Source organism: Bradyrhizobium sp. AZCC 1577, from assembly GCF_036924575.1.
GTDB lineage: Bacteria > Pseudomonadota > Alphaproteobacteria > Rhizobiales > Xanthobacteraceae > Bradyrhizobium.
Genome location: NZ_JAZHRQ010000001.1, coordinates 5,001,103 through 5,910,758, shown reverse-complemented (window position 1 = coordinate 5,910,758; position 909,656 = coordinate 5,001,103). Strand labels below are relative to the sequence as shown.

The window sequence follows — 909,656 nt, the reverse complement described above, 5'->3', positions numbered from 1 at the left end:
TTGCCGTCGTCTACCAGCATCATGGCTGCAACACTGGTGATCGGCTTGGTCATCGACGCGATCCAGAAAATCGAGCCGGTCGTCATGGGAATGGTCTTGGCGCGATCTTGGAAGCCAATGGGTTGAAGATAGGCAAGCTTGCCCTCTTTAGCTATGGCGATGACTGCACCCGACAGGTCCTTGCCCGAAGGGTCGACCGCATCAATCCGTTTCTTGTACCAAGAGGTAATCTGCGAAAATCCCCCTATCGAAGGGTTCTTGATAGCAGGATAGATAGCTGTCGAGAGCGCGACAGTCATAAGAACACATCCGATTGCACTGAAGAATGCCAGGGCCTTTGTCAGTGAGTGTTGCATATGCGTCATGGCGTGCTTCCGCGAAGATAAAGTGGCTCGCTCTGCGTGCGCTTGTGGCACATTCAGCATATCGATTTGAATGAGGTTTGCTACTGCCGTTACGGTGCGCAATGTCGCTTATTGGCCCATCGCGTCATTTCGCTGCGATGAGGAATTTGGTCGCTATCCGGGGCATAGCGGACATCGATCAGCCGCGCCAATCAATCTCGATTTCTGAGTACGCATCCTAGTCACGTGAATCTAAAGTTCGCCACATAAAGTTCGCTGGGCTTTGTGACAGAAGCGTTTGACTGAAGCCAAAATCTGGTCAGCAGACTTGGTCCATTTGAAGGGCTTCGGGTTTTTGTTGTGCAGGTCGATGAAGGTACGGATGTCGGCTTCGAGCTGCCTGACGGAGGTGTGAACACCTCGCTGGATTTGCTTTCTGGTGAGTTCAGCAAACCAGCGTTCGACCTGATTTATCCATGACGCGGATGTCGGCGTGAAGTGGACATGATAGTGCGGCCGTCGGGCGAGCCACGCCTTGATCTTGGGTGTCTTGTGGGTGGCGTAGTTGTCCATGACGATATGGACATCGAGGCCTTCAGGAACTTGAGCATCGATCTCTTTTAGAAACTTCAAGAACTCGACTGCTCGGTGGCGCTTGTAGCATTTGCCGATGACGAACCCCGAGGCGACATCGAGCGCGGCAAACAGCGAGGTCGTACCATGCCGCACATAGCTGTGCGTACGACGTTCCGGCACGCCAGGCGTCATCGGCAAGACCGGCTGCGCTCGCGATCGAGTGCCTGAATCTGGCTTTTCTCATCGATGCTGAGGACAAGGGCCCGGTTCGGTGGGGACAGGTAAAGGCCGACGATATCGCGTACCTTATCGACGAACAGCGGATCGCTCGACAGCTTGAAGGTCTGGCTCCGGTGCGGCTGCAAGCCGAACGCCGCCCACATTCGGCGGATCGTGGTGTGGGAAAAGCCGGTTTCCGCAGCCATCGAGCGGATCGACCAGTGCGTCGCGTCGGCCGGTGTCGTACGCAACGTTCGCTCGATCACCGCGGCAACCTGATCGTCGTTGATGGTGCGAGGGCGGCCGGGGCGCGCCTCGTCGAGCAGACCATCACAGCGATCCTTCAAAAACCGGCGGCGCCACTTGCCAACGGTGTGCTCGTGGATGCCGAGTTCGGCAGCCACAGATTTGCTTGGCAAGCCGTCCGCACATCGCAGGATGGCGCGGCACCGCTCGGATAGCGACCGGGCAACACGGTGACGACGCACTTGCCGCTCCAAATACGTCCGCTCCTGCGCACTCAGCACCAACGCCGCGATCGGCCGGCCTCTCACACCTGCATTCGCCACAAGCGCTCTCCTCTATCGAGAGAGATTCGAGCTATCATTCTAATGTGACGAACTTGCGTTCCAGATGACTAGTCAGCTACTCCGGGACTTCGATTTGGTGCGGCCTGCTCCGGGCCGTTGCCGCTGCAGTTTCGCGATAAAGTTCTGCAGCACCTCCGACGGCGGCCGCCCGGCGCTGTAGGCGAGCCCGACCTCGCGCTTCACGTCGACATCGATTGCGCGCACGACGACATCGGAGTTGGCGCGCGCCACGCCTTCGGGAACGATGGCAATGCCGACGCCGGCCGCCACCAGCGCCATCGCCCAGTCTTCCGATTCGGCAATCGCCGCGGGCACACGCGACGGTGATGCAGCGCGACTGAAGAATTCGCTCTGCTCGCAATGGCAGCGATCAACTATGGCGGCGCTGGCGAGATCGGAGGTGCGCAGCCGCTCCTTCAGCGTCAGCGGATGCGATGGCGGTAACACGGCGACGTAGCGCTCGACCCAGAGCGGAACGAAATGCTCGTCGGCGCGCAGTAGGTTTTTGGAGACGATCCGTGCATCCGCGGCGTCATCGACGCCAACGAGGCGGAGCGCGATGTCGGCGCTCTCGGTCAGCGGCTTCAGAAGCGCAATGGTTCGTGGCCGGTCGAGCGTGCGCATCAGGCCGAGCGTTAGCGCGTTCCGCGTCGCAGGTTTTCGGAACAGGTTTTTCGCGGCGTCCGCCTCATCGATGATGCGGCGGGCGACGGCATGGAATTGTTCGGCCGCTTCCGTCGGTGCCACGCCCTTCTTGTGCCGGATGAACAGCGCCGTGCCGAGCTCGGCCTCCAGATTGGTGATCGCCGCCGAGATCGAGGGCTGCGAGATGAAGCAGCGCTTGGCGGCCGCCGTCAGGTTGCGCTCCTTGAACACGGCCGCGAAATAGCGGAGTTCGCGGATATCCATAGGCTAATCCTATTGGTACTATCAGATATCGATATTTTACCTATAGTTTTCTGGATGGCAAGCAAGGCGACTGACCTCGAAGGAGACATTGTCATGCGCGTCCACCATCTCAACACCGGCACCATGTGCCCGATCGGCCGGCGCCTGGTGAACGGCACCGGCAGCATTTTCCAGCGCGCGCGCATGGTGTGCCATTGTCTGATGATCGAGACCAATGACGGGCTGGCGCTGGTCGATACCGGTATCGGATTGGACGACATTGCCAACCCGCCACGGCTGGGACCCAAATGGGTCCGGCAGACCACGCCGCGGCTCGATCCGGCCGAGACCGCCGTGCGGCAGGTCGAGGCGCTCGGCTATTCCAAAAGCGACGTGTTGCATCTCTTGCTGACGCATCTCGATCGCGATCATGCCGGCGGCATTCCGGATTTTCCGAACGCGAAGGTGCACGTCCATCGCCGCGAGTACGACATGGCGGTGACCGGCCGGACGCCGGCGCCGAAGGGGCGCTACATTACCGATCAGTGGAAGCATGGGCCACAATGGGCGTTCTACGACGAGGGTGGGGAGGACTGGTTCGGTTTCAAGGGCGTGCGCGCGCTTGGCGATCGCGAGCCCGACATCCTGATGATCCCGCTTCCGGGTCATACGCTCGGCCATTGCGGCATCGCTGTGCGAAGCGGAGACAAATGGCTGCTGCACGCCGGCGACGCTTATTTCTTCCACGGCCAGATGCAGGCTTCGCCGCGAATGCCGCTGGTGCTCGGCATGTTTCAGCGCCGCGGCGATATGGATCGCGCCATGCGGATCGAAAACCAGGAGAGGTTACGAACGCTCAAGGCCAATCACGGCGATGCCGTGACCATCTTCAACAGCCACGATCCGGTCGACTACGAGAATTGCCGCTGCGGCCAACACCAGGAAGTGCCGGCTCACGCTAGAGCAGGATGAGATTAGGTTGGGCCGTGATGACGGACCATCTCGTGCTCCGGACGCAAGCGGCGTGAGTGCTGCGAGCCGGGGCCCATTCTACTTTGCATGGGGTTGTTTTCGCGATTTTTGTGTCTAGGCCCTGCGCTGTACCACCGAAGAGTATCTGCACTGCGTCCGGGACACGAGATCGTTGGCTTCGCGCTAATGAGGAATCGATTCGACTCCTACCCATCCCGCTCGAGGCCGTGATCAGCGCTTGGACCGCGGCGCCGGGGGTGGCGGGGGGGGGGGCGGGTGGTTCGGGTTGCTTGGCCGGTGGAGGCTCGATCTCCGTGGTGCAACGCGACGCCGCGAGCGCGGCTTGTGCCTGTGTCACATTGTCGTCGCTCCCCTCGTCCTTGCCAAACAGCACTTGCACCACCATCCGCGTGCGGACCTCTATGCTGCCAGAAACGGTATCTCGACCGCCAGTGTGTAGCCGTTGACCATCAGCAGGCCACCTGCGGCACCGACGATGCCGCCGACGATCGCAAGCCAAGGCAGCGTCGCGACGATCGAGACCGAGATCAGCACGATGGCGATCTGCAGAAGAGCTTCGGCATAGTCGAAGTAGGGATCCTGCTTCAGCGCATGGTCGCGCCTGCTCTCGTAGTCCTTGGCCCGCGCCATCAATTCCTTCTTGCCCTCCTGCGTCCCGGGCTCGGACTCGTAGCGTGCCGCCGTCTTGCGATAGGCCTCCGCTTTTGCCTTCAGGGCCGTCCTGGCCTCGGCGTTGAGGCTTCCGTCCTGCAGGAACGCCAATTCGATCGCGTCGGCCGCGAGGTTGTAGTCGGTCTGGCGGATGTTCTTGGCCTGGTAGAAGGCATAGTGGTTCGCGGCATAGATGTTGTTGTTGGTCGCCTCCTTGCCGGCGTTGGCGCCGCCAAGCCCGGTGATGGCCAGCAGCATCGCCAGAATGGCGATGCTGACCGCCGCGCGCTGCTTGAAGCGGTCGTTCTCCTTCTCCTGATCCATCATGTCCGCGGCGTCTTCGGCTTTCATCGATCGGCTCCTCCTCGCTCCTAAAGGGCAGGCACGATAAACAACGGCGTTATGTCACCATCGCGACGCATGAGCACGTTGATTTGTTCCACAGAATGCGGCAGGCGCGATCGGTCATACGAAGGGATCGGCAATTCCCACGCAGCGATCAAGGTTTACGCTAGGTAAGTGTCGGCCCCGACCAAGTCGTCATTCAGCGCTTGGATCTTGGCGCGGGCGCAGGGGCTGGCACGGGCGGTGCGGGCTCGGGCTGCTTGGCCGGCGTCGGCTCGGTCTCCACGGTGCAACGCGATGCCGCGAGCGCGGCTTGCGCCTGCGGCATCAGGCCGGGCTCCGGCGCCAGGGCCTTGAGCACGATCAGGCCTGTCGTGGTGGGAGAGTCGATGATCAGCCGGTCGGCGGCGGTGACTTCCTCATCCTCCGGCAATTCGCCGTGTTGCTCCTCCGTCATCAGATCGAGCTCGATCACCTTGCGGCCGGCCGAGCGGTCGTTGATGGCGTAGTAGGCGACCTCGTTGCGGGTATAGAACGACACCGACGTATAGGCCTGACTGACCGGCACCGTCAGCTTGAGCGGTCCCCCGGAGAGGTCGTAGCGGCAGATCGCGACCGCAAAGGCCGGGTCCATGAACGGCATCGGCGCGTTGTTCGGTTCGGCGTGCGGCAGCGCAGTGACGGCGTTCTCTTTGGTCATCGGCGTCAGCCGCGAATAGGCGTCTTGCGTCGCGATGCGCGGCAGTGCGAGCACGCTGACGAGATGCACCACGCCGCCCAGCAGCACGCCCGCGATGATGGTGAATGCCAGCCGGATCATGGGCAGTTCACCGTGGTGATGGCGGGCATCGGCGCGTCGCGCTGCGTGCGCGTCGCAACGCCGACCGGCGTATCGTAAAGCCGCAGCATCAGCGCGTAGCGCTCGATGCCGCCGGTCGGCAGCCAGTTGCCGGCCCGCGAGCGCGCCGCCACCCGGATCTCGAACCCGCCGTCGGAGCCGCGGACAATTTCCTGGCTGGTGAAGCCGTAACGTTGCAGCGAATTGGCGACCAGATGCCCCTTGCGGTCGAACAGCGTCAGCGTCCAGAACCGGGCTGCCGGCGTCACCCCGCTGACGATGACGTCGCAGCGCCCGTCGAGCGGCTTGTTCTTGTCGTCGGTGGTGGCCGTGAAGGCGATGCCGTCGCCGGTGCCAACAGGCAATTCGCCGCTACGGGCGATCGAGGCGCGCGAATAGGGATCGATTTCGGAACTGCCGGCCTTGGGCCGTGCAGTCCAGGCGCCGATCGTGAGCGTGCCGAGATCGGTGCCGCGCGTCGCCGTCAGGTAGGTCGAGCCGAGACCTACGGCTGTGGCAAGCGCCAATGCCAGCAAGGTGATGAAGATCAGCCGCACAGGCCAGTGCTCCGAACTCTCACGGCATCAGATTCCGCTTGAACCGGCTTCATCCGAAACCTGAAGCGCTGCTCTTGTTTCGAACATGTCGGGGCGGACGCTTCGCATCTGCTCCGAGGAACGCCGGTTAAGGTTCTGCCGGATCATGCCTTTTAATTCTTCCGCTCCGCCGGCGCAGCCTGTCCGCCAGCGGCTGCGACATAGTTCTCGGGAAACGCCAGCGCGCCTGACGTGACCGGCTTGGAGGGCTGCTTCTGGTCGTTGGACGAGGTCTTGCCCGCGGCCCTCCCGGCCTCGTCGAGCAGTTTCTCGACGCGCACCAGAATATCCGCGCCGCGCTTGGTCAATACCGGCGGCGGCCCCGGCTTGGTCTCCGGCGCCCGTGCCGCGCCGTTGGCCGCGGCGCTGGCGGATTGGGCGGGCTGGGGCTGCTTCGTGCCCATGCCGAAGCCTGGGATTTCCTTCACCTCGACGCCCTGATGCGCGACGACCATGATGTCGTGCCAGGTTTGCGCGGGAAGCGAGCCGCCGGTCATGCGGTTGGTGGGTGAGTAGTCGTCGTTGCCGTACCAGACCGCGCAGGTGAAATTGCCGGTGAAACCGACGAACCAGGCGTCGCGATAGGCGTTGGTGGTGCCGGTCTTGCCCGCGGTCGGGATGCCGTCGATCGCGGCGCGGCGGGCGGTGCCTTCGCTGACGACATGGCTCATCATCTCCGACATGTCGGCGGCGACGGAGGCGGGAATGGCTTGCACCGGCTTCTTGCCGTCGCGGTCGAAGCGCCAGACCAGGTCGCCGGCGCCAGTGCGCACTTCCAGCACCGCGTGAGGTTTCACCGACTTGCCCTTGTTGGGGAAGGTGGCATAGGCGACTGCGTGTTCGAGCACGGTGACTTCATCGGAGCCGATCGGCATCGACGGCGTATCGGGCAGGGGCGCCGTGAGGCCGAACCGGCGTGCCACCTCGGTAATCTTGGCGCGCCCGGCCTTGGCCGGGTTCGCCACCTTGCCGCCGAGCGCAATCGACAGCTTCACCGGCACGACGTTGATCGAGCGGGTGATCGCCTGCGTCAGCGTCACCGAGCCGGAATAGGAATGGCCATAGTTCTGCGGGCACCAGTTGCCGATGCAGACCGGGCCGTCGACCACGATCGAGGTCGGCTTGTAGCCGTTCATGAGCGCCGTGGCATAGACATAGGGCTTGAATGATGAGCCCGGCTGTCGGTAGGCGTCGGTGGCGCGGTTGAACTGGCTCGCGCCATAGTCGCGTCCGCCCACCATGGCGCGGACGCCGCCGTCGAGGTCGGCAACCACGACGGATGCTTGCGTCGCGTGGTAGTCGCGGCCGAATTGGCGGAGCTGGTTCTCGACCGTTTCCTCGGCGGCGCGCTGCACGTTCATGTCGATCGAGGTACGGACCACGAAGACGCGCTCGGTGTAGGATTTCGGGAAGGTATCGACCAGCCTGCGCATTTCCTCAAAGGCGTAGTCCAGATAGTAGTTCGGCGAATTCTCGTCGCGGCGGTCGACGGCGAAGGCCGGGTTGCGCCGGGCGCCGAACACCTGGCCTTCGGTCATGAAGCCGGCATCGACGAGGTTGTCGAGCACGATGTTGGCGCGGGCGCGGGCGGCGGGCAGGTTGATGTGCGGGGCGTATTTGGTCGGCGCCTTGAACAGCCCGGCCAGCATCGCCGATTCCGCCAGAGTGACGTCGCGCGCCGACTTGTTGAAGTAGAAATGCGCGGCGCCGTCGACGCCGAACGTCCCGCCGCCCATATAGGCGCGGTCCAGATATAGCTTCAGGATTTCGTTCTTGGTCAGCCGCGTCTCGAGCCAAATCGCAAGGAAAGCTTCCTTCACCTTGCGCTCGATGGTGCGCTCGTTGCTCAGGAACAGGTTCTTCGCCAATTGCTGCGTGATCGAAGAGCCGCCCTGGCGCACGCCGCCGGCTTGCGCGTTGGTCACGAGCGCGCGCGCGGTACCGGGGAAGTCGATGCCGAAATGGTCGTAGAAGCGGCGGTCTTCGGTCGCCAGCGTCGCCTTGATCAGATTGTCCGGAAAATCTTCCAGAGGGATCGAGTCGTTATGTTTGATGCCGCGGTTGCCGATCGGGTTGCCGTAGCGGTCGAGGAACTGTACCGCGAGATCGGATTTCTTCAGCCAGTCGTCATCGGCGGTTTCGCGAAACGCGGGGATTGCCAGCGCCAGCATCACGATCAGCCCGCCAAGGCCGATGGTGGCGGCTTCCGAAAACGGCTCGATGAACACCCAGCGCTTCCAGCGGCCGACATAGAAGCGGTCCATGAAGGTGGAGTAGCGCTCGTACAGCTCGCGCAGGCCCTTGCCCGACGAGAACAGCGTCGAGTCGATACGCGCATCCAGATCCAGAAGGAAGTTCCGGATCTTCTGCTTCAATTCTGGAGGTACGATCTGGCGCACCGGGGCCCTTGATCTGTTCTAGTCGCGCCCGGCGGGGCCGGTCGAGACGTCTTGCTTGGATGTTGCGACAAACCCAAGGCGCTTTTACGACCTCGGGGACTCGCCATTGTTCTATCCGAGCGGGGGCTATAAACCAATGCTCTCGCTCACCATTTTGACGGTCAGCCCTAACGCTGCCGTTGGCTTTTGGCTCCGTAGTGAGACCCGCTTGCGCCCCCGTCGCCGGACCTCCTAGAAGGGCCGCAGCCGACCGACCCGAGAAAACGATTGATTGCATGACCGCGCCGCGCAAATCGCCTTCCGGCCAGGAGGGTTTCTTCTGGAAAACCAAGACGTTGGAGGAGATGTCCAGCGCCGAATGGGAAAGCCTGTGCGATGGTTGCGCGCGCTGCTGCCTGGAAAAGCTCGAAGACGAGGATACCGGCAAAATCTACTTTACCCATGTTTCCTGCAAACTGCTCGATTCCGGCCTGTGCACCTGCAAGGATTACCAGAACCGTTCCGACAAGGTTCCGGATTGTGTCCGCCTGACGCCCGAGAACGTCCGCACCCTGAGCTGGCTTCCGCCGAGCTGCGGCTACAAGCTGGTTGCCGAGGGACGCGATCTCTATTGGTGGCATCCGCTGATCTCGGGCGATCCCAATACCGTGCATGAAGCCGGCGTTTCGGTGCGCGGACGGGTCCAGGGCACCGAGGACGAGATCCCCGACGAAGACCTCGAGGACCACATCGTGCAATGGCCGGCCTTGTTGCCGAAGCGGGCGCGGCTGAAGAAGCGGCCCAAAGCCTGAACCTACCGCCCTGATCGATCACGGAAACGCGACGATATTCTCGCGGGATGCACCCATGCGCGCGAGGCGCTGCCCCGAGAGGAATTTGCCCTCTAAGGTGCTGGCCATATGGCGAATCCATCTCGGCGGCTTTGGTCGCGCAGAACAATATTACGTCCGACATGAACCAGCACCAGCGGCAGGGCCGTGAACCTGCCGACCAGACGACATTGCCCGACGATATCGGCGACGAGCTCTCGCGCATCACGACAGAGGTCATTGAGGTCAGCGATGCGCCGCCGATTGCGCCGCCCGCGCCGCTGACCCCGGACGAGGTCCGCACCATCCTGATGAGCCTGCTGCTGACGATGTTCCTGGCGGCGCTCGACCAGACCATCGTGGCGACGGCGCTGCCGACCATCGGCCGCCAGTTCAACGACGTCAGCAATCTGTCCTGGGTCATCACCGCCTATCTCCTGGCCTCGACCGCGGTTGCACCCGTATTCGGCACGCTGAGCGACATCTACGGCCGCCGCGTCATGATCACGGTTTCGCTTGCCCTGTTTACGGTCGGCTCGATTCTTTGCGCGGTGGCGCCCAACATGCCCGTATTGATCGTTGCGCGCGGCCTGCAGGGGCTTGGCGGCGGCGGCATCATGCCGGTCGTGCAGACCGTGATCTCCGACGTCGTGAGCCCACGCGAGCGCGGCAAGTATCAGGCCTATTTCAGCGGCGTCTGGATGGCGGCTGGGCTGATGGGCCCTGTGCTCGGCGGCGTGTTCGCCGAGCATCTGCACTGGTCGATGATCTTCTGGATCAACGTGCCGCTTGCGGTCGGCGCGATGTTTCTGCTGCTGCCGAAGATGGGCAAGATTCCGGTGTTCCACCGACGCCGCAAGGTCGACTGGCTCGGCGGCGTGCTGCTGATGGCGTCTGCCGTCGTGGTCATGCTGGTGCTCACCTGGGGCGGCAACCGCTATGCCTGGCTGTCGCCTTCGATCATGGCGATGATCGGCGCCTCGGTGGCGCTGGCGCTCGCCTTTGTCTGGCACGCGCGCAATGCCGAGGAGCCGTTTCTGCCGCTGCCGCTCCTCGGCGGGACAGTGGTGCCCTACGCCATGGTGGCGGGCGCTTGCGCGCTGGGCGCCATCACCGGGCTGACCGTGCATCTGCCACTGTATTACGAGGTCGTCTATCATCTGACCGCGAGCGAAGCGGGGCTTGCGCTGATTCCACTCGCCGCGATCTCCACCTGTGGTGCGGCGATCGCCGGACGGACCATGGCGCGCGCCAAGCACTACAAGCGCGTGGCTCTCGTGGGTACGTCGGCGGCGGCGATCTTCGGTATGGTGCTGACCGTGGCGACGCTGCCGCTGTGGGCCTTGCTGATCGTGCTGTCGCTGTTCGCGCTTGGGCTCGGCACGACATTCCCGGTCAGCGTGGTCTCGCTGCAGAACGCGGTGGCGCGCCCGCAGATCGGCACCGTCACGGGCGCGATGAACTTCTTCCGCGCGCTGATGTCGTCGTTCACGGTCGCCGCCTTCAGCGCGATCCTGTTGATGGCGCTGGGCGCCGGTATCTCGCTCGGCGAACACCGGGGACCGGCGAATGCGATACCAATAGCCGACATGATCACGGCGTTCCGCTACGTGTTCGGAGCCGCCGCCGCGCTCTTGGCCTGCGCCGCGGTGTGTATCATCGCGATGGAAGAACGGCCGCTGGCCGGTCCGTCGACGCCTTCGGAGATGGCGGAGTAGGGCGCCTATTCGATTGGCATGCGAGCGCCCTTCGCGCCGTTTAGCAATCGCTTGAGGTGAAAGTTGGCCAGGGGATCCTCGGCGTGCGAACCGACAAGTGCGGCAAAGGCCGGCATTGCACTGCCATCGCCGGCCTCGAGCTTGGCGAAAGCTTCGCCATACAGTGAAGTCGCTGGCGCCCCAAAACTTGCTGCCGATAACGGCTCGTAGGCGCGCAATGGTTCGCTGCGCCCACGCAGCACGAGATCCCCGATCGGCCGGCCCCTGAAGTTCTCCACCGCGTTTGCAATTGTCGCGCTGACGCAGATTCGCGTGCCGAGAAACTTGTTGGCGGCTTCGAGTCGCGCCGCCGTGTTGATGGTGTCGCCGTAAGCGGTGTAGTCAAAGAAGCGGCTGCCCCCGAAATTGCCCACCAGCGCAGGACCCGCATGAACGCCGATGCGGGTGGCACCGAAATTCACGCCCTTCGCCTTCCACCGTTCGCGAAACGCCTCCGCCCATACGTCAAGCTCTTGCGCGCAGGCGACTGCGCGCGTCGCATAGTCGGGCTGGTCGCTGGGTGCGTTGAACAGAACCTCGATCGCATCGCCGATCACCTTTGCCACGGTCCCCTCATGGGCAAAGGTGACATCGGTCATTCCGGTCACATATTCGTTGAGCAGCTGCCCGAGGAGTTCGGGCGCGGCAGCCTCAATGAGTGAGGTGAAGCCGGTTATGTCGGTGAAGATGACCGCAACGTCGCGCCAGGTCACCTCCGTGCTGTCGCCCACACTGGCCGCAAGCCGCTTGGCGAGCTCGGGCGAGAAATAGCGGGAGAGCGAAGCATGGGCTCGCTCGGCTTCCGTCTGACGGCGACGTGCCTCGCGCAGCATTTCGATGTGCCGCAGGGTCTTATCGATCGTCGCTTCGAGATCGGCAAAATCGATCGGCTTGGTCAGGAAGTCGAACGCACCGCGATTCATCGCGGTGCGGATGTTGCTCATGTCGCCGTAAGCCGACACGATAATGGTCGATTTCTTGTCCTCGGATTCTTGCAGCTTGGCGAGCAGCGACAGGCCGTCCATTCGTGGCATGTTGATGTCGGCGACCACCAAGTCGACGTGCGGATGCTCTTCTAGCGACTGCAACGCCTCGAGCCCGTCACGCGCAAACATGAAGCTGACCAAACCCTCGCGAACCTGCCGTCGGAATTTCTGAAGGACCAGCGCCTCCAGATCCGGCTCATCATCAACCACGAGGATTGTTGCGGTCATGCGGCTTGCTCGAGTCTGGCATCGATCTTCTGACGCAGCGTCACGAAATCGATCGGTTTGTTCAGAAGGTCAGTTGCGCCGTTCTCGAGCGCCTTGCGCCTGGTGTCGGCATCGCCATAGGCCGTGATCATGATGACCGGCACCTCGGGCCGCATCTCCTTGACCTTCGGCAGCATTTCCAGCCCCGTCATGCCGGGCATGTTGATGTCGGACAGGATGAGGATCAGCGAATGCTCGATGGTTGAGCCGACGCGCGCCAAAGCGTCCGGCGCGGACCGGGCGAAGTCCATGACGAATCGCTGTGCACGCAGGTCGCGGCGGAATTGCTGGCGGAACAACGCTTCCACGTCGGGCTCGTCATCCACAACTAGAACCAGAACACTCACGGCTATCCTCTGGACTTTTCTGCAAAATTGCTTGTTCGCGGCAACACGATACGGAATTCAGTGAAATGGCCTTGTTCAGTATCCACCTCAATGGTGCCGCCATGTTGCTTCACGATGATATCGTGGCTCATCGATAGTCCCAAACCGGTCCCTTCGCCGGCCGGCTTGGTGGTGAAGAAGGGGTTGAACATCTTCTCCTTTACCTCGGGCGGAATGCCGGTGCCGTTGTCGCGGATGCGGATTTCGACGGCATCGCCGAGGTCCTTGGTGCCGGCCCGCAGCGTCGGCTCGAAGCCGGGTTCACCGCTTTCCTTTCGGCGCTTGGTCACGGCATAGAACCCGTTCGAGACGAGATTGAGGAGCACGCGGGTGATCTCCTGCGGGAACAGGTCGATCTGACCGGCGGCCGGATCGAAATCGCGCTCGAGTGTGACGTTGAAACCCGGCTGCTCGGCGCGGGCGCCGTGATAGGCGAGGTTGAGGCTCTCGTCGACCAGCGCGTTGATGTCGGACGGCCGATGCTCGCCGCCGCCTTCGCGCGAATGCAAGAGCATGTTCTTGACGATGGAATCGGCGCGCTTGCCGTGCTGCACGACCTTTTCCAGGTTGTCTTTCAACAGCCCCGTCAACTCATGGACTTCCGCACGGACCTCTTCGGCAAGCTCAGTGGGCTTGAGGACGTCGTTCAGCTCTTCGGTCAACTCCGCTGATAGGGCTGCGAAATTGTTGACGAAGTTCAGCGGGTTCTTGATCTCGTGGGCGATGCCCGCGGTGAGCTGCCCGAGCGAGGCGAGCTTTTCAGTCTGCACGAGGCGGTCCTGCGCGGTGCGGAGGTCCTCGAGGGATTTTGACAGCTCGCGCGTCCGCGCCTGCACCTCCTCGAACAGCTGCACATTGCCGATGGCGATCACCGCCTCATCGGCAAAGGTCCGGAGCAGGGCGATTTGCTTGTCGCTGAATGGCTCCACCTCTTGGCGGCGAAGCGTGAGGGCTCCCAGGCTCTCGCCCTCGCGCAGCAGGGGGACGCTCAGGACGGTACGGACGCCGTCGCCGCCGGTGTGATGCGACAGCTCCCGGCTGCCGGCGAAGTCGTTCGCTTGTTCCGAGAAAACGTCGGTCACGTGGACTGTGGTCTGGTCCAGGAAAGCCCGGCCGGCTGCCCAGTCGCGGCCGATCGGCCATTTCTCGACATTGATCTCGATGGGGCCATGATGCGCCCTGAAGCGCAGATCGTCGCCGTCCCGGAGCTGCACGACCGCATCGCTAGCCGCACACAGATCACAGGCGCTTTCGACGATAGACTGCAGTACCGGATCGAGGTCGGTCGGCGAGGAGGCGATCACCTGCAGAATGTTGGCGCTGCCGGTCTGGTAGGTGAGGGCTTCGGAGAGATCACGCGTCTTGGCCTGCACCTCATCGAACAGGCGGACATTCTCGATGGCGATGACGGCCTGGTCGGCGAAGGTCTGCACCAGCTCGATTTGCCTGTCGGTGAAGGGTTGCACGGCGGTCCGGCAGAGGAAGATCACGCCGATTGGCTGCCCCTCGCGGAGGAGGGGAACGCCCAGCAGTGTGCGATAGCCGGCAACTCTCTGCTGCTCGGAATAGGTGTACTCTGGATCGGCTAGTACGTCCGGAATCTGAACCGCCTTGGCCGCAACGAGAACACGTCCGACGACGCTGCCGCGGCCAGGATACAACCGCACGGAAACATTCAACCGTTCCCATTCCGGAGAGAAGTTATATCGCGTTGCATGATAATAGCCGCCATCGGGGTGCTGCCGTGTCATCGCCGCCATGTCGGCGTCGCAAAGCCGCGCGGCGGATTCGGTCAACGTATTGAGCACGGTCTCCAGATCGAACGCCGAGCGGCTGATCACCTTGAGCACGTCGGCGGTCGCCGTCTGCTGCTGCAGCGCCTCGCTCAAATCCTCGGTGCGCGCCTTCGCCTCGTTGAACAGTCCGACATTCTTGATCGCGATCACAGCCTGATCAGCGAACATCTGCAGCAAGCGGGTATGTTGTTCGCCGAACGGGCCGGGCGCGACGCGGGTGACGGTGATGATGCCGATCGCCGCGCCGTCATTCATCAGCGGCGCGAACAGCATGCTGCGATAGCCGCGCGCCCGCGCAATGTCGCGCGCCGCCGGCTCGCGTTCGGTATCAGGCAATTCCGCGGGCGCGCCTTCACGCGTCAGGTGGTAGGGCGGAAACTTGTCGAGGGGAGCCGGGAATGAGGCTTGCAGGACGGCATCGCCGACCGCGTCGGTCGGCGTATAGGCAGCCAGATGGATCTTGCCATCGATGTAGCGGAACACCGCGGCCGAAAAACCGCCGATCAGGCGGTTGGCGCTGTCTGCAATGGCATCGAATACCGGCTGAACGTCAGAAGGCGAGGACGCAATGACCTTGAGGATTTCGGCCGTGGCGGTCTGCCGCTCCAGCGCTTCCTTTGTCTCGTTGAACAGCCGCGCATTCTCGATTGCGATCACCGCCTGGTCGGCGAAGGTCTGAAGCAGCTGAACATGGTGCGGCGCGAAGGCGCCGGGCTCTTTGCGCGTCACGCTGATCATGCCGACCGCCGTGCCGCGGTTCATGAGCGGCGTGAACAGCACACTGCGGAAGCCGCGCAGCCGGGCCAAGTCCCGGTTCGCTTCCGGCACCTCTTCGGCTTCGGTGTCGGCGAACTGGATAGTTTCCCCGTTGCGGACCAGCGCAAAGATCGGGAGTTCCGCGAGCTTGCGCGGGAAGGAGGCCTTCAGCGCTTCATTCGCCTCGGGACTGGTCGGTGTGTAGGCGACCAGATGAAGCTCATCGCCGATGAAATGCAGTACCGTGGTCGAGAACCCGCCCAGCAAATGCTTGGCGCTTTCTGCGATGGCTTCGAACACCGGCTGCACGTCCGACGGCGAGGAGGCGATCACCCTGAGGATGTCTGCGGTGGCCGTCTGCCGTTCCAGCGCCTCGCGCGTCTCGTTGAACAGCCGCGCATTCTGGATCGCGATCACGGCTTGATCGGCGAAGGTCTGGACAATCGCGAGCTGCCCTTCCGAAAAACGGAATCCGGCCTGCGGATGGGTAAAGATGATCGTACCGATGCCTTGCTCCTGATCGATCAACGGCACGAAAGTAATGGATCGAAAACGGCCGGCGATTGCGGCCTTGCGCGTAAACTCCGGTGTGTCGGGAGCGGTAACGTCGGGGATCTCAATGATACGACGTTCGAGAATCGCGCGAGCCGAAGGAGAGCGGTCCGGATCGAACGGAATAGGATATACCGAGCGGGCGCGATCGACATCAAAGCCGGTGATTGAAGCTGCTGTCGCACTCCAGTGCAGCTCGCCGTCTTCGAACGTTGTGATTGTCGCGCTGCAGGGTTCGAACAGCTTTGCCGCGCTGTTGACGATCGCCTCGAACACTGGCTGAACATCGGCAGCCGATCCAGCGATGACCTTCAGGATGCCGGCCGTGGCGCCTTGGCGGTCCCGCGCGAGGTTCAGTTCCCGACGCAGATTTGCGTTCTCGATCTCAAGCTCGATCTGGCGTGCCTTCGCCTCGTCGCGCTCGGCGCGGGCGGATTCGAGGCGCGACTCCATCTCGGTGATGGCTGATTCCAGCTCATCGATCGCGACCGACTTGTTCTCGGGAAGCGTCGCCATTCCAACTATCCATGCCCGGAGCGCGGGGCATGACCGATTGGCCCCTCGCGCCGCGGTTCCAACCGGATTATTTCATCCCGGAAGCCTTAGAGCCAGCGCTCATAGAGGTCTTAAGACGGCCTTTCGGTGCTCACGTCACCTTGATCGGGCGAGGAAACGTGTGATTGCGCCCCCAAGTCTTGCGCCTTCCAAGGGCTCAGCGAGCGAGGCTTTTGCGGCTGCGACAAGGCCGTCGGGCGCATGGCCCTTGCTCCCGGCTATCTCGCAGCAGGCCAGCGCGTAGCCGACAGAGAATTCCGGATGCGGCTGCACCGAGAGCGTGGTGCCGCCGGGATAGAGCAGTCCGGCATATTCGGTGAATGCCGATGACAGGATGGTTTTGGCGCCCGGGGGCGGCGTGACGACCTGATCCTGATGCGAGGCGGCCAGCGCTATGCGCGGGCCTTCGACGACGCCGTTGCCGGGCGCCACGTCGTAAACGTGCCGCCCGATGCCCCAGCCTTTCTCGGACTTGCGCACGGTGCCGCCCAACGCCTGTGCGATCAATTGATGGCCGAAGCAGACGCCGACCATCGGCACCTTGTTCTCGTGGGCTGCGCGCACGAAGTTCTCGAGCGGGGCGATCCACTCGAACCCGTCATAAACGCCGGCCGCGGAGCCGGTGATGAGGATCGCCTCCAGACTTTCGATGTCCGGCAGCGGATCGCCAGCGGGAATGCGGACGGTATTGAAGGTGAAGTCGGCGTCGGCGGCGCCGATCATCTGCTCGAACATCTGCGGATACGATCCGTAGAGTTCGCGGTTTTTGGGACTGACCAGCCCGGTTTCGATGATGGTGACGCGCGACATCGGCGATTGATGGTCTCTCTGCGTACCCTCAGATTCCCGGCCTTGACACCTCGGTCTCCTTGCTGGTGATGAATTCCAACAGCACCGGGACGCCTTCCTGTGTCTTCTGGATACCGCGCCTGATGGCGGGGATGATGTCTTCCGGTTTCGTCACCCGCTCGCCATAGCCGCCGAACGCGCGCGCCATCGCGGCGTAGTCGCCGGAAATGTCGGTGGAGCGGTATTTCTCGGTCGAGATCGGCATCACCTTCAACTCGATCGCCATGGAAAAATTGTTCAAGAGGATCGACATGATCGGGATGCGTTCGCGCACCGCCGTTTCGAAATCCATGCCGGTGAAGCCGATCGCGGCATCGCCCCAGACGTTGATGCAGAGCTTGTCGGGTTTTGCCAGCTTGGCGCCCATCGCAAGGCCAAGGCCGTAGCCGAGCTGCGTGGTCTTGCCCCAGCCGATATAGGACAGAGGCTCGACCGATTTCCAGAACGGCGAGAGCTGGTCGCGCGGGCTGCCGGCGTCGTGAGTGATGATGGTGTTGTTGATGTCGACGGTGTGCTGCAGGTCCCACAACACCCGATAAGGGTTCAGCGGCGCTTCGTTATGCGTCAGCTTCGGCATCCATTTCGCCAGCCATTCCTTGTGAGAGGCGGCGATCTCGGCGGCGACCGCGGTTGCGTCCCGATCGGACGTAACGGTCTTGCCGATCTCTTCCAGCAAGGCATCGAGCACCAGGGTAGCATCGCCGACCAGGCCGATTTTGGCCTCGACATCCTTGTTAAGATGGTTCGGATCGAGCGTGGAATGAATGATGGTCTTGCCCTTCGGCATGGCGATGCCGAACGAGGTTTCGGTGAACGAGCAGCCGATTCCTAAGATCACGTCGGCGTCGCCCAAGAATTTCGGCACCGCGCGTGGCACGGCGAGGCCGCCCGAGCCCAGCGATAGCGGATGCGTCTCCGGAAACGACGACTTGCCGCCAAGGCTGGTCGTGACGGGAATGGCGAGGCGCTCCGCCAGCCGTCTGAGCTGCGGCCAGGCCTTTGCGTAATGCACGCCCTGACCGGCATAGATCACCGGACGCTTCGCTGCGATGAGCAGGGCGGCCGCTTCCTTCACATGCAGGGGATCCGCGCCGTAACGCGTGCGCAGCACCGGTGTATAGTTGAGAGGCTCCGGCACTTCCTCGTTCCACATGTCGGCCGGGATTTCGACAATGACCGGTCCCCCGCGGCCATTCTTCAATTTGGTGAACGCTCTCCGGAAGATGTTGCAGACTTCCGCCGCGATGTTGATCGGCTCGGACGACTTCGAGAACGCCTTCATCGCCTGGCTGGAATTGAAGTTCGGATCGATATTGGCGAGTCTTCGCGCGTAGCCCATCGGCAGCACCAGCACGGGGACGGATTCGCCGTAGCATTGCGCCACGCCGCCCATCGCGTTCTCGGCGCCGGGCCCGTGCTGCATGCAGAACGCGCCGATCGAACGGCCCGAGGTGACGCGCGAGATCGCATCCGCCATGTGAACGCCGATGCGCTCCTGCCGCACCATCACCGGGCGGATGTCGGCATTGGCGGCATATTCGATGAGATGATTGACCGGATAGCCGCAGAGGATTTCGATTCCCTCGCGCTTCATGATTTCTGCGATGGCGGCGCCGAGTTTCATGACGGTCTCTCCCCCTGGATGCAGGCCGGTTTGGGTCCGGCCAATTTGCGACAGTAGGAACAGGATTTCCACGCGAGGTAAAGCGAAGCTGCACGTGCGCGCGGAAGTGCTGATATGCGTTTCGTAGCCTTTGGCCGCGATCGACCGTCAACAGGGGCGCGGTTCCTCGTCAGCCTTAATCAATCGTTCATTCTGTTCTTCAAGGCCTCTTCAACGGTTCCGCCCTAGAGTTTAATCAGTATGGCGCGGGAGAAATTCCGGGGGGAGCGTCGACAGGAGCTTGTCTATGCGTCGATTACTGGCACGATTTGTCGACGATGAATGCGGCGCTACCGCCATCGAATATTGCCTCATTGCGGTCGGCCTCAGCATCGTGATCGTCGCCGCCGTCGACGGCATCGCCATCGTGCTCCGCGAGATATTCACCGACGTCAGCACCGGGCTCAAGTAGCGGCAAGGCCGCACAGACATCATGCTGGAACTGCTGTTTGGGCCGCTGTTGGTGTCCTGGGGGCCATCAATCCTGGCCTACGTCCAGCAACATCCGTGGCGCGTGTTCTCCGCGATATTGGTCGCAGCCTGGTTGCTCGATTGGATGGTCAACGACCGGTCGTCTGGTGGTTGCGATGGCGGGTTGGACTTTGGCAGTGGGGACGGGGACGGCGGCGGGGATTGAACCGGCGCTATTTGTCTTTTGGGTCTGCATTGAGAGCCCGCAGCATCGCGATCCGCGCGAACATCATCCAGCCGCCGCCGGTCTCGGCCGCGTTGATCAGATTTTCCACCGCGACCTGCCAGTGCGCCTCGTGCTGCACTTTCTCCGGCAAGGTCATGACATAGTCGGCGGCCTGCTGGAGTGTCGCGAGCTTACGGCCGCTGCGAAGCGGTATCGGATCATCGAACGGCGTCGACCACGGCATCGCGCGCTAGATGGTGCTATCTATCGCGCTCCTTGCCCGATCATCCGGCCTTCTTGGTGCGGGCGGCGGTACGCACCGGCTTTTCCGCCTTCTTCGGTGCTTCCTTCGCCGTCTCCTTGGCGGCGCGCTTTCCGCTACCGCTGATCGGCAACAGCATCTCGCGCTGGCCGGCGGCGGCCTTCTTCGGCTTCTTGCCCTTGGCCTTGGCGGCGGCAGGGGCGGCCTCTTTCTCGCTGGCGATGCTGCGCTTCAGCGCGTCCATCAGGTTGATGACGTTGCCGCTGGTCTTCGGCGCCGCCTTGGCCTTCGTGCTCAGGCCGTTGCGCTTCTGGTTGATCAGATCGATCAGCGCCTGCTCGTAGCGGTCCTCGAACTGCTCGGGCTCGAATGAGGCGGATTTCTGCTCGACGATATGCTTTGCCAGATCAAGCATATCCTTGGTGATCTTCACGTCCTGGATATCGTCGAAATATTCCGTCTCGTTGCGCACTTCATAGGGATAGCGCAGCAGCGTTCCCATCAGCCCCTTCTCGAGCGGCTCCAGCGCTATGATGTGCTCGCGGTTGGTCAGTACCACGCGGCCGATCGCGACCTTGTCCATGCTGCGGATGGTTTCACGGATCACCGCAAATGCATCGTGGCCAACCTTGCCGTCCGGCACGAGATAATAGGGGCGGATCAGATAGCGGCCGTCGATATCGGATTTCGGAACGAATTCGTCGATCTCGATGGTGCGGGTCGATTCCAGCGCGATGTCGTCAAGCTCGTCCTTCGACACTTCAATGTACGTGTCGGTATCGATCTTGTAGCCCTTCATGATGTCTTCGCTGGCGACTTCCTCGCCGGTCTCGGCGTCGACCTTGGCGTATTTGATGCGGTGGCCGGTCTTGCGGTTGATCTGGTTGAACGAGACCTTCTCGGTGTCCGACGTCGCCGGATAGAGGGCGACAGGACAGGTCACGAGCGACAGGCGCAGAAAACCCTTCCAATTGGCGCGGGGGGCCATGGGCTACTCCGAAAATACGCAACAGACGAACGGGAAGGATACCACCGGATCACCCCGTCTCAAACATGCCGGGCTGCGGAATCTCGGAACGGCGTTAACCCTCGAGGGGCCCGTTCTGAGCCGGATCTGCGACCTTTTTAACACGGCGACCGCGCGACACGGCCCAAATACCCGGAACATCACTTTTGATCATGCGTTGCTTTCACAGCCGGTGTCGGAGCATTCGCTGACATTACAGGCACTTACTCGAAGAGGTCCCCATGGCAACGAAACGACATGGCCAGATCGTCGAAACCCCGACCGAGGCGCGCCAAGCTGAACCCGGCCCGTCCGTGCTTGCACTCCTGACGGTATCGACCGGGCTCGCGATTCTGATCCTTGGCATCGTCTGGTTCATATTCTTCCGCACATAAGGGACTGACCGAGGCTGCGCGACCTGGGTGTTTATCCGCGCGGCTGGGCCGTGGGTCCCGCTTTTCGGGAGCCATTGCCGCAAGCAACCTGCCGGCCCCCTTGGGGCCTCCGATCGGGCATGTTAGGCGTTGGGCCTGCGGTTTGGGGGCGTACCCGGGCCCGCGGAAAGCGTCATGACGAAAAAGTCGCACTGCCCGGTGTACGTCGTTCATGGCCCGTTCACCCCGCTGAGCCTCATCATGAGAACTGATATTGTAGGGCTCACTATTGGAGGCCAGCTTGCGCCTGCTTGTTGTTGAGGACGATCCGGATCTCAACCGTCAGCTTACGACGGCTTTGACGGATGCCGGTTATGTGGTTGATCGCGCGTTCGACGGCGAGGAGGGGCACTATCTGGGCGACAGCGAGCCCTATGACGCCGTCGTGCTCGACATCGGGTTGCCGAAGATGGATGGCATCTCGGTCCTGGAGGCGTGGCGCCGCAACGGCCGCGCCATGCCAGTCCTGATCCTCACCGCGCGCGATCGCTGGAGCGACAAGGTGCAGGGTTTTGATGCTGGCGCCGACGACTATGTCGCAAAGCCGTTTCACCTTGAAGAAGTGCTGGCGCGCATTCGCGCGCTGCTGCGCCGCTCCACCGGCCATGCCCAGTCGGAACTGACCTGCGGCCCGGTCTCGCTGGATACCCGCACCGGGCGGGTCAGCGTCTCGGGCAATCCGGTCAAGATGACCTCGCACGAATACCGGCTGCTGGCCTATCTGATGCATCACACCGGGCGCGTGGTGTCGCGCACCGAACTGGTCGAGCATCTCTACGACCAAGACTTCGACCGCGACTCCAATACCATCGAGGTATTCGTCGGCCGCATCCGCAAGAAGCTCGACGTCGACATCATCCAGACCGTGCGGGGGCTCGGCTATCTCTTGACGCCGCCGTCGCCTGGCGCCTGATGAGCCTTGCTCTTTTATTCGAGCATGATCTTATCCGAAGGCCGGTCTCCATCCGCAGGATTGGAGGCTGGGGATACGCTTTTCGGGATCTTGTTCTGATGCGCGGAAGTTCGCTCGCCACGCGGTTGTTCCTGTCGGCGACTGCGTGGGTGGTCGTGATCCTGGTCATCACCGGCGTGATCCTGTCGTCGGTCTACCGGAACGCGACCGAGCGCGCCTTCGATCGCCGCCTCAACCTCTACCTCCGCACCCTGATCGCCGAAGTCGCAACGCCGGAAGAGCCGCCTGAGCAACAGTTCCAGTCGCTCGGCGAACCGCTGTTCGAACTGCCCTTGTCCGGCTGGTACTGGCAGATCGTCCGGACCGACGAGAAGGCCGAAACAAAGGCCTCGCGTTCGCTGTGGGACAAGAAGCTGCCGAAGCTCGAGGATATCGGCGCGGAGTTGACCCCGGCCGGGATCCGTCTCGGCTACGTCGACGGTCCGGAGGGCCAGGATCTGAGGGTGGTCGAACGGCCGGTCGACCTCGGCGCCGACGGCAAGTTTCTGGTCAGCGTGGCTGGCGACGCATCCGAGATTTTCGACGAAATCCGCGCCTTCGATTATTACCTCGGCGGCACTTTTGCAGCGCTCGGCATCGTGCTGCTCCTGACCACGATCTTCCAGGTCCGCTTCGGGTTGGCCCCGCTCAAGCGCATTTCGGAATCGATCGCCGACATCCGCTCCGGACGCGCCGAACGGCTCGAGGGCCAATTTCCGGTCGAGATCGCGCCGCTGGCGCGCGAGACCAACGCCCTGATCGACGCCAACCGCGAGATCGTCGAGCGCGCCCGCACCCATGTCGGCAACCTTGCCCATGCCATCAAGACGCCGCTGTCCGTGATCGTCAACGAGGCCTCCGCCCACACGGTGGATCCCTTTGCGAACAAGGTTTTGGAGCAGGCTTTTGTGATGCGGGATCAGGTCGCGCATCACCTCGAGCGCGCACGCATCGCCGCGCGCGTCACCATCGTCGGCACTGTCACCGAGGTCGCGCCCGCCATCGAGGCGCTGCGGCGGACCATGGAAAAGATCCACCGGGATCGTGGTGTCACGATCGCGGTCAAGGCGGACCCGCAGGCAAAGTTCCGCGGCGAGCGCCAGGATCTTGAGGAGATGGCCGGCAATCTGGTCGACAATGCCTGCAAATGGGCGGCCTCGCAGGTATTCATCGAGGTGCGCGCGGAATTACCGGTCGTATCAGGCACCGGGCCACGGCTGCGGATCATCGTCGATGACGATGGCCGCGGATTGTCCGCTGCCGAGCGCGCACAGGTGTCCCGGCGCGGCCAGCGCCTGGACGAATCCAAGCCGGGCTCCGGGCTCGGGCTTTCGATCGTGATCGATCTCGCCAGCCTCTATGGCGGTAGCCTCGTCCTGGGCGACGCCCCGATCGGCGGGCTGCGGGCAGAACTGGTGTTGCCGGGGATATGAACGTCCTATCGGGCTGAATTGCCTGGGATTGAAGGGGCGCTACCCGGCACGGCCCAGGGCGATTTCGTTATTCCTAAACGGCTTCTTAACGCGCACACTTCTAAAATCGGCGGTGGACGCGCTTTGCCGTCCGCGTGACACAAATATATCCACACCAGGCGAATGAGCCAGACATCGACAGAGCGGCTGAGGGACTATCTCGCCCAGCTCCCGCCTCAATCGCAGGCGCTGCTGATGCGGGAGTTCGAGCGCGCCATCGAGCGCGGGGAAGACCTCGCCGTCGCCAATTTCGTGCTCGAGCAATTGCGCAAGGTCGTGCGCGGGACCGAGGAAGACGACGAGGCGCGTCCGCGCACCGACGATCCGGCGCGGCTGTTGTACGGTCCACTCGAGCCATTTCTCGTCGAGGGCAATTTTCCGGTGCGCGCCGGGCAGATCCGGCGGCGCGTCGCTGCTGGCGGTTTGGCAATGGCTGGGCCGCGACGGCGCGCCCGAGGCCGTGCGCGCATTCGAAACGACACTCGGCGAGATCAGGCTGAGCGGCTCCACCGCAGGTCTCGAAGCCGCGACCCGTAAATTCCAGCTCGCTGCAGCCGAGGCGATCGTCAAGATCGCCACTCCGGTGCAGGGAGACGACAGGCATCGCGCGCTCTCGCGCATCGGCCCGCCGAACGTTGTCGAGGATTTATTGTCGATCGGCGCGGTGCTGCGGGCTCGTGAGGCGATGGAGACGCTCGGCAGTCGGCTTCCCGGCCAGATTCGGGCGCTGACGCCCTCCCAGCTCGAGACGGCGACGTCCGCGCTCAACGTGCCCTCGTTGCAGACGCCGCAATTGCTGCCGTTCGCGCTGTCGCTGATCATGCAGCGGCTGGTGGCGCCGTGGCAGATCATCCGTCTCGCGGTCAGGATGGCGGCCTCCGACGACGAGATTCGCGTGGCGGCCACGCCCTACGGCATCGCCGTTACGATCGCGCTGCACGATCTCTCGTTTCTCACGGCCTGCCTGCGCACGGACATCAGGCGCGGCCATTTCGACAATGTCGGCGATCAACTGAAAATCCTGCACGATGGCGTGCGGGGCTTGCGCACCGAGCTCGATCTGCGCAACGATTCCGCGTGGGGCCGCCAGCTCACGTCGATCCGCGCCGATATTTCCAATTCGCTGCAGTCGGAGATCGAGAGCGTGCCCGGCCGGGTCCGCCGCATCCTGCGTCAGCGCGCCGACAAGGATATCGCTTCGGCGCCGAAGATCGACGCCGCGGAGGTCGAAGAGATCGCCGCCCTGATCGACTTCGTGGCGGTGTGCCGCACCTATGCCAGCGAACTCGCCATCAACGAGGTCACTCTGCGGACCTATTCCGACCTGCAGCATTACGTCGAGCATTCAACCGAGAGCCTGGTGCAGGCGCTGCGCGGCGCCGACACCAGAGCGCGCGCCTACCGGCAGATGCAGGCCAAGGCGGCGATCCGCTTCTGCGAAATCCTGTTCGGCCATGACTATGCGTCGCTGATGAGCCGGGCGGCCGAAAATGCCATGACCGGCGAGCGTAAGACGACCAAGGCCGGCTAGCGCCGCCTCTGATCTATCGCGTCATGCCTTGCGTCGATCCTTGGCGCCGCGAAGAAATTCGGCGAAGGCCTTCAGCGTCACATCGGAAACATGATGTTCGATGCCCTCGGCATCAGCCTCCGCGGCTTCCTGCGGAACGCCGAGCGCCAGCAAGACGTCGACCACCAGACGGTGACGGGCGCGGACGCGCTTGGCGAGGGTCTCACCCTTTTCGGTCAGGAACACCCCGCGATAGGGGCGGGCCGTAACCAAGTCTTCGCGCTTCAACCGCGCAATGGTGTCGATCGCCGTCGGGTGCGATACGCCCAGCCTGCGCGCGATGTCGGTCGGGCGCGCCTCGCCGGTCGTGCCGAGCAGATCGGAGATCAATTCGACATAGTCTTCCAGAACCGCGGTCGATCGCGCCGATCGTGCCTTTCCGAACCGGCGCGCCTGCGTTTGTTCCGCGGGCAGCGGCGTCATCGGTTTGGCCCGATTTGTCGAGGGCTTACGCACCACTGCACCTTCCAGGCGAATCCATCCAGACGAGGCGCGACCATGGCGTGCTGCCGACCACATTGCAAGTTGGCGGCTTGTCGCCGATCTGCAACAGGCCGGCGCCTGGCATTTGCGACTCGTTCGCAGCATCTTGACAGTTAACGGTTCAGCATTAACATGTAGCCTTACCTACGTTTTGGTGTTGCGGCTTATCAAGCAGGCTGTTGCTGAAGCGCGATCGGTTGGGGATGAATATGCGCGCGACGCGAATGGCCCTTGTGGGCACATCGGCACTGGCCGTGGTTTGGCTGAGCCACGCCGCGGCGCTGGCGCAAACCGCAGCGCCCGCGCCACCGACACCCCAGGCCGCGCCGTCTGCCGAGCCAGCCGTCCCGGCACCGCCAGCAGCGGGGCAAGCCCCGGCGGAGCCGGCTCCGTCGCAGACCGCGCCGGCCCCGGCGGCCGGACCGCAAGCCACGCCGAGCGCGCCAGCGGAAATCGACATGCCGCAAGTGACCGTCGAGGGGCGTCAGCCTAAACCCGCGCGGCGGGCCGCGCGCAGCGAGTCCGGTCGGCGTTCGACGACCGTGGAGGCACCGCTGCCGGGCCCAACGCCCGCGCCCGTGCCCACGTCGCCCTTCAATCCGCCATTCGCGCCGCTGTCGACGATCGGGAGCAACCAGATCCAGACCGGCAGCAGCAACGGTGGGTTCGGCAGCCTGTTCACCAATATGCCCGGCGCAACATCGGCGGGGCTTGCCACGGAATCGTCGCGCCCGATCTTGCGTGGCCTGTCGGACGCAAAGGTCCGCATTCAGGAGAACGGCGTCGGTGCGGTCGACGTGTCGGACATCGCGCAGGACCACGCGGTGCCGATCGACCCTCTCGCCATCCAGAAGGTCGACGTCATTCGCGGACCGGGTGCGCTCCGCTTCGGCTCGCAAGCCGTCGGCGGCGTCGTCGATGTCAACAACAACCGGATTCCGACCGCTGCGCCGCTTGGGGGAGTGGCTGCGGAACTGAGGTCGGGTGTGACGAGCGTCAACAAGGGATGGGAAAGCGGCCTGTTGCTGGATGCCGGCGGCCGCAACGCCGCCGTTCATGCCGACATCTACGGGCGCTCCTCTGGCGACTATAGCGTCCCGAGTTACCCGTATCTGGTCCCGCCAATCCCTGCGCCTGCCTTCAACGGCAAGCAGCCGAATTCCGCTTCGCAAAGCGCGGGCGCGGCGGTCGGTGGCTCCTGGCTTTTCGACGGCGGTTATGCCGGCATCGCCGTCTCCCGTTTCACCAGCGACTACTACGTGCCCGGTATTGCGACCGCGGAAGCCCGCCAGCACAACGACCTCGAGCAAACCAAGATCAGCTCCAAGGGCGAGTATCGCCCGGACGCAAGCGCGCTTGCCGCGATCAGGTACTGGACCGGGTATTCGGAGTACCGGCACGACGAGACCGTGCTCGCCACCACCGGCTTCCAGGAGATTACCGCCACCTTCAAGAACCGGCAGACCGAAGGCAAGCTCGAGTTCGAACTTGCGCCGTTCGCCACGCCAATCGGTGCGCTGACCAGCATTTTCGGCGCGCAAGGCGCCTACCAGCAACTCGATACGGCAGGGCAGGCGATCTTGCTTCCGGCCCAGACCAGAACAGCGGCGGCGTACTTTCTCAATGAAGTCAGGCACACGGACACGCTGCGCACGCAATTGGCGGGTCGCATCGAGGGGGTCAATGTCGCGGGAACGGCATTCACTTTCCCGCCGAATTTTCTCCCACCACCGGATGAGCCGGGCAGGGCCGCCGCCAAGCTCGACTTCATGCCGAAGAGCGTCAGCTTCGGCATCATCAAGGATCTTCCATCCTCGCTGGAAGCCAGCCTGACGCTGCAACGGATCGAACGTGCGCCGCGCGCTCTCGAACTGTTCGCCCAAGGTCCCGACGGTTCGGAGAAGACGTTCAAGATCGGCAACCCGAACCTCGGAATCGAAACCGCGCAGACCGCGGAAATCGGCTTGAAACGTACGGATGGCGATTTCAGGTTCGCCGCGAATGCCTACTACACGTCGTACGACAAGTTCATTTTCTCGCGCGCCACCGGCATCTTTTGTCAGGAAACGTTTGCTTCATGCGGCGCCGGCACCGATTACATCCAGGTCAACTACGATCAGCGTGACGCGACTTTCCGCGGCGGCGAACTGGCGTGGCAGTGGGACGCCGCGCAACTTGGCAATGGCACCCTTGGCCTCGATGGCCAATATGATGTGGTGCGGGCGACCTTCACTGACGGCAGCAACGTGCCGCGCATTCCTCCGATGCGACTTGGCGGCGGCGTCTACTGGCGCAACGACAATTGGTTCGCGCGCGTCGGCGTGTTGCACGCGTTTGCGCAGAACGACATTCCGCAATTCGACACGCCGACCGCCGGATATGATTTGGTGAAAGTACAACTCGAGCACCGGAAATTCTGGAAGGATTCGCCGTGCGGCGCGGTTGAGGTCGCGACCGGGGTAGTTGGCGACAATCTGCTCAACGCCAACATTCGCAACTCCGTTCAATTCCACAAGGACGAGATCCTGCAGCCGGGTCGTGGCTTCAAGCTGTTTCTCAACGTCAAATACGGGGTCGACCGGCCAAGCGGCCCGCCCGGCACCTGGATCGGCACGGCGAGACGGCCGGCCGGCAACGGCTACTACAAGAGCCCCGCGCTCGAAGCGGCGGCCTGGAACTGGGCGGGCATCTACGCCGGCGGCAATGTTGGATATTTGAGGGGTGAGGGCGGTACCAACGCTGCGTTCAACGACGTTGCAACCGGTGCCTCGCTTGCCGGAGCCCGCCTGTCGTCCACGCACGACACCGCCAGTATTGGCGGACAGGCTGGCTACAACTGGACGTCGGGCCGGATGCTGGCAGGCATTGAAGGCGATTTCGAATACCGCAATCAGCGCGGAAGCAGCGCCACCGCTTGCCCCGGCAACATCTGCAACCCGGCGCTCGCTCCGCTCGACGCCACCGTGACGGCGAGTCTGGACTATCGCTTGGGGTGGGTGGCCTCGGTTCGCGGCCGCGTCGGAACGCTTGTGACGCCGGACCTGCTTGCCTACGCCACCGCGGGCGTTCCGTTCGGCAAGATAACGACGTCAACGGCTATTGCAGGTTTCGACGACGCGGGCGTCGCAACCACCGCGTCTCTGGATCGGCACTTGTATCGGTTCGGCTGGACTGTCGGCGCCGGTTTCGAGACGCGGCTGGCAGGCAACTGGACCGCAAAGCTCGAATATCTCCACATGGATTTCGGCTCGGTGCGTTCGACGCCGCCTGTGGCGGTCAATACGGCGGTTGCGTTTGACGCCAACACGCGGGTGACCAGTGATGGTGTCAGGATCGGGATGAACTACAGATTTGGCAGCGGCGCGACCGTCGTGGATTAACGCATCGAACTGATGTTGTGATCAGACGGTCGGATGCCGCTTGCTATCTGCCCTATTTGACCGTGAAGCGGATCGGCTGCCTCACGACAACGAATTCGCCGGGAAACATTGCGGGCGGCGAAGGGAAGGGCTGCGCGCGCTTGAGGAGCGCGAGCGCTTCCTCGTCAAGGGCGCCGGATCCCGAACTTTGAGTTACACGCGCGCTGACAACCATTCCCTTGCGATCAAGCGTAAACGACACCTGCGCCGTCCCTTGCTCGCGCCGCGACCGCGCGGCTTCCGGATATCGCTTGTTCTTTTCAACCAAAGCAAGGACCTGGGTTTGCCATGTCACGACGGCCTCCGAATTCTTGTCATTCGGCACACCCTGGGTCGGCGCAACGGCGACCGGTGCGATCCGTTCGTTGATCGCGGGTGGTGCTGATGTCGTGGCGGCCGCCGCCTGCTGCTGCGGCGTCACGTCAGGCTGCGACTTGCTCTGCAAAGCCACAGCCGCGTCCGGATTGGGAGCGGGCGGCAACTCGGGCGTTTCATCGGGCGGCGTCTCCTCGGGCTTCGCCACCGGCTGCGCCTCCGACATCGCCTGCTCCGGGCCGGGCGCAATGTCGGTCGGCGTCGTCGCTGGTGCTGCGGCCAACGGTGCCAGGTCGACCACGATCGCGCCCGAAGGTTCGGCAGCCACCGTGTCATCCACATCGCGCCAGATGGCGAGCGTGGCAGTCAATCCGGCATAGACGCACAGCACCGCGAGGCTGCTGAACATCCATCGTCGAAGGTCAGAACGATCTTCGGCCGCAAGCTGCATCATGGCGATGAGGCTTGCTCCATTCCGACCAGGGCTACCTTGAGGTAGCCGGCGGCCCGCAACATGTTCATGACCTGCATCACCTCGCCATAGGGGACGAGCTTGTCGGCGCGCAGGAAAATGCGGGTGTCCTTCTGGCCGCTGGTGCTTGCATCGAGCGCGCCGGGCAGTGCGCTCCGCTCCACGGTATCGTTCCCGACGGAAAGCGACAGGTCCGGCTTCACCGTCAGATAGACCGGCTTGTCCGGCCGCGGCTGCGGCTGCGCGTTCGACGCCGGAAGATCGACGGCGATATCGACGGTCGCAAGCGGGGCAGCAACCATGAAGATGATAAGCAGAACGAGGATGACGTCGATGAACGGCGTCACGTTGATCTCATGGACTTCGGCGAGATCGCCGTTGCCTTGGTTCAGGCTGGCGGCCACGGCTGCTACTCCGCCGCTGCGAGGTGCCGCCGCACCAGCATGGTGCCGCTATCGAGGTCGCGGCCGACCAGTCGCGTAATCTCTGCGGATCCGTCCCCGAGCAGCGCCCGGTAGGAAGCGATCTGGCGTGCAAAGAGATTGTAGATCATGACGGCGGGAATCGCCGCCACCAGCCCGAGCGCCGTCGCCAGCAGTGCCTCGGCAATTCCAGGCGCGACCACGGCGAGGTTGGTGGTTTGCGACTTCGATATTCCGATGAAGCTGTTCATGATTCCCCAGACCGTGCCGAACAGTCCGACGAAGGGGCCGGTCGATCCGATGGTCGCAAGCACGCCGGTGCCTAGTCCGATGCGCCGGCTTGCCGCCGCCTCGATCTGCTGCAGCCGGGAGGCGATCCTTGCCTTGATCCCCTCCTTGTCCATTCGATCGGTGCTCAATCTCAATTCTGCCAGGGCACCCTCGAGCAACTGGGCAACTGCGCCCTCGGGGACCTGCCGCACGGCGTCTTCCACGTTCCGGACGTCGGCGAGCTCGCGCAGGGCGTGCCGGGCGTTCCGTCGCGCCTTGATCAGCTCGATCATCTTTGCGAGCCACACCGTCCAGGTGACCGCGGTCGCAAAGACCAGACCGATCATCACCGCTTTGACGACGACGTCGGCCTGCATGAACATGCCCCAGGGGCTGAGATCGCGAGGCAGCGCTGCAGCCGCGATCACTGTCCTTTCCGTTGCATCCTGGGCGGCGGTCGGAAATGACAGCAACAGCAGCGGAAGTGACAGAAGCGGAACGCTGCGGCGAAGTTTCAGGCCAACTGGAATTTTGACAGGGGTGGAGGGAACAGCGCCACGTCGAAATGCTTTCCAGGATCGCATCAATCTGCCTCTGCACGCAATTAATGTCTCAGCCCCATTGTGTAGCATCGCCTACGTCTTGGTGCAAACGCTATAGGCCGAGGTATGAGGTCTCGACGGTGCATGCAGGATCCGCTGCAATTTCCCATTGATGGATTTGCGAGCCGCGGTCCGGCGGAGAAGCCAGGGCGAACTGTGCCGAGGAACTCCGGATCGCTGGCTGTGGCAAGCCGGTCTCCCGGCTTTTCTGCCGCAATTGTCAATTGCCGGGCTTGCCGCCGGTGGTGTAAAGCGGCGCATCGGCGCTGGCTTGGGAAGGCGCCGTTCCGCCCCCGGGAACTACCTGATGACGCTGTGGTTTGTGTTCGCGCTGATGACGGTCGCGGCGATTTTTGCCGCGCTCTGGCCATTGAGCCGCGGCTCGTCTGTGCAGGCCGGCGGCAGCGAGGCGGTCGTCTACAAGGATCAGCTCGCCGAGATCGACCGCGATGTCGCAGCCGGGTTGATCGGCTTGTCCGAAGCCGAGGCGGCGCGTGTCGAAATCGGCCGCCGCCTGCTCGCCGCCGCGGACGCGGAGCGCAACCTGCCGGCGCGCGCCAATCTTGGCCTGCGCCGTGCCTCGGCTGTCGTGGCGCTGGTGGGTTTGCCGATCGCGGCAGTGACGTTCTACCTCGCGCTTGGATCGCCGCGTCTCGGTGATTTCCCGCTCGCCTCGCGCAGCCGTATGGCGGACGCCAGCCAGCCGCTCGAAAACATGGTGGCGCAGGTCGAAGCGCATCTGGAGAAGAATCCGACCGATGGTCGCGGCTGGACCGTGCTGGCGCCCGTGCTGGCGCGGCTCGGTCGGTTCGATGACTCGATCCGGGCCTACCGCAACGCGATTCAACACGCCGGCGACAGCGCCGAACGCCGCTCCGATCTCGGTGAGGCGCTGGTTGGCAGCGCGGGCGGCGTCGTCACGGCGGAGGCCAAGGGCGAATTCGAGCGCGCGGTCGCGCAAGACGCCGACGATCCCAAGGCCAGCTATTTCCTCGGGCTCGCTGCCGAACAGGACGGCCGGAAGGCCGATGCTGCGGCGATCTGGCGGGCGATGCTGTCAAAGGCGCCGGCCGACGCGCCGTGGCGGGCGTTGATCGAGGCGGCGCTGACCCGGGTCGGCGCCCCCGCCGCGCCGGCGCTCTCCGATGATGCGATGGCCGCGGCCAGGGACATGAACGAGGCGGACCGCGGGACGATGGTCCGCGGCATGGTCGATCGGCTGGCGGCGCGGCTGAAGCAGGACGGCAGCGATGTCGAGGGTTGGTTGCGGCTGGTGCGGGCCTATATGGTGATGGGCGAACGCGACAAGGCGACGAGCGCGCGCACCGAAGCGCGTCAGGCGGTCGCGGGCGATGCCGAACGCTTGCGCCAGCTCAATGAAGGCCTGAAAAATCTCGGGCTTGATGGATAGAGCCGGATGGCGGAACCCAAAGACGAAGGCAGGGGATATTGATGACGCGCAAGCAGCGGCGTTTGACCATGATCGGCGGTTCGCTCGCGGTGCTTGCGGTTGCGGCGGCGCTGGTGCTGAACGCGATGCGCGATTCCATCGTGTTCTTTTCCACGCCGACCATGGCGGCGGAAAAGCATATCCCGCCCGGCAAGCGGTTCCGCCTCGGCGGCCTGGTGCAGCCGGGCTCGCTGGTGCGCGGCGACAACCTTGCCGTGAACTTCAGCATCGCCGACGGCAGCGCCACGCTGCCCGTCGCCTATAAGGGAATGTTGCCGGACCTGTTCCGCGAAGGGCAGGGCGTCGTCGCCGAGGGCGCGCTCGATGCGTCAGGCGTGTTCAAGGCCGATACCGTGCTGGCCAAGCATGACGAGACCTATATGCCCAGGGACGTCGCCGACGCCCTGAAGAAGCAGGGGCACTGGAAGGACGACTACGGCGCGAAGCCCGGCGCCACGGCCGCATCTGCGCCGGTGCAGGGGACCGCGAAGTGATCGCGGAAGCGGGGCATTACGCGCTGGTGCTGGCGCTCGCACTTGCGCTGATCCAGTCCACGGTTCCGATGCTGGGCGCGCGCTGGGGCGATCCTGCGCTGATGAACGTCGGTCGCTCCACGGCGCTGGCGCAATTGCTGTTCGTGGCGGCCTCGTTCACGGCCCTGGTGATGCTGCACGTCAACTCGGATTTTTCCGTCGTCAACGTGTTCGAGAATTCGCACTCGATGAAGCCGTTGCTCTACAAGATCACCGGCGTGTGGGGCAATCACGAAGGATCGATGCTGCTGTGGGTGTCGATCCTGGCGCTGTTCGGCGGCCTGGTTGCCGCCTTCGGCAGCAATTTGCCGCTGTCGCTGCGCGCCCATGTGCTGGCCGTGCAGGGCTGGATCGCGGCTGCGTTCTATCTGTTCATCCTGGTCACGTCGAACCCGTTCCTGCGCATCGCGAGCCCGCCGATCGAGGGCCGTGACCTCAATCCGGTGCTGCAGGACATTGGGCTGGCCGTGCATCCGCCGATGCTCTATCTCGGCTATGTCGGATTTTCGATCTCGTTCTCGTTCGCGATCGCCGCCTTGATCGAAGGCCGGATCGACGCGGCCTGGGCGCGCTGGGTGCGACCGTGGACGCTCGTGGCGTGGATATTCCTCACGCTCGGCATCGCCATGGGTTCGTACTGGGCCTATTACGAGCTGGGCTGGGGCGGCTGGTGGTTCTGGGACCCGGTCGAGAATGCTTCCCTGATGCCCTGGCTCGCCGGCACCGCGCTGCTGCATTCCGCCGTCGTGATGGAAAAGCGCAACGCGCTGAAGGTCTGGACGATCCTGCTGTCGATCCTGACGTTTTCGCTGTCGCTGCTTGGCACCTTCCTGGTGCGCTCGGGCGTGCTGACCTCGGTGCACGCGTTCGCGACCGATCCCTCGCGCGGCGTGTTCATCCTGCTGATCCTGTGCCTGTTCATCGGCGGCAGTCTTACGCTGTATGCCTGGCGCGCCTCGGCACTGAAGCAGGGCGGGCTGTTCGCGCCGGTCTCGCGCGAGGGCGCGCTGGTGCTCAACAATCTCTTTCTCACCTCCGCCTGCGCCACCGTGTTCATCGGAACGCTGTATCCGCTGGCGCTGGAAGTGCTGACCGGCGACAAGATTTCGGTCGGCGCACCGTTTTTCAACCTGACCTTTGGGCCGCTGTTTGTGCCGCTCCTGGTCGCCATGCCGTTTGCGCCGCTGCTGGCCTGGAAGCGCGGCGATCTCCTCGGCGCAGCGCAGCGGCTGACCGCGGCCGGCATCGCGGCGCTGGTCGCGATTGCGGTGCTGTTTGCATGGACCCATGGCGGAGCCACGCTCGCCCCGCTGGCGATTGGGCTCGCGATATTCGTGATTGGCGGCGCCTTGAGTGATCTTGCCGAACGCATGGCGCTGTTCCGCGTCCCCTTGGCCACCGCGATGGCCCGTGCGCGTGGGCTACCGCGCGCGACCTGGGGCACGGCGTTCGCGCATGCCGGCATTGGCGTCGCGCTGATCGGCATCGTCTGCGAGACCACCTGGAATAGCGAATATATCGGCACGATGAAGCCGCGCGATGTCGCAAGCGTCGCCGGCTATCAGTTGAAGCTCGACGAGATCACGCAACGGCAGGGACCGAACTTCCGTGAGATGATCGCGCAGTTCACGGTTGCACTCGACGGCGAAACGCTCCAGGTGATGATGCCGTCGAAGCGCAACTTCACCACGCGGAGCTCGTCGACGACCGAGGCCGCGCTGCTGACCCGCGGCGCCAGCCAGCTCTACGTATCGCTCGGCGACACCAATGCGGAGGGCGCCATCGCGGTGCGCATCTATCACAAGCCGCTGGTGCTCCTGATCTGGTGGGGCCCTGTCCTGATGGCGTTCGGCGGTCTGCTGTCGCTCTCGGACCGCCGCCTGCGCGTCGGCGCGCCCAAGCCGGCCAAGGCCGCCCGCGCGCTGCAGCCGGCGGAGTAGGGCCTTGAAGCGCCTCATTGCAGCATGTGTGCTGGTTGTCGCCGCGACGCTCTGCGGGCCGGCTCACGCCGTGCAGCCCGACGAGATCATGGCCGATCCGGCAAAGGAGGCGCGAGCTCGCGACCTGTCGCGCGAGCTGCGCTGCATGGTGTGCCAGAACCAGTCGATCGACGATTCCGACGCCCCGCTGGCGCGCGACCTGCGCCTGTTGGTGCGCGAGCGGATCGCCTCCGGCGACAGCGACAGCCAGGTGATCGATTTTCTGGTCGCGCGCTATGGCGAGTTCGTGCTGCTGAAGCCGCGCTTCACGCCGCATACGCTGCTGCTCTGGCTGCTGCCGCCGCTCGCGTTGGCCGGAGGCGGGCTGGCGCTCTGGTTCTACAGCCGCCGCCGTTCGAATACCGGCAGCGCGACCGATCCTTCGCTGTTGCATCTGACGGAAGAGGAAGAGGCGAGGCTGGAGCGCTTGCTCGCAGCCGATGCGCCGGACAAGAAGCCTTAAGCCCACCGTTGCAAGCGGGCAGGCTTCAGCTATGACTTCCCTGTCAGAATAAACATAACCAGGGGAAACCGGACATGGCCTTTTCACTCTACGACGCCAGCGTGGCGAACTATCTGCAGACCCTTGGCGCGGTCAGCGGTTTCCTCGACCGCGGCCTCGTTCATTTCCGCGAAAAGAACATCGATCCGGATAGCATGGTCGAGGCGCGTCTGGCGCCCGACATGCTGCCGCTGCGTTTCCAGATCATCTCCGTCGCGCAGCATTCGCGTGGCGCTATCGAGGGCGTGCAAAGCGGAGAGTTTCGTCCGCCCGCGTCCAGCACGCCGTACGATTATGCGGGATTGCAGGGATTGGTCGCGCAAACCCGCGAGGCTCTGGAGGGCTGGACTCCGGAGGCAGTCAACGCGCTCGGCGGCCGCGACGTCGTCTTTCACATCGGTGATCACAAGCTGCCCTTCACCGCAGAGGGCTTCCTGATGTCGTTCTCGCTGCCGAATTTCTATTTCCACGCCACCACCGCCTACGACATCCTGCGCACCAACGGCGTGCCGCTGGGCAAGCGTGATTTCATGGGTCGGCTGAAGATGAAGAAGAGCTGAGGCGGGTCTTCGGGCGAGGGTGCGATTGTTGCGCGTCCCCGCAACGATGCGCTCGATACCAAACTCCAGAATTACGTCGACGTGGTCGGCTTCTTTGATCCGGCCAACACGGATACCCTCGAATTCGTGTTCGACATCAACGGCAATGGTCCAGATTAGCTAACTAACGCGCAGAACAAGGAACGGCGCGGGAGATGTCTCCTGCGCCGTTCCCCTTTCGGCTGGTTGCCGCTATTAGCCCATCAGGGCGTCGCGCTGCGCGATGAGGGTCGCACGAGCGTCGCTGTTGTCCCGGATGTCGCTCGAGATAAAATCCATCATGGCACGTAAGGAAGCCAACGCCTCTTGCTGATCCTCGACTGACGTTGCGATACCTTCCTTGCGGGTGGTTACGGTGCCGTCGCCCCGGAAATTGTATTGGATACCGTCCTTCACGAAGCCATAGGTAACGTTTGGACCGAGAGGAGGCAGTGTCCGACCGGCGTCCTTCAACATCTTCAATGCCTTTGCGGTCTCCGCAGGATTCAGCGTTACTTCGGGTGATATCGGAGAGTTCAGCATCTTGTCGTAGGATTTCTGAAGTCTCTCGATGCCGGTCTTGTTGGTGTCTTGCCTCGCGTCCTGCAAGTCGAGCAAAGCGAGTTGACTGTTGATTTTGGCCAATTCGCCCCGGCGATGCACGGCCTTAATGGTTGCCTGGAAACGATCCTCGCTTGCTTGCGACGCGGCATCCACGGCTTGCTGTGCGGCGTCCGGGCCCTGCTTGAATGCGGCCATCAGGCGATCCAGTGCGTCCTGCGACAACGACACCTGCGTAGCTGGGCCACGGTCGCTGTCGTTCGTCGTCGCGTTCGAGGCGGGTTGTTTGGAATTGTCCCCTTCGAGAGCCGTGTAGGCGAGGGGATTCAATGGGGCGGCTTGGATGGAAACGGCGCTGACCATGGTTTTCTTCCTGATCTTTGTCGTTGACGGCGAGGATCGAAGCTCGCGTTCGGCGGCCCGCAACCACGCTCTTTTTGTTCGTGCAGAGGTTGTGACACGAATTGATTTAACGTAAGATTTACGAGAGCGTCGAAAGCTGCTCCTTCTCGAATACGGCACGGAGCCGTTCCCTTGAGGACCGTTTCTCGGCCCGCGCTAACCCATTGATTGCCTGCGCTATTCCGTCGCATCCATAAGCAGCCGCATTACCAAAGTTTAATCCCCTAGCCAGCGCGCGGTAAGGCGGCAGGCCCCATCTTCCGATGTGACAGGTGCCCAACCCCCGCACCGTAGAAGAATGAAGAATTCACGCTCTGGAGATCTTAGAAACATGACCGAACGTCCCGTTGATCTTTCCTCGCTACCGTCAAACGGCGCAGCCCGCCGGTCGCTGTTCTCCGCCCGCAAGTTCGCGCTGATGGCCTCCGTCGTCGCCGGCCTTGGCGCTGCCGTGTATGGCTTCTCGCCGCAGCAGGGCTCGGCTGATATCTTTGCCAGCGCGGCGCAAGCGCAGGTCAATACAGAGGTTCGCAAGGTCGAGCGGCCGATCGGTTTCGCCGACATTGTCGAGCGCGTGAAGCCGTCGGTGATTTCGGTCAAGATCAACATCGCCGACAAGAGTTCCAAGGACGACAGCGCCAACAAGGACGAGGACTCGCCGTTCCCGCCGGGCTCGCCGATGGAGCGCTTCTTCCGCCGCTTCGGCGGTCCGGATGGCTTGCCGCCCGGCCTGCGTGGCGGACCGCGTGGCCCCCGTGGCCCGGTAACGGGTCAGGGCTCCGGCTTCTTCATCTCGCCTGACGGCTATGCCGTGACCAACAACCACGTGGTTGACGGCGCCGATAAGGTCGAAATCACGATGGAAGACGGCAAGACCTACACCGCGAAGGTGATCGGCACCGATCAGCGCACTGATCTGGCGCTGATCAAGGTCGAGGGCCGCACGGATTTCCCGTTCGCCAAGCTGTCCGATAGCAAACCGCGGATCGGCGACTGGGTGCTCGCGGTCGGCAACCCGTTCGGCCTCGGCGGCACTGTGACCGCCGGCATCGTCTCGGCCTCCGGCCGCGACATCGGCAACGGACCGTATGACGACTTCATCCAGATCGATGCGCCCGTGAACAAGGGCAATTCCGGCGGTCCGGCGTTCGACACCAATGGCGAGGTGATGGGCGTCAACACCGCGATCTACTCGCCGTCCGGCGGCAGCGTCGGCATCGCGTTCTCGATCCCTGCCTCGACGGTGAAGTCGGTAGTCGCCCAGCTCAAGGACAAGGGCTCGGTCAGCCGCGGGTGGATCGGCGTCCAGATCCAGCCGGTGACCTCCGAAATCGCCGACAGTCTCGGCATGAAGAAGGCCCAAGGCGCGCTGGTGGCGGAACCGCAGCAGAATGGTCCGGCGGCCAAGGCCGGCATCCAGTCCGGTGACGTTATCACCGCGGTCAATGGCGAGCCGGTCAAGGATGCCAGGGAACTCGCCCGCACCATCGGCGGTCTCGCACCCGGCACCGCGGTCAAGCTCAACGTGCTGCAAAAGGGCCAGGACAAGGTCGTCAACCTCACGCTCGGCCAGTTGCCGAACACGGTCGAGACCAAGGCCGACATCGGCAAGGAAGACAAGGGCGGCGCGACCAAGGGAACTGACGTGCCGAAGCTCGGCCTGACGGTTGCGCCCGCTAACAGCGTGGCCGGCGCCGGCAGGGAAGGCGTCGTGGTTACCGAGGTGGACCCGAAGAGTGCGGCGGCCGAGCGCGGCTTCAAGGAAGGCGACGTCATTCTCGAGGTCGCCGGCAAGACCGTCGGCAGCCCGAGCGAAGTCCGTGAGGCAATCGACGCCGCGCGTACCGAGAACAAGAACAGCGTTCTCATGCGCGTGAAGAGCGGCGGTTCGTCGCGCTTCGTCGCGGTGCCGCTGGCGAAGGGCTAAACGAGGACTAGATACCAGATGGAGGGTCACGCCGGCATTCGTCGCCCCCGCCGACGTCTCCTTCCGGGGAGCGGGTCCAAAACTCGCTCCCTCTGGCAACCTTCCTTCGGAATACGCCCCCCTCCGTCGGAAGGGCCTAAGGGCGGTGAGGTCCCCCAGCCTCATCGCCCGCTCTTTTCACTTGATTGCGATACTGCGCGGTCGCCTTGCATGTGCAGGGCGGCCGCGCCATGGTGAGAGGAACCAAATCCTGTGAGCGCTCCCGCAGCAATCCCCACACCCGTCACTCAGATGCGCCTGTTGATCATCGAAGACGACCGCGAGTCCGCCGACTATCTGGTCAAGGCGTTCCGTGAAGTCGGCTATGTCGCCGATCTCGCCAGCGATGGCGAGGAGGGACTATCGATGGCCGAGAGCGGCGATTACGACGTGCTGGTGGTCGACCGCATGTTGCCCAAGCGCGACGGACTGTCGGTGATCGGGAGCTTGCGCGATAAGGGCATTCGCACGCCGGTTCTGATCCTCTCCGCGCTCGGCCAGGTCGACGACCGCATCAAGGGTCTGCGCGCCGGCGGCGACGACTATCTGCCAAAGCCCTATTCATTCGCCGAATTGCAGGCCCGCGTCGAAGTGCTGTCGCGCCGCAATGTCGGCCCGGCCGAAGAGACCACCTATCGCGTCGGCGATCTCGAGCTCGACCGTCTTTCTCATCGCGTTGCCCGCGGCAAGGACGAGCTAACGCTGCAGCCGCGCGAGTTTCGCCTGCTCGAATATCTGATGAAGCATGCCGGCCAGGTGGTGACCCGCACCATGCTTCTGGAAAACGTCTGGGATTATCATTTCGATCCGCAGACCAATGTCATCGACGTGCACATTTCGCGGCTGCGCTCCAAGATCGACAAGGGCTTTGATCGGCCCTTGCTGCACACGATCCGCGGCGCCGGATACATGATCCGTGACGGCCTTCGGTAAACTGGTCCGCACGACGGCGTTTCGGCTGACGCTGGTCTATCTGTTTTTGTTCGCGCTGTTTGCGGCGTCGCTGCTCGGCTATTTCGCCTGGAATACGCGACGGCTGATCAACGAGCAGATCACCGCTACGGTGAATGCCGAAACCGCGGAGATTACCGACATCTACACGCGTCGCGGCCTGCGCGGCCTCGTCTTCACGCTCGGCAATCGGGCGCTGCGGCCGGGCGCCAACCTCTATCTCGTCACCACGCCGGAGGGAAAAGCGATCGGCGGCAATGTCGGCGCGCTGGCGCCGGGTGTGATGGCCTCAACCGGCTGGTCGGAGACCGGCTATCGCCGGCTCGACGAGCAGGACACCGCGGATCACCGCGCGCTGGTGCGCGTCACCGAACTCACCAACGGTTTTCGTCTCTTGGTCGGCCGCGACCTGGAGGAGCGCCGCCGGCTGTTCGGCATCGTCGCCAACGCCGCGCAATGGTCACTGCTGGTCGTCATCGTGCTCGGCATCGGCGGTGGCATCTTCGTGGCGCGGCGGGTGCTGCAGCGGATCGATGCCATGACCGGCACCACAAGGCGCATCATGGCGGGCGATCTCTCGGGGCGGCTGCCAGTCGGGCGCTCCGGAGACGAGCTCGACCGTCTCGCGGAAAACCTCAACGCCATGTTGGAGCGCATCGAGACCCTGATGATGGGGCTGAAGGAAGTCTCCGACAACATTGCCCATGACCTCAAGACGCCGCTAACGCGCTTGCGCAACCGCGCCGAGGAGGCGCTGGCGAGTTCGGGCAGCGAGGCCGAATACCGCGCAGCGCTGGAGCGGACCATCGAGGAATCCGACGGGTTAATCCGCACCTTCAACGCGCTGTTGATGATCGCGCGCGCCGAGTCCGGGCAGGCGCGCGGCAACATGGATGATTTCGACGCGGCCGACGTCGCCAGGGGCATCCACGAATTGTATGAGCCGCTGGCCGAAGACGACGGCATGACGCTCCGCGTCAGAACCACGACCGCGCGGCTGCATGGCAACCGCGAACTGATCAGCCAGGCGCTTGCCAATCTGGTCGAGAACGCCATCAAGTACGGCAAGCCCTCGCCGGTGGTGCAGCCGCTGGACCCTGCCGCCGCGGCGCGCACCCGGGAGATACTGATCGAGGCGCGGCGCGAAGGCGACCACGTGCTGCTCAGCGTCACCGATCATGGACCGGGCATTCCCGAAGGCGATCGCAAGCACGCGGTCGAGCGATTCGTGCGGCTTGAGGCGAGCCGCACGCTGCCGGGTTCCGGCCTCGGGCTCAGCCTGGCGTCCGCAGTGGCGACCTTGCATGGTGGCGAACTCAGGCTCGGCGATTCCCGGCCCGGCCTGACCGCGACGCTGGTAGTCCCGGCGCTATCTGCCGCGGCCAACAGGCTTGCGGCTCAAACGCAGGATGTGCCACAGAAGGTGGCATGAATTCCTCCGCCTTGGCCGCGCGGTTCGTCAGCGGGCCGCATGTCGCAGCCAGCAGTAACGCCGAACAACGCCTGGGAGACTGGCTCGCCGAACTGGAGCCGGAGCAATCGGCTGAGATCATGGCGTGGCTGGATCGCCCGCTCGCCAGGACCATCCTGCTTGGCATCGCCGAGTTCTCGCCATACCTGTTCGACTTGATCCGGGCTGACGCCGCTCGGCTGCTGCGTTTGCTGGCATGCGACCCGGAACCACATCTCAACTCGCTGATCGAGAAAGGCACGCGCGACGTACTCGCTGCCGCGGGCGAGGCCGACGTGATGCATCTGCTTCGCCGCATGAAGTCGGAGGCCGCGTTGTTGATCGCGCTGTGCGATATCGGCGGGGTCTGGCCGGTGATGCGGGTGACGGCGGCGCTGACCGATCTTGCAACCGTGTCCGTGCAGACGGCGCTGCGCTTCCTGCTACGTCAGGAGGTCACGCGCGGCCGCATGACGGCGCTCAATCATGACCGGCCGGAGGAGGACAGCGGATTGATCGTGCTCGCGATGGGCAAGATGGGCGCGGGCGAATTGAACTACTCCAGCGACATCGACCTAATCGTGTTTTTCGATCCCACCCGCACCTCGCTGGTCGCAGACATCGAGCCGGCGCCGTTCTTCGTGCGGGTGACGCAGGCGCTCGCCCGCCTGCTGCAGCAACGCTCCGGCGAGGGTTACGTGTTCCGCGTCGATCTGCGCCTGCGGCCCGATCCAGCCTCGACGCAGGTGGCGATTTCGACCGAGGCGGCGCTGCACTATTACGAGCGGGAAGGTCGGACCTGGGAACGCGCCGCGATGATCAAGGCGCGTGTTTGCGCCGGCGACGCCAAAGCGGGCGAGGCGCTGATCGCGGAACTGTCGCCGTTCGTCTGGCGCAAGCATCTGGATTTTGCCGCGCTCGCCGACGTCCACGACATGAAGCGGCAGATGCAGACCTATCGCGGCCAGAGCGAGATCGCGGTCGAAGGTCATAACGTCAAGGTCGGCCGCGGCGGCATCCGTGAGATCGAGTTCTTCGCACAAACGCAGCAGCTCATTGCCGGCGGTCGCCATCCGGAACTGCGGGTGCGCCCCACGCTCCATGCGTTGCAGGTGCTGGCGACCAGCAACTGGATCAGCTTTCAGGCCCACGACGAGTTGACCGCGGCCTATGAGTTCCTGCGCCGCGTCGAGCACCGACTGCAGATGATCGCGGACGAGCAGACCCATGCACTGCCCGAAGATGCCGAGGCTGTGGAGCGTTTTGCGAACTTCTTCGGCTATGAGAGCCGGGCGGCCTTTGCGAAGGACTTGCTCGGCCATCTCAACGTCGTGCAGGGGCATTACGGCAAGCTGTTCGAGGGCGATCCGACCGGCACGGTGAAGCTGCCGCAGCTCAATTATGCCGGCGGGCCTGAGGATGCGCGTCTGCTCGATCACCTGACGATGCTCGGCTTCAAGAAGCCCGTCGCGGTGGCTGGCACCCTGCAGCACTGGATGCAGGGCAACTATCGCGCGCTCCGCAACGAGGCGACCAAGGCTGCCTTCATCGAATTCGTGCCCGGCCTGATCCTCGGTCTCGCGCATGCCGAAGATCCCGACGACGCCGTGACCACGTTCGATCGTTTTCTCGGCGCATTGCAGCGCGGCGGCCGGCTGATTTCACTGTTGAGCCAGAACCGCGACCTGGTCGCGCTGGTGGCCTTGATCCTCGGCGCGGCGCCGAGGCTCGGCGACATGCTGGCGCGCCAGCCGCAGATCATGGACGGCTTGATCGATCCTCGTTTCTTCGGCGCGATGCCGGACCGGAAGGAATTGTCGGCGCGGCTGGCGGCGACGCTGAAGGACGCGGACTCTTACGAAGACTTCCTCGATCGCCTGCGGCTGTTCGGGCAGGAGAGCCTGTTTTTGATCGGCACGCGGATCCTGTCCGGCACGGTTTCCGCCCAGCACGCTGGCGTCGCCTTTGCCGACGTCGCCGAAGGCATTGTGCACACCGTGCATGGCCTGGTGAGAGACCAGTTCGCGACCCAGTACGGCCGCATCAAGGGACAGGAGACCGCGATCCTCGCGATGGGCCGGCTCGGCAGCCGCGAGATGACGGCATCTTCCGATCTCGACCTGATCCTGTTGTATGATTTCGACACGGACAATCCCGATTCCGACGGCGAGCGATCGCTGCACGGCGCGCAATATTTTACGCGGCTGACCCAGCGGCTGATCTCAGCGTTCACGACGCGGACCAATTACGGCGTACTCTATGAAGTCGATATGCGGCTGCGGCCGTCGGGCCGCGCCGGGCCGCTGGCGTCGCGGATCGATTCCTTTTCCGATTATCAGGAACGCGAAGCCTGGACCTGGGAGCACATGGCGCTGACGCGGGCGCGAGTGATCTCGGCTTCGCCGGCGTTTCGGAAGGAGATCGAGGACGCGATCCGCAGTGTGCTGACGCGGCCGCGCGATGCGGCCTCGACCGCCGGCGACGTCGCGGACATGCGCCGGGCGATTGCGCTGGAGAAGGGCGAGGACGACATCTGGAACCTCAAGCAGGCCGCCGGCGGCCTGGTCGACATCGATTTCATCGCGCAGTATTTGCAGCTCGTTCACGCCTCGGAAAAGCCCGAGATCCTCAGCGTTTCCACGCTGCAGGTGCTTGACAACGCCGCACGCCTTGGCGTGCTGCCGCCATCCGACGCCGAGATTTTGCGTTCGGCGGCGCGGCTCTATCACGACCTGACGCAGATCCTCAGGCTTTGCGTCACCGGCAAATTCAAGCCGGAGACGTCGGGAGAGAACCTTTTGCGCGTCATGGCGCGCGCCGGCGACACGCCGGATTTCTCGACGCTGGAAGCGCGCCTGCGCGAGACGCAAGGCGAGGTACGGCGGGTGTTTCAGGCGCTTGTCGGCGGCGGTTGACGTTTCCGTTCGATTTGCGTTGCGATGACATTTGTGTCCGAAGCTTGAAGCCGTTCCCGGTCGCTCCCAAGTGTAGAGGTACGATCGTCGCCGCCGGTGAGATCGCCCGGAACCACCGTCATTCGGAGGCTGGATGCATACCGCGATCAACATTTTCGACAGGCCCATCGAGCGCATCAGGAAAACCTGCGAGTTGACGGGCTTTGGTGCCGATTTCGACCGCAAGCTGCCGGAACTCGAAACCTACCTTGAAAGGCTGGTGGCCGAAGGCGAAACCAGCGAGGAACGGCTGACCGAGAGCGGTCTGACCTTTGTCAAGCAGGCATAGCAGGGACTTCGCGTGAAGGCCCTGGCAAGGCGGCGTCAGGAAATTTCGTCCGGAAGCCTCCAGGCCGGATCCGGCGCGCAATACTCTTCCCTGATTTCTTTCACGTGATAGCGGGTCAACAGAATCGCCCCGCCGGCTTCGTCGGCAACGGAAAGATCGGAAATCAGGGAAGCGTCGAGGGCTTGCTTCCAGACCTCTGCCTCAGTCGGCAGGCCAGGACCGATTTGCCTGTCGTCGGCAAACAGCGCGTAGGGCACGAGCCTCTCCCCAATCAAAACCCCGCCAGCTATCTAAGATAACTGACGGGGCTTTTGAGCTGATAATTCCGGTGGATTTCTCCTTTTCCTGAACTACCTGCTCCCTCCTGCAACGCCGGACGATGGATATCGTTCCCAACCTTTTCGGTTGCGGGTGAAAAATGGCGCCCTGCCGATCGACCGTCCTTCCTGATTTTTCTGATGGGAACGGTGCACCAATGGCGGCTTTCGGACGTTCGCCTCAATCGCGTGGAACTATTGCCGCTTTTTCCTGCTTGAGAGCGGCGTCTTCAACCCCTGGAGCGGGACGGCCCATGCGCAAACTACTATTTGGAATCGCACTCACACTACCAATCGCTTTCATGTCCCCGGCAACGGCGATGCCCCGCGGCTACCCGCTGATCCACGACTCTCTGGTCAAGGGAGATCTGATCGAAGTAAAGGGCGGGCACGGCCGCGGGCATGGTTGGGGCCGCGGCCACGGTTACCGTCCGTTTGGTTGGAGCCGCGGCCGAAAAGTCGGTTGGCGCGGCCGTGGCTGCCCGCCGGGTCACTGGAAGAAGGGCTGGTGCTGAAACCGGACGGCCGGCCACTTTCCCTCTAGGGCGGCTACAAGGCCCGTGCCGCGTTGCCCTTGAACAGGATTGGGCCGGTCGGTCGTCCGATGGGTGAGCCGCCTTCGGGCTCCAGCGTGATCTCGAACAGTTGATCTTGCGCGGTTTCCGGCAGCGACTCCAGGTCGAGCTGCAGCGTGCGCGACTGACCGGTGAGGCCGATCGACTTCGGGCCGATCGCGCGATCCCACAAGGTCCAAACCTGCAGCGTTCGGCCGGGAGGAACCTCGATCGGCCGCAACGGTATCAACTCGACCCGGCCGTTCGAAAAGGCGTTGACGATGGCGCCGGCCTCTTTCGTCGTGTCGTTCACCAGCACGGCGACGTAAATCGGCTTGCGCTGGGCGAGCGCGATCATGTCATGACGAAGCTGGCGCGACGTCGCCAACGCACCGATCATGATTGTCGCAAAAAGCAGTGCGGCGAAGGCTCCGCCGATACCGAGGCCGCGCCAGAACCGGATGTTGTCCCACAGTGTGGCGCCGCGCAGCGCGGCGCGTGCGGAGGGCAGGGCGTCGATCGGCGCGATTCTGGTTGCATCCACGATGCGCTGCCAAAGCGCCGGGCTCGGTGGAGTTTCCTCGGCAGTGAGATCGAGGTCCGCAAGCCGTTCCCGCCACGCGCTGACAGCCTGAGCAAACGATTGGTCGGTTGCGATGCGCCGTTCGGCGGCGGCGTGCTCTGCACCGTCAAGGAGGCCCATCACGTAATCGGCGGCCATGGCGTTGTCGGCTTCGTGCGGGTTCATCCCATGCACTCCTGCAACGCAAAGAGGCTACGCCGTACCCAGCTCTTGACCGTGCCGAGCGGAACCTTGAGCCGTCCCGCCAATTCGCCGTGGCTCATACCGTGAACATAGGCGAGCACCACGACGTCGCGACGGGGGCGGTCGATCTGCTCGAGACACCGGCGCAGCGCGCTGGTCTCCGGCATCCGTGACAGAGTGGTCTCGCAGTCGACATCCGCGACGCTTTCATCGGATGCTTCGTAGCGGTGCTCATCGCGATGAATACTGAGGGCACGGTTGCGCACCACCGCATAGAGCCACCCCCGCGCGCTGCCGCGGCGCGGATCGAAGCCGGCCGCGCCGCGCCAGATCCGGATAAAGGCGTCGTGCACCGCTTCTTCCGCTAGGTCCTGCCGAAACAGGATGCGGCGCGCGATGCCGACCATGCGCGGCGCCTCGCTGTCGTAGATCACGCGCAATGCGGTGCGGTCGCCGGCCGCGCAGCGCGCCAGGGCCGCGGTAAGCTGCGCCTCGCGCTCCCCATCGAACAGGGCAGGAGCCTGCAGGTTGGCGGTGATGGTGCCATTTCCAGTCATGTCTATGCCCTTGCATAGTTGTTCTACCTTGAGATGCGGCATTTGGATGCATGTGTCGAAAATAATTTTCAGTGTGCTGCATCCGTTTCGCCGCGCCGCCGGTACCCGCTGTGTTGGTCCCGAGAGGATCATAGCAACACAGGGAGCTCACCAATGAATTATCGTTCGATTTTCGCCGCTTCGGCCGCACTATTGCTGTCATCCGCAGCCGCCAACGCCGCGCAGGTCGCAGCCCTGATCGGCGGCGACACCATTGCGATGGTCGATACCGCGCAGAAGAAGGCGACCGGGTCGGTCAAGGTCACCGGCATTTCCGGTGCGCTGGTCGGCATCGACGTACGTCCGGCTGACGGCATGCTCTATGGACTGGTCGACGATGGCACCATTGTGACCATTGCGATGGACGGCAAGGCCACGACGAAATCCAAACTTGACACCATGCTCGCCAAGGGCGTAGCCGCGACGGTCGATTTCAACCCGGTGGCGGATCGCCTGCGCGTGATGGGCGCGGACGGGATGAACCTGCGGGCGAATGTCGATGACGGCAAGGTGACCAAGGACGGCGATCACAAGTTTGCCGATAGCGACATGCACAAGGGCGAAAAGCCGAACATCGTCGCCGGCGCCTATATCAATTCGGTGAAGGGCGCAAAGGAAACGGCATTGTTCAACATCGACGGCACCATCGGCGGATTGATCAAGCAGGCGCCGCCGAATGACGGCGTGCTTGGCGCGATCGGCAAGCTCGGGATCAAGGCGGATACCGTCGCGTTTGACATCTGGTCCGACGGTAACGGCAAGAACGAAGCCTGGCTGATGGCGGGCGGCACGCTCTACAGCATCGACCTCGCGACTGGAAAGGCGACCGAGGCTGCAAAGATCGCCGGCGTCAGCGGCACGGTCAAGGACATCGCCATCATGGGAATGTAGCCGACCGCTGCCATCTCCGGACGCCGGGATTCTGCCGGTTGCTTGCGCGACCGGCAGAACTTTCCGGTGAATTCGGACTCAGCCAGGTGCTTACGCCTTCTTCAACGTCTCGAGCGCGTTGCGGACATTGGGATCGAGCCCGCCATTGTCCAGATGGGCGAAGATCGCCTTGCGCATCCGCGGGTCCCAGAACTTTCTGATGTGCTCGGCTATGCCGGGCACGGCCTTATCGTGTCCCTGGCTCTGAAAGAATTTGCCGATTTGATTGGCCATGTAGATCAAACGGTCAGGCGACATGGGCGGCTCCGGCAGCGCCAGTATGTTGTGCAACCGCAATCCGCTGTGGATGCGTGAAGATCTCAAATCCATCCGCATGTGCGATGGCCGCGAGCGTGATACCGGCGGCACCCGCGATGCGAACGGCAAGCGCGGTCGGTGCTGACACCGCGACCATCAGCGGGGCGCCGATCGCGGCGGTCTTCTGCACCATCTCGACTGAGACGCGGCTGGTCAGCAGCACTATGCCGGCGGCGGCCGGAATGGCAGCCTGCGCCAGCGCGCCGGCGATCTTGTCGAGCGCGTTGTGGCGGCCGACGTCCTCCCGCAACGCCACGAGGCCGTGCGCAGGCGTCCAGAATGCCGCCGCATGCACCGCGCGGGTCTGGATGTTGATCTGCTGCAATGGGATAAAAAATTGGACAATATGAATGTCGAATTTCCGTCCCTCGGACGCCGTTTTGAAGTATTGGCGCCTTCGCGCCCGTGCTATTTGTGGCACTTGGGCGACCGCCCATACGGCCAAATTTCGTGGGATTTCTCGGTGATCGACAAGCTTGAACTTCTGCTGGCGCTGGCAAAGGAGCGGCATTTTGGGCGGGCGGCGGAAGCCTGCGGCGTCACCCAGCCGACCATGTCGACCAGCCTCAAGCAGCTTGAGGAAATTCTCGGCGTCATGCTGGTGCAGCGCGGCTCCCGCTTTCAGGGCTTTACGCCGGAGGGCGAGCGCACGCTCGACTGGGCGCGGCGCATCGTCGGCGACGCCCGCGCGATGCGGCAGGAGATCAACAGCCTCAAGGACAAGCTCTCCGGCGAAATCAGGATCGCCGCGATCCCGACCGTGCTCGGCATGGTGGCGCAGCTCACGACGCCGTACCGCGCGCGATACCCGGACGTGCGCTTTCGCATCCAGTCCTGCACGTCGGCCGATGTGCTGGGCCTTCTCGAAAATCTCGAGGTGGATGCCGGGCTGACCTATATCGAGAACGAGCCGATCGGCAAGGTTCGCACCATTCCGCTCTATAACGAAAGCTATCGCCTGCTGACGGCGCCCGACGCCATGTTCGGCGACCGCAAGCAGGTCACCTGGAAGGAGGTCGGGCAGGTGCCGTTGTGCCTGTTGACGCCGGACATGCAGAACCGCCGCATCATCGATCGCGCGCTGGCGTCCGTCGGAGCCGAGGCCACGCCGACGCTGACCTCGAACTCGCTGCTGGTGCTCTACACGCACGTGAAGACCGGGCGCTGGGCGAGCGTGATGCCGGCCAAGCTTGCGGAGACACTGGGGTTGGCTGACTCCGTCCGCAGCATTCCGATCGTCGATCCCGTCGTCGACTACAGCATCGGCATGGTGATCCCGCAGCGCGATCCGATGACGCCGCTGATCGCGGCGCTGGTGCAGGTCGCCCGCGAGGTGGCGCCGACCCTGGCGTAGATCAGGCCGCCTCGGCCTCGGCCCTTGCTTTCGGCTTCGGCTGTTGCGGTTCGCGCGGCAGCACGATGCGGACGACGGTGCCGGTGCCGAGCTTGGAGCGCAGCCGCATCGTGCCGCCATGCAGGCTGGTCAGCGACCGCGCGATAGCTAGTCCGAGGCCCGATCCCTGGTAGGTCTTGGTGAGCTGGCTTTCGACCTGCTCGAACGGCTTGCCCAGCCGCCGCAGCGAAGCGGGCGCGATGCCGATGCCGGTATCGGCGATCATCAGCACGATCGAGTTGGGTAGCACATGGCTGCGCACCGTGACCTTGCCGTCGTCGGGGGTGAATTTTACGGCATTGGACAGGAGGTTGACGAAGATCTGCTTGACCGCACGGCGGTCGGCCATCACGGAAATGGTGCTTTCGATATCGGCGTCCAGCGTCAGGTGCTTGTCCTCGGCACGCCCGGATACCACGCGCAGCGACTCTGCCAGGATCTTCGACAGATCGAGCTGCTCCATGTCGAGCTTCATGCGGCCGGCCTCGATCTTCGACATGTCGAGGATGTCGTTGATGACTTCGAGCAGGTATTTGCCGCTGGTGAGGATGTCGTGGCAGTACTCTTGATATTTGTCGGAGCCGAGCACGCCGAACATGCCGCTGCCCATGATCTCGGAGAAGCCGATGATGGCGTTCAGCGGGGTGCGCAGCTCATGGCTCATATTGGCGAGGAATTTCGACTTCGCCTGGTTGGCTTCCTCGGCGCGGTTCTTCTCCTGCGAATATTTTTCCGCCAGATCGGCCAGCTCGGCCTGCGAGCGCTTCAGATCGAGCACGTTGGCGCGCAGGCGGGCGTCGTTTTCGATCAGCTTCTGCTCGTGCTCCTTGATCCGGGTGATGTCGGTGCCGACCGAGACGTAGCCGCCGTCCTTGGTGCGGCGCTCGCTGATATGCAGCCAGCTTCCGTCGTCGAGCTGCGCCTCGAATGTGCGGGCTCCCGGCGCTTGCGCGCCGGTCTCCTGCAGTCTGGTGCGAACCTCCGGCATGCTGCCGACCTCGATTACGGTCTCGTACGACGTGCCGGGGGTCACCGCCGTATCGGGCAATTTGTGCAGGCGCTGGAAATGCGAGTTGCAGAGCACGAGGCGATCTTCCGCGTCCCACAGCACGAAGGCTTCCGGAATGGTTTCGATCGCGTCGCGCAGCCTGAGGTCGGCTTCCACGGTCTTCTCGGCGAGGCTCTTCTGCTCGGTGATGTCGACCGCGATGCCGATCAGATGCAGCCCGCCATCGGCCGAGGTGTGACTGAGCTCGCAGCGCACGCGCAGCCAGATCCAGTGGCCGCCGGTGTGCTGCATGCGGAAGCTCTGGTCGATGTGGGTGATCTTGCCGGCGATCATCTGGTCGGCGATCGCGAACAGGTCGATGTCGTCGGATTTCACCAGCGCGTTGACTTCGCCGAAGGTGAGGAGATCGTTGCGGGAGTCGAGGCCGAGCATCGTGAACATCGATGCCGACCAGAAGATGCGGCCGCGCGAGAGGTCCCAGTCCCACAATCCGCAGCGGCCGCGGTTGAGCGCGGTATCGATCCGGCCGCGGACTGCGTCGTTGATCAGGTCGCCCTCGCGGGCGCGGGTCGATTGCCAGTGGAAGGCGAAGCCGAGGATCAGCACGACAAAGCCGGTGGTGGCCGACAGCGTCACCGACAGAGCGGCATCCGAACCCCACAGCGGCTCGTTCCGTTCCTGGATGACGATGACCATGCCCGGCAGCGATTTGACCAACCGCGAGATCGCCATGGCGCCGTTGCCGTTCGGCAGCGTCATGTCGCTGACGACGCCCTGCTGGCCGGGCGTGGCGAGCAGTTGCGCCGTGCTGATGACGTCGAGGATGCGATCGCCGCCAAGGCTGCCTTCGACGGGAACGCGGGCCAGAATCCGGTGGTCCGAGCCGGTGATGATGACGTGGCGGCCGCTCGCAGCGCCCCAGGCCGGGATCAGGTCCGGCAGCAGGCTCTGCAGCCGTTCGATATTGGCGGCGCGATCCTGCCGGACCGACGCGAAGCGGTCGAGCCGTTCGGCTAGGAGCTCGGTGAGCGCGGAGAGATCGCGCTTCATGGAGGCGCGCTTCTGCCGGCTCTGGTCGATCACCTGCACGAAGGCGCCGAGGCAGATCGTGATCAGGAAGGCGATGATGAGCGTGGGCACGGCGCGGCGAAGCGCCGGCTCTGCGGTGAGCAGCCGGTGGTAGGCAGGTTTTGCGATCGATTGCGCCAATCCTTTGATCGAATCGGATTGGACACACGCGTTCGCCGCATGCGCGCGCGCCATGCTTTAGACCCCCGCCGAAGGCTCTTTTGCACATTGTCCGGAAGCACCCCGTAGCTTCCGAATCATGCCGATTTGAATCCACTTTTTTCGGGGCTGTCGAGAGTCAACGATTCGTTAATTCGAAATAAATCTTGTCCAACACGAATTAAGGCACGCTCGATGCGAGTCCGAAACGGGAACGGGCGCAAACCTACGCGCGCGGCGGTTCGGCATGGCTGATGACGCGCTTGATCGACGGGAACGCGTGGCGCAGCGCGCGCTCGATCTCGTCGACGTTCTCATGCACCTTGATCACGCTCATCGACGGTGCGGCGCGGCAATGGAAGTTGACGATTTCGCCCGCATCGGTGTCGCGGACCCGCACATTGTGAATGTCATGGATCGCGCCGTTGCCGCCGGCAAAGCGCGACAGCGCGGCCTTGATCGTTTCGACGCGCTCGGGCGCAGCGTCGGTGCCATGGGGCAATTCCGGCCCGAGCGGCTCGATGTGGGTGTCGACCTCGACGTCCTCGCCAAATTCCTCGCGGATGCTGCGCTCCAGGTCGTGGGCGATGGCGTGCGCGGCGGTGAGTTCCATGTCGCCGTCGACTTCGAGGTCTATGCCGACAATCAGCCGGGCACCGAGATCGTGCACCGTGACGTGGTGGACGGCGAGGCCGGAATTGCGGGCGATCACCATGATGCGCTCGCGCACGCTCTCATTGTCGCGCGCGACCGGCACCGCGGTGAAGGTGAGGTCGGCGTCGCCGAGCGCTTGCGTGACCGCGGCCTGCGCAGTCTTCTTGATCGCCTCGACGCGGTCGATCGGGTAGGTGCGCGGCACCTTTGCGATGGCGTCGATGAAATGCGTCGGCCCGACCATGCGCACGCGCACGCGTTCGACACCGACCACGCCGGGCACCGCGCGGATCGCCGCGGTCGCTTTTTCCGACGCGCCCGCCGGCGCGCGGTCGAGCAGGGTTTCGACGGTGGAGCGCCCGAGCCTCAGGCCGAGGATCGATATCATGACGGCGACGGCGATGGCGGCAACCGAGTCGCCCCAGGCATAGCCGAGCCCGGTCAGCGCCAGGCCGGCGATGACGGCGACGGATCCCAGCACGTCGGAAGCGAAATGCAGCGCGTCCGCCGCCAGCGCCTGGCTCCGCGTCTGCCGCGCCGTGCGATGCAGCGCCCGCGCGCGCCAGAAATTGACCGCGATATCGATCACCAGCACGACGAAGGGGACAGCCGATATCGTCGGCGGCGGCGCACCTTCGCGCAGCCGGCTCCAGGATTCGACCAGGATGCCGCCGGCCAGCACGTAGAGCAGTGCGATGACGAACAGCGCCGACAGGCTCTCGAACTTGCCGTGGCCGTAATGATGTTCCTCGTCGGCTGGCTGGTCGGATACCCGCACCACGAGCCACGTGATGACGGTCGCGATCACGTCGACGGAGGAATGCAGCGCCTCCGAGATCAGCGCGAGCGAGCCGATCGCGATACCCATCGCGAACTTCGCCGCAGCCATGCCGGCGCTGGCGAAGATCGAGATCGCCGCGACGTTGGTTTTTATGGTGGGGATAGTGGTCATGGCCAGCGGTTTAGCAGGGCGCTGTGTGGGATTAAAGCTGACAGTTGGATGCGCAATCGCCACTCACTTGCAGGAGCGATTTGTTGCGAATTGTTCCGAGTTGATTTTCGCGTCGTCCCTGCGAAAGCAGGGACCCATAGCCACCGATGCCTGTTGTAGGCGAAGCTGTAGCTCCAGCGTCGCGCAACATGGACATCTGTGGTTGACGATAGGCTTGCGCGCATTGGACACGCCTCCGCATTCTCGCGGCGCGATCCGCCCGAGCTTTGCAAATTCATCCGCCCTACTGGAAGAGGGCGCAGGGAATGCCGGGTGCTTGCTGCACCCGCGGTCTCGTGTGCAAGTAGCGCAAAGAGATGCGCACACGAGCATACAGGTACAGCCGAGGCACTCCGGCATTCCCTGCGCAGTGGTTTACGGCTTATACCGCGCTCTCCCTGGAGACGAATTCCTCTTGCCTCCATCGCTGCCGGATTAAAGGCTTGTCGAAACCCGGTTGGGTTCAACGCACCTCCGTCAGCTTGACACCGCCAGGACCACACGGTTTTGCCGTACGCTTCAGCGCCGTACGTCCTGCGCGCCGTGTCCGTTCACGGCCGAAGAGCCGCCCTGCGAACAACTTCTCGCGCCGACGCTGCCGCGTCCACCGCATCCCGCCCCACGTTCGTGACGATGGCCAACGCCCCTCTTGTCGGGACGGGACGGCGGGATTTGTAAGCGTGATTTGGGTCCGCGGCGAAGCGGAATATTTCTGACGCGACGACTGGACGGGGCAAATCACGTTGAAGTTGTTAGCGAAAATTGGTTATTCGAGAAAAATCGATTTTTCGTGCACGCCGGTTATTTGCCCAACCAGCAGGACAGAGCCGCACTGCCATTGCTAGCTTCTGAACCGATAGAACCAAGGCGGCGCACTGAAAAACATCGGCCAAGCAGGGGACTAATGCCGACTAAAACCTGTGCTGCATGAGTCGGTAGCTGGGCTATAGCAGACACCACATTGGTCTTGCCTGTGTCGGCTTTTGAGCCGACGGCTTGTCGAGCTCGCATGCCCTATTTCACGAGGTAGGCAAGCAGGAGTTCGGCGAGCTCGCGTGGATGGGAGAGCGCAACCAAGTGGCCGCCTGGGATTTCGTCGACGGTCTTGCCGAGCCGCTCGTGCGCCACGCGTGCCTGAAAGTCGCGCGGAAAGAACCGATCGTCTTGACCGGCCACGACGTGAATCGGAACGTCAGGCCACGCTTGGAAGTTCGCGGGCTCGCTAAAGGCGATCTCGGACTCCCGGCGCTCGTGCGCGGCTCCTTCTTCGGCGATATCCTTTGGCACATCATGAAGGAAATACGTAGCGAGATCGAACTCGACGCTGTAGCCACCACGCTTGGCTGCAGCCTGCCGCGCTTCGAGCCACCCAGTATGGCCCCACCACTCACCGGCCGTTTCGCCGGGAAGAGGGATCATCGCGTTCACGAAGGTGAGCATGCGAATCGGCGTCCGAGCGCGAGCGCACACGAGCGCTGCCGTGAATGCGCCCATCGATTGAGCAACGATCACCACGTCTTTTCGCTTTCCGATCAAGGCGACGACGAGGTCGGCGTAGGCGTGTAGCCCTGCGTGAGCGTCGTCACCGGGTAGATCGACGGCGAGCGCCTCGTGACCGGCTTGCCGGAGCAATGGTAGGACGCGATGCCAATACCATGCGGCACCGCCAGCTCCAGGGATTAGAACGAAGGTGGTCATCAATGCCAAGCGAGTTTGCTGCGAAATAAGTAGGGCTTCGGCACGTCCCGCCGGACACTATGGTACTGCACGGTCGCGGGGCGCGGAAGGGGTGCATGTCGCCTTCGGTACATCCGTATCCATCCGGTGAAGGCCCCCGGGCCTCCAACCGCACTATCATTCCCATCTCGAACACCAGAGCTGCTGACATGACGTTGTCAGCAGCCGGCGACTACAGTGCCGACCGCGGGGGATCGATGAATGGCTTATCGGCTGCAGTGCGTCGGCGAGTCGGGCAATTCGTTCAAGGTCGCATTATTCCTCAATTGTGCCTACGGGCTTCGCGACAGGTGTCGTCCGCTTGTTTGGCCCCAGCGGACATGCCAACCCTCCGATTGGTGTGTCTGCTTCCGGGGGAGGCCGGACATGGCGAAGTAAACCGCCACGTCCGCCAACTGACCACAGCCTGAAATTTTCGATCCCAGCCGGCTCCGCTGACGTTCGAAAAATTACTAGCGCGCAACAAATCCCGCACCTCGTGCGCATAAAACATTGACGGGCTGAATTTTCTCTGCGTTTAGATCATGACATTCGTCGCGGGTGAAATTGCCTGCACTCTTAGAGGACCGTAATGCGCAACGCACGCACACACATCGCAGAGACTGCCGCCCGCGTCCGGCCGCTTATTCGGCTGGCCGATTGGTCGTGCATGTCCGTGATGGCGTGGGGCCCGAACTTTCAGCTCGAAGCGGGGCTGATCCGCAAAGCAAGAGTGTAACTCTCGGCGCAGGGCCGCTCCCTCCGCCGAACCGGCAGGAGGGCAAGATGAACGCCCGCAACGACGTCAAGAGACCATCCGATCAGAGCTTGGGCGCGAGGCCTTTGCTGGCAGCGGCTCGACGGCGATTTGCCGCGCGGGTTGATTTTCTCGTGGCTCGCTGGCTCGAGCGCTGCGCCACGAACGCCGAGGCCGCACAATGGTTGTTCAAGACCGATCGGAAGCCCACACGTGAGTTCGGGATGGACGTGAGCCTTGTCGTTTCATCTCCACGTTGGGATGAGTCGCCATGACGGGGGCAGGGGGGTGGGGATAGCTTCAAGGTATGGAGAGAGGCTGCCCAGATGGCAGCCTCCCTTAATCTGTTGCAGATCACCAGTGGTGACCTGATGCGTCCTCAAAGCAAGGCTCTCCCTGTTCAATGTCGACTCTTCACGAACCGGATCTGACGATGTCTGCTTACGCGGGCAAGGCAGATCTCCCGGTTGCATCTCCGGACTTCCGAGTTTGACCGAGGCTGCTCAGCTACTTGGGCCGGCGCCCCCTTATCGCATGCGCGCGTGCATCACATGTTATGTGGTCATCGGCGCCTGCTGGTAGGCGAGCACGCACCCGTAACCTGAGCGTATCAACGTCCCCAGATTGCATGGCGGCAACCGTAGGCCCAAGCGAAGGGGACTTGAGATTTGTCATCCAGAAATCGTCAAAATTTGCAAAGGTCCGGCTTACGGTGATCTCCCGCGTTTGCACGTCCTCGAGGCCTGCACCGATCCACAAGTCGCGTAACGCTTCCATTCGAGACGCGTCCATCCGTGGTGGGCGCGGAGGCGCAATGCCCATTGCCTGTATCTCAAGGAGTATTGGATCTAGCGGAAACCCGCCACCCAGCATGTCCCACATGTAGGTCGCGACTGCACCGCCCGGGCGAACTACTCGAACCATCTCGCTAACGCCCTTCGCGGGGTCCGGAACGAACACAAGTACCAAGGCCATCACGCCTGCATCGAAACTGCCATCGCCGAAGGGAAGCGCCATAGCATCGCCCTTACAATACTGTGCCAGGCGCGACGCAGTTCGTGTGCGTGCAAAAGCGAGCTGCGCATCAGATGGATCAATACCTTGGACCTCCACGGGGCTACATCGCTCGACCAATAGCTCAGTGAAGGCCCCGTTGCCGCAGCCGACGTCGATCCACCGCAAACCCGGGGATGGCGCCAACCAATCAAGGAAGATTTGACCAGCGAGTCGGCTCCAGACTCCCATCATCTGCTCATAGGCGGCACCGTGATCGAATCGAATTTCTTGTTCGACCATTGCTGAAGCTCCTGCCGCGGCCCCCAATTGCACCGCTCAACGGTACCATTACCCTAGTCGTGTTGCCACAGCCGCGCGGACGCGCGCTTGGCCTGAAATTGGCTTATTGCAGACGAGGCTGGCGGCGCGGCCCATGTCAGCGCGCAGCGCGCAGGGCGGATTAGCCGCAGGCGTAATCCGCCGCTGCATCTGCAGCAAGATGGCGGGTTACGCTGCGCTAATCCGCCTACGACTGTTGTTACGCGTCAATCAAGAATCAGGGCGACCAACACGTCGCTCCTGCTCCCGCTTCCTGCGTGTAACGCAGTCCACACTCCTCGTCCGGATTGCTGGTATGCCGGTAAGCCACGAGCCAGTCGGCAAAGACAGCTTGCGGGGCTTGGTGGTCGACGGTCGGGTCGTTGAGGAGGCCGAGCGGTTCGCATGTGATTGCCAATCAACAAACGAAGGGGTTTGTTCAAGTAGATGGGCAACCAAAGGGGCGAGGTAAGAGTTCTGAGAGGGCAATCATGGAGGTATTGGCTCCGACAAAATCGTAACCTGCAACCCATCTGGGAGGAAACCATGAGGTATCATCTCAATTCATCGTGGATGTGCGGTTGTGTTGTGCTTGCCTTGGCAGCCCCGGCGGCCTCTGTGTCGGCCGTGGCGGAAGAATCAGGCCAATGGTTCGGTCGAGCCGTTCTGGTCACCCTATCGAGCAAGAGCGTGAAGCTGGAACACCGGGCTGACCATACGGTGTCAGTCACTGAATACGACGGTGCCGTGTTCAATGCCGACGGCAAGCCCTTTCTCGACAAAGCCCGCTATCAGGTGGTTGATCAAACGGATGCTGGCATGTCCAGCGGCGGCTACAAGACCTTCACGGAGGCCGATGGATCCAAGGTCTTTGCCAAGTACGTCCTGAAAGACGCGAAGCCGCGGGAGTTCCGCGGGACATTCCAGTTCACCGGCGGCACGGGTAAGTATGCGGGGATCACAGGCAGCGGCGATTACCATGTCGTCCTGATCAGTGACACGGCCTTGTGGGATGAACTCCGTGGCGAGTACAAGATTCCGGGTGACAAGCCGACCACGGGGAGCGCAGCGCCTCCGCGGTGAACTGCTGAAATTCGGCATTTGATTTCCGCTGCTGGCACATTTGAGACGTGCCACGGAGCCCACGACAATCATTGCCGGTCGACATTCCGCGGATGACGCCTTGTCGAGTACGCCATCCGCACCTGCAATCGGTCTTCTACGAAGAAACGAGCCTTAAGCCTTCAGGTCCGTGATCCGCATGATCGCGACCGAGCTGCTAATTCTTGGCTCGCAGGATGCTGATGCGAGATTCGTCGACAAAATTCTTGCTGTCCTGATCGGACCGGCGGAAGAGGTTGCGTTCGACAACGAGTGAACGGCCACTGATCGTCTTGGTGCAGCGCTCCTTGAGATAGATGCCTCCCACTGGCTGGTCTCCTGCACCCGGCTGGCCCTCGGTACATGCCCAGCCGTCCGAGCCGTAGCGCGACTTGGCCTGCAGCCCCAGGAGAAACGCCTTCTTTCGGATATAGAGACGCGCCTTCGGATCGGTCTCGATCTGCAAGCCGGCAACGTGCGCAGTATCGTCGATCAGCAGGGTGAGGATCGCCGGATGACCCGCCACCATCGTGCCGTCGCGGCTGGTCGACGGATCGTAACCAAATCGGATCGCCCGTGTTCCATTCGCGTCGGCAGGGCAGTCACGCCAGTTTTGCCAGCCAGCCAATGTGCGCTTCGGGTCCGCCGCGCAGTAGAAGTCGACGTAACCGGTCTCCGCCAACTCGGCCGCAGCCATTCCGAGGCGAATGTCACGCAGATCGTTGCCGCTGAATTCTTCCGCACCAGCCGGAGAGCTCGCGAGCGTGACGGCCTGCCAGGCAAGCAGGCCCGCAGCAAGAACGCCCGGCAGCTTCAGTCTGAGCATCACTGGCCCTTCCCGGTGCTGGCGGTCGCATCATCTGGCTTCTGCGCTTGGTTCTTGTAGACGTCGCATACCCGCGAGGTGCTTGAGAAGAAGGCGACGCATTCCGCGTAAGTGGGTTCGCCGGCTCCCTTGATGTGGGCGATCATGTAGTCGGCGACGGCTTCAATATCCTTCGGCCGCAGAAACGTTCCGCCCTCGGGCGGCATCTGTGCCCCCGCGTCCTGGCGGTTCATGCCGTGGCATTTCACCTCATCGTAGGCGCCGCGCATAAAGAATGGCATCCCGGTGCCCGGCCGCCCGCAGCCGACGATTTCAATGATCTGATCGCGTGTCAGCTCGGACTTGCGCAGCGACAGCGCATCGCCGCCGTAGCCGCCGCCGCCATTGCCGTGCCATTTGTGGCAGCCCACGCAATTGGCTTTACTGAAAACGGCCTTGCCGGCATTGGTCGGATCCGAAGCTGGCGCTTGCGCCGACTGACCGAAAGCTGTGGTACCAATCGAGAAATTCAGGGCGACGACGCTCACGATCAGCATGCCTGCCGCCGGGAATCTGCTGAAGATCATCATTGCGTCTCTTGTCGAAGGAGGGCCCGCGGTTGGCGGACCCTCCGTTTTTTGGATGTCAGAGTGCGAATACGTAGAGCATCGATCCCGGCTGTATCTTCTTCAGTTCGGGCGTCGAATCGATGAACCACTTGTCCCAGGCGCCGCCAAGGCCGACCAGGATGGCAACGTACTGTTTGCCATCGACCGTAAAGGTCATCGGCGGTGCGTTGACGCCGCCGCCCGTGTTGAACTCCCAGAGCTTCTGCAATGACTTGGCGTCAAGCGCCATCACTTCGCCGGACGGCTGACCGGTGAAGACGAGGTCGGGAGTTGCAAGCATGCCGCCCAAATTGGGGAACGGCGTTTCCATTTTTTGGGCGATCTTGCCGGTCGTCACATCGATCGCAGTCACGCTGCCGGTGATCCTGAATGGCTGGCTCGGGCCGCCGCCGGTCCAGAACTCCCGCGGTTTCAGTTTTTCCGGCGTCATCACCTCGACTTTGATGCGATTGCAGCTCTCGATCACCGGGATGTACCAGAGCTTCAAGTCCGGATTGTAGGCCGTCGGCGGCCAGTTCTTGCCGCCCATGTTGCCGGGGCAGATGTCGGTTTCCAAGTTGGTGCGGCTTGGCGTCACCGACGCGATGTAGGTCTGCACGGCCTTGTTCGGGTCATACTCGATCGGCTTGCCGGTCTCCGCATCGAGCCCCTTGGTCCATGTGACTTTCTTGACGAACGGCAGGCCCCAGACGAACTTGCCGGTGGTGCGATCGATCGCATAGGCGAAGCCGTTGCGGTCGGCTTCGAGCGCGAGCTTCCGCGGACCACTGGGCCCGGGGACGTCGACCAGCACGTTTTCCGCCACGCTGTCGTAGTCGTAGGGGTCGTTTGGCGTGTGCTGATAATGCCACTTGATCTTGCCAGTCGTGGCATCAAGGGCCAGCGAACTATCGGTGTAAAGGTTGTCGCCTGGCCGATATTCATTATCCCAGTCCGGCCCGGGGTTGCCGATGCCCCAGATGATGGTGTCCGTTGCTGGATCGTAGGTGCCTGTTACCCAGGTCGAACCGCCGCCGGCGGCGGCGGCGTTGTTGCTGTCTTTCCAGGTCTCGCTGCCGGGCTCGCCCTTGCCCGGGATTGTGTGGGTGCGCCAGACCTCCTTCTGGGTCGTCAGGTCGGTGGCGGCGATCCAGCCACGGATGCCGTACTCCGCGCCCGCCACGCCGGTGATCGCCATGTTCTTGACGATCAACGGCGCGCCGGTGATCACCTCGCCCTTGTCCGGATCGGCCACCGTGCGCTGCCAGGCAACCTGGCCGGTTTCCTTGTTGGTCGCGATCAGCCGGCCATCAAGCGTATGGGAAATGACGAGATCACCCCACAGCGCGACGCCGCGGTTGTCGACGCCGCAGCACGCCACGGCGCCAGCCCAGTCCCGGTCGGTCTTGGGGTCCATCTTCCAGAGCAACACGCCGCGGCCACCATGCGCATCGATCTTGTAGACTGAACCCCATCCATCGGTGACGTAGAGAAAGCCGTTTTCGGCAATCGGAGTGCCTTCCAGCCCGCCATGGCTCCAGATGCCGCCGCCTTCGATGCCGCCGAGATGCATGGTCCAGGCGACCTTCAGGTTCTTCACGTTATCGCGGTTGATCTCCTTCAGAGTGGAGAACCGGTGAGCCGCGTAATTCTGATGATGATGAAGCCAGTTGCCCGGCTCCTTCTCGACGTTGAGCAGCCGTTCCTGATTGACCTCGTCGGCGGCGGATGCCGGCAGTGCGGCCGTCATGCCCACGGCAGCGACTGCAACGGCGAGCAGGCGCGCTCGCGTGGAGATTCTTGTGTGACCTGAAAATCGCTCCATGAGAAATGCCCTCCTTTTGGCAGTCCACGTTAAATCGAGCGTCCGGCACATCCGGGCGTTTAGCTGAGAAGCCTCGTTCAGCGGCTCACCGGGCCGCTGTCGCGATCAGGGCGTTCGTGAAACCCGCACCTCCGTTTCTTTGGTTCCGCCTTTCTGGAAAACGATGGCGCATGTAAACGTCTCGCCGTCGACAAGTTGCTGCCGCGTCTGCAGCAGCATCACGTGATGTCCGTCGTGCTTGAGTTCGGTCGTCTTGCCCTCCGGGATTGGAATGGATTTGATCTCGCGCATGGCTGGGGCGCCTTCGCCGCGATCGACCGTGTGCCTTACGGCGAAGTTCGCGAACGGACAGCGGACGCGCAACAGGGCGTCGGCTTCGGCCGCATCGTTCCTGATCGTCATCACAAGCGGGAGATCGATACCGATCTGATCGGACGCATGCACCATGGCGTTCGTCACTTGCAACGCTTCACCTGCCGCGGCGAACCCGCGCGTCAGCCAAAGAACAGCAACCAGTCCGAACACAAGAAATGCAATCCGGCCGCGATCAAGCCGTGCGCCATCAGCACCTGATGCCGCTGTCGCGGTCATCGGCTATGTCTCGGCCGAAGGGTAATCCTGCAAATGCGCGGTCAGTCGAGGTACACAAGCGAGGGATGCCCAAACGAAACTCTTCGTTCTGCACATTGGCGTGCCTCCCAAGATCGATTTTTTCTTGTTTCTTGGCGTCTCAAGTTACGCTTCAAAATAAGGCGACGAAAGGGCGCTGCGCATTTTTCCCAATCGATGACCGACAAAAAATGCGCTCGCCTTCACAGCCTCTACGCTGCTCGCTGATCAGGTGATCGAACAGACCGCCTCAGTTCCGCTGTTGGGCCTCGCTTTTGCGCTCTGGACACGAGCCTGCGGCATTGTCCAAAATCTCTCGGTACAGAGGAACCGCCCCGATGCCCATCATCGATTCCCAGGTCCATGCCTACGAGGCGAACAGTCCGAAGCGGCCTTGGCACAGTGTGCCGAACTGGCCCGATCACGTTACGGGTGACGAGATGGTGGCAGCGATGGACAAGGTTGGCGTCGACGGCGCGATCTTCATCTCGGCGTTTTCGTTGTACCGCTACGACGCCAGCTATGCCGTGGAAGTGCAGCGAGCGCATCCCGGCCGGTTCGCGATCGTCAAGCCGGTCGACCCGGATGACCCTGATGTGGCCGACGTCGTCGCGGAGTGGAGGAAGACGCCGGGCGCGGTCGGAATCCGCATCATGCTGACCAAGGAGGCCAAGCGTGCGCCTGACCATCCCGGCCTCGACCGGATTGCGCGTGCGGCGGTTCGCCATGATTTTCCGGTCAACCTCCACTGCTGGGACAATCTGGATGCGGGCAGGGCGCTGATCGATCGCCATCCCGACACGCGGTTCATCATCGACCATCTAGGTATCCTGCAGCCACGCGTGCCGCCGGCGCCGCCCGAACCATGGGCGGAACTGCCGAAGGTGCTGGAACTCGCTGCGCGGCCGAACGCCGTGATCAAGGTCAGCGGCGCCTGCACGCTGTCGCGCGAGCCGTATCCTTTCCCCGATATCTGGGACCCGCTCGCCCGCGTGTTCGATGCCTGGGGTTTCGAGCGCTGCCTGTGGGGCACGGACTGGACGCGGGCGTTCGCCGTCGTCAACTACGAGCAGGCGGTCGAGCCGTTCCTCAGGACCAGCCGCCTGAACGAGAGCGAGCGCGCCATGCTGATGGGCGGCGCTTGCATCAAGGCCTATGGCTGGTCGCCGGAAAAAGGCTAGCGCGCAGGTCATCCACCTCAGGAGGAAACGCGATGGAATTTCGAACCTTTGGCCGCACCGGGATGCGGCTCTCGATCCTCGGCTTCGGCTGCGGCGCCGTCGGCGGGTTGATGGTGCGTGGCGATGCTGCCGACCAGGAGCGAGCCATCGCGCGCGCAATTGCCGCTGGCGTCAACTACTTCGACACCGCGGTGCAGTATGGCGACGGGGAATCGGAAAGGAACCTTGGCCGGGTTTTGCAGAAGCTGAAGCCGGTCGACGTGGTTGTCGCCACCAAGGTCCGGTTGCCGCCTGGCGATCGTGATCGCATTGATGAGGCGGTGCGGCTATCGCTCGAAGGCAGCCTGGCGCGGCTGCGGCTCGAGCGGGTCGATATTTTTCATCTGCACAATCCCATCACCGAGCAAGGCGGCGGGCCGGCGCTGAGCGTGCGGCAGGTGCTGGACGAGGTGGTGCCGGCGTTCGAGCGGCTGCGGCGAGAGGGGAAGATCCGGTTTCTCGGGATCACGGCGCTGGGCGATACGGCGGCGCTGCATCAGGTGATCAATGCGCGCGTGTTCGACAGCGCGCAGGTCGTCTACAACATGCTCAATCCATCTGCCGCCGACGCATTGCCGGCGAAATATCCGGCGCAGGATTATGGACGGCTGTTCGATCACACGGAAACCGCCGGTGTTGGCGTCGTGGGCATCCGCGTGCTGGCCGGCGGGGCGCTGTCGGGTTCGGCGGAGCGTCATCCGATTGCGGGCGCTGCGCCGGAGCCGATCGGCTCTGCCATGAGCTACGATGCCGATGTCGATCGCGCGCGCCGGCTGATGCCGCTGGTGGAGGAGGGATTTGCCGCCAGCCTGACCGAGGCCGCCACGCGGTTTGCGATCTCGCATCCGGCGATGGGCACGATCCTGGTCGGCATGGCGACGCCGCAACAGTTCGAGGATGCACTCGCGGCGGTGGAGAAGGGCCCGCTGCCGCAGGCCGCGCTCGATCGGCTGTCGGAACTGCGGCAGGCGTTTGCCGGCGAGGCGCGATGATCGAAAAACGACGGTCTCGGCTTCCCCTTACCGAATTATTAACCAATCTGCATCAGCCTTAACGAATTATTAACCAATCTGGTTCGGGATTGGCGTCGCGACCAACCGGCACCAAGGGAGCACCCGATGGATACCCGAACGTCTGCCGCACCCGACGAAAAAACGCCTCCGTCGGAATTGGCTTCGGCGACACAACTCAGCAAATCGGAAACGCAAGAGAAGTCGCAGCCCTCCAGCGAACTGGAGATCAGCGCCGAACGAATCAACTCTTCCGTCGCCCGGCTGACCTCAAACTCGATAGGCGAACTTCAGGGGTTGGCTTTCGAACTCCAAAAAATGCAGGACTTCCTGCAGGCCGAAGTCAACAACGTGCAGCGCCAAATCGACAGCGCGTTGGCCGGAATCAATATCATCGTCGAAACGATTAGTCCGTGGAAAAGTATCGCGGGCTCACAAACACTGCCATCCGGTACTCGCAATGTCCGCGCGGGAGGACCGGCGGCCAATATTGAGCAACGCAGTCGCGTCGGGTAGCAGCGTCGCGCGCGTCGCCCGGCCGATATGCAGACTCCCCGACCGAACTGGCGTCGGTGCGGATGCTCGGCTTCATCCCTGCGAGCGCTTCGGTCGAAGTGTACGCTGCGCGGAAGAGAGTGAACGCCGGATCGCCACCACCGCGTCACCAAATCGCCTAACGACTCAACGACACTATTGCAGCGGGGCGCGGGCGATGCGCATGGGTGCATGCAATGGTGCGCTATGGGTCCAATCTATGTCTAACGCCGGCCCTGAGTGGGCTGATTATGGTCGCGCTGCTTGTGCTTGGCGCGATCGTCGTCCGAAGTCTCGGACCGGCTGAGAAAGGTGACCGAGTCATTGCCGTGTCCGAACACAGTAAGGTGAGCACGCGCACTACTCCCGAGAACGGTGGCCGAGCAACCCTCGATCTTGGTGTCGCAGACCTGAGAGGGTCGCTGCCGTAAGATAACTTGCGGTTTACGCTGTCTGGAAAGAGCGGCGGTCTGCGTTCCCCGGATGCTGTGCAGCACGCCGCTTGCGGCGTGATGCACTGCTGATCCGGGATCCACCGCGTGGGTCCCGGCTCTGCGGAGCAGCGCTCACGCGCTGCACCGCGTCCGGGACACAGAGCTAAAACGCCACCACGATTTTGCCGAGGTGCTTGTTGGCTTCCATGTGCTCGAACGCTTTGCCGATCTCGGCGAAGGGATAGACCTTGTCGATCGGCAGTTGCAGTTTTCGTGATTCCACGGCCGGCCAGATGTCTTTGCGGACCTCGTCAAAGATCTCGCGGATTTCCTCGATGCTGCGGGTGCGGAAGGTGACGCCGATATAGTTGATGCGGCGGGCGGCATGGAGGTCGAAATTGAAATCGGCGTGGGTGCCGCCGAGCCGGCCGACATTGACGATGCGGCCCTTGACCTTGGTGGCGGCGAGATTCTGGTTGGCGACCTTGCCGGAAACCTGGTCGACGATCAGGTCGACGCCTTCGCCGTTGGTGGCGTTGAGCACCTGATCGACCCAGCCGGGGTCGCTGGAATCGATCGCGAGATCGGCGCCGAATTCCTTCAGGCGGCCGCGGCGCATCGCGTCCGTCGAGGAGCCGATCACGAGCTTGGCGCCCTTCAGCTTGGCGATCTGCATCGCCATCAGGCCGACGCCGGAGCTGGCGCCCTGGATCAGGACGCTCTGGCCCGGCTGAAGCGCGCCGTTGGTCACGACGGCGTTGTGCATAGTGGCGAGCGCGACGGGGAGGGTGGCGGCTTCCTCGAAGTTCATGTTCGAGGGTGCGCGGAACAGCCGGCCGTGGTCGGCCAGCGTATATTCGGCAAACGCGGCTGCGCCCGAGCCCATGATCTTGTCGCCGACCTCAACACCTTCTGCGTCAGGCCCGAGCTCGGCGACTTCGCCCGCCCATTCCATGCCGAGTACGGTGCCGACGCCACCGGCCGCGCCATGCACGTGGCCCTTGGTCATGCCGAGGTCGGCGCGATTGAGGCCGCAGGCATGCACCTTGACCAGCACCTGCGTGCCCTTCGGCGAGGGCTTTGCGACCTCTGATATTTCGGCGCCGTTGGCGCCGTAGACATAGGCTTTCATGGGCTCTTCTCGTTGTTGGCGGAGACTGTTTTTATTCTGCTGCCTGACGCTGCGCGCCCGACAGCATGCCTTCGAACCGGCTGCGGATGATCGCTTCCGCATCGCGCACGATGCGCGAGATCAGTTCGGCGCAGGTCGGGATGTCGTGGATTAGGCCCTGGACCTGGCCGGCCGACCAGATGCCCTCATCGGCGTCGCCGGTGGCGTAGACCATTTTGCCGCGGGCGCCGGCGACGAGTTCGCGCACGTCCTCGAATTTCGCGCCTTCCCTTTCCATCGCCACCACCTTGGTCGAGATCGTGTTCTTGGCGACGCGCGAGGTGTTGCGCATGGTGCGGAAGATCAGTTCGGTCTCGCGCTCGTCATTGGCGACGATGCGCTCCTTGACGAGCTGGTGAATCGGGCTTTCCTTGGTGCACATGAAGCGCGTGCCCATGTTGATACCCTCGGCTCCGAGCGCGAGGGCTGCGACCAGGCCGCGGCCGTCGCCGAAACCGCCGGAGGCGATCATCGGTATCTTCACCTTGTCGGCGGCGGCCGGGATCAGGATCAGGCCGGGCGTGTCGTCCTCGCCGGGATGGCCGGCGCATTCAAAGCCGTCGATCGAGATCGCATCGACGCCCATCCGCTCCGCCGACAGCGCGTGGCGGACGCTGGTGCATTTGTGGATGATCTTGATGCCGTGCTTCTTGAACTCGGTGACGTGTTCCTGCGGCTTGTTGCCGGCGGTCTCGACGATCTTGATGCCGGCCTCGATGATGGCCTGGCGGTATTCGGCGTAAGGCGGCGGCTTGATCGCAGGCAGAATGGTGAGGTTGACGCCGAATGGCTTGTCGGTCATGTCGCGGCAGCGCGCGATTTCCCTGGTGAGATCCTCCGGCGTCGGCTGCGTCAGCGCGGTGATCAGCCCGAGCGCGCCGGCATTGGCTACGGCCGCAACCAGCTCGGCGCGGCCGACCCATTGCATGCCACCCTGGACGATCGGGTGCTTGACGCCGACGAGCTCGGTGAATCGCGTCTTGATCATGTCTGCCCTCTGTCGTGAGATTTCGATGGGCAGGATGCCGCCACCTCCTGCAAAAGTCTACGGGGCGCGGGGTGGTGGTCAGGACAACGCCATCATGCAAAAGCAGGGGCTGGTTTCCGCAGGGCGGAACAAGTCAGCGTGGGGTCCGGTATTTCCGAGATCACCCGCTAACCGAACATGCTGCCTACCTCCAGATTCACGCAAGGTACCACCCACACCCGAACGGGTGTAACTGATATCGTGTCTATCGCCCGAACGTTTGCGATCCGAATTGACGACTCGGCTTTTGGCTTGCCGGGGTGACATCCTCTCTTGAGTGCGGGAGGCGTCCGTCCGGTCGGCGCGAGACAATTTCGGTAGGGCAACAGTCATGGATCATCGGAGTGTACCGGACCCTGTTCACGGCGTTCCCCTCGACCGCAAGGCTCAGCTCGGAAACGATCTGCCAGGCTCGTGGTGGATGTCCGCGGATTCATGGCCACGCTTCCTGACCCACACGGGAGATAACAGCGCCGGCAATGGCGGCAAAGGTCATTTTGCCGGGAGCCTGATCCATAGCAGCTACGCTGGTTTCGAGCCACTCAACGTGGCATGGCCGGGCGTCCATGCGCCAGCCCTCGCCAATCAGTCGAACATCGCCTATTTTGATCAGTCCGCAAGCCAGATCGCGGGAGTTGGCGGTGACGGCGGCAATTGGAACGCCGCATCGGGTGGAAGCGTCGGCGCGCTCGGGCCTGCCGGCCCTGGCGTGATCGCCACCGGTGACAACAGTGCCGGCAATGGTGGCGATGGCTACTTCTCCGGAGTAATGGTGCATGCTCCTGTCGCGGTCTATAACCCGATCAATATTGCGGTGGCGGGTGCCCATGCGACGGCCGACGCTCATCAGACGAACAACGTGGAGTTCGATCAATCCGCGACCCAGATCGCGGGAGTTGGCGGCGACGGCGGCAACGGAAATGCAGCATCGGGCGGAAATGTCAGCGCGATCGGGTCTACCGGCTCTGGCGCGACAGGCACCGGCGACAACAGCGCCGGCAATGGTGGCGACGGATACGCCTACGGGGGCATCGTTCACGCGACCTTTGCGTTCTACTATCCGATCAACATTGCCGTGGCGGGATATAATTCCACCGCCAACGCCGATCAGACAAACAATGTGGTGTTCGATCAATCCGCTTTTCAGATGGCCGGCGTGGGGGGTGATGGCGGGAACGGTAATCACGCGGTTGGCGGAACTGCAGATATCTTCTCTTCCATCTTCGAGTTAATTGGCTCTGATGTAATAGCGACCGGCAACAACAGCGCCGGCAACGGCGGCAACGGCCACTTCTCGGGAAGCATGATCGACATCGACGTGGCGATCTACGCCCCGATCAACATTGCGGTCGCCGGCTACAATTCAACAGCCGAGGCTCATCAGAGCAACAATGTCGTGTTCGACCAGAGCGTGATCCAGATTGCCGGAATCGGTGGCGACGGCGGCCACGGCAATGCTGCGCTTGGCGGCGATCTCGCCATGCATCTGTTGTCGGACCTTCACCTGCTGGATCATGACTAGAGCCTTTTGTGTTTCGATAGAATCGAAACGCGATTCCAGGTTTTGATTTGACGCGTCTTCCTGGCGCGAACCTCTTCGCTTCACTCGAAAACGCTCGAGCAGCACTGGAGCTGCCCAGATCTTGGCGGCGCGACGGTAGCATTTCGGGCGTACACCGTTGTCACTGGGTGGCATCAGCTTTGGCGGCTAGACCGCGCCAGTCTCCAAATCCAAGATCGTTGCTGTCCACATTGGGACGCACAGTGCGCAAACCAAGTCAGGGAGTCTCACATGGCAAAGGCATCATTTCCTTCCGACACGATCGTGTTCAAGGCGTCGACCGGCGGCAACAGCGCAGGGAACGGTGGAGACGGTTACAACGAGGGTAACATCATCAGCAACCCGAGTATCCACTTCAACCCGACCAACAAGGCCGAAGGCGCCGACGTCCACGTCAAGAACGGCGATGACGTTTATCAGAAGGCATACTGGGACGCCGGGGGCGCGAATGCGAAGGCGGAGAAGCATTCCAAGGCAGAGGGCGGCAAGGCCGTCTCGAATGGCGACCAGGAATCGGAGAGCGGCCATAACAAGTCCGACGTGGATGCCAACACGAAGGCCTATCAGGAAAACTGGCTCGCTGCGGACCAGAGCCAGACCGTGATGGCCGGTGTCGGCGGCGACGGCGGAGACGAAAACAAGGCGGAAGGTGGAGATATCTACTTCAAGGCCAGCATCGAATCCGCGAACCTGAACGACGTGCTCAACGATTCCAAGTACTTCGATATCGACGATTCAGGCATGTTTAGCTGATCCATGCCTGTGTGGGGTGAGGCCGGCGGCGCAATGCCGCCGGTTCTCAATTCGTCGCGGAGTCGACGAGGAGTGAGCGGAAGGTTCGGACTTCAGATCTGGCGGGACCGCAATGCTGATGCCACCGCTCCAACTGCAGACGATGTCACCACCGCGGACGCCGTTGAAGTCGGCGTTGCGGGCCTGCGCGGGGTCGTTCGGACTCGTTTTCGCGTATAGCTGCAGCTACAATCTCCTTCTTCTCGCGCCTTCCATCTATCTGCTTCAGATCTATGATCGCGTGCTGTCGAGCCGCAGCGGCGATACGCTCCTGATGCTGACGCTCATCGTCGCGTTTACCGTCGTGGTCGGCGGAGTGCTGGATGCGCTGCGCCGCGCCGCATTGGGCCGGATGGGTGAGTGGCTTGAAGAAGAACTTCATCCGGCAGCGCTCTCCGCCTGCCTCAAATGCGCCCATGTCGATCGGGCGCGGGCATCGGAAGCCTATCGCGACCTTGCGGTCCTGCGTCAGTTCGCCCAGTCCGGAGCCTGCTCTACGTTGTTTGACGCGCTCTGGACGCCGCTCTTCCTCGGGGTTCTCTTCCTCGTGCATCCCTTGCTCGGGGTGATAGGTGTGCTCAGCGTGCTCTTCCTGCTTGGGCTCGGGCTTGCCGAAGACTGGTTCACGGAAGCAGCGCGGGCGCGGTCGGCTGCCGCGGCGACGAGGAGCCAGGGATGGTTCGGCATGGCCGTCGGAAACCTCCACGTGATCAGGGCTATGGGAATGCTCGACGGCGCCGCGCGCCTGATCCGCCAGACTGCGCAGGATGCGAGGAGCGAGCAAGAGGTGGTCCAGCGCCGCCATGAAACCATCATGCTGATTTCCAAACCCGCGCGGGCGCTAGCGCAGGTCCTGATCATGGGTACTGCCGCCTGGCTCGTCCTGGAACAAAGCCGAAGTCCCGGCATCATCTTTGCCACGACCTTGTTGTTCGGACGCGCGCTCGCGCCCGTTGAAGGGGCGGTTGCAGGCTGGAAGGCATTCGCGATGGCCTTGGCCGCCTACCGCCGGCTCAACGACGTCATGTCCGGCGTCACCACGGTTGCGAACGTCAGAGACCTGCCGGAGAGGCCGAAGGGCAATCTCATTGTCAACAATGTTGGCGTCGGCGTCTCAGGATCGGACTGTTGGATGCTGAAGGACGTCTCATTCAGTCTCGCACCCGGTGAATGCCTGGGCATCATTGGTCCATCTGGCTCCGGCAAATCCACGCTCGGCAGGATCATCACCGGAATCTCCGCGCCGACGGCAGGTTCGGTCCTGCTCGACGGCATCGATATTCTAGCCCTGCACGATTCGCGCGGCGGCGGGCGCCTCGGATATCTGCCGCAGGATATCGATCTGGTCGGAGAAACAGTAAAGGACATCATTGCACGGCTGGACGACGCCGATCTGCAGAAGATCATTGAAGCAGCGAAGCTGGCCGGCCTTCACGAGACGATCATTCGTCTCCCGCAGGCATACGATACGGTCGTCAATGGCGCAGCGGCCAATCTCCCACGTGGATTTCGCCAGCGCCTCGGCCTTGCACGGGCGTTTTTTGGCGACCCGCAGCTCGTGGTCCTCGACGAGCCGAACTCCAGCCTGGACAGTCTCGGCGAGCGCATGCTCTTCGACGCCATCGAACGGATGAAGGCGGCCAATACAACGGTGATCATCATCACCCACCGGATAGGGATCCTCGGCGCAACGAACAAGCTTGCCATCATGCAGGGCGGCGCGATCAGCGCATTCGGTGAGAGCAGGGAAATTTTCGAAAGGTGTTTGGCAAGACCTCAAGTTACTTCGCGTGACCCTGTCTCATGAAGAGTTCATTCACTCACGTCGATGTTCGGGAGATTCCACGCTGGCTGAGATCGGCGGCGCTGGCGCTGCGCGACCGGCTGCGCGGTGTCACCTGGATCAGCATCAAACCTCTTCACCGGCTCTGGGCTCGCCCAAAAATTGCATTCGCTCACGTAGAGATCTGGGACGTTCCACGGTGGCTGAGGTCGGCGCCCCCGACGCTTCGCGACCGACTTCGCGGCGTCACCTGGACCGGAAATCTGCTGGTTTGCGGCTTCGTCATCGGTCTCGGTACCTGGTCGACCTATGCACCCCTCGAGAGCGCCGCGATTGCTGTCGGCACCGTCGAATCCGAATCGAGCCGTAAGACGATTCAGCACCTTGAGGGCGGCATCATCAGGGAAATTCTGGTCGCGGACGGTGACGTTGTCCGCGCTGGACAAACGCTGATCTCGTTGGAGGACACCAAGGCCCGTGCCGAAGTCCAGAGCCTGCAAGGCCAGTTGTGGGAGGCGACGGCGCGAGAGGCACGGCTGCAGGCGGAACAGCGCGGAGACGAGCGGGTATCATTTCCGGGCAGGTTAGAGATGGCGCAGATGGCGAGTCCTTCAGTCGCGGATGTCCTTGCGGGTCAGCAAGCCATCTTCGAAACGCGCCGGCAGGTCTTTCTATCGCAAGCGGCCGTAAATCGGGAGAAGCGGTCGCAGGTGGAAAAGGAGATCGAGGGCCTCAGGGCGCAGGAAAGCGCCGCCGCAAGGCGCATCGACATCGTCCGCGAGGAAGCGGCAACGGTGGCCACGCTCGTCAGCAAGGGGCTTGAGCGGCGACCGCGGCTTCTGAACCTCGAGCGAGAGATAGCTGACATCGAAGGACGGCGGGGAGAGATTGTCGCGCAGATATCGCGCGCGGGGCAGGCCATCAACGAATCCGAGGCTGTTCTCCTCAAACTGGAGCATGACCGTCAAAACGAGATCGCGCAGTCGCTGCGCGAGGTACAGAACCAGATCTTTCAGATATGGGAACGACTGCGGGCGGCCGACGACCAACTCTCGCGAACGATGGTCAAGGCGCCCGAGGACGGCGTGGTAACCGACCTGAAGATCCATACGCCAGGCGGCGTTATCGGCGCCGGGGCACCCCTCATGGATCTGGTTCCCCGGCAGGACCGGCTCATCGTGATTGCGCGCGTCAGGCCCGAAGACATCGATGTGGTCCGTCTCGGACTGAGCGCCGAAGTGAATCTCCTGCCCTATAATCAGCGCCGCGTACCACGGCTCCATGGGACTGTGACGCACGTTTCTGCCGATCGTCTAGTCGATAAGCGCACTGATCAGCCGTACTACGCAGCGAAGATTCGGGTTCAGAATCTGGTCGGCGCCGGGATCGATAGTGTCCAGATTATTCCGGGAATGCCGGCGCAGGTATTCATCAAGACGGGTCACGGCACCGTGGCGCTCTACGCTCTCAGGCCTCTGCTCGACAGCTTCCACGGCGCGTTCCGGGAGGATTAAGCTGCGACCCGAACGGCGAGCTCGGGCAGCTCTCAAGATGATCGCACGCGTGAGGGTAGAGCGCGATGACCTTTCTTCGGATCGTCATCTCGCTCTATCTCTTTGATTTGAGCATGATCTCCGCGCAAACGCGTTCGCGTTTGTCGCGATGGAAAACCGGTTTCCACTTTTCCGGATCATGCTCTAGGCATGACCGTTGGCTCGCCGGCTCCAGCGAACGACCGCCTCGGTACGGTTATGTGCGGAGCATTTTCGCATGATACGTTGAATATGCATTTTTACGGTGTTTTCCGATAGGTTGAGCCTGACGGCAATCAACTTGTTCGGAAGGCCAAGCTGCAGCGCCTCGAGCACATGTTGTTCGCGCGGCGTAAGATCGACCATCGCCTTCTCCGGCACAATCCTGGTGTTGCCGTTATCCTCGTTAGTTCCGAACAGCTCGGACGTATCTGGGCATCCCGATATCGTCTTGTGGCTTGTCCCTCCATTTTGCCCAACGATCGGTAACGGTCGGTAGACCCCACCGGCAAGGACCAGGCGTAATCCGGCAATCGCGAGTTCAACCGGGATCGATGTCGGAAAGAAACCGCGCACTCCGCGTTGCATCGCGGCCGAAGCCGTCGCATCGTCGTCGCGGCTTGACAACACAGCAACGGACGCTTTCGGGCAGGTTTCTGCAAGGAAGGCGAGGCTCTCTTCGATCGAAGGATCAGTGATCTGCTTGTGCCCGATATTCAGCGCGATCAAGCGGATGTCTCTGCCGGATAGCCAGTTCAGGCCACTGGTCGTTGCCATCTCGACGATCTCGAATCCAGTGAGTTCTCTCTTGAGGATATTGAGGATGCACGTACGCGCCAGGACATGTTGCTCGATGATCACGAGCACCGGCGAATTTTGCGATACCAAGGCCAGTTCCGCGGGATTAGAAAAATCGTCCATGATGTCCCCGAATTCAGAAATTAGCTGTCTCCACAAGTTTTGATTTCCATTTTCCATGGAGCAAATCTGCCCCACACACTCTGCAGCGAATTGCTGCTGATCGCGACGTTGCTTCCGAGCTTCGAGTTCGTTCGCAACGTCGTCACGGACCTTCTGGTCCGTCGCAATAGATCCTGGCAGCGGTCTTATTTTTCCATGTTAGCTGCAAATATTGCGGTACGCGCTCGCCGCAGCCGACTTGGCGGGGCCATCGACGACGTATGCTTCATCTTCCGTCACGAGATATAGAAACGGCCTATCTCCGGTACCTTCGCCCGACGCCGTTTTTCCTTTGACACGGCCGCAAATGGTGTCGACGGACTGCCCGAGCGTATTTTTGCGGATGGCCCGTTTCATCTCACCGAACTCGGCGGACGCCGGCTCCTCCAACTTCGCAGCAATCGTGGTCTTCGCCTTGATAATGACCGGATCGGACGTCTCGGCGGGCCGACCAGATGCCGGAGCTTCGACTTTCGCTTCGATCGTGGCGGACTTCGCCTTTTTCTCAGTGGGTTGGTGCCCGTCGCGTACGTCGGCAACCGACGGCTTTTCCGTCTTCGTCGCGATCGTGGACTTGACCTTTGTTGTCGCGGAATGGGTCTTGGATGACGCTGGCGCCGGTTCAATCGGCCGACTGGCCGCCATCCCGTTGAGACAGCCGGACCCACTCGCGTCCGTGCATGCTTCCATGCTTGCTTGCGGCGGTAAAAGGCAGCTACAGCCAACCAGGGTCGCAGCCAGAACACCAATGAGAAGCGTTCTCATGCTAATCCCTCAAAAAAGGGCCTGAGGTCCGCTCGCAATTCTTGCGGCGATCTAAAATGTTGCGCTGGTTGTCTATCATTTGCGCAAAAGTCTTAACTGTTGCTAAACGCCCATCCCGCGCCGCGGCGGTGGGCCCGGGCGCAATGCGGGGGGATGGGCTCGAATTGGCCTGTCGGCGGCCAATGATCGAGCGGGTTTTTTAGCGAAGCAGGGACCGTTCGCGTAAAGAAACGCGTTGAAACAAGAGACTAGAGCCGCTTTTAGCTCAGTCAGAACCGATCGGGCTCTACGTCACTGAGACTGGAACGCCTCGCGGCGCGTCAGATGCTTCCGCCACGATGCTCTCATTCAGTTTCTGATTGACGATCTGGACCGTACGGTCGATTTCGGCATTGGGTACGCCAAGCTGATGCGAAATCAGCTTCACCAGCAGGTCGACGCGCTCGATGGAAGGTGCGCCGCCAGCGACCGCCCGGGCCGCCGACGAGGGCTTGAGAAGGCTTTCCGCGGCTTTGGCGTACTTCTCGAAAGGCACCTGATCGGCGGGATCGGCGCCCAGACGCTGGGCGATGGCATCGACATGGTCGTAGATCGACTGCGAGAGATTTATATCGCCGTGCACCGCGTCGCGGATCGATTGCGGCTCCTGCGGCGTGATGCAGCGGTAATTCCCCGTCAACAGCATCGACCATTTGGCCAGTGGGACGAACATCGAATCGAACACTTTGAGTTTCACCGGAACGTCCTGGCCATCCAGCTTCACCGCATCGACGTCGGCTTCCAGCTCCCGAAGCAGCAAGTTATGTTTCTCATCCGCAAATGACGCTGCCTTGAAGTTTGTCGGCAGGCCGACATGAAGAACATTCACCGCCTCTTCCGGTGGACGGAAGGCCTGCGGATCAGGGGAGCAGAGCGACACCAGATCCGGCTCGAACCGTTCCCATACCGCGGCGTTGGTATAGGCCTCCTCCAGCTCCATTTTCGCAAGCGCCGGGATCCGTTTGAGATAGGGCAAGGGCGGCATGTTCATGATCGAAAGGCAAGGCAGCTTCGCCTCGGCGATTTTGATCATCAGAGCCCGGATCGCATGGTTGGTGTATTGCGGCTCCTGCATGGCAAGACCGACCAGATCATAACGGGAAGGATCGACGTCGGCGGGCTCGACCGCGTCCAGGATCCCGGGCAGGTCGCGCGAGAAGATCGGCCGGTGCGCCGCCTCGTCGCGCAGCTTGATGCGAACTTCGGTGCCGTCGCGGTTGATGAGCTCGGCCGTCTTCTTCCGGCACACCAGGGTCACGTTGTGACCCGCCATCAAAAGCTTTGTCGCCAGCAATGAGCCATACGAGGCTCCAAGGATCAGAATGTTGCGCGCCATGCGCCCTCCCACAGATAATGCTTTCCGGCGCGCCACTACTCCGGCGCAAATTTGCGAGCGCCTGCTTTGCGACAGGAGTTAAGCCGAATTGTTCGGTGCGATACCGCCGGCTTCCCTGGGAGTGCGCCCAGGAAATGCCGGCGGAGTTCGAGGCGACCGGTCAGGCCGACGCGACCAGCTTGTAGGGCGTTGCTTCGTCGTCGAACGCGGTCGTGATGTCACGAATGCTGATGACGCCGATCAGGCTGTAATTGTCGATCACCGGCACGTGGCGGATGTGATGCTTGCTCATGAGGTGACGGACATGCTCGAGCGTATCCGCCGAGGTGCAGGAGACGAGCTGCTGCACCGAAATGAATTGCGAGACGCGCATGTTCACGCCGGCGGCGCCATGTTCGGCAATCGCGCGAACCACGTCGCGCTCGGTGAACATGCCGACCGCCGTGTTGCCTTCGGTGCGGACGACATCCTTGACGACAAGCGCGCTGATATTGCCGGAGCGCATCAATTGCGCGGCAATGGCGACGGTCTCGTTCATACGGACCGTTGCGACACGGGCGGCTTTCTTGCGCAGGATATCTCCGACTTGCATGGCAACCTCCTTGGGATGAACTATTGGTTTCAAGTCTGGTATCAAGTCTGGTATACATAATGCCAATTGTCAACACGCGGAGCGTGGAATTCTCGCAGCCAAGATCGAGATAAATAGGCAGTATTATTGACGTTTTTGGAGCGTGCCGTGACATTCCAGGGGAGGGGCCTCGGGTTTTATCGGCCCCATGTGGCGTCAGGTATGCCAGAGGTCGCTGGTCGTCAAAAGAAAACGCGCCCACCCGGAGGTGAGCGCGTCTTGTTCTTGCCGTGGATCGGTGAGGTCAGGCCGCAATCTGCGACTTGGCGACCACCACCTTGCGCCAGGGCTTGAGCACAGCGATCGCCAGCAGCGAGGCCAGGATGTTCGCGCCGGCCGCTACGATGAACACGGTGTCCCAGGTGCCCGACGACTGCTGCATGTAGTTCGCCACCGGCACCAACAGCGCTGCGGTGCCCTTTGCCGTGTAGAGCAGGCCGGCATTGGTAGCCGCGAACTTCGCGCCGAAGGTGTCCGTGCAGGTCGACGGGAAGAGGGAGTAGATCTCGCCCCAGGCAAAGAACACGAAGCCCGACAGCAGCACGAACCAGACGGGATCGTGGCCCAGCATGTAGAGGCCCCAGATGCCGATGCCTTCCATGCCGAAGGCGATGAACATGGTGTTCTCGCGGCCGATCATGTCGGAGATCCAGCCGAAGAACGGACGGGTCAGGCCGTTGAGGACGCGATCGATGGTGGCTGCGAACGTCACGGCCGTCATCGTCACCGCCATCAGCGTCACCGGCACGCTGTCGACCTTCCAGTCGACGGCGATCGGCTTGAGGTTGGCGGTCACCATCAATCCGCCGGCGCCGACGATCACGAACATGAAATACATCAGCCAGAAGATCGGCTGACGGATCACTTCGGTGGGTTGATAGTTGCGCCGGGTCTGGATCACGTTGCTGTTCTGCACCGTCGGCACCTGTCCCGCTTTCGGCGAGAACATCAGGAAGGCGAGAATGACGATGATGATGCCTTGGCCGAGGCCGAAATAGAGGAAGGTGGTCTGGAAGCCGGAGTCCTTGATCATCGCCTGGATCGGCGCAACCGTCAGCGCCGAGCCTGCGCCGAATCCTGCGGCGGTGATGCCGGCCGCAAGGCCGCGCTTGTCGGGAAACCACTTCAGCGCGTTGCCGACGCAGGTGCCGTACACGCCACCGGCGCCGATGCCTGCGATGATCATGCCGAGATAGAAGCCGTTGAGCGTAGTGGCCTGGGCGTTGATCGCCCATCCGATGGCGCAGAGGATGCCGCCGATCAGGACGACGAGGCGCGGGCCGTATTTATCGACGAACCATCCCTCGACCGGCACCAGCCAGGTCTCGAACAGCACGAACAGCGTAAATGCCCACTGGATCGAGGCGCGATCCCATCCGAATTTCTGCTGGATGTCGGGTACGAAGAACGTCCAACCATATTGGTAGTTCGCGATCATCACCATCGCGGCGACGCCGATGGCCAATTGAGTCCAGCGATAGGCATCGCTCACTCGCGCCTCCGCGACGGGGGCTGCTCCGTGCACTGTATCCGTCATTTTTCCTCCAAAGGGCTGCTGTTCTATCGTTGCCCGACAGCTCAGCGCAAGTGTGGTATATGTTATGCCAGTAGACAAGGGAAAAATTGCATGTGTTCTAAGAATTCCCCCGCGTCGGTGAAAAGCTGCACAAACGAAAAGGCCGCGCGGTTGCGCGGCCCAATCGTCGGAAGCGTCTTAAGCTATTGCTTTGCTTAGAGCTTGATCATGCGGTCGCCGCAGATCGCAGGCGGCTATATCCTTCCTGAATGACCGACCAGAACAGTGCGATCAATCCCAGGATCATGATCGTGCTGACCAGCGGATTGGAAAGGAACACCCCAAACGAGCCTTGGGATCCCAGGAGCGATTGGCGGAAGGCCTCTTCGGCCTTGTCGCCGAGCACGATCGCCAGCACCAGCGGGGCGAGGGGATAATTGCACTTCTTGAGCAGATAACCGATCACGCCGAACACCAGCATCAGCATGACGTCAAACGTGCTGCTGTGGACCGAATAGGCACCGATTGCGCATAGCACCAGAATAAGGGGTGCGATGATGCTGAAGGGCACGCGCAGGATAGCCGCGAAAATCGGTACGCAGGTGAGCACGACGAGCAGGCCGACAATATTGCCGAGATACATCGAGGCGATCAGGCCCCAGACGAATTCCTTCTGTTCGACAAACAGCATCGGTCCGGGCTGCAGGCCCCAGATCAACAGGCCGCCGAGCAACACTGCTGCCGTCGGAGAGCCCGGCACGCCGAGCGAGAGCATCGGCAACAGGGCCGCTGTACCCGCGGCGTGCGCCGCGGTCTCCGGCGCAACGACGCCTTCGATCTCGCCCTTGCCGAAATTGCTGCCTTTCTTCGCGACGCGCTTGGCAATGCCGTAGCTCATGAACGAGGCTGGCGTTGCACCCGCCGGCGTGATGCCCATCCAGCAGCCGATGAAGCAGGAACGCAGCGAGGTCATCCAATACGCGGGCAGCTCCTTCCAGGTCTGGAGCACCACGCGCAAATTGATCTTGGCGGTGCCGCCGCGGAAGGCCAGCCCTTCTTCCATCGTCAGCAGGATTTCGCCGATGCCGAACAGTCCGATCACGGCGATCAGGAAGTCGAAGCCGTTGAGCAGGTGGGTGACGCCGAAGGTCAACCGCAACTGCCCGGTGATGGAATCAAGTCCGACCGCGGCGAGTGCAAAGCCGATCATCATGGCCGCAATGGTCTTGAACGGCGGTTCCTTGCTCAGGCCCACGAAGCTGCAGAATGCGAGGAAATACACCGCGAACTTTTCCGCAGGCCCGAATTGCAGCGCAAAGCTGGCGACCAGGGGAGCGACCAGCGTGATCATGACCACGGCGAACAGCGCACCGACAAAGGAGGAGGTGAAGGCGGCGGTCAGTGCTTCGCCGGCCTTGCCCTGCTGCGCCATCGGATAGCCGTCGAACGTCGTGGCCACCGACCATGGTTCGCCCGGTATGTTGAAGAGAATCGAGGTGATCGCTCCACCGAACAGCGCGCCCCAGTAAATACAGGACAACATGATGATGGCCGACGTGGGCGACATGCTGAATGTCAGCGGCAGCAGGATGGCGACGCCATTGGCGCCGCCCAGTCCCGGCAGCACCCCGATGATGACACCGAGCACGATGCCGATAACCATCAGCATGATGTTGTACGGCTGCAGCGCGACCGCAAAGCCGTGAAAAAGATTGACGAGTTCTTCCATCCCGATAATCCGATCCTGACTGTGCGTCGTTGTTTACAGGTCGAGCCACTCTTCCAACGGTCCCTTTGGAAGCGGGACCATGAACCAGCGCTCGAAAATCAAATAGGTGACGAGGGGCATGCCGAGTGCCACCGCTAGGACGGTGATCCAGTTGTATTTGCCCAGCCATCGCATGAACCATGCGATGAAAATGGTCGAAGAGACGTACAGCCCGATGAACGGCATGGAGCCGACATAAATGCCGGTGGGAATGACGACGCTGAGAACCTGACGAAGCTGTCCCCACTCCGCGAACAGTCCGTCATTGTCTTCGCGCAGTCCGTGCCACAGATTGATCCCGCTGGAAGCGACGATGAAAAGCCCGATATAGAATGGGAAGAACCCGGCGCGGGGGCCCTCAGCGCCCCAATTGATCCCCGCCTTGAGGCTGCCGGCGATCACGATCACTCCGAACAGAGCGATCAGTAGGGTGACGCCCGCTTCCACGAGCTTGTGGGTCGGGCCGGTGTTGCTCGAACTGCCTGTTGTCATCGAAACTCCATGCGCAATCGAGCCCGCGGAAACCGAGCCCGCCGTCTGCGTTGCTACCCCAATCGATCAGTGCTTCTCGGTCAGTTGCTCGGAGCGAGGAAACCGGCCTCTTTCATCAGAGCCTGATGACGCTTGTCCTCGGCCTCGACCCATTTGGCGTATTCTGCGCCGGTCAGGAAGGTCGTGTTGAATGCGCCGCTCTTCATGAAGTCCTGCCACTCGGGAGTGGCGCGAACTTTCTTGAACAGTTCGACATAATACTCGACCTGGTCCTTGGTGGCCCTGGGCGCCATGAAGATGCCGCGCAGCATCAGATATTCCATGTCGAGACCTGCCGACTTGCAGGTCGGAACGTCCTTCCAGCCCTTGCCGTCCGCGATCGGCTCATCGTAGGCCATCGGCTTTGCGTCAAAAACGCAGAGCGGACGCAGCTTGCCGCCGCGCCATTGCGCAACCGCCTCGATCGGATTGTTGACGGTCGAATCGACGTGGTTGCCGACGAGTTGAACGGCGACTTCGCCGCCGCCCTTGTAGGGAATGTAGGTGAACTTGGTGCCGACGGCTTTTTCCACGGCGACAGTGATGATCTGATCTTCCTGCTTCGAGCCGGTGCCGCCCATCTTGATCGAGCCGGCGGGAGCGGCCTTCACGGCATCGATGTACTCCTTCGCCGTCTTGTACGGCTTGTCGGCGTTCACCCACAGCACGAATTCATCCAATGCCAGCATCGCGACCGGCGTGAGATCTTTCCAGCTAAACGGAATTCCGGTGGCAAGCGGAGTGGTGAAGAGATTGGAGAGCGTGATGATGATCTTGTGCGGATTGCCGCCCGATCCCTTGACGTCGAGGAAACCTTCGCCGCCGGCGCCGCCCGACTTGTTGATGACGACCAGCGGCTGCTTCATCAGATTGTGCTTGGTGACGATGCCCTGGATCGTGCGCGCCATCTGGTCGGCGCCGCCGCCTGTGCCGGCGGGGACGATGAATTCAACGGGCCGCACCGGTTCCCATGCCGCAATTGCAGGAGCCGTGACGCTGCCTGCGCACAGCGCTGCAATCGTCCCTAACGCAAGTTGTGTAGAACGCCTCATTTGCTTCACTCCCGTTGAACTGTGGTTACGCCGGTCTTTGCCGGCTTGGTAAGTTCATTCCCGATCAAACGTTTCGGGTCTTCATGCACCCATGATCGTCGCGCCGCAATGGTTGCCTCGACGCTACTCCCGCGGGTTCGAATTGTACGAGGGGCCTGATCGGGCGGCATCCGCTCCTTTCGGCCAATTGTGAGTCTGAGAGGCGCAAGAAGAGGGGTGGGCACGCTCACGCTGCCCGTTCCTTGCGATATCGCCTTCGCTGTCCCTTGCGGACTGCACGGCCTAGCTCCCCCCTGGTATGCGCCCTTGTTCTGGTATGGGCGTTTTTTAGAATTGTTGTATATGATATGCCACGATGCAACTGGTTTTTGGTTTCGACAGGAGGCTAGGCCAATTTGTCGCAGGTGATGCCCAAACAGGCAATCGGTGAGCGGCGAACGAAAACGGCCCCGGAAACCGGGGCCGTTGATCGAAATGCAATCGATGGTTGCTGTCAGATTTCGCGCGGTGTCGCGCAAAAAAGTTCTTATTGTAGAAGCATCAGAGGCCGAAAGGGGGGAGGTCGCCGTTGCGAACCGCAATGCGGCTGCTCGCGATCAGCAGACGGTCGATGGAAGCCATCAGGCGGCCGAACAGGGTGGCGGAGGGCAGGAGGCCGATGGATGCAGTCTTGGACATGGATGTCCCCTTTCTGAAGTAGCGGAGAAGCTCCGCTTTCGTGATACGGGGAGACTTTATGTATACCAGATACCACCAACAATAACTTTGTTTGCATAGCAGCAATCAGACGTTTGCATTGCAGCAATGGGTCGAGATGCTGGCACTCCAGAATGGCAAAAGGCCGCCGGAAACCGGCGGCCTTTGCATTCCAGAATCCCAGGCTGCTTACTCCGCCGCTTGCTTGCGCGGCGGATCGAGCGCGCCGGAGTCGTGGATTTCGGCGACCTGGTGATCGCTGAAGCCGAGGACCTCGCTCTTTGCCTGCTGCGATGTCAGCTTTGTGGACCCAAAGCGGTCGAGCCGCCTAAGTCGATCCCCGTGGTGACCGATTTTTGAGATGAGATTTTAGAACGCCGGGCGCGATGATTAACAACAACACGACGCTGCTGATCATCCCGGCAATGCCAAGAAGGGTGGCAACGACTGTCCAACCTTGTTGAAGCAGTTTATCAACGAACATCATAGCGGCGCTAACGACGAACAAAGCAGCAAGCCATCCAATCGCACGCATCGATACCTCGCTCCGGCCGCGTCATTGTTTCATGTCAGCTCTAGCATGCAATGTCGGCTCTTGGCCCAGAGCCGACCTTGCTTCTGCTATCCCCAACGTCCGCTTGCCTTCATAAAGCTGTCAGCCCTTCAAAGTGCCGCATCTTCGATGCGATCTCGTTGCGAGCGGGAGAGGTGTGGCAGGTGGCCGCCGCTTCTCGCCCTAACAAAAAGGCCGCCGAAACCGGCGGCCTTTCGTGCTGTTCGGATGGCGTCGTTACTCCGCCGCCTGCTTGCGCGGCGGCTCGAGCGCGCCGGAATCGTGGATTTCCGCCACCTGGTGATCGCTGAAGCCGAGCACCTGGCGCAGGATCTCGTCGGTGTGCTCGCCGAGCAGCGGCGAGCGCGTCACCTCGCTCGGTGAGTCCGACAGCTTGATCGGATTGCCGACCGAGATGTACTTGCCGCGGGTCGGGTGATCGACCTCGACCACGGTGCCGGTGGCGCGCAGCGACTGGTCTTCGGCGATCTCCTTCATCGACAGGATCGGGCCGCAGGGGATGTCGTCCTTGTTGAGGATTTCCATCGCCTCGAATTTTGTCTTCGTCATCGTCCACTGCTCGATGCGGGCGAAGATTTCGTTCAGCCGGGGCAGGCGGGCCGCCGGCTTGGCGTAATCCGGATGGGTCTTCCAGCCGGGCTCGCCGATGACGTCGCAGATCTTCTCCCAGACCGGCGCCTGGGTGATGAAGTAGATGTAGGCGTTGGGATCGGTCTCCCAGCCCTTGCACTTGAGGATGCGGCCCGGCTGACCGCCGCCGGAATCGTTGCCGGCGCGCGGCACGGCGTCGCCGAACGGAATGCCTTCGCCGTACTGGCTGTATTCCTTCAGCGGGCCATGGGCGAGGCGCTGCTGGTCGCGCAGCTTTACGCGCGCAAGGTTCAATACGCCGTCCTGCATCGCTGCAGTGACGCGCTGGCCTTTGCCCGAGTGGGTGCGCTGATAGAGCGCGGTGACGATGCCGAGCGCCAGATGCAAGCCGGTGCCGCTGTCGCCGATCTGCGCGCCGGTGACGAGCGGCAGACCGTCGCGGAAGCCGGTGGTCGAGGCGGCGCCGCCGGTGCACTGCGCGACGTTCTCGTACACCTTGCAGTCTTCGTAGGGGCCGGGGCCAAAGCCCTTGATCGAGGCCACGATCATCTTCGGGTTGATGCTGTGGATCTTCTCCCAGGGGAAGCCCATGCGGTCGAGCACGCCGGGGCCGAAGTTTTCCACCAGCACGTCGCAGTTCTTGATCAGCGCGGTGAGGACTTCCTTGCCCTTCGGGTTCTTGGTGTCGAGCGTGATCGAACGCTTGTTGTGGTTCAGCATGGTGAAATACAGGCTGTCCACGTTCGGGATGTCCTGCAACTGGCCGCGGGTGATGTCGCCGACGCCGGGGCGCTCGACCTTGATCACGTCGGCGCCGAACCACGCCAGCAATTGCGTGCAGGTAGGGCCCGACTGGACGTGGGTGAAATCGAGAATACGAACGCCCGTGAGCGCCTTTGTCATCGTCATTGCTCCGTACTGTGTCTGTACTGCGTGATGCAGATTGAATGGATGGAAGTCGGTTACTTCTTTTTCAGGACGCTCTGCGGATTGAGGTTGCCGATGCGGCCGCTCTCCGAGCCTGCCGCCGGATCGATCACGGCGTTGATCAGCGTCGGCTTGCCGGAATCCATCGCCGCGTTGACGGCGCGCTTCAATTCGTCGGGCGAGGTGGCGTTGATGCCGACGCCGCCGAAGGCTTCCATCATCTTGTCGTAGCGCGAGCCCTTGACGAACACCGTCGTCGCCGGATCGGAACCGCCCGTATTGACGTCGGTGCCGCGGTAGATGCCGTCATTGTTGAAGATGACGATGCAGACCGGAAGCTGATAGCGGCAGATGGTCTCGATCTCCATGCCGGAGAAGCCGAACGCCGAGTCGCCTTCGACCGCGAGCACCGGCTTGCCGGTTTCGACCGCGGCCGCAATCGAATAGCCCATGCCGATACCCATTACGCCCCAGGTGCCGACGTCGAGCCGCTTGCGCGGCTTGTACATGTCGATGACGCCGCGGGCGAGGTCGAGCGTGTTGGCGCCTTCGTTGACGAGGATGGCGTCCGGCCGTTCCTTGATGATGGTGCGCAGCGCGCCGAGCGCGCCGTGATAATCCATCGGGGAAGCGTTGCTCATCAGCTTCGGCGCCATCTTGGCGACGTTGTCGTCACGCTTCTTGTTGACGGTCGAGACCCAGTCGGCTGGCGCGGCCGGCCAGTTGCCACCCATGCCCTCGAGCAGAGCGGATACGCAGGAGCCGATATCGCCGACCACAGGGGCCGCGATCTCGACGTTGGAATCCATCTCCTTCGGCTCGATGTCGACCTGGATGAATTTCTTCGGCGCATCGCCCCAGGTCTTGCCCTTGCCGTGCGACAACAGCCAGTTGAGGCGGGCGCCGATCAGCATCACGACGTCGGCGTCCTTCAGCACGGTCGAGCGCGCGGCACCGGCCGACTGCGCGTGCGTGTCGGGCAGCAGGCCCTTGGCCATGCTCATCTGCAGGAAAGGTGCGCCGGTCTTTTCGACGAAGGCGCGAATCTCGTTGTCGGCCTGTGCGTAAGCCGCGCCCTTGCCGAGAATGATGAGGGGGCGCTTGGCGCCCTTGAACACGTCGAGCGCGCGCTTGACGGCCGACGGGGCAGGGATCTGGGCGGGGGCTGCGTCGATCACCTTCACCAGCGACTTCGCGCCGGCGCCGGCGTCCATCACCTGGCCGAAAAGTTTGGCCGGCAGGTCGAGATAGACGCCGCCCGGGCGTCCCGACACCGCGGCGCGGATCGCGCGGGCAAGACCGATGCCGATGTCGGCGGCATGCAGCACGCGGAACGCTGCCTTGCAGAGCGGCTTGGCAATCGCAAGCTGGTCCATCTCTTCATAGTCGCCCTGCTGCAGGTCGACGATCTCGCGCTCGGAGGAACCCGAGATCAGGATCATCGGGAAGCAGTTGGTGGTGGCGTGGGCCAGCGCAGTGAGGCCGTTGAGAAAGCCGGGCGCCGACACCGTGAGGCAGACGCCCGGTTTTTTGGTGAGAAAGCCAGCGATCGAGGCCGCGTAGCCGGCGTTCTGCTCGTGGCGGAACGACAATACGCGCATGCCCGCGGCCTGCATCATGCGTCCGAGGTCGGTGATCGGGATGCCCGGCACACCATAGATGGTATTGATGCCGTTGAGCTTGAGCGCATCGATGACGAGATGAAAACCATCCGTCAGCTCTTGCTCGGTGCCCGGTGCTTCGGACTTGGTCGCGGTATTCAGCATGGGCTTCATCTCCCTGATCGTTTTGGTTCGGACGATTTTTCGTCGTCTTCTGGTGCGAAGGTTCGTCTAGCTAAAAAGTTCCTGCCCGTGCGCTTCGACGTAGGCGGCAAGGCCCAGCGTGTGGTCGCGCGCGCGCTTCTCGGCGAGTTCGGTATCGCGTGCTTCCAGCGCTTCGATGATGCCAAGATGTTCGGGCAGCGAGGTCGCGGTGCGATCCTTGCGTCCGATAGTCAGTTGCCGGTAGCCGCGCACATGCAGCAGCAGATCGTTGGTCAAATCGACCAGCACCGGCGATTCCGAAAGCGAGATCAGCGCCTGATGGAACGCGATGTTGGCCTTGGAGTATTCCTCGACATGATCCTGCGGCAGCCGGTCCTTGCCAAAATCCTTGAAGAAATCACGCAGCGCGGTGATGTCCTTCTTGCGCGCGGTGGTCGTGATCAGGCGCGCCGCCATGCTCTCGAGAGCGGCCCAAGCGCGGATCATGTCGACAATCTCGGTCTTGGTGCGGCGGACCACGACGATGCCGCGACGCGGCACGGTTTTGACGAAGCCATCCTGTTCCAGCATCGCGATGGCTTCGCGAATAGGGGTGCGGCTGACGCCGAGGCGTTCGGACAGCGCGCGCTCGTCGAGCATCACTTGCTCGGGCGTCGCATAGATATCCATCTTGAGAATAGCTTCCTTCAAGGCCTCATAGGCCTTGTTCTTGAAGCTCGTCTCAGGCGCAATCCGAACGATTGCGATATCTGCCTCAGCCATGACAGGCGGCGCCTTGGTTTGTTTACGTGCGGGCACGACTCGTCTCCTCCCTGTTTTGGAGACGTCTTCTTAGCAGAAGAAACACCCGAAGATTTTTGGCATACCAAATACCAGGATGTCAAGATGCCCGTGTTTTCGCTGTTTCTGCGCGATAGTTTGTCTTGACAATCTAATCTCTGGCATACCAAATGCCATAAAACTAGCCCCAGGAGGAAGCCAATGTCAAATTCTGCAGATGCGGCCCGCAAGATCGCCGAGCCCAGCGCCCAAGAGGCTGTCCGCCGGGTGCTCGATACGGTGAAAGCCGAGAAGCGCACGAGCCTTACCGCGCCGGAAGGCAAGGTGGTGTGCGATGCCTATGGCATCCCGGTTCCTAAAGAGGGCGTGGCCAAATCTGCCGCTGATGCATCCAAGATCGCATCCAGCATGGGCTTCCCTGTGGTGATGAAAATCGTCTCGCCGGACATTCTCCACAAGACCGAAGCCGGCGGCGTCATGGTCGGGGTCAAGACCGCGGCCGATGCCGAGAAGGCCTATGACACCATTCTCGCCAATGCGAAGAAGTATAAGGCCGATGCCAAGATCGAGGGCATCCAGGTCCAGCAGATGCTGGCCGGTGGAACCGAGGTCATCGTCGGCTCCATTACCGATGGTTCGTTCGGCAAGCTTGTCGCCTTCGGCCTCGGCGGCGTGCTGGTCGAGGTGCTGAAAGACATCACCTTCCGCCTCGCGCCCGCAACCAAGGACGATGCGCTGTCGATGCTCGACGGCATCCAGGCCCATGACATGCTGAAGGGCGTGCGCGGTGGCGATCCGGTCAGCCGCGATGCGCTGGCTGACGTCATCGTCAAGGTCTCGCAGCTCGTCAGCGATTTCCCCGAAATCGTTGAACTCGATCTCAATCCGGTATTCGCCACCAAGAAGGACGCGATTGCCGCCGACGTGCGCATCGTCGTCGATTTCGACTACAAGCCGCGTCCGGCGCCGCGCCCGACCGAAGAAATCGTCACTGCGATGAACCGCATCATGCAGCCGAAGGGCGTTGCTGTGATCGGCGCCTCCGCCGAGGACGGCAAGATCGGCAACTCCGTGATGAAGAACCTGATCAACGGCGGCTACAAGGGCGAGATCTATCCGATCCACCCGAAGGCGGCCGATATCCTTGGTTACAAGGCCTACAAGAGCGTCAAGGATGTTCCGGGCGTAATTGACACCGCAGTGTTCGCGATCCCCGCAAAATTCGTTGCCGGCGCGCTGGCCGAATGCGGCGAGAAGAAAATTCCAGGTGCCGTGCTGATTCCGTCGGGCTTTGCCGAAGCCGGCGCGCCGGAATTGCAGGCCGAGATCGTCGAGGTCGGCAAGAAGTACAACATCCGCCTGATGGGGCCGAACATCTATGGCTTCTATTATACGCCGGCCAATCTCTGCGCCACGTTCTGCACCGCCTACGACGTCAAGGGTTCGGCAGCGCTGTCGTCGCAGTCCGGCGGCATCGGCATGGCGATCATCGGTTTTTCGCGCTCGGCCAAGATGGGCGTCTCCGCGATCGTCGGTCTCGGTAACAAGTCCGATATCGACGAGGACGATCTGCTCGCCTTCTTCGAGCAGGATCCGAACACCGCGATCATCGCACAGCACTGCGAAGACCTGAAGGACGGCCGCGCCTTTGCGGAGGCTGCCAAGCGCGTCGCCAAGAAGAAGCCGGTGGTGGTGCTGAAGGCGGGCCGCACCTCGGCCGGTGCGAAGGCGGCATCCTCCCATACCGGCGCGCTTGCCGGCAACGACAAGATCTACGAGGACGTGTTCGCGCAGTCGGGCGTGATCCGCGCCCGCAGCTTGCGGCAATTGCTCGAATTCGCGCGCGGCGTGCCGGTGCTGCCGACGCCGAAGGGCGAGAACATTCTGATCATCACCGGTGCGGGCGGCTCGGGCGTGCTGCTGTCGGACTCGGTGGTCGATAACGGCCTGTCGCTGATGACGATGCCGCCGGACCTCGATGCCGCGTTCAGAAAGTTCATCCCGCCGTTCGGCGCGGCCGGAAATCCTGTGGATATCACCGGCGGCGAGCCGCCGATCACCTATGTCAACACGGTGAAGCTCGGCCTGTCGGATGAGCGCATCCACGCACTGATCCTCGGCTACTGGCACACCATCGTGACGCCGCCGATGGTGTTCGCCCGCAACATGGTCGAGGTGAAGAAGGAGATGGAGGCCAAGGGCTTTGTGAAGCCGATCGTCGCCTCGCTCGCCGGCGACGTCGAGGTCGAGGAAGCCGCCGAATACCTCTACCAGAACGGCATCCCCGCCTATGCCTATTCGACCGAACTGCCGGTCGAGGTGTTAGGGGCCAAGTACAAGTGGGCGCGCGGCGCGGGCCTGCTCTGAGCTTATCAACGATAAGTGCCGCTTCGGAAGCTCTCCGAAGCGGCATTTTTGTCCAACGAATAACAACAAGCGGACATTCGCCGTTCGACGCGCTGGCACTCTGACTGATTGATGGATGCAGGTCGCGATGAGAAAAGACGTGGTCCGGCGCAAGGCGATCGAGCCGAAATCCGGTGCAGACCAGGACGAGAACGCCCGCGACGGCGGCGTGCAGTCCGTCGATCGTGCGCTCTCGATCATCGAGACGCTGGCTGAAGACGACGAAGGCTATCGCCTCAGCGATCTCGCCATCCGCACGGGACTTTCGACCTCGACCGTGCATCGCCTGCTCGGGACGCTGGAAAGCCGCCGCTTCGTGCAGTTCGACCGCACCGAATCGAAATGGCATGTCGGTGCGCGCGCCTTCACGGTGGGAGCAACCTTCGCCCGCCGCCGCAACTTCACGGCGCAGGCGGTGCCTTACCTGCGCAAGCTACGCGACCTGACTCGGGAGACGGCGAATCTCGCCGTAGTCGACGACGAATTCATCATCGTGCTGACGCGCATGGAAAGCCGCGAAATCATGCGTTCGCTGACCAAGGTCGGCGGCCGCGTCGCCATGGTCGCCTCCGGCGTCGGCAAGGCGGTGCTGGCGACCTATTCCAACGAGGACGTCAGCGCGATCATCCGTCATCACGGCATGCCGCGGCTGACCGAAAAATCGATCGTGCGCCCGGGCGATCTGTTCAAGGAACTCGAGAAGATCCGCCGCCAAGGTTTTGCGATCGACGACGAGGAAGCCTGCATGGGCCTGCGCTGCATCGCCGCAGTGGTCTACAACGACTGCGCCGAGCCCTTGGCCGCGATTTCCGTCTCGGGCATGACCAGCCGCCTGACGGATGAGCGCCTGCCGATGTTGGGGCAGACGGTGAGGGAGGTGGCGGCGGAGCTGACGGTGGCGCTTGGTGGGGCGATGCCGGAGACGAAGGCCGGCTGAGCCTTGGCTGCGAGTGGCGCAGCCACAAGCAATCCATGATTGCCGCATGGCACGGCGCCGCTTTTGATACAGAGCCGCCACTTGGCCGAAATATCCGATCCGCTAGACTGTCCTCCAACGGAAGCAAGATCAGGGGGAAGCATGGCGCGCAGGATCGCGATCGTCGGAGCGGGGGCCGTCGGCGGGTATGCCGGCGCCCATATGGTGCAGGCGGGCGAGGACGTCACTTTCATCGATCCCTGGCCTGGGCACGTCGAGCACATGCGAAAGCATGGGCTGCGCGTCACCCACGCGATGGATGTCGCGGAATTCTCGGTGCCCGTGCGCGCGCTTCACGTCACGGATGCGCAGCGGCTCGCCAGGGAGAAGCCGGTCGACATCGCCTTCGTCTGCATGAAATCCTACGACACCGCCTGGGCCACTATGTTGATCCAGCAATATCTGGCGCCGGACGGCTATGTCGTGTCGCTGCAGAACTGCATGAACGAGGAGACGATTGCCGGCATCGTCGGCTGGGGCAAGACGCTGGGCTGCATTGCCAGCAGCATCACGGTGAACCTGCCGGAGCCCGGTCACATCCACCGCGGCGCCGGCAAGGGCGGGGCGGCGCACACGGTGTTTCGCGCCGGCGAAGTGCACGGCCGGATCACGCCGCGGGCGGAAGAAGTCTGCCGCCTGGTCGGCTATTCCGACAGCGCCAAGGTGACGGAGAATCTATGGGGTGAGCGCTGGTCGAAACTGGTCGCCAACGTCATGGGCAACGGGCTCTCGGCCTGCACCGGCCTGCCGGGCGCCGAAATCCTGCAAAGCGAGCCGCTCCGTCGGTTCTCCACCCGGCTTGGCAGCGAAGCGATCCGCGTCGGGCAGGCGCATGGCTATCAACTGGAAGAGATATTGCATCTGACGCCCGAGATGATCGCGCGCGCCGGCGAGGGCGACGAGGAAGCCATGCGCGCCTGCGACGAGCAGCGCTTCAAGGACTCAAAGCGCACGTCTTCCCAGCAGCGCCCCTCGATGGGTCAGGACATGCAGAAGGGCCGCCGCACGGAGATCGAGTTCCTCAACGGTTTTGTCGTGCGAGAGGGCGAGAAACTCGGCATCGCCTGCACTGCAAACGCCGCGCTGACGGATATTGTCAAGCGCGTGGAGCACGGCGAACTGAGCCCCGATCCGCGGCACATCACGGAACTGCGGATGAACTGAGCGGCCAGCGTCGTCTAGTTGACGGGCCCGCCGCGACTTAAATGTTCCATATCTGGCTCGACCCTCGTTATCCCGGTCATCCGGTTGAGCATGATCGTGATGAGCCACAGAACGATGCCCACCCCGATCAGGACGCCGGCGACCCGGTACTGAACGGGGTCGCGGCCGGCCCAGGGACTGGCGAGGAAAGCGCAAAACACAGCGCCCAGGCTCGGCAGAATGGTCGGCGTGCGAAAATGCTGATGACTTACAGAATCGCGCCGAAGCACCAGCACCGCAACGTTAACCACCGTGAAAACGCATAACAAAAGCAGCGCGGTGGTGCCTCCGAGTGCCGGCACCTCACCGACGAACGTGATCAGAGCAAACGCCAGCAAGGTCGTGAAGCCGATGGCGACATAAGGCGTCCGCCGCGTCCTGTGTACTCTCCCGAGAGCTGGCGGAAGCACATGCTCGCGGCTCATGCCATACACAAGGCGACTGGCCATGAGCATGTTGATGAGAGCGGTATTGGCCACGGCAAACATGGTGATGAATCCAAAGATCCAGATCGGAAAATTTGGCGCGCCCTGTTGGACGACCTTCAGAAGGGGTGTTTCGCCTTCGCCCAATTGCTCCGGCGCCACCAGGGTGATCGCCGAGACCGAGACAAGGACATAGATGAGACAGGTAATCACGAGGCCTGCAAGCAGCACCTTTGGAAAGTGACGGCTTGGATCCTTGCATTCCTCGGCCATGTTGACCGAGTCCTCGAAGCCCACCATGGCAAAAAAAGCGAGCGTGGTCGCGGCAATCACCGGCCAGAACATGCCGCCGTCAGCGGTCGAACGAAACTGCATGACACGCGAGACATCGCCCTGGCCCAACCCGATCGCCCAAAGGCCGATCACAATGATGATCAGCAGTCCCGTCAGCTCCACGCAGGTGAGAACGACGTTAGCTTTCAGACTTTCGCCAACACCACGGAAATTGATCGCGGCAACGACAGCCATGAAAGCGAGACCGGTAATCGTGATGGCAAGGGTCGATAGGTTGAGGCCCATTGCGTTCGACATGTTCGCGGCGAAAGCCCGGGAAGCGGTCGATGCCGAGGTGATACCCGAGCACATCACCGCAAATGCAACGATGAACGTGACGAAATGGATACCAAAAGCCTTGTGAGTGTAGAGCGCCGCGCCCGCAGCTTTTGGATATTTCGTGACCAGTTCTAGATAGCTGAACGCGGTCACAAGGGCGACCACAAACGCAACCACAAAAGGCAGCCACACGACACCGCCGACTTGCTTCGCCACCTGGCCCGTGAGCGCATAGATTCCGGTGCCGAGAATATCGCCGACGATGAACAGCAAGAGCAGCCAGGGGCCCATCACCCTACGAAGGCTCGGTTCGGCGGCGATCGATTGAGTACCGGCGTTCATGGGGACATCGGTCATCGCACGTCCTTTTTATCGGTGGCGCCAGCGCAGTCTACTGGTAGTTGAAGGCCTTGTGCAATAATTCTGCCTGGGGTTTCGGCAGTGCGAATTGGCTGAAATCCGGAACCATTGCCAGCCGCAGGCATTCAACTGCTGGCTCGAAGCGGATCTCAGGAGGGCTTGATATGCGATTGATCACATCAACTGCGATACTGGTCCTGTCGGCGCTTCCTGCGCTCGCCGATCGCGCGGTCACTGAAGACGAGCGCGCAAAGCTTGTCGCTGCGGTTCAGGTCGAGGGATGTTCAGGCGGCAAGCTCGAGATGGATGAAGACGACCAGCAGTTTGAGGTCGATGACGCCGTCTGCGCGGACGGCAAGAAGTATGACCTCAAGTTCGATATGCAGATGAAGTTGAAGCGGAAGAATCTGGACTGAGTTCGGGCGCAAATCCTCCTCGCAACGGCGTCCTCACAGGCTTTCCACCACGTTCGTGAACCAAGCGCCTGATTTGTCGCGTATTTTCTACTCCCTTCCACTCCGCGGGAAATAAAATCACCCGCGTTGAGATTGCGTCTCACGGCCACGAAGATCGCCGCCAGAGCCAACACTGGTGAGCGAGGCGCGACATGGCGAAGATGCGGGCGATCGATGCGGCTGTGCGGATCCTGGAGAAGGAAGGCGTGACCATCGCCTTCGGTGTTCCCGGTGCGGCGATCAACCCGCTTTACTCCGCGCTGAAGAAGCGCGGCTCGATCGGGCATATCCTGGCGCGCCATGTCGAGGGCGCTTCGCACATGGCCGAGGGCTATACCCGCGCCAAATCAGGCAATATTGGTGTCTGCATCGGTACCTCGGGTCCGGCCGGCACCGACATGATCACCGGGCTTTATTCGGCGATCGCGGATTCGATCCCGATTTTGTGCATCACCGGGCAGGCGCCGCGGGCGCGGCTCTACAAGGAAGACTTTCAGGCGATCGATATCGAAGCAATTGCCAAGCCGGTGACGAAATGGGCGGTGACCGTGCGCGAGCCGGCGCTGGTGCCGCGGGTGTTCAGCCAGGCGTTTCACATCATGCGTTCCGGGCGTCCGGGGCCGGTGCTGATCGACCTGCCGCTCGATGTGCAGCTTGCGGAAATCGAATTCGACGACGAGACCTATGAGCCGTTGCCGGTCTACAAGCCCGCGGCGACCCGCAAGCAGATCGAGAAAGCGCTCGACATGCTCAATGCGGCGGAGCGGCCGCTGATCGTGGCCGGTGGCGGCGTCATCAATGCCGACGCGTCCGAACTGCTGGTGCAGTTCGCCGAGACGGTCAACGTTCCCGTGGTTCCGACCTTGATGGGGTGGGGCGCTATTCCCGACGATCACGTGCTGATGGCAGGCATGGTCGGCTTGCAGACCAGCCACCGCTACGGCAACGCGACCATGCTGCAATCCGACTTCGTGCTCGGCATCGGCAACCGTTGGGCCAACCGGCACACCGGCTCGATCGAGACCTACACCAAGGGCCGCAAATTTGTGCATGTCGATATCGAGCCGACGCAGATCGGACGCGTGTTCAATCCCGATTTCGGCATCGTCTCCGACGCTAAGGCGGCGCTGGAATTGTTCGTCACGGTCGCCAGGGAGTGGCGCAAGGCCGGCAAGCTGAGGGAGCGGCAGGCATGGCCGGCGGCGTGCCAGGACCGCAAGCGCACGATGCTGCGCAAGAGCCATTTCGACGACATCCCGATCAAGCCGCAGCGCGTCTATGAGGAGATGAGCAGGGCGTTCGGACGCGACACCTGCTACGTCAGCGTGATCGGATTGTCGCAGATCGCCGGCGCGCAGTTCCTCGGCGTCTACGGCCCGCGCAACTGGATCAATGCGGGGCAGGCCGGCCCGCTCGGCTGGACATTGCCGGCGGCACTTGGCGTGCGCGCGGCCGATCCGTCGCGCCAGATCGTTGCGCTGTCAGGCGATTACGATTTCCAGTTCCTGATCGAGGAACTCGCGGTCGGAGCGCAGTTCAAGCTGCCCTACATCCACGTCGTCGTGAACAACTCCTATCTCGGACTGATCCGCCAGGCGCAGCGCGGTTTTGACATGGACTACCACGTCCAGCTTTCCTTCGAGAACATCAACGCACCCGAGATCGGGGTCTATGGCGTGGACCATGTCGCGGTCGCGGAGGGGCTCGGCTGCAAGGCGATCCGCGTCACCGATCCGAACCATGCGCAGGCGGCGTTCGCGACCGCGCGCGAATGGATGGCGGAATTCAAGGTGCCTGTCGTGGTCGAATTCATTCTCGAGCGGGTCACCAACATCTCGATGGGCACCGAGATCGACAACATCATTGAGTTCGAGGAGGTGCTCGATCTGCCGCTGGACGACACCCCGGCCAAAGCGAGCGCGCCGCAATCCGGCAAGCTGCTGCCGGCATAAAGGGAGAATCTGATCGTGCCGAAATTTGCCGCCAATCTCACGATGCTGTTCGGCGAGCAGCCGTTCCTCGATCGCTTTGCGGCCGCCAAAGCGGCAGGATTTAACGGCGTCGAATATCTATTCCCGTATGATTTCGACAAGGCCGATCTGCGCGAGCAATTGCACCAGCACGGGCTGACGCAGGTGCTGCACAATCTCCCCGCTGGCAACTGGGCGGCCGGCGAGCGCGGCATCGCCATCCTGCCCGATCGCGTCGACGAATTTCGTGACGGCGTCGGACGCGCCATCGATTACGCCAAGGCGCTCGATTGCCGCCAGCTCAATTGCCTCGTCGGCATCGCGCCTGACGGCGCTGATGCGGTCGATCTCAACGAGACATTGATCGGCAATCTGCGCTTTGCGGCAGACGCGCTCGCCAAGCAGCAGATCAAGCTCCTGATCGAGCCGATCAACACGATCGACATACCCAGCTTTTTCCTGAACAAGACCGCACAGGCGCTTCAGCTCATTGCCGATGTGCGCTCGAGCAATCTGTTCGTGCAGTACGACATCTACCACATGCAGGTGATGGAAGGCGACATCGCGCGAAGTTTGCAAAAGCATCTGCCGTGCATCGCCCATGTGCAGCTCGCCGACAATCCCGGCCGCAATGAACCGGGCACCGGCGAGATCAACTATCCCTTCCTGTTCCGCCATCTCGACGCTATTGGTTATCGCGGCTGGATCGGTTGCGAGTACAAGCCGAGGACGACGACGGTCGAGGGCCTTGGTTGGCACGCGGCGCTGACGGCCGATACCTGAACAAGAAACGAAATAAGGGGAGTTGAAATGATCGATATCGGCTTTATCGGCCTCGGCACCATGGGGCGCCCGATGGCGGGCCATCTGCAGGCCGCCGGCCATCACCTGTTCCTGCACGATGTCGGACCCATCGCACCAGAGCTGGTTGCGGCCGGCGGCGAGGTCTGCAAATCGGGCAAGGAAGTCGCCGAGAAGGCCGACGTCGTCATCATCATGGTGCCTGACACGCCGCATGTGGAGGCAGTCTTGTTCGGGCCCGGCGGCGTCGCCGAGGGCCTCTCCAAGGGGCAGATCGTTGTTGACATGAGTTCGATCTCGCCGCTCGCCACCAAGGAATTTGCCAAGAAGGTGGAGGCGCTCGGCGCCGATTATCTCGACGCACCGGTCTCCGGTGGCGAGGTCGGCGCCAAGGCGGCGAGCCTCACCATCATGGTCGGCGGACCGGAGCGAGCGTTCAACGCGATGAAGCCCGTGTTTGACAAGATGGGCAAGAACGTCACCCTGGTCGGCGCCAATGGCGACGGGCAGACCACCAAGGTCGCCAACCAGATCATCGTGGCGCTGACGATCGAGGCGGTCGGCGAGGCGCTGTTGTTTGCATCGAAGGCCGGCGCGGATCCGGCGCTGGTGCGCAAGGCGCTGATGGGCGGCTTCGCATCGTCGCGCATTCTCGAAGTGCACGGCGAGCGCATGGTGAAGCGCAATTTCGAGCCGGGCTTTCGGATCGAGCTGCACCAGAAGGATCTCAACCTGGCGCTGGAAGGCGCGCGTGCGCTCGGCCTTTCCTTGCCGAGCACGGCGCTGGCCCAGCAATTGTTCAGCTCCTGTACCGCTCAAGGCGGCAAGGCATGGGACCATTCGGGAATGGTGCGCGCGCTCGAAATGATGGCGAGCCACGAAATCACCAAAGCCTGATCGATCTCTGTACTCCTCCCTGTGACTGGAACCGCGCCGAGCTATCGGCGCGGCCCTTCTTGCTGCCGCATTGGAACCGGAACTTTCGTACGCCTCCCGTGGTTGAGACACATCATCAATTTACTGGAGCACGTGATGAATAATCGTTTGGCCGTTTCACTGATTGCTGCTTCGTTGCTGACCTCTGGCGCGGCATTCGCTCAATCGACAACCGCGCAAGGCGCCGCAGATGGCGCCGCCGCGGGCGCTGAAGTCGGTGGCCCGGTCGGCGCGATCGTCGGCGGCACCGTGGGTGCTGCGCTCGGCGCGGCCGTGGAAATTCCGAACGCCGTGATCAATTCGGTCCCGCGAGACCGCTCTGTCGTGGTTCGTGAGCATGTCGTAGTGGGCGAGCCATTGCCGCCGACCGTCCAACTGCGCACGGTGCCGCGATACACCGAATACCGCTATGCGGTGGTCAACGATCGTCGCGTGATCGTGGAGCCGCGCACGCGCAGGGTTGTCAGGATCCTCGACTAGAGCCTTTTCGGTTCTGATTGAATCAGAACCGGGCTCTAGATTTTTGTTTTAACGCGTTTTCTTGACGCGAACCGGTGTCCACTTCGCTGGAAAACGCTCTAACGAACGCAGCTCTTACTGAGCCATCCTCGCGGGCGATCGTCCCGCGAGGGTTTTTCTTGTCACGATGCGCTATGGCGCGATCGCCTGATCTTCCTGTCGAGCACCATAGCAGCCGCAAGCCCGATGGATGCTGCCAGCGCGTCGACCACAAAGTCCTCCATACGGGCATGCCGGCCCGGCGCCCAGAACTGCAGGATTTCGATCAGGCCGGTGTAAGCGATGACGAAGGCCGCCGTGTGCAACCGGTTGCGCGTGTGGGCCAATCCGAAGGCGAGCCCCAGCAGCACAAAGGCAAGCGCATGCTCCCCGTTCTGCCCGAGGTTTGAATGCGGCCGTTGCTCCGCCGGACCGAGCGTCGCGAAGGCGATTGCCGCGGCAAGGCCCCAGGCGAATAGTCGAAGGATGATCGTCATCGGAATGGCATAGCACGATTTCCGTGCCGGCCATCCCATGCACGTGAACTGGCAAGGCCTGTGGTTAATCGCCCCTCAGAGCGGCTCCCGTACGCCCATACCGTGCATGAAGCGCTCCCGGATCTGCACGGGATCCCGGCGGGTGGTGCCGACGCCTGGCTTGTCGTCGATGCGCACGCCGATCAGCGCCGGGCCCGCGGCCGACATGGATCGCTCGATCAGGCGCTCGAAGTCCTCCTCGTCCGCCGCCCAGGCGCTGTTGGCGAGGCCGCTCGCGACCGCGATGGCGACGATGTCGGCCACGGCTGCAGCCGGCGTCGGTTGCGCGCCGGTGATCTGGTAGATGCCGTTGTCCATCACGATCATGGTGAGATTTCTGGGCGCCAATGTCGCGATCGTCGAGAGCGATCCCAGTTGCATCAACAGCGAGCCGTCGCCTTCGAGCGCGAATACGCGGCGTTCCGGTTGCGCGAGCGCGACGCCGAGCGCGATCGGGAAGGCGAGACCCATGCTGCCGAGCATGTAGAAATTCTGCGGCCGGTGGCCGGCGGCCCACAGGTCGAAATTGGTGTTGCCGATGCCGCCGATCACGGCTTCCTCGTTCTTCAACTTCGCAATCAGCCGCGAGGTGAGATCGAAGCGGTTCATGACCTTGGTGTTGCGGGCAGGGGTATCGCTGTTCATGAGATCGCTCACTTGTCGAAGACTTTGCCGCCGGTCAGAAGCGGGGAGAGGATCAACGCCACCGGCGCCTGCGTGCTGATGGCCTGCTTGATCGAGCGGTCGACGATGAATTCCAGTTCGTCCAGTCGGGTAATGGTGTGATGCTCCATCGCGAGCGAGTCCAGCACTGGCCGCATGGTGCGGCACACCAGCGACTGGCCGTAGTTGAATTCGCCGAGCGTGCCGCGTTCGGACACGAACATGATCAGCGGGATCTGATAGGGCACGGCCAGCGACGCCAGCACGTTCGCGAGCGTTGCAAATCCCGAAGTCTGCATCAGCACTGCGCCACGCATGCCGGCCATCCAGGCGCCGGAGACGATGCCGACCGCTTCCTCTTCGCGTGCCGCGGGGAAGGTGGTGAAGAAGGGATCGGCGTGCAGGTTCCTGATCAGCGTCGTGAGGACGCGGTCGGGCACGTAGGGGATTAGGCGGATGTCGTTGCGCTTGAGACTTTGCAGCACGATACCGTGCCAGCTCTTCTCAGAGGTTTCGGGCGAGGTTTTTTCCTCCGCAACCGGCATTTTGGTCTCCTTTGCCCGCGACGTCTTTCGTTCGCGCTCATCCCTGGAGCGGCGAAACTTGACGCCATCGGCGGGATTGTCAACATGTCCCGATCGTATCCGGCTCTGCGCCGCGCGGCGCTACACTCGGCATGCGACGATGTGAGATAAATAGGAAAAGATTTCGGGGAGGGGGCCATGGCTGGATATGTCCGGACTGCTGCAGACGCTGCGGCGCCGGTTGCATCGACGCCGGCCATCCTTCCGCCGAAACCTGTTTCCTGATCGGCTCCCGCCAAACCAGCTTACGCCCCGCCCGAACCGAAAGTTGCCAAGGAAAATGACCGTCAACAACAAGCGCGTGTTCTATGTCAAATACCTCGCCCACGAGATCTACGTCGATATCATGAAAGCGCGTGCTGACGTGCGGCTCGACCGGCTGGAGAATGACAGCCCGGATACGATCGCAGCGCCGATCTTGTCGGCGGCGCATGCCTATCAGGTCGGCGCGGCGCGCGACGAGATCGCCAGGCATTTCCATGTCGATCAGGATCTGTTGCGGCGGGCGCCGAACCTCCTGATCGTCTCCTCGAACGGCGCGGGCTTCGATCCCGTCGACGTCGACGCCTGCACGGCGGCCGGCGTGCTCGTCGTCAACCAGTCCGGCGGCAACGCGAATTCGGTCGCCGAACATGCGCTGGGGATGATGCTGACGCTGTCCAAGCGCATCCTCGAATCCGACCGCGCGCTGCGCCGCCAGGCCAACGTCAACCGCAACGCGCTGATTGGCAACGAGGTGCAAGGCAAGACGGTCGGCATCGTCGGGATCGGCAATGTCGGCCGCCGTATCGCCGAGCTCTGCAACGGCCTGCTGCATATGAAGGTGATTGCTTACGATCCCTATCTGACCGCGGAAGAAATCGCCGCCCGCGGCGGCGAAAAGGTCGAGCTTCACGATCTGATGCGCCGTTCGGATTTCGTGTCGATCTCCTGCCCCCTGACCAAGGAGAATCGCCGCATGATCGGCGCCCGCGAGTTCGCGCTGATGCAACCGCACGCCTTCTTCATCACCACGGCGCGCGGCTTCATTCACGATGAGGAGGCGCTATACGAGGCGTTGCGCGACAAACGCATTGCGGGAGCCGGCCTCGATGTATGGGACAAGGAGCCGCCGCCGCCGGAGCACCCGCTGCTGCAGTTCGACAATGTGCTGGCGAGCCCGCACACGGCCGGAGTGACCAAGGAAGCGCGCATCAATATGGGCCGGATCGCCGCCGAACAGATTCTCGATGCGCTCGACGGCAGGCGGCCGCCGCGCATCGTCAATCCCGAGGTGTGGCCCGACTACGCCAAGCGCTTCGAACGGACGTTCGGGTTCGCGCCGAAATAGGCCATCACCTTCGCGAGGGAAGATCCACGATGGCCGAGCCGGCAGATCGCTTTTACGAGTCGCAGGGGCTGCGGTTGCATTATGTCGACTGGGGCAACGAAGCCGCGCCGCCTTTGATCCTGATTCACGGCGGGCTCGATCATTGCCGCAACTGGGATGCGATAGCGCGGGACCTGCAGCCGCATTTCCATATCATGGCGCCGGACCTGCGCGGGCACGGCGATTCCGAATGGGCGAAGGGAAGCAGCTACAGCCTGACTGACAACGTCTATGACATGACCCGGCTGATGCGCTTTGCAGGGCTGCAGGACGCGGCGTTTGTCGGCCACTCGATGGGCGGCATGGTCGCATCGGCCTATGCCGGTACCTACCCAGAGAGGGTCTCGCGGCTGGTGGTGCTGGACGGTGCTTTCCTGTCGGGCTCGCAGGCTGCGCCGATCCACGAGCAGATGTCGCGATGGATCGACCAGCTCGACCGTATCGCGGAGTATCAACCGAGCGCGTTCCGGACGGTCGAGGAGGCGGCGCAGCGGTTGTCCGCGCGCAACAAGCGGCTGACGCCGACACTGGCGCTGCATCTTGCCCGCCACGGTGTTCGCCAGGGCTCCGACGGCCTCTATCGCTGGAAGTTCGATCATTATCAGCGGGCGAGGGCACCATACCGGCTTTCGCCGGACAACTATGCCGCCCTGTGGTCGCGCATCACCTGTCCGACCCTGTTGATGTGGGGCGATGAAAGTTTTCTCCCCGATCCCGCCGGCCTGCTCGCGTATTTCAATAGCGCCGAACTGCAGAAGATCGCGGGCGCTGGGCACTGGCTTCATCATGATCGGCTCGATGTGGTTCTGGCGTCGCTGCGACGGTTTCTTGATGCGCCGCAGCCGGCTCAAGCACGGTGAGATAGCGGAATCACCGGGCTCTGAGGTCAGAATCCGCGGAGAAAATTTCATCCGCCGGCGGGTCGATCGCGGCAATGATTCCACTGCCGGGCGGCCTCTCGACGAAGCGGGCGTTGCTATTTTCCCCGACATCTCGACTAGTTCGCGGCTTGAGACCATTTTCCCCGTGCGCCTTGCCCCCGGCGCACATGGAAGATGAAGAGATGCGACAGGTTCGTTCATTGCTGAGCAGCGCCTCCTCCCGGATCGGGCGCCGGCTTTCCCAGATCGTGGCCATTGCCGCCGCCAGCCTGCCGTCCGCCGGCGCGTGAGGCGCGGGCGTCCTTCACTGCTCCGAAATCACGTCTAACGCTGTCAGCGCCTGATCGAGGCGCTGGACGAGCAGGTCCTCAATAGCCCCGTTCACGGTCGATCGAGTGCGGCGGCCGGCGGCCGGCCCGTATCGCTTCCGCCGTCGCGCGAAACGTTGCGCCGATCGCTTCCACGCTCACCTCGCAGGCATCGTGTGGCGTGACGACGATGCGAGGATGCCGCCAGAACGGATGCCGCGGCGCCAGTGGCTCGGTTGCGAAGACGTCGAGCGCAGCGCCGGCCAATTGCCCTTCCTCCAGCGCGGCAAGCAGATCGGCCTCGACCAGATGTTCGCCGCGGCCGACCTGGATCAGGTAGCCGCCGCGATACATTCGGGCGAATGTCGTGCGGTTGAGAATGCCTTTTGTCTCCGGCGTCAGTGGCAGCAGGTTCACGAGGACCTCGGTCTGGCCGAGCATGGCTTCGAGGCCCGCGGCGCCGTCGAAGCCGCGGATGCCCTGCGGCGTCGGCTTCGCGGTCCGGCTCCACGCCATGACAGGGAAGCCAAGCAAGGCAAGATCGGCAGCGACACGGCGGCCGATTTCGCCAAAGCCCAAAATGCCGACCGGCACGTCCTGCGCCCGGCGCTGGCCGAGGCGCTGCCAGCATTCCTCGCGCTGCTGCGCCTGATAGGTCGCAAAGCGCCGCTGATGGCCGATCACGTGCCAGGCAACGAAGCCCGACATCATCTGCGCCTGCGCCGGATCGACGACACGGATAACGTCGACATCGGGGCGAAGGCTGGGACACGCCAAAATGTTGTCGACGCCGGCGCCGATCGAGCAGACGGCCTGCAGATTGGGATAGCGTTCGAATGCGTCATCCGGAGGATGCCAGGCCACCGCCAGCCGGATGTCAGTTGCCGGTCCCTCGTGCGGATGGCTGATGATTTCGATACGGTCGGCGGCGCGCATGAATTGCGGGCCGAGATAGCCGCGAAGATCGAGGCTCTTGCTAACCAGGACGCAGCGCATCGTTCGTGGCCCCGTTCATGCCGCCTTGGACGATGACGTCTGGCCAGGCACCGCCGAGAGCAGTTCGCGCGTGTAGGTGTGCTCGGGGGCCGCGAACAGCAGCGACGCGGATTTGAGTTCGACGATCGCGCCATGCTGCATTACGGCGATGCGGTCACAAATCTGCGCGGCCACGCGCAAATCGTGGGTGATGAACAGCATCGACAGACCGAGCCGGGCCTTCAAATCCTCCAGCAGGTCCAGCACCTGGGCCTGCACCGATACGTCGAGCGCGGAGACCGCTTCGTCGGCGACAAGGATTTCCGGGTCGAGCGCCAGCGCTCGCGCGATTCCAATGCGCTGGCGTTGCCCGCCGGAGAACTCATGCGGAAATCGTTCCATCGCGCCGGCGTTGAGGCCGACGAGGCCAAGCAGTTCACCGGCACGTTTTCGCGCGGCCGCCGGATCGACGCCATGCGCAATCGGCCCATCCGTGATGATGTTGCCGACTTTCCGGCGCGGATTGAGCGAGGCGAACGGATCCTGAAATACCATCTGGATGCGGCGGCGCTGCTCGCGCAGCGCCTTGCCGCGGATGCGGGTGAGATCGACATCGCCGATGCGGACGGTGCCGGCGTCGGGCTCGATCAGGCGCATCACGAGCCGCGCGACGGACGATTTTCCCGAACCGGATTCGCCGACCAGCCCAAGCGTCTCGCCGCGAAAAATGTCGAAGCTGACGTCCTTGGCCGCTTGTACGCGGCGCGCGCTGCGGAACCAGCCGCCGCCGCTGACGTAAGTCTTGCCGAGCCCGATCACTTCCACCGCCTTATTGCGATCGGGCAGGGGCGTCCGCTGCGGCGGCTGCAGGGTTGGAACGGCGGCGAGCAATGCGCGGGTATAGGGATGTTGCGCGCGGAGCAGCACGTCGTCGGCAGTGCCCTGTTCGACGACCTTGCCGTGCTGAAGCACGACCACGCGATCGGCAATCTCGGCGACGACGCCAAAATCATGGGTGATGAACATGACGGCCATGTTGCGGCGGCGCTGCAGGTCGCGGATCAGCTTGAGGATCTGCGCCTGCGTCGTGACGTCGAGCGCCGTCGTCGGTTCGTCGGCCACCAGCACGGCCGGCTCTAGTGCCAATGCCATGGCAATCATGGCCCGCTGGCGCTGGCCGCCGGACAGTTGATGGGGATAGGCGCGCACCGCGCGCTCCGGATCGGGCAGGCCGACTTCGCGGATCAGGGCGAGGGCTTTCTGCTGCCGCTCCTTCGGCGTCAGTAGGCCATGCGCCTCGAACATCTCGGCGATCTGCTCGCCGATGCGCATCAATGGATTGAGCGCCGTCATCGGCTCCTGGAACACCATCGCGATGCCGCGGCCGCGGAACGCCAGCCATTCCGCCGGGCTGAGCGACAAGAGGTTCCTTCCCTCGAACAGAATCTCTCCGGATTCTGCCGTCAACGTATCCGGCAGCAGCCCCATCAGCGCGTGGGCGCACATCGATTTGCCGGAGCCGGATTCACCGACCACGCAGAGGATTTTTCCGGCGGTGAGATCGAACGAAACGTCGTCCACGGCGTGGGCACGGTCACCGCCCGGCGGCAGCGCCAGCTTCAAGTTCTTGACGACGAGGGTCATGCTCAGCGTCCTCCCTTGGCGAGGCGAGGGTTGAGCGCGTCGTTGAGGCCTTCGCCGATCAGGTTCAGCGCCAGCACCGAAACCAGAATGGCGATGCCGGGGAATACCGTGATCCACCAGGCCTGACGGATCACGGTGCGGCCGGCGCCGACCATGTAGCCCCACGACATCAGGTTGGGGTCGCCGAGACCGAGAAAGGAGAGCGAGGACTCGAGCAGGATCGCGGTCGCGACCATCAGCGAAGCCAGCACGATGACGGGCGACAGCGCGTTGGGCAGGATCTCGCGCCAGATGATCCACCAGTTGGTCTGGCCGGTCACGACCGCCGCCTGGACGTATTCGCGCGTGCGCAACGACAGCACCTCGCCGCGCACCAGCCGTGCCACCGGCGGCCAGCTCACGATGGCAATGGCGGCCACGATCGAGACGATGGACGGTTGCATGATCGCGACGAGGACGATCGCCAGCGCAAAGCTCGGAACGGTCTGGAAGAACTCGGTGAACCGCATCAGGGCATCGTCGATCTTGCCGCCGAAATATCCGGCTACTGCGCCGAGCGGAATGCCGACCGCGAGCGAGGCCAGCGTCGAGATCAGGCCGACCAGCAGCGAGACGCGCGCGCCATAGATGATGCCGGCCATCACGTCGCGGCCGAGCGCATCGGTGCCGAGCGGAAAGCCGGCCAGCGTGAACGGCGGCAGGAACGGCCGTTGCACCATGCGCCACGGCGAGGTCGGAAACAGCAGGGGACCAAACAGCGCTACGGCGACGGCGACGATGAGGATCGTGATGCCGATCATGCCGCCGGGATTGCGCAACAGCATTCGCGAAACCTGTTTCATGCGGCGAACTCGATGCGGGGATCGACGGAGCGATAGACGAGGTCCGTGATCAGGTTGAAGGCCAGCACCATGGCCGAGCAGACGACGAAAACGCCGAGCAACAGATTGTAGTCGCGCTGCAGCAGCGCCTCATACATCAGGCGGCCGATGCCGGGCCAGGCGAACACGGTTTCAGTCAGCACGGCGCCGCCGACCAGAGTGCCGGCCTGCAGGCCGGCCAGGGTGACGACCGGCAACAGCGCGTTGCGCAGCACGTGACGGCGCTGGATCACGGCATCCGACAGTCCCTTGGCGCGCGCGGTCTTGACGAAGTCGAGCCGGCTAACCTCCAGCATCGAGGCGCGCGTCATGCGGGCGTAGGTCGCCATGAAGAACAGCCCGATCGTCGTCGCCGGCAGGATCAGATGGGCGGCGACGTCGAGGACATGCGCAAGGCCGGTGTAGCCTGCGCCGACCGTCTCATAACCAAAACTCGGCAGCCAATCCATCGTGACCGAAAACAACAGAATCGCCATCAACGCGACCCAGAACAGCGGCGTGGCGTAGAAGATCAGCGCCGCGATCGTAATCGCGGTGTCGGCCCAGGTGCCGGCAAAGCGCGCCGCCAATGCGCCGAACAGGATGCCGAACGCGAGCGAGATCGCGAACGCGGTGCCCGTCAGCAACAGCGTCGCCGGCAGGCGATCGAGGATCAGCTTCGAGACCGGCATCTGCTGGCGGAACGAAAATCCGAGATCGAGGCTGACGATGCCCTTGACATAGAGAAACAGTTGCACCGGTAGCGGCTGATCGAGGCCGAACTTCTCGCGGAGCTGGGCGATAAAGAGCTGGTCGCCCGCGCCGGCTTCGCCCGCCATCACCACCGCCGGATCGCCCGGCGCCATCCGGATCAGGAAGAAGTTCATGACGACAAGCGCGAGAAGAACGACGATAGCTTTCGCGATCCGCTGGGCGATGAAGGAGATCATGGGCTGTCGCTGGCGTTGGAGACGCGGTGTTCGGGCGTCAGGATTGAACCCTGACACCCGATGAGGCGGCGATTACTTCTCGATCCAGGCGTCGCGGAAACCGTCGTTGACGCCGATGCCGGTCGTGATCAGGTTCTTGACGCTGCAGCGGGTGATGGTCGGGAATTGCAGTTCGAGCATCCATGCCACCGGCACGTCCTCGACGAGGATCTTCTGCGCCTTGGCGTAAATCTCCTCGCGCGCCGCGTCGGGGAAGGCGACCGCGCCGTCGGCGAACAGCTTGTCGATCTCGGGGTTCGAATAGCCTTCGACATTGTTGAACGGCGACCCCTTGGCGATCTGGCTCGAGACATAGTTGCGGCCAACGCCGAGCGCGGGATCGCCGTACTGGTAGAGATAAGTGAACGCGATATCGTAGTCCCACTCGGAGACTTTCTGGTTCCAGCCGGGGACGTCGGTCGCGATCATCTCGACGTTGATCCCGACGTCCTGCAGGTTCTGGCGGACCATCTCGGCCCAGCGCTGCCACGTCTCGCCATAGGGCAGGGGCAGCATGCGAACCTTCTCACCCTTATAGCCGGCTTCCTTGAGCAGGGCCTTCGCCTTGGCCGGATCGTGGTCGTATTTCGGCACCGCGTTGGTGTAGTACTTGATCGCCGAGCCCGACGGACCGGTCGCGATCTTGCCGAGGCCGTTCCAGACCACGTCCTTGGCCATGTTGCGATCGATCGCAAACATCAGCGCCTGGCGGAATTTCTTGTTCGCGGTGGGGCCGGAGCGGTTGTTGAGCCAGAGCCAGGAATGCGGGCTGAAAAATTCCCAGCCCGCGCCGGTGACGCAGGTGTTCTTCAACTTGCTCAAGCGCGGCACGTCGAAATTCTCCACCGAGCCGCCCGGCAGCACGTCGACCTTGCCGGTCTCGTAAGCGACCGAACGTGCGGCGGCGTCCGGAATCACGTGCCAGTAGATCTCGTCGATGTTGGGCTTGCCCTTGACGTGGTAGCTCGGATTCTTGACGAGGCGGATGAACGAGCCCTTCTGCCATTCCCTAAACATGAAGGGGCCGGTGCCGACAGGCGTGTTGTTGGCTGGGTTGGTCTTGAAATCGGTGCCTTCATAGAGGTGCTTCGGGATCATCGGCAGCGAGCCGACTTCGAAGATGCCGATGAACGGGCCGAACGGCTGCTTCAGGGTGAAGACGACGGTGGATTCGTCCGGCGCTTCCACTTTTTCGAGTTGCGCAAGATTGCCGCGTGCGCGCGCGTGCGTCTGCTTCAGGAACTCGATCGAGAACAGCACGTCGGCCGAGGTGAACGGCTTGCCGTCATGCCAGGTCACGCCCTTCACGAGCTTGAACGTGTAGACCTTGCCGTCCTCGCTGACCGACCAGCTTTCGGCGAGGCCGGGCAGGGGATCGAGCTTGGGGCTGTAGCGGAGCAGGCCTTCGTAGACATTGCCGGCCACCATCTGCGTCGGGCCGTTCTGCACCAGACCCATCATCAGGCTTGGCGGCTCAGGCTGGATCACGGCGTTGATCACGCCGCCTGCTTTCGGCCCCTGGGCCGCCGCCGCGGTGCTCAGCATGCACATCGCAGCAAAGCTCACCAAAATCTTACGCTTGGACATCGCAAACCTCGTTTCAAGAAAGGGTTTTTGGCGCTCTCACTTCGGCGAGGGCGGGTCTGTCAGTTGGCAAAGTCGGGATCGGTCCGCTCGAGCATCCGCTTGAAGGCCGCCCATTCGTTGTCGGGCACGCCATTTGTTTCGATCGCGTCGTAGAAGCTTGCGTATTGGCCGGCCGTCTTGCGGGCGACGGCTGCGGATAGCTCGATGACTTCAGCGCCCGATGACTGGATTGCCAGTTGGGCGCGGCAGGAGCGCTCCAGATTGTGCATCAGCTTGAAGGCCTCGGCGACGGAGCGCCCGCAGGTCAGCAGGCCGTGATTGCGCAACACCATTACGAACTTGTCGCCGAGATCGGCGACCAGGCGCGATCGCTCGTCGAGATCGAGCGCGATGCCTTCATAGTCGTGATAGGCGAGGCAATCAGTAAACTGCAGCGACCATTGATTGAGCGGCAGCAGCCCCTGCTTCTGGCAGGCAACGGCGATGCCCGCGACCGTGTGCGTGTGCAGGACGCAGATCGCATCATGCCGCGCGGAGTGGATCGCACTGTGAATCGTAAAGCCTGCCGGGTTGATGCCGAGCTCCATGGGGTCATCGATGACGTTCCCGTCGAGATCGACCGTCACCAGGTTGGACGCCGTCACTTCCTCGAAACGCAGGCCGTAGGAGTTGATGAGAAAGCGGTCTTGCCGGCCCGGAAGGCGGACGGAGATGTGGGTGTAGATGCTGTCGTCGAGACCGAGCCGGTGAATCAGCCGGTAGGCCGCCGCGAGGTCGATCCGGATTTGCAGGGTCTGGTCGTCTACCGCCGGCCAGGCCTTCGCGGTGTGGTGGGCTGCGCTTGTCATTTCCGCCTTATCCATTTTCAACTTTTTCAGCTTGCGTGCGGCGCAGCATCTGGGCAAGATTAAAGTGTCGACAATCGACGATTAAAAAATAACCACGGACTGGCGCGGGTTTAGCCGATGCGGCCTATGTCTCTTCCGGTTGGATTACCGGCACTTGCGGACAGCGATCTGGTCGGCCAGATCGCTAGAATTTTGATGCAGGCCATCGTTCAGGGGCGGCTGCCTCCCGGTTCCAAGGTGGTGGAGGCAGGGGTTGCCCGGGAATTAGGCGTCAGCCGCGCGCCGGTGCGCGAAGCGGCGCGCCTTCTGGAGAAACAGGGGCTGCTGGTCGCGAGCCCGCGCCGCGGCTTTTTCGTCCGCAAGCTCGAAATCAGAAACATCGACGAGATCTACGATCTGCGTCTGTGCATCGAACGCCATGCCAGCGTGCTGGCGGCGAAGCGCCTCTCTCCGGAGTCGCGAGATATGTTGCGCCGGCAAATCGATGTTCTGCACCGGACCGCCGATCTCGACGATCCCGCCCGGCAGGTGGAAGAGGATTATCGCTTTCACCGGCTGATTTTTGAAATCGCGGATAACCGCCGCCTGCTGCGGCTGTTCGATGATCTCGCAGCCGAGCTGCGCATGGTCATCGGCCTGATCGGCCGCCTCTATGACGACCCGCACGAGATCGCGAGGACTCACGAGCCGCTGCTGGCGGCGATCGAAGCCGGTCATCCCGAGCGCATCACGGCGCATGTCGACTACCATATCGGTCACGCCTGGCGCGAAGTCGGCAGGCTGGTGCGAGAGCTCACGCCGCCGCTCGGCAATCCCACTGAGCCGAGCAGCATCCTGTTTCCAACCAACGGAGTGTCCGTGTGAAGGCCGTCTACACCGAACTGCATCGAAGCCACGATCCGCAATTCTTCCTGGTGCGGGGCGTCATCAAACGCACCACCGAGCAGCCCGAGCGTGCCGACCGGTTGCTGGCGGGGCTTAAGGCCGGCAAGCACAGCCTCGTCGAGCCGACGGTGTTCGGCCAGGGGCCGCGGGCGCGCGTTCACAGCGCGGAATACCTGCGTTTTCTGGAGGAAGCCTGGGACGCCTGGGTCGCGCTCGGCGATTCCGGCTCGGAGATGATCGCCAACATCCACCCGGTTCGCTACGGCGCCACATACCCAACCCATATCGTCGGCCGCCTCGGCTGGCACGCGGCGGATACGGCAGCTCCGATCGGCAAGGGCACTTACGCCGCCGCTTGTGCCGCCACCGATGTTGCCACGACCGCGGCGCAACTCGTCATGGACGGCGAAGACGCTGTCTATGCGCTGTGCCGGCCGCCGGGCCATCACGCCTATGCCGACATGTCGGGCGGCTTCTGTTTCTTCAACAACAGCGCGGTGGCAGCGGCGCAGCTTCGGCTGCAGCATGAGCGCGTCGCAATCCTCGATGTCGACGTGCATCACGGCAACGGCACGCAGGGCATCTTCTACGAGCGCTCCGACGTGTTGACGGTGTCGATCCATGCCGACCCCGTCTTCTTCTATCCCTTCGTGTGGGGATATGCGCATGAGCGTGGCGCCGGTCCGGGCCTCGGCGCCAATCTGAACATCCCGCTGCCGAAGGGCACCGGGGATGACGATTACATTAAGGCGCTCGGCGACGCCGAAAAAACCATCCGCGCGTTTGCGCCCGGCGCGCTGGTGGTGGCCCTCGGCCTCGATGCCTCCGAGCACGATCCGCTCGCCGGTCTTGCGGTGACCACCGCCGGCTTCCGCCGCATCGGCGCCGCGATCGCGCGGCTCGACCTGCCGACGGTTTTGGTCCAGGAAGGCGGTTATCTCTCGGATATTCTCGGCGCCAATCTCACCGCTGTGCTCGGCGGCTTCGAGGAGGCGCGTTAGGGCGTGATGAAGTTGTCGATGTAATCCGTCACCCTGAGAGGTGACAGAGACAATTATCGACATTGGCCTGCGGCCGGTTTACGCTTCGGAAGCGCGACGCAGAGAGGAGAGATCGCAATGCTCTATGCCTTGCTGGCTCTCATGGCACCGCTCTGGAGCAGATCTCGGGATCGGACGGCCGCGCAACGCGAGGCAACCGATGCATCTGTCTCGCGCCTTCTGGTGTTGGTTGCCACCGTTCTTTTCGTGGTGCTGTCGATTCTCATGGTCGACCTATATCGCGACGAATTGCATGCGCTCGGCTTTGCCGGCGGCGCAGAGCGGATCGACGCGATCTTTATGAGCCCGTGAACTGCCGGGCTGCGACTATTCGATGACGATGCGCGGCGGTGGCCGGTGCGCCGCGCCGGTTACGATCGCGGTCCAGACTTCACGCGCAATACTCACATATTGCTTGGCGTGAACGCCGTCGGGCTCGACGGCGACGATCGGTCGGCCATCGTCGGAGGTCTGGCGAATCTGCATATCCAGCGGTATCTCGCCGAGATAGGGAACGCCGCGGCGTTCGGCTTCCGCTCGCGCGCCGCCGTGGCCGAAGATCGGCGTGACGTGGTTGCAGGTCGGGCAGCAGAAGCTCGACATGTTCTCGATCAGGCCCAGGATCGGAATGCTCACCTTCTGAAACATGGCGATGCCGCGCCGCGCGTCGATCAGCGCGAGGTCCTGTGGCGTCGAGACGATGATCGCGCCGGCGAGCGGCGCCTGTTGCGCCATGGTGAGCTGCGCGTCGCCGGTGCCGGGCGGCAGGTCGACGACGAGGATATCGAGGTCGCCCCATGCGACTTCGCGCAGCATCTGCGTGATCGCCGAGATCACCATCGGCCCGCGCCAGATCATGGCGTTGTCTTCCTCGACCAGAAAGCCGATCGACATCACCTTGACGCCGAACCGCTCCAGCGGCTCCAGCATGCGCGGGCCGAGTTGGCGCGGCTTGCCGCGCAGTCCGAACAGTTTTTGTTGCGACGGACCGTAGATGTCGGCATCGAGAATGCCGGTCTTCAGTCCGAGCGCCGCGAAGCCGAGCGCGAGATTGCACGAGGTGGTGGATTTGCCGACGCCGCCCTTGCCGGAGGCGACGGCGATGACGTGCTTGACGCCGGGAATGCCGGCGGCCTTTGACGTCGCGCGGGCCTTGAGATCTGAAGAGGTGGCGGACACTGGCGGCTCACGATCCAAGCGGATCGTCCTTCTTCACTTCGCGCGCGCGCAGATAATCTTCGGTCGACATGACCGGCGGGCGCTGCGGCACCGCATGCGGGTCGAAACTCTCGTTCACCACCGCTTCGACGCGGCAATCCGCGCACATCTTGATGACGTCCAGGCGCTTCGCGTTGGCGCCCTGGAACATCCAGTGCCGGTCGCCGCCGAGTTTGGCCAGCACGCGATCGATCGAGCTCTTGGTGCCGAAGGGTTTGCCGCAAGCAATGCAGTTGAACGGCTCTTCCTCCTTCAGCGCGCGCTGCGGCGTGTTCCAGGCCTGGAAGTCGAGACGGGGTTCGATCGTGATGACCTTCTCAGGACAGGTGGATTGGCAAAGCCCGCACTGCACGCAGAGGCTTTCGGTGAAGCGCAGCATCGCGCGATCAGGGTTATCTGATAGCGCGCCAGTCGGGCAGGCGGTGACGCAAGCATGGCAGAGCGTGCAGCCTTCGACATTCAGCTTCACGGTGCCGAAGGGGGCCCCCGGCGCCAGCGGCACGACCTCGACGGGCGTGGGCGCGGCCAGGTGCAGCTCGCGAAATGTCGTTTCGAGCACGCCGCGTTTCGCCCCGCGCGGCACAAAGCCGGCCGGCTTTTGCGTTGCTATCCCGCGGGGGGCAGCATCCAGCATGGCGCGCAGTTGGTCCGGATCGTCCGTCTCGATGATCTGGATGATGCCGGCGCCGAAGCCGAGTGCGCTAACGATCCGATCCGACGTCTCGACCGCGCGGCGAAGTGCCGTGATATCGTGGCGAGGTTTTGCGCGCGTCAGCAGCGCGACGCCGCTACCGCCATAGGCGAAGACGGACGCAATGATCTCCGGTCCGACCTGCGTTACTTCGTTGACGCGCAGCGGCAGTACGTTGGCCGGCAAGCCCTCGCCGAACCGCGCCAGGGCATCGATGATGTCCTCGCCATGCTCGCCGTCATGAAACAAGACCACGGCATCGCTACCGCCCGCCCTGCGGTAAGTCTGCAGCAGCGTGCGCAGCCGCCGCATCAGCGCGTCCGCGCTCGGCAATGCATAAGACGCCGCGCCGGTCGGACATACGGAAGCGCAGGAGCCGCAGCCGGCGCAGACATTGGCGTCGATTGCGACGGCGTTCCCGTTCGGCGTGATCGCACCGGTCGGACAGAGGTCAAGACAGCGCGTGCATCCGGTAATGGACGAGCGCGAATGCGCGCAAAGCGACGGCTCGAAATTGACAAAGCGCGGCTTGTCGAAGGTGCCGACCAGGCCGCCGGCATCTGCGATCGCGCGCTCGACGGCGGCCTTGTCGCGCGGGTCGGCGCGCAGATAGCCGGGACGCAGTTCATGCGCGGGGAACAGCGGTGCGCCACCAGAGAGATCGAGGATCAGATCGCAGGTCGAGGTCGCGCCATTGCGCGACGGCCCGAACACGAGCTTGGCTCGCGAAGAGGGGGATGGCAGTGCGTAGTCGTCGATCGAAAGCTCGAACTGGCCGAGATGGCCGCGGGCGTTGCGGATCGTGCCTTTGAGCACGGGAAATTCGTTGGTGCGGCGTGGGATCACATCGCCGGGCTTGGTCAGCAGCACGGTAATGTCCAGACGATCGGCGAGACGCTGCGCCGCCTCGATGGCGATTTCGTCGCGGCCATAGATAAGTGCGACACCGCTGCTCTCGAGCGTCACCAGCGAGAGCGGGGGCATTTCTTCGCCCGCCGCAGCAATCAGCGCGGCTGCTTTCGGACCGGCGGCCGCGGCGTCCTTCGACCAGCCGCCGGTCTCGCGGATGTTGACGAAGTTGAGCTGGGCTTGCGGGGTGTTCTCCGCCACTTCCCGAAACAGCGGTGCTTCCTGGGTGCAGGCAACCGTAATCGGCGCGCCCTCGGCGAGCGCCTCCTTGAAGCGGTCGAGTTCGAGCCCGCAGAGCTGATTTGCCTGCGTGATCTTGCTCGCGCAGCCACGGCCGATCGCATCCGCATCGAGCGGCATGGTCTTCTCGCAACTGCAAATCAGGAGGCGCGACGTCGCCGCACTCATTTTGAAATACCTTGAACCCGGAGCATCAAGCGGGTTGTTGCTTCATCCTACGGTTCTGCGGTAACCGCTCGGACGGATATCTGCAAGATATAGATATCGAGATAGATATCGAGGCCGCTCACGTGGCCAACTTGCACGGAATAGCATACACAGGCGGCTCGTGGAGCAATTAGGGATTAGCCGCTCGTGATCGTTCGTCCAAGAGATATGGAACAGACGCTCGATTTGCCACCCGGTTATACTTTGGTCGCGTTGCGCGAGCTCGGCGACGCCTTTGCCCATGCTCGCGAGGTCGCGGCGGAGGCGGGGGCCGGAACGCTGGTATGGGTGCGCCGCTACGATCTGGTCGAGTTCGCGGTGGTGCTTGAACCCGACGAGCCGCTCAGGTCGGCGCGGCGGGCGTTCTATGCCGGCATGAATGCGCTGGCGGATGCGATTGCGGCTCATTGTCCGCCGGAGCGAGAGGTCAGTTTCGACTGGCCCGACGCGATCCGGTTTGACGCGGGATTGCTTGGCGGCGGGCGGCTCGGCTGGCCCGCTGAATGCACCGAAGACGACATACCGTCTTGGCTCGTTTTCGGCGTGATTCTGCGCGCGGCCGCCATGGCGCATGTTCCGGAGGTGCAGGCGACCTCGGGCGTGTCGCTACTGAGCGAAGGTTTCGAGATGGTCGATACCGATGCGATCATCGAAAGCTTCACCAGGCACCTGATGACCGCGTTCGATCGCTGGAAAGAGCGCGGCTTCGAGGCGATCGCGCGGGACTATCTGGAGCGGCTTCCCAAGGGCAAGGCCGGCGAGCGCAGGGGCATCGACGTCAACGGCGATCTTCTGGTCGGCATGCCGGCCGGCGGCGGAGCGCCGGAGCGGAACAGCCTTGTGGATGCGCTGGCAAGAGCCAATTGGTATGATCCGCAGGCGCGCGGTCCGAAATTCGGATGAGCCGGACATGCTGAAATTTCCGCGAACCATCAGGCTGGACCCGTCAGATACCTTCGTCTTCGAGCGGGCGGCGGAACCCGGCGAATGGGCGGTTTCCGGCGCGTTCGTTTTTTGGAACCGGGATCCGGCGACGCTCGGCCAGAAGCAGCGCGTGGCGCTGCGTTCCGGCTTTCTTGGGATCGACAGTCTCGGATGGTCGACGCTTGCCGTCGTCACCGAAGCGAGCGAAGCGGAACGGGAGGCGATGATCGAGCGGCTTGCAAGCCAGTTGCTGAAGAAATTCGGGGCGCCCGATGCGGATGCCGCGCGTCTTGCCGCCGAGGAAGAGATCGCGTTCGCAGCTTCCTTGTGCGAACACCCGCCGCAGACGTTGCTTGCCGTTCAGCGCAGCGTCGAAAACGGCGAGATCCGCGAACGCTTTCGTACCCTTAAAGCCCGCCCGGCTGCTGCGGATGCCGACCGGTTGCACGCGCATGCCGGCGCCTTTACCTTCCATGAAGTCGAGGGCGATGTTGAACCTGCCGAAGAGGTCGATCTTCTCGGGCTGATCAGGACCGACGCCAGGACGACGGATCGTACATGAGAGAATTCTGGGTCGCATCGGGCCATCACCTCACGCGCCGCGCCGATCACGGCGGGCTGGTCGCGACGCCTGAACTCATCATGGCCTATCTGGCGCGGCCCGAATTGATGCCGCCGGCCGACGCCTGCGACGCCGAGCGCCATCTTCATGCGAGCCTGATGGGCGATCCGCTGCGCCCGGTCTCGGATGCTGATATCGCCGCGCTGGCCGATGCCGATGCGCGCGAAAACTGGTCCTTCATGGTGAATTTCCGCGATCGGCTGATGGCGGCGCCGTCGCTGGAGGCGGTCTATGTCGCGCTCGCCCGCAAGGGGGCCGGCGATCTGCCGCCGATCTTTCTGTCGCAATTGTGCCACCTGATCCTGCGCAACGCGCTCGAAGGCTGCGACGACCCTTATGTGTTGCGTGCTGCGGAGCTGTTCTATCGCAGCCAACTGGCCGCCGTTCACGAAGGCACGTTGCTGCTGGCCGATGCGGAAGTCATCGAGGCGGAGCAGCATGCCCAGCACGACCTGCATTCATCGCCGCTCACGGCCATGCTGCAGCAGCCGAAGTCGTTCGGCGAGATGGACGTCATGGACGACGAAAACGCCTGGACCTACTGGTCGCGGTCGGATGCGCATGCGATGGTGATGAACATCGGCGGCAACAAGAAAGCGCGGGCCGCGCTCTGCCGTGTCATCGAGCGCTGGATTGCTCATCTGCTCGGCATCACCGTCGGCGTCGAAACCATCGCCGCGATCGAGGATCGCGACTGGCGCTGGTTCATCGGCCTCGACAGCGAGGCGACGCGGATCGGCAACGCGCTGTGGCGTGGCGAGCGGCTGGAGGGCGGCATTGCCGAACGCATCGTGGCACTGATGCGCCTGACCTTCGAGGATACGCGGCTGGTGGACGAGCGGGTCGGCGACAAGCCGGTTTACCTCATCCTCGCCATGGGCGCGGACAAGGTGGTGAGACTAAAGCCGCAAAATCTGGTTGCGGGGCTGCCACTGGCCGCGGCCGCGAATGCCACGTGATCCACTGAATGGAGGATGGGACATGGCGATGACGGAAGCATCCCGCGAGGTCGGCGTGGTGGTGCGGCGCCGTTCGATCGACAATCCCTGGATCGACCAGTTGTGGTCGCCGGCAATGATCCTGGATGAGGTGCCGGCGACCGCACCCTGGACTGCGCTGTCCACCGAAGCCGACGCGACGATCTATTACGCTGGATCGGCCAGCATCGACCTGTTCAGCTCGGAAACGGCGAACTACCGCGACAACCTTGCCGATGGGGAGCCGCGGATCTGGGTCGCGTTGCGGCGCCAGGATGGTGGTCCTGAGCTTGAGCTGACGAAAGTGACCGCCGACCCGACCGAAGGGGAGGCGATGTTCGAAAGCGGCTGCGACGTGATCGGTACCGTACCGATGCCGCACGAAATCGCGTCATGGATTGCCGCCTTCGTCGATCGATTCCATGTCGAGCGTGTGTTTCACAAGCGCAAGCGGGATCGCGCCAGCGGCGATCGGCCGCGCGTGCCGGGCGGCGGGCCGGACGAGAAGATGGGTCGCAAATGAGTGGTCCGGACGAAGCCGATCGGGACAAGGGCTTTCTGGCGCGATGGTCGCAGCGCAAGCAGGAAGCCAAGCAGACCGAGCCGAAGCGGGATACGCCGGCTGCCGAAAGTGGCGATTCGTCAGCTCCACCTTCAGCGCAGCCCGAAGAGGTCGTGCCGGAGTTCGATCTGTCGACGCTGCCAAACCTCGAGGAGCTGACGGAGACCAGCGATATCACTGCCTTCCTTCGCAAAGGCGTTCCCGAACATTTGCGGAATGCGGCTTTGCGAAAATCCTGGGCGCTGGACCCCGCGATTCGCAACTACGTCAGTCCAGCACTTGAATATGCCTACGACTGGAACGCGCCGGGCGGAGTGCCCGGCGGTGGCGAGCTCGGCGCAGGCGTCGACGTGGCACGGCTGGTCGCGCAAATCATGGGCGAATCCAGGGCGGAAACAACGAATTCCGACGCAAATTCCGGAACTGAAGTGGCAAGCCCTTCGCCACAGCCCGCTGAACGTGAACTCTCGGCAAAATCGCAGGAAGACCTTCCTGAGGAGTCTTTGCGACAGTCTGATGAACCCTCGACAGAAACGGAACTCGTTTCAGAAGCGAAACGGGGTACAGGGGAATCCGCGCCGGTGGGCGAATCAGAGGCAGCGAAACCTGTTGCGTCGCAGCAACGAGTGCGACGCCATGGCACCGCAAAACCAATTGTTTAGACAAAAGTATTTGCGGACATAGGCCTCGCCTATGCTACAAATTCTCCCTGGAATAATTCCAGTTCTAAAGTGTGTGCCTGAATAAGAGGCACTCGGGCGCGGGCGGGGAGAATTCGGTAGCACCATGCGTGATGCCGGGCTGGAACTAGCAATCAAGGCAGCAGGTGGCGTCGGATCGCTGGCGCGGGGGCTCGGCATTGCGCAGCCGTCCGTTTCCGCATGGTCGCGTATTCCCGCCGAGCGGGTTCTCGCGGTCGAGGCGCTGACGCAGGTGGACCGTCTCGCGCTGCGTCCCGATCTCTACGGATCGTCCGAGGATCAGGTGACATCGAAATCCGAAATCGACGAGATCGATCAACTGCGTTCCGCGGAATACGGCCTGTTGTCGTTGCTGCTTGGCAAGGCGCCCGATGCGGAAACGCTACAACGGGTAGCAACGCTGAAGGGCGACGGATCCGATCTCGGCATGGCGCATGTCGAACTCGCGTCCGCCGCTGCGGCGACGGATGATCGCGCCGTCAGCAAGGAGTTCTTCGATCTCTTCATCGGGCTCGGCCGCGGCGAACTGTTGCCCTATGCATCCTACTATCTGACCGGCTTTCTTCACGAGCGCCCGCTGGCGCGGGTGCGCGAGGATCTGCGTGCGCTCGGAATCGAGCGCGCAGGTACCTCGCGGGAGCCGGAAGACCATATCGCTATCCTGCTCGAGGTCATGGCGGGCCTCGCACGCGGCGACTTCGAAGCCGAATTCGCCGAGCAGGCGCGCTTTTTCGAGCGTCATCTCAAGCCGTGGGCGGCGCGGATGTTCGCCGATCTGGAAATGTCCCAATCGGCGCGCTTCTACCGCGCCGTCGGCCGCACCGGCCGTGTCTTCATGGAATTGGAATCAGAGGCCTTCACGCTGTCCGAGTGACGGTGAAAGGCGACGAGAATAGGAGAGATCGCAATGAGCAAGCCATCTGAGAGTAAGGGAAAGTCACAGGCCGCGGGGGTGGATCGGCGCAGCCTGTTTCTGATGGGCGGTTCGGCGGTCGCTGCAGCAGCCGTTGTGCCGCTTGCGGGCACCGAGGCGGCTGCGGACGAGTCGCAGGCCGAGCGCGTCAAGGCGCGCTACAAGGAAAGCGATCACGTCAAGAATTTCTATCGCGTCAACCGCTACTGATGGGACCACGCACATGTTGATGAAGCGAAGAGACGGATCCGCGGGCAGGGCGCGTTTGCAGGGTATCGCCGCCGGCCTCGCGTCAGGAGTTCTCGACCGCCGTACGTTTCTGCAGCGGTCCGGTCTGGCGGCCGGCGCGGGCGCGGCGATCGGCCTGATGCCGCTCGGCTCGGTGCGCAAGGCGCAGGCAGGACCTGAGAAGGTCGGCGCGCCCACCGAAATCAGAAAGAACATCTGCACGCATTGCTCGGTCGGTTGCACCGTGATCGCCGAAGTGCAGAACGGCGTCTGGGTCGGCCAGGAGCCGGCGTGGGACAGCCCGATCAACCGCGGCTCGCATTGCGCCAAGGGCGCAGCCGTGCGCGAACTCGTCCATGGCGACCGCCGGCTGAAATATCCGATGAAGCTGGTCAACGGCGAGTGGCAGAAGATCTCGTGGGATCAGGCCATCAACGAGATCGGCGACAAGATGCTGGAGATCCGCGCCAAGTCCGGCGCCGATTCCGTCTATCTGCTCGGCTCCGCGAAGTTCTCCAACGAGGGCGGCTATCTGTTCCGCAAGTTCGCGGCGTTCTGGGGCACCAACTCGATCGATCACCAGGCCCGCATCTGTCATTCGACCACCGTCGCCGGCGTCGCCAATACCTGGGGCTACGGCGCGATGACGAATTCCTACAACGACATGCGCAACTCGAAGACGATCATCTTCATGGGATCGAACGCCGCCGAAGCGCATCCAGTGTCGTTGCAGCACATCCTCTCCGGCAAGGAGCTCAATCGCGCCAACGTATTCGTGCTCGATCCGCGCTTCACCCGCACCGCGGCGCATGCCACCGAATATGTGAGATTCCGCGGCGGCACCGATATTGCCGTGATCTGGGGCATGTTGCACCACATCTTTAACAATGGCTGGGAAGACAAGGAATTCATCAAGCGACGCGTCTACGGCATGGACCAGATCCGCGCCGAAGTTGCGAAGTGGACGCCAGAAGAGGTCGAGCGCGTCACCGGCATTCCCGGCGAGCAACTGAAGAAAGTTGCCGAGACCTTTGCCAAGCAGAAGCCATCGACCATTGTCTGGTGCATGGGCGGCACCCAGCATACGGTCGGCACGGCCAACGTCCGCGCTTACTGCAACCTGCTGCTGGCGACCGGCAATGTCGGCTCCTTCGGCTCGGGCGCCAACATCTTCCGCGGCCACTGCAACGTGCAGGGCGCGACCGATATCGGGCTCGATATCGTGACGCTGCCGCTCTACTACGGCCTCGTCGAAGGCGCCTGGAAGCATTGGGCGCGCGTCTGGGAAGTTGAGTACGACTACCTGCAGTCGCGCTTCGACGAAGTGCCAGCGAAGGCGGGCCGTCCGGCACGCACCCGCAAGCAGAACATGGAACTGCCGGGCATTCCGTGGACCCGCTGGTTCGATGCGACGCTGTCCAACCCCGACGACGTCGATCAACGCGACGCCGTGAAGGGCGTGGTCATCATGGGCCACGGTGGCAATACCGTGCCGCGCATGACGGAGATGGTGAAGGGCCTCGAAAAACTCGAACTGCTCGTGGTCGCCGATCCGCATCCGACGACCTTCGCTGCGATCTCGGAGCGCAAGAACGGCACCTATCTGCTGCCGGCCTGCACCCAGTTCGAGACCTCGGGCTCGCGTACGGCCTCCAACCGCTCGCTGCAGTGGGGCGAGCAGATCGTCAAGCCGATCTTCGAATCGAAGGACGACTACGAGATCATCTATCGGCTGTCGGAAAAGCTCGGCTTCGCCGACAAGATGTTCAAGAACATCAAGGTCGAGAACAAGCATCCGTCGGCCGAGGACCTCTTGCGGGAAATCAACCGCGGCGGCTTCTCGACCGGCTATTCCGGCCAGTCGCCGGAGCGGTTGAAGGCGCACATGAAGAACCAGGGCAAGTTCGACCTGGTGACCCTGCGCGCCAAGGCGGATGAGCCGGAGATCGGCGGCGACTATTACGGCCTGCCGTGGCCGTGCTGGGGCACGCCGCAGATCCGACATCCGGGCACGCACACGCTCTACAACACCAACCTGCACGCCAAGGATGGCGGCGGCACGTTCCGCGCGCGCTTCGGCGTGGTCTACGAGGAGAAGCAGCCGGACGGCTCGGTCAAGAATGTCAACATGCTGTCCGAAGGATCCTACAGCAAGGGGTCGGAGCTCACCGACGGCTATCCCGAGTTCACCTATGGCGTGCTCAAGAAGCTCGGCTGGGACAAGGATCTGACCGCGGACGAGCTTGCGACCATCAACAAGATCGGCGGCAACAACCCTGATGGCGTCGGCTGGGCGGTCGATCTGTCGGGCGGTATCATCCGCGTCACGCTGGAGCACGGTGTGATGGCGTATGGCAACGGCAAGGCCCGCGCGGTGGCGTGGAATCTGCCGGATCCCGTGCCGGTGCATCGCGAGCCGATCTACACCGCGCGGCCCGATCTGGTCGCGAAGTACCCGACGCGTCCGGACGGGCGTCAGTTCCGCATGGCCAATCTCGGCTTCTCGATTCAGAAGGCGGCGGTCGAGAAGGGACTCGCCAAGCAATTCCCGATCATCCTGACTTCGGGACGCCTCGTCGAATATGAAGGCGGCGGCGAAGAGACCCGATCCAACAAATGGCTCGCGGAATTGCAGCAGGACATGTTTGTCGAGGTCAACACCTCGGATGCCGCCGAGCGCGGCATCAAGGATGGCGGCTGGGTTTGGGTTTACGGTCCGGAAAACAGCTCGAAGGCCCGCGTCAAGGCGCTGGTCACCGACCGCGTCGGCAAGGGGGTGGCGTTCATGCCATTCCACTTCTCCGGATGGTTCCAGGGCGTCGACCAACGCAGCAAATATCCGAAGGGCTCAGACCCGATCGTGCTGGGCGAAAGCGTCAACACGATCACGTCCTACGGCTACGACCCGGTCACCGGGATGCACGAGGGCAAGGTGACCCTGTGCCAGATCCAAGCGGCGTGAGAGGAGAATAGATCATGGCTCGCGTCAAATTTCTTTGTGATGCCGACCGTTGCATCGAGTGCAATGCGTGCGTGACCGCCTGCAAGAACGAACATGAAGTGCCGTGGGGCATCAATCGCCGCCGCGTCGTCACCATCAATGACGGCAAGCCCGGCGAACGCTCGGTCTCAATGGCCTGCATGCATTGCACGGATGCGCCGTGCGCCGCGGTTTGCCCGGTGTCGTGCTTCTACACCACCGCCGACGGCGTCGTGCTGCACTCCAAGGATCTGTGCATCGGCTGCGGCTACTGCTTCTACGCCTGTCCGTTCGGCGCGCCGCAATATCCGAAGGTCGGCAACTTCGGATCGCGCGGCAAGATGGACAAGTGCACCTATTGCGCGGGCGGACCGGAAGCCGACTCCACCCCGGCCGAATACGCCAAATACGGCGCCAACCGTCTGGCCGAGGGCAAGCTGCCGATCTGCGCCGAGATGTGCTCGACCAAATCACTGCTCGCCGGCGACGGCGCGATCATCGCCGAGATCTACAAGGAGCGGGTGATGAAGCGCGGCTATGGCTCGGGCATGTGGGGCTGGAAGACGGCCTACAGCGATTCACCGACCGGCTGATGCAACGGCCGCCGCGCTTCGGCGCGGCGGCATCAGGGTAATTCCGATAACCGAAAGGCGTTGTGCAAATGCCAGGCTCATCTTCAATTCTCAGGTTCGCAAATCTCAAATTCGCGGTTTTCAAGCCGCTGCTTGCCGCGCTCGCGCTGTTGTTCGTTTTCGCACAGCCCGCGGCAGCGCAGATTTCCTTTAAGCCGACCGCCGAGGCCGTTCAGGAAGACAAGCTTCTGAACGCGCTGAAGGAGGGCGACAAGATCACCGGGCGCGTAACTATCCCCGACCGGAATGCGGCCAATCTGATCCAGCCCGCAGGGCGCGACTGGCGCGACTTCCAGCGCAGCAAGCTGCCCTGGATCGGCGGCATTGCCATTCTTGGAATGCTGGCTGTGCTCGCGATCTTCCTGATGGTGCGTGGACGAATTCGCGTGCACGGGGGATTTTCGGGCAAGACGATGCTGCGCTTCGCGAGCTTCGAGCGGTTCACGCACTGGCTCACCGCAAGCTGCTTCATCATCCTGGCGCTCTCGGGCCTGAACGTCAGCTTCGGACGCACCCTGATCCTGCCGCTGTTCGGCCCCGATGCTTTTGCGACCATGTCGGCCTGGGCCAAGCTTGCGCACAACTACCTGGCATTCCCTTTCATGCTGGGGCTTGCGATCATGTTCCTGATCTGGATCAAGGACAACATTCCGGGCAAGCTCGATTGGGAGTGGCTCAAGCAGGGCGGGGGCCTTCTGTCTGACGACAAGCATCCGCCGGCCAAGCGTTTCAACGCGGGCCAGAAGGGGATTTTCTGGATCGTGATCATCGGCGGCGTGCTGATGTCGGTGTCGGGCTGGTTCCTGCTATTCCCGTATCTTCCGGGCAACGTCACGGCGCTCCAGTTCTGGACCGTGATCCACGCCGTGATCGCGATGCTCTTCATCGCCGCCATGCTGGCGCACATCTATATCGGCTCGATCGGCATGGAGGGGGCGTTTGATGCAATGGGAACCGGTGAGGTCGATCTCAACTGGGCCAAGGAGCATCACGCGATCTGGGTCAAGGAACAGCAGGCAAAGGGCGAAGCTCCATCTGATGGCACGGCCCGCGCAGTACCGGCCGAATAGTCCGGTCTGGCGCAGGCAAAACGTGAGGAAGTGACATGAAATCCTTTATTGCTGCTCTGGCGTTCGCCATCGTCGCTGCCGTCGGCGTTGCGATGGTGCTCAACAACATTCAGCAGTCGAGCTCCGTCGCCTATACGACCACGGGCGCCAGGGTCAGCGATCCCGGCTATAATCTGATCGGCCCGGGCTGACGCCGGCGGTGGGCGTGCCTGACGTCACGCTGGCGTGGCCGGTTGAAATTCGCCTGCCGAAGGATCGCCGCACGTTGCGCGTTGCCTTTGACGATGGGCGCACATTCGATCTCTCCGCCGAATTGCTTCGGGTGACCAGCCCGTCGGCCGAAGTGCGGGGGCATTCCGAGGCCGAGCGCAAGACCGTCGGCGGCAAACGCAATGTCACCATTCTTTCGGTCGATCCTGTCGGCAATTATGCCGTCAGAATAGGGTTCGACGACATGCACGCGACCGGCATCTACTCCTGGGCGTTTTTGCGCGATCTCGGTGAGAATGCCGAGCGGCGCTTTCAGGACTACCTCGACGACCTGCAGGCCAAGGGGCTCGACCGCGACCGGCCGGGCGTACGCTGAGGGCCAGCGGGAATGGCATCCAGCGATTCGGCGAAAGCTTCGCGTCGCAAGGCGGGCCGGTCGGCGCTTCTGGCGCTTGCGGCCGTGCTGATCGCGCTGCCGATCGGCGCAACGGCCGCCGTCGCGCAACTCCGCGGGCATGGTGGGCCGGTTCGGGCCCTGGCGATCTCGGCCGATGGCCAAAGCGCGATCTCCGGCAGTTTCGATTCAACCGCGATCCGCTGGTCGATGACGCGCAATGCGGCCGAGCAGGTGCTTCGTTTCCATTCCGACGCGATCAACGCGGTCGCGCTGCTCGGTGAGGGACGCGCGGCGACCGCCGGCGCCGATGGCCGCATCGCCATCTGGACCTTTGGCAAGGCAGAGCCGGACGCGGTGCTCGAAGGTCACACGGCGCCGATCGTGGCGCTGGCCGTATCGCCTGATGGCGCGACGCTCGGGTCGGCGTCGTGGGATCACACGGTGCGGCTCTGGCCGCTCGCAGGCGGCGCGCCGCGCGTGCTCGATGAGCATACGCAGAACGTCAACGGCGTGGCGTTTACGGCCGATGGCCGCACGCTGGTCAGCGTCAGCTACGACCTCAGCGTTCGCATCTGGCCGCTGTCGGGCGCGCAGCCGCCGACGGTCGTTCCGATGCCGACACCGCTCAACGCCGTGGCCACGGGCCGTGACGGTGAAATCGCGGTCGGCGGTGCCGATGGCAAGGTCTACTTCCTGACCGCCGGCGGCGCGCGCGCCGGTGACGTTGTGGCAGGGCCACGGCCGGTGATCTCGATTGCGATTTCGCCTGATGGCGCGCATGTGGCCGCCGCGGGCATCGGCGGCACGGTCGCGGTGATCGACCGCAAGGCGCGTACGCTCGCGCGCACGCTGGTCGGCCCGGGCCTTCCGGTCTGGTCGGTCGTATTCGCACCCGACAGCCGCACGCTGCTCACGGGCGGCGCTGATAACATCATCCGGCGCTGGAACGCCGCGACGGGCGAGCCGGTCGATCCGCTTCTCGTGGAAACGGCAGGAGATCCGCTCGCCGCCTATGCTGGCGATCGCGGCGCGGAGGTCTTTCGCGCCTGTGTGGCCTGCCATACGCTTGGTGCCGATCAGGTCAACCGCGCAGGCCCCACGCTCGCCGGCATCTTCGGCCGACGAATTGCAACCGCCCCCGGATATAATTTTTCCGAAGCGCTCAAGCGCCTCGATATCGTCTGGACGCCGGAGACGGTTTCCAAATTGTTCGAAGTCGGGCCGCAGGCCTACACGCCCGGCACCAAGATGCCGGAGCAGCGCATAGGCTCGGAGCAGGACCGCGCCGCGCTGGTGCAATTCCTCGAGCGGGCGACAAAGCGATAGAGCGCTCGGCGCGGCGACTACGCCGATTGCGTCAATGCTTCGCGGGTGGTGTCGAGAAGACCAGCGACATATCCTCGTATTCCTCGATCGGAAGCCTGGTGACGCCCGCGGAGGCCGGAGATTTCTTCGACAACGCCACGCCGGTGGTTACGGTAGAACGTTCATCGGAAATTGAGTACGAGCGCATCGTGGTTGCGACCGCGAGCAGGGCGACTGCCACGAATCCGGAAATCAACAGACGGTTCATGGAATGCTCCGTTGGTTCGAAATACAGTGTGGCTTGCACCACTGCATTACGGCCAACGGTCACGCGCGAATGTGGCCTGCGTCACCTATCACGATCTTGTTTTTTGACGATCGGGCCGGTTCCCTTGCGCGTAACGAAACGCGCGTCCGCATTTGCCGAACGTTTCCAGCGGCGAACTACGCACATGGACCGGAAGCTGCTTACGGAGCAGGACGACGGCCGGTCCGCGGGTTGAGCGGACCCGTTGGCCGGCGCCTCAAGGCTTCCGGCAAGAACTTTTCACCCGGAGCGGCAACGGCGATAGAGCGAACGTCCGCCGCGCATTGGGCGCGTTCGTGCTCAGTCTGATTGTCCTTGAACCTTCGCTTGACGTCGAGGCCACCAACGGGATCGTTGACGCCGTGTTGAATGTCCCTGAAGTCGTCCACAAGATCCTCCCCGACTTCCATCGGCCCGCTCGTTCGGGAAACGCGGACCGGAGATTCAGGTTCCTCCTGCATCCGTCGGGAGGCGGCGTTAAATTGAAGCATTAAATGGAACCGGCAGTGCCCAAGCCCAATTGACTCCAGTGAAGCGAGATGGAGCGGCAGATGAGCGACAGCACCGTCAAGAAGGTATCCAGCAAAACGGCACCCAAGGGAACGATGGGTCAAACCTATCTCGTTTCCGGCAAACGCCTCTCGATGCGCTTATGGGAAAACGAACAGCCGCAAAGCGACGTATCCCGGCCGAGAGATTACGAAACGGTGGGCTATGTCGTGAATGGACGTGCTGAACTTGTTATCGAGGGCCAGACGATAAGGCTAGAGCCAGGCGACTCCTGGCTGGTGCCTGCGCATGCCGAACACAGCTATCGCATTCTCGAACCATTTACGGCCGTGGAGGCGACCGCACCGCCCGCGCAAGTGCATGGCCGCGACGAAGTAAAAGCGTAGCCGGCACACAACAAGATTTTGGGAGAACGTAATGGGACTCGAAGCAGTCTATTTCATCGGAGCGTTCGTGCTTCTTACCGGGCTGATCTATGGGACGCTGAGCTATCGTTATCGCAACAGGGCCGCGACGCGGGCCGGGGATGAAATCGTGAAGCAGCGGTATCGGGAGAACCAGGGCTGAGGCCGGGAAAATTCGATTTTCTAACAGGAGTATCTTCAACAGGAGCATCTTGGCCCGGATCAGCCAACGGATCGCGCGAATGCGCGCCCCGCGACGAGCGCAATAGCGCGTAGTGATGACAGGCTCGGTGACGTCCGCGTTGTCTCGGGCACGTGTCTACGACGATCTATATCCGACTTCGCTGGACTGCGGGCATCACAGCACGCCTTGCGCGTCCTCGGCGCCGAGTGGGGTCTTGTAACCGCCGTCGCGACCGGGGACGCCGATATGAATCTCGTGCCCTTGGCGCATCGCCAGCGACGCGGCAGCGACGGCCGCCTCGAAGGCCGCTTCCTTCGTGTCATATCTATTCTGCGCATTCCCGTCATGGAGGATCGTCCAGCCGTCCGGCTCGGAGACGATCATGTATTCGGCCAATCCCATCGGAGCCTCCCTGCTGTTCGCAAGGCCAACGTCGAGACCGTTGCCGGGTTCCGATCGCGTGACCGCTTGGCAGGGCGTTACGCGCGCTGTGCCGGGCTCCGGGGGTATCCCTGCAGCGGACGGTCAGGTTTTCGGGGGACGTCCACGCTTGGCAAATGTCAGTCCCTGCATGTCGGCCGCGTTCTGCAGAAGACCTGCGCGCTTCAAAGCTTCGCTTCGTGCAGGACCATGAGGCATGGCCCGCGCCTTCTCCAGCGCCGCCAGCGCTTCGGAATGCAGGTCCCGCTGGGGCCGATCTTCGACCTTTTTCTTGTCCATTCAGAAAGATTAGGAGGCGGGAACATCGCCTGTCTGTACGATTCTAGACGTTGGAACCCTGATCCACCGATTTATCGGAACTAAATCCCGTGCATTCCGCTTCCAATTCTGGAGGTGTCCCAATGAGCAAGGAAAAGCCCACCGATGATCCGCGCCAGCAGACCGACTGGGGATCACACAAGCAGACTGACAAGCCGTGGAAAGAGAAGCCGGAGAAGGAGCAGCGGTCGTCGTCGAAAGTAGACTTGGAAAAGTGGCATGAGACCAACACCCATTAGTCTACTGCGTCTATGACGCAGTAGAATTAGCTCGGCACCGTGGGATGGATGGAGACGCTGCAGATGCTTGAAGAGAAATTGAAGGAAGCAATCGTTGCTGAACTGAAACGGCAGGCAGCGAATGATCCGCGGGCGCTCAGCATCGATGACTCCGAAGGCCTCGTCGTCAAGGGCAGGATCGATCTGGACGATCTGACGATGGTGATTGCGGGAGCTGTTGCCGGAGGACCGTGAGCGTTTCCGCAAAGGCTGCCATCTGCTACTGCAGGAACGGAGATTGCCGCCGGGCGTTCTTTCAAAAATGGTCGGACGCGAAGATGACGGAACCGCTGCCCCTGTTGATAGAGAGTTCAATTGAAATCGCCTGGGACTATCTCGAACGTACGGGAGAACTGGGCGATGCAATGGTGGCCGGCCGCTTTCTCAGCGACACGATAGAACTGATGGTGCGGCGTGGCGAGCGGCGGCGGTTGATGCTGGCCAACAAGGCAATCGCGGCCTATCAGCAATTCAGGCGGCAGCAGTCCGAACATCCGGTGCTCGCCTCGGCCTGATGATTCCCGTTTGCGCGAGCGCAAGTTGAAGAGTCGCTTCTGTTTTGACGCGTTTTCTTGATGTGAAACGGTGTCCACCTCGCTGGAAGACGCTTCGCTGCTGTTCGCTTACCCGAAGGCATCGAAGCCTGATCACCGGCGTTTAGAGCCCATGAAAATGGACGGCGAGACCGTATGGACGGCGAGACCGTGCGCATATGCAAGGTCGAGACCATTGCTCAGGGCAAGGGAAAGCTGATCCGCGTGAGCTACGAACAGCGCAGGCGCGACGGCGAACGCCAACGGCGCCAGCGCGAGATCTACGACAACGGCAATTCGGCCGTCATTCTTCCCTATGATGAGGATCGCAAGACCGTGCTGCTCACCCGGCAATTGCGGCTGCCAGTATTCCTGCAGGACGGCATGGAGCGAACCGTAGAGGCGTGCGCCGGCAAGCTCGATGGCGAGGAGGCCGAACGGCGCATTGTGAAAGAGATGCAGGAAGAGCTCGGTTACAAGATCTCGAAACTGGAGCGGTTGTTCGAGCTCTATGTGAGCACAGCCGCGATCATGGAAAAGGTCGCTTTCTTCACCTGTATTTATTCGCCGGCGAACAAAGTGTCCGACGGCGGCGGGCTCAAGGAAGAGGGAGAAGATATCGAGGTAGTCGAGACCACGTTGGAAGCGGCTGCTGCGATGATCGCGACCGGCGAAATCGTCGACGCAAAGACGGTCGTTCTCATCCAGTATTTAAGCAACCGCATGCAGGCGACGCCTCGCGGCTAAGCCGCGGCGGCGAGCACCGGCTGTGCGAGCATTCGCTCATTGTAGGAAGTTTCGCCGTGGTCTGGCAGCGGATTCATCGCCGTGCGCGGCATCGGCTGATGCTGGCTGGGAAAGGTGGCCGCGGATAGTGCAGCATTGTATCTCTCTCCCAAAAGCGGCGGCTCCGCAGCCCCTTGGTGGTGCGGTTAGGTGAGGCGGTGGAGGTTTCCCAACGGATTGAGCTCGCTGGGATCCTTATCCTCATCCTCGATCTTGCGCTGTTCCGCCTTGGCTTCCTCTTGCAACTTTCCGTCGCCGACGACTTCGGCGATGACCTCCTTGGTCTTCCCCGCAACTCGGCGGGTCGTCCGTTTAATGGTACCCATAATCGTGACCTGCGCTGTGGTGGGGTTCTGGTCCAGGTCAATGTCCGACCGCCGCCTTCGTTCCTGTGCGCACGGGAGTGCGGTCGCGCTCCGTAATGCAACACGTGTTGTTGCTCGCAGAGAAGGGGACGCCGACTAGCCGATGGACGGCCGCGCCGCGATCAGGCGTGTCACATTAGCTCGATCAGGCGTCGGGCATCGGCCGGCGCGGCGCTCTTCTGGTCATTGTCGAAATAGACGAACACGTCGCAGCCCTGCCTTTTCCAGGACCTGATGTGACGGGCCCAACCGGCAAGGGCGGCCTCGCCATAGTGATCTCGATAGCGGCCTCCGGGCCCATGCCCGCGGACGTATACGAAATCGGCGGTGCGTTTCCACGGCGCCGGTGCGTCATGATGATCGGAAATGCAAAGCGAGACGTTTTGCTCGCGCAGCAGCCGGAGGATCCTGGGCTCGTACCAGCTCGGATGCCTGAATTCGAAGCTGTACCGGCGCTTCTTCGAGAGCAGCTTGAAGAACGAGGCAAGCCGGTCGGCGTTGGCCTGGAAATTCGGTGGTAGCTGAAACAGCACCGGTCCCGCCTTCCTGCCGAGCAGGGAGAGGCGGCTTTCGAGCAGTTCGAGGCTGTTGACCGAATTCTCGGAGAGCCGCTTCCAATGCGTGATGAATTTGGATGCCTTCCAGGCGAATACGAAATTGCTTCCCGTCTGCGCCCGCCAGCCCTTTACCGCTTCCGGCGTCGGCGTCCGGTAAAACACGCCGTTCAGTTCGGTGGTCGGGAATTGACCGGCGTAAAACTGCAATTGCTCCTTGAGCGGCAGTCCCTTTGGAAAGAACGGCCCGCGCCAGGAATCGTATTGCCAACCCGACGTGCCGATCAGGACCCGCGGCATGGCATCACGGCTTCACGACGACCTTGATGAAGCCGTCCTTCTCGTGCTCGCAGCAAGCATCGCCATTGCTATGCCACGCCGGCGCTTTCATTCCAAAGCTCTCCGTATCAGTTGATGATGAGAATGATCGGCGATGCCGAGTTGTTCCGGCATCGGCTCAGGGTGAGGAATGGGACATGCGACAACGCGACCTGAGTGAGCATCAGGCGTGGTCCGGAGCCTCTTCGAGGTCGTCCAGTTCCACGAGAAAGGCCAGCAGCAGGTCTTCCTGCGGCTGCGCGGCATCCCGTGCGGCTTCCCGGTACAGGGCAATTTCGTTCTCGGTCGAGCGTCGGGCCCGGAGCCGCGCCTTGCCATCCCAGAGAGGTGCACCGTTCGAGGTCAAGCCGGCGATATCCTGACGCAGCCAATGCTCGTGACAAAGCTGCTGAGATTCCCGCAAGTTCTTGGCTTCGAAAGCGAGGGTGGGTCTTCCGCCAATGTCCAGGGTAAAAATCGCGGGCAGCAACGTCATCCAAGCCAAGCCATATGTCTGATGAAGGGGCCGCCGAAGGCGACAAGTGCGCCGGACATTCCGATCCGCATCGCAATTCGCGTCAGGTTCATGCCGGCGGCCTGATGTTGTCTGTCAGGCGGTTCAGTTCTTCTGAATCGAGCGGATCTGCAACGAACCTGATTTCGGTCGCGTTACATTTTGCGCATTCGAAGGTTCGCTTTTCGGAACGGTCGGCACCCATGACAACGTTGGCCAGTTGCATTCGAGTCAGGCATCTGACGCAATGCGGACATTCGATGGGTAAGAGGGCGGCGAACATCTGGCTAACCTCGGTGCAAGATTAACCCGCCGAGGAACTGTCGTCTGTCGGATCCCTGACATATGCCTTTGCGGCATGCCGAGCAAAACGCAGGAAAATTTCCTGCGGTGCGAAAACGCGGCCGAACCCGCCGCCGGGATGGAAGCGAGGTGCAAAGGAACCATAGGGAATATCGCTGATTGATACGGAGCTGTTGCGGGACCTGGCAAGAGATGGCGAAGAAAGCGAAGAAGCGCAAATATTCAAAGGGCGCGGCAAAGAAGGTAGGCCGCGCCATGAAGAAGCGCAAAGCCGGCACGCTGAAGAGCGGCCGCTCCGGCAAGAAGGTAAAGAGCAGGAAACAGGCGATCGCAATCGGCTTGTCCGAAGCCCGAAAAAGGGGCGCCAAGGTGCCAAAGAAGCGTTCGAAGAAGAAGTCCTAGTCCGATCGGGCCAGATCGGTGGCCGGATACGCTACCATCCAATCGTCAAGCAGTTCATCCCCGGAATCGTCGAGCGCACGAGGCCGACAGCGCTCGGGATTTCGGGACGGCGAGATTTTTCGGCTTCGGGGGAACGTTGGCTTTCGTGTCATCGGTCTACGCCGCTCCGTCGGCGTCCCCCCGTCCGCGGGACGACGATTAGAACGGCGAGGGGTTGACCGGGGTTCCTGTCACCCGCGCAAAATCGACGGGGGACGTCTCTACCGGCTTTTCCGCAGATCAAACCTGCGCATGCTGCCCGCCGGGACGTGAAATTCGGCTCAACGCCGCACCCGTCCCGTTGCCGCTTTGCACCAGCGCGATGTCGCCCAGCGCAATGATGCCGACGAGCCGCTTGTCGCGATTGAGCACGGGCAGGCGGCGGACCTGGATGTCACCCATGTTGGCGCACACCTCGTCGAGATCCTGGTCTTCGTAGCAGTACTTGACGTCGGCCGTCATCACGTCGCCGACCCGCGCCTCCGGGCCTCGGCCCATGCCGATCCCGCGGATCGCGATATCGCGGTCGGAAATCATGCCGACCAGGCGTTCATTGTCCGTTACCGGGAGCAACCCGACACCGAGCGCCGCCATGGCCTGCGAGGCGTCTCTTAACGTGTCATCGGGAGTGCAGAGTTGAACCTCGGGTGTCATCGCATCGGAAACTTTCATGTGAGTCCCTCCGCTTGCCGGTTCTTCACCCGCTAACAGGCACGTCGGATCGCCGTTCCAGTAGGGCAAATGCAATATTCCGACACTGGTGGAGAGACCTCAGACAAGCCCGAAGTCTCTCCTCGATTGTCCTACCTACCAGCGGTTGCTGTCCACGCCGACGCCCACGCTTACGCCAGGTGCCCGGAAACCAACGCCGGCTCGCGGCCCGTCGTCCCAATCGCGATCGCGATAATATCGACGCTCGATATATCTTTCGCGCGGTGCATAGGCGTATGAATCGCGGACGATGACGCGGCTGCCGCCGCGAGTGCGATAACAGCGCCCGTCTTCGTCACAGACCATGCGGACCTGCTGTATCAGGTCGGAGTTTTTGTATTCGCTGTCGGTGTAGATGTCGGAGGCATTTGCGCTGCCTGTCAGGAGCAGACCCGTGCCGGCCAGCAGGCCGATTGCGATTTTCCTCATTAAAGTTCCTCTCGTTCGAATGCTGCCCGCGGGCACAAAGCCTCGTAACCGCTTTGGTTCCGGGACTAAGTCGATGGAGGAGAAAGTTCCTGTAGAGGCAACCAGCCAGAAATTCATGCGTTGGGCCACATGGAGCACCGAATATGACCTCTGAAGCGAAACCCCGCATTTCTCACAACGCACTTGTTCTCATCGGCGATGGCCAAAAGGCCCTCTTTCTCCGCAACAAAGGCACCCCGCAGCAACTCAATTTGGAGGTCGAGCACGTGCTTGAGCAGGAAAATCCGGCGACGCGCGAACAGGGAACCGATCGCCCCGGGCGGTCCGTCCAGAGCATCGGCGCAGCCCGAAGCGCAATGGAGCAAGCCGACTGGCATTATATCGCTGAAGAGCGGTTCGCTGGCACCATTGCCGACGCGCTCTATCGGCTTGCCCACGGCAATCGTTTCGAAAAATTGGTTGTGGTCGCACCGGCGAAAGTTCTGGGCAACCTTCGACAGGCCTTTCATGCCGAAGTGACAGAGCGGATCGTAGGCGAGATTCCGAAGCAGTTAACTTCCCACCCGATACCCGATATCGAAAGGCTGATGGCGGCTTAGCTCTCGCATGTCCCGGACGCGGCGCAGCGCTTAGCGCTGCACCGCAGAGCCGGGACCCACCGCCGCAGCGTGTGGACCCCGGATCAGCAGCGCACCACGCCGCTACCGCGGCGCGCTGCGCAGCATCCGGGGAACGCTGGCCACCGACGGTTCAGTTTTGACTCAGGTCACCGGACCGGGATTGAACAGCGAGCGCGTTGGTCAGCTTCCAGTGCTCGGCCCAGGTCTCGCGGCCGCTCGCCACGTCGAGGATCAGGCGGAATATCTCCCAGCCGACGTCCTCGATCGTCGCATCGCCGGTTGCAATGCTGCCGGCGTCGACGTCGATCAAGTCGTGCCAGCGTTGCTTCAACTCGCTGCGGGTCGAGATCTTGATGACCGGCACGGCGGCAAGTCCATAGGGCGTGCCGCGGCCGGTGGTGAAGACATGCAGCGTCATGCCGGAGGCCAATTGCAACGTACCGCAGACAAAATCGCTTGCCGGAGTCGCGGCAAAAATCAGCCCCTTTTGGCTAACACGCTCGCCCGGCGCCAGCACGCCCGCGATCGGGCCGGTGCCGGACTTGATCACCGAGCCCATCGCCTTCTCGACGATGTTGGAGAGGCCTCCCTTCTTGTTGCCCGGCGTGGTGTTGGCGCTGCGATCGGCTTCGCCGCCGGCGAGATAGCGGTCATACCAGGCCATCTCGCGCACCAGTGCGTCGGCAACGTCCTGGGTCGCTGCGCGCGGCGTCAAGAGATGGATCGCGTCGCGCACCTCCGTCACTTCGGAGAACATCACGGTGGCGCCGGCGCGCACCAGCAGATCCGCAGCAAAACCCAGCGCAGGATTGGCAGTGACACCCGAGAACGCATCGCTGCCGCCGCATTGCATGCCGACAACCAGCGCCGAGGCCGGGCAGGTTTCACGGCGGCGCCGGTTCAAAATCTTGAGGCGCGCATCGGCCATCTGCACGATGTCCTCGACAATCTCGCCAAAGCCGGTGAGGCCTTCGTCCTGCATGCGTATGATTTCGTCATCGGCGCTCATCCCCTCGGGCAGCAGCAGTTCGGGCTGCAGCTTCTCGCAGCCGAGGCCAACGATCATCACCTCACCGCCGAAATTGGGATTGCGCGCCAGGTTCTGCAGCGTGCGGATCGGTACGGCGGCGCCCGGTGCGTTGATCGCAACGCCGCAGCCATAGGCATGCGTGACCGTAACGACGTCGTCGACGTTGGGATATTTCGGCAATAGCTCCTTGCGAATCCGCTCTAGTGCGAATTCGACCGTGCCGGCGACGCATTGCACGCTGGTCGAGATCGCGAGGATGTTGCGGGTGCCGACCGAACCGTCGGCATTGCGATAGCCTTCGAACGTGTAGCCTTCCAGCGGCGGCAGCCGGATCGCGCCGCCGTTCGGCCTTGGCAGATTATCGAACGAGGGCGCGTCGGGCATTTGCACCAGCGATTCCCTGACCCAGCTCCCCTTAGCGATCGGCGCTGCGGCATGACCGATGATCTCGCCGTAGCGGCGAATGGCTTCGCCTTCTCCGATATCGGCGAGGGCAACCTTGTGGCCTTGCGGGATCTGTTCGATCAGCCGCAAACCGCACGAGAACTCAGCGCCCGGCTGCAGACCTCCGCGGTTCGCGACGATCGCGACGTTATCGTCCGCGTGCATGCGGATGTAGAGCGTTTTCGCGGTGACGGGCTGCATATCGAATCCTTGTTCGCGGGCGGTATCAGAACAACGCGTAGCTGCGCTGTGTCAGTGAGGCAATCAAGGTCAAACCTCGCGCGTGATCAAGCAGCCCCGGGCAAGGCGCCGGGCGATGAGGGCGCTGGCCTTCTGTGGGAGCAAATGCTCGGCTGACGCGGGCTCGGTTTGGAACCAAATAGTCAAATAATATGACTAGTCAGGGCTAATCTTCCGTGAAATATTCCCCAGCGCTGCCGCCAATGGACAGCGCTAGAGGTGCTTTGATACCGATTTCGGTGATGCGAGGCACCCTGACAACATTTTTGGGAGAATGCGCCTCATGACCTCCAAAGCCCTCCTTGCGGCCACCGCCCTGGTCGCCATCACCCTCTCGCTGCCGGCAACCGCCGCTGAATTGACCGTCGGCTTCTCCCAGATCGGATCCGAATCCGGCTGGCGGGCGGCGGAGACCTCGGTCTCCAAATCCGAGGCCGCCAAGCGCAAGGTCACGCTCAAGATCGCCGACGCCCAGCAGAAGCAGGAGAACCAGATCAAGGCGATCCGTTCCTTCATCGCCCAGGGCGTCGACGCGATCTTCCTCGCGCCGGTCGTGTCGAGTGGATGGGATGCGGTGTTAAAGGAGGCCAAGGAAGCCAAGATTCCGGTCGTGCTGCTCGACCGTGACATCGATCCGTCGGGCAAGGAGCTGTATCTCACCGCCGTCACCTCGGACAGCGTGCATGAAGGTGCGGTCGCCGGCGAATGGCTGGCGAAGACGGTAGCCGGAAAAGCATGCAACGTCGTCGAGCTGCAGGGCACGGTCGGCGCGAGCGTCGCGACCAACCGCAAGAAGGGTTTTGACAGCGTCGTCGCCAAGAACGCCAACCTCAAGGTGGTGCGCAGCCAGACCGGCGACTTCACCCGCGCCAAGGGCAAGGAGGTGATGGAAAGCTTCATCAAGGCCGAGGGCGGCGGCAAGAATATCTGCGCGGTCTATGCCCATAACGACGACATGATGGTCGGCGCGATCCAGGCGATGAAGGAAGCCGGCCTCAAGCCGGGTAAGGACATCCTGACGGTGTCGATCGATGCGGTGCCTGATATCTTCAAGGCCATCGCGGCCGGCGAGGCCAACGCCACCGTGGAGCTGACGCCAAACATGGCGGGGCCGGCACTGGACGCCATCATGGCCTACAAGGGGAAGGGAACGGTGCCGCCGCAGTGGATCCAGACGGAATCGAAGCTCTACACGGCGGCCGACGATCCACAGAAGATTTACGACAGCAAGAAAGGCCTCGGCTACTGATCGGCCGACGCTATGCCGCCGGGTCCCAAGCCAGCCCCGGTCCCGGCGGCAAAAGCCTTCTCGACGAACCCGCCTCATGAGGCGCACATGCCAGGCGTTCGCGGTCGACGCGAACGTCGGTGGGAGTAATGCCGGCATGAATGCAGTTTCCGACCCGAGCCCGGCTCTGCTGGAAGTGCGGGGCCTGAGCAAGAGTTTTGGCACGCTGCGGGCTCTGCAGGAGGTGGATTTCACCTTGCAGGCCGGTGAAATCCACGCGCTGCTCGGCGAGAACGGGGCAGGCAAGTCGACGCTGATCAAGGCGGTGACCGGTGTCTTCCCGCGCGATGCCGGCATTGTCAGGCTCAGTGGCACCGAGGTTGCGCTGCGCTCGGCCAAGGCAGCGGTCGATGCGGGGATTGCGACCGTCTATCAGGAGGTCAATCTGCTCCTGAACCTGTCGGTGGCGCAAAACCTCTATCTCGGCAGGCAGCCGACGCGGTTCGGTTTGGTGCGCGAGGCCGAGATGCGCCGGAACGCCACAGCGCTGCTGGCCGAGTTCGATCTGCATATCGACGTCGCCGAGCCGCTCGGAACTTATTCGGTCGCGGTGCAGCACATCGCCGCGATCGCCCGCGCCGTCGACCAGTCGGCGCGCGTGCTGATCCTCGACGAGCCGACCGCGAGCCTCGATCGCCACGAAGTCGAGATCCTGTTCGCGGTGATGCGCAAGCTGGCCACGCGCGGGATCGGCGTCGTCTTCGTCACGCATTTTCTCGATCAGGTCTATGAGATCTGCGACCGCATCACGGTCCTGCGCAATGGTCGGCTGATCGGCGAGCGGAGGACTGCCGAACTGCCGCGGATCGAGTTGATCCGCATGATGCTCGGCCGCGAACTCGCCGAGACGACGAGTGAGCGCGCGGCAGCGCAGGTGCGGCAGGCGGGGGAGCTCTGCGCGCGCTTCGAGGGGTACGGCAAGGCCGGCTATGTTGCGCCGTTCGATCTCGCGCTTCGCCGCGGCGAGGTGGTTGGCCTAGCCGGCCTGCTCGGATCGGGGCGCACCGAAACCGCGCGGCTGGTGTTTGGCGCCGAGCGCGCCGATAGCGGCAGCGCCACAGTCGACGGCAAGCCGGTCCGGCTGCAATCGCCGCGCGATGCGGTTGCCCATGGCTTCGGCTATTGCCCCGAAGAGCGCAAGACCGAGGGCATCATTGCTGACCTGACCGTGCGCGAAAACATCGTGCTGGCGCTGCAGGCCAAGCGCGGCCTCGCAAAACCGCTGTCTCGTTCCGAACAGGACGAGATCGCGATGCGGTTCATCCGCCTGCTCGACATTCGCCCGCCGGAGCCGGAGCGGCCGATCGGGCTATTGTCGGGCGGCAACCAGCAGAAGGTGCTGCTCGCCCGCTGGCTCGCCACGGCGCCGCGCGTTCTGGTGCTGGACGAGCCGACCCGCGGCATCGATGTCGGTGCGCATGCCGAGATCATCCGCCTGATCCGCGAACTGTGCGACGACGGCCTGGCGCTCCTGGTGATTTCTTCCGAGCTCGACGAGATCGTGACCTATTCCGACCGGGTGATCGTGCTGCGCGATCGAGCCCATGTCGACGAGCTGGAAGGGGAAGCCATCGACATCTCCAATATTCTGGCGGCGATTGCCGCTAGCAGCACCATTGGCGCGGAAGCCGGGCAAGCATGATGCCAACCATGATGCAAAGACTGCTGCAAAGCCGTGGCCTCGCTCAGATTGTCGCCTTGCTGGTGATCCTTGCGATCGACCGCGCGGTCTCGCCGCAATTCTTCGATCTGCGGATGCAGGACGGACGGCTGTTCGGCAGCCTGATCGACGTCTTGAACCGCGGCGCGCCGGTCGCGCTGCTTGCGCTGGGCATGGTGCTGGTCATCGCCACGCGCGGTATCGATCTGTCGGTGGGGGCGGTCATGGCGATTGCCGGCGCCATTGCCGCGAGCCTGGCCGATGCCTACGGCCTGCCGCTGGCGCTTGCCGCCGCGCTCGGCGCCGGGTTGCTGTGCGGGTTGTGGAATGGCTTCCTTGTTGCGATGCTCGGCATCCAGCCGATCGTCGCCACGCTGATCCTGATGGTGGCGGGCCGCGGTGTCGCGCAACTCATCACCGAAGGCCGGATTGTCACTTTCACCGCGCCGGACCTGGTCTGGCTCGGCAACGGCGCCGTGCTCGGCGTGCCGACGCCGGTCGTGGTCGTCCTCGGTATGCTGGTTGTCACAGGCGCGGTGGTCCGCGGCTCGGCGCTTGGCCTGTTGATCGAGGCGACCGGCGGCAATGCAAGGGCGAGTGAACTGGCGGGGATCGGCACCCGCGCCATGATCCTCGCGGTCTATGTCTGGTGCGGCCTGTGCGCGGCGCTTGCCGGCGTTATCGCCGCCGCCGACATCATGGGCGCGGACGCCAACAATGCCGGGCTCTGGCTCGAGCTCGACGCCATTCTGGCCGTCGTGATCGGCGGCACGTCGCTGTTCGGCGGACGCTTTAGCCTCGTGCTGGCGATGGTCGGCGCACTAATCATTCAGGCCATGAACACCGGCATTTTGCTGTCGGGCTATCCGCCGGAGTTCAATCTCCTCGTGAAAGCGGCCGTCGTGTTGATCATCCTGCTGCTGCAGTCGCCGCGCTTCGCCAGTGCCGGGGCCGTGCTGGGGAGGGCGCGACAATGAGGCGGCTGCCGCCGGTCGCGATAACGGCCATCGTTTTCGTCGTCGGATTTGCGCTCTGCACGGCGCAATTCCCCAATTTCGCTTCCACCCGCGTGGCGGCCAATCTGCTGACCGACAATGCCTTTCTCGGTATCGTCGCCACCGGCATGACCTTCGTGATCATTTCCGGGGGCATCGACCTGTCGGTCGGCTCGGTGATCGGCTTCACCACCGTCTTCGTCGCGCTGGCGATCGAGCGCCTCGGCGTGCCGCCGCTGGTAGCCTTCGCGGCGATCCTCTTGCTATGCGCCGCCTTCGGTGCGGCCATGGGCGCCATCATCCACGTCTTCGACATGCCGCCCTTCATCGTCACGCTGGCCGGCATGTTCCTCGCCCGCGGTGCCAGCTTCCTGATGTCGACGGAATCGACGCCGATCAGCGCGCCGCTCTATTCGACGGTGTCGGATTTCGCGCTGCGGCTGCCCGGGGGAGGCCGGCTCACCGCCATTGCCTTGATCATGCTCGCGGTGATCGCGGCGGGCGCCGTGCTGCTGCATTTCACCCGCTTCGGGGCAAATGTCTATGCGCTCGGCGGCAGCCGCGCGACCACCGCGCTGATGGGCATACCGGTCGGATCGATGACGGTGCGCATCTACATGCTGTCGAGCGTGCTTGCGGGGCTCGCCGGCATTGTGTTCTCCTTCTACACTGCAGCGGGCTACTCCTTGTCCGCCGTCGGCGTCGAACTCGATTCGATCGCGGCCGTAGTGATCGGCGGCACCTTGCTGACCGGCGGTCAGGGATCGGTGGTCGGCACGTTGCTCGGCGTGCTGATTCAGGGCCTGATCCAGACCTACATCAATTTCGATGGAACCTTGTCGAGCTGGTGGACCAAGATCGTGACCGGTATGCTGCTTTTCGCTTTCATCGCCCTGCAGCAGGCCATGCTCGGCATCTCCCGCCGCGCCGGCCCCCGTAAGGCAGGAGTTCTCAAATCATGACCTCCCGGCTTGTCGTCATCCCGACGCGGCGCGCGCATTCCAACCACGCCGAGGTCGCCCGCAGCATCGGCGTCGACATCATCGCCGGCCGCTACGCCGAAGGCGTCCGCCTTCCGGGCGACGCCGAACTCACGGCGATGTTCGGCGTGTCCCGGCCGGTCTTGCGCGAGAGCGTCAAAACTTTGGTCGCGAAGGGGCTCCTCACCACCAAGGCGCGGGTCGGCACCGTGGTGCGCGAGCGCGGCGCCTGGAACATGTTCGATGCCGACGTGCTGGCCTGGCATCTCGATGCCGGCATCGACCGGCGCTTCCTCAACGACCTCGCCGAAATCCGGCTTGCGGTTGAGCCGCGGGCGGCTGCGCTCGCCGCTAGCCGCCGCTCGGAAGCCGACATCGCCGAACTCAATCGGAGTATGGAGCGGATGCGGCGTGAGGCTTCCGACTCCGTCGGTTTTGCCGACGGCGATCTTGCCCTGCATCTGGCCGTCGCCAACGCGTCCGGCAATCTGTTCATGCGCTCGATCGGCAACGTCATCGAGGCGGCGTTGCGCGCTTCGTTCCTGCTCAGCGCCCCGGTCGAAACGCAGGACCGCGAGACCGTGCTGCTGTGGCATCAGCGCATCGTCGATGCGATCGCCAGCGGCGATGCCGAGGCAGCCGCCGCAGCCATGACCGAGGTGATCCACAACGGATTGCGCCGTCATGAGGACGTTTCGCCATCGTCCGGCGCCGCGCCTGCGGTCTCCGCGGCGGTCGAACCTGGAGAGCAATCATGAGCCCGCTTCGCGTCGCCATCGTCGGCTTCGGCAAGATCGCACGCGACCAGCATGTGCCGGCGATTGCTGCAACCGACGGCGTCGAGCTGGTTGCCGTCGCGAGCCGCAATGCCTCGCTTCCCGGCGTGCCGCATGCGGCGACGCTCGATGAACTCCTGCGCGACGGTCCGCCGATCGACGCAGTGGCGCTGTGCACACCGCCGCAGGTTCGCCACGCACAAGCGGCGACGGCGCTTGCCGCCGGCAAGCATGTGATGCTGGAAAAGCCGCCCGGCGCCACGGTGGCTGAGATCAATCCGCTCGTGACCGCCGCGAGGACCGCGCAACGCACGCTGTTCGCCACGTGGCACTCGCGCTTCGCTCCGGCCGTCGAGCCTGCGCGGCAATTGCTGGCCGGGAGGAAGGTCACGGCTGTCAAAATTACCTGGAAGGAAGACGTGCGGGTCTGGCATCCCGGGCAGGCCTGGATCTTTGAGCCGGGCGGGCTCGGCGTGTTCGACCCCGGCATCAACGCGCTTTCGATCCTGACGCGTATTTTGCCGCAACCATTGTTCGTGACCTCGGCCGATCTCGCGTTCCCCGCCAATCGCGACGCGCCGATCGCCGCGACCCTTGCACTCAGTGACGCACAGGGGCTGAAGATCATGGCCGAGTTCGACTTCCGCCAGACCGGTCCGCAAAGCTGGGACATTGATCTCGATACCGACGGCGGTCCGGTCACCCTTTCCATGGGCGGGGCGAGGTTGAGGGCAGGGGGCGTTGAGCTCGTCGATGCCGCTGAGGCCGAGTATGCCGGGCTCTATCACCGCTTTCGCGAACTCGCCGCAACCGGCGACAGCGACGTCGATCTTGCGCCGCTGCAACTCGTCGCCGACGCGTTCCTGCTGGGGCGCCGCCGCACGGTTGAGCCATTCGAGGACGAGACATGAACACGCTGTCCGCCTCGCGCGTGGCGCGCTCCCGCTTCGGCGTCCTGCCTGACGGCAGCGAAGTCGAGCGCATTGTGTTGCAATGTGATGGCGGACTGGAAGCGCGCATCATCACCTATGGTGCAAGCCTGCAGGCCTTGCTGGTGCCGGATGTCGCCGGACGTCGCGACGACATCGTGCTTGGTCACGACGCCTTCGAGGGATATCTCGCCCGGCGGCAGTTCTTCGGCGCCACCGTCGGGCGTTACGCCAACCGTATCGCCGGCGCGCGCTTTGCGCTCGATGGCACTGAGGTGCAGCTCGCGGCCAACAACGGCCCCAATGCGTTGCATGGCGGGCTGGAGGGCTTCGATCGCCGCAACTGGCGGATTGCCGGGATCGAGGACGGAGACCGTCCGGCCGTGACGCTCGCCTACGCCAGCGCCGATGGCGAGGAGGGATATCCCGGCGCGCTCGATGTGGAGGTGACCTGGCGTCTCACCGGGCCGATGGAACTCTCGCTGGAGATGACGGCGCGGACCGATCGTCCCACCGTGGTCAATCTCACCAATCACAGCTTTTTCAATCTGGCGGGTGCGTGCTCCGGCCAGAACATTCTCGATCATCGCCTCACCGTGGCGGCGGACCATTTCCTTGCCATCGATGCCGGCGCGATCCCGCTGCCGGAGCCACCTTCCGCGGTGGACGGTACGCCGTTTGACTTCCGTACGGGTATCGAGATCGGCGCGAGGATCCGCAACGACCATCCGCAGCTCCGTGTTGGCCGCGGTTATGACCATAATTTCTGCCTCGCGCCGCCAAGTGGCGAGCCTCGCTTCGCCGCGCGGCTTGCAGCGCCAACATCCGGCCGCGTGCTCGAACTGTTCACCAACCAGCCCGGGCTACAAGTCTATTCCGGAAACTTTCTCGACGGCTCAACCGCTGGAAAAGGCGGCCGCCTGTATCGGCAGTCCGATGCCATCTGCCTCGAGCCGCACGCGTGGCCCGATACGCCCAATCGGCCGGACTTCCCGACGGCACGGCTTTCGCCGGGCGAGGTCTATCGCCACTCCACGCTGTATCGCTTCATGCATGCGATCGGAGGCGCAATCGGGACACAATCCGTGGTAGAGTTGCCCGGGGAGAGCGGGCGATGATTGGCGGTTGCAAGAAGGAAGAGGTGCCGACGACCGTTCTCTGCAGCGAGCGGTGCCATCTTGGCGAGGGGCCGACCTACGACGTCGTCACCGATACCGCCTGGTGGTTCGATATCATCGGGCGCCGGCTGTTCGAGGCGCAGCTCGATACCGGGCGGACCACCATCCATTCCCTCGGTGTGATGGCTAGCGCGCTTGGGCGGATCGACGTGCATCGGCAGTTGCTCGTCGCTGATGACGGTCTCTATGTCCGCGATACGACGGAAGGATGGATGACGCTGTACCGCCCGCTGGAAGCCGACAATGCCGCGACGCGTTCGAACGATGCGCGGGTGCACCCGTCCGGCACCTTCTGGATGGGCACCATGGGCCGCCAGGCCGAGCGCGGACTGGGCGCCATCTATGCGCTGCACCGCGGCGAGCTATCGCGCCTTTATGATCACATCACGATTCCCAACGCGATCTGCTTCGCGCCGGACGGAACCATCGGCTATTTCGCCGACACCGGGGAGAACGTGCTGTTCCGCGTCGAGCTCGATGCGGCGACCGGCCTGCCGCGCGGCACACCCGCCCCGTTGATCACCTGGCGAGGCGGCGGCGGCGTCGACGGCGCGGTGGTCGATGCCGACGGGTTGATCTGGAGCGCGCGCTGGGGTGGCGGCTGCATTGACGTCTACAGCCCGCAAGGCGAGCATCTGCGCAGTCTCCGCGTTCCGGCACGGCAATCGAGTTGCCCCGCTTTTGTCGGCCAGGATTTTTCGCGCCTGCTCGTTACCTCGGCCTGGCAGGGGATGGGAGAAGACGCGAAGCGCGCCGACCCCGATCATGGCCGCACCTTCCTGCTCGACGTTGCAGCGCGTGGCCGCCCCGAACCAGACGTCAAACTTGCAACGGATTGATGGAGGAATACGAGGCGCGGCACAAACGCGCAGAGCGACAGAGTTTCGAGAACCGCAGCCAGCGGTCTGAAAATCCAGGAATCACAGATCCTCGATGATCAAGGGAGAGAAGCATGATTAGTCTGAAAACCACATTGTCGGCCTTGGCGCTGGCAGCGACCATGGCGACGACGGCGGTGACCGGCACGTTCGCCCAAAGCAAGGGGACTGTCGGCATCGCGATGCCGACCAAATCGTCGGCGCGCTGGATCGACGACGGCAACAACATCGTCAAGATCCTGAAGGAGCGTGGCTACGGCACCGACCTGCAATATGCCGAGGATGACATCCCGAACCAGCTCTCGCAGGTCGAGAACATGGTGACCAAAGGCGCCAAGGTGCTGGTGATCGCGGCGATCGATGGCACCACACTGTCTGACGTGTTGAAGCAGGCCAAGGCCAAGGGGATCATCGTGATCGCCTATGACCGGTTGATCCGCGACACGCCCAATGTCGACTACTATGCCACCTTCGACAATTTTCAGGTCGGCGTGCTGCAGGCCCAGTCGATCGAGCAGAGGCTGGGCTTGAAGGAAGGCAAGGGGCCCTTCAACATCGAGCTGTTCGGCGGCTCGCCGGACGACAACAACGCCTACTTCTTCTACAACGGCTCGATGTCGGTGCTGCAGCCCTATATCGACAGCGGCAAGCTGGTGATTGGCAGCGGCCAGAAGGGCATGGACAAGGTCTCGACCTTGCGCTGGGACGGCGCCACCGCCCAGGCACGGATGGACAACCTGCTGAGCGCGTTCTACGGCCGCAAACGGGTCGATGCGGTGCTCTCGCCCTATGACGGCCTTTCCATCGGCATTCTCTCTTCGCTGAAGGGCGTCGGCTACGGCAGCGGCAACATGCCGATGCCGATCGTCAGTGGCCAGGATGCCGAGGTGCCGTCGATCAAATCGATGCTGCGCGGCGAGCAGTATTCGACCATCTTCAAGGACACCCGCGATCTCGCCCGAGTCACCGCCGACATGGTGGACGCAGCCCTCAGCGGCAAGGAAGTCACCGTCAACGATACCAAGACCTACAACAACGGCGTCAAGGTGGTACCGTCCTATCTCCTGAAGCCCGTCGTCGTCGACAAGAGCAACTGGGAGAAGGTGCTGATCGACAGTGGCTATTACAAGAAGTCACAGATCGACTGAGCAGGACGGCGGCGCCGGCGATAACCGGCGTCGCCACTTGCCTGTCTGTGCGGCGGGCAGAGAGATAAAGGATATGATGGCGCGATGACCGCAATTCTGGAAATGCGCGGTGTGAGCAAGAGCTTTGCCGGCGTGCAGGCACTGCGCGACGTCAATTTCACGGTGGAGGCGGGGCAGATCCATGCGCTGGTCGGCGAGAACGGCGCCGGCAAGTCGACCCTGATGAAGGTCCTCAGCGGCGTCTATCCCCACGGCGATTACGAAGGCAGCATCATATTCGACGGCGAGGAGCGGCGCTTTCGCGACGTCAATGATTCCGAGGCTCTCGGCATCATCATCATCCATCAGGAGCTGGCGCTGATTCCGCTGATGTCGATCGCGGAGAACATCTTCCTGTCGCATCCGCCCTCGCGTCTCGGCGTGATCGACCGCGACACGGTTTACCGCCGCACTCAGGAACTGCTGGCCCAGGTCGGCCTCACAGACTTGCCCGATACGCTGGTGACGGACCTCGGTGTCGGCAAGCAGCAACTGGTGGAGATCGCCAAGGCTTTGTCCAAGAGGGTACGATTGCTGATCCTCGACGAGCCGACCGCCAGCCTGAACGAGAACGATAGCGCTGCATTGCTGGACCGGCTGCTTGCCTTCCGCGCCCAGGGCATCGCCTCGATCCTGATCTCGCACAAATTATCGGAGGTCGCCCGCGTCGCTGACCGGATCACGGTGCTGCGCGACGGCCGCACCGTCGACAGCATCGATTGCCGGGCCGAGCCGGTGGAAGAGGACCGGATCATCAGAAGCATGGTCAATCGCGACCTTGCGCATCGCTTTCCGCAACGCAGCGCAACCATCGGCGCACCGGTCTTCGCCGTGCAGGACTGGACGGTGCATCACCCGTTGCACAGAGATCGCCGGGTTATCAAGGGCGTCGATTTCGAAGTCCGGCGCGGCGAGGTGGTTGGAATCGCCGGGCTGATGGGCGCCGGCCGTACCGAATTCGCCATGAGCCTGTTCGGTCGCGCCTGGGGGGAGCGGATCAGCGGACGTATCTGGCTCGACGGAAGGGAGGTCAACCTGACGAGCGTGGCGGCGGCGATCGACGCTGGCCTTGCTTACGTCACCGAGGATCGCAAGGAGCTCGGCCTGATCCTGGATGCCGACGTCCGCAAGAACATCACGCTGGCGAGCCTTGGCCGCGTGGCGCGGCAGGGCAGGATCGATGACATGTCCGAGCTGCGTGTCGCGAGCGAGTACCGCAACCGGATGCGGATTCGCTGTTCCGACGTCTATCAGGAGACCGGCCAGCTCTCCGGCGGCAATCAGCAGAAGGTGGTGTTGTCGAAATGGCTGATGACCGATCCGAAAGTATTAATCCTCGACGAACCTACGCGCGGCATCGACGTCGGGGCAAAATACGAAATCTATTGTATCATCAACGAGCTTGCCGAGGCAGGCAAGGGCGTGGTGATGATCTCGTCGGAAATGCCGGAACTGCTCGGGGTTTGCGACCGCATCTGCGTGATGAATGACGGCGCTTTGGTCGGAGAATTCGCCGCCGCCGAGGCCACCCAGGAAAGGATCATGCGCGCCATCATGCGCAACAAGGAAATGCACAAGAAGGTACTTCAGGGAGATTTGCGGCCATGACCGACAAGACGGTTGCGCTGCCCGGGCACGCCGGCTTCATCAAGAACAATTTGCGCAACTACGGCATGCTGCTGTCGCTGTTTGCGATCATGTTGTTTTTCCAGGTCATGACCGACGGCACGCTGCTGCAGCCGCTGAACCTGACCAATCTGGTGCTGCAGAACAGCTACATCGTGATCATGGCGCTCGGCATGCTGCTGATCATCGTCACCGGCCACATCGACCTGTCGGTCGGCTCGGTGGCGGGCTTTGTCGGCGCCGTCGCAGCCGTGCTGATGGTGCGCTATCACATTGCCTATCCGCTGGCCTTCATCGCCTGCCTGCTGGTGGGCGCCCTGATCGGCGCTGCGCAAGGCTATTGGGTTGCCTATTTCAAGATCCCGTCCTTTATCGTGACGCTGGCCGGCATGCTGGTGTTCAAGGGGCTTGCGCTTGCCATCCTGGCGGGTCAGTCGGTCGGGCCATTTCCGCCGACTTTCCAGAAGCTGTCCTCGGGCTTCATCCCGGAACTGTTTCCCGGCGCCGGCACGCTTTATCCGACGTCACTCTTGATCGGTGCGGTATTGGCGGTGGCGCTGGTCTATACCAGTGCCAAGAGCCGGGCGCGGCAGGCCTCGCATGGCATCGAGGTCGAGCCGTTTGGTTTCTTCGTCGCCAAGAGCGCAGTGCTGTTCGCCGTGATCGTGTTCTTCGCGGGCCTGATCGCCTCGCATCGCGGCCTTCCCAATGTACTGGTGATCATGACGGCGCTGATCGCGCTCTATGGCTTCGTCACCACGCGCACCGTGATCGGCCGCCACATCTATGCCATCGGCGGCAACGCCAGGGCCGCCAGCCTGTCCGGCATCAAGACCGAACGGCTGACGTTCCTGACCTTCGTCAATATGGGCGTGCTGGCGGCTCTCGCCGGTCTCGTGTTCGCCGCGCGGCTCAATACGGCGACGCCGAAGGCCGGCGCCGGCTTCGAACTCGATGTCATCGCGGCCTGTTTCATCGGCGGCGCGTCCGCCTACGGCGGCGTGGGCAAGGTCGGTGGCGCCGTGATCGGCGCCATGATCATGGGCGTCATGAACAACGGTATGTCGATCCTCGGCATCGGCATCGACTACCAGCAGGTGATCAAGGGCCTGGTGCTGCTCGGCGCGGTCTGCCTGGACGTCTACAACCAGCGACGATAGGGCAGCAGCGGCTACGCGGCCGCGAGCTCCCGCTTCGCGAACTCGCTGGTTTTGAGACGCGCGACGAGTGCCGCCAGTTCCTCGATCTCCGTCGGCGTCAGGTCCGTCAGTGGCGAACGGACATGGCCGCTGTCACGGTCGATCACCTTCATCCCCGCCTTGATGATCGAGACAGCGTAGCCGCGTTTGCGATTGCGGATCGCGATCAAGGGGAGGATGAAATCGCGCAGCCCTGCCTGCACCGTCTCGCGGTCGCGGCGGCGCACGGCCGCGTAGAACTTGGTCGAGAACTCCGGGACGAAGTTGAATACCGCGGAGGAATAAGTGGTTACGCCCATTTCCAGATAGGGCAGTGCAAAAGTCTCGGCCGTCGGCAATCCGCCGATATAGGTCAGCCGGTCGCCCATGCGCAGGTGGATGCGGGTCATCAGCTCGATGTCGCCGATACCATCTTTATAGCCGACCAGGTTGGGGCAGCGCTGGCACAGTCTCTCGAGCGTATCCTCGTTCAGGATCGCATTATCGCGGTTGTAGACGATGACACCGAGCTTGGTCGCGTTGCACACCGCTTCGACATGGGCGGCCAGTCCTTCCTGTTCCGAAAAGACCAGATAGGGCGGCAGCAGCAGCAAGCCGTCGGCGCCGGCCGCCTCGACCCCAATGGCAAGTTGCGTCGCCACCGCGGTGCCATGGCCGATCCCGGCGAGCACCGGCACGCGTCCCTTGGTCTCGTCCACAGCCGTGGCCACGACCTTCGCGACCTCGGCCGGGCTCAGCGAGAAGAATTCGCCGGTGCCGCCGGCGGCAAACAGGCCCGCTACCTCATACCCGCACAGCCAGTCGAGATTGGAGCGGTAGCGGGTCTCGTTGAACGTGTTGTCGGGCCGAAATGGTGTGACGGGGAACGACAGCAGGCCATCGCCGATCCGGCTGGCCATCTCCTTGGGGGGCATCTTGCTCATGCTCTGGTCCTTCAGCGGCTTACGCCAAAGGATTAATGCAAGATGCCCACGGACGCAGACCCAATCACTGTATCGATCGATCCATTGATTGGATCGAGCCGGGTTGGCCGGCAAGGTCTCGGGCAATGCCGGCAATGACGGGGAGAAGCGGGTTGTCATTGTCGCCGCGCCGGACCAAGAACAATTCGGCCGGGCGCTGCCACTGCATCAGGACGGGCCGCAGCACTACGCCGCTGAAGCGCAGGTTAGCCGCGGTCTCGGGGACCAACGCCACGCCGACACCCGAATGCACCATGGCAAGGATCGAATGGATCTGCGCAAGATGCTGCGCGTAATTCGGCACTAGATTTGCGCGTGAGAACAGCTCGACCAGGAGATCGTGGAAATAGCGGGCTTCATAGGGCTCGTACATGATGAAGGGCTCGCTTGCGAGATCCTCCAGACGTGGCTCGTCCGCCTGAGCCAGCGGATGGTCGCTCGGCAGTGCCGCGACCAGCGGTTCCGCTGTCACGCGGAAGGCGTCAAGACCACCGCGCGGTATCGGCGGGCGGAGCAGGCCGATATCGATCTCGCCGGAATCGAGCCGCTTGAGTTGGTCGCTGGAGACCATTTCCTTCAGCGATATCTCGATATCGGGAAGTTCACGCCGGCAGGCCGCGACCAGCGCCGGCACGTAGCTGTAGGCGGATGTGGCCGTGAAGCCGATATTGATCGATCCGGCCTTGCCGCTTGCCATCCGCCGGGCCAGCACGGCCGCGCTTTCCGCCAGCTTGAGGAGATGCCGCGCATCGATCAGAAAACGCTGGCCCGCCGGCGTCAGCCGGACGGCGCGGTTGCTGCGCTCTAGTAGCGTCACATCGAGGACGCGTTCGAGAATCTGGATCTGTCGGCTGAGCGGCGGCTGCGTCATGTTCAGCCGCTGCGCCGCGCGCCCGAAATGCAGTTCTTCCGCAACTGCAACAAAGCAGCGCAACTGGCTCAGCTCAAACATGAAATCTGTATCTTCAACCTGAGACGAAGGGCCGGTGACCGGCCGGATGTCCGACTTCTACCGGCTGATGCGCGGCCGATCCATCCAAAAAAGGTATCGACCTATCCGCAGACTAATTCATAGGCCACCCTGCCCATGACCTATCATTCCTCCCCAACGCTGCCTCGAAGGTCTGCAGCCTGCCGGTGAAAACGGCGGGATCGCGCGGAATTGCGCTTTGAAACGGAGGAACGACCGATGTCTATGCCATCTCTCGCCCGGGCGATTGCCGCCGCTGTCCTTACGGTGTGTGCCTTGGCGCCAAGCGGAGCCGGCGCTCAGAATTTTGAGCGGCCCGTGCGGCTGATCGTGCCGTTCGCTCCCGGCGGCACCTCGGACATTTTGGCGCGCCTGATCAGCCCAAAACTATCCTCCGCCATCGGTCAGTCGGTCGTGGTCGAGAACAAGCCGGGCGCAGCGGGCAATCTCGGGGCCGACGCCGTCGCCAAGGCGCAGCCCGACGGCCACACCCTGTTGCTGATGGATGTCGGATCGCTGGCGACGGCGCCCAGCCTGTTCTCCGATCTCACTTTCGACGTTCAGAAGGACCTCGCGCCGATTTCCATGGTGATGTTCGGCCCCTATGTTCTGGCCGTCCATGAATCGGTCCCGGCGAAGACGTCCAAGGAGCTGATCGAATACGCCAAGGCCAATCCGAACAAACTCACCGTGGCCAATTCCGGCGTCGGCGGCGCCAATCATATCACCGCCGTGGTGATGGCGAAGGAACTGGGAATTCAGTGGAAGAACGTTCCCTACAAGGGCGGGGCGGCCGCCTCGCGCGCCGTCGTGTCCGGGGAGAGCGGCGTGATCATCAACGGCGCTGCGGCGACGATGCCCTTTGTGGTAAACAAGCAGCTTGTCGGACTTGCCGTCACCGGCGAGCAGCGGATTGCCTCGGCTCCCGATCTGCCGACTTTCAAGGAGGCGGGCCTGCCCGGCGGCGATGCCGGGACCTGGCAGGGCATCCTGACCACCGGTGGCACGCCGCCCGCCATGGTCGCGCGATTGAACGCCGAAATCCGCAAGATCCTGGAGCTGCCCGAGATTCAGCAGAAGATCGCCGAGCAGGGTGGCGTGGTGCGCGCCCAATCGCCGGAGGAATTCCGCAACTGGCTCAAGGACGCGACGACGCGCTGGGGCACGATCATTCGCGAGGCCGGCATCAAGGGCAGCTAAGGGCGGGCCGATGACGCGTTCCCGGATCGACGTGCAGGACCTGCTGTTTGGCCTGTTCCTCGTGGCGGTGGCGACGGGTACGCTCGTCGCCACGCGTAATCTGACGGTCGGTCACGCCGCCGATATGGGTCCGGGCTATATGCCCCGCGTCGTCGCACTCGCGCTGATGGCGTTCGGTCTTTTCTTCAGCGGACGTGGGCTCTGGCGCGCGGGTCGCGGCATCGCGCCCATTCAGTTGCGCCCGCTGCTGGCGATCCTGGCTTCTGTCGGCGTTTTCGCGCTGACGGCGGAGCGGTTGGGCCTCGCGATCGCCTCCGTCGCCGCCGTAATTCTCGCCAGCTTCGCCACCCGAGAAGGCCGGCTTGTCGAGACCGTGGCATTTGCCATCGTGCTTTCGGGCGCCGCCGTTCTTCTGTTCGTCAAGTTGCTGGGCTTGCCGATCCCGATCTGGCCCCGCTAGGGCGGCACGCTTCGCAGGCAGACGCATATGGAACTGTTTGACAATTTGCTGATGGGTCTTTCGACGGCCCTTCAACTCAACAATTTGATTTTCTGCCTGATCGGCGTGGTCATCGGGACCGCAATCGGCGTGCTGCCCGGCATCGGTCCGATTCCAACGGTGGCGTTGCTGTTGCCCTTCACCTTCGGCCTGTCGCCTGCGAGCGCCATGATCATGCTGGCCGGCATCTTCTACGGCGCGCAGTATGGCGGTTCGACCACCGCCATCCTGGTCAATGTGCCGGGCGAGACGTCGTCGGTCGTCACCTGTATCGACGGTCACGAGATGGCCAAGCAGGGCAGGGCCGGAACCGCGCTGGCCATTGCCGCGATCGCCTCGTTCTTTGCCGGCACGATGGCGACGATCGTGATCGCGGTACTCAGCGTGCCGTTGTCGGTGCTGGCACTCAAATTCACAGCGGTCGAATATTTCAGTCTCCTCGTGCTCGGCCTGATTGCCGCGGTCGTGCTCGCGCATGGTTCGGTTGCCAAATCGCTGGCAATGGTGCTGCTGGGGCTGTTGCTCGGCCTCGTCGGGATCGATGTCTCCTCGGGCGTCGCACGCATGACCTTCGGCATCGCCGCTCTATCGGATGGTCTTGATTTCGTGCCGATCGCGATGGGCCTGTTCGGGCTGGGTGAAATCATCGCCAATCTGGAGAGACCCGCCGAGCGCCGCGTCGTCAGCCAGTCGATCCGCAGCCTGATCCCGAGCTGGGTGGACTTGCGGGCGGCCTTTCCGGCCGTGGTGCGCGGCACGGCGCTGGGCTCTGTGCTCGGGGTATTGCCCGGCGGCGGTGCTGCGCTTCCGCCGTTCTCCTCCTACGCGCTGGAGAAGAAGCTCGCCCGCGATCCCTCACGCTTCGGCAAGGGCGCCATCGAGGGCGTTGCCGGTCCGGAGGCCGCCAACAATGCCGGCGCCCAGACCAGCTTCATTCCGCTCTTGACGCTCGGCATTCCCGCCAACGCTCTGATGGCGCTGATGATCGGCGCGCTGATGATGCAGGGCATCCAGCCCGGCCCGCAGATCATGACCGAGCAGCCGAAGCTCGTCTGGGGCGTCATCGCCAGCATGTGGGTCGGCAACCTGATGCTGCTGATCATCAACCTGCCGCTGATCGGCCTGTGGGTCTCGATGCTGAAGATACCCTATCGCCTGCTGTTTCCCGCCATCGTGCTGTTCTGCTGCATCGGCACTTACGGGATCGCCAACAGCCTGTTCAATGTCTGGCTGATGATGGGCTGCGCCTTGATCGGCTATTTCTTCATCAAGATCGGCGTCGAGCCGGCGCCGCTCCTGCTTGGCCTCGTGCTCGGTCCGCAATTGGAAGAAAACTTCCGGCGCGCGATGTTGATCGCTGATGGCGATTTCACCGTCTTTCTGTCGCGGCCGATCAGCGCGGTCATCCTCGCAGTCGTCGCCGCCTTGTTGCTGGCAATGCTTTCGCCGGCAATTCTGAGAACGCAGAAAGAGGCGCTGGCGGAATGAGCGGTGTGGGCGTTAGAGCGTTTTCCAGCGAAGTGGACACCGGTTCGCGTCAAGAAAACGCGTCAAAACAAGAATCTAGAGCCCGGTTCTGATTCAATCAGAACCGAAAGCGCTCTAGTCGCGCAATTGCCAGCGGCCGATGACCCGAAACCGCGAATTCGCATTGTCCTGACGACACAAGGCGATGGCGTCGATCGCGATCGGGCCGATGCCAGTTGTCGAAAACCTGCTGCGCAGCATTGCCACAATCGGCTCGCGCCGTTCGGCGGGAAGCCGTCCCGTCAGCGTCATGTGGAAGCGAAATTCTTCGAAGACGTAAGGGTAGCCCCAGCGGTCGAGATAGTCGCGCTGCCGCGGCGTCAGCGCCTCCGGACTTCGCCGCGTGCGATCTTCCGGGCTGAGGGGAGCACGGAACGAATCGAATGCCCTGGTCGCCTGGGCGGCAAGCAGGTCGAGATCTGCCGACCGTTCGCCGGGAATGACCGCAATGAAGCCGCTGATCGAATCGACGACCGGTTGGATCACGGGCACTGGCCGAGCCAGATCGGCGAACAATTCGCACGCCGCAGCAAGCTGCGCCTCGGCCTTGCCGTCGGCCAGCGCTATCGGCGCCTTCAGCGTGGCGTGAAAGCCGTATTTGCGCGGATCGCGCGTCAGCTCGCGCCAGTCCAACGGGAGACCGTCCGGAAAGGACAGGTCTTCGCCGCTATGGGCATCGTAGCCGAGCAGCACGGCGCCGAACCGGTCGAGCGCGCTGTCAGGCCTGGCGGTGTAATAGATTGCGTAACGGGGGTGATTTGCCATTGCGCCAGAATAGGGCCGCCTCACGCGGCTGCAACCGCCTTGCGTGATGCTGCAGACGAATGGATGAGACGGTTCGCCTCCGTCAGATGTACAAGACGCCCCGCGGCAATGACGGCGACGATGCGCGGGCGCAATGGCACCGTGTCATCGACGAGAAGGATGTCGGCGCGCTGCCCCGAGGCGAGCGTGCCGCGATCGGCAAGGCCAGCGGCGCGCGCCGGTGCCGCCGAGATCAATTGCCATGCCGCGGCCAGCGGCAGAACGCCGTCGGCCGCAAGGCGGAACGCCGCCAATAGCGGCGCCGGATAATAATAGTCCGACGCAAGCACCGAACAGAGGCCCTTGGCGATCATGTCGGAGGCCCTGGTCCAGCCTGTATGGCTGCCGCCGCGCACGACATTGGGCGCGCCGAACACGATGAAGTCTCCGGCTTCGGCAGCATCGCGTGCAGTTTCCTCGTTGACCGGGAATTCGGCGATTGCAACGCCCTGCGCACGGAAGGCCTGCCGCATCGCCGGGCTTTCGTCGTCGTGGGAGAGCATCCGGACGTTTGCCGCGCGTGCTGCCTGCGCCAGCCGGGCGATCGAAGCCGGCACGTCGTGGCCGCGGCAGACCACACGTTCCACCAGGCGATCGAACGCCTCATCGCTGAGACCCGTGCGCTCGACCATTCGGCTGCGCTTTTGCGGCTTGGCGAGGCTGGCGACCGTCGAGTCCATGTGGTCGTTGAAGGCGAACAGGTCGACGCGTCCTTCCGAGAGCCAGCCGATGATTTCGCCTTCCGCGTCGAGATTGTAGGTCTCGTGCCGCAGATGGAAGCGGGTGTCGGCGGCGAGCTGCGGCCGCATCTGCTCGATCGCCTCCAGCAAGCGCCTGGCATTGTCGGCGCTGCGCAGGCCAGGCTCCCACGACCAGGTCGTGGCATGATAGACGGTCGTGATCCCGTTGCTGATCGCCTGCCGGTCGCTGTCAACAAGCGCCACATCGATCGGGAAATCGACCCCGGGGCGCGGCATCATCTGCCGCTCGAAGGCATCGCCATGCAGATCGACAATGCCCGGCAATACCAGGAGGCCATCGGCATTGACGCCGCCGATGCCGTGGTTGCTGTCCGCACCTACGGCTGCGATCTCGCGGCCAGCGATCCGCAATGAGGTTTCGACGATTTCGTGGCCGAGCAGGGCCCGGCCACCTTCGATGAACAGTTCAGTCACGATGCGGCACTCTGGTTGAATGAACGGCGAGTAGCTGCTGCGCCGGCTTCGTACTTTTCGAGAAAGCCCTCTACATCGAGCTTGCGGAAATCGGGCAGGGCGCGGCGAAGCGCCTCATGGTCCCAATCCCACCACGCGAGTTCCGCAAGCCGCCCCGCAATGGATTCCGGAAAACGCCGCTTGATCGGCCGTGCCGGATTGCCTGCAACGATCGTATAGGCGGGGACATCCTTGGTCACGATGGCGCCGGCCGCGACCACGGCGCCGGTGCCGATCGAGCGGCCAGGCAGAATAACCGCGCCATGGCCGATCCAGACATCGTGGCCGATATGGACGTGATGCTTGCGGCGCCACGCAAAAAACTCGGCATCGTCGCTCTCGCCCGAAAAGTAGCTGCTGGCGCGGTAGGTGAAATGCGCCTGCGAGGCCCGGTGCATCGGATGATTACCCGGGTTGATGCGCGTCATCGCCGCGATCGAACAGAATTTCCCGATCATCGTATAGGTGATCTGCGAGTCGTTCACGACGTAGGAATAATCGGCCATCGTGACCTCGAGCAGGATGGTCCGGGCGCCGACCTCGGTGTAGGCGCCGAGCTGGCAGTCGCGCACTGACGCGGTGGGGTCGACCAATGGTTCAGTGGAAAGCATCTTGCCGGCCAACGGTAACGTCCATCAACAATCGGGGAAAGGGGCACCGGCTCGTCTTCGATGCGCTTGATGACAAGATCATGACGGATGCGTGACGTCAGTCCCGCTGTGGACGAAGGCCCCCGTTCGGGCCGACTGTCACACAACTGTTGAATCCGGACGCTAGCGATGGCGGCGCTGTAGAGCAATACATGCTGCGTCGTTCTTGATGCACCCGGCGGATTCGCCGGAGTGATCGGACGTTGTTGAAGATCGCCAGGCAATTCATCTGACTGTCACAGGCCGTTGTTAGCGATCGTGACCGCAGACCCACGAGGAGCGTACCGCTTGACATCGCATGCCATGATCGATGCACGAGATATCTCGAAGTCCTATCAGCGTGGCGTACCTGTTCTGAACGGCGTCACGCTGTCGCTACGGCGCGGCGAAATGGTCGCGCTGATCGGCGCGTCAGGCTCCGGCAAGTCGACATTGATTCGTGCGATTGCCGGGCTGACGCCGATCGATGGCGGCCGCAATGGCGGAGGCGGCCGAATCGAAGTGATGGGCGAGCCGATCCAGCGGGGTGGCCGCCTCAACAAGAATCGCGGCCTGCGCGCGCGCATCGGCGTGATCTTTCAGCAATTCAATCTTGTGCCGCGGCTTTCGCTGCTGACCAACGTCTGCTTCGGACTGCTGGGGCGATTGCCGATCCTGCGCGGAACCCTTGGTCAATTCAGCGAGGCCGACAAACGCGTGGCCATGCAGGCGCTGACGCGTGTGGGCATCGCCGAACATGCGCTCAAGCGCGCCAGCGAACTGTCCGGCGGCCAGCAGCAGCGCGCTGCCATCGCGCGTTCGTTAGTGCAGGGGGCCGAACTGTTGATCGCGGACGAGCCGATCGCCTCGCTCGATCCGGCCGCTGCGCGCCGCGTTATGGATTTGCTCGCCGACATGAACCGCAATGACGGCCTGACCGTTTTCATTTCGCTTCATCAGGTCGAATACGCTCTCAAGTATTGCGCGCGGACGATCGCGCTCAAATCCGGCAAGGTCGCCTATGGCGGCCCATCCAGCGCGCTGACGCCGGCTTTCCTCAACCAAATCTATGGCGCGGAGTCCGAGGAGCTGTTTCTGCCCTCGTTTGAGGAGCAGGCGCGGCTTGCACAAGAACGCCGAGACAGCAACGAACGGTCAATAGCGCGCGCGCCGGCGAACCCCCCAGCTTTTGATGTCGAACGGCTGTCCGCCTGAAGTCAGTCAGGTACGACCTCGCGCTTGGCGCTACCGAAAATGCAACGCGTTCAAAACAGGAGAAGCGATATGCGCAAGCTAGCTCTGATCGGCACGGCCTTGGCCGTGGCGGTAGGCATTTCGGCCAACGTTGCCCGCGCCGAGACGACCGAACTCAATTTCGGCATTATTGCGACCGAAGCGAGCACAAATCTCAAGACCGTCTGGGAGCCCTTCCTCGACGCGATGGCCAAAGGGACGGGCTTCAAAGTCAACGGCTTCTACGCCTCGGACTATGCCGGCGTGATCGAAGCAATGCGCTTTAAGAAGGTGCAATTGGCCTGGTTTGGCAACAAGTCGGCGATGGAAGCCGCCAACCGCTCGAACGGCGAGATATTTGCGAAGTCCGTCGATTCGGACGGCAACCCCGGTTACTGGTCGCATATCATCGTCCACAAGGACTCGCCGATCAAGAATCTGGAAGACGTCCTCAAATGCGACAAGTCGATCGACTTCAGCATCGGCGACCCGAATTCGACCTCGGGCTTTCTCGTCCCGACCAGCTACATTTTCGCTGCCAAGAACGTCGATCCGAAGGCTTGCTTCAAGACCGTTCGTAATGCCTCGCATGAGGCAAACGGCATGGCGGTGGCGAACAAGCAAGTTGATGCCGCAACGAACAACAGCGAAAGCCTGCGCCGTTTGGAAGTCACCGCTCCCGAAGCCCGCAAGAACATCCGTGTGATCTGGACCTCGCCGCTCATTCCGAGCGACCCGCTGCTCTGGCGCAAGGATCTGGCCGCAGACGTCAAAGCCAAGCTCTATACCTGGGTCCTGAGCTATGGCCGCATCGGAACGCCGGAAGAAATCGCATCCGCGAAGAAGGTTTTGTCTGGTCTGCAATGGGCGCCGTTTATTCCGTCGTCGGACGACCAGTTGCTCCCGATCCGCGTCCTTGAAGCCAACAAGTCGATCATGAAGATCAAGGGTGACGCCAAGCTATCGGCGGAAGAAAAAGCCACCAAGACCGCCTCGCTCGAGGCTGACATCAAGACGTACCAGCAAGCGGCCGACAAGGCCGAGCATGGCGCGTTCATGAAGCAGGTCGCGCCGTTCTTCGAGGCAGACAAGGCCAAGGATCAGGCCAAGCTCAAGAAGCTTATCGGCGAGCTTGCGGCGAACGCTGCGACTGCGCCTACCAACTGATGCTGACGAAGGGCGCCAGCCGCCGTGGTTCGGCGCCCTTTAGACATTTTAGGCCATGACAGACATCATCGCTCCCATCGAAAGCCGGCCGTCGCGGCAGGCCCAGGAACCTCCAGTCCCGCTTTATCCCTTCGCCCGACGAGTGCGGGGTTGGCTGGGCTGGGCGTTCGTTTTCGGCTTGCTGGCCTGGAGTTGGGCTCCGGCCGAAATGTTCCGTGTGTCGGCGCTGTTCACCGACTGGCGCAATATGGCCGAGTTCGGCAGCGCCTTTCTCCATCCGAATTTTCGCGAATGGGATCAGTACATCAGCGACATGGTGGTGACCATCCAGATCGCGATCTGGGGCACCGCCCTGGCAGTCGTGTTTGGCATTCCGTTCTCAATTCTGTGTTCCGCCAATATCTGTCCGCCTTGGATAGTACAGCCAGTTCGTCGGTTGATGGATTCCTGCCGCGCCATCAATGAGATCGTGTTCGCGTTACTGTTCGTTGTGGCGGTGGGCTTAGGCCCATTCGCTGGCGTGATGGCGTTGTTCGTTCACAATCTCGGCGTGTTCGCGAAGCTGTTTTCCGAAGCGGTCGAAGCGGTCGATCCGCGGCCAGTGGAAGGCATTCGCGTGACCGGTGCGGTGCGCGTGCAGGAGGTGATCTTCGGTGTCATTCCTCAGGTGCTGCCGCTGTGGAGCTCGCTTACCCTCTACCGGCTTGAAACTAACGTCCGCTCGGCGACGACACTTGGCATTGTCGGAGCCGGTGGCATCGGCCAGACCCTGTATGAAAGCATCCGGAGTTTTCAGTACGCCGATACGGCCGCGCAAATCATTATCGTGGTCGTGACGGTGATGGTGCTCGATCTCATCAGCGCCTGGATCCGCAAAGTGCTGGTATGATCGTACGCTTCGTCGACTAGACTAGGCTGACTAGACGGCGCTGCAGCGCTCGGCGTCTTGGTGAAGGCGAATAGCCCCCTTACAAATCCATCGATGAAGGGCAATCGATCGGATTTTGCAACAAGCTTCGCTTCTGCGATTGCCAGATCGCGCGGTCGTCTAATCGCCGCTATTGACCATTCTCGATTAGGAACTCGACACGCTCCGCGGCGAAGCGCGCGCGTTTGGTTACCAACGGTTTGCCGCCGGTATCGACATCGGTACTATCGACCACGAGAACGGGACGCCCGAGCGCGAGATCGAGCCTTGCGGCGTCGGAGGCGTCCACGATGGTGGCGGTGACGCGGGTTGAGGCGCGGCGGTAATCGCGAACGCCGTAATGCGCAAGCAGTTTGGTCATTGAGCGTACGTTGGCGAAGACCGCTCCGGCGCCCGGAAAGCGATCGGCGGAAAGCCAATTGGTGCTGACGCAGATCGGAGTGCGGTCAGCGAGCCGCACCGATTCGATCCGGACCAGCGGTGCGCCGGTCTTCAGTCCGAGCTCACGGGCCAGTTCGCGCGTCGCGGGCTCTTCGGAGGCATCGATCAATTGGCCGCGCGGCTCGCGGCCGCCGGCGCCGACGATCTCCGAAAACCGCGTCCGCGAGCGCAAGGGATAGGCGAGGCGCTGCGCCTCGACATAGGTGCCGCTGCCGCGTTCGGCGCGCACCAGGCCGCGTTCGGCAAGCGCAGCCAGGGCACGCCGCACGGTGTGGCGGTTGACCCGATAGGTATCGGCGATCTCGATCTCGCCCGGCAGCTTTTCGCCCGCAGCAAAGCGGCCGTCGGCAATGCCGCGCTCGATACCGTCGGCGACCTGCCGCCACAAGGCGACGCCGGAACTCTCCTGCAGGCTCATGGCGTGGTGATACCAGAAATTATCCGTTTGTCACGAAACAGTCATGGCGCTCCGTTATCAAGTTGTCTATTATCATAGACAACTTGATTCAGGCAAGGTTGCTCATGGGATTGACCGGGCGGAACAGCAGAGAGGCGCAGCGCAAGGCCGCGATGGCGGTGCTGGCGCATTCCGAGGCCGGCGACATTGCGGGCCATCTCGCGGCGATCGCGGTACCTGCGCACGAGAACCTGCGCGAGCCGGAGAATGGCCTTGTGATGGTGCGCGGCCGCATGGGCGGCGACGGTGCGCCGTTCAATCTCGGCGAGGCCACGGTGTCGCGCGCGGCGGTGCGTCTTGCGACCGGCGAGGTCGGCTTCGGCTACGTGCTCGGCCGCGACAGGCAGAAGGCGCAGATGATCGCGCTGTGCGACGCCATGGTGCAGTCGACGGAGCTTTCGGGCGAGGTCGAGACCAAGGTGATCGGGCCGTTGCGCGCCGCCATGATCGCCGATCGCAGCCGCAAGGCGGCCGAGGCTGCGGCGACGCGGGTCGATTTCTATACCATGGTGCGCGGCGAGGGGTGATGCGATGACGACGGTTGCAGAATTGCCCGCAGGGTTTGCCGACAAGGTGTTGTCGGCGCAGTCGACCTTCCGCGCCGTGATGGATGCGATGGCGCGTCCCGGCAGCGCGCAACGGGTCACGGCGTCTGTCGGCGCGCCAGCCGGGATGATGCGCGGCGCGGCCGCCATCGCGCTGACGCTGTTCGATCACGACACGCCGATCTGGCTCGATGCCGCGATGTCGGCCACCCCTGATGTGGCGAAGTGGCTTAAGTTCCATGCCAGTGCGCCGGTGGTCGCGGATTCCTCGATCGCCAGCTTCGCCCTGGTCGGCGACGCCAAGAATCTGCCGGCGCTCGATCGCTTCGCGTTCGGCAGCAACGAATATCCTGACAGGTCGACGACGCTGATCCTGCAGGTCGAGAGCCTGACGCAGGGGCCTACATTCGAGGTGAAGGGGCCGGGCATCGACGGTACGGCGCTGCTGCAGGCGACGCTCCAGCCGCGCGACCTCTTTCGGCGGCTCACCATCAACGAAGCCCTGTTCCCGCGTGGCATCGATGTCGTGCTGGTCCATGACGACTTGATTGTCGCAATCCCCCGAACCACGCGGCTGGTCGCAAGCGGAGCATAGCCCATGTATGTAGCCGTCAAAGGAGGCGAACGCGCCATTGAGAACGCCCACCGCGCTGCTGGCGCATGAGCGGCGTGGCGACCGTGATGTGCCCGAACTCTCGCTGGCGCAAATTGCCGGGCAGCTCTCGCTCGGCGTCGATCGCGTCATGACCGAAGGCTCGCTCTACGACCGCGAGCTGGCGGCGCTCGCGATCAAGCAGGCGCGCGGCGACCTGATCGAGGCGATCTTCCTGGTTCGGGCCTTCCGCGCCACGCTGCCTCGTTTTGGCGCGACCGAGCCGGTCAACACCGGCGAGATGCAGGTGCGCCGGCGCATCTCCTCGACCTTTAAGGATATTCCGGGCGGCCAGATCCTGGGGCCGACGTTCGATTATACCCATCGCTTGCTGGACCCGCAGCTTGCGGACGGCTTTGTGCCGGAGCAGCCGGCGACGTCGGAGGCAACGCAGGCGGCAACGCCGCGCGTCACCGACATTCTCGGTCGCGATGGCTTGATCGAGCCTTCGCCGGCAGCGGATGCCGGCGCGCCGGTCGGCGATCTCACGCGCGAGCCGCTGAGTTTTCCGGCCGACCGCGATCTGCGGCTGCAAAATCTTGCGCGTGCCGACGAGGGGTTCCTGCTGGCGCTCGGCTACTCCTCGCAGCGCGGCTATGGCCGCAACCATCCCTTTGCCGGCGAAATCCGCTTCGGCGAGGTGGAGGTGGAATTCTACGCCGAGGATGCGGGCTTTGCTGTCCCGCTCGGCTCGATCGCGCTGACCGAGTGCCAGATGGTCAACCAGTTCAAGGGATCGGCGACCGAAGCGCCGTGTTTTACGCGCGGCTATGGCCTGGCCTTCGGACAAAGCGAGCGCAAGACCATGTCGATGGCGTTGGTCGATCGCAGCCTGCGCGCTCGCGAGCTGGGCGAGGAAGTGATCGCTCCGGCCCAGGACGAGGAATTCGTGATGTCGCACTCGGACAATGTTCAGGCGACCGGCTTCGTCGAGCATCTCAAGCTGCCGCATTACGTCGACTTTCAGTCCGAGCTTGGTCTGTTGCGCAAGCTGCGCAAGGAGTTCGCCGAGGCCAATGAGGCGCCGGACATGCAGGAGGCCGCGGAATGAACGCGCCAGCTTACAATTTCGCCTATCTCGACGAACAAACAAAGCGGATGATCCGCCGCGCGATCCTGAAGGCGATCGCGATTCCGGGCTATCAGGTGCCGTTCGCCAGCCGCGAGATGCCGATGCCCTATGGCTGGGGCACCGGCGGCGTGCAGGTGACGGCGGCGATCCTCGGACCCCAGGATGTGCTGAAGGTGATCGACCAGGGTTCGGACGACACCACCAACGCGATCTCGATCCGGAAATTCTTCGGCAAGACCGCGGGCGTCGCAACGACGACCGTTACGTCGGACGCCACCGTGATCCAGACCCGGCATCGGATTCCCGAAGCGCCGCTGCATGCCGGGCAGGTGCTGGTCTATCAGGTGCCGATCCCCGAGCCGCTGCGGTTCCTGGAGCCGCGCGAGACCGAGACGCGGCGGATGCATGCGCTGGCCGAATATGGCCTGATGCACGTCAAGCTGTATGAAGACATTGCGCGCTTCGGCCATATCGCGACCTCCTACGCCTATCCGGTGAAGGTGAATGCACGCTATGTGATGGACCCGTCGCCGACGCCGAAATTCGACAATCCGAAGATGGACAATTGCCCGGCGCTGCAATTGTTCGGTGCAGGGCGCGAAAAGCGCATCTACGCGATTCCGCCGCACACCCACGTGGTGTCGCTCGACTTCGAGGATCACCCGTTCACGCGCTATCGGTTCGACGCGCCTTGCGCGCTGTGCGGCGCCGGCGATTCCTATCTTGACGAGATCGTCACCGACGACAAGGGCGGCCGAATGTTCGTCTGCTCGGATACCGATTATTGCGAGTCTCGCCAGTTGGCCGGCCATCGCGGCAGCGAGAGCGCGGCGCCGCACAAGGAGAGGGCGCATGGCTGAGCCGCAAGACCCCATGCAAGACGACCAACCGCTTCTGGTCGCCGAAAACGTTGGCAAGAACTATGGCCGGTTGACCGCCTGCCGCGACGTTTCGTTTGCGCTCTATCCCGGCGAGGTGCTGGCTATCGTCGGCGAGTCCGGCTCGGGCAAGTCCACGCTGCTGCAACTGTTGTCCGCGCAGCTCGCGCCGAGCGCCGGGCGGGTGTCATACCGGATGCGGGACGGCGTGTTGCGCGATCTCGCCAGCCTCGGGGAGGCCGAGCGCCGCTTCTTGTTCCGTACGGATTGGGGCTATGTGCACCAGGACGCCGCGCAGGGCCTGCGCATGGCGGTCTCGGCCGGCGCCAATGTCGGCGAACGGCTGATGGCGGTGGGCTGGAATCACTATGGTCGCATCCGCGATACCGCCTCGTCCTGGCTGGAGCGCGTCGAAATCGATACCGCGCGTATCGACGACGCGCCGCGCACCTATTCCGGCGGCATGCGGCAACGGTTGCAGATCGCGCGCAATCTGGTCACCGAGCCGCGGCTGGTGTTCATGGACGAGCCGACCGGCGGGCTCGACGTGTCGGTGCAGGCGCGGCTACTCGATCTGATGCGCAATCTCGTCAGCGAGCTCGGCCTTGCCGCCATCGTCGTCACCCATGACCTCGCTGTGGCCCGGCTGTTGTCGCACCGCGTGATGGTAATGAAGGGTGGGCACGTCATCGAAACCGGCCTGACCGACCAGGTGCTCGACGATCCCCGCGAGCCCTATACCCAACTCCTCGTTTCCTCGATTTTGCCGGCATGAGCACGCCAATGACTGCGATGATCGACATCACCAGCGCCGAAAAGACCTTTACTATGCATCTGCAGGGCGGCGTCGAGCTGCCCGTGGTGCGCGGCGTCTCGTTTCAGGTCGAGCCAGGCGAATGCGTTGTGCTGTCGGGCCCTTCCGGCGCCGGCAAATCCTCGATCCTGAAAATGATCTTTGGCAATTACCGCTGCGATGGCGGCCGGATCGGCATCCGGCATCAGGGCACGGTGATCGATCTTGCTGCGGCCGAACCGCGGCAGGTGCTCAGCGTGCGCCGCACGACCATCGGCTATGTCAGCCAGTTCTTGCGGGCGGTGCCGCGGGTCGCCACCATCGACGTGGTGGCGGAGCCGCTGATCGCGAACGGAATTGCACGCGCGGAAGCCCGCGAGAAGGCGGGCGCGCTGCTGCGCCGCCTCAACATTCCCGAGCGGCTGTGGGCACTGCCGCCATCGACGTTCTCCGGCGGCGAGCAGCAGCGCGTCAACATCGCGCGCGGTTTCATTTCCGATCTGCCAATTCTGCTGCTGGACGAACCGACCGCCTCGCTCGACGCGGCCAATCGCGCTGTAGTCGTTGAGTTGATTGAACAGAAGAAACGACAGCGCGTCGCGATGGTGGCGATCGTCCATGACGATGAAATTCGCCATCTGATCGCCGACCGCATCGTCGACGTGACATCGTTCGCCGCCGCGGCATGAAGGAAGATGTGAGATGACTTCGAAGCACGAAACCATCCTCGGCAATGCCCGCCTCGTACTGGCCGATCGCGTGATCGAGCACGGCTGGATCGCTTTCGCAGATGGCCGCATCGCCGAATATGGCGAGGGCACTGCGCCGTCAGGCAGCGAGGACGCCGGCGGCGACCTGATCATGCCAGGCCTGATCGAGCTCCACACCGACCATCTCGAAATGCACTATGTGCCGCGCCCGAAAGTATTTTGGGATCCGATCGCGGCGGTAGTTTCCTATGACGGACAGTTGGCCACCTCGGGCATCACCACGGTTCTGGATTCGCTCCGGGTCTGGCGCGAGGACGGCGCCGAGGACGTTGACGGCAGGGCAGGCGTGCTCGCGGGTGCGATCACGGCGGCGCGTGAGGCAAACCTGCTGCGCGCAGAACACTTCCTGCATCTGCGCTGCGAAATTCCGATGCCAAGCGTCGTCGAGGAAGCCAAGGAGCTGATCGGCCGGCCGGACGTGCGGCTGATGTCGCTGATGGACCATACGCCGGGTCAGCGCCAGTTCCGCGACGAGGTCAAGCTCCGCGATTATTACCGCGGCAAGGGCGGCGGCATGACCGACGCCGAGCTCGATGTACTGTTCGAGAAGCGCTTTGCCTATCAGAAGGCCTATGCCGCGACCAACATGCGCGAAATCGTGGCGCTTGCCCATCGATATGAAATTCCGCTCGCCAGCCACGACGACACCACTGAGGAAAATGTCGCCGATGCGATCCAGGATCGCGTTTCCGTCGCTGAGTTTCCGACCACGATGGAAGCCGCGCGCGGGCTGCATCAGGCCGGCATCGGCATCCTGATGGGCGCGCCGAACGTGGTCCGCGGCGGCTCGCATTCCGGCAACATCGCCGCCATCGATCTCGCCCGCGAGGGACTGTTGGACATCCTGTCGTCCGACTACATCCCTTCCAGCCTTTTGATGGCAGCCCTGCAGTTGCCGCAGCATGTGCCGGCGATCGATCTTGCCTGCGCCGTCCGCACCGTCACCAAGACACCAGCCGAGGCCGTGGGCCTTGCGGACCGTGGCGAGATCGCAGCCGGCAAGCGGGCCGATGTGATCCGGGTGCATGTCGCCCGCAACATTCCGGTGGTGCGCAGCGTCTGGCGGGAAGGGTGGCGCGTGGCATGACGGAAATCTTGACAACCACAGCGCCGGGCCAGGCCGCCGCAATCGGGCCGGGCCGTTTGATCCTGGTGGTCGGTCCGAGCGGCGCCGGCAAGGATACGCTGCTCGGCCTCGCCACGGCCGCCTGCGCCGATGACAGCAAAATTGTGTTTCCACGCCGCGTGATTACGCGCGAGGCGTCGGCGTCGGAAGAAAACGAACAGGTCAGCGCCGGAACGTTCCGGGAGGCGCTGGCGCGTGGCGAATACGCCATGCATTGGGAAGCCCACGGCCATTGCTACGCACTGTCGCGCGCGATCGACAACGAAATCCGCGCCGGGCGAACCATCGTTGCCAATGTATCGCGCACCGTGATTGGCGCGATGCGCCGCGCCTATGCCGACGTGGTGGTGGTTTCGATCACGGCCCCGCCAAACGTTCTGGCCGAGCGGCTGGCGATGCGGCAGCGGAGCAGCGACGGCAGGCTCGAAGCCCGCTTGGGTCGCACGGTGGAGGATGCGGCCGCGCCCGACGTTACCATCGTCAATACCGGCAGTGCCGAATATCATGCCCGCCAGCTCGTCCGCGTCATCAAGGCCGAGAAATGGGACGATCGACGGGAGAGCTAAAGTGACTGTTATCGCGACCATCGAGCAGCTCGAGGCCATCTACGGCTTTCCCAACGATGCCTCGACCGTCAAGGTCGCGGACAGGATCACGCCAGCCTATCGGGCGTTGATGGACAAATCGCCGTTCGCAGCGCTCGCGACCTGCGGACCCGAGGGGCTGGACTGCTCGCCGCGCGGCGACCTGCCGGGCTTCGTTCGCATCCACGATGAGAAAACGCTGATGATGCCGGATCGCCGCGGCAACAACCGTTGCGATTCGCTGCGCAATATCGTGCGCGATCCGCGGGTGGCGCTGTTGTTTCTCATCCCGGGCTCGGGCAGCACGCTGCGCATCAACGGTCGCGCACACGTCTCCGCCGATCCGGAACTGCTCGCGTCGTTCAAGATGGAGGGCAAGGCGCCGCGCACCGTCATCGTCATGACGGTCGAAGAGGTTTACTTCCAATGCGCGCGCGCCATCGTGCGTTCCGATCTCTGGAATCCCGACAAGCGCGTCGACCCTAGATGCTTGCCGACGCCCGGCCAGATCCTTGCCGAGATGAGCGACAACACCGTCGGTGGCGAGAAGTACGATCGGGAATGGCCGGAGCGCGCGCGGCAGACCATGTGGTGATGCGCTGATGGTCGTCGCTGATCATCCTGCCGGCACATGCGGGCAGGTCATGGATCGCGGCTTGCTGCCGCGCCTGTCGATGGGCACGTTGCAATTGTCGATCCGTTGCTCGTCCATCCACTTTTTTCCCAGGCGCTCTTTTCCGGTCAGCGATGACCCGTCAGCCGGCAGGGCGGTTTCCGCATTCGGTGTGGTTTGGCCAGGCTGCCTTTCCTGCGCAAGCACTCCCGATGCAAAGCACAGCGCGAAAAGAAAACTGATCAACCCTCGGTGAATCGGTTCCATCGGATTGTCCTCATCAGAAATCCATGCGTCAGATTAAACATGTCGATATTTACGTAGCCACCCGGAACCTGCGGACAACGGGTCGGTTGCCTCTCATCGTGTTGCGCGCTTCACAAGAAAAGGAAGGAGAGACAGATGAAAATGAAACGGCTCATTCTTGCTGGTTGCTCGATCCTGGTCTTGAGCTCCGGCGCAGCACTTGCTGGTCCTTGCGAGACGGGACGCGCGGCCAACCTGAAGGATGCTGGCTCCGGACCGGCCAAGATGGGCGACAGCCAGACAACGGGTATGGCTGGCAGCACCGATCAACATCCGCCGACCGATAAGATGAATCGAGCGGCGGGAGACACTGCTGCATCTTCACAAGATACGCAGCGGCAGATGCAAGGCGAACCGACGGCGGCACAGCAGGCTGAAGGTGCCAAGGCCGACAAGGTCACAGAGGCTGACAAGGACTGCTGAAGATACGTATCGACCCTGGTCGTCATACTGCTTCAGCAGACAAGCGCGGATGAATAATAGAAGGTCGTTCGAACTGTGATTGGACGAACCCTCGCGGTGCAAGCGTCGATGCGGCGCCCTCATCCGCAGGGTTTGTCCAAGAGGGAAGTAGGCTTGCCCAAGAGCGAACTTCTTCCTTCGGAGATGGTGCGCATAGTGCGACCTTCGACCTTCCGTACTTGCGCTCTGTCCACGGTGACCCTAGTTTTCATCCCGGCACGAAGGTCGTGCCAGCACTGCTTGGGAGGACCCTGATGAGTTGGAAGACTCCGAAGATCGTCGAAGTGTCGGTGGGCATGGAAATCAACATGTACGCCTGCGCGGCGCGTAAATAGGCGCGTCGAAGCGGTCTGCCCGGCTCCGGCAACAGCATGTTGCTGCGGGCCGGGTAGGCTGTTCAACTACCGCGAAGTCGCCTGTTGCTTGCACCAAGCGTGAGCCCGCGGATCCTGCCAAAGCCAGCGGGATCTCCCGTAGGCGGCCGACGGTGCTGATCCCAGTTTCTCCACTGCTCCACCTGCGTTCTGTGTCTTCCCATGGCTCGCGGAAGATTGCCGCATCATGCTAGGGTATGCTCGGCCCGCACCGCCGGGAATCACCCGTTCAACCCCATGACCCGCTGAATGCGAACGTCTATGCGTGCAAGGACCTTCCAGGCGGCGGTCGTGTCCTTTGCTGCGCTGCTGCCGGCTTGTGGCTATGCCGAGGGCATCGACACCGAGCATCTGTTCGGCTTTATGATCGGGACCGATGTCGGCAATGTCGGCGAACGGGAGTTTCAGAGCGAGACGACCGGGCGCTTCGGCAGGAACGGGGGTACTTACCGGGCGGTCGGCCAGGAATTTGAACTGGAGTTTGTGCCGGCCCGGAATTTTAGAATCGAGGTGGGAAGCACGTTTGCGTCGCATCTGATCAGTGGCGTGCCGGGCATCGACGACCAGCGCCGGCTGTCATGGCAGGGTGGGTCGATCGATTTGCGCTATCGCTTTCTCGATCGGGAAACGGCACCATTCGGAGTTACGTTCGCGACGGAAGCGCACGCGCATCGTGTCGAGGAGACGACCGCTGAAGCGGTCCGGAGTTTCGGGACTGAATTCAGGCTGGCGTTCGATCGCGAGCTCGTACCGAATCGCGTCGTCGCCGCGTTCAACCTGATCTACGAACCAGAGTGGACACGATTGATCGGAAGTGGCGCGATGGAGCGGGAGTCTACTGCCGGTACGGCGCTTGGGGTCATGGCGCAGTTGCGTCCCGGTTTCTTGCTAGGCGGAGAGGCGCGGTACCTGCGAAAATATGAGGGGATCGGTCTGGACAAACTTGCAGGGCAGGCGTTGTTTGTCGGTCCGACCGCATATTTCCAGTTGTCGAAAAGTTCGCGGCTGACCGCGAGCTGGAGCTTGCAAGCGTGGGGGCGTCCGGCGGGGTCGACGGCCGGCCTTGATCTCGTCAATTTCGAACGTCACCAGGCGCGGCTGGTATTTGGCGTCAATTTTTAGGGCTGGCGGCTGCGCGCGCGGCCCCTAGTTCCGGCTTTTTCACGGGGTAGTGAAACGTCAGGCCGCCCTTTGCCGTAGCTCTTTGCGTTAATCTGTTCGGGAACAATGCAAGGGATGTCAGATATGACCCCAATAGATTTGGTCGTGACCGTCTGTGCGGTGCTCTCGCCCACCACTTGCGAGGAAACCCATCTGGTCTTTTCTTCAAATGCTTCATTGCAGCAATGTGCCATGAACGCGCAGCCCTACATCGCGCAGTGGATTGGCGAACACCCGAAATGGACCGCGGTCAAGTGGCGTTGCGAATATCCAGGCACCAATCGAAAGGCATCCGCCGACGCCGTGTCGTCGGCAGGCTGAATAGTCGTCCAGCGGCGGCTATTTGCTACAATCCTTTAGATCCTTGTCGGCGATGGAAAACACGGCGTCAGCCTTGATTTCGACGTCGCGAACGAAGCAGTGCTTTGATCCGCGATAGCCGACCTTGGCATCATAACGTCCCGGCTCCACGCCCGTGATGCGCAGGCGTTCGTCGTGGTCGACTTCTTTGTCCTTGTCGTTCAGGGTGAGGTTGGGACCCCAGTCGTTCTTGCCGGGCGGGGAAAGCTGAAACTCGGAAATGGTCGCCGTCGTAAGGTTCCACAACCGGATGCCTTTTCCCTGCGCGGCCACCTCGTTGGCGCTCGTTGACAGCAGTGTCGCCAAAGCCAGTATCCATCGCATCGGTCATCCTTTCGTCGTGGGGCGCCTGGAGCCGTCATTGCCTGATCAGACGGTCTCGATTTTTGACTTTATCGAAATTTCTTGCCTGATCGAGACCGATCGGGGCGATCAACCGGGCCGTATCGAGATCGGCACCCTCGAAATCGGTATCGACGACGGTGATGCCGGTCAGGTCGGCTCCGCCCAGTTGGGCACTCTTGAGAGAAGCGCCGGTGAGGTCGCCGCTCTTCAGCACCGCAAATTCGAGATCGACGCGAGACAGATCGGCGCCGCGCGCGTTCAGGCGTTCCAGATTGGCCGATTTCAGCACCGCGCGCATCAGGCCCATCGATTGGTTGCGCATGTCGGCACCGAGATTTGCGCCCGCGATCGAAGCGCCGACGAGGCTCGCACCGGTGAGGTCGGCAGCGACGCGTGCTCCCGAAAGGTCGGCGCCGTCGAGGCGGGCGCGAGCCATCTGCGAAGCGAACAGATTTGCGTTCCTGAGGCTTGCGCCGGTCAGGTCGGCTTCGACCAGCCATGCCTGGTCGAGGATTGCGCGGTCGAGCCTGGCGCCGGCGAGCTTTGTCTTGTTGAGCCGGGCCGCGCGGAAAGTTGCGCCGGACAGGTTGAGTCCCGACAGGTCCAGGCCGGATAATCTCTTCCCGGTGAAATCGGCGGGCGCGGCTATGGTCGCTGCGGCGAGCGCGGCCTCGACCTCTCCGCGGGTCAATTCGGCCGAGACCATATCGGGCGACGACAGGTCAATATGACGCATCATGTCCTGGGCTGTTGCCGTCATCGCGACAAGAGCAAGACCGAGTGCTGCAGTTCCGATCGAGCGTTTCATCGTCAACCCCAACCGATCACGCATCCTAGCACCGGCCTAAGGCACTGCCTATGACCCATCCTGCTTGGTGGGACAGCCATCGATCCGCCGCATGATTTCCGATTTGATTGCGGCGATCTCGACCTCTCCGCGTGCGCTTCGCGGCGTGCGGATAGGCAGGTCCGCGAGAACCCGGGCCGGGCGCGGCGACAGCAGGATCACGCGATCGCCGAGACGAACCGCGTCGTCTACATCATGGGTGACCAGCAGCGTTATCACGGAGCGACCGTCCATCAACATGGCGATCTCATCGCGCAGGCGGCTCGCAAGAGCGGCATCGAGCGAGGCTAGCGGTTCGTCGAGAATGAGCAACTCCGGCTCAATAGCGAACGCGCGGGCGAGCGCAACGCGCCGCGCGAGGCCGAGCGATAACTCGCCGGGAAAATGGTTGCGATGTGCCTTCAGCTCCAGAATTTCGAAGAGTGCTGAAAGCTTCGGTTCATCGGCAAGAGGCGCGGCAAGTCGCACATTCTCCTCGACCGACCGCCACGGCAGCAGCCGCGGCTCTTGGAACACGAAGCCGATCCGCGCGCCGGCGGGTCGAGAGACGCGCCCTTGAAAGTCGGGGTCGAGACCGGCGAGGATCCGAAGCATCGTACTCTTGCCGCAGCCGGACGGGCCGACCAATACACCAACCTCTCCTGCATTAAGCGCAAAGGCGACGCCCGCGATCACGTCGTGCTGTTCGCCCGCCGCGCTCTTGAACGTTTTGCTGGTGATTTCGACCTCAAGCCGCACGGGGACGCCACCGGGATGACCGGGCCTCGAACGGCTGCACCAACAAGGTTTCAATGAGGAGCACGACTGCGGCGAAGCTCAGCGAGTAGGCAAGCAACAGCGGAATGTCGAATAGCTGGAACGCCACGCCGATCTCGAAACCAACACCGTTTGGACGTCCAAGCAATTCCGCAACAAGTACGATCTTCCAGACCAGGGAAAGTCCTGATCGGGCGGCGGCTGCGATGTAGGGCGCCAGTTGCGGCAAAATGACGTGTCGAAACCTGCTCCAGTGGGGCAACGCGAACACCGTCGCCATTTCGTCCAGCGCCGCGTCGAGGGCACGTGCTCCCTCGCGCAGCGTAACGATGGCGGTCGGGAGCTTGTTGATGGCGATTGCCGCAATTGCAGCGACTTCAGTCAATCCGGCCCAGATGTAGGCGAGCACGATGACCACAAGCGCCGGCAGATTGAGCAGCAGGATCAGCCAGGGGTCTCCAAGCCGATCGGCAAGCCGCACCCGGCCCATCAGGTATCCAATGGCTGCGCCCAGCGCCATCGCCAGCGTGAAGGCGAGCGCAACGCGCGCTAATGTCGCGCCGAGATGGAAGAACAGGTTGCCCGACCTGGCTTCCGCGATCATGGCCGTGAGCACGGTGGGCGGAGGTGGCAGCTTCGCGTCACCGGCAAACAGCGAAGCGATCCACCAGATTGCGACGAACACGGCGAATGACAGCAGGCGAGCCACCTCAATCTCCCGGGATCGCGTGATAGAATGTTCCGGCATCCAGTTCAGGCGCTGGCCCGACAAGTTCACGACCGCCTATCTCAGCCAGCACGCGGTAGAGAACGCGTGCGTCGGCTTCCTCGTCGGCGATCGGGCGACGCGGAATTCCCTCTCGATAGCGATTACGATAGGCGCGCAACGTTGCGGCGTCGGGAGCGCCGGTCAGTGGCGCGATTTTCTCCCACTCGGCATCCGAGGTCGACAGAATCTCCTTCGCCGCGCGGGTCATGGCGATGAAGCGGGCAATTTTGTCCTGGTTTGCGTTCGCCCATGTTTCGTCGAAGACGTAGCCGAGCATCGCGGTGCGGCCTTTGGCGCCCAGTTTCGGCAGCAGGTCCTCGATGCCGGCGATGCGGCGGAAGCCTTTTGCTTCCAGTGCCGCACAGAAATTCCAGTAGTTCACGGTCGCATCCATTTCGCCGCTGAGCGTCTTGGCTGCCAATAACGGCGGTGCGCCGTAAGCGATTGTTGCGTCGGACTTCAGGTCGATGCCGCCCTGTTTCAACCATGCCAAAAGCAGCAGCCAATTCTTGTCGATCGGCCCGCCTGCGACGGCGAGCTTTCGGCCTTTGAGATCGGCCAAGGTCTCGATCGGGGATGAGGCAGGGACCATCACGGCGCCGAGCGCGCTCGAATAGGGATAGAATGTCAGCTTGGCGCCAAGCCCGCGTTCGCGCGACACCCAAAGCCAGTCGGTGACCACAATGTCGGCATTCCCGGCGCGAAGCGCAATCTTGCCCGCCTCGGGGCTCGCCAGTTCGAGAACCTGGACCGAAAGGTTGGCCTGCTTGTCGAGGCCGTGCGCGCGGATCACTGCAAGTTCCCAGGCGAATGTTCCGGTCTTCTGTACCGCAACGCGTAAGGCCTCGGCGCCGCAGCACGTGCCGAGCGAGACCAAGACAATCGTAGCGAGCAGCGTGCGAACAAAATGCGTCATGGCGCCTTGAGCCGTATCCTTGAACGTCTGCTTTTCAGCGCGCCAGTCATAGCATAGCTTCCACGGTTAACAGCGGGAGGAAGACGATGACGCTTGTCGGATGGGTACGACGTATTGTCGCCACGTTGACAGCGCTGATGACGATTGCGGTGGTCGCGCACGCTCAGGACATCAATGATTATCCGACATCGGCGCGCGTCGAATATGTTTTCGGGTGCCTGAAGGCAAATGGCGAGACGCGGCAGGCGATCGAGCAATGTTCCTGTTCGGTCGACGTCGTGGCTTCACTCTTGCCCTACGAGCGCTATGTCACGGCCGAAACCGTGCTCAGTATGTCGCAGGTCCGGAGCGATCTGGGCGGCCCGTTCCGCACGTCGGAGCAGGCGGCAAGCGCACTCAACGAGCTTAGGCGAGCCCAGGCCGAAGCGGAGGTCCGTTGCTTCTGAATGCGAAGCGGCCGCCGCTTCGAAGACGCGTCCAGGGGCAGAGTGGCATCCGTGTCCCGGACGCGGTGCGCGCTGGTGACATGGGCCCCGCTCTGCAGCGCATCACTCCGTGTTGCGCTGCGTCCGGGGCACGAGAGAAACGGCTGACGCCTGATGGTCGGTATCAAGTCCCTGAATTATCTACCTTCCATTCGCGCTGGAAGACGTGCCCCTCGGTGTCATTTGCCTCGGCGCGGAAACGTTTCGAACCATTGGAGACGTAGGTGAACCTGATATTGGGGTCTTCTGAAATGGAAATGCCGCCTTCCATCGTCAACACCAGGCTGTCGTCCTGCCAGAGCCGCAGTTCATTGATGAAGAAGGCCGGGACATAGAGGTGCGTGACCTGGTCCATCTGCAGGCCGGAATTGCTCGGATGGCCGATCATGATCTGGGCTTCGCGCGCGCCACCGGCCGGCCCTTCGCCGGCCTTTGCGAACTGCCGATAGCGCATCTGGCCCAGCCTGGCCTTGGCTTCGTCGGCGTTCTTGGCCGCAGGCGCCGAACAGCCGCCGGAGGCCTTCACATAGGTTTTAGTCATGTAAAGTTTGCCGTCGCTGAGTTCGGCCACCGCATGGACATCGGTGTAATTGTTGACGCGGACGCGGGTGGAGATTTCCGAGACGTTGGCGTCCGGTCCAAGCTGGAACTTCGCCGCCATCGGCGCGGGATTCTGGTCGATGACCAGCGTAATGCTCAGCACCTGCCGGCTATCGCCGGGCGAAAGCTTCGTTCGCAAAGTGACCGGGACGATTGCGGCATCCTCGGCACGCGACGGCATTTCGATGCCGATCACGTCGCTGCCATCGTTCATCGGACGATTGTTGAAGATGTCCTGCACCAGGCCGGGCCAGAGATCATTTGCCTCTGCCGCGAGCGCCATCGGTGCGCCGCAGAGTAGCAAACCAACGACGCCGAAGAGGCGGAACAGATATCCGGACATGGTGACGACCTTCGCGCGGATGGAAGCAACGCACGCAATATAGGGCAATGCGCATGCTATTCCCATTCAATTTCGGAGAATGCTGCAGTTGCGTTGCGGGCGTTGAAGTCGTCGAACAATTCCCACCGGGATCGCTCGGAGCTTGCTGCAGTACCCGCTGCTGCCCCTATCGGTTCGCCGCGGGCGATGAGCCCGCGTATGTCTGAGGCCAGCGTTTCGAGATAACGACGCTGGTCGGCGAGGGCGGCCGGCCATCCGCTCACGGGACCGTGACCGGGAACCACGCGCTCCGCAGGCAAGGCGCCGAGCTCACCGATGACGGACAGCCAGCCGCGGATGCTGCCGTCCAGCACAGGCGTGTGGGTGAGAAACACGAGGTCGCCCGCGAACAGGGTGCCGGTCTTTTCATCCAGCACCGTGAGATCGCAATCGCTGTGCGCGGCAGGCCACGCCCGTACGGTGAGGATTCGTCCGCCGAGATTGAGCTGGAGCGTGCCGCTGACGAGCAGCGTCGGCGGCACGATGCGTATTTCGTCGATCAATTGATCACCCATCGTGCGGCGAAATGCGTCGAGATAGAATTGACCGCGCGCCGCCAGCGCGCGCGGCAGGTTCGCGTGGCCGACAAACGTTGTTCCGTCCTGCACGAAAGCGCCGTTGCCGAAGATGTGGTCGGGGTGGCCGTGCGTATTGATGACGTAGCGGATCGGCTTGTCTGTCCGGGCGCGAATGGCCGCCAGCAATTGCCGTCCCTCGCGAAGGCTGCCGCCCGTATCTATCACCGCGACGGCATCCTGGCCAACGATGAACCCGACATTGGCGATCGCGCCTGCGTTCTCGCGCGTCATCTGCGCGGTTTGGCCGTTGTGTACGAATACGCCATCCGCAATGGAGTTGACGGGCAGCTCCTGTTCCTGCGCGAAAGAAGCGGTGATTGTCGCGCTCATCGCGAGCGCGGCAAGGATCCATGCGGGCTGAGCCATAATTCGGCCTTCGTCTCTCCACCAAGCGCAGCCGGTAATTCAACGTTTCATTGCGGCTGCGTTTGCGTCGCAGCACGGGCGGCGATTTCGCCAGGATTATTCCTGTTGCGCGCCCCAATTGACAAGCATAGCATTTTGCTTGTCTGCGGCTTCAACGGAACTCTGTTCGTCGAGGTTGCCGATATCTTTTGCGAGTTGGCAACAATAGCGAGCCGGAAGTGCAGCAGCTTTCCATGACATGCGCCAGACAGAAGCGCTGGCTGGCGATCTCAACCTTGGTGATGCTCGCGGTTTTCTTCGGGCGCGATGCTGATGTTGCGCGCGCGCAGATCAAAGAAGGCGGCGATCTGTCGATTGAGCTCGTCGATCCCAAGGTGCTGCGCGTCTGCGCCGACCCGCACAATTTGCCGTTTTCCAACGACAAGGGCGAGGGATTCGAGAACAAGCTCGCCGAACTGTTCGCCGAGAAGCTGAACAAGAAGCTGGACTACATGTACTTCCCGCAGGCGACGGGCTTCGTCCGGATGACGCTTGGCGCCCATCGTTGCGACGTCATCATGGGCTTCCCACAGGGGGATGACCTGGTCCAGGGCACCAATCCCTATTACCGCACCGCCTACGCGCTGGTCGCCAAGAAGGGCAGCGGCCTCGACGAAGTGACCACGCTGGAAGACGAGCGTCTCAAGGGCAAGCATATCGGCATCGTGGCCGGAACACCGCCTGCCACGAATATGGCGGTCAACGGCCTGATGGCGAATGCCAAACCGTATCAGTTGATGGTCGATACCCGTTTGGATTCGTCAGCGGAGGCGATGATAGCCGACCTGAAGTCCGGGAAGATCGACGCCGGCATTCTCTGGGGGCCGATGGCGGGCTTCTATGCGAAAAAGGCGGATCCGCCGCTCCATGTCACGCCCCTCGTGAAGGAAAAGTCAGGCCCTCGATTGGCGTACCGTATCGGCATGGGAGTGCGTGCCGCCGACCAGAACTGGAAGCGGCAGCTCAATCGCCTGATCCAGGAAAACCAGCCGGCCGTCAACAAGATACTGCTGGACTTCGGCGTTCCCTTGCTCGACGAGAATGACCGACCGATCGGCGCGGAGACGGCAACCAAAACGCCATGAGAGCAGCGCTCGCAGGCCTGATCCTTGCGACATTCCCATTCATCGTCTCGACCTTCGCGCAGGAGAGGCCTCCCGAGCCCGACGGGTATCGCATGGGAGACTACCGTGCGCCGGTTCCCGCGACCCTTGCCGGTGTGCGTGTGCTGACCACCGCAGAGGCCGAGGCGATCTGGCGCGCCAAGGCCGGCGCATTCATCGACGTCATGCCTCGCGCGCCGAAGCCGCAAAATCTTCCCGAAGGCACCATCTGGCGCGACAAGCCGCGGCTCAACATTCCCGGCAGCGTGTGGCTGCCGGACACCGGCTACGGAAGGCTCGCAGCCGTAACGGAAGACTATCTGCAGCGCGGGCTTGTCCGCGCGACGGCAGGCAACGATGCCGGGCTGGTGGTGGTCTACTGCCTTGCCGATTGCTGGATGTCCTGGAACGCGGCCAAGCGCATCCTCACTTACGGCTATTCCAACGTGGCGTGGTACCCTGACGGGACCGATGGCTGGGAACGGGCCGGTCTGGCGCTGGTGGAGTCGCAACCGGAGCCGCGGACTGGCGAGGAGATCGCATCGCCGCGTTAGCGACTACTCGATCTCCTGCTGTATCGTCCGCCCGAGGGCGAACAGCCGCTGGTCGATCGCCGTCGGGACCTCGCAGACGAATTTGATGACGTTCCGCCGGTCTTCGAAGATGCGCGTTTGCCAGACGAGCTGATTGCCGAGCTCGTCGATCTTCGCCTGGTCGGGCGGCGTTTCGCCCTGCAGCGTCTGCAAGGCCAGCGTGTCGGCGCGGATCTTATCTGCCGCTTCGCGCTGTTTGCGGGTGACGCGCTCCAAGCCGTTCATAACCTGGGAGCGTTGGGCATTGAGGGATTCGAACAGGCCGGCAAACAGCAGTTTCCCGCTTGCGGTCTTGTCGGCTGCACCGTTCAGATATTCCGTGATTGCCTTTTGCGCCTCCTCGAGCGGGGTCCGCCTCGCCGCGAGCTTCGCAACCAGCGCGCTGACCTTGGCATCGTCCTTCCACTTGCCGGAGACGTCGTCGAGCGGCGGGCCTGCCCAAACCGCGGCGACGGATATCTCGGGCACCTTGGCCTGCGTGCACGGCCAGTTCGGATAGCGCGGATCGGCGGCATGGCCGTGTCCGCTCATGGCCGTAATGGCGAGGAGCATGGCGATCGCGATCCGGTATTTCATGTCTCGCCTCCGGCCGGGCCGCGGCGGATCAGGCCGCGCGATGGATCGTAGGCGAGGATGGCGCCGATCATGAAGGCGATCGTGCAGCCTCCGACCACCGCGAGCGCGATCCAGTTCATTTGCCCATACAGCGCAAAACGAATCAGCTCCACGGCATGCGTGAACGGATTGAACAGGCAGACATAGTAGAGCATCGGGCTGCTCTCCAGGATGCGCCACAGCGGATAGAGCGCCGAGGAAGCAAAGAACATCGGAAAGATGACAAAGTTCATCACGCCCGCAAAGTTCTCGAGCTGTTTGATGCCGGACGAGATCAGCATGCCCAACGCGCCGAGCATCAGGCCTGAGAGGACCAGCGCCGGCAGCACCGTAAGATAGCCCGCCGGAGGCGCTGCGATATCCCAGAACCAGGCGATCAGCAGGAAGGCATAGACCTGAAGCAGCGAGACCGCGGTTCCCGCCAGAAGCTTGCAGGACAGGAGGAACCATCGCGGCAGCGGGCTCACCAGCAAGGTCCGCATATTGCCCATTTCGCGGTCGTAGACCATGGAAAGCGAGGACTGCATGCCGTTGAAGAGCTGGATCATCGCCATCAGCCCGGGCGCGATATAGACCTCGTAAAGAATGTAGGTCTCATATGGGGGGATGATGGAGAGGCCGAGCACCTGACGGAAGCCGGCGGCGAAGATGAAAAGCCACACCAGGGGCCGCACCAGCGCCGAGATGAAGCGTTCGCGCTGGTGCAGGAAGCGAAGCGCCTCGCGCCACACAATGCCGTTCAGGCAGATCAGATATTCGGCCGCCGAGAAGCCGCGCTGGATTGGCGTCATGGCTGCCGATGTCATGACGTTGAACTCCCGCTCTGAGCGGTGGAGCCGGTCAGCCGCATGAACGCCGTGTTGATATCGCTGCCGCCCGCATCGGCGATGACCCGCGCCACTTTGCCCTGGGCCAATACGCGGCCCTGATGCAGCACGACGAGATCGTCGTTCGAACCGATCTCGTCGAACAGATGTGTCGCCCAAAGCACGCTTATTCCCTGTTCGGCAACGAGCTGCCGAACGTGGTTGAGGATGTCGGCGCGCGCCTTGACGTCGAGGCCGACGGTTGCCTCGTCGAGCAGGAGCAGGCGCGGGCGATGCAGCAGCGCCCGCGCGATTTCCAATCGTCGCATCTGACCGCCGGAGAGATCGCGCACCTTGCTGCCGGCGCGGTCGGCAAGGCCGATGCGCGCCAGCACCTCACCGCTGCGCGCGCGGGCATCGCGCCTGCCGATGCCGTGCAAGGCGGCGTGATAAAGCAGATTCTGCGTCACCGAGAGGTCGAGATCGAGCGTGCGGGGCTGAAACACCACGCCGAGCAGCCGCAAGGCTTCGCCGGGTGTCTGCGCGACGTCATGGCCGAAAATCCCGATACGTCCGTGCTGGATTCCGAACAGCCGCGTGATCAGCGAGAACAGGGTGCTCTTGCCGGCGCCGTTCAGGCCGAGCAACGCGGTGAAACTTGCCGGCGCGACGGAAAAGCCGATCTCGATCAGCGCGCGCCGGGTGCCATAGGCATGGCTGACGCCTTCGATCGACAGCGCAGGCATCTCCACGGCATCGGGCCGGGGAGGGAAGCCTTGCGTGCTCTGACCGGCGGAAAAGGCGTCAGTGGCCGTCATGGTTGTGCAATCGTCATACCCCAGGGCAGCTCGCCGACCTGGATCGTCTTGATGACCTTTTGGGCTGCGACATCGATCACCGAGACGTCGTTCGATACGCCATTGGTGGTCAGTAGATATTTCTCGTCGGGCGTGAATGCGAGGTGCCAGACACGCTGGCCCACCAGTAGATATTTGGTGACCTTGTGGCTAACGGCGTCGACGACGGCGACGCGATTGGCCGGGCCGAGTGCGACGAAAGCGGTCTTGCCGTCCTTGGTCATGCCGATGCCGACCGGCTGGATGGCTTCGCTTCGCAGGCCGGGAATTTCGAACGAAATCTTTTTCGTCACCTCCCGCTTGGCCGGGTCGATCACCGAAACGGTACCGCCGATCTCCGACGATACCCACACCTCGGAATTGTCACGTTTGAACTCGGCGAAGCGCGGGCGCGCATCGACCAGAACGTTGGCGACGATCTCGCGCGTCGTGGTGTCGATGAAATGCGCCATGTTGGTCGTCTCGGACGTATTGATCAGGATTTTGCCGTCCGGGCTGATCGCCATGCCCTCCGGTTCTACGCCGACCTGGATCTCGCCGAGACGGGCGCGCTTCTCGACGTCGATGATGGTCACCGTATTGTCGTTCTCATTGGCGACATAGAGAATCTTGCCATCGGCATCCAAGGCGAACAGCTCGGGGTCCGGGCCGGAGGGCAGGGAATCGACGACTTCCTGCTTCGCAACGTCGATGACCTGAATGCTGTCATCGTCGCCGACCGCGACGAACACAAACTTGCCGTCCCTGGTGAACTCGATGCCGCGTGGCCGCTGGCCGACCTTGATGGTCTTGGTGACGGTCCAACTGTTCGTATCGATCACCGATACGGTGTTGCTCTTCTCGTTGGACACATAGGCGATGAAGGCCGATGCAGGCGTCGCCGCCGCGAGCCAGGCAGCCACCCCAAAAAACAGGCAATGACGCCACATATGCAATCCATCCTCCTTCAATTCAGCTTGCATTTGGTTTCCGGCCGATCGACGCCAAGCGTGTCGAGCTCCGACACCTGATGCAGGAATCCCTCCTGCGGAGAAACCGAGACCACCATGCGTCCATCGACCAAAAGGATCGGCTGGCGAAGCTGCAAATTCCAGTCCCGCAGCGTCAACCGCCGGCCTTTGAACGCAGCAACGGAAAAGTCTTTCCCTCTAAGAAAATCCGACACCACCTTTGGGTCGCCGGACTTCGTGCGCGACGCAGCTTCACCGATCATGCGTGCTGCCGTCCAGGCCTGCATGTCCAATGCGGTCATCTGTCGCGAGTTCAGTTTGGCGAACCGGTTCTGAATCTGGATCGCGCCCCACTGATCCTGCGCGGCGTGCCAGCTGGTCGGAACGAGGCCCGCCGAGCCGGCAACCGGGCGCGGATCCCAGGTGCGGTAGGGTAGGTAGGACGCGAACACCTCGCTTTCGTCGGCTGCCACGAGGACGTCATAGGCCGGTGCTTGCTGGGTGAATACCGGAATTTGCCGCTGGATCAGGGTGACGCCACTGTCTGTGCGGCGCGCGCCGCCGGTATCGTCAAAGGTTCGCTCCTGAACGATCTTGGCGCCAAAGCGCGTGGCCGCGCGCCGCAGTGCGTCGGCGTAGAGCTTGTCCTGATCATGCGAGCCGACCACGAGCAACCAGCGCTTCCATTGCTTCCACACCAGATATTGCGCGAGCGCATCCGCAAGCATCGAGCGCGTCGGCGCGACATGGATCACGTTGGCGCGGCAATCCTGCTCGCGCAGGCGGTCGTCGATTGCTCCGGCATTCAACAGCAACGTCCCACGTTCGCGAAGCGCGTTGGCGGCCTTCAGCAAGTCGTCTGCCGGAAGGTCGGCAATGATGAAGCCGGTGCGCTCGGCAAGCGCCGCGGCAGTCTTCGCGACGTCCTCATCGTCCTTGAGTCGGACCTCTTCCAGCGTGAAGCGCTGATTGAGGAACTTACCCGTGGTGTTGTTGTCCTCGATGGCAAGGCGTGCGCCGGCAAGCCCATCATTCTCCGCCGGCAGTTCGACGAGGGACAATTTCGTCTTGATGCCGGCTCGGCCAAGATAGCCGACGCCGATCTCGATGGGGGCGGCCGCGAGCACCGAGGTAGCTGCAATGATCAAGCCGATCGCAGCGACCAAGCATCGGATCATGGCTTCTCCCTGACAGGTCTTCTCGACTTGGTATGGAAGACCTTTGGCTTTGAACCATGACCGAATTGTCTGGGCTTGCAACTCAATTCTGTTGCGCCGACTTCGCGTCGTGTCAGCCCTTCAGGCGTGCGGCGTGCCAACGCAGATGATCGGCCATGAATGTGGAGATGAAGTAGTAGCTGTGGTCGTAGCCAGGCTGTCGGCGCAAGGTGAGGGGGATTTTGGCTCTCTCGCAGGTGCCTTGCAGCAGCTCCGGGCGGAGCTGTTCAGTCAGAAACTGATCGGCATCGCCATAGTCGACCAGCAGATCGGGTAATCTGGCGCCGTCCTCGATCAGGGCAACCGCATCGTGCTTGCGCCATGCTTGCCGGTCGCTACCGAGATAACCGCCGAGCGCCTTGATGCCCCATGGCACCTGTGAGGGAGCGACAATCGGCGCAAAGGCACTGGCAGCGCGGTAGCGGCCGGGATGGCGCAGGGCGATCGTCAGTGCGCCGTGGCCGCCCATGGAATGGCCAAGAATGGATTGCCGGCTTGCATCGACAGGAAAGCTTTCGGCGACCAGTTTGGGCAGTTCCTCCGTGACATAGCTCCACATGCGGTAATTGCGGGCGAACGGCTCCTGCGTCGCATCGACATAGAAGCCGGCGCCAAGCCCGAAATCGTAGGCATTGGCCGGATCGCCCGGCACGCCTTCGCCGCGCGGGCTGGTGTCGGGCGCAACGAAGATCAGGCCGAGTTCGGCGCAGGCGCTGCGGAATTCGCCCTTTTCCGTCACGTTGGCGTGGGTGCAGGTCAGTCCTGAGAGATACCAGACGACCGGCAGCTTGGTGCCCGCGGCGTGCGGAGGCACATACACCGAGAACGTCATGTCGGTCCGGGTTTCGCGGCTGGCGTGCCGGTAGACGCCTTGCGTTCCGCCATATGCCTTGTTCAGTGAAACCGTCTGCATGCTCATGGCCTTGCTACTCCGGCGCTGTGCGGCAGGCTTACGCCAATGCCACTTTCGATTGCCAGCCGCACCAGTTCGGCGGAAGTTCGCACGCCGAGCTTTTGGCGCATGATCGAGGATGTGTTGGCAACGGTTTTGTACGAGGAATGAACCAGCCAAGCGATCTCGGAAAGACTCTTGCCCGCGCTGAGCAGGCGCAGGATCTCCATCTCCCGCGAGGTGAGTTTTGCAAGCGGACTGCGAGCGAAAGCGGGTCCGGCGAATGCGATGCTCCGCGCGATTGCGAAGGGCAGGTAGACCCCGCCCTTGCCGACTTCACGGATGGCCTCGACCAGATCCTGCGGATCGCCCGTTTTCGCGACATAGCCTTTGGCGCCGATCTCGATGGCACGCGCGGCGAAGACAGGATCGTCGTTCATGCTGAACATGATGATTCGTGCCGACGCAGTTCGCGCAAGAATGCGCCGCGCCAGTTCAAACCCCGAGACGGTCGGAAGGTTGATATCGATCACGCAGATGTCGGGACGTTCGGCGACGAATACGCGTTCGCCGCTCTCCGCGTCGGCGGCCTCCAACAGCACGACCTCCGGTTCGTCGGCAAACACGGTGCGGCAGCCCGAAGCAACGATGGGATGATCGTCGACGATCAGTACTCGCATGGCATCGATCCCCGATAGCTGCTTCGATTGCGTTGCTGCATCGCGTCAAGCTGCATAGACATCGGCGCGAGCCCGGTCATGCAACGCCGACACGATTGCTGTACGCTTCAATCTGATCGTCGGTTTTTCGACTGTCAACGGTCCTCTCGACGGGGAACGGATTGCGACGCGATTGGGGCAAACCTCATGTGGCAAAAATTATCGTTGCGCGGGCGGATCAATTTGCTGCTGGCGCTGGGGCTCACGCTTGGCCTGGCGATCAATATCGCGCGGCTGGTGGTCGAAGCGGCGCCCCGTGTCCGGGCCGAAGATCAAAGCGTCATCCGGCTGGCACGCGAATTCGTGGAGACGATCGTTCCCGGCCTGAACGAGGCGGCAGATCCGGAGGCGCGGCTGAACCAGATCGTCCACGACCTCAGCAGGCTCCGTCACGTCAGTATCACACGGCAAGGCGATGCGACCGTGGCCGAGCGCTCGGGCGATGGCGGCGACGAACGATCGCCGCCGGCATGGTTCATCGCGCTCGTGCATCCGGAAACGACCACCGTAAGCGTACCGATCACGATCCACGGAAAGCCGCAGTCGCTCCTGATAACCTCGCATCCAAACGACGAAATGGCCGAAATCTGGGACGGAATCGTCACCCAGCTGGCGGTTAGTTCCGCGCTCGCCATCGCGCTCTTTCTGGTTACGATAGTCGTGGTTGGCCGCGCGCTGGCGCCGCTGCAGGCGCTTTCGCAGACCATGGCAAACATCGAGGCCGGGCACTATGGATCACGCGTCGAGCCCGGCGGCACGCCCGAACTGGCGGCGATCTGTGCCAAGCTGAACCACCTCGCGGGCGCCCTTGGCGAAGCTGTCGAGGACAAGCGGCGGCTCGCCGAGCGCACGGTCTCGCTGCAGGATATGGAACGCAAGGAGATTGCGCGCGAGCTGCATGACGAGTTTGGGCCCTATCTCTTTACGCTGCGTGCCCACGCCGGCGCCCTGATGCGGCTAGCGGAAGACGGGCGCGCGCCGAGCGCGGATGCGTTACGCAAGCATGGCACCGCAATCATGGAGCAGATCAACGCGCTCCAGCAGTTCAACCGCAGGATACTGGAAAAGCTGAGGCCCGTTGGGCTTGCAGAGCTTGGATTGCGCGAGGCGCTCGGCGTGCTCTTGCGTTTGTGGCGTGAATCCCGTCCCGACGTAACCATCGACGCGAACATCGCCTGCGCTCCAGGCGAGACCGGAGAAGTCGCGGACTTGACGATCTATCGTACCGTCCAGGAAGCCCTGACGAATGCCTTCCGCCACGCTGAGGCGACCGTCGTCAGCGTCACGGTGGAACACGCTGCAGGAATGCAGGGAAATCGCGCCTGCGCCTTGGTGCGCGTCAGCGACAACGGCCGCGGTTTGGCGCCGGATCACAAGCTCGGTTTCGGCTTGATCGGCATGCGCGAGAGAATACTGGCGCTGGGCGGTACGCTGAATGTCGTCTCCGGCAACGAGGGCCTCACGGTAGAGGCGGTCGTCCCCCACGGATCGCACTGAGGCGGCGAAGCGATGGGCGGGAATTTTTCCCGGTTTCCTCGGGAAGGAGGGCATTTAGGAAGCCCGACCTTTTGCGGCTAGCGCGTGTCGATGTCTTCTCACTAGTATCGTCCGCATCGAACCGGCATCGCCAATGCGCCGGAATGTAGTGGGGGTGGGGACATGGACGTACGCGTACTGGTGATCGGGACAATCTCACTGTGCCTGGTTCCCGGGATCGACCGTGCCGAGGCCCAAACCGCATCTGGCGAGAGTGAGGTCTTGCCCGCCATCGAGGTAGTCGCCCCGCCGACATCAGCCAGACCAGTGGCCAGACCAGCCCGCGGCGGTACCGCACCTCGAGCCACCCGAAATGTGCGCAGGGTCTATGTTTACCCGACCGCGCCGACGCCGACGGCGCGATCGGGAATGGATGTCGATAAGGTACCGGCAGCGATCAATGCGGTTGGAGCCGGGCAGATTGCGCGCACGGGCTCGCTGAACGTTGCAGATGCACTACAGCAACAGGTGCCGGGTATCATCATCAGTGATACGACCGGAAATCCCTTTATGCCCGACGTACAATTTCGAGGTTTCGTTGCATCTCCGGTCTCAGGGACTCCCCAGGGATTGGCGGTTTACCAGAACGGGATGCGCATCAACGAAGCATTCGGCGACACCGTCCATTGGGACTTGATCCCGACCGCCGCAATCAGGTCGGTCACCGTCGTAACCAACAACCCCGCGTTCGGCCTCAACGCGCTTGGCGGAGCTGTCAACGTACTGATGAAGGATGGCTTCAATTATCAAGGCGCTGAAATCAATACGATGGGCGGATCTTTCGGACGGATCCAGAGCTCGGCACAGTATGGCAAGCAGATCGACAATTTTTCCGTCTATGGCGCGCTCGAGGGCGTGCGTGACAATGGCTATCGCAATTTTTCGGAGTCGGCGATTCGCCGGTTTTACGGTGACGTCGGCTACCGGACCGACAGCAGCGAATTTCACCTCAACGTGGGCGTCGCCAAGAACAATTTCGGCGCGGCGGCGGCCGTTCCGGTCGAACTGCTCCAGAGATATTGGGGGGCGACCTATACGACGCCGCAGACTACCGACAACCGCGTTGCCTACGCCAATCTGACCGGAAAGGTCGAGGTGACGCCGACCTGGACGATCGAAGGCTCGGCGCGCGTCCGGGCATTCCGGCAGAAGACGGTGGACGGAAACCCGACCGAGACGGCGCCGTGTGACGCCGATCCAATGCTGCTTTGCTTCAACGAGGACAACACCACGCCGGGAGCGCCGGCGAACGGCCTCAACGGAGTCCAGCTTGCAAATCCATTCCCCGCTGACTCGGTACTGGGCCAGATCGACCGTACAACGACCCGTTCGACGACGACTGGCGCGACCCTGCAGGCCACCAACACCGACCAGTTGTTCGGACATAACAACCAGTTCATGGTTGGCGCCAGTTTCGACTCCGGCGTTACCCGCTTCGGGGCCAGCGCGGAACTGGGCACGATCGGCTCGAACTACGTCGTCAGCGGCAGCGGCCTATTTCTCGGGCGGTCTGGCGAGCCTGTATCCATCGGCCCGGTCTCGCTCCGCGCCACCAACCGATACACCGGCCTCTATGCGCTCGACACATTCGATGTGACAGACGCGTTTTCCATCTCGGGCGGCGGTCGATTTAACTATGCAAACATCGTCCTTCAGGATCTGATCGGCACTGACCTCAACGGCCATCACACGTTCAGTCGCTTCAATCCGATGATCGGCGGCACGTACAAGATCACCCCGGGCCTGACGGCCTATGCGGGATATTCCGAAGCCAATCGCGCGCCGACGCCGCTGGAACTCGCATGCGCCGACCCTGCGCGCCCCTGTATCGCTGCGGCATTTCTGATCGCGGACCCGCCGCTGAAACAGGTCGTCTCTCGCACCATAGAGGCAGGTTTCCGCGGAACGAAGGAGCTGAATATCGGAACACTTGGGTGGAAAGTCGGCGCGTTCCGCGCCACCAATGCCGATGACATCCTGGCGATTCCGAGCCCGGAGTTACAGGGATTTGGCTATTTCCAGAACGTAGGCCGGACACGCCGCCAGGGTATCGAGGCTCAGGTCAATCTGACGTCGAAGACGCTGCAACTTTATGCCAGCTATGCCCTCGTGGATGCGCGCTTCCTCGATCCCCTGACGCTCAACTCCCACAGCCCGTTCGCCGATGCCGACGGGAATATCCAGGTTCTGCCGGGCAATCGCATTCCGGCGATACCACGCAACCGGGTCAAGGTTGGCATCGACTATTTGGTCACGGACGCCTTCAAGGTCGGTGGCGATGCATTGTTCGTCGGCAGCCAGTATTTTGTCGGCGATGAATCCAATCAGGCAGCCCGGCTGCCAGGGTATTCCGTTTTCAACGTGCACGCCTCGTATCAGATCAACAAGACGTTCCAGCTCTATGCCCGCGTCGACAACATCTTGGACCACCGCTATGCGGTTTACGGGACGTTCTTCGAGACCGGTGATGTGCCCAATTTCACCAACGGCGGCCAGGAATTTACCGATGCCCGCTCGGTCAGTCCGGCCCGGCCGCGCGCCTTTTACGCGGGCCTGAAGGCAACCTTCTAGAGAGCGGGAGGCGCAAAGGCGGCTCAGCGAAGATGCGCGGCTGTTCAGCTTGCCGCGCCACCGGGATGTTCTCGTCAGGAAACATCCGGCGACGGATCGACGCAGTGCGCCTTGTGGATCGCGGACGGAACGAAGCCAAAATGCTTCCGGAACACACGGCTGAAGTGCGACGAACTCGAAAAGCCCCACGAAAATGCGACATCGGTGATCGTCTTGCCGTGTTGGGTCTCCAGCTCCTGCCGGCAGTGCAGCAGTCTCGCCCGCCAGATGTAATCGCTGACGGTCATGCCCTTGTCGCTGAACAGCATGTGCAGATAGCGCTTGGTGCAGCCCAATGCCGCGGAGATCTGGTCGATGCAAAGATCCGGGTCGCGCAAATGTTCGCGGATGAAGGCTTGCGCGCGAATGTACATCGCTTCGGGACCGACGCGATCGAACATCGTGTCGGCCTCGCGCAGCGGTAACAGCAAGAGATCGATGAGCGAATCGGCGACGCCGATGGCGTTGTGAGGCGACAGTCGCTTTGCTTCATCAAACGCGGTGTGCACGAAGTCATAGGCGATGCGGCCGGTGCCGTTTCGCGCGGAGAGCTTGCAAGGCAACATCTTCGCCGTGCGGAAGCCGCGCTCGTGGAGCAGCTCCTTCGGGACAATCACGACCTCGTGCCGGGTCAATGAGGGGCTCACGATCGTGTGCGGACAGGAGACGTCATAGGCAAGACAATCGCCGGGCATGATGTCGATGCGGCGGCCGTTCTGTTCGAAATGCGAGATGCCGTAGGTCTGGAACAGTATCTTGACGTAGGGATGTTCGCTCAGCTTTGTGCCCGAGATCGTATGCGCGATACGATGCTGGCTCGCCTCGATCTGACAGAGTTTGAGCTGCGAGACGGTCGTGTAATTTATCCGTCCCTCCAGCGAGGAACCTTCCAGCGGATCGACATCAAACTGGCCGCATAGATCGGTCAGTGCGTCTGACCAAGTTTGGATCTGCTTCTTCGGCGCCAACCCGGAAGTGCTGAGTGAACGAACTGTATCAGGCATTGCCCAGCCACCGATTTGAGAACAGACTGCTACCTCCGCCGAGGCGTCGGTCAGATGGTCGCGACATTTGGCCCCAATTTAGGCAGTCGTCAGGAAGCGCGCAGATTCTTCCCAATATCCCTTTGACAATCCTCCAACTTAGTTTCGGCGGCGTCAAGGAAAACCTAGACCGAGAGTCGCGCAGGAAAGGCCGTGGGAACACGCCCACGGCATGATGCTTCGCAGCATCACGAGAGCCGAAACAGCGCGTCCAGCGCGAAATTAAAAAATTCAGTTGGGTTTCGCTATTGAGCAAACCCGCTTCGCTCTTGGGCAAGTTTCCCATCTCCGGGCGGGATAGGAATAGGGACCAATAATGGAAGAATGGGCCGTTTCGGCGGAAACCCAAAACTCGTATCCTGGAGGAAACACTATGCGCAAGGTGCTATCCGCAGCCTGTCTTGGCGCTATGGCGACATTCGTTGTCGGCGTCGCATACGCCAACGAAGAACTGATCAAGATGTCGCAGAACCCAAAGGACTGGGTGCAGCCGGCCGGCGACTACGCCAACACACGTTACTCGAAGCTTAACCAGATCAACGCATCCAACGTCGGCAAGCTTCAGGTCGCCTGGACCTTCTCGACCGGCGTGCTGCGCGGCCACGAAGGCGGCCCGCTCATCATCGGCAACATGATGTACGTCCATACGCCGTTCCCGAACAAGGTCTATGCTCTTGACCTTTCGCAGGACAACAAGATCGTCTGGAAGTACGAGCCGAAGCAGGATCCGAACGTCATTCCGGTGATGTGCTGCGACACGGTGAATCGCGGCGTGGCCTATGGCGACGGCAAGATCTTCCTGCATCAGGCCGACACCACCTTGGTCGCCCTCGATGCCAAGACCGGGCAGGTCGCTTGGAGCGTCAAGAATGGAGATCCGGGTAAAGGCGCTACCGGTACCTCCTCGCCGCTGGTCGTCAAGGACAAGGTTCTGATCGGCATTTCAGGCGGCGAGTTTGGCGTGCAGTGTCACGTCACGGCCTATGACCTCAAGAGCGGCAAGCAGGTATGGCGCGCCTTCTCTGAGGGGCCGGACGATCAGATCATGTTCGATGAGAAGACCACCGAGCACGGCAAGCCGGTCGGCAAGGACTCGAGCATCAAGACCTGGCAGGGCGATCAGTGGAAGATCGGCGGCGGCTGCACATGGGGCTGGATGTCCTATGACCCCAGTCTGAACCTCGTTTATTACGGCTCGGGCAACCCCTCGACCTGGAACCCGAAGCAGCGTCCGGGCGACAACAAATGGTCGATGACCGTTTTCGCCCGCAATGCAGATACCGGCGTTGCGCGCTGGGTCTATCAGATGACGCCCCATGACGAGTGGGACTATGACGGCGTCAACGAAATGATTCTCAGCGACCAGAACGTCAACGGCCAGGAGCGCAAGCTGCTGACCCATTTCGATCGCAACGGTTTGGCTTACACGATGGACCGCGCCACCGGCGAACTTCTGGTCGCCGAAAAGTACGATCCGAAAGTGAACTGGACCACCGGCGTCGACATGAACAAGAGCTCGCCGACTTATGGTCGTCCCAAGGTCGTCGATCAGTTCTCGACGGAGAAGGGCGGCGAGGACAAGAACACCAAGGGTATCTGCCCGGCCGCGCTCGGCACCAAGGACCAGCAGCCGGCAGCCTATTCGCCCGATACCCAACTGTTCTATGTCCCGACCAACCACGTCTGCATGGACTATGAGCCGTTCAAGGTGAGCTACACCGCGGGTCAGCCCTATGTCGGTGCGACGCTCTCGATGTATCCGCCTCAAGGCGAAAGCCATATGGGCAACTTCATCGCCTGGGACAACAAGACCGGCAAGATCGTCTGGTCGAACAAAGAGCAGTTCTCGGTGTGGTCGGGCGCGCTCGCGACGGCTGGCGGCGTGGTGTTCTACGGAACGCTCGAAGGCAATCTGAAAGCAGTCGATGCCAAGACCGGCAAAGAACTTTACAAGTTCAAGACCCCGTCCGGCATCATCGGCAACATCAACACCTATGAGCAGGGCGGCAGGCAGTATGTGGCCGTGCTGTCCGGCGTCGGCGGCTGGGCGGGTATCGGCCTTGCCGCAGGTCTGACCGATCCGACTGCGGGTCTCGGTGCCGTCGGTGGCTATGCCGCGCTGAGCAACTATACCGCGCTCGGTGGCACACTCACCGTGTTCGCGCTGCCGCAGTAAAGCAGGACCACCACGTCCGGCGCGTGGCTCGTTCCACGCGCCGGTTGGTCTGCATCTGATATCAAGGATGAACACTTGCGTAAAATCTGGTTGATTGCGGCCACTCTCACGCTGGTGGCGCCGGGAACGATTGCCTTCGCTGCGGATGATGCTGCTGCGGTCAAGACCGAGGACGGCAAATATTTCGACAAGGAGGGAAACCCGACCTACAAAGTCGGGGCCGATGGCACGGTCGATTGGTATACCTACTCCGGATACCGTCGCTATCATTCCGAATGCCACGTCTGCCATGGCCCTGACGGGATGGGATCGACCTATGCGCCGGCGTTACAGGATTCGCTGAAGACGATGAGCTATGGCGACTTCGTCGCAGTCGTCGCGAGCGGCCGCAAGAACGGCAACTCCGTCATGCCAGCCCTCGGCGACAACCCCAATGTCGCCTGCTACATGGACGACCTTTATGTGTATCTGCGTGCCCGCGCCCATGACGCCGTCGGGCGCGTCCGCCCTGCCAGGAAGGAAGACAAGCCCGACGCGTACACCGAGACGGAAAAGTCCTGCATGGGAAGCAAGTGATCATGCCGAACATGCGAGGTTCATGTCCTGGTACGTCCGCGCAGCAATTTGAAAAGCAAATGTGGAGCTTAAGATAAAAGCAAATGTGGAGCTTAAGATGAAGACCCGCGCCGCTGTCGCGTTCGAAGCCAAAAAGCCTCTTGAAATCGTCGAGGTCGATCTGGAAGGCCCGAAGGCCGGTGAAGTCCTCGTTGAGATAAAGGCGACCGGAATCTGCCACACCGATGCCTACACGCTCGACGGATTCGACAGCGAAGGAATCTTTCCTTCGATACTCGGTCATGAGGGCGCAGGCATCGTCCGCGAAGTCGGGCCGGGCGTGACGTCGGTCAAGGCCGGCGATCACGTGATTCCGCTCTACACGCCGGAATGTCGCCAGTGCAAAAGCTGCCTGAGCGGTAAGACCAATCTTTGTACTGCCATTCGCGCCACCCAGGGTAAGGGGCTGATGCCTGACGGCACCTCGCGCTTCAGCTATCAGGGCAAGCCGATCTTCCATTACATGGGCTGCTCGACGTTTTCGAACTTTACCGTGCTGCCGGAAATCGCGGTGGCAAAGATCCGCGAGGACGCGCCCTTCGACAAGAGCTGCTACATCGGTTGCGGGGTGACGACGGGCGTTGGCGCCGTGGTTAATACCGCCAAAGTGACACCGGGCGCCAACGTCGTCGTTTTCGGTCTCGGCGGCATCGGCCTCAACGTCATCCAGGGCGCGAAGATGGTAGGCGCCGACAAGATCGTCGGCGTCGACATCAACGATTCCAAGGAGGACTGGGGCCGCCGTTTCGGCATGACGCATTTCGTCAACCCGACCAAGGTCAGTGACATCGTCCAGCATCTGGTCGGGCTCACCGACGGCGGCGCCGATTACACCTTCGATTGCACCGGCAACACCACCGTGATGCGGCAGGCGCTCGAAGCGTGCCATCGCGGCTGGGGCGTCTCGGTCGTGATCGGGGTCGCTGAGTCCGGCAAGGAGATCGCCACCCGGCCATTCCAGCTCGTGACCGGCCGTGTCTGGAAAGGCACGGCCTTTGGCGGCGCGCGCGGCCGCACGGACGTGCCGAAAATCGTCGACTGGTACATGAACGGAAAGATCGAGATCGATCCGATGATCACGCATGTCCTCAAGCTTGAGGAGATCAACAAGGGATTCGACCTCATGCACGAAGGCAAGTCGATCCGTTCGGTTGTCGTATTCTGAATCGGGGAACTTCAAGCACAAGGAGGATAGGCCTATGACTGTTCATATCCACCCATCGATTGACAGCGGCGTAAAGCAGGGGACTGGCAACTTCGCCGGCGGCACCCTGGTCTGCAAATGCCAAGACAAGCCGGTCAAGGTCGCCATCAAGGGCGACGTGGCCCACAACCACGCCTGCGGCTGTACCAAATGCTGGAAGCCCGAAGGGGCGATCTTCTCCGTCGTCGCCGTCGTCCCGCGCGACAATGTGAAGGTAGTTGAGAACGGCGACAAGCTGCAGATCGTCGACCAGGCGGCGGCAATTCAGCGTTACGCCTGCAAGGCCTGCGGTACGCATATGTACGGCCGGATCGAGAACACGGGGCATCCGTTCTACGGGCTCGACTTCATCCATCCCGAACTGTTCCAGGAAGGCGGATGGGCAGCTCCTGGGTTTGCCGCGTTCGTGTCGTCCGTGCTGGAGTCCGGTGTTCAGCCGAGTGAGATGGATGGCATCAGGGCTCGGCTGAAGGAACTCGGACTGGAGCCATATGATTGTCTGTCGCCGCCCTTGATGGATGCGATCTCGAGCCACGTAGCCAAGTCCAAGGCCAGGGCTGCTTGAACAAGGCAGCTTGAACAGGGCGGCCTGGAGCGGGCGCAAGCCTGAGCTCGCGCGATACCAAAGTTGCGCTGATGGCGGTCGCCGTCGGCGCAACCGCGCTCTGAGAGTACGGCGAGGCGGTCCTATGCCTTTCCGTTGGGCCGACAGGTGAGCAGGCCTGCCGGCCTCCAGTCGTTCGGCAATCGGGCTGGCGGTGAGTGCCGCGCCTAATTCCCAGACATCGAAGTCTTCGCGCAGTCGCCATGCGACATGGTTGTTGCACGGCGTGCAATCGGCGGCACTTGACCGATCGTCTGATTTTGCATGCTGCGGTGCGGTGGCCCGTCATGGCGGCCGGGATGCTGGAGACGGACAATCCCCGGGAGGTGTTGACCCATTGAGCGGTTCCCTTCTAAGGACGGTGCTGACCGCATAATTGCTCGCGAGGATTCCCACGATGCCAATCGTCACAGACGCCGCCTTCATTCTGCCCGACGATTTCGCCGGTGCCGCGCTGATGGGGCGCGTCTGGCGTCCCGATCTTGCCGGCCCGTCGGTGGTCGCGATCCGCCAGGACGGCGTGTTCGACATCACCGAGGACTTCCCCACCGCCAGCGAGCTTGCCGCTGCTGCCGATCCGGCCGGGGCGCTGCGCGCCGCGCGTGGCGAGCGCCTTGGCGTACTGCAGGATCTCCTAGACAACACGCCGCCCGACACCCGCGATCCGACCAGGCCATGGCTGCTCGCCCCGATCGATTTGCAGGTGATCAAGGCTGCCGGCGTCACGTTCGCCGTGTCGATGCTGGAGCGAGTGATCGAGGAGCGGGCACGCGGCAATCCGGATTCGGCCGAGGCGATCCGGGCCGAGGTGACGCGGATCGTCGGCACCGACCTGTCGCAACTGAAGCCGGGCTCGGCCGAAGCGCAGCATGTGAAGGACGTGCTGGTTTCCCAGAACGCCTGGAGCCAGTATCTCGAGGTCGGCATCGGGCCAGACGCCGAGGTGTTTACCAAGGCGCCCGTGCTGTCGGCGGTCGGTACATGCGTGGATGCGGGCCTGCATCCGAAATCGACCTGGAATAATCCGGAGCCGGAGGTCGTGCTGGTGGTGGCGAGCGATGGGCGCATCGTTGGCGCCACGCTCGGCAACGATGTCAATCTGCGCGACTTCGAGGGGCGTTCGGCGCTGCTCCTGTCCAAGGCAAAGGACAACAACGCCTCCTGCGCCATCGGGCCGTTCGTGCGGTTCTTCGACGCGAGCTTCACGCTCGATGACGTGCGGAGAATGGAAATTTCGCTGGAGGTGAAGGGGCCAGAAGGCTTCGTCCTGCACGGCGCATCCTCGCTGACTCAGATCAGCCGCGACCCGGCCGACATCGTCGGGCAGACGATTAACGAGAACCATCAATATCCCGACGGCTTTGTGCTGTTCCTCGGCACGATGTTCGCGCCGATCCAGGATCGTGCCGCGAAGGGACAGGGGTTCACGCATGTCGAAGGCGATTTGGTGACGGTCGCCACGCCGAAACTAGGCCGGCTGACCAACCGGATGCGTCACAGCGGCGATTGCGAGCCCTGGCAGTTCGGCTTGGCCGATCTCTTCGCCGCATTGATGCGCCGTAAGGGCGCCGCCCGAAGCAGCAATAGCAGATAGAAACGGGCTGGGAATCTATGCGCAAGTGGGCAGGAAGATAGTCGGCAGGATCGTCCACGCGATCCCAAGAAGCGAAAGCAGGATCAGAAGGTGTGATACGCCACGCAGGAACCGAGAGCTGCCGAGACTCTGGCTAGGCCGGGTATTACCGCGATGGAGCGTCCATGCCGTCAGGAGGAGGGCGGTTAAAGCTGCGGCAGTGGCAAGAGTAATCGTCCAGGCCATCATGGTAGCCGCTGCGGCCACTGGTCCAATGCAGATCAGCGCTTCGGTGGCGTAGACGGTAGTCAGATGCAGAAACCAGATAAGGGGCGGAGCAAGCACCTGCAGAAGAGTGCCAAGGGATGGCTTGATAGTGTCGCTCATCCTGCAAGCCTCGGAAATCCGTGCACGAGGAGAAGCCCCAGCAGGCCGGGATTGCGCATTCCGAATGTAAGAATGGCGTTGTCAGCGCGAAGTGGCCCCGACTTGCCGCAACGCTGTAAAGACCGGACCATGCGAAGAGAAAGCCGCCGAGCACGGTTGCGATCAGGCCATAGAGAATGAAACGGATGGTTCGTATCAGGCGTGGGCGTGAAACAAGGGGCATCGCTAGCGGCCGATGGGGAGCCTGCCGTCCGGCATGGGAGCCGCGGATACTTCCGCGCGTGTTATTAACTGCACGGTGATGATCACGGCCGCGACCAGATAGCTGAGTGGACAGGCTGTGATCATGAGCAGGCCGGCTAGATGTTGATCCTCCAGCGCGTGATGCAATGAGACATGTCCAGGAGCGTCAGCAAGATGGCCTGAGAACCTATAGAGTGTTCTCGGCGCGAAGATGAGCAGCGCCGCAAGCAGACATGTCAGCTTTCCAGTAAGCAGAAGCGCTGGAATTGTCTGCCACCGCGACGCGGCGGAAGTGGTCAGCAGGGACAACCAGAAGAAGAGCGCAGCCAGCAATAGAGCTGCGTGGAACGTCAAACCAGCCGCCGCAGACCGGAGGAGAAGGTCATGGACCGCGGGGGAATGCCTCGTCCAGAGCAGAACAATCTGAAGGAAAGTCGCGGTCCAAAGCCAGATCGGTCGGGTGCCGCCGATAGCCGGCGGGTAACGATCAACGCGGCGACTGAGGGCGCGATGATATTCATCGATGCGATATGCAGCACCATATGGGTCGAGAAATGACTGAGATCGTAAGCCAAAAGCACCGCCGCCCCAGTCAAGAGAACGGCAGTAGCGCTCGCGATGGCGGGACTGGTCATCCGGACGTTCAACGGCCTGGCTTATCGCCCTCAACGGGCTTCAAACCATCAAGTCCAAGTTCCCAAAGATGTTCCCCCATCGCGCGGCGCCGCTTGGCGCAGCAGCACCACTAAAGGAACTTACGGAACAAAACGGAATTGAGAGATGCGGCGTTCATGGCTCGCAAACGCGAAGCAGGAGCATGATATGGCTCGGAGATCGATCTGGACGCGGTACGGGTTCGCCTGGGTTACTGGGGCTTTATTTCTGATTACGCTGACCGGTCACTGGATATTCGGTTGGTATGCCTACGCAAACGAGCAGCTTGCTCTCAAGCAGCCAGTTGAAATCAGCGACTACACCATGCAGATGATGCGTGACATGCTGGAGAACTGGCAATCTGAGTTTTTGCAGTTGCTTTGGCAGGTTGCCGGTCTGGCCATTCTGCTGCACGTCGGCTCGCCGCAATCCAAGGAGGGCGAGGACCGGATCGAGGCCAAGATCGACGCTATATTGCTTGCTGTGGAGCCTAAGAAAGGCGACAGCCTCCTGAAGGAAATCGATGACGAATATGAAGGGCGTCATACGGACTCCGGCTTTGTACGGAAGCTGGAGCGTCTACATAGCTGAGCCCACCGTCGGGCGGCCGCACGTTTGGTGCATGTCGAGCTCGCAAGCGGTATGATGTCCGTGAGCCTATCAAGCCAGCCGCGGGCCGGCACATGTGAGCGGCATCGCTGTCGGCGAGAGTGACGTGCCCTGGTTCCCTGTTGTACGATCCCGATCAACGACAACCTGGGATGTATCTGCAATGGCGAAAATCAGGATCGGTCTGGCCGGCTGCGGCTTCGTGTCCGAGCTGCACATGCATGCCTATCGGCGCGTTTATGGCGTGGATGTCGAGGTCAGGGCTGTTGCAGCGAGGGGCAGTTATGTCCTCGAGTTTGCCAATCGTCACCAGATCCCGGCGGTCTATCGCAGCTTTGGCGATCTGATCGCCGACGGCGAGATCGATGTGATCGACATCTGCACGCCGCCCAATTTGCACACTTCAATGATTGTCGATGCGATGCAGGCCGGCAAACACGTTATCTGCGAAAAGCCGTTCGCCGGCTATTTCGGCCGGGATGGTGACAAGGCGCCGATCGGCAAGCACGTGCCGAAGGCATTAATGTATGAGCGCGTGCTGGACGAAATGGCGGAGACCCGCGCGGCGATCAACAGGACCGGCAAGCTCTTCATGTATGCGGAGGACTGGATTTACGCGCCGGCGGTGACCAAGACCGCCGAGATACTCAAGGCCACGAAAGACAAGATCTTGTTCATGAAGGGGGAGGAGAGCCACTCCGGCTCGCATGCGGCGCACGCCGCGCAGTGGGCGCTGACCGGCGGAGGCTCGCTGATCCGGATGGGATGTCATCCGCTTTCGGCGGTGCTTTATCTCAAGCAGGTTGAGGCGAAGGCGCGCGGAGAGACGATCAGCGTTGCGAGCGTGACGTGTGACGTCGGCAATGTCACGGCTATCCTCAAACCGGAGGAGCGCACCTACATCAAGGCCAATCCGGTCGACGTCGAGGATTGGGGCACGCTCACGGTGACCTTCTCCGACGGCACCAAGGCGACGGTGTTTTCCGGCGACATGATCATGGGAGGCGTCCGCAACCTGATCGAGACCTATACCAGCGGCGGCTCGCTGTTCGCCAACATCACGCCGAACACGCACATGATGAGTTACCAGACCAGTGAGGAGAAGCTCGCCGGCGTCTATATCACCGAAAAGGTCGACCGCAAGACCGGCTGGCAATATGTCTGCCTCGAGGAGGAATGGACGCGCGGCTATACGCAGGAAATCCAGGACTTCATGGAGTGCGTCGCCGGCGGCCGGCAACCGCTCTCCGATCTGGCGCTGGCCTTCGAGACGATCAAGGTCAACTACGCCGGCTATTGGGCGGCTGAGGAGGGACGGCGCGTCACGTTGTGAGCCGCTAGCGAATGATCCGATCGTGGCGCGCCCGCCACATGGTTCGAGACGCCGCTTCGCGGCTCCTCACCATTAGGGTCTGGGAGCTTGCGCGATGCGATACCTCATCCTGAGGAGCGCGCAACGCGCACGTCTCGAAAGGATGAAGCCCCGAACGTTCTACGCCGCGTAGACCGATGACTTCGGCAGCGGGAACACTGGATCCCGCGTCCTGATATTGGTGGGCCAGACCACCGAGATATGCTCGCCGGCATTTTGCATCACGACCGGCGTCGAGCGCTCGTTCTGCCCGGAGAGCGGCGTGCCGGGCCGATAGAATTTCACGCCATAGCCCTGGATAGTGCCGCCCGGCGGGATGTCCACGTCGAGCGCCGCCTTGCGAACCGCTTCGGGATCGAAGCCGCCGTATTTCTCCTTGGCCACGGGCAGCACGTTGTTGAGCAGGATCCAGGTTTGGTTGAAACCCATCGAGCAATGCGGCGGAACGTCGGTTGCGCTGGTTTTTTCCTTGTAGCGGGCGACCATGACCTTGGTGAGATCGCCGATGCCGGGCGCGAGTTTCGCGGGATCAAGCAATTGCGCCGGCACCGGATCGATGTTGCAGAAATTGTCGATGTCCGCGCCGAAGGTCGCGCGCAACTTGTCGAGCTGGCTGTAGCCTGCGCCGGCGCCGAACAGCATCTTGAACTTGAGGCCGTTCTCGCGCGCTTGCCGCAGGAACAGAGTGATGTCCGGATTGTATCCGGCATGGGAAATCACATCAGCCCTGGCGCGCTTGATCTTGGTCACCAGCACCGAGAGGTCGGGGGCGGACGCAGAATAGCCTTCCTTGAGCACGACTTGCAGGCCGGCCTCCTTCGCATAGGCTTCGTCGGCCACGGCGACGCCGACCCCGTAAGGGCCGTCCTCGTGAATCAGCGCGACCTTGACGTCCTTGGGCTCCATGCCGAGCTTGGTTTTGGCGTGCTCGCTGATGAAGCTCGCAAAGGCCTGGCCATACTGATCGGAATGAATCTGTGCGCGGAAGACGTATTGCAGGTTCTTGTCCTTGAAGACGGCAGTCGAAACCGCAGTCGTGATCCAGAGAATCTTTTTCTGCTGCTCGACCTTGGCCGAGAGCGGGACCGCGTGCGAACTCGCATAGACGCCGTTGATGATGTCGATCTTCTCCTGGTCAATCAGGCGATTGGCCTCATTGATCGCCACATCCGGCTTGCTCTGGGAATCGGCAGCGACAGGGGCAACCTTGTACTTGCCGCCGATGCCGCCCTTTTCGTTGACGAGATCGATGGCCATCTGCGCGCCGATCGAGGAGGCGACCGACCCGCCCGCGGCAAAGGGGCCGGTCAAGTCGTAGATCAGGCCGATGCGCACCGTCTCGGCTTGCGCCTGCGCGCGGGTCCAATCGAAGCTGAATGCAGCGGCGGCCGCCGCAGAAGTCTTCAGCAGTGTTCTGCGTGAAGTCGGCATCGTGTCCTCCCACTGAATTATTATTATCGCCGGGACTGGTTCTTCCGGGTTTTCAGTCAAGTATTTGGAGAATACGGCGAGAAGTCAACCTGCGCGCATGCTCGTCATGGGGCGCTTGTGGCAGTGCAAACGTGTGGATGGGCAAGCGCGAGGGCAGGGCTCGCCGACTAAAGTCTGGTAGAGGATGGATGTGGAGCAAGGAGATCGCGCCGCGTGCATTTTCGTGTATCGGGAGAATCCGATGTTGATGATGACCAGCACGGGCGCGGCGATCACAGGCGACTGCATTGAACGCCATGTCGAAGGCGATCGGGGTGAACTGACCAGCGACGACCCGGCCCAATAGACTCGTGGCAGTCCGGCTGGCCGCCACCGCGTCCATTCCTCTTGCCGCGAGCATGGCTGTCGTCGTTGCTGCGTCGAAGAGACCAATACCGAACGCGAGGTGCGTTCGAACTGACTTCCCGCTTTCGGGCGGCGAAGGCTTGCCGATCTCGCGCAGCGCCTGGAACACGGCAAAATGCAATTTGCTGCGATTTGGTCAGACAAACCGAGTGGTGTGAAAACAGAAGGCCGCACGTGACAATTTGTCCGCTGCCTCTTTTTGGGCGGATTCGGCCTTTCAGTTTGTGATATCTGAATCCACTTACGCACTACACCATCTCCCGATGGCATCAATGCAGAACGCGAGACGAAAATGTCATCGCCTTCAGATCAGACCCGGCGCACGATCATCCTGACCGCTCTGGCCACTGCGGTGCACGCAGCAGCGCCCAGACCGTCCGCTGCCGAGGAGGACCAGCCCGGCAGCGACCTGCGACCGCAAAAAGCCGACGTCCTGGTCTTCGCCGAGGGCGATCATGCGGATGAGGTCATCAAGCCGCAGGACCTGAACGTTGGCGGACCGTTCGTTCGCGCCTGGCCAAAGGATCCCAAAACTTCAGTGGTCCGAAAAGGTTCGCGGTTGAATGAGGTGGTGGTCGTAAAACTTGATCCGGCCGAACTTGATGACGACACGCGCGCGAGGTCGGCTGACGGCATCGTTGGGTATTCGGTGATTTGTACCCACGCCGGGTGCCCTATCACTGCCTGGGGGAAGGCGGCGCAGGGCGAAAAAGACGTGCTCAAATGCGTTTGCCATAATTCCGAGTTCGACCCCCGGCAAAACGCGCAAGTGGTGTTTGGACCGGCGCCTCGACGCCTTGCGGCACTTCCGTTGGCGATAGCTGACGGTTCGCTCACCGTCGCTGGAACATTCGTTGGAAAGGTAGGAGCACAGCAAGGAGGGTGATCGCAGCCCGCATCAAATGCCGCACAACCACCAAGAAAGATGAAGAAACAAACGGGAGGTAGCGTCTATGACCATGAAGCAATGGCTATTGTCGAGCTTTGTCGCGTCCACGTGCCTGTTTTCAATCGGTGCCTTTGCCGGCCCGATTGAGAAATACACTCCGGTGACAGCCGATCGCCTGAAGAACCCGGAACCCGGCAACTGGATGCTCTATCGGCGAACCTATGACGGCCAGGGATATAGCCCGCTCGACCAGATCAATACCTCGAACGTGAAAGACCTGGTACCGGCGTGGACCTTCTCCACCGGCGTGATTGAAGGGCACGAGGCTCCGCCGATCGTGAATAACGGCGTGATGTTCGTCGCGACCCCAATGGGTCAGGTGATCGCCCTCAACGCCAAGACAGGCGATGAGTACTGGCGTTACAAACGCCAGCTCCCCGACGATCTCTTCCAATTGCACCCGACCAACCGCGGGGTGGGATTGTGGCAAGACAAGCTGTACTTGGCTACAACGGATGACCATGTGGTCGCGCTCGATGCCAAAACGGGCAAGGTCCTCTGGGATACCAAAGTCCAGGACTACAAGAAGGGTCAGTACCTGACTCTGATGCCGCTGATTGTCGACGGAAAGGTTATCGTCGGTGCTGCCGGCGGTGAATTCGGCGTGCGGGGCTATGTCGTCGCGTATGATGCCAATGACGGCAAAGAGTTGTGGCGGACCTTCACCATTCCCGGAAAAGGCGAGCCTGGCAACGAAACGTGGAGCGGCGACGACTGGAAAACGGGTGGCGGCTCTGCGTGGATGACGGGCAACTACGATCCCGACACCAGGACCATTTACTGGGGCGTTGGCAACGCCGCACCGTGGCCGGGAGATACTCACCCCGGCGACAATCTTTACACAACCTCGGTGCTAGCGCTCGACCCGGATAGCGGCAAGATCAAAACCTATTTCCAGTACCATCAAAACGATTCCTGGGATTGGGACGAGGTGGAAGCACCAATGCTGGTCGACGTGCAGAGGGATGGACGCATCTTCAAGGGCCTCATCCATCCGGGACGCAACGCGATCTTCTGGGTACTCGAGCGCAAGCCGGACAGCATCAAGTATGTAGCCGGCTGGCCTTATGTCTATACCGACGTCTGGAAGGGCATTGAGCCCGAGACGGGCAAGCCGATTGTCGATCCGGCTCACAAGCCAGTTATGGGCAAGCGGGTTGACTTCTGTCCGTCATTATGGGGCGGCAAGGATTGGCCGTCGGCGGCCTATAGTCCGAAGACCCGCTTTGTCTATGTTCCGGCCAACGAGAATTTCTGCGGCGGCTTTACCGGCGAGAAGGTGCCGTTGGTTCCCGGTCAGCTTTGGCTCGGGACCAAGCCCGAAGATATCGGCCTGAAGGTTCGCTCCGGCGCCACTCATTTTGGCGAGCTGCAGGCCTGGGATCCGGGCACGGGAAAGAAGGTCTGGTCGCATAATTTCCCCAGATCGCAGCTGTTTGGTTCGGTGACGGCGACCGCGGGTGATCTCGTTCTGGTCGGCGGTACCAACGACCGGATGTTCCGCGCCTTTCATGCCAAGACAGGCGAACTGCTTTGGGAGCAGAAGACCAATTCCGGCATCGTGGGCATGCCGGTCGCGTACGAAGTCGACGGGACACAGTACATCGCGATCCAGTCCGGGTGGGGCGTGGACGCCCAGCGCATCCAGGACTCATTGGTGACCCAGAACAATGTCGGTCTTGAGAATAACGTGCCGCAGGGCGGCGTCGTCTGGGTATTCGCCGTCAAGAAGTAACTGGCGATAATCTAAAGAAGAGCGGCGGACGAGATGCCGCCGCTCTTTTGCTGCAACCGGCTAACCCGCCTCAGGCTTCAAGTTGCTTGCCGATCGGCAGGGCGCGGATGCGCTTGCCGGTCGCGGCGAAGATCGCGTTGATCAGCGCCGGCGCAACGGGCGGCAGCCCTGGCTCGCCAACGCCACTGGGCGGCGTGTCGGGGTCGGCAGGCGCGATATAGACGTTGGTCACAGCAGGGGATTCGTCGATCCGAATTACCGGGAAATCGTCGAAATTGCCCTGTTGCACCTTGCCGTCCTTGAAAGTGATCTCGCCATACTTGGCGAAGCTCATGCCCATGATTACAGCGCCTTCCATCTGCGCCTGGATTCGCTCCGGATTGACGTGGGTTCCGCAATCGATCGCGGTATCCACCCGGGGCACGGTGAGCTTGCCCTTGTCGTCGAAAGCTACCTCGACAATGGTTGCGATGTAGCTGACGAAACTGCGGTGCGCGGCAATGCCGAGCCCGTGGCCCTTGGGCACAGACCGTCCCCAACCGCCCTTGTCCGCGACCAGCTCAACGACCTTGCGAAGACGTGCCGTGTCGATCGGATAGCTGTCATAGGGTTCGCCGTAGTTCCAGAGGTCTTTTACCGAATCGAGCTTGACGATCCGGGGCGAGCCGATCAGCTCCAGCAGCATGGTCTTTTGATCGCGGTTGGTGGCATGGGCGAGTTCGCCCACCATCGATTGCACCGCAAAGGCGCGCGGGATATTCGACACCGAGCGGAACCAGCCGATCCGGGTACGCGCGGCCGCTTCCGGATTCTCGCACTGGACGTTGGCGATCTCAAAGGGCATGTCGACCAGCCCCATGCCAAGTTCGAACGGCGCCTGATGCAGCGCACCGGCGGCAAATGTCGAGGCGATGCTCGGCGCGACGCTGCGATGCCGCCAAGCCGTCACCTTGCCGTTCTTGTCGAGGCCAGCCTCAATGCGTTCCACCGAGACGGTGTGCAGGAAGCCGTTGCGAACGTCGTCTTCCCGCGTCCATTGCACCTTGACGGGGGCCCCGAGCTCCTTTGAAAGCAGTGCCGCCTCGAGGGCGAAATCGCACTTCGACTTGCGCCCGAAGCCGCCGCCGAGCAGCGTGACGTTGACGGTGACATTCTCCTGGGGAATGCCGAGCGTTTTGGCGACGTCTTCGCGCGTTCCGCCCGCGCTTTGCACCGGTGCCCAGATCTCCGCCTTGTCGCCCTTGACGTCCGCGACCGCGACCGGCGGTTCCATGCTGGCATGGGCATGATGCGGCACGTAATACTCACCGACGATCACCTTGTCGGCGCCCTTCAAGGCGGCCTCCACGTCGCCCTCCTTGCGTACCACCAGGCCGGGTTTCCGTGCGGCTTGCTCCAGTTCGGCGCGGTAGGCGACCGACTCGTATTTGCCGTTGGCGCCATCGTCCCAGACGATCTTCAACGCGTTGCGGCCCTTGATGGCCGCGCCGGTGTTGCGTGCGATCACCGCGACCCCGCCGAGCGGCTGGAATTTTGAAGGCCACGGCCAACCCTTCACTTCCATGACCTTCTCGACGCCGGAAACCTTCATCGCGTCCGCTCCGTCGAACGAGACCACCTTGCCGCCGGTCACTGGCGGCCGGGCAATGACGGCATATTTCATGCCGGGCAGGCGGACGTCGGCGCCGTAGCGCGCGGTGCCCACCGTGATGTCGCGACCGTCGACGATGCCGATCTGGCCTTTGCCCAGATAACGAAAATCCTTTGGGTCTTTCAGCCTCAGGCCTTCGACACTCGGCACCGACTCCTTGGCGGCATCGGCTGCCAGCTCGCCGAAGCCGATGCGGCGTCCGCTCGCATTGTGGACGACCTCGTGATTGATCGCCTTCACTTCGGTCGCTGGCACGCCCCAACGTTTCGCCGCTGCGGTTTCGAGCATCGTGCGGGCCGAAGCGCCGATCTGGCGCATCGGCATCAGATAGTGCCGCGTGCTGCGCGATCCGTCGGTATCCTGGTTGCCAAATTTGACCTCGTCGCCAGGCGCCTGCTGGACGCGAACGCGCGACCAGTCGGCTTCCATCTCTTCGGCGACGATCATCGGCAGGCTGGTGCGGACACCCGTTCCCATCTCGGCGCGGTGCGCGACGATCGTCACTGTTCCGTCGGATGCGATAGAAACGAAAACGCGCGGGTTCACCACGGTACCGTGCGGCATCTTGTCCGCACCGGTCTGGTACGCAGCAAAGCCGGGGCGTGACATCACGGGACCGGCGAGCACAAAACCGCCGGCCAGCCCGAGGCCCTTCAAGATACTGCGGCGTGAAACGTTGTCGACCTTGATGTGCCGTTCGAAGCCACGGAGCTTGTTGGGATTGGTGAGGATATTCATGGTTACACCCCCGTCGATGCGAGATGCACGGCCTTCTCGATGCGTTGATAAGTGCCGCAACGGCAGATGTTGCCCGCCATCGCTTCGCGTATCTGGTCGTGATTGGGCTTTGGATTTTCCATCAACAGGGCCGCGGCCTGCATGATCTGGCCGGCCTGGCAAAAGCCGCATTGCGGGACATTAAGCTGACGCCAGGCCTTCTGGACCGCGTGATCCCCGGCCGGATGAAGGCCTTCGATTGTCGTGACCTCGCGGCCGACCACGTCGGAAACCGAGGTGATGCAGGCGCGGACGGCCTGCTTGTCCACGATAACCGTGCAGGCACCGCACAGCGCCTGGCCGCACCCGTATTTGGTGCCCGTCAAGCCGGCCTCATCGCGCAGAAACCAGAGTAATGAAAGGTCCGGGTCGCCGTCCCAGCTATGCTCCTGGCTATTGATCTTCACCTTGATCATGATCGTTCCTCGCTCTTCATAAGCTGCTGAATGTTTCTTCGACGTGAGCGAGAACATATTTCCCAACCGCTCAACGCCGTTGCTTTACGAGTTTGATCGCGTGGCCGGAGAGCCGGCCTCGCTTGGCAACCGCTGGCTGAATTGTACGATTTGCTTTGAATTTTGGTGGGCCATCCTCCTGCTTAAACATTTATCCGTGTTTACAGGACGGCGCGGCGAGACAGGCGCCTAGCGGACGCTATCAGAAAGCACGCCAGATCGAATTCACAACGTGTTGTCTTTGCACTCAATTTTGGACGAAAGCGGGGCCGCCCCTCACGGACTGCCAATTTTTCCTGCCGGCCGTCATGCAGAACCCGCTTTGCAAGGGTTCGCGGGCAGACCGGTGCGATCAGCACCGCGTCGCCGGCTAGCCTGACCCGTTACGTTGCGAGCTGCGCCAACCCTTTCCAGTCGAATGCGATTCCATGGCCGGGCCGCGTCGGCGCCAATGCCATGCCTTCCTGGAGGGCAAGCTGGTGCTCGATGTAACTATCGAGCCCAAATCCGTGGGCTTCGAGATAGGAGCGGTTCGGACACGCCGCGAGCAAATGCACGGTAACGTCATGTGCGCCGTGGCTGGTCACCGGTAGATTGAACGCTTCCGCCAGCCGCGCGATCTTCATAAAGGCCGTAACCCCGCCGCAATTGGTGACGTCGGGCTCCGGATAGGACACCGCGCCGGCCGCGATATAGTTCTTGAACTCCCAGGGCGTTCGCAGGTTTTCGCCGGCCGCGATCGGGACGCCGCCGGCAGCCATGATGCGGGCGTGACCGGCAATATCGTCGGGAATGATCGGCTCTTCGAGCCAGGTGAGATCGTATGGTTGCAGCGCACGTGCCGCGCGGATGGCTTCCTCCACCGTCCATTTCATGTTGGCATCCGCCATCAGGGGAAAGCCATTGCCAAGATGTTGGCGCATCGCCTGCACGCGTGCGACGTCGGATGCGAGATCGGGGCGGCCCACCTTCATCTTGATGGCGCGAAAGCCCTTGGCGAGATTGTCGTCGGTTTGCCTCACAAGCTGCTCGATGGACAGATCGAGGTCGATGCCGCCGGCGTAGCAGGGCACGCAGGCGTCGAAGCCGCCTAACATGCGAAACAGCGGCAGGTTGGCGCGGCGCGACTTCAGGTCCCACAGGGCGATATCGAGCGCCGAGAGCGCAAGCACCGGTGGTCCGCCGCGCCCGCCGTAATGCAGGCTCCACCAGACGTGATGCCAGATGGCTTCGGTGTCATCGGCCTCGCGGCCCTCGATCAGTTCGGGGATCTCCCGCCGGAGGATGTCGGCAATCGCGCCGCCATTGCGGCCGACGGTGTATGTATAGCCGACCCCTTCGGCCCCGTCCGAATCGCGGACACGGCATGTCACCAGTTCGAAGGCTTTGAGTTCGCCGTGCGTGCTGTCGGAGAGGGTAACGGGCAGGGGGATCCGGTAGAGTCCGGCCTCGGTTGTCTTGATACGCGCCATTGTGTTTCCACCCGGTCGTCTTTTCATTGCACGCTAAATCGATCTTGTCGGCAGAGCAATTGCTTACAGCGCTCCCGGATGGGAACCACCTCGCAGTCGTTCGTCCGCTGTTTTCGAAGCGGGCGTGCGGCTAAGTCGCGTTCAAGGCATGTGCGATATCAGCGATCAGATCGGATGGGTGCTCGATGCCGATCGACAGCCGGATCGTGCAGTCGAGAACGCCTATTTTTTGGCGGATGTCAGCCGGAACGCCGGAGTGGGTCATGCTAGCGGGCAGGCTGGCAAGCGATTCGGTGCCGCCCAGGCTCACGGCCAGCTTGAAGATCTGCAGCGCGTTCAGGAATTTGAATGCGGCGGCTTGGCCGCCGACAATATCGAAGGAGAATGTGGAGCCCGCACCGGTGCATTGCCTGGCAAACAGGCGGCCGGCGGGCGATGCCTCATCGTGGTGACCGAGGTAATGGACCTTTGCCACTTTTGGTTGGTCGCGCAGGTAATCTGCGACAAGGCGCGCGTTCGCGTCAGCCTTCTCCATGCGGATGCCCAATGTTTCAAGCGACCGGCTGATCATCCAGCACGAATGGGGGTCTAGTTGGGTGCCAATCGCGCCTCGCAACGCTTTGACTTCTTTCATCAGCGCCTTTGAACCGAGCGCAGCGCCTGCGATCAAGTCGGAATGACCGCCGATATATTTGGTCAGCGAGTACAGCGAAAGATCTGCGCCGTGTTCGATCGGTCGCTGAAACACCGGTCCGAGCAACGTATTATCGCATGCGATGATCGGCGTACTCCCCTGGGTTTGGCCGATCATCTCGGCGATCCGGCGGACCATCGCTATGTCGACCAGGCCATTGGTGGGATTGGCCGGTGTCTCAATGAAAATCATCGCAAGCCGGCCTTTGCGCATGGCGTCACCCGCTGCCGCTCTGACCGCCGCTTCGTCAATGCCATCGGAGAAGCCGACCGCGCCGATGGAGAGGTTCGCAAGCGTCTTCGCAAACAGGGTCTCCGTCCCGCCATACAGTGGCTGGGAGTGCAGAATGACGTCGCCAGGGCGGACGAAGGCCAGGATTGTGGTCGAAATCGCGGCCATGCCCGAAGAGAACAGCGCGCAATTCTCGGCGCGCTCGTACACCGACAGCCTGTCCTCGACGATCTCGCTGTTAGGGTGATTGAACCGCGAGTAAACCAGACCGGCGCCCATTCCCTCGGGCGGCTCGCGCCGGCCCGCAACGTAATCGAAGAAGTCCTGTCCGTCTTCGGCAGTCCTGAAGACGAAGGTCGAGGTCAGGAAGACCGGTGGTTTGACGGCTCCTTCCGACAGTTGCGGATCGTAGCCGTAGTTCAGCATCAGCGTTTCCGGATGCAGCATGTGGTTGCCGATGTGGGTTTTCGACGGAAACGGTTTCACCATGGGCTGTCTCCCTGTCGGGGATGCGGAACGTCGCACTGCGTTGGAAGTGCGCAATCGCGAGGGCGATCAGGAGTGATGGATGCGATCGCATCCAGCGGCTCCAGTTGACGTTGTTAAGCTGGGATCAGCGTAGCAAAATTCGGGACTGATTTCACCGCATCCGGAGCGGATTTCGCAGTGCTCGATCGTCAGGCATGAACCGCAACCTTCAACGCCTCGGCGCGGATCTCTTCGACAAGCCGTTCCTTCAGGCTGACGAATTCGGGTGTGGTCTTGATCTTGTAGGATCGCGGGTGGGGTAGATCGACCGCGATCTCGGCCTTGATACGGCCCGGACGGGCGCTCATGACGATCACGCGGCTGCCAAGGAAGATCGCCTCCTCGATATCATGGGTGACGAACAGCACGGTTTTCTGCTCGCGCTCCCAGATGCCGAGCAGCATTTCCTGCATCAGCACGCGGGTTTGATTATCGAGCGCGCCGAACGGCTCGTCGAGCAACAGGATTTTTGGATCGTTGGCCAGCGCCCGCGCGATCGCCGTCCGTTGCTGCATGCCGCCGGAGAGTTGCTTCGGCCAATGATTCTCAAAGCCCGACAGGCCGACCCGTTGGATGAAGCCGTCGGCGATCTTGCCGCGATCCGCTTCGGAAATCCCGCGCTCGCGCAGGCCAAACGCGATGTTTTCGCGCACGGTCAGCCATGGAAACAGCGTGTAGGACTGAAACACCATGCCGCGATCGGCGCCAGGGCCAGCCACCTCTTGCCCATCAAGAATGACCCGGCCGCTGGTCGGCCGGTCAAGCCCGGCGACGATGCGCAGCAACGTCGATTTTCCGCAGCCCGACGGGCCGAGGATGGTGACGAAATCATTGTTGCCGACGTTGAGGTCGATCGGCTCCAGCGCGCGTGTCGGCGCATGCCCCTGGCGCGCGGGGAAGGTGCGGGCGACCTGATCGATTTTCAGCTCGGTCATGCCAGTTTCCACGGAAACAGCCAGGCGTTGAATGCCTTGAACAGGAAGTCCGACACCAGCCCGATCAGACCGATGACGATGATGCCGAAGATTATCTGGCCGGTGTTGAGCAGGGCCTGGCTGTCCGTGATCATATGGCCGATGCCCGACGATGAGCCGATCAACTCGGCTACGATGACGTAGGTCCACGCCCAGCCGAGTACGAGCCTAAGGATCTCCGCGACCTCGGGCGCGGAGGAGGGCAGCAGCACCCGGTTGATGATGCCGCGGTCGCTGGCGCCCAGCGTGTACGCGGCTTCAACGAGGTCGCGCCTGGTGTTTCCGACCGTCACTGTGACCATCAGGATGATCTGGAAAACCGAACCGATGAAAATGACCAGGAGCTTCTGCAGTTCGCCGATGCCCGCCCACAGGATCAACAGCGGGATAAAGGCCGAGGCGGGCAGGTAACGTGCGAACGAGACGAACGGCTCCAGTAAAGCTTCGATCGGCTTGTAGGCCCCCATCAGAACGCCGAGCGGCACGGCGATGATGGCCGCCAGCACAAAGCCGCCGACGACACGCCAGATCGTCATGCCGATGTCGAACAGGAAGCCGTGCTTTGTCAGCAGCTCCCAACCTTCCTGCAGCATCGTCAGCGGGTTGGCGAGAAACGTCTTCGAGACGTAGCCGCCGAAGGTTGCCCAAGCCCACACGGCAACGAAAAGCACGAAGAACGCCAGGCCATAGGCCGCGCGCTGCCTCGATGTCACGGGATCCAGGGGACGTATCACAGGCATATCCTAAAAAGCTGTGCGGTGATCGCCGTCGTCCCGCTCTCATGACCGAAAGCGGGACTGGCGCGGCACGCACAAAACTACTTGATGAAGCTCGCGTCGTAGAGGTCGTCGATCTTCGGAACCGATTTGATGATGCCGATCTCGAGCAACAGCTCTGCAGCTTCCTTGTTGAAGGTCAGGAATTCACCCGCGAAGAATTTCTGGTTCGCGGCTTTGTCCTGCCAGCGCAGGAATTTGGCCGAGTTTCCGAATTGCTCGCCGGACTGTTTTACGTCGGCACCCATGATCTCGTACGACTTAGCCTGATCTTTTTCGATCAGGGCGATCGCCTCGAAATAGCTGTCGGCCAGCGCCTTGGCGGCTTTCGGGTTTTCAGTCAGGAATTTCGGCGTGCAGCCAAACGTGTCCATGACCATCGGATAGTCGAGCGTGGTGGCGATGATCTTGCCCTTGTCGGGTGCTGCGCGCACCGTCGAGAGGTAAGGCTCATAGGTCATGGCCGCATCGTTCTGGCCCGAGACGAATGCCTGCGCTGCCGCCGCCGGCTCCAGATTCACGATCGTGACATCCTTGACCGAAAGCCCGTTCTTCTTGAGCATCCAGGCCAAAGCAAAATAGGGCGAGGTGCCGGGCGCGGACGCGGCAACCGTCTTGCCCTTGAGGTCCTTGATCGAGGCGATATTGTTTCGCGTTGCCATGCCGTCGGCGCCGTAGCTCTTGTCGAGCTGGAAGATCTGCTTGGTGGCGACGCCATTGGCATTCCAGGATATCCAGGTCTCGACAGTGGTCGCCGCGCATTGGATGTCGCCCGACGCGATGGCGAGATGGCGATCCTTCTGCGGGATCTTCTTGATCGTCACATCGAGACCGTTCTTCTTGAAGATGCCCGCCTGATTTGCGAGCGTGAGCGGGGCAAAACCGGTCCATCCGGAAATGCCGATGCCGACCTTAACGTCCTGGGCGGCGGCCGGTGCGGCCACCAGGAGAGCGGCCGTTTGCCGCGAAAATTCCAAAATTACGCATGGCTGTATCCCTTTTGCTGGTTCATCGACTGGTCTGGTTGCGGCGAAGCTGTTACCAAAACTGCTGCATAGCTTGTGCCAGATATCGCGCGCATTGCTATCCCTCCAAGCCGCCCTTGAAGCGAGCAATCAGTTTATGGGACTCGCCCGGATAGAGCAGGCGCACGGTCGTCAGCGGCCGGGCGCTGCGCCAGGTATGCCGGTCGATCACCAGGCAGGGGGCGCCGATCGCGATATCCAGCGCCGCCGCAGCCTGTTCGTCAGCCACGATGGCACTGATCGAATGCTCGGCTTCCGTCCATGGCACATGGTGCAGCAGCCACGAGCCGGGCGGCTCGGCCGCAAAATCCGCCGCAGCCGCTTCGGGCACGGCGTCGAGATCGATCAGCCTGTCCTCGATGGCGAATGGCACGCCGTCGGCGCTGTGACGGCATGCAATCGCGATCACCTTTCCGGCTTTCCCCGCGCCAAGGCGGGCGCGGTCGGTGGCGTTTGCAGTGCGCCGCGAGCACTGGATCAACTCATAGCCGTAACTGCGGCCAAGTGCGTTTATCTCGGCGCGGATGTCGGCGATCTTGAGCACCGCTGACAGAAATGTGGGGCGGCGGACGAAACTGCCGGCCTTGCGCCGCCGCTCGATGAGATCGGCTTGCGCAAGTTCCGACAGCGCCTTGCTCACCGTCATGCGCGAGCAGCCATAGCGCAACATCAGCTCGTGCTCGAACGGGATGCGGTGACCGGGCGGCCATTCTCCGGTGAGGATGCGGCGCTCGATGTCGATCCGGATCTGCTTGTACAGTGTCGGCTTGTCGGCCGATTGGAGTTTACCGCGATCGGTAGCGAGGCTCATGCCACTAGCCTCCGCACCGCTGCGTTGAACGTGTCGCGCGCGCTCTCGCGGAGTCGGTGAAGTCCTTTCTCGACGACTTTGGCGCCGCCGGCCCAGACAGTGTCGACGGCACTTGCGCCTGCTGCAAAAATCCAGCCGTCGAGGACGGCATCCCCGCGACGCCCGGCGAGCGAGGGATGGGTAGTGTCGAGAGTCACGATGTCGGCGCGTGCACCGGCCTGGAGGCCAGCAGTTGGCGTTGCGAGCGCCTGGGCGCCGCCGGTAAGCGCGGCGTCGAACAGCGCGCGGCCGGTCGACAGGCCGGGACCGCCGGACAGCACGTTGCGCTCGCGGTGTTTCAAGCGCTGGCCATATTCGAGCTGACGCAGTTCGTCAGTGATGCCGACCAGCACGTTGGAGTCCGTCCCGATGCCGAACCGCCCGCTGGCATCGAGGAATTCGCGAGCCGGAAAAATGCCGTCGCCAAGGCTCGCTTCGGTGACCGGGCAAAGTCCGGCGACCGCACCGCTTATTGCCAGCGCGGTGGTTTCCGCTTCGGTCATATGGGTCGCATGGATCAGGCACCAGCGCTGATCGACGGGCGCATGTTCGAGCAGCCACTCAACCGGCCGCCGGCCCGACCAGGCGATGCATTCCTCGACTTCCCTGGTCTGTTCGGCGGCATGGATATGCATCGGCCCGGCTTCGGCCAATGGCGCGATGGCCGCTAATTCGTTAGGCGTCACGGCGCGCAGGCTGTGCGGGGCGATGCCGATATTGGCTCCGGGCAGCGTGCGGACGGCTGTCCGTGTGGCGTCAGTTAGTTTAGCAAACTGATCGACCGAGCAGATGAACCGGCGCTGGCCGGCATGTGGCGCCGCCCCGCCGAACGAGCTGTGTGCATAGAAACTCGGCAGCAGCGTCAGTCCGATGCCGGAGATTTCGGCGGCCCGCGCAATTCGCGTCGCCATCTCCGCAGGGTTGGCGTAGGGCGCGCCGTTGTGGTCGTGATGGAGATAGTGGAATTCGCCGACGCGCGTATAGCCTTGCTCGAGCATCTCGACATAGAGCAGCGTGGCGACGGCTTCGACGTCTTCTGGCGTCATTTCGAGTGCGAAGCGATACATCGTCTCGCGCCATGTCCAGAACGTATCCGCGGAATTGCCGCGCGTTTCGGCGAGCCCCGCCATGCCCCGCTGGAACGCATGGCTATGCAGGCTCGCTATGCCCGGAATCGCCAGCTTGTAGCGCTCGTCCTGCGGTCCCGGCGCCACGCCGGCCGTAACCTTGGTGATGGTCTGGTCCGTCACCCCCACCTGCACGTCATCGGCCCACCCCGAAGGGAGCAGCGCTGATGCGAAATGCAGTGTCGACATGTTTCGAAACCGGCTGGACAGAACACCCACGCGATTTTATGTATAGACATATAGATACGTCAAGCTCCTGCCGCTGAAGGAGAGCTGCATGGCCGACCGCTTCGATCGAATCTGGCTCAACGCCCGGCTCGCCACGGTTCGGGAGGATATGCCCGGGCTCGGTGTGATCGAGGACGGCTTGGTCGCGGCGCGCGACGGACGCATCGCGTTCGTCGGTAGCCGTTCCGACTTTCCATTGGACGCTGATGTGGCCGAGCGGATCGATTGCGCGGGGCGCTGGATCACGCCGGGATTGGTGGATTGTCACACCCATCTGGTTTTTGGCGGAAACCGCGCCCACGAGTTCGAGCTGCGGCTGCAGGGAGCGAGCTATGAAGAGATCGCGCGCGCCGGCGGCGGCATTGTCTCCACGGTCGCGGCGACGCGGGCGTCCAGTGAGGCCGAGCTTGTTGCCGACGCGCTGCCAAGGCTCGATGCCCTGATCGGCGAGGGCGTGACGACGCTGGAGATCAAATCCGGCTACGGGCTCGATACCGAAACCGAGATGCGTCAGCTATCGGCGGCGCGTGCGCTGGGTGATAAGCGGCCGGTCGCCATTAAGACGACGTTTCTCGGCGCGCACGCGACGCCACCGGAAGCTGACGGTGACAAGGATCGGTATATCGACCTTGTCTGCCGCGAGATGTTGCCGGCGGTGGCGCAGGCCGGATTGGCCGATGCCGTCGATGCCTTCATGGAAGGCATTGCGTTCTCGGGAGAGCAAACGGCACGGGTGTTCCGCGCGGCAAAGGGGCTTGGATTGCCGGTCAAGCTGCATGCGGATCAGTTGTCGAACCTCGGCGGCGCCGCGCTTGCCGCGGAATTCTCGGCCTTGTCGGCAGATCATCTGGAGCACACCGATGATGCCGGCGCCGCGGCAATGGCGCGAGCAGGGACGGTGGCGGTACTGCTGCCGGGCGCATTCTATTTTATTCGCGAGACGACGAAGCCGCCGATCGAACTATTCCGCGCCCACGGCGTCAACATGGCACTTGCGACAGACTGCAATCCCGGCAGTTCGCCGCTGACGTCGCTTCTCCTGGCAATGAATATGGGCGCAACGCTGTTCCGGCTGACCGTTGCCGAATGCCTCGCTGGCGTAACGCGGGAAGGTGCGCGCGCACTCGGAATTCTCGGTGAGACAGGAACGCTTCAGGCGGGCAAATGGTGTGATCTTGTGATCTGGGAGATCGAGCGGCCGGCCGAGCTCGTTTACCGGATCGGCTTTAATCCGTTGCACAGCCGGGTGTGGAGGGGACAGTGAGCCGCCCCGACGCCCCCATTGTGGTTTCGCCTGGAAAGGTCAGCCTCGACGATCTGGCGCAAGTCCTGGCCGGGGCTCCGGTCGTGCTCGATCCGTCGTTCTGGTCGCGCGTTGAAGCTGCATCTTCGATTGTCGCCGCGGCCGCGCGTGCGGAAGCCCCAGCGTACGGCATCAATACCGGATTTGGAAAACTGGCCTCGAAACGGATTGCTGCCGACCAGACGGCGCTGCTGCAGCACAATCTCATTGTGTCGCATTGCTGCGGCGTAGGGCCGCCGACGCCGGAGCCGATCGTTCGTCTGATGATGGCGCTGAAGATCGTCTCGCTCGGACGAGGCGCATCGGGCGTGCGCCGCGAAATCATCGAGCAGCTCCAGGCCATCCTAGCGCGAGGCATTTGTCCGTTGGTGCCGCAGCAGGGATCGGTCGGAGCTTCCGGCGATCTGGCGCCGCTTGCGCATATGACGGCGGTCATGATCGGCGAGGGGCAGGCGCTGGTCGGCGGAAGCGTTGTGCCGGCCCGCGATGCACTGGCCGCCGCCGGTCTTGCGCCGGTGGCGCTCGGTCCGAAAGAAGGCCTCGCGCTGATCAACGGAACGCAGTTTTCGACCGCCTATGCCATTTCCGGTTTGTTGCGCGCCCATGGCCTGGCCAGTGCGGCGCTAGTGACGGGCGCGTTGTCGGTCGACGCCGCGATGGCTTCGACGGCGCCGTTTCGTCCCGAGATCCAGCAACTGCGCGGGCATGCCGGGCAAATCGCCGCCGGCGCGGCACTGACGGCGTTGCTTGAGGGTAGCGATATCCGCATGTCGCATTTGGAGGGCGACGAGCGCGTGCAGGATCCCTATTGCCTGCGCTGCCAGCCCCAGGTCGCCGGCGCTGCGCTCGATCTGCTGACGCAAGCCGCCCGCACGCTGACGATCGAAGCCAACGCCGTCACGGATAACCCGCTGGTGCTGGTCGAGACCGGAGAGATCGTCTCGGGGGGCAATTTTCACGCGGAGCCGGTCGCCTTTGCAGCCGACCAGATTGCGCTGGCACTCTCCGAGATCGGGGCGATCAGCGAGCGACGCATCGCTACCCTTGTCGATCCCGCGCTCAACTTCGGCTTGCCGCCGTTCCTGACCCCCGATCCCGGCCTCAACTCCGGATTCATGATCGCTGAAGTGACGGCAGCCGCGCTCTATGCGGAGAATAAACAGCGCGCCGCGGCCTGTTCGATCGACTCGACGCCGACCAGCGCCAACCAGGAAGATCACGTGTCGATGGCCGCACACGCGGCGCGCCGCTTGTCGGACATGGCGGACAATCTCGCCACCATCCTCGGCATCGAGCTATTGGTTGCGGTGCAAGGCATTGGGCTGCGCGCACCGCATTCGACCAGTCCCGCACTGGCTGCCGTGATTGCTGTATTGCGCGAGCAGGTGCCGGCGCTCGGCAGCGATCGCTACATGGCCGACGATCTCGCGAAGGCAACGGCGCTGGTTGAGGCCGGCGCGTTGCCGACGGCCGCTATGTCGGTGCTTGAGAGTAACCCGTTTCCAATCCTTGCCGAGAGAGGCTCTTTGTCATGAACCGCCGACTGGACAACGACCGCATCATCCGGGCGCCCCGCGGGCCCGAGATCAGCGCCAAGAGCTGGCTGACGGAAGCGCCGCTTCGAATGCTGATGAACAATCTCGATCCCGACGTTGCCGAACGGCCGAGCGAACTCGTCGTCTATGGCGGAATCGGCCGGGCCGCCCGCGACTGGGACAGCTTTGACCGAATCGTCGCCTCGCTGCGCAAGCTCGAAGGCGATCAGACGCTGGTGGTGCAGTCGGGCAAGCCGGTCGGAATTTTCCGCACCCATGCCGATGCGCCGCGCGTGCTGATCGCGAACTCGAATCTGGTGCCGCACTGGGCGACGCTCGATCACTTCAATGAACTCGACAAGCAGGGGCTGATGATGTTCGGCCAGATGACGGCGGGATCGTGGATCTACATCGGCAGCCAGGGCATCGTGCAGGGGACGTACGAAACGTTTGTCGAGGTCGGGCGGCGTCACTACGGCGGCAACCTCGCGGGCAAGTGGATCTTGACGGCGGGTCTCGGCGGCATGGGCGGCGCGCAGCCGCTCGCCGCAACCATGGCCGGGGCGTCGATGCTCGCGATCGAATGCCAACCGAGCCGCATCGAGATGCGGTTGCGCACGGGTTACCTCGACCGACAGGCAAGCTCGCTTGACGAGGCGCTCGCGATCATGACGGAGGCGAAGCAGAACAAGAAGCCGGTTTCCGTCGGCCTGCTTGGCAATGCCGCCGAGCTCTTTCCAGAGCTGGTCCGTCGCGGCGTCAGGCCGGACATCGTTACCGACCAGACCAGCGCGCACGATCCGATCAACGGCTATTTGCCGAAGGGATGGACGCTTGCCGAGTGGGAATCGAAACGCGAGGCCGATCCGAAAGCGGTTGAAGTCGCGGCCAAGACCTCCATGGTCGGTCATGTCCAGGCCATGCTGGATTTCCACGCGCAAGGTATTCCCACGCTCGACTATGGCAACAACATCCGCCAGATGGCGAAGGACATGGGATTGAAGAACGCGTTCGATTTCCCCGGCTTCGTACCGGCCTACATCCGTCCGCTGTTTTGCCGCGGCGTCGGCCCGTTCCGGTGGGCGGCGCTATCAGGAGATCCCGAAGATATTTTTCGGACCGACGCCAAGGTCAAGGAGCTGATGCCGGACGATAAGCATCTCCATAACTGGCTCGACATGGCGAAAGCACGGATCAAGTTCCAGGGGCTGCCGGCACGAATCTGCTGGGTCGGTCTGGGTGATCGCCACCGGCTCGGCATGGCGTTCAATGGCATGGTGGCGCGCGGCGAACTGAAGGCGCCGATCGTCATCGGCCGCGATCATCTCGACAGCGGCTCGGTTGCGAGCCCGAACCGCGAAACCGAAGCTATGCGCGACGGCTCGGATGCAGTGTCGGACTGGCCGCTGCTCAATGCGCTGCTCAATTGTGCCAGCGGGGCCACTTGGGTCTCGATACATCATGGCGGCGGCGTCGGGATCGGCTATTCGCAGCACGCCGGCATGGTCATTGTCGCCGACGGAACGCAAGAGGCGGCGCGTCGACTTGAACGCGTGTTGTGGAACGATCCGGCATCGGGCGTCATGCGTCATGCCGACGCCGGCTATGAAAGCGCGATTGCATGTGCCCGCGCCAACGGGCTCGATCTGCCCGGTCTGACGTTGTAGCTCCGGACTTTCTTGCGCCGGTGCTTCCAGAGGGGAGGATTTCCTTCCTTGTTGTAAATACACACAGTTTACCTATATAGTACTGCAGGGGTCACTGACCCGCATAATTCATTTGGTTCTCCGGTCAGGCCCGTCATTAAGGCGGGCCGTTGCCGTTTTGGGACTACCGAACGATGAGCAATTCCAATCGTATCGACCATATTCGCCTGACATCACATCCGGTGCCTGGTGCGACGCATGAATTCCCGATCCTGTGGGGAGCGCCGGCCGCGCGTGAACGTGGTCCCATCATCGGGACGGTATCGCGTCCGCAGGATCGCAATGTGATTGGCACTCACGGGGGCTCCTATGCGGTCTACCGCGCACTTGCCGTTTCTTCCGGTGCGCTGGATCCGATCCGTCGTCCCGACCTGACCAACACACACCCGGCCGCGACCATTGGGCCGTTCTCGCAATGGATAGATCCGGAACGCATTGTTGCGCTCGATCCATGGGGACATCTCGTCGCGGAGAACTTTCGCGCCGAAATCACGGAAGGCATCGATATCCGGCCGAGCATCGCGATCACGCGGGCCCGGCTCGACCTGCCGGAAATTCAGGCGGCTCTGGCCGCCAAGCGGCTGGTGCCCGACGGCGAGTTCGTTCACGCCAGCGGCTCCGTCTCCGTTGTCAAGATAGCGATCGATCCGGTCTGGCACTTGCCCGGGATCGCGCGGCGCTTCGGCACGAGCGTGACCAATCTGCGGCGTGCGCTGTTCGAACAGACCGCGGGCATGTTTCCCGAGCTTGTCACGCGCCCCGATCTGCAAGTCTTTCTGCCGCCGATCGGCGGAACGACCGTCTATCTGTTCGGCGATGTCACGAAGCTTCCGGACCATCGGACCAAAATCACCTGTCGCGTCCATGACGAGTGCAACGGTTCGGATGTTTTCGGCTCGGACATTTGCACCTGCCGTCCATATCTCATTCAGGGCATCGAGGAATGCGCGCGCGCCGGACAATCGGGGGGGCTGGGCGTTATCGTCTACAATCGCAAGGAAGGCCGGGCGCTCGGCGAGGTCACGAAGTTTCTGGTCTACAATGCGCGCAAGCGCCAGGAAGATGGCGACGATGCATCCGCCTATTTCGAACGAACGGAATGCGTTGCCGGGGTGCAGGATGCGCGTTTCCAGCAACTGATGCCGGATGTCATTCACTGGCTGGGATTGAAGCGCATCGACCGCTTCATCTCGATGAGCGACATGAAATATGATGCGCTGACGGGGCAGGGTATCGACATTGTCGAGCGCGTCGCCATTCCCGATTACATGATTCCCGCCGACGCCCATGTGGAAATGGCCGCGAAGAAAGCCGCGGGATATTTTTCACCTGACACAAAGCCTGAGGACCTGATCGCCTCCGGTCGGCCGCTCGAAAAATACTAGGGCGAGCCAGGGCCATTGATCGTGACAGCAGACGCGACGGCAGACGGCTTATCTCTCTTAAGTGCGGAAGCGGTGCGCAGTCGCGCGCACCGGATGCTGGAAATCGGCTTGAACGACCAGCTTCAGCATTTCAAAGTCGATCTTGGCCGGCTCGACGAGGTGGTTGATCTCGTGCTTGCGACAACGCGCAAGACCCATCCGACGTTCGATGTTTCCTTTCATTCGCGCTGGCGCCATTTTGTCGTCGGCGGCATCGATCGCTGGGCGGTCCTTGCCGACGCCAGGAACTGGCGCGGCAGGAAAGAGCGCGCGCGCGCCGAGTTTGACCTCGCCATGATCAGCGTGCTGCTTGACGCCGGAGCAGGCTCGTCGTGGCGCTATCGCGATCCCTTGACGGGCGCAAGTATCGGCCGTTCGGAGGGGCTGGCGCTTGCCAGTCTGGACATGTTTGCGCGCGGCGTCTTCTCAGCGAAGGCTGACGAACCATTGCGAGCGGATGCCGCTGTGCTTCAGCGGCTGACAGTTGCCGATCTGCAGACTGGCTTTCAGATTGCGGACGACAATCCATTGGTTGGCCTCGAGGGCCGCATCAGCCTTCTTCGCCGGCTCGGCGACGTAGCATCGGCGTCGCCGCAGATATTCGCCCGCGACGACACGGCTCGGCCGGGTGGATTATTTGATCACCTCACAGCGACGGCCGACGCGGGGGTGATCGCTGCCTCGACGATTTTGTCAGAACTTTTGCGCCAATTGGGGCCGATCTGGCCGTCGCGCATAACGTTCGGCGGAATTCCGTTAGGAGATTGCTGGCATCATCCGGCACTCAAGACCGAGGATGCGACCAGCGGGCTGGTGCCGCTGCACAAATTGTCGCAGTGGCTATCGTATTCGCTGATCGAGCCGATACAGCGGGCGGGGCTGCAGGTGACGGATATCGACGGCCTGACGGGCCTCGCGGAATACCGCAACGGTGGATTGTTCGTCGACGCCGGGGTACTGGTGCTGCGCGACCCCATGGACGCGCAACGCGAACATGATGTCGCGTCTCTGCTCGTGGTCGAGTGGAGGGCGCTGACCGTCGCGCTGCTGGACAGGCTGGCGGATCTGCTGCGGCAACGCGTTGGTCTTGATGCGGTCTCTCTTCCACTGGCGAAGATTCTGGAAGGCGGCACTTGGGCGGCGGGCAGGGCGCTGGCGTTCGCGCGGCGGCCTGACGGTTCGCCGCCCGTCAAGGTCATTAGCGACGGTACGGTTTTCTAGTATCTGTTGACGCGTTTTCTTCAGGCGAACAGGCTATCCGGTTCGATCAGAAATGCTATGGAACGCGATTCGATTACCCGCAGGGAGCAAAAGCATGGAAGGCGTTACGATCGTGGATCACCCGTTGGTCCAGCACAAGCTTACGCTGATCCGCGACAAGACGATTTCGACCAAGTCTTTTCGCGAGCTCCTCAAGGAAATCGGAATGCTGCTTTGTTACGAGGTGACGCGCGACCTGCCGTTGACCGATGTGGAGGTCGAGACTCCGCTTGCACGAATGCACTCCGCCAAGATCGCGGGTAAGAAACTGGTTTTCGTGCCGGTGTTACGGGCAGGGGTGACCTTTGTCGACGGAATGCTGGACCTCGTTCCGACCGCCCGCGTCGCGCATATCGGGCTCTACCGCGAACCGCATTCGTTCGTGGCGGTCGAATATTTCTTCAAATCGCCGTCCGATCTTCACGAGCGACTGGCAATCGTGGTGTCGCCGGTTCTTGCGACGGCGAACACGGCGGTGGCGGCGGTGGATCGGCTGAAGGAACGCGGCGCGAAGGATATTCGGCTGGTATGCCTGCTTGCCGCGCCGGAAGGTGTGGAGCGCTTTCGGGGCCTGCATCCCGACGTGCGATTGTGGACGGCCGGTATCGACGAGGGGCTCGATGCAAACGCCTTTATCCTGCCAGGCCTCGGTGATGCAGGCGACCGCGCCTACGGGACGCGATAAGGTCCCGACAGGTCTCGGCACGCCTACTGGAACGCCGTTTCCGAGAAGTTTCTGAGCTTGCGCGAGTGCAGCCGTTCCAATGGCATGTCCGCCAACTTCTCCATCGTGCGGATGCCGATGGTCAGATGCTGGGCGACCTGCCGCTTATAGAATTCGGTGGCCATGCCGGGCAGCTTCAGTTCTCCGTGCAACGGCTTGTCGGACACGCATAGCAAGGTGCCGTAGGGTACGCGGAAGCGGAATCCGTTGGCGGCGATGGTCGCCGATTCCATATCGAGCGCAATGGCGCGTGACTGCGAGAGCCGCTGGATCGGACCACGCCGGTCGCGCAATTCCCAATTGCGATTGTCGATGGAAGCAACGGTGCCGGTGCGCATGACGCGCTTTAGGTCATATCCGGATAGCCCAGTCACTTCCGCCACGGCCTCCTCGAGCGCGACCTGGATTTCGGCCAGCGCAGGAAGGGGCACCCATAGCGGGAGGTCGTCGTCGAGAACATGGTCCTCCCGCATGTAAGCATGCGCCAGCACGTAGTCGCCAAGCGCCTGGGTGTCGCGCAATCCGGCACAGTGCCCGAGCATGAGCCACGCATGCGGCCTGAGTACGGCGATATGGTCGGTGATCGTCTTGGCGTTCGCGGGCCCGACACCGATATTGACCATGGTGATGCCTGCGTTGTCCGGCCTCTTTAGGTGATATGCCGGCATCTGCGGCAGACGCGCCGTTGTGACGCCGGCGGCCGGTCGCTGTTCCCCGCGTCTGATGATGACATTGCCGGGCTCGACGAATTCGGCATAGCCGGTATCGCCGTTCGCCATCAGGTCCCTGGCGCGAGCACAGAACTCGTCGATGTAGAATTGGTAGTTGGTGAACAGCACGAAGTTCTGAAAGTGGTTGGGGCTGGTGGCCGTGTAGTGCTGCAGGCGATGCAGGGAATAGTCGACGCGCTGCGCGGTGAATTGCGACAGCGGCCTCGGCCGGCCGACCGGTGCTTCGTATGTGCCATTGGCGATCTGATCGTCGGTTCCATCAAGATCTGGAACGTCGAACAGGTCTCGGATCGGTCGCTTGATGTTCCTGGCAGCGGCGCCGTCAACGTAGGTGCCTTCCTGAAAAGCAAAATGCAGCGGGATGGGGGTTTCCGATTCCGACACGACGACCGGAACGCCATGGTTGCGCATGATCAAATCGAGCTGCTCGATGAGATAGGTTTCGAACAGGTCGGGCTGGGTGATCGTGGTCGAGTACTGCCCGGGCGTCGGCATGTGGCCATAGGACTGACGAGAATCGACCTGGGTGTATGAGCTCGTGGTGACGCTGATTTCCGGGTAGAACGCCCGGTATCGCCGGTTACTGTCGCTGCCAGCCGCGAGCGCGGCGAAGGAATCGCGCAGGAACTGGGTATTTCGGGCATAAAGTGATCGCAAAGCAGCGACCGCCTTGCGCGCGTCGTCGAAGCTTTGCCGCACGAAGGGCTCTGGTGTGGCTATTGGCCCGATGGCTTGGGGACGGCCGTGATTCTTCATGACCCTAACGTAGTATCTTGGACCCGCCTTGGGGAGGCTTGGCAAGGGAACCTTCCCGGCCCGCGGCGCGTCAGCAGTAGCGACAAGACTTCCCTGGAAGCAAACCCGGTAAGAAATCATGAGTTTCTTCGAGCGCCTAAAGACAGCAGCATCAGCCGAGTGGCGGGCCTACACCGAACATCCCTTCACGAACGGGTTGGCGGATGGTTCGCTCGCCGAGGCGGCGTTTCGTCACTACCTCGTCCAGGACTACCTTTTTCTCATCGAGTTTGCCCGCGCCTACGCGCTCGCCGTCTACAAGTCGCCCAAGCTTGCCGACATGCGTGAAGCGGCCGCCGGCCTCTCGGCCATCCTCGACGTCGAGATGAACCTGCATGTGAAGCTCTGCGCCGGCTGGGGCCTGTCGCCCGGCGATCTCGAACAGGCCCCGCCTGCCGTCGAGATGCTGGCCTATACACGCTACGTACTTGACGCTGGAATGCGCGGCGATCTGTTGGCACTCAAGGTGGCGCTTGCGCCTTGCGTGATCGGCTACGCGGAGATTGCGACACGGCTTGCGTCGCGACCCGATGCGCTCGCTGCAACGAACCCATATCGGGTTTGGATCGCCGAGTATGCCGGCGCGCCGTATCAGGAGGTCGCGGCGAAAGCGCGGGCTCATTTGGAGGATCTCGCCGATCTCTACGCCACGCCCGCCCGCGAGGCCGAGCTGATCGCGATCTTCAAGGAAGTTACGCGACTCGAGTCGGACTTCTGGGAAATGGGTTGGCGCGCAGGCCAACGTGCATGACAGTCAGTGACAGCGTACTACGTTTGTTTTTCAAGTTGAGCGAATATGACGGTCGTCGAAAGCGGGCCGCCCCTCCCGATCCCGCGCTCTACCTGCCGGGAGCTGCACCGTTCTGAGGCTATTTCAGCCTAATACTTGTGCGACCGGATCAATTCGTCGCGTGGACGTCCAACAATGGCGAAGTCGATCCGGAAGCAGTTCTCAAGCGAGTGACAGGCTTGGAGCAATGACGGTCCTGGCTGCCGAGGCCTAGGCTGAGGCGAGCGGGCAATCGTCAGGAATCGGGAACCTACTATCGGGCGGAGAGGGGGACGGTCGAGACGTCTCCGCTCCCAAGCGACGTTTCACTGGACGACTAGATTGGCTACGTGCGTCCGCGATCAAATTCGCATATGTACGCAGCCCGAGGCGTAGCTCTCGCATCAGAGCGGGCCTGTTCGAAGCAACACTCGCCATCAGCCACAGTTGGTGGCGAATCAACGACGGGTTCAAGGTGGGCCATTCCAGCAAAGCGCGTGTTGCCAGCCGGGCAACGAAGCGAACGAATTCTTCATCGCGGACTGCGATCTCTTCTTCGTCGCCCCTAGGCATGGTGGCCCTCCATCTGCTCGCACAGTGGAGGAAGTCGGGTCGCAAAGGCGTCGTCTTTCTTGCTGAAAACGAGAATAGGGCCGAGCGGCTGGGTGCCGTCATTCATGCCCTCGCGCCTTCGTGCGATGTGCTTGTTTTTCCAAGATTGAATACGCTGCCGTTCGATCAGCTGGAGCCGTCTCACGAAATCGCGGGTAGACGAAGCTCGGTCTTGAGGCGCCTTGCCAAGCCTGAGAAGCCGATCCTGCTCGTATCCACGGCAGAGGCCGTGATGGAGCGCCTTCCCACGGTGGCGAGTTGGTCCCGGGTCATCCTCCGTTTGAAAGTCGGTGCCGCGTTCTCTGAACAAGATCTCCGGGCGCGGCTTGAGGCCCTCGGATACGACCTCGATGACGAGGCGGACTATCCCGGCGGCGCGCTGTTTCACGGGAAGACTTTCGAGATTTTTCCCGCCGGCGCGCTCGGTCCGTTCAGAGTAGAGCATTCCGGCGGGCTGATACGTCGGATAGTGGCGTTCGATCCGATAGAACATGACATCGTTTTTGAGACGAAAGAGCTTCTCATCGACCCGATGTCGGAGCGGCTGGCGTTCGGGAACATACGCGGAAAGCGCTCGACCCTATTCGACTATTGTGGTCGAGCCAAGTGGATCGCGGATGCCGGCGTTTCAGCGCACGCTGATAGCTGGCTCAGCACGATCGAGGAAGCGGCGGGTCGCACGGACAGGGACCGAGAATACCTCGGGAGACGCGAATGGAAGCAGGCGACCAGGCGTATGAACGTGCTGTCGCAAAAGGCACCTTTCGCTCCCTCACCGGACTTTTCGCAGGTTGCATCGCCCAGGAAGGCGCTTCGTGCGTTCGTCGACGATACGCGGCGCGCCGGTTCGCGACTGGTTTTCGTCGCAGCGCATGAGGACGACCTGCGCGTGCTGGAACGGATGAGCGGAGTCAAGGCTGAGCACTTTGCGGATTGGAACGAGGCGACGGCCGGACGCCACCGTGAGGCGGCGCTTCTGGCCGACTTCGATAGGGGTTTTGTCGTGCCTGGTCGGAAACCTCTCGTCGTCGTGACGGCTTCCGATGTGCTCGGCAGCAGGGCTCATCATCCGCAGCCCCTCGCCAGAAGCTGGAGTGCGGCTTTCGACCACGCAGATGTGCCGGAGCAAGGGACAGCGGTTGTTCATTTGCAGCGAGGGCTGGCCTTGCTCGACGGCTTGCAGACCGTGGCAACGGGAGGCGGGTCGTCGCGCGAAATGATCAGGCTCGTATTTGCGGGAGACGATGCCGTTCTCGTTCCGCCCGCCGACCTAGCCTTGATCTGGCCGTATGCGTCGGAGCGCGGCGAACTCGCCCTCGACAAAGCGGATGGAAGTACATGGTGGAGCCGGCGTACCGAGGCGGAGCACGAAATTCAAATCGCCGGCAAGCAGCTCGCCAAACACATCAGCCAGCGGCGCCGCCGGCGGGCTCCGAAACTTGTACCTCCTGGTCCCATCTATGAGAGGTTTGTCGCGCGTTTTCCGTATTTCACGACAGTCGACCAAGCGAAAGCCATTCGGGACGTTTTGAATGATCTTGCGTCGGGCCACCCCATGGACAGGATCATTTGCGGCGACGTCGGATTCGGCAAAACCGAGGTGGCGTTGCGAGCCACGGCCGCCGTCGTATTGTCAGGGAAGCAGGTGGCGATAGCGGTGCCGACGACGGTCCTGGCAAGACAGCATGTCGCGACTTTCCGCAAACGCTTCGCTCCGTTTGGCATCGAAGTGGGGAGTTTGTCGCGAACCGGTTCGGGCGCAGAGACAAGAGGGGTGAAGGAGGGACTGAAGAGTGGCAAATTGAAGGTCGTGATCGGAACGCAGGCCCTCGCCTCGAAGGACGTGAAGTTCGCCCGCCTCGGCCTTGTCGTCATCGATGAGGAACAGCATTTTGGGGCGGCGGAGAAGGCGAGACTTTCCGGGCTGGCCAAGAGTATTCATGCCCTTTGGATGAGCGCCACGCCGATTCCGCGGACTCTCGCGGGCGGTCTTGCTGGCTTCAGGGATATTAGCGTAATTGCCTCTCCGCCCATTCATCGACTCCCGGTCGTCACAAAGGTCGCTCCTCTTTCCGATGCTGCTATTGCCTCCGCATTGCTGCGCGAGCAAAGGCGCCACGGGCAAAGCTTCTTGATCTGTCCGCGAATTCAAGATCTCGATCCGATGCTGGCGCGCGTTCAATCGATGGCCCCGGATCTCCGCATCGTCTGTCTGCATGGCAAGTTGCCCGCCGACGACATAGACGACCGAATGATGAGCTTCGTCGAAGGCGCGGCGGACGTGCTGCTGGCGACCAACATCGTGGAGAGCGGTCTCGATATCCCGCGTGCAAACACGATCGTGGTTTGTTGGCCCGAAAAGTTCGGTCTTGCGCAACTTCATCAACTCAGAGGAAGGGTGGGTCGCAGCGGGATACGGGCGTTTGCGCATTTGCTGACCGATTCGGGCTCGGAGCGATCTGAGAAGCGGTTGGCCGTTTTGGAAGAGTTTAACAGACCGGGCGCGGGTTTCGCGATCAGTGCGCGGGATCTGGATCTCAGGGGAGCGGGGGATGTGCTTTCAGAGCGACAGTCGGGTCATGTGCAGGTGTTCGGACCCGTGCTCTACAGTCACCTTCTGAAGTTGGCCTCGGAGAAAGCCGACGACAGAACAGCCGACCTGTGGGTGCCTGACCTGAATCTGCCGGTAGGGGACATGTTGCCCGCAGGCTACGTGCAATCGGAGGCGGTTCGGCTGGAAATCTACGGCCGCGTCGCCAGATGCCGAAGCGAAGATGAACTGGACGATCTCGAGGAGGAGACCTCTCGTCGCTTCGGCAGATTGCCTCCAGCGGCTCGCGAGTTCTTTGCCGCAGCAAGGCTCAGAATCGACTGCAGGCGAAGAGGAATTATAAGACTTGATGTCGGCCTGGATGCCGTAGCCGCGACATTCCTGCCGGGACGACTTCGGAAATCCAAGGCGCGATCCCTGCAACGCGATGGCGATCGGGTTGTCTACATCAGCAACGGACGCGATGGACCGCTTGGGAAGGTCGAAGAATTCCTCGACCTTCTGGATGAGTAATCGCGGCGCTGCTATTCAACTAGAGACAACCGATCCTCCGGCGTGCGGCAACGCCGAATGATGCCGATCTCGACCGAATGAGGTTCCGGCGGGCGCGCTCAGCCTTTAGCGAAAGGGAGGCGTCGTGCTTGCCGGCTCATCGGACTACCGCGCCAATTCCAGTTAGCGGTTCTGGACGGCAAGATTACACACTAGGTGCACAACCTTCCGTCTTAAATGCATCCGACGAAGGAACCCGTTTGTTGAGCCATCATGCGAAACGAAAATACTGCCCGCCCGATCGTGACTGCCTCGTTCAAGCGACCGCCTGAAACAGCAATTTGAGATAGTTCTCAAATCGCCTTGCCGTCTCTCGCCAGGCAGAACAGGTCGACGCCGCCGACCTGTCCGCCCTTGAGCGCGATCTCAACGTTTGCGTGCTCACGGTTCGATGCGGCGCGGCAAAGCGGCGCCCCCGAAACCAGCGGAGCGATCGCGCTGAGAGCATAGATGCCCATGGCCTGGAGCGCGTGGCCGGAGGTGTCGCCGCCGGCGACCACCGCGCGCTGCAGGCGAGTCGTTTGCAGGATGCGATCGAGTGCCCAGCCAAGCCCGGCGCCGATCCGGTCGTTAATTGCCGCCGTGCTTACTCCACTCGCTTCGATCGCGGCGTTAAGAGCGCAGATCGCCGGATCGTCCGGCCCGCTTGCAGTGATTAGAAGCGGATCGCGCCCGGCAGAAACAGCCGCAAGGCCGCGGTCGGCGCCGCGACCGATTTCCTTTGTCCATTCGGCCATGTCGACGGCGCGGGCTGCATCCAGCCGCACGACTTCAAACCCATTCTCGGCGGCATAGGCAATTTGCGCGGCCGTGACAGGCGAACACGAACCGGAGATGCAGGCGATCCGCTGTACGGCAGAGAACGACATCTGGGGCCCGGTGTCCGCGATCAGGCCAAACGACCGCCAATAGGCAACCAGCGCCTGCTCCACGCCCTGAGAGCCCACCGCGAACAACCGATCGCCACGGTGTTCCCACATGAGGCGTCCGGCCTCGATCAGAGACGACTGGTCAAGCACATCGAGCGAGATGATTTCAGCGCCGCCGGCGCTCACACGCGCCAACGTCCGGTCTGCCTCGCCATTGGCCATGGTGACGAAATCGACAAGCCCGATCCGCCGCGCAGTCTGACGGGCGAGATGACGGCCAAGATCGGCCTCGTCCATCGGCGTCACCGGATGGCGCGACATCGTCGGATGGCGGTCGAGCCGATGGCCGACGGCGTTCACGGTCGCGAAGAGATTGCCGAAAACCTGGTAGCGGCCCATCGCGGGCGAGGCGACCAGCAGCGGATGCCAGGCACCGCCAAGACGCGGCACCGCCAGATCGATCGCCCGCCCGATCGAGCCAATATGCGGCGCCGAGTCGAAGGTAGAGCAGACCTTGTAGTGCGAAATCGGTGCGCCAATGCCGGCGAGCATGTCGAAGGCGGGCGGGAGGTTGAGCTCCATCCAGGCCGGATCTTTCGCGCGCGCGGTGCCGGCGATGCCGATGCCGCGGAATTGCACTGCTGTGGCAAGTTGCTCCGGACTTGGAAGCTCAAGGAACAAAATCGTCGGAAGGCCAGCGAAGGTCAGCGCTTCCATCGCGGCCGAAGAGCCGGTGTAGTCGTCGCCATAAAATGCGATCAGCGGGCCATCGGGAAGGCTTAAGGAGGGTGTCATGGGCTATGCGGCGCCTTGCGGGACATGGCGTCGTCCCATGCCGCACGCAGTTCGGCTACCCCAGCGGCAGGTCCGTCGGGATGTGCCAGGATGCCGCCGCCAGCGGCGAAGATCAGATCGGTTGATCCCAGTGCATGATAGGTTGGAAGCGCCTGCGCGGCGGTCTGGCCGGATGAAAACACCGGCATGGCGACGCAAGGCCTTTGCTCGAACAAGGGCGTGAGCGTGGCTTGGGCGGATGCGATCACGCTGTCATCGGACTCGCTGAACTTGTTTCCGATGCCGTTGACATGAATGTGATCGGCGCCGGCAAGCCGCCAGATCTTTTGCCAGGCTGCAAACTGCCAGCCGAGCGCCGGATGCCGGTTCAACGCGCCCCAGCCGTTGCGATGCGCATGAAGCGGAAGCTGGGTGTAGCGACCGAGCTCGATCATGCCGGCGAGCCCAATCGAGTTGATGCTCGCCATCACGCAACTGCCGCCTTGCGTCAGCACGAAATCATGGCGGCGGCGCATCTGGTCGATCTCGCCGGTGAGGTTGAAGGCGAGCATCACTTTCTTGCCCGTCCGCCCGGCATGATCGTTCACCACGCGCATCACCGCGCGCACGCGTTCATCGAATGGGCAAGAAGATCCATCGGACTGCAACTCATCGTCCTTGATGAAATCGATCCCGGCCTCGCAAAGAGTGGCAACGAGGCTTGCCGTCTCCGCTGCATCGAGCCCAACGCTCGGCTTGATGATGGTGCCGATCAGCGGACGGCCGCGCACGCCGGTCAGCTCGCGCGTTCCGGCAACACCAAACTTGGGCCCGGCATAAGCGGATGCGAATGCGAGCGGCAGCCGCAGATCGAGCAGCCGCAGCCCGGTGAGCTGGCGCAATTCCCAGAGATTGCCGGCAACTGTCGTCACCAGATTGGGCAGCGACGCGCCGATATTGTCGAGCGGCCAGGACAGCGTCACCAGCGCGCGCTGCCAGGGACCCTCCGAATTGACTGGCCGCGCCACCGGCAATGACGGCGCAGACAACGGATCAAGCAATTCGATGCGCTCGACGCGGGCTGCGGCTCGTTGCTTGAGCTCAGGCGTTTCGCCGGGCACGGTGACGAAGGTGCCGCTGGATTGTTCGCCCGCCATGATTTCTGCGGTCGCGCGCGGATCGCAGGGCGTCTCGATCAGATAATCCGCCTCGATGCGAACAGGAGCTGTCACCGGATCAGGTCCGCGCTAGAGCTTGCTGAGATCGGGAAAGGCGCGCACGGGATCGCTTCCATCCCAGCCTCGCGCCGCCTCACGGATCAGATCGAACATCTTGCCCTTGGGGCCGGCGACCTCCGACAATTCGATCACGGTTCCTGGGTGATATTCGGTATCGAAATAGACGAAGCGGCCGCGGGGACCGACTTCGCCGCTCATCACTGGTCTGAAGCCCTGGGCTTCGAGACGGGTCAGGTCGGCGTCGTAGTTTTCAGTCCAGTAGGCGACGTGCTGCAAGCCAGTATGCCCCGCCTTGAGGAAATCGGCATACATCGACGGCGCATCGTTGCGGATCTGGATCAATTCCATCTGCAACGGTCCGGAGTTCGCCAGCGCGACCGAATTGTGCGGCTCATAAGCCTCGCCGCGATAGCGATAGTTCACGATCGGCACACGCGGATTGTAGAACCACGGCCCGATCCCGAGTTCGCGGCTCCAGTAGTCCATGGCTTTTTCGATGTCGTTGACGACGTATCCGGCCTGCCGGATCTCGCCAAAGAAGCGGCTCATGCTTGCATCCCGTTGGTTCAGAATTTGAGAAATCCGGTCGACAGCCATGGCACCGCGGCGACAATGAGGAGCCCGACAAACAGCGCGACGACATAGCCCCAGATGTGCTTCAGGCCCTCATCCGGCGAGATCTTGCTGATGGCGCAGGCGCCGTAATACCCGACGCCGAATGGCGGCGAGAACAAGCCGATGCCCATCGCGAAGATCACCACCATAGCGTAGTGCACCTCGTGCACGCCGGCCTGCTTGGCGATCGGAAACAGCAGCGGCCCGAACAGGACGATCGCAGGAATGCCTTCCAGCACGCTGCCGAGGATCACGAAGGCGGGAATCGAGATTGCGAGGAAGCCATAGGCACCGCCCGGAATCGCCGCCATCGCCTGCGCCAGTTGTTGTGAAAAGCCCGATTGCGTCAGGCCCCATGCCATCGCGGTGGCGCTGCCGACGATGAAGATAATGGCGCCGGTCAGCGAAGCGGTCTCGACCAGCATCGGCTTGAGGCGCCTCCAGGGAAACTGGCGATAGACCAAAAGTCCCATTAGTACGGCGTAGACGATCCCGATGGTCGACACTTCCGTCGCGGTGGCGACGCCCTCGACGACGGCGGTGCGGATCACAAAAGGCAGCAGGATTGCGGGCAGGGCGGGCAGCGCCAGTTTTGCGATCTCGCGCGCTGAATACCGCCGCACGTGACTGAGATCCTCATGCCGATAGCGTCGCCACACCACCACGCAAAGGGCGGCGCCGACAACCAGCGCCGGCAACAGGCCACCGGTGAAGAGCGCGGCAATCGAGATGCCGGTCACCGAACCGATGGTAATCAGCACAATGCTCGGCGGAATGGTTTCGGTCTGTGCGCCCGTGGCGGCGAGCAATGCCACGAGATCGCCGGGCTTGGCACCGCGCCGCTGCATTTCCGGCAGTAGCACCGGCGCAATCGCCGCCATGTCGGCGATCTTCGATCCTGAAATGCCGGACACCAGATACATAGCGCCGATGAGAACATAGGACAGGCCGCCTCTGACATGGCCGAGCAGGCTCGCCAGGAACTGGATCATGGCGCGGGCCATCCCGGTCATTTCGATCAGCGCGCCCAGGAAGATGAACAGCGGCACCGCGAGCAGGATGAGGTGGGACATGCCCTCGTCGAGCCGGCCGACCATCACCATCATCGGCGTGGTCGTCGTCAGTGCGAGATAGCCGAAGGTTGCCAGCGCAAAGGAGAAAGCGATCGGCACGCCTGCGAACACATTGGCCGCCACCACGCCGATAAAGAAGATGATCAGATTAGAGCGGCCCAGCGGCTGCAGGGCTGGTCCGGCCAGCCAGAATGCAGCGACGATACCCGCGGTGGCGATGAGACCTGCGAGGATGAACGGGGCGCGATGACGGCGCGCCAGACCGATCGCGGCGGTGATGGTCATCAGCACCAGGCCCACGGGAATTGCCGCAGCGCGCCAGGCGTTGCTGATCTCGAGCGCAGGGGTCACGATGAAGCGCTCCTCGCTCGCATAGTCGAATGCGGGATACAGGATCAATGCCAACAATGCGAGCGATGCCGTCGTGGCCATCACCTCGAAAAAAGCCCGTGCGCGCTGACCGAGATAACGCATGAGCCCCGTCATACGCATGTGCTCGCCGCGGCGCAGCGCGATCACGGTGCCGAGCATAGAAAGCCAGAGAAACAGGATGGAGGCCAGCTCGTCGGACCAGACCAGCGGACTGCGGAAGACATAGCGGCTGATGACGCCGGCGAGCAGAATGATGATCTCGATCACGACGAGGCCGGCGGCGGCGGTTTCGACCGCTGCGCCCAGCCCGCGATCGAGGGCGGCAAACGCCCGCGCGAGACCGCGCGTCGATGCAGAGGTGGGGCCATGCCCGGCCTCCAAATAGCCGCTCACCGGATGCTCGGCAATCGTCATCGCACGCTCAGGCCAGCTTGCCGATTGCATTTTCGAGCAGGCCCCAGGCCTCCTCGCCGAAGCGGGTCTTCCACTCGCCGTAGAAGCCGGTCTCGCGCAGCTTGGAGCGGAAGCTGTCCGGCGCCGGCTTGGTGAAGGTCAGCCCCCTGGCCTGCAGGTCCGATTGCACTGTCGCATTAAACGCCTTGATGTCCTCGCGTTGCTTCAGGCCAGCGTCGTTGATGGCGTCGGCGACGATGGTCTTGAGGTCGGCCGGCAAGGCCCGCCAGGCGCGGCCATTGGCGATGAACCAGAAGCCGTCCCAGATATGGTTGCTGATGGCGCAGTACTTCTGCACTTCATAGAGTTTGGCGACCTGGATGATCGGCAGCGGGTTTTCCTGCGCATCGACGATGCGGGTCTGCAGCGACGAATAGACTTCACTGAACTGCAGGCTGGTCGGCGATGCCGCGAGCGCCTTGAACATGGAGATGCTGAGCGGGCTCACCGGCACGCGGATCTTCAGCCCGTCCATGTCCTTGGCGGTCTCGATCGGTCTGGCGCCGCTCGTAATCTGGCGAAAGCCGTTGTCCCACATCTTCTCGAAAGCATGGAGGCCGACCTTGGCCATCGCGGCGCGGACATGCGCGCCGAGCGGGCCGTCCATCGCCTTCCAGACCTGGTCGTAGTCGGCAAAAGCAAAACCCACGGCATTAATCGCGGCGACCGGCACGAGGGTCGCGGCGACAAGCGCCGATGGCGTGAAGAAGGTGATCGCGCCGCTGCGCACCTGCGCCAGCATATCGGTATCGCCGCCAAGCTGGTTGTTGGGGAAGATGGCGATCTCGACGCGGCCGTCAGTTTCCTTGGCGATCCGTTCGGCGGCTTCCTGCGCCCGGATGTTAAGCGGATGAGTGAGCGGCAAGTTGTTGCCGTATTTCAGCGAGAATTCCGCGGCGCGCGCGACGCGCGGCATGGCGCCAATGAGACCCGCTGCGGGAAGAGCCGACAGGGCCTGCAGGGCACGCCGACGAGACAGGATCATGGGCTTCCTCCGGTAATCTTTTTGATGCCAATTGATGGCTTGGTGAGTAGTCTGGCTCGAAAATCACAGGCGTCGACCAAGGTGTCAAACGACCAAAATGATGGTTTTTGATGTATTCGAACCCGGAGCGTTTCGAGATGGACAAGCACGCAGCGCCGCCGCTGAGCCGCATTGTCGACGTGGCACGCCGTGCCAACGTGTCCACCGCAACCGTCGACCGTGTACTCAATCGCAGGCCCGGCGTGCGACCGATCACGCAGCAGCGCGTGCTCGCTGCTGCGTCCGAGTTGAACTACATGCCAGCCGAGGATTTGCTTGCGGCGATGAAGCCGAAGCCGATGCGGCTTCTGTTCCTGCTGCCGGCGGGCACCAACCGGTTTCTCGCGACGCTCGGACAATTGATCGCCCACTCCGAGGCGCGCCTTGCACCTTTCAATATTCGTTGCCAGGTCGATTACATCAAGAGCTTCAACGCCGAACTGCTGGCGCGGCGGCTCTGGCATTACCGCGACAAGGTTGACGGCATCGCCTTCATGGCGCTGGAACATCCTGCCATTCGCGAGACCGTCGATATGCTCGCCGAGCGCGGCGTGCCGACCGTCACCGTGATCTCGGATATCCTCAATGCGCGCCGGGTCGCCTATCTCGGCTTGGACAATCGCTCGACCGGACGAACGGCCGGCTACCTGATCGCGCGGTTCATCGGAGCGCGGCCTGCGAAGGTGGCCATGATCGCAGGCAGCCTGAGCTACCGTGCCCACGAAGAGCGTGAGATGGGCTTCCTGCACGTCTTCGAGGAGTTGTTTCCCCTGATCAAGGTCGTAGGCCTGCGCGAGGGACATGACGATGCCGACAGGAATTATCGCCAGACGCGTATGTTGCTCGCTCGGCACCCGAATCTTGCGGGGATTTACAACATCGGCGGTGCGGCTGATGGCGTCGGACGGGCACTGAAGGAGATGAACCGCGCGCGCGAGACCGTGTTCGTCGGGCATGGTCTGACGTCGGACACGCGCAGCCTCCTGATCGACGGGACTATGGACGCGGTCATTACCCAAAATCAGCTACATACGATGATGAGCTGCATCGGCATCTTCGACAATCTGCGCGCCGGCCGAAGCGCCATGCACGGCATCGAGACGCCGCGCAGCGAGATCATTTTTCGCGAGAATATTCCGGGATCAGGCGTCTCAGCGTGACTCGGCTGTCGCTGTTTGGCGGAAACGAGCTCAAACTTGCTGATCTTGAGTCCTTACAAACCTCGTTGGCGCGAAGTCCCGAGCAATTTCATGGTTGATCACGCAGCCGAGCCAGCAGGGTGGAAAATCAATAGGGGCTGAGGGGTACACCGAGCGCTGATCCACGGCGATCCCGGTGGCAATCGCGATTTCGGCACAATCAGAGCGATCGCGGCGGCTGAGCCGCGGAACGCGCCGGTGCTTCGATCAATCGCATGATGTGACGGATAAATTCCTCATCGTCCGGCATTTCCCCGCCACCAATTTCGATCGCATCCTGCATTTCTATTCGACTGTGCAACCAGAATTGCACCAAACTTCCGGCGATGCACAGCACCAGGCCGGTCGGCATGTCGTTTCGCAAGAGTCCGGCTTGCTGCGCTTGTTTGATGAGCGGAACGGCTCGCTCGTTCAAGCTGCGCGAACGCGATTTGCGTTCTTCAGTCGGCCCATCGAGCAAGCGCCACAGGTTGATGCGAAACGCATCCGGATGCTCGCGCCAGTACCGCAGGTAGGTCCGGATGGCCGTCGGAATCGATTCGACACCGAGTGTTTCTTGCGCGACGACATCCGCGATATAGGCGAGGAATTCAGCGGAGGCTTGCTCCCCAACAGCGTTCCAGAGCCCGTCCTTGCCCTGGAAATGATGGTGGAGCAGCCCCTGGGAGACGCCTGCCCGCTGCGCAATGTCGCGCATCTTGGTGCCGTGAAATCCGCTCTTGGCAAATTCCGTCCGCGCCGCCTGAAGGATGGCGTCGCGTCCGGCTTGCATTTGGCTGACTGACCGCGAGTTCACCCGTCACCTTCTAAGCATTCTAAATCATTTAGGAATTTTATGTTGACAGGTCAACCAGTCAATGCCGACTGCTCAAGCGGTCAGTCATTGGGTGTGCTGTGGAAAGTGTAGTGACAAGAAGACGAAAGGGCAGTGACCGCGGGCATTGGAGGCGTCGGGCCGCCGCGGTTGGCGCATTGACAGCATTCGCTGGGGGCATCGCGGTCGACGCGGCGTTGGCCCAGCAGCCAATAGAACTTCCGCCCGTTACGGTCGCGCCACCGAAGCCGAAGAAACGAGCCGTATCTCGGCCTGTGGCTCGCCCGGCAATCCAGCTCCAGCAGATTACGGTTACGGCCCGCAAGCGACCCGAGGTCGAAAAAGATGTACCCATCAGTCTGACGACGGTTGAGGGTGCGCAGCTCGAGGACCTTTCCAAGACCCGCTCAAATGCCGACCTCGCGCGCTCCGTACCAAATTTCAATTTCGTCGATCTCGGAGGGCAGTCCTCAAATCTTGCCAATATCCGCGGCGTCGGATCGTTCTCGCCGGTATCTCCGGACGATACCTCCGTCGTCTTCTACGTCGATGAGGCGCCGCAGTCGGTGTATGGCATTGCACCGAACCTGCTTGATACCGAGCGGGTGGAGGTTTTGCGCGGGCCGCAAGGAATGTTGTTCGGCCGTAATGCGCAAGGCGGCGCAGTGAACATCGTCTCACGCCTGCCGACGTTTGATCGCTCCTTCTCGCTGACCGGTGAATGGGGAACCAAGGGTTATGGCCTGGGCGAGTTGATCGCGAACTCTCCGCTAATCGCAGATCTCCTCGCCGGACGCGTGGCGATGCGTTACTCGAACTACGGTGGTGACGTTCCGAACATCCTGCTCGGCGGCAATGATGCCGCTACGAAAATCGGCGCATTCCGCGGCTCACTTCTCTACACGCCGACCGATCGCACCACCGTCACCTTCAGCGGGTCCTACAACAAGGACGACGACACCGTGCCGCGCTGGCTGCTGCGCGGCGCGGCTGATTTTCCCGTAAGCGCCGTCAATCCGCGCAATGACGTGGATCGCGAGAACCAGAACTACAATCTAAAGGTCAAGCACGACTTCGGGCCCATTGTCTTCGATTCCGTCTCGAACTTTCAGCGCACCACCTCGTTTCAAGTTACTGATCTCACCGACTCCCTCGTATTCTCGAAGCTCACCGGCTTGCCGCGCGCCTTCTTCAGCATGCCGGGTGCGGATATCGCGAACATCGGCATCGGTGAGAATTCCTGGATGCAGGAGCTTCGGCTCTCCGCGCCGAAGGAGAGCGCGATTGCCTGGACCACGGGCTTGAATCTTTTTCGCACCGAAGTGGCGCTCGACGGCAACGCCCGTTCCATCACGCCGGCTTTTGCTACGGCGACAGGAATCCGTAACAACGACTTCACGACCAACAGCTACGCGGCTTTCGGCGAGGCGACGGTGCCGCTCATCGGTGCGCTCAAAGGCACGCTGGGGCTGCGCGCGACGCATGAGGAGAAAACGGCTTCCTATCGCTACAACGGCGTCGGCACGCCCGGCACCGTCGCCAGCTATGCCCAAGATCTCGGCCTGAAGGATGACTTCCTTACCGGTCGCGCCGGTCTGAGCTACGACTGGACGCGAGACTTCATGACCTATGTCACCGCCGCACGTGGATATGTGACGGGAGGGTTCCCGGCCAATTCCATCAACAATCCGCTCGGCAAGCCCGAGGTCCCGTTCGCTGCTTCCACAAGCTGGACCTATGAGACCGGCTTCAAGTCCGAACTGTTCGGCCATCGTGTCAAACTGACCGGCGCGCTGTTCTTCAACGACGTCAAGAACGGACATCTGTTCGTCTTCAATGTCCCAACGGCATCATTCACCGTCGCAACGCTGGACTATCAGTCCTGGGGTGGCGAACTCGAGGGTACCGTCCGCCTCACGCCCACCTTTGAGGTGTTCGGAGGTGTTGGCATTACCCGCGCCGAGCTCGTCAACGTTCCGATCGGCAGCGCGACTGGCGCGAAGAACGGCGGCCGCGTTCCGAACGTGGCGCCCGTGACCGCCAATGTGGGCTTCCAGCATCAGGTTTCGGCCGCGCACCTTGGGCTCAACGGCGACTTCTTCGTTCGCGGCAACTACCAGTTCGTCGGTACTCGCGCGGCAGATGTCGCCAACAGCTTCGACCTCCCATCGTACGGCATTCAACGGCAAGTTCGGTTGGAAAGGGCAGAACTTCGAGACCTATGTCTTCGCGAACAATCTGCTCGACGAGCGCTACGAGGCCTTCGGACAAAGTTTTGGACCCACGACGCAATCCGTGCGCGTCGGACAGGGCCGCATCGTGGGCTTAGGGGCAACCGCGAAGTTCTAGCGATGAGAGGGGACCGTCATGAGAACAGAGGATTTCAAGCTGCACGACATTTCGCGTTTTCCGGTCGTGGTGCTGCACGGTCGTGGATTGCCGCCCGGTTACGGACCGACCTGGGCGAACGAGCTTGATGCGTTGCTTGGCCAGGAACGGGCCTTCGTGATGATCTTTCCTGACTCGGTGGAGGATGAGGCCCACGAGGATCAAAAGCTTCGCACGATCTTCCTCAAAGCCAACAAGGCGCGGCTTGCCGCCAAATGCCAGGGCATCTTCAGCATCGAGCCGAACAAGGCAAAGCGTCTTCTGAAGCGTGCTCAGGGCGCCGTGATTGCCGCGGCTTTCGGACTGCGCTTCCGTGTCGTGGCCACCGTCGAGGAAGCGGAGCGGCTTGCGAGCCTGGCTTTAGCAGGAGCAGCCGTGCCAGATGTCTCCGAGCCCGAGTAGCGAGACACGCGCTTATCTGCGCATCGGCAAGAGACGCCTTCGCATCCCCAAGCGCCGCGGTGTGCGGATCGCCCTTGGTGTTGCCCTCATGATCAGGGGCGTACTGCCGCCGGCCGGATTCATTCTGTTGCCGCCGGCGCTGACGCTGCTCTCAATCGACATTCCGCGCGTCCGCCGCTGGCGCCGGCGCATGATCGTGCGGCTCGGACGCCGGCGGCGAAGCGCCGTCCGTCCAGCAAAACAGAATCGGACTTAGAAGTTGTCTAAGCGATTGACGTGCAACGGCGAGGCACCCGTGCTTCCAGATTTCGAATGTTTCAAATTGCCATAGACGCGCGATGGCTTTATGGCGGCTATCACAGAGCGTAACGGTTCGCGGCATTGATAGGTCGAGTGCGTGGAGATCTTCTCTGAGCGCATCGGGATTGCCGCGACCGCCTGTCGTGACGCAACCAAAGAAGAGGAGGGGAGCAGTGACGCAGTCGGACCCTGACAACGAATCTGCAGGCGCAGAGATGCACCGGTCCATGATGGTCGCCTTCTGCGACGTTCTTCGTACCAGTCAGCTTCCGCCCATGACGGTGATGAACCTCGCCGCGTCCGCCCTCGGAGCAATCTACAAGGAAGTCGCCGATCAGCATGGCACGGATGGCGGTTGTCCCTGCGGCTGGAAGCCAAATCCGCGTACCGATATCGCGGTTCTGCAGGCGACACTGGCCGCGTCACTAGAAGCCATCCCGTCTGCTGATCTGCGTACCATGCAGGCTGTCGGACGTGCATAAGCCATGATGCGCGCGAGCCCCGCCGATCTCGTACAAATCGGTGGGCTTCGACGTCTACGTTGAGCCACGGCCCGCTCGCGAAGTCTCTTTCATGTTCACGGCCGAACGACCAATACTGTAGCGCTCCCGCGACCGGAATGATCCATCTCGGCGCGATCGCTCGTCTCTCTCAATTTCGAGAGTTTCTAAATTTCGCCGGTGCGAAGCATAAGTATACGCAGCGCCTAGAATTGACGCAGGCGTGCCGTAGTCAGATGGCGGCTGCGCGAAAATAGTACCCCTACCGCTGGGAAAAACATCATCCTTAAACGTCTTACGTTGGAGGGGCCGTAAGGCCGCGGCTGGCGACAATAATATTAATGCAGGCCCTGCCGGTGAGAGGCGCTTGCGCGCCTCATGACGTGCGCGCTTGAACGAGAATGAAAGATTGAACGATGATGGGCGAGATGACGAAACTGGCCGAAGCGCTGCAGACAGGGTGCAGGTTCGGGCGGATGGCGTTGACGGCGCTTGTCGTGTCGGCCGGTGTTGCTGGCCCAGTGGCGGCCCAGGAAGTGGAGCCCACGACGGCCCAGGCGCAACCCGCATCGCCGCTGCCGTCGTCTTCTGCATCTCCCGCGCCCGGTGTGGAGCGGCCAGTGACATCGTCATCATCAGCGACATCGGTCGGCGCTGACCCCGCGGTATCGGCGGCGCCGCTGCCGCAGGTGTCACCGGCAATGGCCGAACCCCCGGCCGCTACGCCGGTACCATCGAATGCGCCCGTCGTTGCCCCGGCGGCCGGCCCCGCGACGCTTCCGCACGATCTGTCGCCGTGGAGCATGTTCATGCAGGCGGACATGGTCGTGAAGGCGGTGATGATCGGCCTTGCCTTTGCGTCGCTATTGACCTGGACGGTGTGGTTGGCCAAGGGCGTCGAACTCACGGGCGCCAAACGCAACGCACGTAGCGCCACGCGCAAGCTGAGTGGCGCCGAATGCCTCGCAGACGCATCACGAGAGATCAATGCCGGATGGACGAAGAATGGCCGTGTCGCCGATCTGGTCAATGCTGCGCTTCAGGAGTTGAAGCGCTCGACCGACCTGTCCGCCGAGGGAGTTAAAGAGCGTCTCGCGATCGCGCTGTCCCGCATCGAGGCAAAAGCGAGCCGAGACATGGCGCGGGGCACCGGACTTCTCGCGACGATCGGCGCAACGGCGCCGTTCGTCGGCCTGTTCGGCACGGTGTGGGGCATCATGAATTCGTTCATCGGCATCTCGCAATCGAAGACGACGAACCTTGCCGTCGTTGCGCCCGGAATCGCCGAAGCATTGCTCGCGACCGCCATCGGCCTTGTCGCGGCCATTCCGGCGGTGATCATCTATAACGTATTTGCCCGCGCCATAGCCGGCTACCGCGCATTGCTGTTGGACGCGTGGGGCGAAGTCCTGCAGCACATGTCGCGCGACCTGGAACGGCAGGAGAAGGGCATTGTGCGAGGGCCAGCGCGTCACTGCGGGTGACGTCGTGATGCGACTGGATGCGACGCAAACGCGTTCCAACCTCGCCATCGTCACCAAGCGGCTGGATGAATTCGCCGTGCGGCGCGCGCGGTTGGAAGCAGAGCGCGATGAGGCGCCGGCGATCTCATTTCCAGCGGCGTTGACGATGCGCGCAGTCGACAGCGACGTCGCGCAGCTATTGGCAGGGGAACGCAAACTGTTCGAGCTTCGCCGTGAAGCTCGACTCGGTCAGAAAGCGCAGTTGCGAGAACGCATCCTTCAATACGAGAAAGAGGTGCGTGGCCTGGTCTCCCAGGAAGAAGCAAAGGTGCGGGGAATCGCGCTGATTGAGCGTGAGCTCACGGGTGTGCGTGAACTCTGGGAGAAGGGGCTCGTGCCGATCCAGCGCATGATGGCGCTGGAGCGCGAAGGCACCAATCTGGACGGTGAGCGCGGCCGGCTTGCGGCGGCGCAGGCCCAGTCCGGCGGCAAGATCGCAGAGACACAGCTTCAGATCATCCAGATCGATCAGGACCTTCGTAGCGAAGTGGCCAACAGCCTGCGTGAGATCGAAGCGCAAACGGCCGAGTACGTCGAACGCAAGGTTTCGGCCGAGGATCAATTGAAACGCATCGATCTCGTCGCGCCGCAGAGCGGTCTGGTGCACGAGCTTGCGGTTCATACCGTTGGTGGCGTAATTTCCCCGGCCGATACGATCATGTTGATCGTGCCTGATAGCGACAGGCTGGCATTGGAAGCACAGATACAGCCGCAGGATATCGACCAGATTCGGCTGGGCCAGAGAACGGTTTTGCGCATGTCGGCCTTCAATCAGCGAACCACGCCGGAACTGAACGGCGAGGTCAGCCGCATTGCCGCCGATCTTACGCAAGATCAAAAGAGTGGACTATCCTTCTATGTCGTTCGCATTGTCGTGCCGCCGCGGGAGCTTGCGCGCCTCGGCAAGCTCGCGCTGGTGCCGGGGATGCCAGCCGAGGCATTTATTCAGACCGGCGATCGAACGGTCATCTCCTATCTGGTCAAGCCTCTGCGGGATCAGATCAACCGCGCGTTTCGCGAGGAATAGTGCTTGCCTATCGCATTTTGCGAGCGTGCCGCGAACGATGTCTCGGTCCTTGTCGGTCCAAACATCAGTAAAGCTGATTGTTTGCAATTGTCGCGTCTTGGAAGCAATCAATGGGGCCGAGGCACGCGAGGTGCTTTCGAGCGGGAAGGAGAGAATAGACGTCGCGCTTATCGACGTGCAGAGCGCACCGAGCGAGCATGGATATGCCCTTGCCTCCTGCGTGAGGTCGAATCATTCGGCGGTCAAGATATTGCTCGGCGGGACCATCGCCAAAGTACTGCAACTCGCAGGTGACTTATGTAACGAGGCTCCGGATGGTCACCTCGACTATCGATCGGTGCTTGATCATATCCGGCGCCTGCTCGCGTCACGAGAACGTGTTTCCCCATCATACAAAGCGCCTAGCGCGCGTATCCTTGGATTCGCTCGACGTAGTTCATGATGCGCCGCATGACGTCCTGAAGTATTCCGGCGCCCGACTCGCACATGTTCAAATAGCAGGTGGAGATTTTCACTTTCTGATCGAGAGGAAGGGACGCCCCCTCCGGGATCGATATCTTGAAGACCTGTCCCCTCTGGCGCACATCGCCTGGGATCTGGAATTCAGGCGGCATGGCATCCGTCATCGGCAGCAGGGACTCGACCACTCCAACGATGGACTGGGTGTAGGAACGCACATAGACGCGCTGCCCGACCTTGAGATCGAACAGATAGCTGTCGGGGAGATAGGCGAGGATGAAGCTCGGGCCTGTGTGGATGGTGGCGATGTCATTGCCTGCCGGGCCGAGCACGGCTCCGGCACTCATGACCTTGCTGCCCACATATCCGGCGACCGGCGCATGCAAGGCTCCGCCGGCATAGGCGTGCTGCAGGGAGTCGTACGCATCCGACACCTGCTTGAGGGCATTGTGATAGGCGGCCAGCTCGCCCGCGAGCGAGGCTCGCTCCGCTTTCAAGGACTGGTGCTTCTCGGCGGCGGCAAAGGCCGCGCTGGTCATGTCGGTCAGGAGCCTGTCCACCGCAAGGCCGTTCCTGCTCGCGCCAGCCACCTTGTCGAGATAGTCCTGCGCCTGCCTGGCGTTGGCCTCGGCTGCCGGCAGCAACATGCCGATCGCGGCTTGCCTTGCCTCGATCGCCCCGATCCGGGTGATTAGCCTGGCTTTTTCCACGGCGAGCTCAGCGAGCGTGCGGGAAAGGGATGTCGATTCGACGACGGCGATCTTCTGCCCGGCCTCCACCCTGTCTCCTGGACGGACGAAAACCTCCTTGACCCGCGTCTCCTGATAGGGCGCGCCAATGGCGATATGCTCGCGCGTAACCAGGCCGGATGCCCGCAGCAACATAACCCCGCCGGAGATCAGGTAGATGGCGATGGTGATGGTGACGGCGAGACCGATGGCGATGAGGACGAGGTTCCGCAATCGCCTCCAGCGCACTTGGCTGACGTTGAGTGGCGCGCTCGGCGCATATTGTTCCAAGACTGTCATTCTTCTACTCGGCGGCTTGCTGCAACGGTCTGAGGTTGAAAATCCGCTCCGCTATGCGGCGCGACGCTTCACCGTCTCCGAACGGGTTATTAGCGGGCAGAAGCTGCGGCGCTTCGGAGCTGGTGAGACGCCTTACCCCGGCAGTGAGCGCATCGCGGTTGGACCCCACCAGCGTTCCAAACCCGGTCTCGACGACCTCGGGCCGCTCAGTGCTCTCGCGCGTGATGAGGACCTGGAGACCGAATGTCGGCGCTTCTTCCTGGATACCGCCCGAATCGGTCACGACCGTCCATGACCGGCTGAGCAGGTAGACGAAGTCGGTATATTGGAGCGGCTTCAGCAGGCGGATATTCGGCCGCGCGCCGAGCGCCCGTACGACCTGCGCCCGGATATCCGGGTTGGGGTGAACCGGAAGGACGATCAGCTTGTCGCCGTCATCTGCAAGCTCGCACAGGGCCTCAAGGATCTCATCCAGTGGCGCCCCGATGTTCTCGCGGCGGTGCAATGTCGCCAACACGAGCTTCCTGTCTTGCGGAAGGTTTGCGATTTCCCGGTCGATCGGGACGTAACCTCCAGCAAGTTTGGAGCGAGCATAAAGCAGCGCGTCGACCGCGGTATTGCCGACCATGCTGATCGAATCGCGCTGCACACCCTCGCGCAGCAGGTGATCGCGCGACCGCTTGGTCGGCGCGAAATGCAATGTGGAGGCGATCGTGATGAGCCGCCGGTTGAACTCCTCCGGCCAGGGCGAATCAAGCGTTCCGGTCCGCAGCCCGGCCTCGACATGCGCAACGGGGACATGGTTCAGAAAGGCTGCCAGGGCGCCGGCTGCAGCGGTCATTGTGTCGCCTTGCACCACCACCCCATCATACTGCCCCGGCCCGAGCAGGGCTTGCATCTGCTGGGTGATCAGCGCGAACTTGCCGGCGAGGCTGGGCTCCTGCATGACCCCGGTGCCGCTATGGGCAAGCTCGATTTCGAACAGCTTCAATAACCCGTCTGCCAGATCGATATGCTGCCCCGACCAGAAGACATCGACATGCGCGCCGGACTTGCGCAGGGCGCGATAGACGGGACCGAGCTTGATGATCTCCGGCCGTGTGCCAAAGGCGATGAGGATGCGCATATCTATTCCAATTAACCGGGGAGATCAGCGGGTGGCGGCCAGGAAATCGTCGGGGACATCGTGAGCCGTTTTCGACCACACGATGGGGGAGGTGGCGAACTGCGACTCACCCAGATAGATTTTCCAGGCGCGGAACGTGGCAACCATGTTGATGTAGAGCGATACGGGCCACCGTATCGCGACGCCGAGCCAATCGAGCCTGCCGTAGACCCGGTAGCTGGAGGTCAGGCGCGCGACATAGCGGAACACCACCGCGAGAAGATTGAATGACAGAGACCACTGGAAAAGCTGGTACATCTCGCGCGGCAGGGTCTCGGGATCGATGAGGCCTGCAAGCGCCAAGATCATCAGGACGATGGATCCGGGGGCGAGGAAGTTGGTAATCATTCCCTTGCGGTCGCGCAGGAAGAAATAGATGTCCCAGGGCCCGCCTTGCCAGCCGAGCCTGTGCATCGCTTCGAAAGCAATGCCATAGACCCAGCGGGTCTTCTGCTTGATCGAGGCTTCCAGGCGCTGGGGGAAGAACTCGCGGGTCGCGACATAGTCGGCACCCTCTTCAGCCGGTGCGGACAGCGCGGCGAAAATCGATTTGAAGCCCGCGCGCTTGGCCTCGATGCCGAGAATGTAATCCTCGGTCACCGTCCCGGACATCAGGACCTGCCCGCGCGTCTTCAGAAAATGCCTGACGAGGACCTGCGTCAGGCAGGTGCCGACCCCGGCGGAAGGGATGGCGGCGCCAAGCGCGTTGCGCACGATCAGTTCGCGCGTATGGCGCTCGGCAAACTCCTCCATATAGGTCGAAGCGACATAGGCTCCTCTGCGGCGGCTGAGCGAGAAGACAGGAACCTGGATGAAATCGTATTCGCCCGCATACCTCGCATAGATCTCAAAGCTGCGTGGATCGATGACATCCTCGCTGTCGTGCAGAACCACCAAATCCGGAGCCTGCTGCCCCGCGAAGCTCTGGGCGAACATCTCGTTGAGCATCTGCCCTTTGGACGTGGGGCCGGGCAAGCTGTTTACGATGACCCGCACGCGATCGGGATGGGCCGCGGCAAGGGCTTCAGCGACGCGCCGCGTGCCGGTGTCGTTCGGATAGACGCCGAGATAGAGCGAAACCTGCGGGTTATCGATGCGGGCGAGGTTGCCTTCCACCATCTTGCCGATGACGTCTTCCTCGCGCCAATTGGCGACGAAGATCGCAATCTTTGGCAAAGGAGCCGGTTTGGCGGCTGCGCGCCGAAAAGGGAAATGCGCAATCCCGAACGAGAGCAGATCGATGAAAAGATCGTCCAGCGATGACAGGTTTATCAATAGGCTGACGAGCAGGAAGAGCGAGACCAGTATTTCGTTCATGATTTTCAACGGGCCGCGCTTCCATAGCGGAAGCGCGATACAGCCTTTCAGAGCGCGTAAGTTTGGCTGCTACTGCAGCGGCAACTGAAATGGCGACCATCGCCTCCCATACTCACCCATCCTCATCGGCAGTTGATCTGTATCAACGGACGGCAAGGCTTGTAGCGACTTAACCCTTCGTTAAGCAGGGGGAGCGGTCCCCTTAAAGCAAATCCAGGCAGGCATCCATTCCGGATGATTACGGCCGCAGGCCTAGGCCTCGCGCAACCGGCAGAGTCGCAACAGGCGGAAACCGATCCACGGCATAGGTCTGCAGCGCTTGGGCTCGAAGATGGTGAGGTCGCTGGCGCGTTCTTTCATTGAATTCAGGTATTGCGGGACACAGGAGCGAAACTAGAGGCCGACCCGGCAGTCGGTCACCCGCCTGTCCCCGCTGGCGAATCCAGCGCGTCATGATGGGCGTTCCCGACTGCGCCAGCCAAATCGCATTCGGCCGCGACTCGCATCCTTAGGCAATGCTGAATGTGAAATGGAAAATGCCGGCGGCTTTCTTCCGCGGTTCCTCATTTTTTGTCCCTAGAACGTCATCAGGTGAGGGAATAGGGGCGATCCATGTCTATCCTGGCAAAGGCGCTGCGGCTCATGGGCACGGTTTGGCTCTGTGCGGCAGGTCTGCTTATCGTCTCCAGCCACCTCGTCGTTCTGCATCTCGACGGCTTCTGGGCTCTCGTTAACCTCCTCAACCCGTGGAACGTCGCAAACATGCTGACGCTGGATCTAACAGCGGCTCCCGGATTGCTGCTACACATGGCGGCTGATCAGTTGACAACGACCGCTAACTCGTCCCAGAACAGGCCAGCTCTCGTCTCACCCTATCCCGTCCACTAGACCCCGACCGCGTGACGCGTGTCCTGCAGGTGAACGGGGCTGCGCGATAAGCCGCAGCGAATCCTAGGCGCACGCTCGCAGGTTTTGCCGACCGGGCTGGACGGCTACGTCGTCCGCTCGTAGGCGATGGCCCGATAGAGCGGACCTTGGCCGGCACCGATCTCGCGGAAACCGCAGCGCCGGAATAATGCATGCGAGGCGCGGTTCGGTACGTCGACCAAGGCAACGATGCGTCGCTGCTTCAATACGTCGGAGGTGTAAGCGAGCACCGCCTCGAGGGATTCCTTGGCGTAGCCTGCCCACGCGTCTTCCTTCAGCGCAATGATCGTCTCGATCCTGCCTTCGAAGGCCGGAAAAATCTCGACGGCTTGCGGCGAGGCGCGATGCAAACCGATACAGCCGATGACGCCTTCGCCTCGGCAAATGAGCCAGAGCCCGAAGCCGCTTTTACGTCGACGCAGATTATCCTCGACGATCTCGCGCAGCATTTCCGGCGACACCGGTTCGTTGTCGAACAGGTATCGGCGGACTCCCGCACCCTCAAAGACGTGGCCGATCTGTGGACCGTCTTCGGCAGCAAGTGGCCGTAGTACCAATCGCCCCGTGGTTAGGACCGGCTGCATCTGAGTACTGCCATGAAGGTTCTGCGCCACAGCTACTCTGGCGCGAGGGCAATCCTCTTTCAATCCCTTTCCCTTACACAAACCAGGTTTGACACATGCCTTCGAAGGGCAGGGCAACAGTCGCGTTCCACCGTCAATCGTTGAAGAGTTCGCAATTTTATTCTGAGTGGCACGCCATTTGAGTACAAAACCACGAACATTTCCGTTCTCGATCTTTTGCCGGCAATGGCGACCTGCAGCATGTCCCTGCTGCCCATGATCCAGGTGGTCTGGTCATCGACTTCGACGGCGTCGACTTCGCGTTCATCAAGCGGGCGAAGGCGTCGATCTTCCCGGCATCGATCGACAGAAGATGCGCTTGCGGCCGCTCGACGAGCTGCCTTGCGGTCAAGGGCGCTCGGCACCGCCGTCGCAAAGCGAAGTGATGCGCGTGACTCACGCTGAAGCTGCGAAACCTCGGAGCGCTGAAAGCCATCCGCGGTCCGATGCGCCTCAGCGATGCGTGCGATCACGTTCTCCAGGTGCCACCGCACTCTCGCGTCCGACGGCGTGAGACCAGCGGTTTCATTGCGTGCGCTCTACGGCCAGCTCTCCCGACAGCAGCCAGTCCATCGCTTCGAAGGACGGCCAGAACCCGTCCTTATGCTTCACTTGACGGTAGCTTACGCAAGGTTCGCAATCGCCCGCTCTTCTCGATTGCCGCTCGATAGGCGGGGGCGAAGGTTTCTGCCGCGAACGTCTCCAAGGTGGTTTCAGTCGTGTTTCGTGGCGATCTCGCTTCCCTCGCCCAGACCCGACCTTCATTGAAGCCCCGCGCGGTCACCATGACGGCATCGGCAAGGCTTGGCGATGCCCCAGCGCCGATCATCCCCGCCCGGCCTTCCTCATAGGACACCAGAAAATAGCGGACATTGGGCAGACCGACGGAGGCACCCAGAATGCTCACCGCCTCTGCCATGCTATAGTCGCGGGGGCCGTGCAGCTCCTGCACGCGGGGGCCGACTTCCGCCGTAACAAGAATTTCGGCTGCGCGAACGCCGATATCTCTTGGTGCAATCATCGGCATCGGTTTGCTGCCGGAAAACGCCCACCTGAAGTCACCGGTTTGCGCCATCTGCGGGATGCCCTGCAGCAAGTTCTCCATGAAGAAGGCGGCCCGCAAATGGACCAGCTCTCCGATACTCATGGCGTTGAGGCGCTGCTCCATCATTGCGGCGCCTTTCGCGCTGCCCACAGTCTCCTCACTCAGATGTGCGCTTAGACCGCTTAGCAGCACCACGCGTGGCACGCCGCTCGCTGCGACGGCTTGGGCTAGCGCATTCCCAATCTCGGCTTCGCGGCGATGCAGATCGGGCGCGCCGAAATCGAACGGAATCATCAGATAGGCGCCATGTGCGCCAGAGAAGGCTTCGTTGAGCTTCTCCCTGCGCTCGAACGGCATGCCCAAGCTGCGAGCGACGGGCCGGACCTGATGGCCAAGGCTTTCCAGTGCGCCGGCGACGACACGTCCGACGCTGCCGGTCGCCCCTACAACGACGAAGGTCTTTTTCTTCTTAGCCTCTGTCAAATCGGCCTCCTTGGGTTCACGCTGAGATACGCCTCGGTCTTGGTATCGCCATTGCAGGCCTGCAGGAGGCGTGAGTGTAGCCGACCCCTTTTGACCTTCTGCGTCAGCAGCACGCGCCCGAGGGCGCGCGCTTCAGGTGCCGGCCCGCTCATTGCGAGGCGCCTTCATACGCGTCGTGACGCTTGATCCAGTCCACCATGTTGTGGTGAGGGCCATGCTCGTTTCGGCCCTTTGGCGTGAGATCGAGATAGTTGTAGGCGCCGATCAGCAGATCCCCACCGCGGGCATAGGACGAGTATGTGTGGTAGACTTGTCCGTCATCGTCCTTGACGAACACGCTAATACCGGGCGCCTCGCCTTCGGTTTGCCGTTCTCGCTCCTCGTAGTTGTAGTAAGTCGGGCCATGAGCGAGATCGGCGGGTGTGAACGACACGCCGAAGTCCTGGTTGAAGGTCGATTCGAAGGATGAGACCCACTCGAACCTCCAGCCCATCCGGCGCTTGTAGGCCAGCAGCTTCTCTTTGGGGGCGCGGGATATCGCGACCAGGGAAACGTCGTGATGTCTCAAGTGCAGGTTCGCACCGTCGATATGGTCGGCGAGGAACGAGCAGGAGGCGCATCCCTCGTCCCATTCGGGCGCGAACATGAAATGATAAACGATGAGCTGCGATCGGCCTGCGAACAGATCGGCAAGGCGTATGCGGCCGCTCGCGCCTTCGAACGCGTAAGGCTTCTCGATCTTTACCCATGGCAGGGCGCGCCGCTCGGCGCTGATCCGATCTCGGAGCCGTGAAAGCTCCTTCTCCCTCTCAAGCAGCGCCTTCCGAAGAGGCAACCAATCTGCGCGTGACACAATTGCTTCAGGTTTCATCGTCCCGGCTCCCGGTTCGCGGCGGCCGCAGGCGCGACCCCGCTGTCAACTCTCGTTTAGAGACTGGTTGCATTATGCTGACAGTGATGTCATAATGCAAGCAGTTTCGTTTTGACATTATTGGGAGCGGCGATGCGGGAAGATCAACGGTCGGCCTGTCCGATAAACCTGGCACTCGAGGTGTTCGGAGATCGATGGTCGCTGCTGATCATTCGAGACATGATCTTTGCCGGTAAGCGCCACTTCAGAGAGTTCCTGGCGTCGGACGAGAAGATCTCGACCAGAATCCTGAGCGACCGGCTTGCATCGCTGGTCTCGCAGGGGATCCTGACGAAGACAGACGACCCAGCCCACAAGCAGAAGGCGATCTACAGTCTGACAGAAAAGGGGATCGCGCTCCTGCCCATCCTGGCTCAGATCGGCATTTGGGGACGGGAGTACTGTCCCGTCACGGATGAGAGTGCGGCCAATGCAGCTCGCCTAAAGAAGGGTGGTCCAGACTTGTTGAAACGGATGATCATCGAATTGCGGCGAGTGCATCTGCCGGCCGGTTCATGAAGGCTTCTGCGGTGTAGGTCGCGTTGCCGTTGGGTCAAGCCGCCCTTCGCCAGCAGCGGAACGTTGGCTCGTTCGTAGTGGGGTTTCGCGATGTAGCGGACCAGTGACTCGAACCCCCGAGGCGAAACCGAGCGTCGTGCGGATATCAATCGCGCAACGCCTGACCGGGGCGGGGCTAGCTCCGTAGATTCCTCAAGCGCGACGGCTAAACTTGTCGGACGCTGAGAACTCCGGACAGTGGCGTGGGCATGAGTGGTTTCGGCGTGCGCAGTATTCGGACTTCCCTTTACTGATGTGGCCGCCGAATCGTGGCGCCGTCCTTTCCTGCGATACAAGCCCCGGGGCTAACAGCCTCCTTCTCGGCGGACATGTCGATGGACTGCACCCTGCGGCTTGCAATGATCACGATGGCGCAGACCGCATAAGAGCACACCCCTAGCGCATAGGTCTTGGCGATGCCGAATTGGATCGACAACGCCACACCCAGCACAGACGCCAGCATCGACGTAATTCCGTTGGTGCTCCAGAAGAACGGCAGTAGTTCATGATGGCGGCGCCACACACCGAGGCCGAGCGGGAACATCATCCCCATGCAGAATGCAGGAAGAGCCAGCAGCAGGACGGACACCAGAATACGCATGTCGGTTGACAGCGACCGAGCCCAGGCGGTGACCAGCGGCGTCAGCAGCGCTGCCACCACGAGCGTGGTGAGGAGGGCGGCAATCCTGAAGACGGTGACGCGTGATCGGGAGGAGGTATCCGCACCGACCGTGGCGCTGCCAATCCCGCTAAAGAGAAGAATTGTGAATAGCACGACGCTCAGCCCATAAACGGGATGTCCGAGAAAGACCATGAGGCGCTGCATCTGCGATATCTCGATCAGCATGAAGCCCATCCCGATCGCGCTGAAATAGGCCACGGGCGGCGTCAGCGTCGCCATTGGCATCCGCCTCGCAAGACGGAGGAAGGGCAGCACGATGTAGTATCCGCAAGCGCAGAGCGCTACGATGATGAGCAAGCCGGTGATGCCGATCGCTACATTGTTGCTCATGATGTCCCAACTTTGCGTGCTCACGAAATCGCTGAAGCGGGACGTATAGAAGAAGAACGGATTGTCGTCGGTCGAAGCGACGATGTTTTCCGGCAGCGAATCGAAGAAGGCCTGGTTCGCCTTGTCCGACAGCAACGTTGAGGTGACGGCATCGAAGGTGATGTCCGGCCCCAACAATATCTTGAAGCCCTGCGCCTGAATTCTCGCGCGCGCGCCTTGCCATTCTGCGTCGCTGAACGCGTCAGGCCGGGTAATCACCGTCACGATGCCGCCGACGTTGACCGCGACGACGTGATGCCGCAGCTCCCCGGCCGACACCCCTTTGCGCTGCAGCGCGCTCGCGCCAATCGCAATCAGCCGGTATAGCTCGCCACGGTGCTTCTCGGCATCGTACCAGCGTGATACCGACAACAGCCCGCCAGGCTTGAGCGCCCGGTAAAAATCATCCCACGCCTCCACGGTATAGAGACGATTTTCGGTGAGCGTCAGGCCACCGGCCGCCGTCGCCGCCCAGGTGTCGATGAGTGAAATCTGCACCAGGTCGTACCGCTCGGGCGAGTGGTTGATGTAGCTTCGCGCCTCGGCATTGACCAATGATACGCCGGGCTGGCGATCGAGATGGCCGGAGAAATCGGCGAATTTTTGGGTGAGCACTTCGAAGATCGCCGGGTTGATCTCAATTGCGCGAATCCGGCTGGCGCCGAAGAGCAGACCGGAAAGGATGTCACGACCGCCGCCGACGCCAACGACAGCGACGTCGGCCGCCGGCTGCACGAAGTAGGCTGCATTGATGACATCATCTTTCAGGTAACCGAGTTTTCCGATGTCGCCATCATACCTGGTGATGACCGTGCCTGCATCGGCATCGATGTCGAGGTAGTGTTGGTCGATCCGGGTATCCGGAGTGCCAACCAGACCCCAGCCAAACGGGACCTTGTCGGCCAGCTCCCGCACCCTTACCCGCGAATAGGTATTCCAGCGTTCGAACAGCGTGCCGGTCTGCTCAGCGCCCTTGGCCCAGAACACACCGAGATGGCTTCGACCTGTCAGGTCAAGGCCGGAGTGCACGGTGGCCGCGACGGCCAGTGTTAGCGCGACAGCCCCGCTCAAACGCACACTGCGGGCGTCTTCGCTGCGTCTCACGACGATCCAGCCAACGCCGGCAGCAAGGGCTCCGATCCATAGCGTGGCGCTTACGGGATCAATCACCAGCAGTATGAAGATTACCCCGAGACATCCAACTGCGGCGCCCAGGAGGTCGGCTGCGTAGAGCCACCCGCCGCCATATGGCAAACGCGTCAGCAACACCGTGATGCAAACCCCGCCTTCCGTGAACGGAGCCACGAAGGCGATGATCGCCAGCGCCAGAGCGAGGGGCACATTTTCTGCGGATACAACGAGCGGCACGCACAGGAAGACGATCATTGCGCCAACGCTGCTGAGCGCGAACCATGACGCATGGCGGGCGAATTCGATTCCGACCCGATCGGCGGCATAACGGGCGGGTTTGCCGTAGACCTCCATCGCTCCGCGCGTAAGCCCGAGCATGGCAAGTGAAATGGCGGCAAATGCGAAATGATGATGGAGCATAACGCTGAAGAAGCGCGTTATCAGAATCTGGTAGGAAAGCGTCGCGAACGCCAGCACAAAGATTGCCAGATAATAGCGACCGTGAATCTTGGATATGGATTGCAATGAGCTACCCTCTCAGTGGAGCCCTGATGGGCTCTATTGGGTGCGCTTTGACCAACTCGCGCTGCGTCGCTGCTCAAGCATGTCATCGCGACTATTTGTAGCGATCAACCAATCCAAATTCTACGAGCAAACAAGGCGGTGTTCATGAACAAGGATGCGCCGAAGAGTCCTATCACTCCTGCCAAAAGCCACTTTGCTCGCAATCCTAAATCAGCCAACGTCACAAACAGGGGAAATGAAACGAGATTAAATCGACTCATAGAGACGAAGCCTGCTGGCCCACCGCTGAGTGTTAGATATGGCAGAAGCAGGACAGCCATGGCGAACAGTGTCCAGCTTGAGCGCAGTCGAGACCAGCCAAAAACAATCAGGACAATGAACAATAATGTAAACCAGCTAGCTTGTCCCCAAGGATTCCAGTCGTTGAGCATCATTCGCGTGAACGGCTCAAGCTTTAGTGCCGCAATTAATCTTGTTGCCAGCGTCGTTCCTTGATGGAAAGCCGCCTGCCCATCCACAAAAGCAAGCGGAGTTCCGAAAGCGCTCCAGAGGTAGATCATGAATAGCCAGATGCCCGACGTCGCAAGAAGGACGCATGGCAGGAGGGCAAGAAGGAACTTCGTCTGATCGCGATTGGCCCACATCTCCCAAAGAAGGACGGGCAATAGGACGACGCCCGTCGATCGAGTAGAGACTGCCAGGCCTGCAAGCAGTGCTGCCGACAGGTAGTACTTTCGTTTCAAAGCATGAAAAAACGAGACGATTAGCAACAGTGCCAAGGGCTCGGTATACCCGGCCGATAGCAAGACCGAAGCGGGAAAAAAGCTGAGCAGCGCCGTTGTGGCGAGAGCCAGTTGATCGCCAAATTCCTCGCGAACCAGCTTGAAAAGGACGACGATCGCGAGCAATCCCGCGACGTTCGATACCAACAGCAATGCATCCGCTGGCGCGAGACCGCTAATCGTCGCCAAGCCCCGTGCGAGCATCGGATACAGCGGGTAAAATACGATGTTCTGTTGAACAGTCGGATCGCCGTTATACTGATAGCCATCTGTGACGATCTTGAAATACCATTCCGAATCCCATTGCAGCAGTTGGTGGTACCAGATCGGTCCCGCAGACCAGACATCTGGCCCGGAGGGCAAATATTTTTGGGAGAAAACCAGTCCGAGCGCGACCACCACCCGCGAACAAAAAAATATCAGGATGGCCAAACAATAGGGAAGCCAAGAAGGATCTTTCCAGGTTTGATAGCGCATCTCCATTCCATATTGTCGCTCGGTAAGAGCCCAAGATCAATTGCCCCAAGTGTACCGCCTTGACATTTGGCGGGCATGACGCGGCAGACTAGGTGCCGACCCAGGTCCCGTCGGTCATGACGCCGGCGTTTGTCAATCACCGGAATGTCCGCTGCTGGCTCACGCGCCCTGCTGGTCTCCCACTGGCCGATCAATTCGGAGCTGCCGTCGCCATCACCACGGGTTCAACCAGTGCGATGACGTCACATCCCGATATAGGCCCCCGCCGAGGCGCTTCGGCTACATGCATCTGCCGCAGTTCGGCGATTACAACCCTAAAAACGGCACCGAAGCCGTCAAGTTTTCGAAGTCATCACTTTCTGAGCGATCTTCCAGGTTCCGTTGACCTTTAAGCATGACAACATGTCGGTGAAGTAACGTGGCGGAATCTGCAATTTCAACTTCACGAGTGCGAGCTCTCCTTCAACGTCTATCGATAGGAGCTGATCGTTGCGCTCTAGGCCCTGTTGTTTCGGAGCTTTCAGGTTCCGGACGGCTGCTAGCCACGTCGCAATTGGCGTCACGCTCACATTGCCGTCGTCGCCGACCTTGGTCACGGAACTGGATGGGTGAAATATCGTAGCAAATTTGTCTGCATCCATTTCATAGGCCCCGTCGAAATAGGTCTGCGCTAGAGCGCGCAAGGCACGAGCATCGGTATCCATAAGGTTGTTATCCATGAGGTTGTTATTTGGAACGGTAGGAGACTGCGCATGGCTGATCGACCGATCTCCAAGCATCAAGCCAGGAGCGCTGACGAGCGTGGCTCCAAAAGCTACGCTGGCAGATCGACTCAAAAATGCTCGTCGATCCATTTTGAACATTCTGCTCTCCCAAAAGTCCACGAGCTAAGTTGCATTCTTCAGATGAAGACTGAAGCCGCCCGGTACAAACGCCCAGGTTGTTACTACGAACAGCTCTTAGGCCGAATGTCCCGTGCCGAGCGTCAAGCTGGCCACAACGTGCGGAACGTTGCTCCTTCTCGTTGTTGGCCAAACGTAGGACAAAGTGATCTATGAAACTAGTCGTGTTGCGTAGCATGGGGTTATGAGCAATAATCATAAATCATGAAAAACGAACTGAACGAACTCGCTACCTTTGCAATCGTCGCCAGCGAACGAAGCTTTACGCGGGCCGCGGCAAAGATTGGTGTGTCTCAGTCTGCCCTGAGTCACACGATACGGGGACTTGAGCAGCGGCTCGAGTTGCAGCTTCTTGCTCGAACGACCAAGAGCGTCGCGCCAACCGCTGCAGGGGCCGCTCTTTTGAAAGAATTGTCTCCGGCGCTCGACCAAATTGCGCGTGCTATCAACAATGCCCGAAGCGTTCGGCACCGACCTGCCGGACGCCTTCGTATTGTAATGTCCCGGTCGGCTGCCGTGATGGTGTTGTTGCCACGGCTCACGGCATTCGCAGAGGCCTACCCCGACATCGTTCTTGACGTTGTTACCGTCACTGGCCCTGTAGACCTCGTTGCGGGTGAGTTCGATGCCGGTATTCAACTCGGTGAGTATATTCAAAAGGACATGATCGCGGTGCGGGTCACGAAGGAGCTGCGATTGGCGGTGGTCGGATCGCCAGGCTATTTCTCATCACGAAACATTCCTCGGAAGCCCAAGGATCTCAATGACCATCGATGCATAGGCCTGCGTCTTCCGGGCGGTCCATATCGCTGGGAATTCGAGAAAGGCCGAAAGACGGTCACGGTTGGCGTGAATGGCCCACTCATAATCGATGATACCCACCTAGTGATTCAGGCGGCACTCGCTGGCGCCGGCCTAGGACTCGCATTCGAAGAGCAGGTCGCAGAGTATATTGCGAAGCGTCGTCTTATTCGTGTGCTCGAGGACTGGACGCCGCCAATTCCCGGATTCTTCATGTATTACCCCAGCCGTCAGCATCAGCCGGCCGCGCTGTCTGCATTAACGAACGCGCTGCGGCTTTCTCAACCATAGTTGGCTTGCGACGACAGGTAATCGTGGTGATTTAAACTGACACGTGGAGCGTGCTGGTGGCCCGGCTGGATGGCCGTCTTTAATGCTTATCCGCTCCGCTATCCGACTTTACATCCATTTCTCGGCGAAGCCTTGGCGAACGCGCCGGAAGCAGCCATCGATGCATAGGTCGATGCGATCAAGCTGTTTCCTCATCAGGTCAACCAAATGGACGAGGGTCGGAGAAATATCGCGGTTTACGGGCATTTCGCGCCCACGCGTCGACCAAGTGGCGAAAGTGGTTGTGGCGACGCGCCCATGAACGATGGTTAGCATGAGGGTTTGATGCGGCAAGCGGCAATACCCATTTGCTGGGAATAAACCGGTCAGAGCTTCGCATCGCCCGAAGCGTCCTTGCAACCGCGATGCTACTTTGCATGGGGTTGTTTTCGATATTTTAGTTGGGTCGGAGATGCTCCGCGGACGGGGGTTAAAAACATCAAGTTGCATTGCAATTCATTCAAATGATTAGAGCGCCGCGTGTGCACGACGTGTGCACTGGGAGATCAAGAGAAGTCTATTTTAATGGCAAATCTGAGCAGCTCTCTCCGAGGCGTGTTGTAGACGTCGGGGTGCGTGCGACGCGGACGGATCGGATTGATTGGAGCAGAATGCTCCGCTTTCGATCGAGAAGCTGAACTCACTCGTCTGAAATGGAGAACGGAACTGACCTTCGTCTTTGCCGGCGGGGCAGGGGGTTGGCTGGTTCAGCGTTAGAGCGACGAATTTTAATGACTGGAGCTCGAGTCGCTCCCCCGCTACTCAGTTCCACGATGTTGCATATTTTTCTTCGATGTTCTGAGGAGTGCGAACCTACATGCCTCATCGTCGAAAATGCCCGAAATCACAGTCCTTGAAGGTGACAGGCCAACTCCTCCTGTGCCCACTCGCGATCGATCCTTCGCGGCAACTCGCGCCTTCAGATGCCGTCCGGATCTACGCGCTCATCTGCACGAGCGCCCGGTCCTCGCGCGGCAGGTCGAGCCGCTCCCAGACAACGATCAGCGCCCTGGCGAGCGCTTCGATCATGTCGTCGTCGTGATGGGGCGAAGGCGTGATGCGCAGCCGCTCCGTACCGCGCGGCACGGTCGGGTAGTTGATCGGCTGGATATAGATTCCATGCTCGGTGAGCAGGAGGTCGCTTGCCTCCTTGCAGTGCTCAGGATCGCCGACGAGGACGGGTATGATGTGCGTCTCGCTCGGCATGACCGGGAGCCCGGCCGCCCTAAGTACTGCCTTCGTGCGCGCTACGCGGCGCTGATGCTGCTCGCGCTCCCAGTTGGAGCTTTTGAGGTGGCGAATTGCTGTGGTTGCAGCGGCACAAATCGGGGGCGGAAGGGCTGTGGTGAAAATAAAGCCAGGCGCGTATGAGCGCACCGCATCGATCAGCGCGGCATCGCCCGCAATGTATCCGCCAAGACAGCCGAAGGCCTTGGCAAGCGTTCCCTCAATGACGTCGACGCGCTGCGCGGCGCCTTGGTGTTCTGTGATGCCGCCGCCTCGCGGGCCGTACAGGCCGACCGCATGCACCTCGTCGCAATAGGTCATTGCATCGTAACGCTGGGCAAGATCACAAATGCTGTTGATGGGTGCGACGTCACCGTCCATGGAATAGACGCTCTCGAACACAACCAGCTTCGGCCGTTGGGGATCGGCCCGTTTGAGCAGCTCTTCGAGGTGTCCGAGATCGTTGTGGCGCCAGATATGCTTTTCCGTCCCGGACTGGCGCACGCCCTCGATCATCGAGTTGTGGTTGAGCTCGTCGGACAGGATCACACAGCCTGACATCAGCCGGGCAATCGTAGCAATACCGGTCTGGTTCGAGATGTAGCCGGATGTAAATACGAGCGCCGCCTCCTTGCCGTGCAAGTCCGCCAGCTCGTGCTCAAGCTCGACCAGCGGATGACTGGTGCCGGCGATGTTACGCGTGCCGCCGGCTCCGGTGCCCATGCGGGTCGCGGTTTCAACCATAGCGCCGATCACCTTCGGGTGCTGCCCCATGGCAAGGTAGTCGTTGGAGCACCAGATCACGACGCTGCGCGGGCCCGCAGGCGAGTTCCAGATGGCGCGGGGATAACGCCCGGCGATGCGCTCAAGATCAGCAAAGACGCGGTAGCGCCGTTCGTCCCGTAACCGCGCGAGGGCATCAAGGAAATAGCCATCGTAATTCATGACAGCCTCCCTGGCTGCGACAGTCTCAAGCGCCCCGCGCAACCCCTTTGGTCAAGACACGCTCTCATTGCGTTGATCGTCCCTGATGACTTGCATTCTCGCGAGCCTTTGCCATCGCGCCGCGCACCGCCTCGGCGATGCGGTTGCCTGGCGTGTTGGCGTCGAACCCGCGCGCGAATTTGCCTTCAGGGTCCATCAGGTAGAGATAGGTGCTGTGGTCAATGAGGTCGTTCTCAGCGTCCGGCCCGCTCTTATGAGGTGCGTAGTAGACCCCATACTCCTGGGCAACGGCAGCGATCTGCTGCGGCGTGCCCGTGAGCCCGACGATCCTCGGATCAAATGAGTGGGTGTAGTTCCCCATGACGGCCGACGTATCGCGCTGGGGATCGACGGTGATGAACAGCGGTTGGAGCTTGTCGGCATCGGGGCCGAGCTTCTCGAGCGCGGCGGCAATCTCAAGGAGCGCCGTCGGGCAGCTATCGGGACACGAGGTGAAGCCGAAATAGACCAGAAGCCATTTCCCACGGTAGGTCTGTTCCGTGACCGTTGCCCCATCAGGTGAGCTGAGTGTGAACGGGCCGCCGATCGTCACCGGCGAGTTGGCTGCGCGCACGAGCGGTTGGCTCAACACCAACGCGGTGGCGACAGCAATCCCGAAAGGCATTGGCCGCCCGAGGGCCGAAAACACGGAACGGCGACGCATCAAATGCCCCCGCGGCGGTGCATATGCGGTGCGTATCTCGATTCAGCACGTATTTCTTATACGATTTTTGCTCTCAAGCTTCATAAGCTTTGCTTAAGGTTTCGCAAAGGAGTTCTGATTTTCCTAATCCCTGTAAATGGCTGTTAGCTCTCTACGAATTTTCCTGCTGACATCAACAGAGAGAGTGCTGCGATGACTGGCTTAGCCATGAAGTGGCTGATCGGGGTGTCGTCGATGGTCATGGTGGTGGCAACCCCGGTTCCGGTGCAAGCCTACGAAGCGGGCCCGGTCGCCGGCGGCGGATCGATCACCGGCAAGGTCGTGTTCAACGGAACCCCTGGCACCCGCAAGGTCATTCCAACAAAGGACATCGAGGTGTGCGGCGGTCCCTACGAGGAGACGCTCATCCAGGTCGGGCCAGACAAGAGCGTCCAGAACGCCGTCGTGTATCTGGCCGACATCGCGAAAGGAAAAGCCTGGCCGGCGGAAGCCAAGAAGCCGGAGATCGACAACAAGAAGTGCAAATTCGAACCCAACATTCAGGTGATACGTGTGGGCGGCCTGGACGTGGTCAATAGCGATCCGATGCTGCACAACACGCACGGCTATTACGGCAAGCGCACCGTGTTCAACCTCGCTCTGCCCAACCAGGGTCAGCGAATTCCCGTCGAGTTGCCGCGGCCAGGCGAAGTGCGCATCGATTGTGACGCACATGGCTGGATGGAAGCGTTTATCTATGTCGCCGACAATCCCTACTACGCCATCACTGGCGCCGACGGCAAATTCACCATCCCTGACGTTCCGGCCGGAACCTACAAGCTGGTGGCGTACCAACCCTTCACCGGCCCGAACGAGCAGACGGTGACCGTAGCGGCAGGGAAGCCGAGCGATCTGAATATCGAACTGAAGAAGGGCGCCTCTTCGGTGCAAGGCGGCTCCGGGAAGTGACGGGTTTCCGCGGCTCGACCCGCGACAATCGAGCCGAAGAAACAAGAAATCCGGCGAGTTGCAAACAGCCGGAGGCACTTCGCGTGAGCGGAGAGATGCCTTGTAACGACTAACGACACGTCCCAAGGAGGAACCCCCATGTCCGAGCTTGAGCGCGACCGGCGTGAAATAGCCGCGGTGCTCCAACAGCCCGGGGTGCATCCTGACCCCTCGCTGCGGATTACCCGGCGCACCTTTGTTCACAAATCATGTCTGGTGGGGGCGGCGACCGTAGCAGAGACCTTCGCCTGGTGGCCGCTGCTCAACACTCTCGACGTTGCTTATGCGGCCGAGGCGCCATTCAAGTTTGCCTGGATTTCCGACACCCATCTCTATCCGAAGTCCCTCAATACGCGCTTCGTCGAGAAGACGGTGCGTGCCGCCAAGGAGGTGCAGGCCATGAGTCCGCCGGCCGATTTCCTGATCTTCGGCGGCGATCTGGCCCAGCTTGGCAAGGTCGAGGAACTCGAGCTCGGTGTAGAGATCTTGAAAGAAGTCAACATCCGCAAGGTCTTCATCCCGGGCGAGCACGACTGGTACCTCGACATGGGCAAGAAATGGGGCGAACTGTTCGGTCAGCCCCACTGGACCTTCGACCACAAGGGCGTGCGCTTTGTCGGGCTCGACACCGTCAGTCGCGGCCCGGACTATTGGACGGCGAGGAAGATGAGTCCCGAGGAACGCATGGGTCACATGGCCACGCTCGACGGAACAGTCGCCGGCGCGTGGGCGGGCGTCGGTCGCGATCAGCTCGACTGGCTGCAGAAGACGCTTGCCAATTGGGACCGGAACCGGCCGGTCGTCATCTTCAGCCACAATCCGCTCTACGAGTACTATCCGCCGTGGAATTTCTGGGTGCGCGACTGGCGCGAGGTGAACGAGGTGCTCAAGCCTTACACCAAAGTCACCAATATCCACGGTCACACGCATCAGGTGCTCTATAACGAAATCGGCACCATGCGCTCGATCGGCATGCTGGCAACCTCATGGCCTTGGCCGTACGCGCCGGAGGGGGTGCCGAAGCTTACAAAGCCGATGATCCGGGTCGACCCCGGCGATCACTTTGACGGGGTAGGTTGGGCCAAGATCGACGTCAGCGCCCAGGACAAAGTCGAAGCCGAATACATCATGTGGCGTAAGCAGGTGTTCGCGCAGTCCCCGGATGACTATGCGAAGAGCATTCCCGAGGTTTTGCGGCCTCGGATCGCCGACAATATGTGGCCATACTAGGAGAATGGTCATGACCGCGCCCATTACACGTTTCATTCTGTTCCGCGCCGTCCCGGCGGTGGCGCTTGCTGTTCTGGTCGGTCCTGCGACTGCACACAAGGACCCGGTGACGCCGCAGCTGCTGAACTCCTACAAGGAAGTGTTCATGGAGCAGGTCCGCAAGGGCGACCTGCTGTTTCACGGTGATGCAGCAACCGAGGAGGCGATGGGTGTGGTGTTGTCCAAAACTGGAATGGCATGCGCTATGTGCCATCCGATGACAGCCGATACCCACCCCGCCACGTTCCCGAAGTACCAAGCGCAGATGGCTAAGTTCGCGACGCTGCGCGACATGATCAATTGGTGCATCGAGAAGCCCAACCAGGGAGAAAAGATCGCCGATGACTCAGAAGCGATGAAGGCTTTGGAAGCGTACATCTACTGGTCGCAGAGCGGCTCGGTGTTAACCCCGGGCAAGTTCTGATTTCGATGCTGCGAAGCGGAGGCTTCTAGCGCGGGTCATTGCTGTCGAAGCTGCGTCTATCCGAGAACAGGAGAGAGCGCATTAACAGACAAGCAAGGGGGAATGCTCCATGGCGGAGGTGTTTCCTGCAGAGAGACTGCGCGGCAGGTTCAGCGGCGTCAACTTGGATGATCTGGTCGATTGGCGGGTGGTCCGAACCTGGCTTTATTTTGGCATGTTCTGGCTCCTCGTTACGCCTTCGATCGGCGTGGCGATCTCGGGTCTCTTCAACTATCCGGATTATCTTGGGACCAGTAATCTAGGGCTGACCTTTGGCCGGCTGCGGCCGGTTCATGTCAATGGTGTCATCTTCGGCGCCTTTTCCGCCCTCTTCATCGGCGAATGTCACTATCTGGTCCCGCGGCTCTGCGGCGTGCGGGTACCATGGGCACAATGGGGCGTACCGCTGGCATGGCTGTATAACATCAGCTTGGCGGCGGGGCTGATCTCGCTGCCTTTTGCGCAGAACCATGGTCTGGAGGCGGGCGAGCTCCCGCTCTTCGCCGAGATTCCCATCTTCATCGTCATCGCGGCGACGACGGCACAGTTCCTGCTTACCATCGCACAACGTCTCGAGGCGCCGCTCTATGTGGCGCTCTGGTATCTCATTGGGGCCTTCGTATGGACGACGATGAATCTCCTGTTGGGCAGCTTTATCCTCCCATACACGATTCCAGGCATTAACAGCGCTGCGTTCCACGGTCTCTATATCCATTACATTGTCGGACTATGGATCACGCCCGCAGGCTACGTGCTCATCTACTATTTCCTGCCGGTCAGTGTGCGCAATCCGCTCTATGCCCACCAATTGTCGCTGGTGGGCTTCTGGTCGCTCGCGCTGTTCTATCCCTTCGTCGGCATCCACCATTATCTGTATAGCCCGATCGCCGACTGGACCGAGACTCTCGCGATCATCACCTCCATGTTGCTGATCATTCCGGTTTGGACGGTGCTGGTGAACTTCTTCGGCACCGTGAAGGGGCGTTGGGATGGATTCGGGAAGAATCTCCCCGCGAAGTTCCTGATCATGGGCTCGCTGATGTATCTGGCGGGTTGCTTCCAGGGCTCGACCGAGGCGTTGCGCTCGATCCAGCAGCCCACCCATTTCACCGACTTTGTCATCTCACACTCGCACCTCACCGTTTTCGGCACGTTCGTGGTCTGGGCGATGGGCGGACTGATTTACGTGTGGCCGCGCGCGTTCAAACGCGAGCTTTGGTCATGGACCCTTGGCAACTGGTCGTTCTGGCTGATCACCGTCGGTATTTCCACCATGGGTCTGGTGCTGACCGCTGGAGGTCTGCAGCAAGGCTTCGAATGGATGAATGGCACCGAGTGGCTCGACACGGTGGTCCGGATGAAAGCCTATTGGCTGGTGCGTACCCTCAGCGGCATCACGATGGACCTCGGCATGTCCCTGCTCGTCTTCAATCTTATGATGACCGCGCTCAGTCGACCGGCCGAGGAAAGAGAGCCCATCGCAGCCCCAGGTGCAGCCCCGATTCCCGCTGGAGGGCCAGCTGAATGAGTGCGCGCTTTGTCGCTCTGGTAGCCGGGGTTTTCTTCTTCTTCCTCGCCGTGGTCACCCAGGGCATCCTACCCTTTATTGAGCCGACGGCGCGGACGACCGACGTGACCGCCGTGGTCCGCACCGATTTTGGTCAGCTCAAATGGATGGTGACCGATGCCACTGATTATACGCCGCTGCAGCAGCTCGGTCGCCAAGTGTATCTGCGCGAGGGGTGTTGGTACTGCCATTCGCAATACGTGCGTCCGGTGACCGGCGAGACGCGCCGTTGGGGTCCGGTCTCCGAAGCAGGCGAATACGCCTTCGATGTGCCTCACCTATGGGGCACCCGGCGTATTGGGCCGGATCTGACGCGGGTCGGGCTCAAGTTCAGCGACGAATGGCATCTCGCGCATTTCTGGAATCCGCGAATGCTCTCACCGGATTCGAATATGGCGCCTTTTCGGGGACTGTTCGACACATCGGCAGAACAGGTCAAGATTGTCGATGACGGAGCTGGTAATCGCAGCCTGGAACGAACGCCCGTTACTGAGAAGCTCTTCGCATTCGCAAGCAAGGAGCAGGTCAAGCTCACCCCGAACGCCGATGGTCTTCTGTTCGTGCCCATGGCGGCGCGCGGCAAGGCTCCGATCGTTTGGACACCGAACAAGGAATATACCGGCGACACCGTCAACATTGCTGCCGAGACAGAAGCGCTGCAGGGGCTCATCGCTTATCTTCAAAAACTTGGCATGAATCGCGGCAAGTGGCGGGACCTGTTTGAGCCGCAAAAGCTCGAAGTTACGGATGCTACGGTGCCGCGATCGAGCGAATGGATCGCCTACGGCAAAGAGGTCTATCAGCGGCGATGCCTCGGCTGCCACGGGGAGAGCGGCGACGGCAATGGACCGGCTGCAACCTTTATGTACAAGCAGCGCCCGCGAAGCTTCGCGGCGGCGGTTTTCAAGTTCAGGCTGACCAAGGAGCCGTTGCCAACCGACGGCGACCTTCTGCGCACCATTACACGCGGCATTCGGGGCACGGCGATGCCGGCCTGGCACGAGCTGCATATAATCGACCGCCTCGCCGTCATTCAGTACATCAAGTATGAACTGGCGGTCGACCGTTCAGACCCCGCAAAGCCCTATGCCTATTTCAAGGAAGAACCGCCAGGTCCTCCCCTGTATATCGGGCGGCCGCCTGTTCCGTCTGAGCAGATGCTCACTCGCGCCAAGGATGTGTGGCAGAGTGCAAAGTGTTGGGAGTGCCATGGTCAAACCGGGAAGGGTGATGGCGAAAAGGCTCCCGGGCTGAAGGACGATCTGGGCTTTCCAAGCCCGCCCGCGGACCTTACCGCCGGTCAATTCAAGTCGGGTCCTACCGTTGAGGACATCTTTCGCACTATGACGACCGGGTTGAGTGGCACGCCCATGCCATCCTACCGAGATCCGCTGTCGGAAGAGGACCGCTGGGCGCTCTCCTACTACGTGCTTGCGCTGTCGGCCTACAAGGATCCGCTGTCGGGTGAACCGCTCCCGATCGCCCCCAGTGATCGCAGGGCGCTCAACGATCCCGCGCTCGAGGCGGATACGCCGGACAAAGCCTACGTTCCAAGCAGCCGTACCGCGAGCCGCGCCCGCGTCCTTGCCGGCCGCAGCGGGAATGGTGCGGTCGAACAACGGGCCGCCAAGGAGTAAAGAGCGATGACCATCTATTTCGAGATCGTCGGCCCCTACATTGCAGCCTTGATGATGAGTCTCGGTGCGCTCTGCGTCTTCATTTGGGGCGTGCTCTCGGGCGCCTTCAGCGGCGCCAACGATGCATCCATCCGGTTCGTGCAGAGGGAGGTCGGCGATGACGGATCCGACGCGAACGCCAAGCACGAAGGCGAGTAACAGCTCGCCTGCCGAGAACGAGGAGATGGAGGAGTATGCCGGCGGCACTATTGAGTCTCGCCACGGCTACATTCCCATCTGGCTGCTGGTTGTCTATGCCGTCCTCTTCATCTGGGCGCTTTACTACCTCGTGGTCTATTGGGGTGGGCTGGGACCGGGACGCATCTAGCGATCGCGGCTCACGTGCAAGCTGGTGACTGACTGATTCCGATTCGAATAAAGGAGCGGGAATTGCCGGTTCAGAAGGAGCAGAAGGTGCTGGTAGCCAGGATCATTCTCGCCCTCGTGGCCTTGAACCTGCTGTTCCTGTTCACCGAGTTAGCCATAAACGTAGTCCGTGTCTATTTCGGCTGACCAGGAGGGCGCGCATGATCGAGAATCCGGTTTTTTCGCTCGCCGATGCGAGTGCGATCCAGATCATCGCGTTAGTCGGCTTCGCGATAGCCACGGTCGCCTTCTTCGTTTGGGTCGCCTATCTCGTGCGTGGGTAGCGGCGGCGGAGCGGTGCCGTCGCTGCACAAGCGTTGGACGGGCAGGGCAATCTGCCGATGAGCGCCTATCTCGTAATCTTCTTCGCAGGGTTCGCAGGTAGCTTTCACTGCATCGGTATGTGCGGCGGGTTCGCTTGTGCGCTGGGCCGCGATCCGCAGGGACGTGGCGCGACAGTTCTGCGCCATCTGCTGTACAATACCGGTCGATTGACGACCTACTGCTTTCTCGGCGGACTCGCGGGCGCCCTCGGTCAGGTCATATGCACGCCGCAGGGAACGACAGTCCCGCTACTGAGCGGTTCGCTTGACACCGGTCAGCGGATTCTCGCGATCCTCGCCGGACTGCTGATGATCGCCATGGCGCTGCAGTTCTTTGGCCTGCTGCCGCGCCTGCATCGCATCACGACCAACTCGGGTCTGGGTACCCTCGCGGCATCCCTGCGCAGCCTGTTGACGGCGCCGGGACACGCCGCCCCGCTTGCGTTTGGCGTATTCAACGGCTTCCTGCCTTGTCCGCTGGTTTACGCCTTTGCCGCCCAGGCGGCGAGCACGGCCGGAGTATTGTACGGCCTTCTTACCATGGCCGCGTTTGGGCTCGGGACCTTCCCCGCGTTGCTGCTGACGGGCGGCGTCGGCCGAGCACTTGCGCCGGCGTGGCGGCAACGTGGCGTGTGGCTGGCCGGCAGCTGCATTTTGCTGCTTGGTCTCGTCACCGTCGGCCGCGGTGTCCTGCCTTTCGCCGCGCACTTCGCGCATGGTTGGCTAGGAGGATATCCCGCATGACGGCACATAACCGTGCGCTGTGCAGCCATTGCCTGTTACCCATCGGGCGGCGGGCGATGCGGCGCACGGTGAACGGTGAGGCTTGCGCATTCTGCTGCTACGGCTGCTGTATCGCCTACCAGGTCAAGAACGGCCAAAACGAGGAGTGGGAGGCCGCCTGGCTGCTGATTCGGCTCGGTGTCGGCGGCTTTCTCTCCATGAACATCATGCTGTTCAGCCTGCTCCTGTACAGTGACGCCTTCAGCGGCGCGGATGCCGAGATGCTTCCCTGGATTCATCTTCTGCTCTGGCTGTTCGCAACACCCGCGGTAATCATTCTCGGCGGACCGTTTCTCCGCGAGGCGTGGCTCCACGGCATGGACGGGCGCCTGACCTCCTCGGCGTTGATCGTCCTCGGCGTCGGCGCCGCCTATCTCTATTCCGCCTTCGCCGTCATCGAGCGCGCCCCCAATGTCTATTTCGACACCGCAAGCATGGTGCTGATGCTGTTCACCGTGGGCTACTATCTCGATGCCGTCGCGCGCGCACGGGCGGCGCGTGACCTGCAGCCGCTATTGGCGGCGGAGAGCGAGTGGGCAACCGTCGTTGATGGCGACGGAGAGTATCGCCGGCCGGTGCGCGAGGTCGGCGCCGGTACGTTGGTGCGGATTCGGCCGGGGGAGCGCATCCCCGTCGATGGCGTGGTCAAAGAGGGCGAATCGCACACCGACGAGGCCCTGATTACAGGCGAAAGCCGGCAGATCACCAAGGACGTCGGATCGCAAGTGATCGCCGGTAGTCTCAATCTTGACGGCCCGCTCCTCATCGAAAGCAGCGGCGCGGCAAATGCGACGCGCTGGGCGCAGATCTGTCGATCGGTGCGCGATGCGCTCACCTGCCGCAGCCCAACCCAGCGCCTTGCCGACAGCATCGTCGCCGTATTCGTACCGATCATTCTCATGCTGGGGGTTGGAGCGTCGGCGTACTGGGCACAGCGCCTGGCGTTTGACCGCGCCTTGTTGATCGGCCTCGCGGTACTGGTGGTGGCCTGTCCGTGCGCGGTGGGACTGGCGGCACCGATGGCCACGTCGCTGGGTATCGGACGACTGGCCCGCCGCGGCTGCATCGTGCGCGACCCTGCCGCGCTCGAGGCGCTTGCGCGCCTGCGGCTGATCGCCTTCGATAAGACCGGCACGCTCACGTCGGGCAAGGCGCGCGTTGTCGCCATTGAAACCGACGGCACCAGCGCCGACGTCGCGCTCGCGCATGCCGCGGGGCTGGAACGCCATTCCGAGCACGGCCTGGCCCGCGCCGTCGTCGCCGCCGCTGCGGCGCGTGGACTCGAGCCGATGGTCAGCCGCGACGTTCGGGTCGTGCCGGGACGCGGCATCCGCGGCAACTCGGACGGGCAGACCGTGGCGGCCGGCAGCGCGATCTTGATGCGGGAGTTGGGTTGGCCGCTGGCCTGCGGTCTGGCCGAGCGCGGGCGATTGCGCGAAGCGACTGGCCACTCGGTGATCTATGTCGGCTGGGGCGAGCGGGTGCGTGCCGTGCTCTCGCTCGACGATACGCCGATCCCAGAGGCGCGCGCGACGGTCGAAGCTTTGCGTCGCCGCAAGGTGCTCGCGATACTGTTGACCGGCGATCTTCCGGTGGCCGCGCAGCGAATTGCCGCAGCAGTCGGGATCGAGAGCGACGATATCGAGGCGGGCCTACTGCCCGCTGCCAAGTGCGCGGCGCTGGAACGGCGACGGCGAAACCATGGCATGGTCGCGATGGTCGGTGATGGCCTTAATGACGCGCCGGTGTTGGCCGGAGCCGATGTGGGGATTGCCGTTGGTTCGGCGACGGACCTCGCCCGCGAGGCCGCCGCGGTCGTGCTTCCTCCGCGAGGGCTATGGATGCTGCCGTGGGTGATCGACGTCGCTCGCGCCGTTCGCGCGACTATACTCACCAACCTGGCGTGGGCGTTCGGTTATAATCTCATCGCCGTGGGTCTGGCGATGGCCGGATTACTCCTGCCGGTGTGGGCAGCGGCAGTGATGGCAGGCTCAAGCATTGTCGTCGTACTGAATTCGCTGCGGCTGGAGCGGCTGCCTGAACCAGCTCCATTCGCCGCGGCGGAGAGCGCTCCTCCACCTCGCAGCACCGCCGTTCCGGTCAATAGTGAAGTTCTCCAAGCGGGTTGACACTTCGGAAGCGGGAGCTAGCCGAACGTGTCGCGCGTAAAGGCAGCGTACCAGCTTTGCGCCTCGCGTGCGGTCCGGTGGCGGGTTTCGACGCTTTCCTGCACCTGGCTGACGAAGTTGTCGATGATCTTGATCGTTCCGGCCGCGGGCTTGAAGCTGACAGCATTGCTCACCGCGTCGTCGCGACTAAGAAAAGTATAGCAAGTGTTGAACAAATGAGGCGGTTGGCGCTCGGACGTGGTCAGCGCCGCGGTGATGGCAAACGCGCAAGCCTTGGCCTGGCTATTCGCAACAAACGCCGATTTCGGCATGTCGCCGGCACTGCTCGCATCGCCCACCACATGGATTCCCGGCTGTAGCTTCGATTCGAACGTTATGGGATCGATCGGGCACCAGCCAGATTGATCCACGAGGCCGTTTTGCTGCGCGAACTGGCCGGCCATTTGCGGGGGTATGATATTTGCGACCGCGGCCTTGAATGTCTCGCTCGCAGTCTTGACGGATCGCTCCTTCACGTCGATGGCCTTTATTCCACCGGTGAATTGGGCAGGCAGCCATTCGATCATACCCCGATAGTGTCGCTCCCAGGCATCCAGAAATAGATCCTGTGAATTGAAGCTATCTTTCGCATCGAGGATCAGGATCCTCGAGCGCGGTTTATGTTGTTTGAAATAATAAGCAACCAGAGAGGCACGTTCATATGGGGCGGGCGGGCAGCGAAACGGGTTAGGGGGCGCAACGAGCACGAAGACGCCGCCGTCCTCCATGTTTTCGAGTTGCCGTCTCAGAAGCTGCGTCTGTGGGCCTGCGTTCCAGGCGTGCGGGATGATCTGCGTTGCTGCCTCGTCATATCCTGCGAGGGCCTCGTAGTTGAAAGCGATGCCGGGGGCAACGACGACGCGGTCGTAAGGCAATTTTGGACCATTCTTGAGCCCGACGGTTTTTCCGACCGGATCAACCGCTGTCACGGAGTCATGAATGACATTGATGCCGTATCGTTGCGCGAGCGTCTCATAGCCATGCGTAAGCGACTCGAGCGAGCATAGCCCTGCGAGATAAAGGTTGCTGAAAAAGCAGGTGGTATAGCGCGGCTTTGGCTCAACCAGCGTGACCTCGATGGTTCGTGCGCTGGCAGCCAAGTACTTGGCGGCCGTGGCACCGCCGATGCCGCCACCGACGACGACAACCTTTGCCTTGGCCTCACCTGCAGCTAATCGAGGACCGAGCCCTGCGAGGACCATTGCTCCCGTCAAGCAGCCGAACTCTCGACGCGTCCGGGACTTCATGGCCTAACCTGCCTGCTCAGCGCTACGAGATAGCGCGCCACGGTTGCGATTTCTTCATCACTGAGCGACAGGGCGATGGCGCGCATGATATGGCTCGGGCGCTCACGCGATCTGTACGAAAGCATTGCGCGGGTGAGCAACTCCGGACTCATGCCGAGGATCGTCGGAATACCATCATCGCCGCCATCCAGACGATGGCAGGACGCGCACATCGCTGCGAGTTGGGCTCCACCATCGCGATCTACCGCCAGGCTGGGATCGGCGAAAGCAAAGAACGTACCTACAGCAATGGAAGCGGCGATGATTTTGCACATGCTGAGACCGGCTCCACCCCCGTGTCTGCGATCGCCGATACCTTTGTTCATGGCGTGAAAAGGAGCATGGCAACATCACTACAACACCATTAGGCGACAGTGAGCTGGTGCTCCAATACATAGATGCCGCCGCCATCCTCTTCCCAAACGAACTCGAGCCGGCCGCTGTCCGTCGCGCGCAAGTAGAATTCGATAAACGGATTCGCCGCCATGGCTTCATGGAGATCGACGCTGAACACCACGACGCCATTGTGGCGACAGATGAACCTGTTGACGATCATGCGCGGGATGGCGTTGCCCCGGTCATCGTGCCGCAGCCCGGTCTCCATCGGATGGCTGATCAGGGTCTTGACCGGAAACACTTCACCGTTCGCGGCGGTGCTTGGCACTTGCACACGGGGCGCCGAAGTGAACATTCCGCACCTCCTTCCGTCACTTGCATCCGTTGGTGGCGACCTCGACCCAGGTTTCGGTCATCAGCAACGTACCGTCGTTCATCTCCGCCACCGCCAGGACGTATTGCGGTTCGGCGAGGCGAATACGCGTCGATACGCGGGGCTCGCTGCGTTGCGGGAGGAAATGAAAGGTGGCGACCTGAATTAGCGGGTTTCGTGGCGCCAGCACAGAAACGTGCCTGACGTGATCGGCTTCCGTCATGGGACTATCGATCGCGAGCGTAAGCGGCACCGTGTATCCATTCGGAAAGGTCCGCGGCATCACCAGATGCAGACGATCGGATGCGGTCGGGGTTTTTCCGGTCAGTTGCTTGACGAGATCCACCGCGTAATCGTTCGGGGGCGGTGATAAGGCGCGAGCGGCGCTTGCAAAGCCGGTGCTCCCCGCAACGGCGGCGGTCAAGACGGTTCGGCGCGTAACGCCAAGTGGTTTTGTCTTCAACGCGAGATCCTCGCTACCGACAGGCGGAACTCTCCAAGCGGGCGCTCGATATTTCTAACGTTAAAATCTTACCATGGGTGCTCTCACAAGACGACTCCTCCTCGCTGGGGCTGCGACCGTAGGCGCGGCCGAAGGGGGGCCGTGTGCGCGATCGCGATCGGCTCAGAATTCCATGTCGCCGCGATGGCGGTCGTGGTCATGGCCCGGCAAAGGTGGAGGCGGCGGCGTCGGCAACTCGGCAACCATGGCCTCAGTGGTGATGATTAGGCCGGCGACCGAGACCGCGTCCTGCAGCGCGGTGCGCACCACCTTGGTTGGATCGATGATGCCCTTGGAGACTAGGTCGCCGTACTCGCAGGTCTGGGCATCATAACCCCAGTTGTACTGCTCCTTCTCCAGGATCTTGCCGATCACGACCGAGGCGTCATCGCCGGCGTTCAGTGCTATCTGGCGCGCCGGCCAGCTGATTGCCTTCCTGACGATGTCAACGCCGTGCTTCTGGTCCTCGTTGGCTGGCTTCACCCGGGCGAGCACCTTGGCGGCGCGCAGCAGCGCGACGCCGCCACCCGGCAAAATGCCTTCTTCGACCGCGGCACGGGTCGCATGCATCGCGTCGTCGACACGATCCTTGCGCTCCCTCGCGTCGATCTCGGTGGCTCCCCCGACATGGATCACCGCCACGCCGCCGGCCAGCTTGGCAAGCCGCTCCTCTAGCTTCTCGCGGTCATAGTCGGAGGTGGTCTCCGCGATCTGCTGCTTGATCTGGTTGATGCGGGCCTCGATGTCCGCCTTCTTGCCGGCGCCGCCGACGATCGTGGTGCTCTCCTTGTCGATCATTGCCGTTCTGGCGCGGCCGAGCATGTCGAGCGTGGCGTTCTCAAGCTTCATGCCGAGATCTTCCAAGATCGCGGTGCCACCGGTAAGGATGGCGACGTCTTGCAGCATCGCCTTGCGGCGATCGCCAAAGCCGGGCGCTTTCACCGCCGCGACCTTGAGGCCGCCGCGCAGCTTGTTGACCACGAGGGTCGCGAGTGCTTCGCCTTCGACCTCCTCGGCGATAATGAGCAGCGGCTTACCCGTCTGCGCCAGGGCTTCCAACAGTGGCAGCAGTTCCCGCAAGTCCGAGAGCTTCTTCTCATATGCGAGGACGTAGGGATTCTCCATCTCCACACGCATCTTGTCGGCATTGGTGATGAAGTAGGGCGAGAGATAACCCCGATCGAACTGCATGCCCTCGACTACGTCGAGCTCGGTCTCAAGCGACTTCGCTTCTTCGGCCGTGATCACGCCCTCATTGCCTACCTTTTTCATGGCCTCGGCGAGCAACCCGCCGATTTCTGCATCGCCATTGGCGGAGATGGTGCCGATCTGCGCGATCTCGTCGTTGGAGGTGATCTTCTTCGAGTTCTTCTTGAGATCCTCGACGACAGCCTCGGCCGCAAGGTCGATGCCGCGCTTCAAATCCATCGGATTCATGCCGGCGGCGACTGCCTTGGTGCCTTCGCGAACGAGGGAAGCCGCAAGTACGATTGCAGTGGTTGTGCCGTCACCGGCGACATAAGAGGTCTTGCTCGCGACCTCGCGCACGAGGCGCGCCCCCATGTTCTCGAACTTGTTCTCGAGCTCGATATCTCCGGCGACCGTCACACCGTCCTTGGTAATGCGGGGTGCGCCAAACGACTTTTCCATTACCACGTTGCGGCCCTTGGGCCCGAGCGTCACCTGCACCGCGTTGGCGAGAATGTTGACACCGCGCAGCATGCTTTCACGCGCCCTGCCGGAAAATGCGATTTGCTTCCCTACCATGGATGGTTCCCGATTTGATCAGGTGACCTCGCGGGCGCCGCGGGCGTATAAGTCCGAATTTGCGGTCCTCCCTTTTTGCTTGTCCGTACGACAGAGACTCGGAGCGTGCACGTGCGGCGCGCTTGCGCTGGTGATTTCAACCCACACGATTTCAGGCCGTCTAATGTTTTAAGCTAGCGGCCAAAAAGCCAATCAAATTGCTTTGCCGCGGCATTAAGAATATCTTATCGGGGTGATCACGACCCGGCAGCTATGTTATCTTGATGCGCTTGCCCGTCATCAGCATTTCGGACGAGCCGCGGCGGAGTGTTGTGTCAGCCAGCCCGCTCTTTCAATGCAGATCCACGAACTGGAAGGGCTTCTCGGCATAGAGTTGATCGAGCGGCGCCCGGGCGCGCCGATGTTCACCGAACTTGGCATCGAGATTGCGCAACGCGCCGGAGTGATCCTTGGTGCAGTGCGCGATCTGACAGACCTGGCTCAACACAGAGCCAAGGTGCTGAGCGGAACGTTGCGCCTTGGCGTCATCCCGACGCTGGCGCCGTATATATTGCCGCGGTTGCTGCCGCAACTGGAGCTCGGGTATCCCGACCTGCGCCTTGATTTGGTGGAAGCACAGACTAAGGTGCTGCTCGCTGATCTCGAGCGTGGCGCTCTCGAAGTATTGTTGTTGGCGTTGCCGCTCAAGGCGGCCGCGGTTGAAGTTTTCCATCTCATGAGAGACCGCTTCCTCTTTGCTGTACCCGCCCACGACCCTCTTCCGGAAACGGCGCGCGTGACGCCCGGCGACGTGAAGAAGCGTAAGCTCATTCTGCTGGAAGAAGGCCATTGTCTGCGGGATCAGGCGCTCGACTATTGTGCCAAGGGGCGTTGGACCGTGGCCTCGAGCCTCAGTGCAACGAGCCTTGCAACGGTCATGCAAATGGTGGCAAGCGGATACGGCGCCACGCTAGTTCCGGAAGTCGCGGCCGATGCCGAGTTGCGGGACGACCGAGTGAAGCTCCTCCGTTTTGTCGAACCGCAACCCGGCCGTAGTATCGGGCTGGCGTGGCGCCGGACGTCTCCACGCAAGGTCGATTTCCTGGCGCTTGGTCAGATGGTGAAGAACGCGCTGAAGGCACCCGCCTGGCCGCAATGTATCCGCCACGAACGCACCGCTCGACGAACGGAAATCTAGTGGTGCTGATTTAACCAATGGGGGGCGTTCGAGACTCTGGCAGCTTACGAAGATGCAAAACTGCAAGATGCGCAAGGGCATCGTGGTCTGGTGAAGGCTACGACTGCGGATCGCAAGCGGGCGTCGCGATGTAGCGCTCCACCGTCTCGAACCCCCAGCTTAAACGCGGATATCTGCGCCGTGATGGTTACGCGTCATAAGTCGATTTTGCACGCGCGATGTCGATATCACGAGGTTGGGCGTTGTTTGCTGAAGCTAGCTCAAACTTACTCATGATGGGTTGGAATATCCGATCAGTGCGACATCAATGTGGGTTTGGTCATCGAGGCAAGCATACCACGTGTCGTTCCGCCAAGAATAAACTCCCGCAGCCGGGAATGCCCGTACCCGCCCATGACGATGAGGTCGGCACCTGTATCGGCTGCATATGACAGGATTGCATTGGAAACATCGATCTTGCTGACGGGAATGCGCTCAATCGTGGCGTTTACTCCGTGACGGGTCAAGTGGGTCGCGATGTCCGCACCCGGACGGTCTGCGCTTTTGGCGCTCTGGGTGTCCGCAACAACAATACTCGTCGTGCCCGATCGGGTAAGAAACGGCATGGCATCGGCGACCGCTCGGGCGGCTGCCCGGCTGCCATCCCAGCACACCATGATATGATCGAGTTTGAGGCGATCCTTCTGAATAAAAGGTACGATGAGCACCGGTCTTCCGGATTCGAACAGCGCTGCCTCAAGGACGATATTCGTGGCTCGATGATCCCGGTCCCCTTCAAATTGGCCAATGACGGAAAGATCGAGTCGTCTTGCGATATGCGCAAACTGGGTTGGTACGTCGCCGACGTCAGCTTGAATTCTGCGCGTTTCAGCTGAAACGCCGGCGCGACGCGTCGCCTCGTCAAACGCGGTGGCCACGGACTCTGCGCGTTCTTGAGCTTCAGCTTGCTGGGCTCGAATAAAGTTAGCCGACAGGTCAACGCCACCGACCACTGCCGGATAGAAGGCGGTCCCCATGATGTGTGCGCCGAATGTTTCCGCAACCGATAAGGCGTAGTTGGAAACGCCATCTTGCGATGCCCCGTAAGACAGGTTGACAAGAATATCCTTGATCATGCGTCTGCCTCCAGTTAGGTGATCGCCTCCCTTTCTGTTGAAATAATATAGTAGTGGCTTTCGGCAGTCCTAGTGCCAGCTCCTATCGTTCACGGTCGACTCGGTAAGGGCACTGGCGCGAAAGCGTCAGATAACAGCGAGGCTCCGCAAAGGGCCGCCGCTTCAAGGCTCCTCTCTACCATCCTCCGTGTTTAGTTCTCGGTACACACACCCCGGAAATCCGATCAGCCGAATGCGGTCCGCAGTTTTGGGACGACCATAGCCAGACCGTCGTCGTGCTCGGCTCGCTCTGGCGCGCCCGCAGAAGCCCGGCGCCCGCGTTGGGTTGCAGGCGATCCGCCGCGGCAGGACCCGGGAACCGGAGCGAACATCAAGCGCGCCACCGCAGCTAGAGGATCATGTGCCACTAGGCGGCCTGATTGTTCAGGCACAAATTCCGCTGCCATCCGGCAACAGAGTTCTTCTTGGATGAGAGCAGCGTTGCTGCGTTGTCCGCATTTCCTGCTCGTAGGATAATTGTTGCCAGCTAATGTCAGCGGGAGCTCGTCTCGAATGCAGAGAGCACGACGCCGTCATGCGACCAGTTCTTGAGCTGACAGGACCCGTTGGTCACCAGAAAAATCAATGGCAGCGACCACTATCCTCCCGCTCATAACGGTCTCGGTGCAGGTTCCAGCGACCCCAGGACGGCACTCGGCTAACCGGCTTCACCCGATGCAGATGAAACACAACGCGCGCCTCAAGGAGGCGGCGGGGTTCCGTCCTTCCGCAAGGTGCGGCCATGGTCGTGGCAGCAACTTTCCGAGCTTTCATTGCCGGGAATGATGAGCGATAATCAATAAGCCGATCGCGGCAGGTAGGTGCGCGCTGCATGAATCGGTGCACGGAAATGGTAAAGGCCGATGCCTGAGCGGACGTACAGTCGAGACAGCGATATCGATGCCACAAGAGCAGGAGCTCGTTTGCCCGGCCTCGACATCGACATCATTCACCGGCAATCGCCGAATGGTGATTGGGAGCAGATGTCGATCAACCTGCGGGCAACACCGTCCTTCGAAGCGCTCGGGTCCTTGTTCGAGGCAGCTAACCCTTTCACGTTTTGGGTGCAGGCCACACGATTTATGTGGATGCCGTGGCTGCTCACGGCGCAGACGATGATGCTGCCGGCAGGCCGGCCGCGAACGCTCCCGAGCGCCGTCCACCCAGAGCGAAAGGCGCCGACGGCTAACGGTTAGCGAGCCAAAGGATCAGAGAAAGGGTCGCGCTGGCCAGCAGCGATGTTGCGAGCGGGATATAAACGCGGAGGTTGTCGCGCTCGATGACAATGTCGCCGGGCAACCGGCCCAAGCCGATCTTGTTGATCACTGGCCATAGCAGCCCAAGCGCAACGAGCGACAAGCCGAAGATGATGAGCAGACGCGAGATCGACATTGCGCCGAGCCTTCGATCACCGTGGGTGAGCCGATCGAGGGAGCGCAAGCGGGATTTGGCGTGCTGCTGTGACCGCGTCCGTCGCACGGCTCGGATGGGTCAGTATAGCGTTTTCGAGCGAATTGGACACACGCACTTGGGCAAGCTGACACCATGATTGCGCTGTTCACAGATTTTGGGTTGAATGGCCCGTATATGGGTCAGATGAAGGGGCATGACGGAGAGTTGCGCCACAATGTCTAACCGGGCCCGCCTACGGGCACGAGCGCCCGCGGACATTGGTTCATTCTATTCCTGATCGGCGGAGACCGTAAGCCGAACCGTCGACAATCTCGGCCGCTGAGGTCCAAACTCTGCAACGCTCATTCGTCACGACCAGCGATGAGGGATAAAGTTCACGGCTCCTTGCAAATCGGCGGGGGTCGCGACGGCGGCGCCGGATGATTCTTCTTATACTGAGCAAGGATTGGCTCGAGATCTCCTTTTGACCAAAATTTCGGAGAGCCGATCTCTTTCAAGCAGGATGCATTCCAATATAATCCCCGGCGCGATGGCAATTGCCCAGCCGCAACGGCTTTGCCGATGGCGTCGATGTCGTGTGATTCAGGATAAATATAGATCGTGGTCGGATTGTCTTTCAACATCGGGATGATTTGCCGGACGTCCGACGGTGACCAACTTGTGCAGCCATTGCTACGGCCTGCAGAGTAATCAACCAGCGTTCCAAACGGAACGTAACCATCGTGGTTTGCGTATGGGCTGTGTGGATCCTTTCGAAGACATACGCCCTTTAGCGAAACGGCTGCATGTCCGCCGATCGCGCGCTGCCTGGCATTTGCGGTCTCGCCTTCGCCGTCAAACTGAACGAAAGAGCGTACCAAAGCGGCGTCTTGCCTTGCCGAAACGCGGTAATATCCTTTGAAAGATGTTTTCGTTTCGGCCGTCACATACGCACCGCCGGTCGTCAGGTTGGAATCGATCGCGTTGCTGAAGTTCTTCGCGCACCGCCTCCCATTTGCAAAATCCACGATGCCCTTCAAATCGTGACCGCTGCCGTGACCCGCTGAAATTGCGCGGAACGACCGGTCGGCTTCGCAGATAATGTAAAACCGGCGCCCCAATATGCCTTCACTTGCATAGTTGGGCCGCGTGGCATCCATGGCGAAGTAGCAGAGACTTCTGACCGCGCCTTCACGCACTTTTTTCAGATAAAGCGCGCGAGCTCTCTCCAAGACCGCTCGTGCGATTTGACCATCGCGGTCGCCCACGTGGGCCTGCAACCAAGCCGGTACGGCCGACGACTGCCCCATCGCAAGAGCCGGACCCGAACTGGACAAGGTGGTTATGAAACCGAGGCCGGCGATATTCAGAAGGTGTAATCTGGACCGCAACGGATCATCTCTCTTGTCGACTCATTGTGCACTTTGACGTGGATATCGCCACGTCCCGCAAAGACGTCCTCGCTTCAGAAGACTTCCTGTCTTTATCAATCGGAGCGATGACCATGGCTGTCGGATACCGTGCCTACTTCTCGTCATGAATCTGACCTGACCCGCCCACCGCCACAATGTTGAAGGGCCTCCCGCCGAGGGTAATTTCGCCGGCCTTCGTGAGGCTCATCGCGTCGACGAGCGAAACGACGCCTCTTGCCGGATCAGTGACCACGACCATGTCACTAGCGACTGCCAGCCGCGGGCGCGGATCATTCCAATGACCATCCATGGAGTAGGGCTCGGTCACTCGTAGCGATCCGTCAAGCTTTCCGGCGATAACGTCCAATCGATGCAATCGTCCATCTTCCGTGAAGACGTACGCGAATCTTGCGCGGACTGGATCGACGGTAAAATCCACCCGCCGCATTGGCAATGTCACGAGGCGGAAAGGTTCCGCGTCGGTGGGCTCCATCAGGACGACCTTGTCCGACCCGTAATTGCCAAGGAAGTATTGCAAGCCTCGTCCGCCAAGCATCGTAGTCGTCTTGCCGCTTGGCAGCGCGGCGGCGTAGGGAAGGTGCTTAACCTGCGGCGTGGACCCATCCATGCTGGCAACGAGAAGTCCGGTAGCGCAGCTGAAAACTAGGATGCTTCCTGATGTTGCTTCGCCGTGCAGGTCCGGGCACGAATGAATGCCGCCGATTTGCGCACCGGACTTGTCGACGATCTTGATGCCAATGGGCAATTCATCCGAGTTCTTGACGTTAGGCTCGGAAATGAGCGTGTAGCGATCATTCGCAACCGCTACCCCATGGTGAGGCACCCCCGGTGCGGTTTCGCGCAGGACAGACTTCGATTCCAGGATCATCCTTTCGGATGCGATTCGAGCGCGGCCCTCGCCGTCGAAGAAGATCGCGATCTCACCACCATACTCGACCACGTGCGATGGCTGCTTGCCCGCGATCTCAACGCCAAGCAATCGCGGCGCCTTGACTTTGATGTCGCCGTGATCGCCATGATCTTCAAATGATATGCCACTATCAATCGCTGTGACCAAGTCCGCGCCTCTCTGCACGGCAAGGACCGTCCGGCCGGTCTTGCTGCGGTAGAGACGAGCTGGCGCTTTGGTCGCAAAGGTTTCGATCTTCTCCTGCTTGGGGAGATCGACGACATGCACAATTGGCTCGGAATGATCGGAGACGAACAGGCGCCACGCCGTTTTCTCGGCAGCCAAAGCACCGCAGTTGAGGGCGATTGTCGTCAGAAGGACAACGATGGTACCGGATTGAACTCTGGTCATCGGATATTTCCTCTCAAAGCAGCATTCGCATTCCGAATAAGGCGCGTTCGATTAGGGGACATCAGGCACGATGGCTTTCCGAATTGTCGAGGCATTGTGCTTCATCATGTCAACGTAGGTGGCCGCCGGCCCGTCGGGCCGGGACAGAGCATCGGAGTAGAGCTCTCCGCCGACCTTCGACCCTGTTTCCGCGGCAATTCGCTGCACGAGACGGGGATCGGTGATGTTCTCCACGAAGACCGCGGCGACCTTGTCCCGCTTGATTTGCCGGATGAGACTGGCGATGTCGGATGCTGCGGCCTCGGCGTCTGTTGAGAGGCCTTCTGGCGCAAGGAATGTCAAACCGTATTCGTGAGCGAAGTAGCCGAATGCCTCATGCGCGGTGATGACAACGCGCTTGTGGGGCGGGATGGGTGCGATCGTCGCTCTGATCTCGTCATCGAGCGCACTGAGAGTTGAATCGTAGGCTTTGGCATTTGTCTCATACGTCGTGCAGCCGGGTGGATCGATCGAACAGAACGCGTCTACGATATTTTTGACGTAGATCCGGGCATTCGGAACCGCTTGCCACGCGTGGGGATCATGGTCGCCATGGTGGTGATGAGGGCCAGACTGCCCGTGATGGTGCGCTTGCTCAGTGCTCTTGAGCGGCTGGACTCCTTTCGTAAGCTCGACAACCGGCGCCTTTGTTCCACTCGCTTCGATAAGGCGTCTCAAGAAGCCTTCGAACTGAAGGCCGTTGACGAGTACGATATCGGCGGCGGCAATCGTTCTGACGTCCGCGGGCTTGGGTTCGTAAACGTGGGCATCGCCGTTTGCTCCGACGAGTGAGCGAAGATCGATACGGTCTCCGCCGACATGACGCGCAAAGTCAGCAATAATCGAGAAGCTGGCGACCACATTGAGCTTCTTGGCCGACGCGGCACCAGCAGCAAGCGGTGATAGCGAGACGAATCCCGCAAGCACGACCGTTCTTAACGTCTTGAGCATGAGCCGTCGTATTCTCGTTGTTTCAGGTGCTTGATGGCGGTGGCGCTGGACAGTTCTTGGCGAGGAATCGATCGCTGCGGTTGCCGACCGCACCCGGACGCTTTCCGATGATCGCTGGATTGGAGCCGCGCTCGCACGACCCCCGGGACAGAGGTGACCGCATTGACGGCGCAGCTCAGATTGAAAAGGGCGAAACGAGGTATCCTCGCCAAAAGGCGCGCGGATTGACCGAACGCGGTGCCTACACTCCCTAATGATCGCGCTAATGATCGCGTCCATGCGGTGCTCGCCTCAGCCTGAATTGTTGCAGCGACTATGTAATGTTATAACATAACAATCACGTCGCGCGAAAAGGGCGCAAGATCAGTTCCGCGCGCAATCGCCCTAGATCTCTGTGTAGTCCAGGATCGTATGTTCTCCGGACCAGACCTTGTCTGCGTCGTAAATTCGCTCTCGGCGCTTGGACCTGAAGTCAATCCCAAGAATGATCTGGCCCATGGCCCTCTTTCCGCCGCCTAAGAATCGGGACGGAATAGAGACGGGGAGCAGGGGGCCTCCCCTGTTTGGGACTTGGCCATGAACGATCCTGGGTGTGATGTTGTAACAGCACAATAACTGTTATACTGTTACACCGTCAAGGTGAATGGAATGCATCGCAATCCAGATCCGCGCGTAACTTGCGCGCACGAAGAGACGCATGGTCACCCCGTCGATGGCGATGCAGTTGAGTCTCGCGCCCGCTCGTACGCGGTATCGAAAGGGGTGCCGTTCACGCCGATGCGCCAAAGCGTGCTTGCCTTGCTTGCGGCGTCCGGAAAGCCGATGAGCGCCTACGAGATCGCAGAGAAAGTGAGCGATGCGCGAAAGCTCAAGGCCGTGCAGGTCTACCGTGCGCTCGAATTCCTGCAGGAGGCAGGGTGCGTCCATCGGCTGGCGTCCCGCTCGGCCTATTTCGCCTGCGATCATCTGCACGGAGAAGGCGAAACGGTTGTCTTCATGGTTTGCGCGCAATGTGGCGCGGTTCAGGAGGCGGCCTCCGAACTGGTGGCGCGCGGCTTGCGGGGCGCAGCGAAAACAACCGGCTTCAGGCCCCGCCATCCGATGATCGAGGTGGAGGGCGAGTGTGCGGAATGCGCGGGTACGCCCGAACGCTAACCCCATGGCCGCAGGATCGGTCAATCTCGCGGCTAGGCGCAAGGAGTATTTGCCGGCGAGCGGCGGCAAGCGTCATGCCCCGTCTCGGCTTCACTGCAGTTGTCGATAGCTTTGGTGACTCTCCGTACCAGAGGTGTCTTGATCGGAAACGCTTTGGACAGTTACTCGATCGATCGGCGGGACGAGCGCGCAAGCGCGAGGCCGCCAAGCACGGACGCGAGCGCCAGCATCAACATGGCCCGCCACCAGATGCTCCAGCTGATTTCGCTTGCCGGCATCTCAATCCAATGCCACCGGGGCAATGATGAGAGGTCACGCACGGTCATAGCGCGACTCTCCTGGATTCTGGGAGAGAAATAGTGCCGCCATTTTTTGTGAAAAGCCTCTGTCTGATCCTTGAAGGCGAGGAAACGGTGTGAATCGGTGCCGGCGATAGAGGTCAGCGCTTCATTGACGAGAATCGCAGGCGATAGCAAGCTCAGCCTGTCGACAAGTTTTTGTTGTTGCAGCAGTTGCTGATCAAAACGTTTCAAAAGCGGCTCGATTCGTTCGTCGACTTTTTGCTTGGCCAGAAAAAATGCACGCATGCGCGAAGGCACTTCGATACGTTCATTTTTTACCAGCAGCGCTTCCGGATCGGAGGCATAGCGATAATCCGCGCTATAGAGGTCCTCGTATTCGCGCAATGATTCGGCGGTTGCGACACGCGTGCGGTTGGCCAATTCGGTGCGGGAGGGGGCCGGGCTAGCCAATCCCACGGCAAGGTTCATTGTCACCGGCAAGATGAGCACAAGAATCGTCCAGAGTGCCACCATGATCAACGCGTTGGTCGAAGATGAGAGGCCAACCGTGTTGACCAAGGCAGCGACCGCGAACCAGAACAAGGTATACGCCGCCACCAGCGCCGACCACGACAGCATCAAGACTAGTTGCTCCGCGCCGCGGGCTTCGGGACGGATCAAAAGCAGGACCACGAGCGGCACGGGAATAACGATCGCCAGCAGCGCAAGCATGCGCACGATGACTTTCCCGGTAATCAACGTTGCGATGGAAAGCGGTTGCGAACACAGCATGCGCAAGGTGCCATGTTCGCGCTCTGCCGACAGCAGGTTATACCCGAGCGTCGTAACCAGCAGAGGCAGTACGAATACGATAACGAAAGCGAGATCGAAGTGCCCGCTGAGCAGATTCCAGGGATTTTCGATTTCCGTGTCGTACATGAACTGAACTTTGCTCAAATAGGTGATGCGGTAATAATTGGGCATCATGTCCGACTGACCGATCGCCAGCGCCGCGAGCGGCGCGTTGGGCATTGTGGCGTAACGCCCGGACAAGGTGCCGGCCATGGCAGCGGGGTTCGCGGGATTGGAGAACGGTATCAGCGCGGTTTGGCCAGCGAGAACGGATTGGAGCATCCCGCTATTTGCCGTTTGGGTCTCTTGTTCGTGTTTGAGGACTTGAGCGACCATGCGGTCGCGGAGCGTTGCTTGCGCCAGTCCCACAAATAGTCCGTAACCCACCATGAGGGCCAGAACGCAACACACCAGCAGCAGCGTGCGATCGCGGACAAGGATGCGGGCCTCGTGCAGTACGATCAGCGACAAGGTGGAGAGCGGGCGAGGCTGCATTATCTTCATTCGACTACCTAGCGCATCAGCGGACGGGAGAGCGCGTACTGCGCGAGCGCGACGGAGAGGCAGAACATGACGGCAAGCAGCACAAGGCTCGCCCAATGGTGCGCCAAGGCAAACGACACAGACGGAAGTTCATACTTGAATTGCGGCACGCTTGCCCACAGCTCGGGGCCAGCCTTGTAAGTGAAATGCGCATTACCCAAGCGATCGGCGTGTTCAATCAAGTCCTCGCTGACAATGTTCTGAATCTTGCGCCGATGGGCTTCGGCCGCGGTTGAGAAGTCGCGATGTTGGGAAAAGTCCGTTCCCGCCAGGCCCATGGAGAAGCCGCGGAGTGCAACGACCGGGGCAGCAAGGCCGACCCACTCTTGCGCGCGCTGTTGACGCTCGAATGTGTCCCAAAGCCTGCCGAAGTTTTCATCAAGTGCGCCGTAACCTGCCTCGTCATCAACTTTCAGCGCCGCGCCCCACTTGCCGAGCGGAACCGATGGATCCCACGGCGTTCGCGCACCGAAGTGGGTGGACCAGGCCTTGCGGCCAGCGTCTGCCACGTCGTGCGCGAGTTGATTGTCAAAGTCTAGCCGGGACGGCGTGGGATGGAGCAAATTCGTCGCTTCGGAGGCGGTGCGCGGAGCAATCAGCGTTGCGGCGACCCAGAAGCCCAGGAGCAAGACCAGGGCGGTCCGCGATGAACGCGCGAGGGCCGATACCGCCAGGGTCAGAAACACGAAAAAGCCGAGATAGAAGCCGTATCCCGCCGCGAGCCACGCGATCCGATAGACCACATCCACGCGCTCTCCAGCGGGTAGGCGAGCAACGATGAGTACTGCAAACGCAAGGCCGACTGGAGCAATCAGAATGCCAACGCAGCTCGCAAGCGCCGCCGCTTTGCCGTAAAGAAGGCTCCGCGTGGGCGCGCCCAGGCTGAGAAGCTGGCGCAACGTTCCGCGTTCGCGCTCGTTGCTCACAGAGTTGAAGCCGATGACGATAATGAGCAGGGGAAGCAAAACCTGAAGAAGCCAAGCTGGCGATAACTCGCCGAACCGCTGCAAACCGGTTGCATCCTGGGCCGGCCGGAACTTGACTTCGCTCTGGCGATGCGCCTGTAGCCAGACGGTCGAGCCAACAAATGGCCCAATGCCGGGATCGAAGACGGCAAGCGATGGTTCAGGCTTGAACACGTGCATGCCCTGTTCCGCCGCATCGTGCGGGTGCCGATAGCCTTGGTGAAGCCAGGCGTCATAGTCGAGGGCTTGGCCTGCCGACCGTTCGCTATTCAGCTGAACCTGCCGATTCCATCCGGCCGCCAGAGCCACCAGCATGAGGATGACGACCAGCCCTCCGGCCCACAGCAGACGCCCGTCGCGGGTCAGCTCGCGAAGATCTTTGGCGGCGATGATTGCGAACACGTCAACTCTTCATGTGCTTGAGGTACAGCGCTTCAAGATCGGCATGGCTGACCTCCTCGCTCCTGAGTTCTTCCACCAGCCTGCCTTGCTTCATGATGCCGATGCGGGTCGCGGTCTGCTTCGCGTGGAAGAGATCGTGTGTTGTCGTCAGGACGGTCACGCCGTCGTTGCTGGCCTTGACGAGAAGCTCCGAGAACTCGTTGGCCGCGGACGGGTCCAGTCCTGAGGTGGGCTCGTCGAGCAAGAGGGCTTTGGCATTCTTGGCCAGCGCGATGGCAATTCCCACCTTCTGACGCATGCCTTTCGAGTAGGTCGCGACCCTGTCATCGGCTGCTTGACGAGGGAGACCTGCCGCCTCGAGCAGTTCAAGCAACCGCTGCCGCGGCAAATGCTCTCCGATTGCGAGTGAAGAGAAGAATGCCAGGTTTTCCAGACCTGAGAGCACGCCATAGAGCGTGACCTGTTCGGGGATATATGCAAGGAGCCGCTTCGTCTCCAGCGGCTGACGCACGACGTCGAGCTTGCCGATTTGGAGGCTGCCGGATGTCGGCTGGAGAAAATTCAGGAACAGATTGACCAGCGTCGTCTTGCCCGCGCCGTTCGCCCCCAAGAGGCAATAGATCTCGCCAGGCAGGACGCTGAGCGAGACATTATCCAGGGCACTCTTGGCGCCAAACTGCTTCGTCACTTCAATCGCATCGAGCATGGATCTCACACCTCCACTGGCCACGTCGGCCGCTGATCTGCGGTCGCATGACGAGGCCTCTTGGCTGCCTTGACGTATGTAACGTTATAACATTACATAGCTCTTGTGAAGCCTTGACGTGGGGTGGGGGCGGTTCTGGGTGGGGGCAAGTGTGCGTTACCTGTTGTGTTCGGTTTCTCTATCAACTCTTTTGATAGCGGCAGGCGTTCTGCCTTTTGGCTTGGCTGAAGCGCAAGCTCAGACGCGTTCGTCATCACCCGACCAGCCGGCGAACTCGTTGCCGCCTATAACCGTTGACGCGCCGCAGCGGCAACCAGCGGCGAGAGTGGCGACGCGGTCGAATTCGCAAAAAGGCCGCATCTCCCGGACAAACAGAAATCCGCGACCATCAACCATCGCCGAGGCTTCACCGCAGTCGCAAGGGCAACAGCAGGTGCCGGCGACGCCGCTGAACACAAATGTGGTTACGCCCAGCGCGAGCCGGCTGGGGCTGACCCCTCGGGAGATTCCCGCCACCGTCGAGGTCGTCGGAGCGGAAACGATCCGGGAGCAGGGCTACCACACGACGATCGATACGGTGAAAGGCGCAACCGGCGTGACCGCCAGCGACGCGCCGAACGACGTGTCGTTCTCGATGCGCGGTTTCCAGGGCGAACAGGTCAACGTGACCTACAATGGCGTCAATATCGGCCTGACGGGCTTCACGGCGCTGACCATGGAGACGTTCAACCTCGATAGGGTTGAATTTCTCAAGGGCCCGTCCTCCCTGATGTCAGGGCAGGGCGCGGTCGGCGGTGCCATCAACTATGTCACCAAGGTGCCGCATACCGGTCCGATCAAGAGTGAGGCGTTCGTCGGTTTCGATTCGTTCGGCAGTATCCGAAGCGGCTATGGTTCAGGGGGCAGCACCAACATCCAGGGCCTCGATTATCGCGTCGACATCAGCCGGTCCGTTCAGAACGGCTTCATCGACGATACCAATACGAAGAACCTGCACGTATCCGGCCAACTGAACTATCGGTTGACGGAATCGTTCAAGGTCTTCGTTGCGACCGAGTACAAGGACTACAACGCGCGCGTCTACGAAGGTACGCCCCTTGTTCCCGTCGCCTTTAGCGGTCCTTTTGCGACCACGGGCATCGTGTCCGGAACGAAAGTGTCCGATTATAACGGCACCAATCTCGGGCCTGTCACCATCGACAGTCGTACGCTGAAAACGAACTACAACGTGCTCGACAACCACAAGACCATCAAGGAGTCATGGGTGCGCGGAGGATTCGAGTGGGATCTCACGAGCAACGTTACTCTGAGAAGTCAGGTCTATAACTACAATGCCAGCCGCGACTGGTACAACAATGAGGTGAGCGCCTTCAACGCCGCCAGCAACCTGGTCGATCGTGAACGGTTCTATGTCCATCACAACCAGAATCTGGTCGGCAACAATACGGATCTCACGTGGAATTCGCATCTATTCGGCATGGAAAACCGCCTGGTCACGGCGCTCGAATTCTATCACCTGGATTTTTCAAGGCCCGGCGCGGCAAACTTTCCTTCTGATCAAGTGACGCTGGTCGATCCCGTTCGTGGCTATTATGGTTTGCTAACGACGCAGCGACAGACCGCCACCATCGACAGCTTTGCGATCAATCTCGAAGATCGGCTGAAGATTACGCACAATTTCGCGCTTATCGGCGGTCTCCGCTACAATCCCTTCGAGCTCGATCGAACGTCCACCGATGTCAACGGCGTGAGCAGGACTGGTTTCCCATACACCACAAGCTGGCAGCCCGTGACGGGCCGTATCGGATACACGTGGGAAGCGATTCCGGGGATGACGTTCTACAGCCAGTATGCGACGGCGAGCGACTTGTCGGCAGGCAGCATTTTCCTGCTGAGCCCGACGCAGCAACTGACCTTGACGTCTGCCCGCAGCTACGAGACCGGTGTCAAGAATCTGCTGTGGAATGGTCGCGCCGAATGGACCTTTTCGGCTTTCGACATTGAGCGCAGCAATGTGTATTCGGCTCAGGCTGGCCAACGCCTCAACATCGCTGGAAAAGTCAAATCGCAGGGCGTGGAGTTCGCCGCGGCAGTGCGTCCGACCCCTGAGCTCAAGTTCTGGGGCAACGTCGCGTATGTCCACGCACGCTATGCCGACTACGAATTCACGGGCGGATCGTTCTCGGGAAATACCCCGCCGAATATTCCTGCCGTTGTCGTGAACGGCGGGGCCTCGTATCGTTTCCTTAATCCAGGTTGGCTGCCGGTCGAGCTCGGGGTTTCGGTTCGTCATGTCGGCGACCGCTATAGCACCGATGCCAATACGGTTAAGCTTCTCGCATATACGACGGCGGATGCCTTCGCCTTTATCGACATTCCGAAGTCACCGACATTCCCGACCTTCGACAGCACGCGCATCACCTTCCGGGTACGTAACTTCACCGATGCGAAGTACGCGGCATGGAGCTCTCCATTCTATCCAGACCAGATCCTCCTGGGGGCACCGCGGACCTACGAGGTCGGGGCGTCCTTCAAATTCTGATGGTGGTTCGCCCGTTGCGGGTCCTGGTCCTTATCCATCGCTGGCTGAGCATCCCGCTGTGCCTGCTGTTCGTGATGTGGTTTGCATCTGGTATCGTGATGCACTTTGTGCCATTTCCGGCGCTCACCGAAGCTGAGCGCTTCGGAGGATTGTCCGTCTTCGACGTTTCCAAGGTGAGGCACAGTCCCGCCGAGGCTATCGCGGCGAGCACGCTCAAAGGCGTCACGCGGGTACGTCTGTGGCAGCGAAGCGACGGTCCCGTGTACCTGGTGTCGACTGCCTCCGGCATGAAAGCCCTGCATGCTGACGATTTGCGCGCGGCCGATATTAGCTCCGAGCAAATGGCACTCGCCATCGCGTCCGAGTGCGCGCGCTTGCGCGGCTTGAACCCTGCTGCGGCCACTTTCGTGGAACTGGCAGAATATGATCAATGGACGATCCCGAACAACCTCGACGGACACCGACCTCTCTATCGCATTGCTCTGAACGATGTTGCGAGAACCGAGCTGTACGTCTCGTCACGCACCGGCGAGATCGTGAGAGATACGACGCGCAGTGAACGCGCATGGAACTACATTGGAAGCGTCGCGCATTGGATCTATCCGACCGCGCTGCGCAAAGACTGGATGACCTGGAACGTCACGGTTTGGTGGTTGTCCCTTGCTGCCGTCATCGCGGCATTGTCGGGCCTCATGGTAGGCCTGTTTCGTCTCAGGCGCGTGCGAGGCCGTATCGTATCTCCCTTCCGAAAATGGCATGCTTGGCATCACTGGCTCGGACTGATGTGCGCTGCGTTCGTGATAACGTGGATTGTTAGCGGATGGCTATCGATGGACCATGGCCGTCTCTTTTCCACCGGCGCGCTTACCAGATCGGAAGCGGACCGGATCGCCGGGACGCCGGCATGGGTCGAACTGACCGCGACGGTGCCCGCATCGCTTTCACCGACTACCCGTGAGATCGAGTGGTTCACTTTCGGCGGCCGCATCCATCAACGTAATCGAACGGGAGTTGACGCGCAGCAGCTCTCCGTCGTCGTTCCAGCGTCTACTGCACTTGCTTCACCGTTCCTGCAAGCCGATCAGATCAATGTCGTCATCTCGCACGCTGTCGGTAACTGCTCGAGCACTTCGGCTGTCGCGCCGGATGACCACTACTTCCTTGCATCTGAAGTTGCACCGGCTCCCGTATATCGGTCCATATGCGGGGACGTTTGGTACCAAATCGATGGTGCTAGCGGTGCCAACCTGGAAAAGCTTGATGCGCAGCGTCGAACCTATCGCTGGCTGTACCGCGCGCTGCATACTTTCGATTTTCCTGCCTTGATGGCGCGTCCCAGCCTGCGGAGCGCGATTATTGTTGTTCTATGCGCGTTTGGAGCAGCGTTCAGCATCACCGGGATCGTGGTCGCCTGGCGGCGACTGAGACTTGAGTTTCGCTGACCATTCGAATTGGCCCTCCTACCCAAGCGCTGCAAAGGCAGCGACCACAATCAATCGTGATGGGCTCCCGAGGGCTGTTGCGCGATTGTATGTAACGTTATAACATTACATATGGGCGATTTGATTGCGTGGCAATGAAGATAGACCAACCGATTCCGGTGACGATCCTCACGGGCTTCCTGGGCTCGGGGAAATCCACGCTGCTCAATGAGCTCTTGGCGAGCGAGGCCTTTGCGGACACCGCCGTCATCATCAACGAGTTTGGCGACATCTCCATTGATCATGACCTTGTTCGCGTGAACAAGCGCGAGCTGATGGTGACAACGACAGGCTGCCTCTGCTGCACAGCCGCTAGCGACATCAGGTCTTCCCTGTTCGAACTTTACGACGCTGTGGAGAGCAAGGCTGTCCCGCCGTTCAAGCGCGTGATCGTCGAGACGACCGGGCTTGCCGATCCCGCTCCGATCATCAATCAGATCACACCAGGCGGTCTTCCGGCGGTCGGATATCGGGACCATGTCGTGGCAAGATGCTTTCGACTGTCCGGCGTCGTCTGCGCAATCGACGTGACCATGATCGAAGAGACGATGGAGCGGCACTTCGAATGCATGAAGCAGGTGGCGTTTGCGGATAGTGTCGTGCTGACCAAGACCGACTTTGGCGCAGAAGCCGCCGCGGCTGCCGGTCTCTCCGGCCTGCTGCCGAAGATCCGGCAGATCAACGCTGCCGCGACCATCGTGGACCGTCACGGGAACGACTTCGATCTCGCGGCGGTCTTTGCTCCGCGTCGCTACGTTCCCTCCGAACAGGGGGCCGATGTCGAGGGGTGGTTGGCCTTGGAGGTCGCGTTGGCCCAGCAAGGGCAAACTCACAACGATGCCACAGGCGCGAGCCGCCATGCGGCGGCTGGCATCCAGAGCCTGGCATTGCTCGAAAGCCGGCCCGTATCGCCGCGAAATCTCGCCACATTCATTGAACTGCTCAAGGCCGTAGGCGGCCCGCAATTGCTCCGTCTGAAGGGACTTGTTGGGCTGGAGGACGATCCGGAGCGGCCTCTTGTCGTGCACGGCGTTCAGCATGCGATTCAACAGTACCGGCTTCCGGCCTGGCCCTCGGACGATCGTCGCACGCGAATGGTCGTCATCGCTCACGGCCTTGATGAAGCGGTCGTCAAGAATCTGTTTGCGGCGATCACAGGCATTTCAGCGCGCGCAAAGGCGCAATTGCTGCTGACGGTCGCGGGTTTGAGCGTTCTCGGCTTTGCGCTTGTCGCAGGGCTATTGCTGTTGCTTCACGAGCGCGCCGCTGCCCAGTTTGAACCCCCGCTTGTGATTCAGAACGCAACGAGACCTCAACGCTGAAAGGGCCAAGCATGAACAATGTGATTTCACAAACACCGGTCACCGTCCTCACCGGGTACTTGGGCGCTGGGAAGACGACTTTGCTGAACCGTATCCTGACCGAGACACACGGTAAGCGTTATGCGGTGATTGTGAACGAGTTTGGCGAGGTCGGAATTGACAATGATCTGATCGTCAATGCGGACGAAGAAATATTCGAAATGAACAACGGGTGCATCTGCTGCACGGTGAGAGGTGATCTCATCAGGATTCTCGAAGGGCTCATGAAGCGGCGCGGCAAATTTGACGGGATCATCGTGGAGACCACCGGGCTTGCTGATCCGGCGCCCGTGGCGCAAACCTTTCTTGTAGATGACGACGTTCGTCGCAACACGAAACTTGATGCCATCGTCACGGTCATCGACGCAAAGCACCTCCTCGGAGAGATCGACCAGGCGCACGAAGCGCAAGAGCAGATCGCATTCGCCGACGTTGTCTTGCTCAACAAGACCGATCTGGTCTCGGAGGCGGACCTTAAGCTCGTCGAGGCAAGGATTCGTTCAATTAATCCCTATGCGATGATCCATCGCACCGAACGTTGCGCGCTTGACCTCGAAAAAGTCCTGGATCGAAATGCGTTCGATCTCAACAGGGTTCTTGAATTCGAGCCTGGCTTTCTCAGTGAAGCTCACGACCATGAGCACGACAGTCACGTAAAGAGCCTGTCATTGACGACGCAGACACCTCTCATTCCTGAGAAATTTTTCCCCTGGATGCAGGAGACCGTTCGTCAGTTCGGAACCGATATTCTGCGGCTGAAGGGGATCATCCAATTCCAGGATGATCCCGATCGCTTTGTTATTCAGGGAGTGCACATGTTGCTCGAAGGAGACCATCAACGCCCCTGGAAACCCGATGAGCCGAGAACAAGCCGCCTGGTCTTCATCGGGCGCGATTTGCCGGAGGACGTCTTGAAGGCAGGCTTTGAGCAGTGTCGGGGCTCAAGTCACTGATTGAAGGCACGGGTGATGCGCCAAGCTTGCAGCATGGCAGCGGAGTTTGTCCGTTGCCATGCTGAGGCTGACAGCCCTCGCAAATCCATTCGGACGCCAAAAGCATGCCAACGATTGCCTTACCTATGGGGCGGCAGGTCCAAAGAATCGGCTATCCTCAGGCAGTTCAGGAATTAAAGCTGCAAACGCAGAAGCTGTTGGGCTTGTCGGATGATGTGACTATCTCAGTTAGCGAGTTGACCTGTCGAGAGCCAGGATGTCCCGATGTGGAAACCGTCGTCGCGATCTTGAGAGACGGGGAAAAGCCGATAATTGCAAGAATCCACAAATCGATTCCCGACGTCACTCTCGATGAACTGAAAGAAGCGCTTGATCTGAGACTTCGTACCTGAAGCGCGCCTTCACGGACATTTCACCAGGATCTTGTTGGCGAAAATTTCCCCGAAGCTGCTCGATGCATCGAGCGGAGCGTTGTCGAGTTGGCCGAGCCGCAACCGGGGTCTAAATACTCCAGCTTCTTGCCGTCTACGCGCCCATAGGTAAAAAATCGTACTCCTTCAGGGCTCTACATTCAGTTGGGCGAGCCACCAATGCCAAGCGCTCACGCCACCATACTAAGGACAAACAGCGGTTCGTCGTGTCGGTGGTTGCGTATGACACCCTCCCTCGTCGCACGTCGCGCGCTTCCACGCATCGAAGGCGTGGTGCAGCCTGTACTCTGTGAAATCGGCTTTCGTTAACTTGAGGCGGCGCCAGAGAGTGGCCTTTTGCTTGCTGGCTACCAGCCGCGAATGATGAACCTTGGTCTGCCGTCGCCGTAGCTGCGATCGTAGTAGCCGGGGCCAGCGTAGTAGTTGTAGCCCCGGCCGGGAAAGTAGCTGGGGTCATAATAATAGCGCAGGACGTAGCGCGGTCCTCGGGTCCGCCAGCAGCGTCCATAATACTCGTTGCAGACCAGACCGACCTGATCGACGTTGGAGGCTTCGGCGGAGCTGATCGTTGTCGCATTGAGGGGCGCGGCGGAAGCGGCGGACGCGAGCAGCGCGGCACCGAATGCGCCCAGTGCGATGGCCTTCATAGAATCCTCCCTTCGGTTGGGCGAAACAATCGATCTCTGACGCGGCGTACCGCCTCGAACATCGAACTATTCTACGGATTCCCCAACTGCTGGCCGTGCGGCAGGTCGAGATCAGTCCGCAGTATTGCCGGGGGCAGGGCGCACATTAAGCGGCCAATAAGCCTCCGCGCCAACTAGGATGATGAACGCCACCGCTGACGATCGGTTTCTGGTGGCTCCGAAACGCTCCAGTCTGATATCCGGGCGACGAGAGCGGTGTTGCTGCGCGCAGGCCCGCTTAACGCGACCAGCCACGTTGCTACTAACGCGGCTTGCTCGTCCCCGGGGGATATTCTCAATCGCTTCCAGGATTTAAGCTCTCGGCGGAGACGGATCAAAAATTGAGCTGGATCAGTCCGAATGCACCATGCGCGACCTTTCCCGTCCCGCCGGCGCTCACCGGATAGTCCCAATTTGCTGAATATTCCACGGCCACCTTCAGGCCGTCCATCACCCACTCGCCTCCGGTCAGGAAAAGCCGGTGTTGCGGCACGAATCCGATCCGGGTTGGCACGCCGCTTTGCAGGATGGACGCACCCGCCATGTCTTTGCTGCCGGAATATCCCACCGAGATGTAATTACCCTGCGCGCCGATCTCCTGTACCCACGGGTTCCAGTCAAATTGGTAGGCAATCGAGGCCTGCCAGGTCATCGGCATCATGCTCCTCGCAATGCCGAGCCCATCGATAAACCTGGCGTCCTGAATTGCGGCATTCACCTCGCCCACGAACGCGAACGGGCCGAAGCTGCTTTTAAGGCTCGCGGCTATTCCGGGAATCTGTCCGATCTGGCTCAGGAATGGGAGGTAGGAGGAATGCAGAAATCTGCTTTCGAAAACGGAGGAGCTATAGTCGACATGGAAGTCAAGGGTCCATGGACAAACCAGCGAGTCCTTCAACTGGTCATAGGGCACGCCGCAATGGCCCCTTGTCCGGAAACCGAGACTGGCATTGTAATCGTCGATTTTCGTCCGGCCGGGGATGATGCTGTCGCTGCCTTTGTAGGTCACGACTGAGCCGTAGAAGGGCGCCGGGTCGAAGGGGAATGTCACTGGCGTAGGCCGGAAAGGCCGCTCAGGCAGTGGGGTGTAGCCGAGCCAGCGCATCAGTTGGCTCACGGCCGGTGCGACGACCAACGGACTAACGCGTGGAACAACGACAGGCGCCGGCGGTGGCTGCCGCGGCGGGGTTGGCCAGGCGAATTCCAGGCCTCCTGCGGTCTGACGGTTTTCGAACACCTCGGTTGTCAGCGGAGTGCCGATCGAAAGCGTATCCAGGCGTGCCACGCCCGTGGACGTACCGAAATGCAAAACCTCCACGCCGAAGCGGGCCGCGATCGGGAATTGCATCAGATCGCCGACGGAAACGTGAGTCCGATCAAGCGTGAAGCGATCCACGCCTATGCCGGGGAGGTTGGTCGGCACCACCGGTTGATTCCCGGTCGGGAATATTGCGCCCGTGCCATTGTCGAAGTGCAGAACCAGCGCACCGGTCAACCAGTCGCTGAGCTTGATATCGAAATCGAGTTCCGCCGTACCCAGCGACAGGTTTTCCTGGGTAGGGCCGGTGAATGAGCCGGTCCGCGAGGCCAGACCTTCAACTACGCCGCTCAGCGAGAGGAAGCTATTAATTTTCGGTCCGGTCTTCGAGAGCGAGTCCCGGATGATCTGGCGCGTTGCGTTCTCATTCGCCGCCCAGCCGATTTCCAGATCTCTTATACGCTCGTTAAGCGGCCGCTTCGCTGCGGCGTCCGACAAATCTGGCGCGGGCAATGCGGGCGGATCGACAGGCGGTGATTGAACCGTGGGTGCGGGCTTCGCCGCCGTTACGGCAGGTGCCGGACGTTGATGCTCCGCAGCGGGCTTGGTCCGCCGCGCCGGCGATGTCCCCTCCAGGGCGCTGAGACGTTCGGAAAGTTTGCGGTTCTCCGCCTTTAGCTCTCCGAGCATACGCCGGAGAGCTGCGATGTCCTCGTACTCCGCGGCGGCGGCATGGGAAGGGACGAGCAGGGCGAGGCTGAACAATGCGGGCGCGGCACGAAACACAAATGGGTACACGGAGCAGACGCGGTAACAGCCGCGCGTGGTTGACTTTACGGTTCTTGTTTCTGCAGCCTGCCAACGTCGCCCGGATCCGGCGACGCGCCTATCTCGCTTACCCCAGATCATGCGCGGCCCCATCACTACCGCAGTTCGACGTCACTCACGTGGTCGAACAAACTCGTTCATAACAATTCCGCTCTGGCAATCAGACTGTCTCACAATCAGACTCTCTCTCAGCCAGCGCTTCATCCCTCAGGCCGACTGCAGACAAGAGCCCGCTCAAGAACGCGGAGCATTAATTGTCGGAGCCCCCAGCAAATGTTGGGATAAGAGTGACGCGGATGACGAATTACGCAAGTGCCACGAAGTGATACATCTAAAGTGATGTATCCTACAGTGCAGAAGAAGCCGCGAACAGCCTCGTCGGCTGTCAGCCAACTTCAAGTGGCGGTAGGGTTTTTGCCACCTAAGCTCGCAAAGTGCGTAAACACGCGTGACCCAATTTGGGACCTGTCTTGTAATCCAAATGGGTGGATTGTCCCGACAAGAACATCAACTTAAGATTATCAGCAGATTATCAGCGTCTTAATCTGGTTCTCAGTCTGCTTTTTTGGAAAGGCAGTATTGGGGTTTTGATTACGGCGAAGCCTCACTAGGGCGTTAGCACGACCGAAATAATGCCGGCGCATGGCCGATAAAAATTCGGACTCGTGGGAATAGTGGGGAACAATTGTGTCGCCTCTACGAGCGACACAGCGATCAGAAAATCCCGCATTCAACGGGCCCTCTCAAAAGGAGTTTCGATTTCAACTAGAGGTGAAATGCAACCAGGGGTCAAAAGAGGGGCGTCGAAATGTTGGCGTGGCTCATTTCCTCTAGCGTGCGTTTGCGCACTCTCATTGTAGTTGCCGCCTCGGGCCTGCTTATCCTCGGCGCCGTCGACGTCAGGAACAAGCCGCTCGAAGTCATCCCCGAGCTGGCGTTGCCCTCACTCACCGTGAAGACCGAGTCGCTTGGCCTTTCCAGCGCCGAAGTCGAATCGTTGATTACCGTGCCGCTGGAGGCGGACCTCCTGAACGGTGTGCCGTGGCTTCAGGTCATCCAGTCGGAATCGATGGCGGGACTTTCGACGATCGAGATGATCTTTGCTCCCGGCACCGATCTGATGAAGGCGCGCCAGATGGTGCAGGAGCGGCTGACGCAGGCGCATGCGCTGCCGAATGTCTCCAGTCCCCCGACTATGCTTCAGCCAGTTTCCTCTGCAAGCCGAGTGATGAATATCGGCCTGAGCTCGAAATCCGTCTCGCTGATCGACATGTCTATTCAGGCGCGCTGGAACATCGCGCCGCGCCTCGCCGGAGTCCCGGGTGTGGCAAATGTATCAATATGGGGTCAGCGCGACCGGCAGGTGCAGGTGCTTGTCGATGCCCGGAACCTGAACAAGAGGGGCGTCAAGCTCGATCAGGTGATCAAGACAACCGGTGAGGCGGTGTGGTCCTCGCCGCTCACCTACCTGAGCTCATCCACGCCCGGCACCGGTGGCTTCATCGAAACGCCGAACCAGCGGCTCAGCATCCGTCACCAACTGCCGATCTCCACCGTGGGCACCTTCGCCAAGGTGCCGCTGAGCGGTACGACCGTGAGCGTCGGCGACGTCGCCTATCTCGTGGAGGGTCATCAGGCGCTGATCGGAGACGCCATCGTCGGCGAATACCCCGGCCTGATGGTGGCTATCGAGAAGTTTCCCGGCTTCAACACAGTGGACGTGACGCACGGCATTGAACGAGCGCTCAACGAACTGAAACCCGGGCTGCCCGGTATCGAGATCAATACGACCATCTACCATCCCGCGAGCTTCATCGAACGTGCGACCAGCAATCTGGGCAAGGCCATGCTCATTTCGATCATCCTGGCCACCGTCGTGCTTGGCCTTCTGATCGGTAGCTGGAGGGCCGCGGTTATCGCCCTCGTCGCGATCTCATTGTCGTTCGTCTGCGTTGAACTGCTGTTAGAGGCCGCGGGAATCCCGCTTAGCATGATAGTCGTCGGCGGCCTGCTGATGGCGTCCGGGGTAATCGTGCATGACAGTATTTTCGACGTCGAAAATGTGCTGCATCGCCTACGTGCGCAGCAACGCGATGGTCGGTCCGGCTTCATGGTCGTCGTCCGCGCGATGCTGGAAACGCGTCGGCCGATGCTGTACGCGTCGCTGATCGTTGTAGTCGCAGTGCTACCCGTTCTGTTCATGTACAGCCGGTCCGCCGCGTTCTTCGCGCCGATGGCCTGGGCCTATATCGCCGCCGTGTCCATCTCGATGCTAGTGGCGTTGATCGTGACCCCCGCGCTGGCTGCGGCGCTGCTTGCCAATGCGCCACTGACTCCGACGGGCGGATGGGTCATCGATAGGTTGGCCAAGCCTTTCGATCGGATCGTCGGCCGCGTCATCCGCGCGCCGTTTGCCTGCATCGGCGCCTGCGTCGTGGCGGCGATCGCGAGCTTCGCGCTCTGGAGCGCGCTCGAACGCAACATGGTGCCCAGCTTCAGAGAGACGGATCTGGTGATCGAATGGCAGGGGCCGCCCGGCACCTCGTTGCAGGCAATGACCCGATCGACCGAGAACCTGATCCGCGATCTGCGGCAGATCCCGGGAGTGCAGAACGCTTTCGCCAATCTCGGACGGGCCGTGCTTTGCAACTGCGAACGCGCGGCGGACGTCAATACGGGACAAGTATGGGTCAACATCGATCCGAAGGCCGATCGCGAAACGACGGTGGATGCCGTCGAAGCTGCCATCACCACCTATCCCGGGATGCGCGGCAAACTTGGGACATACCTGTCAACGAAGCTGCGCGAGGCGCTCACCGGTGACCCGGATAGCCTCACTGTCCGCGTCTATGGCAACAGCCTTGAGATCATTCGCGCCAAGGCGGAGGAGATCCGCGCATCGATGGCGAAGATCCCCGGCATAGAAAATCCGCGGCTGGAGTTACAGATCGAAGAACCCTCGATCGAAGTAAAGGTGGATGTTGATCGCGCGGCCGGTTACGGGCTGAAGCCTGGCGACGTCCGCAGGGCGACCTCCGCGCTGGTCGGCGGCATCACCGTCGGTGCGCTTTTCGAGGACCAGAAGGTTTTCGACGTGGTTGTCTGGGGGCGACCGGAGTTGCGCGACAACATCGATGACGTGCGGAATCTGATGATCAACAGCGAGAGCGGGTCGCAGGTTCGCCTGGCTGAGGTCGCAGACGTCCGCATCGCGCCGGCCACCAGCATCATCCAGCGACAGGGGTCTTCGCGTCGCATCGATGTTTCCGCGAAAGTGGACGAGCGGGCGCTCGGTGATGTGGCGGATGATGTCGCCAGGAATGTCAAGCAGATCGCATTCCCGTTCGAGCACCGTGCCGAGGTGCTCGGCGAATACAAGGAGCAGCGAGCTTCTCTGCGATCGATATACAGCTACATGGCGGCGGCAGCGGTGTTGATGTTCCTGCTGACGCAGGCGGTGCTCCGCAGTTGGACACTCAGCGCCCTGTCGCTGCTGGGCGTACCGGTTGCTGCACTCGGTGGCCTCGCTGCGGCTGCGATCGATGACGGTGACTTCTCGCTTGGCTCTCTGTTGGGTCTGGCAGCGGTGCTCGCACTGATGGTGCGGCAGGGTGTCGGTCTGGTCGCCCATTTCCAGCACCTGCAATTGAACGAGGGTGAGCTGTTCGGCGAAAAGCTGGTGCGTCGCGGCGTGCTGGAACAGTTCCCGAGCATCATCGCGTCGTCGGCGACAACGTCCGCTCTGGTGCTTCCGTTCGCGATCATGGGTGATGTCGCCGGACTAGAGATCGCACATCCGCTCGCGCTCGCGGTCGTGGGCGGCGTCGTTACCATGACGCTCGGAACGTTGCTCGTGCTGCCGGCGCTTTACCTCCGGTTCGGCAGTGGCTGGACGGCCGACCGGCTCGATCTTGAAATGGAGAACGCGTCATGACTGCCGCTTGTGCCGCTTCGAAGGCCGTCAAAAGGGAGAAACGTCCCATGGTCCGCTTCAACGCATTGATGGTCGCGGCGTCCGCCGCGTGCCTTGCAGCGTCCGGTCTCTCAGCACTGGCCGCAGAGTCGACGGTCAAAAAGAGCGCGCCAGCCCGAGTCGAGACCACGCTCGACGCAAGGATCAAGAAGGTAACGCTCACGCCGAAGGCGGCCGAGCGGCTCGGCATCCAGATCGACGAGGTGCGGGTGGATCCGTCGGGCCGACGGATCGTGCCATACGGATCTGTTCTCTACGACCTCACCGGAAAAACCTGGGTCTATATCAGCGCCGATCCGTTGACCTTCTTCCGCGGAGCGGTGGAGATCGACACCATCAAGGGCGACAACGTTTACCTGAGTGACGGGCCACCTGCTGGCACGAAGGTGCTTGCCGTTGGAGTGCCGCAAGTCTTCGGGAGCGAGGTGAAGGTAGGTCACTAGCTTCCCGCCGAAATCGTTTTCCATAACGGCTTCGGCCTGAGTGGAAGGATGCGTTTTCAATGATGAGGCTGATTATTGGTTCTAGTCTGCGCTTTCGCTATCTCGTCCTCGCCCTTGGCGTGGTGCTGACCTGGTTTGGCCTCGCACGCCTGCGGGACGTGCCAGTGGATGTATTCCCGGAATTCGCGCCGCCGAGGGTCGAGATCCAGACCATCTGTCTTGGGCTTTCGTCCGCCGAAGTTGAACAACTCGTCACTGTGCCGCTGGAAAATGCGCTGAACGGTGTCCCGAACATCGAGGTGATGCGTTCGAAGTCGGTGGCGCAATTGTCGTCAATCCTCCTAATCTTCAAGTCCGGGGTCGACGAAATTCGCGCGCGGCAACTGGTCAGTGAGCGAATGGTGCTCGCGAGCAAGACGTTGCCGACGTGGGCCTCGCCGCCTTTCATGATGCCGCCACTCTCCTCGACCAGCCGGATCATGAAGATCGGCATTACGTCCCAGGACAAGTCCGTAATGGACCTGTCGATGCTGGCCTATTGGACCATCCGGCAGCGGCTGCTTGGCGTTCCCGGCGTTGCGAATATCGCGATCTGGGGGGAGCAGCTGAAGATGCTTCAGGTCATGGTTGATCCGAAGCGGTTGGCTGCCGCCAACGTTACGCTTGACCGGGTTCAGGAAGCGGTTTCCGATGCGCTCGATGTAGGCCTGTTGCGCTATGCCCGCGGCGCACACATCGGTACCGGCGGCTTCGTCGAAACACCCAATCAGCGCTTTCAACTCCGCTTCGCCGCCGCCGGCGTTACACCCGAAACGCTCGCCAGGGTGCCGGTGACCGCACAGGGCGGCAAGCCGCCACTATTGCTGAGCGATGTAGCCGATCTCGTCTATGCGCCGCAGGGCATGATCGGCGATGCCGTTATCAACGACGGTCCAGGCCTCATGCTCATCGTCGAAAAGTTCCCCTGGGGCAACACGCTCGCCGTCACCCGCGGGGTGGAAGAGGCGCTCGAGAGGATGAAGCCCGGTCTTCCGGGAATTGAGATCGATACGACAATCTTTCGGCCGGCAACCTTCGTCGAGGATTCGATCAGCAACCTCTCATGGGCGCTGTTGCTGAGCTGCGTGCTGGTCGCGGGAATCATACTCATCTTCCTTTACGAATGGCGCACCGCGATCGTCTGTATCGTCGCCATTCCGCTGTCGCTCCTCGCAGCCGGGCTGGTTCTGTCCATGTCCGGCGCTTCGGTCAACACAATGACCCTGGCCGGCTTCGTAATAGCATTGGGGATCGTCGTCGACGACGCGATCCTCGACGTTGAGAACATCATGCGCCGACTGCGTCTGGCGCGGCGGGGAGGCGATACGCGAAGCACGGCGCGCATCATTTTGGATGCTTCGCTCGAGGTGCGGGCGCCGATCGTCTCTGCAACCCTCATCGTGGTCGCCGCCGTAGTCCCTGTCCTGTTTATGGAAGGCCTTGCCGGATCCTTCTTCAAGCCGCTGATTGCTTCCTATGTGCTGGCGATTGCGGCCTCGCTCGTCCTGGCGATGACGGTAACGCCGGCGCTCTGCCTGATCCTGTTGCGTAACGCGCAACTCGAAGGGCGTGAATCACCTGTCGTCGTCTGGCTGCTGCGCCATTACGCGCCCCTGCTGGAACGAGTCACCCGGACACCACGCATGGCCTATATTGCTGTTGCAGTCGTGACGCTCTCGGGCATCGGTGTTTGGCCGCTCCTCGGCCACTCGCTGCTGCCTTCATTCAAGGAGCGCGACTTCCTGATGCACTGGGTAACCACGCCCGACGCGTCACTTCCCGAGATGCTGCGTATCACGACCCGCGCGAGCAGGGAGTTGCGCGCTATTCCGGGCGTGCGCAATTTCGGTGCGCATATTGGCCAGGCGTTTGCTGCCGATGAGGTCGTCGGCGTCAATTTCGGCGAGAACTGGATCAGCATCAGCAAGGAGGCCGACTACGACAAGACGTATGCCAAGATCGAGGAGATGGTGGAGGGCTATCCCGGCCTCTACCGCGATGTGCAGACTTATCTGAAGGAGCGCATTCGCGAGGTCCTGACCGGCACTGGCGAGGCGATCGTCGTGCGCATCTTCGGCCCGGATCTCGACGTTCTGCGGGACAAGGCAGAGGAGGTTCGCGCGGCACTCGCTGATGTTCCGGACCTCGTCAACCTGCACAAGGAGTTGATGGTCGAAGTGCCGCACATTCAGGTGACGGTGAAGTTGGACGAGGCGCAACGCTACGGTCTGAAGCCGGGCGATGTGCGGCGTGCCTCCGCGTCATTGATGTCTGGAACCGAGGTCGGCGACATCTTCATCGAAGGACGCACCTACGACGTGCAGGTGTGGACCGCGGAGGAATTCCGCCGAAGCGTGGACTCGGTTCGCGAGATGCTGATCGACACTCCGACCGGGCACCGCGTCCGGCTGGCGGAAGTGGCCGATGTCGATATTGGACCGACGCCAAATGTCATCAAGCGTGAGGCGAGTTCCCGCCGGATCGACGTGCAGGCGAATGTCCGGGGCCGCGATCTCGGCGCAGTCGCTAGCGACGTGCGGGCGCGTTTGCAGAAGTTGACGTTTCCACTCGGCTATTACGCGGTGCTGCAAGGCGAGTATCAGGAACTGAGCGCCGCCCGCAACCGCCTCCAACTGTTGGCCTCGCTGGCGCTCGCCGTCATATTCGTGCTTCTGCGACAGTCCTTTGATAGCTGGCGCCTGGCAACGCTGAGTTTTCTGACCCTTCCTTCGGCGCTCGTAGGCGGTGTCCTGGCGGCGTGGCTCGCGGGCGGCGTGATTTCCCTTGGCTCGTTGATCGGTTTCCTGACGGTGCTTGGCATCGCCGCTCGCAACGGGATCATCATGATCAACCACTTCCAGCATCTGGAACGTCATGAGGGAGAGACGTTCGGCATGGGGCTCGTGCTTCGTGGCGCGAGCGAGCGGTTACGGCCGATCCTGATGACGACCGGAGCCGCTGGGCTGGCGATCGTGCCGCTGATCATTTTCGGCGACCTGCCGGGCCACGAGGTCGAATATCCGATGGCGGTAGTCATTCTGGGCGGCCTCGTGACATCGACGCTGCTCAACCTGTTTATCTTGCCTGCATTTTATCTCCGTTTCGGCCGCGGTGCTGGCCAGTCGACGGATCTTCTGACTGTACCGGCGCCGGCGCCAGTATCCGGGAGCGCGTGAGATGAGAGCCGTACGTCGTCGCAATGGTTGGATTGTCGTCGCCGCTGCGACGTTATCTGCGCTTGCGTATCCGGTGACAGGAGCCGCGGCCGAGGATGGCCGCTTTGAAAAGCTCTCCGTCTATCTCGAACGCAATATACAGGATCGCGATGCCGAGATCCGGTTCGAGGCAACCGGCGGGGACGATGGCCTGGCTGCGCTGAAGGTTTCGGCGCCCGGCGCGCGTACCGTGATCGAACTGAAAACGCCGGACTCGAAACTGGGAATCCGGAGCCTCACGCTCGAATCGCCGGAACCCGACGACGATAGAATCGTACGCGCCGATTTCCCGGCGGGCGCGTATCGCTTTGAGGGAACGACGACCAAAGGGGAAAACCTGCGCGGCGAAGCGCTGTTGAGTCACGTGTTTCCGAAACCTGCGGCATTCGAATATCCGCGGCCTGATCAGAGGGACGTGCCCGCCACCGCGCTGACCCTGCGCTGGTCTGTGCCGGAGGGCATCGAGGCCTGTGCCATCGTTATCGAGCAAACCGGCTCGGCCTACGAAGTCCGGGCACTGCTGCCCGGTTCGGCCAAATCCTTCACGGTACCGGAGGGGTTCTTGCGCGCCGGTAAGGTCTACAAATTCGCAATCGGAACCGTCGCGAAGGACGGCAATCGGTCATTCATCGAAGCAGGCTTCACCACGGCGAGGGGGAGATGAACCCGCAAGAAATGTCAGATCAGCCCATCGGCTACACACGGCTGAACACTTCCGCAACCTAGGGCGACACGTGGCCGGACCGCCGCCCGCGACTGGAGGGCATTGAGATGTTCGACAAGCAGGGATTGAAGCGACAGATGAAGACAGCGAGGGAGCAATCTAGCCGACTCGCCAGGTGGCGTGCCGCGCTCATGGCAGGCACTGTTCTGGTGGCGGCCGGGGTTCATGCTGGCTGGCGGCACCTGGCTGGGTTTGCATGGCGACAGGGCCATGGCACGGGAATTCAAGGATCAGCCAGGCCGCACCCAGAGCGGCGCCCGCGTCAATTTTTCCTCACTCAAGGACTGGAACTTGAAGGCGGAAAACCTGCTGCCGAGTGGACACAACCCACTCTATTTTCCACTCAAGCCCGGCTTTCGATACATCATGGAGAATCGAAACCATCCACATGGACTCCTACGGATAGAAGTCAAGGTTCTCGACAAGACCGAACCGTTTGATGTTCCGGGTATTGGCAAGTTCGAATGTGGCGTCGTCCAGGAAGAGGAATTCTACGACGGCGTATTGGACCAGCGGGCGGAAAACTGGTTCTGCTTCGATAAGACGACCAATGCCCTGTACACGTTCGGCGAAGTGAGCTGGGAGATAGACCAGGTAGGACGCAAGGTCTTTGCGGGGACCTGGCGTGTCGGCGACCCCGATGGCAACGGTGTCGCCGAGCCCGGCTTGCTGATGCCCGGGGCCTTTACCGTCGGTGACAAATACATCTTCGACGGGCACGAGGCCGAGGCCTATGGCTATACAGAAAACATGGAAAGCGGGATCGCAATAACCGTTCCAGCCGGGACCTTTAAGGATTGTGTGAGAACACGCGAGAATAGCCTCACCAACCCATCCGATATCACGGACAAGTGGTGGTGCCCTGGAGTGGGACTCGTCAAGGACACCTCGGATGGCGAACTGGTTGCCTCTGACGCATTGCCCGGCACGGACATCGCGAGCTTTGGAAAACACCATCGAGAGCCTCGGAAGCAGACGGTGCCACCGGTTGCAAAAGTCAGCACGTCGGAGGCGACGAAAATCGCACTCAAGGAAGTCCCGGGCAAGGTTACGTCGACGAAGATCGAGAGATACGGCAAACACAATGTCTACGCCGTGGAGATCGTTGCCGAAAAGGACGGAGTGGAAACCGATGTCTTCGTTGACATCGAATCAGGAAAGGTGGTGGGCACGGATAAGTAACCGCTGTTCGCGTTGTCCACGTCCGTGAAGTGCTGAGCATACGAAGGCCGCGCCCCTGTCGCTGGGTGATTGACCGGCGACGGGGCCAGCTCCACCGAGTTGGAGCTGCCTTTCGGCGAACGGCCAACGGATCGAGATGGAGCGCACGCGGCGCCGGGTCTATGGCGTTGGAGGCAATGCCCAGCGAATACGGCGAGAAAGATGCACGTCCGTGGACAGTCTGACAGCGGAACGCGGAACGCGAGTTTCCATGGGGCTTGATCGGAAAGGATACCGCCATGAAGAGGACGATCCACTGGGGCCTGCTCACCAGCCTTCTTCTTGCGCCAGCCATGACCGTCGCCGCGCAAGCGCAGCAGCCAGGTCCTTCGAAAGAGCGTGCGCCGTCCGCGGCAAAGATCACGGAAGAACAGGCGAAGAAGATTGCGCTTGAACGCATCCCCGGCGAAGTCACGGACGTAGTGATCGAGAAGAAGCGCGGCAGGAATGTCTACGTGATCGAGATCCAATCACCGGAACAGGGCGAGAAGGACGTCTTCGTCGACATCGAGACCGGGAAGATTGTCGGGACGGACTGACATGTACCGGCTGCATACGAGGTTCGTTATTGGAAAGGATAGCGTCATGAAGAGGGCAATTTACATGGGCCTGTTCGCCATCCTGTTCGCTCCAGCGATCGCCGCGGCGCAGGCGCAGGCACCGAAGGGTCTTGGCACCGAGGAATTCGGCATGTCGCCACGCGAGCTGGTCCAGGCGATCGAGAAGACCGAGGAACTGATCGCGCGTTGCATGCGCGAACAAGGCTTTCAGTACATTGCGGCCGACCACAACACGGTGCGGGCGGGCATGGCGGCGGACAAACGCCTTCCAGGCCTCAGTGAAGAGGAGTTCGTCAGTCGCTATGGTTTTGGCGTAACTACCTTCTATACCGGTTTGCCGCCTCAGCTCGCCACCGGCTACAGTCCGGCCCGCGTTGGTCTCGGAGAACGCAATGTGCAAATTTTCCGCAAGCTATCCCCCGCGGATCAGGTCGCTTACAATCGCGCGTTGCTCGGGGACGACGTGAGCAGCACCCTCGCGGTCGCTTTGGAGATCGAGGATTTGTCGCGGACCGGTGGTTGCACGCGCAAGGCCCTCACCGAAACATTCAAACCGGATCAGTTGAAGGCCACTCACTACAATCCCCAGGACGCGCTGATCAACAAGGACCCCCGGATGAAGGCCGCGCTTGGATATTGGCAGCGCGAGATGAAGAAGGCCGGCTTCGAATACGGCCACCCGGATGAGATCGAACCCGACCTGCGGAACCGGCTCAGCGCGCTGACCGAGGGCGGCAAGTTGTTGGCTTCCAAGATGTCGCCGGACCAGAAGGCCGCTCTGCGGAAACTACAGGACTACGAGCGCCTGGTCTCGGCCAAGAGTTTCAAAATGCAGGAGGAGGTGTTGGCTCCGGTCGAGGAGCGCATCCAGGAGGAGCTGTTCTCAAGGAAGGTGCAATAGACCAGTTAGGATGTACACTTTAGGATGTACACTTCCATACTTTCCCCGATCGGCGGCTAGGAGTAATCTCCTTTTCTGGCAGTGCTTCGCATGACGAAGGCGGACGCAACGCTTCCTGCGAAGATGGCCCGCACGCTGTCGATGGCGGGAGGGACGGCATGGTCGCAAAGCGCGTAAACGTTCTCTGGGCCATTCTGGGCGTGGTCGGCGGCATGGCGGTTGGCGCCTGGTATATGGGCTCCAGGATCCAGTCGCCGGCAGAGGTGGCGGCGCGTACCGCGGCCCCCGAGCCATCCGCGATTCTCGTGCCCGTGGAGTCGCGGGTATTGAGTTCCGATGTCGTCACCCGCGGCACGGTCCGCTTCGGGCTGCCGCAGCCGATTTCCATCGCGCCTTCCACGGTCAAGGGCGGCGCCGGACTGATCTCGTCGCTACCCCGACCCAATGCGAACTTCGGGGAAGGCGAGGTGATTCTATCCGCATCCGGCCGTCCGGTCTTTGTCCTCATCGGCGCGGTTCCGGCTTTTCGCGACATGGCGCCCGGAACCAGCGGCGGTGACGTCCGCCAGCTCGAAGAGGCCCTGGCTCGCCTTGGCTTCGATCCGGGCACAGTCGATGGCAATTACGATCAGAAGACATCCGCCGCGGTCGAGCGTATGTACAAGAAGGCCGGGTGGGATCCGTACGTACCGACGCGCGAGCAGCGCGCTGCCGTCGCGGCGCTCGAGCGAGAGTGGTCGGATGCCGCGCGCGCTCAGCTTGCGGCCGAGGCCACGCGCGAAACAGCGGTGAAAGCGGTCGCCGCCGCCCGGGCCATCGCGGAGCAGAACACGCGTCAGGCTTCTCTCGACAGCGCGGCACGCGTTGGCGACAACCGCCAGCTGGCGGACGCGCGCGCCGGAAAATCGCTTGCGCTTGAAGCCGAACGCGCGCGGGCCGCGCATTCGGCGACCGCGGCCAGCGCCGATGTCGCCACGCAAATGGCCGATCGTGCCCTGATCGTTCTTGATCCGCGCCAGACCGAAACGGCGCGTGCTGCGGCCGAGGCCAAGCTGAAAGTGGCGCGTGCCGCGCAGCGCAAGGCAAAGATGGAAGCCGATTTGGCGATTCAGACCGCGACGCGCGAGGCCGCGCTGGCCGAGGAACGGATCCGGGTCGCCGAGGGCGCCGTGAAGGCGGCCCGCCTCGAAGGCGAGCGCAGCGTGCGCGCCGCGTTGGAACAGCAAGAGCTCGCTGAATTTGACGTCAAGGTCGCGAGCGAACGAGCGCAGCGGCTGAACGCCGAGTTCACGGCCGCCCGCGCGAAGCTTGGCGTGCAGGTACCAGCGGACGAGGTCGTGTTCATCCCGTCGCTCCCGGTTCGCGTCCACGAGGTGACCGCCGCGGTCGCGGCCAATGCTTCCGGGCCGGTTATGAGCGTGACCGATAACCAGCTAAGCATCGACTCGCAACTGCCACTTGAAGCCGCGCCGTTGGTGAAGCCCGGGATGAAAGTTGCGATCGACGAGCAGGCACTTGGGATCAAGGGCACCGGCGTTGTTGAGACGGTGGCGACCACGCCCGGCACGCGCGGCGTGGACGGCTACCACTTCTATCTCGGGGTCAAGGTGGAGACCACGCCTGTGCTCCTGGCGGGGTTTTCCGTCCGACTGGCAATTCCGATCGAAACGTCGAAGGGCGCGGTCACTGCGGTCCCGACCAGTGCGGTGTCGCTTGCCGCCGACGGAACATCGCGTGTGCTGGTCGAACGCGGCGGTAAGCAAGAGTACGTCACCGTACAGCCGGGGCTTTCTACGGGCGGCTATGTCGAGGTCAACACCTCCGATGGGCGACTTGCGCCCGGTCAACTCGTGGTAGTCGGCTATAAGACAGCTGAGCCGGCGGCAGCGCCGGCGGCGGTCAAATGAAGCTCATGGAGGACATTCGGCCGGAGGTGCCGACGGCTTCTGTCGATGCCGACCATGTCCTCGACCTGCGGAAAGTGTGCAAGCAATTCGGGACCGATCCCGCTGTCGACGCATTGATCGATGTCGACCTCGTGTTGCGGCGCGGCGAATGGCTGTCGATAACCGGTCCGTCCGGCTCGGGGAAATCCACGCTGTTGAACATCCTCGGTTGCCTCGACCGGCCAACCAGCGGACAGTACGTTTTTGATGGTATCGAAACGACGAAGCTGAGCGAGAATGAGCGGGCCGGGCTGCGCAGCCGCCGCGTTGGATTCATCTTTCAGTCATTCCACCTGCTGCCCTATCGCACTGTCCTCGAGAACGTCATGCTGGCGGAAGTATACCGCCGGCACACCGGGCGCGGGCGGCGCGAACGGGCTATGGAGGAAATTCGCCGCGTCGGCCTCGAGCATCGTGCGGAATTCCTGCCTTCCAAATTGTCCGGCGGCGAACGTCAGCGGGTGGCGATCGCCCGCGCTCTGATGGGATCACCGAGCCTGCTCTTGTGCGACGAGCCGACCGGGAATCTTGATTCCAAGAACACCGAGTCGATCCTGGATTTCTTCACCGAGCTCAACAAGGAGGGCATGACGATTGTCGTCGTCACGCACGACGAAAACGTTGCACGCCGGGGCTCGCGCCGGGTCAACATGAAGGATGGCCGGCTCTTCGGTGGAAGCGAGACGGCATTGCCGCCTCCATCCAGGGCGCGCATTGTCGCTTCGGGGATCACGATGCGCGATCTTCTCTCCGAGGCGATCGCCGGGGCGATTGCGCGGCCGGCGCGCATGGCGTTGACGGTGCTTGGCATCGTGATCGGCATGTCGGCGCTGGTGGCCACTGTCGGTCTCACCCGAACCGCCGGCAACCGCATCATCAGTCAGTTCGATCAACTTGCGGCCACGGAACTTTTCATCACGGCGCGGCCGGGAATGGCGACCGGCACGATTGATCCACGTGCCATTCCTTGGGACGCTCCGGAGCGGCTTGTCCGGTTGAACGGCGTGGTGGCTGCGGGCCTGCTCAGCGACGTTAATGTCCATGACATGCTCGTCAGCGCCTCTCCGGTGGTGGATCCGTCCAATCAGACAGCATTCAAACTGGCGGTGCGCGCTGCCTCGCCGGATTTGTTTCGCGCCGTGCGTGCCGACCTCGCCTCGGGACGGCTTATCGACGACGGGCATTCGGCGCGCGCCGAGCGCGTCGCAATCCTTGGTCCCGATGCTGCGCGCCGCCTGGGCATCGCTGGAGTGGAGCGGCTGCCCGCGATTTATGTCGGCGATCACCTCTACCTCGTGATCGGCATCCTCCGCGATGTGGTGCGAAAGCCTGAACTGCTTGGCTCGGTGATCATTCCCGAGGGCACGGCGCGACGGCATTTCAGTCTCTTCGGCCCTGGCATGGTGGTTGTGGAGACCAAGATCGGCGCGGCCAACCTGATAGCGATGCAGGCGCGGGCGGCGCTGCGGCCCGACGATCCGCGCGCGCTTCGCGTGCAACTGCCGCAGGAGCCGCGGCGCGTGCGCGACGACGTGCAGACCGATCTCAATATGATGTTCCTGCTGCTGGGCGGCCTGTCGCTCGTGGTCGGCGCGCTTGGGATCGCAAATATCACCTTGGTGGGCGTGATGGAGCGAACGGCGGAGATCGGACTGCGTCGTGCCATTGGCGCTACTCGTCGCCACATCGCTTCACAGTTCCTGATTGAGAGTGCGTCCATGGGTGTCGTGGGGGGACTGCTCGGATCCAGTGTCGGCGTGCTGATAGTGGTGGGTGTCTCGGCGTATCAGGTCTGGACGCCGGTGCTCGACCCAATCGCTCCCTTGCTTGCTCCGGCCGTAGGCGGAGTGATCGGTTTGCTGTCCGGCGTCTATCCCGCCTCGCGCGCCGCCGCGCTCGAGCCAGCCGAAGCGTTCCGACACGAATGACCTATTCCATGACATGCCAGCCAGATGGGAGATTGTTGTCGTCTCACGCTGTTTCTTGCGTCGTCATGCTGTCCTCGGATGTTGAAGTCGGTGCCAGATATCGCGTGGTTCACGAGCGGGCAGGTGCTTTCCCCCATATCATGACGTGATGAAGAGGTCTGTGTCTCCTTATATCCTCGCCACCACTTTCCTCGTCGAGGTGATCGCCGAATTCAAGGCTCACTAATGCCGACGATCATCTACAAGACAGGTGATGGTAGACGCAGGCTCATTCGAGGAATGCCGTCGCGGCGCTACAAACACTGAGGGCAAGCCTGTGCAGTCGTTATGAGACGCCGCGAAGCTTGGCCGGCTTGGAGAGTCGCGTCGCAAGAACAGTGCAATCGCTTACGACTAAGGAACTCACAGCGCCCTCACGAGCAGTGTTCAGTTTCCGGTGCGGCAGGTGTTGTCGCAATGAGGGCGACGTACAGGAACGGAATGGTGATGCGCAGTCAGTCCATGACGAGGTCTGGAGCGTTCCTGAAAAGCTAGGCCAGTCAAGTTGCCGCGCCGAGGGAAGGTATGGCCGCTGGTGAGAGCGCTCTCGTCCATCGTTCCTGCCAAATTTCAACAGCACTGACTTGGAATCTCCCAAAGCATCTTTGGAATCTTTCCAAACTCGGTGTCAGCTGACTCAAGCCGTCGATGATTGAAGCATTCTAAGTCGCAGCGCACGCATTTGTCGTTGCGGTCACCATAGCGCCTCTCTAAAGAGGCCGGAGCAGATCGCTAGTGATCGGAGTTTGCCGATAAGGCACAGGCAACCAACGCGGAGTGCGAATCTGCGGGGGCGCTGATTCACAGGCCATAAGTGTCGATCGGACGCGGAGAGCGGATCTTTGATCCATGGTCATTGCAGGCCGAGCGTAGAACCATTTCACGTTGCGCAACGTGTTGTTGATGGGGGACTATCTGGAATGCGACGTGGAGGTGGGATTGGGACGGTAGCTCGCTTTGGTGCGACATTGCTGGGTGGAGTGGCGTTGCTGGCGTGGTTCGAATCGCCCGCTCAATCCCAGACATCGCAAGGCGGCAGCTCCCTTCCACCCGTTACGGTCGATGCTCCGACCCAGCAGTCGGTCCGCCGCGCGCCAACCAAACGAAGTGACGCCCGGGTCCGATCGGCTTCAAGGCGCACCACGGTGCCTGCCGCCCCGCAAGCCGAAACCGTCGCGGTGCAATCGCAGCCGTCGCAGCCGGGTGTCGTGCCCGTCTTCGCCGGCGGCCAGGTCGCTCAAGGCGCGCGGCTGGGGATGCTCGGAAATACCAACACGATGAAGTCGCCGTTCAATGTGACGAGTTACACCGACAAGTTCATCCAGGATCAGCAGGCGGCAACCGGTGCGGATGCGTTGATCCTGGATCCTTCCGTGCGCAGCTCCCACCCTACTGGCGGCGTGGTCGATTCCTTCAACATTCGCGGCTTCCCGATCAACGAAGGCAACAATGGTGAATTCGCCTTCGAGGGCCTTTACGGGATCGCGCCGAGCTACCGCATCTTCACGGATTACGTCGAGCGCATCGAGGTGCTTAAGGGGCCCTCTGCCGCGCTCTCGGGCATTGCGCCCAATGGCGGCGTCGGCGGCGTCATCAATGTCGTGCCCAAGCGTGCGGGAGAGGACCTGACCCGCCTCACCGCGAGTTACGGTTCGGCCGCGCGGTTCGGCGGTCATTGGGACGTCGCGAGGCGCTACGGCGAGGGCAGGGAATGGGGCGTGCGCGCCACCGGCGGCCTGCGCGGCGGCGACACGCCGATTGACCGCCAGTCTGAAACGACGGGCGTCGGATCGCTGGCCCTCGACTATCAGGGCGAACGGTACCGGTCCTGGCTTTACCTCATCGCGCAGACCGATCGGTTCGATGCTCCGTCGCGTCCCTTCCTCATGGCTCCCGGCCTGCAAGTGCCAAAGGCGCCGGACGGCCGGCTCAACGTGACCCAACCCTGGGAATGGTCGCGCATCAACGATCAATCTGTCTTGTGGCGCAACGAATACGATGTAAGCGATCAGGTTACGCTGTTCGCTGATGTCGGCGGATCGCGGACCAATGTCGAGCGGTTCTTCGGTCTTCCGACGATCACCAGTGCGAGTGGCAACACCACCTCGTTGCCGCAATTCTTCGGGCTCAGCATTGATCGATACACCTATGATGGCGGTGTCCGCGCCCGATTCGATACCGGATTCGTTCGTCATGCCGTCACCTTCCAGGCCTCGGTCTATCATGACGCGCTGTACCGGCGGCTCACCAATGGCAGTCCGGTCACGTCGAACATCTACAGTCCGACCGTGGCGCCAACTCAGTTCGCAAACGAGATCAGCGATCGCCCACGGCTCTCGGACAGTCACCTCACAGGGCTTTCGATTGCTGACACCTTGTCCGTGCTCGATGAGCGTGTCCTGTTGACCTTGGGCGTCCGGCGTCAGGGGGTCGAGGTCAACAACTATCTCTCCAATGTCGGAACGCTGATGAACGCCTCCGACAAGAGCGCGACCACGCCCGTGGTCGGCCTCGTCGTCCGTCCCAGGGACAACGTCTCCCTGTACGCGAACTATATCGAAGGTCTAAGCAAGGGCGACGTAGCGCCCCAAGGGGCTTCCAACCAAGGCGAGGTGCTCGCGCCCTACATCGCCAAGCAATACGAGGCCGGCATCAAGGTAGACTTCGGCCGGATCGCGACCACTTTCAGTGCCTTCGATATCTCGAAGCCGAGCGGCGAAGTGTTGGCCGGGCGCTTCTCGGCGACCGCCGAAACGCAGGTGCGTGGGCTCGAGTTCAACGTCTTCGGCGAACTCAGGCCCGATGTTCGGGTCCTCGGAGGCGTTTCGCTGCTGGATGGCACCCTGACGAAGACCGCCATCGCGGCGAACGTGGGCCATACGCCGATCGGCGTTCCCAACGTACAGGCCAATATTGGCGCCGAGTGGGATCTGCCTTGGGTGAGCGGGCTCACCTTGAATGGGGCCGTCATCTACACAGGCGGGCAGTTCGTTGATGCCGCGAACAAGCAGCCGATCCCGGATTGGACGCGGCTCGATCTCGGTGCCCGCTACACGACGGCGATCAACGGCAGGAAGACGGTTTTCCGCGCCAACGTTCAGAATGTGACTGGTGAGAACTACTGGTCCAGCGTCGCCTCATTCGGAACGTTCTTCCTGGGGGCACCGCGCACGTATCTCCTGTCGATGACCGTGGACATGTAGTTGCTGCACATGCTGTCGGTGGCGGAAGCGGAATGACAAACACTTCCGCCGCGCTTCGCGGCTTCGGACCTGTTTTTGTTCTGCTGTTCGCCCTGCAATTCATTTCCATGGGTGCGATGGAAATGAGTGGTCCATTCTGGCCGATCCAGATCAAGGCGCTGAGCCCTTCCGACAGCGTCTTTGGGTTAGCAGGCGTTGGTGTCTACGTTGGCCCGATGATTGGCGTGTCGCTGACCAGCGCCTTCTGGGGGCGAATGGGCGATCGCTACGGCAATCGGCTGATGATGGTTCGGGCGCTCGGCGGTCTCGCGGTCACGCAACTGCTTGTTGCCGTTGCCCAGGATGTCTGGACAATCATCGCGCTGCGTTTCGTGCAGGGCGCCTGCGCCGGCTATATCGCTCCCGCGCAGGCCTATGGCGTGCAGATCACCGGCGGGAAGGATCGCGCCAGCCTCTTCGCCTGGCTTCAGGTTGCCACCAATGTGGGGTCGCTGGGTGGCGCTTTCCTGGGCGGGCTCATTCTCGATCGCTTTCCTTTCGCCGCAATGAATCTCACCGCCGGGGCAATTTGTGCGCTGTGCGCTGCCGTTGCCTGGTTGAGCCTGCCCGTGCCGACGCCAGCCGCTGTAGCCGCCAGTCCCGGAAGCGCGGGTACCGCAAGGCCCAAGGCGTCGACCGGTGCTCCCATCGTAGCTGTTCTTGCGTTGATGGGGATGCTGCTTGCCAGCCGCATGGTCCTGCAGGTTCCCTTCTCACTGTACATGACCCAGGTATTTGGCGCCCCGCACTGGGTCGCCGGCTTCACCTATGGGCTGCTCGCGTGCGGCTTCGTAGTGGCCGCGCCGCTATGGGCGCGGCTCTTCGAGAATCGAGCGCCATCCTATGTGCTGGGCGGGAACGTGCTGATTTCGGCCGCGTGCGTTTTGGTTACACATCTGGCGGGAGGCGCGGGCTCGGTTGCCGTATTCGCGCTCCTGTATTTTATCTGGGGCGCGCTTCTTGGCGGAACGACGCCGGTCCTTCTTGCGCTCATTTCTGTAACCGTGGCTAATGATCGGCAAGGTTCGGTTTTGGGCCTTGCGCAAGCTTCCCAGCAGGCTGCGTCCGCGAGCGGCATCATTGCCGGCGTCGCGGTCACCCAGTTCTTTGGTTTCGAAGCCGCTTTCCCGCTCGTCGCCACGCTTTACGCCTTGTCATTTTTGTCGGCTCTCGGCATATGGCTCAAAATTTCGCGCTCCACTCAAAAAGGAAGCCGATCATGACCAAACACCGATCGCTGCTGCATGCCGCGGTGACGGCTATTGTTCTGATCGCTTTGCTTCCCCCAGCAGCATTTGCCGGCGAATCCAGACCGACGCAGGCACAAGCGCCACTTACCGTCACTGATATCGCGGGCCGCGAGGTGACGCTTAACGCGCCCGTCAAGCGCATGCTTCTGGGCGAAGGCCGGCAGCTCTATCTCATCGCATCGCTCGAACCCCAAGATCCTCTGGCCCATGTGGTTGCCTGGCGCACCGATCTGATCGCGGCCGACCCGGCCACTTACGCGCAGTATCTCAAGGTGTTTCCCGAGTTGGCGAACCTTCCTTCCTTCAAGGGCCAGGAGGACAGCCTGATCGACATCGAATCGGCGATCATCCAGAAGCCTGATGTCGTGCTGCTCAATCTTGAAGCCATGCAGGCCAACAGGGATGCCAACTACATCGAGAAGCTCGCGGCGCTGAACATACCGGTTGTTTATGTCGATTTTCGCCACCGTCCTCTGGAAAACACCGAGCCGACCATTCGGCTTCTGGGCAGGATCATGGGGCGCGAGGCGCGCGCTGAGGAGATCATCGCGTTCCGTCGACAGGCCATGGCTGCGGTTGCCGACGTCCTTGCCGCCCGACAACCGAAGCGCCCCAAGGTGTTCGTCGAGCGGATCGGTGGCTACTCGCAGGATTGCTGCCTGTCTTTTGGCGCTGAGAATTTTGGAAAATATGTCGAACTCGCTGGCGGCCACAACATCGGCAGCGATATCATTCCTTCGACCTTCGGGCAGATCAGCCCCGAACAGGTTATCGTCGCCGATCCCGTGCATGTGGTGGTTACCAGCGCCGACTGGCAAGCCTATGTGCCCGGCGGCCACTGGATTCCGCTCGGGCCAGGGGCGGATCCTCGCCTGACGCGCAAGAAGCTCGAATGGTTCACCACGCGCGACGCCTATACCGGTATCGCGGCAAAGAAGGCGCGGAATTTTCACGGCATCTGGCACCAGTTCTACAATAGTCCATACGAATTTTTTGCCGTCCAACAATTGGCAAAGTGGTTCCACCCCGACCTGTTCGCCAATCTGGACCCCAATGCAACCTTTGCCGAATATCATCGTCGCTTCCTGCCCATCGACTACCGGCCCGGCTACAGCATCAGCCTTTCCGACAGCCCGTGATGACAGATCGTCCTACTGAAGCACTGACATTGGCCGGACGTGACGCCTATCAGGCGCTCAGCATCAGGCGGTGGGTCGTTGTCATTGTGCTGGTGGTCGGAGTTTGCATCGCACTGGTCGGCGACCTTGCGACCGGACCGGCCAGGTACGGGCTTGGAGAGGTGGTGCGCACGCTCGTCCTGCCGGCAGAGGCGGATGCGCAGATGCGCGTCATCGTCTGGTCGATCCGCATGCCGTCGGCCCTCATGGGCGTCGTGGTCGGCATGGCGCTTGCCATCGGCGGCGCTCAGATGCAGACCATCTTGAACAATCCGCTGGCGAGCCCGTTCACGCTGGGCATTTCCGCCGGTGCAAGCTTCGGCGCGGCCCTGGCGCTCGCCTTCGGTGTCGCGCTGATTCCCATGGCAGGCGACTACATCGTCGCGGCCAATGCTTTCGTCGTGGCCATGGCAACCGCCCTCCTGATCCATTTGGCCAGCCTTCGGCGCGGAGCCTCGATCCAGATGATTGTGCTTCTGGGCATAGCGCTGGTTTTCAGTTTCAATACGGCGCTCGCTATTACCCAATATTTCGCCGCCGAGCAGGCCGTCGCGGCCATCGTCTTCTGGACCATGGGCAGCCTCGCCAAGGCAACATGGCCCAAGCTCGCCATCACCGCACTGGTCGTAGGTGTCACCTTGCCGGTCTTTCTGCGCCGCCGGTGGCAGTTGACGGCCTTGCGCCTTGGCGAGGCGCGCGCGGCGAGCTTCGGCATTCCCGTTCGGCGCCTGCGGCTCGAAACCCTGATCCTTGTCTCGCTTTTGTCGGCGATCCCCGTCGCGTTTGTCGGCACGATCGGTTTTATCGGTCTGGTAGGTCCGCACATCGCCCGCATGATGGTCGGCGAAGACCAGCGCTTCCTGCTGCCCGCGAGCGCACTGACTGGAGCGCTGATCATGTCGTTGAGCTCGATCCTGACCAAAATCGTGGTACCCGGCGCCGTCCTGCCGATCGGCATCGTCACCTCAGCGATCGGATTGCCGGTCTTCCTCTATTTGATCCTGAGAAGCGGAAGAGACATATGGTAGTGCTGAGCACGCATCGCCTCGGCGCTCGCTTCGGATCACGCGAGGTACTGCGTAATGTGACGCTTCCGCCCTGTCATGGCGGCGAGGTGGTGGCCGTCATTGGACCGAATGCTGCGGGCAAGTCGACAATGTTCCGGCGCCTCGCAGCCATTCTTCCGGGGCCCGGCGAGTGCCGGTTGGAAGGTGTGCGCGATCGCGAGCGCGCCATCGCCTACATGCCTCAGGACCAAACGGCAAGCGCAGTGCTGACGGTATTCGAATCCGTGCTTCTTGCGCGCAAGCAGGTCAGCGGCTGGCGCCTGGAGCGGTCTGATCTGGTGGCGGTGGACCAGGCGCTATCAGCGCTCGACATGGGCGATCTTGCCAATGAAATCCTTTCCGAGCTGAGCGGTGGACAGCGCCAGCTCGTCGGGCTTGCACAATGTCTCGTGCGCGAACCGCAGGTGCTGCTCCTGGATGAGCCGACCAGCGCGCTGGACATGCACCGCCAGCTGGAAGCGATGCGGCAGGTGCGCAGCCTTGCGCATGACGACGGCATGCTCGTGCTGATCGCGCTGCACCATCTCGACCTGGCACTGAAATTCGCCGACAAGGTCGCTATCCTCTTTAATGGAACGTTGCACGATTTCGGCACGGCGGCTGACGTCCTGACACCGGAAAACCTTGCCGCAACCTTTCGCATCAGGGCACGCGTGGAATCGTGTTCGCAGGGCAAGCCACATCTGATCGTCGACGACGCGATCTGACGCCCCACGCGTCAGGGCTAGCCGGCCTCAGAAGTCCGGTTCATTCCTACTGCGGCAGGCCCTCCTTAAGGTGGTCATTGGCACACGTGCAGCGACAGAGACTCGGCGAGCATTTGCGGCGCGCGGCGCGCCAGGGCATCTCGCTCGGAATTGGCGGTATCGGGCAACGATAAGAATGTAGTTCCAGAATCCTTGCGCACTTACGCATTTTGCTTACGCGCTAATTAGGTCAGGTTGAGAAGAAGTCCGATCGGGGGTGTCGAAATCCGTTTCGCTACTAATCGACACCGCTCTTTCGATTGCCGTTCCTCCATAATGACGTCAATGCGCGGCGCGTGATCCCAGATTTATTGCGAATGGCGATACGCCCGGCGACGTTTCCGGGAGTTGGCTTTATATGGCTAAGAGTTCTCTGTGGAGAATATTGCCGCTGTTATGGACGGCTTGGCGATCACGCGCGCCCGGCGGCCATACTATTTTCGCGGAAATAGTATAACGGGGCAAACGTTAAAGAACGTACGGTAACCGATTGAAATCGCAAGACTATCGTTTTTCTGTGGCGCCCATGATGGATTGGAGCGGGACATCGCGAAAAGCGAAGCATCATCAGCACTTAAGCACGGTCGTTGCCAGCCATGCTGTACCAAATGCTGTACCGTCCGACTGACGATTTCTCTTTAGCCTGCGTTAGGCGGCGTACGGCGGCCACAGAGAGCAGTAGTCGTGTCCGCAAAAACTGAGCGGGCATCTTGCCGTGAACTTCACGATAAAGGTTGGAGAAGATGTTGCCGTGGTTGGTAGCGCTCCCCGCTACAATGCGCCACGATTTTGTACGCCGATGTTCCCCGATTGCGTGCGATGGACGGTAGCTCTGCCGTCGCACCTGCATCGCTTCGATCGGCGGACACATCGCGCGCGGAGGAAATATTGGCGCTAGGCTCTGGCAGGACCAAGGACTGGCTCCGGTCCAGCGTTTCATCAATTCGGACAGGGTTGCCCGGCGGCTCCCACAAAGCCATGTCTTTAACATTATCCTCGAAGGTGCCCGCAGGCGTCGTGCGGCCTGCTCCGGGCTCCCACCCGCGAGGCTGCTTGTTGCCGCAGGCGCTCGCGCAGCCTGCGGAAGTCTTCGCCCGCGTGGTGTGACGAGCGCGTCAGCGGCGCGGCCGATACCATCAGAAAGCCCTTGGTGTAGGCGACCTTCTCATAGGCATCGAATTCGTCAGGTGGCACGAAGCTTACAACTGCGTGGTGCTTGCGCGTCGGTTGCAGATACTGGCCCATGGTCAGGAAATCGACGTCGGCGGAACGCAAATCGTCCATCAGTTGCAGCACCTCGTTCCGGCTTTCGCCAAGGCCGACCATGATCCCGGACTTGGTGAAGATCTCTCCGTCGAGTTCCTTCACGCGCTGCAGTAGCCGGATCGAATGGAAGTAGCGCGCACCGGGCCGCACTGTCAGATACTTCGACGGTACCGTCTCCAGATTATGGTTGAGCACGTCGGGTTTCGCTGCGACGACCGTTTCGAGTGCGCCCGCTTTGCGCAGAAAGTCTGGGGTCAGGATTTCGATCGTCGTACCCGGGCTTGCTGCGCGGATGGCAGCAATCGTCGCAGCGAAATGCGCGGCGCCTCCGTCGGCAAGGTCGTCGCGATCGACCGAGGTAACGACCACGTGCTCGAGCCCGAGCTTTGTTACCGCCTCTGCGACCTTGACCGGCTCATCGACGTCGAGCGGGCCGGGCAGGCCGGTGCGCACATTGCAGAACGCGCAAGCGCGCGTGCAGGTATCGCCCATGATCATGAAGGTCGCGTGCTTCTTGCTCCAGCACTCGCCAATGTTGGGGCAGCCTGCTTCTTCGCAGACGGTCACGAGCTTGTTCTCGCGCACGATGCGCTTCGTCTCGACCCATTCGGCGGAGCCGGGCGCCTTCACGCGAATCCATGCAGGCTTGCCTAGGATGGGCGTATCGGGGCGGTTTGCCTTCTCGGGGTGACGCGACACGTCGGGCCGCCTCTTCGGTCGCGGATCGTTGTTGAGGAGATCAAGTACAACGGTCATTTGGTCGACCTCATGGTGTGCGAGCGCCGAAGACGGCTCGGAGAATCCAACGCCGTGAACTTCGCACGGATGCGCTCGCGCTGCCGCACGCGACGAAAATGCAGGAACGTTTTCGGTCGCAGACATTCGCTATCCGAACGGAGTTCGTCAACCCGATTGTCACCTCCACACTTGTCGACCATTGCGCTCGGCCTTCGAGGTCGAAAGACGGCAACGTGCGTAGCAATCCGGAGCGCGCTCGCCGGTCGGTCCGATCTTTCGGGCGGAACCTGCGGCTCGTTTCCGGCGCGTCAGACAGATTCCGGCCGATCATCTCGGCCCCCTCGACGGGGTGTCGGGCAATCCCAAGCAAAATGAAAGGCATGTGCGCGATTGGCTGCGCATTGCGTGGTCTGGCACGAATGCTGCTTGGGTATCTGCAAAAGAAGCAAAAGCTCAAGAACAAACGATGCGAGGGAGCGTTCAGATGCCAGCCAGTATTCAACTCATCACCTAGAGCGACAGGCGGTACCGCCTGTGTGGCGTTGCGCTTCCGCACGTGCGCGGAACGCAATGAGCGTTGACGCTTGACTTCGGCTTGGCATGCAAAGGGAGAGGGTAATGAAGGTCGCGGACGCGCAAGATCTGGATCCGCAGGAAACCCGGGAGTGGCTGGATGCCTTGTCGGCAGTCCGAGGACATCGCGGCAATGAACGAGCCGAGTTCGTCGTCAATACGATGCTCGACGCCGCACGCCGTGGCGGGCTTCAGGTAGAGCAGTCGCTGACAACGCCCTACTGCAACACGATCCCGCCGCATCAGCAGCCGGCGCTGCCGGGCGATCGCGCGATCGAGCACAAGCTTCGCTCGATCATCCGGTGGAATGCTCTCGCCATCGTTCTGCGCGCCAACAAGGAAAGCTCGGAGCTTGGCGGTCATATCGCGAGCTTTCAATCAGCGGCCACACTCTACGACATCGGATTCGGCCATTTCTGGCACGCGCCGACGGACGCGCATGGCGGCGATCTGATTTTTGTTCAGGGTCATTGCTCGCCCGGAATCTACGCGCGCGCCTTCCTCGAGGGACGGTTGAGCGAGGAGCAACTCCTCGGCTTCAGGCAGGAGACCAGCGGCAGGGGCTTGTCGAGCTATCCGCACCCATGGCTCATGCCGGACTTCTGGCAGTTCCCGACGGTGTCGATGGGGCTGGGACCGCTGCTGGCGATCTATCAGGCGCGGTTCCTGAAGTACCTTCAGAACCACAAGCTGGCCGAGACATCGAACCGCAAGGTCTGGGCCTTCATGGGCGACGGCGAGACGGACGAGCCGGAATCGCTCGGCGCGATTGCGCTCGCTGGACGCGAAAATCTCGACAATCTGATCTTCGTCATCAACTGCAACCTCCAGCGGCTCGACGGGCCCGTTCGCGGCAATGGCAAGATCGTTCAGGAGCTCGAAAGCGTTTTCCGGGGTGCCGGGTGGAACGTCATCAAGGTGCTGTGGGGCTCGGGCTGGGATCGCCTGCTCGAAAAGGACAAGAGCGGATTGCTGCTGAAGCGCATGGAGGAGTGCGTCGACGGCGAATACCAGGATTTCAAGAGCAAGAGCGGCGCCTATATCCGCGAGCACTTCTTCGGCAAGTACGAGGAACTGAAGCAGCTCGTCGCCGACATGAGCGACGACGAGATCTGGAAGCTCGCGCGCGGCGGCCACGATCCGGAGAAGGTGTTTGCGGCTTATGCGGCGGCGGTGAAGCACAAGGGCCAGCCGACGGTCATCCTGCCGAAGACCGTCAAGGGCTACGGCATGGGCGAGTCCGGCGAAGGCCAGATGATCGCGCATCAGGCGAAGAAGATGACGCAGGACGCGCTGCGCGGCTTTCGCGATCGCTTCCAGGTCCCTGTCGCCGACGAAGACCTTGCAAAAGTCCCTTTCATCCGTCTGCCGGAAGACAGTCCGGAGATGAAGTATTTCCGGACGCAGCGCGAACGGCTCGGCGGCAGCCTGCCGCAGCGCAGGCGCAAGTCCGTGTCCCTGCAAATTCCGCCGCTGTCGACGTTCCAGCGGCTGCTCGACTCTACGGGCGACCGCGAAATCTCGACCACGATGGCGTTCGTGCAGATGCTCGGCACCCTCGTGCGCGACAAGGCGATCGGCAAGCACATCGTGCCGATCGTGCCGGACGAATCCCGTACCTTCGGTATGGAGGGCATGTTCCGCCAGCTCGGTATCTATTCGTCGGTCGGCCAGCTCTACCGGCCGCAGGACGCCGATCAGCTCATGTATTACCGCGAGGACAAGAGCGGGCAGGTTTTGCAGGAGGGCATCAACGAAGGCGGCGCGATGTCGAGCTGGATCGTTGCCGCGACGTCCTACAGCACGAACAACGTGCCGATGATCCCGTTCTATATCTACTACTCAATGTTCGGTCTGCAGCGCGTTGGTGACCTCGCCTGGCTCGCGGGCGACATGCGTGCCCGCGGATTCCTGCTCGGCGGCACCGCCGGCCGCACCACGCTCAACGGCGAAGGCTTGCAGCATGAGGACGGCCACAGCCACGTGCTTGCCGGCACCATCCCGAACTGCATCTCCTACGATCCGACTTTTGCCTATGAGGTCGTTACGATCGTGCGCGAAGGCATGCGCCGCATGTATGAGGCGCAGGAGGACGTTTACTACTACATCACCCTGATGAACGAGAACTATCCGCATCCCTCGCTCGCCGAGGCAGGCAAGGGCGCGGAGGAGGGAATTCTCAAGGGGCTGTATCTCCTGAAGACTGGCGGAGAGACGCCGAAGAAGGGACTTCGCGTCCAGCTCGTCGGCTCGGGCACGATCCTGCGCGAGGTGATCGCGGCCGCCGACCTGCTCAAGGCCGATTTCGGCGTCACCGCCGACGTCTGGAGCGCGACCAGCTTCAACGAACTGCGCCGTGACGGCATGGCCGCGGAGCGCTGGAATCTGCTGCATCCGACCGAGCCGCGCCGCAAGAGTTGGGTGGAGACGCAGCTCGAGGGACATCCCGGTCCGGTCGTGGCGTCGACCGACTACATGCGCAACTATCCCGACCAGATCCGGGAATACGTACAGGCCGCCGGCCGTCGCTACGTCGTGCTGGGCACGGACGGTTTTGGCCGCAGCGACTATCGCGTGAAGCTCCGAAAATTCTTCGAGGTCGACCGGCATTACGTCGCCGTCGCGGCGCTCAAGGCGCTTGCCGACGATGGCGCGATCAAGCCGGCGCTCGTGGCCGAGGCCATCGCCAAATATCAAATCGACTCCGGGCGTGCTGCGCCCTGGACCGTGTGAGCGGAGCCGAGGACAGAGCGATGAGTGGTCTGATCGATATCAAGGTGCCCGACATTGGTGACTTCAAGGACGTCCCCGTGATCGAGGTCTTCGTCAAGCCCGGCGACAAGGTGAAGGCCGAAGATCCGCTGGTCGCGCTGGAGTCCGACAAGGCGACCATGGAGGTGCCGTCGCCTCGCGAAGGCGTGGTGAGGTCGGTGGTCGTGAAAGTTGGCGACAAGGTCAGCGAAGGTACCGTGATCGTGCAGTTCGTGGGTGCGGGCGCGGAGCAGGCCGAGGCGCGCCCGGTCGTCAGCGCTCCGCCGTCGCCTGTCAGCGCACCAGCGGGTGTCGCGGAAGTCCGAGTTCCCGATATCGGCGACTTCAAGGATGTTCCCGTCATCGAGATATTCGTGAAGCCCGGCGACAGCGTGAAGGCGGAGGATCCGCTGATCGCGCTCGAGTCGGACAAGGCGACGATGGAAGTGCCGGCGCCGCTCGCGGGCACCGTGCGCGAGATCAAGGTCAAGACCGGTGACAAGGTCAGCGAAGGCTCGATCATCCTATCGCTCGCAACCGGGGCGGCACCTCTGCAGGCCGACATCCCTCCCGTGTCGCTGCCTGCGTCCTCGCCGGCCACCGCCGCAGGAACGGCGGTGGTCGGCGGCCTTGACGAAAAAAGCTTCGCGCTCGCCTATGCCGGTCCGGCCGTGCGCAAGCTGGCGCGTGAACTGGGTGTCGATCTCGGCAAGGTCAAGGGCTCGGGGAATCACGGCCGTATTCTGCGTGAAGACGTCGAGGCCTTCGGCAAAGGCGAGGCACCCTCTGCCAGGCCGCAAGCAGCAGCCGCAAGCGGAGGCGGCGTTGGCGGCATCGACCTTCTGCCCTGGCCGAAGATTGATTTCGCCAAATTCGGACCGGTCGAGCGCAAGGAGCTCGGCCGCATCAAGAAGATTTCCGCGGCCAATCTTCACCGCAACTGGGTCGTCATCCCGCACGTCACGACCCACGACGAGGCTGACATCACCGAGCTCGAGCAGTTTCGGGTGAAGATGAACAAGGAGCTTGAGAAGAGCGGCGTAAAACTCTCGCTCCTGCCGTTCATGGTCAAAGCCGCGGTAGCGACGCTGCAAAAATTCCCGGAATTCAATGCCAGCCTCGATGGCGACGCGCTCGTCTACAAGAACTACTGGCACATCGGCTTTGCCGCGGACACGCCGAACGGCCTGATGGTGCCTGTCATCCGCGATGCCGACAAGAAATCGGTGCCGGAAATCGCCAAGGAGATGAACGCCCTCGCCAAGCTCGCGCGCGAAGGCAAGATCAAGCCCGACCAGATGCAGGGCGGCACGTTCTCGATCTCCTCGCTCGGCGGTATCGGCGGCATCTATTTCACGCCGATCATCAACGCGCCCGAAGTTGCGATCATGGGCGTCTGCAAGGGGTACTGGAAGCAGCACTCCTCCGACGGCAAGACATCGGACTGGCGGCTGACGCTACCGCTGTCGCTGTCCTGGGATCACCGCGTCATCGATGGCGCCGCGGCGGCGCGCTTCAACGTCTACTTCGCCAGCGTGCTCGCCGATCTGCGGCGCGTGCTGTTCTGAGATCGGGGGGAAGCAGCATGGCTCAGCAGATCGAAGTGAAGGTCCCGGATATCGGTGATTTCAAGGACGTTGCCGTGATCGAGGTCATGGTGAAGCCTGGCGAGACCGTCGCGGTCGACACCAGTCTCATCATGGTCGAATCCGACAAGGCGTCGATGGAGATTCCATCCTCGCACGACGGCGTCGTGAAGGAGGTCAGGGTCAAGATCGACGACAAGGTAAGCGAGGGGTCGACCATTCTCGTGCTGGAGGCCACAGGCGCCGCTGCTGCGCCCAAGGCCGCGCCCGCGGTGCAGCCGACTGCCGCCGCTCTGCCGTCAGCAACGCCATCTGCGGCGTCTTATTCCGGCAAGGCGGATATCGAATGCGACATGCTGGTGCTGGGCGCCGGTCCCGGCGGCTACTCGGCCGCCTTCCGCGCCGCCGATCTCGGCATGCAGACCGTGCTGGTCGAGCGTTACGATACGCTCGGAGGGGTGTGTCTCAATGTCGGCTGTATCCCGAGCAAGGCGCTGTTGCATACGGCATCCGTGATCGACGAGGTCAGGCACCTCCCTGACCACGGCATTTCCTTTGGCGCGCCGCAGATCGACCTTGGCAAGCTCCGCGGATTCAAAGACGGCGTCATCAAGAAGCTGACGGGTGGCCTTGCCGGCATGGCAAAGGCCCGCAAGGTCGAAGTCGTGACCGGTGTCGGTACCTTCCTCGACCCGCATCATCTCGAAGTCATCTCGTCAGGCGGCAAGAAGACGATCAAGTTCGCCAACGCCATCATTGCCGCCGGCAGCCAGGCCGTGAAACTCCCATTCCTGCCCGATGACCCGCGTATCGTCGATTCGACCGGCGCACTGCAGCTCAAGTCCATCCCCAAGCGCATGCTGGTCATCGGTGGAGGCATCATCGGGCTCGAAATGGCGACGGTCTATTCGACCCTTGGTGCCCGGATAGATGTGGTCGAGATGCTCGACGGCCTGATGCAGGGGGCCGACCGCGATCTGGTCAAGGTCTGGGAGAAGGCGAACGCGGGCCGCTTCGAGAAAGTCATGCTGAAGACCAGGACGGCGGGCGCGAAAGCAACCGAGGCCGGGATCGAGGTGAGGTTCGAGTGCGAGCAGGCGCCCGCCGAGCCGCAGGTCTATGACCTCGTTCTCGTGTCGGTCGGCCGAAGCCCAAATGGCAAGAAGATCGGCGCCGAGAAGGCGGGAGTCGCCGTGGACGAGCGAGGTTTCATCGACGTCGACAAGCAGATGCGCACCAACGTGGCGCACATCTTCGCGATCGGCGACATCGTTGGCCAGCCGATGCTGGCGCACAAGGCCGTGCATGAAGGTCATGTCGCCGCCGAAGTGGCGCACGGCGAAAAATCATTCTTCGACGCGCGGCAGATTCCTTCGGTGGCCTACACCGATCCCGAAGTCGCCTGGGCCGGCAAGACCGAGGAGCAGTGCAAGGCTGAGGGCATCAAGGTCGGCAAGGCGGTCTTCCCATGGGCAGCCTCCGGCCGCGCCATCGCCAATGGTCGCGACGAGGGTTTTACCAAGCTGCTGTTCGACACGACGACGCACCGCGTCATCGGCGGCGGCATCGTCGGGACGCATGCCGGCGATCTCATCAGCGAGATCTGCCTTGCGATTGAGATGGGCTGCGAGCCCGCAGATATCGGCAAGACCATCCATCCGCATCCGACACTTGGAGAATCTATCGGCATGGCGGCTGAGGTGTTCGAGGGCCACTGCACGGATCTTCCGCCGCAGAAGAAAAAGTGACGCTGGAGACAGTCATGGTTTCAAGAGCGTGGCGAGTTCTTGTCCTTCTCGCATTGGTTCTGCTTCCGCCCAAACTGGCGTCGGCGGCGGAGGCGCATTGGCCCCAGGTGCTTACTCTCGGCACCGCGTCGGAAGGCGGCACTTACTACGTCTATGGCGAAGGGTTGGCTCGATTGCTCTCGCGAGAACTCGGCATCGCGGTGGTGGCGCGACCGACGGGTGGCCCGGTTGATAATATCAAGCTGCTTGAGGCCGGTGAAATTCAACTGGCCTTCGTCACACAAGGCGTGGCGCTGCAGGCATGGAACGCCAACGCTGCCTGGACCGACGGGCGGCAATACCGAAACATGCGCGCCATGTTCGCGATGTACGATACGCCCTTTCAGTTTCAGGTGCTCAGTGACTCGCCGATTCAATCGTTTGCCGATTTCGCGGGCAAACGTATCGGTGTCGGGCCCGAGGGCGGCACCACCGCCGCCTACTTTCCCGAGTTCCTCAAGGCGCTGAAGATCGAGGCCACCCTGGTTCACGGCGATTGGGCGGAGCTTGCGGAGAAGTCGGTGGCGCGAAGCATCGATGCGCTCGCGGTCGGCGCCGGCGTACCGGCTCCATTCCTTATTGATATCGAGCGAAAGGCGAAGGTGCGCTACCTCCCTCTCACGCGGCAGGAGATCGCAACGCTGCGCCTGGCAATGCCGGAACTCTCCGCATCCGTTGTCGCAGCGGGTTCGTATCCTACCTTGCGGCGCCGTTACGACACGGTCGGCCTGTTCAATTTTGCCGTTGCGCACAAGGATCTACCGGACGATCTGGTCACAGCCATCGTCAACACCGTGTTCGCCAATCACGAGCAGATGATCGAACTTCATCCGGCGGCGGCGGAAACGATCCCCTCGAACATCACGCGCAACAATTTCATTCCGCTGCATGGCGGCGCGGTCAGTTGGTATCGCAGCAGGGTTATGCCTGGCGTTGCGCATTCGGACTGAGAAATAATCTTTGAGAAGGAATGAGGCATGGAAACAGCAGCAGCAATGACGGACGGTCACCATTCCGTAAAATGGTATCAGCACCTCTATGTGCAGGTTCTGGCTGCAATCACATGCGGCATATTGCTTGGCCATTTTTATCCTCATCTTGGCGAGCAGATGAAGCCGCTCGGCGATGCGTTCATCAAATGCATCAAGATGATCATCGCCCCCATCATCTTCTTCACGGTTGTGCACGGTATTGCCAGCATGCGCGACATGAAGAAGGTTGGACGCGTTGGTTTGAAGGCATTGATCTATTTCGAAGTGCTGACGACGGCTGCGCTGATAATCGGACTTATCGTTATCAATCTGTGGAAGCCCGGCGCCGGCATGAACGTCGACCTGTCGACCGTCGACACAAAATCGATCGCGGCCTTCACCGCAAAAGCGAAGGAGCAGGGCACGGTCCAGTTCCTGATGGACATTATTCCGTCGACGGTCGTCGGCGCTTTTGCCCAAGGTGAAATCTTGCAGGTGTTGTTCTTTGCAATCCTGTTTGCATTTGGTTTGCAAGCTCTCGGTCAGCACGGTGAGGGCGTGCTGCGGCTGATTGATGTCGTGAGCCACGTGTTCTTCAGGATCGTAGGCTACATCATGAAAGTTGCGCCGATCGGTGCGTTCGGCGCAATGGCGTTCACGATCGGCAAGTATGGCGTGGCGACGCTGGTTTCGCTGGCCAACTTCATGCTGGCGTTTTACGTCACGTGCTTGTTGTTCGTCTTCGCCGTGCTCGGCGCCGTTGCTGCCCTTAGCGGCTTTTCGATCTTCAAGTTCATCCGTTACATCAAGGAAGAACTTTTGATCGTGCTCGGCACTTCGTCGTCGGAATCAGTGCTGCCGCGCATGATCGCCAAGACTGAAAATCTTGGCTGCGAAAAGTCGGTCGTCGGTCTGGTCATTCCTACCGGCTACTCGTTCAACCTCGATGGCACCTGTATTTACCTGACAATGGCCGCGATCTTTCTGGCGCAGGCGACCAACACGCCCCTGACGATCTGGCAAGAGCTCGGCATCATTGGCGTTCTGCTTCTGACATCCAAGGGCGCCGCCGGCGTCACGGGATCCGGCTTCATCGTTCTGGCCGCAACACTTGCATCCGTCGGGACGATTCCGGTCGCGAGCATCGCCTTGATCCTTGGCATTGACCGCTTCATGTCGGAGGCGCGCGCGCTCACCAACCTCATCGGAAATGGCGTTGCGACAGTCGTCGTCGCCAAATGGGAAGGGGCGCTCGATGAAAAAATGCTTCATCGGCGTCTGAACCAGGAGAGCGATGTCGAAGCTGATGATCCGGAGTCAGTGAAGATTGCGGATGACGAGATCGAGGCGGGCGCGCCCCGTCCAGTCATTGCTTGACGTTGAAAACCGAAGTGCAGGGAACGCTGAACGAGGAGTTGATCATGACTGAAGTGGTAATTGTGTCTGCCGCGCGAACGCCGGTTGGCTCCTTCAACGGAGCGTTTGGGTCGCTGTCTGCCCACGAACTCGGGGCCGTGGCGATCAAGGGAGCGCTCGAACGTGCCAAGGTCTCGCCGGCAGAAGTCGATGAAGTGATCCTCGGCCAGGTGCTGGCCGGCGGCGAGGGACAGAATCCCGCTCGGCAGGCCGCCATGGCGGCCGGCATTCCGCAGGAGAAGACCGCGTGGGGCATGAACCAGCTTTGCGGTTCGGGCCTGCGCTCGGTCGCGCTCGGCTTGCAGCAGATTGCCAACGGCGATGCCAAGGTCATCGTCGCCGGCGGCATGGAGTCGATGTCGATGGCGCCGCATCTGTCGCACATGCGGGGCGGCACCAAGATGGGCGACGTCAAGTTCGTCGACTCCATGCTGAAGGACGGCTTGATGGATGCATTCCACGGCTATCACATGGGAGTGACGGCCGAGAATATTGCCACCAAGTGGCAGATATCTCGTGAGGAGCAGGACGCGTTCGCCACCAGCTCGCAGAACAAGGCCGAAGATGCGCAGAAGGCCGGTAGGTTCAAGGACGAGATCGTTTCCGTCACTGTCAAAACCAGAAAGGGCGACGTCGTCGTCGACCAGGATGAGTATATCCGCGCGGGCACAACGCTCGACGCGCTCGCGAAGCTGAAGCCCGCCTTCAACAAGGAAGGCTCGGTGACCGCGGGCAATGCGTCCGGTTTGAACGACGGTGCGGCTGCGCTGGTGCTGATGAGCGCTGACGAAGCCAAAAAGCGCGGGCTCACGCCGCTGGCAAAGATTGTCTCCTGGGCGACGGCTGGCGTCGATCCAGCGGTGATGGGGTCGGGGCCAATCCCGGCTTCGCGCAAGGCGCTTGAAAAGGCCGGCTGGAAAGTAAGGGATCTCGATCTCGTCGAGGCCAACGAGGCCTTTGCGGCGCAGGCAATCGCCGTCAACAAGGACATGGGCTGGGATCCCGCGATCGTGAATGTGAACGGTGGCGCCATCGCCATCGGCCATCCGATCGGTGCGTCCGGCGCACGCGTTCTGACGACGCTTCTGTTCGAGATGCAGAAGCGTGATGCGAAGAAGGGCCTTGCGACGCTGTGCATCGGCGGCGGCATGGGTGTCGCCCTGACAGTCGAGCGCTAGGCCGGCAGCCGTTTTACGGGCTCCAAACAAAGCAAACGCGGATGGCACCAGCCGTCCGCGAAGGACCGAGGCTCGCAAGAGCCGGCGAATACAACACGAACCGATTAGGATCAGGAGGGAACGATGTCCAGGGTTGCGGTGGTTACCGGCGGTACGCGCGGCATAGGTGAGGCAATCTCGGTTGGGCTCAAGGCGGCCGGCTACAAGGTGGCTGCGAGCTATGCCGGCAATGACGAGGCGGCGGCGAAGTTCAAGAAGGAGACCGGCATCAACGTCTACAAATGGGACGTGTCGAGCTACGACGCCTGCGTCGCGGGATTGAAGCAGGTCGAAGCCGAACTGGGGCCGGTGGAGGTGCTGGTCAACAACGCCGGCATCACCAAGGACGGCATGTTCCACAAGATGACTCCGGAGCAGTGGTACGGCGTCATCAACACCAACCTGAATTCGCTGTTCAACATGACGCGGCCGGTGTGGGAAGGCATGCGCGAGCGCAAGTTCGGCCGCGTGATCTGCATCTCCTCGATCAACGGCCAGAAGGGCCAGATGGGCCAGGTTAATTATTCCGCCGCCAAGGCGGGAGACATCGGCTTCGTGAAGGCGCTGGCACAGGAGGGGGCACGCGCCGGCATCACCGTCAACACGATTTGTCCCGGCTATATTGCGACCGAAATGGTCAAGGCGATCAACCCGGACGTCGTGGCCAAGAATATCCTGCCGCAGATCCCGGTCGGCCGTTTGGGCGAACCGCACGAGATCGCGCGAGCCGTCGTGTTCCTGGCATCGGATGATGCCGGCTTCATCACGGGCTCGACGATTTCAGCCAATGGCGGCCAGCACATGAACTGAGCCCCGCCATGTCGATCCAGCCACGAGGGGACCTTACGACACGGACGCTGGCCATGCCCGCGGATGCAAATCCGAGCGGCGATATCTTCGGCGGCTGGGTGCTTTCCCAGATGGACATCGCCGGCGGCATCCATGCCGGTCAACGCGCGCAACGGCGCGTTGCGACGGTGGCGATCGAGGCGATGCATTTCATCAAGCCGGTGCATGTCGGGGATGTCTTGTGCGTCTACGCGGCGTCCGAGCGTGTCGGGCGTACCTCGGTGGCGATCCGCCTCGAGGCCTGGGCGCTGCGCCGACGGCTCGGTGATCGCGTCAAGGTGACCGAAGGCATCTTCACGTTCGTCGCACTGGATGCCGAGGGGCGGCCGGCACCGATCGCCTCCGCTCGACAAGTGGAAGCATCGCAATTTCAAACCCCAGACCGCAGCAGCGATCAATGAAGGAGAGAGAAATGTCCGACAACAGATCGAAGCCAAACGACCTTGATTGGGGCCTCGCCGAGTTCGACTTCGCCAAGCTCATCGAATCCTGTCGCATCAGCGGCATCGACATGATGCCGTCGATGGACATGGAGAAGAAGTGCATCGACGCTCTCGTCGAGGTCAATCGCTCGGCATACGACAGTTGGCGAAATCTGATGGCGCGACAAGCCGAGGTGTTCCAGGAGACCATGAAGGCTATCGCTGTCGAGGTGAACGACGAATCTGTTGCGGGACGACGCGCTGAAATCGCCAGGCAAGGGTTCGAAAAAGCGATCGCCAACATGCGCCAGCTCGTCGAGGCGTCGACGGAGTCGCAGAAACAAACGATCGAAATATTGCGCCGGCGTTTCGAGGACGGAATGGCGAGCATGCGCACACGTGACGGAAGTGCCTGAGGCCTGCCGACCGCACAAGAGTAGGAGAGGGGCGGTTGCATCCGCCTCCCAAACAAAGAAGTAAAATCGGGGAATACGATGAACCAGGATCTGAGGGAAGCCGCACTCGAATATCACCGCCTGCCGAGGCCGGGAAAGATTTCCGTGGTGCCGACCACGGCCATGGCGACGCAACGCGATCTGTCGCTGGCCTATTCGCCGGGCGTGGCGGAGCCTTGCCTGGTCATCGCCAAGGACCCGTTGCAGGCCGATGAGCTGACCGCACGCAGCAATCTCGTGGCTGTCGTCACCAACGGCACCGCCGTGCTTGGTCTCGGCAATATCGGCGCGCTGGCCGGCAAGCCGGTGATGGAAGGCAAGGCGTGCCTGTTCAAGAAGTTCGCCGGAATCGACGTATTCGACATCGAACTTGCCGAAGAGGATCCTGACGCCCTGATCGAGACCATCGCCAGGATGGAGCCGACCTTCGGCGGCATCAACCTGGAGGACATCAAGGCGCCGGAATGCTTCTACATCGAGCAGAAGCTCCGCACCCGAATGAAGATTCCGGTGTTTCACGACGACCAGCACGGCACCGCGATTATCGCCGCCGCGGCAATCCTGAACGGCCTGAAGCTGGTCAAGAAGGACATTGCCGAGGTCAAGCTGGTCTGCTCCGGCGCCGGCGCAGCGGCGCTGGCCTGTCTTGATCTCATTGTCAGCCTTGGCCTGCGGCACGACCGTATCATCGTGACCGACGCAAAAGGCGTCGTCTATGCGGGCCGCACCGAGGGTATGGACGACAACAAGGCGCGCTATGCGGTGAAAACGGATGCGCGAAAGCTGGACGAGATCATTCAGGACGCGGATATCTTCCTCGGCTTGTCGGCCGGCAATGTGCTGACGCCCGACATGGTCAAGAAGATGGCGCGAGATCCCCTGATCTTCGCCATGGCCAACCCGATCCCGGAGATCATGCCCGAAGAAGCGCTGGCGGTTCGTCCGGATGCGATCATCGGCACGGGGCGTTCGGACTACCCCAACCAGATCAATAACGTGCTGTGTTTTCCGTTCATCTTCCGGGGTGCGCTCGACTGCGGAGCGACAACGATCAACGAGGAAATGAAGCTTGCCACCGTCCGTGCGCTGGCGGATCTGGCCATGACGGAAGTGCCCGAGGTGGTGGCCGCTGCGTATAAGGGGGAGAAGCTTCGATTCGGCCGCGACTATCTCATTCCAAAGCCGCTCGACCCGCGGCTCATCGAGGTCGTCGCGCCGGCAGTGGCCAAGGCTGCGGCCAACAGCGGAGTCGCCAAGCGTCCGATCGCTGACATGGAAGCCTATCGCCAGCAGCTCAGCCGTTTCGTCTATCAGTCCGGCAACGCGATGCAGCCGGTCTTCTCGGTGGCGAAGGGAAGCGGCAAGTCGCTGCTTCTGGCGGAGGGCGAGGACGAGCGCGTGCTGCGCGCTGCCCAGGTGGTCGTTGACGAGAGGATCGCGCGGCCCTTGCTGGTTGGCCGGCCGTCAACGATCGAGGAGCGGATCAAGTCGTTCGATCTCCGGCTGAGGCCGGGCATGGACTGTGACATCATCGATCCGCATGATGCGGAGATCTACTCCAAATGCGCGGAAGTGTACCACGCGCGCAGAAAGCGCGACGGCGTATCGGCTGGTCTCGCTCTCTCGGAGACCCGAAGCAATGCGACCGTGCTCGCCTCGCTCCTTCTTGCAAGGGGAGTTGGCGATGCGATGTTGTGCGGTGTCATCGGCAGGACATCCGACCATCTGACCGCCATCCGCAATGTGATCGGCACCCGCGATGATGCGCGGACCCTTGCCGTGATGCAGATGCTCATTCTGCAACAGCATCAGCTTTTCATTTGTGACACTCATTGCCACCTTAATCCGACCGCCGAGCAGGTCGCCGACATCGCCTTGCTGGCGGCGGCGGAGGTCAGGCGGTTTGGCATTACGCCGAGGGTGGCGTTGTTGTCGCATTCGAGCTTCGGCAGCTCGGCTGCGCCGGAAGCGAACAAGATGCGGGAGGCGCGGACAATCATTCGCGAGCGATCGCCCGATTTAGTCTTAGAGGGCGAGATGCGCGGAGACGCGGCGCTTTCGCCGTCCGTGCTCCACCACGAGTTTCCGGATTCTGGTTTCGAGGGACCTGCGAACGTGCTGGTGATGCCCAATCTCGACGCCGCCAATATCTCCTACAATCTGCTCAGGATGGCGGCGGGCCAGGGGCTGACGGTTGGCGGCATCCTGCTCGGAGCAGCAAAGCCGGCCCACATTCTCACGCCATCGTCCACTGTGCGGCGGATCGTGAACATGGCGGCTGTCGCGGTCGCAGACGCAGTCTCCGATCGAGCCTGATCGGGAGGCGCATTTGGGCGGGTAGTGAACTCGATCGGTCGAGGCCATCATGGGTAAGCCGCGTTTGGGAAAGCCCCGGATCGTCATCGTCGGCGGCGGAGCCGGCGGACTGGAGCTTGCGACCCGCCTGGGGGACAAATACGGGCGCAAGGGCAAGCTCGATATCACGCTGATCGAACGCAACCGCACGCATGTGTGGAAGCCAAAGCTGCACGAGATTGCCGCCGGCAGCATGGACATCTCCGCCCACGAGGTCGACTACCTCGCGCAGTCCTACTGGCACGGCTTCCGCTACCGTATCGGCGACATGATCGGGATCGATCGCGACCGCCGTCAGGTGCAGGTGGCGCCGTATTTTGACACCGAAGGTCGCGAAGTTACACCGAAGCGGACCTTTGATTATGACGTGCTGGTCGTCGCCGTCGGCAGCCAGAACAACGACTTTGGCACGCCCGGCGTCGCGGACCACGCGATCAAGCTTGAATCGCAGGCGGACGCGAGGCGGTTCCACGAACGAATGGTCAATGCCTGCATCCGCGCGCATGCCCAATCGTCGCCCTTGGGTGCGCACCAGCTGAAGGTCGCGATCATCGGGGCCGGTGCGACGGGCGTCGAACTTGCGGCCGAGCTCCACAGAACGACGCGTGAAGTGGTGGCGTATGGCCTTGATCAGGTCGATCCTCAGAAGGACATCAGGATCACGCTGATCGAAGCCGCCGACCGGGTGCTTCCCGCACTGCCCGAGCGGGTGTCGAAAGAGACGGAGAAGCTGCTCGGCAGGCTAGGCGTCGATCTGCTGCTCGGCGCCAAGGTTTCCGAGATCGGCTCCGACCGTGTGAACCTGACGGACGGCCGGACGATCCCCGCCGAATTGATCGTCTGGGCTGCAGGAGTGAAGGCGCCCGATTTCCTGAAAGATATCGCCGGCCTCGAAACCAACCGCATCAATCAGCTCGTCGTTCGGCCAACGCTGCAAACGACGCACGACGACGGCATCTTTGCAATCGGCGACTGCGCTGCCTGCTCATGGGGCGAGCGCGGCAACGTGCCGCCGCGCGCGCAGGCGGCCCACCAGCAGGCCTCGCATCTTTATTCCCAGATTCCGCGCTATCTGCAAGGCGAGCCGATCAAGGACTACAAGTATAGAGACTTCGGCTCTCTGGTGTCGCTCGGCGAATTCAGCACCGTCGGTTCGATGATGGGAGCGCTGGTGGGCGGCAACCTGGTGTTCGCGGGCATCTTCGCAAGGATGATGTACCTGTCTCTCTACAAGATGCACGAACACGCGCTGCACGGTTCGGTGAAGGTTGCGCTCGACACGCTGGCACGCCTGATCACCCGGCGCACCGAGCCGCATGTGAAGCTTCATTGATATCGGGTCGCGGGGAGGGATGCCGTGCCGGTCGATGCAAGCTTGAGTGATGCGAAGGTGCTGCGCCGAACCCGGAGGGGATGCTGATGGACGTTGTGTTTCTTGCGCGTATCCAGTTCGCCGCCAATATCACGTTCCACATTCTGTTCCCCTCGATTTCGATCGCGTTGGGGTGGGTTCTGCTGTTTTTTCGCCTGAAGCACCTGCGCGCGACCGATCTGCAGCAGAAGCTGGATTGGCTGCGTGCCTACCGGCTTTGGACAAAAGTATTCGCCCTGACGTTTGCGCTCGGGGTCGTCAGCGGCGTCACCATGAGTTTTCAGTTCGGCACCAACTGGCCGGGCTACATGGAGCGCGTCGGGAATATCGCCGGCCCATTGCTCGGCTATGAAGTGCTGACCGCATTCTTTCTGGAAGCGGGTTTTCTCGGCGTGATGCTGTTCGGCCACCGCCGCGTCGGCGAGATGGTTCACCTCGGATCGACCTTTCTGGTCGCCCTCGGTACGCTGCTGAGCGCGTTCTGGATCCTTGCCCTAAATTCCTGGATGCAGACGCCGGCGGGATACGAAATCATCGATGGCCAGTTTCACGCCAGGAACTGGCTGGAAATCATCTTCAATCCGTCCTTCCCGTATCGCCTGGTCCACATGGTGCTTGCGTCCGCGCTGACCTGCGCGTTCCTGCTCATCGGGATCAGCGGCTGGCAACTTCTGAAGGGCATCGCGACGGAGAGCGCATCACGCGTGCTGCGGACCGGGCTCGTTTTCGCTGCCCTGGCCACGCCCGCACAGATGGTGGCCGGCGACCTTCATGGGCTCAATACACTTAAATATCAGCCGCAGAAGATCGCAGCGATGGAAGGTGTCTGGGAAACAACGCGGGGAGCGCCGCTTCTCCTGTTCGCGATCCCGGACGACGTAACGAGATCAAATCGTTTCGAGCTGGCCATACCAAAACTCGCGAGCCTGATCCTCCGGCACGACGCTGACGGCGAAGTCAAGGGACTGAACGAGTTTCCATCGGCCCATCCGCCGGTCTTTCCGGTGTTCTGGTGCTTCCGGATCATGGTGGGGATCGGCATCCTGATGCTGCTGGTGAGCTGGATCGGCCTGTGGAGACATTGGCGAGATGGCTGGGATTTTGGCCGGATGCCGCGGCCCATGCTCAAGTTGTTCGCCGTGATGACCTTTGCCGGCTGGGTCGCGACCATTGCCGGATGGTACGTCACGGAGATCGGACGCCAACCCTTCATCGTTTCCGGCCTCATTCGAACGAGCGACGTCGCCTCGCGTGTCCCGTCGTCGAGCATTGCCCTGACGCTCGGTATCTATATTGCGCTCTATGTCGCCTTGCTCGTCGCCTATGTCGGCGTTCTGAAATACATGGCGGAGACGGCGGACAAACCGAAGGGCGTGATCGGTTCGGAGGACCTCGCTGGCGGCCCGCGCCAGTATCAGCGCGAGGGAGAGTTCGCATGACCTCGATGTCTTTCGACGAACTGCTTCCGCTGATCTTCATCGGGCTGATGGGCGTCTCGCTGCTCGTCTACGTCGTGAGCGACGGATACGACCTTGGGGTCGGCATGTTGATGCATCGAGCGACGCCTGACGAGCGAGATACCATGATCGCCTCCATCGGCCCGTTCTGGGACGCCAATGAAACCTGGCTGGTGCTCGGCGTCGGCCTTCTTTTGGTTGCCTTTCCGAAGGCGCATGGGCTGGTGCTGTCGGAACTGTATCTGCCGACCGCGCTCATGCTGGTTGGCCTGATCCTGCGCGGCGCCGCCTTTGATTTCAGGGTCAAGGCAAAGGCCGACCGCAAGGCGATGTGGGACCGCCTGTTCATCGCGGGCTCAATGCTTGCGTCGGTGTGTCAGGGCTGGATGCTTGGCCGGTACATCAGCGGCTTCGGCGAGGGCTGGAATTATCCGATCTTTGCCGGTGCAATCGCGGTGGCGCTGCCGATGGCCTACGCGCTGCTCGGTGCCACATGGCTGGTGATGAAGACAGATGGGCAGCTCCAGGACAAGGCGATCCAATGGAGCAAGATCGCCTGGCCGCCCATGGTGCTGGGTCTGATCCTGATTTCGATGGCAACACCGTGGATCAGCGAGACCGTTCGCGTCAGGTGGTTCACCCTGCCGGCGATGATTGCGGTGGCGTCGATCCCGATCACGACGGGCATTGCGCTGCTGACGGCGCGCCTCCTGCTCGGGTCGCCGGCCGTGCGCGGTAGCCTGTGCTGGCTACCCTTCGCATTGCTGGTGTTCGTCTTCTTCCTGAGTTTCCTCGGCCTCAGCTACAGCATCTATCCCTTCGTGGTGATCGACAGGCTTACCGTCTGGCAGGCCGCCAGCAGCCCCGACTCGCTCAAGATCATCCTGGTCGGGGTTTGTGTCACGCTGCCGGTCATCATCGCCTACACCGGATTTTCCTATCGCGTATTCCGGGGCAAAACCATAGAGTTGGACTATGCCTGAGTGGTCGTCTGTTGTAGCCGACACTCCCCGGATTTGTTTTGGTTCACAGCATGACGGACCTTCCATCCCTGGTGGACGTCAAGGGGAAGCCCGAAGTCAGGTCGGCGACACCCAAGTCCACGCGTTGGCTTGTTCGCGGAACAGCCGCCCTCGCGCTGGTCGTGGCCGCTTCGTGGGTCGGATATGCAGTGTCTTTCCAGCGTGGACTGGACCATTTGCACTCTGCCGCTCAGCAGCGGCTGGCCATGGAAGCAGCCAGGCTCGACGGTCATCTCTCAAGATTTGAATATTTGCCGTCATTGCTGGAGACGTCTCCGAGCGTCTTCCAATTGCTCGGCACTCCCCAAGATGCCGCGCTGCAGCAATCGGTCAGCCTGTACTTGAAATCGATCAACCTGCTTGCAGGAGCCGACAACCTTTACGTTTTAGGTGTTTCGGGCGACGCCTTGGCGGCGGCCGATTTCGAGCAGCCAGGCACGCCGGTTGGCCGAAACCTTTCGTACCGCCCATATGTGAGCGAAGCTCTCGCCAGCGGCCGAGGGGCGTTCTTCGGTATCGGTATTACAAGCGCGCGCGCCGGCTATTATCTTTCTTATGCCCTAAAGGATGGCGGGGCGACCCGCGGGGTCGCCACAGTCAAGGTCAATCTGGATTCGTTCGAGCGTGAGTGGCGCAATGCTGAAGGCGACATTCTTCTGCTCGACGAGCGTCAGGTCCCTATACTCGCCTCCCGTGACGAGTGGCGCTATCGGCCAATGGCGCCGCTGTCGGTTCAGATGCGTGATGACATTTCTCGATCCAAACCTTACGGCAACCACGACCTGACGCCGTTCGGATGGACCGTGGTCGCGCAATCCAAAGGCGGCGCGCGTGTCACGACCGAGAGCGGAACCGCTTATGCGGTCAGCGAGCTTCCAACTAACCGAGGTCTCTGGAAGCTCGTCCTTCTCGACGACGAGGCGCCGATACGGCAGACCGCGCTGGTCATCGGTGCGATGTCGGGCCTCGCCTCCATGGTTGCGTTGCTGGCAACTGGGCTCGTGCTGCAACGCCGGAGAGAGATCAGGCAACGCCTGGCCAATCAGGCTGCGTTGCAGGCCGCGCACGACATGCTTGAGACCAGGGTGCTGGAGAGAACCGCCGAACTGCGGGCTGCACAGGATGAACTTGTCCATGCCGGCAAGCTGGCTGCGCTCGGCCAGATGTCCGCCGGCATCGTGCATGAATTGAACCAGCCATTGGCGGCCCTGCAGACTGCCGCTGACAACGCGATCTCGTACGTCGACCGCGGTTCCATCGGCGATGCCCGTGGCAATCTCACCCGGATTGGCGAATTGGTGCGTCGGCTCGGGCGCTTGACCAGCCAGCTGCGGGTCTTCGCCTACAAGTCGAGCAGCCCGCTCGATACGGTCTCCGTCGAACATGCGCTGGCTGAATGCCTCAAGATACTGGCCGGGCGTGTCAAAGAGGGAGGAGTCGATGTTGTGACGGACATCGAGGCGAATCTCTGCGTGCTCGCCGATCAGGCGCGACTTGAGCAACTGTTGTGCAACATCGTGGCGAATGCGCTGGACGCGGTGGAGAGCGTAGACCAGAAGTCCATCCAGATCCGGGCGAGGCGAGAAGACGGACAGCCCGCCCGTTGCCGCATCGCCATCAGCAACAGCGGTCCGGCAATTGCGCCCGATGTTCTCCAGCGCATGTTCGAGCCCTTTGTGACGACCAAGCCTGCAGGAAAAGGGCTCGGCCTTGGACTGATGCTCTCCAACCACATCGCGCGCTCTTTCGGCGGCGAATTGCGCGCGCGAAACCTCGGGCCATCCGGAGCCGAATTCATTGTGATCCTTCCACTAGCCGACGTAGCAGGGGCTTCGCATGGGCGATGACCAATCAATCGGCGTGATCTACGTCGAGGACGATGACGATGTCCGGATCGGCGGCGTTCAAGCCCTCGAGCTTGCGGGATTTTCGGTTTCGGGCTTTGTCTCAGTCGAAGCCGCCGATGGAGCTCTGCGCTCCGAAATGCCGTTCGTCGTGGTCTGCGACGTGCGCCTACGCGGCAAGAGCGGACTTGAGTGGCTATCGGATCTGCGCCGGCTGGATCAGGATTTGCCGGTGATCCTGATCACCGGGCACGGCGACATTTCGATGGCCGTACAGGCGATGCGTAACGGCGCCTACGACTTCATCGAGAAGCCATGCTCTTCCGAACAACTAGTTTCTGTTGTGCGTAGGGCAGTCGAAAAGAGACGGCTGACCCTCGAAGTCCGTTCGCTGAGATCCGCCTTGGCGGATCGCCAGGGCATCGAGGCAAGCCTGCTGGGCCGATCGCCGCAGATCCAGGAAGTGCGCAGGCTGGTCTCCACGCTGGCTTCGACCAATGTTGACGTCACGATCTATGGCGAGACCGGAACCGGCAAGGATGTCGTCGCGCGCTGCCTGCACAATCACAGCGCGCGACGGGGCGGACACTACGTCCCGGTTAACTGCGGGGGGCTGCCCGAGTCGCTGGTCGAGAGCGAGCTGTTCGGCCACGAGGTAGGCGCATTCACCGGCGCTACGCGTCAGAGGATCGGAAAGATCGAATACGCGAATGGCGGAACGCTGTTCCTCGACGAAATCGAAAGCATGCCGCTGAGCGTGCAGGTGAAGCTGTTAAGATCGCTGCAGGATCGATCTATCGAGCGCGTCGGCTCGAACAAGCCGATCGCCGTGGATTGCCGCGTGGTAGCGGCGAGCAAGGTGAACCTGCTCGAGTTGAGCGACAAGAAGGTTTTTCGCGCCGACCTCTACTACCGCCTGGGCGTCGCCTTTATCGAGCTGCCGCCGCTTCGGGAGCGGCGCGAGGATATTCCGTTGCTGTTCGAGCATTTCACGCTGGATGCCGCCCGAAGGTTCGAGCGTGACGCGCCGATTTTGGACGACAAGACCATGTCCGCGCTGTTGGCCTATTCGTGGCCGGGAAACGTGCGGGAGCTTCGCAACGTCGCCGATCGGTTTGTGCTTGGCGTTCTCGATAGCAGGGCGATCAACAAATCCGGCTTTGGCACATCGGATGTGTCGTTGCCTCGACAGTTGGAGAACATCGAGCGATCTATCATCGAGGACGGGCTGCGGCGCAAGCAGGGCGACGTCCAGGCAACTGCGGCTCTCCTGGGCATCCCAAAGCAGACATTGTACGACAAGATCAAGCGTCTTTCGGTGAATGTTGATGGTATCCGCGAGGGCTCAATCATTCGCTCTGGACCCTGACGATGATGAGTCAGCCAGGCGCGTCATCCCGATGGGCTTGCCGGCCGATGTCACGCGATCGCTCCGACATGCGGGCGCATGGCGTCTAACAGACGGAAGGGCGCCGGATTAGAAGCGCCCGGGGACAGGAAAACAACAAGCATCCAATTTGCAGCGAGGGTAACTGATGAATCGGCCATTCAACATGCCGGACGAATTTGTCGACGGGTTCATGAAGGCGGGCGCGAGCCTGTGGCGGTCTCTGGGGTGGATACCGGGCGCCGATGGAGATGGTACGAAGTTAACCTCCGCCCTGGGTTCGCCGGGACGCATCGCAGAGTTGCAGGCCGAGCATCTGATGCGCATGTACCAACTCACCGAGCGCGTCATCAAATCGGCCGCAGGCGTTCAGGCCGAGGCCGCACTGGAACCACCACGCGGGGATCGCAGGTTCAGCGCAACGGAATGGCGGGACAACGCGCTCTACAGTGTGCTGAAGCAGGTCTACCTGCTGAACTCGCGCTATTGCATCGATTTCGTCGAAGCGCTGGATCTGGAGGAGAAGGAAAAACACCGCCTGCGCTTCTTCACGCGCCAGCTCGTCGAGGCGATGAGCCCGACGAACTTTGTCGCCACCAATCCCGACGTCATCAAGCTGGCGACGGACACCGAAGGCCAGAGCCTCAAGGCCGGTTTCGACAATCTGATCGCAGATCTCGGGAAGGGCAATCTGACGATCACGGACGAGAGCGCGTTCGAGGTCGGAAGGGATGTCGCGGCATCCAGAGGGGCGGTCGTATTCGAGCACGATCTTTTCCAGCTCATTCAGTATGAACCGGCGACGGAGCAGGTCGCTGTGCGGCCTCTGCTGATCGTGCCACCCTGCATCAACAAGTTCTACATTCTTGACCTTCAGCCGAGCAATTCCTTCGTCCGCTTTGCGGTCGAGCACGGCCTGACGGTCTTCGTTGTTTCCTGGCGCAATCCGGATGCCTCTTGCGGGCATTTTGGATGGGATGACTACGTCGAGCATGGCGCAATGCGCGCCATCGAGATCGCCCGATCGATTTCCGGCGCCGACAAGGTCAATGTGGTCGGCTGGTGCGTTGGAGGAACCATCCTGTCATCGGCACTCGCCATTCTCCGGACGCGAGGCGATGAATCGGTCGCTAGCGTGACGTTGCTGACGACCATGCTGGATTTCCGAGAGCCTGGCGATCTCGGCGTGTTCGTGGACGAGGAGAGCGTGCGGCAGCGAGAGCAGACGATCGGAAACGGCGGCATCTACCGCGGCGCCGAACTGGGTTTCGTCTTCCAGACCCTACGTTCGAAAGAGCTGATATGGCCGAACGTGATCAACAATTACCTGAAGGGAAAGCCGCCGGAGCGTTTCGATCTTCTGTTCTGGAACGCCGACGTCACCAATCTGCCGGGACCGATGTATTGCTGGTACATCAGGAACATGTACCTGGAGAACAATCTCCGGGAGCCGAACCGGCTGACGATGTGCGGCACATCAGTCGATCTGGGGCGGGTCGATCTACCTGCCTATGTCCTGGCTACCGTCGAGGATCACATCGTGCCCTGGCGATCGGCCTATCGAACGACAGGCCTGTTCAGCGGCGACATTCGCTTTGTCCTCGGCGCGAGCGGGCATATTGCGGGCGTGATCAATCCGGCATCGAAAAACAAGCGAAGCTACTGGGTATCTGCCGATCGATGCGACGACCCGGCAACGTGGCTCGCAGGTGCGGATGAGAAGCCAGGCAGTTGGTGGAACGACTGGATCGCTTGGCTCAAGCCGTGGGCGGAAGAACAGCAGCCGGCGCGCACGCAACTCGGCAGCAACCTCTATCCGCCCGGCGAATCTGCACCCGGGCGATATGTGAAAGCGAAGGCGAGTTGACAGCAGCAATGGCGCGCATGCCTCAAAAATCGGTTGTGAGAGCGTGGTCGCTTACTCGCGCGAACATGTCAAAGCTGCAGTTTCGCCTTGGTGATACGCATCGATCTGCAGAGCAAAGAGATTTGGCGCATCCAACACGATTCGAACGTGTGACCTTGCCTTCGGAGGGTGATGCTCATTCTTCGAGCCCAGTATGGGCCGAAGCTTTCGCAAGCCTGCGGTCTGATAGCGCAATGCCAACCTCGGAATCGCCGCCCGCAGGTTTTCTTGCTCTATCACCGCCAAAACTACGATGGTGCTTGTTCTATCCTATGCGTAGCCAGACCAGCAGGTTACTTTGCACGGGATTGGTAATGAGGGTCGGAACTAGCGCGGTACTGCATGAACTCATTCGGTAATGCAATGCTGTACCGAAGAAGGCGCGGCGTCATCGAGGACGAACAAGTGATTGACCTAAGAACTTGAAATGAAAGGAAAATGCCCCAATAGTCAGCTTTGAACTGTAGTCGGCCCAAAATCAGCTATTCCAGACAAAACGATAAAGCGAAATAACATCAACATGTTAGCGCATCTATTTTGCATTGCAGCAATGATGGATTGGACCGGGACAAGCCTCATCAGCATTAAGCGTGGTCGTCTTGCGCCATGCTGTACCAAATGCTGTACCTCCCGGCTGACGCGTTCTCTTTAGCGGACAGAATTCGGCCTCTGGCGGCGTTCGGTGGCCCCAGAGAGTCGTAGTCGAATCTGCGAATCTAACGGGTTGGCTCGCAAGTGAACTTCACGCGGAACATTGGAGACGATGTCGGCGTGGCATGGTAGCTCCCGCTACCATGCCACGGGATTTTGCACGCCGAACTACGATCTTCCACGATTTCATACGCTCAATGATGGCGCTCGAGAGGGCCAAGGCGCGTGAGCCGCGAACTCAGGCGGAGCGCTTGCGTTCTGATCGAGCCGTCCGAAGCGCCAACGAGCTTCGAGAACGCTCGGCGTCGGGATGTTCGCGTAATGGGCGAGCTTTGATTGCTCTTCACATTTTTTGATAGTGTGCTGTCCGCGACAGCCCAACTGTCAGCGCCCCGCCCGCCGCGCCGGTCATCATTCATACAGTGGTCACTGCAATTCGATCGACGCGTGGTACCCGGCACGAATGGAGGATCCCAATCCGCGAAGCATGACGGCTCTCCGCGACTATGCACGGGTCCTTTTTGGCGAGGCCATCCTGGGCTGAATGTGAAGCCTTGATCGCAGGACGGCGAGAAGCTGAAACCGCCATATGGGTGCTGTTGTGCGCGGAGGGAACGGCACCCTTTGATGGCCTCTGCGAGGATAAGGCAGCGTGCCATCAGTACCGGTTCGATCGTGTTTCCTGCTGTCGGACGCTGCCTTTTTACATCACCGGGCAGCATATTGCTGTGGATGGCGGCTCGCTGTGATCCCTTCGCCTTATCGCGTTCCCGAAGCGGCTGGGCGGTCGTGCAAGGCCCTTTTTGCAGAATTAGAAATTCTCATCCTGTCCCGCGGAAGTCGGCCCAAAGGGCTTGATCGAGGCCAGCCCAGATGCTATTAGTTAAACGGTCAGTCGGATTATTATAGAAAGGCCGAGGTTCCCGAGGAGGGGGCGTAAGCGATCCAGGGAGACAGCAATGAACGTGATGCCGCGCGCGCCGCAATGGGAGGAGTTGATCCGCCCGGACCGGGTGCACGGCTCGCTCTACAGCAATCCGGCGATCTTCGAAGCCGAACTGCAAAACATCTGGTACCGCACCTGGGTCTATGTCGGCCATGAGAGCGAAGTGCCGAAGGCCAACGACTACGTCGTCAAGTCGATCGGCCCGCAATCCGTGATCATGACGCGCGACGAACAGGGCCGGATCAACCTGTTGCTCAACCGCTGCTCGCACCGCGGCAACCAGGTCTGCTCCTATGAAAAGGGCAACGCGCGCTCCTTCACCTGTCCATTTCATTCCTGGACATTCGCCAACGACGGCCGGCTGGTCGGTTACGCATTCCCGGATGGCTATGAAGGTCAGGACAAGTCGCAGCTCGCGCTGGGCCGCGTCACCCGCGTGGAATCCTATCGCGGCTTCGTATTCGGATCTTTTGCGGCCGAAGGGCCGACATTGAAGCAACATCTTGGCGGCGCCGCAGAGACCATCGATCGGCTGGTGCGCACCTCGCCGGAGGGAGAAGTCGAGATCACCGCGGGTTTCCTCAAGCACCGCGTCAAGGCGAACTGGAAGTTCATCCTGGAGAACGAGTGCGATGGCTATCATCCGGCCTTCGTGCATTCCTCGATCTTCGGCGTCGCCGACAGCGCGATCGGCAAACTCTATGGCGGCGCTTCGACCGCGCTGACGCGCGACTATGGCAACGGCCACACCGAGATCGACCTGCGTCCAGAGTTCCGCAAGCGCGACGTGCCCATGAGCTGGTTCGGCACCACGGCGGACCGGTTGCCGGATTATGCCGCGCGCATGAACGCGGCCTATGGCGACAAGCAGGCGCGCGAGATCATGATCGACGGCACGCCGCATGTCATGATCTTCCCGAACCTGTTCATCGCCGAAATCCAGATGTTCGTGATCCAGCCACTCGCCGTCGACGACAGCGTGCAGCATGTCACCGCGCTGCAGTTCAAGGGCGCGGCGGACCTGAACCGCCGCCTGCGGCAGCAGACCATGGGCTCTGTCGGCCCGGCCGGCTTCCTCTTGGCCGACGATTCCGAAATGTACGAGCGCTGCCATCGCGGCGTACTGGCGCGCAATCCGGAATGGATCTACCTCGGCCGCGGCGAGAAGCGCGAGCGAACCGATGAGCTCGGCTACACGGTGGGCCACGTCACCGACGAGATTCCCTCGCGCGGAATCTGGCGTCACTATCGCGATCTGATGGAGGCGCGGTAATGCTGTCGCGCGAGAGCAGCGTCACGCTGCTGAATGCCGTCACCGCCTTCATCTACAAGGAGGCGCGTTTTCAGGACGAGCATCAATACGAGGCCTGGGAAGCGCTGTGGACCGACGACGGCATCTACTGGGTGCCGGCCAACGGCACCGACATCGATCCGGAAAAAGAGATGTCGATCATCTACGACAACCGTTCGCGCATCGCCTTGCGCGTCAGGCAGTTGATGACCGGCAAGCATCACACCCAGACGCCGCAATCGCGGCTGCGGCGGCTTGTGTCCAACATCGAACTTCTGGACGGGCAGCCGGGCGGCGACATAGCGGTCACCAGCAACAGCATGATTTTCGAATCGAGTCTGCGCGACGACACGGTGTGGGCCGCGCGTAACGAGTACCGTCTGCGCCATGTCGAAGGCGAATTGCGGATGGCCTACAAGAAGGTGGTTCTGGTCAACAACGAGAAAGCGCTGTTCACGCTTTCCTTCCTGATTTGATCTTTGGGGGGACGCCCGTAATGACCGACAAGGCCCCGGTTCTGCTCGATATCGCCGACGGCATCGCGAGGCTGCGGCTAAACCGGCCGGATGCGGCGAACGGCATGAGCGCCGAACTGTTGAGCGCGCTGTGCGATGCCATCATGACCTGTCACGGTCATCCGGATCTGCGCGTGGTGCTGTTGACAGGCGAGGGCGCCAATTTCTGCGCGGGCGGCGACGTTCGCGCCTTTGCCTCGAAAGGCGAAAAGCTGCCGGACTATATCCGCCAGGCGACGGCCTATCTGCAGAACGCGGTAACGGGCCTGCTGCGGCTGGAGGCGCCGGTGATCACATCCGTGCAGGGATTTGCCGCCGGCGGCGGCGGCTTTGGCCTCGTCTGCGCATCCGACATCGTGATCGCGGCGGAATCGGCAAAATTTTTGGCCGGCGCGACGCGCGTGGCGATGGCGCCCGACGCCGGCGTGTCGGTGACGCTGTCCCGGCTGGTCGGCCTGCGCCGCGCGATGTCGATCCTGTTGACCAATCCCGTGATCTCGGCGGCGGAAGCGCTCGACATGGGGATCGTCAACAAGGTCGTGCCAGATGCAGAACTTGCGAGCGCCTCGCTGGCCCTCGCGCAAGAACTTGCGGCTGGCGCGCCGAAGGCGCTGGCCGCGACCAAGCGCCTGGTCTGGGCCGGAACCGGCACCAGCATCGAACAATGTCTTTCGGAGGAGGCGCGCACGGTCGCCGAGCTTTCCGGCATGGCCGACGCCCGCGAAGGCCTTGCCGCCGTGATCGAGCGGCGCAAGCCAAAGTTTACGGGACGCTAGCAAGTGCCGGCCCGCGGAACACTGGCTTTCGGACGGCTGGACGGCCGCCGCGCTTTCGTGTCCGGCGGCGCCAACGGCATCGGCGCGGCGATCGTGCGGAGTTTTGCCGGAGCTGGCGCCAGGGTCGTGATCGGCGATCTCGATGCGGCGAATGCGGCCGCACTGGCCGGGCAGGTGGGGGCGACAGCGGCAAAACTCGACGTCAGCGATGCGGCTGCGGTCGCCGCGGCGATGTCGGAGCACGGCCCGTTCGATATCGTCGTCAACAATGCCGGCGTCGACCAGCATGCCTTCTTCACCGAGACCACGCCGCAGGACTGGGCAAAGCTGATCGGCATCAATCTCGTCTCGGTTTTTGCCTGTACGCATGCCGCCCTGCCAGCGATGCAATCGGCTCGTTTTGGTCGCATCATCAACGTCACTTCGGAGGCCGCTCGCCTCGGCTCGAAAGGCGGCGCGGTTTATTCCGCGGCCAAGGGCGGCATCATCGCCTTCACCAGGAGCATCGCGCGCGAGAATGCGCGCTTTGGTATCACCGCGAATGCGATCGCGCCGGGCCCTATCCGTACGCCGATGCTGGAGCAGGCGGTCGCCAAAGGCGGCGACAAGCTGCTGGGTGCGATGACGGATGCGACACTGTTGCGCCGGCTCGGCGAGCCCGAGGAGGTTGCCGCCGCAGCATTGTTCCTCGCCTCCGACCAGGCGGCCTACATCACCGGCGAGACGATCGGCGTCTCCGGCGGCATGGGGATCAGCGCATGACGCGGGCCGGTGAACAGATCGCGATGGACCCGGTCGATCGCGCGATCGAACGCATCCGCGCCGTCTATCGGAGCTGGAATCGCGACACGCCGGTCGCGCAGATGCGCCGAGATTGGGACGCGGCCTTCGCCGAGAGTGTGCCTGGCATGTCTTGCGAGCCTGTTTCCATCGGCGGCACTCCCGGTGAGTGGATTGCTCCGGCAGGTGCGCCGCCGGACAAGACGATCCTGTATTTTCACGGCGGCGGATTTCGCATCGGATCGGTGACATCGCATCGCGGCCTGATCGCGCAAGTTGCCGGGGCGAGCGGCTGCCGCGTACTGGCGATCGACTATCGGCTCGCGCCCGAACACCGTTTTCCGGCGGCGCTCGAGGATGCGCTCGGCGCCTGGCGCTGGATGATCGACCATGGCCTCAAGCCGGCCGATATCGCCCTTGCCGGAGATTCTGCCGGCGGCAATCTCGTGCTCGCCGCGATGTGCAGCCTTCGCGACCGGGGTTTGCCGCTGCCGGCTGCAGCGGCGCTGATGTCGCCATGGACCGATCTTGCCGCAACCGGCGCCAGTTACGAAAGCCGTGCCGAAGCCGATCCGATTCACGAGCGCGCGATGATTCTTGCGCTCGCGAAGAACTATCTGGGGGAGCAGGGCGATCCGCGCGATCCGCTGGCCTCGCCGCTATATGCGGATCTCTCGGGGCTGCCGCCGCTCTTCATTCAGGTTGGCGACCGCGAGACGGTGCGCGATGATTCCACGACGCTGGCGGACAAGGCGAAGGCTGCCGGCGTCGATGTCGGGCTTGAAGTCTGGGACGGCATGATCCACGTCTTCCAGATGTTTTCCGAGATCCCGCAGGCAAGGCAGGCGATCGGGTTGGTCGCCAGGTTTTTGCGGCAGCATCTTCAACTCACGGCCGAAAGGACAGCACAATGAACGTCATGGCCGATCCCCGTACTTCGAACGAAGCTGAATTTCATTTCTCGGAGCAGCCCGATCTTTCTGAAGAACTGCGGATGCTGCGCGATCAGGTCCGCCGCTTTGTCGAGAAGGAAGTGGTGCCGCATGGCGAGCAATGGGAACGCGATGGAAAAATCCCGCGCGAGATCTTTCGCCGCATGGGCGCGCTCGGCTTCCTCGGCATGCGCCACGCGGCCGAATATGGCGGCAGTGATATGGGCCCGCTCGCCTCGATGGTGTTCGCCGAAGAACTCGGCCGCTCGAGCTTTGGCGGCTTCACCTCGTCGACCCTGGTCCACACCGACATGTCGGCGGTTCACATCACCCTGCGCGGCACGCCCGAGCAGAAGCAAAAATACCTGCCGGCGATCATCCGCGGCGAGACCATCTGCTCGATCGCCGTGACCGAGCCCGATGCGGGCTCGGACGTGGCTGGCCTGAAGACGCGCGCGCGGCGCGATGGCAATTACTGGGTGATCAACGGCTCAAAGATGTTCATCACCAACGCCGTCTACGGCGACATCATGATCGTCGCCGCGCGCACCGATCCCAACGCCAAGGGCAGCCGCGGCATTTCGCTGTTCATCGTCGAGCGCAACACGCCGGGCATCGCGGTGACGAAGCTCGACAAGCATGGCTGGCTTTGCTCCGACACCGCCGAAATCGCCTTCCAGGACGTCCGCATTCCCGCCGAAAATCTGCTGGGGGAGGAGAACCGCGGCTTCTACGGCATCATGGAGACGTTCCAGAACGAGCGCATCTGCATCGGCGGCATCTGCGCCGGCGAATGCGCCAAGGCAATCGAGCTGACGACAAATTATGTGAAGGCCCGGCAGGCCTTTGGCGGTCCGCTGTGGAACCAGCAGGGCGTGCGCCTGAAGCTGGCAATGCTGGCGACCAAGGCAGCGGCGGCGCGGGCGCTGGCCTATCACGCCGCCGAACTGGCCGAGGCGGGAAAGCCATGTGAGCGCGAAGTCTCGATGGTGAAGGCACTCTCGCCCGAGGTGCTGCATGAGGTCGTGCATGGCTGCCTTCAGCTCCACGGCGGCACCGGCTTCATGCGCGGCACGCCGATCGAGCGCATGGTGCGCGATGCCCGCGTGCTGACCATCGGCGGCGGCGCCACCGAGGTCATGCTCGAAGAGGTCGCCAAGCTGATGTAGCGCCGGAGGATCTTTGGTGATGGAAAGTGAGAAACCTGCTGATTTGGCACGTGCCCTCTACTCGGCACTTGCCACCGGCGACCGTGAGCAACTGGACCGGCTACTCCACCCGGAGTTCGTCGGCCGCACCGCCGAGGGGATGCCCTTCGGCATCGGCGGCCAGCACGATGGCCCGTCCGCGATGCGCAGCAACGGCTGGGGCGCGATCGCCCGCCACTTCGAAGCCCGTGCCGAGCCGGAGCGATTCCTTGATCTCGCCGATAGCCGCTTGCTGGTGACCGGCCGCTACCGCGGTTGCGGCAAGCACAATGGCGCACCTCTTGATGCTGCGTTCGCGCATCTGATCACGGTCGAAGCGGGGCGGATCCGAGCGCTCGAGCAATTCACCGATACGGCGCGCTGGCGTGACGCTGCTGGACCGTTGCGGACCGTGTTGCTCGATATCGCCGATGGCGTCGCTACCTTGCGCTTGAATCGGCCCGACCAGGGCAATGCGATCAATCCCGATATGGCCGACGATCTTCTGGAAGCGGCAACGCTGATTGCTGAAAACGCCAGCGTCCGTGCGGTTCTGATTGCCGGTAATGGACCGAACTTCACCGTTGGCGGCGATCTCGCCGTATTCGCAGGGACCAAGCGAGACGAGCTGCCGAACCGGCTGCGCCGCATGATCGACAGCTATCATCTGGCTATCGAGCGGTTGACCGGCATCGATGCCCCCGTCGTGGCCGCCGTGCGGGGTGGAGCCGGCGGTGGCGGCCTTGGCCTGCTCTATGCTGCCGACATCGTCGTGGCGGCTGACGATGCGCGGTTTGCGCTTGGCTACGGCGCGCTCGGGCTGACGGCCGACGGCGGCAACACGTGGTTCCTGCCGCGCGTGGTAGGAATGCGGCGAGCAAAAGAACTCTTCCTGCTCAACCGCCGTTTGACCGGGCAGGAAGCGCTCGAATTCGGACTGGTGTCGCGCCTCGTTGCCAGCGATGCCGTCGAGGCGGAGGCGGCCGGGCTTGCAATGCAACTCGCGGCGGGGCCGACGCTTGCCTATGGTGCGGTCCGCCGCATGCTGCGCCAGTCGTTCGAGACCAGCCTTTCGGACCAGCTTGATGCGGAGAAGCAATCGATTGTTGCGGCGAGCCGCAGCGACGATGCCGGCGAGGGAATTGCCGCCTTCATGGCGAAGCGCCGACCGCAATTTCGGGGCCGATAGTTCAACGAAAGTCAGCGGAGTCCCGGCGAAGGAGTCTTATCATTCGCTGAGACCCCGCCGGTAGCTAGTTCACCGGCTTGAAGCTGAGCTTCGCAGTGTCCGCCTGCATGATCTGCAGCTTCTGGTTTGAGAAGCGCACGCCGGGACCGAAGCTGATCGGCGCCATCACGCCGGTCTCGACGTTTTTGGTCTTCTCGAGTTCGGCGATGGTGCAGGCCCAGGTCGGCTGCTTGCCGCAGCGTTCGATCGCCGCGATCAGCACTTTTGCGGCAGCATAGCCGGTCATGGTGTAGCGGTTGATGCCCTTGAACTCGTTCTCCGACACCAGCGGCTTTGCCTTCTCCAAAAAGGCCTTGCCGGCAGCACTCGCGAACGGCTCGACATAGTCGACCGCATAGATGCCGTCGCCCGCCGGACCCATCAGCTTCAGCACCGGCTCGACGCGGCCGGGCCAGAAGATACCGGTCACCGGTTTCACGTTGAGCTTTTCCAGCTCCTTCATCATGGCGATGTTCTCGGCGATGATGCCGCCGGCCAGGAAGACGTCCGCGCCGGAGCCTTTCAGTTGCAGCATGTCGGACGAAAAGTCCTGCTGGCCCTTCTTGTAGTTGCCGCTGTAGACGACGTTGAGCTTCTTGGCCTTCACCACGGTGTCAAAACCGTCGCGCACGGTGATGCCGTAATCGTCGTCCTGCGTGATCAGGCCCCATTTCTTGCCGGGGTTCTTGTCGGCGAGATAGTTCACGAGATGGATGATGCCTTCCTCGTAGGACTGGCCGACCACGAACACGTTCTTGCGCGGCGGCTCCCACAGGAATTTCACCGGCGCGACGTCGATCACGGTCGGAATTCCCGCCTTTTCCAGCACCGGCATCACGGCAATGGATTGTCCGGAGCCGGAGATGCCGAGCAGGGCAAAGGCCTTGTCGACGTCGATGACCTTCTTGACGCCCTGGATGGTGCGGGCGGTGACGTAGCCGTCGTCCTCCAGCACATATTTGATCTTGCGGCCGTTGATGCCGCCGGCATTGTTGGCTTCCGCGATCGCGATCTTGTGGCCGATCGAGGCGGCGACGCCGAGCAGCGCCGGCGGTCCGGTTAAGGGTTCGACGTCGCCGATCACGATCTCGGTGTCCGTTATTCCCTGTTCGGCGGCGAGCGCCCCGCTGCCGAACAATGCCCCGGCGAGCAACAGCGACGCGGTCGCCAGATATGCCTTCATTATGTCCTCCCTCTGGTTTGTTGATTTTCCGGTCAGTAACGCAGCGGCCAGTGAACCCATGTCCGCCTTATGTCGTGCCAGGCGCCGACCAGGCCGCGCGGCTGGAAGCGCAGAAACAGGATGATGACGAGGCCGTAGAGCATGCTCTTCAGTTCCTGTGCGCCGGTCGAGAACATCGCGTCCATCTGCGCGCTGAACAGGCTGAAGATCATGCGCGTGGCTTCCGGCAGCAGCACGATCAGCACGGTGCCGAGCACCGCGCCGAGCGCCGAGCCGAGGCCGCCGACGATCAGGATCGCCAGCGCCTCGATGCTGAGCAGGAACGGAAAGCCTTCGACGCTGACAAAGGAGAGGTAGATGCCGTAGAGCGCGCCGGCGATGCCGGTGATGCAGGCGGAGGTGACGAAGGCAAGCAGCTTGTAGGCATGCAGGTTGATGCCCATGACGCGGGCGGCGGTGTCGTTGTCGCGGATCGCGACAAAGGCGCGCCCGACGCGGCTGCGGCGGATGTTGAGCGTAGCGAACAGCGTCAGGATGGCGAAGCCGAGACAGAGATGGGTGAAGGCCTCATCGCTGTCAAAACTGATGCCGAACAGTTCCGGACGCTGCACGGCAATGCCGCGTGCGCCGTTGGTGAGCCAGCGCGCTTCAAGAATCACCGTATTGATGATGAAGGAGAACGCCAGCGTGGTGATGGCGAGATAGAGTCCCTTCAGGCGCAGCGACGGCGCGCCGACGATGAGGCTCGCGATCGCAGGAACAAGCCCGGCGCCGAGAAAGCCGACCAAGGGCGGCATCTGGTATTTCGAGACCAGGATGGCGTAGGCATAGGCACCGGTAACGAGGAAGCCGACATGGCCGAGCGAGATCAGTCCGGTGTATCCCGTGAGGATATTCAGCCCGAGCGCGCCGACGACGGTGATCAGGATGATCGTCACGAAGGAAAGCGCATAGGAATTCAGCGCATAGGGCGCGACGATGAGGGCCACGACCAGCACCGCCGACCACATCCAGACCGGAGGTGAATCGACCAGCGCGACCAGTTCGCCGTAGGTTTGCTTGTAGTCGCCGGTGCGCATCGCCTAGACCCTTTCGATGTCGCGTTCGCCAAAGATGCCGAACGGGCGGATCATCAGCACCACGATGATCATGAGAAAGCCCGCGACCTCCTTCATGCCGGAGCCGAGATAGCCGCCAGCCAGATTTTCCGTGATGCCGATCAGGAGTCCGCCGATGCCGGATCCGAGCACGGCGTCCAGTCCGCCGAGGATGGTGGCGGGAAACGCCTTGAGGCCGAGCTGGAACATCGCCGGGGAAAGATCGTAGGAGATGGCGAAGAACACGCCGGCGATCCCGGCGATCACCGAGGATGCGGCCCAGGCCGCCGCGTGCACCCGCGGCGCGCTGATGCCCATCAGCAGCGCCGTGCGGTCGTCGGCCGCCACCGCGCGCATGGCGACGCCGAACTTGCTGTAGCGGAAGAATGCCCAGATCGCGGCGAGCAGCAGGAGCAACGTCGTGATGACGGCGATCTGCCCGGTGCGGATGCCGATGGTGCCGAGACGGACGATGTCCCGGCCGAAGCCGACATCGAGGCCGTGCGGATAGGCGTCCCAGATGAAATTGATCGACGAGCGCAGGATCACCGCGAGCCCGATCGTCACCATGACGGTGGCGAACACCGGCTCGCCCAGCATGGGGCGCATCACCACGCGCTCGATGACGAGCCCCAGCAGGATGGCGGCGATGATGGCGCCGATGGAAACCAGGAAGAGATTGCCGCCGACCGTGGTCGAGATGGTCCAGGCGATGTAGGCCGTGATCATGGTCATCTCGCCCTGCGCGAAATTGACGAGGCCGGTGGACTTGTAGATCACCGCAAATCCCATCGCGATCAGGCCGTAGATGGCGCCGGTGGCAAGGCCGGAGATCAGGAGCTGGATCAGGTATTGCATCAGCCCTCCGCCGGATAAATGATGGCGAGCTCGCGTGCGAACTTCTTCTCGATCATGGCGCGGCGGACCTTTTGGGTCGCCGTGAGCTCGCCGTCGTCGTGGTCGAGCTCCTTTTCCAGGATGGCGAAGCGGCGAATGTTCTCGACCCGCGCGAAGCGCTTGTTGGTCTCACCCACGATACGCTCGACCAGTTCGTGCACCTCGGGGAGCTGCGACAGCGACTTGTAGTTGGTGTAGGGAAGGGCCCTGTCGCGGGCCCAGCGGCCGACATTGTCGTAATCGACCTGCACGATCGCGCCGAGATATTTTTTCGCCTCGCCGACCACGATGGCTTCCTTGATGAACTCGGAGTCCCTCAGCGCGTTCTCGATCTCCGACGGCGCGATATTCTTGCCGCCGGCGGTGATGATGATCGCCTTCTTGCGATCGACCACGGCGATCTCGCCGTTGTCGAGGACATCGATGATGTCGCCGGTGCGCAGCCATCCGCCGGGTTCGAGTGAAGCGGTCGATGCCTTCTCGTCGAGGAAGTAGCCTTTGAAGACGCCGGGATTCCTCAGGAGGATCTCGCCGTCGCTGTCCTGCTTCCACTCGGTGTGCGGCAGCGGCACGCCGCAGCCGCCCAGCCGGTGATGGCTTTCGGTCTGGATGAAGGCGACGCCGCCGGATTCGGTGAGGCCATAACCCTGCGATACCGGGCGCCCGATGATGTCGAAGAACCGCAGCGTCTCCGGCGAGATCGACGCGCCGGCGCACAGCCGATGCCGGCTGCGCGCGAACCCGAGATGGCGCTGGATGTTGCGGAACATCAGAAGGTAAAGCGCCGCATAGGCCAAGCGATCCAGCCAGTTTTCCGATCCGTCCTGGCGGCGGTCAGACAGCTTGCGGCCCCAGGCCAGGCAGGCGTTGGTAAGACGCTGACGCAGCTTTCCGCTTTCGCCGAGCCGGAACAGAAAGCCCTGCTGCAGCTTTTCGTAGATCCGCGGCACGCCGACGAAGAAAGTCGGCGCGATCTCGCGAATATTGAGCGCCACCGTGTCGATCGATTCGGCAAAGCTGACAGTGCCGCCGAGGACGAGCTGCGTTACCGCGCCATAGCAGCGCTCGGCGACGTGGCAGAGCGGCAGATAGCTCACCGCCTCGAACGGCTTGTCGGCGATGCCGACGGTCTCGGCATAGACATAGGCGGCGTAGATCAGGTTGCGGTGGGTGAGCATCGCGCCCTTGGGCGGACCGGTCGTCCCCGAGGTGTAGACGAGAATGCAGACGTCGTCGGGCGCACCTTGCGTGATCAGCCGGTCCAGCGTCGCATTGGCGTCGGGATTCTCGCGCGCAAAAGTGCGGCCGCGCTCGCAGAGCTGTTCGAACGACATCAGTTGCGATTGGCGGTAGTTTCGCAAGCCCTTGGTGTCGATGCAGACGATGGCTTCGAGTGCGGGCAGGCCGTCCTGATTGGCCAGCGCGTCGAGCACCTTGTCGGTCTGCTCCTGATCGCCGGTTATGACGGCGCGCGAGCCGGAATGGCGGACGATGTATTGCAGCTCGACCCAGGGGTTGGTCGGATAGATGCCGACCGCGACGGCGCCGATCATCTGGGTGCCGAGATCGGCATAGAACCATTCCGGCGTATTCTCGCCGGCGATCGCCACGCGGTCGCCGGGCTTGACGCCGAGCGACATCAGCCCCAGCGCGACCGCGCGCGCGGTCTCGTAATAGTGGTTCCACGAATAGGGATTCCAGATGCCGTATTCCTTTTCCCGCAGCGCCAGCCTGTCGCCGTGCAGGGCGGCGCGCTGGCGCAGCAATTGCGGAATGGTGATGGCGGCTTCCCGGAGTGCCGCGCGGAGCTGGCTGGAGTCGGACGATGGCGCCGCGGTCTTCGTGGCCGCTTGCAGCGATGGGTGCATCGTTCGCATGGTGTCCAGCGTCGACATCAGGCGTTCACCTTGTCCTGCGCCTCGGCGCGGTGGCCGCCGAGATAGGCTTCCGCTACGGCCGGGCTCTGCCTCACTTCGGCGGGCGTGCCCTCGGCGATCTTGCGGCCGAAATTGAGCACGTGGACGCGGTCGGAGATGTCCATCACGATCCGCATTTCGTGCTCGATCATCAGCACGGTGATGTCGAGTTCGTCGCGGATATCGAGCACGAAACGCGCGATATCCTCGGTCTCTTCCTGGTTCATGCCGGAAACCATTTCGTCGAGCAGCAGCAGTTTTGGCTCGCAAGCCAGCGCACGCGCCAGTTCGACGCGCTTCTGCTGGCCGTACGACAGCGTGCCGACCACGGAATCGCGGATGTGCTCGATCTCGAGGAATTCGATGATGTGCTCCACTTTCTGCCGCGCATCGATCTCCTCGCGCCGGGTGCGGCCGAAGTGCAGCACGGCGTCGAGCACGCCGGAGCGCAAATGGGTGTGGCGGCCGGTCAGGACGTTCTCGACCACGGTGCCGTGCTTGAACAGCGCCAGATTCTGGAACGTGCGGCCGATGCCGATGGCGGCGAAGCGCCAGGGCGAGATGGTCGAAAGGTTGATGCCGTCGAACACGATGCGGCCGCCGCTCGGCCGCAGGACGCCCGATATCATGTTGAATAGCGTGGTCTTGCCGGCGCCGTTCGGGCCGATCACGCTGCATATCTCACCGGCGGCGACATCGAGGCTGACATCGGCGACGGCCTGCAGCCCGCCAAAGCGCTTGCTGAGATTTTCGGCCTTGAGCAGCGAAGTCACGACAGCCACCTCTTGCGCCGCTTGTAGTGTTTGACGTCGCGCAGGCTCTTGCGGCCGGAGGAGGGGACGCCGAGATAGAATTCGCGAACATCTTCGTTGGCGGCAAGCTTTTGCGCCGGGCCATCCAGCACGACGCGCCCGGTTTCCAGGATGTAGGCGTAGTCGGCGATATCGAGCGCACGCTGCGCGTTCTGCTCGACCAGCAGCACCGTCATCTTCATCTCGCTGCGCAGGCGGACGATCACCTCATAGATGCGGTCGATGATGAGCGGCGCGAGCCCCAGCGACGGCTCGTCGAGCGCCAGCAGGACCGGATCGGTCATCAGCGCGCGGCCGATCGCCAGCATCTGCTGCTCGCCGCCGGACATGTAGCCGGCGATCTGGTCGCGGCGTTCGAACAGGCGGGGAAACAGTGCGAAGACCCTGTCGCGGCGCTCGCGCGCCTCGGCCTTGGTCCTTGTATAGCCGCCCATCTGCAGGTTTTCCTCGATGGTCAGCGCCGGGAAGACGCGGCGGCCCTCGGGCACCTGCACGATGCCGCGCCGCACTAGCTCGTCGGGGGGGAGGCGGTGCACCTCGTCGTTGCGGAAGCGGATCGCGCCGTTCTCGATCGCGCCTTCCTCGGTGTAGAGAATGCCCGACATCGCCTTCAGAAGCGTCGATTTCCCGGCGCCATTGGAGCCGAGCAGGGCGACAATGCCGCCCTCGGGAACGGCGATCGACACCTCGCGGATCGCCTCGATCGCGTTGTCGTAGACGATGCGGATGTTGCGGAATTCGAGCAGGGCGGATTTCTCGCGTGCTGTCTCGCCGCCTATCGCGCCGGTCTGCGATGCCAGGGTCATCGCGGCGGTCTCAGCCGGCGAGCGGCACGCGTGGCCGCCGGGCGAGGATCGCGTCGGTGACCAGCTTGGCCGTCTCTGCGCAGGCCTGCGTGCCGCCATTGCCGTATTGCTTGACGGCATCGCCGACGCACCAGAGGCCGTCGATCCCGGTCTCGCGCGGAAGATCGTAACCGGCGCAGCTTCGTTGCGCCGGCCAGTCGTCGCGCATCACGCGGATCGACAGGATTTTTGCCCTGTCGAAATTCGCGAACTGCTCGCGCAAATCCTCCAGCGCCAGCGCGGTTTCTGCGTCCGAGTCGAAGTCGCCGAGTGCGGGCACAGGCACGGCATAAGCGACATAAAGATGCCAGCCGGCCGGCGCCAGTTCCGGGCAGGTCGCGGTGAGGTTCGCCATGTTGCAGAGCCGGCGCGTCTTGCCGAAGGTGACGATGCCGGGATGGGCGATCATCGGCTCGCGGTTGGCGATATTGATGACGATGTTGGCTGCAGGGCGCAGCTCCCTGCGCACGCGTTCGACATAATCAGGCGGAAACGCCGCCTCGCCGCCGAGCGCGACGGTTGTCTTCGGGCCGGCATTGCTGATGACGAGATCCGTGTCGATCCGGATTTCCCGGCCGTCCCGCATCACGCTGACGCCCTCGACGCGGCCATTGCTGCTGTGAATCTTCACCGCCGGCGTCGCGAGCCAGATGTCGCCATTGCGCTTGATCACCGCGGCCAGCGAATTCCAGACTCCGATCGTTCCCTGCGGACAAAAACCGAAGCGCTTGAACGCGCCCTTGCTGGTGAAGTAGGTGAGGAAGGCGCGGGCCGGCAGTTCGGCCGCGTTGCAGGCGAAGATCGCCGCACAGAGGTTGCGGAACAGGGCGTGCACGGTGGCATTGCTGGTGTAGCCCTTCAGCCAGTCCTCGGTCGATTGCCGCCCATCCGGCAGGTTGCCGGAGCGGGCGTCGGCGAATTTTTCCAGGATGCGCGAAGCCTGCTTGGTGAGTTGTCCAAGCAGCAGCGACCAGCCGCCGCGGCGGACATCGATCAGCTTGCCGTCGATCAGGAACGAACTGGCCGGTTCAGGCGCGCGGATATCGAGGGGAGCGCCGACCGTGTGAAAGGTCTCCTCGAACACCCCGCCGAATTCGATGGCGATCGCGCCGATATTGACCTTGAAGCCGTCGATTTCTTCCGTGGAGGCGCGGCCGCCGATCCGGCTCTTGTCGTCGACGACGATGGTGCGCAGCCCCGCATGCGCCAGCCGCGCCGCGGCACAAAGCCCGCCGGCGCCGGCACCGATCACGACAGCGTCCGCCCGTTGCTGGGTCACAGAAATTCCCTCCCGAGAGCCGCGGCCGCCGGTTTTCCCGGCGTGTCCGGCTTGTCTGACGGGAAGGGATGATATTATAATCCGACCGGCCGTTCAAATAATTTTTTGAGGCGGTCTAGAATGACAGGACTGCCCGATTGTGGCAGGTCGACCGCGGCGGGCGCCGGGGCGGTATGATAGTGAAGGGCGAGAAGGGGATTCGGACCGCCGTTCCGCGGCGGCCGGTTATGAGAGGCTCGCATGGCGCGGACGCGCTCTGAAAATTACGACGACATCCAGCGCGGCATTCTGAACGCGGCCTGCACGCTGTTTGCGCAGCAGGGATACATGCGCGCCTCGATTGCCGATCTGGCGGATGCCTGCCGGCTCTCGCGCGGCGCGCTGTATCACTACTTCGATTCCAAGGAAGCGATCCTGTTCGCCATCCTGGACGCGCATGTCCGCCAGATGATCGCCGATGTCGAAGAAGCAATGGCACGCCAGTCGACCAATCTCGACCGGTTCCGCGCCGCGATCCGCGCCATCGTCGAACTCAACGCGCGCTCAACCAACGAGCAGCGCCTAATCCTGAACGATCTGGCGTTCCTTGCCGAAGCCGAGCAAAAGGCCATCAAGACGTTAGAGCGGCAACTGGTCGATACGGTTTCGGACTTGCTGATCCGGCTTGATACCGAAGGCAAAATCGTCAAGCGATCGAAGCGCGTCTACACCATGATGCTGTTCGGCATACTCAACTTCAGCCACACCTGGTACGATCCCAAGGGCGACATCGCGCCGCAGGAATTTGCCGACATGGTGGTGGACCAGTTTTTGTACGGCTTCATCGTGCCAGCAGCAAAGACTGCTGCTCAGCGCAGGCAACGAGCCTGAGACTGAGTGGCCTGCCAATCTTCAGCTCGCGCCGAGCGCGCAACTTCCGATCCGCTAGTTCGTCATTTTTCTCGCTGCGCTTCCCAATTATACGACCAGGCATAAGCAAGCCTTTCTCAAACCTGTGTTGTTGGCTGTCGCAAAGGGGCGCAGGACTATCGCGCAGGAAGAGTTGGCTATAGGGACTGTCAAAGCGCCAAAGCCAGCTCGGTTGTCCGCCGATATGAAAACAAAGCTCCTATAATAGTGAGCATCGCGATGTAGCGAACCACCGACTCGAACCCCCGACACTCAAATGAAACCGCTTGAATGGGGCGGGGCTAACTCCCGAGAGTGATGGTTAGGTTGGCGACTTTGCTGACCCGTGATTTACTCGACGCCGGTTATTCATAGCGAGAATGCAAACGTCCGGCCCGCAGCGCGCAAGTTTTCTTACTCTATCATCGCCAGCACTACGACGGTGGTCCTGAAGCACTGGGCTTCGGGAGAGGGGCAAGCTATTTGCGGCCGAACTGGATGGGTTTTGATCAGGAGGGTACGAACTAGCGCGGTACTGCACGGCCTCATTCGGTACTGCAAAGCTGTACCGGGCGAAGCGCAGCATCGCAAAATTGACGAACGCGAATCGGTCTAAGGGCTTGAAATGAAAGGAAAATGCCTCAACTGTCAGCTTGAACTATTTGTCGGCCCAAAAATCAACTGCACCGAATGAGACAATAAAGCGAAATAACATCAACATGTTAGCGCACCGATTTTGCATTGCCCCGATGATGGATTGGACTGACCGGCATTGCCGCGTGTTCCACCGTCTGATGAGCCGGCGCGCGCGGCTTTATACGGAGATGCTGACGACCGGCGCCATTATTCATGGCGACCGGAGGCGGCTGCTCGGCTTCGACCGAAGTGAGCATCCGGTGGCGCTGCAACTCGGTGGTTCCGTTCCGCATGATCTCGCTACCGCTGCGCGGATCGGCGAGGATTTTGGCTACGACGAAATCAATCTCAATGTCGGCTGTCCGTCCGACCGCGTGAAGGATGGCCGCTTCGGGGCCTGCCTGATGGCGGAGCCGGCGCTGGTCGCCGAGGGCGTGGTTGCCATGAAGCGCGCGGTCAGGATTCCGGTCACAGTGAAATGCCGGATCGGCATCGACGACCAGGACCCGGTTGTGGCGCTCGACGTGCTGGCGCGCGGCGTGGTTGCGGCCGGCGCGGACGCGCTGATCGTCCATGCCCGCAAGGCCTGGCTCAACGGATTGTCGCCGAAGGAAAACCGCGACATCCCGCCGCTCGATTACGACAGGGTTTATCGACTCAAGGCCGCGCTGCCGGGTGTGCCGATTATCATCAATGGCGGCGTCGGCAGTATTGCCGAGGCGAAGCGGCACCTCGACCATGTCGACGGCGTGATGCTGGGGCGGGCGGCCTATCAGGAGCCGTGGCGCCTACTCGACGTCGATCCGGAATTGTTCGGCGAGGCGGCACCTCACGCGACGATGAAGGACGTCTTCGAAGCGATGTTGCCTTACATCGAAGGCCAGTTGGCCCAAGGAGCAAAGCTGCATTCGATGACGCGGCATTTCGTCGGCGCGTTTCACGGCGTGCCCGGCGCACGCGCCTTTCGTCGCCATCTGGCGGAGAGGGGCACCAGGCCGGGCGCCGGCGTCGACGTGCTGCGCGATGCGGTCGCATTGATCGAGGATCGCGCGGCGGAGCCGGTCGCGGCATAAAGCTTAGGCGGCGCGCTCGGCGACGCGGCGCGTTTCGGAATCCGCCTTCAGGCCGGAATCGTAGTTCAGCATGTCGATGTCCAGCCCAGGGGGATCATTGGGCGGTTGGTGGGGCGTCGCCGCGCCAGGCGCGCGTGATCAATTCGCGGATCGCCTCTCGCTGGATCGGGCGCGGATTCCAGTACGGATTCTTCACCGCGAGGTCGGCGGCCTGATCGATGCCGCTCTCGGGCATGCCGATCTCGCGCAGCGACAGCGGCGCGGCAAGCTTTCGCGCCAGATCGTGGAGGCCGAGCGCTGGGTCGCCGACGCCAAGCGCTGTGGCGATGCGTGTCATCGCCTCAGGTGCGGCCGGTGCATTGTAGGCGAGGGCATGCGGGAGAATGACGGTGTGGGTCTCCGCGTGCGGCAGATTGAACAGCCCGCCCAGCGTATGGCAGAGCTTGTGGTGCAGCGCCATGCCGACCGCGCCGAGGCAGACGCCGCAGAGCCAGGCGCCATAGAGCGCGTCGGTGCGCGCGACCCTGTCGCTCGGCTCAGCGCAGATTTTCGGCAGCGCCCGCGCCAGCGTGCCGATGCCTTCCTGCGCCATCAGCGATATGATGGGGTTGCGATCGCGCGCGTAGAGCGCCTCGACCGCGTGCGCGATGGCGTTGACGCCCGATGTCGCCGATAGTTTTGCCGGCATCGTCATGGTGAGATCGACGTCGTAGATCACGATCTCGGGGAGGATCTTCGGGCTCGACTGGGTGGTCTTGATCCCGCCGCTGGTCTGACCGACCACCGGCGTCATCTCCGAGCCGGCGTAACTGGTCGGCAGCACGATCTGCGGCAGATCGGTGCGCAAGGCGATCGCCTTACCGAGGCCGGTGGTCGAACCGCCGCCGATCGCGACGACGCCATCGGCCTCAATCTCGCGCACGACTTCCATCGCCCGTTCCGTCACCTCGACGGGCGTATGCATGACCGCTCCGGTGAAGACGCCGGCGAAGCGTTCGCCGATCATCTCCCGGATGCCGGCGACCAGATCTTTCTGCCGCGGGGTCGCCAGCACGAGGGCGCGGGTAACGCCGAGGCGGGACAATTCATCAGGCAATTGACGCAGCGTGCCGGTGCCGAACACCACCCGCATCGGTGCGCTCTGGTAGACGAAGTCTTGCATGGTTGCTCCTTGCGGACGAATGACCGGCTCCAGGATCAGGCCGCCCCGGAGCCGGACTTCCGGCTCAAGAGGCAGGCTGTGCAACCTTGCGCAAGCCGGCAGCCTCTTCAAGGCTGCTTGCGGGTGCGCTCGCCGGCCGCCTGGCCAGCAAGATAATCATCCCGGCGGCAATCGCGGAGACGCCGATCGACAGGAACATCGGCGTCGGGCTCTGGTAATATTGCTGCAGCGCGCCGGCGACGAACGGGCCGAGAATGGCGCCGACGCGGGCGACCCCGAGCTCCATTCCGACAGCAGTGGCGCGCACGCCGGTCTCATAGGAAGCCGCAGTGAAATTGTTCAGCACGAATTGCGCGCCGATAATGAAGAAGCCGGCGGCGGCGACCGAGGTGATGTTGACGATGTGGACGTTCAGTACCACGAGCGACAACACGGCGAGGCCGCCAAAGGCCCACCAGGTCGCGATCAGCCCGCGGCTATAGCCGGACCGGTCGACGAGGTGGCCAAGCACAAGGCCGCCGACGAACGACATGATCTGCATCAGCGCGCCGAAGCCGAAGCTTGCGGCAAAGGTTTCTCCACGCTGCATCATCACCGTCGGAATCCATCCCGAAAGGCCGAAGATGCAGAACAGGCTGAGGAAGGCCGAGGCCCAGATCGCAAATGTGGTCCGTCGATATTTCGACTGCAGCAGCACTGCCACTGAATTGACCGGCTTCTCCGCTTGTCCGATGACAATTTCAGCCAACTTGTAGGCGCTGGCGCGCTCGGGCCGAAGCTTCGTCAGCATGTCGCGGATTTCATCGGTACGGCCCTGGAGTGCGAGGAATTTTGGCGATTCCGGCAGCATCATGTGCATGAACGGCAAGAGCAGGAACGACAGCGAGCCGATCCAGTACAGCGACGTCCAACCGAACACCGGGGTTGCAAACACGCCGGCGACACCGGCGAGGGTGCCGCCGAGCGCCCAGCCAAGCGCGACGCCCCACAGCGCAAACGTGTTCGCCACGCGCCGCGGCGCCAGCTCGTTGATGTAGGTGGTCGCGAGCGGCAGCAGCACGCCGAGGCCGATGCCGGTCAGAAGCCGCAGGATGCAGAAGGAGAGGAACGAGTCTGCCGAGGTCGCGGTGAGCAGCGTGAAGATACTGGTGATCCACAAGCCGCCGAGCAGGGTGCCGCGGCGGCCGAGCCGGTCGGCAATGATGCCGTGGATGGCGGCCCCGAGCAGGAATCCAACCAGGCCGCTGGAAATCAACAGTCCCGCCTGGCCGGCCTGCAGCCCCCAAGGCTTTGCGACGTAGTGAATGACGTAAGCCGGGTTGAACGTGTCATATCCGTCAAACAGTGTTAGCAGTCCCATGATGGCGCCGAGGCGCCAGTGAAATTTTCCTACCTTTGCTTCGGCGAGTTCTTCGTGAAGATCGATTGCCTGCGCGGCCATGGCCGTATCCCTCCCAGATGGTGATTATGTCGTTTGAGGCCGCTTATTCCGCGGCTTGATGGATGCCGTGCTCGGCGACGGCCAAGTCGCCGAGATCGAGCTTGAACAGGTCGATGGCGTTGCGCCGGCCGATCTTCAGGCGATCGTTCTCGCTGATGCTGGCGCTGTTGAACCAGTCGGAGGCGTGGTCCACGTTCTCGAACGGCCAGTCGACCGAGAACAGGATGCGGTCGGCTCCGATTTCGAGAATGGAATCGATCAGCGTTTGCGTGCGGAAATTGCCCGACGTGGTCAGGAAGAAGTTGGCATTGAAATAGTCGCAGATCTTCTTCTTCGCCTTGTGTTTCGGCGGCGCCTTGACCCAGCCGTTGCGATGATCGACGCGCCACATGCTGTAGGGCAGGCCTTCACCCATATGGCCGAGGATGATCTTCAGTTTTGGATAGGCATCGAACAATCCCGATCCCATCAGCCGCAGCGCATGAACCGCGGTTTCTTGCCCGAATGCCCAGGTCGGACCCATTAGCCAGGGATGCCCTTGATAGATTGCGCAGTCTTCCGGCAGCGGATTGCGCGGATGCAGGTAGAAGGGCAGGCCGGTCTGCTCGACCGCTTCCCAGAATGGCCAGTATTGCGGCAGGTCGTAATAGACCGGCCGCTTGCCGTCGCCGATTTGCGAGAAGCCGTTGACCAGCGCGCCGCGGAAGCCGAGCGTCTTGATGCAGCGCTCGAGTTCGGCGATCGCGAGATCGGGGTCCTGCATCGGCAGTGCGGCAAAGGCCTGGAATCGCGACGGCCGTTTTGCCACCTGTTCGGCGAGGAAATCGTTGGCACGGATCGCGATCTCGTTGGCGCGGACGATGTCGGGAATCGCCTGCACCGCCGGCGCGTTCAGCGACAGGATCATCATCTCGACGCCGTGGCGGTCCATCTGCGCCAGCCGCTTGTCCTGGATATCGAGCAGACGGTCCTTCAACTCCGGCCAATAGGAGTCCGGAACGAAACCCGCTGAGTCCATCAGCGTGTCCGGGATGGCGAAATGTTCCTCTAGTGCGATCTTGCCCTGCATATTGTCCTCGCTGATGTCTGATGCTGGTTAGTACTGTCCCTTAGTATTGACCTTGGGGCGTCAGCCCGAGAGCGAGCTGGCCGTACATGGTGCCGACGGCGTCCCAGTTCATGCTGATGTGGCGGCCGACGGCATTGGCGTCGCGCCAGGCGCGCTGCACCGGATTGGAAAGGTCGAGGCCGAGCCCGCCGGTCGAGGCGTTCAGCGCCTCACTGGCGCGGATGGCCAGCGCAACCGAAAAGGCCTGGCCGCGGCGGCTGACGATGCGGTCCTCGGTCGAGACCGGCCTGCCGTCGCGGATCGTCGCCGCACGGTCCCTGAGATCGCGCAGCAGCACTTCACGCGCTGCATCGACCGAGGCGGCCGCTTCCGCAACACGTAACTGGATGGTCGGGAAATCCGCCATGCGGTTGTTATGGCCCGCCACCGCGCCGCGCGTGATTCGCCTCGAGGTTACGGCAAGATAGTCTTCCAGTGCGCCGGCGGCGGCGCCGACTGCGGTGGACGCCAGGCAGGAAGGAATGTTCGACAGCATCGGAATCGAGAAAGTGGGGTTGGCGGCATAGAGCGCAGCGCCCGGCGTCTTGCCGGATGTGGTGTCGGCGAACGACAGCAGGCGGTGCGCGGGCACAAACACGTCTGACAGTACGAGCGTCTTGCTGCCGGTGCCGCTGAGGCCGACGACATTCCAGGTATCGTCGATGACGTAGTCGGAGGCCGGAACCAGCAGGAAGGCCGGCGCAAACTGGCCGGCTTCCGTCTTCGACGGCAACAGCGCCGCGCACAACGACCATTGCGCGTTGTCGCAGCCGCTCGCAAACGACCAGCGCCCGGTGAGGCGATAGCCGCCCTCGACCTCGATCGCCTTGGCGGCCGGCGCGTAGGAGCCGCAAGCGAGTGCGTCTGGATTATCATCCCAGACGTCGCGCTGCGCGATTTCCGGAAATCCCGCGATCAGCCATTGATGGGCTGCGAGCAGGCCGCCGACCCACGCCGTCGAGGCGCAGCTTTTCGCGAGCTCGATGTTCAGTTCGACCAGCACGTCGAAATCGTGCTCGTAGCCGCCGAACATCGCCGGCTTGACGATGTCGAAATAGCCGATGTTGCGCAGCGCCGTGATGTTCTCTTCCGGCACGCGGCCCGCCTTTTCCGTGGTGTGGGCGCGCGCCTTGATCTGCGGCGCGATCTGCGCCACGCGGCTCCGCAACTCGCTAATGTCGGGGCGAGCGGCCGGAGGCGCCGGCACGTCCTTCAACTGGGCGACTGATACCATTGGTTTGCTCCGTATCTTCGATGGGCTGAAAAGGCGGCGGCTTGGCGGATCACGCAGCCTGGCTGTCGTGGGGCACCGAAAAGCAGTAGGTCGCGTCCTGGTAGATCAGGGGCTCGATCGGATCGCGCACGTTCACGGTCTCAGCTTCGCCGATGAAAATCGTATGCGTGCCGTAGGGCACGGCGGCGGCCTTCTTGCAGAAGATGTTGATCTGCGCGTCGGCGAGATAGGTGACGCCCTCGGGCGAGGTCATCCATTGGCCGAGCCCGAACCGCTCCTCGGCGGGGACCGCGCCGCTGAACGCCGATGAAAGGGAGATTTGGTCGCGGCGCAGCACGTTCACGCAGAAGCGGCGCGCCAGCAGCATGATGTCGTGCAGCAGCGTCTGTTGGTTGACGCAGACGATCAGCGAGGGAGGGTCGAGCGACAGCGACGTCACCGCGGTCGCCGTCATCCCGTGGCGGCGGTTCTGGTCGGCAGACGTGATCACCGACACGGCGGCCGGAAATCGCCGCAACGCGCGCTTGAACGTTTCACGCAATTCGTCGGATGCCGAATCCAGCGACATGGTTTCCTCCACTGAACAATCCGCTCTTGATCGGCGGCTTAATTTTCGTGAACAATAATTGCATCTGCAAATGACAAGTCAATCAGAAATTTTCAAATGCAACAATTGCCTTGAAAAATGATCGGCGGCCGGCTATTGGAGGGGTGCAAAAGTTGCACCATAGCAGGACGCAAGACCTTGTACCGGCTGACGAATTCATTGCCCTACATGCTCAACCGCGTCGGCGTGCGGATGGGCGATCTGTTTTCCCGGCGCATCGCGGGCTATGGCGTGACATTACCGATGTACCGCGTGATGGCCGCGCTCTGGGAGAAAGGCGATCAGCGCCTCGGCGATCTCGCCGACATGACGACGATCGAGATATCGACGCTGTCGCGCCTGATCGGGGAGATGAAGCGGCGAGGCCTCGTAACGCGCACGCGGCTGAAGGACAACGCGCGTACGGTCGCGATCAACCTCACGCCGAAGGGACGGACGCTGGTGGAAGAATTGATCCCGATCGCCATCCATTTCGAGGAAGTGGCGGTCCGCAATTTTCCGTCGAAGAACGTTTCGGATCTGAAGACGGTGCTCGCAGAAATCTACGAGAGTCTGAATTCGATCGAGCCCGAGATCGCGGAAGTCAACAAGGCGCGCAAGGCGGCGAAGGCGAAAGCGTGACTCTTGCGGCCGACTGGCGGGCGCCTGATGGCAGATCGGCCCGGCCGGCCTCTGTGCTAGCCTTTAGCCGCGCATGGCGGCGCGAAAGCCGACGCAGCTCAGCGCGCCAGCCACGATGACCGCAATCCAGCTCGGCCAGAACGGAACATCGACGCCATTCAGGGTGATGGACCATCCCATCACGATCCGGATCAACTGAAGAAGTGCGATCAGGGCAAAGATGGCGGCGGCAAGCGTACAAAAGCTCCTGATGGTCATTGCCGATCTCCGATGGCGCATGACGTGCCCCCGCACCAAAATGGGGAGGGATCGGCGCGGCGGCCATTCCCCTTACGCAGGAAATGGCTTCACAAAGCCATTTTCGATGTGTCGTACAATCGCAGTTTCGCGACGTCGCAAGTCGAAATCACTTCCGCCTTAGCGCATTCGAGAACGTCCCGACGGAGATCTGAGGTGTCTGTTTGTCGGAGTAGACCAGAAGTGATCGGTACACCGTTAAAGCGACGCGAGTGCCCGTTGCAGACACGACAGTTCACGTGGAAATAGCTGCGAAGCTGCGCTAGCATTGGCCCGCTTGGTCGAGATAGGATTGGGGTGCAATGGCAAGGCTGATCGCATTGGCTGGCTTGCCGGGGGTTGGCAAGTCGAGCATAGCGCGGCGTCTGGCGGGGCGTTCCGGTGCCATCTGGCTACGCATCGACTCGATGGATCAGGCAATCTGGGCATCCGGTACGGCGCCGAGCGATCTCTTCGATTGGAGCTATCGAGCGGCTCAGTCGATCGCGGCCGACAATCTAGCCCTCGGCCTAGATATTGTCGCGGATTGTGTAAACGATTGCCAAGAGGCACGGGACGGTTGGGAAGCGGCGGGGCGGCGTGCCGCAGCCGAGGTCATCTGGCTAGAAGTCGTGTGCAGCGATCTTGTCGAGCACCGTCGGAGAATTGAGACAAGATCAAGCGACGTCATGGGGCTGAACTTACCCAATTGGGACGCAGTTGCAGCCCGTGCCTACGACAAATGGAACCGAGATCGCATCATTATCGATACAGCACATCGTAGCTTGGAAGAGTGCGTGGAGGAGGCGTTCGATCTCCTAAGCAGATGATGGCAGCTATTGGCCCGGTGCGTCGATATCGGCGCGCCCGCCTTTGTGTCGCTATTAGATGCCAACAAGCGGACATCGTCAGTTTATGAGTCCTCGCCCTAATTCGCAGCCGAGCGGGTGCGTTTGCGGTTGGACGCCGCCACTTCGGGATAGCCGTGCAGCTTCAGCTTGTCGGCCTGCACGCCCCAGCTTTCCAGCCGGTCGAGAAAGCTCATGCCGAGCAGGTTGGTCTTCATCAATCCGCGCGGCACCACCAGCGCCGGGACCGATTTCTCGACGAGGCCGCCGACCGCGAGACGATCGAGGGTCAGCCGCGCCGCCTTGGTATGGCCGCCGGCGGTTTCGACATCGACATTGTATTCGAGCATCTCGATCGGCAGGCCGATCGCCTTCGCCGTCTCCCAGGTCAGCACCACCGAAGTGGCGCCGGTGTCGATCACCATCGGCGCCTTGACGCCGTTGATCTTGGCGTGCAGCGCGAATTCGCCGGCTTTGCCGCGCGCGATCTCCACGGCGGGCGCCGGCTGCAGGCTGCGTTGCCACAGCATTTTCGATACCGAGTTGCTGGCGCGCGCGATCTGGTTCGGATCGCCATAGGCGACCACGGCGCCTGCGGTGGCGGCGAGCATTGCCAGAACGAGCATGATGCGGATCACTGGGCGCCTCCGCCGTTTCCTCCGGTGATCAGCCGCGTTCGGCGCGCGGCGGCATCGGAACCAGGCCCGCATCCACCATGCGCGCCGCAAGCCCTTCCATCACGGCCAATCGCTCCGCCGTTTCCATGCGGTGCCAGCGCGCGATCTCCGGCAACGTTCGTCCGCAGCCGAAGCAGAGTTTGGTTTTGGGATCCATCATACAGACTGCGATACACGGCGTTTCTTTGCTCATTCCTGGATAGTGAAACGGTTTGAGTCCTCGGCGCAAGCGCTCCAACTACAGGCCGGTGCCGGCACTCATGATCGGCTTGTGACGCGGCCGCCGCTTGTCGTCGGCGGATGCGGTGGGTTCCGGCTGCAGCGGCGGTGCTTCCTCTTCGACCATCGGCGCCAGCGCGCTCATCACGCGCTCCGGCGGGAAGGTAACGATGACTTCGGTGCCGATGCGCAGTTTCGATTTCAGCGTGAAGGTGCCGCCATGCATGTCGATCAGGCTCTTGGCGATCGGCAAGCCCAGGCCCGCGCCCTGTTCGGCCGATTTGATCGAGTTGGAGCCCTGGCCAAACGAAGCCAGCACGATCGGGATTTCATCCTCGGCAATGCCGGAGCCGGTGTCCTTGACGCTGAGATATTGTCCACCGGACGCAGTCCAGCCGACCTTAAGCCAGATATCGCCGCCCGGCGGAGTGAACTTGATCGAGTTGGATATGAGATTGAGCACGACCTGGCGCGTGGCGCGCTCGTCGCCCCAGATCCTGGGCATGCCGTGCTCGAACACCTCATGAATGGTGATGCCGCGGCTGCTCGCGCGCAGCTTCAACAGATGGTGGCAATCGGAAACGACATGGACGAGCGAAACCGCTTCCTCGTTGAGTTCGTAGCGGCCGGCCTCGATCCGCGACAGATCGAGAATCTCGTTGATGAGATTGAGCAGGTGGACGCCCGAATTGTGGATGTCGGCGGAATATTCCTTGTAGACCGGCACCGCATGCGCGCCGAAGATTTCGCTCTTCATCACCTCGGAGAATCCGAGGATCGCGTTCAGCGGCGTGCGCAGCTCGTGGCTCATCTGCGCCAGAAAGCGCGACTTGGCGACGTTGGCGGATTCGGCGCGGTGCCGCGCTTCGTCCGAAATCGCCTTGGCCTGTTCGAGCTCGCCGATCAGCGCGTCCTTCTCGGCGCGTGCTTCCAGGGTTTGCAGCGTCGTCGAATGGAGCTGATGGGCGAGTAGCGCAAAATAGCTTTCAGCGGCGACCGCCAGCAGCGCGAGCGCGTAGTTGTCGAAGGTTCCGCCCATCACGAAGTTGAGCGCGATCGCCGCCGTCACCGGCACGGTTGCCGCCACCGCCGCAATGGGCAGCGTCGCTGCCAGCATGCTCGACACCGCGATCACCAGCAGCATCAGGAACATCATCATCGTGTTCGAGACGACGTCGAGGCCGGCCGGGTGGAGCAGGATCGCCGTCCAGCTCAGGCCGTAGAGCAAGTCGAGCAGCACGAAGCGGGTTTGCCATTTGCGCGTGGCGGCGAGCGTAGGCGGCTCGCCTAGGAAGCGCTTGCAGTTGCGAATGATGGCGGCATGGACGCAGAGCATGCCGACGGTCCAGACCGCGGCCGGCACAGCGTACTTCCACAGGCCGAACAGCACGCCGGTCGCAACCACCAGCAGCATGACCACGAAGGAAGCCGATACCCGGGTCTGGGCGTATTGTCGGAGCAATTCGGTATCGAAGGCGGGGCGGGTCCCGCTGGTCGACGTTAACCGATCCCGCGCCTCGCGCACCCGCTGCGCCGCCACGCGCCGGGTGCTGACCGCTGGTGCGACCGGCGCTTCTGCCGGAAGCTGGACAACCTCGGGCTTCTCTGCGGGGTTACTCATTGAACAACACAAAATCCTGCCCGCGAACTGCGCGGGCTTTTGCATTGTCTATCTGTGCCGCTAAATCATTAAGCGATGACTTAAAGAGCTAAAAATTCTCGTAAACAGGAAGTTAAAATTAACCTGTCGGGCAGACGGAACCCCCGCTTCTGACTGGATAAGAAGCGGGGGCCTTGCTCGTTGCCTTAACCTCTTTCTTTAACTCACCGCTCCAGCCTGGCCAAAAGGCTCGACGTATCCCAGCGTTTGCCGCCCATCTTCTCGACCTCGGCGTAGAACTGATCGACGAGGGCGGTCACCGGCAGGTTGGCGCCGTTGCGGCGGGCCTCACTGATGCAGATCGAGAGGTCCTTGCGCATCCATTCGACGGCAAAGCCGAAGTCGAACTTGCCGTCGTTCATGGTCTTGTAGCGGTTCTCCATCTGCCAGGACTGCGCCGCGCCCTTGGAGATGGTCTCGATCACGGACGCGACGTCGAGTCCTGACTTCTTGGCGAAATGAATGCCCTCGGACAGTCCCTGGACGAGACCTGCGATGCAGATCTGATTGACCATCTTGGTGAGCTGTCCGGCGCCGGCGGGCCCGAGCAGTTTGCACATCCTTGCGTAAGCGCCGGAAATGATCGGCTCGGCAGCGGCATAGGCGTCTTCCTTGCCGCCGCACATCACCGTCAGCACGCCGTTTTCCGCCCCCGCCTGGCCACCGGACACCGGCGCGTCGATGAACTTGAAGCCGGCCTTGACGGCGGCAGCATCGAGCTCGCGGGCGACTTCGGCGGAGGCGGTGGTGTGATCGACGAATACCGCACCCTTCTTCATGCCGGCGAAGGCGCCATCGGTGCCGATCGTGACCGCGCGCAGGTCATTGTCGTTGCCGACGCAGCACATCACGAAATCCTGACCTTCCGCCGCGGCCTCCGGCGTCGGCGCGGTGCGCCCGCCGAACTTGTCCGCCCACTCCTTCGCCTTGGCCCCGGTCCGGTTGTACACGGTCACCTCGTGGCCGCCTTTTTTCGCCAGATGTCCTGCCATGGGGAAGCCCATTACGCCGAGACCGAGAAAAGCGACTTTAGCCATGTGTGTTACCTTGGAGTTTTCGCCGGCGACGTTGGGCCGGCCGGACGGTGTTTTTGGAGGAGCCGCACCATAACCGCTGCGCAGGGGAGGGCAACGCCTTCGTTGGTGGGCGGGGCCGGATTCGTGCTAGGATAGTTCCTCAAGAACCTCACAAAAAAGGGAGTGACATCGCATGGGCGTCAGCGTGGGCGTGCTCGACCATTTCAACATCCGGACCCGCAACCTTGCCGATACGGTCCGGTTCTATGAGGACATTCTGGGCCTGGAAAAGGGCGCGCGGCCGAACTTCGCATTTCCCGGGGCGTGGATGTACAGCGAGGGCAAGGCGGTGGTGCACCTCGTCGATATCTCCAAGACCGACGAGCCGCAAAAGCCCGATTCCGGCGTTGTCCATCATGTCGCGTTTGCCAGCTACGGCTTTGACGGCATGAAACGGCGGCTGGAACAGAAGGGCATGGCGTACGACTCGCGGCAGGTTCCGGGCGGTGATCTCTGGCAGATCTTCGTCAATGACCCCAATGGCGTGATGATCGAGCTGAATTACGAGGCGGCCAAGGAGCAGGCGGCTGCCGCCCCCGCGGAGCGGCGGGATGACGTCGGAGCGAGATAGCCTTTTGCGCTGAACCGCTCTATGGGTCGCATCAGACTGGCATAGCGTCTTGGAACGCGGCTCCGCTTTCGGACTTGGTCCGGAGCGGGTCGGGTTCGCGTCAAGAATGCGCGTCAAAACAAGCGAGTGGGGCCCGGTTCTCACTCGGAACCGCAAGGGCTTCAGGAGATGCGCGAGTGAGCGTAACACAGCAACAGGTTCTCGATGCCCTTCGCCGGGTGGCCTCGCCGCGCGGCGTGACACTGACCAATGCCAACGTACTGTCGGCGATCTCGGTCACCGACGGCAAGGTGTTCTTCTCCATCAATGTCGACGCCGCAGAGGCTCAAGCCTGGGAAAGCGTGCGCGCGCAGGCCGAAGCCGCGGTGCGCGCGATCCCCGGTGTCAGCACCGCAATGATCGCGCTCACGGCCGAGCGCAAGCCAGGATCGCCGCAGGCCGCGCCCGCGGCGCATCGGCATGCGCATGGCGTGCAACCCGCTTCTGCCCACCGCCCGCCGCAGGGCGCGGCGTCGCCGATGTCGAAGCAGGCGGAGATTCCTGGCGTTGCCGCCATCATCGCCGTGGCCTCGGGCAAGGGCGGTGTCGGCAAGTCGACCACAGCGCTCAATTTGGCGCTTGGCCTGCGCGACCTCGGCCTGCGCGTCGGGCTGCTCGATGCCGACATTTACGGCCCCTCGGTGCCGCGGCTCACCGGCATCAGCGAAAAGCCGCAGCTCAACGACGACCGCAAGATGATTCCGATCAAGCGTTTCGGGCTTTCGATCATGTCGATCGGCTTCCTGGTCGAGGAAGACACCGCGATGATCTGGCGCGGGCCGATGGTGATGTCGGCGATCACCCAGATGTTGCGTGACGTGGCGTGGGGCACGCTCGATATTCTCGTCGTCGATATGCCGCCCGGTACGGGAGACGCGCAATTGACCCTGGCGCAGAACGTGCCGCTGAAGGGAGCGGTGATTATCTCAACCCCGCAGGACCTCTCCCTGATCGACGCGCGGCGGGGGCTTGCGATGTTCAGGAAGGTCAACGTGCCGGTGCTCGGCATCGTCGAGAACATGAGCTACTTCCAGTGTCCCAAGTGCGGCACGCGCTCGGACATTTTCGGCCATGGCGGCGCGCGCCATGAGGCGGAGCGGCTGGGTGTCCCATTCTTGGGCGAAATCCCACTGCACATGTCGATCCGGACCACCTCGGATGAAGGTAATCCGGTGGTGGCTAGCGAGCCTGATGGCCCGCATGCCGCGGTCTACCGGGCCATCGGGACCAAGGTTCGCGACCAGCTTCAGGGCGCGATTGCCGCGGCCTGAGGTTGCATTGTCCGCGCCCATACGACTTTCGTTTAATCAGTGCAGTCATGCCTTTGTCGCGTTTTCGAACGCGAACTTCCGTGTTAAAGCGCCCCCGCCAGAGCGCCCCGGATGCCGTGGAATTCGTCCCGCCGGAGGAACGCTCGAGGAAATTTGGGGAACGACCCGAAGGAGAGCTTGAATGAAGCGTCGTGATTTTTTGAAGGTTTCAGCGGCCGGTGCTGCCGCGACAGCCGTTGCCTCGCCGGCGATCGCGCAATCGTCGCCTGAGATCAAATGGCGCCTGACGTCGAGCTTCCCGAAGTCGCTCGACACTATCTACGGCGGTGCCGAGCACCTGGCGAAGCAGGTCGCCGAAATGACCGACAACAAATTCCAGATCCAGGTCTTCCAGGCCGGCGAGCTGGTTCCGGGTCTGCAGGCGCTCGACGCGACTTCCAAGAATACCGTCGAGATGTGCCACACCGTTTCGTATTATTACGTCGGCAAGGATCCGACCTTTGCGATCTTTTCGGCGGTGCCGTTCGGTCTCAATGCGCGCCAGCAGAACTCTTGGTTGGCGCAAGGCGGCGGTAACGAACTCGCGAACGAGTTCTTCAAGAAGTCCGGCGTGATCGGCTTCCCCTGCGGCAACACCGGCACCCAGATGGGCGGCTGGTTCCGCAAGGAGATCAAGACCGTTGCTGATCTGTCGGGCCTCAAGATGCGCATCGGCGGCATCGCTGGCCAGGTCCTGCAGAAGGTTGGCGTGGTGCCGCAGCAGATCGCCGGCGGCGATATCTATCCGGCGCTGGAAAAGGGCACCATCGACGCTGCCGAGTGGGTCGGCCCGTATGACGACGAGAAGCTCGGCTTCCAGAAGGTCGCGAAGTTCTACTACTACCCCGGCTTCTGGGAGGGCGGCCCGACGGTCCACGCCTTCGCCAATCTGGAGAAGTGGAATGAATTGCCGAAGAGCTACCAGGGCATTCTCACCAACGCGGCGGCGAACACCAATGCCTGGATGAATCAGCGCTACGACATGCTGAACCCCGCGGCACTGAAGCGTCTGGTTGCTAGTGGCACGCAGCTTCGTCCGTTCACCAACGAAGTGCTGGAAGCTTGCCTGAAGTCGACCAACGAATTGTGGGGCGAAATCTCCGGCAAGAACGCGGACTTCAAGAAGGCGATCGACGCGATGCAGGCCTATCGCTCCGACCAGTATCTGTGGTGGCAGGTCGCCGAATATACCTATGACAGCTTCATGATCCGTTCGCGCACGCGCGGCTGATCGGAGCCAGATACCTGTACCAAAAGCTTACGAGAAAGCCCGGCCTTCGCAGGAAGGTCGGGCTTTTTCGCGTTTCCATCCAATTGCTTATGGAAATCGGCGGCCGGATGTTCCATGCTTGATTCCAAGCCTCGACACGAAGGCTGACCGGCACAACCAAAAGGGATGGAATATGAAGCGAAGAGATTTTCTCAAAGTAACCGGCTTGGGTGCGGCAGGTGCTGCAACGATCGCAGCGCCCGCGATTGCGCAGGGCTTGCCCGAAATCAAGTGGCGCATGCCGACGAGCTGGCCGAAGTCCTTGGACACGCTCTATGGCGGTGCCGAATTGATGGCCAAGATGGTCGGCGAAGCCACCGACAACAAGTTTCAGATCCAGACCTTTGCAGGCGGTGAGATCGTGCCGGGTCTGCAGGTTCTGGATGCTGTGCAAAACGGCACCTGCGAGATCGGACATACTGCCTCGTACTACTATTTCGGCAAGGATCCGACCTTCACCTTTGGCTCCGCGGTGCCGTTCGGCCCGAACCAGCGCCTGAACCAGGCCTGGTACATGTTGGGCGGCGGCAAGGAACTGCTCAACGAGTTCTACAAGAAGTACAACGTCACCTCGCTGCTGGCCGGCAACACCGGCTGCCAGATGGGCGGCTGGTTCCGGAAGGAGATCAAGACGGTCGACGATCTCAAGGGCCTCAAATTCCGTATCGGCGGCTTCTCGGGGAAGGTTTTGCAGAAGCTAGGCGCGGTGCCTCAGCAAATCGCCGGCGGCGATATCTATCCGGCGCTGGAGAAGGGTACCATCGACGGCGCGGAATGGGTTGGTCCCTACGATGACGAGAAGCTCGGCTTCTACAAGGTCGCGCCCCACTATTACTATCCCGGCTGGTGGGAAGGCGGACCGATGCTGCTGGCGTTCGTCAACCTCGACAAGTGGAATGCGCTGCCGAAATTCTACCAGAGCGTTCTCGAGCAGGCCGGTCATCAGGCCAATAACTGGATGATGGCGAAATACGACCAAGCCAATCCTCTCGCGCTGCGCAAGCTGATTGCGGGCGGCGCCAAGCTGCAGGCATTCCCGGCGCCAGTCATGGAAGCCTGCTACAAGGCCGCGAAGGAATTGCACAGCGAAGTCTCCGCCGGCAACGCGGACTTCAAGAAGGTCAACGAGTCGCTGAGCAGCTTTACGAACAACGGATATCAGTGGTTCCAGGTCGCCGAACTCGGTTACGACTACTTCATGGCTCGCCGTTCGCAGAGTTGATTGCCGCCGAGAGAGAAATCGGCAGCAAAAACCCCGGAGCGAAAGCTCCGGGGTTCTTTATTTGGGTGAAGCGGATGACGTGAGCGAGGGCGCTACTGTTTGGGCTGCCCGAAATCCAGCGGCGGCAATTCGATCTGCGGCACCTCGATCTTGATCGAGTTCGGATCGATCGTCGACGCCGCGCCCTTGTAGTGCATCACCATCGCCGGGAACATGATGACCAGTATCACCATGATGACCTGGATCACGACGAACGGCACCGCGCCCCAATAGATCTGGCCGGTTGTCACCGGGTCCATGCGCTTGCCGGTGACGCGGTCGATATAGGATTCCTTCGGCGCCACCGAGCGCAGATAGAACAGCGCGAAGCCGAACGGCGGGTGCATGAACGACGTCTGCATGTTGACGCCGAGAATGACGCCGAACCAGATCAGGTCGATGCCGAGCTTTTCAGCCGCGGGTCCGAGCAACGGAATAATGATGAAGGCCAGTTCGAAGAAGTCGAGGAAGAAGGCCAGGACGAAGACGAGGGCGTTGACGAAAAGGAGGAAGCCGATCTGGCCGCCGGGCAGGGAGGTCAAGAGATGCTCGACCCAGATGTGGCCGTTCACGCCGTAGAACGTCAGCGAGAAAACGCGCGCGCCGATCAGGATGAAGATCACGAAGGCCGACAGCTTGGCCGTCGATTCCGTCGCTTGCCGGATCAGATCCCAGCTCAGCCGGCGCTTGGCGGCGCCGAGAATGAGTGCACCGGCCGCGCCCATCGCGCCGCCTTCGGTCGGCGTGGCAATGCCGACGAAGATCGTGCCGAGCACCAGGAAGATCAGGAATAGCGGCGGCACCATCACGAAGGTCGTCTGCTGCGCCATCGCCGACAGGAAACGGAAGCCGGTGAACTTATGAATGAGCCAGTTCGCCACCGCCACGAAGAAGGCGAACAGGATGCCGTAGAACATGCTGAGCACGACGTAGTCGGCTCCGCGCGCCTCCGAATGGCGCATCATGAACCAGCCGAAAACGCAACTGACGATGAAGAGGACGCCGAGCGACCAAAGTCCGCGGCTGCCATCAGGCTCGCGAAAACCGACCGCATCCGCTGGCAGACCCGGAGCAGCCTTGGGAAAGATCATGCTTACCAGGAACGCGTAGCCGGCATACAGGCCAGCAAGCACGATTCCCGGGACGAACGCGCCCTCGTACATGTCGCCGACCGACTTGCCGAGCTGGTCGGCCATCACGATCAGGACGAGAGAGGGAGGAATGATCTGCGCCAGCGTACCGGAAGCGGCGATGACGCCGGACGCCATCCTTCGGTCGTAGCCATAGCGCAACATGATCGGCAGCGAGATAAGGCCCATCGAGATGACGGAAGCGGCAACGACACCTGTGGTCGCCGCGAGCAACGCGCCGACGAAAATGACGGCATAGGCGAGGCCGCCGCGGATCGTGCCGAACAATTGTCCGATCGTATCGAGCAGATCCTCGGCCATGCCCGACCGTTCGAGCACCAGTCCCATGAACGTGAAGAACGGAATGGCGAGCAGCGTGTCGTTGTTCATCACGCCGTAGACGCGCTCAGGCAGCGCTTGCAGGAAGTCTGGGCGGAACTCGCCAAGCTCGATGCCGACAAAGGCGAAGATCAGTCCAACCGCGCCGAGCGAAAATGCCGCCGGATAGCCCAGCAGCAGGATAATCACCAGTGACGCGAACATGATCGGCGCCATGTTGGCGATGAGAAAAGCAGTCATCTAGTCCCCCTGAGATCGCGCCGACGATCAGCGTTTTTCGATCGCCTCGACGAGGTGTTCGACCTCGGCTTCGAGAGCATGTATCTGCGATGCGTGTGGATCCGGAATCAGGCCGCGCATCACGGCGATTCGCTTGATCAGTTCGGAAATGCCCTGAGCGAACAGGAACACGAACCCGATGATGATCAGCGATTTGGCCGGCCATTGCGGCAGACCACCGGCATTGCCGGACTGTTCGTTGATTTCAACCGAGCGCATGAAGAACGGACCGCCGGTGACGATCATCACGATGCAGAGTGGCATCAGGAAAAATACATGGCCGATGATGTCGACGATATCCCGCCAGCGCTTGGAAAACATGTTGTTTACGATATCGATGCGGATGTGCTCGTTGTCGAGCATCGTCCATGGCGAGCACAGCAGAAAGACAACGCCGAACAGCACCCACTGCAGCTCCAGCCAGGAATTCGACGACACGTCGAAAGTCTTGCGCACGACCGCGTTGGTGGCCGAGATGAGCACGGCTATCAGAATGAGCCACGCCAGGCGCTTGCCCGTCCACCGCGTGAACGCGTCGATTCCCCGGCTCAATTTCAAAAGCGATTGCAACGATGACCCTCCCAGACTGACGCCTCTGCCGTCTTGACCGCGCGGTTAGGCGCAGCCGGCTTATCCTGCCGAGCTAGCATGAAGCCGATGCACCAAACCAGCGCTCGCTGCTGCCGTCAATCGGAAGTTTGTTGATATTGAAGGGGAATATTTCGTCTGCGGAATACCATTGCGCCTTGGCCTGGGCGGCAGGCTGTGGGCACAATTTCGTCAACGAGTCATTGTTTGCCGGATCAGTTTCTACTGCTGCTTGAGCGGACCTAAATCCAGCGGCGGCAATTCGATCTGCGGAACCTCAATTCTGATCTTGCTGAGATCCTCCGCGCTCACCGGCTTGTCCAGCAACGCGGTAACGGTCCAGGGGAAAGCGATCACCAGCACGACCATGATGACCTGCAGGCCGATCCAGGGGATCGCCCCCCAATAAATGTCGGAACTCTTGACTTCCTTGGGCGCCACGCCGCGCAGGTAAAACAGCGCAAAGCCGAACGGCGGATGCAGGAACGACGTCTGCATGTTGACGCACAACATCACGCCGAACCAGATCAAAGCCGCATCCGCGCCGACCACTGGCGCCAGCACCTTTTGCGCAATCGGCGCAACCATCGGCAGGATGATGAAGGCGATCTCGAAGAAGTCGAGGAAGAACGCCAGGAAGAAGATGAACAGGTTGATGAAGATCAGGAAGCCCCAGACCCCGCCGGGTACCGAGGTCAGCATGTGCTCCAGCCAGACGCCGCCGGAGACGCCGAGGAACACCACGGAAAAGCAGGTCGAACCGATCAGGATGAACACCACCATCGAGGTGAGGCGCATCGTCGACTGATAGCCCTGACGGATGAGGTCGCGGAGGTCGGGAATGCGCACGGCTTCCAGACAAATCCAGATCACGGCGAGATAGGTGATCGCGAAGGCGATCTTGAAGAGAAAGCTGCCCGTGTAGAGGATTCCGAGAATCGTTCCGACGCCTGCGGCAGCGATGCCGATCAGCAGAATCCTGTTGCCGGCCGCGCTGAATTCCTTGTGATGTATTGCGGCAAGCACGACGGCGCCAACGGCTCCCATCGCGCCGGCTTCGGTCGGCGTCGCCAGGCCCAGCATCATGGTGCCGAGCACGACGAAGATCAGCACCGCCGAGGGGATGATTCCCATCAGGCATTTTCGCCACAGCGGCCAGCCGGTCAGTGTCAACGCCGACCTCGGCACCGGCGGCACGTGGTCCGGCTTGATGATGCCGAGCACAAAGGTGTAGCCGGCGAACAGCGCGATCTGGAATAATGATGGTCCCCAAGCGCCGAGATACATATCGCCGACCGACTTGCCAAGCTGGTCGGCCAATACGATCAGCACCAGCGATGGCGGCACGAGCTGGGTGATGGTGCCCGAGGCCGCCAGCACGCCGGTGATGTAGCGCATGTTGTAGCCATAGCGGATCATCACCGGCATCGAGATCAGTGCCATGGCAATGACCTGGGCCGCCACCGTGCCGGTTATCGCGCCGAGAATGAAGCCGACGATGATCACGGAGTAGCCCAGTCCGCCGCGCACCGGGCCGAACAACTGCCCCATCGAATCCAGCATGTCTTCGGCCAGGCCGCATCGTTCGAGGACGGCGCCCATGAACGTGAAGAAAGGGATCGCAAGCAGCAATTCGTTGGCCAGCACGCTGCCGAAGATGCGGCCCGGAATCGCCTGCATGAAGCTGAAGTCGAAAAAGCCGAGATGGATCGCGAGAAAGCCGAACGAGAATCCGACCGCCGCCAGCGTGAATGCGACGGGAAAGCCGATCAGCATCGCCAGAATAAGTCCGCCGAACATCAGCGGCGGCATCATTTCCAGCGTGATCATTGCACCGGCCTTTCGTACCTGGCATCGATGGTCACGAGATTCTGCAGCGCGGCGACGCGCTTGATGACCTCGGAGACGCCCTGCAGTGCGAGCATCACGAAGCCTGCGGGCACGACCAGCTTGATCGGCCAGCGCAACAGGCCTCCGGCGTTGCTGGATTCCTCGCCGACGGCGTAGGCCTGCAGGAAGAACGGCCAGGACAGCCAGGTCAGCAGCAGGCAGGCCGGGATCAGGAAGCACAGCGTTCCGATCAGGTCGAGCCAGAGCTGGCCGCGTTCAGAGAGCATCAAATAGAAGATTTCGACGCGAACATGCTCGTTGCGCTTGAAGGTGTAGGAGGCGCCGAACATCACGAAGATGGCGAACATGTACCACTGCAGTTCGAGCCAGCCGTTGGAGCTATAGCCGAACGCGTAGCGGATCATCGCATTGCCGGCGCTGACCGTGCACGCTGCGAGGACCAGAAAGTTGCAGAGATTGCCGATCTTTTCGTTGAGCAGATCGATGCCGGCACTGAGCGCTAACAGCGGCCGCATCATACCTGCCCGGGCGGTGGCCACGACGCCATCGCCGATGTCGCGATCGATGGCATCGATCGTCCTCCCCCTTTTTGTGCTTCCGCCGTCTTCGCCGCTCCGTTTAGGTGCGTGGCCTGTCCAGCCATGCTGGCGTGAAGCAGCCGCACCATTCCAGCGCGCTGCAACAGCGTCAATCGGAAAATGCGTCGGACGATATGGGGCTGCGGTTACTAGCCGCCCGTCACGCTCATGTGGCGCGAGACGCTCGGGCGATTATGCCGACGGTCGATGATGAAGTCGTGGCCCTTCGGCTTCAGCCCGATGGCGCGATCAATCGCTGCCGAGAGCAGGTCGTCCTCCGCGGAAGCCCGCAACGGCTTGCGCAAATCGGAGGCATCCTCATGGCCGAGGCAGGTGTGCAACGTGCCGGTGCAGGTGATCCGTACGCGGTTGCAGGACTCGCAGAAATTATGCGTCATCGGCGTGATGAAGCCGAGTTTGCCGCCGGTCTCAGTGACGCGGACGTAGCGAGCGGGGCCGCCGGTGTCGTCGTCGAGATCGGTCAGCGTGTAGTGCTGCGCAAGGCGGGCACGGAGCAGCGACAGCGGCACATACTGGTCGATCCGCCCTTCGCCGATGTCGCCCATCGGCATGACTTCGATCAGCGTCAACGCCATGCCCTTGCGGTGCGCCCATTCCATCAGCGAGGGGATCTCTTCCTCGTTCACGTTCTTCAGCGCCACCGCATTGATCTTGACCGCAAGCCCTGCGTTCCGCGCGGCCTCTATGCCGGCCAGAACCTGGTCGAGATCGCCCCAGCGCGTGATGGTGCGGAACTTTGCGGGATCGAGCGTGTCGAGCGAGACGTTGACGCGGCGGACGCCGCAGTCGCGCAGTTCGGCCGCAAAGCGCGCCAGTTGCGAGCCGTTGGTGGTCAGCGTCAGCTCATCGAGTGCGCCGGTTCCGAGATGCCGCGACAGCGAGCGCACCAGCGACATCACGTTGCGTCGGACCAGCGGCTCACCGCCGGTGAGGCGGATCTTGCGCACGCCCTTGGCGATGAAGGCCGAGCACAGTCGGTCGAGTTCCTCCAGCGTCAGGAGATCCTTCTTCGGCAGGAACGTCATGTCCTCGGACATGCAGTAGAAGCAGCGCAGGTCGCAGCGATCGGTCACCGACACGCGCAGATACCGGATGGTCCGGCCGAAGGGATCGACCATCGGACGTATCAGATGATCGGGTGACGGGGAGCCGCTCATTCAAACTGCCTCTAAAGGGGCCGCGTGCTGGTTCGCTAGCATAATCTAGGCACCTTGTAAGGCGCCTACAATCGCAACCTCTGAAAGGGGGCCGCGGGGGCAGGCGGGGGGCCTATGGCGATCAAATAATAACTGTAAGATCAAACAGTTAAATCTGTAAAGCGGCCGCTGAGCCCATCCACGGCGGCCGGTAATTCGCGCATATGCCCGATCAGCCGGTCGGGCCCAAGCTGGGCGATCGGAACGTCGGTGTAGCCGAATTCGACGCCAATCACGGGAACGCCGGCCCGCCTGGCGACGCCGACGTCAGGTCCCGCGTCACCCACCATGATGGTCGCGCCGATATCCCCGCCAGCGCGCGCCACCGTTTGCCGCAGGATCACGGGGTCGGGCTTGGCGACGCCGAACGTGTCGGCGCCGCAGATCGCGGCGAACCGTCCGCTCAGGCCCAGTTCGTCGAGCAGCCGCTTCGACAGCCATTCCAGCTTGTTGGTGCAGACCGCAAAACGACAGCCCTGCGCCTCGAGATCGTCGAGCGCGGCCTCCAGCCCCTCGAAGGGGCGCGATTCGACGGCGATATGGGCGCCGTAATAATCGACAAAATCCCTGGTGAGCCGGTCGATGTCGCCAGTGCTTGTCGCACGGCCTGCCAGCTCCAGCCCCCGTTCGATCATCTTGCGGGCGCCTGCGCCGATCATGTTGCGCGCGGCACGCAGCGGCAGCGGCGGCAATCCTTCGCGATCGAGCACGAAATTGAGGGCGGCGATCAAGTCGGGCGCGGTGTCGACCAGCGTGCCGTCGAGGTCGAAGACAACAGTGCGGGGAAGGCTCATCCGGAATTCGCTAGCGGCAGGCGGGCCTTCATGCAAGTGCAGCCCCGACACAGCGAACAACCTATTTCTGGCAATTTAGACGGGCCACGGCGCTGTTCCCAAGGCCAAAACGACGCTAGACATGCGCCCGCGGATCGGCGGATCTGGGGAGCATCGTCAACGTGGATATGGACCAACTTAAACGGCAAGCGGCGGCACGGGCGCTGGAGCATGTGCAGGATGGCATGAAGCTCGGGCTCGGGACCGGCTCGACCGCCAAGCATTTTGTCGAACTGCTCGGCGAGAGGGTTGCCGGCGGGATAAAGGTGATCGGCGTGCCGACCTCGGAAGCGACCCGCGCCCAGGCCGAGGCCTGCAAAATTCCGCTGACCACGCTCGATGAAGTCGACCGGCTCGACCTCACCGTCGATGGTGCCGACGAGCTAGATCCCGCCCTCAACCTGATCAAGGGCGGCGGTGGGGCGCTGCTCCGGGAGAAGATCGTGGCGGCGGCGTCCGATCGCATGATCGTGATTGCCGACGATACCAAATGGGTCGATGTTCTCGGCCGCTTCCCCCTACCTGTAGAGGTGATTCCGTTCGGGCTGGCCGCCACCCAGCGGGCCATGGCCGCGGCATTTGCCCAAAGCGGCGTTTCCGGGCAAATGAGGCTCCGCAAGGGCAAGGACGGCCACGTTTTTGTCACCGATGGCGGCCACTGGATTGTCGATGCCCATCTCGGGCGCATCGCCGATGCGCCGCGTCTGGCGGGCCTGTTGAGCCTGATCCCGGGTGTCGTCGAACACGGGTTGTTCATTGGCTTGGCCAGCACCGCCGTCCTGGCAGGTGCCCAGGGAATTCGCGTAGTTGAGCGGCGGTAACGCCGGTAATCGAGGAGAATTGGAATGAAGAGGGTTTCACGGATTTTGTCGGCGGCCGGCCTTGCGGTGGGGCTGGCCCTGACCGGCGCTCCGGCCGGCGCGCAGCAGAAGAACGCGCCCGCGGCGCCTGCGACCGCGCCACTCAAGCCCGGTTCACCGGCGGCGATCGCCGCCGCCAAGGAAATCCTGGCGATGAAGAATGCGGCCGCGATGTACGCCAACGCCGTTCCCAATCTCGTCGAGCAGACCAAGAACGTGCTGATGCAGAGCAATCTGAACTATCAGAAGGATCTCAACGAGGTCGCCGTGATCGTGGCCAAGAATCTGGCCGGCCGCGAAAAGGAGATCGGCGAAGGCATGGCGCAGGTCTACGCCAATGAGTTCACCGAGCAGGAGTTGAAGGACCTCGTGACCTTCTACAAGTCGCCGCTCGGCCAGAAGCTGCTCGCGAACGAGCCCCGCGCCATTCAGTTCAGCATGTCCTATATGAACCAGTGGGCACAGCAATTTGCTGAAGTCATCAACGGCCAGTTCCGCGCCGAGATGAAGAAGCGCGGCAAGGATATCTGATCTTCAAGCGAAGCATGCCCTCGGACTTGATCCGAGGGTGGACTTCCGGTTCGCATGAAGAAAACGCGTCAAATACAGATATAAGAGAGCAAACGGGCGACTTCGGGCGGGGTTGAGATGGCAAAGTTCGACGTCGATCTGTTCGTCATCGGTGGTGGTTCGGGCGGCGTTCGCGCCGCCCGCATCGCTGCTGGCCATGGCGCAAAGGTCATGGTTGCCGAAGAATACCGGATGGGCGGCACCTGCGTGATCCGCGGCTGCGTGCCGAAAAAGCTGTTCGTGCTCGGCTCGCATGTCCGCCACGAGATCGAGGACGCAAAAGGCTTCGGCTGGACCATTCCCGAATTCTCCTTTGATTGGCCGACGCTGGTCGCCAACAAGGATAAGGAGATCGCCCGCCTCGAAGGCATCTACGCCGCCAATGTCGAGAAATCAGGCGCGAGCATCGTCAAGACGCGCGCGGTGCTGGAAGACGCCCACACGCTGCGCCTGTTGACCGGCGAAACGGTCACCGCAAAATACATCCTGATCGCGACCGGCGGCGCGCCCAACCATGGGCGGGAGATCCCCGGCATCGAGCACGTGATTTCCTCCAACGAGGCGTTTCACCTCACGGAATTGCCGAAGCGCATCGTGATCCAGGGCGGCGGCTATATCGCGCTGGAATTCGCCGGCATCTTTGCCGGCTTCGGCTCCGACGTGACCGTGATCTATCGCGGCGACAATATTCTGCGCGGTTTCGATGAGGACGTCCGCAAGCACGTGCGCGCCGAGATGGAGAAGCAGGGGATTACGATCATCACCGGCTGCACCATCGATAAAGTGGACAAGCACGGCAACGAATACACCACGCATCTATCCAGCGGTTCGAGCGTCGCCTCGGAGAAGGTGATGTTCGCGATCGGCCGCCACCCGAACGTCGCCAATCTCGGGCTCGAGAAGGCCGGCGTCGCCATCAACCCAGCCAATGGCGGCATTGCCGTCGACGAGTGGTCGAAGACGTCGGTCGACAACATCTATGCGATCGGCGACGTCACCCATCGCCTCAATCTGACGCCGGTCGCGATCCGAGAGGGCCATGCCTTCGCCGACACCGTGTTCGGCAAGCGGCCGGTAGCAGTCGACCACGCCACCATTCCGACGGCGGTGTTCTCGCAGCCCGAGGTCGGCACCGTCGGCCTGACCGAAGCGCAGGCACGCGCGCAAGTGAGCCATGTCGACATCTACAAGGCCGATTTCCGTCCGATAAAGGCTACGATGTCCGGCCGCGACACCCGCGTGCTGATGAAGCTCGTGGTCGACGGCACGACGGATCGCGTGCTGGGCTGTCACATCGTCGGCGACACCGCCGCCGAGATCGTCCAGGCGGTCGCGATTGCAGTAAAGATGAAAGCCACCAAGGCCGATTTCGACGCGACGATCGCGCTGCATCCGACGGCGGCCGAAGAATTGGTAACGATGCGGACGCCGACGGCACGGTATGTGCGGCAGGCGGCGGAGTAGGTTTCGCAACATCCGCCGCATTCTGATAACGACGTCATTCAGTATTCAAGAACAGAGGTAGGCGAATAATGATTGAGCAGATCGGTATCGTAGGCGCAGGCACGATGGGCAACGGGATCGCGCAGGTGTGTGCGGCGGCGGGCCTTCCGGTGGTCATGACCGATATTTCCGATGCAGCGCTTACCCGCGGCATGTCTGTGGTCGCCAACAGCCTGGAGCGCCTCGTCAACAAGCAGAAGATGACTGACGCCGACCGGCAGGCGGCGCTGGCGCGCATTACGACGACCACGGACACGGCGAAGTTTTCCACCTGCGATCTCGTGATCGAGGCGGCGACCGAGAATGAGGACCTGAAGATGAAAATCCTGAAGGACCTTTGCCCAAAACTGCGGCCGCAGGCGCTGCTCGCGACCAACACGTCCTCGATCTCGATCACGAAACTCGCGGCGGCGACCGACCGGCCGGACCGCTTCATCGGCATGCACTTCTTCAATCCGGTGCCGCTGATGGCGCTGTTGGAATTGATCCGGGGTTTGCAGACCTCCGACGATACCCATGCCAAGGCGGAAGCCTTTGCAAAGCGGATCGGCAAGGTCTCGATCACGGCAAAGAACAGCCCGGGTTTTGCGGTCAACCGCATCCTCTGCCCGATGATCAACGAGGCGATCTTTGCGCTGCAGGAGGGGCTGGCGACCGCGGAAGACCTCGACGCCGGCATGAAGCTCGGCTGCAACCATCCGATCGGCCCGCTGGCGCTCGCCGACATGATCGGCCTCGACACCATGCTGTCGGTGATGGAGGTGTTCTACCAGGGCTTCAACGATCCGAAATACCGCCCCGCGCCGCTCTTGAAGGAAATGGTCGCCGCCGGTCATCTCGGCCGCAAGACCGGGCAGGGGTTTTATAGTTACGGGAAGTAGGGGAGCGACAGCATCTAGGATGGGTATCGCTTCCGCCTTCGCTGGCGACCTACGGCGGACAAGTCGCTCCACCCATCCGACGAAGTCATTTCGGATTCGGATCGGCAAGACCCTTCGCCGGATTCTCGAATTTGCCTTCACGCGCCAGCCTCACCGCATTCCCCAGCGCGCGTGCCGCGTTGCGCACCTCCTCCTGAAATTCCCGGTCCTCGTCGAGTGCCTGGTGCGAGGTGGCGTAGGGCTCCATGTAGCCGATGTAGCCCTCGGCTTCGGCGGTGCGGCCAGCCGAGATTAACGACATGTCGGTTAGCCAGTCTGAAAGCGAGCGGCGCAGCGTCTCCGTGCCCGCGCTGTCACCGTGCACGACGAGGCCGAAATGCCGGCCGGCCAGATGGCGCGGATAGGACCATCCCTTCAGTTCGAGCGCCTTGGCCTGGTCGGCATGCTTGCCGTGCGTCGAGGTCGGATCGGGATTGCCGCCATCGGCGCAGACCAGGCGATCCATCATCGCCTTCAGCGGCGTCGGCGCGTGATACCAGTTCACCGGCGCCACGATCAGGATGCCGTGCGCGGCCACCCAGAGCGGATAAATTTCGTTCATCCAGTCGTCGGTCTGGCCGAGCGAATAGTTCGGATAGCAACTGCAGGGCCAGTGGCAGAGCGGCATCGCGGTGGCGACGCAGGATTTGCAGGGATGAATCTGCCGGCCATATTCCGACGTTAGCCGCGAGAGATCCAGAATGTCGACCGCACATCCCATTTCGACCAGCACCGGCTCGGCGAGCTTGACCAGCCGCCACGTCTTGGACGCCTCGCCGGGGCAGGTATGCTCGCTTCGCGCCGAGCCGTTGATGACGAGGATGCGCGGCTGCGCAGCGGTATCGTCGTGGCGCCGCTGCGCTTCGAGAATAGCCTCGCGTGCGGCCAGCCAGTCCACCGCGATTTCGTACTCGGGATCGGCGAAGCCCGCGCCCGCCTTGCGCGTCAGCGGGGCTTTGCGGGAATGACTATAGGCGTCCCATGCCGCCGCGACGACGGCGTCGAGCTTGCGATGCAGCGGCTGGAAGACCGGATCGACAAAGCGGCCGCGATAGCGCCTCTCGAATTCCTCGCGCGGCAATTTGACGGGCGGCATTTCCTTGCGAACATCCGGCGCCGCCATGGATCGATCCTTTCGCGCGATGATGGCTGCCGTGTCAACGTTGCAGCCGGAGCGGCGGTTCCGGGGGCTGGCCGGAGCATCTAGTCCGGACGCCACATGTCGAACAGTTCCGCGGCGCTGACCAGCTCGATCTGCTCGTTGAACCGCGTCCGGTACATAGTCATCAGCGCATCATGGCCGGTGTCCGAGGAACTACACAGCGCATCCTGCACGATGACGACGCGAAAGCCGAGATCGACCGCGCCGAGCACCGTAGCAAGCACGCAGACATCAGTCTCCGCGCCTGACACCACCACTGTGCCGACATGCCGCTCGACCAGCAGATGACCGAGCCGCGATCCGAAGAACGCCGAATAGGCGGGCTTGTCGACGACCAGAGCCGGCGGTGAATATCGTGCTAGCGCCGGCACGATGTCGAGCGCGCCGGGCGCGAGATCGCCGCGCGTCGCGCGCTCCCATTTGGTGAAGTAGACGCGCCACTGGCCGCGACGGTCTTCCGGCCGCTCGGGTGTAATGAAGCGCGTGAATACCGTCCGCTCCCGATATCGTGCGGCGATCTGCGAGATCACCGGCAATACCTTTTCCATCCATGGAGTTTCCCACACGCCGCCCCTGGCGAAGATGTTCTGCATATCGATGCACAGATGTGCGGCGTCGCGAATTCCTTCCATGAGTGGCCTCTCGCCTCATTGAGAAGGCTAATTCGGAAAATGGGAGCTGGTTTCAACAGCCGGCCGGGAACGTCCGGCCGTGCCAGGTGCGCGTAACGTCGCGACCGAGGCTCGGCGGCGGAGGGTGAACGGAACTCCCGCCTTTGTGCCACGTTGCATTCATGGTTGATGACGCGTGGACGGAAAGGCCATGGCTTACTTTTCCAGAGGATATGACGCGGTCGAGCGGAGCGGCAAGATACTGGCGGATGTCGTATGTGCCCTGCTCCTGTTGGGCTTCGCAATTGCGTACTTCGGCTGGCTAGGCGGCGCGGTTGCGTTTCTCATCGTTGAAGGCGGGCTGCTGGCGGTCGAATACGTCTTGCCCGGCGACGACGGTGATGCGGCCGCCGTGGTGAGGTGAGCGCCGGCCGCCACGCGCATGCGCGGTCTCAACGCCGATGGCCGTCCCTGTGTAGAGGGTATTATTCATGCCCGTGAAGGTCGATGCCGACGATCTGACAGCAACGGTGCGCTACGCGTTGGAGACCACGCGCGCCACGGCAGCATGCCCTTTCCATTGGGATGTGATTGTTCGCGTCGGCGATGACGCCGCTGAGAGTCATGCTTTCGAGCGCGCAAGAAAAATTGTCAGGAGCGATGGCACCCATTGGCCGGTGCAAGCTGTCAGGAGCGAGTTCGCGCGTCAGCTTGGCGAGGCCGCGGACGGCCAATGTCCCCGGTGCGCGGGCTGATCGCAAGTTACGCGCGGACCTCCGCCTGGATCCATTCCGCGGCCCCGCGCCACAGCGTGTCGCGATGCTCGGGCCGGAAAAATCCCATATGCCCGATCTTGCTCACGCCAGTATCCGCAGGCCTCACCGTGATGATCTCAGGCGCAGTCGAGGTAAATCCCGAACACAACAATTCGACCGCCGGCGGCGTTGCCCAGGGATCGTCGGACATGCAGAGTGCACGCAGCGCGCCCTGGTATTTCGGGAAATTCTGCACGGCTTCGAGCCTGGCATCGTCGAACAGATAGCGCGGGCTCATCACCCAGCCGACCCATTGCAAAAATGCATCCTTCGGCAGATCCATGCCGAGGCCGGCCTTGCCGGGCATGTAGCCGAGCGCGCGGGTCAACGGAGCGCCGAAAAAATTGAGCAGGGCATAGACGCGGTAGCGCTCCGGCGCCGTCATCAGTTTCCAGTAGCCGGCTTGCGCGGCGATCAGGAGTGCACGCGAAATCTCCGAATTGTTCGGCAACAGGCCGAGCGCCTGGCCGCCGAACGAATGCCCGACATAGGCGAAGGGCAGCGCCTTGTAACGCTCCCGCATCCAGGCGACCGCCGCGGTGATGTCCTGGGCTGCCCAGTCCGACATCGAGGCCTTGAAGCCGACCAGCGATTTTGGCCTGATGGAGCCGGTTAGCGCCTGCGGCCTCGAGTCGCCGGTGCCGCGATAGTCGTAGGTCAGAACCGCGCAGCCGCGGTGGGCGAGGTAACTGGCAAAGCCCCGGTAGAGCTTGCGGGGAACGGCGGTCGCTGAATTGACCAGGACCGCATGGCGTTTGGCCCCGCGGGGCAGAAACAGCGTCGCGGCAAGGGGATATCCATCCGTCGCGGGCATCGTGATGTCGTCGCTAAATATGTCGTCCAGCCCCGGCTCGGCCACCGTGTTCTCCTGCCAGCTTTGCGAGCGGCCATAACAAATGCGAATTCGGATTTCGCCGCAAGAGCTTGTCAGGACTACCGGAAATCTAACTGGCGGTCGGCCCGCGGCCTGTGTATAACCCGGCCTTCGTAACCTTCGACCCGGCTCAGCCGCGAGGCTTCGCCTTGGTCTTCCCGACTTTGGTCGCGCCGAAGTTTTAACGAAGGCGGATAAGTTGCGGTTTTTGCTCAGGAGTTAACGTCATGTCCGAGCGGTGGACGCCCGATAGCTGGCGCACCAAGCCGGTGCTGCAGGTCCCCGATTATCCCGATGCCAAGGCATTGGCCGACGTCGAGGCGCAGCTTGCGACGTTTCCGCCGCTGGTGTTCGCCGGCGAGGCCCGTAACCTGAGGAAGGCGCTCGCCCGCGTCGCGGCCGGCGAGGCCTTCCTGCTGCAGGGCGGCGATTGCGCCGAGAGCTTTGCCGAGCACGGCGCCAACAACATCCGCGACTTCTTCCGCGTGCTGCTGCAGATGGCCGTGGTCCTGACCTATGCCGGCGCGCTGCCGGTAGTGAAGGTCGGCCGCATCGCCGGGCAGTTCGCAAAGCCGCGCTCGTCGAACATGGAAAAGGTTGGCGGCGTCGAGCTACCGAGCTACCGCGGCGACATCATCAACGATATCGCCTTCACCCCGGAAGCGCGCATCCCCGATCCGCAGCGCCAGTTGATGGCGTACCGGCAGTCGGCGGCGACGCTGAACCTGCTCCGCGCATTCGCGACCGGCGGCTTCGCCAATCTCGGCAGCGTGCACCAGTGGATGCTGGGCTTCCTCAAGGACTCCCCGCAGTCACGCCGGTACAAGGAACTGGCGGATCGAATTTCCGACGCGCTGAACTTTATGCGCGCCTGTGGGCTGGATCTCGAAAGCCATCCCGAACTGCGCGCCACCGATTTCTACACGAGCCACGAGGCGCTGCTGCTCGGCTACGAGCAGGCGCTGACCCGGGTGGATTCCACCACCGGCGACTGGTACGCGACGTCAGGCCACATGATCTGGATCGGCGACCGCACCCGCCAGCTCGACCACGGCCATGTCGAATATTTCCGCGGCATCAAGAACCCGATCGGCCTGAAATGCGGCCCCTCGCTGAAGCCGGATGAGTTGCTCAAGCTGATCGACATCCTCAATCCCGACAACGAGCCGGGACGGCTGACGCTGATCAACCGTTTCGGCTCCGACAAGGTCGGCGATCATCTCGCGCCGCTGATCCGCGCCGTGCAGCGGGAAGGGCGGGTTGTGGTCTGGTCTTGCGATCCCATGCACGGCAACACCATTACCTCGACATCAGGCTACAAGACCCGTCCGTTTGACCGGGTGCTCTCGGAGGTGAAGTCGTTCTTCGCGATCCACGCCGCCGAAGGCACCCATGCCGGCGGCGTGCATCTGGAGATGACCGGACAGGACGTCACCGAATGCATCGGCGGCGCGCGCGCCATCACCGACGAGGACCTCAACGACCGCTACCACACGGTCTGCGATCCCCGCCTCAACGCCGAACAGTCGATCGATATGGCTTTCCTGATTGCCGAACTGCTGAAGCAGGAACGCGCCGGGAAAGCTCAGCCGATGCCGGCCGCAGCGGGACTTTGATTTGCTGCGACTCTGGCGGGCCACGATCAACACGCGTAACGGCCTCGCTTTTGCGATCCGCTCGGAGCAGGCCGTCCGCGAGGAACTGTTCGCATTGGCGCTGTCGGTACCGCTGGCCTGGCTGATCGGTGCGACCACGATGCGCTGCGTGGAACTGGTCGCGGCCGTCGCCTTTGTCCTGGTGGTCGAGCTGCTCAACACCGCGATCGAAAAGCTCGCCGACCGCCTGACCACCGATCACGATCCGAAGATCGGCCAGGTCAAGGATATGGGGTCGGCGGCGGTCGGCGTGGCGCTGTTGATGGCCGGCCTGTTCTGGCTGTTCGCCCTCGCGGAACGCATGGGCGCTATTTAGATATGCGGTTCTGATCGGGATCAGAACTGCATATCTAAGTTTTTGTTTTGACGCGTTTTCTTCGCGCGAACCGGTATCCCCTTCGCTCGAAAACGCTATCAAAGCGAGCAATTGCAGTTTGCTCTTGTGCAAGGCACCATCGCTCCCATGACCGACACCTTTACGATCACGCTGGCGCAGTTGAACCCGACGGTCGGCGACGTGCCAGGCAACGCCGCCAAGGCCCGCGCGGCGCGCGACAAGGCTGCGGCCGATGGCGCCGACCTCCTGCTGCTGCCCGAATTGTTCATCTGCGGCTATCCGCCGGAAGACCTTGTACTGAAGCCAGCCTTTCAGGCCGCCTGCCGCGCCGCGGTCGAAGAGCTGGCGCGCGAAACCGCGGGCGGGGGACCGGCTGTTCTAATCGGCACGCCGTGGGTCGAGGACGGCAAGCTCTATAACGCCTGCGCGCTGCTCGATCAGGGCCGCATCGCCGCGTTGCGCTTCAAGGCGAACCTGCCGAACTACGGCGTGTTCGATGAAAAGCGGCTGTTCGCGCGCGGTCCGGCCGCCGGGCCGGTGACGGTCCGCGGCATCCGCGTCGGCGTCCCCATCTGCGAGGACATCTGGCTCGAAGAGTCCGAGGAATACGAGAACGTCGTCGAGTGCCTCGCCGAGACCGGCGCGGAAATTCTCGTGGTGCCTAACGGCTCGCCCTACGCGCGCGACAAGAACGACCTCCGGCTGTCGATTGCGGTCGCCCGCGTCACCGAGAGCGGGCTGCCGCTGGTCTATCTCAATCAGATCGGCGGGCAGGACGAACTGGTGTTCGATGGCGCGTCGTTCGCGCTCAACGCCGATCTGTCGGTGGCCGCGCAACTGCCCGCGTTCGAAGAAAGCATCGTCACGCTGAGCTGGACCAAGGGCACCGAGGGCTGGCGCTGCTCGGGCCCCGTAATGCCGCTGCTCGAGGGCGACAAGGGCGATTACGCCGCCTGCGTGCTGGGCCTGCGCGACTACGTCCGCAAGAACGGCTTTCCGGGCGTCTTGCTCGGCATCTCCGGCGGCATCGATTCCGCGCTGTGCGCGGCCATCGCTGTCGATGCGCTCGGCGCCGATGAGGTCCGCGGCGTGATGCTGCCGTTCCGCTTCACCGCGCAGGTGTCGCTCGACGATGCCGCGAAACTCGCCAAAGCACTTGGCATCCGCTACGAGGTGCTGCCGATTGCCGATGCGGTGAACGGCTTCGAGAAAATCCTCTCCGGACCATTTGCCGGCCTGCCGCGCGATATCACCGAAGAGAATTTGCAGGCGCGCACCCGCGGCACGCTCTTGATGGCCATTTCCAACAAGACCGGCGCGATGGTGGTGACGACAGGCAACAAGTCGGAAATGTCGGTCGGCTACGCCACGCTCTATGGCGACATGAACGGCGGCTTCAATCCGATCAAGGACATCTACAAGACCGAAGTGTTCCGGCTATCGAGTCTGCGCAACGAGTGGAAGCCGGACGGCGCGCTCGGGCCGTCGGGCGAGGTGATCCCGGTCAACATCATCACGCGCCCGCCGACGGCGGAGCTGCGCGAGAACCAGACCGACCAGGATTCACTGCCGCCCTACGAGATGCTGGACGGCATACTGGAGCGTCTGGTCGAGCGCGAGGAGCCGCTGGCCACGATCATCGCGGCCGGTTTCCCGGCTGATATGGTGACGCGGATCGATCGCCTGCTCAACATCGCCGAATACAAGCGGCGGCAGGCTGCGCCCGGCGTCAAGGTGACCGAAAAGAACTTTGGCCGGGACCGCCGCTATCCCATCACCAACCGCTTCCGCGACAACGGCAAGGCGCTGCCCGCGCCCGACGAAAAACTGGTCGCCCGCGCCGGCCGCGCCTCGGCGGATGCATTCGAAGGGTAGGGCGTTTCGCCTACTGCTTCGGCGGGATGAAGGTCGGGCCGACGGTGCGGATCGGCTTGTCCTTGTCGTTGGTCGGGGCCGCCGTGTCAGCCGGAGCCGTCGCCGGTGCAGGCGCGGCGGCGGTGGTGCCTGCGGGCGCGGCACCCTTCTTGGGCGGCGGCGCGCCTTTCGACTGCCCGCGCTGCTGCATCCGCCTCGCACTTTCCTCGGTGACGATGATGTCGCCCTGCTGTTCGACCGCCGCCCTGTCATCGACGGACTTCAGCGCTTCGGACCAGGTCTGGCCCGCAGGCTTGCACGAGCAGGATGCGTTGAACTCGGTGCGGAATTTGAACGCGTTAGGCAGCGATGAATATGGCTGGCCGTTGATCGAGACCGCCTGGTTGATGTCTTCGCCGGGATTGCGGTAGGCGAACAGGTTCGCCTCCGCCGCCGGGCACAGCGCTTTGCAGGTCCGCTCATCGTCCTGGAATCGGGCCTGCACGGTGGCGAACGAGACCGGGAAATAGGCGCCGTCGCAGGTGCGGACGCAGACGGTGCGGTAGGTGCCGGATGGCGCGCCGAGATCGGCGCTCGGCGGCGGCAGCGTGTTGTTGTTGTTGCCGAACAGGCTGTCGATGAAGTTGCCAGGGCCGCGCGCGGCAGCGGCATATTGCGGGCCGCAATTGTTCTGCGCGAGCGCCACCAGCACCGAGCGGCGCTGGTTTTCGCGGTCAGCGCCGCCGATGCCGCCGCTGCGCAGGCGCTCCAGGCTGGTGGTGATCTGGTCGAGGTTGGCGCGCATCTGCTGAATCTGGTTGTTCACCGGGCCGCACTGGGCGGAACGACCGTTGAACAGCGAGAAGAAGCCCGAGCTGTCGCAGCCCATGCGCTTGGCTTGCAGCGTGACCCGGTCGAACTCGGCCTGCTGCTTGGACTCGGCTTCCTGATAGCGGCGGATCTGTTCATCCTTGGCGGGGTCACCGGTGCCCGCGCCGCGGTCGATCGTCGCCAATTGTCCTTCGAGCCGGATGCAGATCGGATTGGCCTGCGCGCCCTGTTGGGGCGGGGCATCCTGGTTCATCTGCGCCATGGCGTCTTGGTTCGTCTGCGCCAAAGCGGGTGCGTCCGGGGCGGCGATGCCGAGCAGGATGGCGCAGGTCGAAATTCGAAGGGAGAGGGAAGCGTTGCGAATTTTCAGCATATCCGGCCATTGAGAGCTGATCCGCGCGGCTCAAAAAGCCTGATGACGCGGCCAAGGCGGCGTTCTGCGGCCAAGGCCGCATCCAATAGCTGCTTCTCGGGGCAGCGTCACGTCGTTTCCGGGGCGCGGGTGTGGCAAACCGGCCCTTAAAATCGCAGGATTAGGTCTGTTTAGCGCTGGCAGGTAATGGCGACGTATTCGCCGCACGCCGGGCCTGAGCACTTGTTGCCGCCGCCGATCGGAACCGCGCTAGTGACCTCGTCGGGCTCGACGCGACGATAGGCGGTGGCCTGCGCAAATTCCCGTGACTGACAATAGGAGCGGGCGGCGTGGGCGCCACATTTGTCGCCTCTGGCGAGGCACTCGTCCACGCCGTAACCATCGGCCTGGTTGGCCACGATGAAGACGCGGCTGTCGGCGGCAGCGGCCGAGGCGGCGAGCAGGAAGGCACAGGCAATGAGTGCGGAGGAAAGTCGCATGGATGGCACCGGCGGCGGGAAGAGACCGCCCTCAGAAATAGGCCCAAAGTGTTAATAATGATTAACCATGAGGGCCGAGGGCGGCTGCGAATGGCGGGGTTCGGCGGCCTGATCGCCCCCAAATCGGGCACAAGCAAGGCCTTGACGCCGTGCTTGCGATACCGCAATGGTTGGAACCATGAACGGTCTCCTCGCCATCTGCGCCATTTGCCGCAAGATTATTAGCTAGCGATTCGCTGGCTGAGGCCGTCTTTTCTCAAAAATGAGATCACTGGACGCCCGGCCGGCAGCGCACCGGCTCTCGCATTCGCATGTTCTTGCGGCGAATGGGGTTGCGAATGCGAGAGCAGGTGCGCTGCAAGAAACTAAAAGTTTAGTGCCGCCTGCGATTTGAAGTTCCTGGTCGATCTCGCTGCTACCCCTGCAGGAACTTCAAATCGCCCGCGGCACTGGGATGGGTATGCCATGGAATTGCGTCTCTACGATACGTTGACCAAGGAGAAGCGGCCGTTTGTGCCGCTCGATGCCGATAACGTTCGCATGTATGCCTGCGGACCGACGGTCTATGACTTCGCCCATATCGGTAATGGCCGCGCGGCGATCGTGTTCGACGTGCTGTTTCGCGTGCTGCGCCATCGCTACGGCGCCGATCACGTGACCTATGTCCGCAATGTCACCGATGTCGACGACAAGATCAATGTGCGCGCCGCGCGCGACTATCCCGGCGTGCCGCTGAACGAGGCGATCCGCAAGGTCACCGAAGAAACCTATCGGCAATACCAGGACGACGTCACGGCGCTCGGCTGCTTGGCCCCGACGGTGCAGCCGCGCGCGACCGAACACATCCCGGAGATGCGGGCGATCATCGAGAAGCTGGTCGCCGGCGGCTTTGCCTATGTCGCCGAAGATCACGTGCTGTTTTCGCCGCAGGCGATGAACGAGGCCAATTCCGTGATGCCGCGCTACGGCGCGTTGTCAAAACGCTCGCTCGACGAGATGATCGCCGGCGCCCGCGTCGATGTTGCTCCCTATAAGCGTGACAACACCGATTTCGTGCTGTGGAAGCCATCGAAGCCTGGCGAGCCGTCCTGGCCGTCGCCTGCGGGCATCAAGGTGGAAGGCCGCCCCGGCTGGCACATCGAATGCTCGGCGATGGCCTGGAAGCATCTCGGCGAGAAGTTCGACATTCATGGCGGCGGCATCGATCTGGTGTTTCCGCACCATGAGAACGAGCTCGCGCAGACCTGCTGCGCGTTCCATTCCGACCGCATGGCGAATGTCTGGATGCACAACGGCTTCCTGCAGATCGAGAGCGAGAAGATGTCGAAATCGCTCGGCAACTTCTTCACGATCCGGGAATTGCTGGCCGATTGGCCGGGCGAGGTGCTGCGATTGAGCATGCTCAAGACGCATTATCGTTCACCGCTCGACTGGACCCTGAAGGGTGCGGAAGAGAGCGCGAAGACGCTCGACGATTGGTATGCGATCGCAGCCGACGCCGTCGCCAGCGAGCCGTCGCCGGCCATGATCGAGGCGCTCCATGACGACCTCAACACAGCGCTGGCGATGGCTGTCCTGCACAGCCTGCGCAACGCGGCGGCGTCCGGCGGCGCGCGGGAACGCGGCGAGTTTGCGGCCTCGCTCCGCCTGCTCGGCTTCCTCTCGATGAGCGCTGCGGAGTGGAAGGGGCGGAAGGAGCAGGCGAGCGGCATAGATGCAGAGCGCGTCGACCGCCTGATTGCGGAGCGCGCGGCGGCGCGCGCGCGGAAGGACTTCAAGGAATCCGACCGTATCCGCGATGAGCTCGCCGCCATGGGCGTTGCCATCAAGGACGGCAAGGATGCCGATGGTAAGCCCGTGACTACCTGGGAGATTGCGTGATGACCAAGCCCGACACGCCTTTCCCGAAACACTGGCTCTATTATATCGCGCTGAAAATCATGCTGATTGCCGCCGCCGTAGCGCTGGCGACGAAGCTGTACGGATTATGGTAGCGACGATGGGACAGGCATTGCCAAAACCCGGCTTGCGGCCGTTTTTGCCGGCGGATGTTCCAATGCTGGCGGCGATCTTCGTTGCCGCCATCGAGGGGCTGACCGGCGACGATTATAGCGAGGCGCAGCAGGAAGCCTGGGCACAGGCGGCCGACGACGAAGACGCGTTCGGCAAGAAGCTCGCCGGGCAGTTGACGCTGATCGCGACCATCCAGAACGCGCCGGTCGGCTTCGCCTCGCTGAGGGGCGCTGACCATATCGATATGCTCTACGTGCATCCGAGCGTAGCCGGGCAGGGCGTGGCCTCGATGCTAGTCGATGCGCTGGAGAAGCTGGCGGGCGCGCGCGGCGCGAAGACCCTGATGGTCGATGCCAGCGATACAGCCGAGCCGTTGTTCAGAAAGCGCGGCTATACCGCGAAGCAGCGCAACACGGTTTCGCTCAACGGCGAATGGCTCGCCAACACCACGATGCAGAAGACGCTGGCGACAAGCGCCGCGCCGGGAGCGCCGACATGAGCCGCGAACGCCTCTATCTGTTCGACACCACGCTGCGCGACGGCGCGCAGACCAACGGCGTGGATTTCACGCTGCACGACAAGCAGATCATCGCGCAGATGCTCGATGAACTCGGCATCGACTACGTTGAAGGCGGTTATCCCGGCGCCAATCCGACCGACACCGAATTCTTCGCCGAAAAGCCGCAACTCGAACATGCCAAATTCACCGCGTTCGGCATGACGCGCCGTCCCGGCCGTTCCGCCTCGAACGATCCGGGGCTGGCCGCGCTGATCGAGGCCAAGGCCGATGCGATCTGCTTCGTCGCAAAGTCCTCGGCCTATCAGGTGCGGGTGGCGCTCGAGACCACCAACGAGGAAAACCTCGCCTCGATCTGCGACAGCGTCGCTGCTGCGAAGGCCGCCGGGCGCGAGGTGATGGTCGACTGCGAGCACTTCTTCGACGGCTACAAGGAGAATGCCGATTTCGCGCTCGCCTGCGCCAAGGCAGCCTATGATTCCGGGGCGCGCTGGGTGGTGCTGTGCGATACCAATGGCGGCACCATGCCGCACGAGATCGAGACCATCGTCGGCGCTGTCACCAAGCACATCCCGGGCAGCCATGTCGGCATCCACGCCCATAACGACACCGAGCAGGCGGTGGCCAATTCGTTGGCCGCGGTGCGCGCGGGTGCGCGGCAGATCCAGGGCACGCTGAACGGGCTCGGCGAACGCTGCGGCAATGCCAACCTCTGTTCGCTGATCCCAACGCTGCGGCTGAAGAACGAGTTCTCCGACGCGTTGGAAATCGGCGTGACGGACGAGAAGATGGCGACGCTGATGAAGGTGTCGCGCACGTTGGATGACATGCTCAACCGCGCCCCGAACCGCCACGCGGCATATGTCGGCGAAAGCGCCTTCGTGACCAAGGCCGGCATCCACGCCTCTGCGATGATGAAGGATCCGCACAGTTATGAGCACGTTTTGCCGGAAGCGGTCGGTAACCATCGCAAGGTGCTAGTGTCCGACCAAGCCGGCCGCTCGAACGTCATGGCCGAACTCGACCGCGCCGGCATCGCCTATGACAAGAGCGATCCGAAGCTGGCGCGCCTGGTCGATGAACTGAAGGAGCGGGAAGCGGCCGGCTATGCCTATGAGTCCGCCGATGCTTCGTTCGATCTGCTGGCGCGGCGCACGCTCGGCCGGGTGCCGGAATATTTCAACGTCGAGCAGTTCGACGTCAATGTCGAGCAGCGCTACAATGCCAACGGCCAGCGCGTCACGGTGGCGCTCGCGGTGGTGAAGGTCGATGTCGCCGGTGAACGCCTGATCTCGGCGGCGGAAGGCAACGGCCCCGTCAACGCGCTCGACGTCGCCTTGCGCAAGGATCTCGGCAAGTACCAGAAGTACATCGAGGGGCTGAAGCTGATCGACTACCGCGTGCGTATCCTCAATGGCGGCACGGAAGCGGTGACGCGAGTTTTGATCGAGAGCGAGGATGAAAACGGCGATAGCTGGATCACAGTCGGCGTCTCGCCCAATATCATCGACGCCTCATTCCAGGCGCTGATGGATTCGGTGGTCTACAAGCTGGTGAAGTCAGGCGCGCCGGCGTGAGGTGCGCGATGACGGTGTAACCGCCGTCATTGCGAGGAGCGCAGCGACGAAGCAATCCATCCCGCCGCGAAGAAAGTATGGATTGCTTCGCTTCGCTCGCAATGATGGGAGAGGCCAGAGGTAACTCCATGATCGATCATATCTCCGTCGGCGTCAGCGACCTCGAACGTTCAGCGCGCTTCTATGAAGCAACCCTCGCAGCCCTCGGCCTCTCACGGCTCGTCACCCGTCCCGCAACCATCGGCTTCGGCAAAACCTACCCCGAATTCTGGATCAACCTGCGCGCCGGCATGGCGTCGGTCGCGCCCGAAAGCGGCACCCATATTTGCCTTCGCGCGAAAACAACTGATGATGTCGATGCGTTTCACGCAGAAGCGCTGAAGTCCGGCGGCCGTTCCGACGGCGCGCCGGGCATTCGGCCGCATGATCGCGTCAAATATTACGCCGCCTTTGTCATCGACCCCGATGGCAACCGCATCGAAGCGGTAACGTTTCCGAGCGAGTGAGCCGAGGAGGCCTAAAGCCTCCGCGCCACTTCCGGCGCAAGCTTCTTTGTCGCCGCCGGCGTACGGGCGGCGTGGGCACTCAGGCGCGGCAGGATGTCTTCCACGCGGTCGGCTATCAGCACGTCAATTGGGAACGCCGGGCGGATAAATTCGGTCGCGCGCATATGCGCGAGCAGCGAGAGCAGCGGTTCCCAGAAGCCGTCGATGTTGGCGAGCAGCACCGGCTTGGAGTGGCGGCCGAGTTGCTGCCAGGTCATCTGCTCGACCAGTTCTTCCAGCGTGCCGATGCCGCCGGGCAGCGCCACGAAGGCGTCCGAGCGTTCGAACATCAGCCGTTTGCGCTCGTGCATGTCAGGCGTGACGATCATCTCCTGGACACGCGACAGCGCAAGTTCACGCGATTTCAAAAAATCTGGGATGATGCCGGTGACGAGGCCGCCATGATCCAGGGTGGACTTGGCGATCTCGCCCATCAGCCCGACCGATCCGCCGCCATAGACGAGGCGGATACTGTTCTCGGCAAAAGTTTTTCCCAGGGCTTGGGCAGCTTCGACAAAACGGGGATTGGAGCCGGCGCCGGAGCCGCAATAGACACAGACAGTTTTGATTTGATCCATAACGACCATGTGGCACTGCACCCAGGAAACCTCAAGTCTGATTGATTTCGCTGATGCAGCAGAAATAGGCCCGAAATCAAACCAAACGGGGGAAAGATTTATCTTTCAAGGCTGTACGGGAGAGTTAAACGCTTTATATGACGGGCCTATGCAGATCATCAGAAACCATCTGACGGCGGTCGGTGCGCCATCTTGCGTTGGGCGCGACAGCGATGGCTGATTCTGATTCGCACACCGATATCGCCCAACTGCCGGCCGACAACGCTCCCGAAAAGGCGACCCTGATCGGGACGCTGGTTCACCTGTGGCCCTATATCTGGCCCGGCGACCGCGCGGACCTGAAAATGCGCGTCATCTGGTCGATGGTGCTGTTGCTCGCGGCGAAGCTCGCGACGCTGACGGTGCCGTTCACCTTCAAATGGGCGATCGATGCGCTCAACGGCATGGGCACGGCACCGGTCGAGGCCTCGAACTGGATGCTGTGGCTGATCGCCTCGCCACTGCTGATGACCGCAAGCTACGGCGCGGTGCGGGTGCTTATGGCGGTGCTGACGCAGTTTCGCGACGGCATCTTCGCCCGCGTCGCCATGCATGCGGTGCGCAAACTCGCCTACATCACCTTCGTTCACATGCACGAATTGTCGCTGCGCTTTCATCTGGAGCGCAAGACCGGCGGCCTGACGCGCGTCCTGGAGCGCGGCCGCACCGGCATCGAGGTGATCGTGCGGATGGTGATCCTGCAACTGATCCCCACCATCGTCGAGGTCTCGCTTCTGATGGCGGTGCTGCTGTGGCAGTTCGACTGGCGCTATGTGCTGGTCACCGCGATCACGGTCGTGATCTACATGTACTACACCTACATCGCGACCGAATGGCGGATCGAAATCCGCCGCAAGATGAACGATTCCGACACCGAAGCGAACACCAAGGCGATCGACTCGCTGCTCAACTACGAGACGGTGAAGTATTTCAGCGCCGAGCAGCGCGAGGCCGAACGCTACGACCGTTCGATGGAGCGCTATGAGCATAACAGCGTCAAGACCTATACCTCGCTCGCGGTGCTCAACACCGGGCAGGCGGTCATCTTCACCATTGGCCTCACCGCGACCATGCTGATGTGCGCGCTGGGCGTGCGCAACGGCACCAACACGGTCGGCGATTTCGTCATGGTCAACGCCATGATGATCCAGCTCTACCAGCCCCTGAACTTCATGGGCATGGTCTATCGCGAGATCAAGCAGGCGATCATCGACATCGAGAAGATGTTCAACGTGCTGTCGCGCAATCCGGAGATCAAGGACATCGAGGGCGCCGCGCCGCTCGTGGTCAGCGCCGGCAATGTGCGCTTCGAGGACGTGCGCTTTGCCTATGATCCGGAGCGGTTGATCCTCAAAGGCCTCAGCTTCGAGGTGCCCGCCGGCAAGACGGTCGCGATCGTCGGTCCCTCAGGCGCCGGCAAGTCGACGATTTCACGGCTGCTGTTCCGCCTCTACGACGTCTCCAGCGGCAAAATCCTGATCGACGGCCAGGATATCAGAAACGTCACGCAGGCGAGCCTGCGCGCCTCGATCGGCATGGTTCCGCAGGATACCGTGCTGTTCAACGACACCATCCGCTACAACATCCGCTACGGCCGCTGGGACGCCGGCGATACCGAGGTGGAAGAGGCGGCGCAACTGGCGCAGATCGACAGCTTCATTCGCAACTCGCCCAAGGGTTACGAAACCCAGGTCGGCGAACGCGGCCTGAAACTGTCGGGCGGCGAGAAGCAGCGCGTGGCGATCGCGCGCACGGTGTTGAAGGCGCCGCCGATCCTTGTCCTTGATGAGGCCACTTCCGCGCTCGACAGCCACACCGAGCACGAAATCCAGGAAGCGCTGGAGCGCGTCTCGCGCGGCCGCACCTCGCTGGTGATTGCCCACCGGCTGTCGACGATCGTTGGCGCCGATGAAATTATCGTGCTGGATCAAGGGCGCATCGCCGAGCGCGGCACCCATGTCGGGCTTTTGGCAGCCGGCGGGCTTTATGCCAGCATGTGGAATAGGCAGCGCGAAGCCGAGGCGGCGCGGGAGAAGCTCGCGCAGATCGACGACGGCAACGAAGCGCCGAACCGCGCCCCGCCGCCGGTCGATGATCCGCTCAATGAGCCGGCCGGCGATCAGCCAAAATCCAAAGATCCCTTGGCAACCGCCGCGGAATAATCCAAATACGCCGCTACTTCCAAAGGCAGGAAGCTGGCCAGACAACAGTGAGCCTCAATGTCGATTGCGAACTCCATCCGCGCGCAGATCCCACCGATCCACTCGGAGGGCTATCCGTTCATCGGCGGCTTTGCGCTGGCCAGCCTGATCCTGTTCTGGCTCTGGACGCCGCTGGGTTGGATCGGCACCATCCTGACCGTCTGGTGCGCGCTGTTCTTCCGCGATCCGGTCCGCGTGACGCCGGTGCGCGACGGCATCGTGGTGTCGCCGGCCGATGGTCGCGTCTCGATGGTTGCTCAGGTGCTGCCGCCGGCCGAACTCGGCCTCGGCGATAGGCCCTTGCCGCGCATTTCGATCTTCATGAGCGTGTTCAACTGCCACGTGAACCGCAGCCCGGTGACCGGCCGGATTGACCGTATCGCCTACCGGCCCGGCACCTTCATCAATGCCGAGCTCGACAAGGCCAGCGAAGACAATGAGCGCAATTCGCTGGTGATCTCGACCACGAACGGCCGGATCGGCGTGGTCCAGATCGCCGGATTGGTAGCGCGGCGGATTGTCTCATTCGTGCGCGAAGGCCAGTCGATCGGCGCCGGCGAGCGGTTCGGCCTGATCCGTTTCGGCTCGCGTCTGGACGTCTATCTGCCCGAAGGCACGAGATCGCTGGTTTCGGAAGGCCAGACGGCGATTGCCGGCGAGACGATTTTGGCCGATTTCGGCTCGACCGAGCAGGGCCGGACTTTTCGCGCCGATTAACCAATTCGGCGCCTAAATGGCTAGGCGGCTGCCAATGGCAAACCGGGCCGGCGCTTGCTATATAATGGCTGGCATGCTGATCCCGGACCCCAAATACCCTGAACTGCGCCGCCGCCGGTTTCGCCCGATCCCGGTGCGGATGCTGGTGCCCAACGTCATCACCTTGCTCGCGATCTGCGCCGGGCTGACGGCGATCCGCCTGTCGATCGAAGGGCGGATGGAGCTCGCGGTCGCGGCGATCGTATTCGCGGCGGTGCTTGACGGGGTCGACGGGCGCGTGGCGCGCATGATCAAGGGCCAGTCGAAATTCGGCGCCGAGCTCGACAGCCTGGCGGATTTCGTCAATTTCGGCGTCGCGCCCGGCCTGATGCTGTATTTCTGGCAGCTCCAGGAATTGAACAATGGCGGCTGGATCGCCGCGATGGTGTTTGCGATCGCGGGCGGCCTGCGGCTTGCGCGCTTCAACGCCAGCATCGACGATCCGAACAAGCCTGCCTTTGCTGCGAACTATTTCACCGGCGTGCCGGCGCCGGCCGGCGCGATCCTTGCGATGCTGCCGTTCTATCTGGCGTTTCTCGGCGTCCCCAAGCCGCCGGCAATGCTGACCGCGGCCTATACGTTGCTGATCGCGTTCCTGATGGTGTCGCGGCTGCCGGTATTTTCCGGCAAGACGGTGAAGATGCGCGTGCCGCCGGAAATGGTGTTGCCGGTCTTCGTCTCCGTGGTGTTCTTCGTCGCGCTTCTTATCGGCTACCCCTGGCACATCCTCTCGATCGGCTCGGTGCTCTACCTCGTGAGCCTGCCCTGGGGCTGGAAATCCTATCGCGATCATGAGCGCAACGCCGCCCTTGCCGCACAGCCGGCTCCGACGGCTGAAACCACGGCGTCATCTCCGGCGACATTCTCGCCGACCCCCAGCGAAACCGAGGACGAACGGCCGGCGCGGCTGAACTGAGCGTCCTCGCCACTCTCCGATATGGCTGCCATGAGCGCTGCCGAGTTGGGTTCTCCTCCAATCTCGGCTATAGGGCTTAGCGAACTACGGCCTCAAAGAGCCGGGCCGAAAAAATCAGGAGAGAACGCCGTGAACAAAGCCGTTACCGCCCCGCTGCCTGCTTCCGTCCTCGAGGCGCTGGCGCGCTACGACACCCCGACGATCTGCAATGCGATGGAGATCGTGGCGCCGGAGCGCCGCCTGATCGGCTACACCACCAAGCCGCTGGTCTGTCCGTTCCCCGATCTGCCGCCGATGGTCGGCTACGCCCGCACGGTGACGATCCGCTCGGTGCTCAAATCCACGCTTCCCGCCGATGAGCAGGCGAAGCGCCGCATCGCCTATTACGAATATGTCGGCACCGGCTTCGGCCCGCGCATCACCGTGATCCAGGATATCGATGGCGCCGATGTCGGCTATGGCGCGTTCTGGGGCGAGGTGCAGAGCAACGTGCACAAGGCGCTCGGCTGCCTAGGCGTTATCACCGACGGCTCGATCCGCGATATCCCGCAATGGGCGCCGGGCTTCCAGGCTTTGGCCGGTTCGATCGGACCGTCGCATGCCTGGGTCCATGCCGAACATTGGGGCGGCGAGGTGCGCGTCGCCGGCATGACGGTGCATTCGGACGATCTGATCCACGCTGACCAGCACGGCGCCATCGTGATCCCCATCGACATCGCGGCAAAGGTTCCGGAGGCCGCCGAACTCTGCGGCCGGCGCGAGACGCCGATCCTGGAGATCGCGCGCAGCCCGGACTTCACGCTGGAAAAACTGAAAGAGGCGCTGAAGCGCTCGGCGGAGATTCACTGACGAAAAGTCGGATCTAACAAACGGGCGAGGGGGAGCGCTATGAGACGGTTCTGGGCGGCACTGTCATTATCGTTCCTTCTCGGTGTCGCAGCCGTGCAGGCACAAACCTATCCCTCGCGGCCGATCACGCTGATCGTGCCGTTCCCGCCGGGCGGATCGACCGATACCGCCGCGCGGATCATGGGCGAGCGGATGCGGGCAACGCTCGGCCAGTCGGTCGTGATCGAAAATGTCGGCGGCGCCGGCGGTAGCATTGGCGTCGGTCGCGTCGCCCGCGCTGCGCCTGACGGCTATACCTTCGACATCGGCCAGTGGGACACCCACGTCGGCAGCATCATCTACAAGCTCGACTACGATCTCGAAAAGGATTTTGAGCCGATCGCGCTGGTCTCGAACAACCCGCAGCTCATGGTCGCCAAGAAGGACCTGCCGGCGAACACGCTGGCCGAACTCGTCGCGTGGATGAAGGAAAACCCCGGCAAGATCAATTTCGTCAACCAGAATGCGGCGGCGAACGTCACCGGCGTTTTGTTCGAGAACCTGACCAAGCAGAAGGTGCAGTTCATTCCCTATCGCGGCGCCGGGCCTGCGATGACCGATCTCGTCTCGGGCACGGTCGATCTCTTGGTGGTGCAGGGCGCGGTGGCGCTGCCGCAAATCCGCGCCGGCAAGATCAAGGCGCTCGCCAACCTTTCGCCGACGCGCTCGGCCTCGATGCCGGACATTCCGACCGCGGACGAGAGTGGCGTACCCGGTCTCTACATGTCCGGCTGGTTCGGCTTCTGGGCGCCGAAGGGCACACCGAGAGAGATCATCGCCAAGCTCAATGCGGCGACAACAGAGGCGCTGGCCGATCCCGCGATCCAGAAGCGTTTTACCGAACTCGGACTCGACGTCGCTCCGCGCGCGCAGCAGACGCCGGAAGCATTGGCCGCCTTCCAGAAGGCCGAGATCGAAAAATGGTGGCCGATCATCAAGTCAGCCGGCATGGGCACCCAGGCGCAGTGACGACGAGGGAATGCCAGCCGCGTGCCGGCGCATTATGGTTAGCGAATCCTTGCGACCGTGTGGCCGCCGCCCCGCATTTTTACGATCCCTGTTCGAGTTTAACCTTTACGGCTCTTTAATTGCGCGGTCGTAGGGTTCCTCTGCGCCAGCTCCGAATGGAGCGCGCGACCGGTCAGGATGGCCGGTAATTTGCGTACGCGTTGGAGTTCAGAATGGATATCACCACGCTCGTTGGCCTGATCGTCGGCATTATTGTACTGTCGACGCTGATCTTGATGGGCGGTGACTTCCGGATGTTCTACGACATCCATGCCGTCATCATCATCTTCGGCGGTTCGTTCGCCGCAACCCTGATCCGCTTTCCGCTCAGCGCAATCCTGCACGGCATGCCGCTCGGCGCGAAATTCGCCTTCACCATGAGCCGGCTCTCGGCGCGCGACCTAGTCGACGAACTGGCACGCATCGCGGAAATCGCACGCAAGCAGGGCCCGGTCGGACTGGAAAAGGTCGAGACCGACGAGCCGTTTCTCGCCAAGGGCATCCGCTACGTCGCCGACGGCTACGACCTCGAGTTCATCCGCGACAACATGGAGCGCGATCGCGACAACTTTCTGATGCATCTGAACGAGGGTTCGAAGATCTATCGGGCCATCGGCGACTGCGCGCCGGCATTCGGCATGATCGGCACGCTGCTCGGCATGGTGCAGATGTTCTCGAACATGTCGGATCCCTCGAAGCTCGGTCCCTTTATGGCAGTGGCCTTGCTGGCAACACTTTACGGTGCGCTGGTGGCGAACCTGATCTGCCTGCCGATCGCCGACAAGCTGCATGGCAAGCTGATCGACGAGGAAACCAACCGCACGCTGATCATCGACGGCATCCTGATGATCCGCGATTCCAAGAGCCCGGCCTTGGTGCGTGAAATGCTGTTGGCCTATCTGCCCGAAAAGCACCGCCACGAGGAAGGCGAACTGGTTCCGGCCTGATCGGCTGATAGCATCAAGGCGCGGACATAAAGCATGGCCAAGAAAAAACGCGAAGAGGCGCATGGCGGTCACGGCTGGTTCGTGACGTTCGCCGATCTGATGGCGTTGTTGCTGTCGTTCTTCGTGATGCTGGTTGCGTTCTCCAGCCAGGACCAGCAAAAGCTCAAGATCGTCGCCGGCTCGATGCGCGAGGCGTTTGGCGTGCAGACCGAGTCCCGGCATTCGGGAATCGTCGAATCCGACGGCCTGCCGACGCGGCCGAAGCTGAAGAACGTCGAGCATATTCCGCCCGAGGATGCCTCCAATACCCCGACGCCCGACGACAAGGACCGTCAGCGCGAAAACGGCGCCCGCTTGAAAGTCGATCGCGAGTTCGCGCTCGCTGCGGCTTCGTTGCGCCAGGCGCTGCAGGACATGCCGGAATTGACCGAAATGTCCAAGAACATCATGTTCGAGGAAACCAAAGAGGGGCTCAATCTGGAAATCGTCGACCAGGATGGCCGCTCGATGTTCGCCGACGGCTCCAAGGTGCCGTACGACCGCACCCGCCGGCTGATCCAGAAACTGGCCGTGCCGCTGAAGGCGACGCCGCTGCGGCTCAACATTGTCGGCCACACCTCTGCCGGCTTCCTGCCGTCACGCGGCGAATATGGCGCCTTCGATCTGTCGGCGGACCGCGCCAATGCCGTGCGCCAGATCCTCGAACGCGAAGGACTGCCCGCATCCCACATCTACGCCGTCGGCGGCAAGGCCGACAGCCAGCCGCTGTTTCCCGACGATCCGACGCTGCCGGCAAACCGTCGCGTTACCATCACGTTGATGCGCGAAAATCCACCGCTTCCGCCTAACCTGAAGCCGTAATACGGTTCGACTACCATAATACCAGCGTGGCGCTGTGGCTACTTTGCGCCAGTCCCGGATCGCGCGTGGTGCTATGGTCGCGCGATGATTGACAGGCAACGCGGAAGCGCCGATAGCCGCCCGGATCAAATCAACGACGAGAACGTTCCTTCTCCATCATGACTGTCAGCGTCACATCTACCGAAGCAGCCCATGATGGGCATGCCACCTCCGGCTTTTGGGCCCTGACGCTGGGCAGTATCGGCGTGGTGTTCGGCGATATCGGCACTTCGCCGCTGTATGCGTTCCGCGAGGCCGCCACCCACGCGGCCGAAGGCCAGCCGGTATCGCGCATCATTGTACTCGGCGTGCTCTCGCTGATCCTGTGGTCACTGTTGATCGTGGTGACAGCCAAATATGTGCTGCTGCTGTTGCGCGCCGACAACAACGGCGAGGGCGGTACGCTGTCCCTGATGGCGTTGGGTCAGCGGGCGCTGGGCCGGCGGAGCTTGCCGCTATTGGCGCTCGGCGTGGTCGGCGCGTCGATGTTCATCGGCGATTCCATGATCACGCCGGCGATTTCGGTTTTGTCGGCGGTCGAAGGTCTCAAACTGGTCACGCCCGCGCTCGAACACTATGTGGTGCCGCTGACGATCTTCATCCTCGTCGTGCTGTTCTCGGTGCAGAGCAGCGGCACCGCGCGCGTCGCCTCGGCCTTCGGCCCGGTCACGGTGGTCTGGTTCGTGACGCTGGCGGTGATGGGCCTCGTCCATATCTCTGACGATCCCACGGTGCTCTACGCGATCAATCCCTGGTATGGGATCCAGTTCATGCTGTCCCATGGCGTCATCGGTCTGGTGACGATGGGCCTGGTGTTTCTGGCGGTGACCGGCGGCGAGGCGCTTTACGCCGACCTCGGGCATTTCGGGCGCAAGCCGATCCGGGCCGCATGGCTCTTTTTCGTGTTGCCGTCGTTGCTGATCAATTATTTCGGACAGGGCGCGCTGGTCTTGTCCGATCCGTCGGCGATCGAAAACTCATTCTACCGGATGGTCCCGGAGATGTTGTTGATCCCGCTCGTGGTGCTGGCGACCGCCGCCACCGTGATCGCGAGTCAGGCGGTGATAACGGGCGCCTTTTCCCTGATCCGCCAGGCGGTGCAGCTCGGCCTGTTGCCGCGCTTCGAGGTTCGCTACACCTCCGAGGCCCATGCCGGCCAGATCTACCTGCCGCGGGTCAACCGGATGCTGCTGATCGGAGTGGTTCTGCTGGTGCTGCTGTTCCGCACCTCCAGCGGTCTTGCCTCGGCCTATGGCATTGCAGTCTCCACGACCATGGTGGTCGACGGCATCATGGGCTTTGTCGTGATCTGGAAGCTGTGGAACTGGCGCGCGGCGACAGCGGCGGCCGTGATACTGCCCCTCGTCGTCGTCGACATGAGCTTCTTTGCCGCAAACCTCCTGAAGCTGTTGGAAGGCGCCTGGGTGCCGCTGCTGTTCGGCGTTGCGGTCGCCGTGATGATCTGGACCTGGCGCCGCGGCGCCGCGATCCTGACTGCCAAGACGCGGCGCATCGAGGTGCCCTTGATGGACCTGATCAAGAGCCTGGAAAAGCGCCCGCCGCATATCGTCAAGGGCACGGCGGTGTTCCTGACTTCGGATCCGAGCTTCGTGCCGACCGCGCTGATGCACAATCTCAAACACAACAAGGTGCTGCACGAGCACAACGTGATCCTGACCATCGAAACCGCACAAACGCCGCGGGTCGATGTTTCAGAGCGCGTCAAGATGGAAACCATCAGCGAGAAGTTTTCTACCGTCCGGCTGCGGTTCGGCTTCATGGAATCCCCGAACGTGCCCAAGGCGCTGGTGATCGCGCGCAAGCTCGGCTGGCAGTTCGACATCATGGCGACCTCGTTCTTCGTGTCGCGGCGGTCGCTCAAGCCCTCGGCGCAGTCGGGCATGCCGCTCTGGCAGGATCATGTCTTCATCGCGATGAGCCGGTCGGCGAACGATGCCACCGACTACTTCCAGATCCCGACCGGGCGGGTCGTAGAAGTGGGTACCCAAGTAACCATCTGATTTCAGATGGAAAATTGGCCGAAGCCTTCGCCGCCATCTATGCGGAAAGCGCATACCGGAGGCCTGGATTCCGGCTAACCTGCCCGTCCGTCCCGGGAGTATAGGGCTGCGCTTCTGCACTTGTGCAGTGCGGTAAGGAACCGAGGCCCCCCATCTCATGTCAGTCCAGTTTGCGATCCCCGCGGCGGAAACGCCCGCGGCCAACGGTCATGGCGAAGCGCATTCCACCGCCACCTTCAAGGCGCTGATGCTCGGCAGCATCGGCGTCGTCTATGGCGACATCGGCACCAGCCCCCTGTACGCGCTGCGCGAAGCGGTGGTCGCCGCCAGCGAGACTGCGGCCGGTGCCACGCCACAGGCCGTGCTCGGCGTGCTCTCGCTGATCCTGTGGGCGCTGATCGTGGTGGTGACGCTGAAATATGTCGTCATCCTCTTGCGTGCCGACAACAATGGCGAGGGCGGAACGCTGGCACTGATGGCGCTGGCGCAGCGCGCGGTCGGCAAGGGCGGGGCGGCGATCGTGCTGCTCGGCATCATCTCCGGCGCGCTGTTTTATGGCGACGCGGTTCTTACGCCGGCGCTGTCGGTATTGTCGGCCATCGAGGGCATCAAGCTCGTCACCGTCACCTTCGAACACTATGTCGTGCCGCTGACGGTCATCATTCTGGTGGCGCTGTTTGCCGTGCAATCCCGCGGCACCGCGCGCGTCGCCGCGTTCTTCGGACCGGTGATGTGCGTCTGGTTCGCTGTCATCGCGGTCGCAGCCGTGCCGCAGATCATGCGGCACCCCGAGGTGCTGCACGCACTCAATCCGCTCTACGCCGTTTCCTTCATGCTCCATCACGGCATGATCGGTTTCATCACGCTCGGCGCGGTGTTTCTTGCCGTCACCGGTGCGGAAGCGCTCTATGCCGATCTCGGCCATTTCGGCAAGCGGCCGATCCAGACCGCCTGGCTCTTCATCGTGCTGCCGTCGCTGGCGATCAATTACCTGGGGCAGGGCGCGCTGTTGATCGCCGACCCCAAGGCGATCGAAAACCCCTTCTTCCTCATGTTCCCGGACTGGGCGCTGATCCCGATGGTGGCGCTTGCGACAGCGGCGACCGTGATCGCGAGCCAGGCCGTCATCACTGGCGCCTACTCGCTGACGCGCCAGGCGATCCAGCTCGGGCTGCTGCCGCGGTTCGAAATCCGCCATACCTCGGAAGCGCATTCCGGGCAGATCTACATTCCCCGCATCAATCTGCTGCTGTTCGTTGCGGTGATTTTGCTGGTGGTCCTGTTCCGCTCCTCGAGCGGGCTGGCTTCGGCTTACGGAATCTCCGTGACCGGCACCATGGTGGTTACGGCCATGATGGGCTTTGTCGTGATCTGGCGCGTCTGGAAATGGTCGCCGATCGCGGCCGCAGCCCTGATCGCTCCGTTCCTGTTCCTCGATGTCACCTTCCTCGCCGCCAATCTGTTGAAGGTGTTCGAGGGCGGCTGGGTGCCGCTGGCGCTCGGCGGCATCGTGATGCTCTTGATGTACACTTGGCGCCGCGGCAGCCGGCTGTTGTTCGAGAAGTCGCGCAAGCTGGAATTCCCGCTGGCCGATCTGGTCGCGATGCTGGAGAAGCGTCCGCCACAGCGGGTCCCCGGCACGGCCGTGTTCCTGACCTCCGATCCCGAATGCGCGCCCACAGCGCTGATGCACAGCCTGAAGCATTACAAGGTGCTGCATGAGAAGAACGTCATCCTCACCATCGAGACTGCGCCGACGCCGCGGATCGACGATGCCGAGCGGGTGCGGATGGAGCAGCTCAGCGAGACCTTCTCCCGGGTGACGCTTCGGTTCGGCTTCATGGAATCGCCCAACGTGCCGAAGACGCTGGCGATCGCCCGCAAGCTCGGCTGGCAGTTCGACATCATGTCGACGTCGTTCTTCCTGTCCCGCCGCGCGCTCAAACCTGCCGCGCATTCGGGCATGCCGCGCTGGCAGGATTTGCTGTTCATCCGCCTCAGCCGCGCCGCCAACGACGCCACCGACTATTTCCAGATTCCGACCGGACGCGTGGTGGAAGTCGGAACGCAGGTCACGATCTAGGGAAGAGCTCAATTCGGATTCGAGGAGCTTTTCTTACTTTGTTGTTCCCGGTTAGGCTGCTGGTTTGCCGGGAAGCCGACAGACATCCGGATGCAGCAGCGGCGCCTCCTTCGTCCAGATTTTCGCACCTTGCGAACCAACTCTCGCGTTCAAGTCGACGCCGGCGGGCAGGCGGCCCCAGCTCTGCGGCTCCAGCGCTTCGCTCCCGATCGTTAGTCCCCCCGATAGAACGAAAAACTCCAACCCGCGCGTGTTCGCAACGCTGATGGTTTTACTTGGCTCCCATTCTTCCAGACGCACCTCCTCATGCCCATCTTCGAACAGGACGGTTGCTTTCATTGCGCCAGGCCGCGGCTCGACCTGTTCTCCCTGACCTGGTCGACGCACGATCTGAATCTGGTCCCCGTCACGGAACTGCCACAGCCTGACGAAGATGGTGCAGCCATCCTTCGAGGCGGGGACATGCGACGTGCCCGGAGGATTACGAAAATAGGTGCCCGCGGGGTAATCACCATGCTCGTCCTGAAAGGTGCCTTCCAGGACGACAATTTCTTCTCCACCGCTATGCGTATGACGCGGGAAAGCGCTGCCGGGAGCATAACGCACAACCGATGTGGCGCGCGCGACTTCCCCGCCAATGCGGAACAGCATGCGCCGATCAACGCCGGCCGACGGACTGGCTACCCAGTCCATTTTCGCGGCATGAACGAAAACTGGCTTTGACAGGTCATCGTTAATGCGCATCGGTGCTCTCCCTCATGGTAGCACTATACAAGACTTGGCGCTTCACTACCTCGGCTCTTTTGCCGTTGCTCGCGCCTAGCTGCAGTGTGCCCGCTTTAGATTCCGGCGAGCGGAAGTCCGCTCGCCGCATTCTGAGGTCGTCGTAACGCGATCAGGCGCCGCGCTTCGTCGGCGCGACCACTGCGCAGCAATGCGCTGGTCACGGAATATTCCAAGAGGTCGCGCTGCGCGCGACTACCTCCGACCCTTTCATGGGCCTGCAAAACCGGCTTTAGTTCATCGACGACCCGTGTCCAGTCACCCCTCGCTAAACCGTCGAAGCCGCGCGCAATCGGTACCAGAATGTCCGCAGCGGGTCCCTTTGGGTTCTCGATCATCCTCGCAAGTGCCTCCGCATCGCCAGCCATTGCAAAGGCAAGTGCACTGTGCATATCGGCAAAGATGATCCCTGAATTTGGAAACCACTTCGCCGCATACTGGCTGATTTCTCTCCACAATTCCGGAGATCGCGGCTCACCTGCCATCTCGGCCCGTGCAAGGAACGAAGCGCAGTCGGTGAGAACATTTATCTGTGGTCCCCACGAACCGCCCGGATGCAGCGCTTCGCGATAGATCTTCCATGCCCGATCGCGCCTGCCGGTCTCCAACGACCAGAGGGCAAGATGCCAGCTTATATGGCAATGCAGTTGTCCCTCTCGCGGGTAGGCGGCGTTCCATTGGTCGAGATAGGCGAGCCCTTCTTCGCGCTGCCCCTTCTCGTAGAACAGGTGGGCCTTGATATGCGCAGCGTGTGCGTTGCGAGGAAAGCCGCGAAGTGCGGCCTCGATATTCTTGAAACCACTGTCGAGCTTATGCAGCTCGATTTCGGCAAACGCGAGCACCGTTCGAAACCACCAGTCATCGTCATAGTTCGTGGCCAGCGGCTCCAGCAGTGCTAGCTGCTCGACCTCGCGCCCGGACCTACCGGAGAAGCCGATCAGACCGAAAACACCGGTGGCCGGCGCCAGCACCATGGCGTCGCGGGGCCAGTCCTTGATGTGTTCGGTTATCATCGAAACAGCCTCAGCGCCCCGACCGCCCAGGATTTTGGCAAAGATCGCAATATGACTTTGCTCGCGCGCTGTCGTGGCTGGGGCGAGCGCCAACGCGCGTTCGAGCGGATCTTTTGCTTCGTGGCCCCGACCGAGAACCTGCAAGCTCCGCGCAAGCGCGATGTGTGCAAGGGCAAAGTTTTCATCGGCGGCGATCGCCTCACGGAACGCTTGATCAATGCCCCAGCCGGCCGATAACAGCTTGTCAACGCCGACGATATAAGCGTCGCGGGCATTGCTGGAGCTTGTGCTCAACGTGTTCCCGTATCGGTCTTCAAAAGCGCTCACGAAATTTCTCATCGAGTTCGCAGTCATTCGGATGATTCTCTGTCGGCAGCCGCCTGCTTGGATTGCGCCTGCTTACGGCGCCGCTCATCGCCTAGTTTGAGCAGTCGCTCTCGATCTGCGGGCGTGACCCGACCGTATCGAGCCCGCCAGACGGCTCCTTCTTCGTTCCAGGCAAATGGCGCCCTGACAGTTGTTCGCGGCGCCTTCGATGTCTCAAAAAGGGCGAGCGCCTGGCGCACGATCTCGCGCTGCATGTCGGGTTGCCAAGGATGCCCGCACGGATTGCCCAGCGGAAAATCCGTGAAGTAGAACCGTGGAACGCCGCAATGCTCGACAACGTCCAGCGCCGAACCGATAATGACGGTCGGAATTCCATTCGCTTCGAGATGACGAGCCACCAGGCTCACGGTCTGGTGACAAACGGGGCAAAGGGGGCAAAGGATTGCAGCATCCGCTCCATCTTGTCGAACGCGCGCCAGGATTTCGGGCGAATCCTTGGTCACCGTTTTTCGCTGGCTGTATTCTGTCGGAACACCATGAAAGCGCGGCGTCAGTCCGGCGATGACTCCTTCAGCGACTAATTCGAAAACGGCTTCTATCGGCAAGAAGCTGGCCCGGTCATTGGTGTGGGTCGACTCCTTGTCCCACGCAACATTGTCGGTAAACAGCTTCTCCGGCGGCGGCGAAACGACGCCTGACCACACCCGCTTCACCCCATCAAAATCCAGCGGACTAGCCGTGGTAATCAGTGCGATGCGTAGCTCCGACAGTGGCTTGGCAGGCCGGGTGAAGGGGACATCATCAAAGCTCACCCAGACATAGTCGTTGGCGTAACCGAGAGCACGGTAATAGTGGCGCGTGCGCTCAATATATTGCACTGGGGCGTCTGCTTCGTTCATGTCGCATCTCCTCGAAACGTTTCTTACGCAAGCCGGCTGGCTTGAACACTTTGTATCGGCAAGGCGGCAAGCGCCGTGCTGGTCAGGTTTGCTGTAGGTTGCCTCGATACGAAAACCCAATTAGCGCCAACAACGCGATCAGCAGTGGTACGAACGACAGAACCAAGACAGTCGACCAGCCGAAGGACGATAGCAGCCCGCCGGAGAGGAATGAACCGACCGTCATCGTGCCAAAGACGACGAAGTCATTGAGCGACTGGACTCGCGCCTTTTCCTCGGGACGATGGCATTCCAGAACCATGGCCGAAGCACCGATGAAGCCGAAATTCCAACCGATCCCGAGCAAGATCAGCGTCGCCCAGAAATGCGTGACATCGATGCCAAGCAGACCCACCGACGATGAGGCAGCGATGAGCGCCAGCCCGACGGCGACGACAGCGGATGAACCGAACCGCGTGATAAGGCGTCCTGTCCAAAAGCTGGGGGCGTACATCGCGATGACGTGCCACTGCAGACCAAGATTGGCTGACTCCTGGGACAACCCGCAGAATTTCATCGCCAGCGGGGCTGCCGTCATGATGAAATTCATGAGCAGGTAGGAAACGACCCCACAGATCACTGCCAGGATGAAACGCGGCTGGTAGGCGATCACAGCGAGCGGCCTTCCAGCGCCTCGCTCAGTTGCAGTCGGCGGAGGAAGCTGAACGCCCGCCAGGATGACTGCGGAGAAAGCCGCAAGCGCCGCTTGGCCAATAAACGTCGCAGCGAAGAGGTAAGGCCCCCACAGGTTCATGGTGTGCGTCACAAGTTGTGGACCTATCACACCAGCGAATACACCGCCGGCCATCACAGCGGAAAGAGCACGGGGCCGCCGTTCCGGCGCTGCGCAATCGGCCGCGGCAAAGCGGAAGGAGAGCACCACGGCGGCGTAGGCGCCCCCGAAAAAGGTCGACGTGCAGAACAGCGGAAACGACCCCTGGAGGACCGCAAGAAACGCGATCAAGCCCGCGAGGATGCCGCTGCCCGCACCGAGCAGGAATGTTGTACGCCGACCATACCGTTCGGCGACGGCGCCCGCCGGCAGTGTGCAGAGGGCCATGCCGACGACAAAAACGGAAACCGGCAGCGTCGCCAGCGTCCTGCTGGGCGCCAGCATGTCGCCAACGACAGCCCCGGTTGCGTAGACGACCGTAGAATTGGCGCCCGCGAGAGCCTGAGCGACAGCAAGCCTTACGACATTGCTGCGCTCTCGGCGAAAGGCTGTCGCCGCCTCATGGTTGAGCGCGGGAAAATTGAAGTTCATGCTGCGACTGCTCCGCCAGTCAATGAGATGTCCCGCGATCAAGCTCGGCATCGGCGTAGACCCGGCTATTTGCAATCCGCCTTGCATTTCAAGCCCTCGGTGTCGGGTCGCCCATCGGCAATGAAGCCTTCCGCGTTGGGCATCTTCACCTTCTTCAATTCCTGCGCATCCATGACCGCCTGCCGCGGGACGATGTCGTTGACGTAGAGCAGGTAGGCCACGACCGAATAGACTTCGTCCGCCGTCAACGAGTTCGGCGCGGTGAACGGCATGGCTCGATTGACGTAGTCGAAGATCGTTGTTGCGTAGGGCCAGTAACTGCCGACCGTCTGAACGGGCTTTGGCGTCGCCAGCGTACCCTTACCGCCCACGAGGCGGTCGAAGCCTTTCGCCGGGTTCTGTCCCTTCTCGCCATGACAGGCGGCGCATTGCTCGGCATAAACCTTCTCGCCTTGCTCGACGGTACCCTTGCCTGGCGGCAACCCGGCGCCGTCCGGCCGCACGTCGATGTCCCACCCGCGGATCTGTTCCGAAGTGGCCGGCGTGCCGAGGCCGAGCCGCGCTTGCTGCGCGAGCGCAGAACCGGCGACGAAGAGCAGGGCAACAACGGAGGCGCTAAGTGCTCGCATTGGTGACGACTCCATCAGCAGCGACCTTCCAGCCTTGAATTGCATTGAAGTGGTACCGGGGATTTGTTCCCCGCGCGGCAATCAGGCTCGAACGGGTGGGCTGCATCCAGCCCTTGTCGTCGTAAGCTCTGCTTTGGATCTCCAGAGGCTGGCCCTGCCAGTTGAATGGCAGTCGGAAACGGGTCAGACATTTGTCGAGGACGGGTTCCTGGAGCGTGGCCCGCCGCCATGTGGCACCGCCGTCAACGGAAACGTCGACACGCGTGACGTGGCCACGTCCGGACCAGGCGATTCCAGAGATTTCGTAGAACCCCGGGGCCTTGAAGCTGCGATCGGCATTCGGGAAGGTCACCACGGACTTTACGTCCATCTCGAATGCGAATTGATACGCCTTGCCGTTCGCAAGCAGGTTGGTGTAGCGCGCGGTCTCTTCTCGTGTATGCCACGGACGATCGCCGATCTTCAGGCGACGCAGCCATTTCACCGACATATTTCCCTCGAAGCCCGGAAGGAACAGCCGGACGGGATAGCCTTGCTCCGGTCTCAGCATCTCGCCGTTCTGGGCATAGACAAGGAGCGCATCGTCGAGCGCCTTTTCAATCGGCACACTGCGCGTCATGGCGGCCGCATCGGCGCCCTCGGCCAAGATCCATTTGGCGTCTGACTTCAGTCCGACCTCTCCCAAGATCGTCGAGAGCGGCACCCCGGTCCATTCGCAACAGGACAACAGCCCGTGCGTGCGCTGGACAGAATGGTAGCCGGACTTTCTCCATTCGGTGGAGCTGTTGCCGGAGCATTCCAGGAAGTGAATACGGGTGACCGCAGGAAACCGAAGGAGTTCGTCCATCGTTAAGATCAGCGGCCGATCCACCAGGCCGTGGATCAGCAAGCGATGCTGATCGGGTGCGATTTCGGGGACGCCGGCGTGATGACGTTCGAAGACGAGGCCATTCGGGGTGATGATGCCGTGCAGGTTCTGCAACGGCGTAACGCTAAAGGCCTCGGTGTCGGTGGCGCGAGGCTCCCGAATGCGGCGCACGACATCCTTCTCGAATTTCGACGGCAGTCCGTAGGCCGGCGACAGAATTGGTCTACCCTGTTCATGCATCCATTCGGGAACGTTCGGCGGAGCGGCGCCGGCTCGGGCCTCGCGGGAATTGGTGGACAAGCCGCCGATTGCGATCGCCGCCCCCGATGCCAAGATTCTTCGTCGGCTTACGCTCATTGCGCTTTCCCTCCCTTGGTCTCGGTAGCGCCTGCGTAGCGCGCTGGACTGAACGGCACTTGCACGCTTGGGCCCGCCAGCAGCGGCGCTGCTTTCACTCCCTCAGCCTAAGAACAAAGCACTGGTGTTTCCCTCTACAAAATGCCAATTTATATCGATGAAACGTCACAAATCGCGCAAAAACGTTGGATGGAAGCCACTCGATAGCCCGCGAGGTCTTGGATCACCCGAGCCTCTGATCGTCCGGGTCCAGTCGCTTCCTGCGAGAAGCTACTTTGCCGAGCACAGCCACACTTGGAATCAACTCGTCTACGCGATTTCCGGCGCGCTCACCGTCAACGCCGACGGAAGAAGTCTCGTCATTTCCCCAGAACAGGCCGTCTGGCTGCCGACCGGTACCAAACACTCGGTCGGCTCCCTCATGGGCGCGGAATTCCGAAGCCTCTGGGTAGCCGATGACGCAAGCCAAGGAATGACCTCCGGGACGGCGGTCATTCATGTATCCACGCTTCTGCGGGCACTCATCATAGAGGCCGTATCGCTTAAACAAGAAGATCGTCACTACGCCGACCGCGTTACCGCACTCATCCTCGAGCAGTTGCGACGGGCAACGCCCATCTCGGGAGCCCTGCCATGGCCTACCCACCCGGCCTTGCTTGCACTTTGTGAGAATCTTTATGCCGATCCCGCCAATCCCCGTCACAGTGACAAGTGGGGGCTTGAGATCGGGATGTCGCCGCGAACGCTGACCCGACGCTTTGAGAGCGAAGTCGGCATGAGCTTGCGCACCTGGCGTCAGCGTCTGCGCCTTTTCAAAGCGATCGAAATGTTGGGCAGCGACCTTCCGATCACGGAGATCGCACTACGCCTTGGTTATTCCTCGGCGTCAGCATTCATATTCATGTTTCGCTCGGAAATGAGAGTTAGTCCTCTTCAATATAGACGCAATCTAAGCCACGTAGCTGGTAGTGGGGCTGCATGAAGCGCAAGGTCGAACTCGGCGTCAGAAGTCGGGTGCTTCCTCATGCGCGGTTCGCGCCTGATGACGCAGGTGCTGCCACACAGCCAGGGCGACCGAGAGCGCCGCACAGAGCAGTAACGCGCCGGAAATCGGCCGCGTGAAGAACAGCAGCGGGTTGTCGTCCGTCATGATCGCCCGAATAAGGTTGATCTCGATCTGATCGCCGAGGATGAGGCCGAGGATGAGCGGAGCCAGCGGAAATCCGCCCTTCACCAGCGCATAGCCGAACACACCAAAGATGAGCAGGACATACACGCTCTGCATCGTGTTGTTGAGCGCGTAAGCACCGATCACGCAAAGCACCAGCACGACGGGCGCAAGCACCGCGAGCCTGACCCGGGTGATCTGAAGCATGAATAGCGCGCCCGCGGCCAGGATCAGCACCATCAGCAGGTGTGCCAAAATGTATGCGGCGTAGATGCCGTAGGCGAGGGTGGGTTGCTGGGAGACGAACAGCGGCCCCGACTGGATGCCATGGATCGTCATGGCGCCCAGCATGACGGCGGTCACGGCGTCGCCCGGGATACCGAACGCCATGATGGTCACCAGCGAGCCGCCGACATTGGCATTGTTGGAGGACTCAGAGGCGATGATGCCCTCGGGCACGCCTGTGCCGAAACGCTCGGGATGGCGCGAGAACTTCTTCGCCTGGTCGTAGGCCAGCATATTGGCGGCGCTGCCGCCGATCGCCGGCAATACGCCGATCAGGATGCCGACGACCGTCGACCACAGGAGCAGGAACGGACGGCCGAGGATTTCGCCGATCACCTTGAGGTGGGAAACCCCAAGGGAAACCCCAAGACTCGGCTGCGCGGCCAGAATGGCCTCGGGCGTCTTTGGCGCTCTTGTCTTCTCGATGTCGGACATGATCTGTGCGAAGGCAAAGATCCCGATTAGCACCGGCAGGAACGGGAAGCCGCCGCTGATGAACTCGGACCCGAAGGTGAAGCGCGGCACGCTGCCGATCGGGTCCGTGCCGATGACGGTGATCAGGAGGCCAATGGCGGTCGACAGCAGGCCCTTGATGAACGAGGACTCGGCCAGACCCGCCACCATTGCCATGGCCAGCACGAACAGCGAGAAATACTCCCACGGTCCGAACTGAAGTGCGATGGCCGCGAGCGGCCCGGTCACCAGGATCAGGAACAGCCCGCCGAGCAGCCCGCCGAAGAACGACGACCACACGCCGAGCCAGATCGCCCGGCCGGGCGCGCCACCCCGCGCCATCGGAAAGCCGTCGAAGGTCGTGGCGATCGCCGAGGGCGTGCCCGGAATTCCGAGTAGACACGCGGTGACCAGGCCGCCGGCGGAGCCACCGACATAGACGCCGGTCATCGCGGCCAGCCCCTGCAGAGGATCGAGACCATAGGTGAACGGCAGGATGACGATGATCGTCATCGTGATGGTGACGCCCGGCAGTGCACCGCCGACGACGCCAATGAGTGTGCCCGCGAACAGCGGAACGAGATAATTCCACTGCAGCACCGTCAGCAGCCCATGTCCCAAAAGCTCGAACATGGCCTACCAGTTTGTCCAGCTACCGCGAGGAAGCAGCACCGTGAGATACCGCTCGAAGACCAGATACGTCACCGCCGACGTGCCAATCGCTATTGCTGCGAGGACCGCCCATTGGCGCCAGGTCGTAGGCCTCTCGAGCGTCGCTTGCAACGCGGCGACGAACAGGACGGTTGCGATGCGATAGCCGAGCAGAGGCAGAAGTACCAGGTAGAGCGCGACAATGACGAAGGCGAGCGCGACCAGGCCATAGGCCCGTTGCGGCTGCGCCGGAACTGGGACGTCGGCCGGCTCAGCGCGCGGTGCGACCAGGTCCTGCACGATCAGCGCCGCGCTGGTCACGGCCATGAAGATCAGAACGATGCGCGGATAGAAGCCGGGACCGACCGGCACCAGCGGCAGTTGCGGAAGTCCAAACGATTGCACGAGCAGAGCCAGACTGACCGCGAGGAAGATCAATCCGGCAAGGCTATCGCGGCCAAGTCTCATTGCTTGGCAAGACCGAGCTCGGTCATGATCACCTTGCTCTCCCGGTCGAGCTTGTCGAGGAATGGACCGTATTCGGCGGCGTTGAGATAGGAGACGCGCGTGCCTTGCTTCTTCATCGCGTCCGCGAACTCCGGCTCCTTGGCGGCTTTTCCGCAGGCCTCGTCCAGCTTGGCGCGCACCGCGGCCGGCGTGCCCTTCGGTACTATCAGGCCGCGCAAAACCGCGTAGACGATGTCCATGCCGAGCTCCTTCAGCGTCGGCACGTCAGGGGCTTCGGGATCGCGCTTTTCGGCAGCAATGGCAAGAAACTTGAGCTGCCCGGCATCGACCTTGCCCTTCTGCGTCAGGTTGGAATCCGTCAAATCGACATGGCCGCCGAGAATGGCATTCATGCGCGGCGCGAGGCCTTCATAGGAGACGTACTTGAACTTGACGCCGGCCGCCTTTTCGATGAGCGCCGGGAATATGTGGCTGGTCGATCCGAGGGTCGCCCCCACGGTGATCTGGCCCGGACGCTTCTTGGCGTCTTCGGCAAGCTCGGCCCAGGTCTTCCAGGGCGTCTTGGGGCTCGCCGTCAGGACCGATGGCGTCGCAGAGAGCAGGCAGATCGGCTCAAAGTCGCTGTATTTGACGTCTGTGACGCCGGCATAGTGCACAAGGTGGATGTAGTCGTGCACCGCATAAAGCGTATAGCCGTCCGGCGGCGAGCCCTTGGCTTCGCGCGCCCCGACGGTGCCGGAGGCGCCCGTGACGTTGGCGATCACGATTGGCTGACCGATATGCTTCTGTAGAAGCGGCGCAAATGGACGAAAGATGTTGTCCGTATCGCCGCCTGCCGCCCACGGCACGATCATCTTGATCGGGCGCTCAGGATAGTTTTGAGCCGCGGCCGGCATGGCCATCGCGGCCAAGGCTGCTGTCAACGCCAAACTGCGGAGCACGGTCCTCATGACGCTTCTCCCTATCGCCGTTGATTGTTTTTCTTTCGATCATAGCAAGACGCCAGCACTTCGCAAACAATGATGCGACAAGGATAGTCCGGCGGCGTGTGCAGCGCACCGCCAAATCCAAATTCGGGCTGAGTCCACCGGTGCCCTGAGGCGCCTCGCGGAGTATCCTAAGCGGCCGCTTGTGCGTCACGCCGCGTGCGGATTTTGGGAATGTCGCCACGGAGGGACAACACTCACGAGCTTAAGCGGTCCCGGCAGATCCGGGACCGCTTTTTGTTTGGGCCCCCGTTACAACTCATTCAGCGGGTGGCTCACGCCTTTCCCTGAACGGGTCGGCGGCGTCATCGTGACCGCTACGGCTGCTGAAGAACATCAAGGCCATCAGCCCGCAGCCGATCAGGAGTGAAAAGAACGTTCCGAGTCCAAGGGCGATCCAGCCGTGCTTATCCATCACGGCGTCGCTCGTGGCATTCCACACCGATACAGCCCATACGCCAGTGAGGCCAAGCAGGGCTAGCAAGATCACGAGAAGACCAACCTGTCCGAAGCTAAGATACCGCATGAGGGGACCCTTTCCAGCACACTGGGGAACGTCGGCAGTCAGAATCTAATCTTGGCCAAGACTGATGCTTGGCGCGCCATTTCGGGCCGGGGCCGCGCATGTAGTGCAGCTCGGGCCGGTAGCTATTGCGTATATCCATAACCAGGTTGTGAATGATGCTGGCGAAGTCAGAGACTGTCTCAGCCGCCTTGCGAGCTGAATCAGATATTGCGGACCAGCGCGCAGAATCGGGTGTAATCGCACGGGGTCCGACGATGCTTTTCCAGATCATCTTTTTTCTCCGTCCGGTTCGATGTGGGCACCGTGATGATCTAGCGGATCGGAGCTGTGGCTGCGCCAGAGCGATTGCCCTGCCTGTAGAGCGATTGCTGCTAGCGCCTGCGCCCTCGCGTGCTCTTTGCGCGTCTGCCCTGCAAGACCGCTGCGAGAGACTCGGCCTCATCATTTGCAGACTTGCAGTTAGTTCTCGCAGCAGGGTTCGAAGCCGCTATAATGGGGGCGGTTGCGACATGATTTGGCGAATGGGCCATGGTGGCAACGAACGATCAGATCGTCACCGTGTTCGGCGGAACCGGCTTTCTGGGCCGCCGCATCGTTCGACAACTGCGCTCACGCGGATTTCCCGTTCGGACCGCGTCAAGGCATCCCGATCACGGCTACACCTTGCCTGGCGCCGAAGACCCGCAACTTCAATCCGTAGAGGCGAACATTCACGACGAGCGGTCAGTCGCGGAGGCGCTTGCCGGCGCTTACGGCGTCGTGAATGCGGTCAGTCTTTACATCGAGCGCGGAGCGGTGACTTTTCAATCCGTTCACGTCGAGGCCGCCCGGCGGGTAGCCATTCAAGCGCACAGGGCTGGCGTCAAAAGGCTGGTCCACATTTCGGGAATCGGCTCCGATGCCACCTCCCAATCGCGCTACATCCGGAAGCGTGGCGAGGGCGAACTGGCGGTCCGGACGGCGTTCGCCGAGGCAACTTTGATCCGTCCGGCGGTGATGTTCGGATCGGACGACGCGTTTCTCGTCGTCATCCTCAAGCTGCTCCGCCAGCTTCCCGTCTATCCGATGTTCGGCCGCGGCGTGACCAGATTGCAGCCGGCCTGTGTGGATGATGTTGCTGACGCGATTGGCCGGATCATGCAGCGCGCCGAGACGACTGACATCTTCGAGTTCGGCGGCCCCCGCGTCTATTCTTACGAGGAGTTGCTGAGAGCCGTGGCGCACCAAGCCGGACTCGCACCTCGACTGATTCCAGTCCCGTTTGTTGCTTGGCATGCACTGGCATGGGCCTCCGAAACGCTCCGGATTCCATTCCTCACGCGCAATCAAGTGGAGCTGATGGAAATCGACACGGTGTCATCGCCACATATGCCTGGATTTGCCGAGCTTGGGATATCGCCGCACTCGGTCGAGGCAATACTCCAGAAGCTGCTGTCTGATTCCGGAGCATGAGACGCCTCGACCAATCCGCGTCAACGGACGCCGGGTTGGTCGATGTTGCGCTCAAGATGAGGAACCAACCTTTGGAGACCCCGTTATTGAATTTAATCAATGCGAGGGCGACCGCGTCATAAGTGAAGGCGGACATCATGGCTACATGTGAAACCTGCGGCAATGACTATGACAAGTCCTTTCAGGTCACAATGAACGGCAAGGCGCACACCTTCGATAGTTTCGAGTGCGCCATTCATGCGCTCGCGCCGACCTGCGATCATTGCGGCATCCGTATCGTCGGGCACGGATTGGAGAAGTCCGGCACGTTCTTCTGTTGCGAGCATTGCGCCGAAAGGGAAGGCGTCAAAGGGCTGCGTGATCGAATCTAGGCCCGGGCAATTGGCGCGGGCTGGATCCCTCCGTCCGTCCGCGAAGGACGATGCTTCATGCGCATCAGATGCTTCATGCGCGTCATAAGTCTGCAGGCGCTTTGTGCTCGCTCGGGCAAGCCTGCCAACCGCAATGGGTGCTTTGGGACAGCATGACTGCCGGATAACTTTGCTTGCGCCATTGGAAATTTGAGCATTGAATTCGGCGAAGATGCGCCACTACCGTAAGTAGTTTTCACGTGTGTCTATACCCTCACAGGATGACGTGATGAAGAGACTCGGCTTCGGCATGAGGCGGGTGCGATGGCCTCATGCGGTTGAAGGGAGGTATGCCTATCTCGTCCACCTGACTGATCGGGAGTGGCCAAACGCGGGAAGCTGATGCGCGCACGACCAGCGCCGTCGTAGCCCAACGAAACAGGGAGGAGAACAATGAGCACCTGGCTTAGCGAGCGAGAGCAGCGTCTTGTCGCGGGCGCGGAGGCGGCATCGGCGGCAACGCCGATTCCCACGCAGATTGTTTCCAACGGCGAGTATCTGCCGCCCCCGCAGAGCGCCGTGCAAAAGAAGGTCGAGGCCCGGATCAACGAGCTCGCCGACGTGAACGGCAAGCACCTCGGCTTGAGCCGCAGGCAGTTCCTGCACACGGGTTGCGGCATGGCGGCAGCATTCCTCGCCATGAACGACGTCTACGGCAATGTTTTCCAGGTCGCGACTGCGGAGGCGCAAGAGCCCGAATTGATGCGGGCACGCGCGCAAGGCCTCGCCGACCAGTTCATATTCGACGTTCAGACCCACTTCGTGCGCGACGACTTCGATCACAAGGAGCTGTTGGGGCTGGCGGACTTTGCGAGCCAGCACTGGAACCCGAAGATGAAGGAGGAGGGCGTCTCCTCGCTCGGCCGCTACAAGTTCCAGAATTATGTGAAAGAGATCTACTACGACAGCGACACCAACATGGCGCTGTTGAGCGGCGCGCCGTTCGACGATCCGAGCTGGTGGCTTCTTTCCAACGAGCAGATCGTCAAGGCCCGCGAACTCATCAACGACTTCGCCGGCTCGCGCCGGCTGCTGGCGCACAGCGTCATCACCCCAAAGCAGCCCGGCTGGATGGAGGAGGTCGACAAGGCGATCGAGGTCTACAAGCCGGATTCCTGGAAGTCCTACACGATCGGCGATCCGCTAGCGCCCTCCAAGTTCCCATGGCGGCTCGACGACGAGCAGGTGATGTATCCGTTTTACGAAAAAGCGGTGAAGTCCGGCATCAACACGCTGTGCATCCACAAGGGGCTGCTGCCGCCCGATTACGAGAAGTCGTTCGCCGGCGTGTGGGAATATGCAACCGCGTGGGATGTCGGAAAGGCGGCGAAGGACTGGCCGCAGATGAACTTCGTGATCTATCACTCGGCGCTACGGGCGTTCCTCGAACTGCCGGACAAGGCGTGGGCGGAGTTCGAGCAGACCGGCCGCATCCTGTGGGCCACGGATCTTTCGGAAATCCCGCAGAAGTTCGGCGTCAACAATGTCTATGCCGAACTCGGCACGTCCTTTGCCAACTCGGCAGTGGCGCATCCGAAATTCTGTGCCGCGCTGGTCGGCACGTTGATCAAGGGCATGGGGGTAGACCACGTGATGTGGGGCACCGACTCGGTCTGGTACGGTTCACCGCAGTGGCAGATCGAGGCGCTGCGCCGGCTCGAAATCCCGGAGGACATGCAGAAGAAATACGGCTTTGCACCACTCGGCGACGCCAATAGCGCCACCAAGCAACTGATCTTCGCAGGCAACGCCACCAGGCTCTACAAGATCAAGCTGAGAGCGGCTGACAACACCAGGATGCCGGCCTATTCCGAGGACCGTCTCGCCTCGCTCAAGAACGAATATACGCAGGCAGCTAAGGCGCCCTCGAACCTGCGCTACGGCTACGTTCGCGCCGCGTAAACGTTAGACGGCCGCGCCGGTGGACCGAGCAAGCTTCACGGGCGCGGTCGACGCGCGGCTCCAGTGAAGGGTGTAGATCGACAGAGGCAATTTTGGTTTCGGATGAAAACCAAACGCTTCGTGCGATGTTTGCTTTTCGGCCCAGTAGCTCACATCCCGGGACGCCCGTTGTGCCCCCACAACCGGCATAGGATGATTGCGCCGCAACATGCGCCAACACAATTGGTCGCATCCGGGACTGCCAAACCGGGCTTGTAGGACTTTCGATCAATTGTATTCTCAAGGGAAGCATGCGGAACTCGCATGGCTGCTGCCTAAAGAGCGCAGATCACCATAAGCAGGCGCGAACCAACGTGCCGGTTTTTGGGTGGAGACCGACATGGCCGATGGCGGATCGTTTGACACGTTCCCCAAGTTGCTACTGCGAAACGCCTCGAAATTTGGCAACCGTCCGGCGTTTCGGCACAAGGATCTTGGCATCTGGCAGACATGGACTTGGACCGAGGTCGCTGGGATCGTACGTGCCTATGCCGCGGGTTTGCAGCGGATTGGATTGCAGCCAGGCGACACTTTCGCCATCGTCGGCTCCAACCGGCCGAAGCTCTATTGGACCATGATGGCAGCGCAGGCGCTGCGTGCGATTCCGGTTCCGGTCTATTCGGATGCGGTGGCTGACGAGCTTGCCTACGTCCTTGCCCACGCCGACGTGAAGCTTGTTGCAGCGCAGGATCAGGAGCAGGTCGACAAGATTTTGTCCGTATCCGACCGGGTGCGGCATCTCCGGAAGATTGTCTACGATGAACCGCGTGGACTCCGCGACTACGATCACAGCCGGCTGATCGCAATCCATGATGTCATCGAAGACGGCCGAGCCGCGCTTGCGGCTAATGCTGCGCTTGGCGAGCAGATCGATGAGATCATCCGTCAGGGTGAAGGTTCTGACATCTCGATCATCCTCTATACCTCGGGAACAACCGGCGCGTCGAAGGGCGTCATGCTGTCGGCGCGACGGTGCATCGACGCTGTAACGGATACTGTCAGGTTCGACAGGTTGACCGAGAACGACGTGGCGCTTGCTTATCTGCCGCTCGCCTGGGTGGGAGATCATTACCTCAACTATGCGCAGGGCCTTGCCGCCGGTTTCTGCATGGCGTGTCCCGAGAGCGGTGAGACGGTCGAGCAGGATTTGCGCGAGATCGGACCAACCTTCTATTTCGCTCCACCGCGCGTTTTCGAGAACATGCTGACGCGAGTGATGATCCGCATGGAGGATGCTGCGCCAATCAAGCGGCGTATGTTCGACTACTTCCTCCGCATTGCGCGACGACATGGCGAATCGATTTTGACCGGAAAGCCGGTGCCGGTGTCAGGCCGGCTACTCTATGCGCTTGGACGCTCGATACTCTACGAGCCCCTTAAAAACGTTCTCGGGCTGTCTCGCGTGCGCGTTGCCTATACTGCAGGTGAGGCCATTGGTCCGGATCTTTTCGCGTTTTACCGCTCGATCGGATTGAACCTGAAGCAGCTCTACGGTCAGACTGAAGCATTCCTCTACGTCACTTGTCAGCCTGACGGGGAGATCTACTCCGATACTGTCGGGCCGGCGGCGCCGAACGTCGACATTCGCATTGCGGAATCAGGCGAGGTGCAATTCCGTTCACCCGGCATGTTTGTTCGATATTTCAAGGATCAGGCGAAAACTGCGGAGACCCTGACGCCTGATGGTTACGTCAAGACCGGTGATGCCGGCTTCTTCGACGAGAAGACGGGACATCTGAAGATCATCGATCGCGCAAAGGATGTGGGCCGGCTGGCCGACGGAACGATATTTGCGCCGAAGTATCTTGAGAACAAGTTGAAGTTCTTTCCAAGCATCAAGGAAGCGGTCGCCTTCGGCGATTCCAGGGAGTTCGTTTGCGCCATTCTCAATATCGACCTGACTGCGGTCGGGAGCTGGGCCGAACGCAACAACATTGCCTACGGCTCCTATCAGGAACTGGCGGGCCATCCACTGGTCTACGATCTGGTGGCGAAAAGCGTTGCCGAAGCGAACCGCTCCCTCGCGGAGGAAAAGGTGATGGCTGGCGCACAGATTCGGCGCTTTCTGATTCTGCATAAGGAGCTCGACGCCGACGATGGCGAATTGACACGCACGCAGAAAGTTCGCCGCGGAATCATCGCCGAGCGCTATGCGCCATTGGTCACAGCGCTCTACGACGGTTCGCATGAAGCCGACATTTCCACCGAAGTCACTTTTGAGGATGGCCGCAAGGGCGTGATCGCGGCGCAGGTCAAGATCCGCGACGTGCCGGCAATTGGCGCGACGGAACCCTTGGGGAGGGCCGCATGAGGACGCCGGACACGAGCGAAATCCTGCTTCAGGTCGAGGGGGTATCGCTGGCGTTTGGCGGCGTGAAAGCGCTGAGGGATGTTTCGCTTGACATCAGGAAAGGTGAAATTCGCGCCATCATCGGACCGAATGGCGCCGGAAAGACTTCGATGCTCAACGTCATCAACGGATTCTATCATCCCAATCGTGGTGCCATCACCTTCAAGGGACGAACCCGCGCCCAGATGCAGCCGTTCGAGGCGTCCCGTGGCGGCATTGCGCGCACCTTTCAAAACGTCGCGCTGTTCAAGGGAATGAGCGCGCTCGACAATATCATGGCTGGGCGCACATTGAAGATGCGGCGGGGCCTGCTGTGGCAGATGCTGCGCTACGGCCCTGCGCTGGCGGAGGAGATCGAGCATCGGCACCGGGTCGAAGAGATCATCGATTTTCTGGAGATCGAACCGATCCGCAAGGTGCTGGTCGCGCGCTTGCCATACGGCCTGCAGAAACGGGTCGAACTCGGCCGCGCCCTTGCGATGGAGCCCGATCTCCTTCTCCTTGACGAACCGATGGCAGGCATGAACCTCGAAGAGAAGAAGGACATGTCGCGGTTCATCCTCGACGTGAACGATTATTACGGCACGACCATCGCGCTGATCGAGCATGACATGGCTGTGGTGATGGATCTCTCCCATCGCGTGGTGGTGCTCGATCATGGCGTGAAGATCGCCGACGGAACGCCGGATGAGGTCAAGAAGAATCAGGACGTCATCGACGCCTATCTCGGCATCGCGCACCAGGGAGCATAGTGTGATCGCATTGGGTCAATTTCTCGAGGTGCTGATCGGCGGATTGATGTCTGGCGTCCTGTATTCGCTGGTCGCGCTCGGCTTCGTGTTGATTTTCAAGGCATCCGGCGTGTTTAATTTTGCGCAAGGCGCAATGGTGTTGCTCGCCGGGCTGGCGCTGGTTCGTTCGCTCGATCTCCTCGTGGCCAACGGCTTCCCGCTTTGGATTGCGATCGTCGTCGGCATCGGCTTTGCCGCCGTGATCATGGCGATAACGGCCTGGCTGATCGAGCGGTTCGTGATTGGACCTCTTGTCAATCAGAACGCTCTCACGCTGTTCATGTCCACCATTGGCGTGACATTCGTCCTCGAGGGTGCGGCGCAGATGATCTTCGGTTCCGATGTTTACCCGTTGCGGCTGTTCCCGACCGACATCTGGCTGCTGTTCGAAAGTCACTTTCCGGGTGGGATTCTGGTCAACCAGCTTGATGTCTGGGGCGGCTTTATCGCCGGCATTCTGGTCGCGGGTCTCGCGATCTTCTTCCAGCAAACCAAGACTGGTCGCGCACTCAGGGCGGTTGCCGACGATCACATGGCAGCGCAGTCGGTCGGGATTCCGATCGGCTGGATCTGGTTTGTGGTCTGGCTTGTTGCCGGTCTCGTTGCGCTCGTTGCGGCGACCGTGTGGGGTACCAAGCTGGGTGTGCAGTTCTCGATCACGTTTCTCGCGCTGAAGGCCCTGCCGGTTCTGATCATTGGGGGCCTTACCTCGGTCCCAGGAGCGATCGTCGGCGGGCTTATTGTAGGTGCGGGCGAGAAGCTCGCCGAGGTGTTCCTGGGGTCGCATATTGGCGGCGGTATCGAATATTGGTTCGCCTATGTGCTGGCGCTGGCCGTGCTGCTGGTGCGGCCGCAGGGGCTGTTCGGCGAGCGCATCATCGAGCGCATCTGAGATGAGGAGTTAGTTGTGCTTTATCGCGAGGCAGGCCAATTCAAGACGACCTACGCGGAGGACATGGCGATTTTCCCGATCCGCCAGGACCGTATGGCGCTCGCGGTCTTGCTTGGTATCGCCTTCATTGGCGTTCCGCTGCTGGCCGACTTCGACATTTGGCCGTTCGGCAGCGACTATCTGCTTCGCGCCATTCTGCTGCCCTTCCTGATCCTCGCGCTCGCCGCTATCGGCGTAAACATCCTGGTCGGCTATTGCGGCCAGATCTCGCTCGGCAGCGGCGCGTTCATGGCCATCGGCGCTTACTCCGCCTACAAGTTGGGGACCGGCATTCATATTCCGCTCGCCTGGCTTGGCTTCGCGATTTCGATCCCGCCGTTGCCCGTACTGCTATCTATTTTGCTCGGCGGGCTGGCGGCAGCGGTTGTCGGCATCCTCTTCGGTATTCCCAGTCTGCGGATCAAGGGCCTCTATCTGGCGGTCGCAACACTCGCAGCGCAGTTCTTCTTTGACTGGGTGTTCCTGCGGGTGTCGTGGTTCACCAATTATGCGCCGTCGGGGTCGGTCAGTGCACCGACACTGGATTTCTTCGGTCTGAACGTAGGCACGCCGATCGAGCGGTATATGCTGTGCCTGATCTTCGTAACGGTGTTCGCGTTTCTGGCGAAGAATCTCGTTCGTGGCAACCTCGGCAGACAATGGATGGCAATCCGTGACATGGACATAGCCGCGGAGCTCATCGGCATCCGGCCACTCTACGCGAAGCTTACAGCTTTCGCGGTCTCTTCATTTATCATCGGCGTGGCGGGCGCACTTTGGGCGTTCGTCTATCTGGGCTCGTGGGAGCCGCTCGCCTTCTCGATCGAACGTTCGCTGCAGCTTCTGTTCATGGTGATCATCGGCGGGTTGGGTTCGATCATGGGGTCATTCATCGGTGCTGCCTTTATCCTGATCCTGCCCATCATGCTGAACCTGCTTCCAACCCAGCTCGGTGTGCCGCTGTCGACAGAGACGATTACTCATCTGGAATTCATCATCTTTGGATCGCTGATCTGCTATCTTCTCATCAAGGAGCCACATGGGTTTGCCCGGCTCATATCGATTGGCAAGGAGAAGCTCAGACTGTGGCCGTTCCCCTACTGAAGGGGCGGGCAGTGCGAAGCAAGCCGAAGATCGCAAATGCGGAGCGGCGGTCGGTTGGCAATAGGAGGCAAGGAAGCCCGCGAGAACAAGACCCGGTAAGAAAAAAACGGGCTGAACGAGGAGGAGACTCATATGGTACGCAACAAACTATTACTTGCTGCAGCCATACTTTCAGGCGGGGCGTTTGCCTCTCCTGCTGCAGCGCAGAGCGAGCAGTTCATCCCGATACTATCCTACCGAACGGGCGCGTACGCCGTGAATGGCGTGCCGTACGCAAACGGCGTGGCCGACTATTACAACCTTGTCAACGAGCGCGACGGCGGCATCAACGGCGTCAAGCTCTTGGTCGAGGAATGCGAAACCGGCTACGCCACCGACAAGGGCGTTGAATGTTACGAGCGCCTCAAGGGGAAGGGCCCTACCGGCGCGGCCTTCGTCAATCCGCTGTCGACCGGCATTACATTCGCCCTCACCGAGAAGACCACGACTGACAAGATCCCGATTATCACCATGGGTTACGGCCGCGCCGATTCCAAGAACGGCGCCGTGTTCGCCTACAATTTCCCGCTGCTCGGCACGTACTGGTCCGCGGCCGATATCGCGATCCAGCACGTCGCCAAGGAGGTGGGCGGCTTCGACAAGCTGAAGGGCAAGAAGATTTCGCTGCTCTATCACGACAGCCCATACGGCAAGGAGCCGATCCCGATGCTGCAGGTGCTGGCCAAGAAGTACGGCTTTGAGTTCACGCCGATCCCGGTTACGCATCCCGGTGTCGAACAGAAGTCGCAATGGCTGGGGATCCGCCAGAACCGGCCGGACTATGTCTTGGTCTGGGGCTGGGGCGTTATGAACGGGACCGCAGTCAAGGAAGCTGCGGCCGTTGCCTATCCGCGCGACAAGATGATCGGTGTTTGGTGGTCGGGCGCAGAGCCGGATGTGCAGCCCGCTGGCGATCAAGCCGTCGGCTACAAGGCGCTGATGCTTCAGCATGGCGCGGGCAAATTCCCCGTGCATGCCGAGATCGAGAAGCACGTCTATGCAAAGGGCAAGGGCGCGTCGGAACCCGGCAAGGTCGGCGAGGTTCTCTATAACCGCGGTATGGTGAACGCCATGCTGGGGGTGGAGGGGATCCGCAAGGCGCAGGAAAAGTTCGGCAAGAAGCCGCTGACGGGCGAGCAGGTTCGTTGGGGTCTTGAGAACCTCAATCTCTCTGAAGCTCGTCTCAAGGAACTCGGCTTCGAGGGCATGTTGAAGCCGGTCAAGATTTCCTGCTCTGATCACGAGGGCGCGCGGGACGGCCGCGTACAGCAGTGGGACGGCAAGGGTTGGAAGATCATATCCGACTGGTATACGGCCAACCAATCCGAGACCGAACCGCTCGTTGACGAAGTTTCCGCGAAGTATGCCGCGGACAAGAAGATTCAGCCTCGCGACTGCTCGAAAGAGAGCTGAGAACATCTCGGAGATCCGGAAGGAGGGTTCGCTTCCTTCCGGGGATTCCGAAGCCGTAACAGTTTGGAGGGAGCAGCGTGTCAATTCCCAAGGCCGCCACAACGACAGAAGCGGCGGCGCCGTTCCTGTCGGTCAACAATATCGAGGTCGTGTACGATCACGTCATCCTGGTATTGAAGGGCGTATCGCTGGATGTGCCGCGGGGCGGAATCGTCGCGCTTCTCGGCGCCAATGGTGCGGGCAAGACAACGACTCTGAAGGCGATTTCCAGTCTGCTGCATTCAGAGCGCGGCGAGGTCACCAAGGGCTCAATCCTGTTTGACGGTGTCGAAGTGCAGTCGCTGTCGCCAAACGATCTAGTGCGGCGCGGCTGCATTCAGGTGATGGAGGGGCGGCGCTGCTTCGCCCACCTCACTGTCGAAGAAAATCTCCTGACCGGCGCATTCACGCGCGTGGACGGCAAGTCCGCGATCGCGGAGGATCTCGAGCGGGTCTATGCCTATTTTCCCCGTCTCAGGGAGCGGCGCAGTTCCACCGCCGGCTATACGTCGGGTGGCGAACAGCAGATGTGCGCAATCGGCCGTGCGCTGATGTCGCGCCCGAAGATGATCCTGCTCGACGAGCCATCAATGGGCCTCGCTCCGCAGATCGTCGAAGAGATCTTCGAGATCGTTAAGGATCTAAACGTCAGGGAAAATGTCACGTTCCTGCTCGCCGAGCAGAACACGAACATGGCGCTCAAATACGCCAGGCACGGATACATCCTCGAAAATGGGCGCGTAGTTATGGACGGCGAGGCGCGGGCGCTCGCCGCAAATGAGGATGTCAAGGAATTCTATCTCGGCATCGCCGGGGACAAGCGCAAATCATTCCGCGATGTGAAGCACTACAAGCGACGCAAGCGCTGGCTCGCTTAGGTCATGGGGATAAAAAGCCATACTGCTGCGCCCACGGCAGCTCTTGCTCTCGGAATCTTCTTCACTGCGCCGGGTTCCGTTGCCACCAATGCGATCGTCGGCACGGTCACCTCGCTCGTGGCGGCCGCTATCGGCAATCTCAGCTTCATGTCGCCTGCAATGGGCGAGCCGGCCTCACTCACCAGAAAACAGTCGGATGCGCTCAATACATACAATAATGCACGGAGCAATTTTGAGTCGATCCTGGGCCAGCGGCGCGCGCAGATCAATTCGAACCAGCGATTACCGAACTTGCCAGGACAAGCACTCTACCTTGCACGCAACGACATGATCAGCGCGTACAAGGATCTCACCGACGCCCTTCCGTCCAAGATAGGCGGGCCCAACAAATACGGAATCCCGCCGGCGTATTTTGGCGCCGACAATGAGCCGCTGCTCGACGAGTACAGGAGACTTTTCGACCTGATGCAGGCGCCGCCCGCCAACGCGCAAAACTCGGATACTCCATTCAAGGACGTTGTCGATCTGGGCACGGCCATTGCGCGAGCCAAGGGCCTTGATGCGGCCAATGCCGAAGCAGCAGGCCGTATCAGCCTGGGCCTGTTCTTTGCCGAGACAAATGGCAATCAGAACATCGGGAATGCGCGCTCGAACAAATATAAGGGCAGCTTGCAAACAGGCGTACCCGAAGATCAAAACGGGCGAAGGAAGTGGGCCGCGATAAAGAAGTCGATCGCAGCCTTTGATTCCGCACTGAACGCCCGCGACGACAAGGAAGAGGCACGGGCCGGCAATCTGGACCATCGGTATAACCACTGGACTGCGGTGCGGGATGGCCTCATGAACGCACACGCGGATATTTTCCCGCAAGTACCGGCGATCGTGAAAACGCTGCCGGATCCGATCGATCAAATGAAGCTGTTTGAACTGATCCAGATTATCCCGAGCCCGACCAGGTCTGCGCTCGGCTCGCGCAACCTGGTCGACCACAGAATTTCCGACCCGAAGATCATGGCCTATCTGCGAAACAACAGCGTTTTCACCTTCGGACGGGCTGACCGGGCCAAAACATCCGCGACCTACCGTGAAATTCTCGATGCGATGTGGCTGTTCAACGAAAAATTTGAACGAGCGCTTTCCACATTCGACGAAATCAAGAAGCAGTCAAAGGGTTGAAGCCGGCAGGCGGGGTTCAGATGCGACGCTACCGCGCCGTCAGAGCGGACCGAGCATGGCCCATCGGGGCTCGCAAAATTGCTTCACCGCCGCCGTGACACTGCTGCTGATGATGTCCCGCCGTTCAGGCGAGCTCATCTTGAGCTCCTCGTCCCGGTTGATGATCGAGCCCGCTTCCAGCAGGACGGCAGCCATCCGGGTTTTTCTCAGCACGATGAGCTCATCGTAGCGATAGACGCCGGTCTCCTTGTTCAGTAGCTCGCGCTGGTACCTGCCCATGATGGACTGGGAATATTGCTTGGCATAGTCGAGGCCCTGGGCCTTCATTTCCTTGGCGATCAGTTCGGCGAAGGCGAAACTTGTCTTGAAGTCCGGGTTGCTGCGGGAGACGAAGACGGAATATCCGCTGAAGCGGTCGCTGAAATGGCTTTTCTTTCCCTCGAACTCCCAGTCCTCGAGGAATTTGTTGGGCACGGAGTCATGGTGGATCGACAGCAAGAGATCCGCGGGAAGATTGTTGGCGGCGGCGACGCGTTTGAAGAGGCTGTGCCTCGCCTTGCCCTCGGTCACGAGCAACCTGGTTTCAGTAAAGCCCTCGGCCTTCAACTTCTCCTCGATCCGCTTCGCAAGGTGCAGATTGAAGACAAACTCGGGAACGTTGCGGGCGCTGATCGCGCCTTCCGATTCGCCGGTGTGTCCCACATCCAGAACGATCCGGAACTTGGAGGGATCGCACAGGGGGGCGACCGGTTTGAAAGCTGCAGAGGGCAAGGCGACCGGCCCCAGGGCGGCAAGCTTCACGGTGCGGCGCTTTGGCGAGGCGGCTCGCTTCGCCAAAGTGGCTGGCTTGCGCGAAGTGACGTGCTTTGACGGCTTGCCTTGTTTTGGCGATTTGGCCTGTTTTGACGAGCCTTTGAAGACGTCCGACAGCCAACCCGCGTCGCTGACCTCGATCGGCAGAAGCACCATTGCGGCCATCACGGCAATGACGATGCGGCCGCGGCGCCAAAATCGCGAAGCGATACCGCCGAGAACACCAATGAACGCGCGGCGCTTCATGCTAGCCCGAAGACCGAACCCGAAGGCGCGCTAATGCGAATGAGGCTTGCGTTGATGTCGACGAACGAAGTCCTGGCACAGCCGATGGAAAACATATCGTACCCCACCTACCGAATTCGACACGCAAGGGTCGCAATCCAATGAGGGCGGATACAAGTCGGATGAGAGCGATTACGGCATCCAATCGCGCGATTTCATATCAGTGTTGTCATTGAGCCACATAGCTATGCACTGAAACAGGCTTTCGGCCATTTCTTGGAAACCGTCAAAAGCGATTGTTGGTCTCACTCTAGCGGCGTTGCTTTTTCGGCTTCAGCGATGCCGCCGGCGCCCGTGCGTTGGCATCGAGCGATGTTGATGCCACTGGCGTCTCACCCTTGGCCCCTTCGATTTCACGTCGTGGCCAGGCAAAATCGTCGGCGCGACCGGCTGGCGCCGACAAAGGCTCCCCTGTGATCAAGACCCGCGCCGCCTGCGCATCCATTGTCACCGTCCGCGCCCCCGGACCGCCGAGCAATTGATTCGTGCCGACAGAGGAGGCCGTCAAGGGAACGATCGGCCCGGCCAGCGGACGTGGCGCCGGCTGATCCGGCCGCGCACTGGCGTCGGGCGTGGCCGGCTCAGTGGGCAGCACAACCGGTGCGGAACGCGCAGGCAACAGGCGGTTGATCTCGCGCTCGGCGTAATGCGCGAGCTTGAGCGCGCCGGCCTTGGTGAAGTACACGCCATCGGAAGAGCGCAGCCGGCGGATCTGCCCTTCGAAGTCGGGGCCGTGCTGCAAGAAGCGGCCGGTTTCATCGACAAATCCGTCCCAGACATCGACATAGGTGATGCTGGCCTTGCCGGCCGCATCGCGATAGAGCGTATTCAGAAACGCCGTGTCGGCGGTCGACTTGGGGCCGCGTACCACCGGCAGACCCACCCACAGCACTGGCACACCCTTGGACTTGAGTACGCCGATCATCTCCTCGATCTTTGCCATGTAGAGTTCGACCCAGCGCTTCTCGCGAAACTCATGGATGTCGTTCGGCGAATGCGCGCTCCTCTCCGGTTCAACCACCGCCCGCGCGCCACTGTTTTCGGCGGCATCGTCCGGCGGCAATTCGGGATCCGGCACCTTGGCTGCGCCATCGGGCTTCGCCTCGGGCTTTGCGCTCGAAGCCTTGCCATCAGGTTTCGCCTTGGCGTCCTTCTTGTTCCCAGCCTTATTGTCGGATTTGTCGACCGCCGGCTCGCGGATTGTGACGCGATCATCGAGCCCGAGCATGACGACAATGGCGTCCGCCTTTTCGGTGGCGAGAATGCCTTTTGCAGCGGCGGCCCAATCGGCGGGATCGCCCTTCGGCTGGTACTTGATCAGACCGGAAACTGTCTTGTGTTTGCGGATCACGCCCATCTCAGGCTGATCGGCATAGATGTTCTCAAGCCCATAGGCGAGCCAGTCCGCCATGGCGTCACCGAGCACAAGAATGTGGCGCTCCGGTACACCATTGCGTTTTTCGGGCGGCGGCGCCTTTGAAAAATCCTCGCGCACCGGCGGAGGCGCTTGCCGCCCACTCCAACGGGGCTGCGGCGCTTGCTCCTGGTACGGCGCAAACGTATCGTTACCGTACCAGCCGCTGCCACCGCGTTCGTTGCCAAACCAGCCGCCGCCGCGTTGCGGTTGCGGCCGCTGCTGATATCCGCTGAAATTAAAGAACTGTGCAGAGGTGGGGCCGGCCAGGCCGAGCAACATTCCCACCGCCACGGCCAGCGCAATCAGCCAACCACGCTCGGCAAAGATGCATTGCCATTTTGGTTCCCTTGGCATGCTTCTGGACCGCACACACGCAGAACCTGCCTTCGCCAGACTAGCACAAAGGCCCTGTGGCGGGTCTCAGTTTACCGTGAAGCGTGTCATCTCGGTGCGGAACACGCAAGCGACGGCCCATGTGCGTGGAGCGCACGTCCCATAACAATACACCAATCGGATAGCTTCACTGCAGAGGCCGCAGCTCGATGCCATAGCGAGCATAGATCCGCGCGATGCTGCCATCGGCCAGCAGCGCCTCGATCGCCGCATCGACACGCTGTTGCAGCTTGTCGTCGGGGCGGAGCAGCCCCGCCGCAATATTCCAGTTCAAATCAGAATCGTCGTCGAACGCTGGAATCAAGCGCAACGGCCTGTCGGCATGCTGCAGGTTGAACCAGCCGACCGTCATCGGCGTGACGGCGGCCGCCTCGATCTCGGGATTGGCCAATGCTGCGACAATGTCGTCCTCGTATACGAACGGAGACGTGGCGGTGCCTCCCTTGGCGAGCGTCATGGAGACCTGGCGTTCGGTCAGGGTTTACAAGACCGAAACGGGTGCGGATCCCGTGAAACTACGCTAGACTGCAGCAAAGCCCGTGTAAGCCGGGAAGGAATTGGACGTGGTGCTGCGAATGCTCCACGCGCGTGGAGGGTAGGCCGACAGCCGATGGTGCGATGCATCAATTGCGGTATCGGCAATGTCGCTGTCAGCATCAATGTCGCCCACAAAGGGAACACGATCGTGTCGGACAGTTGTTCAAGGAAGCGGCTGCTGAGATGCGAGCCGACCGCTGCCTGGAAACCGTTGGCTTGCGCTCTGGATGGAGCCTGAGCGGGATGGGGCGTCTCATGAAAACGGAAATCGGAATTGTCCGGCGCGCGGCACAAAACGATCGCCTCGGGAGACGATCAGGTGCGGCGGGCCGGACAGTGTAGCAACCAGCGCAAGAGCAAGACCAAGGGGAGGAAATACGGATGAAGAAGCATTTGGGTTATTTTTCTCTACCCGTTGCAGCAGTTGCGATCGGTGCGACGCTTGCCGCATCGTCAGCCTTTGCACAAACGGTTGATACCGCGCGGATCGAGGCCGCCGGCCAGAATGACTGGCTGACCTATCACGGTTCCTACAAGTCGCATCACTACAGCCCGCTCGCTCAGATCAACACCAGCAACGTCGGAAACTTGGGTGTCGCCTGGATGCATATTCCGGGAAAATCCACTCGCGGCGTGCAGTCGATGCCGCTGGTGGCCGATGGCGTGCTTTACTACACCGGCTCCTACAGCCGAACCTTCGCGCTGAACGGCGCCACCGGCGAGTTGATCTGGCACTATTTCCCGGAACTGGACGAGGCGTTGATCAAGCGGCAGACGCACTCGCCTTACAATCGCGGTGTTGCCCTCGGAGAGGGCAAAGTCTACGTCGGCACAGTGGACGGTCGGCTCATCGCGCTGGACGCGAAGACCGGCAGGGTGGCGTGGGACACCAAGCTGATCGATTCCCAGAAGCTGACGGTCGGCTTCACCGGTGCGCCTCTCTATGCCAAGGGCTTGGTAATCATCGGCGCGCAGGGCGGTGAGTGGCCCGGCCGCGGCCCGATCTTCGCCATCGATGCCGCCACGGGGAAAAAGAAATGGGAGTTCCTGACGGTTGCCGGCACCGACGAAGCCATGAAGACCTGGGGCGGTGACTCCTGGCGCACCGGTGGAGGCGGCGGCTGGATGCCCGGCACCTACGATTCCGAGACCAACACCCTCTTGTGGGGCACTGCCAACCCGGCGCCGCTCTACGATTGGTCGGGAGCGGACTATAAGACGCAAGGCGCGCGTCCCGGTGACAATCTCTACACAAGCTCAGTGATCGGTCTCGACATCGATACCGGCAAATTGAAATTCTACCATCAGGAGCTGCCGCACGATGCCTGGGACTTTGACAGCGCCGTCGGCGAGTTCGTGATGCTCGAGCGCGACGGCCAGAAGCTCATCGTCCATCCGAACAAGGGCGGCTTCATCTTTGTTTACGACCGCAATCTCGCCGTGAAGAACGTCTGGCGGCTCGTTCAGAACATCAATTTCGTCAAGGACATCGATCCCAAGACGGGCGCGCTGATCGGGCGTCGCGACTTCACTGCGGGGAAGGTCACCGACCCGCCGCTGTGCCCATTCATTGGTGGCGGCATAAGCTGGAACGCCGGGTCGTACAGTCCAAAAACGGGCCTCTACTACAAGATCGGCCAGGAATGGTGCATGACGCTCGACGTCCAGAAGACGACGCCGGTGACGAGTCCACAGGTACAGCTTAACATCGGCGCCGATTTCAAGATGGCGCCTCCTCCGGGCGGCGAGATCTATGGTCATCTCGACGCGCGCGACCCCGTGACCGGGGTTAAGAAATGGGAGGTTCGCTACCCCGAGCCGCCGCTTGGCAGTGTGCTATCGACCGCAGGCAATCTCGTGTTCGTGCCTGATTCGCGCGGCACCATTCACGCCTACGATGCCGAAACAGGGACCGAGCTGTGGAATCACAACAACGGCACCGGCCATCAGGGTGGCATCGTCAGCTACTCTGTCGGCGGCAAGCAATACATTGCCGTGACAGCGGGCTTCGGCGGCATGTTGGCGGACGAATATGGGCCAAACTTCGGCGGCATCTACAAGAGCATGCCGCGCGACGACGGCATGCTCGTCGTCTTCAGCCTCAAATAGGCGATCGCAAACGATCTGCCGGGGGGCGGGCGCAAGCCTGCTCCCCGTGCGTTGAAGCGGCTGGGTGGCTTTCAGGGAAATGGAGCCGGACGTTTTGAAATTGCACTTGAAGAACATCGCACTGCTATCGGCGGTGCTGGGCGCGTCATTGGCGTGTGCCGGGTCGGTCCGGACGCAGCCTGCGAGCCCTGCGCCCGACAACGGGACGTTCGACGTCGAGCAGTTGTTCGCAGGGACCTGCGGCTTTTGTCACTCCAGTGGCGGCCGAGCTGCCGGCAAGGGGCCACAACTGATGAATTCACCACGAGACGACGATTTTTTGCGTGACCGCATAAAGAACGGCAAGGAAGGCGCAATGCCTGGATTCGCTGGGGCCTTCACCGACGCGCAGATCGAACAGATGATCAAATACATCCGCGCCTTGAAGCCGCGCGAGGGCTGAGCTGCCGAGACCCGCTCCATCCACACGGGGACACGGAATGAAGACAATTCTCCCGTTCATGGTCGGCGCCGTCATCGGGCTGATCGGCTCGGCTCAGGCGCGCCCCCTCGACGCCATCCGCTCGACCGGCGTGCTTGGATTATGTGCTCATCCCAACTCGCTTCCATTCGCGAGCAAGGCCGGCGATCCGCCAGGATTTCAGGTCGAATTGGGACAGGCGCTGGCACGCGAGCTCGGCGTCTCGCTGGAGCTCGACTGGATTATCACCCGGTACCAGATGCGCAGCGCCGGTTGCGACATTCTTCTGGATGTGATTGCCGATCGCGAGGCGCAAGGCGAGACCAACTTGAGGATTTCAAAACCCTACTATCGCACGGGCGTTGTCCTGGCCGTGCCGCCGGCCAGCAAGCTCACGTCGTTCAAGAGTCTCGACGGGCACACGAAGGTCGGGGTCCTGGTCGGATCCTTCGCGGCGATGGTCATCAGTCAGCGGCGTGTACCGACATCGACCTTCGGGTTTGAGATCGACAGCCTTGAGGCCGTGGCCAACCATGAGATCGACGCGGCGGCGGTCACACCGACGGCGGCGAGCTATTTCAACCTGACGCATCCGGACAAAGCGCTCCGCATATTGGATCGCGACGAGAGCGAGGCGAACCTCAACTGGAATGTCGCTGTTGGCATGGTCCGGCCGGATGACAGCTTGCGCGATGCGATTGATGGGGCTCTGGAGCGGCTGCGCGCCGACGGCACGGTCGAGCGAATCTACCGGCGCTACGGCGTCATCCTGCAATCGCCGAAATAGTTGCGCGCCGGTGCGCGTCGTCGTGGCGACCTTTGCAGTGTTCTGATGTCAACGCTTGATCGGGCCGGGAGCGCGCAAGCCCGTCGAGCACAGAAGCCCCGATTGGCCAGCATTCTCGATACCGAGCATTGGCGGACTCAAGGCGGATATAGCGCACGTAACAGCCCTGCTATCCGCGGATCGCCGCATTGGCCTTCTCGGCGGCGTTGGTCATCGCAATCTTCGCCGATCTCGCTCCGGTGACCACTTCATTCACGCCGATCATGAATGCGTCCAGGATGGGTCTCGAGAGTGCATGGAAAAGAATCGCCTTGGCGCGGTCAAAATCGGCATTCTGCAGGTTGGTCAGCGCCGCCTCGGCGGCTTGTGCGCCGAACGCCTTCTTGAAGTCCTCGCTCGACCAGGCCGACACGCGTGTCGTTGCCAGCCCCACTGCGGCAGTCCGCAGCGAGGTCGGCTTGCTTGTCGCCCACATCAGAAACAAGAACGCCGCCCGCTTGTTTCGTGAACGGGAATTGATGCAGGCCTGCCAGTGCGACATGAAGGGCACGGACGTGCGACCGGGGGCATGTGGAAAGGCGGCGAACACAGTCCGCCCGGCAACGTGGCTTTTGGCTGGATTGGAGATGTCGGTGGCGAAGTTGCTGCTGTCGATCGCCATCGCCGTCTTGCGCTGCAGGAAATCGTCCAGCACGTGGTACCATTCATAGCCGCTCACGCCGCTAGGTCCGGCTTGACTGAGCAATCGACCGTACATCTCGACGGCCGCGATGGCCTCCGGGCTCGCGAAAGCGGCCTTGTTGTCCTTGACCATGTCTCCGCCATAGGAGAACACGAAGCTCATGGCCGGCACGGACGAATTGCCGCCGGCCTGCGCCCGCATGGCGATCCCCGACATCTCACTGGTCTTGGCCGCGTTGGCGGTGGCGAGCAGCTCATCGAAAGTCTGGGGAACGCGCAGATTCCTGGCTGCCATCGCGTCGCCGTTGATGAACAAGGTCACGGCCTCGGAAGTGATTGGGCAGGCGTAGCGTTCGCCGTCCCGCCACAACGGAAAGGCTCGGGCTGTCTTGAGAAGATCGTCCTCGTCATACCAGCCGAGATCGGTCAGCGATCTGTCCGAATAATAGGCGTTCAGCGGCTCGAGCCATCCTTTTGAGATGCCCTGGCCATAGGCCGTAAACATGAAGACGTCGGGTGTGCTGCTGCCGCGGGCGAGCTGGATCGGCAGCGCGCCCATGTACGCGGTCTCCAATCGGAAGTCGGTAACGACGCTGATACCGGTGAGCTTGGTGAAATCCCACAAAAGCGGTGTGATCGCGTTCGACCAGGGATGGATCGCGCCTGCGAGCGTGATCGTCTGCCCGGCAAATTGCCTCCAATCTATCGCAGCGTGCGCATAGACACCGGCGACATCCTCTGCGAAACCCCACCGTGGCAGGATGGCGAGGGCCGGCAGGGCGACGCCGGCTGCGCCCAATCCCTTGACGAAGCTGCGCCGGCTGGCCGGTCCTCGACCGTGCGGCGACTTTTCACCCGGAGCCATGAGGATCGCTCCTGCCTGAGGGCAGTCCTTCACAAGACGCGAGCGGGCGTCCCGTGACGTTCTGGCCCTTGCGAGAGAACTGACGGGCTGCCTGAGCCGGTGTAATCTATGGGACCGAGCATGCCGGTTCCCACTTCATCTGCGCGGGTCTGGCTGTGTCTCTCATTATACTAGCAATACTTTGCGTCGGCATCACAAAACAGCCGCTCTCGCGAGCATCTAAGGCCCAGGCTATGTCAGTCCCTCTGAGCCAGTCCTCTCGGCGCTTTGCTCGTCCGCTGACGCTCGTGGTCGCGGTGCTCCTGCCTGTGGTTGCCGCGACCGGGCTTCTCGCCATCCAGTATCGTCAGGATCGACAAGCGGCAGATTTTGCGCACGAGCGCAGCCGCCAGGTGCTGGAGACTCTGGATCGGCTGCGGGCGGTCATCGCCGACGTGGAGGCCCAAAGACGCGAGTATCTGCTGACTCTCGACCCCTCATATCTCAAGGCTTACGGCGTCTCCGACGAAAGCGTACGGCGAGACGCGCAGGTGCTCCAGGCTCTGGTCGCGAACGATCCCTTGCAGAACCATCGTGCCGGACATCTGGCGCTGACAGTTGCAGCAAAGCTGCGTGAGATCGATGACATCGTCAAGACGGCCAGCACCTCCGGGCTGGCGGCGCTGACCATGATCCGCAGCCTGGACGAGATAAGGTCGCAAATCGACCAGATGGTGGACCACGAGCGTTTCCTGCTCGTGGACCAGGAGAAGCGCACCGAGGCCCTTGAGCGACGCAAAGCCTGGCTGATCGCGACCGCCGTCGTCATTGTCGCAGTCCTGGCGGTGGTGGCGTTGGCGCTTGCACGGCTCGAAGCGATAAGGCGGCGTAAGGCGATCGCGGAGAACGTCGCGCTCCACGGCGATCTCCTGGCGCGCGATAAGAAGATCCGGCGCCTGGTCGACGCCAACATCGTCGGCATCGTCATTTGGGAGCTCGACGGTCGCATTCTCGAGGCCAATGACGCGTTTCTCCATATGTTAAGCTACGACCGCGAGAATCTTGCCTCGGGTCGGCTGAACTGGACCGACCTGACGCCGGCAGAATGGCGCGACCGCGACGCACGCGCCGCGGAAGAGCTGAGACGGACGGGGACCGTCCAACCATCCGAGAAAGAGTACTTCCGGAAAGACGGCAGCCGCGTACCGGTGCTGATCGGCGGGGTGATGTTCGAACAAAACCCAAATCAAGGTGTCAGCTTCGTGCTCGATCTGACCGAGCGCAAGCGGGCGGAAGAGGCGCTGCGGCAGAGCGAGGAACGCTTTCGCACCCTCGTGCAGTTCTCCTTCGACGTGTACTGGGAGACTGATGCGCAACACCGCTTCACTCACCAGGAGTTCGCGGAGAGCCTTGCCGACGCGCCGGCACCGGGCGCCGAGATCGGCAAGACTCGTTGGGAAGTGCCTTACCTGGAGCCGGATGAAGAGGCCTGGCGCAAGCACCGGGAAACGCTCGATGCCCACCTGCCGTTTCGCGATTTTGAGCTTGCGCGAGCTGGCCCCGACGGCAGCAAGCGTTACGTGTCCGTCTCCGGGCTGCCGGTGTTTGACAGGACGGGGCGCTTCGTCGGCTACCGCGGCGTCGGGCGGCACATCACCGAACGCAGGCGGGCCGAGGAATCCTTGCGCGCCATGCAGGCGGAACTCGCGCACGCCAATCGCGTCACCACGATGGGTCAATTGACGGCCTCGATTGCTCATGAGGTCAACCAGCCGATCGCGGCGACGGTTACCAATGCCGGGGCTGCCCTGCGCTGGCTCAGCGCTCAACCGCCCAATCTCGGCGAGGTTCGCGATTCCCTTCGCCGTATCGTCGAGGACGGCAAGCGCGCCGGCAACGTCATCAGCGGGATCCGGGCCCTCATCAACAAGGTGCCGCCGCGGAACGATCGGTTCGACCTCAATGAAGCCATCCTCGAAATGGTCGTGCTGACCCGGAGCGAAATGGTCAAGCACGGCATCTTGCTGCAGACCAACCTCGCGCCGGGCTTGCCTATGGTGAAAGGCGATCGCACCCAACTGCAGCAGGTGATTCTGAACCTGATCCTCAATGCCATTGAAGCCATGGAGGGCGTCGACCAGCGGGCAGGCGCACTGCGGATCAACAGCGAGAGGGAGGCCGCGGGCGGCGTACTCGTCACGGTTCGCGATTCCGGCCCGGGCCTGGACCCGGCGGATGTCGAGCGCGTATTCGAGGCCTTCTATACGACGAAGGCGAAGGGCATGGGCATGGGCCTCGCGATCTGCCGGTCGATGGTCGAGGCTCACGGGGGACGGATGTGGGCGAGCGCGAACGAACCACGGGGCGCCGTGTTTCAATTTTCCCTGCCGCTGGAACAAGACGAGAGCGTTCAAGCCCGGCAGATCCGGTCCAATCCGGCCGCGTGAGGTTGCGGGTTGCGAGAAGCAAAGTGAGGAGCCGTTCGCGGTTGGAGCAAATGTCCCTGCGCTATGCTCGGACCGGCCACAATGAGGCAAACGCGGACATGTGCGTGCCCGAGACATTGCTTCCGGTCTCAAGTAGCTGCAGAATGGCGCGTCAGAACAGGTCTGCGGGAGGGATATCATGATCTCACGTCGTCTTGTCATCCGACTGCTTGCGGCCGCAGTAATAGCTTTCGCGCTCAGCCCCATCCCGGTGGCCCTGGCTTTTTCGCCCGAGGCGCGCAACGCCAAGCTCGATGAAGTCCTTCGGGGCTTGGTGGAAGGCCGCAGCACTCCGGGTATCGTGGTGCTGATCCTCCAGGACGGCCGCCCGGTCTACAGCCGCAGCGTCGGCGTTCGCGAGGTTGGAAGTACCGCGCCGATCGGCGCAAACGACATGTTCCGAGTTGCCTCAATGACGAAGGCTGTGACCTCGGTGGCGGCGATGATCCTTGTCGAGCAGGGCAAGATTGGCCTGGATGATCCGGTTAGCCGCTTCCTCCCCGAGTTCACCAAGCTTCGGGTGCGAGGGCCCGACGGCGCCGAGGGGCCGGCCAACAGGCCCCCGACCATCCGCGAATTGCTGACCCATACCGCCGGGCTCTCCTATAACTTCATCAATAATGCTCGGCTTGTGGATGCATATCGCGACGCGCGCGTGACCGACGGGCTAGATCAGCCCGAAGTAACCACCGCTGAAGCAATGCAGCGTCTCGCCTCCGTTCCGCTTGGCTATCAGCCTGGTACGGGCTGGGAATACTCGCTCGCGACGGACGTGCTCGGCGCCGTCATCGAGAAGGTGACGGGAAACGGCCTGCAATCTTTTGTCACCGAGCGCATTGCAAAGCCCTTGCGCATCGAGAGCTTTGTGTTCAACGCGCCTGATACCGTTCGCTCACGCTTCGTGCAGGTGACGCGACCCGCACAGGTCACGGGCGCACTCGGCACAGGCTACGTTCCCGTGATGGGACCTGAGGCAGTGCCGTTCCCACCCACCAAGGGCACTGCCAGCCTCGACCCGAACCGCGCCTTCTCTCCGACTGCGTACAATTCCGGCGGCGCCGGCATGAGTGCCACTATCGGTGACTACGTGCGGTTCTTGCAGATGCTGCTGAACGAGGGCGAGCTTGACGGCGTGCGGGTGCTCCGCGCCGAGACGGTCCGGCAGATGACGCAGAACGCGACCGGCAACATGCCGACGATTCGCGGACCCGGTTGGGGCTTCACGCTGGGCTTTGGAATCCTGACCGATCCCGCCGCAGCCAAGAGCCGTCTTCCGGCCGGTAGCTATGGATGGGGCGGCATCTATGGCACGCAGTTTTGGATCGATCCGACAAACCGCGTCATCGGCGTAGTCATGACCCAGACGGCGATCATTGGCTCCGGTCCCATTTCGAATCCCGTCCGGGAGGCGTTCTATGCGGCCGATTGAAGGTTTGATGACCAGCCTGGGGATCGGTCTGCTCCCGCAAGGCTGGTGACGTTCCGCTCAAACGGTGCTCTCGGTCTACCTCCAGGAGCGGGAGTATATTTATCGATGGCTATCAGCTCCCCCGATCTGAAAGCGTTCTTGCTCGCCACACCTTTCTTCGGTGGCCTTTCAGATGCGGGCCTCGATCTCCTGATCTCGATGCTGGTCGAGCGCCGCTTCAACGCCGGTGCCACTGTCGTCGCGGAAGGAGAACCGGGGCGCTCCATGTTCATTGTTCACTCTGGCCAGCTCGTGGTGAGCAAGCGGGCGGATGCCGGACGCGTCATTCGCATGGCGGATCTCGGGCCCGGTGATTTCTTCGGCGAAATGACGCTTATCGAAATGCAGAACCGATCAGCCACCGTCGTCGCGGAGAGCCCAACCATGCTGTACGAGCTCACAGCCCAAAAACTCTACATGTGCTACAAAGCCGACATCCATGCGTATGTGATGGTTATGCAGAACATCAACCGCGAGCTTTGCCGGCGGCTCCGCCGCGCCGACGACCGCATTGCCAGGCTGCAGATGCTTCACGCGAGGCAATGACGCAGGTTTCGCGCGCGGCGCGGGTGGGACGAAAAACTGCGAACGGCGAACGCTCCCTAAACCAATATGAAATTGGATTTGATTTGGACCACGAAGGAGGTGCGCTCCCTCTCCCGCTTGCGGGGAGGGTTGGGGTGGGGGTGTCTCCACGGGCGACACTGCCTGAGTGGAGAGAGCCCCGCCCGGCGCTTCGCCATAGCCGAGGCTTTGCCTCGGCGTCTCAGAGGACGGCCACCGAAGGTGGCCTACGCCTCCCCCGCAAGCGGGAGAGGAAAAGCGCGTCCGCGGCCAAAAAAACATCACGCTCTAGCTCGCTACGCACTCCGGCCCGGCGGGAGGACGACGACGATCGCGCCGAGTTTCACCCGATTGACGAGATCGATAACATCTTCGTTGGTCATGCGGATGCAGCCGGACGAAATGGCCTGACCGATATATTCCGGCTGGTTGGTGCCGTGGATGCGGTACAGCGTGTCCTTGTTGCCCTCGTAAAGATAGATCGCCCGCGCGCCCAGCGGATTGGCCGGACCTCCGGCAACGCGCTTCGGGTAGGGGCCGAGCCGGGCCTGGATCTCCGCCGTCGGGATCCAATCCGGCCATTCCGCCATGCGGCCAACCGTAGCGACGCCGGACCAGGCCAGCGCTTCCTCTCCCACCGTCACGCCGTAGCGGATCGCCTTGCCCCCAGGCAGGACGTAGTACAGATACTTGGCGTTGGTATCGACCAGGATCGTTCCCGGCTGCTCCTTGCGCGTGTAGTCGACAATATGCCGGCGATAAGTCTCGGGAATGCTGGCCTGCGCGTAGGGCGTGCGGGCGAGCAACTGCCGGTCCCTTGGGGTCAAACTGGCATTCGACGATGGTGCAAGCGTCGCTTGCGTACAGCCGCCCAGCAGCCCTACCAGTAACAACGCGAGCCCACGCCCCATCATCGCGTGTCCTCCAAGAGTCCACATGGACGTAATTTGTTTGCTCAAAAAGTGTGGAAATCAAGGCGTCGCTCCCGGATCGGGTCAGGCCGGGGCATCACGACCTAGCCAGGTGACGTCCGTGCTGCGGCAAGCCGCAGCACGCCGCCCGATTACCGAGTGCCTTGAGATGGCGCCGAAACATGCGTCGGCTTCACGTAGTAGTTTGCCACCAGATGGTCGGCGATCTTGCGACCCATCGCTTCTCCGACCTCCAGCGAATTGCGGAAATGAATGCCGCCCCAGATGCGCACTTCTTTGTGCTCCTGGGTCATCTGCGCAAAGCTGGTGAATTGGCGCGAAAGGCGCGCGTCGGAAGTATCGGTCGCGGTGAAGCTCTCTGTCCCGGTGCCGAAAACAGCTTCCAGAACGCCTTGTGCCGCACCCGCGTTGATCCCGGCCTGCGACGGGTATTCGGGATGCATCGGCGTGGTGTTCAGAGGCTGCCAGCCTGCCTCGCGTTCCGTCGCATCGTTGCCGTCCTGGTCGCCGTTGCGGATCGCGGTAATCGGCCGCCAAAAATTGTATTGGAATTTGGCGTCCCAATCGACGATGAAGCAGTTGGCGAGAGCCATGGACATCAGTGCAAACACTCGCGCGCTTTCTGCCACCGGGAGGCCATGACGAGCGGAAGCCTGCCGAGCCGCCTGGAACCATGCGGGCCCGAGGTTGGCTTGCGTCCAGAAGCGCACGGCGTCGGACTGCGCGTCGGTCCGCTTCGCGCTTTTTACCCCACCCATTTCCTTGGTTTCATTGTAATCGCGCGCATAAAGAGCGCTGTTGAGGGCCGGGGGCGCACCCGGGCGGAACTGACTTGCACTCTCCAAGCCCCACGGCTTGGCTGTCGCATATTGAGGGAAGAGCGGCGGCGTGGTCGGCACCCATATGCCAGCCGTGGTGAACGGGCGGTATGTGTCGGGCGCGTTTGTCGCGTCGCTCTGACGTTCGGCGAAAACGGCGTCCGCAACTTTTGCGCCTAAATCAATACCCGCGGCCCGAGCGGGGTTGTCCGGAATGATTTTCATCGTCTCCGCGAAGGCTGCATTGATCCGCTCCTTCTGGCCGGGATACTGGCGCATGAGAATTTCTCGGGCAGCCGCCGCAGCGGCGGCCTCGGCTGAAGCGTTCGGGTCAATTGGAAGCTCCTGTATGTAACGCGAATATCGGTTCTGCACCGAGTTGACCGCGTCAGACATGGACACGTTTACGAGGGCCATGCTGCGGGTCCACGGATTACCGCCAACGTTGACCGCCTTCATCACGGCCATTGCGGTGTTGTTCCAATCGGCGATGACGTCCGCGTGGACCGCTGTATTGGCTGAAATTAGTCCCAGGCCGACGATTGCAGCTTTCAGTACGTTCATCGTTGCCTCCTTCGAAAAAGGTGGACTTTCAAATGACTGTCGATGTCGTGTGTACGTACCTCCGTATTCATCTTGTCGTGCGCGCAGCCGCATCTGTGCTCCGTCACGCGAAGGCGTCGCCCAACTGCCAAGGGTCCATTGCAACTTTCGCCAGGTCGGCCGATCGCGGCGGCACTTAGCGAACGGCGAGCCTATTGCTCGGGCGTGTCCGTTGTCGAAGAAGACGTCGCGGACCAGCGCTCGTCAAAACTCGCAGTTGGGAGTTCGTTCGCGTCAACCGTGCGGCCATTCGACATGGTCGTGCCGGCGGAGACGGCAATGCTCTCCGTCGAAGGCGAGTGCGACCTCATGGTGGCGGCGGATGCGGCAACAGCGAGCAGAGCGACAGCCACGAACCCAGTTATCGTTCGATGCTTCGTCATCAGAACCTCCTGTGGTCCCGAGAGCCCCTTAGGGTGGGTCAGGGGAACGTCGCGAAGGTTCAACGGCAAAGCGAAAAGTGTGGATTGTGTGTTTCCACAGATCGGACAACGAAGTTGTCCCGAATTCAAACTGCTCACGCGACATTCGTGCATAGGCGAATGCCCCGGATTTTCATCCGGGGCTTTCGCGTGATCAACTCGAGAGCTCAAGGCGCCCGCTTGAGCGTGTTCTCGATCATGTAGGCCGCGACCTTTCGGCCCACGTCCTCGCTGGTGCGGATCGCGAATCGATAGTGCACACCGCCCCACACGCGGACATTCTTCTGCTCCTCCGCCATATCGGCCAGGCTGGCGAATTGCCGCGTTCGCTTCGCATCTCGCACATCGGTTGCCGTGAAAGGAATCGCCTTCACGGGACCGAACACCGATTCCAGAACCGCCGTCGCGATCGTTGCGTTGATGGTCGCCTGCGAGGGATATTCTGGATGCATCGGCGTTGGGTTGAACGAGGTCCAGCCGGCATCGCGCTCGGTCGCATCGTTGCCGTCCTGGTCGCCATTGCGGATCGCGGTGACCGGTCGCCAGAAATTGTAGGTGTACTTCGCGTCCCAATTGACGATGTAGGCGTTCGCCAGACTCATGTTGAGCAGGGCGAACAGGCGGGCACATTCGGCGAGTGGCATCTCCTGCTTCATCGCGAGCTCGCGTGCCGCCGCCTGCCATGCCGGGCCGAAATTAGTGTTTTCCCAGAATGTAACCGCCTCGGTCTGCTCGGCGGTACGCGCCGTGCTCTTGGTGCCGCCGAGGCTCTTGACCTCGTTGTAGTCCCGGGCCCACTCGTCGCTTGACAGTGCCGGCGGCGGGCCGGGCCGGAACTGGTCGGCACTCCCAAACACCCATGGCTTCGCGCGCGCGTATTGCTCCCGCATCGGCGGTGTGGTCGGCACCCATACCCCTGGGGCAGTGTGCGGCCGATAGGTGTCCGCAGCGTTGGTGCCGTCGTTTGCGCGGTCGGCCTGTACCGCGTCGGCGACCGCCATACCCAGTTTGATGCCTTCGGTCTTGGCTGGCCCCTCGGGGATCGCCTTGAGCGATGCCGCGTAGGCCTCTTCGATCTTGTCTTTCTTTGCCGGGTAGATCTGAACAAGGATCTGCCGCGCGGCCGTCGCGGCCGCGGCTTCGGCCGACGCGCCAGGCGCAGCCGGAACCGTCGCGACCACGCGGGTGTAGCGGTTATGCACGGTATTGATCGCATCCGACATCGCAACATGCACCATGGCCAAGGTGCGCAGTTTGGGATTGTTGCCGAGGTCATTGGCCACCAGGGTACCGGTGGTCACGTTCCAGTCAGTGACGACATCGGCGCGCGCCGGCGCGCCCAACAGCGCGGCAGCGATGATGCCCGGCAGCAGAGTAGCTGCCGACATTCCTAAAACGGATTTCATCGGAAGACTCCTTTTTGCCGCCCACGCGATGGAGTGTTGGTTCACGCCAGGTGGGCATGGGCACCTTAGTCCTCCGCATTTCATCTTGGTGTGAACCACTTCACCTGTGGCGCGAGACATCCGAGCGGGACTATCGGCTTTTGCGGCACTAGCCATCGCGTCTCTCTGAATTTTTGCTGAGGCGGGCGCCGACCGACAATCTCGTTGATCCCACGGTGAGCTCAGGCCTAGACTGGGGAAGCTGAGCTATCCATGTCGTTCCAGGAGGATTCCATGAAGGTAGTTTCGCGATTCCTGCTCGCCGTGACCGTTCTCGCATTCGCCGCCGGCGGAGGCTATGCGCAGGACGGTGGCATGAAGAAGTGGTCAAAAGGAAAAGGATGGGGCTGGGTCTGGGGACCTCAGGACGAGGTCGGAAACCTCAACGAGATGACTGATGCATCACGTTTGGCTGCCTTGAAGCTCGTGACACAGGGTAGGGTCTACGATCTCGGCCTTCCGTACGACCGCTATTCATACAAATGGCCCGGCCACAGCCCGGGAGAAATCATGAGCTTCCGGTCGCCCGCGGGCGTGAGGAGCCAGAAGGATCTGTCGTTCACCACGCCGGAGGGCGGCAATACGGGCATCACCGCCTGGCATAGCAACGCGATCTTCATGAACGACAACGTGGCGACCCAGATTGATGGGCTCGGCCACGTCACGCATGGACCGAAGAACGAGTTTTACAACGGTTTCACGTCCGACGAGTGGGGCGGCGACTTCGGCGTTCGCAAGGCTGACGTGACCACGATCCCGCCGATCGTCGCGCGGGGCGTCTTGGTCGACGTTGCGGGCTTCAAGAACGTGGAGGCCCTTCCGTCTTCCTATGAAATCACTGTCGCTGATATCGAGGGCGCGTTGAAGGCGCAGAATGTCGACGTCACCCCGGGCACGGTCGTTCTGCTGCGCACGGGAACTGCGCGCTACTGGGGCGAGAACGGCCGCGACCATGCCAAAATCGGCCAGCACGACTCGGCGGGCATCGGCCTGACAGCCGCGAAGTGGCTCGTCGAGGAGAAGGGCGCGCTTATGCTCGGTTCCGATACATCCGGGCTCGAATATGGGCCGCCGAAGCCGGCCGACTCTCAGGCCGTTGGCGGCAGCTTCATCCCGGTCCACGTCTATCTGCTGGTCCAGCAGGGCGTCCACATCCTGGAGTTCAATAACCTTGAGCGGCTTGCTGCAGATCGTGTCTACGAGTTCGCCTATATCCTGACCACAAACGCCATCCGCGGTACCGTGGCCGGCACGACGCTGCGGCCGCTCGCCCTCCGTTGAGAAGTTGCGTCCGTTAGGGCCACATTCAGAGCGGACACGCTCTGCCTATCTTCCAACCGCCGGTTTGTGCCAATAGCAGAGGTGCGCACCAGATAAGCCACTGCCCCTTACCTATTCTTAAGGTTGTCCGGATCGGCTTCCGATCACCGCGCAACTGCGCCTCTCTTGAGAGCATTTTGCGCGAGAAAAGCATCAATGAGCGGCGGACCTGCGCCATTGCTAAGGGGAAACGTCCCTGTATAGTGTGAGTGATAACGAGCGCAACTTAACCGCGACAACGCGGTGATGTGGAGAATGCTCGATGAACAAAGTGCTCGCAGTTCTGTTGGGGGCGTCATTCCTCAGTTTGGCTGAGTTGCTTCCTCCCGTCATTCCCAACGCAGTTGCGCAAAGCGTTACTATCGATCGCGACGGTGTTCGCATCGATCGCAGAGGACGCATTGATCGGCAGGACGCAACACGAATCGCGCGACGCAATGGCGTCCATCGCATCCGGAACATCGACAGGCGCGGCAGATACTGGGTCGTCACAGGTGAGACGCGCCGGGGGCGCGACATCTTAAGGCTAACGATTGATGCAAGAAGCGGCCGAGTGATTGGACGTCGCTACATGCATCGCTGAAAACTTAAGCGCTCTGGTTCGCACTGCGCGGCAATGTTGTTGTCATGAATACACCTTGGCGATCCGCTGCTCGTGAGGGTCAAATGGTTTCCGCGCATTTCTGCCGTTTGGTTGCGCTACAGATCTGTGCGCTGGCGCTCCCGATGGACGTGGCGCCAGCCCAGCAAGTAAACCACGCGACAACGCTCTTCAACAATGTCAGGGTCTTCGATGGCAAGGGCCAGACGTTATCCGAACCGACAAACGTTCTTGTTCGAGGTAATCTGATCGAAACAATTTCCCAGACACCGATTTCGGTTGATCGAAGCGCCACTACGACGATTATCGACGGAGGTGGGCGAACGCTGATGCCCGGCCTGATCGACGTGCATTGGCACGCGATGTTGATCCGGGTGACGCCGGCACAGTCGCTCGGCGACGTCGGCTACCTTAATCTCGTGGCTGGCAACGAGGCGACTGACACTCTGATGCGCGGCTTCACCACCGTACGCGACGTGGGCGGTCCGGTGTTCGGTCTCAAGAGCGCCATCGACGAGGGTATCGTCAAAGGCCCGCGCATTTATCCGTCCGGTGCCGTGATTACTGTCACGAGCGGGCATGGGGATTTCCGTCAGCTAACTGATCTGCCGCGGACGATCGGCGGCATGCTGACGCGTATGGAGCAGACTGGCGGCGCGATGGTTGCGGACAGTCCCGACGAGGTGCGATTGCGCGTCCGCGAACAGTTCATGCAGGGAGCCTCCCAAGTCAAATTGACGGCAGGCGGCGGGGTGTCGTCACCCTTCAGTCCGATTGATGTGACCACATTTACCGCGACCGAAATGCGCGCCGCCGTTGAGGCAGCCGAGAATTGGGGCACCTACGTTACCGCGCATGCCTTTACGCCACATGCGATCCAGGTGGCTATTGCGGCTGGCGTGAAGTGTATCGAACATGGCATGCTGATGGACGACGCAACCGCCAAACTGTTCGCCGAAAAAGGGATTTGGCTAAGCATGCAGCCACTCCCCGAGGACTTGCGGCTGGGCTTTCCAGTGGGTTCAGTTCAGCGAGCCAAGGCGGATGAGGTCTGGCCCGGCATAGGTCGGACTTACGAACTGGCGAAGAAGTACAAGATCAAGACGGCGTGGGGCACTGACGTCCTATTCTCTGCTGCGCTGGCGCGCCAACAAGGGGCAATTCTGGCCTCGCTCACTCGCTGGTACACACCCGCCGAAGCGCTAATCATGGCAACCTCGACTAACGCCCAACTGCTGGAACTCTCCGGAAAACGAAATCCCTATCCGGGAAAGCTCGGCGTCGTGGAGCGGGGAGCGCTCGCCGATCTCTTGCTCGTCGATGGCAATCCGCTGGACAACATCAGCCTCATTGCCGATCCTGCCAACAGCTTCAAGGTCATCATGAAGGACGGTACGATTCACAAAAATACTCTGGCCAAGTGAGGACGTGCTGAGCCTGCTTTTCGGAATTGCATCCTCGCCTCTCGGCTGGGCGGTCGCGGCAATCGGCTTTCTTTGCCGAGTTATTCTCATCGCGTGGCATCAACGCGCCTGCGCAGGCGGCCGAGGGCCAAGCCGATTTCTCGCAGCGGATTCGTGCATCCTTGCCGACAATACTTCTGCCTGAATGGATGCCGGCAGTTTCATGGCGAACCATCGCGGACGAGCGGCATCTTCCCTTTGTCAGTCCGCGTCCGCTATGGATCCATCCTCAGACGTCGGCGTACGCGGCCATCAAGTCCGCTCACCTCTCGATAGCTGATATTGTCGCGCTGGTTCGGCAGTTCGTTTAACTCGAGGCAGGTTACGATGGAGACCGTTTACCGTCGGGCGACGCGTAAGGACGCAAGCGGTCTCCACGACATTCGACGGCGATCTATCCTTGGACTCGCGCCGCCAAAAATGCCCGTTGCCGAAGCGCAGGCGTGGGCTGCGAAGCTCACGCGCGCCGGAATGGAGCAAAAGCTGCGTGAGCTGGAAGTCTGGGTGGCCGAGCTGGATGGCATCGTAGCCGGGTGGGGGGCCATTCGCGGCGACTGGCTGGAGGGACTCTATACCGACCCGGAATTTGCCCGCCGGGGCGTTGGCGCGGGGTTACTGGAGATGTTCGAGCGGCTGATGTGCGAGCAAGGCATTCGGGCGGTGCGGGCCGAAGCCAGTTGGAACGCGATGGCATTCTACCTTCGTCGAAGTTACCGGGGGAATGGTCCTCAGTCGCCGAATGGCGCTTGGCCCATTGCGAAGGAGCTTCTATAGCCGCCTCCGCCGAAGCTGAGGCCGGAGGTTCGAACGGCGCTTTAAACCGTTCGCGGCGCTTGATTTTCACCGCGCGAGGGGCGACTTTGGCGCCCGCTTGGCCGGGCCCGTCGGAGCCCGCGCGGCAGGTTGTCAGGAGGATATTGCGTGGCGGACCATCAGGTGCACGATTTGACGCCGGAAGATGTTTCCAGGGGGATGGCGGAGGGACGCTATCTTCTGGTCGATGTCCGCGAGCCCAATGAGGTGGCGGTGGAGGCCTATCCGGATGGGGTGGTGGTTCCGCTCCAGAGCTTCGATCCGGCGGCCATTCCGGAACCGCAGGGAAAGCAGGTGGTTTTCGCCTGCCGCTCAGGCAAGCGCTCGGTGACGGCTTCGCTCGCAGCGCAGGCGGCGGGGCTGCCTTACGACAAGCATCTGGCAGGGGGCATCATCGGCTGGAAGGCTGCGGGATTGCCGACCAAAACCGGCGGCTGATCTGCCCATGACATCCATGAACAAGGTCTTTGCCGACCTTCCCGTCACCGTCTTCGAGGCGATGTCGCAGGCGGCGCGCGACAACAACGCCATCAATCTCGGCCAGGGCTTTCCCGACGATCCCGGGCCGGAAGACATTCGTCGCGCCGCGGCCGATGCGACCGTGAACGGCTATAACCAGTACCCGTCGATGATGGGCATTCCGGAACTCCGGCAGGCCATCGCGGCTCATTACGGCCGCTGGCACAAGCTCTCGCTTGATCCGATGACGGAAGTGATGGTGACCTCGGGCGGCACCGAGGCGCTGACCGCGTCCATTCTCGCCCTGGTCGAACCCGGCGATGAGGTTGTCGTGTTCCAGCCGGTCTATGACAGCTATTTGCCGATCATCCGCCAGGCCGGCGGCATTCCGCGCCTGTTGCGGCTCGAGCCGCCGGGCTGGCGACTGACGGAAGAGATGCTGGCCAGCGTCTTCAATCCCAAGACCAAGGCGGTGCTGTTCAACAACCCGCTCAATCCGGCGGCTGTCGTCTATCCCCGCGAAGACCTCGAATTGCTGGCGCGGTTCTGCCAGAAGTTCGACACCATCGCGATCTGCGACGAGGTCTGGGAGCACGTGATCTTCGACGGCCGCGAGCATATCCCGCTGATCACGATCCCGGGCATGCGCGAGCGCACCATCAAGGTCGGCAGTGCCGGCAAGATTTTTTCGCTGACGGGGTGGAAGGTCGGCTTCGTCTGCGCCGCGCCGCCGCTGTTGCGGGTGGCGGCCAAAGTGCACCAGTTCCTGACCTTCACCACCGCGCCGAACCTGCAGGCTGCGGTGGCCTATGGCCTCGGCAAACCCGATCACTATTTCTACGACATGCGCAAGGAACTGGCGCGGAGCAGGGACCGGTTGACGAAAGGACTGGAGGGCATCGGCTTTCCCGTGCTGAAGTCGCAGGGCACGTATTTTCTCACCGTCGACCTGTCGCCGCTGGGCTTGAATGAGACCGATGTCGAGTTCTGCAGGCGCATTGTGAGCGACTACAAGGTCGCCGCGATCCCGGTGTCGGCTTTCTATGAACAGGATGCGGTGACGTCGGTGGTGCGGTTCTGTTTTTCCAAGAAGGACGAAACGCTGGATACCGCGCTGGAACGCCTGTCGGACGCGGTGCACGGCCGTCGCAAGAGGTAGAGGATGCGCCATCCAATCCGAGGCCCGCTTTGCCTGATCGGCGTGATGACGGTCGCGCTGTCGCTCTCGCCCGCCTGGGCGCAGGAGCGCACCGTGAACTTCTACAACTGGTCGAACTACATGGCGCCGGGGGTGCTGGAGGATTTCACCAAGGAAACCGGCATCAAGGTGGTCTACGACACGTTCGATGCCAACGAGACGCTGGAGACGCGCCTCTTGGCGGGAAAGTCGGGCTATGACGTCGTGGTGCCGACCGGATATTTTCTGCAGCGCCAGATCACCGCAAAAGTCTTCCTCAAGCTCGACAAGTCGAAGCTGCCCAATCTCGCCAATGCCTGGCCGGTGGTGACCGGCCAGCTTGCGACCTATGATCCCGGCAACAACTATGCCGCCAACTACATGTGGGGCACCACGGGCATCGGCTACAACGTCAAGGCCGCGCAGAAAATCCTGGGTCCCGACGCCAAGATCGACAGTTGGGATATCGTCTTCAAGCCGGAGAACCTCGCGAAATTCAAAGACTGCGGCATCCATATGCTTGATTCCGCCGACGACATTCTGCCGGCGGCGCTGAGTTATCTCGGCATCGATCCGAACTCCACCAAGCAGGCCGATCTGGAAAAGGCCGCCGATCTCGTCAGCAAGATCAGGCCCAACGTCCGGAAGTTTCACTCTTCCGAATATCTGGGCGCGCTGGCGTCGGGCGAGATCTGCTTCGTGGTGGGCTGGTCGGGCGACATCATGCAGGCGCGCAGCCGCGCGGCGGAAGCCAAGAACGGCGTCGAGATCGGTTACACGATCCCGAAAGAGGGCGCGCAGATGTTCTTCGACAATCTCGCGATCCCTGCGGATGCCAAGAACGTCGCGGAAGCCTACGAGCTGATCAACTATCTCTACCGCCCCGAGGTCGCGGCGAAGAATTCCGACTTCCTGTCTTACGCCAACGGCAATCTCGCGAGCCAGAAGCTGATCGATCCGAAGATTTTGAACGACAGGAATATCTATCCGGACGAGGCGACGCAGAAAAAGCTGTTCGTCATCCGGGCCCGCGAGCCTGCGACGCAGCGGATCATCAACCGGCTGTGGACGCGGGTGAAGACGGGGAGGTGATGCGGCACTCCGGTGCCCCATCCGTCATTGCGAGGAGCAACGCGACGAAGCAATCCATGCATCAGCAAGCGGGAAGATGGATTGCTTCGCGGAGCCTGTCATCGGGCGCGCATTCGCGCGACCGTTGGCTCGCAATGACGTGGAGAGGTCTCCCGCGCACAATACCTCATCCGGCCAACAAACCTCCATTGCCGGAACGCGAAGGAAACTCTATAGCTCGCTTCCGGGAGCATCATATGACCAACATCCTCACCTTCTTCTCAACGCGCACGCTGCTGCAGATCATTGTCGTCCTGGCATCGACGGTTGCGATGAAGGCGTGGAGCCTCGGCCTGTTCGGCGGATAGGCCCCAACCGGGAGGTGAGGGAGCGTTGCTCCCGTCATTGCGAGGAGCGAAGCGACGAAGCAATCCATGCCTCAGCGAGTCGAGAGTGGATTGCTTCGCTCCGCTCGCAATGACGAGGAGAGACGGTTGCGGATTCTACCGCCACCGTCTGTGCAGCCACAGCCACTGGTCCGGATATTCCCGCACCCAGCCTTCGACCACGGATGTCACCGCCTGCATCGTGCCCTGGATGTCGATTTGCCCTGCGGCGTCGCGCACCGGTTTGACCTCTTCGGATAGTTCGGCGCGGAAGCGGTGGTTGGGCAGGCGGATGATGCGCACGCCATGCACGGGGCATTCGACCTGCCGCAACAGCCGCGCCAGCGTCGGGTTGGCCTTGGTCTTGCGGCCGAAGAACGTCACCTCGACGCCGTTGCCCAGGTACTGATCGACCAGCATCGCGACGTGCTGGCCCCGCTGCAGGGCCTCCGCCAGCTTGAGCGGCGCTTCGCGGCCGGCCGGCACCAGCGTGCCCATCTTGACGGCGCGGATCCGTTCGATGGCGCGGTCGGCGGCCTCGATGTTCGGCCGGCGGAACAGGATGGCGCAATCGAGCCCGTGCGCGACGGCGCCGAGCGCGGGGATTTCCCAATTGCCGAGATGGCTCGCGAAGATGATCGCAGGCCTCCCGTCGTCGCGCAAAGAATCGAAGATTTCCTTGGTCCGCGGGGGGAACTCGATGCGGCTCGGCTTCTCCGGATGATCGAGGTCGTAATCCCAGATGTGATCGAGATGGGCGAACTCGGCGCCGATGCGGCCGAGATTGTCCCAGACGCCGGCCAGGATGGTTTCGATCTCTTCGGCCGATTTCTCCGGGAAGGCGGCCTTGAGATTCTCGCGGCCGATGCGGTCCTCGCGCAGCCTGCGCCCGATGAAGCGGGTGACGCGGCCGAAGAAATCGGCGGTCTTGTCCGGATCGAAATAGCGGGTGGTCCGCAACAGCGCGATCGTCAGCGCGCCGACGGCTATTTCCGCCATGGGCTTGGCGGCGTCGCGCAGGCGCGCCTTGGTGCGTAGGAGCAGGCGTTTCATTTAAGAAATAGCCAGCTCGCTACACCGGTTCGCGCGTCAGGATCAGCGAGGCGTTTTGCCCGCCGAAACCGAACGAGTTCGACATCACGGCGGTGACCTTGGCGTCGCGCGCCTTGTTGCCGACCACGTCGAACAGGATGGCCGGATCCGGAATCTCGTAATTGATGGTCGGCGGAATCCGCTGATGCTCCAGCGTCAGCAGCGAGAACACGGCTTCCACCGCGCCGGCCGCGGAAATCGTATGCCCGACCATCGACTTGTTCGAGGACACCGGAATCTTCGGCAGATGATCGCCGAACACGACCGCGGTCGTGTTGTACTCCATCTTGTCGTTTTCCGGTGTCGCGGTGCCGTGCGCGTTGATGTGGTCGATCTGCTCCGGCTCGAGGCCGGCATCGGCCAGTGTCTTGCGCATGCAGCCGATGATCGGCTTGCCGTCCGGGCTGGAGCGGGTGCGGTGGAACGAGTCGGTCAGCTCGCCGCAGCCGGCCACCACGCCGAGAATTTTGACGCCGCGCGCGATTGCGGACTCGTAGCTCTCCAGCACCATCGCGCCGGCGCCTTCCGCCATCACAAAACCGTCGCGGTTCTTGGAAAACGGCCTAGAGGCGGCCTGCGGCGGATCGTTTTGCGTCGATAGCGCCGACAACAGCGAGAATCGCACCATCGCTTCCGGGTTCACCGAGCCGTCGGTGCCGACGCACAGCGCAGCATCGGCTTCGCCGCGGCGGATCGCCTCGACGCCGAGCTGGATCGCGGTGGCGCCGGAGGCGCAGGCGGTGGAGAGCGAGATCGGCGATCCCTTGGTGCCGAACGTTTCGGCCAGGTGACTCGCTATCGAACCGAACATGAAGCGGCGATGGTAGGCTGTGAACCGGCCGCCGCCGCTGACGCGCAGCATATCCTCGTAGCCGAATTCGGTCCTGCCGACCGCGCGTCCGAGTTCGAGCCGCTGCGGCCATTCGACTTCGACCGGCGCAACTGCCAGAAACAGCGGTCCGGGAAAGTCGGCCTTGGCGCCGATCGCCGCCTGTTCGAGCGCTTCCCCGGTCGCCATCTCGGCGAGACGTTCGCTGAGGCCGGTCGACGAGAACGGATCGACGGTGACGAAATCGACGGTGCCGGCCATGGTCGTTTTGAGGCCGTCGATCGGAAAGCGCGTCACGGTGCGGATGCCGGATTCACCCGCGGTCAACTTTGCCCAATTGTCCTGCTTGCCGGCGCCGAGCGACGTCACTACGCCCATGCCGGTGACGACGACGATCGGCCTGCCGAGTTTATCGCGTGGTGCTGACATGGTTCCCCCGATGTTGCGCCGTAACTGAAAGTGCGCTCACTGCTTGCTCTGGCGGTGCCGAAAGTGGTCTTTCGGCCACGCTCTACTTGATGGCCTCGACCAGGGCCATGCCTTCGCCCTGCCAGTGACCGGCCCCCACCACGACAATCTGGTCCGGGCTGCCTGCCTTTTCAACCTCGAGGCCTGTCGGGTCGTTGGGCGGGAATAGCGCGCCACGGGAGATCGAGAGTGCGGCAAGCGCCAGCCCCAGCGGAAACTGCGTCTCCAGCGTGTGACCGAAGATCGTGCCGGTGGCGCGCACCGCAAAGCCGGGATGCTGGCGCAAAAAGGCCTTCTCGTCCGACGTCACCGGCTCGACGCCGGTTGCGCCCGTGATCAGGGTGCCGCTGTCGCCGACGCCGAGCTTCGGCCACAGCGCTTCCAGCGATTTGGTCACCGTGCCCGGCTGCTTGCGCTGCGCAAGGTCGGCAACGACCTTGGTCAGTTTGGCGTAAGGCTTGGCGCCGCGGGCTTCGGCGTGCTCGCGGGCTTCCAGCACCAGGAAACAGCCGGCGGAGCCGAGCGCGAACCCGCCTCTCTCCTCGCGTTGCCACACCGGCGAAAACTTTTCGGTCAGGTTGAAGTCGCCGAATTCATAGAGCACCAAAAGATCGGACCGTTCGCCATTATGGGCCGCGCCGACCAGCGCGATGTCGCTTTGGCCGGCTTCGATCCGCGCCAGCGCAATCCGTGCCGCGTCGATGCTGGCGGCTTCCTCGCCCATGAAGGTGCGCGAGGTGCCGCAGACGCCATGGACGATGGCGATGTTGCCGGCGAGCAGGTTGGAGAGCTGGGCCAGGAACAGCGTCGGCCGCAGATCGTTCATCAGCCGTTCGTTGAGGAAACCCGGGCTCGAATTGCCCCTGGCGTCGGCGTTCAGGATTGCCGCGTCGACCGCGATGTCGCGCTCGCCACCGCCGGCGGCGACGATCATGTCCATCCGTCCGAGGATTTCCTTGTTGCCTTTGACGCCCGCTGAATCCAGCGCCAGCCCGGCGGCATAGGTGCCGATGCGCTGCCACGCCTCCATCTGGCGCTGGTCGCCCTTTTTCGGGATCTGCGCGTCGAAGGTAACAGGCGCCAGCGGATGCACGATGTAGGGCGCGAACCGCTTGTCGTCGATGTTGATCCTGCCGGCGTTGAGCGCATCCCAATGCGCGTCCAGCCCCTCGCCGAGCGAGGAGACGATGCCGATGCCGGTGATCCAGACTTCCTTGGCGCCTGCGGATTTTGGCTCAGTCATGCGTGATTGCCTGCAGTGGGAAGCCGATCTTGTTGGCCATCGCGTCCATGTGCACGCGCAAGGCCGGGTCGGGGAAGGGGGCAAGGCCGAAAGTTATTTCAGCGCTGCACTTCAACTCCTTGCCGACGCGGCCCTTGGCCTTGGTGACGGCAAAGCCGGAACCTTCGTGCTCGAGCTTCGCCTCGATCGTCAGCAACGAGCCGGGACTGACGAACCCGCGCATCTTGGCTTCCTTCACGATGGCCAGGAACGGCATGCGCTCGAATTTCAGGACGCCGAGTATCAGCCAGCCGGAGCTCTGCGCCATCGCTTCGGTCAAGAGCACGCCGGGCATGGTCGGAAAGCCCGGAAAGTGTCCCTCGAAGATGGTGTGCGCGGCCGGCACCTGCGCCTCGACCGTAATCCTCTTCTCGTCGAGGTTCAGGTCGACGACGCGGTCGATGAGCTGGAAGTAATCAAGGTCCATGGCGGGCGATTAGGCGCCCGGGGCTGCATTCTTGGCGGCGACCAGCTCGTCGATGCGATCGGCGAGATTTTGCAGCACGAAATACTGCTCGGTCGTGGCCTTGCCGTCGTTGACCTCCTGGGTCCATTTTTCGAGCGGCATCTTGATCCCGAACGCCTTGTCGATGGCAAAGGCGATGTCGAGGAAGTCCAGGCTGTCGATGCCCAGATCGTCGATGGCGTGGCTCTCCGGCTTGATCGTGTCGCGCGGGATGTCGCAGGTCTCCGCGATAATGTTGGCGATCTGATCGAATGTGGAAGACATCATTAAGCCTTTGATATACTGGAGAAAATCCGGAACGGCTTGGAGGAGGCGGGTGCACGGCCCCGGAAGGCCCATTCCCTCGGCCGGAGTCGAGTGCCCGTATATCGGAGCGGGGCGCTGAGTTCAATGGAGGGCGGCGAGGGGATCGCCGACCGATTCATGGGCAGGGGCGGCCGGTTTTGGTTCCGTTACCCCATCTACGGTTCAACCGGCCCTTAGCATGAACGCATCGAAATACGCCGCAAGCGCCGCTTGGCCATCGAGCGGGAGTACATGCGCGACGTACTGGTCCGGCCGCACCACGACCATGCAGCCATTATCCCGGTCGATATCACGCATCGTGAAGATGTCGTGGCCGGCCTTGAGATCGGGGCAGAACATTTTTTCATAGTCGACGAGCCCGTAGCGTCCTTTGCGCGGCAGAAGGAGCGGAGGCATCGCCACGATGGCGAGCTCGGTGTGCGCCTGCTGGAATATGGCGCGGACGTCGATCACGGAATCGATATCGGCGCCCGCGGGCGTGTATCTCCTGACCGGAGATTTGGGGCTCTCGCTCAGGAAATCGCACAGCGAGCGGAGAGGGGCGTTGGTGGCGGCGGGATCACCGGCGCCGGCAAAGATGAAAATCCGGAAGCGGCCGTCTGCCTTGGCGACGTGACCGAGGTGAACCGGCTTGGCGTCCGAGAGGCGAACGACCGGCGCGGAGTGAAAGCGGGTGCCGATCACAAAACCCTTGGCGAGATGCTGATGGTTTGGTTCGGCGGTGATGATGGACGGACGGTAGTGGGTCGCCGTTCCAGCGGTATAGCGGCCGTGCCGGACGAAATAGTCCTGGGTTTTCGCCGGATCCGCGCCCTTGTTGTCGCCCTTGGCGGACGCGAGGATCGTGGCCCATTCGCGGTCGAAGTCGATCAGCTCCTTCGCGACCGCCTGTCGCTCCGCCGAATAGCTGTGCAAGAGATGCGGCGCGCTGCGCTGGCGCAGAACGGAGGCGAGCTTCCATCCGAGATTGAAGGCGTCCTGCATCGAGACGTTCATGCCCTGGCCGGCTTTCGGGCTATGGGTGTGGCAGGCATCGCCGGCGATGAACACGCGGGGCAGGCGCGAGCCGACCTCGTCTTCCGGCACGTCATCGAATTTGTCGGTCAGGCGCTGGCCGATTTCGTAGACCGACCACCACGCGATCTCTTTCACGTCGAGCGTATGGGGATTGAGAATCCGCCGCGCCTTCGCGATCAGATCGTCCGGCGTGATGTTGCGGCTGGCGACCCGCTCGCCGGCGTCGAGATTGGCGAGTTCGACATAGAGCCGGACGAGATAGCCGCCTTCGCGCGGGATCACGATGATGCTGCCGTCACGGGCTGATTGGATGAGCACCTTAAAGCGGATGTCGGGAAAGTCGGTGACGGCAAGGACGTCCATCACGCCCCAGGCATGATTGGCGGAATCGCCGCGCAACTCGCGCCCGATCGATTTTCGCACCATGCTGCGCGCGCCGTCGCAGCCGACGAGATAACGGGCTTTGATGGTTTCGACCTCGCCCTCGTGCCCGGCATCGAGCCGTTCGAGGCGCACGGTCACCGCGTGGTCTTCAAATTGCGCCGACGGCGCGATCTGAAGGTCGAGCAGCCGCCGCGAATAATACGGTTCGAGCTTCGCGGGCGATTTGCGCATGACATCGAGATAGCAATCATGCACGCGCGCCTGGTTCAGGATGAGGTGCGGCATCTCCGACAGCCCGTCCTCGACGTCCTGAACCCGGCCGCTGCGGACGATGTTTTCGGGCTTGCGATCGTCCGGCTTCCAGAACGTCGTTTCGGTGATCCAGCACGCTTCCTTCAGCACGCGCTCGCCGAAACCAAAGGCGTGGAACATCTCCATGGTGCGGCAGGCAACGCCGTCGGCCTGGCCGCGCAAGAGGCGACTCGGCTTCTGCTCGACGATGCAGGTCTTGATGTCGGCAAACGCTGAAAGCTGCGCCGCCAGCGTCAAACCCGCCGGTCCGCAGCCGACGATCAGGACATCCACTTCCGCCGGAACCGGTCCAGATGTGCCGGACGGCAAAATCCGCTCGACGGGGTCGGCGATTTCGGGGTCGCCCGGCTCGAATCCATTCAGGTGAAACTGCATGAGACCTGCTCCTCCCGTCCCTGGCCGACCGGAGTTGATTTTTACCGATCGAATTGCCCTTCATCTATGGCGTCGCTCACTTGACTGCCGCCAGATGCCCGACCAAAGCGCGTCGCGATATTGCTCAGCATGCTGATTATCAGTATGCTTGTCAATTCCAGACCTGCCTTGCAACCCGCCTTGGAGAGTTCGGTGAAAGATAACAATGAGATGCCCGGACATCTGGCGCGCCGCTTCCAGCAGATCGCGGTCGCTGTGTTCCTCGCTGAGGTCGATGAGGCGGGCTTCGACCTTACGCCAGTTCAGTACGCTGCGTTGGCAGCCATCAGGATGAACCCGGGGATCGATCAGGTGACGTTGGCTGGCCTCATCGCCTATGACCGAACCACCATCACCGGCGTGGTCGACCGCCTGGTGCAGAAGGGCTTGCTGGTGCGTCACGCGAGCCCCCGCGATCGCCGCGCCCGCGAATTGCAAATTACGGAAGCGGGAAAGCGCACGTTGCGCGCCATCACCCCGGCCGTGGAGGCAGCCCAGCACACCATGCTGCGCGGCCTCACAGAAAAGGAGGGCGCGGAGTTGATGCGGCTGTTGCGCAAGGCGATTGCCGCCGGCAACGAACTGAGTCGCGCGCCGTTGAGGGAGCCGGAATAAAGGTGAGGAGAGATGGTGCGGGCCGACGAAGAGTCATTGGATATTGCGTTCATCGTCCGGGTTGACAATGACCGCGGCCGCGCCAACTATAATGACCGGTTGATACACCTGCCGCCTGCGCCCCTCTGGGATGGTGAACGTATCTGATATCTCGGCCCTCGCTATTGGCGAACGGGTCGGCAAGGCAGGCACCGATCTCCTCCGTTCGCCGATACGGGTGCTCTCATGCGCGATTTCCGCGATGCGAAGGCCATGGCGCGTTCCCTGCGCGATGCCTTAAGTGCTAAGTCTGTGCAAACCACGCATAGCGAGTCCTTGGAGCTGATCGCGAAAGCGTTCGGCTACGACAATTGGAATATCCTGTCGGCCAAGATCGATGCAGCCCGACCACAATCTGGCTCGGCGAACGGCTCGCAGAATCCGGCTTCACAAGACAAACCCCTCTATTGCTCGTTCTGCGGCAAGAGCCAGCACGAGGTGGAAAAGCTGGTCGCCGGGCCCTTCGTGTTCATCTGCGACGAATGCATCGACCTCTGTTCTGACATCGTTGACGAGAGCCTGCTTCGGTTGATCGAAGGGGACGAGGAGGGCGCCCGCGCCATGTCCACCGACAGGCTGCAGCACTACGTCGTACACGCCGGCAATGGAGTGCAGCGCAATCGGCTCGCTTTGCAGCGTATCGAGCGCGTGCTCGCGCATCGCGCGAACGCGTCGGGAGATAGTGATGACGTGTCGCTGTCGCCCAGCTTCGCCCAGTTGAAGAACAAGACACCGGACGAACTGCGGTCTATGCAGGAATATTCGCAAGCTCAACTGAAGCGGTACGAGCAGGCGCTGCGAACAGCGATGGTCATCGTGAACGAACGGACCCGGCAAATGCCCTCGTAGCGAGCGTAGCCTGGACGGAGCAAAGCGACATCCGTGGTTGGTTCATCCGGCATATCGCTTCGTTCATCCGGGCTGCTCGCTTGCTGACACTTGAGGTTGAGTTCGTTTCTGCGTTGCGCTCTACGAACACGCGCTGGTCTTCGAGCGCCGGCCTCCTCAAGTGTTGCGCGTTTGCGTGCGCCCCTTCGACAAATCATCGAGGATCACGCAGTCGGGTCCCGCGCCGCCTGCGCAGGATGCATCGCAGTTGGCCACGAAAGCCGCGATGCTGCGCTCCAATGCCTTCAGTTCCGTAAGCTTCGCACGCACGGCGACCAGATGCTCCTGTGCAAGGTCGCGCGCATGGACGCAGGAGCTGGCAGGATCTTGCACCAGTGCCACAAGAGCGCGCACCTGATCGATGGAGAACCCAAACTCGCGACAGCGCCGGATGAACGTCAGCCTCTTCACATCGGTATCGCTGTAGACGCGCTGATTGCCGGCCTGGCGGCCCACCGAACCAAGCAGCCCGATTTCCTCGTAATACCGGATCGTCGGCGCATTCGTGCCGGTCTGCTTGACGAGAGCGCCGATCTTGAGACTGCTCATCTATCTGATTTTCAGTCGCTTCTTTCTGCTTGAACCTCAAGTTACTTGAGGATGTAGGGTCCCGGCAAGCTCTGATCTGACCACCCGCACAAGGAGATTGCCGATGACGATGGCTGAAGCCCGGCCCATAGCCTGCACGCTTGCGTCCGGCGAGTTTGAAGACCGGCTTGCCTGGATTGCCGCCTTGAACAAGGACGCGCTCCAAAAATACGAGCGTCGCGATCTTGTACTGGAATTGAGCTATGCGCTCGATGCGCGCGAGCGCGTGCATGAGATGGTCCGCAATGAGCGGGCCTGCTGCGCATTCCTTGCCTTTGAGCTTTGCGAGACGGGAAGCGAAATCCGCCTCACGGTCACAGCGCCCGAAATGGACCGCGAGGCCGCAGACACTTTGTTTAAGCAGTTTGTGGCAAGCGCGCCCGCGCCATCGTCATGCGCGTGCGCCACTTCGGCATCCAGCGTGAAGGATGCCAAGGAGCCGCCGGGTTCGAAAGCCGCAGGCGTTACCGCGGTGACGCTTTCGACTGGCGCAGTTGCTTGTGGCGTATGTTGCGTCTTGCCGTTTGCGCTCCCGGCAACGGTTCTCGCCAGTGCCGGACCTTTGCTGGCGTGGTTTGTCGGCATGCATGTGTGGCTCACCGTCCTTGCCATCCTCTCGGTCGTCGGCGCATGGGGCTGGATCGCGTGGCAGACGCGGCGCGCGGCTCGCAAGCCCGCCACATCAACGCTGGTCATGATGGGGACCGCGACAGCGTTATTGGCAGTCGCAGTGCTATGGCCACTACTCGAAATGCCGCTCATTCGAATGCTGCGGGTCTGACTCCGCGACGATCTGATCCCCTGCCTTGAGCGGCAGCGGATGCCGTGAGAAGTTCGGCCTATGAAGAGTACTATCGTTTATGTTGGTGCCGCAGTCGCGGAAATCGCTGGCTGCTTTGCCTTCTGGGGCTGGTTGCGCCTCGGCAAGCCCATCTGGTGGCTGCTTCCAGGCGTATTCTCCCTCATTGTATTTGCCTATCTGTTGACGCTCGTCCAAACGGAGGCGGCGGGACGCGCCTACGCCGCCTATGGCGGTATCTATATTGCCGCGTCCCTTGCCTGGCTCTGGACGGTCGAGAGCGTGCGTCCGAACGGCAATCGCGCCCACGGTGCGAACGATTTGCAAAAGCTCGGGCGCATCGTGTCGCGAGAACGCTAACACACATTCGCTGTCATCGCCCGGCTCGACCGGGCGACCCAGTATCCCAGAGACAGCGATGATTGAACCGATAAGCCGCGGCGTACTGGATTGCATGATGGCGTCGCCATCCTGTTGGATGGGGCGCCGGCGGCCCCTCGAGTACTGGTCAGGTCCTGCAAGACCGTGGGAATCTTAGGACCGCCGGCGTTACGGTCTGACACGCGCACGGTAGAGAGGGCCTGAGCCCGCATTGCAATCCGGCGTGCCGACCAGATGCATATTCTGTCGGAGAACAGCCACATGGACAAGATGGTGATCGGGGTGGACGTTGCCAAGGAGTGGATCGACATTGCGATCGCGGGTGACAGTCGGGTCAAGCGGATCGCGAACAGTGAGCGAGCGATTGACGCTTGGTTTATGCAGATCGGGGCCGGCTCGATCGGCCTGGTCGCGTTCGAGCCGACGGGCGGCTATGAGCGGCTTCTGCGACGGTGTCTCCGCCGCGCGAAGGTCGCCTTCAAGCAGGTGCACCCGAACGAAGTCGTCGCCTATCGCAGGCGGCGTGGCATCAAGGCCAAGACGGACCGCATCGACGCCAAATTGTTGGCCGACTTTGCCGCCGAGGAGCTCGCTCGCCGCGACATCGAGTCGGTTCCAGAGGCCGATGAGGTCTTACGTGAACTCGCATCGCGGCGCCGGCAGTTACAGGCTCTGCTGCATGCCGAGACCTGCCGCTGCGACGTGGCAGACAGCGCCATTGTGCGCAAGAGCCTGCGGGCGGTCATTGCCGCCCTTGAGCGTTCACTCGCTACGGTCGACAAGGCCATCGCCGAACGCATCGCAAGCTCCGCGCATGCCGAGACCAGCCGGCGGCTGCAAACCTTCTGCGGTGTCGGCCCCGCCATCGCGGAAACATTGATCGCGGACCTGCCGGAACTCGGACATCTGTCAGGCAAGAAAATCGCGGCCCTTTGCGGCCTTGCCCCGCACACGCGCGACAGCGGCAAGCAGCACGGGCATGCGTCCATTGGTCATGGCCGCTCCAGCGTGCGCAAAGTGCTCTTCAACGGCGCCCGCAGCGCGATCCAGCACAATCCGGTCATGAAGGCCTTCTACCGACATCTGGTCGATGACAATCATCGCCTGGGCAAGGTCGCGCTCACCGCCGTCATGCGCAAAATGCTGGTGACGCTCAACGCCATGATCCGTGACCGATCAGATTGGAGACACGCAGCCAGGCCTGCGGCATGAGCCTTCGATCATGGCAAGCCAACGCGGCAGCGAGCGCAGCCGGTCAAGGCCGGCATCGCCGCCGCGCAGCGGTCGCCTTGACCGGCGAGCACGATGCCGCACTCTCGCCCATGATCGACCTCTTGACGAACATCACGGTAGATCCCCGCCTTCGCGGTGGATGACGATGGTGTTTTGCGTCACTATCTCCGCGTCATTGCGAGCACAGCGAAGCAATCCATCTATCCCCGAGCCGAAATGTGGATTGCTTCGCTGCGCTCGCAATGACGTGGGTAGGCCGCGGCGTACTGGATACCCCGCCGGGGCCTGTCATCGGGCTCGCCAAGGGCGAGACCCGGTGGCGGGGTATGACGGTTTGGTTGCTTGAACATCGAAACAGGAGCTTACCCCTGCGGCGCCACCGAAATCCTTGCGCAGTCGCGGCGGCCCATCAGGACGCAATCCTGGGTCTTGCGGAGATCGGCGATGCTCACCGCAAGCCAGATGCCGATCGCGGTCAGGGCCACGGTGAAGGCGAGTGCTGCGATGTTGGCGAGCATGCGGTGACGGAAGTCGTCGCCCTCGTCGCGCGACCGTTCGTAGCGGGACAGATCGTTCGCGGTTTGCGGCCCCTTGACTTGACTGGCGGCCTGGCCAGGCTCTTCCCGCCCGCCAGGCGGGTGGGCCGAGGTACGCGGCCGGAACTTGAGCACGACGTGCTCATCGTCCGTGATGATGGGCCGCTGGGTTTTCACTGCGTTCGTCCGACGACAAATCCCGCTGCCCTTTTAGCACGGCGGCAGCGCGTCCAACATGAAATCTTGCCAACCGCAGGACAGCCATCCATCTCCGCAACGTCTGATGGAACCGTAACGACGCGGGGCTCATTCCTGTTTCGGCAACCGCCCCATCATATAGAACTCGTCGTTGGGGCGCATCGCGGTGACGTTGGCCAGCCGGTTCGACAGCGCGAAGAAGGCCGAAATGGCCGCGATGTCCCAGATGTCGTCCTCGGAAAAGCCGTGGCCGGCGACCTCGGCAAAATCGGCCTCGGAGACTTCATTGGCCGCCCGGCTTACCTTCATGGCGAAGTCGAGCATGGCGCGCTGCCGCGGCGTGATGTCGGCCTTCCGATAGTTGACCGCGATCTGGTCGGCGATCACGGGGTTTTTCGCCCGGACGCGCAGGATCGCGCCGTGGGCAATCACGCAATAATGGCACTGGTTGGCGGCCGACGTCGCCACCACGATCATCTCGCGCTCGGCCTTGGTCAGCCCGCTGTCCTTCTCCATCAACGCGTCGTGATAAGCAAAGAAGGCGCGAAACTCGTCGGGCCGGTAGGCCAGCGTGAGGAACACGTTCGGCACGAAGCCGGACTTCTCCTGCACCGCGAGAATTCGCGTGCGGATATCCTCCGGCAGTTTGTCGATGGCGGGCGGCTGAAATCGTTTGGCGGCGGGCTTGGACATGAAAGGGTTCCGGCTGATGGCCGCGGGATGCGGCGTTGCCGGAACCATATAGCGTTTTCTGGAGAAGTGGACATCGCCCCGCGCGGAGCAATCGCGCGAAACTGTTATGCCTCAGCGCAGCGGCTTTTTCAGCAGCGAGAAGCGGTCGGGATCGAGCCCCATCGAGGGCTGCAGCATCGGCGCTTCGACCGGCGTCATGACGCGGGCGGCAGGGCGATCGCTGATCGAGGGATCGTTCGGCACGTCGCGGTGCGAGGTGGCGCCGCGCCAGCGATCCAGCACGGCCGAGACGAAGTGCATGTCGTGGCCGGCGGAAACCGACGGCACGGTGGCGATCGTGGCTTCGCTGCGCGGCAATTGATGGACCGGAACCTCCTTGAAGCGCAGCCGCGTCGGCAGTGCCACGCCTTCGCCGAAGGCCAGGACTTCGCGGGTGCCGAGCGAGGGCACGAACGACAACAGGTTGGCGGCGGCGTCCGAGACCGCCGAGCGCAAGAGCGCCTGGTCGCGGTCGTTGGCAAGGCGCATCGCAAACAGCGTGTTGCACTGGGAAATGATGGTGGCGTCGAGTTCGGCCGGGCGCTGGGTGACGAGGCCGAGATAGACGCCGTATTTGCGCCCCTCCTTGGCGATGCGCGACACCGCCTTGCGTGTCGGCCCGAAGCCGATGTTGCGGTCGGCCGAGGCGTAGCGATGCGCCTCTTCGCAGACGAACAGCAGCGGCGAGACGCCGTCGCTCCACAGGCCGAAATCGAACGCCATGCGGCACAGCACCGACACCACGGAATCCACGACTTCGGCGGGGAAGCCGGCGAGCTGCATGATGGTCATCGGCCGGCCGTTGGCAGGCAGCCGGAACAGATGGCTGATGACTTCCGCCATGGTGTCGCCGCCGACATTGGCGTTGTCGAACATGAAGGCGTAGCGCGGATCGTTGCGCACGGTCTCGATGCGCGAAATCAGCTTGTGATAGATGATGCGCGAGGAGCGGTTCTCCAGCTTGCCCATCCGCTCGTCGATCAGCGAGATCAGGTCGACAAGGCGATACGGCACCGGCGTATCGACGGTGTAGCCGACCGACTTGGAATCCATGCGCTTGAGCCCGAGCCGGTCGGAGTTCTGATACTGGGTATAGATGCCCTTCGCCATCGGAATGACTTCGGCGAGGACGTCGAGCTCTTCCGGCACGCCCGGGCGGCCGCCGAACAGCACGTCGACGATCTCTTCGAAATTGAACAGCCAGAACGGCAGTTTCAAATTGCGCGGGTTCATTACGACCGCGCGGTCGCCGAAGCAGCGGCCATATTCGTTGTGCACGTCGAGCAGGAAAACCCTCAGGTTCGGCCGCGCCTTCAGAATCTCATTGAGCAGCAGCGACACGCTGGTCGATTTACCGACGCCGGTGGAGCCGAGGACCGCGAAGTGCTTGGAGAGCATCTCCTCGACGTCGACATAGGCGATCACCGAGCGGTCCTGCTGCAGGGTGCCGACATTGATCTGGTCCGACCCGCTCGGCGCATAGACGGTGCGAAGGTCCTGGGCGGTGACGAGGTCGACGGCGTCGCCGATCGTCGGATAATTGGTGACGCCGCGTTGGAATTTCGGGCGGTCGCCGCCGAAAATTTCGCCGAGCAGGTCGACCGATGCGGTCGCGATGTATTCATCAGAACTTGGCTGATTCTCGCACGACACCTCGGTAATCATGGCGATGATGGTGGTGGATGTCGCACAGCGAATACTGATGAAGCGGCCGACGGTGGCGCGCACTTCGGAAAGGGGCATCTGGCCTGTCGCCAGAAGTCCGACCCGGGCGAGGGAGCCGCGCACGGAAATCACACGTCCGAAGGATGTCACGGTGTTGAACCTGGATCTCATGAATTGGGGTCTGGCGTGCATTATGGGCGGCCCCGACTAGCGAAACGGTTAAACCGGCGTGGTTCCGTATCAGCTAAATCAGCGGCATCTCGGTCAGGATCCGTATTTGCAGCGGAGTCCGATCTCATGCTTCGATTGCGAGTTAGGCTTGGAAAATCAAGGTTTTCTCGCATTTGCTGGGTCGCGCGAGCTCTGCTGCGAATTAATCTCTCGTTTACCATTTCGAAGGAGAGGACCAGCCAAGGGTCACCTATCGATAACCTGCTAGTGGCGATGGTGATTGGAGCCAGCCGGTGTATCGACGTAACCGATTGCTAACCGCAAGTTGTAACGCGCCTTCCATTTGTCCTTCGTACCAATATCGCTGGGCGGGAAAACTGGATTCCGGCTTGCGTCTGCATGACCGATCGCCAACCGCCCGCGGATTGGCGATTTCGCGCGGAGAAGCATCTCGGGTGAGCATCGAAAGCGACCAGAAATTGCCTGGGGGTCCCGCCGATAAGGCCGGGCTATTTACGCTGTTTGCTGTCTGCGCCGTCGTCCTGCTCGCGGCGGCCGTACTCGCGCAATTTGCTATCTCGACATGGAGCCTTCGCGAACGCGTCCTGCTGGCGCTCGTCGCCGCTCTGGCCGCAGTCGCCGGACACTTGCTGCGGCGCGACCGATTGACTGATCGGCGGCTGGCGGCCGAGCGGCGGCAGCTCTCGATCGCCGTGAACAACATCCCGCAAGGTCTTGTTCTGTATGATGCATCCGCGCGGATCATCATTTGCAACCAGCCCTATCTCGACATGTTCGGATTGTCGCCCGACGTGGCGAAGGCCGGCTGCACCATGCAGCGGCTGATCGCCCACCGGAAGGAAACCGGATCCTTCGATGGCGACGTCGATGCATTCTGCAACGCGATCATTCAGAAGGTGTCGCTCGGCAAGGCCACGCGCCAACTTACGGAAGCGCCGGGCGGCCGGGCGATCGAGATCATCAACCGGCCGCTGAAGGGGGGCGGGTGGGTGGCCACGATCGAAGACATCACCGAGCGCAAGCGCGCGGAAGAGAAGATCGCGCATCTGGCGCACTACGACGGTCTGACAGACCTGCCGAACCGGATCCTGCTCCGCGAGCGGCTGGAACATTCGCTCACAGCGATCCGGCCGGGCGAGCAATTGGCGGTGCTCTATATCGACATCGACGAATTCAAGAGCGTCAACGACGCGCTCGGCCATCCGATCGGCGATGAATTGCTCAAAGGCGTCGCCGATCGCCTGCGCGGTTGCTTGAGGGAAACCGACGTGGCGGCCCGGCTCGGCGGCGATGAGTTTGCCGTCATTCAAATGCCCATCAAGGATCGCTCGGAAACCACTCGGCTCGTTGATGCAATCCATTCGGCGATCAGGCAGCCCTTTGAATGTATGGGGCACCTGATCACCACCGATGCCAGCATCGGAATAGCGTTTGCTCCCAGCGACGGGGTGGACCTCGACCAGTTGTTGAGGAATGCGGACCTTGCGCTCTACGGCGCCAAGGGCGACGGACGGCGAACCTACCGCTTCTTCGAGACCGGCATGGATCAGCGCGCCAAAACGCGGCGAAGCCTGGAGCTCGAGCTGCGCCAGGCGATCAGCGACGGCAGCCTCGAGACCTATTACCAGCCGGTGGTCAAATATCGAGGACGGCAAGATCTCATCCTGCGAGGCGCTGTTGCGGTGGCGGCACCCCGAACGCGGTATGATCTCGCCGGCGGAATTCATCCCGATCGCGGAAGACAGCGGCCTGATTAATCAGCTCGGCCTGTGGGTGCTCAATGCCGCCTGCGCCGAGGCCGCTACCTGGCCCGACCATGTCCGCGTCGCGGTCAACGTCTCGCCGGTGCAGTTCAGGAGCCAATCGCTGGCGCTGAACGTGGCCGCGGCGTTGGCCGCCTGCGGCCTTCCCGCGAGCAGGCTGGAGCTCGAAATCACCGAGGCCGTCCTCATTCGCGACGACGAGGCGGCGCTCGACATGCTGCATCAGTTGCGCAAGCTGGGTGTCCGAATCGCGCTGGACGACTTCGGCACCGGCTACTCCTCGCTCAGCTACCTCCAGCGTTTCCCGTTCGACAAGATCAAGATCGATCGTTCGTTCATCAGGGACATCGCAGGCCCCGGCGCATCCTCGTCCATCGTCCAGGCGGTGGTGAATATCGCAGCCGCCAGCGACATGACGACAACGGCGGAGGGTGTCGAAACCGAACAGCAGAGGAACTTGCTGTACATCCTCGGCTGCACCGAGATGCAGGGCTATCTGTTCAGCCCCGCGATATCGGCCGCCGAGGTGAGGCGGCTGTTGCTCTCGCACCGCGCCAGGGCCATGTCGGCTGCCTAAGACGTCGTCTGCTTGAAACGCGGCTGCTTGAAACGAGGGGCCCGGCTTGCTATCCAGTTCTTCATAACAAGAAACAGGGCAGGGTGGATCGCGATGAATCGCGACAACGCATCTTGAGCGAGCCTGCGCGATCTTCCGCGCTCGCACCATTCCGCGTCAGGAACTATCGCTTTCAATGGCCGGCTGATCTGCTCACCTCGTGGGCGTTCGAGATGGAGACGCTCATTCTCGGCTGGTACGTGCTGGTCGAGACCGGATCGGTTCTGCTGCTTACCCTGTTCGCCTCGCTCGGCTATGTCGGTACGCTGGTAGCGCCGATGTTCGGCGTCGTCGGCGACCGCATCGGTCACCGCGATCTGCTGGCGATGATGCGCGCGACCTACGCGATGCTGGCCGCCGTGCTGATGACGCTGGCGCTGTCCGGCCATCTCGCGCCGATATTTGTTTTTGCCATCGCGGCCGTGATGGGCATCGTTCGTCCGTCGGATCTCGGCGTTCGCGGCGCTTTGGTTGCGACCATCATGCCGCATGGCCAGTTGATTGGGGCAATCAGCATCTCGCGCACCACGATGGATACCGCGCGCATTGCCGGCGCGCTGAGCGGCGCCGGCTTGTTTGCCTCGCTCGGCATGGGTCCGGCCTACGTGGCGATCGTCTGCCTTTACATTACCGCGACCGCGCTGACGCTGTGCATCGTGGCGCCGGCAAAGCCGCAACTCGCGGGCGAGGCGGCCAGCGAGGCGTTGCAGCGCTCGCCGCTGCGCGATCTCAAGGAAGGGGTCGCCTATGTCTGGACCACGCCGCGGATGCAGGCTGCGCTCTGGGTGGCATTTCTGGCCAACCTCACGGCCTATCCGCTCTCCAACGGCCTGCTGCCCTATATCGCCAAGGCGATCTACGGCACCAACCAGACCGGGCTTGGCTATCTGTCGGCGAGTTTTGCGATCGGCTCGCTGGCCGGTTCGATCGTATTGAGCCTGATCCGCGATATCCGGGTGGCGCGGCTGATGATCGGCGCGACCGTCGTCTGGTACGTGACCTTGCTGGTATTTGCGCAGATGCAGACCGTGCCGACCGCGATCGTGTGCCTGGTGGTGGCGGGCTTTTCGCAAAGCCTCGCCATGATCTCGATCGCCGTCATCCTGATGCGGACCGCGAGCGAGAATTTCCGCGGCCGGGTGATGGGCGTGCGCATGATGGTGATCTACGGCCTGCCGATCGGTCTGTTGGCCGCCGGCAGCCTGATCGACGAGATCGGATTTGCGGCGACCGGCACCGTCTACGCGGCGGCCGGTCTCGCGCTGATGCTGGCGATCGTGCTGCACTGGCGCGCCGATCTCTGGCACGTGCATGCGCCGGCGAATGCGCGATGATCTGACCGCGCAAGCCGGCTCGGCGATCTCACTGCACCTTGATATTCGCCTCCTTCAGCACCGGCTCCCACTTCGCGGCTTCGGCGCGCATGAAGGCATCGAAATCCTTGGGCGAATTGCCGACCGGCGTGGCGCCCATCTTTTCCAGCGCGGTCAGAACCACCGGATCCTTCAGGACGGCGGCAAGGTCGGCGTGGATCTTGGCGACCAGGTCAGGCGCCATGCCGGCCGGGCCGAGAAAACCCCACCAAACCGAGGCGTCATAGCCGGGCAGGCCGGCTTCCGCGACCGTTGGAACATCGGGCAATGCCTTCGAGCGCTGGGCTGTCGTCACGGCAAGGGCGCGCACGGCATTGCCTTCGAGCTGGCCGACCACCTCGGGCAGCGGGTTGACGCTCATGGGAATCTCGCCCGCGATCACGGCCGTGAGGGCAGGGGCACCGCCTTTGTAGGGGATCGCCTGGATCTTGACTTTGGCCATGTAGTTGAGGAGCTCACCGGCCAGATGCGCCGAGGTGCCGTTGCCGGACATGCCGTACGACAACGACTCAGGCTTTGCGCGCGCTGTCGACAGCAACTCCTGCAAATTCTTCACTGAGCTGGTTTTGGAAACCACGATTGCCAGCGGCGAATAGGCGATCTCGCTGATGGCGGTGAAGTCCTTGAAGGTGTCGTAGGGCAATTTTGGATAGAAGAACTGGTTCAACGGATGGCCGCTGGCGACCAGGATCAGCGTGTAGCCGTCCGGCGCCGATTGCGTGAGTGCTTGCGAAGCGATGATTCCACCGGCGCCCGGACGATTTTCGATGACGGGCTGCTGCCCCCAGGTCTTCGACAGCGATTGCCCGAGCGTGCGCGCCAGGACGTCGACGGCGCCGCCGGCGGCATAGGGCACCAGGATACGCACGGGCCGGGTCGGGAACGGCTCCGAGTAGGCGTGTGTGGCCGCCAGCGAAAGCGTGGCGGCTGCGAATACGGTGCGCAGGATCTTGCTGAAAACGGGCATGCGGGGCGCCTTCCTCTGGAATAGGATTTTTGTTGACTAGACCTTATCATTTGTACAAACGTACAAAACTCGAGAACGGAAAGCAAATGCCATGACGCGAAACCCCAACATGCGGGAAGCCATCCTGAGCGCGGCCGAGCTGTTGTTCTCGACGCGCGGTTTCAATGCCGTGTCGATCCGCGACATTGCGCTGGAGGCGGGCGCCAATCCCGGCAGCATCACCTATCACTTCAAGAGCAAGGACGGGCTGCTGCTCGAAATCTACAAGCGGCATTGCGGCCCGATGAACAAGCGCCGCATAGAACTGCTGGTGGCTGCAAGGCGCGTGCGCGACATTCAGGACCGGCTGGAAGCGATCGTGCGCGCCTACGTGCAGCCGGCCTTTTCGTCGAGCAGCGACCTTGCCGGCGGCGGGGCGCGATTCACGCGGCTGCGCGCGGTGATGTCGGCCGAAGGCAACGCGGTGGTGGGGCGCATCATCGCGGAAATCTTCGACGACACCACCAATGCATTCATTGACGCCATCGCGGAAAGCCTGCCGCATCTGCCGCGCACGACGATCGTCTGGCGGTCGCAGTTCCTGCTCGGCGCGCTGTATTACACCCTCGTCAATCCGGAGCGGGTGACGCGGCTCTCCCGCGGCGAAGCCGATGGCGCCGACATGGCGGAAGCGATCGAGCAGATCGTCTCGGCGACGGTTGCCTCGCTGCAGGCATCCGACGTCGATCAAATCGACGGCGCGTCACGCCGGATCAAGCCAACACAACCGCACGCAGTGGGTGCCGTTCGAAAGCGGAAAGAAAATCCATCCGACTAGGTACCTGCCCGAACCGAGCACTGCAGAAGGCACCATGAACCAGCCCACAATTCCCGGACCCGATCCCGACACGCGAACGCCGAAGTTCAAGCTTCCGCCGCTGGCGTGTGACGCGCATACCCACATCTTCGGCCCCGGCGACAAATATCCTTACGCGCCCGGACGGCCCTATACGCCGCCGGACGCGCCGCTCGAGGATTTCCGGGCGTTGCACAGCAAGCTCGGAATCGGCCGCGCGGTCATCGTCAATGCCAGCGTGCACGGCACCGACAATCGCGTGGCGCTCGATGCCATTGCCGTCAGCAACGGGACCTTTCGCGCCGTCGCCAATATCGACGATACCATCACCGAGCGGGGCTTGCGCGAGCTACACGAGGGAGGCTTCCGCGGCTGCCGCTTCAACTTCGTCCGTCATCTCGGCGGGGTGCCCGACATGGCGGCGTTCCATCGTATCGTCGCGATGGTCGCGCCGCTCGGCTGGCACATCGACCTGCATTTCGACGCGATCGATTTGCCTGAATATGCCGAGATGCTGGCAAAATTGCCGGTGCGCTACACCATCGATCACATGGGGCGCGTCAAGGTATCCGACGGTCTCGACCAGCTTCCGTTCCGGACGTTGATCGACCTGATGAAGCGTGACGAGAAATGCTGGGTGAAGGTGTGCGGTTGCGAGCGGGTTTCCTCCGGCGGGCCACCATTCCACGATGCGGTGCCGTTCGCGCGCCGCATCGTCGAGACGGCGCCGGAGCGCGTGATCTGGGGAACCGACTGGCCGCATCCCAATGTGAAGGTGATGCCCAACGATGGCGATCTGGTCGATCTCATTCCGCTGTTTGCACCGGAACCGGAACTGCAGCAGAAGATTCTGGTCGACAATCCGGCGCGGCTGTTCGAGTTTTGAAGGAGCGCGTGCGATGGCGAACAAACGAAAGCAGCATGGCTTGAGCCGGCGCCGCGCGTTGTTCGCCGGCATGGCGGCGCTGGCGGCAGCGCTGTTGCCGCAGCAATTCGCCCGCGCGCAAAGTTATCCGAACCGACCGGTGCGGCTGATCCTGCCGTTCGGCGCGGGCGGCGTCGCCGACGTCACGGCGCGGCTTGTTACCGAAAAACTCGGCGAAAAGCTCGGCCAGCGCTTCGTCATCGAGAACATGCCGGGCGCCGGGGGTATCAACGCAGCGCGCGCTGTGCTGTCCGCGCCCGCGGACGGCCATACGCTGGCGCTGTTCAGCAACGGTACCGCGATTTCCGTATCGCTGTTCAAAAACCTGACGTTCAATCCGGTGACCGATTTCGTGCCGGTTTCGAGCATGGGCTATTTCGACTTCATCTTCGTCTCCCAGGCTGGCTCGCCGTATCCGACGCTGGCTGACTTCATCAAGGCAGCGAAGCAAAGGCCCGGCACGCTCAATGTCGGCACCATCAATGTCGGATCGACCCAGAACCTCGCCGCGCAATTGTTCAAATCGACCGCCGGCGTCGATGTTACGATCGTGCCGTTCCGTAGTTCGCCCGAAGTGCTGATCGCGCTGTTGCGTGGCGATATCCAGATGGCGATCGAAAATTACAGCGCGGTGCGATCGCATATTGCCGACAAGGCGGCGATTGCCGTGTCGTCTTCGGGGCCCGTGCGCACCACGTTTCTGCCTGATGTGCCAACGGTGAAGGAAGCCGGCGGCGGGGATTTCGAGGCGCGGTCCTGGAACGCGATCTTTGCGCCGAAGGGCACACCGCCGGAGGTGATCAGGACGCTCAATGCCGCGCTGCGCGAAGTGCTCGAGATGCCCGACTTGAAGAAGCGCGCGCTCGATCTCGGCATCGAGGCCAAGGCCAGCTCGCCCGAGGAAATCCTCGATCGGCTGAAGGTCGATGTCGACAAATGGGCTGACGTGATCGAGCGGGCAGGAATTGCCAAACAGTAGTCATGCTGCCGGCGCGGCCGGCAACGTGCAACAATCGAAGGAGGAAATCCCGATCATGAGCAATGCTGGCAAAACGGGCCTTGTGGTTACCGCGCATCCCGGTGATTTCGTCTGGCGCGCGGGCGGCGCGATCGCGCTGCACGCCAAGAAGGGCTACCGCATCAAGATCGCCTGCCTCTCGTTCGGCGAGCGCGGCGAAAGCCAGTTCGCCTGGAAAGAGCCCGGCGCGACGATGGAGAAGGTGAAGGCCGGAAGGCGCGACGAGGCGCAGCGCGCGGCGGAGATGCTGGGCGCGGAAATCGAGTTCTTCGACGCGGGAGATTATCCGCTGCGGCTCACGGAGGCGCATTTCGACCGTATGGTCGATATCTACCGCGAGCTCAATCCGTCCTTCGTGCTGACCCATGCGCTGGAAGATCCCTATAATTTCGATCATCCGAACGCGGCGCACTTCGCGCAGGAAACCCGCGTGGTCGCGCAGGCGATGGGTCACAAGCCCGGCGCCAAATACACCTATTCGGCGCCGCCGGTGTTCCTGTTCGAGCCGCATCAGCCGGAGATGTGCAATTTCAGGCCGCAGGTGATCCTCAACATCGACGAGGTCTGGGATGTCAAGCGCAAGACGTTCGAAATTCTCGCGGCCCAGAAGCACCTGTGGGCCTATTACGAGCGGGTCGCGCTGCAGCGGGGCGTGCAGGGTGGCCGCAACACCGGCAAGCCAATGACCTATGGCGAGGCCTATCAGCGGCTGTTCCCGATGGCGATGGAGGAACTGGCATGAAGACGGTCGTCGTCCGCAATATCAAGCGCACAGAGCCCGAGCTCGTGAAGCGGCTCGGCGCACTCGGCGTCGCCACCGCGCATGAGGCCTATGGCCGTTTCGGGCTGATGAAGCCCTATCTGCGCCCGGTGTGGAGCGGGGCCGAGACGGCAGGCACCGCCGTGACCGTGCTGGCGCAACCCGGCGACAACTGGATGATCCACGTCGCGGTGGAGCAGTGCCGGCCCGGCGATATTCTGGTGGTCGGCTGCACGACCGACAATACCGACGGCATGTTCGGCGATCTGCTGGCGACCTCATTGATGGCGCGCGGCGTAAGAGGCCTCGTCATCGATGCCGGCGTTCGCGACGCCAAATCGCTTCGCGAAATGGGCTTTCCAGTATGGTCGAAGGCGATCTCGGCCAAGGGGACAGTGAAGGCGACGCTCGGTGCGGTCAATGTGCCGGTGGTGTGTGCCGGCATCAATGTGAAGCCGGGCGATGTGGTCGTTGCGGATGACGATGGCGTCGTGGTGATCGGACGCAAGGACGCCGCCGATGTCGTCGTCAAGGGCGAGAAGCGCGTCGCCGACGAAGACGACAAGCGCAAGCAACTCGCCGCGGGCGTGCTCGGGCTTGATATGTACAAGATGCGCGAGCCGCTGGCGAAGGCCGGTCTCATCTATGTCGACGAGTTGGAGGAGGACTGAAGTGGCGATGCGCCTGCGCACCTTGCTCGGCGACCATCCCGGCACGACCGCGCTGAAGAACGGATCGATCAGGTCGGACCTGGTCGAGTTCGATTTCGCGCCGTATTCGCCGACCAACAAAGGCTTCAAGCCGATGGTCCGTGAGGGGGCGTTCGACGTCTCGGAGATGGCGATCGTCACGTATTTGATGGCAAAATCGTTCGGCAAGCCGATGGTGCTGCTGCCCGATGTCGTATTGGCCCGCTTTCAGCATGGGCATGCGCTTTACAATGCGAAGGCGGGAACGCTTACGCCGCGCGATCTCAGCGGCAAGCGGGTCGGCATCCGCTCCTTCACGACGACCACCGGCGCATGGCTGCGCGGCATCCTTGCCAACGACTATGGTGTCGATCTCGATTCGATCGAGTGGGTGACGTTCGAGGAGGCCCATGTCGCCGAATTCGTCGATACGACCAGGCGGGCGCCTGCGGGCAAGCAGATTGTCCAGATGCTGATCGACGGCGAACTCGATGCAGTGCTCGGGGAGAAATCGGATCATCCGGATTTGAAGCCGCTGTTTGCCGATGCCGCTGCTGAAGAGAAGGCTTGGTTTGGGGAGCACGGTGCGGTGCCGATCAACCATATGGTGGTGGTGAGCCGGAGATTGTCGGAGGAACATCCGGATGCTGTGCGGGAGGTGCATCGGCTGCTCGCCGAGTCCGCGACCGCTTCGCCAGCAGCGCCGCGCTTCAGCCGGGACGAGATGCAGCGTTCGCTGCAACTGATTATCGATTACTCCGCGCAGCAAAAACTCATTCCGGGTGCGCTTGCGGTGGAGGAGTTGTTCGACGATGTAACGCGGGCGCTCTGGTAGCCACCCGCACAGCTGTCATCATCCGCGAAAGCGGATGATCCAGTACGCCGCGTCGCTTCGGATTTGTTCGCGACAGCACGGCGTACTGGATACCCCGCCTTCGCGGGGTATGACGAACTCGATCAGGAGAACCGACATGACCCCCGAGCCGATCTTCGATCTCGCCCATCTCGGCCACATGGAATTGCTGACGCCGAAGCCGGACGAGAGCCTGAAATTCTTCGTCGACGTCATGGGCATGACCGTCAGCGGCCAGAAGGGCGATTCGGTCTACCTGCGCGGCTGGGACGATTACGAGCGCTATTCGCTGAAGCTGACGGCCTCGAAAACATCAGGCATGGAGCACATGGCGTTGCGCGCGCGCAGCCCACAGGCGCTGGAGCGTCGCGTCGCCGCGCTGAGAGGCTCCGGCTTCGACATTGGCTGGATCGATGGCGATATGGGACAGGGGCCGACATTCCGCTGTCGCGACCCCGACGGCCATATCGTCGAGCTCTATTACGAAACCGAATGGTATCAGGCGCCGCCCGAACTCAAGCCGGCGTTAAAGAACCAGGCGCAACGCTTTCCTGCGCGCGGCGTCAATGTCCGCCGGCTCGATCACCTCAATTGCCTGGCCGTCGACATCAAGGCGAACCGGCTCTTCTTCGAAAACTATCTGGGCTTGCGCACCACCGAACAGATCGTGCTGAACGACGGCACGGAAGCCGCGATGTGGATGACGATGTCGAACAAGAGCTACGACTTCGCCTATACCCGCGACCACTACGGCAAGGCCGGCCGCTTCCACCACGTCACTTACGCGCTCGACAGCCGCGAGGAGATTCTTCGCGCTGCCGATATCTTTCTCGAAAACGGCGTCCACATCGAGACCGGTCCGCACAAGCACGCGATCCAGCAGACCTTCTTTCTCTACGTCTACGAGCCCGGCGGCAACCGCGTCGAAGTCGCCAATGCTGGGGCCCGGCTCATTCTCGCGCCCGACTGGAAGCCGATCGTCTGGACCGAAGAGGAGCGCAAGAAGGGGCAGGCCTGGGGGCTGAAGACGATCGAGTCGTTTCACACCCACGGCACGCCGCCGGTGTAAGGGGCGATTGGGCAGGAAAATTTGGCTGAGCCTCGCCGATAGGTGCGCCGAAGCAGCAACGCCTACGGCAATTTGTCTCTCAAACGGCACGCCCATCTTCTCGGTCGCGCGATGTATCGAACCGTCACTGGCTGACGCGCCTCAAAGTGCAGTTGCCGGTTGCATCTTTGGGTTTGACACGTTTGCGATGCAGGTGCATTGTGATCGCTTTACAAGTTATATTGGGAGATGACGCATGATCCAGTCCACTCCTATATTGCGCTTGCTGATCATCGTCGCCCTGTCCATGCTCACGAATTCCTTGGCGACAGCACAAGCTGCGGACCAGATCACGACATATGCAGGCGCCTGCGACGGCTCGGCTGCGGTGGCGCTCGATCAGAACTTTTTTGCCGTAGCGGATGATGACAGCAATGTCCTCAATGTCTACCGCATAGGACAGGCCGCCGCCGTTCAGGAACTCAACCTGGATGCGTTCCTGGAAGCCCCGAAGAAAAAGAAACCCGGAGCGGATGGCAATCCGGTTTTCAAGGAAGCCGACATCGAGGGGGCGGCGCGTATTGGTGATCGCATCTACTGGATCGCTTCGCACGGCCGCGATTCCGGCGGCGAGTCCGAACCAGGCCGGTCGCGCTTGTTCGCGGCACGCATCGTGTCGCATGCGGAAGGTCCTCGCCTGGAGCCGATCGGATCCGGCGCCCACAAGAACTTGCGCGAGGACATGTTCAAGGATCCGACCCTGAAGGCTGCGAAACTTTCCAAGAAACTTGCCGAGGCCTATGCACCCGGCAAGGAGGAGGGACCGCCTCCCGAATCGAACACAGGCTTCAACATCGAGGGCCTCGCTGCCACGCCCGACGGCCGCCTCCTGATTGGATTTCGCAATCCGCGTCCCGACAGGAAGGCCTTGGTGATCCCACTCAATAATCCGGCCGACGTGGTGAAGGACGCCGGCAAGACGCCCGTTTTCGGCAATCCTTGGCGGCTCGACAAACTCGAAGGACGCGGCGTCCGCAGCATCGACTGGATCAACAATACCTACGTCATCGTCGCGGGGCCGCACGGCGACGCCGAGGATTCGGATATCAAGGCGCCATTCGCCCTGTTCACCTGGAGCGGTAGGGAAGGCGACACCGAACCGGTCGCGATGAAGGTCAAAATCCCGGCCGATTTCGCACCTGAGGCGGTATTCGCGATTCCCGGCAGTTCAAGCATGATGCTGCTGTCGGACGACGGAACCAAAAGTGCAAGGCCGCAGGCAAGCCTCAGAAATCCTTCCGGGCATTGACCTTGCCGGTGTCGAAGTGAGGATGCCGGAAAGAATCTTGAAGCATCCGACCGATCGGCCGCATTGGTCCACGACGGGATTCTGAAAGACGTGCGACCTCCACGGGATGAGCACGCTGACCCAGACACACACACGTCTAAAAGGTCAGGGTCCAGTTACCTCCTCACAGTATTCCGTGAAGACCTTGACGTTTTGCATGTATCTCTCGGCGTTCGCGCCAGAGCCGTTGTAGGCCTTGATGGCTTTCCAGAGATTCCCGCCGTGGGCGGTCAGTTTGCTGTCGAGTTCCTGAACGACGCGGCTTAGGCAATTGTCGAAGCTGTACCATTCCTTGTTGGCGAAAAAACCCTCGGCGGTTTTCACATGCTGCAGATCGTATTGAAAGAGGCCGTAACCCTTGTAGACCCACGGCTTGTTGCCCCACCCCTGCAGGCGACGGGTCTTGTTCGCTTCTTCAATCAGCATGTCGGTGAACGCCTGGCCGTATTTGTCGCGGAACGCTCTGGTATTGACCGGGAATGCGCTGCGCGAGGTGCCGGGGTTGTCGCCGCTCGCGTCGAAGACGGCGCGTTCCACAATGGTTTGGGTCGAGTGGTGGCCGATCCACGGAATCCATTTGTATGCGGTTTCCTGGCACGCGATCGCGCAGAGGTGTTTCGGCTTGTAGGCCTTGCCGACGGTTGCGTTCTTGATCTTGTCGCCGAAATTGTCCATCAGCCACCTGGCGCAAATCAGCGCTGACGCCTTCGAGATCGGCAGCAACAGGGCGGTCGCCGCCGACATGACGGCGGTAGAGCGCGTCCGCGGCGCGGCAAGCCGTCTGGTTGGCTCTCCATCTACGACGATCGAGGCGTCCTTGATCCGGGATGAGACCTCGTGCGCGAAGGCCGTGGGTGCATATTCCCTCAGGCTCTCGAGCAGGGCGATTACGCGGCGGCGCGAATCCCAAAAGTCAATGAGGTCCCCGGGGCCGAGTGCGTTCGTCGGATTCAGGCAGCCGATGCTCGACAGGTAAAGATTCGGCGGATGCGCAGGATGAATCAGAATCCCGGTTCTTCTGCCCGTTCCCAACAGCAGGAGGGCCGGCATCGGGGGATCGCCTGCCACTTCCTGGCTCGTCGAGTAGCCGATAGATCTGTAGTGACCGAATTGAGTCCACAGCGGATAGGTTTTTGCCTCGATCCGTTTGCCGTTTCCCGCTGTCCTGTTGTCGCCGGGTCCCGATCTTTCGCAAATGAATCCTGCCAAAGACGGCACCGCAGTGCCGTCAATATAGACTTGATAACTGCCATAGGTTCGCTGCCGCGAGCCGCTCTTGTGCATTCCGAGGCGCTTGAGGTGAAGCTCCCATCCCCTTCCCAAGATCTGCATTCAACGCTCCCACTGAAATCCAAAACCTTCTGAAATTCATGTCTTCCGAAATCCAAGCCCTCGTCAGATAATTTTCCGTCACCTGCAGGCCGTTCGGCGTCGGCCTTGAGCCAATCTAGGATAGAGGCGCTATTTCCTACAACTAGAAAACACGAAGCGGCTTCGCGACCGTTTTCACGGCGACACGGCGGCCGCCGAGCTTCCTCTGCTGCGATGCAAGCGTGCGCGTCGGCAAATCCGTTTGATTTGTGAACATGCGGCTTGACTTGCGTCGCGGGTATGAAAACATGCTTGGATTGCATTCTTGATATTGCCATCCAAAGGTTGTTTCCATGAGCAAGCAGCTCACCATGCTTTGCGTCCATGGCGTAAGCCACTCGGAGATTGATCCGCAGTTTCAGTCCTCCTGGACCAAGGCCATCACCACCGCGGTGCACGCCTGCGACCCGGAATTGGAGCCCAAGATCGACTTTCTCGAATACGACGAACTGTTCGACGAGGCGGAGCTGAAGCTGGAGACCTACGCCGTCGCATTGAGCAAGCTGCTTGCCAGCAGCATCATCCACGGTATAGGCGATCTATTCGCTCGCCCGCGCGGCATTGCGGACGTGCCGGATATCGTCAAATGGACGGCGGGTATGGTGGCCCAATGGTCCACCGACGCCGAGTTGCGCGGGAAATTGCGCGAGGTGGTGCTCGCGAAGATGGACTCCAGATCCTACGATGTCGTTCTTGCGCACAGCCTCGGCTCGTTGATCTGTTACGACACCTTCGTGCGCAACCCAAAAGAGATAAAAGACAGAGTTTTTGTCAGCTTCGGTTCTCAGATAGGAAATCCGGCGGTGCGGGATGTCTTCGCGGGCCGCATCGAAGCCGTGTCCGGTCGGAAATGGTACCACCTGTTCAATCCCGACGATCGCGTGATGAGCTCTCCGCTCAAGATCGCCGCCGACAATTTCGTGCAGGTCATCGAGCAATTCGATATCCCCAACGATGTGCTGAATCACAACGCGACATGGTACCTCAGTCACGCCAATGCGCTTGCAAGCGTATGGCGAGAAATCGTCGGCGCCGAACCATCGCGGGCCTTCGCCGCCGTGTCGCGCGCCGTAGCCAAGACGGCCCGTCCGCCCGATCGTCGCGCGCTTCTGATCGGAATCAGCAGTTATCCCAACCCCGAGGACGTCCTCGAGGGATGCGTGAATGACGTATTCCTGATGAGTTCAGTGTTGCAGGAGAGCGGGTTCGATGCGGAGGATATTCGCGTCGTGCTCGACGACCGTGCGACGGCCGCAGGAATCATGGATCGCCTGCATTGGTTACTAGACGGCGTTCGCGGCGAGGACGAGCGCGTGCTGTTCTATTCGGGGCACGGCGCCCAGATCCCCGGATATAACGTGAAGGGCGAGCCGGACCATGTCGACGAATGCCTCGTGCCGCACGACTTTGACTGGTCGCCGTCGCGCGCGATTCTCGACAAGCAGTTCTGCGAAATGTACTCGCAACTTCCCTACGGATGCTACTTCATCGCGATGTTCGATTGCTGCCATTCGGGTGGCCTGACGCGCGATGGCGGTCCGCGTATTCGCGGGCTCACGCCGCCGGATGACATCCGGCATCGTGCGTTGCGATGGGACAAAGACGAGAGGATGTGGGTGCCGCGGGATTTTCCGAAACTGAATCCGAGCCTCGCGGACAAGAAGATCGGCGCGGAGTATCTGGGTCGCAACGGCGCGACGCGAAGGTTGGGGCGGGCGATGACGCTTCGCACCAAGCCTAACGATGAATATGACAGGACGCGCAGGGAGCTTGAGCATTCCGGGCCCTATCTGCCGATTCTGCTCGAGGCCTGCCAGGAGCAGGAGTTTTCCTACGAGTACAGGGATGGCGCGACGTCTTACGGCGCGTACACCTATTGCATGGCGAAGGTGCTGCGCGAACACCGCGATCGAGGCGCCAATCTTTCCTTTCACGAGCTCAATGATCTCGTAACCAAGAAGCTGCATCGGCTGAAGTATAACCAGACGCCGAACCTAGTCGGACAGAAGGATATCCTCAAACACCCGTTGCCGTGGGGTGATCGGGGCAAGGTTGTTGCCGCGACAGGCGCCGGAGCCGAGACAGGAGCAGCACGGACCGGCAAAGCGAAAGCAGGCAAGATGGGGCGCCGGAGCGGGAAAAGGAAAAAGCGCGTAACCGGGTCACGTCGATAGTCGTTCATTCGAGGCGCCGGAGGTGCCAGCTCGGCGATCATCATTTCGCATGGAGGATTGGTTATGACCAAAGGGATTTCGCTACATATTGGGCTGAACTCGGTGGACCCGCAGCACTACGAGGGCTGGAGCGGCCCGCTCAACGCTTGTGAGGCCGACGCCAACGACATGGCAGACCTTGCCGGATCGCAAGGATTTGCCACTGAGAAACTGCTTACCAAGAAGGCGACGCGCAAGGCGGTGCTGGATGGCATCGCTGATGCAGCCAAGAGCCTCAAATCGGGCGATTTTTCTTTCTGACATATTCCGGACATGGCGGGCAGACGCCGGACCTCAACGCCGACGAGCCGGACGGTCAGGATGAGACGTGGTGCCTGTACGACGGTCAGTTGATCGACGACGAACTCTACTCGGCGTGGGGGGCGTTCGCGTCAGGCGTACGGATATTGCTGCTCTCGGACAGTTGTCACAGCGGCAGCGTCAGCAAGGCCGTGCACTATGCCGCCATGGCGAGGTCGGGACCGCCACCCGTATACCGCGCCATGCCGAACGAAGTAGCGTTGCGCGTTTACCAAAACCACAAGGATTTTTACAATCCAATTCTCGAAAAACGCAATCTGGCGGAGACGCTCGGCGGCGTAAAGGCGTCGGTGCTGTTGATTTCAGGCTGTCAGGACAACCAGCTTTCGCTGGACGGGACGTTCAACGGCCTGTTTACCGGAACGTTGAAGATCGTATGGAACGGTGGGACGTTCAGCGGATCGTACCGACGTTTTCACACGGCGATCGGGTCGAAGATGCCGCCTGACCAGACGCCGAAATTATCGCTGGTGGGCAAGAGCAACCCGGAGTTCATCGCGCAGACGCCGTTTGACCTGCACGTTGCCAGGAAGACGGCCAGCACACCCAAGAAGAAGCGAAAGAAATAATCGGGACTTCGTATCGGGAATCTTGCAGACGGCTTGCGCGTTCCGATCGCAAGAACGAGCCGCTCTCGACGGAGCCTTGCGCTCGCGGCGCCGCGCACCATGTTGGTGTCAGTGCAACAGCCCAGGATTCGCTGATGGCACCGCGGTTCGATTTCACCAGCGAAGCGTTTTTTCGCGATCCCGGGGCAGGCGTGGCGTTGCTGCGATCTTCCGCTCCTGTCGTCTTCACGCGGTTCCCGATCATAGGCCGGGTCTGGGTCACCACGACCTACGACGCGGCAGCGCATGTACTGAAGGACAGCACCACGTTTACGCTGCGCAAGGAGGGCGGGGCGTTGGTCGGGCTACCCTGGTGGATGCCGAGAATGGTCGGCGCAGTCGCCAACAATATGCTGACGATGGATGAGCCGGACCACACGCGGCTGCGCGACATCGTCGACGAGGCGTTCCGCCGCCGCGCCGTGCTCGATATGGAACCTCACATCCGCGCTATCGCCGATCGCCTCGCCGACGAATTGTTTGCGGCCGGTAGCCCGGCCGACGTCGTGCAGCGTTATGCGCGGATGCTGCCGCTTGCGGTGATTTGTGAGCTGCTCGGCCTGCCGCCGGCGGACCGGCCGAAGTTCATCGCCTGGGCCAATTCGATGGCGCATCTCACCAATGCTTTCGGCTTTCTGCGGCTGATCGGCGGGCTCTTCAAGATGCGCCGCTACCTGCAGGAACGTCTTCAGGCGGCTCGCGAGGAAGGCGGCGAAGGATTGATCGCCGAGTTGCTACGCGTCGAAAAGGAGGGCGGGCGCATCATGCCGGACGAAATGGTCTCCATGATGTTTCTGCTGCTCGGCGCCGGCTCCGAGACGACGACACATCTGATCAGCGGATCGGTTTTCGAACTGTTGAAGGATCCGGCACGCCGCGATTGGCTGGCCGCCGACTGGAGCCGCGCGGGGCTCGCCGTCGAGGAATTCCTGCGCTTCGTCTCGCCGGTGCAATTCTCAAAGCCGCGCTATGTGCGCCGGGATGTCGATCTCGAAGGCGTGAAATTGAAGAAGGGCGACCGGGTGATGGCGATGATCGTCGCGGCCAATCTGGACCCGCAGGCGAACGCGCACCCAGAACGCCTCGATCTCGAGCGGCGGCCGAACCGGCATCTCGCGTTCGGGACCGGAATTCATTTCTGCCTCGGCCACCAGCTCGCACGGATCGAAGGAATCTGCGCGCTGCAGGCACTGTTCACGCGCTGGCCGGGGCTGAAGCTGGCGGTTGACCCGTCACAGATTCACTGGCGGAGACGGCCCGGCATTCGCATGATTGCGGAGTTGCCGGTGGTGGCTGCCGGGTGAGCACTGCGGTTGGATATCCCGTCACTCAGGGGTATGCGCGACTTCTTGAAGTTTGAGCAAGCCGTTTCAAGCCTTATCGGGAGCCTCTGACATCGTTCCACAGCCTCGCCTTCTCAAGTGTAACGAGATCGCCGCAGAACTCGCAGGTAAATGGCGTTTCGTCGTGAAGCCATGGCATCGCTTTCTCATGCTCATGGCCGGAAGGAGGGACGGGGAGGATTGGGGTTAGCATCGTGGCAAATTGCCATGATCAAACTCCACGGATTGCTTGACCGCATGCCTGAGGGAAGCGGATGACCTACCCTCAGTAATGAGTCGGTGCGCATGGGGCCATCTCCTGAGCGATGGATGGCCTAACGGTAAACACAACAAACAAACTCGGCAATTTCGCTCCATGCCTTAGGGGCGAGCCCTTACGTAGAGTCCCGGAGGTGCCGCCGTGCAGGTTCCGCAATGGGCTAGCTGGTCGGCGCCCTGCCAGCAGACGAAATGCCGCCAAATAGCAATGCTTTCGTCGGTCGATCTCGATAATTGAGGTCCGCTATGAGTTCGTTCGAGGAATCTCCTGCAGTCTCGCACTACGACGCATCTGACCGGCTGGATATCGCTCAAGAATCCGTTAGACGTTTTGAGCAGCGAGATCGGGCCTCGCAAGGCGAGCCAGCGATCTCGCCACTTCGACCGGTCCTGCTATGCCTTCTGTTGCTGGCGGGGCTTGCACTCGGCTGCGGCGCGGTTCGAGCCCAAGGCACAATCCCTGACAGAGAGTTGGTAGTGGCGACCAAGGAAGCGCCGCCCTTCGCGATGAAGCAGCCGGACGGGAATTGGAGCGGTATCAGCATCGAACTCTGGAGAAAGATCGCTGCTGGAGCGCATCTACGCTTTCGCCTGGTCGAGACCCAGAACGTGCAGGATCTGCTGGATGAAATCGCGAAGGGCACCCTCGACGCTGGTGTTGCAGCGGTAACTGTGACCGCTGCGCGCGCACGCAGCGTCGATTTTACCCAACCCTTCTACAACACCGGACTCGGGATTGCGGTGCCGATCCATGAAAGTGCCTGGGTGTCGATCGGGAGGGCGCTTCTTTCCTTCGGGTTCTTCCAGGCTGTCACGGTACTGCTTTGTTTTGCGATGGCGGTCGGCTTCCTTATTTGGCTGTTGGAACGGCGGAAAACGGAACATTTCGGCGGGGGAGCCAAGGGGCTCGGCTCCAGCTTTTGGTGGTCGACCATTGCCATGACACAGGCAGGCGCCGCCCAGAATGCGCCAGCAACGCTTCCAGGGCGGATCGTCGCAACCGGGTGGATGATCGCTTCCGTTATCGCCATAGCCGTGTTCACCGCAGGCATCACCTCCACGCTCACGCGCCGAGGGCTCGAAGGCGCCGTTCACGGCTTCAACGACCTGCGATCCGTGCGCGTCGGCGCCGTCGCCAACTCTGCTACGACCGACTACCTCACTCGTCAGCAGCTTTCCTTTCGAGCGTTTCCAGACCTTCAAAGCGGCCTATCTGCATTGAGCCGTGGCACGATCGATGCCTTCGTCCATGACAAGCCGCTTCTGACCTGGGTCGCACGGAAAGACTTCTCGGCCTCGGTTCGTGTTGTCGACACCAGCTTCAGCAGCGAGAGCTATGCGATCGTGCTGCCGAAAGGCAGCACATTGCGGCCCATGCTCGATCTCGCCGTGCTCGATCAGATCGAAAGCGATTGGTGGCGACAAACGCTATTCCAAACCCTTGGAAATGCGCGATCTCCCTAAGGTGCCCAGTTGCGACCCGATCGGCTTTCTGTGGTCTCTCAACTTCCGCGGGGGCTTCATCCGACCGGAACAGTCGCATGCATGAACGGCCGTTGAGGCTGCCCAACCGGCGAGATAGGTGAGCGTGGTCCACGAATGTGGTACACGATCAACTCGACGGTCCATCGCCTGCGGCGAAAAGCCCGTTCGGATCAAATCGTTGGTGGGATTGCCGAGTCTGGCTGGGGAACCTGGATTCGAACCAAGACAAACAGAGTCAGAGTCTGTTGTGCTACCGTTACACCATTCCCCACCTAAGGCACTGATTTCGCATAACTTTTTTTGGAAGTTTTGCAATCAGGGCCAGGAGTTTTGCAAACCCGGCGATTTGCAGGGCCCATATAGCCGGGCCTGCGTTCGCGGTCTAGTCCTCCTTGTTGACAAGACGAAGTCGCTTTTGGCCGTCGGCGCCGACCTTCATCTGGTCGCGGAACCGCATGTAATGCTCGACGTTCTGCCGGGACATGCCGATATCGTTGGCGATCTGGTCAATCTCATAGCCTTCCTCGGCGCGGGCGAGGATTCCGGTCCCGCGCAGCCCATGGATGGTCGGATGGTCGGCGTCATCAGGATCGATGTCCCAATCGTATTTCTTGACCTGGGCACCAACCCACTCCTTCCAGCGGCGGCAGATGACGCGGCCTTCGGGTGTATCGGCGAGCCATCGCCCCCAGCGCGCGCGAAGACCGTCGGCCGTGTATTGCGCGCCCTTGGGAGAGTAGAGATACAGATCCTTGCGGAAACGATCGATCGGCTTCAGCCAGCGGGAGTTCGTGAACGTCACCGGCGTTTCGGCCCAGCGGTCGAGTTCGAGCGCGTCGGCGGTGGCAAGCGGAATGTGGAAGGCGCGCCGGCGCTTGCGGGTTTTCTTTGGCCGGCACCATAGCCCGTTGCGATCGCGATGCTCCGGACCCATGCGGATCAGATCGCTTCCGCGCTGGCAGGTCATAACCCCGAGCCGCGTCATGCGGACCAAGTCCGGCCACGCGTGTGCGCGAACGTGATCGATCACCCAGGACGGCCACGGCACATGCCCGCGATCGGGGATGTCGAAGTCCTTCACCTTGTCGAAGGGATTGATTTTAGCGAGGTCGAGGGGGATGGCCCAATCCCAGATCGTGCGCCCGACCGACAGCATCTGGTTTGCCATCACCGGCGTTTCTTTCATGGCGTCGCGCGCAGTTTGAGCTGCGAGCGGCGTCAGGTCTTTGACGGCGACGATGCCCCAGGTATCATGCGCCTCGAAGCGACGCATGGTCACTTCGTAATTCGATCGGGTGCCTTCCGATAGTCGCGTGAACTCGTCGCTGCGGCGGTAGCGCGCAATGAGATCGCCGATGGAGCCTGGCGGATATGTTGTCGGTTTCGATGTTTGGCGACGCTCGACTTCGGCCCAAAATGCCACCGGATGAGTGTCGGCGTTCGGTAGTTTGATGCGCTCTCCCTCGCGATCGGTGCCGCGTCCGGGATTCCAATAATAGTACGTGTAGACCTTGCCGTTCGGTTTGCGAACGCTGGTCTTCTCAACGCCCTCAGGCAGCGTTACGCCGGATTCCCTTTTTCTTGCCAAAATTCGCTGCCCCCAATACGGCCGCGTCGGTGTCCGCCGATTTCCTGCCGGACAGCTTACGGTCTACGTCTTCCCAGCGCCAGCGGGGAGTGCCCGAAGGGAACATGTCGCATGGTGGGGGCAGGCGACCATCCTTCACCCATTGATCCCAAGTGTCTGTCGAAACTAGCAATTCGGCCGCTCCGGTTTCCCGGTCGACATAGGCCGGCGTCCGATCGCCCCGAAGCAAGTTGTCCGTCTTGCGCACTGTCATTCGAGCTGTCCCCAGCGTTCGCGCTCAGGTTATCTCCGACCAGACGAGGTACATTCACTTGCGTTTTCGCCAATCGAGAAAATATCGGACGTGTTGATCATCCCGAACATCATGCTCAGGCGAGGCCGAACGTGGAACGGTGGCTATAAATTCATCGTACGATTGGGTGCCGCGGCGAACAAAAAGGAGAGAAGCTGCCCGCGGTTTTTGATTGTCGAATTTTTCGGCGTTAGGGGCGATACACGCAGCCCGCTCTGACCATGAAGGCACTTTTTCCGATACTTGAGGCGAGAGCCCACCGTGACCGCAAGCGGGCTCGGAACAGTTGGTTCGGACAGCACTCGACCCTGCAACCAGACCGTTATGAGCGGCGGGATAACGATCGGCTTCGTTGATGTTGCTGTTTTTTTGTCTCAATCCGATCGCGTTCGTTGCGGCTTCGGTTGGGTCGTTTCTGGTGCGAAACTGGTACGGTCACGCCTGTTCGTGCAGACGAGTCGGGATTGACATCTATAGGTCTCTATCGCCGAACTCTTTTCAGGAAGATCATCGAGCGGATCGACTTGGCCCTCTCAAGGCTGAAACAGGGGTTCGATTCCCCTAGGGAGCGCCAGCGGCTTCAGAAGCGCTGATAGATCAAAAACATCTCGCAAATCATGGCTTTGTCTGCTGTCAGGTGGTAGCAGAGAGTAGTAGCTTTGACGCGCGCGCTGATGGGACTGATCAAGGATAGAAACGGCACTTACTATGCCCAACGAAGAGTGCCCGATCGCCTGCAAGAGGTACCGAGCTGAGCACCCCGTCAGGATGGTCGGCCTGCCCAACCCAGAAGCATTTCGGCAGGCATTCGCTGTATTGGACGAGTTCACAGCGGCGGCCAACGCGTATCGGCCCCAGCTTCCTGCAGGGGTAGATACCCGGTTTCGCGCGTATACCTTTCCGGTGAACATGTTTGAACTTGTTCGGCCGCACCCTGCGACCCTGTCGCACACCGAGCCACAAAAGATAACGCTCACCTCAGCTGACGTTCAGATGGACGGCGTCTCGGATGTGTCCGCCCTCTATGGCCGAGCAGCCGTCGACTGTGCATTTCCTTGTGATCCACCGAGCTATCGTTACGCGGCCGATGAAGCGCCAGCGCCTAAGCCCGCTTTCCCTCGTCCGACTGCGCCTCCGAAGACAATTGTGTGGCTGCTCATGTCAGATGGAGTTGAAGTTGATGGACGCGACGAGCTTGCTGCCTCAGCCTTCAATTATGAACTTCACCGGGTAGCCGCGCTAAACTCTCAAGCGGCCAAGCTTCGCGCGGCGTTCGATGAGAGAAACGAAGCAGCATTGGAAGCCCACGACCTGATGGAGATACATCTTGCCGACTTGGGCTTGAAATGGAGAAGTGGAGAGACGGAGATACTTCAGGAGTTTGAGCAGCGAAATCGGAAGTACGAAACTGATTGTCAGCGGGCGACGCATCCGATCAGAGCGGTTCACGACCGGTACCGCGAGCAAACTGAAGATGGCGTGCGCGGCCACTTCGAGCTTGCTCTGTGCAACTTGTCCCTGCCTGTGCCCACGGACTACCCATGGGAGGTGCTCTACAATCAGCAGGATAAGGTGCTTCAGGTAAATCAGTGCGTACCCTCGCTTGCAGACGTGACAGTCGCGCGTCCTGATAGCAAACGACCACCGGCGAAGCGCGATGCGGAGGCCGTTCTCCGTCGGTACGTGCCTGCAATCGCGCTGCAGCTGGCGCAGAATATTGCCCGGAATGATCTGCAGGGAGATGTGGAGAGAATAGCGGTCAACTGTTGGTCAAGGTTCTTCGATCCTGCATCGGGGAAGCTGAAGGATGCATTCGTTGCCTTACTTGCCGTGCAAAAGAAAGATATGATCGAAATCAATCTGCAGCGGGCCGATGCACTGGAAGCATTCCGGGCCTTAAAGGGTGCCTACGTTTACAATGTGTCAGAGGTAGTCCCAATCGAGCCTGCGATACGATTGGACAAGGAGGACGAAAGGTTCGTGGCCGGAAGGGACGTCCTTGACGGTATGGCACAGGGGCAGAACCTTGCGGCCATGGACTGGCAGGAGTTTGAACACCTCATCCGCGAACTGTTGGCCAAAGAGTATGCCGACAAGAAAGCGGAAGTGAAGATCACGCGCGCGAGCCGCGACCGCGGTGTAGATGCGGTCATCTTCAATTCGGACCCGCTGCACGGAGGGAAGTTCGTGGTGCAGGCCAAACGCTATTCGAATACGGTTGATGTTGCCGCCGTCCGCGAACTGTATGGCACAGTCTTAAACGAGGGAGCAAACAGAGGGATACTTGTCACCACCAGTCATTTCGGGCGAGATGCTCACGAATGGGCAGCCAACAAGCCGTTGACGTTGATCGACGGCCCAAACCTTTTGGCTCTTTTGACCAAGCACGGCTACAACTTCAAAATTGAACCTGCTGCATCATAGCGCCGTCCAGCTTGGCCGCCGCTTAACCACACTTGAGTTTACCCGATGTCAGACTTTGGCGGGGTCAGCCGTAAGCTCGTGCCAGTCTTCGCGGCAGACGTAGAAGGGTACAGCCACCTCATGGGTGCCGATGAGGTCGGCACGCTCCGAGGCCTCACAGGGTGCCGATCAATCCTCGATAGGCTAATTGCGGACCACAGAGCGCACATGGCGAACACCGGGCAGCAATTTACCTTCTGATTTGCTTCCGCTTCGGCAGCATAGCGGACTTCATCGGAATTTCTGGCGTCTAGCCCGGTCGCGAATGACCCATAAGCGACATTAGAGCTTATTGTTGTAATTCCACCAGTGTCGTCTCGACCCGCGTGAGTGCTGGGGATGGCCCGTATTGCGAAAATATCCTTTTTGCCTCGGTTAGATGCTCAAGCGCGAGCGCCTGCTTCTTCTTGACTTTGTAAAGTAGGCCGAGTGCCTTGTGGGCACTGCCTACCTGTTGACCCGATGGATCTAATTGCCGGTTCTCTAGAACGTGCTTCGTTAGCTCGTGAATGCGCGCAGACGCGGTGAAGAGAACCTTCAGAAGAGTTGGCAAGTTCTTCAGTAAAATCGCGAGCGGCGGTTTTTCATTGTCCGAAATTATCTGCAGATAGATCTCGCACAAGTTAAGGCGGTACCAATCCGCCATGAATTGATAGCCCTCTCTCTCTCGTCTAGATATTGCATCCTCAAGGAAACGGATGCCGCCCCCAATAGCTCCCTGCAGGACTTTGCACACCGCAGTCGCGGCATCATTGCCGTTCAAACGATAAAGGTCGCCATCGGAGACGCAGCGACGCCGAACTTCATGCAAAATAGGTGCGCCCGCTTCGGTTTGTCCAAGGAGTACAAGAGCACATCCCTTCGCCAGTACAGCATTCGTGCGGTCTTGCGGAGTTATTGCGACCGTCAATGCCTGTTCGCTGCCCTCCAGCGCTTCGGAATAGGACTCTTGAATGATGTCAATCCACGTCAAGATGGACAGAGCCAATCCTGTAGAGCGCGGATCGGCTAAAACTCGACCGCGGTCCATAAGTTCGTGCATTGCCCCGCGAGCATCATTGATGCTCCCTCGGTGCATATAATCCCAGCCAATTGCGGCCCAGATCCAGTTTTGAATATAAGCATCTTGGCAATTTGAAGCGCCCCTGATCGCTTCTTTCTTAAATATCTCGAACTCGCTTAGCGGCTTCGGAGCGATGGCCAGCGAGACCAACAACTCGCCGAGTGAGGAATATGCCTTCGATCTGCTGTCGCCGAGACGGTCCGCAATTCGCGAGACTTCGCGGTGTATGACAGCCGCGTCTCTGTATCGGGCATTCCACCAAAGCGCATTTAAATGGTAATAGCGGATGACAACGCTTCTTGGGTCATCGCCGACGCGGTCAATCCGTGTTGAATAGCGCTCAAGCAGATCAATCAACACCTTTATTTTTTCGCTCATCTCCAGAACAGCCGCATAGGAGACAAGGAAATCCGCGACCTGACCATCCGAAGCGCAAGCTGGATTTTTGTCGAGAAGTGCAAGAGCCGCAGTGAAGTGGGCTGATGCTTCATCGAGCGAATAGACGCCGAGACTCTTGGCACCGGCCATCGTGAGGTAGGCGAAGGCTTTGTCGTCCCGTGCCGTTTGGCTGTAATGATGCGCCAGCACTTCGGCCACTTCGGTTAGGCGATTGCCGCTGCGGCGCTCGATCTCTTCGGCGATCTGCAAATGCAGTCCGGTGCGCGGCTCGCTGAGCAGACTTTGGTACAGAGCATCCCGCACCAGCGCATGCTTGAACGAATAGTCGCCGACCTTGCCGTAGACGTTGACCAAATCGAGCGCCAGGATCGCTTGCAGTCGGGCGTCAATGTCAGTCTGTCCGACGACTGCGGCCAACAATTGCGGCTCGAACCGCCTGCCGATCACCGAGGCGGCCTGCAGTAGCGCCCTGTCGTCCGCTGCGAGGCGGTCCACCCGTGCAGTCAACAGGCTTTGCACGCTCATCGGCAGCGCCGCCGCCAGCGCGCTCGGATCAAAGTCAACGGTCGTGCGAATAAAGCCGCGCTCGATGAGGAAGCTCGCGATTTCCTCGACGAACAGCGGGTTGCCCTCGGCCTTGTCGGCAATCTGCCGCGCCAGCGCATCGGGCAGGACATCGACTCCAAGCCGCGATTGTACCAACCGGCGAATGTGGCCGACCGGGAGCGGCTCCAGGCGCAATTTAGCGACTGCAGCGTGGTCCAGCCACGGCGGGATGTATTCCGGCCGGCGGGTGGTAACCAGCAGAAGTCGCAAACTTGCTTCGCTTTCAACGATCCTGCCCAGGAGTTCCTGGGATGCACTGTCGACCCAGTGCAAATCCTCGATCATCATCACCACCGGCGACAGCCGGCAGCGCGCCTCCAGGAGTTGCTGCAGCAGTTCGCGCGTGCGCAGTCCGATCAGCACACCGTCAAGGCCGGTCAAGGATTCTTCCGGGGCTTTCAGGCCGAGCAGATGCAGCAAGAGGCCGAGATTGCGCAGTGAGTGGAGCCCCAGAGTCGTTAGACCCATCTCCAGCTTTTGCACAATGCTCTTCTCGGCCTCACCGGCGCCGACGCGGAACGAGCCGCGCACTACTTCGATGAAAGGGAGGAACGGCGTCTGCTGGCCGTCGGGCGAGCAGGTTCCCGTTAGGAAAAAGGCGCGCTCCTTGCCGATGCGTTTGCGGAACTCGTAGAGAAGCCGCGATTTGCCCATGCCCGGCTCGGCCGCGACATCGACGATGCGCAGCTGCGAGCGCGCGTCGTCAAGTCCGCGCTCAAGCACCTCCATTTCGCGCTCGCGCCCGACGAAGGCACTGAGGCCGCGGCTGACCGCCGCGCCAAACCGCGTGGCTCCTTCGCGAATGCCGTCCAGACGCCAGACCTTTTGCGGCTCGGATTTGCCTTTGATCGCGTGCTCGCCGGCAAACCTCGCCTCGACCATCCCCTGCACGAGGCGCTGCGTCGCCTCGCTCATCGTCGCCGAGTTCGCTTCGGCGAGCGCCTGCAGGCGCGCCGCCACATTTACCGTGTCGCCGAGAACGGTGACGCCGGCTTCGGCACCCGGCTGGACGGCGCCGACTACCGCCGCACCGGAATTGAGCCCGATGCGCAACTGCGGCTGCACGCCGTGCTTGGCGGCAAGCTCGGGCCCGGCCGTCTTCACCTTTTGCAGGATCGAAAGCGCCGCCCGGCAAGCCCGCAGCGGCGCGTCCTCAAAAGCAACGGGAGCGCCAAACACCGCCATTATGCCGTCGCCGGTGAAACCCTGAACGACGCCGCCCTGTTCGCGCACCGCCTCGTCCATCAGCCTGGAAAGGCTGCGCATCAGGGTAAAGGCCGCCTCCTCTCCAGACCGTTCGGAAAAGGTGGTGAAGCCCACCATGTCGGTGAACAGGACCGTAACCTGACGGCGCTCGGCTTCCACGGCGCCCTCCCAACACGTTTGGCGTTAGGTTAGCACAAGCTCGGAGGAGGAAGCAGCAGCTTTAAGTCGAGGAACTCGAATTCGCGGCTCAGCAGACGATCAAAAAGGGTCCCATGGGCGAATATGGGACCCGTTAAATCGTCGCGTGAAGCCCTAGACCTTAAGTGGAGTACGAGATCAACCAGAGCCCTGCGCTGAGGAGTGCGAATGCGGGCCACAATGCTTCCAGCGAAAACAGGATGGTTGCGAGAAGAAGGAGGATTGATCCGATGGTTGTCAGCACCGTTTGCCCCCTTATGCGCGCTCAAGAATGTTGCTGACAGACTTGGCGTGCCATTGGCCGCCGCGAGCCGTCCCGATGCCACGCGCGTTCAACGCCTCGGCAATCTCCCTCAAGGACGTCGCGCCCGCCTTCTGCGCCTCCCGGATGATGGGTAGCACGTTGGCAGCAAATCTGTCGGCTTCAGTTGCTACGGCCTCTACAGCGCTCTTGCGGGCCAAGTGGAGCCTTGGGTTGCCTAAGGTCACCCCACGCGCCTTCGCAGCGGACAGTGCCTGCCGGGTGCGTGTGGAGATCAGGGCGCGCTCCTTTTCCGCCAGTGCGGCGAACAGGTGCAAGACGAAAGGGTCGACGTCAGGCCCCAACTCGGCCACCAGGAACGGCACCTTGTGCGCCATGAGGCCGCTGACGAAGTGCACGTCACGGCTAAGGCGGTCCAGCTTCGCCACTGCCACGTGACACCTGAGCTTCCTTGCGGCGGCTAGGGCGGCCTTGAGTTGCGGACGGCGGTCCAACGCGTCAGAACCCTTGCCGGTCTCCACCTCCACGAACTCCCGCGCGACCGTGAAGCCCTCGGCATGAGCGAAGTGAGCAAGTGTCTGCCGCTGGGCTTCTATGCCCAGCCCAGAGCGACCCTGCTGGGATGTCGATACGCGAATGTAAGTGATTAGAGGGCGGTCGGTCGTCACAGCAGGCCTCCAAAGCTCGTCTGTGAAGCAAGGTTCCGGAACCTATGGGATTCCTAAAGCGCATAGCTCTCCTTCAACGATTCGCTGGGGTACCGGAGCGGTCCAACGGCAATGGCTACAAGCAGCGTAGATATTCCCTTTAGGTTGCGTTTCGGCAAACTGCGCTTCAAGTTGTGATGGCGCAGGAGGGGACCGGCAAATGGCCGAGAATACCGCCGCTATTTTGCAGGATAGGCTCACCGAACATGGCTTGGTTCGCGCACTCTCACGTCAGGACATTAGTCCGGAGCTGGTCCGTGTGCTTTCGATAGACGAAGCCGCACGGTTGCTACAAAGGGGTATGCTGTATCCTGGCTCCACTCCGAAGACAGCCAAAAAAGCAACAAAGGTGAAAATGGCCAAAAAGGCCAAAAAGGCCAAAAAATCTCATTCAGATTCGCCTCGGAAGCTTGGCAGAACCGGCGTGCGTCAAGTCCAACCGAATTACTGGAAACGGGTAAAACGCGAGCTTCACCTTTTGATCTGCACCAACGATCAACGATACGAGACGCTTCGCAGATACATCGGAAAAGAAAGCAAGACGACCCAGATAGCCTTGGTTTCCACCATCTCAGCGAGCATCGGCGCATACCTTGGAATGGCAGCAACCGTGATCGGTCCGTTTGTCACGCTCGGACTGATGGCTCTTTTGCAGGTCGGGCGGAATGCTTGGTGCGCGGGGTAGGACACCGAACAGCCGAACTCCTTAGCCCTCTGATGGCCTCCGCCTCGTTTACCGTGCGCTATCTCTGCGAGGACTCGCCGCTATCGAGCGCTTGCGCCAGCCCGAGGACGAGCCGACCAGCGCTGCCAATCTATTGAATCAGACCTGCATCGGAGCTGGCGCCGGTATCAAACGTATGATCGGCAAAAACAAATTGCATGTCGCTGCTCAAACCTCTGAGTCCAAAAGAATAGGCTAACCTACGTGCGGCCTCCATGAGCCATCTCACATTCTGCGGGCGCTCCGGAGCGATGGGTTGCGCTTGCGCAGAGTCTGAGCGCCTGTTTGTGGCCGGTTTAGCCCAAAGCGCACACTGGAATTGAAATTTGCGGATTGAGATTGGACTTACATTCAAGCGATACCGCGAACTAGCTTGCAAGCACAAGGTTCCACAACTAAAGTGACCAAGTACGCGGCACGGCAGAATGCCTTGGCTTGTTTGATTTGGGAGGTGACCATGGCCCGCAGGACGACGAAGCCGGAGCGAGGACTTTGGCAACGTAAGAATCACGTCAACGACCCCGACGTGAAGGTGGTGGATTTCTCGTACGAAAGTGACCTCCTCGCACAATTGGTCGTCGACGCGTGGGGCGATAATCAGTTGAAACAGAAGCTACTCAATCACAACAATCAACCTGACGTCCGAGATGAGTTGGCGAGCCGGGGGATCTTTCTGAGGCGCCCCGTTGTGCTCACGGAAGAGGAGTACAATGAAGGCTGGCAGATGGAGGACGACGATGAAGTCGTTCTTGTGCTGCCGAACGAAACGCGCAGTACAGCGGCGTCGGGAGGGTTTACACTTCTCGAGACGGCCAAATTGCTGATGGCCATTACGCCGAACGGAATCTAGCGGTATTGCACTCCGTCTCGGGTGGCGGGGTGTCTCTAGCTGGGCGCGAGTTTTGGTCGCATCCTGCGATAAACGACACGGGCGTTCACTCGGAAGTGGAGGTTTCGAATGGCACGGCTGGTCACGGAGTGGGTCAACGTCACGGGCGATATTTCGATCATCGCTCGCGAGTCGGGAGAGGTTTGGTTTCATACCCTGAGAGGCACGGAAGAAAACCTGGATCCATTCGCGGCACCGATGACAGGTGTGGGCTCGGCGGGCAGCACGGTCGGGCTCCTCGACGGAGCGATAAATCTCGGATTTGCCGGAATCGAAAAGCGCCTCGCGCGCCCTGACGCGACGCTCGTCGGCTATATCGTAGCCTTGGTGGGCGCCTATCACACGTCCGTCGACACGCCTCGAAATCTCCGGCGCGCCGCCGGGCGCTTCAACGAGCTGGGGAGGCCCGACGTTGCGGCCTACTTGGAAGAGCGTGCGCGCGAGGAGACCGGTCACGACCGGCTCGCGCTCAAGGATCTGCGTGCGCTGGGTGTGCCCGGCGAGCGACTCGTCGCTAGCTTTGTCCCGGAGGGCATCAAGCCGCTCTGCAAGCGCTTCGATGATCTCTGCGTCCAGGACTATCCAATCGGCTGCATCGGCTATTCGTACTGCCTGGAGCGCATCGCCGCGCTCAAGCAGGAGACCGATATCGAGAAGGTGCAGGCGATCTGTCCGCGTGACGTCGATGCGACCCGCTTCCTCAGAAGTCACAGCTCCCTCGGAAGCGAGGCCACTCACGTCGAAGAAACGATAGAGTTCGTTGCCTCCCTTCCCGCGAATGACCGTATCAGGGTCGTTCAGGAGACGTATGAATCGGCATTGATCCTGGCGGAGGGATATAATCACGAGCTTCTCAAATCCGAGGCGGAGATGCTTGAGGAGCTTGAGCAGGCGCTCGGAGAGGCGCTCCCGTATCGTCACACTTCTTATCCTATGCACGGTGAAAAGCGGTGCGCTCGGCCCGTGGCATGAGCGAATAGCGCAATAGTCATCGCAGTTTGGACAAGGCGTGAGGCACGAGAAACGACGCGCCGGCTCTCCATAAGGTTGTAGCACAGTTGCGATTTAAAACGACTCGGCCTGACTGCTCGCGCTCGGCCGACATGGTAGCATGGTAGGCGCACCCAGCGCTGGCGTCGTCGCGCCAAGCTGCAGTTGTGCTTCGCCGCCGGGTAAAGCCAAATATCGGCGGTCAAAAGAACGCTCACATGATAACGCTCATATGATATCGTGCGCGGGAGGAGGTTTCCTGGTTTTAAGCAACAAAGGCACCACATGGTGGGTCTGAAGCCCAACTCCTTCTTAATGAACTACGGCAGTAGGCAAGGGCCTCTGCAATGACGAGGACAACAACCACCGACTTAGCCGAGTGGCTGGGTAGACACGGTCTAGGCCAGTACGCCAAAACCTTCGCAGAAAACAACATCGACTACTCCGTCCTTCCGGATTTGACGGAAAATGATCTCGAAAAACTCGGAGTATCTTCTCTAGGTCACCGCAAGAAGCTGCTTAGGGCCATTGAAGCATTGACGGCCGCGCGCCAGCGCACCGGCACAACAAACGCGGTCTCAAGCGCCACTGTGGTGCCACCGTCTCTTGTGCAACATCGCGAAGCTGAATTCCGTCAGATCACAGTGATGTTCTGTGACCTGGTGGGATCTACGCAGCTATCGGAGAAGTTAGATCCTGAGGATCTCCAAAAACTCATTGACGCGTATCGGGTAGGGTGCAGCGCGGCGATTGGGCGCTATGGAGGCGAGGTCGCCCGCTATTTCGGCGATGGCGTGATGGCATTTTTCGGCTGGCCCCGTGCACACGAGGATGACGCCGTTCGTGCTGTTCACGCCGGCCTGGAGATTGTCTCCGGAGTTACGAAGATTTCAGGGCCAGTTACCCTGAATTGTAGAGTGGGTGTTTGCTCAGGCCCGGTTATTGTCGGTGAAATTGGAGAGAGCGGTACGTGGTCAATGGACGCGGTGGGAGAGACGCCGAATATCGCCGCACGTCTACAGACCCTTGCCCCTACCAACACGGTACTCATCTCGGAATCGACGAGGCGTCTCGTATGGGCAGCTTTTGATTTTCAGGACGTCGGGCTCCAGGAACTCAAAGGTGTAACTGAGCCTCTTCACGTGTATCGCGTGCTCTCGGCAAAAAATACCGCTAACCGCTTCGAGGCTGCGCACACGGGCTCTCTTACCCCGCTCATTGGACGCTCAAGCGAACTAAGCTTGCTGCTCGATAGGTGGCAGAAAGTCAAAGAAGGTGATGGCCAAGTCATATTGCTCTCGGGTATTCCCGGAGTCGGAAAATCAAGGCTCCTCCACGAATTGAAATCGCATATTCAGCAGGAACCACACGTCTTGCTGCACCATCAGGGCTCGCCCTATCACAGTCAGAGCGCATTCTTTCCGGTGATCGGGCAGATCGAACAAACGGCCCAACTAACAGCTCGCGAGGCCGAGGCAGATAAGATTGCCAAGCTTACAACTTACCTTCCGCGCTCAACTGATAATTCCAAAGAGCCGGTCCTGCTCATTGCCAAACTGTTATCAATCCCTTTGGAAAATCACCTCGAATTATCTGGTCTTACTCCGCAGCAAATAAAAAACAGGACGATAAGCACGCTTGTCGACATGATCTTGGCGTTTTCTGTCCAACGCCCCACGCTCTGCATCTTCGAGGATGCGCACTGGCTAGATCCATCGACGCTTGAGCTGCTTGAATCGATTATCAGCCGGATCGACCACGCCCGCGTGCTACTTATTGTGTCGTGCCGGCCCGAGTTCCGCCCCACATGGATGACGCATGCGAACACCACCATGCACTCGCTCACTCGATTATCGCTCACCGAAGTGAAGGCGATGATCCGAGATATCTTGAGGGGAGGGACCATGCCCCAACCGGTGCTCGACCGGATTATCGAAAAGGCCGATGGCGTCCCGCTATTCATAGAGGAACTGACAAGCAGCATGTTGAGTGCGCCTTTACGAACCCGAGGCACTTTCGAGCCCGCAGCACAGCCAGCATCACTCAGGGTTCCTGACACGCTGAGTGACGCATTGATGGAGCGGCTCGACCGCGTCGCGCCGAGTCGCAGACTTGCACAGATTGCGGCTGTGATTGGGCGCGAGTTCTCCTATGATCTCTTGTCGGCTGCATCGCGAATTGGCGATAACGATATGCTGTCGGCCCTCTCGTTGCTCGAACAGGCTGATATCGTCTATCGAGTCGGAATTTCGCCTTTCCTTCGTTTCGCCTTCAAACATGCGTTGTTGCGTGACGCAATCTACGACTCTTTGCTTAGGAGTAAGAGGCAGCAGATACACGCGGACATCGCGGCAATCTTAGAGCATGACTTTTCGGAGTTCGCCGAAAATCAACCCCAAGTCCTGGCCTATCACTATCAAGAAGCAGGCAATCACCAATTGGCCATTCGTCGCTGGTTCGAGTCTGGACAGGGCGCGCTCGCGCATTCCGCCAACGTCGAAGCGATTGCCAGCTTTCGAAAGGCCCTTCAGCTTCTGGACGCTTTGCCGGAAACGCCTGAACAGATCAAACAAGAGATCGACATTCAATTGGCGTTGGGAATACCGCTTATCGCCGTTCAAGGGTATGCCTCCGCGGAAACCCGCGAAGCGTTTTCGCGGGCTCGTACCTTATGCCTGCAACTCGGCGACATCCCTGAGTATTTCCAAGCCCTGTTTGGGTTGTGGGGGCACTCCTGGATGGGTGGAAAGAATGATGATGCGCTCCGTTTAGCTGATGAGTTCCTGTCACGGTCACAAGCGTTGTCCCAACCCGTGCCGCTAATGGTGGCTCATAGAGTGATGGGCAGTACGTTATTGACGATTGGGGACTTTCAATCGTCAGCGAACCATTTCGCGGAGTCAATCAAGCTCTCAATTGGCAAAGGAAAACAGCCCCTATCCAATCTTTACATGGTGGAACCCCAAGCGGCTTCACTTCTGCTCCTATCTTGGGACTTGTGGTTTCTGGGCTATCCGGATCAATCCCTTTCGCGCGTTTCGGAAGCGCTTGCCTTGGGTCAAGACCTTGGCCACCCATACACGGTGGCGTTCGCTCATTACATGACTTCTGTTGTGCACCTCCTGCGCGGGGAGGCGGCTCGCGCCTTCGAAAGCGCCGAAAAAAGCTTCGAAATGTCGCAAGAACAGCGGTTTTCGCTGTACGAGATTTTGTCCAGAATTTCACGAGGCCGAGCAGCCGGCGAACTAGGCCGACTTGGAGAGGCCCGGGAGGAAATGGCACTGGGACTCGCCGAAGCGCGACGTAATGGCGTCGGCTTCATGCTTCCAATGATGGATAGCTGGCTGGCGGACCTGTACGCCAAAGCTGGCGAAAATGAACGTGCGCTATCGATTGTCGAGGGGATCCTGGCCAATATTGGTGACGTGACAGGCAGGTCATGGGAAGCAGAATTGCATCGGCAAAGAGCGCAAATTCTTCTGGCACTCGACCCATCAAAGCTAAGCGAAGCTGAGTCTTATCTTGAGAAGTCAATTGAAGTGGCGCGCAGTCAAAGCGCCAAGTCCCTCGAATTGCGCGCCGCGACAAACCTTGCAGAACTCTGGCGGACGCAAGGAAGACCTCATGAGGCGCGCGCGCTGCTAGAACCAATCTGCCGTTGGTTCGACGAAGGAGCCGAAACGGCTGACCTCAGACGGGCGCGCGACGCTCAAAGCACCCTGCACTGATTCTTCACCTCCTAAACAGTTGATTAGGTAGTTCCAATGCGTGCGCATTTATCTCGCGGTAGGATTAACTGGACATGAAATCGAAACGTCACACCCAACTGTAATGCCGAGCTTCGCAGATACCGATCGGACCAAAGCCATCAACGGTGCTGGGCAGTTGATCGGTGGTAGCTCCCGGTGGTAGCATTCGCGCAGCAGCCAAGCTGATTTGTCGTTGTTGTATTGGGGTTTCTGCGGTCGCCCATCGTCTCCCCTAGGGAGCGCCATCGTCCGCCAACCCATTGAAATCTCGAAAACTCCGATATATCAGGCGCTTGAAGACTGCCGGTTGCTACACGAACGTGCTACGGCAGGGCGCTACATGGCAATTCGGATGACGCTCGATTGAGTGCGAGCTGGCTGAAGTGTTATGCGAGGCTTGGGACTGGTTCTCCGATGAAGTCTCGGACTACGGCAATCTTCTCGATTTCAGGATGGCGTGGGCGGACCCCGAGCAGTGTCCTCACGGTTTGTGGTGCAAGGCTGCAAACGATTTGATCGCGCATGAATTTCCGCGTCATGCGCTGCTCACCATGAAGGCGTTTCCGCTCGAATATGAGGGGCGGGCCCCCCGAGATGCTAAATCTCACGCCGGCTTGCTGTCGCGACAGCGGGCGATGGTAAAATACTATAAACGACATTTTGGTGTTGATACGTTCCCTGGTCCATCTGGATCAGATGGTTGGCTGTACAAGATCAACATGGCGTTGGCTGATGTTGTACTTCCACCGCGCGACCGGTGCGAATGACCCGGAGCAGAAGTCGCGAACTAAGGGCCGAAACTCTTCCGCTTAGAGCATCGAGGAAACGATGATTTTGTACCACTACACGTCCGCCGCAGGTCTACATGGCATCATGGCCAGCAGATCGCTATGGACCTCGCACTACCGCTTCCTCAACGATACGTCCGAGTTTCAGCACGGCTGGAACATCGTGCTCGACGCAATCGACCGTCGTGGCGCCGAGATCAGGGAAATCTCATCGCTTGCCTGGGAGACGATCGCACTCTTTCGTCAACACAGTGACGAAGTTCATGGGTTCGTCGGGTCATTGACGTCTGCAGGCGATCTGCTCTCGCAATGGCGAGGCTACAATCGTGGACAAGGCTTCTCAATCGGGTTCAACGCAGACTGTCTTTTGCAGAACGCCGCGGCGCAAGGATTTGATATCACGCCCGTCCTCTATGACCCAGAGAGGCAACGAGCGGCCGCTGACGGGGCGGTAACCCTGCTCATCGAACGCTTGTTGGAAGGGACGCATGAGCCGGAAGGCGCCCGCGCACAAGTCAGGACATGGTGGTCGCATGCACTGAAGACAGCTCTCGTTCTCAAGAACGAGCACTTCCGAGAGGAGCGCGAGTCCCGCCTGGTTTGGGTTGGTGTTTCCTGGCCCCCTGGAGTGAAGACGCGGGTCTCACCAGCCGGCTTTGTTCCTTATCGGGCTTGTCAGTTTGACAAGGTCGTCATCAACAATGCGGCCACGCACCCCAATAACTGGGGTATCGAGGAAATCATCATCGGCCCCGCTTTGGGGCAGCAGCAGACCTGCGCGGTGGACGCTCTATTGGCCTCGCATCGCATGCGCCTCACGATCAAGCGGTCGGCGATACCCTATGTCGCGGGCTGAACACTTGTGCTTCTTGCAAGCTACGCGAATTTTGCAAGAGCCACTTTGAGTTTGCCAGGCGTCCAGTCTTTGGCGTTCATGCGAACGAGAGTTGCTTCAGGCTCGGCCTTTATGGCTTCCGTTTCTGCCCTTCGTGACATATTGCACCGGCAGGCATGCTCGGCCGCTAACGGCGTATAGCGGACATAGACAGGCCGCCGTCAATCGCAGAGGGCAATGCTCGTGACCCGAGGCGGAGAGCGCCAGGAAAAGCTGGCAAAGAATAGGAGGTGAAGTCCCCCACGGGGTAAGGACTAGCCATCCGCCCCGACCCCGAGTGATGCGCGGCGTCCCGCGAGGGCCGACGTGAAGCGTTCACAGGGGAGACCACGGGCCGAGTATTGAGCTGCGAAACGGGTCTAATTCCGAGGTGCCGATCTCATTCCGTTGAAGAGAAGGCAACATCGTCCCATGGCGAATGGCTTGCATGGGAAGAACCTCGCGCAGTCGGAGACCTTGTGCACGTGGAGAAGTTCTTTGCGCGGAACCTGGGAGGTCTCATCCATGCCCGGACTCTTGTGCCGGGCCGGCTCGGGAAGGCGACAAGCCGCACGCCGAGCATGTACGTGGATGAGAAGTCGGATGAGGCCATAGTACTTGCGAAGCGACTGAACAAGGGGGGCAACTCCCGACGGAAGTCGTGGAGGGAAGGGCCTCACCCAAGGGGAACAGCCGTTAGGCGGCCGCGGTTCGGACACTGAGCCGAAATACCGCGTCGATCCGAATAATGGCTGCGCGTCGGACGACGAGCGACACTAAATCGCTCATCATACGACGTCTGACCCGAGGGAGGAGCCCGGTGCGTTAGCAGCGCACGCCGGGATCTGTGCGGGGGGCGAGGAGAAATCCTCGTCCCTACCGCGACCATTGGAATCGGCCGGACAACGGGCTACCAAGCTGCTATACTGGCAGTTCAATCTCCCGAAGTGGGAGGTGCGTCGTGAGCAGTGAGCGCGTGGAGCGGCGCCTAGCGGCTGTGTTAGCGGCGGATGTCGCCGGCTATAGCTGTTTGATGGGCCGCGAAGAGGAAGGCACGCTGGCGCAGCTCAAGTCGTTCCGGAGAGGACTCATCGATCCCGCTATCGCTGAGCATCGTGGCCGCATTGTCAAGACTACCGGCGACGGCATGTTGGTGGAGTTCGCCAGCGCCGTAGACGCAGCTCGTTGCGCCGTTGAAGTCCAGCGCAGCATGGCCGAGCAGAATGCTGCAGTGCCGCAGGACCAAAGGATTGAGTTTCGCGTCGGGATTCACGTCGGCGATATCATCATCGACGAGAACGATATTTTTGGAGATGCCGTCAACATCGCTGCCCGTCTGGAGGGGATCGCGGAACCCGGAGGCGTCTGCATTTCTGATGACGCCCAACGCCAGCTCCGCGGCAAGGTCGACATTGGCTTTGACGATCTGGGTTTGCAGACGCTGAAGAATATTGCTGAGCCGATGCGCGCGTGGCGAATGCAAATAGGCAACGTGTCGGCTTCGCCGCTTTCAAAAGATGTTTCCGCTAAGCCGAGCCAACCACTCGCACTCCCTGACAAACCCTCGATCGCCGCGCTTCCCTTCCGAAATATGAGCGGTGAATTGGAGCAGGACTATTTCACCGACGGCATCACCGAAGACATCATCACGGCGTTGTCGAAGTGGCGCTGGTTCTTTGTAATTGCTCGCAATTCAAGCTTTTCCTACAAGGGCCGCCATGTTGACGTAAGAGAAATTGGTCGGGAATTGGGCGTACATTACGTCCTTGACGGAAGCGTTCGAAGGGCTGGCGGTCGGGTTCGCGTGACGGCGCAGCTTGTAGACACCGCCACCGGTACGAGCATATGGGCAGACCGGTATGACCGCGATCTGACGGATGGGTTTGCGATCCAGGATGAGGTGGCGCAAGATGTTGCCACTGCGATAGAACCGGCGGTCTCAAAAATCGAGATCGAACGTGCCCGACGCAAGACGCCGGAACAGATGGCCGCCAGAGACCATTATTTTCGTGGGATGTGGCATTTCCATCAGTTTAGTAGAGAGGATTCACACAAGGCCATTGCCTGTTTCAATCGTGCAATTGAGCTAGACAATACGCTGGCCGACGCCTACGTCGGTATTGCGCGGACGTTATTTAGCACTCATGCTTACCGACTCAGCTCAGGTTGCGATGTCAATGCTCAAATTGCTTCCGCCGCAAAGAGCGCGCTTGCACTCGACCCCAGCAACGCTTCCGCCTGCTATATATTGGCACTCAATCTGGCGCACAACGACGATTGCGAAACCGCGATCAAATTCGCTAGGCGAGCAATTGAACTAAACGATAATTTTGCTCTCGGCTATTTTGCCCTGGCGGTGGCAAGCAATTTCCTTGGTCAGCCACAGGAAGCCCTGGCCGCGATCGATCGGGCGCTGCGACTTAGTCCCAATGATCCGCAAATTTTCGCTTGGCGCGCCCAACGGGCTTCGGCCTTGTATCTGCTCAAGCGTTACGTTGAAGCCGCTGAGACGGCGCGGCAGAGCCTTGGGCAACGCTGGTTTCACACCGCGTGCCGCGTGCTGGCGGCGAGTTACGCGCAGCTCGACATGATCGAGCCGGCAAGAACGACAATGCGCGAGCTCTTGGCAAGCGAGCACTCCGAGAAATCGATTGCGGAAGTGATCCGTCCATTCAAACGTGCAGACGATCGGAACAATTACATTGAAGGGTTACGCAAAGCTGGAATGCCGCAACAATAATCAGTTAGCCATGTTGGATGCGGCCAGAACGACACCAGCTAATTGCGTCGTTCAGTCGGTCGTCGCCCCAGAATAGTTCCCGACCTACGACGAACGTCGGTGATCCGAAGATGCCTAGATCTCGAGCCACGCTTGTCTCGTCGGCAAGAGCGGCCTTAGTGGTCTCTGAGTTAGCCAACGTAAGCACACGCACCGGATCTTGCCCGATGTCCCGCAAACTTTCCGATACATTGGGCTCGTCGCCAGTTTCCTGTCCCAGCGTGAACCAGCGGCGGTAAGCTGCGCGAACAAATTCCGGTCCCCAACCTTCGCGCATGCCCAGGATCGCGATGAGATTTGCGACTACTGAATGCTTGGGGGGGTAGGGCGCAGGAAGATTCGTTGGGAAGCCGTACATGGCGGCGCGGCGCTCAATGTCACGCCACATATAAGTCAGTTTAGCTGGCTTATCGGCAAACGGCACGTGCTTCATATCCTGCAAAATGACGAGTAGATGGAAGGGGCGCCAACGAAAGGAAATCCCCGTGGATCGTTCGACGTCGGGGAGCCTCAACACGCTCAAATATGAATACGTGCTGCCCATAGTAAACCAGAAATCAATCCGCGATGGAGACATCTAGATTTCCAGTCGTCAGGTTTAGCACCGTTATTGTCGATCATCCCAAAGCGTGCTTCAAGAGGGCCAACGCATCGTGCAGTCGGAATAGCCCGCGATTTCCGCTTCTGGCCCTTCGCGTCATTTCGTGGCGCCGCAGCAATTCGGTCGCTTCTGGAGTAAAGCGGACATCAAATGGTAGGCAACGTTCGTGGACTCGGTCGAAATTGGCCCTGAGCGGACATGATGGCTAATCCGGCCCCTATCGCCTCGCGACGCTCGCAACCGGGCTCAAACCTGGTCGAGCACTTCTCCAACTCCTGACCTCACATCCAGTCGACGCGCGCTTTGCCCCGCGTTCGCTTCTTATCGGCTCGGTCGCATCTGTTCTCGGGCCGGAGGTTCAGCGCTTGTGCTAATCGATGAAGGCGGCAAGTTCCTCGGGCGTCCCCGAGGGGAAGGCATGCTTGAGAAAATCCAGGAACGCTGACACGCGAGCGCTTAACAGTCGGCGGGACGGGTATAGCGTCCAGATCGCGATCTCGGGTCCGTCGACATCACCCCAGCGGACAAGCTTGCCGGCGGTCAGGTCGTGACTCACCAGCGAAACGGGAAGGCGCGCAACGCCCACGCCTGCGCGGACGGCATCGCGGACCATGACGATGCCCGTGAGGCGAAGTACCGGATCGATCGTGATCCGCGACCTTCCGCGTGGCGCCACCACTTCCCAGGCGGAGGTCAAGTCGCTCGCGCCGCGCACCACGGCCGGAACGGCGAAACCTGCTTTGGGACGGCTTAGGGCAGGGCTCGCCACGACCACAAGCCGGTCGCGCAGGAAGATTCGTCCGACGAGGCCTTCATCCGGATCCGGATTGACCCGTATAACCAGGTCATAGCCTTCCTCGATCATGTCGACGGCGCGGTCTTCCGTCGTGACCTCGAGCCGGACTTCCGGATATTTCAGCGCGAATGCCGCGGCCAACTTGCCCATCGCGGTCTGCGAGAAGAGCAGAGGCGCGCTGATCCGCAAGCTGCCTCGCGGCTTCTCCCCGCCTGACGCGATCGCCACCACCGTCTCGTCGAGCTCGGCGAGCAATGCTGCTGTCCGCTCATAAAGCGCCTGACCTTCCTGGGTGAGTTTCAGTGCGCGCGTTCCTCGCTCGAACAGGCGCAAGTCGAGGCTGCTTTCCAGTTCGGACACCCGGCGGGAGAGGGTCGCTTTCGGACGTCCAGCAGCCCGGGCGGCCCGTCCAAATCCTTCGTGACGCGCGACCAGGTTGAAATCGGCGAGTGCAAGCAGATCCATGTGTTCCACCAATGAGACGGTCTGTCCTAATATAACGTCTATCGGCGCGAGCGTGGATCACTAATTTGCGGGTGTGTCTTCTAACCCCAATCCGGAGTGATCCCCATGACCATCCTCGTTACCGGCGCAACCGGCAATGTCGGCCGCCAAGTCGTCGAACAACTCGTCAAGCGTGGTGCCGATGTCCGCGCCCTCGTCCGCGATCCCGCAAAGGCCAACTTCCCGGCGAGCGTCAATGTCTTGAAGGGCGATCTCCTGGACGTCGACTCGCTTCGGAGCGCGTTCTCAGGGGTCTCGACCCTATTCCTGCTCAATGCCGTGGTGGCGGAAGAATTCACCCAAGCCTTGACTGCGCTCAACCTTGCCCGCGAAGCCGGTATTGAGCGGATTGTCTACCTCTCGGTGATCCACAGCGACCTCTACGTGAACGTGCCGCACTTCGCGGGCAAGTTCGGCGTCGAGCGCATGATCGAGCAGATGGGCTTCAAGGCCACCATCCTGCGCCCCGCGTACTTCATGAACAACGAACTCACGATCAAGGACGTAGTGACCGGATACGGCATCTACCCGATGCCGATCGGCAGCAAGGGACTCGCGATGATCGACGTCCGCGACATCGGTGAGATCGCGGCCATCGAACTCCTCCGCCGTGAGAAGTCCGCCACGCCACTTCCGCTCGAACGGTTCAATCTCGTTGGTCCCGACACGCTGACGGGCGCGAATGCCGCCGCCATCTGGTCGGAGGTGCTGGGCCGTACGATTACTTATCCCGGCGACGACACCGCCGGGTTCGAGAAGAACCTCAGGCAGTTCATGCCGAGCTGGATGGCCTTCGACATGCGGGTGATGAGCGAGCGATTCCTCACCGAGGGAATGGTTCCTGAGGCCGGCGACGTCGAGCGTCTGACGAAGCTGTTGGGCCGCCCCTTGCGGTCCTATCGTGACTTCGTTTCCGAAATCACAGCCTCTGCGTGACGGCAGCGGCGAAATTCAGCCACGACAACAAGGAGCACGACCATGATCTATTCGACCGCCACCGTGGTGAATCCGCAAGGCGCGACACCGCTAACCCGCGCGCAGGTGTGGAACGGCCTGGTTCTCAAAGCCCGCGACGCCCGACAGTTTCTTCCGCCCAACCTCTGCACCCGTTGCGAGGTCGTGGAGGAGAGTGCGAAGCACATCGTGCGTGAAGCCACGATCGCAGGTGACGATCTGCGTGAGATCATCGCGCTCGAGCCGGAGACAAAGGTCACCTTCTTCCAGGCCACCGGTCCGCGCGAAGGTGCCATCATCAACGAGCTTTTCGAGGACGAGGCGGGCGCGTTGCAGTTGAAGTTCTATTGCTACACCGGCTTACGCGGCAAGACGCCTTTCGGCCGAGAAGAACAGGCCGAGCAGGCGCAGTTCGATAGCGACACGGGTTACAAAGCCGCTCTGCTGTCCACGTTGAAGCGGACCCGCGAACTGGTCGCTGAGGGCAAGCTCTGATCACCAGAGACCGAAACTGCGGGACGGCCTCCCGGGAGGCGTCCCGCCTTTCAGCCTGGCGTTGCTGAAGTCGTCGCTTCACGATCTCCCGCTCTCGAGAATGCGATGGCCGCGACATAGCTGGGCTCGCGAGATAGGGCTTCCGCCTTCATTACGTCGAATTCCGGATTGAAGCACTGATCGCTTCGGCGGTAGCTCAAACGGTAGGTTTTGATCCAGGAAGGTCAAAAATGCTTTGTCTTTCAATGGAGGTTGACTGACACTCTCTCGGCCATCGCGCTGTTTTCCAGCGTATCGGATCGCTTCGGCGGCCGGCGGCCAATGGCTGGCGCGCGACACTGACCTTCCAGCATATCCCCCGATGTTTCTCCTAGTCCCGGCGCAAGCCGTAGCTGCGAGCGCAGGTTTGGAGGAGAGATCAAACGACCGAAGCGTGGGCAAAGCTCATCCCGATCGAGGTTGAATGCAGAAAGCGAAGTGTGGCCAATTAGTTAGATCGCCACCTGAACCGGATGTCGGCATCGGTGGTTGCGCCTCCCCGCAACCACTTTCACTATAAGTCACTCACAATCCCGGTCTAACCGCCGGGACGGATTGATTTTCTTTGAAGAATGTAGGCGGCTGGGCGATGGGCCAAGTCCAGCTACGGGCGCCCTGACCAAGTTTATCCAGAGCGCCGGGCGGATGACTGCTTTCGAGAGTACATCCTTCTTCGGGCGCCCCCGACGCTGCTCAACATAGGCGAAAGATTGCTTGGACAGCCCTGCTTACGAACCTGATGAAGAGCATGCGACAGCCTCAGTGCTGAACGGGGCGCGAAAATGATTGACGAACCGTCTGAGGAAGATCGCCAGCAGCTTATCCCATGACTAGCGGATCAGGTTAGCTGGAGCCGTCACCGGCTTGTCCTTGCTGGGCCCAACGAACGAAGGACCAGGCCCTTTCGTGAAGATAGTAGAGGATCATTTTCGTGATCGCCTCCGCGCCGGCGATCGAGCCTGCCACCTTGATGCTACCGGTGAAGACGAAACTCAGCACGAAGGTGTCGACGCTACCGGTGACCCTCCAAACTGACCGCCTTGACGATCGAGCGGGAATGGGAATCTCGCACCCCAAATGAACATCCGTTTCTCTCGCTTCCCTTTCGCGCGCAATGCTCGTGCGATGCGGTGTCGTCGATGCTGAAAAGCTTTGCGGCCAAGGACCGCGCCGAGATGGTCAGGGACGACAAGGTGGTGGGTGGACTGCGAGTTCTGCTCCTCGGTCCACGAATTCACGCCGCAGGGAGTGGGCGTGAAATAGGGGGCTCGACGCCAAGCGTGAAGGTGATCGCCGCACCGGGCCGGAGACTAACTCAACGAGGTGTGGACCTTGTTGGCGGCATCATAGATTTCGATCTGCAGCATCGGATAAGCCGACTTCAATTTCCGCGCCGATGCTTCGGCAGCCTCGACGGTGTCAAACTCTGACTTGAAATGGCCGTCGACAACCGCCACGAAGCCTTCTGTCGGAGGCCGGTCGGCGCGCATTGCCTTTTTCGGCTTGGCTTCGTCAAGCGAGAGAACTCTTTTTTTCATCGTTGGTCCTTTCGAAGTTGTCGCGATAGTTTGGTTTTACCTAGACCGGATCACGCGAAGCGGCTGACTGGTGCTGATGACACAGCGGCGAAAGTGCCGCTCCGATCCTGCCAGACGCCGTAAGGGCCGCTTGGCTGATCCGGCTCAACCCAGCCTGATAAACTCCGGCGGCAAGGGCAGGCGTACAAGGCCGCCCAGGTCCAGTGCCTCGCCGCTTTCCGTGATATCCGAGAACAGCACCTCGACATAAGGGTGCTGGCGGTTGAGTGCGGCGCCACGCTGGTATTTCGCGTTCACGATCCGCTCGATCGCCGCAAGGTTGCGCTTGCCTAACGCGTTGTACTGATCGCGGAACAGACTCTGCCGTCCTCCCCGGTGCTCGATGGATTCGACCCAGATGTCCATCACCTTCCGGCCTATGAACGCTTCGACCCGCTCAGTTCCGTCCCGCGCGAGAAGCCGCAGCCCGTCCATGTTGTGCGGGCCGTCATCGATGGCGAATTTTGTCAGTGACATATTTTTACGTGACATGGGGAATCCTCCTGTTGCCGACGTTGGTTCACCTCGGCAGTCCGTCGGGGACTGCGCCTCCCTCATCGTCCCATCGCGACAGAGCCACTGCGCGCGATTTCGCGTCGCGATGCGCATCCTCCGTCGAAGCCTTTTTGCGGCCGGCATGAGTCTTATTGCGGCCGTCATGATTCTTATGCTTGTGCAGAAAGCGGGCGATCTGCCCGCGAAGCGCAGCCGTCTCCAATAACTCTCCGACCGATGCGGCGGTGTCGAAGATCTCACGTTGCATGGTCTTCGGCAGCGCGCTCCATTGCATGATGATGGCTGCGCCGAGACATCGCAAAACGTGCTCTTCTTCGGCCGCAAGGGCCAGGCCGCGCGCGCCATCGTGTTCCGCTGCGTTCACGGCGCTATCGTAGTTATCGGCCAGTCCCTGCTCGTTGTCGGCGAGCGCCGAGTGGCGATCCCTTAGTTTCTGAAATTTGTCGCTTTCGCTTTGACCGCTCGAACGCTTGATCAGTTCGCCGTATGCGGCTGCCTTTTCGCGGTGCTGTTGAGATCTGAACATGCCGCGTTCCTTTCGTTGGAGATCTCCGCGCGCCGACCAATCCTGATGGAGGACGAGGATGGAGTTACGTATATGGGGATCAACGGGTCGAATAACGAGCTCCAGTGACAAATCACCACGTCATTGATCGCTTGCCAAACCGTTCCTGACGGATCGTAGCAGTCCGAACGAATGCAGGTTGCGATCTGGCTTCGCAATGCCCGAATGCGGGCTTATGCCGTGGCCGACTTCAGCGAAGCGATCGGCACGTCGAATGTATAGACGAAACCGGTTTTTTCATAGGTTAGCTGCACGTCACCCCAGAGTTGCTTGCCGAGCGTCTCGATCAAGCGTGTCCCGAAGCTGCGCTTTTCGGCGGACGAACTGCGGCACCGTTCCTCTCGGTCCATGTGAGGTGCAGGCGCTGCGCCTGTTGATCCAGCGTCCAGTTGATGTCGACGCGCCCTTTCGGGACCGATAGGGCGCCAAACTTCGTCGTGTTCGTGCAAAGCTCGTTGAGCGTCATTGCGATGGCGATGACGGCAGCCGACGTCATTCGGATATCGGGCCCCGAAATCGAGAATTTCGGCTCCTTGGGATTGTCGAAGGCTTCGGTGGCGCTACGGACGATCGTGGCAAGATTCGCGCTGCTCCATCTTGCCTGCAGAAGAGGGTCGTGTGCCCGCCCGAGCGCGAGCAGTCGGCCCTCGATGGCGTGCTGCGCGTGCTCAGCGGCTGGCAGCTCACGCAGGCTCTGCGAGACGATCGTGCCGACGGTCGCGAGCGTGTTCTTGATGCGGTGGTGCAGTTCCTCGAGGATCAGCTTCTGCAGTTTATCCGCCCTCACGCTCCTTGGCGTCGATGCCCGCCGTGGCAAGCAAGTTCCGTGCATTGATCTCGGCCTGCGCGAGCAGCAGCCGCAGGCTGACATTCTCTGCCGCCAGATCGGGCTGGAATGGTGTTGCGCCGGTTGTGGGGCGTGGATCAGCTTTAGGCATGGCCGAGACGATATCATCATGGCTTGGGTACCGCACTGATCTTCGGCTGTTGGGTTCCGCGCAATCAGCGATCTAGGCCGTATTCGGTGTGAAACGCTGGTGTCTCAGGCATGGCCGATCATGTCGCGCATTCCAGCGATCAATTCCCCGGCATTGAGTGGCTTGCTGAAAAATCTGCTGCGGGGCGGAAGATCGAGGTCGGACAGGTTCAACTGCCCCGATACCACGATGATTTCAATTGTCGGCCAACGATCATGCACGGCATGGGCAAGCCCCATGCCGTCCATTTGGCCAGGCATCTGGATGGTTCGTCGGCAAGAACGTGATCGGAGCAAATCCATGATTGAGTTTCCAAATCACAGCCGTTCGTATGACCAGACCCGGCGAGCCGTGCGGTTTTGGGGGCACGATAGCGCGCTGGAAGCGACATTCTTCATAGACGAGGGCGCATTGAGGCGAATTCAACCAGATGCCCGCCCCGACGAGTCCAGTTTCCTGAACGCATTCGATGGCAACCGTGATGCGATATGCGCGGCGGCTGCGAAGGTTTACGTCCGTGGAAGCCGGGGCTCCTACGATCTCGTCGCCGCAAATTTTTGAAACGAACACTTGACATGATCAGCCGAGACGACGTGGGAGACCTGGCGAGGCGCTCGTTCGTCGTGATTTGGTACTGAGCTGCTTTCCTAACTAGCAGATACCGAGCTAATTCCGTAGAGCAATACGCCAGGAAATGCGGTCGCCAACTAAGACGGTCTGAAAGGTTACCATGATGCCTAAGATCAGAGAGCATACGTGTGCGGCCTGCAACGGCACGGGCTTCCAGAAGGTGAAGCAGCCAGCGCTGGCTACTCACAAAATCTACCCGGTGAAGTGCGAGGCCTGTGCGGGAAAGGGAAGGATTACGGACGCCGACTGAAGCGACCTTAGCCACCTCCCTCCGCTGACTTCGAAATCAACTTCCCCTCACTGATTTCGTCGTAACTCTGGATCGTCCAAGCTCGCCAGAGAGCCATCCGAGCGCTTTTGATTTGGAGTGGTCGGAGGCAAACACGGTTGTCTCGACGCGGTTGCATCTGGGGCATTCAAACAATCGATGTTCGAATCCAATGGGACCTTGGGAAACGCGCTCTAACATCATCCTCGCCTGGAATGAGGACAGCGCGGACGCCTAATTGCAGTCAAGGTGTGTTGAGAGTCGGACATTATCACTCACCTGGAATTTGAAGTCGGGAGCGCCGCCGAACAGGTCAGTACTATTTCTCCGGCGCTTCCAAGTCGGACAAAGTGCCGCTATGCGCGCGTTAGCTGACGGAACTCGCTCGCTTAATAGCGAGGTGACGGCGTCGGTTAATTTGCTCCATTAGCTGTATACTTAAGCTGGCGTTTCTCTGTGGTTTGAAGCCCTGATGTCCGAATCGACGAGGACGTTCTTATACGTAACCCTGGCCAGCCGATCCCTTTTCGGAAAGGATTTCGGCTAATCGGATGTGGCATGGTTTCAACAGATCAGTTCCGGCGAGAGATTAAGTCCCGGCTCGAATTGGCGGGCGCACAGGGGCGGCGGCAGCAAGGCAAGCTTGCTGACGATCTACTATGCATTGCCACGAAATCAAAGTCCGGCGCCAATATCAAACGAAGCCGTGTTGGGAACAACTCGATGCGTCTGCGCGCAGGGACGCAAGAGCCTAATTGAGTCAGACTTGGCGCCGAGGACATCCGATCGGCTCGGCCGGCGGTTTTGATAACCAGTTTGTCGTTGCTGCTGTTCCAGAACGGGTTGCCCGATCTTCCCGCGGTTGAGCCTCATCGAAATCGCGGCGGGATTTGGCGCGTCAAGTTCTGCTATGACGCTGACCAGCCGCTCTCGATGAGCGTCGAGCAGGCGTCGTCATGGCGACTGATCTATATCAATTAGGCGAAGACCATGAATCGAACGACCAAGGCACAAGGGTTCTGCACTCCAAATTCCGCCGCGACCTGCATACCCGTCGAGACAAAAGAGCAGCGGATCCACTTGCCCACGCCGGGCGTGCCGGTGTGGTCCCCAAGGAAAAAGCGCGCGAGACGTCAGCGATTGAAGGTCAGATTCGGGGCCATGGTTGCGGAGTTGTCGTCCTGAAAGCCACTGAGCAGCGCATAACAGCCGAACAGGATTACTGCCAACAAGCAATATACAAGATAGAAAGGCCGCCCGGACTTTTGACCGCTCATTTCGCTGGAGTCCTAGCTTGGCGAACCGACGCTCAGCTCTTTGCGGCCGTCTTTGAGAGTTCAGCTTCAACGCCAGCTGCGCAGGCCCGGGCGAATGAATAATCCATGCTCGTGGAGGCAACGGTCTTCACGAATTCGCCGATGACATTGTCCTTTGAATATGAGCCCGCCGCCTTGAATTTGGCGACGGCGCCGTCAACCGCCGTGAACTGCGCGACGCACAACGGGACCAGGACAGACATCCGACCGCTGCTCTCTGCCATTACGCTCATGGTTCTGGCAGTGCCGCCGGTGACCCAGCCACCCCACATAAATCCGATCGTCATCGCCGCAACAGCGCCGAAAGCGATACCTTGGAGAAAGCGGGTCCGCGCCTCGCCCTGCAGAATTTCGGGTATTCTCATGATGGTCTCCTTTTTTATTTGCGCGCAGAGGCGCGTTCGCAGCCGCGGGTGCCGCTTGCATCCGCGCTTAGCAAAAATTATCCAGCCTATGAGATTGCGCCTTCCGATGGCACTCCAGCTGTCGCTACGACGACGAGCAGCGACTTCGGACGTCACCGCTTCATGGACAGCTTCAAGGCAAACAACTGCCACCTTGTCGTTGGACGGTAGACCGTTGTCGTGATGCTGTACAGCGCGTTCTTTGTCTCCAGCCAGAAGGTCGCAGCGCCATCGTCTCGGGAGCGCGATCGTGTGTTTCGCCGGCGTTAGCCCCGGTCCCGCAATCGCGCGAACTGCACTTGCGGGCGTTCGCGGCACTTGCTCCAGATCATCTACGGCTGAAGCACCGGCGGCACGAGGCACTTCCCTGGTACCATCCATCATGGAAAGCAACAGCACCATCCGGTCGTCTTCAGAACCACGAATGCTGCCGTGCGCCAGCGTCGTCAGGTTCTCCTCGCCGAATGGAACGATCCATCCGCCGACGTTTCCGCCTAACTCTTCCTTTTCGTTACCGGCGGCGGAGCGATTTCGGCGATCCTGCGCAAGCAATCTGCTTCGGAAGAGTGCGGGCCCGAGACGAAGGTTCCGCTGATCTTGGTTGAGTACCAGCCGGACTCCACCCCGAGACGAAGCGATTCTTCTTCCTTGACGTGACGAGGCGACAGATTTTGCATCAGGTGCTTTCAGTTGGGTCGTTCGATCTTGCTTGGAACGAGCCGGATTGAGCGTTCGCTTGTTGAGCCCGAACATCGGTTGATTCAGGTGCCTTCCCCCATGAGTCGGGTAAGGTCCGCAAGTACGGCGGCCACGAGGTCGCGGTTATGCGTGTCGGTTGGTGCGAGATCGGCCGAATAGAGATTGAGTGCATAAGACGCCTTGGCTGCCGCTTCGGGCCACGATGTGGCGGGCGCAGCGAGGATCTGAATTTCGCCGACGGCCTGCTTGTCGCGCAACAGCTTCGCGTTGGCCTCGACTTCGGCAAGCGCACGACGGATATCGGTTGCCTTCCGCTCCGCCATGCCGCGATGCTTGTCGAGATCGACCGGAGACTCACTCATGCGGCGTGCTCGCGTCGATGCGTCGGGCGTGGGACAGATCAGCCGGACTGATCAAGACCATTTCCATCGTAGAGCGTTGCGGCGGCGCACCGGGCACCATGATCATGGTGGCGACGCGCCGAAAGCATGGGAACGAAAGGCCCTCGATCATCTCCTCATCAGAGATGATTTCGTAAGCTCCCGGTGCGAGCTGCCGGTCGATGCCCTCGATGCGGAACGGGTGCTTGAAATGAACCGTTTCCCGTCGGGAGCGCATGGTCATGCCCGCAGCCCAGCGGATCTGCGCGCGACGAGATGATGTTGTTCGGACATGGTGGCAGGGTGCGCGCTTTCGCGACAATTAGCTATCGTCTTCTCCGCGGCCGGCCGCATTCGATCGAGTAAGGCAGCTGGCGCCTTATATTCGATGGCTTCGTAGCCGTTTCGAGCGGTCAGCGGCCGGAAAGGCCTTTCGAGCGGCCGCCTCCGGCTTGCTGCTGACGGCGTCGTTCACGACAGCGGCCCTCCCAGGATGCTTTCGCGATCGTGGTGTGGCGTTTTAGCGCTCGCTATCCTTCGGTCGTAAGCCTAGGGTTGGATCATCACCGCGCTTCCCACGGCGTCTCTCGGTGACTGACGGCGATGACTCCGTCCGCCGAGAGAGGGAACTTGCGTTGTCTAGGTTTCGCCTGGCCGACTGGAGTGTGGCGCCGCTGGCTGTCCCGCTAATTCTTCTTCCATCGTGGCTGGCAGAGGCGATCCTGCATGGATAGGACGACCGAGCAGCATTACCTGATCGGCGGCAGCAATCGATTTGGCCGCGTCAATCTCTGCCGTGCCGAGGCGGGGGCCGCCGTGAAGAAGGCAAAAGAGCTTTTGCAGGAAGGTTATCTGGACGTCAGGATATCCACTCCCCGGGGCCGGATCCTGTTGCCTGACGAGTTCGATCAGCTTGAAGTTTAGCGAAGCGCTCACACGAGGTACGAGACAGGCCATGAACGCCAGACCGTTCAAAACCGCATATGAACTCCAGGACATGATCGTTGAGCAAGCAAGGCGCCTGCACGGTCCCTGGCCTTCGGGCATGACAATGTTTGTATTTGACGATGCCTATGGATGGAGCGCGAGTGTCAGTCGACCTGCCTCGGAAAGCGATAATTTCTATCGGGCCTGCACGCTCGATCTCATCACGAAGTTCAAGGTCAAATATGATCTGGACACGCCGTGCCTCTGAGCCACGGTATCCAGCCAGATTGGCATTCAGTTCCGGCATCACCATCAAGCCCAGGGAGATCGACATGGCCAAAGGCGAGCAAAGAGGTAATCGGGAAGCCAAGAAACCGAAGAAAGAGAAAATCAAGGTGATTGCCGCGGCGCCAAGCCAGAAGACCGGAGGCTGGCAGCCGACCTTGGGTGCCGGCAAAAAGAAATAGTGGCGTCCGGAGAGATGCCGCTGCCGAACTCAAAATTCTGCCATCAGTTTCGTAAGCCGATAACTCCGTCTCACGGACGCTACAGATTTCGCAGGTCACGATTGGGAACCTTGAGGAATCAATCAAGCAACAAGGCCTGAACGGGGAGCTTAGCGCTCGGATATCGGGCGGATTTCCTCTTCCATGTCGCGGAGCATCTCAGCCGTAGAACCGCTCCGAAACTCCTTGGCGAGTGCTCTGCACCGCGCCAGCTTCGCTTCCAATTCGGCCTTTTCCAGCTTGGCAGCCATCAGAGTACGACGCGCGATGAGAGAAAGGATTCAAGAATAGGAGGTGAATATCGCGATGCTCAGGGCGCCGTCCGACAACTCGACAACAAGAACTTGTACTGGTTGTTTGCCGCGCACCGCGGCGGCTTCGTCCTCGCAGAGGATGTCTACGCGGCTGACGAATGGCCGTCATCCGCGATCATCTAGGCCCTGAAGCCATGCACCTGTTTGCGGCGTTCGGCCTGAGCTTATTTCAGCGGCTGGAGACCGGGAGATTTCAGCCACTCCGCTTGGGAGGTGGTTTCAATTTGCCGCGCTCTGCGGAGCAACTCGTCACGCCGGACCCCAGGCGGCGTGCCGCGGGCTTCCCTGCGTAAACGTTCCGCCTTTGCGGGCGGGCTGTTATCGAAACGATGAACTTGATCGTAAGAAACTCGCTCCATGGCGCTGCTCTAGTCCGTTAGAGGAGGGCGGGAGCGCAACGGGCGTTCTCATCACCGATTGATGCCACGGGCCTTGGATGAGGTGAGTGTGCACCCGAGAAGCAACGGATGCGAGTCATTTTGCTTGAACTGTCTTGGGAACTAGCGCATCCGATTTGATAGGAATCGCTCGGGCATGAATCGACCGTGAGAGGAATTGAGCGCTCAGCCTCACTTCTTATCGCTCGATTTGACGCAATGCCCAAAATGGTTCCCAAGCGGTATTGCCATCTTTGAGACATGAGCGGCCCGTGACGATGTCCGGCTTCCGGTGGAAGACTGAAAATCATGGGCAGTCCGTCAAAACGATGCGAATGATCGGAAGCGGACATTGACGCCCTATACTACTGGCCTAGGCTCTTCACGATGGCCGCTCACGGAGTGCTCGGTGAACAAGGCCCCGCTTTCGCTGCTCTAGATGTTTGGTTCGTTCAATCGAGTCCCAGACGTAGTTTTAGGCTACTCTGGGAAGAAGCTACTTTTGAGGTAGACACATGTCATATGCCTATAAGCTGAATGAAGACGTTCACCACAAGCCCCAAGGGCCGCAAGGTCGTGCCACAACTGGTCTACCGGTAGTTTACACCATCGTTCAGCATATGCCCATTGAGGCAGACGGACGTCTTCGATACCGCATCAAGAGCAAATCGGATAATGTTGAGCGAGTTGTTACGGAAGATCAGTTTTCGTATCCTTAATGATTTGGCGTTTCAGATGCTGAATGCCCGGAGTTAGGGCAGCTTATGGCGCAAGATCGAAAGTCACGCTCACGCTGGCAGGCGCATCGGCTAACGGCTTCGGCGTCCAGTCTATGTCCGCTGACCCATTTGGAGACTTAAAGCGGGCCAATGGCCTCGGTTCCTACATTAAGCCGAACTCCGACTTCCGCCGTTCGGGCTAGGTGGCGGCGACCAAGGGGAGTATACCTCGACTGCAAAACCAGCATGCCCCCGCCAAGTCGTGGAGGCACCAAGCAATGGCTCCTCAGAAAGGGGCTGATATGACGGTACTTCGAATAGACGCGGGCAAAGCAGAACGAATAATCACGCAAATCTTGCGTGACGAAAAGGGTATGCCTCCTGCCGATGCAGGCGCCGTGGCTGCAAGTATTTGCCGGCGGCTTACGACGGCGACGCCGACGAGTTCGTCGTTGGATCTCTATCGGATTATTCCGAAAGAGCCGCCAGACAGCGAAGTTTTCGCGAGTTCCGTGGCAAAAAAGCTCACTGAAGGGAAGAGTGAGCTTTGGAACGCGAGCGAACTTTGGGAGCTCGTTTACAATCAAGGGCGCTATCTTCGGGCGAACTAGGCGGGATCGGGTTCGAAGGCATTGTCCCTCCAGCACGACTGCGTCTTCCCGCGGGCGCATCGCCGCGTGTCGCATTACAAGCCTTGTCAGGTCCTGCCCCAAACAAATCGCGATACTTCTCGCTATTCGGCAGATTGTCACTATATCTAGGACATCACCGCGCGCCCCGGCTGTTATCGGTGACTGAGAGCTTTTTGCGCGCCCGCCTCCACCAAGAAAGGCGGTCACGTGTCTGACCGTCAAATTCGATCCTCGTGATTGGCTGGCACGTCCGGTGCTGTTGCCAGTTTTTTGCGCTGCTGTTCGCTGGCGCCATGATTGTTCAGCGGTAGTCGGCCTCAGACCGGCAACAAGAATCCGGGCACTACCAGAAAGTAGGAGTGGGAATGGCAAATACGGCGATCATCAGAGACGCATACGGAGTTCCGGCAATGTTCGTTGGTTCGAAAACCGGCAAGGATGATGCGGCCTTTGTCTTTATCAGGGTCGGCGATGAGGAACGCCGGATGCGGTGGGCAGAATGGGATGCGCTTCCCGCCTGGACTGGCGTTCGCCCTTCCTGGGCGACCAAGCACTAATGGATCCTGCAAGGTTGCTATCTGAGGCCTGAGTAGCCATCTGATCAGTTAGTCTAATGGGATCGCGACAGCAGCGCGCATCCCGCCGCGACGCCTTCGCCACGCCAAATCATCTGGACGGTATCGACCAACGGCATATCGCTGCGATATGCCCGTTTCGGGTCAGGAGAATCTATGGCCATCGAGCATGCCGCCGTGCAGGTTGCGCGCAAACCGTGGGGGGTCGGCGATCTCCATCCCTGGAGCAGCATCGATGTTGCTGATGATCCGGTTGGAGAGTTGTGGTTTCAGCGCACGCATGAGCATGCACTCATCCCGGCCTTGCTGCTCAAGCTACTGTTCACCAGCGAGCCCTTGTCGATCCAGGTTCATCCGGACGACGAATTTGCCCGCTCAATCGGGTTGCCGAACGGCAAGACTGAAGCCTGGTACATTCTCGCTGCAGCCCCAGGTGCGCGGGTTGCGCTGGGACTGAAGGGGCGGCTCGCGCCACAGGCATTGCGCACTGCGATCAGGGACGGCTCGATCGCCGATCTCACGCAATGGCGGCCCGTCGCGAAAGGCGACATCATCTTCGTCCCCGCCGGCACGATACATGCCATTGGCGCCGGTATCGTACTCGCCGAGATTCAGCAGCGCAGCGACACGACATTCCGTCTGTTTGACTATGGCAGGCAGCGCGAACTGCATGAAGAACGCGCCGTCGCTGTTTCCGACGCCGGACCGGTTCAGAGCCAATCCGGTCCACGACGCTTCACCGCGGCTCGAACAGCTTTGATCACAAGCCGTCATTTCGTCATTGAGCGGATCGACCTGCCGGCGAATTCGAATTGGGCACTCAATGCCGATCGGGAAACCTGGATTCTTGCGATCGAGGGCCGGGCGCAGATCGGGTCGACAAGCATCTCGGTCGGTGAGGCCGTGTTCATCGAGGACGATCGAACCGGCATCGAGGTTGGCGCGGACGGCATGTGCGGCCTGATGGCTTATCCGGGGCCTGATCCCGTTGCCGCCCTGCTGGAGGATGCCGGAGAGCTGAACAAATCTGTCGGCATCTCCGCCGGCCATTCGCCGAAATCAGGCGGTCGATCATCACCGCTGCAACCGTGATGACGATGGCGCCCCTGTTGTTCGCGTTCCTGCTGTTCCAGCGGCAATTCGTCCAGTCCTTCATGCGCGCCGGTATCCGCTGATGCGGTTGCTCACCTGGAATATCCAGTGCGGAAAAGGTTGCGACGGCGTGACCGACTTGGCGCGGATCGTTGCCGTAGCGAAGGAGATGGCCGACGCGGATGTCTTCTGCTTCCAGGAGGTGTCTGCCAACTTTTCCAAGCTCGATGGCAATGTGGATCAAAGTGCGCAAATTGCTGCGCTGGTGCCCGGGTATCTGCCGGTGTATCGACCGGCCATCGAAACGATGGACAGCGCGAACGGATTACACAGGTTCGGGAACATGACGCTGTCGCGCTTGCCGGTCTTGCAGATTGCCAATCACCTGCTGCCGTGGCCGGGAGCTGGCGCCACACGCAGCATGCGTCGTCACGCGCTGGAGGTCACGGTCCAGGCCGCATTCGGCGTGCTGCGGATCGTCAATACGCATCTCGAATACCACTCTGCCGAGCAGCGCGAAGCGCAGATTGCGCGGCTGCTGGACCTGCAGCAGGAGGCGTCGACGAGTTCCAAGGCATCGGTTTCGCAGCACAACGAGCCTTACGGGAGCCAGACGCTGGCGGCGCCGAGCGTGCTGTGCGGTGATTTCAACTTCGACGTCACCGACCGGCAGCATGCACTGATTGATCGATCGGCTCGGCCCGGCCTTAACTACCGGGACGCATGGTCCATCTGCCATCCGGGCCAACCGCGATCGCCAACCTGCGGACTGTACGATCGTGTGCAATGGGGGGATGGCCCGGACTGTCGCGACTTTATTTTCACGACAGAAGATCTGACAGGCCGGATCCGCCGCGTCGAAGTCAATAGCAAGACCGACGCCTCCGATCATCAACCTATCCTCATCGAACTGGCTGATTGAGCAAGTTGCCTGTCATTCTTCTGATAGAGTAGGGGGCCAGAGCGAAGGCGCGACGCGCTCCCGGGTCGATCGTGCCATGCTTCCCATGCTCGGACCAACCCGGCTTGAGCGCGAGCGCCCAAGCCGCATCAAAATCGTGTAAGCCCCAGTTTAAAATAGGCGGCCTTGACGGCATCAAATGGAAGTACTCAGGATCTCGCGATCCCGGCCCACTCGCGCATCATCAGTTCGAACAAGCCCGCAGCCACGGCGAACTGCTCTTAAAGCTGATCGCCAAGAACTAGGCTACACCTCCGGGCGATTATCTCAATTCCCATCCGGCCCCGTCTGATATATGATTTCTGCGGCGTCGGGTGTTGACACCGGCGCTTAGCACAAACTTTCCCCGTCCCGCTTTTCATGCGGGCGGGGTTTTCTGCTCGGCGGAAACAAGGGCGCCTCTGCGGCTTCAACCATGTATCGGCGGCGCGATGCCTGTCCTGGTGGATTTAGGTGACCTTCAATACGTCCCGATGCACTCGAAGTAGGTCGCTTGATGGTGAAGGAAACCAAATTTCTTCGGAAGCAGGCGGATAAGGCTGAGCGCATGGCGTAGTCCGCCTCAGACGGCGAAGTCTCCCAAAGTTTCTTGAATATGGCGAAGGCCTATCGCAGTCAGGCGGAGGTGCTGAAGGCTAAGAAAAAGTCCACCAAAAAACGGCCATGACCAATAGTAACTTTTTAATATTTCGAAACAGTCTTGTTTGCGTAGACAATGAAGTAAGGCTTGATCAGTTGCGCTTCACATCGTTGTTCAACTGGCAAAGGGAGGTCCGAAATGAACAGATTTGCATCTATCGCTTTTGCCCTCGCCCTGTCGGCTGGATCGGTCAATCTGGTGAAGGCGGCCGATCAACCGGGACCGGACTGGATGCCCGCGCTGCAAGTGATCGATAAGGTCCTTAACTCTGGCTATACGCACGTAACCAAATTTGAGGCCGACGATGGCCGATGGGAAGGCGAGGGTCTTAAGAACGGACAGAAGATGGAATTTCATGCCGATCCCAAGACCGGCGGGATCACCTCCGAAAAGCTCGATGACTAAGCTGGCACAGTGAAGCCGCGTATGCTTCGGCGGCAAGGCCGAAGCATAGGCGTCATATGCCAAGATGGCCGATGACGACGGTCTGCGGCTGCTCGCTGATCGCATCCAGGCGCGAGCAGGTTCGTCGCGAAGGACAGCGCGTGGCCGCAACGACGTACCGGAGCAGCGGCGAACGCGCGCCGTCTATTGCGGACGGCGCTGTGCTTTTTCGGTCGAGCCATAGACGTAGTTGCGCCCGTCCAGCTTCAGCGCCTCGGCACGCACCTCGTCCATCTCCTGGGGACTGAGCTGCACGACCTTGACCAGGTCGAGCATCTCCTTTTTCTCATCGTTGCCGGTGTAGCCGACCTTGATGTTGCCGACTCCTGGGGCATAGTACTTGAGTTGGCGAGCGCCACTCGCCTCTGACAGGGCCCATTCCTCGGTCACCAGGACGTTCTCATAGGTGCCGGCAGGAACCTTGACCTTCTGGCCCGTCTTGAACACCTGGCCACGATCGGCCCAATTGAACGGTGGTGGTGCATAGCCCTGCGAGTAACTCGGCGTGCCCTGTTTCGGGTCGGCCTTCATCATGATGCCGGCCTTGGCACCGTTCAGATGGCCGACCATCCAAGCTTGTGCGCCGACCAGATCGGTACCCTCGTACAATTCTCGGTATTGGCCGAGATGCCAGACATTACCGTCATCGTCTTGAGCGAAGAAGGTTAGCTCACTTTCTTCGAGCTTGCCGTTGGCTATATCGCGGTCCCAGACGACGACGACGTCAATCCCGTTGATCTTTTTTACAAGGTCAGTGACCGTGAACACGATGCTATGTGGTTTGCGCTTGCCATTGTCGTCGACCGTCGTCCCAGCAAACACCAGCTGCGTGCCGGGCTTCAGCGGCATCCACTTGTTGTCGATGATGGTCGGCCGGTTGAATTTTTTTGGATCGATGTCCAGCAAGTCGGTGAGCTTATCCAGAGCTCGTGCGGTCGGAGCAAAGCAGGCGAGTAGGGTCGCTATTCCAAAACATATGCCAATCTCTCGTGTCTTGAGAAAGATCACCATTGTAGGTCTCCCACTCTCAGGTGTTGCTGCCGTAATGGCAGTAGCTGTTACTTATCCTGTCTCGTTTTGAGGGGTAGGGCGCTAATCCAAACTGGCGTTCCAGTTTAGCGTGGTCGAAAGCGGTAGGCCGGTCAACGAAGAAGATCATTCCCAACTTGCTTTTGCCGGGGCGCTCAATCTATTCTTGGTGCTTGGCCTCGACCTCGTCGGGCGGGGCTTGTGGCTCCAAAGAGAGCCCGTAAAACGAAGGCAAAGGAGGACACGCTATGACGATGAAGCATGTTGCCTTGAGTCTAGCTTTCGCGCTCGGCCTTGCGGCTGTGGCGGCGCCCGCCTCCGCACAAGAGGGCCCAAAACTTTACGTCTTCTCATCCGGCTCGTTGGGAGGCTTCCCGAAGGCCGCCCTGCAGATGGGTGGGCAAGGCAATATCGACTGGGCACCGGTGAGTTTCTACGTGCTTAAACATCCCAAGGGCAACGTCATTATTGATACCGGAAACAACGACAAGACGATAACCGACCCCGAGGGATGGTGGGGACCACTCGCCAAGGGCTTCGGCCTCAAGATGACGAAGGATGACGCAATTCCGGCGCAGCTTGCCAAGATCGGTCTCAAGACCGACGACATCAAATACGTGGTGGCCGGTCACTTACATCTCGATCATGGCGGCAATGTCGGCCAGTTTCCGAATTCGACGCTCGTCGTCCAGGAAGATGAGCTGAAGGCTGCTTGGTGGCCGGATGTCGGCTTCTCCGTCTATTACATTCCAGGCGATTTCGCCGACACGAAGAAAATGAACGTCATCCGCCTCAACGGCGATCTGGACCTGTTCGACGACGGCTCGGTGCGTGTCATGCGTGCTCCAGGCCATACCCCAGGCAGCCAGTTCGTGACCGTGAAGCTGCCCAAGACCGGCTCGGTCATCCTCACCAGCGACGTGGTCTATCTCAAGGAAAATCTCGACAAGAACCTCATCCCGCCGATCCCGGGCACACAAAACCCGGGCGACGCCTATCGCAGCTATCAGCGCATTAGGCTGGTGCGCGATGCGAATAACGCGCAGATTTTCTACGGGCACGATCCGGAAATCTTCAAGGCGACGAAGAAGGCGCCGGAGTTTTACGATTGAGATCTGAATCGGCGCGGGCTCTCCTCGGGAGCAGGGCCCGCACCAGACCGTCCAGGCGAGCCTGCCGGGGCGACGCAGTCGCAGGCCTGTCTGCAAGGCAGACGCTACTTTGTCGGGGCGCTGCATGACCATCTCGTCAATCGACGCGGCGCCGCGCGACGATGCGCCAATCCGTGCGACGGATACTCCGGCCATCTCAGCGGTTAGCGTAAGCAAACGCTACGGCTCGGTCACGGCGCTCGACCGGCTCACGCTCGACATCCGCCGCGGCGAAGTGTTCGGCCTGTTGGGACCGAACGGCTCCGGCAAAACCACCTTCATGCGGCTGCTCGCGGGCTACCTGCTGCCGTCTGCAGGGCGGCTGACGGTGGCAGGCCTCGACACAGTGCGCGATTCGCTCGCGGTGCGGCGGCTTATCGGCTATGTGCCGGAATCGGCGCCTCTCTACCGGCAAATGCGCGTCGGCGAATTCCTCGCATTCATGGCCCGGCTCCGCGGCTTGCCTGAACGGACGGTGGCCGCCGCCGTGGAGCGTGTCGTCGACCGGCTGGCGTTAGGTGCTGTGGTGGACAAGCCGACCCAGGCCCTGTCGCGTGGCTATCGCCAGCGGGCGGCGCTCGCTCAAGCATTGATCCACGATCCTGACATTCTCATCCTCGACGAGCCGACCAATGGGCTTGATCCACGCCAGATCATTGAAATGAGGGAACTGATCCGCTCGCTTGCCGGGCGCCACACGGTGCTCATGAGTTCGCATATCCTGAGCGAGGTAGAGAAAACCTCCGACCGGGTGGCGGTGATGCTCGACGGCCGGTTGCTCGGCGTCCAGGCCATGGTCGACACGCCGGATCTCGAAGGCTGGTTTTTGTCGCTGACATGAGAACGCTGCGCATCCTCTTCGCCAAGGAGCTGAACGCGACGCTGACGTCGCCGATCGGCTACACGGTGGCGGCCGTGTTTCTGCTCGTGCTCGGCTATACTTTCAGCCTGACGCTTTTCGTCACCAAGGTCGCCAACCTCCAATACATCTTTCACCAGATGTACGTGTTGTCGATCCTGCTGGTGCCCGTTCTGACCATGCGCACCTTCGCCGAGGAGCGGCGATCGGAAACGCTCGAACTGCTGCTCACCGCGCCGGTTCGCGAGCTCTCGATCGTGCTGGCAAAATATGCTGCTACGCTGACGCTCGTGCTCGCGATTTTCGCGCTGACGCTCATTTACGCCGTGATCCTCGGCTGCTACGGCGAACCGGATTGGGGACCGATCTATGCCGGCTACCTGGCGCTCGCGCTCCACGCCTCGCTGCTAGTCGCCGTCGGTCTCCTGATGTCGAGCATTACCGAGAGTCAGGTCGTGGCCGCGGCGTTGTCGATCGGCGCGTTCCTGATGCTTTGGTTTGCCGATTCGGTGTCCTATCTTCTACCACCCCCGTTCGACAGCTTTGCAATCAACCTCTCTTTGATAGGCCACTTCAAACCGATGGTCAGCGGCTCGGTGTTCCTGTCTGACATCGGCTATTTCGTCACGGCGAGCTTGCTTGCGCTTTTCCTGACCGCCTGGGGGCTTGCGCAGCGATGAGCGACCAGCAAGGTTTGACCGATCTGCCGGCCGGGGATACCAGCTTTCTTCACAGCCTTCTCGAGCCGCTGCAAGACTGGATTAATCTCGCCTGGTTTGCCGGGGTAGTGCTCGCGCTGGTGCTGTTGTTTGCGGCCGGGCTGAAAGTGCCGGCGAGGCTCGCCTTCGTCAGCCGCATGGTCTCCGCCACGCTTGTCATCGCCGCCGCCGTCATGGTCACGATCCTCGCCAATGTCGCGCTGTTCCGTCATGACGCCCACCTCGACCTTACGCGCGAAAAAGCCTTCACGCCGTCGGCGGAGGCGGGCGAAGTGGTGCGCAGGCTCAGCGAACCCATCGACGTCGTCTATTTCTACCAGAAGCAGAACCAGGCGGCGCGGGCGCTCGGCGCCATGCTGCGGCAACTCGAACGGCAGAATGTGAATTTTCGCGTGCAGCAGATCGACGCCGATCAGAATCCGGCGCTGGCCAGCAGCCAGGGCGTGCGAACCTATAATTCCGCAGTACTGCGCCTCGGCGAACGCCGTGTCGAAGTGATCACTACAGACGACCGCGAGATCGCGCTCGGTGTGTTGCGGCTGTTGCGGACCCGTGAGGTCGTGATCTGCTTCGCCTCGGGCCACGGCGAATACGACATCGACAATTTCGAATTCCACACGCATTTTGAGGGTGCCCACAATCATAGCCACAACGTCTCCGGCACCGGGGTGGTGCAGATGGAGCAGCACGGCCTCGGCCGCCTGAGACGCGCCATCGAGAAGCTCGGCCTAGTCGCCCGAAAGGTCTCCTTCGCCACTGGGCAGCCGATCCCGGACGATTGCGCTGCGATCGTCGAAGCCAATCCGCGGACCCGCTACAGCCCCGGCGAAACCGACGTGCTGCGCCGCTATCTGGAACGCGGCGGCTCTGCGATGTTGCTGATCGAGCCGGACTACACCCTCGATGAGAGCATCGCGGCCCTACTTGCCAACCTCGGCATCGCGGTGCACGATGGCGTGATCGTCGATCCGACCGAGCATTATTTCACCGACGAGCAGATGATCGCCGTATCGCGCTACGGCCCACACCCTGCCACGCGGGGACTCGCGCTCTCGTTCTATCCCGGCGCGCGTCCGCTAGAGATATTGGCGGTGCCGGGCGTGCAGGTGACGCCACTGGCCGCCAGCAGCGGCGACAGCTACGTCATCGCAAATCGTCTTGAAGCCCATTCGAAATCGAAGTCCGGCCCCCGTTCATCGCAGATCATTGCGCTTGCAGCCGAGGGGCGGCTGGATGGATCGGCGGCAGCGACATTCCGCATGATTGTCGCGGGCGACGCCGATTTCGCCTCCAATTCCTTCTTTCCTTATCTGGCCAATTCCGACGCCGTGCTGGCCGGAATCTCCTGGCTGACGCGTGAGGAACGGGCGCCGGCGATGAGACCGCCGGTCGAGGTGCTGCCCACGGTATCCCTTACCGGCGGGCAGATGCGCGGCATCTTCCTCGTCACGGTTCTGCTGATTCCCGGCTTGATAGCATTCGCCGGCAGCGCGATGTGGTGGTGGCGGCGATGAGCCGGCTGGCCTGGGCAGCCGCAGCGCTCGGCGCCACAGCCTTTCTCGCGGCTCTGGCGTTTACCGGCGGTCGCGGTGGCCCAGGGCTTCAGCCGTTCAAGCCCAAAGGACTGATGATGATTCCTCTCGAGGAGGTGCGCGAGGTCGATGTTACCGCCCCCCGTGGCAATTGGCATTTCGTGCGCACCCCCGAGGGCTGGCGCGCGACGCAGGGAACAGCCACCGCGGGTTTTGAGGCGCGGCTCGACAGCGCGCTCAAATTCCTGCGCAATTCGGGGCCGGACCGTGTTCTGACGGCTGCGGAAGTCGCCCAAGCCGGCACGGCGCAGTTTGGCCTCGCGCCGCCCCGGCTGCGCATCGTCGTCAGCGGCCGCGGCGCCTCCGTCTTCGCCATTTCGTTCGGCGTCACCAATCCGATGGGCCTGTCGCATTATGCGAGGCTGGACGGGAGTCCGGAGATTGCGCTGCTGCCGGCCTTCGTTGCCGAGGAATGGGAGCGGACGGGAGGAACGCCGTGACGGCGAGGCTGATGCGATGGGCTGTGCTCTGGCTGGCGCTCATTGTCTGCGGCGGCGCCCTTGCGCATGTGACCACGACGGGACTGTTGCGCATCGAATTCACAGGCGGCCGGATGCTCTATGCGCTTTCCGTCGCGTTGCCCGAGCTGCCGGCCCCAGCGACGGCCACGCTAACCGCTGCCGCCAATGGCGACCGCGCCGCAGCGGAAACGGTGGCCGAAGCGGCGCGCAGAAGCGTCACGGTCGACCTCGACGGCGGACGCTGCCGGGCGGGACGAGTGCGCATTGGCGGCGCCGGCACCAACGAGACCCGCGCAACGGTCGAGATCGACTTCACATGCGACGCTTCCCATGGCCGCCTCGACATTACCGAGGACTGGCGCGCCTTTCTGGGCGAGCACTACCAGACCCTCGGCAATCTCCGCACGTCGAGCGGCGAGCGGCCGGTGATCTTCGGGGAGGAAGCGAGGTCCGTCACTGTGGACATCGACCGCACCGTTGGGACAGGCTGGTTCGATTTCGTCAAGCTCGGCATCGAGCACATTCTCACCGGCTATGACCATCTGCTGTTCCTCGTTGCGCTGCTGGCCACCGCGCGAGGCGTGTGGTCGGTAGTGCGCATCGTCACGGCCTTCACATTGGCCCACAGCGTGACGCTGTCGGTCGCAACGCTGGGCATTGTGACGATTCCCGACCGCGTCATCGAGCCGCTGATTGCGGCGACGATCGTGTGGGTCGCGTTGGAGAATCTTTTCGCGGCCGAGCCCGACCGGAGGCGGTGGATTTGGAGTTTCGGTTTCGGCCTGGTGCACGGCTTCGGGTTTGCCTCCGTACTTGGTGAACTCGGCTTGAAGGGGGCGACACTGGTGCGTGGGCTGGTGGGTTTCAATGTGGGGGTCGAAATCGGACAACTAATTTTCGTTGCCGTCTTCCTGCCGGCGCTGATGTGTCTGTCGCGCGGGCGCGGCTCGCGACTAGCCCCGCGCATCGCCTCGCTGACGGTAGCCGTAATCGGCACTTACTGGTTGGTCGAGCGCATTTTTGTCGGTTGAGGATCACCGTTGCCGAAGCCGGACTTCTCGATGGCTCAATTTACGGAATGAGCAATTATGGAACGACCGCTTCTGTGACATTTGAGACATGCCGACGCACAGGTAACAATGTCTGTTTATCGGGGGATAGTGTTGCAAAAGTCTTTTTGCAGCATGCGACTCAAATTCTTAGAGCCATAGGCGCGACGATCGAATTATAACGTGGGGGCGCTAAACTCACCGGCGATTCTGACAACGGGTCTGAGGCTACATTGACCGGCGATTGTCGCTTATTTCGTTCTTTCGCGGAAAATTAGCCGCGCGTTTTTGCAACACTATCAGGGGTAGAGCGGAAGTCGTCGGTACGCGGCCAAACCGACGCGAATGACCGATGCTGTCGAAAAAGGGCTTGAGGAGCCGAGCGAACAATGATTCCTGCTGAGGAGACGGCAGGAGAGTCGGCGATGATGGGGCGGCAGGACGAGATCAGGGGCAGCCTCGACGAGATGATCCCGACTGACCACCTGTTGCGACGGATCAATGTGTTTGCGACAGCCGTTCTGGCCGATTTGCACCAGCAGCTAAAGCCGTTTTACAGCGACATCGGCCGGCCCTCGGTGGATCCCGAGCTGATGATCCGGATGCTTTTGGTCGGTTATTGCTATGGCATTCGTCATGAGCGCCGGCTGTGTCAGGAAGTGGCGCTGCACCTTGCTTATCGCTGGTTCTGCAAGCTCGATCTCGACGACAAGGTTCCGCACCATTCGACCTTCTCGGTGAACCGGCTTGGCCGCTTCCGTGAGAGCGAGATCCTGCGCCATATTTTCGAGCGCGTGGTTGCAGCCTGCATGCTCGCGGGCCTCGTCAAGGGCGAGGGGTTCGCGGTGGATGCAAGCGTGATGGAGGCCAATGCCAGCCGCTATCACGGCAAAGCGCCGGACGAACTGGACTGGACCGATGCGCAACGACAGAAGCGTGCCGTGGCCGAGTATCTGGCTGGACTCGAGGCGGAGGCCCAGGACCATGAAGGCAACGATAGCCGTGGTGGCGGTTCTGACGGGACGCCGCCCGCAGCGCCGGATCGCAAGCCACCGAAGGTGATCTCGCCCTCCGACCCGTTGTCGGCGTGGACGGCGAAAGCCACAAGCGCGTGCAGTTCGGGTATGGGCTCAACTATCTCATCGACGTCGAGCACGCAGTCATTGTCGACGTTGAACCAACGCCCGCGCGCACCTATGACGAGGTCGAGTCCACAAAGACGATGCTCGATCGAACCGAACATCGCTTTAGTTTGAAGCCGAAGCGGCTTGCTGCTGACACCGCTTATGGAACGGGCCGTTTCCTCGGCTGGCTGGTTGGCCGCGGGATTGCTCCACATATTCCAGTTCGCGACGCAAGCGAGCGCGATGACGGCACCTTTTCGCGCAGTGACTTTCGCTGGGACAGACGGCGCGGCGTTTACATCTGTCCAAACAACAAAGTGCTACACACCACCGGCACCGTGCACGACGGCAACATGCTCCGCTACCGCGCCTCCAACGACTGCGATGTGTGTGCGCTGAAGCTGAGATGCTGTCCGAATATGGCTGCCCGACAGGTACCCCGTGACATTCACGAAGATGCCCGCGATATGGCGCGACGGCTGATGGGGACAAAGCGCTTTCTCAAATCGCGGGATGAACGCAAGCGCGTCGAGATGCGCTTTGCTCAACTCAAGACCCACCACGGTTTCGAACGCATGCGGCTCAGAGGTCTCTCCGGCGCCCGTGACGAGTTTCACCTTACCGCCATCGTGCAGAACCTCAAGACGATGGCGCTCCATCTACTCGGCCCGCCAACAGGTCAGGGGTCCGTGTCGATTGCGTAAGTGGCACGGCAATTCGGGCGAGGTGTTCGCCGAGCAGGCCGTGACGCCCAGCCAGAAAGACGCCGAAACCGCTTTCCCAACAGCAGGCCGATCGCCACAGGGCCTTTTTCGACAGCATCGACCCGTTGCAGACATTTCGACTCGAACACCGGAGAGATCAGGGCCCTGGCCCTTCCGCGACGACAGCTGCAATGGAACGCCTCCCGCGGCATCACGGCATTGCTGGAGGATGACCTACCCATGCCCGTCAGTTCAGTATCTCCGAAAGCACACGGCCTTCGCAGCCGTTTGGCGGGCGGACGTTCAAGATGAAGGCGATCGTCCGCGCGAGGTCAACTACTTCCGAATCGCCGTACTTGCCGGCCTTGATCCAGCTTGGTCCGTACATCGCCAGCGGCACGTTGGTGTCATACGCCCAGGGCGATCCGTGCGTTGACGCATAAGTCGTGGGTTTGGCGAACAGGTACCAGTTCGGCTTATTCATGACTACGATGTCGCCGCTGATCTGCTGGTGCCAGGCAAGCGTCACTTGGCGCGCCAGCTTGGTATTCGGCATCTGACCGTTCTCGAGCTGCGTGCGGGTGAAAACAGTCTCGACACCGGGATACGACCGCAGGAATGCCTGCGCCGCAGCTTCGACCTCCGCCGGATTGAGCTTGCGCTCCTCCAGCAGCCGATAGTCGACATAGAGATTCGGGTTCCACCACGCCGTCACATACTTGCCTTCGCCGAATTTCGCCGACAGCGCCGCGTTGACGCCCTCGATCATTTTGTCTGGATCGATGCGGCCGGCGTCGAGCCGGCGGCTCGCGCTGAACTCGGGGATGTTCATGAAGCCGTGATCGGCCGACAACGTGATCAGAACGTTCTGCAGCCCGATCCGCTGGTCGATGAAGGCGAACAGCTCACCGAACACCCGGTCGAGCCGGATCGTCTGGTCGTGCGACTGCCGGCTTTCCGGACCGAACAGGTGATTGACGTAGTCGTGGCTAGTCCAGCTGACCGCCAGAATGTCGGTTGCGCCGGCCGGATTGTTGCCGAGGTTCTCGCCCTCGATCGCAGCCTTTACGAAGTCGAGGGTGAGCAAGTCACCCCACGGCGTCCACATCATGGCATCGTAGTATGCCTTGTCGGGCGTCGAGGCACCGCCGGCGGTCGCATGCGGGAAGCGCGAGCCGAGCCCCTTGTAGCGCGTCGTCCAGGGCCGGTCGTCGGAGGTCGAGCGCGAATAAGCCTCCTCGGGCAGCAGCGGGTCCCAGCTTTTGCCGAAATACCTGTCTTGCGGCTTGCCTTCGTAAAATGCCTTCCACCAGCCTGGGTAGTCCGGCATGTAGTAGTCGGACGTGATGAAGCGCCCCGTGACGGTCGAATGCATATAAGCGGTGCCGTGGTGGCCCGCGAGGCCGATCGCGGATCGGTCCTTGCCGGAGATCGCGGTCACCTTCGACTTGCCGTTGGCGTAGATGAGCTCGTCACCGACCGCAGTGACCTTTATGTTGAACGGCGACGTACCCGAGTGCTGCGGCGTATCCTCGCCGATGTACTTGTGGCGGTCGTCCTCGGTCGAATAGATGCGTTTGCCGGTCTTCTTGTCGATCCAGTCGTTGCCGACCACGCCATGCTTGTAAGGATGGGCGCAGGAGAGCAGCGTCGCGTGACCGACGCTGGTGTAGGTGGTTGCGTGGCTGTAGTGATTGTTGCCGTACCAGGCGCCTCGATCGAGCAACGTGCGGAAGCCGCGCTCTCCATACTGGTCGTAGTACTTGACCAGTTGCTCCTGCGGAAAGCCGTCGACCACCAGGAATAGGACAAGCTTAGGTGGGGCCTTCCCGCCCGGAGCGTCGCCCGTCTGCGCCAGCACGGCAGTCGGTAGAAACGATAGGCCGGATAACAACACGGTGAAAAGCAATCGATCGATCGTCATCGTGGCATCCTCTCCCGTTTGATTTTGATGTTTCTTCTCCGAGTGTGGTCGACCTTCGCCCTTTGTCAATCCTGCTTGCTGGTTGTGTCGTCGCTCTCTTTGCGGGCCTCAGTCGCCGCGAGTTCTAGAATGTATGCGGCAACATCCAATCCCGCAGTTCGCGCGCGAGCAGGTCGACGTGGTCGTTGTGCTTCAGACCAATCTCCTGCTTATTTCCAGTGAGCCGATCGCGGCGATCGCGCGAGAGAAGCGGCTGCCAACCGTCCTCCTGCAACCCTACTGACCCGCGCCGATGAGGTAATCGAGTGACAGGGGACGTCGCTTATTGGCACTTTTCTGACCTCGCGCGATATCCGACTCGAGTCCGGAATGCGCACCAAAGCGGACGTTCCGCCGACCGCTCGAATTTATGGGTTCACGCCCTAATGGGATAATGTGCGAAATCAACTCCCTCGAAGCTGACTGAATCGATCAGTTCGCTCTCATGCGGCAGCACGTATGGATTGCCATAGATTCCGTGCACGCCACCAAGCTGGTGGCCGACGAATTTCATACGCGTCTCTTCCGAGATACCGGCGCTTTTGCATGCGTCGATGAAGCTGTGTCGGAGAGAGTAGGTACTATATTTCCGATTGGAGATCTTCAGTTTCCCTCGAATGATACGGTTGAGGCGCTTGGTAATGGCCGAACTCCAGAAACCATGTTGGTCTGGATGCAATTCACGAAACAATTGCTTGGCTTTGCCGTTGTGGCGCCCCTCAACGAACCGGATGAAGCCAGCCTTGATCAATATCGAGTGGAGCGGGATCATGCGCCGTCCCGCTGCAGTCTTTACCCTGCGCGGATCGTTTTCAGCCTCTGCTTTCTCAGTTGGATTTGCAGCCTCATCATCATCGTCAAGAAGGCAAAGCAAATTTAGATGCGGCCGTCCGTTGAACGACATGTGTAGGTCGTCGGTCTGTAACTGCGCCAGCTCGTTTGGTCTCGCGCCGGTCGTTAGCAGGAGCAGGGGAAGCCAATAGAGAGCCGTCTTTGTCGAAGCTGTGCCAGTGATCGCAAAGAGCTTGCTAATCTGGTCGGGCTTAAGCGGTAGCCGCTTGGTGTTGGCAGCATCGCCAGCGTCTTCCGAGCGTGTCGGTCGCCCGCTTTAGCTGTAGAGATGCGATGTCGAAGCCTTCTGGTGTGCCAGCTCCATTATTTGCAAAATCTTGTGCGAGGTTGCCCAACAGTACCTTGGTTGGCTCCAACGGCTCTTCCGAGCGCAGCACCTCGTAAACGTGTTCAAGTGCAACCAGCAACTGACCGGCCCTCCGCTTGGCCACATCACGCCGGGTCGTTCGCAATGAGCAGCGAACGTCGGTTTGGCCCATGACGTTGATGAGATCTAGCGGAGTGGCCTTACGAAACCAGTAAACTCCGTTGCGGCGTTGCAGATACATTGCGGTCGAGCCCCCTTTACTGCCGACCGCGCTGGCGGTCGGATGTGACGGGGGTCTGTGACAAACGCGCGCTTAAAACGCGTTGTATCATCTAATGTTTTCAAGGGGTTAGCGATGGCGGAGCCGGAGGGAGTAGAAACCTTAGCGCTACGCTACGGATGGATAAAGCAGTACAGGATACGGCAATCAAGTTTGGCTGGAATTGAACCAGCAAGCGCAAAGCCAGATCGCATGCCGATCATGCGACATGCAGGTCGCCATAGAAGATCAGCCAGGCCTCCTAGTCCGGACCGCGGCGATGGGTGAGGGGCAGATTTAGGCCCATCCCGCATCGTTGCAGAGTTTTGCAAACTGCTCAGAAGTGGCCGGAAACAGCCGGATCAAAATGGGGTGGCATTGCAAAACCGGGTTAGGGATATCAATGGCTTAGCCCAGAACCCGATAGGCTACCGTTACACCATTCCCCAAGAATTGCTCAATAACATCAATGTCTTACATGGATGTTCGGGCAATCGGCTGGAGCGGGATTTTGCAAATCGCCGCTTTCGCTGGTGCGTCGTTCTACTCGCTCGGTCCGGGCCTTGGCAAGCGTGGAAGGAGGGGCATTTTCCAACGAATTGCAGGGTGGCGCGGGCGGCGCTTGCCGCGGTTCGAATTCACCGGTCGGTTGCTGAAGGTGTCGGTCGACATGCATGCCGACCAAAAGCTGGATGGCGAGGGCGTGGGTGCCGCGGAGATGGCGCGACAGTAGCAGCCGATCCTAAGCTGTCATCGCCCGCGCATGCGGGCGATCCAGTATTCCAGAGACAGCAGGTGACTATCGATAGGCCGCGGCGTACTGGATACCCCGCATGCGCGGGGCATGACGGCGCGAATGGCGCGGCGTTGCTCCTCGTCGCAATGGCGGAGCCTACTTGATCTTCTCATATGCCGCGGCGAAATCCGCCAGCGGCATCGGAATCGTGATCGTTTCCTTGGCCATATTCTGGAACGAGACCTTCAACTGTTTGCCGGCTTTCAACGCGGCCAGCATGTCAGGCGAAATCTGGGTGTTGGCGTAGCAGCCGCGCGCCTCGCAGGTCTGAACCTGCAGGTCGGACGTCATGCCGTCGTCGACCTGAAGCTTGGCTCCGGCCGGCAGGTTGAGCCCGAGCGGCAATTGCACGATACCGACCGGTGCGCGGGTTTCGGCCGATACGCGGATACTGATCAGCACGATCAACTGACCGGTCTTGGTCAGGACGGCGCTTTGCTCGATCGCGCATTCGAGTGGCGCGCCGCGGCTGGCGCTGCTGCACCGCGCAACCCAGCCGGGAGGCGCGGGCGTATTGGCGCCCTCGGCCGGGCCGGCGGTGGGAGCTGGCGGTGCCTGCGCCGCGGGCGCAGCATTCTTGGTCTTGAGCGCCTGGGCTTGGCCATGGCCGCACATGCCGAATAGCGCCGCGGCAACAACCACTAATTTGATTGGAATTTTCACTGAACCGGCTCCGAAGGAAACTACCTTCGGATGTGTCGGTTGCCGGCCAAAGTCAAGTCATTCGGCCGCTTGCTTGACCGAGCCGTGTGCGTCCGGATGCGCATCATGGTGCGAACCGGTCGAACGGCTCCAGCGCGCAAACGCGTTCGAAAGCCGGTCTAGATAGAGATAGACCACCGGCGTTGTGAACAGCGTCAGCGCCTGGCTGACGAGCAGGCCGCCGACCATGGCATAACCGAGCGGCTGGCGAATTTCCGATCCCGTGCCGGTGCCGAGCATCAGCGGCACCCCGCCGAGCATCGCCGCCATCGTCGTCATCATGATCGGGCGAAATCGCAGTAGCGCCGCCTTGCGGATCGCGGCTTCCGGCTCCAGACGCTCGTCGCGTTCGGCCGTGATCGCAAAATCGACCATCATGATGCCGTTCTTCTTCACGATGCCGATGAGAAGCACGATCCCGATCAGGGCAATCAGGCTGAAATCGAATCCGAACAGCATCAGGATGGCGAGCGCACCGACGCCCGCGGACGGCAGCGTGGATAGAATCGTGAGCGGGTGGATGTAGCTTTCGTAGAGAATGCCGAGGATCAGGTACACCACCACGAGCGCTGCGAGAATCAACAGCGGCACCGTGCCGAGCGATTGCTGGAATGCCTGCGCCGTGCCCTGGAAGCTCGAATTGAGCGTCGTCGGCGCGCCGAGTTCGACCATCGCTTGTTGAATTGCGTTGGTCGCCTGGCCCAGTGCCACGCCCTGCGCGAGATTGAAGCTGATCGTGGTTGCCGGGAATTGGCCCTGATGGCTGATCGACAGCGGCCGCACCGGCACGCTGGTCCAGGTGGCAAAGGTCGAAAGTGGCACCTGGTCGCCGGTGATTGGCGATTTCAGGTAGATCTTGTTCAGGGTGTCGAGGCTGCCCTGCAATTCCGGCAGCACTTCGAGCACCACCTTGTAGGTGTTGAGCTGCGTAAAGTACTGCGTCACCTGGCGCTGGCCGAACGCGTCATACAGCGTGTCGTCGATCAGTTGCGGCTGGATGCCGTAACGCGCGGCTGTGTCGCGGTTGATTTTCAGCTCGAGCGTGGTGCCGTTGGTCTGCTGGTCGGTCGCAACATCGCGAAGCTGCGGCAGCGTCTGCATCTTGGCCAGGATTTTGGGCGCCCATTCGTTCAGCTCGGCCAAATTGGCGTCCTGCAGCGTGAATTCGAACTGGGTTCGGGTCGGCCGGCCGCCGAGGCGAACGTCCTGGGCCGCCTGCATATAGAGACGGGCGCCATCGACTTTCTCGAGCTGCGGACGCAGGCGCGCGATGATCTGCTGCGCGGATGCCTTGCGCTCGTCGCGCGGCTTCAGCGTGATGTAGAGATTGCCGTTATTGCCAGCACGTCCGGTGCCGCCGATCGCCATCGCGACCGAGGCCACATCAGGGTCGGCCTGCACGATCCTTCCGAGTTGCTCCTGACGACGCTTCATGTCGGCGAATGAGATGTCCTGGCTGGCTTCCGACGTGGCGGTGATCAGGCCATTGTCCTGCTGCGGGAAGAAGCCCTTCGGGATGATCACGAACAGATAGACCGACAGACCGAGCGTGGCGAAGAAGATCATCAGGGTCGTCAACTTCCAGCGCAGCGCGAGATCGAGGCCGCGCTCGTAGAAGTGCAGCATCGCATCGAAGGCGCGCTCGCTCCGTTGATAGAACCGGCCGTGTCTGACCTCGCCATGCGCGCGCAGGAAGCGCGAGGCCATCATCGGCGTCAGCGTCAGCGACACGATCATCGACACGAAGATGGTCATTGCGAGGACCACCGCGAATTCGCGGAACAGCCGGCCGATGATGCCGCCCATCAGCAGTAGCGGGATCAGCACCGCGATCAGCGAGATGCTGATCGACACGATCGTGAAGCCGATTTCGCTGGCGCCCTTGAAGGCAGCGGCCAGCGGTTTTTCGCCTTGCTCGATGTATCGCGTAATGTTCTCCAGCATCACGATGGCGTCGTCGACCACGAAGCCGACGGCAATGGTGAGCGCCATCAGCGAGAGATTGTCGAGCGAATAGCCGCACACCCACATCAGCGCGCAGGCGCCAAGCAGCGCCAATGGCACCGTCACCGCCGGGATTACCGTCGCCCAGAAATTGCGCAGGAAGATGAATATCACCATCACGACCAGCGCGATCGTGAGCAGCATGGTGAATTGGACGTCCTCGACCGCGGCACGGATCGTCGTGGTGCGATCACTCATCACCTCGACCTTGATAGCCGGTGGGAGCGCAGCGAGTAGCCGGGGCAGCGTCCCCTTGATCTGGTCGACGGTCTCGATGACGTTGGCGCCGGGCTGCTTGAATATCACCAGGAATACGCCGCGCTTGCCGTTGGCCCAAGCCGCCTGCTTGGCGTCCTCCGGGCCGGTGACGGCCTGGCCGATATCGCGGATCCGCAACGGACCGCCATTGCGATAGGCGATGATGACGTCGTTCCAGTCCTTGGAATCCGTTAGCTGATCATTGGCGTAAATGGTGTAAGCACGCCGCTCGCCGTCGATATTGCCCTTGGGGCTGTCAACGGTCGTGATCGCGATCTGGCTGCGCACGTCCTCCAGTGACAGGCCCTTGGCGACGAGTTTCGCCGGGTCGATCTGAATGCGGATCGCCGGCTTCTGCTGGCCTCCGATGATGACCTGGGCGACGCCTGAGATCTGGCTGATCTGCTGCGCGAGCTGGGCGTCCACGGAGTCGCTGACGGTCGTGAGCGGCAGCGTGTCCGAAGTCGCCGCCATGATCAGGATCGGCGAATCCGCCGGGTTGACCTTGCGATAGATCGGGGGCGAGGGGAGGTTTTTCGGCAACTGGCCGCTGGCCGCATTGATCGCGGCCTGCACGTCGTTGGCGGCCGCGTCGATCGAGCGGTTGAGATCGAACTGGATGTTGACTGCGGTCGTACCGAGATAGCTCGTAGACGTCATCTGCGCGACGCCCGGAATCTGCGCGAACTGGCGCTCAAGCGGTTGCGCCACCGACGAGGCCATGGTTTCCGGGCTGCCGCCCGGCAGGTTGGCGGTGACCTGGATGGTCGGGAAGTCGACTTGCGGCAGGGGGGCGACGGGCAACAGCGGGTAGGCGACGAGGCCGACGAACATGATGCCCGCCATCATCAGCGAGGTGCCGATCGGGTAGCGAATGAAGGGCGCGGAGATTCCGCCGCTCATTCCTGGGCAACCTTGGCTTGGGCCGGATCGGAACTGGCGATCGCCGTGGTCACGAGCGAGCCGGGCAGAACCTTGAATTGACCTGCCGTGATCACCTGCTCGCCGAGCGAAAGTCCCTCATCGACTACCGAGCGGCCGTCGATCGAGCGCGTCACCTTGATCTTGCGGAGCTCGGCCTTGTTGTCCTGGTTGACCGCGTAGGCGTAGAGACCGTCGGCGCCATGCTGAACAGCGTCATCCGGAATCACGGTGGCGTCTTTCAGTGTCGCAACGAGCAGCCGCGTCGAAACCGACTGGCCGGGCCACAACGCGTGATCCTTGTTGTCGAATACCGCCTTGAGCCTGATCGTCCCGCTCGAGGTGTCGACCTGGTTGTTGATCAGCGAGAGCGTGCCGGTGGACAGCTCCCGCTTGCCGTCGGTGGAAAGAGCGATCACTTTGGGAGAACCGGTGGCCAGCGCTGCCTTGATATCCGGCAACTGGTCCTCCGGCGCGGTAAAGATCACCGCGATCGGCTCGATCTGGGCAATGGTGACGATGCCGGTCTGGGTTGCGGCGTTGACGATATTGCCGACATCGACCTGGCGCAGCCCGGCGATACCGGAAATCGGTGCCTTGACGGTGGCGTAATCAAGCTGGGTTTGGGCGTTGGAGATCGCTGCCGTGTCGGCCTCAACCTGCGCCGTCAGTTGCGCGACGGTCGAGCGCTGCGTATCGGTCTGTTGCCGGGTCGCGAATTCGCCGAGCCTGGTAGAGCGCTGCAGGTCGAGACTGGCATTGGCAAGATTGGCTGCGTCCTGCGCCTTCTTGGCCTTGGCCTGATCGAGCACGGCCTGGAACGGCCGCGGATCGATCTCGGCCAGGGTATCGCCCTCCTTGACGAACTGGCCTTCCTGAAACGCAATTCGATTGATCTGGCCGTCGACGCGGCTGCGCACTACGACGGTGTTGAAACCTTGCACGGTGCCAAGCCCGGTCAGATAGACCGGAAAATCGGCCTTCTCGACCGGGGCGGTCTTGACGGGGACGGCGGTGCGGGCCGGCGCGCGCTTCCCGTCAGCCTGCGCCGGGTGTTCCTCGCCGTGGAATCGCTGCCAGCCCAAATAGCCCAGCCCGGCAATCGCTGCGACCAACAAGACCCAACGGATGGTGCGTGATCTCGACATGCCGACCTACGTGTTTCGGAAAACAGGCAATGGCACCCAGAACGGTTCCCTGCGGAGACAGATATTGTCTCGGCGCCCTCGGGGCGTACATGCACGAGCGCTTGAGAATCCTAAACAATTGGAAAGGTTGCGGCAGCGCACGCGTGAGGATCGGCGATGGCGACGGCGTGGCTCGCAATCTCATTCATGGCTGTCGAACGGACCGCAAATTAGAATCGTTTTGATCTGGATGGATTCAAGCGACGTCTTGCCCCAACCGCGTTGACCGCAAAATTTTCGCTGGGTACCTACGGCGCAGGATTGTCCGCCGCACGTCGGCTGCCGCGAACTGAATTTCGTCAGCGGCATGTCCTGTCGGACGGGAGGAATATGATGGCGGTGAGCTGGTGGCGGAGAACCCCTGAGGTTCCCACGAAATCAGCTCGCGGCCGGGGAGTTCGTGCGTTATCCTGCGTCTCGTTTGCATCTGGTCACGCCGGTCACACGAGGTATGCGGGGGCGCTTTTTTCTGGCTGCAGAGCATGATACGGGATGGCTACGCCCGCAGCCCGATCTTCGATCTCGATATTCGATCCCGGCCCTGGTGGAGCGGCCTGGGCGAGACGACCCTGAAACGGTCAAATTGACCGGTATCTATCATAACCTTATCCGCTACTGGGCCTAAGTATGAATATGTCTCTTTCTCGCGCGACGACATTGGCTGTGATCTCGGCGCTGGCCATGCTGTCGCTGGCGGCGCCATCCTGGGCCCAGCAGAATGTCGCACCCGCAGCGCCGCCTGCGTCCCCGGTTCAACAGGCGCCCGCGGTTTCGCAAGCCCCAGCGGCGCCGGTCCAGGCAACTCAGCCGACGGCAGCCGCCGCGCCGGTTGCACCAACCGCAAGCTCAGACGCGACCGCCGCGCCGGCCGGGCGAGAAGGCACCTCGTTGAAGGCAACGACGGTTGCGCCGCGCGAATTGTCGCCGTGGTCCATGTACAAGGATGCCGACGTTGTGGTGAAGGCCGTGATGATCGGTCTCGCCTTTGCCTCGCTCGTGACCTGGACCGTCTTCATCGCGAAGATGTTCGAATTGGCGGTCGTTCAGCGCAAGCTGCGCAGGGCGCTCGCCAAGATCGCCGACGCGAGGTCGCTGGCGGAAGCGCAATTCGCGCTGGGCGCCAAGGGCAGCGTACTGTCGTCCTTCCTTGCGGCAGCGATGCGCGAGGCGCGGCTATCGGCGGGCATCTCGAGCGACGCCGGCATCAAGGAGCGCGCCGCGTCGAGCTTTTCGGAAATCGTGCGCGCCGAGGCGCGTCGGATCCGGCTCGGCATGGGGCTGTTGGCGACCATCGGCGCGACGTCGCCCTTTGTCGGCCTGTTCGGTACGGTCTGGGGCATCATGAACAGTTTTATCGGCATTTCGAAATCGCAGACCACGAACCTCGCCGTGGTGGCGCCCGGCATCGCCGAAGCGCTGCTTGCGACCGCGATCGGTCTCGTCGCTGCGATCCCGGCCGTCATCATCTACAATCACTTTTCGCGGGTGACCAAGGGCTACATGGAACTGGTCAGCCGAGCATCGGGCGCCGCGGGACGGCTGCTGTCGCGCGATCTCGACCGCACGCACATCAGCTCGCACGGTAGTTCGCATTCGCGCGCGGCGGCGGCGGAGTAGGCGATGGGCGCGTCAATTGCAGAACACGACCTCGATGACGACAGCGATTTCGCGGAATCGCACGAGATCAACGTCACGCCGTTCATCGACGTCATTCTCGTCCTCCTGATCATCTTCATGGTCGCAGCCCCCTTGTCGACCGTCGACCTGCCGGTCGATTTGCCGACGTCGACCGCAACCCCGCAGAAGAAGCCGGACAAGCCGACTTATGTGAGCATCAAGCCGGACCTCTCGGTTGCGATCGGTGAGAACATGGTCAAGCGCGTCGACCTGGTGCGCTCGCTCGATGCGATGCCGGACAGCAGCAAGGAGCGCCACGTCTTCCTGCGCGCTGACCGCGCCGTGCCCTATGGCGAATTGATGGACGTGCTCGAAATCCTGCGCGCCGGCGGCTATTCCAAAATCAAGCTGGTGGCGCTCGAAGGCGTTCCCGAAGCAGCGGCGGCGCAAGCGGCGCCGGCAAAGCCTTGACCGGCCTCGACGAGCAAAAGCCTTCGCGGCGGCTCTGGATTTCTGCCGCGGTGATTGCGCTCGCGCTCCACATTGGCGGCGCGGCGCTGGCGATCGCGCATTTGCAGACCGAAGAAGCCGATGACGCCCTCGGCGCGTCGGCAATCGAGATCGGGCTCGAAATGGCCTCCGTTCACCGCGAGGTGACCGATCTGCCGCCGGGTCCGGATACCGATGCTTCCGCGGCGTCGCCGCAGCTCGCCGAGCAGAAGGCCGAGGTCAAGGAAACCGAGCTGCCGCAGGACAAGCCGACGGAGCCTGAAGAGGCCGACCGGGTGGTGACGGAGAACGAGTCGAAGAAGCCGAAAGAGGACGATCCGAAGATCGCGGCGGTGCAGACGCAGGCGTCGACCGAGTCGGTTGCCTCCGAGGCGACCGCGACGCCGAGTTCAGAGGACATTCCGGAAGGGCAGCGTTCCATCGCACCGGTGATCGGCACCGGCGAGAGCGCACGACGCGTGCGCGCGACCTGGCAAAAGGAGCTGGTCGCGCATCTCGACAAGCACAAGCGCTACCCGAAGGAACGGCAGCAAAAGTCCGCCGAGATCCAGATTCGCTTCACGCTCGACCGCATGGGCCGCGTGCTCTCGACCGATATCGAGAAGGGGTCAGGCGATCCGGCCTTCGACGAGGCGGCGCTGGCAATGGTGCGCCGCTCGGATCCGGTGCCGATGCCGCCACCCATCATTGCCGACGAGGGCCTGACGTTCACGCTGCCGGTGATCTTCCGCGTCAAGAACAAGAGCTGACGTCTCGCATTCCTGCCATGCGTTAGATCGGATAGTGCTGCGGTCCGGTCTCGATCGTGATCCAGCGCAATTCGGTGAATTCGGCGATGCCGGCCTTGCCGCCGAAGCGGCCATAGCCCGACGCCTTGACGCCGCCGAATGGCATCTGCGCCTCGTCGTGAACGGTGGGCCCGTTGACGTGGCAGATGCCGGAATCGATGCGCTTGGCGACCTCGAACGCGCGCGCGATGTCGCGTCCGAATACCGCTGCCGATAGCCCGTATTCGGTGTCATTGGCGACGCGAACGGCTTCGTCCGCGCCGTTGACGCGCACGACGCAGACCACCGGGCCGAATGACTCCTCGCCGTAGATCCGCATCGACGAGTTGACGCCGTCGATCACGGTTGCCGACATCAGCGTGCCCTCGCTGCGCCCGCCTGCGACCACCTTGGCGCCTTTGCTGACGGCGTCGTTGATCAGGGCCTGAATGCGGGCCGCGGCATCGGTGCCGATCAGCGATCCCAGCGGCGCGTTCCCCTTGCGCGGATCGCCGGCGACGAGCGATCCGGCCTTCGCCGCGAGCTTTGTTACGAAGGCGTCGGCAATCTTCTCGTCGACGACGAGGCGCTCGGTCGACATGCAAATCTGGCCCTGGTTCATGAAGGCGCCGAACGCTGCGGCGGCTACGGCGGCGTCGATGTCGGCATCGTCGAGCACGATCATCGGCGCCTTGCCGCCGAGTTCGAGCAGGGCAGGCTTGAGGTACTTTGCCGCCACCTGCGCGATGATGCGGCCGACGCGCGTCGAGCCGGTAAAATTGACGCGCCGCACGGCTGGATGGCCGATCAGCATTTCGATCAGGGCAGGGGCATCTTCCGGCGCGTTGGTGATGACGTTGAGGACGCCCGGCGGCAGTCCGGCATCGCGCAGGCATTCGGCGATCAGCCGGTGGGTGCCCGGGCAGATTTCGGAGGCCTTCAGCACCACGGTGTTGCCGCAAGCGAGCGGCAGCGCGATGGCGCGAACGCCGAGAATAACCGGCGCGTTCCACGGCGCCATGCTCAACACCACGCCGGCGGGCTGGCGCACGGCCATCGCGATACAGCCCGGCTTGTCGGAGGGGATGACTTCGCCCGAAATCTGCGTGGTGATGGCCGCCGCTTCGCGCAGCATGCCGGCGGCCAAGTGAACATTGAAGCCGGCCCAGCCGGCTGTCGCGCCGGTCTCCGCCGCCATCAACTCGATGAACTGGGGTGCCTTCGATGCCAGAAGATCGGCAGCCTTCAACAGGATCGCGCGTCTCGCGTTCGGACCGGTAGCGGACCATGCGGGGAAAGCGGCGGCCGCAGTGTCGGCCGCGCGCTTCGCATCCGCGATCTGGGCTGCCGCGGCGCGGCTTGCGAGATCGCCGGTGACCGGGTTGAGGCGATCGAACGTCGCGCCGTTCGATGCCGGGACATCCTTGCTCTCGAGCAGCAGCGAAATTTCATACATGGCTTTCTCTCCTCACGCGTGCGTTACGATGATGATGCGGTGGCCGGCGGTACGCCGCCGAGATAGGCGCGCTGGACGGCGGGATCGGCTTTCAACTGGTCGGCAGTGCCGTGTCCAACGATGACGCCGTTCTCGAGCACATAACCGCGATCGGCGATCCGCAGGCTCTCCTGCGCGTTCTGTTCGACGAGCAAAAGCCCGACACCGGCCTCGCGCACCCGCAGCAAGGTGGCGAACAACTCCTGCACCATCGCGGGCGAGAGCCCGAGCGACGGCTCGTCCAGCAGCAGGATATCCGGATTGGACATCAGCGCGCGGCCGATGGCGAGCATCTGCTGTTCGCCGCCGCTCATGGTGCGCGCGATCTGGGCGGCGCGTTCGCGCAGGCGCGGAAACAGCGCAAGCACTTGCTCGCGCCGCGCCGCTTCGCCCTCGCGGGCGCGCTTCGGGTTGGCGCCGAGCAGAAGATTTTCCTTCACCGTGAGGTCGCCAAAGATGCCGCGGCCTTCCGGCACCAGCGCCAGCCCGCTTTCGACGATGTCGTGGGCGGCAAGCGCGGAGATGTCGCGGCCGCCGAGGCTCACCTGCTTGCCGGGAAGCGTACGCACGACGCCCGCGATGGCTTTCAGGAGCGAAGTCTTGCCGGCGCCATTGGCGCCCAGGATCGTTACGATCTCACGGTGGCCGACGCTGAGGGCGACGCCGTCGAGCGCCCGATGCAGGCCATAAGCGAGGCTGAGATTTTTGACCTCAAGCATCGGCGGCTACCCCGCCAAGATAGGCCTTCACAACGGCCGCATCGCTCAGCACGTCCACGGTGGCGCCTTCGGCGATCTTGCGTCCGCTGCTCATGACGATGCAGCGGTCGCACAGGGCGCGAACCGCGCTCATCACATGCTCGACCAGCACAATGGTGATTCCGTCAGCCCGCAATGATCGGATCAGGTCGATGCCGATCGCAAGCTCGGATGGATTAAGGCCGGCGAGCCACTCGTCGAGCAGCAATAGCCGCGGCTTTGCCGCGAGGGCGCGTGCGAGTTCCAGGCGCTTGCGGTCGATATAGGTGAGGTCCGCCGCGGGCCGCCGGTCGTGCCCGGCAAGACCGACGCGATCAAGCAGCGCGTCGATCCGCAGTTCTGCCTCGGAGGTGGGCAGATGCGGTCTCGGGAACGCCAATCCCGCCTTGATGTTCTCGCGGCAATCCATGCCGTCGAGCACGCGGACGAGCTGGAATGTCCGCGCCAATCCGAGCCGCGCGATCCGGTACGACGCAAGGCCCGCGATGTTCTGGCCCATCAGGCGGATGGTGCCGGCATCGGGGCGCAGCACGCCCGAGATCAGATTGAGCGCCGTGGTCTTGCCCGACCCGTTGGGGCCGAGCAGGCCCATGATTTCGCCTTGGGCGACCGTAAAGTCGAGATCGTTGACCGCGACGAGCCCGCCGAACGCGCGCCGCAACCCACTGATCGTCAGCACGGGTGTTCCGCTGCCCTGGCTCATGCGGTCGCCCGTTGCCTGGCTTTGCCGCCCGCCGTCGTCGACAGCTTCTCGAACAATCCCGCGACGCCCCTCGGCAGCATGTAGACGATCAGCAGGAAGATGCAGCCGAGGATGATGGTGAACGTGTTCGGAAAGCGCGCACTCAGCAGTTCGAACAGTAGCGTCAGCGGCACGGCGCCGAGTACCGGCCCCCACAGCCGGTGCGCGCCGCCGAGCAGCGCCATGATCAGCACCTGAAACGAGATCATCGAATTGAAGGCGATCGACGGCTCGATATAGGTCCAGCGCGGCGCCATGATCGCGCCGACCAGTGTCATGACCGTGGCGCTGATCGTGAACAGGGCGACCTTGGCAAAAGTAGTATTGATCCCGCAATGTTCTGCGACGGTCTCGTCTTCGCCGATCACCCGCAGCGCAAAGCCGAGGCGCGAGCGCGCGATCAGCCAGCCCAGCAGGAATACCGCGGCGGTCAGCGCCAGCAATTGCCAGTAAATGTCGGCTTGGGTGATATTGACGAAGACATAGCGCCCGAGCACGCGCGACTTGTTGACCTCGAACCAGACCACGAGTTGGCGGATCAGTTCGGTCAGTCCAAAGGTGAAGATGACGAAGTAGACGCCACTCAAGCGCAGCGTCGAGAGCCCGACGATGCCAGCCACAATGGCGCCGAGCGCCGCTGCGGTCAGCAGCACGAGCGGCCATGGCAAGATCTCGCCGAGCACGGCAACGGTATAGGCGCCGACACCAAAGAAGGCGGTCGTTGCCAATGAGACGTAGCGGGTGGGCCCAGAGAACATGCCCCACGCCGTCGCCAGCACGGTGTATTGCAAAAGGCTGATGGCGAGCGCGAGGTAGTAGGCGTTGCCGAGGCGCGGAACGAGCGCCAGCAGCGCAAGCGCTGCGAGCGCTGTGGCACCGAAGCCGGCGATACGCGTGCTCATCGCGTCGCCCTGCCAAACAGGCCGGCCGGCTTCACCAGCAGCACGGCGAGAAACAGCGCGAAATTGACTGCAAGCGTGAGCCCGGGATCGACATAGGAGGCAACCAGCGCCTCGCTGAGACCAAGCGCCAGGCCTGCGACCAGGCAGCCCAGCATGTTGCCGACGCCGCCCATCACGACGACGATCAAGGCCTTCATCGTGAAGACGACGCCGGATGACGCGCTGAAGGTAAGAAAGGTGCTGACCAGCACACCGGCGGCGGCGACCAGCGCGCCACCCAATGCAAATGTCAGGGCGGAGGCCTGCGGCACGTTGATGGCGACAAGCTGGGCGGCGAAAGGATCGACGGCTACGGCGCGTACCGCCGTGCCGGCGCGTGTCCGCGTCGCGGCATACAGCGCCAGACCGAGCAGGATGGTGATGCCGAGCGCGGCGAGGCGGTTGGCTGCGACCGTCTCACCGAGAAACTGCACCGGGAAGGCCAGGAACGAATAGCTGTAGTAGGCGCCGCCGAACAGGGCGAGCATCAAGCCCTGAATGACGAAGGTGAGGCCAAAGGTTGCGAGAATGCTGTCGACCTCGAGCGCGTCTCGGTTGGGCGCGCGTCGCACCAACGGCGTCAGCAGCAATTTGTAGATTGCAAAGTTCAGCACGAAGGCGAGGGGAACGACCAGCGCCAGTCCGACAAACGGACTGATCGCCCAGCCCGTGAACAGCCAGTGCGATGCAAAGGCGGCGGCGATCAGGAACTCGCCGTAGGAGAGGTTCATGATGCGCGCAACGCCGTACTGGAGCGTGAGCCCCATGGCGATGAGCGCATACATGCCGCCCAGCATCAGGCCGGTCAGAATGGCGTTGGTCATTGGCGTGCTGGCCGCGTCTCTGTCTTGACGTTACGGCGCCACCCACGCCGGCTTCGGAACGATCGCGGCGCGCGCGCCTTCGTTCTTCGCCGGTGCGATGCCATAGAACTCGCCGCCCTGCCACTGGCCGACCCACCAGTAACGGGTCGGCATGTTGTTCTCGAGCTTGACCTGGCCGATCACGGTGTCGAACGTGCCGGTCTGCAGATCCTTGATCACGGCGGCGCGGTCGATCTTGCCGACGCGCTCGATCGCCTGCTGCAGCATCTGCAGGCTGGCATAAGTGACTGCACTCGCCCAGCGGTCCGGCTCCGCCCCGTTGGCGGCGGCGGCCTTGTGGCGGGCGAGATAGTCCTTGATCGCCGGACTGTCGCCGCTCCAGCCGCCGATGCCCATCACGCCTTCGGTGTTCTTGCCGAATTTTTGCCGATAGAGCGGAAAGGCGGTGCCGACCCCGGTATAGAAGACCTTCGGATTGAGGCCTGCGATGCGCGATTGCTCGGTCAGCGCCAGAGTATCGGGCGGATAGCTGAAGGCAATGAAGACATCCGGGTTGAGCGCCTTGATCTCGTTCACGATCGGCGCCAGATCCTGCGTGCCGATCGGATAGCTCTTGTCGTAAGCGAGCTTGAACTTCGCATTGGTGAGTGCCGGCCGCGCTGCCGACGACAGATCGATCCCGAAGCCGTCGGCAATGCTGACCATTGCCACGGTGTCACCGATCTTCTTTTCGTCGCGCAACTTGTTCAGCAATTCGACCAGCGATTTTGCGGCGTCCGCGCTGGTGCCGAGCAGCCAGAAACTGTTGGGCCAGCGCTTGGCGAGTTCGGGGGCGCGGTCGGTCACGGCTGTGGCGGCGAGGTGCGGATAGCCTTCGCGATTGAGCGTCGGACCAATCGCCAGATTGAGGCCGGTGCCCCATGGCGGCAGGATGAAATCGACCTTGTCCTGGTTGATCAGCCTCTCGAGCGCGCGCACCGCCTCTTCGGCGTTGGAGCGGTCGTCATAGTGCACGACCTCGATCGGGACCCGCTTGTCGCCGAGCTTGATGCCACCGGCGGCATTCACCTCCTTCACCCACAATTCGTAGTTGGGGATGGTGGTGACCGCAGCGCCTCCGGTGTTAGGGCCGGTGCGCGAAATCGCGTAGCCGATCTTGATCGAGGTTTGCGCCTCGGCGATGGCGGTCAGACCGAGCGTAGCGGCGCAGGTGGCGGCCGCCAGTAGGGCGGTGCGCCGCGTCAGGAATGTCATCATCTTGTCCTCCCAGGGTGCGTCGACCGGCGCCATTGAACTGGCGCTCATGATCGCCTGACGTTAGGGGAGGTTGCCGGAAGCTTGGAATTGGACGAAACCGGGGAAAGATTGTACTTTTCTGGCAAACCTTCCGCTTCACTGGCGGCGGATTGTCTCAGGAGCGAATTACTTAAGAGATTTGGGCATGTCGGCATCACCTGGGCTGAACGGACTGCCGGTCGGCGTCGCGCTGGCGGTACGCGCGGAGGTTTTTTCGGCCGCCCTGGCGGCTCGATCGTGGGTCATCCGCCAGAAGGCGGAGCGCCGGGCGCATCTATTGTTGCTGCAATCGGACCGCGGCCGGGCTTCATGGCACGGGACCGGTGTCGCGCTCGAAGCGCCGGCGCTGCTCTGGCTGCCGGGCAGCACCGATGCAGCGCTGCACGTTGGTCCCGGCGCGCGTGGCTTCCTGTTGTCGGTGGACGATGCCTTCCTGATCAAGATTATCGCGGGCAGCGCCGAGGCGTTGCATCTGCGCAGAACCACTGAGCGCGCTGCGCTGGTTGCCGGCGAGACGCTTTCTCCACATATCGACACGATCGCCGAATCCTGCCGCGCGATCGCGGCGGAGTTGCGCGCGCCCGGCTTCGGCGGCGCGACGCTGATCGCCTCACATCTGCTGTTACTGTGTCTGCAACTCTGCCGGCTCAGCGCCTCGCATGATGAGCGTCACGAGGTTGCAGCGCGTGGCGGTGGTCCGGCGCTGGTCGGCAATTTCCTGCAAATGGTCGAACTGCATTACCGCGACGGCTGGCCGGTGGCGCGCTATGCGGACGCGCTCGGCGTCACGTCCGACAAGCTGCACGCCCATTGCCAGCGAGAGAAAAATTGCGGCCCGCGCGCGATCATCCACGAGCGCCTGGTCCGCGAGGCCTGTACGCGTCTGCAGCAGCTCGATCTTCCGGTCGAGCAGATCGGATATGGCCTGGGTTTCCGCGATCCCGCTTATTTCAATCGCTTCTTCCGCAAGTATTGCGGCGCATCACCGGGCAGCTATCGCCGGCAGATACGACTGGAGCACGCACGCAGCGGTCCGTCCTACGCGGCGTGGCCGTGAAAGCCGCGCCCTCTTTCCGAGCGGGAGAGGGTGGATTCGGCACCATGGTCGCTGCATCGATCCAGCGGGGCCGACGCAATCATTTTGTTCGAAGCTCAGCGCCAGAAGTAGCGGATGCTGACGTAGACGATGGCGAGGCAGATGAAAATCAGGGCCACCGGCAGCCGCGGCTTTGCCGCTTGGCCGGATGCGACCTGTTGTTTTGGCCGGGGGGCCGGACGGCGGAAGGCGGTGACGTTGCCGCTGTCAGTGGCCGGCTCGCTCGCGCGCGAAGGAATCTCGGGTGGCGTTCCGGAGCCGCCCATCTCCGCATAGTAGCTCTTGTACATGAGCTGGATGGTGGCCTCGGAAGCGTCCGCCTCGGTCATCCTCGCAAGGAGCAACTGCCTGTAGCCTTCAAGAAAGTTTTGCGCCTCGGCGGGCAGGGCGGTGAAGCCGTTGAGCTTGGCCAGCATTTTCCAGGTTGCAAAATCTGCCCTCGCGCGGGTATCGGCGCGTCGTGCGATCAACATATCGGCAGCTTTGGTCGCCATGGTCCGGGTCGGTTCTTCCCTTGTGGGTTCGTTTCTATTTGAAGCTTAAGCGTTGCCGGTGATGAAGAGAAGCGCGCTGATCACATAACCGGTCAGTGTCCGCAGTATCGCCGAAATAACATCAAGATTTAGGCCGAGCTGCGCGCCGATGATGGGAAGCAGGATCAGAAGGCCGATCAAAATCAGCATCCCATACGGTTCCAGCCGCGACAGCGGGTAAGCCAGCACCCGCGGCAAGAGTCCGACGGCGACCCGGCCACCGTCCAGCGGCGGGATCGGCATCATGTTGAAAATCGCCAGCACGATATTGATCAGGAAGGCGTTTTTGAGGTTGTCCGCCGTCCATTTGGCAGCTTCCGCCGGCACTAGAGGCAGGGCGTGGAAGGCCAAAGCCGTGACAAGCGCCAAGGCGATGTTGGTGGCGGGGCCGGCCAGCGCCACCCAGACCATGTCGAGCCGGGGATGGTTCAGGTTCCGGAAATTCACCGGGACCGGCTTGGCATAGCCAAACAGGAACGGCGAATGCGATAGCAGCAGAACGCCGGGGAGTATGACGGTCCCGAAGGGATCGATATGCTTGAAGGGGTTGAAGCTGACCCGGCCGAGCTCCCAAGCGGTCTTGTCCCCGAGCCGGTATGCCACGAAGGCGTGAGCGGCCTCGTGGAAGGTGATTGCGATCAGGAGCGGGAGAATCCAGACCGAAATGCCGTAGAGTGAGATGTTCAATCGATCTGCCTCGCTTTGCGTGGCATCGTAGCGCGGATCGAGCGAAGCGCAATCCGGGATCGGTCCATCCGCATGCGAACGATCCCGGATTGCGCTAGCGCTCCATCGGGCTACGGAACCGTCTCTTGATATTGCGGCAGGCCGTCGTCGAGGCAAACCCAGGCCATCTTTTCCGAGACCCAGATGTGCTCGGTCGGTGCAAAGGCGTTGCGGTCGTCAAATGCCGCCAGCGCGACGCCGACCACAGTGCCGTTGGTTCGCCTAGAAAACAGCCTGGTGCCGCAAATCTTGCAGAACACCCGGTCGAGCGCCTCCGACGACGGGTAGCACGCCGTTTCGCCCTCGACCGAGAGTGCCCGCTGGTCGAACAGCGCACGGGCAAAGAACGGCGAGCCCATCGCCTTCTGGCAGTTTCGGCAATGGCAGATGCGGACGTTGAGCGGCTCGCCCTCGGTCTTGAACCGGACTGCGCCGCACAGGCATCCGCCTTCTCTGGTCATGGCCGCTCCTAGTACGTCGCCCGGCCGCCCGAGATATCGAACACCGCGCCCGTCGAGAACGCGCAATCCTCCGACGACAGCCACGCCACCATCGCCGCGAGTTCTTCCACCAGCACAAAGCGCCCCTTCGGAATCTTCGACAGCATGAAATCGATATGCTGCTGGGTGAGCTGGTCGAAGATCGCGGTTTTCGCCGCCGCCGGCGTCACCGCGTTGACGAGGATGTCGTGCTGCGCGAGTTCCTTGCCGAGCGACTTGGTCAGCGCGATCAGGCCGGCCTTCGAGGCCGAATAATGCGCCGCGTTGGGATTGCCTTCCTTGCCGGCGATGGAAGCGATGTTGACGATGCGGCCGTATTTTTGCTGCAGCATCGCAGGCACTACCGCCTTGCAGCAGATGAAGGGGCCGTCGAGATTGATGCGCAGCACCTTGCGCCATTCCTCAAGGTCGGTCTCCCAGACCGTCTTGTTGACGCCGGCGATGCCGGCATTGTTGACGAGGATGTCGATCCTGCCGAGCGCCGTCAGCGTTTCGTCGCGGGTCTTCTCGACAGCGGCGAAGTCAGAGACATCGACCTTGAAGGCGGATACGGCCGGGCCGATTTCCTTCGCGGTTCTTTCCGCGAGCGGCAGGTCAAAATCCCAGATCGCGACCTTCGCACCCGATGCGACGAAGCGTTCGGTGATCGCGCGCCCAAAACCCTGCGCTCCGCCGGTGACGACGGCGCAACGGCCGTTCAGATCGATCTTGTTCATGCTCGAACCCTTTGACAGCGTGGACGTCAGAGCATGTAGCCGCCATCGACGACGAGGTCGACACCAGTGGTGAACGCGGCTTCGTCGCTCGCAAGATAGATCGCCATGGCCGCGATTTCCTCTGCGGTGCCCAGCCGCCCCATCTTCTGGCGAGCGATGAACATCTCTTTGCCCTGCGGGCCGACGGCCGCGGCGCGATCGAGCATCGAGGGTGTCTCCACGGTGCCGGGGCAGATGCTGTTGCAGCGGATGCCCTGGGTGATGAAGTCGAGCGCAACCGCGCGCGTGAGCAACGAAACCGCCGCCTTGGACGCACTGTAGACATAACGGTTGGCCGGTGGCCTCAACGCCGCGCAAGACGAGATGTTGACGATGCTGCCGCCTCCGCCCGCCAGCATCGCCGGCAGAAATGCCTTGATGGTCCGGTGCATGGATTTGACGTTGAGGTCGAACGAGAAGTCCCAGTCCTCTTCCGAACAGTCCAGGATGGTTCCGTGGTGCACGAAGCCCGCCGCGTTGAGCAGGATGTCGATCTTTCCAATGCGCTTGGCGAAGGCGACGACCTCGGCGGTGCTGCGAACGTCAAGTCGTGCCGTCTCGGCGACGCCTTCCTTGTCCAGGGTGGCGATGCCGCTTTCATTGATGTCAGTGGCGATCACCGTGGCGCCTTCGCGCGCGAATGCTATTGCGCATGCCCGGCCGATGCCCGCCGCTGCGGCGGTGACAACAGCGCGCTTTCCCTTCAGTCGATCTGACATGTTTTTCTTTTCCTCTTGTTCTTCGTCATTGCGAGGAGCTCGCGACAAAATTGCAAAGCAATTTTGCGCTGAAGCGACGAAGCAATCCATTTTTTCCTGCGCGGAGGCATGGATTGCTTCGCTTCGCTCGCAATGACGGCGCTAACTAGTGATTGTCCCGCGCCACGCCGACCGTGCCGGCGATATTCTGATAACGCGTGGCGAGCTCCATGCAAGCGCCGGTGGCCTGCTGTCCGACGGTCGAGCGGTAGAGCTCCTGCCACGGCGTCTGGTGGGCCGGGTAGGGGAAGCCACCCTTGTCCTTCAGCTCGGCGCGGCGCTTCTTCAATTCATCGCTCGAGATCAGGATGTTGGCATCGCCCGTGTTGAGGTCGATGCGAACCTTGTCGCCGGTTCGCAAGATCGCCAGGCCGCCGTCGGCGGCGGCCTCGGGCGAAGCGTTGAGGATCGAGGGCGAACCCGAGGTGCCGGACTGCCTTCCGTCGCCGATGCAGGGCAGGGAAAGAATGCCGCGTTTGATCAGCGCCGCCGGCGGCTGCATGTTGACGACCTCGGCGCCGCCGGGATAGCCGATCGGCCCGGCGCCGCGGATGAACAGGACGCAGTGCTCGTCTATATCGAGTGAGGGGTCGTCGATCCGGTGGTGATAGTCTTCCGGGCCTTCGAACACGATGGCGCGGCCCTCGAACGCATTCGGGTCTTTCGGATTGATCAAATAGCGGTCGCGGAATTCCTTTGAAATCACGCTGGTCTTCATGATTGCGGAATCGAACAGGTTGCCGCGCAGCACCAGGAAGCCTGCATCCTTCACCAGCGGCTTGTCGTAGCTCCAGATCACGTCGCCGTCGGGCTTTGGCGCCTCGCGGCAGTTGTCGCCGATGGTGCGGCCGTTGACCGTGACGGCGTCTTCGTGGATGCGCTTGTGCGCCATCAATTCGCGCACCACCGCCGGCACGCCGCCGGCGCGATGGTATTCCTCGCCGAGATAGAAGCCGGCCGGCTGCATGTTCACCAAGAGCGGGATGTCATGGCCGTGCTTCTGCCAGTCGTCGATCGAGAGCTCGACACCGATATGCCGCGCCAGCGCGTTGATATGGATCGGCGCGTTGGTCGAGCCGCCGATCGCCGAATTCACCGCGATGCAGTTCTCGAACGCCTTGCGGGTCAGGATGTCGGAGGGCTTGAGATCCTCCCAGACCATTTCGACGATCCGTTTGCCCGTCTCGTAGGCGATCTGGCCGCGCTCGCGATGCGGCGCCGGGATCGCCGCGCAGCCCGGCAGCGACATGCCAAGCGCTTCCGCCAGCGAGTTCATGGTCGAGGCGGTGCCCATGGTGTTGCAATGGCCGACCGAGGGGGTCGAGGAGGCCACGAGCTCGATGAACCCGTTGTAGTCGATCTCGCCGGCGGCCAGCATCTCGCGGGCTTTCCAGACGATGGTGCCTGAACCGGTGCGCTCGCCGTTGTGCCAGCCGTTCAGCATCGGGCCGCCCGAGAGCACGATCGCGGGCAGATTGACGGTCGCCGCCGCCATCAGGCAGGCCGGCGTGGTCTTGTCGCAGCCGGTGGTCAGCACCACGCCGTCAAGCGGATAGCCGAACAGGATTTCGACCAGGCCGAGATAGGCGAGGTTGCGGTCGAGCGCCGCCGTCGGCCGCTTGCCGGTCTCCTGGATCGGATGCGTCGGGAATTCCATGGCGATGCCGCCGGCGGCCCGAATGCCCTCGCGTACGCGATGCGCCAGTTCGAGATGGTGGCGGTTGCACGGGGAGAGGTCGTTGCCGGTCTGGGCGATGCCGATGATCGGCTTGCCGGATTGCAATTCCTCCCGGGTCAGGCCGTAATTGAGGTAGCGCTCAAGATAGAGCGCCGTCATTCCCGGATTATGCGGATTATCGAACCACTCGAGGGAACGTAGTCTTCGGCTCTTGCCATTGGTGGCAGTCTTGTTGTCGTTCTTTTTCATTGGTTCCTCCCGCACTGCAAGCTCATGGGCGGCTAAAATCACGGCGGCGATTGCACCATGCTGAAAATTTCATCCGCTGCAACGCGCTTCGCCCGTGTCCTACTGGGCAACCGATCTTAGTTCGGGCCAAAAGATAGCGCTACCATTTTCTATCCGCGCTCAATCTATGCCCACAGACCCGGCCATCACGGTGCTTTGTCGCATTGAGCTTTCACGGACCACCAACTGAAAGCCGAGGTCGAGCACCGGCGTCTGGGGGCGACGGCCTTCGATCGCGTCGATCACCATGGTGACGGCGTGCCGGCCCATTTCATAGCGATTGGTTCGCACGCTGGTGAGCGAGGGGACCGCGGCGGCGGTGAATTCCAGGTCGTTGAAGCCGACAATGGCCAGGTCACGGGGAATCGATATCTGCCGACGCTGGCATTCGAAGAGAACGCCGAGCGCGAGGTCGTCATTGACGCAGAAGACCGCGTCGATATCGGGCGTCTGGGCAAGGAGGTCGGCGAACAGTGTTCCGCCAAGCGTGACGGTTGTGGGTACGGAAGTGGTGACGATGAGGTTCGGGTCGAACAGCGAGGCCGCTTTCATGGCATCACGATACCCTTCGAACCGCCGCTGCACGCGGGGGTCCATTCGCGCACCGAGAAATCCGATGCGGCGGCGTCCCTGCTCGAGGATGTGCGAAATCGCCGCAGAAGCTGCATCGTAGTGCGAAAAGCCGACCATCATGTCGACAGGACTGTCGCCGATCTCCATGATCTGCGTGACCGGGCAATTCATCGACTCCAGTATCGTGCGCGATTCCGCGGTTTGGTTGATGCCGGTGACGATCAATCCCGCAGGCTTCTGCGCCCGAAACAGGCGCAGCAGCTTTTCCTCCTGCAGGATGCTGTAGCGCGTGTTGGCAAGTTGAATGGTGTAGCGGCTACCTTCGGAGGAATCGTAGATGCCGCGCAACACATCGGCGAACACGTTGTTGGTGAGAGAAGGAATGACGACGCCGATGACTTCGGTACGGTGCGAAGCGAGGGCGCGCGCAGCGAGATTGGGTACGTAACCCAGTTCCTTCACGGCGCTGTCGACGCGTTCCCGCTTGCTAAGCGACAGCGCTTCGGGGTTCCTGAAAAAACGTGATGCCGTGATTGGGCTGACGCCAGCGAGCTTTGCGACCTCGGTGAGGCGGATTTTGCCAGACTTTGTCTGTTTTCGTCCCATCTTGCGCTCATATCACAACAAATTAGACGTTTGAACAATTATTGACAGCGCTACCATCGGATTGCTAAAAGCCGCCAAACTGCGGATGATAATGACCGTTGAATTCGACTTCCGGCATTAGAGTCGAAAAGACAGCATGGCGTCGTCGCCCGTCTGTGGCGCCACAAAACAGAAAATGAGGGGAGAGAGTTCGATGTCGTCGGTACAGATTCGCGACGTGCGCAAGTCGTTCGGAAACTTTGAAGTTTTGCACGGCGTGTCGATTCCGATCGAGGATGGTGAGTTCGTCGTGCTCGTCGGCCCCTCCGGCTGTGGCAAGTCGACCTTGCTGCGGATGCTCGCAGGCCTCGAAAACATCACCTCCGGCACGATTTCGATCGGCGATCGCGTGGTCAACAATGTCCAGCCCAAAGAGCGCGACATTGCCATGGTGTTCCAGAACTACGCGCTCTATCCGCACATGACGGTCGCCGACAATATGGGCTTTTCGCTCAAGCTGCGCGGCGCCAAGCCCGAGGAAATCTCGACTGGCGTCAAGCGCGCCGCGGAAATCCTGGCGCTGACCCCGTTGCTCGATCGCTATCCCCGGCAATTGTCGGGCGGCCAGCGGCAGCGCGTCGCCATGGGCCGCGCCATCGTGCGCGATCCGCAAGTGTTCCTGTTCGATGAGCCCTTGTCCAACCTCGACGCCAAGCTGCGCGTGGCGATGCGCACCGAGATCAAGGAACTGCACCAGCGGCTCAAGACCACGACGGTCTACGTTACCCACGACCAGATCGAGGCCATGACCATGGCCGACAAGATCGTGGTGATGCATGACGGTATCGTCGAGCAGATGGGCACCCCGCTCGAACTCTACGACACCCCGGCCAACCAGTTCGTCGCGGGCTTCATCGGCTCGCCGGCAATGAATTTCCTTAAAGGCAAGGTGAAGTCGAACGGCGTCGCCGGTTTCGAAGGCCCGAACGGCGTCAAGCTGCCGCTGACGACGGCGCCCGCCAATTCGGACGGCCAGCCGGCGGTTTACGGCGTGCGGCCCGAGCATTTCACCATCGCCGATGATGGCGCCGAAGCCGAGATCGTCGTGGTCGAGCCGACCGGTTCGGAAACCCAGGTCTTCGCCAAGCTCGGCGGAGAGCAGGTGGTCGCCGTGTTCCGCGAGCGGCATCAATTCAGTCCGGGCGACAAGGTCCGGCTCAAGCCGGATCCGGCGCTCGTGCATCTGTTCGACGAGGCGACCGGCAAGCGACTGAATGGCTGAGCAATAATCAAATGGGCTGAGCAATAACCAAAAAATATTCAAAGGGAGGATGGACTATGCAGGACTTTACTCGCCGCTCGCTGCTTCAAGGCGGCACCGCGCTGGCAGCCGCGGGCGCGCTGACCGGACCCGCACTGCTCGATTTCGCCAAGGCCTGGGCGCAGGCTTCGCCCTGGAAGGCGGAGCAGGGCGCCAAGCTCACGGTGATGCGCTGGAAGCGCTTCGTGCCGGCGGAGGACGAGGCCTTCAACGCCATGGTGGCCGCGTTCAAAGCCGCGACCGGCACCGAAATGAACGTGTTCTCGGAGTCGTTCGAGGACGTGCAGCCGAAGGCATCCGTTGCCGCCAACACCGGCTCGGGCCTCGACCTCGCCTGGGGTCTGCACACGCTGCCGCAATTGTTCCCAACCAAGGTCCTGAAGCTGAACGATGTTGCCGATTATCTCGGCAAGAAATATGGCGGCTGGACCGATGCGGCGCAGAAGACCTGCATGCTCGGTAATGACTGGCTTGGCATTCCTGTCGCCACTGTTGGCGGCTACATGACCTACCGCAAGTCGGCGACTGACAAGGCCGGCTTCAAGGAATTCCCCAAGGATTTCCCGAGCTTCCTCGAGATGTGCAAGGCGCTGAAGGCGAACAACATGCCGGCCGGCTTTGCGCTTGGGCACGCCTCCGGCGACGCCAACGCCTGGCTGCACTGGATCCTCTGGGGCCATAACGCCTGGACTGTCGACAAGAGCGACAAGGTGAGCATCAATTCGCCAGAAACGGTCAAGGCTCTGGAGTACTGCAAGGCGCTGTCGGACACGTTCATCCCGGGGGTTGCGTCGTGGAACGACTCCTCGAACAACAAGGCGTTCCTGGCTGGCGAACTCTATGTCACCTCCAATGGCATCTCGATCTACGTCGCGGCCAAGGACGATGCTAGCAAGAAGGATCTCGCCGAAGACACCTACCATGCCCTGTGGCCGGTGGGTCCGATTGGCAAGCCGACCGAGTTGCAGCTCGCGGTTCCGATCCTGGCGTTCAACTTCACCAAATATCCGAATGCGGCGAAGGCGTTCGTAGCCTTCATGCTGGAGAAGGAAAACTTCGAGAAGTGGCTCTCCGGAGCGCGCGGCTATCTGACCCACACGCTGAACGCCTATGACTCGGCGCCGGTCTGGACCGCGGATCCGAAGAACGCGGTGTTTGCTCAGGCCAGCAAGCGCGCGCTGCCGGCCTCCGGCATCGGTACGCCCGGCGAGAAGGCGGCAACCGCGATTGCCGATTTCATCGTGGTCGACATGTTCGCCAACTACTGCACCGGCGCCAAGGATGCCAAGACGGCGATCGCGGAAGCCGAACGGCAATTGAAGCGCATCTATCGCTGACAAAACCGGAGCGGGCGGCGAACGTCGCCGTCCGCTCTGTCAATACAGGCGTGATCCGGAAAAGTGAGGACGGCTTTCCGGCAAGTCACGCGCAGCAAGAAGCCGTAATCGGGACATCAGGCATGGCTGACATCGCAATCGCGCCACGACGCGCCAAGACGGAGATCCGCGAGGCCAGTGCGTGGGACCAGCTCAAGCACAACCGTAACTGGCTGGGCTTCTGGTTCATGGTGCCCGCGTTGGCCTTCCTGATCTTCTTTCTGGCCTATCCGCTTGGCCTTGGTATCTGGCTCTCATTCACGGATACACGTATTGGCCGGGTAGGGCAGTTTGTCGGGACCGAGAACTACGAATGGCTGTGGGATGACGCGATCTTCTGGCTTTCGGTATTCAACACGCTTCTCTACACGTTTATCGCGAGCGCCATCAAATTCGGAATAGGGCTCTATCTGGCCCTGCTGTTGAACGAGAACATGCCGTTCAAGGCGATGCTGCGCGCGTTGGTGCTGATTCCCTTCATCGTGCCGACAGTACTATCGGCGCTGGCATTCTGGTGGATCTTCGATTCTCAATTCTCGATCATCTCGTGGTCGTTGAAGCAGATGGGCCTGATCACCCAGAACATCAATTTCCTCGGCGACACGACCTGGGCCCGCATTTGCGTAATCTTCGCCAATATCTGGCGCGGCGTGCCGTTCGTCGCGATCACGCTGCTCGCCGGCCTGCAGACCGTGCAGCCGTCGCTCTATGAGGCCGCGACGCTCGATGGCGCGTCGCGCTGGCAGATGTTCCGCTTCATCACCTATCCGCTGTTGACGCCGATCATCGCCGTCGTGATGACGTTCTCGGTGCTGTTCACCTTCACCGACTTCCAGTTGATCTGGGCGATGACGCGGGGCGGCCCGGTCAATGCCACGCATCTGATGGCGACCCTGTCGTACCAGCGCGCGATCATCGCGGGTCAGTTGGGCGAGGGCGCGGCGATCTCGAGCGCGATGATCCCGTTCCTCCTCGCCGCCATCATGGTGTCTTGGTTCGGCCTGCAGCGCCGCAAGTGGCAGCAAGGGGAAAACAATGACTGATCTCCCCACCTCACGGATCGATCTCAAGGCCGTCCTGCATGGCTCGGCGCCAACGATCGCGAAGGACGATCACAGCGAAGGCATGAGCTATCTGCAGTCGGTGCCGCGCCGGCTGGTGACGCTCTATCTGCCGTTGTCGATCATCGTCATCGTGCTGCTGTTCCCGTTCTACTGGATGGGCCTGACGGCGATCAAACCGGACGAGCAGTTGCTCGATCTCGACAGGTACAACCCGTTCTGGACCTGGAATCCGACCTTCAAGCACTTTTACAAGCTCCTGTTCGAAAGCCACTATCCGATGTGGCTCTGGAACACGATGTATGTCGCGGTCTGCGCCACCATCCTGTCGATCATCGCGAGCGTGCTCGCGGCCTATGCCATCGTCCGGCTACGCTACAAGGGCGCCAATATGGTCGGCGGCCTGATTTTCCTGGCCTATCTGGTGCCGCCGTCGATCCTCTTCATTCCGCTGGCGACCGTCGTGTTCCAGTACGGCCTGTTCGACTCGCCGATGGCGTTGATTCTGACCTATCCGACCATCCTGATCCCGTTCTCGACCTGGCTGCTGATGGGCTACTTCAAAACCATCCCGTTCGAGCTGGAGGAATGCGCGCTGATCGATGGTGCCAGCCGTTGGCAGATCCTGATCAAGATCGTGCTGCCGCTGGCGATTCCCGGGCTGATCTCGGCGTTCATCTTCTGCTTCACGCTGTGCTGGAACGAGTTCATCTATGCGCTGACGTTCCTGCAATCGACCTCCAACAAGACGGTGCCGGTCGCAATCGTCAACGAATTCGTCGATGGCGACATCTATCGCTGGGGCTCGCTGATGGCGGGTGCGCTGGCGGGCTCCTTGCCGCTCGTCATCCTTTATGCCTTCTTCGTCGAGCACTATGTGTCGGCCATGACGGGAGCCGTGAAAGAGTGAGCGCGTAAGGTCCGCATCAAGAAATAGCAAAACTATCGCTGTCGTCCCTGCGAAAGCAGGGATCCATAACCACCGGCGGCAATTGTTGAGACGAAGCCGTCAACCATCCCATCTTGATTGCATCGGCCGCGGCGTATGGGTCCCGGCTCAAGGCCGGGACGACCAGGTATGAAGAGGGAGTAGGGGTCTTGCACATTTTGATTCTCGGCGCCGCCGGCATGGTGGGCCGCAAGCTGACCGAACGGTTGCTGCGCGACGGTCGCCTCGGCAAGCACGACATCACCCGAATGACGCTGCAGGACGTGGTGGCGCCCACCAAGCCCAACGCGTCGATCCCGATTCAAGTCGTGGCTTCCGATTTTGCCGATCCCGGCGCGGCGGAGCCGCTGATCGCCCACCGACCGGATGTGATCTTTCATCTCGCCGCGATCGTTTCCGGCGAGGCCGAGGCCGAATTCGACAAGGGCTACCGGATCAATCTCGACGGCACGCGATACCTGATCGATGCCATCCGCCACGCCGGCGGCGGCTACAAGCCGCGGCTGGTGTTCACGTCCTCGATCGCAGTGTTCGGCGCGCCTTTCCCGGAAAAGATCGGCGACGAATTCTTCCATACCCCGCTGACGAGCTATGGCACGCAGAAGTCGATCTGCGAACTCTTGATCAACGATTACACCCGCAAGGGCCTGCTCGACGGCATCTCGATCCGCCTGCCGACGATCTGCGTGCGGCCGGGCAAACCGAACAAGGCGGCCTCCGGCTTCTTCTCCAACATCATTCGCGAGCCGCTCGCCGGCGAGGAGGCCGTGTTGCCGGTCTCCGAAGACGTGCGGCACTGGCACGCCTCGCCGAAATCGGCGGTGGGCTTTCTGGTCCACGCCGGCACCATGGATCTCGACGCGATGGGGCCGCGGCGTAACCTCAGCATGCCCGGCATGTCGGTGACGGTCGGCGAACAGATCGCAGCACTCGATCGCGTCGCCGGCAAGAACGTCACCGCGCGCATAAAGCGCGTGCCCGATCCGACCATCATCAGTATCGTCTCTGGTTGGCCGCGGGATTTTTCCACCGACCGCGCGCTGAAGCTCGGCTTCACCACCGCGGAAAAGACGTTCGACGACATTATCCGGATCCATATCGAGGATGAACTCGGCGGCAAGTTCGCGGCCTGAGTTGATTGCACGCCAGTTCACGCGAATGCGGTCATGAGCAAGGTAGCCTGCATCGGCGAGTGTATGGTCGAGCTGAAACAGGCCGAAGGGGCTGAGGCTGGCCTGTATTCGCGCGGCTACGGCGGCGATACGCTCAATACCGCCGTCTATCTCGCGCGCCTCGGCGCCGGCGCCGACTACATCACCGCGCTCGGCGACGATAGCCTTAGCGATGAGATGATAGCAGGCTGGGCCGCGGAGGGTGTCGGGACGGAGCGCGTGGTTCGGCTGCCCGGCAAACTGCCGGGTCTCTACATGATCGAGACCGACGACAAGGGCGAACGCCGGTTCTTTCACTGGCGCGACAGCGCCGCCGCGCGCAACCTGATGGATTTGCCGGAGACACCGGAGATCCTTGATGCGCTCGCTGGCTATGACGTGATCTATCTCTCGGCGATCACGCTGTCGCTATATGGTGCGGAGGGGCGGACGCGGCTGTTTGCAGCTCTCAACCGCGCGCGCGACAATGGGGCGCGTTTCGCTTTCGATACCAATTTCCGCGCCCGCGGCTGGCCCGATCTCGATGTTACGCGCGCCGTTTTTCAGGAGGCCTTTGCCACAGCCGATATCGTGCTGGCTTCCACGGAGGATTTGCTGCCGCTCTATCCGGGGGTGACCAACGAAGCCTTGCTGGCGCGGATTCCGGGCGCCGAGGTGGTATTGAAGCTTTCGGAGCCGGCGAGCATCGTGCGTCTGGAAGGCGTGCCTTATCCGATCAAGGCCAAGCCGGTGGAGGCGCCCGTCGTCGATACCACAGCGGCCGGCGACAGCTTCGCTGCGGCCTATGTGGCCGCGCGCCTTGTGGGCACGGATCCGCTTGAAGCTGCACGGGCCGGGCATCGTCTGGCCGGCGTTGTGGTATGTCATCCCGGCGCGATCATTCCGCGTGCGGAGATGCCGTCCGGCCTCATCCCGAACCATGTTCATTCTCGCAAGGCATCTCCATGACCGCAGCCGCACGGCAGGAACAACTCGCCACGATCTTCAAGTCCGCGATTGTGATCCCGGTGCTCACCATCGAGCGGTTCGAGGACGCGGTGCCGCTGGCGCGCGCGCTGGTTGCGGGCGGGGTACGTGTGCTGGAAGTGACCTTGCGGACGCCGGTCGCCGCAGACGCCGCCAAGGCCATGATCGCCGAGGTGCCGGACGCCATCGTCGGTATCGGCACGATCCTGAACGCCGACGACTTGGCGCGGGCGCGCGCGCTCGGGGCCAAATTCGGTATCAGCCCGGGCGCGACGCCGGAGCTGTTGAAAGCCGCCGCCGCGAGCGACCTGCCATTTGCCCCGGGGATCGCGACCGCTTCCGAGCTGATGCAGGCGCTGGCGGCCGGCTTCGACATCGTTAAATTCTTCCCAGCGGAACAGTCCGGCGGTATCAAGGCACTTCGGGCGCTGGCCGGGCCGTTTCCGAATATCCGGGTCTGCCCGACCGGCGGTATCGGAGAGGCCAATGCCGCAACCTGGCTGGCTGAGCCGAATGTGGTGGCGGTGGGCGGTTCCTGGCTTTGTCCGGCGGCGGAGATCCGGTCCGGGAACTGGGCTGGCATAACCGCCATGTGCGCGCGGGCCATGAAAACGCTGAAACCGGCGTGAAGTCTGTTCCCCGATAGGCTACATAAGCCTTCAGAACCGAAATAGGGAGAACGACCATGACAGCCAGCATCGTCGGATGGGCGCACACGCCATTCGGCAAGTTCGACGCGGAAACCGTCGAGAGCCTCGTGGTCAAGGTTGCGACCGATGCGCTTGCCGATGCCGGCATAGCGGCCGAAGACGTCGACGAGATCGTGCTCGGGCATTTCAACGCGGGCTTCTCACCGCAGGATTTTACCGCCTCGCTGGTGCTGCAAGCCGACCCGAAACTGCGCTTCAAGCCGGCTACACGGGTCGAAAATGCCTGCGCCACCGGCTCGGCGGCGGTGCACCAGGGTATCCGGGCGATCGCCTCGGGCGCCGCGAGGATCGTGCTGGTGGTCGGTGTCGAGCAGATGACGCGGACGCCGTCGGCCGATATCGGACGCTACCTCCTGAAGGCGTCCTATCTGCCCGAGGATGGCGACACCGTCGGCGGCTTTGCCGGCGTGTTCGGCAAGATCGCGCAAAGCTATTTCCAGAAGTATGGCGACCAGTCGGACGCACTGGCGATGATCGCGGCCAAGAACCACAAGAACGGCGTCGCCAACCCCTATGCGCAGATGCGCAAGGATTTTGGCTTCGAGTTCTGCCGCGCCGAGAGCGAGAAGAACCCCTATGTCGCCGGCCCCCTGAAGCGCACCGACTGCTCGCTGGTGTCGGACGGCGCGGCAGCGTTGGTGCTGACGGATTCCGAAACCGCCAAGACGATGGGCAAGGCGGTGAATTTCCGTGCCACCGCGCACGCGCAGGATTTTCTGCCGATGTCCAAACGCGACATCCTGCAGTTCGAAGGTTGCACGGTGGCCTGGCAGCGCGCGCTGGCGCAGGCCGGCGTTCAACTCTCGGATCTCTCTTTTGTCGAAACCCACGACTGCTTCACCGTCGCCGAACTGATCGAATATGAAGCGATGGGCCTGACGCCGCGCGGGCAGGGCGCCCGCGCGATTTTGGAGGGCTGGACCCAGAAAGACGGCAAGCTGCCGGTCAATCCCTCCGGCGGCCTGAAAGCCAAGGGCCACCCGATCGGCGCCACCGGTGTCTCCATGCACGTGATGAGCGCGATGCAGCTCGTCGGCCAGGCGCCCGAAGGCATGCAGCTCAATAATCCAAAACTTGCCGGCATCTTCAATATGGGCGGCGCGGCGGTGGCGAACTACGTCTCCGTGCTGGAGCCCGCGAAGTAGCCGCGAACGTGCTATCGTAGGGTGGGCAAAGGCGCGCTTGCGCCGTGCCCACCATGAGTGCCGAGAGGTGAGACTGGTGGGCACGCGGAGCCTGTCATCGGGCGCGCATTCGCGCGACCCGGTGGCTTTGCCCACCCAACAGTTTTCCGGAGCGTGCATTATGAGCAACGAAAGTTCGATGTCAGAGGCAGAACTGAACAACCGGATCAGGATTCTGGAAGACAACATCCGCCAGTTGATCGAACAGGCTGCCGCGGCCTCCGGCGAACGGAACGAAGCGCGCATCGCCGACCGGCTCAGTCAGCAGAATGAAGAGCTGGAACGGCTGACCCGGGAACGCGACGCCAGGTCGAAAAAGTAACCTCCAACCAGCACTACTTTCGTCGTCCCTGCGGACGCAGGGACCCATAACCACAGTGGGAGGCTGGAGGCACCCCTGTTACGGCGAAAGTAACTAAAGCTTTCCGCAATCACCGCCTACACGGCGTATGGGTCCCTGCGTTCGCAGGGACGACATCCATTGTTGGTGTCCCGTGCATACGTCCATACGCCGGGCGCGCTTGATCTTCCCAATCCGCTGCCGTTACTTGGCCGGAACGACAATTCGGGAGCAGGCTGATCCATGGGACCATTGGATGGCATCAAGGTCATCGACATGACGACCGTGCTGATGGGGCCCTATGCCACCCAGATGCTCGGCGATTACGGCGCCGACGTCATCAAGGTGGAATCGCTCGACGGCGACGTGACGCGGCAGATCGGGCCGACCCGTCATCCCGGCATGGGGCCGGTATTCCTCAACACCAACCGCAGCAAGCGCTCGATCTGCCTCGATTTGAAGAAGCCCGCCGGGCGTGACGCCGTGCTGCGGCTGATCAAATCCGCCGACGTGCTGGTCTACAATGTGCGCCCGCAGGCGATGGCGCGGCTGAACCTCGGCTACGACGTGGTCGCGAAAATCAATCCGCGCCTGATCTACGCCGGCGTGTTCGGCTTCGGCCAGGATGGGCCCTATGCAGCAAAACCCGCCTATGACGACCTGATCCAGGGCGCGACTGCACTGCCGGCGCTGATGGCGCAAACGGCAGACGGTGTGCCGCGCTATGTGCCCAATGCGCTGGTCGACCGTATCGTCGGGCTCACCGCGGTGGGCGCGATTTGCGCCAGTCTCGTCGATCGTAACCGGACCGGGCGCGGCCAGCGCGTCGATATTCCGATGTTCGAAACCATGGCCGGTTTCGTGATGGGCGACCACATGGGCGGGCTCACCTATGAGCCGCCGCTCGACAAGGGCGGCTATGCCCGGCACCTGTCGCCGGATCGCCGGCCTTACAAGACCTCCGACGGCTATATCTGCGTCATCGTCTACAACGACAAGCAGTGGCAGAACTTCTTCGATGCCACCGGGCGCGACGACCTTCGCGTCCATCCGAAATTTGCGACCTTCGCCGGCCGCGCCGCCAATATCGACGCTGTCTATGCCGAGCTGGCGCGGATCCTCGAGACCAAAACCACCGCCGAATGGTCGGCTATCCTGGAGAAGGCCGACGTGCCGGTCATGCCGATGCATGATCTCGAGAGCCTGCTCGGCGATCCCCACATCGTGGCGACCGATTTCTTCCCGGTCGTCGATCATCCAACCGAGGGTCGCATCCGCAACATGAGGCCATCGGCACGATTTTCCGAAACGCCGGTTGAGACGAAACGGCTGGCGCCGCGCCTCAGCGAGCACAGCGCGGAAATCCTCAGCGAAGCGGGTTTCTCGGCGGACGAAATTGCCGCTTTGGTGCGCGAGGGTGTCACCAAGGCCGTGCCAAACACATAGGACGGACACATGGATTTCGCGCTATCCGCCAACCAGGAATCGATCCGCGACGCGGTCGGCAAAATCTGTTCGCGCTTCGACGATGCCTATTGGCTGAAGAAGGACAAGGAAGGCGGCTACCCCGCCGACTTCCACCGCGCGCTGGCGGATGCCGGCTGGCTCGGCATCTGTATCCCTGAGGAATATGGCGGGTCGGGGTTAGGCATCACTGACGCTGCAATCATGATGCGGACGATTGCGGAATCCGGGGCCGGCATGTCGGGTGCGTCCGCCGTGCACATGAACGTGTTCGGGCTCAATCCCGTCGTCGTGTTCGGCACTAAGGAGCAATGTACGCGCATGCTGCCGCCGATCATCGACGGCCGCGACAAGTCCTGCTTCGCGGTGACCGAGCCCAACACCGGGCTCAACACCACGCAGTTGAAAACCCGTGCGGTGCGCAAGGGCGACAAGTATGTCGTCAACGGCCAGAAGGTCTGGATTTCAACGGCACAAGTCGCCAACAAGATCCTGCTGCTGGCGCGCACCACGCCGCTGGAAGAGGTGAAGAACCCGACCCACGGTTTAAGCCTGTTCTATACGGATTTCGACAAGCAGCGCGTCACCGTGCACGAGATCGAAAAGATGGGCCGCAAGCCTGTCGATTCCAACGAACTGTTCTTCGAGAATTTTGAAATTCCGGTCGATGACCGCCTCGGCGAGGAAGGCCGTGGCTTCGAATATATCCTGCACGGCATGAACCCCGAGCGCATCCTGATCGCGGCGGAAGCGGTGGGCCTGGGGCAGGTCGCGCTGTCGCGGGCCGCGGCCTATGCGAAGAACCGTATCGTGTTCAATCGTCCGATCGGCATGAACCAGGGCATCCAGCACCCCTTAGCGAAGAACTGGATGGAACTGGAGGCCGCGTGGCTGATGGTGCTCTCGGCCGGCTGGCAATACGACCAGGGCATGCAGTGCGGTCCGGCCGCCAACGCCGCGAAATATCTCGCCGCCGAAGCCGGCTTCCACGCCTGCGAGCAGGCGGTGATGACCCACGGCGGTTTCGGTTACGCCAAGGAATATCACGTCGAGCGCTATTTGCGGGAATCCCTGATCCCGCGCATCGCGCCGATCAGCCCGCAGCTCATTCTCAGTTTTATTGCCGAGAAGGTGCTGGGGCTGCCGAAGTCGTATTGAGGACGACATCATGCCGTCATTGCGAGGAGCTCGCGACAAAATTGCAGAGCAATTTTGCGCCGAAGCGACGAAGCAATCCATCTATCCCCGCACGGAGAAGTGGATTGCTTCGCTTCGCTCGCAATGACGATCTATGCATGCCGAGCGCGTTGCGTTCGAGCGGGGTGACAGGATGAGCTTCATCACCGGCGTCGGACTGACGTCCTATGGCAAGCACGAAGGCTCGTCCTCGCTCGATCTCATGAGCCAGGCGGCCGAGCTTGCCATTGCCGACGCCGGGCTGAAGCGATCCGAGCTCGACGGCATTCTTTGTGGCTACTCGACAGTGTCGCCGCATATCATGCTCGCAACCGTGTTCGCCGAGCATTTTGGAATCCAGCCATCCTACGCACATGCCGTGCAGGTCGGCGGCGCCACCGGCCTCGCCATGACCATGCTGGCGCACCATCTGGTCGATGCTGGTGTCGCAAGGCACATGCTTGTGGTCGGCGGCGAAAACCGTCTCACCGGCCAGAGCCGCGATGCCTCGATCCAGGCGCTGGCGCAGGTCGGCCACCCCGATTACGAGGTGCCGCTGGGGCCGACCATCCCGGCCTATTACGGCCTCGTCGCCTCGCGCTACATGCACGAATACGGCGTCACCGAGGAAGATCTCGCCGAGTTCGCGGTTCTGATGCGCGCCAACGCCCTGACCCATCCCGGTGCCCAGTTCCACGAACAAATCACCGTGGCCGACGTAATGGCCTCAAAGCCGGTGGCGATGCCGCTGAAGTTGCTGGATTGCTGCCCGGTGTCGGATGGCGGCGCGGCGTTCGTCGTCAGCCGCGAGCGCACCGGCTCGACCGGCATTCGCGTGCGTGGCTGCGCGCAGGCGCATACCCATCAGCACGTCACGGCCATGCCCGCTCTAAGCGAACTCGGTGCCGAAATCGCTGTCGCCAAGGCCAAGGCCGCGTCCGGTCTCGCGATCTCGGACGTGCGTTACGCCGCGGTCTACGACAGCTTCACCATCACGCTGGCGATGCTGCTGGAGGATCTCGGCCTTGCCCGGCGCGGCGAGGCGGCCGCGCGGGTGCGGGCAGGGCATTTTGGCCGCAACGGCGCCATGCCGCTCAATACCCATGGCGGTCTCTTGAGCTACGGCCATTGCGGCGTCGGTGGCGCGATGGCCCATCTCGTCGAGACGCATCTGCAGATGACCGGGCGTGCCGGCCCCCGGCAGGTTCGCGATGCCTCGATCGCGCTGTTGCATGGCGATGGCGGCGTGCTGTCGTCACACGTCAGCATGTTCCTGGAGCGGGTGCGATGAGCGAAAAACTCGCCGACTGGACCAAGGGCGCCGAGGCCATCGTCTATCAATCCTGCGGCGCTTGCGGGAAGGCGCAGTATTTTCACCGCAGCTTCTGCGCCGCCTGTGGCGCACCTGATCCGGTCGAGAAGCGCGCCAGCGGGAGAGCGATGGTCTATGCGACGTCGCTGGTCTGCCGCGCCGCGACGCCGGAAACCCGCGCCCACGTTCCCTACAATATCGTGCTGGTCGATGCGGCCGAGGGCTTTCGCATGATGGCCCATGGCGCCAATGATCTTGCGATCGGCGACAAAGTTACGGCGAGCTATCGGCTGTTTGCGGGAAGGTTGGTCCCGTATTTCGAGAAAACGAGGTGACTGTCAGGCGCAATGCTCACGCAACGAAGCAACCCAGAATTACGCGGAACGGGTGAAAAATCTGAGTGCTTCGACGCGTCAACATTCAGTGCCAGTAGAACACAACGCTGGCGATGACGAGCATCGCTGTTACCGCCAGCATCTGCGCAAGCGCTTCCGAGGCCGCCTTCCTGGTGGCTTCCTTCATGCCTAACTCCCTAGACTTGGGCATGAGTCATCCTTGCCCGTGAAGGCCTGATGAGCTCAGTCTGGTTTTACTCGGAACACCCCGCGACGAGTATTCGCTCTTTTGAGTCCCCACTCAGCGAATATCGACAGTCCCGAGAATCGACCAGCATTGAGGCGGCAATTTGGCTCGCTCGCAGCCGGTTTGTGCACGAGAAAGGGAGTTTTTTGGAGCGTGTTTGACGGCTTGAGCGTAGGCCCCACTTGCGACCGCAACGTTTCGACGGTTGATCGGCTCCCTGCTGCAGTGCATGATCTCTCTGTCAGCAAATCAGAAAATCCAAAGCCCAAGGTGACGAATGGCCCGCATCGAATATAGCGATCCTGCCAAGCACAACGATCGCACCCGCGAACTGCTCGGCAAAAACCGCAATGCGAACATCTTCCGGATGATGGCGCACTCGCCGAGCTACCTCGAACAATACTGCCGGCTGGGCGGGGCCATCAGGCACAAGGGCGAACTGGACCCGATCGTGCGCGAGCTCGCCATCACCCGCACCGGCATCCTGTGCGAGGCGCCTTACGAGATCGTCGCCCATAAGCGAATTGGGAAGAACGTCGGCGTGACCGACGAGCAGAACGAGGCGCTGGAAAACTGGGAAGCGGCGACCTGCTTCAACGACGTGCAGCGCGCCGCGCTCGCCTTCACCGACGAGATCGTTAGGCGTCACAAGCCGACGGACGCAACTTTCAACGCGATTGCCGCCAAGCTGACGCCGGCCGCATTGGTCGAACTGCAGCTTTCGGTCGGCTTCTACATCATGACGTCGAAGTTTCTGGAAACCTTTGCCATCGACATGCAGCCGGTGACGGAAGTGGTGGGGTGAGCAGCGGCTGGGTCCGCGAACCGCTGATCTCAATTCGCAGGGCCGTATCGCCGTAGCGCCTCCAGCGTCAGTCCCTTGCCGACGGCGCCAAAGATGTCGCCTTCGACGACGCGGGCCGACGGCACGGCTTGGGTGATCGCCTTGTGGACATGGGCGAGTTTTACCGAGCCGCCGGTCAGGAACACGGAGTCGATGTCTTCAGCGGCCAGTCCCGCCTGAACGAAGCAGTTCCTGATGCGCGCCGCGATGCGGTCGGCCAACTGCCTGGTATGGCTGACGAGATCGGAGCGGCCGATGTTGGCACTGAGCCCGGGGACAACCCACTCCAGCGGAATGTCCGCCCGCTGCTTCTCGGACAGGGCGATCTTGGCATCCTCGATTTCCATTGCAAGCGTATGGCCGCGCTGCTCGTAGACCACGCGGATCAGCCGGTCGAGAAGTTCCGGCTCGGCCGCCTGCTGCCGTACCTGGCGGATATCAGCCATCACGCGCGGCTCATACATGCGGTTGATGTTCGACCAGGTGGCGAGGTCGTGAAAATAACTCGAGGGCACGTCGAGCCCGGCGCGCTTCATGGCGCTGCGGAATCCGAACAGCGGCATCACCACGCCGAGACTGAGCTGACGGTCGAAATCGGTGCCACCGATGCGGACGCCATCATTGGCGAGAATATCGGCTGTACGATCAGCATTGCCGTGGCGTTCGGGACCCAGCCGCACGATCGAAAAGTCCGATGTGCCGCCGCCGATATCGGCGATCAATGCCAGTTCCTCGGAAGTGATTTGCCGCTCATAGTCCAGCGCCGCCGCGATCGGTTCGAATTGAAACGTGACCTCCTCGAAACCGATCCCCTGCGCAATCGATCGCAGGGTTTGTTCCGCCTTACGATCGGCGTCTGGCGCATTATCGACGAAATGCACGGGACGGCCATGGACGACATGGCGCAGTTGGCGGGCTGTGGCCTGTTCCGCGCGACGTTTGACCGCGCCGAGGTAATAGGCAATCACATCGCGAAAGCTGACCCGCGCTCGGCCCAGCCGGGTGGTTTCCTCGATCAGCGAGGTACCGAGCACGGATTTGAGGCTGCGCATCAGGCGGCCGGCCGTGCCTTCGACATAGGCTTCCATGGCCCTGCGGCCGATCAGAACGCCGCCATCCGCCTCGTAGAAGATCGCGCTGGGAATCGTGCTGTGCGCCGCTTCCAGCGCCATCAGAACCGGCGCCCGGCCTTCCATGGTGCCGAGCGTCGTGTTCGACGTTCCGAAATCAAGACCGCAGATCGACATGGGAGCTCCGGGAGGGAGCGCCCGTTTACACATTACCAGGCCATCAATCCACCCCTATCTCGGCATGTTTTCCCTTGCGAATCCCGCGTGCCGTTGTTGATCGATGGGCCGATCCACAGATCAATTTCTTTCGTGCGGCGGGTTGAAAAATCGATCCGAGATGGTCCATAAGCGGCGTCCCCGCGGCCGGTCCTCCCGCCGCAATCGGCTTTGGAAAGAGGTCGCGTGGCAAATATCAATCGACAGATTGCGCAAGAGCTTGGTGTTCGCGAGGAGCAGATCGCGGCGACGGTCGAACTGCTGGACGGCGGCGCCACGGTGCCGTTCGTGGCGCGCTACCGCAAGGAAATCACCGGCGGGCTCGATGACGCGCAGTTGCGCACGCTGGAGGACCGCCTGACTTACTTGCGCGAGCTCGAAGCGCGTCGGGTGGCGATCCTTGATTCGATCCGCGAGCAGGGCAAGCTCGATGCCGCGCTGGAAGCACAGATTATGGCGGCCGACACCAAGGGCCGCCTGGAAGATATCTACCTGCCCTTCAAGCCGAAGCGCCGCACCAAGGCCGAGATTGCCAAGGAAGCCGGACTCGAGCCGCTGTCCGAGCTGTTGCTGACCCAGCCGCAGAACGACCCAACGGTTGTAGCGGCGGGCTTCGTCGACGCCGAAAAGCAGGTGGCGGACGTCGCAGCCGCCCTCGAAGGCGCCCGCGCCATTCTGGTGGAGCGATTCGCCGAAGACGCCGACCTGATCGGACGGCTGCGCGAGGAGATGTGGACCAGCGCGCTGATGATCTCCACCGTGCGCAAGGGCAAGAAGCTCGAAGGCGAGAAGTTCAAGGACTATTTCGATTTCAACCAGTCGCTGCACAAGCTGCCTTCACACCGCATCCTTGCGCTGTTCCGCGGCGAAAAGGAAGAAATTCTGGAGCTGCAGATGCAGCCCGAGGCGAATGTGCCCGAGGCCGGCGTCCCCAGCGCCTATGAACTGAAGATCATGCAGCGCTTTGGCATCACCGATCAGAAGCGCCCGGGCGACCGCTGGCTGGTGGAGACCGCGCGCTGGGCGTGGCGCACCAAGATCCAGGTGCATCTCAATATCGACTTGCGGATGCGGCTATGGACTTCGGCCGAAACCGAGGGCGTGCGCGTGTTCGCCTCGAATTTGCGCGACCTGCTGCTGGCGGCACCCGCCGGTGCCCGCGTTACCATGGGGCTGGATCCCGGCTACCGCTCCGGCGTCAAGACCGCCATCGTCGATGCGACGGGGAAGGTGGTGGCGACCACGACGATCTATCCGCACGAGCCGCAGCGGCAATGGAATGAAGCACTGGCGACGCTCGGAAAACTCGCGGTCGCGCATCGCGTCGAGCTGATCGCGATCGGCAACGGCACCGCCTCGCGCGAGACAGACAAGTTGGCGACCGAGCTCGTCAAGCTGCTGCCGGATCTCAAGATGTCGAAGATCGTGGTGTCGGAGGCCGGTGCGTCAGTCTACTCCGCCTCGGCCTTTGCGTCGGAAGAGTTGCCGGAGCTCGACGTCACCTTGCGCGGCGCGGTGTCGATCGCGCGGCGCCTGCAGGACCCGCTCGCCGAACTCGTCAAGATCGACCCGAAGGCAATTGGCGTCGGCCAGTATCAGCACGACCTCGGCGAGGCCAAGCTGGCGCGTTCGCTCGATGCCGTGGTCGAAGACTGCGTCAACGCCGTCGGCGTCGATGCCAATACCGCTTCCGCGCCGCTGCTGGCGCGGGTGTCGGGCATCGGTGCGGGGCTCGCGCAAAGCATCGTGCAGCATCGCGACGCCAACGGGCCGTTCAAGTCGCGCAAGGAGCTCAAGGAAGTGCCGCGGCTCGGACCCAAGGCGTTCGAGCAATGCGCCGGCTTCCTGCGCATCAACAATGGCGAAGACCCGCTGGATTCCTCCGGCGTGCATCCCGAAGCCTATCCAGTCGTGCGCCGGATTCTCGCCGCGACCAAGAGCGACATCAAGGCGCTGATCGGCAATGCCGATGTCGTGCGACAGTTGAAGCCGCAGGCCTTTGTCGACGAAACCTTCGGCCTGCCGACGGTCACTGACATCCTGCGCGAATTGGAAAAGCCCGGCCGCGACCCGCGCCCGGCATTCAAGGCCGCGGTGTTCAAGGAGGGTGTCGAGGAGATCAAGGATCTCAAGCGCGGCATGATCCTGGAAGGCACGGTGACGAACGTTGCGGCGTTCGGCGCCTTCGTCGACATCGGCGTCCACCAGGACGGGTTGGTGCACATCTCGGCGATGTCGAAAAATTTCATCAAGGACCCGCGCGAGGTGGTGAAGCCGGGCGACATCGTCAAGGTCAAGGTGCTGGAAGTCGAGGTTGCCCGCAAGCGCATCGCGCTGACGTTGCGGCTCGACGACGAAATCGGCGACAAGGGCCCCAAGCTGTCGGACAGCAAGATGCGCGAGTATTCCAAGGCGTCGATGACGTCGTCGTCGCCGCGCAAGCCGCAGGAGCAGGGCGGCGCGCTCGCCGAAGCGCTGCGCCGCGCCGCCGAAAAGAACGGGCGGGGCAAAGCGGGGTAGGCACCGTGGCTTCATCCTTCGAGACGCATCGCGTCGCGATGCTCCTCAGGATGAGGTCTGGCAGTGTCGTATCCGGGATACGAATCTAAGACCCTCATGGTGAGGAGCCCGGCAGCGCCGGGCGTCTCGAACCATGCGGCCGTGACCGTGCCCCAAATCTAGTCTACCCCGACGTCAGCAGGTCCAGCTTGGCGTTGGCGAGGATCAGGCGATCGGCCAGCAATTGCGCAAGGTTGCGCATGATGCGCTCGCCGGCGCGCGGATGCTGTTTCCGGAAGCGCTCGAAATCGCTGAGTGAAACTTCATACGCGGTCGCAGCCATGTCGGCCAGCACGTCGGCGGAACGCTGCGGCTCCAGCAGCGCCATTTCGCCAAAGGGCATGCCTGCCGTCAATGTCGCCAGCCTCACGCCGTCGGGCAGGGTGACGTGGACTGCGCCGCTCCGCAAGAAGAACAGCGATGCGGCGAGATCGCCGGCGGAGATGATCTTCTCGCCGGTTTGACAGGTCCGGATTGACGTGCGCGAGGCGAGATCGGTCAATTCCTCCTCCGTCAGCCCCACCAGCAGCGATTGCTCGGAGAGTTCGGTCGCCTCGAAGAAGTCGATGGCGCCGCCGTAGCGATAGACGAGCTGGTCTTCCGCCCATTCGATGGCGGCGTCGAGCAGGTAATAGTTGCGGATATTGGTGAGACCTTCGGTCCATTCCGCAATCGCTTTCCAGTCCGGCGACGAGCGCCTGATGCCGGACAGAACCACCGTGACGTGGTGCGCGGCGAGCTCGCGGAATTCCTCGGCGAGCAGGCGGGCGCCGGCGCGGGTCATGGCGGTGACGCGGCGCAGGTCGAAAATGACCAATTGCGGGCGGGGCCTGGCCGCAAGCTGGCGCGAGACGTAGTCGACGTTGGAAAACGACAGCGTCCCGACCAGCTCGATGACACGGACATCCTGGTGGTGCGCGGCGAGGATGTTCTGCTCCTGCGCGCGCCGCACACGCCGCGAGGGGCTGTTGCCGATGTCGTAATCGGCGATGATGCTGGTCCGCGCGTCGTCGCTGCGATTAAGCATGTGCAGATCGTAATGCGACGACAGCGCCTCGCAGACCTTGATGCCGCGCACGCTGTTGCCGTGCTTGTCGAGTTTTGGCGAATAGCTGCCAAGCCCGAGCCGCGCCGGGAGCGCCGCGAGGATGCCGCCGCCAACTCCGCTCTTGGCGGGGATGCCGATCCGGTAGATCCACTCTCCCGCATAATCGTACATGCCGGAGCTCGTCATCACGGAAAGCGTGCGCGAGATGGCATATGGCGTCATCACCTGCTCGCCGGTCACCGGATTGATGCCGCGGTTGGCCAGCGTCGCTGCCATCACCGCGATATCACGCGCCGTCACCAGGATGGCGCATTGCCGGAAATAGACCTCCAGCACGGCGGCCACGTTCTCCTTGATCACCGCGTTGGTGCGCAGGAGGTAGCCGATCGCGCGGTTGCGGTCGCCGGTCGCGCTTTCGGAAGCATAGACGGCATCGTCGACGTCGAGCTCGCGCCCGGCAAACCGGCCCAACGCCTGTCTGATGTATTCGAATGCCGCATCGCCCTTGGCCTCGTGGATCAGACCGGAGCAGGAGATCGCGCCGGCGTTTACCATCGGGTTGAAGGGATGGTTCTCGGCGTTGAGGCGGATCGAGTTGAAGGGATCGCCCGACGGCTCGACGCCGATGACGCTCTCGACCCGTGCCGCCCCCAAGGTGTCGAGCGCCAGCGCGAACACGAAGGGCTTTGACATCGACTGAATGGTGAAGGGGACCTGCGTGTCGCCGACTTCGTAGACATGGCCGTCGAGCGTGGCGAGGCTGATGCCAAAATGGGCAGGGTCCGCCTTGCCGAGCTCAGGGATGTAGTCGGCGACCGCGCCACTAGTTTCGTCAGCGAATTCGGCGTGGCACGCGCGCAGGAACCGCAGCAAGGGCGGCTTCGAGCTGGTCCAGGTCGCGGGGCCTGCCGTGAACGGAAGAGGCAATGGTTTCATCGCCTCTTCTTGTGCAACGCAATCAGGGTGCGCGCAACTGGTCCGACACCAGAGTCTGGCGCCGTATCAGCACGAGCGCGATCAGAACGGTCGGGATCAGGATCGCCAATCCAAGAGAGGTGATCTGCCATTGTGAGAGCGGCATGATCCCACCGCCCGGCGTCGCCACCACGAAGCCACCAATTACGAACAACATCCGCAGCGGCCATTCCAACGCGCCGGCGGCTCTGAGATCGCCGACAAAGACCTGATAGCCCTGAATGCCGCCGCAGATGAACAGCGTGCCGAAGCCTGCCAGCGCCATCAGTCCGAGCCCTTCGAGATACGGGCTTGGTCCCTGCAGCACCAGTGCCGGGTTCAACACGAAGAAGAACGGGATGAAATAGATGATGCTGCCGACCCACATCGATTCCCACCCCGTCTTCATTGCTGGCGAGCCGGCGATGCCGGCCGCGGCAAAGGAGGCGATGGCGACCGGCGGCGTGATCGAGGACAGCATACCCCAATAGAAGATGAACATGTGCACGGCCATGCGGTTGAGGCCGAGTTTTTCCAGCGCAGGCGCCACCAGGATGGCGAGGAAGATATAGCAGGCCGTCGTCGTCAGCCCGAGCCCGAGCACGAGGCTGGTGAAGGCGCACATCACGAGCAGCAGGAGCGCGTTGTCGCCGGCGATCCGCAACAGGTCGTTGGCGAGGCTCGAGACCACGCCGGTCATCGAGAACGCGCCGATCAAGAGCCCGCATCCGGCAAGGATGCCGACCAACTCGACGAATGTGCGGCCGTTGACCTCAAGGAACTTGCTGATCGTCGCAAGCGTCCAGCGGGTTTCCTTGGAGAAGAGCTGGTTCAGCACCAAAAGAAGCGCAGTGGCGTAGAACGGTGCGTGGCTCTCACGCTTGAAGTAGAGCAGCATCACGATCAGCAGCGCGATGACGAAAACGTAGTACCAGCCGTCCTTGATCGTGTCCCATACCTTCGGCAGCTCGGCGCGCGGAATGCCCTTCAACCCGTGGCGGGCGGCATAGGAATCGACCTGCATGAAGAGGCCGATGTAGTAGAGGGTCGCCGGAATGATCGCAGCAAGCGCGACGTCCGCGTAGCTGACGTTGAGGAACTGCGCGATGACGAACGCGGTCGCGCCCATCACCGGCGGTGCCAGCACGGCGCCGGTCGAGGCGCAGGCCTCGATCGCAGCGGCATAGGAGGCGCGGAAGCCGCTCTTCTTCATGACGGGAATGGTCATGGTGCCGGCGGTCAGCACGTTGGAGATGATCGAGCCCGACATCATGCCGAGCAGGCCGCTAGCAAAGATGCAAACCTTGGCGGCGCCGCCGCGGAAGGTGCCGCACATCGCAAACGACAGGTTGATGAAGAATTTCCCGGCGCCCGTCATCATCAGCGCCGTGCCGAACACCAGAAAGCCGATCACGGTATCGGCAAAGGCCTGGATCGGGATGCCGAGCAGGCTTTCGCCCGAAAGCACGTGATACGCCGTCGCTTGTTCGAGTGTCGATTGGGTGCCGCGAAACGGCCCCAGCCACGTCGCGTCGGCGAAGAGGGGATACACCGTAAATGGCAGCACGCTCAGCAGCAGGCTCCAGCCGCCGGTGCGCCGCAACGCTTCCATCAGCACGACCCACATGATGACGCCGGCGACGATCACGTAGGTAGGCGCGCCGCCGAATTCCCAACCGGCTTCTGCCGCCTTGCGGACGCTGCGCATCAGGAGGATTGCACAGGCGAAACTGGCGACAAACAGCAGGATGTCATACCAGGGGAATTCGATCGAGCGGCGCGCTCCCGGTCCCCGGAAAGATCAGGAACGTGAACGGCAGCATCAGCGCGATCAGGAGATAGAAATACTCGGTGTTGAGCTGGGTGTAGCCGAGGAAGAAGCGCAGGGAGAATTGCTGGTTGATACACAGCAGGATGGTTACCGCGGTTGCAACCACCAGCGTCCAGCGCCACGCCCCGCGCAATGTCCGCACCCGCGTGACTTCGGCTTCCTGCATGTTGGCATGCGGGTCGTCGAACTCAATTCGTTTTGCAGACGCGGCTACGCTATCACTCGCAGCAGGTGACATCATTCCCCCTAGACGGTATTCGCCTTAGACCCCAGGCGAGTGAGGCAGCGCTATTCAAAGCCGTTGGGCATGTTCGCCTTTGCCAGCGCCGCGGCGCGCGCCTTCATCCAGCCTTCGAGAAACGCCTTGTCATCCGATGGCGGGCTGGACTTGCCGTAGTCCGTCCATGCGGCGGCCAGCACTTGCTGGCGCTTCAGCAATTCCTTGTTGTAGGCTTCCTGCGCGTCGGTCCATTGACCGGCTTCCTTCAGCGCCCTGGCGGCGCCCGGATGCACCGGAACCACCCAGTTCTTGGTCTGGCGGTCGGCCGCAAGACCGGCCGCGCCCGGCGCGGAATCCTTATAGGCGTCGTAACCCGTGATCATCGCCTTGGTGATGGCATAGACCTCGTCGGCGGGCAGCGTCCCGTATGCCATGAAAATCGGGTAGGGATAGTTGCCGAGCTCGATCGGCTTGTCCTTGGAGATGCCGGCGCCGCAGGTCGCGACGTGCGGGAAGAAGAACGAGCCGACCTTTTTCACGCGCTCCCAGCCGGCCTTGTCGTTATGAGGCAAGGGCGGCCAGATGATGCCGCGCGGTGATGTCTCGAGTTCCTTCGCCGGGCCGGTGATGGTGGTGGCGAAAGCAGCGTCGACGTCGTTGTTGATCATACCCTTCCACATTGCGCCGTAGCTCGAGAACTCGACGACCTTGACGTCGCTTTGCTTGAGGTCGCCGAAAGCCAGGATGGCGAGCGCGTTCTGGTTCAGCGCCGGCGAACCAACCACAAAGCCCACGCGCTTGCCCTTGAGCTGCTTGATCTCGGTCACACCGGAATCCTTGGCGACGCCGAGCGTGGCGGCGTTGCAATCGACCGTGGACAGCACGAGCTGCAGCGGCTGGGGGCCCCATTCCTTGGTACCGAACTCGAACACGCCTTCCTGGGCGAAATAGGTGCCGGAACCCATCGCGGACATGGCCGCGCGCTTGGCGCGCAGCGGTGCCAGTCGCGCCACGTCATTGCCGGCGGGCAGCACGCGAACATCGGTGCCGTATTTGTCCTTCATCATCTTGCCGACGCCGACGGCGATGTTGAAGCCCGCGGTGCCGGTGTCATAGGCGGTGACCACCATGGTCGGCGGCAGTTTGACGTCTTCCGCATGAGCCGCCGGCAAGGTCAGCCATGAGATGCCTGCAAGGGCGAGTGGCGCGAGCGCCTTCAAGCGGTAGATCATAATTTTCCCCTCAGATTGTTTCGCTATGCGAAAATTCTCTCGTTAGCGTCGATCATGTCATCGGCGGCTGGCGATGGCAACGTCACGTGCGTACACGTCAATACCAGAGCTGGACAGATTGTCGCGGAACTCGTTCCAAAAAAGTTTATGCCGTGATCCGGTTAAGCTTCGATGATCGCGACAACCTGTCCTTCGGCGATAACGTCGTCGAGTTTGACCAGGATGGCCTTGATCTTTCCGGCCGTCGTCGACGTGACCGGAATTTCCATCTTCATGGCTTCGACGAAAGCGATCTCGTCGCCGTCGCCGACATTGCCACTAGTTGCGACGGGAAGCGCGCACACGCGTCCGGCGACTTCGGTGACAATCTTGATCTCTGGCATTTCCGCTCTCCCGGGACCGTCTGACGGACAGGCTGTCCTCGTGAACGGCTTTTTGTTGTGGCCGCAGATTGCCTGAGGTAGTTTGTTCTGCAAGTGGAATTTTGTTCCGCAGGGCGGAATTAGGCCATGGAGCCATAACAATGGGAAGACGCTCGGAAAGGCTTAGCAAACAGGGAATGCTCGCCAGCGATCTGGCGGGCGAGGGTGACGTGATCCAGGTGGTGTCGCGGGCGTTCGACGTCTTGCGCTGCTTCGAGGGTCATGAAGCGAGACTAGGCAATCTGGAAATTTCCAGCCGCTGTGGTCTGCCGCGGTCGACGGTATCGCGGCTCACTCACACGCTGACGCGGATGGGCCAACTCGTCTATCTACCGCGCGACCAGAAATACCGCATCGGTCCAAGCGCGGTGGCGATGAGCACCTCGATGATGAAGGGGTTGCAGCTTCGCAATCTGATCAGGCTGCGTCTGCAGGACGTCGCCGATCAATTGCCAGGCACCGTCGGCTTCGTGATTCCCGATCGCTATCACCTCGTCTATCTCGAATTCGCGCGCGCGGCGAACGCGCTCGGCCTGCACGAAGGCACCGGCAGCCGCATCTCGATGACGAGCACCGCGGCCGGCTTTGCCTACACCGCAGCGCTCGACACCGACGTCGGCGATGCCCTGATCGCCGAAATGGAGCGCGAGATCCCGGAAAATGCGGCGCAGTTGAAGCCGCGCATCGAAGACAACCGCCGCCACCTGCGCGAACAGGGCTATGTCGTGGGCTGCGGCACCTGGAGCCCGCATATCAACGGGTGCGCGGTGCCGGTGTGGTCGCCGCAATATCAAACCTTTGTCGTCGTGACGATCGGCCTTCTCGCCGCGATGTTCGACGAGGAGCGGTTGCACCGGGAAGTGGCGCCGCAGATGCTCGAACTCGGCGTCGCGATCGGCGGCCTGCTGGAAGGCGCCGAGGGCGACATCTTCGCCAACCGGATCGAAAGAAAGCCGCTTCCGGTGCCGGCCCATAATAACAACAAGATCATCAAGACGGAGGATACGAATGAACTGGAAGCCGGAGCTCGACGAGCTCGCTCGGCGCGAAGCGTTCGCGCGCGAGATGGGAGGCGTTGACAAGGTCAAGCGCCAGCATGACCAGGGCCGGCTCACGGTTCGTGAGCGCATCGACAAACTGATCGACAAGAATTCCTTCCATGAGATCGGCGCGATTTCCGGCATCGCCGAATACGACGAAAACAGCGAACTCAGGCACCTGACGCCGGCAAACTGCGTGTTCGGCCGCGGCAGGGTCGACGGCCGGACCGTGGTTGTCGTCGGCGACGATTTCACCGTGCGCGGCGGCTCGGCCGACGCCTCGATCTCGGCCAAGCCGCTGATGGCCGAGGAGATGGCGCACGATTTTCGCCTGCCGATCATCCGCGTCATCGAAGGCTCGGGCGGCGGTGGCTCGGTGAAGACGATCGAGACGCGTGGCGCTGCGAATCTGCCCGGCGGGGTCGGCGGCACGCGCTGGTATTGGTTCACGACGGCGAACATGGCGCGGGTGCCCGTGGTCGCGCTCGGGCTTGGTTCGGTCGCGGGCCTTGGCGCGGCGCGGCTTGCCGCTAGCCATTATTCCGTCATGACCCGAAATTCCGCGATGTTCGTCGCAGGCCCGCCGGTCGTAAAACGCCTCGGCCAGGACCTGACGAAGCAGGAGCTTGGCGGCGCCGAGATCCAGACCCGCGCCGGCGGCGTCGATGATGCCGTCGATACCGAGGAAGAGGCGTTCGAACGCGCCAGGCGTTTTCTGTCCTATCTGCCGTCCTCGGTATACGACCTGCCGCCGACCACGGCCTGCAGCGACGATCCCGAACGCGCGGAAGAATCGCTGTTGAACGCGGTGCCGCGCAATCGCCGCCAGGTCTACAAGATGCGCCCGATCATCGACGCCGTTGTCGACAAGGGCTCGTTCTTCGAAGTGAACGCCAATTTCGGTCGCCCGATCGTCACGGGCCTTGCCCGGTTCGAGGGCCGCGCGGTGCTGCTGCTCGCCAGCGATCCTTTCCACTATGGCGGGTCGTGGACGGCGGAAGCCTGCCAGAAGGTGGTGCGCTGGGTCGATTTCGCCGAGACTTTCCATCTGCCGGTGGTTTATCTAATGGATTGCCCGGGCTTCATGATCGGGCTCGAGGCCGAGAAGTCGGCGACGATCCGCCACGGCGTGCGGGCGATGGCGGCGGTCAACCAGTCGACCGTGCCCTGGTGCACCATCATCGTGCGCAACGCGTTCGGCGTCGCCGGCGTCGTGCACCAGCCGGCCAACCGCTATTCGATGCGCTATGCCTGGCCGTCGGCCTATTGGGGCTCGTTGCCGCTCGAAGGCGGCATCGAGGCCGCCTACCGCGCCGATATCGACGGGTCGGATGATCCGGCTGCAAAGCTGAAAGAGATCGAGGACCGCCTCAACAAGCTGCGCTCGCCGTTCCGCTCTGCCGAGAAATTCTGGGTCGAGGAGGTGATCGACCCGCGCAAGACGCGTTCGCTGCTGTGCGAGTTCGCGCGACTCGCCGAACCGATCCGCACCGTCGGCCCGCCGAGCAACATGTCGACGCGGCCGTAGGTTGCCAAGGGCGCAGGAATCGTAGGTGGGCAAAGCGAAGCGTGCCCACCATTCACGATCGTGGTCGCGGATGGTGGGCACGGCGCAAGCGCCTTTGCCCACCATACAGCAGTTGTTACACCCTCACAGGCTTCGGCCGCGAGATCGCGAGCACAATCAGCGCCGCCACCACGCAGAGCGCGCCGGCAACGAAGAACGCCGGCAGGTAGGTCTGCAGCACCGTCCGCGACAGGCCCGCACCGAAGGCGGCTACGCCGGCTCCGAGTTGATGACCGGCAAAAATCCAGCCAAACACCAAATTGGCGCGTTCGGGGCCGAACCGCTGGGTGGTGAGCCGCACCGTCGGCGGCACGGTTGCGATCCAGTCGAGCCCGTAGAACATCGCAAACAGCGAAAGGCCGTAGAGCGTAAAATCGGAGAACGGCAGGAACAGCAGCGACAGGCCGCGGAGCCCGTAATACCAGAACAGCAGCCAGCGATTGTCGTAGCGGTCCGACAGCCAGCCGGAAGCGATGGTACCGACGAAATCGAATATGCCCATCGCAGCCAGCAGGCTCGCCGCCTGCACCTGCGGGATGCCAAAATCGAGGCACATCGGAATCAGGTGAACCTGGACCAGACCGTTGGTAGAGGCGCCGCAGATGAAGAAGGTGGCGAACAGGATCCAGAACACCCCCGACTTCGAGGCATCGCGCAGCGTGCCGAGCGCCGCCGCCATGATCGGGATGTTGTTTGGGCGAGGGGCCGGCAGCGGCTCGGTGCCTTCGTCGCCGAATGGCCTTAAGCCCACATCGCTCGGCCGGTCACGCATGATCATCAGCACGGCGAAGGCCGCGACGCCGAGCGTCACGCACACCAGGCCCAGCGCGATCCGCCAACCATACGTATCGGTCAGGCTCGCCAGCAGCGGCAGGAAGGCGAGCTGTCCGGTGGCGACGCTCGCGGTGAGAATGCCGACGACGAGACCGCGCCGCGCCACGAACCAGCGTGCAGCAATCGTGGCGCCCAGCACCAGCGCCGTCATGCCGGTGCCGAGCCCGATCACGACGCCCCACAGCAGCATGAGCTGCCAGACCTGTGTCATCGCCAGCGACGCCACCAGGCCGGAGACGACGATCAGCAGCGCCAGCAGCGTCACATTGCGCAGCCCGTAGCGGTTCATGAGCGCTGCGGCAAAGGGCGCCATCAGCCCGAACAGGATGAAGCGGATCGACAGCGCGGAAGAAATCTCCGCCGTCGTCCAGCCAAATTCCTTCTGCAACGGCACGATGAAGACGCCGGGCGCGCCGACCGTGCCGGCGGAGATCAGGCCGGTGAGGAAGGTCACGGCGACCATCACCCAGCCGTAATGGATATTGCGGCGGGCCAGGGCGGCTGAAAGCCAGTTCGAGATCATTGGTCCTCGGGGAATTCCAGTGGGAAGGTCTGCTTAGGTCGGCTTGACGCATTCTGACGTGACGGCATTCTGACTTGAATGTCGTACTTCCCTCATTTCAGGACATGATGACGCCAGGGCAATCCACGCAAGCCGCGATTGAATTATAGGCATAATATTATACGCGGCAAAATCACAACCAGGCAGTCCAATCAAAAATCTCACCATTCGCATGAGAGAAATTGATCGATCGCAGCCCGCGAACCGGCTGGCTATTCCAGTCCGTCGAGGGCGGCCTCGATGGCCTTTTTGAAGGCCGCGATGTCGCCGAGTTCGTGGCCGAGCACGAGCGCAAGCCGGGTCAGGAATAGCGCTTCACGCTCGGGCCCGGCCTGGTCGATCGCTATCGCCAGCGTCTCATAAGCGGTCTCGAAGTCCTCGAACGGCATGGCGCTCATGGCGTCTCGCTTCCCAGGCAAAGGCTTGCGGTTTTCAGGATCTCGTCGGGAGCAGCGGCCTTCCATCGCCCGGCAATGTGCAGGTCGGGCCGCAGCAGATAGAGCGTGCCAGGACTAGCGGCGAACAGGCGGGCGATTTCGCCGTCCTGGTCCGCAATGGCCTTTGTTTCAGAGGCCGAGCCGCGCGACGTAACCAGCACGGCAGCGAAGCGCTTATCGATCCGGCCGAGTTGCGCCAACAGCGCCGCCTGTTCGGCAACCGGCGGCCCCTCGCAGAACAGGATCGCGGTCATGCCGTTGCCGGCGCGGTCCAGCAGGTAGCTGCCGTCGGCCAGTCTCGCGTTCGGCGCGGCGCTGCCGCAACGAGGGCCGCCGGCAAATTCGGTGTCGCGCTCGGCGTAAAGCGTCAGCGGGCTGTCCGAATAGGTGTAGGGCTGCATCTGGCGCGGATTGGCGAGCCCGCGGGGAAATTCGTGCTTCAAACTGAGCGACAAGGCCGCCTCGCGCGCCAGCCGCCAGCCGCGCGTCGGCGGCGTCATGAAACGCGTGCTCTTGGTGGCATTGGCGAAGACGTCGAGCGTGGCGCCGCGCCGCTCCGGCGAAAAGCTGTCGAGCAGCCGCTCATCCGCCTCGCCATGGAGCACGAGCGCCAGCTTCCAGCCGATGTTCTCGGCATCCGCCAGACCATTGTTCAGCCCGCGCACGCCGAAGATCGGCACAATATGAGCGGCATCGCCGATAAAGAAGACGCGGCCGTGCTTGTAATCGTCAAGGCACAAGGTGTTGGCGGAGTAGACGCTCCACCATTCCAGATCCCATGCATTTGTGTGGCCGATATCCGCAAGGATCGCACCGACCCGGGCGCGGAGGTTTTCCTCCTTGAGCGCTTCCTGTTCGTTCTCGCCTTCACGGAGCTGGTAATCTACGCGCCAGATATCGTCCGGCTGCTTGTGGATCAGCACCGTCCCGCCGGGATTGCCGCTTGGTTCGAAAAAAGCCCGGCGCTCAGTCGGAAAATCGTGGTCCATGCGGATGTCCGCGATCACGTAGCGGCCTTCGTAATTGTCGCCCTTCAATCGCAAGCCAAGCATCGACCGGATTGGCGAGCGCGCCCCGTCGGCGGCCAGCACATAGTCGGCATCGAGCCGATAGTCGCCCGCCGGCGATGAAATCCGAACCGAGACACCGTCATTGTGCCGCTCGATGGCCGACAGTTCGCTCTGCCAGCGCATGTCGACCAGATCGCAGGCCGCAACCGCATCATGCAGGAATTTCTCGATGTACTGCTGCTGCAGATTGTACATCGGTAGATATTTTTCGCCCGGCGGTTGCGGCATCTCCAGCCGAAAAATCTGCTCGCCGCGATAGTAGCTGCGACCGAACCGCCAGCCGAGCGCCTTTTCGACGAACGGCCCGACCGCGCCGATCCGCTCCAGGATATGCATGCTCGGCCGCGCAACGCAGATGGCGCGGCTGCCGTCATTAAAAGTGTCCTTGCGGTCGATCAGCACGCTCTTGATCCCGTAGCGCGCCAGCACCAGCGCCGCGGTCATGCCGATCGGGCCGGCGCCAACGATCAGCACCGGATGCCGCGTCGCCTCGCCGTCAAGTTCGGGAACGCGCCGCGCCGCAAAGCGGGGATAGCCGAAATAGAGCGATTCCAGCGGTCCCTTGCCGGCAGGCCTCATGCGTCCCTCCGTCTATTTCTTGCGGTCGAGAAATCCCTGCATCAGCCGCTGCGGCTCTCCGGTCAGGAACGATTGTCCGAATACGCCGACACTTAAGTTGACGGATTCGGTCAACGGCAGTTCCTCCCATTGCCGCAGCAACTCCTTCTGCGAACGCAGCGCTCCGGGCCCGCATTCGAGCAGCGCCTTCACCGTATGCTCGACCGCGGCATCGAGCCCGCCTTCCTTGGCGACCACATCGACCAGGCCCCAGGCGAGCGCGGTGGGCGCGTCGATATTTTCCGCCGTCATGACCAGCCAGCGGGCGCGGCCCCAGCCGATCAGCCGCGGCAGCAGCGCAGCGTGGATCACCGAGGGGATGCCGACGCGCACTTCCGGCATGCCGAATTTGGCATCGTGGGCCGCAATCCGGAAATCGCAGGCGGCGGCGACTTCCAACCCGCCACCGAGGCACCAGCCGGGAAGCCGCGCGATCACCGGCGCCGGAAAGTGGCGCACTGCCTCGCAGAGGTCGCGCAACCGGGTGATGAAGGCTTCAGCGGATTTCTGGTCGAGCTTCGCCATCTCCTTGATATCGGCGCCGCCGATCATGCTCTTCTCGCTCTGGCCGGCGAGGATGACCACGCGAATGGTGTTGTCGCCGGCGAGCCGCTCGAACCCTTCGCGCACGCCGTCGGTGACGGCGGAGGAGAGGATGTTGAGAGGGCCCGCATTGCAGATCGCGAGGCGAACGACGCCTCTGTCGTCGCGGTCGATGCCGCAATGAGGATTGAGCATTTCCATTCTGCTTTTCCGGGCTTGTTCTGGTCGTTGCCATCACTTCCGGGACATTGCGCCGGCTTGTCAAGGGCGGGCGAGGGGCATTGCGCGACCGCTCGCACCGATATAGAATTATGATCGTCATCTAAAGGAGCCGCCATGACTATGACCGAGACTGTCGATCTGTTTTCGTTCGATATGCGCAGGCATCGGGTGGTGGAATGGCAGGCGCCGGGGCCGATTGCCCCGGCGGCATCCGGAATGTCCGGGCTCGAGACCATGTGCGCGATCCGCGACGGCATCCTGCCACCGCCGCCGATGGCGCGGCTGATCGGTTTCGAGATGCGCCTCGCCGAGCCCGGCCGGATCGTGATGGAACTGGATCCGGATGAAAGCCTCGAAAACACCATCGGACTGCTCCACGGCGCGACGGCCGCGGCGCTCCTGGATACTGCCATGGGTTGTGCCATCACCACCATGCAGCCGGCGGGGCAGACCTCCGTCACGCTGGACCTCAAGCTGACCTATCTGCGGCCATTGTCGGTGCGGTCGGGCGCGATCTCGGCGGAAGGCAAAGTGATAAAGGTCGGCCGCCAGACCAGCTATGCCGAAGGCTTCGTCCGCGACCGTGCGGGCAATCTTGCAGTGCACGCGACCGGAACGTTCACGATGATCGGCGTTGAAAAGGCGAATTAGATGCAGCTTTTCCTGCTCATAGCTGTTATTATATGACCAGGGACATTTAATGGGATGCGTTGATGCGTTATTCGAAAGAGCACAAGCAGGAGACCCACGCACGGATCGTGAAAAAAGCCTCGGTGCGGCTTCGCGAAAAGGGCGCGCATGGCATCGGCGTCGCCGACTTGATGAAGGAAGCGGGCCTGACCCACGGCGGCTTCTACGCGCATTTCGATTCCCGCGAGGCGCTCGTCATCGAGGCTTTTGCCTATGCGATGGACCGCTCGGTTGAGCATTGGCGAAAAATCGCCGCTGAAACGCCGCCGGAGAAGCGGTTGTCGACGATCATCGATTCCTACGTCTCGACGGTTCATCGCGACGATCCCGGCCGCGGTTGCGCCGTTACGACGTTAGGTGCCGAGATCGTCCGGGAAAGCGCGAAGACGCGCAAGGCCTTTGCCGCCAAGCTGGAGCAGTTGATCGATGTGATCGCCGACCAGATTCCCGACGTGCCGCGCAAGACGGCCCGCAGGCAGGCGATGGGCACGCTGGCGACGATGATGGGTACGCTGGTGATGTCGCGCGTTGCCGGCAGCGGTGAACTCTCCGACGAAATTCTCGTCGCCGGCCGCGAGGCGGCGCTGACGCGCGCCGAGGCGAAGCCGGCCGCGAAGAAGACGCGGAAGGTGAATTAGGCGGCGGCCTCTCCACGTCGTCCCTGCGCACGCAGGGACCCATACCCTGCGGCCCTTGGAAGCGGCACAAGGGAGACGGCTTTTGTCGTCATTTCACATCGGTGGTTATGGGTCCCTGCGTTCGCAGGGACGACGATGATTTCGTGCCGTCACCGCCCGCTAAACAGCGCGCGCTCGCTTTCCACTGTCTCGTGGATGTAATCGGCCACCGCTCTGATCCGCGCCAGGTCCTTGCTGTCGGCGTGCATCAGCATCCAGAACGTGCGCGAGATCCTGACCTCGGCGGGCAGCACTGCGCGCAGTTCGGCATGCGCCTTCGCCATGAAATGCGGCAGCACCGCAATGCCAAAGCCGGCAATGGTGGCGTTGAGCTGCGCGATCAGATTGGCGCTGCGAAACTTGGCCGAGATCTTCGGCGAAACCTGGGGCAGGTAATCCAGCTCGGGCGTGAACATCAGTTCCTCGATGTAGCCGACGAAGCGATGCCCTGGCAGGTCGCCGCGGGAAGTGATTTTCGGTGCCCGGTCGAGATAGGCCGGCGCGGCATAGAGCCCGAGGCTGTAGTCAAGCAGCTTGCGCCCGACGATCCGGCCCTCCTTTGGCATGGAGAGGCTGATCGCGATGTCGGCCTCGCGCTTCGACAGGCTGAACAGCCGCGCGGTGGCGACGAGCTGCAGGTCGAGATCGGGATACCGCTCGGTGAATTTCAGAAGCCGCGCCGCCAGGAAATGGCTGCCGAACCCGTCGGGGGCGCCGATCCGGACCGTGCCGGTGAGCCGGGCGCGCGATCCGCCGACCGCCTCCTGGTTGGCGACGATGGTGGATTCCATCGCTTCGGCACTGTCGGCCACGCGCTGGCCGGCTTCGGTCAGGAGGTAGCCGGTCTTGCGGCGGTTGAACAGTTTTGCGGAGAGATGGCGTTCCAGCCGGTCGACACGGCGAATGACGGTGGCATGATCGACCGATAGCTGCTTGGCGGCAGCGGAAACCGAGCCGCCGCGCACGATCGCCAGCACGAAACGGAAGTCATCCCAGTCGATCGTCTTGGTGCCTTGATCCAGCATTTCCGCACATCTATGGTGCAATATATCGGACTTGTATCCCAAGAAATGCAGGTCAAAAAGGGGCTCGAAAGCGATCCCAGACGGGACCTTAGGGAGATCATTCATGCGCTCAATCGGACACTTTATCGGCGGCAAAGAGGTCACGGGAACTTCCGGCCGGACGGCCGACGTGTTTGAGCCGATGACCGGCGACGTCCAGGCCAAGGTGGCGCTGGCCTCAAGAGCGGAAGTCCGCGCGGCCGTCGAGAACGCCGCGCTCGCCCAGCCCGAATGGGCCAACACCAATCCGCAGCGCCGCGCGCGGGTGATGATGAAGTTCCTCGAACTGGTGCAGCGCGACTATGACAAGCTCGCTGAATTGCTGGCGCGCGAGCACGGCAAGACCGTTCCCGACGCCAAGGGCGACATCCAGCGCGGCCTCGAAGTCGCGGAATTCGCCTGCGGCATTCCGCATTTGATGAAGGGCGAATACACCGAGGGCGCCGGCCCCGGCATCGACATCTACTCCCTGCGCCAGCCGCTGGGCGTCGTCGCCGGCATCACGCCGTTCAATTTCCCGGCGATGATCCCGATGTGGAAGTTCGCGCCCGCGATCGCCTGCGGCAACGCCTTTATCCTAAAGCCTTCGGAGCGCGATCCCGGCGTGCCGATGCGGCTCGCCGAGCTGATGATGGAAGCGGGGCTGCCGCCCGGCATCCTCAACGTCGTCAACGGCGACAAGGAAGCCGTCGACGCCATTCTCGACGACCCCGATATCAAGGCGATCGGCTTCGTCGGCTCGACGCCGATCGCGCAATACATCTATGAGCGCGCCGCCCAGACCGGCAAGCGCTGCCAGTGCTTTGGCGGCGCTAAGAACCATGCCATCGTGATGCCCGACGCCGACATGGACCAGACGGTCGACGCGCTGATCGGGGCCGGCTACGGCTCGGCCGGCGAGCGCTGCATGGCGGTCTCCGTCGCCGTTCCCGTCGGCAAGACCACCGCTGATCGTCTGATGGAAAAGCTGATCCCGCGCGTGGAGTCGCTCAAGATCGGCACCTCGGTCGATCCGTCCGCCGATTACGGCCCGCTGGTGACGCGCGAAGCGGTCGAAAAGGTGAAGAACTACATCGATATCGGCATCAAGGAAGGCGCCACGCTCGCCGTCGACGGCCGCGGCTTCAAGATGCAGGGCTATGAAAAGGGCTTTTATCTCGGCGGCTCGCTGTTCGACAACGTCACCAAGGATATGCGGATCTACAAGGAAGAGATTTTTGGCCCGGTGCTCTCGGTGGTGCGCGCGCATGACTACAAGGAAGCTCTCGCACTGCCGTCCGAACATGACTACGGCAACGGCGTTGCGATCTTCACCCGCGACGGCGACGCGGCGCGTGACTTTGCGGCACGCGTCAATGTCGGCATGGTCGGCATCAACGTGCCGATCCCGGTGCCGATCGCCTACTACACGTTCGGCGGCTGGAAGAAGTCCGGCTTCGGCGATCTCAATCAGCACGGTCCGGACTCGGTCCGCTTCTACACCAAGACCAAGACGGTGACCTCGCGCTGGCCGTCCGGCGTCAAGGAAGGCGCGGAGTTCTCGATTCCGTTGATGAAGTAGTCTTGTGCTCGGGCGCCGTCATTGCTTGCGACAAACGCGAAGCGTTTGCGCAAGGGAGCGCAGCGACGAAGCAATCCATTCTGTGTTTGCGGCGGGATGGATTGCTTCGCTGCGCTCGCAATGACGATGGGTGAGTTTCAAGGATAACCGGCAAGATGCAATTTGCTCTCAACGAGGATCAGGCCGCGGTTCGCGACATGGCGCGGGCGTTTGCGGCCGAGAAAATCGCGCCGCATGCGCTGCGCTGGGACGAAGAGAAGCATTTTCCTGTTGACGTGATGCGCGAGGCCGCAGGCCTCGGCATGGGCGGCATCTACATCAAGGACGATGTCGGTGGCTCCGCGATGACCCGCTTCGACGCGGCGCTGATCTTCGAGGCGCTGGCGACCGGCTGCCCGACGGTGTCGGCCTTCATCTCGATCCACAACATGGCGTCCTGGATGATCGATGCCTATGGCAATGACAGCCAGCGGCAAAAGTGGTTGCCAAAGCTCTGCACCATGGAGCTGCTGGCAAGCTATTGCCTGACCGAACCGGGCTCCGGCTCGGACGCCGCGGCGCTCCGCACCCGCGCGGTGCGCGACGGCGATCATTATGTGCTCAACGGCCAGAAACAGTTTATCTCCGGTGCCGGTGGCGGCGACCTCTATGTCGTGATGGTGCGGACCGGCGGCGACGGGCCCGGCGGCATCTCGACGCTCGTCATTCCGGCCGAAACGCCCGGTGTCTCGTTCGGCGCCAACGAGCGCAAGATGGGCTGGAACGCGCAGCCCACGCGCGCGGTGATGTTTGAGAACGCCCGCGTGCCGGTCGAGAACCGGCTGGGCAAGGAGGGCATCGGCTTCAAGATCGCGATGGCCGGGCTCGACGGCGGCCGCCTCAATATCGCGGCGTGCTCGCTCGGCGGCGCGCAGAGCGCGCTCGACAAGTCGCTCGCCTACATGAAGGAGCGAAAAGCCTTCGGCAAACGTCTCGATGAATTCCAGGCGCTGCAGTTCCGCCTCGCCGACATGGCGACCGAGCTGGAAGCGGCGCGGACCTTTGTCTGGCGCGCGGCCGCCGCGCTCGACCGCAAGGATCCCGACGCCACCATGCTGTGCGCGATGGCAAAACGTTTTGGCACCGACGTCGGCTTCGAGGTCGCCAACCAGGCGCTGCAACTGCATGGCGGCTACGGCTACTTGAGCGAATACGGCATCGAAAAAATCGTGCGCGACCTGCGCGTGCACCAGATCCTGGAAGGCACCAACGAAATCATGCGGCTGATCGTGTCGCGCAAGCTGATCGAGGGCGCGCGATGACGGATGCGGCCATCGCAGACGGCGACCTGATCGCGCGCAAGGAAGGTTCGGCCGGCATTCTCCGATTGAACCGGCCGAAGGCGATCAATGCTGTGACGTTGGAGATGTTCCACGACATCGACAAGGCGCTCGATGCCTTCGAGGCGGATCCTGATATTGCGGTGATCGTTCTGGAAGGTGCCGGCGAGCGCGGGCTGTGCGCCGGCGGCGACATCCGCGCGCTCTGGGAAAGCTCCAAGGTCAAGGGCGATCTCGGCAAGATCCTGTGGCGGGATGAATACATCCTCAACGCCCGCATCAAGAAGTTCCCAAAACCCTATGTCGCCTTCATGGATGGCATCGTGATGGGCGGCGGCGTCGGGCTGTCGGCGCATTCGAGCCATCGCGTCGTCACCGAGAAGACGAAACTCGCGATGCCCGAGGTCGGCCTCGGCTTCTTCCCTGACGTCGGCGGCACCTGGCTGTTGTCGCATTCGCCGGGCGAGATCGGCACCTATTTTGGATTGACCGGGCAGACCATGAACGGTCCGGATGCCATCCATGCAAGATTTGCCGATGCGGTGGTGCCGTCGGCAAAACTGCCGGCCTTGCGTGAGGCATTGACGAAGGTGGCGTCGGGCACGACGGCGGCTGACATTAGGAAGCTGATCGACGGCTTCTCGACTGGAGAAACGGCCGGGCCGGTCGCCGCGCAGCAGGTGAAGATCGATGCGTTGTTCTCCCACGACCGCATGGAAGACATCATCGCGGCGCTGCAGCGTGATGGCTCGGACTTCGCGCAGGCGACGCTGAAGACGCTGAACGAAAAGTCGCCGCGCGGCATGGTGGTGACGCTCAAGCTGCTGCGGCTGGCGCGCAGCGCGCGCTCGCTGGAGGAATGCCTGGTGCGGGAATATCGCGCCGCGCTGGAAGTGTTCGCGAGCGACGATTTCCGCGAGGGCGTGCGCGCCGCCGTCATCGACAAGGACCGCAATCCAAGATGGTCGCCGCCGAGAATCGAGGACGTGACGCCGGAAATGGTCGCGCCTTATTTCGGCGAGATCGGCGCTGACGAACTCAGATTTCCCTGATCAGAACAAAAAGTTTAGCGGAGGATTCGAGATGGCAAATATCGCATTCATTGGCCTCGGCAATATGGGCGGCCCGATGGCGGCCAATCTGGTCAAGGCCGGCCACAAGGTGACCGCGTTCGATCTGGTCGAAGCCTCGCGCGATCAGGCCAAGGCCGACGGCGCTGTCATCGCCGAGAGTTCGGTCGCCTCCGTCAAGGGCGTCGATGTCGTTATCTCCATGCTGCCGGCGGGCAAGCATGTGCTGTCGGTCTGGAACGAAGTGGTCCCTGTCATGACCAAGGGCACGCTGATCATCGATTGCTCGACCATCGACGTCGAAAGCGCCAAGCAGGCGCACGCGCTGGCGGCAAAGCACGGCATGCTCTCGGTCGATGCGCCGGTATCCGGCGGCACCGGCGGCGCCAAGGGCGCGACGCTGACCTTCATGTGTGGCGGCGAGGAAAAGGCGTTTGCGGCGGCAAGGCCCGTGCTGGAGAACATGGGCAAGAAGATCGTCCACTGCGGCGGCGCCGGCGCGGGGCAGGCCGCCAAGATCTGCAACAACATGATCCTAGGGATTTCCATGATCGGCGTCGGCGAAGCCTTTGCGCTCGCCGAAAAGCTGGGCCTGTCGCATCAGGCGCTGTTCGATGTCGCCTCGACCTCATCGGGGCAATGCTGGGCGCTGACGTCCTATTGCCCGGTGCCTGGTCCGGTGCCGACTTCGCCCGCTAACAACGATTATAAGCCGGGATTCGCGTCGGCCCTGATGGTGAAGGATCTGACACTGGCGCAGGATGCGGCCAAGGCTGCGGGGGCGGCGACGCCGCTCGGCAAGCACGCGCAGGAGATCTACAAGGCTTTTGACGCCGCCGGCCATGGCGGGGTGGATTTTTCCGGAATTATCCAGCACGTTCGGAGTCTCGCTGCGAAATAACGGAGAGCTAATGACGACCTTCCAGGAAGCGCGCGCGTTTCTACTCAAGCACCGCACCGACTACGATACGGCCGTGAAGGGATTTCGCTGGCCGGATCCCGTTCCATTCAATTGGGCGCTCGACTGGTTCGACGCGGAGCTCGCGCGCAATCCTGACAGCCGGGATCGCCCGGCGCTCTGGATCGTCGATCCCGGCGACAAGGAGACAAAGCTCACGTTCGCGACGCTGTCGCGCCGCTCCAATCAGGTCGCAAACTTCCTGCGGGCGCAGGGGCTGAAACGCGGCGATCACTTGTTGTTGCTGCTCGGCAATGTCGTGCCGCTGTGGGAGACCATGCTGGCGGCGATGAAGCTCGGTGTCGTCGTTATCCCCGCCACCACGCTGCTGACCCCGGACGAACTGCGCGATCGGCTCGAGCGGGGCAGGGCGCGGGCGGTGGTTGCCTCGCAAGATCAGGTCGCGAAATTTGCGGGCCTCGGCGGCGACGGACTGGTGCGCGTCGTGGTAGGCGCGACATCGAAGCACGATGACTGGCTGCCCTTTGAACAGGCTGACAGTGCCTCGGACGACTTTGCACCTGACGGCCCGACCAATGCCGACGATCCGATGCTGCTTTATTTCACCTCGGGCACCACGGCAAAGCCCAAGCTGGTGCGGCATAGCCAGCGTAGCTATCCCGTCGGCCACCTCTCGACGATGTTCTGGCTCGGCCTGCAGCCCGGCGATGTCCATCTCAACATTTCTTCGCCGGGCTGGGCCAAGCATGCCTGGAGTTGCTTCTTCGCGCCGTGGAATGCCGGCGCCACCGTGTTCGTGGTCAACCAGCCGCGCTTCGACGCCAAAGCCCTGCTCACCACGATCGGCCGCTGCGGCGTCACCACACTGTGTGCGCCGCCGACGGTGTGGCGGCTGTTCATTCAGGAGAAGCTCGCGGATTTCAAGGTAAGCCTGCGCGAGGTCTGCGGCGCCGGCGAGCCGCTCAATCCCGAAGTGATCGACCAGGTGAAGGCGGCGTGGGGCCTCACCATCCGCGACGGCTATGGCCAGACCGAGACTGCGGCGCTCGCCGGCAACTCGCCGGGCCAGAAGGTGAAGGTCGGCTCGATGGGCCGTCCGTTGCCGGGCTACCGGGTGCGGATCACCGACAATGACGGCCAGGTCACCAAAGAGGGTGAGGTGACGCTGGTGCTCGGCGCCGACCGTCCCGCAGGCCTGATGCAGGGCTATCAGGGCGAGGACGGCAAATTGAGCGGGGCGGACGGCGATCTCTACCGCTCAGGCGACGTGGTGTTTGCCGACGACGAGGGCTATCTCACCTTTGTCGGCCGCTCCGACGACGTCTTCAAATCTTCCGACTACCGCATCAGTCCATTCGAGCTGGAGAGCGTGCTGCTGGAGCATGAATGGGTAGCTGAAGCTGCGGTTGTCCCAAGTCCCGATCCGATACGGCTCGCCATCCCGAAGGCCTATGTGCTGCTGGTATCGGGTGTAGAGCGCTCGCCTGGGACTGCGCTGTCGATCTTCAAGCATCTGCACACCCGGCTCGCGCCGTTCAAGCGTATTCGCAAGATCGAACTGGTAAAGGAACTGCCGAAAACGATTTCCGGAAAAATCCGCCGGGTGCAGTTGCGCCGGCTCGAGCATGATAATGTCCGAGACGATGCGTTGCGCGGCGCCGAGTTCCGCGAAGAAGAATTCCCGGAGCTGCAGAAAGTGCGGACCGCCGGGTTGGAGAGCTAATCAATGAATGAAGTCTGGAAGAAGCCGCCGGTCTCGTTTGAGGCCTATCAGGCCATGGTCGGCAAGGAGATCGGCGTGTCGTCGTGGCACTTGATCGACCAGAGCCGGATCAACCTCTATGCCGACGTGATCGAGGACCATCAGTTCATTCATGTCGACCCGGAACGGGCAAAGAAGGAAACCGCGTTCGGCAATACCATCGCGCATGGCTTTCTCACCATGTCCTTGATGAGCATCATGTCGTACGAGGTGATGCCGGTCATCGAAGGCACGGCAATGGGCGTGAACTACGGTTTCGACAAGCTGCGCTTCCTTTCGCCGGTCCGCGCCGGCTCGCGGGTCCGCGGCCGCTTCACGCTTGTTGAAGCCAAGCTGCGCAAGCCGAAGGAATTGCAGTCGCGCACTAACGTTACCGTCGAGATCGAGGGCGAGGACAAGCCGGCGTTGGTCGCCGATTGGATCGGGCTGATCTATTTCAACTAGGTTTTGCCCGTCATGGCCGGGCAAAACCGCGAAGCGCGTCTTCAAACCAGTTGACCCGGCAATCCATCGCTGATCAAAAACCCTTCAATTTGATGGATGCCCGGGTCACCCCCGATCAAGTCGGGGGCAGGCCCCCGGGCATGACGGGCAGGAACAATCGGGATCAATACTCATGGCAATCAGGTTTGACGGACGCGTCGCAATCGTCACGGGCGCGGGCAATGGTCTGGGACGGGCGCATGCGCTGGGGCTGGCGAGCCGCGGCGCCAAGGTGGTGGTCAACGACTTCGGCGGCGCGCGGGACGGTACCGGCGGCTCGCTGACGCCGGCCGAATCCGTGGTCGAGGAAATCCGCAAAGCCGGCGGCACGGCGATGGCCGACGGCGCCGATGTCTCGAAGTTCGGACAAGTCACCGCGATGGTCGAGCGGGCTACCAAGGAGTGGGGCAGTGTCGATCTGCTCTGCGCCAACGCCGGCATTCTCCGCGACAAGTCGTTTGGAAAAATGGACGTCGCCGACTTTGCCAAGGTGCTCGACGTCCACCTCGTCGGCACGTTTTACTGCTGTAAGGCGGTGTGGGATGGCATGCGCGAGCGCAACTACGGCCGGATCGTGCTGACCACCTCGTCGTCGGGCCTGTTCGGCAATTTCGGTCAGGCCAATTACGGCGCGGCGAAAGCCGGCATGGTCGGCCTGATGAACGTGCTGGCCGAGGAGGGCCGCAAGAACAACATTCGCGTCAACACGATCTCGCCGACCGCGGCCACCCGAATGACGGAAGAACTGCTGCCGCCGCAGGCGCTGGCGCTGATGAAACCCGAAGCGATCACGCCCGCGGTGGAATATCTGCTCAGTGAGGATGCGCCGACCCGCACCATCATGGGCGCGGGCGCGGGTTCGTTTGCGGTGATCAAGATCGTCGAGACCGAAGGCGTCAACCTAGCCCAGTCCGACTGGACGCCTGACGCCATCGCGGCGCATTTCGCCGAGATCGACGATGTGTCGAAGGCGAAGGCGCTGCAGGGCGCATTCGAGCAGACGCAGAAGTACGTCGCCCAGGCCGCGGCGAGGACAGGGATTAAGCTGTAGCTCACCGTCCCTCCGCCGTCATGGCCAGGCTTGACCCGGCCATCCACGTCTTTGTTGCCGTATCAAGGTCAAGACGTGGATGCCCGGGACAGGCCCCGGGCATGACGATTGTTATTGTGGCAGCCAATCTGGCCTACACTCTCGCTATGTCTTCGCACTCCAAAAGCGCCGCCGTCATCGGCGCCGGCCCCACCGGGCTAATGGCCGCCGAAGTGCTGGCGCAAGGCGGCGCCAGCATCACCGTCTATGACGCGATGCCGTCGGCGGGGCGCAAATTCCTGATGGCGGGGCGCGGAGGGCTCAACCTTACGCACAGCGAGCCGTTGCCGCAGTTCCTTGCCCGCTACCGCGAGGCGATGCCGCACCTGAAAATCGCCATCGAAGCGTTTCCGCCGCAGGCGTTGTGCGACTGGAGCGAGGCATTGGGGCAGGAAACATTTATCGGCTCCAGCGGCCGGGTCTTTCCAAAGGCCTTCAAGGCGTCGCCCTTGCTGCGCGCATGGTTGCGGCGGCTGGACTCGATGGGCGCAAGACTGGCGCTGCGTCACCGCTGGACCGGCTGGGATGAGCAGGGCCGCCTGCGCTTCGAAACGCCTGGTGGACCGCTCGCCGTCGAGTCTTGCGCAACCGTGCTGGCGCTCGGGGGCGCGAGCTGGCCGCGGCTTGGTTCCGATGGCACATGGACGGAAACGCTCGCTGCAGAGGGCGTGAAGATGTCGCCGCTGCGGCCGGCCAATTCCGGCTTCACCGTTGCCTGGTCGGAAATTTTCCGCGACCGCTTTGAAGGTCAACCGCTCAAGGGTGTGGCGCTGACCTTTGGAGCGCACACTCAGCGTGGCGAGGCTATCGTCACCCGCACCGGCATCGAGGGCGGCGCGATCTATGCGCTTTCGGCTGAGCTGCGCGAGGCCATTATGATTTCAGGGCAGGCGACCCTGCACATCGCGCTTCGGCCTGATCTTGAGCAAACAGAGCTGATCGCGCGGCTGTCGGAACCAAGGGGCAAGCAATCCCTGTCCAACTTCCTGCGCAAGGCCGTGGGTTTGTCGCCGGTTGCGATCGGCTTGCTGCAGGAAGCCGCCAAGGCATCCGGCGCTTCGCTGGCGTCGATGTCTCCGGCCGATCTAGCTCACCTCATCAATGCCGTCCCGATCGAACTCAACGGCATCGCGCCAATCGCGCGCGCGATCTCGACGGCGGGCGGAATAGTGTTCGACGAACTCGATGCTGATTTCATGATCCGCCGTTTGCCCGGCGTGTTCGTGGCCGGCGAAATGCTCGATTGGGAAGCCCCGACCGGCGGCTATCTCTTGCAGGCGTCGTTCGCGACGGGGGTGGCGGCAGGGAGAGGGGCGTTGACGTGGCTGGAGCGCAAAATCTAACCCCGTCATTGCGAGCGAAGCGAAGCAATCCATCTCGCCGCAAGCGGAGGAATGGATTGCTTCGTCGCTTTGCTCCTCGCAATGACGGCTGTGGCGTCGACGGCACTCCCTACCGCAACTTCCCCCGTGCCGCGACCGGCAGCGTGCCGATGATCTCGTCGCCGCGCACCATCACCACTTCGTCCATCATGTTGACGACGACGCAGACATGGTTAGGCACGATCCGGACGACGTCGCCGACATTCGGCCGCGTGTTGCTGCGGGCCAGGTCAAGGAAGCCGTGCTCTTCGGCAAAGCGCGCGATCTTCGCTTCGGGGTGCTCCAGGATCAGTCCGTAGCCGTCGAGACCGCCGCCGGGATCCGATGTCAGCGTCTTCGAGCCGGCGTCCAGAATGCCGCGGTCCGGTCCGGCGCGGCTCACGACTGTGGAATAGATGTTCAGCGCGCAATCGTCCCATTCGGCGACGCCAGCCGCGACCTGCATGCGGTCGTTGTAGATATAGGTGCCGGGCCGATGCTCGGTCGCGCCCTTCAGCTTGCCGAGATTTTTCAGATTGGGCGAGCCGCCGGTCGAAACCATCGTCGCATCGAGCCCATGCGCGCGGACGCCCGCCAGGGCCTCATCGAAAAACTTTTGTGCTTCCACCCAGCCGGTCTCGGTCGGGTACAGCATGAAGCCCGCAAATTGCAGGCCCTTCGAGCCCGCAATCTCGCGCGCCAGCGCAATAGCTTCCGCCGGCGTTTCGACGCCGGCGCGCTTGCGCCCCGTATCGCACTCGACCACGACTGACAGCGGTCGGCCCGAAGCTGCGGCGGCCTGCGGCAGGCCGGCGATCACGGTCGAATTGTCGGCAGCGACCGTCATGTTGGCCTTGGCCTGCAGCGCCGCGAGCCGGGCCATCTTCTCCTCGCCGATCAGATTGTAGCTGATCAGGATGTCGTCGATGCCTGCATCCGCCATCACTTCGGCCTCGCCGAGCTTCTGGCAGGTGATGCCCTTGGCGCCGGCCGAGACCTGCATCTGCGCGAGCAGCGGGCTCTTGTGAGTCTTGATATGCGGCCGGTTGGCGACGCCGGCGGTATCGCAGGCGACCTGGATGCGGGCGATATTGCGCTCGACGCGGTCCATGTCGATGACCGCACAGGGCGTGCCGTATTCGCGGGCGATTTTTGCGGCGAGGGGCGTTGTCATGCGGTCGATTCCAATTCGTTGTTGCCGTCATTGCGAGCGAAGCGAAGCAATCCATTTCTCCGCACACGAGGAAAGATGGATTGCTTCGTCGCTTCGCTCCTCGCAATGACGGAAGGATACCATGCGGCTTCTACGCTTGCTCAATTTCTTCCCGCAAAACTTCCAGCTCCAGCCACCGGTCTTCGGCGGCGGCCAGCTCTTCCTGCGCTTTTGCAATCGCCGATGACGCCGCGTCGAATTTCCTGCGATCCTTGGCGTAGAGGTCGGGATCGTCAAGCAGCTTCTGCTGCTTTGCGATCTCGGCCTGCAATTTCGCGATCGTCTTCGGCAGCGTTTCCAGCGCGTGCTTTTCGTTGAAGTTCAGCCGGCGTTTGGGGGCGGCGGAAGGGGCGGTAGCTCTGGTCTCCTTCTTTTCCTCAATCGGCGCCGGTCCATTGACAGATTCCCGCGACAAATCCTCGCCGCGCTGCGCCAGCATGTCGGTGTAGCCGCCGGCATACTCGATCCAGCGGCCATTGCCTTCCGGCACGATCACCGACGTCACCACGCGATCGAGGAAGTCGCGGTCGTGGCTGATCAGGATCACCGTGCCCTCGTAATCGCCAAGCATCTCCTCGAGCACGTCGAGCGTTTCGAGATCGAGGTCGTTGGTCGGCTCGTCCAGTACCAAGAGGTTCGACGGCTTTGCCAGCGCTCGCGCCAACATCAGCCGGCCGCGCTCGCCGCCGGAAAGCACCTCCAGCGGCGTGCGCATTTGTTCTTGCGCGAAGAGAAAGTCCTTCATGTAGCTGACCACGTGTTTCGGCTTGCCGCCGACCATGACATGGTCGCCGCGGCCGCCGGTCAGCGCTTCCGCCAGCGTCGATTTCGGATCGAGGCTTTCGCGGTGCTGGTCCAGCGTCGCCATTTCGAGATTGGCGCCGAGTCGGATCGTGCCGCTATCTGGGGGATCGTTGCCGATCAAAAGATGAACGAGCGTGGTCTTGCCGGCGCCATTCGGGCCGACGATGCCGATGCGGTCACCGCGCTGGATTCGGGTCGAAAAACTCTCCACGATCTTGCGCTCGCCGTAGGCCTTGGCGATGTTCTTCGCCTCGATGACCAGCCTGCCGGATTTTTCAGCTTCGGCGGCCGCGAGGTTGGCATTGCCGGCAGTACCGCGATAATTGCGCCGCTGGTCGCGCAGCGCATGCAGATTGCCGAGCCGCTTGACGTTGCGCTTGCGGCGGCCGGAGACGCCATAGCGCAGCCAGTGTTCCTCGTTGACGATCTTGCGGTCGAGCTTGTGCTGCTCGCGCTCTTCTTCCGCCAGCACCTCGTCGCGCCAGGCTTCGAATGCGGAGAAGCCGCGGTCGATCTGCCGGATCTGGCCGCGGTCGAGCCAGGCGGTCGAGCGCGACAGGTTGGAAAGGAACCGGCGATCGTGACTGATGAGGACAAGCGCGCAGCGGCGGCTTTCCAGTTCGCGTTCGAGCCATTCGATGGTGGGAAGGTCGAGATGGTTGGTCGGCTCGTCCAGCAGCAGGATATCGGGCGAGGGCGCCAGCACCCGCGCCAGGGCGGCGCGGCGGGCTTCGCCGCCCGAGATATGCGCGGGGTCCTCGTCACCGGAAAGCCCGAGCTGTTCGACCAGATAGCGCGCCTGATAGTGATCGTCGCCGGGGCCGAGGCCGGCCTCGACATAGGCGAGTGTCGTCTTGTGGTCGCCGAAATCAGGCTCCTGCGGCAGATAGCGGATGGTGGCGCCGGGCTGCACGAAGCGGCTGCCGCCGTCGGGCTCGACCAGTCCGGCGGCGATTTTCAGCAGCGTCGATTTGCCGGAGCCGTTGCGCCCGATCAGGCAGACGCGCTCGCCCGACGACACCGACAATTCCACGCCCGACAACAGCGGCGTGCCGCCAAACGTCAGCCTTATATCTTTCAACTGGATCAGCGGCGGCGCCATCGTTCAACCCTGGTTCGGCGCAGGCTGCTGCGCCTGCTGGCGCTGGATGCGGCGGATGGTCTGGTCGAGCGCCGACAGAAACGTCGAGCGGTCGCGCGGTGCAAAGGACCTTGGACCGCCGGTCACTTCGCCGGATGAGCGCAGGTCGGTCATCAGATTGCGCACCGCAAGCGTCATCCCGATCGATGCTTCCGTGAACGGCTTGCCGTTCGGCGCGATCACTTCGGCACCGGCCTTCACGCAACGGCTGGCGAGCGGGATATCCGATGTGATGACGATATCGCCGCGGCCGGCGCGCTCCGCGATCCAGTCGTCGGCGGCGTCCATGCCGGAACCGGCGGCAATACGTTCGATCAGCGGGTCCTGCGGCACGCGGATGAAATTTCCCGCAACGACGCTGACCGGCAGGCCGTGGCGGATCGCGACGCGATAGATCTCGTCCTTCACCGGGCAGGCGTCGGCATCGACATAGATGCGGGTTTGGTTCACGTCAGGCATATCGGTTCGACAGCGGTTCTTTTGCCCGCGCGTGGTAACCTATTCGATGCCGGAATGCGAGGAAAACGGGGCCGGGAACACGCTTGCGTCAGCACATTCTTTGCGTACCATAACCGGCGGAAAAACAACCAAAAACAACAGGAAACCGGCATGCCCATCGAGCCGTATCGCGTCCAGGCCTACAACACCGCCAAACAATCCGAAAACAAGATGCATGATGACACCGTGGCGAAGCGGTTCGGATTTTCGGGTGGGCTGGTCCCCGGCGTCGACGTGATGGCCTACATGATGCACCAACCGGTGACGAAATGGGGCCGCGCATTTCTGGAACGCGGATTGATCGAGGCGCGTTTCGTCAAGCCGGTTTATGACGGCGAACTCACGGAGCTGACGGCGGAAGAAAGCGACGGCGTGCTGTCGATCGACGTGCAGAGCCGCGGCGCGCTTTGTGCCACCGGCACGGCGTCGTTGCCGGTCTCCGCGCCGGCTGTTTCGATCGCAGACTACAGGGAAGTCGCGGCGGTCGCGGAGCGCAAGCCGGTCAACGCGTCTTCCTATGAAGTCGGCAAATGGCTCGGCACCACTCCGCGCGACTGGGCAGGCGAAGCGGCCGCGGGATATCTCGCCGACATCAGGGAAACCGATACGATCTACGCCAGGGAGGGCCTGGGTCATCCCGGCCTGCTGCAGCGGGTGATGAATCGCGTGCTGGTCGACAATGCCATCCTGGGGCCGTGGATTCATGTCGGCAGCCGCATGCAACTGCTGTCAGCGGCGAAGGCCGGCGACGTCATCACGGCGCGTGCGAAGGTGGTCGGCAATTACGACAAGAAGGGCCATCGCTTCGTCGAGCTCGACGCGCTGGTCGTCGGCAACGGCAACACGCCGCTGGCGCATTGCCACCACATCGCGATCTACCAGCCGCGCGAGCAGGCGGCGGCGTAGGGGTAAGGCGGCGGCCGCGATCTCACCTGTCATTCCCCGCGCAGGCGGGGAATCCAGTACTCCGCGGCTTCTCGACTCTACAACGGGTGTCTCTGGAATACTGGATCGTCCGCCTACGCGGGCGATGACAGTTGTAGATGTGATGGGCAGTGCGGCCCTACGCCGCCTGCTCCGCCTTCGCATCCTGAATCGCCCGCCACACCCGTTCCGGCGTCAGCGGCATGTCGATATGCGTGATGCCGTAATCCGACAGCGCGTCGACCACCGCGTTGACGACGCAGACGAGGCTGCCGGCGCAGCCGGCTTCGCCGCAGCCCTTGGTGCCCAGCGGATTGGATTTTGCCGGCGAGGGGTGGTCGCCGATCTCCATCGGCGGAATGTCCTCGGCCCGCGGCAGCGCGTAATCCATGAACGAGCCGGTGATCGGCTGGCCGCTTGCATCGTAGCTGACCTGCTCCATCAGCGCCTGCCCGATGCCCTGCGCGACGCCGCCATGCAACTGGCCGGCGACGATCATCGGATTGACCACGGTGCCGAAATCGTTGACCGCAAAATAGCGCACGATTTGCACGACGCCGGTCTCGGGATCGATTTCCACCTCCGCGACATGGCAACCGTTGGGGAAGGTGGACGGCGTATCCTTGGTGGCATGGTCGACGTCGAGCGACAGCGGCACGCCTTCGGGCATCTTGCCCTCGCGCAGGCGCTTCGCCAAATCCATGATGCCGATCGAGCGGTCGGTGCCGGCGATGGTGAAGCGGCCATTGGCGAATTCGATGTCGCCTTCGGATGCCTCCATCAGATGCGCGGCCGCCTGCTTGCCTTTTGCGATCACGAGCGCGGAGGCTTCCACGATCGCCTGGCCGGTCGCCGTAATCGAGCGCGAGCCGCCGGTGCCGTTGCCGAAGCGGACGAGATCGCTGTCGTTCTGCTCGATGGTGATCTTCTCGAAGGGAACGCCGAGTTGCGCCGACAGCACCTGAGCGAACGGCGTGGCATGGCCCTGGCCGTAATCGAGCGTGCCGGTGGTCAGCTTCACCGACCCGTCAGGCTCAAAGGTGATCTTGCCAAGTTCGCCGCTCGGCGGCGCGGTGACTTCCAGATACGACCCAACGGCGATGCCGCGCAGCTTGCCGCTCTTCCGGCTCTCCTTCTTGCGCTTGGTAAAATTGGCGTGGTCGGAAATCTCCAGTGCCTTGTTGAAGACGCCGGCGAAGTCGCCGCTGTCATAGGTGACGCCCGAAGCTGCTGCGAACGGCAGTTGCGTCGGTTTGATGAAGTTGCGCTTGCGCAGCGTCAGCCGGTTGATGCCCATCTCGTCGGCGGCGCGGTCGATCAGCCGCTCCATGTAGTAGTTCGCCTCGGGCCGGCCGGCGCCGCGATAGGCGCCCATCAAGGTGGTGTTGGTCAACACCGTCTTGATGTCGACGCCGAGCAGCGGGGTGCGGTAGACGCTGGCGAGGTTCTTGCCGGTGTTGAGCGACAGCGGCCCCGGCGCGACGCCCGTGATATAGGCGCCGAGATTGCCGTAACCGGAAAGCCGCACCGCGAGAAACTTGCCGTCGGCATCGAGCGCCAGTTCGGCGTGAATGAGCTGCCCGCGGCCGTGGCTGTCGGAGAGGAAGCTGGTCGAGCGTTCGTCGGTCCATTTTACTGGACGGCCCAGCGCCTTCGCCGCATGCAGGATGCAGGTATATTCGGGATAGCTGACGTTCTTCATGCCGAAGGAGCCGCCGACATTGGCGGTCAGGATACGAACCTTGTCGTTCGGCACGTTGAGGATTTTTGCCAGCGTCACCTTGTTGCCGGAGACGCCTTGCGTCGGCACCTGCAGCGTGAAGCGCTCGGCGGCCTTGTCGTAGGCGGCCAGCGCCACGCGCGGCTCCATCGACACCACGGCAACGCGGGTGTTGACGATGTCCAGCCTGGTCACATGGGCGGCGGCAGCGAACGCGGCGTCGATCTTGGCAGCATCGCCATAGTGATAATCGAGCGCGACGTTGTTCGGGATGTGATCGTAAAGCTGCGGCGCGCCGGGCTTTGCGGCTTCCGCCGCATCGGTCACGGCTGGCAGCGGCTCGATGTCGAGCTCTATAGCCTCCGCCGCATCGCGCGCCTGTGCCAGCGTTTCCGCGACCACGAAGGCCACGGGGTCGCCGACGAAGCGAACCTTGTCGGTCGGCAGCGCCGGGCGGTTGGTCTGCAACAGCGGCGAACCGTCGCGGCTCTTCAACGGCAGGCCGCAGGTGAAGGGGCCGTAGCCGGCGGTCTCGAGATCCTTGCCGGTCCAGACGCCGAGCACGCCCGGCATCGCCTTGGCGGCGGCCGTGCCGATCCCCCTGATGATTCCGTGGGCATGGCTGGAGCGCACTATCCAGCAATGGGCCTGGCCGGGCAGGGTGAAATCGTCGGTGTATTTGCCCCTGCCGCGCACCAGCGTGTCGTCTTCCTTGCGGCGCACCGGCTGCCCCACACCGTATTTTTGCAGTGCGATAGCGTTGTCTAGGGAGGAGGCCGACGTGTGATCTTGCATCGAAAACACCTGAAATGCTTGGGATTCTCTTGGATTTCTTGCTGGATTCTTGGTTCCGCGGGTTCCCGCTCAGATAACGTACCGTGTAATCCCGGACAACGCCTGATTGGGCATAGTCCTATGTGATGGGTTGTTGCGTAGCCCCTTGGCGCTGCTAAAGTTTCCGTGAACGGTGATTTTCTTCGGCGGCCCGGACGCGGCCTGCGGAAAGACAGTTTTGATGAACCACGATACGCGGCTGCGCGAAGCCCTTGAGGCCTGCGCCAGCCCGGCAGGGGCGGTTGCGGCGGCCACGGCAAACGGTGTCTATGCCGCACTCGACCTTGGCACCAACAATTGCCGCCTTTTGATCGCCCACCCGGCCGGCGACGGTTTTCGCGTGGTGGATTCGTTTTCACGGATCATCCGGCTTGGCGAGGGCATTTCCGCCACCGGTTCCATCAGCGAGGCGGCGATCGAGCGCGCCATCGCGGCGCTCAGCATCTGCAGCGACAAGATCCGCTACCGCAAGGCCAAGCGCCTGCGGCTGATCGCAACCGAAGCCTGCCGAGCCGCCGCCAATGCCGACAGCTTTCGTGCCCGCGTCGCGAGCGAGACTGGCATCCGCCTCGAGGTGATCGATCGCGAGACCGAAGCAACCCTGGCTGTGATCGGCTGCTCGCCGCTGCTCGACGCCAAAGGGCGGGGTGCGATCCTGTTCGACATTGGCGGCGGGTCGACCGAGCTGGTGCGGATCGAGCGCGATCCGGAAGAGCAGAACGCGGTGCCGCGCATCAAGGCGTGGATGTCGGTCCCGCTCGGCGTCGTCACGCTGGCCGAGCATTTCGGCGGACGTGACGTCACGGCGGAATCCTATGCAAGGATGGTGCGCGAAGTCGCGCACTATGTGGCGCCGTTTGCGGCCGAGCACGGCAACGATCTGCGCGACATGCATATGCTGGGCACGTCGGGCACCGTGACGACGCTTGCCGGCATCCATCTCAACCTGCCGCGCTACGACCGCCGGCGCATCGATGGCATCTGGATGAACGGTCCCGACGTTACGGCGGTGATCCAGCGGTTGCTCGGTATGAGTTATCAGGAACGGGCCAACAATAATTGCATCAGCGTCGAGCGCGCCGATCTGGTGCTGGCCGGCTGCGCCATTCTCGACGCGATCCGCGACGCCTTCCCATTGCCTCGGCTCAGGGTGGCCGACCGGGGCCTGCGCGAGGGCATGCTGGTGGAGATGATGCGCGAGGACGGCGCGCTGCGGCCGTGCTGATGTGTGGGGTCCCGGGCTATGCCCACAAGAGGGAAGAGCGGCTGAAAGCCGGCCGCTCTTCCCTCAAGGCCGAGCAATAGGGCCCGCACTAGGCGGCGCGCCGCACCTCTTCCATATTCTGCTTAATCTGCTTTCCGGCATCGTCGGCCAATTTGAGCGACATATCGGCTATCCGCCGGCTGCTCTCCAGAACAGATCCCACGGTCTCACGTACCAGGTCCGTCTGAACGGCTGCAACCTCCTGAGGAGTTCGGCAGGCCCACAATTCATTCATGCGGTCCATGTTCGTCTCGACTTGATGCCGAACCAACTGCAGGTATTCCTGCGAAATGCCGCCCATCACTTTGGCAGCAGTCGTGCCGGTAGATAGGATGGTTTGCGCGTTGCGGGCCGATCGTTCGGCTGCCTGTTGCACTCCGTCTCCCGACAGACCGAGCGATCGACCAAGTTGCTCCGTGGACCGCCCCATCAGGGTCGTCGCCATATCCAGGCCGAAGCGCCAAGTGTTCTGTAACGTCTCGGCGTTTTGCTGGAATAGGGTAGCGCCTGCCCGGACCACTTCCTCTCCGGCTTCAGCCGCAGCATGTCCGATCCGCGTCGTCTGCTCGGCTGCAGCTTGTCCAAAGCGGCTGGTCTGTTCGGCAGTCTTCTCGCCGGCGCGGCGGGCGGCGTCTTCCATGCCTTGGGTAGACTTTTCCTCTTGGCGTGGGTTGGCCATCTTAGTTCTCCGCTGATTGCAGGTTGATGACTCCCCCAGCTCCGACCCGAGCAACGCAATCGCTGTGCGACCGTTCCAAGCCTTCCGATCTTTTCCTCACACCTCGCTTGGTTCGCAACGACTGCTTAGGAACGTCGGCAAACATGTCGCGGTTATGCCGCAGACTGGCTCTTCACCCGCCGCAATTCGGATCGCTAGGCACGGCACAAGGCTCAGCGAATGTCCACTGTCCCGAAGCTATCTTAGGGTGTCGTCCTTGTTCTGGTGATTGGGAATATAGTGTCTCGGTCACGGCCGAACGGAGGTACCCACCGATCGGCAGTTTCATCGACCGCGATGGCGTGCGGCTGCATTACCTCGAACGGGATGACCCGGCAGCTCGGTGCGTCGCGCTGTTCCATGGCAACGGGGCCGGCGCTAGGATGGTGGGTCCGGCCCATCATGCTCGCTTCAATGCGTATCCACTTCCGTGCTACTGATTCCAGGCTCCGGGTCCGGACTGGCATTTTCAAGACAAGTATCGATATGGCGAAAGACACCACCGGACGGCTGCACGTCACGGTCAAAAGCGCGGGCAAGCGCAAGCTGTCGTCAAAGCTCTGGCTGGAGCGGCAGCTCAACGATCCCTACGTGGCAAAGGCCAAGCGGGAGGGCTATCGCTCGCGGGCGGCCTATAAGCTGATCGAAATCGACGACAAATATCGGTTTCTCAAGCCCGGCAATGCCGTGGTCGATCTCGGCGCGGCCCCCGGCGGCTGGAGCCAGATCGCGGCCAAGCGTGTCGGCGCGATCAATGGCAAGGGCAAAGTGGTGGCGATCGATCTGCTGGAAATGCCGGAAATTCCCGGCGTCGATTTCGCGCAGCTCGACTTTCTGGCCGAGGACGCACCCGAAAAGCTGATCGCAATGATGGGCGGGCGCGCCGATGTGGTGATGTCCGACATGGCGGCCAACACCACCGGCCACCGCAAGACCGATCAGCTCCGCATCATCGGCCTCGTCGAGACGGCCGCGGCCTTTGCCGCCGAGGTGCTCAATCCCGGCGGGACGTTCCTGGCAAAGGTCTTCCAAAGCGGCGCCGATGCTGAACTCGTGGGCCAATTGAAGCGCGACTTTTCCAGCGTCCGTCACGTCAAGCCGGCCTCGAGCCGGCAGGACTCCTCGGAGCGCTACGTGCTGGCGATGGGCTTTCGAGGGCACCGCAACTAGCGCAACCTGCGCGGCGCGGGGACTGGACGGCGTCTCCGACGGTTGCAGCCCTGGGCCGGATCACGCGTCGAATCCCTGGAACTTTCTCCCGTAGCGGCGTATTTCAATACTCAGTATTTCAGTACTCAGGCGCGGTCTGTTTGTCGCATGCAGCCCCAACGCCACCGGGAATTTTCTGCAAGTGACCCGCGCCTCCGTCTGGGAAGGAGTATTCCCGTGATGGAGCAGAGGGCCAGAGTTGGTAATCGATTGTTAGCTGCGTTGCCGCCGGCAGACCTCGATTTGCTTGTGCGTCATTTCCGACTGGTTACCCTCGAACGTGACGCCGTGCTGGTGCGGTCGGGCGATCCAATAGAACGGATTCATTTCCCGCTTAGCGGCCTGATCGCTTTTGTGATGGATATGCCGAGCGGACAAACCGTTGCGACCGCCGTCGTGGGCAATGAAGGAGCCGTGGGCGTCCTGACGACGCTGGGGCCTTCCCGCTCTCCGATGACGGCGGTGGTGCGGGTGGCGGGGACCGCGCTGCAGATTTCGTCGGCACAGTTTCAGGCGGCGCTTGAACGCAGCAGCGCCTTGAGGGGAACGGTTCAAATCCACACCAGGGCGCTAATGGTCCAATTCCAACACGTCGCAGCTTGCAATGCGCTGCACTCGGTGACGGCCCGCCTGGCAAGATGGTTGCTGCAACTCCACGATCGTGCCGACGGCGACATCCTGCCGCTGACGCAACAGACGCTTTCGGAACTGCTCGGTGTGCGCCGCCCGACGGTGACGCATGTCGTATGCAAGCTGCGCGACTCGGGTGGAATCCGATCCAATCGGCGCAGCTCGATTGAGATTGACAGGAAGCGGCTCGAAGCGGCGACATGCGAGTGCTACCAGCTCATGCGCCGTAGAATCGATCGCATCTTCCTGACGGAAGACATGAAAGCGCCGCCGCTTGGCGCCGAAGCTTCCCTGTCTGTCAACGCGGACGAAGTGCGGCAGCGCACTCCGACGCGGGGAGTGACTGGCCATCGGCCAAGGGGTCATTGAGAGGTCGTTGACCGGATTGCCGGGACTCAGCGGCTCGACGGGCGCAGGATGTTCGGCGCGGCACGGAGACGGGAAAATCCGGCATTTGGGTGTGAAAATGCGCCGCGAGTTACCCCAGTCGCTGATCCCGAGCGTCCTCGGTGCCTTCGCTGGCGGCCTTCCTGGTCGCTGCCTTTTCCGCACCCTTGCGGCTGGAGATCTCGACGACCTTGCGCCCTGAAATCTCGTGGCCGGCGTCGTCAGGCATCTGCCAGAAGAAGTAGGCCGACGCCGCCGAGATGATCGCAACCACGAGGAACGCGGGCGGGAATACGCCGGCATTCAGCTCTGTGACATGCTGGTACAGCATGGTCGATTCGACCGAGAACGCGCCCACGGCGACGCCTGCCGATATCGCCAATTGCTGGTTGACGCTGACGAGCGTGGTGGCTCGGCTCATCTGCGCCGGCTCGACCTCGGCATAGGCGACGGTGTTGATCGCAGTGAACTGCAGCGAGCGGAAGAAGCCGCCGACCACCAGGATGATGAAGATCAGCAACAGCGGCGTCGTCACCGTGAACAATGCGCAGGCCGCGAGAAAGACTGCGCTGATGACGGCGTTGACCGTCATCATGTAGCGGAAGCCGAAGGCGCGAATGATGCGCGCCGCCAGCGTCTTCATCCCCATGGCGCCGACGGCCGAGGCAAACGTCACCAGGCCGGACTGGAACGGCGTCAGCCCAAAACCCTCCTGCATCAACAGCGGCAGCAGGAACGGCAGCGCGCCGATGCCGAGCCGGAACAGGAAGCCGCCGATAATGCTGGCGCGCATGGTGGACAGTCGCAGCAGCGAGAAATCGAGCACCGGCGAGCCGGTTCGTTTCGCGTGCATGACATAGAGAGTCATCGAGATGGTGCCGATCGCGACCAGGCCGGCGATAATCGGCCAGGGCAACAAATTGAGACCTGCGACCGAGAGACCGAAGGCGATGCCGGCTAGCCCAATCCCGGCCAGCACCAGCCCATAGAGATCGAAGCGCTCGGGATCCTCGCTCTTGATCGGGTCGATGTACTTCATCGCCATGAAGATGCCGAGCAGCCCGATCGGGATGTTGATCAGAAAGATCCAGTGCCAGGAGAAGTAGGTGGTGATGAAGCCGCCAAGCGGCGGGCCGATCACCGGCCCGATCAGCGCCGGCACCGTTACCCACGTCATCGCGTTGACCAGCGCGCTCTTGTCGATCGAGCGCAACAGCACCAGCCGCCCGACCGGCGTCATCATCGCCCCGCCCATGCCCTGCAGGATGCGGGCGATCACGAAATGGGTAATGTTCTGCGACAGCGCGCACCCGATCGACCCGATCATGAACACCCCGATGGCGATCGAGAACACCATGCGCGCACCGAAGCGATCCGCGGTCCAGCCGCTGGCCGGAATGAACACGGCGAGCGAGAGCAAATAGGACGTGATCGCCAGCTTCAGCGTCAGCGGGCTGGTACCGATGTCAGCCGCGATCGCCGGCAGCGAGGTCGCAATCACCGTCGAGTCCATGTTCTCCATGAACAGCGCGGTGGCGACGATCAGCGGGATCAGGCGTTGCTTATCCATCGGGATCGGGGACTGGAGAGAGAGGCAGGCGAGGGCGCTGTATCATCCCGCCGTCACACAAGCCATTGCGAAACCGGGCAAACCACCTAAATCCTGCGTGACGCTGGTATGCACCGCGCCAGCCGCTGGAGGTCATGATGATCTACGTTCTCGCCGCGCTGTTGCCGCCGCTCGGGCTGCTCCTGAACGGGCAGCCGTTTTCGGCGATCTTCAACCTGGTCCTGATCGTGTTTTGCCTGGTTTTCGGGCTGATCTTCCACGTCCTGCTCTTGGTGCCGTCGGCGCATGCGCTGATCGCGGTTCACATGAAGCGGGAGGATCGCCGGCACCGCGAGGTGGTGGAGGCGATCCGCCAGCACGGGCCGCCGCCGGGCTATCGGCCGTAAGGCCTTCCCGTAAACTCTTCCCGCTAAACCCTTGGGATTGCGGCGTTTCCCGAAAAGTCTGTGCATAGCCGTCAAACGCTTTGATTCGGCGTGCTGCCATGCTATCGACCACCGTCAACCCCACCGATGGGCTTCGATTCGACGGCGATGCCGGTAGCATCGCCGAAGGCGGCGTTCATCCATAGAACTGATCGCGGCGGCGAGCCGCCGAAAGGAGTTGGCAATGGCGCAGGGACTTCAGGGTATCCGTGAAGCCTTCACGTTCGACGATGTGCTTCTGAAGCCCGGTCTCTCGGATATCTTGCCCTCGGAGGCTGATATCCGCTCCTACGTGACCCGCGCGATTCCGCTGAACATTCCGATTATCGCGTCGGCGATGGACACGGTCACCGAAGCGCGCATGGCGATCGCGATGGCGCAATCCGGCGGCGTCGGCGTCATCCACCGCAACTTCGATCCGGAGGGGCAGGCCGCGCAGGTGCGGCAGGTCAAGAAGTATGAATCCGGAATGGTGGTCAATCCGCTGACCATCGGTCCCGATGCGATGCTGTCGGACGCGCTGGCGCTGATGAAGGACCACGGCTTTTCCGGCATTCCCGTCGTCACCGGCGCCGGCAAGAATTCGCCCGGCAAGCTGATCGGCATTCTCACCAACCGCGACGTCCGCTTTGCGACCAATCCCAAACAAAAAGTCTCGGAGCTGATGACGCACGAGAACCTCGTCACGGTTCGCGAGGACGTTAGCCAGGACGAAGCGAAGCGGATGCTGCACACCCACCGCATCGAGAAATTGCTCGTTGTCGACGACCAGTACCGCTGCGTCGGGCTGATCACCGTCAAGGACATGGAAAAGGCGGTTGCGCATCCGCTCGCCTGCAAGGACGAGCATGGCCGCCTGCGTGTGGCTGCCGCGACCACGGTCGGCGAGGGTGGCTTTGAGCGCACCGAACGGCTGATCGATGCCGGCGTCGACCTGATCGTGGTCGATACCGCACACGGCCATTCTTCGCGGGTGCTCGACGCGGTCAATCGCATCAAGCGGCTTTCCAACGCGGTGCAGGTGATTGCCGGCAACATCGCAACGAAAGAGGGCGCGCAGGCGCTGATCGACGCGGGCGCTGACGCGATCAAGGTCGGCATCGGCCCGGGCTCGATCTGCACGACGCGCATCGTCGCCGGCGTCGGCGTGCCGCAGCTCACCGCGATCATGGATGCGGTGGAAGCGGCGAAGAAGGCCAACGTTTCAGTGATTGCCGATGGCGGCATCAAATATTCCGGCGATCTGGCCAAAGCGCTCGCCGCCGGCGCCGACATCGCCATGGTCGGCTCGCTGCTCGCCGGCACCGACGAGACGCCCGGCGAAGTGTTTTCTGTGGCAGGGCCGCTCCTACAAGGCCTATCGCGGCATGGGTTCGGTCGGCGCGATGGCGCGCGGCTCGGCCGACCGCTATTTCCAGCAGGACATCAAGGACACGCTGAAACTGGTGCCCGAGGGCATCGAGGGCCAGGTACCCTACAAGGGCCCGGTCGCCAATGTCATGCACCAGCTCGCCGGCGGCCTGCGCGCCGCGATGGGCTATGTCGGCGCACGCAACCTCGCCGAATTCCACGCCAAGGCCCAGTTCGTCCGCATCACCGGCGCGGGCCTGCGCGAAAGCCACGTCCACGACGTGACGATCACGCGGGAGAGCCCGAATTATCCGGGCGGGGCGTAGTTCTCCTCCGTCATTCCGGGATGGTCCGAAGGACCAGACCCGGAGTCTCGAGATTCTCAGGTGCGCAATTGCGCACCATAGTTCGCTTCGCGCCCCGGAATGACGGCGTTTGGAACGGGAGCGCCACTCTCCACCGTCATTGCGAGCGCAGCGAAGCAATCCATTTCACAGCTTGCGGAGCTGTGGATTGCTTCGCTACGCTCGCAATGACGAACAACAATAACATTTGGAGGAAACCGTCATGTCCCAAGCCAAACGCATCGTTCTCGCCTCGCGCCCCGTCGGCGAACCAAAGCCCTCCGACTTCCGCCTTGAGGATTGCCCCATCCCCACGCCGGGCGCTGGCGAGGTGCTCCTTCGCACCATCTGGCTGTCGCTCGATCCCTACATGCGCGGGCGCATGAGTGACGGGCCGTCCTATGCCCAGCCGGTGCCGATCGGCGGCGTGATGGAAGCAGGCACCGTCAGCGAAGTGATCGCCTCGAACAATCCCGACTTCGCCAAGGGCGACATCGTGCTCTCGCGCGCCGGCTGGCAGACGCATGCGGTCTCCGACGGCAAGGGTCTTGCAAAAATCGATCCGAAAATCGCGCCGATCTCGACCGCGGTCGGCGTGCTCGGCATGCCCGGCATGACGGCGTATACGGGCCTGCTCGACATCGGCAAGCCGCAGGCAGGCGAAACCGTCGTCGTCGCGGCCGCTTCCGGCGCGGTTGGCTCGGCGGTCGGCCAGATCGCGAAGATCAAGGGCGCCCGCGCGGTCGGCATTGCCGGCGGAAAGGACAAATGCGCTTACGTCAAGAATGAACTCGGCTTCGACGATTGCCTCGATCACCGCGACCCTGATCTCGCGGCCAAGCTGAAGGATACTTGCCCCAAAGGCATCGACGTCTATTTCGAAAATGTCGGCGGCGCGGTGTTCGAAGCGGTGTTCCCGCTGCTCAATGCGTTTGCGCGCATTCCGGTCTGCGGCCTGATCGCACATTACAACGACACGCAGGCGGTGGCGCCGAAATGGGCGCCGTCCCTGATGCGCGCGGTATTGACCAAGCGCCTGACCATCCGCGGTTTCATCGTCAGCGATTTCGCTGCGCGCCACGGCGACTTCCTGCGCGACATGTCGGGGTGGGTGCGCGAGGGCAAAGTCAAGCACAAGGAGTTCGTCACCGAAGGGCTCGAGAGCGCGCCGACTGCGTTCATGGGCCTTCTGAAGGGCGCCAATTTCGGTAAGCAGTTGGTGCGCGTCGGGCCGGACAAGATTTGAAGCCGGCGCGCCTGAGTTCTGGGAACCCTCAGGAACAAGCTCACGCCTACTTGAGGCGGGCGGCGGAACGTCCCTTCGCAACTGTCGTTGGCCCTGACATCTGATGGAGAAGCCAAATGACGAACTTCAAGAAACTATCGCTCGGCCTGGTTGCCGCCACGATGCTGGCCACTCCTGCGATGGCTCAAGTGGTCTATCAGGAGCCCGGCGTGACAGGCTATAGCTATCCGAACTCAGCCTACGTCACAGGAGGCTATGGCGTCAGGACCACCACGCCCCCGGGCTACTACTACGGTAACCGGTTTCACCCGGCCCCACGCGTGGGCGCATTTGCGTCACAGCCCTGGACCGATGGCTCCTACTACATTGAGCGGGAGTACTGAGGTCTAAGGGTTCCTGCCGATCAGTGAATCCAGATCAACATCGGTTTGCTCCGGCGCCTTGATGTGCCGAACTTCAAGGGCGTCGGGCTGGAAGCGATACTCTACCAGCCCGACTTCCTTGATGCCGATGACCGGCTGAATTCGTTCGGGAAGGATGAAGCCTGTCGACGGCGCCCAGACGTGGCGCGTGTGACGATAGGTGAAGTCGCGACGCTGATGGACGTGCCCTGAGGCGACCAGCCGCAGATCGACCTTCGAAAACATTTCGATCAAGCTTCTGCGCCGCGGTTGCGGCACATAGCGGATAGCCGTGTCGAGAGTCTCGGGGTCATCAGGTGCGTTCAAAAACAGCGGCTTGTGCAGGAACAGCGCGATCGGCTTGCCGTTCACACGCCCGAGTTCTGAAGCCAGCCAGCCGAACTGCTCCGCCTCGCTCTCGATCCCGGTATTCATGATCAGCGAGTTCAATCCGATGAAGCACCAGCCGGCCGCATCGAAGCGCCAGCGGTCTTCGCCGATCACGGAAAGATAGTTCTGCCGTTCGTTTTCTGTCGCCAGATCCTTCGGCGCAGGGGCGACTTCCGTCGGGTTGTCGCCGACGTCGTGATTGCCCGGCAAATGCCGGCACGGCACCGGCAGCGAGTCATGCAGCTCCTTCGCGAAGTTGAGATCGTCCGGGCTGGTCGGCGCGTCGAAGGCGAGATCGCCGGTGTTGACGACGAGGTCCGGCCGGGTCGCATCGATGTGCTCGCTGACGCGGTGAAAATTGTCGGTGAGTTTTTGCAGACGGCGGGCGAGGTGGGTATCGGAAATTTGCGTCAGGCGAAATTCGGACATGCAGTAATCCTTTTGGACGGATTATCGCCGCGTCTGGAGTCAGAACGATGACGAGAGCGCAAAGAGTGGCCGCGTCTCGCTAACAAGACATTCATATAAAATTGTCAGAAAATACATAGGTCATCGAAAATGCCATTGCAACCTCCAGGAGTGCGAGTGCAAGACAGGCGCTCATTTCTTTGTTGAGCGGACAAAAAGTGACGGCCGCACGATAACCTAGAGCAATCCTTCAAATCTTTGCCTGACCTCCAAGATCGCAGAACTAACATGAAGCGCCGCTCGCGAACGCAGATGCTCGCTGCAGTGACGGTCACTTTGATCGTCTTGCTCGTCCTGACAATTTATGTCCGTTCGCTATACGGTGTTTCGCCTTATGCTCAGTTCTTGAAGCTCATCTATAGCGACGTTCCGGTGCAGGTTGTCCCCGTGGAGTTGGTTGAGGGGACACCGTTCACGTTTCGCACCCGTATCATCCAGCGGAATATCTACTATCTGAGCTTGCTGGTCTATTTTGACAATGCTGAGCAACGGGTTCGAGTTGATGATCTCATCGGAGGGCCAGTCGGGCAGCCAGGTAATGTGGCGCGGCCACCTGGCAAGCTGCAGACTGTCATTCGGATTGTCGTTCGCGACCTGGAAAATAGAGCCATTTACGATCGAACTGTCCGGCCTGAAGGGCGCAATATCACGGGGGCCACCTACCTCGGCCGACGGCTTGACACGATCGAGTTAAGTGAAGGCATTTACGAGGTCAGCGTCACACCCTTAAGCGACATGTCTCGGCTTGCCCCGTTCCGAACCGCACTGGAGATCTACTACCTCTTCAAATGATTGCCATTCATTGGAGGATGATAAGCTGCGAAGTTGCAGTGGCGTCAGAATTCTCACCCCAACGTCCGTCGCCAAAACGCCAGCATGTCCTCCCGAAACAGCTCAGCGTCTCCGTCGCGGCTTCCGATCTTCGCGCCCTTGCGGCCATAGCCGGCCTTCAGCCCATAGATCATCAGGTCGCGGTCGGTGAGCTTGCTCTCCGCGACGCCCTGAAGCGGATGGATGAAGGCGCCGTCATTGGCGATGTAGGCCGTCGGCGCGGCGGGGGAGACGGATGCTTCAGCGACGTTCTCGATCCCGGTGCCGCGGTCAAAACTGTGCTGCGCGCCGCCGATCAGCCGCATCGTCGCCTTGCCGCCGGAGAGGCGGATGGCCTGGCAATGGCCCTGCACCTGCATCGGCGAGCACCATTCGTCGGCATCGCCCATGATGACGCGGATTTCGGTTTCGTCGACGGACGGATCGAGGAACTGATGCCCGCTCCAGGGATAGGCGGCGAGCACGCTGCGAAAACCGGCGCCGGCGCCGACCACTGCATCGGCAAAGCGACGCGTCGCTGCCGTCAGCACGGCCGAGCCGCCGCGGCTGTGGCCTTGCGCGCCGATCCGGGATGCGTCGATCTCCGGATGGGCTGATAGGACCTGCCATGCCGCCAGCACGTCGTAGGCGCTGGCGGCAAAGGAGAATTGGGTCTGGTTGGCGACCGTCGAGGTCACGCCGCGCGCGCCGAAACTGTCGAGGACAAACGCTGCAAAGCCGTCGCCGACCACCGTTTCGGCGTGCGCCAGGTGCGAGGGCGCAACGCCGAGGCTGCCCGGCACCACCATCACCAGCGGAAGCTTTCCGTTGCGTTTGCGCGTATCCGAGGCCGGCAGGAACAGCTTGCCGTCGATCACAAGTCTCGGCAGCTCGGCTGCATTGCTGATGACGTGGAAGTAATTGACCGGATTGGCGGTGAGAATATCGATATTCTGTCCCTTGGCGCCGGTGGCGAAGACAATTTCCTGATCGCGAAATCGCAAAGTTGCACTCCTCCCGCGGCTGCTCTCTTTCGGCGACCGTCAGGGATACAGTAGAGCGCTGGTTGTTGGCGTCAAAGCAAATGTGCCCAGTGGTCCGCCATCTTGATATCTCAATGGCGTCAGAGCACGCGATAGCGGATCGCGAAGGCGTCATGAATCTCTGATGTCACCGTGTCGCCATTGGCGGGGACGATGCCGTCGGCCAGATGCCACGGCCCGAACTGCTCCGAATGCGAGGGGCTTGCCGGCAGCCGCAGGCGGAACGTGCTTTGGGCCCGGCCGGGCAGATTTAGCACCATCATGCGCTCGGTGGTGCGGTAATCGAGCGTCACGGTCCCGCGCAGGATGCTGCGGCCGTCGGGCGCGGAGGCCAGCGCGCCCTCGACCTTCGCCAGTTTCTGGTTCCGGTCAGTGAGCAGCTCGATCTGGATGTCTGCGGCGGTCGTCAACGTCGCCTTCGGCAGGCGGATTTCAAATTCCACCGCGGGCTTTGTCGGATTGAGGCCGAGATAGGCCTGCGCCGCGTGCCTGATGTCCGAGATCGCGAAGGCGAGCAGGACCAGCACCGCGGAAGCGGCAAGCCCGTGTTTGAGCAGATCGTGGCGGCTGCGGTGGCCGCTGTGGAAATAGACGGAGAGCATGATCGCCACCGCCAGCGCCGCGGCGATACCGGCCAAGGCCGACATGACGATGCCAAGGCCGCCGTCCGGGCCGTCGCTGAATCCGACGGCCCGGAGCAGGGAGGTCACAGACGCCGGGCAGCTCGGCGGCGCGGCCGGCGCCGGTCAGGATCGGGGAGGTGATGTTCATCGCCTGCTCGCGGATTGCTTTCCAAGGCCGGTTCGAGACCAGAACCATCGGAATTCTCGCTAGTTGGTCGTCTGGGTTCTCCTTGTGGTTCAAGCGAGCCCGGTTAAGTGGATTTGTCAGGTGAGGGGCGTCTCGTTATTGCTATGGGATCTCAGGCAGGTTTCGGGGGAGATTCTCATGTCGGTTCAAATGGTTTTGCTGCCGGTCTTCGTTTTGATCGGGCTCACTTTCTTCTTGCTGCTCTGGATGGTGACGGCCCGCACCAAGGCGGTGAAGGCCCGCGAAACCAGCCTGAAGGACATCGCGCTCGGACAGCCGAAATATCCGGCCCGCGTCGCCCAGATCGGCAATTGCTTCTCAAATCAGTTCGAAGTACCCCTGCTGTTCTACCTCCTGATCGCGCTGGCGCTGCCGCTGCGCCGGGCCGATCTCTTCATCGTGCTGATGTCCTGGGTGTTCGTGGTGACACGATTTGCCCATGCCGGCATTTTCGTCACCTCGAACAACATCCAGCAGCGCAGCCTGGCGTGGTTTGCCGGCGCGCTGGTGCTGCTCGTGATGTGGATCTATTTCGCGCTGAAGCTTCTGCTTCTGATCTAGAAAGCCCTGAATGACGCCCGCTGCCCGCCTTTCCGCCGCCATCGAACTGATCGACACCATCGACGCGCAGCGCGTTCCCGCTGCAAAGGCGCTGAAGGAGTGGGGCACCGCGCATCGCTATGCCGGCTCGGGCGATCGCGCGGCGATTTCGGGCCTGATCTGGGACGTGCTGCGGCGGCGGGCATCGAGCGCCTGGCTGATGGACGCCGACACGCCGCGGGCGCGCGTGCTCGGCATGCTGAAGCTCGAGCGCAAGCTCGATGTGGAGGCGATGTCGGCGCTCTGCGACGGCGGGCGCTTTGCGCCGGAACCACTGACCGAGGCCGAACGATCAGCGCTCACGTCGCGGACCCTCGACGACGCGCCGCCGCACATCGCCGGCGACTATCCGGAATGGCTGGATGCGCATCTGGCCGCCGTGTTCGGCGACGACCGCGTGGCGGAGGCCACCGCGATGGCGAGCCGCGCGCCGCTCGATCTGCGCGTCAATACGCTCAAAGCCAAGCGCGAAAAAGTGCTGGCGTCGCTCGGCCATCTCGGAGCTACGCCGACGCCGTGGTCGCCGATCGGGCTCCGCATCGAACTCGGCGCCGACGCCCGCAATCCCGGCATTCATGCGGAAGAGGATTTCATCAAGGGCGCGATCGAGGTGCAGGACGAGGGCTCGCAGCTTGCGGCGCTGTTCACCGCTGCCAAGCCCGGCGAGCAGGTGATCGATCTCTGCGCCGGCGCCGGCGGCAAGACGCTGGCGCTGGCCGCGATGATGCAAGGCAAGGGGCGATTGATCGCAACCGATCGCGACAAGCGCCAGCTTGCCCCGATCTACGAGCGGCTGTCACGCGCCGGCGTCCACAACGCCGAGATTCGTACGCCGAAGGGCGACACTGATCCATTGGCCGACATCAAGGCATCGGCCGATCTCGTGCTCATCGACGCGCCCTGCACGGGCACCGGCACCTGGCGCCGCAATCCCGACGCCAAATGGCGGATGCGCCCTGGCGCGCTGGAGGTTCGCTTGAAGGACCAGGCCGAAGTGCTTGATCGCGCAAGCCGCCTGGTCAAGCCCGGCGGCCGGATCGCCTATGTCACCTGCTCGGTGCTGCCAAGCGAAAACGGCGAACAAGTCCGCGCCTTCGTGGCACGTCATCCCGAGTTTTCGATTCAGCCACTGAACGAGACGGCGAGCGTGCTGTGGGACAGAGCGGAGGATTTTGCGAAGGCTGCGCTGCGATCGCCGGAGGGATGGCTGATGACGCCGCGAAGGACGGGCACGGATGGATTTTTCGTCTCGGTGTTGAAGAAGGGGTGACGCTCTTTCCGCGTCATTGCGAGCGAAAGCGAAGCAATCCATAGCGCGGCGTAAAGAAGGATGGATTGCTTCGTCGCTTCGCTCCTCGCAATGACGGGGAGAGATCTTCAATCCACAATGAACAGCTTCGCGCCCGTCTTCGTCGAAGATCTATGAGCGGCGTCGCCGAAATCCGACACTTGGTAGCTCATGCCCGAGCGAAGCTTGAACATCCGCCCGTCGCGCAGTTCGGTATCGAGCTCGCCTTCCAGCACATAGAGCACGTGCCCGCGGTCGCACCAGTGATCGGCGAAATAGCCCGGTGAATACTCGACCATCCGCACGCGGAGATCACCGATGTTGAGCGTGCGCCACAGCGCTTCGCCTGAAACGCCCGGATGCGTGGTTGCGGCGACCTGACTCCAGTCAGTGACGGTGAAGGGCAGGGTGGGAATTTTCATGGGGGAAGTCCTGCGATCGTTCATAAGAGGCCCCGTCATCGTCATTCCGGGGCGATGCGAAGCATCGAACTATGGTGCGCAATTGCGCACCTGAGAATCTCGAGGTTCCACAATGTGCAATTGCACATTGGGGTTCGCGCTTTGCGCGCCCCGGAACGATAGCGCGTCAATACGGACTCCCGGCAACCGGCACAATTAGGTCAATAATACTTACCTAATATCGATTTGTCCATGCCCGAGAAAGAATGTGGGTCAGCCCTTTGCCGCGGTTGCGAGGCCGCGCCCCGTCGCGTAATTCCTGTCCATGACAGCAGCACAGAAAGCCCGCGAGTCGACGCCCTCGGTGGCCTCGGCGCATGACAAGATTCTGATTGTCGACTTCGGCAGTCAGGTGACGCAACTGATCGCCCGCCGGGTGCGCGAGGAGGGCGTCTATTCCGAAATCGTGCCGTTCCAGAAGGCCGAATCTGCCTTCAAGGAGATGAAGCCGAAGGCGGTGATCCTCTCCGGCGGGCCGGAGTCGGTGCACGAAGAAGGCTCGCCGCGCGCGCCGCAACTGATCTTCGATTCCGGCGTCCCCGTGCTCGGCATCTGCTACGGCCAGATGACGCTCGCCGCCCAGCTCGGCGGCGAGGTCGAGGGCGGCCACCACCGCGAATTCGGCCGCGCCGATGTCGAGGTGAAGACGGCGAGCAGATTGTTCGACGACACCTGGTCGATGGGCGAACGCCATCCGGTATGGATGAGCCATGGCGACCGCATCACCAAAATGCCGCCGGGCTTTACCGTCGCCGCCGTCTCGCCGAACGCGCCGTTCGCGGTGATCCAGGACGAGAAGCGCAAATATTACGGCCTGATGTTCCACCCCGAAGTGGTGCACACGCCTGATGGCGCCAAGCTGCTGCGCAATTTCGTCCGCAAGGTTGCAGGCTTCACCGGCGACTGGACCATGCGCGCCTTCCGCGAGGAAGCGATCGAAAAAATCCGCGCCCAGGTCGGCAAGGGCAGGGTGATCTGCGGTCTGTCCGGCGGCGTCGATTCCGCGGTCGCCGCGGTGCTGATCCACGAGGCGATCGGCGACCAGCTCACCTGCGTGTTCGTCGATCACGGCCTGCTGCGGCTGAAGGAAGCCGAAACGGTAGTCGACCTGTTCCGGCATCACTACAATATCCCGCTGGTGCATGTTGATGCGTCAAAACTCTTCCTCGGCGAGCTCAAAGGCGTCAGTGATCCCGAGGCGAAGCGCAAGACGATCGGCCGCCTGTTCATCGACGTGTTCGAGCAGGAGGCGAAGAAGATCGGCGGCGCCGAATTTTTGGCGCAGGGCACGCTCTATCCCGACGTGATCGAAAGCGTCTCCTTCACCGGCGGCCCTTCGGTGACCATCAAGTCGCACCACAATGTCGGCGGCTTGCCTGATCGCATGAACATGAAGCTGGTCGAGCCGTTGCGCGAACTGTTCAAGGATGAAGTCCGCGTCTTGGGCCGCGAACTCGGCCTGCCCGAAATCTTCGTCGGCCGCCACCCGTTCCCGGGTCCGGGCCTTGCCATCCGCTGCCCTGGTGACATCACGAAAGAAAAGCTCGACATCCTCCGCAACGCGGACGCCGTCTACATCGACCAGATCCGCAAAGCCGGCCTCTACGACAAGATCTGGCAGGCCTTTGCCGTGCTGTTGCCAGTGAAAACGGTCGGCGTGATGGGCGACGGCCGCACGTATGAATACGTCGTCGGCCTGCGCGCCGTGACCTCCACCGACGGCATGACCGCGGACTTCTATCCCTTCGACATGAGCTTCCTCGGCGCCACCGCGACGCGGATCATCAACGAGGTGAAGGGGGTGAACAGGGTGGTGTACGACGTGACGAGCAAGCCGCCGGGGACGATTGAGTGGGAGTGAGTCACGCTAGAGTTTTGGAGAGTTGACTAGAGGGCCGATCTAATGGCCGGAAATGCTGTGCCGAGAAAGCTATGGGATTTGGGGTATTCATCCACCGCTCAGACTCGATCTATGACGACAGCCCGGCTGAACAATACCAATTTCCCCGTCAATACCTGCGTCGCGTCGAAGCCTGCGTTGATGATTGGATAGTCTATTATGAACCAAGCAAGGTCGCCGAGACGCGGGGTTACTTTGCAATTGCTAAGGTTCAACAAGTTATTCCTGATCCTGCCGTTCCAGGGATGTATGTCGCGCTGATCGAGTCGGGAAGCTATCTCGACTTTGCCAATACGGTCCCTTTCAACGGCGCGACGGGACCTATAGAGCAGGGCGTTCTCAATGCGCAGGGACGGATTTCCGGACGCGCTCAATCGGCGGTCCGTCCAATCTCTCCCGAAGATTTCAAAAGAATAGTCGAACTCGGATTCAAGGAAAGCACGCCTTTGTTGCCTCGGCTCGACAATGAAATGCTGTCGCTGGGCTTAGATGAGGAGCAGACGCCATTTGAGTTTGACCAACTGCGCGACCGCATTAGTGTCACGGTGTCGAGGACCTTGCGCGATCGAGTGTTCCGTCGCGTTGTACTGCGCGCCTACGACGAGCGCTGCGCTATCACAGGGCTAAAGCTCATCAACGGAAGGGGTCGGGCAGAAGTCGCGGCCGCACATATCCGGCCAGTGGAAGCGAGTGGGCCAGATATTGTCGGCAACGGGATCGCTCTTTCGGGCACCGCGCATTGGATGTTTGATCGTGGTCTTATTAGCTTGGCCGACGACTTGGAGATACTAATCTCGCGACAGACGAACGATCCACAGGGAATAGGATCAATCATCAACAAATCCGGTCGTGCGCTTGCGCCTCGTCGAATGTCTGACCGTCCGCATCCCCATTTCCTAAAATGGCACCGCGAGCATTGTTTCAAGCAATAGCCTCGTAGGGTGGATTAGCCGAAGGCGTAATCCACTGCATTCTCCCATTCGGGATGAACTAGCCCAACGGCGGATTACGCTTTTGCTAACCCGTCCCACGGACCTGCAGACGAAATGCGGCTCGATATCCGACAGCCCCGAACATGATCCGGCCAGTGATCGGCGGGCAGCGCGATCGAGTGGCTACAGTGATAATCGCTGCAGAAGACGACGACACCGAAGACGCCGGATTCCCGCATCTCACTGAATGTGCTTTTATGATGCCGCTGAATGGCCCAAGTGCGATCTGCGAACCCCCGGCAAATTATCAATTCCTTGGCCCTTGGAACGAGCGCGAAACGCCGCGCCTCGGGGGTTGTCAGGGTGACAACTCCGTTAGCCGCTTCGGGATTCCCTTCTGGTCGAAATCGCGTATGATCTTGTGATGGCACAGAATCGATCTCACGCCGTCATGGCGCAGCGTACCTTGCCGGACAGATGCCGGTGGAGTTCGGACTGACGGCCGAGATCGCAACCGCCGGGTAGACCGCTCCCGCTGAGCATGTGGTCGCGAACGACCGCAAGGCGAAGGCAGCCGGTAGGTCTATCAAACTGTAGAATCTAGAGCGGAATTGCGGTCACTTCTTTGGCCGTTCGGATCACGAACATCGTGTAGTATCGTGCGACATTGCTTCGCTCTCGGAACAGCCGCTCGCACAGCGCATCGAACTCGTCCATATCCGTCAAGCGCAGCATGAGGACGGCGTCGGTTTGGCCGCTCACGCTGTAGGCCTGAGTGACGGCCGTTTCCTGAGCGGCCCGCTCCAAAAAATCACGCATATATTGCTCGCCATGTCGCTCCAGTTCGATGGTGACGAACGCCTTCATGCCTCGGCCAGCCTTGGCCGGGGCAAGAAGCGCGACAACGTGGCTGATGACGCCGCTTTCCTTCAGTCGTCGAATGCGGCGCAGGCAGCTCGAGGGAGAAAGCCCGACCAATTCCGCCAGTTCGGCGTTCGTCCGTGAAGCGTCATCCTGGAGCAGGTTGAGAAGCTTCCTGTCGATCTTGTCCATCTCGGTCCTCGCTCGGCGTCGATTGCAATTTTATTGCACAGAATCGCAAAATTTGACCGCAAATGCGAAGCGTCTCACGCTAGTCACGGGCTCCAACGCTGATGGAGCCGCCAATGGCGATCTGCACCGCCGTCTATCGCAAGACATTGGAAACGCTTGAAATCTATTGGGAGCTGGTTCGCGTCATCGTGCCGGTTGCGATAGCCACCCAGCTTCTGCAGGACCTTGGTGTCATCCAGGCGATTTCTCCGTTCTTCTCCCCAGTCATGACGCTGGTGGGATTGCCACCCGAACTCGCCTTTGCCTGGCTGACCGGATTGCTGGTCGGGATCTGGGGGGCGCTTGTGACCATGTTCACCCTGGTTCCGGTTTCAGCCCTCAGCACAGCCGACATGACAGTTTTTTCGGCTCTTCTGCTGTTTGCGCACGCCATTCCGATCGAGCAACGGATAATTCAAAAAGCCGGACCTAGCTTCCTGGCCACCGCGGCGCTTCGTATCGGCGGAGGGTTGATCTTTGCCGTCCTTCTGCACCAGATATTCGCCGCGACCGGATGGCAGTCCGAGCCGGTGAAGCCGGCCTGGATGCCGATGAATGAAAGCACCGGTTGGAGCGGCGTTCTCCTGGGCACACTCAAGACCTTGGCGATCATGCTGTTCGTTCTGCTTTCGCTGAGCTGGCTAATCGAGCTTCTCAAGATGTCGGGCATCCTGGACTGGATGAACAGAGGGCTTGCGCCACTCTTTCGGCTGGCTGGCATTGAAAAGCAGACGGTACCTTTCGCCGCTGTCGGCCTGTTTCTTGGGATTTCCTATGGCGCCGGACTGCTGATCCGCGAGGCGCGCACGGCTAGCGCAGAGCCGCGTCAGATATTCCTCGCTTGCGTGTTCATGGGTTTTGCCCACAGCCTCATCGAGGATACGGTGGTCGTCGTCGCGCTCGGCGCTGACCTTACGAGCGTGCTTCTGGCTCGCCTGGCCTTTGCCGTGCTCGCGACCGCCTTGATCGCCAGAACAATCAATTCGGCTTCTGACACTCTTTTCTTCAAAGCACTCTTCCATAGGGAAGAGCGTCAGTTCGCGCCGTCGCTCGACGAAACGTTAGCAGGGCGCTTGTTCGCCTCGCGCCCTTTGGGCGGGACCAGCCGGGAAGTAAAGGAAGGGGCGGGGTCCGCGGAGAACTGACGCGTCGTGTGGAGCGCAATTCAGGCCCGCAGGCGTGCCAGAGGGACGATGCCCTGCGGCCCAGTCTCGGTCGCGCTTGACCAAGTGGAGATCAGTCGGCCAGACCAGCTTCGTCACGCTCGTGTTCCTTACCGCTGGTGCGCTGTTGCGATCGCCGATAGGTCAGTCCCGACATCTTTCGCCGGGCGGCCCGCCTCCTTGCGCTCGGAGTATCGGTCGCTCAGGGTAGCGACATGCGGTCGGAGCAAGATCGTGAAACGGAAAAGTTCCTCGACCACGTCGACGATCCGTTCGTAGTAGCCAGACGACCGCATCCGTCCGGCTTCATCGAACTCCTGGAAGGCCTTCGCGACGCTCGATTGGTTGGGGATGGTGAACATCCGCATCCAGCGTCCCAAGAGCCTAAGCGTGTTCACCGCATTGAACGACTGCGAGCCGCCGCAAACCTGCATGACGGCCAGTGTCCGGCCCTGGGTCGGCCGCATGCCGCCGATGTTGAGCGGCAAGTGATCGATTTGCGCCTTCATGACGCCGGTGATCTGGCCGTGGCGCTCGGGGCTGCACCAGATCTGTCCTTCCGACCACATGGCGAGCTCGCGCAACTCGTGGACCGCGGGGTGATTGTCCGCCCTGACCTGATCGGGTAGCGGCAAATCCGAGGGATCGAATATTCGCGGCTCGGCTCCGAAGAACCGCAGCAGGCGCGCTGCCTCCTCGACGACGAACCGGGAATAGGAGCGTTCCCGCAGCGACCCGTAGAGCAGCAGGATGCGTGGGGGATACTGTGGACCGCTGCCAAGGTCGTTTGCCAGCCGTTGCAGGGCGTAGCGCTTGTCGAGCGCGGGCAGGAAATCCGGATCGGCAAGTGAACGAAGTCTCATACTTGTTTCAACCGTCGATGAAGGGGTGGGAGCAAGGAGAGCGACGAAGCCGGCGAGTTCGAGCGCGGCCGATAGCGGCAAGCACGTCGCGGCCGCCGAACAGGTCGATCCTGCGGCCGGCCTGAGCGCTACCAAGCGCGATGACCACGTTCATTTGACTCTTCGAAATGCATATAAGCAGCGACCCAAAATATGCATCGGGCGCCAATGCCTCGATCATCGATGTGTGGACGCAAAAAATATCAGCATGTGTATTTGGCCTTGCCGCGCGAACGATTCATCGCATCTGCTGCTGCCTTGCTGGCGATAATGCAATCTGTCGCCTCCAGCCATGCGTCGACTGCGGTCTGGAACGCTTCGCGCCCCTTCCTGGTGAGGGTGTAGACCTTCCGCTCGCGCCCCTGGACAATCTCGGAATGCGAGGTGAGGTAGCCGCCTGCCTCAAACTCGTTGAGCACCGGATAGACCGTTCCCTCGGTAGGACTGCAGCATCCCTTGGTCGTCCTTTGGACCGCTTGGACGACCTCGTATCCGTGCATCCGCTTCTGATGAAGCACGCAAAGCACGAAGAACTTGGAAAGCGACATCTTGATCGTTCCCTGCCAGTACGCGCGATCGGTGTAATCGAGCATTGGGCGGGGCGCCGAACGGATGGCCTTTACGGGACGAGGCATACGAAGCATGTAGGCCTCGAACATCGAGGTGTCAAGCGATGAAGCGGCTAAGCCGTGACGGATTCGTCGGCCAGCGTCCACGCCTGGTGATATGCAGGGTGACGATGTTCTTGAGCGCCTGTTGTTGGGCCCCGCTCGCATCTGTGCACAAAGATTTGACCGGTCGGCTGATTGGCGACGAGAATCTGCTGCCGGAAGCTGGTAAGCGCGGCCCGATGGCAGGCTCCGGCGTAATCTGGCGCATTCAGCAATCACGTGACGCGGTAAATGCGGTACTCGATCTGGTTTTTTCCGGTGAGACGGCCCTCGGCCAAAAATACATGCTGGTTGAGCCAGGCATATTTCGGTGCGCCGGTATCGAAGCGCATCGCCATCCGCATGTAGTGATCTTCAAAGCGCGTGGCGGTGGCCGCTTCGGCGGCCTTGGTGAATGCGTCATTCATCTGCACGAGGCCGGTGTAGTGCAGCAGAATAGCCGCGTCGTCATCCGTGATGAATTGCACGCGGACATCGGGCCGGCCAAAGCCATCCGCGCCCGGCCGGTACCAGTCACCGCCCGGCATCGCGATCCGCGCATTGATACGCGGACCTTCCAGTGTGCCCTCGCTCATCTCCCAGTAGATGTGCTCGCCAAGGGGCGAGCCTTGCGTCGCCGGCATCGGACCGCGCACGCGCAGACGATAGGTCATCTCGAATTCAAGACCAGCCATTGGATCGGCCTTTTCAGCAACATCTGGTCAACGGCGGCGCCGGCGCGCCGTTCCCGGTGAAGGACTGCCTGGCTGGCCGGGATCACCAAGGATTTTTTGGTTCCAGACATGCTCGTGATCAAGACGCGCTTCATGCACTTCCTCGCACTACGCCCGATCGGCAGGGATCCATCTTTCGACATCGGCTTTCCAGCCCTATCTGCTCCTCGTCGCGGAGGGGAGTACGCTAGACGTCACGGTGACAGCCGAAAAGGAGCGACGCATGAGCGCGACAGCACTGGCCGTCCAGGGTCACCGGCTGATTCAGATCGGCGTGGCCCTGTTCCTCTTCACGAGCTTCCAGGGATTTGCGGTGCCGTATTTCGCCGCACCCCATCTCGGCCGTTCGGTTCACACGCTCAGCGGATTCACCGGGGTGTTGCTTGTGGCCGTGGGTCTGATCTGGCCGAAGCTGAAACTCACATCGGTGCCGTCGCGGCTGGCATTCTGGTTTCTGATCTATTCCGCGCTTGCAACGATCGCCGGTTTCGTGATCGCGGCGCTCTTGGGAGCCGGCGGTTCGATCATTCCGATCGCGGCGGCCGGTGCTCGTGGGAGTGACGCTCAGGAGATGCTGATCCAACTCGTCATGTACCCAGCCGCCCCGACGGGAATCATATCCTTTGCGCTGATCCTCTGGGGCCTTCGCGGCAGCGGGGTTCATGAGAACGCCGTAGCTCGTCGGATGGATTAGCCCAACGGGTCCGCGCAAAGCGCGGCCCGATGGCAGGCTCCGGCGTAATCCACCGCATTGTCACATCGTGACGAACGCGTGAACGGCAGATTACGCTTTCGCGAACCCACCCCGCCGACCTGCGCCGCCGTTAGCATTTCCATTTCCATATGCTAGAAGCCGCAGCGCAGGAGGGCCGCCATGTTTCGTGTTGCAAATGACGCCAAGTTCTGGGATCGCGCCGCGCGCAAATATGCCAGTGACCCGATCGCCGATATGGCGGGCTATGAGCGCACGCTCGAGCGGACGCGACATTACCTCAAGGGCGACGAAGCGGCATTCGAGTTCGGATGCGGAACGGGAACGACGGCGCTAAAGCTCGCGCCATCGGTCGGGCGCATTGTGGCGACCGACTTATCGGGCGAAATGATCGCGATCGCGCGCGAGAAGGCGAAGGCCGAAGGCTGCAGCAACGCCACGTTCGAAGTGGTGCGGCCCGAGGCGGCGCCGTGGCCGGACGGGACTTTCGACATCGCTTTCGGCTTCAACGTTCTGCATCTGGTGGCTGAGCGCGAAGCGGCGCTCCGAAGCGTCCATCGGCTGCTGCGGCCCGGCGGGATCTTCATTTCCAAGACGCCGTGCCTGAAGGAAATGAATCCGCTATTGCGCATTGCGCTGCCCCTGATGCAGCTCGTCGGCAAGGCGCCCTATGTGGCGTTCCTGTCCGCGGAGGACCTGGAGCGCGAAATTTCGGCAGCGGGATTTGAAATCATCGAGCGCGCCCGCCATGCCTCGCGTGGCAAGGACGGGCGGCCGTTCGTTGTGGCAAGGAAGTAATTATCGATAACCACACGCTGTTCTCATCGTGACGAACTGGTGAACAGTGCGCAGGGTGAATCAGGCGGCCTGGACATTCCCTCTCGCTGCCTTGGTCTCCCGGCCCGGCGGCAAGCCGAACAGGCGGCCGTATTCCCGGGTGAACTGCGACACGCTCTCGTAGCCGACCGCAAAGGCCGCGCTGCTCGCGGCCATCCCGTCGGACAACATCAGGCGTCGCGCCTCGATCAGGCGCAATTGTTTCTGGAACTGCAGCGGCGAAAGCGACGTCACGGCCCGAAAATGCTGATGGAAGGACGACGGGCTCATCCCGGAAACGGCCGCCAGTTGCTCGACCCGTAGTGGCTGGGCGAACTTGGCCCGAAGCATTGCGACCGCGCGCGCCACTCGCTGCACGTGACCGTCCGGCCAGCCAAGACGCCGGATCGCCTCTCCGTGGCGGCCGGTCAGAAGGCAGTAATGCATCTCACGTATCAACTGTGCGCGCAGCACTGGAACGGACGCCGGGCGCTCAATCAGGCGCATCAGCCGAAGGGCCGCGTCGGTGACCTCGGCATCGGTCGGCTCCCAGCGCACGGGCGCGCCGTCGGCGGTCGGCACGGCTTTCATCTCCACGGCGAGATCTGCGATCACCGCCGGGTCGAGGTCCAACACGAGCGCGAAGTAGGGCGAGGCGATGCTCGCCCGCTTGACCTGGCTCACCGTTGGAACGTCAGCTGTGACCAGCAAAGAGTCACCCGCGCTGAACGTGAAGGCCCGATTGCCCATCGTCACGTGCTTGGTTCCCTGCAGCACGAGACAGACGAGCGGTCGGGAGATCGCGTAGTCGAGGCCGCTGGGTGCAGTCGCACGAATGGCCGTCAGACCGGCAATGGGAGTCCGGGCAATCCCGGCCGGATCGGCATTGGCCTGTGCATAGCGGCGAACAGCCTTGAGGAGAGTGTCGGTCATGCGGCCATCCTATCGCGCCCGGATTGACGCGTAAATTCGATCTGGAGGATTAGGCAAGGATCATCGAGGTTCCGGCAACTAAGGCTGGCTCGCGTGCGCCATATCGGCGTGGTCACGCATGCAAAAAGGAGTCTGACCAATGACCAAGATCGTCCTCATTACCGGTGCAAGCCGCGGGCTCGGCCGGAACACGGCGCTCAACATCGCCCGCAAGGGCAGCGATGTCATCATCACCTATCAAAGCCGGCAGCAAGACGCCGAAGCCGTTGTCGCCGAGATCGCGGCGATCGGCCGCAAGGCGATTGCCCTGCAGCTCGACGTCAGCGATGTCTCTACTTTCGCCTCGTTCGCCGATCGGCTGCGGACGATGCTTCGGAAAACCTGGCAGCGCGACAGATTCGATCACCTCGTGAACAATGCCGGCCATGGCGACATGGCGTCGATCGCCGAGACGACCGAGACGCAGTTCGACAGACTGGTCAACGTTCACTTCAAGGGCGTGTTCTTTCTCACCCAGGCGCTGCTGCCGCTGATCGCCGATGGCGGCCGGATCGTGAATCTTTCCACCGGCCTGACCCGCGTGTCCTTCCCCGGCTTCTCTGCCTATGCGGCGGCGAAAGGTGCGGTGGAAGTGCTCAGCGTTTACATGGCGAAGGAGCTCGGCAGCCGCGGCATTGCGGTCAACACGGTGGCACCGGGCGCGATCGAAACCGACTTCCTCGGCGGCGCCGTCCGGGATACGCCGGATCTCAACAAGACCTTCGCGGGCATGACCAGCCTCGGCCGTGTCGGCCAGCCCGATGACATCGGCCCGATGATCGCGAGCCTGCTCCGCGAGGACAATCGTTGGATCAACGCCCAGCGGATCGAAGTCTCCGGCGGCCAGGTCATCTGACCGATACGCCTGAGCGCGTTGACGCTAATGTTGGTGCGGTGCGCGCAAGCGCCCCCGACCGGACCTCCGACGTCGGTTGGATTAGAAAAGCGTACGTGATGACAGATGGTGGGCGCGGCGCGATAGCGCCTTTGCCCACCCTGCGGCTGCTAGCTAAGCACCCCGAAATGGATTGATGATGCGCAGGCCTTCGTCCAGCGCCATCCCGTCCTGCAAGTCCTCGGACCAGAGTGTATCGCAACCGGCGTGAACCGCCGAAGCGGCTATCATCGCGTCATAAATGGAAAGGCCGTATCGCTCGGCGAGGCGGAGTCCGGTTTCGTAGGTCTCGACGGTGAGGGGATGGACAGTCAGCAGGCCGCGCAACATATTCAGGAACGCGTGCGTCTCGTCCCACGACATGCGCATCTTGCGGCGCGCAACGTTGGTAAGTTCGTTGAGAACCTGCACGCTGATCGAGCCGCCATCGGCAATCGTGGCCTCCGCCCGATCGGCCTTGGCGGCATCGCCGGATGCGAGGTAGACGAGGACATTGGTGTCGAAAAAACTAACGGGCATTCGCCTCGTCTCTGTCGAACTTGAAATCGGCAGGGAGACGGCCGCGGAAGGCGCGAAGGCGTTTCAACAGCTCGTCGCGGCCTGACTTGCGCGCCACACCGAACTGTCGTTCGGCAGTCACGTGGATCTCGATTTCATCGCCTTCCCTGAGCCCAAGCGCTTCAACCACGACGGCGGGAAGGCGAACCGCGAGACTATTTCCCCATTTGGCGACCTGCATGCGATCTCTCTGTCTGCTGGATATACATCATACAATATGTATATCCAATGATGACGAAGGTCAAGGAGGCAGCTCGAAAGACGGAATCGCCGAGCCTGTCATCGGGCCTCCTTTCGCGCGATCTGTTGCCCTCGCAATGATGAAGTTGGATTAACTAGGGAATAGCCTTCGCTATTACGCCACGAGCTTCTCCGTGGTTCACAGCGGATCCGCTGACAATCTCTGCAAGAGCCTTTCGACGTCTGCATGGAGGTCCTGTTCCGCCTCTAGCCCGATGCTGAAGCGCAAAACCAAATCGTCGTGGGGCCAGGGCGTGACGCTGCGATGCTGTATGACGGGCATCGGTGCCACAAGGCTGCGCGTTCCTCCCCAGGAAGCTCCGATCGAGAATATACGCAGCGTATCGAGAGCTTGAGGCACGCGGGCTGCCATACCTCGCCGAAAGATCACGCTGAACACACCGCTCGCGCCTCGGAAGTCGCGCTTCCAGAGGGTGTGGCCCGGCGATTGCGGCAGCGGCGGGAAGAGCACCGCCTCGACCAACGGCTGTGAGGCGAGCCACGAGGCAATGTCAGTCGCCACCCGGGAGCTGTAGGATAGCCTGACGGCCAGCGTTTCCATGCCTCGAAGCACGAGGGAGGCGTCGTCGGGCGAGGCGCCTATGCCATAGCGGCCAAGGGTTGAACGCATCGTCTCGACGAATTTCTCGTCGCGCACCGTGATAGACCCCATGAAGACGTCGGAATGGCCGGCGACGTATTTTGTGAGCGCTTCGGTGACGATGTCCGCGCCAAGATCGAGCGGCTTCAGGTTGAGCGGTGTTGCCCAGGTATTGTCGCATCCGACCAGCGCGCCCGCCGCATGGCTCAGTTCGGCAAGGCGCGGCAGGTCGGTCACCTCCATGGTCGTCGACCCCGGCTGTTCGCACCAGACCATCTTCGCACCGTCACGGAGCTTGCCGGCAAGGTCCTCCGGCGACGTCGGATCGAAGAAGATGGTGTCTATGCCAAACTTTCGGAGGTCGCGATCAGCAAAGTCGCGCGTGGCAGGATACACATTGTCGGCCATAAGCAGGCGGTCTCCGGCCGACAACAATGCGAGCAATGCGAAGGCGTTTGACGCTTGCCCGGAGGGGGTGAGGAAGGTGCGGACACCGTTCTCGAGAGCCGTCAGTTTCTGCTCGAGTTCTCGCGTCGTCGGGGTGCCATACAGGCCGTAGCTGTAGCCGTCCGGCGCCCGCTTGCCGCGATTCCGGTACTCTTCGGCGGAGTCGAAGACGATGGTGGAGGCGCGATACGTCGGCACGGCGAGACTCGCAAAGCCGTGCGTACTGACCTTCATGGACTGGACTACGAGGGTCTGGTCATTCATGGAAATTTCTCCGTAATGGCGGGGCATGCGACGAGGCGCACGGCCGGAGCAGGCCCGGGTATGCATGCATTAGAGCGTTCTCCAGCGAAAGCCTGAACCAGAATCTAAAGCCCGGCTCTGATTCGATCAGAACCGGGCGCTAGTCTCATTGGCACGTGCAACATTTGTAGTTTGCGCGCCGCCGTCAGCCCGAGGCTGCATTGCGGAGCAGCGTCCACACAGATGCTCTCAAATTATTGCCGAGGCGTGGTGAACTGCGGACATCGATGCACATAGTCCCAGGGAATATCGTACACGCACGTGAAGCGGATATCGTCCGATGTTTTGAGTGGCGGAGTCTCCACGACGACCGGTCGGTCAACCTCATCCGACAGACCATAGACGACGCCGCCCGTCGGCCAGAAACCGCTCACGCCCCGGTGATGATGGTGATGGTGCCCCGATTTGGGGAATGCCGGGAAAGCCGGACGCGACGGTGCAACGCCTGCGCCGCGCGCCACGCCGGGATCGGCAAATGTCTCGCCCGCGGCAAGGACAAGCGCGACTGCACTGAGAGACGCGATAAACGTCGTTCTATAGGTCATGGCACTCACCCATCGTAGGTTACTGAGCAGCATTGCCAAAACGCTAAGCTGAGCCTTTCGTGCCCGCAAAGCCATAATTAATTATTGGTTAAGGCGTAAGCTTAATGGGGGGAGGCTCGCTTCGCCGGTGGCGTGAATGCCCGGGCGCTACCCTCGAAGCCAGTTGACGGCGCGAGTTCTTGACAGGAGATTGCGATGGCCGAGCTCGTAACATGCCTGTGGTTCGATCAGGGCAGAGCGCGAGAGGCGGCGGAGTTTTACGCCGCGACCTTTCCCGATAGCCGGGTCGGCGCAGGCCATGCATCCGCCAAGCCGGGCGTGGGGCAGGGCGACGAACTGACGGTCGAGTTCACCGTGCTCGGCCGGCGCTTCCTGGGGCTGAACGGCGGACCCAACTACAAGCCGAACGAGGCGGTGAGCTTCATGGTCCAGACCGACGGCCAGGAGGATACCGACCGCTATTGGAATGCGATCATCACCAATGGGGGCGAGGAAGGGCCGTGCGGTTGGTGCAAGGACCGTTGGGATTTTTCCTGGCAGATCACTCCCAAGCGGATGCTCGAGATTTTCAACGGACCCGATCGCGATGCCGCCAGGCGTGCGATGGACAGTATGATGACGATGAAGAAGATCGACATCGCGGAGATCGAACGGGCGGCGGCGGGGTGATAGCTGCAAGAAATCGCGAGCACTTTCAAATTCCGGACGGCGGCCCGGCAAATCGGCCGACTGGTGGTTCTTCTGGTGGGATTGACAAGTAAACCAAGGGGTGTGAACCGGGCCGTGTATGACGTTGAACCGCCGGGGACGATCGAGTGCGACTAGGGCTATGAGCTTGCTCACGTCGGATCATCCTCTTATGTAGCCAATCGCTTATGTCGTGGAATTTCATTGCGTGCTTTCGAATCTGCTTAAGCGCAAGGACTTGTATGACTACTTCAGCCGTTCGGCTTTTGAGAAGGCGCACGTCTATCAAGCGCAAGGCCGCGTCAAGGGACTGGAGGTCAGCGAAGACCTGACGCACCTTCGTGCCAAGGTGCGAGGGAGCGGATCGAACGAATATCGCGTCGATATTCAACTTGAATTCAGTGACGATCGGCTCACTGACCTCGACGGCGAATGTAGCTGTCCGATGTCCTTCAATTGCAAGCATGTGGCAGCAACCCTGCTCGAAGCCACCAGCGGTAAGCCGTCATCGGTCGGTTCGACGGCGACCGAGCAAGCTGCGGCAACCCTGCCGCCCGTGCTGGGCTATGAAGTCGTTAGCTGGCTTGAGAATATCGGAAACGCGGTGCGCGGCGACGATTATCCCGCTGAACTGAACCAGCGGCTGCTTTATCGTCTGCATCCCGCCCACGAGGGCGTACAGACCCCACTTCTGGCCGTATCGCTGCTCTCGGTCAGGGTGCTGAAAGGCGGCGATTTCGGCGGCAACTACTCCCAACCCAGCGTGTCCGATTTTGCATCCGAGCGGGCACCGAAATATTACCGCGACAGCGACATCGATATTTTAAGTCAAATTTCGGCTACGTCCCGAGGAGTTTACTACAGCCAACGGCCGCTTTCGGGCGAGCTATTGCAGCGGATCGTCGCGACGGGTCGTGCCTATTGGCTCGACCATAAGCGACAGCCGCTGCGATGGGGAGACAAGCGCGAGGGTCGGATCGAATGGCGCCAGGCCAGCAAGCGCGGTATTGCTCCCTGCCTTCTCGTGCCGGGAACGATTGCGCTCAATGCCGAGCCGCCGGTCTATGTGGATGAGTCCGCCGGGACCATCGGACCGGTAGAGCTGAGCTTGCCGCCTCGGCTTGCCCGCCAGCTCTTGTCGGCGCCGGAGATTCCGCGCGCCCAGGTTATGGAAGTGTCGCGGCGTCTCGGCCAGCGTCTGCCGGAACGTCATCACGGCCTGTTGCCGGCGACGCCGGCGGCCGCGATGCAGATCGACGAGCAACCGGTCCCGGTATTGCGGCTGCAACAGGGTCGGATGAGCGAGGTCTCCTTCTACTACCGCGAGGCGCGAGCAAACAGTGGCCAGGTCGCGGTCGCTCATCTCGGCTTCCGCTACGGCCCGATCGAGATCGATCTATCGGAACGGGCGAGCCGGGTGGAAGCATTTCACGCCGGACAGGTTTACGCGATCAAGCGCCGTCAGCCGAAGGAGAAAGAGGCCCGCAGACGCCTGACCGATCTCGGGTTCGTCGAGGCGAGGGCGAAGTTTCCCTTTCTCGATTCCCGCCATGGCCGTGACCTGACACTCGACGAGCCCTATGACTGGCTCGACTTTCTCAACCTCGAGGCGGCTGAGCTGCGAGCGCAGGGTTTCGAGATCCATATCGATGACGACTTTCCCCATCGGCTGGCGGCATCGGGCGACTTCGATGCGGAGCTGAATTCCAGCGGTATCGACTGGTTCGAACTGGCGCTCGGAATCGAAATCGACGGCGAGCGTCGCGACCTTGCGCCGATGGTGGCTGCGCTGGTTTCTGCGCCTGACTTCACCGCCGATCGGATCAAGCAACTCGCCGAGAGCGGCGATCATTTCTATCTGCCGCTTGCCGACGGCCGCCATGTTTCATTGGCCGCCGATCGCTTTCTTCCGCTGATATTGGCGCTGCATGGTCTGAACCTGAGCGGGATTTCCCCAGACGGTTCGGGAAAGCTGAAGCTGTCACGGGCAGACGTGGCGCCGCTGCTCGGGGTTGAGAACGACAAATTCGTCTTCCGGGGCGCTGACAATCTTCGTCGTCTCGCCGGTCTGGTTCAAGCCCATGGCTTGAGCGATCCGCGCCTGCCGGAAAGCTTTCGCGCCGGACTTCGGCCCTATCAGGCGCAAGGCGTGGCCTGGCTCGATCTGCTCCGCGAAAGCGATCTAGGCGGCGTGCTGGCCGACGATATGGGGCTCGGCAAGACCGTGCAGATCCTGGCCCTTCTTGCGCTGGAAAAGGCGCGCGGGGCTCTCACACAACCGGCTCTGATCGTCGCACCGACCAGCCTGATGACCAACTGGTTCAACGAAGCGCAGAAATTCGCGCCTGACCTGAAAGTCCTGGTGCTGCATGGTCCCGATCGCAAGCACAGCTTTGCGGCCATTCCCGAGCATGATGTGGTGCTGACCACCTATCCGCTGATCGCGCGCGACCGGGAGGTCCTGTTGTCTCGCGATTGGCACATGGCGGTGCTGGACGAAGCGCAAACGATCAAGAATCCCGACGCTGCGACCACCCGATGGCTGCGCGACGTCAAGGCGCGGCACCGCTTCTGCCTGACGGGGACGCCGATGGAAAATCATCTTGGCGAACTCTGGTCGATCATGAGTTTCGCCAACCCCGGCTTTCTCGGCGACAAGGCCGGCTTTTCCCGTCAGTGGCGGACCCCGATCGAGAAGCGCGCCGACAAGGTCCGTGCGGCCGCGCTGGCCCGGCGGGTCAGGCCGTTTCTGCTGCGCCGGACCAAGGCGGAGGTGGCGGCGGAGCTGCCTGCCAAGAGCGAAATCGTCGAGCGGATCGTCCTGGAGGGGAGCCAGCGCGATCTCTACGATGCGATCCGCCTGTCGATGTCAGAAAAGGTTCGCAAGGCAATCCAGCAGCGCGGCCTGGCCAAAAGCCACATCGTCGTGCTCGAAGCGTTGATGAGAATGCGGCAGGTCTGTTGCGATCCCTCGCTGCTGAAGCTCGACGACCGTGTCGCGCGGCCGTCGGCCAAGCTCGACCGATTGATGGAAATGGTGCTGGAGCTGCTGAGCGAGGGCCGGAAGATCATCGTCTTCTCGCAATTTACCTCCATGCTCGACCTGGTTCGAAAACGCCTGGACGCGGAACGCGTGCGCTATGGCGTGTTGACTGGAGAGACCAAGGACCGCAAGCACGCGATCGACGGTTTTCAGAACGGGACGAACGACGTTTTCCTGGTCAGCCTTAGGGCCGGCGGCGTCGGCCTCAACCTGACGGCGGCGGATACCGTGATCATCTTTGACCCCTGGTGGAATCCCGCCGTCGAGGAACAGGCGATCGATCGTGCCCACCGCATCGGGCAGGACAAGGCGGTTTTCGTCTACCGGCTGGTGGCTGCCGGCACCGTCGAAGAGAAAATGGAAGAGCTCAAGGAACGGAAGCGTGCCTTGGCCGATAGCCTGTTCGATCGCGACGGACGGATCGCATCAGCGCTCACGGAAGAGGACGTGCGGGCATTGTTCGAGGATTGAGCACGTGGGCGGAAGGCGCCGTCAGGGATTCCAGCCGCCGCTGCCGTACTCGCGGGTAATAACTTCAAGAAGATGCCCGTTCTTCTCCTGGAAGTAGATGCCACGCCCACCGTCGTGGTGGTTGATCTTGCCCGGTTGCGTCCGTCCAGGGTCGGCCCAGTAGGGAAGCTGCCGTTCCCGGACTCGGCCGAGGATCTCGTCAAACTCGCTTTCGCTGGTCAGAAATGCATAGTGCTGCGGAGTAACGTCGCCGTCGACATCCATGTAGTCGAGATTGGCGCCGTTTTCGGTGGTGACCATATAAAACGGTCCCCACTTTCGCGGGGCGGGGAGACCGAGCATCTCGGCCAGGAAGGTTGCCGACGCCTTGCTATCGTGGGTCGAAAGAATCGTATGATTGAAGTGGATGGCCATGGCGATCTCCCAGGCTGGAACAGCTTCATCGTTCTGCGACGTGGAGCTGGTTAACTGGGGCGCAGGTTGTATCGTTCCATTGACGAAACCGATGGCAAGCAGGGTGAATAGCGCAGGGTATTCGCCGATCGGACTAGCTACCGCCCATAAAGCCGCTCATCCCACCACACCGGCTCAGGCAGGGTGTGCGTGACGTTCTTGGCTTCCGGATGAGCCGGGTTGATCAGAAAGTTGCGCTCCGGCCGCGCCGGGATTGAGGGGACGATCAGGAGCGCCGAACGCTTCTCCTCGTACCATTTCTGGCAGAAGCTCTTGCAGATCGTTTCGTTGCGTGAATCCCAGCCGGGATGCGCCGCAGCTTGGAAAACTTCATACGACACGCCGTTTGGTATCGTGATCACGATGAAGTGCTGGTTGGCGGGCATCACCAGATTAGCATGCACCAGCTTCTCGAGCATGGCGGTGGAATAGTGCTCGGATGCGTAGATCATCGGGCTGGTACGCGTATTCCACCGGCCCGGGTAGAGGCGCGATCCCTCGGCATCGTACACGGGGTAGGCGCCGTCCGGATCCCCGATGCGATAGCATGTCAGGACACGATCGCTCTTCGGCACGCCTAGACGCCGCCGCTATAGGCTGTACGCCCGAGCAGGTTGACGACGGCGTCCGCCCCGGGGCCGGTTGCCAAGGCCAGTTCGAGCGGGGTCTTGTCTTCAAGCATAGGATGTGGCCGGTTGAGAAAATCGCGCACCTTGGCCTCGTCGCGAAACACTTCGAGGCCGAAGGCGAACACTTTTGCGACACGCGCGAGCCGGTCGCTCTCTTCGGTCGTCAGATGCTGCTTTTCCTTGCGCCGCCGTTCCAGCGTCGGCTTCGGCACCACGCGATAGGTGAAGTGACGGACGTCCTGCGGGGACACGCGGCCGGCGAATTTATCCAACGCCGATACCGGCAGGCCCTTCTCCACGGAACGGGCGAGGGTAAGCGTCGTCTCTGTGTTCTTCGGCTTGACGCCGAGCAGACCGGCCAGGATCGCGGTTTGATGGCTCACGGGAACCTCTAAATCAGGTGAGACAAAAATATACCTCAGATGAGACATAGTCAAGGGCGATATCATTCGTCGTGATCCTGGGATTGACGGCGACTCGAACTCGCGGACGGTCTTCTTCGACGTTGCGAGATGCTCATCGCTGAGAAGCTTGGGGCTCGATAAGTCCTTGCACTGGGACCGGTGGCTCCACAGGCTGGTTGGCGTCGTCTACCCGCAGAACGAACCTACCTCGCTCGCAAAAAAGTGAGCTGCGGCAGCCTTCGGCCTGTCGGCTCCGGCCCATTCCGTTCGTCTTCCAGCCGAAGAGGCTGTCAGGAGATCAGGAATGACCAATTCTCGCTATCGCTGGGTGATCGTCGCTGCCGGGGGCCTGCTTGGCTGTGTCGCGATCGGGGGCATGTTTTCGCTGCCGGTGTTTTTGCAGCCGATCGCGCGGGATACCGGCTGGTCGGTGACCGGCGTATCCAGCGCGATGACGATCGGCTTCCTCGCGATGGCCTTCACCAGCATGATCTGGGGCAACTTGTCCGACCGGCTGGGGCCACTGCCGGTGGTGCTGACCGGTTCGGTCGTGCTCGCGGCAAGCCTGGGACTGGCGAGCCTTGCGACCTCACTGGTCGTGTTTCAATTCGTCTTCGGGCTGATGGTCGGCGGCGCCACGGCTGCGATCTTCGCGCCGATGATGGCTTGCGTAACCGGCTGGTTCGATACCCATCGCAGCCTTGCGGTCTCGCTGGTCTCGGCAGGCATGGGGATGGCGCCGATGACCATGTCGCCGCTCGCCGCCTGGCTGGTCTCGAATCATGACTGGCGCACCTCGATGCAGATCGTGGCGCTCGTCGTCGCCGCGATCATGATCCCGGTTTCGTTGCTGGTGCGCCGTGCGCCGGCGCACGAGGGCGGGGCGTCCGCGCCATCGAGCGCGCCGGCGGAACCGGAGATGACGCTGGCGCAGGCGCTGCGCTCGCCGCAATTCATCATCCTGCTGCTGACGAATTTCTTCTGCTGCGCCACCCATTCGGGCCCGATCATCCATACCGTGAGCTACGCCATCAGTTGCGGCATCCCGATGATCGCCGCCGTCACCATCTACAGCATCGAGGGCCTGGCGGGGATGGGCGGCCGTATCGCCTTCGGCCTGCTCGGCGATCGTTTTGGCGCCAAGCGCGTGCTCGTCTTTGGCTTGCTGGCGCAGGCGTTCGGCGCACTCGGTTATGTCTTCGTGCGCGATCTCGCCGCGTTCTATGCGGTTGCCGCGCTGTTCGGCTTCCTCTATGCCGGCACCATGCCGCTCTATGCCGTGCTCGTGCGCGAAAACTTTCCGTTGCGGATGATGGGCACCGTGATCGGCGGCACCGCGATGGCCGGCAGCCTCGGCATGGCGACGGGACCCTTGGCCGGCGGTTTGATCTACGACACGTTTGCCAGCTACGCTTGGCTCTATATCGGCTCGTGGATCATGGGGCTCGGCGCATTCCTGATCATGATGACGTTCAGGCCGATGATGGTGGCACGCGCTGCGCCGGTGCCAGCGTAAAGGCAGGGCAGGGCGGAATAGCAGAGCATATTCCGCCCAATCTATCTTCAGCCCCGCGAGAGCTTCTCGAAACGCTTGATCAACCGCTCGCGCTTCAGGCGGGATAGTCGCTGAATCCAGAACAGGCCATTGAGCTGATCGATCTCATGCTGGTGGCAGACGGCGCGCAGCCCCTCGGATTCCTCGGTGTGTGCATTGCCGTCGACGTCGTGATAGCTGATCCGAACGCGCGCATGACGCCGAATTTCGTCGTTAACTCCGGGCATCGAGACGCTGCCTTCCTGATGCATGATCATTTCAGGCGAGGCCCAGATGATCTCGGGATTGATATAGGTGCGCGCGCCATTGATGGGGTCGAGGTCGAGCACCACGACCCGCAGGGAGACGCCGACATGCGGCGCGGTGATGCCGATGCCGGGCGCGGCATGCATCGTCTCGAGCAGGTCTCTGGCCAGGTCGCGCAGCGCGTCGTCGAACACGGTCACCGGCTGCGCCGGGAGCGCAAGCCGGGGGTCGGGATATCTGACAATCGGACGGATGGTCATGATTTGTTGCTGGACGGCTGAATCAGGATGCCTGACTACCACGCTTCACGCATACGCAATCCAGCCGCGCCAGGTAAAGGCGGCGTAGAACAACTCCACATCCCGGAATCCGGCCTCACGCAGAATTTGTGCGTCCTGCTCCGGACTGAGCACGGGCAAGCGCGCCTCGACCGCCGCACGCGCCGTGTTGGCCTGGTTCGGATCGGCGCCGGAGGCGATCGCATAGGCGGCATAGCGCGATAGCCATCGCGCGCGCTCGCTGTCCTGTTGCGGAAAACTGGAATGGGCGGCCACGAACGGCGCTCCGGGCCTCAGGCGGCGGTGGATTTCCCAGGCCGTCCGCCGCCGTTCGTCGACATCCAGGAAATGCAGCGTGAGCAGACAGGTGGCGGCATCGAACGGCCCATCTGGCGCATCGTCGATATAACCCTCTTGCAACTGCACGCGCGCATTGAATGGCCCCAGCGTCTGCTCGGCCAGCTTCAGCATTTCGGAGGCCGGATCGACGCCAACGAACCTCCAGCGCGGTTCTGCCGCCGCCAACGCCGTCAACTCCAGGCCGCCACCCGCGCCGAGCACCAGCACCCGTGCGTCTTGCTCAGCCTGTTCCGCCAGCAGGATGCGGGTCATGCGGTGAAGGTCCGCAAAGCCGGGCACGAAGCGCGGCGGTCCATCCGCATAGCGCGCGACCGCGTCGGGATCGGAGAAGTGGGCCAACAAGGCGTTGGCGGCCGCGTCATGATGCATGGGCGATCTCCAGACGATGACGGTTGCGCCGGTCGCCCAGGCGCTTCTGAAAATCGGCGCTCAACATTGCAAGCGTCACATCCTTAAGACGTGAGAGCAACAGCGCCTCCGCCTCGTCGAACGCCCGGTCGAGCGCAGCATTCACGGCCTGTTCGACAAGACAGCCCGGGGCTTCTGTTCTGTTTCCCATGGCGAACAGCGAAGGTTGGCCGAGCGCCTGATAGACATCCCGCAGCGATACTGTCGCGAGGTCGCGGGCGAGGGTCCACCCGCCGCCATGGCCTTTCTCCGATCGCACATAGCCCTGATCGCGCAGTCCGGACATGATCCGCCGGATCACCACGGGATTGGTGTCCATGGCCCGTGCGAGCACGTCGGAAGTCACCGGCTCCTTCCGCTCGGCCATGTGCAGCAGCACGTGGAGCACGCCTGAAAGTCTACTGTCTCGTTTCATGTAACTATTGATATTGCATGATACGTGGCAGGTCAAGCCGCCTCTGTCATCCCGCTTCGCGCAGCGAGAACGTGGACCCATATACGCAGTCTTGAGGCGAACCATTTTCGTAGTGTCGGGTTCTAGATCGGACCGATCGGGGCGGGGCTCGTCTGCAGGAGACAGCGATGCAGCTCGTCACGCACAAGAAGATGAAGGGCGGCCGGCTGATGCCCTGGGGAAAGGGCACGGTCGTCACCGGCGCAAAGGGCTATGTCTTTCTGGCCGGTAACACAGCCACCACTGAAAATTATGATCCCGAGAACGCCAAGGGCGGTGCGGCCGGTGACGCCGCAACACAGTGGCGCTTGATTCTCGCTAACATCAAAGCGGATCTGGAAGAGCTCGGCAGTTCGCTCGATCACCTCGTCAGGATCACCCAGTACGTCAAGGGACCGTTTCCGGACGGTGGCGTCCTCAGCTCTCCCAATTTTCGCCTCGACGTGATGGACGAATTCTTCGCCGAGCATTGCCCGAAGCATTGCAGCTATAATAACCCGCCGCCATCAGAGGTGATCGGGGTCGCAGCGCTGGCGCATCCCGACCTCGTCGTCGAGATCGTCGCCGTCGCCGCACTGCCGGGCTGAGCGTTGCGATGTTCGAGGGCTTTACGTCGGTCGAAATCGACACCGGTGCAGCGCGGCTCTTCGCGCGCCGGGCAGGCTCCGGGCCGCCGATTCTCCTGTTGCACGGCTTTCCCGAGACCCACCTGATGTGGCGGGACATCGCGCCACACCTGGCTGCGACACACACCGTCGTCTGCGCCGATCTGCGGGGCTATGGGCAAAGCGGATGCCCCGAAAGCACGCCCGACCACGCGGCCTACTCGAAGCGGGCGCTCGCGGCGGACATGCTGGCGCTGATGGATCGGCTCGGCTATTCGCGCTTTTCGGTCATCGGTCATGACAGGGGAGGTCGGGTCGCGCAGCGCTTGGCGCTGGATGCGCCTGACAAGGTCGATGCGCTGGCCGTGCTCGATATCATTCCGGTGTCCGAGGCGTGGGATCGGGCCGATGATCGGTTGGCGCTTGGGTTCTGGCCATGGGCGCTGCTGGCGCAGCCATCGCCGCTTCCAGAAACCATCCTCACCCGTTGCGGCGATGTCATCGTCGCAGACGCCGCGGCGAACTGGGGCTCCGCGAACGCAATTCCCAAGGACGTGCAGCAGGAATATGCCGCAATGCTGCGGGATGCCGCGCACGCGCACGCCATTTGCGAGGAATATCGCGCCGCCGCCTCGATCGATCGTGATCACGACCGGCTGGACCAGGAGGCGGGACGGAAAATCACCTGTCCCACGCTCGCCCTGTGGAGTGCGGCAGGCGCGCTCGCGACGTGGTACGAAAGCGAGGGAGGGCCGCTGGCAATCTGGCGGCGCTGGTCTGCGGCTGTGAAAGGACAGCCGGTCGACGGCGGTCATTTCTTTCCGGAAGAAAGACCGAAGGAGACGGCCGAGGCGCTGTCTATGTTCCTACGCAAGCCAAAAGGCTGAGGGCCGCCAACGATGTCAATTTGGATGGCTTACAGCGTGATCAGCAAGACGGCAGGGAGACGATCGGAGTGGAGCAGGGCGAGGCTGTGTGTCCGGCAGCCCCGGCCGATCACTGTCTCAATGGGCAGCCCTGTCGGCGTGCTGCTCCACGAACGTCGCCAGCGGTTGGCCGGGCTCGACGAGATAGGTCGACAGCATCCGCCCGGTCTCCGGACCGAGGTCGCGCGCATTGTGCGGCGTCCGCGGCGGAATGAGGAAGCCATCGCCGGCGCGCAGGATGACGGTGGGGCGCCCCTGCACCTTCATCTCGACATTGCCGGCGACGATGTAGCCGACCTCCTCGCCGGGATGAACGTGCCATCCGGATTCGACGCCTGCAGGAATCTCCGTCTCTACCTGCACGATCTCGCGGCCTGGGATCGATGACGGCGCGCGCTGGATGATACGCCGGACAAGCTTGCCGGCCAGATCATCGCGTCGCTCGGATGAAGTTGCGGTTCGATCACCCGCGGCGCTCTGTGTGGTCTGAGCCGATGCCGTTCCGGCCGAAAGCGTCACGGCCAGCGCGAGCGCAGGAAGCGAAATGAATGAGAGGCCTTTGGATAGCAAACGCATGGTGAATCTCCTTGTTGGGTTGGCGTCCTCACCGGCGGCGAACGCGTTGAGCAAGCCACCGCCGATGACAGCTTCGCCTGCTCATGCCGCCTGCTGCTGGCCGCTCTGTTCGCGGACGATGTATTCGGCGTACCAGTCCGGCCAGTTCTCATCGTGCTGGCCGCCGTTGCGCTTCTCGTATTCGCCATGGGCAGCCGCCGCACGGCGCAGTGCGCTCGCGAGATCAGCCGACGAATTGAAGGCCGTCGCGTTAGCGTCGACGCGCCCGGGCAATCGCGCGGTGACTTCCTGCAGCAGCCAGCCATTGCCGTCGGGATCGCTGAACGAGGCATAGGAGCGATAGCTGCCGCGTTCCGGATCCGGGCCGCTCAGCCGGACCCGCCCGAACAGATAGGGCTCGTCCGAGCCGACATGCACGTTGCCGCCGGCGTGAAACGCTTCACTGACCGCAACACCTCGGCCGAGCAACTCGTTGCGAGCGGCCTCGATGTCCGAAACGATCAGATAGAGGCCCTGCGCGGAGCCGGGCGCGGCAGGGGTGACGTTCTTGCCGAAAATGACCGAGGCGTTGGAGCCGGGCGGCGTGAACTGGATTACGCGATAATCGTCAGGGCCGGCGAAATCGGCGTCGAGCCGCCAGCCGAGGTTTGCATAAAACTGCTTGGCGCGTTCAACGTCGGAAACCGGGATGACGATGACTTCGAGCTTCAGGTCGACCGCCGAAGCGGCCTTGGAAGTGGTGCTGGTGCGTTCCTTGAGATCTGACATGGTTCTCTCCTCGATGTTGTGGTGGCGGGAATGTTCCGGCGCCCCGTGGTTGTAGCGTGTACGAAAAGATCGTATGCGACATAAAACGCCTCGGGCCCGCCTATGTCAACCCTTCCGATTTAATCGGATACGATATATATGGATGCGAGACTTCACATGTTCGTGTCGGAAAGGACGACCTCCATGAAACTGAGCGACGGGCCCCGGACCGGCTCCAGGGACAATTCGAGAGACAATTCAAAGGCCAGCCAGAGGCCGAAGCAGGCGGCAGGCGAGCGGCGGCTTGGCGACTTCCTGTGTTTTGCGATCTATTCGGCCAACCTTGCCTTCGGGCGGGCCTACAAAAAGGGCCTCGATGAACTCGGCCTGACCTACCCGCAATGGATCGCGATCGTGGCGTTGTGGGAGCAGGACGGCCAGACCGTGAGTGAGCTAGGCGAGAAGATGTTCCTGGAGTCCAACACGCTGACGCCGATCCTGAAAAAGCTGGAGCAGATGGGCTATCTGCGCCGCCAGCGTGATCCCGCGGACGAGCGGCAGGTGCGCATCAGCCTGACCGAGGCTGGCGGCCGGCTGCGCGAGAAGGGCATGCACATGAATCTCGTGGCCTCTACCGGACTGAAGCCCGACGAGTTCGCGCGGCTGCAGGAAAACGTCGTCACGCTCCGCGACAATCTGATCAAGGCGACGGCAGAGAAAGCGGAATGATGCGCGCAGGCGCCTCGATGCAATCGGACCGCAGCGGCGCGTAAGGTGAGGGAAGATGAGCATGGTCTCACATGAAGGCGCGCTCGCCGGACGTGTCGCCGTGGTGGCGGGCGCGACGCGCGGCGCCGGCCGCGGCATTGCCGCCGCGCTGGGAGAGGCGGGTGCCACGGTGATCTGCACGGGGCGCAGCAGCGCCCGCGCCGATGCTCCAACGCGATCCGATTATGACCGGCCGGAGACGATTGAGGAGACGGCCGAGCTCGTGACCGGCCTCGGCGGCAAAGGCGTCGCCATCGCCGTTGATCATCTCGAACCTTTGCAGGTCGCGGAACTGGCCGAGCGTATCCGCGCCGAGCATGGCCACATCGACGTGCTGGTGAACGACATCTGGGGCGCCGAACGGCTGAAGGGCGGGCCCGCCGAGTGGAATACGCCGATCTGGAAGCTCGACCTGCAAAAGGGATTGCGGATTCTGCGGCTCGGCATCGAGACGCATCTGGTGACATCGCATTATCTGCTGCCGCTGTTGATCGAGAAAGCCGGCGGCCTGCTCGTCGAAGTCACCGACGGTACCGCCGACTACAATGCGCGGCATTATCGCATCTCGGTGTTCTACGACCTCGTCAAGCAGAGCGTGAACCGTCTCGCCTACTCGCAAGGCCACGAACTCGCGCCGCACGGAGCCACGGCGGTTGCGATCACGCCTGGATGGCTGCGCTCCGAGATGATGCTGGAGAATTTTGGCGTCACCGAAACGAACTGGCGCGAGGCGCTGGCGGAGCGTGGAGGCGGCAGGCATCAGGCGCCGCCCGATTTCGCGCTGTCGGAATCGCCGCGTTATGTCGGCCGCGCCGTGGCTGCGCTCGCTGCCGATCCCGATCGCGGCAGGTGGAATCAGAGATCGGTCAGCTCCGGCGAACTCGCCCGCCACTATGGCTTTACGGATGTAGACGGCTCACAGCCCGACATTTGGCGCTACACTGCTGAAGTCAGGGAAGGTGGTAAGATCGCAGACCTCGACGATTACCGGTAGCGCAATGCAATTGAGCGAATGAAGGCAGCCCGATGTCCGTTCGACCTGACCATCCCCTCGACTATCCGATCTGGACGGCGCTCACGACCACGCAGCAGGCATTGGCCGAAGGCGATGCCCGCGCGCGGCGCTATCCGACCGAGATCACGCCCTTCGCAGCGATGGCGGACATGTCGCCTGAAAGCTTTGCAGCGCTCGCCGGGCTGATGTCGCCGCAGGACATCGCCGTGCTGTTCACGCCGGATCCCGTGAACCCGCCCGCCGAATTCAAGATCGCGCTGGCGGACACCGGTGAACAGATGATTGGAACGCCGGTTGAAACACCAGCCAATGGCGTCGATATCGTCACGCTCGGTGTCGACGACGTTCCCGCGATGATCGAACTCACCGAGCTCACCAAGCCGGGCCCGTTCAGCGCGCGAACCCATGAGCTCGGCACCTTTCTCGGCATCCGCGTCGACGGCCAGCTTGTCGCGATGGCCGGCGAGCGGATGAAGCCCGCTCAATATACCGAGATCACCGCCGTCTGCGTGCATCCGTCGCATCGCGGCCGCGGCTACGGACAGATGCTGCTATCCGCCATCTCGCGCCAGATTGTGTCTCGCGGCGAAATTCCGCTCCTGCACGTCTTCACCAACAATCATTCGGCCATCGCGCTCTACCGGCGGCAGGGGATGGAAATCCGGCGCCGTCTCCACGTGACGGTGTTGAAGAAACAGGACTGATCGTCCAGCGATGCACGCCTTGACCGACGCCATCCTTACGCGTTGCGTGTGCCACTCGGTCCGCGGTCCGGTCCAGGGTCCTGGCCGGCGGCTACCTTGGTCAGCCTGTCGAGATAATGCGCCCAACCCTTGGAATGGGCGTCGCGGGTTGCCTCGGTGGGCAGGCCGCTATGGGTCATGCGCAACAGCGTGCCGCCGTCCCGTTCGATCAGATCGATCTCGATCAGGCTCGATCCCGGCGGCACTTCCTCATTACCTTCCCAGCCAAAGCTGTAGGCGAGGCGGTGAACCGGCACGACCTCGCGGAACGCGCCGCGTGCCGTGGAGCTGCCGACGCCTTTCAGGAGGTACATGCCGCCCGGATGCATCTCCGTCACTGCCTCGCTGCCCATCCATTGCACGATCTTCTCAGGGTCCGTCAGGAAGGCGAACACGCTGGCGCGGGGTGCGGCGATGTGGGTCTCGCGCTGGAGCACAAACGATTCAGTCATCGAAAACCTCGTGGGTCGTTGGCAGGATGCGCTGATACAACCAGCGGGTGCCTAAGGCGAGTGCCTAAGTTAAGCGCCGTGGGTGACAATGCAACATCGCTGCCGCATGATCGATCCATGCAACTGAGTTCGACGCTGACATGGCTGGTCGATGCAGCCAGCGCTTCGCCGGGCGCCGACCGGTTCCTGGCCGAACTCGGCACGCGCCTGATCGGGGACGGCGTGCCGCTCGCCGGCGGAGCGCTGACGCTCGCCGTGCCGCATCCGATCGTCGCCCGCCGGACCTGGCTATGGCGCGCCGAGAATGGGGCGGTGATCGAAGCCGTGGGGTTCGCTCCGGCGGGATTCGGAGCGGCGGGGAATTTGTCCGGCGACGCCGGCCGGAGCTGGTTGGCCGGGCTCGCAGGCGGAGCGGTGCATGAAGATAATGTGAGCCCGGGATCGGACGGGCCGATTCTTGGCTGGATCGGACCGCGGCCGTTCACGCAACCGGAGTCTGATCGCCTGCGCGATGCCGCCCGCTTCGCTGCAGCGCCGCTCGCCGCGCTTTCGGCGCGCGCGACCGTGACCGCTGCGCTCGAAGCCTATCTCGGCAAGCGGAGCGCGGCGCGCGTGCTGACGGGGCCGCTGCGGCGCGAGGTCGGCGAGACGATCCGGGCCGCGCTGCTGTTTGCCGACTTACGCGGCTTCACGGCACTGTCCGAGGCCGAGCCTCCCGCGGCGGTGATTGCCGCGCTCGGCGCCTGGTTCGATTGCATTGCCGGCACTGTCCATGCCTTCGGCGGCGAGGTGTTGAAATTCATCGGCGACGGCGTGCTGGCGATCTTTCCGGTCACCGGCCCATCTCCCCGCGATGCCTGCGACGCGGCGCTCCGGGCCGTCGCTTCCGCGCAGGCCGGAATGGCGCATCTCGGCGACGCACGGAGAGAGCAGGGGCTGCCGCCGCTGTCGTTCGGCGTGGCATTGCATCTCGGTGAAATTCTGTGGGGCAACGTCGGAGCGGCCGACCGGCTGGATTTCACGGCGATAGGTCCCGCGGTCAATCTGGTGAGCCGGCTGGAAGGGCTCTGTCGGCCGCTCGGCCGAACGGTGCTGATATCAAGCGCACTCGCCGCCGAAACCACCACAAAACTGATCCCGCTGGGAACGCACGCGCTGCGCGGCATTGCGGCTCCCTGCGCCGTGTACACCGTGCCGGACGGCTAGGCCCAAATCTCATCACGAAAACGTTAAACCGATTGGTTGACAATTAGCGTCGCGCGACTATGTTAAACCACATGGTTGAACGTAGTGCCCATCTCGACGCCGTTTTTCACGCCCTCGCGGATCCAACGCGGCGGGCGATGCTTGGTCGTCTGGCGGAACGGGAACTGACGATCGGGGAACTGGCGACGCCGTTTCACATGAGCTTCGCCGGCGCCTCGAAACACGTGCGGGTGCTGGAGAGCGCTGGTCTCGTCAAACGCACGATCCGCGGTCGCTCCCATCTCTGCCGCCTCGAGGCGGCGCGGCTCGCGGAAGCCGATGCATGGCTGAAGCGTTACGAGCGTTTCTGGACCGCAAAGCTCGACAGGCTGGAAGCTCTGCTGCGCGAAGAGGACCGGGCGCAAGCAAAATCCAAATCAAAATCCAAATCAAAATCGGTGACGGAGTAGAGCGATGAATTCAACGACAAAGCCCGACGCGTACGGCAGCCTGCCCGAGCCCACGACGCTGAAAATCCAGCGGCTGCTGCCCGGCCCGATCGAGCGCATCTGGGCCTATCTCACCGACAGCGAGTTGCGCCGCAAATGGATGGCGGCGGGCGATATGGGGACAAAAGTCGGCGCGCCCTTCGAACTCGTCTGGCGAAACGACGAATTGACGGATCCGCCCGGCAAGGCCCCGGCCGGCTTTGGCGGCGAGCATCGCATGCAGAGCCGGATTACCGAATTCGATCCACCCCGAAAATTGTCGATCACCTGGAACAGTACCGGTGACGTCACGTTCGAACTGGAGCCCAAAGGCAAGGGCGTGCTGCTCACGGTCACCCATCGGCGCTTCCCCGACCGCGCCACGCTGCTCAAGCACATGGCCGGTTGGCACATGCATCTCGATGTTCTGGTCGCCCGTGCGAGCGGAAAGGAGCCGGCGCCGTTCTGGGATGGCTGGAGCGGCCTCATGAAGGAATACGACGCGCGTCTGCCGGCCTGACGCTGCAAGTCGAAGCTCAAGTGACAAACGTCCCAACAAACAGGAGGTTAGCCATGCAGATTCACACCGTTTCGGCACAGGAATGGGAAGCGGCCCGCCAGCAATTGCTCGTGAAGGAAAAGGCCACGACCCGCGCCCGTGACGCGCTAGCCGCCGAACGCCGGCGGATGCCGTGGTTGGCCGTGGAGAAGGAGTACAGGTTCGAGGGGCCCAACGGCCAGGCGAGCTTGCGCGACTTGTTCGAGGGCCGTCATCAGTTGATCCTATACCGCGCCTTCTTCGAGCCCGGCGTGTTCGGCTGGCCCGACCATGCCTGCCGCGGCTGTTCGATGGTGGCCGACCAGGTCGCCCATGTTGCCCATCTCAACGCCCGCGATACCACGCTCGTGTTTGCCTCGCGCGCGCCGCAGCCGGACATCGCGCGCCTGAAGAAGCGAATGGGATGGGAGTTGATCCCCTGGTACACCATCACCGACAGCTTCGACACCGACTTCGACGTCGGCGAATGGCACGGCACCAACGTGTTCTTCCGCGACGGCAACAAGATCTACCGCACCTACTTCATCAACAACCGCGGCGACGAGCAGATGGGAGGCACCTGGAATTACCTCGACATCACGCCGCTCGGCCGCCAGGAGGTCTGGGAGGATTCGCCCGAAGGATATCCGCAGACTCCGACCTACAAATGGTGGAATTGGCACGACAGCTACGTCGAAGGCGCAGCGCCCGACAAGAGGTGGGTCGAGGTGTCGGACGCCGGAGAGGCCGCGTTCCGCAAGCAGAGCGCAGGCACAAAGGGATGAGCGAGGCCTCTCACAGCAACGCGCCCTGCGCGGCGAGCTGTGATGACGAAGGCGCCGCGGTCGCGCTTGCGATAGTTAGATGGCTATCGCTTGCGGCCGCGCCGACCTTCGCAATCATGGCGCTGCTTACCGCCGTGGTTGGCGGTGGCCCGCTCGATCCACTCTGCTCGGCTGCAAACGCATTGCCGGTAGGCGGCATGGTGCCGATGTACTTGCTGATGAGCGCCTTCCATTCGGCGCCCTGGCTGAAGCTGATTTCGCGCCGATGAAGCCGGCAGCGCGACGTCGTCGTCGGGTGTGCGAAATTAGGGCGTGGACTCATTACGCGCAGCTAGCCATAGCCGGATGGATGCGAGCTGGACGAAGGCAAGATAGTTGACGGCAAGCTTATCGTAGCGTGTAGCAACCCGACGACATTGCTTGATCCGATTGAAGAACCGTTCGACTTTGTTGCGGGCGCGGTAGAGATAAGGGCTGAAGCAGATTGTCATGAGCCTCACCAGGTGTCAGTGCCAGCCGTACAGGCAGGCCATTACCATCGACGAGCGCATGGATCTTGCTGGTCAATCCGCCCCGTGACCGACCCATCGACTGTCTCCGGTTTCGGGTGATGCACGCTGCATGCTGATGCACGCGGACAATGGAGGTGTCGAGCATCTGGACGGCGGCATCATGGGCGGCCTGCCAGGGCGTTCATAATTCGGGTCCACACGCCCGCTCGTCGCCAGCGAACGAAGCGGTTGTAGCAGGTCGTGTACGGACCAAAATTGTCCGGCAAATCGCGCCATGGCGCTCCAGAGCGCAAGACCCAGAAGATGCCATTGAGGACACGACGATCATTCACCCGCGGCACGCCGCGCGGCTTGTTCGGTAGCATCGGCTTGATTGCAGCCCACTGTTTGTCGGTGAGTTCGTAACGCATGATTCGCCCCCACGATAAGGGGCTTGAATCACGGCATGACAGTCCGGCTCAATGTGGCCCGCCAAGGAGCGAGTCGGACGCTATGCACCCGAAAGCGGACCTATTATGCTCACCCGAGCTTTGTCGTTCTTGACCCAAACCGGACGCTGCTCCATACGAATGCCGGCGCGCTCGCTTCACGGTAACTCAACGGGAAAATTGAGCAGCGAGGAAACCCCGCATCTCCTGGACTGACTGGGCGGCCGCAGAGGGATCATATTTGAGCCAGTGCCCGAAATATTCCCTGCCGTTGGCGAAGGCCGGAAAATCAAAAGCGTGATAGGCGCCGGGGTAGACGACCAGTTTAACGGGCGCTCCTCTGTCGGCCCGCCGCTTCATCCAAAGTTCGCAGTCTCTCGCTGGCGTCCAGTCATCGAGTTCGCCAATCAGGATCAATGTAGGAACGATGAGTTCCTCTGAAGCAACGCCGCAAAACGGGTAATAGGCCACGGTGGCCTTGAACTTTAGACCCCGAGGGACGTCAAAGATTTCCGCCTGATGGTTCGACGCCAACTGCAGAGCGACCACTCCACCCTGCGAATATCCAACGACCGCGATACGTTGAGAATCGACGAAGGGAAGATTGGAAAGATAGGATAGAGCGCCTAAAGCATCACCTTGGCGGGCAAACAACAGGCCCGGCGTCGCTTGGGAGCAGGTGTTCTTGATGCCACGGGTCGAAAAGCTATCCAACACAAGGGACACATAGCCCCGAGCGTTGTACTTTCGGGCGTCTTCCGAAAGTTCATCGCATCCGTGGAGATATACAATGGCGGCAAATGGGCCATCGCCCTCAGGTTTCGACAGGTAACCTTCAATCGTTTCGGACGCAGCTTTCGGCCTTTCGCCGCGCTCGCGCGCTAAGCGCTTCTGCAGTTCGCCGAGGTGAACGGGAGCACTTTCGAGCCTGATCAATTCTCCTGCAAAGGTGATGGCGTTGGTGCAAAGGCATGCAAGGAATACTGTTAGACCGAAACATGCTTTGGCTCGTGGACCCATTTTCCTTCCTCCGTCTTCGTAAACGGGGTCATCGTAGCAGGGGCATGTCCGCCCATCCACAGCGCAAGTCTAAGAACTGCACGTGCACCTATGGCCCTTAGCCGAAGATCGCATTGGTCGTCTTCATGTCGGGGTAGACCGGACATTGCTCAGCGCGACCTTCAGCGCCGGCTTTTGACCCATTGCGGACTTCACCCCCGACCTGACTGGCGGGAGCGGGGCCTCGGGCAAGACAATGACACCTGATGCCCAGGCATATTGCGCGCGATCTGAGATCTCACGGTGTTATCCATGGACTAACGTGCAGCCCGCACATCGACAAGATTATCGTCGCGGCAACGGCGGCGCCGACCCCGATGATTGGCCAGGCAACCGAGCTGGCCGTTGTGATCGAAACGCCATGGGACAGGAGCGCACCTCTTAAGCCGCAGGCCAGATGAATGAATAGCGCCCAAACCGCCAGCGAGTAGTGCGGGATGAGCCTCACATTCCAGGCATCGTGCAGCAGACCGGTCGGCGCGCCGGACGCAAAGAGAAAATCGGTGTCGACCTTCATCACCATGCGTCCCAAGACGAAGACGGCAATTATATGTGACACGATGTACAGAGCCAGATACATGCCGGCTGTCGTTTGCAGAGTTGCGAATAGGTCCGCCTTGACACGCATGCGCACCCCCCACAGGGCAAGTCCGCTCGCGATCTGAAAGATGAACAGGGTGACGAGCAATGGCTGGACAGTGTCTGTGCGGTAGACATGCCGCAATGTCTGCAACACCATCTTGTGCACATCGATGTTCCATATCGCCGTTAGATGGTTGGCGATGTGTGGTGCCAGGAAGATCGCCAGAATGATAACGGCGGATATTCCATGAGCCGTCCGAAGCGCCGGCGATAGCACACGGTGAGATTCGCGCTCTGCTGCTTCGTTCGCCTGGCTGCGGGTGAAGATCAGAATTGCCGCAGCGATCCATATTATCGCCCACAAGACATAATCACCGTTGGTGACGCCGGCGATGTAAAAGGCAACACCGATGAGCGTGAACAGTGGCGGACTGGCGACGGCCAGGTGAGCCGTGATGCGTCCGACACGCGACAGCGATCGATCGGCACTCCAACCGAGCTGATAGGCGATGACGAACCCAACAACGGGAACGCCATAGCAGAGGATCAGGGAACCGCCGACAGTGACCGCACCCAACAGCCATTCGCCCGGTTCGTGAGCACTGCCAACGAGACCGAAGCTCCGATTCAACGCCAACAGCGCCACCGGGTAAGAGAGTGCGGCGACAGCAGGTATGGTGCACACGTATGGGCGCCAGCGCCGCTGAAGCGGCGCAATGACATGATCGTGGGCGCTGAGAACCATCGGACCTCCTCGATTCTCGCCGGTGCAAGGGAACTCGGTCGAGGGCTGCCCTCTTGAATACGAAATGCGCACAAGTGGATTTCGTCCGTGGACCATTTTTGAGTTTTTTCATGGTCCATTTTGACCTGGAGGCATCATGTCGAAGCGGTCGCGCTCACAAGATGTCGCACTCGGGGCGTGCCCACACGGCCAAGCCACATTTCGTTGGCTTACCGAACAACTCGGTGCGGCCATGCTGGATGGAAGGTTGACTGCCGGCACGCCGTTACCGTCCTCGCGCGACCTTGCGCGCCAATACGGTATCGCGCGCGGAACGGTGGTTAGGGCCTTCAGGCAGCTACAGGCCGAAGGCTTCATCTCAAGCAAGGTCGGCGCCGGCACCTTTGTCTCGGCGAGAGTGCCCGATCAACGGAGCTTCGAAGCGCACAAGCCGGTGATCGCAGAAACCGGAAAGCCGAAACTCGGCTTCTCTGCGCGCGGTCAAACGATGACTACCACGTGCTTTCCGCTGAAACCGATTGCAAGAGTCGGTGTTGCTTTCCGTGCTTATCAACCCGATCTCGAGGCGTTCCCGCTCGCCCTCTGGTCGCGGATTGCAGCTCGCCGGCAACGCCTCGCCCGCAAGGAGCTGCTCGGGGTTGGAGATCCTCTCGGTTATCGGCCGCTCCGAGAAGCGGTGGCCGCCTATCTCGGTTCGGCACGCGGTGTCGTCTGCGATGCCGATCAGGTCGTTATCGTTTCAAGCGTTCAGCAGGCGCTCGACTTGGCATCACGCTTATTGCTCAACACCAATGACCCGGTGTGGATCGAGGATCCCGGATTTCCCGGGGCGCGCCTCGTCCTCGAAGCGGCGGAGTTGAAGCCCGTTCCAGTTCCAGTTGATTCTCGTGGGATAGATGTCGCAGCCGGCCAGCGCCTGTGTTCAGCTGCGCGGATGGCGTATGTCACGCCGGCGCATCAAGTACCTCTCGGCAGTCGCCTCTCTCTGGAACGCCGGTTGACTCTGCTGGAATGGGCGCATCGACAAGGATCCTGGATTTTCGAGGACGATTACGACAGCGAATTCCGTTACGACGGCAGCCCATTCGCTGCACTCAAAAGCTTGGACAGGTATGGGGTCGTTCTCTACTCGGGATCTTTCAGTAAGATGCTCTTTCCCGCATTGCGCTTGGCTTACTTGGTGGTCCCACCGGCGCTCGTCGACGGCTTCGCGGCTGCCCGATCGATTGTGGACCGTTTTCCCCCGACTTTCGGACAAGCCGTGCTGTGTGATTTTATCGTTGAAGGCCACTTTGCAAGGCACCTCCGGTCCATGCGCGAGCTTTATGGCTCTCGCCTGATGGCGCTGCGAGAAGGCGTCCGCCGGCTTTCCGGAATCCTTAAGCTCGCGCCCGAATCCGCAGGATTGGAGATTGTTGCGTGGTTGCCCTCGGAGATCGATGATCGGGCTGCTGTCAATGCTGCTGCGGAGCGCAGCGTCGAGGTGCGGGCGCTTTCAAGCTACCTTGTCAAGCGATCCGCCCCGAACGGGCTCGTTCTTGGCTTTGCGGCTGTCGACGTCACCCGCATCGACGTGGGGCTAGGTCAACTTGCCGAAGCCTTGGGTAAGGTCGCGAAGCGTCAGCTGGCCTGAACGAATTGCCCAGTCTGTTGCCCAAGCTCTTAGCGCGGGTCATGGGACAACTAGGGCCGCTCTTGGCCCTTAGGCGAAGTGGCGGCACGTTGCATTGAGGCCCGCTCATGGATGTGTAGCGGACTCGATTTGCTCACGGTGAGTTGCCCAGCTGACCGATGATTCATTCCAATCCGAAGCGCGGCTAGAGCGGGGTCTTCCTTGCATCATTCGATCTGCTTGCGAACCTTTGGTTGTAGGTCTAGCGTTACGGGCCGTGAGGCGGATCCTTACGCTGGGTGATGTGCCCTCTCGTGCGATCGCGTGTCGCAGAAAGAAGGTGATCATGCAGCAAGCGGAGGAGCCGGTTTCGACGGCTGGCGTTCGAGCGCCGATGACGCCCATGCGCGATTTAGCGCGCCACTTCTGATCGCAACAACTTCGGTGCGCCTGATTTTGTAGCGCAGGTTGCGTATCCGTTCACGGTCACTGATTAGCTAACGGTCCAGAACGAACGCGCCGAATTGCGTTTTGGCGAGTCGGTTGTCGGCCGCACAAGGAAGAGAGCACAAACTAGGGAGGGACCAATGAAACACCGACTCCTGGGGTTGTTGTTCGCATGCGCCTTGACCGCTCCCAGCTGGGCGGAAGAGGCGGATAAACCCATAATAGTGCCGGTGACGAAGGCACCTTTCCACTTGTTCACGTTCCAGGACGACCACATGTCACTTGAAAGTGTGACGTTACCTCCGGGCTTTTCGACAGGTTACCATTCGCACGATCAGGATCTGGTTTTCGTCATCACGGCCGGCGCAAAGATAAAGAATCAAGTTCTCGGCAAAGAGCCGGTCGAAATAGAACTCAAGTTAGGGGCTGTCGGTTTTTCTTCCTACACAAAGACCCCAGGCGTGCATCAAGTCATCAATCTTGAAAGGGACCGTGCGATGCGGCTTCTTGCGGTTGGGATCGTCTATCCTGAACCGGGGCGTTACACTGTCTCGACACGACCTGCAAAATACGAAGTGGCGCTGGATAACAATCGTGCTCGGGCTTGGCGGCTCAAGCTAAGTCCAGGTGAAAACGCTCCCACAATTCAGCAAACGGCTCCAGGCGCAAGGATCGTCGTTACTGGTGGTACGGTGACAGAAAAAAGACCCGGGAAGCCGGATCAGCCACTGGTGCTGAATAATCATGACTTCATGGTGATACCTGTCGAAGAGCGCGGCATTGAAAACAATGGAAATAGCGCAGTCGAGCTGGTGGAGATCGAGCTCAAATAACACTCTAGCTTGCTTGCGGGCTGCTCTAAGCCGACAATGGTCGTTTCAGGGAAGTCGGCTTGTGGCCCGACTCTGATCTAGCCAGATGTCCGCGTTTGTGCTGCTGTTGGGGGCGAAGCGGTCGACGCGTCCATATAGAGTTCTAGGACGAATGAATGCGGCAGATTCCGTTGGGAGCCAGAGGAACGTCGACGTTGCGGGTGCAACCCGAACATCTTGCCGACCGATTCAAGGACGCCATATTGCCGCAAGTGCTTGCGACACCCGTGATGATCTTGATCATGGAAAACGCCGCGCTCAATGCCATAAGACCGTTTTTGGATCCAGGTGAAAGCGCGGTCGGTACTGCAGTAGATGTACAACACTTCGCCGCCACGCCTGTAGGCCACGAGGTGTGCGCGACGGCCGAGGTAATCAATGTCGAGGGGAAGCGAGTTGACTTCAAGGTGTCGGCAAGCGATGGCATAGAGGAGATCGGCAGCGGAACCCACCAGCGAATCGTGATCGATCTTCGTCCGTTCAACGAGCGCCTTGCCAAAAAGAAGAGCTACTAACGAAACGGTCGGCCTGACATTGCGGCCAGCTCTTGATACGCGTGCCGGACCTGCTCGTGAGGAAGCGGTACGCCTTGCGATCGGAAAGGGACAAATCGGGTGCGACAGAATGCGAGACTAGCGTGACTTCTCAGTGGCAGTATCAGGTTAGGTTCGATGTAAACGATTCCGCTACGGCGGAATCGGTACGCCGAAAACTCCGTGTTCCGGCACTGGCGCCGCTGTTCGATATCATCGCCGAGCATCGCGCTGCGCTGAAATGCCAGTTCGACGCCTTTGCGGAGTATGTCGTCGCAGCAGAAGAGCACGGCGTCGAAAATTATCCGCTCTACCAGTGGACGAAGGCGACGATCGAGAATCCGGCGAAGAAGGAAAAGTATTTGAGATCATTTACAGTCTACGTGGACGACCGGGAGGTCTATGCCGAGGAGATTGCTGACGCGCTGGAGGCGGACTTGCAACCGCTCGCCACTAGCGGGCTCATCACGCGAATATCCAAGTACGATACCAATCCCGCCAACAATCCTCAGCCGCCGCAGCGCCCCCGCGAGCGGAGCTAGTCCATCCGCGAGAGCGAGCTGAATGCCCGTTCCTGGCCCTTCTGCGACATCGGGCTATGTCCGCTATTCCGCCGCTGTTGAGGGTTGAGCGGAGATCAGTCAGTCGCTTAATGAGTACACGCCCTAGTCAGCTCGGCATGGGTGGCTTTTTGGTCAGCGATTTATCGCGACGCCTTCGTCAGATAGGTGTCACGCGTTCGAAAAGGTGCTGATAGCGAAGCACTAGACCCCGATTATCCACCTCGAGCTCCGCCTCAAAGCCTGCCGAGACTCCGAGATCCACGTAACGCACCCGATCCGGACCGAGACGGTCGTATCGTTGACGGGAGCGCTGTATCGTCATGGCCGCACCGTCCACGAAACAGGTATCGAGTGTGCGACTCTGTCGGGCTCCGGCGGGTGTCCGGCGGATAGGGAAGGTGTTGCAGAAGGGGGTGACCGAAAGGTCGGGCTCTTCCGCACCGTCGAGATCGGGACGTTGTTGGCCGTTAACGCACCACCCGCCATCGGTCCGATCAAGGGTGAGGTGAGTGTGGCCGCCCGGGCCCCATCGGTCTACGTCCAGCGATTGAGTTCGCCAGTCAGGCGTCAGTCTCCATCGGTGGTCGAGGCGAAAGCCGCCGTCCTCCACGCAGATCACGGTCGATTCTGCCAAGACCGCGTCAGCGGAAATATGGAGCATCAATCGCTCCAGCCCGGTGACGTCCGTTCGGCGCCAGAATAGAATTTCGGAGTCGCCTTGCAAGATTGATCCTCGAATGGACCCAGACTGAAAACGATTTTGGCCGATATCGGTTCCTGCACGAATTATGCTGACATCCGATGGGGCAAATCACTTCTGATTTTCAGAAATCAGGTCAAGCCCTGGAATCAAAAATATTCCGCTTCGCGCCAGACCCAAATCACCGGTAAAACTCCGGCCATCCCGTCCCGAAGAAGAGGGGCGTTGGCCATCGTCACGAACGTTGGGACGGGTTGCGGTGGACGCGGCAGCGTCGGGCGCGTGGATGTGGTCGCAGGGCGGCTTTGCCGTGAGCGAACACAGCGCGCAGGACGTACGGCGCTTAAACGCTTCCGCCAGTACTTCGGCTGACAAGCACTTGGCCGGTCGAAGTCTCTGGCAGAGGAAGCTGCGTACGGCAAAACCGTGTGGTCCTGGCACCCGTGGCTGGTGTTAAGCCGGCGGAGGTTCTTCGAAACCCGACCGGGTTCGATGAATCGCTAATCTGTCGGCGATGGAGGCAAAAGGAATTCGTCTCCAGGGAGAGCGCGGCATAAGCCGTAAACCCATCGCGCAGGGAATGCCGGGATGCTCCGGCTGTACCTGTATGCTCGTGTGCGCATTTCTTAAGTGCATTTGCACACGAGACCGCGGGTGCAGCAAGCACCCGGCATTCCCTGCGCCCTCTCATTTCGGGGCGCCGAGATTTCCCGCAATATCTCGGGCGAAATCGCGCCGCGAGATGCATGCGCATGTCCGTCGCGCATTTCTGCGCCGCCGCTTGACGCCGTGGCCGTAAGCGAGGATTGAGAGAGGGCTTCGCCGAAAACGACCACGCGATAAACGACAAGAGGAAACCCGATGGCACGCGTTCGCTGTATTACCGAAATGGGCATGGGCGTCGACGTTCACGGACGCGATGCGACCAAAGCCGCCAAGCGCGCCGTCTCGGACGCTATCCGCCACTCCAGCCTCGGCTTTTTCCGGATGCTGGGAAAGACCGCCAACGATATGTTCGTGGAGGTTACCGTCGCGGTTCCAGACCCGAGCGGGGTCGATACTGCAGCCGTTGCAAAGGAACTGCCTTACGGCACGGTGAACGTGACGGCGGTAAAGGGCGGGCTGGAAATTCCTGCCGAGAGCGGAAGCGACTCCATCATCATCGCCAACGCTGCTGTGATTGTCAGTTTTGACGACGGCAAGACGGGCTAATTCGTTTTCAGTGTCAATCAAGCCGGACGCCAACGTCCGTGCAGTCAATCAGAAGACCTGGAGCGCCCGATGACAACGCAAGACAGCAGCACCTATTGGAAGCGATCGCGGGTCGAGTTGCGTGCTGCCGGATTCGATCCGGACCGCGCCGCGGAGACCAGTGCGGTGGTGACCATTGCCAGCGCCTGGACCAACGCCCATCGCTGCAACAACCGTGTTCGCGCCATCACCGATCTCCTGGTGGAAATCCTTGCCGAGCGCGGCGGGCAGGGGCTGGTCGTCGGGGCTCCGGCGGTGTCGGATGCGCTGACACAGGGCACGCCGACGGCGGGCTATAGCCTCGCATCGCGCGATGTCGTTGCCGACTGTTTTGAGATCGGTCATTACGCGCACCATGGCGATGCGATGATCGTGATCTCCGGCTGTGACAAGACGGGAGCTGCCGCGCTGATGCCGCTGGCGCGGACGAACGCCTTCGGCCTCGTGCTCTATCCCGGCACCAGCACGCCCGGCCGCGTTTCGTTCGGCGCATGGGCGAGCAAAGGTAGCAATCTGACGATCATGGATTACGCCGAGGCGCGCGCCGCCAATGAGTACGGCCGCCTCTCCGGCGAGGAACTGCTGGAAGTCGAGCGCAACGTGATGCCGGGCAGCGGCACCTGTGGCGCGATGTTTACGGCCAACACCATGAGCACGATCGCGGAATCGATCGGCATGATGCTGCCGCGCGGCGCCTCGCATTCCGCTGACTATAACGCCGGCAGCGATATTCATGCCGATGTTCGCGCGCAGGCCCGCGCCTCGGTCGACGCCCTGTACCGGCTGATGCAGGCGGGCATCCGGCCACGCGACATCATGACCGCGCGCGCTTTCGAAAATGCGATCACGACCGTCTATGCGATGGGCGGCTCGACCAACATGTACCTGCATCTGCTCGCGGTCGCGCGCGAGGCCCAGGTGCCGATCACGATCGAGCGCATCCAGCAAGTCGGCGAGCGCGTCCCGCTGCTCGCCAATTTGCAGCCGCACGGCCCGTTCGCGATGAGCAGCCTGCATGCGATCGGCGGCGTTCCAGTCGTCATGAAGGAGCTGCTTAGCGCGGGCCTTTTGCATGGCGACGTCATGACGGTGACCGGCAAGACGCTGGCAGAGAATCTCACCGATGTTCCGATGCTGGAGCAGATGCCGCCGCAGGGGATCGTTTTTCCGGTGTCGAAACCGATCGCGCCGGCGAACAATCACATCAGCGTCCTGAAGGGCAATCTCGCACCGGAGAGCTGCCTGCTCAAATTATCGGGCAAGACCCTCGAGAAGGGGCAATTTCGCGGCACCGCGCGCGTATTCGAGTCCGAGGCCGATACGATGGCCGCGATCCGCGCCGGCGAGATCGTGCCGGGCAACGTCATCGTCGTGCGCAATGTCGGCCCGGTGGGCGGCCCCGGTATGCCGGAAATGGTAATGCTGACCATTCAGTTGCAGGGACAGGGTCTCGGTGAGGATGTCGCGCTGATCACCGACGGCCGTTTTTCCGGCGTCTCGCACGGCATCCTGATCGGCCACGTCTCGCCGGAAGCCGCGCGGGGCGGCCCGATCGCTGCGGTGCGCGACGGTGACACCATTGTCATCGACCCAGGCGCCCGCACCGTGAATCTCGAAGTGTCAGCGGAAGAGATCGCCCGCCGCATGGCCGACTGGCGCGTCCCGGCCTCGTTGGCCGCGGTGCGACCGGGATCGGTGCACGACAAGTACATACGCCTGGTGTCGTCGGCGCATTACGGGTGTGTGTTATGAGGCTGCGGGAACTTGCCTGAACCAGTTGTATTGGGGCCTTGCCACAATCTTATGTTCATGATTTGTTCTGCGTTATCATGGATGGCTTTGCAAGCTCTAGTAGTGGCCAAATATTCCTCGCGGCTCTTCCCGACGCGGGCACAGCAGCGCGAATTCACCGGCTGGCGGGCGTGCTCAAGCGCGCCCATTGCTTCAACGGCAAGCTCATCGCGCCAGACCGGCTGCACATTTCGCTATTTTCGCTGGGTGGGTTGCCGGACCGCCAGCTTTGCGCCGCCTGCGAGGCGGCCACGGAATTGCGGACCGAACCGTTCGAGGTCTCGTTCGATCGCACGGCAAGTTTCGGCGGGGGGCCGGGCAATCGTCCGTTTGTCCTGATTGGCGAGAAGGGATTGTGCCGGTTGCAGTCGTTTCGGCAAATGCTTGGTGTCGCGATGGCGCGCAGAGGATTGAGGCGGCTCGCCAATACGAATTTCACGCCGCATGTAACGTTGCTATATGACGCGCGCAGCGTGGGCGAGTATCCGATCGAACCGGTTGTCTGGACTGTGACAGAGTTCGTGCTCGTGCACAGCCAGAGGGGCCATCGGCATGTCGCGCGATGGCGCCTGTGCGGATGAGAGCCACCGGCAGCGAAAAACAGCAGAAGTTCCGAGCGGCGTTATTTCGCCGCCGCAAGCCTCTGGGTCATCCCCTCGATCGAGTTGAAGAAATGCGTCGGCCCCGCCGCTTGCAGCGCGGCGGGGATGGCATAGCCCCACGCCACCGCGCCCGAATCCATGCCGGCCGCCTTGGCGGCTTCGATGTCGCGGATCTCGTCGCCGATGCAGATCGTTTCCGCGGGCCTTGCTTCCAGCCGTCGCGCGACCCGTCGAAACTTCCAGTGCTTTCCGAACACTGCGGCGCCACAGTCAAAGCGGCTGATCAGTGCGGTGGCGGGACCGAGCACCTGCCGGACGGATGCCTCGCTGTCGGAGCTGACGACCGCGGTCTTGACACCAATGCGCTGAAGGTCGGCGAGCATCTCCGGGATGCCGGCAAACAGCGATGTCTCGTTCGCCGCCGTAAGCTTGCGCTTTCGCATGTCGTTCACAATGGCCGGAAGCTGCCACGTGGACACGCGCAGCCTCGCCATGATTTCCCGCGCGGACAGCCCGCGCATTCCTTCCAGCTCCTCCGGGGTGACCGATTTGAGATTGAAACGCGCGATCGCGTCCTGAAAGGAGGCACGAAACCAGTCGATCGTATCGGCAAGCGTGCCGTCAAAGTCGAAGATGGCGAGGCGATAGCGTGTCATTGCAAGGCTCTCGTTGGAAATAGCTTCCGCGTTCAACGCTGAATACGCCAGGTTCGCGGCTTTCCCGTATAGCTTTACCGGCGCAACTCCAGCTTAGTGCAACCACGGTGCAGCGCATGGTGATTGGATCTGCCAATGAAGTTGTATTGCAAAAGTAAGAAATCAGTCGTTGCATCAATATGGCGAGAGTGCGATGATAGGGCATTGCGCGAGGCCGCTTTGCGATCGGCCTTTAATTGATATTTGATTTCATATGCGGTGATAATCATGGAGTCCGTGTATCCATCACCTTCCGCGCGCAAGCTGCGCGTATATGCCTTCGATCCGCAAGCGGCGAATACGTTGGGCTCGGTCGGATATGCCTACGCAACCATCGCACTGCCGTGGGAAGAAGCCTGGGAAGACAAGCTTGAGATCGGTCCGGTCAACGAGTATCTCGAAGTCATTGATATCGATCCGGCAAGCGGCCAGTTCTACCAGCCGGTCGATCTCAACGACCCTCATCTTCTGGCGCAGGATGGGCTGACGCCATCCGAAGGCAATCCGCAATTCCATCAGCAGATGGTTTTTGCGGTGGCGATGAAGGTCATTCATCTTTTCGAGCGAGCGCTCGGGCGCAAGGTGATCTGGTCGCCGCGCTGGAACAACAAGCCGGGAAAGCAGGGAAGATACGAGGCGGTGAAAAAGCTGCGTATCTATCCGCACGCCCTTCGGGAAGCGAACGCATATTACAGCAGGGAAAAGCGGGCTCTGTTGTTTGGATATTTTCGAAGCTCCAACGCTTCGGCCGGCGCCACTTGGATATTCACCGCGTTGTCGCACGATATTATCGCGCATGAAACCACGCATGCCGTGCTCGACGGCCTGCATCGTAGGTACGCGGAAGCGACCAGCCTGGACAGTCTCGCTTTTCACGAAGCCTTCGCCGACATTGTGGCACTGTTCTCCCACTTTACGCTCACCGAAGCGGTCTATGCGCATATACAGGAAGGTGGAGCACTGGACCGCATGACGCTTCTCAGCGGCCTCGCACAGCAGTTTGCCGCGGGCACTTCGGGGCATCCATCGCTCCGACAATATGTCGGCTCCGAACCTGATCCGGACCACCTCGCGCAAACCACTGAATGCCACGAGCGCGGCGCTATTCTGGTCGCCGCGGTGTTTGACGCCTTCCTCACAATCTTCGGAAAGCGCACCGAAGATCTGCTCCGGATCGGCGGGATCAAACGGGGCGAGAACAAGCGGCTCGACGCCGATCTCACCGCGCGTCTGACGAGGGAGGCCGCCAAGACCGCAGATCATGTGCTTCGCATGTGCATGCGCGCGCTTGATTACATGCCACCTGTCGATGTGAGATTTGGCGAGTTCCTTCGCGGCATAGTCACCGCCGACAACGATCTGGTGCCGGTAGATACCTATAATTATCGCATCGCCTTCGCAGAGGCGTTCCGCCGCCGTGGCATTATGGTCGAAGATTGTCTCTCCATGTCGCCGGAAAATCTGTTGTGGGAAAGTCCGGAGCAGATGCTGGGAAAGAATCCCCTGGATATCGCCGACATCGAGGCAATCGGGCTTGACCTCCGTTCCTATTATGGGCGGGACAAGATCATCGAAATTTCCGAGAAGAATCGTTTCAAGATATGGGATTGGCTGGTTGAGCCTGATCCCCGCAAGCCCTCGGTGGATCGTGACTGGGAAAAGGCACTGGGCGTCTACTTCATGCAGCCAGAGCGCCTGCGCCTGAACAGTATCGACTGGGGACAGGGCCCGAAGGTCGAAGTCCACAGCGTGCGCGCCACGCGCCGAAGTGGTCCCGATGGGCAGGATGTGCGCCAGCTTGTCGTCGAGGTGACGCAGCGACGACGCGGCTATCTTGATCCGGACGAACAGAAGAAGGCGGATAGGGGGCCGCCGCGAAAAAAGGCGGACTTCATCTTCCGGGGCGGCGCGACGTTGATCATCGATCTCAGGGACAACCGTCTGCGTTACGTGATCCGCAAGCGCATTGATGACGAGGAGCGGCTCTGCGAGCAGCGCGAACTGTTGGCGCGGCCCGATGGTTTTGGCTTCACTTATCTGTCCGATGAATCCGGAAGCGGTCGTCGCGAACCGTTTGCGATGGTTCATCGTGGCCAATAGGGGGCGTCAGTGGCAAGGAGAGCAAAAGCCGCGAAGCGGAAATCAGTCGGCACCGCGAAGAAGAATGCGAGGGTAGGACGCAGTACCAGGTCTGCGGCTGGTGCCGCCGGCGCCAGCAGAAAACGGGGAGCCAGCAAGACGGCCAAGACTGCGAAGTCCGTCACGAAGAAAGCCGGGGGCAAGAAAAAGGTGTCTGACCCGCCTACAAACCGCACGCCGCGACCTCCAAGTCCCGGGCCAGGGAATACCTCCTCATCGGCCAACGGTACGGTTTCGATCCGAATGTATCGCGGGATGCTCGGCGACTTCTTTTTTGTAAAGCACGTCGTTGGGGCAGACACCTTCAAGATGTTGATCGATTGTGGTGTGCTCCAGTGCATCGGCACTAAAGCCAGCAAGCCGACAACCTCGCTTGGCAAGGAGCGGATTATTGCCGGCGCTGCCGATTTCATGAAGGATTGCGGCGGTGCACTCGACCTGGTGGTCGCGACCCACGAGCACTACGACCATCTCTCGGGTTTCATTCTGGCTAACGATACGTTCAGGTCGCTCAAAATCGCTAAGGTCTGGATGGCGTGGACGGAGGATCGCACTGACGAGGTCGCGAACGGCTACCGGAACAAGAAGAACAAGGCGCTGTCTGCGCTAGCGGCACTGGCGCGAAGCCCAGCACTTGCCGCGACCAGTGATGAAATGAAGACGGTCACCAACCTGCTGCAATTCTATGGCGGGCTCGACAGCGTTGGGGACGGCGCGATGGGCGTGGCGGCGAAAAAGCGTGACGATCTCGCCGGCAATGCAAGCTGCGAGGCGGTGCTGGAATGGTTGAGGGACAGAGCCGGGCCCGGCAACGTCGTCTTTCTGAAGCCGGGCGATGTCGTGCGTTGGGGAGTGCACGATGCGTTCCGCGCCTATGTGCTTGGGCCGCCGCGTGACGATGCAAAGAAGTTGCGTCAGCTTGATCCGTCCGCGGGTGTGGCACGGGAGGTTTATCTCGCACGGGGCGAAGATGTTGAAACGGTGGTTGGGCTGGCTGTGGTCCACGGCGATAACGGCGGCCGGGTGCGCCTCGAGGATCAGCCCTTCGTGCCGCTGCACTGGTGTCCGTACGGAGCCAACGGCAAAAAGTTAAAGGCGAGGGCGCCGAAGCAGAAGCCCAACATTCGAATCGCCGGAATCTATGCGAAAGGCGATGCGAAGTACCGTCGCATCGACGATGATTGGCTGGGTAGCGTCGAAAGCCTGGCGCTGAAGATCGATGGTGACGTGAACAACACTTCGCTCGCGCTGGGACTCGAACTGGACAAGCGCGTGCTGCTTTTCCCAGGCGACGCGCAAGTCGGTAACTGGCTTTCCTGGGGTGATCAAACCTACCCGGCAAATGATACGGCGAGCGGACCCAGGCTTAAGATAGAGGATATCCTGGCGCGCACGATTCTCTACAAGGTCGGGCATCACGCCAGCCACAACGCTACACTGCGCGAACGCGGTCTGGAGCTGATGACGGATCCGCGGCTGTGCGCAATGATCCCTGTGGTGGAGGAGACCGCGCACGAACAGGTAACCAAGAACTCGCCTCATGGCTGGTCCATGCCTTACGGTGATCTCTACAAGCGGCTCAACGAGTTGACCGACGGTAGGATTCTTCGCGGCGACGGTGAGACTGCCGCTGAGAAGAACAAGTTCGGGGCTTCAATTTTCCGTCTTAGCTACGGAACGAATTTCAAACCGAATGATCCGCTCTGGGTGGAACTTGCTCTTGATTTGTAGCGACGGCCCGGCATCAGTCCGTACGGAGAGGTTTATCCATCTTCGCCGCCGAAATACGCCGGCTTGCCGGTGGTCCAGGTTTCGCCCCAGAGCTGACCGCCGCCGTCCACGGTCAGCGTTTCGCCGGTGACGAATTGGGCCGAAGGACCAGCGAGAAAGACAGTGGCTTCGGCGATGTCCCAGGGCGAGCCTGTGCGCATCATCGGGTTCGAGCGCGGGTAGGCGGCGCGGGCCTCCGGCGAATACACGTTCCAGCCTTCGGTTTCGATCGCGCCCGGCGCCACGCAATTGACCCGGATGTTCAGCGGCGCCCATTCGACCGCGACGGCGCGCGACAGCCCGATGACGCCGCTCCGTGCAGCAATCGTGTGTGCGATGCCGTAGAGCCCATGCGTCGTCACAACCACGATGTTGACGATGCTGCCGGGATGCTTGTGGTCGCGCCAGCGTTGCGCGGCGGCCTGCATCATGTACCAGGTGCCGTTCAGATTGGTGTTGATGACGGCGTTCCAGCCCTTCACCGAAAAATCGATCGCGGCTTGGGGAAATTGCCCTCCGGCGCTGTTGATGAGGCAGTCGAGGCGGCCTTGCGCGGCCCAGATCGTGTCGAACAGGACGCTGACCGCGTCGGGCTCCCTGATGTCGGCGACATGCGCCGATGCTTTGAGGCCTCGGCCCGTCAATTGGGCGACGAGCGCGTCGAGCTTGCCGCCGTCGCGCCCGACCACGGCGACATGCGCGCCCAGCCGCGCAAGCAGCCAGGCGATCGCCCGCCCGATGCCGCCGGCGCCGCCCGTTACGACGGCGACTTGATCCTTCAGTGCATCGGCCGCGAACAGGGTCGGGCGAGCCGCAAGCTCCTCATCAGTCAGGCCGAGCTTCGCCGGAGACGGTTGATCGGTCATGAACGGCGCGAACCCTTGTTATATGCGGCATCGGCCCTACATTAGCCACGCAACGACAACCATGCAAAACGAGTTTTGATGTCCGATCTTTCCGCCTTCCGGATCACCAAACGCTGGCCCGCCAAACATCCCGACCGCCTTCAGCTCTATTCGCTGCCGACTCCAAACGGCGTGAAGGTTTCGATCATGCTCGAAGAGATTGGCTTGCCCTACGAGGTGCATCTGGTCGACTTCAACAAGGACGACCAGAAGACGCCGGAATTCCTGTCGCTGAATCCGAACGGCAAGATACCGGCCATCCTCGATCCGGATGGTCCCGGCGGCAGACCGCTGCCGCTGTTCGAGTCCGGCGCGATCCTGCAATATCTCGCCGAGAAGACCGGCAAGCTTCTGCCGGCCGATCCGGCGCGGCGATACCAGACCATCCAGTGGCTGCACTTCCAGATGGGCGGCATCGGCCCGATGTTTGGCCAAGTCGGATTCTTCCATAAGTTCGCCGGCAAGGAATATGAGGACAGGCGGCCGCTCGAGCGTTACGTCGCCGAGTCGAGACGCCTCCTTGAGGTAGTGGAGACGCATCTCGCCGGACGGCAATGGATCATGGACGACGAGTACACCATCGCCGACATTTCCATGCTCGGCTGGATGCGCAACCTGATCGGCTTCTACGGTGCGCGCGATCTCGTTGCGTTCGATACGCTGAAGCAGGTGCCGGCATGGCTGCAACGCGGGCTCGCCCGGCCGGCGGTGCAGCGCGGGCTCGACATACCCAAGCGGCCTTAAGCGGCGTGCTTGAGCAGTTCGTACACCACCGGGTTATCGGCGCAGGCGCCGAAGCCGCATTCGAGCAGCGTGGTCACCACATTGGCCGCCGTGAGTGCGATCACGAGCCATACCGCGGTTTGCCCGAAGGCGCCGCCGGTGGCCGGCAGCACGGCGCGGTCTTCCTCGAACTGGCGGTCGAACAGCAGGATCGCCGCAAGCAGGACGATGGCCGTAATGAAGCCGATCAGCGCCCAAGTATAATAGTGATAGCCGAGCAACGCCGAACCGTAGCCGGCGTCGCCGGGCATGATATGCAGCAGCACCTGCCGGGTCGACGCGACGGCGCCTGCCACCGCCGCCAGCAGCGACATCGCATAATGGCTGGGACGGGGGCCGAAGCGGATATTGAGGATCGGGCCGACGGCGAGAGCCGCGAACAGGATGCGCTGCAGCAGGCAGAGCGGGCAGGGCAGCTCATGAAGAATGAACTGCGCCGCATAGGCCGCCGCAAGCACCAGCGCCACCGCGTAGAGGCTGAGTGCATTCAACGTAATGGCACGCGTCTGGGTCATGCGTCCCTCAGAACGACAATTTCAGCGTATCGGTCGCGTGGTGCAGATAGGTGGCGATGCACGCGATCAGCACGGCTCCGAACAGGCCAAGCGCGAGCGGACGCCGACCGCGCCAGGCGATCAGCATCACGATGACTATGGCCAGAAACAATACGGTGAATTCCATCGGCTGGTCCCGGCGCGGAATGATGCTTCAGTCTATGATAGATTCGCCGATCTGCTTAATTCTAATCCGGTCCGGCGGGACCAATAACGACATTCCGGAATGCAACGACAATGCCCATCACCATCTACGGCATCAAGAACTGCGATACGATGAAGAAGGCGCGCGCCTGGCTCGACGATCACGGCGTGGCCTACGACTTTCACGATTACAAGCTTGCCGGCATCGGCAAGGACAAGCTCAAGCAATGGTCCGACAATGTTGGCTGGGAAATACTGCTCAACCGCGCCGGCACGACGTTCAAGAAGTTGCCCGACAGCGACAAGGAAGGCCTCAACGAGCGCAAGGCGTTGGCGCTGATGCTGGCGCAGCCCTCGATGATCAAGCGGCCGGTGCTCGATCTCGGCGGCAAATTGCTGGTCGGGTTCAAGCCGGATATCTATGCGAGCGAGGTCGCGTCGAAGCCGCGCGGGGGGAAGGCCTAATCGAATTCGAGTTCATCGCCGGATGGAATGCGGCCTGGCGCGCGATGGAAGAGATCGCGGTCGATGATGGCGCGAAGCTTCGGCACCGGCAGTTGGTCGTTTCCGCGCATCAGATTCTTGATCTCGAAGCCGCCATCCTCGCTGATGGTTTTCAGCGAAGCGATGACATGGGTGACGCTGCCGTCATCCGAGAACGGCAGCAACAGCCGCTCATAGGCGACGATTCGCCCGTAGATGTCGTCGATATTGGCGATGGTATAGGCAGGAAGACGGCGCGCGATGCATTCATGATAGACGGGCATCACGATCGGAGCGAGCCTTGCGCCGAGATACTCGTCGAGATAGCGGCCCTTGCCGGTATTCCCATAAGCCGTCGACATCCGCGTGCCGTCGCTCTGGATGGTCAGGCGCGGCGGCTGGGTGCTGGTATCGACGGTGTAGAGTACCAGGTCGGGAAGTTCGTCCTCGATCCGCGCCGGCTGGTATTCCGCCATGCGCGGTATCGATTGGTCGCGGGCGTAAAGCCGCAGCCAGGTGTTCAGCAGGTCGCGCTGCTTGATGGATTTGATGACCGACGGTCCGGCGCTTTCAAATTTCAAGGCGGCAATTCCTGCGCGATCCAAATCGCGAGATGATGCGCCCCGAGGGGAAATATTGTGTGAAAGCGCGCCCGATTGCAGCAAAACACCGTTAACGATGGCTTGCCGGCGCGAGGTTGCGGTTGAGCGTGGCTCGTGGCCCGGCCGAGCGGCGCCGGCGCGCTATTCGACTTATGGCGCATCCGGAACCGCAAGCGCACGGTCGGGCGTGGCAGCATTCCGCCTTGCCTAATCCATCGCGTTGACGGCATATTCCGGCCGGAGGCGGCGGGCTCGGGACGGTTTCCAGGACGTCCAGGAGAGCCTGCCCGAACAGGAAAAAACTGGCCGCGCGCGGGCGAACTCGCGGAGACGGCTGAGGGGGAAATTTGTTTGGCTGATGAGTTCATTCTCGAAACCCACGGATTGACCAAGGAATTCGCGGGTTTCTTCGCCGTTCGCGATGTCGCCCTCAAGGTACGGCGCGGCAGCATTCACGCGTTGATCGGGCCGAATGGCGCCGGCAAGACGACGTGCTTCAACTTGTTGACCAAGTTTCTGAGGCCGTCTGCAGGGCAGATCCTGTACAAGGGGCAGGACATCACCGCGATGGCGCCGGCCGATGTGGCCCGCCTCGGGCTAGTGCGTTCGTTCCAGATTTCGGCGGTGTTTCCGCACCTGACGGCGCTGGAAAACGTTCGTGTCGCGCTACAGCGCCAGCATGGAAGCTCGTTCGATTTCTGGCGCTCCAAGCGCGTGCTCGACCGATTCAACGGCCGCGCCCTCGACTTGCTGAACGACGTGGGCTTGAGCGAGTTCGCCAATACACCGGCGGTCGAGATGCCCTATGGACGCAAGCGCGCGCTGGAGATTGCGACGACGCTGGCGCTCGACCCGGAAATGATGCTGCTCGATGAGCCTATGGCGGGCATGGGTCATGAAGACATCGACAAGATCGCAGCCCTAATCAAGCGTATCTCGGCGAGGCACACCATCCTGATGGTCGAACATAATCTCTCCGTGGTCGCCGACCTGTCCGATATCATCACTGTGCTGACGCGCGGTCAGGTGCTGGCGCAAGGCGATTATGCCGAATTGTCCAAGGACGAGCGCGTCAAGGAAGCCTATCTGGGGGCCGGTCATGCCTGAGTTGAAAATGGCCGAAGCCACCGCCAAACCGGCGGGCGCGGAGATTCTTTCCGTTTCCGACCTGCAGGCCTGGTACGGCGAATCGCATATCCTTCACGGCATCAACTTCAATGTGAAGGCGGGCGAGGTGGTCACGCTGCTCGGCCGCAACGGCGCCGGCAAGACCACGACGCTGAAGTCGGTGATGGGAATTATCGGCAAGCGTACCGGGTCGATCCGTTTTAACGGTCAGGACATCACGCGCGCCTCGTCCGATAGGATCGCGCGCCTAGGCATCGCATTCTGTCCCGAGGAGCGGGGCATTTTCGCAAGCCTCGACGTGCGCGAAAACCTGCTGCTGCCGCCGATCGTGCGCAGTGGCGGGCTGTCGCTCGACCAGATCTTCGAATTGTTTCCGAACCTGAAAGAGCGCCTCAACAGCCAGGGCACCAAGCTTTCGGGCGGCGAGCAGCAAATGCTAGCGATCGCAAGAATCCTGCGCACCGGCGCACGGTTTCTGATGCTGGACGAGCCGACCGAAGGTTTGGCGCCCGTCATCATCCAGCAGATCGGTCACACCATCGCTCGGCTGAAGTCGGAAGGCTTTACCATCCTGCTCGTCGAACAGAATTTCCGCTTCGCCTCCACGGTGGCCGACCGCTACTACATCGTCGAGCACGGTAAGGTCATTGACGGTTTTGCGAATTCGGAGTTGTCGGCCAATATGGACAAGCTCCACACCTATCTCGGCGTTTAATCGGTACTTTGCTGCACTCTGGAATAATGGAGATACTATGAAACATCGGATTTCAGCGCTCTTCCTCGGCACCGCTCTGGCACTTGCCGCAGGCAGCGCCGTGGCGCAAGACAAGACGGTCAAGATCGGCGTGCTCACCGACAATTCCGGACTTTACTCTGACCTTGGCGGCGCCGGCTCGACGGTCGCCGCCCAGATGGCGGTCGAGGATTCCGGCCTTGCGGCCAAGGGCTGGAAGATCGACATCGTCTCCGCCGACCACCAGAACAAGCCCGACATCGGCACCACCGTCGCCCGTCAATGGATCGACGTCGACAAGGTCGATATCTTCGTGGATGTGCTGAACTCCGGCGTGGCGCTGGCGGTCAACAATCTGGTGAAGGAAAAGAACGCCATCATGATCAATACCGGCGCGGCGACGTCGGATCTCACCAATACGCAGTGTTCGCCGAACACGATTCACTGGGTCTACGACACCTACATGCTCGCCAACTCTACCGGCCAGGCGCTGGTGAAGGCCGGTGGCGATACCTGGTACTTCCTGACTGCGGATTACGCGTTCGGCCACGCGCTGGAACGCGACACTTCCGCGGTCGTCGTCAAGTCGGGCGGCAAGGTTATCGGCACCGTCAGGCACCCCCTGAATTCGTCGGACTTCTCCTCGTTCCTGCTGCAGGCACAGGCGTCCAAGGCCAAGATCATCGGCATGGCAAACGCCGGCGGCGACACCACCAATACCATCAAGCAGGCTGCAGAGTTCGGCATCGTCTCGGGCGGGCAGAAGCTCGCGGGACTGCTGCTGTTCATCAACGACGTCCACTCCCTCGGCCTCAAGGTGGCTCAGGGCCTGAACTTCACGGAAACCTTCTACTGGGATCTGAACGACGGCACCCGCGCGTTTTCGAAGCGTTTCTCCGAGCGGATGAAGAACAAGGCGATGCCGTCGATGGTGCAGGCCGGGGTGTATTCGGGCCTGATCCACTATTTCAAGACGATCGATGCAATGGGCGGCAATCCGCACGATGGCGTCAAGGTGGTGGCGAAAATGAAGGAAACGCCCACCGATGATCCGCTGTTCGGCAAGGGCACGATCCGCCCCGACGGCCGCAAGCTTCATCCGGCCTACCTGTTCGAGGTCAAGAAACCCTCCGAATCCAAGGGGCCGTGGGACTATTACAAGCTGATCGGCACCACTCCCGGCGAGCAGGCCTTCCGGCCGCTTTCGGAAAGCGCCTGTCCGCTGGTAAAGAAGTAACAACGATGGCCCGTCGGCGTCATGCCGGCGGGCCTTCTCTCGCGGCCCAAGCTAACCCGCATCATAACGAGATTGAGTGCGAAACCGATGCAAGCTCTCTACGCCCAGCTTTTGGTGGGATTGATCAACGGATCATTCTACGCGCTGCTCAGTCTCGGGCTCGCCGTGATCTTCGGCATGCTCAACATCATCAATTTCGCCCATGGCGCGCTCTACATGATGGGCGCGTTCTGCGCATATTTTCTGCTGCATCTCACGGGGATTGGATACTGGTGGGCCCTGATCATCGCGCCGATTGTCGTCGGCATCTTCGGCATGATCCTCGAACGGACCATGCTGCAATGGCTGGCCGGTCTCGACCACCTCTACGGGCTGTTGTTGACGTTCGGCATCGCGCTGATCGTGCAGGGCGTGTTCCAGAATTACTTCGGCTCGTCCGGCCTGCCGTACGCGATTCCTGATTATCCGGAGGTCGGCGGGTTCCGCGGATTACAGGGCGGCATGAATCTCGGATTCATGTTCCTGCCGATCTACCGCGGCTGGGTCGTCGTCTTCTCGCTCGTGGTGTGCCTTGCGACCTGGTTCCTGATCGAGAAGACCCGGCTCGGCGCCAATCTGCGTGCGGCGACTGAAAACCCAACCCTGGTACGCGCATTCGGCATCAACGTGCCGCGGATGATCACGCTGACCTACGGCCTCGGCGTCGGCTTGGCGGCGCTGGCCGGCGTATTGTCCGCGCCGATCAACCAGGTCCGGCCATTGATGGGCGCGGACCTGATCATCGTCGTGTTCGCGGTGGTGGTGATTGGCGGTATGGGATCGATCATGGGATCGATCATCACCGGATTTGCGCTCGGCGTAATCGAGGGACTGACCAAGTATTTTTATCCCGAAGCTTCCAACACCGTGGTGTTCGTCCTGATGGTGCTGGTGTTGCTGCTGAAGCCAACGGGACTGACTGGACGGGCTGCCTGACATGAGCACATTGACTGACGACACACTGCCGATAACGCCGCAAGCGATGCGCGACGAAATGATCGTGTTCGCCGGGATGGCGGTGCTGCTGGGGCTCGTACCCCTGACGGGCATCTATCCGTTCTTCGTGATGCAGGCGCTGTGCTTCGCGCTGCTTGCTTGCGCTTTCAACCTCCTGATCGGCTATGGCGGCCTGCTGTCGTTCGGCCACGCCATGTTTCTGGGGACCGCGGGCTACTGCTCGGCGCATGCGCTCAAGGTCTGGGGTGTAACGCCGGAAGTCGGAATTCTGGTCGGTGTCGCCGGCGCCGCCGCGCTTTCCGTCGTCACCGGCTTCATCTCGATCCGTCGCCAGGGCATCTACTTTTCGATGATCACGCTGGCGCTCTCGCAGCTCCTGTATTTCATCTATCTGCAGGCACCGTTCACGCATGGCGAGGACGGCATCCAGGGTATTCCGCAGGGCTATCTGTTTGGAATATTCAATCTCGCCAAGCCCACGGTGCTTTACTACGTGGTGCTTGCCGGATTCCTCGGCGGCTTCCTCCTGATCTACCGCACCATCAACTCGCCGTTCGGCGAGGTCTTGAAAGCCATTCGCGAAAACGAGCCGCGCGCGATCTCGCTGGGCTACAAGACTGACCAGTACAAGCTGCTCGCTTTCATCCTCTCCGGAACGATTGCGGGCTTTGCGGGTTCGCTGAAGGTGTTCGTGGCGCAGAACGCCTCCCTCACCGACGTGCACTGGACGATGTCGGGTGAAATCGTGCTGATGACGCTGGTCGGCGGCCTCGGCACGGTGTTCGGTCCGGTCGTTGGGGCCTTCGTTATCATTGCCATGCAGCAATATCTGGCCGGCTTCGGCCAATGGGTGACGGTGATCCAGGGCGTCATCTTCGTGGCCTGCGTGTTGACGTTCCGCCGAGGCATCATCGGCGAGATCGCGCATTATTTCCGCCGATCCCTCTAAAAACGGCGGTTTGGGCGCAGTTTTTCGGCTCCACAAAGTGGTGGATGACCCGGTTCCTGGGGCCGGACGTCGCGCGCTTTTCCCTCGAATGATCTATGACAGTTTTGTGACAGCGCGCTCCGCGGCTGTTTCTGAACGACGGAAAAAATACCCATGCTGCGCTGGTTTCGTGCCTTTTTGCCCAAAGAGGAGCGGTTTTTTGACCTATTTGCCCGCCACGCCCAGACGGTCGTGCAGGGCGCGCTGGCGTTGCAGGACATGATGCGCGGCGGCGACGAGACGCCGGTATTCTGCCAGCGAGTCAATCAGTTCGAACACGACGCCGACGGAATCACCCGCGAGGTCCTGACCGCGGTCCGCCGCACCTTCATTACCCCGTTCGACCGCGGCGACATCAAGAATCTGATCACGTCGATGGACGACGCGATCGACCAGATGCAGCAGACCGCGAAGGCGGTGGTGCTGTTCGAGGTCCGAACGTTCGAGCCTCCGATGCGCGAAATAGCCACGCTGTTGGTCGAGTGCGCCAATCTCGTCAGCCGCGCGATCCCGCTGATGCAGTCGATCGGCAACAACGTCGCGATGCTGACCGCCATCACCGAGGAAATCGGAAAGCTGGAGGGCCGTATCGACGATCTTCACGACATCGGCTTGAAGGAACTGTTTCTCAAGCACCGCAACGGCAATTCGATGGACTTCGTCGTCGGCGCCGAGATCTACAAGCATCTCGAAAAAGTATCCGATCGCTTCGACGACGTCGCCAACGAGATCAACTCGATCGTGATCGAACAGGTATAGGGCAGGGCCAATTCAGTGGACGCCACGCTTGGCCTACCGATTCTGATCTTCCTGATCGCGGTCGCACTGCTGTTCGATTTCCTCAACGGCCTGCACGACGCCGCCAATTCGATCGCGACGATCGTGTCGACTCGCGTGCTGCGCCCGCATTATGCGGTGTTCTGGGCGGCTTTCTTCAATTTCATCGCCTTTCTCGTCTTCGGGCTGCATGTCGCCAACACGATCGGCAAGGGGATCATCGAGCCCGACGTCGTCGATGCGGCTGTGATCTTCGCTGCGCTGGTCGGGGCCATTGTCTGGAACCTGATTACCTGGGGGCTCGGCATTCCATCCTCGAGTTCGCACGCGTTGATCGGCGGATTGGTCGGCGCAGGCGTGGCCAAGGCCGGGATTTCCGCGGCGGTCTGGAGCGGCCTGTCAAAAACGCTGCTGGCGATCGTGTTGTCGCCGCTGGTCGGGTTTCTGCTAGCGCTGGTGCTGGTTGCGATCGTGTCCTGGCTGTCGGTGCGCTCGACGCCGTTTGCGGTGGACCGCGCCTTCCGCATCCTGCAATTCGTCTCGGCATCGCTCTATTCGCTCGGCCATGGCGGCAACGACGCGCAAAAGACCATGGGCATCATCGCGGTGCTTTTGTATTCGCAAGGCCACCTCGGGGCGGATTTTGCCATCCCGTTCTGGGTCGTGATTTCCTGCCAGGCGGCGATGGGGCTCGGCACGTTGATGGGGGGCTGGCGGATCGTCCGCACCATGGGATTGCGGATCACGAAATTGACGCCGATGCAGGGCTTTTGCGCCGAAACCGGTGGAGCTGCGACCCTGTTCATGGCGACCTATCTCGGGGTTCCCGTATCCACGACCCACACCATTACTGGCTCCATCGTCGGCGTCGGCGCGGCGCGGCGGGTCTCGGCGGTGCGCTGGAACGTCGCGAGTTCGATCGTGTATGCCTGGGTGATCACCATTCCGGCGTCGGCGATTATCGCGGCGCTGACCTATTGGGCCGTGCTGTTGCTACGCTGATCCGGTGACGAGTTTAAGCCCGACGATGCCGGCCACGATCAGTCCGATGCAGGCGAGGCGGGCGGCGGTCGCGGGTTCGCCGAACAGCGCGATGCCCAGGATGGCCGTTCCGACCGCGCCGATGCCGGTCCATACCGCGTAGGCGGTTCCGATCGGAAGCGCTTTCAAGGCAAGGCCGAGCAGGACGATGCTCCCTGCCATGCAGGCGAGCGTCAGGACGGATGGAACAAGTCGCGTGAAACCCTCGGTATATTTGAGGCCGATCGCCCAACCCACTTCCATGAGACCGGCGACGAACAACACGATCCAGGCCATGACAACCCTCCGAACCAGGCAGGGTCGTCCCCGCGGATGAGCTGCAAAATTGGAAGGCCGTCCTTCCGCTGCCGATATGGGACTGGCCAGGAGCCCTCGCAACCACCAAATGAGGCTTGATCAGCGCGGTTTTCCCTGCCAAACGCTCGAGCCTCATGTCCGACATTGCCGTTACAGCCGAATCGCCGTCCCGCTCGCCGCTATCAGATGAAGTCGCGCGGCGGCGCACATTTGCGATCATCTCCCATCCGGACGCCGGCAAAACCACGCTGACCGAGAAGCTCCTGCTGTTCGGCGGCGCCATCAATCTGGCAGGGCAGGTCAAGGCCAAGGGCGAGCGGCGCAATACCCGTTCCGACTGGATGAAGATCGAGCGCGAGCGCGGCATCTCGGTCGTGACCTCGGTGATGACCTTCGAATTCCAGGACCTCGTCTTCAACCTCTTGGACACGCCCGGCCACGAAGACTTCTCGGAAGACACCTACCGGACGCTGACCGCGGTCGATTCCGCCGTCATGGTGATCGACGCCGCCAAGGGCATCGAGGCGCGGACGCGAAAGCTGTTCGAGGTGTGTCGGCTGCGCGACATTCCGATCATCACCTTCATCAACAAGATGGACCGCGAGAGCCGCGACACGTTCGAACTGCTGGACGAGATCGAAAAGACGCTGGCGCTCGACACCACCCCGATGACCTGGCCGGTCGGTCGCGGCCGCGACTTCCTCGGCACCTACGACGTCGCCAACGGCGGCGTGCGCCTGCTCGAAGGCGGCGGCGCCAAGACCGGCGCGACCGAGCAGATCGATATCGCCGATCTTGCCGGCCGCAACCCCAATCTCGACGTCGCCGAGATCAAGGACGAACTCGCGCTGGTGTCGGAAGCCTGCAAGCCGTTCGAGCTGGACGCGTTTCGCGAGGGCCATCTGACGCCGGTCTATTTCGGCAGCGCGCTGCGCAATTTCGGCGTCGGCGACTTGCTGGAAGGTCTTGGCAAGTTTGCGCCGGCGCCGCGGGCGCAGGACAGCAATTTGCGCAAGGTCGAAGCAGCCGAGCCGCGCATGAGCGCCTTCGTGTTCAAGATCCAGGCCAATATGGATCCGAACCACCGCGACCGCATCGCGTTCGCACGGCTGTGCTCCGGCAAGCTCAGCCGCGGCATGAAAGCGAAGCTGGTGCGGACCGGCAAAAACATGTCGCTGTCGTCGCCGCAGTTCTTCTTCGCGCAGGATCGCTCGGTGGCCGATGAGGCGTTTGCCGGCGACGTCGTCGGCATTCCGAACCACGGTACCTTGCGGATCGGCGATACGCTGACGGAAGGCGAGGACATCACCTTCGTCGGCGTTCCGAGTTTTGCGCCGGAAATCGTCCGCCGCGTGCGGTTGACGGATGCAATGAAGGCCAAGAAGCTGAAAGAGGCGCTGCAGCAGATGTCGGAAGAGGGCGTGGTGCAGGTGTTCCGGCCCCGCGACGGCGCACCGGCGCTGGTCGGCGTCGTCGGTCCGCTGCAGCTCGACGTGCTGAAGGCACGGCTCGACGCGGAATATTCGCTGCCGGTGGAATTCGAAGTCTCGGAATTCCAGCTCGCGCGCTGGGTCTCGTCCGACGACCGCAAGAAGTTAGAGGCCTTCATCGCGGCCAACGGCTCGGGCATCGCCGACGACGTCGACGGCGATCCCGTGTTCATGGCCAAGAACGAGTTTTACCTGGGCTATACCAGGGAGCGCGCCGAAGGGATCACGTTCTCCAACGTCAAGGACGTGAAGAAGAAGGCGTAAGCGGCCACCCTTCCTGCACCAATCTCCGCTGTCGTCCTCCACGAAAGCGGGGGACCCAGTACGCCGCGGCTTATCCGTAAATAACTGACGTCTCTTGAATACTGGATCGTCCGGTCGAGCCGGACGATGACAGTTGGGCTGGTTGCTTGCTCACTCATGCATCCAGTGGATGCCTGCATGCAGCCTTGATAAGCCTCTTGTGCCGCTGCCTCGCCTCCGGAAGTATCCACTGGATGCTTTTTTGGAAAAGGGAGACCGCCCATGACTGATCTCGCAACCTATTCCCGTTCCGGCCCGTTCGGCACCGTCGTGATCGACGATGGCAAGGCCAATGTGATGTCGCTTGCCATGCTCAACGCCCTGCATGTGGCCTTCGATCAGGCGGAAAAGGACAAGACGGTGGTGATCCTGAAGGCCCGCGGCAAGCATTTTTCAGGAGGATTCGACCTCAACGTCTTCGCCAAAGGCAGCGCCCAGGACCAATATCTGATGGTGAAAGCGGGCGCGGAACTGGCCTTGCGCATCCTCTCGTTCCCGACGCCGGTGGTGGCGGCATGCCAGGGTAATGCCTATCCGATGGGGGCTTTCCTGATCATGTCCAGCGACCACCGGATTGCCGCCGAGGGCGACTACCGGATCGGCATGAACGAGGTCGCGATCGGGCTCACCGTGCCGCGTTTTGCAATCGAAATCGCACGGCAGCGGCTGACGCCAGCCTATTTCAGCAGGGCAGTGATGACCGGGGAGATGTTCGGCCCCATGGAGGCCGTCACCGCCGGCTTCTTTGACCGCGTCGTCCCGGCGGATGCGCTGGAGCGCAGCGCCGAGGAGACCGCACAGGCGCTCGCCACGCTCAACATGGCCGCCCATGCCGCCACCAAGGCGCGGGCGCGCGGGGCGGTGATCAAGATGATCCGCGCCATGATCGACGAGGACATTACGCCGCAGTACGGCGAGGACCGCGTTGCCAAACAGGCATCGGCCTGACGGAAAGCTTCGGCCGCCTGGCAGTGGCGTCGCGTCTCATGCCTTTGTATGAAGGGAGCATGACCGCAAAGCCGCGCCGGGCGACCTATCGCCATGGCAATCTGAAATCCGAAGCGCTGAAGGCCGCCACCCGTTTGGTGGCCGCGGCCGGCCATGAGCAATTGAGCCTGCGCGAGGTCGCGGAGGCCGTCGGCGTCGCGCATCGATCGCTGTACAATCATTTCGCTGACCGCGAAGCGCTGCTCGACGCGGTTGCGGCCGAGGCCTACACGAGGCTCGCCGCCATCCTCGTCAAGGCAGAGACGCCACAGGACTACACCGCGAAATATGTCCGCTTCGCGCTTGCCAACCGCGGGCTGTACGCCCTGATGACGAGCCGCCCGCACGCCACCATGAAGCACAATCCGCCGCTGCAGGCCGCGGTTCACAAGGTCATCGCCCAGGCCATGCGGGTATTCTGCCAGGATATCGGGAGCCCGGCCGAGCGTCGCCGCGCGGTGATGAAGGTCTACATTACGCTCTATGGTGGCATCTCGCTCTATACCGCCGGCGTCCTCGATCAGCCCAGCGAGAAAGCCCTGATTGCGGAACTGTCCGCGATGAACGCAGGGATGTGAACACCGTCCGCCTTGATACGGGACGAAGCGCGCATCAGCTTAGTCGGGTCGCCTCTTAGGACTTAGGGCCGCATGTTCCGGTGCATCATCGTCTGCCTGATCACCACATTCGTCGGGATGAGCGCCGGCGACGCCCAGTCGCGGCGCCAGATCGACGCCACGCCATTTTCGCACGCGCCCTGCAGCGTGCTCGACGGCCAACCGTGCACGCCGTCATTTTGCAGCGTGTTCAACGAAGGTCCCTGTATTCCCGAGATCGATTATCCGTACGGCCAGAATCTGCAACTCACGATCGAAAGCGTGCCTCCACAGGATCAGGCCGCGAAATACCGGAAGCCGGATCATGATCTCGATACGATCGGCGACCTCTTTGCGGCGTTGCGCTCCTGTTGGTCGCCACCACCTTCCGACATCGCGCGTCAGGGCATGCAGATGTCGGTTCGGTTCAGCTTCAAGCGCTCGGGTGAGATCATCGCTACGCCCCGCGTGACCTATGCCACGGCAGGCGTTCCGGCCGACACCCGCGCTACCTATCTCAACGCGATCAATGCGTCGCTGGCGGCCTGTACGCCGCTGAAGTTTACCGGCGGGCTTGGCGGCGCGCTTGCCGGGCGGCCGATCGCGATCCGCTACGTCGACAACCGCGATCTAGGCAAGCAGGCGGAGAAGCCGTAACGGCCGCGTGGCACATTGCGCACCAAGCCCTTAAGATGATACCCGGATAATCCGGAAAACCAGCCGCGCAACGGGAGGCACGTCATGGGACTGCTGGTGTTGATCCTGGGCCTGATCCTGTTCTTCGGCGTCCACACGCTTACCACGCAACGCAAGCTGCGCGCGCAGGTGATCTCCGCGACGGGCGAGAGCGGCTACAAGATCGGCTATGCGCTGGCTTCGATCGCTGGTCTGGCGCTGATCATCTGGGGCTTTGCGCTTTATCGCCGAACGGGCTGGATCGACCTCTGGAACCCGCCAGTGGCGCTCAAGCACATCACGACGGCGCTGATGCTGCCCGCGGTTATCATGGTTGTCGCGTCCTACATCCGCGGCCGGATCTATACGACGCTGAAACATCCGATGTTGACGGGCATCAAGCTGTGGGCGGCGGCGCATCTGCTCGCCAATGGCGATCTCGGCTCGATCCTCCTGTTCGGCTCGTTTCTCGCGTGGGCGGTGTATGATCGCATTTCGCTGAAATATCGTTCCGACGCCGGCGCCCCGCCGATTCCCGTCGGCGGTCCCGGCAACGATTTGATCGCGATCGCGGTCGGTCTCGTCGCCTATCTGGCGCTCGCCTTCGCGTTCCATCCTGTCGTGATCGGCGTTCCCGTCATTGGAGCCTAACATGTCCGTGCAATCTGCCATCAAGCGCAAAACGGCGCCGGATATCCGTGCGCGCAAGAACGGCGAGCCGATCGTGATGCTGACGTCCTACCACGCGCATACCGCGGCGCTGGTGGATCGGCACTGCGACGTCATTCTGGTCGGCGATTCCCTCGGCAACGTCATGCACGGTTTCGAGACCACGGTGCCGGTGACGCTCGACATGATGATCCTGCAGGGCCATGCGGTGATGCGCGGCTCGAAGCATGCCCTCGTCGTGGTGGACATGCCGTTCGGCTCCTATGAGGCCTCGAAGGAGCAGGCGTTTCATTCCGCGGTGCGGATATTGAAGGAGACCCATTGCGGCGCGGTGAAGCTCGAAGGCGGCGTGCGCATGGCGGAAACGGTAGCGTTCCTGTCCGAGCGCGGCGTGCCGGTCATGGGCCACATCGGACTGACGCCGCAATCGATCAACACGCTCGGCTCGTTTCGCGCGCAGGGCCGCGACGAGGGCAGTTGGGATCCGATCCTGAACGACGCCCAGGCGATCTCGGACGCCGGTGCGTTTTCAGTCGTGGTCGAAGCGGTCGCCGAGCCGCTGGCGCGCAAGATCACGGAAACCATCGCCATTCCGACCATCGGCATCGGCGCCAGCGCGGCCTGCGACGGCCAGGTACTGGTGCTCGAGGACATGCTGGGCCTGTCGCCGCGGACGCCGAAATTCGTGCGCCGCTATGGCGATCTCGGCCCCGCGATCGAAGCGGCGATCCAAGGCTACGCCAGCGACGTGCGCTCGCGCGCTTTCCCGGGACCCGAGCACGTCTACGAGATGAAGAAGAGCTGACGGGGCGCGCGATGGATTGGTCGCAGCACTCCATTCCGGCGATGCGGCTCGAGCCGCGCTTTGGCGATCGGATGGTCCCGGTCTTTTGCGACCGGCCCAAGAGCATTCCGGCGATGGTGGCCGAAGCGGTTGCGACCAACCCGGACGGCGAGGCGCTGGTCTGCGGCGCCACGCGAATGACATGGCGCGAGGTCGCACAGCAATCGGCGCAAATCGCAGCAGGATTTCAAAGACTCGGCCTGCAGCGCGGCGACCGCGTCGCGCTGCTGCTCGGCAACAGAATCGAATTCGTGCTGACGATGCTGGGTGCGGCCCATGCCGGTCTGGTGACGGTGCTGCTTTCGATCCGCCAGCAAAAGCCCGAGATCGCCTATGTGCTCACCGATTGCGGCGCAAAGCTCCTGATCCACGAGGCGGCCTTGGCCGATCGTGTGCCCGATGCGAGCGATATTCCCGATGTGATGCGCCGGATTGTTGTCGACGACGACCCGCGAGTTTCGCGCTTTTCCGAACTGGCTGACAACGCGCCGCTGGCCGCACCAATCGAGGTCGGCGAAGAGGACACTGCCATGATCCTCTATACGTCGGGCACCACGGGGCGGCCAAAGGGCGCGATGCTCGCCCATTGCACCATCATTCATTCGGCCATGGTGTTCGTATCATGCATGAAGCTTACCGAAGCGGACCGCTCGATCGCCGCCGTGCCGCTCGGGCACGTCACGGGCGTGGTCGCCAACGTCATGACCATGGTCCGTTGCGCAGGCGCGCTGATCATCATGGCGGAGTTCAAGGCGGCGGAATATTTGAAGCTCGCCGCGCGCGAGCGCGTCACCTACACCGTGATGGTGCCGGCGATGTACAATCTCTGCCTGCTGCAGCCGGATTTCGACAGCTACGATCTGTCGAGCTGGCGGATCGGCGGCTTTGGCGGTGCGCCGATGCCGATCGCCACCATTGAGAAACTCGATGCCAAGATTCCCGGCCTGAAGCTGATGAATTGCTACGGCGCGACTGAGACCACGTCGCCCTCGACCATGATGCCGGGCGAATTGACCGCCAGCCACATCGACAGCGTCGGCTTGCCCTGTCCCGGCGCGCAGATCGTCGTGATGGATGCCGGGGGCCGCGAACTGCCGCGCGGCGAGATCGGCGAAATCTGGATTCACGGTGGGTCCGTCATCAAGGGCTACTGGAACAATCCGAAGGCGACGGCGGAGAGTTTTACGGCCGGCTTCTGGCATTCCGGCGATCTCGGCTCGATCGACGAAGAGAATTTCGTGCGCGTGTTCGATCGTCAGAAGGACATGATCAATCGCGGCGGGCTCAAGATCTATTCCGCCGAGGTCGAGTCGGTGCTTTCAGGCCATCCCGACGTGGTCGAGAGCGCAATCATCGCAAAACCGTGCCCGGTGCTAGGCGAGCGCGTGCATGCCGTCGTCGTGACGCGGAATGCCGTCAGCGGCGAAGCGCTGCGCGCCTGGTGCGCCGAGCGGCTGTCGGACTACAAGGTGCCGGAAACCATGGATCTGCGGACGGACCCGTTGCCGCGCAATGCCAACGGCAAGGTGATGAAGCGGCAGCTCCGCGACGCTTTCACGGCGGCTTAGAGCTTCGGCGCGCTGCCTTTGGGCATCGCGCTCTCGCTTGGCCCGGCGGCGAGCGCGGCACTGTCGATCGCGGCGGCGCTGACGAGCTGCTTGACGTCCAGCAGGGTGAATTGGGCGATACCGACGCGGTCGGCCAGCGTGCCCGGAACGAGCTGAACACTCAACACGCCGTCGCAGTTCGCGCCCTTCGCCTCGGTGAGCATGGCGCCCGGTTCCTTGGCTTTGGTCTGGGCGCGCTTGACGACCGCCACGCAACTGCCGCGCACGGTGTCGCCGTTGAGCTTGACGGCGGCCCTAGGGTCGAGCGGCTTGTCGATCGCTTCGAGCGCAGTCGCTTCCTTGTACTTGCCGCCGACCGACATGATCGAGCCCTTGCGATAGATGTAGTACAGATGCTGGTCGCCGACGATGGTCGGCACGCCGTATTTGCCCATGATCTCCTTGATCATGTCCGCCTTCGACGGCTGCTGGTCCGGTGCGAAGGTCAGGTTGCGGGCGACGAAATAGGCGCGGTTGGCGCTCGCGGGCGAGGAGAAGCTGGTCGAGAGCATCTCGCCGTTCTGTTTCGAACCGGCAGGAAGGCTGAAATTCAAGGCGGAGACATAGCTGGCGCCGCCGAACTTCTGCTGCTGGATGTCGGTCTTGGTGTCGGTCCGGCCCTTGAACAGCGAATCAAAAATGGCGCGGGCGGATTCGGCGTTCGATTCGGTCGAGATACCCAAAATGTCGGGGCGCAGCTTGCCCGAGAATGCCGTCTCGGGCGCCTTCGGCTTGAAGTCCTCGGCCAGTGACGCTGCGGCCGCCAGGGGTACCAGGCCGAAGGCAAGCAGCATCGAAACCAGCGCGTGGCGAGGCATGAAACACCTGAAAAAGTACGGATCGACAATGGAAGCGGCCGGGATTACGCCAAACTTTGAACCGCGATGTCAACATTGCCGGCCGATTTCGGAGGCGGTTGGGAGCCGCTGTTAACGCTTTGATCCGCCTCGCTTTGCCTTGCCACCGCCATATCGATAGGCTACGCCCCGGCCATGCGGGATCGGGCGTGCGATACTGCCGCCGAAGCTGCGGTTCCCCGGGGATGGGATATCTTTAAGTGTCTGAATTATTTGATGAAGTAGACGAGGAGGTCCGTCGCGAGCAGCTCAAAAGGCTGTGGGACCGGTATTCGCTTCTGATCATCGCCGGCCTGATTTTGATCATCGCCGCCGTCGGCGGCTGGCGTGGCTACCAGTATCTGGAGTCCAAGAAGGCGGCCGAGGCAGGGGCGGCGTTCGACAAGGCGGTCGAGCTTTCGGAAGCCAACAAGCACGCCGAGGCCGAAGCCGCGTTCGCCGATCTCGTTGCGAAGGCGCCGTTCGGCTACCGCGTGCTGGCACGGTTGCGCATGGCGGCGGAAGTCGCCAACCGCGATCCGCAGGCCGCGGCAAAGCTGTTCGACGAGATTGCCGCTGACCGCAGCGTCGGTGTCGCAGAGCAGGATCTCGCGCGGATTCGCGCGGCCCAGTTGCTGCTGGAAAGCACCAGCTATCCCAACATGAAAGACCGCCTCGAAGCCGCTGCTGCGCCGGGCGCCACGTTCCGCCATACCGCGCGCGAATTGCTGGCGCTATCGGCTTGGCGCGCCAATGATGCCGGAGCGACGCGGCAATGGCTGGATATGATCGCCAATGACGGTGAGACGCCACCGAGCCTGCGCTCGCGTGCCGAAGCGCTACAGGCCTTGCTGCCGCCGGTCGCCAAGAGCTGACGGAGAACGAGTTGAGTGGGAAACCGACCATGCGCCGCCCGCAACGTTTGATCGCAGCCGCCATTCTCGTCGCGCTTTCCGGCGCGCTGGCAGGCTGCGGCGGTGGCGGTTTGGGCAATTTCGATCCCACCGACATGCTCGACTTCCTCGACACCAAGAAGAAATTGCCCGGTGAGCGCAAGCCGGTGTTTCCCGAAGGTGTGCCGGGTCTTGAGCAGGGCGTGCCGAAGGATCTCTATAGGGGCGCCAACCAACAGGTTGATGACCCGAATGCGCAGGCTGCCGCTGCGGCTCCTCCACCGGAAGAGCCGAAATCGAAGCGTGGCGCGAAATCCAAGGGCAAGCAGGCTGCCGCACCAGCCGCTGCGGACCCCGCCGTCGCGCCCGAGGAAGAGGGCAGCACCGCCGCTGCGCCGCCGGCGCCCAAGCCGGCCAAGATCGTGCGCAAGCGCACCACGGCTCCACCGCCCGATCAATCGGCCGCGCCCGCGCAATCCTCACAACAATCGGCTTTCCCGGCTCCGATGCCGAGCGGTAGTTTCTCGCGCTAATTTGTCGCTTTCGTTCGATTGACACGCCCTTCAGAAACGGGCGTTTGGATCATTTATGTCCTTTACGATCGCCATCATCGGCCGACCCAACGTCGGCAAGTCGACGCTGTTCAACCGGCTGGTCGGGCAGAAGCTCGCGCTGGTGGACGACGAGCCCGGCGTCACCCGCGATCGCCGCGAGGGAAGCGCGCGTCTCGGCGATCTCGAATTCACCGTGATCGATACCGCCGGCCTCGACGAGGGCGCCAAGGGCTCGCTCACGGCACGAATGCAGGAGCAGACCGAAGCCGCGATCGGCCTGGCCGATGCGCTGATGTTCGTGATCGACGCCCGTGCGGGCCTGACGCCGAACGATCGCGCCTTTGCCGATTTCGCGCGCCGCGCCAACAAGCCGGTGGTGCTGGTCGCCAACAAGAGCGAGGGCAAGCACGGCGAAATCGGCGCGATGGAATCCTACGCGCTGGGGCTCGGCGATCCCGTGCAGATTTCGGCCGAGCATGGCGAGGGCTTGAGCGATCTCTACGACGCGCTCGCCGCACTGATGCCGGAGCCGGCTGAAGAGCGGGAAGAGTTCGACGACGACGATATCGTATCGGACGAGGATCTCGCCCAGCGTCCGATCCGCGTCGCCATCGTCGGCCGTCCCAATGCCGGCAAGTCGACGCTGATCAATCATCTGCTCGGCGAGGAGCGGCTGTTGACCAGCGCCGAGGCCGGCACCACGCGCGATTCCATTTCGGTGGAGATCACCTGGCAGGGACGCGATTTCCGCGTATTCGATACTGCGGGCTTAAGGCGGCGCTCGCGGATCGAGGAGAAGCTGGAAAAATTGTCGGTGGCGGACGCGCTGCGCGCCGTGCGCTTTGCCGAAGTCGTCGTGATGATGATGGATGCGCAGAACCGGTTCGAGGAACAGGATTTGCGCATCGCCGATCTGATCGAGCGCGAGGGGCGGGCGATCGTGCTCGCGGTCAACAAGTGGGATTTGATGGAGCGCAAGCCGCATCTGATTTCGGCGCTACGCAGCGGTGCCGATCACTGGTTGCCGCAGGTGAAAGGTGTCCCCATCGTCGCCGTGTCCGGCTTGCTGGGCGAGGGCATCGATCGCCTGATGACCGCAATCCAGGATGCCTACGCAGTCTGGAACAAGCGCGTGCCTACGGCCGCGCTCAATCGCTGGTTCGAGCAGGCAGTCGATGCCAACCCGCCGCCCGCAGTGTCAGGCCGCCGGCTGAAGCTGAACTACATCACGCAGACCAAGGGGCGCCCGCCGAGCTTCGTGCTGTTCTGCTCGCGCGCGGACGCCGTGCCGCAATCCTACTTGCGCTATCTCACCAACAGCCTGCGCGAGGCTTTTGACCTGCCGGGCACGCCGATCCGCATCACGCTGCGCGAAAAGGCCAATCCGTTCGCGCATAAGCGCAAGCGGCCCTCATAAGCGAACAGGCGTCCACCGCTGCTGCCGACGATAAGCCGCCGGTGCGCAGTGGCGCGGCGGCCTTTATCTTCGTCACCATCCTGCTCGACATGCTCGCGCTCGGCCTGATCCTGCCGATCCTGCCCAAGATCGTGGAGAGTTTTGTCGACAACGACACCGCGACGGCGGCGCGGATCTTCGGCCTGTTCGGCACCGCCTGGGCGCTGATGCAGTTCCTGTTCTCGCCGATCCTTGGCGCGCTCTCGGACCGGTTCGGCCGCCGGCCGGTGGTACTGCTATCGAATTTCGGGCTGGCGCTGGATTACGTGTTGATGGCGCTGGCGCCGTCGCTGACCTGGCTGTTTATCGGGCGGGTGATCTCAGGCATCACCTCGGCCAGCATTTCCACGGCCTTTGCCTATATCGCCGATGTGACGCCGCCGGAACGGCGTGCCGCGGTGTTCGGCAAGATTGGCGCGGCGTTCGGCGCCGGATTCATTCTCGGCCCCGCCATCGGCGGCCTGCTCGGCGGCATGGATCCGCGTCTGCCGTTCTGGGTCGCGGCGGGCCTGAGCTTTGCGAACGCGCTATATGGCTGGCTGATCCTCCCCGAGTCGCTGCCGCGGGATCGGCGCGCGCCGTTCCACTGGAAGAGCGCCAGTCCGCTCGGCGCATTGCATCTGTTGCGCTCGAACCGGATTCTCGCTGGCCTGTCGCTGGCGAATTTCTTTGGCCAGGTCGCGCATGTGGTGCTGCCTTCCACCTTCGTGCTCTACGCCACCTATCGGTATGGCTGGGACACGACAACGGTGGGGCTCACGCTGGCTCTGGTTGGCGTGTGCGCCATGGTGGTGCAGGGTGCGGGCGTCGGGCCGATCGTCACGCGTCTTGGCGAGCGCAGCGCGCTGCTGCTCGGGCTCGCTAGCGGCGGGCTGGGATTCTTCATCTATGGCGCGGCGCCGACCGGGCTGTTGTTCTGGACCGGCATTCCCGTTATGGCGCTGTGGGGCGTGGCAGGCGCGGCGATCCAGGCCCTGACGACGCAGCTCGTTGCGCCGGATCAGCAGGGCCAGTTGCAGGGCGCGACCAACAGCGTCAACAGCATCGCCCAGATGGCGGGACCGTTCCTGTTCACGCTGACCTTTGCCTATTTCATCAGCGACCAGGCGCCGGTGAAATTGCCGGGCGCGCCGTTCCTGCTGGCGGCAGCACTGTTGGGGCTCGCGCTGTTGATTGCGTGGCGCACGCTGAAAAAGTAGGGTGGGTTAGCCGAAGGCGTAACCCACCGCTCGCTTGCGTGAAAAGAGGTGGGTTACGCTTCGCTAACCCACCCTACAATTCTTACTTCTTTACCAGCGGGCACTCGCTGGCTTCGAGCGGCTTGGCGGCGTCTTCCGCCGAGATCGTGGCGATCTGCTTGTAGTAATCCCACGGCCCCTTCGACTCTTCCGGCTTCTTCACCTCGAACAGATAGGCCGGAATGAGACGGCGGCCGTCGGCGCGCAGCGGGCCCTTGCCGAACAGTGGATCATCGGTCGGCAATTCCTTCATCTTGGCGACGATCTTGGCGCCGTCATGCGGATTGCCGCCCATCGCGTCGAGCGTCTTGAGATAGTGCAGCACCACTGCATAAACCCCCGCCACCGTCATCGAGGGCATCGTGCCTTTCGGTGATACTTTCTGGAAGCGCTTGGACCATTCGCGCGTCTTGTCGTTCAGGTCCCAGTAAAACGATTCCGTGAACGTCAGACCTTGCGCAGTCTTCAAGCCCAACGAGTGAACGTCGTTAATGAAGAGCAGGAGCGCCGCAAGCTTCTGACCGCTCGCAACGATGCCGAATTCGGAAGCCTGCTTGATCGCATTGGTGGTGTCGCCGCCAGCGTTGGCAAGGCCAACCACCTTTGCCTTCGAGGACTGCGCCTGCAACAGGAACGACGAGAAGTCCGACGTATTCAGTGGATGCCTGACTCCGCCCAGCACCTTGCCACCGCTGGCGGTGACGACCGCCGAGGTGTCGCGTTCCAGCGCATGTCCGAACGCGTAGTCTGCGGTCAGGAAGAACCAGCTATCGCCACCGGCCTTGGTCAGCGCCTTGCCGGTTCCGTTGGCCAGCATGTAGGTGTCGTAGGTAAAGGAAATCGTGTTCGGCGTGCAGGCCTTGCCGGTGAGATCGGCTGTGGCTGCGCCCGAATTGAGCAGGACGACGTTCTTGTCCTTGACGAGGTTGCTTACCGCGAGCGCGACGCCGGAGTTTGGCGTGTCGGCGATGACGTCGACCTTGTCGTTGTCGATCCACTGCCTGGCGATGTTGACGCCGACGTCGGGCTTGTTCTGGTGATCGCCACTGACCAGATCGATCTTCCAACCCTTGGCGGCGAGGCCGGAATCGTCAATCGCCATCTTCGCTGCAGCCACCGAATTGGGGCCGCCAATGTCGGCATAGAGGCTCGACATGTCATTCAGCACGCCGATCTTGACGGTCTTGTCCTGGGCCAGTGCTGGCGTCGCCAGGGCGAGTGCGGCAAGCGCCACGGAAGCGGCGAAGCGCCGCGCAATTCCAGTCGTCATGGTATTCCTCCAGAAATGTTGTTCGCCGGCTCTCTTTTCGGAACCTGCCAGCGGCTTTGCGATAGTCCTTCTCGGAACCGCGGGCAAGGCACCTATCGTAGCGCGCCCGACGTCAGCTCGGGCCAGATCTCACACCGCACCGTTGCCCCGGGTATTCTTTCCGTAAAACCATTCCTTAACGAAGGTTCCATCTTTTCTGAACAACTGGATGCGGTCGTTCATGCGATCGCAGACAAAGAGCAACCCGTCATTGGCGAGTTTCACGCAATGCACGGGGGATGGCGAATTCATGTCTCAACAAGCGGCGAAATGGATTGCTTTCCACATCGCCAAAGCTCCGGCGGACAAGTCGCTGTGCTTACAATGAGAGAGCTCGTAATAAGCTCAAGCCGGCGGATGAAAACTCATCAGTGTGCGGGTCTTGTAGTCATAGAGCTTGCCGGTCTCGGTCCATTCCGGCGCACACATCGGCACGATGAATTCAGCCGCCTGTTCCGGCGTATCTAGCGTCATCGGGTCTTCGCCGGGAAAGACGCTGGCGCGCATCCGGGTGCGGATCGGGCCGGGGCTGAACAGGTTGACGCGCAGCTTCGTGCTTGCGGTCTCGTTGGCCCAGGAGCGCACCAGCGTGTCCAGCGCCGCCTTCGAGGCCGCGTAGGGCCCCTGATAGGCGTTCGCCTTGCTGGCGGCGCCCGAAGTGACGAAGACGGCGCGGCCGGCGTCCGAGACCTTGAGCAGCGGATCCATGCAGCGGATGAGCTGGAAGTTAGCAGTCACGTTTACTGCGAACACGTCGTTCCAGGGCTTCAGCTCGATATGCCCGAGCGGCGAGGAGGGGCCGGCGACCCCGGCATTGCCGACGAGAATGTCGAGCTTGCCGTGGCGTTCATGCAGCGCCGCGCCGAGCCGAGCGATGCCGTCGAAATCGGTGAGGTTGAGCGGCACCAGCGTGGCGCTGCCGCCGTCTTTGCGGATCTCGTCATCGAGTTCCTCAAGGCCGCCTTGTGTGCGCGCGACGGCAATGATGTGCGCGCCGGCCTTTGCCAGCGCGAGCGCCGCGGCATAGCCGATGCCGCGTGAGGCGCCGGTGACGAGCGCAATGCGGGAGGCGAGGGGTTTGGTCATTGAACTAGCTCGATCATCGTCGTCCCTGCGAAAGCAGGGACCCATACGCCGCGGCGCTCATGAGGTGAGGAGGTGTCAATAACTAATGGCATCCGGAAAAACGAAGGCCTGTGGTTATGGGTCCCTGCTTTTCGCAGGGACGACACCGTTGGGTGTTCTCAGCTCGCCTCTGCCAAGAGCGAGAGCTGGCGCGGCTGCGGTTCGACCTGGGTCTGGTCGGTGAGGTGCGTCGGATAGGCACCCGTGAAGCAATGGTCGGAGAATTTGGGATTGGCGGGGTCGCGCCCCGGTTCGCCCATGGCGCGGTACAGGCCGTCGATCGACAGGAACGCCAGCGAATCCGCGCCGATGATGTCGCGCATCTCTTCCAGCGTATGGGTGGCCGCGAGAAGCCCGCCGCGGTCCGGCAGGTCGATGCCGTAATAGTCGGGATAGAGGATCGGCGGCGAAGCGAGCCGGAAATGCACCTCGCGCGCACCGGCGTCGCGCATCATGCGCACGATCTTCTTCGACGTGGTGCCGCGCACCAGTGAATCGTCGATCAGGATGATCCGCTTGCCTTCGATCGCGGCGCGATTGGCCGAATGCTTCATGCGCACGCCGAGCTCGCGCACGCTCTGCGTCGGCTGGATGAAGGTGCGGCCGACATAGTGGTTGCGGATGATGCCGAGTTCGAACGGCACGCCGGAATGCTGGCTGTAGCCGACCGCCGCCGGCACGCCGGAATCAGGCACCGGCACCACGACGTCGACCTCGACATGGCTTTCGCGGGCGAGCTGCGCGCCGAAGGCCTTTCGGACCTCATAGACCGAACGGCCGCCGACGATCGAATCCGGCCGTGAGAAGTAGATGTACTCGAAAATGCAGGGCCGCGGCGGTTTCGGTGGAAACGGCTTGTGGCTGTGGGCGCCCTCTTCGTCGAACACGACGATTTCGCCGGGCTCGACATCGCGCACATATTTCGCGCCGATCATGTCAAGCGCGCAGGTCTCCGAAGTCAGGATCGGACAGCCGTCGAGATCACCCAGCACCAGCGGACGGATACCGAGCGGATCGCGTGCGCCGACCAGCTTCTTGTTGGTCAGCGATACCAGCGAATAGGCGCCTTCGATGGCGCGCAGCGCCTCGATAAAGCGGTCGATGAAGCGGCTGCGTTTGGACTGCGCGACCAGGTGCAGGATCACTTCGGTGTCCGTGGTCGACTGCATCATGGCGCCGTTCTTCACCAGTTCGCGGCGCAGCGTCAGCCCGTTGGTGAGATTGCCATTATGGCCGACCGCAAAACCGCCGGCATTGAGCTCGGCGAACAGCGGCTGCACGTTGCGCAGGATGGTCGCGCCGGTCGTGGAATAGCGGACATGGCCGACCGCTACGATGCCGGGCAGGCGCTCGATCACCTCGCGGCGGGAGAAGGTATCGCCGACGAGGCCAAGGCGGCGTTCGGAATGGAAACGGCTGCCGTCGAAGGAGACAATGCCGGCGGCTTCCTGGCCGCGATGCTGGAGGGCGTGTAGTCCGAGCGCCGTGATGGCAGCGGCTTCCGGGTGGCCGAAGATGCCGAACACGCCGCATTCCTCGCGTAGCGTGTCGCCTTCGAGATCGTCCTGCAACTCGATGCCAGGATTTAGATCGAGTTGCCCGGCGGGATCGGAAGGGTTTTGCATCGCGTCCATCGCCTCTCTATTTTGGCCAGAATTAGCGGCCCGCGGGTTTTTCGATCAGCTTTTTAAGGCTGTCGCGGGCAGGTTTGCTGTAGCCATCGCCGGATGCAGGGGCTGCCTGGTCGGCGTCAGTTTGATCGTCTTCCGGTTTATTCTTCTTGAATCTCTTTAAAATGGTGTTCTCGGGGTCGTCAGGCAAGAGCGACATTAACCACTGCCCGGTTCCATCCAGCACTGTTCGAGACTTCGCGTTGGTGATCCAGTCCGGCCGCTGCTTGTCCGGGACCAGCCAGCTAAAGAACAGGAAGGCGACCACCACGATCAAAAGGCCGCGGCCGAGCCCGAACAGGAAGCCGAGGGTGCGATCCAGCGCGCCAATCCGGGAATCCAGGATCATGTCCGAAATCCGCACCGTGATCACGGAAACGACGATCAGGGTGCCGATGAAGGTGCCGGCCACCACCGCCACGGCTGCCACCGTATCATTGTTGAAATAGGCCTTGGCGGTCGGCAGCAGCTTCGAGAAGGCATACAGCGTCACCAGCGCCGCCGCGCCCCAGGCCGCGATCGACAGGATTTCGCGCATGAAGCCGCGCACCATGGCGAGCAGGCCCGAAATCAGCATCACTCCGAGCAGGACGAGATCGAGTATCGTTATCGGCATCGGCTGGTCAGGTCCGCTCGTAAGTCCTTTAGGCAGCGAATCGGCGGCTCAGGGTCGCCCCCAAGTGAGGGGCAGACGGCGTATCCCGCAAGGCCGGAAATCGTGCCATCCCGCCCGCCTTTCGCGCGCGTTGTATAGCGGCGAGGGGCGGGCGCGTCACGCCGCTTTAGCTGTTTTCACGACGGAATCGCGCTGGTGTGGCATTTTTCTCTGCCGCACCCTCGCGACTGGTGTCGCGGTTGCCTCTCGGGCTGCCGCGCGCCGCGATTTCAGCCACCAGGCTGGTTAGTCCGCCGATGCTGTTCAGCGCAAGCCCGCCATCGCCGCCGACCTCGCCGCGCGCCGATTCGGGCAGAACAGCGCGGCCAAAGCCCAGTTTCGCGGCCTCCTTCAATCGGGCGGAGGTCTGCGCCACCGGCCGGACCGCGCCCGAGAGCGAAATCTCGCCGAAATAGACTGCGTCTGTCGGTAACGGCGCGTTCACCAACGACGACACCAGGGCGGCGGCCGCCGCGAGGTCAGCCGCGGGCTCCTGGATCCGCAGGCCCCCCGCCACGTTCAGATAAACGTCGTAGCCGGACAGTTTGACCCCGCAATGGGCCTCGAGCACCGCCAGCACCATCGACAGCCGGCTTGGATCCCAACCCACCACGGCCCGCCGGGGGGTACCGAGCGTGGTCGGCGCCACCAATGCCTGCAATTCCAACAGCACGGGGCGGGTGCCTTCGATCCCGGCGAAAACCGCGGTTCCCGGGCTGCCCAGATCGCGCTCCGAGAGGAACAATTCCGAGGGGTTGGAGACCTCGCGAAGGCCGAGCCCAGTCATCTCGAACACGCCGATTTCATCGGTCGGGCCAAAACGATTCTTCATCGCGCGCAAAATGCGGAAATGCTGCGAGCCTTCGCCCTCGAACGACAGTACCGCGTCGACCATGTGCTCGACCACGCGGGGGCCCGCGATTTGGCCGTCCTTGGTGACGTGTCCGACCAAGATGATCGCAGCACCGGTTTTCTTGGCGAAACGAATGAGCGCCTGTGCCGAGGCGCGGACCTGCGTCACCGTTCCCGGCGCCGACTCCACCGTGTCGGTCCACATGGTCTGGATCGAATCGATCACGATCAGGCGCGGCACCGCGCCTTCCGACAGCGTCGAGACGATGTCCTCGACCGAGGTTTCGGCGGCGAGCTGCACCGGCGCGTCGGCCAAGCCCAGCCGCTCGGCGCGCAGCCGCACCTGCGCCACGGCCTCTTCGCCCGATATATAGACCGCGCGGTGGCCTGCGCGGGCCAGCATGCTGGTAGCCTGCGTGAGCAGCGTTGACTTTCCGATGCCGGGATCGCCGCCGACCAACAGCACCGAGCCGCGGACAAAACCGCCGCCGGTGACACGATCGAGCTCGGTCATCCCGGAAGGCAGGCGAGGGGCGTCATTGCTCTTGCCGGTGAGGCTTTCCAGCGCAAACGTCCGGCCCTTGCGCCGCGAGCGGACCGAGACCGGCATCGAGGTCGCGCCGGTGGTGTCTTCCTCGGCAAGCGTGTTCCACTCGCCGCAGGAATCGCACTTGCCCTGCCAGCGGTTATACGCCGCGCCACAGTTCTGGCAGACGAAGGAGAGGGTGGATTTGGCCATAGAGGGGTGAGTCGCTGTCCTGGTCGAGTGGGCGATGCGTAATAGCATGTCTAAGGTCGTGCGGGGCATGATACTATGCTGCAACACGCTCGTGTCGAACGCGGAATGGAGCTTTTGGCGAAGACGCAACGGCCGCGAGTGCACATTAAGTTCGAGTAACTAAATCTAACCACTTTCTTGAGATTCTATAATTTTCTTGAGAGAGCTCTATGGCCGAAACATCAATCGAATGGACTGATGCGACTTGGAATCCTGTGGCTGGCTGCACCGTGCTTACTGCAGGGTGCACGAATTGCTACGCCATGCGGATGGCGGCAAGGCTTGAGTCGATGGGCACTGAGAAGTACCGCGGCCTCACCCGGAAAAGCGGGGGACGTGCGGTCTGGACCGGGAAAATTCGTCTGGATCACGCATCTCTCCACACACCAAAAACGTGGTCGAAGCCGCGCAAGGTGTTCGTCAACTCAATGTCCGACCTCTTTCATGATGATGTTCCGGTTGAATTCATTGCTCGGGTCTGGGGCGTGATGAAGAAGACACCTCGACACACGTATCAAATTCTCACGAAGCGCCCTGAGCGAATGGCCGAGGTTCTAGCTCAACGAACATTTGAAATCCTCCCGAACGTCTGGCTCGGCACTAGCATCGAGGATAGTCGCGTTCTGAATAGGTTGGACGCCATTCGACGGGTGCCTGCTGCAATCAGATTTGTTTCCTTTGAGCCGTTGATCGGGTCCGTGGCCGAAGGCGATCTGGCAGGTATTCATTGGGCGATCGTCGGTGGAGAGAGCGGCCCGCGCGCTCGCGAAATGAAGCCTGAGTGGGTCGACGAAATCGAGACGATGTGTCGGTCCTCAAGAACAGCCTTCTTCTTCAAGCAGTGGGGTGGAAAAAACAAGAAGGCGGCTGGGCGCATACTAAACGGCAAAACCTACGATGAGATGCCCGACCTGAGGCTGTGATTTCATCGGTATTTTTTGAATATGGCGTCGATGATTTTTTGCGCAACGGGCTTCTGCGAGGCAAAGAACAAGTAGTACACAACAGCATTGGTGCTGTTCTTCATAGGTAGAGGCTCGGGGACGAACTGGAAGCCGGCCACTTTGCGCAGCCTTTCGCGAAAGGCGCCTACAATTGCGTCATTGCCCTGCTTTACGAGGTCTGGTGCGCCGAACAAGTTGCCTTGCGGGTGTTCGGCGTAGGCTGCTCCTCTCCAAGACTCATCACCCCAAAAGCTGTTCATACGGTCGATACCTTCCTTCGGAACGGCGGTGGGATTGCGCCAAATTGCGTTCCTGTTCATATCCATCACCGGAAAATTCAGGAACATGTCAATGGCGCGGGACTGACCTGCCATCTCGATCGCGCGCCATTCAAGGTGAAGACCATAAGGATCGAAGAGGCAGAGCGCTCGCTTATAGTCCTTGTACTTGATTGTGGGCAAAAGCGTTTGGGTGAGATATTTCGAGGCGTCACCCGTTTCTATATGGATGTCACTGCGGCCGGCACATAGCGTTCTGAGATGCGCCGTCTTCTGAGCGTCCATATCAATAAAGAAGAAGCCGTCGAAAGGCGGTGTCATTTTCAGCGCACGGGCTGGACTGCCGTCGATCTGCCCACCACTGCGCTTCGAGATGTGGACGCCGGCACCACTGAACGCGTCGACATAGAATTTTTTCAGGCCTCGTTGGTTGGCAAATGCTCCCGTATAGGCTGAGCCGTATTTTTCGATGATCTCGAGCTTCAACTCGGACCAGATGCCAACCTCATCAAATTTAAATGGTGCAGGCACTGGCGCTAATCATGTGTAATGTTTCGCCGGGCAGCTTGTTGCACGGGAGGACCGACCGCCCTCTAACCCACCGCAAGTTAGCTCTAACTTTGCTGTTATTCCGCGATAAGCAGCTTTAGCCGGTAGGGTGGCGTACCTCACGGCTTTCTCGGTCATCCGATCCGTGAATGATTCAACCTGCCATCCGGCCAAAGCCGGTGCGCCCAGACAGCAGAATATAGCTAGAGCCGCTCTAAGCCCCAAAGCCCCCTCCCAACGATTGCTATCTCAGTCTGACCAACGCATTTAGCAATTTCAAGTGTTTTCAACTATTGATTGTTTATCTCGTAGCATCACGAAGTGACGTTCGCGCATGTCCAGATGCCGACTGGTTGCTCGAGACCACGAATAATCTGCGCGGGCCGCTCGACAAGCGACGCGAAGTCGGCGCTCGAATGGTTCGATTCCGAGCGGGCCTGCCGGACCAGCGCGTCGCTGACGACGATGGCGCATCCGAATTCGCGGGTCAGCGCCTCCAGCCGGCTCGCTGCATTCACGGTGGTGCCGATCACAGCGAATTCAAGCCGATTGAGACCGATATCTCCCAGCACGACCTGACCATAGTGCAATCCGACACTGACCTAGATCGGCGGCTCGTTGCGGCCCTGCCGTTCTCTGTTCAGCTCGGCAATCGAGGCGATCATACCCCTCGCGCAACGCAAGGCGTTCAGCGCGTCGGAATCGCTGGCGAATGGCGTGCCAAACGTCGCCATCAGGCCGTCGCCGAGGTACTTGTCGAGCGTTCCGCCGTGCTGGAACACTTCTCTTTCCATTCGCTCATGGAATTGCCGCAGCGTGTCGATGACCTCTTTCGGGTCTCGTCCATCGGAATAGGCGGTGAATCCCACGATATCGGCAAACAATACCGCGACGTCTTGTGTGCGAACCCGCGTGAGCGGCTCGTCGTTGCCGGAGAGTTCATTGACGACATTGGGTGAAAAATAGCGCGCCAGGTTGGCACGCTCGCGTTCGATCCCGGCATGGCTGATCAGGAGCGCATTCGAACGGCGCACCGCTAGCGCCAGGATCGCGGCCACGATGATGAACACCGTCACTTCCTGGAAACGGGCGCCGAAGCCGATCGACGAAGGATCGATGATCTCGAACATGCGGATATCTGCGCCAACAGCTTCCCTGACGCGCTGCGACAGCGCGGCATGGGTTTCGGGCTGCAGATAGGCCCAACCGACGGCAATGGCCCACAGGGCAGCGGTCCATCCGCCCATCGCGACAACCGTTCGCCACGAATAGGCGAGGGTGGCCGTGGCAAGGAAAATGAAGAAATAGATGAAACTGTCAAACCGGAATTGCATTCCGATTGGCCAGTGCTCGGTGCTCCAGGGATTGGGCACGACGCTGAGGAAGGTCAGCAACGCAAGATCGCAAATAATCAGGAAAACCTCGAGATGCGAACGGCCGACCTTGCCGACTTTGAGCTGGGCCCAGCCGATCAGGGCAAAGAAGCCCAGCATCAGGACGTAGTAGATCACGTCCCAATTCGGGTTGATGATCGGCAAGGTAACGGCAGTGATGGCCAGCGCGACCCAGCGTGCCCGGACCGCGAGCAGCAGGCCTTCACGCTTGCTCTCGACAAGGGCGGCTTCCGCAAATTTCAGGGTGTCTTGTCGGGCTTCGGTTCGTCCGGTTCGCTGGTCGCCGACATCGGCGAGATCAGCCGTTTCCGTCATCACACTCAAGACACGTTCTCCCATGTCGAGAATCAGATCGTGCAAGGAGCACACTAATCACCGACCAAATTGGCACGCCTGAAAGCCAACGGCTACATGGATGCGGAGCGCATTGCTCCGATGGGGATTGTAGCAGAAAGAAACTGGCCGGAAGCGCGTTTCTGCGCTTCGGAACCAGACGGCGACGCGCGATACGTGCTCTGCACGGCGTCGCCCTTCTGAATTTGCGATTGTTATTTCACTGAAACGAACGGCACGGACGATCCCGGCACCATCGTCGTCGGCAGCACGCCGTTCCAGCGTTCGGCCTGCACCAGCGTGACCAGGTTTGGATTGGTGCCGAGCGCCTTGGCGCGGGCTTCGATGGCAGCAGCTTCGGCCTCGCCGGTGATCCTGATATTGGTGGCGCGGGCTTCGCCGTTCAGCCGCAGCGCGTCGGCCGCGGCCTGCGCCTCGGCGCGGACGGCGTTGGCCTTGGCGGTCGCCTGGGTGACGGTAATCTGCGCCTGCACCTTTTCGCGCTCGGCATTCTGTTGCAGCTTCTGCACCTCGACCTCGGCCAGCATGCGCTGCTCGATCGAATGCAGATAGTTGGCGCTGAACTCGATGTTTTCGAGCTGGACGCTTTCGATCGTGATCATCGGATCGTCCTTCAGCGAAGCGGTGATGGCGTCCTTGATCGCGGAGTTCAGCGGCCCGCGCTCCTGGATCGCTTTCACGGCGGTGTAGCGGCCGAACACGATTTTGACCTGCTGATTGACGGCCGGGCTGACCACTTGTTTGACTGCGGTGTCGAGCCCGCCAAACTTGGCGTAGAGATCGGCCACCTTGTCAGGTGAGGCTCGCAAGGTGACGCTGATCTTGAGGTCGGCCGGCTGCTGGTCGTAGGAATACGAATTCATCTTGTCCCAGGTATAGGTGAAGGTCTTGACGCTGACCTTTTCAACGCTGTCGATCAGCGGAACCTTGAAGCCAAGGCCCGGCTGCGCGGTGCCGATGACCGCGCCATAACGCAGCTTCACGCCGCGCTCGGTTTGATCGACGGTGTACCAGCTTCCTGCGGCGATGATGACGACGACAATGACGGCGACGATGGCGCCGATGATTCCCCTAGGCATTTCAGTCTCTCCAGACGTGGGTGATGCGATTCCATGCCCGGCACTGATCTGTGGTTACTTGCCGAATGGATGTGACACGCGTCACTTGGTCGGCCGCTGATGGGGAATGGTTCAGGCGGTGCGGCCGAATGCTTACGAAAATGCCGTCCACAGCAGGGTGAGACCGGCGGCCAGCATGATGCCGTCCATCAACAGCCGAAAGACGTCGGGCTGAAGACGCAGCACGAAGCCTTTGGCGATGAAGGCACCGAACATGAGGGAAGAGCCCGCAATCAGGCCCTTCAGCGCGATATCCGGCGTCAGCGCGCCGAAGCGCTCGAAGGTGACCGACTTGCTCAGATAGAGCCCGAGCGAGCTTGCGGCCTCGGTGGCGAGGAAGGCACCCTTGGTAAGTCCGTAAAACAGAAACAGCGGCACGCTGAGCGGTCCGGTCGAAACTACGATGCCGGTGAGAAAGCCGATAACGGCGCCGCCGACCGCCAGATGCCAGAGGCGTGCCTTTAGCTGATGTCGGGCCAACCAATGCCGAACCGGCACCATCGCGATGAGAAACAGGCCGATCGCGATGTCGACGGCGTGCGAGGGCAGGGCGAGCAATGTCCGCGCGCCGAGGGCTGCCGCCGGAATGCCCGTAACCGAATAGGCGATGCAGGCGCGCCAGTCGACCTCGCGCCACCAGGCGAGAATGCGCGAGAAGTTCGCCATCACGGCGGCGACCGCCATGATCGGCACGGCTTCCTTCGGCCCGTATTGATAGACCAATACGGGCATCAGCATGATCGACGATCCCGTGCCGACGATGCCCGAGATGGTGCCGGCGACGAGGCCGACAATGAGGACGAAGAGGAAACTCAAGCTGCAGTCTTTCGCGATTCCCTGATGCCGACATCATGGTGCCGGCAGCCTCGGGTTACGAGGCCTAAATATCACTCGGAAGGGAGCCGATCGTGCCGAGGGAAGCTGCTATGCGATGACAGCAGAGCCGCCAGCTCACTCACGCTAGGCGACGTAAAGCTCGATCGGGGCGTCAAATCCTTTGAGCTGGAATGGCTTTGATTGGCTGTCTTTCATATCCGGCTGGACGCGCTCGAAGACGGCCTTTGTCACGAGTATCTGGTCGGCTTCGGCGACCGACTGGGCCCGGGAGGCGGTGTTGACGACGGTACCGATCGCCGTCAGGTCGCGATGCGAGTGACCGAACTCGCCAAAGCTGAGTTCGCCGGAATGGATGCCGATGCCGATCCCCAGTTCGTCCGCGGTGAGGCCATGCGCTTCGACAAGAGTTTCACGCCGCTCGCGCCAGTTCGTCTGAATTTGCCGCGCCGACAGCACGGCGTTTTTGGCATGCTCCTCCCGCTGCAGGGGAAAGTTGAAGACGGCCATGACGGCGTCGCCGATCGTCTTGTTGAGGAGCCCGTCATGCGCCCAGATCGCGTTGGCGCATTCATCGTAGAATGCATCGAGCAGACTTGACACAGCATCCGGCGATTGCGACTGCGACAGGCTAGTGTAGCCGCGCAGGTCGGCAAACATGATGGTCGCGTCGATGGTGATCTTGCGGGCCCGCATCACCTTCGTGAACATAAGCTCGCAGATGGTGCAGGTATTGGGATTCATCCGGCTCGGACGAATGCCGAACGCGCGAAATGGCGCGGAGATCACGCCGCGAAGCGGCACCGGAACATGCATCTGCTCCCAGCAGCCCTTGCAGATTCTTGCCTGTTGCAGAGCCGCCATTTTTCATCCGTACATTGCGTTCGGCTGGCCGGTCGATCCTACAGTTGGCCGCAGGTGGGGGCAAGGACGCCGCAACGCACCTGCCGGCTGGCGGCGAGAGGCAAAGCTGCTAGGATCGCGTCAAAACAAGCAGAACAGAGGATCGCCATGGACGCTGCGACGCCGGCAAATGCGCAGACTGCAGACACGCATTCCCATCTGGTTCGACCCGACAGCATGGAATGGCAGAAGACCCGCTTTCCCGGCTGCGAGGCCAAGACGCTGCTGTTCGATCGCAAGACCGGCTTGATGACCGCGCTGATGCGGTTCGCGCCCGGCGCGGTGCTCCCCGACCACGAACACGTCAACATCGAGCAGACCTACGTGCTCGAAGGCTCGCTCGTCGACAAGGAAGGTCCGGCGCAGGGCATCGAATGCAAGGCCGGCGAATTCATCTGGCGCGAAGAGGGCAGTCGCCACGTCGCGTGGTGTCCGCAAGGCGGGCTGATGCTCGCAATCTTCCAGGTGCCGAACAAGTTCTTCGAGGCCGATGGTCGTGTGATCGACGCCGCGGGCGAGGATTGGGACGAGGCTTGGGGCCACACCCGGAAGAGCTGAACAGTCGCCATCCTGCCGCGCAGGAAATTCGGCCGGTGGGGCTTGCGAGGAGCTACTTCAACACGATCCACGCCGGTGCATGGTCGCTGGCGCCTTCCTCGCCGCGAACCGTGCGATCGACGCCGGCCTTGAGCAGACGCGGCGCTATCGACGGGCTCAGCAGCAGATGATCGAGCCGCAATCCGGCATCGCGTGGCCAGCGGTTGCGCTTGTAGTCCCAGAACGTGAACATCGGTTTAGATGGATGAAGCGTTCGGATCGCATCGGTCCAGCCTTGATCCAACAGCGCCTTGAACGCGGCGCGGCTCTTCGGCTGGATCAGCGCGTCCTTGTCCCAGGACTTCGTCGGATAGATATCGAACTCGGTCGGCGCGACGTTGTAATCGCCGGCTAGCACCACGGGGATGTCCTGCTTGAGCAGCTTGCCAGCGTGGGACCGCAGTCGCTTGAACCAGTCGAGCTTGTAATCGAATTTCGGTCCCGGCTGTGGATTGCCGTTCGGGAGATAGATGCTGGTGACGAGGATGCCGCTAATTGCGGCTTCGATATAGCGGGCCTCGACACCCCCATCGCCGGGGAGCGCGGTCCGGGTCAATACCGGCTCGGCATTCCGCGCCAGGATGGCGACGCCGTTCCAAGTTTGTTGTCCGCGCCACACCGCGCCGTAGCCGGCTTTCTCGATTGCCAGAATCGGGAACTCGGCGTCGGTCGATTTCAATTCCTGCAAGGCAACGACGTCGGGCTTCGCCGCGCGCAGCCAGCGCAACAGGCTCGGCAGGCGGCGGTTGACATTATTAATGTTGAAGGTCGCGATCTTCATGTAGAGCTGGCTGGCATCACTGTGCTTCGCCCGACACTTGGAGAATCCATGTCGAAACTACGCTTCGCCTTTCTCGTGCTCGCCATCGGATACTCCGGATCCGCAGTCGCTCAAGCCACCGACCAGCGCGGCGCCTGCAAGGCCGACTATGACAAATATTGCGCCGGCACGCTGCCCGGCGGCGGCCGTGTCGTCGCATGTCTGAACAAGCAACATCACCAACTCAGCGACGCCTGCAAGCAAGTGTTGGCCAGCCGGAAGAAATAGTAGGACCGGGCAACGCTCCAGCGTCGGATTTCGCCGTTATTGCTGTGATGGAGGCGGAGCAGGGGGGTCTGCAGTGGCATTGCCACCCTTGTAAACCCGCGCATAGCGCTTGCCGAGGCTGGTCAGCACTTCGTAGCCGATGGTGCCGAAATGATGGGCAAGTTCATCGGCCGTGATGCCTTCGCCGATCAGCGTCACCCAATGGCCGCGCCGCACTGCATTCTTGTCGAGATCAGTCACGTCGACCGCTGTCAGGTCCATCGAAATCCGTCCCGCGATCGGGCAGCGCTTGCCGGCGACTATCACCTCGGCACCTCGGGTGCCGTCATTGGCGCTGGCCGCGCGGAAATACCCGTCGGCATAGCCCGCGGAAACGACCGCTATTCTGGTTGGACGCCGCGCCGTCCAGGTGCCGCCATAGCCGACGGTATCGCCGCGCTCGACGTTGCGGATCTGCACGATGCGCGCCTTCAATTCGACGACCGGCTGCATCGGGTTGTCGGATTCCGGCGTCGGGTTGATGCCATAGAGGGCGCAGCCCGGCCGCACCAGATCGAACTGGAACTGGGCGCCCAGGAAGATGCCGGACGAATTTGCCAGCGAGGCCGGGACGCCGGAGAACAGGCTCGCGATCTCGCGGAAGGCCGCGAGCTGCCTGGCGTTGGCGGGATTGTTGAGCATTTCCGCGGAGGCGAGATGGCTCATCACGAGCGTGATACCGTGATCACCGGCATTGATGCGTGGGATGATGCCCTGCGCCTCGGTAACGGTGAGGCCGAGCCGGTTCATGCCAGTGTCGATGTGAATGGCGGCGCCGCCGGACCAGCCGGAACGGCGACAGAACACGTCCCATTCGGCGAGTTCGTTGAGGTCGCCGATGACGGGCTTGCAGTCAAACTTGGCGTAGGCGTCGCCGGTGTTCTGGAAGAAGCCGCCAAGCACGTAGATCGCGGCCGCAGGCGCCGCGGCGCGAACCACGCGAGCCTCGTCGAGGGTGGCGACGAAGAACGTCTTGCAGCCGGCGCCCGCAAGGGCACCCGCGACCTGTTCGGCGCCGCAGCCATAGCCGTCAGCCTTGACCACGGCCGCACATTCGGCCGGCACCGCGGTCTTCTCGAGCTTGCGCCAGTTGGCGATAATGGCGTCGAGATCGACCGTCAGCACGCCGGTTGCGGTCGCGAGCGCGGCAGCCTTGTTTGCCTCGGGCGACAGCAGGGTGCCTTGCGGGATGGACTTGGGATCAGGGGCCACGTTCATGCCACAGTTCTACGCGGCGGAACGCTGCGGTTCAACCGTGGCCGCGCCTCAATAACCGCCGGTCGGCAGGTTGCCGTCCTGCGCCAGATCGCTGAACCGGGTGAACTGGCCTTCGAACTGCACTTCCACCGTTCCAGTGGGGCCGTGGCGCTGCTTGCCGATGATGATTTCGGCCTTGCCGTGCACCAGAGACATATCGAGCTGCCATTTTTCGTATTCGGGGGTGCCGATGCGCGGCTCCTTGTTGGCAAGGTAGTACTCCTCGCGGTACACGAAGATCACGACGTCGGCGTCCTGCTCGATCGAACCGGATTCACGCAAGTCGGCCAGTTGCGGGCGCTTGTCGTCGCGGTTTTCCACCTGACGCGAGAGCTGCGACAAGGCGATGATCGGAACGTTAAGTTCCTTGGCGAGCGCCTTGAGGCCCGTGGTGATTTCAGTCACTTCCTGCACGCGATTGTCCGAACGCTTGCCCGAGCCCTGCAGCAACTGGATGTAATCGATCACGATCAGGTCGAGGCCCCTCTGCCGCTTCAGCCGGCGCGCACGCGCCGTGAGTTGCGAGATCGACAGGCCGCCGGTTTCGTCGACATAGAGCGGCAGCGACTGCAGTTCGATCGAATGATCGCGGATCTTCTCGAAGTCGGCCTCGGTGATGCCGCCGCGTCGGATCATGCTGGAGGCAATGCTGGTCTGTTCGGCCAGAATACGGGTGGCGAGCTGTTCGCCGGACATTTCGCAGGAGAAGAAGCCGACGATGCCGCCATTGACGGTCTTCATCGTGCCATCGGCCTGCACCTCGGCGCGGTGCGCTTTGGCGATGTTGTAGGCGATGTTGGTGGCGAGCGACGTCTTGCCCATGCCGGGGCGGCCGGCGACGATGATCAAGTCGGACGCCTGCAGCCCGCCCATCTTGCTGTCGAGGTCGCGCAAGCCGGTCGCGATGCCCGACAGACTTCCGTCACGCTGGAAGGCTTTGGCCGCCATGTCGACGGCGGTCGTCAGCGCCTGCGAAAAGCGCTGGAAGCCGCCGTCATAACGGCCGGATTCGGCGAGCTCATAGAGCTGGCGCTCGGCGTCCTCGATCTGCGCGCGCGGGGCAAAATCCACCGGCGCATCGAAGGCGACGTTGACCATGTCCTCGCCGATCCGGATCAGGTCGCGGCGCAGCGACATGTCGTAGACCGTGCGGCCATAGTCCTGCGCGTTGATGATCGTGGTGGCCTCGGCCGCGAGGCGCGCGAGGTACTGACCAACCGTCATGCCGCCGATATCGGTATCGGCCGGCAGGAAGGTCTTCAACGTCACGGGCGTTGCGACCTTGCCCATCCGAATCAGGCTGCCGGCGGTCTCGAAAATGGTCTGGTGGATCGGCTCGAAGAAGTGCTTCGGTTCCAGGAAGTCGGAAACCCGGTAGAACGCGTCATTGTTGACCAGAATGGCGCCCAGCAAACTCTGTTCCGCCTCGATATTGTGCGGCGCGCTCCGGTAGGCCGGAGCTCCCGCGTCCGGGGCGAGCTTGAGGACATTCGAATCAGTCAGAGCCATAGTTTGTAATGTTCTTTAGGTTTTTGGTTTTTGTCAGATCGCTTGCGGAAGCGGGGCAGCGATAAAGCGCCACGTGCAGGCGATCCGAAAGTCCGAGTAGGCCTTATGCCCGATTCACACAATGCCATGTGTGAATCCTGAGCTGGCCCCTTGACGGATTTGGACCAAAAAGCAGCCCGCCGTCCGGCGGTACCGGAGTGGCTTTTGTGAAAAAGCCAGACAAGAACTTAGGGGAATCTGAACCTTGCCGCGACTTGGGCCGACATATCCGAAGGAAGAAGGCGTTTCGAGCCCTGATCTTAAGCGTTGATCAAACCAGCATCAGATAGACGAACGCGAACAGGGCGGCAGCTACGCCGATTGCGATCAAGGCGTAGTCGATCCTGATGTCGGAATCGAACGGGGCTGGGTAGGTCTGCCGCTTCATGGGCGGAGATGTACGACGGACCGCCGAGCGGCTCTGTGAAGTAGATCACATCGGATGTGATTTTCTTCGCTCAGGATGGATTGGTTACCAAATCGGGAACGGGCCGGCGATTTTCGAGTTGCCAGTTGCACCGACCAAAAGGAACAGGCGATGGGTCAGCAACTCCAGGGATGGCGATCGGCAAGCGCCCAGCGTTTGTGGCTGGCGATGCTGATCGACACCATGGAGGAGATTTCGCGCCCCGAACGGCGTGACGAGCCCTGTGATGCCCAGGTGCTTGCCGCGTTGCGAGCCCAGCTCGCCCACCCGGCATTGGCCAACCTGCCTTACGCCTCGGCCTATAGCCTGAGAAACTGACTCCGCCGCCTTTGCGGCCTATTCGCCGGCCAACCGCAGCCGCGGCTGCTTTCCAATTTCGATTCCGCGCAGCCTTGCTTCTTCCCGGGCGATGTAATCGCGCGTCATCGGCACAATTCCTTGCCGCCTGGTGAGCTGGATCTGGAAATTCATCAGATTCTGCTTCCGGAACGACATTTCCGACGCCGCCAGATAAAATTCCCACATCCGGGCGAAACGCTCATCATAGAGACGCACCGCCTCTTCGCGCCGCGCCATGAAGCGCTCCCGCCAGGCCTTCAGCGTTTCCGCATAATGCAGCCGCAGGATTTCCATGTCGCAGACCAGAAGGCCGGCTTTCTCGATCGCGGGGATGACCTCTGACAGGGCGGGGATATAGCCGCCCGGGAAGATGTATTTCGTGATCCATGGGCTCGTCACATCGGGTCCCGTGGAGCGGCCGATCGAGTGCAGCACCATGATGCCGTCATCGCTCAGAAGTTCGGCGCAGCGCCGGAAGTAGGTTTCATAGAAGTCGATGCCGACATGCTCGAACATCCCGACGGACACGATCCGGTCGAACGGGCCGGCAATATCGCGGTAGTCGCTCAGCAGGAATTTTGCCGACCCCGTCAGGCTCTTCTCGGTGGCTCGGGCATTCGAAGCCTGCAATTGTTCCGACGACAGCGTGATTCCGGTGACATTGGCGTCCGTCATTTCGGCCAGATAGAGGCCAAGGCCACCCCAGCCCGAGCCGATGTCGAGCACGCGGTCGCCCGGCCTAACGAGAAGCTTGGCAGCAAGGTGACGCTTTTTGGCGAGCTGGGCGTCGTCGAGCGTCATATCCGGCGCCTCGAAATACGCGCAGCTATATTGCCGGTCGGCGTCGAGGAAGAGGGAATAGAGCCGACCGTCCAGATCATAGTGGTGGGCGACATTGTTTTTCGCCCGGCCCCGCCAATTGAACTGTCTCGCGTGCCTGCTGAAGTAGCGCAGCCACCATTGCAGCTTGGCCCAGCGTGGCAGCATTTCGGGCTGGCCGAGCAGGATTTCCAGCGCGTCGGCGATCGAGCCGTCCTCGACCACGAACGAGCCATCCATATAGGCTTCGCCAAGCGCCAGTTCGGGATTGAGGAGAATCCGGAGTTGCGTCCGCTTACTCAGGAACCGCACTGATACCGGGCGACCGGTTCCATCCCCGCAGGTAAATCTCGCCCCGCTCGCGGATGTGAAATTCATCGTGCCGCGGCGAATGAACTGACCAAGAAAATAACGCAACAAACGATCCATCGACGCACCAATGGAACGACCAGCCCGTTACACCAATGCACTTGGGAACAGAGAGTTCCATATGCACGGGAACATCGTAAGTATGATGATGCCGCAGCGCTACTGCGTTGGCGTCAAAGCGGATATTCTTAAATGTCACAGTCACGCAGATGCGTAGTAAGCCCGCTTCCATTCGCGTCACAATCGGCTAAAAGGTGACCCGCCGCTGGCCCGTGTTGTGCGACCGGCAGCGATTCCACGTCTGGAGATACAGGGAATGTTGAGCCGAGCGCTCAGTTTAGCGACGGTGACGCTCCTGATCGGCTGCCTCACAGCAGGTGCGGTGCGGGCGCAAAACCTCGATGCCGGCAAGAGCCCCTCACAGATATTCTCCGGTACTTGCAGCGCCTGCCACAAGAGCCCGCGCGGCCTGTTGAAGAACGTGTCGGCTTCGTCCTTGCCGGGCTTTTTGCGTCAGCACTATACGACCGGTACCGACATGGCCTCGGTGCTTTCGTCCTACCTGATATCCAATGGGGCCGCAGATCCCAGGTATCAGGCTAAAGATCAGCCTAAGCAGAAAGACGCCAAGCAGGACGGAAGGTCGGATCAGCCCGACCGATTCGGCCGCCGGCAGCCGTCCTCCGCACCGGCCCAGGAGACCTCCCGGCCGGGTGCCGACGAAGCGCCGCCGCAAGGCGAGGGCGCCCGTCGAGGCCGAGACGGGAGGCGGCTTGCACGACCGCACGCGGCGCCCGAGGCTGCTAAGCCCGCAGATGATGGGCAGGCCGCTACCGACAGCAAATCGGGCGTCAGGCAGAAGCAGGGCAGGCGTGGCAAGCCCGCGCCCGCTGCCGAAGAACCGCAGAAACCCGAGCAGGCCGCCCGCGAAGAGGCCGCAAAGGAAGATGCGTCTCGGGATGCCGCCAAATCCGAAACTGCGAAGCCCGGAACTGCCGAGCAACCTGATTCTGCCAAGCCTGATTCTGCCAAGACCGATTCTGGCGGGCCGGATCCTGCCAAGCCTGATACCGACAGGACCGACTCCGCCAAAGGTGAGGCCGACAAGCCGGTCACCACGGAAGCCGCGAAGCCGGCCGGCGAGTCAGAAAAGCCGGCCAGCGAGGGCGGGTCCGAGACCCCCAAGGTCAGTGCTCCCAAGGACAGCGCCGATAGCGAGCCGACCGCACCCCGGCCCGACCCGGTGACGCCTGTCCCGCCAGCTCCCCCCGCCGCGACTGCCCCTGAGCCAGCCGCGAGCCCCCAGGCGGCGGCACCCGCGACGTCTCCGCCGGTGACAGCTACTGCGGCGCCCGCAACGCCGCCGGCCGGGTCCGTCGGTCCCCCCGCGCCACCCATCTCGCGATAGGATGCAGATTTCCAAATGCTTGGCCGGTGACGCGCTTGACCGTTTCTAGAGCTTCACTCTAGAGTAACGATCTAATGGACCGAAAGGCGGCGCAGGTGGCTACGGCACGGGACGATCTGCTGGCGGCGGGGTTGGCGGTGTTCGACCGCGACGGTTTCGAGGGCGCCACGGTGGCCGCCATTAGAACTCGCGCGCGAGCGTCCAACGGCAGCTTCTTCCATTTCTTCGGATCGAAGAAGGAACTGGCCGGCACGCTGTTCCTGGAAATCCTCGCCCGTTATCACGCTGCCATCGTAGCGGCGGTCGATGAATCCTGCGGCGCGCGGGAAGGCGTGGCGCGGCTGATCCGCGCGCATCTGGACTGGGTCGTCAATTCCCGGCGCGAGGCGCGCTATCTCTTCGAGATTTCCCGCAACGAATGGACCGAAGCGATCCGCGGCGCGCAGCGCACGCGGAATTCGCGGCTTGCGGAAGCCGTCGAACGATGGCGCGCGCCGCTGGTTGAGCGCGGCGAATTGCTGCCGATGACTTCGTCGGTTTTCTTCAGCCAGATCATCGGACCGGCGCAGATTTTTTGCCGCGCATGGCTGTCGGGCCGCGACCGCACCGATCCGCGAGAACAGGCCGAAATCCTGATCGCCTGTGCCATCCGCGCAGTGGTCGCGCCCGATGTAACCGATAAAGCGGGAGAAGCCGTATGAGTGCGAATGACGATCCCGACTTCGCGCCGATCGCGACCCGTATCCGCGACAATGTCGGCCGCCAGGGCTTCATGACCCATATCGGCGCGGAACTATCCGAGTTGACGCGTGGCGCCTGCACGCTTGCGGTCGACCGCCGGCCGGAACTGTTGCAGCAACACGGCTTGTTTCACGGCGGCGTCACGGCCTTTCTCGTCGACAACGCCACCACGATCGCGGCCGCGACATCGCGCGGGCAACCGGCGCTGACGGCGGAATACAAATTGAATCTGCTGTCGCCGGCGATCGGTGAGCGATTGATCTGCCGGGCGCGCGTGATCAAGCCCGGACGTCAGGTCGCCGTGGTTGCGGCCGACGTGTTTTGCGTAACCGATGGCGTCGAGAAGCATACCGCAACTGCGCTGGCCTCGATCGCAATGCTTGACCACAAGACGGCCGCTAGAATCCCAAGCCCGGCCTGATTAGGGCCGGGCTTGAAGGTCGTCAAAGCGTTTGCAGCGAAGCGCCTTACTTCTCGGTCGCAGCCGGCGCCGGCGCGACCTCCTCGTGCTGGGCGTCCGGATCGAAGAACTCGCCGGCGGCGGCGATTGCCTCGGCGGCGGCGTCCTGGTCTTCCTGACGGGTCGAGATGTCCTCGCCGCGGTTGATGCGCTCGGCTTCATCGGCGCTGCGCGCGACGGTGACGCTGACGCTGACTTCGACTTCCGGATGCACGGCGATGTTGATCTCGTGCTTGCCGATGGTCTTGATCGGCGCGTCGAGCAGGACCTGGCTGCGGTTGATGGTGACGCCGTCGGCCTCGAAGGAGGCGATGATGTCGCGAATGCTGACCGATCCGAACAACTGGCCGGATTCCGACGCCTGGCGCAGCACGATCACGTTGCGACCGCTGATCTTCTCCGCGACCTTGGTCGCTTCGCCCTTGGCCTTGAGGTTGTTGGCCTCGAGTTCGGCCTTCATGCCGTCGAACTTGGCACGATTGTCGGCGGTGGCGCGCAACGCCTTGCCGCGCTTGAGCAGAAAGTTGCGGGCAAATCCGTCCTTGACGCGGACGACTTCGCCCATCTGACCGAGCTTGACGACGCGTTCCAGCAAGATGACTTCCATTTTCGTTCTCCTATTATGTGTTCGGTATGACGTTAGTGGATGGTTGGATTTCAGGCTGCGGGCAAAGGCGGCGGCTTTCCGCGCAGATAACGTTGGCGCAATCCGAAAATTGCGTCCGTAAGGCCGAGGGCGATCATCAGAACGAGCGTCCATGGCAACAGCACCAGGATCCCGTAGGTGCAACTCAGCAAAAACCCGCGGCTCTTCAGCGCCAGCGTTAGCGTGTGAACGGCGGCAAGGCCGACGAGCGCGTAAGCCATGAAGAGCGCGGCTGTCATGATCTGCGCGGCTATCGAAAACGATCCGCCAGCGAAACAAAATGCCAGTGTCCCGCAGAGTGCTACGAGTGTCATCGGCGGCAACGCTGTGCTCTTCAAGTCTGGCCAGGGGCGGCGTAGCCGGCCCGACATCGCTGAAATCTTCGCCGCAAGCCAGAGGTTGAGCGTAAGCGTCGCCACGACGAGCATTGCCGACAAGCCGCGAAAGATCGTTACAAGCGCGTCAGCCAACCGCTCGATGTCATCAGACGAGAGCCCTTCACGGTCAGAAAGAACCTTCGTCAGCCCGCTTCGCAGGGCCGCAGCGATGGCATCGGCATCTTTGCCGAAGACCAGCCACGACGCGAGGGAAGACAGGATGGCAAAGCCGGCGATCCAAAGCAGGATCCGTCCGGTCGGATACCACTCGAGCTTCTCTGCCGTGGGGTGCGTGCCGTTGTCCGTTTCGACAGCAGCCGTTGATCGTCCCAGCAACGCGAGATGGCCAAGCCACCAGGCCGGCAGCGCCACCGCAACCGCAAAAGCGAGGCAGAAGCGCAGACCGAAAATTGCACCGAAGCCGGAAGCCGCCGCGATGCCGCCGATGGTTGCGCTGAGCGGTCCCCAACTGAGCGCCGTCACCATCAGCGGTAGCGGCGCCAGCAGAGACAGCAGCAACGAGACCGGCGCGCCCGAGACGACCGAGACGAACATCAGCGCCGACGCGCAGCCGGCCGCAAGACCAATGAGGATAATCGCGATCATAAGCTGTCCCGCCCCTTTCGAGCGGTTAGATAGAGGTCAGCAAAAATGCCGCCTTTACCAACTAGTTAGAGATCCGAGGGCTTACCGGTACCGTGGTACCGAGCGCAGTTGGGCCCTCAAACGTTCACGGCCCCACCGGGGGCCGTGACTGGCGGCCTTTTAGATCAGGAGCCTCACCCGATCAAGGGTGTTTGGCGGAAGCTGCCCAGCAGGAGTTCCCGGCGTTCCATGCCGTAGGGCGTGATGTGACGCCCCGCCCGGCTTAGGCGTAGATACGCAAAACACCGAAAGCCACGGTGCCAGCGAGGAGGGCGGCAGCGATAAGCGTCAGTGCGGCGAACTGTGTTCGGGTCACGTGCTGGTTTCCGGCGCTATCGTTCGTCGTGTCGTCCGTACCTTCTGCACCAACAGGCCGATGGCGAGCAAGCCCAAGCCGATGACATCGGTGATGGCATTGGGGTCGATCAGCAGCATTGCGGCCACAAAGAACAGCGCCCGCTCGAACCACGTAGCAACACGCAGGAAGTAGCCTTCAAGACTGGCTGCGAGCGCAATCACTCCGATCGTGCCGGTCAGCACCGCGCGAAGGATGTCGGGCCATGGGCCCTCGAATAGCAGCGCAGGGTTGTAGACAAAGAAGAACGGCACGATGAAGCCGGCGGCGGCAAACTTCATCGCCTGCAGGCCTGAGGCCCACAGGCCGGCCCCGCCGATTGACGCCGCAGCATACACGGCCAGCGCCACGGGTGGCGTCACTGCCGACAGGCAGGAGAAGTAGAATGCGAACATGTGCGCCGCCATGGGCTCCACACCGAGCTTCATGATCGCGGGCACGAGCAGTGCTGCCTGCATGATGTAGGCGGGGGTGGTCGGCATACCCATGCCGAGAATGACGCCGGCGACCATCGTGATGAGCAGTGCGGGCAGCAATGAGCCATAGGTGAAGTCGATGAGAAAGGCCGTGAACCGCAGCGCCAGCCCGGTTTGCAGTACGATTCCGATCACGATACCGGCGGACGCACAGGCCATCGCCACCGGCACGGTTTGCACCGCCCCGTCGCGCAAGCCCTCAAGGCACGCGCGCCAACCCAACGCCGTGGAAGGACGAAGCCACGAGATGGCGACCAGCGCGAAAGTGGCGATGATCGCGCCATAGGTCGGCGTGAAGCCGAATAGAAGCAGCGCCAGAAGCACGATGACCGGCAGGAACAGGTGCCCCTGGCGCAGCATGATGTAGCCCAGGACGGGCAGTTCTTCGCGTGGCAAGCCCTTGAGTCCCGAGCGCACGGCGTTGAAGTGGACTGCAGCGAACAGCGCCCCATAGTAGAAGAGCGCAGGTATCGCCGCCGCGATCATCACCTGCGTGTAGCTGACGCCCTGAAACTCGGCCATGACGAACGCCGCCGCGCCCATGATCGGCGGCATGATCTGCCCGCCCGTGGAGGCAACCGCCTCGATGGCGGCTGCCGCTTCCGGCTTGAAGCCGGTCTTCTTCATCATCGGAATCGTCAACCAACCGTCGACCATGACATTGGCGACCGCGGAGCCGGAGATGGTACCGAACAGGCTGGACGAGACGATCGAAACCTTGCCGGGGCCACCGCGCGCGCCACCGGCGATCGCGTTCGCGAAGTTCATGAAGAACTGACCTGCCCCGGATTTCTCGAGGAACGTGCCGAAGATGATGAAAAGAATGACGTAGGTCGCGGCCACCGTCATTGGCACCCCGAAAATTCCCTCCGTGGTGAAATAGGTCTGGTCGATGGTGATCTCGAGACTGAGACCTCTGTGATAGAGCCAGCCGTACAGCCAGGGGCCCGCGAACCCGTAGAGCAGGAACACAATTGCCACGATCGGCAGCGACGCGCCGATTGTGCGTCGTGTCGCCTCAAGAACCAGCAGGGTGGCGGTAATTCCAACCGCCATGTCCATTCGGGTGAGGGACTCGGCGGTGGGAAAACGGTTCACGATGTAGTCGTAGTTCGCGAACATGTAGCCAATGCACGCGAGCGAAAGACCTGCCAAAGCGAGATCCTCCCACGGCACGCGACCCAGTGTTGCGTTCTTGCTGCGAGGCCACAGCAGGAACGACAGCACCAGGCTGAAGGCCAGCGTTATGTAGAGCAGGGCCTGCTGATCGGGAGCGTATACCGTCAGTCGCGCGTAAACGTGGTACACGGACATTGCGACCGCAACCACTCCGACGACCAGGCCCGCGTAGCCGGAGAGTTTGCGCACGGCACGCCCTCTACTGCTTGAGCAATCCAGCTTCGCGGTAGTATTTCTCCGCGCCGGGGTGATACGGCATGCCCAGGCTCTCAGCCATGTCGGACGCCTTCACGCCCTTCATTTCGCTGGTGACGTTACCGAACTCGTCCCGCCCTTCGACAATGGCCTTGGTGATCTTGTAGATCACCTCGGGAGACGTCTTGGAGGACGCAATGAGCACGGTGGGCGACTGGAAGGTTTGAACGGCCTCGGTCACGCCCTGGTCCTTGTAGGTGCCGGCCTTGATGGTGTAGCGCACAAAGCCCGCATTGAGTTTGCGCAGTGCGGCGAACTCCTCGTCGGTGACCGGAAGCACCCGCAGCGGCATCGCCGAGCCAAGGTCCAGGACGAAAGATGCCGGCACCACGGTGAACCATCCGGCCGCCATCGCCTGCCGGTTCTTCACTGCCTCTGCATTGGAAGACACCGGGCCGTAGCTCTTCGCGCCCAAGTCGTTCAGCGTCATGCCGTTCACCTTGAGCAGGTACTCCCAGCCGGCCGCCAGGCTGGTGTTGCCGCGTGCCGGCAGCGCCACCGGCTGTCCCTTCAGATCCTTGACGCTCTTGATGTCGCTGTTCGCGGGCACCACCAACTGCCAGACGTTGGGATAGAAATTGGCAACGAAAAGGGCCTTGTCGGTGGCCTTGCCGGCGAACTGACCTTCGCCCTTCTGCGCATCGGCCATGACGGTCGTCATCGACCAGCCGATATCGGCCTTGTCGTTGCGGATCTTCTCCATGTTGACGAGGGCGGCACCCGGCTCAACCTGCACGTTCAGCTCGGGATATCGCTTGTTCACGACCTGCGACGCTGCTGCCGCCATCGGCGTCCAACTGCCGCCGGTCGGGCCGGCGCTGAAGATGACATCGGTTTTCTGGGCATGGGCTGCGCCTGCTGCAGCGGCGGTCAGTGCTGAAATAACGGCCAGACGTACAATTCGCCGTAGACCACGGATGTGGGCGGACATCGTTTGCACTCCCTTTGGCGGTTGCGCTCGTTGGCGCCGCTTATTGGGGCTCGTGTCCGCACGTGATCGGCGGCAACTTCGACGCCCGTAGCATCCGGGAATTGGGCATCCGTCCTGCTGTCGGGCAGCGTACGTGCCCGCCGCAGCGATTGTCAACGAGGTGTGCTCCCTTCATGTGCAGGGGCCGCGGCGGTTAGGTAGCAAGGTGCGGGCGAGGATTTATCAGGGGGAGGGCGCACCAGTTACGTACTAGAACTAAAGACGTACCGGAAAGCCGTACACGATGCGAGCAGGCGGCATCGGATGCATTGAAATGAGAGAAAAAATTTGCGGGTTCGATGGGCGGCCAGAGGTTGTTTCGACCAACCATCGGCGACCGGAGCCTGAAGAATAAGACCGGCGGCGCGGACGCCGCCGGTCGAAGGCATTAGCGAATGACGTAGGGTAGCAGGCCGAGGAAACGCGAGCGCTTGATGGCGCGCGCGAGTTCACGCTGCTTCTTGGCGGAGACGGCAGTGATGCGGCTCGGCACGATCTTGCCGCGCTCGGAGACGTAACGCATCAACAGCTTGGAATCCTTGTAGTCGATCTTCGGCGCATTCGGACCCGTGAACGGGCAGGTCTTGCGGCGACGGAAAAACGGACGGCGTGCACCAGCTTCAGCCATGATTCTTACTCCTCTACCGCTGCTGCTTCGTCTTCACGCGGACGGCGCGGGCCACGGTCGCCGCGGAAGCCACCGCCTTCACGATCGCCACGGAAGCCGCCTTCGCGGTCGCCGCGGAAACCGCCGCCGCGATCGTCGCGCTCGCGGTCACGATCGGCCTTGCGCATCATCGCCGAGGGACCTTCCTCGTGCTCTTCGACGCGGACAGTGAGATAGCGGATGACGTCTTCAGAGATCCGCTCCTGCCGCTCGATCTCGGTGACCGCAGCAGACGGCGCATCGATGTTCATCAGCACGAAATGTGCTTTGCGATTCTTGTTCATGCGATAGGTGAGGGAGCGTACGCCCCAGTTCTCGGTCTTGGTGACCTTGCCGCCGAGCCCTTCGACGATGCCCGTCATCTGGGTGGTCAGCTCTTCGACCTGCTGGGTGCTCGCATCCTGGCGCGCGAGAAAAACATGCTCGTAAAGAGGCATGGGTGTCCTTTCCTAGTGTTGGCGCGGTCCCCGGCGGCAAGCCCTTCGAGGCCTTCGGAAAGGACTCGGGGATAAGCTCAGAAGGCGGAAGCACGGGACGACGGGCCGACTGGCCCTGCCACATCAATAACGCCTGCAAAGGTGAGATTGCTGAGACCGTCCGTTCAGCTCCCGGCCGGGATCCACGGATGCGCGGTTTATAAGGATTTTCAGCGTGCTGGCAAGGCTTCTTGAGCAGGCTTGAAAGCGTCCTGGCGTCAGCACGGGAGGCGGTGGGCCCAATGAATGGTTGATTTATTTGTTTGTATGGCATACAAATAACGGATCGGAGGGCAAGCGATGGCTCCAAAGTCCGTCCAGACAGCGCCAAAAGCGCCCAGCGATCCCAAGCACGCCGCCCGCGCCACGCGCACGGCCGGGCGCCAGATGCGCTCGCGGCTGCTCGATGGCGCCAGCCGGCTGTTCAAGGAGCGGGGCCTCGCCGGAGCGTCGATCTCGGACATCGCGGCGGCCGCCGATGCCTTTCCGAGCCAGATCACCTACTACTTCCGCACCAAGGAAGCCCTGTTCGTCGAAGCTGCCTGCCGCGACATGCTGTACGTGGCGCGCGCGGCCGAGGAGGCCGCGTTGCAGGCCCGTACGCCGCGCGACTACACGCGCGCGCTGGTCGAGGCCGTCACGGCGACGGATTCGGTCGCCTTCTTTACCGAAGCCCTGACGCTCACCCGCCGCCGCCAGGATCTCGCGCCGCTGGTGGAACGCACCATCGAGCGGCTGCACGGCGAGGGGATGCGCGCCTATGCCGGTCAGATCGAGCGGCACGGCTGGAAAAGCCTGCGCGATCCCGACGCCAGCTCACGGCGATTCTGGGCGCTGGCCATCGGCGTGATGGTGGAGGGCTACGCCATGGGCCGTTCAGCCGAGGAATTGTGCAACGAGATGCTGCGCGTGCTGGGCGATCAGGCCACGACAGCATCCGCGGCCGACAGCGCCAGGCTGCGCCTGGTTGGCGACAACGATGAACCCGACGGGGAGACATCAGCATGACCGCGCTTCGCATGCGTGCCCGCGACTTTCTGACCGAGGATCAACTGGTCGCCATACGCCAGCGCGTGACATGGAAGGGTGCAGCCCTGATCGCGCATGCGTGGGCGCTGATACTGGGATCGATTGCGCTGGTGGCGTGGTGGCCCAATCCGCTGACCTTTCTGCTCGCGGTCGGCATCATCGGCTCGCGCCAGCTCGGGCTTGCGATCCTGATGCATGACGGGGCGCATGGATGCCTGTCGGCAGACGAGAAAATCAACCTGACGCTCAGCCAGTGGTTCTGCGCCTATCCGATCTTCGCCGAGACCCGCGCCTATCGGCGCTACCATCTGCAGCATCATGCACGCACCCAGCAGGACGACGATCCCGATCTGATTTTGTCGGCGCCGTTCCCGATCACCAGGATGAGCTACCGCCGCAAATTCTTCCGCGATATCACTGGGCAGACCGGCTATCAGCAGCGCAAGGCGCAATTGTTGAATGCGCTTGGCCCAAAGGAATGGCCGCTTGCGCGGCGCGCCGCGCATTTCTGGGAAAAGCTCGGCCCGCAATTTGCAGTCAACGCGGTGTTGTTTGCTGGCCTCACCGCCGCCGGCATATGGTGGGCCTATCCGCTATTGTGGCTATTGCCGCTGCTCACCTGGCAGATGGTTATCACCCGCATTCGCAACATCGCCGAACACGCCGTCGTTCCCGATTCGAGCGATCCCTTGCGCAACACGCGCACCACGCGCGCGGGTTTTCTCGAGCGGTTGTTCATCGCACCATATTACGTCAACTACCATCTCGAGCATCATCTGTTGTTCTACGTGCCCTGCTACAACCTGCCGCGCGTCCACCGCATCCTCTCTGAAAGCCGATATGCGGATCGGATGGAGGTGGAGCCGAGCTACGCCGCCGTGCTGCGGATTGCGACCGCCAAGCCCGACCACGAGGACCGGCCCGGCAAGCTGGTAAGCAGCGCACGCCGCGCGCGGGCTGGCGCCGACGTCGGTGGCGACCAGGCGGCGGGCGGCTTCTAGTGCGGTGATCGACGGTGGTGTAGCTTCCATCGGCGACCAAGCGGAGCCAGCGAATGATCGATCCGACCACATTGATTACGTATGTCGCGGTCGTGCTTGGCTTTGTGTTCATTCCGGGCCCCGCGACGCTTCTCACGGTTGCACGGGCAACGACTTCAGGCGCCCCGGTTGGCATCGCCACGGGCGCCGGAATCGCGGCCGGCGACATGATTCACACCTTTATGGCGATCGTCGGTATCTCGGCGATCATTGCCGCTTCGGCCATGCTGTTCAGCATCATCAAGTACCTCGGCGCGGCCTATCTGGTTTACCTCGGCATCCGTGCCGTCCTCGAAAGGACACCAGCAAATCTTGCGGCCGGCGCACTGCCGATTTCAGCAGGAAAGGCATTTCGGCAAGCGATTTTGGCGGAGGTGCTAAACCCGAAGACGGCGCTTTTCTTCCTCGCGTTTCTCCCCCAGTTCGTACGGCCCGAGAATGGTTCGGTCATACTCCAGCTCACGATTCTGGGGATCATCTTTGTTTTATTGGGGTTCGTCAGTACGGCGGTTTTTGCAGTAGGCGCCGGAGGTCTCGGGACCTTCCTGCGCCGCAATCCTGCGGTTCTGAAATGGCAGGGGAAGGCAATCGGCGGTCTCTACTGCGCTCTGGGTATCCGGCTGGCGCTACAGGAACGCTGATCCGCTCCGGCCCATTGATGACCCGGCAGCGGCCCGGCGATACCGCACCGCGGCTTGACATCCCGGCCCGCGTCAGTGTCTTACGGCCCCAATCTTACGAGGGAGCACCGGATGACGGCTGCATTTACATTTCCGGGGCAGGGTTCCCAGGCGGTCGGCATGGGCAAGGCCCTGGCGGAGGCCTTTCCGGCCGCGCGGGCTGTGTTCGACGAGGTTGATTCGGCGCTCGGCGAAAAGCTGACCGCGATCATCTGGGATGGCCCGGCCGAAACCCTCCAGCTCACTGAAAATGCCCAGCCGGCCCTGATGGCGGTTTCGATTGCCACGCTGCGCGTGCTGGAGGCCGACGCGGGCTTTTCCGTCGGACGGGATGCGGCTTTTGTCGCCGGCCATTCGCTTGGCGAATATTCCGCGCTGGCCGCTGCCGGCAGCCTTAGCATCAGCGATACCGCCCGCCTGCTGCGCACCCGTGGTCTTGCAATGCAAAAGGCGGTACCGGTCGGCGCCGGCGCGATGGCGGCACTGCTTGGGCTCGACTATGAGGCGGCGGTGGCCGTCGCCAACGAAGCTGCCCAGGGGCAGGTCTGTCAGGCCGCCAACGACAATGGCGGCGGGCAGGTGGTGGTGTCCGGCGACAAGGCGGCTGTCGACCGCGCCGTGGAAATCGCCAAAGCCAAAGGCGCCAAGCGTGCAATGCTGCTGCCGGTGTCCGCGCCATTCCATTGCAAGCTGATGCAGCCCGCCGCCGATGCGATGGCGGAGGCGCTTGCAGGTGTAACGATCAAGACGCCGGCCTCGCCGCTGGTGGCGAACGTGCTGGCCGCGCCGATCACCGATCCCGACGAGATTCGCCGCCACCTGATCGAGCAGGTCACTGGCACCGTGCGCTGGCGCGAGTCGGTGGCCTATATGGCAGCGCATGGCGTCACGCGGTTCTTCGAAATCGGTGCCGGCAGGGTGCTGAGCGGGCTGGTCAAGCGGATCGCCGACGGCGCGGTCGGCGTGGCGATCGGGGGACCCAACGATATTGCCGCCGCGAAGGACGCATTGGCGGCGTCGGCCTAAAAGCTCCCGAAAGGAGACACTGATGTTCGATTTAACTGGCAGGACGGCGCTGGTGACCGGCGCGACCGGCGGCATCGGCGGTGCGATCGCGCAGGCGTTGCATGGTCAAGGCGCGACGGTGGCGATCTCCGGAACGCGTCGCGAGGTGCTGGATTCGTTTGCCGGCAGGCTTGGCGAACGCGTCCACGTGCTGCCGTGCAACCTTTCCGACAGCGCGGAGGTCGAGGCGCTGGTGCCGGCGGCGGAGGCCGCGATGGGGCAGGTCGATATCCTGATCGCCAATGCGGGCATCACGCGCGACAATCTGTTTGTCCAGTTGCGTGACGAGGATTGGGACGACGTCATCAACGTCAACCTGACTGCGACCTTCCGTCTTGCCCGCGCCGCAACCAAACTGATGATGCGCAAGCGCTTCGGCCGGATCATAGCGATCACCTCGATCGTCGGCGTGACCGGCAACCCCGGCCAGGCCAACTACACCGCGTCGAAGGCCGGAATCATCGGCCTGATCAAGACGCTGGGTGCGGAATACGCCAAGCGCAACGTGACCGCCAATTGCATCGCGCCGGGATTTATCAAGACGCCGATGACCGACGCGCTAAACGACAAGCAGCGCGAGACCATCCTGACGAAGGTTCCTGCGGCGCGGCTAGGGACGCCGGAGGACATCGCGGCGGCAGCCGTCTATCTCGCCTCCAACGAGGCGGCCTACGTCACTGGCCAGACGATTCACGTCAACGGCGGAATGGCCATGATTTGAGCGAGTTATTGCCCCGATCTCTGCGGCCAAAGGCCGTTGTCCGGGGCGGGTGAGGCTTGTAGTCAAGGCTTGGGAAGTATGGTAACCGAACCCCCGACGGATGGGCAAACAAGGCCATTGCAGGATTTTGAAACCCTGTATATTGGCGTGGCGACGCCTGCCGTTCGCCGGGGCTTTGTCGGCTACCACCGGGCCGAATCAAGACTATGCGCGATAGCGAAGGAAGTTTAACGACCACGATAGCTCGTAGCGTCTCTGTAGCGTCTTGGGGTCGGGTCCAATAGAACAAGCACGAGGTTAAAGATGAGTGAGATTGGCGAGCGGGTTAAGAAGATTGTGGTCGAACACCTCGGTGTTGAACCCGATAAGGTTGTCGACAACGCAAGTTTTATCGACGACCTCGGCGCCGACAGCCTCGACACCGTCGAGCTTGTGATGGCATTTGAAGAAGAGTTCGGCTGTGAAATCCCCGATGACGCCGCTGAGACGATTTTGACCGTCGGCGACGCGACGAAGTTTCTCGAGAAGAACGCTAAGAGCTGACGTCCCGGGCGGGTAGAGACAGAGCCGGACGGGCCGTCATCAAACGGTCCCCCGGTTTCTTGTTTTGGGCCATTGGTTTCGGGCTGGAGTTTTGACATGAGGCGGGTTGTCGTCACGGGGCTGGGCATGGTTACGCCGCTCGGCTGCGGCGTTGACACAACGTGGGCGCGTATCATCAACGGTCAGAGCGGCGCCAAGAAGATCGACACGTTCGAAGTCGCCGATCTCGCCAGCCAGATCGCCTGCGTGATTCCGCGTGGCGACGGCTCAGATGGTACTTTCAATCCCGACCAGTGGATGGAGCCGAAGGAACAACGCAAGGTCGACGACTTCATCATCTTTGCGATGGCTGCGGCACGCCAGGCGCTCGACGACGCCAACTGGCATCCGGCGACCGAAGAAGACAAATGCGCCAGCGGGACCCTGATCGGTTCGGGGATCGGCGGCCTGTCCGGCATCGCCGAGACGTCGCTGCTGTTAAAGGAACGCGGGCCGCGCAGGGTTTCGCCGTTCTTCATTCCGGGGCGGCTGATCAATCTCGCTTCCGGTTATGTATCGATCGAGCATGGCCTCAAGGGCCCCAATCATTCCGTGGTCACGGCCTGTTCGACCGGCGCGCATGCGATCGGCGATGGTGCCCGCCTCATTGCGCTCGGCGACGCCGACGTGATGGTCGCGGGCGGCACGGAATCGCCGATCTGCCGGCTGGGGATGGCCGGATTCTGCGCGGCGCGCGCGCTCTCGACCGGCTTCAACGACGCGCCGCAAAGGGCCTCGCGGCCCTACGACAAGGACCGCGACGGATTCGTGATGGGCGAAGGCGCCGGCGTCGTGGTGCTCGAGGAATATGAGCACGCGAAAAAGCGCGGTGCGCGAATCTATTGCGAAGTGATCGGCTATGGCCTGTCGGGCGACGCCTATCACATCACCTCGCCGTCGCCGGATGGCGATGGCGGTTTCCGCAGCATGAGCGCGGCGATCAAACGCGCCGGCATCACGGTATCGGATATCGACTACATCAACGCCCACGGAACTTCGACGCAGATCGGCGACGAGATCGAACTCGGCGCGGTGGAGCGGCTGCTCGGCAACGCCGCCTCCAAGGTGTCGATGTCATCGACCAAGTCGTCGACCGGGCACCTGCTCGGCGCTGCCGGTGCAATCGAGGCCATTTTCAGTATCCTTGCGATTCGCGATAACATTGCTCCACCCACCATCAATTTGGAAAATCCGTCGGTGCAAACGGCGATCGATCTGGTGCCGCAGACCGCGCGCAAGCGCGAGATTAACGTCGCGCTGTCGAATTCCTTCGGTTTCGGGGGGACCAACGCCTCCGTGATCATTCGGCGCGTGGCCGACTAGCAAGTCTTTGGAACGACTCCACCGTTTTGCCGCATTCGGCGATGACTTCTACATGCGGGCGTATGCTATCGGCTGGGCAACGGATTGCCGAGTCGCGATTGAACCGACAGGATTCAGGTTGCATCGATGAGTGAGAGGCCGCCCATTTCACCACGAAGCCCGCGCGCTGCGTTGGAGCCCGAGCAGGTGCCGCCGCCGCCGAAGCGGTCGGATCGCGCCCGCAATCCATTCGTGGTGGTCGGCAATGCCATCTTCACCATCCTGATCATTCTGATGATCGGGGTGGGGGCGGTGTACTATTACGGCAGACAAATCCTGGAAACGCCCGGTCCGCTGAAGGAAGACAAGATCGTCAACATTCCCTCGCGTGCCGGAAAGCGCGACATCGCCGACGCGCTGCTGCGCGAAGGCGTGATCAACGTCAATCCCTGGGTATTCATCGGCGGCGTGTTTGCGCTGAAGGCGAGCTCCGACCTCAAGCCCGGCGAATATTCCTTCCAGAAGAGCGCCAGCCTGCGCGACGTCATCGCCACCATCGTCGAAGGCAAGGTGGTGCAGCATGCCGTCACGATTCCGGAAGGTCTGACCTCCGAACAAATCGTGACGCGACTCCTCGACAACGACATCTTCGCCGGCTCGGTTCGGGAAATACCCCGCGAAGGCACGTTGCTGCCCGAAACCTACAAGTTTCCGCGCGGCACCACGCGCGAGCAGGTGATCCAGCGCATGCAGCAGACCCAGAAGCGGGTGCTCACGGAAATCTGGGAGCGCCGCAACCCGGACGTTCCGGTCAGGTCGCTGGATCAGCTCATCACGCTGGCCTCGATCATCGAGAAGGAAACCGGCCGGGCCGATGAGCGCAGCCGCGTGGCGGCGGTATTCGCCAATCGCCTGCGGCAAAGGATCAAGCTGCAGTCGGATCCGACGATCATCTATGGCCTGGTCGGCGGCAAGGGAACGCTGGGCCGGCCGATCAAGCGCTCCGAAATTACGCAGCCGTCGCCCTACAACACCTATGTGATCGACGGTTTGCCGCCCGGGCCGATCGCCAATCCGGGCCGCGCCTCGCTCGAAGCGGCCGCCAACCCGGCACGCACGCGCGACCTGTTCTTCGTGGCAGACGGAACGGGTGGGCACGCCTTTACCGAGACCTACGACCAGCACCAGAAGAACGTTGCCAAGCTGCGGTCGCTGGAAAAGCAGATTCAGAACGACACCGTCGAACCATCGGAGGACGCGCCGCCGCCGACGGCGGCCGGAGCACCGGCCGATACCAATCCAACCGCGACGACGCCGCGGCCGGCAGCGCCGGCTAAAAAGCCGCCCGCCCGTCCTCCGGCACCTGCAACCGCGCCGGCCCGCCAGGGCGCCGCGCAATCGACCACGACGCCGCCGGTGGTTCAGCGCTGACGCCGGCGGGTCGCGAAGGCGTTCCACGCCGCAGCCGGAACGCAATTCCACTTTGGGTGAAATAGGCTTATGGTCCCGCCGTTCATTTCGAGTCTCGAAATCCCTGTCTTTTGGAGAGTGTTACGCGATGGCGCTATCGAGCATGACCGGTTTTGCCCGGAGCCACGGCGCCAGCGGCCCCTACACGTTCGAATGGGAACTGAAGTCCGTCAACGCCAAAGGCTTTGACCTGCGCCTGCGCCTGCCGCCCGGTTGGGACGAACTCGAGGCCTTTGCCAAGAAACGCGCCGGCGAGGTGCTGTCGCGGGGCACGGTGTACGCCAATCTCAACGTCAAGCGCGCCAACGCAGTCTCGACCGTGCGCATCAATGAAGACGTGCTCGCCTCGATCGTGAAGGTCGCGGGCGTGCTCGCCGGCAAAATCGACGCGGTGGCGCCCAGCATCGACGGACTGCTCGGCATCAAGGGCGTCATCGAGGTGGTCGAACCCGAAAGCGATGAGGCGGAGGACAAGGCGGCAAAGGATGCGGCGGCAGCCGCCTTCGAGCAGGCACTCGGCCATCTCGTCGAGATGCGCCGCCGCGAGGGCGTGACGCTCGGGCAAATCCTGATCCAGCGCATGGATGAAATCGAAAGGTTGGCGAAAAAGGCCGAGGCCGCGCCTGGCCGCAAGCCGGAGGCGATCAGGGCCCGCCTGGCCGAGCAGGTGGCGGCGCTGCTGGAGACTTCCGAACGCTTCGATCCTGACCGGCTCAATCAGGAAGCGATCCTGATTGCGACCAAGGCCGACATTCGCGAAGAGCTCGACCGCATCGCCTCGCACGTCGCGCAGGCCCGCGAGATGATCGGCAAGGGCGGACCGGTCGGGCGGCGGCTCGATTTCCTCGCCCAGGAATTCAACCGCGAGGTCAACACCTGCTGCTCCAAATCGAACGATCTGGAATTGACCCAGACCGGGCTCGAGATGAAAAACGTGGTCGAGCAATTCCGCGAGCAGGTCCAGAATCTGGAGTGACCGATGACGGCTGGTGGTTTCGACGGAGTTGAACGGCGCGGGCTGATGTTCGTGCTCTCCTCGCCCTCGGGCGCGGGCAAGACCACGCTGTCGCGCATGTTGATCGCCGAGACACCAGCGCTGCAAATGTCAGTATCGGCGACCACGAGGCCCAAGCGGCCCGGTGAGGTCAACGGCAAGGATTACTTCTTTGTCGATCATGCACGATTTGAGACGATGGTCGCCAACGGCGAACTGCTGGAGTGGGCAACCGTATTTGACAACCGCTACGGCACGCCGCGCGCGCCGGTCGAAGCGGCATTATCCTCCGGGCAGGACGTGCTGTTTGATATCGACTGGCAGGGCACTCAACAACTGCGCGACCGGTCGCCGAAAGATGTGGTCAGTGTTTTCATTCTTCCGCCGTCGGTATCGGCATTGGAACAACGCCTGCACACGCGCGCGCAAGATTCGGAAGAGGTCATCCGCGGCCGTATGCGAAAGGCCGGCGACGAGATGAGCCATTTCGATGCCTACGATTACATTGTGGTCAACGACAATATCGGCATAGCCTTCGAAGCCGTAAAATCAATCTTGCGCGCGGAACAGTTGAAGCGAGAGCGGCAAGTAGGCCTCTCAGATTTCGTTCTCGGCTTGCGGCGCCAGTTGGAAAAATGACTGCCGCGTAGGCTTCGGTTACGTCTGCGCGCTGCGGGCGAGCCGGGCCAGCATTTCCGTAACCTGCTGATCACGCTCTCGCTCGTGAGGGACGCGTGCTCGTTCCTGCGGTGCCCGCACGACTCGCTCCTGCGGTGCCCGCACTCGCTCCTGGGGTACGCGCGCTCGTTCTTGCGGTACGCGTACTCGTTCCTGGGGTACGCGGGCGCGCTCTTGCGGCACGCGGGGCCGCTCCTTGGGCACGCGGGTATGCTGCACAGCGCCGGTGCGCCGCAGGCGGGCGTCTTCATCGTGGAACACCGGCGGCGCGGGACGCTTGGTGCGCGCGGCATCCCACATCGCGCGCCGCTTGCGGCGTATGGCGCGGCGCGCCCGCATGCGCCCGATCCTGACAATCGCGCTTACCGTGAGGCCGGCGAGCGCCAGCGCTGCCGCCATCACCAGCAGCAACTTCTGCAGCGAGGCGGTCGGCTTTGCCGATTCTGGCGTGACAGGTGCAACCTGTTCTGCTGCGGGCTGCTGCACTTCCTCCACCTGCGCTGGCTGGTCTGCGGGCGCGTTGGCGGCAGCGAATTGTTGATCGGTCGGGGCGGTCGAGGAACTTGCGTCGGGAGCGCCGTTCCAGCGCATGTTCGCCAGCGGCGCCGGTGCGAGCACGTTCGGCATGGCAGCGCTTGGTCCGTTCTGGGCGGCGGGCGCGGAAGTTGCGCCAGTCGTTCGCGGCTCGGCTTTGACTAGCGAACTTGCCGCTGCACGGTTTTGCTGGGCAACCCATTCGGCACGCGCGTCGTCGAACGATTTGCGCGAGCTCGCTTGCACCGGTGCCGGTTCAGCGGCTGGCGGCGATGCCGCCGGGGCTGATGCGGGCGGCGCGGCGCGTGCAAATTTGTCGTCGGCCTTGTCGTTCTCCTCGCGGAGATACCAGCATTGACGTTTGGTGACGCGGTCGATGCGATAGTACCAATGGCTGCCCGACGGCGTCGCACCCTTCGGCGTGGACAGGCAACTGTCGGCTGCGGCGGCCTGCGCCACTGGAGCGGCCTGCGCTTCCGACACCTGGGCCCGGAGATCCGTCATGGTGGCGAGGCTCGCTCCCGCCACAACACCGGCAAAGAGAGCCGGGACGAATTTCACGGAACACTTCGACATCTGCATCCCCGGCAACGCTACGCTACTCGACGCTTGATGCGCCCAATCTGGTCAGAGACTTGGGTCGCAATGAGCCGCAATTTCGGAGCAGATGGGGTATAATTGCGGCTCGCGCGCCGCCTCATATGTGGCGGGCTAAGGCCAAGGAAAATCAGTGAAAAAGCGGTGGAAAACAGCGGCCTTTCTGTGGGTTGAAAGCGCTGCAGTTTAGAAGCGGTCCAACGTCCCGAACATTCACCTGATCGCACGAATGAACCGGAGCCGCTGCGGCGCGAGGGTGGGGCAGGGTGATGCCGGTGCTCGGATACGCATAATTGTTTTCGCTGGATGCGGCAGGCACTGGATACGACATTACGATCTCGCGGCGCGGGTAGCGCCCGAAATTATGCATCGACGATGCCCTCAGGAAATAGAGGGCGCAGGGAAAGCCGGGTGCCCATGACACCCGCAGTCGTGCGCAAGAATGCACACGGTGGACCGCAGGTGCGCCGGAACACCCGGCCTTCCCTGCGCAGTGGTTTTAACGCTTATGCCGCGATCTCCCCGGAGCCGAATTCCTCTGGCCTCCGTCGCCGATGGATTGGCGATTGATCGAAGGCCCGGTTGGGCCCGACAATCTCCATCGGCTTGACACCAGCAACGGGTGCCAGGACCACGCGGTTTTGCCGTCCGCAGCTTCCTCGGGCCGAAGCGCTTCGACCAGCCCGTATGCTGCCGGAAGAAGTTTTGGCCGAGGCGTTTAAGCGCCGGTCGTCTGCGCGCGTTCAATCGCTCACGAGGCAAAGCCCGCCCTGCAATCACGCGCGCGCCTGACGCTGCTGCGTCCACCGCATTCCATGCCCAACGTCCGTGACGTTCGCGATACGCCCCTCTTAGCGGGCCGGAACGGGCGAAGTTGTACGGCTGATTTGGGTGCGGCGAGAAGCGGAATATTTTTGATTTCCGGGCTTGACACGATTTCTGAAAATCAGAAGTGATTTACCTGTCGCGCCGGTTGGTCGCAGCTAGCTGATTAGCCGCAATTCCAGATCGGCCCGATCGGCGTGCGCGTCCAGCAAGGACCGAAGCTGCCGCCATTGTAGCGACCGCCGTAAAAGCCGGGCCGACCGAAATAGTGCCAGTCGCCATCGTACCCGTAATAACGCGGGACAGGATCGATATACCAAGGGCGCCGGTTGGAACGCGCCATGCGCGAAATTGAATCTTTCCGAGTGTAAGCTGGAAGGCTGTTGTTCGGCGGCTGTTGATAGCCTGGCAGGAAGCCGTAGCCGTGCCAGCGGGGCGCCGGCCGTTTATGAGGTGGCGCAGCCGCCGCGACGACGGGTAGCAGCGATAGGATGATAGCGATCGAAACGAGGCGCAACATAAGCACACCATAGACGGCCAGTTCGGGCGTGTACTCATTAAGCGACTAACTGATGTCCGCTCAACCCTCAACAGCGGCGGAATAGCGGACATAGCCCGATGTCGCAGAAGTGCCATAACCGGACTCATGCGCCGCAGCAGAGTGCCGCCATTCGATCACCTCGTGGGCATTGGAGAGCTACTCGGGCAACCCCGCTTTCCGAAGACCCTCGATCTGCAGCTTCGCGTTGGATTGCCCACCACGGGCGATGAACGCGGATATTGTAAACGCGGGATCAAGCTCAAGCACGCGCGCCGCCGCCTCACGGGCCTCCGCATCACGTCCGAGGTGGGCGAAAGCGGACGCGAGACAGCGGTAAGCCGCCGAATAGGAGGGGTTGTGGCGCTGGGCTTTCTTCGCTGCGACGACGGCCTCGTCAAAGCGACGAAGCTCAATGAAGGCATTTCCCATTCCAACAAACGGCAGGTGTGACTGCGGGTCTACCGGGCTCATGCGCATGGCACGTTCAAAGCTCCTGACCGCTTCCTCCGGCAGCCCCGCAACTCTATGGACTTGGCCTCTGCAGGTCCATGCACGAAATGAATTTGGGTTGAGCGCGACCGCCCGGTCCGCCAATTCGACACTACTTTCACTATCGCCAACCATGTACGCCGAGATTATGCCAGCCCATGCCAACGTGTCTGGATCACCATCGTCGAGGCTCAAGGCCAAGCGAACAAGCCGAACTGCTTCCTTGCGCTCGAATTGAGGATCGACAGCATAGCCCCAAACGACGTTGTTCATGTGACACATAGCTGCCAGAGCCGCAACGACGCCAAACCGAGGGTCTAGCTCCAAAGCGCGATGAGCCAGCCTTTTCGCCTCGGCCACCCCTTCGCTGGTCGTCAAATAATACTGCTGCATGGCTCGAAGAAACAAATCATAGGCGGTGAGGTTCTGGTCGGCGCCGCGTCGCCATACCAATCTCTGTTTGAAGCAGCTTGGGCTGAATGGCTGAGACAACAGCGACAGTCACTTCGTCCTGGAGAGCGAAAACGTCCGTCATGTCACGCTCGAACCTGTCCGCCCAAATGTGCGCGCCCATCACCGCATCAATCAACTGCCCTGTGATGCGAACTTTCCCTGACGCCTTGCGCACAGAGCCCTCAAGGACGTAGCGCACACCGAGCCTGCGCCCGACTTCCTTGATATCGACGGCCTTGCCTTTGAAGGTGAAGCTCGAATTGCGGGCGATCACGAACAGCCATTTGAACCGCGAGAGCGCTGTGATTATTTCGTCAACCATGCCATCCGCGAAATAGTCCTGCTCAGGATCGCCGCTCATGTTCTCGAACGGCAGCACGGCGACGGAGGGCTTGTCCGGGAGTGGTGGGGCCGCACCCAGCCTATCGATCCGCGCGCTATACCCTCCTGCGCGTACCGCGTAAGCACGGATCGGCTTAGAGATGTTCTTGAGCTGCTGTTCGCCCCGGTCCTCGAGGCCAACGTCTAGCTTACCCTCGACCTCACTGTACACCTTCTCGGAAATCAGGATGCCGCCCGGATCGGCGACCCCTTCTAGCCGGACCGCGATGTTGATCCCGTCGCCAAATAGATCGCCGTCAGCCCCGACGATGACCTCTCCGAGATTGACCCCGATGCGTAGCTTAAGGGAGCTTCGGCCTGACGCGATGCTTTCCTGTATCTCCACCGCGCATCGCACCGCAGCCGACGGACTCGCGAACTCGGCCAACGCGCCGTCACCCGTGGTCTTGATCAGCCGCCCGTCGTGGCGGGAGAGGCCAGGCTCAATTACTTCGCGCTTCAGCCGCTCGAACTCGGCGTAGGTGGCTTCCTCAGCGCGTTGCATCAACGCAGAGTAGCCGACCACGTCGGCAGCCAAGATCGCCGCTAATCGCCTTTGAACCCGCTGCTCGGTCACGGCACCCTCGAAACGACCAGACTAACCACGCCGGAGGGGCGGAAAGCAGCTTAGCACTTTGTTGCGCATCTGTGAGCGGTAATCGCGGGAGGGCCTTGTTGCCCCAAGCGGCATTTGCTGTGCCCGTGGCACGGCGGCAATAAGCGTGCGGCCTCGGGAGGTCCGAGTTGGGCCAAAGGCGACATCGCCCTTCCACGATCTCAGCAATAGGAATAGGCTATTCGCGCCCGTTCGCATCGGATTACCGCCGCGGAGGGACTGCAATGAAACTTCCCCACCGAAGGCAGTTTCTGCATTTGGCTGCGGCCACTGCTGCGCTACCGGCGCTCTCGACCATCGCGCGAGCGCAAGCCTATCCGACGCGGCCGGTGCGCATCATCGTCGGCTTTCCAGCCGGCGGCTCGGGGGACTTTCACGCTCGGCTAATGGGTCAGTGGTTATCGGAGCGGCTCGGCCAGCAATTCGTTGTCGAGAACCGGCCGGGTGCCGGCGGCAATATTGGCACCGAGGCAGTCGTTCGTGCACCGGCCGACGGCTATACGCTCCTGCTGGCCTTAACACCGAACGCAATCAACGCAACGCTCTACGACAGGCTTAACTTCGACTTCATCCGGGACATTGCGCCGGTCGCCGGGATCGTGCATGGCCCCCATGTCATGGTGATGCATCCTGCTCATCCCACCAGAACCGTTCCGGACTTCATCGCCTACGCCAAGGCCAATCCCGGCAAGGTCAACATAGCGTCCGGCGGCGTCGGGACACCGGGCCATGTGGCAGGCGAGCTGTTCAAGATCATGACTGGCGTCAACCTCGTTCACGTACCCTATCGCGGCGAGGGACCTGCGCTCACCGATGTAATCAGCGGCCAAGTCCAACTCCTGTTCGTTAGTGTGACCCCGTCGCTTGAATTTATCAGGGCGGGAAAGCTTCGTGCGCTGGCAGTGACTACCACCACGCGGTCACCCGCAATGCCGGACGTGCCGACCATTGCCGAAACGGTCCCCGGATACGAGGTGATCGGGTGGGCAGGGATGGGTGCGCCGAAGGGCACACCGTCCGAGATCATCCAGAGGCTCAACGATCATATCAATGCCGGACTAGCAAGCCCCGGTATCAAGGCGCGATACGCCGATCTGGGCCTCACGCCTCTTGTTCTCTCGCCCTCTGACTTCGGAAAATTAGTCGTTGACGAGACGCAAAGGTGGGCGAAGGTGATCCGCGCGGCCAACATCAAGCCGGAGTAATTTCGCCCCGCCGATGTTTCATACTGCCGATACGCAAACGCCGATCGCTCGATGACCGGTTAGGGTCAAAGCTGTCCGCTTTGGCGGTCTGGCGATCACTTCCGAGCTGGCGCTATAAGCGAACCATTTCGGAGCTCATTCGCATGTCGTAAAGCGGCCAACAAAGGAAGTCCCGCTTATTCGATCATCGTCCCAACGGGCGAGCATCTTTCTGCGATGGTCATTCGGGCAGCCCGGCTCGCCGCAATCCTTCCTCGTATCGCGAGAGGTCTTCGGCAAGCCGAATAGGGGGAGCACGTCTTTGAGATTGGAAATACGCAGCGTGGGATTGAGTTGCCGCAGCCGAGCCATTGCCTTGTGTGCTTGCTCCGGCCGTCCGGCCATCGCATTGCTTGCGGCAGCGATGCGTAATCCAGATTGATGGTCCGGATCGTCCTGCAATGCCATTGCCGCCCACGATGCCGCTTCGTCATAGCGGCCCAGTAAGAAATGGGCAATCGCGGTCCCGGCCCGCATTCCGCTCACCCGCGGATCAAGTGGGCTCAGGCGCATCGCACGCGCGAAGCGCTCGATCGCCGCTTCCGGCTCGCCGAGCCAGTTTTTCGCCCAGCCGCCGCAAAGCCATGCCATGGCCAAATTGGAATTGAGCATCAGCGCGCGATCGATCAAGGCGGCGCCTACCTCGACATCGCGAACAACATTCACTAACGCCCACCCACTGTCGGCGAGCGCAGTCGCGTCATCCTTGCCCAACTCAATCGCCCGCTGGGCCAGCCTTTTTACTTCGGCAATCTCGTTCCCTGTGACTGTAATCCAGCCATTGATCTTGGCAAAGACGTAGCAAGAGGCGGCGCGACCGTAGGCGGAGGCAAAATCCGGGTCGAGCTCGATCGCGCTGTTGAACAGGCGCAATGCCTCGTCGTTCGCTTGCCGGCTGGCAAACTGATAAAGCCTGGCCAAACCGCGTAAATAGAGGGCATAGGCGTCGAGACTCTCGGTCGGCTTGCGCTTGGCACGCTCGATCTCGGCTTTTTCCACCACCGGCGCGATCGCCCCGACAACGCTCTCGGTGACCTGGTCCTGCAGACCGAAGATGTCGCCGATCCCGCCATCAAACCGGTCTGCCCAAAGATGCGCCCCGGTGGCGGTATCGACGAGCTGTCCCGTGATGCGTACCCGGTTGGCCGCTTTGCGAACGCTGCCTTCCAGCACGTAGCGCACCCCAAGCTCGCGTCCCACCTGCTTCACGTCGACGGCGCGCCCCTTGTAGGTGAAGCTCGAGTTGCGGGCGATGACGAACAGCGCCTTGAAATGAGACAGCGCCGTGATGATGTCCTCCGCTATGCCGTCGGCAAAATATTCCTGTTCTGGATCACCGCTCATGTTGGCGAATGGCAGCACAGCGACAGAGGGCTTATCGGGGAGCGTAAGGGCGGCCTCATCAACACGCAGGCGGTTCGGCACGGCTGGCACGGCGCGACCGTATGGGACGCGCCAGACCCGCATCGGTTCGGCGATATTCTTCAAGGATTGCGAACCCAAATCCTCAAACGTTACATCTACCTTGCCCCGAATTTGCCGACGCGCGTCGTCCGAGATGCTGATACCACCCGGCTCTGCAATCCCTTCGAGACGCACTGCAATATTGACCCCGTCACCAAAGATATCGTTCTCTTCGATAATGATATCACCGACGTGAATGCCGATGCGGAGCTCGATCCGCTTGTCCTGCGGCACGTCGATATTTTGTTCGACCATGCCGCGTTGAATTTCGTCGGCACATCGGACCGCGTCGACCACGCTGGCGAACTCGGCGATAGCGCCGTCCCCGGTATTCTTGACGACACGACCGTGATGCTGCGCGATTTTGGGATCGAAAAGCGTCCTTCTAAGCGCTTTCAGTCGCGCCAGCGTGCCTTCTTCGTCTATCCCTATTAAGCGGCAAGAGCCTGCGACATCCGCCGCCAGAATAGCTGCCAGTCGTCGCTCTACGTACTCGCTGCTCAAGATGCACCCCCAAGGTTGGGGGAAATTGAATGTTCATATAGCACAATTGTGGGCCCATGTCCGGCTATGCGCACGTCGGAAAATGGGTCTTGGCCGTGTAAAAACACCCTTCCCAGGGAAGTTTGTGAGAAGTCTGGACCGGTTCGGTCTCAGGCGACGATCGCAGCCATCAGCGGCTTGGTCCAGACGATGTTCATGACCCGTGTTAGATTATAGGCAAGGACCGCGAGAGCCATCTCGGCTGCTACTTTTGGAAGCGTTTTGGTGAGGAAGTGTGTCGCTCCCATGCGGGCCTTCATCGTGCCGAACGGATGCTCGACCGTCTCGCGACGCACGCGCATGGCATGCGGGTTTGCATCAAGGCGCCGCTGCACAGCTTCGAGCAGATGCACATGCTCCCATCGTGGAATCCGCCGCTCCGGTCCTGTCGTGCATTGCGACTTAAGAGAACAATCTTGACAAGCTGTGGCCCAATAGCGCCGTAGCCGCTTGCCGTCCTCCTCGCTCGTAAAGCGATATGGCAGTTGCTCCCCGGCTGGACAGCGATAGGCGTCCTCCTTGGCAAATAGACAAAGTCCTGCTTGCCGAAGCGGCCATCTGACTTGGCACCCGACGTCTGCGGCTTGAGCAAAGTTACTGTGATGCCGGCCTCGTGACACGCGAGGAATTACGGTGACAGTGCTGGACTGCACCCCTGAAGTGAGACACGATAATTTCTGTGACAGTGCGGTTGCGACGATAACTTATCGTGCTTTGTTTTGCGCGAACGCGGTTTCGAACTCAAGAGGCGATTGGTATCCGAGCGCCGAGTGCAGGCGCTCCTTGTTGTAGACCGCCGCGCCGCGGTGAAACTAACTTCGCTGTCAGAAACTGTCGCATTTGTCATTGGTCATCGCGGGATCATTTGCGTCGCTTGATCGTCTTCTTCCAGCGACGGCATCCGTCGCTATGGTCCAATCACGGGAGGAGGATCGCAAATGAACAGCAGGCTCCTTAATGGCCTCATCGCGGCTGCGCTTGGTACGACGCTGGCGCTTGCGTCGCCGGCGCTCGCGCAGCGTGGCGGCGGCGGCGGTATGGGTGGCGGCGGTGGCGGTCACGCCGCTGGTGCTGTCGGGGGCGGCGGTGGTGGCGGAGGTATCGGAGGCGGCGGCATGCGCGCCGGCGGTGGCGGTGGTTTCGGCGGTGGCATGCACGCCGGAGGCTTCGGCGGCGGGATGCGTGCCGGCGCCGTGGGCGGCGGTCCGCGCGTTGGCGGCGACACGAACATCGGCGGCGGCGCGCGCTTTTCCGGCGCAGGACCCCGTTTCAGCGGCAGCCGTTTCGCAGGGTCGTCGTCCTTTGCGCATGCCGGAGCCTCGCCGCGGTTCGCATTCCACGGCGGCCGATTCCATCGCGGCTTCCATCACCGCCATCATCATCGCTTCCACCGCTTTGCGTTCATTGGCGCGCCCGCAGTTTACGCCGCTTACGACGACTGCTGGCGCAGGGTGTGGACGCCGCGTGGATTCCGGGTGGTCAATGTCTGCGGCGACTACGGTTACTACTAGAGCATGATCCGGACCCGCGGGGCTGCGTTAGCGCAAAGTGGGTACCGGTTTTCCCTCGCGACAACCGCGAAGCGTAGCGCGGAGATCATGCTCCAAACAAAAGGATCGAGCGTGATGGGTTCGGAGTGGACGCGCGGACTTCGGTCACCTCTCCGGCCCGGAACGCCGTGACGGTCGCAACCAGAGGACGGCCATCCGGACGCCGGATCGGCCGTCGGCCTCACGCTTATTTGCGTCTCCGCAGGCAACCCTCGGACGACGCGTGGGTTGGTTCGGCCATGGAGTCGCGCAACGACTTTCCGATTTTCTTGCCAGACTGGGTTCGGCTTTTGAGCAGTCGTTCGGAGACGAAACGCCATGACGGGAGGTCACCGCCGTATTCTGGTCGTTGAGGACGACCCGGAAACCGCCAGCCAGCTTGTGGATTCGCTCACGACCAGCGGCTACCAGGTGGATCTGGCCGCCACCGGCCATGAGGCGTTGCGTCGCAGCGCCGCCAGCGACTATGCCGTGATCACCATCGACCGCATGCTTCCGGATATCGACGGCATCGCAGTGATGCGGCAACTGCGCGACGATGGCAACGCCGCGCCCGTCCTGATCATCAGCGCGCTCGGTGAGGTCGATGATCGGGTGCGCGGCTTGCGCGCCGGCGGCGACGACTATCTGGTGAAGCCATTTTCGTTCGTCGAACTACTGGCGCGGGTCGAGGCGCTGGGGCGCCGCAGCGACACCATCGTGAAGGAGACCATTTTGCGGGTGGGCGATCTCGTGATCGACCTGGTGTCTCGCACCGCCAGTCGGCGCGGCAAAGACATCTTGCTGTTGCCGCGGGAATTTCAGTTGCTGGAGTATCTGGTGCGCAACGAAGGCCGCGTCGTATCACGCGCCATGCTGCTGCAGCAAGTCTGGGATCTTCATTTCGATCCCTCAACCAACATCATCGACGTCTATGTCGGGCGCGTTCGCCGCAAGGTCGACGGTCAGCAGGCTTATCCACTGATCCATACGGTGCGCGGCATCGGGTATTGTCTCCGTGCTCCTGGCTAAGACCTTCACCTCGTCGACGTTCAAGCAGGCGCTGCTCGGGATCGGGATTTTTGGCGTGATAGCGTCGGCGATTTTTGCCTACGTCTATCTCGCCACCTCCTCCTATGTGCGCAGCCAGTCGGACCGCGCCATCATGGTCGAGCTTGTCAGCCTGCGCGGAGCTTACGAGCGCTCCGGGCGCGATGGGCTGATCGCCCTGATCCGGCAACGCGTTGCCGACCAGACTTTTGCCGACAATATCTATCTCCTGGTCGATCCCGCATCGGCCGCGCTGGCCGGCAATCTCAAGACCTGGCCACCGGCGGTCACGGCGGCTGGGGGATGGGCCGAGTTTCGCGGAGTGGAGCCACCGCCCGGCGCAGACGGCCGGCCATTGCTGCGGGCGGCGGTCGAAACCTTTCCGAACGGCGATCGTCTGCTGGTCGGAAAGGACATCAGCGACCTCGACGGCTTTACCGATCACATCAAGACGGCGGTGGCCTTGAGCATTGCCTTGATGTTCATGATAGGCAGTGTTGCCAGCATCCTGGTGACTCGGCGGACGGTAGGGCGGATCGAGTCGATCAACGCCACCAGCCGCGCCGTCATGCTCAGCGGTCCCGACAAGCGCATCCCGCTGCGCGGCACCCATGACGAATGGGATCGCGTGGCGGAGAACCTCAATCTGATGCTGGACCGTATCGAAACCTTGATGGGCGAGATCAAGCAGGTGAGCGACAATGTCGCGCACGATTTGCGGACGCCGCTGACGCGCATGCGCGGACGGCTGGAGAAGGCCTGGCACGGGCCGCGCATCGGCGACGACGATCAGACGCTGATCGGCGACGCCATCGCCGACCTCGATGCTGTCTTGCGGATCTTTGCATCCATCACGCGGATCGCGCAGATCGAGACCCAGGCGCGAAAGGACGCGTTCCACCGCGTGGACCTGGCGGAGATCGCCGGCGAGGTGGTCGAGCTGTACGATGCCGCGGCCGAGCAGGACGGCACCCGTCTCACCATTGCCGGCGATCGCGAGGTGCTGGTGACCGGCGATCGCGATCTAATCTTCGATGCCATTGCCAATCTCGTGGACAATGCGATCAAGCACGGCCGTGCCGGAGGGCAGGTCGTAGTTGTGCACGAAACCATTGACGGTCAGCCGGCCGTCTCGGTCGCCGACGACGGCCCGGGAATTCCCGCCGATCAGCATGAGCATGTGTTCAAGCGCTTCTACCGGCTCGAACACAGCCGCTACGCGCAGGGCAACGGTCTCGGATTGAGCCTGGTCGCCGCCGTTGCCCGTCTCCACGGCGCACGGATCGAACTGCTCGACAACGCGCCAGGGCTCAAGCTCCGACTCTGCTTTCCGACGGCAGGTTCGCGGAACGCGGCTTGATGGAGCCGTCCGACGCGGCGCCGGCGGCGTGCTACGCGTAGGGCGCAACAGCAAAGCGTATTGCACCGATCAATTGCGGTGTCACCGCAATTCCGCAGCCATGTCCGGATAGAGAAACTTTCTAGACTAGAATTACGGTGAAGAAGCTGACATTGATCCCGGGATACAGGTAGGCGCAGAGCGACGGAAATGGCGGATCAACTTGAACTTGCTACGCTTCATCGGGTCGGCAGCACCAGTCCGTTGAAACAGGAGCGGTGCACATTTGACTTTGTCGTCAATGGAGCATCCCTCTTCAAATCCACTGAGGCGTGCAGCCTTGATATGTGCGGGTGCCTCTCGGACCCGCGATTAGAGCCCGATGTGGCCGGTCGCTTCAACGGCGGAATAGCACGCATGTTGACCTCGGATGTCCGCGACGGCGGAGGTCACCGTGTGTCTCTGTTTGTTTGCCCCGAGTGTGGCGATCTCGCTTGTGGAGCTATCACCGTTTTTGTCTCGCGGAACGACGTTGTCGTGCAATGGTCTGACTTCGCATATGATAACGGATATGAGGCCGGAACCAAGCTTACGCATGTGGGTCCCTTCGAGTTCGAGTGGTCCGCATACTTGACAGCAATCAGACGGGCCGATGCCGATTGAGTTGGCTCTTGGCCCCACGGCTGACATTGGGCCAGCGATGGGAGCAGCAAATGACGTTTGCTGAGTGGATCGACTTTGAAGCGAAGCGGATCGTACAGATGGGGTCGCTTCTCCCGGAAGAGGACCGAGCGGATTACATGGCGGTCCAGATAGGGGGCGCTCTGAAAAAAGCATATGCGCACGGTCGCGACCGTCTGACAGAACGCGATGCGCCGCGCGCCGTTTCTCAGTAAGGCGGCTGCCCCGGAAAATTCGCGAACGTGAAACGCGATTGGCCACTGTCATCGCATTCGGCACCTATCGGAAGGAAGCGCGCGCTTTGAACTCCTCCCAATGACGGGACATCCATTCATCCTGTTCGCTCACCGTGCCGACCGCAGTGATATCTTCTACAGGATCGAACGTTCCAACCAGTTGATCTCTGCTCGATGCCGGTTCTCCGAACCTGTGTGCCCAGCACTTCCAAGCGCCAGCGTCGCGCGACATGCCCGATGGGCACACATTCGGTCGTGCTCCCTGGCAAAGAGCGCGAAATCCTTCGGGTTCGATGACACGTCGAAACGCGCGAAGGCACTCATAGAAGTCCGGTGCGTCGAAGTCGCGTTCTTGGCCGCCGACAGGCCAGACGACCGCGAGCCGGCAAATATCGCGGTCTAGCTCTGTCAGCTTCAGGCAAACGGCGATCTTGTCACTTCCGGGCCGCTGAACGTTCAGCAGTATGATCTCTGGGTCCATTTTGCTTAATTCTAGTTTGGTCTGCGCCAGCCAGTTGTAGCGTCATTCTACGACCTGAACCAAGCACAAAGCTCGAGGTCTTGTGTAAGCCAACGATAGTGGAGTCCCGCCGTCACGTTAGCGTTATGCCTCAGTGTGAACCAGTTCATACACGCTAAAGTTTAACTAGTGCAGAGAAGATTGCCCGCGATATTTCTAGTCAATGGAGGGTTTGATGAAGCAGCTCTCTTTCACGCTTTCGGCATTGCTGTTCGGTGTCATTCTCTACGCGCCCCAAGCTTACGCCCAGGCGAAATGCACTCAAGGTTATGTTTGGAGGGAGGCTACCCGCGGCGACTACGTGTGCGTGACGCCTCAAACCCGCCGGCAGGCCTGGAACGACAATGCGCAGCAGGACGCTCGGCGGGCAGGGCGTGGACAGTACGGATACGAGACTTGCAAGCAAGGTTACGTATGGCGCGAAGCGACGACGGACGACAAGGTCTGCGTCACGCCGGCGACGCGCGACCAGGCGCGCTACGACAATTCAAGGGCGCGGCAGCGCGTCCACGCGCAGCGCATTGATTAATTACCCGTCAGCCTTTCCCGCATATCGCATGCCTCATGCGGGCCTTGCTGACAGCATCCAAGAAACGCAAGAAGGGCTCCAGCGGCGCTGAGGCCCTTCTTTTGCGGGAACGGTGTCGCAGGGGAGGTGCGACATCGCACCAATTTCTCAGTTACCGATCGGTCCAGCGTGGCAGCCGGACCCTGATCTGATCGTCGCTAACCGTCGATTGCGTGTTTAATCGCAGATGCGCTCCCGAATCCTGACGCGTTCACCAAAGCGGTTGGTGCGTTCGCGGATCACGATCCGGCAGTCATCTCTGTAATCACGGTAATAGGGGCGATCATAGCCGGGACCAACATAAACGCCGCCAGGGCCGACGCCGAACTCGATAGCGTTGGCCGTAGCGATGGTTCCGACCGTAAGCAGTGTCGCAATCGCCAAGACAGATAGCCTCATAGTTACCTCCTCTTGTCGATCAAAACCAAAGGCTTCGGAAGGCATTCGTTCCGCTCGGCGGAGATTTTGATAGCGCGTTCATCCTGGGTTCCGCCAAGGAACAATGCAGCGAGCCATCTCGTCACTACGGTGGCAGTGCACGCAATTGACGTTGCGGATTCACAAGGCTTCGCTAGCAAGTTAAGTCCGCTGCGACCTCGCAATTCTGGCTTCAGAATTCGGATTACGGTGATAGTGCATTTAGCTCGGGAAGAGCATTTAGCTCATCGGGAAGAGAGCGTTGAGTACACCGTAATTCCACTGTCCCAATTCCTCATTCTGAAGGAAGCCAGTGTTGCTGGCGGTTGGCTACCTGGCCCCAGCATGGTGACGCGCCGAGTGTGAGCCAATGGCCAAGGCGGGAAGTCGGCTCATTGGCGCGAAGTGGATTTCGCAGCCGTCAGCCGGGTCCGGAAATAACCCATGGGACACGGGTAACGGTGCTGCAGTCCTTGACGTTCTCTCAATTTGTGTCCATATGCGGATTAATCGACACTTGGCCGAACGACTGGGCCGCTTTGCCTTGCTGCTGACAGGCACGCACGTTTCAGACCCTTCCCCAAAAATCGATCAACGGACGCAGGAGCCGATCCATCGGTGCCTCGATCTTACGTGCACTGTCAGAAGGGGATATCTGTGCATAAGAGAACTGTGCAGGGGTCTGATGGGCCAAAAGACTTTGGCTCCATTCCGACTCCCATTGGCAGCGATGACGTCCTCAACGCACGGCGGTGGAAGCCCATTTTGGGCAACTACAGCACCCCAACTCGGCTGCGGAGCCTGACCGAGTTGGCGATCACGGCTTTGCCGCTCGTCATGCTGTGGACCGCGGCCTGGTTCACGTTCTCCCTTGGCTATGCCTGGGCTTCATTGCTTATCGCGTTTCCGGCCGCTGGCTTTCTCTTGCGCCTGTTCATGATCCAGCACGACTGCGGTCATGGCACCTTTTTTGCCGGCCGCCTGGCGAATGACTGGGTCGGCCGCGTCATTGGCGTGCTCACGCTCACGCCTTACGACTATTGGCGCCGCACGCATGCGATTCATCATGCCACCACAGGCAACATCGATCGCCGCGGCATCGGCGACGTCGATACGCTGACCGTGCGCGAATACCGGGCCCTTTCCTGGTGGGGTCGTCTGAAGTACCGTCTTTATCGCCACCCGATGATCATGTTCGGGCTCGGACCGGCCTATCTGTTTCTTTTGCAACAGAGGATTCCGGTCGGCCTCATGCGCAATGGTTGGCAGCCTTGGGCCAGTACAATGGCAACCAATCTCGCGATTGCTGTCATCGTCGCTGCGCTCACATGGTTTATCGGGATCAAGGCGTTCCTGCTCGTGCATCTTCCGATTACGCTCTTGGCCGCCACGGCCGGCGTATGGCTGTTCTACGTGCAGCATCAGTTTGAGCACACGTCGTGGGAGCGCGACGAGAGCTGGAACCTGCATCAAGCCGCTCTGTACGGCAGCTCACATTACGAACTGCCGGCGCTGCTGCGCTGGTTCACAGCCAACATCGGTATTCACCACGTGCATCACCTCTCCAGTCGGATTCCCTATTACCGGCTGCCGCACGTGCTGCGTGACCACCCGGAGCTGCGCGATGTCGGCCACATAACGCTCCTGGAGAGCTTTCGGTGTGTGCGGCTCGTGTTGTGGGACGAGGCGCAGCGCCGTTTGGTGTCGTTCCGGGAAATCAGAGCCCGGGACTTTTAGGCATTACGGTGACAGTGGAGGCCCAGCTCGCCCTCGCGGCGCGGCGCGTTTCGGCAGATCGGCGATGCGTGCTTTGAGGCGTGGTAGCGCGAAAGTCCAGGAAGGCGGACTCTTCGTCACCACCATCAGCTTCATGATCTCGACGCCAGGCGTCGTGGTGCCGGAGCTCGGGCTGCCCGCGATCACGGTCGCGCCGGGTCAATTCCTCCTGAAGGATGTCGGCCTGTTCGCCGCTTGTTCTGGGTATTCGTCGACTCTCTGAAGGCGGTGGTTCGCAGGTGAGCGGCCAGCAACGGCAAGAAATGAGCAAGCGTCTCGACTGCAACCAGATCGCGTCGGCAGGCGTGAAAGCATTGGGTGGCGTCCACGGCTACGTCATGCAGAGCGGACTTTCTCCGGAGCTCGTCGAACTGGTTTACCTGCGAATTTCCCAGATCAACAACTGCGCCTATTGCCTCGACATGCACACGCGCGACCTGCTCAAGAAGGGAGAGAAGATCGAAAAGCTCGCGCTGGTGCAGGCGTGGGCGGAAGCCGGCAATCTCTTCGACGAGCGCGAACGCGCCGCGCTTGCATGGGCCGAGACGGTGACGCGCGTCGCCGATACCGGCGTGCCGGATCAAGCATATCAGGCCGCCCGCGCCGTGTTCGAGGAGCGAGAACTCGTGGACCTCACGATCGCGATCGGCCTGATGAACGCCTACAACCGCATGGCAATCAGCTTTCGCAACACGCCGCAGGCGGCGCTCAGGAAGTAGGCATTAGGCATACCATGGCCGTGATCGTCCCGGGAAGTTTGCAAGGAGACGGCACGTCGCCTCTCGGCGAGGTGCCATGCTCTATTCCCGCTTTTTCCCGAAAGTGCTATCATTCAATGATCGTTGTACTCGCAAGGGATGTCGGTTGGCTTTGTTCACCCCGGGGAGGTGACGTCGTGGCTAAATTGGATGACCGCACGATTGCAAACATGGAAGTTGCGCTGGAAAAAGCCTGCCGCCGTTTTCCCAACGGCGGCGATCATGAAAGCCGCAAGTACGTCGCCCGAAAGCTGATGCAGAGTGCAGAGGAGGGAAATACCACCTTGGGCGGACTGGACGTTGTCGCGCACCGGGCGGTTCAGGAACTGTCGAAGCCAAAGTCGGCATAACGGTCGCATGCCTCAGTTCTTCAGCACGATACGTCCGACGACCTTGCCGGCGCGCAGCTCGTCGATCCATTTCTGGACGTCGGCCATCGGCTCTTCCTTCATCGGCGTCGGCTTGATCTTGCCGGCGCGCGCGAGTGCCATCAATTCCTTGGCCTCGGCGAGGGTGCCGACCATGAAACCTTCGATGGTCATGCGCTTGTAGACCCACTGCACCATCGGCAGGCTGAAATTGCCGCCCATCAAGCCGGACACCACGATCTTGCCGCCGCGTGCGACCGTCGCAACGGCGAACGCCATCGATTTCTCATTGCCTGCAAAATCGACGACGCCGTCGAAGCCGCCTTCGGTTTCTTTCAGGATGCGCCTTATGACCTCGGGCTCGGCCGGATCGTAGGCAACCGCTGCGCCGTTCTGCAGCGCGGTCTCGCGCGCGGCAGGAGATAGGTCGGCGACCGTGATGTTCTGCTTGAACATCGCCTGCGCGAATGAAAGCCCCATCATGCCGACGCCGCCGAGGCCGATCAGCAAGAGGTTGCGCTGCCGCGGACGGTCGACCAGCCGCTTCAGCGCGCCATAGGCGGTGACGCCCGAGCACATCAGCGTCGCCGCCTGGTTGACCGGCAGCGGATCGTAATCCAGCAGATATTTGGCGTCAGGCACCAGCACGTGAGTGGCAAAGCCGCCATCGATGGAGACGCCGAGGAAGCGCTGCTTGACGCAGAGGTTTTCGTCGCCATTGGCGCAGTCGCGGCATTGGCCGCAGCCGATCCAGGGGAATACCGCCTGCTTCTTTCCGATCAGGTCTTTCGACACATCGGGACCGACTTCATCGACGATGCCGGCAATCTCGTGCCCGAGCGTGAACGGCAGCGTCATGCCGCGCGTGGTGTCGAGCCGTTTGCCGCCGCCGAGATCGGCATAGCCGTCCTGGATGTGCAGGTCGGAATGGCAGAGCCCGCAGCGCTCGATGCGGACGAGGACTTCGCTGCCTTTCGGCTTCGGCGTGTCGACGATGGTTTCGCACAACGGCGCATCGAACTTGACCAGCGACTGGCGACGCATCAGCGCCATGGCATCATCTCCTCGAGCAGTTTCTTCAGGGCGTTTATGTTTTTATGCTTCGTATATCGGTCAATTCGCGGGCCATGGCAACAAAGCCGGAGATTGGAATGGTTTCGGCGCGCCTGGTCGCGTCGATATGCGCGGCTTCAGCCAGCCGGGCCGGGTCGACCGAGAGCGATTTGAGGCTCTGCCGCAGCATTTTGCGGCGCTGGCCGAAGGCCGCGGCCGCCACCTGTTCGAGAGCCCGGCGGTCACACGGCTCGGGTGCCTCACGCGGCACCAGCCGCACCACCGAGGAGGTCACTTTCGGTTGCGGCACGAACGCGGCGGGGGAAATGTCGAACAGGATTTTGGTCTCCGAGCGCCAGTTGGCGAGCACCGCGAGCCGGCCGTAGGCCTCGTCATTCTCTCTTGCCACGATCCGCTCGGCGACCTCGCGCTGAAACATCAGCACCATCATGTCGTACCAGGGCGGCCATGGCTCGATCGAGAGCCAGTCCACCAGAAGCGCGGTTGCGATGTTGTAGGGCAGGTTGGCGACGATTTTTGCCCGCTCGCCGCCCAGCATCGGACGGGGATCGAAGCGCTGCGCGTCGGTGTGAACGATCTCAAGCCGGCCAGGATAGCGCTTGGCGATGTAATCGAGCGGAGCCAGCGCGCGCTCGTCGCGCTCCACCGCGATGACGCGTTTGGCGCCGAGCGCCAGCAGCGCGCGCGTCAGGCCGCCTGGGCCGGGGCCGACCTCGATAATGGTGGCGCCTTCGAGCGGGCCGGCGGCGCGTGCAATCCGCGCGGTGAGGTTGAGGTCGAGCAGAAAATTCTGGCCGAGCGATTTGCGGGCCGACAGGGAATGTTCGCGGATGACCTCGCGCAGCGGCGGCAGATCGTCGATCGCGCTCATGCAGGTTTGGTTGCCGCCATGCGCGCGGCGAGCCGCAGCGCCGCGGCGAGACTCGACGGATTGGCCTTGCCGGTGCCGGCAATGTCGAAGGCGGTGCCGTGGTCCGGCGAGGTGCGGATGAACGGCAATCCCAGCGTGACGTTGACTGCGTCGTCGAACGCAATCGTCTTGATCGGGATCAGTGCCTGGTCGTGATACATGCAGATCGCGCAGTCATAGGTCTTGCGCGCCGCGGCGTGGAACATGGTGTCCGCGGGTAGGGGCCCCCTGGCATCAATGCCTTCCTTGCGCAGCATTTCGACCGCGGGTGCTACGATGTCGATGTCTTCGTTGCCGAGCGAGCCGTCTTCGCCGGCATGCGGGTTGAGGCCCGATATCGCAAGCCGCGGCTGGGCAAGGCCGAAATGGGCTCTCAGATCCGCAACCGCAATCCGGGCCGTCGTGACGATCAGCTCGGCCGAGAGCTGGTCCAGCGCCTCGCGCAGCGAAAGATGGATGGTCACGGGAACGACGGCGAGCGCCGGCGACCACAGCATCATCACCGGCTGCGGCACGCGGCCGCCATCGGCGGCAAGCTCGGCGAGATACTCGGTGTGGCCGGGATGGCGGAACCCGGCGCGGTAGAGCACGCTCTTGGCGATCGGGTTGGTGACGACGGCGCCGGCGCGTCCGGCCCTGACATGGTCGACCGCATGGCGAATCGAGGCAAGCGCCGCGCTTGCGCTGGTCTGGTCTGGCTGTCCGGGGCGCGCGGTTGCGATGTCGCCGGTTGCGACCACCGGCAGGGCTCGCGCAAATGCCGCGCTCGTGTCCTCGGGCACGGCGTCGACGAGGTCGATCGACAATCCCAGGATTTTCGCCCGCTCGGCGAAGAACGCGCGATCGCCGAGCAGATAGAATGGCGGGAGATCCAGCTCACCGCGCCGCCGCCACGCTTCAAGGGCGATGTCGGGGCCGATGCCCGCAGGTTCGCCCGATGTCAGCGCGAGGGGCTTTGCCATGCATCAACGATATTCGATCATCGCGGCTTTGCGGATGTCGGCCAGGTAAGCCTTCGACTTTGCCTCGTACTTCTGCGTGTACATCTTTTCCCGGATTTCCCGCTTCTTCGGCGTATCGATCTTGGTCGGCTTGCGGTCGCACAACGCCACCATCTCCACGCCCTGTTTGGTGATTTCGGGCGGGGTCAGGCGACCGATCGGCGTCTTGTCCAGGAGCTCGCGAAGCGGGCCGGGTATGTCGGCCGAAGTCTTGGTGACGATGCCGCGGATCGCGGCATTCTGCATCGACTTGAAGTAGGAGTTGGCCTGCTCGCAGCTCTGCACGCGCTCGCGCAAGGACTCTGCCTCCTTGCGCCGCAAGTCGATCGCGCTTTGCGCCGAACCGCGCGGCACGATCAGCACGATCGGCTGCAGCCTGTATTCGAACGCGTCGGCCTGGGTCGCTTCGCCGCTTTGCTGGGCGGCGTCGGCAACGTCCTTCTCGCCGACCTGGAGGCTCTCCTTGAAACGGCCGCGCACCAGGCTGCCCCAGACCATCTCGGCCTTGAGGCGGGCTTTGAGCGTTTCCGGCCGGACCCCCTGGCTCTCCAGGGACTTGGTGAGCTGTTCGGGCGAGATACGCATCCGCTGGCTCATCCCGGCAAAGGCCTGGTCGATATCGCTCGCCGAAGGGTCGACGCCGAACCGCTTGGCTTCCTTGATCTTCACCTTTTCGTCGATCAGTTCCTCGATCACCTCCTTGCGCGGCATCTGCTTTCGCGTGGTCAGGAAGTTGAGCTTGGTGCGCTGCTCTATATCGAGAGTGGTGATGGGCTCACCGTTCACCATCACCGCCACGGACTGCGCTTGCAGCGGTGAAGCGCCGCCGGCCAGAACGGCAAGCGCAACGGCTCCGCCGGCGATCAAGGACCAAAATCGGCGAGGAAGGAGCGTAATGGTCGTCATGGTCATATCAGTCGTATCAACCAATTCGTACCGCGCGGCGCTGGGTATTCTCCGGCAAGGTCGGGCCTCACGCTACTGAAGGCCGCTGGTGCCGGACGACGAGGACGAATTCGCAATGGTCCGTAGGCCGATCTGCACCATGAAAGCGTGATTGAGCACCGGCGGCGTCGTCCCGGCGGAGTAGGTATAGGACGTGACGTAGTTGGCGGCCAGCACGAAGCAGTCGTCCACATAGCCGGCGCCGATGATGTACTGGTTCAGCTTGTTGGCTTCAAGATCCCAGCGAGCGGCCCCCGAAACGACCCAGTTCGACGCCACTTTGATGGATGCGCTGCCGAGCAGGCCTTCGCGTCGGGTCAGGTAGCCGAGTTCCGGCTGGGCGGCATAGTTGCCGTACATCATGCTGACCGACCAGCGGTCGAACGAGGCGCGTCCTTCGGCCTCGAAGCGATTGACGTTCATCGTCGCTTCATCCATGCGCGAACGCACGCTGAACGTATAGGTTCGGTTCGGCGAATAATTGACGCGGGCGACGTAGTCGGACCGGGTGTTCTGCAGGCCGGATTCGAGGCCGGTATTGGTCGGGTCCGCCACCGCGAACGAGTTCAGGCCGAACAACTGGTAGGATTGGCCGAACAGCACATTGACGCTGCCGCCGCGATCGAACTGCGTGGTCGCCTGCACGCCGACATTGGCGCGGCCGCCGCCCTCGACGCGGTCGTAGCCGGAGAACTTGTCGATCGCGAACAGGTTGCTGGCGTCGAACACCATGCTCTGCGCGTCTTCGTTCGGCAGCCGGCCGGCGAAGGTCTCGTTCGGACGAGCGATGATCTGCGCAATCGGCTCGATCGTGGTGGTGCCCCAGGGCTGAACGTTGATGAAGGGGTAGCGATATTCGAGGCCAACCGTCGGCATCAGGCGGACCGCCTGCGTGTCGCCCACGGGCAGGAAGTTCGAAACGCCCGGCTGGTTCGAGATCGAGGCGTCGATGGCATCGGCGCGCATGATCGCAAACGGCGTCCAGATCTGACCGATCGGATCGGTGTACGAGCGCCGCCACTGCGCTTCGGCCGTCAGCCGCGTGTAGGTGCCGGGCATGCCGCGCAGCAGGCACTGCGAGGGAATCCGGGCCAGCGGATCGGCCGATGCGGTAAGGCACAAGCCGTTGGTGTTGGCCAGCGTCGTGATCGGGTCAAACGCCGCGGTCGTGCGCGACAGGCTGGTGAAGTTCGTCTTGTAGCTGACCTCACCGCCGAGGATCGGGTGGTTGATCACGTTGGAATAGTCGATGACCGGATGGATCACCGGCACCTTGTCCTGGTTGCCGGAGAAGGAGAGGTAATGGATCGTGCGCGCGTCGAAGAAGCTGCGATTGCCGACACCGGTCAGATAGAGCTGCGAAATCGCTTCCGTCGGCAGGGTCAGGAACGAGCCCAGCGGATCCCTGTATTGGGCCAGCCGGTAGTCTGAGAAGAAGAAGTAGTCCGAGAGCAGGACGCCGTCCCAACCCCAGACCCATTTGTCGTTGATGGCGAACTGGCCCTTGGTGTCGATGCCGCCGCGGAAGTCGCGATCGCCGGGCTGGCCGGCGAACGCGCCGGGATCGAGCTGATTGATGCCGTAGCCGCGGATCTGGTACGAGCCGTTGATCAGCCGTTGGCGGAATTCGCCCTGGAACAGCACGCCTTGCCGCGTCGTGAAGCGTGGATTGAACGTCGCGTCATAGTCCGGCGCGATCGCCCAGTAGAACGGGGTCTCCACCGCGTAGCCATAGGTCGAGTTTGAGCTGTAGGCGGGCATCAGGAAGCCCGTCTTGCGCTTGACCGTCGGATCGGGCGTCGAAAAATACGGCAGATACGCCATCGGCACGCCGAAGAATTCGAGCTGCGCGTTCTCGAAGTACAGCATCTTGTCGGTCTGGTCGTGGATGATGCGCGCACCCTTGACCTGCCATAGCGGCGGCTTCTTCGGATTGTCCTTGCACGGCGCGCAGGCGGTATAGACGCCGTTTTCGAACACCGTGTAATTGCCGGCAGAACGGTCGGCGCGCGTCGCCGCCATTCGCGTATCGTCAGCCGTATCGACGCGAAGCGAATCGACGAAACCGTCACGGTAGTCGTCGCTCAGATCCATGATGTTGGCGTAGGTGACTTTGCCTTCCGCATCCGTCAGGCGGATGTTGCCTTCTGCATGCAGCCGCTTGGTCTTCTGGTCGTAGATGACCTTGTCGGCCTCCACGCTGGTGCCGTTGTAGAACATCTGCACGTTGCCGACCGCCGACACGCGCTGGTTGTTGTAGTCGTAATCCACCTCGACGGCTTGCACGAGCATCTTGCCGTCGTTGTTGACAGGGCGCGGCGGCGGCTTGGGTGGACGCGGATTGTAAGTGAAGGTTTGCGCCGCGGCGGGAGCCGTCAGGGCAAACTCGATCGTGCCGCCGAAAACCAGTCCGGCGAGCAAGGCAAACATAGGTACGCCAACGGCGGCCAAGCGGGCTCGATAGCGGCGCACGGTGGTGCGCCGCCTGAACGCAGGCGACCTCAACTGGCGGGCGGCGACAACGGCCACTACCCGTCCTCCTGGTACAGCAAGGCTAAGAAGCCGGTGAGGCCGCCCACACAGACAGGCAACCACGCCGCAGCGATGGGATGCATCAACTCAGCCTTGCTCAAATCCTCAGTAACTTTCGATAGAACGTAGAGCAGAAACCCTGCGCCCACGCCACTTAAAACCATCTTTTGCACGCCGCCCATCCGGAAGAAGCGAAGGCTGACGGAAGCCGCCAACATCACCATTGCAGCCAGCAAAAATGGCTGTGCGATGAGCTTATGGTACTGCAGACGGTAGCCTGCAGTCGCGAAGCCGGAGCTTTCGGAAGAGCGGATATAGCCGGGCAGTTGCCAAAAAGACACGGTTTCGGGGGTGGAGAAACTGTTGCGAACCTGGGCCGGTGTCAGGGTGGTTGAGAGGTAATAGCTCTCCTGATCAACCGGAGGTTTATCCAGGGAGTATCGGCGTACCGATTTGAAGGCCCAGCGGCCCTCTTCGAGGGACGCTTCGCGCGCCTCGATTCGCTCCTTGAACTGGAGATCGGTATCGAATCGGAACACGGTCAGCCCCGTCAGCCGGACACCCTGCTGCTCGCTGCGGGCCGCATTGATGATCGACTGGCCGTCGTTGTTGATCTGGTTGAGCCAGAAGCCGGATGCATCCTGAATGCCGCCGCCGGGCGCCGAGCCGAACAGTTCGGCCTCCATCCGCTTGGACAGTTCGCGCAGGTTCGCCGACATCGGGTTGTAGGCAACCGTCGCCAGGGTGCCGAGAATGATCGAGCTTGCCAGCGCCGGCGAAATGAACTGCCAGGCGGATACGCCGGCCGCACGCGCCACCACCAGCTCCAACCGCCGCGACAGCGCGAGATAGCAGGTCATCGCGCCGATCAGGACGCAGAACGGCATCAGCTTTTCGAGCAGTTGCGGCACCCGGTACAACGACGTCTGCGCCACCGTGATCGCCGATGCCGATACCAGCCCGGAGGTCTTGCGGACCATTTCGATGTAATCGACCAGCACGAGCAGCACGAAAATGCTCGCGAACACGCCCACCGCAGAGATCAGGAAGCGGCCGGCAAAATATCGCCCGAGCGTGTTGGTCATCATGCTCATGCGGTGGCGGGCCGTCCAAAGAGCCGAGCGAGGCGTGCGTTCGACCTGTTGATGGCCTCCATCAGCGCGGCCGGCGGCTCCACCACGATGCCGCCGATGATCATCCACAGCCCGACGCCGATCGCGCCGAACAGCATCGAATACTGCACGAGAGCCATGCTTGGCGTCTTCACCGTCATTACCGAGCAGGCGAATCCCGCCATGCGCAGGCCAAACACCGCCACGATGGAGCCGCCGATCGAAAAATTGCGGCTCTGGCGCGTGGTGCGCGGCGTGCCGAGGAACGCAAAGGTCAGCACTGCGAAGGCGAAGGGATAGACCGGCGCCAGGAAACGGTCATGCAGCTCGGCGTGAAACTGTCCGGACAATTGCTTGAAAACCGGATCGTTCTCCGAGGGCGAGATCAGCTCCCAGAGATAGCGTTCGCGAATCCCCAGTGCGACGTCGCGGCCGCGATTAGAGAATTTCGACATATCGAAAGCGTAACGAACGAACGCCACAAAGGCCGGATCGCGCTTTCCCGTCTCGAAACGTTCGAGATTGCCGTCTTCGAGCACCAGATAGGAGCCGTTCTCGTTCTTCAGCACCGTGCCGTGGTCGGCGATGATGGTGACACGCTCCTTGGGATCACGGCGGTCGTCGACGAAAATGCCGGCGAGCACACCGCCCGGCTGGCGTTCGCGGATCCGAATCGTCAGGTTCTGGTCGAGCTGGGCGAAGCGGCCGGGCTGCAGGATATTCGTCAGCACGTCGGCCGTGATTTCGGCATCCCATTGCTTGATCCGGCGCATGCCGTCGGGCGCGAGGTAGGAGCCGATGAAGGCAACCATCGCCGCCACCACGCAGGTGGCATAGAAAAATGGGCGGAACAGCCGGAAAGGCGAGAAGCCGGCGGCGTTCATCACGATGATTTCAGAATCGGTGGCAAGCTTGTTCAGCGTGTGGGAGATCGCGATCATCAACGCGATCGGGGCGATGATCAAAACCAGCGCCGGGATCACCAGGCTGGTGATGCCGAGAAAGGTGATGATGGTCTGGCCCTGGCTGGTCATCAGGTCGATGCCGCGCAACGCTTGCGTGATCCAGATCACGCCGGTGAGGCTGACCAGGACCAGCGCAAACGACGCGAGCGTCGTGCGGAAAATGTACCTGTCGATCGACCCCATCGTTACCGCACGATCCCACCCTTGCACGCCCAAAGGGCAGCCTCCGACCAATCCCTGTTTGAGGGTTCCCCATGGTCGGGCCGCCAATCGTCAGCCGTCTACATTCTCACTACCATCCCTTTGATCCGTCAACAAAATGGCCGGGCCGTGGCGTCCCCTCGATACGGCTAAGAATTCATCTCATGTGGCGTTCCAGCCACTGTGGCGCTTGGCAGTGGCGCGGCAGACAGGCCATAGTGCCGAAAACATCAGGTCCTGAACGATTTGGGCCGTCACCGAAGAGAACATTCCATAATGCGGACCGATTCCGGCCGCGCAAGGCAGCCCTGAATTTTGGAGGATTTACCCATGACCGACGCCGTCAAGGTCGGCTTTGTCGCTTTTTCCGCGCCCCCCCGCGCCGTTCTCGTGGTGTTTTGCGACGAGGCACTGAAGTTCGGCGAGGCGACTCGGAAGGCGCTGGGGAAGGCGGCCGATACGGTCAAGCGGGCGGCGGCGGCCAATCAGTTCAAGGGCAAGAGCGGATCGACGCTCGACATTCCGGCGCCGGATGGAATCAAGGCCGAGCGCCTGATCGTCGTTGGTGTCGGCAAGGCGGGCGATATCAAGGAGAAGGATTTTCTCAAGTTCGGCGGGGTGACGGCGGGCAAGCTCAACAGCGCCAGCACAGCGGTCACCGTGATCGCCGAACTGCCTGAGGGGGCAATGCAGCCCGATTCGGTCGCCGCGATCGCGTCGGGCATCCGGCTGCGCGCCTATAAGTTCGATCGCTACAAGACCAAGAAGAAGGACGGCGAGAATGGCGCGCTGCGCGCCGACGTTTCGATTGCCGTTGACGATGTCGCTGCCGCGCGAAAGGCGCTTGCGCCCGCGTCCCATGTCGTCGACGGCGTGATCATTGCGCGCGAACTCGTCAACGAGCCGCCGAACGTACTCTACCCCGTGGAATTCGCGCGCCGCGCGAGCCAGCTCAAGAAGCTTGGTGTCGATGTCGAGGTGCTCGACGTCAAGGCGATGAAGAAGCTCGGCATGGGCGCCTTGCTCGGCGTCGCACAGGGCTCGACCCAGCCCGGCCGCACCGTGATCATGCGCTGGAATGGTGGCAAGAAGGGCGATCAGCCCGTTGCTTTCGTCGGCAAGGGCGTCTGCTTCGATACCGGCGGCATCTCCATCAAGGGCGCCGCCAACATGGAGGACATGAAGGGCGACATGGGAGGCGCGGCCTGCGTGGTCGGGCTGATGCATGCGCTCGCGGCGCGCAAAGCGAAGGTCAACGCGGTCGGCGCCATCGGCCTGGTCGAGAACATGCCCGACGGCAACGCCCAGCGTCCCGGCGATATCGTCACCTCGATGTCGGGGCAGACCATCGAAATCATCAACACTGATGCCGAAGGCCGACTCGTGCTGGCCGACGTGCTCTGGCACGTGGCGAAGAAGTTCAAACCCAAATTCATGGTCGATCTCGCAACGCTCACCGGCGCGATCATGGTCGCGCTCGGAACCGAGTATTCCGGTATGTTCTCCAACAATGACGAGTTGGCGGAACGGCTGAGCAAGATCGGAAATGAAACCGGCGAGCGCGTCTGGCGCATGCCGCTCGGTCCTGAATACGACAAGCTGATCGATTCGCAGTTTGCCGACATGAAGAATACCGGCGGACGCCACGGCGGCTCGGTTACCGCCGCACAGTTCCTGCAGCGATTCGTCGACAACACGCCGTGGGCGCATCTCGACGTTGCGGGAACCGCGATGGGCGCACCGAAAACCGACATCAACCACAGTTGGGGATCCGGCTACGGCGTGCGCCTGCTGGACCGGCTGGTCGCGGAATATTACGAAGCCACGAAATAGTTCGGTTGCAGGCGATGACGGAAGTCCTGTTCTACCATTTGCAGGCCATGTCGCTCGAAAGCGTATTGCCGCCGCTGTTGGAAAAATCGCTCGAGCGCGGCTGGCGCGTGGTCGTGCAATCGACTTCGCCGGAGCGGACCGAGGCGCTCGATGCGCATTTGTGGACCTACAGCGACGATTCGTTCCTGCCGCATGCCACATGGCGCGCCGGCGATGCCCAGGACCAGCCCATCATTCTCTCAATCGAGGAGAGCAATCCGAATGGGGCCAATGTCAGGTTCCTGATTGACAACGCGGCGTTGCCGGCCGACTGCGATAAATACGAGCGGGTGGTGCTGATCTTCAACGGTGACGATGCCGACGCGCTGACGGCCGCGCGCGGGGCATGGGCCGATTGCAAGACGCGGGGATTCGAGGTGACCTACTGGCAGGCCGACGAGCGAGGCCGGTGGCAGCGGCGGCAATAGCGATCCACAGGAATTAATGATAATCAGCGCTTTCTGCGCCGGACCTTGCGGGCAGCCATGGTCGTGCCGCAAAGTGATGGTCGGACAAATGGTTACAGTAAGGGTGGGGGCCTGGGGTTTAGCGTGCGACGCGGAACAATCGATCGAAAGCCACTGCTGACGTTGTTGCTGCTCGGGCCTGCGCTGGCGGGCTGCGCGGGTGGGGCGGACCTGCTGTCGAAGGATGCGGACTGGTTTCAGCGCTCCGGACGCGTGTTCATTCGCAACGTCTCGATCGAGACGCCGCCGCTCACCCCGACCAAAGCGGTCACGCCGGATGAACTCGTCAGTGCCGACGGCGCTTGTCCCGGCATGGCGGGGCCAGGCACCGACGCCAATGCGCTGGCGAATGGCGCTGCAGGTAACCCGCCTCCATCGACGACGGGAACGGTGGCGCTCGGCCATACCGAATGCGACGTCGTGCGCGGCATCGGTGCCCCCGACAATGTTAGCCTTTCCAATAACCCGCGCGGCGACCGCGTGGCGGTCGTCAACTATTCGCGCGGCCAGCGGGCCGGCATCTACACCTTCACGGCCGGACGTCTGACGTCGATCGAGCGTGCACCGGAGGCAGTGGCGCCGGCGAGGGGTGCCAAGCCGAAGAAGAAGCCGGCGGCGTAAACTCGCCGACGACGATCCGTTTTAGCTACCCCGTCGCTTCGTCAAATTCCGAACTGGCCTCCAGCCAATCTTCCTCGGCCCGCCGCAGCGCGCTTTCGGCACCGGCGCGCGCCTTGCTGAGCTGGGCGGCCTGCTTGGGATCACGCGTGAACAGATCCGGCAAGGCAAGCGCGGTGTCGATCTTGGCGATGATGCCGCTGATGCGCTCGATTTCGGCCTCGGCTTCGACGATCCGCTGCTTCAGCGGTGATCGCCTTTCGCTCCTGGCGCGCTCGGGCTTCACGCTTTCCTTGACACGCTCGCTGCTGCGCTCGCGCTTATCCCCGATCGACAACACCATTCGCCTGTAATCGTCGAGGTCGCCGTCGTAGGTCGTTACCGTCTTGTCGGCGACGACCCACAATTGATCGGCGCAGGCTTCGATCAAATAGCGGTCGTGCGAGACCATTATGACGGCGCCGGGGAAATCGTTGATCGCCTCCGCCAGTGCCGCGCGGCTGTCGATGTCGAGGTGGTTGGTCGGCTCGTCGAGGATGATCATGTTCGGGCCGAAGAAAGTGGCGAGCCCGAGCAGCAGCCGCGCTTTCTCGCCGCCCGACAGGCTCTTGACCAGGGTATCGCCGGCTTTGCCGGAAAATCCGATCGCGCCGGTGCGCCCGCGCACCTTGGTTTCCGGCGCATCGGGCATCAGCCTGCGGACATGATCGTAGGGCGACGCATCAAGGTTGAGCTCGTCGACCTGATGCTGCGCGAAATAGCCGACCGAGAGCTTTTCCGCCCGTGTGATCCGGCCGGAGAAGGGTTGGAGCTTGCCTGCCAAAAGCTTGACCAGCGTCGACTTGCCGTTGCCGTTGGAGCCGAGCAGGGCGATGCGGTCGTCGGTGTCGACGCGCAGCGTGACGCGGTTGAGCACCGGCTTTTTCGGGTCGTAGCCGACCGAGACGTCGTCGACGGCGATGATCGGCGGCGACAGCATCTTCTCCGGCGTCGGGAACGTGATTTCACGCACATCCTGGGTCACCAGCGCGGTAACCGGCTTCATTCGTTCCAGCATCTTGACGCGGGATTGCGCCTGTCGGGCTTTCGAGGCTTTTGCCTTGAAGCGGTCGACGAAGGCCTGCAGCCGCTTGCGCTCGTCGGCCTGGCGCTTGGCGTGCTTGGCGTCCAGCATCTCGCGCATGGCGCGCTGTTCTTCGAAGGAGGAATAGGTCCCCTTGTAGAGGGTCAGCTTGCCGCGATCGAGGTGCAGGATCTGATCGACCGAGGTGTCGAGCAGGTCACGGTCGTGGCTGATGACGATGACGGTGCGTGGATAGTTCGCAAGATGGTCTTCCAGCCACAGCGTGCCTTCGAGGTCGAGATAGTTGGTCGGCTCGTCCAGCAGCAGCAAATCCGGCGCCGAAAACAGCGTTGCCGCCAGCGCCACCCGCATGCGCCAGCCCCCGGAGAATTCCGAGCACGGCCGCGCCTGGTCCGCAGCGGAAAATCCGAGGCCGCTCAGGATTGCCGCGGCGCGCGCCGGCGCGGAGTGCGCGTCGATGTCGACCAGCCGGGTCTGGATTTCGGCGATGCGATGCGGATCGGTGGCGGTTTCGGCCTCACGGAGCAGCGCATCACGCTCCAGATCGGCCTTCAGTACGACATTGATGAGACTCTCCGGGCCGTCCGGCGCCTCCTGCGCCAGGCTGCCGACGCGCCAGCGCGGCGGTAGCGTAATGCCGCCGGATTCCGTCGGCAGGTCACCCCGGATCGCATGAAACAGCGTCGATTTGCCGACGCCGTTGCGGCCGACGAAGCCGACGCGAGCACCCGGCACGATCTGCACCGTGCTGTCGTCGATCAGGAGCCGCCCGGCAATCCGGATCGAAATGTCTGTGATGGAAAGCATGCGGCGTTGTCACCGGAGCCGGTGCCAAACGCAACTCATTTATCGGTAAAATCAGCTACCCAGCGGTCCTCAATGCAACTCGTTGTCGCGGCGGCGCAACTCGTCGACGAGTTCTCGTAGACGCGGTGGTAGTTCAGTTTCGGGGCGCAAGTTTTGCTGAAGCCGTTCGCCGATGGCGTCGCAGATCGATACGCAGGTCTTGTGATCGAGTTGTTCGAAATCTCTGATGATTCGGCCATCCATCGGCGGTGTCTCTTCTTCGCGAGTTCCACCTCGCGGCGTTCGCAAGGCTTGAGTGAAACAATGATGAAGGATCAAGTCACAACCGCGAAATTTGTTTCCCGTGCAGAGCCCCATGCGTTCGCGTGCAAGTGGTCGAATCGCGCTGTTCGCTTCCGCACAAAAAAAGCCCCGGCGGGCGGCCGGGGCGTCAGTCAGGGAGAAGCTCAAATCAGCTCAGTAGCAGCGGTTCACCAGCCGCCAGCGCGGGCCCCAGGGGGTCGGAACCAGACGCCGCACGTAACAGCCGCCATAGCCACCGAAATAGGCCGGGCCGCCGATGACGACGCGCGGGCCCCAGCCCCAGCCGTGATGGCGATGATGCCAGCCGTGATGGTGATGATGATGGTGCCAGCCGTGACGCCAGCCGTGGGCCGAGGCCGATGTCGGCGCCAGCGCGGCCGCGCCCAGCGAAGCCGCGGCCACTGCAACGAGCGAGAGTTTACGTAACATGATCGTCTCCTCAAGGTTCAGGCGCGAAAATGCGCGCCATCGGTGAGATCGCCTCCCGTGACGCCCCGGGCCTCGCGGATGCGCACCCGGTGTCCGATCGTCGGAAAGTTTACGGCTGCGAAGCTGAATGGCGGCGTGACGCAGGTTACAGAGTGGGTTCACCTCCCTGAAATTGCGGTAATCTTTGCCCCTGCGGGGTGACGTGCCGCACGAAAAGGCGCCCAAAATGGGGGGCAGGCGCGTCACAGGGTCGCTTGCCGTCGCGAGGTGGCGCCGATATAAGCCCCCGCAACTCTCCAAATCAGCGTGTTTTGCAAGGATGTAAACGATGGCGACTGAACGCACTTTCTCGATCATCAAGCCGGACGCGACCGCGCGCAATCTGACCGGCGCCGTCAACGCGTTGATCGAGAAGGCCGGCCTGCGGATCGTCGCCCAGAAGCGCATTCGCATGACCCGCGAACAGGCGGAAACCTTCTATGCCGTTCACAAGGCGCGTCCATTCTTCGGCGAGCTGGTCGACTTCATGACCTCCGGCCCGGTCGTCGTGCAGGTGCTGGAAGGCGAGGGCGCTATCGCCAAATACCGCGACGTCATGGGGGCCACCGATCCGTCGAAGGCGGCGGAGGGTACGATCCGCAAGGTCCACGCGAAGTCGATCGGCGAGAACTCGGTGCATGGTTCGGACGCGCCGGACACTGCCGCGATCGAGATCGCGCAGTTCTTTTCCGGTAACGAAATCGTCGGCTAATCGATTGGAAGAGCGGCCGCAATAGCCGCGCGCAACGGCTGAAGAGGCCTGGGGGGAAACGCTGTGAACTGGCTCTTGCAAATCTTCGATCCTGCGACGATTTCTGCGTTCTTCACCCAGTTCCACGCCGAGATGCAGACACCGGCCTTCTGGGTCGCGCTCGGCAAGATCATGTGGATCAACATCCTGCTGTCGGGTGACAACGCGCTTGTCATCGCGATGGCCTGCCGCAGCTTGCCGCCGCGCCAGAAGTTCTGGGGCATGATTCTTGGCGCCGGCGTTGCCGTGCTGCTGCGCATCATCTTCACCGGCATCGTCGTGACGCTGATGGCGCTGCCGTTCCTCAAGCTGGTCGGCGGATTGGCGCTGCTCTTCATCGCGGCAAAGCTCCTGGTGCCGGAACACGAGGACGAGAGCGACACGGAAGCGGCTGCGCATCTGTGGGCAGCGGTGCAGATCGTTGCGATCGCCGACATCGTCATGAGCCTCGACAACGTCATCGCGGTCGCCGCGGCCGCCAATGGCAGCATCCCGCTGCTCGTCATCGGCCTTGCCATCAGCGTTCCCTTGATCGTCGCGGGTGCTGCGCTGATCATGGCGTTGCTGACGCGTCTTCCCGCGCTGGTGTGGGCCGGTGCAGGCTTGCTGGGCTGGGTCGCGGGTGAGGTGATGGCGACCGACCCGGCGCTGCAACCGTCTCTGCACGCATTCTTCAACGGTCCGGTCGGTGTCGGCCTCGATGGAATGCTCAAATCGCTCGGCATGGCGCCGCACTTCGCCAATGGCGGTCATGGCGGAGAGGTGATCCTTGGACTCATCGGCATCGCCGTGGTGCTGCTGGCAGGAGCGGTCTGGCGCAAGCGCAAGCTGCAGGGCGCGGAGCACTCAGCGACGGCGTAGGCAAGGGCCGTGCGATCTCGCGGCATGGATGGCGAGATCGGCACGGTCATTGTATCAGATGAAAACGGAAGGCTGCCGGGCGCACGGTGCACCCGCAGCCCGTAAGCAGGCGGTCGTCATTGCGGTCGCGCCGGAAGGCGCGGCATTCCCTACGCAATGGTCCTGACGGATCGCCTTGATTTTATTGACAGTTTTGAATTTGGACCGATGCCGGGCAGCCTGACGAGGCTTCCGATTGCCTTTGCCGCCGCCTAATTCCATACAGCTTCACATGACCGAACCGTTATTGGGGCGCAGCCTCGATCGCCTTGAAGACGTGCGCTTCGTGCAGGGACGCGGGCGCTACTTCGCCGATCTCGCGTCGCCAGACGCGCTTCATGGCGTCGTCGTTCGCTCGCCGCATGCGCATGCGCGCATCACCGCGATCAGCGTCGATGCGGCGCGCAGGATGCCCGGCGTCGCGGCCGTGCTCACGGGAGCCGAATTGGCATCCGACGATATCGGCCCGTTGCCGTGCGCGGTGACCAGCATCCCGATGACCACGCCGCTCGTGGTGCCGCCCTATCACGCGCTGGCGCGCGGCGTGGTGCGCCATGTCGGCGAGCCGGTCGCGTTCGTGGTTGCGGAAACCACTGAGGCCGCGCGCGATGCCGCCGAGGCCGTCGTCGTCGACTATGAGCCGCTACCGCCGGTCGTCTCGATCGCAGCCGCGATTCTGCCGGATGCCCCGTCGATCTGGCCGGAGGCTCCTGGCAACATCGCGTTCCAGTTCGACCGCGGCGAGATCGGCCCGGTGGAAGCGGCGATCCGCGACGCAGCGCACGTCGTGCAATGCGAGCTGGTCAACAACCGCGTCGTCGCCGCGCCGTTGGAGACACGCGGTGCGATAGGGCAGTTCGATGCCGCGAGCGGCCGGCTGCACCTGACCGCCTCGGCCGCCGGCGCGCACATGATCCGCGACCTGCTTGCAGACTCCGTTTTCCGCGTGGCACGCGAGAAGCTCCGCGTCAGCATTCCCGATGTCGGCGGCGGCTTCGGGATGAAGAACGTGCTCTATCCCGAATGGGTGCTGGTGCTGTGGGCGGCGCGCCGGCTCGGCCGTCCCGTGAAGTGGATCGGCGATCGCAGCGAGGATTTTACCGGCTCCGCGCATGGCCGCGACAGCATCGTTCGGGCCCGCCTAGCGCTCGATCGCGATGGCCGCTTCCTGGCGCTCGACGTTAAAGTCCTCGCTAATCTAGGCGCTCACGTCTCGATGGTGGGGCCGGGCGTCCCGACCATGGCCATGGCGAGCGCGACGGGTGGCGTCTACGACATTCCGCTGATCGCATTTCAGACCAACGGCGTGTTCACCAATACGACGCCGGTCGATGCCTATCGCGGCGCCGGCAAGCCGGAGGCGAACTATCTGATCGAGCGCTGCATCGATATCGCAGCCGCCGAACTCGGGATGAATGCGCTGAAGCTGCGGCGCAAGAACATCATGCGTCGCTTCCCTTACAGCAGCGCGATGGGGCTTTCGGTCGAGCAGGGCAGCTTTGCCCACGCCATCGATCACGCCGCCACTGCCGCGGAGGGATTCAAGGCGCGCCAGAGAAGATCACGCAAGCTGGGCCGGCTGCGCGGCCTCGGGCTTGCCTGCTTTCTCGAGACCGCGCGCGGCCAGCCCAACGAAGTGGCGGAAGTACAGTTCGGTGAGGACGGCCTGATCGACCTGAAGGTCGGCACGCATTCCAGTGGCCAGGGCCACGAGACCACCTACGCCCGGATCGCAGCCGACGCGCTCGGCCTTCCGCTGGAGCGCTTCCGGTTTCGGCAGGGCGATACGGACGATCTGGATAGTGGCGGCGGCCATGGCGGAGCGCGCTCTATGCACCAGGGCGGCACCGCGCTGTTGATGGCGGCGGAAGGCTTGATCGAGAATGCGCGGCGGCTTGCCGCGCGCCTGCTGCAGGCCGACGTGGATGCGGTTCAGTATGAAGCAGGCCAGTTGCGCGTGGCTGCGACCGGGCAGGAGATCAGCCTCGATGAGGTGGCGCGCGCTTCCTATCAGCTAGCCGGCGACGACGTAGCGCCGGGGCTGGCGCACAGAGCCACTCATCTGTGCGACCGCTACACGTTTCCCAACGGCTGCCATGTCGCGGAGGTCGAGATCGACCCCGAGACCGGCGAGGTGAGGCTCGATCGCTACGTCATCTTTGATGATTACGGCCGCCTGCTCGATCCCCGCCAGACGCTGGGGCAGGTGCATGGCGGCGTCGCGCAAGGCATCGGGCAGGCGCTATTCGAGCACGCGCTGTTCGATGCGGAGACAGGACAGATTCTGTCGGGCTCGTTGATGGATTATGCGCTGCCGCGTGCGGGCGATCTTCCCGCGTTCGAGGGCGACCTCACGCCTGATTTTCCAAGCCGTGCCAACCGGCTCGGCGTCAAGGGAAGCGGTCAGGCCGGCGCCATCGCGGCACCTGCCACCATCATGAACGCCGTGATGAACGCACTGGCGCCGCTCGGCGTGCGTCATCTCGACATGCCCGCAACGCCTTCGCGCATCTGGCGCGCGATCCAGGCGGCAGAAGCGCGATCGCGTCAGCGCGCTGACACCGCCTCCGCCGATCAATAGTCCTGATCGTCCGTCCCTAATCACAGCAAGGTGACGAATGACTTGCTGGACGGGCTTGGCTGCAGGTATTTACCTGCATATTGTGCTCTTCATAGAGTGAGACCATGCAGGCCGACAAGGTTTTCAAAGCGCTGGGCGACCCGACACGCAGAAAGCTGCTTGATCTTCTCTGTGAGAAGAACGGGCAGACGCTTGGGCAGCTTTGCGAAAACTTGGACATGGCCCGGCAATCCGCCACGCAGCACCTCGAAATCCTGGAGGCGGCCAATCTGGTGAGCACGGTCAGGCGCGGCCGGGAGAAGCTGCACTTCATCAACCCGGTGCCGCTTCATGAGGTCTACGAGCGGTGGGTGCGGAAATTCGAACGACAGCGGCTCAGCCTGCTGCACGATCTGAAGAAAGAACTCGAAGGAGAATGACGATGACCAAAGAGACGACCAGCTTTGTCTACGTGACCTATATTCGCTCGACGCCGGAGAAGGTGTTCGAGGCCATCACAAAGCCGGAGATCGCAAGGCGATACTGGGGCCACGAAAACGTCTCTGACTGGAATCCCGGATCGAAATGGGAGCACGTCCGCGCCAATGATCAACGGAGCGTCGAACTGGTCGGCAAGGTCGTCGAGGTCTCGCCACCAACCCGTCTTGTCATCACCTGGGCGAATGCGTCGCAGGCCTCCGATCCTTCCGCCTACAGCCGGGTGACGTTCGAGACCGAGGAATACGAGGACATGGTCCGGCTGACGGTTACACATGACGAACTCGTAGCCGGCAGCGGGATGGCGAACGGCATCAAGAAAGGTTGGCCGGTCGTGCTCGCCAGCCTGAAATCCTTGCTGGAAACCGGCCGCGGCCTCGACGTCTTCGCCAAGCCGAAATCGGCCTGATCCCTTGCCGGTCAATCAGAAGCAGGAGAATGACCATGACCAAGCCCTTTATCGGCGGGTGTGCCTGCGGCGCGATCCGTTTTGAGACGAGCAGCGAACCTCTCGTCGAGAGCCACTGCCAATGCCGCGATTGCCAGAAACGAAGCGGCACGGGGCATGGATCCTACCTGGTCTTCCCCCGGCGAGCCGATGTGGCAATTACGGGCGAAGCGAAAGAATGGCGGGTGGCGGACGACAACGGGAATGAAAAGGTCCACGCCTTCTGCCCGACCTGTGGAACGCCGGTCTATCTGACATTCGTCGCCAACCCGGAACCGATAGCGGTCCACGCGACCAGCCTGGACGACCCAAGCCGGTTCAATCCACAACTGATCACGTACGGCATCCGCGGCCATGCGTGGGACACGATGGATCCTTCGTTGCAGAAATTCGAGCGGATGCCGCCCGGATAATTTCGCGAGGGGAAGCACTCGTGTTGCAGAGTGTCCTGAACCTAGTTCGCGGCGCGCTTGCTCCGTCGGCCGTTTCCCTTCGCCGGCCATCGCCCTGCGCTGACCGCTGAGCGGACCACCTCGACCATTGTCTTGCGTACCTCGAGAAAGGCTTTTGTTTGCGGACGGTCCGCGAGCGAAACCAAAGCGCACGAGCGCGTCAGCGGCGGATCGATGATGCGGCGTGCGTGATATTTCTCCGCCGCCAAGTCGGCGAGAACGGTTGCGCGGGAGAGGATCGCGCATCCTAAACCAGCCTCGAGCGCCATTCGCAATGCCGACAACGAATCGACTTCGAGCGTTTCGCTCGGCGTGATCTGATTGCGCAGAACCTGGGTCTGGATGATGGCCCGCGAAGCCGGCATCGGCGTCAGTCCAACCACGCTTCGTTGCGGGATGGCGGAGAAGGCGATCGGACTGGAAGATTTGCCGATCAGGCTCGGATGTCCGACGAGATAAAGGTCTTCGTCCTGCAGCCACTCGACGTCCAGGCGGGCATCCCGGGGCGGATTATAGGCGAGCGCGAGATCGACTGTCCCTGAGAAGACGCGCTCGATCAGCGCCGGCGACAGCGCCTCGACGACCGTCAGGTGTACGCCTGGGAAATTTTTTCGCACCGCCTTCATGACGTCGAGCGCGACCATGGAGATCGCGGTATGGCTGAGGCCGAGGCAAACCGGACCGGTCGCGGCCTCGTTGAAAGTTCGCACATCCTCTTCTGCCTTGCCGAGCGCCGACAGCACGGCGCTGGCGTGCTCGTAAAGCCGCCGGCCGGCCGCGGTCAGCGCGATCCCGCGCGGCCTGCGCTCCAGCAGCTTGACGCCCAGATCGGTTTCGAGTGCGGCGACGTGATGGCTCAGCGCCGACTGCGCGACGTTGAGCGCCTCCGCTGCCCGCGACAGCACGCCGGCGTCGGCGATGGCGATGAAATAGCGAAGCTGCCGCAATCCGAACGCCATCGAGCTGCTCCCTGCCATCCAATTACTAGAACGTAACGATCTTCATATTATATTTGTCAGATACCGAGGCGCACGGCAAGCTCGCCCGCAATCAACAAGAACGACCCGGAGGAGCGCCAGCGCATGGACCTGCCTGACAGCGTCGTCATCAGCGAGGAGGGGCCCCGCGAAGGCTTTCAGATCGAGCCGGGCCCGATCGAGACCGCCGACAAGATCGCGCTGATCGATGCGCTCTCCGCATGTGGGCTTCGCCGGATCCAGATCGCCTCCTTGGTCAATCCCAAGCACGTCCCGGGTTGGGCCGACGCCGAGGCCGTGATCGAAGGGTTCACCGCGCGGAAAGGCGTCGAATACTCCGCCCTGTGGTTCAACGAGAGCGGGCTGCAGCGCGCGCTCGCGTTCAAGCAGAAGCTCACCCTTGCCGGGTTTATCTCGCTGAGCGCATCCGAGCCGTTCGCGATCAGGAATCTCAACCGCGACCGCGCCGGACAGATCGAAGCCATGCGCAGGTACGTGCGTGTGCATCGGGAAGCCGGCGTGCCGATCTCCAAGATCATCGTCATGGCCGCGTTCGGCTGCAACTTTGCAGGTGACATATCGTCGGCAGAGGTCGTCGCGACAGTTTCGGACGCGCTCGCCATCGCGCGCGAAGCGGGCATCGAGGTGCGCGACGTTGCGTTGGCGGATTCCATGGGCTGGGCCACGCCCAGGCGGGTTGCTGCCGCCGTCGGCGCCGTTCGTGACCGCTGGGACGGCCTGCGGATCGCGCTTCATCTTCACGATACGCGCGGGCAGGGCATCGCCTGCGCCTATGAGGGCCTGCGGCTCGGGGTCACGGCTTTCGATGCGGCGGTGGCAGGGCTCGGCGGCTGTCCGTTTGCCGGCCAACCCGGCGCGCCGGGTAACATCGCCACCGAAGAGCTCGCATTGTTGTGCGAGGAGATGGGCATCTCCACTGGCCTGAATATCGAGGCGCTGATCGAGGCCGGGCGTCTTGCCGAGCGGATCGTCGGACACCGGCTGCCGAGCGCGGCGCTGCTATCGGGAACGCTTGCCGCCTTCAGGAGACCGGCTGCATGACGACTTCATCCAGACCGCTTGCAGGGCTGAAGGTGCTCGACTTCGGTCACACCATCATGGGGCCGTGCGCGGGTGTCCTGTTTGCCGATCTCGGCGCCGACGTGGTGAAGATCGAGCCGGCCGACGGCGATCCGACTCGGCGGTTGCCGGGTTTCGCCGCCGGCTTTTTCGCGACCTATAACCGCAACAAGCGCTCGATCGCGATCGACCTGAAACGGCCCGAGGGACAGGCGATCGTGCATCGGCTGGTGAAGGACGCCGACGTCGTGCTGGAGAACTTTGGCCCGGGAACGATCGAGCGGCTGAAGTGCAGTTGGGAGGATCTGCGCCGGATCAACCCGCGTCTTGTGTACCTCTCGATGAAAGGCTTTCTGAAGGGACCGTATGAGAACCGTGGCGCGCTCGACGAGGTGGTGCAGATGCAGTCCGGGCTTGCCTACATGACCGGCCCGCCCGGTCGGCCGCTTCGCGCGGGCGCGCCGGTCATCGACATTCTCGGCGGCGTCTTCGGTGTCGTAGCCGCGCTGGCCGCGCTGCGCGAGCGCGACGTCACCGGCGTGGGGCAGAAGGTCGCGAGTTCGCTGTTTGAAAGCGCAACCTTCATGCTCGGCGCGGTCGTCGTCGGCAGCGCGGTTACCGGCGGGCCAATGCCGCCGATGCCGGCGCGGAAAAACGCCTGGGGCGTCTATGACGTTTTCACCGCTTCCGACGGCGGCCAGGTCTTCATCGGCTGCACGTCGGACGGACACTGGCAACGCTTCTGCGACGCGTTCGGGTTCGATGACTGGCGCGATGATCCGAGGCTCGTCGGCAACGCCAATCGTTGCGAGGCGCGCGAGTGGATGCTCCCCGAACTGGAGCGGCGGATCACGAAACTGCCGCTGAACGAGATCCTCGAAAAATGCGAGGCGGCGCGGGTCGCCTATTCGCGCGTCGGGCGGCCCGACGAATTATCGACCGATCCGCATCTGCTTGCCAATGGCGGCCTGCTCGCAACCGCCGTGTCGGCTTTCGGCGGCGGACCGCGGGTCGGAATTCCGGCGCTGCCGGTGGAATTCGGCGAGGCCCGCGAACGGCCGGGCCTCGCGCGCCAGCCGCCGCGGGTCGGCGAGCACGCCGATGAAATTTTGCAAGCTGCCGGATATTCGGCGCACGAAATAGCCGATCTGCGTGCGGCCGGCGTGCTTGGCGCGGCTGCGAGCATGCCTGCATAGAATTGAACAACAAGAAGCGAATAACGAAAAAGAGCGGCCCAACCGCCTTCATAACGCCAATGGTCAGGGAGGAGGCGGAACATGATTTCCGACACACTGTTTCGAGCGAAGGCATTCATTCTCGGCGCGGCGGTCGTCGTGGCGCTGGTTGCGATCGTGTCGAGCGCCACGGCGCAGCCATACCCGTCGCGGGCGATCACCATCCTGGTCGGCTATTCCGCGGGCGGACAGGCCGACGCGCTGGCCCGGACCATCGGCAAGCAACTCGGCGAGAACCTCAAAGTATCCGTCGTCATCGAGAACAAGACGGGCGCCAACGGCATGATCGCGGCGCAGGCGGCGGCGCGCGCCGAGCCTGACGGATACACGATCCTGATGGTGACGGACGCGATGGTCACCATCGATCCGCACCTCGCCACCAGCAACCATTTCGACCTTTCGACCGCGATGGAGCCGGTCGTCAACGTCGCGTGGTCGCCGCTCTTGCTTGCCGCGGCCAACAATGTGCCGGCGAATTCGGTCGCCGAGTTGGTCGCTTTGGGCAAGCAGAAAACGCAGAATCTGAGTTTCGGCAGCTCCGGCAGCTCGACGCCGCACCGCCTCGCCGGCGAGATGCTGCAGAAATATGGCGGCTTCACCATGACCCACATTCCCTACAAGGGAACGGCGGCGTCGGTGAATGATCTCCTGGGCGGCCAGATCCCGCTGCTGTTCGGCGCACCCACGGCGGTGGAGCCGCTGGCTGCGGCCGGCAAGATCAAGCTGCTCGGCGTCACGTCGGAGAAGCGCTTCCCGTTGCTGCCCAACGTTCCGGCGATCAGCGAAACCTTCGCAGGGTTCAAGATCATCAGCTATATAGGCTTCATGCTGCCGAAGAAGACCCCGACGCCTGTCATCACGACCTTGAACAAGGAAGTGAATGCGGTGCTTGCCACTGACACGATGCGCGCATGGCTGGACAAGCAGGGCATGGTCGCCGTCGGCGGCACGCCTGATGATTTCAAGCGCCAGATCGGGATTGATTATCAAGCGCGGGGTGAGCTTGTCCGCGCTCTCGGCATCACCAGCGAGTGAGCCCAGGAGTGCCGCAACGCGTGGAGCTGTGAGGAGAGCGGCGACGGCTTCCTGCGCTGATCGGGCCGTGGCTAGGGCGTGTACTCATTAAGCGACGCTCAACCCTCAACAGCGGCGGAATAGCGGACATCGCCCGATTTCGCAGAGGGGCAAAATCCAGACATAAGCTCGGCTTGGCCCCCATCCGACTAGTTCAATGTGAATAGACCAAGCGCGGCGCGAACATCGCGCAAAGTGGCATCAGTTGTCTCCCGCGCTCGCGCAGTGCCAAGCTTAACGACTTGCAGCAGATAGCCGGGATCACGAGCGAGTGCGCGGCGACGGATTCGGATTGGCGCGAGAAGTGCCTGCAGCACGTCATCCAGACGTTTCTTCACAATGCTGTCGCCCAAACCGCCACGGACATAGCGTGCCTTCAAATCCTCAACTGCAACGTGATCTTCGTCGAACGCATCCAGGTACTTGAAAACCACGTTGCCTTCGACGCGACCTGGGTCGGACGCCTTTATATGGTTTGGGTCAGTGAACATACGCCGGACAGCCTTACGTATTTCATCGGCCGTGGCTGATAGCTGAATAGTGTTGCGCTGCGATTTGCTCATTTTGGCTTTGCCGTCGATGCCGGGAAGGCGTCCGACGCGAGGAATAAGTGCGCGGGCTTCGGGCAACACGTCAACACCAGCTTGGCGATTGATGCGGCGAACGATCTCATTGGTTTGCTCGATCAATGGAGCTTGGTCTTCCCCAACCGGAACAATCGTCGCTTTGAAACCGGTGATGTCGGCGGCCTGGGCGACGGGATAGCAGAGAAAGCCTGCTGGAATGTCTCTGCCAAATCCTCGCGCCTGGATTTCGTCCTTGATGGTTGGGTTGCGCTCAAGCCGGGCCACCGTGACATAGTTCATGTACAGCAGGGTCAAATCGGCAAGTGCCGGGAGATGCGATTGAAGACAGATCGTGGTCAGGTTCGGGTCGATCCCGGCAGCCAGGTAGTCTGTCGCGATCTCAAGGACATTGTCACGCAGCCGACCAGGATTGTGCGCGTTGTCCGTGAGTGCCTGGGCATCCGCCAGCAGCAGGTACTGCTGGTGCGTCGTCTGTAGGGTGACGCGGTTCTTCAACGAACCGACGTAGTGCCCCAGGTGCAACGGGCCGGTGGTTCTGTCGCCGGTCAAGATAACAGGGAGGGTGGCTGACGAGTGTTGCATCGCGGTTCTCCAGATAAGAACCGCCGTTCAATCGGACTGTTGATGCAGCAACCTCGCAAGCCGATGAACGGCGGCGACGGTTGGGTGAATGACAAAGCCGTGCCGCTCCTAAGTGGAGCGCCACCACAAGTTCGCGAACGTGATCACGACGACAGTCATGCGGCCGATAGTGACGAAACTTCAGAGGAAAGCAAGCCGGCTTGATGTCTCAAATGGGTCAAAGGCGGCGGTGGAAGGGAGCAAGGATCGATGCCCGGTTTGCCGCTGACAATCGGTCACAAGGGCTTAAGCGCGGTTCGGCCGTGGGCCAGAAGCGGGCTTAATACATAGCCAACTTCTTGCATTCGATAAGTATCAAACAACCAGACGATCTCAGAACCAAGGCAGACTTCGCGTCAGGAGAGCTCGCCTCCAGGATGCGAGGAGCACTGGCACACCCCTTGATTTTGCGCGATCTCCGTGGTAGCTACGCTTCATGATCAAAACGTCGTGCGCATCGTGGACCCGCAAACACATGACCCGCTCTCGCTGGGCCGTGGAAGGAGTCGTGCGCTAGGAATTCGACGACGCGATCTTTTCACCAGGCCCCGCCGGCATCGGACGGGGCCTTTTGTTTGGCCACGCTCCCTGCCGGCATAACAGCAGGGAGCATCCGATGTCACCCCAACAGACGAACCTCACATCCGAGACCGGTCGCGATGCCTCAGGGCTCCGCCTCGACCTCGCCATCGCTTTGGTGAAAGACGCCTCGGGCAATGCTTTGGCCGAGGCGTGCCCCGATGCTTCCATCGCAGCGCTGAGAGACGCTTTCTCGGAAAAGGAAGCGGCTGGACCACCAGTCGCATCGACGCGGAGCGTCTTGAGTTTGCTCCAGGGATATTGGCGTGCGTTTCGAAAACGACGCCAACGCGAGAGGTTGCTAGTCAGTTTGCACGACCTGAGCGACAGAGAGCTGATGGATATCGGCCTGACACCCAGTGACATCGACTACATCGTCGCTGGCCGAGCTATTGAAAGGCTCAGAGATGGCACGACGTATCTAGGGCTGTCTCGTGGTGTGATGTAACTGATGGTAAGTCACCGCCAGTTCTGCACGTTTAGGCAGGCCGTCAGGCGGATCAGCGAAGTGTGATCCGCCACTTTTCTACAATCGTCGTGACATGGCGGATTGCGCTAACGCCGATCCGCCATCGAGCTGCGATCCGGCCCGCTCCTTGGCGGGCCACATTGCGCCGGACTGTCTTGCCGTGATTCAAGCCCGCTATCGTGGGGGCGAATCATGCGTTACGAACTCACCGACAAGGAGTGGGCTGCAATCACGCCGATGCTACCGAACAAGCCACGCGGCGTGCCACGGGTGAATGATCGTCGTGTTCTCCTAGTACAGCCGCATCGGCAGCGGCAACTGGACGTCCTGATAGCGGCCCTCGTAGCGATCGACAAAATCCTGCAGGAAAAACGGAATGTCGCGTAGCTGGAGGTCGCAGCGTCGCCGCAGCTCGTGCGCGACTTCCACCGAAGCGTCACGACACCACCCCTCAGCGACGTTGAAAGCAACCACCCGGATCGGATTGGTGTACTGGCCGGTGAGCAGGTCCATTACAACCGGCTCAAATCCCGGGCTCTCGGAACTGACTTCTGCCCAGACCCGGCCGTGTTCCAGGGATTCATGCTCGACCATATAGACGTCGTGCTCATCACCATGTGGCACGATCGACGGACCCGAGCCGGCGTTACGCATCAACAACTCCCGGACTGCAGAACGGGGAATCAAGCTGGCTTTTTTCGATTCGTTCCATATCGGGTAGAGAGGCGGACGGCCGCACAGCGCGCCGCTGTTCTTGCTCAATCGCAAGCATGCGCCGCGCACCGGCGACTGCGTTCCGGCGCAGGAACATTTAGCAGGGGCGTGACTTCACTAACGTGTATCATGACAGGGCTGAACTCGATAAAGAAAGCGAGGAACTGCCCGATCGGCAAGCCGCCTGGCGGGAGGCGACCGTGACGGCGGGGCAGATCATCCATGATCATCTCGATGGGAGGCTATGTCCGGGCAAGGACTGGCGGATGGAAGTCACCGACGAATTCGCAAATCCGCTGTACGTCATTCACGTCTGCGCCGACAAATCCAGATAGGGCGGAAGACCGCAGCGCTATTTCGGGCGCTGCAATCCAGGCGACGTCAGCCAGCGTTCGATGACCGCTGCCGACTCGGTCGCGACCGCCGCCCGTATCAAACGATCACGCTCCTGTCCTGGCGGTGAGCTCTCGGCCTTTTCGCGGGCGCGAACTGCAATTTGTTTGAGGCGCTCCTGGAGCGAGAGTGCCGGGCGGCTGCGATTGCGCTTTTTTTTCATGGACGGATCTCCTCATTGGCTTCGACCCTTCCACGTTTCGGCAACCGCATCCTTAACCTTTGTTTGGAACCGGCATCGGGCAGGTTTCGTTTCACCCAGAGGCAGAAGATCATTCAATCGAACAGGACAGGCGCGTGAATCGGGATTCGGTGTTGGCAAGCTTGTTGCGGCGGCTCGATACCGTCTCGAAACTCGATCCGGCTGATACTGCCGCGATCCGTTCGCTTCCGATCGCGGTTCGCCACTGGGAAGGCGCAAGAGCCATCGTATCTGACGGCGAACGTCCGTCGGAATGCTGTCTGATTATCGAGGGCTTCTGTATCCGTTCCAAAACGACAGAGGCCGGCCAGCGGCAAATTCTCTCGATTCACATCCCTGGCGAGATTCCCGACCTTCAGAGTTTGCACCTGCGCAGGATGGATCATGATCTCGCCACGCTGGTCCCCTCGACGCTAGGGTTCATCAGTCATGCCTCGCTGCTAGACCTGACGCATGCGAGACCGAATGTTGCGGACGTGCTCTGGCGCGATACCTTGATCGATGCCGCGATATTTCGGGAGTGGATCGTCAATGTTGGACAGCGGCCGGCACCGGCCCGGCTTGTCCATATCGCGCTCGAACTTCGCAGGCGTCTTCTTGCAGTCAGGGGAGGCACGGAGCCTGCCACGTTCGAATTCCCGCTTACCCAGGAGCAGATCGGCGAGGCGCTGGGCATCACGCCGGTGCATGCGAACCGCATCATCAGGCAACTGCGCGAGGACGGGATCGTCGACGTCAGCAGAGGGCAAGTGCGCGTGCTCGACGAAACAAGGCTCGCGGAACTGGCGCAGTTTGACGACCGTTACCTGCATCAGGATCCGGCCGTCTGAAGCGTCCGATCGTGCGGTGGCGGCGATCCAGCCGCTGGTCCAGCCGCACTTGGGTCGATCGGACGCAGCGATTTTGTTCGCGTCATTGGAACGATTCAAGCTCGGGAAAATTATGCAATCTGTGTCAGGGATAGACACATGAACTCGAGCGGCTGCCGATGCAGTGCCGTTTACATGGCGCATCGGCGACCGCTTTCTTTTAGCCGCCGGCCATGAAGGATTTTGCAAACGCGTCGTTTCCGCCCGAGGTCATCTCGGTGATGGAGCAGGCGCTTGACGCCGCCGTCGCTACGCTCCCGGAGCCCGTCCATTCCCACCACGTTCAATTAATCGCGGAAGCGATCCTGCGCGCCGCTCACGGCGGAGAGCGTGACCCGGTTGTCCTGCAACGGCTCGCATTGCTGGAGCTGCAGCTTCATCCTCGGTGATGGCTATAGCGTTTTCCAGCGAAGTGGACACCGGTTCGCGTCAGAACAAGAATCTAGAGCCCGGTTCTGATTCAATCAGAACCAAAGGCTCTAGCCTTCGTTTGCTCAAGCGCTCTTTGATTTCTTCCGGGCGCTGGCGGGTCGCGCGGCCGCTCGCTTCGACGTGTTCAGTGCCACGGCCTCGCGAATGAGCGCCTTCAATGCCTTTTCGTCGATCTTGTCGCCTTCATGGAAATCGATGGCGCGCCGGGTGTTGCCCTCCAAGCTGGAGTTGAAGAGGCCTGACGAGTCTTCCAGCGAGGCGCCCCTGGCGAAGGTCATCTTCACGACCGCCTTGTAGGTCTCTCCGGTGCAGATGATGCCGTCGTGCTCCCACACCGGAACGCCGCGCCACTTCCACTCCTCGACCACCTCGGGATCGGCCTGCTTGATGATGCTTCGAATCCGCGCGAGCATCTCGCCGCGCCAATCGCCCAGCTCCTTGATTCGCGCATCGATGTGCCGAGAGGGAGAGCTTCCGCCTTTTCCTTCGCTCGCGCCGCTCTTCTTCATTGTTGCTTTCTTCATGGCTGTTGTCATTCGCTCACAATCGTTCGCCGGGCAATTGGCTCGCTTGCTTCACCCAGGCAACAAGCTGCGCTTCGTCAAGGCCGTCCTCATGGATGTCGAGATAGCGCACTTCCTTGTGCTTGGACTCGCCGGGCGGGAGAGGGTGGAGCGATGTGCCGCGGAAGAAGGTCACTTTGACGTACTTCGTGAAGCAGTGAAAGGCGAGGAACCAGCCGCCCTGGTCCTCGACGCCATAAAAGGGCGTATTCCATTTGACCGCCTTGTGCACGCCGGGGACGGTGCGGACGATCAGCGCGTCGAGGTGGCGCCCGACGTCGCGTTTCCAGCCCGGCATGGCCGCGATGTAGGCCTGCACGGGGGCATCGCCGTATCCCTTTGCGATCTGAGGATTGCCGCCTGAGAGCAGGACGGGCTTTGCGGTAGCCTGCTTGGCGGTGGTCTTCTTTGCGATCTTCGCCGGCCTTCTCGACGTCGTTTGCGCCATTGTGTTCGCTCCTGTCGCCGGTACGTCAGCCACTGCGCCATTTGGCGGCGTAGGGCAGCACGAACATGTACAGGCCGGTGAACATCAGTAAAAAGAGCGGCGGCAATGGGGAGTATACCACCCACGGGGAAGGCTCCCCCAGTCCGATGGCAATGAAATTGGCGACGACGGTCACCATGAAGGCAATCGACAGCCAGCGGTGAATCTGCCGAATCCACGTGTTCCAGTTCAATGAGCCCTCCTTTTGCAGACTTTTGCAGACGAGCCGGAGCGTGACGCGGCGGTTCAATCCGTCCGCGCCACGAGCTCTTCCAGCTTGGCGAAGAATTGCTGCCATCCAGCGAGGGCGCCGCCATAGGCCTGCTTCTGATCCGGCCGGAAACCGGTCTGCTCCATGCGCAGGAGGGTGCCTGTGGGCGTTGGCGTCAGCGTGAAAGTCACGACACTTTCTAGATTGAAAGCCGCATCGTCGTGCTTGAAATTCCAGGTGTACGACAGCGCCTTGTTCGGCTCGATGGCAAGGACCTCGCAGTCCAGCACGCCACCCCAATCGCCGCGAAGATTGAAATGGTGACCCACGACGGGCTTGAAGTCGTTCTTCATCAGCCACTCCTCCATCAAGTGGGGTTGCGTGAGCGCGCGCCAGAGCTTTTCCGGCGGATGCGACATTTCGCGTTCGACGACGACGGTGCGCGTTTCGGGGGCGGTATTTGTCATTGGTCCATCCGTTTGAGCAGGTCTTCCAGGTTATCGAACCGGTTCTGCCAGAAGCCGTGCATCTGGCTCGCCCAGTCGATCAGCGGGGCCAGCGCACCGAGTTGCGCGCTGTAGTGCGTCTGGCGGCCTTCGTGGCGGTCGCGCACCAACCCCGCCTGTTTCAAAACGCCAAGATGCTTCGAGACGGCCGGCTGCGAGATCCCGGCCCGGGCCGTCAGCGCCCCGACCGTTTGCTCTCCTTCGCGGCACAGCCGCTCGAAGATCGCCCGACGGCTTGGGTCGGCGAGTGTTCTGAACAGCACGTCATGAGCGTTGGGCATTCGAAATCAATAACTCTCTGGTTATTGATTGATACATACCCGCCGAGATATGGATTAGTCAAGCGGGAACACCGAAAGGCCAAATTATTTGTCCGATTTGCGACCAATATGCAGGTTGACGTCAGTGGCCACCCGCTCAACGCATGCCGTGTTGGTTATGTATTGGTCCTGCGCTCTCCGTTGCGAAGCAAGAGCTGCGGGTCCGAGCGCCGACGGCATGGTCGCCCCTCGTTGTCGAGGACGAGAGGGATGACCACATATTCAGCGTCGCATACAGCGAGGGGAAGGTCCTATGGGAGATGCCGGCCGTCAGGCCCATTGGGAGAACGTCTACACGACAAAGGGCGAGAACGAGGTTAGCTGGTTTCAGCAAAGCCCGGTTCCTTCGCTCGACCTGATCGTGCAGGCGGGGGTGACGCACAAGTCGGCCATCATAGACATCGGCGGCGGCGCCTCGCGGCTGGTCGACAGTCTCGTCGAGCAGGGATTTGAGGATATCACCGTGCTCGATCTTTCCGCCGCGGCGTTGGCCGCTGCCAAGCGCCGCCTGGAGAGCCACCTTGGCGCCAGCGCCGAGCGGGTTGGCTGGATCGTCGCGGATGCGACGACCTGGGAGCCGGCCAAGCCCTACGACATCTGGCACGATCGGGCAGCGTTCCACTTTCTCACCGACGCAGGCGATCGCGCCGCCTACATTGCGCGCCTCAAGCGGGGCCTGAAGATCGGCGGGCACGCCATCATCGCCACCTTTGCGCTCGACGGCCCCGAAAAGTGCAGCGGCCTGCCGGTCGCGCGCTACGACAGCGAGAGTCTCGGACGGACGCTGGGCACAGCGTTCAAGTTGGTCCACACGCAGCGGCACGAGCACGCTACGCCGTGGGAGTCCCGGCAGGCTTTTCAGTTCAGCGTGTTCCGGCACGAGGGCTGATTGCCGCGCGCTAATGCGCCATGCCGCGTGAGACCTCCTGGCAAGCTTCCATGCAGCGGCGGCAGCTTTCCGCGCAGATGCGGCAATGTTCGTGCGTGGCTGCGTGCCGCTGGCATTCCTCCGCGCAAAGCCGGCAGGCGGCGGCGCAGACGCTGAGCATGCGGCGCATCACCTCGTCGTCGAAACCCGTTCGGCGGGTCATGATGCGGCCGGTGATATTGCAGATATCGGCGCAATCCAGGTCAAGCCGGATGCACTGGGTCAGCTCCTGAACCATGCGCTCCGACAGGCAGGCGTCGGCGCAGGAGGTGCAGGTCTGGGCGCAGGAGTAGCATTCCTCGATGCAACGGATCAGGGCGTCACTGATCTGGCCTTGGACGGCCGGGTGGGTGCCAATCATTTCGCGGGCGTGCATGGCTGGGCTCCTTGCTGAGGACAGACCACCGCCGGGGGGGCGGCCGCTAGCTCAAGTCGCGGCCTTGAAAAACGTTCTGGGCAGCCGGCCAATCTGAATTGGGGTCAGGGGTGGGCTTTGATTCATCGCAAATGCGGTCTTCGTCCGCTGGCTTACGTTAACGAAACCCGCGGTTTCGTGATGGAACTCTGCTTCCCATCATGGGCCGAGATGTGCGAAACTGAACGCGTGAAATACTCGATTCACCTTTGCCGGCTGCTGGCGATTTTTGTGATCGTCGGCCTCGTCATCGCCCCGCTCACGGCGCGGGCGAATACGGGCGCCATGGCACCAATGGCCATGACGGCGATGTCCGATGACGCGGCCATGTCCGACGACATGCCGTGCTGCCCGGAGAAATCGGCGCCGGTCGATTGCGACCAGTGCCCGTTGATGGCGCTTTGCGTATCGACGACGTTGCAGGCGCCGCTGCCGGCCGGCATTGCCGAAATCCAGCCCGTGACCCTTCGCACGCTGCTGCCCGGCAGCGATCCGGAAGTGGAAAGCCTCGGGTACTCACCTCCGCCAAAACCTCCCCGGTCCCTGGTCCTTTCGGCGTAACGCCGGAATCTCGCGGCGCTTCGTGGCGTCCGCGCCCATGCCGCCAATGGCGGCTGACCAGTAGATCGAGGATACCATGATGAAGGCAATTCAGTTTTCGCGCGGCCTGCGGGTCGCGCTGAGCGCCGCTGTCCTGACATGCGCCGCAACCGTCGCACTCGCTGATATCAAGAATTACGAGTTCAAGCTCGTCGAACCGACTGTGAAGACCGGTCGCGACAAGATCATTGCGGTCAAGCTCATCGATAAGACGACGGGCAAGGCCGTTCCGGACGCGGTGATCTTTGCAACGCGTCTCGATATGGCACCGGATGCGATGCAAGAGATGGTGACCGAGCTTACGCCCCTGCCGGGATCCGAACCCGGTACCTACCGCTTCAAGGCCGATTTCAGCATGGCCGGCCGGTGGCAATTGTCGCTCGGCGCAAAAGTGCAGGGCGAAACCGGCACAGTCGACAACAAGCTCGTTATTCAGGCCGACAAATGAACCGGTCCGTTCAGGTTGCGATCGCTGCCGCCGTTACAGTTGCCGTGGTCGCCGGCGTCCTCGCGCGTCCCTATCTCTGGCCGCGCAGAGAGACCACGCATGCCCACGTCATGGCCCAGGCGAGCGAACCGGCGGGCGCCGCGATCTACTATCAGGATCCGAACGGCAAGCCGTTCTACTCGCTGACGCCAAAGAAGACGCCGGATGGCCGCGACTACCGGGCCGTCCTCCGGGGCGCCGACATCAGTTTTGACGATCCGCCGCAGGAAAGCGCGGCGGCTCCGCCCACCGACCGCAAGGTCAAGTATTACCGCAACCCGATGGGGCTGCCGGATGTTTCGCCGACGCCCAAGAAGGACTCGATGGGGATGGACTACATCCCCGTCTATGAGGGCGAGGACAGCGGCGACGGATCGGTCAAGGTCTCGCCGGGAAAGATTCAGCGCACCGGTGTCAAATCGGAGCCGGCGGCCACTCGCCCGATCCGGACGGTCGTGCGGGCGCCAGGCACGATCCAACTCGACGAGCGTCGAGTCTCAGTCATCGCGATGCGTGCGGAAACCTACCTGCAAACAGTTGCCGACGTCACGACTGGTACCTTTGTCAAGAAGGGGCAGCCGCTGATGCAGGTCTACAGTCCGGCGGTTTCCAGTGCTGCCGCCGAGTATGTGACGACATTGACGTCCAAGACTACGGCGGGCGAACCGTCCTACGGACGCGGTTCACGGCAGCGGTTGATGAACCTTGACGTGCCCGACGCGGTAATCACCGAGGTCGAAAGAACGCGGGTCGTCCCGGTGACCGTCGCCTGGACGGCCCCACGGGACGGCATCGTGTTGGAACGCAACGCCGTCGAGGGTATGCGAGCTCAACCGGGCGACGTGCTCTTCCGCGTTGCGGATACGTCGGTGGTTTGGGCGGTAATTGACATCGCCGAGCGTGATCTCGGCTCGCTTGCTGTCGGACAAGGCGTAACCGTGCGCGCGCGCAGCTTCCCGGGACGGGACTTCTCCGGAAAGATCTCGGTCATTTATCCCCAGGTCAACCGCGAGACACGGACAGCCCGCGTTCGGATCGAACTTGCAAATCCCGACCTCGCATTGCTGCCGGACATGTATGTGGACGCCGATGTCGAGATTGGCGGCGCGGAGCCTGTTTTGGCCGTTCCCGACAGCTCGGTGCTCGATACGGGGGCGCGCCAGGTCGTTCTGGTTGACAAGGGTGAGGGACGATTCGAGCCCCGCGACGTCAAGATCGGCCGTCGGGGAGACGGACTGGTCGAAATCCGCAGCGGGCTGAAAGACGGCGAGCCCGTCGTCATCTCGGCCAATTTCCTGATCGATGCGGAAAGCAACCTGAAGGCGGCACTCAAGGGCTTCGCCGAGGGAGCTCAGCCATGATTGCCCGCTTGATCGCTTGGTCGGCTCGCAACCTCCTGCTGGTGCTATTCGGCAGCGGCTTTGCCGCTGCGGCTGGCATCTACGCGCTGGTCCATCTGCCGCTAGACGCTATCCCCGACCTCTCCGACACGCAGGTCATCGTTTACACGGAGTACCCCGGTCAGGCGCCGCAGGTCATCGAGGACCAGGTCACCTATCCGCTCACCACCGCGATGTTGACGGTGCCGAAATCGAAGGTGGTGCGCGGCTTTTCCTTCTTCGGCGTCTCCTTCGTCTACGTCATCTTCGAGGATGGCACGGACATCTACTGGGCGCGCTCGCGGGTGCTCGAATTCCTAAACGCCGCGACCTCGCGCATTCCCGCCGGCGTGACGCCGACCATCGGCCCGGATGCGACCGGCGTCGGCTGGGTTTACCAATATGCTATCGTGTCGAAGGAGCTGAACCTTTCCGACACGCGCACGATCCAGGACTGGAATCTGAAGTTCGCGCTCGCCAAGGCCGAAGGTGTCGCCGAAGTGGCGAGCGTCGGCGGCTTCGTCAAGCAGTACAATGTGATCCTCGATCCGCAGCGCATGCGCGATCGCGGCATCACCATGCAGAAGATGCGCGAGGCGATTCGTGCCAGCAACGCCGACGTCGGCGGCCGCACCGTCGAACTGTCCGAGTTCGAATATGTCATCCGCGGCAAGGGCTACCTGAAGAGCATCAACGACCTCGGCAATGTCGTGCTGAAGGTGAGCAACGGAACGCCGGTGCTTTTGCGCGATATCGCGAGAGTCGAACTCGGCCCCGACGAGCGGCGCGGCATCACCGAACTGAACGGGGAGGGCGAGGTCGCGAGCGGTATCGTGCTGCAGCGCTTTGGCGTCAACGCACTCAACGTCATCGAGAACGTCAAGAAGCGTTTCAAGGAAATCGCCAGCAGCCTGCCGAAATCGGTCGAGATCGTGCCGGTTTACGACCGCTCGAACCTGATCTACGCGGCCATCGACACGCTCAAGCACACGCTGTTCGAGGAAAGTGTCGTCGTTGCGCTGGTCTGCATCGTGTTCCTGCTGCACGTCCGCAGTGCGCTGGTTGCGATTCTGATGCTGCCGGTCGGCATATTGATGGCGTTCGGCGCCATGAAGCTGCTGGGGCTCGGCTCCAACATCATGAGCCTTGGCGGCATCGCGATCGCGATCGGCGCCATGGTGGATGCAGCAATCGTCATGATCGAGAATGCCCACAAGCACCTCGAACGAGCGGAGCCCGGAAAGTCCCGGATGGCCATCCTGATTGAGGCGGCCGCGCAGGTCGGTCCGGCGCTGTTCTTCAGCCTGCTGATCATCACCGTATCGTTCATGCCGATCTTCACGCTGGAACAGCAGGAGGGACGGCTGTTCAGCCCGCTGGCGTTCACCAAGACCTTCGCCATGGCCGCCGCCGCGCTGCTCTCGGTGACGCTGGTGCCTGCGCTGATGGTAATCTTCATCCGCGGCAGAATCGTTCCGGAGCACAGGAATCCGATCAACCGCTTCCTGATCTTCATCTATCGACCGGTGATCAAGGGCGTGCTGCGCGCCAAGTCTTTCGTGATCCTGATCGCGCTTGCCATCCTGGCGGTGAGCGTCTGGCCGGCCCGCCAGCTCGGCACCGAGTTCATGCCGAACCTGAACGAGGGCACGCTACTCTACATGCCGACGACATTGCCGGGCATCTCTATCACCAAATCCGCTGAACTGATGCAGACCCAGGATCGGATCATCCGGTCGTTTCCGGAAGTCGAATCCGTCTACGGCAAGGCAGGCCGCGCCGCGACCGCAACCGATCCGGCGCCATCGGAAATGTACGAGACCGTCGTCAATCTCAAGCCGAAGCAGGAGTGGCGGGCAGGCGTGACGATCGACAGCCTGATCGCGGAAATGGACAAGGCCCTGCAATTTCCCGGCGTCTCCAACGCCTGGACCATGCCGATCAAGGCCCGTATCGACATGCTGTCGACCGGCATCCGCACCCCGATCGGCGTCAAGGTGATCGGCACCGATCTGGTCGAGATCGACAAGCTCGCGAAACAGATCGAGCAGGTCCTGAAAGCGGTGCCCGGCACCTCGTCCGCCTACGCCGAGCGTGGCATCGGCGGCTACTATCTGGAGATCACGCCGGACCGCGAAGCGATGGCGCGGTACGGCATCATGATTCAGGATGTCCAGGACACCATCGCTACTGCGCTTGGCGGACAGACGGTCACGACGACAGTCGAGGGCCGCCAGCGCTTTTCCGTCAACATGCGCTACCCGCGGGATTTGCGCGACAATCCGAAGGCGATTGCAAGTGACGTGCTGGTGCCCATGCCGGCCGGCGGCGCCGTCCCGCTCGGCGAAGTCGCAAAGGTCGTGCCGGCGCGTGGGCCGTCCTCGATTCGCACCGAGAACGGCCAGTTGGCGACTTACATCTACGTCGACATCCGCGACCGCGATCTCGGCGGCTACGTCGCCGAGGCGCAGCGCGCCGTGCAAGCCAGCATTCAGTTTCCTCCGGGCTACTATGTGATGTGGAGCGGCCAGTACGAGTACCTCGAGCGCGCCACCGCAAGGCTCAAAATTGTCGTTCCCGCGACGCTGCTCATCATCTTCCTGCTGCTGTATCTCAACTTCCGCTCCGTCACCGAGACGATGATCGTGATGCTGTCGCTGCCGTTTGCGCTGGTCGGCGGGCTCTGGCTGATGTGGTGGCTCGGCTTCAACCTGTCCGTCGCGGTCGCGGTCGGCTTTATCGCGCTCGCCGGCGTTGCTGCCGAGACCGGCGTGGTGATGCTGATCTATCTGAACCAGGCGCTGGCCGAATTCAGCGCCCGTCGTGCCGCCGAGAACCGGCCGCTGACGAAGCGTGATCTCTACGACGCCATCATGGAGGGTGCGGTGGAGCGGGTGCGTCCGAAGATGATGACCGTGGTCGCCATCATGGCCGGGCTGCTCCCGATCATGTGGAGCAGCGGCACAGGCTCGGAGATCATGCAGCGTATCGCGGTGCCGATGATCGGCGGCATGATTTCCTCGACCTTGCTGACGCTGATCGTGATCCCGGCGATCTTCGGACTTGTGAAGGGCTTCGGGCTGAAGAATGGGGACGATTCCGTCGAGCCCCCGCGGTCGATTGCGTCTCCTGTCGCACCGCGAAAAGTTCCCGAGCCTGTCGAGTGATCAAACCTGCTGTAACCAAATCCGGCGGACCATCGAACTAACGAGATAGCAGGCATGACGACCCTCGAAATCGAACTCAAGGCCCTCATGCTTGCGAGCCTCGAGGGTGACGCGGCGGCACACCGCTCGCTCCTCGATCGGTTGAGCCGTCGCCTACGTGCCTATTACAAGGCCAAGCTCGTCGCCGTTGGAAGAGGGATGGCGCAGGCCGAAGATTTGGTCCAGGAGGCCATATTGGCAATCCACCTCAAGCGGCATACCTATGACCCGCGGGAGCCACTCACGCCTTGGGTGCACGCCATCGCGCGCTACAAACTGATCGATTTTCTGCGTCGGAATCGTGCATCGCTCGCCGAGGTGCCGATCGACGAGGCCGATGAGGTCATGGCACGTGATGACAATTCCGAGATCGAAAGCACGCATGATGTCCGGCGGCTCATGCAGCGGCTGCCAAAGGGCATGCAATGCGCGATCGAGGCCGTAAAACTTGACGGGCTGAGCGTGGCTGAAGCTGCGAATCGATGCGGGCTCTCAGAGCCGGGCGTAAAGGTAAATATTCATCGCGGGCTCAAAATGCTTGCTCGGTTGATTGCCCAGGAAACACGAACATGAAGACGGACGATCTGGTTGCGCTTCTGAGCACGAACCTTGAGCCTGTCGATCGCAAGGCGGTTGTCCGATCGCTTTATGTCGCAATTGCCACGGCGGCGATCGCGGCCCTCGGCATTGCTTTTGCCGGCCTGGGCCTCCGCCCCGACCTGACGACAACCCGCGCGCTGATCTATCTCACCATCAAGCTGGCGTTCGCGGTTGGGGTTGTCGGTCTCGCGATGACCTACTTGGTGCGCCTGGCGCGCCCTGGCAGTGAACGGAGGATGTCGCTTTTCCTTATCGTTATGCCGTTTCTCATCGTTTTGATTCTTGCCGCAGTCAGCCTTGGGTCCGCGCCCCCTGCACATTGGGGAAGGATGATCGTGGGCGATGAATGGCTGGAATGCCTTCTCTCCATTCCGGTCATTGCGATTGTTCCCTTCGCTGTTTCAATTTGGGCCGTGCGAAAAGGCGCTCCCACCAATCTTTCGCGAGCCGGCGCGTTCGCAGGCCTCATCGCAGGAGGCGTCAGCGCAACGGCTTATGCGCTCCATTGTACAGACGATTCGCTACCGTTTATTGCTGTCTGGTACGGCGGGACGATTGTGCTGTGCACCCTGGCTGGCGCGTTGTTGGGGCCGCGCCTTCTACGCTGGTGACCGTCGCAGTTCAGATCGCGTTCGTGATTGACCTCGTGCCCATTAGCCAGGCCGTGGCACCGAGATAGAGCCCGACGCCGAACCACGTATGTACGGAAATATTGAGGATACGAACGGCTGTGGGCTTTGGCATACGCGCCGCCATGAAGCCGAGACCGAGCGCCGGCTGCATGACAAACCAGGGCGCAATGAGAACGACCAATCCGAACGCCACAGCCGAAAGGAGACTTGGTTCCGAGCCGAGGCCCGATCTCAAGATCACAAGATAGAGTGCCGCATAGGCGATCCCGACCGCATAGTGGAATGTCCAGCCGATCGCAAGCTCGCCGCGGACCGCCGGTGTTGCTGTGATCGGGCGATGAACGAATACCCCGCGCGGGAATGCAGCCACCCAGCGTCCAACCAATCCCCAATTTGCCCGTGGGATGCCGACAACGGTCTGCAGCAGGCGAGACCAGAGATCCGCCACCAATGTCGCAATGCTGCCCACCACAATGCTCTCAATTGCCAACTGAGCATAAGAATTCGTTAGACCAATCATTGTCGCCTCCGAGACTACCGTGCATGGTCAACTCTCGTGGTATCTGCCGGACAGTGCGCCGGAGCGCCTCGGGCGAGCCAGTACCCCACGATGAGCAGTTCTGATCACTTTAAGTAGCTTGGCGGCGCTCTCGTGTGATCGCAAACCACAAGAAGGCGAGTCCGAGCAGGACGAACAGGGGTTCAAGGACGAGGTCCATTTGTGTATTCGTAAGGTGATGGAGGCCAAAGATCCAATGGACCCAGACGATATCGAAGCTCAAAACGAAGCCGGTGCCCGCAAGCACGCCCAAAAAGAATGAAGCCGAGGTCGCTCGCTTGGTCCAAAGCAGAAACCCAATAAGCGCGGCGACCGCGACAGTGAGCACTGCCATTTGTCCGGCCGACGTAGTGACCGGATACAACGTGAACGCAAGGACCAGATCGGATTGGGTGTCGTTGAGTTGGCGGAGCCCAGCGGAGGACAAGCAGAGGCTCAAGGACGAGGTCCACCATTTGTGTATTTGTACGGTCAGTCCCGCACCGGCCAGCAGACCAAGGAGGAATGAGCCCGACGAAATTCGCTCGCTCCACAGCGTCCGGATTGCGGTTACCACGACAGCAGCAGTGCGTCGTGCAGCACCGTCAATTGCAAACATGTCGTTCATCCTGCGGCGCACGCGAGCGATTTCTGCGATCCCGAACGTCAGGTAGCCTGACAAATCAGGAGCGCAGATATTTGATCGACGCCGCGATTCCAAGCACAGCGAAGGTGAAAATGGCGAGGTGATAAACCCCCATTGCCAGCAACGCGCCCGAGCCCATCGTGGTCATGTCCATGGTCATGAATTGCCTCCAACATCCTACTGTTCGAAGGGGACGACAATCGAAGGATAGCCAGGATAAAGCGGTCCTTCGTCGATCGCATCGAATCTATCGGGTGGCGGCAAGACCCAGCTTGAAAAGGCGATGAAATTGTTATGAGAATTGAATGAGAGCCATGGGAGATCGATACCGGCGGTGCAGGTCATTCGATTCATTCGGGACGCAAACGGAGCCCGGATCGCCTATGCCACGGTCGGCGAAGGGCCGCTCATCCTCTGCCCCGCGTGGTGGGTCAGTCACGTCGAGCGCGATTGGGAGCATCCGGGATTTCGGCGTTTCTTCAGTCGCCTGGCGGAGGGCTTTCGCGTCGTCCGCTACGACCGACCGGGCACCGGTCTGAGCGATCGCGACGTTCCACCGCGAACGCAAGCGGACGAAGTGCAACTGCTCGCAACACTCGCCGATGAACTCGGCGATAGCCAGTTCTCATTGTTCGCGGTGTCTTGCGCGGGACCGGTTGCGCTCACGTATGCGGCTGCGCACCAGGAACGCGTCCGCCGCTTGTGTTTTTATGGTTCGTATGCGAGGGGGGCCGATATAGCGACGCCCGATCTGCGCGATGCGCTCACTGACCTCGTGAAGGCGCACTGGGGCCTTGGATCGGTCGCGCTTACGGCGCTATTCCTGCCCGGTGCAGCGCCGCAGGATTCGGAAGATTTTTCCCGAAACCAGTGTGACTGGGCGAATGCACCGCAGGCGGCGCAATTACTGCGCCTGAGCTGTGAGATGAATGCCGCAGATGTCCTTTCACGCGTCCGTGCAGAGGCGCTGGTCATACATCGGCGCAAGGACCGCGCGATCCCCCTTGAAGCTGGCCAAAAGCTCGCTGCCGAATTACCTCGCGCGCGGCTCATAACACTGGACGGCGACATACACCTGCCATGGATCGATGGCGACGCGATTGCCGACGCGGTCCATTCGTTCCTTGCCGGCGATGAGGTACGCGCGGCTGCCTCAGCACCGTTATCCGGATGCCGACTCGACGAGGCCAATCGTGAGATCGTCCTGGACGGTCAACGTCGCCCAACGACGCGGCTGGAGTACGCTGTGATACTCGCCCTGATCCAGGCAAGTGGACGCGTCATCACCCGAGACGAGATGCTCGCCGAAATCTGGAACACCCCCTTCGCGGGCTCGAACAAGGTGGACGCCGTTGTCGGGTCACTGCGGAAGAAGCTCGGCCCCTTCGCAGCTTCCATCGAAACCGTGACGGGCCATGGTTACCGCTTCCGAGGATGGAAGAAGGCGATCAACGACGTGCATTGATCGTGCCTGTTCGGTTGACCTCGGGAGTGGCCAGAGTGCGCAATTATGCTTCGCACCTTCGCGGGCGCAGCATTGAGCCCAAGACTTGTTGCGGCGCTGGCGGTTTTCACGTCGGCGTGAGCCTGTAACCGGCTGGCATTTAGCTCCGAACTCATGGTTAGAGGCGCATATGACGGCGCTTCCACAATCATGGAGCCGGAACATGTCAACCAAACACCTTCTCACGATGTCCCTCTTGTTGCCGCTCGTGGCGATCTCCGCGACTGCGCAGGCAGGATCGACCATTACCGATAGAAGCTATTGGCCGAATGAAGCCAGGAAGAGCACCCCGATCAGGTCTGCCTCGCAAACCGATCCGTATTCTGCATTCGCCTACGATCGGGCAACGTTCCGTCAGGAGCCCACGACCGCCGGCGGCGCATCGGGATTCCGCTACCAGGGTGGTCCGAAGGGTCGTTGATACTCACGGGCGCTATACCGCCGCGTGAAGGGCGCCGGCCGAGATGCATTGGCGCGATCTGAAGCAAGAGGGTTGCGGTAAATCGTCTACTCCCGCAACCCGTCACATTCCCTTTCATCGCAGCAAGAGGCGTTCCAATGACCTTAAGTCGGGACAACGGCACACCTATGGGCGGGACCTCACTAATCACCACTTTGGGCAGTTATTTCGCTCGCTATTGGATAGCGCTGTATCTTGTCTTTGCAACGGCGGTTTCCTTGAGCGTCGCCTGGAACTGGAATTGGCTGACAGGCGCCGAGATATTTCGCATCATGGCGTCTCTGCCGTGCACCTTCATGATGCTCATGTGCATGAAGCGAGCGGCTTGCAGATAACCCTCCAACAGTTGGACTCGGCGAGATGTTTGAGGTGAGCCAATGATGGACAATATGATGCCTGGAATGATGTGGGGCATGGGGTTCGTCTGGTTGTTGGTCGTGATCGTCTTGATCCTGGCGGCCGCGGCACTGATCAAGTACCTTCGCACGGGGAGCAAGGACGGTCGGCAATGAACAAACTCATTGTCATCGGGCTCTCGACGATTGCACTTTCGTCTCCCTCGTTGGCCCAGCACGGCGACGCCGCGCGGGGTCAGCAGAATTTCCGCATGTGCGCACCATGCCATTCGCTTGAGCCGGATCAAAACATGACAGGACCGAGTCTTGCCGGTTTGTGGGGACGGAAGGCCGGAGCGTTACCGAGCTTCGAACGCTACTCCGACGCGCTCAAATCGTCAGGCATCATCTGGGATGACCGTTCGCTGGACGCCTGGTTGGCCGATCCCAATGATATGGTGCCGGACAACGAAATGCCATTCAACGGCATCAAGGACCCGCAGCACCGTGCAGACCTGCTCGCCTTTCTGAGGGAAGCAACCAAACCGGGAGCCGCGCCGGAGCGGTACGCTCAAGGGCAAATGGGAGGCATGGGCGGAATGATGGGTGGGATGATGGGCGGCGGCCGCGTTCCCAATTTGAAAAGTTTGGCGTCGAACATGCAGGTGAAGGCAATCACCTATTGTCGCGACACCTATCGGGTGACCACGGCTGATGGCAAGACCCGCGCCTTTTGGGAGCGCAATCTGCGCCTGAAAACTGATTCCGGCAAAGATGGTCCGCAAGGTGGCGCACCAGCCCTTGTGCCTGCGGGAATGATGGGTGACCGGGCAGACGTGATTTTTGCCGCACCCGAAGAGATCAGCGGGATGATCGAGGCTCGATGCTGAGAGGTCTGGTATTGGCGGCTGGCGGCCTCCACATCTCACCAATGGCGTAAATCGATTTATGCCGGCACGGCCTTCAATTCACCAGCGGATTGGCGCACCACCACGAATGCGCCTTGAAGCGCAAGTCCGGCCATGCAGGAAGCGACAAGCACGTCCGGCCAACCGGTACCGGTGCCAAACACGCCGAGTGCAGCCAGCAGCACCGCGAGATTGCCTAGAACGTCGTTACGCGTACAAATCCAGGCCGAGCGCATGTTGGCGTCGCCGTTGCGATAGGCCCATAAGAGTCCGAATGACGCAACATTGGCGGCAAGGGCCATGACGCCGACCGCACCCATGGTGAATGCACTCGGCAGCGTCCCCTGTGCGGCGTGCCAGATGGCGATGGCAATTACCCAGAGGCCGAAGGCTCCCATGGTGGCGCCCTTGGCAAGCGCCGCTGACGCGCGATAGCGCAGTGCCATCCCAACCACAAAGAGGCTGATCGCATAGTTTCCCGCGTCGCCGAGAAAATCGAGCGCGTCGGCTTGGAGCGAAGCCGATCCCGCCGCCAAGCCTGCGCCGATCTCGGTGAGGAACATGGCGGCATTGATGCCAAGGACCACCCAAAGAACCCGGCGATAAGCCGGATTACCGCGGTTCCGGTCCAAGTTCAGGGGCGGAGGTGTACAACAAGCATCGGCCATCCACGGAAGGTAGTACGCAAGTTCGTGTTACACAATTGCGCCACCAGGAGAGCGACAGTCGGCCCTGGAGCAGTGCGAGAGTTGCGTTGCATATTCATTGGCCAATCACGATCCTGACAAGCTCCGTGAAATCCATCATCGGGGTTACGCGCCGGCCTGATGGGACTCGCGAGCAGAACTGATGGAGACGAGTTATGGGCTTCTACAACGACGTCATCCTGCCGCGGGTTTGCGACCTTGCGATGCGCAACAAGCAGCTTCGGCCATATCGCGAGCGGGTGATCGGCGCGGCCGAAGGTCGCGTGCTCGAGATCGGGATCGGTTCGGGCCGCAACTTGCCGTTCTATCGGCCGCCGGTGAGCGAGCTCTTGGCGCTGGAGCCGGCCCCGAAGCTCATCGCAATGGCCCGCGATGCTCTGCATCCGGGTACGCCGGTCAACTTCATCGAGGCTTCGGCGGAAGCCATTCCGCTCGATGACCGCAGCGTCGATACGGTGGTGACGACCTGGACCTTGTGCAGCATTCCGGATGCCGCCATGGCGCTCACCGAAATGCGACGCGTGCTTCGCCCTGGCGGCAAGCTCTTGTTCGTGGAACACGGCATGGCGCCGGACAAGAATGTGAGGCGATGGCAGGACTGGCTGACGCCGGCCTGGAAATGTATCAGCGGCGGCTGTCACCTCAATCGACCGATCAGCACGATGATCGAAGCGGCAGGCTTCAGGATTGATCGGGTGGAGACCGGCTATATGCCAGGACCGAAGGCGATGACGTTCATGTATGAAGGCAGCGCCCGGCCGAACTAGCCAGGCTATGCCGCGCGCACCTGACCAAGAAACGCGTCGACCTGCTCGCGCAATTGCTGCGACTGCCACGACAGATTGCCGGCGGCGGTCTCGACCTGGCTTGCCGCTGCGCCAGTGGCTGCCGCGCCCTCGGTGACGCCGCCGACATTGGCGGACACTTCCTGGGTGCCGGCCGCAGCCTGTTGCACATTGCGAGCGATCTCCTGGGTCGCCGCGCCCTGTTGCTCGATCGCAGAGGCGATGGTTGTTGCGATCTCGCTGATCTCGCCGATGGTCTTGCCGATCGCCTCGATCGAGACGACGGATTTCTGCGTGGCTCCCTGGATCGCCGATATCTGGGAGGCGATCTCCTCGGTGGCTTTTGACGTCTGCTCGGCGAGGCTCTTGACCTCGGCCGCGACGACGGCAAAGCCCCTGCCGCTGTCGCCGGCACGCGCCGCTTCGATGGTGGCATTGAGCGCCAGCAGATTGGTCTGCGAGGCGATGTTGTTGATCAGCTTGACGATGTCGCCGATCCGCTGTGCCATCGCCGCGAGGCCCTGAATTTCGGCGTTGGTTCCCTGCGCTTCCTGCACGGCCTTTGCCGCGATCGCCGCCGACTGGCTGACCTGCCGGCTGATCTCGGTGACGGACGCGGACAGCTCTTCCGTGGCGGTGGCCACCGTCTGGACGTTGCTCGACGTTTCCTGCGCGCCCGATGCCACGGCCGAGGCCTTGTTGGTATTTTCGGTTGCGACCGCTGCCATCCTTTCGGCGGTGGCGCGCATTTCGACGATCGATGTCGCGACGGCATCGAGCACGCGGCTGGCGCTCTGGTCGAAGCCTGAAGTCAGCGTCTCCATCACCTGTTGACGTTGCTCTTTCTTCTGTTGTTCCGCTCGCTGCTCGGCAGCCAGTGCGTTCGCCCTGACGGCATTGTCGCGGAAGACCGCGACCGACCGCGCCATCTCGCCAACCTCATCAGCCCGCGCCAGCGCAGGAATGTCGATCGACAGATCGCCGCCGGCAAGGCGCTGCATGGCGGCCGTCATGGCGGTCAGGGGGCGGATCACGCGCCGGGACAGCACCCAGATCGACCCCATGCCGACAACGATACCGAGCAGCGTGACGAGGGCGACGAGAATGAGTTGGGCTCTTGCCGCCGCAGCCTTGGCCGCCGCGTGGACATTGGTGACGTCGACCGCGGCATCCTTGATCCGGACGATGGATTCCAGCGCAGGGTTCGACGCGTCGTACCATTGCTGGACCGTCATCGGATAACCGGCGCCCGCGATGCCTGCCTTGTAGATCGTATCGGTTTGAGCCTTGAAATTGCCGAGGAAGTTTTGCTCGGCGGCGGCAACGGCAGAGACAAGCGGCGACGCCGCACCGGCGGTTAGATCGCGTATCGTCTGCCAGTTCGACTGCACCTGCCCGCGCCAACTGGCGATGTCACGCTGCTGCTCGGTCGATAGCGCGCGGCCGGCCGAGATATTGCCGGCGTGAACGGCGCGTTCGCGGCCGGCATATTCGCGCATCAGGAAAGCGCTCTGCTTGACCATCGTAAGCTCGCCGACGATGGCGTCTTCCCTGCTGATTTCGCGCGAGGCAATGGTCCAGAGCGATTGAATCCGGGTCAGGAGGTCGGAGACGGCCGGGTACCAGGATTTGAGCAGTTCGGCATCGCGCTGCTCCTTCGGAATTCGAAGGGCGGAATCGGCGCTGCGGCGGAGCTGCCTGACGTGTTCATAGGCCTGCTCGACGTCGGCAATCAGCTTCTTGCCTTCCGGCGTCGCGGTGGCGGCAATCTGCCGGAGCGCCGGGGCCAGCACGGCATCGCCCTGCGAACGGCGCTTCTGGATCACTTCGCCGGTCTGAGCATTTGCCGGGGCAGGCGCCTGCAGGGCCGTATTGGTCTGACCGCGTTCAAGCTGAATGTTCTCCAGTCCCTTGAGCAGGTGATCGGCGTTTGCATTCACCTCGGCAACGCGGATGGCGGCCGTGTAGCTGCGCCAGGCATCTGCGCCGGTAATGGCGCAAGAGATCAGGACCAGTATCGCGAGCACCCCGACGATCACGGCAAGGGTGGTCTTGACAGTGAGCGTGCCCGAAAGGGCCTCGCGCTTCGAATGCATGGGGATACCTTCCGGCTGGCGGCCCCTTGATGACGGCCTCTTTCGTTACTACCAGCCGGCCGTTACCAAGCCGCTAATTGGAGCGCCGGGTTGTAGCGCCAAAGTGCTGTCTTGAACGTGCTTTCGACATTTTCTGATGTTCGTTCGGACGAGCCACGTCCTTCAAGTTGCAGGCGCGGACGGGGGGCGAGGCGTGCCGCGACGACGAAGCTACGACGATCGATCCGGCGCGTCCGACGAGATCAGATTCGACGCGCGGAAGGCGACTGGGCTCCCACCCCAAACCTGTGACGCCTTTCACTATTGCCCCAAAAAAGATCAGATAAGCTTGGTCGGTCCGAGCAACTGCGTCGGGCGTACGTGACCTTTTGAATTTTTTCCGATCATATTTGACATGCTCCCTTCTACAGGAGGAGCACGTGCCAGATTTTGCAAGAAGTCATGCCGTGGTCATTGGCGCGGGCATGGCCGGCCTTACGGCCGCTCAGGCGATCTCAAGGCATTTCAGGAAAGTCACGGTCATCGAGCGGGACGTACTTCCGGCGGAGGCGGCGCCGCGAAGAGGGACGCCGCAATGCCAGCATGCCCACATGCTGCTCGCGGGCGGGCTGAAGGCTCTGGAAACGCTGTTTCCGGGATTTGAGAACGATCTGGCGGAAGCGGGCGCCGTTAAGGTCCGTACCGGGAAGGACATCCGGTTCGAGCGCCCCGGGTTCGACCCATTCCCCATTCGCGATCTCGGCTTCGATATTTTCAGCATGTCGCGCCCACTGCTCGAAGCCGTCACGAGAGAACGCGTTCTCCAAACCCCGAATATCGGCATTTGCATGCGCTCCCGCGTGATCAAGCTTGTCGCATCGCGCGATACGATGCGGGTCGAGGCGGTCCTTTATGAAAGCGATGATGGTCAGGCAGTCGCGGTGGAAGCCGATCTGGTTGTAGAAGCCTCTGGCCGCGGCGGCCTGACGTTGCAACTGCTCGAAGAGCTTTCTTTGCAGAAGCCCGAAGAAACCGAGATCGGCATTGATCAGGCCTATGCGAGCACCATTGTCGAGCGGCTCGATCACAATGCTGACTGGCTGGGCAATATCATGCTGCCGTCTGCACCCGCCAGCAGCCGCGGTGCGTTCCTGTTTCCGATCGAAAAACAGCGCTGGCTGCTTTCCATCGGAGGCAATCATGGCGATACGCCTCCGGGCGACCGCGCGGGATTTATGGATTTCGTCAGGAGCCTGCGTACCCCGACGATCTATGACGCGGTCAGGGACGCGCGCCCGCTGACTGATATCGTCCGCCACCAGTTGCCTTGCAGCACGCGGCGACATTTCGAGCGCCTTGAGTCTTTTCCGGCGGGGTTGCTTGCGACGGGCGATGCCCTCTGCCGCTTCAATCCAGTGTTCGGCCAGGGTATGAGCGTGGCAGCGCAGGAAGCCGTGATCATGGACCGGTTGTTGACGGAAGATGTCCCCATGGAGCGCCTGGCACGTGACTTCTTCGCTGCCATCCAGGACACCATCGCGACGCCATGGGGCGTTGCCGTCAACGATTTTGTCTATCCCGCCACGCGAGGCGTGCGGCCCGCCGATCTCGCGCAGCGCCTGCAATATGGTATGGCTTTGACTAAGCTCGCCGCGCAGGATCCCGAGGTGCACCGGCTGACCGTAGAAGTCTCGCAGCTCCTCAAGCCGCAGGCTGCGCTGCGTGAGCCAGCGCTCGCGGCGCGCGTGATGTCGCTAATATGAGGGGCAATGTGGGGGACCGTGATGGACTTTGTCACCGTGACGAACGGAGCGATCAAGCTCAACGTGGCCGTCAGCGGCTCGGGCCCGCTGATTGTCTGCGTCCATGGATTCCCGGAGCTCGGGTACTCCTGGCGGCACCAGATCGCGCACAGACACTCGACTTTGCCGAGCTGGCCGAATTGAGCGGACGCAGTATTGCGCAGCCATCGGCCTTCATCGCCGGCGAGCGCGATCCCGTGCGCGCCTTCGTCCCGGGCATCGATCTTTACGCCGACCCCGGAGTTGCTTGCTCCGATTTCCGCGGCTCCACCATCATCCCCGGTATCGGACATTGGGTGCAGCAGGAGGCGCCAGAGGAGACTAACGCAGCGCTCGAGGCGTTCGTGCGGGGGCTGTAGCGCGATCGTGCGGTGCAACAAGCACCGGTAAATCCATCGGCACGATTCCGCGGAAGAGTACAGCTGCGGTGCGGCAGTCTGCCGGCCCTTGCTGCGGTCAGAAAGCAAGATGACAACTTGGCGCGATGGTGGCAGGATGGTGGCAGACGTGGTTTCAAGCTTGGCGACTGAGAAGAAACGAAGAAAAGCGATCGCCAAGGTCACGTTGTCCAAGGGAGGAGAGGACTCATGAAACGCTTGTTTCTGGGATTAATCGCCGTTGCCTTGTTCGCATCGGCGTTTGTCGGATCCACCACTACAGTCGTGGCGCAGACGAAGGTGCTGAAGATGCAGGCCACATGGCCGGCGTCGCTTACGCTCTATGACAACTTCACCTACTTCGCCGAGCGGGTGAACAAACTATCGGCCGGCGCACTGAAGATCGAAGCGATGCCCGCTGGCCAGGTCGTGCCGGCGTTCGAGGTGCTGGATGCGACCCACAAGAAGGTGCTCGACGGAGCGCATGCGTGGGCCGGCTACTGGACCGGCAAGAACAAGACCGCGATCCTGTTCACCGGCGGTCCCGGCGGCACGTTCGGCATGGACTACATGGACGTGATGGGCTGGCTCTATCACGGCGGCGGCCTCGAGCTGTACAACGACTTCTATCAGAAGGAGCTCAAGCTCAATCTGGTCGTGTTCCCCATCCTGCCCGCAGGGCCGCAGGCGTTCGGCTGGTTCAAGAAGCCGATCCAGACGGTCGAGGATATGAAGGGCATGAAATGCCGCCAGACCGGCATGGCCGGCGAAGTGTGGCAGGCACTAGGCTTCACGGTGGTCAACATGCCGGGCGGCGAAATCATTCCCTCCGCGCAGCGCGGCGTGATCGATTGCGCTGAATGGGTCGGCGGCATCGAGGACATGCAGCTCGGCTTCCACAACGTCTGGAAGTATCACTATTCGCCCGGCTTGCATGAGAACGTGACTGTCGGCGAAATCGTGATCAACGGCGATGTGTGGAAGGAGCTCAGCGCGCAGCATCAGGAGATCATCAAGTCGGCGGCCAACGAGACATTCCTCGTCTGGTGGACCAAGTGGCAGCGCCAGAACGCCGATGCGCTGATTGAAATGCAGCAGAAGCACGGCGTACAGATCCTGCGCACGCCAACCGAGATCCTGCTGACCTTCATCAAGAAATGGGACGAGATCGCGGCGGCCGAGAGCGCCAAGAACCCGTTCTTCAAGAAGGTGCACGACTCGCAGAAGGCCTATGCCAGCGCCGTGGTGCCGTACAAGCGGTCCTATTTCCCGCCATACTCCTTCATGGCGAACTACTACTTCCCCGTCGAGAAATAGGACTTCGTCCGAGGGCGGCCGGTTTCGGCCGCCCCATTCACGCGCAGCCGGCCTGCGTCGCGCCGCAAGGCGCGCCGCGCCGACGTCGACGGTAGGGGGAGGGATGGCTGAGGTAACTGACAGACAATCGCCGGCGCTGCTGGCAGCAATCCGGGTCATCGACGGCTTCACTGACCGGACCGGCACGATCATCTCGTGGCTGTCGGTGCCGCTTGTTCTGGCCGTCGCCTACGAGGTTACAGCGCGCTATTTGTTCAACGCGCCGACCATTTGGGCCTACGACGCAACCTACATGCTCTACGGCTCGCTGTTCATGCTGGGCGCTGCTTACGCGCTGCACAAGGGCGCTCATATACGTACCGACTTCTTCTGGGAGAAGTTCTCCGTCCGCAGGAAGGGCTGGATTGATACGATCTCCTATATCGTCTTCTTCTTCCCGAGCCTGATCATGCTGTTGCTGATTAGCTGGAACGAATTTCACTACGCCTTTCAGATCAACGAGACCTCGGACCAGACACCATGGCGACCCGTGCTGTGGCCGTTCAAGTTCGTCGTGCCGCTCGCCTGCTTCCTGCTGCTCATCCAGGGCGTGTCCGAGTTGATCAAGAGCATCTACATGATGCGCACCGGTGTCGAGCTCGAGCACAAGGAGAAGGTCGAGATATGACCGCAGAAGCGCTCATCGGCCTCATCATGCTTCTGGTCCTGCTTGGAGCGATCTTCATCGGCGTGCCGATCTCGTTCACACTGCTGTTTCTCGCCTTTTCGTTCGGCTACTGGGGCATGGGCTCAACGGTCTTCGAACTAGGCTACTTCCAGACCATCGGCATGATGAAGGAGGAACTGCTGGCCGCCGTGCCGCTGTTCATCTTCATGGGCTTCATCACCGAGCAGGCGGGCCTCATGGAGCGCCTTTTTACGGCGTTCCGCATGCTGCTTGCGCCGGTGCGCGGCGCGCTCTTCCTCGTCGTCATCCTGACCTCGACCGTGTTCGCGATGGCGACTGGTATCGTCGGAGCAGCCGTCACCGTTCTTGGCATCATGGCCTCGCCGATCATGACGAAGGCGGGTTACGACGCCAAGCTTTCAGCGGGCACTATCACAGCGGGCGGCACGCTCGGCATTCTCATTCCACCGTCGGTGATGCTGATCGTGATGGGCCCGGTGCTCGGGGTGTCGGTCGCCGATCTCTATGCCGCAGCCTTCGGGCCGGGCTTCCTGCTGGCCGGCCTCTACATCAGCTATCTGATGGTGCGCGCCTTCATGAATCCCAAGCTCGGGCCGCCGGTGCCGATGGACGAGCGGATCTACTCGGCGGCGTACATTGCGCGCGAGGTGATCATCGGCACGCTGCCCCTGCTCGGGCTCATCACGGCGACGCTTGGCTCGATCATCGGGGGGCTTGCGACACCGACGGAGGCCGCCGGCATCGGCAGCGTCGGTGCGCTGATCCTGTCCATCGCATATGGCAGGTTCTCACTCAGCGGACTGCAGCGCGCGCTGATCTCGACGATGGCGACGTCGAGCATGGTGCTGCTGCTCGCGGTCACGTCGAATATTTTCGGTGCGGTGTTCGCTCGTCTCGGCTCGGCGAACTGGATCACCGAGACGATGCTCGGCCTCCAGTTGCCGCCAAGCCTCATGCTGATTGTCGTGCTCTTTCTCATTTTCCTGCTGGGTTGGCCGTTCGAATGGCCAGCCATCATCCTGGTGTTCCTGCCGATCTTCTATCCCGTTGTGAAGGGCATGGGCATCGACCTGATATGGTTCGGAGCGTTGGTTGCGGTGGTGCTGCAGACCGCCTTTCTGTCGCCGCCGGTCGCCATGTCGGCGTACTATCTCAAGCAGGTGGTCAAGGGCTGGAGTCTCGCGACGATTTACGCCGGCATGTTCCAGTTCATGATCCTGCAGGTGATCTGCGTTGGGCTGATGGTTGCCTTCCCCGGCATTGCGACCTGGTTCCCGCACACGCTGCACGAGGCGTCACGCAGTCAGGTGATTCCCGAGGAGTACAAGAAAATCCTGGAGCAGCAGAAGCGGGCCCCGTCCCTGGAAGATGAAGACTGGCTGACACCAAAAAAGAAGTAGCCGGGTGTTGTGCGTGCCGGCTCCAAAAAGCAGGCTGTGGCGGAAAGGACGACAAACGGAAGGCGCGTTGTGAACGCCGCCTTTCCGTCTTACTTCCGCACGATCGAGCCGGCGCGCCCGACGAGCCGCGCCAGTTGCTTGAAGCGGCTGCCAACGCGGTCGGCGACGAGATCGACCATGCGATGCTCAAACACCAGCATCAGCTTGCGGCCGTTGGTGCGGAAATGCGTCGCGGGCAACACGCCGGTGCGCGCGGCCGTTATCAGGTGTGCGACGCGGAACGCCGCGCCGAGAAGGCGCGCACGCTCATCCATCGCCGGCGGCACCAGCCCGCGGACGCGCTCCGGCGGCTCGTTCTCTTCGCTCAAGCCCGCATAGCGGTAGAACACCGACAGCGCGACAAAGGCGCGGCCTTGATGGCTGATCGAGCCGAAATTGCCGTTGGTGATCAGGCTCAGCGTTTCCTCGCCGCGGTGGTCGGGGTGCACGCGCCATCCGATATCGGAAAGCAGGCAGGCGGCGTGGCGCAGGCGGCGGTCCTCCTCGGTCTCGCGCAGCTTCACGACCCGCACCAGCCGATCGGTCCATGCGACCAGTTCCTCGGCGTGGCGTGCGGAGCGCGACAACAGCCCGTTCAAGGTTTGGGCTGCGCAGATGAAGCCGTCCTTGGCGCGCTCCTGCGGCGGCAGCATCTCGTAGAGCAGGCCCTCGCGGACCCCGAAGGTCGAGAACACGATCGTCTTCGGCTGGCCGACGCGGATGATGTATTCGAGCACCAGCGCCGCATAGGTGAGCAGCGGACGCCGTGCATCCGCGACGACTTCGATGTCCGCGAGCATGTTGGCGGCCGCCAGCCGGCGCAGGCGCCGGGCGAAATCGAGCGCGTCGGCGGCAGGTAACGAATAGCCGTGCATCACGCGTAACGGATAGCCGCTTTGGACGATGTGAATACGTGCGAGCGCGCGCCAGGTGCCGCCGACCGCATAGAATGTGCGGCCATGGCCGGCCTTGAGCTGGGCGACGCCGGAGAGATCGTCGCGGACGATGCGCTCGGCGCGCTTCAAGGATTTCTCCGAGAGATCCTGTAGCGCCAGGCTTCCCAGCGGCAGCGTGACGCCGCTGTGGACCCGGTTTTTCTCCACATCGATCAGTTCGAGCGAACCGCCGCCGAGATCGCCGACGATGCCGTCGGGATTGTGGATGCCGGAGATGACGCCGAGCGCGGACAGTTTTGCCTCGCGCGGACCGGACAGGATCTGAATCGGTGCGCCGCAGATGCGCTCGGCTTTGGCGATGAAGTCGGGACCGTTCTTGGCGTCGCGGCAGGCGGCCGTGGCGATGGCGAAGACGCGCTCCACCTGCTGGATGCGGCACAGCGCGCGAAATCGCCGTAGCGCCGTCAGCGCCTTGGTAACCGCATCCTCAGCCAACAGGCCGGTGCTCTGCACCTCGCGGCCGAGCCCGCACAGCGCCTTTTCGTTGAAGATGGTGACGAGGCTGCGCGCCATCGTCTCATAGACGACGAGACGAACCGAGTTCGAACCGATGTCGATGACGGCGACGCTGGAAGCGCGCTTGCGCGGCCGCTTCACAGCGGCGCTCCTTTATGACGATTGCTGACGTTCGGTACGGCGCGTGAGGCGGCGCGGCGAAGATTCCTTGAGAGACTTTCCACGTCCAGACAGGCTCGGATTCGTCATGAAATAGTTATGCAGGTTGAACGGCTCTTCGCCTTTCGCGGCCTTCATACGCGTTGAAGACCCATCCGGCAACAATTGCCAGCTCTGCTCGGTATCCTTCAGATTCGCGACCATGATTTGTTCGAGAACTTGCTGATGTACCGTGGGATTTTGCAATGGACAGAGGATTTCGACGCGGCGGTCGAGGTTCCTCGGCATCATGTCGGCGGACGAGATATACACAGCCGCCTTCGGCCCGGGCAGGCCTTGCCCCATACCAAAGCAGTAGATTCGGCCGTGCTCCAGGAAACGGCCGATCACCGATTTGACGCGGATATTGTCCGATAGCCCGGGCAGGCCGGGCCGCAGACAGCAGATGCCGCGCACCACCAGTTCGATCGACACGCCGGCCTGTGAGGCCTCGTAGAGCGCGTCGATGATGTCGGGGTCGACCAGCGAATTCATCTTCATCCAGATCGCGCCCGGCTTGCCGTGCCTTGCGTGATTGGTCTCGCCCTTGATGTGTTCGATGATGCGCTTGCGTAGCGTCAGCGGCGACACCGCCATCCGCTCGATGTCGCTCGGCTCCGCATAGCCGGTGATGTAGTTGAACACCCGCGCCGCGTCGCGGCCGATGATCGGGTCCGACGTGAAATAGGAAAGGTCGGTATAGATGCGCGCGGTGACCGGATGATAATTGCCGGTGCCGGTATGCACATAGGTCGTCAGGTTACCGCCCTCGCGCCGCACCACCATCGACAGCTTGGCGTGCGTCTTCAGTTCGAGAAAGCCGTACACGACCTGCACGCCGGCGCGTTCGAGGTCGCGCGCCCAGCGGATATTGGCTTCCTCGTCGAACCGCGCTTTCAGCTCGATCAGCGCGGTCACCGACTTGCCGGCTTCCGCGGCCTCGGCGAGCGCCCGCACAATCGGAGAATTGCTCGAGGTGCGGTAGAGCGTCTGCTTGATGGCAACGACGTCGGGGTCGCGGAGGGCTTGCTGCAGGAATTGCACGACGACGTCGAAGGATTCGTAAGGATGATGGACGATGAGGTCCTTTTGCCGGATCGCCGCGAAGATGTCCCCGGCGTGGTCGCGCACTCGCTCGGGATGGCGCGGCACATAAGGCACGAATTCGAGATCGGGACGGTCGAGCCGGGTGAGCTGCGACAGCTCGTTCATCGCCAGCACGCCGTCGACCAGAAACACCTCGTCGTCGGCGGCGGAAAGCGCCTGCTGCACGAAGGTGCGCAGCGCTTCCGGCATCTTGGCTTCTATCTCCAGCCGGATCACCGAACCGCGCCGCCGCCGCTTCAGCGCAGTCTCGAACACGCGGACCAGATCCTCGGCCTCTTCTTCAATTTCGAGTTCGGAGTCGCGGATGATGCGAAACGCGCCCTGGCCCTTGACGGTGTAACCGGGGAACAGGCGGCCGATGAACAGGCCGGTGGCCTGCTCCAGCGGGATCAGGTGCACCGCGCCGTCCTTGGGCACGCGGATGAAGCGGTCGATCTTGCCGGGCATGCGGATCAGCGCGTTCATCGCCTTGCCGTCGGAAGTCCGCAACAATTGCAGCGCGATGGTGAAGCCGAGGCTCGGGATGAACGGGAACGGGTGCGCGGGATCGATCGCCAGCGGCGTCAGCAGCGGGAAGATGCTGCGGAGGAAGTGATCCTCGAGCCAGCCGCGCTCCACCTTGGTGAAGTCGTGGCCGTCGACCAGCATGATGCCGGCGTCCGACAGGGTGGTGCGCAGATCGCGCCAGATCGCCTGCTGGTCGGAAGCCAGTTCCGAAACCGTCTTGTTGATGAGAGTGAGCTGCTCGGACGGCGTCAGGCCATCGGGGCTGCGCTCGGCGATGCCTTCACGGACCTGCGCCTTGATGCCGGCCACGCGAACCATGAAGAATTCATCAAGGTTATTGGCCGAAATCGACAGGAATCGCACCCGTTCCAGCAACGGATGGCCGGGATTGACCGATTCTTCGAGCACCCGGCGGTTGAAATGCAGCCAAGATAGTTCCCGATTGATGAATCGCTCCGGGCTCGTGACGATCGCGGACGGAGCTTCGGCAATCGGCTCTTTTTCTTTTATTTCAACGGCTTGTACCAATTCCATAAGGCTTTGATCCATCGCGAGCGAGGCAGGGCCGACTTTAGTGGCAGGGCCGACTTTAAGGGAAAGCGGCCCACAGCATGTGATACGCCGATGACGTTTCAATGACATTGATGTTCCGCGTACAGCCGGCGTCAAGGCGGCAGGACGCAGCAGGAGCTACCCGATCAGGCGTTGCGCAAGAGTTCCGCGGCCAGCGCCCGGGTGACCGGCCGGCCGAGCCGCAGCGCCTCGGTATCCAGGAGCTCGACCGCCTGGCGAGCAGCGGCATAGGACCGTTCGATTCGGGTGGCGAGGTAGCTCACCACCGTCTCGTCGATGCTCAATTGGCGGTCCGCGCAGAATTTGACGATCAGGCCACGAAACAACAGGTCATCCGGCGGCAATAGCGACACGAGGGGGGCGGCGCGCAGCCGCGACCGGAGATCGCGCAGCTCGATCTCGAACGCCGCCGGTGGAACGCGTCCCGTGATCAGGACGAACGCCCCGTCCTCGCGTGCCAGGTTCAGCAGATGAAACAAGGCGCGTTCGTCGAAGTCGGCAGGCCTCAGATCCTCGACCACCAGTGCCCCGGTGGCGAGTGCGCCGGGGACGGCAGCGGCGTTGAGCGCGTGCGCTGAGATCGAGCGCGCGCCCGCCTGTTCGGCCCAGATCGCGGCGAGATGGCTCTTGCCGGATCCCTCCGGCCCCGCCAGCAGCATGATGCGGTTCGGCCAATCCGGCCAGCTTTCGATCAGCGCGAGTGCGGCTTCATTGGCCGGACCCTCGAGGAAATTGTCGCGCGTCAGGCTCTCCGCATGCGGCAGCGCAAAGGCAAGCTGACGAGGTTGAACGCGAACTACCACGCAAATCTCCAGGCCGGGACATTCAGGCTTTCATAGCGCTTTCGAGCGAAAGCCTGTCCCGGACTTGATCCGGGCGGGCACGGCTTGCGAGAAAAAACGCGCAAAAACAAAAGAACAACCTAGCGCGCTTCGATCGTGCTCATGTGCCGCACCCATTCGACGAGATAGAGCGAGACGGAAACCAAAGTAAAGACCGTAACAAAACCCATCAGGATCACGTCATAGGGCGCCGGCTTGAAGTTGAAACCGAGCGACGCCAGCACCAGCGCCGCGAACGCCACCTGCGCCACCGTGTTGAGCTTCGACACCATCAGGGGCTTCATCGGGATCGGCTTGTCGAACAGCCATGACACGATCACGGCCGTCACGATCATGATGTCGCGCGACACCACGAGGATGACGAGCCAGCGCGGCACCGCACCCCAGATGCCGAGCGCCACGAAGATGGAAACCAGAAGTGCCTTGTCGGCAAGCGGGTCGAGCAGGGCGCCCAGTTCACTCGACATGTTGAAGCGCTTGGCGAGAAAGCCATCGACGGCGTCGCTGACCCCGGCGATGACGAAAATCGCAAACGCGATTTCCATCTGGCTGGAAACGATCGCCCAGACGATGACCGGCACCAGAATGATGCGCCCCAGCGTAATGATATTTGGAATGCTCAACTCGGTCGCTTCCCGGCTCCCGGCCTAAATCCGGCCCCTGGCGGGTACAGCCGGCTCTTATCTACATAGTATATGCGCCAAGCGCTTGCGAGCCATTGCAGGATCGCGGAATTCCTCGTAACCAGCCGTCATCATACTGGAATTTGGGCATGAACGACCGCAAAAACGGGCTGACTTACACGGATTCGGGCGTCGATATCGATGCGGGCAACCGCCTGGTCGATCTCATCAAGCCGATGGTGCGCGCCACCGCCCGGGCTGGCGCCGATGCCGAAATCGGCGGTTTTGGCGGCTTGTTCGACCTCAAGGCGGCGGGTTTCAAGGATCCGGTGCTGGTGGCGGCGACCGACGGCGTCGGCACCAAGGTCAAGATCGCGATCGAGACCGGCCTGCATGGCGGTATCGGCATCGACCTGGTGGCAATGTCGGTCAACGACCTCGTCGTGCAGGGCGCGGAACCGTTGTTCTTCCTCGACTATTTCGCCTGTGGCAAGTTGGACCCCGACGCCGCGGCGGCCATCGTGGCAGGCGTCGCCGAGGGCTGCCGGGAGTCCGGCTGCGCCCTGATCGGCGGCGAGACCGCCGAGATGCCGGGGCTCTACAAGGACGGCGATTACGACCTCGCAGGCTTTGCGGTGGGGGCTGCCGAGCGCGGCACGCTGTTGCCGACCGCGGACATTGCCGTGGGCGACGCCGTGATCGGATTGGCCTCATCCGGTGTTCATTCCAACGGCTTTTCGCTGGTCCGCAAAATCGTCGCACAATCCCGCGTGGCTTTCGATGCGCCGGCGCCGTTCTCGCCGGTCATGACGCTGGGCGGCGCGCTGCTGACGCCGACGCGGCTCTATGTGAAATCCTGCCTGCGCGCGATCCGCGAAACCGGCGCGATCAAGGGGCTTGCCCATATCACCGGCGGCGGCTTCACCGACAACATCCCACGCGTGCTGCCAAAGCACCTCGGCGTCGGCATCGATCTGGCGCGGCTGCCAGTGTTGCCGGTGTTCAAATGGCTGGCGGAGCAGGGCGGCATCGCCGAACTCGAAATGCTGCGCACCTTCAACTGCGGCATCGGCATGGTCGCCATCGTCAAGCCGGATGCGGTCGAGAAGGTGACGGAGATCCTGACTGAAAGCGGCGAGACCGTCGCCTTGCTCGGCGAAGTGATCCCGGCTGCGAGCGAACATCGCGTGGCCTACAACGGCCATCTCGATCTCGCGCAATGAAGCGCCGGGTCGCTATCCTGATCTCCGGGCGCGGGTCGAACATGGCCGCGCTGATCGATGCGGCGAAGGCTGCGGATTTTCCGGCCGAGATCGTCGCCGTCATTTCCAACCGGACCGATGCGCCTGGGCTGGAGAAGGCAGCCGCGAGTGGCATCCGGACACTGGTTGTCGAGAGCAAGCCGTTCGGCAAGGACCGCGCGGCCTTTGAGGCCGTCCTGCAGCGGGCGCTGGATGAAAAGCAGGTCGAACTGATCTGCCTCGGCGGATTCATGCGGCTGTTCACCGCCGAATTCGTGCAGCGCTGGTACGGAAAAATGCTCAACATCCATCCCTCGCTGCTACCATCCTTTCCGGGTCTCGATCCGCACGGTCAGGCGCTGCAGGCTGGGGTCAAGATCTCGGGCGCGACCGTGCACTTCGTGATTCCCGAAACCGACGCCGGCCCGATCGTGATGCAAGGCGCGGTGACGGTGGCCGACGACGATACGGCAGAGACGTTGTCGCAGCGCATTCTCGGCATCGAGCATCGTATCTACCCCGAGGCGCTGCGCTTGCTCGCGAGCGGAAAGCTCCGCCTCGAAGGCGACATCTGCAAGGTCGCCGATGGGGCCGAACGCGATGGCACCCTGATTTCGCCGCGGACGATCTGATATTATCCGCAAGGTGTGTGCGAACGAGCGCGGCGACCGCGCTCCGCTAAATCCATTGAGGTTTCCATGATCACGCTCTATGGCTCCGGGCCCAATTTCGGCCTTCCCGACGCAAGCCCGTTCGTGACCAAGGCCGAGACCTTGCTACGGATGTCGAAACTGCCGTTCAGAAAAGCGCCGATGAGCTTTTCGAAGGCGCCCAAAGGCAAAATTCCCTACATCGAGGACGACGGCCAATTGCTCGGCGATTCCACGCTGATCCGCTGGCATCTCGAAAAGAAATACGGCATCGATTTCGACCAGGGCCTCAGCGCCGAGCAGCTCGCCATCTCCTGGGCCTTCGAGAAGATGGCGGAGGACAATCTCTACTGGGCCAGCGTCTACTTCCGCTGGATGATCGAGGACAATTTCCGCAAAGGTCCGGTCAATTTCTTCAGGGGCGTGCCGGCGCCGGTCCGGCCGGTCGTGGTTTCGATGGTCCGCCGCCGCCTGCGCAAGACGCTGCACGGCCAGGGAATCGGCCGTCACTCCAAAGACGAGATCACCGCGATCGGGATCCGCTCGATCGACGCGATGGCGGCCTATCTCGGCGACAAGCCGTTTTTCATGGGCAGGGAGCCCGCCGGCATCGACGCCACGATGTTCGCCTTCGCGGTCTGTGCGATTTGTCCGCTGTTCGAGTCGGATTTGCAGCGGGCGGCCGCAAGCCATGCCAACCTGCGGCGCTATGTCGGCCGGATGACCGCGCGATTCTATCCGGAACTCAGCGAGATCGCCGGCTGCGGGGCGGCGGCCTGAATTCCAGGGCAGGGCGCAAACAAAATCCCCCGGCGAGGCCGGGGGCAATTTGCGTCGATGAAGTCTACGTGACCTTGAGGTTTTCCGCGGACGTCTTGCCGCGGTTTTCGACAAGGTCGTACTCGACGTGCTGGTTCTCGTTGAGAGTGGTGAGCCCCGCACGCTCGACGGCCGAGATGTGGACGAACACGTCCTTCTCGCCGACCGCCGGCTTGATGAACCCATACCCCTTGGTGGGGTTGAACCACTTGACGCTGCCCTTGTGCATCGCCATCGCCTGTCTCCAAGTTTGGTCTAGATACAAAAAAGACGCGGCCACGTTTTCCACGTGCCACGCCACAAACGGGCTTCCCGGTAGCTGCTAGATTTCCTGCTCGCGAAACGCACAGTCGAACGGCCTGAATCCGATTGCGCTTGGGATTGCAACACGAAATTTGGGCGTTAGCAAGGTTCTGGCGGGCTCCGGTAAATCGTCCTGGTGTCGCGGGCTGTGGCAGCCGAACCACAATCGCGCCTATTCGGCAGTGCGCCGATTGACCGTTTGCGCGAACTAGGGGCAAATCGTTACGGTTTATCGGCATTTGCGCATTTTTTCGGGCTGGCGCCTTCGCCCTCTGGAATGGACTACATGCGCGGCTCACGGCGGCCTTCGCGAGCATGGAGAATCGGAACCGGGCACGCGCTTGCATGTCTGGCCGCGATTGCGTTCGCGCTCATCACCGCCATGTCCGCCGCCCACGCGCAATCGCCGACGTCCACGCCAACCCCGACACCCACGCCTTCGCCGACGCCTAGCCCGACTCTGACCATGATCAATTCGACGGTCTCATCAAGCGCGACACTGACCAATCTCGGCAGCAATTTCCTGGAACGGCTGGGCAGCCAGTCGAGCAATGGTTTCAACCGTCTGCAGCGGACCAATCCGGGCGGGGGCGGCGCCTCCGAGAGCACGGAAGCGCCGCGCTACCGGACCTGGTTCGAAGGCTACGGGAACTGGACCAAGAACGGCGCGGTCGGCGATTTCGTCGGCGACAGCAGAAAGACCTGGGGCGGCGTGGCCGGCATTGGCGCGCGGGTGATGCCGGGCGTCAATATCGGCTTCTCGGTCGACCAGAGCCGCTCGGCGATCGACATTCCGTTGGCGCTGCAATCGGCCACCATTGATCTAACTCAGCTTGGCTTCACGGCCTCCGTCGACAGCGGGCCGTGGACCTGGGCCAGCGCAGTCGTGCACGGCTTTGGCAACATCAATTCGCGCCGAGACACGGGGCTCGGGATTGCGACCGCCGGATACAATGCGCGGCTCGACGGCGTGTTGAGCGAGATCAGCTATTACTGGTCCAAGGACCAGGGACGCGTCGTGCCCAAGGCCGCGTTCGAATATGTCCGCGCGCGGACCGGATCGCTGCAGGAGATCGGCGGCCTCGATCCCGTGGCGGCAACGGGCGCCACTGTGGAGCGCGCGCGGCTGCTGATCGGCGCGGAGATCGGCCATTACTGGATCTTCGATGGCAAGATTTTCGACCTGTCAGGTTACGGCAAGTTCGTCGACAATGTCGTGCAGAATTTCTCCGACATCACGGTCACCCTTGGCGCCCAAAGCCTCACGCTGCAGGGCATCGGCGAGAGCCGGTATGGCGCCGACGCCGGCGCCTCGGCCTCGCTGAGCCTGACCAATAGCGCACGGCTCTACGTAAACTACGACGCCAAACTCCGCGCCGCGATGCAGTCGCATCAGGGCACGGTGGGGCTTGAGTTGAAGTGGTAGCGAACTGTACTAGTTCGGCCCACCGCGCCATGCACGGCCGGCCCTCCACTCTGGCGGCAGCTCGGATATTCGCGCTCGCCCAAGTGATGACGATTACGATTGTCGCTCTATCGGCTTATCGATCGCCTCGCCGCTCTCGGCCCAGTCCTTGAAGGCGCCGAGATTGTAGACATTGGGGTACCCCATATCCTTGAGCACCTTGCCGCCAAGCGCGGATCGTCCGCCGGACGCGCAATAGAGGATGACCGTCTTGTCCTTGGCAAAACTCTTGTCGTGGTAGGGCGTCTCGGGGTCGGCGCGGAACTCCAGCATGCCGCGGGAGACATGGATGGCTCCTGCGACCTTGCCGCTCTTCTCCACTTCCGGCGCGTCACGCACGTCGACGACGAGGGTGTTTCCTTTCGCAATCATTTCCTTGGCCTGCGCGGGCGTGATGCGCGGCACCGCTGCGTTGGCGGCTTCCATCATCTGTTTGACGCTGGTGGTCATAGTCATCTCCCTCTTATGCTCGGTTGAAAGTCCTGGGTTGAAAAAATCTCTTCATCAGATTGCTCGACCGACCGTCATCGCCTTGCGAAAATCGGCGTCTGCGTCGATGAAGGCCGGCTCCGGGCCGGCGCCGACCGCATCGAAGAACCGCGCGACGAAACAGCGGAACGCGGCGCAGAGCGCGATGTCGCAGATCTGGACGTCGGTGAAGCCCACCGCTCGCAGCCGCTCGATGTCTTTCGCCGTCACGCGGGACGCGTCGCTTGCGATCGTCTCGGCATAGCGCAGCATTTCGACGTCCCGTTCGCTTAGTCGCGCCGTGGCGAAGTTGCGTCGCACGGCCATAACCGCTTCCTTCGAGCCGAGGTCAGCGAGAAGCTGCTTGCCGTAGACGTGCGAGCAATAGGTGGACGGCACCTGCTTTGCGGCGACGAATGTGATCAGCCGCCAGTCGCGCGGACTTAGCGAGAAGCCGGTGCGGATCTTGTCGGCGAACTCCTGGTAGATCGGCAGAAGATCCGGCCGCGCGGTCCAGCAGCGCGTCGCGGACATTACGAAGCCGCTCTGGGCTTTCTGCGCTGCGTAGAGCTTGGCGATGCGGCCTGTCGCCTCAGTTTCGTCAACCGTCTTGAGAAACATCCAAAATCTCCGTTCGTGAAACAATTTCCGCGGCCAGTGCCGCATAAAATCCGGCCGGTTCTGCCACGACGGACCGGCTATGGCCCGATCGACCGCATCGGGCGGGCCGGGAAAGCTCGCTTCAACCGAACCGGACGGTGAACTAAGGCCGGGCCAGCGTCGACACAATGATCGGGGCGCTCAGATTCTTTGCCGAGACGCTACGCACCGTTTAGTGATCCAGCCCTGGAGGCCAAATGGACGTTTTGTCCGAGGTTCTGCGCGTCATCCGTGTGTCGGGCGCCATTCATTTCAATGCCGAGTTTACGCGGCCATGGTCGGTCGTGACCTCCCCACCGGACTTGCTGGCTTCGCGGTTGATGCCGGGCGCGGAAGCGATCACGCTGTTTCACCTGGCAATGAACGCCGGCTGCTGGATCACATGCGGCAAGCTCGAACCGATCAGGATTGAGGCCGGCGACGTTCTGGTGTTTCCGCGCGGCGATCAGCACGTCATGACCAGCGACCCGGGGCTTGCTCCCGTCACGATTGCCAGCATCTTCCCCAAGGCGTCGGCCGAGCAGATCACCTGGGTGAAGCATGGCGGGGGCGGGGAGGAGACGCGCTTTGTTTGCGGCTACCTGCATTCCGACCAACGGTTCGGGCCGCTGCTCGATGCGATGCCGGCATTCATTTGCGTCCGCCTGCGCAATGGTAAGGTCATCCTCGACGCATTTTCTGATACCGCGCGCTATGCGGAGCCGGTCACGCTCGATCAGGAGGCCGGCTGGTGGCAGGCTGCGACCGGTCAGCTCATCGCCGAAGCGATGCGGCCAGGTCCCGGAAACCGCGCCATGCTCGCGCGCTTGTCCGAGCTGCTCTTCATGGAGGTGGTGCGCTGGCAGCTTATCCATGTCGCCGAGGGGCGTCGCGGCTGGCTGGCGGGCCTCAACGATCCCCATGTCGGCCGGGCGCTGACGCTGCTTCACGCCGAGCCGGCGCGGCCCTGGACCGTCGAGGAACTGGCAGACCGCGCGGCGATCTCACGCGCCGCGCTGGGCAAGCGCTTCGTCGAGCTGGTCGGCGAGGCGCCGATGACGTATCTGGCCGGATGGCGGATGCACCTCGCCAGGCGACTGCTTCGCGATAGCGGCCTCAGCCTTGCCGAGATCGCTTCCCGTGTCGGCTACGAATCCGAAGCCGCCTTCAACCGCGCCTTCAGCCGCCTCGTCGGCGCGCCTCCCGGCACATGGCGGCAGAGCAAGGGGCTGTCGCAGGCCGGTGCATGAGGCGGCTGTGCCGCGATTCGATCGAAGGATGGCGCGGTGCGCAGCCGCAGAAGTGCGGTCTCGGAATCTCGATGCCGATCGTGACGCCGGTCGACGCTTCGGATCGGGAAGCCGCCCACCTGGCGGCCTACTTGAGCAGCATCCGGGAAACGTTCTCGGAAGTTGTTACTCACGTCCGATCGACCCGGACGACCCTGCCTTTTTCGATCGCAAGCGCCAGTCTGCCGTGCTTCAGTGCCAGCGCCGCTTCGCCGAACAATTCGCGGCGCCAGCCGTGGAGGGCAGCGACGTCGGCGTGGTCGTCGGCGGCGATCTGGTCGAGATCGTCGACGGTCGCGATCACCTTGCTGGCGACGGCGTGGCGCTCCGACGTCATCCGCAGCAGCACTTTCAGGAGCTCGACGGTCGCGGCGCCATTCGAACCGCCGCGCGGTTTTTCGATCTTCGGCAAGGTGGCGTGATCGCGGGCGAGGCCGCGCTGCACGGCGGCGATGATGTCGCTGCCCCATTTGGAGCGGTCAAAGCCCTTCGGCAACGAGCGCAGGCCGGCAAGGCGCTCGAGCGAGGTCGGGGCGTGGGTGGCGATGTCGCCGACTGCATCGTCCTTCAGCACGCGTGAGCGCGGCACGTCGCGGCTTTGCGCTTCCTGCTCGCGCCAGGCCGCGACTTCCATCAGCACGGCAAGCTCTTTCGGCTTGCGCACCCGCGTCTTCAGCCGCTCCCAGGCGCGCTCGGGGTGGAAATCGTAGGTCCTTGGCGAGGTCAGGACTTCCATCTCCTCGCTGACCCAGTCGCTGCGGCCGCGCTTCTTCAGGTCGGCATCGAGGGCGGCAAAGACGTCGCGCAAATGAGTGACGTCGGAGATCGCGTAATGCATCTGCTCCGGCGTCAGCGGCCGGCGCGACCAGTCGGTGAAGCGATGGGTCTTGTCCGGCCGGTGACCGGTGACGCGCTCGACGAGCTGGTCATAGGCGATGCTGTCGCCATAGCCCAGCACCATCGCCGCGACCTGCGTATCGAAGATCGGGTGCGGAATGGTGCCGGACTGGTGCCAGACGATCTCGATGTCCTGGCGGGCGGCGTGAAACACCTTCAGCACCGCCTCGTTGCCCATCAGGTCGAAGAACGGCTTGAGGTCGATGCCGGGCGCCAGCGTGTCGATCACGACGGCTTCGTCCGCGCTTGCCATCTGCACGACGCAGAGCAGGGGGTAGTACGTCGTTTCCCGCAGGAACTCGGTATCGACTGTGATGACCTTGTGTTGGGCGAGCCGGGAGCAGGCGGCGGCGAGGTCGGAAGTGGTGGTAATCAGATCCATGAACAATCCATGACGCGTCGGACAGGCGTTCTGCCGAAAACGCTGATATGTCAAGGGTGTCGCGGAGGATTTGAGCCTTGCATTTGAGCCTGAGCACGGCTTTTTTGCGTCGGCTTGAGGGCCGGACCCAGAACGTCATCGCCTGGCTTGACCGGGCGACCCAGTATCCCAGAGACGCTGGTGATTAATCGAGAGGCCGCGGCGTCCTGGATACCCGCCTTCGCGGTATGACGGTGCTGAAGTCGATCACTCGTAGCGCACGTGCCGCGGCCGGCGCCGGCCGGACGGGATCGCGAGCACGATGAGGCAGAGCGCAATCAGCACCATTCCCATGAATTCGAAAGCAAAGGCGTCCACGGCAATTCTCCCCTGATAAACCGATAGAATTGTGGGGAGCGCGTTGACCGTTTCTTAATTTTTGGAACCGGGAGTGGCCGCGCGTGCGCGGATGGTGGATGGGCGCTTAAGGATCGCGGTTAACGGGCGGGTGCGGCGCGAGGGGTACACGCTTCCAACTCCCACCAACGTTACATCTTCTCAACCTCTCGGCGCGCAGATTGCCGACCGCACGCTGGTGGACCAAGAGAACCTAACATGAAATGGCTTGGAATTGCCTTTGCCCTGATTCTCGGCGCTCTGGTGCTGTACGACATATCGTACCCCAGCCTGACGCTGCGATACCGTTTGGTGCTTGAGGCCGAGGTTGATGGCGAACCCAAGATTGGATCGAGCGTCGTCGAAGTCACCTACAGCAAGCAATCCAGATTCGCTGGTCAGAGTGATCTTGCAGGCAGTTACCGAGGGGAGGCCGTCGTCCTCGATCTCGGATCGCGCGGGACGCTGTTTGCGCTGCTGAACGCCGGCTCCGACAGTCGGTCGATGCCGGAGTCGATCATTCTGCGCGCGTTCAATTTCGACGGTGGCGCATTTCCCGGCCCCACGGTGGACGAGGGACTCAAAAAGCTTCGGCAATTGCCCGGCAAGCGCGAACTGCCGTTGACAAGCCTTCCGATGCTGGTTCGCTTTCGCGATCTCAACGATCCGATGACGGTAGAAAAAGTCGATCCGCTCGACATCAGCAAGAGCTTCGGCGGTGGCGCAAGGCTGGTGCGTGCCACACTCGAAATCGTGCCTGTAGGAATTTGGCCGCTCAATTCGTTCGGCATGACCGGCGAGCCGATAACGACGGGAGTCGAGAAGAGGCTCCCTTGGTTGATCGGGATGGCGAGCAACATCGACGGGACGTCATCTACCTCGAGCACTGTCTTATCGAACGTGCTGCATGTGGGTGACTTCAAAGGGAGGTAGATCACCTATCGCGACGTCACGTCCCGCAAAACGTCCGCAGCACGCGCTGGTCGGGGAGCGGCGGCTCTGTGTAGGCCGCGAACTCCGGCTGATCCTCATACGGCTTCGACAGCACCGTCAGCAATTCCTCGAACGGCGCGTAGTCGTTGTTCACGGCCGCTGCGATCACGGCTTCGACGCGGTGGTTGCGTGCGATGAAAGCCGGATTCACCGCGCGCATCGCGGCCTGCCGTTCGGCGGCGGATTGCGGTTCGTCGGCGAGGCGCTGGCGCCAGCGTGCGGCCCACTCGTCGTAAGCGGCGGGATCGGTGAACTGATCGCGAACCTTGTTCTCGGCGGGATCGCCGGCGGCATCGGTGAGGCGTCGGAAGGTGAGGGTGAAATCGGCCGTGTTCTTCGCCATGGCGTCGAGCAGATCCTGGATCAAAGCTTCGTCGCCGTCGCGTTCGGTGAACAGGCCGATCTTTTTGCGCAGTCCGGCCTGATAGGTGGCAGTGAATTTCTCTGCGAATTCGCCGAGGATGAACTGCGCCTGTTCGATCGCCTTGTCCTGGTCGTCGGAGAACAGCCGCAGCAGGCATTCGGCGAGCCGCGTCAGATTCCACAGCGCGATGCGCGGCTGGTTGGCATAGGCGTAGCGACCCATCTCGTCGATCGACGAGAACACCTGCGCGGGGTTGTATTCGTCCATGAAGGCGCAGGGGCCGTAGTCGATGGTCTCGCCGGAGATCGAAGTGTTATCGGTGTTCATCACGCCATGGATGAAGCCGACCAGAAGCCAGCGCGCGACGAGATCGGCCTGGCGGGCGACGACGGCTTCGAGCAACGCATGATAGGGACGCTCGGCCTTCGCGACATCGGGATAGTGCCGCGCGATGACGTGGTCGGCGAGCGCCCGCACGCCCTCAGTGTCGCCGCGCGCAGCGAAAAACTGGAAGGTGCCGACACGGACATGGCTTGCGGCGACACGCGTGAGCACCGCGCCGGGCAGCATGGTCTCGCGCATCACGCCCTCGCCAGTGACGACGGCGGCGAGCGAACGGGTGGTGGGGATGCCGAGCGCAAACATCGCCTCACTGACGATGTATTCGCGCAAGACCGGCCCAAGCGCGGCGCGGCCGTCACCCCGGCGCGAAAATGGCGTAGGCCCGCTGCCCTTGAGCTGGATGTCGCGGCGGACGCCGTCCTTGTCGATGACCTCGCCGAGCAGGATGGCGCGGCCATCGCCGAGCTGGGGCACGAACTGGCCGAACTGGTGGCCGGCATAGACCATCGCGATCGGATCGGCGCCCTCAGGCACGCGCTTTCCGGCGAGGATTTCCGCGCCTTCCGAGCTCTCCAGCACATCTGGATCGAGGCCGAGCTGGATAGCCAACGCCCGGTTCAGCTTGATCAGCCTCGGGGCGGCGACCGGGGTAGGGGCCACACGGGCGAAAAAATTCGCCGGCAACGCCGAATAGGTGTTCTGGAACGGGAAATGAATGGTCATGACCTAAAGATAGGCGCAGCCCCGGAATAGGCAAACGGCCCGGATGCCGGCCTGCGAAATGGCCGTTTTTCAGCCGAAAACCGCCCCGCCATTGGTTGCCGCCCCCGGCTGCGTCGGGTAAACCCTCCGCAACTTCGGACCGGCTTTGGCCCCCGATTCTCAACCTCCGACATCTGTTTTTGGGACTTCCATGCATCGCTACCGGTCACATACATGCGGCGCGCTCCGTGAGAGCGACATCGGGCAGATCGCCCGTCTTTCCGGCTGGTGCCATCGCATCCGCGACCATGGCGGCGTGCTGTTCATCGATTTGCGCGACCATTACGGCATCACCCAATGCGTCGCCGACCCGGACTCGCCGGCGTTCAAGGAAGTGGAAAAGTTCCGCTCGGAATGGGTGGTGCGGATCGACGGTAAGGTGCGCCGCCGTCCCGAAGGGACCGACAATCCGGAACTGCCGACCGGCAGGGTCGAGGTTTACGTCAGCGAGATCGAGGTGCTGGGACCTGCCGGCGAGCTGCCGCTGCCGGTGTTCGGCGAGCAGGAATATCCCGAAGATATCAGGCTCAGGTACCGCTTCCTCGACCTCCGTCGCGAGAAGCTGCACCAGAACATCATGACCCGCGGCGCGATCGTCGATTCCATGCGCCGGCGGATGAAGGAGCAGGGCTTCTTCGAGTTCCAGACCCCGATCCTGACTGCGTCCTCGCCGGAAGGCGCGCGCGACTTTTTGGTGCCGTCGCGAATCCATCCGGGAAAATTCTACGCGCTGCCGCAGGCGCCGCAGCAGTACAAGCAGCTCCTGATGATGTCGGGCTTCGACCGCTACTTCCAGATCGCGCCGTGCTTCCGCGACGAGGATCCGCGCGCCGACCGCCTGCCGGGCGAGTTTTACCAGCTCGATGTCGAGATGAGCTTCGTCACGCAAGAAGATATTTTTGCGGCGATGGAGCCGGTTGTCACCGGTGTGTTCGAGGAGTTTGCCAAGGGCAAGCCGGTCACCAAAGGCTGGCCGCGGATTCCGTTTGCGGAAGCTCTGCGCAAATACGGCACCGACAAGCCGGACCTGCGCAACCCGATCGTGATGCAGGACGTCTCCGAGCATTTCCGCGGCTCCGGCTTCAAGGTGTTCGCGCGGATGCTGGAAGACCCGAAGAACCAGGTCTGGGCGATCCCCGGCACCGGCGGCGGCAGCCGCGCGTTCTGCGATCGCATGAATTCCTGGGCGCAAGGTGAAGGCCAGCCCGGCCTCGGTTACATCATGTGGCGCGAGGGCGGCGAGGGCGCGGGTCCGCTCGCCAACAACATCGGCGTGGAGCGGACGGCTGCGATCCGCGACCAGCTCGGCATGAAGGAGGGCGATGCCGCCTTCTTCGTCGCGGGCGATCCGGAAAAATTCTGGAAGTTTTCGGGCCTCGCTCGCACCAAGGTGGCCGAGGAGTTGAACCTGATCGACAAGGATCGGTTCGAACTCGCCTGGATCGTCGACTTCCCGATGTACGAGTACAACGAGGAAGACAAGAAGGTCGACTTCTCGCACAACCCGTTCTCGATGCCGCAAGGTGGACTGGACGCGCTCAACGGGCAGGACCCGCTGACCATCAAGGCGTTCCAGTACGACATCACCTGCAACGGCTACGAGATCGCCTCCGGCGGCATCCGCAACCACAAGCCGGAAGCGATGGTGAAGGCGTTCGAGATCGCGGGCTATGGCGAGAAGGACGTCGTCGAGCGCTTCGGCGGCATGTATCGCGCATTCCAGTACGGCGCCCCGCCGCATGGCGGCATGGCGGCCGGCGTCGACCGCATCGTGATGCTGCTGTGCGGAACCACGAACCTGCGCGAAATCTCGCTGTTCCCGATGAATCAGCAGGCCGTGGACCTCCTGATGGGCGCGCCATCGGAGGTCACGACCAAGCAGCTCCGCGAGCTCCACATCCGGCTCAACCTGCCGGATAAGGGATAGAGCACGCGACGGCTCAGAGCGCCGTCGTTGTCTCTAGCCGGAACTGCGCTAAGGCAAGGAGCGGATCGGTCTGAAGTAGCTCGAATAGCTGCATCACCGGCACCTTGCCGAGTGGTGTGAGCTTGATCGTGAGCGTTGTTCCCGGCGTCTCGATAAAGCGCGCCAGCGAGTCCACAACCGCCTCGGCGTCGGGATTGCTGGTCGCCGTTGTGGCGCCGCTGTCCCTAACGTCCTTGACGATCGCCTGCCGCGCCGCGTCGCGGCTGATGTTCTGCATCCGGGCATAATGGGCGACCGCGCGATCAACGGCACCGAGATCGCGCACCGTGAGCTCGATTCCGCCGGCCTCGATTTGCGTCGCCATGGCGGCTGCCTGAAGCGGATTGATCGAGAAAACCTCGCGCGGCACGTTGGCGAGCGAAATTCTTGCCGACGCTTTCAGCATGCCGCCAAGCTCGACCGTTGCCGGCTCCAGCACGAATGAGCGTGATGCTTCGGTCCACACCGTGCCGAGATCGAGATCGAGCGCCAACTTGTCGAGGCCCGTGGCAATCAGCATTCGCTGGCCGGGATCCGTCGTGTCGAGGGGACCGGACATCTTCGCGATCAGCCGTGCCTTGCTCGGAACAGGTCCGACCAACTGTCCCCAATCGAGGCTGATGAGGTCGACGTTGATCGGCCGGCCGGTGTTCTTGTAGGGCGCTGTGAAGCCTTTGAGCTCGGCGCCCTCGAGCAGAGCGATCATGCCGAGCGCTAGGTCGGGCGATGGCGGTTGCGCCGGGTTCGAGAACTGCGCGCTCATGCGCAACAAGCCGGCGATATCCACGCTTTTGAGGGCGAAGCGGCTGAGCTTGACGGGGCCCTGGGGCGTGCGGCCGTCAAAACCCTCGACCGCAAACTCGCCCGTCTTTCCGTTCTCCAGACTGAAGCGCATCGACGCGAGCTTGAAGCCGCCCTCTGGCATATCCATCGAAAGGCCGCGTATCTCGCCGTTTCCGATGCGCACGCCCTCGTAGATTTTGGCCGCCCGTTCCATCATTTCGCGCGCCTGCGCCGGCGTGGGCTGGGCCGTGCCGGACGGTATCGTTGCCAGCAGCGCAGCCAACTGCAGCCGCGAGGGCCGCGCCCCGATATCGTCGGCCGTCAGTCCCTCGATACGCACCGCCGGACCTTGTCCTGAGGTGATCGTATAGGCGCCGGTGCTAATCTGCCGGTAGACGCGGTAGTATTGGTCGTCATTGGCGCGCTGTGGATCGAGGATGGCTGCGGCGGCTAGCGTATCGACGTCCTGCGCAGCGAGATTGGCCAGGTCCCCGGTCACCTTCTCGGGCTTGCCCTTCGGTTGCGTGGTCGCTGTGAATGTCATTCGGTCGATAGTAACAGCGGCGATCCTGCCGGCCTTCATGTCGCGCAGCGTAAGGTTGGAATAGGCGAATTCTCCCTTCCCCAGCGCCGGGTTTCCGGAGTTCATGGTGCCGGCAACACTGGGTGCCGTGATCGAGGAGGCGGTGAGTGCACCAAACTGTTCGATAAGCAATCGATACAGGTCTATCGTCGACGAGGACGCCGGTGGCCGCGGCAGGCCTGCCGGACCGGAAAAATCCTTCGCCGCGATCCGCGGCACCTTGTAGGTGACTTGCCAATCTGCCCCTGCCGGCATGCTGGCATTGATTTCGAGGTCGATCGCCTCGATCGCATCGGCCGAGAAGCGTGCCGTATCCGGCTGACCGACGCCGGAGGCTGTGATGCTGGCAACCTTCACGCGCACCGGCGGCTGCGTTGCCGATTCAGTCGCGATATCGTCAATTCGGAGCGTGCGGCTCTTCAGGTCGAACGATACCTGGCCGTGACTGGCCTTGCCGCCGCTGGCTCTGATCTGCTCGAACGCGGCCTCGACCTCGCCCTTGATTCGATGCTGGGTGTAGTACTCGAAGCCGAAGAAGCCTCCCACCGCGATCACGACCGCGGCGACCAGACCCAGCAATATCTTTACCATTAGTTGTGCTCCGGACGCCGACGTTGCAGGAGGCAAATTTGCCATATTGTCGGCCAGGGGGATGGGGTAGGGAGACAAATATGCTACCGGATTTGCCGCGCTTCGTCGATGAGCCCCTGTTGACGGCGGCGTTCTCGGATGTTGCATCCAAGTGGTCGCCCGTGCTTCACATCCCCCTCATTTTGCCGGAAAACTGACCCTGATCTGGAAGTATCAATAAGAGCAAGAGTTCGGGACCGGAAACGCGGGAGCCTACATGTCGTCCTATTCTGAAGATCTGCGTTCTGCGGCGCTTGCGTATCACCAGTTGCCGCGGCCCGGTAAACTCGAGATCCAGGCGACCAAGCCGCTTGCCAACCAGCGCGACCTCGCGCTGGCCTATTCGCCGGGCGTGGCGGCGGCCTGCACCGAAATCGCCAACAATCCGGCCGAAGCGGCGTCGCTGACCTCCCGCGCCAATCTGGTCGCCGTGGTCTCCAACGGTACCGCGGTGTTGGGGCTCGGCAACATCGGTCCCTTGGCATCCAAGCCCGTGATGGAAGGCAAGGCGGTCCTGTTCAAGAAGTTCGCCGGGATCGATGTGTTCGACATCGAGATTGCCGCCGATACCATCGAGCGCGTGGTCGAGACGGTCGCGGCGCTGGAGCCGACTTTCGGCGGCATCAATCTCGAGGACATCAAGGGACCGGAATGTTTTGAGATCGAGGCGCAGCTCAAGGAGCGCATGAAGATCCCGGTGTTCCACGACGACCAGCACGGCACGGCCATCATTGTGGGAGCCGCCATCGTCAACGGGTTGTTGTTGAACGGCAAGAAATTGCCCGATGTGAAGATCGTCTGCTCCGGCGCCGGCGCCGCGGCGATCGCGTGCCTCAATCTGCTGGTGTCGATGGGCGCACAGCGCAAGAACATCTGGGTCTGCGACATCGACGGCGTCGTGCATGAGGGGCGCAACACACTGATGGACCGCTGGAAGGCGGTCTATGCGCAGAAAACGAGTGCGCGGGTGCTGGCGGACGTGATCGGCGGCGCGGATATTTTCTTAGGTTTGTCCGCGCCCAACGTGCTGACATCAGACATGGTCAAGTCGATGGCGGACCAGCCGCTTGTGATGGCGCTGGCCAATCCGACCCCGGAGATCATGCCGGACGAAGCCCGGAAGGCGCGCCCCGACGCGATGATCTGCACCGGGCGTTCCGACTTCCCGAACCAGGTGAACAACGTCCTCTGCTTTCCGTTCATCTTCCGCGGGGCACTCGACGTCGGCGCCACCGGAATCAACGAGGAAATGAAACATGCCGCCGTCGACGCCATCGCGCAGCTCGCGCGCGATCCGCCGTCGGATGCGGTGGCGCAGGGCTTTGACAGCGGCGAGACGCAAGGTTTTGGGCCGGGCTCGCTGATCCCGAGCCCGTTCGATCCGCGGCTGATCCTGCGCATCGCGCCGGCAGTGGCGCGAGCCGCGATGGAATCCGGCGTGGCGACGCGCCCGATCACGAATTTCGAGGAATATACCGCGCTCTTGGAACGCTTCGCCTTCCGCTCCGGTCTCGTCATGAAGCCGGTGTTCGCCAAGGCCAAGACCCAGCCGGTTCGCGTGATCTATGCCGAGGGCGAGGACCAGCGCGTGCTGCGCGCGACGCAGGTCGTGCTGGAAGAAAATCTGGCGCGACCGATCCTGGTGGGGCGGCCTTCCGTGGTCGAAGCCAGGATCAAGCGGTTCGGCCTCTCGATCAAGGCCGGGCAGGATTTTGACCTCGTCAACCCGGAAGACGATCCGCGCTACCGCTCCTACGTGCAGACCTATATCGACGTGGCTGGCAGGCGCGGTGTCACGCCCGAAGCTGCGCGCACGGTGGTTCGCACCAACAACACCGTGATTGCCGCGCTGGCAGTGGTGCGCGGCGAGGCTGACGCCATGATCTGCGGCGTCGAAGGCCGCTATATGAGCCATCTGCGCCATGTTCGCGAGATCATCGGCTTCCTGCCCGGCGTCAGCGATTTCGCGGCGCTGGCGATGATGATCACCAGCAAGGGGTCCTATTTCATTGCCGATACCCAGGTGCGTCCGAATCCGAGCGCCGAGGAGCTGGCGGAGGTGGCGTCGCTGGCGGCAACCCACGTCCAGCGGTTCAACATGAAGCCACGCGTCGCCTTCGTGTCACATTCCGACTTCGGCAGCTATGATACGGAATCCTCGCGCAAGATGCGCCGTGCCACCACGCTGTTGAAGGAAAAGCATCCGGAGCTCGAGGCCGATGGCGAGATGCAGGGCGATACCGCGCTCTCGGCTGCCGCGCGAAAACTCGTGCTGCCGCATTCCAACCTGGAAGGCGATGCCAACATCCTGATCATGCCGAACCTCGACACCGCCAACGTCGCCTACCAGATGATCAAGACGCTGGCGGATGCGCTTCCCGTTGGTCCGATCCTGATCGGCCCGGCCCGCCCGGCGCACATCCTCACCCCGGGGGTGACGGCGCGCGGCATCCTCAACATGACGGCGGTCGCCGCCGTCGAAGCCCAAGAGCGCGCCGGCCGCCAGCAGCCAACCTTGTTCGGGTAGAGCCCGGTTCAGATTGAATCAAAATCGGGATTTAGCCTTTTGTTCTGACGCGCTTTCTTCGCGTGAACCGAAGCCGGCTCTGGACCAAGTCCGGGGGCCGGCTTTTGCGCAAAGCCACGATGATCAAGAAAGCGCCTTGGTTCTGCTTCTATAGGAATGTCTGGTTGAGGGCACCGCGCAGGCTGCTGCGCGGATGGCTTCGATTTGAGCGTTTGAAAAGCGGAGACGAAACGCCCATAATCGTTTCGCGCCGCCTGCTATCTTTGCATGCCATTCAGTGAGGCCGATCCCATGCCAGCGTTAGTTACCTTCGGGCGAGTCCTGTTCGCCGTGCTCTTCATGTACACGGGAGCGACCAAGCTTTTCGCGATACAGCAGACGGCAGACTTCATCGCATCCAAGGTAACGATTCCGGCGCTGCTTGCGCCCTATACCTCGCAGCTCGAAACCATGGCGGGCATGCCGATGCCGCAATTGCTGGCGGTCGGCGTCGGCGGTTTTGAGATCCTCGCCGGCCTGATGATCGCGGTCAATTTCGCCGCGCGCTTCTTCGCGATCCTCCTGATCTTCTTCGTGCTCGCCACGACCTTCTATTTCCACGATTTCTGGAATCAGCCGGCGCCCGAAAATGCCAAGACGTTGATCGAGGCTCTGAAGAACCTGTCGATCATCGGCGCGCTGTTCATGATCGCGGGCTACGGCAAGGGTCCGCGGCCGAACGAGCCGGCCTACGGGGACATCTAAACGGCGGTCAGAAATTCCGGACCACAACGCGTGAACCGTCCAGCAGCGTCGCGCTCTGCGGCGGCGCGACGTGTTCGATCTGCGCGGTGCGCGCCGCTACTCTGCGCGCCTGCAGCCATTGCGGGAACCACATCGCGATTGCCGGGAAGATCAGCACCAGTGCCACGCAAGCGACCTGCAGCACCATGAAGTCGGCCATGCCGCGGTAGATCAGCCGCAGGTTCCATTCCTTGACGACCTGCTTGAGATAGTAGGCCGACATGGCAACGGGGGGAGAGAGGAACGCCGTCTGCAACACGACTGCGACGATGCAGCCGAACCAGACCATGTCGTAGCCGAGGCCCTTGGCCACCGGCGCGAGCATCGGCATGAAGATGAAGACGATAGCCGGCCATTCGAACGGCCAGCCGAGCAGGAATATCAGGGTCAGGAGCAGGGACATCGTGCCCCAAGGCGGCAGCGGCGAAGCGAGCAGGGCGTTGGTCATCCAGGTCGCCGTGCCGAGCCATGCGAAGACGGCGCCGAATACGTTGGAGGCGACGGCAAGCAACAGCACCATGCTGGTCGTCGCCAGCGTGGCATAGCAGGCATCCAGCAGCCCGCGCCATGTGAACCGGCCGTAGGCAATGACGAGGAGGATCGCCCCCAGCGCGCCGAACGCCGCTGCTTCCGCGGCGGTCGTGATACCGGCGAGGATGGCGCCGAGGGTCAGGATCGTCAGGATGGTCACCGGCACCAGACCGACCAGGCACTCCCATAGCACGATCCGCACCGAATCGGGCCGCTCCTCGACCGGCACCGGCGGGCCGAGCTTCGGATTGAAGTAACAACGGATCAAGGTATAGGCGATGAACATCGCGGACAGCAGGAAGCCGGGACCGAACGCCGCCGCATAGAGATCGATGATCGAGATATCGAGTACGGGCGCCATCACAACCAGCATCACCGACGGCGGGATCAAGATGCCGAGCGTGCCGCCGGCGGCAATGGAGCCGGCCGACATGCGCACATCGTAGCCCGCGCGGATCATCATCGGCCCAGCCATGATGCCGAGCAGCGCGACGGTTGCGCCGACAGTCCCCGCGGCGATCCCGAACAGCGTCGCCGTGAGAATGACGACCACGTAGAGCGCGCCATTGAGCGGCGCAAACAGGTCGCGGAACGCTTTGAACAGCCGTTCCATCAGTCCGGCCTGGTCGCAGACGAACCCCATCAGGATGAACATCGGCACCGCAACGAGTTCGTCCTGCTTCATCAGGCCGATGGTCTGCAGGTAGGCGAGGTTGAAGACGCGCTCGCCCATGCCGACGTAGCCGAACGACAGCGCCAGGAACAGCAGCGTGAAGCTGATCGGCAAGCCGATGAAGATCGCCCCCAGCATCACCACGAGCATGACAATTCCGAGGAGTTCGAGTCCCGTCATATTTCGATCTTTTCCTTGTGCTCGAACTCGCGCCCGAACTGGACCTGGTACCAGCACTTCAGGACCTCGGACACGCCCTGGATCATGAGAAGAAGGGCCGCCAGCGGGATCGTGGCCCGGAAGGGCCACATGATCGCGCGCCACACGCTTTCCTGCGACCGTTCGCCAGTGTCATAGGAGTGCAAGGCATCGTCATAGCTGATCAGCATGAACGTGATCATGGCCGGATAGAAAAACAACAGATAAGAGATCAGGTCGACGATGCCCTTCTTCCGCTCCGAGTAATTCTCCCAATAGATGTCGGTACGAACATGCGCGCCCTTCAGCAGCGCGTATCCCGATCCGAGCATGAAGGCCGCGCCGTTGACCATGAAGCTGGATTCGTAGACCCAAACGGTTGGCGCGCCGAACCCGTAGCGCATGACGACCTCGTAGGAGATCGTCACCACCAGAAACAACATCGACATGGCGATGAGTTTGCCGGTCACGTCGGTGAAGCGGTCAATCGCCCGTATGATCGAGTAAAAAGCATGCGGGAATTCGCCGCCCGGATTGCTGGCGACCGAAGCACTGCTGGGGTCCGCGGACATGATCGCTCCTCTTCAGGCAATGCTGGCGTCCGGCGGTTCGGACGCCAGCAGCTCCGCTACTACGGAGAGATCACTTCTTGGTCAGGTAGATCTTGCTCTTCCAGTAGTACTCGCCGGCGAAATTGTACGGCGGGAACCAGGAGAGCTTGAACGGCACGATCTGTTCGGCATAGGCCTTCTGGCTATCGATGACCTTCCTGTAGAAGGGGTTCTTTGCCGCGTGCTCCGCCTGGATCTTCTCCCACTCGTCGAGGAAGTTCTTCAAGACATCGTCGGGCGTGCGATGCATCTGAACGCCCGCCTTGATCAGGTCCTGGCAAGCATGCGCCGTCTCGCGATTGAAGGCGAAGTTACGTTGCGTCGTGGCATAGACGCTCGCCACCTTGATGATCTCCTGCAGGTCAGGCGTGAGCTTCTTCCAGACGTCACCGTTGATCATCAACTGGCCGCCGGTGACGGGCTCGTGCATGCCCGGCGTGTAGTAGTGCTTGGCCACCTGATGCAGGCCGAGCTTCTTGTCTTCCTCGCAGTTGATCCACTCGGCGCCCTCGATCACGCCGCGCTCCATGGCGGGCACGATTTCGCCGCCGGGAATGGTGACGACCGACACGCCGAGCCTGCCGTAGGTTTCCGCACCGATGCCGTAGATCCGGTACTTCAGGCCCTTGAGATCGCTGAGGCTGTTGATCTCCTTCTTGAACCAGCCCATTCCCTGCGGGTAATCGGTCGGGATCGGGAAGCCGACGACGTTGAGCTTGAGGACGTCGCGATAGAACTCGTCGAGCAGCTTCATGCCGCCGCCGTCATAGTACCAGGCCCAGTAGTCCGAGCCGTCCATACCGAACAGCGGACCATGCGACATCGGTATCGTCGCGGTGTTGCGGCCGAGGATGTAGCCGAACGGCCCCATGCCTACATCGAGAACGTTCTTGGACGTGGCGTCGAATACCTCGAACGGCGGCACGATCGCTCCCGCCGGCAGCGTCTCGATCTTGAGGCGTCCGGCCGTCATCTTTTCGACGGTCTCGGCCCAAAGCTTGAAGATGAGATGGAAGTTCGAGGATGCGGGGTGGGTCGATTGACCCTTCAGCACTAGCGGCTTTTCGGTGGTTTGGGCCTGAACCGGCCCGGTCAAAGCAGTGACGAACCCAAGAGTCACCGCTGCAAGCATGGTTGAAGCGCGCCTCAACATGTCGTGGTCCTCCCGATGATGACGTGTGTTTTTCTTTTTCTTTTCAGGTTGGAACCGCGCCCGCGCGCTGTCAAGCGATCTCTGGCCACGGGTTGGCTTGCGGCGAGATTGATTGGACGAAAGGATGACGCCCTATGCGCCGCGCCGCCACGGCGTGACGGTCACCTCGTGCGCTGCATCGAGCATCTGCGGCTCGCCGGCGCGCAGTCCGTGCGCGGCGAGGATTTCCTGCGGCGAACGGGCGGGGACTCCGGGGAAGCAGGGTTCGCCACCGGGTAGCCGGACATGCGGCGCTTGCGAGAGCCAGAACACGTCGTAGCGGTCCATGAACATGCCGAACACGCCGGGGCCGCCGATCACGGCAACGGTGCCGGTATCCACGCCTGCATGATGGCAGGCGGCTTCGAACGAAGCGCCCGCGGGATTCCACAGCGTAGCTTTCGGATTGGACGGGTCGGGCGCGATGGCATCGACTTTGCGCGTCAGGATGATCCGCTTGCGCCGCGGCGAGTTCGGCTGGTCCTCATAGGAATTGCGGCCGTGCAGGATCAGGTCGGCGCGGTCGAGGGCGGCGGTAAAAAACGCCTTGTCGCCCTCGAACTTCAATTCGTCCGGCATGACGTTGCGCGCGTCCGCCAGCATGCCGTCCGCGGAAACGATGACATAGCCTTCGATGCGCAGCGCCGGCACGGGCCCGCGTCGCGCCGCTACTATTCCGAGATCGTCTGGACGACGCTGGAAACCGGGCGCGAGCTCACGGTCGGCAGCTTCAGATCCTTGACGATGTCCTCGTCATACTGGGCGATGGTCTGCACCGGCGTCTTGGCGCGCATCGCCACCACCTTGTAACCGCCAGCCTTCAGCTTCTTCAGTAGCTCGGGCAGGGCTTCGGCGGTGTGCTTCTGGAAGTCGTGCATCAGGATGATGCCTTTGCCGTTCTTCTCGACCTTGCGCATCACGGTGTCGATGATCGTCTGCGCCTTGCTCGCCTTGAAGTCGAAGGAATCGAGGTCGCAGGAGAAGATCCCGATGTTGCGTTCGCCAAGATAGGTGACCATCTCCGGCGGGTGCTGCAGCGCGGGGAAGCGGAAGAACGGCGCCGGCGCCTTGCCGCCGAGTGCCCATTTCACGGCGCTGAAGCCTTTTTCGATTTCGTCCTTGCGCTGCTGCTCGTTCAGCTTCTTGTTGACGAGGGCGGCATGCGACCAGGTGTGCGATCCGATCGAATGGCCGGCCGCCATCACCTGCCTGAGGATTTCGGGATAATAGGTGGCGTGCTTGCCGATCGGGAAGAAGATGCCGGTGGTGCATTCCTCCGCGAGCGTCTTCAGGACCGCAGGCGTATTCACCGGCCACGGGCCGTCGTCGAAGGTCAGCACCACTTCCTTGTCGCGAAGGAAGTCGAGCTCCTTGAAATGCTCGAAGCCGAAGCCGGGACCGCCGGTCGTGTCGATCTCGACCGTGCGGCCGATGCCGAGCGCGTTCGGATTGTTGCAAGGCGGACGGGTCGAGACGGGCGCGGGTGGCGGAGCGGGAACTGGTGCCGCTGCTGCCTGAGGCGCGGCCACGCCTTTGGCGGGTGGAACCTGCGACCACGCCGCGCTTGATGCCAACAGCGAAACCGCGCCTGCAAAGATCACCCCCGCCCCAATACGCATCCTGTTTTCCCCAAATTAGAATCCCGCACCCGGTCGGTGGCGCTGCCGTCGTCCGGTCTGCCTCCATCCCCCGACGCACAGTAGCCTAGTTGGAGCACGCGCGCCAATGCAACCGTTGCGACGCAGCGGATTTGTCCCCGAGCCGGTTAATTCAGGAAGCGGCCAATGCCCGAGCGATCGCAGTTTTGACCCGTGTATCTACGGGTTCGATGGATTCCGGAAAGACATCGGCGATATAGCCGTCGCGGCCGATCAGGTATTTGTGGATGTTCCATCGTGGAACATCCTTCGGTCGCGCCTCTGCCGCCCACCTGTAGAACGGATGCGCATTCGGTCCCTTGACGACGGCCTCCGCGGCGATCGGAAACGTGACACGGTGGTTCTGCGCCGTCGCAGTGATTTCGGTCGCGCCACCCGGCTCCTGGCCGCCGAAATCATTGGAGGGAACGCCGACGATCATCAGGCCGCGGCCACCGAACTCGGTCCACAATTCCTGCAGGCCGCCATATTGCGGGGTGAAGCCGCATAGCGAAGCGGTGTTGACGATCAGGATCGGCCGGCCGGCAAATTCGGAAAGCCTGATGTCGCCGCCGGCCAATCCCGGAAACGAAAACGCGTAAGCCGTGACTCGACTCATGGCGGCCTGCGCCAGAGATTTCCTGCTCGAGGCCATGCTTGCGATCGCGACTAGCGCCGCGGTCATCACGCTCCTGCGGTCCATCATGAAAAGCCTCGGGCTGCGGTTTAGCGACCGAAGCATAGCGCGATGCGCGGGCCTCCGCCCCTCAACAAGCCGTTATGGCTGGACCATGCGCAGCGGGACGATGAAGTCGGTGCCTTCGCCGGTTTCGCCGCCCGTGTTGATGCCGTGATCGGACACCACGATCGAGCTGCCGGTGGTCAGCATCTCGGCGATCCGCGCAATCGCCTCGGGAGCGACGGCGATGCGGTCCAGCGCCTCGGCCGGACTGTTCGCCGCCAGCAGCAGCTTTGCCTCGGCGGGCGCTGCGCCGGGCATCCTGCCGCGCCGCGCAGCAGGGTCGGTGTTATCGATCCGCGCAGCGTTGCGGGCCGCGACCGGCAGCGAGACCACCGACCAGCGCAACAGGTTGGGATCGTTCTTGTCAGCCGCGACGGTGAACACATGGGTGCCAAGCGGCCGGTCGCTCGGCGCAATCGTCACCGGCAAATCGAACTGCGGCTTGAAGCTCTCGCGGACGTACAGCTTGGAATCTTTGCGGCTGACAAACACCGCGATCTGGCCCGGACGCCTGGGCGGTTCGGCCCTGGGACCCTTGTCCGCGCCGGGCAGACGCGCGGTATCCTTCTTGACCTCAGGCGCAACAACCGACGCAGCCGGTGTATCAGCGATCGCCTTCGTGGGCTCACCGGCTGCCGAGATAGCTGGTTCGGATTTCGGCGCGTCCGCCTTTGCCTCCGCGCTCGATGTATCACTGACAGGCGTTGCGTCGGACATGGTCACGACGGCGCTCGTCGGCAGAGCGCTGCCGGCATCCGCCGTGTGGGTCTGTTCGCGCAGCGGCGCCGCGTGGCCGACGGTCGATCGGAGTTCGAGGCTTGGCTCCGCATGGCCTGCGTCCGCGCCCTTGTCGCCCTTCACCGCGGGCGCATCTGTCGTGGGATCGTCGGCGATGAGCGGCTGCGGGACGACTTTCTGCGCCACCAGCAACGGGTGCGAGAAACTGGCAGGCGTGATCTGGCCGGGCGTGATGATGACGCGCGCGCCCATCCGGGTCCAGTTCCACATCTTTATGGCAAAGGCCGTTGGCATGCGAATGCAGCCATGCGACGCCGGATAGCCCGGCAGCACGCCGGCATGCAGCGCAATCCCCGACCAGGTGATGCGCTGCATGTAAGGCATCGGCGCGCCGCTGTAGATGTTGGAGCGGTGCATCTTGTGCTTCTGGATGACGCTGAATACGCCCATTGGGGTCGAATGACCCTTCATGCCCGTCGACACCGGGCTTTCGGCAAACAACCCGTTGGCGTCGTAGACGCGGACCTTCTGCTGCTCGATCGAGACCGCGATAATCAACGGCCCCTGCGGTTTGGCGTTGGTCTCCTTGATGACCGCCTCGGTCTTTGCTGACGGTCGCCGTACCTTCGGTTTGCGCGGCTGCATCGGCGGCAAGGGCCGGTAATAGCCCGGATCGGAATCCTGCCAGTAGAACAGGGCCGCGGCGTCGGCTTGGGGAGCGGCGACGACGATGCCTGCCGCGGTCAACATCGCAATCTGCCAAAATCGCTGCTTCGAAATCGTCGCGCCCGCAGTACTCGCACTGAAATACCGATGCCCGCTCACGCGCATAATCCTCAAATCCGGGTACTCGAATCCACTGTCTTGCCTATTCGTTTGTTGTCGCAAAGGCGAAAAGCGTTCACCAGCGTAAGCCTTCTAATTCCAGCCCTTTTCGCCCCGATCGTAGCAAAAAAGCCTCACATTCCGTTAAACCGCCTGCTTGATCAGACGCCATCCATAAGGCGGTACTGCGGCCTTCAAATCCGCTGCGGCCTTCCTGTTCCACTTTCTGGCACTACATAGGCGGCGAGCCCTTCAGCGGAGATTTCAATGACATCCAAGGCCATCGTTAAGTGCGACAGGAAGTGGAGAAGCGTGGCCTTGGTGGTGTTGGCGCTGACATTGTGGCACGCGGGCCCGGCGTCGGCCGCCGATGAGCCCGACCTGATCTTTCGCCGCTCGACCGTATTCAAGTGGCTGAGCCCCAACGATAAGCTTGCGACCTACGCGGTCGACGACCCCGAGGTCGAGGGGGTGGCCTGTCACTTCACGGTGCCGGAAAAGGGCGGCTTCAAGGGCTGGCTTGGCCTTGCCGAGGAAGTCTCGGATATCTCGCTGGCGTGCCGCCAGATCGGCCCCATCAAGTTCAAGCACAGCCTGGAGCAGGGCGACGATATGTTCCGCCAGCGCCGCTCGCTGTTCTTTAAGAAGATGCAGATCGTTCGCGGCTGCGACGCCAAACGCAATGTACTGGTCTACATGGTCTATTCGGACAAGCTGATCGAAGGTTCACCCAAAAACTCCACCTCCTCAGTGCCGATCATGCCCTGGGGTGCCACTGAGGCAGCGGTTCAGAAATGCGGTGAATTCATCCAGTAAGTCCGATACCGCCCGGATCCGAGATCGGATCCAGGATGAGGGTATCAAGCTTACCGCTTGAGCGGATTGGAATATTGGCGGGCCTCCAGGCCGGGCCCGACCTTGCGGTCGCGGCAGCCGACCAGATGCACGAATTTCTGCGGCGCAGAGACATTGCCGCGAAATTCGCCGCCTTGTTGTGACATCGCGCCACAAAGGCTCACAGGATGCTCTGAGGCTTTTCCGTGGCGCTCTGTCTTCGAGGAAGGATTGATCCGCTGTTCGGAGCCGTTACTTCCAGACCAATTTTCACTTCCAGACAAATTTTCACCCACCGGCTGGCCGGGTTTGCGGGTCGGGGGTGCACTGTTGCCATTGCCCACGACTACTGTCCTTTGTTGAGGAAGGCTCACAACGCACAGGCACGCGGAAGGTTGCGTGGCATTCGCTGAGTCGGACGAATCGAAGCTTCGGTTCATCCGATCTGCCAGCGAGCGAGGCGGTTCTCGTCCATTGGACGGAGGCCAAAGTGGCCGCAATGGCCAGCTTGCGGAGTTCCGCCTGAGCATCTCAAATACGAGCGTCCCGGCTGAATTCATTGGATTTTTCCCGCTATTGTTTCGTCCGACAGGGCCGACGAAACAATTCTCCTGCGCGACGAAACCATTTTTCGTTTTTGGCGCAGATGTCTGGAAACAGCCGAGACCTATTAGGTGGCCAACGAGACGGCAGGCACCGCCAGCCACTGATAACCGGAGACAGTCAGATGCGGACCATCAGCTTCATCCTCGCCTTGGTCTTCATCCTGGCTGGTCCCTCGATGGCTGGTTCTTCGGATCAAGGCCTGCCGGGGATTGGCACCTTCGCCTATAACGGTTCGCCGGTTGCGGCTCCGATGGTCGTGGCGGCCAACTGAGCGTAGCGGATCCTTTGCAACGAGATCGCCGATAAAGGCTCGGTATGTTCGTACGCATCTGTTCTGCTGTAATCTTTGCGTCTCTTCTTCTCAGCGGCGCGGCGCAGGCTCAAGTCCAGTTTCAGCCGCCGCAGACCTCGTTCCGTTCCCTGTTCAAGCTGCCTGATCCGCGCGGCGAATTCGTGCGGCTCTGCGCGCCCCACATGGTCGGACGCTGGGCGCATCCCGAAAGGGTTTGCGGCTGCCTGCACGACTACGCCGCCGCGACCGTGGAAGATGCCGACCTGCGCGAAGCGCTGCTGCGCGGCATCAGCGAGACCGGGGTGCCGACGATCGAGACCGCGTGGGTGCCGGCGTCGAAGCGATCCGAGATCGGCCCGACCTTCACCAAGATCGCCAAGCCGACGCTGCAATGCATGTTCGAGCCGGCGACGAACCAGTAAGCGCGGCTCGCAAATACTTTCCGCCCTTAAGTCTACCGCGTAATAGCTGCTCAGAGCTATTCGCTCGGCGACTTCCTGGCACACCAGCGCGCGAACGCGATGCGCTGTGGCGCGGGGTCGTCGGTCGATACGGAAGCTGGTAGGTTGGGCTCCGTATCGAGACCGATTGCACAAGGGAGTTGTCATGAAATCTCTTTTTGTCGGCCTGATCGGCCTATTGTCGCTGGCCATATCTCCGGCGGTCGCCGCCGACGCTACGACACAGGAAGCCAACAAGAAGTCCGTGCTCGAATTTTACGATGCGGCTCTCAATCGGAAGGATTTTGATGCCGCGGCGAAGTTTTTCGGGCCGCATTACATTCAGCACAATCCGACGGCGCCGGATGGCATCGAGGGCTTCAAGGCCTTCCTCGGTTTCCTCCGCGAGAAATTTCCGGACTCCCGCAGCGAGATCAAGCGCGCTTTTGCCGATGGCGACTACGTGATCGTCCACGTCCATAGCGTGCGCGAGAAAGGCACGCGCGGCCGCGCCATCGTCGACATTTTCAGGCTGGAGAACGGCAAGATCGTCGAGCACTGGGATGTCGTGCAGGAAATTCCCAAGAAGGCCGCCAACACCAACGGCATGTTCTAGGCCGGTGCGATCGCCGCTAGCGCTTCTTCGTCCCCAGCCGCGGAATGCACTTGCGGGTGCGGAGCACGCCTGATGTCGTCATTTGCGAGCCCTGGACTTCCTTGATTTGTCCCGTCGGACACGATCCATCATCGACGAGGACGCGCTGGCCGAGCCTGAGGTCGACAATGTCCTGCTCGCGTGAGACCGTTTGGGCGAGGGCCGTCGTTGCATGGCTGACCACGCCTGCGATCAATGCACCGATGACGAGATACGAGACGTTGCGATGGCCGGGCATTGGGTATTTCCGTTCGTGAAGTTGATTTTGACTATCGAGCTTAGTGACGCGGCCGCGATTCTGATAGGGTGCCGGCCGGCGCGAGTGGTCACGTCACGGCCTTCAGCCGTTTGACCTTGCCAGTTCCAGCGTTGTTCGGCTTGCCGTTTGCCTGCAAGGCGGCCAGCGATGATTTCGCGAGTCGCTCGGCCGACGCGATCAGTTGTGGCAGCTTGTGGCCGGCAAAGCCGAGGACGAAGCCGGCAAGCGGGCGTGCGCGGAAATAAGTTTCCGCCAGCAGCCAACCTGCGACGCCGGCCTCGGCCTTTGCCTGTGCGGCAACCAGCGGATCGGTCGAGGGATCGAACCGCGCGACCAGATGCAGGCCCTGCGAGGGCACCGGCACCGATAGCGCTCCATTCGACGTGGTCGACAGGGTCGAAGCCAGCACGTCCCGCGCTTCGCGATAGATCCCGCGCACCCGGCGCAGGTTGGCTGCGAACGCGCCGGAATTCAGCATGTCTGCGACGGCGCCTTCGAGCAGCGTGCCGGGAAAGCGGTCGAGCGCGGCACGGGCTGTCGTCACCGGCCCGACGAGCCGCTCGGGCAGCGCGCAGTAGCCGATGCGCAATCCAGGGAACAATGTCTTTGCAAACGTGCCCATGTAGATGACGCGCGAGAGATGATCGATGCCGGCGAGCGACAGCAGCGGCGCGCCGTCATATCGAAATTCGCTGTCATAGTCGTCTTCAATCACGAAGGCGCCGGCATCCCTTGCCCAGTCGAGCAGTTCGAGCCGCCGCGCCATCGACATCTGCACGCCGAGCGGAAACTGGTGCGACGGTGTGACGTAGGCCGCGCCGGCGGCGGGCCCGAGCGCGCGGCCCCTGGCTATGATCATGCCGGAGGCGTCGACCGGCACCGAGATGGGGCGCAGGCCGCAATGCTCGATCGCCCTTCGTGCGGCGGGATAGCCGGGGTCTTCGCACCAGATCTGATCGCCGGATTTCAGGATCGCGCCCAGCACGATCCGTAAGCTATGCTGCGTTCCCGACGTCAGCATGATCTGGTCGGGATCGCAGCGCAGCCCACGCGCCGACAACAAGTGATCGGCGATCGCGGCGCGGAGTTCGCGGCTGCCCCTGGGGTCGCCGTATTGAAGGTGCTCGGTGCCGAACGCGCGCATGCGCCGGCCGGCAAACGACCTGAAGCGCTGCAGCGCCCGTTCGTCGATGTGCGTGCAGCCGAGCGCCAGCGGGCCTTGTTGCGGCGGCTCGATCGCGATCTTCGTCCTGCGAGCGTCATGGACGCGGGCGGGAATACGCGCGGCGACGAAAGTGCCGGATCCGACGGTGGCTACCGCAAAACCGTCCGCGATCAGGCGCTCATAGGCTGACGTGACGGCGTTGCGGCGGAAGCCGGTCTGCTTCGCAAGCGTGCGCGACGGCGGCAGCGGCTCGCCGGGCTTTGCAATTCCGCCCGTGATGGCGTGGCACAGCGCCTGATAGAGCCGGTGCGGGGCCGAGGCGCCCGGCGTCACGTGAGGGCCGGAGAGATCGAGCGCGAGCTCGGCCTTGCGTCGCGCCGGCGGAGAATTGGTCGGAATTTTTCGCATCGAATTGGCACTATCGCAGACCAAATTGGCCGGTACAACTCTCAACGACCGCTCACCGATCCAACAGGAGCTGCCGTGACCGAAGCCGTGACCGCCGACGTATATCCGTTATCGCCGCGCAACCAGGTGAAGCGCCGTCATGATCGCGGCTTCTACGACCACGCCACCGTGCACGGCCTGCTCGACGCCTCGATGCTGTGCCACGTCTCCTACGTGATCGACGGCCAGCCCTATTGCACGCCGACATTCTTCTGGCGGGAAGGGAGCAAGCTGTACTGGCATGGCAGCAGCGCCAGCCGCATGCTGCGAAACCAGTCCGAGGGCGAGAGGGTCTGCCTCACGGTTGCGCATCTCGATAGCCTGGTGCTGGCCCGCTGCGGCTTCAACCATTCGGCGGATTACCGCGCCGTGATGGCCTTCGGCATCGCCTATCTCGTCACCGATCCGGTGGAGAAGGAGCGCGCGCTCGTCGCCATGGTCGACCGGTTCTTTCCCGATCGAACCGCGACGTTAAGGCAAAGCACGGCACAGGAGATCAAGGCGACATCGGTGATCGCGATGGAAATCGAGCAGGCGTCCGCCAAGATCAGGTCGAAGGGTGTCGCCGACGACGAGGAAGACTATGAACTGCCTGTTTATGCCGAGCGTATTCCGGTGCGCACGGTGCTGGGCCGGCCGGAACCCTGTCCGCGGCTTCTCGACGGCGTCGAGCGGCCGGCCTCGCTGAACGGCTATTCAGAAGGCCGCCTGCTCGAAGATGCATTGCGGGATGCGCATTTTGCGCATTACGCCGGCGGCTGAGATCGGGGTAGGGTGCGCACTCCCGACTTCCTGGAATTCCTTTACTGGAGCTGCCGCATGACGACCGATACGCAACAAAGAATCCTCGACGCCGTCGACGCCGGCTTTGATGCGCAACTGGCGACGACGAAGGATTTCGTTGCGATCCCCTCGACCCGTGGCGCCGAAGGACCGTGCCAGGACATGATCGGCGATCTCCTGCGCCAGCGTGGCTACGAGGTCGACGATTGGCATATCGACGTCGAGGATTTGAAGGATCTGCGCGGCTTCGGCCCGATCGAGCATGATTTTTCCAAGGCGCGCACGGTGGTGGGTACGTACCGTCCCGCGAACATTTCAGGCAAATCGCTGATCCTGCAGGGCCATTGCGACGTGGTGCCGGCAGGTCCCCTCGACATGTGGGAAACGCCGCCGTTCTCGCCCGCCATCAAGGACGGCAGGATGTACGGCCGCGGCGCCTGCGACATGAAATCCGGCACCATCGGCGCACTCTATGCGCTGGTTGCGATCAAGGCCGCTGGGCTAAGGCCAGCGGCGCGCATCCATTTTCAATCCGTGATCGAGGAAGAATCGACCGGCGTCGGCGCGCTCTCGACCTTGCAGCGCGGTTATCGCGCGGACGCCTGCTTCATCCCGGAGCCGACGGGCGAGACCATGGTGCGCTCGCAGGTCGGCGTGATCTGGTTTCGCCTGAAGGTGTGCGGCTTCCCGGTTCATGTGTTCGAGGCCGGCGCCGGCGCCAACGCGATCATGGCGGCGTATCATTTGATCCACGCGCTGCAGAAGCTCGAGGCCGACTGGAACGAGCGCGCCAGGGCGGACCGCCATTTCAAGGCGGTCGCCCATCCGCTCAACTTCAACCCCGGCATCATCAAGGGCGGCGACTGGGCCTCCAGTGTGCCGGCCTGGTGCGACGTCGATTGCCGCATCGCAGTCCTGCCGGGCTGGTCGATCGCCGAATGCCAGAAGGAGATTTTGGCCTGCGTGTCGGCGGCGGCGCGCGATCACCGATTCCTCTCCAACAATCCGCCGCAGGTCGAATGGTCGGGCTTTTTGTCGGAGGGTTATGAGCTGACGAACTCGGCTGAGCCGGAAGCCGCCTTCGCAAAAGCGTTCGACGCCGTCTATGGCGGCGTGGTGCCGGATCGCGCGTTCACCGCGCTGACCGATACCCGGTTCTACGGGTTGAATTACAACATCCCGAGCCTCTGCTTCGGTGCGAAGGGCGCCGCGATGCACGGCTTCAACGAATATGTCGAGCTGGACTCGTTGCGAAAGTCGACCAAAGCAACCGCGCTGTTCATCGCGGAATGGTGCGGTGTGGAGAAGGCTTAAACTGAGCCACGAAGTTCGATGTCGTCCCTGCGAACGCAGGGGACCCATAACCACCGGCGCTGATTGCAGCGGGAGGCAACTTCCACATCGCCACATTGACAGGCCGCGGCGTATGGGTCCCTGCGTTCGCAGGAACGACGGCTAGATTGCCGGTCACCCCCACAACGCCTTCACAATCGCATCCAACCCATCCGTCAGCGCCGCCGGTCCCGGCTGAAGGATGATGGTCGACTTGATTTCGACAATGCGGTTGTTGCGCACGGCAGGAATCTCGCCCCAGCCTGGACGCTGCCGGATGCGGTCGGGCACGACTTTCTTGCCGCACCAGGACGCGAGGATCACGTCGGGCGCGGCGTCACGCAGCGTATCCGACGAAATGATCCGGTCCTTGGCGGCCTGCTGAAACCGCAGCTTCGGCAGCGCGTCCTCGCCGCCGGCGATCTCGATCAGTTCGGAAACCCAGCCGATGCCGGAGATCAGCGGATCGTCCCACTCCTCGAAATAGACTTTGGGCTTCGGTGCGGGCCGGGGCGTCGCGGCGATCCGCGCGAGGCGCTCTTCAAAGCCGCGCGCGAGTTGATCCGCGCGCTCCGCCGCACCGACCATAGCCCCCAGCGTCCGGATCATCGCGAGGATGCCCGCGATGTCGCGCTGGTTGAAGACATGGACGGCGACGCCCGTGCGCACGAGGTCGGCAACGATGTTTGCCTGCAGATCGGAAAAGGCGAGCACGAGGTCGGGCTCAAGCGCCAGAATCTTTGGAATGTCCGCCGATATGAAGGCCGAGACCCGCGGCTTGTCGCGACGGACGCCCGGCGGCCGCACCGCATAGCCGGAGACACCGACGATGCGGTCCTGCTCGCCGAGCAGGTACAGCGTCTCCACGGTCTCCTCGGTCAGACAGATGATCCGGCGGGGCGGGAACTGGCGCATGCCGACGGTATGCCGAATTTCGCGCGCCATGTCACGGCCGCCATTACCTCGGAGGTCATTGCCTGAATTACCGGCAGCCTCCATTCTGTTCAGGAAATCACTTCAAAGAAAAGCCGGAGGACGAATGACGCCGCTCGAAAAGATCCAGTCGATGAAGATGCCGTTTGCGGAACTGAAGGGGGTAACCTTCACGGAAGCCGGAATGGATCGGGTGGTCGCCAGGATGCTGGTGCGGCCGGACCTCTGCACGCTGCGGAATACGATTCACGGCGGCGCGATCATGGCCCTTGCAGATTCGGTCGGCGCTGCCGCGACCTTCATCAATCTGCCCGAGGATGCCAAGGGCACCACCACGATCGAGAGCAAGACCAATTTTATCGGTGGCGCCAAGGAAGGGTCTACGGTGATAGCGACCGCCACACCGGTGCATCGGGGGCGCCGCACCCAAGTCTGGCAAACGCGGCTGGAGACCGAGGACGGCAAGCTGGTCGCGGTCGTTACGCAAACCCAGATGGTGCTGTAGCCTCAGGCCATCTCCACCGTCTGCACGGCGTTCAGCATTCCGGTTTGCGGGTGACAATCCACATATTCGAAAAGCTGTTCGTCGGCGCGGGCGACGGTGACCTCGTGGTACAGCCGTAGTTTTGCGGCCGGTCCCAGGGTCGACAGGTACTTCATGGCAGCGCCGAAAATCCTGACATGGGTTGGGCGCGATTCAGCCCAGCGCTCCAGCGCCGACAGGCTCTTCCACCAGCTCATGCCGTAGGACTTTTCGGCCGTCGCGCCGTCGGGGCCTAAGACCGTCATGTAACGGTTGGCGTAGCAGCCGATTGAACGTCCCTGGTCGCGGAGGAAATCCATGCCTTTGCGCAGCACCGGCTCGACATCGCCGAGGTACATCTTGCGCTCGGTGGCTTCGGTATCGCCCCAATCCTGGCCCGACCGGATCAAGCAGATGTTGTCATGCGGGATGATCCGGATGCGCGCGCCCTCGCGAATGGCTCGCGCGGAACCTGAGGCCGCCATCTCGCTGGTTTGGGACAACGGGATGCGGTCGCGCATGCCGCCCCAATAGGAATGCTCCAAAACCTCGCCGCTCATGCCGTCGGCGAGAACGGCGACGCCTTCGGGCTTTTCGAGCGAAGAGAACAGCGTCTCATAGCCCTCGACGGATGGGTAAAGCGCCTCGATGAAGGTACCGAATCCGTCGTTGGTCCGTTGCTCGCCGGTCCAACGCTCGCGCACGACCGGAAACCAGCGATCGAATTTTTGCCGGTTGTCCCAATAGGCGACCGTGACGACGTTGGTGAAGCCGGCCTCGTCGACATAGCGCGCGCGGTCCCAGTGCGTTGGGCCGTCCGCGGCGGCGAACTCCGATGCAAGCCGAATCAGCGCCTGCTCTGCGGTGGTCGAGGGCGCGCCGCGAGTCTGGAGGCCGAAATAGGCCATCACCACGCGCGTCACGCTCGGCTTGTGCCGCGCCACAAAGGACGGGTAGGGCGGCGCATAATCGTCACCGACGCGGCGGTGGCGGGTTCGCGCGGTTTGCAGATGCGCAGGGATTGCGGATTCCATGGGCCTGCTCCTTCTCGGAAAATGAAGCGCGTCAGGCCTGCAGCCTGATTTCGCTCATGACCTCGGCATCGACAGGAAGCGAGAAATGCTCGACGCGGTTGGCGCGCGTGGTGTTGAGCAGCAGCCGCGTGACGTCGGGCCGCGAATAATGCCCGGCCGGATCGGCGGCGTTCTTCGCTACCCCAATCATGCCGAGATCGATATCGGCGTACAGAATGCCTTCCTGGTCAGGCGGAAGTTTCTCGGCCAGCGAACTGCCGTCCGGCCCGTAGATCACGGCGTGGCCGCCGCCGGCATGCAGGAAGGCATGCTTTTCGGGAGAGTCGCAGAGCTCATCGATCATGGCCTGCGAGACGACCGCGCAGGGGCCGAGGAAGAAGCACGAGCCTTCGACCGCATAGACCTTGCTGGCGGCATTGTTGACCTCATGGCCGAGCGCATGCGCGAACGGATCGTACAGCGAAAAACTCGGCCAGGCGCCGACATGGACCTGTTCGTTCTGGGCGTACATCGCGTATTTCGACAGCGGCTGCAGATGCTCCCAGCAGCACAAGGCACCGAGCCGTCCGACGTCGGCGCGGTCGTGGACGGCGAGATCGCTGCCGTCGCCTTCACCGAACACGGTACGTTCGGCATGGGTCGGCCGCAGCTTTCGACGCTTGGCGATGGTCTCGCCGTCAGGCCCGATCAGCCATTGCGCGATATAGAGGCTTCCGCCGTCGCGTTCGGACAGCCCGAGCACGGCCGTTAGCTTGGCGCGCTTGACGGCTCGGCAGATCTTTTCCGCCTGTGGGCTGTCGAAGGCGAGCGAGTTGTCAAAGTAGCGCTGCACAAAACCGCGGCCGATCGCCCAGGCAGGCGCACCGAGCCAGATCTGCCACGGGTACCCGGGAATGAAGGTCTCGGGAAACGCGATCAGTTTCGCGCCTTTCGCGGAAGCTTCCTCGATCAGGTTGATGGTCTTGTCCACGGTTGCGTCGAGATCGAGAAAAACCGGCGCCGCCTGAACCACCGCCACCTTGTATTTCTGATGAACCAGACCCATCGCATCATCCTCCCGCATTGATGACTGACACTCGCTGACCCCGAGCCTACAGCCATGGCAGCGCGTGCCGCTTGTCCGCGGCGGAACGAAAACTTGTCTTAACCGGCAGGCGGACAGCGCGCGCGGCGGCGTCAGATGCGTGCGCACGACGGGAAAGGAGAGGGGCGGGAGGCGTTATTTGTGCTCGCGCCATTCGCGCGGCGAGATGCCGAAGCGCTGCTTGAAGATGCGGCTGAAATGGGCGAGGTCGTTGAAGCCCCAGGCGAAGGCGATCTCGCCGATGTGCCGGGCCTGGTAGGCGGGGTCGGCAAGATCTCGCTTGCAGCGCTCCAGCCGTTGCGCCTGCACGTAGCTCCGAAACGAGGACTGTTCGGCGGCCATCAGATCGCTGGCGTAACGCGGCGAGATTCCGACTGCGGCTGCAGCGCGCGGCAGCGACAGTTCGGGATCGGAAAGATGCGTCAGGATATGGTTCTTGAGGCGATAGAGCAGCGCCGACCGGTGAGCCGATTGGTCCGGCAAGCGGGCATGCAGCCGGTCGGCAAGCGTCATCGCCAGCAGGTCGAGCGCCTGGTCGAGCAGGCGCGTTGCGGCGGCGGGATCAACCAGTTCGATCGTCTGGCTCACATTGCGCGCGAAATCATATGTCAGCCGTTCGAGCGGACGATCGCCTGCAAACGTCGTCGCGGTCAGACTATCGAACGAGCCGACGCGCTGTTGCAGCAGTTTGCGCGGCATCTGGAAGATCGTCTGCGAAAAGCTGTCGTCGAACCGCAGCTCGTAGGGGCGGGTGGTGTCGTAGATGACGAATTGTCCGGCGGAGACGACGGCCTCGCGGCCATCCTGGAACACGCCGTTCACGCCGTTGTTGCCCAGCGCCATCAGCACGAAATCTTCGCTGGCGCGGGCTATTCGTGACGGCGTGCGGAATACCCGCTGTGCCGTGGAATCGACCTGCGTGAGCGCGACCGGTCCGATTCTGGATTGCGACACCGAGCCCCAAAACGCGCCGCGCAGGTCCGATTTGCAGTCGAGCCCGACGAAGGTGTCGCACACAATGTCCTGCCAGACCGCAAGCCGGCGCTCCGGAAGGCAAGATCTGGTGTCGAGCACGACAGCCACAATGGGCCTCCACGAACCATCCGGGTGCGTTGCCTGGGCTTGGCGCATCCAAAATAAGCAAGCTCCATGCCCACTTTGGGCCGGGTGACGAAGCTTAACAATTGGTTAATGGCGGATCAGCTAAATCGCTGGAAATGTTGCTGTTATTTAAGGCAGTACACGGAGCAATCCGGTCTTGAATTCGATGCTGCGCCGCACAATATGGGTGGTCTAGGGATTCGACGCCTCCTCGAGGGTTTTCTCAGAGGAGTTTTGGACTATGTACCTCACCGTTATTGCGGCTGCGCTTGCCGATAGCAGCGTGCGCACGCTGAGCCAGCAGGAAGAACTGCCGCTATTGCGCGATCACCTGCTGCGGCTCGACCGCACCAGCCGCCGCGATCGTTTCCATGGCTTCATGGACGACAGCTTCATTGAGCGCTACGCCGAGAAATGCGCCAATGACGGCACGACGATCATCGCCTTCTTTGAAAACGGCGTGGTTCGCGGAGCGGCGGAGCTGCATCCGCCGGATCAGTCACCGGATTCGCTTCCCGAGATCGCCTTCAGCGTCGAAACCTCCGTGCGGCGGCGCGGCGTCGGCAGCATCCTGTTCCGCAAGCTGATCAAGGAAGCACGCGCCAAGGGCTATAAGAGCCTGCGGATCACCACCGGCGCGCAGAACGAGGCGATGCGGGCGCTCGCCAGCAAGTTCGGCGCACAGCTTATATTCCGCCACGGCGAATCCACCGGCACGATCGATCTGACGAAGTATGATCAGGCCGAACTTGCGACGTCCTGGATCGAGAGCGTGCTGAAGACGACGCGTGCGGTGGTGGCTTTCAACCGCGCTTATCGGCGAATGCTGCTTCGTATGGCCGGGACCGCCCCGTCCGAGTGGGGGGGGCTCTTAAGCCGATCCGTACGTTCGATCTCGAGAATTGCCCAAAGCCTTGGGCAATTCCTTGGGCAATTCTCTGTGCAATTCAGGCAATCGCGGCTGTTCAGGTGCCGGTACGCTTGTCGTTGCCAAAACGCCTGACGACGCGGCGCTCGACCACGACCGATCGCTGCGCGCCTTGCTCGCCCGTAATGACGCGGGTGGCCGATCGCGCCAGCGCGCGGCCGGTCTTCTTCACTTCAGCGAGCACTTCCTCATAGGGCAGCCCCATCAGCGCGGCGGCGATTTCCGCCTGCTGCTGCTGATCGTCGGTGATCCCGACCGCGGCGAAGATTGCCTCCTCCAGCGTCGGCGGATCCCGCCGGACGCGTCGTGTGCCGTATTTCGTGTTCCAGTCTTCGCTCATAAGGCGCCTCGCATTTGATTGCGGAGATACCTAGGTGCCCTAATGTTGCATTGCAATATGAATTTCGCTCGACAATACAGCCATGCATCCAAAATCTTTCAAGTCCGGTAGCGCTGTACGGTTCGGTGTCACCGTGCTTGCCATCATGGCGAGGGATTACCGGCGGCAGCCAGATCCAGCGGCTGCTGTGGCCAGCGCTTCAGCGCGGCATGGCCGGCATCAGTCAGCACGTAGATGCCGCGCTCGGCGCGATCGAACCAGCCATAAACATTATGCAAGAGGATTTTTCCAGCATCGGGAATCTCCGTCCGCAAATCCCTGACGCGCCGCGGCCCGCCTGACAGCGCGGAGGCACAGGCCAGCGCCTGCTGTCGGTACGCCGTCATGATCGGCGCGCGCGTCGATCCACCCATGACGGGATCGCCCTTGCGCTTCTGGTGCTCCGCGATCAGCCGCGAGCGCTTTTTGGGATCGCGGCGGGGCGCTGATGTCGGCGGCTTGACGAGCACTTCCACATCGCCGGTATTGGTGACAGCGAGCATGCCGAAGCCAAGCCGGCGACAAAGGTTGCGATACCGCGCGTCGCTTTCGCGGCCCTTGCCGCGGGCGGATAATTTAGCCGCAAGCCAGACCTCGTCGGCGGCGCTGGCGCGATCGACTGCCTGCAGGATCAGTTCCAGGTTGAAGGAGAGCTTCAGTTCGCCGATCACCACGATCGGCGGATCGTCGCCACTCAGCGCCACAAGATCGCAGCCGCCGACCTCGCCTTTGACGGTGAAGCCGAGCTTTTCGAGGAAGCGTTTGACGGGAAGATAAAGTGCGGTTTCCAAGGCAGGCTCCGGCGGCGCTGGCTGCCGCGACTCAACACGCCGAGCCTAGCCGGCAAAGCGTTTGATCGGATAGCCCCGGGGCGGCTATTGTCGGGGCGGGGACAAGGCCAGCGGCAATTTGAGGGAACCTGCGAATCGATCGTTCGCGGACCGACAGGCATTTGCCGCTCCCACAGCGAGTAGGCGTGTTGCAAGGGCTATACAAATTCCGCTTCACCACGGCGCGCGGCACGGGCAGCGGCGTGATGTTTGCGACATCGGGCGGCAGACTGTACGGCGGCGATTCCGGCTCTTCCTTTGTCGGCCACTTCACCGAAACCGATGGCATCGTCTCTTGCGAGGTTACGATGTCGCGCCATTATCACGATCCCAAATATGTTCCGATGTTCGAAGTTGAACATGCCGTGATGAATTTCAGGGGCGCCCCCCGCGGTGAGGAGTTTCATTTTGACGGCGGCAGCGCGGCCTTGCCCGGCGTCTATTTCACGACCATTCTGAGCCCTATCGATGATACCGACGCGCCGCCGCCCGGTGCGGTCGGCCCTAACGGGATCGGAAACGGGCTCTATTCGATCCACATCCGTATGCTCGACGGAATCGATGCCGGCAACACCGGCGTCATGATGCTGCAGGACGGCCGCATCAGGGGCGGGGACGCGTTCTTCGACTATGTCGGGGCGTACACGGCGGCGAACGGCAGATGGAAGGGCGAACTCATCAACCGCGAGCATACCCCGGCCATGGGCGAACGGCCGGTGTTCGGCGGCCATGAAGTCGGCATCGGCTTTTCCGGCACGTATGACCGCGACAGTGCGGAAGGCGAAGCCACCGCGCTCGTCGGCAAGCGCAGCATCCGCTTCAAGGCGGTGCTGCGAAAACTGGTGGAGGTGGAGGGTTAAACCCTCCCGTTCACCGGCAGCAGCGCGCCGGTGACGGCGCTAGCCGCGTCGCTGGCGAGGAACAGGATCACGTCGGCCAGTTCCTTCGGCGTCACCCATTGGGTGAAATCGGCTTTCGGCATGCTGGCGCGGTTGGCTGCGGTGTCGATGATCGACGGCAGCACGGCGTTGACCGTGATCTTGCCCTTGAGTTCGACGGCGAGCGCCTCGGTGAGGCGGTGCACGCCAGCTTTTGAGGCGGCGTAGGCGCCCATGCCACTGCCTGCCTGCAGCGCGCCCATCGCGCCGAGATTGACGATGCGGCCCGCGCCCGATGCGGCGAGATGCGGGATCGCCGCGCGCGAGGCGTTGAGCGCGGTCATGACGTTGAGCGCATACATCCGTTGCCAGGTCTTGGGATCACCCTCTGCCACCGTCTCGAAGGCAAAGCCGCCGGCGATGTTGATCAGCGCATCTAGCTTGCCGAAATGCGCGGCGGCGGCGTTGATGGCCTTTTTGGCTACCGCGGCATCGGTGAGGTCGATGCCGCCGAGTTCGAACAGGTCCGCCGTGGCCGGGGCTTGCGTCGGGGCATGATCGACGCTTGCAATCCTGGCGCCCCGCGCCAGCGCCTCGTCCACGACCACCCGGCCGAGCGCACCGAGTGCGCCCGTCACGACAATGACTTTTCCGTCCATGAAGGGCCTCCGCATGCGGATGAGGGAGCGCACCCTATCAGGAGATTTTCAATCCCGATGCGGCGAATTTCTGCATGACTGTCAGTCTCGCCGGCCCAAATTGTCGCGGCCCAATTCTGGCCGGAGGTGGCGAGCTACGTAGAACTACGGGAGGTCAAGGGATGAGGCTAAATCGATAAAATTTGCCGGAGTTCTGTAAGCCGTTTGCAGAATCCATTCGGTACAACAGGACTCCAACAAGAAGGCAGGGGGATTTGTCATGGGTTTGCCGGATCATGGTTTACCGCTTGTTCAGCTTAAGGAGCAGCGGCGCGACCTGGTTGTAGCGCTGCAGAATCGCAGCGGTCCGGTCTCGAGCTGGGAATTGATGCAGATCGCAGCGATCCAGCAGGCGATCTCGGCGTTCGAGGACGTCATCGCCGATCTCGACGCCGAACTGGAAATGGAAGCGGCGGCCTGAGCCGATAGCGCGCAGCTTTTGGCCGCTACGGTCTACTTTACGACTTGCGCGTGGCGGATAAGATAGCGCATGCGCTCCGCTCTCGCATTTCCACTCGCTCTCATCGCATTGCAGTCGGTGGTCGCCGCGCATGCGCAAGGCTGCGTCGCCGATCGCCACGGCGGCCTCGTATGCGGCGAAGGGAAAGCTGCGATGCGTGTCTTCGCCGACACCACCTCGCCCTCGAAGGACTACGCGTTCGCCTGGCGAACCGCGCAGGGCTTGCCGTCCGGCCAGAATACTCCCGACGACGTCGAAAACGTCCTGATCCGTGTCACCGATGGCGCGGTGCTGACCACACTCGGCGGCACCCATTGGGAGACGGGTGAAATGCGGGCGAACCGCTACGAACTGCTTGCGGCCTGGTCGCCGGACAGTCGGGCCGTCATTGGGGTGGCGAACAGCCGCTGGGAGAGCGATTCCTTTGCCTATTACCGGATTGATGGTGAAACGGCGACCAAACTCGATCTGCGTGCGCTGGTCGAGCCTCACGCGGTCGTAACTGGTTCCGATGATTCAGAGGAAGCTCGAGATGGCGTGTTTATGACTGAACTCGACGGACCAATTATGCAAGAAGACTATCGCGATAACATACAGGAAGTTCAATTTCGAGGCGGCTACAACATGGGCCCCAGAAGCAAATGGGGCATTATGAGAGGAGCGCCGATTCCCATGCAGGGCGGAATGGCGGGTGGCAGAGCCAATTTGAAGTGGGGACCATGTCCTGCCGGTGTATTTTCGCAAACGCGCACAGACTGGCAGCCAACCCTGAAGCACGGCTGGTATCGCAATCCCGCCTATGCGGCCAGGAACGGCGGCACCGAGTGCGCTAGACTTAAAAAATAGTATCTGAAAATCTTGCGCCAACGGTGCGCTAGACTTTAACTCGATAAACTAATTTATTTTACCGCGAGAGCTCTTAAATTTTTGCAATAGAGCTCGCGGCCGGTACCATCGCGACCGCGCGAGGGTGCGCGCAAATCCATTCCCGGATTAATATCGCGCCGATCATGACGGCCAGGCTGCCGCCGCGAAATCGCCAGGGTAATTTCTTTCGCGTGCATGAGGACCTGCCGGTGACACTCGATGCGCGCGGCCGCGTGCGCTTTACCGCGATGCTCTATGTGCCCAAGGGCGAAACCAGCAACGACTACAAGGTGCAGGTCAACGTCAGGGCGAGAGGCGGCAAGCTGTCCGCGCAGGTCGTGTCGATGCAGCGGGTGAGGTGAAGGCGGATTAGAGCCCGGTTCTGATTGAATCAGAACCGCGCCCTAATTTTTTGTTTGACGCGTTTTCTTCACGCGAACCGGAATCCACTTCGCTTGAAAACGCTATGGAATCAGCGCTGCAGATAGCGCGCCTCGAGATGGGCGCGTTCGGCTTTGCCGAGACCAAGACCATCGCGGAGATAGCTTTCGAGATCACCGTAGTCGGCGTCGATGGCCTCGAAGGCGGCGGCGAGAAACGAGGCCTGCACCGAGCCCAGCACCTGCTTGACGTTTTCGGGCAGGTCGCTGCTGTGATTTGGGTCCCGTCGGTAGAAGCGGTTGGTCAGGAGATAGTCTTCCGAGATAATGTCCTCGGAAACGCCGAGCGTATGCAGGATCAGCGCGCACGCAAAGCCGGTGCGGTCCTTGCCGGCGGTGCAGTGGATCACCAGCGGCGCGCGATCTTCCAGCAAATGTGCAAACAGGGTCCGGAAGTGTTGCGTATTCTTCTGCACATAGCTGCGGTAGGAGTCGCGCATCACCTCGACGGCGTGGTCCGTGGACAGCGGCGTGCCGGCGGCTGCGATGGCGCGCAGCGCCGCGACCACCGTCGGCTCGACCGGCAGCGAATGAACTGATATCTCGGGCATGCCGCATAGGGCGGCGGTGCGCTCCTCGGTGCCGCGAAAATCGAACGCGCTGCGGACGCCCAGCTCCCGCAGCACGGAGACATCGCCTTCGGTGAGATGGCCAAGATGGTTGGAGCGAAAAATCTGCCGCCAGCGTACGGTCCGGCCGTCGCTTGTGGGATAGCCGCCGAGATCGCGAAAATTGCTGGCGCCGGCAAGATTGAGATGGCGGGCAGGGGAGGCAGGGGATTCTGACATTGGCGGTTTGAACGATCTCGTGCTGCGGACAAACGGTCGAAAGGGCATGTCGCCCGCTCTTGTCTCGTCTATACTCGACTGTGCGAGGGACGAAATATGAATTGTCGCAGAAATACGATTTTTGGCGCGGCGCTAGGCTTCGCCGCGGTTGCGACCATGCCGTCAGCGGCGTCGGCGCAGTCCAGCTTCCGGAATTATCGTTGCGCCGACGGCTCGCAGTTCACGGTTGGATTTTTTCAATACGACAAGCGTGCCCATCTGCAACTCGACGGCAAGGCGGTGACGCTGCCCAAGCGTTGGGTCTTGTCAGGGTCGCGTTACCAGGGGAAGGGCGTAACCCTACGGATCACCAAAGCCGGCATCACCACACTCAAGCACGCCAGGCGGCCGACCACGACGTGCGAGCAGACATGAAAAAGGGCCGAAACGATTTCGTTCCGACCCTTTTCTAGTTCTCCGTCCGCGCCTCGTTTGCCCGGCGCGTCCCTGCCAAACACCTCCCAAGCATCAGTGATCCCGCTCGGTCTTGGCGTCCTCGATCGCCGCGGCGTGGTACCAGCTATCGCAGCAGTCCGCGAGGTTGACCGGCTGGGCCGCAAACTCGGTCACGGCTTCGGTCTCGCCATAGCGACGTCCCCCGAGAGCCGCCCGGCCCCCGGCTGGGAACTGGTAGATCGTGGCTGACCCGTGATTCAAACTCGGATTCATCATTGTCTCCTTTTTTCGAAGCGCGAGCCTCCATGGTGCGCCCGACTCGTTCTCTACTGGTTACGTAAGGCGATATTGTCGGTGCCCCGGGCGGGTGCAAGTGACCAAGAGAACGGCAGGCTTTGTCTATTTCGTAGGCAGTTTTGGCGGTGCATTCTGCAAGGCAGCGTTTGCATGACCAACGCGTGGGGCGACGGGATGGTTGCTCGGCGGAGTCGGCGTCCCACGTGGGGGCCTCAAAAGGATGCTGCACCTTTAAGCGCTTAGCGGCAGCGGAGCGAAAATGCCGGAAAAATGTGCTGGATTCGGACCGCTGGCCCGCCCCCAGACCGCCCGATTTGCGGGCCGGCCGCGCTCCTATGTCGCAGCTTCTATTTTGGGCCGCCGCCGGCGCGAGCCGTGGAAGGCCAATGCCGCACTGCAGCGATTGGCACGTTAAATGCTTAGAAGGGCGTGGCCTGACGTGGCCGGGTACACGCATGCGGGGACCTCCGGGGGCTGGGCGTCAAAGTCCAGAATTCAAGGTTTCGGTTTTCCGCATTTCATAGCAACTCAAGAGAGGCTCAATGACCAAGTACAAGCTCGAGTATATTTGGCTCGACGGCTATACGCCGACGCCGAGTCTGCGCGGCAAAACGCAGATCAAGGAATTCGACAAGTTCCCGACGCTCGAACAGCTTCCGCTGTGGGGCTTCGACGGCTCGTCCACCATGCAGGCCGAAGGCCACAGCTCCGATTGCGTGCTGAAGCCCGTCGCCGTCTATCCGGATGCTGCGCGGGAAAACGGCGCGCTGGTGATGTGCGAAGTCATGATGCCCGATGGCAAGACCCCCCACCCCTCGAACAAGCGCGCAACCATTCTCGACGATGAAGGTGCCTGGTTTGGCTTCGAGCAGGAATATTTCTTCTACAAGGACGGCCGTCCGCTCGGCTTCCCCTCGGACGGTTATCCGGGTCCGCAGGGCCCGTACTACACCGGCGTTGGCTACAAGAACGTTGGCGATGTCGCCCGCAAGATCGTGGAAGAGCATCTCAACCTCTGCCTCGCCGCCGGCATCAACCACGAAGGCATCAACGCTGAAGTGGCGAAGGGCCAGTGGGAATTCCAGATCTTCGGCAAGGGCTCCAAGACCGCTGCCGACCAGATGTGGATGGCTCGCTACCTGATGCTGCGCCTGACCGAGAGCTACGGCATCGACATCGAATTCCACTGCAAGCCGCTCGGCGATACCGACTGGAACGGCTCGGGCATGCACGCCAACTTCTCGACCAAGTACATGCGCGAAGTCGGTGGCAAGGAATACTTCGAGAAGCTGATGGCTGCCTTTGAGAAGAATCTCATGGACCACATTGCCGTCTACGGGCCGGACAACGACAAGCGCCTGACCGGCAAGCACGAGACCGCGCCCTGGAACAAGTTCAGCTATGGCGTGGCTGACCGCGGAGCCTCGATCCGCGTTCCGCACTCCTTCGTCAACAATGGCTACAAGGGCTATCTGGAAGACCGCCGTCCGAACTCGCAGGGCGACCCCTACCAGATCGCGTCTCAGATCCTGAAGACGATCGCGGAAGTCCCGACCGGCGCCAAGGCGGCCGCGGCCTAACTGACCGACGATACAATTCGGGCTTTCCGGGTTGCAAAGCTGATCCGCCAAGGCGTCGCCTTGGCGGATCATTGCGTTTTGATGACACGGCGCTTTGATAGGTTTGATTCAAATACGGCGGTTCAAGGCCGTTCCCCTGCGTTATGAACCGCGCTAGACAACGAGCCGGGTTTGCCGGGGTGACGGCATTGTTTGAGGGATTTTACAAAGTCAGGTTTCAGCTTGGCGCGGCGGTCGGCCGCAGCGTGATGTATGCGCGCGGCGGCAAGATGCTGGGCGGCAATTCGGCCTTTGCCCATATCGGCAGTTACGAAAAACGGGACGATGGCGTCGACATCGTGATCCAGACCGTGCGCCACAACCCGGACCCGAATTACCGCGCGATGGCCGGCACCGACGATGCCACCTTGCTGGCGAAGGGCAGGGCAGACGGCAATCTGTACCGCTTCGAAGGGGGCTTGAAGGAGTTGCCCGGCGTGGCGTTCCATTCGGTGATGACGCCGATCGAGCAGGAGGCCATCCCGATAGCCGGCAGCGTCGGCAAGGGCGGCATCGTCAACGGCCTCTATTCCATCCACGTACGCCTGCTCGACGGCGTCGAGGGCGGCCTGACCGGCGTGATGCTGCTCAATGACGGGCGCATCCTTGGCGGCGACGCATCCTTCTACTATCTCGGAACTTACACCTCGGAGAACGGCCGCTGGAAAGGCCAGATTCTCAATCAGGAGCACACGCCCGCCATGGGCGAGAATCCCATCTTCGGCGGGCATGAAGTCGGCATCGGCTTTTCCGGCTCCTGCGACGAGCAAGGCGCGCTCCTGGAGGCGACCGCGCTCGCCGGCAAGCGCAGCCTTCGCATGACCGCGGTGCTCAAGCTGATGCGCCGGGTATAGCGGCCGATGGTTGATACCGTGCGCATGCTCTCGACGCTGGCGTTGAAGGGCGCCGTGCAAAGCCTGGCCGGCCAGTATCGGGCGGCCGGAGGCGCACGCATCGACGCCGATTTCGCGCCCACACTGGCGCTGTTGGACCGGCTGCGCGCGGGCGAGGCCTCGGACGTCGTCATCCTGACCCGCGAGGGGCTGGACGAAGTCGCGCGCGAGGGGCGGGCGGTCACGGAGACGTGCGTGGACCTGGCCCGCTCCTTTGTCGGCATCGCCGTGAAGGCTGGGGCGGCCCATCCCGATATCGCGACCGAGGCGGCGCTGCGCGCGGCGTTACTCGGCGCGCGCTCGGTGGCCTATTCGCGGCTCGGCGCCAGCGGCATTCTGTTTGCAAGACTGATCGAGCAACTCGGCATTGCCGCCGAGGTCAATGCGAGGGCGCAGATCATCCCGCAGGGCTTTACCGCTGAGAAGCTGGTGACCGGCGAGGCCGATCTCGCCGTCCAGCAAATCAGCGAGTTGAAGCAGGTCGGCGGCATCGCGGTGGTTGGAGCCATTCCACGCGACTTGCAAACGCCCGCGGTGTTTTCCGCCGGGCGTATGGTAGCGAGCAACAAACCGGATGAAGCGGACCGGCTGCTGCGATTTCTTGCGTCGCCTGCGGTCGCGCCAGCGTTGCGCGAGAGCGGGCTCGAGCCCTGAATTTCAATCCCGGATCAAGACGACACCGGCGATCAACAACACTGCGCCTGCGAGCCGCGCGGCGCTGACGGGATGCGGCGTCAGCCCGAACGCGCCGAAATGGTCGAGCGTCACCGCAGCGAGCACCTGGCCGGCGATGACCAGCGCAAACAGCGTCGCTGCACCGAGCGAGGGCAACAACAGGATCGCCAGCAGGATGAAGGCAGCGCCGAACACGCCACCGGACCACGCATACCACGGCACATCGACCATTGTTTTCCAGGACGGCACGCGTCCGCCGAGCGCGATCACCGCGACGATCATGGTGATGAGGCCGCCCGCATAGCTGATCAGCCCCGCCCAGGCCGGCGAGCCCAGCGCCGTGCGCAGACTGCCATTGAGCACCTGCTGGGTCGCGACGCTGACGCCAGCCCCGAGCGCGAGGAGGTACAGGAAGAAATGTTGCACGGGGGCCCCATTCATTCCGTGCCGGCAGAGCGATCCGGCATCGCAGGGCCAGAGACAACGCGAATAGCAGGACCGGAACAAGAGGGCCCGCGGCGCAATTATTGCGGACGGGGGCTCGCAAAAAGCGGTGCTTTCCATGATCCGAAAACTGCAATCGGGCGAATACCGGCTCTATTCCCGCAAAATCAATCCGAAAACGGGCAAGCGCCGTAACCTTGGAACCTTCAAATCGCGTGCCGCGGCGGAAAAGCACGAGCGCGCGGTGCAGTGCTTCAAGCGGCATTAAAACGCGGCTGGTTCCGGGCTTCCGGCGGTGCTAAGCCCCGCGAGATGATTTGACAAAGGCGGGACACCTTCGTTGCTGAACGGGCTCTACAAGGTCGAGTACGGCGTGAACGACGCGTTCGGCCGCAGCATCATGTGCATGCACAATGGCAAGCTGGCGGGCGGCAATTCCGCCTTTGCCCATCTCGGCACCTATCAGGAGACGGCTGGGGAAATTATCGGCGAGGTCATCACCCAGCGCCACAATGACGACCCCCACTACAAGCCGCTGATGGACACCGATGTCGCCGCCATCAGCGTGCGCGGCAGGCTGCAGGGCAACAAGATTCGTTTTGAAGGCAGCGCCGCGCCGCGGCCCGGCGCCCTGTTCTGGGCCGAGTTGACGCGGCTCGACGACGAGGCGCTGCCGCCGGTCGGCACCGTCGGGCCGGGCGGCATAGTCAACGGGCTCTATTCCCTCCAGCTCCGCGCGCTCGATGGTATCGAGGCCGGTCTGTCCGGCGTCATGCTGCTGCTGGACGGCCGCATCCTCGGCGGCGATGCTTTCTTCTATTACCTCGGGGCCTACGCTTCGGCCGACGGCCGCTGGAAGGGTGAGATCCTGAACCAGGAGCATACGCCGGCGAAGGGTGAAAACCCTGTGTTCGGCGGCCATGAGGTGGGCATCGGCTTTACCGGCACCTGCGACGAAGCCGGCGCTCAACTCGAAGCCATAGCGCTCGCGGGAAAGCGAAGCTTGCGGCTGGCTGCGACGCTCAAGTTGATGCGGCCCGCTTAGCCACGCTTGCGCCGCGCGAAAAACCACACGGTGAGGGCCACGGGCGAGCCAACGGCGATCCAGGAAAAATAACGGCCGGCGCCTTCCGAAAGCAGCGCCGTCAACAACCCAGCGACCGACAGCACCCCGATCAGCAGTGGACCGCCATACACGGTCCACCAATTGCCGCTGGAGCGCAACTTGCGTGCGTCGGTCATCGCGACGGCTGCAACGCAGGCTGTCCCGCGATCGCGTGGCTGCGGTGCTTGCGGCGTTTGACGACCCACAGATAGAGCCCGCTGACGATGACGACGATGGTCATGATGTCGAGCAGGGCCCAGATGATCTTCAGCGGCATGCCGCCATAATCACCGAAGTGCAGCGGTTGCGAGACCAACAGCGCCTTGAGATAGACCGGAAGATCGCGCGCGTCGGAAACTTCGCCGGTTTCGCCATCGAGCAGCACTGGTTTGAGCAGGCGCGATGTCAACGGCGTGTCTCCGCGCATGAACACCGCGAAATGATGCGAACTCGTGAATGGGGTGCCGGGGAAGGCAACGAAGGAGACGTTCATGTCCGGCGCGGCCTTACGTGCATTCTCAAGCGCTACATCAAGCGAGGCGAGATGGACCGGTGGCGGCTTGCCCGCGTAAGGCTTGACCATGTCGGCGAGTTCGTTGGCCTTCCACTGGCTCAGCATCACTTCCGCAAGCGTATTGATGACGCCGGTGGCGCCGACCACCAGCGCCCATGCGATGGTAACCGCGCCCAGAAGATTGTGCCAGTCGAACCAGGCAATGCGGCTCGACTTGTCCCTGAGGGTGCCGAAGCTCAGGCGCCGCGTGAACGGCCAGTACAGCACGACGCCGGAGACGATGGCGACCAGGAACAGGAATCCCATGGCGCCGAGGAACAGCTTGCCGGGCTGGCCGGCAAACATATCGACGTGGAGTTTGAGGAAGATCAGCATCGGGCCACCACCGACCGAGCCGAGCGGCTTGGCGGTGTGTGCATCATAGGCCCTGAGCGTCGCGGCATCCGGATCGCCGTCGACCTTGTTGTTGGTGAAGGCGATCACGTTGTTCGGCTCGTCCTTGTCCCACAAGATATATTGCAGGACGCGACCGGGATCGTTCGCAAGCGCCGTGCGGGCGATCTCGTCGATGCTCCGCTTCACCGCGCCCGGCTGGGCGATCTCGGGCTTTGGATCGTAGCCGAGCAGCTCATCGATCTCATGATGGAAGATCAGCGGCAGGCCGGTGATGCACAGCAGCAGCAGGAACAGCGTCGATATCAAGCTGCTCCAGGTGTGGACCACTGACCAGATGCGAACCGTTCTGGCTTTCAGGGCTGCCTCCCCGCCGATTGCGACGCGTTACCACTTGTAGGCGAGGCTTGCCGTCACGCGGCGGCGATCGCCGTAGAAGCAGGACGTATCGGACGCGCAACTTGCGACGTAAGTTTTGTCGGCGATGTTGATGAAATTCAGCGCCGCGCGCCAGTTTTGCCATTCGTAGTGGACCGCCGCGTCACCAAGCACGACCGAGGGAACCACCAGCGTGTTCGCGGCATTGGCGAAGGACTTGCCGACGTAGCGCACGCCGCCACCAAAGCCAAAGCCCCTCAACGGTCCCTCCTGGAAGGTGTAGTCAGCCCAGACGGATCCAACTTGCTGTGGCGTGTTGGTCGGCGTCAGGCCGAGCAGCGCTGGATTCGCGTCCTTGCTGATAAAGAGATCGTAGGTGGTGAACGCGCCAACCATCTTCAGGCCAGGTGCGAGATTGGCTACGGCCTCCAGCTCGAGACCGCGCGAGGTGACCTCACCGGTCTGGTTCTGAAGAACCGGCGTGATGCCCGGGACTGTCGTCGGCACGTTTTGCCGCTTCAGATCGAACACGGCAATGCTGAAATGGCCGTCGAAGCCGTTAGGCTGAAACTTCAATCCGATCTCGGCCTGCTCGCCGGTTTCCGGCAGGAACAGTTGGTTCGACGCGTTGAGGCCGATGATCGGGTTATAGCTTGTCGCGTAGGCAACATAGGGCGCGAGCCCGTTGGCGAAATTGTAGATCAGGCCGGCACGGCCGCTGAACTTGCTGTCCTCGCGGTTGTACAGCGTGGCGCCGCTCGGACGATCGGCCTGGCTGGTCGATACCCAGTCGTTACGGCCGCTCAGCACCAGCGTGAACCCGCCGAACTTCATCTGGTCTTGAATGTAGGTGCCGAGTTGATTCTGAGTCAGGAGGAAGTTGCGGAATGGCGCGACCGTGAACGGTATGTCGCCGACACCGTAGACCGGATTGAACACGTTGATCGAGGGCACACCGCCGAAGTCGAAGATTTGGTAATCGTCGATCCGATAGGCCTTCAGATCGAAGCCGAATAGCATCGTGTGCTGCACTGGGCCGGTATCGAAACGATACTCCAACTGGTTGTCCAGATTGCCCTGGTTGGCGGTGTTCTTCGCGTACCAATTGTAGCGGGCGAGGTCACCGGTGGCGATGTTGGAATAGCTATTGCCGACCAAACCGCGATAGGTGATGTCAACATGCGCGTAGCGCGCATTCTGCCGGAATGTGACGCTGTCAGAGAGGTTGCGCTCGAATTGATAGCCGATCATCTCCTGTTCGCGCTTGAACGTATCGACGCTGGGGTCGCCGACGAACCGCCTTGTCGGAATACGCCCAAAGGGCGCATCGACCACCGTTCCGACATACGGCAGGAAGTTAATGCCGCGCGTATCCTGCTTCGACGCCGAAGCCAGCACGGTGAACGTCGTGTCTGCATCCGGCTTGTAGGTGACGGACGGCGCGATGAAATAGTTGTTGTCGGGGGTGAAATCGACCTGGGTGCCGCCGTTCTGGACCTGGCCGACCACACGGTAGAATAGCTTGCCGTTTTCGGGCGCGGTCGCAACCGGGCCGCCAAAATCGAAAGATAGATAAGCATTGCCGAAATTATTGACGCCGGTCTCGAGATAGCGGATCGGCTCTGTTGGAGGCATCTTGCTGACCGCGTTGACGATACCGCTCGGGCTGGAGCCGCCATAGAGCACGGCGGAGGGGCCGCGTAGCACCTCGACTCGGGCGAGGTTGAACGGCTGCAATTTCCAGCTCGCATAGGACGTGTAGAAGAGCTGCAGCCCGTCGAGGAACAGGCCGACGTCGTCCGACTTGAAGCCGCGGATCAGGAACCAGTCGTTGCGGGTGTCGGCGCCGAACGTTCCAGCGACAACGCCCGGAGTGTAGCGCAGGATCTCGTCGAACTTGCCGGGCTTCTGGTCGCGAATCTGTTCGCTGCCGATCACCGACAACGACTGCGGCGTCTCCATGATCGGCGTGTCGGTCTTGGTGCTCGCCATCGAGCGGCCGGCGACATAACCCTGGACTGCGCCGCGCGGGTTTTCGACGAAGCCGACGCCGCGTTGCGGCTGCGGTCGGTTGGATTGCGCTGCCTGCGTTGCGCGCCGTGTCTGGCGCCGTTCCGGCGCTGCGGCGCGACGGCGAGCCTCCGGCGAGGCGACGACGACGGGAGGTAACGACTGCGCCCCGGATTGCGACGAAGAACTTGATTGCGCGAACGTCGACTGCGGCCACAACGCCAATACGGACACGGTCGCCAACGCGGCGATCCGGAACAAATCACGAGACTTCAAGGTTCACCCCAACCTGCGAGCACTCACGCCGCCTTCAGGAAGTCGGGCAGCGCAACGCGGTGACGCATACGCGAGGTATTACGATTCCTCTAATGGAATGGTTCTTAGAGGAGCTCTTAGAGGGCTTCCAGCAAACGCCCGAGAAATTGATTGATACAGCATCAACACTCGAAAGTTGTGACACGGGAGCACGCAGCAATACTAGTTCCACGGTGTGCGCCAGATCGGGAATAGGAACAGGTGTTCTGCTGAGGCATTAACAGCGCGAGCTGATGTTCGAAGGAGAACCCGTTCAGCCATGACCCGAATTCACGAGCCCAATGGCGTCGAACCCGAGAAGTCGGAAGACGATATTCAGCGTGAGCAGCTCGGACCGCGCGGCGTGCCTGGCGCCCCCGATCCTGCGAGGATGACGCCTCAACGGGAGAAGAAGACGCCGAAGTACATCGATCCCGGACACACGGCATAGGGCGAAGCGGGAGCGCTCGGGTTCGAGGCGGAAAACTCCTGCGGCCTGCCCATCAGGCTAGTTCCCGAACGCAATCTGAACTCCCAGATTGGATTCAACCGATCCAGGAGTTCTGTCATGCCCGACCCGACCGCAGCTATCCTTCCGTCGTTATCCTCCGCCCTTGCCGATGTCGTCGCCCGGACAAAGTCCGCGATCGTCTCGGTGCATTCGCACCGCTCGCGGGCCTCGGGCTTCATCTGGAAACCCGGCCTGATCGTGACGGCTGATGAAGCGCTGGCTGACGAAGGCGAAGTCTCAGTCAAATTTGCCGACGGGGCGACGCAGTCGGCCAAGATCGCAGGACGGGATCACACCACCGATATCGCGCTGCTGCGGCTCGATACCAAGAGTGATGCCGGCAATACTGCCTCCGTCGCGTTCTCGCCTGTTGTTCCGGATCTGGGCTCGCTGATAGTTCTGGTCGCTGCCGAGCATGGCGTTCCCACGGCGGCGCTCGGCGTCGTCTCGCTGGTCGGAGGCCGCTGGCGTAGCCTTCGTGGCGGTGAGATCGATGCCAGGATCGAGCTCGACGTACGACTGCGCAGCAATCACGAGGGGGGACTTGCCGTCAACGCCTCTGGCGAAGCGATCGGCATGGCAGTCCAAGGGGTGCGACGCATTCTCGTGATTCCCGGCACGACGATCGACCGGATCGCGGGAAGGCTTGAAACCCATGGCCGGATTGCGCGGGGCTATCTCGGGGTTGGATTGCAGCCGATCAAGCTCGACGATGGCGTCGGAGCGATGGTGATGAGTGTCGACAAGTCAGGCCCCGCGGCCGCCGCCGGTATCCTGCAAGGCGACGTGATCATTGGATGGAACAACGAGAAGCTGACCAGCATGCGCTCGCTGATCCGATCGCTTGGGCCGGATAGTATCGGGGCGGTCATCGACATTACGATTCGCCGGGCCGGCCAACCGCTGCAAGTCAAGCTCACAATCGGCGAAAGGCCAGAAGCGTGAGCGAGGAGACCTCACCGGTCATTGTGGTAGCTATCGAGATCGCCGATCCGGCGCTGGCGGACCGGCTCGCGTCTCTGCTCGGCGGCGTGTCCGGACTTCGTCTGGCGGCGCCCGGAGAGGCAGCGACGGTCGCGCTCATATCACGCGACGCGCCGACGGCCGTCGATGCGTCCGATATCGATCTCACGCCACGCGAGCGCGACGTGCTTGTCCTGATGGCCGAAGGCGCATCCAACAAAGCCATTGCGCGCCAACTTGGAATATCCGTGCATACCGCCAAATTCCATGTGGCTTCGCTGCTTGCCAAACTTGATGCCACAGGCCGCACCGATGCTGTGGCACATGCCGCGCGACTTGGCGTGATCAACCTGTGATCTCCGCGCGTGCTCGACCGACAATCTCGCGCCTTATCCGCGGCCCTTGTTTGCCGCGTGGTCTTTCAACTGCTCGGTTTGGGTCCATTTGCTGTCCTGGCCGCGATCGCGCGAATGCTCGGTCTTGTCGCGGTTGGAGAGCACCGCGTTGTCGCCGATCAGATCGTTCTGCACGTCGGTCATAGCGCCGGTCCCGGCGCCTTTGCCCTTCGCGCCAGGGCCGAGATGCTTGCCGTCTCCATGTGCTCCACGTGTCATAGTAACTATCCCCTATGGCTTTTGAGGCTTGTGGCCGGACTGGCCCGGACGATTGTGCTTGTTGTGCTGGCTTTCCTGGTTGAGCCCGCCGCGGCTTATCGGAAATTCCGATTGACGTGCTTGGCGCTTCGCTATTTTGGCGCCGCCAGGGTGCTGGGTCTGCGCAATCTCCTCCATCTGTCTCGCGTCGGGCACATCGGGCTTCCGTTCAAGAATGCGCATTTGCTGCTCGTGCGTCTTCTTCCCCTGCAGCGGCATTCGCCGCGGCCCGCTATCCCGATCGTTTTGCGGCGGCCCGCGGCGGCGGTCGCGAACTTCTGCCTTAGTGATACCACCCTGAGGATTCGTATCATTCTCGATGTCGCCCTCGAAGGTATTGGCGCCCTCGAATTCCTCAAGCTCGTCGGACGTTACCTGCGCCATCGATGTTCCCTTCGAGCCTCCGATTAGCGGATTTCGAACAAGATCGACGTTAGTCGGTCGGTTCAGTTTCACATGCTTGGTGCTCATGACGCGTCCTTCGATGCGGGATGGGTGCCGCCGCCCTTTCGCTCCGGCTCGTGAGTGTGGTGGGTGTCATGTTCGCCGCCGCCGCCGGACACCTTGCTGTGCCGGCGCTGCGGATCATCGGCGGGCGGCTTTTCGACGTGAAGCGGCGCCTTGGCGTTTTCATGGGAAGCACCCGGGCCGCCCTGGCGAATGCTCGCGCGCGTCTTCGTTGAAGTCGACATGGTGCTCGCTCCTGACTAGCGATCCTGCTGATAGCCCTGATGAGTCGTGTTCTGAGCGGTGTTGTTGCCCCTGCTCACGGGTATTTTCAACGCGGCCGCGGCCCTTCCGAACTTCATGGGCGTTGCCGGATTTCGGATCGCCTGTACCCTTGTGGCTTTGATTGTCCTGCGGCACGGGCGGAGGTCTGGTCATTGCTCGCTCCCGTTGTTGATTGCTTTTGTGCTGCAAGACAACGCCCGGCGAACATCAGGGTTCTTGTCGATCTTCGGAACCGCGATCAGATGCCGCATCAGGCCGCCGATGAAACCCGATTGTTACGGGGCCACAACGCCTGAACGTCTTCCGGAAGCGCGTGGCGCACCTTCTCGACCTGATTGGGATCGACATGATGGTTCAGAACGCGGAACACCGCCTGCGCTGCATCTTTGGAATCGACCGGTTTCTGCGAACTAAGTTCTGCCGAGACGATGGAGAGAAACTCGTCTGCCGATCGCCATGCCTTCGGCGTTTCACTTGGCCGCCATTGGTCGTAATACGTGCCGCGCACCAGTAGTGGGAGCTGCGCGCCGAGATGGGCGGCAAGATTGACCGGAACCCGGTCGCGGATGGTTCGCAATACCGATCCCAGAATATGCCACGCCAGCTTGCGATCGCGCGGCAGGTTGGTCATCACTTCGTCCAACCACGTGTTGGTGATCTGGAGCGTTCTGTCGAATACTTCGAGACCTGTTGCGCTCATGGGAACTCTCCGTCGGTTCAATTGGAGCTGACGGGCTAACGATGCCGGTACAGATCGGTTCGCAGCGCTGGAAGGTTTTACCGCCCATACGCGAGATCATTCGGCCCCTGGTATATGTCTCCTGGCATGCAGTTGTGTCGACAAACCAAAACACCGTCAGGTAGCGTAGCTTGTTGCGGCGGGAATATCTCGGAACCGCTTCCACAAGCACGCTAGATGTCCTAAGCAGCGGCCGCAGCGATTTCCTTCCTTCAGGGCCCAATGATCCGTCTCGATAACGTCAGCAAGCAAGTCGGCCACCAGATCCTCTTCATCGAAGCCTCCGCAGCCCTTCAGAAGGGGGAGAAGATCGGCCTCGTCGGCCCGAACGGGGCGGGCAAGACCACGCTTTTCCGGATGATCTCGGGCCAGGACCTACCCGACGAGGGCCAGGTCTCGCTCGATCGGGGGATCACTATCGGCTATTTCAGCCAGGACGTCGGCGAGATGTCGGGCCGCAGCGCCGTGGCCGAGGTGATGGACGGCGCCGGGCCTGTCAGCGTCGTGGCAAACGAGCTCAGGGAGCTCGAGGCCGCCATGGCCGACCCGGATCGTGCCGACGAGATGGAAGATATCATCGCGCGCTACGGCGAGGTGCAGCACCGCTTCGAGGAGCTCGACGGCTATGCGCTAGACGGCCGGGCTCGCGAGGCGTTGTCGGGCTTAGGCTTCAGCCAGGAGACGATGGAGGGCGACGTCGGCGCGCTTTCCGGCGGCTGGAAGATGCGGGTCGCGTTGGCACGCATCCTCCTGATGCGGCCTGACGTGATGCTGCTGGATGAGCCGAGCAACCATCTCGATCTCGAGAGCCTGATCTGGCTCGAGCAGTTCCTGAAGGGATATGAGGGCGCGCTGTTGATGACCTCGCATGATCGCGAGTTCATCAACCGAATCATCAACAAGGTCGTCGAGATCGACGGCGGGACGCTCACGACATATTCCGGCAACTACGAGTTCTACGAGCAGCAGCGCGCGCTGAACGAAAAGCAGCAGCAGGCCCAATTTGAGCGCCAACAGGCGATGCTGGCGAAGGAGATCAAGTTCATCGAGCGCTTCAAGGCGCGCGCTTCGCATGCGGCGCAGGTGCAGAGCCGGGTGAAAAAGCTCGACAAGATCGAGCGCGTCGAGCCGCCGAAGCGGCGACAGACGGTGGCGTTCGAATTCCTGCCGGCGCCGCGCTCGGGCGAGGATGTCGTCAGCCTGAAGAACGTCCACAAGGGCTATGGCAGCCGCACCATCTATCAGGGCCTTGATTTCATGATCCGCCGCAAGGAGCGGTGGTGCGTGATGGGCGTCAACGGCGCCGGCAAGTCGACGCTGTTGAAGCTGGTGGCGGGCTCGGCCGAACCCGACGATGGCATGGTGGCGATCGGCGGCAGCGTGAAGATGGGCTACTTTGCCCAGCACGCCATGGACCTGCTCGACGGTGAGCGCACGGTGTTCGAATGGCTGGAAGATTCCTTTCCGCAGGCGGGACAAGGTTCGCTCCGCGCGCTCGCGGGCTGCTTTGGTTTCTCCGGCGACGACGTCGAGAAGAAGTGCCGCGTGCTCTCGGGCGGCGAGAAGGCGCGGCTGGTGATGGCAAAAATGCTCTACGATCCGCCGAATTTCCTGGTGCTGGACGAGCCGACCAACCACCTGGACCTCGCGACCAAGGAAATGCTGATCAATGCGCTGTCCGAGTTCGAGGGTACCATGCTGTTCGTGTCCCACGACCGGCATTTCCTCGCGGCGCTCTCCAACCGCGTGCTCGAGCTGACGCCGGAGGGCATCCACCAATTTGGCGGCGGTTACACCGAATATGTCGCGCGCACCGGGCACGAGGCCCCGGGCTTGCGGAGCTAGCGGCTAGTTTCGCTTGCCGGCGAGCGGCGCGATGGCCTCAATCTCATCGGTCCAGATGCCGCCGGAATAGTTTTGCGGCAGCCGCGCGAACTGCTCCGGCGTATCGATTCCGGTAGAGAAGTCGCCGCCTCGGTAAGGGCCGAGCACGAACACTTCGCTATTGGCGGCTCGAATGCGGCTGAGGAAGCGGTCCGGCCAACCCCACAGCCATGGAGCAACGTTGATCGGCACCATCACCATCGCATTGTTGCAGGCCTGCGGGACAAGTCCGGTCCAACCGTAACCGATGTAGCCGAGCAGGCAGCTCTTGATGGTCGAACGCGCGATGGTTCGGACATCCGGCAGCCGCCGGCGGACCATTTCGACCGGCTCGTCGCCGCCATAGACCATGATCTGCGCCCGGCGTTCGGCGGGGAGCTTGGTCAGCACGGCTGCCAGCTTCTCTCCCTCGGACGCGTCCCGGCTCTTGACGTTGATCAGCAGCCGCTGCTGCGGAAAGGCCGCCAGTACTTCGGCGAGCGTCGGCATCAGGCCGATGCCCTTGCCGCGAAACGGAAAGGTCTTGCCACCATCGGCTGTATAGCCATGGCCGATATCGAGCTTCTTCAAATAGGCCATGGAGTGTTCGCGCGTGACGCCGCGCCCGTCGGTGCGGCAATCCAGCGTCCAGTCGTGAAACACCGCGAATTCGCCGTCGGTCGTCGGATGAACGTCGAGTTCGACGACATCGGCACCGGCCGCAAGGCTGGCTCGCATCGATTCGATCGTGTTCTCCAGATAGTGATGGCTTGACGGCAGCATTCGCGCCGCCGTGCAGGTGTCGTTCTTCAGCTCGCGCTCGTCGAAGCGCTGGGCTATGCCGCGATGCGCGAGCAGGACGGGCTTACCCTCCTGATGGGCGGCGAGATGATTGGTGTTGTTGAGGTAGATGGCTGCGCCAAAGACGGCGATCGCCGCCGCCGCATATTTCAGTTTCTTGTTCAAGGCTTGTCCCCGCGTACGAGGCGCACTGGCTAGACACAATTTCTGGTCGATTTGCGGCAGCGGATGCGGCGAGGCGCGAGACGCTGCGCATCGCGCCGTAGCCAACCGCGATTTCGTCCGCTATATCGGCTTTGCCGATTGACGAGCGAATTTACGCCGCCCGCACCTCCGAGAGGAAGCGGTTGACCTGCCCGGCGAGGTCCTTGGACTGCGAGGATAACTGCTCGGCCGCACCGAGCACCTGATTGGCGGCAGCGCCGGTATCGTCGGCGGCCTTCTGGACGCCGGTGATGTTGGAATTGACCTCCTGGGTGCCGCGCGCGGCTTCCTGCACGCTGCGGGAGATTTCCTTGGTCGCGGAGCCCTGTTCCTCGATCGCGGCGGCAATCGCGGTTCCGATCTGGTCGATCTCGGCGATCACGTTGGCGACGTTCTGAATCGCCGTCACGGTCTGATCGCTCGCCGCCTGAATCGACGCGATCTGCTCGGAGATTTCCGTGGTCGCCTTGGCAGTCTGGCCGGCCAGCGATTTGACTTCGGAAGCGACGACCGCAAAGCCACGGCCGGCATCGCCGGCGCGCGCGGCCTCGATCGTCGCGTTCAGTGCCAGCAGGTTGGTCTGCGCGGCAATGCTCTGGATCAGCGTCACGACGTCGCCGATCTTCTGCGCGCCCTCGGCGAGCGAGCGGGCGGTCTCGCCGGTGCGCCGCGCATTATCGACGGCGCGGGCGGCGATTTCGGTCGATTGCGCGACCTGGCGGCCGATCTCGGAGATCGAGGAGGTCAATTCTTCGGTGGCGCTGGCAACCGTCTGCACGTTGGCCGAGGTCTGCTCGGAAGCGGCGGCAACGATCGCCGCCTGGCGGTTGGTGGCGGTCGCCGTCGACGACATCGACTGCGCGGTGTCTTCCATGACGGACGAGGCGGCCGAAAGTCCGCCCACGAGTTCGGTGACCTTGGCTTCGAACACGCGCGTGAGTTCGTCAAGCACCTGGGCGCGGCGCATCTTGCCGTCGTTCTCGGCGGCCTTCTCGGCGGCCTTCTCGGCGGCAAGACGTTCCGCCTCGATCATGTTGTCCTTGAAAACGCGCACCGCCGATGCCATCGCGCCGATCTCGTCGCCGCGGCCGGCGCCGGCGATTTCACCGGATACGTCGCCGCTGGCCAGCCGCGACATGGTGGTGGTGAGGTCGACGATCGGCATGCAGACGCGGCGGCGCACCATCACGATCAGCGTGGCGCTGGCGGCGACAACCGCGATCAGGCCCGCCAGCGCGATGAGGAAGCTGAAGCGCGCGGAGGAATAGGCCTCACCGAGCACCTGCTCGGCGTTGTCGTAGAACGCGTCGCGGACCGTAATGATGGACGCAAGACCGAGTTGAGTCTCCGCGTAGTAGGTTTCCATATCATGTTCATACTTGCCACTGATGGCGCCATCCTTGACGAGCTTCAGCTCTTTGCCGAAGCGATCGACATAGGCCGCGTTCATCTTGTCGAGCGCCGCGGCCACATTAGCCGGCGTAGAGGGATTGCCGCGCAATTCCTGCAGCGACATCAGAATCTGATCGTTTCTCCCTTGCGAGCGGCTGATCTCCATCTTCTCGGCTTCGGTGGCTACCCGGTTGGCGCCGATGAGATTCTTGTGCAGGCTGGAGTTGAGACCGCCGACGTCGCGTAGCGTCCAGGCGACGTTGGCGTAGCTTGCCTGCCGGTAGGCCGTGCCGTCGAGCAGCGCGATCTTGCGCACCTGCTCGTCGAGCAGCGTCGTGACAGCCTTGTTGAAGACGGAGTTGTCGGAGACGATTTTCCTGGCAGCATCGCGGCGGGCTTCCGGCGGACCGGTGAGGGCCTTGTCGATGGCTGCGCGCAGCGCGGCGAACTGGGTATTCAGGGCATCGATGCTGCTTCCGACGGCAGCACTGTCTTCGATCGCGCCCGCCAAGGTCGCCTTGACCCGGTTCATCTTGTCGCGCGCCCCATCGGTGTTCTTGCGATATTTGTCGAGTTCGGCGAGCAGTTTCGGATCCACGGTAGGAGGTCCGAACATGATGTTGGTGGCAAAGCCGCGCTCGGGATTCATGTAGCGCGGGATGTCGCCGACCGCACGCACCACCTCCAGCCGGCTCTGCGCGACCGAGACCTTGTCCATGGTCTGGTACTTCGAAACCGCCACATAGACGGCGAGGCCGCCGCCGACGGCGGAAAGCGAAACGATGGCAGCGGTGAGGAGGGTACCGATTTTCATGGGATTTTAGGCCATTTGCGCTGGTAACGGATGTGCGGACTGCCAGTATAGGTGGTGCAAATTAATCCAGGGTTACGGTTGCACGTGTCACACCGACCCGTTCCAGTTGGTCTTGGCGATGGCGCGTGGTGCCGCGGCCTTAACGACAGAGGAGCGAGGAAATGAAGATCGTCATTATCGGCGGTACAGGTCTGATCGGTTCGAAATTGGCCCCGTTGCTCGCCTCGCGCGGTCATGAGGTGTTGCAGGCGTCCCCGAGCAGGGGGATCAACGCCGTGACCGGGGAGGGGCTGCAGCCGGCGCTCGTGGGAGCCGACATTGTCGTCGACGTCTCGAATTCGCCCTCGTTCGAGGACAAGGCGGTGCTGCACTTCTTCGAGAACGGAACACGCAACCTGATTGCGGCGGCGAAACAGGCCGGTGTGCGGCACTGCATTGCGCTGTCGATCGTCGGTACCGACCGGCTTGAGAGCAGCGGGTATTTCCGCGCCAAGCTGGCGCAGGAGCGGCTGATCGAAAATTCCGGGCTGGCCTACACGATCCTGCGCGCCACCCAGTTCTTCGAATTCATCGGTGGAATCGCGGACTACGGGCGCAGGGACGGCGAGGTTCACGTTTCCAGCCAGTTGATGCAGCCATTGTTGTCCGATGAGGTCGCGCAAGCGCTGGCCGACGTGACGCTCGGCGAGCCTGCCAACGGCATATGCGAGGTCGCGGGTCCCGAAGCGGCGCCGCTTGCGGATTTCGTCGGCCGCTGGCTCCGCAAGCAAGGCGATACCAGCAAGATCGTGGCGGGCGTAGACGTGCCGTATTTCGGCGCGCCACTCGCGTTGCGCACGCTGGTGCCGGACGACGGCGCGCGGATCATGCCGACGCGTTTCGACGATTGGCTGGGTAGGACTGTCAAAATGGCGTGAGCTGTCCGAAGTTATATCGTCGTCCCTGCGAACGCAGGGACCCATAGCCACCGCTCTCGCTTGCCGATGGGATAGCGGGCCCCAGCTTCGCGTCACAATCAACATTTGTGGTTATGGGTCCCTGCGTTCGCAGGGACGACGTGACATCGCGATCTCGCGGTGCATTGCGCCCGAGGTTTGCTATCAACTTCCGGCCCTCCTGATTCAGAGGGCGCAGGGAAGACCGGATGCTTGCCGCACCCGCGGTCTCGTGTGCAAAGTGCGCAAAAGAACACGCACACGAGCATACAGGTACAGCGGGAGCATCCCGGCCTTCCCTGCGCAATGGCTTTACGGCTTATGCCGTGCTCCCCGGCGAACGGCTCTTTTGCCACCGTCGCTGCGCGAGAATAGCCCCACGCAACTTAATGCCAGCACCGCGACATCAGGACCACACGACTTCGCCGTACGCTTCCTGCGCGTACGTCTAGCGCGCATTCAGCGTCCACCGCATCTCACCGCACGTTCGTGACGATCGCGAAGCGCCCCTCCATCGGGTGAGACGGACGGAGTTATGCGACTGATTTGCCCCTCGCGTTAAGCGAAATATTTTAGATTCTTTTTGATTCCTGGGCTTGACGCCATTTCTGAAAATCAGAAGTGATTTGCCTGCGGCGGATTGCACTGGAGGTCCGGCTCCATCAGTCGCCGGCTCAGCACTCAGCGCGTTTCCTCTTCCGCGTTCTTCGATGCGGATTTCGGCTGCGGCGCCTTTGAACCCGTTTCCTGACAGGGCAGTTGCGTCCATGAGCCGTCGGTCGCCTGCTGATAGGCATGGCAGGAGGCGGAAGCGGGCGCTTCGCTCGTCTTTGCCGGTTGGGAATTCGTGTTGGAGTTCGTGTTGGAGTTTCTGGCGAGCGTCGGCGCTGCCAAAGTGAGGAGGGCGGCCGCCGAACCGAAAAAGATCGCTTGCCCTAACCGCATGGGAAATTCTCCTTTGTCGAAAACAATGTGTTCTTCCTAAAAAGGATTGTGGAATTTTTTGGGAATGCCGATGGAGGTACCGGCACTTGCTTAACGTTTTGCAAACGCCTGAAGGCCGCCGATGCGCTGCAGCGCAAGGCGAATTCTATTCTCGCGGTATGGAACCAGTTTCTTCGGCCGTGCGTTGGCTTGGCATCATGCCGAGAGGCACGGCCTCCATGCGTCGGGAAAAGTCACTCTTCAATGCGCTGCTCACCCATTTTCTGATGGGCGTGGCGCTTGGACTAACGCTGGTCCTGTTGCTCGGCCTCATCGATGCCTTCCATGTCAGAGACCTCGTCGCCAAGAGCGGCGCACCTGTTCAGACCACGGTGATGCTGGTGACAACCTACGGGCTAATGTTCGGCATCGGCGCGGCGCTGACCGGTTTGGTGTTGACGCTGGAAGACGAGAGCTGAGGTCGGACGGAGCGCTCGATCAGCGGCGCAGGCGGGCCATCGTACCGGCGGTAATCTGCATGGCGACGCCGACCACCCATCCGGCCATGATCATCCAAATCCATGCCAAATGCGGATCGTGGCGCAGCACGATTAGGCCGACGCAAGCGAACGCCGACAACGCCGCGAGGAAGGTCCCGATGGAGCTTAGCAGGTCCGGCGTGTCCACTCTGTCGACCCAGGCGTCATCGGGAGGCCGGTCGTTCGACGCGGTGACGCGCAGCGGCGTATCGATTCCGAGATAAAAGCCGATGGCGCCACCGACCATCATCAGCAGCAGGAACGCCTGATTGGTGAGTGCGGCGTGGCTCGTCCCTACCAGAGCCGCCACAAACAACCCGCTCGCCGCGCCTGCCATGGCAAGCCCGACGCGTTCCAGAACGTGGGCGACCTTTCGAACGCGGGTTTGCATGACGGTGAGCCCGCCCATTATGAAAGGGAGCTTAAGACGGTTTCAGGCAAGGTGAAAGCAACCTAGCGATGCAGATGGCGCGCCGAATTGATACAGCGCAAGATGCGGTCGGTCTGTAGAATTGGCTATGCCTGTTTCGATGGGAGACGCGAACATGAGCCTGTTGGGTATGCCATTCGATCCCGCGCGCGAGGCCGCGCTCGTCACCGGCGCGGGCAACGGGATCGGCCGCGCAATTGCGCAGGCGCTGGTGGGCGAGGGCGTCCGCACGGTGTTTGCCGATGTGAACCGGGACACGGTTACGGCGGCAGCCAACGCGTCGCCGCGGCCGGAGCTGGCACTGCCCTGGGTCGGTGATCTCGCCGATCCCGCGGCGCGCGAGGCGCTGCTGGCTGACGCCGCGTCTGCCGTCGGGCGCGTGACGCATTTCGTGCACAGCGCCTCGCCACCGCGGCGCGAAGCCGATCATGCGCTCGGCGTCACCACGGAGATTTGGGCGCAGATGCACGCGGTGAATCTGGACGCCGGATTCCACCTCTGCCGCGAACTGGCGCGCAAGCTGATCGCCGACAAGACGCCCGGCTCGTTCCTGCTGCTGACCTCGCTGCATGCCGGCACGCCGCGCAACCTGCCGCATTACTCGACGGCGAAGGCGGGGCTTTCGATGCTGGTGAAGGAATTGGCCAAGACGTTCGGCCGCTTCAACATTCGCGTCAACGCCTTGGTGCCGGGCGCGATTGCGGCCGGCGGCTTCGTCGCCGATCCCGCGCTCGCAAGACACATTCCGCTCGGCCGGCTAGGCCAGGCCGAAGACCTTGCGCCGCTGGCGCTGGCGGTGCTGTCGAACCGGATATCGGCCTATGTCACGGGCGCGGCGATCGCGATCGATGGCGGGCTGTCGCTGACGAACTGGTTCGAGCCGCCAGAGTTGGGGGATTTGTGAGAGGGCTGTAGGGTGGGCAAAGGCGCTCTTGCGCCGTGCCCACCATATCGCCGCGGCGGCGCACTAACGGTGGACACGCTTCGCTTTGCCAACCCTACAAGACTACAAGACTACAAGACTACAAGACTACAAGACTACGCGACTCCTACGCCGCCTTGATGCTTCTCGTGCCATTTTGGGCCGGGGCCGCGCATGTAGTGCAGCTCGGGGCGATAGGGGTTGCGGGCAAGGTCGAGCAGAACCTGCAATCGCGCGGCGACCTGGTTCAGATATCGAAGAAGCGATTGCACGGCCAGCATGGCGACCTCTCAATGCGGCTCGCCGAGCACGGACGAAAACGGCAGGGCGAAGATTTCGACGTGGAGATCGTCGCTCGCATGCAGTGTCCAGTCGCGCCAGTCTTCCGGGCACTGCGCCGTAATCAGCGACTGCACGACGCGGGCGGCGTGGTCACGCGCTTCGGCCAGATTTCCGACGGCAAGGCCACGCTGAACGATGCGTGCGCCCTCGGAATTGGAGCAGTGGAAATAGACTAATGCCATGTCCGACTCCCGCGATTGCGATTCACGCTGAAAAAATATCAGGCGGACGACCGGCTTGATATTCGGGGAGATTGCGGGCGGGATATTACGGGGGAGAGCCGCCCCGGGTGGAACCGCGCGATCCCAAGATTTGTCCTAAAATTATCTACTGCGGCAGGAGGAACGAGATTTTCGGTTCGGCCGTTTTGACGAGGAAGCCGCGACATTCGAATCACTGCGGCGAGGACGGATGCAACCCCGGGAGAGCAACATGATGTCGGAAATGCAGATCCACACGATTGCACGCCAGATGATGGAAAAGCACGGCCTCACCGCGATCGCACAAGCCGCACACAATGCACAGGCTTGCGAGAGCAGTGGCGATATCGAGGAAGCCAAGGAATGGCGTCATATCGAAGACGCCATGAAGCTGATGCGAGGCCCGCATCAGAGCTAGCGGATTTGTCCCGGATGCGGCGCGGCACAGCGCGCGGCATCCGGGACACAGTTACTTACCGCAGCGGCATCGGCGGGCGGACCACCGGCTCGCCGTCATCAGCCATGGTTTGCTGCGGCGGTGCCGGCGGCAGCGGCGCGGGGGCGGCGGCTGGCGGCGGAGGGGGGACATAGGCGGCTTGAGCCGGTGGATAGTAAGCCGGCTTCGGCTTCCGGACAGGCGCGACAGGCGCATTCGCGGATCGGGGCGGTGGCGGCGCGGCTGTTACCCTCGGGCGAAAATTCTGTTCGGGTCGGACCTCAGCAGCCCTCGCTTCCGAAGCTTTCATTTCGGCAGCCTTGTCGGTAGCCTTGGCAAATTCCCGCGCCATTTGCGCCTGGCTTGCCTTGAGCTGCGCGATAGTCGCCTTCAGCTCCTCGACCTGCTGGCCCATCGCGGCGAGATCCTGTGCCATGGATTGCAACTGGGCCGATTCCGTGGAGGGAGCAGCCGCGGCAGTAGCCGTGGGTTCGGGTTGAGCCGGTGCTGCCGTTGCCGCCGGCTCCGCTGCGGCCTGATCGGTTGCGGCGGCTGGAGCAGCCGGCGCGCTCGGTTGCCCGGCCACGACGGGCTTGGCTGCCGAAGGCAAGGCAGCCAGCACGAAGGGCGGCGCCCATTCGGCAGCCATCGCCTTGGCCTGATCGCCATAGTGCTGCCAGGCGGCGGCACCAATGGCGCCGACCAGGGCCAACAGCGCCATCATCACGCGCTTCGTCCATTTGGCCATCGGCCGCTCGCCGGCGGCGTTCAGGCCATCCAGCTTGATCTCCTCGCCCGGTCTGATGTTGTCGGCTTGGACATCACGCATCTGGGCATCGCGCATGTCGGTGGTGCGAAACGTCGGTTCGACCTGCGGGGTTGGCGCGCTGATCGAAATCGCGGGCGCGACGTGAACCTGCGACTTGGCCGCGGCTTGGACTTGCGGCGGTGCCGCGGCTTGGACTTGCGGCGCAATATTGACCTGCGGCGCCACCGGTTGGACTTGCGGCGCTACGGGAGCGGTGGCCGGATCGTGGGCCAGCGGCGGCGCCTTGTGGGCGTGCGCGGCCAGCACCGATTCGATCGCAAAAACGTCGTGCGGATCAGCCTCTTTCAGTGTTGGCGTGGATTGCATTGGCGGTCCCTTGCTCAGTCCAATGTCACCCGGATCGGGGCGGCAAGCATGCTCTGCTGCGTGGAAAACCTCTGCCCTGGCCACCACACGGCCAGCGAGGTTTGACCAAAGCAAGGCGAGAGCGTGGAGAGGTTGGGGCTGCGGCTCCCCCGCCGGACTGGAACCCGGGCGCAGCGATCATACCTGCAGGCGGCCGGGGGCGGCCGGGCACGGGCGCCTGTCATCGGGCCGCGCTACGCGCAGACCCGTTGGCGCTCCTCACGATGAGGAGCTTACGACGCAGTGAGGTTAGAGGACGGCGCCTGCGCTGCCTGCCGGATGCCTGGCGTGCCACTTTGGGCCGGGGCCGCGCATGTAGTGCCGCTCGGGACGATAGGGGTCGCAGGCGCGCTCGATCAGGTGGTGCCACCGTGCCATGATCGCATCCAGGCGGCGGAGCAACATGGCAACCTCTCAGTGCGGCTTGCCGAGGACGAAGGCGAAGGGCAGAACGAAGATCTCCTCGTCGAAATCGTCGCTGACATGCACGACCCAGTCGCGCCAGTCTTCCGCGTCCCGCCCCATGATGAGCGATCGAACGATGCAGGCGGCGCGGTCACGCGCCTCGGCGAGGTCGCTCACCGCTTCGCCGGATCGGTCGAGCCGGACTTCCCGGGAGTTTGAGCAGTGGAAATAGACCTGGGTCATGTCGGGCCTCCTGTTGCAGGCGATCTTCATTGTTGGTCGCAGGCTAGCCGGACAAGGTTCTGGCGCTCCGTGATGCGCGTCACGGTCGCGTGTTAGGATTTTGTTAAGACTGTAATGGTCAAATTTTAGGCATGGAATCGCAGCGGAACCGGACCTCCCGAGCCGGCAGTTGCAAGAGAAGGCCGGCGGCGTAACGCCCGTCGGCCTTTTCTCTTTGCGACCCGCAGCAAATCGCCGCTGATATTCACGGCGCTGTGAATTCGCCTCCGGAACCAGCATCTTACCTGCCCGTTCGCTCTTCATGTTCACATTGGAGAATGAGCGATGACAAAACTCACACTGCTCGGCGCGGCCGCCATCCTTGCGGTAGGGCTCGCGACGCCTGCGCTCTCGCAGGAAGCCACCCAGGAGCCCGGCATGATCGGGTTCTCCCACCCGAACTCCGACTATCTGCTCGGCGGATACGGCGTGCGAACGCCAAGCCGTTATGACTACAGCTATTACTACGGCCCGCGTGTGTATGGCCCGCGCGTGTATTATCGCCCGGGCTATGTCGGCGGACCGGTTGGCGTGGCAGTCGGAACGGCGGCTGCAATCGCGGGTGCGCCGTACGTCGATTCATATGCCTATTATGATGGGCCCGGCTATTGGTAGAGCCGGACTAGCAACTGCAAAGAAGCGGCCGCAAGGCCGCTTTTTTGTTGGCTGCTTGAACCTTCAGCGGGTGGCTGCGGCATAGGACGACAGCAGTGCGAGGAAGATGATCGTGTTCAGCACGGTCGCGCCGAGGATGAGTTCGATCGCCTTGCCAAGGCCATCGAGGCGGCTCAGGCCTTGCATGAGAATGGCGCGCATGGTTCCAGTGTCATCATCCAATGTCCTGAGGGTTGAGGTCTCATGAGCAACCGTATCCTCGTCCTTTACGGCTCCTACCGTTCCGACCGCATGGGCATTCGTCTCGCGCAGTTCGTCGTCGAGGGGTTTCGCGCGCGCGGCGATGATGTCGAGTTGATCGACGCCAAGGCGATCGGCCTGCCGATGCTGGACCGGATGTACAAGGAGTATCCGAAAGGTGGTGCGCCCGCGGCGCTCGAAGAACTTGCGGGAAAGATCCGCAGCGCCGACGGCTTTGTGTTGGTGACCGGCGAATATAATTGGGGCATGCAGCCGGGGCTGAAAAATCTCACCGACCATTTTCTGGAAGAATGGTTCTGGCGGCCGGCGGCGATCGCGAGCTATTCGGCCGGCCGCTTCTCCGGCGCACGCGCCGCGCTCGCCTGGCACGGCACGCTTTCGGAAATGGGCATGGTGGTGATTTCGAGCTCGGTCGCGGTCGGGCCGATCGCGCAGACGCTGAGCGAAGACGGCAAGCCGATCGGCGAGGGCGGCAAGGCGCTGGCGCACGCGTTTCCGCGCTTCGCCGATGATCTCGTGTGGTGGATGGAGGCGGCACGGGCGCAGCGGGAGCGCAAGAAGCCGCCTTATTGAGGGGCACATCTCCCATGCCCCGAACGGAGCGCAATGTTGGCGAAAACGCACCCACTTTTCGCCACGGCTGGACAGCAGATTGCGAATTGCCTGCCATCTTCCGCCTTTCTTGAGCTGCCGCAGGCAGCTCGTCCATTTGCTTCATGCACGGGTAGAATTGATGTCGCCAACGAAAGCGCGCTGCGGCCTGCTTGTTCTTGTGTTGATGGCCGCGCTCTCCGGCCCGGCTGTCGCGCAGAATCTCGATCAGGGCAAACCGGCGCCGAAACTGTTTGCCGAAGGTTGCGCGTCTTGCCATCGCAGCCCGCGTGGGCTCGCCAAGGGCCGCTTTCACCTCACGCTCTATTTGTTTTTGCAAAAGCACTATTCCACCGGCGCGAGCTCGGCCTGGGCGCTGACGTCCTATCTGGAATCCATCGATAGCGAAAAGCGCGCCGCGGCGAAGCCGCAGGCAGCGTCAGCCAAGTCGCGATCATCGATGCGTCCGCCGGCGCGGGTGCCGTCGCGATAGGCCGCGTCGCCATCGCTTGCTCACGGCAACGCTGCGAAATCTCCCCGACGCGGCCATCTTTTCGACTTTTGCCGGCATAGCATCATCAGCATGTGTGGTGGCGGGGAGTAATGACGATGGTAGTGGCTGAACTTCAGACCAAGGTGGAGAAGTACGAGAGCCGGGCCGGCAAGTGCGAAGCAAAGGCCAAGGAGGCCACGGACAAGGCGCAGCAGGCCTTCTACGAAGGGCTGGCCGGCTACTACGCGAGCCTCGCCACGGATTTCCGCAAGATTCTCGAGAAGCGAACCGCGTAGGCGGCACCATTGGCGGATTACGCCTTCGGCTAATCCGCCAAATCTACGCTCTACGAAATGGCATACGCGTATTCACGCGCCGCCGATGGCGCGGGTGATCGTTCCGCCGCCGCCGCAATTGGGGCAGGGAGAGCCGTTGATTCGGCCCTTGCCGTGACATTCGGGGCAGATGTCGTCGCCGGTGCCGGGCGTTCCACGGGGTGCTTCATCGCCGGGATTGAGCATTGAATTCGCCGCCTGCATCTGGGCGTTCGAGCGCGTTTTGGTGCTTTGCGAATTTGGCGCCTTGTTCCGCATGGTGCGTGCCTCCTTGAGAGATTTGCGACAACGCCGTTGCGGGCAGGAGGTTGCGAGGATGCGCAACCTTCGCCGCTGCGAAAGCGTTGCAACGACATGACGGAACACCCGACGATGCACCCCATGACGAGCTTCAACCCATCGGAGCCCGCCGTCCTGCACGACCTCGCAAGCGACCAGATCATCACCTGGATCGGCGATGAGGCCGACGATTTCCGCCGCTTCAGCCGCGCGCGAGACGACGGCACAGTGGCGTGGCGGGAGTATGTGTTCGACGGCTGGGGAAATGTGATGGGCGGGTGAGAGCGCGCCAGACCAGTGTGCGCGGCATGCAGCCCGCTACTGCCGTTGCCGCGATATCTTCTTGCCGTGTTCGGCGAGCTTCACCATCACCTGCAGCGCCTGATTGGTCGGCGTCACGATGCCGAGTTCGGCGCCCTTGCGCACCACATGGCCGTTGAGAAAGTCGATCTCGCTGGGCTTGCCGCGGGCGAGATCCTGCGCGGTGGACGACATCTGGTTCGGCATCATGGTGGGGATGTTCAGGATATGCTCGAGGAGGTCGTCGGGAATCGAAACGCCGCACGCGCGGGCGACGGATATCGCTTCCTGCACCGCGCTTGTGACGACATCCCGGGTGCCTGCGACGTCCAGCATCGGCCCGTAGGAAATGCTCGCCACCGCAGACAGCGCGTTGAAGGCGCAGTTGATGATCAGCTTGCTCCACAGCGTCCGGTCGATGTCGTCGGCGATCGTGATGCCGATGCCGGCGGCCTGAAGCATTTCGGCCAGCGCTGCGCTCGCGGCCGAGGGGCCGATGGCGAGATCGCCGCCGCCGTGATGCCTGACGTGGCCGGGACCGGCCATCTCGCTGCCGACATAGACGACGACGGGAATGACAGCGTGGCCGGTGACGGCAGAGAGGCGCGGTGCGTTGTCGACGCCGTTCTGCAGGCTGAGCACGGAGGTTTCCGGCCGCAGTCGTCCGGCGAGCGACCGGCCGGCCAGTTCGGTATCGGCCGACTTCACGCAGACCAGCACCAGATCGGGCGAGGCGAGGGTAGTCGTGTCGGTCGCGGCGCGGGCGGGCAGGTACTCCCTGAAACTCGTGGTGTCCAGCAGCAGGCCATGCGTGTTGATGGCGTCGACATGCGGCGGCCGGCCGATGAACGTCACGTCATGCCCGGCTTTGAGCAGCAGTCCGCCATAGTAGCATCCGACCGCTCCGGCTCCGACGACTGCGACTTGCATGTTTCTCTCCCTTCGGCTGAGTGGGTCGGGTAGCTGATCTGAGCCGATGCCGCAATTCTGGCTGAACTCCTAATTCCTGTGACCCAATCACCACACTCGAACCAAATTGCGCTGAGGAAGCTGTGCCTGATCGGGTCCGGTCACGCTTCCGCCCAGATTCGGTCCCGCGATGGACGCGTGTTGGTTTTCGGCTTGGGCTGGGGCGCGGGCGGGGAAATGCAACATGTCTTCCATTGGCTGCACCAGTACTTCGTGCGTCGACGTCCGGGCAGGCCGGACTCAACTTGAAGCGCGATCAATCACGGCCGGGCACGCAGGGAGATTCATACGACTGCTTGCTGTCACGCTGGGAGCGGCATCGCTTGCGGCTTGCGCGCAGTCCTCGGTCGTCACCCAAAAATCCGAGCTTCGCGCCAGCCGGCAGGCGTCGCTGGACCAGGATCGAACCACATCGTCCATGATGAAGAGGCGCGTGGCCGCCGTGAGAAAGCACACCCGGTCTGCGTCGCGCAGGGATGCAGGCGGCACCAAGACGGCCTCGCATGGGGTTGCCAGCTTCTACACCGAGGGAACGAAGACCGCGAGCGGCGAAAAGTTCAACACGATGGAAATGACCGCCGCCCATCCGACATTGCCGTTTGGCACCAAGTTGCGCGTGACAAACGTCGCGAGCGGCCAGTCGGTGACGGTGCGGGTCAACGACCGCGGTCCCTACGTTCGGGGGCGCGTTGTCGACGTCTCCTATTCCGCAGCCGACGCGCTGGGAATGGTGGGGAAAGGTGTTGCCAAGGTCAAACTCGACGTCGTGCAGTAGCGGGTGAGTCGAGCGGGCTAAGCGGCCTACGATCCGCTGATAGCGATGGGGTCGAACCGGCGCTTCGGATCAACCAGTGACGCTGCGCTCTCGACGATGCGCATTTCCTCCATGCCGCTGGCCGCGGTGCGTTCCAGCACGGCGAAGATGGCGGAGGCGGCGTGGCTGAGCGCTTCCGGCGTGTTTGCGCCGCGGAGGCGGGCGGATACCAACAGCGCGGCAAAGAGATCGCCGGTGCCGTTCGGACTGATCGGCAGTTTCGGCGTGCGCACGCGCCACGCCTTTGCGCGCTCGATGGCCAGCGTCTCGATCTCGCCTTCCGGCGTATCGGCCAGCTCGGCGCTGGTGACCACGACGGTCGACGGGCCGCACGACATCAGCGCCCGCGCCGCCGCGATTGCCTGATCGATCGTCGCAGCCTTCGTCCCGCACAGCCATTCGAATTCGAAATGATTGGGCGTGATGACATCGGCTAGCGCGCAGAGATGATCGCGCACCAGCGGCGGGATGTCGGCGTGGACGAACAGGCCGCGGTCGCGATCCCCGAGCACGGGATCGCAGCAATAGCGCAGCGTCGGATTACGAGCCTTGGCGCGCGCGACGAAGTCCGCAACCACGTTGGCGTTCTCGGCCGAGCCGAGATAGCCCGACAGGATCATCTGCGCGGCGTCGATCGCACCGCGCTCCTCGATGCCGCGCAGCAGATCGGCAACGAGATCTGCAGCGAGCACGCGGCCGCGGATGGTCGGATAGCCCGGCCGGTTGGAAAGCAGCGTGGTCGGCACCGCCACGACGTCGATGCCGTGCATCTGCATCGGAAACACCGCGGCGCTGTTGCCGACATGGCCGAAAGCGACCTGCGACTGAATCGAAATCACGTTCATGCGGATAAGTCTGGGAAATGGCGAATTGCCGGGCGGGAACCTGCCGAGGTTAACACATTGGTTATTTGTTTGCGGGCATTTTCACGATCCTATTCAACAAAGAGGCACCATGTCTGACATCACCATTCCCGGCGGGCGGATTCGTTCTTTCGTTGAGCGGATCGAGAACATCGACAGCGAATTGCAGGAGCTGAACGAGCAGAAGAAGGAAGTGTTTTCGGAGGCCAAGGGCGAAGGGTTTGACGTGAAGATCCTCAAGGAGATCATCAAGCTGCGCAAGCAGGACCAGGACGAGCGCGACGAGCGCGAAAGCCTGCTCGATCTCTACATGCGCGCCATGGAAACCGCGCCGCCGGAGAAGGAAGCGAAGGCGGCCTGATACAACGCTGGCCGAGCTTGTCCCGGCCCTCCACGTCTTTCGACTTCATCGTGTAGATAGCGGCCCCGCCAATTCGTCGCGAGAGCTGCGGATTACGCGGCACAGCACGAGAGGGCGGAGCTCGCGGCTTACCCCTCTCCCCAACCCTCCCCCGCAAGGGGGGAGGGAGCCTGACGAGCGTGCTCATCTAACAGAACCATACAGTTGTTCTGGTCTGCACCGTCAGGGACGCAGCGTGGATGGGTTCCCTCTCCCCTTGCGGGAGAGGGTTAGGGAGAGGGGTGCCGTTTGCTCCGCTGCCAAATGGAGCCTCCGGCTTGCGCCGCGCCTTCTGATTTCCTGGCTGCAACGCGGAAAATTCCGGCGAACCCTTGCGACTGATCGCGCGACCAACGGCCGGCTCCGCATTCTATCCTCGCATGTGTGCATTGCAACAATGTGCTATTGCAGCGCAGCAAAATGACTATTAGGTCCGTATTTCAAGCTACCTATGGAGAACTGAAGTGAAGAAGATTTCCCTGTCCATCGCTGCCGCCGCTCTGCTCGCGATTCCGGCTGCAACTGGCGCTGTCGCGGCCGAGTTGCCGGCTTTTGAAAAGGCGGGCTTTCCGGTTTCGGCCGCGCAGGTTCAGGCGCTGGGCGCTGAAAACGTCCAAGAAGCGTCGCCGGTCGCAAATTCGGCCACGCCGTTTCAGCTCAGCGTCCTGACGCCGCGGAACAGGATCACGACCGCACAAGGCCAGACCGACACCACCGGTCGCGCCATTCGCTGAGCACAGCCGTTTGATCGGCGCTTGAGCTGAGCTTGTTACTGCAAGCCGTACACAGGCGCTGACGAGCGACCCACTAAGTCCCAGCCTTGCAAAAAAGCCCGCGATGTCGTCGCGGGCTTTTTCGTGATGAGCGCGTGCGTCGTCGACGCGCAATCGCGAAGCAAACGCGTTGTTAAGAATTGGCTCGCGCTGATTTCTCGCGATTCCGATTCGTTCTTTGCGAACAAAGTGGAGTCGGATGGAGAACAAAGCTGTGGTGCTGCTTTTTCCTTGCTGGCACCGACGCGCCGATTGGATGCGAGCGAAGCGGCGGACTGCGCGGAGCCTGTCATCACTACGCGAGCGCTACTGCGCTCGTCGCGGGCCGCGCGTCGCATGAGCCGACGGGTCGAGCACGTCCGTGCTACGCAAGCACGAAGCAAAACGCGTTGTTAAGAATTGGCTCGCGCTGATTTGCACGATTCCGATTCGTTCTTTGCGAACAAAATAGAGTCGGATGCAGAACAAAGCTGTGATGCTGCTTGTCTCTCTGCTTCAGGTGAGCATCGGCTGGCGTTATGATCATCCGACAGCGCAGGGCACGAACTCATGGCGAAGAAAAAAACGGGCAAGCGTGCATCGCGGCATACGGTCCTCGTGATCGACATCGGTGGTTCGCGCGTGAAGGTCATGACCAGCACGGAGCGAACCAGGCGCGCGTTTGCGTCCGGGCCCGAGCTATCCGCGAAAGTGATGGTGAGGAAGGTCAAGGCGCTGACGAAGGACTGGTCCTATGACGTCATCGCGGTCGGGTATCCGGGACCTGTGGTCAACAACCGGCCCTTGTCGGAGCCTCACAATCTCGGTCTCGGGTGGGCCGGTTTCAATTTCGAAAAGGCCTTCGGCCGCCCGACCAAGGTCGTCAACGATGCGCTGATGCAGGCGATCGGCAGCTACCAGGGCGGCCGGATGCTGTTCTTAGGGCTCGGAACGGGTCTTGGCTCCGCGATGATCGTGGATGGCATTCTGGAGCCGATGGAGCTCGCTCACCTGCCGTACCGCAACGGCAAGACGTTCGAGCAATGCGTCGGTGCCGCAGCCCTCAAGCGCGTTGGCAGGAAGAAATGGCAACGCGCGGTCGATGACGTCCTGAAGCGTCTGCTCGCTGCACTGGAGCCGGATTACGTCATGCTGGGTGGCGGAAACGCCGACAAGATCGACAAGCTGCCGCGCAAGGTCCGCCTCGGCGCCAACACCAATGCGTTCGAGGGCGGATTTCGGCTGTGGAAGAAGGGGGCAGTCAAACCGCGCGGTGCACGCCGATAGAGAATGCCGTCCTGACGGCGTCAGTGAGTAGGAGCAGGCTATTGACGATCAGGGTCCGGTCGTTCGGTCGATTGCTCGACCTCTTGCCCCCAAGCGCCCTCAAGCGGCCGGGACGCCGCCGCCTGGTTGCCTCGGATATAGGATGGTCGCGTGATCCTGCGCTCGTAGTGGGAGGCGAGTTGCAGCAGCCGCCTCTTGATCAACGGGTCAGCTTGCTCGGCGAGGGCCCTGACTGTCCTTGCCCTTTCCCTGCAAAACTCGTCGTCCATATTCGTCCCCGGAACTCGAGCACCACGGGCGAAAGTGTAGGGCAGGTGGTTTGAACCGCGTGTGGGCCAGGTCACAGATCCGGGTCGACTGTCCCGGGGTGAGTGGGCTGCGCCATCGTCGGGGTCCTTTTGTTTAGTGAGCGGGTTCCCAGCATCGCGGACAGCCCGTAAGCTGTGTTAGCCGAACGCGCCCCACCTCTCGTCAGAGATCATCGCGGAACGCCGATCGAAGACGGAGCGAAGGAGAAGAGAACAGCGAAAAGCTGTGAGGCGGCGTATGGCCTAAAAGGGGAGGACACCGATGCCGCTGTCTATCGACCGCCGTCGCGCGCTTGCGCTCCTTGGCTCTTCCGTTGCCGCGCCGTGGCTTATGCCGCACGCGGGACGCGCGGCAGAGGCCTGGCCGATCCGGCCCGTGAAATACGTCAACGGCTTTCCGGCCGGCGGCGCCACCGACACGCTCTCGCGCCTGCTCTGCCAGAAGATGAGCGAACTGTCCGGGCAATCTTTCGTGGTCGAGAACAAGGCCGGCGCCGGCGGTGTGCTGGGCGCGGACGCGATCGCAAAAGCGCCGGCGGACGGCTACACGGTCGGGCTCGGCGGCATCGCCTCCAACGTGCTCGCAATCGGTAGCTACGCAAAACTCCCGTATCGCCCGCGCGAGGATTTCACCTTCATCTCCGGCATGTGGCAATTGCCGAACATTTTAAGCGCGAAGAAGGACCTGTTCTCCGCAGACCTCAAGGAATTGCTCGCGGCGTTCAAGAAGGAGCCGGGCAAATACACCTATGCCTCCGCGGGCTTCGGCACCACGCTGCATCTCTCCGGCGAAATGCTGAACAGCATGGCCGGCGTCCAGCTCCGCCACGTGCCCTATCGCGGCGCAGCTCCAGCGCTGAACGACCTGCTCGGCGGCAATGTCGATCTGCTGTTCGACAACCTGCCGGGCTCGCTGCCGAGCGTGCGCTCCGGCGCGATCAGGCCGGTCGCGGTCACCGCGAAGAAGCGGATCGCGGAGCTTCCTGACGTGCCCGCGTTCGCCGAATTGCTGCCCGGCTACGAGATCACCTCATGGACCGCGCTGATCGGCCCCGCCAACATGCCGCCCGACCTCGTCGCGCAGATCAACGCGCTCACCGCAAAGGCCCTGAACGACCCCTGGCTCAAACAGCGCTACGCCGACTTAGGCGCCACCACGTGGCCGACCACGCCGCAGGAGATCACGGCTTATCGCGACAGCGAGGAAGCGCGACTGTTGCCGATCATGAAGGCGGCGGGAATTAAGCCGGAAGGTGGGTGAGGGTGGTCTCCGAGGCTCGCCTGCCGAGATCGCCCTGAGAGTTTGCTTGCGCAGAGCCCATGACGAACAAATGAGCCGCGTCTCGCGCCTGCGAGACGCCTGCATCCTTCGGCTAACGCGACCCTCCTCAGGGAACACCTGTTTCGCTGCGGCGTTCCTGCTCGAGAGGAGGAATTCGCCATGAAATTTAGAGCATTGTTCATTGCAGCAGCCATGCTGCTGATGCCGACCGCCGCACTGGCAGCGCCGGGCATCGTTACCACCACGGTCAGCCTGAAGGCCGGGCCCGGTGAAGGCTTTCCGACCGTCGACCGCATTCCCGGCGGCACCCGTGTCAACATCCACGGGTGCTTCAGAGGCAAGGCCTGGTGCGATGTGAGCTGGTCGGAGGATCGTGGCTGGGTGTCGTCGCGGTATCTCCAATATCTCTACCGCAACCGCTACGTCTATCTGCCCGACTATGTCGACGAGATCGACGTTCCCATCGTGCCGTTCGTGCTGACCACGTACTGGTCGAGCCACTATGCGGCACGTCCCTGGTATCACCGCCGCGCCCACTGGAGTGGCTACTGGCGGTCGCATGAGCGTGTCGCAACGCGGTTGACGATCGACCGCTCGGCGGCCCGGATCGGCCGCGCGGCGGTCGCGCGCGACGCTGCGCTCCCCGAGGCAAGGACGCGTGTCGGCGTCGAGGAGAGGTCGCGTGCCCGTGTCGAGGAACGGACGCGCGCCGGTGTGACGGAGCGGAGCCGCGCCGGCGTGACGGAACGCGTGACGCGGGAGAGGGACATCACGACGCGTGGCGCACGCGAAGGGCGCGAACGCGCGGTGGTGCGGGACCGCATGACGCGGGAAGACGCGCGGACGGCGCGTGAGAGCGCGCGGCGGATGACGCGTGAGGACGCAAGAGCGACGGTGCGCGAGCAGCCGACAACCCGCGGCCGCCCGCAGACGCCGCCGATCATGGCGCGCGGCCATGACGAACCGCGTGCGGCTGCGCCGCGGATGGACCGTGCCACGCCTCGCATGACGCAGCCCGATGCGGCGCGCGGTGGCGGCGGCCCGCCGAACGTACGCGCGCAGCAGACGCCGGCCCCGGCCGCCCCGCGCGCAGCAGCGCCCGCGACGCAGGGCGGCGGCGCGCCGCAGATCGCACCGCGCGGGGGTGGCGGTGGACCGGGCGGTGGCGGAGGCCCCGGTCAGGACAGGCGCTAAATGAAAGAAAAGCCCGGCTGTGAGCCGGGCTTTTCTTTTGCGCGACGATCATCCGGACAACGCTTGGGTACTACGCTGCTCCAAGCGTGTATGGCGAGCTAGTTAGCGAGCGGGAACCGCCGCGAAATCGCCACAACTGCCGAAATTTCACGCTGTTCCGCGATCTCTGGTGTTGGAACACACTACACTGCCGCTCGTTCTAACTGGCGTAACGGCTCAACGCGTTCGACAGGAGTGTCCATGCGAAATGTCATTCTTCCAATTGTCACTGCCTTAGCGCTTGGTGCAGCGACACCTGCCGTCGCCTTCGATTCCGGTGACCAGATTTCGATGGAGACCGCGCTCGACGTGGCGACCGGTCTCGGCGTCATGACGGTGTCCTACACCCAGTTCCAAGGCGATCAGTGGGAGATCAAAGGCCGCGACCGCGCGGGTCGCTGGATGGAAGTCTATGTCGACTCGCGAACCGGCGAAGTGCGCCACATGAATCGCGGATGGTAGTTGCGTTCTCACCGGCGAGTAACGAGTAGCAAGCAGCCTGTATGAGCCAAACCGGGTCGCGCATTCGCGCGACCCGGTTGCTCGTCCGGCCACGCTGCTAACGCCACATGCCGCGCATGCGTTCACGAATATCCATCTGCACGTTTTGATTTGGCGTCGGGCGTGCCGCCGGGGACGCAGCCGGCCATGTCTGCCGTTCGAACAGCTTGACCAGATGATCCGGTATGAACCGCGTCCGGGACGCATAGACATGCCGGTCGCCGCGTGCCTGCTGGCCGTGCACGAAGAAGCGCTGCGGCACGATCAGATGCAGATCGTCCTTGGCGCGCGTCATCGCAACATACAGAAGACGTCGCTCTTCTTCGAGTTCAGCCGTCGTGCCGGCGCCGAGATCAGACGGCATGCAGCCGTCGACGACGTTCAAGGCGTATACCGACTTCCATTCCTGACCCTTGGCAGAGTGGATCGTGGACAGGATCAGATAGTCTTCGTCTCGCAGTGGTGGCCCGGAGCGATCGCTGGTCGCGTCAGGTGGATCGAGCGTGAGCTCGGTCAGAAAGCGCTCGCGGGAAGGATAGCCCGAGGCGATCTGCTCGAGCTGCAATAGGTCGGCCAGCCGCACCTCGGCATCCTCGTGAATTCGCTCCAGATGCGGGGTGTACCAGAGCCTGATACGTTCGATGTCAACAGGCCATTCCGAATAGCGGAGATTACCAAGCGTTTCGACGAACGCGGTCCAATCCTGGCCGGCGCGGGGAGGCGTCGGCAGCGCTGCAAGCGCGGCGATCGGATCGGCCATTACGGTGGTTTGATCGAGAATGCGCTGCGCCGACGCCGGGCCGATACCGGGCAGCAAATGAAGCACGCGGAATCCGGCGACGCGGTCCCGCGGGTTCTCGACGAACTTGAGCAGCGCCAGCACGTCCTTGACGTGGGCGGCGTCCAAAAACTTCAGGCCGCCGAACTTGACGAAGGGAATATTGCGCCGCGTCAGCTCGACCTCCAGCGGGCCGCTGTGTGAGGACGTCCGGAACAGAACAGCCTGCTCCTTGAGACGCGATCCTTCCTCGCGGTTCGATAGCACCTGCTCGACGATGTAGCGCGCCTGGTCGGCCTCGTCGCGAACCGTGACCAGACGGGGTAGCTGGGCCGAATTGCGCTCGGTCCAGAGGTTTTTGGTGAAGCGTTCTCTGGCAAGTCCAATCACGCCATTGGCGGCCGCCAGAACCGGCTGAGTGGAGCGATAGTTGCGGTCGAGCGTGACGATCTCTGCTTTTGGGCTGAAGTGATCGGGAAAATCCAGAATGTTTCTGACGGTGGCCGCGCGAAACGAATAGATCGATTGGGCGTCGTCCCCGACCACCGTAAGGCCGCGACCGTCCGGCTTGAGCGCCAGTAGTATCGTCGCCTGAAGCCGATTGGTGTCCTGATACTCGTCGACCATGACATGATCGAACCGGCCGCCGATCTCCTGCGCGATTCCCGGCTCGGAGACCATCTGCGCCCACCACAATAGCAGATCGTCATAGTCGAGCACGTTCTGCTTCTGCTTGGCCTCGACGTAAGCAGCGAACAATTGCTTGAGTTCGCCGGCCCATCCCGAACACCAGGGATAATGCTGTCCGAGCACCGCCTCGATCGGCGCCTGCGCGTTCACGCAACGGGAATAGATCGCAAGACACGTGCCCTTGGTGGGAAAACGAGACTCGGTCTTTGAAAATCCGAGCTCGTGGCGCACCAGGTTGAGCAGGTCTGCCGAATCCTCCCGATCATGGATGGTGAAGGCCGGATCGAAGCCGATGCGTTCGGCATATTCGCGCAGCAGCCGTGCCCCGATGCCATGGAAGGTCCCGGCCCAGGTCAGCGCCTCCGTCATGATACCGGCCTTGTCGCCGAGGACACGGCGCGCGATGCGTTCGACACGCTGCGTCATCTCGGCGGCGGCACGGCGCGAAAACGTCATCAGCAGCATGCGGCGCGGGTCGGCGCCTTTGATGATGAGGTGGGCAACCCGGTGCGCGAGCGTGTTGGTCTTTCCGGATCCTGCGCCGGCAATGACAAGGAGAGGCGAGCCTATGATTCCATCCGGGCCGATGCCGTGCTCGACGGCCCTGCGCTGCTCGGGATTGAGGCTGTCCAGATATTGATCGGTAGTTTCAGCGAGCACGAATCACCCCATGTCGATCGGAGGATCGGCGGATTCGCTGAAGGTCGCAATGAGGGATGTCCGCGGCTCGCCCTCGGCTAACTCGCCCTACGTTTGCTTCTCCTTGACATGTCAGCGCTCCGCCGCCCGAATGGCGAATAGCGCATAAGCGCCCGTCGCGGTGTCTCACCCGGCGCATAAAAAGCAGAGCGGGAGGGTTTGCGAATGTTTCGCCAGGTCAGCAATTTGGTCAGAAATCTCGCGCTTGCGGCGCTTGCGGCCGCAAGCCTGCTCGGCGCCGGAAACGCGCAAGGGGCCTTCCCGGAGCGGCCGATCACGCTGATCGTGCCGTGGGCCGCGGGCGGCGGCACCGACGCGGTCGCGCGCCAGATCGCGAGCATGCTGGAACGCGATCTCAAGCAGCCGGTGAACGTCGTGAACCGCACGGGCGGTTCGGGCGTGGTCGGCCACCAGGCGATCGCCACCGCCGCGCCTGACGGCTACACGTTCGGTCTCATCACGCTCGAGATCAACCTGATGCACTGGGTGGGGCTCACCGATCTCACCTGGGAGAAATATACGCCGATCGCGCTGGTCAATCAGGACCCCGCCGCGATCCACGTCAAGGCGGACTCACCCTACAAGACCGTCAAGGAGCTGTTCGCGCATATCAAGGCGAACCCGAACAAGGTGGTGGCCTCGGGCACGGGGCAGGGCGGAAGCTGGCATGTCGCGCTCGCCGGCCTGATGCAGGCCGACGGCGTTTCGCCCGGCTCGATCCGCTGGGTGCCGTCCACCGGCGCTGCGACCGCGCTGACCGATCTGGCGGCCGGCGGCGTCGATTTCGTCGCGTGCTCGATGCCGGAAGCCGAGGCGCTGCTCAAGGCGGGGCGTATCCGCAGCCTCGTGTTCTTCTCGCCCAAGCGCGCGCCGAACTTCCCTGACGTGCCGACCACCGAAGAGGCAACGGGTCACAAGTGGCACAAGGGTGTGTGGCGCGGCTTTGCAGCGCCCAAGGGCCTGCCGAAGGAGATTGCCGCGCAGTACGAGATCGCGATCAAGAAGATCTGGGACAGCGAAGAGTTCAAGGAGTTCATGAACAGGCGCGGCTTCGACATGATCTATCTGGACTCGGCGAAGTTCGCGGAGTTCATGAAGGCGGACAACGAAGACAACGGCAAGGCGCTGAAGTCGCTCGGGCTGGCGAAGTAAGCGAATAGTGAGCGTAGCCCGGATGAGCCAACGGGTCGCGCGAATGCGCGCCCAGCGACGAGCGCAATTGCGCTCGCGCCGTGATGACAGGCTCCGCGATATCCGGGTGGTGCTGGGGTTGTCCCGGATGTCGCCGCGCTCGTCGGGGCTGCTTGCTGACGATACCGCCTCCCGGACTCGGTGCAGATACTCTTCCGCAGTACACCGCAGGGCCCAGACACAAAATCGCGAAAACAACCCCATGCAAAGTAGCGAGCGTAGCCCGGATGAGCCAATGGGTCGCGCGAATGCGCGCCCGATGACAGGCTCCACGAAATCCGAGGCGGTGCTCGGGTTGTCCCGGATATCACTGTGCTCATCCGGGCTACTCGCTGTGGAAGAAAAGGGGGCTACAGTCAACGCAAGGCCGAGCCGCCATGCCGCGTGCGTGTCTCGCATCGGAATCCAAGGGCAACGGTAGCCCGTTCCTCCGGTCTTGGCATCGGCGGTACGTTGTCGAAGATGTCCTCCTGAAATTTTTGAGGCACCCACTTGGCTTGGGTGTAGAATTGATGCCGGTTGCCCACTACAGGAGGTAAGCCATGAACAGGCTCTATGCTCTCGCGTCGGTTGGGTTCTGCGTCGCATCGGCAGCCCTCACCATCACATCGGCATCGGCTCTTCCCACCGAGGAAGTCCCGAAGACCGAACCAGAGTACATCGCCAAGGTGAAGACCGCTGCTCCGGCGTCGGTCGTGAACAACGCGACGATCACCATGCCGCAGCCGGATGGATCTTCCAAGACGATCCAAACCGGATCGAACGGTTTCACTTGCTTTATCGGAAATGACGGAACGCCCGAATGCGATGACGAGAACGCCATGGAATGGCGCAAGGCTCTGCAGGCCAAACAGACTCCGCCGAACAAAATTGGCCTCATTTTCATGCTGGACGGTGACACAGGCACGAGCAATCATGATTCCGCCGAACGGCACACGCACAAGCATTGGGTCCAGACCGGGCCGCATGTCATGATCGTCGGCGGCGCAGCACGCGAGATGCTCAGTCCCTATCCGCGCGATCTGGATGTCAAAGACCCGACGCAGCCCTACGTCATGTTCCCCGGCAAACCCAACGAGCACCTGATGATCCCGGTACACTCGGAACCGATTACGACGGGCAGTGCACGGTAACGCGCGAATTCCGCTGTGCCTGAGGCCAGCGGCACGGCGGTCGGTTAGGTTGAAACAGCGGAACAGGCTCCGCGGCGCTGCCCGTCGGGATGGTGCCCTGTTCTCTGGAATATGCTCGGTGGGTAGGGTGGATTAGCCAACGGGTCCGCGCGATGCGCGGCCCGATGACAGGCTCCGCGTAACCGCGGATCAATCGCTGGCAAAAGTGGCGGATTACGCTGGCGCTAATTCATGAACAGGCGCGGCTTCGACATGATCTATCTGGATTCGGCTGGCTTCGCGGAATTCATGAAGGCGGACAACGAGGACAACGGCAAGGCGCTGAAGTCGCTCGGGCTGGCGAAGTAAGGTGCCGCGCCTGCGGCCGCCGTCGAGGCTCAGCACCTGATAAGGGCGTACGTCCGCCGGATCAGCCGAAGGCGTCATGCTTGCGCGCGAGGCGACGCAGTTTGCTGGCCGAAGGCACAACAGCGGAGCGTATTGCGCCTTGTGTCATTTCGACGCCTCAACGAGCTTCTGCGCCGCCTCCATATCATCGACGTAATACTTCTTTTCGCACTTGGCATTGAACGGCGCCAAGGCGGCGTTGTGCGATCGTACGTCATTGTTAAACGCTTCTTGGTCGGCGCGATAAGAGACGATCATCGCATTAAGTTGCCGGACATCGTTATTGAACCGATCGACTTCCGATTTGATCCGCGTGTTGACCCGCGGCTCGCGAAGGTCAATTTCGGCTTTTGTCCGATCAATACTATCGATCTTGCTCTTTAACATCGCTCTGTTGGCATCAATTGCGTCGCTTGCCTTATCCATCAACTCGGACGTTTCAGGCAGTCGACCAACTGATCTACGGTAAGAACATCTGGCGTGTAGCTCTTGCGTGGAGCGTGCAAGAGCGCGTTTCCGCCGCCACGAGCCGCACCACTGAAAAAGCGACCGCCACGACGCGCATCCGCTTCATCAATGGTCGCAACAACGGTAGTAGCTACCGCAGTTAGGAGAATGCAGAACGCTTTCATGCCAGCCCCCACGGAGATGGGGCAATGTAGCCTTGGTCGGCACCGCTCCACAATCCCCGGTAGTAGAAATCGATACGCAAGAGCGAGGATTTCGCATCGGCGGTATTAGAGATGTCTCGGATGCCGCTTCGCTCATCCGGACTACGCTTGCTGGCTCTCGTTGAGGTTGTGGCGTTCCGACCAAGTTAGCGAGCGTAGCCCGGATGAGCGCAGCGACATCCGGGGGCGATGTTAGAGTGGTCCCGGATGTCGCTGCGGGCTGATGAAAGAGGTGTCAGGGCGGGGTTGTGGATAGCTTTGTCAGGTATAGAGCTCGTCCCAGTCTTCGCCGATCACCCAGCGCAGGGCGGATAGCTTGCCGTTGATCATACCCCAATCAAACTTTGAGTAAGGACCCAGGCTTTCCTTCCCGTATTTCTTTTCAACGCGGTTCGCCGATTTGATAGCCCCAGCCAGGATATCGTCCACTACCAGCCTTCCCATGCCGCTCGCGCGGTGATGCTTGGGTCCGAAGTCCTTCTTCGCAATGATCTTGCATTTTCCGGTCTGAATCTCATGCCGCATAACCATATGACGGTCGTACCAAACACGGTCAGTTAGTTCGTCGATCGCGTTTAATACTTCGCTGGGTTTGCGGGGCTCAATGGTAAATTCGTGTTCGTACATCGCCTCTGCAAATTCGTTCGGCCGAAGGGCGCGCAGGGCGTCAATCAGCTTAATGAAGTACCGCGATTTGATGCGTGAAAAATACTGCGAGATATCAGAATGCGGCTTTCGTTGGTCGCCGCCTTGCAGGCTGAAATCCTTCACGTTGTGAGTTACAAACACAGAGCGGCCCGGGTGTCCCGCAATCTGCCCATAGAGCTCCAAAATTACGGCGTCGGCGAAGCTGTTTTTGCCTGTATGGAATGGCGCCTTCTTTTGGAGCGCTCTCGCTGAAGCCGATTGCATGGCCGCGCTTTGATCTCCAAGCCACGAGCATTTCATGAAAAGCGTTTCCACTCGGGCTACCGAGGCGGCGGTTACATCCAAAGAGTTGCTCAGAAGGTAGTCGATATCGTCTAGCACGTCGGCGGCTTTGCGCCGCTTCCTCGCGTCGCCATACGTCCAGACCGCGACCTTGGCCCGCCTGAGCGTACTCGAAAGGCTGCGCCCGCTTTCCTTGATGACGCGGTCTTTGTTGCGGTCGAACTCGTCCCTGACAATCTGCGGTACAACAAGATCAATGACGCCGCGATTTGTAAGGTTTTCCAGCGCTCCCAGTAGAGGCTCGTTTGCCTCGCTTCCGACTAGGTCGAGCCAAACGCATGTGTCCAGAAAAAGTCGTGCAGCGGTCACTGTTCGCTCTTTACCCTTCAATTTGGTCAATTCGTGCTCTCCATCTTCGGGCCGAGAGCTAGTAGCCCGGATGAGCGAAGCGAAATCCGGGACGGTGTTAGAGTGATCCCGGATGCCGCTTCGCTCATCCGGGCTACTTGCTAAACTGATGCACCAGCCGGCTAATCGCGCTCCATGACATGGACCGCATGATTCGCCGCTACTTTGTCGATTACTGCGCGAAGGATTTCGTCGAGCCGCCTGCCTTCTGAATAATCCGCGGGTGCGATGAAGTCTGCACGCTTGTCATGTATAAGCTTCTCCGCGCGGGCTTTCTTCGATCGACTTCCAGGCTGATAGACCGCTATTGAGTGACCGCCTTGATCTCTAACTAGCCGCATGCACGGAATATCGGTTTCGCCGTCGCCGATGAAAACTATGTTGGTGAAAGGCACCGGCCGCTCGGCGTGCGGAACGAAGTCGTTGATTAGTCCGTGATCATGCACACGAAGAGACCCCTTGTTGATCCGGAAAAGGTACTGGGTCTTTGTTGTGTAGTTGATCGCTAACGCGGGCCACTTGGCAGCCCCATTTGCATCATAAGCAAACGACGAAGCGAACACCTTTGTAAATTTCCTCCCAATCTTTGTTGCTTCGATCATCTCCTTGATGCCAGATGATATAATGAAGTGCTGCAGCTTGACTTGTCGTTCCTTCGCGTAGGCATTGATATGGTCGAACCAATTGCTAGCGCCCCGAAAAAGTTTTACAGTTTTCCCGTGCTCCGCGAAATCTCGTTTGCGGACCGGAACATCTTGGGCTGCGGCGCGCTCTAGCATGTACGTCATGTACGAAAGCACCTCGTCTGCTTCGTGCTTCTCTGCGCGCGCTTTGTTGTTCTGCCAAAAGGTTGTCTTCTTCATTCCGATTGCGGGGATGAAGCTATTTTCCTGAATATTGCCTGGCGCCAGTGTGCCATCGAAATCATACGCGATGGCCATTGGGATGAGTTTTCGAGTCATCGGCTAGAACCAGATCTCGTTCAGCACTGGCGGACCAAAAAAAGAAGCCCCGCCGTTGCCGGCAGGGCTTTTGTCGTGGATGGACGGTTCGTTAGACATCGCCGCGGCGCTTCACGAACACCCCGTCGTGGACCCACACGTATCGCACTTCATACACGTCCCGTTCCGCACCAGCGTGAAGTTGCCGCACTCCGAGCACATCTCGCCTTCGTAGCCCTTGGCCTTGGCTTCGGCGCGGCGTTCGGCCTTGGACGGGGCGACTGCGACGGCGGCGCTGCCGGCCTTGCTCCACTTCAGGGCGTCCAGCCTTTCCGTTGGCGACAGGTCGTGGCTGGTTTCCTGCTTCAGCGCCACCGCGCCTTCATGCGCGTCGGAGGCGCGGGCGCTGGGGCCGTGGCCGCCGATCGCGGTGACGTTGTGGGAGCCGCGGGCATCCACGTCGCCGCCGCGCATCACGACGAGATTATCCGTGCGCGAGCGGGTCAGGCCCTTGGACAGATACTTGGTGGCCTGCTGGCCCTGGTCGGACGGCTCCTTGCCTTCCTCTACGCCCTTGCCGAGCGCGTCGAAATTCGACTCGGTCGGGTCGACATGGGCGAGATCGAAGCGCGACATGTAGCTGACCGCGAGTTCGCGGAACACATAGTCGAGGATCGAGGTCGCGTACTTGATGGAGTCGTTGCCCTGCACGGGGCCCGCGGGCTCGAAGCGGGTGAAGGTGAAGGCGTCGACATATTCCTCCAGTGGCACGCCGTATTGCAGGCCGAGCGAGACGGCGATCGCGAAGTTGTTGATGAAGGAGCGGAGCGCCGCGCCTTCCTTGTGCATGTCGATGAAGATCTCGCCGAGACGGCCGTCGTCATATTCGCCGGTGCGCAAGTAGACCTTGTGGCCGCCGACCACCGCCTTCTGGGTGTAACCCTTGCGGCGATCCGGCATCTTCTCGCGCTCGCGCATCACGACAATGCGCTCGACCAGTTTTTCGACGATCTTCTCCGAGACCTGCGCGGTGCGCGCGGCCATCGGCTTCTCGTAGAGCGCCTCCACCGCATCGTCCTCGTCGTCATCATCGGCGATGAGCTGCGAGTTCAAGGGCTGGCTCAGCTTCGAGCCGTCGCGGTAGAGCGCGTTGGCCTTCAGCGCGAGCTTCCAGGACAAGAGATACGCCGCCTTGCAGTCCTCGACGGTGGCGTCGTTCGGCATGTTGATGGTCTTGCTGATCGCGCCCGAGATGAACGGCTGCGAGGCCGCCATCATGCGGATGTGGCTCTCGACCGACAGATAGCGCTTGCCGATCTTGCCGCAGGGGTTGGCGCAATCGAACACCGGATAGTGCTCGGCCTTCAGGTGCGGCGCGCCTTCCACCGTCATCGCGCCGCAGATGTGCACGTTGGCGGCCTCGATCTCGCGCTTGGAGAAGCCGAGCGCTGCGAGCAGGTCGAAGCCGGGGGCCGCGATTGCTTCCGGCGCAAGGTTCAACGTGTCGCGCAGGAAGTCCTCGCCAAAGGTCCACTTGTTGAAGGCGAACTTGATGTCGAAGGCGGTCGGCAGCGCCTTTTCCACCTTGGCCAGCGCTTCGTCGGTGAAGCCTTTTGCCTTCAGCGTGGTGAGGTTGATGCCGGGCGCGTTGGAGAGCGAGCCGTGGCCGACGGCGTAAGCCTCGATCTCCGCAATATGCGCTTCGCTGTAGCCGAGCGCGCGCAGCGCTTCGGGCACGGCCTGGTTGATGATCTTCCAGTAGCCGCCGCCGGCGAGCTTCTTGAATTTCACCAGCGCAAAGTCAGGCTCGATGCCGGTGGTGTCGCAATCCATGACCAGGCCAATGGTGCCGGTCGGCGCCACGACAGTCGTCTGCGCGTTGCGGAAACCGTTGGCTTCGCCGAGGGCGAGGGCGTCGTCCCAGGCCTTGGTCGCATGCGCGATCACGTCTCCTTGCGGGCAGGAGGCGTGGTCGAGCGGCACCGGGTTGACGCTGAGCGACTCATAGCCCGAGGCGTGGCCGTGGGCGGCGCGGCGGTGGTTGCGGATCACGCGCAGCATGTGCTGGGCGTTCTTCTTGTAGCCGGGGAAGGTGCCGAGCTCGGCCGCCATTTCGGCCGAGGTCTTGTAGGCGATGCCGGTCATCACGGCGGTCAGCGCGCCGCACAGCGAACGGCCTTCCTTGGAGTCATAGGGCAGGCCCATGGTCATCAAGAGGCCGCCGATGTTGGCAAAGCCGAGGCCCAGCGTGCGGAACTCGTAGGAGAGCTCGGCGATCGCCTTCGAGGGGAATTGCGCCATCATCACGGAGATTTCGAGCACGATGGTCCAGAGCCGGCACAGGTGCTCGTAGGCCTCGACGTCGAACCGTTTGGTGGTGGTCGAATAGAACGTCAGCAGATTGGCGGAGGCGAGGTTGCACGCCGTGTCGTCCAGGAACATGTATTCCGAGCACGGGTTCGACGCGCGGATGTCGCCGGACGCCTTGCAGGTGTGCCAGTCGTTCATGGTGGTGTTGAAGTGCAACCCCGGATCGGCCGAGGCCCAGGCGGCGTGCCCGATCTTTTCCCAGAGCTCGCGCGCCTTCAGCGTCTTGGTGATCTTCTTGTTGGTGCGGCCGATCAGATTCCACTCGCCGTCGGTTTCGACGGCGCGGAGGAAATCGTCCTTCAGCGAGACCGAGTTGTTGGAGTTCTGGCCGGATACCGTGAGGTAGGCTTCCGAATCCCAATCGGTGTCGTAGATCGGGAAGTCGATGTCCTTATATCCCTGCTTGGCGAACTGGATCACCCGCTTGATGTAATTGTCGGGCACCAGCGCGCGGCGCGCCAGCTTGATCTCGCGGCGCAGCGCTGGGTTCTTTTCGGGATCGAAGCAGTCGTCGCCCGAACCTTCGCAGTTCACGCAGGCCTTCAGCACGGCCTTGAGGTGCTTCTGGTTGATCTTGGAGCCGGTGACGAGGGCTGCAACCTTCTGCTCCTCCTTCACCTTCCAGTCGATATAGGTCTCGATGTCGGGGTGATCGACATCGACCACGACCATCTTGGCCGCGCGGCGCGTGGTGCCGCCCGACTTGATCGCGCCGGCGGCGCGGTCGCCGATCTTGAGAAAACTCATCAGGCCGGACGAGCGGCCGCCGCCCGAAAGGCGCTCGCCTTCACCGCGCAGGCGCGAGAAGTTCGAGCCGGTGCCGGAGCCGTATTTGAACAGGCGCGCCTCACGCACCCAGAGGTCCATGATGCCGCCCTCGTTGACGAGGTCGTCCTCGATGCCCTGGATGAAGCAGGCGTGCGGCTGCGGGTGCTCGTAGGCCGATTTCGACTTGGTCAGCTTGCCGGTCTTCCAGTCGACGTAATAGTGGCCCTGGCCGGGGCCATCGATGCCGTAGGCCCAGTGCAGCCCGGTGTTGAACCATTGCGGCGAATTCGGCGCGACCATCTGCTTTGCGAGCTGGTAGCGCAGCTCGTCGTAGAACGCCTGGGCGTCTTCATCGCTGGAGAAGTAGCCGCCCTTCCAGCCCCAATAGGTCCAGCAGCCGGCGAGGCGATCGAACACCTGTTTTGCGCTGGTCTCGCCGACATAGCGCTCGCTTTCGGGCAGCAGGGCGAGGGCCTCGGTGTCCGGCACCGAGCGCCACAGCCACGACGGGACGGTCTCTTCCTCGATCTTCTTCAAGCGCGCAGCGACGCCGGCCTTGCGAAAGTACTTCTGCGCCAGCACGTCGGAGGCGACCTGCGACCAGAACTGGGGCACTTCGACATTCTCGAGCCGAAACACGACCGAACCGTCGGGGTTGCGGATCTCCGATGTCGTCAGCCTGAAATCAATCCCTGCGTAGGGTGATTGGCCGGAAGTGGTGTTGCGCCGTTCGATTCGCATAGTTGTCGTGCCCCGTCTTGCCCGGTCCGCATTTCCTGCGGTTGCCGGATGTTTCAGTGAGCGAACTTCCGGGACCAAGGTTGAAGACAACCTTGGCCCTTGAGATCCGCAAGCTCTACCGGTGAACCCGGCCCTGTTTCTGTCTTCGCCACCCCAAGGGCTCGTCCCGCCTTTTCGGCAGGGCCAGCCCCTTCCTTCGTTTGAGCATGGTCTGTTCGAAAACCGGTACCCACTTTTCCGGACCATGCTCCCAACTCAACGCCGCAACTCGTCGCCTTGAGCCATTCGGCTCGTTTTTAAGGCCCGGATCGCCCCCGAATTTTGGGCAGACAAGCCCTCGATCCGTGCCTCAACCGGCTGACGGAGTGCTCGTTCGGAACCCATTTGGGAGCGATCGGCGGGACCCAGAACTTAACTCGCGCCGTCCAGCAATAAGGCTAGGCCAAACCCGTTGCGCCCGTCAAGGAGTAGTACGAGTTCCTGAATCAAATACTAAATATGGTGGAAAGTGAGGGATAACAGGGGGTGTTCCCGCGCCTGTGATGGTGCCAAGTATCGGTGAGTCCTCAGGGATTCCCAACCCAAAAATTTGTTCCTCGCATGTGGAAACAGGCTTCGTCCCGCTGTTCACAGGGCAGGTATTTTTTCGGCTTTCGGGATTGCGTTCGAAAGACTCACGTAACGCTACGGAACGGGGAGGGCTGGCATGCCGACGAGCCCGTGGTCGCGCCCGCCGATAAGCGGCAAGGTGAGGCCGATTCCACCTCTTTTCCGTCCCTGCCGGGCTCCATGACAGAATCAAAACCGACCAGCGCGCCGATGCGGATCGCGCCCGCAGGCCTGATGTTCCTCGCCATCACCTCGGTGGGCTGGGGGTTTAACTGGCCCGTCACGAAGTATCTGTTGAGCGAGTTGCCGCCGCTGACGCTGCGGGGCTCGACCGGCGTGATCGGCGCGGCGCTCCTGGCCGTGCTGGCGCTGGCGCGCTCGCAAAGCCTCAAGGTCGAGCGGCATCTGTGGCCGCGGTTGATGCTTTCGGCCCTGCTCAATGTCACGGGCTGGATGGTGCTGATGGGGCTGGCGCTGCTGTGGCTGCCGGCGAGCGAAGCCGCGCTGATCGCCTACACCATGCCGGTATGGGCCTCGCTCTTGGCCTGGCCGGTGCTCGGCGAGCGGCCGACTATTCTGCGCACGGTGGCGCTGGTGATGGCGTTCGCCGGCCTCGCCGCCATCATGGGCGGCAACGGGTTTAGCGCGACCGCGGCAAAACTGCCGGGCATGGTGATGGCGCTGGGCGGCGCGTTCGGCTTTGCGCTCGGCACGGTGCTGGCGAAAAAATTGCCGGTGCCGCTGCCGCCGATCCCGGCCGCGGCCTGGCAGATCGGGCTGGGATGTTTTCCGATCGTCATCATCGGTCTCGCCGTCGAGACCACGCATATCGATGATGTGACACAGCTCGGCTGGTGGCTCCTGATCTATTCCACCGTGATCCAGTTCTGCATCGCCTATGTGAGCTGGTTCGCCGCGCTCGCCCGTCTGCCGGCATCAGTCGCCGCGATCGGCACCATGGCGGTGCCGGTGATCGGCGTCGTCGCCTCGGCCATCGCGCTCGGTGAGCCGCTCGGCCTGATCCAGATCGCAGCACTGGTGTTCACGCTGGCGGGCGTGGTGCTGGCGACAAGGTCTTAGCTTGCCAAGTCGCAGTTTTGTGCAAAGATACAACCGTTCGGCGAAGCTGAGTATCTGTTTTTCCTCGGTACGATAGTTTGCATTTTGGAATGGAGTATGCCGTGAGCGAGTTACTTCATCCAAGCGCCCCGCATCATCTGCCAGGCTTCATCACCGCTCCTGAAAGCACCGATATCCTCATGCTGGTGGTCGGCATCGTTCTGCTCGGTGCCGTTCTGTTGGTCGGTAATCTTTACCTGCGCTTGCACTCTTTGCCGGAGCGGATGGCGCACAAATCGCAGAAGCTGCAATTCGAGATCGTGGCTGTGTTGGGTTTGTTGGCGCTCTTTACCCACATCCACCTGTTTTGGGTAATCGGGCTGTTGCTTGCCATGATCGATTTGCCCGATTTCAGCACGCCGCTGCGCAGCATCGCGGGATCGGTCGAGAAGATGGCCGGCGTTCCGCCGGGAAACGAAGCGGCCGAGGTAGCCGATGAAGGCCCGGCCCACGCCGCTCGCCCCGAGGGAGCGGATGCGACAAAGGCCGGCGTCAGGGGAGTGCGCAGCCATGCTTGAATTGCTGCTCTGCTCCCTGGTCACGATCTTTCCGGATTACCTTTATCGCCGCTACTGGCAAGGGAAGCGTCTCGGCCGGGAGATTACCTTCTATTCAGTGTGGTTTGAGCTAAGGTGGGGCATCGTCACCTGCCTCATGCTGACGGTCGGCCTGATTACGGTCATCTTCTATTTTCATCCGTCGACCAACACGGCGACGCTGTTCTACAGGACCATTCCGATCGTTCCGGAGAGAATTGGCCGGGTCGCAGAAGTTCGCGCTGATTTCAGCGCTCCCGTCCAGAAGGGTGATGTGATCTTCAAGCTGGACACTTCAAAGCAGGAAGCAGCAATGGAAGCGGCCCGGCGCAAGATCGCCGAAGTCGAGGCCGCTTTGCTGGTGGCGCAGGCCGACATCCTCAAGGCCGAAGGACAGATTCAGGAGGCCAAGGGCGCCTATCAGCAAG

At 62.0% G+C, this 909,656-nt stretch carries 862 protein-coding genes, 2 tRNA genes and 25 pseudogenes (2 of these 889 only partly in view); 492 read left to right on the top strand and 397 right to left on the bottom strand.

Going from position 1 to position 909,656, the window contains the following annotated elements:
• The 3 genes and pseudogenes from V1278_RS28150 to V1278_RS28140 all read right to left on the bottom strand — a co-directional run.
• Positions 1-299: the start of a serine hydrolase domain-containing protein gene (locus V1278_RS28150; RefSeq protein WP_334382938.1), read on the bottom strand. Its footprint begins 907 nt before the window's first position; only the first 299 of its 1,206 coding nucleotides appear in the window; its start codon is at positions 297-299; the stop codon falls past the left edge of the window.
• A 297-nt stretch (positions 300-596) separates the two neighbouring features.
• Positions 597-1,708, bottom strand: a pseudogene (locus V1278_RS28145) (IS630 family transposase).
• 72 nt (positions 1,709-1,780) lie between these two features.
• Positions 1,781-2,638: a LysR family transcriptional regulator gene (locus V1278_RS28140; protein ID WP_334382937.1), complete on the bottom strand. Its 858-nt coding sequence runs from the start codon at positions 2,636-2,638 to the stop codon at positions 1,781-1,783.
• A gap of 93 nt (positions 2,639-2,731) precedes the next feature.
• Here V1278_RS28140 and V1278_RS28135 point away from each other — a divergent pair, with 93 nt between their 5' ends.
• Complete coding sequence (locus tag V1278_RS28135; protein WP_334367914.1) at positions 2,732-3,589, top strand: MBL fold metallo-hydrolase; 858 nt, start codon at positions 2,732-2,734, stop codon at positions 3,587-3,589.
• A 420-nt stretch (positions 3,590-4,009) separates the two neighbouring features.
• Here the strand turns inward: V1278_RS28135 and V1278_RS28130 are convergent, their stop codons facing one another.
• From V1278_RS28130 to V1278_RS28115, 4 genes are all read right to left on the bottom strand, one after another.
• A complete protein-coding gene (locus V1278_RS28130; protein ID WP_334382936.1) occupies positions 4,010-4,612 on the bottom strand; it encodes a DUF4337 domain-containing protein in 603 nt (200 codons plus the stop codon).
• 193 nt (positions 4,613-4,805) lie between these two features.
• Complete coding sequence (locus V1278_RS28125) at positions 4,806-5,426, bottom strand: DUF1254 domain-containing protein (RefSeq protein ID WP_334382934.1); 621 nt, start codon at positions 5,424-5,426, stop codon at positions 4,806-4,808.
• Positions 5,423-6,001, bottom strand: a complete 579-nt coding sequence (locus tag V1278_RS28120; protein ID WP_028348906.1) for a DUF1214 domain-containing protein — start codon at positions 5,999-6,001, stop codon at positions 5,423-5,425. The genes V1278_RS28125 and V1278_RS28120 overlap by 4 nt, the downstream gene beginning before the upstream one ends.
• Before the next feature lie 152 nt (positions 6,002-6,153).
• A complete protein-coding gene (locus V1278_RS28115; RefSeq protein ID WP_334382933.1) occupies positions 6,154-8,439 on the bottom strand; it encodes a transglycosylase domain-containing protein in 2,286 nt (761 codons plus the stop codon).
• Positions 8,440-8,714: 275 nt separating this feature from the next.
• Here V1278_RS28115 and V1278_RS28110 point away from each other — a divergent pair, with 275 nt between their 5' ends.
• Entirely contained in the window at positions 8,715-9,230 is a 516-nt protein-coding gene (locus V1278_RS28110; RefSeq protein WP_028348904.1) for a YcgN family cysteine cluster protein, read from the top strand.
• Positions 9,231-9,391: 161 nt separating this feature from the next.
• Positions 9,392-10,966, top strand: coding sequence for an MDR family MFS transporter (locus tag V1278_RS28105; protein WP_334367919.1), 1,575 nt, complete (start codon positions 9,392-9,394; stop codon positions 10,964-10,966).
• 5 nt (positions 10,967-10,971) lie between these two features.
• Here V1278_RS28105 and V1278_RS28100 read toward each other — a convergent pair whose 3' ends face one another.
• The 6 genes and pseudogenes from V1278_RS28100 to V1278_RS28080 form a co-directional block, all read right to left on the bottom strand.
• A complete protein-coding gene (locus V1278_RS28100) occupies positions 10,972-12,219 on the bottom strand; it encodes an adenylate/guanylate cyclase domain-containing protein (RefSeq protein ID WP_334367920.1) in 1,248 nt (415 codons plus the stop codon).
• The gene (locus V1278_RS28095) at positions 12,216-12,605 is read right to left on the bottom strand and encodes a response regulator (RefSeq protein ID WP_334367921.1); all 390 of its coding nucleotides are present in this window, start codon (positions 12,603-12,605) and stop codon (positions 12,216-12,218) included. The genes V1278_RS28100 and V1278_RS28095 overlap by 4 nt, the downstream gene beginning before the upstream one ends.
• Positions 12,606-12,607: 2 nt before the next feature.
• Entirely contained in the window at positions 12,608-15,613 is a 3,006-nt protein-coding gene (locus tag V1278_RS28090; protein ID WP_442893817.1) for a GAF domain-containing protein, read from the bottom strand.
• A pseudogene (locus V1278_RS37050) lies at positions 15,611-16,201 on the bottom strand (GAF domain-containing protein); the annotation flags it as partial. The pseudogene V1278_RS37050 and the gene V1278_RS28090, both read right to left, overlap by 3 nt.
• 198 nt (positions 16,202-16,399) lie before the next feature.
• Positions 16,400-17,113 carry a type 1 glutamine amidotransferase gene (locus V1278_RS28085; protein WP_334367923.1) on the bottom strand — a complete coding sequence of 238 codons (714 nt, stop codon included), beginning with the start codon at positions 17,111-17,113 and terminating at the stop codon, positions 16,400-16,402.
• A gap of 28 nt (positions 17,114-17,141) precedes the next feature.
• Positions 17,142-18,776 (bottom strand): thiamine pyrophosphate-requiring protein, encoded by a 1,635-nt coding sequence (locus V1278_RS28080; protein ID WP_334382932.1) that lies wholly within the window; start codon positions 18,774-18,776, stop codon positions 17,142-17,144.
• A gap of 286 nt (positions 18,777-19,062) precedes the next feature.
• On the opposite strand from V1278_RS28080, the gene V1278_RS28075 reads away from it, so the two are divergent.
• A complete protein-coding gene (locus V1278_RS28075) occupies positions 19,063-19,227 on the top strand; it encodes a Flp family type IVb pilin (RefSeq protein WP_334367925.1) in 165 nt (54 codons plus the stop codon).
• A 21-nt stretch (positions 19,228-19,248) separates the two neighbouring features.
• Positions 19,249-19,452: a hypothetical protein gene (locus tag V1278_RS28070; RefSeq protein WP_334367926.1), complete on the top strand. Its 204-nt coding sequence runs from the start codon at positions 19,249-19,251 to the stop codon at positions 19,450-19,452.
• A gap of 7 nt (positions 19,453-19,459) precedes the next feature.
• Here V1278_RS28070 and V1278_RS28065 read toward each other — a convergent pair whose 3' ends face one another.
• Complete coding sequence (locus V1278_RS28065) at positions 19,460-19,696, bottom strand: hypothetical protein (protein WP_334367927.1); 237 nt, start codon at positions 19,694-19,696, stop codon at positions 19,460-19,462.
• A gap of 40 nt (positions 19,697-19,736) precedes the next feature.
• Positions 19,737-20,702, bottom strand: a complete 966-nt coding sequence (gene ku, locus V1278_RS28060; protein ID WP_334382931.1) for a non-homologous end joining protein Ku — start codon at positions 20,700-20,702, stop codon at positions 19,737-19,739.
• Between the two features lie 260 nt (positions 20,703-20,962).
• Here ku and V1278_RS28055 point away from each other — a divergent pair, with 260 nt between their 5' ends.
• From V1278_RS28055 to V1278_RS28040, 4 genes and pseudogenes are all read left to right on the top strand, one after another.
• Entirely contained in the window at positions 20,963-21,115 is a 153-nt protein-coding gene (locus V1278_RS28055; protein WP_176722012.1) for a hypothetical protein, read from the top strand.
• Positions 21,116-21,395: 280 nt separating this feature from the next.
• Positions 21,396-22,067 (top strand): response regulator transcription factor, encoded by a 672-nt coding sequence (locus tag V1278_RS28050; protein WP_028348898.1) that lies wholly within the window; start codon positions 21,396-21,398, stop codon positions 22,065-22,067.
• Positions 22,068-22,165: 98 nt separating this feature from the next.
• Complete coding sequence (locus V1278_RS28045; RefSeq protein WP_334382930.1) at positions 22,166-23,539, top strand: ATP-binding protein; 1,374 nt, start codon at positions 22,166-22,168, stop codon at positions 23,537-23,539.
• A gap of 162 nt (positions 23,540-23,701) precedes the next feature.
• Positions 23,702-25,109 (top strand): annotated as a pseudogene (locus V1278_RS28040) (hypothetical protein).
• Positions 25,110-25,130: 21 nt separating this feature from the next.
• Here V1278_RS28040 and mntR read toward each other — a convergent pair.
• Positions 25,131-25,619 (bottom strand): manganese-binding transcriptional regulator MntR, encoded by a 489-nt coding sequence (gene mntR / locus V1278_RS28035; protein WP_442893818.1) that lies wholly within the window; start codon positions 25,617-25,619, stop codon positions 25,131-25,133.
• A 221-nt stretch (positions 25,620-25,840) separates the two neighbouring features.
• Here mntR and V1278_RS28030 point away from each other — a divergent pair, with 221 nt between their 5' ends.
• Positions 25,841-29,011 (top strand): TonB-dependent receptor domain-containing protein, encoded by a 3,171-nt coding sequence (locus V1278_RS28030; RefSeq protein WP_334382927.1) that lies wholly within the window; start codon positions 25,841-25,843, stop codon positions 29,009-29,011.
• A 52-nt stretch (positions 29,012-29,063) separates the two neighbouring features.
• Here V1278_RS28030 and V1278_RS28025 read toward each other — a convergent pair whose 3' ends face one another.
• From V1278_RS28025 to exbB (V1278_RS28015), 3 genes are read right to left on the bottom strand one after another with little or no spacing between them, the layout of a single operon-like run.
• Positions 29,064-29,774 carry an energy transducer TonB gene (locus V1278_RS28025; RefSeq protein ID WP_334382926.1) on the bottom strand — a complete coding sequence of 237 codons (711 nt, stop codon included), beginning with the start codon at positions 29,772-29,774 and terminating at the stop codon, positions 29,064-29,066.
• Positions 29,775-29,815: 41 nt separating this feature from the next.
• Complete coding sequence (gene exbD, locus V1278_RS28020; RefSeq protein ID WP_334367934.1) at positions 29,816-30,241, bottom strand: TonB system transport protein ExbD; 426 nt, start codon at positions 30,239-30,241, stop codon at positions 29,816-29,818.
• A gap of 5 nt (positions 30,242-30,246) precedes the next feature.
• Positions 30,247-31,113: a tonB-system energizer ExbB gene (exbB, locus tag V1278_RS28015; protein ID WP_442893722.1), complete on the bottom strand. Its 867-nt coding sequence runs from the start codon at positions 31,111-31,113 to the stop codon at positions 30,247-30,249.
• Positions 31,114-31,438: 325 nt separating this feature from the next.
• On the opposite strand from exbB (V1278_RS28015), the gene ccmI reads away from it, so the two are divergent.
• From ccmI to V1278_RS27990, 5 genes are all read left to right on the top strand, one after another.
• Positions 31,439-32,542, top strand: a complete 1,104-nt coding sequence (gene ccmI / locus V1278_RS28010; protein WP_334382924.1) for a c-type cytochrome biogenesis protein CcmI — start codon at positions 31,439-31,441, stop codon at positions 32,540-32,542.
• Positions 32,543-32,583: 41 nt separating this feature from the next.
• A complete protein-coding gene (gene ccmE / locus V1278_RS28005) occupies positions 32,584-33,075 on the top strand; it encodes a cytochrome c maturation protein CcmE (RefSeq protein ID WP_057848143.1) in 492 nt (163 codons plus the stop codon).
• Positions 33,072-35,054 carry a heme lyase CcmF/NrfE family subunit gene (locus tag V1278_RS28000; RefSeq protein WP_334367936.1) on the top strand — a complete coding sequence of 661 codons (1,983 nt, stop codon included), beginning with the start codon at positions 33,072-33,074 and terminating at the stop codon, positions 35,052-35,054. Before ccmE ends, V1278_RS28000 begins: the two co-directional genes overlap by 4 nt.
• Positions 35,055-35,058: 4 nt before the next feature.
• Positions 35,059-35,556: a cytochrome c-type biogenesis protein gene (locus V1278_RS27995; RefSeq protein WP_334382923.1), complete on the top strand. Its 498-nt coding sequence runs from the start codon at positions 35,059-35,061 to the stop codon at positions 35,554-35,556.
• Positions 35,557-35,630: 74 nt separating this feature from the next.
• Complete coding sequence (locus V1278_RS27990) at positions 35,631-36,155, top strand: DUF1993 domain-containing protein (protein WP_334382922.1); 525 nt, start codon at positions 35,631-35,633, stop codon at positions 36,153-36,155.
• A 234-nt stretch (positions 36,156-36,389) separates the two neighbouring features.
• On the opposite strand, the gene V1278_RS27985 is transcribed toward V1278_RS27990, so the two are convergent.
• Positions 36,390-37,097 (bottom strand): hypothetical protein, encoded by a 708-nt coding sequence (locus V1278_RS27985; protein WP_334382921.1) that lies wholly within the window; start codon positions 37,095-37,097, stop codon positions 36,390-36,392.
• 370 nt (positions 37,098-37,467) lie between these two features.
• Between V1278_RS27985 and V1278_RS27980 the strand changes: the two genes are divergently transcribed.
• From V1278_RS27980 to V1278_RS27960, 5 genes are all read left to right on the top strand, one after another.
• Complete coding sequence (locus V1278_RS27980; protein WP_334382920.1) at positions 37,468-39,063, top strand: Do family serine endopeptidase; 1,596 nt, start codon at positions 37,468-37,470, stop codon at positions 39,061-39,063.
• 291 nt (positions 39,064-39,354) lie between these two features.
• On the top strand, positions 39,355-40,035 hold the full coding sequence (locus V1278_RS27975; RefSeq protein ID WP_028348885.1) for a response regulator transcription factor: 681 nt from the start codon (positions 39,355-39,357) through the stop codon (positions 40,033-40,035).
• A complete protein-coding gene (locus V1278_RS27970; RefSeq protein ID WP_334367944.1) occupies positions 40,019-41,485 on the top strand; it encodes a sensor histidine kinase in 1,467 nt (488 codons plus the stop codon). The genes V1278_RS27975 and V1278_RS27970 overlap by 17 nt, the downstream gene beginning before the upstream one ends.
• Positions 41,482-44,418: a bifunctional [glutamine synthetase] adenylyltransferase/[glutamine synthetase]-adenylyl-L-tyrosine phosphorylase gene (locus V1278_RS27965; protein ID WP_334382919.1), complete on the top strand. Its 2,937-nt coding sequence runs from the start codon at positions 41,482-41,484 to the stop codon at positions 44,416-44,418. The genes V1278_RS27970 and V1278_RS27965 overlap by 4 nt, the downstream gene beginning before the upstream one ends.
• A gap of 133 nt (positions 44,419-44,551) precedes the next feature.
• Positions 44,552-44,746 carry a hypothetical protein gene (locus V1278_RS27960; protein ID WP_334382918.1) on the top strand — a complete coding sequence of 65 codons (195 nt, stop codon included), beginning with the start codon at positions 44,552-44,554 and terminating at the stop codon, positions 44,744-44,746.
• Between the two features lie 35 nt (positions 44,747-44,781).
• On the opposite strand, the gene V1278_RS27955 is transcribed toward V1278_RS27960, so the two are convergent.
• The 3 genes from V1278_RS27955 to V1278_RS27945 all read right to left on the bottom strand — a co-directional run bounded on the left by V1278_RS27955 (position 44,782) and on the right by V1278_RS27945 (position 46,940).
• The gene (locus V1278_RS27955; RefSeq protein ID WP_334367947.1) at positions 44,782-45,003 is read right to left on the bottom strand and encodes a hypothetical protein; all 222 of its coding nucleotides are present in this window, start codon (positions 45,001-45,003) and stop codon (positions 44,782-44,784) included.
• 609 nt (positions 45,004-45,612) lie between these two features.
• Entirely contained in the window at positions 45,613-46,365 is a 753-nt protein-coding gene (locus tag V1278_RS27950) for an anti-sigma factor (RefSeq protein WP_334382917.1), read from the bottom strand.
• Complete coding sequence (locus tag V1278_RS27945; protein WP_334382916.1) at positions 46,362-46,940, bottom strand: sigma-70 family RNA polymerase sigma factor; 579 nt, start codon at positions 46,938-46,940, stop codon at positions 46,362-46,364. Before V1278_RS27945 ends, V1278_RS27950 begins: the two co-directional genes overlap by 4 nt.
• Positions 46,941-47,093: 153 nt before the next feature.
• Here V1278_RS27945 and V1278_RS27940 point away from each other — a divergent pair, with 153 nt between their 5' ends.
• Positions 47,094-47,870: a DUF4394 domain-containing protein gene (locus V1278_RS27940; protein ID WP_334367950.1), complete on the top strand. Its 777-nt coding sequence runs from the start codon at positions 47,094-47,096 to the stop codon at positions 47,868-47,870.
• 90 nt (positions 47,871-47,960) lie between these two features.
• Here V1278_RS27940 and V1278_RS27935 read toward each other — a convergent pair whose 3' ends face one another.
• A complete protein-coding gene (locus V1278_RS27935; RefSeq protein WP_334382915.1) occupies positions 47,961-48,167 on the bottom strand; it encodes a formate dehydrogenase subunit delta in 207 nt (68 codons plus the stop codon).
• Positions 48,157-48,570: pseudogene (locus tag V1278_RS27930) on the bottom strand (formate dehydrogenase accessory sulfurtransferase FdhD); the annotation flags it as partial. The gene V1278_RS27935 and the pseudogene V1278_RS27930, both read right to left, overlap by 11 nt.
• Before the next feature lie 120 nt (positions 48,571-48,690).
• Here V1278_RS27930 and V1278_RS27925 point away from each other — a divergent pair.
• Positions 48,691-49,581, top strand: coding sequence for a LysR family transcriptional regulator (locus V1278_RS27925; RefSeq protein WP_057847652.1), 891 nt, complete (start codon positions 48,691-48,693; stop codon positions 49,579-49,581).
• A gap of 1 nt (position 49,582) precedes the next feature.
• On the opposite strand, the gene V1278_RS27920 is transcribed toward V1278_RS27925, so the two are convergent.
• From V1278_RS27920 to V1278_RS27910, 3 genes are all read right to left on the bottom strand, one after another.
• Positions 49,583-51,892 (bottom strand): sensor histidine kinase, encoded by a 2,310-nt coding sequence (locus tag V1278_RS27920; RefSeq protein ID WP_334382914.1) that lies wholly within the window; start codon positions 51,890-51,892, stop codon positions 49,583-49,585.
• Between the two features lie 190 nt (positions 51,893-52,082).
• Positions 52,083-53,462, bottom strand: coding sequence for a cation-efflux pump (locus V1278_RS27915; protein WP_334382913.1), 1,380 nt, complete (start codon positions 53,460-53,462; stop codon positions 52,083-52,085).
• 1,053 nt (positions 53,463-54,515) lie between these two features.
• Positions 54,516-55,199, bottom strand: coding sequence for an alpha/beta fold hydrolase (locus tag V1278_RS27910; protein ID WP_334369232.1), 684 nt, complete (start codon positions 55,197-55,199; stop codon positions 54,516-54,518).
• A gap of 804 nt (positions 55,200-56,003) precedes the next feature.
• Here V1278_RS27910 and V1278_RS27905 point away from each other — a divergent pair.
• On the top strand, positions 56,004-56,249 hold the full coding sequence (locus V1278_RS27905) for a hypothetical protein (RefSeq protein WP_334382912.1): 246 nt from the start codon (positions 56,004-56,006) through the stop codon (positions 56,247-56,249).
• 232 nt (positions 56,250-56,481) lie between these two features.
• Here the strand turns inward: V1278_RS27905 and V1278_RS27900 are convergent, their stop codons facing one another.
• Positions 56,482-57,270, bottom strand: coding sequence for a class I SAM-dependent methyltransferase (locus tag V1278_RS27900; RefSeq protein WP_334382911.1), 789 nt, complete (start codon positions 57,268-57,270; stop codon positions 56,482-56,484).
• Positions 57,271-57,834: 564 nt separating this feature from the next.
• Between V1278_RS27900 and V1278_RS27895 the strand changes: the two genes are divergently transcribed.
• A complete protein-coding gene (locus tag V1278_RS27895; protein WP_334367955.1) occupies positions 57,835-58,371 on the top strand; it encodes a hypothetical protein in 537 nt (178 codons plus the stop codon).
• A gap of 196 nt (positions 58,372-58,567) precedes the next feature.
• Here the strand turns inward: V1278_RS27895 and V1278_RS27890 are convergent, their stop codons facing one another.
• The 4 genes from V1278_RS27890 to V1278_RS27875 form a co-directional block, all read right to left on the bottom strand.
• Positions 58,568-59,215: a hypothetical protein gene (locus tag V1278_RS27890; RefSeq protein ID WP_334384277.1), complete on the bottom strand. Its 648-nt coding sequence runs from the start codon at positions 59,213-59,215 to the stop codon at positions 58,568-58,570.
• The gene (locus V1278_RS27885; protein ID WP_334382910.1) at positions 59,215-59,751 is read right to left on the bottom strand and encodes a c-type cytochrome; all 537 of its coding nucleotides are present in this window, start codon (positions 59,749-59,751) and stop codon (positions 59,215-59,217) included. The genes V1278_RS27890 and V1278_RS27885 overlap by 1 nt, the downstream gene beginning before the upstream one ends.
• A gap of 88 nt (positions 59,752-59,839) precedes the next feature.
• The gene (locus V1278_RS27880; protein ID WP_334382909.1) at positions 59,840-61,627 is read right to left on the bottom strand and encodes a PQQ-dependent dehydrogenase, methanol/ethanol family; all 1,788 of its coding nucleotides are present in this window, start codon (positions 61,625-61,627) and stop codon (positions 59,840-59,842) included.
• A 105-nt stretch (positions 61,628-61,732) separates the two neighbouring features.
• Positions 61,733-62,218, bottom strand: coding sequence for a copper chaperone PCu(A)C (locus V1278_RS27875; RefSeq protein WP_334382908.1), 486 nt, complete (start codon positions 62,216-62,218; stop codon positions 61,733-61,735).
• Between the two features lie 356 nt (positions 62,219-62,574).
• Between V1278_RS27875 and V1278_RS27870 the strand changes: the two genes are divergently transcribed.
• From V1278_RS27870 to V1278_RS27860, 3 genes are all read left to right on the top strand, one after another.
• Positions 62,575-63,417, top strand: a complete 843-nt coding sequence (locus tag V1278_RS27870) for an amidohydrolase family protein (RefSeq protein ID WP_334382907.1) — start codon at positions 62,575-62,577, stop codon at positions 63,415-63,417.
• Between the two features lie 32 nt (positions 63,418-63,449).
• Positions 63,450-64,448, top strand: coding sequence for an aldo/keto reductase (locus V1278_RS27865; RefSeq protein WP_334382906.1), 999 nt, complete (start codon positions 63,450-63,452; stop codon positions 64,446-64,448).
• A 126-nt stretch (positions 64,449-64,574) separates the two neighbouring features.
• Positions 64,575-64,982, top strand: coding sequence for a hypothetical protein (locus V1278_RS27860; protein ID WP_334382905.1), 408 nt, complete (start codon positions 64,575-64,577; stop codon positions 64,980-64,982).
• A 615-nt stretch (positions 64,983-65,597) separates the two neighbouring features.
• Here the strand turns inward: V1278_RS27860 and V1278_RS27855 are convergent.
• The gene (locus V1278_RS27855; RefSeq protein ID WP_334367962.1) at positions 65,598-66,566 is read right to left on the bottom strand and encodes a zinc-binding dehydrogenase; all 969 of its coding nucleotides are present in this window, start codon (positions 66,564-66,566) and stop codon (positions 65,598-65,600) included.
• Between the two features lie 31 nt (positions 66,567-66,597).
• Entirely contained in the window at positions 66,598-67,593 is a 996-nt protein-coding gene (locus V1278_RS27850; RefSeq protein ID WP_334382904.1) for an NAD(P)H-dependent flavin oxidoreductase, read from the bottom strand.
• 748 nt (positions 67,594-68,341) lie between these two features.
• On the opposite strand from V1278_RS27850, the gene V1278_RS27845 reads away from it, so the two are divergent.
• The 4 genes from V1278_RS27845 to V1278_RS27830 all read left to right on the top strand — a co-directional run bounded on the left by V1278_RS27845 (position 68,342) and on the right by V1278_RS27830 (position 73,282).
• Positions 68,342-69,154: a hypothetical protein gene (locus V1278_RS27845; RefSeq protein WP_334382903.1), complete on the top strand. Its 813-nt coding sequence runs from the start codon at positions 68,342-68,344 to the stop codon at positions 69,152-69,154.
• A gap of 270 nt (positions 69,155-69,424) precedes the next feature.
• The gene (locus tag V1278_RS27840; protein ID WP_334382902.1) at positions 69,425-69,946 is read left to right on the top strand and encodes a hypothetical protein; all 522 of its coding nucleotides are present in this window, start codon (positions 69,425-69,427) and stop codon (positions 69,944-69,946) included.
• A gap of 112 nt (positions 69,947-70,058) precedes the next feature.
• Positions 70,059-71,792: a type I secretion system permease/ATPase gene (locus V1278_RS27835; protein ID WP_334382901.1), complete on the top strand. Its 1,734-nt coding sequence runs from the start codon at positions 70,059-70,061 to the stop codon at positions 71,790-71,792.
• 158 nt (positions 71,793-71,950) lie between these two features.
• Entirely contained in the window at positions 71,951-73,282 is a 1,332-nt protein-coding gene (locus V1278_RS27830; protein ID WP_442893819.1) for an HlyD family type I secretion periplasmic adaptor subunit, read from the top strand.
• Between the two features lie 183 nt (positions 73,283-73,465).
• On the opposite strand, the gene V1278_RS27825 is transcribed toward V1278_RS27830, so the two are convergent.
• The 13 genes from V1278_RS27825 to V1278_RS27765 all read right to left on the bottom strand — a co-directional run bounded on the left by V1278_RS27825 (position 73,466) and on the right by V1278_RS27765 (position 87,214).
• Positions 73,466-74,221 (bottom strand): response regulator transcription factor, encoded by a 756-nt coding sequence (locus V1278_RS27825; RefSeq protein WP_334382899.1) that lies wholly within the window; start codon positions 74,219-74,221, stop codon positions 73,466-73,468.
• Between the two features lie 198 nt (positions 74,222-74,419).
• Positions 74,420-75,025 (bottom strand): hypothetical protein, encoded by a 606-nt coding sequence (locus V1278_RS27820; RefSeq protein WP_334382898.1) that lies wholly within the window; start codon positions 75,023-75,025, stop codon positions 74,420-74,422.
• 286 nt (positions 75,026-75,311) lie between these two features.
• Complete coding sequence (locus V1278_RS27815) at positions 75,312-76,400, bottom strand: ketopantoate reductase family protein (RefSeq protein WP_334382897.1); 1,089 nt, start codon at positions 76,398-76,400, stop codon at positions 75,312-75,314.
• A 160-nt stretch (positions 76,401-76,560) separates the two neighbouring features.
• Positions 76,561-76,992 (bottom strand): CBS domain-containing protein, encoded by a 432-nt coding sequence (locus V1278_RS27810; RefSeq protein WP_065748322.1) that lies wholly within the window; start codon positions 76,990-76,992, stop codon positions 76,561-76,563.
• Between the two features lie 283 nt (positions 76,993-77,275).
• Entirely contained in the window at positions 77,276-78,568 is a 1,293-nt protein-coding gene (gene oxlT, locus V1278_RS27805) for an oxalate/formate MFS antiporter (RefSeq protein WP_334382896.1), read from the bottom strand.
• 205 nt (positions 78,569-78,773) lie between these two features.
• A complete protein-coding gene (locus V1278_RS27800; protein ID WP_334367971.1) occupies positions 78,774-80,276 on the bottom strand; it encodes a tripartite tricarboxylate transporter permease in 1,503 nt (500 codons plus the stop codon).
• Between the two features lie 33 nt (positions 80,277-80,309).
• Positions 80,310-80,807, bottom strand: coding sequence for a tripartite tricarboxylate transporter TctB family protein (locus V1278_RS27795; RefSeq protein WP_334367972.1), 498 nt, complete (start codon positions 80,805-80,807; stop codon positions 80,310-80,312).
• 80 nt (positions 80,808-80,887) lie between these two features.
• Complete coding sequence (locus V1278_RS27790) at positions 80,888-81,898, bottom strand: Bug family tripartite tricarboxylate transporter substrate binding protein (RefSeq protein WP_334367973.1); 1,011 nt, start codon at positions 81,896-81,898, stop codon at positions 80,888-80,890.
• Between the two features lie 540 nt (positions 81,899-82,438).
• The gene (locus tag V1278_RS27785) at positions 82,439-82,576 is read right to left on the bottom strand and encodes a hypothetical protein (protein WP_334367974.1); all 138 of its coding nucleotides are present in this window, start codon (positions 82,574-82,576) and stop codon (positions 82,439-82,441) included.
• Positions 82,577-82,922: 346 nt separating this feature from the next.
• Positions 82,923-83,129 carry a hypothetical protein gene (locus tag V1278_RS27780; RefSeq protein WP_334382895.1) on the bottom strand — a complete coding sequence of 69 codons (207 nt, stop codon included), beginning with the start codon at positions 83,127-83,129 and terminating at the stop codon, positions 82,923-82,925.
• A gap of 255 nt (positions 83,130-83,384) precedes the next feature.
• Positions 83,385-84,662: a formyl-CoA transferase gene (gene frc / locus V1278_RS27775; protein ID WP_334367976.1), complete on the bottom strand. Its 1,278-nt coding sequence runs from the start codon at positions 84,660-84,662 to the stop codon at positions 83,385-83,387.
• Positions 84,663-84,721: 59 nt separating this feature from the next.
• Positions 84,722-86,452, bottom strand: a complete 1,731-nt coding sequence (gene oxc, locus V1278_RS27770) for an oxalyl-CoA decarboxylase (RefSeq protein ID WP_065748613.1) — start codon at positions 86,450-86,452, stop codon at positions 84,722-84,724.
• A 66-nt stretch (positions 86,453-86,518) separates the two neighbouring features.
• Positions 86,519-87,214: a GntR family transcriptional regulator gene (locus tag V1278_RS27765; protein ID WP_051379524.1), complete on the bottom strand. Its 696-nt coding sequence runs from the start codon at positions 87,212-87,214 to the stop codon at positions 86,519-86,521.
• 219 nt (positions 87,215-87,433) lie between these two features.
• Between V1278_RS27765 and V1278_RS27760 the strand changes: the two genes are divergently transcribed.
• The 3 genes from V1278_RS27760 (at position 87,434) to V1278_RS27750 (ending at position 91,778) form a co-directional block, all read left to right on the top strand.
• Positions 87,434-89,599, top strand: coding sequence for an acetate--CoA ligase family protein (locus V1278_RS27760; protein WP_065748333.1), 2,166 nt, complete (start codon positions 87,434-87,436; stop codon positions 89,597-89,599).
• A gap of 127 nt (positions 89,600-89,726) precedes the next feature.
• Positions 89,727-90,575: an IclR family transcriptional regulator gene (locus tag V1278_RS27755; RefSeq protein ID WP_334382894.1), complete on the top strand. Its 849-nt coding sequence runs from the start codon at positions 89,727-89,729 to the stop codon at positions 90,573-90,575.
• Positions 90,576-90,716: 141 nt separating this feature from the next.
• Entirely contained in the window at positions 90,717-91,778 is a 1,062-nt protein-coding gene (locus V1278_RS27750) for a ketopantoate reductase family protein (RefSeq protein WP_334382893.1), read from the top strand.
• A 14-nt stretch (positions 91,779-91,792) separates the two neighbouring features.
• Here the strand turns inward: V1278_RS27750 and V1278_RS27745 are convergent, their stop codons facing one another.
• Positions 91,793-93,211, bottom strand: a complete 1,419-nt coding sequence (locus V1278_RS27745) for an APC family permease (RefSeq protein ID WP_334382892.1) — start codon at positions 93,209-93,211, stop codon at positions 91,793-91,795.
• A 167-nt stretch (positions 93,212-93,378) separates the two neighbouring features.
• Here V1278_RS27745 and V1278_RS27740 point away from each other — a divergent pair, with 167 nt between their 5' ends.
• From V1278_RS27740 to V1278_RS27720, 5 genes are all read left to right on the top strand, one after another.
• Complete coding sequence (locus V1278_RS27740; RefSeq protein ID WP_334367982.1) at positions 93,379-93,630, top strand: PepSY domain-containing protein; 252 nt, start codon at positions 93,379-93,381, stop codon at positions 93,628-93,630.
• Between the two features lie 191 nt (positions 93,631-93,821).
• Entirely contained in the window at positions 93,822-95,621 is a 1,800-nt protein-coding gene (gene gcl / locus V1278_RS27735) for a glyoxylate carboligase (RefSeq protein ID WP_334382891.1), read from the top strand.
• Between the two features lie 15 nt (positions 95,622-95,636).
• Positions 95,637-96,422, top strand: coding sequence for a hydroxypyruvate isomerase (gene hyi / locus V1278_RS27730; protein WP_334382890.1), 786 nt, complete (start codon positions 95,637-95,639; stop codon positions 96,420-96,422).
• A 27-nt stretch (positions 96,423-96,449) separates the two neighbouring features.
• Complete coding sequence (locus tag V1278_RS27725) at positions 96,450-97,337, top strand: 2-hydroxy-3-oxopropionate reductase (protein WP_334382889.1); 888 nt, start codon at positions 96,450-96,452, stop codon at positions 97,335-97,337.
• Between the two features lie 135 nt (positions 97,338-97,472).
• Positions 97,473-97,856, top strand: coding sequence for a DUF1236 domain-containing protein (locus tag V1278_RS27720; protein WP_334367986.1), 384 nt, complete (start codon positions 97,473-97,475; stop codon positions 97,854-97,856).
• 161 nt (positions 97,857-98,017) lie between these two features.
• Here V1278_RS27720 and V1278_RS27715 read toward each other — a convergent pair whose 3' ends face one another.
• The 3 genes from V1278_RS27715 to V1278_RS27705 form a co-directional block, all read right to left on the bottom strand.
• The gene (locus tag V1278_RS27715) at positions 98,018-98,371 is read right to left on the bottom strand and encodes a VanZ family protein (protein WP_334382888.1); all 354 of its coding nucleotides are present in this window, start codon (positions 98,369-98,371) and stop codon (positions 98,018-98,020) included.
• 75 nt (positions 98,372-98,446) lie between these two features.
• Positions 98,447-99,055 carry a thiamine pyrophosphate-dependent enzyme gene (locus V1278_RS27710; protein WP_334382887.1) on the bottom strand — a complete coding sequence of 203 codons (609 nt, stop codon included), beginning with the start codon at positions 99,053-99,055 and terminating at the stop codon, positions 98,447-98,449.
• An 8-nt stretch (positions 99,056-99,063) separates the two neighbouring features.
• Positions 99,064-99,618 carry a decarboxylase gene (locus V1278_RS27705; protein WP_334367989.1) on the bottom strand — a complete coding sequence of 185 codons (555 nt, stop codon included), beginning with the start codon at positions 99,616-99,618 and terminating at the stop codon, positions 99,064-99,066.
• A 319-nt stretch (positions 99,619-99,937) separates the two neighbouring features.
• Here V1278_RS27705 and V1278_RS27700 point away from each other — a divergent pair, with 319 nt between their 5' ends.
• Together V1278_RS27700 and V1278_RS27695 are read left to right on the top strand one after the other, a co-directional pair.
• On the top strand, positions 99,938-100,987 hold the full coding sequence (locus tag V1278_RS27700) for a hydroxyacid dehydrogenase (protein ID WP_334367990.1): 1,050 nt from the start codon (positions 99,938-99,940) through the stop codon (positions 100,985-100,987).
• A gap of 29 nt (positions 100,988-101,016) precedes the next feature.
• On the top strand, positions 101,017-101,886 hold the full coding sequence (locus tag V1278_RS27695) for an alpha/beta fold hydrolase (protein WP_334382886.1): 870 nt from the start codon (positions 101,017-101,019) through the stop codon (positions 101,884-101,886).
• A gap of 10 nt (positions 101,887-101,896) precedes the next feature.
• On the opposite strand, the gene V1278_RS27690 is transcribed toward V1278_RS27695, so the two are convergent.
• The 7 genes from V1278_RS27690 to V1278_RS27660 form a co-directional block, all read right to left on the bottom strand.
• Positions 101,897-102,163: a hypothetical protein gene (locus V1278_RS27690; protein ID WP_334382885.1), complete on the bottom strand. Its 267-nt coding sequence runs from the start codon at positions 102,161-102,163 to the stop codon at positions 101,897-101,899.
• Positions 102,164-102,275: 112 nt separating this feature from the next.
• Positions 102,276-103,211, bottom strand: coding sequence for a 2-hydroxyacid dehydrogenase (locus V1278_RS27685; RefSeq protein WP_334382884.1), 936 nt, complete (start codon positions 103,209-103,211; stop codon positions 102,276-102,278).
• 15 nt (positions 103,212-103,226) lie between these two features.
• Complete coding sequence (locus V1278_RS27680; protein WP_334382883.1) at positions 103,227-104,834, bottom strand: ABC transporter ATP-binding protein; 1,608 nt, start codon at positions 104,832-104,834, stop codon at positions 103,227-103,229.
• A gap of 2 nt (positions 104,835-104,836) precedes the next feature.
• Positions 104,837-105,676 carry an ABC transporter permease gene (locus V1278_RS27675; RefSeq protein ID WP_334382882.1) on the bottom strand — a complete coding sequence of 280 codons (840 nt, stop codon included), beginning with the start codon at positions 105,674-105,676 and terminating at the stop codon, positions 104,837-104,839.
• A complete protein-coding gene (locus V1278_RS27670) occupies positions 105,673-106,644 on the bottom strand; it encodes an ABC transporter permease (protein ID WP_028348831.1) in 972 nt (323 codons plus the stop codon). Before V1278_RS27670 ends, V1278_RS27675 begins: the two co-directional genes overlap by 4 nt.
• 72 nt (positions 106,645-106,716) lie before the next feature.
• Positions 106,717-108,270 carry an ABC transporter substrate-binding protein gene (locus tag V1278_RS27665; protein WP_334382881.1) on the bottom strand — a complete coding sequence of 518 codons (1,554 nt, stop codon included), beginning with the start codon at positions 108,268-108,270 and terminating at the stop codon, positions 106,717-106,719.
• A gap of 59 nt (positions 108,271-108,329) precedes the next feature.
• A complete protein-coding gene (locus V1278_RS27660) occupies positions 108,330-109,118 on the bottom strand; it encodes a class II aldolase/adducin family protein (RefSeq protein ID WP_334382880.1) in 789 nt (262 codons plus the stop codon).
• A gap of 195 nt (positions 109,119-109,313) precedes the next feature.
• On the opposite strand from V1278_RS27660, the gene V1278_RS27655 reads away from it, so the two are divergent.
• From V1278_RS27655 to V1278_RS27645, 3 genes are all read left to right on the top strand, one after another.
• A complete protein-coding gene (locus V1278_RS27655) occupies positions 109,314-109,982 on the top strand; it encodes a GntR family transcriptional regulator (RefSeq protein WP_442894084.1) in 669 nt (222 codons plus the stop codon).
• Positions 109,979-111,004, top strand: a complete 1,026-nt coding sequence (locus V1278_RS27650) for a histone deacetylase family protein (protein ID WP_334382877.1) — start codon at positions 109,979-109,981, stop codon at positions 111,002-111,004. Before V1278_RS27655 ends, V1278_RS27650 begins: the two co-directional genes overlap by 4 nt.
• Before the next feature lie 117 nt (positions 111,005-111,121).
• Positions 111,122-111,355 carry a hypothetical protein gene (locus V1278_RS27645; RefSeq protein ID WP_334368001.1) on the top strand — a complete coding sequence of 78 codons (234 nt, stop codon included), beginning with the start codon at positions 111,122-111,124 and terminating at the stop codon, positions 111,353-111,355.
• Positions 111,356-111,370: 15 nt separating this feature from the next.
• Here V1278_RS27645 and V1278_RS27640 read toward each other — a convergent pair whose 3' ends face one another.
• Together V1278_RS27640 and V1278_RS27635 are read right to left on the bottom strand one after the other, a co-directional pair.
• Positions 111,371-112,222 (bottom strand): Mrp/NBP35 family ATP-binding protein, encoded by an 852-nt coding sequence (locus tag V1278_RS27640; RefSeq protein WP_442893723.1) that lies wholly within the window; start codon positions 112,220-112,222, stop codon positions 111,371-111,373.
• 7 nt (positions 112,223-112,229) lie between these two features.
• On the bottom strand, positions 112,230-114,269 hold the full coding sequence (locus tag V1278_RS27635; protein WP_334382876.1) for a 4Fe-4S binding protein: 2,040 nt from the start codon (positions 114,267-114,269) through the stop codon (positions 112,230-112,232).
• 207 nt (positions 114,270-114,476) lie between these two features.
• Here V1278_RS27635 and V1278_RS27630 point away from each other — a divergent pair, with 207 nt between their 5' ends.
• From V1278_RS27630 to V1278_RS27570, 13 genes are all read left to right on the top strand, one after another.
• Positions 114,477-115,211, top strand: a complete 735-nt coding sequence (locus V1278_RS27630; RefSeq protein ID WP_334384275.1) for a biotin/lipoate--protein ligase family protein — start codon at positions 114,477-114,479, stop codon at positions 115,209-115,211.
• A 7-nt stretch (positions 115,212-115,218) separates the two neighbouring features.
• Entirely contained in the window at positions 115,219-115,794 is a 576-nt protein-coding gene (locus tag V1278_RS27625) for a DUF6505 family protein (protein WP_334382875.1), read from the top strand.
• On the top strand, positions 115,791-116,813 hold the full coding sequence (locus V1278_RS27620) for a DUF6352 family protein (protein WP_334382874.1): 1,023 nt from the start codon (positions 115,791-115,793) through the stop codon (positions 116,811-116,813). The genes V1278_RS27625 and V1278_RS27620 overlap by 4 nt, the downstream gene beginning before the upstream one ends.
• Positions 116,814-116,841: 28 nt before the next feature.
• A complete protein-coding gene (locus tag V1278_RS27615) occupies positions 116,842-117,354 on the top strand; it encodes a DUF3305 domain-containing protein (protein WP_334382873.1) in 513 nt (170 codons plus the stop codon).
• Positions 117,351-118,055 carry a DUF3306 domain-containing protein gene (locus V1278_RS27610; RefSeq protein ID WP_334382872.1) on the top strand — a complete coding sequence of 235 codons (705 nt, stop codon included), beginning with the start codon at positions 117,351-117,353 and terminating at the stop codon, positions 118,053-118,055. Before V1278_RS27615 ends, V1278_RS27610 begins: the two co-directional genes overlap by 4 nt.
• Positions 118,056-118,179: 124 nt before the next feature.
• A complete protein-coding gene (locus V1278_RS27605; RefSeq protein ID WP_334382871.1) occupies positions 118,180-118,968 on the top strand; it encodes a molecular chaperone TorD family protein in 789 nt (262 codons plus the stop codon).
• A 33-nt stretch (positions 118,969-119,001) separates the two neighbouring features.
• Positions 119,002-119,217 carry a hypothetical protein gene (locus V1278_RS27600; RefSeq protein ID WP_051379522.1) on the top strand — a complete coding sequence of 72 codons (216 nt, stop codon included), beginning with the start codon at positions 119,002-119,004 and terminating at the stop codon, positions 119,215-119,217.
• Positions 119,218-119,230: 13 nt separating this feature from the next.
• Complete coding sequence (locus V1278_RS27595; protein ID WP_334382870.1) at positions 119,231-122,197, top strand: formate dehydrogenase subunit alpha; 2,967 nt, start codon at positions 119,231-119,233, stop codon at positions 122,195-122,197.
• 14 nt (positions 122,198-122,211) lie between these two features.
• Positions 122,212-122,808: a formate dehydrogenase FDH3 subunit beta gene (gene fdh3B, locus V1278_RS27590; RefSeq protein ID WP_028348819.1), complete on the top strand. Its 597-nt coding sequence runs from the start codon at positions 122,212-122,214 to the stop codon at positions 122,806-122,808.
• A gap of 68 nt (positions 122,809-122,876) precedes the next feature.
• Complete coding sequence (locus V1278_RS27585) at positions 122,877-123,917, top strand: formate dehydrogenase subunit gamma (protein ID WP_334382869.1); 1,041 nt, start codon at positions 122,877-122,879, stop codon at positions 123,915-123,917.
• 35 nt (positions 123,918-123,952) lie between these two features.
• Positions 123,953-124,108 carry a hypothetical protein gene (locus V1278_RS27580; protein ID WP_334382868.1) on the top strand — a complete coding sequence of 52 codons (156 nt, stop codon included), beginning with the start codon at positions 123,953-123,955 and terminating at the stop codon, positions 124,106-124,108.
• 14 nt (positions 124,109-124,122) lie between these two features.
• On the top strand, positions 124,123-124,503 hold the full coding sequence (locus V1278_RS27575; RefSeq protein ID WP_334368010.1) for a DUF971 domain-containing protein: 381 nt from the start codon (positions 124,123-124,125) through the stop codon (positions 124,501-124,503).
• Positions 124,504-124,515: 12 nt separating this feature from the next.
• Entirely contained in the window at positions 124,516-125,850 is a 1,335-nt protein-coding gene (locus V1278_RS27570; RefSeq protein WP_334382867.1) for a c-type cytochrome, read from the top strand.
• A 31-nt stretch (positions 125,851-125,881) separates the two neighbouring features.
• Here the strand turns inward: V1278_RS27570 and V1278_RS27565 are convergent, their stop codons facing one another.
• The gene (locus V1278_RS27565; RefSeq protein WP_334368012.1) at positions 125,882-126,097 is read right to left on the bottom strand and encodes a hypothetical protein; all 216 of its coding nucleotides are present in this window, start codon (positions 126,095-126,097) and stop codon (positions 125,882-125,884) included.
• Between the two features lie 590 nt (positions 126,098-126,687).
• On the opposite strand from V1278_RS27565, the gene V1278_RS27560 reads away from it, so the two are divergent.
• Both V1278_RS27560 and V1278_RS27555 read left to right on the top strand, forming a co-directional pair.
• Complete coding sequence (locus V1278_RS27560; RefSeq protein ID WP_334382866.1) at positions 126,688-127,032, top strand: cupin domain-containing protein; 345 nt, start codon at positions 126,688-126,690, stop codon at positions 127,030-127,032.
• A gap of 31 nt (positions 127,033-127,063) precedes the next feature.
• The gene (locus tag V1278_RS27555) at positions 127,064-127,213 is read left to right on the top strand and encodes a hypothetical protein (RefSeq protein ID WP_334382864.1); all 150 of its coding nucleotides are present in this window, start codon (positions 127,064-127,066) and stop codon (positions 127,211-127,213) included.
• 195 nt (positions 127,214-127,408) lie between these two features.
• Here the strand turns inward: V1278_RS27555 and V1278_RS27550 are convergent, their stop codons facing one another.
• Positions 127,409-127,636 carry a hypothetical protein gene (locus tag V1278_RS27550; RefSeq protein WP_334368015.1) on the bottom strand — a complete coding sequence of 76 codons (228 nt, stop codon included), beginning with the start codon at positions 127,634-127,636 and terminating at the stop codon, positions 127,409-127,411.
• Positions 127,637-128,076: 440 nt separating this feature from the next.
• Here V1278_RS27550 and V1278_RS27545 point away from each other — a divergent pair, with 440 nt between their 5' ends.
• From V1278_RS27545 to V1278_RS27530, 4 genes are all read left to right on the top strand, one after another.
• Complete coding sequence (locus V1278_RS27545; protein ID WP_176722019.1) at positions 128,077-128,232, top strand: hypothetical protein; 156 nt, start codon at positions 128,077-128,079, stop codon at positions 128,230-128,232.
• A gap of 48 nt (positions 128,233-128,280) precedes the next feature.
• Positions 128,281-128,466: a hypothetical protein gene (locus tag V1278_RS27540; protein ID WP_057847714.1), complete on the top strand. Its 186-nt coding sequence runs from the start codon at positions 128,281-128,283 to the stop codon at positions 128,464-128,466.
• 83 nt (positions 128,467-128,549) lie between these two features.
• Complete coding sequence (locus tag V1278_RS27535; RefSeq protein ID WP_057847844.1) at positions 128,550-128,786, top strand: hypothetical protein; 237 nt, start codon at positions 128,550-128,552, stop codon at positions 128,784-128,786.
• Positions 128,787-128,960: 174 nt separating this feature from the next.
• Entirely contained in the window at positions 128,961-129,551 is a 591-nt protein-coding gene (locus V1278_RS27530; RefSeq protein WP_334382863.1) for an NUDIX domain-containing protein, read from the top strand.
• Between the two features lie 185 nt (positions 129,552-129,736).
• Here the strand turns inward: V1278_RS27530 and V1278_RS27525 are convergent, their stop codons facing one another.
• The 3 genes from V1278_RS27525 to V1278_RS27515 all read right to left on the bottom strand — a co-directional run bounded on the left by V1278_RS27525 (position 129,737) and on the right by V1278_RS27515 (position 131,323).
• The gene (locus V1278_RS27525) at positions 129,737-129,916 is read right to left on the bottom strand and encodes a CsbD family protein (protein ID WP_334368018.1); all 180 of its coding nucleotides are present in this window, start codon (positions 129,914-129,916) and stop codon (positions 129,737-129,739) included.
• A 170-nt stretch (positions 129,917-130,086) separates the two neighbouring features.
• Positions 130,087-130,809 (bottom strand): DUF72 domain-containing protein, encoded by a 723-nt coding sequence (locus V1278_RS27520; protein ID WP_334368019.1) that lies wholly within the window; start codon positions 130,807-130,809, stop codon positions 130,087-130,089.
• A 202-nt stretch (positions 130,810-131,011) separates the two neighbouring features.
• On the bottom strand, positions 131,012-131,323 hold the full coding sequence (locus tag V1278_RS27515) for a hypothetical protein (RefSeq protein ID WP_334368020.1): 312 nt from the start codon (positions 131,321-131,323) through the stop codon (positions 131,012-131,014).
• A gap of 513 nt (positions 131,324-131,836) precedes the next feature.
• Here V1278_RS27515 and V1278_RS27510 point away from each other — a divergent pair.
• Complete coding sequence (locus V1278_RS27510) at positions 131,837-132,046, top strand: DUF6496 domain-containing protein (protein ID WP_057847722.1); 210 nt, start codon at positions 131,837-131,839, stop codon at positions 132,044-132,046.
• Positions 132,047-132,325: 279 nt separating this feature from the next.
• On the opposite strand, the gene V1278_RS27505 is transcribed toward V1278_RS27510, so the two are convergent.
• A complete protein-coding gene (locus tag V1278_RS27505) occupies positions 132,326-132,757 on the bottom strand; it encodes a CBS domain-containing protein (RefSeq protein WP_334368021.1) in 432 nt (143 codons plus the stop codon).
• A 135-nt stretch (positions 132,758-132,892) separates the two neighbouring features.
• Entirely contained in the window at positions 132,893-133,225 is a 333-nt protein-coding gene (locus V1278_RS27500) for a hypothetical protein (protein ID WP_334384274.1), read from the bottom strand.
• Between the two features lie 143 nt (positions 133,226-133,368).
• Here V1278_RS27500 and V1278_RS27495 point away from each other — a divergent pair, with 143 nt between their 5' ends.
• Complete coding sequence (locus V1278_RS27495; protein ID WP_334382862.1) at positions 133,369-133,824, top strand: host attachment family protein; 456 nt, start codon at positions 133,369-133,371, stop codon at positions 133,822-133,824.
• 162 nt (positions 133,825-133,986) lie between these two features.
• Here the strand turns inward: V1278_RS27495 and garD are convergent.
• Positions 133,987-135,520 (bottom strand): annotated as a pseudogene (gene garD / locus V1278_RS27490) (galactarate dehydratase).
• A 322-nt stretch (positions 135,521-135,842) separates the two neighbouring features.
• On the opposite strand from garD, the gene ytfQ reads away from it, so the two are divergent.
• The 11 genes from ytfQ (at position 135,843) to mmsB (V1278_RS27435) (ending at position 148,216) form a co-directional block, all read left to right on the top strand.
• On the top strand, positions 135,843-136,808 hold the full coding sequence (ytfQ, locus tag V1278_RS27485; RefSeq protein WP_334382861.1) for a galactofuranose ABC transporter, galactofuranose-binding protein YtfQ: 966 nt from the start codon (positions 135,843-135,845) through the stop codon (positions 136,806-136,808).
• Between the two features lie 136 nt (positions 136,809-136,944).
• Positions 136,945-138,489: a sugar ABC transporter ATP-binding protein gene (locus tag V1278_RS27480; RefSeq protein ID WP_334382860.1), complete on the top strand. Its 1,545-nt coding sequence runs from the start codon at positions 136,945-136,947 to the stop codon at positions 138,487-138,489.
• An 11-nt stretch (positions 138,490-138,500) separates the two neighbouring features.
• The gene (locus tag V1278_RS27475) at positions 138,501-139,484 is read left to right on the top strand and encodes an ABC transporter permease (protein ID WP_442893820.1); all 984 of its coding nucleotides are present in this window, start codon (positions 138,501-138,503) and stop codon (positions 139,482-139,484) included.
• Positions 139,481-140,464 (top strand): galactofuranose ABC transporter, permease protein YjfF, encoded by a 984-nt coding sequence (gene yjfF / locus V1278_RS27470; RefSeq protein ID WP_334382858.1) that lies wholly within the window; start codon positions 139,481-139,483, stop codon positions 140,462-140,464. Before V1278_RS27475 ends, yjfF begins: the two co-directional genes overlap by 4 nt.
• Positions 140,461-141,240, top strand: a complete 780-nt coding sequence (locus tag V1278_RS27465) for a FadR/GntR family transcriptional regulator (protein ID WP_334382857.1) — start codon at positions 140,461-140,463, stop codon at positions 141,238-141,240. Before yjfF ends, V1278_RS27465 begins: the two co-directional genes overlap by 4 nt.
• Positions 141,237-142,169, top strand: coding sequence for a Gfo/Idh/MocA family protein (locus tag V1278_RS27460; protein WP_334382856.1), 933 nt, complete (start codon positions 141,237-141,239; stop codon positions 142,167-142,169). Before V1278_RS27465 ends, V1278_RS27460 begins: the two co-directional genes overlap by 4 nt.
• Complete coding sequence (locus V1278_RS27455; protein WP_442893724.1) at positions 142,166-143,305, top strand: aldose epimerase family protein; 1,140 nt, start codon at positions 142,166-142,168, stop codon at positions 143,303-143,305. The genes V1278_RS27460 and V1278_RS27455 overlap by 4 nt, the downstream gene beginning before the upstream one ends.
• Positions 143,302-144,204 (top strand): SMP-30/gluconolactonase/LRE family protein, encoded by a 903-nt coding sequence (locus V1278_RS27450; RefSeq protein ID WP_334382855.1) that lies wholly within the window; start codon positions 143,302-143,304, stop codon positions 144,202-144,204. Before V1278_RS27455 ends, V1278_RS27450 begins: the two co-directional genes overlap by 4 nt.
• Before the next feature lie 113 nt (positions 144,205-144,317).
• Positions 144,318-145,391 (top strand): multiple monosaccharide ABC transporter substrate-binding protein, encoded by a 1,074-nt coding sequence (gene chvE / locus V1278_RS27445; RefSeq protein WP_334382853.1) that lies wholly within the window; start codon positions 144,318-144,320, stop codon positions 145,389-145,391.
• Positions 145,392-145,475: 84 nt separating this feature from the next.
• Positions 145,476-147,038, top strand: coding sequence for a multiple monosaccharide ABC transporter ATP-binding protein (gene mmsA / locus V1278_RS27440; protein ID WP_334368032.1), 1,563 nt, complete (start codon positions 145,476-145,478; stop codon positions 147,036-147,038).
• Positions 147,035-148,216, top strand: coding sequence for a multiple monosaccharide ABC transporter permease (gene mmsB, locus V1278_RS27435; protein WP_213252346.1), 1,182 nt, complete (start codon positions 147,035-147,037; stop codon positions 148,214-148,216). Before mmsA ends, mmsB (V1278_RS27435) begins: the two co-directional genes overlap by 4 nt.
• Before the next feature lie 11 nt (positions 148,217-148,227).
• Here mmsB (V1278_RS27435) and kdgD read toward each other — a convergent pair whose 3' ends face one another.
• A complete protein-coding gene (gene kdgD / locus V1278_RS27430) occupies positions 148,228-149,178 on the bottom strand; it encodes a 5-dehydro-4-deoxyglucarate dehydratase (RefSeq protein WP_334382852.1) in 951 nt (316 codons plus the stop codon).
• Positions 149,179-149,242: 64 nt separating this feature from the next.
• Positions 149,243-150,169, bottom strand: a complete 927-nt coding sequence (locus tag V1278_RS27425) for a LysR family transcriptional regulator (RefSeq protein WP_334382851.1) — start codon at positions 150,167-150,169, stop codon at positions 149,243-149,245.
• A gap of 237 nt (positions 150,170-150,406) precedes the next feature.
• Between V1278_RS27425 and V1278_RS27420 the strand changes: the two genes are divergently transcribed.
• The 3 genes from V1278_RS27420 to V1278_RS27410 are packed head-to-tail and all read left to right on the top strand — an operon-like array spanning position 150,407 to position 153,374.
• On the top strand, positions 150,407-151,387 hold the full coding sequence (locus V1278_RS27420; protein ID WP_334382849.1) for a Bug family tripartite tricarboxylate transporter substrate binding protein: 981 nt from the start codon (positions 150,407-150,409) through the stop codon (positions 151,385-151,387).
• Positions 151,388-151,397: 10 nt separating this feature from the next.
• The gene (locus V1278_RS27415; protein WP_334382848.1) at positions 151,398-151,847 is read left to right on the top strand and encodes a tripartite tricarboxylate transporter TctB family protein; all 450 of its coding nucleotides are present in this window, start codon (positions 151,398-151,400) and stop codon (positions 151,845-151,847) included.
• 27 nt (positions 151,848-151,874) lie between these two features.
• Positions 151,875-153,374, top strand: a complete 1,500-nt coding sequence (locus tag V1278_RS27410) for a tripartite tricarboxylate transporter permease (RefSeq protein ID WP_334382847.1) — start codon at positions 151,875-151,877, stop codon at positions 153,372-153,374.
• A 114-nt stretch (positions 153,375-153,488) separates the two neighbouring features.
• Here V1278_RS27410 and V1278_RS27405 read toward each other — a convergent pair whose 3' ends face one another.
• Genes V1278_RS27405 through V1278_RS27395 form a run of 3 tightly spaced genes read right to left on the bottom strand, consistent with a single transcriptional unit; the run spans position 153,489 to position 156,054 of the window.
• Complete coding sequence (locus V1278_RS27405; protein WP_334382846.1) at positions 153,489-154,178, bottom strand: DUF1045 domain-containing protein; 690 nt, start codon at positions 154,176-154,178, stop codon at positions 153,489-153,491.
• 20 nt (positions 154,179-154,198) lie between these two features.
• Entirely contained in the window at positions 154,199-155,392 is a 1,194-nt protein-coding gene (locus tag V1278_RS27400) for an alpha-D-ribose 1-methylphosphonate 5-triphosphate diphosphatase (protein WP_334368039.1), read from the bottom strand.
• Complete coding sequence (locus V1278_RS27395) at positions 155,389-156,054, bottom strand: transferase hexapeptide repeat family protein (protein WP_334368040.1); 666 nt, start codon at positions 156,052-156,054, stop codon at positions 155,389-155,391. Before V1278_RS27395 ends, V1278_RS27400 begins: the two co-directional genes overlap by 4 nt.
• 315 nt (positions 156,055-156,369) lie before the next feature.
• Here V1278_RS27395 and phnC point away from each other — a divergent pair, with 315 nt between their 5' ends.
• The 3 genes from phnC to phnE all read left to right on the top strand — a co-directional run bounded on the left by phnC (position 156,370) and on the right by phnE (position 159,349).
• Positions 156,370-157,275 (top strand): phosphonate ABC transporter ATP-binding protein, encoded by a 906-nt coding sequence (gene phnC, locus V1278_RS27390; protein WP_334382845.1) that lies wholly within the window; start codon positions 156,370-156,372, stop codon positions 157,273-157,275.
• Between the two features lie 69 nt (positions 157,276-157,344).
• Complete coding sequence (gene phnD, locus V1278_RS27385; protein WP_334382844.1) at positions 157,345-158,460, top strand: phosphonate ABC transporter substrate-binding protein; 1,116 nt, start codon at positions 157,345-157,347, stop codon at positions 158,458-158,460.
• A 55-nt stretch (positions 158,461-158,515) separates the two neighbouring features.
• Positions 158,516-159,349: a phosphonate ABC transporter, permease protein PhnE gene (gene phnE, locus V1278_RS27380; RefSeq protein ID WP_334368043.1), complete on the top strand. Its 834-nt coding sequence runs from the start codon at positions 158,516-158,518 to the stop codon at positions 159,347-159,349.
• 169 nt (positions 159,350-159,518) lie between these two features.
• Here phnE and phnF read toward each other — a convergent pair whose 3' ends face one another.
• A complete protein-coding gene (gene phnF, locus V1278_RS27375) occupies positions 159,519-160,247 on the bottom strand; it encodes a phosphonate metabolism transcriptional regulator PhnF (protein WP_334382843.1) in 729 nt (242 codons plus the stop codon).
• A 104-nt stretch (positions 160,248-160,351) separates the two neighbouring features.
• Between phnF and phnG the strand changes: the two genes are divergently transcribed.
• The 9 genes and pseudogenes from phnG (at position 160,352) to V1278_RS27330 (ending at position 167,301) form a co-directional block, all read left to right on the top strand.
• Entirely contained in the window at positions 160,352-160,813 is a 462-nt protein-coding gene (phnG, locus tag V1278_RS27370) for a phosphonate C-P lyase system protein PhnG (RefSeq protein ID WP_334368045.1), read from the top strand.
• Between the two features lie 4 nt (positions 160,814-160,817).
• Positions 160,818-161,426: a phosphonate C-P lyase system protein PhnH gene (gene phnH / locus V1278_RS27365; RefSeq protein WP_334368046.1), complete on the top strand. Its 609-nt coding sequence runs from the start codon at positions 160,818-160,820 to the stop codon at positions 161,424-161,426.
• 3 nt (positions 161,427-161,429) lie between these two features.
• Positions 161,430-162,534 (top strand): annotated as a pseudogene (locus V1278_RS27360) (carbon-phosphorus lyase complex subunit PhnI).
• On the top strand, positions 162,531-163,415 hold the full coding sequence (locus tag V1278_RS27355; protein WP_334368048.1) for an alpha-D-ribose 1-methylphosphonate 5-phosphate C-P-lyase PhnJ: 885 nt from the start codon (positions 162,531-162,533) through the stop codon (positions 163,413-163,415). The pseudogene V1278_RS27360 and the gene V1278_RS27355 overlap by 4 nt, the downstream one beginning before the upstream one ends.
• Positions 163,408-164,208, top strand: coding sequence for a phosphonate C-P lyase system protein PhnK (phnK, locus tag V1278_RS27350; RefSeq protein ID WP_334382841.1), 801 nt, complete (start codon positions 163,408-163,410; stop codon positions 164,206-164,208). The genes V1278_RS27355 and phnK overlap by 8 nt, the downstream gene beginning before the upstream one ends.
• Before the next feature lie 8 nt (positions 164,209-164,216).
• Positions 164,217-164,915 carry a phosphonate C-P lyase system protein PhnL gene (gene phnL, locus V1278_RS27345; protein WP_334368050.1) on the top strand — a complete coding sequence of 233 codons (699 nt, stop codon included), beginning with the start codon at positions 164,217-164,219 and terminating at the stop codon, positions 164,913-164,915.
• A 13-nt stretch (positions 164,916-164,928) separates the two neighbouring features.
• Complete coding sequence (locus V1278_RS27340; protein WP_334368051.1) at positions 164,929-166,083, top strand: alpha-D-ribose 1-methylphosphonate 5-triphosphate diphosphatase; 1,155 nt, start codon at positions 164,929-164,931, stop codon at positions 166,081-166,083.
• The gene (phnN, locus tag V1278_RS27335; RefSeq protein ID WP_334368052.1) at positions 166,080-166,688 is read left to right on the top strand and encodes a phosphonate metabolism protein/1,5-bisphosphokinase (PRPP-forming) PhnN; all 609 of its coding nucleotides are present in this window, start codon (positions 166,080-166,082) and stop codon (positions 166,686-166,688) included. The genes V1278_RS27340 and phnN overlap by 4 nt, the downstream gene beginning before the upstream one ends.
• Before the next feature lies 1 nt (position 166,689).
• Positions 166,690-167,301, top strand: coding sequence for a pyridoxamine 5'-phosphate oxidase family protein (locus V1278_RS27330; RefSeq protein WP_334368053.1), 612 nt, complete (start codon positions 166,690-166,692; stop codon positions 167,299-167,301).
• Between the two features lie 21 nt (positions 167,302-167,322).
• Here V1278_RS27330 and V1278_RS27325 read toward each other — a convergent pair whose 3' ends face one another.
• Positions 167,323-167,586, bottom strand: a complete 264-nt coding sequence (locus V1278_RS27325) for a hypothetical protein (RefSeq protein ID WP_334368054.1) — start codon at positions 167,584-167,586, stop codon at positions 167,323-167,325.
• 135 nt (positions 167,587-167,721) lie between these two features.
• Here V1278_RS27325 and V1278_RS27320 point away from each other — a divergent pair, with 135 nt between their 5' ends.
• The 4 genes from V1278_RS27320 to V1278_RS27305 all read left to right on the top strand — a co-directional run bounded on the left by V1278_RS27320 (position 167,722) and on the right by V1278_RS27305 (position 169,943).
• Entirely contained in the window at positions 167,722-168,048 is a 327-nt protein-coding gene (locus V1278_RS27320) for a hypothetical protein (protein ID WP_334368055.1), read from the top strand.
• Positions 168,049-168,341: 293 nt separating this feature from the next.
• Positions 168,342-168,422, top strand: a complete 81-nt coding sequence (gene pqqA, locus V1278_RS27315; protein ID WP_035728097.1) for a pyrroloquinoline quinone precursor peptide PqqA — start codon at positions 168,342-168,344, stop codon at positions 168,420-168,422.
• A gap of 300 nt (positions 168,423-168,722) precedes the next feature.
• Positions 168,723-169,583 carry a hypothetical protein gene (locus V1278_RS27310; RefSeq protein ID WP_334382840.1) on the top strand — a complete coding sequence of 287 codons (861 nt, stop codon included), beginning with the start codon at positions 168,723-168,725 and terminating at the stop codon, positions 169,581-169,583.
• A 123-nt stretch (positions 169,584-169,706) separates the two neighbouring features.
• A complete protein-coding gene (locus tag V1278_RS27305; protein WP_334384272.1) occupies positions 169,707-169,943 on the top strand; it encodes a hypothetical protein in 237 nt (78 codons plus the stop codon).
• An 18-nt stretch (positions 169,944-169,961) separates the two neighbouring features.
• Here the strand turns inward: V1278_RS27305 and V1278_RS27300 are convergent, their stop codons facing one another.
• The 5 genes from V1278_RS27300 to V1278_RS27280 are packed head-to-tail and all read right to left on the bottom strand — an operon-like array spanning position 169,962 to position 173,615.
• Positions 169,962-170,306 carry a hypothetical protein gene (locus tag V1278_RS27300; RefSeq protein WP_334382839.1) on the bottom strand — a complete coding sequence of 115 codons (345 nt, stop codon included), beginning with the start codon at positions 170,304-170,306 and terminating at the stop codon, positions 169,962-169,964.
• Positions 170,307-170,340: 34 nt separating this feature from the next.
• Positions 170,341-171,135, bottom strand: a complete 795-nt coding sequence (locus tag V1278_RS27295) for a pentapeptide repeat-containing protein (protein WP_334382838.1) — start codon at positions 171,133-171,135, stop codon at positions 170,341-170,343.
• Positions 171,136-171,183: 48 nt separating this feature from the next.
• The gene (locus V1278_RS27290; RefSeq protein WP_334368059.1) at positions 171,184-171,912 is read right to left on the bottom strand and encodes an ABC transporter ATP-binding protein; all 729 of its coding nucleotides are present in this window, start codon (positions 171,910-171,912) and stop codon (positions 171,184-171,186) included.
• Positions 171,902-172,639, bottom strand: a complete 738-nt coding sequence (locus V1278_RS27285) for an ABC transporter permease (protein WP_334368060.1) — start codon at positions 172,637-172,639, stop codon at positions 171,902-171,904. Before V1278_RS27285 ends, V1278_RS27290 begins: the two co-directional genes overlap by 11 nt.
• Position 172,640: 1 nt before the next feature.
• Positions 172,641-173,615 (bottom strand): ABC transporter substrate-binding protein, encoded by a 975-nt coding sequence (locus V1278_RS27280; protein WP_334382837.1) that lies wholly within the window; start codon positions 173,613-173,615, stop codon positions 172,641-172,643.
• 86 nt (positions 173,616-173,701) lie between these two features.
• Between V1278_RS27280 and V1278_RS27275 the strand changes: the two genes are divergently transcribed.
• Positions 173,702-174,061, top strand: coding sequence for a hypothetical protein (locus V1278_RS27275; protein ID WP_334368062.1), 360 nt, complete (start codon positions 173,702-173,704; stop codon positions 174,059-174,061).
• Between the two features lie 163 nt (positions 174,062-174,224).
• Here the strand turns inward: V1278_RS27275 and V1278_RS27270 are convergent, their stop codons facing one another.
• Positions 174,225-174,983 (bottom strand): quinoprotein dehydrogenase-associated SoxYZ-like carrier, encoded by a 759-nt coding sequence (locus tag V1278_RS27270; protein WP_442893821.1) that lies wholly within the window; start codon positions 174,981-174,983, stop codon positions 174,225-174,227.
• A gap of 116 nt (positions 174,984-175,099) precedes the next feature.
• Positions 175,100-176,026 carry a quinoprotein relay system zinc metallohydrolase 2 gene (locus V1278_RS27265; RefSeq protein WP_334382836.1) on the bottom strand — a complete coding sequence of 309 codons (927 nt, stop codon included), beginning with the start codon at positions 176,024-176,026 and terminating at the stop codon, positions 175,100-175,102.
• A 281-nt stretch (positions 176,027-176,307) separates the two neighbouring features.
• Here V1278_RS27265 and V1278_RS27260 point away from each other — a divergent pair, with 281 nt between their 5' ends.
• Positions 176,308-177,150, top strand: a complete 843-nt coding sequence (locus V1278_RS27260) for a substrate-binding domain-containing protein (protein WP_442893822.1) — start codon at positions 176,308-176,310, stop codon at positions 177,148-177,150.
• Positions 177,147-177,722: a PQQ-dependent catabolism-associated CXXCW motif protein gene (locus V1278_RS27255; RefSeq protein WP_334382834.1), complete on the top strand. Its 576-nt coding sequence runs from the start codon at positions 177,147-177,149 to the stop codon at positions 177,720-177,722. The genes V1278_RS27260 and V1278_RS27255 overlap by 4 nt, the downstream gene beginning before the upstream one ends.
• A gap of 3 nt (positions 177,723-177,725) precedes the next feature.
• Here the strand turns inward: V1278_RS27255 and V1278_RS27250 are convergent, their stop codons facing one another.
• The 7 genes from V1278_RS27250 to V1278_RS27220 form a co-directional block, all read right to left on the bottom strand.
• Positions 177,726-178,337 carry a hypothetical protein gene (locus tag V1278_RS27250; protein WP_442893725.1) on the bottom strand — a complete coding sequence of 204 codons (612 nt, stop codon included), beginning with the start codon at positions 178,335-178,337 and terminating at the stop codon, positions 177,726-177,728.
• The gene (locus V1278_RS27245) at positions 178,334-179,182 is read right to left on the bottom strand and encodes an ABC transporter permease (protein ID WP_334382833.1); all 849 of its coding nucleotides are present in this window, start codon (positions 179,180-179,182) and stop codon (positions 178,334-178,336) included. The genes V1278_RS27250 and V1278_RS27245 overlap by 4 nt, the downstream gene beginning before the upstream one ends.
• Positions 179,179-179,928 carry an ABC transporter ATP-binding protein gene (locus V1278_RS27240; RefSeq protein WP_334369242.1) on the bottom strand — a complete coding sequence of 250 codons (750 nt, stop codon included), beginning with the start codon at positions 179,926-179,928 and terminating at the stop codon, positions 179,179-179,181. The genes V1278_RS27245 and V1278_RS27240 overlap by 4 nt, the downstream gene beginning before the upstream one ends.
• 68 nt (positions 179,929-179,996) lie before the next feature.
• Complete coding sequence (locus tag V1278_RS27235) at positions 179,997-181,001, bottom strand: YVTN family beta-propeller repeat protein (RefSeq protein ID WP_442893726.1); 1,005 nt, start codon at positions 180,999-181,001, stop codon at positions 179,997-179,999.
• Positions 180,986-182,167, bottom strand: a complete 1,182-nt coding sequence (locus tag V1278_RS27230; RefSeq protein ID WP_334382832.1) for an ABC transporter substrate-binding protein — start codon at positions 182,165-182,167, stop codon at positions 180,986-180,988. Before V1278_RS27230 ends, V1278_RS27235 begins: the two co-directional genes overlap by 16 nt.
• A 112-nt stretch (positions 182,168-182,279) precedes the next feature.
• Positions 182,280-183,125 (bottom strand): S-formylglutathione hydrolase, encoded by an 846-nt coding sequence (fghA, locus tag V1278_RS27225; RefSeq protein ID WP_334382831.1) that lies wholly within the window; start codon positions 183,123-183,125, stop codon positions 182,280-182,282.
• Positions 183,122-183,778 (bottom strand): response regulator transcription factor, encoded by a 657-nt coding sequence (locus V1278_RS27220; protein WP_334382830.1) that lies wholly within the window; start codon positions 183,776-183,778, stop codon positions 183,122-183,124. Before V1278_RS27220 ends, fghA begins: the two co-directional genes overlap by 4 nt.
• Before the next feature lie 186 nt (positions 183,779-183,964).
• Between V1278_RS27220 and V1278_RS27215 the strand changes: the two genes are divergently transcribed.
• Together V1278_RS27215 and V1278_RS27210 are read left to right on the top strand one after the other, a co-directional pair.
• Positions 183,965-185,314, top strand: coding sequence for a histidine kinase (locus V1278_RS27215; RefSeq protein WP_334382829.1), 1,350 nt, complete (start codon positions 183,965-183,967; stop codon positions 185,312-185,314).
• Positions 185,315-185,722: 408 nt separating this feature from the next.
• Positions 185,723-187,924, top strand: coding sequence for a TonB-dependent receptor (locus tag V1278_RS27210; RefSeq protein WP_334382828.1), 2,202 nt, complete (start codon positions 185,723-185,725; stop codon positions 187,922-187,924).
• A 74-nt stretch (positions 187,925-187,998) separates the two neighbouring features.
• Here the strand turns inward: V1278_RS27210 and V1278_RS27205 are convergent, their stop codons facing one another.
• A complete protein-coding gene (locus V1278_RS27205) occupies positions 187,999-188,967 on the bottom strand; it encodes a helix-turn-helix domain-containing protein (protein ID WP_057847777.1) in 969 nt (322 codons plus the stop codon).
• A gap of 412 nt (positions 188,968-189,379) precedes the next feature.
• On the opposite strand from V1278_RS27205, the gene xoxF5 reads away from it, so the two are divergent.
• The 5 genes from xoxF5 to V1278_RS27180 all read left to right on the top strand — a co-directional run bounded on the left by xoxF5 (position 189,380) and on the right by V1278_RS27180 (position 195,199).
• Entirely contained in the window at positions 189,380-191,182 is a 1,803-nt protein-coding gene (xoxF5, locus tag V1278_RS27200; protein ID WP_334382827.1) for a lanthanide-dependent methanol dehydrogenase XoxF5, read from the top strand.
• 114 nt (positions 191,183-191,296) lie between these two features.
• Positions 191,297-191,758 carry a c-type cytochrome, methanol metabolism-related gene (locus tag V1278_RS27195; RefSeq protein ID WP_334384269.1) on the top strand — a complete coding sequence of 154 codons (462 nt, stop codon included), beginning with the start codon at positions 191,297-191,299 and terminating at the stop codon, positions 191,756-191,758.
• 97 nt (positions 191,759-191,855) lie between these two features.
• A complete protein-coding gene (locus tag V1278_RS27190) occupies positions 191,856-192,962 on the top strand; it encodes an S-(hydroxymethyl)glutathione dehydrogenase/class III alcohol dehydrogenase (RefSeq protein ID WP_065748431.1) in 1,107 nt (368 codons plus the stop codon).
• A 34-nt stretch (positions 192,963-192,996) separates the two neighbouring features.
• On the top strand, positions 192,997-193,566 hold the full coding sequence (gene gfa, locus V1278_RS27185; protein WP_334382826.1) for an S-(hydroxymethyl)glutathione synthase: 570 nt from the start codon (positions 192,997-192,999) through the stop codon (positions 193,564-193,566).
• A gap of 436 nt (positions 193,567-194,002) precedes the next feature.
• A complete protein-coding gene (locus V1278_RS27180; RefSeq protein WP_334382825.1) occupies positions 194,003-195,199 on the top strand; it encodes a fumarylacetoacetate hydrolase family protein in 1,197 nt (398 codons plus the stop codon).
• Positions 195,200-195,214: 15 nt separating this feature from the next.
• Here the strand turns inward: V1278_RS27180 and V1278_RS27175 are convergent, their stop codons facing one another.
• A complete protein-coding gene (locus tag V1278_RS27175) occupies positions 195,215-195,565 on the bottom strand; it encodes a hypothetical protein (RefSeq protein ID WP_334382824.1) in 351 nt (116 codons plus the stop codon).
• 225 nt (positions 195,566-195,790) lie between these two features.
• Positions 195,791-196,477 carry a cytochrome c oxidase assembly protein gene (locus tag V1278_RS37045; RefSeq protein WP_442893727.1) on the bottom strand — a complete coding sequence of 229 codons (687 nt, stop codon included), beginning with the start codon at positions 196,475-196,477 and terminating at the stop codon, positions 195,791-195,793.
• A gap of 111 nt (positions 196,478-196,588) precedes the next feature.
• Here V1278_RS37045 and V1278_RS27170 point away from each other — a divergent pair, with 111 nt between their 5' ends.
• Together V1278_RS27170 and V1278_RS27165 are read left to right on the top strand one after the other, a co-directional pair.
• Positions 196,589-197,053, top strand: a complete 465-nt coding sequence (locus tag V1278_RS27170) for a DUF6766 family protein (RefSeq protein WP_334382823.1) — start codon at positions 196,589-196,591, stop codon at positions 197,051-197,053.
• Between the two features lie 181 nt (positions 197,054-197,234).
• On the top strand, positions 197,235-198,404 hold the full coding sequence (locus V1278_RS27165; RefSeq protein WP_334382822.1) for a Gfo/Idh/MocA family protein: 1,170 nt from the start codon (positions 197,235-197,237) through the stop codon (positions 198,402-198,404).
• Positions 198,405-198,563: 159 nt separating this feature from the next.
• Here the strand turns inward: V1278_RS27165 and V1278_RS27160 are convergent, their stop codons facing one another.
• Positions 198,564-199,874 carry an ABC transporter substrate-binding protein gene (locus V1278_RS27160; RefSeq protein ID WP_334382820.1) on the bottom strand — a complete coding sequence of 437 codons (1,311 nt, stop codon included), beginning with the start codon at positions 199,872-199,874 and terminating at the stop codon, positions 198,564-198,566.
• Between the two features lie 84 nt (positions 199,875-199,958).
• Positions 199,959-200,289, bottom strand: a pseudogene (locus V1278_RS27155) (hypothetical protein); the annotation flags it as partial.
• Positions 200,290-200,571: 282 nt separating this feature from the next.
• Here V1278_RS27155 and V1278_RS27150 point away from each other — a divergent pair.
• Positions 200,572-201,165, top strand: coding sequence for a QcrA and Rieske domain-containing protein (locus V1278_RS27150; protein ID WP_334382819.1), 594 nt, complete (start codon positions 200,572-200,574; stop codon positions 201,163-201,165).
• 67 nt (positions 201,166-201,232) lie between these two features.
• Positions 201,233-202,963, top strand: coding sequence for a methanol/ethanol family PQQ-dependent dehydrogenase (locus tag V1278_RS27145; RefSeq protein WP_334382817.1), 1,731 nt, complete (start codon positions 201,233-201,235; stop codon positions 202,961-202,963).
• A gap of 70 nt (positions 202,964-203,033) precedes the next feature.
• On the opposite strand, the gene V1278_RS27140 is transcribed toward V1278_RS27145, so the two are convergent.
• From V1278_RS27140 to V1278_RS27100, 9 genes are all read right to left on the bottom strand, one after another.
• Positions 203,034-205,352, bottom strand: coding sequence for a xanthine dehydrogenase family protein molybdopterin-binding subunit (locus V1278_RS27140; RefSeq protein WP_334382816.1), 2,319 nt, complete (start codon positions 205,350-205,352; stop codon positions 203,034-203,036).
• A gap of 2 nt (positions 205,353-205,354) precedes the next feature.
• The gene (locus tag V1278_RS27135) at positions 205,355-205,807 is read right to left on the bottom strand and encodes a (2Fe-2S)-binding protein (RefSeq protein WP_334368084.1); all 453 of its coding nucleotides are present in this window, start codon (positions 205,805-205,807) and stop codon (positions 205,355-205,357) included.
• Positions 205,808-206,229: 422 nt separating this feature from the next.
• Positions 206,230-207,318, bottom strand: a complete 1,089-nt coding sequence (locus tag V1278_RS27130) for a mandelate racemase/muconate lactonizing enzyme family protein (RefSeq protein ID WP_334382815.1) — start codon at positions 207,316-207,318, stop codon at positions 206,230-206,232.
• Between the two features lie 130 nt (positions 207,319-207,448).
• Entirely contained in the window at positions 207,449-208,732 is a 1,284-nt protein-coding gene (locus tag V1278_RS27125; protein ID WP_334382814.1) for a cystathionine gamma-synthase family protein, read from the bottom strand.
• A gap of 188 nt (positions 208,733-208,920) precedes the next feature.
• The gene (locus V1278_RS27120) at positions 208,921-209,706 is read right to left on the bottom strand and encodes an ABC transporter ATP-binding protein (protein ID WP_028350860.1); all 786 of its coding nucleotides are present in this window, start codon (positions 209,704-209,706) and stop codon (positions 208,921-208,923) included.
• On the bottom strand, positions 209,703-210,476 hold the full coding sequence (locus V1278_RS27115) for an ABC transporter permease (RefSeq protein ID WP_334369245.1): 774 nt from the start codon (positions 210,474-210,476) through the stop codon (positions 209,703-209,705). Before V1278_RS27115 ends, V1278_RS27120 begins: the two co-directional genes overlap by 4 nt.
• 86 nt (positions 210,477-210,562) lie before the next feature.
• Positions 210,563-211,468, bottom strand: coding sequence for an ABC transporter substrate-binding protein (locus V1278_RS27110; RefSeq protein WP_334384268.1), 906 nt, complete (start codon positions 211,466-211,468; stop codon positions 210,563-210,565).
• A 136-nt stretch (positions 211,469-211,604) separates the two neighbouring features.
• Complete coding sequence (hutC, locus tag V1278_RS27105) at positions 211,605-212,357, bottom strand: histidine utilization repressor (protein ID WP_334382812.1); 753 nt, start codon at positions 212,355-212,357, stop codon at positions 211,605-211,607.
• Positions 212,354-213,712 (bottom strand): formimidoylglutamate deiminase, encoded by a 1,359-nt coding sequence (locus tag V1278_RS27100; protein ID WP_334382811.1) that lies wholly within the window; start codon positions 213,710-213,712, stop codon positions 212,354-212,356. The genes hutC and V1278_RS27100 overlap by 4 nt, the downstream gene beginning before the upstream one ends.
• Before the next feature lie 88 nt (positions 213,713-213,800).
• Here V1278_RS27100 and hutI point away from each other — a divergent pair, with 88 nt between their 5' ends.
• The 6 genes from hutI (at position 213,801) to upp (ending at position 221,664) form a co-directional block, all read left to right on the top strand.
• Positions 213,801-215,015, top strand: a complete 1,215-nt coding sequence (gene hutI, locus V1278_RS27095) for an imidazolonepropionase (RefSeq protein WP_334382810.1) — start codon at positions 213,801-213,803, stop codon at positions 215,013-215,015.
• Positions 215,012-216,589 carry a histidine ammonia-lyase gene (hutH, locus tag V1278_RS27090; protein WP_334382809.1) on the top strand — a complete coding sequence of 526 codons (1,578 nt, stop codon included), beginning with the start codon at positions 215,012-215,014 and terminating at the stop codon, positions 216,587-216,589. The genes hutI and hutH overlap by 4 nt, the downstream gene beginning before the upstream one ends.
• Positions 216,586-218,256 carry a urocanate hydratase gene (hutU, locus tag V1278_RS27085; RefSeq protein ID WP_334382808.1) on the top strand — a complete coding sequence of 557 codons (1,671 nt, stop codon included), beginning with the start codon at positions 216,586-216,588 and terminating at the stop codon, positions 218,254-218,256. The genes hutH and hutU overlap by 4 nt, the downstream gene beginning before the upstream one ends.
• 173 nt (positions 218,257-218,429) lie before the next feature.
• Positions 218,430-219,680: a GTP cyclohydrolase II gene (locus tag V1278_RS27080; protein ID WP_334382807.1), complete on the top strand. Its 1,251-nt coding sequence runs from the start codon at positions 218,430-218,432 to the stop codon at positions 219,678-219,680.
• Between the two features lie 21 nt (positions 219,681-219,701).
• Positions 219,702-220,940, top strand: coding sequence for a URC4/urg3 family protein (locus V1278_RS27075; protein WP_334384267.1), 1,239 nt, complete (start codon positions 219,702-219,704; stop codon positions 220,938-220,940).
• A 94-nt stretch (positions 220,941-221,034) separates the two neighbouring features.
• On the top strand, positions 221,035-221,664 hold the full coding sequence (gene upp / locus V1278_RS27070) for a uracil phosphoribosyltransferase (RefSeq protein ID WP_028350870.1): 630 nt from the start codon (positions 221,035-221,037) through the stop codon (positions 221,662-221,664).
• A gap of 23 nt (positions 221,665-221,687) precedes the next feature.
• Here upp and V1278_RS27065 read toward each other — a convergent pair whose 3' ends face one another.
• Positions 221,688-223,190: an AMP nucleosidase gene (locus V1278_RS27065; RefSeq protein WP_334382806.1), complete on the bottom strand. Its 1,503-nt coding sequence runs from the start codon at positions 223,188-223,190 to the stop codon at positions 221,688-221,690.
• Positions 223,191-223,308: 118 nt separating this feature from the next.
• On the opposite strand from V1278_RS27065, the gene tenA reads away from it, so the two are divergent.
• Together tenA and V1278_RS27055 are read left to right on the top strand one after the other, a co-directional pair.
• A complete protein-coding gene (tenA, locus tag V1278_RS27060) occupies positions 223,309-223,980 on the top strand; it encodes a thiaminase II (RefSeq protein ID WP_334382805.1) in 672 nt (223 codons plus the stop codon).
• Between the two features lie 589 nt (positions 223,981-224,569).
• Positions 224,570-227,674: a DEAD/DEAH box helicase gene (locus tag V1278_RS27055; RefSeq protein WP_334382804.1), complete on the top strand. Its 3,105-nt coding sequence runs from the start codon at positions 224,570-224,572 to the stop codon at positions 227,672-227,674.
• Between the two features lie 332 nt (positions 227,675-228,006).
• Here the strand turns inward: V1278_RS27055 and V1278_RS27050 are convergent, their stop codons facing one another.
• From V1278_RS27050 to V1278_RS27030, 5 genes are read right to left on the bottom strand one after another with little or no spacing between them, the layout of a single operon-like run.
• Positions 228,007-229,377 carry a four-carbon acid sugar kinase family protein gene (locus V1278_RS27050; protein ID WP_334382803.1) on the bottom strand — a complete coding sequence of 457 codons (1,371 nt, stop codon included), beginning with the start codon at positions 229,375-229,377 and terminating at the stop codon, positions 228,007-228,009.
• Complete coding sequence (locus tag V1278_RS27045) at positions 229,374-230,588, bottom strand: ribulose-bisphosphate carboxylase large subunit family protein (protein ID WP_334382802.1); 1,215 nt, start codon at positions 230,586-230,588, stop codon at positions 229,374-229,376. Before V1278_RS27045 ends, V1278_RS27050 begins: the two co-directional genes overlap by 4 nt.
• A 15-nt stretch (positions 230,589-230,603) precedes the next feature.
• Positions 230,604-231,143: a VOC family protein gene (locus tag V1278_RS27040; protein WP_334382801.1), complete on the bottom strand. Its 540-nt coding sequence runs from the start codon at positions 231,141-231,143 to the stop codon at positions 230,604-230,606.
• A gap of 17 nt (positions 231,144-231,160) precedes the next feature.
• Complete coding sequence (locus V1278_RS27035; RefSeq protein ID WP_334382800.1) at positions 231,161-233,068, bottom strand: TRAP transporter large permease; 1,908 nt, start codon at positions 233,066-233,068, stop codon at positions 231,161-231,163.
• A gap of 7 nt (positions 233,069-233,075) precedes the next feature.
• On the bottom strand, positions 233,076-234,092 hold the full coding sequence (locus V1278_RS27030) for a TRAP transporter substrate-binding protein (protein WP_334382799.1): 1,017 nt from the start codon (positions 234,090-234,092) through the stop codon (positions 233,076-233,078).
• A 137-nt stretch (positions 234,093-234,229) separates the two neighbouring features.
• Between V1278_RS27030 and V1278_RS27025 the strand changes: the two genes are divergently transcribed.
• Positions 234,230-235,291, top strand: coding sequence for a LacI family DNA-binding transcriptional regulator (locus V1278_RS27025; protein WP_334382798.1), 1,062 nt, complete (start codon positions 234,230-234,232; stop codon positions 235,289-235,291).
• Between the two features lie 199 nt (positions 235,292-235,490).
• Here V1278_RS27025 and V1278_RS27020 read toward each other — a convergent pair whose 3' ends face one another.
• The gene (locus tag V1278_RS27020; RefSeq protein WP_334384266.1) at positions 235,491-236,102 is read right to left on the bottom strand and encodes a TetR/AcrR family transcriptional regulator; all 612 of its coding nucleotides are present in this window, start codon (positions 236,100-236,102) and stop codon (positions 235,491-235,493) included.
• Positions 236,103-236,419: 317 nt separating this feature from the next.
• Between V1278_RS27020 and V1278_RS27015 the strand changes: the two genes are divergently transcribed.
• From V1278_RS27015 to V1278_RS26995, 5 genes are all read left to right on the top strand, one after another.
• Complete coding sequence (locus V1278_RS27015; protein WP_334382797.1) at positions 236,420-238,621, top strand: TonB-dependent receptor; 2,202 nt, start codon at positions 236,420-236,422, stop codon at positions 238,619-238,621.
• A gap of 28 nt (positions 238,622-238,649) precedes the next feature.
• Positions 238,650-238,934, top strand: a complete 285-nt coding sequence (locus tag V1278_RS27010; RefSeq protein WP_334382796.1) for a hypothetical protein — start codon at positions 238,650-238,652, stop codon at positions 238,932-238,934.
• Positions 238,935-239,407: 473 nt separating this feature from the next.
• Positions 239,408-239,716, top strand: coding sequence for a hypothetical protein (locus V1278_RS27005; RefSeq protein WP_334382795.1), 309 nt, complete (start codon positions 239,408-239,410; stop codon positions 239,714-239,716).
• Between the two features lie 446 nt (positions 239,717-240,162).
• The gene (gene exbB / locus V1278_RS27000; RefSeq protein ID WP_334382794.1) at positions 240,163-241,218 is read left to right on the top strand and encodes a tonB-system energizer ExbB; all 1,056 of its coding nucleotides are present in this window, start codon (positions 240,163-240,165) and stop codon (positions 241,216-241,218) included.
• 7 nt (positions 241,219-241,225) lie between these two features.
• Positions 241,226-242,284: an HlyD family type I secretion periplasmic adaptor subunit gene (locus V1278_RS26995; protein ID WP_442893823.1), complete on the top strand. Its 1,059-nt coding sequence runs from the start codon at positions 241,226-241,228 to the stop codon at positions 242,282-242,284.
• Between the two features lie 401 nt (positions 242,285-242,685).
• Here the strand turns inward: V1278_RS26995 and V1278_RS26990 are convergent, their stop codons facing one another.
• From V1278_RS26990 to V1278_RS26980, 3 genes are read right to left on the bottom strand one after another with little or no spacing between them, the layout of a single operon-like run.
• Positions 242,686-243,771: an HlyD family secretion protein gene (locus V1278_RS26990; RefSeq protein ID WP_334382792.1), complete on the bottom strand. Its 1,086-nt coding sequence runs from the start codon at positions 243,769-243,771 to the stop codon at positions 242,686-242,688.
• Positions 243,772-243,775: 4 nt separating this feature from the next.
• Entirely contained in the window at positions 243,776-244,897 is a 1,122-nt protein-coding gene (gene wecB, locus V1278_RS26985) for a non-hydrolyzing UDP-N-acetylglucosamine 2-epimerase (RefSeq protein ID WP_334382791.1), read from the bottom strand.
• Between the two features lie 24 nt (positions 244,898-244,921).
• Positions 244,922-246,253, bottom strand: coding sequence for a glycosyl transferase family protein (locus V1278_RS26980; protein WP_334384265.1), 1,332 nt, complete (start codon positions 246,251-246,253; stop codon positions 244,922-244,924).
• Between the two features lie 612 nt (positions 246,254-246,865).
• Between V1278_RS26980 and V1278_RS26975 the strand changes: the two genes are divergently transcribed.
• The gene (locus V1278_RS26975; RefSeq protein ID WP_334382790.1) at positions 246,866-247,141 is read left to right on the top strand and encodes a hypothetical protein; all 276 of its coding nucleotides are present in this window, start codon (positions 246,866-246,868) and stop codon (positions 247,139-247,141) included.
• Positions 247,142-247,245: 104 nt separating this feature from the next.
• On the opposite strand, the gene V1278_RS26970 is transcribed toward V1278_RS26975, so the two are convergent.
• The 4 genes from V1278_RS26970 to V1278_RS26955 form a co-directional block, all read right to left on the bottom strand.
• The gene (locus tag V1278_RS26970) at positions 247,246-247,764 is read right to left on the bottom strand and encodes a GNAT family N-acetyltransferase (RefSeq protein ID WP_334382789.1); all 519 of its coding nucleotides are present in this window, start codon (positions 247,762-247,764) and stop codon (positions 247,246-247,248) included.
• A 59-nt stretch (positions 247,765-247,823) separates the two neighbouring features.
• The gene (locus V1278_RS26965) at positions 247,824-248,276 is read right to left on the bottom strand and encodes a hypothetical protein (RefSeq protein WP_334382787.1); all 453 of its coding nucleotides are present in this window, start codon (positions 248,274-248,276) and stop codon (positions 247,824-247,826) included.
• 128 nt (positions 248,277-248,404) lie between these two features.
• The gene (locus V1278_RS26960; RefSeq protein WP_442893729.1) at positions 248,405-249,331 is read right to left on the bottom strand and encodes an NmrA family NAD(P)-binding protein; all 927 of its coding nucleotides are present in this window, start codon (positions 249,329-249,331) and stop codon (positions 248,405-248,407) included.
• Positions 249,332-249,479: 148 nt separating this feature from the next.
• On the bottom strand, positions 249,480-250,202 hold the full coding sequence (locus tag V1278_RS26955; protein WP_334382785.1) for a DUF899 domain-containing protein: 723 nt from the start codon (positions 250,200-250,202) through the stop codon (positions 249,480-249,482).
• Positions 250,203-250,334: 132 nt separating this feature from the next.
• Here V1278_RS26955 and V1278_RS26950 point away from each other — a divergent pair.
• Positions 250,335-250,745: pseudogene (locus V1278_RS26950) on the top strand (winged helix-turn-helix transcriptional regulator); the annotation flags it as partial.
• A gap of 301 nt (positions 250,746-251,046) precedes the next feature.
• Here V1278_RS26950 and V1278_RS26945 read toward each other — a convergent pair.
• The 3 genes from V1278_RS26945 to V1278_RS26935 all read right to left on the bottom strand — a co-directional run bounded on the left by V1278_RS26945 (position 251,047) and on the right by V1278_RS26935 (position 255,628).
• Complete coding sequence (locus V1278_RS26945) at positions 251,047-253,458, bottom strand: hypothetical protein (protein ID WP_334382784.1); 2,412 nt, start codon at positions 253,456-253,458, stop codon at positions 251,047-251,049.
• 152 nt (positions 253,459-253,610) lie between these two features.
• Entirely contained in the window at positions 253,611-254,765 is a 1,155-nt protein-coding gene (locus V1278_RS26940) for a mannosyltransferase family protein (RefSeq protein WP_334368105.1), read from the bottom strand.
• 335 nt (positions 254,766-255,100) lie between these two features.
• Positions 255,101-255,628, bottom strand: a complete 528-nt coding sequence (locus tag V1278_RS26935; protein ID WP_334382783.1) for a nuclear transport factor 2 family protein — start codon at positions 255,626-255,628, stop codon at positions 255,101-255,103.
• Positions 255,629-255,871: 243 nt separating this feature from the next.
• Between V1278_RS26935 and V1278_RS26930 the strand changes: the two genes are divergently transcribed.
• Positions 255,872-256,759, top strand: coding sequence for a LysR substrate-binding domain-containing protein (locus V1278_RS26930; RefSeq protein ID WP_442893730.1), 888 nt, complete (start codon positions 255,872-255,874; stop codon positions 256,757-256,759).
• A gap of 975 nt (positions 256,760-257,734) precedes the next feature.
• Here the strand turns inward: V1278_RS26930 and hemA are convergent.
• Positions 257,735-258,970, bottom strand: a complete 1,236-nt coding sequence (gene hemA, locus V1278_RS26925; RefSeq protein ID WP_334382782.1) for a 5-aminolevulinate synthase — start codon at positions 258,968-258,970, stop codon at positions 257,735-257,737.
• A 64-nt stretch (positions 258,971-259,034) separates the two neighbouring features.
• Complete coding sequence (locus tag V1278_RS26920; protein ID WP_334382781.1) at positions 259,035-259,634, bottom strand: SCO family protein; 600 nt, start codon at positions 259,632-259,634, stop codon at positions 259,035-259,037.
• A 231-nt stretch (positions 259,635-259,865) separates the two neighbouring features.
• Here V1278_RS26920 and V1278_RS26915 point away from each other — a divergent pair, with 231 nt between their 5' ends.
• The 11 genes from V1278_RS26915 to V1278_RS26865 all read left to right on the top strand — a co-directional run bounded on the left by V1278_RS26915 (position 259,866) and on the right by V1278_RS26865 (position 269,236).
• Complete coding sequence (locus V1278_RS26915) at positions 259,866-260,621, top strand: carboxypeptidase regulatory-like domain-containing protein (protein ID WP_442893731.1); 756 nt, start codon at positions 259,866-259,868, stop codon at positions 260,619-260,621.
• Between the two features lie 138 nt (positions 260,622-260,759).
• A complete protein-coding gene (locus V1278_RS26910) occupies positions 260,760-261,890 on the top strand; it encodes a metallophosphoesterase family protein (RefSeq protein ID WP_334368107.1) in 1,131 nt (376 codons plus the stop codon).
• A 10-nt stretch (positions 261,891-261,900) separates the two neighbouring features.
• A complete protein-coding gene (locus tag V1278_RS26905) occupies positions 261,901-262,353 on the top strand; it encodes a c-type cytochrome (RefSeq protein ID WP_334368108.1) in 453 nt (150 codons plus the stop codon).
• A gap of 109 nt (positions 262,354-262,462) precedes the next feature.
• Positions 262,463-263,920 carry a cbb3-type cytochrome c oxidase subunit I gene (locus tag V1278_RS26900; RefSeq protein WP_334368109.1) on the top strand — a complete coding sequence of 486 codons (1,458 nt, stop codon included), beginning with the start codon at positions 262,463-262,465 and terminating at the stop codon, positions 263,918-263,920.
• Positions 263,917-265,596, top strand: a complete 1,680-nt coding sequence (locus V1278_RS26895; protein ID WP_334382780.1) for a cbb3-type cytochrome c oxidase subunit II — start codon at positions 263,917-263,919, stop codon at positions 265,594-265,596. The genes V1278_RS26900 and V1278_RS26895 overlap by 4 nt, the downstream gene beginning before the upstream one ends.
• Before the next feature lie 6 nt (positions 265,597-265,602).
• Positions 265,603-265,794, top strand: coding sequence for a hypothetical protein (locus V1278_RS26890; protein WP_334368111.1), 192 nt, complete (start codon positions 265,603-265,605; stop codon positions 265,792-265,794).
• Positions 265,754-265,963, top strand: a complete 210-nt coding sequence (locus V1278_RS26885) for a hypothetical protein (RefSeq protein ID WP_334368112.1) — start codon at positions 265,754-265,756, stop codon at positions 265,961-265,963. Before V1278_RS26890 ends, V1278_RS26885 begins: the two co-directional genes overlap by 41 nt.
• A 62-nt stretch (positions 265,964-266,025) precedes the next feature.
• Complete coding sequence (locus tag V1278_RS26880; protein ID WP_334359519.1) at positions 266,026-266,148, top strand: hypothetical protein; 123 nt, start codon at positions 266,026-266,028, stop codon at positions 266,146-266,148.
• A gap of 14 nt (positions 266,149-266,162) precedes the next feature.
• Positions 266,163-266,285 (top strand): hypothetical protein, encoded by a 123-nt coding sequence (locus V1278_RS26875; protein WP_334359520.1) that lies wholly within the window; start codon positions 266,163-266,165, stop codon positions 266,283-266,285.
• Positions 266,286-266,342: 57 nt separating this feature from the next.
• Positions 266,343-267,068 (top strand): sulfite exporter TauE/SafE family protein, encoded by a 726-nt coding sequence (locus V1278_RS26870; protein ID WP_334368113.1) that lies wholly within the window; start codon positions 266,343-266,345, stop codon positions 267,066-267,068.
• Positions 267,065-269,236, top strand: coding sequence for a heavy metal translocating P-type ATPase (locus V1278_RS26865; RefSeq protein WP_334382778.1), 2,172 nt, complete (start codon positions 267,065-267,067; stop codon positions 269,234-269,236). Before V1278_RS26870 ends, V1278_RS26865 begins: the two co-directional genes overlap by 4 nt.
• A gap of 17 nt (positions 269,237-269,253) precedes the next feature.
• Here the strand turns inward: V1278_RS26865 and V1278_RS26860 are convergent, their stop codons facing one another.
• The 5 genes from V1278_RS26860 to groL form a co-directional block, all read right to left on the bottom strand.
• On the bottom strand, positions 269,254-270,477 hold the full coding sequence (locus V1278_RS26860; protein WP_334382777.1) for an NAD(P)/FAD-dependent oxidoreductase: 1,224 nt from the start codon (positions 270,475-270,477) through the stop codon (positions 269,254-269,256).
• 41 nt (positions 270,478-270,518) lie between these two features.
• Positions 270,519-270,836: a c-type cytochrome gene (locus tag V1278_RS26855; RefSeq protein ID WP_334382776.1), complete on the bottom strand. Its 318-nt coding sequence runs from the start codon at positions 270,834-270,836 to the stop codon at positions 270,519-270,521.
• An 89-nt stretch (positions 270,837-270,925) separates the two neighbouring features.
• Positions 270,926-271,252: a thiosulfate oxidation carrier complex protein SoxZ gene (gene soxZ / locus V1278_RS26850; RefSeq protein ID WP_334382774.1), complete on the bottom strand. Its 327-nt coding sequence runs from the start codon at positions 271,250-271,252 to the stop codon at positions 270,926-270,928.
• Positions 271,253-271,268: 16 nt separating this feature from the next.
• Positions 271,269-271,616: a thiosulfate oxidation carrier protein SoxY gene (locus tag V1278_RS26845; protein ID WP_334382773.1), complete on the bottom strand. Its 348-nt coding sequence runs from the start codon at positions 271,614-271,616 to the stop codon at positions 271,269-271,271.
• Between the two features lie 279 nt (positions 271,617-271,895).
• On the bottom strand, positions 271,896-273,539 hold the full coding sequence (groL, locus tag V1278_RS26840) for a chaperonin GroEL (RefSeq protein ID WP_334382771.1): 1,644 nt from the start codon (positions 273,537-273,539) through the stop codon (positions 271,896-271,898).
• A gap of 232 nt (positions 273,540-273,771) precedes the next feature.
• On the opposite strand from groL, the gene V1278_RS26835 reads away from it, so the two are divergent.
• Positions 273,772-274,716, top strand: coding sequence for a LysR substrate-binding domain-containing protein (locus tag V1278_RS26835; protein WP_334368120.1), 945 nt, complete (start codon positions 273,772-273,774; stop codon positions 274,714-274,716).
• A gap of 293 nt (positions 274,717-275,009) precedes the next feature.
• Here V1278_RS26835 and V1278_RS26830 read toward each other — a convergent pair whose 3' ends face one another.
• On the bottom strand, positions 275,010-275,831 hold the full coding sequence (locus tag V1278_RS26830; RefSeq protein WP_334382770.1) for a universal stress protein: 822 nt from the start codon (positions 275,829-275,831) through the stop codon (positions 275,010-275,012).
• A 962-nt stretch (positions 275,832-276,793) separates the two neighbouring features.
• Between V1278_RS26830 and V1278_RS26825 the strand changes: the two genes are divergently transcribed.
• A complete protein-coding gene (locus tag V1278_RS26825; RefSeq protein WP_334382769.1) occupies positions 276,794-277,066 on the top strand; it encodes a hypothetical protein in 273 nt (90 codons plus the stop codon).
• On the opposite strand, the gene V1278_RS26820 is transcribed toward V1278_RS26825, so the two are convergent.
• From V1278_RS26820 to aztC, 4 genes are all read right to left on the bottom strand, one after another.
• Positions 277,056-277,262: a DUF2905 domain-containing protein gene (locus tag V1278_RS26820; RefSeq protein ID WP_334382768.1), complete on the bottom strand. Its 207-nt coding sequence runs from the start codon at positions 277,260-277,262 to the stop codon at positions 277,056-277,058. The genes V1278_RS26825 and V1278_RS26820 overlap by 11 nt on opposite strands.
• A 395-nt stretch (positions 277,263-277,657) precedes the next feature.
• The gene (locus V1278_RS26815; protein WP_442893732.1) at positions 277,658-278,653 is read right to left on the bottom strand and encodes a hypothetical protein; all 996 of its coding nucleotides are present in this window, start codon (positions 278,651-278,653) and stop codon (positions 277,658-277,660) included.
• 133 nt (positions 278,654-278,786) lie between these two features.
• Positions 278,787-279,995, bottom strand: coding sequence for a hypothetical protein (locus tag V1278_RS26810; protein WP_334382767.1), 1,209 nt, complete (start codon positions 279,993-279,995; stop codon positions 278,787-278,789).
• Positions 279,996-280,046: 51 nt separating this feature from the next.
• Complete coding sequence (gene aztC / locus V1278_RS26805; RefSeq protein ID WP_334382766.1) at positions 280,047-280,985, bottom strand: zinc ABC transporter substrate-binding protein AztC; 939 nt, start codon at positions 280,983-280,985, stop codon at positions 280,047-280,049.
• A 648-nt stretch (positions 280,986-281,633) separates the two neighbouring features.
• Between aztC and V1278_RS26800 the strand changes: the two genes are divergently transcribed.
• Positions 281,634-282,140 carry a Fur family transcriptional regulator gene (locus V1278_RS26800; protein WP_334382765.1) on the top strand — a complete coding sequence of 169 codons (507 nt, stop codon included), beginning with the start codon at positions 281,634-281,636 and terminating at the stop codon, positions 282,138-282,140.
• Positions 282,141-282,301: 161 nt separating this feature from the next.
• Here the strand turns inward: V1278_RS26800 and V1278_RS26795 are convergent, their stop codons facing one another.
• The 3 genes from V1278_RS26795 to V1278_RS26785 are packed head-to-tail and all read right to left on the bottom strand — an operon-like array spanning position 282,302 to position 285,889.
• Positions 282,302-283,777 carry a DUF3526 domain-containing protein gene (locus V1278_RS26795; RefSeq protein ID WP_334382764.1) on the bottom strand — a complete coding sequence of 492 codons (1,476 nt, stop codon included), beginning with the start codon at positions 283,775-283,777 and terminating at the stop codon, positions 282,302-282,304.
• Positions 283,778-283,785: 8 nt separating this feature from the next.
• Positions 283,786-285,183 carry an ABC transporter permease subunit gene (locus V1278_RS26790; RefSeq protein WP_334382763.1) on the bottom strand — a complete coding sequence of 466 codons (1,398 nt, stop codon included), beginning with the start codon at positions 285,181-285,183 and terminating at the stop codon, positions 283,786-283,788.
• A 1-nt stretch (position 285,184) separates the two neighbouring features.
• A complete protein-coding gene (locus V1278_RS26785; protein ID WP_334368128.1) occupies positions 285,185-285,889 on the bottom strand; it encodes an ABC transporter ATP-binding protein in 705 nt (234 codons plus the stop codon).
• A 151-nt stretch (positions 285,890-286,040) separates the two neighbouring features.
• On the opposite strand from V1278_RS26785, the gene V1278_RS26780 reads away from it, so the two are divergent.
• From V1278_RS26780 to V1278_RS26760, 5 genes are all read left to right on the top strand, one after another.
• Entirely contained in the window at positions 286,041-288,431 is a 2,391-nt protein-coding gene (locus V1278_RS26780; RefSeq protein WP_334382762.1) for a TonB-dependent receptor domain-containing protein, read from the top strand.
• Positions 288,431-289,873, top strand: coding sequence for a PepSY domain-containing protein (locus V1278_RS26775; protein WP_334382761.1), 1,443 nt, complete (start codon positions 288,431-288,433; stop codon positions 289,871-289,873). Before V1278_RS26780 ends, V1278_RS26775 begins: the two co-directional genes overlap by 1 nt.
• Positions 289,874-290,007: 134 nt before the next feature.
• A complete protein-coding gene (locus V1278_RS26770) occupies positions 290,008-291,234 on the top strand; it encodes a CobW family GTP-binding protein (RefSeq protein ID WP_334382760.1) in 1,227 nt (408 codons plus the stop codon).
• An 11-nt stretch (positions 291,235-291,245) separates the two neighbouring features.
• Positions 291,246-292,226 (top strand): CobW family GTP-binding protein, encoded by a 981-nt coding sequence (locus V1278_RS26765; RefSeq protein WP_334382758.1) that lies wholly within the window; start codon positions 291,246-291,248, stop codon positions 292,224-292,226.
• Between the two features lie 104 nt (positions 292,227-292,330).
• Positions 292,331-292,618 carry a nitrate reductase gene (locus V1278_RS26760; protein ID WP_334368133.1) on the top strand — a complete coding sequence of 96 codons (288 nt, stop codon included), beginning with the start codon at positions 292,331-292,333 and terminating at the stop codon, positions 292,616-292,618.
• A 386-nt stretch (positions 292,619-293,004) separates the two neighbouring features.
• On the opposite strand, the gene V1278_RS26755 is transcribed toward V1278_RS26760, so the two are convergent.
• Together V1278_RS26755 and V1278_RS26750 are read right to left on the bottom strand one after the other, a co-directional pair.
• Complete coding sequence (locus V1278_RS26755; protein ID WP_334368134.1) at positions 293,005-293,304, bottom strand: hypothetical protein; 300 nt, start codon at positions 293,302-293,304, stop codon at positions 293,005-293,007.
• A 373-nt stretch (positions 293,305-293,677) separates the two neighbouring features.
• Positions 293,678-295,366, bottom strand: a complete 1,689-nt coding sequence (locus V1278_RS26750) for a hypothetical protein (RefSeq protein ID WP_334382757.1) — start codon at positions 295,364-295,366, stop codon at positions 293,678-293,680.
• 871 nt (positions 295,367-296,237) lie between these two features.
• On the opposite strand from V1278_RS26750, the gene V1278_RS26745 reads away from it, so the two are divergent.
• The 14 genes from V1278_RS26745 to V1278_RS26680 all read left to right on the top strand — a co-directional run bounded on the left by V1278_RS26745 (position 296,238) and on the right by V1278_RS26680 (position 317,862).
• Positions 296,238-299,363, top strand: coding sequence for an efflux RND transporter permease subunit (locus V1278_RS26745; RefSeq protein WP_334382756.1), 3,126 nt, complete (start codon positions 296,238-296,240; stop codon positions 299,361-299,363).
• Positions 299,364-299,410: 47 nt separating this feature from the next.
• The gene (locus tag V1278_RS26740) at positions 299,411-299,845 is read left to right on the top strand and encodes a hypothetical protein (protein WP_334368137.1); all 435 of its coding nucleotides are present in this window, start codon (positions 299,411-299,413) and stop codon (positions 299,843-299,845) included.
• A 59-nt stretch (positions 299,846-299,904) separates the two neighbouring features.
• Positions 299,905-303,060: an efflux RND transporter permease subunit gene (locus tag V1278_RS26735; RefSeq protein ID WP_334382755.1), complete on the top strand. Its 3,156-nt coding sequence runs from the start codon at positions 299,905-299,907 to the stop codon at positions 303,058-303,060.
• A 1-nt stretch (position 303,061) separates the two neighbouring features.
• A complete protein-coding gene (locus V1278_RS26730; protein WP_334368139.1) occupies positions 303,062-303,763 on the top strand; it encodes a hypothetical protein in 702 nt (233 codons plus the stop codon).
• Between the two features lie 225 nt (positions 303,764-303,988).
• On the top strand, positions 303,989-305,005 hold the full coding sequence (locus V1278_RS26725; protein WP_334382754.1) for a PepSY domain-containing protein: 1,017 nt from the start codon (positions 303,989-303,991) through the stop codon (positions 305,003-305,005).
• A gap of 278 nt (positions 305,006-305,283) precedes the next feature.
• Complete coding sequence (locus tag V1278_RS26720; RefSeq protein ID WP_334382753.1) at positions 305,284-305,583, top strand: PepSY domain-containing protein; 300 nt, start codon at positions 305,284-305,286, stop codon at positions 305,581-305,583.
• A gap of 64 nt (positions 305,584-305,647) precedes the next feature.
• Positions 305,648-306,505, top strand: coding sequence for a hypothetical protein (locus V1278_RS26715; RefSeq protein WP_334368142.1), 858 nt, complete (start codon positions 305,648-305,650; stop codon positions 306,503-306,505).
• A gap of 158 nt (positions 306,506-306,663) precedes the next feature.
• A complete protein-coding gene (locus V1278_RS26710) occupies positions 306,664-308,412 on the top strand; it encodes a peptidoglycan-binding protein (RefSeq protein WP_334382752.1) in 1,749 nt (582 codons plus the stop codon).
• 113 nt (positions 308,413-308,525) lie between these two features.
• Positions 308,526-310,379: an ABC transporter ATP-binding protein/permease gene (locus V1278_RS26705; RefSeq protein WP_334382751.1), complete on the top strand. Its 1,854-nt coding sequence runs from the start codon at positions 308,526-308,528 to the stop codon at positions 310,377-310,379.
• Between the two features lie 959 nt (positions 310,380-311,338).
• Positions 311,339-313,621: a TonB-dependent receptor gene (locus V1278_RS26700; protein WP_442893733.1), complete on the top strand. Its 2,283-nt coding sequence runs from the start codon at positions 311,339-311,341 to the stop codon at positions 313,619-313,621.
• 32 nt (positions 313,622-313,653) lie between these two features.
• Entirely contained in the window at positions 313,654-314,883 is a 1,230-nt protein-coding gene (locus V1278_RS26695; RefSeq protein ID WP_334382749.1) for an MFS transporter, read from the top strand.
• Entirely contained in the window at positions 314,880-316,049 is a 1,170-nt protein-coding gene (locus tag V1278_RS26690; RefSeq protein ID WP_334382748.1) for an ABC transporter substrate-binding protein, read from the top strand. Before V1278_RS26695 ends, V1278_RS26690 begins: the two co-directional genes overlap by 4 nt.
• Positions 316,049-317,116: a FecCD family ABC transporter permease gene (locus V1278_RS26685; protein ID WP_334382747.1), complete on the top strand. Its 1,068-nt coding sequence runs from the start codon at positions 316,049-316,051 to the stop codon at positions 317,114-317,116. The genes V1278_RS26690 and V1278_RS26685 overlap by 1 nt, the downstream gene beginning before the upstream one ends.
• Complete coding sequence (locus tag V1278_RS26680; protein ID WP_334382746.1) at positions 317,110-317,862, top strand: ABC transporter ATP-binding protein; 753 nt, start codon at positions 317,110-317,112, stop codon at positions 317,860-317,862. The genes V1278_RS26685 and V1278_RS26680 overlap by 7 nt, the downstream gene beginning before the upstream one ends.
• A 1,029-nt stretch (positions 317,863-318,891) precedes the next feature.
• On the opposite strand, the gene lipA is transcribed toward V1278_RS26680, so the two are convergent.
• Complete coding sequence (gene lipA / locus V1278_RS26675) at positions 318,892-319,923, bottom strand: lipoyl synthase (protein ID WP_334382745.1); 1,032 nt, start codon at positions 319,921-319,923, stop codon at positions 318,892-318,894.
• 600 nt (positions 319,924-320,523) lie between these two features.
• On the opposite strand from lipA, the gene aceE reads away from it, so the two are divergent.
• From aceE to V1278_RS26560, 23 genes are all read left to right on the top strand, one after another.
• Complete coding sequence (aceE, locus tag V1278_RS26670; protein WP_334382744.1) at positions 320,524-323,211, top strand: pyruvate dehydrogenase (acetyl-transferring), homodimeric type; 2,688 nt, start codon at positions 320,524-320,526, stop codon at positions 323,209-323,211.
• A gap of 20 nt (positions 323,212-323,231) precedes the next feature.
• Positions 323,232-324,797, top strand: coding sequence for a dihydrolipoyllysine-residue acetyltransferase (locus V1278_RS26665; RefSeq protein WP_334382742.1), 1,566 nt, complete (start codon positions 323,232-323,234; stop codon positions 324,795-324,797).
• Between the two features lie 17 nt (positions 324,798-324,814).
• Positions 324,815-326,563 (top strand): dihydrolipoyl dehydrogenase, encoded by a 1,749-nt coding sequence (lpdA, locus tag V1278_RS26660; RefSeq protein ID WP_334382741.1) that lies wholly within the window; start codon positions 324,815-324,817, stop codon positions 326,561-326,563.
• Positions 326,564-326,577: 14 nt separating this feature from the next.
• Positions 326,578-327,552: a TAXI family TRAP transporter solute-binding subunit gene (locus V1278_RS26655; RefSeq protein ID WP_334382740.1), complete on the top strand. Its 975-nt coding sequence runs from the start codon at positions 326,578-326,580 to the stop codon at positions 327,550-327,552.
• Between the two features lie 27 nt (positions 327,553-327,579).
• Complete coding sequence (locus V1278_RS26650) at positions 327,580-328,950, top strand: dicarboxylate/amino acid:cation symporter (RefSeq protein WP_334368153.1); 1,371 nt, start codon at positions 327,580-327,582, stop codon at positions 328,948-328,950.
• A gap of 44 nt (positions 328,951-328,994) precedes the next feature.
• Entirely contained in the window at positions 328,995-330,167 is a 1,173-nt protein-coding gene (locus V1278_RS26645) for an acetyl-CoA C-acetyltransferase (protein ID WP_334368154.1), read from the top strand.
• A 123-nt stretch (positions 330,168-330,290) separates the two neighbouring features.
• Positions 330,291-331,016: an acetoacetyl-CoA reductase gene (phbB, locus tag V1278_RS26640; RefSeq protein WP_334368155.1), complete on the top strand. Its 726-nt coding sequence runs from the start codon at positions 330,291-330,293 to the stop codon at positions 331,014-331,016.
• A 53-nt stretch (positions 331,017-331,069) separates the two neighbouring features.
• Positions 331,070-331,456 (top strand): acyl-CoA thioesterase, encoded by a 387-nt coding sequence (locus tag V1278_RS26635; RefSeq protein ID WP_334382739.1) that lies wholly within the window; start codon positions 331,070-331,072, stop codon positions 331,454-331,456.
• Between the two features lie 11 nt (positions 331,457-331,467).
• Complete coding sequence (phaP, locus tag V1278_RS26630) at positions 331,468-331,893, top strand: TIGR01841 family phasin (protein WP_334368157.1); 426 nt, start codon at positions 331,468-331,470, stop codon at positions 331,891-331,893.
• A 78-nt stretch (positions 331,894-331,971) separates the two neighbouring features.
• Positions 331,972-334,248 (top strand): NADP-dependent malic enzyme, encoded by a 2,277-nt coding sequence (locus V1278_RS26625; protein ID WP_334382738.1) that lies wholly within the window; start codon positions 331,972-331,974, stop codon positions 334,246-334,248.
• A 49-nt stretch (positions 334,249-334,297) separates the two neighbouring features.
• A complete protein-coding gene (locus V1278_RS26620) occupies positions 334,298-335,620 on the top strand; it encodes an NAD(P)/FAD-dependent oxidoreductase (protein WP_334368159.1) in 1,323 nt (440 codons plus the stop codon).
• Between the two features lie 86 nt (positions 335,621-335,706).
• Positions 335,707-337,098, top strand: coding sequence for a cytochrome ubiquinol oxidase subunit I (locus tag V1278_RS26615; protein WP_334382737.1), 1,392 nt, complete (start codon positions 335,707-335,709; stop codon positions 337,096-337,098).
• Between the two features lie 5 nt (positions 337,099-337,103).
• Positions 337,104-338,099 carry a cytochrome d ubiquinol oxidase subunit II gene (locus V1278_RS26610; protein ID WP_334384263.1) on the top strand — a complete coding sequence of 332 codons (996 nt, stop codon included), beginning with the start codon at positions 337,104-337,106 and terminating at the stop codon, positions 338,097-338,099.
• Between the two features lie 188 nt (positions 338,100-338,287).
• Complete coding sequence (locus V1278_RS26605; RefSeq protein WP_334382736.1) at positions 338,288-339,985, top strand: sensor histidine kinase; 1,698 nt, start codon at positions 338,288-338,290, stop codon at positions 339,983-339,985.
• Positions 339,975-341,351 carry a sigma-54-dependent transcriptional regulator gene (locus tag V1278_RS26600; protein ID WP_334382735.1) on the top strand — a complete coding sequence of 459 codons (1,377 nt, stop codon included), beginning with the start codon at positions 339,975-339,977 and terminating at the stop codon, positions 341,349-341,351. The genes V1278_RS26605 and V1278_RS26600 overlap by 11 nt, the downstream gene beginning before the upstream one ends.
• 166 nt (positions 341,352-341,517) lie before the next feature.
• Positions 341,518-343,236 carry a PHA/PHB synthase family protein gene (locus V1278_RS26595; RefSeq protein WP_334382734.1) on the top strand — a complete coding sequence of 573 codons (1,719 nt, stop codon included), beginning with the start codon at positions 341,518-341,520 and terminating at the stop codon, positions 343,234-343,236.
• Positions 343,237-344,885: 1,649 nt separating this feature from the next.
• On the top strand, positions 344,886-346,145 hold the full coding sequence (locus V1278_RS26590) for an aromatic ring-hydroxylating oxygenase subunit alpha (RefSeq protein WP_334382733.1): 1,260 nt from the start codon (positions 344,886-344,888) through the stop codon (positions 346,143-346,145).
• Entirely contained in the window at positions 346,145-346,639 is a 495-nt protein-coding gene (locus V1278_RS26585) for an aromatic-ring-hydroxylating dioxygenase subunit beta (RefSeq protein ID WP_334382732.1), read from the top strand. Before V1278_RS26590 ends, V1278_RS26585 begins: the two co-directional genes overlap by 1 nt.
• A 20-nt stretch (positions 346,640-346,659) precedes the next feature.
• A complete protein-coding gene (locus V1278_RS26580) occupies positions 346,660-347,454 on the top strand; it encodes an enoyl-CoA hydratase/isomerase family protein (protein WP_334382731.1) in 795 nt (264 codons plus the stop codon).
• 3 nt (positions 347,455-347,457) lie between these two features.
• Positions 347,458-348,216 carry an SDR family NAD(P)-dependent oxidoreductase gene (locus V1278_RS26575; RefSeq protein ID WP_334382730.1) on the top strand — a complete coding sequence of 253 codons (759 nt, stop codon included), beginning with the start codon at positions 347,458-347,460 and terminating at the stop codon, positions 348,214-348,216.
• Positions 348,213-349,148 carry an alpha/beta hydrolase gene (locus V1278_RS26570; RefSeq protein WP_334382729.1) on the top strand — a complete coding sequence of 312 codons (936 nt, stop codon included), beginning with the start codon at positions 348,213-348,215 and terminating at the stop codon, positions 349,146-349,148. The genes V1278_RS26575 and V1278_RS26570 overlap by 4 nt, the downstream gene beginning before the upstream one ends.
• The gene (locus tag V1278_RS26565; RefSeq protein WP_334382728.1) at positions 349,145-350,335 is read left to right on the top strand and encodes an acyl-CoA dehydrogenase family protein; all 1,191 of its coding nucleotides are present in this window, start codon (positions 349,145-349,147) and stop codon (positions 350,333-350,335) included. The genes V1278_RS26570 and V1278_RS26565 overlap by 4 nt, the downstream gene beginning before the upstream one ends.
• 19 nt (positions 350,336-350,354) lie before the next feature.
• Positions 350,355-351,542 carry an enoyl-CoA hydratase-related protein gene (locus V1278_RS26560; RefSeq protein WP_334382727.1) on the top strand — a complete coding sequence of 396 codons (1,188 nt, stop codon included), beginning with the start codon at positions 350,355-350,357 and terminating at the stop codon, positions 351,540-351,542.
• A gap of 64 nt (positions 351,543-351,606) precedes the next feature.
• On the opposite strand, the gene V1278_RS26555 is transcribed toward V1278_RS26560, so the two are convergent.
• The 7 genes from V1278_RS26555 to V1278_RS26525 are packed head-to-tail and all read right to left on the bottom strand — an operon-like array spanning position 351,607 to position 359,610.
• Complete coding sequence (locus V1278_RS26555) at positions 351,607-352,764, bottom strand: ABC transporter substrate-binding protein (protein WP_334382726.1); 1,158 nt, start codon at positions 352,762-352,764, stop codon at positions 351,607-351,609.
• Positions 352,765-352,796: 32 nt separating this feature from the next.
• Positions 352,797-353,843, bottom strand: coding sequence for a branched-chain amino acid ABC transporter permease (locus V1278_RS26550; protein WP_334382725.1), 1,047 nt, complete (start codon positions 353,841-353,843; stop codon positions 352,797-352,799).
• 3 nt (positions 353,844-353,846) lie between these two features.
• Positions 353,847-354,719, bottom strand: coding sequence for a branched-chain amino acid ABC transporter permease (locus V1278_RS26545; RefSeq protein WP_334382724.1), 873 nt, complete (start codon positions 354,717-354,719; stop codon positions 353,847-353,849).
• The gene (locus V1278_RS26540; protein WP_334382722.1) at positions 354,719-356,653 is read right to left on the bottom strand and encodes an AMP-dependent synthetase/ligase; all 1,935 of its coding nucleotides are present in this window, start codon (positions 356,651-356,653) and stop codon (positions 354,719-354,721) included. The genes V1278_RS26545 and V1278_RS26540 overlap by 1 nt, the downstream gene beginning before the upstream one ends.
• Positions 356,653-357,447, bottom strand: coding sequence for an ABC transporter ATP-binding protein (locus V1278_RS26535; RefSeq protein WP_334382721.1), 795 nt, complete (start codon positions 357,445-357,447; stop codon positions 356,653-356,655). The genes V1278_RS26540 and V1278_RS26535 overlap by 1 nt, the downstream gene beginning before the upstream one ends.
• Positions 357,444-358,292, bottom strand: coding sequence for an ABC transporter ATP-binding protein (locus V1278_RS26530; RefSeq protein WP_334382720.1), 849 nt, complete (start codon positions 358,290-358,292; stop codon positions 357,444-357,446). The genes V1278_RS26535 and V1278_RS26530 overlap by 4 nt, the downstream gene beginning before the upstream one ends.
• 10 nt (positions 358,293-358,302) lie before the next feature.
• The gene (locus V1278_RS26525) at positions 358,303-359,610 is read right to left on the bottom strand and encodes a phytoene desaturase family protein (protein ID WP_334382719.1); all 1,308 of its coding nucleotides are present in this window, start codon (positions 359,608-359,610) and stop codon (positions 358,303-358,305) included.
• Between the two features lie 240 nt (positions 359,611-359,850).
• Here V1278_RS26525 and V1278_RS26520 point away from each other — a divergent pair, with 240 nt between their 5' ends.
• Positions 359,851-360,480 carry a TetR/AcrR family transcriptional regulator gene (locus tag V1278_RS26520; protein WP_334382718.1) on the top strand — a complete coding sequence of 210 codons (630 nt, stop codon included), beginning with the start codon at positions 359,851-359,853 and terminating at the stop codon, positions 360,478-360,480.
• A gap of 737 nt (positions 360,481-361,217) precedes the next feature.
• Positions 361,218-362,207 carry a tRNA dihydrouridine(20/20a) synthase DusA gene (gene dusA, locus V1278_RS26515; RefSeq protein WP_334382717.1) on the top strand — a complete coding sequence of 330 codons (990 nt, stop codon included), beginning with the start codon at positions 361,218-361,220 and terminating at the stop codon, positions 362,205-362,207.
• Between the two features lie 94 nt (positions 362,208-362,301).
• On the opposite strand, the gene V1278_RS26510 is transcribed toward dusA, so the two are convergent.
• The 5 genes from V1278_RS26510 to V1278_RS26490 all read right to left on the bottom strand — a co-directional run bounded on the left by V1278_RS26510 (position 362,302) and on the right by V1278_RS26490 (position 367,720).
• Entirely contained in the window at positions 362,302-363,369 is a 1,068-nt protein-coding gene (locus V1278_RS26510; RefSeq protein ID WP_334382716.1) for a maleylacetate reductase, read from the bottom strand.
• 64 nt (positions 363,370-363,433) lie between these two features.
• Positions 363,434-364,810, bottom strand: coding sequence for an MFS transporter (locus V1278_RS26505; RefSeq protein WP_334368166.1), 1,377 nt, complete (start codon positions 364,808-364,810; stop codon positions 363,434-363,436).
• A gap of 43 nt (positions 364,811-364,853) precedes the next feature.
• Entirely contained in the window at positions 364,854-365,879 is a 1,026-nt protein-coding gene (locus V1278_RS26500) for an amidohydrolase family protein (protein ID WP_334382715.1), read from the bottom strand.
• Positions 365,880-365,919: 40 nt separating this feature from the next.
• Positions 365,920-367,152, bottom strand: a complete 1,233-nt coding sequence (locus V1278_RS26495) for an acyl-CoA dehydrogenase family protein (RefSeq protein WP_334368168.1) — start codon at positions 367,150-367,152, stop codon at positions 365,920-365,922.
• Between the two features lie 49 nt (positions 367,153-367,201).
• Positions 367,202-367,720: a flavin reductase family protein gene (locus V1278_RS26490; protein WP_334368169.1), complete on the bottom strand. Its 519-nt coding sequence runs from the start codon at positions 367,718-367,720 to the stop codon at positions 367,202-367,204.
• A 177-nt stretch (positions 367,721-367,897) separates the two neighbouring features.
• On the opposite strand from V1278_RS26490, the gene V1278_RS26485 reads away from it, so the two are divergent.
• Complete coding sequence (locus V1278_RS26485) at positions 367,898-368,380, top strand: MarR family winged helix-turn-helix transcriptional regulator (RefSeq protein ID WP_334368170.1); 483 nt, start codon at positions 367,898-367,900, stop codon at positions 368,378-368,380.
• A 63-nt stretch (positions 368,381-368,443) separates the two neighbouring features.
• Here the strand turns inward: V1278_RS26485 and V1278_RS26480 are convergent, their stop codons facing one another.
• Positions 368,444-368,638, bottom strand: coding sequence for a hypothetical protein (locus V1278_RS26480; protein WP_334368171.1), 195 nt, complete (start codon positions 368,636-368,638; stop codon positions 368,444-368,446).
• Between the two features lie 341 nt (positions 368,639-368,979).
• Here V1278_RS26480 and V1278_RS26475 point away from each other — a divergent pair, with 341 nt between their 5' ends.
• Entirely contained in the window at positions 368,980-369,486 is a 507-nt protein-coding gene (locus tag V1278_RS26475; protein ID WP_334368172.1) for an AAA family ATPase, read from the top strand.
• Positions 369,487-369,584: 98 nt separating this feature from the next.
• Here the strand turns inward: V1278_RS26475 and V1278_RS26470 are convergent, their stop codons facing one another.
• The 4 genes and pseudogenes from V1278_RS26470 to V1278_RS26455 form a co-directional block, all read right to left on the bottom strand.
• Positions 369,585-370,142, bottom strand: coding sequence for a TIGR02281 family clan AA aspartic protease (locus V1278_RS26470; protein ID WP_334368173.1), 558 nt, complete (start codon positions 370,140-370,142; stop codon positions 369,585-369,587).
• Positions 370,143-370,170: 28 nt separating this feature from the next.
• Positions 370,171-370,374, bottom strand: a complete 204-nt coding sequence (locus V1278_RS26465) for a DUF1289 domain-containing protein (protein ID WP_334368174.1) — start codon at positions 370,372-370,374, stop codon at positions 370,171-370,173.
• A gap of 45 nt (positions 370,375-370,419) precedes the next feature.
• On the bottom strand, positions 370,420-372,021 hold the full coding sequence (locus tag V1278_RS26460; protein WP_334368175.1) for a sensor histidine kinase: 1,602 nt from the start codon (positions 372,019-372,021) through the stop codon (positions 370,420-370,422).
• A gap of 203 nt (positions 372,022-372,224) precedes the next feature.
• Positions 372,225-373,103, bottom strand: a pseudogene (locus V1278_RS26455) (NAD(P)-dependent oxidoreductase); the annotation flags it as partial.
• 166 nt (positions 373,104-373,269) lie between these two features.
• On the opposite strand from V1278_RS26455, the gene V1278_RS26450 reads away from it, so the two are divergent.
• From V1278_RS26450 to V1278_RS26435, 4 genes are all read left to right on the top strand, one after another.
• Positions 373,270-373,707, top strand: coding sequence for a VOC family protein (locus tag V1278_RS26450; protein WP_065728480.1), 438 nt, complete (start codon positions 373,270-373,272; stop codon positions 373,705-373,707).
• 176 nt (positions 373,708-373,883) lie between these two features.
• Positions 373,884-375,017: an Mrp/NBP35 family ATP-binding protein gene (locus V1278_RS26445; protein WP_334368176.1), complete on the top strand. Its 1,134-nt coding sequence runs from the start codon at positions 373,884-373,886 to the stop codon at positions 375,015-375,017.
• A 181-nt stretch (positions 375,018-375,198) separates the two neighbouring features.
• Positions 375,199-376,287 (top strand): TRAP transporter substrate-binding protein, encoded by a 1,089-nt coding sequence (locus V1278_RS26440; RefSeq protein WP_334368177.1) that lies wholly within the window; start codon positions 375,199-375,201, stop codon positions 376,285-376,287.
• A gap of 172 nt (positions 376,288-376,459) precedes the next feature.
• Positions 376,460-377,548 (top strand): TRAP transporter substrate-binding protein, encoded by a 1,089-nt coding sequence (locus V1278_RS26435; protein WP_334368178.1) that lies wholly within the window; start codon positions 376,460-376,462, stop codon positions 377,546-377,548.
• 92 nt (positions 377,549-377,640) lie between these two features.
• Here the strand turns inward: V1278_RS26435 and V1278_RS26430 are convergent, their stop codons facing one another.
• The 6 genes from V1278_RS26430 to V1278_RS26405 all read right to left on the bottom strand — a co-directional run bounded on the left by V1278_RS26430 (position 377,641) and on the right by V1278_RS26405 (position 384,363).
• Entirely contained in the window at positions 377,641-379,296 is a 1,656-nt protein-coding gene (locus tag V1278_RS26430; RefSeq protein ID WP_334368179.1) for a TRAP transporter large permease, read from the bottom strand.
• 27 nt (positions 379,297-379,323) lie between these two features.
• Positions 379,324-379,905 carry a TRAP transporter small permease subunit gene (locus V1278_RS26425; RefSeq protein ID WP_334368180.1) on the bottom strand — a complete coding sequence of 194 codons (582 nt, stop codon included), beginning with the start codon at positions 379,903-379,905 and terminating at the stop codon, positions 379,324-379,326.
• A 240-nt stretch (positions 379,906-380,145) separates the two neighbouring features.
• On the bottom strand, positions 380,146-381,753 hold the full coding sequence (locus V1278_RS26420) for a TRAP transporter large permease (RefSeq protein ID WP_334368181.1): 1,608 nt from the start codon (positions 381,751-381,753) through the stop codon (positions 380,146-380,148).
• The gene (locus V1278_RS26415; RefSeq protein ID WP_213290257.1) at positions 381,750-382,289 is read right to left on the bottom strand and encodes a TRAP transporter small permease subunit; all 540 of its coding nucleotides are present in this window, start codon (positions 382,287-382,289) and stop codon (positions 381,750-381,752) included. The genes V1278_RS26420 and V1278_RS26415 overlap by 4 nt, the downstream gene beginning before the upstream one ends.
• Before the next feature lie 212 nt (positions 382,290-382,501).
• The gene (gene moaA / locus V1278_RS26410; protein WP_334382713.1) at positions 382,502-383,530 is read right to left on the bottom strand and encodes a GTP 3',8-cyclase MoaA; all 1,029 of its coding nucleotides are present in this window, start codon (positions 383,528-383,530) and stop codon (positions 382,502-382,504) included.
• A gap of 140 nt (positions 383,531-383,670) precedes the next feature.
• Positions 383,671-384,363 (bottom strand): HAD hydrolase-like protein, encoded by a 693-nt coding sequence (locus tag V1278_RS26405; protein WP_334368183.1) that lies wholly within the window; start codon positions 384,361-384,363, stop codon positions 383,671-383,673.
• 161 nt (positions 384,364-384,524) lie between these two features.
• Between V1278_RS26405 and rpiA the strand changes: the two genes are divergently transcribed.
• The 4 genes from rpiA to V1278_RS26385 all read left to right on the top strand — a co-directional run bounded on the left by rpiA (position 384,525) and on the right by V1278_RS26385 (position 388,216).
• Positions 384,525-385,223, top strand: coding sequence for a ribose-5-phosphate isomerase RpiA (gene rpiA / locus V1278_RS26400; RefSeq protein WP_334368184.1), 699 nt, complete (start codon positions 384,525-384,527; stop codon positions 385,221-385,223).
• Between the two features lie 24 nt (positions 385,224-385,247).
• Positions 385,248-385,793, top strand: a complete 546-nt coding sequence (locus V1278_RS26395) for a DUF2059 domain-containing protein (protein ID WP_334368185.1) — start codon at positions 385,248-385,250, stop codon at positions 385,791-385,793.
• A gap of 117 nt (positions 385,794-385,910) precedes the next feature.
• Positions 385,911-387,296, top strand: coding sequence for a glutathione-disulfide reductase (gene gor / locus V1278_RS26390; protein ID WP_334368186.1), 1,386 nt, complete (start codon positions 385,911-385,913; stop codon positions 387,294-387,296).
• A 68-nt stretch (positions 387,297-387,364) separates the two neighbouring features.
• Positions 387,365-388,216 (top strand): 3-hydroxybutyryl-CoA dehydrogenase, encoded by an 852-nt coding sequence (locus tag V1278_RS26385; RefSeq protein WP_334368187.1) that lies wholly within the window; start codon positions 387,365-387,367, stop codon positions 388,214-388,216.
• Between the two features lie 85 nt (positions 388,217-388,301).
• Here the strand turns inward: V1278_RS26385 and V1278_RS26380 are convergent, their stop codons facing one another.
• Together V1278_RS26380 and V1278_RS26375 are read right to left on the bottom strand one after the other, a co-directional pair.
• Positions 388,302-389,378 carry a flavodoxin family protein gene (locus tag V1278_RS26380; RefSeq protein WP_334382712.1) on the bottom strand — a complete coding sequence of 359 codons (1,077 nt, stop codon included), beginning with the start codon at positions 389,376-389,378 and terminating at the stop codon, positions 388,302-388,304.
• An 80-nt stretch (positions 389,379-389,458) separates the two neighbouring features.
• Complete coding sequence (locus V1278_RS26375) at positions 389,459-390,049, bottom strand: cysteine hydrolase family protein (protein WP_334368189.1); 591 nt, start codon at positions 390,047-390,049, stop codon at positions 389,459-389,461.
• Between the two features lie 190 nt (positions 390,050-390,239).
• Between V1278_RS26375 and V1278_RS26370 the strand changes: the two genes are divergently transcribed.
• Positions 390,240-390,452, top strand: coding sequence for a hypothetical protein (locus V1278_RS26370; protein ID WP_334368191.1), 213 nt, complete (start codon positions 390,240-390,242; stop codon positions 390,450-390,452).
• Between the two features lie 67 nt (positions 390,453-390,519).
• Positions 390,520-390,783 (top strand): hypothetical protein, encoded by a 264-nt coding sequence (locus V1278_RS26365; RefSeq protein ID WP_334368192.1) that lies wholly within the window; start codon positions 390,520-390,522, stop codon positions 390,781-390,783.
• Between the two features lie 7 nt (positions 390,784-390,790).
• Here V1278_RS26365 and V1278_RS26360 read toward each other — a convergent pair whose 3' ends face one another.
• The gene (locus V1278_RS26360; RefSeq protein WP_334384262.1) at positions 390,791-391,657 is read right to left on the bottom strand and encodes an alpha/beta hydrolase family protein; all 867 of its coding nucleotides are present in this window, start codon (positions 391,655-391,657) and stop codon (positions 390,791-390,793) included.
• A gap of 287 nt (positions 391,658-391,944) precedes the next feature.
• On the opposite strand from V1278_RS26360, the gene V1278_RS26355 reads away from it, so the two are divergent.
• The 3 genes from V1278_RS26355 to V1278_RS26345 all read left to right on the top strand — a co-directional run bounded on the left by V1278_RS26355 (position 391,945) and on the right by V1278_RS26345 (position 395,584).
• Positions 391,945-393,333 carry a class II 3-deoxy-7-phosphoheptulonate synthase gene (locus V1278_RS26355; protein WP_334368193.1) on the top strand — a complete coding sequence of 463 codons (1,389 nt, stop codon included), beginning with the start codon at positions 391,945-391,947 and terminating at the stop codon, positions 393,331-393,333.
• A gap of 1 nt (position 393,334) precedes the next feature.
• The gene (locus V1278_RS26350) at positions 393,335-393,688 is read left to right on the top strand and encodes a diacylglycerol kinase (protein ID WP_334382711.1); all 354 of its coding nucleotides are present in this window, start codon (positions 393,335-393,337) and stop codon (positions 393,686-393,688) included.
• Between the two features lie 147 nt (positions 393,689-393,835).
• Positions 393,836-395,584, top strand: coding sequence for an NAD+ synthase (locus V1278_RS26345; RefSeq protein WP_334382710.1), 1,749 nt, complete (start codon positions 393,836-393,838; stop codon positions 395,582-395,584).
• 10 nt (positions 395,585-395,594) lie between these two features.
• Here V1278_RS26345 and V1278_RS26340 read toward each other — a convergent pair whose 3' ends face one another.
• Positions 395,595-396,767 carry a DUF2865 domain-containing protein gene (locus tag V1278_RS26340; RefSeq protein WP_334382709.1) on the bottom strand — a complete coding sequence of 391 codons (1,173 nt, stop codon included), beginning with the start codon at positions 396,765-396,767 and terminating at the stop codon, positions 395,595-395,597.
• Between the two features lie 170 nt (positions 396,768-396,937).
• Complete coding sequence (locus V1278_RS26335) at positions 396,938-397,246, bottom strand: hypothetical protein (RefSeq protein WP_334382708.1); 309 nt, start codon at positions 397,244-397,246, stop codon at positions 396,938-396,940.
• 465 nt (positions 397,247-397,711) lie between these two features.
• Here V1278_RS26335 and cysS point away from each other — a divergent pair, with 465 nt between their 5' ends.
• The 4 genes from cysS (at position 397,712) to V1278_RS26315 (ending at position 401,859) form a co-directional block, all read left to right on the top strand.
• Positions 397,712-399,127 carry a cysteine--tRNA ligase gene (cysS, locus tag V1278_RS26330; RefSeq protein WP_334382707.1) on the top strand — a complete coding sequence of 472 codons (1,416 nt, stop codon included), beginning with the start codon at positions 397,712-397,714 and terminating at the stop codon, positions 399,125-399,127.
• 118 nt (positions 399,128-399,245) lie between these two features.
• Positions 399,246-399,758 (top strand): GNAT family N-acetyltransferase, encoded by a 513-nt coding sequence (locus tag V1278_RS26325; RefSeq protein ID WP_334382706.1) that lies wholly within the window; start codon positions 399,246-399,248, stop codon positions 399,756-399,758.
• Entirely contained in the window at positions 399,755-401,353 is a 1,599-nt protein-coding gene (gene cimA / locus V1278_RS26320) for a citramalate synthase (RefSeq protein WP_334382705.1), read from the top strand. The genes V1278_RS26325 and cimA overlap by 4 nt, the downstream gene beginning before the upstream one ends.
• 128 nt (positions 401,354-401,481) lie before the next feature.
• A complete protein-coding gene (locus V1278_RS26315) occupies positions 401,482-401,859 on the top strand; it encodes a VOC family protein (protein ID WP_334368201.1) in 378 nt (125 codons plus the stop codon).
• 11 nt (positions 401,860-401,870) lie between these two features.
• Here the strand turns inward: V1278_RS26315 and V1278_RS26310 are convergent, their stop codons facing one another.
• Positions 401,871-402,476, bottom strand: a complete 606-nt coding sequence (locus V1278_RS26310) for a TIGR00730 family Rossman fold protein (protein WP_334368202.1) — start codon at positions 402,474-402,476, stop codon at positions 401,871-401,873.
• Between the two features lie 212 nt (positions 402,477-402,688).
• Here V1278_RS26310 and V1278_RS26305 point away from each other — a divergent pair, with 212 nt between their 5' ends.
• The 9 genes from V1278_RS26305 to V1278_RS26265 all read left to right on the top strand — a co-directional run bounded on the left by V1278_RS26305 (position 402,689) and on the right by V1278_RS26265 (position 414,235).
• A complete protein-coding gene (locus V1278_RS26305; RefSeq protein ID WP_334382704.1) occupies positions 402,689-404,677 on the top strand; it encodes an ABCB family ABC transporter ATP-binding protein/permease in 1,989 nt (662 codons plus the stop codon).
• Positions 404,678-404,734: 57 nt separating this feature from the next.
• The gene (locus V1278_RS26300; RefSeq protein ID WP_028349771.1) at positions 404,735-405,433 is read left to right on the top strand and encodes a phosphatidylserine decarboxylase; all 699 of its coding nucleotides are present in this window, start codon (positions 404,735-404,737) and stop codon (positions 405,431-405,433) included.
• Between the two features lie 73 nt (positions 405,434-405,506).
• Positions 405,507-406,388, top strand: coding sequence for a CDP-alcohol phosphatidyltransferase family protein (locus tag V1278_RS26295; protein ID WP_334384261.1), 882 nt, complete (start codon positions 405,507-405,509; stop codon positions 406,386-406,388).
• A 129-nt stretch (positions 406,389-406,517) separates the two neighbouring features.
• The gene (locus V1278_RS26290; RefSeq protein ID WP_334382703.1) at positions 406,518-407,237 is read left to right on the top strand and encodes an RraA family protein; all 720 of its coding nucleotides are present in this window, start codon (positions 406,518-406,520) and stop codon (positions 407,235-407,237) included.
• 39 nt (positions 407,238-407,276) lie between these two features.
• The gene (locus tag V1278_RS26285; protein ID WP_334382702.1) at positions 407,277-408,245 is read left to right on the top strand and encodes a Bug family tripartite tricarboxylate transporter substrate binding protein; all 969 of its coding nucleotides are present in this window, start codon (positions 407,277-407,279) and stop codon (positions 408,243-408,245) included.
• A gap of 212 nt (positions 408,246-408,457) precedes the next feature.
• Positions 408,458-409,231 carry a motility protein A gene (locus V1278_RS26280; protein ID WP_065745280.1) on the top strand — a complete coding sequence of 258 codons (774 nt, stop codon included), beginning with the start codon at positions 408,458-408,460 and terminating at the stop codon, positions 409,229-409,231.
• Between the two features lie 33 nt (positions 409,232-409,264).
• On the top strand, positions 409,265-410,092 hold the full coding sequence (locus V1278_RS26275; RefSeq protein ID WP_028349766.1) for an OmpA/MotB family protein: 828 nt from the start codon (positions 409,265-409,267) through the stop codon (positions 410,090-410,092).
• Between the two features lie 158 nt (positions 410,093-410,250).
• Complete coding sequence (locus V1278_RS26270) at positions 410,251-412,152, top strand: potassium transporter Kup (protein WP_334368209.1); 1,902 nt, start codon at positions 410,251-410,253, stop codon at positions 412,150-412,152.
• A gap of 157 nt (positions 412,153-412,309) precedes the next feature.
• Positions 412,310-414,235: a potassium transporter Kup gene (locus tag V1278_RS26265; protein ID WP_334382701.1), complete on the top strand. Its 1,926-nt coding sequence runs from the start codon at positions 412,310-412,312 to the stop codon at positions 414,233-414,235.
• A gap of 51 nt (positions 414,236-414,286) precedes the next feature.
• Here the strand turns inward: V1278_RS26265 and V1278_RS26260 are convergent, their stop codons facing one another.
• The 6 genes from V1278_RS26260 to soxC all read right to left on the bottom strand — a co-directional run bounded on the left by V1278_RS26260 (position 414,287) and on the right by soxC (position 420,414).
• Positions 414,287-414,979 (bottom strand): cupin domain-containing protein, encoded by a 693-nt coding sequence (locus V1278_RS26260; protein ID WP_334382700.1) that lies wholly within the window; start codon positions 414,977-414,979, stop codon positions 414,287-414,289.
• Positions 414,980-415,074: 95 nt separating this feature from the next.
• Positions 415,075-416,358 (bottom strand): tetratricopeptide repeat protein, encoded by a 1,284-nt coding sequence (locus tag V1278_RS26255; RefSeq protein WP_334382698.1) that lies wholly within the window; start codon positions 416,356-416,358, stop codon positions 415,075-415,077.
• Between the two features lie 23 nt (positions 416,359-416,381).
• Positions 416,382-417,257 carry a glycine reductase gene (locus tag V1278_RS26250; protein ID WP_334382697.1) on the bottom strand — a complete coding sequence of 292 codons (876 nt, stop codon included), beginning with the start codon at positions 417,255-417,257 and terminating at the stop codon, positions 416,382-416,384.
• 82 nt (positions 417,258-417,339) lie between these two features.
• Positions 417,340-418,560, bottom strand: coding sequence for an MFS transporter (locus tag V1278_RS26245; RefSeq protein ID WP_334382696.1), 1,221 nt, complete (start codon positions 418,558-418,560; stop codon positions 417,340-417,342).
• Positions 418,561-418,625: 65 nt separating this feature from the next.
• Positions 418,626-419,189, bottom strand: a complete 564-nt coding sequence (locus V1278_RS26240; protein WP_334382695.1) for a c-type cytochrome — start codon at positions 419,187-419,189, stop codon at positions 418,626-418,628.
• Positions 419,176-420,414, bottom strand: a complete 1,239-nt coding sequence (soxC, locus tag V1278_RS26235) for a sulfite dehydrogenase (RefSeq protein ID WP_334476182.1) — start codon at positions 420,412-420,414, stop codon at positions 419,176-419,178. The genes V1278_RS26240 and soxC overlap by 14 nt, the downstream gene beginning before the upstream one ends.
• A gap of 157 nt (positions 420,415-420,571) precedes the next feature.
• On the opposite strand from soxC, the gene V1278_RS26230 reads away from it, so the two are divergent.
• Complete coding sequence (locus V1278_RS26230; protein ID WP_334382693.1) at positions 420,572-421,396, top strand: AraC family transcriptional regulator; 825 nt, start codon at positions 420,572-420,574, stop codon at positions 421,394-421,396.
• A gap of 21 nt (positions 421,397-421,417) precedes the next feature.
• On the opposite strand, the gene V1278_RS26225 is transcribed toward V1278_RS26230, so the two are convergent.
• The 5 genes from V1278_RS26225 to V1278_RS37040 all read right to left on the bottom strand — a co-directional run bounded on the left by V1278_RS26225 (position 421,418) and on the right by V1278_RS37040 (position 425,159).
• A complete protein-coding gene (locus tag V1278_RS26225; protein ID WP_334382692.1) occupies positions 421,418-422,953 on the bottom strand; it encodes a tripartite tricarboxylate transporter permease in 1,536 nt (511 codons plus the stop codon).
• Between the two features lie 3 nt (positions 422,954-422,956).
• The gene (locus V1278_RS26220; protein WP_334382690.1) at positions 422,957-423,439 is read right to left on the bottom strand and encodes a tripartite tricarboxylate transporter TctB family protein; all 483 of its coding nucleotides are present in this window, start codon (positions 423,437-423,439) and stop codon (positions 422,957-422,959) included.
• Positions 423,436-424,389, bottom strand: a complete 954-nt coding sequence (locus V1278_RS26215; RefSeq protein ID WP_334382689.1) for a tripartite tricarboxylate transporter substrate binding protein — start codon at positions 424,387-424,389, stop codon at positions 423,436-423,438. Before V1278_RS26215 ends, V1278_RS26220 begins: the two co-directional genes overlap by 4 nt.
• Before the next feature lie 295 nt (positions 424,390-424,684).
• Positions 424,685-424,951: a hypothetical protein gene (locus V1278_RS26210; protein WP_334382688.1), complete on the bottom strand. Its 267-nt coding sequence runs from the start codon at positions 424,949-424,951 to the stop codon at positions 424,685-424,687.
• Entirely contained in the window at positions 424,938-425,159 is a 222-nt protein-coding gene (locus tag V1278_RS37040; protein ID WP_442893824.1) for a hypothetical protein, read from the bottom strand. Before V1278_RS37040 ends, V1278_RS26210 begins: the two co-directional genes overlap by 14 nt.
• A gap of 320 nt (positions 425,160-425,479) precedes the next feature.
• On the opposite strand from V1278_RS37040, the gene V1278_RS26205 reads away from it, so the two are divergent.
• From V1278_RS26205 to V1278_RS26160, 10 genes are all read left to right on the top strand, one after another.
• On the top strand, positions 425,480-426,403 hold the full coding sequence (locus V1278_RS26205) for a complex I NDUFA9 subunit family protein (RefSeq protein ID WP_442894636.1): 924 nt from the start codon (positions 425,480-425,482) through the stop codon (positions 426,401-426,403).
• Between the two features lie 122 nt (positions 426,404-426,525).
• Complete coding sequence (locus V1278_RS26200) at positions 426,526-426,774, top strand: hypothetical protein (RefSeq protein ID WP_334382686.1); 249 nt, start codon at positions 426,526-426,528, stop codon at positions 426,772-426,774.
• Positions 426,775-427,206: 432 nt separating this feature from the next.
• Entirely contained in the window at positions 427,207-428,715 is a 1,509-nt protein-coding gene (locus V1278_RS26195; RefSeq protein ID WP_334382685.1) for an amidohydrolase family protein, read from the top strand.
• 379 nt (positions 428,716-429,094) lie between these two features.
• Positions 429,095-431,065, top strand: coding sequence for an AMP-binding protein (locus tag V1278_RS26190; protein ID WP_334382684.1), 1,971 nt, complete (start codon positions 429,095-429,097; stop codon positions 431,063-431,065).
• Positions 431,062-431,856, top strand: coding sequence for an ABC transporter ATP-binding protein (locus V1278_RS26185; protein WP_334368225.1), 795 nt, complete (start codon positions 431,062-431,064; stop codon positions 431,854-431,856). The genes V1278_RS26190 and V1278_RS26185 overlap by 4 nt, the downstream gene beginning before the upstream one ends.
• A 46-nt stretch (positions 431,857-431,902) precedes the next feature.
• Positions 431,903-432,787: a branched-chain amino acid ABC transporter permease gene (locus tag V1278_RS26180; protein WP_442893825.1), complete on the top strand. Its 885-nt coding sequence runs from the start codon at positions 431,903-431,905 to the stop codon at positions 432,785-432,787.
• Between the two features lie 15 nt (positions 432,788-432,802).
• Positions 432,803-433,930 (top strand): branched-chain amino acid ABC transporter permease, encoded by a 1,128-nt coding sequence (locus tag V1278_RS26175; RefSeq protein WP_334382682.1) that lies wholly within the window; start codon positions 432,803-432,805, stop codon positions 433,928-433,930.
• Between the two features lie 132 nt (positions 433,931-434,062).
• On the top strand, positions 434,063-435,382 hold the full coding sequence (locus V1278_RS26170) for an ABC transporter substrate-binding protein (RefSeq protein ID WP_334368228.1): 1,320 nt from the start codon (positions 434,063-434,065) through the stop codon (positions 435,380-435,382).
• Positions 435,383-435,459: 77 nt separating this feature from the next.
• Entirely contained in the window at positions 435,460-436,299 is an 840-nt protein-coding gene (locus V1278_RS26165) for an ABC transporter ATP-binding protein (RefSeq protein ID WP_334382681.1), read from the top strand.
• Positions 436,300-436,446: 147 nt separating this feature from the next.
• Entirely contained in the window at positions 436,447-437,475 is a 1,029-nt protein-coding gene (locus V1278_RS26160) for a hypothetical protein (protein ID WP_442893826.1), read from the top strand.
• A gap of 39 nt (positions 437,476-437,514) precedes the next feature.
• Here V1278_RS26160 and V1278_RS26155 read toward each other — a convergent pair whose 3' ends face one another.
• From V1278_RS26155 to V1278_RS26145, 3 genes are all read right to left on the bottom strand, one after another.
• Entirely contained in the window at positions 437,515-438,534 is a 1,020-nt protein-coding gene (locus V1278_RS26155; protein ID WP_334382679.1) for an N-acetylmuramoyl-L-alanine amidase family protein, read from the bottom strand.
• Between the two features lie 289 nt (positions 438,535-438,823).
• Complete coding sequence (locus V1278_RS26150; RefSeq protein ID WP_334382678.1) at positions 438,824-440,344, bottom strand: SGNH/GDSL hydrolase family protein; 1,521 nt, start codon at positions 440,342-440,344, stop codon at positions 438,824-438,826.
• 166 nt (positions 440,345-440,510) lie between these two features.
• Entirely contained in the window at positions 440,511-440,840 is a 330-nt protein-coding gene (locus tag V1278_RS26145; protein WP_334382677.1) for a transporter substrate-binding domain-containing protein, read from the bottom strand.
• Between the two features lie 461 nt (positions 440,841-441,301).
• On the opposite strand from V1278_RS26145, the gene V1278_RS26140 reads away from it, so the two are divergent.
• The 3 genes from V1278_RS26140 (at position 441,302) to V1278_RS26130 (ending at position 444,276) form a co-directional block, all read left to right on the top strand.
• On the top strand, positions 441,302-443,029 hold the full coding sequence (locus tag V1278_RS26140; protein WP_334382676.1) for a pyrroloquinoline quinone-dependent dehydrogenase: 1,728 nt from the start codon (positions 441,302-441,304) through the stop codon (positions 443,027-443,029).
• Between the two features lie 106 nt (positions 443,030-443,135).
• The gene (locus V1278_RS26135) at positions 443,136-443,471 is read left to right on the top strand and encodes a c-type cytochrome (RefSeq protein WP_334382675.1); all 336 of its coding nucleotides are present in this window, start codon (positions 443,136-443,138) and stop codon (positions 443,469-443,471) included.
• Positions 443,472-443,508: 37 nt separating this feature from the next.
• Positions 443,509-444,276 carry a substrate-binding periplasmic protein gene (locus tag V1278_RS26130; protein WP_334382674.1) on the top strand — a complete coding sequence of 256 codons (768 nt, stop codon included), beginning with the start codon at positions 443,509-443,511 and terminating at the stop codon, positions 444,274-444,276.
• 169 nt (positions 444,277-444,445) lie between these two features.
• On the opposite strand, the gene V1278_RS26125 is transcribed toward V1278_RS26130, so the two are convergent.
• Entirely contained in the window at positions 444,446-445,822 is a 1,377-nt protein-coding gene (locus V1278_RS26125) for an ABC transporter substrate-binding protein (protein ID WP_334382673.1), read from the bottom strand.
• A 233-nt stretch (positions 445,823-446,055) separates the two neighbouring features.
• Here V1278_RS26125 and V1278_RS26120 point away from each other — a divergent pair, with 233 nt between their 5' ends.
• The 3 genes from V1278_RS26120 to V1278_RS26110 all read left to right on the top strand — a co-directional run bounded on the left by V1278_RS26120 (position 446,056) and on the right by V1278_RS26110 (position 450,301).
• Positions 446,056-448,248, top strand: a complete 2,193-nt coding sequence (locus V1278_RS26120) for an ATP-binding protein (protein WP_334382672.1) — start codon at positions 446,056-446,058, stop codon at positions 448,246-448,248.
• Positions 448,249-448,426: 178 nt separating this feature from the next.
• Positions 448,427-449,716, top strand: a complete 1,290-nt coding sequence (locus tag V1278_RS26115) for a serine hydrolase domain-containing protein (protein WP_334382671.1) — start codon at positions 448,427-448,429, stop codon at positions 449,714-449,716.
• A gap of 105 nt (positions 449,717-449,821) precedes the next feature.
• Positions 449,822-450,301, top strand: coding sequence for a Crp/Fnr family transcriptional regulator (locus tag V1278_RS26110; RefSeq protein WP_334382670.1), 480 nt, complete (start codon positions 449,822-449,824; stop codon positions 450,299-450,301).
• A gap of 314 nt (positions 450,302-450,615) precedes the next feature.
• On the opposite strand, the gene V1278_RS26105 is transcribed toward V1278_RS26110, so the two are convergent.
• The 3 genes from V1278_RS26105 to V1278_RS26095 form a co-directional block, all read right to left on the bottom strand.
• Entirely contained in the window at positions 450,616-451,233 is a 618-nt protein-coding gene (locus tag V1278_RS26105) for a L,D-transpeptidase (protein ID WP_334382669.1), read from the bottom strand.
• Between the two features lie 149 nt (positions 451,234-451,382).
• Entirely contained in the window at positions 451,383-452,633 is a 1,251-nt protein-coding gene (locus tag V1278_RS26100) for a vanadium-dependent haloperoxidase (RefSeq protein WP_334382668.1), read from the bottom strand.
• A 628-nt stretch (positions 452,634-453,261) separates the two neighbouring features.
• Positions 453,262-454,500 carry a vanadium-dependent haloperoxidase gene (locus V1278_RS26095; RefSeq protein WP_334382667.1) on the bottom strand — a complete coding sequence of 413 codons (1,239 nt, stop codon included), beginning with the start codon at positions 454,498-454,500 and terminating at the stop codon, positions 453,262-453,264.
• A 273-nt stretch (positions 454,501-454,773) separates the two neighbouring features.
• Between V1278_RS26095 and V1278_RS26090 the strand changes: the two genes are divergently transcribed.
• The 7 genes from V1278_RS26090 (at position 454,774) to V1278_RS26060 (ending at position 461,464) form a co-directional block, all read left to right on the top strand.
• On the top strand, positions 454,774-455,820 hold the full coding sequence (locus V1278_RS26090; protein WP_334382666.1) for a cyclase family protein: 1,047 nt from the start codon (positions 454,774-454,776) through the stop codon (positions 455,818-455,820).
• A gap of 301 nt (positions 455,821-456,121) precedes the next feature.
• On the top strand, positions 456,122-456,442 hold the full coding sequence (locus tag V1278_RS26085; RefSeq protein ID WP_334368246.1) for a hypothetical protein: 321 nt from the start codon (positions 456,122-456,124) through the stop codon (positions 456,440-456,442).
• An 83-nt stretch (positions 456,443-456,525) separates the two neighbouring features.
• Positions 456,526-457,884 carry an amidohydrolase family protein gene (locus V1278_RS26080; protein WP_442893735.1) on the top strand — a complete coding sequence of 453 codons (1,359 nt, stop codon included), beginning with the start codon at positions 456,526-456,528 and terminating at the stop codon, positions 457,882-457,884.
• A gap of 366 nt (positions 457,885-458,250) precedes the next feature.
• Entirely contained in the window at positions 458,251-458,697 is a 447-nt protein-coding gene (locus tag V1278_RS26075) for a GNAT family N-acetyltransferase (protein ID WP_334382665.1), read from the top strand.
• 198 nt (positions 458,698-458,895) lie between these two features.
• Complete coding sequence (locus tag V1278_RS26070; RefSeq protein WP_051379298.1) at positions 458,896-459,174, top strand: rhodanese-like domain-containing protein; 279 nt, start codon at positions 458,896-458,898, stop codon at positions 459,172-459,174.
• 7 nt (positions 459,175-459,181) lie between these two features.
• Positions 459,182-460,354, top strand: a complete 1,173-nt coding sequence (locus tag V1278_RS26065) for an aminotransferase (RefSeq protein WP_334382664.1) — start codon at positions 459,182-459,184, stop codon at positions 460,352-460,354.
• A gap of 45 nt (positions 460,355-460,399) precedes the next feature.
• The gene (locus V1278_RS26060; RefSeq protein WP_334369255.1) at positions 460,400-461,464 is read left to right on the top strand and encodes a polyamine ABC transporter substrate-binding protein; all 1,065 of its coding nucleotides are present in this window, start codon (positions 460,400-460,402) and stop codon (positions 461,462-461,464) included.
• Between the two features lie 482 nt (positions 461,465-461,946).
• Here V1278_RS26060 and V1278_RS26055 read toward each other — a convergent pair whose 3' ends face one another.
• The 6 genes from V1278_RS26055 to V1278_RS26030 all read right to left on the bottom strand — a co-directional run bounded on the left by V1278_RS26055 (position 461,947) and on the right by V1278_RS26030 (position 468,360).
• Positions 461,947-462,882 (bottom strand): lipid A biosynthesis lauroyl acyltransferase, encoded by a 936-nt coding sequence (locus V1278_RS26055; protein WP_334382663.1) that lies wholly within the window; start codon positions 462,880-462,882, stop codon positions 461,947-461,949.
• A gap of 19 nt (positions 462,883-462,901) precedes the next feature.
• Positions 462,902-464,179, bottom strand: a complete 1,278-nt coding sequence (locus V1278_RS26050; protein WP_334368251.1) for a beta-ketoacyl-ACP synthase — start codon at positions 464,177-464,179, stop codon at positions 462,902-462,904.
• A gap of 82 nt (positions 464,180-464,261) precedes the next feature.
• A complete protein-coding gene (locus V1278_RS26045) occupies positions 464,262-465,461 on the bottom strand; it encodes a beta-ketoacyl-ACP synthase (RefSeq protein ID WP_334368252.1) in 1,200 nt (399 codons plus the stop codon).
• The gene (locus V1278_RS26040) at positions 465,454-465,927 is read right to left on the bottom strand and encodes a 3-hydroxyacyl-ACP dehydratase FabZ family protein (protein ID WP_334368253.1); all 474 of its coding nucleotides are present in this window, start codon (positions 465,925-465,927) and stop codon (positions 465,454-465,456) included. Before V1278_RS26040 ends, V1278_RS26045 begins: the two co-directional genes overlap by 8 nt.
• Positions 465,928-465,936: 9 nt before the next feature.
• Positions 465,937-466,230: an acyl carrier protein gene (locus tag V1278_RS26035; RefSeq protein ID WP_028346689.1), complete on the bottom strand. Its 294-nt coding sequence runs from the start codon at positions 466,228-466,230 to the stop codon at positions 465,937-465,939.
• A gap of 204 nt (positions 466,231-466,434) precedes the next feature.
• A complete protein-coding gene (locus tag V1278_RS26030; RefSeq protein WP_334382662.1) occupies positions 466,435-468,360 on the bottom strand; it encodes an FAD-binding monooxygenase in 1,926 nt (641 codons plus the stop codon).
• A 192-nt stretch (positions 468,361-468,552) separates the two neighbouring features.
• On the opposite strand from V1278_RS26030, the gene V1278_RS26025 reads away from it, so the two are divergent.
• From V1278_RS26025 to V1278_RS26015, 3 genes and pseudogenes are all read left to right on the top strand, one after another.
• Positions 468,553-469,014: a MarR family winged helix-turn-helix transcriptional regulator gene (locus V1278_RS26025; protein WP_334382661.1), complete on the top strand. Its 462-nt coding sequence runs from the start codon at positions 468,553-468,555 to the stop codon at positions 469,012-469,014.
• A gap of 225 nt (positions 469,015-469,239) precedes the next feature.
• A pseudogene (locus V1278_RS26020) lies at positions 469,240-469,362 on the top strand (glyoxalase superfamily protein); the annotation flags it as partial.
• Positions 469,363-469,455: 93 nt separating this feature from the next.
• Positions 469,456-469,569: pseudogene (locus V1278_RS26015) on the top strand (ClpX C4-type zinc finger protein); the annotation flags it as partial.
• A gap of 489 nt (positions 469,570-470,058) precedes the next feature.
• Here the strand turns inward: V1278_RS26015 and V1278_RS26010 are convergent.
• Positions 470,059-470,490 (bottom strand): MerR family transcriptional regulator, encoded by a 432-nt coding sequence (locus V1278_RS26010; protein WP_334382660.1) that lies wholly within the window; start codon positions 470,488-470,490, stop codon positions 470,059-470,061.
• A gap of 103 nt (positions 470,491-470,593) precedes the next feature.
• Between V1278_RS26010 and V1278_RS26005 the strand changes: the two genes are divergently transcribed.
• The 3 genes from V1278_RS26005 (at position 470,594) to V1278_RS25995 (ending at position 472,921) form a co-directional block, all read left to right on the top strand.
• The gene (locus tag V1278_RS26005; protein ID WP_334382659.1) at positions 470,594-471,310 is read left to right on the top strand and encodes a hypothetical protein; all 717 of its coding nucleotides are present in this window, start codon (positions 470,594-470,596) and stop codon (positions 471,308-471,310) included.
• 60 nt (positions 471,311-471,370) lie between these two features.
• Positions 471,371-471,688, top strand: a complete 318-nt coding sequence (locus tag V1278_RS26000) for a YnfA family protein (RefSeq protein ID WP_334382658.1) — start codon at positions 471,371-471,373, stop codon at positions 471,686-471,688.
• A 282-nt stretch (positions 471,689-471,970) separates the two neighbouring features.
• A complete protein-coding gene (locus V1278_RS25995) occupies positions 471,971-472,921 on the top strand; it encodes an IS110 family transposase (RefSeq protein WP_334362844.1) in 951 nt (316 codons plus the stop codon).
• A 383-nt stretch (positions 472,922-473,304) separates the two neighbouring features.
• On the opposite strand, the gene V1278_RS25990 is transcribed toward V1278_RS25995, so the two are convergent.
• From V1278_RS25990 to V1278_RS25980, 3 genes are all read right to left on the bottom strand, one after another.
• Positions 473,305-473,655, bottom strand: coding sequence for a hypothetical protein (locus tag V1278_RS25990; protein WP_334382657.1), 351 nt, complete (start codon positions 473,653-473,655; stop codon positions 473,305-473,307).
• A gap of 129 nt (positions 473,656-473,784) precedes the next feature.
• Positions 473,785-474,369, bottom strand: a complete 585-nt coding sequence (locus tag V1278_RS25985) for a peroxidase-related enzyme (protein ID WP_334382656.1) — start codon at positions 474,367-474,369, stop codon at positions 473,785-473,787.
• A gap of 111 nt (positions 474,370-474,480) precedes the next feature.
• On the bottom strand, positions 474,481-476,244 hold the full coding sequence (locus V1278_RS25980) for an ATP-binding protein (protein ID WP_334382655.1): 1,764 nt from the start codon (positions 476,242-476,244) through the stop codon (positions 474,481-474,483).
• A gap of 770 nt (positions 476,245-477,014) precedes the next feature.
• Between V1278_RS25980 and V1278_RS25975 the strand changes: the two are divergent.
• Positions 477,015-478,605: pseudogene (locus tag V1278_RS25975) on the top strand (EAL domain-containing protein); the annotation flags it as partial.
• Between the two features lie 113 nt (positions 478,606-478,718).
• The gene (locus V1278_RS25970; RefSeq protein ID WP_334382654.1) at positions 478,719-479,978 is read left to right on the top strand and encodes an MFS transporter; all 1,260 of its coding nucleotides are present in this window, start codon (positions 478,719-478,721) and stop codon (positions 479,976-479,978) included.
• Between the two features lie 28 nt (positions 479,979-480,006).
• Here the strand turns inward: V1278_RS25970 and V1278_RS25965 are convergent, their stop codons facing one another.
• Positions 480,007-480,984 carry a tripartite tricarboxylate transporter substrate binding protein gene (locus tag V1278_RS25965; protein WP_334382653.1) on the bottom strand — a complete coding sequence of 326 codons (978 nt, stop codon included), beginning with the start codon at positions 480,982-480,984 and terminating at the stop codon, positions 480,007-480,009.
• A gap of 91 nt (positions 480,985-481,075) precedes the next feature.
• On the opposite strand from V1278_RS25965, the gene V1278_RS25960 reads away from it, so the two are divergent.
• The 8 genes from V1278_RS25960 (at position 481,076) to V1278_RS25925 (ending at position 488,421) form a co-directional block, all read left to right on the top strand.
• Positions 481,076-481,801 carry a TetR/AcrR family transcriptional regulator gene (locus V1278_RS25960; protein WP_334382652.1) on the top strand — a complete coding sequence of 242 codons (726 nt, stop codon included), beginning with the start codon at positions 481,076-481,078 and terminating at the stop codon, positions 481,799-481,801.
• A gap of 34 nt (positions 481,802-481,835) precedes the next feature.
• Entirely contained in the window at positions 481,836-482,705 is an 870-nt protein-coding gene (locus tag V1278_RS25955; RefSeq protein ID WP_334368265.1) for an amidohydrolase family protein, read from the top strand.
• Between the two features lie 13 nt (positions 482,706-482,718).
• Positions 482,719-483,723 (top strand): Bug family tripartite tricarboxylate transporter substrate binding protein, encoded by a 1,005-nt coding sequence (locus tag V1278_RS25950; RefSeq protein WP_334382651.1) that lies wholly within the window; start codon positions 482,719-482,721, stop codon positions 483,721-483,723.
• Positions 483,724-483,778: 55 nt separating this feature from the next.
• Positions 483,779-484,504 (top strand): PIG-L deacetylase family protein, encoded by a 726-nt coding sequence (locus V1278_RS25945; protein ID WP_334382650.1) that lies wholly within the window; start codon positions 483,779-483,781, stop codon positions 484,502-484,504.
• Positions 484,501-485,193: a 4-carboxy-4-hydroxy-2-oxoadipate aldolase/oxaloacetate decarboxylase gene (locus V1278_RS25940; protein ID WP_334382649.1), complete on the top strand. Its 693-nt coding sequence runs from the start codon at positions 484,501-484,503 to the stop codon at positions 485,191-485,193. Before V1278_RS25945 ends, V1278_RS25940 begins: the two co-directional genes overlap by 4 nt.
• A 7-nt stretch (positions 485,194-485,200) precedes the next feature.
• A complete protein-coding gene (locus V1278_RS25935) occupies positions 485,201-486,046 on the top strand; it encodes an ABC transporter substrate-binding protein (RefSeq protein WP_334384259.1) in 846 nt (281 codons plus the stop codon).
• 136 nt (positions 486,047-486,182) lie between these two features.
• Complete coding sequence (locus V1278_RS25930) at positions 486,183-487,133, top strand: catechol 2,3-dioxygenase (RefSeq protein ID WP_334368269.1); 951 nt, start codon at positions 486,183-486,185, stop codon at positions 487,131-487,133.
• 235 nt (positions 487,134-487,368) lie between these two features.
• Complete coding sequence (locus V1278_RS25925) at positions 487,369-488,421, top strand: DUF3616 domain-containing protein (protein WP_334382648.1); 1,053 nt, start codon at positions 487,369-487,371, stop codon at positions 488,419-488,421.
• Between the two features lie 144 nt (positions 488,422-488,565).
• On the opposite strand, the gene V1278_RS25920 is transcribed toward V1278_RS25925, so the two are convergent.
• Positions 488,566-489,792, bottom strand: coding sequence for a peptidase S8/S53 subtilisin kexin sedolisin (locus V1278_RS25920; RefSeq protein ID WP_334382647.1), 1,227 nt, complete (start codon positions 489,790-489,792; stop codon positions 488,566-488,568).
• 332 nt (positions 489,793-490,124) lie between these two features.
• On the opposite strand from V1278_RS25920, the gene V1278_RS25915 reads away from it, so the two are divergent.
• The 5 genes from V1278_RS25915 (at position 490,125) to V1278_RS25895 (ending at position 496,038) form a co-directional block, all read left to right on the top strand.
• Positions 490,125-492,005 (top strand): caspase family protein, encoded by a 1,881-nt coding sequence (locus V1278_RS25915; RefSeq protein ID WP_334382646.1) that lies wholly within the window; start codon positions 490,125-490,127, stop codon positions 492,003-492,005.
• A 63-nt stretch (positions 492,006-492,068) separates the two neighbouring features.
• On the top strand, positions 492,069-492,305 hold the full coding sequence (locus V1278_RS25910; RefSeq protein WP_334382645.1) for a caspase family protein: 237 nt from the start codon (positions 492,069-492,071) through the stop codon (positions 492,303-492,305).
• Positions 492,284-492,934 carry a caspase family protein gene (locus V1278_RS25905; RefSeq protein ID WP_334384258.1) on the top strand — a complete coding sequence of 217 codons (651 nt, stop codon included), beginning with the start codon at positions 492,284-492,286 and terminating at the stop codon, positions 492,932-492,934. The genes V1278_RS25910 and V1278_RS25905 overlap by 22 nt, the downstream gene beginning before the upstream one ends.
• Positions 492,935-493,068: 134 nt before the next feature.
• Complete coding sequence (locus V1278_RS25900) at positions 493,069-494,277, top strand: cytochrome P450 (protein WP_334382644.1); 1,209 nt, start codon at positions 493,069-493,071, stop codon at positions 494,275-494,277.
• 543 nt (positions 494,278-494,820) lie between these two features.
• Positions 494,821-496,038 (top strand): transporter substrate-binding domain-containing protein, encoded by a 1,218-nt coding sequence (locus tag V1278_RS25895; protein WP_334382643.1) that lies wholly within the window; start codon positions 494,821-494,823, stop codon positions 496,036-496,038.
• A gap of 218 nt (positions 496,039-496,256) precedes the next feature.
• Here the strand turns inward: V1278_RS25895 and V1278_RS25890 are convergent.
• From V1278_RS25890 to V1278_RS25880, 3 genes are all read right to left on the bottom strand, one after another.
• Positions 496,257-496,330 (bottom strand) — tRNA-Gln (locus tag V1278_RS25890).
• Positions 496,331-496,441: 111 nt separating this feature from the next.
• On the bottom strand, positions 496,442-497,647 hold the full coding sequence (locus tag V1278_RS25885) for a hypothetical protein (RefSeq protein ID WP_334382642.1): 1,206 nt from the start codon (positions 497,645-497,647) through the stop codon (positions 496,442-496,444).
• Entirely contained in the window at positions 497,610-497,900 is a 291-nt protein-coding gene (locus V1278_RS25880; RefSeq protein ID WP_334382641.1) for a helix-turn-helix transcriptional regulator, read from the bottom strand. The genes V1278_RS25885 and V1278_RS25880 overlap by 38 nt, the downstream gene beginning before the upstream one ends.
• A 543-nt stretch (positions 497,901-498,443) precedes the next feature.
• Here V1278_RS25880 and V1278_RS25875 point away from each other — a divergent pair.
• Both V1278_RS25875 and V1278_RS25870 read left to right on the top strand, forming a co-directional pair.
• Positions 498,444-498,513 (top strand) — tRNA-Glu (locus V1278_RS25875).
• A gap of 194 nt (positions 498,514-498,707) precedes the next feature.
• On the top strand, positions 498,708-500,363 hold the full coding sequence (locus V1278_RS25870) for a restriction endonuclease (RefSeq protein ID WP_334382640.1): 1,656 nt from the start codon (positions 498,708-498,710) through the stop codon (positions 500,361-500,363).
• A gap of 328 nt (positions 500,364-500,691) precedes the next feature.
• Here V1278_RS25870 and V1278_RS25865 read toward each other — a convergent pair whose 3' ends face one another.
• Both V1278_RS25865 and V1278_RS25860 read right to left on the bottom strand, forming a co-directional pair.
• Positions 500,692-503,835, bottom strand: a complete 3,144-nt coding sequence (locus V1278_RS25865; protein ID WP_334382639.1) for an ATP-binding protein — start codon at positions 503,833-503,835, stop codon at positions 500,692-500,694.
• Positions 503,836-504,129: 294 nt separating this feature from the next.
• Positions 504,130-504,804 carry a recombinase family protein gene (locus V1278_RS25860; RefSeq protein WP_334382638.1) on the bottom strand — a complete coding sequence of 225 codons (675 nt, stop codon included), beginning with the start codon at positions 504,802-504,804 and terminating at the stop codon, positions 504,130-504,132.
• A 199-nt stretch (positions 504,805-505,003) separates the two neighbouring features.
• Between V1278_RS25860 and V1278_RS25855 the strand changes: the two genes are divergently transcribed.
• From V1278_RS25855 to V1278_RS25825, 7 genes are all read left to right on the top strand, one after another.
• Positions 505,004-505,528, top strand: coding sequence for a hypothetical protein (locus tag V1278_RS25855; RefSeq protein WP_334382637.1), 525 nt, complete (start codon positions 505,004-505,006; stop codon positions 505,526-505,528).
• Positions 505,529-506,024: 496 nt separating this feature from the next.
• Positions 506,025-506,417 (top strand): hypothetical protein, encoded by a 393-nt coding sequence (locus V1278_RS25850; RefSeq protein WP_334382636.1) that lies wholly within the window; start codon positions 506,025-506,027, stop codon positions 506,415-506,417.
• Between the two features lie 108 nt (positions 506,418-506,525).
• Positions 506,526-507,428 carry a hypothetical protein gene (locus V1278_RS25845; protein WP_334382635.1) on the top strand — a complete coding sequence of 301 codons (903 nt, stop codon included), beginning with the start codon at positions 506,526-506,528 and terminating at the stop codon, positions 507,426-507,428.
• Positions 507,429-507,793: 365 nt separating this feature from the next.
• Positions 507,794-511,174 carry an adenylate/guanylate cyclase domain-containing protein gene (locus V1278_RS25840; RefSeq protein ID WP_334382634.1) on the top strand — a complete coding sequence of 1,127 codons (3,381 nt, stop codon included), beginning with the start codon at positions 507,794-507,796 and terminating at the stop codon, positions 511,172-511,174.
• 404 nt (positions 511,175-511,578) lie between these two features.
• Entirely contained in the window at positions 511,579-511,962 is a 384-nt protein-coding gene (locus V1278_RS25835) for a hypothetical protein (RefSeq protein WP_334382633.1), read from the top strand.
• Positions 511,963-512,023: 61 nt separating this feature from the next.
• Entirely contained in the window at positions 512,024-512,839 is an 816-nt protein-coding gene (locus V1278_RS25830) for a DUF2971 domain-containing protein (RefSeq protein ID WP_334382632.1), read from the top strand.
• Positions 512,840-513,818: 979 nt separating this feature from the next.
• Complete coding sequence (locus V1278_RS25825; RefSeq protein ID WP_334382631.1) at positions 513,819-515,597, top strand: adenylate/guanylate cyclase domain-containing protein; 1,779 nt, start codon at positions 513,819-513,821, stop codon at positions 515,595-515,597.
• A gap of 4 nt (positions 515,598-515,601) precedes the next feature.
• Here V1278_RS25825 and V1278_RS25820 read toward each other — a convergent pair whose 3' ends face one another.
• Together V1278_RS25820 and V1278_RS25815 are read right to left on the bottom strand one after the other, a co-directional pair.
• Positions 515,602-516,213: a 2-hydroxychromene-2-carboxylate isomerase gene (locus V1278_RS25820; RefSeq protein WP_334382630.1), complete on the bottom strand. Its 612-nt coding sequence runs from the start codon at positions 516,211-516,213 to the stop codon at positions 515,602-515,604.
• Between the two features lie 394 nt (positions 516,214-516,607).
• The gene (locus V1278_RS25815; RefSeq protein WP_334382629.1) at positions 516,608-517,498 is read right to left on the bottom strand and encodes a LysR family transcriptional regulator; all 891 of its coding nucleotides are present in this window, start codon (positions 517,496-517,498) and stop codon (positions 516,608-516,610) included.
• Between the two features lie 105 nt (positions 517,499-517,603).
• Here V1278_RS25815 and V1278_RS25810 point away from each other — a divergent pair, with 105 nt between their 5' ends.
• Together V1278_RS25810 and V1278_RS25805 are read left to right on the top strand one after the other, a co-directional pair.
• Positions 517,604-518,473, top strand: a complete 870-nt coding sequence (locus V1278_RS25810) for an SDR family oxidoreductase (protein ID WP_334382628.1) — start codon at positions 517,604-517,606, stop codon at positions 518,471-518,473.
• 42 nt (positions 518,474-518,515) lie between these two features.
• Entirely contained in the window at positions 518,516-518,986 is a 471-nt protein-coding gene (locus tag V1278_RS25805) for an AtaL-like protein (protein ID WP_334382627.1), read from the top strand.
• 882 nt (positions 518,987-519,868) lie between these two features.
• Here the strand turns inward: V1278_RS25805 and V1278_RS25800 are convergent.
• The gene (locus V1278_RS25800; RefSeq protein WP_334382626.1) at positions 519,869-520,024 is read right to left on the bottom strand and encodes a DUF2061 domain-containing protein; all 156 of its coding nucleotides are present in this window, start codon (positions 520,022-520,024) and stop codon (positions 519,869-519,871) included.
• 98 nt (positions 520,025-520,122) lie between these two features.
• On the opposite strand from V1278_RS25800, the pseudogene V1278_RS25795 reads away from it, so the two are divergent.
• Positions 520,123-520,288: pseudogene (locus V1278_RS25795) on the top strand (Hsp33 family molecular chaperone HslO); the annotation flags it as partial.
• Positions 520,289-520,335: 47 nt separating this feature from the next.
• On the opposite strand, the gene V1278_RS25790 reads toward V1278_RS25795, so the two are convergent.
• The 5 genes and pseudogenes from V1278_RS25790 to V1278_RS25770 all read right to left on the bottom strand — a co-directional run bounded on the left by V1278_RS25790 (position 520,336) and on the right by V1278_RS25770 (position 522,908).
• Positions 520,336-520,563, bottom strand: coding sequence for a hypothetical protein (locus tag V1278_RS25790; RefSeq protein ID WP_334382625.1), 228 nt, complete (start codon positions 520,561-520,563; stop codon positions 520,336-520,338).
• 144 nt (positions 520,564-520,707) lie between these two features.
• Complete coding sequence (locus V1278_RS25785) at positions 520,708-521,079, bottom strand: signal transduction histidine kinase (RefSeq protein WP_334382624.1); 372 nt, start codon at positions 521,077-521,079, stop codon at positions 520,708-520,710.
• A gap of 43 nt (positions 521,080-521,122) precedes the next feature.
• The gene (locus V1278_RS25780) at positions 521,123-521,755 is read right to left on the bottom strand and encodes a hypothetical protein (protein ID WP_334382622.1); all 633 of its coding nucleotides are present in this window, start codon (positions 521,753-521,755) and stop codon (positions 521,123-521,125) included.
• Positions 521,756-521,856: 101 nt separating this feature from the next.
• Positions 521,857-522,621 (bottom strand): annotated as a pseudogene (locus tag V1278_RS25775) (sensor histidine kinase).
• Between the two features lie 104 nt (positions 522,622-522,725).
• Entirely contained in the window at positions 522,726-522,908 is a 183-nt protein-coding gene (locus V1278_RS25770) for a hypothetical protein (RefSeq protein WP_334382621.1), read from the bottom strand.
• A gap of 52 nt (positions 522,909-522,960) precedes the next feature.
• Between V1278_RS25770 and V1278_RS25765 the strand changes: the two genes are divergently transcribed.
• Together V1278_RS25765 and V1278_RS25760 are read left to right on the top strand one after the other, a co-directional pair.
• On the top strand, positions 522,961-523,221 hold the full coding sequence (locus V1278_RS25765; RefSeq protein WP_334382620.1) for a DUF1488 domain-containing protein: 261 nt from the start codon (positions 522,961-522,963) through the stop codon (positions 523,219-523,221).
• Between the two features lie 1,153 nt (positions 523,222-524,374).
• Complete coding sequence (locus tag V1278_RS25760) at positions 524,375-524,539, top strand: hypothetical protein (RefSeq protein WP_334382619.1); 165 nt, start codon at positions 524,375-524,377, stop codon at positions 524,537-524,539.
• 328 nt (positions 524,540-524,867) lie between these two features.
• Here V1278_RS25760 and V1278_RS25755 read toward each other — a convergent pair whose 3' ends face one another.
• The 4 genes from V1278_RS25755 to V1278_RS25745 all read right to left on the bottom strand — a co-directional run bounded on the left by V1278_RS25755 (position 524,868) and on the right by V1278_RS25745 (position 526,601).
• Complete coding sequence (locus V1278_RS25755; protein WP_442893736.1) at positions 524,868-525,830, bottom strand: hypothetical protein; 963 nt, start codon at positions 525,828-525,830, stop codon at positions 524,868-524,870.
• On the bottom strand, positions 525,773-525,955 hold the full coding sequence (locus V1278_RS37035) for a hypothetical protein (RefSeq protein WP_442893737.1): 183 nt from the start codon (positions 525,953-525,955) through the stop codon (positions 525,773-525,775). The genes V1278_RS25755 and V1278_RS37035 overlap by 58 nt, the downstream gene beginning before the upstream one ends.
• 84 nt (positions 525,956-526,039) lie before the next feature.
• On the bottom strand, positions 526,040-526,339 hold the full coding sequence (locus tag V1278_RS25750; RefSeq protein ID WP_334382617.1) for a hypothetical protein: 300 nt from the start codon (positions 526,337-526,339) through the stop codon (positions 526,040-526,042).
• Positions 526,332-526,601 (bottom strand): hypothetical protein, encoded by a 270-nt coding sequence (locus V1278_RS25745; RefSeq protein ID WP_334382616.1) that lies wholly within the window; start codon positions 526,599-526,601, stop codon positions 526,332-526,334. The genes V1278_RS25750 and V1278_RS25745 overlap by 8 nt, the downstream gene beginning before the upstream one ends.
• Positions 526,602-527,083: 482 nt before the next feature.
• On the opposite strand from V1278_RS25745, the gene V1278_RS25740 reads away from it, so the two are divergent.
• From V1278_RS25740 to V1278_RS25700, 9 genes and pseudogenes are all read left to right on the top strand, one after another.
• On the top strand, positions 527,084-527,281 hold the full coding sequence (locus tag V1278_RS25740) for a hypothetical protein (RefSeq protein ID WP_334382615.1): 198 nt from the start codon (positions 527,084-527,086) through the stop codon (positions 527,279-527,281).
• A gap of 31 nt (positions 527,282-527,312) precedes the next feature.
• On the top strand, positions 527,313-527,552 hold the full coding sequence (locus tag V1278_RS25735) for a hypothetical protein (protein ID WP_334382613.1): 240 nt from the start codon (positions 527,313-527,315) through the stop codon (positions 527,550-527,552).
• Positions 527,553-527,616: 64 nt separating this feature from the next.
• On the top strand, positions 527,617-527,751 hold the full coding sequence (locus tag V1278_RS25730; RefSeq protein WP_334382612.1) for a hypothetical protein: 135 nt from the start codon (positions 527,617-527,619) through the stop codon (positions 527,749-527,751).
• Between the two features lie 1,727 nt (positions 527,752-529,478).
• Positions 529,479-529,811 carry a hypothetical protein gene (locus V1278_RS25725; RefSeq protein WP_334382611.1) on the top strand — a complete coding sequence of 111 codons (333 nt, stop codon included), beginning with the start codon at positions 529,479-529,481 and terminating at the stop codon, positions 529,809-529,811.
• 386 nt (positions 529,812-530,197) lie between these two features.
• Positions 530,198-530,389, top strand: coding sequence for a hypothetical protein (locus tag V1278_RS25720; RefSeq protein WP_334382610.1), 192 nt, complete (start codon positions 530,198-530,200; stop codon positions 530,387-530,389).
• A gap of 174 nt (positions 530,390-530,563) precedes the next feature.
• A complete protein-coding gene (locus tag V1278_RS25715) occupies positions 530,564-531,499 on the top strand; it encodes a class I mannose-6-phosphate isomerase (protein WP_334382609.1) in 936 nt (311 codons plus the stop codon).
• Positions 531,475-531,582, top strand: a pseudogene (locus V1278_RS25710) (carbohydrate ABC transporter permease); the annotation flags it as partial. The gene V1278_RS25715 and the pseudogene V1278_RS25710, both read left to right, overlap by 25 nt.
• A complete protein-coding gene (locus V1278_RS25705) occupies positions 531,582-532,421 on the top strand; it encodes an endonuclease/exonuclease/phosphatase family protein (RefSeq protein WP_334382608.1) in 840 nt (279 codons plus the stop codon). The pseudogene V1278_RS25710 and the gene V1278_RS25705, both read left to right, overlap by 1 nt.
• An 817-nt stretch (positions 532,422-533,238) precedes the next feature.
• Entirely contained in the window at positions 533,239-533,505 is a 267-nt protein-coding gene (locus tag V1278_RS25700; RefSeq protein WP_334382607.1) for a PepSY domain-containing protein, read from the top strand.
• Positions 533,506-533,688: 183 nt separating this feature from the next.
• On the opposite strand, the gene V1278_RS25695 is transcribed toward V1278_RS25700, so the two are convergent.
• Complete coding sequence (locus V1278_RS25695) at positions 533,689-534,555, bottom strand: hypothetical protein (protein ID WP_334382606.1); 867 nt, start codon at positions 534,553-534,555, stop codon at positions 533,689-533,691.
• A 320-nt stretch (positions 534,556-534,875) separates the two neighbouring features.
• Here V1278_RS25695 and V1278_RS25690 point away from each other — a divergent pair, with 320 nt between their 5' ends.
• The 7 genes and pseudogenes from V1278_RS25690 (at position 534,876) to V1278_RS25660 (ending at position 542,232) form a co-directional block, all read left to right on the top strand.
• Positions 534,876-535,685 carry an N-acyl homoserine lactonase family protein gene (locus tag V1278_RS25690; protein WP_334382605.1) on the top strand — a complete coding sequence of 270 codons (810 nt, stop codon included), beginning with the start codon at positions 534,876-534,878 and terminating at the stop codon, positions 535,683-535,685.
• A gap of 109 nt (positions 535,686-535,794) precedes the next feature.
• On the top strand, positions 535,795-536,565 hold the full coding sequence (locus V1278_RS25685; RefSeq protein ID WP_334382603.1) for an ABC transporter ATP-binding protein: 771 nt from the start codon (positions 535,795-535,797) through the stop codon (positions 536,563-536,565).
• A complete protein-coding gene (locus V1278_RS25680; RefSeq protein WP_334382602.1) occupies positions 536,562-537,263 on the top strand; it encodes an ABC transporter permease in 702 nt (233 codons plus the stop codon). Before V1278_RS25685 ends, V1278_RS25680 begins: the two co-directional genes overlap by 4 nt.
• Positions 537,260-538,816 carry a GldG family protein gene (locus V1278_RS25675; RefSeq protein WP_334382601.1) on the top strand — a complete coding sequence of 519 codons (1,557 nt, stop codon included), beginning with the start codon at positions 537,260-537,262 and terminating at the stop codon, positions 538,814-538,816. Before V1278_RS25680 ends, V1278_RS25675 begins: the two co-directional genes overlap by 4 nt.
• Entirely contained in the window at positions 538,813-539,334 is a 522-nt protein-coding gene (locus V1278_RS25670; RefSeq protein WP_334382600.1) for a hypothetical protein, read from the top strand. Before V1278_RS25675 ends, V1278_RS25670 begins: the two co-directional genes overlap by 4 nt.
• Positions 539,331-540,386 (top strand): HupE/UreJ family protein, encoded by a 1,056-nt coding sequence (locus tag V1278_RS25665; protein ID WP_334382598.1) that lies wholly within the window; start codon positions 539,331-539,333, stop codon positions 540,384-540,386. The genes V1278_RS25670 and V1278_RS25665 overlap by 4 nt, the downstream gene beginning before the upstream one ends.
• Positions 540,387-540,829: 443 nt before the next feature.
• A pseudogene (locus V1278_RS25660) lies at positions 540,830-542,232 on the top strand (IS1182 family transposase).
• Between the two features lie 247 nt (positions 542,233-542,479).
• Here the strand turns inward: V1278_RS25660 and V1278_RS25655 are convergent.
• On the bottom strand, positions 542,480-544,156 hold the full coding sequence (locus tag V1278_RS25655; RefSeq protein WP_334382597.1) for an alkaline phosphatase family protein: 1,677 nt from the start codon (positions 544,154-544,156) through the stop codon (positions 542,480-542,482).
• A gap of 133 nt (positions 544,157-544,289) precedes the next feature.
• Between V1278_RS25655 and V1278_RS25650 the strand changes: the two genes are divergently transcribed.
• Positions 544,290-544,439 (top strand): hypothetical protein, encoded by a 150-nt coding sequence (locus V1278_RS25650; RefSeq protein WP_334382595.1) that lies wholly within the window; start codon positions 544,290-544,292, stop codon positions 544,437-544,439.
• Positions 544,440-544,571: 132 nt separating this feature from the next.
• Here V1278_RS25650 and V1278_RS25645 read toward each other — a convergent pair whose 3' ends face one another.
• Positions 544,572-545,099: a hypothetical protein gene (locus V1278_RS25645; protein WP_334382594.1), complete on the bottom strand. Its 528-nt coding sequence runs from the start codon at positions 545,097-545,099 to the stop codon at positions 544,572-544,574.
• 139 nt (positions 545,100-545,238) lie between these two features.
• Positions 545,239-545,595, bottom strand: coding sequence for a DUF6538 domain-containing protein (locus tag V1278_RS25640; protein WP_334382593.1), 357 nt, complete (start codon positions 545,593-545,595; stop codon positions 545,239-545,241).
• A 496-nt stretch (positions 545,596-546,091) separates the two neighbouring features.
• On the opposite strand from V1278_RS25640, the gene V1278_RS25635 reads away from it, so the two are divergent.
• Positions 546,092-546,346, top strand: a complete 255-nt coding sequence (locus tag V1278_RS25635) for a hypothetical protein (RefSeq protein WP_334382592.1) — start codon at positions 546,092-546,094, stop codon at positions 546,344-546,346.
• Between the two features lie 159 nt (positions 546,347-546,505).
• On the opposite strand, the gene V1278_RS25630 is transcribed toward V1278_RS25635, so the two are convergent.
• The 3 genes from V1278_RS25630 to V1278_RS25620 are packed head-to-tail and all read right to left on the bottom strand — an operon-like array spanning position 546,506 to position 551,442.
• Entirely contained in the window at positions 546,506-547,072 is a 567-nt protein-coding gene (locus V1278_RS25630) for an invasion associated locus B family protein (RefSeq protein ID WP_442893738.1), read from the bottom strand.
• 57 nt (positions 547,073-547,129) lie between these two features.
• Complete coding sequence (locus V1278_RS25625) at positions 547,130-550,276, bottom strand: multidrug efflux RND transporter permease subunit (protein ID WP_334382591.1); 3,147 nt, start codon at positions 550,274-550,276, stop codon at positions 547,130-547,132.
• Positions 550,273-551,442, bottom strand: coding sequence for an efflux RND transporter periplasmic adaptor subunit (locus tag V1278_RS25620; protein WP_334382590.1), 1,170 nt, complete (start codon positions 551,440-551,442; stop codon positions 550,273-550,275). The genes V1278_RS25625 and V1278_RS25620 overlap by 4 nt, the downstream gene beginning before the upstream one ends.
• A 362-nt stretch (positions 551,443-551,804) precedes the next feature.
• Here V1278_RS25620 and V1278_RS25615 point away from each other — a divergent pair.
• The 4 genes and pseudogenes from V1278_RS25615 to V1278_RS25600 all read left to right on the top strand — a co-directional run.
• A pseudogene (locus V1278_RS25615) lies at positions 551,805-552,106 on the top strand (PKHD-type hydroxylase); the annotation flags it as partial.
• 8 nt (positions 552,107-552,114) lie between these two features.
• A complete protein-coding gene (gene exbB / locus V1278_RS25610; RefSeq protein WP_442893739.1) occupies positions 552,115-553,098 on the top strand; it encodes a tonB-system energizer ExbB in 984 nt (327 codons plus the stop codon).
• A gap of 3 nt (positions 553,099-553,101) precedes the next feature.
• Positions 553,102-553,569, top strand: a complete 468-nt coding sequence (exbD, locus tag V1278_RS25605; RefSeq protein WP_334382588.1) for a TonB system transport protein ExbD — start codon at positions 553,102-553,104, stop codon at positions 553,567-553,569.
• Positions 553,566-554,357 (top strand): energy transducer TonB, encoded by a 792-nt coding sequence (locus V1278_RS25600; RefSeq protein ID WP_334382587.1) that lies wholly within the window; start codon positions 553,566-553,568, stop codon positions 554,355-554,357. Before exbD (V1278_RS25605) ends, V1278_RS25600 begins: the two co-directional genes overlap by 4 nt.
• A gap of 22 nt (positions 554,358-554,379) precedes the next feature.
• Here the strand turns inward: V1278_RS25600 and V1278_RS25595 are convergent, their stop codons facing one another.
• Genes V1278_RS25595 through V1278_RS25570 form a run of 6 tightly spaced genes read right to left on the bottom strand, consistent with a single transcriptional unit; the run spans position 554,380 to position 560,389 of the window.
• Positions 554,380-555,831 (bottom strand): aldehyde dehydrogenase, encoded by a 1,452-nt coding sequence (locus tag V1278_RS25595; RefSeq protein WP_334368286.1) that lies wholly within the window; start codon positions 555,829-555,831, stop codon positions 554,380-554,382.
• Between the two features lie 23 nt (positions 555,832-555,854).
• Positions 555,855-556,589 (bottom strand): ABC transporter ATP-binding protein, encoded by a 735-nt coding sequence (locus V1278_RS25590; RefSeq protein ID WP_334382586.1) that lies wholly within the window; start codon positions 556,587-556,589, stop codon positions 555,855-555,857.
• Positions 556,582-557,331, bottom strand: a complete 750-nt coding sequence (locus V1278_RS25585) for an ABC transporter ATP-binding protein (protein ID WP_334382585.1) — start codon at positions 557,329-557,331, stop codon at positions 556,582-556,584. The genes V1278_RS25590 and V1278_RS25585 overlap by 8 nt, the downstream gene beginning before the upstream one ends.
• The gene (locus V1278_RS25580; protein ID WP_334382584.1) at positions 557,328-558,272 is read right to left on the bottom strand and encodes a branched-chain amino acid ABC transporter permease; all 945 of its coding nucleotides are present in this window, start codon (positions 558,270-558,272) and stop codon (positions 557,328-557,330) included. Before V1278_RS25580 ends, V1278_RS25585 begins: the two co-directional genes overlap by 4 nt.
• On the bottom strand, positions 558,269-559,135 hold the full coding sequence (locus V1278_RS25575) for a branched-chain amino acid ABC transporter permease (protein WP_334382583.1): 867 nt from the start codon (positions 559,133-559,135) through the stop codon (positions 558,269-558,271). Before V1278_RS25575 ends, V1278_RS25580 begins: the two co-directional genes overlap by 4 nt.
• A 30-nt stretch (positions 559,136-559,165) precedes the next feature.
• On the bottom strand, positions 559,166-560,389 hold the full coding sequence (locus V1278_RS25570) for an amino acid ABC transporter substrate-binding protein (protein ID WP_442893827.1): 1,224 nt from the start codon (positions 560,387-560,389) through the stop codon (positions 559,166-559,168).
• A 187-nt stretch (positions 560,390-560,576) separates the two neighbouring features.
• Here V1278_RS25570 and V1278_RS25565 point away from each other — a divergent pair, with 187 nt between their 5' ends.
• Positions 560,577-561,488 carry a helix-turn-helix domain-containing protein gene (locus tag V1278_RS25565; protein ID WP_334382581.1) on the top strand — a complete coding sequence of 304 codons (912 nt, stop codon included), beginning with the start codon at positions 560,577-560,579 and terminating at the stop codon, positions 561,486-561,488.
• A 95-nt stretch (positions 561,489-561,583) separates the two neighbouring features.
• Here V1278_RS25565 and V1278_RS25560 read toward each other — a convergent pair whose 3' ends face one another.
• The 7 genes from V1278_RS25560 to V1278_RS25530 form a co-directional block, all read right to left on the bottom strand.
• Positions 561,584-562,000 carry a hypothetical protein gene (locus V1278_RS25560; protein WP_334384256.1) on the bottom strand — a complete coding sequence of 139 codons (417 nt, stop codon included), beginning with the start codon at positions 561,998-562,000 and terminating at the stop codon, positions 561,584-561,586.
• A gap of 66 nt (positions 562,001-562,066) precedes the next feature.
• Positions 562,067-562,747, bottom strand: coding sequence for a site-2 protease family protein (locus V1278_RS25555; RefSeq protein WP_334368294.1), 681 nt, complete (start codon positions 562,745-562,747; stop codon positions 562,067-562,069).
• A gap of 110 nt (positions 562,748-562,857) precedes the next feature.
• Positions 562,858-563,247 (bottom strand): GFA family protein, encoded by a 390-nt coding sequence (locus V1278_RS25550; protein WP_334368295.1) that lies wholly within the window; start codon positions 563,245-563,247, stop codon positions 562,858-562,860.
• Positions 563,248-563,255: 8 nt separating this feature from the next.
• A complete protein-coding gene (locus V1278_RS25545; protein WP_334382580.1) occupies positions 563,256-564,002 on the bottom strand; it encodes an SDR family NAD(P)-dependent oxidoreductase in 747 nt (248 codons plus the stop codon).
• 26 nt (positions 564,003-564,028) lie between these two features.
• A complete protein-coding gene (locus V1278_RS25540) occupies positions 564,029-564,760 on the bottom strand; it encodes an SDR family oxidoreductase (RefSeq protein ID WP_334382579.1) in 732 nt (243 codons plus the stop codon).
• A gap of 145 nt (positions 564,761-564,905) precedes the next feature.
• Entirely contained in the window at positions 564,906-566,726 is a 1,821-nt protein-coding gene (locus V1278_RS25535) for an IlvD/Edd family dehydratase (RefSeq protein WP_334382578.1), read from the bottom strand.
• A 159-nt stretch (positions 566,727-566,885) separates the two neighbouring features.
• Complete coding sequence (locus V1278_RS25530) at positions 566,886-567,944, bottom strand: LacI family DNA-binding transcriptional regulator (RefSeq protein ID WP_334368300.1); 1,059 nt, start codon at positions 567,942-567,944, stop codon at positions 566,886-566,888.
• 193 nt (positions 567,945-568,137) lie between these two features.
• Here V1278_RS25530 and V1278_RS25525 point away from each other — a divergent pair, with 193 nt between their 5' ends.
• The 14 genes from V1278_RS25525 (at position 568,138) to V1278_RS25460 (ending at position 582,341) form a co-directional block, all read left to right on the top strand.
• Positions 568,138-569,205, top strand: a complete 1,068-nt coding sequence (locus V1278_RS25525) for an ABC transporter ATP-binding protein (protein ID WP_334368301.1) — start codon at positions 568,138-568,140, stop codon at positions 569,203-569,205.
• A gap of 56 nt (positions 569,206-569,261) precedes the next feature.
• Complete coding sequence (locus V1278_RS25520; RefSeq protein WP_334382577.1) at positions 569,262-570,581, top strand: ABC transporter substrate-binding protein; 1,320 nt, start codon at positions 569,262-569,264, stop codon at positions 570,579-570,581.
• 122 nt (positions 570,582-570,703) lie between these two features.
• Positions 570,704-571,663, top strand: coding sequence for a carbohydrate ABC transporter permease (locus V1278_RS25515; protein WP_334368303.1), 960 nt, complete (start codon positions 570,704-570,706; stop codon positions 571,661-571,663).
• Complete coding sequence (locus V1278_RS25510; RefSeq protein WP_334382576.1) at positions 571,656-572,591, top strand: carbohydrate ABC transporter permease; 936 nt, start codon at positions 571,656-571,658, stop codon at positions 572,589-572,591. The genes V1278_RS25515 and V1278_RS25510 overlap by 8 nt, the downstream gene beginning before the upstream one ends.
• Positions 572,592-572,779: 188 nt before the next feature.
• A complete protein-coding gene (gene denD, locus V1278_RS25505) occupies positions 572,780-573,763 on the top strand; it encodes a D-erythronate dehydrogenase (protein ID WP_334382574.1) in 984 nt (327 codons plus the stop codon).
• 33 nt (positions 573,764-573,796) lie between these two features.
• Positions 573,797-574,750, top strand: coding sequence for a sugar kinase (locus V1278_RS25500; protein WP_334382573.1), 954 nt, complete (start codon positions 573,797-573,799; stop codon positions 574,748-574,750).
• Complete coding sequence (eda, locus tag V1278_RS25495; RefSeq protein WP_334382571.1) at positions 574,747-575,397, top strand: bifunctional 4-hydroxy-2-oxoglutarate aldolase/2-dehydro-3-deoxy-phosphogluconate aldolase; 651 nt, start codon at positions 574,747-574,749, stop codon at positions 575,395-575,397. Before V1278_RS25500 ends, eda begins: the two co-directional genes overlap by 4 nt.
• 56 nt (positions 575,398-575,453) lie before the next feature.
• Positions 575,454-576,623: an acetyl-CoA acetyltransferase gene (locus V1278_RS25490; RefSeq protein WP_334368307.1), complete on the top strand. Its 1,170-nt coding sequence runs from the start codon at positions 575,454-575,456 to the stop codon at positions 576,621-576,623.
• Positions 576,624-576,783: 160 nt separating this feature from the next.
• Entirely contained in the window at positions 576,784-576,984 is a 201-nt protein-coding gene (locus V1278_RS25485) for a hypothetical protein (protein WP_065745194.1), read from the top strand.
• A 261-nt stretch (positions 576,985-577,245) separates the two neighbouring features.
• Positions 577,246-578,448, top strand: a complete 1,203-nt coding sequence (locus V1278_RS25480) for a CaiB/BaiF CoA transferase family protein (protein WP_334382570.1) — start codon at positions 577,246-577,248, stop codon at positions 578,446-578,448.
• Between the two features lie 9 nt (positions 578,449-578,457).
• Positions 578,458-579,624, top strand: a complete 1,167-nt coding sequence (locus V1278_RS25475; protein ID WP_334382569.1) for an acyl-CoA dehydrogenase family protein — start codon at positions 578,458-578,460, stop codon at positions 579,622-579,624.
• 172 nt (positions 579,625-579,796) lie between these two features.
• Positions 579,797-580,933, top strand: a complete 1,137-nt coding sequence (locus V1278_RS25470) for a thiolase family protein (RefSeq protein WP_334382568.1) — start codon at positions 579,797-579,799, stop codon at positions 580,931-580,933.
• A complete protein-coding gene (locus V1278_RS25465; RefSeq protein ID WP_334382567.1) occupies positions 580,930-581,289 on the top strand; it encodes a Zn-ribbon domain-containing OB-fold protein in 360 nt (119 codons plus the stop codon). The genes V1278_RS25470 and V1278_RS25465 overlap by 4 nt, the downstream gene beginning before the upstream one ends.
• Positions 581,290-581,813: 524 nt before the next feature.
• Positions 581,814-582,341: a carboxymuconolactone decarboxylase family protein gene (locus tag V1278_RS25460; RefSeq protein WP_213285960.1), complete on the top strand. Its 528-nt coding sequence runs from the start codon at positions 581,814-581,816 to the stop codon at positions 582,339-582,341.
• Between the two features lie 29 nt (positions 582,342-582,370).
• On the opposite strand, the gene V1278_RS25455 is transcribed toward V1278_RS25460, so the two are convergent.
• Positions 582,371-583,627 (bottom strand): Hsp70 family protein, encoded by a 1,257-nt coding sequence (locus V1278_RS25455; protein WP_334382566.1) that lies wholly within the window; start codon positions 583,625-583,627, stop codon positions 582,371-582,373.
• Between the two features lie 225 nt (positions 583,628-583,852).
• Between V1278_RS25455 and V1278_RS25450 the strand changes: the two genes are divergently transcribed.
• Entirely contained in the window at positions 583,853-586,186 is a 2,334-nt protein-coding gene (locus tag V1278_RS25450; RefSeq protein ID WP_334382565.1) for a Tex family protein, read from the top strand.
• 163 nt (positions 586,187-586,349) lie between these two features.
• Here V1278_RS25450 and glsA read toward each other — a convergent pair whose 3' ends face one another.
• From glsA to V1278_RS25430, 4 genes and pseudogenes are all read right to left on the bottom strand, one after another.
• Positions 586,350-588,209: a glutaminase A gene (gene glsA / locus V1278_RS25445; RefSeq protein WP_334382564.1), complete on the bottom strand. Its 1,860-nt coding sequence runs from the start codon at positions 588,207-588,209 to the stop codon at positions 586,350-586,352.
• Positions 588,210-588,231: 22 nt separating this feature from the next.
• Positions 588,232-590,296, bottom strand: a pseudogene (locus V1278_RS25440) (TRAP transporter permease).
• 50 nt (positions 590,297-590,346) lie between these two features.
• Positions 590,347-591,510, bottom strand: a complete 1,164-nt coding sequence (locus V1278_RS25435; RefSeq protein ID WP_334368316.1) for a TAXI family TRAP transporter solute-binding subunit — start codon at positions 591,508-591,510, stop codon at positions 590,347-590,349.
• A 161-nt stretch (positions 591,511-591,671) separates the two neighbouring features.
• Positions 591,672-591,893, bottom strand: a complete 222-nt coding sequence (locus tag V1278_RS25430; protein ID WP_334382563.1) for an acetyl-CoA carboxylase biotin carboxyl carrier protein subunit — start codon at positions 591,891-591,893, stop codon at positions 591,672-591,674.
• 140 nt (positions 591,894-592,033) lie between these two features.
• Here V1278_RS25430 and V1278_RS25425 point away from each other — a divergent pair, with 140 nt between their 5' ends.
• The gene (locus V1278_RS25425; RefSeq protein WP_334382562.1) at positions 592,034-593,011 is read left to right on the top strand and encodes an IclR family transcriptional regulator; all 978 of its coding nucleotides are present in this window, start codon (positions 592,034-592,036) and stop codon (positions 593,009-593,011) included.
• Entirely contained in the window at positions 592,941-594,500 is a 1,560-nt protein-coding gene (locus tag V1278_RS25420) for an acyl-CoA carboxylase subunit beta (RefSeq protein WP_334382561.1), read from the top strand. Before V1278_RS25425 ends, V1278_RS25420 begins: the two co-directional genes overlap by 71 nt.
• Before the next feature lie 115 nt (positions 594,501-594,615).
• Here V1278_RS25420 and V1278_RS25415 read toward each other — a convergent pair whose 3' ends face one another.
• From V1278_RS25415 to V1278_RS25400, 4 genes are all read right to left on the bottom strand, one after another.
• A complete protein-coding gene (locus tag V1278_RS25415; RefSeq protein ID WP_334382560.1) occupies positions 594,616-595,896 on the bottom strand; it encodes an MFS transporter in 1,281 nt (426 codons plus the stop codon).
• A gap of 251 nt (positions 595,897-596,147) precedes the next feature.
• Positions 596,148-596,333, bottom strand: coding sequence for a hypothetical protein (locus V1278_RS25410; protein ID WP_334382559.1), 186 nt, complete (start codon positions 596,331-596,333; stop codon positions 596,148-596,150).
• The gene (locus V1278_RS25405; protein ID WP_334382558.1) at positions 596,330-598,021 is read right to left on the bottom strand and encodes an FAD-dependent monooxygenase; all 1,692 of its coding nucleotides are present in this window, start codon (positions 598,019-598,021) and stop codon (positions 596,330-596,332) included. The genes V1278_RS25410 and V1278_RS25405 overlap by 4 nt, the downstream gene beginning before the upstream one ends.
• 12 nt (positions 598,022-598,033) lie before the next feature.
• Positions 598,034-598,804 carry an enoyl-CoA hydratase gene (locus tag V1278_RS25400; protein WP_334382557.1) on the bottom strand — a complete coding sequence of 257 codons (771 nt, stop codon included), beginning with the start codon at positions 598,802-598,804 and terminating at the stop codon, positions 598,034-598,036.
• 135 nt (positions 598,805-598,939) lie between these two features.
• On the opposite strand from V1278_RS25400, the gene V1278_RS25395 reads away from it, so the two are divergent.
• Together V1278_RS25395 and V1278_RS25390 are read left to right on the top strand one after the other, a co-directional pair.
• Positions 598,940-599,476 (top strand): PaaI family thioesterase, encoded by a 537-nt coding sequence (locus V1278_RS25395; RefSeq protein ID WP_334382556.1) that lies wholly within the window; start codon positions 598,940-598,942, stop codon positions 599,474-599,476.
• Between the two features lie 62 nt (positions 599,477-599,538).
• Positions 599,539-600,153 (top strand): TetR/AcrR family transcriptional regulator, encoded by a 615-nt coding sequence (locus V1278_RS25390; RefSeq protein WP_334382555.1) that lies wholly within the window; start codon positions 599,539-599,541, stop codon positions 600,151-600,153.
• A 149-nt stretch (positions 600,154-600,302) separates the two neighbouring features.
• On the opposite strand, the gene V1278_RS25385 is transcribed toward V1278_RS25390, so the two are convergent.
• On the bottom strand, positions 600,303-601,217 hold the full coding sequence (locus V1278_RS25385) for a LysR family transcriptional regulator (protein ID WP_334382554.1): 915 nt from the start codon (positions 601,215-601,217) through the stop codon (positions 600,303-600,305).
• 103 nt (positions 601,218-601,320) lie between these two features.
• Between V1278_RS25385 and V1278_RS25380 the strand changes: the two genes are divergently transcribed.
• From V1278_RS25380 to V1278_RS25345, 8 genes are all read left to right on the top strand, one after another.
• Complete coding sequence (locus V1278_RS25380) at positions 601,321-602,817, top strand: CoA-acylating methylmalonate-semialdehyde dehydrogenase (protein ID WP_334368328.1); 1,497 nt, start codon at positions 601,321-601,323, stop codon at positions 602,815-602,817.
• A 155-nt stretch (positions 602,818-602,972) separates the two neighbouring features.
• Complete coding sequence (locus V1278_RS25375) at positions 602,973-604,118, top strand: isobutyryl-CoA dehydrogenase (RefSeq protein ID WP_334382553.1); 1,146 nt, start codon at positions 602,973-602,975, stop codon at positions 604,116-604,118.
• Positions 604,115-605,188 (top strand): enoyl-CoA hydratase/isomerase family protein, encoded by a 1,074-nt coding sequence (locus V1278_RS25370; RefSeq protein ID WP_334382552.1) that lies wholly within the window; start codon positions 604,115-604,117, stop codon positions 605,186-605,188. Before V1278_RS25375 ends, V1278_RS25370 begins: the two co-directional genes overlap by 4 nt.
• A gap of 31 nt (positions 605,189-605,219) precedes the next feature.
• Entirely contained in the window at positions 605,220-606,107 is an 888-nt protein-coding gene (gene mmsB, locus V1278_RS25365; protein ID WP_334382551.1) for a 3-hydroxyisobutyrate dehydrogenase, read from the top strand.
• 10 nt (positions 606,108-606,117) lie between these two features.
• Positions 606,118-607,848, top strand: coding sequence for an AMP-binding protein (locus V1278_RS25360; protein WP_334382550.1), 1,731 nt, complete (start codon positions 606,118-606,120; stop codon positions 607,846-607,848).
• 3 nt (positions 607,849-607,851) lie between these two features.
• On the top strand, positions 607,852-608,331 hold the full coding sequence (locus V1278_RS25355) for a MaoC family dehydratase (RefSeq protein ID WP_028346616.1): 480 nt from the start codon (positions 607,852-607,854) through the stop codon (positions 608,329-608,331).
• A gap of 172 nt (positions 608,332-608,503) precedes the next feature.
• The gene (locus tag V1278_RS25350; protein WP_334382549.1) at positions 608,504-609,421 is read left to right on the top strand and encodes an SDR family NAD(P)-dependent oxidoreductase; all 918 of its coding nucleotides are present in this window, start codon (positions 608,504-608,506) and stop codon (positions 609,419-609,421) included.
• A gap of 146 nt (positions 609,422-609,567) precedes the next feature.
• Positions 609,568-610,803 (top strand): TIGR03862 family flavoprotein, encoded by a 1,236-nt coding sequence (locus tag V1278_RS25345; RefSeq protein ID WP_334384255.1) that lies wholly within the window; start codon positions 609,568-609,570, stop codon positions 610,801-610,803.
• 109 nt (positions 610,804-610,912) lie between these two features.
• Here the strand turns inward: V1278_RS25345 and V1278_RS25340 are convergent, their stop codons facing one another.
• From V1278_RS25340 to V1278_RS25330, 3 genes are all read right to left on the bottom strand, one after another.
• The gene (locus V1278_RS25340) at positions 610,913-611,995 is read right to left on the bottom strand and encodes a D-TA family PLP-dependent enzyme (RefSeq protein WP_334382548.1); all 1,083 of its coding nucleotides are present in this window, start codon (positions 611,993-611,995) and stop codon (positions 610,913-610,915) included.
• A 130-nt stretch (positions 611,996-612,125) separates the two neighbouring features.
• On the bottom strand, positions 612,126-613,940 hold the full coding sequence (locus V1278_RS25335) for an ABC-F family ATP-binding cassette domain-containing protein (RefSeq protein WP_334382547.1): 1,815 nt from the start codon (positions 613,938-613,940) through the stop codon (positions 612,126-612,128).
• A 3-nt stretch (positions 613,941-613,943) separates the two neighbouring features.
• Positions 613,944-614,438, bottom strand: coding sequence for a YaiI/YqxD family protein (locus V1278_RS25330; RefSeq protein ID WP_334382546.1), 495 nt, complete (start codon positions 614,436-614,438; stop codon positions 613,944-613,946).
• A gap of 150 nt (positions 614,439-614,588) precedes the next feature.
• Here V1278_RS25330 and V1278_RS25325 point away from each other — a divergent pair, with 150 nt between their 5' ends.
• Entirely contained in the window at positions 614,589-615,383 is a 795-nt protein-coding gene (locus V1278_RS25325; protein ID WP_334382545.1) for a hypothetical protein, read from the top strand.
• Positions 615,384-615,540: 157 nt separating this feature from the next.
• On the opposite strand, the gene V1278_RS25320 is transcribed toward V1278_RS25325, so the two are convergent.
• Positions 615,541-617,916, bottom strand: a complete 2,376-nt coding sequence (locus V1278_RS25320; protein WP_334382544.1) for a xanthine dehydrogenase family protein molybdopterin-binding subunit — start codon at positions 617,914-617,916, stop codon at positions 615,541-615,543.
• Between the two features lie 220 nt (positions 617,917-618,136).
• Here V1278_RS25320 and V1278_RS25315 point away from each other — a divergent pair, with 220 nt between their 5' ends.
• Complete coding sequence (locus tag V1278_RS25315) at positions 618,137-619,180, top strand: Ppx/GppA phosphatase family protein (RefSeq protein ID WP_334382543.1); 1,044 nt, start codon at positions 618,137-618,139, stop codon at positions 619,178-619,180.
• A gap of 88 nt (positions 619,181-619,268) precedes the next feature.
• On the opposite strand, the gene V1278_RS25310 is transcribed toward V1278_RS25315, so the two are convergent.
• Positions 619,269-619,898, bottom strand: a complete 630-nt coding sequence (locus tag V1278_RS25310) for a phasin family protein (RefSeq protein ID WP_334368341.1) — start codon at positions 619,896-619,898, stop codon at positions 619,269-619,271.
• 525 nt (positions 619,899-620,423) lie between these two features.
• Between V1278_RS25310 and V1278_RS25305 the strand changes: the two genes are divergently transcribed.
• Together V1278_RS25305 and V1278_RS25300 are read left to right on the top strand one after the other, a co-directional pair.
• Entirely contained in the window at positions 620,424-621,107 is a 684-nt protein-coding gene (locus V1278_RS25305) for an RlmE family RNA methyltransferase (RefSeq protein WP_057846319.1), read from the top strand.
• 219 nt (positions 621,108-621,326) lie between these two features.
• Positions 621,327-622,145 (top strand): Crp/Fnr family transcriptional regulator, encoded by an 819-nt coding sequence (locus V1278_RS25300; RefSeq protein ID WP_334384254.1) that lies wholly within the window; start codon positions 621,327-621,329, stop codon positions 622,143-622,145.
• Between the two features lie 109 nt (positions 622,146-622,254).
• Here V1278_RS25300 and V1278_RS25295 read toward each other — a convergent pair whose 3' ends face one another.
• On the bottom strand, positions 622,255-623,733 hold the full coding sequence (locus V1278_RS25295; RefSeq protein WP_334368342.1) for a DHA2 family efflux MFS transporter permease subunit: 1,479 nt from the start codon (positions 623,731-623,733) through the stop codon (positions 622,255-622,257).
• A 137-nt stretch (positions 623,734-623,870) separates the two neighbouring features.
• Between V1278_RS25295 and V1278_RS25290 the strand changes: the two genes are divergently transcribed.
• The 4 genes and pseudogenes from V1278_RS25290 to V1278_RS25275 all read left to right on the top strand — a co-directional run bounded on the left by V1278_RS25290 (position 623,871) and on the right by V1278_RS25275 (position 627,481).
• Positions 623,871-624,119, top strand: coding sequence for a hypothetical protein (locus V1278_RS25290; RefSeq protein WP_028346604.1), 249 nt, complete (start codon positions 623,871-623,873; stop codon positions 624,117-624,119).
• A 223-nt stretch (positions 624,120-624,342) separates the two neighbouring features.
• Positions 624,343-625,834 (top strand): annotated as a pseudogene (gene guaB, locus V1278_RS25285) (IMP dehydrogenase).
• A gap of 241 nt (positions 625,835-626,075) precedes the next feature.
• Positions 626,076-627,098, top strand: coding sequence for an NADP-dependent oxidoreductase (locus tag V1278_RS25280; protein ID WP_334368344.1), 1,023 nt, complete (start codon positions 626,076-626,078; stop codon positions 627,096-627,098).
• 116 nt (positions 627,099-627,214) lie between these two features.
• Positions 627,215-627,481 carry a hypothetical protein gene (locus tag V1278_RS25275; protein WP_334368345.1) on the top strand — a complete coding sequence of 89 codons (267 nt, stop codon included), beginning with the start codon at positions 627,215-627,217 and terminating at the stop codon, positions 627,479-627,481.
• 3 nt (positions 627,482-627,484) lie between these two features.
• On the opposite strand, the gene V1278_RS25270 is transcribed toward V1278_RS25275, so the two are convergent.
• The gene (locus V1278_RS25270; RefSeq protein ID WP_334382542.1) at positions 627,485-628,318 is read right to left on the bottom strand and encodes a metallophosphoesterase family protein; all 834 of its coding nucleotides are present in this window, start codon (positions 628,316-628,318) and stop codon (positions 627,485-627,487) included.
• A gap of 267 nt (positions 628,319-628,585) precedes the next feature.
• On the opposite strand from V1278_RS25270, the gene V1278_RS25265 reads away from it, so the two are divergent.
• A complete protein-coding gene (locus V1278_RS25265; RefSeq protein WP_334382541.1) occupies positions 628,586-629,149 on the top strand; it encodes a DUF5625 family protein in 564 nt (187 codons plus the stop codon).
• A 53-nt stretch (positions 629,150-629,202) separates the two neighbouring features.
• On the opposite strand, the gene V1278_RS25260 is transcribed toward V1278_RS25265, so the two are convergent.
• On the bottom strand, positions 629,203-630,171 hold the full coding sequence (locus V1278_RS25260; protein WP_334382540.1) for a dienelactone hydrolase family protein: 969 nt from the start codon (positions 630,169-630,171) through the stop codon (positions 629,203-629,205).
• Between the two features lie 119 nt (positions 630,172-630,290).
• Positions 630,291-630,920, bottom strand: a complete 630-nt coding sequence (locus V1278_RS25255; RefSeq protein ID WP_334382539.1) for an acriflavin resistance protein — start codon at positions 630,918-630,920, stop codon at positions 630,291-630,293.
• A gap of 238 nt (positions 630,921-631,158) precedes the next feature.
• Between V1278_RS25255 and V1278_RS25250 the strand changes: the two genes are divergently transcribed.
• Positions 631,159-631,581 carry an MAPEG family protein gene (locus tag V1278_RS25250; RefSeq protein ID WP_057846326.1) on the top strand — a complete coding sequence of 141 codons (423 nt, stop codon included), beginning with the start codon at positions 631,159-631,161 and terminating at the stop codon, positions 631,579-631,581.
• 10 nt (positions 631,582-631,591) lie between these two features.
• On the top strand, positions 631,592-632,890 hold the full coding sequence (locus V1278_RS25245) for an RsmB/NOP family class I SAM-dependent RNA methyltransferase (RefSeq protein WP_334382538.1): 1,299 nt from the start codon (positions 631,592-631,594) through the stop codon (positions 632,888-632,890).
• Between the two features lie 107 nt (positions 632,891-632,997).
• Here the strand turns inward: V1278_RS25245 and V1278_RS25240 are convergent, their stop codons facing one another.
• Positions 632,998-633,330: a DHCW motif cupin fold protein gene (locus V1278_RS25240; protein WP_334382537.1), complete on the bottom strand. Its 333-nt coding sequence runs from the start codon at positions 633,328-633,330 to the stop codon at positions 632,998-633,000.
• 304 nt (positions 633,331-633,634) lie between these two features.
• Between V1278_RS25240 and guaA the strand changes: the two genes are divergently transcribed.
• Together guaA and V1278_RS25230 are read left to right on the top strand one after the other, a co-directional pair.
• Positions 633,635-635,230, top strand: a complete 1,596-nt coding sequence (gene guaA, locus V1278_RS25235) for a glutamine-hydrolyzing GMP synthase (RefSeq protein ID WP_334368352.1) — start codon at positions 633,635-633,637, stop codon at positions 635,228-635,230.
• Between the two features lie 71 nt (positions 635,231-635,301).
• Positions 635,302-636,201 (top strand): HNH endonuclease, encoded by a 900-nt coding sequence (locus V1278_RS25230; protein ID WP_334368353.1) that lies wholly within the window; start codon positions 635,302-635,304, stop codon positions 636,199-636,201.
• 600 nt (positions 636,202-636,801) lie between these two features.
• Here V1278_RS25230 and V1278_RS25225 read toward each other — a convergent pair.
• Entirely contained in the window at positions 636,802-637,254 is a 453-nt protein-coding gene (locus V1278_RS25225) for an Lrp/AsnC family transcriptional regulator (protein WP_028346588.1), read from the bottom strand.
• Between the two features lie 113 nt (positions 637,255-637,367).
• On the opposite strand from V1278_RS25225, the gene V1278_RS25220 reads away from it, so the two are divergent.
• Positions 637,368-638,438 (top strand): nucleoside recognition domain-containing protein, encoded by a 1,071-nt coding sequence (locus V1278_RS25220; protein ID WP_334368354.1) that lies wholly within the window; start codon positions 637,368-637,370, stop codon positions 638,436-638,438.
• Between the two features lie 128 nt (positions 638,439-638,566).
• Here the strand turns inward: V1278_RS25220 and arsH are convergent, their stop codons facing one another.
• From arsH to V1278_RS25200, 4 genes are all read right to left on the bottom strand, one after another.
• Positions 638,567-639,319 (bottom strand): arsenical resistance protein ArsH, encoded by a 753-nt coding sequence (gene arsH / locus V1278_RS25215; RefSeq protein WP_334382536.1) that lies wholly within the window; start codon positions 639,317-639,319, stop codon positions 638,567-638,569.
• Positions 639,320-639,326: 7 nt separating this feature from the next.
• Positions 639,327-639,473, bottom strand: coding sequence for a hypothetical protein (locus tag V1278_RS25210; protein WP_334368356.1), 147 nt, complete (start codon positions 639,471-639,473; stop codon positions 639,327-639,329).
• An 88-nt stretch (positions 639,474-639,561) separates the two neighbouring features.
• Positions 639,562-639,951 carry a PadR family transcriptional regulator gene (locus tag V1278_RS25205; RefSeq protein WP_334382535.1) on the bottom strand — a complete coding sequence of 130 codons (390 nt, stop codon included), beginning with the start codon at positions 639,949-639,951 and terminating at the stop codon, positions 639,562-639,564.
• Between the two features lie 293 nt (positions 639,952-640,244).
• Positions 640,245-640,703: a DUF3237 domain-containing protein gene (locus V1278_RS25200; protein WP_334382534.1), complete on the bottom strand. Its 459-nt coding sequence runs from the start codon at positions 640,701-640,703 to the stop codon at positions 640,245-640,247.
• 262 nt (positions 640,704-640,965) lie between these two features.
• Here V1278_RS25200 and V1278_RS25195 point away from each other — a divergent pair, with 262 nt between their 5' ends.
• Both V1278_RS25195 and V1278_RS25190 read left to right on the top strand, forming a co-directional pair.
• A complete protein-coding gene (locus tag V1278_RS25195; RefSeq protein WP_334382533.1) occupies positions 640,966-641,436 on the top strand; it encodes a hypothetical protein in 471 nt (156 codons plus the stop codon).
• A 180-nt stretch (positions 641,437-641,616) separates the two neighbouring features.
• Positions 641,617-642,252 carry a class I SAM-dependent methyltransferase gene (locus V1278_RS25190; protein ID WP_334382532.1) on the top strand — a complete coding sequence of 212 codons (636 nt, stop codon included), beginning with the start codon at positions 641,617-641,619 and terminating at the stop codon, positions 642,250-642,252.
• A 60-nt stretch (positions 642,253-642,312) separates the two neighbouring features.
• On the opposite strand, the gene V1278_RS25185 is transcribed toward V1278_RS25190, so the two are convergent.
• Positions 642,313-643,203, bottom strand: a complete 891-nt coding sequence (locus V1278_RS25185; protein WP_334382531.1) for an AraC family transcriptional regulator — start codon at positions 643,201-643,203, stop codon at positions 642,313-642,315.
• Between the two features lie 139 nt (positions 643,204-643,342).
• Between V1278_RS25185 and V1278_RS25180 the strand changes: the two genes are divergently transcribed.
• Complete coding sequence (locus tag V1278_RS25180) at positions 643,343-644,098, top strand: SDR family oxidoreductase (RefSeq protein WP_334368362.1); 756 nt, start codon at positions 643,343-643,345, stop codon at positions 644,096-644,098.
• 153 nt (positions 644,099-644,251) lie between these two features.
• On the opposite strand, the gene V1278_RS25175 is transcribed toward V1278_RS25180, so the two are convergent.
• The 4 genes from V1278_RS25175 to V1278_RS25160 form a co-directional block, all read right to left on the bottom strand.
• Entirely contained in the window at positions 644,252-644,656 is a 405-nt protein-coding gene (locus tag V1278_RS25175; protein WP_334368363.1) for a PIN domain-containing protein, read from the bottom strand.
• The gene (locus V1278_RS25170) at positions 644,646-644,876 is read right to left on the bottom strand and encodes an AbrB/MazE/SpoVT family DNA-binding domain-containing protein (RefSeq protein ID WP_334368364.1); all 231 of its coding nucleotides are present in this window, start codon (positions 644,874-644,876) and stop codon (positions 644,646-644,648) included. The genes V1278_RS25175 and V1278_RS25170 overlap by 11 nt, the downstream gene beginning before the upstream one ends.
• Before the next feature lie 198 nt (positions 644,877-645,074).
• Positions 645,075-646,247, bottom strand: a complete 1,173-nt coding sequence (locus tag V1278_RS25165) for a trans-sulfuration enzyme family protein (RefSeq protein WP_334384253.1) — start codon at positions 646,245-646,247, stop codon at positions 645,075-645,077.
• A 233-nt stretch (positions 646,248-646,480) separates the two neighbouring features.
• Positions 646,481-646,831 (bottom strand): hypothetical protein, encoded by a 351-nt coding sequence (locus V1278_RS25160; RefSeq protein WP_213286017.1) that lies wholly within the window; start codon positions 646,829-646,831, stop codon positions 646,481-646,483.
• 195 nt (positions 646,832-647,026) lie between these two features.
• On the opposite strand from V1278_RS25160, the gene V1278_RS25155 reads away from it, so the two are divergent.
• The gene (locus V1278_RS25155; protein ID WP_334382530.1) at positions 647,027-647,500 is read left to right on the top strand and encodes a VOC family protein; all 474 of its coding nucleotides are present in this window, start codon (positions 647,027-647,029) and stop codon (positions 647,498-647,500) included.
• 226 nt (positions 647,501-647,726) lie between these two features.
• Positions 647,727-651,032, top strand: a complete 3,306-nt coding sequence (locus V1278_RS25150) for a DEAD/DEAH box helicase (RefSeq protein ID WP_334382529.1) — start codon at positions 647,727-647,729, stop codon at positions 651,030-651,032.
• 21 nt (positions 651,033-651,053) lie between these two features.
• Here V1278_RS25150 and V1278_RS25145 read toward each other — a convergent pair whose 3' ends face one another.
• The 3 genes from V1278_RS25145 to V1278_RS25135 form a co-directional block, all read right to left on the bottom strand.
• Positions 651,054-651,446: a VOC family protein gene (locus V1278_RS25145; protein WP_334382528.1), complete on the bottom strand. Its 393-nt coding sequence runs from the start codon at positions 651,444-651,446 to the stop codon at positions 651,054-651,056.
• Between the two features lie 137 nt (positions 651,447-651,583).
• A complete protein-coding gene (locus V1278_RS25140) occupies positions 651,584-652,060 on the bottom strand; it encodes an RES family NAD+ phosphorylase (RefSeq protein ID WP_334382527.1) in 477 nt (158 codons plus the stop codon).
• A gap of 2 nt (positions 652,061-652,062) precedes the next feature.
• Positions 652,063-652,497 (bottom strand): antitoxin Xre/MbcA/ParS toxin-binding domain-containing protein, encoded by a 435-nt coding sequence (locus tag V1278_RS25135; protein ID WP_334368369.1) that lies wholly within the window; start codon positions 652,495-652,497, stop codon positions 652,063-652,065.
• Positions 652,498-652,822: 325 nt separating this feature from the next.
• Here V1278_RS25135 and V1278_RS25130 point away from each other — a divergent pair, with 325 nt between their 5' ends.
• Positions 652,823-654,034: an MFS transporter gene (locus V1278_RS25130; protein ID WP_334382526.1), complete on the top strand. Its 1,212-nt coding sequence runs from the start codon at positions 652,823-652,825 to the stop codon at positions 654,032-654,034.
• Between the two features lie 47 nt (positions 654,035-654,081).
• On the opposite strand, the gene V1278_RS25125 is transcribed toward V1278_RS25130, so the two are convergent.
• The 3 genes from V1278_RS25125 to V1278_RS25115 are packed head-to-tail and all read right to left on the bottom strand — an operon-like array spanning position 654,082 to position 655,780.
• Positions 654,082-654,579 (bottom strand): peptide deformylase, encoded by a 498-nt coding sequence (locus V1278_RS25125; RefSeq protein ID WP_334382525.1) that lies wholly within the window; start codon positions 654,577-654,579, stop codon positions 654,082-654,084.
• 45 nt (positions 654,580-654,624) lie between these two features.
• Positions 654,625-655,326 (bottom strand): class I SAM-dependent methyltransferase, encoded by a 702-nt coding sequence (locus V1278_RS25120; protein WP_334382524.1) that lies wholly within the window; start codon positions 655,324-655,326, stop codon positions 654,625-654,627.
• Positions 655,316-655,780 carry an Rrf2 family transcriptional regulator gene (locus tag V1278_RS25115; RefSeq protein ID WP_334368373.1) on the bottom strand — a complete coding sequence of 155 codons (465 nt, stop codon included), beginning with the start codon at positions 655,778-655,780 and terminating at the stop codon, positions 655,316-655,318. Before V1278_RS25115 ends, V1278_RS25120 begins: the two co-directional genes overlap by 11 nt.
• Before the next feature lie 167 nt (positions 655,781-655,947).
• Here V1278_RS25115 and V1278_RS25110 point away from each other — a divergent pair, with 167 nt between their 5' ends.
• Complete coding sequence (locus V1278_RS25110; protein ID WP_334382523.1) at positions 655,948-656,406, top strand: RidA family protein; 459 nt, start codon at positions 655,948-655,950, stop codon at positions 656,404-656,406.
• Between the two features lie 8 nt (positions 656,407-656,414).
• On the top strand, positions 656,415-657,311 hold the full coding sequence (locus tag V1278_RS25105; protein ID WP_334382522.1) for an alpha/beta fold hydrolase: 897 nt from the start codon (positions 656,415-656,417) through the stop codon (positions 657,309-657,311).
• A 117-nt stretch (positions 657,312-657,428) separates the two neighbouring features.
• On the opposite strand, the gene V1278_RS25100 is transcribed toward V1278_RS25105, so the two are convergent.
• Together V1278_RS25100 and V1278_RS25095 are read right to left on the bottom strand one after the other, a co-directional pair.
• On the bottom strand, positions 657,429-657,926 hold the full coding sequence (locus V1278_RS25100; RefSeq protein ID WP_334382521.1) for a cupin domain-containing protein: 498 nt from the start codon (positions 657,924-657,926) through the stop codon (positions 657,429-657,431).
• A gap of 81 nt (positions 657,927-658,007) precedes the next feature.
• A complete protein-coding gene (locus V1278_RS25095; RefSeq protein WP_334382520.1) occupies positions 658,008-658,694 on the bottom strand; it encodes a VOC family protein in 687 nt (228 codons plus the stop codon).
• A 183-nt stretch (positions 658,695-658,877) separates the two neighbouring features.
• On the opposite strand from V1278_RS25095, the gene V1278_RS25090 reads away from it, so the two are divergent.
• Genes V1278_RS25090 through V1278_RS25080 form a run of 3 tightly spaced genes read left to right on the top strand, consistent with a single transcriptional unit; the run spans position 658,878 to position 661,160 of the window.
• A complete protein-coding gene (locus tag V1278_RS25090; RefSeq protein ID WP_334368378.1) occupies positions 658,878-659,402 on the top strand; it encodes a MarR family winged helix-turn-helix transcriptional regulator in 525 nt (174 codons plus the stop codon).
• Between the two features lie 55 nt (positions 659,403-659,457).
• Positions 659,458-660,435, top strand: coding sequence for an SDR family oxidoreductase (locus tag V1278_RS25085; protein ID WP_334382519.1), 978 nt, complete (start codon positions 659,458-659,460; stop codon positions 660,433-660,435).
• A 32-nt stretch (positions 660,436-660,467) separates the two neighbouring features.
• A complete protein-coding gene (locus V1278_RS25080) occupies positions 660,468-661,160 on the top strand; it encodes a GNAT family N-acetyltransferase (protein ID WP_334382518.1) in 693 nt (230 codons plus the stop codon).
• 35 nt (positions 661,161-661,195) lie between these two features.
• On the opposite strand, the gene V1278_RS25075 is transcribed toward V1278_RS25080, so the two are convergent.
• Positions 661,196-661,651, bottom strand: coding sequence for an SRPBCC family protein (locus tag V1278_RS25075; RefSeq protein ID WP_334375893.1), 456 nt, complete (start codon positions 661,649-661,651; stop codon positions 661,196-661,198).
• Between the two features lie 117 nt (positions 661,652-661,768).
• On the opposite strand from V1278_RS25075, the gene V1278_RS25070 reads away from it, so the two are divergent.
• The 4 genes from V1278_RS25070 to V1278_RS25055 all read left to right on the top strand — a co-directional run bounded on the left by V1278_RS25070 (position 661,769) and on the right by V1278_RS25055 (position 664,647).
• Complete coding sequence (locus tag V1278_RS25070; protein WP_334382517.1) at positions 661,769-662,857, top strand: adenylate/guanylate cyclase domain-containing protein; 1,089 nt, start codon at positions 661,769-661,771, stop codon at positions 662,855-662,857.
• Between the two features lie 71 nt (positions 662,858-662,928).
• On the top strand, positions 662,929-663,306 hold the full coding sequence (locus tag V1278_RS25065; RefSeq protein ID WP_334476205.1) for an ArsR/SmtB family transcription factor: 378 nt from the start codon (positions 662,929-662,931) through the stop codon (positions 663,304-663,306).
• 4 nt (positions 663,307-663,310) lie between these two features.
• Entirely contained in the window at positions 663,311-663,844 is a 534-nt protein-coding gene (locus V1278_RS25060; RefSeq protein WP_334382515.1) for an SRPBCC family protein, read from the top strand.
• A 53-nt stretch (positions 663,845-663,897) separates the two neighbouring features.
• Positions 663,898-664,647: a DUF899 domain-containing protein gene (locus tag V1278_RS25055; protein ID WP_334368385.1), complete on the top strand. Its 750-nt coding sequence runs from the start codon at positions 663,898-663,900 to the stop codon at positions 664,645-664,647.
• Between the two features lie 10 nt (positions 664,648-664,657).
• On the opposite strand, the gene V1278_RS37030 is transcribed toward V1278_RS25055, so the two are convergent.
• The 4 genes and pseudogenes from V1278_RS37030 to V1278_RS25035 all read right to left on the bottom strand — a co-directional run bounded on the left by V1278_RS37030 (position 664,658) and on the right by V1278_RS25035 (position 667,973).
• Positions 664,658-664,969, bottom strand: coding sequence for a hypothetical protein (locus V1278_RS37030; RefSeq protein ID WP_442893740.1), 312 nt, complete (start codon positions 664,967-664,969; stop codon positions 664,658-664,660).
• Positions 664,953-665,569 (bottom strand): annotated as a pseudogene (locus V1278_RS25045) (IS5 family transposase). The gene V1278_RS37030 and the pseudogene V1278_RS25045 overlap by 17 nt, the downstream one beginning before the upstream one ends.
• A gap of 186 nt (positions 665,570-665,755) precedes the next feature.
• A complete protein-coding gene (locus V1278_RS25040) occupies positions 665,756-666,607 on the bottom strand; it encodes a dienelactone hydrolase family protein (RefSeq protein ID WP_334382514.1) in 852 nt (283 codons plus the stop codon).
• 277 nt (positions 666,608-666,884) lie between these two features.
• Positions 666,885-667,973 carry a hypothetical protein gene (locus tag V1278_RS25035; protein WP_334382513.1) on the bottom strand — a complete coding sequence of 363 codons (1,089 nt, stop codon included), beginning with the start codon at positions 667,971-667,973 and terminating at the stop codon, positions 666,885-666,887.
• Between the two features lie 136 nt (positions 667,974-668,109).
• Between V1278_RS25035 and pdxR (V1278_RS25030) the strand changes: the two genes are divergently transcribed.
• The 4 genes from pdxR (V1278_RS25030) (at position 668,110) to V1278_RS25015 (ending at position 671,979) form a co-directional block, all read left to right on the top strand.
• Complete coding sequence (gene pdxR / locus V1278_RS25030; RefSeq protein ID WP_334382512.1) at positions 668,110-669,606, top strand: MocR-like pyridoxine biosynthesis transcription factor PdxR; 1,497 nt, start codon at positions 668,110-668,112, stop codon at positions 669,604-669,606.
• Positions 669,607-670,172: 566 nt separating this feature from the next.
• Positions 670,173-670,865: a hypothetical protein gene (locus tag V1278_RS25025; RefSeq protein WP_334382511.1), complete on the top strand. Its 693-nt coding sequence runs from the start codon at positions 670,173-670,175 to the stop codon at positions 670,863-670,865.
• A 155-nt stretch (positions 670,866-671,020) separates the two neighbouring features.
• The gene (locus V1278_RS25020; RefSeq protein ID WP_334382510.1) at positions 671,021-671,419 is read left to right on the top strand and encodes a thioesterase family protein; all 399 of its coding nucleotides are present in this window, start codon (positions 671,021-671,023) and stop codon (positions 671,417-671,419) included.
• A 122-nt stretch (positions 671,420-671,541) separates the two neighbouring features.
• Complete coding sequence (locus V1278_RS25015; RefSeq protein ID WP_334368392.1) at positions 671,542-671,979, top strand: hypothetical protein; 438 nt, start codon at positions 671,542-671,544, stop codon at positions 671,977-671,979.
• A 178-nt stretch (positions 671,980-672,157) separates the two neighbouring features.
• Here the strand turns inward: V1278_RS25015 and V1278_RS25010 are convergent, their stop codons facing one another.
• The gene (locus tag V1278_RS25010) at positions 672,158-672,724 is read right to left on the bottom strand and encodes a putative glycolipid-binding domain-containing protein (RefSeq protein WP_334368393.1); all 567 of its coding nucleotides are present in this window, start codon (positions 672,722-672,724) and stop codon (positions 672,158-672,160) included.
• Between the two features lie 36 nt (positions 672,725-672,760).
• Between V1278_RS25010 and V1278_RS25005 the strand changes: the two genes are divergently transcribed.
• From V1278_RS25005 to V1278_RS24990, 4 genes are all read left to right on the top strand, one after another.
• A complete protein-coding gene (locus V1278_RS25005) occupies positions 672,761-673,072 on the top strand; it encodes a hypothetical protein (RefSeq protein WP_334368394.1) in 312 nt (103 codons plus the stop codon).
• 489 nt (positions 673,073-673,561) lie between these two features.
• Positions 673,562-673,912, top strand: coding sequence for a Lin0512 family protein (locus V1278_RS25000; RefSeq protein WP_334382509.1), 351 nt, complete (start codon positions 673,562-673,564; stop codon positions 673,910-673,912).
• A 69-nt stretch (positions 673,913-673,981) separates the two neighbouring features.
• Positions 673,982-675,703, top strand: a complete 1,722-nt coding sequence (locus tag V1278_RS24995; protein ID WP_334382508.1) for a dihydroxy-acid dehydratase domain-containing protein — start codon at positions 673,982-673,984, stop codon at positions 675,701-675,703.
• A gap of 77 nt (positions 675,704-675,780) precedes the next feature.
• Positions 675,781-676,323: a 2'-5' RNA ligase family protein gene (locus V1278_RS24990; protein WP_334382507.1), complete on the top strand. Its 543-nt coding sequence runs from the start codon at positions 675,781-675,783 to the stop codon at positions 676,321-676,323.
• A 41-nt stretch (positions 676,324-676,364) separates the two neighbouring features.
• Here the strand turns inward: V1278_RS24990 and V1278_RS24985 are convergent, their stop codons facing one another.
• The 3 genes from V1278_RS24985 to V1278_RS24975 form a co-directional block, all read right to left on the bottom strand.
• Positions 676,365-677,000, bottom strand: a complete 636-nt coding sequence (locus V1278_RS24985) for an HAD hydrolase-like protein (RefSeq protein WP_334382506.1) — start codon at positions 676,998-677,000, stop codon at positions 676,365-676,367.
• Positions 677,001-677,074: 74 nt separating this feature from the next.
• Positions 677,075-677,269: a hypothetical protein gene (locus V1278_RS24980; protein WP_334382505.1), complete on the bottom strand. Its 195-nt coding sequence runs from the start codon at positions 677,267-677,269 to the stop codon at positions 677,075-677,077.
• A gap of 16 nt (positions 677,270-677,285) precedes the next feature.
• Positions 677,286-677,594, bottom strand: coding sequence for a hypothetical protein (locus V1278_RS24975; RefSeq protein ID WP_334382504.1), 309 nt, complete (start codon positions 677,592-677,594; stop codon positions 677,286-677,288).
• Here V1278_RS24975 and V1278_RS24970 point away from each other — a divergent pair.
• Positions 677,580-679,139 (top strand): hypothetical protein, encoded by a 1,560-nt coding sequence (locus V1278_RS24970; RefSeq protein WP_334382503.1) that lies wholly within the window; start codon positions 677,580-677,582, stop codon positions 679,137-679,139. The genes V1278_RS24975 and V1278_RS24970 overlap by 15 nt on opposite strands.
• Before the next feature lie 294 nt (positions 679,140-679,433).
• Positions 679,434-680,909: a hypothetical protein gene (locus V1278_RS24965; RefSeq protein ID WP_334382502.1), complete on the top strand. Its 1,476-nt coding sequence runs from the start codon at positions 679,434-679,436 to the stop codon at positions 680,907-680,909.
• A gap of 32 nt (positions 680,910-680,941) precedes the next feature.
• On the opposite strand, the gene V1278_RS24960 is transcribed toward V1278_RS24965, so the two are convergent.
• Positions 680,942-681,814 (bottom strand): SDR family oxidoreductase, encoded by an 873-nt coding sequence (locus V1278_RS24960; protein WP_334382501.1) that lies wholly within the window; start codon positions 681,812-681,814, stop codon positions 680,942-680,944.
• A gap of 78 nt (positions 681,815-681,892) precedes the next feature.
• On the opposite strand from V1278_RS24960, the gene V1278_RS24955 reads away from it, so the two are divergent.
• Positions 681,893-682,597, top strand: coding sequence for a glutathione S-transferase family protein (locus V1278_RS24955; RefSeq protein WP_334382500.1), 705 nt, complete (start codon positions 681,893-681,895; stop codon positions 682,595-682,597).
• Here the strand turns inward: V1278_RS24955 and V1278_RS24950 are convergent.
• Complete coding sequence (locus tag V1278_RS24950; protein ID WP_334382499.1) at positions 682,594-683,151, bottom strand: disulfide bond formation protein B; 558 nt, start codon at positions 683,149-683,151, stop codon at positions 682,594-682,596. The genes V1278_RS24955 and V1278_RS24950 overlap by 4 nt on opposite strands.
• 7 nt (positions 683,152-683,158) lie before the next feature.
• A complete protein-coding gene (locus V1278_RS24945) occupies positions 683,159-683,317 on the bottom strand; it encodes a DUF5993 family protein (RefSeq protein ID WP_198027979.1) in 159 nt (52 codons plus the stop codon).
• 110 nt (positions 683,318-683,427) lie between these two features.
• On the opposite strand from V1278_RS24945, the gene V1278_RS24940 reads away from it, so the two are divergent.
• Positions 683,428-683,799, top strand: a complete 372-nt coding sequence (locus tag V1278_RS24940; RefSeq protein ID WP_334382498.1) for an ArsC family reductase — start codon at positions 683,428-683,430, stop codon at positions 683,797-683,799.
• Here the strand turns inward: V1278_RS24940 and V1278_RS24935 are convergent.
• On the bottom strand, positions 683,796-684,398 hold the full coding sequence (locus tag V1278_RS24935) for a PAS domain-containing protein (RefSeq protein ID WP_334368408.1): 603 nt from the start codon (positions 684,396-684,398) through the stop codon (positions 683,796-683,798). The two genes, V1278_RS24940 and V1278_RS24935, sit on opposite strands and share 4 nt — an antisense overlap.
• A gap of 372 nt (positions 684,399-684,770) precedes the next feature.
• On the opposite strand from V1278_RS24935, the gene V1278_RS24930 reads away from it, so the two are divergent.
• From V1278_RS24930 to V1278_RS24900, 7 genes are all read left to right on the top strand, one after another.
• Positions 684,771-685,526, top strand: coding sequence for an ABC transporter ATP-binding protein (locus V1278_RS24930; RefSeq protein WP_334368409.1), 756 nt, complete (start codon positions 684,771-684,773; stop codon positions 685,524-685,526).
• On the top strand, positions 685,519-686,262 hold the full coding sequence (locus V1278_RS24925) for an ABC transporter ATP-binding protein (RefSeq protein ID WP_334368411.1): 744 nt from the start codon (positions 685,519-685,521) through the stop codon (positions 686,260-686,262). The genes V1278_RS24930 and V1278_RS24925 overlap by 8 nt, the downstream gene beginning before the upstream one ends.
• 37 nt (positions 686,263-686,299) lie before the next feature.
• Positions 686,300-687,517: an ABC transporter substrate-binding protein gene (locus V1278_RS24920; protein WP_334368412.1), complete on the top strand. Its 1,218-nt coding sequence runs from the start codon at positions 686,300-686,302 to the stop codon at positions 687,515-687,517.
• A gap of 87 nt (positions 687,518-687,604) precedes the next feature.
• Positions 687,605-688,492, top strand: a complete 888-nt coding sequence (locus V1278_RS24915; RefSeq protein WP_334368413.1) for a branched-chain amino acid ABC transporter permease — start codon at positions 687,605-687,607, stop codon at positions 688,490-688,492.
• A gap of 1 nt (position 688,493) precedes the next feature.
• Entirely contained in the window at positions 688,494-689,462 is a 969-nt protein-coding gene (locus V1278_RS24910; RefSeq protein WP_334368414.1) for a branched-chain amino acid ABC transporter permease, read from the top strand.
• 153 nt (positions 689,463-689,615) lie between these two features.
• Positions 689,616-690,260, top strand: coding sequence for a DUF47 domain-containing protein (locus V1278_RS24905; RefSeq protein WP_334368415.1), 645 nt, complete (start codon positions 689,616-689,618; stop codon positions 690,258-690,260).
• Between the two features lie 15 nt (positions 690,261-690,275).
• The gene (locus V1278_RS24900) at positions 690,276-691,280 is read left to right on the top strand and encodes an inorganic phosphate transporter (RefSeq protein ID WP_334368416.1); all 1,005 of its coding nucleotides are present in this window, start codon (positions 690,276-690,278) and stop codon (positions 691,278-691,280) included.
• Here V1278_RS24900 and sugE read toward each other — a convergent pair.
• Positions 691,272-691,595 (bottom strand): quaternary ammonium compound efflux SMR transporter SugE, encoded by a 324-nt coding sequence (sugE, locus tag V1278_RS24895; RefSeq protein WP_028346535.1) that lies wholly within the window; start codon positions 691,593-691,595, stop codon positions 691,272-691,274. The genes V1278_RS24900 and sugE overlap by 9 nt on opposite strands.
• Positions 691,596-691,750: 155 nt before the next feature.
• Between sugE and V1278_RS24890 the strand changes: the two genes are divergently transcribed.
• The 7 genes from V1278_RS24890 to V1278_RS24860 all read left to right on the top strand — a co-directional run bounded on the left by V1278_RS24890 (position 691,751) and on the right by V1278_RS24860 (position 698,748).
• Positions 691,751-693,370 (top strand): peptide chain release factor 3, encoded by a 1,620-nt coding sequence (locus V1278_RS24890; RefSeq protein ID WP_334382497.1) that lies wholly within the window; start codon positions 691,751-691,753, stop codon positions 693,368-693,370.
• Between the two features lie 261 nt (positions 693,371-693,631).
• On the top strand, positions 693,632-694,357 hold the full coding sequence (locus V1278_RS24885; RefSeq protein ID WP_334382496.1) for a crotonase/enoyl-CoA hydratase family protein: 726 nt from the start codon (positions 693,632-693,634) through the stop codon (positions 694,355-694,357).
• 59 nt (positions 694,358-694,416) lie between these two features.
• Positions 694,417-694,974, top strand: coding sequence for a TetR/AcrR family transcriptional regulator (locus V1278_RS24880; protein ID WP_334368419.1), 558 nt, complete (start codon positions 694,417-694,419; stop codon positions 694,972-694,974).
• Positions 694,975-695,046: 72 nt separating this feature from the next.
• Entirely contained in the window at positions 695,047-695,649 is a 603-nt protein-coding gene (locus V1278_RS24875; RefSeq protein ID WP_334382495.1) for a hypothetical protein, read from the top strand.
• 84 nt (positions 695,650-695,733) lie between these two features.
• Complete coding sequence (locus V1278_RS24870; protein WP_334368421.1) at positions 695,734-696,318, top strand: NnrU family protein; 585 nt, start codon at positions 695,734-695,736, stop codon at positions 696,316-696,318.
• A 1-nt stretch (position 696,319) separates the two neighbouring features.
• Positions 696,320-697,141, top strand: coding sequence for a 3-methyl-2-oxobutanoate hydroxymethyltransferase (gene panB, locus V1278_RS24865; protein WP_334382494.1), 822 nt, complete (start codon positions 696,320-696,322; stop codon positions 697,139-697,141).
• A gap of 11 nt (positions 697,142-697,152) precedes the next feature.
• Complete coding sequence (locus V1278_RS24860; RefSeq protein WP_334382493.1) at positions 697,153-698,748, top strand: class I adenylate-forming enzyme family protein; 1,596 nt, start codon at positions 697,153-697,155, stop codon at positions 698,746-698,748.
• Here the strand turns inward: V1278_RS24860 and V1278_RS24855 are convergent.
• A complete protein-coding gene (locus tag V1278_RS24855; RefSeq protein ID WP_334368424.1) occupies positions 698,745-699,605 on the bottom strand; it encodes a hypothetical protein in 861 nt (286 codons plus the stop codon). The two genes, V1278_RS24860 and V1278_RS24855, sit on opposite strands and share 4 nt — an antisense overlap.
• Positions 699,606-699,844: 239 nt before the next feature.
• Here V1278_RS24855 and V1278_RS24850 point away from each other — a divergent pair, with 239 nt between their 5' ends.
• From V1278_RS24850 to V1278_RS24835, 4 genes are read left to right on the top strand one after another with little or no spacing between them, the layout of a single operon-like run.
• Complete coding sequence (locus V1278_RS24850) at positions 699,845-700,498, top strand: tetratricopeptide repeat protein (protein ID WP_334368425.1); 654 nt, start codon at positions 699,845-699,847, stop codon at positions 700,496-700,498.
• 29 nt (positions 700,499-700,527) lie between these two features.
• Positions 700,528-701,049 carry a hypothetical protein gene (locus tag V1278_RS24845; RefSeq protein WP_334368426.1) on the top strand — a complete coding sequence of 174 codons (522 nt, stop codon included), beginning with the start codon at positions 700,528-700,530 and terminating at the stop codon, positions 701,047-701,049.
• 55 nt (positions 701,050-701,104) lie between these two features.
• Positions 701,105-702,487 carry a ribosome biogenesis GTPase Der gene (gene der, locus V1278_RS24840; protein ID WP_334382492.1) on the top strand — a complete coding sequence of 461 codons (1,383 nt, stop codon included), beginning with the start codon at positions 701,105-701,107 and terminating at the stop codon, positions 702,485-702,487.
• Entirely contained in the window at positions 702,484-703,725 is a 1,242-nt protein-coding gene (locus V1278_RS24835; RefSeq protein WP_334368427.1) for a TCR/Tet family MFS transporter, read from the top strand. Before der ends, V1278_RS24835 begins: the two co-directional genes overlap by 4 nt.
• Positions 703,726-703,807: 82 nt before the next feature.
• On the opposite strand, the gene V1278_RS24830 is transcribed toward V1278_RS24835, so the two are convergent.
• The 5 genes from V1278_RS24830 to radA form a co-directional block, all read right to left on the bottom strand.
• On the bottom strand, positions 703,808-705,034 hold the full coding sequence (locus V1278_RS24830; RefSeq protein WP_334382490.1) for an ABC transporter substrate-binding protein: 1,227 nt from the start codon (positions 705,032-705,034) through the stop codon (positions 703,808-703,810).
• Between the two features lie 384 nt (positions 705,035-705,418).
• The gene (locus V1278_RS24825; RefSeq protein ID WP_334368429.1) at positions 705,419-706,159 is read right to left on the bottom strand and encodes an SDR family NAD(P)-dependent oxidoreductase; all 741 of its coding nucleotides are present in this window, start codon (positions 706,157-706,159) and stop codon (positions 705,419-705,421) included.
• Positions 706,160-706,317: 158 nt separating this feature from the next.
• Positions 706,318-707,823 carry an amidophosphoribosyltransferase gene (purF, locus tag V1278_RS24820; RefSeq protein ID WP_334369261.1) on the bottom strand — a complete coding sequence of 502 codons (1,506 nt, stop codon included), beginning with the start codon at positions 707,821-707,823 and terminating at the stop codon, positions 706,318-706,320.
• 31 nt (positions 707,824-707,854) lie between these two features.
• Complete coding sequence (locus V1278_RS24815; RefSeq protein WP_028346521.1) at positions 707,855-708,484, bottom strand: CvpA family protein; 630 nt, start codon at positions 708,482-708,484, stop codon at positions 707,855-707,857.
• Positions 708,485-708,650: 166 nt separating this feature from the next.
• Positions 708,651-710,114 (bottom strand): DNA repair protein RadA, encoded by a 1,464-nt coding sequence (radA, locus tag V1278_RS24810; RefSeq protein WP_334382489.1) that lies wholly within the window; start codon positions 710,112-710,114, stop codon positions 708,651-708,653.
• Between the two features lie 209 nt (positions 710,115-710,323).
• Between radA and V1278_RS24805 the strand changes: the two genes are divergently transcribed.
• Complete coding sequence (locus tag V1278_RS24805) at positions 710,324-711,076, top strand: DUF5131 family protein (RefSeq protein ID WP_334382488.1); 753 nt, start codon at positions 710,324-710,326, stop codon at positions 711,074-711,076.
• Positions 711,077-711,078: 2 nt separating this feature from the next.
• Here the strand turns inward: V1278_RS24805 and V1278_RS24800 are convergent, their stop codons facing one another.
• The 5 genes and pseudogenes from V1278_RS24800 to V1278_RS24780 form a co-directional block, all read right to left on the bottom strand.
• Positions 711,079-711,906, bottom strand: a complete 828-nt coding sequence (locus V1278_RS24800; RefSeq protein WP_334382487.1) for a three-Cys-motif partner protein TcmP — start codon at positions 711,904-711,906, stop codon at positions 711,079-711,081.
• 332 nt (positions 711,907-712,238) lie between these two features.
• Positions 712,239-713,258 (bottom strand): annotated as a pseudogene (locus V1278_RS24795) (adenylate/guanylate cyclase domain-containing protein).
• A 608-nt stretch (positions 713,259-713,866) separates the two neighbouring features.
• The gene (locus V1278_RS24790) at positions 713,867-714,751 is read right to left on the bottom strand and encodes a prohibitin family protein (RefSeq protein ID WP_334382486.1); all 885 of its coding nucleotides are present in this window, start codon (positions 714,749-714,751) and stop codon (positions 713,867-713,869) included.
• Positions 714,752-714,883: 132 nt separating this feature from the next.
• Positions 714,884-715,606, bottom strand: a complete 723-nt coding sequence (locus V1278_RS24785) for a sulfite exporter TauE/SafE family protein (RefSeq protein ID WP_334382485.1) — start codon at positions 715,604-715,606, stop codon at positions 714,884-714,886.
• A 144-nt stretch (positions 715,607-715,750) separates the two neighbouring features.
• The gene (locus V1278_RS24780; RefSeq protein ID WP_334384252.1) at positions 715,751-716,479 is read right to left on the bottom strand and encodes an adenylate/guanylate cyclase domain-containing protein; all 729 of its coding nucleotides are present in this window, start codon (positions 716,477-716,479) and stop codon (positions 715,751-715,753) included.
• 156 nt (positions 716,480-716,635) lie between these two features.
• Here V1278_RS24780 and V1278_RS24775 point away from each other — a divergent pair, with 156 nt between their 5' ends.
• Complete coding sequence (locus V1278_RS24775; protein ID WP_334368438.1) at positions 716,636-717,085, top strand: cupin domain-containing protein; 450 nt, start codon at positions 716,636-716,638, stop codon at positions 717,083-717,085.
• Between the two features lie 52 nt (positions 717,086-717,137).
• On the opposite strand, the gene V1278_RS24770 is transcribed toward V1278_RS24775, so the two are convergent.
• On the bottom strand, positions 717,138-717,905 hold the full coding sequence (locus V1278_RS24770; RefSeq protein ID WP_334382484.1) for an exodeoxyribonuclease III: 768 nt from the start codon (positions 717,903-717,905) through the stop codon (positions 717,138-717,140).
• A 48-nt stretch (positions 717,906-717,953) separates the two neighbouring features.
• Between V1278_RS24770 and V1278_RS24765 the strand changes: the two genes are divergently transcribed.
• Entirely contained in the window at positions 717,954-718,172 is a 219-nt protein-coding gene (locus V1278_RS24765; protein ID WP_334368440.1) for a cysteine rich repeat-containing protein, read from the top strand.
• Between the two features lie 36 nt (positions 718,173-718,208).
• Here V1278_RS24765 and alr read toward each other — a convergent pair whose 3' ends face one another.
• On the bottom strand, positions 718,209-719,429 hold the full coding sequence (gene alr, locus V1278_RS24760) for an alanine racemase (protein WP_334382483.1): 1,221 nt from the start codon (positions 719,427-719,429) through the stop codon (positions 718,209-718,211).
• 48 nt (positions 719,430-719,477) lie between these two features.
• Entirely contained in the window at positions 719,478-720,977 is a 1,500-nt protein-coding gene (locus V1278_RS24755; protein ID WP_334368442.1) for a replicative DNA helicase, read from the bottom strand.
• Between the two features lie 577 nt (positions 720,978-721,554).
• Here V1278_RS24755 and V1278_RS24750 point away from each other — a divergent pair.
• On the top strand, positions 721,555-721,761 hold the full coding sequence (locus V1278_RS24750; protein WP_334382482.1) for a transcriptional regulator: 207 nt from the start codon (positions 721,555-721,557) through the stop codon (positions 721,759-721,761).
• Between the two features lie 18 nt (positions 721,762-721,779).
• Here the strand turns inward: V1278_RS24750 and V1278_RS24745 are convergent, their stop codons facing one another.
• A complete protein-coding gene (locus tag V1278_RS24745) occupies positions 721,780-723,030 on the bottom strand; it encodes a cyclopropane-fatty-acyl-phospholipid synthase family protein (RefSeq protein ID WP_334382481.1) in 1,251 nt (416 codons plus the stop codon).
• A gap of 256 nt (positions 723,031-723,286) precedes the next feature.
• Between V1278_RS24745 and V1278_RS24740 the strand changes: the two genes are divergently transcribed.
• The 3 genes from V1278_RS24740 to V1278_RS24730 all read left to right on the top strand — a co-directional run bounded on the left by V1278_RS24740 (position 723,287) and on the right by V1278_RS24730 (position 725,540).
• Positions 723,287-724,378, top strand: coding sequence for a hypothetical protein (locus tag V1278_RS24740; protein ID WP_334382480.1), 1,092 nt, complete (start codon positions 723,287-723,289; stop codon positions 724,376-724,378).
• Positions 724,379-724,452: 74 nt separating this feature from the next.
• Positions 724,453-725,079 carry a TetR/AcrR family transcriptional regulator gene (locus tag V1278_RS24735; RefSeq protein WP_334382479.1) on the top strand — a complete coding sequence of 209 codons (627 nt, stop codon included), beginning with the start codon at positions 724,453-724,455 and terminating at the stop codon, positions 725,077-725,079.
• Positions 725,076-725,540: a PaaI family thioesterase gene (locus V1278_RS24730; protein WP_334382478.1), complete on the top strand. Its 465-nt coding sequence runs from the start codon at positions 725,076-725,078 to the stop codon at positions 725,538-725,540. Before V1278_RS24735 ends, V1278_RS24730 begins: the two co-directional genes overlap by 4 nt.
• A gap of 46 nt (positions 725,541-725,586) precedes the next feature.
• Here V1278_RS24730 and rplI read toward each other — a convergent pair whose 3' ends face one another.
• The 6 genes from rplI to rpsF all read right to left on the bottom strand — a co-directional run bounded on the left by rplI (position 725,587) and on the right by rpsF (position 731,586).
• The gene (rplI, locus tag V1278_RS24725) at positions 725,587-726,186 is read right to left on the bottom strand and encodes a 50S ribosomal protein L9 (protein ID WP_334382477.1); all 600 of its coding nucleotides are present in this window, start codon (positions 726,184-726,186) and stop codon (positions 725,587-725,589) included.
• 50 nt (positions 726,187-726,236) lie between these two features.
• Positions 726,237-727,208, bottom strand: a complete 972-nt coding sequence (locus tag V1278_RS24720) for a hypothetical protein (protein WP_334382476.1) — start codon at positions 727,206-727,208, stop codon at positions 726,237-726,239.
• A gap of 351 nt (positions 727,209-727,559) precedes the next feature.
• Positions 727,560-729,446 (bottom strand): TRAP transporter permease, encoded by a 1,887-nt coding sequence (locus tag V1278_RS24715; protein ID WP_334382475.1) that lies wholly within the window; start codon positions 729,444-729,446, stop codon positions 727,560-727,562.
• A gap of 10 nt (positions 729,447-729,456) precedes the next feature.
• Positions 729,457-730,443 (bottom strand): TAXI family TRAP transporter solute-binding subunit, encoded by a 987-nt coding sequence (locus V1278_RS24710; RefSeq protein ID WP_334368452.1) that lies wholly within the window; start codon positions 730,441-730,443, stop codon positions 729,457-729,459.
• 427 nt (positions 730,444-730,870) lie between these two features.
• Positions 730,871-731,110: a 30S ribosomal protein S18 gene (gene rpsR, locus V1278_RS24705; protein ID WP_002711478.1), complete on the bottom strand. Its 240-nt coding sequence runs from the start codon at positions 731,108-731,110 to the stop codon at positions 730,871-730,873.
• Positions 731,111-731,115: 5 nt separating this feature from the next.
• A complete protein-coding gene (gene rpsF, locus V1278_RS24700; RefSeq protein WP_028346501.1) occupies positions 731,116-731,586 on the bottom strand; it encodes a 30S ribosomal protein S6 in 471 nt (156 codons plus the stop codon).
• A 339-nt stretch (positions 731,587-731,925) separates the two neighbouring features.
• Between rpsF and V1278_RS24695 the strand changes: the two genes are divergently transcribed.
• From V1278_RS24695 to gmk, 10 genes are all read left to right on the top strand, one after another.
• The gene (locus tag V1278_RS24695) at positions 731,926-732,633 is read left to right on the top strand and encodes a TetR/AcrR family transcriptional regulator C-terminal domain-containing protein (protein WP_334382474.1); all 708 of its coding nucleotides are present in this window, start codon (positions 731,926-731,928) and stop codon (positions 732,631-732,633) included.
• Entirely contained in the window at positions 732,630-733,655 is a 1,026-nt protein-coding gene (locus V1278_RS24690; protein ID WP_334382473.1) for a fatty acid desaturase family protein, read from the top strand. Before V1278_RS24695 ends, V1278_RS24690 begins: the two co-directional genes overlap by 4 nt.
• A 53-nt stretch (positions 733,656-733,708) precedes the next feature.
• Entirely contained in the window at positions 733,709-734,335 is a 627-nt protein-coding gene (locus V1278_RS24685) for a LysE family translocator (RefSeq protein WP_334368456.1), read from the top strand.
• 111 nt (positions 734,336-734,446) lie between these two features.
• A complete protein-coding gene (gene fabD, locus V1278_RS24680) occupies positions 734,447-735,400 on the top strand; it encodes an ACP S-malonyltransferase (RefSeq protein WP_334382472.1) in 954 nt (317 codons plus the stop codon).
• A gap of 22 nt (positions 735,401-735,422) precedes the next feature.
• Complete coding sequence (gene fabG, locus V1278_RS24675; protein ID WP_334382471.1) at positions 735,423-736,160, top strand: 3-oxoacyl-[acyl-carrier-protein] reductase; 738 nt, start codon at positions 735,423-735,425, stop codon at positions 736,158-736,160.
• 303 nt (positions 736,161-736,463) lie between these two features.
• Positions 736,464-736,703, top strand: coding sequence for an acyl carrier protein (locus tag V1278_RS24670; protein WP_008969609.1), 240 nt, complete (start codon positions 736,464-736,466; stop codon positions 736,701-736,703).
• 96 nt (positions 736,704-736,799) lie between these two features.
• Entirely contained in the window at positions 736,800-738,065 is a 1,266-nt protein-coding gene (fabF, locus tag V1278_RS24665) for a beta-ketoacyl-ACP synthase II (protein WP_334368460.1), read from the top strand.
• Positions 738,066-738,191: 126 nt separating this feature from the next.
• Entirely contained in the window at positions 738,192-739,475 is a 1,284-nt protein-coding gene (gene mltG, locus V1278_RS24660) for an endolytic transglycosylase MltG (RefSeq protein WP_334382470.1), read from the top strand.
• A 127-nt stretch (positions 739,476-739,602) separates the two neighbouring features.
• Positions 739,603-740,490: a YicC/YloC family endoribonuclease gene (locus V1278_RS24655; RefSeq protein ID WP_213250032.1), complete on the top strand. Its 888-nt coding sequence runs from the start codon at positions 739,603-739,605 to the stop codon at positions 740,488-740,490.
• A gap of 3 nt (positions 740,491-740,493) precedes the next feature.
• Positions 740,494-741,147 (top strand): guanylate kinase, encoded by a 654-nt coding sequence (gmk, locus tag V1278_RS24650; protein WP_334368462.1) that lies wholly within the window; start codon positions 740,494-740,496, stop codon positions 741,145-741,147.
• An 18-nt stretch (positions 741,148-741,165) separates the two neighbouring features.
• On the opposite strand, the gene V1278_RS24645 is transcribed toward gmk, so the two are convergent.
• The 4 genes from V1278_RS24645 to V1278_RS24630 all read right to left on the bottom strand — a co-directional run bounded on the left by V1278_RS24645 (position 741,166) and on the right by V1278_RS24630 (position 745,583).
• Complete coding sequence (locus V1278_RS24645) at positions 741,166-742,296, bottom strand: hypothetical protein (protein ID WP_334382469.1); 1,131 nt, start codon at positions 742,294-742,296, stop codon at positions 741,166-741,168.
• Between the two features lie 1,012 nt (positions 742,297-743,308).
• Positions 743,309-743,662 (bottom strand): hypothetical protein, encoded by a 354-nt coding sequence (locus V1278_RS24640; RefSeq protein WP_334382468.1) that lies wholly within the window; start codon positions 743,660-743,662, stop codon positions 743,309-743,311.
• A gap of 177 nt (positions 743,663-743,839) precedes the next feature.
• Positions 743,840-744,445, bottom strand: coding sequence for a tetratricopeptide repeat protein (locus V1278_RS24635; RefSeq protein WP_334382467.1), 606 nt, complete (start codon positions 744,443-744,445; stop codon positions 743,840-743,842).
• Positions 744,446-744,581: 136 nt separating this feature from the next.
• Complete coding sequence (locus tag V1278_RS24630) at positions 744,582-745,583, bottom strand: adenylate/guanylate cyclase domain-containing protein (protein WP_334382466.1); 1,002 nt, start codon at positions 745,581-745,583, stop codon at positions 744,582-744,584.
• Between the two features lie 263 nt (positions 745,584-745,846).
• Between V1278_RS24630 and V1278_RS24625 the strand changes: the two genes are divergently transcribed.
• The gene (locus V1278_RS24625; RefSeq protein WP_334382465.1) at positions 745,847-746,827 is read left to right on the top strand and encodes a Bug family tripartite tricarboxylate transporter substrate binding protein; all 981 of its coding nucleotides are present in this window, start codon (positions 745,847-745,849) and stop codon (positions 746,825-746,827) included.
• A 135-nt stretch (positions 746,828-746,962) separates the two neighbouring features.
• On the opposite strand, the gene V1278_RS24620 is transcribed toward V1278_RS24625, so the two are convergent.
• Positions 746,963-748,834: an adenylate/guanylate cyclase domain-containing protein gene (locus tag V1278_RS24620; protein ID WP_334382464.1), complete on the bottom strand. Its 1,872-nt coding sequence runs from the start codon at positions 748,832-748,834 to the stop codon at positions 746,963-746,965.
• 149 nt (positions 748,835-748,983) lie between these two features.
• Positions 748,984-749,498: pseudogene (locus V1278_RS24615) on the bottom strand (transposase); the annotation flags it as partial.
• Positions 749,499-749,811: 313 nt separating this feature from the next.
• On the opposite strand from V1278_RS24615, the gene V1278_RS24610 reads away from it, so the two are divergent.
• From V1278_RS24610 to V1278_RS24595, 4 genes and pseudogenes are all read left to right on the top strand, one after another.
• Complete coding sequence (locus V1278_RS24610; protein WP_334382463.1) at positions 749,812-750,384, top strand: hypothetical protein; 573 nt, start codon at positions 749,812-749,814, stop codon at positions 750,382-750,384.
• Between the two features lie 357 nt (positions 750,385-750,741).
• Complete coding sequence (locus V1278_RS24605) at positions 750,742-751,434, top strand: response regulator transcription factor (protein ID WP_334382462.1); 693 nt, start codon at positions 750,742-750,744, stop codon at positions 751,432-751,434.
• A 430-nt stretch (positions 751,435-751,864) separates the two neighbouring features.
• Positions 751,865-752,812: pseudogene (locus tag V1278_RS24600) on the top strand (ATP-binding protein); the annotation flags it as partial.
• A gap of 692 nt (positions 752,813-753,504) precedes the next feature.
• On the top strand, positions 753,505-753,687 hold the full coding sequence (locus tag V1278_RS24595) for a hypothetical protein (protein ID WP_334382461.1): 183 nt from the start codon (positions 753,505-753,507) through the stop codon (positions 753,685-753,687).
• 64 nt (positions 753,688-753,751) lie between these two features.
• On the opposite strand, the gene V1278_RS24590 is transcribed toward V1278_RS24595, so the two are convergent.
• Positions 753,752-754,189: a hypothetical protein gene (locus V1278_RS24590; RefSeq protein ID WP_334382460.1), complete on the bottom strand. Its 438-nt coding sequence runs from the start codon at positions 754,187-754,189 to the stop codon at positions 753,752-753,754.
• Between the two features lie 214 nt (positions 754,190-754,403).
• Between V1278_RS24590 and V1278_RS24585 the strand changes: the two genes are divergently transcribed.
• A complete protein-coding gene (locus V1278_RS24585) occupies positions 754,404-754,757 on the top strand; it encodes a hypothetical protein (protein ID WP_334382459.1) in 354 nt (117 codons plus the stop codon).
• 216 nt (positions 754,758-754,973) lie between these two features.
• Here V1278_RS24585 and V1278_RS24580 read toward each other — a convergent pair whose 3' ends face one another.
• Complete coding sequence (locus V1278_RS24580; RefSeq protein ID WP_334368476.1) at positions 754,974-755,195, bottom strand: hypothetical protein; 222 nt, start codon at positions 755,193-755,195, stop codon at positions 754,974-754,976.
• Positions 755,196-755,921: 726 nt separating this feature from the next.
• On the opposite strand from V1278_RS24580, the gene V1278_RS24575 reads away from it, so the two are divergent.
• The 4 genes from V1278_RS24575 (at position 755,922) to V1278_RS24560 (ending at position 758,097) form a co-directional block, all read left to right on the top strand.
• Positions 755,922-756,950, top strand: coding sequence for a fatty acid desaturase (locus tag V1278_RS24575; protein WP_334369264.1), 1,029 nt, complete (start codon positions 755,922-755,924; stop codon positions 756,948-756,950).
• A gap of 64 nt (positions 756,951-757,014) precedes the next feature.
• Positions 757,015-757,212, top strand: a complete 198-nt coding sequence (locus V1278_RS24570) for a DUF417 family protein (protein WP_334368477.1) — start codon at positions 757,015-757,017, stop codon at positions 757,210-757,212.
• A gap of 40 nt (positions 757,213-757,252) precedes the next feature.
• The gene (locus V1278_RS24565; protein ID WP_334382458.1) at positions 757,253-757,708 is read left to right on the top strand and encodes a carboxymuconolactone decarboxylase family protein; all 456 of its coding nucleotides are present in this window, start codon (positions 757,253-757,255) and stop codon (positions 757,706-757,708) included.
• Between the two features lie 176 nt (positions 757,709-757,884).
• A complete protein-coding gene (locus V1278_RS24560) occupies positions 757,885-758,097 on the top strand; it encodes a hypothetical protein (protein ID WP_065729736.1) in 213 nt (70 codons plus the stop codon).
• Positions 758,098-758,109: 12 nt separating this feature from the next.
• Here V1278_RS24560 and V1278_RS24555 read toward each other — a convergent pair whose 3' ends face one another.
• The 7 genes from V1278_RS24555 to lptF form a co-directional block, all read right to left on the bottom strand.
• On the bottom strand, positions 758,110-759,168 hold the full coding sequence (locus V1278_RS24555) for an alcohol dehydrogenase (protein ID WP_334368478.1): 1,059 nt from the start codon (positions 759,166-759,168) through the stop codon (positions 758,110-758,112).
• A 34-nt stretch (positions 759,169-759,202) separates the two neighbouring features.
• The gene (rsmA, locus tag V1278_RS24550; RefSeq protein WP_334382457.1) at positions 759,203-760,060 is read right to left on the bottom strand and encodes a 16S rRNA (adenine(1518)-N(6)/adenine(1519)-N(6))-dimethyltransferase RsmA; all 858 of its coding nucleotides are present in this window, start codon (positions 760,058-760,060) and stop codon (positions 759,203-759,205) included.
• On the bottom strand, positions 760,057-761,061 hold the full coding sequence (pdxA, locus tag V1278_RS24545) for a 4-hydroxythreonine-4-phosphate dehydrogenase PdxA (protein WP_334382456.1): 1,005 nt from the start codon (positions 761,059-761,061) through the stop codon (positions 760,057-760,059). Before pdxA ends, rsmA begins: the two co-directional genes overlap by 4 nt.
• Before the next feature lie 3 nt (positions 761,062-761,064).
• Positions 761,065-762,006 (bottom strand): SurA N-terminal domain-containing protein, encoded by a 942-nt coding sequence (locus tag V1278_RS24540; RefSeq protein ID WP_334382455.1) that lies wholly within the window; start codon positions 762,004-762,006, stop codon positions 761,065-761,067.
• 72 nt (positions 762,007-762,078) lie between these two features.
• Entirely contained in the window at positions 762,079-764,475 is a 2,397-nt protein-coding gene (locus V1278_RS24535) for an LPS-assembly protein LptD (protein ID WP_334384250.1), read from the bottom strand.
• 98 nt (positions 764,476-764,573) lie between these two features.
• The gene (gene lptG, locus V1278_RS24530; protein ID WP_334368483.1) at positions 764,574-765,671 is read right to left on the bottom strand and encodes an LPS export ABC transporter permease LptG; all 1,098 of its coding nucleotides are present in this window, start codon (positions 765,669-765,671) and stop codon (positions 764,574-764,576) included.
• Positions 765,668-766,837: an LPS export ABC transporter permease LptF gene (gene lptF / locus V1278_RS24525; RefSeq protein WP_334382454.1), complete on the bottom strand. Its 1,170-nt coding sequence runs from the start codon at positions 766,835-766,837 to the stop codon at positions 765,668-765,670. The genes lptG and lptF overlap by 4 nt, the downstream gene beginning before the upstream one ends.
• Before the next feature lie 348 nt (positions 766,838-767,185).
• Here lptF and V1278_RS24520 point away from each other — a divergent pair, with 348 nt between their 5' ends.
• The 3 genes from V1278_RS24520 (at position 767,186) to V1278_RS24510 (ending at position 769,815) form a co-directional block, all read left to right on the top strand.
• Entirely contained in the window at positions 767,186-768,688 is a 1,503-nt protein-coding gene (locus tag V1278_RS24520; protein WP_334382453.1) for a leucyl aminopeptidase, read from the top strand.
• Positions 768,689-768,702: 14 nt separating this feature from the next.
• Positions 768,703-769,155, top strand: coding sequence for a DNA polymerase III subunit chi (locus tag V1278_RS24515; RefSeq protein WP_334382452.1), 453 nt, complete (start codon positions 768,703-768,705; stop codon positions 769,153-769,155).
• Between the two features lie 123 nt (positions 769,156-769,278).
• Positions 769,279-769,815 carry a hypothetical protein gene (locus V1278_RS24510; protein ID WP_334368486.1) on the top strand — a complete coding sequence of 179 codons (537 nt, stop codon included), beginning with the start codon at positions 769,279-769,281 and terminating at the stop codon, positions 769,813-769,815.
• A gap of 25 nt (positions 769,816-769,840) precedes the next feature.
• Here V1278_RS24510 and V1278_RS24505 read toward each other — a convergent pair whose 3' ends face one another.
• From V1278_RS24505 to V1278_RS24495, 3 genes are all read right to left on the bottom strand, one after another.
• Positions 769,841-771,703: an ABC-F family ATP-binding cassette domain-containing protein gene (locus tag V1278_RS24505; RefSeq protein ID WP_334382451.1), complete on the bottom strand. Its 1,863-nt coding sequence runs from the start codon at positions 771,701-771,703 to the stop codon at positions 769,841-769,843.
• 69 nt (positions 771,704-771,772) lie between these two features.
• On the bottom strand, positions 771,773-772,153 hold the full coding sequence (locus V1278_RS24500; protein ID WP_334384344.1) for a hypothetical protein: 381 nt from the start codon (positions 772,151-772,153) through the stop codon (positions 771,773-771,775).
• 6 nt (positions 772,154-772,159) lie between these two features.
• The gene (locus V1278_RS24495) at positions 772,160-772,435 is read right to left on the bottom strand and encodes a sulfur globule protein precursor (RefSeq protein WP_334368489.1); all 276 of its coding nucleotides are present in this window, start codon (positions 772,433-772,435) and stop codon (positions 772,160-772,162) included.
• A gap of 328 nt (positions 772,436-772,763) precedes the next feature.
• Between V1278_RS24495 and ndk the strand changes: the two genes are divergently transcribed.
• The 6 genes from ndk (at position 772,764) to V1278_RS24465 (ending at position 778,044) form a co-directional block, all read left to right on the top strand.
• Positions 772,764-773,186: a nucleoside-diphosphate kinase gene (ndk, locus tag V1278_RS24490; RefSeq protein WP_334368491.1), complete on the top strand. Its 423-nt coding sequence runs from the start codon at positions 772,764-772,766 to the stop codon at positions 773,184-773,186.
• Positions 773,187-773,249: 63 nt separating this feature from the next.
• Positions 773,250-774,086, top strand: a complete 837-nt coding sequence (locus tag V1278_RS24485) for a TerC family protein (RefSeq protein WP_334382450.1) — start codon at positions 773,250-773,252, stop codon at positions 774,084-774,086.
• A 271-nt stretch (positions 774,087-774,357) separates the two neighbouring features.
• Complete coding sequence (locus V1278_RS24480) at positions 774,358-776,706, top strand: xanthine dehydrogenase family protein molybdopterin-binding subunit (RefSeq protein ID WP_334382449.1); 2,349 nt, start codon at positions 774,358-774,360, stop codon at positions 776,704-776,706.
• A 104-nt stretch (positions 776,707-776,810) separates the two neighbouring features.
• A complete protein-coding gene (locus V1278_RS24475) occupies positions 776,811-777,125 on the top strand; it encodes an ArsR/SmtB family transcription factor (protein WP_028346460.1) in 315 nt (104 codons plus the stop codon).
• A 2-nt stretch (positions 777,126-777,127) separates the two neighbouring features.
• Positions 777,128-777,592 (top strand): SRPBCC family protein, encoded by a 465-nt coding sequence (locus tag V1278_RS24470; protein WP_334382448.1) that lies wholly within the window; start codon positions 777,128-777,130, stop codon positions 777,590-777,592.
• Positions 777,593-777,627: 35 nt separating this feature from the next.
• On the top strand, positions 777,628-778,044 hold the full coding sequence (locus tag V1278_RS24465) for a GFA family protein (RefSeq protein ID WP_334368497.1): 417 nt from the start codon (positions 777,628-777,630) through the stop codon (positions 778,042-778,044).
• Positions 778,045-778,085: 41 nt separating this feature from the next.
• Here the strand turns inward: V1278_RS24465 and V1278_RS24460 are convergent, their stop codons facing one another.
• Complete coding sequence (locus V1278_RS24460; protein WP_334382447.1) at positions 778,086-779,042, bottom strand: LysR family transcriptional regulator; 957 nt, start codon at positions 779,040-779,042, stop codon at positions 778,086-778,088.
• A 123-nt stretch (positions 779,043-779,165) separates the two neighbouring features.
• Between V1278_RS24460 and V1278_RS24455 the strand changes: the two genes are divergently transcribed.
• The 3 genes from V1278_RS24455 to V1278_RS24445 all read left to right on the top strand — a co-directional run bounded on the left by V1278_RS24455 (position 779,166) and on the right by V1278_RS24445 (position 782,410).
• Positions 779,166-780,122, top strand: a complete 957-nt coding sequence (locus V1278_RS24455; RefSeq protein WP_334382446.1) for a hydroxymethylglutaryl-CoA lyase — start codon at positions 779,166-779,168, stop codon at positions 780,120-780,122.
• Complete coding sequence (locus tag V1278_RS24450; protein ID WP_334382445.1) at positions 780,119-781,336, top strand: CaiB/BaiF CoA transferase family protein; 1,218 nt, start codon at positions 780,119-780,121, stop codon at positions 781,334-781,336. The genes V1278_RS24455 and V1278_RS24450 overlap by 4 nt, the downstream gene beginning before the upstream one ends.
• A gap of 81 nt (positions 781,337-781,417) precedes the next feature.
• Positions 781,418-782,410 carry a Bug family tripartite tricarboxylate transporter substrate binding protein gene (locus tag V1278_RS24445; RefSeq protein WP_334382444.1) on the top strand — a complete coding sequence of 331 codons (993 nt, stop codon included), beginning with the start codon at positions 781,418-781,420 and terminating at the stop codon, positions 782,408-782,410.
• Positions 782,411-782,598: 188 nt separating this feature from the next.
• Here the strand turns inward: V1278_RS24445 and trpS are convergent, their stop codons facing one another.
• Entirely contained in the window at positions 782,599-783,618 is a 1,020-nt protein-coding gene (gene trpS, locus V1278_RS24440) for a tryptophan--tRNA ligase (RefSeq protein ID WP_334368504.1), read from the bottom strand.
• Positions 783,619-784,273: 655 nt separating this feature from the next.
• On the opposite strand from trpS, the gene V1278_RS24435 reads away from it, so the two are divergent.
• Entirely contained in the window at positions 784,274-784,684 is a 411-nt protein-coding gene (locus tag V1278_RS24435; protein WP_334368505.1) for a DUF1127 domain-containing protein, read from the top strand.
• A 213-nt stretch (positions 784,685-784,897) separates the two neighbouring features.
• A pseudogene (locus V1278_RS24430) lies at positions 784,898-784,996 on the top strand (IS5/IS1182 family transposase); the annotation flags it as partial.
• On the opposite strand, the gene V1278_RS24425 reads toward V1278_RS24430, so the two are convergent.
• Positions 784,997-785,467, bottom strand: a complete 471-nt coding sequence (locus V1278_RS24425) for a hypothetical protein (protein WP_334369298.1) — start codon at positions 785,465-785,467, stop codon at positions 784,997-784,999.
• Between the two features lie 74 nt (positions 785,468-785,541).
• Here V1278_RS24425 and V1278_RS37025 point away from each other — a divergent pair, with 74 nt between their 5' ends.
• The gene (locus V1278_RS37025; protein WP_334539351.1) at positions 785,542-785,754 is read left to right on the top strand and encodes a DUF6894 family protein; all 213 of its coding nucleotides are present in this window, start codon (positions 785,542-785,544) and stop codon (positions 785,752-785,754) included.
• A gap of 17 nt (positions 785,755-785,771) precedes the next feature.
• Here the strand turns inward: V1278_RS37025 and V1278_RS24415 are convergent, their stop codons facing one another.
• Positions 785,772-785,975, bottom strand: coding sequence for a hypothetical protein (locus tag V1278_RS24415; RefSeq protein ID WP_028346450.1), 204 nt, complete (start codon positions 785,973-785,975; stop codon positions 785,772-785,774).
• A gap of 134 nt (positions 785,976-786,109) precedes the next feature.
• Between V1278_RS24415 and V1278_RS24410 the strand changes: the two genes are divergently transcribed.
• Both V1278_RS24410 and V1278_RS24405 read left to right on the top strand, forming a co-directional pair.
• Positions 786,110-786,844, top strand: a complete 735-nt coding sequence (locus V1278_RS24410; protein ID WP_334368507.1) for a Crp/Fnr family transcriptional regulator — start codon at positions 786,110-786,112, stop codon at positions 786,842-786,844.
• Between the two features lie 212 nt (positions 786,845-787,056).
• Positions 787,057-787,272 carry a hypothetical protein gene (locus V1278_RS24405; RefSeq protein WP_334368508.1) on the top strand — a complete coding sequence of 72 codons (216 nt, stop codon included), beginning with the start codon at positions 787,057-787,059 and terminating at the stop codon, positions 787,270-787,272.
• 105 nt (positions 787,273-787,377) lie between these two features.
• Here V1278_RS24405 and V1278_RS24400 read toward each other — a convergent pair whose 3' ends face one another.
• The 5 genes from V1278_RS24400 to V1278_RS24380 are packed head-to-tail and all read right to left on the bottom strand — an operon-like array spanning position 787,378 to position 789,363.
• Positions 787,378-787,839, bottom strand: a complete 462-nt coding sequence (locus tag V1278_RS24400; RefSeq protein WP_334382442.1) for a DUF1801 domain-containing protein — start codon at positions 787,837-787,839, stop codon at positions 787,378-787,380.
• A 16-nt stretch (positions 787,840-787,855) separates the two neighbouring features.
• A complete protein-coding gene (locus V1278_RS24395; protein WP_334368510.1) occupies positions 787,856-788,326 on the bottom strand; it encodes a DUF1801 domain-containing protein in 471 nt (156 codons plus the stop codon).
• Between the two features lie 25 nt (positions 788,327-788,351).
• A complete protein-coding gene (locus V1278_RS24390; RefSeq protein ID WP_334382441.1) occupies positions 788,352-788,558 on the bottom strand; it encodes a hypothetical protein in 207 nt (68 codons plus the stop codon).
• A 53-nt stretch (positions 788,559-788,611) separates the two neighbouring features.
• Complete coding sequence (locus V1278_RS24385) at positions 788,612-789,043, bottom strand: SRPBCC family protein (RefSeq protein ID WP_334368512.1); 432 nt, start codon at positions 789,041-789,043, stop codon at positions 788,612-788,614.
• On the bottom strand, positions 789,040-789,363 hold the full coding sequence (locus tag V1278_RS24380) for an ArsR/SmtB family transcription factor (protein ID WP_213247700.1): 324 nt from the start codon (positions 789,361-789,363) through the stop codon (positions 789,040-789,042). Before V1278_RS24380 ends, V1278_RS24385 begins: the two co-directional genes overlap by 4 nt.
• A 292-nt stretch (positions 789,364-789,655) precedes the next feature.
• Between V1278_RS24380 and V1278_RS24375 the strand changes: the two genes are divergently transcribed.
• Complete coding sequence (locus tag V1278_RS24375; RefSeq protein ID WP_334368513.1) at positions 789,656-790,291, top strand: class I SAM-dependent methyltransferase; 636 nt, start codon at positions 789,656-789,658, stop codon at positions 790,289-790,291.
• 10 nt (positions 790,292-790,301) lie between these two features.
• On the opposite strand, the gene V1278_RS24370 is transcribed toward V1278_RS24375, so the two are convergent.
• Positions 790,302-790,706: a four-helix bundle copper-binding protein gene (locus V1278_RS24370; RefSeq protein ID WP_334368514.1), complete on the bottom strand. Its 405-nt coding sequence runs from the start codon at positions 790,704-790,706 to the stop codon at positions 790,302-790,304.
• 270 nt (positions 790,707-790,976) lie between these two features.
• Here V1278_RS24370 and V1278_RS24365 point away from each other — a divergent pair, with 270 nt between their 5' ends.
• From V1278_RS24365 to V1278_RS24340, 6 genes are all read left to right on the top strand, one after another.
• On the top strand, positions 790,977-791,306 hold the full coding sequence (locus V1278_RS24365; protein WP_334368515.1) for a hypothetical protein: 330 nt from the start codon (positions 790,977-790,979) through the stop codon (positions 791,304-791,306).
• Positions 791,307-791,385: 79 nt separating this feature from the next.
• On the top strand, positions 791,386-791,793 hold the full coding sequence (locus tag V1278_RS24360) for a FixH family protein (protein WP_334369266.1): 408 nt from the start codon (positions 791,386-791,388) through the stop codon (positions 791,791-791,793).
• The gene (locus tag V1278_RS24355) at positions 791,790-793,193 is read left to right on the top strand and encodes an efflux RND transporter periplasmic adaptor subunit (RefSeq protein ID WP_334382440.1); all 1,404 of its coding nucleotides are present in this window, start codon (positions 791,790-791,792) and stop codon (positions 793,191-793,193) included. Before V1278_RS24360 ends, V1278_RS24355 begins: the two co-directional genes overlap by 4 nt.
• Positions 793,190-796,378, top strand: coding sequence for an efflux RND transporter permease subunit (locus tag V1278_RS24350; RefSeq protein WP_334382439.1), 3,189 nt, complete (start codon positions 793,190-793,192; stop codon positions 796,376-796,378). The genes V1278_RS24355 and V1278_RS24350 overlap by 4 nt, the downstream gene beginning before the upstream one ends.
• Before the next feature lie 54 nt (positions 796,379-796,432).
• Entirely contained in the window at positions 796,433-796,990 is a 558-nt protein-coding gene (locus V1278_RS24345) for a sigma-70 family RNA polymerase sigma factor (RefSeq protein WP_334368518.1), read from the top strand.
• The gene (locus tag V1278_RS24340) at positions 796,987-797,628 is read left to right on the top strand and encodes a DUF1109 domain-containing protein (protein WP_334368519.1); all 642 of its coding nucleotides are present in this window, start codon (positions 796,987-796,989) and stop codon (positions 797,626-797,628) included. The genes V1278_RS24345 and V1278_RS24340 overlap by 4 nt, the downstream gene beginning before the upstream one ends.
• Positions 797,629-797,638: 10 nt before the next feature.
• Here V1278_RS24340 and V1278_RS24335 read toward each other — a convergent pair whose 3' ends face one another.
• The 3 genes from V1278_RS24335 to V1278_RS24325 form a co-directional block, all read right to left on the bottom strand.
• Positions 797,639-798,169 carry a DUF2938 family protein gene (locus tag V1278_RS24335; protein ID WP_334368520.1) on the bottom strand — a complete coding sequence of 177 codons (531 nt, stop codon included), beginning with the start codon at positions 798,167-798,169 and terminating at the stop codon, positions 797,639-797,641.
• A gap of 109 nt (positions 798,170-798,278) precedes the next feature.
• On the bottom strand, positions 798,279-798,806 hold the full coding sequence (locus V1278_RS24330) for a hypothetical protein (protein ID WP_334368521.1): 528 nt from the start codon (positions 798,804-798,806) through the stop codon (positions 798,279-798,281).
• A gap of 64 nt (positions 798,807-798,870) precedes the next feature.
• Positions 798,871-798,993 (bottom strand): hypothetical protein, encoded by a 123-nt coding sequence (locus tag V1278_RS24325; RefSeq protein WP_334368522.1) that lies wholly within the window; start codon positions 798,991-798,993, stop codon positions 798,871-798,873.
• 174 nt (positions 798,994-799,167) lie between these two features.
• Between V1278_RS24325 and V1278_RS24320 the strand changes: the two genes are divergently transcribed.
• Positions 799,168-800,298 (top strand): alpha/beta fold hydrolase, encoded by a 1,131-nt coding sequence (locus V1278_RS24320; RefSeq protein WP_334382438.1) that lies wholly within the window; start codon positions 799,168-799,170, stop codon positions 800,296-800,298.
• 202 nt (positions 800,299-800,500) lie between these two features.
• Positions 800,501-800,758, top strand: a complete 258-nt coding sequence (locus V1278_RS24315; RefSeq protein ID WP_334368525.1) for a hypothetical protein — start codon at positions 800,501-800,503, stop codon at positions 800,756-800,758.
• A 214-nt stretch (positions 800,759-800,972) separates the two neighbouring features.
• On the opposite strand, the gene V1278_RS24310 is transcribed toward V1278_RS24315, so the two are convergent.
• Complete coding sequence (locus V1278_RS24310) at positions 800,973-801,272, bottom strand: hypothetical protein (protein ID WP_334369299.1); 300 nt, start codon at positions 801,270-801,272, stop codon at positions 800,973-800,975.
• 33 nt (positions 801,273-801,305) lie between these two features.
• On the opposite strand from V1278_RS24310, the gene V1278_RS24305 reads away from it, so the two are divergent.
• Positions 801,306-802,022: a c-type cytochrome gene (locus V1278_RS24305; RefSeq protein ID WP_334382437.1), complete on the top strand. Its 717-nt coding sequence runs from the start codon at positions 801,306-801,308 to the stop codon at positions 802,020-802,022.
• Positions 802,023-802,078: 56 nt separating this feature from the next.
• Here V1278_RS24305 and V1278_RS24300 read toward each other — a convergent pair whose 3' ends face one another.
• Positions 802,079-802,708: a cation transporter gene (locus tag V1278_RS24300; protein WP_334368527.1), complete on the bottom strand. Its 630-nt coding sequence runs from the start codon at positions 802,706-802,708 to the stop codon at positions 802,079-802,081.
• Positions 802,709-802,902: 194 nt separating this feature from the next.
• Here V1278_RS24300 and V1278_RS24295 point away from each other — a divergent pair, with 194 nt between their 5' ends.
• Entirely contained in the window at positions 802,903-803,514 is a 612-nt protein-coding gene (locus tag V1278_RS24295; protein ID WP_334382436.1) for a class I SAM-dependent methyltransferase, read from the top strand.
• Positions 803,515-803,519: 5 nt separating this feature from the next.
• Here the strand turns inward: V1278_RS24295 and V1278_RS24290 are convergent, their stop codons facing one another.
• The gene (locus tag V1278_RS24290; RefSeq protein WP_334382435.1) at positions 803,520-805,628 is read right to left on the bottom strand and encodes a methyl-accepting chemotaxis protein; all 2,109 of its coding nucleotides are present in this window, start codon (positions 805,626-805,628) and stop codon (positions 803,520-803,522) included.
• Positions 805,629-806,047: 419 nt separating this feature from the next.
• Between V1278_RS24290 and V1278_RS24285 the strand changes: the two genes are divergently transcribed.
• From V1278_RS24285 to V1278_RS24265, 5 genes are all read left to right on the top strand, one after another.
• Positions 806,048-807,370 (top strand): FAD-dependent oxidoreductase, encoded by a 1,323-nt coding sequence (locus V1278_RS24285; protein WP_334382434.1) that lies wholly within the window; start codon positions 806,048-806,050, stop codon positions 807,368-807,370.
• A gap of 179 nt (positions 807,371-807,549) precedes the next feature.
• A complete protein-coding gene (locus V1278_RS24280; RefSeq protein WP_334382433.1) occupies positions 807,550-807,768 on the top strand; it encodes an alpha/beta fold hydrolase in 219 nt (72 codons plus the stop codon).
• Between the two features lie 228 nt (positions 807,769-807,996).
• Complete coding sequence (locus V1278_RS24275; protein ID WP_334382432.1) at positions 807,997-809,103, top strand: TRAP transporter substrate-binding protein; 1,107 nt, start codon at positions 807,997-807,999, stop codon at positions 809,101-809,103.
• 103 nt (positions 809,104-809,206) lie between these two features.
• Positions 809,207-809,770 carry a TRAP transporter small permease subunit gene (locus tag V1278_RS24270; RefSeq protein ID WP_334382431.1) on the top strand — a complete coding sequence of 188 codons (564 nt, stop codon included), beginning with the start codon at positions 809,207-809,209 and terminating at the stop codon, positions 809,768-809,770.
• A complete protein-coding gene (locus tag V1278_RS24265; RefSeq protein ID WP_334382430.1) occupies positions 809,767-811,191 on the top strand; it encodes a TRAP transporter large permease in 1,425 nt (474 codons plus the stop codon). The genes V1278_RS24270 and V1278_RS24265 overlap by 4 nt, the downstream gene beginning before the upstream one ends.
• An 89-nt stretch (positions 811,192-811,280) precedes the next feature.
• Here V1278_RS24265 and ppx read toward each other — a convergent pair whose 3' ends face one another.
• The 4 genes from ppx to V1278_RS24245 form a co-directional block, all read right to left on the bottom strand.
• Positions 811,281-812,783 (bottom strand): exopolyphosphatase, encoded by a 1,503-nt coding sequence (gene ppx, locus V1278_RS24260; RefSeq protein ID WP_334368542.1) that lies wholly within the window; start codon positions 812,781-812,783, stop codon positions 811,281-811,283.
• A 12-nt stretch (positions 812,784-812,795) separates the two neighbouring features.
• Positions 812,796-814,988 carry an RNA degradosome polyphosphate kinase gene (locus V1278_RS24255; protein ID WP_334382429.1) on the bottom strand — a complete coding sequence of 731 codons (2,193 nt, stop codon included), beginning with the start codon at positions 814,986-814,988 and terminating at the stop codon, positions 812,796-812,798.
• Positions 814,989-815,152: 164 nt separating this feature from the next.
• Positions 815,153-815,830, bottom strand: coding sequence for a chromosomal replication initiator DnaA (locus tag V1278_RS24250; RefSeq protein WP_334382428.1), 678 nt, complete (start codon positions 815,828-815,830; stop codon positions 815,153-815,155).
• A gap of 119 nt (positions 815,831-815,949) precedes the next feature.
• On the bottom strand, positions 815,950-816,492 hold the full coding sequence (locus V1278_RS24245) for a CDP-alcohol phosphatidyltransferase family protein (RefSeq protein ID WP_028346428.1): 543 nt from the start codon (positions 816,490-816,492) through the stop codon (positions 815,950-815,952).
• A 149-nt stretch (positions 816,493-816,641) separates the two neighbouring features.
• Between V1278_RS24245 and purM the strand changes: the two genes are divergently transcribed.
• The 3 genes from purM (at position 816,642) to V1278_RS24230 (ending at position 819,163) form a co-directional block, all read left to right on the top strand.
• Positions 816,642-817,715, top strand: a complete 1,074-nt coding sequence (purM, locus tag V1278_RS24240; RefSeq protein WP_334382427.1) for a phosphoribosylformylglycinamidine cyclo-ligase — start codon at positions 816,642-816,644, stop codon at positions 817,713-817,715.
• Positions 817,712-818,365, top strand: coding sequence for a phosphoribosylglycinamide formyltransferase (gene purN / locus V1278_RS24235; protein WP_334382426.1), 654 nt, complete (start codon positions 817,712-817,714; stop codon positions 818,363-818,365). Before purM ends, purN begins: the two co-directional genes overlap by 4 nt.
• 66 nt (positions 818,366-818,431) lie before the next feature.
• The gene (locus V1278_RS24230; protein ID WP_334368547.1) at positions 818,432-819,163 is read left to right on the top strand and encodes a glutathione S-transferase family protein; all 732 of its coding nucleotides are present in this window, start codon (positions 818,432-818,434) and stop codon (positions 819,161-819,163) included.
• 64 nt (positions 819,164-819,227) lie between these two features.
• On the opposite strand, the gene V1278_RS24225 is transcribed toward V1278_RS24230, so the two are convergent.
• The gene (locus V1278_RS24225) at positions 819,228-819,431 is read right to left on the bottom strand and encodes a cold-shock protein (protein WP_028346424.1); all 204 of its coding nucleotides are present in this window, start codon (positions 819,429-819,431) and stop codon (positions 819,228-819,230) included.
• 540 nt (positions 819,432-819,971) lie between these two features.
• Between V1278_RS24225 and V1278_RS24220 the strand changes: the two genes are divergently transcribed.
• Positions 819,972-820,931 carry an autotransporter outer membrane beta-barrel domain-containing protein gene (locus tag V1278_RS24220; RefSeq protein ID WP_442893741.1) on the top strand — a complete coding sequence of 320 codons (960 nt, stop codon included), beginning with the start codon at positions 819,972-819,974 and terminating at the stop codon, positions 820,929-820,931.
• Between the two features lie 93 nt (positions 820,932-821,024).
• Here the strand turns inward: V1278_RS24220 and V1278_RS24215 are convergent, their stop codons facing one another.
• Positions 821,025-821,420 carry a rhodanese-like domain-containing protein gene (locus V1278_RS24215; RefSeq protein ID WP_334382424.1) on the bottom strand — a complete coding sequence of 132 codons (396 nt, stop codon included), beginning with the start codon at positions 821,418-821,420 and terminating at the stop codon, positions 821,025-821,027.
• 54 nt (positions 821,421-821,474) lie between these two features.
• A complete protein-coding gene (locus V1278_RS24210; RefSeq protein ID WP_334382423.1) occupies positions 821,475-822,059 on the bottom strand; it encodes a carboxymuconolactone decarboxylase family protein in 585 nt (194 codons plus the stop codon).
• Between the two features lie 236 nt (positions 822,060-822,295).
• Here V1278_RS24210 and V1278_RS24205 point away from each other — a divergent pair, with 236 nt between their 5' ends.
• On the top strand, positions 822,296-823,327 hold the full coding sequence (locus tag V1278_RS24205) for an AraC family transcriptional regulator (protein WP_334368551.1): 1,032 nt from the start codon (positions 822,296-822,298) through the stop codon (positions 823,325-823,327).
• A gap of 169 nt (positions 823,328-823,496) precedes the next feature.
• Here V1278_RS24205 and rnd read toward each other — a convergent pair whose 3' ends face one another.
• Positions 823,497-824,645, bottom strand: coding sequence for a ribonuclease D (rnd, locus tag V1278_RS24200; protein WP_334368552.1), 1,149 nt, complete (start codon positions 824,643-824,645; stop codon positions 823,497-823,499).
• Between the two features lie 687 nt (positions 824,646-825,332).
• On the opposite strand from rnd, the gene V1278_RS24195 reads away from it, so the two are divergent.
• Positions 825,333-825,953 (top strand): hypothetical protein, encoded by a 621-nt coding sequence (locus V1278_RS24195; RefSeq protein ID WP_334382422.1) that lies wholly within the window; start codon positions 825,333-825,335, stop codon positions 825,951-825,953.
• Between the two features lie 16 nt (positions 825,954-825,969).
• Here the strand turns inward: V1278_RS24195 and V1278_RS24190 are convergent, their stop codons facing one another.
• Positions 825,970-827,442 carry a protein adenylyltransferase SelO gene (locus V1278_RS24190; protein ID WP_334368554.1) on the bottom strand — a complete coding sequence of 491 codons (1,473 nt, stop codon included), beginning with the start codon at positions 827,440-827,442 and terminating at the stop codon, positions 825,970-825,972.
• A gap of 190 nt (positions 827,443-827,632) precedes the next feature.
• On the opposite strand from V1278_RS24190, the gene aspS reads away from it, so the two are divergent.
• Positions 827,633-829,408 (top strand): aspartate--tRNA ligase, encoded by a 1,776-nt coding sequence (aspS, locus tag V1278_RS24185; RefSeq protein WP_334368555.1) that lies wholly within the window; start codon positions 827,633-827,635, stop codon positions 829,406-829,408.
• A 13-nt stretch (positions 829,409-829,421) separates the two neighbouring features.
• On the opposite strand, the gene V1278_RS24180 is transcribed toward aspS, so the two are convergent.
• Positions 829,422-831,404: a hypothetical protein gene (locus V1278_RS24180; protein WP_334382421.1), complete on the bottom strand. Its 1,983-nt coding sequence runs from the start codon at positions 831,402-831,404 to the stop codon at positions 829,422-829,424.
• A 256-nt stretch (positions 831,405-831,660) separates the two neighbouring features.
• Between V1278_RS24180 and V1278_RS24175 the strand changes: the two genes are divergently transcribed.
• Together V1278_RS24175 and V1278_RS24170 are read left to right on the top strand one after the other, a co-directional pair.
• Positions 831,661-833,970, top strand: coding sequence for an NADP-dependent malic enzyme (locus V1278_RS24175; RefSeq protein WP_334368559.1), 2,310 nt, complete (start codon positions 831,661-831,663; stop codon positions 833,968-833,970).
• A gap of 291 nt (positions 833,971-834,261) precedes the next feature.
• The gene (locus V1278_RS24170; RefSeq protein WP_334368560.1) at positions 834,262-834,714 is read left to right on the top strand and encodes a DoxX family protein; all 453 of its coding nucleotides are present in this window, start codon (positions 834,262-834,264) and stop codon (positions 834,712-834,714) included.
• A gap of 7 nt (positions 834,715-834,721) precedes the next feature.
• Here V1278_RS24170 and V1278_RS24165 read toward each other — a convergent pair whose 3' ends face one another.
• From V1278_RS24165 to V1278_RS24135, 7 genes are all read right to left on the bottom strand, one after another.
• Positions 834,722-836,137 carry a TRAP transporter large permease gene (locus V1278_RS24165; protein WP_334382420.1) on the bottom strand — a complete coding sequence of 472 codons (1,416 nt, stop codon included), beginning with the start codon at positions 836,135-836,137 and terminating at the stop codon, positions 834,722-834,724.
• Entirely contained in the window at positions 836,134-836,727 is a 594-nt protein-coding gene (locus V1278_RS24160) for a TRAP transporter small permease subunit (RefSeq protein WP_334368562.1), read from the bottom strand. Before V1278_RS24160 ends, V1278_RS24165 begins: the two co-directional genes overlap by 4 nt.
• 70 nt (positions 836,728-836,797) lie before the next feature.
• Positions 836,798-837,919 (bottom strand): TRAP transporter substrate-binding protein, encoded by a 1,122-nt coding sequence (locus tag V1278_RS24155; protein WP_334368563.1) that lies wholly within the window; start codon positions 837,917-837,919, stop codon positions 836,798-836,800.
• 132 nt (positions 837,920-838,051) lie between these two features.
• Positions 838,052-838,561, bottom strand: a complete 510-nt coding sequence (locus V1278_RS24150) for a dihydrofolate reductase (protein WP_334384249.1) — start codon at positions 838,559-838,561, stop codon at positions 838,052-838,054.
• Positions 838,562-838,629: 68 nt separating this feature from the next.
• Positions 838,630-839,577, bottom strand: coding sequence for a polysaccharide deacetylase family protein (locus V1278_RS24145; RefSeq protein WP_334382419.1), 948 nt, complete (start codon positions 839,575-839,577; stop codon positions 838,630-838,632).
• A 151-nt stretch (positions 839,578-839,728) separates the two neighbouring features.
• Positions 839,729-840,301 carry a glutathione peroxidase gene (locus tag V1278_RS24140; RefSeq protein WP_334382418.1) on the bottom strand — a complete coding sequence of 191 codons (573 nt, stop codon included), beginning with the start codon at positions 840,299-840,301 and terminating at the stop codon, positions 839,729-839,731.
• 72 nt (positions 840,302-840,373) lie between these two features.
• Positions 840,374-841,825, bottom strand: coding sequence for a L,D-transpeptidase (locus V1278_RS24135; protein ID WP_334368566.1), 1,452 nt, complete (start codon positions 841,823-841,825; stop codon positions 840,374-840,376).
• Positions 841,826-842,167: 342 nt separating this feature from the next.
• Here V1278_RS24135 and V1278_RS24130 point away from each other — a divergent pair, with 342 nt between their 5' ends.
• Positions 842,168-842,716 (top strand): CreA family protein, encoded by a 549-nt coding sequence (locus V1278_RS24130; protein WP_334368567.1) that lies wholly within the window; start codon positions 842,168-842,170, stop codon positions 842,714-842,716.
• Positions 842,717-842,766: 50 nt separating this feature from the next.
• Here the strand turns inward: V1278_RS24130 and V1278_RS24125 are convergent, their stop codons facing one another.
• Entirely contained in the window at positions 842,767-843,078 is a 312-nt protein-coding gene (locus V1278_RS24125) for a hypothetical protein (RefSeq protein ID WP_334382417.1), read from the bottom strand.
• Positions 843,079-843,461: 383 nt separating this feature from the next.
• Between V1278_RS24125 and V1278_RS24120 the strand changes: the two genes are divergently transcribed.
• The 3 genes from V1278_RS24120 (at position 843,462) to V1278_RS24110 (ending at position 844,688) form a co-directional block, all read left to right on the top strand.
• A complete protein-coding gene (locus tag V1278_RS24120; RefSeq protein WP_334368569.1) occupies positions 843,462-843,611 on the top strand; it encodes a hypothetical protein in 150 nt (49 codons plus the stop codon).
• Between the two features lie 44 nt (positions 843,612-843,655).
• Entirely contained in the window at positions 843,656-844,054 is a 399-nt protein-coding gene (locus tag V1278_RS24115) for a hypothetical protein (protein ID WP_334368570.1), read from the top strand.
• 184 nt (positions 844,055-844,238) lie between these two features.
• Positions 844,239-844,688, top strand: a complete 450-nt coding sequence (locus V1278_RS24110) for a nuclear transport factor 2 family protein (protein ID WP_334382416.1) — start codon at positions 844,239-844,241, stop codon at positions 844,686-844,688.
• A 16-nt stretch (positions 844,689-844,704) separates the two neighbouring features.
• Here V1278_RS24110 and V1278_RS24105 read toward each other — a convergent pair whose 3' ends face one another.
• Together V1278_RS24105 and pdxR (V1278_RS24100) are read right to left on the bottom strand one after the other, a co-directional pair.
• Positions 844,705-844,965 carry a DUF6719 family protein gene (locus tag V1278_RS24105; protein WP_334382415.1) on the bottom strand — a complete coding sequence of 87 codons (261 nt, stop codon included), beginning with the start codon at positions 844,963-844,965 and terminating at the stop codon, positions 844,705-844,707.
• 88 nt (positions 844,966-845,053) lie between these two features.
• Positions 845,054-846,559 (bottom strand): MocR-like pyridoxine biosynthesis transcription factor PdxR, encoded by a 1,506-nt coding sequence (gene pdxR / locus V1278_RS24100; RefSeq protein ID WP_334384247.1) that lies wholly within the window; start codon positions 846,557-846,559, stop codon positions 845,054-845,056.
• A gap of 75 nt (positions 846,560-846,634) precedes the next feature.
• On the opposite strand from pdxR (V1278_RS24100), the gene V1278_RS24095 reads away from it, so the two are divergent.
• On the top strand, positions 846,635-847,360 hold the full coding sequence (locus V1278_RS24095; RefSeq protein WP_334382414.1) for a pyridoxamine 5'-phosphate oxidase family protein: 726 nt from the start codon (positions 846,635-846,637) through the stop codon (positions 847,358-847,360).
• Between the two features lie 57 nt (positions 847,361-847,417).
• The gene (locus V1278_RS24090) at positions 847,418-848,695 is read left to right on the top strand and encodes an ArgE/DapE family deacylase (protein ID WP_334382413.1); all 1,278 of its coding nucleotides are present in this window, start codon (positions 847,418-847,420) and stop codon (positions 848,693-848,695) included.
• Positions 848,696-848,848: 153 nt separating this feature from the next.
• Here V1278_RS24090 and V1278_RS24085 read toward each other — a convergent pair whose 3' ends face one another.
• Entirely contained in the window at positions 848,849-849,628 is a 780-nt protein-coding gene (locus V1278_RS24085) for a cobalamin-binding protein (protein WP_334384246.1), read from the bottom strand.
• Between the two features lie 124 nt (positions 849,629-849,752).
• Between V1278_RS24085 and V1278_RS24080 the strand changes: the two genes are divergently transcribed.
• On the top strand, positions 849,753-850,151 hold the full coding sequence (locus V1278_RS24080; RefSeq protein WP_028346401.1) for a PaaI family thioesterase: 399 nt from the start codon (positions 849,753-849,755) through the stop codon (positions 850,149-850,151).
• A gap of 2 nt (positions 850,152-850,153) precedes the next feature.
• On the opposite strand, the gene V1278_RS24075 is transcribed toward V1278_RS24080, so the two are convergent.
• The 3 genes from V1278_RS24075 to V1278_RS24065 form a co-directional block, all read right to left on the bottom strand.
• Positions 850,154-851,203 carry a phenylacetaldoxime dehydratase family protein gene (locus tag V1278_RS24075; RefSeq protein WP_334382412.1) on the bottom strand — a complete coding sequence of 350 codons (1,050 nt, stop codon included), beginning with the start codon at positions 851,201-851,203 and terminating at the stop codon, positions 850,154-850,156.
• A 31-nt stretch (positions 851,204-851,234) separates the two neighbouring features.
• On the bottom strand, positions 851,235-852,248 hold the full coding sequence (locus V1278_RS24070; RefSeq protein ID WP_334382411.1) for a carbon-nitrogen hydrolase family protein: 1,014 nt from the start codon (positions 852,246-852,248) through the stop codon (positions 851,235-851,237).
• A gap of 174 nt (positions 852,249-852,422) precedes the next feature.
• Positions 852,423-853,370, bottom strand: a complete 948-nt coding sequence (locus V1278_RS24065; protein ID WP_334368582.1) for a helix-turn-helix domain-containing protein — start codon at positions 853,368-853,370, stop codon at positions 852,423-852,425.
• 259 nt (positions 853,371-853,629) lie between these two features.
• Between V1278_RS24065 and V1278_RS24060 the strand changes: the two are divergent.
• A pseudogene (locus V1278_RS24060) lies at positions 853,630-854,146 on the top strand (GNAT family N-acetyltransferase); the annotation flags it as partial.
• 207 nt (positions 854,147-854,353) lie between these two features.
• Here V1278_RS24060 and V1278_RS24055 read toward each other — a convergent pair.
• Together V1278_RS24055 and V1278_RS24050 are read right to left on the bottom strand one after the other, a co-directional pair.
• On the bottom strand, positions 854,354-854,656 hold the full coding sequence (locus V1278_RS24055) for a hypothetical protein (protein WP_057846498.1): 303 nt from the start codon (positions 854,654-854,656) through the stop codon (positions 854,354-854,356).
• A gap of 143 nt (positions 854,657-854,799) precedes the next feature.
• Positions 854,800-855,486 carry a DUF2161 domain-containing phosphodiesterase gene (locus tag V1278_RS24050; protein WP_334368585.1) on the bottom strand — a complete coding sequence of 229 codons (687 nt, stop codon included), beginning with the start codon at positions 855,484-855,486 and terminating at the stop codon, positions 854,800-854,802.
• Between the two features lie 185 nt (positions 855,487-855,671).
• On the opposite strand from V1278_RS24050, the gene V1278_RS24045 reads away from it, so the two are divergent.
• Positions 855,672-856,385, top strand: a complete 714-nt coding sequence (locus V1278_RS24045) for a GrlR family regulatory protein (RefSeq protein WP_334382410.1) — start codon at positions 855,672-855,674, stop codon at positions 856,383-856,385.
• Here the strand turns inward: V1278_RS24045 and fabG (V1278_RS24040) are convergent.
• Positions 856,382-857,062, bottom strand: coding sequence for a 3-oxoacyl-ACP reductase FabG (fabG, locus tag V1278_RS24040; RefSeq protein WP_334382409.1), 681 nt, complete (start codon positions 857,060-857,062; stop codon positions 856,382-856,384). The two genes, V1278_RS24045 and fabG (V1278_RS24040), sit on opposite strands and share 4 nt — an antisense overlap.
• A 259-nt stretch (positions 857,063-857,321) precedes the next feature.
• Here fabG (V1278_RS24040) and V1278_RS24035 point away from each other — a divergent pair, with 259 nt between their 5' ends.
• From V1278_RS24035 to V1278_RS24025, 3 genes are all read left to right on the top strand, one after another.
• Positions 857,322-857,522 carry a hypothetical protein gene (locus V1278_RS24035; protein ID WP_028346392.1) on the top strand — a complete coding sequence of 67 codons (201 nt, stop codon included), beginning with the start codon at positions 857,322-857,324 and terminating at the stop codon, positions 857,520-857,522.
• 69 nt (positions 857,523-857,591) lie between these two features.
• Complete coding sequence (locus V1278_RS24030) at positions 857,592-858,407, top strand: hypothetical protein (protein ID WP_334382408.1); 816 nt, start codon at positions 857,592-857,594, stop codon at positions 858,405-858,407.
• A gap of 164 nt (positions 858,408-858,571) precedes the next feature.
• Entirely contained in the window at positions 858,572-858,790 is a 219-nt protein-coding gene (locus V1278_RS24025) for a hypothetical protein (protein ID WP_334382407.1), read from the top strand.
• A gap of 110 nt (positions 858,791-858,900) precedes the next feature.
• On the opposite strand, the gene V1278_RS24020 is transcribed toward V1278_RS24025, so the two are convergent.
• The gene (locus V1278_RS24020; protein WP_334382406.1) at positions 858,901-859,656 is read right to left on the bottom strand and encodes a tyrosine-protein phosphatase; all 756 of its coding nucleotides are present in this window, start codon (positions 859,654-859,656) and stop codon (positions 858,901-858,903) included.
• A gap of 96 nt (positions 859,657-859,752) precedes the next feature.
• Between V1278_RS24020 and V1278_RS24015 the strand changes: the two genes are divergently transcribed.
• Positions 859,753-860,070, top strand: coding sequence for an MliC family protein (locus V1278_RS24015; protein WP_334382405.1), 318 nt, complete (start codon positions 859,753-859,755; stop codon positions 860,068-860,070).
• A 93-nt stretch (positions 860,071-860,163) separates the two neighbouring features.
• On the opposite strand, the gene V1278_RS24010 is transcribed toward V1278_RS24015, so the two are convergent.
• Positions 860,164-860,364 carry a DUF2735 domain-containing protein gene (locus V1278_RS24010; RefSeq protein ID WP_442893742.1) on the bottom strand — a complete coding sequence of 67 codons (201 nt, stop codon included), beginning with the start codon at positions 860,362-860,364 and terminating at the stop codon, positions 860,164-860,166.
• Between the two features lie 566 nt (positions 860,365-860,930).
• On the opposite strand from V1278_RS24010, the gene V1278_RS24005 reads away from it, so the two are divergent.
• The 3 genes from V1278_RS24005 to V1278_RS23995 all read left to right on the top strand — a co-directional run bounded on the left by V1278_RS24005 (position 860,931) and on the right by V1278_RS23995 (position 863,554).
• Positions 860,931-861,968 (top strand): glutamine synthetase beta-grasp domain-containing protein, encoded by a 1,038-nt coding sequence (locus V1278_RS24005; RefSeq protein ID WP_057846503.1) that lies wholly within the window; start codon positions 860,931-860,933, stop codon positions 861,966-861,968.
• A 188-nt stretch (positions 861,969-862,156) separates the two neighbouring features.
• The gene (locus V1278_RS24000; protein ID WP_028346387.1) at positions 862,157-862,861 is read left to right on the top strand and encodes a GrlR family regulatory protein; all 705 of its coding nucleotides are present in this window, start codon (positions 862,157-862,159) and stop codon (positions 862,859-862,861) included.
• Positions 862,862-862,867: 6 nt separating this feature from the next.
• On the top strand, positions 862,868-863,554 hold the full coding sequence (locus V1278_RS23995) for a substrate-binding domain-containing protein (RefSeq protein ID WP_334382404.1): 687 nt from the start codon (positions 862,868-862,870) through the stop codon (positions 863,552-863,554).
• Between the two features lie 3 nt (positions 863,555-863,557).
• On the opposite strand, the gene V1278_RS23990 is transcribed toward V1278_RS23995, so the two are convergent.
• The gene (locus V1278_RS23990; protein WP_334382403.1) at positions 863,558-864,016 is read right to left on the bottom strand and encodes a DMT family transporter; all 459 of its coding nucleotides are present in this window, start codon (positions 864,014-864,016) and stop codon (positions 863,558-863,560) included.
• Positions 864,017-864,137: 121 nt separating this feature from the next.
• On the opposite strand from V1278_RS23990, the gene V1278_RS23985 reads away from it, so the two are divergent.
• Together V1278_RS23985 and V1278_RS23980 are read left to right on the top strand one after the other, a co-directional pair.
• A complete protein-coding gene (locus V1278_RS23985) occupies positions 864,138-864,287 on the top strand; it encodes a hypothetical protein (RefSeq protein ID WP_334382402.1) in 150 nt (49 codons plus the stop codon).
• A gap of 72 nt (positions 864,288-864,359) precedes the next feature.
• On the top strand, positions 864,360-865,064 hold the full coding sequence (locus V1278_RS23980; protein WP_334382401.1) for a GrlR family regulatory protein: 705 nt from the start codon (positions 864,360-864,362) through the stop codon (positions 865,062-865,064).
• Here V1278_RS23980 and V1278_RS23975 read toward each other — a convergent pair.
• The 3 genes from V1278_RS23975 to V1278_RS23965 are packed head-to-tail and all read right to left on the bottom strand — an operon-like array spanning position 865,061 to position 868,680.
• On the bottom strand, positions 865,061-865,261 hold the full coding sequence (locus V1278_RS23975; protein WP_334368608.1) for a hypothetical protein: 201 nt from the start codon (positions 865,259-865,261) through the stop codon (positions 865,061-865,063). The genes V1278_RS23980 and V1278_RS23975 overlap by 4 nt on opposite strands.
• Positions 865,258-866,361 (bottom strand): PepSY-associated TM helix domain-containing protein, encoded by a 1,104-nt coding sequence (locus V1278_RS23970; protein ID WP_334382400.1) that lies wholly within the window; start codon positions 866,359-866,361, stop codon positions 865,258-865,260. The genes V1278_RS23975 and V1278_RS23970 overlap by 4 nt, the downstream gene beginning before the upstream one ends.
• A gap of 57 nt (positions 866,362-866,418) precedes the next feature.
• Positions 866,419-868,680, bottom strand: a complete 2,262-nt coding sequence (locus V1278_RS23965; protein ID WP_334384245.1) for a TonB-dependent siderophore receptor — start codon at positions 868,678-868,680, stop codon at positions 866,419-866,421.
• A 313-nt stretch (positions 868,681-868,993) separates the two neighbouring features.
• Between V1278_RS23965 and V1278_RS23960 the strand changes: the two genes are divergently transcribed.
• The 3 genes from V1278_RS23960 (at position 868,994) to V1278_RS23950 (ending at position 870,543) form a co-directional block, all read left to right on the top strand.
• Positions 868,994-869,164 carry a hypothetical protein gene (locus V1278_RS23960; protein WP_334382399.1) on the top strand — a complete coding sequence of 57 codons (171 nt, stop codon included), beginning with the start codon at positions 868,994-868,996 and terminating at the stop codon, positions 869,162-869,164.
• A 117-nt stretch (positions 869,165-869,281) separates the two neighbouring features.
• Positions 869,282-870,169, top strand: coding sequence for a S1C family serine protease (locus tag V1278_RS23955; protein WP_334382398.1), 888 nt, complete (start codon positions 869,282-869,284; stop codon positions 870,167-870,169).
• Positions 870,166-870,543: a response regulator transcription factor gene (locus V1278_RS23950; RefSeq protein WP_334382397.1), complete on the top strand. Its 378-nt coding sequence runs from the start codon at positions 870,166-870,168 to the stop codon at positions 870,541-870,543. Before V1278_RS23955 ends, V1278_RS23950 begins: the two co-directional genes overlap by 4 nt.
• Positions 870,544-870,576: 33 nt before the next feature.
• Here V1278_RS23950 and V1278_RS23945 read toward each other — a convergent pair whose 3' ends face one another.
• The 4 genes from V1278_RS23945 to V1278_RS23930 all read right to left on the bottom strand — a co-directional run bounded on the left by V1278_RS23945 (position 870,577) and on the right by V1278_RS23930 (position 872,272).
• Positions 870,577-870,801 carry a hypothetical protein gene (locus V1278_RS23945; RefSeq protein WP_334368619.1) on the bottom strand — a complete coding sequence of 75 codons (225 nt, stop codon included), beginning with the start codon at positions 870,799-870,801 and terminating at the stop codon, positions 870,577-870,579.
• Between the two features lie 12 nt (positions 870,802-870,813).
• A complete protein-coding gene (locus tag V1278_RS23940) occupies positions 870,814-871,311 on the bottom strand; it encodes a hypothetical protein (protein ID WP_334368621.1) in 498 nt (165 codons plus the stop codon).
• On the bottom strand, positions 871,308-871,532 hold the full coding sequence (locus tag V1278_RS23935; protein ID WP_334368622.1) for a hypothetical protein: 225 nt from the start codon (positions 871,530-871,532) through the stop codon (positions 871,308-871,310). Before V1278_RS23935 ends, V1278_RS23940 begins: the two co-directional genes overlap by 4 nt.
• Positions 871,533-871,822: 290 nt before the next feature.
• Positions 871,823-872,272 (bottom strand): DUF2267 domain-containing protein, encoded by a 450-nt coding sequence (locus tag V1278_RS23930; protein ID WP_028346376.1) that lies wholly within the window; start codon positions 872,270-872,272, stop codon positions 871,823-871,825.
• A gap of 261 nt (positions 872,273-872,533) precedes the next feature.
• Here V1278_RS23930 and V1278_RS23925 point away from each other — a divergent pair, with 261 nt between their 5' ends.
• A complete protein-coding gene (locus V1278_RS23925) occupies positions 872,534-874,156 on the top strand; it encodes an ABC-F family ATP-binding cassette domain-containing protein (protein WP_334382396.1) in 1,623 nt (540 codons plus the stop codon).
• Between the two features lie 3 nt (positions 874,157-874,159).
• Here V1278_RS23925 and V1278_RS23920 read toward each other — a convergent pair whose 3' ends face one another.
• Positions 874,160-875,140, bottom strand: coding sequence for a glycerophosphodiester phosphodiesterase family protein (locus V1278_RS23920; protein ID WP_334382395.1), 981 nt, complete (start codon positions 875,138-875,140; stop codon positions 874,160-874,162).
• 151 nt (positions 875,141-875,291) lie between these two features.
• Positions 875,292-877,385 (bottom strand): methyl-accepting chemotaxis protein, encoded by a 2,094-nt coding sequence (locus tag V1278_RS23915; RefSeq protein ID WP_334382394.1) that lies wholly within the window; start codon positions 877,383-877,385, stop codon positions 875,292-875,294.
• Between the two features lie 161 nt (positions 877,386-877,546).
• On the opposite strand from V1278_RS23915, the gene V1278_RS23910 reads away from it, so the two are divergent.
• Positions 877,547-878,302 (top strand): SDR family oxidoreductase, encoded by a 756-nt coding sequence (locus V1278_RS23910; protein WP_334382393.1) that lies wholly within the window; start codon positions 877,547-877,549, stop codon positions 878,300-878,302.
• A 699-nt stretch (positions 878,303-879,001) separates the two neighbouring features.
• On the opposite strand, the gene V1278_RS23905 is transcribed toward V1278_RS23910, so the two are convergent.
• Positions 879,002-879,265 (bottom strand): hypothetical protein, encoded by a 264-nt coding sequence (locus V1278_RS23905; protein ID WP_334368636.1) that lies wholly within the window; start codon positions 879,263-879,265, stop codon positions 879,002-879,004.
• 218 nt (positions 879,266-879,483) lie between these two features.
• Here V1278_RS23905 and V1278_RS23900 point away from each other — a divergent pair, with 218 nt between their 5' ends.
• Positions 879,484-879,723, top strand: coding sequence for a hypothetical protein (locus V1278_RS23900; protein WP_063830275.1), 240 nt, complete (start codon positions 879,484-879,486; stop codon positions 879,721-879,723).
• Positions 879,724-879,742: 19 nt separating this feature from the next.
• On the opposite strand, the gene V1278_RS23895 is transcribed toward V1278_RS23900, so the two are convergent.
• On the bottom strand, positions 879,743-880,174 hold the full coding sequence (locus V1278_RS23895; RefSeq protein WP_334369274.1) for a hypothetical protein: 432 nt from the start codon (positions 880,172-880,174) through the stop codon (positions 879,743-879,745).
• Between the two features lie 154 nt (positions 880,175-880,328).
• Here V1278_RS23895 and V1278_RS23890 point away from each other — a divergent pair, with 154 nt between their 5' ends.
• The gene (locus V1278_RS23890; RefSeq protein WP_334382392.1) at positions 880,329-881,117 is read left to right on the top strand and encodes an SDR family NAD(P)-dependent oxidoreductase; all 789 of its coding nucleotides are present in this window, start codon (positions 880,329-880,331) and stop codon (positions 881,115-881,117) included.
• Between the two features lie 134 nt (positions 881,118-881,251).
• Here the strand turns inward: V1278_RS23890 and V1278_RS23885 are convergent, their stop codons facing one another.
• Together V1278_RS23885 and V1278_RS23880 are read right to left on the bottom strand one after the other, a co-directional pair.
• A complete protein-coding gene (locus V1278_RS23885) occupies positions 881,252-881,416 on the bottom strand; it encodes a hypothetical protein (protein ID WP_334368642.1) in 165 nt (54 codons plus the stop codon).
• A gap of 9 nt (positions 881,417-881,425) precedes the next feature.
• Entirely contained in the window at positions 881,426-881,659 is a 234-nt protein-coding gene (locus V1278_RS23880) for a DUF6894 family protein (protein WP_334382391.1), read from the bottom strand.
• Positions 881,660-881,909: 250 nt separating this feature from the next.
• Here V1278_RS23880 and V1278_RS23875 point away from each other — a divergent pair, with 250 nt between their 5' ends.
• Positions 881,910-882,095 (top strand): hypothetical protein, encoded by a 186-nt coding sequence (locus V1278_RS23875; protein ID WP_028346367.1) that lies wholly within the window; start codon positions 881,910-881,912, stop codon positions 882,093-882,095.
• Between the two features lie 55 nt (positions 882,096-882,150).
• On the opposite strand, the gene V1278_RS23870 is transcribed toward V1278_RS23875, so the two are convergent.
• From V1278_RS23870 to V1278_RS23860, 3 genes are all read right to left on the bottom strand, one after another.
• Positions 882,151-883,248, bottom strand: coding sequence for a hypothetical protein (locus V1278_RS23870; RefSeq protein ID WP_334382390.1), 1,098 nt, complete (start codon positions 883,246-883,248; stop codon positions 882,151-882,153).
• Between the two features lie 288 nt (positions 883,249-883,536).
• Positions 883,537-883,692 (bottom strand): hypothetical protein, encoded by a 156-nt coding sequence (locus V1278_RS23865; protein WP_334368649.1) that lies wholly within the window; start codon positions 883,690-883,692, stop codon positions 883,537-883,539.
• A 9-nt stretch (positions 883,693-883,701) separates the two neighbouring features.
• On the bottom strand, positions 883,702-883,935 hold the full coding sequence (locus V1278_RS23860) for a DUF6894 family protein (RefSeq protein ID WP_028346366.1): 234 nt from the start codon (positions 883,933-883,935) through the stop codon (positions 883,702-883,704).
• Positions 883,936-884,259: 324 nt separating this feature from the next.
• Here V1278_RS23860 and V1278_RS23855 point away from each other — a divergent pair, with 324 nt between their 5' ends.
• On the top strand, positions 884,260-884,589 hold the full coding sequence (locus tag V1278_RS23855) for a hypothetical protein (protein ID WP_334382389.1): 330 nt from the start codon (positions 884,260-884,262) through the stop codon (positions 884,587-884,589).
• Positions 884,590-884,652: 63 nt separating this feature from the next.
• Here V1278_RS23855 and V1278_RS23850 read toward each other — a convergent pair whose 3' ends face one another.
• The gene (locus tag V1278_RS23850; RefSeq protein WP_334382388.1) at positions 884,653-884,790 is read right to left on the bottom strand and encodes a hypothetical protein; all 138 of its coding nucleotides are present in this window, start codon (positions 884,788-884,790) and stop codon (positions 884,653-884,655) included.
• A gap of 42 nt (positions 884,791-884,832) precedes the next feature.
• On the opposite strand from V1278_RS23850, the gene V1278_RS23845 reads away from it, so the two are divergent.
• From V1278_RS23845 to V1278_RS23835, 3 genes are all read left to right on the top strand, one after another.
• Positions 884,833-885,423, top strand: coding sequence for an NADPH-dependent FMN reductase (locus V1278_RS23845; RefSeq protein WP_334368654.1), 591 nt, complete (start codon positions 884,833-884,835; stop codon positions 885,421-885,423).
• Between the two features lie 160 nt (positions 885,424-885,583).
• Complete coding sequence (locus V1278_RS23840; protein WP_334382387.1) at positions 885,584-885,934, top strand: hypothetical protein; 351 nt, start codon at positions 885,584-885,586, stop codon at positions 885,932-885,934.
• 110 nt (positions 885,935-886,044) lie between these two features.
• Positions 886,045-886,230, top strand: a complete 186-nt coding sequence (locus V1278_RS23835) for a hypothetical protein (RefSeq protein WP_065744956.1) — start codon at positions 886,045-886,047, stop codon at positions 886,228-886,230.
• A gap of 72 nt (positions 886,231-886,302) precedes the next feature.
• Here V1278_RS23835 and V1278_RS23830 read toward each other — a convergent pair whose 3' ends face one another.
• Positions 886,303-886,527, bottom strand: coding sequence for a hypothetical protein (locus tag V1278_RS23830; RefSeq protein WP_334384342.1), 225 nt, complete (start codon positions 886,525-886,527; stop codon positions 886,303-886,305).
• Positions 886,528-886,650: 123 nt separating this feature from the next.
• On the opposite strand from V1278_RS23830, the gene V1278_RS23825 reads away from it, so the two are divergent.
• The gene (locus V1278_RS23825) at positions 886,651-886,830 is read left to right on the top strand and encodes a hypothetical protein (RefSeq protein ID WP_334368658.1); all 180 of its coding nucleotides are present in this window, start codon (positions 886,651-886,653) and stop codon (positions 886,828-886,830) included.
• Positions 886,831-886,866: 36 nt separating this feature from the next.
• Here the strand turns inward: V1278_RS23825 and V1278_RS23820 are convergent, their stop codons facing one another.
• Complete coding sequence (locus V1278_RS23820; protein ID WP_334382386.1) at positions 886,867-887,778, bottom strand: ketopantoate reductase family protein; 912 nt, start codon at positions 887,776-887,778, stop codon at positions 886,867-886,869.
• Positions 887,779-888,076: 298 nt separating this feature from the next.
• Between V1278_RS23820 and V1278_RS23815 the strand changes: the two genes are divergently transcribed.
• Positions 888,077-888,592 (top strand): septal ring lytic transglycosylase RlpA family protein, encoded by a 516-nt coding sequence (locus V1278_RS23815; protein ID WP_442893828.1) that lies wholly within the window; start codon positions 888,077-888,079, stop codon positions 888,590-888,592.
• A 26-nt stretch (positions 888,593-888,618) separates the two neighbouring features.
• On the opposite strand, the gene pdxY is transcribed toward V1278_RS23815, so the two are convergent.
• On the bottom strand, positions 888,619-889,476 hold the full coding sequence (pdxY, locus tag V1278_RS23810; protein ID WP_334382385.1) for a pyridoxal kinase PdxY: 858 nt from the start codon (positions 889,474-889,476) through the stop codon (positions 888,619-888,621).
• A 109-nt stretch (positions 889,477-889,585) separates the two neighbouring features.
• Between pdxY and V1278_RS23805 the strand changes: the two genes are divergently transcribed.
• The 6 genes from V1278_RS23805 (at position 889,586) to V1278_RS23780 (ending at position 895,218) form a co-directional block, all read left to right on the top strand.
• Positions 889,586-889,855 carry a DUF2312 domain-containing protein gene (locus V1278_RS23805; RefSeq protein ID WP_028346359.1) on the top strand — a complete coding sequence of 90 codons (270 nt, stop codon included), beginning with the start codon at positions 889,586-889,588 and terminating at the stop codon, positions 889,853-889,855.
• A gap of 503 nt (positions 889,856-890,358) precedes the next feature.
• Positions 890,359-890,628, top strand: a complete 270-nt coding sequence (locus V1278_RS23800; RefSeq protein WP_334368665.1) for a hypothetical protein — start codon at positions 890,359-890,361, stop codon at positions 890,626-890,628.
• Between the two features lie 588 nt (positions 890,629-891,216).
• A complete protein-coding gene (locus V1278_RS23795; RefSeq protein WP_334382384.1) occupies positions 891,217-891,933 on the top strand; it encodes an ROK family protein in 717 nt (238 codons plus the stop codon).
• A gap of 570 nt (positions 891,934-892,503) precedes the next feature.
• Entirely contained in the window at positions 892,504-893,502 is a 999-nt protein-coding gene (locus V1278_RS23790; protein WP_334368669.1) for a Bug family tripartite tricarboxylate transporter substrate binding protein, read from the top strand.
• 180 nt (positions 893,503-893,682) lie between these two features.
• Positions 893,683-894,717: an SH3 domain-containing protein gene (locus V1278_RS23785; RefSeq protein WP_334382383.1), complete on the top strand. Its 1,035-nt coding sequence runs from the start codon at positions 893,683-893,685 to the stop codon at positions 894,715-894,717.
• Between the two features lie 240 nt (positions 894,718-894,957).
• Positions 894,958-895,218 (top strand): PepSY domain-containing protein, encoded by a 261-nt coding sequence (locus V1278_RS23780; protein WP_028346352.1) that lies wholly within the window; start codon positions 894,958-894,960, stop codon positions 895,216-895,218.
• 97 nt (positions 895,219-895,315) lie between these two features.
• Here the strand turns inward: V1278_RS23780 and V1278_RS23775 are convergent, their stop codons facing one another.
• Positions 895,316-897,385 carry an ATP-dependent helicase gene (locus V1278_RS23775; protein ID WP_334382382.1) on the bottom strand — a complete coding sequence of 690 codons (2,070 nt, stop codon included), beginning with the start codon at positions 897,383-897,385 and terminating at the stop codon, positions 895,316-895,318.
• A gap of 204 nt (positions 897,386-897,589) precedes the next feature.
• Between V1278_RS23775 and V1278_RS23770 the strand changes: the two genes are divergently transcribed.
• Entirely contained in the window at positions 897,590-898,576 is a 987-nt protein-coding gene (locus V1278_RS23770; RefSeq protein ID WP_334382381.1) for a tripartite tricarboxylate transporter substrate binding protein, read from the top strand.
• Positions 898,577-899,157: 581 nt separating this feature from the next.
• A complete protein-coding gene (locus V1278_RS23765) occupies positions 899,158-899,748 on the top strand; it encodes a hypothetical protein (protein WP_334382380.1) in 591 nt (196 codons plus the stop codon).
• Between the two features lie 492 nt (positions 899,749-900,240).
• Here the strand turns inward: V1278_RS23765 and V1278_RS23760 are convergent, their stop codons facing one another.
• From V1278_RS23760 to V1278_RS23745, 4 genes are all read right to left on the bottom strand, one after another.
• Positions 900,241-900,561, bottom strand: a complete 321-nt coding sequence (locus V1278_RS23760) for a hypothetical protein (protein WP_334382379.1) — start codon at positions 900,559-900,561, stop codon at positions 900,241-900,243.
• A gap of 506 nt (positions 900,562-901,067) precedes the next feature.
• Positions 901,068-902,135 (bottom strand): PIN domain-containing protein, encoded by a 1,068-nt coding sequence (locus V1278_RS23755; RefSeq protein ID WP_334382378.1) that lies wholly within the window; start codon positions 902,133-902,135, stop codon positions 901,068-901,070.
• A gap of 131 nt (positions 902,136-902,266) precedes the next feature.
• Positions 902,267-903,085 carry an HAD family hydrolase gene (locus V1278_RS23750; protein WP_334382377.1) on the bottom strand — a complete coding sequence of 273 codons (819 nt, stop codon included), beginning with the start codon at positions 903,083-903,085 and terminating at the stop codon, positions 902,267-902,269.
• 132 nt (positions 903,086-903,217) lie between these two features.
• On the bottom strand, positions 903,218-906,964 hold the full coding sequence (locus V1278_RS23745) for a vitamin B12-dependent ribonucleotide reductase (RefSeq protein WP_334382376.1): 3,747 nt from the start codon (positions 906,962-906,964) through the stop codon (positions 903,218-903,220).
• 789 nt (positions 906,965-907,753) lie between these two features.
• Here V1278_RS23745 and V1278_RS23740 point away from each other — a divergent pair.
• The 3 genes from V1278_RS23740 to V1278_RS23730 form a co-directional block, all read left to right on the top strand.
• A complete protein-coding gene (locus tag V1278_RS23740; RefSeq protein ID WP_334382375.1) occupies positions 907,754-908,653 on the top strand; it encodes a DMT family transporter in 900 nt (299 codons plus the stop codon).
• Positions 908,654-908,754: 101 nt separating this feature from the next.
• Positions 908,755-909,210: a hypothetical protein gene (locus V1278_RS23735; RefSeq protein WP_334384244.1), complete on the top strand. Its 456-nt coding sequence runs from the start codon at positions 908,755-908,757 to the stop codon at positions 909,208-909,210.
• A protein-coding gene (locus V1278_RS23730; protein ID WP_334382374.1) for an HlyD family secretion protein crosses the window boundary here: on the top strand, positions 909,203-909,656 show its 5' portion. The gene runs 779 nt beyond the window's last position; only the first 454 of its 1,233 coding nucleotides appear in the window; it begins with the start codon at positions 909,203-909,205; its stop codon lies beyond the right edge, outside the window. The genes V1278_RS23735 and V1278_RS23730 overlap by 8 nt, the downstream gene beginning before the upstream one ends.

What these genes read in the sequence shown, in the direction of transcription:
- oxlT (WP_334382896.1), bottom strand. Translation starts at nt 78,568, where the DNA reads ATGACGGATACAGTGCACGGAGCAGCCCCCGTCGCGGAGGCGCGAGTG.
- V1278_RS26105 (WP_334382669.1), bottom strand. Translation starts at nt 451,233, where the DNA reads ATGATGGGGCGTGGGCTCGCGTTGTTACTGGTAGGGCTGCTGGGCGGC.
- V1278_RS27815 (WP_334382897.1), bottom strand. Translation starts at nt 76,400, where the DNA reads ATGGCGCGCAACATTCTGATCCTTGGAGCCTCGTATGGCTCATTGCTG.
- V1278_RS26120 (WP_334382672.1), top strand. Translation starts at nt 446,056, where the DNA reads ATGTCAGTCCCTCTGAGCCAGTCCTCTCGGCGCTTTGCTCGTCCGCTG.
- cysS (WP_334382707.1), top strand. Translation starts at nt 397,712, where the DNA reads ATGGAATTGCGTCTCTACGATACGTTGACCAAGGAGAAGCGGCCGTTT.
- V1278_RS28130 (WP_334382936.1), bottom strand. Translation starts at nt 4,612, where the DNA reads ATGAAAGCCGAAGACGCCGCGGACATGATGGATCAGGAGAAGGAGAAC.
- pdxA (WP_334382456.1), bottom strand. Translation starts at nt 761,061, where the DNA reads ATGGCAAAGCCCCTCGCGCTGACATCGGGCGAACCTGCGGGCATCGGC.
- V1278_RS27555 (WP_334382864.1), top strand. Translation starts at nt 127,064, where the DNA reads ATGGGACTCGAAGCAGTCTATTTCATCGGAGCGTTCGTGCTTCTTACC.
- V1278_RS27425 (WP_334382851.1), bottom strand. Translation starts at nt 150,169, where the DNA reads ATGTTTGAGCTGAGCCAGTTGCGCTGCTTTGTTGCAGTTGCGGAAGAA.
- V1278_RS25565 (WP_334382581.1), top strand. Translation starts at nt 560,577, where the DNA reads ATGTCGGCATCACCTGGGCTGAACGGACTGCCGGTCGGCGTCGCGCTG.
- hutC (WP_334382812.1), bottom strand. Translation starts at nt 212,357, where the DNA reads ATGAGCCTCGCTACCGATCGCGGTAAACTCCAATCGGCCGACAAGCCG.
- V1278_RS26230 (WP_334382693.1), top strand. Translation starts at nt 420,572, where the DNA reads ATGAAACGTCACAAATCGCGCAAAAACGTTGGATGGAAGCCACTCGAT.
- V1278_RS27825 (WP_334382899.1), bottom strand. Translation starts at nt 74,221, where the DNA reads ATGGACGATTTTTCTAATCCCGCGGAACTGGCCTTGGTATCGCAAAAT.
- V1278_RS24140 (WP_334382418.1), bottom strand. Translation starts at nt 840,301, where the DNA reads ATGATGGACCGCAGGAGCGTGATGACCGCGGCGCTAGTCGCGATCGCA.
- V1278_RS26225 (WP_334382692.1), bottom strand. Translation starts at nt 422,953, where the DNA reads ATGTTCGAGCTTTTGGGACATGGGCTGCTGACGGTGCTGCAGTGGAAT.
- phnG (WP_334368045.1), top strand. Translation starts at nt 160,352, where the DNA reads ATGGGATTGACCGGGCGGAACAGCAGAGAGGCGCAGCGCAAGGCCGCG.
- V1278_RS26875 (WP_334359520.1), top strand. Translation starts at nt 266,163, where the DNA reads ATGATCGAGAATCCGGTTTTTTCGCTCGCCGATGCGAGTGCGATCCAG.
- V1278_RS27760 (WP_065748333.1), top strand. Translation starts at nt 87,434, where the DNA reads ATGTCAAATTCTGCAGATGCGGCCCGCAAGATCGCCGAGCCCAGCGCC.
- V1278_RS25190 (WP_334382532.1), top strand. Translation starts at nt 641,617, where the DNA reads ATGTTTCGTGTTGCAAATGACGCCAAGTTCTGGGATCGCGCCGCGCGC.
- mmsA (WP_334368032.1), top strand. Translation starts at nt 145,476, where the DNA reads ATGACCGCAATTCTGGAAATGCGCGGTGTGAGCAAGAGCTTTGCCGGC.
- V1278_RS24345 (WP_334368518.1), top strand. Translation starts at nt 796,433, where the DNA reads ATGACGACCCTCGAAATCGAACTCAAGGCCCTCATGCTTGCGAGCCTC.
- V1278_RS24205 (WP_334368551.1), top strand. Translation starts at nt 822,296, where the DNA reads ATGGACGTTTTGTCCGAGGTTCTGCGCGTCATCCGTGTGTCGGGCGCC.
- V1278_RS25645 (WP_334382594.1), bottom strand. Translation starts at nt 545,099, where the DNA reads ATGTCGTTCAACGGACGGCCGCATCTAAATTTGCTTTGCCTTCTTGAC.
- V1278_RS24265 (WP_334382430.1), top strand. Translation starts at nt 809,767, where the DNA reads ATGACCGCAGAAGCGCTCATCGGCCTCATCATGCTTCTGGTCCTGCTT.
- V1278_RS26325 (WP_334382706.1), top strand. Translation starts at nt 399,246, where the DNA reads ATGGGACAGGCATTGCCAAAACCCGGCTTGCGGCCGTTTTTGCCGGCG.
- V1278_RS26955 (WP_334382785.1), bottom strand. Translation starts at nt 250,202, where the DNA reads ATGAAACCTGAAGCAATTGTGTCACGCGCAGATTGGTTGCCTCTTCGG.
- V1278_RS24370 (WP_334368514.1), bottom strand. Translation starts at nt 790,706, where the DNA reads ATGCACGCCCGCGAAATGATTGGCACCCACCCGGCCGTCCAAGGCCAG.
- V1278_RS24775 (WP_334368438.1), top strand. Translation starts at nt 716,636, where the DNA reads ATGGACGCTGCGACGCCGGCAAATGCGCAGACTGCAGACACGCATTCC.
- gmk (WP_334368462.1), top strand. Translation starts at nt 740,494, where the DNA reads ATGACGGCTGGTGGTTTCGACGGAGTTGAACGGCGCGGGCTGATGTTC.
- V1278_RS26060 (WP_334369255.1), top strand. Translation starts at nt 460,400, where the DNA reads ATGACGGTCGCGCTGTCGCTCTCGCCCGCCTGGGCGCAGGAGCGCACC.
- V1278_RS25320 (WP_334382544.1), bottom strand. Translation starts at nt 617,916, where the DNA reads ATGCAAGATCACACGTCGGCCTCCTCCCTAGACAACGCTATCGCACTG.
- V1278_RS24230 (WP_334368547.1), top strand. Translation starts at nt 818,432, where the DNA reads ATGATCACGCTCTATGGCTCCGGGCCCAATTTCGGCCTTCCCGACGCA.
- V1278_RS23885 (WP_334368642.1), bottom strand. Translation starts at nt 881,416, where the DNA reads ATGCTGGCCGTGCAATCGCTTCTTCGATATCTGAACCAGGTCGCCGCG.
- V1278_RS24655 (WP_213250032.1), top strand. Translation starts at nt 739,603, where the DNA reads ATGGCGCTATCGAGCATGACCGGTTTTGCCCGGAGCCACGGCGCCAGC.
- exbB (WP_442893722.1), bottom strand. Translation starts at nt 31,113, where the DNA reads ATGCGATCCTGGAAAGCATTTCGACGTGGCGCTGTTCCCTCCACCCCT.
- V1278_RS25455 (WP_334382566.1), bottom strand. Translation starts at nt 583,627, where the DNA reads ATGTCGATCTGCGGTCTTGATTTCGGAACGTCGAACACGACGCTCGGC.
- V1278_RS25655 (WP_334382597.1), bottom strand. Translation starts at nt 544,156, where the DNA reads ATGACGATCGATCGATTGCTTTTCACCGTGTTGTTATCCGGCCTATCG.
- V1278_RS25985 (WP_334382656.1), bottom strand. Translation starts at nt 474,369, where the DNA reads ATGTCCAAGCCCGCCGCCAAACGATTTCAGCCGCCCGCCATCGACAAA.
- V1278_RS25595 (WP_334368286.1), bottom strand. Translation starts at nt 555,831, where the DNA reads ATGTATGAAATTTCGCTGCTGCTCGAGAGCAAGGATGTCCCGGCATCG.
- V1278_RS24005 (WP_057846503.1), top strand. Translation starts at nt 860,931, where the DNA reads ATGACCAAGTACAAGCTCGAGTATATTTGGCTCGACGGCTATACGCCG.
- V1278_RS24480 (WP_334382449.1), top strand. Translation starts at nt 774,358, where the DNA reads ATGACCGAACCGTTATTGGGGCGCAGCCTCGATCGCCTTGAAGACGTG.
- V1278_RS26190 (WP_334382684.1), top strand. Translation starts at nt 429,095, where the DNA reads ATGGCCGATGGCGGATCGTTTGACACGTTCCCCAAGTTGCTACTGCGA.
- V1278_RS24305 (WP_334382437.1), top strand. Translation starts at nt 801,306, where the DNA reads ATGAACAAACTCATTGTCATCGGGCTCTCGACGATTGCACTTTCGTCT.
- V1278_RS27710 (WP_334382887.1), bottom strand. Translation starts at nt 99,055, where the DNA reads ATGAACAGCGATACCCCTGCCCGCAACACCAAGGTCATGAACCGCTTC.
- panB (WP_334382494.1), top strand. Translation starts at nt 696,320, where the DNA reads ATGTCCGTGCAATCTGCCATCAAGCGCAAAACGGCGCCGGATATCCGT.
- V1278_RS24860 (WP_334382493.1), top strand. Translation starts at nt 697,153, where the DNA reads ATGGATTGGTCGCAGCACTCCATTCCGGCGATGCGGCTCGAGCCGCGC.
- V1278_RS26275 (WP_028349766.1), top strand. Translation starts at nt 409,265, where the DNA reads ATGGCCAAGAAAAAACGCGAAGAGGCGCATGGCGGTCACGGCTGGTTC.
- V1278_RS25220 (WP_334368354.1), top strand. Translation starts at nt 637,368, where the DNA reads ATGGCGATCTGCACCGCCGTCTATCGCAAGACATTGGAAACGCTTGAA.
- V1278_RS26650 (WP_334368153.1), top strand. Translation starts at nt 327,580, where the DNA reads ATGGAAACAGCAGCAGCAATGACGGACGGTCACCATTCCGTAAAATGG.
- V1278_RS25105 (WP_334382522.1), top strand. Translation starts at nt 656,415, where the DNA reads ATGTTCGAGGGCTTTACGTCGGTCGAAATCGACACCGGTGCAGCGCGG.
- V1278_RS25620 (WP_334382590.1), bottom strand. Translation starts at nt 551,442, where the DNA reads ATGTCGAGATCACGCACCATCCGTTGGGTCTTGTTGGTCGCAGCGATT.
- V1278_RS26035 (WP_028346689.1), bottom strand. Translation starts at nt 466,230, where the DNA reads ATGTCTTCCACATTCGATCAGATCGCCAACATTATCGCGGAGACCTGC.
- V1278_RS23985 (WP_334382402.1), top strand. Translation starts at nt 864,138, where the DNA reads ATGATCCGAAAACTGCAATCGGGCGAATACCGGCTCTATTCCCGCAAA.
- V1278_RS25480 (WP_334382570.1), top strand. Translation starts at nt 577,246, where the DNA reads ATGGGACCATTGGATGGCATCAAGGTCATCGACATGACGACCGTGCTG.
- V1278_RS25095 (WP_334382520.1), bottom strand. Translation starts at nt 658,694, where the DNA reads ATGTCAGATCTCAAGGAACGCACCAGCACCACTTCCAAGGCCGCTTCG.
- V1278_RS25720 (WP_334382610.1), top strand. Translation starts at nt 530,198, where the DNA reads ATGGCAAATACGGCGATCATCAGAGACGCATACGGAGTTCCGGCAATG.
- V1278_RS28125 (WP_334382934.1), bottom strand. Translation starts at nt 5,426, where the DNA reads ATGATCCGGCTGGCATTCACCATCATCGCGGGCGTGCTGCTGGGCGGC.
- V1278_RS24155 (WP_334368563.1), bottom strand. Translation starts at nt 837,919, where the DNA reads ATGTTGAGGCGCGCTTCAACCATGCTTGCAGCGGTGACTCTTGGGTTC.
- V1278_RS26600 (WP_334382735.1), top strand. Translation starts at nt 339,975, where the DNA reads ATGGGCGATGACCAATCAATCGGCGTGATCTACGTCGAGGACGATGAC.
- V1278_RS24275 (WP_334382432.1), top strand. Translation starts at nt 807,997, where the DNA reads ATGAAACGCTTGTTTCTGGGATTAATCGCCGTTGCCTTGTTCGCATCG.
- V1278_RS27250 (WP_442893725.1), bottom strand. Translation starts at nt 178,337, where the DNA reads ATGAAATACCGGATCGCGATCGCCATGCTCCTCGCCATTACGGCCATG.
- V1278_RS26210 (WP_334382688.1), bottom strand. Translation starts at nt 424,951, where the DNA reads ATGCGGTATCTTAGCTTCGGACAGGTTGGTCTTCTCGTGATCTTGCTA.
- V1278_RS24915 (WP_334368413.1), top strand. Translation starts at nt 687,605, where the DNA reads ATGCAAGCTCTCTACGCCCAGCTTTTGGTGGGATTGATCAACGGATCA.
- V1278_RS25930 (WP_334368269.1), top strand. Translation starts at nt 486,183, where the DNA reads ATGACCCCCGAGCCGATCTTCGATCTCGCCCATCTCGGCCACATGGAA.
- V1278_RS27545 (WP_176722019.1), top strand. Translation starts at nt 128,077, where the DNA reads ATGAGCAAGGAAAAGCCCACCGATGATCCGCGCCAGCAGACCGACTGG.
- V1278_RS25395 (WP_334382556.1), top strand. Translation starts at nt 598,940, where the DNA reads ATGACTATGACCGAGACTGTCGATCTGTTTTCGTTCGATATGCGCAGG.
- V1278_RS23930 (WP_028346376.1), bottom strand. Translation starts at nt 872,272, where the DNA reads ATGAGCGCAACAGGTCTCGAAGTATTCGACAGAACGCTCCAGATCACC.
- V1278_RS25715 (WP_334382609.1), top strand. Translation starts at nt 530,564, where the DNA reads ATGGCCATCGAGCATGCCGCCGTGCAGGTTGCGCGCAAACCGTGGGGG.
- V1278_RS24355 (WP_334382440.1), top strand. Translation starts at nt 791,790, where the DNA reads ATGAACCGGTCCGTTCAGGTTGCGATCGCTGCCGCCGTTACAGTTGCC.
- V1278_RS27670 (WP_028348831.1), bottom strand. Translation starts at nt 106,644, where the DNA reads ATGATCTCCTTCATCGCCCAGCGGATCGCGAAAGCTATCGTCGTTCTT.
- V1278_RS24395 (WP_334368510.1), bottom strand. Translation starts at nt 788,326, where the DNA reads ATGGCGCAAACGACGTCGAGAAGGCCGGCGAAGATCGCAAAGAAGACC.
- V1278_RS25225 (WP_028346588.1), bottom strand. Translation starts at nt 637,254, where the DNA reads ATGGACAAGATCGACAGGAAGCTTCTCAACCTGCTCCAGGATGACGCT.
- moaA (WP_334382713.1), bottom strand. Translation starts at nt 383,530, where the DNA reads ATGAGCGGCTCCCCGTCACCCGATCATCTGATACGTCCGATGGTCGAT.
- V1278_RS27295 (WP_334382838.1), bottom strand. Translation starts at nt 171,135, where the DNA reads ATGAAACGCTCGATCGGAACTGCAGCACTCGGTCTTGCTCTTGTCGCG.
- fdh3B (WP_028348819.1), top strand. Translation starts at nt 122,212, where the DNA reads ATGGCTCGCGTCAAATTTCTTTGTGATGCCGACCGTTGCATCGAGTGC.
- purF (WP_334369261.1), bottom strand. Translation starts at nt 707,823, where the DNA reads ATGCAAAACCCTTCCGATCCCGCCGGGCAACTCGATCTAAATCCTGGC.
- eda (WP_334382571.1), top strand. Translation starts at nt 574,747, where the DNA reads ATGACCGCAGCCGCACGGCAGGAACAACTCGCCACGATCTTCAAGTCC.
- V1278_RS25315 (WP_334382543.1), top strand. Translation starts at nt 618,137, where the DNA reads ATGAACCACGATACGCGGCTGCGCGAAGCCCTTGAGGCCTGCGCCAGC.
- V1278_RS27785 (WP_334367974.1), bottom strand. Translation starts at nt 82,576, where the DNA reads ATGTCCAAGACTGCATCCATCGGCCTCCTGCCCTCCGCCACCCTGTTC.
- V1278_RS28055 (WP_176722012.1), top strand. Translation starts at nt 20,963, where the DNA reads ATGGCAACGAAACGACATGGCCAGATCGTCGAAACCCCGACCGAGGCG.
- V1278_RS26715 (WP_334368142.1), top strand. Translation starts at nt 305,648, where the DNA reads ATGGGCCTGTTCGCCATCCTGTTCGCTCCAGCGATCGCCGCGGCGCAG.
- V1278_RS25510 (WP_334382576.1), top strand. Translation starts at nt 571,656, where the DNA reads ATGACTGATCTCCCCACCTCACGGATCGATCTCAAGGCCGTCCTGCAT.
- V1278_RS25280 (WP_334368344.1), top strand. Translation starts at nt 626,076, where the DNA reads ATGTCCCAAGCCAAACGCATCGTTCTCGCCTCGCGCCCCGTCGGCGAA.
- V1278_RS26625 (WP_334382738.1), top strand. Translation starts at nt 331,972, where the DNA reads ATGAACCAGGATCTGAGGGAAGCCGCACTCGAATATCACCGCCTGCCG.
- V1278_RS27030 (WP_334382799.1), bottom strand. Translation starts at nt 234,092, where the DNA reads ATGATCCTGTCTCGTCGGCGTGCCCTGCAGGCCCTGTCGGCTCTTCCC.
- V1278_RS26375 (WP_334368189.1), bottom strand. Translation starts at nt 390,049, where the DNA reads ATGGAAGGAATTCGCGACGCCGCACATCTGTGCATCGATATGCAGAAC.
- V1278_RS23940 (WP_334368621.1), bottom strand. Translation starts at nt 871,311, where the DNA reads ATGAGCACCAAGCATGTGAAACTGAACCGACCGACTAACGTCGATCTT.
- V1278_RS27980 (WP_334382920.1), top strand. Translation starts at nt 37,468, where the DNA reads ATGACCGAACGTCCCGTTGATCTTTCCTCGCTACCGTCAAACGGCGCA.
- V1278_RS26385 (WP_334368187.1), top strand. Translation starts at nt 387,365, where the DNA reads ATGATTGAGCAGATCGGTATCGTAGGCGCAGGCACGATGGGCAACGGG.
- V1278_RS26170 (WP_334368228.1), top strand. Translation starts at nt 434,063, where the DNA reads ATGGTACGCAACAAACTATTACTTGCTGCAGCCATACTTTCAGGCGGG.
- phnK (WP_334382841.1), top strand. Translation starts at nt 163,408, where the DNA reads ATGGCTGAGCCGCAAGACCCCATGCAAGACGACCAACCGCTTCTGGTC.
- V1278_RS26340 (WP_334382709.1), bottom strand. Translation starts at nt 396,767, where the DNA reads ATGCTGAAAATTCGCAACGCTTCCCTCTCCCTTCGAATTTCGACCTGC.
- V1278_RS24455 (WP_334382446.1), top strand. Translation starts at nt 779,166, where the DNA reads ATGGACCTGCCTGACAGCGTCGTCATCAGCGAGGAGGGGCCCCGCGAA.
- aceE (WP_334382744.1), top strand. Translation starts at nt 320,524, where the DNA reads ATGAAGGTCGCGGACGCGCAAGATCTGGATCCGCAGGAAACCCGGGAG.
- V1278_RS24815 (WP_028346521.1), bottom strand. Translation starts at nt 708,484, where the DNA reads ATGCCGATAACGATACTCGATCTCGTCCTGCTCGGAGTGATGCTGATT.
- V1278_RS24710 (WP_334368452.1), bottom strand. Translation starts at nt 730,443, where the DNA reads ATGTCCGCCCACATCCGTGGTCTACGGCGAATTGTACGTCTGGCCGTT.
- V1278_RS25560 (WP_334384256.1), bottom strand. Translation starts at nt 562,000, where the DNA reads ATGTTGATCGCACGACGCGCCGATACCCGCGCGAGGGCAGATTTTGCA.
- V1278_RS23865 (WP_334368649.1), bottom strand. Translation starts at nt 883,692, where the DNA reads ATGTTGCTCCGCCGCCTGGATGCGATCATGGCACGGTGGCACCACCTG.
- V1278_RS25165 (WP_334384253.1), bottom strand. Translation starts at nt 646,247, where the DNA reads ATGAATGACCAGACCCTCGTAGTCCAGTCCATGAAGGTCAGTACGCAC.
- V1278_RS26595 (WP_334382734.1), top strand. Translation starts at nt 341,518, where the DNA reads ATGAATCGGCCATTCAACATGCCGGACGAATTTGTCGACGGGTTCATG.
- V1278_RS25340 (WP_334382548.1), bottom strand. Translation starts at nt 611,995, where the DNA reads ATGACAACGCCCCTCGCCGCAAAAATCGCCCGCGAATACGGCACGCCC.
- pdxY (WP_334382385.1), bottom strand. Translation starts at nt 889,476, where the DNA reads ATGAACGTGATTTCGATTCAGTCGCAGGTCGCTTTCGGCCATGTCGGC.
- V1278_RS25470 (WP_334382568.1), top strand. Translation starts at nt 579,797, where the DNA reads ATGAGCTTCATCACCGGCGTCGGACTGACGTCCTATGGCAAGCACGAA.
- V1278_RS26720 (WP_334382753.1), top strand. Translation starts at nt 305,284, where the DNA reads ATGAAGAGGACGATCCACTGGGGCCTGCTCACCAGCCTTCTTCTTGCG.
- V1278_RS25765 (WP_334382620.1), top strand. Translation starts at nt 522,961, where the DNA reads ATGATTGAGTTTCCAAATCACAGCCGTTCGTATGACCAGACCCGGCGA.
- V1278_RS27935 (WP_334382915.1), bottom strand. Translation starts at nt 48,167, where the DNA reads ATGTCGCCTGACCGTTTGATCTACATGGCCAATCAAATCGGCAAATTC.
- V1278_RS24415 (WP_028346450.1), bottom strand. Translation starts at nt 785,975, where the DNA reads ATGAAAAAAAAGCGCAATCGCAGCCGCCCGGCACTCTCGCTCCAGGAG.
- V1278_RS24770 (WP_334382484.1), bottom strand. Translation starts at nt 717,905, where the DNA reads ATGAAGATCGCGACCTTCAACATTAATAATGTCAACCGCCGCCTGCCG.
- V1278_RS27600 (WP_051379522.1), top strand. Translation starts at nt 119,002, where the DNA reads ATGAGCAAGCCATCTGAGAGTAAGGGAAAGTCACAGGCCGCGGGGGTG.
- V1278_RS24610 (WP_334382463.1), top strand. Translation starts at nt 749,812, where the DNA reads ATGAACAGCAGGCTCCTTAATGGCCTCATCGCGGCTGCGCTTGGTACG.
- V1278_RS27415 (WP_334382848.1), top strand. Translation starts at nt 151,398, where the DNA reads ATGACGCGTTCCCGGATCGACGTGCAGGACCTGCTGTTTGGCCTGTTC.
- V1278_RS25330 (WP_334382546.1), bottom strand. Translation starts at nt 614,438, where the DNA reads ATGCCTGACGTGAACCAAACCCGCATCTATGTCGATGCCGACGCCTGC.
- V1278_RS25205 (WP_334382535.1), bottom strand. Translation starts at nt 639,951, where the DNA reads ATGCTCGATTACACCGATCGCGCGTACTGGCAGGGAACGATCAAGATG.
- V1278_RS24940 (WP_334382498.1), top strand. Translation starts at nt 683,428, where the DNA reads ATGCCCATCACCATCTACGGCATCAAGAACTGCGATACGATGAAGAAG.
- V1278_RS26865 (WP_334382778.1), top strand. Translation starts at nt 267,065, where the DNA reads ATGACGGCACATAACCGTGCGCTGTGCAGCCATTGCCTGTTACCCATC.
- V1278_RS24845 (WP_334368426.1), top strand. Translation starts at nt 700,528, where the DNA reads ATGCGCCGCCCGCAACGTTTGATCGCAGCCGCCATTCTCGTCGCGCTT.
- V1278_RS26500 (WP_334382715.1), bottom strand. Translation starts at nt 365,879, where the DNA reads ATGCAGGGCAAGATCGCACTAGAGGAACATTTCGCCATCCCGGACACG.
- V1278_RS27020 (WP_334384266.1), bottom strand. Translation starts at nt 236,102, where the DNA reads ATGCAAGCCGGACGCGACGCCATCCTTCAGGCGGCGCGGACGGAATTT.
- V1278_RS27310 (WP_334382840.1), top strand. Translation starts at nt 168,723, where the DNA reads ATGCGTGCAAGGACCTTCCAGGCGGCGGTCGTGTCCTTTGCTGCGCTG.
- V1278_RS24670 (WP_008969609.1), top strand. Translation starts at nt 736,464, where the DNA reads ATGAGTGAGATTGGCGAGCGGGTTAAGAAGATTGTGGTCGAACACCTC.
- V1278_RS24150 (WP_334384249.1), bottom strand. Translation starts at nt 838,561, where the DNA reads ATGCTGGCGGACGCGCGCAACGTCATGCCGGACGAATTGAAGTTCGAG.
- V1278_RS27240 (WP_334369242.1), bottom strand. Translation starts at nt 179,928, where the DNA reads ATGCCTGCGCTGTCGATCGAAGGCGTCAGCCATGCCTATGGCACCCGG.
- V1278_RS25995 (WP_334362844.1), top strand. Translation starts at nt 471,971, where the DNA reads ATGGACAAGATGGTGATCGGGGTGGACGTTGCCAAGGAGTGGATCGAC.
- V1278_RS27635 (WP_334382876.1), bottom strand. Translation starts at nt 114,269, where the DNA reads ATGAGTGCGGCGACGTCGCGCCTCCTGATTTGCAGTTGCGAGAAGACC.
- V1278_RS27255 (WP_334382834.1), top strand. Translation starts at nt 177,147, where the DNA reads ATGAGAGCAGCGCTCGCAGGCCTGATCCTTGCGACATTCCCATTCATC.
- V1278_RS24645 (WP_334382469.1), bottom strand. Translation starts at nt 742,296, where the DNA reads ATGTCGAAGTGTTCCGTGAAATTCGTCCCGGCTCTCTTTGCCGGTGTT.
- V1278_RS24460 (WP_334382447.1), bottom strand. Translation starts at nt 779,042, where the DNA reads ATGGCGTTCGGATTGCGGCAGCTTCGCTATTTCATCGCCATCGCCGAC.
- V1278_RS26635 (WP_334382739.1), top strand. Translation starts at nt 331,070, where the DNA reads ATGCCCGCGGATGCAAATCCGAGCGGCGATATCTTCGGCGGCTGGGTG.
- V1278_RS25675 (WP_334382601.1), top strand. Translation starts at nt 537,260, where the DNA reads ATGAGCGACCAGCAAGGTTTGACCGATCTGCCGGCCGGGGATACCAGC.
- V1278_RS26040 (WP_334368253.1), bottom strand. Translation starts at nt 465,927, where the DNA reads ATGGACCTTGATTACTTCCAGCTCATCGACCGCGTCGTCGACCTGAAC.
- V1278_RS26140 (WP_334382676.1), top strand. Translation starts at nt 441,302, where the DNA reads ATGAAGAAGCATTTGGGTTATTTTTCTCTACCCGTTGCAGCAGTTGCG.
- V1278_RS25125 (WP_334382525.1), bottom strand. Translation starts at nt 654,579, where the DNA reads ATGACCATCCGTCCGATTGTCAGATATCCCGACCCCCGGCTTGCGCTC.
- V1278_RS24375 (WP_334368513.1), top strand. Translation starts at nt 789,656, where the DNA reads ATGGGAGATGCCGGCCGTCAGGCCCATTGGGAGAACGTCTACACGACA.
- V1278_RS25355 (WP_028346616.1), top strand. Translation starts at nt 607,852, where the DNA reads ATGAATGAAGTCTGGAAGAAGCCGCCGGTCTCGTTTGAGGCCTATCAG.
- V1278_RS25695 (WP_334382606.1), bottom strand. Translation starts at nt 534,555, where the DNA reads ATGGTGATCTTTCTCAAGACACGAGAGATTGGCATATGTTTTGGAATA.
- V1278_RS26155 (WP_334382679.1), bottom strand. Translation starts at nt 438,534, where the DNA reads ATGAAGCGCCGCGCGTTCATTGGTGTTCTCGGCGGTATCGCTTCGCGA.
- ccmE (WP_057848143.1), top strand. Translation starts at nt 32,584, where the DNA reads ATGACGCGCAAGCAGCGGCGTTTGACCATGATCGGCGGTTCGCTCGCG.
- V1278_RS24790 (WP_334382486.1), bottom strand. Translation starts at nt 714,751, where the DNA reads ATGCCTAGGGGAATCATCGGCGCCATCGTCGCCGTCATTGTCGTCGTC.
- V1278_RS27610 (WP_334382872.1), top strand. Translation starts at nt 117,351, where the DNA reads ATGAGTGGTCCGGACGAAGCCGATCGGGACAAGGGCTTTCTGGCGCGA.
- V1278_RS27305 (WP_334384272.1), top strand. Translation starts at nt 169,707, where the DNA reads ATGACCCCAATAGATTTGGTCGTGACCGTCTGTGCGGTGCTCTCGCCC.
- V1278_RS27565 (WP_334368012.1), bottom strand. Translation starts at nt 126,097, where the DNA reads ATGAACCGTCTGTTGATTTCCGGATTCGTGGCAGTCGCCCTGCTCGCG.
- V1278_RS25025 (WP_334382511.1), top strand. Translation starts at nt 670,173, where the DNA reads ATGAAACACCGACTCCTGGGGTTGTTGTTCGCATGCGCCTTGACCGCT.
- ytfQ (WP_334382861.1), top strand. Translation starts at nt 135,843, where the DNA reads ATGACCTCCAAAGCCCTCCTTGCGGCCACCGCCCTGGTCGCCATCACC.
- yjfF (WP_334382858.1), top strand. Translation starts at nt 139,481, where the DNA reads ATGAGGCGGCTGCCGCCGGTCGCGATAACGGCCATCGTTTTCGTCGTC.
- V1278_RS27500 (WP_334384274.1), bottom strand. Translation starts at nt 133,225, where the DNA reads ATGAGGAAAATCGCAATCGGCCTGCTGGCCGGCACGGGTCTGCTCCTG.
- V1278_RS24010 (WP_442893742.1), bottom strand. Translation starts at nt 860,364, where the DNA reads ATGAATCCGAGTTTGAATCACGGGTCAGCCACGATCTACCAGTTCCCA.
- V1278_RS25640 (WP_334382593.1), bottom strand. Translation starts at nt 545,595, where the DNA reads ATGTATCTGCAACGCCGCAACGGAGTTTACTGGTTTCGTAAGGCCACT.
- V1278_RS25415 (WP_334382560.1), bottom strand. Translation starts at nt 595,896, where the DNA reads ATGATCTCGAACTGGCTTTCAGCCGCCCTGGCCCGCCGCAATATCCAT.
- V1278_RS25245 (WP_334382538.1), top strand. Translation starts at nt 631,592, where the DNA reads ATGACGCCCGCTGCCCGCCTTTCCGCCGCCATCGAACTGATCGACACC.
- exbB (WP_334382794.1), top strand. Translation starts at nt 240,163, where the DNA reads ATGACGAAACTGGCCGAAGCGCTGCAGACAGGGTGCAGGTTCGGGCGG.
- V1278_RS24180 (WP_334382421.1), bottom strand. Translation starts at nt 831,404, where the DNA reads ATGGTAAAGATATTGCTGGGTCTGGTCGCCGCGGTCGTGATCGCGGTG.
- V1278_RS25180 (WP_334368362.1), top strand. Translation starts at nt 643,343, where the DNA reads ATGACCAAGATCGTCCTCATTACCGGTGCAAGCCGCGGGCTCGGCCGG.
- V1278_RS25705 (WP_334382608.1), top strand. Translation starts at nt 531,582, where the DNA reads ATGCGGTTGCTCACCTGGAATATCCAGTGCGGAAAAGGTTGCGACGGC.
- V1278_RS25525 (WP_334368301.1), top strand. Translation starts at nt 568,138, where the DNA reads ATGTCGTCGGTACAGATTCGCGACGTGCGCAAGTCGTTCGGAAACTTT.
- V1278_RS25305 (WP_057846319.1), top strand. Translation starts at nt 620,424, where the DNA reads ATGGCGAAAGACACCACCGGACGGCTGCACGTCACGGTCAAAAGCGCG.
- V1278_RS25230 (WP_334368353.1), top strand. Translation starts at nt 635,302, where the DNA reads ATGGGATTTGGGGTATTCATCCACCGCTCAGACTCGATCTATGACGAC.
- trpS (WP_334368504.1), bottom strand. Translation starts at nt 783,618, where the DNA reads ATGCAACACTCGTCAGCCACCCTCCCTGTTATCTTGACCGGCGACAGA.
- V1278_RS24855 (WP_334368424.1), bottom strand. Translation starts at nt 699,605, where the DNA reads ATGCCTCGCCACGCGCTGGTTTCGATGCTGCTTGCCTTCGGCCTGGTA.
- V1278_RS26540 (WP_334382722.1), bottom strand. Translation starts at nt 356,653, where the DNA reads ATGTCGACGCTGGACACCATGCGAACGATGCACCCATCGCTGCAAGCG.
- pdxR (WP_334382512.1), top strand. Translation starts at nt 668,110, where the DNA reads ATGTCGAAGCGGTCGCGCTCACAAGATGTCGCACTCGGGGCGTGCCCA.
- V1278_RS24685 (WP_334368456.1), top strand. Translation starts at nt 733,709, where the DNA reads ATGATCGATCCGACCACATTGATTACGTATGTCGCGGTCGTGCTTGGC.
- V1278_RS24360 (WP_334369266.1), top strand. Translation starts at nt 791,386, where the DNA reads ATGAAGGCAATTCAGTTTTCGCGCGGCCTGCGGGTCGCGCTGAGCGCC.
- V1278_RS26480 (WP_334368171.1), bottom strand. Translation starts at nt 368,638, where the DNA reads ATGACCATCAGGAGCTTTTGTACGCTTGCCGCCGCCATCTTTGCCCTG.
- V1278_RS23915 (WP_334382394.1), bottom strand. Translation starts at nt 877,385, where the DNA reads ATGAAAATCGGTACCCTCCTCACCGCTGCCATCGTTTCGCTTTCCGCC.
- V1278_RS27205 (WP_057847777.1), bottom strand. Translation starts at nt 188,967, where the DNA reads ATGCCTGATACAGTTCGTTCACTCAGCACTTCCGGGTTGGCGCCGAAG.
- V1278_RS28075 (WP_334367925.1), top strand. Translation starts at nt 19,063, where the DNA reads ATGCGTCGATTACTGGCACGATTTGTCGACGATGAATGCGGCGCTACC.
- V1278_RS26580 (WP_334382731.1), top strand. Translation starts at nt 346,660, where the DNA reads ATGACCGACAAGGCCCCGGTTCTGCTCGATATCGCCGACGGCATCGCG.
- V1278_RS25830 (WP_334382632.1), top strand. Translation starts at nt 512,024, where the DNA reads ATGATTTTGTACCACTACACGTCCGCCGCAGGTCTACATGGCATCATG.
- glsA (WP_334382564.1), bottom strand. Translation starts at nt 588,209, where the DNA reads ATGAAACCATTGCCTCTTCCGTTCACGGCAGGCCCCGCGACCTGGACC.
- V1278_RS23890 (WP_334382392.1), top strand. Translation starts at nt 880,329, where the DNA reads ATGAGCCTGTTGGGTATGCCATTCGATCCCGCGCGCGAGGCCGCGCTC.
- V1278_RS25200 (WP_334382534.1), bottom strand. Translation starts at nt 640,703, where the DNA reads ATGGCTGGTCTTGAATTCGAGATGACCTATCGTCTGCGCGTGCGCGGT.
- V1278_RS25915 (WP_334382646.1), top strand. Translation starts at nt 490,125, where the DNA reads ATGAGCAAGCAGCTCACCATGCTTTGCGTCCATGGCGTAAGCCACTCG.
- phnF (WP_334382843.1), bottom strand. Translation starts at nt 160,247, where the DNA reads ATGAGCCTGCAGGAGAGTTCCGGCGTCGCCTTGTGGCGGCAGGTCGCC.
- V1278_RS23905 (WP_334368636.1), bottom strand. Translation starts at nt 879,265, where the DNA reads ATGCGGTTAGGGCAAGCGATCTTTTTCGGTTCGGCGGCCGCCCTCCTC.
- V1278_RS24740 (WP_334382480.1), top strand. Translation starts at nt 723,287, where the DNA reads ATGTTGAGCCGAGCGCTCAGTTTAGCGACGGTGACGCTCCTGATCGGC.
- V1278_RS27130 (WP_334382815.1), bottom strand. Translation starts at nt 207,318, where the DNA reads ATGGCGCGTATCAAGACAACCGAGGCCGGACTCTACCGGATCCCCCTG.
- V1278_RS25880 (WP_334382641.1), bottom strand. Translation starts at nt 497,900, where the DNA reads ATGACAGTGCGCAAGACGGACAACTTGCTTCGGGGCGATCGGACGCCG.
- V1278_RS24350 (WP_334382439.1), top strand. Translation starts at nt 793,190, where the DNA reads ATGATTGCCCGCTTGATCGCTTGGTCGGCTCGCAACCTCCTGCTGGTG.
- V1278_RS27220 (WP_334382830.1), bottom strand. Translation starts at nt 183,778, where the DNA reads ATGCGAGTACTGATCGTCGACGATCATCCCATCGTTGCTTCGGGCTGC.
- V1278_RS25170 (WP_334368364.1), bottom strand. Translation starts at nt 644,876, where the DNA reads ATGCAGGTCGCCAAATGGGGAAATAGTCTCGCGGTTCGCCTTCCCGCC.
- V1278_RS23790 (WP_334368669.1), top strand. Translation starts at nt 892,504, where the DNA reads ATGCCGCTGTCTATCGACCGCCGTCGCGCGCTTGCGCTCCTTGGCTCT.
- V1278_RS26590 (WP_334382733.1), top strand. Translation starts at nt 344,886, where the DNA reads ATGAACGTGATGCCGCGCGCGCCGCAATGGGAGGAGTTGATCCGCCCG.
- V1278_RS24210 (WP_334382423.1), bottom strand. Translation starts at nt 822,059, where the DNA reads ATGTTTCTCAAGACGGTTGACGAAACTGAGGCGACAGGCCGCATCGCC.
- V1278_RS25100 (WP_334382521.1), bottom strand. Translation starts at nt 657,926, where the DNA reads ATGCGTTTGCTATCCAAAGGCCTCTCATTCATTTCGCTTCCTGCGCTC.
- V1278_RS24175 (WP_334368559.1), top strand. Translation starts at nt 831,661, where the DNA reads ATGTCGTCCTATTCTGAAGATCTGCGTTCTGCGGCGCTTGCGTATCAC.
- V1278_RS27505 (WP_334368021.1), bottom strand. Translation starts at nt 132,757, where the DNA reads ATGAAAGTTTCCGATGCGATGACACCCGAGGTTCAACTCTGCACTCCC.
- V1278_RS27125 (WP_334382814.1), bottom strand. Translation starts at nt 208,732, where the DNA reads ATGGTGAAACCGTTTCCGTCGAAAACCCACATCGGCAACCACATGCTG.
- V1278_RS25210 (WP_334368356.1), bottom strand. Translation starts at nt 639,473, where the DNA reads ATGAACGTGGTCATCGCGCTTGGTAGCGCTCAGGCCGGCCGCAGGATC.
- V1278_RS24330 (WP_334368521.1), bottom strand. Translation starts at nt 798,806, where the DNA reads ATGTTTGCAATTGACGGTGCTGCACGACGCACTGCTGCTGTCGTGGTA.
- V1278_RS27905 (WP_334382912.1), top strand. Translation starts at nt 56,004, where the DNA reads ATGAACGCCCGCAACGACGTCAAGAGACCATCCGATCAGAGCTTGGGC.
- V1278_RS27455 (WP_442893724.1), top strand. Translation starts at nt 142,166, where the DNA reads ATGAACACGCTGTCCGCCTCGCGCGTGGCGCGCTCCCGCTTCGGCGTC.
- V1278_RS25790 (WP_334382625.1), bottom strand. Translation starts at nt 520,563, where the DNA reads ATGAAAAAAAGAGTTCTCTCGCTTGACGAAGCCAAGCCGAAAAAGGCA.
- V1278_RS28110 (WP_028348904.1), top strand. Translation starts at nt 8,715, where the DNA reads ATGACCGCGCCGCGCAAATCGCCTTCCGGCCAGGAGGGTTTCTTCTGG.
- lptG (WP_334368483.1), bottom strand. Translation starts at nt 765,671, where the DNA reads ATGAGCATGATGACCAACACGCTCGGGCGATATTTTGCCGGCCGCTTC.
- V1278_RS26645 (WP_334368154.1), top strand. Translation starts at nt 328,995, where the DNA reads ATGACTGAAGTGGTAATTGTGTCTGCCGCGCGAACGCCGGTTGGCTCC.
- V1278_RS26285 (WP_334382702.1), top strand. Translation starts at nt 407,277, where the DNA reads ATGAGACGGTTCTGGGCGGCACTGTCATTATCGTTCCTTCTCGGTGTC.
- rpsF (WP_028346501.1), bottom strand. Translation starts at nt 731,586, where the DNA reads ATGCCTCTTTACGAGCATGTTTTTCTCGCGCGCCAGGATGCGAGCACC.
- V1278_RS37035 (WP_442893737.1), bottom strand. Translation starts at nt 525,955, where the DNA reads ATGCAAAATCTGTCGCCTCGTCACGTCAAGGAAGAAGAATCGCTTCGT.
- purN (WP_334382426.1), top strand. Translation starts at nt 817,712, where the DNA reads ATGAAGCGCCGGGTCGCTATCCTGATCTCCGGGCGCGGGTCGAACATG.
- V1278_RS27260 (WP_442893822.1), top strand. Translation starts at nt 176,308, where the DNA reads ATGCTCGCGGTTTTCTTCGGGCGCGATGCTGATGTTGCGCGCGCGCAG.
- V1278_RS25160 (WP_213286017.1), bottom strand. Translation starts at nt 646,831, where the DNA reads ATGACCTATAGAACGACGTTTATCGCGTCTCTCAGTGCAGTCGCGCTT.
- V1278_RS26130 (WP_334382674.1), top strand. Translation starts at nt 443,509, where the DNA reads ATGAAGACAATTCTCCCGTTCATGGTCGGCGCCGTCATCGGGCTGATC.
- V1278_RS27100 (WP_334382811.1), bottom strand. Translation starts at nt 213,712, where the DNA reads ATGTCGACACTGCATTTCGCATCAGCGCTGCTCCCTTCGGGGTGGGCC.
- V1278_RS25345 (WP_334384255.1), top strand. Translation starts at nt 609,568, where the DNA reads ATGTCTTCGCACTCCAAAAGCGCCGCCGTCATCGGCGCCGGCCCCACC.
- V1278_RS23825 (WP_334368658.1), top strand. Translation starts at nt 886,651, where the DNA reads ATGACGAGCTTCAACCCATCGGAGCCCGCCGTCCTGCACGACCTCGCA.
- soxC (WP_334476182.1), bottom strand. Translation starts at nt 420,414, where the DNA reads ATGAGCGTAAGCCGACGAAGAATCTTGGCATCGGGGGCGGCGATCGCA.
- V1278_RS25370 (WP_334382552.1), top strand. Translation starts at nt 604,115, where the DNA reads ATGACGGATGCGGCCATCGCAGACGGCGACCTGATCGCGCGCAAGGAA.
- V1278_RS24955 (WP_334382500.1), top strand. Translation starts at nt 681,893, where the DNA reads ATGTCCGATCTTTCCGCCTTCCGGATCACCAAACGCTGGCCCGCCAAA.
- V1278_RS25390 (WP_334382555.1), top strand. Translation starts at nt 599,539, where the DNA reads ATGCGTTATTCGAAAGAGCACAAGCAGGAGACCCACGCACGGATCGTG.
- V1278_RS28100 (WP_334367920.1), bottom strand. Translation starts at nt 12,219, where the DNA reads ATGACCGCAACAATCCTCGTGGTTGATGATGAGCCGGATCTGGAGGCG.
- V1278_RS24515 (WP_334382452.1), top strand. Translation starts at nt 768,703, where the DNA reads ATGACGGAAGTCCTGTTCTACCATTTGCAGGCCATGTCGCTCGAAAGC.
- V1278_RS25040 (WP_334382514.1), bottom strand. Translation starts at nt 666,607, where the DNA reads ATGGGTCCACGAGCCAAAGCATGTTTCGGTCTAACAGTATTCCTTGCA.
- V1278_RS27270 (WP_442893821.1), bottom strand. Translation starts at nt 174,983, where the DNA reads ATGGCGCTCGCGGCAGAGGCAAATGATCTCTGGCCCGGCCTGGTGCAG.
- V1278_RS26915 (WP_442893731.1), top strand. Translation starts at nt 259,866, where the DNA reads ATGACTGGCTTAGCCATGAAGTGGCTGATCGGGGTGTCGTCGATGGTC.
- V1278_RS24870 (WP_334368421.1), top strand. Translation starts at nt 695,734, where the DNA reads ATGGGACTGCTGGTGTTGATCCTGGGCCTGATCCTGTTCTTCGGCGTC.
- V1278_RS27495 (WP_334382862.1), top strand. Translation starts at nt 133,369, where the DNA reads ATGACCTCTGAAGCGAAACCCCGCATTTCTCACAACGCACTTGTTCTC.
- V1278_RS26710 (WP_334382752.1), top strand. Translation starts at nt 306,664, where the DNA reads ATGGTCGCAAAGCGCGTAAACGTTCTCTGGGCCATTCTGGGCGTGGTC.
- V1278_RS24475 (WP_028346460.1), top strand. Translation starts at nt 776,811, where the DNA reads ATGCAGGCCGACAAGGTTTTCAAAGCGCTGGGCGACCCGACACGCAGA.
- V1278_RS24225 (WP_028346424.1), bottom strand. Translation starts at nt 819,431, where the DNA reads ATGCACAAGGGCAGCGTCAAGTGGTTCAACCCCACCAAGGGGTATGGG.
- V1278_RS27460 (WP_334382856.1), top strand. Translation starts at nt 141,237, where the DNA reads ATGAGCCCGCTTCGCGTCGCCATCGTCGGCTTCGGCAAGATCGCACGC.
- V1278_RS26885 (WP_334368112.1), top strand. Translation starts at nt 265,754, where the DNA reads ATGACGGATCCGACGCGAACGCCAAGCACGAAGGCGAGTAACAGCTCG.
- V1278_RS26045 (WP_334368252.1), bottom strand. Translation starts at nt 465,461, where the DNA reads ATGACTGAGCCAAAATCCGCAGGCGCCAAGGAAGTCTGGATCACCGGC.
- V1278_RS24585 (WP_334382459.1), top strand. Translation starts at nt 754,404, where the DNA reads ATGAAGCAGCTCTCTTTCACGCTTTCGGCATTGCTGTTCGGTGTCATT.
- V1278_RS26365 (WP_334368192.1), top strand. Translation starts at nt 390,520, where the DNA reads ATGCCCGTGAAGGTCGATGCCGACGATCTGACAGCAACGGTGCGCTAC.
- V1278_RS27405 (WP_334382846.1), bottom strand. Translation starts at nt 154,178, where the DNA reads ATGGCAAATCACCCCCGTTACGCAATCTATTACACCGCCAGGCCTGAC.
- V1278_RS27560 (WP_334382866.1), top strand. Translation starts at nt 126,688, where the DNA reads ATGAGCGACAGCACCGTCAAGAAGGTATCCAGCAAAACGGCACCCAAG.
- V1278_RS27835 (WP_334382901.1), top strand. Translation starts at nt 70,059, where the DNA reads ATGCTGATGCCACCGCTCCAACTGCAGACGATGTCACCACCGCGGACG.
- V1278_RS26940 (WP_334368105.1), bottom strand. Translation starts at nt 254,765, where the DNA reads ATGCGCTATCAAACCTGGAAAGATCCTTCTTGGCTTCCCTATTGTTTG.
- V1278_RS26240 (WP_334382695.1), bottom strand. Translation starts at nt 419,189, where the DNA reads ATGCGAGCACTTAGCGCCTCCGTTGTTGCCCTGCTCTTCGTCGCCGGT.
- V1278_RS25350 (WP_334382549.1), top strand. Translation starts at nt 608,504, where the DNA reads ATGGCAATCAGGTTTGACGGACGCGTCGCAATCGTCACGGGCGCGGGC.
- V1278_RS27920 (WP_334382914.1), bottom strand. Translation starts at nt 51,892, where the DNA reads ATGGCGCGCGCGCATGCGGCGAACGCGTGTGTCCAATCCGATTCGATC.
- V1278_RS26065 (WP_334382664.1), top strand. Translation starts at nt 459,182, where the DNA reads ATGACATCCATGAACAAGGTCTTTGCCGACCTTCCCGTCACCGTCTTC.
- V1278_RS27280 (WP_334382837.1), bottom strand. Translation starts at nt 173,615, where the DNA reads ATGACGCATTTTGTTCGCACGCTGCTCGCTACGATTGTCTTGGTCTCG.
- V1278_RS26310 (WP_334368202.1), bottom strand. Translation starts at nt 402,476, where the DNA reads ATGGATCAAATCAAAACTGTCTGTGTCTATTGCGGCTCCGGCGCCGGC.
- V1278_RS24315 (WP_334368525.1), top strand. Translation starts at nt 800,501, where the DNA reads ATGTCAACCAAACACCTTCTCACGATGTCCCTCTTGTTGCCGCTCGTG.
- V1278_RS24945 (WP_198027979.1), bottom strand. Translation starts at nt 683,317, where the DNA reads ATGGAATTCACCGTATTGTTTCTGGCCATAGTCATCGTGATGCTGATC.
- V1278_RS25360 (WP_334382550.1), top strand. Translation starts at nt 606,118, where the DNA reads ATGACGACCTTCCAGGAAGCGCGCGCGTTTCTACTCAAGCACCGCACC.
- kdgD (WP_334382852.1), bottom strand. Translation starts at nt 149,178, where the DNA reads ATGAGCAAGATGCCCCCCAAGGAGATGGCCAGCCGGATCGGCGATGGC.
- V1278_RS28030 (WP_334382927.1), top strand. Translation starts at nt 25,841, where the DNA reads ATGCGCGCGACGCGAATGGCCCTTGTGGGCACATCGGCACTGGCCGTG.
- V1278_RS28045 (WP_334382930.1), top strand. Translation starts at nt 22,166, where the DNA reads ATGCGCGGAAGTTCGCTCGCCACGCGGTTGTTCCTGTCGGCGACTGCG.
- V1278_RS25515 (WP_334368303.1), top strand. Translation starts at nt 570,704, where the DNA reads ATGGCTGACATCGCAATCGCGCCACGACGCGCCAAGACGGAGATCCGC.
- V1278_RS26075 (WP_334382665.1), top strand. Translation starts at nt 458,251, where the DNA reads ATGGAGACCGTTTACCGTCGGGCGACGCGTAAGGACGCAAGCGGTCTC.
- V1278_RS27990 (WP_334382922.1), top strand. Translation starts at nt 35,631, where the DNA reads ATGGCCTTTTCACTCTACGACGCCAGCGTGGCGAACTATCTGCAGACC.
- V1278_RS25815 (WP_334382629.1), bottom strand. Translation starts at nt 517,498, where the DNA reads ATGGATCTGCTTGCACTCGCCGATTTCAACCTGGTCGCGCGTCACGAA.
- V1278_RS23745 (WP_334382376.1), bottom strand. Translation starts at nt 906,964, where the DNA reads ATGCGAATCGAACGGCGCAACACCACTTCCGGCCAATCACCCTACGCA.
- rpsR (WP_002711478.1), bottom strand. Translation starts at nt 731,110, where the DNA reads ATGGCTGAAGCTGGTGCACGCCGTCCGTTTTTCCGTCGCCGCAAGACC.
- V1278_RS27035 (WP_334382800.1), bottom strand. Translation starts at nt 233,068, where the DNA reads ATGACGATTGCCGAGCATCCGGTGAGCGGCTATTTGGAGGCCGGGCAT.
- V1278_RS27855 (WP_334367962.1), bottom strand. Translation starts at nt 66,566, where the DNA reads ATGAAAGCCTATGTCTACGGCGCCAACGGCGCCGAAATATCAGAGGTC.
- V1278_RS23840 (WP_334382387.1), top strand. Translation starts at nt 885,584, where the DNA reads ATGTCGCCAACGAAAGCGCGCTGCGGCCTGCTTGTTCTTGTGTTGATG.
- V1278_RS24295 (WP_334382436.1), top strand. Translation starts at nt 802,903, where the DNA reads ATGGGCTTCTACAACGACGTCATCCTGCCGCGGGTTTGCGACCTTGCG.
- V1278_RS26730 (WP_334368139.1), top strand. Translation starts at nt 303,062, where the DNA reads ATGAGAGCCGTACGTCGTCGCAATGGTTGGATTGTCGTCGCCGCTGCG.
- V1278_RS25540 (WP_334382579.1), bottom strand. Translation starts at nt 564,760, where the DNA reads ATGTCAGATCGACTGAAGGGAAAGCGCGCTGTTGTCACCGCCGCAGCG.
- V1278_RS26545 (WP_334382724.1), bottom strand. Translation starts at nt 354,719, where the DNA reads ATGCAATACCTGATCCAGCTCCTGATCTCCGGCCTTGCCACCGGCGCC.
- V1278_RS25250 (WP_057846326.1), top strand. Translation starts at nt 631,159, where the DNA reads ATGTCGGTTCAAATGGTTTTGCTGCCGGTCTTCGTTTTGATCGGGCTC.
- V1278_RS26700 (WP_442893733.1), top strand. Translation starts at nt 311,339, where the DNA reads ATGCGACGTGGAGGTGGGATTGGGACGGTAGCTCGCTTTGGTGCGACA.
- V1278_RS23805 (WP_028346359.1), top strand. Translation starts at nt 889,586, where the DNA reads ATGTCTGACATCACCATTCCCGGCGGGCGGATTCGTTCTTTCGTTGAG.
- V1278_RS27230 (WP_334382832.1), bottom strand. Translation starts at nt 182,167, where the DNA reads ATGATCCGATGCTTGGTCGCTGCGATCGGCTTGATCATTGCAGCTACC.
- V1278_RS27705 (WP_334367989.1), bottom strand. Translation starts at nt 99,618, where the DNA reads ATGCCGGTTGCGGAGGAAAAAACCTCGCCCGAAACCTCTGAGAAGAGC.
- V1278_RS24880 (WP_334368419.1), top strand. Translation starts at nt 694,417, where the DNA reads ATGACCGCAAAGCCGCGCCGGGCGACCTATCGCCATGGCAATCTGAAA.
- V1278_RS26055 (WP_334382663.1), bottom strand. Translation starts at nt 462,882, where the DNA reads ATGAAACGCCTGCTCCTACGCACCAAGGCGCGCCTGCGCGACGCCGCC.
- V1278_RS26245 (WP_334382696.1), bottom strand. Translation starts at nt 418,560, where the DNA reads ATGAACTTCAATTTTCCCGCGCTCAACCATGAGGCGGCGACAGCCTTT.
- V1278_RS27940 (WP_334367950.1), top strand. Translation starts at nt 47,094, where the DNA reads ATGAATTATCGTTCGATTTTCGCCGCTTCGGCCGCACTATTGCTGTCA.
- V1278_RS26830 (WP_334382770.1), bottom strand. Translation starts at nt 275,831, where the DNA reads ATGATCAAGGATATTCTTGTCAACCTGTCTTACGGGGCATCGCAAGAT.
- V1278_RS26070 (WP_051379298.1), top strand. Translation starts at nt 458,896, where the DNA reads ATGGCGGAGGGACGCTATCTTCTGGTCGATGTCCGCGAGCCCAATGAG.
- V1278_RS26810 (WP_334382767.1), bottom strand. Translation starts at nt 279,995, where the DNA reads ATGACCAGAGTTCAATCCGGTACCATCGTTGTCCTTCTGACGACAATC.
- V1278_RS27840 (WP_334382902.1), top strand. Translation starts at nt 69,425, where the DNA reads ATGGCAAAGGCATCATTTCCTTCCGACACGATCGTGTTCAAGGCGTCG.
- V1278_RS27160 (WP_334382820.1), bottom strand. Translation starts at nt 199,874, where the DNA reads ATGCCGACTTCACGCAGAACACTGCTGAAGACTTCTGCGGCGGCCGCC.
- V1278_RS25075 (WP_334375893.1), bottom strand. Translation starts at nt 661,651, where the DNA reads ATGACTGAATCGTTTGTGCTCCAGCGCGAGACCCACATCGCCGCACCC.
- V1278_RS26760 (WP_334368133.1), top strand. Translation starts at nt 292,331, where the DNA reads ATGCCAACGATTGCCTTACCTATGGGGCGGCAGGTCCAAAGAATCGGC.
- frc (WP_334367976.1), bottom strand. Translation starts at nt 84,662, where the DNA reads ATGACAAAGGCGCTCACGGGCGTTCGTATTCTCGATTTCACCCACGTC.
- hemA (WP_334382782.1), bottom strand. Translation starts at nt 258,970, where the DNA reads ATGAATTACGATGGCTATTTCCTTGATGCCCTCGCGCGGTTACGGGAC.
- V1278_RS25590 (WP_334382586.1), bottom strand. Translation starts at nt 556,589, where the DNA reads ATGCTTGAGGTCAAAAATCTCAGCCTCGCTTATGGCCTGCATCGGGCG.
- V1278_RS25920 (WP_334382647.1), bottom strand. Translation starts at nt 489,792, where the DNA reads ATGCAGATCTTGGGAAGGGGATGGGAGCTTCACCTCAAGCGCCTCGGA.
- V1278_RS25670 (WP_334382600.1), top strand. Translation starts at nt 538,813, where the DNA reads ATGAGCCGGCTGGCCTGGGCAGCCGCAGCGCTCGGCGCCACAGCCTTT.
- V1278_RS26420 (WP_334368181.1), bottom strand. Translation starts at nt 381,753, where the DNA reads ATGATCACGCTGGAAATGATGCCGCCGCTGATGTTCGGCGGACTTATT.
- V1278_RS24750 (WP_334382482.1), top strand. Translation starts at nt 721,555, where the DNA reads ATGGGTCAGCAACTCCAGGGATGGCGATCGGCAAGCGCCCAGCGTTTG.
- V1278_RS25380 (WP_334368328.1), top strand. Translation starts at nt 601,321, where the DNA reads ATGCGCTCAATCGGACACTTTATCGGCGGCAAAGAGGTCACGGGAACT.
- V1278_RS26725 (WP_334382754.1), top strand. Translation starts at nt 303,989, where the DNA reads ATGCTGGCTGGCGGCACCTGGCTGGGTTTGCATGGCGACAGGGCCATG.
- V1278_RS27165 (WP_334382822.1), top strand. Translation starts at nt 197,235, where the DNA reads ATGGCGAAAATCAGGATCGGTCTGGCCGGCTGCGGCTTCGTGTCCGAG.
- V1278_RS26765 (WP_334382758.1), top strand. Translation starts at nt 291,246, where the DNA reads ATGAACAATGTGATTTCACAAACACCGGTCACCGTCCTCACCGGGTAC.
- V1278_RS24830 (WP_334382490.1), bottom strand. Translation starts at nt 705,034, where the DNA reads ATGACGACTGGAATTGCGCGGCGCTTCGCCGCTTCCGTGGCGCTTGCC.
- V1278_RS26980 (WP_334384265.1), bottom strand. Translation starts at nt 246,253, where the DNA reads ATGAACGAAATACTGGTCTCGCTCTTCCTGCTCGTCAGCCTATTGATA.
- V1278_RS25810 (WP_334382628.1), top strand. Translation starts at nt 517,604, where the DNA reads ATGACCATCCTCGTTACCGGCGCAACCGGCAATGTCGGCCGCCAAGTC.
- V1278_RS24110 (WP_334382416.1), top strand. Translation starts at nt 844,239, where the DNA reads ATGAAATCTCTTTTTGTCGGCCTGATCGGCCTATTGTCGCTGGCCATA.
- V1278_RS27180 (WP_334382825.1), top strand. Translation starts at nt 194,003, where the DNA reads ATGCCAATCGTCACAGACGCCGCCTTCATTCTGCCCGACGATTTCGCC.
- V1278_RS26550 (WP_334382725.1), bottom strand. Translation starts at nt 353,843, where the DNA reads ATGCGCACCGGCGACTACAAGCAAACCTACGGCGAACTGGTCGCGCTG.
- V1278_RS26260 (WP_334382700.1), bottom strand. Translation starts at nt 414,979, where the DNA reads ATGCGCATTAACGATGACCTGTCAAAGCCAGTTTTCGTTCATGCCGCG.
- V1278_RS26185 (WP_334368225.1), top strand. Translation starts at nt 431,062, where the DNA reads ATGAGGACGCCGGACACGAGCGAAATCCTGCTTCAGGTCGAGGGGGTA.
- V1278_RS27055 (WP_334382804.1), top strand. Translation starts at nt 224,570, where the DNA reads ATGGTGGCCCTCCATCTGCTCGCACAGTGGAGGAAGTCGGGTCGCAAA.
- V1278_RS23785 (WP_334382383.1), top strand. Translation starts at nt 893,683, where the DNA reads ATGAAATTTAGAGCATTGTTCATTGCAGCAGCCATGCTGCTGATGCCG.
- rsmA (WP_334382457.1), bottom strand. Translation starts at nt 760,060, where the DNA reads ATGAGCGCGATCGACGATCTGCCGCCGCTGCGCGAGGTCATCCGCGAA.
- V1278_RS24890 (WP_334382497.1), top strand. Translation starts at nt 691,751, where the DNA reads ATGTCCGACATTGCCGTTACAGCCGAATCGCCGTCCCGCTCGCCGCTA.
- V1278_RS26820 (WP_334382768.1), bottom strand. Translation starts at nt 277,262, where the DNA reads ATGTCGATCTCGCGTCTGCTCATCATCTTCGGCTTGTCGCTCGTTGCG.
- mltG (WP_334382470.1), top strand. Translation starts at nt 738,192, where the DNA reads ATGAGTGAGAGGCCGCCCATTTCACCACGAAGCCCGCGCGCTGCGTTG.
- V1278_RS24030 (WP_334382408.1), top strand. Translation starts at nt 857,592, where the DNA reads ATGCGCTCCGCTCTCGCATTTCCACTCGCTCTCATCGCATTGCAGTCG.
- ccmI (WP_334382924.1), top strand. Translation starts at nt 31,439, where the DNA reads ATGACGCTGTGGTTTGTGTTCGCGCTGATGACGGTCGCGGCGATTTTT.
- V1278_RS25155 (WP_334382530.1), top strand. Translation starts at nt 647,027, where the DNA reads ATGGCCGAGCTCGTAACATGCCTGTGGTTCGATCAGGGCAGAGCGCGA.
- V1278_RS27875 (WP_334382908.1), bottom strand. Translation starts at nt 62,218, where the DNA reads ATGACCGCGACAGCGGCATCAGGTGCTGATGGCGCACGGCTTGATCGC.
- V1278_RS27850 (WP_334382904.1), bottom strand. Translation starts at nt 67,593, where the DNA reads ATGATCAAGACGCGATTCACCGAGCTCGTCGGCGTCAAGCACCCGATC.
- V1278_RS24565 (WP_334382458.1), top strand. Translation starts at nt 757,253, where the DNA reads ATGAGCAAGCGTCTCGACTGCAACCAGATCGCGTCGGCAGGCGTGAAA.
- V1278_RS24290 (WP_334382435.1), bottom strand. Translation starts at nt 805,628, where the DNA reads ATGCATTCGAAGCGCGAGGCCCTTTCGGGCACGCTCACTGTCAAGACC.
- V1278_RS26250 (WP_334382697.1), bottom strand. Translation starts at nt 417,257, where the DNA reads ATGAACGAAGCAGACGCCCCAGTGCAATATATTGAGCGCACGCGCCAC.
- V1278_RS26000 (WP_334382658.1), top strand. Translation starts at nt 471,371, where the DNA reads ATGAAGAGTACTATCGTTTATGTTGGTGCCGCAGTCGCGGAAATCGCT.
- phnH (WP_334368046.1), top strand. Translation starts at nt 160,818, where the DNA reads ATGACGACGGTTGCAGAATTGCCCGCAGGGTTTGCCGACAAGGTGTTG.
- V1278_RS24020 (WP_334382406.1), bottom strand. Translation starts at nt 859,656, where the DNA reads ATGTCAGAATCCCCTGCCTCCCCTGCCCGCCATCTCAATCTTGCCGGC.
- V1278_RS27900 (WP_334382911.1), bottom strand. Translation starts at nt 57,270, where the DNA reads ATGGTCGAACAAGAAATTCGATTCGATCACGGTGCCGCCTATGAGCAG.
- gor (WP_334368186.1), top strand. Translation starts at nt 385,911, where the DNA reads ATGGCAAAGTTCGACGTCGATCTGTTCGTCATCGGTGGTGGTTCGGGC.
- V1278_RS26295 (WP_334384261.1), top strand. Translation starts at nt 405,507, where the DNA reads ATGCTGATCCCGGACCCCAAATACCCTGAACTGCGCCGCCGCCGGTTT.
- V1278_RS27910 (WP_334369232.1), bottom strand. Translation starts at nt 55,199, where the DNA reads ATGACCACCTTCGTTCTAATCCCTGGAGCTGGCGGTGCCGCATGGTAT.
- V1278_RS27725 (WP_334382889.1), top strand. Translation starts at nt 96,450, where the DNA reads ATGATCGATATCGGCTTTATCGGCCTCGGCACCATGGGGCGCCCGATG.
- V1278_RS26530 (WP_334382720.1), bottom strand. Translation starts at nt 358,292, where the DNA reads ATGACCCTGGCATCGCAGACCGGCGCGATAGGCGGCGAGACAGCACGC.
- V1278_RS25500 (WP_334382573.1), top strand. Translation starts at nt 573,797, where the DNA reads ATGAGCAAGGTAGCCTGCATCGGCGAGTGTATGGTCGAGCTGAAACAG.
- exbB (WP_442893739.1), top strand. Translation starts at nt 552,115, where the DNA reads ATGTCTCTTTCTCGCGCGACGACATTGGCTGTGATCTCGGCGCTGGCC.
- V1278_RS25650 (WP_334382595.1), top strand. Translation starts at nt 544,290, where the DNA reads ATGCGGCAACATCCAATCCCGCAGTTCGCGCGCGAGCAGGTCGACGTG.
- V1278_RS23750 (WP_334382377.1), bottom strand. Translation starts at nt 903,085, where the DNA reads ATGGCCATCGCGTATGATTTCGATGGCACACTGGCGCCAGGCAATATT.
- V1278_RS24605 (WP_334382462.1), top strand. Translation starts at nt 750,742, where the DNA reads ATGACGGGAGGTCACCGCCGTATTCTGGTCGTTGAGGACGACCCGGAA.
- V1278_RS24445 (WP_334382444.1), top strand. Translation starts at nt 781,418, where the DNA reads ATGATTTCCGACACACTGTTTCGAGCGAAGGCATTCATTCTCGGCGCG.
- rnd (WP_334368552.1), bottom strand. Translation starts at nt 824,645, where the DNA reads ATGGATCTGATTACCACCACTTCCGACCTCGCCGCCGCCTGCTCCCGG.
- V1278_RS27465 (WP_334382857.1), top strand. Translation starts at nt 140,461, where the DNA reads ATGACCTCCCGGCTTGTCGTCATCCCGACGCGGCGCGCGCATTCCAAC.
- V1278_RS23960 (WP_334382399.1), top strand. Translation starts at nt 868,994, where the DNA reads ATGACCCGAATTCACGAGCCCAATGGCGTCGAACCCGAGAAGTCGGAA.
- V1278_RS27245 (WP_334382833.1), bottom strand. Translation starts at nt 179,182, where the DNA reads ATGACATCGGCAGCCATGACGCCAATCCAGCGCGGCTTCTCGGCGGCC.
- V1278_RS25735 (WP_334382613.1), top strand. Translation starts at nt 527,313, where the DNA reads ATGAACGCCAGACCGTTCAAAACCGCATATGAACTCCAGGACATGATC.
- V1278_RS25460 (WP_213285960.1), top strand. Translation starts at nt 581,814, where the DNA reads ATGGCCCGCATCGAATATAGCGATCCTGCCAAGCACAACGATCGCACC.
- V1278_RS27685 (WP_334382884.1), bottom strand. Translation starts at nt 103,211, where the DNA reads ATGCGCTGCGTCCTGGTTAGCAAGAGCCTCGATCTTCGCGGCTATCTC.
- V1278_RS24115 (WP_334368570.1), top strand. Translation starts at nt 843,656, where the DNA reads ATGTTCGTACGCATCTGTTCTGCTGTAATCTTTGCGTCTCTTCTTCTC.
- V1278_RS27170 (WP_334382823.1), top strand. Translation starts at nt 196,589, where the DNA reads ATGCGGCGTTCATGGCTCGCAAACGCGAAGCAGGAGCATGATATGGCT.
- V1278_RS26345 (WP_334382710.1), top strand. Translation starts at nt 393,836, where the DNA reads ATGACCGACACCTTTACGATCACGCTGGCGCAGTTGAACCCGACGGTC.
- V1278_RS27215 (WP_334382829.1), top strand. Translation starts at nt 183,965, where the DNA reads ATGTGGCAAAAATTATCGTTGCGCGGGCGGATCAATTTGCTGCTGGCG.
- V1278_RS24805 (WP_334382488.1), top strand. Translation starts at nt 710,324, where the DNA reads ATGGCCGAAACATCAATCGAATGGACTGATGCGACTTGGAATCCTGTG.
- V1278_RS23900 (WP_063830275.1), top strand. Translation starts at nt 879,484, where the DNA reads ATGCGTCGGGAAAAGTCACTCTTCAATGCGCTGCTCACCCATTTTCTG.
- V1278_RS26435 (WP_334368178.1), top strand. Translation starts at nt 376,460, where the DNA reads ATGAAGCGAAGAGATTTTCTCAAAGTAACCGGCTTGGGTGCGGCAGGT.
- V1278_RS27320 (WP_334368055.1), top strand. Translation starts at nt 167,722, where the DNA reads ATGAAAATGAAACGGCTCATTCTTGCTGGTTGCTCGATCCTGGTCTTG.
- V1278_RS25940 (WP_334382649.1), top strand. Translation starts at nt 484,501, where the DNA reads ATGAAGACGGTCGTCGTCCGCAATATCAAGCGCACAGAGCCCGAGCTC.
- V1278_RS25680 (WP_334382602.1), top strand. Translation starts at nt 536,562, where the DNA reads ATGAGAACGCTGCGCATCCTCTTCGCCAAGGAGCTGAACGCGACGCTG.
- V1278_RS24405 (WP_334368508.1), top strand. Translation starts at nt 787,057, where the DNA reads ATGAAGGATTTTGCAAACGCGTCGTTTCCGCCCGAGGTCATCTCGGTG.
- V1278_RS27190 (WP_065748431.1), top strand. Translation starts at nt 191,856, where the DNA reads ATGAAGACCCGCGCCGCTGTCGCGTTCGAAGCCAAAAAGCCTCTTGAA.
- V1278_RS25960 (WP_334382652.1), top strand. Translation starts at nt 481,076, where the DNA reads ATGACGCGAAACCCCAACATGCGGGAAGCCATCCTGAGCGCGGCCGAG.
- V1278_RS27235 (WP_442893726.1), bottom strand. Translation starts at nt 181,001, where the DNA reads ATGCAAGCTGAATTGAAGGAGGATGGATTGCATATGTGGCGTCATTGC.
- fabG (WP_334382471.1), top strand. Translation starts at nt 735,423, where the DNA reads ATGTTCGATTTAACTGGCAGGACGGCGCTGGTGACCGGCGCGACCGGC.
- V1278_RS26305 (WP_334382704.1), top strand. Translation starts at nt 402,689, where the DNA reads ATGGCTGATTCTGATTCGCACACCGATATCGCCCAACTGCCGGCCGAC.
- V1278_RS27535 (WP_057847844.1), top strand. Translation starts at nt 128,550, where the DNA reads ATGACGGAACCGCTGCCCCTGTTGATAGAGAGTTCAATTGAAATCGCC.
- V1278_RS25290 (WP_028346604.1), top strand. Translation starts at nt 623,871, where the DNA reads ATGATCTACGTTCTCGCCGCGCTGTTGCCGCCGCTCGGGCTGCTCCTG.
- V1278_RS26495 (WP_334368168.1), bottom strand. Translation starts at nt 367,152, where the DNA reads ATGGTATCAGTCGCCCAGTTGAAGGACGTGCCGGCGCCTCCGGCCGCT.
- V1278_RS26585 (WP_334382732.1), top strand. Translation starts at nt 346,145, where the DNA reads ATGCTGTCGCGCGAGAGCAGCGTCACGCTGCTGAATGCCGTCACCGCC.
- V1278_RS27945 (WP_334382916.1), bottom strand. Translation starts at nt 46,940, where the DNA reads ATGACTGGAAATGGCACCATCACCGCCAACCTGCAGGCTCCTGCCCTG.
- V1278_RS26100 (WP_334382668.1), bottom strand. Translation starts at nt 452,633, where the DNA reads ATGAACGTACTGAAAGCTGCAATCGTCGGCCTGGGACTAATTTCAGCC.
- V1278_RS26355 (WP_334368193.1), top strand. Translation starts at nt 391,945, where the DNA reads ATGTCCGAGCGGTGGACGCCCGATAGCTGGCGCACCAAGCCGGTGCTG.
- V1278_RS27715 (WP_334382888.1), bottom strand. Translation starts at nt 98,371, where the DNA reads ATGACGATCATCCTTCGACTATTCGCCTGGGGCCTTGCCGCGGCAATC.
- V1278_RS27265 (WP_334382836.1), bottom strand. Translation starts at nt 176,026, where the DNA reads ATGGCTCAGCCCGCATGGATCCTTGCCGCGCTCGCGATGAGCGCGACA.
- V1278_RS24730 (WP_334382478.1), top strand. Translation starts at nt 725,076, where the DNA reads ATGAGTGCGAATGACGATCCCGACTTCGCGCCGATCGCGACCCGTATC.
- V1278_RS24160 (WP_334368562.1), bottom strand. Translation starts at nt 836,727, where the DNA reads ATGTCCGCGGACCCCAGCAGTGCTTCGGTCGCCAGCAATCCGGGCGGC.
- V1278_RS26655 (WP_334382740.1), top strand. Translation starts at nt 326,578, where the DNA reads ATGGTTTCAAGAGCGTGGCGAGTTCTTGTCCTTCTCGCATTGGTTCTG.
- V1278_RS25965 (WP_334382653.1), bottom strand. Translation starts at nt 480,984, where the DNA reads ATGCCCGTTTTCAGCAAGATCCTGCGCACCGTATTCGCAGCCGCCACG.
- xoxF5 (WP_334382827.1), top strand. Translation starts at nt 189,380, where the DNA reads ATGCGCAAGGTGCTATCCGCAGCCTGTCTTGGCGCTATGGCGACATTC.
- phnN (WP_334368052.1), top strand. Translation starts at nt 166,080, where the DNA reads ATGACGGAAATCTTGACAACCACAGCGCCGGGCCAGGCCGCCGCAATC.
- V1278_RS24875 (WP_334382495.1), top strand. Translation starts at nt 695,047, where the DNA reads ATGTTCCGGTGCATCATCGTCTGCCTGATCACCACATTCGTCGGGATG.
- V1278_RS27120 (WP_028350860.1), bottom strand. Translation starts at nt 209,706, where the DNA reads ATGACCGAGCTGAAAATCGATCAGGTCGCCCGCACCTTCCCCGCGCGC.
- V1278_RS26010 (WP_334382660.1), bottom strand. Translation starts at nt 470,490, where the DNA reads ATGAGCAGTCTCAAGATCGGCGCTCTCGTCAAGCAGACCGGCACGAAT.
- V1278_RS25430 (WP_334382563.1), bottom strand. Translation starts at nt 591,893, where the DNA reads ATGCCAGAGATCAAGATTGTCACCGAAGTCGCCGGACGCGTGTGCGCG.
- fabD (WP_334382472.1), top strand. Translation starts at nt 734,447, where the DNA reads ATGACGGCTGCATTTACATTTCCGGGGCAGGGTTCCCAGGCGGTCGGC.
- V1278_RS24085 (WP_334384246.1), bottom strand. Translation starts at nt 849,628, where the DNA reads ATGCGCCAGTTCCCGCCCCGCCGGATCATCTGTCTGACCGAGGAGACC.
- V1278_RS26795 (WP_334382764.1), bottom strand. Translation starts at nt 283,777, where the DNA reads ATGAAGATAATGCAGCCTCGCCCGCTCTCCACCTTGTCGCTGATCGTA.
- V1278_RS25730 (WP_334382612.1), top strand. Translation starts at nt 527,617, where the DNA reads ATGGCCAAAGGCGAGCAAAGAGGTAATCGGGAAGCCAAGAAACCGAAG.
- pdxR (WP_334384247.1), bottom strand. Translation starts at nt 846,559, where the DNA reads ATGCGAAAAATTCCGACCAATTCTCCGCCGGCGCGACGCAAGGCCGAG.
- V1278_RS27570 (WP_334382867.1), top strand. Translation starts at nt 124,516, where the DNA reads ATGGCATCCAGCGATTCGGCGAAAGCTTCGCGTCGCAAGGCGGGCCGG.
- V1278_RS27580 (WP_334382868.1), top strand. Translation starts at nt 123,953, where the DNA reads ATGAAATCCTTTATTGCTGCTCTGGCGTTCGCCATCGTCGCTGCCGTC.
- V1278_RS24965 (WP_334382502.1), top strand. Translation starts at nt 679,434, where the DNA reads ATGCTCGGCGACTTCTTTTTTGTAAAGCACGTCGTTGGGGCAGACACC.
- V1278_RS24255 (WP_334382429.1), bottom strand. Translation starts at nt 814,988, where the DNA reads ATGGAATTGGTACAAGCCGTTGAAATAAAAGAAAAAGAGCCGATTGCC.
- V1278_RS25925 (WP_334382648.1), top strand. Translation starts at nt 487,369, where the DNA reads ATGATCCAGTCCACTCCTATATTGCGCTTGCTGATCATCGTCGCCCTG.
- V1278_RS26935 (WP_334382783.1), bottom strand. Translation starts at nt 255,628, where the DNA reads ATGTTCAAAATGGATCGACGAGCATTTTTGAGTCGATCTGCCAGCGTA.
- lpdA (WP_334382741.1), top strand. Translation starts at nt 324,815, where the DNA reads ATGGCTCAGCAGATCGAAGTGAAGGTCCCGGATATCGGTGATTTCAAG.
- V1278_RS25325 (WP_334382545.1), top strand. Translation starts at nt 614,589, where the DNA reads ATGCCCATCGAGCCGTATCGCGTCCAGGCCTACAACACCGCCAAACAA.
- V1278_RS25520 (WP_334382577.1), top strand. Translation starts at nt 569,262, where the DNA reads ATGCAGGACTTTACTCGCCGCTCGCTGCTTCAAGGCGGCACCGCGCTG.
- V1278_RS26220 (WP_334382690.1), bottom strand. Translation starts at nt 423,439, where the DNA reads ATGAGACTTGGCCGCGATAGCCTTGCCGGATTGATCTTCCTCGCGGTC.
- V1278_RS23990 (WP_334382403.1), bottom strand. Translation starts at nt 864,016, where the DNA reads ATGAATGGGGCCCCCGTGCAACATTTCTTCCTGTACCTCCTCGCGCTC.
- V1278_RS25785 (WP_334382624.1), bottom strand. Translation starts at nt 521,079, where the DNA reads ATGTCACTGACAAAATTCGCCATCGATGACGGCCCGCACAACATGGAC.
- V1278_RS24825 (WP_334368429.1), bottom strand. Translation starts at nt 706,159, where the DNA reads ATGACCAAACCCCTCGCCTCCCGCATTGCGCTCGTCACCGGCGCCTCA.
- V1278_RS26690 (WP_334382748.1), top strand. Translation starts at nt 314,880, where the DNA reads ATGACCAAACACCGATCGCTGCTGCATGCCGCGGTGACGGCTATTGTT.
- arsH (WP_334382536.1), bottom strand. Translation starts at nt 639,319, where the DNA reads ATGAGACTTCGTTCACTTGCCGATCCGGATTTCCTGCCCGCGCTCGAC.
- ndk (WP_334368491.1), top strand. Translation starts at nt 772,764, where the DNA reads ATGGCGACTGAACGCACTTTCTCGATCATCAAGCCGGACGCGACCGCG.
- V1278_RS26930 (WP_442893730.1), top strand. Translation starts at nt 255,872, where the DNA reads ATGAAAAACGAACTGAACGAACTCGCTACCTTTGCAATCGTCGCCAGC.
- V1278_RS27975 (WP_028348885.1), top strand. Translation starts at nt 39,355, where the DNA reads ATGCGCCTGTTGATCATCGAAGACGACCGCGAGTCCGCCGACTATCTG.
- V1278_RS26110 (WP_334382670.1), top strand. Translation starts at nt 449,822, where the DNA reads ATGGCTATCAGCTCCCCCGATCTGAAAGCGTTCTTGCTCGCCACACCT.
- V1278_RS27630 (WP_334384275.1), top strand. Translation starts at nt 114,477, where the DNA reads ATGGAACAGACGCTCGATTTGCCACCCGGTTATACTTTGGTCGCGTTG.
- V1278_RS23925 (WP_334382396.1), top strand. Translation starts at nt 872,534, where the DNA reads ATGATCCGTCTCGATAACGTCAGCAAGCAAGTCGGCCACCAGATCCTC.
- V1278_RS24435 (WP_334368505.1), top strand. Translation starts at nt 784,274, where the DNA reads ATGTCACCCCAACAGACGAACCTCACATCCGAGACCGGTCGCGATGCC.
- V1278_RS23910 (WP_334382393.1), top strand. Translation starts at nt 877,547, where the DNA reads ATGAAGATCGTCATTATCGGCGGTACAGGTCTGATCGGTTCGAAATTG.
- phnL (WP_334368050.1), top strand. Translation starts at nt 164,217, where the DNA reads ATGACTGCGATGATCGACATCACCAGCGCCGAAAAGACCTTTACTATG.
- V1278_RS24325 (WP_334368522.1), bottom strand. Translation starts at nt 798,993, where the DNA reads ATGACCATGGACATGACCACGATGGGCTCGGGCGCGTTGCTGGCAATG.
- V1278_RS28080 (WP_334382932.1), bottom strand. Translation starts at nt 18,776, where the DNA reads ATGAAACTCGGCGCCGCCATCGCAGAAATCATGAAGCGCGAGGGAATC.
- V1278_RS25035 (WP_334382513.1), bottom strand. Translation starts at nt 667,973, where the DNA reads ATGGTTCTCAGCGCCCACGATCATGTCATTGCGCCGCTTCAGCGGCGC.
- V1278_RS25580 (WP_334382584.1), bottom strand. Translation starts at nt 558,272, where the DNA reads ATGAGCACGCGTATCGCCGGCTTCGGTGCCACAGCGCTCGCAGCGCTT.
- cimA (WP_334382705.1), top strand. Translation starts at nt 399,755, where the DNA reads ATGAGCCGCGAACGCCTCTATCTGTTCGACACCACGCTGCGCGACGGC.
- V1278_RS27870 (WP_334382907.1), top strand. Translation starts at nt 62,575, where the DNA reads ATGCCCATCATCGATTCCCAGGTCCATGCCTACGAGGCGAACAGTCCG.
- V1278_RS24910 (WP_334368414.1), top strand. Translation starts at nt 688,494, where the DNA reads ATGAGCACATTGACTGACGACACACTGCCGATAACGCCGCAAGCGATG.
- V1278_RS26610 (WP_334384263.1), top strand. Translation starts at nt 337,104, where the DNA reads ATGTCTTTCGACGAACTGCTTCCGCTGATCTTCATCGGGCTGATGGGC.
- V1278_RS26180 (WP_442893825.1), top strand. Translation starts at nt 431,903, where the DNA reads ATGTCTGGCGTCCTGTATTCGCTGGTCGCGCTCGGCTTCGTGTTGATT.
- V1278_RS27605 (WP_334382871.1), top strand. Translation starts at nt 118,180, where the DNA reads ATGCGTGATGCCGGGCTGGAACTAGCAATCAAGGCAGCAGGTGGCGTC.
- V1278_RS26785 (WP_334368128.1), bottom strand. Translation starts at nt 285,889, where the DNA reads ATGCTCGATGCGATTGAAGTGACGAAGCAGTTTGGCGCCAAGAGTGCC.
- V1278_RS24720 (WP_334382476.1), bottom strand. Translation starts at nt 727,208, where the DNA reads ATGATCGCGATTATCCTCATTGGTCTTGCGGCCGGCTGCGCGTCGGCG.
- V1278_RS24570 (WP_334368477.1), top strand. Translation starts at nt 757,015, where the DNA reads ATGCGTGCTTTGAGGCGTGGTAGCGCGAAAGTCCAGGAAGGCGGACTC.
- V1278_RS24070 (WP_334382411.1), bottom strand. Translation starts at nt 852,248, where the DNA reads ATGGGTCTGGTTCATCAGAAATACAAGGTGGCGGTGGTTCAGGCGGCG.
- V1278_RS24735 (WP_334382479.1), top strand. Translation starts at nt 724,453, where the DNA reads ATGGACCGAAAGGCGGCGCAGGTGGCTACGGCACGGGACGATCTGCTG.
- V1278_RS27865 (WP_334382906.1), top strand. Translation starts at nt 63,450, where the DNA reads ATGGAATTTCGAACCTTTGGCCGCACCGGGATGCGGCTCTCGATCCTC.
- V1278_RS24580 (WP_334368476.1), bottom strand. Translation starts at nt 755,195, where the DNA reads ATGAGGCTATCTGTCTTGGCGATTGCGACACTGCTTACGGTCGGAACC.
- V1278_RS26775 (WP_334382761.1), top strand. Translation starts at nt 288,431, where the DNA reads ATGGTGGTTCGCCCGTTGCGGGTCCTGGTCCTTATCCATCGCTGGCTG.
- V1278_RS26560 (WP_334382727.1), top strand. Translation starts at nt 350,355, where the DNA reads ATGGAAAGTGAGAAACCTGCTGATTTGGCACGTGCCCTCTACTCGGCA.
- V1278_RS23780 (WP_028346352.1), top strand. Translation starts at nt 894,958, where the DNA reads ATGCGAAATGTCATTCTTCCAATTGTCACTGCCTTAGCGCTTGGTGCA.
- V1278_RS24380 (WP_213247700.1), bottom strand. Translation starts at nt 789,363, where the DNA reads ATGCCCAACGCTCATGACGTGCTGTTCAGAACACTCGCCGACCCAAGC.
- hutI (WP_334382810.1), top strand. Translation starts at nt 213,801, where the DNA reads ATGGCCGACCGCTTCGATCGAATCTGGCTCAACGCCCGGCTCGCCACG.
- V1278_RS25935 (WP_334384259.1), top strand. Translation starts at nt 485,201, where the DNA reads ATGCGCCTGCGCACCTTGCTCGGCGACCATCCCGGCACGACCGCGCTG.
- V1278_RS27540 (WP_057847714.1), top strand. Translation starts at nt 128,281, where the DNA reads ATGGAGACGCTGCAGATGCTTGAAGAGAAATTGAAGGAAGCAATCGTT.
- V1278_RS26005 (WP_334382659.1), top strand. Translation starts at nt 470,594, where the DNA reads ATGACGATGGCTGAAGCCCGGCCCATAGCCTGCACGCTTGCGTCCGGC.
- V1278_RS25945 (WP_334382650.1), top strand. Translation starts at nt 483,779, where the DNA reads ATGAGCAATGCTGGCAAAACGGGCCTTGTGGTTACCGCGCATCCCGGT.
- fghA (WP_334382831.1), bottom strand. Translation starts at nt 183,125, where the DNA reads ATGAGCATGCAGACGGTTTCACTGAACAAGGCATATGGCGGAACGCAA.
- V1278_RS25700 (WP_334382607.1), top strand. Translation starts at nt 533,239, where the DNA reads ATGAACAGATTTGCATCTATCGCTTTTGCCCTCGCCCTGTCGGCTGGA.
- V1278_RS27135 (WP_334368084.1), bottom strand. Translation starts at nt 205,807, where the DNA reads ATGATCAAGGTGAAGATCAATAGCCAGGAGCATAGCTGGGACGGCGAC.
- V1278_RS26050 (WP_334368251.1), bottom strand. Translation starts at nt 464,179, where the DNA reads ATGTCAGCACCACGCGATAAACTCGGCAGGCCGATCGTCGTCGTCACC.
- V1278_RS28105 (WP_334367919.1), top strand. Translation starts at nt 9,392, where the DNA reads ATGAACCAGCACCAGCGGCAGGGCCGTGAACCTGCCGACCAGACGACA.
- V1278_RS26090 (WP_334382666.1), top strand. Translation starts at nt 454,774, where the DNA reads ATGAAGGTAGTTTCGCGATTCCTGCTCGCCGTGACCGTTCTCGCATTC.
- V1278_RS27520 (WP_334368019.1), bottom strand. Translation starts at nt 130,809, where the DNA reads ATGCCGCGGGTCCTGATCGGCACGTCGGGTTGGCAATACGATTCCTGG.
- V1278_RS25530 (WP_334368300.1), bottom strand. Translation starts at nt 567,944, where the DNA reads ATGGGACGAAAACAGACAAAGTCTGGCAAAATCCGCCTCACCGAGGTC.
- V1278_RS27695 (WP_334382886.1), top strand. Translation starts at nt 101,017, where the DNA reads ATGGCCGAGCCGGCAGATCGCTTTTACGAGTCGCAGGGGCTGCGGTTG.
- V1278_RS26115 (WP_334382671.1), top strand. Translation starts at nt 448,427, where the DNA reads ATGATCTCACGTCGTCTTGTCATCCGACTGCTTGCGGCCGCAGTAATA.
- V1278_RS27475 (WP_442893820.1), top strand. Translation starts at nt 138,501, where the DNA reads ATGCAAAGACTGCTGCAAAGCCGTGGCCTCGCTCAGATTGTCGCCTTG.
- V1278_RS26895 (WP_334382780.1), top strand. Translation starts at nt 263,917, where the DNA reads ATGAGTGCGCGCTTTGTCGCTCTGGTAGCCGGGGTTTTCTTCTTCTTC.
- V1278_RS26890 (WP_334368111.1), top strand. Translation starts at nt 265,603, where the DNA reads ATGACCATCTATTTCGAGATCGTCGGCCCCTACATTGCAGCCTTGATG.
- V1278_RS24920 (WP_334368412.1), top strand. Translation starts at nt 686,300, where the DNA reads ATGAAACATCGGATTTCAGCGCTCTTCCTCGGCACCGCTCTGGCACTT.
- V1278_RS26215 (WP_334382689.1), bottom strand. Translation starts at nt 424,389, where the DNA reads ATGAGGACCGTGCTCCGCAGTTTGGCGTTGACAGCAGCCTTGGCCGCG.
- V1278_RS23855 (WP_334382389.1), top strand. Translation starts at nt 884,260, where the DNA reads ATGACAAAACTCACACTGCTCGGCGCGGCCGCCATCCTTGCGGTAGGG.
- V1278_RS27700 (WP_334367990.1), top strand. Translation starts at nt 99,938, where the DNA reads ATGACCGTCAACAACAAGCGCGTGTTCTATGTCAAATACCTCGCCCAC.
- V1278_RS26620 (WP_334368159.1), top strand. Translation starts at nt 334,298, where the DNA reads ATGGGTAAGCCGCGTTTGGGAAAGCCCCGGATCGTCATCGTCGGCGGC.
- V1278_RS26695 (WP_334382749.1), top strand. Translation starts at nt 313,654, where the DNA reads ATGACAAACACTTCCGCCGCGCTTCGCGGCTTCGGACCTGTTTTTGTT.
- V1278_RS25570 (WP_442893827.1), bottom strand. Translation starts at nt 560,389, where the DNA reads ATGACATTCCTGACGCGGCGCACCGCCCTACTGGCGGCCGCCACCTGC.
- V1278_RS27525 (WP_334368018.1), bottom strand. Translation starts at nt 129,916, where the DNA reads ATGGGTACCATTAAACGGACGACCCGCCGAGTTGCGGGGAAGACCAAG.
- V1278_RS23740 (WP_334382375.1), top strand. Translation starts at nt 907,754, where the DNA reads ATGACAGAATCAAAACCGACCAGCGCGCCGATGCGGATCGCGCCCGCA.
- V1278_RS26770 (WP_334382760.1), top strand. Translation starts at nt 290,008, where the DNA reads ATGAAGATAGACCAACCGATTCCGGTGACGATCCTCACGGGCTTCCTG.
- V1278_RS27025 (WP_334382798.1), top strand. Translation starts at nt 234,230, where the DNA reads ATGGACAAGCACGCAGCGCCGCCGCTGAGCCGCATTGTCGACGTGGCA.
- gfa (WP_334382826.1), top strand. Translation starts at nt 192,997, where the DNA reads ATGACTGTTCATATCCACCCATCGATTGACAGCGGCGTAAAGCAGGGG.
- V1278_RS26860 (WP_334382777.1), bottom strand. Translation starts at nt 270,477, where the DNA reads ATGGTCCTCGCAGGGCTCGGTCCTCGATTAGCTGCAGGTGAGGCCAAG.
- phnE (WP_334368043.1), top strand. Translation starts at nt 158,516, where the DNA reads ATGACAGACATCATCGCTCCCATCGAAAGCCGGCCGTCGCGGCAGGCC.
- V1278_RS26270 (WP_334368209.1), top strand. Translation starts at nt 410,251, where the DNA reads ATGACTGTCAGCGTCACATCTACCGAAGCAGCCCATGATGGGCATGCC.
- V1278_RS25820 (WP_334382630.1), bottom strand. Translation starts at nt 516,213, where the DNA reads ATGTCTCCATCGCGGATTGATTTCTGGTTTACTATGGGCAGCACGTAT.
- V1278_RS24975 (WP_334382504.1), bottom strand. Translation starts at nt 677,594, where the DNA reads ATGAATGACCTTCATCGCCACCGCAAAAACCATCTGCTGATGGAATTG.
- V1278_RS24025 (WP_334382407.1), top strand. Translation starts at nt 858,572, where the DNA reads ATGACGGCCAGGCTGCCGCCGCGAAATCGCCAGGGTAATTTCTTTCGC.
- V1278_RS25955 (WP_334368265.1), top strand. Translation starts at nt 481,836, where the DNA reads ATGAACCAGCCCACAATTCCCGGACCCGATCCCGACACGCGAACGCCG.
- guaA (WP_334368352.1), top strand. Translation starts at nt 633,635, where the DNA reads ATGACAGCAGCACAGAAAGCCCGCGAGTCGACGCCCTCGGTGGCCTCG.
- phaP (WP_334368157.1), top strand. Translation starts at nt 331,468, where the DNA reads ATGTCCGACAACAGATCGAAGCCAAACGACCTTGATTGGGGCCTCGCC.
- V1278_RS25435 (WP_334368316.1), bottom strand. Translation starts at nt 591,510, where the DNA reads ATGATCTACCGCTTGAAGGCGCTCGCGCCACTCGCCCTTGCAGGCATC.
- V1278_RS24625 (WP_334382465.1), top strand. Translation starts at nt 745,847, where the DNA reads ATGAAACTTCCCCACCGAAGGCAGTTTCTGCATTTGGCTGCGGCCACT.
- V1278_RS26280 (WP_065745280.1), top strand. Translation starts at nt 408,458, where the DNA reads ATGGATATCACCACGCTCGTTGGCCTGATCGTCGGCATTATTGTACTG.
- V1278_RS26685 (WP_334382747.1), top strand. Translation starts at nt 316,049, where the DNA reads ATGACAGATCGTCCTACTGAAGCACTGACATTGGCCGGACGTGACGCC.
- V1278_RS26265 (WP_334382701.1), top strand. Translation starts at nt 412,310, where the DNA reads ATGTCAGTCCAGTTTGCGATCCCCGCGGCGGAAACGCCCGCGGCCAAC.
- V1278_RS25060 (WP_334382515.1), top strand. Translation starts at nt 663,311, where the DNA reads ATGAATTCAACGACAAAGCCCGACGCGTACGGCAGCCTGCCCGAGCCC.
- V1278_RS25120 (WP_334382524.1), bottom strand. Translation starts at nt 655,326, where the DNA reads ATGCATCATGACGCGGCCGCCAACGCCTTGTTGGCCCACTTCTCCGAT.
- V1278_RS25065 (WP_334476205.1), top strand. Translation starts at nt 662,929, where the DNA reads ATGGTTGAACGTAGTGCCCATCTCGACGCCGTTTTTCACGCCCTCGCG.
- V1278_RS27620 (WP_334382874.1), top strand. Translation starts at nt 115,791, where the DNA reads ATGAGAGAATTCTGGGTCGCATCGGGCCATCACCTCACGCGCCGCGCC.
- V1278_RS27515 (WP_334368020.1), bottom strand. Translation starts at nt 131,323, where the DNA reads ATGACGTTGCTGCCCGCGATTTTTACCCTGGACATTGGCGGAAGACCC.
- V1278_RS26910 (WP_334368107.1), top strand. Translation starts at nt 260,760, where the DNA reads ATGTCCGAGCTTGAGCGCGACCGGCGTGAAATAGCCGCGGTGCTCCAA.
- V1278_RS26800 (WP_334382765.1), top strand. Translation starts at nt 281,634, where the DNA reads ATGCATCGCAATCCAGATCCGCGCGTAACTTGCGCGCACGAAGAGACG.
- V1278_RS25080 (WP_334382518.1), top strand. Translation starts at nt 660,468, where the DNA reads ATGTCCGTTCGACCTGACCATCCCCTCGACTATCCGATCTGGACGGCG.
- V1278_RS24470 (WP_334382448.1), top strand. Translation starts at nt 777,128, where the DNA reads ATGACCAAAGAGACGACCAGCTTTGTCTACGTGACCTATATTCGCTCG.
- V1278_RS26160 (WP_442893826.1), top strand. Translation starts at nt 436,447, where the DNA reads ATGTCGCCTGCAATGGGCGAGCCGGCCTCACTCACCAGAAAACAGTCG.
- V1278_RS24925 (WP_334368411.1), top strand. Translation starts at nt 685,519, where the DNA reads ATGCCTGAGTTGAAAATGGCCGAAGCCACCGCCAAACCGGCGGGCGCG.
- lipA (WP_334382745.1), bottom strand. Translation starts at nt 319,923, where the DNA reads ATGACCGTTGTACTTGATCTCCTCAACAACGATCCGCGACCGAAGAGG.
- V1278_RS27820 (WP_334382898.1), bottom strand. Translation starts at nt 75,025, where the DNA reads ATGAGAACGCTTCTCATTGGTGTTCTGGCTGCGACCCTGGTTGGCTGT.
- V1278_RS25400 (WP_334382557.1), bottom strand. Translation starts at nt 598,804, where the DNA reads ATGGAAATGCTCAATCCTCATTGCGGCATCGACCGCGACGACAGAGGC.
- V1278_RS25405 (WP_334382558.1), bottom strand. Translation starts at nt 598,021, where the DNA reads ATGAGGCCTGCCGGCAAGGGACCGCTGGAATCGCTCTATTTCGGCTAT.
- V1278_RS25545 (WP_334382580.1), bottom strand. Translation starts at nt 564,002, where the DNA reads ATGAACAAGATCGATCTGAACGGCCGTTGCGCCGTCGTCACCGGCGGA.
- V1278_RS27680 (WP_334382883.1), bottom strand. Translation starts at nt 104,834, where the DNA reads ATGACCCTCGTCGTCAAGAACTTGAAGCTGGCGCTGCCGCCGGGCGGT.
- V1278_RS23945 (WP_334368619.1), bottom strand. Translation starts at nt 870,801, where the DNA reads ATGACACGTGGAGCACATGGAGACGGCAAGCATCTCGGCCCTGGCGCG.
- V1278_RS24765 (WP_334368440.1), top strand. Translation starts at nt 717,954, where the DNA reads ATGTCGAAACTACGCTTCGCCTTTCTCGTGCTCGCCATCGGATACTCC.
- V1278_RS24035 (WP_028346392.1), top strand. Translation starts at nt 857,322, where the DNA reads ATGGGTTTGCCGGATCATGGTTTACCGCTTGTTCAGCTTAAGGAGCAG.
- V1278_RS24190 (WP_334368554.1), bottom strand. Translation starts at nt 827,442, where the DNA reads ATGACCATTCATTTCCCGTTCCAGAACACCTATTCGGCGTTGCCGGCG.
- V1278_RS25110 (WP_334382523.1), top strand. Translation starts at nt 655,948, where the DNA reads ATGCAGCTCGTCACGCACAAGAAGATGAAGGGCGGCCGGCTGATGCCC.
- V1278_RS23860 (WP_028346366.1), bottom strand. Translation starts at nt 883,935, where the DNA reads ATGACCCAGGTCTATTTCCACTGCTCAAACTCCCGGGAAGTCCGGCTC.
- V1278_RS27780 (WP_334382895.1), bottom strand. Translation starts at nt 83,129, where the DNA reads ATGCGTGCGATTGGATGGCTTGCTGCTTTGTTCGTCGTTAGCGCCGCT.
- V1278_RS23875 (WP_028346367.1), top strand. Translation starts at nt 881,910, where the DNA reads ATGATGTCGGAAATGCAGATCCACACGATTGCACGCCAGATGATGGAA.
- V1278_RS24555 (WP_334368478.1), bottom strand. Translation starts at nt 759,168, where the DNA reads ATGGCGCTGATGCGTCGCCAGTCGCTGGTCAAGTTCGATGCGCCGTTG.
- V1278_RS24950 (WP_334382499.1), bottom strand. Translation starts at nt 683,151, where the DNA reads ATGACCCAGACGCGTGCCATTACGTTGAATGCACTCAGCCTCTACGCG.
- V1278_RS27625 (WP_334382875.1), top strand. Translation starts at nt 115,219, where the DNA reads ATGCTGAAATTTCCGCGAACCATCAGGCTGGACCCGTCAGATACCTTC.
- V1278_RS27550 (WP_334368015.1), bottom strand. Translation starts at nt 127,636, where the DNA reads ATGGGATTGGCCGAATACATGATCGTCTCCGAGCCGGACGGCTGGACG.
- V1278_RS24990 (WP_334382507.1), top strand. Translation starts at nt 675,781, where the DNA reads ATGGATGGCTTTGCAAGCTCTAGTAGTGGCCAAATATTCCTCGCGGCT.
- V1278_RS25020 (WP_334382510.1), top strand. Translation starts at nt 671,021, where the DNA reads ATGCGGCAGATTCCGTTGGGAGCCAGAGGAACGTCGACGTTGCGGGTG.
- ku (WP_334382931.1), bottom strand. Translation starts at nt 20,702, where the DNA reads ATGGCCCCCCGCGCCAATTGGAAGGGTTTTCTGCGCCTGTCGCTCGTG.
- V1278_RS27985 (WP_334382921.1), bottom strand. Translation starts at nt 37,097, where the DNA reads ATGGTCAGCGCCGTTTCCATCCAAGCCGCCCCATTGAATCCCCTCGCC.
- V1278_RS27065 (WP_334382806.1), bottom strand. Translation starts at nt 223,190, where the DNA reads ATGAAGAATCACGGCCGTCCCCAAGCCATCGGGCCAATAGCCACACCA.
- V1278_RS26415 (WP_213290257.1), bottom strand. Translation starts at nt 382,289, where the DNA reads ATGCGGCCGCTGTTAGCGCTCAGTGCCGGCATCGATCTGCTCAACGAA.
- V1278_RS24590 (WP_334382460.1), bottom strand. Translation starts at nt 754,189, where the DNA reads ATGGACCCAGAGATCATACTGCTGAACGTTCAGCGGCCCGGAAGTGAC.
- V1278_RS26080 (WP_442893735.1), top strand. Translation starts at nt 456,526, where the DNA reads ATGGTTTCCGCGCATTTCTGCCGTTTGGTTGCGCTACAGATCTGTGCG.
- V1278_RS27880 (WP_334382909.1), bottom strand. Translation starts at nt 61,627, where the DNA reads ATGGAGCGATTTTCAGGTCACACAAGAATCTCCACGCGAGCGCGCCTG.
- fabG (WP_334382409.1), bottom strand. Translation starts at nt 857,062, where the DNA reads ATGGACGGAAAAGTCATTGTCGTGACGGGCGCACTCGGTGCGCTCGGC.
- V1278_RS27885 (WP_334382910.1), bottom strand. Translation starts at nt 59,751, where the DNA reads ATGCTGATCGTGAGCGTCGTCGCCCTGAATTTCTCGATTGGTACCACA.
- V1278_RS24635 (WP_334382467.1), bottom strand. Translation starts at nt 744,445, where the DNA reads ATGAACAACGTCGTTTGGGGCTATGCTGTCGATCCTCAATTCGAGCGC.
- V1278_RS24450 (WP_334382445.1), top strand. Translation starts at nt 780,119, where the DNA reads ATGACGACTTCATCCAGACCGCTTGCAGGGCTGAAGGTGCTCGACTTC.
- V1278_RS27140 (WP_334382816.1), bottom strand. Translation starts at nt 205,352, where the DNA reads ATGAATATCCTCACCAATCCCAACAAGCTCCGTGGCTTCGAACGGCAC.
- V1278_RS27690 (WP_334382885.1), bottom strand. Translation starts at nt 102,163, where the DNA reads ATGGCCACGATCTGGGAAAGCCGGCGCCCGATCCGGGAGGAGGCGCTG.
- gcl (WP_334382891.1), top strand. Translation starts at nt 93,822, where the DNA reads ATGGCGAAGATGCGGGCGATCGATGCGGCTGTGCGGATCCTGGAGAAG.
- V1278_RS25410 (WP_334382559.1), bottom strand. Translation starts at nt 596,333, where the DNA reads ATGAGCGCCATGCCGTTCGAGGACTTCGAGACCGCTTATGAGACGCTG.
- V1278_RS25900 (WP_334382644.1), top strand. Translation starts at nt 493,069, where the DNA reads ATGGCACCGCGGTTCGATTTCACCAGCGAAGCGTTTTTTCGCGATCCC.
- V1278_RS27720 (WP_334367986.1), top strand. Translation starts at nt 97,473, where the DNA reads ATGAATAATCGTTTGGCCGTTTCACTGATTGCTGCTTCGTTGCTGACC.
- V1278_RS27895 (WP_334367955.1), top strand. Translation starts at nt 57,835, where the DNA reads ATGAGGTATCATCTCAATTCATCGTGGATGTGCGGTTGTGTTGTGCTT.
- V1278_RS25550 (WP_334368295.1), bottom strand. Translation starts at nt 563,247, where the DNA reads ATGACCAGAGAAGGCGGATGCCTGTGCGGCGCAGTCCGGTTCAAGACC.
- V1278_RS28135 (WP_334367914.1), top strand. Translation starts at nt 2,732, where the DNA reads ATGCGCGTCCACCATCTCAACACCGGCACCATGTGCCCGATCGGCCGG.
- V1278_RS23835 (WP_065744956.1), top strand. Translation starts at nt 886,045, where the DNA reads ATGACGATGGTAGTGGCTGAACTTCAGACCAAGGTGGAGAAGTACGAG.
- V1278_RS24535 (WP_334384250.1), bottom strand. Translation starts at nt 764,475, where the DNA reads ATGTTTGCCTTGCTCGCCGGACTGGTTTTCGGCGGCACGATCGAGTTT.
- V1278_RS27080 (WP_334382807.1), top strand. Translation starts at nt 218,430, where the DNA reads ATGAGCAATTCCAATCGTATCGACCATATTCGCCTGACATCACATCCG.
- V1278_RS24495 (WP_334368489.1), bottom strand. Translation starts at nt 772,435, where the DNA reads ATGTTACGTAAACTCTCGCTCGTTGCAGTGGCCGCGGCTTCGCTGGGC.
- V1278_RS26665 (WP_334382742.1), top strand. Translation starts at nt 323,232, where the DNA reads ATGAGTGGTCTGATCGATATCAAGGTGCCCGACATTGGTGACTTCAAG.
- V1278_RS25425 (WP_334382562.1), top strand. Translation starts at nt 592,034, where the DNA reads ATGGGAAGACGCTCGGAAAGGCTTAGCAAACAGGGAATGCTCGCCAGC.
- V1278_RS25475 (WP_334382569.1), top strand. Translation starts at nt 578,458, where the DNA reads ATGGATTTCGCGCTATCCGCCAACCAGGAATCGATCCGCGACGCGGTC.
- V1278_RS24300 (WP_334368527.1), bottom strand. Translation starts at nt 802,708, where the DNA reads ATGGCCGATGCTTGTTGTACACCTCCGCCCCTGAACTTGGACCGGAAC.
- tenA (WP_334382805.1), top strand. Translation starts at nt 223,309, where the DNA reads ATGAGTTTCTTCGAGCGCCTAAAGACAGCAGCATCAGCCGAGTGGCGG.
- V1278_RS24215 (WP_334382424.1), bottom strand. Translation starts at nt 821,420, where the DNA reads ATGACCACCAGCGTCAAACAGATGATGGAAGCCGCCAACGCAGCGGTG.
- V1278_RS27355 (WP_334368048.1), top strand. Translation starts at nt 162,531, where the DNA reads ATGAACGCGCCAGCTTACAATTTCGCCTATCTCGACGAACAAACAAAG.
- V1278_RS27790 (WP_334367973.1), bottom strand. Translation starts at nt 81,898, where the DNA reads ATGAGGCGTTCTACACAACTTGCGTTAGGGACGATTGCAGCGCTGTGC.
- V1278_RS25855 (WP_334382637.1), top strand. Translation starts at nt 505,004, where the DNA reads ATGGCCGAGAATACCGCCGCTATTTTGCAGGATAGGCTCACCGAACAT.
- V1278_RS27275 (WP_334368062.1), top strand. Translation starts at nt 173,702, where the DNA reads ATGACGCTTGTCGGATGGGTACGACGTATTGTCGCCACGTTGACAGCG.
- V1278_RS25145 (WP_334382528.1), bottom strand. Translation starts at nt 651,446, where the DNA reads ATGGCCATCCACTTCAATCATACGATTCTTTCGACCCACGATAGCAAG.
- aztC (WP_334382766.1), bottom strand. Translation starts at nt 280,985, where the DNA reads ATGCTCAAGACGTTAAGAACGGTCGTGCTTGCGGGATTCGTCTCGCTA.
- V1278_RS24755 (WP_334368442.1), bottom strand. Translation starts at nt 720,977, where the DNA reads ATGGCTCTGACTGATTCGAATGTCCTCAAGCTCGCCCCGGACGCGGGA.
- V1278_RS23795 (WP_334382384.1), top strand. Translation starts at nt 891,217, where the DNA reads ATGGCGAAGAAAAAAACGGGCAAGCGTGCATCGCGGCATACGGTCCTC.
- V1278_RS27040 (WP_334382801.1), bottom strand. Translation starts at nt 231,143, where the DNA reads ATGAGCCGCTTCTTTGGCGAGATCCGGCAGGCCGGATACGTCGTCAAC.
- V1278_RS26555 (WP_334382726.1), bottom strand. Translation starts at nt 352,764, where the DNA reads ATGAAGGCATATCTGGCGACCGCGTCGCTGTTGCTCGCCGGGGCATTG.
- V1278_RS27965 (WP_334382919.1), top strand. Translation starts at nt 41,482, where the DNA reads ATGAATTCCTCCGCCTTGGCCGCGCGGTTCGTCAGCGGGCCGCATGTC.
- radA (WP_334382489.1), bottom strand. Translation starts at nt 710,114, where the DNA reads ATGGCCAAATCCACCCTCTCCTTCGTCTGCCAGAACTGTGGCGCGGCG.
- V1278_RS25980 (WP_334382655.1), bottom strand. Translation starts at nt 476,244, where the DNA reads ATGAGATCCAGGTTCAACACCGTGACATCCTTCGGACGTGTGATTTCC.
- V1278_RS24165 (WP_334382420.1), bottom strand. Translation starts at nt 836,137, where the DNA reads ATGACGGGACTCGAACTCCTCGGAATTGTCATGCTCGTGGTGATGCTG.
- V1278_RS26970 (WP_334382789.1), bottom strand. Translation starts at nt 247,764, where the DNA reads ATGCAGCCGGTCCTAACCACGGGGCGATTGGTACTACGGCCACTTGCT.
- V1278_RS27950 (WP_334382917.1), bottom strand. Translation starts at nt 46,365, where the DNA reads ATGAACCCGCACGAAGCCGACAACGCCATGGCCGCCGATTACGTGATG.
- V1278_RS26440 (WP_334368177.1), top strand. Translation starts at nt 375,199, where the DNA reads ATGAAGCGTCGTGATTTTTTGAAGGTTTCAGCGGCCGGTGCTGCCGCG.
- V1278_RS26085 (WP_334368246.1), top strand. Translation starts at nt 456,122, where the DNA reads ATGAACAAAGTGCTCGCAGTTCTGTTGGGGGCGTCATTCCTCAGTTTG.
- V1278_RS28065 (WP_334367927.1), bottom strand. Translation starts at nt 19,696, where the DNA reads ATGCCGTGGTCGACGCCGTTCGATGATCCGATACCGCTTCGCAGCGGC.
- V1278_RS24340 (WP_334368519.1), top strand. Translation starts at nt 796,987, where the DNA reads ATGAAGACGGACGATCTGGTTGCGCTTCTGAGCACGAACCTTGAGCCT.
- V1278_RS23935 (WP_334368622.1), bottom strand. Translation starts at nt 871,532, where the DNA reads ATGTCGACTTCAACGAAGACGCGCGCGAGCATTCGCCAGGGCGGCCCG.
- V1278_RS26475 (WP_334368172.1), top strand. Translation starts at nt 368,980, where the DNA reads ATGGCAAGGCTGATCGCATTGGCTGGCTTGCCGGGGGTTGGCAAGTCG.
- V1278_RS25635 (WP_334382592.1), top strand. Translation starts at nt 546,092, where the DNA reads ATGGATGTTCGGGCAATCGGCTGGAGCGGGATTTTGCAAATCGCCGCT.
- V1278_RS25175 (WP_334368363.1), bottom strand. Translation starts at nt 644,656, where the DNA reads ATGCCCGTTAGTTTTTTCGACACCAATGTCCTCGTCTACCTCGCATCC.
- V1278_RS26745 (WP_334382756.1), top strand. Translation starts at nt 296,238, where the DNA reads ATGTTGGCGTGGCTCATTTCCTCTAGCGTGCGTTTGCGCACTCTCATT.
- V1278_RS26615 (WP_334382737.1), top strand. Translation starts at nt 335,707, where the DNA reads ATGGACGTTGTGTTTCTTGCGCGTATCCAGTTCGCCGCCAATATCACG.
- V1278_RS27655 (WP_442894084.1), top strand. Translation starts at nt 109,314, where the DNA reads ATGCAGGCCATCGTTCAGGGGCGGCTGCCTCCCGGTTCCAAGGTGGTG.
- V1278_RS27740 (WP_334367982.1), top strand. Translation starts at nt 93,379, where the DNA reads ATGCGATTGATCACATCAACTGCGATACTGGTCCTGTCGGCGCTTCCT.
- lptF (WP_334382454.1), bottom strand. Translation starts at nt 766,837, where the DNA reads ATGGGGTCGATCGACAGGTACATTTTCCGCACGACGCTCGCGTCGTTT.
- V1278_RS23955 (WP_334382398.1), top strand. Translation starts at nt 869,282, where the DNA reads ATGCCCGACCCGACCGCAGCTATCCTTCCGTCGTTATCCTCCGCCCTT.
- V1278_RS27050 (WP_334382803.1), bottom strand. Translation starts at nt 229,377, where the DNA reads ATGACACCCTCCTTAAGCCTTCCCGATGGCCCGCTGATCGCATTTTAT.
- V1278_RS27675 (WP_334382882.1), bottom strand. Translation starts at nt 105,676, where the DNA reads ATGAAACAGGTTTCGCGAATGCTGTTGCGCAATCCCGGCGGCATGATC.
- V1278_RS26395 (WP_334368185.1), top strand. Translation starts at nt 385,248, where the DNA reads ATGAAGAGGGTTTCACGGATTTTGTCGGCGGCCGGCCTTGCGGTGGGG.
- V1278_RS26510 (WP_334382716.1), bottom strand. Translation starts at nt 363,369, where the DNA reads ATGCAAGACTTCGTCTACCAGAGCGCACCGATGCGGGTGGTGTTCGGC.
- phnD (WP_334382844.1), top strand. Translation starts at nt 157,345, where the DNA reads ATGCGCAAGCTAGCTCTGATCGGCACGGCCTTGGCCGTGGCGGTAGGC.
- V1278_RS26145 (WP_334382677.1), bottom strand. Translation starts at nt 440,840, where the DNA reads ATGACGCTCGCCAAGGGAGGCACCGCCACGTCTCCGTTCGTATACGAG.
- V1278_RS26855 (WP_334382776.1), bottom strand. Translation starts at nt 270,836, where the DNA reads ATGTGCAAAATCATCGCCGCTTCCATTGCTGTAGGTACGTTCTTTGCT.
- V1278_RS25295 (WP_334368342.1), bottom strand. Translation starts at nt 623,733, where the DNA reads ATGGATAAGCAACGCCTGATCCCGCTGATCGTCGCCACCGCGCTGTTC.
- V1278_RS27645 (WP_334368001.1), top strand. Translation starts at nt 111,122, where the DNA reads ATGCTCTATGCCTTGCTGGCTCTCATGGCACCGCTCTGGAGCAGATCT.
- exbD (WP_334382588.1), top strand. Translation starts at nt 553,102, where the DNA reads ATGGGCGCGTCAATTGCAGAACACGACCTCGATGACGACAGCGATTTC.
- V1278_RS25270 (WP_334382542.1), bottom strand. Translation starts at nt 628,318, where the DNA reads ATGTCCGAATTTCGCCTGACGCAAATTTCCGATACCCACCTCGCCCGC.
- V1278_RS25805 (WP_334382627.1), top strand. Translation starts at nt 518,516, where the DNA reads ATGATCTATTCGACCGCCACCGTGGTGAATCCGCAAGGCGCGACACCG.
- V1278_RS23820 (WP_334382386.1), bottom strand. Translation starts at nt 887,778, where the DNA reads ATGCAAGTCGCAGTCGTCGGAGCCGGAGCGGTCGGATGCTACTATGGC.
- V1278_RS24385 (WP_334368512.1), bottom strand. Translation starts at nt 789,043, where the DNA reads ATGACAAATACCGCCCCCGAAACGCGCACCGTCGTCGTCGAACGCGAA.
- V1278_RS25130 (WP_334382526.1), top strand. Translation starts at nt 652,823, where the DNA reads ATGACCAATTCTCGCTATCGCTGGGTGATCGTCGCTGCCGGGGGCCTG.
- V1278_RS26125 (WP_334382673.1), bottom strand. Translation starts at nt 445,822, where the DNA reads ATGGCTCCGGGTGAAAAGTCGCCGCACGGTCGAGGACCGGCCAGCCGG.
- V1278_RS27420 (WP_334382849.1), top strand. Translation starts at nt 150,407, where the DNA reads ATGTCTATGCCATCTCTCGCCCGGGCGATTGCCGCCGCTGTCCTTACG.
- upp (WP_028350870.1), top strand. Translation starts at nt 221,035, where the DNA reads ATGGAAGGCGTTACGATCGTGGATCACCCGTTGGTCCAGCACAAGCTT.
- V1278_RS24980 (WP_334382505.1), bottom strand. Translation starts at nt 677,269, where the DNA reads ATGATTATCACCGCATATGAAATCAAATATCAATTAAAGGCCGATCGC.
- V1278_RS26405 (WP_334368183.1), bottom strand. Translation starts at nt 384,363, where the DNA reads ATGAGCCTTCCCCGCACTGTTGTCTTCGACCTCGACGGCACGCTGGTC.
- V1278_RS25385 (WP_334382554.1), bottom strand. Translation starts at nt 601,217, where the DNA reads ATGCTGGATCAAGGCACCAAGACGATCGACTGGGATGACTTCCGTTTC.
- V1278_RS25000 (WP_334382509.1), top strand. Translation starts at nt 673,562, where the DNA reads ATGGCACGCGTTCGCTGTATTACCGAAATGGGCATGGGCGTCGACGTT.
- V1278_RS24995 (WP_334382508.1), top strand. Translation starts at nt 673,982, where the DNA reads ATGACAACGCAAGACAGCAGCACCTATTGGAAGCGATCGCGGGTCGAG.
- rplI (WP_334382477.1), bottom strand. Translation starts at nt 726,186, where the DNA reads ATGGAAGTCATCTTGCTGGAACGCGTCGTCAAGCTCGGTCAGATGGGC.
- V1278_RS24595 (WP_334382461.1), top strand. Translation starts at nt 753,505, where the DNA reads ATGACGTTTGCTGAGTGGATCGACTTTGAAGCGAAGCGGATCGTACAG.
- V1278_RS27890 (WP_334384277.1), bottom strand. Translation starts at nt 59,215, where the DNA reads ATGCTCAGACTGAAGCTGCCGGGCGTTCTTGCTGCGGGCCTGCTTGCC.
- V1278_RS25070 (WP_334382517.1), top strand. Translation starts at nt 661,769, where the DNA reads ATGCAACTGAGTTCGACGCTGACATGGCTGGTCGATGCAGCCAGCGCT.
- V1278_RS25625 (WP_334382591.1), bottom strand. Translation starts at nt 550,276, where the DNA reads ATGAGCGGCGGAATCTCCGCGCCCTTCATTCGCTACCCGATCGGCACC.
- V1278_RS28085 (WP_334367923.1), bottom strand. Translation starts at nt 17,113, where the DNA reads ATGTCGCGCGTCACCATCATCGAAACCGGGCTGGTCAGTCCCAAAAAC.
- V1278_RS25265 (WP_334382541.1), top strand. Translation starts at nt 628,586, where the DNA reads ATGAAGCGCCGCTCGCGAACGCAGATGCTCGCTGCAGTGACGGTCACT.
- V1278_RS25115 (WP_334368373.1), bottom strand. Translation starts at nt 655,780, where the DNA reads ATGAAACGAGACAGTAGACTTTCAGGCGTGCTCCACGTGCTGCTGCAC.
- V1278_RS27745 (WP_334382892.1), bottom strand. Translation starts at nt 93,211, where the DNA reads ATGACCGATGTCCCCATGAACGCCGGTACTCAATCGATCGCCGCCGAA.
- V1278_RS24055 (WP_057846498.1), bottom strand. Translation starts at nt 854,656, where the DNA reads ATGAGCGAAGACTGGAACACGAAATACGGCACACGACGCGTCCGGCGG.
- V1278_RS27665 (WP_334382881.1), bottom strand. Translation starts at nt 108,270, where the DNA reads ATGTCCAAGCGTAAGATTTTGGTGAGCTTTGCTGCGATGTGCATGCTG.
- V1278_RS24505 (WP_334382451.1), bottom strand. Translation starts at nt 771,703, where the DNA reads ATGCTTTCCATCACAGACATTTCGATCCGGATTGCCGGGCGGCTCCTG.
- V1278_RS25845 (WP_334382635.1), top strand. Translation starts at nt 506,526, where the DNA reads ATGGCACGGCTGGTCACGGAGTGGGTCAACGTCACGGGCGATATTTCG.
- V1278_RS26370 (WP_334368191.1), top strand. Translation starts at nt 390,240, where the DNA reads ATGGCTTACTTTTCCAGAGGATATGACGCGGTCGAGCGGAGCGGCAAG.
- V1278_RS37030 (WP_442893740.1), bottom strand. Translation starts at nt 664,969, where the DNA reads ATGAGTCCACGCCCTAATTTCGCACACCCGACGACGACGTCGCGCTGC.
- V1278_RS27750 (WP_334382893.1), top strand. Translation starts at nt 90,717, where the DNA reads ATGGCGCGCAGGATCGCGATCGTCGGAGCGGGGGCCGTCGGCGGGTAT.
- V1278_RS24080 (WP_028346401.1), top strand. Translation starts at nt 849,753, where the DNA reads ATGACGCCGCTCGAAAAGATCCAGTCGATGAAGATGCCGTTTGCGGAA.
- V1278_RS26030 (WP_334382662.1), bottom strand. Translation starts at nt 468,360, where the DNA reads ATGCAGTTTCACCTGAATGGATTCGAGCCGGGCGACCCCGAAATCGCC.
- V1278_RS26150 (WP_334382678.1), bottom strand. Translation starts at nt 440,344, where the DNA reads ATGCCAAGGGAACCAAAATGGCAATGCATCTTTGCCGAGCGTGGTTGG.
- V1278_RS25840 (WP_334382634.1), top strand. Translation starts at nt 507,794, where the DNA reads ATGACGAGGACAACAACCACCGACTTAGCCGAGTGGCTGGGTAGACAC.
- V1278_RS24985 (WP_334382506.1), bottom strand. Translation starts at nt 677,000, where the DNA reads ATGACACGCTATCGCCTCGCCATCTTCGACTTTGACGGCACGCTTGCC.
- V1278_RS23770 (WP_334382381.1), top strand. Translation starts at nt 897,590, where the DNA reads ATGTTTCGCCAGGTCAGCAATTTGGTCAGAAATCTCGCGCTTGCGGCG.
- V1278_RS26995 (WP_442893823.1), top strand. Translation starts at nt 241,226, where the DNA reads ATGCGACTGGATGCGACGCAAACGCGTTCCAACCTCGCCATCGTCACC.
- V1278_RS25740 (WP_334382615.1), top strand. Translation starts at nt 527,084, where the DNA reads ATGGATAGGACGACCGAGCAGCATTACCTGATCGGCGGCAGCAATCGA.
- V1278_RS25490 (WP_334368307.1), top strand. Translation starts at nt 575,454, where the DNA reads ATGACAGCCAGCATCGTCGGATGGGCGCACACGCCATTCGGCAAGTTC.
- V1278_RS25750 (WP_334382617.1), bottom strand. Translation starts at nt 526,339, where the DNA reads ATGAGTGAGTCTCCGGTCGATCTCGACAAGCATCGCGGCATGGCGGAG.
- V1278_RS26505 (WP_334368166.1), bottom strand. Translation starts at nt 364,810, where the DNA reads ATGGCCGCGCAGGCAATCGATCTTCACGAAGAACTCGCCGAAGCAAAG.
- V1278_RS27325 (WP_334368054.1), bottom strand. Translation starts at nt 167,586, where the DNA reads ATGGAACCGATTCACCGAGGGTTGATCAGTTTTCTTTTCGCGCTGTGC.
- soxZ (WP_334382774.1), bottom strand. Translation starts at nt 271,252, where the DNA reads ATGTTCACTTCGGCGCCCCGTGTGCAAGTGCCAAGCACCGCCGCGAAC.
- V1278_RS25910 (WP_334382645.1), top strand. Translation starts at nt 492,069, where the DNA reads ATGACCAAAGGGATTTCGCTACATATTGGGCTGAACTCGGTGGACCCG.
- V1278_RS24270 (WP_334382431.1), top strand. Translation starts at nt 809,207, where the DNA reads ATGGCTGAGGTAACTGACAGACAATCGCCGGCGCTGCTGGCAGCAATC.
- fabF (WP_334368460.1), top strand. Translation starts at nt 736,800, where the DNA reads ATGAGGCGGGTTGTCGTCACGGGGCTGGGCATGGTTACGCCGCTCGGC.
- V1278_RS25090 (WP_334368378.1), top strand. Translation starts at nt 658,878, where the DNA reads ATGAAACTGAGCGACGGGCCCCGGACCGGCTCCAGGGACAATTCGAGA.
- V1278_RS26430 (WP_334368179.1), bottom strand. Translation starts at nt 379,296, where the DNA reads ATGACTGCTTTTCTCATCGCCAACATGGCGCCGATCATGTTCGCGTCA.
- V1278_RS25950 (WP_334382651.1), top strand. Translation starts at nt 482,719, where the DNA reads ATGGCGAACAAACGAAAGCAGCATGGCTTGAGCCGGCGCCGCGCGTTG.
- V1278_RS26570 (WP_334382729.1), top strand. Translation starts at nt 348,213, where the DNA reads ATGACGCGGGCCGGTGAACAGATCGCGATGGACCCGGTCGATCGCGCG.
- V1278_RS26380 (WP_334382712.1), bottom strand. Translation starts at nt 389,378, where the DNA reads ATGGCGGCGCCGGATGTTCGCAAGGAAATGCCGCCCGTCAAATTGCCG.
- V1278_RS25770 (WP_334382621.1), bottom strand. Translation starts at nt 522,908, where the DNA reads ATGGACGGCATGGGGCTTGCCCATGCCGTGCATGATCGTTGGCCGACA.
- pqqA (WP_035728097.1), top strand. Translation starts at nt 168,342, where the DNA reads ATGAGTTGGAAGACTCCGAAGATCGTCGAAGTGTCGGTGGGCATGGAA.
- V1278_RS25375 (WP_334382553.1), top strand. Translation starts at nt 602,973, where the DNA reads ATGCAATTTGCTCTCAACGAGGATCAGGCCGCGGTTCGCGACATGGCG.
- V1278_RS26315 (WP_334368201.1), top strand. Translation starts at nt 401,482, where the DNA reads ATGATCGATCATATCTCCGTCGGCGTCAGCGACCTCGAACGTTCAGCG.
- V1278_RS27810 (WP_065748322.1), bottom strand. Translation starts at nt 76,992, where the DNA reads ATGCAAGTCGGAGATATCCTGCGCAAGAAAGCCGCCCGTGTCGCAACG.
- V1278_RS25335 (WP_334382547.1), bottom strand. Translation starts at nt 613,940, where the DNA reads ATGGCGCCGCCGCTGATCCAGTTGAAAGATATAAGGCTGACGTTTGGC.
- dusA (WP_334382717.1), top strand. Translation starts at nt 361,218, where the DNA reads ATGTTAGCGCACCGATTTTGCATTGCCCCGATGATGGATTGGACTGAC.
- V1278_RS27860 (WP_334382905.1), top strand. Translation starts at nt 64,575, where the DNA reads ATGGATACCCGAACGTCTGCCGCACCCGACGAAAAAACGCCTCCGTCG.
- V1278_RS27410 (WP_334382847.1), top strand. Translation starts at nt 151,875, where the DNA reads ATGGAACTGTTTGACAATTTGCTGATGGGTCTTTCGACGGCCCTTCAA.
- V1278_RS27615 (WP_334382873.1), top strand. Translation starts at nt 116,842, where the DNA reads ATGACGGAAGCATCCCGCGAGGTCGGCGTGGTGGTGCGGCGCCGTTCG.
- V1278_RS25850 (WP_334382636.1), top strand. Translation starts at nt 506,025, where the DNA reads ATGGCCCGCAGGACGACGAAGCCGGAGCGAGGACTTTGGCAACGTAAG.
- V1278_RS24520 (WP_334382453.1), top strand. Translation starts at nt 767,186, where the DNA reads ATGACCGACGCCGTCAAGGTCGGCTTTGTCGCTTTTTCCGCGCCCCCC.
- V1278_RS26920 (WP_334382781.1), bottom strand. Translation starts at nt 259,634, where the DNA reads ATGCCTTTCGGGATTGCTGTCGCCACCGCGTTGGTGTTGAGCCAACCG.
- V1278_RS27300 (WP_334382839.1), bottom strand. Translation starts at nt 170,306, where the DNA reads ATGCGATGGATACTGGCTTTGGCGACACTGCTGTCAACGAGCGCCAAC.
- groL (WP_334382771.1), bottom strand. Translation starts at nt 273,539, where the DNA reads ATGGTAGGGAAGCAAATCGCATTTTCCGGCAGGGCGCGTGAAAGCATG.
- V1278_RS28070 (WP_334367926.1), top strand. Translation starts at nt 19,249, where the DNA reads ATGCTGGAACTGCTGTTTGGGCCGCTGTTGGTGTCCTGGGGGCCATCA.
- sugE (WP_028346535.1), bottom strand. Translation starts at nt 691,595, where the DNA reads ATGGCCTGGATCGTGTTGTTCGTCGCCGGTCTCATGGAAGTGGGTTGG.
- V1278_RS26680 (WP_334382746.1), top strand. Translation starts at nt 317,110, where the DNA reads ATGGTAGTGCTGAGCACGCATCGCCTCGGCGCTCGCTTCGGATCACGC.
- hutU (WP_334382808.1), top strand. Translation starts at nt 216,586, where the DNA reads ATGAACCGCCGACTGGACAACGACCGCATCATCCGGGCGCCCCGCGGG.
- V1278_RS24335 (WP_334368520.1), bottom strand. Translation starts at nt 798,169, where the DNA reads ATGATTGGTCTAACGAATTCTTATGCTCAGTTGGCAATTGAGAGCATT.
- V1278_RS26195 (WP_334382685.1), top strand. Translation starts at nt 427,207, where the DNA reads ATGAGCACCTGGCTTAGCGAGCGAGAGCAGCGTCTTGTCGCGGGCGCG.
- V1278_RS25585 (WP_334382585.1), bottom strand. Translation starts at nt 557,331, where the DNA reads ATGAGCCAGGGCAGCGGAACACCCGTGCTGACGATCAGTGGGTTGCGG.
- V1278_RS28140 (WP_334382937.1), bottom strand. Translation starts at nt 2,638, where the DNA reads ATGGATATCCGCGAACTCCGCTATTTCGCGGCCGTGTTCAAGGAGCGC.
- V1278_RS26205 (WP_442894636.1), top strand. Translation starts at nt 425,480, where the DNA reads ATGGTGGCAACGAACGATCAGATCGTCACCGTGTTCGGCGGAACCGGC.
- V1278_RS27755 (WP_334382894.1), top strand. Translation starts at nt 89,727, where the DNA reads ATGAGAAAAGACGTGGTCCGGCGCAAGGCGATCGAGCCGAAATCCGGT.
- V1278_RS27765 (WP_051379524.1), bottom strand. Translation starts at nt 87,214, where the DNA reads ATGGCTGAGGCAGATATCGCAATCGTTCGGATTGCGCCTGAGACGAGC.
- purM (WP_334382427.1), top strand. Translation starts at nt 816,642, where the DNA reads ATGAACGACCGCAAAAACGGGCTGACTTACACGGATTCGGGCGTCGAT.
- chvE (WP_334382853.1), top strand. Translation starts at nt 144,318, where the DNA reads ATGATTAGTCTGAAAACCACATTGTCGGCCTTGGCGCTGGCAGCGACC.
- V1278_RS27150 (WP_334382819.1), top strand. Translation starts at nt 200,572, where the DNA reads ATGTCATCGCCTTCAGATCAGACCCGGCGCACGATCATCCTGACCGCT.
- V1278_RS27660 (WP_334382880.1), bottom strand. Translation starts at nt 109,118, where the DNA reads ATGACAAGCGCAGCCCACCACACCGCGAAGGCCTGGCCGGCGGTAGAC.
- V1278_RS27530 (WP_334382863.1), top strand. Translation starts at nt 128,961, where the DNA reads ATGGACGGCGAGACCGTGCGCATATGCAAGGTCGAGACCATTGCTCAG.
- V1278_RS25055 (WP_334368385.1), top strand. Translation starts at nt 663,898, where the DNA reads ATGCAGATTCACACCGTTTCGGCACAGGAATGGGAAGCGGCCCGCCAG.
- V1278_RS24885 (WP_334382496.1), top strand. Translation starts at nt 693,632, where the DNA reads ATGACTGATCTCGCAACCTATTCCCGTTCCGGCCCGTTCGGCACCGTC.
- mmsB (WP_334382551.1), top strand. Translation starts at nt 605,220, where the DNA reads ATGGCAAATATCGCATTCATTGGCCTCGGCAATATGGGCGGCCCGATG.
- V1278_RS27585 (WP_334382869.1), top strand. Translation starts at nt 122,877, where the DNA reads ATGCCAGGCTCATCTTCAATTCTCAGGTTCGCAAATCTCAAATTCGCG.
- V1278_RS26740 (WP_334368137.1), top strand. Translation starts at nt 299,411, where the DNA reads ATGGTCCGCTTCAACGCATTGATGGTCGCGGCGTCCGCCGCGTGCCTT.
- V1278_RS26460 (WP_334368175.1), bottom strand. Translation starts at nt 372,021, where the DNA reads ATGAGTAACCCCGCAGAGAAGCCCGAGGTTGTCCAGCTTCCGGCAGAA.
- V1278_RS26465 (WP_334368174.1), bottom strand. Translation starts at nt 370,374, where the DNA reads ATGAGCAAAGAAACGCCGTGTATCGCAGTCTGTATGATGGATCCCAAA.
- V1278_RS26520 (WP_334382718.1), top strand. Translation starts at nt 359,851, where the DNA reads ATGGCGCGGACGCGCTCTGAAAATTACGACGACATCCAGCGCGGCATT.
- V1278_RS23845 (WP_334368654.1), top strand. Translation starts at nt 884,833, where the DNA reads ATGAGCAACCGTATCCTCGTCCTTTACGGCTCCTACCGTTCCGACCGC.
- V1278_RS24220 (WP_442893741.1), top strand. Translation starts at nt 819,972, where the DNA reads ATGATCAATTCGACGGTCTCATCAAGCGCGACACTGACCAATCTCGGC.
- V1278_RS24075 (WP_334382412.1), bottom strand. Translation starts at nt 851,203, where the DNA reads ATGGAATCCGCAATCCCTGCGCATCTGCAAACCGCGCGAACCCGCCAC.
- V1278_RS26900 (WP_334368109.1), top strand. Translation starts at nt 262,463, where the DNA reads ATGGCGGAGGTGTTTCCTGCAGAGAGACTGCGCGGCAGGTTCAGCGGC.
- V1278_RS23850 (WP_334382388.1), bottom strand. Translation starts at nt 884,790, where the DNA reads ATGCGCGCCATTCTCATGCAAGGCCTGAGCCGCCTCGATGGCCTTGGC.
- V1278_RS25535 (WP_334382578.1), bottom strand. Translation starts at nt 566,726, where the DNA reads ATGAAAAAGAACGACAACAAGACTGCCACCAATGGCAAGAGCCGAAGA.
- V1278_RS26870 (WP_334368113.1), top strand. Translation starts at nt 266,343, where the DNA reads ATGAGCGCCTATCTCGTAATCTTCTTCGCAGGGTTCGCAGGTAGCTTT.
- V1278_RS24905 (WP_334368415.1), top strand. Translation starts at nt 689,616, where the DNA reads ATGCTGCGCTGGTTTCGTGCCTTTTTGCCCAAAGAGGAGCGGTTTTTT.
- V1278_RS23895 (WP_334369274.1), bottom strand. Translation starts at nt 880,174, where the DNA reads ATGCAAACCCGCGTTCGAAAGGTCGCCCACGTTCTGGAACGCGTCGGG.
- alr (WP_334382483.1), bottom strand. Translation starts at nt 719,429, where the DNA reads ATGAACGTGGCCCCTGATCCCAAGTCCATCCCGCAAGGCACCCTGCTG.
- V1278_RS25895 (WP_334382643.1), top strand. Translation starts at nt 494,821, where the DNA reads ATGAGTTCGTTCGAGGAATCTCCTGCAGTCTCGCACTACGACGCATCT.
- V1278_RS25420 (WP_334382561.1), top strand. Translation starts at nt 592,941, where the DNA reads ATGAACTGGAAGCCGGAGCTCGACGAGCTCGCTCGGCGCGAAGCGTTC.
- V1278_RS25485 (WP_065745194.1), top strand. Translation starts at nt 576,784, where the DNA reads ATGAGCAACGAAAGTTCGATGTCAGAGGCAGAACTGAACAACCGGATC.
- V1278_RS26565 (WP_334382728.1), top strand. Translation starts at nt 349,145, where the DNA reads ATGAACGTCATGGCCGATCCCCGTACTTCGAACGAAGCTGAATTTCAT.
- phbB (WP_334368155.1), top strand. Translation starts at nt 330,291, where the DNA reads ATGTCCAGGGTTGCGGTGGTTACCGGCGGTACGCGCGGCATAGGTGAG.
- V1278_RS26490 (WP_334368169.1), bottom strand. Translation starts at nt 367,720, where the DNA reads ATGTCGCTGGATTCGGCATCCGACGAATTGCGTGAAACGTTCAAGCGC.
- V1278_RS28025 (WP_334382926.1), bottom strand. Translation starts at nt 29,774, where the DNA reads ATGTTCAGCAGCCTCGCGGTGCTGTGCGTCTATGCCGGATTGACTGCC.
- V1278_RS24640 (WP_334382468.1), bottom strand. Translation starts at nt 743,662, where the DNA reads ATGTTGCGCCTCGTTTCGATCGCTATCATCCTATCGCTGCTACCCGTC.
- V1278_RS25465 (WP_334382567.1), top strand. Translation starts at nt 580,930, where the DNA reads ATGAGCGAAAAACTCGCCGACTGGACCAAGGGCGCCGAGGCCATCGTC.
- V1278_RS23760 (WP_334382379.1), bottom strand. Translation starts at nt 900,561, where the DNA reads ATGGATAAGGCAAGCGACGCAATTGATGCCAACAGAGCGATGTTAAAG.
- aspS (WP_334368555.1), top strand. Translation starts at nt 827,633, where the DNA reads ATGCATCGCTACCGGTCACATACATGCGGCGCGCTCCGTGAGAGCGAC.
- V1278_RS25870 (WP_334382640.1), top strand. Translation starts at nt 498,708, where the DNA reads ATGGTCGGCCTGCCCAACCCAGAAGCATTTCGGCAGGCATTCGCTGTA.
- V1278_RS26095 (WP_334382667.1), bottom strand. Translation starts at nt 454,500, where the DNA reads ATGAAATCCGTTTTAGGAATGTCGGCAGCTACTCTGCTGCCGGGCATC.
- V1278_RS26335 (WP_334382708.1), bottom strand. Translation starts at nt 397,246, where the DNA reads ATGCGACTTTCCTCCGCACTCATTGCCTGTGCCTTCCTGCTCGCCGCC.
- V1278_RS27510 (WP_057847722.1), top strand. Translation starts at nt 131,837, where the DNA reads ATGGCGAAGAAAGCGAAGAAGCGCAAATATTCAAAGGGCGCGGCAAAG.
- V1278_RS23830 (WP_334384342.1), bottom strand. Translation starts at nt 886,527, where the DNA reads ATGCGGAACAAGGCGCCAAATTCGCAAAGCACCAAAACGCGCTCGAAC.
- V1278_RS26975 (WP_334382790.1), top strand. Translation starts at nt 246,866, where the DNA reads ATGTCTATCCTGGCAAAGGCGCTGCGGCTCATGGGCACGGTTTGGCTC.
- V1278_RS24540 (WP_334382455.1), bottom strand. Translation starts at nt 762,006, where the DNA reads ATGACGACCATTACGCTCCTTCCTCGCCGATTTTGGTCCTTGATCGCC.
- V1278_RS26300 (WP_028349771.1), top strand. Translation starts at nt 404,735, where the DNA reads ATGTCGATTGCGAACTCCATCCGCGCGCAGATCCCACCGATCCACTCG.
- V1278_RS24130 (WP_334368567.1), top strand. Translation starts at nt 842,168, where the DNA reads ATGACATCCAAGGCCATCGTTAAGTGCGACAGGAAGTGGAGAAGCGTG.
- mmsB (WP_213252346.1), top strand. Translation starts at nt 147,035, where the DNA reads ATGACCGACAAGACGGTTGCGCTGCCCGGGCACGCCGGCTTCATCAAG.
- V1278_RS23870 (WP_334382390.1), bottom strand. Translation starts at nt 883,248, where the DNA reads ATGCAATCCACGCCAACACTGAAAGAGGCTGATCCGCACGACGTTTTT.
- der (WP_334382492.1), top strand. Translation starts at nt 701,105, where the DNA reads ATGTCCTTTACGATCGCCATCATCGGCCGACCCAACGTCGGCAAGTCG.
- V1278_RS25275 (WP_334368345.1), top strand. Translation starts at nt 627,215, where the DNA reads ATGACGAACTTCAAGAAACTATCGCTCGGCCTGGTTGCCGCCACGATG.
- V1278_RS25745 (WP_334382616.1), bottom strand. Translation starts at nt 526,601, where the DNA reads ATGACCATGCGCTCCCGACGGGAAACGGTTCATTTCAAGCACCCGTTC.
- V1278_RS24690 (WP_334382473.1), top strand. Translation starts at nt 732,630, where the DNA reads ATGACCGCGCTTCGCATGCGTGCCCGCGACTTTCTGACCGAGGATCAA.
- V1278_RS23975 (WP_334368608.1), bottom strand. Translation starts at nt 865,261, where the DNA reads ATGACCGACGCACGCAAGTTGCGCTCCAGCGGCAATTGGTGGACCGTG.
- oxc (WP_065748613.1), bottom strand. Translation starts at nt 86,452, where the DNA reads ATGCTGAATACCGCGACCAAGTCCGAAGCACCGGGCACCGAGCAAGAG.
- V1278_RS27210 (WP_334382828.1), top strand. Translation starts at nt 185,723, where the DNA reads ATGGATGTCGATAAGGTACCGGCAGCGATCAATGCGGTTGGAGCCGGG.
- V1278_RS27480 (WP_334382860.1), top strand. Translation starts at nt 136,945, where the DNA reads ATGAATGCAGTTTCCGACCCGAGCCCGGCTCTGCTGGAAGTGCGGGGC.
- V1278_RS24465 (WP_334368497.1), top strand. Translation starts at nt 777,628, where the DNA reads ATGACCAAGCCCTTTATCGGCGGGTGTGCCTGCGGCGCGATCCGTTTT.
- V1278_RS25725 (WP_334382611.1), top strand. Translation starts at nt 529,479, where the DNA reads ATGGCTCCTCAGAAAGGGGCTGATATGACGGTACTTCGAATAGACGCG.
- V1278_RS27175 (WP_334382824.1), bottom strand. Translation starts at nt 195,565, where the DNA reads ATGAGCGACACTATCAAGCCATCCCTTGGCACTCTTCTGCAGGTGCTT.
- V1278_RS24400 (WP_334382442.1), bottom strand. Translation starts at nt 787,839, where the DNA reads ATGAAGAAAGCAACAATGAAGAAGAGCGGCGCGAGCGAAGGAAAAGGC.
- V1278_RS24695 (WP_334382474.1), top strand. Translation starts at nt 731,926, where the DNA reads ATGGCTCCAAAGTCCGTCCAGACAGCGCCAAAAGCGCCCAGCGATCCC.
- V1278_RS26450 (WP_065728480.1), top strand. Translation starts at nt 373,270, where the DNA reads ATGGGCGTCAGCGTGGGCGTGCTCGACCATTTCAACATCCGGACCCGC.
- V1278_RS25310 (WP_334368341.1), bottom strand. Translation starts at nt 619,898, where the DNA reads ATGGCCAACCCACGCCAAGAGGAAAAGTCTACCCAAGGCATGGAAGAC.
- V1278_RS23880 (WP_334382391.1), bottom strand. Translation starts at nt 881,659, where the DNA reads ATGGCATTAGTCTATTTCCACTGCTCCAATTCCGAGGGCGCACGCATC.
- V1278_RS26360 (WP_334384262.1), bottom strand. Translation starts at nt 391,657, where the DNA reads ATGCCCGCGACGGATGGATATCCCCTTGCCGCGACGCTGTTTCTGCCC.
- V1278_RS24745 (WP_334382481.1), bottom strand. Translation starts at nt 723,030, where the DNA reads ATGGATCGTTTGTTGCGTTATTTTCTTGGTCAGTTCATTCGCCGCGGC.
- V1278_RS24970 (WP_334382503.1), top strand. Translation starts at nt 677,580, where the DNA reads ATGAAGGTCATTCATCTTTTCGAGCGAGCGCTCGGGCGCAAGGTGATC.
- V1278_RS27595 (WP_334382870.1), top strand. Translation starts at nt 119,231, where the DNA reads ATGTTGATGAAGCGAAGAGACGGATCCGCGGGCAGGGCGCGTTTGCAG.
- V1278_RS27450 (WP_334382855.1), top strand. Translation starts at nt 143,302, where the DNA reads ATGATTGGCGGTTGCAAGAAGGAAGAGGTGCCGACGACCGTTCTCTGC.
- V1278_RS24145 (WP_334382419.1), bottom strand. Translation starts at nt 839,577, where the DNA reads ATGCGTATTGGGGCGGGGGTGATCTTTGCAGGCGCGGTTTCGCTGTTG.
- V1278_RS24015 (WP_334382405.1), top strand. Translation starts at nt 859,753, where the DNA reads ATGAATTGTCGCAGAAATACGATTTTTGGCGCGGCGCTAGGCTTCGCC.
- V1278_RS26905 (WP_334368108.1), top strand. Translation starts at nt 261,901, where the DNA reads ATGACCGCGCCCATTACACGTTTCATTCTGTTCCGCGCCGTCCCGGCG.
- V1278_RS26755 (WP_334368134.1), bottom strand. Translation starts at nt 293,304, where the DNA reads ATGAAGGCCATCGCACTGGGCGCATTCGGTGCCGCGCTGCTCGCGTCC.
- V1278_RS27340 (WP_334368051.1), top strand. Translation starts at nt 164,929, where the DNA reads ATGACTTCGAAGCACGAAACCATCCTCGGCAATGCCCGCCTCGTACTG.
- V1278_RS27915 (WP_334382913.1), bottom strand. Translation starts at nt 53,462, where the DNA reads ATGACCACTATCCCCACCATAAAAACCAACGTCGCGGCGATCTCGATC.
- V1278_RS24090 (WP_334382413.1), top strand. Translation starts at nt 847,418, where the DNA reads ATGACGACCGATACGCAACAAAGAATCCTCGACGCCGTCGACGCCGGC.
- V1278_RS27800 (WP_334367971.1), bottom strand. Translation starts at nt 80,276, where the DNA reads ATGGAAGAACTCGTCAATCTTTTTCACGGCTTTGCGGTCGCGCTGCAG.
- V1278_RS27795 (WP_334367972.1), bottom strand. Translation starts at nt 80,807, where the DNA reads ATGACAACAGGCAGTTCGAGCAACACCGGCCCGACCCACAAGCTCGTG.
- V1278_RS24105 (WP_334382415.1), bottom strand. Translation starts at nt 844,965, where the DNA reads ATGCCCGGCCATCGCAACGTCTCGTATCTCGTCATCGGTGCATTGATC.
- V1278_RS24960 (WP_334382501.1), bottom strand. Translation starts at nt 681,814, where the DNA reads ATGACCGATCAACCGTCTCCGGCGAAGCTCGGCCTGACTGATGAGGAG.
- V1278_RS24170 (WP_334368560.1), top strand. Translation starts at nt 834,262, where the DNA reads ATGCCAGCGTTAGTTACCTTCGGGCGAGTCCTGTTCGCCGTGCTCTTC.
- V1278_RS23765 (WP_334382380.1), top strand. Translation starts at nt 899,158, where the DNA reads ATGAACAGGCTCTATGCTCTCGCGTCGGTTGGGTTCTGCGTCGCATCG.
- V1278_RS25300 (WP_334384254.1), top strand. Translation starts at nt 621,327, where the DNA reads ATGGAGCAGAGGGCCAGAGTTGGTAATCGATTGTTAGCTGCGTTGCCG.
- V1278_RS25240 (WP_334382537.1), bottom strand. Translation starts at nt 633,330, where the DNA reads ATGAAAATTCCCACCCTGCCCTTCACCGTCACTGACTGGAGTCAGGTC.
- V1278_RS27145 (WP_334382817.1), top strand. Translation starts at nt 201,233, where the DNA reads ATGACCATGAAGCAATGGCTATTGTCGAGCTTTGTCGCGTCCACGTGC.
- V1278_RS24120 (WP_334368569.1), top strand. Translation starts at nt 843,462, where the DNA reads ATGCGGACCATCAGCTTCATCCTCGCCTTGGTCTTCATCCTGGCTGGT.
- V1278_RS24135 (WP_334368566.1), bottom strand. Translation starts at nt 841,825, where the DNA reads ATGTTGACCGCGGCAGGCATCGTCGTCGCCGCTCCCCAAGCCGACGCC.
- V1278_RS25575 (WP_334382583.1), bottom strand. Translation starts at nt 559,135, where the DNA reads ATGACCAACGCCATTCTGACCGGCCTGATGCTGGGCGGCATGTATGCG.
- V1278_RS25085 (WP_334382519.1), top strand. Translation starts at nt 659,458, where the DNA reads ATGAGCATGGTCTCACATGAAGGCGCGCTCGCCGGACGTGTCGCCGTG.
- V1278_RS27960 (WP_334382918.1), top strand. Translation starts at nt 44,552, where the DNA reads ATGCATACCGCGATCAACATTTTCGACAGGCCCATCGAGCGCATCAGG.
- V1278_RS26735 (WP_334382755.1), top strand. Translation starts at nt 299,905, where the DNA reads ATGATGAGGCTGATTATTGGTTCTAGTCTGCGCTTTCGCTATCTCGTC.
- V1278_RS25195 (WP_334382533.1), top strand. Translation starts at nt 640,966, where the DNA reads ATGAGCGCGACAGCACTGGCCGTCCAGGGTCACCGGCTGATTCAGATC.
- V1278_RS26990 (WP_334382792.1), bottom strand. Translation starts at nt 243,771, where the DNA reads ATGACAGTCTTGGAACAATATGCGCCGAGCGCGCCACTCAACGTCAGC.
- wecB (WP_334382791.1), bottom strand. Translation starts at nt 244,897, where the DNA reads ATGCGCATCCTCATCGCCTTTGGCACACGGCCGGAGATCATCAAGCTC.
- V1278_RS25185 (WP_334382531.1), bottom strand. Translation starts at nt 643,203, where the DNA reads ATGACCGACACTCTCCTCAAGGCTGTTCGCCGCTATGCACAGGCCAAT.
- V1278_RS23995 (WP_334382404.1), top strand. Translation starts at nt 862,868, where the DNA reads ATGGTTGATACCGTGCGCATGCTCTCGACGCTGGCGTTGAAGGGCGCC.